Source organism: Bradyrhizobium sp. BEA-2-5 (assembly GCF_032918025.1).
In the GTDB taxonomy this organism is placed as follows: Bacteria; Pseudomonadota; Alphaproteobacteria; order Rhizobiales; family Xanthobacteraceae; genus Bradyrhizobium; species Bradyrhizobium pachyrhizi.
This window is the reverse complement of record NZ_CP136629.1, coordinates 2,748,435-3,671,180: the sequence shown is the minus strand read 5'-3', so window position 1 is coordinate 3,671,180 and position 922,746 is coordinate 2,748,435. Positions and strand designations below refer to the sequence as shown.

General features: G+C 64.3%; 796 protein-coding genes, 41 pseudogenes and 1 riboswitch (2 of these 838 running past the window's edge). Of the genes and pseudogenes, 304 read left to right on the top strand and 533 right to left on the bottom strand.

Annotated features, from left to right (window positions below; translation table 11 throughout):
• The 4 genes and pseudogenes from soxC to RX327_RS16940 form a co-directional block, all read right to left on the bottom strand.
• Nucleotides 1-1,161: the 5' portion of a sulfite dehydrogenase gene (gene soxC / locus RX327_RS16955; RefSeq protein ID WP_317250902.1), read on the bottom strand. It extends 117 nt beyond the left edge of the window; 1,161 of the gene's 1,278 nt are visible here — the first part of the coding sequence; it begins with the start codon at nt 1,159-1,161; its stop codon lies off the left edge, out of view.
• Between the two features lie 216 nt (nt 1,162-1,377).
• On the bottom strand, nt 1,378-1,848 hold the full coding sequence (locus tag RX327_RS16950) for a DUF1801 domain-containing protein (RefSeq protein ID WP_028334302.1): 471 nt from the start codon (nt 1,846-1,848) through the stop codon (nt 1,378-1,380).
• Nucleotides 1,849-2,006: 158 nt separating this feature from the next.
• Nucleotides 2,007-2,963 carry a catechol 2,3-dioxygenase gene (locus tag RX327_RS16945; RefSeq protein ID WP_317250901.1) on the bottom strand — a complete coding sequence of 319 codons (957 nt, stop codon included), beginning with the start codon at nt 2,961-2,963 and terminating at the stop codon, nt 2,007-2,009.
• Nucleotides 2,964-3,136: 173 nt separating this feature from the next.
• Nucleotides 3,137-4,925: pseudogene (locus RX327_RS16940) on the bottom strand (putative bifunctional diguanylate cyclase/phosphodiesterase); the annotation flags it as partial.
• Nucleotides 4,926-5,414: 489 nt separating this feature from the next.
• Between RX327_RS16940 and RX327_RS16935 the strand changes: the two are divergent.
• The 3 genes and pseudogenes from RX327_RS16935 (at nt 5,415) to RX327_RS16925 (ending at nt 8,359) form a co-directional block, all read left to right on the top strand.
• The gene (locus RX327_RS16935; RefSeq protein ID WP_317250900.1) at nt 5,415-7,163 is read left to right on the top strand and encodes an ATP-binding protein; all 1,749 of its coding nucleotides are present in this window, start codon (nt 5,415-5,417) and stop codon (nt 7,161-7,163) included.
• 98 nt (nt 7,164-7,261) lie between these two features.
• Nucleotides 7,262-7,838 (top strand): annotated as a pseudogene (locus tag RX327_RS16930) (peroxidase-related enzyme).
• A gap of 8 nt (nt 7,839-7,846) precedes the next feature.
• The gene (locus tag RX327_RS16925) at nt 7,847-8,359 is read left to right on the top strand and encodes an MgtC/SapB family protein (protein WP_050386378.1); all 513 of its coding nucleotides are present in this window, start codon (nt 7,847-7,849) and stop codon (nt 8,357-8,359) included.
• Here the strand turns inward: RX327_RS16925 and RX327_RS16920 are convergent.
• Nucleotides 8,320-8,943: a ParB-like protein gene (locus RX327_RS16920; protein WP_317250899.1), complete on the bottom strand. Its 624-nt coding sequence runs from the start codon at nt 8,941-8,943 to the stop codon at nt 8,320-8,322. The two genes, RX327_RS16925 and RX327_RS16920, sit on opposite strands and share 40 nt — an antisense overlap.
• 422 nt (nt 8,944-9,365) lie before the next feature.
• Here RX327_RS16920 and RX327_RS16915 point away from each other — a divergent pair, with 422 nt between their 5' ends.
• From RX327_RS16915 to RX327_RS16890, 6 genes and pseudogenes are all read left to right on the top strand, one after another.
• Entirely contained in the window at nt 9,366-9,707 is a 342-nt protein-coding gene (locus tag RX327_RS16915; RefSeq protein ID WP_317251271.1) for a hypothetical protein, read from the top strand.
• A 181-nt stretch (nt 9,708-9,888) separates the two neighbouring features.
• Nucleotides 9,889-10,188 carry an acyl carrier protein gene (locus RX327_RS16910; RefSeq protein WP_317250898.1) on the top strand — a complete coding sequence of 100 codons (300 nt, stop codon included), beginning with the start codon at nt 9,889-9,891 and terminating at the stop codon, nt 10,186-10,188.
• 9 nt (nt 10,189-10,197) lie between these two features.
• Nucleotides 10,198-10,668 (top strand): 3-hydroxyacyl-ACP dehydratase FabZ family protein, encoded by a 471-nt coding sequence (locus RX327_RS16905; RefSeq protein ID WP_028334295.1) that lies wholly within the window; start codon nt 10,198-10,200, stop codon nt 10,666-10,668.
• Between the two features lie 3 nt (nt 10,669-10,671).
• A complete protein-coding gene (locus RX327_RS16900; protein WP_317250897.1) occupies nt 10,672-11,856 on the top strand; it encodes a beta-ketoacyl-ACP synthase in 1,185 nt (394 codons plus the stop codon).
• Between the two features lie 106 nt (nt 11,857-11,962).
• Nucleotides 11,963-13,235 (top strand): annotated as a pseudogene (locus tag RX327_RS16895) (beta-ketoacyl-ACP synthase).
• 17 nt (nt 13,236-13,252) lie between these two features.
• Complete coding sequence (locus RX327_RS16890; RefSeq protein ID WP_317250896.1) at nt 13,253-14,188, top strand: lipid A biosynthesis lauroyl acyltransferase; 936 nt, start codon at nt 13,253-13,255, stop codon at nt 14,186-14,188.
• 147 nt (nt 14,189-14,335) lie between these two features.
• Here the strand turns inward: RX327_RS16890 and RX327_RS16885 are convergent, their stop codons facing one another.
• The 7 genes from RX327_RS16885 to RX327_RS16855 form a co-directional block, all read right to left on the bottom strand.
• A complete protein-coding gene (locus RX327_RS16885) occupies nt 14,336-15,445 on the bottom strand; it encodes a polyamine ABC transporter substrate-binding protein (RefSeq protein WP_317250895.1) in 1,110 nt (369 codons plus the stop codon).
• Between the two features lie 6 nt (nt 15,446-15,451).
• A complete protein-coding gene (locus RX327_RS16880) occupies nt 15,452-16,621 on the bottom strand; it encodes an aminotransferase (RefSeq protein ID WP_317250894.1) in 1,170 nt (389 codons plus the stop codon).
• Between the two features lie 8 nt (nt 16,622-16,629).
• A complete protein-coding gene (locus tag RX327_RS16875) occupies nt 16,630-16,959 on the bottom strand; it encodes a rhodanese-like domain-containing protein (RefSeq protein WP_317250893.1) in 330 nt (109 codons plus the stop codon).
• A 137-nt stretch (nt 16,960-17,096) separates the two neighbouring features.
• The gene (locus RX327_RS16870; RefSeq protein ID WP_317250892.1) at nt 17,097-19,022 is read right to left on the bottom strand and encodes a potassium transporter Kup; all 1,926 of its coding nucleotides are present in this window, start codon (nt 19,020-19,022) and stop codon (nt 17,097-17,099) included.
• A gap of 155 nt (nt 19,023-19,177) precedes the next feature.
• Nucleotides 19,178-21,076 (bottom strand): potassium transporter Kup, encoded by a 1,899-nt coding sequence (locus RX327_RS16865; protein ID WP_317250891.1) that lies wholly within the window; start codon nt 21,074-21,076, stop codon nt 19,178-19,180.
• Nucleotides 21,077-21,188: 112 nt separating this feature from the next.
• Nucleotides 21,189-22,019 (bottom strand): flagellar motor protein MotB, encoded by an 831-nt coding sequence (locus RX327_RS16860; RefSeq protein WP_317250890.1) that lies wholly within the window; start codon nt 22,017-22,019, stop codon nt 21,189-21,191.
• A gap of 41 nt (nt 22,020-22,060) precedes the next feature.
• Nucleotides 22,061-22,834 carry a motility protein A gene (locus RX327_RS16855; RefSeq protein ID WP_317250889.1) on the bottom strand — a complete coding sequence of 258 codons (774 nt, stop codon included), beginning with the start codon at nt 22,832-22,834 and terminating at the stop codon, nt 22,061-22,063.
• A 273-nt stretch (nt 22,835-23,107) separates the two neighbouring features.
• Between RX327_RS16855 and RX327_RS16850 the strand changes: the two genes are divergently transcribed.
• Nucleotides 23,108-24,088: an NADPH:quinone oxidoreductase family protein gene (locus RX327_RS16850; protein WP_317250888.1), complete on the top strand. Its 981-nt coding sequence runs from the start codon at nt 23,108-23,110 to the stop codon at nt 24,086-24,088.
• Between the two features lie 476 nt (nt 24,089-24,564).
• Nucleotides 24,565-24,753, top strand: coding sequence for a hypothetical protein (locus tag RX327_RS16845; RefSeq protein WP_016848414.1), 189 nt, complete (start codon nt 24,565-24,567; stop codon nt 24,751-24,753).
• A gap of 6 nt (nt 24,754-24,759) precedes the next feature.
• On the opposite strand, the gene RX327_RS16840 is transcribed toward RX327_RS16845, so the two are convergent.
• On the bottom strand, nt 24,760-25,131 hold the full coding sequence (locus RX327_RS16840) for an avidin/streptavidin family protein (RefSeq protein ID WP_028334284.1): 372 nt from the start codon (nt 25,129-25,131) through the stop codon (nt 24,760-24,762).
• Between the two features lie 338 nt (nt 25,132-25,469).
• Between RX327_RS16840 and RX327_RS16835 the strand changes: the two genes are divergently transcribed.
• A complete protein-coding gene (locus tag RX327_RS16835) occupies nt 25,470-25,703 on the top strand; it encodes a hypothetical protein (protein WP_028334283.1) in 234 nt (77 codons plus the stop codon).
• Nucleotides 25,704-25,723: 20 nt separating this feature from the next.
• Here RX327_RS16835 and RX327_RS16830 read toward each other — a convergent pair whose 3' ends face one another.
• From RX327_RS16830 to RX327_RS16815, 4 genes and pseudogenes are all read right to left on the bottom strand, one after another.
• Nucleotides 25,724-26,995, bottom strand: coding sequence for an NAD(P)/FAD-dependent oxidoreductase (locus tag RX327_RS16830; RefSeq protein ID WP_317250887.1), 1,272 nt, complete (start codon nt 26,993-26,995; stop codon nt 25,724-25,726).
• A gap of 59 nt (nt 26,996-27,054) precedes the next feature.
• A pseudogene (locus tag RX327_RS16825) lies at nt 27,055-27,770 on the bottom strand (IS5 family transposase).
• Nucleotides 27,771-27,886: 116 nt separating this feature from the next.
• A pseudogene (locus tag RX327_RS16820) lies at nt 27,887-28,852 on the bottom strand (IS481 family transposase).
• Between the two features lie 57 nt (nt 28,853-28,909).
• Entirely contained in the window at nt 28,910-30,571 is a 1,662-nt protein-coding gene (locus tag RX327_RS16815; RefSeq protein WP_317250886.1) for a thiamine pyrophosphate-binding protein, read from the bottom strand.
• Between the two features lie 889 nt (nt 30,572-31,460).
• Between RX327_RS16815 and RX327_RS16810 the strand changes: the two genes are divergently transcribed.
• Complete coding sequence (locus RX327_RS16810; RefSeq protein ID WP_317250885.1) at nt 31,461-32,951, top strand: methyl-accepting chemotaxis protein; 1,491 nt, start codon at nt 31,461-31,463, stop codon at nt 32,949-32,951.
• Nucleotides 32,952-33,099: 148 nt separating this feature from the next.
• Here the strand turns inward: RX327_RS16810 and RX327_RS16805 are convergent, their stop codons facing one another.
• The 5 genes from RX327_RS16805 to RX327_RS16785 all read right to left on the bottom strand — a co-directional run bounded on the left by RX327_RS16805 (nt 33,100) and on the right by RX327_RS16785 (nt 37,292).
• Nucleotides 33,100-34,245: an acyl-CoA dehydrogenase family protein gene (locus RX327_RS16805; protein WP_317250884.1), complete on the bottom strand. Its 1,146-nt coding sequence runs from the start codon at nt 34,243-34,245 to the stop codon at nt 33,100-33,102.
• A 78-nt stretch (nt 34,246-34,323) separates the two neighbouring features.
• On the bottom strand, nt 34,324-35,151 hold the full coding sequence (locus RX327_RS16800; RefSeq protein ID WP_317250883.1) for an SDR family NAD(P)-dependent oxidoreductase: 828 nt from the start codon (nt 35,149-35,151) through the stop codon (nt 34,324-34,326).
• 89 nt (nt 35,152-35,240) lie between these two features.
• Nucleotides 35,241-35,648, bottom strand: a complete 408-nt coding sequence (locus RX327_RS16795) for a MaoC family dehydratase (RefSeq protein ID WP_317250882.1) — start codon at nt 35,646-35,648, stop codon at nt 35,241-35,243.
• Complete coding sequence (locus RX327_RS16790; RefSeq protein WP_317250881.1) at nt 35,645-36,100, bottom strand: MaoC family dehydratase N-terminal domain-containing protein; 456 nt, start codon at nt 36,098-36,100, stop codon at nt 35,645-35,647. Before RX327_RS16790 ends, RX327_RS16795 begins: the two co-directional genes overlap by 4 nt.
• 7 nt (nt 36,101-36,107) lie before the next feature.
• Nucleotides 36,108-37,292: a lipid-transfer protein gene (locus tag RX327_RS16785; RefSeq protein WP_317250880.1), complete on the bottom strand. Its 1,185-nt coding sequence runs from the start codon at nt 37,290-37,292 to the stop codon at nt 36,108-36,110.
• Nucleotides 37,293-37,387: 95 nt separating this feature from the next.
• Between RX327_RS16785 and RX327_RS16780 the strand changes: the two genes are divergently transcribed.
• From RX327_RS16780 to RX327_RS16770, 3 genes are all read left to right on the top strand, one after another.
• Nucleotides 37,388-38,182 (top strand): TetR/AcrR family transcriptional regulator, encoded by a 795-nt coding sequence (locus RX327_RS16780; RefSeq protein WP_317250879.1) that lies wholly within the window; start codon nt 37,388-37,390, stop codon nt 38,180-38,182.
• Nucleotides 38,112-39,668 (top strand): long-chain fatty acid--CoA ligase, encoded by a 1,557-nt coding sequence (locus tag RX327_RS16775; RefSeq protein ID WP_317250878.1) that lies wholly within the window; start codon nt 38,112-38,114, stop codon nt 39,666-39,668. The genes RX327_RS16780 and RX327_RS16775 overlap by 71 nt, the downstream gene beginning before the upstream one ends.
• Nucleotides 39,669-39,862: 194 nt before the next feature.
• Nucleotides 39,863-40,459: a DUF2889 domain-containing protein gene (locus RX327_RS16770; RefSeq protein WP_050386145.1), complete on the top strand. Its 597-nt coding sequence runs from the start codon at nt 39,863-39,865 to the stop codon at nt 40,457-40,459.
• Between the two features lie 110 nt (nt 40,460-40,569).
• Here RX327_RS16770 and RX327_RS16765 read toward each other — a convergent pair whose 3' ends face one another.
• Nucleotides 40,570-42,183 (bottom strand): winged helix-turn-helix domain-containing tetratricopeptide repeat protein, encoded by a 1,614-nt coding sequence (locus RX327_RS16765; protein ID WP_244482424.1) that lies wholly within the window; start codon nt 42,181-42,183, stop codon nt 40,570-40,572.
• Between the two features lie 79 nt (nt 42,184-42,262).
• A complete protein-coding gene (locus RX327_RS16760) occupies nt 42,263-42,523 on the bottom strand; it encodes a hypothetical protein (protein WP_152977777.1) in 261 nt (86 codons plus the stop codon).
• A 28-nt stretch (nt 42,524-42,551) separates the two neighbouring features.
• Here RX327_RS16760 and RX327_RS16755 point away from each other — a divergent pair, with 28 nt between their 5' ends.
• Both RX327_RS16755 and RX327_RS16750 read left to right on the top strand, forming a co-directional pair.
• The gene (locus RX327_RS16755) at nt 42,552-43,565 is read left to right on the top strand and encodes a methyltransferase (protein WP_028334272.1); all 1,014 of its coding nucleotides are present in this window, start codon (nt 42,552-42,554) and stop codon (nt 43,563-43,565) included.
• A 92-nt stretch (nt 43,566-43,657) separates the two neighbouring features.
• A complete protein-coding gene (locus RX327_RS16750) occupies nt 43,658-44,998 on the top strand; it encodes an MFS transporter (RefSeq protein WP_028334271.1) in 1,341 nt (446 codons plus the stop codon).
• Nucleotides 44,999-45,013: 15 nt separating this feature from the next.
• On the opposite strand, the gene RX327_RS16745 is transcribed toward RX327_RS16750, so the two are convergent.
• Both RX327_RS16745 and RX327_RS16740 read right to left on the bottom strand, forming a co-directional pair.
• On the bottom strand, nt 45,014-45,484 hold the full coding sequence (locus tag RX327_RS16745) for a carboxymuconolactone decarboxylase family protein (RefSeq protein WP_050386147.1): 471 nt from the start codon (nt 45,482-45,484) through the stop codon (nt 45,014-45,016).
• Nucleotides 45,481-45,888 carry a cupin domain-containing protein gene (locus RX327_RS16740; protein ID WP_317250877.1) on the bottom strand — a complete coding sequence of 136 codons (408 nt, stop codon included), beginning with the start codon at nt 45,886-45,888 and terminating at the stop codon, nt 45,481-45,483. Before RX327_RS16740 ends, RX327_RS16745 begins: the two co-directional genes overlap by 4 nt.
• Nucleotides 45,889-45,976: 88 nt before the next feature.
• Between RX327_RS16740 and RX327_RS16735 the strand changes: the two genes are divergently transcribed.
• Nucleotides 45,977-47,431: a PLP-dependent aminotransferase family protein gene (locus RX327_RS16735; RefSeq protein WP_317251270.1), complete on the top strand. Its 1,455-nt coding sequence runs from the start codon at nt 45,977-45,979 to the stop codon at nt 47,429-47,431.
• Here the strand turns inward: RX327_RS16735 and RX327_RS16730 are convergent.
• A complete protein-coding gene (locus tag RX327_RS16730) occupies nt 47,409-48,236 on the bottom strand; it encodes an SDR family NAD(P)-dependent oxidoreductase (protein WP_050386150.1) in 828 nt (275 codons plus the stop codon). The two genes, RX327_RS16735 and RX327_RS16730, sit on opposite strands and share 23 nt — an antisense overlap.
• A gap of 319 nt (nt 48,237-48,555) precedes the next feature.
• Here RX327_RS16730 and RX327_RS16725 point away from each other — a divergent pair, with 319 nt between their 5' ends.
• Nucleotides 48,556-48,849 carry a hypothetical protein gene (locus tag RX327_RS16725; protein WP_028334266.1) on the top strand — a complete coding sequence of 98 codons (294 nt, stop codon included), beginning with the start codon at nt 48,556-48,558 and terminating at the stop codon, nt 48,847-48,849.
• A gap of 178 nt (nt 48,850-49,027) precedes the next feature.
• Complete coding sequence (locus RX327_RS16720) at nt 49,028-49,660, top strand: TerC family protein (RefSeq protein ID WP_317250876.1); 633 nt, start codon at nt 49,028-49,030, stop codon at nt 49,658-49,660.
• Nucleotides 49,661-49,723: 63 nt separating this feature from the next.
• On the opposite strand, the gene RX327_RS16715 is transcribed toward RX327_RS16720, so the two are convergent.
• The 4 genes from RX327_RS16715 to RX327_RS16700 all read right to left on the bottom strand — a co-directional run bounded on the left by RX327_RS16715 (nt 49,724) and on the right by RX327_RS16700 (nt 54,534).
• Nucleotides 49,724-50,443 carry an RraA family protein gene (locus RX327_RS16715; protein ID WP_317250875.1) on the bottom strand — a complete coding sequence of 240 codons (720 nt, stop codon included), beginning with the start codon at nt 50,441-50,443 and terminating at the stop codon, nt 49,724-49,726.
• 391 nt (nt 50,444-50,834) lie between these two features.
• Nucleotides 50,835-51,716, bottom strand: coding sequence for a phosphatidylcholine/phosphatidylserine synthase (locus RX327_RS16710; RefSeq protein WP_317250874.1), 882 nt, complete (start codon nt 51,714-51,716; stop codon nt 50,835-50,837).
• 77 nt (nt 51,717-51,793) lie between these two features.
• Nucleotides 51,794-52,492 (bottom strand): phosphatidylserine decarboxylase, encoded by a 699-nt coding sequence (locus tag RX327_RS16705; RefSeq protein ID WP_317250873.1) that lies wholly within the window; start codon nt 52,490-52,492, stop codon nt 51,794-51,796.
• Between the two features lie 53 nt (nt 52,493-52,545).
• Nucleotides 52,546-54,534, bottom strand: coding sequence for an ABC transporter ATP-binding protein/permease (locus RX327_RS16700; RefSeq protein ID WP_317250872.1), 1,989 nt, complete (start codon nt 54,532-54,534; stop codon nt 52,546-52,548).
• Between the two features lie 213 nt (nt 54,535-54,747).
• Here RX327_RS16700 and RX327_RS16695 point away from each other — a divergent pair, with 213 nt between their 5' ends.
• On the top strand, nt 54,748-55,353 hold the full coding sequence (locus RX327_RS16695) for a TIGR00730 family Rossman fold protein (RefSeq protein WP_317250871.1): 606 nt from the start codon (nt 54,748-54,750) through the stop codon (nt 55,351-55,353).
• A 151-nt stretch (nt 55,354-55,504) separates the two neighbouring features.
• Here RX327_RS16695 and RX327_RS16690 read toward each other — a convergent pair whose 3' ends face one another.
• The 4 genes from RX327_RS16690 to cysS all read right to left on the bottom strand — a co-directional run bounded on the left by RX327_RS16690 (nt 55,505) and on the right by cysS (nt 59,504).
• Nucleotides 55,505-55,882: a VOC family protein gene (locus tag RX327_RS16690; protein ID WP_317250870.1), complete on the bottom strand. Its 378-nt coding sequence runs from the start codon at nt 55,880-55,882 to the stop codon at nt 55,505-55,507.
• A 108-nt stretch (nt 55,883-55,990) separates the two neighbouring features.
• Nucleotides 55,991-57,589, bottom strand: a complete 1,599-nt coding sequence (gene cimA, locus RX327_RS16685) for a citramalate synthase (RefSeq protein ID WP_317250869.1) — start codon at nt 57,587-57,589, stop codon at nt 55,991-55,993.
• Nucleotides 57,586-58,092 carry a GNAT family N-acetyltransferase gene (locus RX327_RS16680; RefSeq protein WP_050386152.1) on the bottom strand — a complete coding sequence of 169 codons (507 nt, stop codon included), beginning with the start codon at nt 58,090-58,092 and terminating at the stop codon, nt 57,586-57,588. Before RX327_RS16680 ends, cimA begins: the two co-directional genes overlap by 4 nt.
• The gene (gene cysS, locus RX327_RS16675) at nt 58,089-59,504 is read right to left on the bottom strand and encodes a cysteine--tRNA ligase (RefSeq protein WP_317250868.1); all 1,416 of its coding nucleotides are present in this window, start codon (nt 59,502-59,504) and stop codon (nt 58,089-58,091) included. Before cysS ends, RX327_RS16680 begins: the two co-directional genes overlap by 4 nt.
• A 294-nt stretch (nt 59,505-59,798) precedes the next feature.
• On the opposite strand from cysS, the gene RX327_RS16670 reads away from it, so the two are divergent.
• Together RX327_RS16670 and RX327_RS16665 are read left to right on the top strand one after the other, a co-directional pair.
• Entirely contained in the window at nt 59,799-60,122 is a 324-nt protein-coding gene (locus tag RX327_RS16670) for a hypothetical protein (RefSeq protein ID WP_050386154.1), read from the top strand.
• A gap of 143 nt (nt 60,123-60,265) precedes the next feature.
• Complete coding sequence (locus tag RX327_RS16665) at nt 60,266-61,441, top strand: DUF2865 domain-containing protein (RefSeq protein WP_410712166.1); 1,176 nt, start codon at nt 60,266-60,268, stop codon at nt 61,439-61,441.
• A gap of 7 nt (nt 61,442-61,448) precedes the next feature.
• Here RX327_RS16665 and RX327_RS16660 read toward each other — a convergent pair whose 3' ends face one another.
• The 3 genes from RX327_RS16660 to RX327_RS16650 all read right to left on the bottom strand — a co-directional run bounded on the left by RX327_RS16660 (nt 61,449) and on the right by RX327_RS16650 (nt 65,140).
• Nucleotides 61,449-63,203, bottom strand: a complete 1,755-nt coding sequence (locus tag RX327_RS16660) for an NAD+ synthase (protein WP_317250866.1) — start codon at nt 63,201-63,203, stop codon at nt 61,449-61,451.
• A 149-nt stretch (nt 63,204-63,352) separates the two neighbouring features.
• Nucleotides 63,353-63,706, bottom strand: a complete 354-nt coding sequence (locus tag RX327_RS16655; RefSeq protein ID WP_317250865.1) for a diacylglycerol kinase — start codon at nt 63,704-63,706, stop codon at nt 63,353-63,355.
• A gap of 45 nt (nt 63,707-63,751) precedes the next feature.
• Entirely contained in the window at nt 63,752-65,140 is a 1,389-nt protein-coding gene (locus tag RX327_RS16650; protein WP_317250864.1) for a class II 3-deoxy-7-phosphoheptulonate synthase, read from the bottom strand.
• Between the two features lie 151 nt (nt 65,141-65,291).
• Here RX327_RS16650 and RX327_RS16645 point away from each other — a divergent pair, with 151 nt between their 5' ends.
• A complete protein-coding gene (locus tag RX327_RS16645; RefSeq protein ID WP_050386156.1) occupies nt 65,292-66,218 on the top strand; it encodes an alpha/beta fold hydrolase in 927 nt (308 codons plus the stop codon).
• 587 nt (nt 66,219-66,805) lie between these two features.
• Here the strand turns inward: RX327_RS16645 and RX327_RS16640 are convergent.
• The 6 genes and pseudogenes from RX327_RS16640 to RX327_RS16615 form a co-directional block, all read right to left on the bottom strand.
• Entirely contained in the window at nt 66,806-67,159 is a 354-nt protein-coding gene (locus RX327_RS16640) for a cupin domain-containing protein (protein WP_317250863.1), read from the bottom strand.
• 57 nt (nt 67,160-67,216) lie between these two features.
• Nucleotides 67,217-67,426: a DUF2934 domain-containing protein gene (locus RX327_RS16635; RefSeq protein WP_050386158.1), complete on the bottom strand. Its 210-nt coding sequence runs from the start codon at nt 67,424-67,426 to the stop codon at nt 67,217-67,219.
• A 478-nt stretch (nt 67,427-67,904) separates the two neighbouring features.
• The gene (gene gor, locus RX327_RS16630) at nt 67,905-69,290 is read right to left on the bottom strand and encodes a glutathione-disulfide reductase (RefSeq protein ID WP_317250862.1); all 1,386 of its coding nucleotides are present in this window, start codon (nt 69,288-69,290) and stop codon (nt 67,905-67,907) included.
• 229 nt (nt 69,291-69,519) lie between these two features.
• Nucleotides 69,520-70,053: a DUF2059 domain-containing protein gene (locus RX327_RS16625; protein ID WP_317250861.1), complete on the bottom strand. Its 534-nt coding sequence runs from the start codon at nt 70,051-70,053 to the stop codon at nt 69,520-69,522.
• Between the two features lie 23 nt (nt 70,054-70,076).
• Nucleotides 70,077-70,776, bottom strand: a pseudogene (gene rpiA / locus RX327_RS16620) (ribose-5-phosphate isomerase RpiA).
• Nucleotides 70,777-70,884: 108 nt separating this feature from the next.
• Nucleotides 70,885-71,718 (bottom strand): SDR family NAD(P)-dependent oxidoreductase, encoded by an 834-nt coding sequence (locus RX327_RS16615; protein ID WP_050386161.1) that lies wholly within the window; start codon nt 71,716-71,718, stop codon nt 70,885-70,887.
• Between the two features lie 76 nt (nt 71,719-71,794).
• Between RX327_RS16615 and RX327_RS16610 the strand changes: the two genes are divergently transcribed.
• The 6 genes from RX327_RS16610 (at nt 71,795) to RX327_RS16585 (ending at nt 78,391) form a co-directional block, all read left to right on the top strand.
• Nucleotides 71,795-72,475 (top strand): HAD hydrolase-like protein, encoded by a 681-nt coding sequence (locus RX327_RS16610; RefSeq protein ID WP_317250860.1) that lies wholly within the window; start codon nt 71,795-71,797, stop codon nt 72,473-72,475.
• Nucleotides 72,476-72,636: 161 nt separating this feature from the next.
• Nucleotides 72,637-73,122 (top strand): hypothetical protein, encoded by a 486-nt coding sequence (locus RX327_RS16605; RefSeq protein WP_317250859.1) that lies wholly within the window; start codon nt 72,637-72,639, stop codon nt 73,120-73,122.
• A 256-nt stretch (nt 73,123-73,378) separates the two neighbouring features.
• The gene (moaA, locus tag RX327_RS16600) at nt 73,379-74,413 is read left to right on the top strand and encodes a GTP 3',8-cyclase MoaA (protein WP_317250858.1); all 1,035 of its coding nucleotides are present in this window, start codon (nt 73,379-73,381) and stop codon (nt 74,411-74,413) included.
• Between the two features lie 342 nt (nt 74,414-74,755).
• Entirely contained in the window at nt 74,756-75,295 is a 540-nt protein-coding gene (locus tag RX327_RS16595; RefSeq protein ID WP_028334243.1) for a TRAP transporter small permease subunit, read from the top strand.
• Nucleotides 75,292-76,893, top strand: coding sequence for a TRAP transporter large permease subunit (locus RX327_RS16590; RefSeq protein ID WP_317250857.1), 1,602 nt, complete (start codon nt 75,292-75,294; stop codon nt 76,891-76,893). Before RX327_RS16595 ends, RX327_RS16590 begins: the two co-directional genes overlap by 4 nt.
• 217 nt (nt 76,894-77,110) lie before the next feature.
• Nucleotides 77,111-78,391, top strand: a complete 1,281-nt coding sequence (locus RX327_RS16585) for a M20/M25/M40 family metallo-hydrolase (protein WP_028334241.1) — start codon at nt 77,111-77,113, stop codon at nt 78,389-78,391.
• A 33-nt stretch (nt 78,392-78,424) separates the two neighbouring features.
• Here RX327_RS16585 and RX327_RS16580 read toward each other — a convergent pair whose 3' ends face one another.
• The 7 genes from RX327_RS16580 to RX327_RS16550 form a co-directional block, all read right to left on the bottom strand.
• On the bottom strand, nt 78,425-79,753 hold the full coding sequence (locus tag RX327_RS16580; RefSeq protein ID WP_317250856.1) for a sensor histidine kinase: 1,329 nt from the start codon (nt 79,751-79,753) through the stop codon (nt 78,425-78,427).
• 2 nt (nt 79,754-79,755) lie between these two features.
• Nucleotides 79,756-80,430, bottom strand: a complete 675-nt coding sequence (locus tag RX327_RS16575) for a response regulator transcription factor (protein ID WP_317250855.1) — start codon at nt 80,428-80,430, stop codon at nt 79,756-79,758.
• Between the two features lie 381 nt (nt 80,431-80,811).
• Nucleotides 80,812-81,900 (bottom strand): TRAP transporter substrate-binding protein, encoded by a 1,089-nt coding sequence (locus RX327_RS16570; protein WP_317250854.1) that lies wholly within the window; start codon nt 81,898-81,900, stop codon nt 80,812-80,814.
• A gap of 240 nt (nt 81,901-82,140) precedes the next feature.
• Complete coding sequence (locus RX327_RS16565; protein ID WP_239623010.1) at nt 82,141-83,229, bottom strand: TRAP transporter substrate-binding protein; 1,089 nt, start codon at nt 83,227-83,229, stop codon at nt 82,141-82,143.
• A 308-nt stretch (nt 83,230-83,537) separates the two neighbouring features.
• The gene (locus tag RX327_RS16560) at nt 83,538-83,774 is read right to left on the bottom strand and encodes a hypothetical protein (RefSeq protein ID WP_028334236.1); all 237 of its coding nucleotides are present in this window, start codon (nt 83,772-83,774) and stop codon (nt 83,538-83,540) included.
• A gap of 220 nt (nt 83,775-83,994) precedes the next feature.
• The gene (locus RX327_RS16555; protein WP_317250853.1) at nt 83,995-85,125 is read right to left on the bottom strand and encodes an Mrp/NBP35 family ATP-binding protein; all 1,131 of its coding nucleotides are present in this window, start codon (nt 85,123-85,125) and stop codon (nt 83,995-83,997) included.
• A 57-nt stretch (nt 85,126-85,182) separates the two neighbouring features.
• Nucleotides 85,183-85,620 (bottom strand): VOC family protein, encoded by a 438-nt coding sequence (locus tag RX327_RS16550; RefSeq protein WP_317250852.1) that lies wholly within the window; start codon nt 85,618-85,620, stop codon nt 85,183-85,185.
• A gap of 200 nt (nt 85,621-85,820) precedes the next feature.
• Here RX327_RS16550 and RX327_RS16545 point away from each other — a divergent pair, with 200 nt between their 5' ends.
• The 4 genes from RX327_RS16545 (at nt 85,821) to RX327_RS16530 (ending at nt 89,673) form a co-directional block, all read left to right on the top strand.
• Nucleotides 85,821-86,693, top strand: a complete 873-nt coding sequence (locus RX327_RS16545; protein WP_239623007.1) for an NAD(P)-dependent oxidoreductase — start codon at nt 85,821-85,823, stop codon at nt 86,691-86,693.
• A 296-nt stretch (nt 86,694-86,989) separates the two neighbouring features.
• Nucleotides 86,990-88,597: a HAMP domain-containing sensor histidine kinase gene (locus RX327_RS16540; RefSeq protein ID WP_317250851.1), complete on the top strand. Its 1,608-nt coding sequence runs from the start codon at nt 86,990-86,992 to the stop codon at nt 88,595-88,597.
• 256 nt (nt 88,598-88,853) lie between these two features.
• Entirely contained in the window at nt 88,854-89,057 is a 204-nt protein-coding gene (locus RX327_RS16535) for a DUF1289 domain-containing protein (RefSeq protein ID WP_028334232.1), read from the top strand.
• A gap of 25 nt (nt 89,058-89,082) precedes the next feature.
• Entirely contained in the window at nt 89,083-89,673 is a 591-nt protein-coding gene (locus tag RX327_RS16530) for a TIGR02281 family clan AA aspartic protease (protein WP_317250850.1), read from the top strand.
• 22 nt (nt 89,674-89,695) lie between these two features.
• Here RX327_RS16530 and catC read toward each other — a convergent pair whose 3' ends face one another.
• Both catC and RX327_RS16520 read right to left on the bottom strand, forming a co-directional pair.
• Complete coding sequence (catC, locus tag RX327_RS16525; RefSeq protein WP_028334230.1) at nt 89,696-89,986, bottom strand: muconolactone Delta-isomerase; 291 nt, start codon at nt 89,984-89,986, stop codon at nt 89,696-89,698.
• 87 nt (nt 89,987-90,073) lie between these two features.
• Nucleotides 90,074-91,651, bottom strand: coding sequence for a 4-hydroxyphenylacetate 3-hydroxylase N-terminal domain-containing protein (locus RX327_RS16520; RefSeq protein ID WP_050386165.1), 1,578 nt, complete (start codon nt 91,649-91,651; stop codon nt 90,074-90,076).
• A gap of 253 nt (nt 91,652-91,904) precedes the next feature.
• Here RX327_RS16520 and RX327_RS16515 point away from each other — a divergent pair, with 253 nt between their 5' ends.
• The 5 genes from RX327_RS16515 (at nt 91,905) to RX327_RS16495 (ending at nt 96,313) form a co-directional block, all read left to right on the top strand.
• Entirely contained in the window at nt 91,905-92,522 is a 618-nt protein-coding gene (locus tag RX327_RS16515) for an FAD synthetase (protein WP_244482429.1), read from the top strand.
• Entirely contained in the window at nt 92,519-93,043 is a 525-nt protein-coding gene (locus RX327_RS16510) for a flavin reductase family protein (protein WP_050386166.1), read from the top strand. The genes RX327_RS16515 and RX327_RS16510 overlap by 4 nt, the downstream gene beginning before the upstream one ends.
• A 71-nt stretch (nt 93,044-93,114) precedes the next feature.
• A complete protein-coding gene (locus RX327_RS16505; RefSeq protein WP_317250849.1) occupies nt 93,115-93,984 on the top strand; it encodes an intradiol ring-cleavage dioxygenase in 870 nt (289 codons plus the stop codon).
• 109 nt (nt 93,985-94,093) lie between these two features.
• Nucleotides 94,094-95,230, top strand: a complete 1,137-nt coding sequence (locus tag RX327_RS16500) for a muconate/chloromuconate family cycloisomerase (protein ID WP_244482430.1) — start codon at nt 94,094-94,096, stop codon at nt 95,228-95,230.
• A gap of 165 nt (nt 95,231-95,395) precedes the next feature.
• Nucleotides 95,396-96,313: a LysR family transcriptional regulator gene (locus RX327_RS16495; RefSeq protein WP_244482431.1), complete on the top strand. Its 918-nt coding sequence runs from the start codon at nt 95,396-95,398 to the stop codon at nt 96,311-96,313.
• A gap of 9 nt (nt 96,314-96,322) precedes the next feature.
• On the opposite strand, the gene dusA is transcribed toward RX327_RS16495, so the two are convergent.
• Nucleotides 96,323-97,282, bottom strand: a complete 960-nt coding sequence (gene dusA, locus RX327_RS16490) for a tRNA dihydrouridine(20/20a) synthase DusA (protein ID WP_050386168.1) — start codon at nt 97,280-97,282, stop codon at nt 96,323-96,325.
• A gap of 171 nt (nt 97,283-97,453) precedes the next feature.
• On the opposite strand from dusA, the gene RX327_RS16485 reads away from it, so the two are divergent.
• A complete protein-coding gene (locus RX327_RS16485; RefSeq protein ID WP_050386169.1) occupies nt 97,454-97,663 on the top strand; it encodes a hypothetical protein in 210 nt (69 codons plus the stop codon).
• 290 nt (nt 97,664-97,953) lie between these two features.
• Here the strand turns inward: RX327_RS16485 and RX327_RS39280 are convergent, their stop codons facing one another.
• Nucleotides 97,954-98,196: a TrbI/VirB10 family protein gene (locus tag RX327_RS39280; protein WP_410712191.1), complete on the bottom strand. Its 243-nt coding sequence runs from the start codon at nt 98,194-98,196 to the stop codon at nt 97,954-97,956.
• Nucleotides 98,172-98,732 (bottom strand): enoyl-CoA hydratase/isomerase family protein, encoded by a 561-nt coding sequence (locus tag RX327_RS16475; RefSeq protein WP_410712165.1) that lies wholly within the window; start codon nt 98,730-98,732, stop codon nt 98,172-98,174. Before RX327_RS16475 ends, RX327_RS39280 begins: the two co-directional genes overlap by 25 nt.
• 284 nt (nt 98,733-99,016) lie before the next feature.
• On the opposite strand from RX327_RS16475, the gene RX327_RS16470 reads away from it, so the two are divergent.
• Nucleotides 99,017-99,526 (top strand): ParB N-terminal domain-containing protein, encoded by a 510-nt coding sequence (locus RX327_RS16470; protein ID WP_317250846.1) that lies wholly within the window; start codon nt 99,017-99,019, stop codon nt 99,524-99,526.
• Between the two features lie 83 nt (nt 99,527-99,609).
• On the opposite strand, the gene RX327_RS16465 is transcribed toward RX327_RS16470, so the two are convergent.
• Genes RX327_RS16465 through RX327_RS16440 form a run of 6 tightly spaced genes read right to left on the bottom strand, consistent with a single transcriptional unit; the run spans nt 99,610 to nt 106,312 of the window.
• Nucleotides 99,610-100,827, bottom strand: coding sequence for a M20 family metallopeptidase (locus tag RX327_RS16465; RefSeq protein WP_050386173.1), 1,218 nt, complete (start codon nt 100,825-100,827; stop codon nt 99,610-99,612).
• Entirely contained in the window at nt 100,824-102,077 is a 1,254-nt protein-coding gene (locus tag RX327_RS16460; RefSeq protein ID WP_050386174.1) for a diaminopropionate ammonia-lyase, read from the bottom strand. Before RX327_RS16460 ends, RX327_RS16465 begins: the two co-directional genes overlap by 4 nt.
• An 8-nt stretch (nt 102,078-102,085) precedes the next feature.
• Nucleotides 102,086-103,672: a gamma-glutamyltransferase gene (gene ggt / locus RX327_RS16455; protein WP_050386285.1), complete on the bottom strand. Its 1,587-nt coding sequence runs from the start codon at nt 103,670-103,672 to the stop codon at nt 102,086-102,088.
• 28 nt (nt 103,673-103,700) lie between these two features.
• Nucleotides 103,701-104,504, bottom strand: coding sequence for a putative hydro-lyase (locus RX327_RS16450; protein WP_050386175.1), 804 nt, complete (start codon nt 104,502-104,504; stop codon nt 103,701-103,703).
• Nucleotides 104,501-105,886 (bottom strand): MFS transporter, encoded by a 1,386-nt coding sequence (locus RX327_RS16445; protein ID WP_050386176.1) that lies wholly within the window; start codon nt 105,884-105,886, stop codon nt 104,501-104,503. Before RX327_RS16445 ends, RX327_RS16450 begins: the two co-directional genes overlap by 4 nt.
• 33 nt (nt 105,887-105,919) lie before the next feature.
• Complete coding sequence (locus RX327_RS16440; RefSeq protein WP_050386286.1) at nt 105,920-106,312, bottom strand: RidA family protein; 393 nt, start codon at nt 106,310-106,312, stop codon at nt 105,920-105,922.
• A gap of 142 nt (nt 106,313-106,454) precedes the next feature.
• Between RX327_RS16440 and RX327_RS16435 the strand changes: the two genes are divergently transcribed.
• Nucleotides 106,455-106,946 (top strand): Lrp/AsnC family transcriptional regulator, encoded by a 492-nt coding sequence (locus RX327_RS16435; protein WP_050386177.1) that lies wholly within the window; start codon nt 106,455-106,457, stop codon nt 106,944-106,946.
• A gap of 469 nt (nt 106,947-107,415) precedes the next feature.
• Here the strand turns inward: RX327_RS16435 and RX327_RS16430 are convergent, their stop codons facing one another.
• The 8 genes and pseudogenes from RX327_RS16430 to RX327_RS16395 all read right to left on the bottom strand — a co-directional run bounded on the left by RX327_RS16430 (nt 107,416) and on the right by RX327_RS16395 (nt 114,280).
• The gene (locus tag RX327_RS16430; protein ID WP_082190724.1) at nt 107,416-107,817 is read right to left on the bottom strand and encodes a Zn-ribbon domain-containing OB-fold protein; all 402 of its coding nucleotides are present in this window, start codon (nt 107,815-107,817) and stop codon (nt 107,416-107,418) included.
• Nucleotides 107,818-107,894: 77 nt separating this feature from the next.
• Complete coding sequence (locus RX327_RS16425; protein ID WP_028334213.1) at nt 107,895-109,091, bottom strand: thiolase C-terminal domain-containing protein; 1,197 nt, start codon at nt 109,089-109,091, stop codon at nt 107,895-107,897.
• Entirely contained in the window at nt 109,088-110,371 is a 1,284-nt protein-coding gene (locus RX327_RS16420) for a CoA transferase (RefSeq protein ID WP_317250845.1), read from the bottom strand. Before RX327_RS16420 ends, RX327_RS16425 begins: the two co-directional genes overlap by 4 nt.
• 50 nt (nt 110,372-110,421) lie before the next feature.
• Nucleotides 110,422-110,868, bottom strand: coding sequence for an ABC transporter substrate-binding protein (locus RX327_RS16415; protein ID WP_317250844.1), 447 nt, complete (start codon nt 110,866-110,868; stop codon nt 110,422-110,424).
• Between the two features lie 55 nt (nt 110,869-110,923).
• Nucleotides 110,924-111,646: pseudogene (locus RX327_RS16410) on the bottom strand (ABC transporter substrate-binding protein); the annotation flags it as partial.
• 27 nt (nt 111,647-111,673) lie between these two features.
• Nucleotides 111,674-112,624 carry a PDR/VanB family oxidoreductase gene (locus RX327_RS16405; RefSeq protein ID WP_317250843.1) on the bottom strand — a complete coding sequence of 317 codons (951 nt, stop codon included), beginning with the start codon at nt 112,622-112,624 and terminating at the stop codon, nt 111,674-111,676.
• The gene (locus RX327_RS16400) at nt 112,621-113,940 is read right to left on the bottom strand and encodes a Rieske 2Fe-2S domain-containing protein (RefSeq protein WP_050386180.1); all 1,320 of its coding nucleotides are present in this window, start codon (nt 113,938-113,940) and stop codon (nt 112,621-112,623) included. The genes RX327_RS16405 and RX327_RS16400 overlap by 4 nt, the downstream gene beginning before the upstream one ends.
• Before the next feature lie 13 nt (nt 113,941-113,953).
• The gene (locus tag RX327_RS16395; RefSeq protein ID WP_028334208.1) at nt 113,954-114,280 is read right to left on the bottom strand and encodes a hypothetical protein; all 327 of its coding nucleotides are present in this window, start codon (nt 114,278-114,280) and stop codon (nt 113,954-113,956) included.
• Nucleotides 114,281-114,485: 205 nt separating this feature from the next.
• Here RX327_RS16395 and RX327_RS16390 point away from each other — a divergent pair, with 205 nt between their 5' ends.
• Nucleotides 114,486-114,980 carry a MarR family winged helix-turn-helix transcriptional regulator gene (locus RX327_RS16390; RefSeq protein WP_050386181.1) on the top strand — a complete coding sequence of 165 codons (495 nt, stop codon included), beginning with the start codon at nt 114,486-114,488 and terminating at the stop codon, nt 114,978-114,980.
• A 21-nt stretch (nt 114,981-115,001) separates the two neighbouring features.
• Here the strand turns inward: RX327_RS16390 and RX327_RS16385 are convergent, their stop codons facing one another.
• From RX327_RS16385 to RX327_RS16370, 4 genes are read right to left on the bottom strand one after another with little or no spacing between them, the layout of a single operon-like run.
• Nucleotides 115,002-116,195: a CaiB/BaiF CoA transferase family protein gene (locus RX327_RS16385; protein WP_050386182.1), complete on the bottom strand. Its 1,194-nt coding sequence runs from the start codon at nt 116,193-116,195 to the stop codon at nt 115,002-115,004.
• A gap of 10 nt (nt 116,196-116,205) precedes the next feature.
• Nucleotides 116,206-118,443 (bottom strand): acyl-CoA dehydrogenase, encoded by a 2,238-nt coding sequence (locus RX327_RS16380; protein WP_050386183.1) that lies wholly within the window; start codon nt 118,441-118,443, stop codon nt 116,206-116,208.
• A 14-nt stretch (nt 118,444-118,457) separates the two neighbouring features.
• The gene (locus RX327_RS16375) at nt 118,458-119,267 is read right to left on the bottom strand and encodes an enoyl-CoA hydratase/isomerase family protein (RefSeq protein ID WP_317250842.1); all 810 of its coding nucleotides are present in this window, start codon (nt 119,265-119,267) and stop codon (nt 118,458-118,460) included.
• 59 nt (nt 119,268-119,326) lie between these two features.
• Entirely contained in the window at nt 119,327-120,193 is an 867-nt protein-coding gene (locus tag RX327_RS16370; RefSeq protein WP_050386185.1) for a FadR/GntR family transcriptional regulator, read from the bottom strand.
• 83 nt (nt 120,194-120,276) lie between these two features.
• On the opposite strand from RX327_RS16370, the gene RX327_RS16365 reads away from it, so the two are divergent.
• Together RX327_RS16365 and RX327_RS16360 are read left to right on the top strand one after the other, a co-directional pair.
• On the top strand, nt 120,277-121,416 hold the full coding sequence (locus RX327_RS16365; RefSeq protein WP_050386186.1) for an acyl-CoA dehydrogenase family protein: 1,140 nt from the start codon (nt 120,277-120,279) through the stop codon (nt 121,414-121,416).
• Between the two features lie 56 nt (nt 121,417-121,472).
• Nucleotides 121,473-122,672: an ABC transporter substrate-binding protein gene (locus RX327_RS16360; RefSeq protein WP_317251269.1), complete on the top strand. Its 1,200-nt coding sequence runs from the start codon at nt 121,473-121,475 to the stop codon at nt 122,670-122,672.
• Nucleotides 122,673-122,991: 319 nt separating this feature from the next.
• Here RX327_RS16360 and RX327_RS16355 read toward each other — a convergent pair whose 3' ends face one another.
• From RX327_RS16355 to RX327_RS16330, 6 genes are all read right to left on the bottom strand, one after another.
• A complete protein-coding gene (locus RX327_RS16355; protein ID WP_082190716.1) occupies nt 122,992-123,888 on the bottom strand; it encodes an amidohydrolase family protein in 897 nt (298 codons plus the stop codon).
• A gap of 2 nt (nt 123,889-123,890) precedes the next feature.
• Entirely contained in the window at nt 123,891-125,021 is a 1,131-nt protein-coding gene (locus tag RX327_RS16350) for an Ldh family oxidoreductase (RefSeq protein WP_050386188.1), read from the bottom strand.
• 13 nt (nt 125,022-125,034) lie between these two features.
• Nucleotides 125,035-125,859: a DUF1932 domain-containing protein gene (locus RX327_RS16345; RefSeq protein WP_244482433.1), complete on the bottom strand. Its 825-nt coding sequence runs from the start codon at nt 125,857-125,859 to the stop codon at nt 125,035-125,037.
• Between the two features lie 62 nt (nt 125,860-125,921).
• Nucleotides 125,922-127,136, bottom strand: a complete 1,215-nt coding sequence (locus tag RX327_RS16340) for an ABC transporter substrate-binding protein (RefSeq protein WP_050386190.1) — start codon at nt 127,134-127,136, stop codon at nt 125,922-125,924.
• Nucleotides 127,133-128,656, bottom strand: coding sequence for a class I adenylate-forming enzyme family protein (locus RX327_RS16335; protein ID WP_063779947.1), 1,524 nt, complete (start codon nt 128,654-128,656; stop codon nt 127,133-127,135). The genes RX327_RS16340 and RX327_RS16335 overlap by 4 nt, the downstream gene beginning before the upstream one ends.
• Complete coding sequence (locus tag RX327_RS16330) at nt 128,653-129,966, bottom strand: acyl-CoA dehydrogenase family protein (protein ID WP_317250841.1); 1,314 nt, start codon at nt 129,964-129,966, stop codon at nt 128,653-128,655. Before RX327_RS16330 ends, RX327_RS16335 begins: the two co-directional genes overlap by 4 nt.
• Between RX327_RS16330 and RX327_RS16325 the strand changes: the two genes are divergently transcribed.
• Both RX327_RS16325 and RX327_RS16320 read left to right on the top strand, forming a co-directional pair.
• The gene (locus RX327_RS16325; RefSeq protein ID WP_317250840.1) at nt 129,947-130,789 is read left to right on the top strand and encodes an IclR family transcriptional regulator; all 843 of its coding nucleotides are present in this window, start codon (nt 129,947-129,949) and stop codon (nt 130,787-130,789) included. The two genes, RX327_RS16330 and RX327_RS16325, sit on opposite strands and share 20 nt — an antisense overlap.
• Before the next feature lie 118 nt (nt 130,790-130,907).
• A complete protein-coding gene (locus tag RX327_RS16320) occupies nt 130,908-131,639 on the top strand; it encodes an IclR family transcriptional regulator (RefSeq protein WP_244482435.1) in 732 nt (243 codons plus the stop codon).
• On the opposite strand, the gene RX327_RS16315 is transcribed toward RX327_RS16320, so the two are convergent.
• The 4 genes and pseudogenes from RX327_RS16315 to RX327_RS16300 form a co-directional block, all read right to left on the bottom strand.
• Nucleotides 131,593-131,892 carry an acyl-CoA dehydrogenase family protein gene (locus tag RX327_RS16315; RefSeq protein WP_283809425.1) on the bottom strand — a complete coding sequence of 100 codons (300 nt, stop codon included), beginning with the start codon at nt 131,890-131,892 and terminating at the stop codon, nt 131,593-131,595. The genes RX327_RS16320 and RX327_RS16315 overlap by 47 nt on opposite strands.
• 104 nt (nt 131,893-131,996) lie before the next feature.
• Nucleotides 131,997-132,062 (bottom strand): annotated as a pseudogene (locus tag RX327_RS16310) (hypothetical protein); the annotation flags it as partial.
• A gap of 679 nt (nt 132,063-132,741) precedes the next feature.
• Entirely contained in the window at nt 132,742-133,839 is a 1,098-nt protein-coding gene (locus RX327_RS16305; RefSeq protein ID WP_050386288.1) for an acyl-CoA dehydrogenase family protein, read from the bottom strand.
• Between the two features lie 98 nt (nt 133,840-133,937).
• On the bottom strand, nt 133,938-135,134 hold the full coding sequence (locus RX327_RS16300) for a CaiB/BaiF CoA transferase family protein (protein WP_050386196.1): 1,197 nt from the start codon (nt 135,132-135,134) through the stop codon (nt 133,938-133,940).
• Nucleotides 135,135-135,343: 209 nt separating this feature from the next.
• Between RX327_RS16300 and dctP the strand changes: the two genes are divergently transcribed.
• The 4 genes from dctP to RX327_RS16280 are packed head-to-tail and all read left to right on the top strand — an operon-like array spanning nt 135,344 to nt 139,143.
• Nucleotides 135,344-136,348: a TRAP transporter substrate-binding protein DctP gene (dctP, locus tag RX327_RS16295; protein ID WP_244482436.1), complete on the top strand. Its 1,005-nt coding sequence runs from the start codon at nt 135,344-135,346 to the stop codon at nt 136,346-136,348.
• Between the two features lie 6 nt (nt 136,349-136,354).
• Complete coding sequence (locus RX327_RS16290; RefSeq protein ID WP_050386197.1) at nt 136,355-136,909, top strand: TRAP transporter small permease; 555 nt, start codon at nt 136,355-136,357, stop codon at nt 136,907-136,909.
• Complete coding sequence (locus tag RX327_RS16285) at nt 136,906-138,213, top strand: TRAP transporter large permease (RefSeq protein WP_050386198.1); 1,308 nt, start codon at nt 136,906-136,908, stop codon at nt 138,211-138,213. The genes RX327_RS16290 and RX327_RS16285 overlap by 4 nt, the downstream gene beginning before the upstream one ends.
• Nucleotides 138,214-138,225: 12 nt before the next feature.
• On the top strand, nt 138,226-139,143 hold the full coding sequence (locus tag RX327_RS16280; protein ID WP_028334190.1) for an SMP-30/gluconolactonase/LRE family protein: 918 nt from the start codon (nt 138,226-138,228) through the stop codon (nt 139,141-139,143).
• A 53-nt stretch (nt 139,144-139,196) separates the two neighbouring features.
• On the opposite strand, the gene RX327_RS16275 is transcribed toward RX327_RS16280, so the two are convergent.
• The gene (locus RX327_RS16275; RefSeq protein WP_152977782.1) at nt 139,197-139,532 is read right to left on the bottom strand and encodes a hypothetical protein; all 336 of its coding nucleotides are present in this window, start codon (nt 139,530-139,532) and stop codon (nt 139,197-139,199) included.
• A 307-nt stretch (nt 139,533-139,839) separates the two neighbouring features.
• Complete coding sequence (locus RX327_RS16270) at nt 139,840-140,574, bottom strand: IclR family transcriptional regulator (protein WP_050386199.1); 735 nt, start codon at nt 140,572-140,574, stop codon at nt 139,840-139,842.
• A gap of 92 nt (nt 140,575-140,666) precedes the next feature.
• Between RX327_RS16270 and RX327_RS16265 the strand changes: the two genes are divergently transcribed.
• From RX327_RS16265 to RX327_RS16230, 9 genes and pseudogenes are all read left to right on the top strand, one after another.
• A complete protein-coding gene (locus RX327_RS16265; protein WP_050386200.1) occupies nt 140,667-141,347 on the top strand; it encodes an RraA family protein in 681 nt (226 codons plus the stop codon).
• Nucleotides 141,348-141,349: 2 nt separating this feature from the next.
• Nucleotides 141,350-142,612 carry a 3-isopropylmalate dehydratase large subunit gene (locus RX327_RS16260; RefSeq protein ID WP_050386201.1) on the top strand — a complete coding sequence of 421 codons (1,263 nt, stop codon included), beginning with the start codon at nt 141,350-141,352 and terminating at the stop codon, nt 142,610-142,612.
• Entirely contained in the window at nt 142,609-143,106 is a 498-nt protein-coding gene (locus RX327_RS16255; protein ID WP_028334186.1) for an alpha-IPM isomerase, read from the top strand. Before RX327_RS16260 ends, RX327_RS16255 begins: the two co-directional genes overlap by 4 nt.
• A 68-nt stretch (nt 143,107-143,174) precedes the next feature.
• Nucleotides 143,175-144,281: a pyridoxal-phosphate-dependent aminotransferase family protein gene (locus RX327_RS16250; RefSeq protein ID WP_050386202.1), complete on the top strand. Its 1,107-nt coding sequence runs from the start codon at nt 143,175-143,177 to the stop codon at nt 144,279-144,281.
• 28 nt (nt 144,282-144,309) lie between these two features.
• On the top strand, nt 144,310-145,320 hold the full coding sequence (locus tag RX327_RS16245; RefSeq protein WP_082190719.1) for an extracellular solute-binding protein: 1,011 nt from the start codon (nt 144,310-144,312) through the stop codon (nt 145,318-145,320).
• 4 nt (nt 145,321-145,324) lie between these two features.
• Nucleotides 145,325-146,386 carry an ABC transporter ATP-binding protein gene (locus RX327_RS16240; protein ID WP_050386204.1) on the top strand — a complete coding sequence of 354 codons (1,062 nt, stop codon included), beginning with the start codon at nt 145,325-145,327 and terminating at the stop codon, nt 146,384-146,386.
• A pseudogene (locus RX327_RS39275) lies at nt 146,383-147,114 on the top strand (ABC transporter permease); the annotation flags it as partial. The gene RX327_RS16240 and the pseudogene RX327_RS39275, both read left to right, overlap by 4 nt.
• Before the next feature lie 366 nt (nt 147,115-147,480).
• Entirely contained in the window at nt 147,481-148,020 is a 540-nt protein-coding gene (locus tag RX327_RS39270; protein WP_410712190.1) for an ABC transporter permease, read from the top strand.
• A 17-nt stretch (nt 148,021-148,037) separates the two neighbouring features.
• On the top strand, nt 148,038-149,108 hold the full coding sequence (locus RX327_RS16230) for a threonine aldolase family protein (RefSeq protein ID WP_050386206.1): 1,071 nt from the start codon (nt 148,038-148,040) through the stop codon (nt 149,106-149,108).
• 524 nt (nt 149,109-149,632) lie between these two features.
• On the opposite strand, the gene RX327_RS16225 is transcribed toward RX327_RS16230, so the two are convergent.
• From RX327_RS16225 to RX327_RS16135, 19 genes and pseudogenes are all read right to left on the bottom strand, one after another.
• A complete protein-coding gene (locus RX327_RS16225; RefSeq protein ID WP_050386207.1) occupies nt 149,633-149,818 on the bottom strand; it encodes a hypothetical protein in 186 nt (61 codons plus the stop codon).
• Nucleotides 149,819-149,868: 50 nt separating this feature from the next.
• Complete coding sequence (locus RX327_RS16220; RefSeq protein ID WP_050386208.1) at nt 149,869-150,978, bottom strand: WD40 repeat domain-containing protein; 1,110 nt, start codon at nt 150,976-150,978, stop codon at nt 149,869-149,871.
• A gap of 8 nt (nt 150,979-150,986) precedes the next feature.
• Nucleotides 150,987-151,295 (bottom strand): hypothetical protein, encoded by a 309-nt coding sequence (locus RX327_RS16215; protein WP_050386209.1) that lies wholly within the window; start codon nt 151,293-151,295, stop codon nt 150,987-150,989.
• Nucleotides 151,292-151,741, bottom strand: a complete 450-nt coding sequence (locus RX327_RS16210) for a hypothetical protein (protein ID WP_028334177.1) — start codon at nt 151,739-151,741, stop codon at nt 151,292-151,294. The genes RX327_RS16215 and RX327_RS16210 overlap by 4 nt, the downstream gene beginning before the upstream one ends.
• Before the next feature lie 14 nt (nt 151,742-151,755).
• Nucleotides 151,756-153,795 carry a sigma-54-dependent Fis family transcriptional regulator gene (locus RX327_RS16205; RefSeq protein WP_244482437.1) on the bottom strand — a complete coding sequence of 680 codons (2,040 nt, stop codon included), beginning with the start codon at nt 153,793-153,795 and terminating at the stop codon, nt 151,756-151,758.
• Between the two features lie 121 nt (nt 153,796-153,916).
• Entirely contained in the window at nt 153,917-154,411 is a 495-nt protein-coding gene (locus tag RX327_RS16200; protein ID WP_050386210.1) for a hypothetical protein, read from the bottom strand.
• 140 nt (nt 154,412-154,551) lie between these two features.
• Entirely contained in the window at nt 154,552-155,232 is a 681-nt protein-coding gene (locus tag RX327_RS16195) for an MIP family channel protein (protein WP_050386211.1), read from the bottom strand.
• Between the two features lie 109 nt (nt 155,233-155,341).
• Nucleotides 155,342-156,973, bottom strand: a complete 1,632-nt coding sequence (locus RX327_RS16190) for a molecular chaperone GroEL (protein ID WP_050386212.1) — start codon at nt 156,971-156,973, stop codon at nt 155,342-155,344.
• Between the two features lie 122 nt (nt 156,974-157,095).
• Entirely contained in the window at nt 157,096-157,899 is an 804-nt protein-coding gene (locus tag RX327_RS16185) for an iron-sulfur cluster assembly protein (protein ID WP_050386213.1), read from the bottom strand.
• A 6-nt stretch (nt 157,900-157,905) separates the two neighbouring features.
• On the bottom strand, nt 157,906-158,928 hold the full coding sequence (locus tag RX327_RS16180; RefSeq protein ID WP_050386214.1) for an amidohydrolase family protein: 1,023 nt from the start codon (nt 158,926-158,928) through the stop codon (nt 157,906-157,908).
• Nucleotides 158,929-159,045: 117 nt separating this feature from the next.
• Complete coding sequence (locus tag RX327_RS16175; RefSeq protein WP_028334170.1) at nt 159,046-159,417, bottom strand: MmoB/DmpM family protein; 372 nt, start codon at nt 159,415-159,417, stop codon at nt 159,046-159,048.
• Between the two features lie 6 nt (nt 159,418-159,423).
• Nucleotides 159,424-160,494, bottom strand: a complete 1,071-nt coding sequence (locus RX327_RS16170) for an aromatic/alkene monooxygenase hydroxylase subunit beta (protein WP_317250838.1) — start codon at nt 160,492-160,494, stop codon at nt 159,424-159,426.
• A gap of 59 nt (nt 160,495-160,553) precedes the next feature.
• Nucleotides 160,554-161,594, bottom strand: coding sequence for a 2Fe-2S iron-sulfur cluster-binding protein (locus RX327_RS16165; protein WP_050386216.1), 1,041 nt, complete (start codon nt 161,592-161,594; stop codon nt 160,554-160,556).
• Nucleotides 161,595-161,676: 82 nt separating this feature from the next.
• Complete coding sequence (locus RX327_RS16160) at nt 161,677-163,347, bottom strand: aromatic/alkene/methane monooxygenase hydroxylase/oxygenase subunit alpha (RefSeq protein ID WP_317250836.1); 1,671 nt, start codon at nt 163,345-163,347, stop codon at nt 161,677-161,679.
• A gap of 1,396 nt (nt 163,348-164,743) precedes the next feature.
• Nucleotides 164,744-165,619, bottom strand: coding sequence for an NAD(P)-dependent alcohol dehydrogenase (locus tag RX327_RS16155; RefSeq protein ID WP_317250835.1), 876 nt, complete (start codon nt 165,617-165,619; stop codon nt 164,744-164,746).
• A 411-nt stretch (nt 165,620-166,030) separates the two neighbouring features.
• Entirely contained in the window at nt 166,031-166,711 is a 681-nt protein-coding gene (locus RX327_RS16150; protein WP_050386220.1) for a cupin domain-containing protein, read from the bottom strand.
• A gap of 90 nt (nt 166,712-166,801) precedes the next feature.
• Nucleotides 166,802-168,112, bottom strand: a complete 1,311-nt coding sequence (locus tag RX327_RS16145; RefSeq protein WP_050386221.1) for a tetratricopeptide repeat protein — start codon at nt 168,110-168,112, stop codon at nt 166,802-166,804.
• Entirely contained in the window at nt 168,109-168,984 is an 876-nt protein-coding gene (locus RX327_RS16140; protein WP_317250834.1) for a glycine reductase, read from the bottom strand. Before RX327_RS16140 ends, RX327_RS16145 begins: the two co-directional genes overlap by 4 nt.
• 19 nt (nt 168,985-169,003) lie before the next feature.
• Nucleotides 169,004-170,178: pseudogene (locus tag RX327_RS16135) on the bottom strand (MFS transporter).
• A gap of 183 nt (nt 170,179-170,361) precedes the next feature.
• On the opposite strand from RX327_RS16135, the gene RX327_RS16130 reads away from it, so the two are divergent.
• On the top strand, nt 170,362-171,237 hold the full coding sequence (locus tag RX327_RS16130; protein WP_050386223.1) for an AraC family transcriptional regulator: 876 nt from the start codon (nt 170,362-170,364) through the stop codon (nt 171,235-171,237).
• A gap of 134 nt (nt 171,238-171,371) precedes the next feature.
• Here the strand turns inward: RX327_RS16130 and aspT (RX327_RS16125) are convergent, their stop codons facing one another.
• Entirely contained in the window at nt 171,372-173,066 is a 1,695-nt protein-coding gene (gene aspT / locus RX327_RS16125) for an aspartate-alanine antiporter (protein ID WP_050386224.1), read from the bottom strand.
• Between the two features lie 13 nt (nt 173,067-173,079).
• Complete coding sequence (gene aspT, locus RX327_RS16120) at nt 173,080-174,771, bottom strand: aspartate-alanine antiporter (protein ID WP_317250833.1); 1,692 nt, start codon at nt 174,769-174,771, stop codon at nt 173,080-173,082.
• 362 nt (nt 174,772-175,133) lie between these two features.
• On the opposite strand from aspT (RX327_RS16120), the gene aspD reads away from it, so the two are divergent.
• Nucleotides 175,134-176,759 (top strand): aspartate 4-decarboxylase, encoded by a 1,626-nt coding sequence (gene aspD, locus RX327_RS16115; RefSeq protein WP_050386226.1) that lies wholly within the window; start codon nt 175,134-175,136, stop codon nt 176,757-176,759.
• Between the two features lie 105 nt (nt 176,760-176,864).
• Here the strand turns inward: aspD and RX327_RS16110 are convergent, their stop codons facing one another.
• The 12 genes from RX327_RS16110 to RX327_RS16055 form a co-directional block, all read right to left on the bottom strand.
• Nucleotides 176,865-177,602 carry an outer membrane protein gene (locus tag RX327_RS16110; protein ID WP_050386227.1) on the bottom strand — a complete coding sequence of 246 codons (738 nt, stop codon included), beginning with the start codon at nt 177,600-177,602 and terminating at the stop codon, nt 176,865-176,867.
• A 204-nt stretch (nt 177,603-177,806) separates the two neighbouring features.
• Entirely contained in the window at nt 177,807-178,037 is a 231-nt protein-coding gene (locus RX327_RS16105) for a hypothetical protein (protein ID WP_028344998.1), read from the bottom strand.
• A gap of 237 nt (nt 178,038-178,274) precedes the next feature.
• Nucleotides 178,275-178,568, bottom strand: a complete 294-nt coding sequence (locus tag RX327_RS16100) for an HdeA/HdeB family chaperone (protein ID WP_050386228.1) — start codon at nt 178,566-178,568, stop codon at nt 178,275-178,277.
• A gap of 23 nt (nt 178,569-178,591) precedes the next feature.
• Nucleotides 178,592-178,888, bottom strand: a complete 297-nt coding sequence (locus RX327_RS16095; protein ID WP_028334156.1) for an HdeA/HdeB family chaperone — start codon at nt 178,886-178,888, stop codon at nt 178,592-178,594.
• A 54-nt stretch (nt 178,889-178,942) separates the two neighbouring features.
• The gene (locus tag RX327_RS16090; RefSeq protein ID WP_050386229.1) at nt 178,943-179,371 is read right to left on the bottom strand and encodes a universal stress protein; all 429 of its coding nucleotides are present in this window, start codon (nt 179,369-179,371) and stop codon (nt 178,943-178,945) included.
• 99 nt (nt 179,372-179,470) lie between these two features.
• Nucleotides 179,471-179,893: a hypothetical protein gene (locus RX327_RS16085; RefSeq protein ID WP_050386230.1), complete on the bottom strand. Its 423-nt coding sequence runs from the start codon at nt 179,891-179,893 to the stop codon at nt 179,471-179,473.
• 29 nt (nt 179,894-179,922) lie between these two features.
• The gene (locus RX327_RS16080) at nt 179,923-180,855 is read right to left on the bottom strand and encodes a DUF2950 domain-containing protein (protein WP_317250832.1); all 933 of its coding nucleotides are present in this window, start codon (nt 180,853-180,855) and stop codon (nt 179,923-179,925) included.
• Nucleotides 180,852-182,582: a DUF3300 domain-containing protein gene (locus RX327_RS16075; RefSeq protein WP_317250831.1), complete on the bottom strand. Its 1,731-nt coding sequence runs from the start codon at nt 182,580-182,582 to the stop codon at nt 180,852-180,854. Before RX327_RS16075 ends, RX327_RS16080 begins: the two co-directional genes overlap by 4 nt.
• 87 nt (nt 182,583-182,669) lie before the next feature.
• Nucleotides 182,670-183,980: a TAXI family TRAP transporter solute-binding subunit gene (locus RX327_RS16070; protein ID WP_244482438.1), complete on the bottom strand. Its 1,311-nt coding sequence runs from the start codon at nt 183,978-183,980 to the stop codon at nt 182,670-182,672.
• A gap of 100 nt (nt 183,981-184,080) precedes the next feature.
• The gene (locus tag RX327_RS16065; protein ID WP_244978539.1) at nt 184,081-184,494 is read right to left on the bottom strand and encodes a hypothetical protein; all 414 of its coding nucleotides are present in this window, start codon (nt 184,492-184,494) and stop codon (nt 184,081-184,083) included.
• 24 nt (nt 184,495-184,518) lie between these two features.
• Entirely contained in the window at nt 184,519-185,751 is a 1,233-nt protein-coding gene (locus RX327_RS16060; protein ID WP_317250830.1) for an HlyD family secretion protein, read from the bottom strand.
• Entirely contained in the window at nt 185,744-186,181 is a 438-nt protein-coding gene (locus tag RX327_RS16055) for a hypothetical protein (protein WP_028334148.1), read from the bottom strand. Before RX327_RS16055 ends, RX327_RS16060 begins: the two co-directional genes overlap by 8 nt.
• Nucleotides 186,182-186,337: 156 nt before the next feature.
• On the opposite strand from RX327_RS16055, the gene RX327_RS16050 reads away from it, so the two are divergent.
• Entirely contained in the window at nt 186,338-186,793 is a 456-nt protein-coding gene (locus RX327_RS16050) for a hypothetical protein (RefSeq protein ID WP_028334147.1), read from the top strand.
• 22 nt (nt 186,794-186,815) lie between these two features.
• Nucleotides 186,816-187,616, top strand: coding sequence for a polyphosphate kinase 2 (gene ppk2 / locus RX327_RS16045; RefSeq protein ID WP_317250829.1), 801 nt, complete (start codon nt 186,816-186,818; stop codon nt 187,614-187,616).
• A gap of 41 nt (nt 187,617-187,657) precedes the next feature.
• Here ppk2 (RX327_RS16045) and RX327_RS16040 read toward each other — a convergent pair whose 3' ends face one another.
• The 3 genes from RX327_RS16040 to RX327_RS16030 all read right to left on the bottom strand — a co-directional run bounded on the left by RX327_RS16040 (nt 187,658) and on the right by RX327_RS16030 (nt 192,808).
• The gene (locus tag RX327_RS16040) at nt 187,658-188,092 is read right to left on the bottom strand and encodes a hypothetical protein (RefSeq protein ID WP_050386291.1); all 435 of its coding nucleotides are present in this window, start codon (nt 188,090-188,092) and stop codon (nt 187,658-187,660) included.
• 91 nt (nt 188,093-188,183) lie between these two features.
• Nucleotides 188,184-190,934, bottom strand: coding sequence for a decarboxylase (locus tag RX327_RS16035; protein WP_317250828.1), 2,751 nt, complete (start codon nt 190,932-190,934; stop codon nt 188,184-188,186).
• A 179-nt stretch (nt 190,935-191,113) separates the two neighbouring features.
• Nucleotides 191,114-192,808 carry a SulP family inorganic anion transporter gene (locus RX327_RS16030; protein ID WP_317250827.1) on the bottom strand — a complete coding sequence of 565 codons (1,695 nt, stop codon included), beginning with the start codon at nt 192,806-192,808 and terminating at the stop codon, nt 191,114-191,116.
• A gap of 163 nt (nt 192,809-192,971) precedes the next feature.
• On the opposite strand from RX327_RS16030, the gene RX327_RS16025 reads away from it, so the two are divergent.
• Both RX327_RS16025 and RX327_RS16020 read left to right on the top strand, forming a co-directional pair.
• On the top strand, nt 192,972-193,859 hold the full coding sequence (locus tag RX327_RS16025) for a dienelactone hydrolase (protein ID WP_317250826.1): 888 nt from the start codon (nt 192,972-192,974) through the stop codon (nt 193,857-193,859).
• A gap of 27 nt (nt 193,860-193,886) precedes the next feature.
• The gene (locus tag RX327_RS16020) at nt 193,887-194,465 is read left to right on the top strand and encodes an invasion associated locus B family protein (RefSeq protein WP_028334141.1); all 579 of its coding nucleotides are present in this window, start codon (nt 193,887-193,889) and stop codon (nt 194,463-194,465) included.
• A 16-nt stretch (nt 194,466-194,481) separates the two neighbouring features.
• Here the strand turns inward: RX327_RS16020 and RX327_RS16015 are convergent, their stop codons facing one another.
• From RX327_RS16015 to RX327_RS16005, 3 genes are all read right to left on the bottom strand, one after another.
• On the bottom strand, nt 194,482-194,871 hold the full coding sequence (locus tag RX327_RS16015) for a response regulator transcription factor (protein ID WP_410712164.1): 390 nt from the start codon (nt 194,869-194,871) through the stop codon (nt 194,482-194,484).
• A 154-nt stretch (nt 194,872-195,025) separates the two neighbouring features.
• Complete coding sequence (locus RX327_RS16010; RefSeq protein WP_028334139.1) at nt 195,026-195,658, bottom strand: response regulator transcription factor; 633 nt, start codon at nt 195,656-195,658, stop codon at nt 195,026-195,028.
• Between the two features lie 118 nt (nt 195,659-195,776).
• On the bottom strand, nt 195,777-197,525 hold the full coding sequence (locus tag RX327_RS16005; RefSeq protein WP_317250825.1) for an ABC transporter substrate binding protein: 1,749 nt from the start codon (nt 197,523-197,525) through the stop codon (nt 195,777-195,779).
• A gap of 346 nt (nt 197,526-197,871) precedes the next feature.
• Between RX327_RS16005 and RX327_RS16000 the strand changes: the two genes are divergently transcribed.
• A complete protein-coding gene (locus tag RX327_RS16000) occupies nt 197,872-198,540 on the top strand; it encodes a helix-turn-helix domain-containing protein (protein ID WP_317250824.1) in 669 nt (222 codons plus the stop codon).
• Between the two features lie 6 nt (nt 198,541-198,546).
• On the opposite strand, the gene RX327_RS15995 is transcribed toward RX327_RS16000, so the two are convergent.
• Together RX327_RS15995 and RX327_RS15990 are read right to left on the bottom strand one after the other, a co-directional pair.
• On the bottom strand, nt 198,547-198,984 hold the full coding sequence (locus tag RX327_RS15995; RefSeq protein ID WP_317250823.1) for a potassium channel family protein: 438 nt from the start codon (nt 198,982-198,984) through the stop codon (nt 198,547-198,549).
• Nucleotides 198,984-200,063: an AI-2E family transporter gene (locus RX327_RS15990; RefSeq protein ID WP_317250822.1), complete on the bottom strand. Its 1,080-nt coding sequence runs from the start codon at nt 200,061-200,063 to the stop codon at nt 198,984-198,986. The genes RX327_RS15995 and RX327_RS15990 overlap by 1 nt, the downstream gene beginning before the upstream one ends.
• 403 nt (nt 200,064-200,466) lie before the next feature.
• On the opposite strand from RX327_RS15990, the gene RX327_RS15985 reads away from it, so the two are divergent.
• On the top strand, nt 200,467-200,886 hold the full coding sequence (locus RX327_RS15985; protein WP_050386293.1) for a hypothetical protein: 420 nt from the start codon (nt 200,467-200,469) through the stop codon (nt 200,884-200,886).
• Between the two features lie 36 nt (nt 200,887-200,922).
• On the opposite strand, the gene RX327_RS15980 is transcribed toward RX327_RS15985, so the two are convergent.
• The 3 genes from RX327_RS15980 to RX327_RS15970 form a co-directional block, all read right to left on the bottom strand.
• Nucleotides 200,923-201,240: a hypothetical protein gene (locus tag RX327_RS15980; RefSeq protein ID WP_028334134.1), complete on the bottom strand. Its 318-nt coding sequence runs from the start codon at nt 201,238-201,240 to the stop codon at nt 200,923-200,925.
• A 122-nt stretch (nt 201,241-201,362) separates the two neighbouring features.
• Nucleotides 201,363-201,542 carry a hypothetical protein gene (locus tag RX327_RS15975; RefSeq protein WP_160321798.1) on the bottom strand — a complete coding sequence of 60 codons (180 nt, stop codon included), beginning with the start codon at nt 201,540-201,542 and terminating at the stop codon, nt 201,363-201,365.
• Between the two features lie 137 nt (nt 201,543-201,679).
• The gene (locus RX327_RS15970; protein ID WP_082190720.1) at nt 201,680-202,333 is read right to left on the bottom strand and encodes an ATP-dependent Clp protease proteolytic subunit; all 654 of its coding nucleotides are present in this window, start codon (nt 202,331-202,333) and stop codon (nt 201,680-201,682) included.
• A gap of 699 nt (nt 202,334-203,032) precedes the next feature.
• On the opposite strand from RX327_RS15970, the gene RX327_RS15965 reads away from it, so the two are divergent.
• On the top strand, nt 203,033-203,155 hold the full coding sequence (locus tag RX327_RS15965) for a hypothetical protein (protein WP_283809427.1): 123 nt from the start codon (nt 203,033-203,035) through the stop codon (nt 203,153-203,155).
• Between the two features lie 29 nt (nt 203,156-203,184).
• On the opposite strand, the gene RX327_RS15960 is transcribed toward RX327_RS15965, so the two are convergent.
• The 10 genes from RX327_RS15960 to RX327_RS15915 all read right to left on the bottom strand — a co-directional run bounded on the left by RX327_RS15960 (nt 203,185) and on the right by RX327_RS15915 (nt 212,360).
• Nucleotides 203,185-204,177, bottom strand: coding sequence for a formate dehydrogenase subunit gamma (locus tag RX327_RS15960; protein ID WP_317250821.1), 993 nt, complete (start codon nt 204,175-204,177; stop codon nt 203,185-203,187).
• A 41-nt stretch (nt 204,178-204,218) separates the two neighbouring features.
• Entirely contained in the window at nt 204,219-204,815 is a 597-nt protein-coding gene (fdh3B, locus tag RX327_RS15955) for a formate dehydrogenase FDH3 subunit beta (protein ID WP_027571966.1), read from the bottom strand.
• 13 nt (nt 204,816-204,828) lie between these two features.
• Nucleotides 204,829-207,771, bottom strand: coding sequence for a formate dehydrogenase subunit alpha (locus tag RX327_RS15950; protein WP_317250819.1), 2,943 nt, complete (start codon nt 207,769-207,771; stop codon nt 204,829-204,831).
• A 13-nt stretch (nt 207,772-207,784) separates the two neighbouring features.
• Complete coding sequence (locus RX327_RS15945; protein WP_317250818.1) at nt 207,785-207,994, bottom strand: twin-arginine translocation signal domain-containing protein; 210 nt, start codon at nt 207,992-207,994, stop codon at nt 207,785-207,787.
• A 29-nt stretch (nt 207,995-208,023) separates the two neighbouring features.
• Complete coding sequence (locus RX327_RS15940) at nt 208,024-208,803, bottom strand: Cro/CI family transcriptional regulator (protein ID WP_317250817.1); 780 nt, start codon at nt 208,801-208,803, stop codon at nt 208,024-208,026.
• A 129-nt stretch (nt 208,804-208,932) separates the two neighbouring features.
• Complete coding sequence (locus tag RX327_RS15935; RefSeq protein WP_050386242.1) at nt 208,933-209,550, bottom strand: DUF3306 domain-containing protein; 618 nt, start codon at nt 209,548-209,550, stop codon at nt 208,933-208,935.
• The gene (locus RX327_RS15930; RefSeq protein ID WP_038381924.1) at nt 209,547-210,062 is read right to left on the bottom strand and encodes a DUF3305 domain-containing protein; all 516 of its coding nucleotides are present in this window, start codon (nt 210,060-210,062) and stop codon (nt 209,547-209,549) included. Before RX327_RS15930 ends, RX327_RS15935 begins: the two co-directional genes overlap by 4 nt.
• Nucleotides 210,059-211,066, bottom strand: coding sequence for a DUF6352 family protein (locus RX327_RS15925; protein ID WP_317250815.1), 1,008 nt, complete (start codon nt 211,064-211,066; stop codon nt 210,059-210,061). Before RX327_RS15925 ends, RX327_RS15930 begins: the two co-directional genes overlap by 4 nt.
• Nucleotides 211,063-211,608, bottom strand: a complete 546-nt coding sequence (locus tag RX327_RS15920) for a DUF6505 family protein (RefSeq protein ID WP_317250814.1) — start codon at nt 211,606-211,608, stop codon at nt 211,063-211,065. Before RX327_RS15920 ends, RX327_RS15925 begins: the two co-directional genes overlap by 4 nt.
• On the bottom strand, nt 211,605-212,360 hold the full coding sequence (locus RX327_RS15915) for a biotin/lipoate--protein ligase family protein (RefSeq protein ID WP_317250813.1): 756 nt from the start codon (nt 212,358-212,360) through the stop codon (nt 211,605-211,607). Before RX327_RS15915 ends, RX327_RS15920 begins: the two co-directional genes overlap by 4 nt.
• 148 nt (nt 212,361-212,508) lie before the next feature.
• Here RX327_RS15915 and RX327_RS15910 point away from each other — a divergent pair, with 148 nt between their 5' ends.
• On the top strand, nt 212,509-214,476 hold the full coding sequence (locus tag RX327_RS15910; protein WP_317250812.1) for a 4Fe-4S binding protein: 1,968 nt from the start codon (nt 212,509-212,511) through the stop codon (nt 214,474-214,476).
• Nucleotides 214,477-214,492: 16 nt separating this feature from the next.
• Nucleotides 214,493-214,774 (top strand): hypothetical protein, encoded by a 282-nt coding sequence (locus RX327_RS15905; RefSeq protein ID WP_050386247.1) that lies wholly within the window; start codon nt 214,493-214,495, stop codon nt 214,772-214,774.
• A 64-nt stretch (nt 214,775-214,838) separates the two neighbouring features.
• Here RX327_RS15905 and RX327_RS15900 read toward each other — a convergent pair whose 3' ends face one another.
• On the bottom strand, nt 214,839-216,131 hold the full coding sequence (locus RX327_RS15900; RefSeq protein ID WP_317250811.1) for a c-type cytochrome: 1,293 nt from the start codon (nt 216,129-216,131) through the stop codon (nt 214,839-214,841).
• A 279-nt stretch (nt 216,132-216,410) separates the two neighbouring features.
• On the opposite strand from RX327_RS15900, the gene RX327_RS15895 reads away from it, so the two are divergent.
• Nucleotides 216,411-216,650, top strand: coding sequence for a hypothetical protein (locus RX327_RS15895; RefSeq protein ID WP_050386249.1), 240 nt, complete (start codon nt 216,411-216,413; stop codon nt 216,648-216,650).
• A 132-nt stretch (nt 216,651-216,782) separates the two neighbouring features.
• On the opposite strand, the gene RX327_RS15890 is transcribed toward RX327_RS15895, so the two are convergent.
• From RX327_RS15890 to RX327_RS15880, 3 genes are all read right to left on the bottom strand, one after another.
• On the bottom strand, nt 216,783-216,977 hold the full coding sequence (locus RX327_RS15890) for a hypothetical protein (protein ID WP_050386250.1): 195 nt from the start codon (nt 216,975-216,977) through the stop codon (nt 216,783-216,785).
• A gap of 136 nt (nt 216,978-217,113) precedes the next feature.
• Complete coding sequence (locus tag RX327_RS15885; protein WP_317251268.1) at nt 217,114-218,361, bottom strand: acyl-CoA dehydrogenase family protein; 1,248 nt, start codon at nt 218,359-218,361, stop codon at nt 217,114-217,116.
• A 68-nt stretch (nt 218,362-218,429) separates the two neighbouring features.
• Nucleotides 218,430-219,929 (bottom strand): AMP-binding protein, encoded by a 1,500-nt coding sequence (locus RX327_RS15880; RefSeq protein WP_317251267.1) that lies wholly within the window; start codon nt 219,927-219,929, stop codon nt 218,430-218,432.
• Between RX327_RS15880 and RX327_RS15875 the strand changes: the two genes are divergently transcribed.
• A complete protein-coding gene (locus RX327_RS15875; protein ID WP_317251456.1) occupies nt 219,819-220,133 on the top strand; it encodes a hypothetical protein in 315 nt (104 codons plus the stop codon). The two genes, RX327_RS15880 and RX327_RS15875, sit on opposite strands and share 111 nt — an antisense overlap.
• Before the next feature lie 90 nt (nt 220,134-220,223).
• Here the strand turns inward: RX327_RS15875 and RX327_RS15870 are convergent, their stop codons facing one another.
• The 6 genes from RX327_RS15870 to RX327_RS15845 form a co-directional block, all read right to left on the bottom strand.
• Nucleotides 220,224-221,015, bottom strand: a complete 792-nt coding sequence (locus RX327_RS15870) for a GntR family transcriptional regulator (protein ID WP_317250810.1) — start codon at nt 221,013-221,015, stop codon at nt 220,224-220,226.
• A gap of 15 nt (nt 221,016-221,030) precedes the next feature.
• Nucleotides 221,031-222,572, bottom strand: coding sequence for a sugar ABC transporter ATP-binding protein (locus RX327_RS15865; protein WP_317250809.1), 1,542 nt, complete (start codon nt 222,570-222,572; stop codon nt 221,031-221,033).
• Nucleotides 222,569-223,687: an SMP-30/gluconolactonase/LRE family protein gene (locus tag RX327_RS15860; RefSeq protein WP_317250808.1), complete on the bottom strand. Its 1,119-nt coding sequence runs from the start codon at nt 223,685-223,687 to the stop codon at nt 222,569-222,571. Before RX327_RS15860 ends, RX327_RS15865 begins: the two co-directional genes overlap by 4 nt.
• Before the next feature lie 3 nt (nt 223,688-223,690).
• Complete coding sequence (locus tag RX327_RS15855) at nt 223,691-225,802, bottom strand: ABC transporter permease (protein ID WP_317250807.1); 2,112 nt, start codon at nt 225,800-225,802, stop codon at nt 223,691-223,693.
• Between the two features lie 115 nt (nt 225,803-225,917).
• A complete protein-coding gene (locus RX327_RS15850) occupies nt 225,918-226,940 on the bottom strand; it encodes a sugar ABC transporter substrate-binding protein (RefSeq protein ID WP_317250806.1) in 1,023 nt (340 codons plus the stop codon).
• Between the two features lie 59 nt (nt 226,941-226,999).
• A complete protein-coding gene (locus RX327_RS15845) occupies nt 227,000-227,986 on the bottom strand; it encodes an ABC transporter permease (protein WP_317250805.1) in 987 nt (328 codons plus the stop codon).
• 507 nt (nt 227,987-228,493) lie between these two features.
• On the opposite strand from RX327_RS15845, the gene RX327_RS15840 reads away from it, so the two are divergent.
• Nucleotides 228,494-229,078, top strand: coding sequence for an alpha-ketoglutarate-dependent dioxygenase AlkB (locus tag RX327_RS15840; RefSeq protein WP_317250804.1), 585 nt, complete (start codon nt 228,494-228,496; stop codon nt 229,076-229,078).
• A 206-nt stretch (nt 229,079-229,284) separates the two neighbouring features.
• On the opposite strand, the gene RX327_RS15835 is transcribed toward RX327_RS15840, so the two are convergent.
• Together RX327_RS15835 and RX327_RS15830 are read right to left on the bottom strand one after the other, a co-directional pair.
• Complete coding sequence (locus RX327_RS15835; protein WP_317250803.1) at nt 229,285-229,557, bottom strand: DUF2312 domain-containing protein; 273 nt, start codon at nt 229,555-229,557, stop codon at nt 229,285-229,287.
• 108 nt (nt 229,558-229,665) lie between these two features.
• Nucleotides 229,666-230,277, bottom strand: coding sequence for an exopolysaccharide biosynthesis protein (locus RX327_RS15830; RefSeq protein WP_028334109.1), 612 nt, complete (start codon nt 230,275-230,277; stop codon nt 229,666-229,668).
• 66 nt (nt 230,278-230,343) lie between these two features.
• Here RX327_RS15830 and RX327_RS15825 point away from each other — a divergent pair, with 66 nt between their 5' ends.
• Together RX327_RS15825 and RX327_RS15820 are read left to right on the top strand one after the other, a co-directional pair.
• A complete protein-coding gene (locus tag RX327_RS15825) occupies nt 230,344-230,874 on the top strand; it encodes a hypothetical protein (RefSeq protein WP_050386257.1) in 531 nt (176 codons plus the stop codon).
• 8 nt (nt 230,875-230,882) lie between these two features.
• On the top strand, nt 230,883-231,245 hold the full coding sequence (locus RX327_RS15820; RefSeq protein WP_063779950.1) for a hypothetical protein: 363 nt from the start codon (nt 230,883-230,885) through the stop codon (nt 231,243-231,245).
• Between the two features lie 26 nt (nt 231,246-231,271).
• Here RX327_RS15820 and RX327_RS15815 read toward each other — a convergent pair.
• The 4 genes and pseudogenes from RX327_RS15815 to RX327_RS15800 all read right to left on the bottom strand — a co-directional run bounded on the left by RX327_RS15815 (nt 231,272) and on the right by RX327_RS15800 (nt 235,925).
• A pseudogene (locus tag RX327_RS15815) lies at nt 231,272-232,160 on the bottom strand (2-hydroxy-3-oxopropionate reductase).
• 125 nt (nt 232,161-232,285) lie between these two features.
• Nucleotides 232,286-233,071: a hydroxypyruvate isomerase gene (gene hyi / locus RX327_RS15810; RefSeq protein WP_317250802.1), complete on the bottom strand. Its 786-nt coding sequence runs from the start codon at nt 233,069-233,071 to the stop codon at nt 232,286-232,288.
• A 36-nt stretch (nt 233,072-233,107) separates the two neighbouring features.
• The gene (gcl, locus tag RX327_RS15805; protein ID WP_317250801.1) at nt 233,108-234,895 is read right to left on the bottom strand and encodes a glyoxylate carboligase; all 1,788 of its coding nucleotides are present in this window, start codon (nt 234,893-234,895) and stop codon (nt 233,108-233,110) included.
• Nucleotides 234,896-235,076: 181 nt separating this feature from the next.
• The gene (locus RX327_RS15800; RefSeq protein ID WP_317250800.1) at nt 235,077-235,925 is read right to left on the bottom strand and encodes an IclR family transcriptional regulator; all 849 of its coding nucleotides are present in this window, start codon (nt 235,923-235,925) and stop codon (nt 235,077-235,079) included.
• Nucleotides 235,926-236,164: 239 nt separating this feature from the next.
• On the opposite strand from RX327_RS15800, the gene RX327_RS15795 reads away from it, so the two are divergent.
• The 6 genes from RX327_RS15795 to pyk all read left to right on the top strand — a co-directional run bounded on the left by RX327_RS15795 (nt 236,165) and on the right by pyk (nt 242,635).
• The gene (locus RX327_RS15795; RefSeq protein WP_050386296.1) at nt 236,165-236,578 is read left to right on the top strand and encodes a CBS domain-containing protein; all 414 of its coding nucleotides are present in this window, start codon (nt 236,165-236,167) and stop codon (nt 236,576-236,578) included.
• Between the two features lie 80 nt (nt 236,579-236,658).
• Nucleotides 236,659-237,678 (top strand): 2-dehydropantoate 2-reductase, encoded by a 1,020-nt coding sequence (locus tag RX327_RS15790; protein ID WP_317250799.1) that lies wholly within the window; start codon nt 236,659-236,661, stop codon nt 237,676-237,678.
• A gap of 5 nt (nt 237,679-237,683) precedes the next feature.
• Nucleotides 237,684-238,466 (top strand): fumarylacetoacetate hydrolase family protein, encoded by a 783-nt coding sequence (locus RX327_RS15785; protein ID WP_317250798.1) that lies wholly within the window; start codon nt 237,684-237,686, stop codon nt 238,464-238,466.
• Between the two features lie 65 nt (nt 238,467-238,531).
• Entirely contained in the window at nt 238,532-239,890 is a 1,359-nt protein-coding gene (gene oxlT / locus RX327_RS15780; protein WP_028334101.1) for an oxalate/formate MFS antiporter, read from the top strand.
• A gap of 30 nt (nt 239,891-239,920) precedes the next feature.
• Complete coding sequence (locus RX327_RS15775) at nt 239,921-241,216, top strand: glycerate kinase (RefSeq protein WP_317250797.1); 1,296 nt, start codon at nt 239,921-239,923, stop codon at nt 241,214-241,216.
• A 3-nt stretch (nt 241,217-241,219) separates the two neighbouring features.
• Nucleotides 241,220-242,635: a pyruvate kinase gene (gene pyk, locus RX327_RS15770; RefSeq protein WP_317250796.1), complete on the top strand. Its 1,416-nt coding sequence runs from the start codon at nt 241,220-241,222 to the stop codon at nt 242,633-242,635.
• Between the two features lie 81 nt (nt 242,636-242,716).
• On the opposite strand, the gene RX327_RS15765 is transcribed toward pyk, so the two are convergent.
• Together RX327_RS15765 and dinB are read right to left on the bottom strand one after the other, a co-directional pair.
• Nucleotides 242,717-242,926, bottom strand: a complete 210-nt coding sequence (locus RX327_RS15765; RefSeq protein ID WP_016846027.1) for a hypothetical protein — start codon at nt 242,924-242,926, stop codon at nt 242,717-242,719.
• A gap of 111 nt (nt 242,927-243,037) precedes the next feature.
• Nucleotides 243,038-244,285 (bottom strand): DNA polymerase IV, encoded by a 1,248-nt coding sequence (gene dinB / locus RX327_RS15760; RefSeq protein WP_050386297.1) that lies wholly within the window; start codon nt 244,283-244,285, stop codon nt 243,038-243,040.
• A gap of 365 nt (nt 244,286-244,650) precedes the next feature.
• Between dinB and RX327_RS15755 the strand changes: the two genes are divergently transcribed.
• Nucleotides 244,651-244,917 carry a hypothetical protein gene (locus RX327_RS15755; RefSeq protein WP_016846025.1) on the top strand — a complete coding sequence of 89 codons (267 nt, stop codon included), beginning with the start codon at nt 244,651-244,653 and terminating at the stop codon, nt 244,915-244,917.
• A 237-nt stretch (nt 244,918-245,154) separates the two neighbouring features.
• Entirely contained in the window at nt 245,155-246,285 is a 1,131-nt protein-coding gene (locus RX327_RS15750; protein WP_317250794.1) for a hypothetical protein, read from the top strand.
• 136 nt (nt 246,286-246,421) lie between these two features.
• Here RX327_RS15750 and RX327_RS15745 read toward each other — a convergent pair whose 3' ends face one another.
• From RX327_RS15745 to RX327_RS15670, 16 genes are all read right to left on the bottom strand, one after another.
• Nucleotides 246,422-246,838, bottom strand: coding sequence for a tetratricopeptide repeat protein (locus tag RX327_RS15745; protein ID WP_317250793.1), 417 nt, complete (start codon nt 246,836-246,838; stop codon nt 246,422-246,424).
• 291 nt (nt 246,839-247,129) lie between these two features.
• The gene (locus RX327_RS15740; protein WP_317250792.1) at nt 247,130-247,534 is read right to left on the bottom strand and encodes a hypothetical protein; all 405 of its coding nucleotides are present in this window, start codon (nt 247,532-247,534) and stop codon (nt 247,130-247,132) included.
• 10 nt (nt 247,535-247,544) lie between these two features.
• Nucleotides 247,545-249,164, bottom strand: a complete 1,620-nt coding sequence (locus RX327_RS15735; protein WP_317250791.1) for a type II and III secretion system protein family protein — start codon at nt 249,162-249,164, stop codon at nt 247,545-247,547.
• Between the two features lie 396 nt (nt 249,165-249,560).
• Nucleotides 249,561-249,971, bottom strand: a complete 411-nt coding sequence (locus RX327_RS15730; protein ID WP_317250790.1) for a pilus assembly protein — start codon at nt 249,969-249,971, stop codon at nt 249,561-249,563.
• A complete protein-coding gene (locus RX327_RS15725) occupies nt 249,971-251,293 on the bottom strand; it encodes a pilus assembly protein TadG-related protein (protein WP_317250789.1) in 1,323 nt (440 codons plus the stop codon). Before RX327_RS15725 ends, RX327_RS15730 begins: the two co-directional genes overlap by 1 nt.
• Before the next feature lie 8 nt (nt 251,294-251,301).
• Entirely contained in the window at nt 251,302-251,754 is a 453-nt protein-coding gene (locus RX327_RS15720) for a hypothetical protein (RefSeq protein ID WP_317250788.1), read from the bottom strand.
• Between the two features lie 27 nt (nt 251,755-251,781).
• Nucleotides 251,782-252,378 (bottom strand): methyltransferase family protein, encoded by a 597-nt coding sequence (locus tag RX327_RS15715; protein ID WP_317250787.1) that lies wholly within the window; start codon nt 252,376-252,378, stop codon nt 251,782-251,784.
• Between the two features lie 60 nt (nt 252,379-252,438).
• Nucleotides 252,439-253,347, bottom strand: coding sequence for a type II secretion system F family protein (locus RX327_RS15710; RefSeq protein ID WP_317250786.1), 909 nt, complete (start codon nt 253,345-253,347; stop codon nt 252,439-252,441).
• Nucleotides 253,344-254,270 carry a type II secretion system F family protein gene (locus RX327_RS15705; protein ID WP_317250785.1) on the bottom strand — a complete coding sequence of 309 codons (927 nt, stop codon included), beginning with the start codon at nt 254,268-254,270 and terminating at the stop codon, nt 253,344-253,346. Before RX327_RS15705 ends, RX327_RS15710 begins: the two co-directional genes overlap by 4 nt.
• Entirely contained in the window at nt 254,270-255,712 is a 1,443-nt protein-coding gene (locus RX327_RS15700) for a CpaF family protein (RefSeq protein ID WP_317250784.1), read from the bottom strand. Before RX327_RS15700 ends, RX327_RS15705 begins: the two co-directional genes overlap by 1 nt.
• Entirely contained in the window at nt 255,709-256,899 is a 1,191-nt protein-coding gene (locus RX327_RS15695) for a CpaE family protein (protein WP_317250783.1), read from the bottom strand. The genes RX327_RS15700 and RX327_RS15695 overlap by 4 nt, the downstream gene beginning before the upstream one ends.
• Before the next feature lie 11 nt (nt 256,900-256,910).
• Complete coding sequence (gene cpaB, locus RX327_RS15690) at nt 256,911-257,882, bottom strand: Flp pilus assembly protein CpaB (RefSeq protein ID WP_317250782.1); 972 nt, start codon at nt 257,880-257,882, stop codon at nt 256,911-256,913.
• Between the two features lies 1 nt (nt 257,883).
• A complete protein-coding gene (locus RX327_RS15685; RefSeq protein ID WP_317250781.1) occupies nt 257,884-258,390 on the bottom strand; it encodes an A24 family peptidase in 507 nt (168 codons plus the stop codon).
• 70 nt (nt 258,391-258,460) lie between these two features.
• Nucleotides 258,461-258,676, bottom strand: coding sequence for a hypothetical protein (locus RX327_RS15680; protein ID WP_317250780.1), 216 nt, complete (start codon nt 258,674-258,676; stop codon nt 258,461-258,463).
• Nucleotides 258,677-258,757: 81 nt separating this feature from the next.
• Nucleotides 258,758-258,973 (bottom strand): hypothetical protein, encoded by a 216-nt coding sequence (locus RX327_RS15675; protein ID WP_317250779.1) that lies wholly within the window; start codon nt 258,971-258,973, stop codon nt 258,758-258,760.
• A 354-nt stretch (nt 258,974-259,327) separates the two neighbouring features.
• Entirely contained in the window at nt 259,328-259,972 is a 645-nt protein-coding gene (locus RX327_RS15670) for a hypothetical protein (protein WP_317250778.1), read from the bottom strand.
• Nucleotides 259,973-260,727: 755 nt separating this feature from the next.
• Here RX327_RS15670 and RX327_RS15665 point away from each other — a divergent pair.
• From RX327_RS15665 to RX327_RS15640, 6 genes are all read left to right on the top strand, one after another.
• Entirely contained in the window at nt 260,728-261,264 is a 537-nt protein-coding gene (locus RX327_RS15665; protein ID WP_038377452.1) for an NYN domain-containing protein, read from the top strand.
• A gap of 146 nt (nt 261,265-261,410) precedes the next feature.
• Nucleotides 261,411-261,845: a hypothetical protein gene (locus RX327_RS15660; protein WP_050386275.1), complete on the top strand. Its 435-nt coding sequence runs from the start codon at nt 261,411-261,413 to the stop codon at nt 261,843-261,845.
• A gap of 270 nt (nt 261,846-262,115) precedes the next feature.
• Complete coding sequence (locus tag RX327_RS15655; RefSeq protein ID WP_050386276.1) at nt 262,116-263,819, top strand: TolC family outer membrane protein; 1,704 nt, start codon at nt 262,116-262,118, stop codon at nt 263,817-263,819.
• Nucleotides 263,820-264,086: 267 nt separating this feature from the next.
• Complete coding sequence (locus RX327_RS15650; RefSeq protein ID WP_082190726.1) at nt 264,087-266,240, top strand: type I secretion system permease/ATPase; 2,154 nt, start codon at nt 264,087-264,089, stop codon at nt 266,238-266,240.
• Nucleotides 266,241-266,254: 14 nt separating this feature from the next.
• Nucleotides 266,255-267,505, top strand: a complete 1,251-nt coding sequence (locus tag RX327_RS15645; protein ID WP_050386277.1) for an HlyD family type I secretion periplasmic adaptor subunit — start codon at nt 266,255-266,257, stop codon at nt 267,503-267,505.
• Between the two features lie 220 nt (nt 267,506-267,725).
• On the top strand, nt 267,726-268,739 hold the full coding sequence (locus RX327_RS15640) for a transglutaminase-like cysteine peptidase (RefSeq protein WP_050386278.1): 1,014 nt from the start codon (nt 267,726-267,728) through the stop codon (nt 268,737-268,739).
• 83 nt (nt 268,740-268,822) lie between these two features.
• Here RX327_RS15640 and RX327_RS15635 read toward each other — a convergent pair whose 3' ends face one another.
• On the bottom strand, nt 268,823-270,709 hold the full coding sequence (locus tag RX327_RS15635) for a DUF5801 repeats-in-toxin domain-containing protein (protein WP_317250777.1): 1,887 nt from the start codon (nt 270,707-270,709) through the stop codon (nt 268,823-268,825).
• A complete protein-coding gene (locus tag RX327_RS15630; RefSeq protein WP_317250776.1) occupies nt 270,597-278,510 on the bottom strand; it encodes a DUF5801 repeats-in-toxin domain-containing protein in 7,914 nt (2,637 codons plus the stop codon). The genes RX327_RS15635 and RX327_RS15630 overlap by 113 nt, the downstream gene beginning before the upstream one ends.
• 174 nt (nt 278,511-278,684) lie before the next feature.
• Between RX327_RS15630 and RX327_RS15625 the strand changes: the two genes are divergently transcribed.
• Nucleotides 278,685-279,188 (top strand): hypothetical protein, encoded by a 504-nt coding sequence (locus tag RX327_RS15625; protein WP_244482540.1) that lies wholly within the window; start codon nt 278,685-278,687, stop codon nt 279,186-279,188.
• A gap of 43 nt (nt 279,189-279,231) precedes the next feature.
• Here the strand turns inward: RX327_RS15625 and RX327_RS15620 are convergent, their stop codons facing one another.
• On the bottom strand, nt 279,232-279,786 hold the full coding sequence (locus RX327_RS15620) for a DUF3617 domain-containing protein (RefSeq protein ID WP_317250775.1): 555 nt from the start codon (nt 279,784-279,786) through the stop codon (nt 279,232-279,234).
• Between the two features lie 267 nt (nt 279,787-280,053).
• Entirely contained in the window at nt 280,054-280,638 is a 585-nt protein-coding gene (locus RX327_RS15615) for a DUF3617 family protein (RefSeq protein WP_160321810.1), read from the bottom strand.
• 325 nt (nt 280,639-280,963) lie between these two features.
• Here RX327_RS15615 and RX327_RS15610 point away from each other — a divergent pair, with 325 nt between their 5' ends.
• A complete protein-coding gene (locus tag RX327_RS15610; RefSeq protein WP_028331383.1) occupies nt 280,964-281,338 on the top strand; it encodes a hypothetical protein in 375 nt (124 codons plus the stop codon).
• Between the two features lie 62 nt (nt 281,339-281,400).
• On the opposite strand, the gene RX327_RS15605 is transcribed toward RX327_RS15610, so the two are convergent.
• From RX327_RS15605 to RX327_RS15585, 5 genes are all read right to left on the bottom strand, one after another.
• Nucleotides 281,401-281,664: a hypothetical protein gene (locus tag RX327_RS15605; RefSeq protein ID WP_028331384.1), complete on the bottom strand. Its 264-nt coding sequence runs from the start codon at nt 281,662-281,664 to the stop codon at nt 281,401-281,403.
• A 97-nt stretch (nt 281,665-281,761) separates the two neighbouring features.
• Complete coding sequence (locus tag RX327_RS15600) at nt 281,762-282,532, bottom strand: SDR family NAD(P)-dependent oxidoreductase (protein ID WP_038377076.1); 771 nt, start codon at nt 282,530-282,532, stop codon at nt 281,762-281,764.
• Between the two features lie 53 nt (nt 282,533-282,585).
• Nucleotides 282,586-283,383: an SDR family oxidoreductase gene (locus tag RX327_RS15595; RefSeq protein ID WP_050386915.1), complete on the bottom strand. Its 798-nt coding sequence runs from the start codon at nt 283,381-283,383 to the stop codon at nt 282,586-282,588.
• Nucleotides 283,383-284,771, bottom strand: coding sequence for a transaminase (locus RX327_RS15590; protein WP_050386916.1), 1,389 nt, complete (start codon nt 284,769-284,771; stop codon nt 283,383-283,385). The genes RX327_RS15595 and RX327_RS15590 overlap by 1 nt, the downstream gene beginning before the upstream one ends.
• On the bottom strand, nt 284,768-286,252 hold the full coding sequence (locus RX327_RS15585) for an aldehyde dehydrogenase (RefSeq protein ID WP_050386917.1): 1,485 nt from the start codon (nt 286,250-286,252) through the stop codon (nt 284,768-284,770). The genes RX327_RS15590 and RX327_RS15585 overlap by 4 nt, the downstream gene beginning before the upstream one ends.
• A 217-nt stretch (nt 286,253-286,469) precedes the next feature.
• On the opposite strand from RX327_RS15585, the gene RX327_RS15580 reads away from it, so the two are divergent.
• The 3 genes from RX327_RS15580 to RX327_RS15570 all read left to right on the top strand — a co-directional run bounded on the left by RX327_RS15580 (nt 286,470) and on the right by RX327_RS15570 (nt 289,859).
• Complete coding sequence (locus RX327_RS15580; protein ID WP_050386918.1) at nt 286,470-287,732, top strand: Tm-1-like ATP-binding domain-containing protein; 1,263 nt, start codon at nt 286,470-286,472, stop codon at nt 287,730-287,732.
• A complete protein-coding gene (locus RX327_RS15575; RefSeq protein ID WP_050386919.1) occupies nt 287,729-288,394 on the top strand; it encodes an HAD family hydrolase in 666 nt (221 codons plus the stop codon). Before RX327_RS15580 ends, RX327_RS15575 begins: the two co-directional genes overlap by 4 nt.
• A 112-nt stretch (nt 288,395-288,506) precedes the next feature.
• A complete protein-coding gene (locus tag RX327_RS15570; RefSeq protein WP_050386920.1) occupies nt 288,507-289,859 on the top strand; it encodes an aminotransferase class III-fold pyridoxal phosphate-dependent enzyme in 1,353 nt (450 codons plus the stop codon).
• Here the strand turns inward: RX327_RS15570 and RX327_RS15565 are convergent.
• The 10 genes and pseudogenes from RX327_RS15565 to RX327_RS15515 all read right to left on the bottom strand — a co-directional run bounded on the left by RX327_RS15565 (nt 289,845) and on the right by RX327_RS15515 (nt 301,644).
• The gene (locus RX327_RS15565) at nt 289,845-290,162 is read right to left on the bottom strand and encodes a hypothetical protein (RefSeq protein WP_050386921.1); all 318 of its coding nucleotides are present in this window, start codon (nt 290,160-290,162) and stop codon (nt 289,845-289,847) included. The two genes, RX327_RS15570 and RX327_RS15565, sit on opposite strands and share 15 nt — an antisense overlap.
• A complete protein-coding gene (locus tag RX327_RS15560) occupies nt 290,159-292,171 on the bottom strand; it encodes a hypothetical protein (RefSeq protein ID WP_082190772.1) in 2,013 nt (670 codons plus the stop codon). Before RX327_RS15560 ends, RX327_RS15565 begins: the two co-directional genes overlap by 4 nt.
• A 68-nt stretch (nt 292,172-292,239) precedes the next feature.
• Nucleotides 292,240-293,238, bottom strand: coding sequence for a branched-chain amino acid ABC transporter permease (locus RX327_RS15555; RefSeq protein ID WP_244482541.1), 999 nt, complete (start codon nt 293,236-293,238; stop codon nt 292,240-292,242).
• A 26-nt stretch (nt 293,239-293,264) separates the two neighbouring features.
• Complete coding sequence (locus tag RX327_RS15550; RefSeq protein WP_050386924.1) at nt 293,265-294,131, bottom strand: branched-chain amino acid ABC transporter permease; 867 nt, start codon at nt 294,129-294,131, stop codon at nt 293,265-293,267.
• A gap of 17 nt (nt 294,132-294,148) precedes the next feature.
• Nucleotides 294,149-294,848, bottom strand: a pseudogene (locus tag RX327_RS39265) (ABC transporter ATP-binding protein).
• On the bottom strand, nt 294,835-295,566 hold the full coding sequence (locus RX327_RS15535; protein WP_050386925.1) for an ABC transporter ATP-binding protein: 732 nt from the start codon (nt 295,564-295,566) through the stop codon (nt 294,835-294,837). Before RX327_RS15535 ends, RX327_RS39265 begins: the two are co-directional and overlap by 14 nt.
• Before the next feature lies 1 nt (nt 295,567).
• Nucleotides 295,568-296,881, bottom strand: a complete 1,314-nt coding sequence (locus tag RX327_RS15530; protein ID WP_028331398.1) for an ABC transporter substrate-binding protein — start codon at nt 296,879-296,881, stop codon at nt 295,568-295,570.
• 42 nt (nt 296,882-296,923) lie between these two features.
• Nucleotides 296,924-298,006 (bottom strand): CobW family GTP-binding protein, encoded by a 1,083-nt coding sequence (locus RX327_RS15525; RefSeq protein ID WP_050386926.1) that lies wholly within the window; start codon nt 298,004-298,006, stop codon nt 296,924-296,926.
• On the bottom strand, nt 298,006-299,673 hold the full coding sequence (locus tag RX327_RS15520; RefSeq protein WP_050386927.1) for an amidohydrolase: 1,668 nt from the start codon (nt 299,671-299,673) through the stop codon (nt 298,006-298,008). Before RX327_RS15520 ends, RX327_RS15525 begins: the two co-directional genes overlap by 1 nt.
• Before the next feature lie 393 nt (nt 299,674-300,066).
• The gene (locus RX327_RS15515; RefSeq protein ID WP_050386929.1) at nt 300,067-301,644 is read right to left on the bottom strand and encodes a gamma-glutamyltransferase family protein; all 1,578 of its coding nucleotides are present in this window, start codon (nt 301,642-301,644) and stop codon (nt 300,067-300,069) included.
• Between the two features lie 503 nt (nt 301,645-302,147).
• Between RX327_RS15515 and RX327_RS15510 the strand changes: the two genes are divergently transcribed.
• On the top strand, nt 302,148-303,074 hold the full coding sequence (locus RX327_RS15510) for a D-alanyl-D-alanine carboxypeptidase family protein (RefSeq protein WP_244482542.1): 927 nt from the start codon (nt 302,148-302,150) through the stop codon (nt 303,072-303,074).
• 703 nt (nt 303,075-303,777) lie between these two features.
• On the opposite strand, the gene RX327_RS15505 is transcribed toward RX327_RS15510, so the two are convergent.
• Nucleotides 303,778-304,452, bottom strand: a complete 675-nt coding sequence (locus RX327_RS15505; RefSeq protein WP_050386931.1) for a helix-turn-helix transcriptional regulator — start codon at nt 304,450-304,452, stop codon at nt 303,778-303,780.
• A 234-nt stretch (nt 304,453-304,686) separates the two neighbouring features.
• Between RX327_RS15505 and RX327_RS15500 the strand changes: the two genes are divergently transcribed.
• Entirely contained in the window at nt 304,687-305,889 is a 1,203-nt protein-coding gene (locus tag RX327_RS15500) for a serine hydrolase (RefSeq protein WP_317250772.1), read from the top strand.
• Nucleotides 305,890-305,911: 22 nt separating this feature from the next.
• The gene (locus tag RX327_RS15495) at nt 305,912-307,501 is read left to right on the top strand and encodes an ABC transporter substrate-binding protein (protein WP_317250771.1); all 1,590 of its coding nucleotides are present in this window, start codon (nt 305,912-305,914) and stop codon (nt 307,499-307,501) included.
• 6 nt (nt 307,502-307,507) lie between these two features.
• Here the strand turns inward: RX327_RS15495 and RX327_RS15490 are convergent, their stop codons facing one another.
• The 9 genes and pseudogenes from RX327_RS15490 to RX327_RS15450 form a co-directional block, all read right to left on the bottom strand.
• Complete coding sequence (locus RX327_RS15490; RefSeq protein ID WP_317250770.1) at nt 307,508-308,911, bottom strand: amidase; 1,404 nt, start codon at nt 308,909-308,911, stop codon at nt 307,508-307,510.
• Nucleotides 308,912-308,997: 86 nt separating this feature from the next.
• Complete coding sequence (locus tag RX327_RS15485) at nt 308,998-309,759, bottom strand: SDR family NAD(P)-dependent oxidoreductase (protein WP_317250769.1); 762 nt, start codon at nt 309,757-309,759, stop codon at nt 308,998-309,000.
• Nucleotides 309,760-309,816: 57 nt separating this feature from the next.
• Entirely contained in the window at nt 309,817-310,527 is a 711-nt protein-coding gene (locus RX327_RS15480) for an ABC transporter ATP-binding protein (protein WP_050386935.1), read from the bottom strand.
• On the bottom strand, nt 310,517-311,236 hold the full coding sequence (locus RX327_RS15475) for an ATP-binding cassette domain-containing protein (RefSeq protein WP_317250768.1): 720 nt from the start codon (nt 311,234-311,236) through the stop codon (nt 310,517-310,519). The genes RX327_RS15480 and RX327_RS15475 overlap by 11 nt, the downstream gene beginning before the upstream one ends.
• Nucleotides 311,237-311,239: 3 nt before the next feature.
• Nucleotides 311,240-312,313 carry a branched-chain amino acid ABC transporter permease gene (locus RX327_RS15470; RefSeq protein WP_050386936.1) on the bottom strand — a complete coding sequence of 358 codons (1,074 nt, stop codon included), beginning with the start codon at nt 312,311-312,313 and terminating at the stop codon, nt 311,240-311,242.
• A gap of 13 nt (nt 312,314-312,326) precedes the next feature.
• A pseudogene (locus tag RX327_RS15465) lies at nt 312,327-313,194 on the bottom strand (ABC transporter permease subunit).
• Between the two features lie 93 nt (nt 313,195-313,287).
• Entirely contained in the window at nt 313,288-314,502 is a 1,215-nt protein-coding gene (locus tag RX327_RS15460; RefSeq protein WP_317250767.1) for an urea ABC transporter substrate-binding protein, read from the bottom strand.
• A gap of 58 nt (nt 314,503-314,560) precedes the next feature.
• Nucleotides 314,561-315,556, bottom strand: coding sequence for an acetamidase/formamidase family protein (locus RX327_RS15455; RefSeq protein WP_317250766.1), 996 nt, complete (start codon nt 315,554-315,556; stop codon nt 314,561-314,563).
• Nucleotides 315,557-315,573: 17 nt separating this feature from the next.
• Nucleotides 315,574-316,974, bottom strand: a complete 1,401-nt coding sequence (locus RX327_RS15450; protein ID WP_050386938.1) for an amidase — start codon at nt 316,972-316,974, stop codon at nt 315,574-315,576.
• A gap of 423 nt (nt 316,975-317,397) precedes the next feature.
• On the opposite strand from RX327_RS15450, the gene RX327_RS15445 reads away from it, so the two are divergent.
• Nucleotides 317,398-318,561 (top strand): transporter substrate-binding domain-containing protein, encoded by a 1,164-nt coding sequence (locus RX327_RS15445; protein WP_050386939.1) that lies wholly within the window; start codon nt 317,398-317,400, stop codon nt 318,559-318,561.
• Nucleotides 318,558-319,145, top strand: a complete 588-nt coding sequence (locus RX327_RS15440; protein WP_028331414.1) for an ANTAR domain-containing response regulator — start codon at nt 318,558-318,560, stop codon at nt 319,143-319,145. The genes RX327_RS15445 and RX327_RS15440 overlap by 4 nt, the downstream gene beginning before the upstream one ends.
• A gap of 9 nt (nt 319,146-319,154) precedes the next feature.
• Here RX327_RS15440 and RX327_RS15435 read toward each other — a convergent pair whose 3' ends face one another.
• The 15 genes from RX327_RS15435 to hutI all read right to left on the bottom strand — a co-directional run bounded on the left by RX327_RS15435 (nt 319,155) and on the right by hutI (nt 337,469).
• Nucleotides 319,155-321,443, bottom strand: a complete 2,289-nt coding sequence (locus RX327_RS15435; RefSeq protein ID WP_317250765.1) for a nitric oxide reductase activation protein NorD — start codon at nt 321,441-321,443, stop codon at nt 319,155-319,157.
• Nucleotides 321,444-321,457: 14 nt separating this feature from the next.
• Entirely contained in the window at nt 321,458-322,285 is an 828-nt protein-coding gene (locus RX327_RS15430; protein ID WP_050386941.1) for a CbbQ/NirQ/NorQ/GpvN family protein, read from the bottom strand.
• Nucleotides 322,286-322,319: 34 nt separating this feature from the next.
• Nucleotides 322,320-323,339: an alpha/beta fold hydrolase gene (locus RX327_RS15425; protein WP_050386942.1), complete on the bottom strand. Its 1,020-nt coding sequence runs from the start codon at nt 323,337-323,339 to the stop codon at nt 322,320-322,322.
• 34 nt (nt 323,340-323,373) lie between these two features.
• A complete protein-coding gene (locus RX327_RS15420) occupies nt 323,374-324,708 on the bottom strand; it encodes a purine-cytosine permease family protein (protein WP_050386943.1) in 1,335 nt (444 codons plus the stop codon).
• A 94-nt stretch (nt 324,709-324,802) separates the two neighbouring features.
• Complete coding sequence (locus RX327_RS15415) at nt 324,803-325,843, bottom strand: aliphatic amidase (protein WP_317250764.1); 1,041 nt, start codon at nt 325,841-325,843, stop codon at nt 324,803-324,805.
• A gap of 33 nt (nt 325,844-325,876) precedes the next feature.
• Nucleotides 325,877-326,569: an urea ABC transporter ATP-binding subunit UrtE gene (gene urtE / locus RX327_RS15410; protein ID WP_050386944.1), complete on the bottom strand. Its 693-nt coding sequence runs from the start codon at nt 326,567-326,569 to the stop codon at nt 325,877-325,879.
• On the bottom strand, nt 326,562-327,314 hold the full coding sequence (gene urtD, locus RX327_RS15405) for an urea ABC transporter ATP-binding protein UrtD (protein WP_028331420.1): 753 nt from the start codon (nt 327,312-327,314) through the stop codon (nt 326,562-326,564). Before urtD (RX327_RS15405) ends, urtE (RX327_RS15410) begins: the two co-directional genes overlap by 8 nt.
• Nucleotides 327,311-328,450 carry an urea ABC transporter permease subunit UrtC gene (urtC, locus tag RX327_RS15400; RefSeq protein WP_050386945.1) on the bottom strand — a complete coding sequence of 380 codons (1,140 nt, stop codon included), beginning with the start codon at nt 328,448-328,450 and terminating at the stop codon, nt 327,311-327,313. The genes urtD (RX327_RS15405) and urtC (RX327_RS15400) overlap by 4 nt, the downstream gene beginning before the upstream one ends.
• A 16-nt stretch (nt 328,451-328,466) precedes the next feature.
• Nucleotides 328,467-329,336: an urea ABC transporter permease subunit UrtB gene (gene urtB / locus RX327_RS15395; protein WP_028331422.1), complete on the bottom strand. Its 870-nt coding sequence runs from the start codon at nt 329,334-329,336 to the stop codon at nt 328,467-328,469.
• A gap of 129 nt (nt 329,337-329,465) precedes the next feature.
• Nucleotides 329,466-330,716 (bottom strand): transporter substrate-binding domain-containing protein, encoded by a 1,251-nt coding sequence (locus tag RX327_RS15390; RefSeq protein ID WP_317250762.1) that lies wholly within the window; start codon nt 330,714-330,716, stop codon nt 329,466-329,468.
• A 127-nt stretch (nt 330,717-330,843) separates the two neighbouring features.
• A complete protein-coding gene (locus RX327_RS15385) occupies nt 330,844-331,485 on the bottom strand; it encodes an ANTAR domain-containing response regulator (RefSeq protein WP_016845707.1) in 642 nt (213 codons plus the stop codon).
• On the bottom strand, nt 331,482-332,729 hold the full coding sequence (locus RX327_RS15380; protein ID WP_317250761.1) for a transporter substrate-binding domain-containing protein: 1,248 nt from the start codon (nt 332,727-332,729) through the stop codon (nt 331,482-331,484). Before RX327_RS15380 ends, RX327_RS15385 begins: the two co-directional genes overlap by 4 nt.
• A 283-nt stretch (nt 332,730-333,012) precedes the next feature.
• Entirely contained in the window at nt 333,013-334,680 is a 1,668-nt protein-coding gene (gene hutU / locus RX327_RS15375) for a urocanate hydratase (RefSeq protein ID WP_317250760.1), read from the bottom strand.
• 18 nt (nt 334,681-334,698) lie between these two features.
• Nucleotides 334,699-336,258: a histidine ammonia-lyase gene (gene hutH, locus RX327_RS15370; protein ID WP_317250759.1), complete on the bottom strand. Its 1,560-nt coding sequence runs from the start codon at nt 336,256-336,258 to the stop codon at nt 334,699-334,701.
• A complete protein-coding gene (hutI, locus tag RX327_RS15365) occupies nt 336,255-337,469 on the bottom strand; it encodes an imidazolonepropionase (RefSeq protein ID WP_317250758.1) in 1,215 nt (404 codons plus the stop codon). Before hutI ends, hutH begins: the two co-directional genes overlap by 4 nt.
• 82 nt (nt 337,470-337,551) lie before the next feature.
• On the opposite strand from hutI, the gene RX327_RS15360 reads away from it, so the two are divergent.
• The 5 genes from RX327_RS15360 to RX327_RS15340 all read left to right on the top strand — a co-directional run bounded on the left by RX327_RS15360 (nt 337,552) and on the right by RX327_RS15340 (nt 342,363).
• The gene (locus tag RX327_RS15360; RefSeq protein ID WP_317250757.1) at nt 337,552-338,910 is read left to right on the top strand and encodes a formimidoylglutamate deiminase; all 1,359 of its coding nucleotides are present in this window, start codon (nt 337,552-337,554) and stop codon (nt 338,908-338,910) included.
• A gap of 60 nt (nt 338,911-338,970) precedes the next feature.
• Nucleotides 338,971-339,651 carry a histidine utilization repressor gene (gene hutC / locus RX327_RS15355; protein WP_317251265.1) on the top strand — a complete coding sequence of 227 codons (681 nt, stop codon included), beginning with the start codon at nt 338,971-338,973 and terminating at the stop codon, nt 339,649-339,651.
• 132 nt (nt 339,652-339,783) lie between these two features.
• Complete coding sequence (locus RX327_RS15350; RefSeq protein WP_317250756.1) at nt 339,784-340,728, top strand: ABC transporter substrate-binding protein; 945 nt, start codon at nt 339,784-339,786, stop codon at nt 340,726-340,728.
• Nucleotides 340,729-340,807: 79 nt separating this feature from the next.
• Nucleotides 340,808-341,581, top strand: a complete 774-nt coding sequence (locus RX327_RS15345; RefSeq protein WP_317250755.1) for an ABC transporter permease — start codon at nt 340,808-340,810, stop codon at nt 341,579-341,581.
• A complete protein-coding gene (locus tag RX327_RS15340) occupies nt 341,578-342,363 on the top strand; it encodes an ABC transporter ATP-binding protein (protein WP_317250754.1) in 786 nt (261 codons plus the stop codon). Before RX327_RS15345 ends, RX327_RS15340 begins: the two co-directional genes overlap by 4 nt.
• Before the next feature lie 116 nt (nt 342,364-342,479).
• Here the strand turns inward: RX327_RS15340 and RX327_RS15335 are convergent, their stop codons facing one another.
• From RX327_RS15335 to urtA, 7 genes are all read right to left on the bottom strand, one after another.
• Nucleotides 342,480-342,827, bottom strand: a complete 348-nt coding sequence (locus RX327_RS15335; protein WP_028331432.1) for an FmdB family zinc ribbon protein — start codon at nt 342,825-342,827, stop codon at nt 342,480-342,482.
• 101 nt (nt 342,828-342,928) lie between these two features.
• A complete protein-coding gene (fmdA, locus tag RX327_RS15330; RefSeq protein WP_317250753.1) occupies nt 342,929-344,158 on the bottom strand; it encodes a formamidase in 1,230 nt (409 codons plus the stop codon).
• A 27-nt stretch (nt 344,159-344,185) separates the two neighbouring features.
• Entirely contained in the window at nt 344,186-344,875 is a 690-nt protein-coding gene (gene urtE / locus RX327_RS15325; RefSeq protein WP_317250752.1) for an urea ABC transporter ATP-binding subunit UrtE, read from the bottom strand.
• A 12-nt stretch (nt 344,876-344,887) separates the two neighbouring features.
• Nucleotides 344,888-345,643, bottom strand: a complete 756-nt coding sequence (gene urtD, locus RX327_RS15320; protein WP_317250751.1) for an urea ABC transporter ATP-binding protein UrtD — start codon at nt 345,641-345,643, stop codon at nt 344,888-344,890.
• 10 nt (nt 345,644-345,653) lie between these two features.
• Nucleotides 345,654-346,790, bottom strand: a complete 1,137-nt coding sequence (gene urtC / locus RX327_RS15315) for an urea ABC transporter permease subunit UrtC (protein ID WP_317250750.1) — start codon at nt 346,788-346,790, stop codon at nt 345,654-345,656.
• Nucleotides 346,791-346,807: 17 nt separating this feature from the next.
• A complete protein-coding gene (gene urtB / locus RX327_RS15310; RefSeq protein WP_317250749.1) occupies nt 346,808-347,734 on the bottom strand; it encodes an urea ABC transporter permease subunit UrtB in 927 nt (308 codons plus the stop codon).
• A 171-nt stretch (nt 347,735-347,905) separates the two neighbouring features.
• The gene (urtA, locus tag RX327_RS15305) at nt 347,906-349,165 is read right to left on the bottom strand and encodes an urea ABC transporter substrate-binding protein (RefSeq protein ID WP_317250748.1); all 1,260 of its coding nucleotides are present in this window, start codon (nt 349,163-349,165) and stop codon (nt 347,906-347,908) included.
• A 168-nt stretch (nt 349,166-349,333) separates the two neighbouring features.
• On the opposite strand from urtA, the gene RX327_RS15300 reads away from it, so the two are divergent.
• The 4 genes from RX327_RS15300 to RX327_RS15285 all read left to right on the top strand — a co-directional run bounded on the left by RX327_RS15300 (nt 349,334) and on the right by RX327_RS15285 (nt 355,432).
• Complete coding sequence (locus RX327_RS15300; protein ID WP_317250747.1) at nt 349,334-352,702, top strand: ATP-binding protein; 3,369 nt, start codon at nt 349,334-349,336, stop codon at nt 352,700-352,702.
• A complete protein-coding gene (locus RX327_RS15295) occupies nt 352,692-353,618 on the top strand; it encodes a response regulator transcription factor (protein WP_317250746.1) in 927 nt (308 codons plus the stop codon). The genes RX327_RS15300 and RX327_RS15295 overlap by 11 nt, the downstream gene beginning before the upstream one ends.
• 99 nt (nt 353,619-353,717) lie before the next feature.
• Complete coding sequence (locus tag RX327_RS15290; protein ID WP_050386959.1) at nt 353,718-354,596, top strand: LysR family transcriptional regulator; 879 nt, start codon at nt 353,718-353,720, stop codon at nt 354,594-354,596.
• Between the two features lie 164 nt (nt 354,597-354,760).
• Nucleotides 354,761-355,432: a peroxiredoxin-like family protein gene (locus RX327_RS15285; protein WP_050386960.1), complete on the top strand. Its 672-nt coding sequence runs from the start codon at nt 354,761-354,763 to the stop codon at nt 355,430-355,432.
• A gap of 54 nt (nt 355,433-355,486) precedes the next feature.
• Here RX327_RS15285 and RX327_RS15280 read toward each other — a convergent pair whose 3' ends face one another.
• Nucleotides 355,487-356,482 carry an AraC family transcriptional regulator gene (locus RX327_RS15280; protein WP_050386961.1) on the bottom strand — a complete coding sequence of 332 codons (996 nt, stop codon included), beginning with the start codon at nt 356,480-356,482 and terminating at the stop codon, nt 355,487-355,489.
• Nucleotides 356,483-356,613: 131 nt separating this feature from the next.
• Here RX327_RS15280 and RX327_RS15275 point away from each other — a divergent pair, with 131 nt between their 5' ends.
• Both RX327_RS15275 and RX327_RS15270 read left to right on the top strand, forming a co-directional pair.
• Nucleotides 356,614-357,150 (top strand): carboxymuconolactone decarboxylase family protein, encoded by a 537-nt coding sequence (locus RX327_RS15275; protein WP_050386962.1) that lies wholly within the window; start codon nt 356,614-356,616, stop codon nt 357,148-357,150.
• Nucleotides 357,151-357,186: 36 nt separating this feature from the next.
• Nucleotides 357,187-357,693 carry a YkgB family protein gene (locus RX327_RS15270; RefSeq protein WP_050387162.1) on the top strand — a complete coding sequence of 169 codons (507 nt, stop codon included), beginning with the start codon at nt 357,187-357,189 and terminating at the stop codon, nt 357,691-357,693.
• A 575-nt stretch (nt 357,694-358,268) separates the two neighbouring features.
• On the opposite strand, the pseudogene cobF reads toward RX327_RS15270, so the two are convergent.
• The 6 genes and pseudogenes from cobF to cbiE form a co-directional block, all read right to left on the bottom strand.
• Nucleotides 358,269-359,019 (bottom strand): annotated as a pseudogene (gene cobF, locus RX327_RS15265) (precorrin-6A synthase (deacetylating)).
• A 7-nt stretch (nt 359,020-359,026) separates the two neighbouring features.
• Entirely contained in the window at nt 359,027-359,755 is a 729-nt protein-coding gene (gene cobA / locus RX327_RS15260) for a uroporphyrinogen-III C-methyltransferase (protein ID WP_317250745.1), read from the bottom strand.
• Nucleotides 359,752-361,062 carry a cobyrinate a,c-diamide synthase gene (locus RX327_RS15255; RefSeq protein WP_317250744.1) on the bottom strand — a complete coding sequence of 437 codons (1,311 nt, stop codon included), beginning with the start codon at nt 361,060-361,062 and terminating at the stop codon, nt 359,752-359,754. The genes cobA and RX327_RS15255 overlap by 4 nt, the downstream gene beginning before the upstream one ends.
• Nucleotides 361,059-361,854 (bottom strand): annotated as a pseudogene (gene cobM, locus RX327_RS15250) (precorrin-4 C(11)-methyltransferase). Before cobM ends, RX327_RS15255 begins: the two are co-directional and overlap by 4 nt.
• Nucleotides 361,851-362,219: a cobalamin biosynthesis protein gene (locus RX327_RS15245; protein ID WP_317250743.1), complete on the bottom strand. Its 369-nt coding sequence runs from the start codon at nt 362,217-362,219 to the stop codon at nt 361,851-361,853. The pseudogene cobM and the gene RX327_RS15245 overlap by 4 nt, the downstream one beginning before the upstream one ends.
• Nucleotides 362,216-363,397, bottom strand: coding sequence for a precorrin-6y C5,15-methyltransferase (decarboxylating) subunit CbiE (gene cbiE / locus RX327_RS15240; protein WP_317250742.1), 1,182 nt, complete (start codon nt 363,395-363,397; stop codon nt 362,216-362,218). The genes RX327_RS15245 and cbiE overlap by 4 nt, the downstream gene beginning before the upstream one ends.
• On the opposite strand from cbiE, the gene RX327_RS15235 reads away from it, so the two are divergent.
• Nucleotides 363,396-364,145, top strand: a complete 750-nt coding sequence (locus tag RX327_RS15235; RefSeq protein ID WP_317250741.1) for a cobalt-precorrin-6A reductase — start codon at nt 363,396-363,398, stop codon at nt 364,143-364,145. The two genes, cbiE and RX327_RS15235, sit on opposite strands and share 2 nt — an antisense overlap.
• Here RX327_RS15235 and cobJ read toward each other — a convergent pair.
• The 7 genes and pseudogenes from cobJ to RX327_RS15200 all read right to left on the bottom strand — a co-directional run bounded on the left by cobJ (nt 364,121) and on the right by RX327_RS15200 (nt 372,030).
• Nucleotides 364,121-364,855 carry a precorrin-3B C(17)-methyltransferase gene (cobJ, locus tag RX327_RS15230; protein WP_317250740.1) on the bottom strand — a complete coding sequence of 245 codons (735 nt, stop codon included), beginning with the start codon at nt 364,853-364,855 and terminating at the stop codon, nt 364,121-364,123. The two genes, RX327_RS15235 and cobJ, sit on opposite strands and share 25 nt — an antisense overlap.
• Nucleotides 364,852-365,585: pseudogene (locus tag RX327_RS15225) on the bottom strand (precorrin-2 C(20)-methyltransferase). Before RX327_RS15225 ends, cobJ begins: the two are co-directional and overlap by 4 nt.
• A gap of 2 nt (nt 365,586-365,587) precedes the next feature.
• Entirely contained in the window at nt 365,588-366,217 is a 630-nt protein-coding gene (locus tag RX327_RS15220) for a precorrin-8X methylmutase (protein ID WP_317250739.1), read from the bottom strand.
• The gene (gene cobG, locus RX327_RS15215) at nt 366,217-367,332 is read right to left on the bottom strand and encodes a precorrin-3B synthase (RefSeq protein WP_317250738.1); all 1,116 of its coding nucleotides are present in this window, start codon (nt 367,330-367,332) and stop codon (nt 366,217-366,219) included. Before cobG ends, RX327_RS15220 begins: the two co-directional genes overlap by 1 nt.
• A 44-nt stretch (nt 367,333-367,376) precedes the next feature.
• Nucleotides 367,377-370,625 (bottom strand): cobaltochelatase subunit CobN, encoded by a 3,249-nt coding sequence (cobN, locus tag RX327_RS15210; protein WP_317250737.1) that lies wholly within the window; start codon nt 370,623-370,625, stop codon nt 367,377-367,379.
• Entirely contained in the window at nt 370,625-371,659 is a 1,035-nt protein-coding gene (cobW, locus tag RX327_RS15205; RefSeq protein ID WP_317250736.1) for a cobalamin biosynthesis protein CobW, read from the bottom strand. Before cobW ends, cobN begins: the two co-directional genes overlap by 1 nt.
• Nucleotides 371,656-372,030 carry a DUF1636 domain-containing protein gene (locus tag RX327_RS15200; protein WP_317250735.1) on the bottom strand — a complete coding sequence of 125 codons (375 nt, stop codon included), beginning with the start codon at nt 372,028-372,030 and terminating at the stop codon, nt 371,656-371,658. Before RX327_RS15200 ends, cobW begins: the two co-directional genes overlap by 4 nt.
• A gap of 92 nt (nt 372,031-372,122) precedes the next feature.
• Nucleotides 372,123-372,343: riboswitch (cobalamin riboswitch) on the bottom strand.
• Between the two features lie 36 nt (nt 372,344-372,379).
• On the opposite strand from RX327_RS15200, the gene cobO reads away from it, so the two are divergent.
• Together cobO and RX327_RS15190 are read left to right on the top strand one after the other, a co-directional pair.
• Complete coding sequence (cobO, locus tag RX327_RS15195; RefSeq protein WP_410712163.1) at nt 372,380-373,033, top strand: cob(I)yrinic acid a,c-diamide adenosyltransferase; 654 nt, start codon at nt 372,380-372,382, stop codon at nt 373,031-373,033.
• A gap of 12 nt (nt 373,034-373,045) precedes the next feature.
• Nucleotides 373,046-374,494, top strand: a complete 1,449-nt coding sequence (locus RX327_RS15190; protein ID WP_317250734.1) for a cobyric acid synthase — start codon at nt 373,046-373,048, stop codon at nt 374,492-374,494.
• A gap of 202 nt (nt 374,495-374,696) precedes the next feature.
• Here RX327_RS15190 and cobD read toward each other — a convergent pair whose 3' ends face one another.
• Nucleotides 374,697-375,665, bottom strand: coding sequence for a threonine-phosphate decarboxylase CobD (gene cobD / locus RX327_RS15185; protein WP_050387163.1), 969 nt, complete (start codon nt 375,663-375,665; stop codon nt 374,697-374,699).
• An 11-nt stretch (nt 375,666-375,676) separates the two neighbouring features.
• Nucleotides 375,677-376,618, bottom strand: a complete 942-nt coding sequence (gene cbiB, locus RX327_RS15180) for an adenosylcobinamide-phosphate synthase CbiB (RefSeq protein ID WP_317250733.1) — start codon at nt 376,616-376,618, stop codon at nt 375,677-375,679.
• Nucleotides 376,619-376,765: 147 nt separating this feature from the next.
• Here cbiB and cobU point away from each other — a divergent pair, with 147 nt between their 5' ends.
• From cobU to RX327_RS15155, 5 genes are read left to right on the top strand one after another with little or no spacing between them, the layout of a single operon-like run.
• The gene (gene cobU, locus RX327_RS15175) at nt 376,766-377,269 is read left to right on the top strand and encodes a bifunctional adenosylcobinamide kinase/adenosylcobinamide-phosphate guanylyltransferase (RefSeq protein ID WP_028331465.1); all 504 of its coding nucleotides are present in this window, start codon (nt 376,766-376,768) and stop codon (nt 377,267-377,269) included.
• A gap of 32 nt (nt 377,270-377,301) precedes the next feature.
• A complete protein-coding gene (gene bluB, locus RX327_RS15170) occupies nt 377,302-377,934 on the top strand; it encodes a 5,6-dimethylbenzimidazole synthase (RefSeq protein WP_317250732.1) in 633 nt (210 codons plus the stop codon).
• Nucleotides 377,912-378,256 carry a hypothetical protein gene (locus RX327_RS15165; RefSeq protein ID WP_080666910.1) on the top strand — a complete coding sequence of 115 codons (345 nt, stop codon included), beginning with the start codon at nt 377,912-377,914 and terminating at the stop codon, nt 378,254-378,256. Before bluB ends, RX327_RS15165 begins: the two co-directional genes overlap by 23 nt.
• Nucleotides 378,253-378,465, top strand: a complete 213-nt coding sequence (locus tag RX327_RS15160; protein ID WP_202814565.1) for a CbtB domain-containing protein — start codon at nt 378,253-378,255, stop codon at nt 378,463-378,465. Before RX327_RS15165 ends, RX327_RS15160 begins: the two co-directional genes overlap by 4 nt.
• A 10-nt stretch (nt 378,466-378,475) precedes the next feature.
• Nucleotides 378,476-379,234 carry a CbtA family protein gene (locus RX327_RS15155; RefSeq protein ID WP_028331467.1) on the top strand — a complete coding sequence of 253 codons (759 nt, stop codon included), beginning with the start codon at nt 378,476-378,478 and terminating at the stop codon, nt 379,232-379,234.
• Here RX327_RS15155 and RX327_RS15150 read toward each other — a convergent pair.
• On the bottom strand, nt 379,217-380,044 hold the full coding sequence (locus tag RX327_RS15150) for a dienelactone hydrolase family protein (protein WP_050386978.1): 828 nt from the start codon (nt 380,042-380,044) through the stop codon (nt 379,217-379,219). The two genes, RX327_RS15155 and RX327_RS15150, sit on opposite strands and share 18 nt — an antisense overlap.
• Before the next feature lie 104 nt (nt 380,045-380,148).
• On the opposite strand from RX327_RS15150, the pseudogene RX327_RS39260 reads away from it, so the two are divergent.
• Together RX327_RS39260 and RX327_RS39255 are read left to right on the top strand one after the other, a co-directional pair.
• Nucleotides 380,149-380,595 (top strand): annotated as a pseudogene (locus tag RX327_RS39260) (DJ-1/PfpI family protein); the annotation flags it as partial.
• Between the two features lie 298 nt (nt 380,596-380,893).
• Nucleotides 380,894-381,076, top strand: a complete 183-nt coding sequence (locus RX327_RS39255; protein WP_410712189.1) for a helix-turn-helix domain-containing protein — start codon at nt 380,894-380,896, stop codon at nt 381,074-381,076.
• 31 nt (nt 381,077-381,107) lie between these two features.
• Here the strand turns inward: RX327_RS39255 and RX327_RS39250 are convergent, their stop codons facing one another.
• Entirely contained in the window at nt 381,108-381,716 is a 609-nt protein-coding gene (locus RX327_RS39250) for a DUF4336 domain-containing protein (RefSeq protein WP_410712188.1), read from the bottom strand.
• Nucleotides 381,717-382,014: 298 nt separating this feature from the next.
• On the opposite strand from RX327_RS39250, the gene RX327_RS15135 reads away from it, so the two are divergent.
• On the top strand, nt 382,015-383,382 hold the full coding sequence (locus RX327_RS15135; RefSeq protein WP_317250730.1) for a glycosyltransferase family 87 protein: 1,368 nt from the start codon (nt 382,015-382,017) through the stop codon (nt 383,380-383,382).
• A gap of 266 nt (nt 383,383-383,648) precedes the next feature.
• On the opposite strand, the gene RX327_RS15130 is transcribed toward RX327_RS15135, so the two are convergent.
• From RX327_RS15130 to RX327_RS15075, 12 genes are all read right to left on the bottom strand, one after another.
• Nucleotides 383,649-384,482, bottom strand: a complete 834-nt coding sequence (locus RX327_RS15130; protein ID WP_050386980.1) for an inositol monophosphatase family protein — start codon at nt 384,480-384,482, stop codon at nt 383,649-383,651.
• A gap of 57 nt (nt 384,483-384,539) precedes the next feature.
• Nucleotides 384,540-385,730 carry a multiple monosaccharide ABC transporter permease gene (gene mmsB, locus RX327_RS15125; RefSeq protein ID WP_317250729.1) on the bottom strand — a complete coding sequence of 397 codons (1,191 nt, stop codon included), beginning with the start codon at nt 385,728-385,730 and terminating at the stop codon, nt 384,540-384,542.
• On the bottom strand, nt 385,727-387,307 hold the full coding sequence (gene mmsA / locus RX327_RS15120; protein ID WP_317250728.1) for a multiple monosaccharide ABC transporter ATP-binding protein: 1,581 nt from the start codon (nt 387,305-387,307) through the stop codon (nt 385,727-385,729). Before mmsA ends, mmsB begins: the two co-directional genes overlap by 4 nt.
• Nucleotides 387,308-387,469: 162 nt before the next feature.
• The gene (chvE, locus tag RX327_RS15115; RefSeq protein ID WP_317250727.1) at nt 387,470-388,543 is read right to left on the bottom strand and encodes a multiple monosaccharide ABC transporter substrate-binding protein; all 1,074 of its coding nucleotides are present in this window, start codon (nt 388,541-388,543) and stop codon (nt 387,470-387,472) included.
• A 615-nt stretch (nt 388,544-389,158) separates the two neighbouring features.
• Nucleotides 389,159-389,875: an HAD family hydrolase gene (locus RX327_RS15110; RefSeq protein WP_317250726.1), complete on the bottom strand. Its 717-nt coding sequence runs from the start codon at nt 389,873-389,875 to the stop codon at nt 389,159-389,161.
• Complete coding sequence (gene cbbX, locus RX327_RS15105) at nt 389,872-390,813, bottom strand: CbbX protein (protein ID WP_317250725.1); 942 nt, start codon at nt 390,811-390,813, stop codon at nt 389,872-389,874. Before cbbX ends, RX327_RS15110 begins: the two co-directional genes overlap by 4 nt.
• Before the next feature lie 108 nt (nt 390,814-390,921).
• Nucleotides 390,922-391,347, bottom strand: coding sequence for a ribulose bisphosphate carboxylase small subunit (locus RX327_RS15100; RefSeq protein ID WP_317250723.1), 426 nt, complete (start codon nt 391,345-391,347; stop codon nt 390,922-390,924).
• A gap of 12 nt (nt 391,348-391,359) precedes the next feature.
• Nucleotides 391,360-392,817 carry a form I ribulose bisphosphate carboxylase large subunit gene (locus RX327_RS15095; protein WP_410712187.1) on the bottom strand — a complete coding sequence of 486 codons (1,458 nt, stop codon included), beginning with the start codon at nt 392,815-392,817 and terminating at the stop codon, nt 391,360-391,362.
• A 36-nt stretch (nt 392,818-392,853) separates the two neighbouring features.
• Nucleotides 392,854-393,936, bottom strand: coding sequence for a class II fructose-bisphosphate aldolase (fba, locus tag RX327_RS15090; protein ID WP_317250721.1), 1,083 nt, complete (start codon nt 393,934-393,936; stop codon nt 392,854-392,856).
• A gap of 15 nt (nt 393,937-393,951) precedes the next feature.
• Nucleotides 393,952-395,973, bottom strand: a complete 2,022-nt coding sequence (gene tkt / locus RX327_RS15085) for a transketolase (protein ID WP_317250720.1) — start codon at nt 395,971-395,973, stop codon at nt 393,952-393,954.
• Nucleotides 395,970-396,842 carry a phosphoribulokinase gene (locus RX327_RS15080; RefSeq protein ID WP_317250719.1) on the bottom strand — a complete coding sequence of 291 codons (873 nt, stop codon included), beginning with the start codon at nt 396,840-396,842 and terminating at the stop codon, nt 395,970-395,972. Before RX327_RS15080 ends, tkt begins: the two co-directional genes overlap by 4 nt.
• A gap of 10 nt (nt 396,843-396,852) precedes the next feature.
• Nucleotides 396,853-397,884: a class 1 fructose-bisphosphatase gene (locus tag RX327_RS15075; protein WP_410712186.1), complete on the bottom strand. Its 1,032-nt coding sequence runs from the start codon at nt 397,882-397,884 to the stop codon at nt 396,853-396,855.
• Between the two features lie 155 nt (nt 397,885-398,039).
• On the opposite strand from RX327_RS15075, the gene RX327_RS15070 reads away from it, so the two are divergent.
• The gene (locus tag RX327_RS15070) at nt 398,040-398,966 is read left to right on the top strand and encodes a LysR family transcriptional regulator (protein ID WP_317250718.1); all 927 of its coding nucleotides are present in this window, start codon (nt 398,040-398,042) and stop codon (nt 398,964-398,966) included.
• A 149-nt stretch (nt 398,967-399,115) separates the two neighbouring features.
• Entirely contained in the window at nt 399,116-400,810 is a 1,695-nt protein-coding gene (locus tag RX327_RS15065) for an ATP-binding protein (RefSeq protein ID WP_317251262.1), read from the top strand.
• A 9-nt stretch (nt 400,811-400,819) separates the two neighbouring features.
• Here the strand turns inward: RX327_RS15065 and RX327_RS15060 are convergent, their stop codons facing one another.
• Nucleotides 400,820-401,524 carry a TetR/AcrR family transcriptional regulator gene (locus RX327_RS15060; RefSeq protein WP_050386988.1) on the bottom strand — a complete coding sequence of 235 codons (705 nt, stop codon included), beginning with the start codon at nt 401,522-401,524 and terminating at the stop codon, nt 400,820-400,822.
• A 155-nt stretch (nt 401,525-401,679) separates the two neighbouring features.
• Here RX327_RS15060 and RX327_RS15055 point away from each other — a divergent pair, with 155 nt between their 5' ends.
• Entirely contained in the window at nt 401,680-402,864 is a 1,185-nt protein-coding gene (locus RX327_RS15055) for an HlyD family secretion protein (RefSeq protein WP_317250716.1), read from the top strand.
• An 8-nt stretch (nt 402,865-402,872) separates the two neighbouring features.
• Nucleotides 402,873-404,486 carry a DHA2 family efflux MFS transporter permease subunit gene (locus RX327_RS15050; RefSeq protein ID WP_410712162.1) on the top strand — a complete coding sequence of 538 codons (1,614 nt, stop codon included), beginning with the start codon at nt 402,873-402,875 and terminating at the stop codon, nt 404,484-404,486.
• A gap of 55 nt (nt 404,487-404,541) precedes the next feature.
• Here RX327_RS15050 and RX327_RS15045 read toward each other — a convergent pair.
• The 3 genes and pseudogenes from RX327_RS15045 to RX327_RS15035 all read right to left on the bottom strand — a co-directional run bounded on the left by RX327_RS15045 (nt 404,542) and on the right by RX327_RS15035 (nt 407,667).
• Nucleotides 404,542-406,184 (bottom strand): annotated as a pseudogene (locus tag RX327_RS15045) (benzoate-CoA ligase family protein).
• 169 nt (nt 406,185-406,353) lie between these two features.
• A complete protein-coding gene (locus RX327_RS15040; protein WP_050386992.1) occupies nt 406,354-407,169 on the bottom strand; it encodes an alpha/beta hydrolase in 816 nt (271 codons plus the stop codon).
• 3 nt (nt 407,170-407,172) lie between these two features.
• A complete protein-coding gene (locus tag RX327_RS15035) occupies nt 407,173-407,667 on the bottom strand; it encodes a MarR family transcriptional regulator (protein WP_317250715.1) in 495 nt (164 codons plus the stop codon).
• A 293-nt stretch (nt 407,668-407,960) separates the two neighbouring features.
• Between RX327_RS15035 and RX327_RS15030 the strand changes: the two genes are divergently transcribed.
• The gene (locus RX327_RS15030; RefSeq protein WP_317250714.1) at nt 407,961-409,127 is read left to right on the top strand and encodes an ABC transporter substrate-binding protein; all 1,167 of its coding nucleotides are present in this window, start codon (nt 407,961-407,963) and stop codon (nt 409,125-409,127) included.
• A gap of 83 nt (nt 409,128-409,210) precedes the next feature.
• The gene (locus tag RX327_RS15025) at nt 409,211-409,663 is read left to right on the top strand and encodes a cupin domain-containing protein (RefSeq protein ID WP_317251260.1); all 453 of its coding nucleotides are present in this window, start codon (nt 409,211-409,213) and stop codon (nt 409,661-409,663) included.
• 168 nt (nt 409,664-409,831) lie between these two features.
• On the opposite strand, the gene RX327_RS15020 is transcribed toward RX327_RS15025, so the two are convergent.
• The 10 genes from RX327_RS15020 to RX327_RS14975 form a co-directional block, all read right to left on the bottom strand.
• The gene (locus RX327_RS15020) at nt 409,832-411,073 is read right to left on the bottom strand and encodes a flavin-dependent oxidoreductase (RefSeq protein ID WP_317250713.1); all 1,242 of its coding nucleotides are present in this window, start codon (nt 411,071-411,073) and stop codon (nt 409,832-409,834) included.
• 306 nt (nt 411,074-411,379) lie between these two features.
• Nucleotides 411,380-411,775 (bottom strand): RidA family protein, encoded by a 396-nt coding sequence (locus tag RX327_RS15015; RefSeq protein WP_050386996.1) that lies wholly within the window; start codon nt 411,773-411,775, stop codon nt 411,380-411,382.
• A 1-nt stretch (nt 411,776) separates the two neighbouring features.
• Nucleotides 411,777-412,616, bottom strand: a complete 840-nt coding sequence (locus RX327_RS15010; protein ID WP_026192553.1) for an enoyl-CoA hydratase family protein — start codon at nt 412,614-412,616, stop codon at nt 411,777-411,779.
• A gap of 11 nt (nt 412,617-412,627) precedes the next feature.
• Nucleotides 412,628-413,407, bottom strand: a complete 780-nt coding sequence (locus tag RX327_RS15005; RefSeq protein ID WP_028331494.1) for an SDR family NAD(P)-dependent oxidoreductase — start codon at nt 413,405-413,407, stop codon at nt 412,628-412,630.
• Nucleotides 413,404-415,719 carry a bifunctional salicylyl-CoA 5-hydroxylase/oxidoreductase gene (locus RX327_RS15000; protein WP_317250712.1) on the bottom strand — a complete coding sequence of 772 codons (2,316 nt, stop codon included), beginning with the start codon at nt 415,717-415,719 and terminating at the stop codon, nt 413,404-413,406. The genes RX327_RS15005 and RX327_RS15000 overlap by 4 nt, the downstream gene beginning before the upstream one ends.
• Before the next feature lie 347 nt (nt 415,720-416,066).
• The gene (locus tag RX327_RS14995; protein WP_317251259.1) at nt 416,067-417,602 is read right to left on the bottom strand and encodes a sugar ABC transporter ATP-binding protein; all 1,536 of its coding nucleotides are present in this window, start codon (nt 417,600-417,602) and stop codon (nt 416,067-416,069) included.
• Nucleotides 417,603-417,613: 11 nt separating this feature from the next.
• Nucleotides 417,614-418,735, bottom strand: coding sequence for an SMP-30/gluconolactonase/LRE family protein (locus RX327_RS14990; protein ID WP_050386998.1), 1,122 nt, complete (start codon nt 418,733-418,735; stop codon nt 417,614-417,616).
• Nucleotides 418,735-420,867, bottom strand: a complete 2,133-nt coding sequence (locus tag RX327_RS14985) for an ABC transporter permease (protein ID WP_317250711.1) — start codon at nt 420,865-420,867, stop codon at nt 418,735-418,737. Before RX327_RS14985 ends, RX327_RS14990 begins: the two co-directional genes overlap by 1 nt.
• 241 nt (nt 420,868-421,108) lie before the next feature.
• The gene (locus RX327_RS14980; protein WP_028331499.1) at nt 421,109-422,134 is read right to left on the bottom strand and encodes a sugar ABC transporter substrate-binding protein; all 1,026 of its coding nucleotides are present in this window, start codon (nt 422,132-422,134) and stop codon (nt 421,109-421,111) included.
• A gap of 70 nt (nt 422,135-422,204) precedes the next feature.
• The gene (locus RX327_RS14975) at nt 422,205-423,137 is read right to left on the bottom strand and encodes an ABC transporter permease (protein ID WP_229191388.1); all 933 of its coding nucleotides are present in this window, start codon (nt 423,135-423,137) and stop codon (nt 422,205-422,207) included.
• A 184-nt stretch (nt 423,138-423,321) separates the two neighbouring features.
• On the opposite strand from RX327_RS14975, the gene RX327_RS14970 reads away from it, so the two are divergent.
• The gene (locus RX327_RS14970) at nt 423,322-424,314 is read left to right on the top strand and encodes a LysR family transcriptional regulator (protein WP_050387000.1); all 993 of its coding nucleotides are present in this window, start codon (nt 423,322-423,324) and stop codon (nt 424,312-424,314) included.
• A gap of 5 nt (nt 424,315-424,319) precedes the next feature.
• On the opposite strand, the gene RX327_RS14965 is transcribed toward RX327_RS14970, so the two are convergent.
• The 3 genes from RX327_RS14965 to RX327_RS14955 are packed head-to-tail and all read right to left on the bottom strand — an operon-like array spanning nt 424,320 to nt 426,289.
• Nucleotides 424,320-424,847 (bottom strand): VOC family protein, encoded by a 528-nt coding sequence (locus RX327_RS14965; RefSeq protein ID WP_317250710.1) that lies wholly within the window; start codon nt 424,845-424,847, stop codon nt 424,320-424,322.
• 16 nt (nt 424,848-424,863) lie between these two features.
• Complete coding sequence (locus RX327_RS14960) at nt 424,864-425,727, bottom strand: SDR family oxidoreductase (protein WP_317250709.1); 864 nt, start codon at nt 425,725-425,727, stop codon at nt 424,864-424,866.
• A gap of 4 nt (nt 425,728-425,731) precedes the next feature.
• Complete coding sequence (locus RX327_RS14955) at nt 425,732-426,289, bottom strand: carboxymuconolactone decarboxylase family protein (protein ID WP_317250708.1); 558 nt, start codon at nt 426,287-426,289, stop codon at nt 425,732-425,734.
• A gap of 217 nt (nt 426,290-426,506) precedes the next feature.
• Here RX327_RS14955 and ilvD point away from each other — a divergent pair, with 217 nt between their 5' ends.
• Entirely contained in the window at nt 426,507-428,351 is a 1,845-nt protein-coding gene (gene ilvD / locus RX327_RS14950) for a dihydroxy-acid dehydratase (RefSeq protein WP_317250707.1), read from the top strand.
• A 104-nt stretch (nt 428,352-428,455) separates the two neighbouring features.
• Here the strand turns inward: ilvD and RX327_RS14945 are convergent, their stop codons facing one another.
• The 4 genes from RX327_RS14945 to RX327_RS14930 form a co-directional block, all read right to left on the bottom strand.
• Nucleotides 428,456-428,671, bottom strand: coding sequence for a hypothetical protein (locus RX327_RS14945; protein WP_028331505.1), 216 nt, complete (start codon nt 428,669-428,671; stop codon nt 428,456-428,458).
• Between the two features lie 651 nt (nt 428,672-429,322).
• Nucleotides 429,323-430,372: a hydroxyacid dehydrogenase gene (locus tag RX327_RS14940; protein ID WP_317250706.1), complete on the bottom strand. Its 1,050-nt coding sequence runs from the start codon at nt 430,370-430,372 to the stop codon at nt 429,323-429,325.
• A 15-nt stretch (nt 430,373-430,387) separates the two neighbouring features.
• Nucleotides 430,388-431,284: an amidohydrolase family protein gene (locus RX327_RS14935; protein WP_050387006.1), complete on the bottom strand. Its 897-nt coding sequence runs from the start codon at nt 431,282-431,284 to the stop codon at nt 430,388-430,390.
• A 3-nt stretch (nt 431,285-431,287) separates the two neighbouring features.
• Nucleotides 431,288-432,253 (bottom strand): Bug family tripartite tricarboxylate transporter substrate binding protein, encoded by a 966-nt coding sequence (locus RX327_RS14930; protein ID WP_050387007.1) that lies wholly within the window; start codon nt 432,251-432,253, stop codon nt 431,288-431,290.
• Nucleotides 432,254-432,440: 187 nt separating this feature from the next.
• Between RX327_RS14930 and RX327_RS14925 the strand changes: the two genes are divergently transcribed.
• Both RX327_RS14925 and RX327_RS14920 read left to right on the top strand, forming a co-directional pair.
• Nucleotides 432,441-433,001 (top strand): thiamine pyrophosphate-binding protein, encoded by a 561-nt coding sequence (locus RX327_RS14925; protein ID WP_317250705.1) that lies wholly within the window; start codon nt 432,441-432,443, stop codon nt 432,999-433,001.
• Between the two features lie 8 nt (nt 433,002-433,009).
• On the top strand, nt 433,010-433,606 hold the full coding sequence (locus tag RX327_RS14920) for a thiamine pyrophosphate-dependent enzyme (RefSeq protein WP_317250704.1): 597 nt from the start codon (nt 433,010-433,012) through the stop codon (nt 433,604-433,606).
• Nucleotides 433,607-433,764: 158 nt separating this feature from the next.
• On the opposite strand, the gene RX327_RS14915 is transcribed toward RX327_RS14920, so the two are convergent.
• The 4 genes from RX327_RS14915 to RX327_RS14900 all read right to left on the bottom strand — a co-directional run bounded on the left by RX327_RS14915 (nt 433,765) and on the right by RX327_RS14900 (nt 436,967).
• On the bottom strand, nt 433,765-434,826 hold the full coding sequence (locus RX327_RS14915; protein WP_050387009.1) for a ketopantoate reductase family protein: 1,062 nt from the start codon (nt 434,824-434,826) through the stop codon (nt 433,765-433,767).
• Nucleotides 434,827-435,027: 201 nt separating this feature from the next.
• Nucleotides 435,028-435,417 (bottom strand): DUF1236 domain-containing protein, encoded by a 390-nt coding sequence (locus RX327_RS14910; protein ID WP_317250702.1) that lies wholly within the window; start codon nt 435,415-435,417, stop codon nt 435,028-435,030.
• Nucleotides 435,418-435,631: 214 nt separating this feature from the next.
• Nucleotides 435,632-436,411: an NYN domain-containing protein gene (locus RX327_RS14905; protein ID WP_317250701.1), complete on the bottom strand. Its 780-nt coding sequence runs from the start codon at nt 436,409-436,411 to the stop codon at nt 435,632-435,634.
• A gap of 148 nt (nt 436,412-436,559) precedes the next feature.
• Nucleotides 436,560-436,967 (bottom strand): hypothetical protein, encoded by a 408-nt coding sequence (locus RX327_RS14900; RefSeq protein ID WP_050387011.1) that lies wholly within the window; start codon nt 436,965-436,967, stop codon nt 436,560-436,562.
• A 364-nt stretch (nt 436,968-437,331) separates the two neighbouring features.
• Between RX327_RS14900 and RX327_RS14895 the strand changes: the two genes are divergently transcribed.
• Together RX327_RS14895 and RX327_RS14890 are read left to right on the top strand one after the other, a co-directional pair.
• Nucleotides 437,332-438,741 carry an MFS transporter gene (locus RX327_RS14895; RefSeq protein ID WP_050387012.1) on the top strand — a complete coding sequence of 470 codons (1,410 nt, stop codon included), beginning with the start codon at nt 437,332-437,334 and terminating at the stop codon, nt 438,739-438,741.
• 106 nt (nt 438,742-438,847) lie between these two features.
• Nucleotides 438,848-439,606 (top strand): GntR family transcriptional regulator, encoded by a 759-nt coding sequence (locus RX327_RS14890; protein WP_050387013.1) that lies wholly within the window; start codon nt 438,848-438,850, stop codon nt 439,604-439,606.
• Nucleotides 439,607-439,612: 6 nt separating this feature from the next.
• Here the strand turns inward: RX327_RS14890 and RX327_RS14885 are convergent, their stop codons facing one another.
• The 6 genes from RX327_RS14885 to RX327_RS14860 all read right to left on the bottom strand — a co-directional run bounded on the left by RX327_RS14885 (nt 439,613) and on the right by RX327_RS14860 (nt 444,829).
• A complete protein-coding gene (locus RX327_RS14885) occupies nt 439,613-440,722 on the bottom strand; it encodes a Zn-dependent alcohol dehydrogenase (protein ID WP_050387014.1) in 1,110 nt (369 codons plus the stop codon).
• Between the two features lie 37 nt (nt 440,723-440,759).
• Nucleotides 440,760-441,068, bottom strand: a complete 309-nt coding sequence (locus RX327_RS14880) for a DUF6166 domain-containing protein (protein ID WP_028331517.1) — start codon at nt 441,066-441,068, stop codon at nt 440,760-440,762.
• A gap of 40 nt (nt 441,069-441,108) precedes the next feature.
• Nucleotides 441,109-441,306 (bottom strand): hypothetical protein, encoded by a 198-nt coding sequence (locus RX327_RS14875; protein ID WP_024579640.1) that lies wholly within the window; start codon nt 441,304-441,306, stop codon nt 441,109-441,111.
• Between the two features lie 12 nt (nt 441,307-441,318).
• Nucleotides 441,319-441,696 (bottom strand): hypothetical protein, encoded by a 378-nt coding sequence (locus tag RX327_RS14870; RefSeq protein ID WP_050387015.1) that lies wholly within the window; start codon nt 441,694-441,696, stop codon nt 441,319-441,321.
• Nucleotides 441,683-442,480: a sterol desaturase family protein gene (locus RX327_RS14865; RefSeq protein ID WP_050387166.1), complete on the bottom strand. Its 798-nt coding sequence runs from the start codon at nt 442,478-442,480 to the stop codon at nt 441,683-441,685. Before RX327_RS14865 ends, RX327_RS14870 begins: the two co-directional genes overlap by 14 nt.
• A 219-nt stretch (nt 442,481-442,699) precedes the next feature.
• Nucleotides 442,700-444,829 carry an acetate--CoA ligase family protein gene (locus tag RX327_RS14860; protein WP_317250698.1) on the bottom strand — a complete coding sequence of 710 codons (2,130 nt, stop codon included), beginning with the start codon at nt 444,827-444,829 and terminating at the stop codon, nt 442,700-442,702.
• Between the two features lie 217 nt (nt 444,830-445,046).
• Between RX327_RS14860 and RX327_RS14855 the strand changes: the two genes are divergently transcribed.
• The 3 genes from RX327_RS14855 (at nt 445,047) to frc (ending at nt 448,886) form a co-directional block, all read left to right on the top strand.
• Nucleotides 445,047-445,742: a GntR family transcriptional regulator gene (locus tag RX327_RS14855; RefSeq protein ID WP_317250697.1), complete on the top strand. Its 696-nt coding sequence runs from the start codon at nt 445,047-445,049 to the stop codon at nt 445,740-445,742.
• A gap of 70 nt (nt 445,743-445,812) precedes the next feature.
• A complete protein-coding gene (gene oxc / locus RX327_RS14850) occupies nt 445,813-447,546 on the top strand; it encodes an oxalyl-CoA decarboxylase (RefSeq protein ID WP_317250696.1) in 1,734 nt (577 codons plus the stop codon).
• Nucleotides 447,547-447,608: 62 nt separating this feature from the next.
• Nucleotides 447,609-448,886: a formyl-CoA transferase gene (gene frc, locus RX327_RS14845; protein WP_317250695.1), complete on the top strand. Its 1,278-nt coding sequence runs from the start codon at nt 447,609-447,611 to the stop codon at nt 448,884-448,886.
• Between the two features lie 152 nt (nt 448,887-449,038).
• On the opposite strand, the gene RX327_RS14840 is transcribed toward frc, so the two are convergent.
• The 6 genes and pseudogenes from RX327_RS14840 to napE form a co-directional block, all read right to left on the bottom strand.
• Nucleotides 449,039-450,685, bottom strand: a complete 1,647-nt coding sequence (locus RX327_RS14840; RefSeq protein ID WP_317250694.1) for an arylsulfatase — start codon at nt 450,683-450,685, stop codon at nt 449,039-449,041.
• 959 nt (nt 450,686-451,644) lie between these two features.
• The gene (locus RX327_RS14835) at nt 451,645-452,283 is read right to left on the bottom strand and encodes a NapC/NirT family cytochrome c (RefSeq protein WP_317250693.1); all 639 of its coding nucleotides are present in this window, start codon (nt 452,281-452,283) and stop codon (nt 451,645-451,647) included.
• On the bottom strand, nt 452,280-452,750 hold the full coding sequence (locus RX327_RS14830; protein ID WP_317250692.1) for a nitrate reductase cytochrome c-type subunit: 471 nt from the start codon (nt 452,748-452,750) through the stop codon (nt 452,280-452,282). Before RX327_RS14830 ends, RX327_RS14835 begins: the two co-directional genes overlap by 4 nt.
• A pseudogene (napA, locus tag RX327_RS14825) lies at nt 452,747-455,260 on the bottom strand (nitrate reductase catalytic subunit NapA). The gene RX327_RS14830 and the pseudogene napA overlap by 4 nt, the downstream one beginning before the upstream one ends.
• 18 nt (nt 455,261-455,278) lie before the next feature.
• Entirely contained in the window at nt 455,279-455,566 is a 288-nt protein-coding gene (locus RX327_RS14820; RefSeq protein ID WP_152977868.1) for a chaperone NapD, read from the bottom strand.
• A gap of 44 nt (nt 455,567-455,610) precedes the next feature.
• On the bottom strand, nt 455,611-455,796 hold the full coding sequence (napE, locus tag RX327_RS14815; RefSeq protein WP_157345976.1) for a periplasmic nitrate reductase, NapE protein: 186 nt from the start codon (nt 455,794-455,796) through the stop codon (nt 455,611-455,613).
• Between the two features lie 113 nt (nt 455,797-455,909).
• On the opposite strand from napE, the gene RX327_RS14810 reads away from it, so the two are divergent.
• The 7 genes from RX327_RS14810 to RX327_RS14780 all read left to right on the top strand — a co-directional run bounded on the left by RX327_RS14810 (nt 455,910) and on the right by RX327_RS14780 (nt 463,127).
• Complete coding sequence (locus RX327_RS14810) at nt 455,910-456,758, top strand: autotransporter domain-containing protein (protein WP_317250691.1); 849 nt, start codon at nt 455,910-455,912, stop codon at nt 456,756-456,758.
• Nucleotides 456,759-456,814: 56 nt separating this feature from the next.
• A complete protein-coding gene (locus tag RX327_RS14805) occupies nt 456,815-456,952 on the top strand; it encodes a hypothetical protein (RefSeq protein ID WP_167350443.1) in 138 nt (45 codons plus the stop codon).
• Nucleotides 456,953-457,210: 258 nt separating this feature from the next.
• Complete coding sequence (gene oxlT / locus RX327_RS14800) at nt 457,211-458,503, top strand: oxalate/formate MFS antiporter (RefSeq protein ID WP_317250689.1); 1,293 nt, start codon at nt 457,211-457,213, stop codon at nt 458,501-458,503.
• Between the two features lie 239 nt (nt 458,504-458,742).
• Nucleotides 458,743-460,059, top strand: coding sequence for an oxalate/formate MFS antiporter (gene oxlT, locus RX327_RS14795; RefSeq protein WP_317250688.1), 1,317 nt, complete (start codon nt 458,743-458,745; stop codon nt 460,057-460,059).
• Between the two features lie 273 nt (nt 460,060-460,332).
• Nucleotides 460,333-460,767, top strand: a complete 435-nt coding sequence (locus RX327_RS14790) for a CBS domain-containing protein (protein WP_317250687.1) — start codon at nt 460,333-460,335, stop codon at nt 460,765-460,767.
• A 246-nt stretch (nt 460,768-461,013) separates the two neighbouring features.
• The gene (locus RX327_RS14785) at nt 461,014-462,009 is read left to right on the top strand and encodes a nitronate monooxygenase family protein (protein WP_317250686.1); all 996 of its coding nucleotides are present in this window, start codon (nt 461,014-461,016) and stop codon (nt 462,007-462,009) included.
• 149 nt (nt 462,010-462,158) lie between these two features.
• Nucleotides 462,159-463,127, top strand: a complete 969-nt coding sequence (locus RX327_RS14780; RefSeq protein WP_317250685.1) for a zinc-binding dehydrogenase — start codon at nt 462,159-462,161, stop codon at nt 463,125-463,127.
• Nucleotides 463,128-463,246: 119 nt separating this feature from the next.
• Here RX327_RS14780 and RX327_RS14775 read toward each other — a convergent pair whose 3' ends face one another.
• The 4 genes from RX327_RS14775 to RX327_RS14760 form a co-directional block, all read right to left on the bottom strand.
• On the bottom strand, nt 463,247-463,870 hold the full coding sequence (locus tag RX327_RS14775) for a septal ring lytic transglycosylase RlpA family protein (protein ID WP_244482544.1): 624 nt from the start codon (nt 463,868-463,870) through the stop codon (nt 463,247-463,249).
• Nucleotides 463,871-464,106: 236 nt separating this feature from the next.
• Nucleotides 464,107-466,128 (bottom strand): alkyl/aryl-sulfatase, encoded by a 2,022-nt coding sequence (locus tag RX327_RS14770; RefSeq protein WP_050387026.1) that lies wholly within the window; start codon nt 466,126-466,128, stop codon nt 464,107-464,109.
• Nucleotides 466,129-466,548: 420 nt separating this feature from the next.
• Complete coding sequence (locus RX327_RS14765) at nt 466,549-467,415, bottom strand: DMT family transporter (RefSeq protein WP_317250683.1); 867 nt, start codon at nt 467,413-467,415, stop codon at nt 466,549-466,551.
• A 92-nt stretch (nt 467,416-467,507) separates the two neighbouring features.
• Complete coding sequence (locus RX327_RS14760; RefSeq protein ID WP_317250682.1) at nt 467,508-468,068, bottom strand: TetR/AcrR family transcriptional regulator; 561 nt, start codon at nt 468,066-468,068, stop codon at nt 467,508-467,510.
• A 470-nt stretch (nt 468,069-468,538) separates the two neighbouring features.
• Here RX327_RS14760 and RX327_RS14755 point away from each other — a divergent pair, with 470 nt between their 5' ends.
• Together RX327_RS14755 and RX327_RS14750 are read left to right on the top strand one after the other, a co-directional pair.
• Entirely contained in the window at nt 468,539-469,927 is a 1,389-nt protein-coding gene (locus RX327_RS14755; protein ID WP_317250681.1) for a cation-efflux pump, read from the top strand.
• Between the two features lie 193 nt (nt 469,928-470,120).
• A complete protein-coding gene (locus RX327_RS14750) occupies nt 470,121-472,442 on the top strand; it encodes a PAS domain-containing sensor histidine kinase (RefSeq protein WP_317250680.1) in 2,322 nt (773 codons plus the stop codon).
• Nucleotides 472,443-472,450: 8 nt separating this feature from the next.
• Here RX327_RS14750 and mdoH read toward each other — a convergent pair whose 3' ends face one another.
• The 3 genes from mdoH to RX327_RS14735 form a co-directional block, all read right to left on the bottom strand.
• Nucleotides 472,451-474,571, bottom strand: coding sequence for a glucans biosynthesis glucosyltransferase MdoH (mdoH, locus tag RX327_RS14745; RefSeq protein ID WP_317250679.1), 2,121 nt, complete (start codon nt 474,569-474,571; stop codon nt 472,451-472,453).
• Nucleotides 474,559-476,025 (bottom strand): glucan biosynthesis protein G, encoded by a 1,467-nt coding sequence (locus RX327_RS14740; RefSeq protein ID WP_317251258.1) that lies wholly within the window; start codon nt 476,023-476,025, stop codon nt 474,559-474,561. The genes mdoH and RX327_RS14740 overlap by 13 nt, the downstream gene beginning before the upstream one ends.
• A gap of 234 nt (nt 476,026-476,259) precedes the next feature.
• Nucleotides 476,260-477,156: a LysR family transcriptional regulator gene (locus RX327_RS14735; protein WP_317250678.1), complete on the bottom strand. Its 897-nt coding sequence runs from the start codon at nt 477,154-477,156 to the stop codon at nt 476,260-476,262.
• A gap of 256 nt (nt 477,157-477,412) precedes the next feature.
• Between RX327_RS14735 and RX327_RS14730 the strand changes: the two genes are divergently transcribed.
• The 5 genes from RX327_RS14730 to RX327_RS14710 are packed head-to-tail and all read left to right on the top strand — an operon-like array spanning nt 477,413 to nt 483,388.
• Entirely contained in the window at nt 477,413-477,889 is a 477-nt protein-coding gene (locus RX327_RS14730; protein WP_317250677.1) for a formate dehydrogenase subunit gamma, read from the top strand.
• On the top strand, nt 477,886-479,454 hold the full coding sequence (locus RX327_RS14725; protein WP_317250676.1) for an NADH-quinone oxidoreductase subunit NuoF: 1,569 nt from the start codon (nt 477,886-477,888) through the stop codon (nt 479,452-479,454). Before RX327_RS14730 ends, RX327_RS14725 begins: the two co-directional genes overlap by 4 nt.
• A gap of 13 nt (nt 479,455-479,467) precedes the next feature.
• Nucleotides 479,468-482,344: a formate dehydrogenase subunit alpha gene (fdhF, locus tag RX327_RS14720; protein ID WP_317250675.1), complete on the top strand. Its 2,877-nt coding sequence runs from the start codon at nt 479,468-479,470 to the stop codon at nt 482,342-482,344.
• A gap of 2 nt (nt 482,345-482,346) precedes the next feature.
• On the top strand, nt 482,347-483,183 hold the full coding sequence (gene fdhD, locus RX327_RS14715; RefSeq protein WP_317250674.1) for a formate dehydrogenase accessory sulfurtransferase FdhD: 837 nt from the start codon (nt 482,347-482,349) through the stop codon (nt 483,181-483,183).
• The gene (locus tag RX327_RS14710; RefSeq protein WP_028331549.1) at nt 483,167-483,388 is read left to right on the top strand and encodes a formate dehydrogenase subunit delta; all 222 of its coding nucleotides are present in this window, start codon (nt 483,167-483,169) and stop codon (nt 483,386-483,388) included. Before fdhD ends, RX327_RS14710 begins: the two co-directional genes overlap by 17 nt.
• 405 nt (nt 483,389-483,793) lie before the next feature.
• Here the strand turns inward: RX327_RS14710 and RX327_RS14705 are convergent, their stop codons facing one another.
• From RX327_RS14705 to RX327_RS14640, 14 genes and pseudogenes are all read right to left on the bottom strand, one after another.
• Nucleotides 483,794-486,757 (bottom strand): bifunctional [glutamine synthetase] adenylyltransferase/[glutamine synthetase]-adenylyl-L-tyrosine phosphorylase, encoded by a 2,964-nt coding sequence (locus RX327_RS14705; protein ID WP_317250673.1) that lies wholly within the window; start codon nt 486,755-486,757, stop codon nt 483,794-483,796.
• Complete coding sequence (locus tag RX327_RS14700; RefSeq protein ID WP_317250672.1) at nt 486,754-488,208, bottom strand: sensor histidine kinase; 1,455 nt, start codon at nt 488,206-488,208, stop codon at nt 486,754-486,756. Before RX327_RS14700 ends, RX327_RS14705 begins: the two co-directional genes overlap by 4 nt.
• Entirely contained in the window at nt 488,192-488,872 is a 681-nt protein-coding gene (locus tag RX327_RS14695; protein WP_317251257.1) for a response regulator transcription factor, read from the bottom strand. The genes RX327_RS14700 and RX327_RS14695 overlap by 17 nt, the downstream gene beginning before the upstream one ends.
• A 265-nt stretch (nt 488,873-489,137) precedes the next feature.
• Entirely contained in the window at nt 489,138-490,724 is a 1,587-nt protein-coding gene (locus tag RX327_RS14690; RefSeq protein ID WP_317250671.1) for a Do family serine endopeptidase, read from the bottom strand.
• A 170-nt stretch (nt 490,725-490,894) separates the two neighbouring features.
• Nucleotides 490,895-491,401, bottom strand: coding sequence for a cytochrome c-type biogenesis protein (locus RX327_RS14685; RefSeq protein WP_317250670.1), 507 nt, complete (start codon nt 491,399-491,401; stop codon nt 490,895-490,897).
• Nucleotides 491,401-493,383 carry a heme lyase CcmF/NrfE family subunit gene (locus RX327_RS14680; RefSeq protein WP_317250669.1) on the bottom strand — a complete coding sequence of 661 codons (1,983 nt, stop codon included), beginning with the start codon at nt 493,381-493,383 and terminating at the stop codon, nt 491,401-491,403. The genes RX327_RS14685 and RX327_RS14680 overlap by 1 nt, the downstream gene beginning before the upstream one ends.
• Nucleotides 493,380-493,862 (bottom strand): cytochrome c maturation protein CcmE, encoded by a 483-nt coding sequence (ccmE, locus tag RX327_RS14675; protein ID WP_317250668.1) that lies wholly within the window; start codon nt 493,860-493,862, stop codon nt 493,380-493,382. The genes RX327_RS14680 and ccmE overlap by 4 nt, the downstream gene beginning before the upstream one ends.
• Nucleotides 493,863-493,921: 59 nt before the next feature.
• Nucleotides 493,922-495,061: a c-type cytochrome biogenesis protein CcmI gene (gene ccmI / locus RX327_RS14670; protein WP_317250667.1), complete on the bottom strand. Its 1,140-nt coding sequence runs from the start codon at nt 495,059-495,061 to the stop codon at nt 493,922-493,924.
• Between the two features lie 358 nt (nt 495,062-495,419).
• Nucleotides 495,420-496,814: a hypothetical protein gene (locus tag RX327_RS14665; RefSeq protein ID WP_317250666.1), complete on the bottom strand. Its 1,395-nt coding sequence runs from the start codon at nt 496,812-496,814 to the stop codon at nt 495,420-495,422.
• 264 nt (nt 496,815-497,078) lie between these two features.
• On the bottom strand, nt 497,079-497,450 hold the full coding sequence (locus tag RX327_RS14660) for a hypothetical protein (RefSeq protein ID WP_152977853.1): 372 nt from the start codon (nt 497,448-497,450) through the stop codon (nt 497,079-497,081).
• 162 nt (nt 497,451-497,612) lie between these two features.
• Nucleotides 497,613-497,747 (bottom strand): hypothetical protein, encoded by a 135-nt coding sequence (locus RX327_RS14655; protein WP_283090226.1) that lies wholly within the window; start codon nt 497,745-497,747, stop codon nt 497,613-497,615.
• 285 nt (nt 497,748-498,032) lie between these two features.
• Nucleotides 498,033-499,034, bottom strand: coding sequence for a helix-turn-helix transcriptional regulator (locus tag RX327_RS14650; RefSeq protein WP_160321812.1), 1,002 nt, complete (start codon nt 499,032-499,034; stop codon nt 498,033-498,035).
• Between the two features lie 384 nt (nt 499,035-499,418).
• Nucleotides 499,419-500,796, bottom strand: a pseudogene (locus RX327_RS14645) (ATP-binding protein).
• A gap of 216 nt (nt 500,797-501,012) precedes the next feature.
• Nucleotides 501,013-501,675, bottom strand: a complete 663-nt coding sequence (locus tag RX327_RS14640) for a response regulator transcription factor (RefSeq protein WP_317250665.1) — start codon at nt 501,673-501,675, stop codon at nt 501,013-501,015.
• A 411-nt stretch (nt 501,676-502,086) separates the two neighbouring features.
• Here RX327_RS14640 and RX327_RS14635 point away from each other — a divergent pair, with 411 nt between their 5' ends.
• Entirely contained in the window at nt 502,087-502,446 is a 360-nt protein-coding gene (locus RX327_RS14635; protein ID WP_193395270.1) for a VanZ family protein, read from the top strand.
• Nucleotides 502,447-502,464: 18 nt separating this feature from the next.
• Here the strand turns inward: RX327_RS14635 and RX327_RS14630 are convergent, their stop codons facing one another.
• The gene (locus tag RX327_RS14630) at nt 502,465-502,698 is read right to left on the bottom strand and encodes a hypothetical protein (RefSeq protein ID WP_244482546.1); all 234 of its coding nucleotides are present in this window, start codon (nt 502,696-502,698) and stop codon (nt 502,465-502,467) included.
• A complete protein-coding gene (locus tag RX327_RS14625) occupies nt 502,695-503,849 on the bottom strand; it encodes a hypothetical protein (protein ID WP_244482547.1) in 1,155 nt (384 codons plus the stop codon). The genes RX327_RS14630 and RX327_RS14625 overlap by 4 nt, the downstream gene beginning before the upstream one ends.
• Nucleotides 503,850-503,975: 126 nt before the next feature.
• Between RX327_RS14625 and RX327_RS14620 the strand changes: the two genes are divergently transcribed.
• A complete protein-coding gene (locus RX327_RS14620; RefSeq protein WP_050387048.1) occupies nt 503,976-505,544 on the top strand; it encodes a hypothetical protein in 1,569 nt (522 codons plus the stop codon).
• Between the two features lie 35 nt (nt 505,545-505,579).
• The gene (locus tag RX327_RS14615; RefSeq protein WP_050387049.1) at nt 505,580-506,566 is read left to right on the top strand and encodes a UbiA family prenyltransferase; all 987 of its coding nucleotides are present in this window, start codon (nt 505,580-505,582) and stop codon (nt 506,564-506,566) included.
• Between the two features lie 93 nt (nt 506,567-506,659).
• Here the strand turns inward: RX327_RS14615 and galE are convergent, their stop codons facing one another.
• The 5 genes from galE to RX327_RS14590 all read right to left on the bottom strand — a co-directional run bounded on the left by galE (nt 506,660) and on the right by RX327_RS14590 (nt 511,085).
• Entirely contained in the window at nt 506,660-507,661 is a 1,002-nt protein-coding gene (galE, locus tag RX327_RS14610) for a UDP-glucose 4-epimerase GalE (RefSeq protein WP_317250664.1), read from the bottom strand.
• Nucleotides 507,662-507,800: 139 nt separating this feature from the next.
• On the bottom strand, nt 507,801-508,055 hold the full coding sequence (locus RX327_RS14605; protein ID WP_152977855.1) for a hypothetical protein: 255 nt from the start codon (nt 508,053-508,055) through the stop codon (nt 507,801-507,803).
• A gap of 158 nt (nt 508,056-508,213) precedes the next feature.
• A complete protein-coding gene (locus RX327_RS14600) occupies nt 508,214-508,843 on the bottom strand; it encodes a transglutaminase-like cysteine peptidase (protein WP_050387052.1) in 630 nt (209 codons plus the stop codon).
• A 328-nt stretch (nt 508,844-509,171) separates the two neighbouring features.
• The gene (locus tag RX327_RS14595; protein WP_028331570.1) at nt 509,172-509,834 is read right to left on the bottom strand and encodes a ParA family protein; all 663 of its coding nucleotides are present in this window, start codon (nt 509,832-509,834) and stop codon (nt 509,172-509,174) included.
• Between the two features lie 15 nt (nt 509,835-509,849).
• A complete protein-coding gene (locus tag RX327_RS14590) occupies nt 509,850-511,085 on the bottom strand; it encodes a glycosyltransferase family 4 protein (RefSeq protein WP_050387053.1) in 1,236 nt (411 codons plus the stop codon).
• Nucleotides 511,086-511,279: 194 nt separating this feature from the next.
• Between RX327_RS14590 and RX327_RS14585 the strand changes: the two genes are divergently transcribed.
• Nucleotides 511,280-512,203, top strand: coding sequence for a hypothetical protein (locus RX327_RS14585; protein ID WP_283090220.1), 924 nt, complete (start codon nt 511,280-511,282; stop codon nt 512,201-512,203).
• A 25-nt stretch (nt 512,204-512,228) separates the two neighbouring features.
• Nucleotides 512,229-514,784, top strand: a complete 2,556-nt coding sequence (locus RX327_RS14580; RefSeq protein WP_050387054.1) for a glycosyltransferase — start codon at nt 512,229-512,231, stop codon at nt 514,782-514,784.
• Here the strand turns inward: RX327_RS14580 and RX327_RS14575 are convergent.
• The gene (locus RX327_RS14575) at nt 514,725-517,064 is read right to left on the bottom strand and encodes a glycosyltransferase family 2 protein (RefSeq protein ID WP_244482549.1); all 2,340 of its coding nucleotides are present in this window, start codon (nt 517,062-517,064) and stop codon (nt 514,725-514,727) included. The two genes, RX327_RS14580 and RX327_RS14575, sit on opposite strands and share 60 nt — an antisense overlap.
• A 232-nt stretch (nt 517,065-517,296) precedes the next feature.
• Between RX327_RS14575 and RX327_RS14570 the strand changes: the two genes are divergently transcribed.
• A complete protein-coding gene (locus RX327_RS14570; protein ID WP_317250663.1) occupies nt 517,297-518,604 on the top strand; it encodes a UDP-glucose/GDP-mannose dehydrogenase family protein in 1,308 nt (435 codons plus the stop codon).
• Nucleotides 518,605-518,735: 131 nt separating this feature from the next.
• Here RX327_RS14570 and rfbD read toward each other — a convergent pair whose 3' ends face one another.
• Together rfbD and rfbC are read right to left on the bottom strand one after the other, a co-directional pair.
• Entirely contained in the window at nt 518,736-519,647 is a 912-nt protein-coding gene (rfbD, locus tag RX327_RS14565) for a dTDP-4-dehydrorhamnose reductase (RefSeq protein ID WP_050387056.1), read from the bottom strand.
• Nucleotides 519,647-520,201, bottom strand: coding sequence for a dTDP-4-dehydrorhamnose 3,5-epimerase (gene rfbC, locus RX327_RS14560; RefSeq protein ID WP_050387057.1), 555 nt, complete (start codon nt 520,199-520,201; stop codon nt 519,647-519,649). The genes rfbD and rfbC overlap by 1 nt, the downstream gene beginning before the upstream one ends.
• A 109-nt stretch (nt 520,202-520,310) precedes the next feature.
• On the opposite strand from rfbC, the gene rfbA reads away from it, so the two are divergent.
• The 3 genes from rfbA (at nt 520,311) to RX327_RS14545 (ending at nt 523,099) form a co-directional block, all read left to right on the top strand.
• Nucleotides 520,311-521,222, top strand: a complete 912-nt coding sequence (gene rfbA / locus RX327_RS14555) for a glucose-1-phosphate thymidylyltransferase RfbA (RefSeq protein ID WP_018270712.1) — start codon at nt 520,311-520,313, stop codon at nt 521,220-521,222.
• Nucleotides 521,212-522,279 carry a dTDP-glucose 4,6-dehydratase gene (gene rfbB / locus RX327_RS14550; RefSeq protein ID WP_028331577.1) on the top strand — a complete coding sequence of 356 codons (1,068 nt, stop codon included), beginning with the start codon at nt 521,212-521,214 and terminating at the stop codon, nt 522,277-522,279. The genes rfbA and rfbB overlap by 11 nt, the downstream gene beginning before the upstream one ends.
• Before the next feature lie 271 nt (nt 522,280-522,550).
• Complete coding sequence (locus RX327_RS14545) at nt 522,551-523,099, top strand: hypothetical protein (protein WP_050387058.1); 549 nt, start codon at nt 522,551-522,553, stop codon at nt 523,097-523,099.
• A gap of 102 nt (nt 523,100-523,201) precedes the next feature.
• Here RX327_RS14545 and RX327_RS14540 read toward each other — a convergent pair whose 3' ends face one another.
• Complete coding sequence (locus RX327_RS14540) at nt 523,202-524,170, bottom strand: hypothetical protein (RefSeq protein WP_028331579.1); 969 nt, start codon at nt 524,168-524,170, stop codon at nt 523,202-523,204.
• Nucleotides 524,171-524,339: 169 nt separating this feature from the next.
• On the opposite strand from RX327_RS14540, the gene RX327_RS14535 reads away from it, so the two are divergent.
• Complete coding sequence (locus tag RX327_RS14535; RefSeq protein ID WP_050387059.1) at nt 524,340-525,500, top strand: hypothetical protein; 1,161 nt, start codon at nt 524,340-524,342, stop codon at nt 525,498-525,500.
• A gap of 65 nt (nt 525,501-525,565) precedes the next feature.
• Here the strand turns inward: RX327_RS14535 and RX327_RS14530 are convergent, their stop codons facing one another.
• The 12 genes from RX327_RS14530 to RX327_RS14475 all read right to left on the bottom strand — a co-directional run bounded on the left by RX327_RS14530 (nt 525,566) and on the right by RX327_RS14475 (nt 544,531).
• A complete protein-coding gene (locus tag RX327_RS14530; RefSeq protein ID WP_317250662.1) occupies nt 525,566-526,489 on the bottom strand; it encodes a glycosyltransferase family A protein in 924 nt (307 codons plus the stop codon).
• Nucleotides 526,490-526,501: 12 nt separating this feature from the next.
• Nucleotides 526,502-526,882 carry a hypothetical protein gene (locus RX327_RS14525; protein WP_317250661.1) on the bottom strand — a complete coding sequence of 127 codons (381 nt, stop codon included), beginning with the start codon at nt 526,880-526,882 and terminating at the stop codon, nt 526,502-526,504.
• Between the two features lie 82 nt (nt 526,883-526,964).
• Nucleotides 526,965-528,713 carry a glycoside hydrolase family 99-like domain-containing protein gene (locus tag RX327_RS14520; RefSeq protein ID WP_317250660.1) on the bottom strand — a complete coding sequence of 583 codons (1,749 nt, stop codon included), beginning with the start codon at nt 528,711-528,713 and terminating at the stop codon, nt 526,965-526,967.
• Nucleotides 528,714-529,035: 322 nt separating this feature from the next.
• Complete coding sequence (locus RX327_RS14515) at nt 529,036-531,069, bottom strand: tetratricopeptide repeat protein (protein ID WP_050387061.1); 2,034 nt, start codon at nt 531,067-531,069, stop codon at nt 529,036-529,038.
• Entirely contained in the window at nt 531,069-532,415 is a 1,347-nt protein-coding gene (locus tag RX327_RS14510; RefSeq protein WP_050387062.1) for an HlyD family type I secretion periplasmic adaptor subunit, read from the bottom strand. Before RX327_RS14510 ends, RX327_RS14515 begins: the two co-directional genes overlap by 1 nt.
• Nucleotides 532,405-534,642 (bottom strand): peptidase domain-containing ABC transporter, encoded by a 2,238-nt coding sequence (locus RX327_RS14505; protein WP_050387063.1) that lies wholly within the window; start codon nt 534,640-534,642, stop codon nt 532,405-532,407. Before RX327_RS14505 ends, RX327_RS14510 begins: the two co-directional genes overlap by 11 nt.
• Nucleotides 534,643-534,838: 196 nt before the next feature.
• A complete protein-coding gene (locus RX327_RS14500; protein WP_028331586.1) occupies nt 534,839-535,453 on the bottom strand; it encodes a class I SAM-dependent methyltransferase in 615 nt (204 codons plus the stop codon).
• 451 nt (nt 535,454-535,904) lie between these two features.
• Nucleotides 535,905-537,176, bottom strand: a complete 1,272-nt coding sequence (locus RX327_RS14495; RefSeq protein WP_317250659.1) for a calcium-binding protein — start codon at nt 537,174-537,176, stop codon at nt 535,905-535,907.
• Nucleotides 537,177-537,847: 671 nt separating this feature from the next.
• Nucleotides 537,848-539,002, bottom strand: coding sequence for a glycosyltransferase (locus tag RX327_RS14490; protein WP_050387065.1), 1,155 nt, complete (start codon nt 539,000-539,002; stop codon nt 537,848-537,850).
• Nucleotides 538,999-540,987 (bottom strand): heparinase II/III family protein, encoded by a 1,989-nt coding sequence (locus RX327_RS14485; protein ID WP_050387066.1) that lies wholly within the window; start codon nt 540,985-540,987, stop codon nt 538,999-539,001. The genes RX327_RS14490 and RX327_RS14485 overlap by 4 nt, the downstream gene beginning before the upstream one ends.
• Before the next feature lies 1 nt (nt 540,988).
• Entirely contained in the window at nt 540,989-543,169 is a 2,181-nt protein-coding gene (locus tag RX327_RS14480; protein WP_317250658.1) for a bi-domain-containing oxidoreductase, read from the bottom strand.
• A gap of 111 nt (nt 543,170-543,280) precedes the next feature.
• Complete coding sequence (locus tag RX327_RS14475; protein ID WP_317250657.1) at nt 543,281-544,531, bottom strand: glycosyl hydrolase; 1,251 nt, start codon at nt 544,529-544,531, stop codon at nt 543,281-543,283.
• 117 nt (nt 544,532-544,648) lie between these two features.
• Between RX327_RS14475 and RX327_RS14470 the strand changes: the two genes are divergently transcribed.
• The 3 genes from RX327_RS14470 (at nt 544,649) to RX327_RS14460 (ending at nt 548,070) form a co-directional block, all read left to right on the top strand.
• On the top strand, nt 544,649-545,953 hold the full coding sequence (locus tag RX327_RS14470) for a glycosyltransferase family 4 protein (RefSeq protein ID WP_028331592.1): 1,305 nt from the start codon (nt 544,649-544,651) through the stop codon (nt 545,951-545,953).
• Nucleotides 545,954-546,031: 78 nt separating this feature from the next.
• Nucleotides 546,032-547,342 (top strand): nucleotide sugar dehydrogenase, encoded by a 1,311-nt coding sequence (locus RX327_RS14465; RefSeq protein ID WP_028331593.1) that lies wholly within the window; start codon nt 546,032-546,034, stop codon nt 547,340-547,342.
• A gap of 8 nt (nt 547,343-547,350) precedes the next feature.
• Complete coding sequence (locus tag RX327_RS14460) at nt 547,351-548,070, top strand: class I SAM-dependent methyltransferase (RefSeq protein WP_050387067.1); 720 nt, start codon at nt 547,351-547,353, stop codon at nt 548,068-548,070.
• 20 nt (nt 548,071-548,090) lie between these two features.
• Here the strand turns inward: RX327_RS14460 and RX327_RS14455 are convergent, their stop codons facing one another.
• From RX327_RS14455 to RX327_RS14405, 11 genes are all read right to left on the bottom strand, one after another.
• Nucleotides 548,091-548,762 carry a class I SAM-dependent methyltransferase gene (locus RX327_RS14455; protein ID WP_028331595.1) on the bottom strand — a complete coding sequence of 224 codons (672 nt, stop codon included), beginning with the start codon at nt 548,760-548,762 and terminating at the stop codon, nt 548,091-548,093.
• Between the two features lie 85 nt (nt 548,763-548,847).
• Nucleotides 548,848-549,474 carry a class I SAM-dependent methyltransferase gene (locus RX327_RS14450; RefSeq protein WP_028331596.1) on the bottom strand — a complete coding sequence of 209 codons (627 nt, stop codon included), beginning with the start codon at nt 549,472-549,474 and terminating at the stop codon, nt 548,848-548,850.
• On the bottom strand, nt 549,471-550,790 hold the full coding sequence (locus RX327_RS14445) for a polysaccharide transporter (RefSeq protein WP_317250655.1): 1,320 nt from the start codon (nt 550,788-550,790) through the stop codon (nt 549,471-549,473). The genes RX327_RS14450 and RX327_RS14445 overlap by 4 nt, the downstream gene beginning before the upstream one ends.
• Nucleotides 550,787-552,079: an O-antigen ligase family protein gene (locus tag RX327_RS14440; RefSeq protein WP_050387069.1), complete on the bottom strand. Its 1,293-nt coding sequence runs from the start codon at nt 552,077-552,079 to the stop codon at nt 550,787-550,789. The genes RX327_RS14445 and RX327_RS14440 overlap by 4 nt, the downstream gene beginning before the upstream one ends.
• On the bottom strand, nt 552,076-553,191 hold the full coding sequence (locus RX327_RS14435; RefSeq protein WP_050387070.1) for a glycosyltransferase family 4 protein: 1,116 nt from the start codon (nt 553,189-553,191) through the stop codon (nt 552,076-552,078). Before RX327_RS14435 ends, RX327_RS14440 begins: the two co-directional genes overlap by 4 nt.
• 3 nt (nt 553,192-553,194) lie before the next feature.
• The gene (locus RX327_RS14430) at nt 553,195-553,953 is read right to left on the bottom strand and encodes a class I SAM-dependent methyltransferase (RefSeq protein ID WP_050387071.1); all 759 of its coding nucleotides are present in this window, start codon (nt 553,951-553,953) and stop codon (nt 553,195-553,197) included.
• Complete coding sequence (locus RX327_RS14425; protein ID WP_050387072.1) at nt 553,950-554,762, bottom strand: hypothetical protein; 813 nt, start codon at nt 554,760-554,762, stop codon at nt 553,950-553,952. Before RX327_RS14425 ends, RX327_RS14430 begins: the two co-directional genes overlap by 4 nt.
• A 13-nt stretch (nt 554,763-554,775) precedes the next feature.
• Nucleotides 554,776-557,049 (bottom strand): polysaccharide biosynthesis tyrosine autokinase, encoded by a 2,274-nt coding sequence (locus tag RX327_RS14420; RefSeq protein WP_050387073.1) that lies wholly within the window; start codon nt 557,047-557,049, stop codon nt 554,776-554,778.
• A 129-nt stretch (nt 557,050-557,178) separates the two neighbouring features.
• Entirely contained in the window at nt 557,179-557,844 is a 666-nt protein-coding gene (locus RX327_RS14415) for a hypothetical protein (RefSeq protein WP_244482553.1), read from the bottom strand.
• A 58-nt stretch (nt 557,845-557,902) separates the two neighbouring features.
• Nucleotides 557,903-559,366: an O-antigen ligase family protein gene (locus tag RX327_RS14410; RefSeq protein ID WP_317250654.1), complete on the bottom strand. Its 1,464-nt coding sequence runs from the start codon at nt 559,364-559,366 to the stop codon at nt 557,903-557,905.
• 70 nt (nt 559,367-559,436) lie between these two features.
• The gene (locus RX327_RS14405; RefSeq protein WP_317250653.1) at nt 559,437-560,549 is read right to left on the bottom strand and encodes a polysaccharide biosynthesis/export family protein; all 1,113 of its coding nucleotides are present in this window, start codon (nt 560,547-560,549) and stop codon (nt 559,437-559,439) included.
• 297 nt (nt 560,550-560,846) lie between these two features.
• Between RX327_RS14405 and RX327_RS14400 the strand changes: the two genes are divergently transcribed.
• The 5 genes from RX327_RS14400 to RX327_RS14380 all read left to right on the top strand — a co-directional run bounded on the left by RX327_RS14400 (nt 560,847) and on the right by RX327_RS14380 (nt 564,313).
• Complete coding sequence (locus RX327_RS14400; protein ID WP_152977856.1) at nt 560,847-561,155, top strand: hypothetical protein; 309 nt, start codon at nt 560,847-560,849, stop codon at nt 561,153-561,155.
• A 106-nt stretch (nt 561,156-561,261) separates the two neighbouring features.
• Entirely contained in the window at nt 561,262-561,546 is a 285-nt protein-coding gene (locus RX327_RS14395; RefSeq protein WP_160321813.1) for a hypothetical protein, read from the top strand.
• A gap of 110 nt (nt 561,547-561,656) precedes the next feature.
• Nucleotides 561,657-562,940, top strand: a complete 1,284-nt coding sequence (locus tag RX327_RS14390; protein WP_050387074.1) for a hypothetical protein — start codon at nt 561,657-561,659, stop codon at nt 562,938-562,940.
• 7 nt (nt 562,941-562,947) lie between these two features.
• Nucleotides 562,948-563,724 carry a metallophosphoesterase family protein gene (locus RX327_RS14385; RefSeq protein WP_082190776.1) on the top strand — a complete coding sequence of 259 codons (777 nt, stop codon included), beginning with the start codon at nt 562,948-562,950 and terminating at the stop codon, nt 563,722-563,724.
• Nucleotides 563,725-563,728: 4 nt separating this feature from the next.
• Nucleotides 563,729-564,313 (top strand): hypothetical protein, encoded by a 585-nt coding sequence (locus RX327_RS14380; protein WP_050387075.1) that lies wholly within the window; start codon nt 563,729-563,731, stop codon nt 564,311-564,313.
• A gap of 13 nt (nt 564,314-564,326) precedes the next feature.
• On the opposite strand, the gene RX327_RS14375 is transcribed toward RX327_RS14380, so the two are convergent.
• On the bottom strand, nt 564,327-565,769 hold the full coding sequence (locus RX327_RS14375) for an undecaprenyl-phosphate glucose phosphotransferase (protein WP_050387076.1): 1,443 nt from the start codon (nt 565,767-565,769) through the stop codon (nt 564,327-564,329).
• Nucleotides 565,770-565,864: 95 nt separating this feature from the next.
• Between RX327_RS14375 and RX327_RS14370 the strand changes: the two genes are divergently transcribed.
• On the top strand, nt 565,865-566,170 hold the full coding sequence (locus RX327_RS14370; RefSeq protein WP_050387077.1) for a hypothetical protein: 306 nt from the start codon (nt 565,865-565,867) through the stop codon (nt 566,168-566,170).
• A 13-nt stretch (nt 566,171-566,183) separates the two neighbouring features.
• Here RX327_RS14370 and RX327_RS14365 read toward each other — a convergent pair whose 3' ends face one another.
• A complete protein-coding gene (locus RX327_RS14365; RefSeq protein ID WP_018270679.1) occupies nt 566,184-566,558 on the bottom strand; it encodes a helix-turn-helix domain-containing protein in 375 nt (124 codons plus the stop codon).
• Nucleotides 566,559-567,225: 667 nt separating this feature from the next.
• Here RX327_RS14365 and RX327_RS14360 point away from each other — a divergent pair.
• Nucleotides 567,226-567,414, top strand: coding sequence for a hypothetical protein (locus RX327_RS14360; RefSeq protein WP_028331611.1), 189 nt, complete (start codon nt 567,226-567,228; stop codon nt 567,412-567,414).
• 180 nt (nt 567,415-567,594) lie between these two features.
• Here RX327_RS14360 and RX327_RS14355 read toward each other — a convergent pair whose 3' ends face one another.
• The 7 genes from RX327_RS14355 to RX327_RS14325 form a co-directional block, all read right to left on the bottom strand.
• Entirely contained in the window at nt 567,595-567,804 is a 210-nt protein-coding gene (locus RX327_RS14355) for a hypothetical protein (protein ID WP_016841790.1), read from the bottom strand.
• Between the two features lie 767 nt (nt 567,805-568,571).
• Nucleotides 568,572-568,829 (bottom strand): hypothetical protein, encoded by a 258-nt coding sequence (locus RX327_RS14350; protein ID WP_244482555.1) that lies wholly within the window; start codon nt 568,827-568,829, stop codon nt 568,572-568,574.
• A 179-nt stretch (nt 568,830-569,008) separates the two neighbouring features.
• Nucleotides 569,009-570,037, bottom strand: a complete 1,029-nt coding sequence (locus RX327_RS14345) for an NAD-dependent epimerase (RefSeq protein ID WP_410712161.1) — start codon at nt 570,035-570,037, stop codon at nt 569,009-569,011.
• A gap of 94 nt (nt 570,038-570,131) precedes the next feature.
• Nucleotides 570,132-570,548, bottom strand: coding sequence for a hypothetical protein (locus RX327_RS14340; RefSeq protein WP_050387078.1), 417 nt, complete (start codon nt 570,546-570,548; stop codon nt 570,132-570,134).
• Between the two features lie 56 nt (nt 570,549-570,604).
• On the bottom strand, nt 570,605-570,883 hold the full coding sequence (locus tag RX327_RS14335; RefSeq protein ID WP_028331615.1) for a hypothetical protein: 279 nt from the start codon (nt 570,881-570,883) through the stop codon (nt 570,605-570,607).
• Nucleotides 570,884-571,408: 525 nt separating this feature from the next.
• Complete coding sequence (locus RX327_RS14330; RefSeq protein ID WP_167350445.1) at nt 571,409-571,567, bottom strand: hypothetical protein; 159 nt, start codon at nt 571,565-571,567, stop codon at nt 571,409-571,411.
• A 398-nt stretch (nt 571,568-571,965) separates the two neighbouring features.
• Nucleotides 571,966-572,118, bottom strand: coding sequence for a hypothetical protein (locus RX327_RS14325; RefSeq protein WP_016841798.1), 153 nt, complete (start codon nt 572,116-572,118; stop codon nt 571,966-571,968).
• Nucleotides 572,119-572,383: 265 nt separating this feature from the next.
• Here RX327_RS14325 and RX327_RS14320 point away from each other — a divergent pair, with 265 nt between their 5' ends.
• Together RX327_RS14320 and RX327_RS14315 are read left to right on the top strand one after the other, a co-directional pair.
• Entirely contained in the window at nt 572,384-573,364 is a 981-nt protein-coding gene (locus RX327_RS14320) for a Ku protein (protein WP_317250652.1), read from the top strand.
• 53 nt (nt 573,365-573,417) lie between these two features.
• On the top strand, nt 573,418-573,645 hold the full coding sequence (locus tag RX327_RS14315; protein WP_050387081.1) for a hypothetical protein: 228 nt from the start codon (nt 573,418-573,420) through the stop codon (nt 573,643-573,645).
• 30 nt (nt 573,646-573,675) lie between these two features.
• On the opposite strand, the gene RX327_RS14310 is transcribed toward RX327_RS14315, so the two are convergent.
• Nucleotides 573,676-573,840: a Flp family type IVb pilin gene (locus RX327_RS14310; protein WP_016841801.1), complete on the bottom strand. Its 165-nt coding sequence runs from the start codon at nt 573,838-573,840 to the stop codon at nt 573,676-573,678.
• Between the two features lie 424 nt (nt 573,841-574,264).
• On the opposite strand from RX327_RS14310, the pseudogene RX327_RS14305 reads away from it, so the two are divergent.
• A pseudogene (locus tag RX327_RS14305) lies at nt 574,265-575,900 on the top strand (thiamine pyrophosphate-requiring protein).
• Nucleotides 575,901-575,984: 84 nt separating this feature from the next.
• Nucleotides 575,985-577,199, top strand: coding sequence for an NAD(P)/FAD-dependent oxidoreductase (locus RX327_RS14300; protein WP_050387083.1), 1,215 nt, complete (start codon nt 575,985-575,987; stop codon nt 577,197-577,199).
• Nucleotides 577,200-577,374: 175 nt separating this feature from the next.
• Here RX327_RS14300 and RX327_RS14295 read toward each other — a convergent pair whose 3' ends face one another.
• The 7 genes from RX327_RS14295 to RX327_RS14265 all read right to left on the bottom strand — a co-directional run bounded on the left by RX327_RS14295 (nt 577,375) and on the right by RX327_RS14265 (nt 586,055).
• Complete coding sequence (locus RX327_RS14295; protein ID WP_317250651.1) at nt 577,375-578,619, bottom strand: ABC transporter substrate-binding protein; 1,245 nt, start codon at nt 578,617-578,619, stop codon at nt 577,375-577,377.
• 41 nt (nt 578,620-578,660) lie between these two features.
• Nucleotides 578,661-580,139 carry an ATP-binding cassette domain-containing protein gene (locus tag RX327_RS14290; protein ID WP_317250650.1) on the bottom strand — a complete coding sequence of 493 codons (1,479 nt, stop codon included), beginning with the start codon at nt 580,137-580,139 and terminating at the stop codon, nt 578,661-578,663.
• Nucleotides 580,140-581,066 (bottom strand): branched-chain amino acid ABC transporter permease, encoded by a 927-nt coding sequence (locus RX327_RS14285; RefSeq protein WP_028331622.1) that lies wholly within the window; start codon nt 581,064-581,066, stop codon nt 580,140-580,142.
• A gap of 1 nt (nt 581,067) precedes the next feature.
• Entirely contained in the window at nt 581,068-581,943 is an 876-nt protein-coding gene (locus tag RX327_RS14280; protein ID WP_018270667.1) for a branched-chain amino acid ABC transporter permease, read from the bottom strand.
• A gap of 94 nt (nt 581,944-582,037) precedes the next feature.
• Nucleotides 582,038-583,261, bottom strand: a complete 1,224-nt coding sequence (locus tag RX327_RS14275) for an ABC transporter substrate-binding protein (protein WP_317250649.1) — start codon at nt 583,259-583,261, stop codon at nt 582,038-582,040.
• 502 nt (nt 583,262-583,763) lie between these two features.
• Nucleotides 583,764-585,359 (bottom strand): MDR family MFS transporter, encoded by a 1,596-nt coding sequence (locus tag RX327_RS14270; protein ID WP_317250648.1) that lies wholly within the window; start codon nt 585,357-585,359, stop codon nt 583,764-583,766.
• Between the two features lie 159 nt (nt 585,360-585,518).
• Entirely contained in the window at nt 585,519-586,055 is a 537-nt protein-coding gene (locus RX327_RS14265; protein WP_317250647.1) for a YcgN family cysteine cluster protein, read from the bottom strand.
• Between the two features lie 288 nt (nt 586,056-586,343).
• Here RX327_RS14265 and RX327_RS14260 point away from each other — a divergent pair, with 288 nt between their 5' ends.
• From RX327_RS14260 to RX327_RS14250, 3 genes are read left to right on the top strand one after another with little or no spacing between them, the layout of a single operon-like run.
• Nucleotides 586,344-588,617, top strand: coding sequence for a PBP1A family penicillin-binding protein (locus RX327_RS14260; RefSeq protein WP_317250646.1), 2,274 nt, complete (start codon nt 586,344-586,346; stop codon nt 588,615-588,617).
• Between the two features lies 1 nt (nt 588,618).
• Nucleotides 588,619-589,197: a DUF1214 domain-containing protein gene (locus tag RX327_RS14255; protein ID WP_317250645.1), complete on the top strand. Its 579-nt coding sequence runs from the start codon at nt 588,619-588,621 to the stop codon at nt 589,195-589,197.
• Nucleotides 589,194-589,814 (top strand): DUF1254 domain-containing protein, encoded by a 621-nt coding sequence (locus RX327_RS14250; protein ID WP_317250643.1) that lies wholly within the window; start codon nt 589,194-589,196, stop codon nt 589,812-589,814. The genes RX327_RS14255 and RX327_RS14250 overlap by 4 nt, the downstream gene beginning before the upstream one ends.
• A 97-nt stretch (nt 589,815-589,911) precedes the next feature.
• Here the strand turns inward: RX327_RS14250 and RX327_RS14245 are convergent, their stop codons facing one another.
• A complete protein-coding gene (locus tag RX327_RS14245; RefSeq protein WP_317250642.1) occupies nt 589,912-590,754 on the bottom strand; it encodes an MBL fold metallo-hydrolase in 843 nt (280 codons plus the stop codon).
• A gap of 91 nt (nt 590,755-590,845) precedes the next feature.
• Between RX327_RS14245 and RX327_RS14240 the strand changes: the two genes are divergently transcribed.
• Entirely contained in the window at nt 590,846-591,706 is an 861-nt protein-coding gene (locus RX327_RS14240) for a LysR family transcriptional regulator (protein WP_050387089.1), read from the top strand.
• Between the two features lie 258 nt (nt 591,707-591,964).
• Here the strand turns inward: RX327_RS14240 and RX327_RS14235 are convergent, their stop codons facing one another.
• Nucleotides 591,965-592,732: a hypothetical protein gene (locus RX327_RS14235; RefSeq protein ID WP_317250641.1), complete on the bottom strand. Its 768-nt coding sequence runs from the start codon at nt 592,730-592,732 to the stop codon at nt 591,965-591,967.
• 16 nt (nt 592,733-592,748) lie between these two features.
• A complete protein-coding gene (locus RX327_RS14230) occupies nt 592,749-592,943 on the bottom strand; it encodes a hypothetical protein (protein WP_028331632.1) in 195 nt (64 codons plus the stop codon).
• Between the two features lie 295 nt (nt 592,944-593,238).
• Here RX327_RS14230 and RX327_RS14225 point away from each other — a divergent pair, with 295 nt between their 5' ends.
• On the top strand, nt 593,239-594,171 hold the full coding sequence (locus RX327_RS14225) for a DUF2336 domain-containing protein (RefSeq protein ID WP_317250639.1): 933 nt from the start codon (nt 593,239-593,241) through the stop codon (nt 594,169-594,171).
• Here the strand turns inward: RX327_RS14225 and RX327_RS14220 are convergent.
• Nucleotides 594,168-594,512, bottom strand: coding sequence for a DUF1491 family protein (locus RX327_RS14220; RefSeq protein WP_317250638.1), 345 nt, complete (start codon nt 594,510-594,512; stop codon nt 594,168-594,170). The two genes, RX327_RS14225 and RX327_RS14220, sit on opposite strands and share 4 nt — an antisense overlap.
• 225 nt (nt 594,513-594,737) lie before the next feature.
• Between RX327_RS14220 and RX327_RS14215 the strand changes: the two genes are divergently transcribed.
• Nucleotides 594,738-596,381 carry an ankyrin repeat domain-containing protein gene (locus RX327_RS14215; RefSeq protein WP_050387093.1) on the top strand — a complete coding sequence of 548 codons (1,644 nt, stop codon included), beginning with the start codon at nt 594,738-594,740 and terminating at the stop codon, nt 596,379-596,381.
• A 114-nt stretch (nt 596,382-596,495) separates the two neighbouring features.
• On the opposite strand, the gene RX327_RS14210 is transcribed toward RX327_RS14215, so the two are convergent.
• Together RX327_RS14210 and RX327_RS14205 are read right to left on the bottom strand one after the other, a co-directional pair.
• On the bottom strand, nt 596,496-597,242 hold the full coding sequence (locus tag RX327_RS14210; protein ID WP_050387094.1) for a peptidoglycan-binding domain-containing protein: 747 nt from the start codon (nt 597,240-597,242) through the stop codon (nt 596,496-596,498).
• Between the two features lie 7 nt (nt 597,243-597,249).
• Nucleotides 597,250-599,058: pseudogene (locus tag RX327_RS14205) on the bottom strand (PAS domain-containing sensor histidine kinase).
• Between the two features lie 435 nt (nt 599,059-599,493).
• Here RX327_RS14205 and RX327_RS14200 point away from each other — a divergent pair.
• Complete coding sequence (locus tag RX327_RS14200) at nt 599,494-599,874, top strand: DUF5330 domain-containing protein (RefSeq protein WP_317250637.1); 381 nt, start codon at nt 599,494-599,496, stop codon at nt 599,872-599,874.
• A gap of 143 nt (nt 599,875-600,017) precedes the next feature.
• A complete protein-coding gene (locus RX327_RS14195; protein WP_317250636.1) occupies nt 600,018-600,449 on the top strand; it encodes a SufE family protein in 432 nt (143 codons plus the stop codon).
• 4 nt (nt 600,450-600,453) lie between these two features.
• On the opposite strand, the gene RX327_RS14190 is transcribed toward RX327_RS14195, so the two are convergent.
• Nucleotides 600,454-600,867, bottom strand: coding sequence for a MucR family transcriptional regulator (locus RX327_RS14190; RefSeq protein WP_317250635.1), 414 nt, complete (start codon nt 600,865-600,867; stop codon nt 600,454-600,456).
• Between the two features lie 176 nt (nt 600,868-601,043).
• Nucleotides 601,044-601,937 carry a DUF308 domain-containing protein gene (locus tag RX327_RS14185; RefSeq protein ID WP_317250634.1) on the bottom strand — a complete coding sequence of 298 codons (894 nt, stop codon included), beginning with the start codon at nt 601,935-601,937 and terminating at the stop codon, nt 601,044-601,046.
• 339 nt (nt 601,938-602,276) lie between these two features.
• Here RX327_RS14185 and RX327_RS14180 point away from each other — a divergent pair, with 339 nt between their 5' ends.
• Nucleotides 602,277-603,926: a glycosyltransferase family 39 protein gene (locus RX327_RS14180; RefSeq protein ID WP_317250633.1), complete on the top strand. Its 1,650-nt coding sequence runs from the start codon at nt 602,277-602,279 to the stop codon at nt 603,924-603,926.
• A 146-nt stretch (nt 603,927-604,072) separates the two neighbouring features.
• A pseudogene (locus RX327_RS14175) lies at nt 604,073-604,851 on the top strand (class II aldolase/adducin family protein).
• Nucleotides 604,852-604,955: 104 nt separating this feature from the next.
• Here RX327_RS14175 and RX327_RS14170 read toward each other — a convergent pair.
• On the bottom strand, nt 604,956-606,356 hold the full coding sequence (locus RX327_RS14170; RefSeq protein WP_317250632.1) for a M20/M25/M40 family metallo-hydrolase: 1,401 nt from the start codon (nt 606,354-606,356) through the stop codon (nt 604,956-604,958).
• Nucleotides 606,357-606,451: 95 nt separating this feature from the next.
• A complete protein-coding gene (locus tag RX327_RS14165; RefSeq protein WP_317250631.1) occupies nt 606,452-608,074 on the bottom strand; it encodes a helicase HerA-like domain-containing protein in 1,623 nt (540 codons plus the stop codon).
• 339 nt (nt 608,075-608,413) lie between these two features.
• On the opposite strand from RX327_RS14165, the gene RX327_RS14160 reads away from it, so the two are divergent.
• The 11 genes from RX327_RS14160 to RX327_RS14110 all read left to right on the top strand — a co-directional run bounded on the left by RX327_RS14160 (nt 608,414) and on the right by RX327_RS14110 (nt 618,556).
• Entirely contained in the window at nt 608,414-608,779 is a 366-nt protein-coding gene (locus RX327_RS14160; RefSeq protein ID WP_317250630.1) for a DUF2267 domain-containing protein, read from the top strand.
• A 56-nt stretch (nt 608,780-608,835) separates the two neighbouring features.
• Nucleotides 608,836-609,243 carry a DUF4332 domain-containing protein gene (locus RX327_RS14155; RefSeq protein ID WP_317250629.1) on the top strand — a complete coding sequence of 136 codons (408 nt, stop codon included), beginning with the start codon at nt 608,836-608,838 and terminating at the stop codon, nt 609,241-609,243.
• Nucleotides 609,244-609,330: 87 nt separating this feature from the next.
• Complete coding sequence (folP, locus tag RX327_RS14150; RefSeq protein ID WP_317250628.1) at nt 609,331-610,191, top strand: dihydropteroate synthase; 861 nt, start codon at nt 609,331-609,333, stop codon at nt 610,189-610,191.
• A complete protein-coding gene (gene folB, locus RX327_RS14145) occupies nt 610,188-610,556 on the top strand; it encodes a dihydroneopterin aldolase (protein WP_194388473.1) in 369 nt (122 codons plus the stop codon). The genes folP and folB overlap by 4 nt, the downstream gene beginning before the upstream one ends.
• A gap of 1 nt (nt 610,557) precedes the next feature.
• A complete protein-coding gene (folK, locus tag RX327_RS14140) occupies nt 610,558-611,049 on the top strand; it encodes a 2-amino-4-hydroxy-6-hydroxymethyldihydropteridine diphosphokinase (protein ID WP_317250627.1) in 492 nt (163 codons plus the stop codon).
• Nucleotides 611,050-611,153: 104 nt separating this feature from the next.
• On the top strand, nt 611,154-613,028 hold the full coding sequence (locus tag RX327_RS14135) for a methylmalonyl-CoA mutase family protein (protein WP_317250626.1): 1,875 nt from the start codon (nt 611,154-611,156) through the stop codon (nt 613,026-613,028).
• On the top strand, nt 613,025-613,495 hold the full coding sequence (locus RX327_RS14130) for a GFA family protein (protein ID WP_317250625.1): 471 nt from the start codon (nt 613,025-613,027) through the stop codon (nt 613,493-613,495). Before RX327_RS14135 ends, RX327_RS14130 begins: the two co-directional genes overlap by 4 nt.
• A 55-nt stretch (nt 613,496-613,550) precedes the next feature.
• The gene (gene scpA, locus RX327_RS14125; RefSeq protein ID WP_317250624.1) at nt 613,551-615,707 is read left to right on the top strand and encodes a methylmalonyl-CoA mutase; all 2,157 of its coding nucleotides are present in this window, start codon (nt 613,551-613,553) and stop codon (nt 615,705-615,707) included.
• Nucleotides 615,708-615,742: 35 nt separating this feature from the next.
• The gene (locus RX327_RS14120) at nt 615,743-616,555 is read left to right on the top strand and encodes a DUF3298 and DUF4163 domain-containing protein (RefSeq protein ID WP_317250623.1); all 813 of its coding nucleotides are present in this window, start codon (nt 615,743-615,745) and stop codon (nt 616,553-616,555) included.
• Nucleotides 616,556-616,919: 364 nt separating this feature from the next.
• Nucleotides 616,920-617,912: a methylmalonyl Co-A mutase-associated GTPase MeaB gene (gene meaB, locus RX327_RS14115; RefSeq protein ID WP_317250622.1), complete on the top strand. Its 993-nt coding sequence runs from the start codon at nt 616,920-616,922 to the stop codon at nt 617,910-617,912.
• Entirely contained in the window at nt 617,909-618,556 is a 648-nt protein-coding gene (locus RX327_RS14110; RefSeq protein ID WP_317250621.1) for a pyroglutamyl-peptidase I, read from the top strand. The genes meaB and RX327_RS14110 overlap by 4 nt, the downstream gene beginning before the upstream one ends.
• Nucleotides 618,557-618,588: 32 nt before the next feature.
• On the opposite strand, the gene RX327_RS14105 is transcribed toward RX327_RS14110, so the two are convergent.
• Nucleotides 618,589-618,879, bottom strand: a complete 291-nt coding sequence (locus RX327_RS14105) for a hypothetical protein (protein WP_028331654.1) — start codon at nt 618,877-618,879, stop codon at nt 618,589-618,591.
• Nucleotides 618,880-619,319: 440 nt separating this feature from the next.
• Here RX327_RS14105 and RX327_RS14100 point away from each other — a divergent pair, with 440 nt between their 5' ends.
• On the top strand, nt 619,320-620,693 hold the full coding sequence (locus RX327_RS14100) for a TIGR03808 family TAT-translocated repetitive protein (RefSeq protein ID WP_317250620.1): 1,374 nt from the start codon (nt 619,320-619,322) through the stop codon (nt 620,691-620,693).
• A 76-nt stretch (nt 620,694-620,769) separates the two neighbouring features.
• Here RX327_RS14100 and RX327_RS14095 read toward each other — a convergent pair whose 3' ends face one another.
• From RX327_RS14095 to RX327_RS14080, 4 genes and pseudogenes are all read right to left on the bottom strand, one after another.
• On the bottom strand, nt 620,770-621,264 hold the full coding sequence (locus tag RX327_RS14095; RefSeq protein WP_028331656.1) for a TIGR03809 family protein: 495 nt from the start codon (nt 621,262-621,264) through the stop codon (nt 620,770-620,772).
• A 549-nt stretch (nt 621,265-621,813) separates the two neighbouring features.
• A pseudogene (locus RX327_RS14090) lies at nt 621,814-623,497 on the bottom strand (S8 family serine peptidase).
• A gap of 37 nt (nt 623,498-623,534) precedes the next feature.
• Nucleotides 623,535-624,254 (bottom strand): hypothetical protein, encoded by a 720-nt coding sequence (locus RX327_RS14085; protein WP_050387103.1) that lies wholly within the window; start codon nt 624,252-624,254, stop codon nt 623,535-623,537.
• Entirely contained in the window at nt 624,251-624,820 is a 570-nt protein-coding gene (locus RX327_RS14080) for a sigma-70 family RNA polymerase sigma factor (RefSeq protein ID WP_317250619.1), read from the bottom strand. Before RX327_RS14080 ends, RX327_RS14085 begins: the two co-directional genes overlap by 4 nt.
• 416 nt (nt 624,821-625,236) lie before the next feature.
• Here RX327_RS14080 and RX327_RS14075 point away from each other — a divergent pair, with 416 nt between their 5' ends.
• Complete coding sequence (locus RX327_RS14075) at nt 625,237-626,385, top strand: GGDEF domain-containing protein (protein WP_317251256.1); 1,149 nt, start codon at nt 625,237-625,239, stop codon at nt 626,383-626,385.
• Between the two features lie 59 nt (nt 626,386-626,444).
• Entirely contained in the window at nt 626,445-627,551 is a 1,107-nt protein-coding gene (locus RX327_RS14070; RefSeq protein WP_317250618.1) for a DUF2336 domain-containing protein, read from the top strand.
• Nucleotides 627,552-627,852: 301 nt separating this feature from the next.
• Here RX327_RS14070 and RX327_RS14065 read toward each other — a convergent pair whose 3' ends face one another.
• A complete protein-coding gene (locus RX327_RS14065; protein WP_028331662.1) occupies nt 627,853-628,491 on the bottom strand; it encodes an NrsF family protein in 639 nt (212 codons plus the stop codon).
• A 2-nt stretch (nt 628,492-628,493) separates the two neighbouring features.
• Complete coding sequence (locus RX327_RS14060; RefSeq protein ID WP_317250617.1) at nt 628,494-629,039, bottom strand: sigma-70 family RNA polymerase sigma factor; 546 nt, start codon at nt 629,037-629,039, stop codon at nt 628,494-628,496.
• Nucleotides 629,040-629,364: 325 nt separating this feature from the next.
• Here RX327_RS14060 and RX327_RS14055 point away from each other — a divergent pair, with 325 nt between their 5' ends.
• Nucleotides 629,365-630,036: a hypothetical protein gene (locus tag RX327_RS14055; protein ID WP_038377096.1), complete on the top strand. Its 672-nt coding sequence runs from the start codon at nt 629,365-629,367 to the stop codon at nt 630,034-630,036.
• A 124-nt stretch (nt 630,037-630,160) separates the two neighbouring features.
• Nucleotides 630,161-630,940 (top strand): enoyl-CoA hydratase, encoded by a 780-nt coding sequence (locus RX327_RS14050; protein WP_317250616.1) that lies wholly within the window; start codon nt 630,161-630,163, stop codon nt 630,938-630,940.
• Here RX327_RS14050 and RX327_RS14045 read toward each other — a convergent pair.
• Complete coding sequence (locus RX327_RS14045) at nt 630,937-632,799, bottom strand: acetyl-CoA hydrolase/transferase C-terminal domain-containing protein (RefSeq protein ID WP_317250615.1); 1,863 nt, start codon at nt 632,797-632,799, stop codon at nt 630,937-630,939. The genes RX327_RS14050 and RX327_RS14045 overlap by 4 nt on opposite strands.
• Nucleotides 632,800-633,041: 242 nt before the next feature.
• Here RX327_RS14045 and RX327_RS14040 point away from each other — a divergent pair, with 242 nt between their 5' ends.
• Nucleotides 633,042-634,460, top strand: a complete 1,419-nt coding sequence (locus tag RX327_RS14040) for a TolC family outer membrane protein (protein ID WP_317250614.1) — start codon at nt 633,042-633,044, stop codon at nt 634,458-634,460.
• A gap of 138 nt (nt 634,461-634,598) precedes the next feature.
• Nucleotides 634,599-635,567 carry an amidohydrolase family protein gene (locus RX327_RS14035; protein ID WP_317250613.1) on the top strand — a complete coding sequence of 323 codons (969 nt, stop codon included), beginning with the start codon at nt 634,599-634,601 and terminating at the stop codon, nt 635,565-635,567.
• Here the strand turns inward: RX327_RS14035 and RX327_RS14030 are convergent.
• The 3 genes from RX327_RS14030 to RX327_RS14020 all read right to left on the bottom strand — a co-directional run bounded on the left by RX327_RS14030 (nt 635,560) and on the right by RX327_RS14020 (nt 641,615).
• Nucleotides 635,560-638,694, bottom strand: coding sequence for a CusA/CzcA family heavy metal efflux RND transporter (locus RX327_RS14030; RefSeq protein ID WP_317250612.1), 3,135 nt, complete (start codon nt 638,692-638,694; stop codon nt 635,560-635,562). The two genes, RX327_RS14035 and RX327_RS14030, sit on opposite strands and share 8 nt — an antisense overlap.
• Before the next feature lie 115 nt (nt 638,695-638,809).
• Complete coding sequence (locus tag RX327_RS14025) at nt 638,810-640,057, bottom strand: efflux RND transporter periplasmic adaptor subunit (protein ID WP_317250611.1); 1,248 nt, start codon at nt 640,055-640,057, stop codon at nt 638,810-638,812.
• A gap of 151 nt (nt 640,058-640,208) precedes the next feature.
• Nucleotides 640,209-641,615 (bottom strand): CoA transferase, encoded by a 1,407-nt coding sequence (locus tag RX327_RS14020; protein WP_317250610.1) that lies wholly within the window; start codon nt 641,613-641,615, stop codon nt 640,209-640,211.
• 122 nt (nt 641,616-641,737) lie between these two features.
• Between RX327_RS14020 and RX327_RS14015 the strand changes: the two genes are divergently transcribed.
• A complete protein-coding gene (locus RX327_RS14015) occupies nt 641,738-642,025 on the top strand; it encodes a hypothetical protein (protein ID WP_317250609.1) in 288 nt (95 codons plus the stop codon).
• A gap of 623 nt (nt 642,026-642,648) precedes the next feature.
• Here RX327_RS14015 and RX327_RS14010 read toward each other — a convergent pair.
• From RX327_RS14010 to RX327_RS14000, 3 genes and pseudogenes are all read right to left on the bottom strand, one after another.
• Nucleotides 642,649-646,075 (bottom strand): annotated as a pseudogene (locus tag RX327_RS14010) (error-prone DNA polymerase).
• On the bottom strand, nt 646,072-647,721 hold the full coding sequence (locus tag RX327_RS14005; RefSeq protein WP_317250608.1) for a DNA polymerase Y family protein: 1,650 nt from the start codon (nt 647,719-647,721) through the stop codon (nt 646,072-646,074). Before RX327_RS14005 ends, RX327_RS14010 begins: the two are co-directional and overlap by 4 nt.
• Nucleotides 647,612-648,406: a DNA repair protein gene (locus RX327_RS14000; protein WP_317250607.1), complete on the bottom strand. Its 795-nt coding sequence runs from the start codon at nt 648,404-648,406 to the stop codon at nt 647,612-647,614. The genes RX327_RS14005 and RX327_RS14000 overlap by 110 nt, the downstream gene beginning before the upstream one ends.
• 256 nt (nt 648,407-648,662) lie before the next feature.
• On the opposite strand from RX327_RS14000, the gene RX327_RS13995 reads away from it, so the two are divergent.
• Together RX327_RS13995 and RX327_RS13990 are read left to right on the top strand one after the other, a co-directional pair.
• Entirely contained in the window at nt 648,663-650,132 is a 1,470-nt protein-coding gene (locus RX327_RS13995) for a UdgX family uracil-DNA binding protein (RefSeq protein ID WP_317250606.1), read from the top strand.
• 539 nt (nt 650,133-650,671) lie between these two features.
• Nucleotides 650,672-652,294 carry an inorganic phosphate transporter gene (locus tag RX327_RS13990; RefSeq protein ID WP_028331677.1) on the top strand — a complete coding sequence of 541 codons (1,623 nt, stop codon included), beginning with the start codon at nt 650,672-650,674 and terminating at the stop codon, nt 652,292-652,294.
• Between the two features lie 91 nt (nt 652,295-652,385).
• Here the strand turns inward: RX327_RS13990 and RX327_RS13985 are convergent, their stop codons facing one another.
• Nucleotides 652,386-653,294 carry a LysR family transcriptional regulator gene (locus RX327_RS13985; RefSeq protein ID WP_050387112.1) on the bottom strand — a complete coding sequence of 303 codons (909 nt, stop codon included), beginning with the start codon at nt 653,292-653,294 and terminating at the stop codon, nt 652,386-652,388.
• Nucleotides 653,295-653,432: 138 nt separating this feature from the next.
• On the opposite strand from RX327_RS13985, the gene RX327_RS13980 reads away from it, so the two are divergent.
• Nucleotides 653,433-654,614, top strand: coding sequence for a cytochrome P450 (locus tag RX327_RS13980; RefSeq protein ID WP_028331679.1), 1,182 nt, complete (start codon nt 653,433-653,435; stop codon nt 654,612-654,614).
• A gap of 3 nt (nt 654,615-654,617) precedes the next feature.
• Here the strand turns inward: RX327_RS13980 and RX327_RS13975 are convergent, their stop codons facing one another.
• A complete protein-coding gene (locus tag RX327_RS13975; RefSeq protein WP_317250605.1) occupies nt 654,618-655,793 on the bottom strand; it encodes a M20 aminoacylase family protein in 1,176 nt (391 codons plus the stop codon).
• Nucleotides 655,794-655,988: 195 nt separating this feature from the next.
• On the opposite strand from RX327_RS13975, the gene RX327_RS13970 reads away from it, so the two are divergent.
• Together RX327_RS13970 and RX327_RS13965 are read left to right on the top strand one after the other, a co-directional pair.
• Nucleotides 655,989-656,447: a T6SS immunity protein Tdi1 domain-containing protein gene (locus RX327_RS13970; RefSeq protein ID WP_050387113.1), complete on the top strand. Its 459-nt coding sequence runs from the start codon at nt 655,989-655,991 to the stop codon at nt 656,445-656,447.
• Between the two features lie 117 nt (nt 656,448-656,564).
• Nucleotides 656,565-656,990 carry a hypothetical protein gene (locus tag RX327_RS13965; protein WP_050387114.1) on the top strand — a complete coding sequence of 142 codons (426 nt, stop codon included), beginning with the start codon at nt 656,565-656,567 and terminating at the stop codon, nt 656,988-656,990.
• Nucleotides 656,991-657,033: 43 nt separating this feature from the next.
• Here RX327_RS13965 and RX327_RS13960 read toward each other — a convergent pair whose 3' ends face one another.
• Entirely contained in the window at nt 657,034-657,660 is a 627-nt protein-coding gene (locus RX327_RS13960) for a pyridoxamine 5'-phosphate oxidase family protein (protein ID WP_157347933.1), read from the bottom strand.
• A gap of 158 nt (nt 657,661-657,818) precedes the next feature.
• Entirely contained in the window at nt 657,819-658,589 is a 771-nt protein-coding gene (locus tag RX327_RS13955) for an IclR family transcriptional regulator C-terminal domain-containing protein (protein WP_028331683.1), read from the bottom strand.
• Between the two features lie 170 nt (nt 658,590-658,759).
• Here RX327_RS13955 and RX327_RS13950 point away from each other — a divergent pair, with 170 nt between their 5' ends.
• The 5 genes from RX327_RS13950 to RX327_RS13930 all read left to right on the top strand — a co-directional run bounded on the left by RX327_RS13950 (nt 658,760) and on the right by RX327_RS13930 (nt 663,982).
• Nucleotides 658,760-659,251 carry a MaoC family dehydratase gene (locus RX327_RS13950; RefSeq protein ID WP_050387116.1) on the top strand — a complete coding sequence of 164 codons (492 nt, stop codon included), beginning with the start codon at nt 658,760-658,762 and terminating at the stop codon, nt 659,249-659,251.
• 11 nt (nt 659,252-659,262) lie between these two features.
• Nucleotides 659,263-659,715, top strand: a complete 453-nt coding sequence (locus tag RX327_RS13945) for a MaoC family dehydratase (protein ID WP_028331685.1) — start codon at nt 659,263-659,265, stop codon at nt 659,713-659,715.
• Nucleotides 659,716-659,948: 233 nt separating this feature from the next.
• Entirely contained in the window at nt 659,949-661,256 is a 1,308-nt protein-coding gene (locus tag RX327_RS13940) for an MFS transporter (RefSeq protein WP_050387117.1), read from the top strand.
• 197 nt (nt 661,257-661,453) lie between these two features.
• The gene (locus RX327_RS13935) at nt 661,454-663,073 is read left to right on the top strand and encodes a GMC family oxidoreductase (RefSeq protein ID WP_317250604.1); all 1,620 of its coding nucleotides are present in this window, start codon (nt 661,454-661,456) and stop codon (nt 663,071-663,073) included.
• Nucleotides 663,074-663,079: 6 nt separating this feature from the next.
• The gene (locus RX327_RS13930) at nt 663,080-663,982 is read left to right on the top strand and encodes an alpha/beta fold hydrolase (protein WP_050387119.1); all 903 of its coding nucleotides are present in this window, start codon (nt 663,080-663,082) and stop codon (nt 663,980-663,982) included.
• A 1-nt stretch (nt 663,983) separates the two neighbouring features.
• On the opposite strand, the gene RX327_RS13925 is transcribed toward RX327_RS13930, so the two are convergent.
• Nucleotides 663,984-664,952 carry a LysR substrate-binding domain-containing protein gene (locus tag RX327_RS13925; RefSeq protein WP_050387120.1) on the bottom strand — a complete coding sequence of 323 codons (969 nt, stop codon included), beginning with the start codon at nt 664,950-664,952 and terminating at the stop codon, nt 663,984-663,986.
• 109 nt (nt 664,953-665,061) lie between these two features.
• On the opposite strand from RX327_RS13925, the gene phnA reads away from it, so the two are divergent.
• Together phnA and RX327_RS13915 are read left to right on the top strand one after the other, a co-directional pair.
• Entirely contained in the window at nt 665,062-666,294 is a 1,233-nt protein-coding gene (phnA, locus tag RX327_RS13920) for a phosphonoacetate hydrolase (protein WP_050387121.1), read from the top strand.
• A gap of 29 nt (nt 666,295-666,323) precedes the next feature.
• Nucleotides 666,324-667,625 carry an MFS transporter gene (locus RX327_RS13915; protein WP_080666918.1) on the top strand — a complete coding sequence of 434 codons (1,302 nt, stop codon included), beginning with the start codon at nt 666,324-666,326 and terminating at the stop codon, nt 667,623-667,625.
• 266 nt (nt 667,626-667,891) lie between these two features.
• Here RX327_RS13915 and RX327_RS13910 read toward each other — a convergent pair whose 3' ends face one another.
• The 6 genes and pseudogenes from RX327_RS13910 to RX327_RS13885 all read right to left on the bottom strand — a co-directional run bounded on the left by RX327_RS13910 (nt 667,892) and on the right by RX327_RS13885 (nt 672,698).
• A complete protein-coding gene (locus RX327_RS13910; RefSeq protein WP_244482565.1) occupies nt 667,892-668,401 on the bottom strand; it encodes a DUF2721 domain-containing protein in 510 nt (169 codons plus the stop codon).
• Nucleotides 668,402-668,538: 137 nt separating this feature from the next.
• Nucleotides 668,539-669,552: a transporter gene (locus RX327_RS13905; protein WP_317250603.1), complete on the bottom strand. Its 1,014-nt coding sequence runs from the start codon at nt 669,550-669,552 to the stop codon at nt 668,539-668,541.
• Nucleotides 669,553-669,759: 207 nt separating this feature from the next.
• Nucleotides 669,760-671,091 (bottom strand): annotated as a pseudogene (locus tag RX327_RS13900) (DUF1254 domain-containing protein); the annotation flags it as partial.
• The gene (locus RX327_RS13895) at nt 671,075-671,428 is read right to left on the bottom strand and encodes an HdeA/HdeB family chaperone (protein ID WP_317250602.1); all 354 of its coding nucleotides are present in this window, start codon (nt 671,426-671,428) and stop codon (nt 671,075-671,077) included. The pseudogene RX327_RS13900 and the gene RX327_RS13895, both read right to left, overlap by 17 nt.
• 106 nt (nt 671,429-671,534) lie before the next feature.
• Entirely contained in the window at nt 671,535-672,203 is a 669-nt protein-coding gene (locus RX327_RS13890) for a hypothetical protein (RefSeq protein ID WP_198400294.1), read from the bottom strand.
• Between the two features lie 123 nt (nt 672,204-672,326).
• Nucleotides 672,327-672,698: a helix-turn-helix domain-containing protein gene (locus RX327_RS13885; protein ID WP_244482566.1), complete on the bottom strand. Its 372-nt coding sequence runs from the start codon at nt 672,696-672,698 to the stop codon at nt 672,327-672,329.
• Between the two features lie 229 nt (nt 672,699-672,927).
• Between RX327_RS13885 and RX327_RS13880 the strand changes: the two genes are divergently transcribed.
• The 4 genes from RX327_RS13880 (at nt 672,928) to RX327_RS13865 (ending at nt 676,473) form a co-directional block, all read left to right on the top strand.
• On the top strand, nt 672,928-673,977 hold the full coding sequence (locus RX327_RS13880; protein WP_050387125.1) for an AraC family transcriptional regulator: 1,050 nt from the start codon (nt 672,928-672,930) through the stop codon (nt 673,975-673,977).
• A 13-nt stretch (nt 673,978-673,990) separates the two neighbouring features.
• Nucleotides 673,991-674,902: a hypothetical protein gene (locus RX327_RS13875; RefSeq protein ID WP_244482567.1), complete on the top strand. Its 912-nt coding sequence runs from the start codon at nt 673,991-673,993 to the stop codon at nt 674,900-674,902.
• 751 nt (nt 674,903-675,653) lie between these two features.
• A complete protein-coding gene (locus tag RX327_RS13870) occupies nt 675,654-676,073 on the top strand; it encodes a hypothetical protein (RefSeq protein WP_080666919.1) in 420 nt (139 codons plus the stop codon).
• 166 nt (nt 676,074-676,239) lie between these two features.
• On the top strand, nt 676,240-676,473 hold the full coding sequence (locus RX327_RS13865; protein ID WP_028331701.1) for a hypothetical protein: 234 nt from the start codon (nt 676,240-676,242) through the stop codon (nt 676,471-676,473).
• Nucleotides 676,474-676,551: 78 nt separating this feature from the next.
• On the opposite strand, the gene cax is transcribed toward RX327_RS13865, so the two are convergent.
• On the bottom strand, nt 676,552-677,655 hold the full coding sequence (gene cax, locus RX327_RS13860; protein ID WP_028331702.1) for a calcium/proton exchanger: 1,104 nt from the start codon (nt 677,653-677,655) through the stop codon (nt 676,552-676,554).
• A gap of 266 nt (nt 677,656-677,921) precedes the next feature.
• On the opposite strand from cax, the gene RX327_RS13855 reads away from it, so the two are divergent.
• Nucleotides 677,922-678,266 (top strand): Spy/CpxP family protein refolding chaperone, encoded by a 345-nt coding sequence (locus RX327_RS13855; protein WP_317250601.1) that lies wholly within the window; start codon nt 677,922-677,924, stop codon nt 678,264-678,266.
• Between the two features lie 350 nt (nt 678,267-678,616).
• Here RX327_RS13855 and RX327_RS13850 read toward each other — a convergent pair whose 3' ends face one another.
• Nucleotides 678,617-679,024 carry a GFA family protein gene (locus RX327_RS13850; protein WP_050387127.1) on the bottom strand — a complete coding sequence of 136 codons (408 nt, stop codon included), beginning with the start codon at nt 679,022-679,024 and terminating at the stop codon, nt 678,617-678,619.
• A gap of 253 nt (nt 679,025-679,277) precedes the next feature.
• Here RX327_RS13850 and RX327_RS13845 point away from each other — a divergent pair, with 253 nt between their 5' ends.
• The 4 genes from RX327_RS13845 to RX327_RS13830 all read left to right on the top strand — a co-directional run bounded on the left by RX327_RS13845 (nt 679,278) and on the right by RX327_RS13830 (nt 681,986).
• A complete protein-coding gene (locus RX327_RS13845) occupies nt 679,278-680,231 on the top strand; it encodes a metallophosphoesterase family protein (protein WP_050387128.1) in 954 nt (317 codons plus the stop codon).
• Between the two features lie 12 nt (nt 680,232-680,243).
• Nucleotides 680,244-680,567: a cupredoxin family copper-binding protein gene (locus RX327_RS13840; protein WP_028331706.1), complete on the top strand. Its 324-nt coding sequence runs from the start codon at nt 680,244-680,246 to the stop codon at nt 680,565-680,567.
• A 94-nt stretch (nt 680,568-680,661) separates the two neighbouring features.
• Entirely contained in the window at nt 680,662-681,219 is a 558-nt protein-coding gene (locus RX327_RS13835; protein ID WP_018270594.1) for a sigma-70 family RNA polymerase sigma factor, read from the top strand.
• Nucleotides 681,216-681,986, top strand: a complete 771-nt coding sequence (locus RX327_RS13830) for an anti-sigma factor family protein (RefSeq protein ID WP_028331707.1) — start codon at nt 681,216-681,218, stop codon at nt 681,984-681,986. The genes RX327_RS13835 and RX327_RS13830 overlap by 4 nt, the downstream gene beginning before the upstream one ends.
• 101 nt (nt 681,987-682,087) lie before the next feature.
• On the opposite strand, the gene hpnO is transcribed toward RX327_RS13830, so the two are convergent.
• Nucleotides 682,088-683,479, bottom strand: coding sequence for an aminobacteriohopanetriol synthase HpnO (gene hpnO / locus RX327_RS13825; protein WP_317250600.1), 1,392 nt, complete (start codon nt 683,477-683,479; stop codon nt 682,088-682,090).
• Between the two features lie 102 nt (nt 683,480-683,581).
• Here hpnO and RX327_RS13820 point away from each other — a divergent pair, with 102 nt between their 5' ends.
• Nucleotides 683,582-684,211 (top strand): DUF2147 domain-containing protein, encoded by a 630-nt coding sequence (locus tag RX327_RS13820; RefSeq protein ID WP_317250599.1) that lies wholly within the window; start codon nt 683,582-683,584, stop codon nt 684,209-684,211.
• Between the two features lie 87 nt (nt 684,212-684,298).
• Here the strand turns inward: RX327_RS13820 and RX327_RS13815 are convergent, their stop codons facing one another.
• A complete protein-coding gene (locus RX327_RS13815) occupies nt 684,299-686,911 on the bottom strand; it encodes an MMPL family transporter (protein WP_317250598.1) in 2,613 nt (870 codons plus the stop codon).
• A gap of 450 nt (nt 686,912-687,361) precedes the next feature.
• Between RX327_RS13815 and ispH the strand changes: the two genes are divergently transcribed.
• The gene (gene ispH, locus RX327_RS13810; RefSeq protein WP_317250597.1) at nt 687,362-688,288 is read left to right on the top strand and encodes a 4-hydroxy-3-methylbut-2-enyl diphosphate reductase; all 927 of its coding nucleotides are present in this window, start codon (nt 687,362-687,364) and stop codon (nt 688,286-688,288) included.
• A gap of 43 nt (nt 688,289-688,331) precedes the next feature.
• On the top strand, nt 688,332-689,492 hold the full coding sequence (hpnH, locus tag RX327_RS13805; protein WP_317250596.1) for an adenosyl-hopene transferase HpnH: 1,161 nt from the start codon (nt 688,332-688,334) through the stop codon (nt 689,490-689,492).
• 67 nt (nt 689,493-689,559) lie between these two features.
• Here the strand turns inward: hpnH and RX327_RS13800 are convergent, their stop codons facing one another.
• The 11 genes and pseudogenes from RX327_RS13800 to RX327_RS13750 form a co-directional block, all read right to left on the bottom strand.
• The gene (locus RX327_RS13800; RefSeq protein ID WP_050387131.1) at nt 689,560-690,462 is read right to left on the bottom strand and encodes a Rossmann-like and DUF2520 domain-containing protein; all 903 of its coding nucleotides are present in this window, start codon (nt 690,460-690,462) and stop codon (nt 689,560-689,562) included.
• A complete protein-coding gene (locus RX327_RS13795; protein ID WP_050387132.1) occupies nt 690,459-691,301 on the bottom strand; it encodes a class II aldolase/adducin family protein in 843 nt (280 codons plus the stop codon). Before RX327_RS13795 ends, RX327_RS13800 begins: the two co-directional genes overlap by 4 nt.
• A gap of 11 nt (nt 691,302-691,312) precedes the next feature.
• Entirely contained in the window at nt 691,313-691,813 is a 501-nt protein-coding gene (locus RX327_RS13790; protein WP_317250595.1) for an acyl-CoA dehydrogenase family protein, read from the bottom strand.
• A complete protein-coding gene (locus RX327_RS13785; protein ID WP_202814569.1) occupies nt 691,770-692,999 on the bottom strand; it encodes an acyl-CoA dehydrogenase family protein in 1,230 nt (409 codons plus the stop codon). The genes RX327_RS13790 and RX327_RS13785 overlap by 44 nt, the downstream gene beginning before the upstream one ends.
• Nucleotides 692,996-693,640 (bottom strand): TetR/AcrR family transcriptional regulator, encoded by a 645-nt coding sequence (locus tag RX327_RS13780; RefSeq protein ID WP_050387133.1) that lies wholly within the window; start codon nt 693,638-693,640, stop codon nt 692,996-692,998. The genes RX327_RS13785 and RX327_RS13780 overlap by 4 nt, the downstream gene beginning before the upstream one ends.
• Nucleotides 693,641-693,984: 344 nt before the next feature.
• A complete protein-coding gene (locus RX327_RS13775; RefSeq protein WP_410712160.1) occupies nt 693,985-694,743 on the bottom strand; it encodes a phosphorylase in 759 nt (252 codons plus the stop codon).
• Nucleotides 694,740-696,696, bottom strand: a pseudogene (shc, locus tag RX327_RS13770) (squalene--hopene cyclase). The gene RX327_RS13775 and the pseudogene shc overlap by 4 nt, the downstream one beginning before the upstream one ends.
• Nucleotides 696,697-696,858: 162 nt before the next feature.
• Nucleotides 696,859-698,113: pseudogene (gene hpnE / locus RX327_RS13765) on the bottom strand (hydroxysqualene dehydroxylase HpnE).
• Complete coding sequence (gene hpnD / locus RX327_RS13760) at nt 698,113-698,949, bottom strand: presqualene diphosphate synthase HpnD (protein ID WP_317250594.1); 837 nt, start codon at nt 698,947-698,949, stop codon at nt 698,113-698,115. The pseudogene hpnE and the gene hpnD overlap by 1 nt, the downstream one beginning before the upstream one ends.
• Nucleotides 698,946-699,824, bottom strand: a complete 879-nt coding sequence (hpnC, locus tag RX327_RS13755) for a squalene synthase HpnC (RefSeq protein WP_317250593.1) — start codon at nt 699,822-699,824, stop codon at nt 698,946-698,948. Before hpnC ends, hpnD begins: the two co-directional genes overlap by 4 nt.
• 194 nt (nt 699,825-700,018) lie before the next feature.
• Nucleotides 700,019-700,252 carry a hypothetical protein gene (locus RX327_RS13750; RefSeq protein WP_028331722.1) on the bottom strand — a complete coding sequence of 78 codons (234 nt, stop codon included), beginning with the start codon at nt 700,250-700,252 and terminating at the stop codon, nt 700,019-700,021.
• A 404-nt stretch (nt 700,253-700,656) separates the two neighbouring features.
• Here RX327_RS13750 and RX327_RS13745 point away from each other — a divergent pair, with 404 nt between their 5' ends.
• Nucleotides 700,657-701,160 (top strand): hypothetical protein, encoded by a 504-nt coding sequence (locus RX327_RS13745; RefSeq protein ID WP_317250591.1) that lies wholly within the window; start codon nt 700,657-700,659, stop codon nt 701,158-701,160.
• 96 nt (nt 701,161-701,256) lie between these two features.
• Here RX327_RS13745 and RX327_RS13740 read toward each other — a convergent pair.
• From RX327_RS13740 to RX327_RS13725, 4 genes and pseudogenes are all read right to left on the bottom strand, one after another.
• Nucleotides 701,257-703,640: pseudogene (locus RX327_RS13740) on the bottom strand (efflux RND transporter permease subunit).
• 197 nt (nt 703,641-703,837) lie between these two features.
• A complete protein-coding gene (gene eutC / locus RX327_RS13735; protein ID WP_317250590.1) occupies nt 703,838-704,632 on the bottom strand; it encodes an ethanolamine ammonia-lyase subunit EutC in 795 nt (264 codons plus the stop codon).
• 4 nt (nt 704,633-704,636) lie between these two features.
• Complete coding sequence (locus RX327_RS13730) at nt 704,637-706,223, bottom strand: B12-binding domain-containing radical SAM protein (RefSeq protein WP_317250589.1); 1,587 nt, start codon at nt 706,221-706,223, stop codon at nt 704,637-704,639.
• 130 nt (nt 706,224-706,353) lie between these two features.
• Nucleotides 706,354-707,736: an ethanolamine ammonia-lyase subunit EutB gene (locus tag RX327_RS13725; protein ID WP_317250588.1), complete on the bottom strand. Its 1,383-nt coding sequence runs from the start codon at nt 707,734-707,736 to the stop codon at nt 706,354-706,356.
• Between the two features lie 338 nt (nt 707,737-708,074).
• Here RX327_RS13725 and RX327_RS13720 point away from each other — a divergent pair, with 338 nt between their 5' ends.
• Both RX327_RS13720 and RX327_RS13715 read left to right on the top strand, forming a co-directional pair.
• Nucleotides 708,075-709,781: a methyl-accepting chemotaxis protein gene (locus RX327_RS13720; RefSeq protein WP_317250587.1), complete on the top strand. Its 1,707-nt coding sequence runs from the start codon at nt 708,075-708,077 to the stop codon at nt 709,779-709,781.
• A 165-nt stretch (nt 709,782-709,946) separates the two neighbouring features.
• Nucleotides 709,947-711,449, top strand: a complete 1,503-nt coding sequence (locus tag RX327_RS13715) for a sensor domain-containing diguanylate cyclase (RefSeq protein ID WP_317250586.1) — start codon at nt 709,947-709,949, stop codon at nt 711,447-711,449.
• 47 nt (nt 711,450-711,496) lie between these two features.
• On the opposite strand, the pseudogene RX327_RS13710 reads toward RX327_RS13715, so the two are convergent.
• The 11 genes and pseudogenes from RX327_RS13710 to RX327_RS13660 all read right to left on the bottom strand — a co-directional run bounded on the left by RX327_RS13710 (nt 711,497) and on the right by RX327_RS13660 (nt 727,455).
• A pseudogene (locus tag RX327_RS13710) lies at nt 711,497-712,374 on the bottom strand (transglutaminase family protein).
• Nucleotides 712,371-714,914, bottom strand: coding sequence for a circularly permuted type 2 ATP-grasp protein (locus tag RX327_RS13705; protein WP_410712159.1), 2,544 nt, complete (start codon nt 714,912-714,914; stop codon nt 712,371-712,373). The pseudogene RX327_RS13710 and the gene RX327_RS13705 overlap by 4 nt, the downstream one beginning before the upstream one ends.
• Before the next feature lie 20 nt (nt 714,915-714,934).
• Nucleotides 714,935-718,192 carry a transglutaminase family protein gene (locus RX327_RS13700; RefSeq protein ID WP_317250584.1) on the bottom strand — a complete coding sequence of 1,086 codons (3,258 nt, stop codon included), beginning with the start codon at nt 718,190-718,192 and terminating at the stop codon, nt 714,935-714,937.
• A gap of 226 nt (nt 718,193-718,418) precedes the next feature.
• Complete coding sequence (locus tag RX327_RS13695) at nt 718,419-718,922, bottom strand: GDSL-type esterase/lipase family protein (RefSeq protein ID WP_063779982.1); 504 nt, start codon at nt 718,920-718,922, stop codon at nt 718,419-718,421.
• Nucleotides 718,923-719,167: 245 nt separating this feature from the next.
• Nucleotides 719,168-720,691, bottom strand: coding sequence for an altronate dehydratase family protein (locus RX327_RS13690; protein WP_317250583.1), 1,524 nt, complete (start codon nt 720,689-720,691; stop codon nt 719,168-719,170).
• A 231-nt stretch (nt 720,692-720,922) separates the two neighbouring features.
• On the bottom strand, nt 720,923-721,699 hold the full coding sequence (locus tag RX327_RS13685) for an HpcH/HpaI aldolase family protein (protein ID WP_317250582.1): 777 nt from the start codon (nt 721,697-721,699) through the stop codon (nt 720,923-720,925).
• Between the two features lie 40 nt (nt 721,700-721,739).
• Nucleotides 721,740-722,825, bottom strand: coding sequence for a malate/lactate/ureidoglycolate dehydrogenase (locus tag RX327_RS13680; protein WP_317250581.1), 1,086 nt, complete (start codon nt 722,823-722,825; stop codon nt 721,740-721,742).
• 36 nt (nt 722,826-722,861) lie between these two features.
• Nucleotides 722,862-723,590, bottom strand: a complete 729-nt coding sequence (locus RX327_RS13675; protein WP_026192494.1) for an ABC transporter ATP-binding protein — start codon at nt 723,588-723,590, stop codon at nt 722,862-722,864.
• A complete protein-coding gene (locus tag RX327_RS13670; RefSeq protein ID WP_050387148.1) occupies nt 723,590-725,362 on the bottom strand; it encodes an ABC transporter permease subunit in 1,773 nt (590 codons plus the stop codon). Before RX327_RS13670 ends, RX327_RS13675 begins: the two co-directional genes overlap by 1 nt.
• Complete coding sequence (locus RX327_RS13665) at nt 725,359-726,234, bottom strand: branched-chain amino acid ABC transporter permease (protein WP_016841141.1); 876 nt, start codon at nt 726,232-726,234, stop codon at nt 725,359-725,361. Before RX327_RS13665 ends, RX327_RS13670 begins: the two co-directional genes overlap by 4 nt.
• 75 nt (nt 726,235-726,309) lie before the next feature.
• Nucleotides 726,310-727,455 carry an ABC transporter substrate-binding protein gene (locus RX327_RS13660; RefSeq protein WP_028331737.1) on the bottom strand — a complete coding sequence of 382 codons (1,146 nt, stop codon included), beginning with the start codon at nt 727,453-727,455 and terminating at the stop codon, nt 726,310-726,312.
• Nucleotides 727,456-727,744: 289 nt separating this feature from the next.
• On the opposite strand from RX327_RS13660, the gene RX327_RS13655 reads away from it, so the two are divergent.
• Nucleotides 727,745-728,740 carry a GntR family transcriptional regulator gene (locus RX327_RS13655; RefSeq protein ID WP_028331738.1) on the top strand — a complete coding sequence of 332 codons (996 nt, stop codon included), beginning with the start codon at nt 727,745-727,747 and terminating at the stop codon, nt 728,738-728,740.
• A gap of 25 nt (nt 728,741-728,765) precedes the next feature.
• Here the strand turns inward: RX327_RS13655 and hpaR are convergent, their stop codons facing one another.
• On the bottom strand, nt 728,766-729,299 hold the full coding sequence (gene hpaR / locus RX327_RS13650) for a homoprotocatechuate degradation operon regulator HpaR (RefSeq protein WP_317250579.1): 534 nt from the start codon (nt 729,297-729,299) through the stop codon (nt 728,766-728,768).
• 110 nt (nt 729,300-729,409) lie between these two features.
• Between hpaR and hpaH the strand changes: the two genes are divergently transcribed.
• The 6 genes from hpaH to RX327_RS13620 all read left to right on the top strand — a co-directional run bounded on the left by hpaH (nt 729,410) and on the right by RX327_RS13620 (nt 735,956).
• Complete coding sequence (gene hpaH, locus RX327_RS13645) at nt 729,410-730,216, top strand: 2-oxo-hept-4-ene-1,7-dioate hydratase (RefSeq protein ID WP_317250578.1); 807 nt, start codon at nt 729,410-729,412, stop codon at nt 730,214-730,216.
• Nucleotides 730,217-730,237: 21 nt separating this feature from the next.
• Nucleotides 730,238-730,636: a 5-carboxymethyl-2-hydroxymuconate Delta-isomerase gene (locus RX327_RS13640; RefSeq protein ID WP_317250577.1), complete on the top strand. Its 399-nt coding sequence runs from the start codon at nt 730,238-730,240 to the stop codon at nt 730,634-730,636.
• On the top strand, nt 730,629-732,173 hold the full coding sequence (gene hpaE, locus RX327_RS13635; RefSeq protein WP_317250576.1) for a 5-carboxymethyl-2-hydroxymuconate semialdehyde dehydrogenase: 1,545 nt from the start codon (nt 730,629-730,631) through the stop codon (nt 732,171-732,173). The genes RX327_RS13640 and hpaE overlap by 8 nt, the downstream gene beginning before the upstream one ends.
• 109 nt (nt 732,174-732,282) lie before the next feature.
• Complete coding sequence (gene hpaD / locus RX327_RS13630) at nt 732,283-733,266, top strand: 3,4-dihydroxyphenylacetate 2,3-dioxygenase (RefSeq protein ID WP_317250575.1); 984 nt, start codon at nt 732,283-732,285, stop codon at nt 733,264-733,266.
• 166 nt (nt 733,267-733,432) lie between these two features.
• Nucleotides 733,433-734,302, top strand: coding sequence for a fumarylacetoacetate hydrolase family protein (locus RX327_RS13625; protein ID WP_317250574.1), 870 nt, complete (start codon nt 733,433-733,435; stop codon nt 734,300-734,302).
• 25 nt (nt 734,303-734,327) lie between these two features.
• Nucleotides 734,328-735,956 (top strand): thiamine pyrophosphate-dependent enzyme, encoded by a 1,629-nt coding sequence (locus tag RX327_RS13620; RefSeq protein ID WP_317250573.1) that lies wholly within the window; start codon nt 734,328-734,330, stop codon nt 735,954-735,956.
• 110 nt (nt 735,957-736,066) lie between these two features.
• Here the strand turns inward: RX327_RS13620 and RX327_RS13615 are convergent, their stop codons facing one another.
• From RX327_RS13615 to RX327_RS13605, 3 genes are read right to left on the bottom strand one after another with little or no spacing between them, the layout of a single operon-like run.
• Nucleotides 736,067-737,281, bottom strand: a complete 1,215-nt coding sequence (locus tag RX327_RS13615; RefSeq protein ID WP_317250572.1) for an MFS transporter — start codon at nt 737,279-737,281, stop codon at nt 736,067-736,069.
• 26 nt (nt 737,282-737,307) lie between these two features.
• A complete protein-coding gene (gene alkB, locus RX327_RS13610; RefSeq protein WP_317250571.1) occupies nt 737,308-737,961 on the bottom strand; it encodes a DNA oxidative demethylase AlkB in 654 nt (217 codons plus the stop codon).
• Between the two features lie 13 nt (nt 737,962-737,974).
• On the bottom strand, nt 737,975-738,718 hold the full coding sequence (locus tag RX327_RS13605; RefSeq protein ID WP_317250570.1) for a 2OG-Fe(II) oxygenase: 744 nt from the start codon (nt 738,716-738,718) through the stop codon (nt 737,975-737,977).
• A gap of 342 nt (nt 738,719-739,060) precedes the next feature.
• Here RX327_RS13605 and RX327_RS13600 point away from each other — a divergent pair, with 342 nt between their 5' ends.
• Nucleotides 739,061-739,675, top strand: coding sequence for a transposase (locus RX327_RS13600; RefSeq protein WP_317250569.1), 615 nt, complete (start codon nt 739,061-739,063; stop codon nt 739,673-739,675).
• Nucleotides 739,676-739,750: 75 nt separating this feature from the next.
• Here the strand turns inward: RX327_RS13600 and RX327_RS13595 are convergent, their stop codons facing one another.
• From RX327_RS13595 to RX327_RS13565, 7 genes are all read right to left on the bottom strand, one after another.
• Nucleotides 739,751-740,437, bottom strand: a complete 687-nt coding sequence (locus RX327_RS13595) for a DUF2848 domain-containing protein (RefSeq protein WP_317250568.1) — start codon at nt 740,435-740,437, stop codon at nt 739,751-739,753.
• A complete protein-coding gene (locus RX327_RS13590) occupies nt 740,430-741,779 on the bottom strand; it encodes an amidase (RefSeq protein ID WP_317250567.1) in 1,350 nt (449 codons plus the stop codon). Before RX327_RS13590 ends, RX327_RS13595 begins: the two co-directional genes overlap by 8 nt.
• A 92-nt stretch (nt 741,780-741,871) precedes the next feature.
• Nucleotides 741,872-742,591 carry an ABC transporter ATP-binding protein gene (locus RX327_RS13585; RefSeq protein ID WP_050386059.1) on the bottom strand — a complete coding sequence of 240 codons (720 nt, stop codon included), beginning with the start codon at nt 742,589-742,591 and terminating at the stop codon, nt 741,872-741,874.
• Nucleotides 742,581-743,309 carry an ABC transporter ATP-binding protein gene (locus RX327_RS13580; RefSeq protein WP_050386058.1) on the bottom strand — a complete coding sequence of 243 codons (729 nt, stop codon included), beginning with the start codon at nt 743,307-743,309 and terminating at the stop codon, nt 742,581-742,583. Before RX327_RS13580 ends, RX327_RS13585 begins: the two co-directional genes overlap by 11 nt.
• The gene (locus RX327_RS13575; RefSeq protein ID WP_050386057.1) at nt 743,299-744,219 is read right to left on the bottom strand and encodes a branched-chain amino acid ABC transporter permease; all 921 of its coding nucleotides are present in this window, start codon (nt 744,217-744,219) and stop codon (nt 743,299-743,301) included. Before RX327_RS13575 ends, RX327_RS13580 begins: the two co-directional genes overlap by 11 nt.
• A complete protein-coding gene (locus tag RX327_RS13570; RefSeq protein WP_050386056.1) occupies nt 744,212-745,135 on the bottom strand; it encodes a branched-chain amino acid ABC transporter permease in 924 nt (307 codons plus the stop codon). Before RX327_RS13570 ends, RX327_RS13575 begins: the two co-directional genes overlap by 8 nt.
• A gap of 45 nt (nt 745,136-745,180) precedes the next feature.
• On the bottom strand, nt 745,181-746,428 hold the full coding sequence (locus tag RX327_RS13565) for an amino acid ABC transporter substrate-binding protein (RefSeq protein WP_028331755.1): 1,248 nt from the start codon (nt 746,426-746,428) through the stop codon (nt 745,181-745,183).
• A gap of 187 nt (nt 746,429-746,615) precedes the next feature.
• Here RX327_RS13565 and RX327_RS13560 point away from each other — a divergent pair, with 187 nt between their 5' ends.
• From RX327_RS13560 to RX327_RS13545, 4 genes are all read left to right on the top strand, one after another.
• Nucleotides 746,616-747,071: a Zn-ribbon domain-containing OB-fold protein gene (locus RX327_RS13560; protein ID WP_317250565.1), complete on the top strand. Its 456-nt coding sequence runs from the start codon at nt 746,616-746,618 to the stop codon at nt 747,069-747,071.
• Between the two features lie 4 nt (nt 747,072-747,075).
• A complete protein-coding gene (locus tag RX327_RS13555) occupies nt 747,076-748,215 on the top strand; it encodes a thiolase C-terminal domain-containing protein (protein WP_317250564.1) in 1,140 nt (379 codons plus the stop codon).
• Nucleotides 748,216-748,320: 105 nt separating this feature from the next.
• Complete coding sequence (locus RX327_RS13550; protein ID WP_317250563.1) at nt 748,321-749,235, top strand: SDR family NAD(P)-dependent oxidoreductase; 915 nt, start codon at nt 748,321-748,323, stop codon at nt 749,233-749,235.
• 170 nt (nt 749,236-749,405) lie between these two features.
• Nucleotides 749,406-750,518, top strand: coding sequence for an SMP-30/gluconolactonase/LRE family protein (locus RX327_RS13545; RefSeq protein WP_152977765.1), 1,113 nt, complete (start codon nt 749,406-749,408; stop codon nt 750,516-750,518).
• A gap of 133 nt (nt 750,519-750,651) precedes the next feature.
• Here RX327_RS13545 and ppc read toward each other — a convergent pair.
• The 3 genes and pseudogenes from ppc to RX327_RS13530 all read right to left on the bottom strand — a co-directional run bounded on the left by ppc (nt 750,652) and on the right by RX327_RS13530 (nt 756,105).
• Nucleotides 750,652-753,457: pseudogene (ppc, locus tag RX327_RS13540) on the bottom strand (phosphoenolpyruvate carboxylase).
• 154 nt (nt 753,458-753,611) lie between these two features.
• On the bottom strand, nt 753,612-755,156 hold the full coding sequence (locus RX327_RS13535) for an acyl-CoA synthetase (RefSeq protein ID WP_317250562.1): 1,545 nt from the start codon (nt 755,154-755,156) through the stop codon (nt 753,612-753,614).
• A 138-nt stretch (nt 755,157-755,294) separates the two neighbouring features.
• Nucleotides 755,295-756,105, bottom strand: a pseudogene (locus RX327_RS13530) (crotonase/enoyl-CoA hydratase family protein).
• Between the two features lie 100 nt (nt 756,106-756,205).
• Between RX327_RS13530 and RX327_RS13525 the strand changes: the two are divergent.
• Nucleotides 756,206-757,081, top strand: coding sequence for an SDR family oxidoreductase (locus RX327_RS13525; protein WP_317250561.1), 876 nt, complete (start codon nt 756,206-756,208; stop codon nt 757,079-757,081).
• Nucleotides 757,082-757,333: 252 nt separating this feature from the next.
• Nucleotides 757,334-758,914, top strand: a complete 1,581-nt coding sequence (locus RX327_RS13520; protein WP_317250560.1) for a fatty acid--CoA ligase — start codon at nt 757,334-757,336, stop codon at nt 758,912-758,914.
• Nucleotides 758,915-758,962: 48 nt separating this feature from the next.
• On the opposite strand, the gene RX327_RS13515 is transcribed toward RX327_RS13520, so the two are convergent.
• Nucleotides 758,963-759,442 carry a GFA family protein gene (locus RX327_RS13515; RefSeq protein ID WP_050386052.1) on the bottom strand — a complete coding sequence of 160 codons (480 nt, stop codon included), beginning with the start codon at nt 759,440-759,442 and terminating at the stop codon, nt 758,963-758,965.
• Nucleotides 759,443-759,457: 15 nt separating this feature from the next.
• The gene (locus RX327_RS13510; RefSeq protein ID WP_317250559.1) at nt 759,458-760,732 is read right to left on the bottom strand and encodes an acyl-CoA dehydrogenase family protein; all 1,275 of its coding nucleotides are present in this window, start codon (nt 760,730-760,732) and stop codon (nt 759,458-759,460) included.
• Nucleotides 760,733-760,952: 220 nt separating this feature from the next.
• On the opposite strand from RX327_RS13510, the gene RX327_RS13505 reads away from it, so the two are divergent.
• A complete protein-coding gene (locus RX327_RS13505; protein ID WP_317250558.1) occupies nt 760,953-761,732 on the top strand; it encodes an enoyl-CoA hydratase-related protein in 780 nt (259 codons plus the stop codon).
• A 223-nt stretch (nt 761,733-761,955) separates the two neighbouring features.
• On the opposite strand, the gene RX327_RS13500 is transcribed toward RX327_RS13505, so the two are convergent.
• From RX327_RS13500 to RX327_RS13490, 3 genes are read right to left on the bottom strand one after another with little or no spacing between them, the layout of a single operon-like run.
• Nucleotides 761,956-762,330 carry a DUF6285 domain-containing protein gene (locus RX327_RS13500; protein ID WP_317250557.1) on the bottom strand — a complete coding sequence of 125 codons (375 nt, stop codon included), beginning with the start codon at nt 762,328-762,330 and terminating at the stop codon, nt 761,956-761,958.
• 1 nt (nt 762,331) lies between these two features.
• Nucleotides 762,332-763,318, bottom strand: a complete 987-nt coding sequence (locus RX327_RS13495) for a phosphotransferase family protein (protein WP_317250556.1) — start codon at nt 763,316-763,318, stop codon at nt 762,332-762,334.
• Nucleotides 763,315-764,106 (bottom strand): enoyl-CoA hydratase/isomerase, encoded by a 792-nt coding sequence (locus RX327_RS13490; protein ID WP_317250555.1) that lies wholly within the window; start codon nt 764,104-764,106, stop codon nt 763,315-763,317. The genes RX327_RS13495 and RX327_RS13490 overlap by 4 nt, the downstream gene beginning before the upstream one ends.
• A 152-nt stretch (nt 764,107-764,258) precedes the next feature.
• Here RX327_RS13490 and RX327_RS13485 point away from each other — a divergent pair, with 152 nt between their 5' ends.
• The 5 genes from RX327_RS13485 (at nt 764,259) to RX327_RS13465 (ending at nt 768,476) form a co-directional block, all read left to right on the top strand.
• Complete coding sequence (locus tag RX327_RS13485) at nt 764,259-765,041, top strand: SDR family oxidoreductase (protein ID WP_317250554.1); 783 nt, start codon at nt 764,259-764,261, stop codon at nt 765,039-765,041.
• 414 nt (nt 765,042-765,455) lie between these two features.
• Nucleotides 765,456-765,833 carry a VOC family protein gene (locus RX327_RS13480; RefSeq protein WP_317250553.1) on the top strand — a complete coding sequence of 126 codons (378 nt, stop codon included), beginning with the start codon at nt 765,456-765,458 and terminating at the stop codon, nt 765,831-765,833.
• A 175-nt stretch (nt 765,834-766,008) separates the two neighbouring features.
• Nucleotides 766,009-767,283, top strand: coding sequence for an acyl-CoA dehydrogenase family protein (locus RX327_RS13475; RefSeq protein ID WP_317250552.1), 1,275 nt, complete (start codon nt 766,009-766,011; stop codon nt 767,281-767,283).
• 286 nt (nt 767,284-767,569) lie between these two features.
• Nucleotides 767,570-768,187 (top strand): flavin reductase family protein, encoded by a 618-nt coding sequence (locus RX327_RS13470; RefSeq protein ID WP_317250551.1) that lies wholly within the window; start codon nt 767,570-767,572, stop codon nt 768,185-768,187.
• Between the two features lie 13 nt (nt 768,188-768,200).
• A complete protein-coding gene (locus RX327_RS13465; RefSeq protein WP_050386047.1) occupies nt 768,201-768,476 on the top strand; it encodes a GNAT family N-acetyltransferase in 276 nt (91 codons plus the stop codon).
• A gap of 151 nt (nt 768,477-768,627) precedes the next feature.
• Here the strand turns inward: RX327_RS13465 and yghU are convergent, their stop codons facing one another.
• On the bottom strand, nt 768,628-769,509 hold the full coding sequence (gene yghU / locus RX327_RS13460; RefSeq protein ID WP_317250549.1) for a glutathione-dependent disulfide-bond oxidoreductase: 882 nt from the start codon (nt 769,507-769,509) through the stop codon (nt 768,628-768,630).
• 278 nt (nt 769,510-769,787) lie between these two features.
• On the opposite strand from yghU, the gene RX327_RS13455 reads away from it, so the two are divergent.
• Nucleotides 769,788-770,921, top strand: a complete 1,134-nt coding sequence (locus RX327_RS13455) for a nitronate monooxygenase (protein ID WP_317250548.1) — start codon at nt 769,788-769,790, stop codon at nt 770,919-770,921.
• A gap of 137 nt (nt 770,922-771,058) precedes the next feature.
• A pseudogene (locus RX327_RS13450) lies at nt 771,059-772,563 on the top strand (acetyl-CoA acetyltransferase).
• Nucleotides 772,564-772,825: 262 nt separating this feature from the next.
• On the opposite strand, the gene RX327_RS13445 reads toward RX327_RS13450, so the two are convergent.
• From RX327_RS13445 to ltnD, 6 genes are all read right to left on the bottom strand, one after another.
• Nucleotides 772,826-774,028 carry an efflux RND transporter periplasmic adaptor subunit gene (locus tag RX327_RS13445; protein WP_317250547.1) on the bottom strand — a complete coding sequence of 401 codons (1,203 nt, stop codon included), beginning with the start codon at nt 774,026-774,028 and terminating at the stop codon, nt 772,826-772,828.
• Nucleotides 774,015-777,194 (bottom strand): efflux RND transporter permease subunit, encoded by a 3,180-nt coding sequence (locus RX327_RS13440; RefSeq protein WP_317250546.1) that lies wholly within the window; start codon nt 777,192-777,194, stop codon nt 774,015-774,017. Before RX327_RS13440 ends, RX327_RS13445 begins: the two co-directional genes overlap by 14 nt.
• Before the next feature lie 353 nt (nt 777,195-777,547).
• A complete protein-coding gene (locus RX327_RS13435; protein ID WP_317250545.1) occupies nt 777,548-779,239 on the bottom strand; it encodes a methyl-accepting chemotaxis protein in 1,692 nt (563 codons plus the stop codon).
• Nucleotides 779,240-779,408: 169 nt separating this feature from the next.
• Complete coding sequence (otnK, locus tag RX327_RS13430) at nt 779,409-780,686, bottom strand: 3-oxo-tetronate kinase (protein ID WP_317250544.1); 1,278 nt, start codon at nt 780,684-780,686, stop codon at nt 779,409-779,411.
• On the bottom strand, nt 780,683-781,465 hold the full coding sequence (otnI, locus tag RX327_RS13425) for a 2-oxo-tetronate isomerase (RefSeq protein WP_317250543.1): 783 nt from the start codon (nt 781,463-781,465) through the stop codon (nt 780,683-780,685). Before otnI ends, otnK begins: the two co-directional genes overlap by 4 nt.
• Before the next feature lie 15 nt (nt 781,466-781,480).
• Nucleotides 781,481-782,392: an L-threonate dehydrogenase gene (ltnD, locus tag RX327_RS13420; RefSeq protein WP_317250542.1), complete on the bottom strand. Its 912-nt coding sequence runs from the start codon at nt 782,390-782,392 to the stop codon at nt 781,481-781,483.
• 210 nt (nt 782,393-782,602) lie between these two features.
• On the opposite strand from ltnD, the gene RX327_RS13415 reads away from it, so the two are divergent.
• Together RX327_RS13415 and RX327_RS13410 are read left to right on the top strand one after the other, a co-directional pair.
• Nucleotides 782,603-783,259, top strand: a complete 657-nt coding sequence (locus RX327_RS13415) for an aldolase (RefSeq protein WP_317250541.1) — start codon at nt 782,603-782,605, stop codon at nt 783,257-783,259.
• 33 nt (nt 783,260-783,292) lie between these two features.
• Nucleotides 783,293-783,568, top strand: a complete 276-nt coding sequence (locus RX327_RS13410; protein ID WP_050386036.1) for a hypothetical protein — start codon at nt 783,293-783,295, stop codon at nt 783,566-783,568.
• 120 nt (nt 783,569-783,688) lie between these two features.
• Here the strand turns inward: RX327_RS13410 and RX327_RS13405 are convergent, their stop codons facing one another.
• The 6 genes and pseudogenes from RX327_RS13405 to RX327_RS13380 form a co-directional block, all read right to left on the bottom strand.
• Nucleotides 783,689-784,393 (bottom strand): ABC transporter ATP-binding protein, encoded by a 705-nt coding sequence (locus tag RX327_RS13405; RefSeq protein WP_317250540.1) that lies wholly within the window; start codon nt 784,391-784,393, stop codon nt 783,689-783,691.
• The gene (locus RX327_RS13400; protein ID WP_317250539.1) at nt 784,377-785,123 is read right to left on the bottom strand and encodes an ABC transporter ATP-binding protein; all 747 of its coding nucleotides are present in this window, start codon (nt 785,121-785,123) and stop codon (nt 784,377-784,379) included. The genes RX327_RS13405 and RX327_RS13400 overlap by 17 nt, the downstream gene beginning before the upstream one ends.
• Nucleotides 785,120-786,096: pseudogene (locus tag RX327_RS13395) on the bottom strand (branched-chain amino acid ABC transporter permease). The gene RX327_RS13400 and the pseudogene RX327_RS13395 overlap by 4 nt, the downstream one beginning before the upstream one ends.
• Nucleotides 786,096-786,974 (bottom strand): branched-chain amino acid ABC transporter permease, encoded by an 879-nt coding sequence (locus RX327_RS13390; protein WP_317250538.1) that lies wholly within the window; start codon nt 786,972-786,974, stop codon nt 786,096-786,098. The pseudogene RX327_RS13395 and the gene RX327_RS13390 overlap by 1 nt, the downstream one beginning before the upstream one ends.
• Nucleotides 786,975-787,176: 202 nt before the next feature.
• Nucleotides 787,177-788,424 carry an ABC transporter substrate-binding protein gene (locus RX327_RS13385; protein WP_317250537.1) on the bottom strand — a complete coding sequence of 416 codons (1,248 nt, stop codon included), beginning with the start codon at nt 788,422-788,424 and terminating at the stop codon, nt 787,177-787,179.
• Between the two features lie 87 nt (nt 788,425-788,511).
• Nucleotides 788,512-789,324, bottom strand: a complete 813-nt coding sequence (locus RX327_RS13380; RefSeq protein ID WP_317250536.1) for a putative hydro-lyase — start codon at nt 789,322-789,324, stop codon at nt 788,512-788,514.
• A gap of 120 nt (nt 789,325-789,444) precedes the next feature.
• Between RX327_RS13380 and RX327_RS13375 the strand changes: the two genes are divergently transcribed.
• From RX327_RS13375 to RX327_RS13365, 3 genes are all read left to right on the top strand, one after another.
• Nucleotides 789,445-790,362: a LysR family transcriptional regulator gene (locus RX327_RS13375; protein ID WP_317250535.1), complete on the top strand. Its 918-nt coding sequence runs from the start codon at nt 789,445-789,447 to the stop codon at nt 790,360-790,362.
• A gap of 125 nt (nt 790,363-790,487) precedes the next feature.
• Nucleotides 790,488-791,738, top strand: coding sequence for a Zn-dependent hydrolase (locus RX327_RS13370; RefSeq protein WP_317250534.1), 1,251 nt, complete (start codon nt 790,488-790,490; stop codon nt 791,736-791,738).
• Between the two features lie 31 nt (nt 791,739-791,769).
• Nucleotides 791,770-792,681, top strand: coding sequence for an NAD(P)-dependent oxidoreductase (locus RX327_RS13365; protein WP_317250533.1), 912 nt, complete (start codon nt 791,770-791,772; stop codon nt 792,679-792,681).
• 385 nt (nt 792,682-793,066) lie between these two features.
• On the opposite strand, the gene RX327_RS13360 is transcribed toward RX327_RS13365, so the two are convergent.
• Nucleotides 793,067-794,140, bottom strand: coding sequence for a tartrate dehydrogenase (locus RX327_RS13360; protein WP_317250532.1), 1,074 nt, complete (start codon nt 794,138-794,140; stop codon nt 793,067-793,069).
• Between the two features lie 169 nt (nt 794,141-794,309).
• Between RX327_RS13360 and RX327_RS13355 the strand changes: the two genes are divergently transcribed.
• Nucleotides 794,310-795,086 carry an SDR family oxidoreductase gene (locus RX327_RS13355; protein ID WP_317250531.1) on the top strand — a complete coding sequence of 259 codons (777 nt, stop codon included), beginning with the start codon at nt 794,310-794,312 and terminating at the stop codon, nt 795,084-795,086.
• 102 nt (nt 795,087-795,188) lie between these two features.
• Here the strand turns inward: RX327_RS13355 and RX327_RS13350 are convergent, their stop codons facing one another.
• Nucleotides 795,189-796,040 (bottom strand): alpha/beta hydrolase, encoded by an 852-nt coding sequence (locus RX327_RS13350; RefSeq protein WP_050386032.1) that lies wholly within the window; start codon nt 796,038-796,040, stop codon nt 795,189-795,191.
• An 88-nt stretch (nt 796,041-796,128) separates the two neighbouring features.
• Between RX327_RS13350 and RX327_RS13345 the strand changes: the two are divergent.
• Nucleotides 796,129-797,551: pseudogene (locus RX327_RS13345) on the top strand (amidase).
• A 144-nt stretch (nt 797,552-797,695) separates the two neighbouring features.
• Here RX327_RS13345 and RX327_RS13340 read toward each other — a convergent pair.
• Entirely contained in the window at nt 797,696-798,328 is a 633-nt protein-coding gene (locus RX327_RS13340; RefSeq protein WP_317250530.1) for a TetR/AcrR family transcriptional regulator, read from the bottom strand.
• Between the two features lie 174 nt (nt 798,329-798,502).
• On the opposite strand from RX327_RS13340, the gene RX327_RS13335 reads away from it, so the two are divergent.
• The 5 genes from RX327_RS13335 to RX327_RS13315 all read left to right on the top strand — a co-directional run bounded on the left by RX327_RS13335 (nt 798,503) and on the right by RX327_RS13315 (nt 803,337).
• Nucleotides 798,503-798,709, top strand: a complete 207-nt coding sequence (locus RX327_RS13335) for a ferredoxin (RefSeq protein ID WP_317250529.1) — start codon at nt 798,503-798,505, stop codon at nt 798,707-798,709.
• A gap of 73 nt (nt 798,710-798,782) precedes the next feature.
• Entirely contained in the window at nt 798,783-800,009 is a 1,227-nt protein-coding gene (locus RX327_RS13330) for a cytochrome P450 (RefSeq protein WP_317250528.1), read from the top strand.
• Between the two features lie 81 nt (nt 800,010-800,090).
• On the top strand, nt 800,091-801,413 hold the full coding sequence (locus tag RX327_RS13325; protein ID WP_317250527.1) for an MFS transporter: 1,323 nt from the start codon (nt 800,091-800,093) through the stop codon (nt 801,411-801,413).
• A 12-nt stretch (nt 801,414-801,425) separates the two neighbouring features.
• Complete coding sequence (locus RX327_RS13320; RefSeq protein WP_317250526.1) at nt 801,426-802,088, top strand: sulfite oxidase-like oxidoreductase; 663 nt, start codon at nt 801,426-801,428, stop codon at nt 802,086-802,088.
• 28 nt (nt 802,089-802,116) lie between these two features.
• Complete coding sequence (locus RX327_RS13315; protein ID WP_317250525.1) at nt 802,117-803,337, top strand: bifunctional alpha/beta hydrolase/OsmC family protein; 1,221 nt, start codon at nt 802,117-802,119, stop codon at nt 803,335-803,337.
• Nucleotides 803,338-803,548: 211 nt separating this feature from the next.
• Here RX327_RS13315 and RX327_RS13310 read toward each other — a convergent pair whose 3' ends face one another.
• Nucleotides 803,549-805,027 carry a PLP-dependent aminotransferase family protein gene (locus RX327_RS13310; RefSeq protein WP_317250524.1) on the bottom strand — a complete coding sequence of 493 codons (1,479 nt, stop codon included), beginning with the start codon at nt 805,025-805,027 and terminating at the stop codon, nt 803,549-803,551.
• A gap of 26 nt (nt 805,028-805,053) precedes the next feature.
• On the opposite strand from RX327_RS13310, the gene RX327_RS13305 reads away from it, so the two are divergent.
• On the top strand, nt 805,054-806,019 hold the full coding sequence (locus RX327_RS13305) for a DMT family transporter (protein WP_317250523.1): 966 nt from the start codon (nt 805,054-805,056) through the stop codon (nt 806,017-806,019).
• Here RX327_RS13305 and RX327_RS13300 read toward each other — a convergent pair.
• From RX327_RS13300 to RX327_RS13220, 17 genes are all read right to left on the bottom strand, one after another.
• Nucleotides 805,997-807,052, bottom strand: coding sequence for a YeeE/YedE family protein (locus tag RX327_RS13300; protein WP_317250522.1), 1,056 nt, complete (start codon nt 807,050-807,052; stop codon nt 805,997-805,999). The two genes, RX327_RS13305 and RX327_RS13300, sit on opposite strands and share 23 nt — an antisense overlap.
• Nucleotides 807,053-807,074: 22 nt before the next feature.
• Nucleotides 807,075-808,112, bottom strand: a complete 1,038-nt coding sequence (locus RX327_RS13295; RefSeq protein WP_410712158.1) for a quinone oxidoreductase family protein — start codon at nt 808,110-808,112, stop codon at nt 807,075-807,077.
• A 103-nt stretch (nt 808,113-808,215) separates the two neighbouring features.
• Complete coding sequence (gene iaaH, locus RX327_RS13290) at nt 808,216-809,646, bottom strand: indoleacetamide hydrolase (RefSeq protein ID WP_317250521.1); 1,431 nt, start codon at nt 809,644-809,646, stop codon at nt 808,216-808,218.
• 32 nt (nt 809,647-809,678) lie between these two features.
• The gene (gene paaK / locus RX327_RS13285; protein ID WP_317250520.1) at nt 809,679-811,010 is read right to left on the bottom strand and encodes a phenylacetate--CoA ligase PaaK; all 1,332 of its coding nucleotides are present in this window, start codon (nt 811,008-811,010) and stop codon (nt 809,679-809,681) included.
• A 21-nt stretch (nt 811,011-811,031) separates the two neighbouring features.
• Nucleotides 811,032-811,502, bottom strand: coding sequence for a hydroxyphenylacetyl-CoA thioesterase PaaI (gene paaI, locus RX327_RS13280; protein WP_317250519.1), 471 nt, complete (start codon nt 811,500-811,502; stop codon nt 811,032-811,034).
• A 191-nt stretch (nt 811,503-811,693) separates the two neighbouring features.
• Nucleotides 811,694-812,770 carry a 1,2-phenylacetyl-CoA epoxidase subunit PaaE gene (paaE, locus tag RX327_RS13275; protein WP_317250518.1) on the bottom strand — a complete coding sequence of 359 codons (1,077 nt, stop codon included), beginning with the start codon at nt 812,768-812,770 and terminating at the stop codon, nt 811,694-811,696.
• 2 nt (nt 812,771-812,772) lie between these two features.
• Nucleotides 812,773-813,276: a 1,2-phenylacetyl-CoA epoxidase subunit PaaD gene (paaD, locus tag RX327_RS13270; protein ID WP_317250517.1), complete on the bottom strand. Its 504-nt coding sequence runs from the start codon at nt 813,274-813,276 to the stop codon at nt 812,773-812,775.
• Nucleotides 813,270-814,046: a 1,2-phenylacetyl-CoA epoxidase subunit PaaC gene (paaC, locus tag RX327_RS13265; protein ID WP_317250516.1), complete on the bottom strand. Its 777-nt coding sequence runs from the start codon at nt 814,044-814,046 to the stop codon at nt 813,270-813,272. Before paaC ends, paaD begins: the two co-directional genes overlap by 7 nt.
• A gap of 142 nt (nt 814,047-814,188) precedes the next feature.
• A complete protein-coding gene (gene paaB, locus RX327_RS13260) occupies nt 814,189-814,476 on the bottom strand; it encodes a 1,2-phenylacetyl-CoA epoxidase subunit PaaB (RefSeq protein WP_317250515.1) in 288 nt (95 codons plus the stop codon).
• Nucleotides 814,477-814,488: 12 nt separating this feature from the next.
• Nucleotides 814,489-815,481 carry a 1,2-phenylacetyl-CoA epoxidase subunit PaaA gene (gene paaA / locus RX327_RS13255; RefSeq protein ID WP_317250514.1) on the bottom strand — a complete coding sequence of 331 codons (993 nt, stop codon included), beginning with the start codon at nt 815,479-815,481 and terminating at the stop codon, nt 814,489-814,491.
• Between the two features lie 76 nt (nt 815,482-815,557).
• Nucleotides 815,558-816,427, bottom strand: a complete 870-nt coding sequence (paaX, locus tag RX327_RS13250; RefSeq protein ID WP_317250513.1) for a phenylacetic acid degradation operon negative regulatory protein PaaX — start codon at nt 816,425-816,427, stop codon at nt 815,558-815,560.
• A 211-nt stretch (nt 816,428-816,638) separates the two neighbouring features.
• A complete protein-coding gene (locus RX327_RS13245; protein ID WP_317250512.1) occupies nt 816,639-817,409 on the bottom strand; it encodes an alpha/beta hydrolase in 771 nt (256 codons plus the stop codon).
• Nucleotides 817,410-817,598: 189 nt separating this feature from the next.
• Nucleotides 817,599-818,882: a DUF445 domain-containing protein gene (locus tag RX327_RS13240; RefSeq protein ID WP_317250511.1), complete on the bottom strand. Its 1,284-nt coding sequence runs from the start codon at nt 818,880-818,882 to the stop codon at nt 817,599-817,601.
• Between the two features lie 216 nt (nt 818,883-819,098).
• Nucleotides 819,099-819,575, bottom strand: coding sequence for a phasin (locus RX327_RS13235; RefSeq protein ID WP_317250510.1), 477 nt, complete (start codon nt 819,573-819,575; stop codon nt 819,099-819,101).
• A gap of 182 nt (nt 819,576-819,757) precedes the next feature.
• Entirely contained in the window at nt 819,758-820,354 is a 597-nt protein-coding gene (locus RX327_RS13230) for a GNAT family N-acetyltransferase (RefSeq protein WP_317250509.1), read from the bottom strand.
• 26 nt (nt 820,355-820,380) lie between these two features.
• Complete coding sequence (locus tag RX327_RS13225; protein ID WP_317250508.1) at nt 820,381-821,463, bottom strand: PHA/PHB synthase family protein; 1,083 nt, start codon at nt 821,461-821,463, stop codon at nt 820,381-820,383.
• A complete protein-coding gene (locus RX327_RS13220) occupies nt 821,460-821,843 on the bottom strand; it encodes a hypothetical protein (protein ID WP_317250507.1) in 384 nt (127 codons plus the stop codon). Before RX327_RS13220 ends, RX327_RS13225 begins: the two co-directional genes overlap by 4 nt.
• 178 nt (nt 821,844-822,021) lie before the next feature.
• Here RX327_RS13220 and RX327_RS13215 point away from each other — a divergent pair, with 178 nt between their 5' ends.
• Nucleotides 822,022-822,942 carry an alpha/beta hydrolase gene (locus RX327_RS13215; RefSeq protein ID WP_317250506.1) on the top strand — a complete coding sequence of 307 codons (921 nt, stop codon included), beginning with the start codon at nt 822,022-822,024 and terminating at the stop codon, nt 822,940-822,942.
• A gap of 203 nt (nt 822,943-823,145) precedes the next feature.
• Entirely contained in the window at nt 823,146-823,610 is a 465-nt protein-coding gene (locus RX327_RS13210) for a nuclear transport factor 2 family protein (protein WP_050386018.1), read from the top strand.
• A gap of 163 nt (nt 823,611-823,773) precedes the next feature.
• Here RX327_RS13210 and RX327_RS13205 read toward each other — a convergent pair whose 3' ends face one another.
• From RX327_RS13205 to RX327_RS13180, 6 genes are all read right to left on the bottom strand, one after another.
• Nucleotides 823,774-824,448, bottom strand: a complete 675-nt coding sequence (locus RX327_RS13205; RefSeq protein ID WP_317250505.1) for a spermidine synthase — start codon at nt 824,446-824,448, stop codon at nt 823,774-823,776.
• 178 nt (nt 824,449-824,626) lie between these two features.
• Complete coding sequence (locus RX327_RS13200) at nt 824,627-827,860, bottom strand: bifunctional cytochrome P450/NADPH--P450 reductase (RefSeq protein WP_317251253.1); 3,234 nt, start codon at nt 827,858-827,860, stop codon at nt 824,627-824,629.
• A 135-nt stretch (nt 827,861-827,995) separates the two neighbouring features.
• Complete coding sequence (locus RX327_RS13195; protein WP_317250504.1) at nt 827,996-828,991, bottom strand: alpha/beta hydrolase; 996 nt, start codon at nt 828,989-828,991, stop codon at nt 827,996-827,998.
• Nucleotides 828,992-829,003: 12 nt separating this feature from the next.
• Nucleotides 829,004-830,554, bottom strand: coding sequence for a wax ester/triacylglycerol synthase family O-acyltransferase (locus tag RX327_RS13190; protein WP_317250503.1), 1,551 nt, complete (start codon nt 830,552-830,554; stop codon nt 829,004-829,006).
• A gap of 59 nt (nt 830,555-830,613) precedes the next feature.
• Nucleotides 830,614-831,405, bottom strand: a complete 792-nt coding sequence (locus RX327_RS13185) for an alpha/beta hydrolase (protein WP_317250502.1) — start codon at nt 831,403-831,405, stop codon at nt 830,614-830,616.
• A gap of 8 nt (nt 831,406-831,413) precedes the next feature.
• On the bottom strand, nt 831,414-831,662 hold the full coding sequence (locus tag RX327_RS13180) for a DUF6489 family protein (RefSeq protein ID WP_317250501.1): 249 nt from the start codon (nt 831,660-831,662) through the stop codon (nt 831,414-831,416).
• A gap of 399 nt (nt 831,663-832,061) precedes the next feature.
• Between RX327_RS13180 and RX327_RS13175 the strand changes: the two genes are divergently transcribed.
• The 12 genes and pseudogenes from RX327_RS13175 to RX327_RS13120 all read left to right on the top strand — a co-directional run bounded on the left by RX327_RS13175 (nt 832,062) and on the right by RX327_RS13120 (nt 846,015).
• Nucleotides 832,062-833,660 carry an ABC transporter substrate-binding protein gene (locus RX327_RS13175; protein WP_317250500.1) on the top strand — a complete coding sequence of 533 codons (1,599 nt, stop codon included), beginning with the start codon at nt 832,062-832,064 and terminating at the stop codon, nt 833,658-833,660.
• A gap of 103 nt (nt 833,661-833,763) precedes the next feature.
• The gene (locus RX327_RS13170) at nt 833,764-834,744 is read left to right on the top strand and encodes an ABC transporter permease (protein WP_317250499.1); all 981 of its coding nucleotides are present in this window, start codon (nt 833,764-833,766) and stop codon (nt 834,742-834,744) included.
• Between the two features lie 11 nt (nt 834,745-834,755).
• Nucleotides 834,756-835,715, top strand: coding sequence for an ABC transporter permease (locus RX327_RS13165; protein ID WP_317250498.1), 960 nt, complete (start codon nt 834,756-834,758; stop codon nt 835,713-835,715).
• A complete protein-coding gene (locus RX327_RS13160; RefSeq protein WP_317250497.1) occupies nt 835,712-836,695 on the top strand; it encodes an ABC transporter ATP-binding protein in 984 nt (327 codons plus the stop codon). Before RX327_RS13165 ends, RX327_RS13160 begins: the two co-directional genes overlap by 4 nt.
• A pseudogene (locus RX327_RS13155) lies at nt 836,692-837,680 on the top strand (ABC transporter ATP-binding protein). The gene RX327_RS13160 and the pseudogene RX327_RS13155 overlap by 4 nt, the downstream one beginning before the upstream one ends.
• 112 nt (nt 837,681-837,792) lie before the next feature.
• The gene (locus RX327_RS13150) at nt 837,793-839,598 is read left to right on the top strand and encodes a gamma-glutamyltransferase family protein (protein ID WP_317250496.1); all 1,806 of its coding nucleotides are present in this window, start codon (nt 837,793-837,795) and stop codon (nt 839,596-839,598) included.
• A 220-nt stretch (nt 839,599-839,818) separates the two neighbouring features.
• Nucleotides 839,819-840,529: a DUF1028 domain-containing protein gene (locus RX327_RS13145; RefSeq protein ID WP_050386013.1), complete on the top strand. Its 711-nt coding sequence runs from the start codon at nt 839,819-839,821 to the stop codon at nt 840,527-840,529.
• Nucleotides 840,526-841,515, top strand: coding sequence for an ABC transporter ATP-binding protein (locus tag RX327_RS13140; RefSeq protein WP_317250495.1), 990 nt, complete (start codon nt 840,526-840,528; stop codon nt 841,513-841,515). Before RX327_RS13145 ends, RX327_RS13140 begins: the two co-directional genes overlap by 4 nt.
• The gene (locus RX327_RS13135) at nt 841,512-842,612 is read left to right on the top strand and encodes a dipeptide ABC transporter ATP-binding protein (protein WP_317250494.1); all 1,101 of its coding nucleotides are present in this window, start codon (nt 841,512-841,514) and stop codon (nt 842,610-842,612) included. The genes RX327_RS13140 and RX327_RS13135 overlap by 4 nt, the downstream gene beginning before the upstream one ends.
• 23 nt (nt 842,613-842,635) lie before the next feature.
• Nucleotides 842,636-844,147, top strand: coding sequence for an ABC transporter substrate-binding protein (locus RX327_RS13130; protein WP_317250493.1), 1,512 nt, complete (start codon nt 842,636-842,638; stop codon nt 844,145-844,147).
• A 31-nt stretch (nt 844,148-844,178) separates the two neighbouring features.
• Entirely contained in the window at nt 844,179-845,120 is a 942-nt protein-coding gene (locus RX327_RS13125; RefSeq protein ID WP_317250492.1) for an ABC transporter permease, read from the top strand.
• A 4-nt stretch (nt 845,121-845,124) separates the two neighbouring features.
• On the top strand, nt 845,125-846,015 hold the full coding sequence (locus tag RX327_RS13120; protein WP_317250491.1) for an ABC transporter permease: 891 nt from the start codon (nt 845,125-845,127) through the stop codon (nt 846,013-846,015).
• 289 nt (nt 846,016-846,304) lie between these two features.
• Here RX327_RS13120 and RX327_RS13115 read toward each other — a convergent pair whose 3' ends face one another.
• The 6 genes from RX327_RS13115 to RX327_RS13090 all read right to left on the bottom strand — a co-directional run bounded on the left by RX327_RS13115 (nt 846,305) and on the right by RX327_RS13090 (nt 853,445).
• Entirely contained in the window at nt 846,305-847,048 is a 744-nt protein-coding gene (locus RX327_RS13115; protein ID WP_317250490.1) for a hypothetical protein, read from the bottom strand.
• A gap of 132 nt (nt 847,049-847,180) precedes the next feature.
• Nucleotides 847,181-850,282, bottom strand: a complete 3,102-nt coding sequence (locus tag RX327_RS13110) for a MexW/MexI family multidrug efflux RND transporter permease subunit (RefSeq protein WP_317250489.1) — start codon at nt 850,280-850,282, stop codon at nt 847,181-847,183.
• 81 nt (nt 850,283-850,363) lie between these two features.
• Nucleotides 850,364-851,557 carry an efflux RND transporter periplasmic adaptor subunit gene (locus RX327_RS13105; RefSeq protein ID WP_317250488.1) on the bottom strand — a complete coding sequence of 398 codons (1,194 nt, stop codon included), beginning with the start codon at nt 851,555-851,557 and terminating at the stop codon, nt 850,364-850,366.
• Between the two features lies 1 nt (nt 851,558).
• Nucleotides 851,559-852,260 (bottom strand): TetR/AcrR family transcriptional regulator, encoded by a 702-nt coding sequence (locus RX327_RS13100; protein ID WP_317250487.1) that lies wholly within the window; start codon nt 852,258-852,260, stop codon nt 851,559-851,561.
• Between the two features lie 64 nt (nt 852,261-852,324).
• Complete coding sequence (locus tag RX327_RS13095; RefSeq protein WP_317250486.1) at nt 852,325-852,915, bottom strand: thiamine pyrophosphate-dependent enzyme; 591 nt, start codon at nt 852,913-852,915, stop codon at nt 852,325-852,327.
• On the bottom strand, nt 852,912-853,445 hold the full coding sequence (locus RX327_RS13090; RefSeq protein ID WP_317250485.1) for a phosphonopyruvate decarboxylase: 534 nt from the start codon (nt 853,443-853,445) through the stop codon (nt 852,912-852,914). Before RX327_RS13090 ends, RX327_RS13095 begins: the two co-directional genes overlap by 4 nt.
• 204 nt (nt 853,446-853,649) lie before the next feature.
• Here RX327_RS13090 and RX327_RS13085 point away from each other — a divergent pair, with 204 nt between their 5' ends.
• Both RX327_RS13085 and rocD read left to right on the top strand, forming a co-directional pair.
• Complete coding sequence (locus RX327_RS13085) at nt 853,650-854,873, top strand: cytochrome P450 (RefSeq protein WP_317250484.1); 1,224 nt, start codon at nt 853,650-853,652, stop codon at nt 854,871-854,873.
• 111 nt (nt 854,874-854,984) lie between these two features.
• Nucleotides 854,985-856,194, top strand: a pseudogene (gene rocD / locus RX327_RS13080) (ornithine--oxo-acid transaminase).
• A 525-nt stretch (nt 856,195-856,719) separates the two neighbouring features.
• Here the strand turns inward: rocD and RX327_RS13075 are convergent.
• Nucleotides 856,720-857,154 carry a hypothetical protein gene (locus tag RX327_RS13075; protein ID WP_244482388.1) on the bottom strand — a complete coding sequence of 145 codons (435 nt, stop codon included), beginning with the start codon at nt 857,152-857,154 and terminating at the stop codon, nt 856,720-856,722.
• 72 nt (nt 857,155-857,226) lie between these two features.
• Here RX327_RS13075 and RX327_RS13070 point away from each other — a divergent pair.
• From RX327_RS13070 to RX327_RS13060, 3 genes and pseudogenes are all read left to right on the top strand, one after another.
• Nucleotides 857,227-857,715, top strand: a pseudogene (locus RX327_RS13070) (Spy/CpxP family protein refolding chaperone); the annotation flags it as partial.
• A 52-nt stretch (nt 857,716-857,767) separates the two neighbouring features.
• Entirely contained in the window at nt 857,768-858,154 is a 387-nt protein-coding gene (locus RX327_RS13065; protein WP_317250483.1) for a Spy/CpxP family protein refolding chaperone, read from the top strand.
• 145 nt (nt 858,155-858,299) lie between these two features.
• A complete protein-coding gene (locus RX327_RS13060; RefSeq protein ID WP_225160765.1) occupies nt 858,300-858,977 on the top strand; it encodes a potassium channel family protein in 678 nt (225 codons plus the stop codon).
• A 46-nt stretch (nt 858,978-859,023) separates the two neighbouring features.
• On the opposite strand, the gene RX327_RS13055 is transcribed toward RX327_RS13060, so the two are convergent.
• From RX327_RS13055 to RX327_RS13035, 5 genes are read right to left on the bottom strand one after another with little or no spacing between them, the layout of a single operon-like run.
• Nucleotides 859,024-859,887: a sugar phosphate isomerase/epimerase family protein gene (locus RX327_RS13055; protein ID WP_317250482.1), complete on the bottom strand. Its 864-nt coding sequence runs from the start codon at nt 859,885-859,887 to the stop codon at nt 859,024-859,026.
• The gene (locus tag RX327_RS13050; protein WP_317250481.1) at nt 859,887-861,080 is read right to left on the bottom strand and encodes a dihydrodipicolinate synthase family protein; all 1,194 of its coding nucleotides are present in this window, start codon (nt 861,078-861,080) and stop codon (nt 859,887-859,889) included. The genes RX327_RS13055 and RX327_RS13050 overlap by 1 nt, the downstream gene beginning before the upstream one ends.
• 14 nt (nt 861,081-861,094) lie before the next feature.
• Complete coding sequence (locus tag RX327_RS13045; RefSeq protein ID WP_317250480.1) at nt 861,095-862,246, bottom strand: Gfo/Idh/MocA family oxidoreductase; 1,152 nt, start codon at nt 862,244-862,246, stop codon at nt 861,095-861,097.
• Nucleotides 862,243-863,646, bottom strand: a complete 1,404-nt coding sequence (locus tag RX327_RS13040; protein WP_317250479.1) for a hypothetical protein — start codon at nt 863,644-863,646, stop codon at nt 862,243-862,245. The genes RX327_RS13045 and RX327_RS13040 overlap by 4 nt, the downstream gene beginning before the upstream one ends.
• A gap of 14 nt (nt 863,647-863,660) precedes the next feature.
• On the bottom strand, nt 863,661-864,497 hold the full coding sequence (locus RX327_RS13035) for an ABC transporter ATP-binding protein (protein WP_317250478.1): 837 nt from the start codon (nt 864,495-864,497) through the stop codon (nt 863,661-863,663).
• A gap of 163 nt (nt 864,498-864,660) precedes the next feature.
• Between RX327_RS13035 and RX327_RS13030 the strand changes: the two genes are divergently transcribed.
• On the top strand, nt 864,661-865,710 hold the full coding sequence (locus tag RX327_RS13030; protein ID WP_317250477.1) for an IS30 family transposase: 1,050 nt from the start codon (nt 864,661-864,663) through the stop codon (nt 865,708-865,710).
• Here the strand turns inward: RX327_RS13030 and RX327_RS13025 are convergent.
• The 4 genes from RX327_RS13025 to RX327_RS13010 form a co-directional block, all read right to left on the bottom strand.
• Nucleotides 865,686-866,684 carry an ABC transporter substrate-binding protein gene (locus tag RX327_RS13025; RefSeq protein ID WP_317250476.1) on the bottom strand — a complete coding sequence of 333 codons (999 nt, stop codon included), beginning with the start codon at nt 866,682-866,684 and terminating at the stop codon, nt 865,686-865,688. The two genes, RX327_RS13030 and RX327_RS13025, sit on opposite strands and share 25 nt — an antisense overlap.
• A 58-nt stretch (nt 866,685-866,742) precedes the next feature.
• Nucleotides 866,743-867,552, bottom strand: coding sequence for an ABC transporter permease (locus tag RX327_RS13020; RefSeq protein WP_317250475.1), 810 nt, complete (start codon nt 867,550-867,552; stop codon nt 866,743-866,745).
• Nucleotides 867,553-867,756: 204 nt separating this feature from the next.
• Nucleotides 867,757-868,413, bottom strand: a complete 657-nt coding sequence (locus tag RX327_RS13015; RefSeq protein WP_317250474.1) for a TetR/AcrR family transcriptional regulator — start codon at nt 868,411-868,413, stop codon at nt 867,757-867,759.
• A 347-nt stretch (nt 868,414-868,760) separates the two neighbouring features.
• A complete protein-coding gene (locus tag RX327_RS13010; RefSeq protein WP_317250473.1) occupies nt 868,761-869,609 on the bottom strand; it encodes a VOC family protein in 849 nt (282 codons plus the stop codon).
• A 226-nt stretch (nt 869,610-869,835) separates the two neighbouring features.
• On the opposite strand from RX327_RS13010, the gene RX327_RS13005 reads away from it, so the two are divergent.
• Nucleotides 869,836-870,729 carry a sugar kinase gene (locus RX327_RS13005; RefSeq protein ID WP_317250472.1) on the top strand — a complete coding sequence of 298 codons (894 nt, stop codon included), beginning with the start codon at nt 869,836-869,838 and terminating at the stop codon, nt 870,727-870,729.
• Nucleotides 870,730-870,751: 22 nt separating this feature from the next.
• Entirely contained in the window at nt 870,752-871,687 is a 936-nt protein-coding gene (gene rbsK, locus RX327_RS13000) for a ribokinase (protein ID WP_317250471.1), read from the top strand.
• A gap of 101 nt (nt 871,688-871,788) precedes the next feature.
• Here the strand turns inward: rbsK and RX327_RS12995 are convergent, their stop codons facing one another.
• Nucleotides 871,789-873,006, bottom strand: coding sequence for an NAD(P)/FAD-dependent oxidoreductase (locus RX327_RS12995; RefSeq protein ID WP_317250470.1), 1,218 nt, complete (start codon nt 873,004-873,006; stop codon nt 871,789-871,791).
• Between the two features lie 248 nt (nt 873,007-873,254).
• On the opposite strand from RX327_RS12995, the gene RX327_RS12990 reads away from it, so the two are divergent.
• Nucleotides 873,255-874,049, top strand: coding sequence for an enoyl-CoA hydratase/isomerase family protein (locus RX327_RS12990; RefSeq protein ID WP_317251252.1), 795 nt, complete (start codon nt 873,255-873,257; stop codon nt 874,047-874,049).
• An 8-nt stretch (nt 874,050-874,057) separates the two neighbouring features.
• Here the strand turns inward: RX327_RS12990 and RX327_RS12985 are convergent, their stop codons facing one another.
• The 4 genes from RX327_RS12985 to RX327_RS12970 form a co-directional block, all read right to left on the bottom strand.
• Nucleotides 874,058-875,398 carry a TRAP transporter large permease gene (locus RX327_RS12985; RefSeq protein ID WP_028331861.1) on the bottom strand — a complete coding sequence of 447 codons (1,341 nt, stop codon included), beginning with the start codon at nt 875,396-875,398 and terminating at the stop codon, nt 874,058-874,060.
• Nucleotides 875,395-875,979: a TRAP transporter small permease gene (locus tag RX327_RS12980; protein ID WP_028331862.1), complete on the bottom strand. Its 585-nt coding sequence runs from the start codon at nt 875,977-875,979 to the stop codon at nt 875,395-875,397. Before RX327_RS12980 ends, RX327_RS12985 begins: the two co-directional genes overlap by 4 nt.
• A gap of 28 nt (nt 875,980-876,007) precedes the next feature.
• Nucleotides 876,008-877,009, bottom strand: a complete 1,002-nt coding sequence (locus tag RX327_RS12975; protein WP_028331863.1) for a TRAP transporter substrate-binding protein — start codon at nt 877,007-877,009, stop codon at nt 876,008-876,010.
• Nucleotides 877,010-877,163: 154 nt separating this feature from the next.
• The gene (locus RX327_RS12970) at nt 877,164-878,867 is read right to left on the bottom strand and encodes an IlvD/Edd family dehydratase (RefSeq protein WP_317250469.1); all 1,704 of its coding nucleotides are present in this window, start codon (nt 878,865-878,867) and stop codon (nt 877,164-877,166) included.
• Nucleotides 878,868-879,039: 172 nt separating this feature from the next.
• On the opposite strand from RX327_RS12970, the gene RX327_RS12965 reads away from it, so the two are divergent.
• Nucleotides 879,040-879,732 carry a GntR family transcriptional regulator gene (locus tag RX327_RS12965; protein ID WP_317250468.1) on the top strand — a complete coding sequence of 231 codons (693 nt, stop codon included), beginning with the start codon at nt 879,040-879,042 and terminating at the stop codon, nt 879,730-879,732.
• Nucleotides 879,733-879,769: 37 nt separating this feature from the next.
• A complete protein-coding gene (locus RX327_RS12960) occupies nt 879,770-880,336 on the top strand; it encodes an invasion associated locus B family protein (RefSeq protein WP_317250467.1) in 567 nt (188 codons plus the stop codon).
• Here RX327_RS12960 and RX327_RS12955 read toward each other — a convergent pair whose 3' ends face one another.
• Nucleotides 880,337-881,158 (bottom strand): NAD(P)-dependent oxidoreductase, encoded by an 822-nt coding sequence (locus RX327_RS12955; RefSeq protein WP_317250466.1) that lies wholly within the window; start codon nt 881,156-881,158, stop codon nt 880,337-880,339.
• A gap of 113 nt (nt 881,159-881,271) precedes the next feature.
• On the opposite strand from RX327_RS12955, the gene RX327_RS12950 reads away from it, so the two are divergent.
• Entirely contained in the window at nt 881,272-882,234 is a 963-nt protein-coding gene (locus RX327_RS12950; RefSeq protein ID WP_317250465.1) for an SMP-30/gluconolactonase/LRE family protein, read from the top strand.
• Between the two features lie 156 nt (nt 882,235-882,390).
• On the opposite strand, the pseudogene RX327_RS12945 reads toward RX327_RS12950, so the two are convergent.
• The 3 genes and pseudogenes from RX327_RS12945 to RX327_RS12935 form a co-directional block, all read right to left on the bottom strand.
• A pseudogene (locus tag RX327_RS12945) lies at nt 882,391-883,251 on the bottom strand (IS30 family transposase); the annotation flags it as partial.
• Between the two features lie 231 nt (nt 883,252-883,482).
• Nucleotides 883,483-884,913: an aldehyde dehydrogenase family protein gene (locus RX327_RS12940; protein ID WP_317250464.1), complete on the bottom strand. Its 1,431-nt coding sequence runs from the start codon at nt 884,911-884,913 to the stop codon at nt 883,483-883,485.
• Nucleotides 884,914-885,224: 311 nt separating this feature from the next.
• Nucleotides 885,225-887,596: pseudogene (locus tag RX327_RS12935) on the bottom strand (transketolase).
• Between the two features lie 131 nt (nt 887,597-887,727).
• Here RX327_RS12935 and RX327_RS12930 point away from each other — a divergent pair.
• The gene (locus RX327_RS12930; protein WP_317250463.1) at nt 887,728-888,189 is read left to right on the top strand and encodes an Lrp/AsnC family transcriptional regulator; all 462 of its coding nucleotides are present in this window, start codon (nt 887,728-887,730) and stop codon (nt 888,187-888,189) included.
• Between the two features lie 779 nt (nt 888,190-888,968).
• On the opposite strand, the gene RX327_RS12925 is transcribed toward RX327_RS12930, so the two are convergent.
• Nucleotides 888,969-890,141 carry a fumarylacetoacetate hydrolase family protein gene (locus RX327_RS12925; protein ID WP_317250462.1) on the bottom strand — a complete coding sequence of 391 codons (1,173 nt, stop codon included), beginning with the start codon at nt 890,139-890,141 and terminating at the stop codon, nt 888,969-888,971.
• A gap of 247 nt (nt 890,142-890,388) precedes the next feature.
• Between RX327_RS12925 and ppk2 (RX327_RS12920) the strand changes: the two genes are divergently transcribed.
• The 3 genes from ppk2 (RX327_RS12920) to RX327_RS12910 all read left to right on the top strand — a co-directional run bounded on the left by ppk2 (RX327_RS12920) (nt 890,389) and on the right by RX327_RS12910 (nt 893,061).
• Entirely contained in the window at nt 890,389-891,252 is an 864-nt protein-coding gene (ppk2, locus tag RX327_RS12920; RefSeq protein ID WP_317251251.1) for a polyphosphate kinase 2, read from the top strand.
• A gap of 339 nt (nt 891,253-891,591) precedes the next feature.
• Nucleotides 891,592-892,014 carry a DUF6294 family protein gene (locus RX327_RS12915; protein ID WP_028331873.1) on the top strand — a complete coding sequence of 141 codons (423 nt, stop codon included), beginning with the start codon at nt 891,592-891,594 and terminating at the stop codon, nt 892,012-892,014.
• Between the two features lie 168 nt (nt 892,015-892,182).
• A complete protein-coding gene (locus RX327_RS12910; protein WP_050385099.1) occupies nt 892,183-893,061 on the top strand; it encodes a transporter substrate-binding domain-containing protein in 879 nt (292 codons plus the stop codon).
• A gap of 173 nt (nt 893,062-893,234) precedes the next feature.
• Here the strand turns inward: RX327_RS12910 and RX327_RS12905 are convergent, their stop codons facing one another.
• From RX327_RS12905 to RX327_RS12870, 8 genes are all read right to left on the bottom strand, one after another.
• Nucleotides 893,235-893,903, bottom strand: coding sequence for an amino acid ABC transporter permease (locus RX327_RS12905; RefSeq protein WP_317250461.1), 669 nt, complete (start codon nt 893,901-893,903; stop codon nt 893,235-893,237).
• Between the two features lie 58 nt (nt 893,904-893,961).
• Nucleotides 893,962-895,221: an FAD-dependent oxidoreductase gene (locus tag RX327_RS12900; RefSeq protein WP_317250460.1), complete on the bottom strand. Its 1,260-nt coding sequence runs from the start codon at nt 895,219-895,221 to the stop codon at nt 893,962-893,964.
• Nucleotides 895,222-895,225: 4 nt separating this feature from the next.
• Entirely contained in the window at nt 895,226-895,984 is a 759-nt protein-coding gene (locus RX327_RS12895) for an SDR family NAD(P)-dependent oxidoreductase (RefSeq protein ID WP_028331877.1), read from the bottom strand.
• 107 nt (nt 895,985-896,091) lie between these two features.
• Nucleotides 896,092-897,174 carry a zinc-binding dehydrogenase gene (locus RX327_RS12890; RefSeq protein ID WP_317250459.1) on the bottom strand — a complete coding sequence of 361 codons (1,083 nt, stop codon included), beginning with the start codon at nt 897,172-897,174 and terminating at the stop codon, nt 896,092-896,094.
• A 117-nt stretch (nt 897,175-897,291) separates the two neighbouring features.
• Nucleotides 897,292-901,089: an autotransporter domain-containing protein gene (locus RX327_RS12885; protein WP_317250458.1), complete on the bottom strand. Its 3,798-nt coding sequence runs from the start codon at nt 901,087-901,089 to the stop codon at nt 897,292-897,294.
• Nucleotides 901,090-901,335: 246 nt separating this feature from the next.
• Nucleotides 901,336-902,280: a DMT family transporter gene (locus RX327_RS12880; protein ID WP_317251250.1), complete on the bottom strand. Its 945-nt coding sequence runs from the start codon at nt 902,278-902,280 to the stop codon at nt 901,336-901,338.
• Nucleotides 902,281-902,513: 233 nt separating this feature from the next.
• Nucleotides 902,514-903,353, bottom strand: coding sequence for an aldo/keto reductase (locus RX327_RS12875; protein WP_317250457.1), 840 nt, complete (start codon nt 903,351-903,353; stop codon nt 902,514-902,516).
• A 236-nt stretch (nt 903,354-903,589) separates the two neighbouring features.
• On the bottom strand, nt 903,590-905,071 hold the full coding sequence (locus RX327_RS12870) for an aldehyde dehydrogenase family protein (RefSeq protein WP_050385164.1): 1,482 nt from the start codon (nt 905,069-905,071) through the stop codon (nt 903,590-903,592).
• Nucleotides 905,072-905,188: 117 nt separating this feature from the next.
• Between RX327_RS12870 and RX327_RS12865 the strand changes: the two genes are divergently transcribed.
• Nucleotides 905,189-906,274, top strand: coding sequence for a substrate-binding domain-containing protein (locus RX327_RS12865; RefSeq protein ID WP_317250456.1), 1,086 nt, complete (start codon nt 905,189-905,191; stop codon nt 906,272-906,274).
• 83 nt (nt 906,275-906,357) lie between these two features.
• Here the strand turns inward: RX327_RS12865 and RX327_RS12860 are convergent, their stop codons facing one another.
• The 6 genes and pseudogenes from RX327_RS12860 to RX327_RS12835 form a co-directional block, all read right to left on the bottom strand.
• Entirely contained in the window at nt 906,358-907,257 is a 900-nt protein-coding gene (locus RX327_RS12860) for an SMP-30/gluconolactonase/LRE family protein (protein WP_317250455.1), read from the bottom strand.
• A 148-nt stretch (nt 907,258-907,405) separates the two neighbouring features.
• On the bottom strand, nt 907,406-907,831 hold the full coding sequence (locus RX327_RS12855) for a globin family protein (protein ID WP_050385104.1): 426 nt from the start codon (nt 907,829-907,831) through the stop codon (nt 907,406-907,408).
• Between the two features lie 115 nt (nt 907,832-907,946).
• A complete protein-coding gene (locus RX327_RS12850) occupies nt 907,947-908,741 on the bottom strand; it encodes an ABC transporter ATP-binding protein (protein ID WP_317250454.1) in 795 nt (264 codons plus the stop codon).
• A gap of 10 nt (nt 908,742-908,751) precedes the next feature.
• Nucleotides 908,752-909,654 (bottom strand): nitrate ABC transporter permease, encoded by a 903-nt coding sequence (gene ntrB / locus RX327_RS12845; protein ID WP_317250453.1) that lies wholly within the window; start codon nt 909,652-909,654, stop codon nt 908,752-908,754.
• A gap of 60 nt (nt 909,655-909,714) precedes the next feature.
• Nucleotides 909,715-911,031: a CmpA/NrtA family ABC transporter substrate-binding protein gene (locus RX327_RS12840; protein ID WP_317250452.1), complete on the bottom strand. Its 1,317-nt coding sequence runs from the start codon at nt 911,029-911,031 to the stop codon at nt 909,715-909,717.
• A 343-nt stretch (nt 911,032-911,374) separates the two neighbouring features.
• Nucleotides 911,375-912,290 (bottom strand): annotated as a pseudogene (locus RX327_RS12835) (intradiol ring-cleavage dioxygenase).
• A 169-nt stretch (nt 912,291-912,459) separates the two neighbouring features.
• Here RX327_RS12835 and RX327_RS12830 point away from each other — a divergent pair.
• The 3 genes from RX327_RS12830 (at nt 912,460) to RX327_RS12820 (ending at nt 916,835) form a co-directional block, all read left to right on the top strand.
• Entirely contained in the window at nt 912,460-913,734 is a 1,275-nt protein-coding gene (locus tag RX327_RS12830; RefSeq protein ID WP_317250451.1) for a serine hydrolase domain-containing protein, read from the top strand.
• 185 nt (nt 913,735-913,919) lie between these two features.
• Entirely contained in the window at nt 913,920-915,428 is a 1,509-nt protein-coding gene (locus tag RX327_RS12825; RefSeq protein ID WP_317250450.1) for a sensor histidine kinase, read from the top strand.
• Between the two features lie 87 nt (nt 915,429-915,515).
• Nucleotides 915,516-916,835: a dicarboxylate/amino acid:cation symporter gene (locus RX327_RS12820; RefSeq protein WP_028338130.1), complete on the top strand. Its 1,320-nt coding sequence runs from the start codon at nt 915,516-915,518 to the stop codon at nt 916,833-916,835.
• A gap of 43 nt (nt 916,836-916,878) precedes the next feature.
• On the opposite strand, the gene RX327_RS12815 is transcribed toward RX327_RS12820, so the two are convergent.
• Nucleotides 916,879-917,136 (bottom strand): hypothetical protein, encoded by a 258-nt coding sequence (locus RX327_RS12815; RefSeq protein ID WP_317250448.1) that lies wholly within the window; start codon nt 917,134-917,136, stop codon nt 916,879-916,881.
• 621 nt (nt 917,137-917,757) lie between these two features.
• Here RX327_RS12815 and RX327_RS12810 point away from each other — a divergent pair.
• The 3 genes from RX327_RS12810 (at nt 917,758) to RX327_RS12800 (ending at nt 919,009) form a co-directional block, all read left to right on the top strand.
• Nucleotides 917,758-918,153, top strand: coding sequence for a helix-turn-helix transcriptional regulator (locus RX327_RS12810; protein ID WP_317250447.1), 396 nt, complete (start codon nt 917,758-917,760; stop codon nt 918,151-918,153).
• Nucleotides 918,154-918,385: 232 nt separating this feature from the next.
• A complete protein-coding gene (locus tag RX327_RS12805; protein ID WP_028338131.1) occupies nt 918,386-918,577 on the top strand; it encodes a hypothetical protein in 192 nt (63 codons plus the stop codon).
• 99 nt (nt 918,578-918,676) lie between these two features.
• Nucleotides 918,677-919,009, top strand: coding sequence for a hypothetical protein (locus tag RX327_RS12800; protein ID WP_225643312.1), 333 nt, complete (start codon nt 918,677-918,679; stop codon nt 919,007-919,009).
• A 141-nt stretch (nt 919,010-919,150) separates the two neighbouring features.
• Here the strand turns inward: RX327_RS12800 and RX327_RS12795 are convergent, their stop codons facing one another.
• From RX327_RS12795 to RX327_RS12780, 4 genes are all read right to left on the bottom strand, one after another.
• Complete coding sequence (locus tag RX327_RS12795) at nt 919,151-920,230, bottom strand: isocitrate/isopropylmalate dehydrogenase family protein (RefSeq protein WP_317250444.1); 1,080 nt, start codon at nt 920,228-920,230, stop codon at nt 919,151-919,153.
• Nucleotides 920,231-920,342: 112 nt separating this feature from the next.
• The gene (locus RX327_RS12790) at nt 920,343-921,413 is read right to left on the bottom strand and encodes an alcohol dehydrogenase (RefSeq protein ID WP_317250443.1); all 1,071 of its coding nucleotides are present in this window, start codon (nt 921,411-921,413) and stop codon (nt 920,343-920,345) included.
• Between the two features lie 122 nt (nt 921,414-921,535).
• Nucleotides 921,536-922,504 (bottom strand): oligopeptide/dipeptide ABC transporter ATP-binding protein, encoded by a 969-nt coding sequence (locus tag RX327_RS12785; protein WP_317250442.1) that lies wholly within the window; start codon nt 922,502-922,504, stop codon nt 921,536-921,538.
• A protein-coding gene (locus RX327_RS12780) for an ABC transporter ATP-binding protein (protein ID WP_317250441.1) crosses the window boundary here: on the bottom strand, nt 922,501-922,746 show its end. 741 nt of this gene lie beyond the right edge of the window; 246 of the gene's 987 nt are visible here — the last part of the coding sequence; its start codon lies off the right edge, out of view — the gene reads right to left on this strand; the stop codon is at nt 922,501-922,503. The genes RX327_RS12785 and RX327_RS12780 overlap by 4 nt, the downstream gene beginning before the upstream one ends.

The window sequence follows — 922,746 nt, the reverse complement described above, 5'->3', positions numbered from 1 at the left end:
CACGTATCCGGTCTCGTCGATGGCGCGGCTCTGGATCACGGCGGGTTTGCCGTCCCAATGCCAGGGCAAGCGGAAGCGCGTGAGCGCGCGCGTCAACACCGGCTCCTGCAATTCGGCCTGCTGCCAGTTCTTACCCTCGTCGAGCGAGACCTCGACGCTCTTGATCTTGCCGTGACCGCTCCAGGCGATCCCGGTAATCTCGTGAAAACCCTGCGTCGTCAGCTTCTGCCCGCCGGACGGCCGTGTGATGATCGACTTGGCTTCCATATAGAAGGTGAATTCGCGCGACGTACCGTCGGGCATCGGGTCGGTGTATTTCGAGGTCTCCTCGCGCGAATAGGCCGGCTCGGCGACGACCTTGAGCCGGCGCAGCCACTTCACGTTCATGTTGCCCTCGAAGCCGGGCAGCAACAGGCGCAGCGGATAGCCCTGCTGCGGGCGCAGCCGCTCGCCATTCTGGCTGTAGACCAGCATGGCATCGTCGAGGCATTTCTCGATCGGGATCGAGCGCGTCAACGCAGCCGCGTCGGCGCCTTCGGCCACGATCCATTTGGCACCCGCCTGAAGGCCCGCTTCGTCCAGCACCGTCTTCAGCGGCACGCCGGTCCATTCCGCACAGCTCAGGAGGCCGACGAGGTCGGAGGCCGTCTTGCCGTAGGGCTTGGTGTAGACCGGATTGCCGGAGCACTCGAGGAAGTGGATGCGCGACTGCGACGGAAAGCGGCGGATGTCCTCCATCGTGAACACCAGCGGGCGATCGACCATGCCATGCAGCACCAGCCGGTGCTCGGCCGGGTCGATGGTTGGCACGCCGCCATGGTGGCGTTCGTAGAACAAACCGTTCGGCGTGATGATGCCGTCGAGCTCCTGCAACGGCGTGCGGCCCGAAGCGGAGATGTATTGCGGTAGCGTCTTCGAGATGTTCTTGACGACAGCCTTCTCGTGAACCGATGGCGTGCCATAGGGCTGGCTTCCCATCGGGTCGCCGGGCGCTTTCATCCATTCCGGCACATTGGGTGGAAGATTATTTCCCTGTTCGGCAAGCGCGGTAGAACCGGCAACTCCCGATATCGCGGAGCCACCGGCCAGTGCTGCACCGGCCTGAAGGAATTGCCTGCGAGACGCCTCTCGCACGCGCTTGTCCGTCGTGTGTTCGCTCATCGACGTTTTCCTCTGACGTTACCAGAGCATGATCCGGAAAAGTGCGTAGCGGTTTTCCGAAAAGATCATGCTTCAACAACAACCCAAAGCGCGATGACGATTCATCGGGCCTTGGTGCAAGCCTAACACCAAAGGGCTGAGGCGAGGCAATGCTCCATCGCGCATAGCCGCATCGACGGCGCGTGATGGCCGTTGTTCGACAGTCTTTGCTTGCGTTCACATCCGTACGCCGGGCAATTGACTGGCTTGCTTCACCCACGCGGTGAACTGGGCTTCGTCGAGCTCGTCGTTCTCGTGAATGTCGAGATAGCGCGTGTGCTGCTGCTTTGACTCGCCCGGCGGCACCGGAAGCAGCGACGCACCGCGAAAGAACGCCACCTTGACGTAGCGCGTGAAGACATGGATGCCGAGGAACCAGCCGTCCCCTTCCATGCCGTAGAGCGGCGAGTTCCACTTCACCGCCTTGTGCACGCCGGGGACGGCACGCACGATGAGCGCGTCAAGCTTGCGTCCGACGTCGCGCTTCCACCCCGGCATCGCGGCGATATAGACTTGCACCGGAGCGTCACCATATCCCTTGGCGATCTGCGGATTGCCGCCCGCGAGCAGACGCGGCTTTGCAGAGCCACGCTTCGCGGCGCTCTTTTTCGCACCCTTCGCCGACGTCTTTCGCGTCTTGCCAGCCATAGTGCCCGCTCTCACCGGTTCACGTCTCGCGCGGCGCAGCGCCCGCCGTCGCGAAACCGGATCATATCGGTTGCGCGTCGGTGTTGTCGTCAGCGAGCGCGCGTGTTCGCGGCGGCGTATCGACGCGCTCGGGTGGCCTTCGTGTGGCGGTCTGGCATCTAGTCGATCACCGGCGGCGTGCCGTGGGTGTGGAACGACTCGATCGTCTTCAGTCCCCAGGCCTGGCCCTTCTTGCGCTCCTCCTCGGTCCACACGATCGGCTTCCAATCGGGCGCGAGGATCAGGCGCGCGCCGGCATTGGCGACCTCGACGCGGTTGCCGCCGGGCTCGTACACATAGAGGAAGAAAGTCTGCTGGATCGCGTGCTTGTGCGGTCCGGTCTCGATGTGCACCCCATGCTCCAGGAAGATGTCGGCAGCGCGCAGAATCTCCTCGCGGCTGTCGAGTGCGTAGGTGACGTGGTGGAAGCGGCCGGGCACGCCGGAATGATCGAGCGAATAGGCGAAGTCGTAGCTCTTGTTCGACATCGTCAGCCACATCGCCGCTTCCCGGCCATCATTGAGCACGATCTGCTCGGTGAGACGGCAGCCGAGATAGGTCTCGAAGAACTCGCGGTTGGCCTTGATGTCGACGGCGAGGCAGTTGAGATGGTCGAGGCGGCGGACATTGACGCCGCGGGCCGGAAAGCGCTGCGCCTGGTTCTTCAGCGCGGGCTTGAGCTCCGGCGGTGCCTGATACCATTCGGTCTCGTAATAGAGCTCGACGATGTGGCCGTCGGGATCGCGGCAGCGGAAGGTCGGCCCCTGCCCCATGTCGCCGTCGATCCAGCCGATGTCGAAGCCGGATCCTTTCAGCGCGGCAACGCGGCGCTCCAGCGCCTGCTGGCTGCGCGCGCGCAGCGCCATGTGGCCCATCCCTGACGTCTTCGAGGCCGTGAGCTTGAGCGAATAGCGCTCGTAGTCGTCCCAGCCGCGCAAGTAGACCGACTCGCCTTGTCGTCCGCTGACGGTCATGCCCATGACATCGACGAAGAATTTCAGGCTCTCGTCGGGCTTCGGCGTCAGCAGCTCCATGTGGCCGAGATGGGCGAGATCGAGGATTGGTTCGGGCTGCATGGACGGTCTCCCTCCGCGACGCGCCGGATCGACGACTTACGGCTGGACAGGTGAGCGGCGCGTTGATTTGTACTAATGTACAAATGATTAGGTCCCGTCAACAAATTACTGGCGACGGCAATTGCGCTCGCACGGCATTCCGTGGACGGAATCACCTCGTGAAAGCGGTCGAGTCAGGAGACCGAGACGGCCTTCTCGCGATCCGACGACAGGAGCTTGCGGATTTCAGCCGATGACACCGGCCGGCTGAACAGATAGCCCTGCATCTCGGAACAGCCGAGCGTGCGGAGCAGGCGCTGCTGCTCCTCGGTCTCGACGCCCTCGGCCGTGGTGGTCATGTCGCTGGCAGCGGCGATGTTGACGACGGCCTGGACGATCGTGGACGACGCACCGGTCCCGGCGAGATCCTTGATGAAGCTGCGGTCGATCTTGATCTTGTCGAACGGGAAGCGGTGCAGATAGCTCAGCGAGGAATAGCCGGTGCCGAAATCGTCGAGCGCGATGCGTACGCCGATCGCGCAGCTGATGCAGGATCGAGAGCGCCGCCTCGTCGTCGCGGATCAGCACGGCCTCGGTGATCTCGAGCTCGAGCCGCGAAGGTGCAAGCCCTGTCGCGGCGAGCGCGGCGGCGACGTTGAGCGCCAGCGTCTGGCTCTTGAACTGGATCGGAGACACGTTGACCGCGACATGAACATACTCCGGCCAGTTCATCGCCTCGCGGCACGCGGTGTTGAGCACCCAGTGACCGAGATCGTTGATCAGGCCGGTGTCCTCGGCGATCGGGATGAATTCGGCCGGCGAGACCATGCCGCGCTCGGGATGGCGCCAGCGCACCAATGCCTCGCAGCAACTGACCTGCCCCTCCTCGAGATGGAGCAGCGGCTGATAGTGCAGCTCGAAGCTGCCGTCGGCGATCGCCTGGCGCAGCTCGAGCTCGAGGCTGCGCCGCGCCTTGGCACGTGCGTCCATGCCGGTCTCGAAGAACCGGTAGGTGCGGCGGCCGTCGCTCTTGGCTCCGTAGAGCGCGAGGTCGGCATTGCGCAGCAATTGATCGATGTCGAGGCCGTCGGCGGGCGCAACGGCGATGCCGATGCTGGCATCGGTGGTGATCATATGCCCGCTGCAGTCGATCGGCCGGCGGATCGACTGATAGATCGCAGCGAGGAGCTGCATGGTCTCGGTCTGATCGCGGACGGCGGTCTGGATCACCGCGAACTCGTCGCCGCCGAGCCGCGCTGCGACGTCGGTGTCCCCAACGCAGCCGCGCAGGCGGTCGGCGATCGCCCTGAGCAATTCGTCGCCGATCAGATGGCCGAGCGCGTCGTTGACGCCCTTGAACTCGTCGATGTCGATGTACATGACCGCGAGCTGCTGATCCGGCCGGATCGCCTTCAGCGCCCGCTCCAGGCGTTCGCGGAACAGCACGCGGTTCGGCAGGTCGGTCAGCGCATCGTAATGCGCCAGATGCGCGATCTTGTTCTCGGTGCGCGTACGCTCGGTGACATCCTCGATGGTCGCCACCCAGCCGCCTTCCGGCAGCGGCTTGTTGACGATCTCGATCGCGCGCCCGCCCGGCGCCTGCGTCAGCTGACGTGTGGCGCGGCCAAGCTTCACGTTGCCGATGATGGCGTCGCAGAAGTCGTCGACATCGCCGTCGAACGAGCCCGTCTCCTGTCTATGCGCAATCAGCCGGTACATCGTGCAGCCGGGCTTGGCGACGTCGGGCGAAAGGCCGAACATCTCGATGTAGGGACGGTTGCAGATGATGATGCGCGCCGACGCATCATAGAGCACGAGGCCCTGCGGAATGTTGTTCACTGCAGTCACGAGATTGCGGCGTTCGGTGGCGAGCCGCTCGTCGGAGATTTCGTGCCGCTTGAGCAACAGGAAGACGATCACGGCCATGATCGCGAATGCCGCCATCAGCAGGCCTTCGCGCTCGCTCCATTGCGCGGTCGCGCTTCCGAGCAGGCTGCCGACCAACAGGCCGGCACAGAACGCCAGCCCCTTGGTCGAGCCGGCATCGGCATTTCCTGACGATGAATTGCGGTGTTCGATGCGCACGCTGATCTCTCCCAGGGCGCGGCATCGTTACGCAGCACAAATGGAAAGGTCGTTACAACTCGCAGTTAGCAATCGGTTACGCGATACCGGGCGACAGCGTATGACAAATCGCGCCCAATGCCCCGAGCTGCCGATGCACTCCTCAGAGATGGTGAATCCCGCCTTAACGGAAAAACCGGGAAACAAACGCGGCTGTGCCGGAAAGCGACGATTCCGCCGCCGATGGGCGCGACAGCGCGTAATCTCGCGGTACGATAGAAACAAATCGTCACCGGGAAGGTGTAGATTTAGCCGATGCGGAACCCCGGCGATTTAACGGTTTTTCCAATCCCGGGCGGGCATATTGGTCCGGACATTTAGATTTTGAGAACGAGCCAGGCTGGAACTGTGACACCCTTCGGACGTGTGATCTCTGTGCGCGGCTCGCAGGCCCGGGTTGGGCTGCTGGCGGGCGGCCAGATGCAACTTTCAGAAATGCGAGCGACCGTCGGCCGGTTCGTCAGTATCCGCTGCGCAAGTTCGGTCATCGTCGCCATGATCACCGAAGTGACGTGCGAGAACCTGCCGGCGTCCGACGAATACATGGCGACCGCCTCGGTCGACCTGCTGGGCGAGATCCTGGGTGGCGACCGCCCCAAATTCCAGCGCGGCGTCACCAACTATCCGACCATCGGCGATGCCGTCGACCTGATCACCAGCCAGGAGCTGCGCACGATCTACGCGCCGACCGGCTCCGACCAGATCAATGTGGGCTTCCTCCAGCAGGACCGCTCCGTCGTCGCCTATGTCGATGTCGAGGAAATGCTGTCCAAGCATTTTGCGGTGCTGGGCTCGACCGGCGTCGGCAAATCGACCGGCGTCTCGCTCCTGCTCAACGAGATCCTGAAGGCGCGGCCGAACCTGCGCATCTTCCTGCTCGACGTGCACAACGAATATGGCCGCTGCTTCGGCGACCGCGCGCTGGTGCTCAACCCGCGGAACCTGAAGCTGCCGTTCTGGCTGTTCAACTTCGAGGAAATCGTCGACGTGCTGTTCGGCGGCCGCGCCGGCGTGCCCGAGGAGCTCGACATCCTCGCCGAGGTGATCCCGCTCGCCAAGGGCGTCTACACCCAGTACCAGAACGCCGACCGGGTCGGTCTCGGCCTCAAGCGCATCGATCCCAAGCAGATCGGCTACACGGTCGACACGCCGGTGCCCTATCGCCTGGTCGACCTGTTGTCGCTGATCGACGAGCGCATGGGCAAGCTCGAGAACCGCTCCTCGCGCATCATCTATCACAAGCTGATCTCGCGCATCGAGGCCGTGCGCAACGACCCGCGCTACGCCTTCATGTTCGACAACGCCAATGTCGGCGGCGACACCATGGCCGAGGTCATCAGCCATCTGTTCCGCCTGCCGGCCAACGGCAAGCCGATGACGGTGATGCAGCTCGCCGGCTTCCCGGCCGAAGTCATCGATTCCGTCGTCTCGGTGCTGTGCCGCATGGCCTTCGACTTCGGCCTGTGGAGCGACGGCGTCTCGCCGCTGCTGTTCGTCTGCGAGGAAGCGCATCGCTATGCCTCCGCCGACCGCAACGTCGGCTTCGGGCCGACCCGCAAGGCGGTGTCGCGCATCGCCAAGGAGGGGCGCAAATACGGCGTCTATCTCGGCCTCATCACCCAGCGCCCCGCAGAGCTCGACGCCACCATCATCTCCCAGTGCAACACGCTGTTCACGATGCGTCTTGCCAACGACCGCGACCAGGCGCTGCTGCGCGCTGCAGTGTCGGACGCGGCCGCGAACCTGCTCTCCTTCGTACCGTCGCTCGGCACGCGCGAAGTGCTGGCCTTCGGCGAAGGCGTCGCCCTGCCGACACGCCTGCGCTTCAAGGAGGTGCCTCCGCACCAATTGCCGCGCGGCGAGGCCACCATCAGCAGCGTTCCGTCCGTCACCTCCGGCCACGACATGCATTTCGTCAGCGCCGTGCTCGAGCGCTGGCGCGGCGCCACCTCGCAGCGCGACAGCCCGAGCGGCGACGCAAACTTCAGCTCTCCGGCGCCGGCGCGCACCATGGCGCCGGCCGATGCCCCGATGCTGCAACCATCGATGGGACTCGATCCGGACCGCTTCTCGCTGTTGAAGAAGCCGCTGCGTTAGCCGAATTCCGCCGAGGCGCCGATGCGCCTTGCGCCCAAGGCGTCATCCACTATGGTCTCGCGTGACGCCGCATCCAGGCGGCACGCCGGAACCATCTCATGACGCAGCCGACCGTAAAGCGCTTCCCGACGCCCGCTCTCGACAAGCTCCCCGAGGATATCCGCACCCGCATCCTGGCCGTGCAGGAGAAGAGCGGCTTCGTGCCGAACGTGTTCTTGACGCTGGCCTATCGTCCCGACGAGTTCCGCGCCTTCTTCGCCTATCACGACGCGCTGATGGAGAAGGACGGCGGCCTCACCAAGGCCGAGCGCGAGATGATCGTGGTGGCGACCGGCGGCGAACCAGTGCCAGTATTGCGTGATCGCCCACGGCGCGATCCTGCGCATCCGCGCCAAGAATCCGCTGATTGCCGATCAGGTCGCGGTGAACTACCGTAAGGCCGACATCAGCCCGCGACAGAAGGCGATGCTCGACTTCGCGATGAAGGTGAGCCGCGCCGCCGAGGAAGTCTCGGAGGCGGACTTCGCCGCGCTTGCTGCCCACGGCTTCAGCGACGACGACATCTGGGACATCGCCGCGATCGCCGCCTTCTTCGCATTGTCGAACCGGCTGGCGAATTTCACCGGCATGCGCCCGAACGAGGAGTTCTACCTGCTCGGCCGCCAGCCGAAATAGAGGACGCCTTGGCGGACTGGAGCGAGATCGTCCTGCGTCTCGGCGCGGCCACCCTTGCCGGCTGCGCGGTCGGGCTCGACCGCGACCTGCGCGGCAAGCCGATCGGCCTGAAGACGCTGGGTCTCGTCAGCCTCTCGACGGCCATGGTCGTGCTGCTGGCATTGCAGGCCGTCGAGCCCGGCAAGTTCACCGACGCGGTGAGCCGCGTGATCCAGGGCGTGCTGACCGGCATCGGATTCCTCGGCGCCGGCGTGATCGTGCGGCAGGGCGACCGCTTCCAGGTCCGCGGCCTGACCAGCGCCGCATGCGCTTTCTTCGCCGCTTGCGTCGGCATCGTCTGCGGCGCCGGACATTGGCCGATCGTCGTCACCGCCGTCGCGCTGGCGTTCCTGCTGTTGACCTTCGGCAAGCGGACCGAGCGGTGGCTGCACCACGCGCTCGGCGGCAGGGAGGATCAGCACCGGCCGGCGGTGGCGGCAGATCAGTCGTCAGATGCCGGCCCGCACCAGCCGGGCAAATAGACCGCGTCCTTGCTGCGGCCGAGCGCCAGTCCCTTCTCCAGCGCCTTGGCGAAATTGTTCTCCACCGTCTTGCGCGGGATGTGTCGGCGCAGGAAATCGGCCCACAGAAATTCGGAGAACGGCGTGGTGTCTTTGGCGAAGCCGCCCATGCGGCGCAATTCGCCGGCAAGGCTGCGAAACGGATCGTCCTTGAGATCCTTGATCGATTTCGGAATGTCCTTGAAGTGGCGCCGTTCGCCCTTGGCGTCGTAGGGATAAGCCCAGCGCTTGTTGTCCATGACGCCCCAGAACACGTCACGCTCGACCATCGTGAGATCGCCGATCACCGTAACCAGGATGTCCTTGACGCCCTCCTCGTGCAGCGCACGCGCCATGTGATGGTGATCGATCACGTAGTAGCGCGAATCGGGGCCGTAGACGACGGGGATCATGTGCTTGCCGAGCAGATCAGCCTGCTTCTTCTCGTCGTGCTCGCGCCAGCGCTTGCGCTTCTCCCTGACCTCGCGCATGCCGACCGTCATCTGCGTCGGCCGGAGCGACAGGATCGGGACAGGTTTGACGTAAGGCTCGCGCGTGTGGGCCATGATTTATGCTCCTTTTTGACCGGCACTCCGGAACGGGTTCCACTATGTCATGAGCCCGCAGGCGGGTGAAAGAGTCCGGTGCGCCGGCATGGCTTCACGAAGCGGTGGGGGGCCGATGGCCAAGATGGTCCGGCCTCGGCTGTCGATGCTCCCGGGCTGTCAATGCCCGGGCGCGCAGCCTCAACCTCCGTGACCGCGTTGCGGCGCAAACTGTGCATGCGCGAAGGTCGAACGAGTGTGTCGACATCGGCTGGGTCATCGCAATGCCGAGCATCCCGCGCTCCGCAGCAGTCGCCTCGACGGCAAGCCAGTTCCTGGAGGTGATCGAAGCATGAATACCACCTCTGCGCGCACCAAGATTTTAGGTGTGAAGTGCAGCGAACATGCTAAACATAACCGGCGACGCGACCGGACTGACAAAAGTGAAGACGCAGCGGCCAATCTCCTCGGATGCCGAGCACGTGGTGCTCAAATTCCGGCCGCGTACCTCGGCGCAGCCGCCCGGCAAGCGCGAGGAGCCGCTCCGATCGACGCGCCCGGCTTCCGTTGCCAACGACCTCTCTCGCTATGAGAAGCCGCGCGAGGAGCCCGACAATTTCCGCCAGCGCATGCTTGCCAACATCGCGGCGCTGGCCTTCACCATCGCGCTGACCGCGATCGGGATCTGGCTCGCGGTCAGCATCGCCGACCTGCGCCGGACCCAGGATTGCGTGCTGATGGGTCGCCGCGACTGCGCGAAGATTACGGTGATGCCGCGCAGCTAGGCTGGCCGGAACCCCGCCCAAAAACCGTGCTTGCGAGGCCGGCCAAGCTCCATTGAACTAACGGCCCTGCTCCGATATACGGGCACACAACTCCGGCACCAGCAATCGGGCATTCCGGGGCAACGCGCCCGCCTCCTCTGAGCCGACCCGGAATTACCCGCAATATATCAAAGGCTTAGTGATGTCCTCCACATTCGATCAGGTCGCCACGATCATCGCTGAAACCTGCGACATCCCGCGCGACACGATCACGCCCGATAGCCACGCCATCGATGACCTCGGCATCGACAGCCTCGATTTTCTGGACATCGCGTTCGCGATCGACAAGCAGTTCGGCATCAAACTGCCGCTGGAGAAGTGGACTCAGGAGGTCAACGACGGCAAGGCGACCACCGAGCAGTATTTCGTGCTGAAGAACCTGTGCGCCCGCATCGACGAACTGGTTGCGGCCAAGAACGCGGGCACGGGCTCGGGCTCGTAATCGCCCATCATGCAGCTCGAGATCTTTCAGCTGATTGATCGGATCGTCGACCTCAACCTCGACGCAAGGACCATTGTCGTCGAGGCGGATGTTCCGCCCGACAGCCATTCGGTGTTCGCGGGGCACTTCCCTGGCTACCCGATCATGCCCGGCGTGCTGCTGACCGAAGCAATGGCCCAGAGCTCGGGCTGGCTGATCCTCGGTCTGACCAAGTTCGAGCGCATGCCCTTCCTCGCCATGGTCAAGGAAGCCAAGATGCGCGGCTTCGTCAGCCCCGGTTCGCTCCTGACCATTGAGGCCAAGATCGAGCACGAAGGTTCAGGCTTCGCCGTGACCTCGGCGAAGGTTCGCGTCGGCAAGGAGCTCAAGTGCAATGCCGAGCTGACCTTCCGTCACATCCCCTTCCCCAGCCCCGACTTGCGCGTGCACATGGATGCGATGGCCACCAAGATCGGGTTTCCGCAGCAGGCAATGAGTTGAGTAATGGCTGAGAAGGAAGTCTGGATCACCGGCGTAGGCCTGCTCTCCTCGCTTGGCGAGGGGCTGGATGCGCATTGGGAGGCGCTCGGCGCCCGGCGCGTCAATGCCGACGAGAAGCGTCTCGCGCCATACGTGATCCATCCGATCGCCCCCGTCAGCTTCGACGGCCAGATCCCGAAGAAGGGCGACCAGCGCCAGATGGAAGCCTGGCAGCGCATCGGCACCTATGCCGCCGGCCTTGCGCTCGATTCCGCCGGCATCAAGGGCAACAAGGACATCCTGTCGAAGATCGACATGGTCGTCGCCGCCGGCGGCGGAGAGCGAGATCTCAACGTCGACCTGGCGATCATGAACGCCGACGCGCAGGGCAAGCTGCCGCCCGCCCTCCTCAACGAGAAGCTGATGAACGAGCTGCGCCCGACGCTGTTCCTGGCGCAGCTCTCCAACCTGCTTGCCGGCAACATCGCGATCGTTCACGGCGTGTGCGGGACCTCGCGCACCTTCATGGGCGAGGAAGCCTCGAGCATCGACGCGGCACGGATCGCGGTCGCCCGCATCGGGGCCGGCCAGAGTGACATCGCCTTGGTCGGCGCCGCTCATAACGGCGATCGCGGCGACCTCTTGATGCTCTATGCATTCGGCGATCTCGCCCTCAAGGACCAGCATAGCTCGGTCTGGGCCCGCAGGAACAATCCGGGCTTTGCCATCGGCTCGGCCGGCGCCTTCCTCGTGATGGAATCGCGCGAACATGCCGAGGCCCGCGGCGCAAAGCCGTACGCCAAGCTGACCAAGGTGGTCGCCGACCTTGCCCGACGCAAGGAGCCGGGCGCCGTGACGAAATCGCTGGAAGCGTTGTGGCCGCAGCTCGGCGTCAGCGGCGACAACGGTATCCTGATCACGGGCGCGACCGGCGCCGAGCCTGCGACTGCCGAAGAGCGCGCATTCCTCAGCCAGCATGCCGGCTTTGCCGTCCGCGCCACCGGAACGACCTTTGGCCACACCATGGAGGCGCAATTCCCGCTTGGGCTCGCGCTGGCCGCGCTGTCGATCTCGCGCGGCGCGCTCTATCCGGCCAACGACCCGACCGGGCTGGAGGTTGAAAAGACCGAAGCGCCAACCCAGATTGTTGTGTTGGGGGTCGGCCACTGGCAGGGCGAAGGCATGGCGCTGGTCGAGGCCGTCAGTTAGAGCATGATCCGGAAAATTGTTTCGGAACATCATGCTCGAACAAACAACTAGAGTGCGATGAAGCTCATCGCACTTTAAGTCCGGCGCAAGCACCGACGGGGAAACCATGACTGCAGCACGCGACAAATTCGGGCGCCCCGTCGTCGTCGTCACCGGCATGGGCATCTTGACGTCGCTCGGTGCCGGCAAGACCGACAATTGGAAGCGCCTCACCGCGGGTGAGTCCGGCATCAAGACCGTGACACGCTTCCCGCTCGACAGTCTGAAGACGACGATGGCCGGCGCCGTCGATTTCGTCACCGTCGACCCGTTCTCTTCGACCAGCCTGTCGCAGCGTCTGGCGGAGATCGCGACCGAAGAAGCGCTCGAGCAAGCCGGCATCGGCAGCAAGGGCGACTTTCCCGGCCCGCTGTTTCTGGCAGTCGCCCCGATCGAGACCGAGTGGCCGCAGCGGCTCGAAGTCGCGCGCGAGGTTCCGACCAAGGACTTTGGAATCATCGAATACCTGGCGACCTGCAGCGGCGGGAAGTTCGCGCACTTTCACCGGCGCTTCACCTTCGGCTCCGTCGCGCTCAATCTCGCCGAGACGTTCGGCACCAAGGGTTCGCCGATCTCGCTGTCCACGGCCTGCGCCTCGGGTGCGACCTCGATCCAGCTCGGCGTCGAGGCGATCCGCCGCGGCGAGACCGATGCCGCGCTGTGCGTCGCCACCGACGGCACCGTGAACCCGGAAGCGCTGGTGCGCTTCTCGCTGCTGTCGGCGCTGTCGACCCAGAACGATCCGCCGCAGGCGGCCTCCCGTCCCTTCTCCAAGAACCGCGATGGTTTTGTGATGGCCGAAGGCGCCGGCGCACTGGTGCTCGAAAGCTACGAGGCGGCGACTGCGCGCGGCGCGCGTATCCTCGGCGTCGTTGCCGGCTGCGGCGAACTCACCGATTCCTTCCACCGCACCCGCTCGAGCCCGGACGGCAAGCCGGCGATCGGCTGCGTGCGCAAGACGCTCGCCGATGCTGGAATGGAGCCCGAGCAAATTGATCACATCAACGCGCACGGCACCTCGACACCCGAAAACGACAAGATGGAGTACGACATCGGCCGTGTTCGGCGAGCTCGCGCAGAAGATTCCGGTCACCTCCAACAAGTCGATGGTCGGCCACACCATCTCGGCCGCCGGCGGGGTGGAGGCGATCTTCTCGCTGCTGACGCTCGAGCATCAGCGCATTCCGCCGACCATCAACTACGACATTCCTGATCCCGCGATCCTGTTCAACGTCGTCGGCAACAAGGCGCGCGACGCCCGCGTGACCGCGGTGATGTCGAATTCGTTCGGCTTCGGCGGTCAGAACGCCTCGCTGATCCTGACCCGCGAACCGGTCTAGCGCCCTCGCATCATCAGATGAAACGTCTGCTCCTTCGCACCAGGGCGCACCTGCGTGACGCCGCGAAGCCCGTGACCGACGCGGCGATCGGCGGGCTGACGATCGGCCTGCTGCGCACGACGCGCTATTTCGATCCCGAGAAGACCGCAAGGTTCTTCGGCCGCGCCGCGCATTTCATCGGCCGCCGGCTGCGCGAGGATCGCATCGGCCGCGAGAACCTCAAGGCCGCTTTCCCGGAAAAGTCACCCGAGGAGATCGAGAAGATCCTGACGGGCGTCTGGCACAACCTCGGACGCATCGGCGCTGAATTCGCGCACATCGACCGCATCTGGGACCACGATCCCCAGAATCCCGACAAGCCGGGTCGCGTCGAATTCTCGGCGCGCAGCAAGCAGCTGTTCGATCAGTTGCGTGACGACGGCAAGCCGGCTCTGTTCTTCGCCGCACATCTCGGCAACTGGGAGCTCTCTCCAATTGCCGCCGCAGCGCATGGGCTCGACGCCACCATCCTGTTTCGCCGGCCGAACATCGAAGCCGCCGACCGCGCCATCGAACACATCCGCGCGGTCAACCTGGGCACCCTGGTGCCGGCCGGCCGTGACGCACCGCTCAAGCTGGCGCAGGCGCTGAAGAACGGCCAGCACGTCGCGATGCTGGTCGATCAGTATTTGACCAACGGCGTTCCCGTCACCTTCTTCGGCCGCAAGACCACGGCGAACCCGATGCTGGCGCGCCTGCTCCGCCAGGTCGAATGCCCGATCCACGGCGTCCGCATCATCCGCCTGCCCGACGGCCGCTTCCGCGGCGAGCTGACCGAAGAGATCAAGCCGGTGTTCGACGCATCCGGCCAGATCGATATTCAGGGCACCATGCAGGCGATCACCGATGTCGTCGAGGGCTGGGTCCGTGAGTATCCCGATCAATGGCTCTGGCTACACCGGCGCTGGCGGTAGGCTCATCCGACTTGTCATTCCGGGGCGATGCGAAGCATCGAACCCTTAGGTGCGCAATTGCGCACCTGAGAATCTCGAGATTCCCCGATGCGCAATTGCGCATCTGAGGTCTGGTGCTGACGCACCATCCCGGAATGACGCCCCGCGTCACTTCCCCGTCTTCACCTTGGTCCAGAGCCGGTTGATGATCCGCTGCGTCGCCGGCTCGCGCGCGGTGATGACGAACAGCTTTGCGAGCGTCGCCTCGTCCGGATAGATGTTCTTGTCGTTCAGGATCTTCGGGTCGACCAGCTTCTGGCTCGCGAGGTTGCCATTGGCGTAGGACAGGAAGTCCGAGTTCTTGGCAGCGACATCAGGGCGGTAGAGATAGTTGATCAGCGCGTAGGCTTCGGCGACGTTCTTGGCGTCGGCGGGGATCGCGAGATTGTCGAAGAACATCTGCGCGCCCTCCTTCGGGATCGCGTAGCCGATCTCGATGCCGGCCTTCGCTTCGGCGGCGCGGGCACGGGCCTGCATGATGTCGCCGGACCAGCCGACCACGAAGCAGATCTCGCCCGAGGCCAGCGCGCTGAGATATTCGGACGAGTGGAATTTACGCACATAGGGCCGGATCTTGATGACGACGTCGGCGGCCTTCTCCAGGTCCGCCTGCTTGGTCGAGTTCGGATCGAGCCCGAGATAGTTCAGCGCCGCGGGAAAGATGTCGTCGGCGGAGTCGAGCATATGCACGCCGCAATCTCTGAACTTGGCGAGGTTCTCCGGCTTGAAGACGATGTCCCAGCTGTCGATCCTCGCATCGGGACCGAGAGTCTTCTGCGCGATCTTGACGTTATAGCCGATGCCCGTGGTGCCCCACATGTAGTTGGCGGCGTAGACGTTGCCGGGATCGTAGGTGGCGAGGCGCTGTGTCACGACCGGCCAGGCATTGGCGAGGTTCGGCAGCTTCGACTTTTCGAGCTTCTGGAAGATGTTGGCCTTGATCTGGCGCTGCAGGAAATAGGCGGTGGGGACCACGACGTCATAACCGGACTTGCCGGCCATCAGGCGCGTCTCCAGCGTCTCGTTGGCATCGAAGGTGTCGTAGACCACCTTGATGCCGGTCTCCCTGGTGAAGGCCTCAAGGACATCCGGCGCCATGTAGTTGGACCAGTTGTAGAAGTTGACCGTGCGCTCCTCGGCGTCGGCGGAGGCCGAGAGCAGCAGGACCGTCGCGACCGCGCCGACGAAGCTGACGAGACGACGGTTCTGCTCTCGCATTCTGGCCTACCTCTTGCGGCGGTGAACGGCGTCCGACAACCGCTCCAGCGCGGCGTCGAGCGTCGAGTCTTTCTTGGCGAAACAAAAACGCACCACCGAGGTTACCGGGTCCTGCTCGTAGAAGGCCGAGACCGGGATCGCCGCCACCTTGTAGTCTTTCACGATGCGCCAGCAGAACTCGGTGTCGCTCTCGTTCAGCCCGAGCGGCGACAGGTCCACGGTGAGGAAGTAGGTGCCTTGCGACTTCAGCACGGGGAACCCGAGGCTCTCCAGCCCCCTGGTCAGGCGGTCCCTGCTCCGGGCCAGGTCCTTGCGCATCGACAGGAAGTAGTCGTCGGACTTGCCGAGGCCGTAGGCGACGGCGGCCTGCAGATTCGGCGCGGTGGTGAAGGTCAGGAACTGGTGCACCTTGGCGGCGACGCGCAGCAAGGGCGGTGCCGCGCAGACGAAGCCGATCTTCCAGCCGGTCAGCGAGAAGATCTTGCCGGCCGAGCCGACCTTGATGGTGCGCTCACGCATGCCGGGAATGGTGATGAGCGGGACGTGCTTGTGCTCGTCGAAGGTGACGTGCTCCCAGACCTCGTCGCAGATCGCGATGACGTCGAACTCCTGGCAATAGCGCGCCAGCAGCTCGAGGTCATCGCGCGGATAGACCACCGCGGACGGATTCAAGGGATTGTTGAACAGCACCGCCTTGGTCTTTGAATTGAAGACGCTTTTCAGCATGTCCTCATTCAGCCGCCAGTGCGGCGGCTCGAGACGGACCAGGCGCGGAATGCCGCCCGCCTGGCGGATGATGGGCAAATAGGAATCATAGACCGGCTGGAAGCAGACCACCTCGTCGCCGGGCTGGACCACCGCGAGGATCGCCGAGGTCAGCGCCTCGGTGCCGCCCGAGGTGACCATCACTTCGCTCATCGGATCGAGCGCGAGGCCGTGCCAGTGGCCATAATGGGTCGCGATTGCCTGGCGCAGCTCCGGCAGGCCCATCATCGACGGGTACTGGTTGTAGCCGTTCAGCGAGGCCTCGGCCGCGGCACGGCGGATGTCCTCGGGGCCGGGATCGTCGGGAAAGCCCTGCCCGAGATTGATGGCATTGTTGTCGCGGGCTGCCTGCGACATCGCCTCGAAGATGGTGACGGGAAGGTCGGCAAAGACCTTGTTCAGGGACGTCATGTCAGGGATCAGCCGCCGGTCTTGGTCGGCAGTCCCGCCGCCTTCCAGCCCAGCATGCCGCCGGCCAGATGCTTGTTGTAGGGAAGGCCCGCCGCCTGCGCCGCCAGCGAGGCCGTCACGGAGCGTTTTCCCGAGCGGCAGGCGAACACGACCTCCTTGCCCTGCGGATCAGGAATCGCCGCCGGGTCGAACGTCGACAGCGGCACCACGACGCTATCAGGATAGGCCTCGACGGCGACCTCGTTCGGCTCACGGACGTCGACCAGGAGATAGCGGCCTTCCGCTATGCCCTTCGACACCTCGTCCGGAAACAAATCTTCCACCTTGTGGTCCGCCACGGAAATATCCTCCCGACATGATCTTTGGCGAGCGTCGCGCCGCTCGCCGTTCCGGGCCGCAAAGTCGCCTCTTGCGCGGAGAAAATCAAGCGTCCGAAACGAGTTAGATGCCACGCGGAAAAGCTGGATCGTGGCCCCTAGATCGTGACCTGGGTGCCGACCTCGACCACCCGCCCGGTGGGGATCTGGAAATAGTCCGTGGCGTCGTTGGCGGAGCGGCTGAGCGAGATGAACAGCCGGTCCTGCCACCGCGGCATGCCGGAATGGACGGCGGGCTTCAGCGCCCGGCGCGACAGGAAGAACGAGGTCGACATGATGTCGAACTGCCAGCCCAGCTTGCGGGCGATCGCCAGCGCCTTCGGCACGTTGGGCGATTCCATGAAGCCGAACTTCAGCGTCACCTTGGAGAAGGTCGGTGAGATCTGCTCCAGCCTGACGCGCTCGGACGGATCGATCCGCGGGGTCTGCGCAGTCTCGATGGTGAGAATGACGTTCTTCTCATGCAGCACCTTGTAGTGCTTCAGGCTATGCATCAGCGCGGTCGGCGCGCTGATTGGGTCCGAGGTGAGGAATACCGCGGTTCCCGGCACGCGCTGGGGCGGCCGCTTCTCCAGCATGGCGACAAGGTCGGCGAGCGGGAACTCGAGCTTGCGCGACTTCTCGAACAAGAGCCGGCTGCCGCGCCGCCACGTGTACATCAGGATGATCATGAGCGCGCCGAGCGCCAGCGGCACCCAGCCGCCTTCGAAGACCTTGAGCAGGTTGGCGGAGAGGAAGGTCAGGTCGAGGAACAGGAATGGCGCAATGAGAGCGGCGGCGGCGAATGGCGACCACCGCCAGACCTTCCAGATCACGACAAAGCCCATCATGGCCGTGACCACCATGGTGCCGGTGACCGAGATGCCGTAGGCCGAGGCCAGGGCGCTGGAGGAGCGGAACATGAGCACCAGCACGATGACCGCGATGAACAGGAAGCGGTTGATGCGCGGGATGAAGATCTGGCCGGAATGGGCTTCCGACGTATGGCGAATTTCAAAGCGCGGCAGCAGACCGAGCTGGATCGCCTGCCGCGTCAGCGAATAGGCGCCGGTGATGACCGCCTGGCTCGCGATCACGGTCGCCATGGTCGCCAGCGCAACCATCGGGATCAGGGCCCAGTCCGGGAACATCAGGAAGAACGGGTTCTCGATGCCCTTGGGATTGCCGATCAAGAGCGCCCCCTGCCCGAGATAGTTCAGCGCCAGCGACGGCAGCACGATGAACAGCCAGGCGGTCTGAATCGGCCGCTTGCCGAAATGGCCGAGGTCGGCATAGAGCGCCTCGGCACCGGTGACGGCCAGGAACACTGCGCCCAGCGTCACGAAGCCGATCAGGCCGTGGTGGAGCATGAAGGACACCGCAAGGATAGGATTGAGCGCGTACAGCACTTCGGGATGCCGCACGATCTGCGGCAGCGCCGCGACCGCGATCAGGGCGAACCACACGCACATCACCGGGCCGAAGAAGGCCGCGACGCGCGCGGTGCCGCGCGACTGCACCGCGAACAGGACGACAAGGATCACCACCGTGAGCGGCACGACATAGGGATCGAATGTCGAGGTAACGAGCTTGATGCCCTCGATTGCCGACAGCACCGAGAGCGCCGGCGTGATGACGGCGTCGCCATAGAACAGCGCGCCGCTGATGATGCCGAGCAGCACGATCGCGGCGCCGCCCTTGGTCGCCGCGCGCTGGGCCAGCGCCATCAGCGCCAGCGTGCCGCCCTCGCCGTTGTTGTCGGCGCGGAGCAGGATCACGACATATTTGAGCGTGACCACGATGATGAGCGCCCACAGGATCAGGGAGAGCACGCCGAGCACGGCATGCGCCGTCACCGCGCCTTCGCCGCCGGCGGCCGCAACGACGGCCTCGCGCAAGGCGTAAAGCGGGCTGGTGCCGATGTCGCCATAGACGACACCGATGCTGCCGAGCATCAGGGCCTTGAAGGTGGCGGTTGAATGCGCCTCACCATTGCCGTTTGCCGCCGGCGTTTCCGCCGCGGTGATCGCACTCTCGGATGACATGGGGAAGCTGTGCCTCTGTCTTCTGCCGCACCGCACAATGCCGGGTCGCAGCGCTATACTCTCGGCAGGAATGCATAGGTTAGCCCGGATTCAGGCCTCCGCCATGCATATCACGCATGGATCACGGTCGATCAACATCAGAATCCTGCGCTGGATCAGATAGTTACCTGGGTTCCGACTTCAACCACCCGCCCGGTGGGAATCTGGAAATAGTCGGTGGCGTCATTGGCGGAACGGCTGAGTGCGATGAACAAATGGTCCTGCCAAAGCGGCATGCCCGACTGCGCCGAGGCCTTGAGCGATCTCCGCGACACGAAGAACGACGTCGACATGATGTCGAACTGCCAGCCCTGTTTGCGCGCGATGGCGAGTGCCTTCGGCACGTTCGGCTGCTCCATATAGCCGAAGCGCAGACGGACCTTGGAGAACTTGTCGCTGATCTTCTCCATCCTGAACCGCTCCGACAGATCGACCCGCGGCGTATGCGCGGTCTCGATGGTCAGGATCACGTTGTGCTCATGCAGCACCTTGTTGTGCTTGAGATTGTGCAGCAGCGCGGTCGGTACGAAGGCCGGATCGCTGGTGAGGAACACCGCCGTGCCCTTGACGATGTGCGGCGGCCGCTTCTCCAGGCTCCGGATCAGATCGTCCAGCGGCACCTCGATCCGTCGCGTCTTCTGGATCAGAATTGCGGAGCCCTTGCGCCAGGTCCAGATCGTTCCCGCCATGACGACGCCGAACAGCAGCGGCACCCAGGCGCCTTCGAGCAGCTTGAGCAGGTTGGCGCTGAAGAAGCTCAAATCGACGATGACGAAGGGGACGATCACGGCTGCGGCCGTCGCCGCGCGCCAGTTCCACAACTTCCAGATCACAACGAAGCCCATGATGCCGTCGGCGACCATGGTGGTGGAGACCGCAATGCCGTAGGCCGAGGCCAGATTGCTGGGGGTGTGGAACAGCAGCACCAGCAGCATCACACCGATCAGCAGCAGGCGGTTCACGCGCGGCAGATAGATCTGGCCCGCGTGGGATTCGGAGGTGTAACGCACCTCGAAACGCGGCAGGAGGCCGAGTTGTACGGCCTGGTAGACCAGCGAATAGGCGCCGGTGATCACCGCCTGGCTCGCGATCACGGTTGCGGCAGTCGCAAGTCCGACCAGCGGCAGCACCAGGCTCTCCGGCACCATGCGGTAAAAGGAGTGTTCGATCGCGCTGGGATCGGACAGCACCAGTGCACCCTGCCCGAAATAGTTGATCAGGAGCGCGGGCAGCACGAAGAACATCCAGGCCGACTGGATCGGCTTGCGGCCGAAATGGCCGAGATCGGCATAGAGCGCCTCGCCGCCCGTCACCGCCAGGAACACGGCGCCGAGCGTCACGAGGCCGATCACGCCGTGCGACAGCACGAACTGCACCGCGTAATAGGGATTGATCGCCGCCAGCACGGAAGGGTCGTCCATGATGTGGACGAGCCCCATCACCGCCAGCGAGGCGAACCACACCACCATCACCGGACCGAAGGCGGAAGCGACGCGCGCGGTGCCAGAACTCTGCACCGAGAACAGCACGACCAGGATCAGGATCGTCAGCGGCACGACATAGTGCTCGAGCGCGGGGGTCGCGAGCTTGAGGCCCTGGACTGCCGAGAGGACCGAGATCGCCGGCGTGATCATGGAATCGCCGATGAACATGGAGGCGCCGACCACACCGAGCGCGAGCAGGACCCAGCTTCGCCGCCCGAGCGCGCGCTGGCCGAGGGCCATCAGCGAGAGCGTGCCGCCCTCGCCGTTGTTGTCGGCCCGCAGCAGCAGCAGGACGTATTTGGCGGTGACGACGATCAGCAGCGCCCACAGGATCAGCGAGAGCACGCCCAGGACGATGATCCGCGAGACCGGCTGGCCGTGCGCGGCGCCGCCGACCGCCTCGCGGAATGCGTAGAGCGGCGAAGTTCCGATATCGCCGAACACCACCCCGATGCTGCCGAGTGTCAGGGCCCAGAAGCTGGAGGTGGGTTGTCCTTCCTGAGCTTCGGTAGATGAGACGCTGACAGCCATGGCGAGGTTGGAACGCCCGATCGGTTGATTTGATCCGCGCGGCTATCGACGCTTCCGCTTCACGTGTCAACCGCGCACCGGTGGTAGTTAACGGTAGTATGGTAACCCGGAGCTACGGCTTCAGATTCGGCGGCAGCGGCGGATCTTCACGCATCAGGGTGATGGTCACCCGACGGTTGGCCGCGAGCGAGGGATCGTCCGGAAACAGCGGCTGAGTATCTGCCTTGCCCGAGACGGCGAAAATATGCGACGGCGGCAGGCCTTCACGTTCGAGGATCTGGCGCACGGCGTTGGCGCGGTCGGCCGACAGATCGAAGGCGCCGTAGTCGCTGCGCGCCGGCACGAAGCCTGCGGCTGTATGCCCCACGATCGCAACCCGCAGCGGCGTCGCCTTCAGCGGCGCGGCAAGCTTCTCGACCAGGCGCCGGGTGCGGTCATAGGGCACCTTGGAGCCGTCGGCGAACATCGAGCGGCCGTCCTGGTCGACGATCTCCAGGTTGAGGCCCTGCTTCGTCTCCTCGAACATGATGTGCTTGGACATCTCGGTCAGCTCCGGCATGTCCTGCAACGCTTGGCGCAGCGAGGCCGCGGCCAGCGCGAAATTGCGGTCGACCTTCAGCCGCGCGCCGTTGATCTGGCTGCGCTCCTTCTCGTCCGGCGTCGGATTGGCCGAGGACTCCTCCGGCGAGATGTGCTCGACGTTCTTCAGCTTCGGCCGGGTCGGCAGGCCATCGGATTCGACGATGCCGGAATAGCGCACATTGGTCTGAACGCCGAACGCCTCGCGCATCGAGCCCGCGACGATCTTCAGCTTGTTGGCGTCCTGCGTGGAGAACGCAACCAGCATCACGAAAAACGCCAGCAGCAGCGCCATCAGGTCGGCGAAGGTCACGAACCAGCCGTGACCGCCGCCGTGAGCATCGCCGCGCTTCTTCTTGGCCATCGTAGCTTTTTCCGGCTGCGTTTCCCGAAAGCGCGGTCCGGTCAGGCCGGAACCGGCTCGCCTTCCTCCTGGCGATGCTTCTCCGGCAGGTAGGCCAGCAGCATTTCGCGCACGAGTGTCGGGCTCTTGGAGTCCCGGATCATCAGGATGCCGTCGATGATCAACGTCCGGTTCGTTTCTTCGTCGAGCAGCTTGCCATGCAGCTTGTCGGCAATCGGCAAGCAGATCAGGTTGGCGACAACGGCGCCATACAGCGTCGCCAGCAGCGCGGTGGCCATGAATGGGCCGAGCTTGGAGGGGTCCGACATGTTGGAGAACATCTGCACCATGCCGAGCAGCGTGCCGATCATGCCGAATGCCGGGGCGCAGTCCCCGACGGCGCGATAGATCTTGCTGCCCTCGTCGAGGTGCATCAGGAAGTTGTCGCGGTCGCGCTCCAGATTGTCGCGGATGAAGTCGAGGTCGTAACCGTCCGCGACGTAGCGGATTCCCTTGGCAAGGAACGGCTCGTCAGTCTCGACCTTTTCCAGCCCGACCGGACCCTGCTTGCGGGCGATTTCGGCGATGCGGGCGAGTTCGTCGACGAGGTCGTGGGCCGAAAGGCGGCTCAGGGTGAAGGCAAACTTTGCGCCCAGCGGCAGGCCATGCAGCATCACGCCGAGCGGAAAACGGATCATCGTCGCCGCGATCGAGCCGCCGAAGATGATGATCATGGCGTGTTCGGAGATGAACATGTGCAGGTCGCCGCCCATGAACATCATCACCGCGATGACGATGATGCCAGCCAACAGCCCGGCGCCAGTCATGATATCCATAGGAGACTCCAACGCGTACGCAACCTGCCCGTCCTGGACGGCGCGCAGCCCAGTGCGGGCCGCGTGGAAAACCCTAACGTTAACGCCATTAAGGACGCGTTACCGAATTTGGTAGGGATAACAACGGGTAAACGCCGGCCTTTTCGCGATGTCGTTGAAGATGCTGGCTTTCCGCATGCGATGCCATCGCTGCATGCGTAAAAGGTCTCCCCGTACAACAACGGACATGACATAGGTTTTGGTCAGAGGAAACGAACAAGCGAGCAGGACAGGATGAAGGCGGTCGTCGTCGAGCAATACGCACCCATCGATCAGATCGGGCTGAGGGAGATCGCCACCCCCGAACCCGGCCCCGGACAGATCCGCGTCCGGGTCCACGCTGCGAGCATCGGCTTCGTCGATGGGCTGAAGGTCGAGGGCCGTTACCAGACCAAGGATGCCCTCCCCTTTACGCCGGGCGCGGAATTCGCCGGCGTGGTCGATGCGGTCGCAGGCGGCGTTGCCGGCATCGCGCCGGGCATGCGGGTGATGGGCGCGGCGCGCTCGGGCGCGCTGGCCGAGCACATCGTGGTGCCGCCCGACGCCGTCGAGATCATGCCCGACGGACTGTCGATGGAGGCCGCCGCGGCTTTTCGCACCAATTACCTCACCGCGCTCTATGCACTCGGCGAGCGCGGTTCGCTCAAGGCCGGCGAGCAGTTGCTGGTGCTCGGCGCCGCCGGCGGCACCGGGATCGCCGCCATTCAAGTCGGCAAGCTGCTCGGCGCGCGCGTCGTCGCCGCGGCCTCGACGGAGGAGAAGCGCAACTTCGCCGCAAGCTTCGGTGCCGACGCGGTCGTCGACTACACGAAGCCCGACTGGCGCGACGCGCTGAAGGACGCGACCGCCGGACATGGCGCCGACGTGATCTTCGATCCTGTCGGCGGCGAGATCTCGGTGCAGGCATTTCGATCCATCGCCTGGCGCGGACGCCATCTCGTGGTCGGATTTGCCGCAGGCTCCATTCCCGCGCTGCCGTTCAATCTGCCGCTTCTGAAAGGCGGCCTCCTGATCGGCGTCGATGCCGCCCAGATCGCGCGGCGGGAGCCCGAGGCGCAGGCGCGCGTGATGACGCAATTGTCGGCATGGCTAAACGAAGGCCGGCTGACGTCTGTGGTCGGCAAGGTATTCGCATTCGAGGACTTTCGCGCGGCCTTCACCACCATGCAAACCCGTGCGGCGCTCGGCAAGATGGTGGTGCGGATCGGGTCGTGAGAGAGGCAGCGCTATCGCCTCATCCCACTGTCGTGTCGGCCCGTTCGCTGCCGTCCAGGCCTCCGCGCAGTTGCGCACGAATCGGGAATGATGTCCTGCCACATCCACCACCGTCGTCCCGGCGAAAGCCGGGACCCATAACCACACGGGCGAGTTGTGGAAGACTGCTGTGGCCCCAGCGTCGCACAACAATTCGCATTCGCGGTAATGGGTCCCGGCCCCCGTGCGCAAGTGCGCACTAGGCCAGAACGACGGCGAGCGTGTTGCGCGGTCTGTGAGTCAAACAATCGCATGACGAGCGGCAAGCTGCGGGAGGGCGCCGGCCTCCTGGAGAAGCCGGTCTCGCAAGCCAAGCTTGCCTTGAGGGTCGGAGAGATACGCGACCGTCGCCAAGGTTCGCGAAAATTATCACAGGTTATTGTTGCGCGGTTCTGTGCCGCCTTAGCGTTGCGGAATACGGCATTCGGGGACGAAAAATGCAGGACATGCTGACGCATCTCGAAAAGCTTCGACGCGACGCGGCGGAATGTGCGTTGATCCGCGACCTGGCGACTGACATGCGCAAGCGCGAGCTGTTCAGCAAGCTCGCCGAACATCTCACGGCCCTTGCCGCCGAGGTGGAGGAAACCATCAACGCAGCGCGAAAGGAGGACCAAGTCATCTAGCGAGGTCTACGTCGAGCGTTCGAATGTATCGACACTTGTCGTGACGGCTCGCCACCAGTTCACGGGCTTCAGGGCCGCCGCTTCGCCCTCGCGGGCCGCGACCAGCGCCTTGTCCGACACGACAAACCACGCCGCTTCCATTTTTTGATCGCGCAGCAAGCCGGTATAGGAAACCACGCGATCGCCCGCCGCCGACGAACCGACCGACGAAAATCCGATGCAATTGCCTTGGTGGACGCCGACGATCGCGACCGTCTGGCCGTAGAAGCCGCTATCGGCCAGCGCGGTTCGAAACGTCCCCTCGATGCGGCCATTCGCTTCACTGGTGATCTCGACGATCGAACCGTATTGGATTTTCCACCTACCGACCCCCGTCATCTCGTGCTCCCGACGCCGCGCGCTCCGGCCACGAATGCGCGGGACAACTTGCCCAGGAGATCGACGTTCCTGACAGCGCAAAGGTCCCGGGAGGACATGGCAATTTGCCGGATGGAACCAACGTCGCAACGGCGCATTGTCATTTCACCCATCGGTTGACAGGTAATATGCCGCCAGTATCGGTAGACGTGCCGATGCTGTAGCATTGCTGGTTCGCCGAGGAGCCTATTCGCCGCAATGTGTTGTATTTCAGGATTCTTTGTCTTGGCACTTTTTGCACATCGAGCATCGAGCACCACGTCGCGATCGCGCGGGCGAATTACCACCAAAGAGGCGCGATGAAGACCGACAAGGCTATCTGGTACGTCTCGTTCGCCATGCGAAATCCTGACGCCGGACATCACCGCTTCGCGCGCCAGACCCGTACCTTCACGACCGAGCAGGATGCCAAGGCGTTTGCGCGCACCCTGCTCGTTCAGACGCAGGACGTCAGCGCCGGAACGATCAATCCGCACATACCGAGACGCGTGATCGCGCCGGCCGCGATCACGGCCTGGGCCGGCGACAGCTGAGACTTCGCCTCCGTTGCTCCCTACAGGAAGCGTGAGGGCGCGAACGGGGCGAGCGGGATCTCCGGCGCCTTGCCGCTCAGGAGTTGCGCGACCAGAAGGCCGGTGCGGGCCGAGCCGACCAGGCCGACATGGCCGTGGCCGAAGGCATAGACGATGTCGCGCGAGGCGCGCGCGTAGCCGATACAGGGACGTCCGTCCGGCATGCTCGGGCGATGGCCGAACCACGTTTTGATGCGCGAGGCCGGGATGTCCTTCGGCAATTTCGGGAACATGCTGAGGAGGTGGCTGCGCAGGATCTCGGCGCGCTTCCAGTTCGGCGCGGCCTCCAAGCCGGCGATCTCCACCGTGCCCGCGGCGCGCAGGCCCTTGTTGGTCCAGTTCACCACCATCTTGGCGTCGGATGCCATCATCGAGCTACGCGGGCCCGATTCCGGATTCTCGATCACGACATGATAGCCGCGCTCGGTCTCGAGCGGCAGGGGATCTCCGACCGACGCGGTGAGCTGCCTGGATCGCGCGCCGGCGGCGATCACCGCGGCATCGCAGGCAATCTCGCCGGTCTCGGTGATGACGGCGACGAGCCTGTTGCCGGCAAGCCTGAGGCCCGTGGCCTTGGCGGCGACGCGCTCGGCGCCAATCGCGATCGCGTGCGCGGCAAGCGCCGCGACATAGGCGCCGGGATCGCGGCAGCGGCCGGCCTCCTCCACCACCACGCCAAAGGTGTAGCGCGGATGCAGGTCGGGCTCGCGCTGGCGCATCTCGTCTTCATCGAGCTCCAGCCATTCGATGCCGACGCGCTTGCGGATGCGCCAACCGAGATCGCGGTCGAACGGCGCGCGCGAGGGAAACACATGCATCACCCCGCGCCGCTCGATCAATTCGCCCACGCCTGCTTCCTCGGCGAGCTGCAGGTGCAGCAGCGGCGCATCCTTCAGGAGATCGCGCATCGCCCGCGCGGTGGCCTCGACCTGCGCCGCGGTCCAGCCCGAGAGCAGATATTTGATCAGCCAGGGCAGCGCCTTCGGCAAATAGGACCAGCGGATCGCGAGCGGCCCGAGCGGGTCCATCAGATAGCCCGGCACCTTCCTCCAGATGCCAGGCTCCGCCGGCGGGATCACCGAATGCGACGACAGCCAGCCGGCATTGCCATAGCTCGCCGCCTGTTCGCCGCCGGGTTCGCCCGGATCGATCAGCGTGACGCGATGGCCCTCGCGCAGCGCCTCGATGGCGCTGATCACCCCGACCGCGCCGGCTCCGATGATCGCAACGTGACGGGACTCTTGTTGGGGCATGATCTCCTCGGAAAACCGCTTCGCACGTTTCCGGATCATGCCCTAGGTGGTGTTGACACTTATCGCATCCATAGGACGATTGCAGCGAGCGTGACGATGGCTCGGTAATTTCGGGCGGTCTTTTCGAAGCGGGTTGCGACGCGACGGAACTGCTTGAGCTTGCTGAAGCAGCATTCCACGAGGTGGCGCTGGGCATAGAGATGCTTGTCGAGCGGATGTTTGAGGGCTCGCGAGGGGTTGTTGGGGATGACGGCGATCGCGCCTTTGGCTGCGATGGCCTGGCGCAAATGATCGGCGTCATAGGCTGCATCGGCCATGACGACCTCGGCGGGCAATCCCTCGATCAACGTGGCGGCTTGCGGGGCATCGCCCTTCTGGCCTGCGGTGAGGGTGAACCGCACGGGACATCCCAAACCTCGAACGGCCATATGTATCTTGGTGCTCAAGCCGCCGCGCGAGCGCCCGATCGCTTGATCTTCAGACCCCCTTTTTTTGCCCCGGCGGCGTGCTGATGCGCCCGGACGATGGTGGAATCGACGATCAGATATTCGAAGTCCGGATCATCGGACATCGCCTCGAAGATCCGCAACCAGACACCCTTGGTGCTCCATCGACTGAAGCGCCGGAACACGCTGTTCCAATCCCCAAACGCCTCCGGAAGATCACGCCAGGGAGAGCCCGTGCGAACGATCCAGAGCACCCCTTCCACGAACATCCGGTTGTCGCGTCCGGTCGAACCTTTCTGGTCGGGCCGGCCAATGATGAGCGGCGCCATGCGCTCCCAAGCCGCGTCGCTCAACACCAAACGATCCATCACACCCAAGGCCGCCTCCCAAAAGAAGCCTTGAATCTGATTTGGCCTCAAAAGGGAATCCCTAGAGTCCACAACGCCTAGCTGTTTAGTCCCGGCATTTGCTGGAGCGGATTAAGTTTGAATCGCTCTGGCTGGGAAGTCCAGCATTTGCAGATGTATTCGTAAGGTGTGAGGCCCTTCAGGGTCTTCAACCGCCGAGCGTAGTTGTAGGCGTTGATGAAGTCGGCAAGGTGAGCTTCGAGCTGATCGTGTCGATCGTAATGGCAGCGTTGGACGGTCGCTTCCTTGATCGTGCGGTTCATGCGCTCGACCTGGCCATTGGTTCAGGGATGCTTGATCTTAGTCAGCCGATGCTCGATGCCATTCTCTTGGCAGCGCATATCAAACATATGCGTCACGTATCTTGCCGTCGGACCATCCGCGTAACGCGGCGGGAAAGTGAACTGAATCCCATTGTCGGTGAGAACCGTGTGGATCTTGTAGGGGACGGCCACAATCAGAGCTTCGAGGAAGGCCGCGGCGGAGGTCCTTCCCGTCTTGCTGACCAATTGCACGAAGGCGAATTTACTGGTGCGATCGATCGCGACGTAGAGGTAGAGCTTGCCTTCAGCGGTCTGGAGCTCAGCGATGTCGATGTGGAAATAGCCGATCGGATAAGCCTTGAACTTTTTCTTCGAAGGCTTGCTGCCTTCGACCTCCGGCAATCGGCTGATGCCGTGGCGCTGGAGGCAGCGATGCAGAGATGATCGCGTCAGATGCGGGATGGTCGGCTGGAGCGCATAGAGGCAATCGTCAAGCGGCAGTAGCGTATGCCGTCGGAAAGCGACGATGACTGCCTCCTCCTCGATGGAAAGGGTAGTCGACTTGGCTTCCTTTGGGCCAGTCGGAAGATCAGCGACGGTGTCGCGCTGCTTCCACTTCGCGACAGTCTTCTGGTTGATCCCGTAGCGCTTGGCGAGCGCTCTCAGGCTCTCTTGACTATTTTGTATTGCTCGACGGACCGCCTCCGTCGTGGTGGCGCAGCCGTGTAAAACTTGTCCCATAGCGCATCCTTCGAATCGTGCGATAAGAATGCACCATCAAAGCTTGGGACAAAACACCTAGCGCGTTGCCTGCGGCACAAAGTCCTTACCGACCGACAGCGCGCGCTGATCGACCAGGCAATGGAGGATCGACGGCTTGCCCGAGGCCAGCGCACGCGAGAACGCCGGCGCGAACTCTTCGGTGCGCTCGACGCGCTCGCCATGGCCGCCGAACGCCTTCGCATACATTGCGAAGTCCGGATTCTTGAGCTGGGTGCCGACGACACGGCCAGGATAGTCGCGCTCCTGGTGCATGCGGATGGTGCCGTATTGCGAATTGTCGATGACGACGACGATCAGCGGCGCGTCATACTGCACGGCCGTCGCGAATTCCTGGCCGTTCATCAGGAAGCAGCCGTCACCGGCAAATGCCACAACGATGCGATCCGGATACTGCCGCTTGGCGAGCACGCCCGCCGGCACGCCATAGCCCATCGACCCCGAGGTCGGCGCGAGCTGGGCGGCAAAGCTGTGGAAGCGGTGATGACGATGGATCCAGCCGGCATAGTTGCCGGCGCCGTTGCAGACGATGGCGTCCTTCGGCAGGCGGTCGCGCAGCCAGGTCATCACCTGGCCGTACTGGAACGAGCCCGGCAGCTCGCGCGCCTTTTCGGTCCAGGCGAGATAATCGGCGTGCGCCTTGGCGGCCTCGCCCTTCCAGGCGGGTGCGGCCGCGGGCTTCATGGTCTCGACCGCGGCGGCAAAGGCGGCCGGCGTCGCCTGGATCGCAAGCGCCGGCTGATAGACCCGGCCGAGCTCTTCGGAGCCCGGATGCACGTGGATCAGCTTCTGATGCGGGGTCGGAATGTCGAGCAGCGTATAGGACGAGGACGGCATCTCCGACATGCGGCCCCCGATGAGGAGAATGACATCGGCGCCCTCGATGCGCGCCTTCAGGCCCGGGCTCGGCCCGATGCCGAGATCGCCGGCATAGTGAGAATGGTCGGCATCGATCAGCGAGGCCCTGCGGAACGAGGTCGCGACCGGCAGGTCGAACCGCTCGGCAAAGCGCGCAATGCTCTTGGTCGCCTCATCGGTCCAGCGCGTGCCGCCGAGCACCACGATCGGCGCCGTGGCGGATGCCAGCATGGTGCCAAGACGCTCGAGATCCGACGGCGCCGGCCAACTCGCCGCAGGCTCGACCTTCGGCGCGTCCGCGACGGCGGCGGTCTCGGTCAGCATGTTCTCCGGCAGCGCGATCACCACGGGACCGGGGCGGCCCTGCATGGCGACGCGGAAGGCGCGCGCCACCAGCTCCGGAATGCGGTCGGGGCGATCGATCTCGACCGCCCATTTCGCCATGGAGCCGAACACTGCCTTGTAGTCGAGCTCCTGGAACGCCTCGCGCTCGCGCATGCCGGTGTCGACCTGGCCGACGAACAGGATCATCGGCGTCGAATCCTGCATCGCGATGTGGACGCCGTGGCTGGCATTGGTTGCGCCGGGGCCGCGGGTGACGAAGCAGACGCCAGGCCGCCCCGTGAGCTTGCCATAGGCCTCCGCCATCATCGCCGCGCCGCCTTCGGCCCGGCAGATCATGACATCGATCGGGCTGTCATGCAGCGCATCGAGCGCCGCCAGATAGCTCTCGCCCGGCACGCAGGTGACGCGCTCGACGCCTTGGGCGACGAGCTGATCGATCAGGATCTGGCCCCCGGTGCGGGCATTGCTTTTGGTCATGAGGGCTCCCTGCAAATACTGGCGCGCGTTTGGGCTTCGCGCGGATCGTGGTCCCACGGGGTATGATAGACGGAAATGGGGTGCAAGGCCGAAGCTGCGTCTCGCGGGCGCAGCGGCGCCAAGCCATGCGGTAGGCAATGGGCAACGCTGTTTCGTCATCGATTTCCGCAGAGCGGACGATCGCCGGCAGGATTGGAGCCGCCAGGCGGCAGGCAACGCAGGTGACCGTCGGCCGGCCCCGGCGCGATCTCGCCGCGCTCAAGCGAGACCGATGTCGCCACGCCGGTCTGTGACCCCCATCGGGTCTCGCGCGGCATGATCAACCTGCGCGAGCTTCTTTCATTAACACTCGCATCGACAATGCGGTAGCCCCTGTCATCACGAGGCGCCGACCGACGCGACAGAGCGCAAGCGAAAGAATGCTCGCACGCCACGTCGCCAAGACCGACAGCGCGTGGCCGCCGACACGATTGAAATCAGGAGCTCTCCGCTGCGCGCGATGGCGTGGCACGATCTGCATAAGTCACCACGTCATGTGCACGCTAACAATCATTGGGAGCGCACGCATCTGCTCCCGTAAGATTACGGTGCAGCGATCGGCCGCTTCGCATCTTCGTCGCAGGATCGCGCGGCGTTCACGGCAAATCGCGGCGCTGCGCGACGTTTTCGGCTGCGCTCATCGCGAGCATCGCGCGCTCGACCTTGCGCGAGCGCACGCGGCGCATTGCACGCCCTTCTTGGTGGAACTCGAATCGCCTACCGTTCCACGCAGTCAGAAATTGTAAATCGTGTAGCGCACCTGCGTGGGGCGGCGGTGGAAGGCATTCCGTCGCCGATCAGGTGCACCGTTTCAATTCACCAAGATCATTATCAAGGCTGGAGGCAATGCATGTTGGGGATGAAGAGCGTCGCAAGCGTGGTCGGCTCGGACAGTTCGTATCGGTTGTTCGACGACATGCCGATCAGTGTCATGCTCTGCGAGCTGGACAATTTCAAAATCACCTACATCAACGAGTCCACGCGGCAGAACCTGAAGAAGATCGAGCATGTGCTGCCCGTGAAGGTCGACGCGCTGATCGGGCAATCGATCGACATCTTTCACAAGAACCCGCAGCATCAGCGCCGGCTGCTGTCCGACCCGAAGAACCTGCCGCACAAGGCGCGCATCACCATCGGCGGCGAGACGCTCGATCTCACCGTGACGGCGATGACCAGTTCGCGCGGCCGCTACACCGGGCCGATGCTGACCTGGGAGCTCGCGACCGAGAAGGCGCGGCTTGAAACGCAGACCGAACGGCTGTTGCAGATGCTCGACAACATGCCGATCAACATCATGATGTGCGACACCGATTTCAACATCACCTACATCAACCAGACCAGCCTCAAGACGCTCGACACCGTGAAGCATCTGCTTCCGGTGGCGCCGGACAAGATCCTCGGCAACTCGTTCGACATCTTCCACAAGAACCCGGCCCACCAGCGCCGCATCGTCGGCGATCCCAAGAACCTGCCGCATGCGGCCAAGATCAAGCTCGGGCCGGAAACGCTCGACCTGCGGGTCTCCGGGCTGACCGACAAGCGCGGCAACTACACCGGCGCGATGCTGAGCTGGTCGGTGGTGACAGGCAATGTGAAACTGGCCGACGATTTCGAGAAGGACGTGAAGGGCCTTGCCGGGATGCTGGCGTCGGCCTCGACGCAAATGCAGGGCACGGCGCGATCGCTGACGACGACCGCCGAATTCGTCAATCAGCGCTCGGCGAGCGCGGCGTCCGCGTCCGAGGAGCTGTCGTCCTCGGTCAACGAGATCAGCCGCCAGGTGGCCGAGGCGAGCCGCATCGCCCGCATGGCGGTCGACGAAGCCGAGAAGTCCGACAAGCTGGTCGCGGGTCTCGTGACCATGGCGCAGAAGATCGGCGACGTCGTCGCCCTGATCAGCCAGATCGCCGGCCAGACCAACCTGCTGGCGCTCAATGCCACGATCGAGGCGGCGCGGGCGGGCGAGGCCGGTCGCGGCTTCGCGGTGGTGGCCTCCGAGGTCAAGGCGCTGGCCAACCAGACCGCCAAGGCGACGGAAGACATTTCGGCGCAGATCAACGAGATGCAGGCCGCGACCGGCAACACCGCTACCGCGCTGAAGGCGATCTCGCAGGTCATCGTCCAGATCAGCGAGATCTCGACCGTGATCGCCAGCGCCGTCGAGGAGCAGGCCGCGGCCACCAAGGAGGTCACCGCAAACATCAACGGCACGACCAAGGCGATCGACGATGCCAGCAAGGCCGCGGAGAACGTGCTGGCGGCCTCCGGAGAGCTCGCCAGCAACGCCTCCGAGCTGGAAGTTCAGGTCGACAAGTTCCTCAAGAACGTGCGCGCGATGTAGCGGCGCGCGAAGGACGTGAGCGCGCACCCGCCTCTCCGTGTCATTCCGGGGCGATGCGCGAGCGTCGAATCCGCAGTCTCGAGCCGCAACTTCGAGATTCCAGGTTCACGCTTCGCGTGCCCCGGAATGACGCCAAGGACGCGCCCGCCTACAGCGACCTCGCGATCAGCAGCTTCATGATCTCGTTGGTGCCGCCATAGATCTTCTGGATGCGGGAATCGATGAAGATGCGCGAGATCGGGTATTCCTGCATGTAGCCGTAGCCGCCGAACAGCTGCAGGCATTCGTCGGCGGTCTCGACCTGCTTCTCCGAGCACCAGTATTTCGCCATCGACGCCGTGACCGTGTCGAGATCCCCGGCGATCAGGCGCTCGATGCACCAGTCGACGAAGACGCGTGCGATCGTCGCTTCCGTCTTGCGCTCGGCGAGCGTGAAGGCGGTGTTCTGGAAGTCCATCAGCGGCTTGCCGAACGCCTTCCGCTCCTTGGTGTAATCGGTGGTGAGCTTGACCGCGCGCTCCATCGAGGCGACGGCGCCGACCGCGAGCGCGAGGCGCTCCTGCGGCAATTGCTGCATCAGCTGGACAAAGCCCTGGCCCTCTTCCTTGCCGAGCAGGTTGTCCGGCGGCACCGTGACGTTGTCGAAGAACAGTTCCGACGTATCGGACGCATGCAGGCCGATCTTGTCGAGGTTGCGCCCGCGCTTGTAGCCGTCGGCACCCGCGGTCTCGACCACGATCAGCGAAATGCCCTTGGCGCCGGCTTCGCCGGTGCGCGCGACCACGATGACAAGATCGGCGGCCTGGCCGTTGGTGATGAACGTCTTCTGGCCGTTGATGACGTAGGAATTGCCCTGCTTCTTCGCCGTGGTCTTCACCGCCTGGAGGTCCGAGCCGGTGCCGGGCTCGGTCATGGCGATGGCTCCGACCATCTCGCCCGAGGCCATCTTCGGCAGCCAGCGCTTCTTCTGCTCCTCCGAGCCGTAGTTGAGGATGTAATGCGCGACGATGGCGCTGTGCACGGAGACGCCGGTCGTCATCTCCGGCACCGTGCTTTCGAGGTCTTCCAGCACCGCTGCGTCATAGGCGAAGGTGGCACCCAGACCGCCATATTCCTCCGGCACGCTCGCGAGCAGCGCACCCATCTCGCCGAGCCCGCGCCAGGCGAAGCGGTCGACCATCTTCTGCTCGCGCCATTTCTCGGCATGCGGCGCCAGGTCCTTGGCGAGATATTTCCGGAACTGGTCGCGGAACGTGTCCAGCTCTTCGGTCATCCACGACGATCGGTATTGCATGATATCCTCGCTACGCATTCTTTCTTGACGCGTTTTCTTGACGTGAACCGGTACCCACTTCGCTTGAAAACGCTCTCGTCAGATCAAGAGGCCGCCGCCGGCGACGACCACCTGGCCGCTGATATAATTGGATTCCGGGCTGCAGAACAGATAGACCGCGTCGGCGGCTTCTTCCGGCGTGCCGCCGCGGCCGAGCGGGATCATGCGTGACATGGCCTCCAGCATGTGCGGCTGCACGCCCACCTTGATGTCGCGGCCGGCGACGTCGATGGTCTTCTGCTGCGCCTCGATCGGCTGGGTCAGACGGGTGTTGATGAGGCCGAAGGCGACGCAATTGACGTTGACCTTGTAGCGGCCCCACTCCTTGCACATGGTCCGGGTCAACCCGATCAGCGAGGCCTTGGCCGAGGAATAGCTTGCCTGTCCGGCATTGCCGTAGAGGCCAGCGATCGAGGAGATGTTCACGACCTTGCGGAACACCTCGCGCCCTTCCTCGGCTTCCTTCCTGGCAAAGACGCGGATCGGCTCGGCGGCCGCGCGCAGGATCCGGAACGGTGCGACGAGATGGACGTCGAGCATGGCCTGAAACTGCTCGTCCGTCATCTTCTGGATGGTGGAGTCCCAGGTGTAGCCGGCATTGTTGACGATGATGTCGAGCCCGCCGAACTTCTCCAGCGCGGCGCCGACAAACCGGTCGGCGAAGCCGGCTCCGGTCACGCTGCCATTGACCGCGATCGCCTCGCCGCCCATGGCTCTGATCTCCGCGACCACCGCATTGCCGGGCTCGGCATCGAGATCATTGACGACCACCCGGGCGCCTTCGCGCGCGAGCTTGAGTGCGATCGCGCGCCCGATGCCGCGGCCCGAGCCGGTGACGAGCGCGATCTTTCCTTGCAGTTTTGACATGGTTCCTCCCTTGGACGAGATCTTGTTTTCTTCACCTCTCCCACTTGCGGGGGAGGTCGCACGAGTCCCTGCTTGACGAGACCTTCTCGCTAAAGCGCGATAATGGCTTCCCCGGCGAGCTTTACTTCGCCGTTCTGATCCCTGGTGGTCAGGGCGAGTTTTGCGCGCTTCTCACCGCCCTGCTCGATCAGCTCAGTCACCGTGCCCTCGCAGGTCAGCTTCGCGCCGAGCTGGGTGATCGCGGCAAAGCGGGTCGAGAACGAGCGGATGCGCGACGGCGCCACCGCGTCGGTCAGCGCTTGCCCGAGACAGGCCATCACCAGCATGCCGTGGGCGAACACATCCGGGAATCCGGCCGTCTTGGCAAAGTCGATATCGACGTGGATCGGATTGTGATCGCCCGATGCGCCGCAATAGAGCGCGAGCGTGTGGCGGGTGATCGGCGGAAAGACCTTGTGGACGATGATGTCGCCGACCGATGGAACGCGGGCGCTCATGACGGCCTCGCATTGCGCACCACGACAGTGCGCGAGACATCGGCGACATGGACGCCGTGCTGGTTGGTGACCGGGGTGTCGACCACGATCAGCGTCATCGCACCGCCCTTCTTTTCCGTCACGCTGGTCACGCTCGGCCGAAACGTCAGGGTGTCGCCGACCAGAACCGGCGCGTGATAGACGAAGCTCTGCTCGCCATGCAGCACGCGTGCCAAGTCAATGTCGAGCGCGGTCAGGAACTCGAACGGGTCAGGTGCATCCATCATCTCGAGGCAGAACAGATAGGTCGGCGGCACTGGCGCTGCCGTGAAGCCGGCCGCCTGCGCGGTTGCCTCGTCGCGATAGATCGCGTTCGTCTCGCCGAGCGTATCGAGGAAGAAGCGCAGCCGCCCCGGCTCGACGCGCGCGGTCACGGGCGTAAATGTACGCCCGACAGCGGATTGATCGATCATGACGACCTCAGGCGCGTTCGTAGAGCGTGACGACGCAGGCGCCGCCGAGGCCCAGATTGTGCTGAAGCGCGACCTTCGCACCTTCGACCTGCGTGGGTCCCGCCGTGCCGCGCAGCTGCCGCGTCAGCTCGTAGCACTGCGCAAGCCCGGTGGCGCCGAGCGGATGTCCCTTCGACAGCAATCCGCCGGACGGATTGGTCACGATCCGGCCGCCATAGGTGTTGTCGCCGTCATTGATGAACTTGCCGGCCTCGCCCTCGCCGCAGAGGCCGAGCCCTTCATAGGTGATCAGCTCGTTGTGGGCGAAGCAGTCGTGCAGCTCGACGACGTCGAGATCATCAGGCCCGATACCGGCAGCCTCGTAGACCTTTTTGGCGGCATCCCGCGCCATGTCATAGCCGACCACCTGCATCATGTCGGACGCACCGAAGGTCGCCGGCGTGTCGGTGGTCATGGCCTGCGCGGCGATGCGCACCTGCTTGCCGATGCCATGCTGGTCCGCAAACCGCTCGGACACCAGCACGGCGGCGGCGCCGCCGCAGGTCGGCGGGCACGCCATCATGCGCGTCATCACGCCCGGCCAGATCACCTGGTCGTTCATCACGTCGTCGGCCGTGACTTCCTTGCGGAAGAGCGCGAGCGGATTGTTCCTGGCATGACGGCTCGCCTTGGCGCGCACTTTGGCGAAGGCGTCGAGCGGCGTGCCGTATTTCTTCATGTGGCTGAGCCCGGCGCCGCCGAAATAGCGCAGCGCCAGCGGGATGCCGGGAGCGTCGATCAACTGGTCCGCAGCGGCGTCGAATTCCTCGAACGCGCTGGGGCGATCGGTATAGACGCTGCCGAGCGCGCCCGGCTTCATCTGCTCGAAGCCGACCGCCAGCACGCAGTCGAGCGCGCCGCTCGCGATCATCTGCCGCGCCATGAACAGCGCGGTCGAGCCGGTCGAGCAATTGTTGTTGACGTTGACGATGGGGATGCCGGTCATCCCGACATGGTAGAGCGCGCGCTGCCCGCAGGTGGAATCGCCGTAGACGTAGCCGACATAGGCCTGCTGCACACCACCGTAATCGAGGCCGGCGTCAGCGAGCGCCAGCTTCGCCGCCTCGGCGCCCATCACGTGATACGGCGCATTGGCGCCGGGCTTGACGAACGGGATCATGCCGACCCCGGCAACATAGGTGCGTGACGTCATCGCGTGTCCTCCCGGAAATTACCCACTGGACTATTCATTACCCATGGGTAATATACGGGCGATCTTCCGGAGTCAATGCGACAACAGCCGACGCGATGGACGCCCACTCCCCCTCTTCCAGCAACGAGTCGCCCTGGCTGCCGTTCGAGAGTCGCCGCCGCGCCCGCGACGAGAAGCGCGAGGCGGTGCTGCGCGCCGCCGTGCAGCTGTTCCTGGAGCAGGGCTATCATCGCGTGACGCTGAACGAGGTCGCCGAACGGCTGAACATCACCAAGCCCGCGCTCTATAATTACTTCCGGGGCAAGGACGAGATCCTGTACGAGTGCTGGTCGATCGGCAATGAGCTGGTCGACGAATGCATTGCCGAAACGTCAGCAGGCGGCGGCTCAGGGCTCTACAAGCTGCGCAAGCTCACCGTCCGCTATGCCGAGCTGATGACCGCGGACTACGGCAAGAGCCTGGTCCGCTTCGACATCCGCGATCTCAGCGAGGACAACCGCAAGATCGTGCAGACCGCGAAGCGGCGGATCGACCGCGCCTTCCGCGACTATATCGCACAGGGCGTCGCGGACGGTTCGGTGAAACCCTGCGACCCGAAGCTCGCGGCTTTCGCGATCGCCGGCTCGCTGAACTGGATCGGACACTGGTTCCAGCCGGGCGGCGAGCTGAGCGGACGTGCCGTCGCCGAGGAATTCGCGATCCGTCTCACCGAAGGCATCGCCAAAACAACAACGCAAACGACATCAACGCGCAAAACAACGGCGCTCGAGAAGGCGGACAAACCGCCTCGCAAGGGAAACGCATCAAGGGAGGAGACGAGTGAACATCACACACGGACTGCGGCGCGCGCTGCAGGTCAATCCAAACGGGCTCGCAGTCGTCTGCGGTGAGCGGCGGTGCAACTGGCGCGAGGTCGGCGACCGCGTCGCCCGCCTCGCCGCCGCGATCCGCGGCCTCGGCGCCCAGGACGGCGATCGCGTCGCCGTGCTGTCCTTCAACTCGGACCGCTATCTCGAGCTCTATCTGGCGACCGGCTGGGCGGGCGGCGTGATCGTGCCGCTCAACATCCGCTGGTCTCCGATCGAGAACGAGGACGCACTGCGCGACTGCCGCGCAACGATCCTGTTCGTCGACAAGGCGTTTGCGCCGGTCGGCACGGCGCTGGCAGGCGCCATCTCCAACCTGCAGCTGGTCTATGCCGACGAGGGCGAGACGCCCGCCGGCATGGAGAATTACGAGACGCTGATCGCGCGCAGCGCGCCTGTTCCGGATGCGATGCGCAGCGGCGACGATCTCGCCGGCATCTTCTACACCGGCGGTACCACCGGACGTTCCAAGGGCGTGATGCTCAGCCACCAGAATCTGATGGCCAATGCGCTCAACGCTCTCGGCGAGGGACTGTTTCCGGCGAGCACGACCTATCTGCATGCGGCGCCGATGTTTCACCTCGCCAACGGCGCGGCGATGTATTCGCTGCTGCTGTCCGGTGGCTCCAACGTGATCGTTCAGGGCTTCACGCCCGAAGGCGTGATGGCTGCGATGCAGAACGAGCGCGTGACCGACGTGCTGCTGGTGCCCACGATGATCCAGATGTTCGTCGATCACCCCGCGATCGGAAACTACGACCTGTCGTCGTTGAAGCGGATCTCCTACGGCGCCTCCGTGATCAGCGACGCCGTGCTGATGCGCGCCATGAAGGCGCTGCCTCATGTCGAGTTCACGCAAGCCTACGGCATGACCGAGCTGTCGCCGATCGCAACCCTGCTGCACTGGAAGGAACATATCGGCGACGGCCGCGCCAAGGGACGGCATCGCGGCGCCGGCCGGGCGACGCTCGGCGCCGAGGTCAAGATCGTCGATACCGAGGACAAGGTCGTGCCGACGGGCACCGTCGGTGAGATCGTGGTGCGCGGCGACACCGTGATGATGGGCTATTGGGAGCGGCCGGAGGAGACCGCGCGCGCCGTCGTCGACGGCTGGATGCACACGGGCGATGGCGGCTACATGGACGAGGACGGATTCATCTACGTCGTCGACCGCGTGAAGGACATGATCATCTCGGGTGGCGAGAATGTGTACTCGGTCGAGGTCGAAAACGCGCTGGCGCAGCATCCGTCGGTGCTGCAATGCGCCGTCATCGGGATCCCGAGCGAACGCTGGGGCGAGCAGGTTCACGCCGTCGTGGTGATGAAGAGCGGCGCCAGCGCCACGCCGGAAGAGCTGATGGAGCACTGCAAGGTGCTGATCGCCGGCTACAAATGCCCGCGCAGCGTCGACATCACCGCGACGCCGCTGCCGCTCTCCGGCGCCGGCAAGATTTTAAAGCGCGAGCTGCGCAAGCCGTATTGGGAGAACCGCGAACGGCGCGTGAGCTGAGGGACGGCTCTCAACGTCACCCTCGTCGTTCCGGGGCGATGCGAAGCATCGAACCCGGAATCTCGAGATTCCGGGTCTGGCGCTTACGCGCCATCCCGGAATGACGAAGTCTCATGACGCCATTCGACCGCGAGCGTTGACATCGGAGCGCACGGCCGATTGGATCGGTTCGAGATTCAATCCAGCGAGTTCCGATGTCCGCACCCGATACCAATGCCGACGGCAAGCCCCGCCGCCTGATGCACCGCCGCTCCGTCGAATGTCTCGGCTATCTCCGCGACGACGGATTGTGGGAAGTCGAGGCGCGGCTGGTCGACACCAAACCCTATGCCCGACAGGACAAGCATCGCGGCCTGCAGCAGCCCGACGATCCCGTGCACGACATCCGCCTGCGGCTCGCGGTCGACGACAGCTTTACGATCCGCGAGACCGGCACCACGATGGCCTCGACGCCCTACCCGTCCTGCCTCGACGTCGAGGGCATCCTGCAGCGCTTGGTCGGCGAACGCATCGGCAAGGGCTGGCGCGAACTGGTCCGTCGCAAGATCGGCAGGCTCGAGACCTGCACCCATCTCGCCGAGCTCCTGGGTCCCGCGGTGACGACGCTGTTCCAGACCGCTACCTCGGGCAAGGACCCGCAGGGCCGCGGCACGCTCGACCATCAGCGCGACGTCACCGAGCCGCCGTTCTTCGTCGGCGGCTGCTATTCATGGCGGCTGGATGGACCGGTCGTGGCCGAGACATTCCCGCAGTTCGCGCAGAAGCCTGTCGAGGCCAAGCCGGGTTCGTGAGTGGTGCTCCGCCGCTGACCAAGACGCGTGTATGGCGCGCCGCTGCTGGAGCTCAAATGTAGCTCCTCGTCGCAGCTTTATCCCATTCACGTAGATGATCGAACGCGGCACTAGCTCTCCGGCACGCCGGCCATGCGCATTCCCTCATAAAAACGCTTACGCTTGGCGAGCCATACCGGATTGTCGGACAGGAAGACGACATTGACGTCGTATCGACGAATGCTGAAGTTGGGATCAAGTGCCAGTCCGGCTTTGGCACTGGATTGTGCTTCCTCGAGGTCTCCCATCATGGCCAACGCGCCAGCCAAGTGAAAGTGAGCGAGTGCAAAATTGGGATTAGCCTCAATGCTCCGGCGAAGCCAGTCCAGCGCCTCGAGGTCTGCATTGGTGCAGGACATCAACTTGGCCATGCCGACAACCATGATCCAGAGAAAGGCACGCGTATCGCGAGGGGACAGTCGTAACGCCTCTTGAATATGCCCCTCGACTTCCTCGCCACGCCCCAGCGCATGTTTCCCGAGGCCAATAAACCCATACGCATCGGCCAAATTCCGATCGAGCGCCAGCGCCTGGCGACATTCAGCGATACCCTTTGCAGCGCGGTGTGTCCGAATTTGAACCGCGCCGAGCAACATGTGGGCTCTGGGGTGATTGGGCGCACGCAACAACACGCCATTCAGCGCATTCTCCGCGGCCCTGAAATATGCCGGTCCGTCATCGGCCATGGAGGAAGAACCGATCGCAAAATCGACGTGAGCCGCGGCAACGGCTGCTTCAATATTGTCGGGATCAAGCGCGAGGGCGCGCATGAAGAAATCCCTTGCTCGCGCCATAACCGCAGGCGCTATTCCTTTGTTCAGGACAGCCCTGCCCTGAAAATAGAGATCCATCGCGTCCGGCTGGGGCAACCGTTCTGCCCGTCGCGCTTCGGCCTTGATAAGCTCGGCGTTCAACGTATTGGCGAGCCGGGATACGATCTCATCCTGCATGTCCAGCAAGTCGGCAGCGGGCTTGTCGAAGCGCTCGGCCCACACGTGGGCTCCAGTTTCCGTGTCAGTCAACTGAACGTTCAGGCGAAAGCGGTTGCCGCCGCGTTGCACCGACCCTTCCAGCGCGTAACGGACATTCAATTCGCGACCGATCTCCCTCACGTCCACCGCCTTGCCCTTGAACGTGAACGCGGTGCCCCGGCCGATGACGAACGCGCCGGCGATCCGCGACAGGTCGGTGGTCAAACTGTGAGTCACGCCATCGACGAAATATTCCTGCTCCAAATCTCCGCCAATATTTGTGAACGGTAGAACAACAATGGACAGGTGTGGGATCGAAGATGAACCCGCTGGCTTTCCAGCGTGGTCCGGCATCGACGAGGTCGTGACGCTGGCAGAGGCGGGGCGGTCGGCCTGCTCGCCATCCACGACCAGCATGTAGCCGCGGCGAGGCAAGGTTCTCAGGGCCAATCGGCCCGCCCCTCCCAAGGCCTCCCTGATGTCGCCGATGGCCTGGACAAGAGAGTCTTCCGTGACCTCGCAGTCCGACCAGACCTCATCCAATATCTCGTCCTTATGCACCAGGCGCCCGACGCGTTGCGCGAGGAGCCGCAGCACCGCCCAGGCTTGAGGACGCAACGGCACGATGTCGCCGCGCCCGTCGAGCAGAAATTCGCGAGCCAGATCCAAGGTCCGGTCACCGATCACAATCGAAGGCTGCGATGACTTAAGCAAGAACGCCTCGTTGGGCCATTTCGGAAAATATCGGCAGAATATCGGCGAGGTTTCGGGACCTGGCAGCAATTGTACAGCATCATCTTGCGGCGCGGGATAGCAAAACCGTCCCGAGCAGCGATCCACCAAAAGCGGTCAGCGCCAGGCAGGCCTCCATGATCAGTTCTGTCATCCATACTGCGCTAAGTATTTCAGGTTTCAACCCTTCCCCGGTTGCGGGGACGGACTGGCGATGCGGCCCCGGCGTCATCGACACCGAGATCAGGATCGGCCAATCAATGCCGCACAGCGCGCCGCTTTCGAGCCTGAGCAGGTTTGCCCGGGAGTGTTGGCCCGGCACCAACGAGCAACATGAGAGGGAGTGATCGATGTCCTCTATCCACGCATCCGTAAGATTGCTGCACCTTATTCAGTCGCAGCGCGTGACCGCGGTCATCTATGTCGCCGCGAAGCTGGGGATCGCTGAGCTCCTGCGCGATAGATCGCGGCCCCTTGGCGAACTCGTCGAGGCGACCGGCGCGAACAAGCAGGCGCTCCGCCGCCTGCTGACCGCGCTTTCGACCATAGGCATTTGCACGGTCGCTGAAGAGCAATACGCATTGACCGAACTGGGGGCTTGCCTTGACGGGGCCGCAACCCAGTCCCTCAAAAACTGGACGATCTTTGAAGGCCAGTTTCTGACCGAATCGTGGACCGGGCTGCTGGACTCGATCATGACCGGCAAGACCGCCGCGCAACTGCTTGGCCACGAAAACAGCTTTGATCTGATGGCGTGCGATCCGGAGATGGTCAGCATATTTAATGCGGCTATGATGGAGGGGACCCGTCTGGCGGTTCCGGATATCCTGGGGGCCTACGACTTCGGTGCGTTCGCTCATCTCATGGATGTCGGCGGCGGCTCCGGCGAACTCGTTGGCGCCATAGCCGAGCAACATCCGCACATCCGAGGGACCATTTTCGACCTTCCCCGCTGCGCCGAATCCGCGACTGGCCACCTGAGGCGCAGCGGGCTCAGTGACCGCGTCGAATTCATGGCCGGCGATTTCTTTCAGACGATTCCATCGATCGCGGATGCCATCGTGATGAAGCACATCATTCACGATTGGAGCGATGAGCGCAGCATGGTCATCCTCGCAAACTGCCGAAGGGCGCTCCCCGGAGGTGGCGTGCTCCTGCTTATCGAACGGATCATGCCGGAATTCCCGAGCGTAAGCGATGCGCACAGGGAACAGACGCTGACCGATCTGCTCATGCTTCGCGGGCCTGGCGGTCTCGAAAGAACGGAAAAGCAGTACGCTTGGCTGTTTCGCGAATCCGGCTTTACTCACACCGCGACCTATCCGGCCGGGCGTCTCAGCCTCATCGAGGCAACGGTCACCTGAGCTTTCGAGGTCAGACCATTACTCCCGCGCAATGGAGCAGCGACTGGTTCGAAGGACATCATAGGCAAAAGCATATTTTGGAAGGAACAAGAATGCATCTGCCTGCTGCAAACAAGTCATCGTCGCCCATATTGGAGAACCCGGCGTATAAGGCCGTGTTCGCCAAGGTCGACTGGCGCCTTATACCTTTGCTACTGATCGCCAGCATGGTCGCCTTTCTCGACCGCATCAATATCGGCTTTGCACAGCTTCAGATGAAGCAGACACTGCCATTTGATGATGCAGTCTACGGGCTCGGCGCGGGCATCTTCTTCGTCGGATATTTCCTGTTTGAGGTGCCCAGCAATCTTCTTCTGGAAAGGATCGGCGCGCGCAAGACCCTGTTGCGGATCATGGTGCTCTGGGGATTGGCGGCGACCGCCATGATGTTCGTATCGACGCCGCTCCAGTTCTATGCGGCGAGGTTCTTTCTTGGTGTCTTTGAAGCCGGCTTCGCCCCGGGCGTGCTGCTGTACTTGACGTATTGGTACCCGTCGGTGAGGCGCGGGCAGGTCATCGCGATCCTTGCGTCGGCGCCCCCCATTGTGATGTTCATCGCTGGTCCGCTGTGTGGTTCGATCCTGAAGTATTTCGACGGCGTCAGCGGTCTTTACGGCTGGCAATGGCTGTTTCTGATCCAGGGGCTGCCCGCGCCAATCCTCGGCGTTCTCGTGTATTACCTGCTCAAGGACAAGCCGTTCCAGGCCGGCTGGCTCTCGAAGGGGGAGAAGGCGCTGCTGGACGATGCTTTACAGCATGACGAAGAGAACATCGTGAAGGCGACCTCGGGGACGTTCCGGCAGCTGCTGCGAGACCCGAAGGTCTACCTGTTGTCGCTGGCCTGTTTTTGTCTGCTGGGCGCCAACTACACGATGGTATTCTGGATGCCGACCCTGATCCATAGCTGGGGAGTAAAGGATCCGCTACTGGTCGGCGTCTATCACGCAGTAGCCAACGCTGCGGGTATCGTCTGCATGATACTGATCGGTCGTCACTCGGACAAGCGGCATGAGCGCCGCTGGCACTATGCGACCTGCGTCACGATTGCCGCCGGCGGCTTGTTCTTTCTCATGTTGCTCCACGGCACTTTTGTTGGTTCGATCCTGGCTCTCTCCTTCGCCGTCATCGGGTTTGTGTCAGCGCCGCCGCTCTTCTATGCCTTGACCAGTGAGTACCTCTCAGCAGGCGCGGCGGCCGGCGGCCTTGCCCTCGTCACCAGCCTCGGAAACCTCGGTCCGGCGGTAAGCCCGTCGATCACCGGGTTCATCGTGCGGAACACCGGCGACAACATCTATGGCATGTACTTCGTCATGGCGCTGTACTTACTCTCCGGTGCACTCCTGCTGCTGAGCATGCGGCCCGCAAAGAATGAGTTGCTCCTGTCGAGGAGTTGACCCATCCTGCCAAGATCAAGCCGCCGCAGCGGAATGCTCGACCACAGCCTGCGGCGGGTTGCGGAAGCCGATGGCGATGCGGTTGTAGGTGTTCATCAGGCCGATCGCGATGGTCAGGTCGACGAGTTGCTTCTCGCTGAAGGTGGCGCGCGCCGCTTCATACGCGTCGTCCGGGATCGCGGTCTCCGCCACACGGGTGACGGTTTCGGCCCAGGCCAGCGCGGCGCGCTCCTCGTCGTCGAACAGCGCCTCGGCCTCGCGCCAGACCTGCAGCACCGCAAGCTTCTCGACCTTGACGCCCATCTTCAGCAGGCTGCGGGTATGCGAGTCAAGGCAATAGGCGCAGCCGTTGATCTGCGATATCCGCAGATAGACCAGTTCGACGAGCTGCGCGGAAAGCCCGCTTTGCGTGATGTAGCCATAGACGCCACCGAGCGCCTTGATGCCCGCGGGCGCGACCTTGTTGTAATCGATCCGCACGCTCATTTCTTGTGTCCTTCCTTGTCGAACACGGTCAGCGCCTTGTTGTTGCTGTCGACGACGAACACCGCAAGCAGCTTCGCCGGTTCGGTCGCGCTGGCGTTGCGCCCGAGCACGTGATGCGCGCCGGGCGGCTCGAAGAAGCTGTCGCCGGCCCGATAGATGTGCGCGGCCTCGCCCTCCAGTTGGCTCTCGATCGCACCCTGGAGCACGTAGACATAGAGAAACGCCGATTTGGCGTGATGGTGCGGCGCCGAGAGCTCGCCGGGTGGGAAGTTCACCTCCACCGCGATCAGCGACTTGCCGGGAATGTTCGTGATTGCGTGCTCGAACTTCGGTGTCACCGATTGCGCCAACGCGGGGGTCGCAAGCACGGCGCAGGCCAGCAGCGTCGTCATCAAGGTCTTCATCTGGTGCCTCCATTGCTACCGGATAGATGCGGGCGCATATGGCCAAAAAGAAGCACCAAGAATGAACCGAATTGGTGTACCACGAGCCATGCCGAACCCGCTTCCCATCGCGCTCGACCGCTCGGCCAGGACGCCGCTCTCCGAGCAGATCCGCAAGGCGATCGCAGCGGCGATCGACAATGGCGTGCTGGTGCCGGGCGCCCGGCTGCCTTCCTGGCTCGACCTCGCCGCGCAGCTCGGCGTCGCGCGCGGCACGGTGCGCGCGGCCTACGACAAGCTATCGGACGCCCAGCACATCGTGTCGTCGAAGGCCAACGGCACCACCGTCGCGAGACGGCCGCGAAAAGCCGCCAAGCCCGATGCGCCGATCGCTCCCGGCTCGGTCGTGGAGATGTTTCGTGATCTGAGCGGTCAGGGACACTTCCGGATGGGCGTCCCCGCGCAGGATTGCCTCCCCGCCAAGCTGCTGGCGCGAATCCGCGCGCGCGCCGTCCGGGCGGAATTGAGCGCGGTGACGCGCACCATCGATCCGCGCGGCGAGCTCGAATTGAGACGCGAGATCGCGGCGCACCTCGCGATCGCGCGCGGGCTCGAATGCTCGCCCGCGCAAATCGTCATCACCTCGGGATTCGGCGGCGGGCTCGGCCTCGCGCTGCGCGTGCTCGGCCTCGAAGGCCGCCGCGTGTGGATGGAAGACCCGGGATTTCCATTGACGCGAAAGGGCCTCGAGCTCGGCCGGCTGGAGGTCGTCCCGATCCCTGTCGATGCCAACGGCATCGATGTCGACCACGGCCTCAAACACGCCCCCGACGCGGCACTCGCGATCGTGACGCCGGGCCAGCAGGCGCCGCTCGGCCCGCCGCTGTCGCCGCAACGTCGCACGCAGCTGCTCGACTGGGCCGCCCAGACCGGAGCCTTCATCATCGAGGACGACTATCTCGGCGAGTTGCAGCTCGACGGCCGCGCCGCGCCGGCGCTTGCCTCGCTCGACGGCGCCGGCCGGGTGATCCATCTCGGCTCCTTCAGCAAGACCATCTCACCGACGCTTCGCCTCGGCTTCCTGGTTGCGCCGGAGCCATTGGCGGCGCAGTTCGCCGATGTCGCGACATGCCTGGCCCCCGCTCCCGGACCGGCGGTGCAGCTGTCCACCGCGGAGTTCATGCGCGACGGCCACTACATTCGCCATCTCAGGCGAACCAAGCGGGCCTATTGCGACAACCGCGATGCGCTGACGACGGCGCTACGGAGCTGGAGCAACGACGTGCGGGTTGCCGGCCTCGCCGTCATGCTGACGCTGCCGGACAAGACCGCCGACGTCGAGATCGTCAGGGCACTGCTCGCGCACGGGCTGGCGCCCGCCCCGCTCTCGCCCTGGTATGTCTCACCGAAGCGCGCGCAGCCGGGTCTATTGCTCGGCATAGCAACGGTGCCGGATCGCGGCGTTCCGGCCGCCTGCAAGCGCCTGTTCGAGGCGATCCGCGCCCAAGGTCGCATCCAAGGGGGGCCGGCGCCGCGCCGGATCAGGAAGCCCGCAGCCCGGTGAGCGTCAGGCTCAACGCCTTGAGCCGCTTGCGCGCCTCGGAATCATAGGCCTGGGCATGGGCGCGGGCCTCCCGCTTGCCGTCGAAGAACAGCCCGCTCCGGCCTGCTACATCGTCGTCCTGGACCAGACGCAGGATGGCATCACCGCCCTGCTCGACGGTCGAGATCGGCGTCGCGCCGCTGGCGCGCACCATCGTGGTGTTCATGTAGGTCGCAGGGTGCAGCGAGTTGACGGTTACGCCGGAACCTTCCAGCTCGGCGGCCAGGTCGATGGTGAACATGATCTGCGACAGCTTGCTCTGCGCATAGGCGCGCGCACCGCTGTAGTTCTTCGTGATCATCACGTCGCCGAAATCAATCGGGTGCTGGCCGAGCGACGCGACATTGACGATGCGCGCCGGCGTGCTCGCCTTGAGCCGCGGCAGCAACAGATGCACGAGCAGGAAGCCGGCGAGATAGTTGACCGCGAAGCGCAGCTCGTGGCCGTCGTTGCTGGTCTGCCGCGCCGGCCCCTCGTTTTGCGAACCGATGCCGGCGTTGCTGACGAACACATCGAGGCGTTCCTGGTCGTCGAGCACCAGCTGGGCGAACTCGCGGACCTCGGCGAGGGAGGACAGATCGGCCTGGTAGAACATCGGCTCGCGACCGCTGAGGCGCTTGATCTCGTCGGCGAGCGTCTGCGCCCGCTTGGTATCGCGGCCGTGGATCAGGACCCGGGCGCCGGCCGACGCCAGCTTCATCGCGACGTAGCGGCCGACGCCGTCGGTGGAACCGGTGATCAGCACGGTCTTGCCTGCCATATTCATCGAAATTGCCTTTCGATCGTTCGCCCAGCGCTGTCAGCAAAGATAAAGGCGCCGCGCGGACTTTGCCATGGCATGCCACGGCGCCGGCGGCGCCAAAATAGCGTCCAAGATCACCCCGGGGCTCGGGCCTTCTCCGGAACCCGCATGCGTACATCTTGTCGCGCGGCCGGCGGTCGCGCGGCGCCGCGTCGCGCGTCAAGGAGATCGCGTTCTGATATCCTCGAGGTGAACGACAAATCAGGATCGGTAAAGGACCGGAATGTCCTCGATCATTCCAGACAGGACCTTGCGAAAGACTCCCTCTCTGGAGCCGTTCGGCATGCTGCTGTTGTTCGGCGCGCTGACCGCGCTGCCGATCGTCCTGACGCTCCGTCTGGTTGAGCCCGCACTCGTGCTGCCCGTGCTCAGCCTGTTGTTGTTCGTCCAGGCAGCCATTGCCGCGATTGCGGCGCGCGTGATCCACGTGCGCGCAAGCGTGGCGAACCTCACGCTGTGGGATTTTGCCGGCGCGTTCACCTTCATGGGGTGCGCAGCGGCGATCCTCGGCGAACCGGATCAGGCGGCGCTGTTCTTCGAGGAAGAAGCAGCAATGCGTCCGGTGTCACGACCGTAATCCCAGGCCGGGCCCCTCTGGCAGCCACAAGCTGCGATGTCGGACTGGAACTCAGTTGGAGTGGCCCTGCTTCGACCCGTGACGCGATAAGCGTCGCGGTGGATTTGCCGTCCGCATGACGGCAAGAACCGGTTTCGTCGAAAGGGTCCGCTCCCCGACCTCAAGGGGAACATGACCCATGTCCGAACTATTTTCGCCCGAGTTGTTTTCACTCGACGCCCTCAGCGCATTGCTGCAAGTCGTCCTGATCGATCTCGTGCTCGCCGGCGACAACGCCGTCGTCATCGGCCTTGCCGCGGCGGGCCTGCCGGAGAAGCAGCGCGGCAAGGCGATCCTGATCGGCATCGGTGCCGCGACACTGCTGCGCATCATGTTCGCCCTGGTCACTACGCAGCTGATGCAGGTCATCGGACTGCTGCTCGCCGGCGGCGTGCTGCTGCTCTGGGTCTGCTGGAAGATGTGGCGCGAGCTGCGCGCCGACGCGCACGAGACCACTGCCGAACATGCCGATGGCGCAAAGGGCCAGCGCAAGACGCTGTGGCAGGCCACCACGCAGATCGTCGCCGCCGACGTCTCGATGTCGCTCGACAATGTGCTCGCGGTCGCGGGTGCCGCGCGCGAGCATCCGATCGTGCTGGTGTTCGGCCTCGCGCTCTCGATCGCGATGATGGGCGCGGCGGCCTCCTTCATCGCGCGGCTGCTGCAGAACCACCGCTGGATCGCCTATGTCGGCCTCGCCGTGATCCTCTACGTCGCCATCGACATGACGGTTCGCGGAGCGAACGAGATCGCGAAGGTGGCTCCGGTCTGACACCGAAAGCAAAACGGCGGGCCGTTCGGCCCGCCGTTCTGCAAGTCGACAACGCGTGCTGCCTCAGTGGATTTCCGCCGAACGCTTCAGCGCGTCCTTGAGCTTCTCGAGCGAGAACTCCTTGCTGCGCGCGATGTCCAGGATCGGCGTCTCGCGGCGGCCGCACAGTTCGGCGGCTTCCGGCAGCTTTGCGGCGACGTCGAGCGGGATCACGATGGCACCGTGCCGGTCGGCGTGGACGAGATCATCGGACTTCACGGTCATGCCGGCGACGCGCACTTCGCCGCCAAAGCTTTCCGCATGCACCCAGGCATGGGACGGGCCGATCGAGCCCGCCAGCGCCTGGAAGCCCGGGGCCCATTGCGGGATGTCGCGGATCGAGCCGTCGGTGATGACGCCGAGACAGCCGAGCGCCTTGTGCACGTTGCTCTGCACCTCGCCCCAGAATGCGCCGTAGCCCGCATCGGGGCCGTCGATGTCCTGGATCACCGAGATGCGCGGGCCATGGCCGGTACCGACATATTCGTAATAGTCGATGCGGCGCTTCGACTGTTCCCCGGCCGGGAGCGATGATTTCAGCACCGAGCGGATCGCAACCGTGCGGGCATAGCCGACGATCGGCGGCAGGTCGGGGAACGGACAGACCAGTTGCTTGGTGGTGTAGCCGATCAGACGCCGCTCGGGCGCCACGATCTCCATGGCATTGCAGATCGTCGGCGTGTCGTAGCGCGCCAACGCTTCAAGGACGGAAGCAGGAAGCGGGGCGGAAGCGGATGTCGTCACGGCGTTTCTCTCCTGATTTTTGGCGTCAGATCATGATGCGTTTCCAGGGAAACGCATCATGATCTCATTTCTTTGTTTGAGCATGATCTTTTCGGAAAACCGGTCTCCACTTTTCCGGATCATGCTCGAGCGGGCCGTCTCAGCCTATAGCCGAGATCGCACGCGAACCCAACCGAGGCACGCTCATGGCTGATATTTGCTGGAATGAAGCAACATCACCGTCACCCCCGCGCAACGGCAAAGCCGTTGTCGCTGGAGGAGGCCGCGCAGCGGCCGTCTCGAAGGGTCGACGGCCTCGCTGGTGGCCGTCCACCCTACGAGGCTCGCTGCGCTCGCGCCTCCAGCGACAAAGGCGAAGCCTTTGCGCGGGGTGACGGGTTACGCTGAGGCATCAGTGCAGATGCGTCGGACGATCGTCGTGGTCACTCTCCGCGACCGGCGCCGTATAGGGAGCAGCGGCCTGCGCCGCCATCGGCGCGCCCGCAGCTTGCGTCTGCGCGGCAAGCTGGCGCTCCTGGTCGCGATAGGACTTCCAGCCCCAGGGCAGGCTGATCAGGTAGAGCACCGAGCCCGCCGACAGGATGTGCCAGGGATAGCCGATCAGCAGTGCGACGAAGAACACCACCGATACGAAGGCCGGCAGCACCAGCTCCGGCGGCACACGCATGCGCTTGGTCTTGCCGGAGAACACCGGCAGGCGCGACACCATCAGAAACGCGATCAGAAGCGTATAGAACGCCGTCAGCGTCGCCGGCGGCATCGGTACGCCGAGGAAGGCGATGTAGATCGGCAGCAGCACCGTGATGGCGCCGGCGGGCGCCGGCACGCCGGTGAAGAAATTGGCCGCGAAGGCCGGCTTGTTCGGATCATCCATGGTGGCATTGAAGCGCGCCAGCCGCAGGCCGCCGGAGATCGCGAACACCATCGCGGCGATCCAGCCGGCATTGCCGAGCTCGTGCAGCTGCCAGAAGTACAGCATCAGGCCCGGCGCCACCCCGAAATTGACGAAATCGGCGAGGCTGTCGAGCTCGGCGCCGAACTTGGACTGGCCCTTGATCATGCGCGCGATGCGGCCGTCGATGCCGTCGAGCGCGGCCGCGAACACGATGGCGTAGACGGCGAGCGTCATCCGCCCCTCGATCGACAGCCGGATCGAGGTCAGGCCGGCGCAGATCGCCAGCAGCGTGATGACGTTGGGCACAAGCATCCGCACCGGGATCGGTCGAAACCGCCGGCGGCGATACTCGGTAGAATTCGGATCGAATGGCGTCATGGCCTGACGAATATAGCAAGCGCCGTCCGGCTCCGCCATTGCAGCGGGAACCGGCTGATGGCGCCGCCGAAACAGAGTTAATCGGCGCGGTAAGTCCGGCCCGGATCGGCGTTGCGGAAATCCGCCAGGATCGTCTCTCCGGCGATCGCGGTCTGCCCTTCCGACACCAGCGCCTTGGTTCCGACAGGCAGATAGACGTCGAGGCGGGAGCCGAAGCGGATCAGGCCGAAGCGCTCGCCTGCACCGATCGCCTGCCCTTCCTTGACGAAGCAGACGATGCGCTTGGCAACGAGGCCGGCGATCTGGACCACGCCGATCCGCGCCGTCGGCGTCGTGATGACCAGCGAGTTGCGCTCATTGTCCTCGCTCGCCTTGTCGAGCTCGGCGTTGATGAAGAGGCCGGGCCGATAGGCGATGCGATCCACCCTGCCCGCCACGGGCGCGCGGTTCACGTGGCAGTTGAACACGCTCATGAACACCGAGATGCGCGGCAGCGGCCGGTCGCCGAGCCCGAGCTCGGCCGGGGGCAGCGCCATGGTGATCATCGAGACGCGGCCGTCGGCGGGCGACACAACCAGCCCGTCGCGCACGGGTGTCACGCGGACGGGGTCGCGGAAGAACAGCGCGCACCAGACGGTCAGGATCGTGCCGATCCACCCCAGCGGCGACCACAGCCAGAACAGGACCAGGCTTGCCAGCGCGAAGCCGCCGATGAAGGGATAGCCCTCCTTGTGGATCGGCGGGATCTGCGCGCGGATGGAATTGGCGATCGACATCAGAGCTCGCTTGCGTTTCCCCGCCCCATTTGGCGGGAGAGGCCCTAAATCGACTATTCCGCGGCGGTCGGCAAGGGTTTCTCACCCGCATCAGGGGTGGAATCCTCCGACGATTCGGTGACCGCCGGCGGCAGCCGATTCGGCGCGGTGCCGTCGTCATCGACCTGGGCGAGCCGTTCGCGGGCCGCCTCGGCCTCGCGCTGCCTGTTCCACATGCTGGCATAGAGGCCGTCGGCGGCCAAAAGCCGCGCGTGGGTGCCACGCTCGGCGATGCGGCCCTGGTCCAGCACGATGATCTCGTCGGCGCCGACGATGGTCGAAAGCCGGTGCGCGATCACCAGCGAGGTGCGGTTCTTCGCCACGCGGTCGAGCGCACCCTGGATCTCGTGCTCGGTGTGGGTGTCGAGCGCCGAGGTCGCCTCGTCCAGCACCAGGATCGGCGGCGCCTTGAGAACCGTACGCGCGATCGCGACGCGCTGCTTCTCGCCGCCCGACAGCTTCAGGCCGCGCTCGCCGACCTGGGTGTCGTAGCCCTTCGGCGCCATGCGGATGAAGTGGTCGATCTGCGCCAGTCGCGCCGCCTCCTCGACCTCGGTATCGGTCGCATCCCAGCGGCCGTAGCGGATGTTGTAGCGGATGGTGTCGTTGAACAGCACGGTGTCCTGCGGCACCATGCCGATCGCCGAGCGCAGCGAGGCTTGCGTCACGGTCTTGATGTCCTGGCCGTCGATCAGGATCTTGCCGCCGGAGACGTCATACAGGCGGAACAGCAGCCGCGAAATGGTCGACTTGCCTGCGCCCGACGGGCCGACGATGGCGACGGTCTTGCCGGCCGGCACCTCGAAGCTGATGCCCTTCAGGATCGGGCGGTCCGTCTCGTAGGCGAAGCGGACATCCTCGAACCGCACGCTGCCGGACGACACCGCGAGCGGCTTGGCCCCCGGAATGTCCTTCACCTCGGGATCGCGCGCCAGCACATTGAACATCTTCTCGATGTCGATGATCGCCTGCTTGATCTCGCGATAGACCATGCCCATGAAGTTCAGGGGCTGGTAGAGCTGGATCATCATCGCGTTGACCAGCACGAAATCGCCGACGGTGTTGGTGCCGTTGCGCACGCCGATCGCGCACATCAGCATGGTCGCGGTCAGGCCCAGCGTGAAGATCACGGCCTGGCCGGTGTTGAGCACCGCGAGCGACGTATAGGTGCGGACGCTCGCCTCCTCGTAGCGCTCCACCGATTTGTCGTAGCGCTGCGCCTCGCGCGCCTCGGCACTGAAATATTTGACGGTCTCGTAATTGAGCAGCGAGTCGATCGCCTTGGTGTTCGCCTCGGTGTCGGAATCGTTCATCTTGCGACGGATGCCGATCCGCCACTCGGTCGCGATGTAGGTGTAGTACATGTAGAGCATGACCGTGATCAGGGTCACGACCACGTAACGCCAGTCGAACTGCCAGAGCAGCACCGCCATCAGCAGCGAGACCTCGACGATTGTCGGGATCAGCTGCAGGATCACCATGCGCACGATGACCTCGATGCCCTCGCGGCCGCGCTCGAGCACGCGCGTCAGGCCGCCGGTCTTGCGCTCGAGGTGAAAGCGCAGCGACAGCTCGTGCATGTGAATGAAGGTGATGGTGGCGAGCTTGCGCACCGCATGCATGGCGACACGGGCGAAGATCCCGTCGCGCCACTGCGTCAGCACCGCCATCAGGATGCGCATCGCGCCGTAGCTCATCGTCATCAGCACCGGCGAGGCGATCAGCCAGACCACCCAGTTCGAGGCCGCAACCGGCGCCGAGCCGGTGCCGTTCAGCGCATCGATCGCCCATTTGAAGGTGAACGGCACCGACAGCGTCGCGAGCTTGGCGAACAGCAGCAGCACCACCGACCAGATCACGCGCGTCTTCAAATCGGCGCGATCGCCGGGCCAGATATAGGGCCAGAGATGAACGAGGGTGCCGAGCAGCGTCCCCTTCTCGGCGACCGGCGGCGTGGCCGTGGGCTGTGCGGCGCCGGTCACATGCTGTTGCGGCAGCACCATCAGGCGCCCGCCCGCGCGTTCACGGCGCGGCGGTCCGCTGCCACATCTTTTCCACGGTTTGCCATTGTGCCCGTCATATAGATCGTTTGAACGCGGCGTACAGGCTTATGACGAAAATTGTTCGCGATTCGCGGGAATTTACGGGATTTTTTGGCTCTCAATCCCCATATGGGAGTCTTGACCCTGTTTACGCTGCGGTGCCACAAGGATCATATGAACCAAATCAAGACTGTCTGTGTTTATTGTGGCTCCGGCCCCGGTAACAATCCCCGTTTCGTTGAAGCTGCCGTCGCGCTCGGCAAGAGCTTTGCCGAGAACAACATCCGCTTGGTCTATGGCGGCGGCTCGCTCGGCCTGATGGGCGCGGTCGCGACCTCCGTGCTCGACCACGGCGGCACTGTCACCGGCATCATTCCCGACTTCCTGCGGATGCGCGAGAACGCGCTGACGCGCGTGCAGGAGATGATCGTCACTCCCGACATGCACGAGCGCAAGCGCTTGATGTTCGAACGCTCCGACGCTTTCGTGGCCCTGCCGGGCGGCGTCGGCACGCTGGAGGAGCTGGTCGAGCAGATGACCTGGAAGCAGCTCGGCCGTCACGCCAAGCCGGTGCTGCTCGCCAACATCGACAATTTCTGGGAGCCGCTGTTCTCGCTTTTGAACCACATGCGCATGACCGAGTTCATCCGCCCGACGCTGCCGATCAACGTCCTGATGGCCGACCGCGTTGACGAGATCCTGCCGCGGCTGCGTTCGGCGGTGGCACGCACGCCCGAGGCCGCAAAGGAACTCGCGCCCGAAGTGGCGCGGCGGCTCTGATTGTTCGGGCGCGCTAACCCTATTCCGTCATGCTGAGGAGCGCGGAACGCGCGTCTCGAAGCATGTACAGCCCGGCTGGTGGCCGTTCGCCCTTCGAGGCGCGCTCCGCGAGCGCCTCAGGACGACGGGGTTAGGTAGCCGCCCCCCAACCTCACTCGCTCGGAAACGTCACGGCCTCGATCCGGTTGCCGTCGGGATCGGTGACGAAGGCTGCGTAGTAGCGCACGCGGTCGTGCGGGCGAATGCCGGGCGCGCCGTCGGAGCCACCGCCGGCCGACAGCGCGGCGGCGTGAAACGCATCGACCTCGGCCGTGGTTCTCGCCCGCAGGCAGATGTGCACGCCGCTCTCCGGGGCCACGGGCGGCATCGCCTCGCGCAGATTGATCCAGAACTCCGGATAGGCCTTGCCGAAGCCAACTGTCCGCGGCCGCGTGACGAGGCGGCTCAGGCCAAGCGCGGCCAGCGTCGGCTCATAGAACCGCGCGGCACGTTCGAGATCGCGGACGCCGACGGAGACGTGGTCGATCATGTCTGTCCTCCTCTATCCGTCATTCCGGGGCGGTGCGCAGCACCGAACCCGGAATCTCGAGATTCCGGGTCTGGTCCTTCGGACCATCCCGGAATGACGGCCTAAGCCTCACGCCTGCGCGCCTGACCTCACGAGCTTGTAGATCACCGAATCCATCAACGCCTGGAACGAGGCGTCGATGATGTTCGCGGAGACGCCGACCGTGGTCCAGCGCTCGCCGTTCTCGTCCTCGCTCTCGATCAGGACGCGCGTGACCGCGCCGGTGCCGCCGTTGAGGATACGGACGCGATAGTCGATCAGCGTCAGGCCCTCGATGTATTTCTGGTACTTGCCGAGGTCCTTGCGCAGGGCAACGTCGAGCGCATTGACGGGGCCGTTGCCTTCGGCGGCCGAGATCAGATGCTCGCCGGCGACGTCGACCTTGACCACCGCGAGCGCCACGGTGACCCGCTCCCCCAGCGCGTTGTAGCGCTGCTCGACATTGACGTCGAATTGCTCGACCTCGAAATAATGCGGCACCTTGCCGAGCGTGCGGCGCGCCAGGAGCTCGAACGACGCATTGGCGGATTCATAGGCGTAGCCCGCCGCCTCGCGCGCCTTCAACTCCTCGAGGAGGCGCGTCAGTTTCGGATCGCTCTTCTCGTAAGGGATGCCGGCGCGGTCGAGCTCGGCGATGACATTGGAGCGGCCGGCCTGATCGGACACCAGCACCTTGCGGTGGTTGCCGACCAGCTCCGGCAACACATGCTCGTAGGTCTGCGGATCCTTGAGCACGGCGGAGGCATGGATGCCGGTCTTGGTGACGAAGGCGCTCTCGCCGACATAGGCGGCATGCCGGTTCGGCACGCGGTTGAGCATGTCGTCGAGCGTGCGCGAGACCTTGACGAGCGTTGCGAGCTTCTCCGCGGTGACGCCGATCTCGAAGGCGTCGGAAAACTCCTTCTTCAATTTCAGCGTCGGGATCAGCGAGCAGAGATTGGCATTGCCGCAGCGCTCGCCGAGACCGTTCAGCGTGCCCTGGATCTGCCGCGCGCCGGCGCGCACCGCGGCCAGCGAATTGGCCACCGCCTGCTCGGTGTCGTTATGGGCGTGGATGCCGACGTGATCGCCGGGAATGTGCCTCGTCACCTCGGTGACGATGGTCTCGATCTCGTTCGGCATGGTGCCGCCGTTGGTGTCGCACAGCACCACCCAGCGCGCGCCGGCCTCATAGGCCGCCTTGGCGCAGGCCAGCGCGAAGCTCGGGTCTTCCTTGTAGCCGTCGAAGAAGTGTTCGCAGTCGAGCATCACCTCGCGGCCGGCCGCCTTCGCGGCTGCGACGCTGTCGCGGATCGAGGCGAGGTTCTCCTCCTTCGTCGTCTCCAGCGCGACGCGCACCTGATAGGCTGAGGATTTTGCCACGAAGCAGATCGCGTCCGCCTTCGCCTCCAGCAGCCCGGCGACGCCCGGATCGTTCGAGACCGACCGTCCGGCCCGGCGCGTCATGCCGAACGCGGTGAACCGCGCGTGATCGAACGCAGGCTTTTTGCTGAAGAATTCGCTGTCGAGCGGATTGGCGCCGGGATAGCCGCCCTCGACATAGTCGATGCCGAGATCATCGAGCATCGCCGCGATGACCTGCTTGTCGGCCAGAGTGAAATCGACGCCGTTGGTCTGCGCACCGTCGCGCAGCGTGGTGTCGAACAGATAGAGGCGCTCGCGGCTCACGCGTGGCCTCCCGGGGTCGCGACACCATCGAGCTGCTTCTGCATCGTGGTGTTGGCGAGCCACTCGTCGTTAATAGTGACCGAGTTGCGCTGCTGGGCGACGTAGCCGCGCTTGCGGAAGAATTCCAGCGCGGTGTCGCTGGCATCGACCTTCAGGTTCTTGGCGCCGCGGGCACTCGCGATCTTCTCCAGCGCATCGCACAGCGCGCTGCCGACCCCCTGCCCGACCGCGCTCGGATGCACATAGAGCATATCGATGAGATCGGCGCCCTTCAGCGAGGCGAAACCGACCGGCGCGCCTTGCAATGTCGCTATCAGCGTGAGCTGGCCGGCGAGCTTCTTGCCGAAGGCCGCCTCGTCGGCGGCGGCCATCGCCCAGGCTTCCTGCTGCGCCTCGCTGTAATCGTCGCCGGTCAGGTCCATGATCGAGGCCGCGAAGATCGCCGCCAGCAGCGGCGCGTCGTCGGGCAGATACGGGCGCAAGGCGGGTGCGGAGCGGCTCATCGCGCGATCTCCCAGGTGGTGATCGGCTTTCCTTCGGCATCCTTGCCGTCCTTGATCGCCACGCCCATCGCGGCGAGCTGATCGCGGATCCGATCGGATTCCTTGAATTCCTTGCGGGCCCGCGCCGCGGTTCGCTCGGCGATCAGTGCCTCGACGGCTGTGGCATCGACGCCGCTCGCCTGCTGCTTGCGCCCTTCCCATTGCGCCGCGCTCTCGGCCAGGAATCCGAGCAGCCGCAACGAGCCGGCAAACTCCATGCGGCTCTGTTCGCTGCTCGACGCAGCACTGCGCAGGCCGTGCAGCACCGCCATCGCCTGCGCCGTATTGAGGTCGTCGTAGAGCGCCTCGACCATCGCGGGCGACGGCGCGCCAGGCTCGGCGTCGGCCGCGACCGCGTACCAGTCGTCGAGTGTCTTCGCGGCCTCCTCGGTGGCCTTGGCGGTCCAGTCGAGCGGCGAACGATAATGCGTCTTCAGCATGGCAAGCCGCAGCACCTCGCCGGGCCAATCGGCCAAGAGATCGCGGATCGTGAAGAAGTTGCCGAGCGACTTCGACATCTTCTCACCCTCCACCTGAAGGAAGCCGTTGTGCATCCAGGTGTTCGCCATGCGCTCGCGGTGGAAGGCGCAGCAGGTCTGCGCCACCTCGTTCTCGTGATGCGGAAACACGAGATCGATGCCGCCGCCGTGAATGTCGAAATGCTCGCCGAGATGCTTCCAGGCCATGGCCGAGCACTCGATATGCCAGCCGGGGCGGCCCTGCGCGGCGATGCCGGCCGGCGACGGCCATGAGGGCTCGCCGGGCTTGGACGGCTTCCACAACACGAAGTCGGTGTTGTCCTTCTTGTAAGGCGCGACATCGACGCGGGCGCCGGCGATCATCTCGTCCAGCGAGCGGTTGGACAGCGCGCCGTAGCGCGGCAGCACCGAGTTGGCGGCGTTCATCGCCTGCGGCGAGAACAGCACATGGTCCTCGGCGACGTAGGCAAAGCCGCCGGCGACCAGCTTGTCGATGATGGCGCGCATCTCCGGGATGTGCTCGGTGGCGCGCGGCTGCACGGTCGGCGGCAAGCAGCCGAGCGCGGTGACGTCGTCCTGATACTGCTGATAGGTCTGTTCGGTGACCTTGCGAATGGCCTCGTTCAGCGGCAGGCCGGGGAAATCCCGCGCGGCGCGGTCGTTGATCTTGTCGTCGACGTCGGTGATGTTGCGGACATAGGTCACGTGACCGGCGCCATAGCGATGGCGCAGCACGCGAAACAGCACGTCGAAAACGATGGCGGCGCGGCCGTTGCCGATATGGGCGAAGTCATAGACGGTCGGTCCGCAGACATACATGCGGACGTTGTTCGCATCGAGCGGCACAAAGGTCCGCTTTTCCCGGCTCAGCGTATCGTAAAGACGCAATTCCATGGCAACCCATCCCTCTCGGCCGGGCGTCCAAGGCTCTCAATGCATTTGAGAAAAGACGGCTCCAGCCAGCGAATCGCTAGCTCGTAATCTCGCGGCAAATGGCGCAGATGGCGAGGAGACCGTTCATGGTTCCACCATGTCTCACGGCCCCATTATTGCGTCAAGGGGCTGTTTTCGGGCGGTTCGCCAGCCGCCCCGCACCGAAATCACGTCAACGCCCTCATGGTTAATCATTATTAAGGATTTGGGCGTATCCGGTCGCTAGCGGATTCCCCGCCGTTTCACTGGTGCACCATGCGGCCCATTTCAGCATTGATTGCCTGCACGCTCGTCCTTGCTCCGTCCTTCCTTGTCTCCTCGGTCGCGTTGGCCGACAGCCGCGTCTTCATCGTCGCCAACCAGGCCGACGGCTACGGCATCGACCAGTGCCTCGCCCGCGGCGATCGCTGCGGTGCTTCCGCCGCTCGCGCCTATTGCCGGTCACGTGATTTTGCGCAGGCCACCAACTACCGCCGCGTCGATCCCGACGAGATCACCGGCGCGGTTCCGCGCGCCGCGAATGAAAAATGTAACGGCAACGGCTGCGGCGAATTCGTCGCCATCACCTGCCAGCGCTAAGCCAAGCCGCTGGCCAGACGGGGTTATTGCCACACCGGCGCCCCGGAAACGACGTGACGCTGCCCCGAGAAACGGCTATTGCAGCGGCATTGCCCGCGCGCTTTGGCGTTGATCGCCGCGCGGCGTCGTTTTAATGGCCGGATATGCCCAATAGCTCCCGTTCTCGCTTCTCCCGCTGGTTTCTGAGTTGCGCCGTGCTGGCCGGCATGTCCCTGCCCGCCACGCATGCCCTGGCGCAAGTGCCGCCCGGCCCGCCCGGTCCGGCTCCGCAAGGCGCGGCACAGCCCAATCAGCAGGCCAATCCGATGTGCGGCCGGCTCGAAGGCCAGCTGGCGGCGATCGACCGCGGCGGCGGCTCCGGCGACCCGGCCAAGGACGAGCAGATTCGCCGCTATCAGGACGCGGCAACCCGCCAGCAGGGCGAGCTCGATCGCGTGACGGCGCAGGCCAAGCGCATGGGCTGCGATTCCTCCGGCTTCTTCTCGCTGTTCAACGGCCAGTCGGCGCAATGCGGCCCGGTCAACACCCAGATCCAGCAGATGCGCGCCAATCTGGACCAGATCACCGTCAATCTCGAGCGGCTGCGCGGCGGCGGTCCCGGCGGCTCCAGCCCGGAGCGCGACAACCAGCGTCGCTCGGTGCTGATGGCGCTGGCGCAGAACAATTGCGGCCCGCAATATGCCGCGGCCGCGCGTGGCCCCGGCAACTTCCTCGAGAACCTGTTCGGCGGCGGTGGCGGCGGCAATCCCAACAATCCGCTGCCCCCGCCCGATGCGCAGTATGGCGCCCAATCCGGCACCTACCGCACCGTGTGCGTGCGCACCTGCGACGGCGCCTATTTCCCGATCTCCTTCGCCACCGTTCCGGCGCGCTTCCCCGACGACGAGAAGACCTGCAAGGCGCTGTGCCCTGCCGCGGATGCCAGCCTGTTCACCTACCGAAATCCCGGCGAGGACATCAACCAGGCGGTCTCGATCAGCGGCGTGTCCTACTCGTCGCTGCCGACCGCCTTCAAATTCCGCAGCGAGTTCAACCCGTCCTGCTCCTGCAAGGCGGCGGGCCAGACCTGGGCAGACGCGCTGAAATCGGCCGACGACAAGGCTGCGGCCGAACAGCAGGGCGACATCATCGTCACCGAAGAGAGCGCCAGGAAGATGCAGCAGCGCGCCCAGACCAAGGCCGCCGCCGGCAAGAAGGGCGCGCCCGCCGCCGCAGCTCAACAGCAGCCCGCAGCCGCTGACGCCACGGCACCGGCGGCCGCGCCGGCGAGCGACGGCCAGATCCGCACCGTCGGCCCGACCTTCATTCCCAAGCGGTAAGAAGAGCTCAGCCCTCGAACGCTTCCGCCGACGCGCGCGAGGTGCGCGCCACCAGCGTCTCGTCGGGCGCCGGCAGCGCCTTGCCGAAATCGCGGAACCGGTTGGTGATGGGATAGCGGCGGTCGCGGCCGAAGTTCCTCGCCGTCACCTTCACGCCCGGCGCGGCCTGGCGGCGCTTGTATTCGGCGACGTTGAGCAGATGGTCGATGCGGGTGACGACCTCGCGGTCGAAGCCGGCGGCGATGATCCGCTCCAGCGGCTGCTCGCGCTCGACCAGGCGCTCCAGGATGGCGTCGAGCACGTCATAGGGCGGCAGCGAATCCTGGTCGGTCTGGTTCTCGCGCAGCTCCGCTGTCGGCGGGCGCGTGATGATGTCGGGCGGGATGACCTCGCCCGCAGGGCCGAGCGCGCCTTCCGGCTTCCAGCCGTTGCGCAGCGCCGCGAGGCGAAACACCTGCGTCTTGTAGATGTCCTTGATCGGGTTGAAGCCGCCATTCATGTCGCCATAGAGCGTGGCGTAGCCGACCGACATCTCCGACTTGTTGCCTGTGGTCACCACCATCAGCCCGGTCTTGTTGGAGATCGCCATCAGCAGCGTGCCGCGGGTGCGGGCCTGGAGGTTTTCCTCGGTGATGTCGGGCGGCAGATTCTTGAAGATGCCGGACAGGATGGTCTCGAAGCCGTTCACGGCCTCGGCGATCGGCAAAACCTCGTAGCGGATGCCGAGCGCGGCGGCGAGCTTAGCGGCATCGTCGAGCGACACCTGCGCGGTGTAGCGGAACGGCAGCATCACGCCATGCACTAGGTCGGCACCGAGCGCGTCGACCGCGATCGCCGCGCACAGAGCGGAATCGATGCCGCCGGAAATCCCGAGCAGCACGCCGGGAAAGCCGTTCTTGGTGACATAGTCGCGCAAGCCCAGCACGCAGGCGGCGTAGTCGGCCTTGTCGCCCTCGAGCTGCGCCGTGCTCGGGCCGTTGCAGCGCCAGCCGTCGGCGGTCTTGCGCCAGGTCAGCGTCGTGACGCTCTCCTCGAAGGCCGGCAACTGCGCCGCAAGCGAGAGATCGCCGTTGAGCGCAAAGGAGGCGCCGTCGAACACCAGCTCGTCCTGGCCGCAGACTTGATTCAGGTAGACCAGCGGCAGTCCGCTCTCGGTCACGCGCGCGACCGCGACCGACAGGCGCACGTCATTCTTGTCCCGGGCATAAGGCGAGCCGTTCGGCACGAGGATGATCTCGGCGCCGGTCTCCGCCAGCGTCTCGACCACGTTCTCGTAATCCTCGGACTCCTCCAGCCAGATGTCCTCGCAGATCGGCACACCGATGCGCACACCGCGCACGGTGACGGGCCCTGCGGCAGGGCCGCGCGCAAACAGCCGCTTCTCGTCGAACACGCCGTAGTTCGGCAGGTTGCACTTGAAGCGCAAGCTCGCGATGCGGCCGCTGTCGAGCAGCGCGCAGGCATTGTAGAGCCTGCCCTCCTCGACCCAGGGCGTGCCGACCAGCATGGCCGGACCACCGTCCGCGGTCTCGCGCGCGAGGCTTTCGATCGCGGCGCGGCAGGCGGCCTGGAAGGCCGGCTTCTGCACCAGGTCCTCCGGCGGATAGCCGGCGATGAACAATTCCGGAAACAGCACCACGAGGTCGGCGCCGTCAGCCTTGGCCCTCTCGCGCGCGGCGCGTGCCTTCGCGGCGTTGCCGGTGACGTCACCGACCGTCGGATTGAGTTGCGCCAGGGTGATCTTGATCTGTTGTTCGCTCATACGCTTAAGTTGTCCTGCACAACAGCAAACTTCAATCACCTTCCCGTCATGGTGCGATTGCAGAAATCGCGCCATGGCCGTCGGTGGTGTTTTTTGAGCATGATCTGATCGGAAAACCGGTTCCCACTTTTCCGGATCATGCTCGGGAATCAGAACGCGCCCATGCGTTCGGCGAGGGCGAACAGCCAGAACAGCCCGGCCATGACGAGCGCAACACCGACCGCGGCCGAGCCCATGTCCTTGACCCGGCCGATCTGCTTGTCGTGGTCCATCGTCAGCCGGTCGGCGAGCTTCTCGATCGCGGTGTTGAGCAGCTCGACGACGAGCACCAGCACCACGGTCGCGACCAATTCGACCCGGCGCATCACGGTGGCGCCGACCAGCCAGGCCAGCGGCAGCGACAGCGCCAACGCCACCACCTCCTCGCGAATCGCCTGCTCCGAGCGAATGGCGAATGCCAGCCCGTTGCGCGAGTTGATGGTGGCGCGCCAGAACCTCAGCAAGTCACGGCCCCCAAGTCACTGCATGCCCCAAGTCACTGCCCCAAGTCACAACCCTGCGGCGGCGGGCATGGGTTTGGCCTTGCCGGCGCGCTCCTGCTTGAGGAGCTCCGCGATCAGGAAAGCCATGTCGATGGATTGCTCGGCATTGAGACGGGGATCGCAGACCGTGTGGTAGCGGTCGTTGAGGTCCTCGTCCGTGATCGCGCGGGCGCCGCCGAGACATTCGGTGACGTTCTGGCCGGTCATCTCCAGATGCACGCCGCCGGCGTGGGTGCCTTCGGCCGCGTGGATCGCGAAGAACGACTTCACCTCGGACAGGATGCGGTCGAACGGCCGCGTCTTGTAGCCCGACGTGGAGGTGATGGTGTTGCCGTGCATGGGATCGCACGACCAGACCACCTTGCGTCCTTCCCGCTGCACGGCGCGGATCAGGCCCGGCAGATGGTCGCCGACCTTGTCGGCGCCGAACCGGTTGATCAGGGTCAGGCGGCCCGGCTCGTTGTCGGGATTGAGCACGTCGATCAGCTTCAAGAGCTCGTCGGCCTTCAGCGAGGGGCCGCATTTGAGCCCGATCGGGTTCTTGATGCCGCGGAAATATTCGACATGGCCGTGATCGAGCTGACGGGTGCGGTCGCCGATCCAGATCATGTGGCCCGAGGTCGCGTACCAGTCGCCGGTCGTGGAATCGACGCGGGTCATGGCCTGCTCGTAGCCGAGCAGCAACGCCTCGTGACTGGTGTAGAAATCGGTGGCACGGAGTTCGGGATGGCTTTCGAGATCGAGGCCGCAGGCGCGCATGAAGTTGAGCGCGTCCGAGATGCGGTCGGCCAATTCCTTGTAGCGGCGGGACTGCGGCGAGTCCTTGAGGAAGCCGAGCATCCATTGATGCACGCTGCCGAGATTGGCGAAGCCGCCGGTGGCGAAGGCGCGGAGCAGGTTCAGCGTCGCCGCCGACTGCCGATAGGCCATCAGCTGGCGCTGCGGATCCGGCACGCGCGCTTCCCTGGTGAAGGCGATGTCGTTGACGATGTCGCCGCGATAGCTCGGCAGCTCGACGCCGTTCGCCTTCTCGGTCGGCGATGACCGCGGTTTTGCGAATTGGCCGGCAATGCGGCCGACCTTCACCACGGGGACGGCGCCGGCATAGGTCAGCACCACCGCCATCTGCAGCAGCACGCGGAAGAAGTCGCGGATGTTGTTGGCGCCGTGCTCGGCGAAGCTCTCGGCACAGTCGCCGCCCTGGAGCAGGAAGGCGTCGCCGGCCGCAACGCGCCCCAGGGCCTTCTTCAGGTTGCGCGCCTCGCCGGCGAACACCAGCGGCGGAAAGGTCGCAAGCTGCGCCTCGACGTCGGCCAAAGCCTTGGCGTCGGGATAGTCGGGCACCTGTAGCACCGGCTTGCTGCGCCAGGACTCGGGCGTCCACCGCTCGGACATTAGGTCAACTCCTGAGCAAAAACCGCGACTTGATCACGGCATGACGAAAGCCCGGCTTATACACAGGGCCCCGCTTTCCCGCTAGAAGGATTCCTGCAATCTGGTCAAGCCCTTGCAGGGAAATCCGAATTCGCATTTGGTAGAGCATAGCATGAATGCCGGGGAAATCGCCGTGGCCTCCGCCGCGCTGGACGACGTTTTTAGCGACGACATCGTCGTGCCGGCCGCGGACGGCTATCCGCTCGCCGCGACGCTTTTCCTGCCGCGCGGCACGCGGCGCCAGGCCGTGCTGATCAATTCGGCGACCGCCGTGCCCCGCAAGGTCTATCGCGGCTTTGCCGGCTACCTCGCCCGCCGCGGCGCGGCGGTGCTGACCTACGACTACCGCGGCACCGGCGATAGCCGGCCGATGGCGGCGACCGGCCTCAACAAGCCGAAATCGCTGGCCGGCTTCAAGGCCACGATGGCGGATTGGGCCGCGCTCGACGCCACCGCAGCGGTGAGCTGGATGCGCGAGCGCTACCGCAACCTCCCCTTCGCCTATGTCGGCCACTCCTTCGGCGGCCAGGCACTCGGCCTGCTCGCCAACAATGCCGAGATCCCGCGCGCGCTCCTGATCGCCTCGCAGGCTGCCTATTGGAAGCTGATGGCCTCGCCCGAGCGCTACCGCGTCGTCGCCTTCCTGAACGGCGTCGGCCTGCCACTGGCGCGCACGCTCGGCTACCTGCCCGCCTGGGCCGGCCTCGGCATGGACCTGCCGAGGGGCGCGTTCGAGCAATGGCGGAGCTGGGTGATGCGGGAGCGCTATCTGCTCGATGATGCCACGCTGACGGCGCGCGAAAATTTTCCGAAGTTCAAGGGCAAGCTCCGCGCGCTTGTCATGACCGACGATACCTGGGCGACGCGGCCGGCTGTCGAATTGCTGTGCTCCGCCTTCACGTCGATCACGCCCGAGATCATCTCGATCCGCCCCGCCGACGCCGGCGCAAAAGCGATCGGCCATCTCGGCTTCTTCCGCAGCGAACACCGCGACGCATTGTGGCGCGGCGCCGCGGAGTGGATTGAGGCGGAGGGGTAAGCGCGCGAACGTTCACCGCCGTCGTCCTGGCGCAAGCCAGGACCCATAACCACCGAATTTGCTTGTGAACGGGAACGCGGCCCCAGCCTCGCGGAACAATTGAGATTTGGGGTAATGGGTCCTGGCTTGCGCCAGGACGACGATGAGGATGGTTCTCGCGCGATGCGATGCACCGCTGATGCGTAGCTCGTCTCGCTGTCATCGCCCGGCTTGACCGGGGATCCGGTACTTCAGAGACGCTGGTGCTTGAACCGAGAAGCCTCGGCGTACTGGATCGTTCGCATGCACGGGCGATGACACCAAAAAGAATGAGAGCTTGCTGCTCTTTCCACACGTCGTCCCTGCGAAGGCAGGGACCCATAACCACTGGGCTGCGTTGTTGAAACAGGCTGAGGCTCCAGCGCGGCAAGCCAACTGACGTCGGCGGCTATGGGTCCCTGCTTTCGCAGGGACGACGCCGCATGTATTGCGCTGCCGGTGAGTCATACTTTCGCATTCTCGCGACATGAATCGCCCGAGCTTTGCTCTTCAACTCGGATTCGCGGTCGAGACGATGGGTATCGCTTCGCTCCACCCATCTACCAGTCTCACACCACCTTCCGCGGCGCAGCCGTCGCAGCGTCACCCGTGTTCGGCGTCCCGGTAGGTTCGATCAGCAGCAGATGCACCTCCTCCCGCGCGACGGGTCGGTGCTCGACGCCCTTCGGCACGATGTACATCTGGCCCGGCTTCAACGTCACGGTGCGATCCCGCAACTCGATATCGAGCTTGCCTTTCAGGACCAGAAAGAAATCGTCAGTGTCGTCGTGCTTGTGCCAGGTGAACTCGCCCTTCACCTTCACCACCATCACGTCGCAGGCATTGAATTGCGCCACGGTGCGCGGCGACCAGTGGTCAGAGAATGTCGACAGTTTCTGCGAAAGATCGATCGCGCCGCTCATGATGCCTCCGGGTCCGGGCCAGCCCGCCGGACTCGTTAGCTCAGCCGCGCGACGCACTCAATGCACGCCCCTTAGCCTCTCCGGATATGTACTCGGCCCGTTGCGCCCGTTGATGTCGCAAGGCGCTTCGCCGTTGGCGGCCCGCCGCGCCAGCAATTCCTTTTCGGCCTGATACCAGAGCTGATCCATCTTGCCCGGCGGCTCGCCGGCGTCCTTCCACAATTCGTAGGCGCGGGTCCGGATCTCCTGCTCGGTTGGGCCTCTCATGCGCGGCTCCCTCAATTTGAGACATCAAACTGTTTGAGAGTGGAACGGACAGCATAGCGCAAGGTTCCAAGGCGCGCGAGACGGCCGCGCGCCGATGGCGCGTGGCCTGTGCACAGCGCCGCTGCGCGGGCCATTCGCCGGAAACCGGGTTCGATTTGAGCGCGCGCGAAGAGCGGCCCTGAGGACAAGTCCCGGGTGGATGTGCATGTCAACAAGGGTGCCCTAATTCCCCGCCACGAAGCGCGGCCGTCGGCGCCGGTCTTGCGGAGGCGCGCTACCCCTTCTGAGGTATGAAACCTTTGCCCGCTTCCGCAGACAAACACTCATCAGGATTTTGCCACGAACCTTCCTGGGGCTAGAGACAGCGCCGTCCGCATGTATTTTAAGCGGGCGGCGTTGGGCTGTCAGGCAGGGCACATTCCCCGTTCGCGATCGCCAGGAGAGCACCAGGACGGCAGCGCCGGCCCCGCGGGTTAGGCTACTCCGCCGCCTGGCGAACGTGGCGCGCGGTCGGGGTGCGCATCGTGACGAGCTCTTCGGCCGCGGTCGGATGCAGCGCGATGGTCGCGTCGAAATCTGCCTTGGTCGCCTTCATCTTCACCGCGATCGCGACAGCTTGCGTGATCTCGGCCGCGGCCTCGCCGACAATGTGGCAGCCGAGCACGCGATCGGTTGAGCCGTCGACCACGAGCTTCATCAGCATGCGGGTGTCGCGGCCCGACATCGTCGCCTTGATGGGCCGGAACGTCGTCTTGTAGATGTCGACGTGGCTGAACTGCGCGCGCGCCTCGGTTTCCGTCAGGCCGACCGTGCCGACCTCCGGCTGCGAGAACACGGCGGTCGGGATGTTGGCGTGATCGACCCTGACCTCGCGCTTGCCGAACACGGTGTCGGCGAAGGCATGGCCCTCCCGGATCGCCACCGGCGTCAGGTTGAAGCGGTGGGTGACGTCGCCGATCGCATAGATGCTGTCGACCGAGCTCTTCGAGGAATGATCGACCGCGATGCCGCCATTGGCCGGGTTGATGGCAACGCCCGCGTTCTCGATGCCGAGATTGGCGACGTTGGGGTGGCGGCCGATCGCGAACATCACCTGATCCGAGGCAAGGCTCGAGCCGTTCGACAGATGCGTGGTGAATTCTTCGCCGTGGCGATCGACCTTGGTCACCGTGCAGCCGGTGAGAATGGTGATGCCCTGCTTCTCCATCTCGCTACGGACATGGGTCCGGACATCCTCGTCAAAACCGCGAAGGATGTTGTCGCCGCGATAGATCACGGTGACGTCGGAGCCGAAGCCGGCGAAGATGCCGGCGAATTCCAGCGCGATGTAGCCGCCGCCCTGGATCACGATCCGCTTCGGCAGCTCCTTCAGGTGAAACGCCTCGTTGGAGGAGATCACGTGCTCGATGCCGGGAATCGCGGCGCCATGGTTGGGCGCGCCGCCGGTGGCGATCAGGATGTATTTCGCCGTCACCTTCTCGCCGGTGGCGAGTCTGATGGTGTGGGCATCCTCCATCACCGCGCGGCTCTTGACGATTTGCGCGCCCGACTTCTCGACATTCGTCGTATAGGCCGCCTCCAGCCGCGCGATCTCCTTGTCCTTGTTGGCGATCAGCGTCGGCCAGTCGAACGAGACCTGCCCGATGCTCCAGCCGAAGCCGGCGGCGTCCTCGATCTCGTCGTGGACGTGGCTGCCGATCACGAACAGCTTCTTCGGCACGCAGCCGCGGATCACGCAGGTGCCGCCCATGCGGTACTCTTCCGCGATCATCACGCGGGCGCCGTGCCCGGCCGCGATGCGGGCGGCACGCACGCCGCCCGAACCACCACCGATGACGAAGAGGTCGACGTCGAATTCAGCCATCGCAGTACCTCTTCCTTCCTTCTCCCTCGCCCCGCTCTTGCGGGGTCGAGACGAGCGAAGCTCGCTCTTAGAGGGTTGAGGTGAGGGGCATCTCCACGAGCCAGCTAGTGGAAAGTCCCCTCACCCGGCGCTCCGCCGTAGCCGAAGCTTCGCTTCGGCGTCGCTTCAGTAACGGCCGCCGGCGGCGGCCTGTGCCTCTCCCCGCAAGCGGGGCGAGGTGACAACGTGTTCAGATATCCTTGCCGCGCTTCTTCATCTCGGCCTTGAACTGGGCGTTGACGATCACGCCAAACTGCTGCGCCCACTCCTGCATATATCTCAGCGAATCGTTGATTGCCTTGGGCTCGGAGGTCAAAAGCTTCTTGCCAAGCGGCGACTTGTAGAAGGTGACGAGATCCTTCAGCTCCTGCTCGGTGAACTCGCTGGCATAGATCTGGGCCATGCCTTCGCCGATTTCCTTCTCGCTGCCAGCCAGATTCTTGGCGATGACCAGCGCGACCTCGTTGAGATCCTTCTGGTAGTTCAGGTACTGCTGCAGCAGGCCGGTCTTGGTCTTCTCGATGATGCCCGGAACGGCGCCGGCATACATCACCGAGACGTTCTTCATCGTCAGGATTTCCTTGGCGTATCCGATCGCCGCGGGGGTCGACTGCTTGACGTCCTTGGGCATGGGGGGCAGCTGCGGCTGCTGCGCCATCGCCGGTGCGAGCGCCAGTCCAGCCGCCAGGGCCGCAGCCGACAAAAGTCCCGAAAAACGATTCATTCCAAGTCTCCTTGCTTGCGGCCTCATGGCCGTTCAACAACCCGAATTCCCTGCGCGCCGGCCAGCACGGCGACGCTGCCAAGCCCGATGAACAGGCCGTGTTCGACCACGCCCGGTATAGCGCTGAGCAAACCGGCAAGACGCGGCGGATCGCCGATCCGGCCGAGCTGGGCATCGACGATCCAGTGGCCGCCATCGGTGACGAAAACGTGGCCGCCCTTGTCCTTTCCGGATCAGCATTTCGCCGGACACGCAGGCCTCGGCGAACGCCCGCGCCATCGCGGCCTGCGTTGCGGCGAGCCCGAACGGGATAACCTCGACCGGCAGTGGAAACTTGCCGAGCGTCGGCACCCACTTGGTATCGTCCGCAATCACGATCATGCGATCCGAGGCGGCCGCCACGATCTTCTCGCGCAGCAGCGCACCGCCGCCGCCCTTGATCAGATTGAGCTCGGGATCGATCTCGTCGGCGCCGTCGACGGTGATGTCGAGATGGTCGACCTCATCCAAGGTCGTCAGCGGCACGCCGCAACGTTCCGCATCAGCGCGCGTGGCTTCGGAGGTCGGCACGCCGATCACATTCATGCCCGCACGGACCTTCTCACCGAGCAGCTCGACGAAATGTCTGGCGGTCGAGCCGGTGCCGAGCCCGAGCTGCATGCCGTCGCGCACCTCCTCGAGGGCGCGCGCAGCAGCCTGCCGTTTCAGTGCGTCCATGTCCACGTGCCGATAGCCCCTCGGTTGGTCCGTTACGGGCCGCCATCGGGTGGCCCGGCGGGCGCATATCTAGCGTCGTTTTGCAGGCAGGAATAGCGGCAAGCGGACCAGTCTTTAGGCCGAAACGGCGTCCATCGCGGCCAAAATCGCCGAAAAGCGCTCCTCGACCTCGGCCCGCATCCCGGGATGGGTGAAAATGTAGAACTGGTCGTCGCGGATCGCGGCCAGCACGCGGTCCGCGACCGCCGCCGGATCGAGCCCAGCATCGAGCTGCCGCGCGATCTCGGCGACGACAGCGGCCATCGAGCTTGCCGGATCGAGCTGACGGGTCGGGCCGTACTGCTCCGGGCGATTGCGCCCGCTCTCGCCGATCCGGGTCCGCACAAAGCTCGGACAGAGCACGCTGACGCCGATCCCGAGCGGCCTGAGCTGCATGGCGAGCCCTTCGGACAGGCTGACGACGGCGAACTTGGTCGCCGAATACGGGCTCAAGCCAAGCCCGGCATTCATCCCGGCCATCGAAGCCGTATTGACGATATGGCCACCCTCGCCGTGCCCGCGGATGTGCGGCAGGAAGCTCCTGATGCCGTGCACGACGCCCATCAGATTGACGTCGATCACCCAGCGCCAGTCGTCGACCGAGATCGGGTCAATGCCGCCGCCGGCCGCGACGCCGGCATTGTTGCAGACGACATGGACCGTGCCGAAGGCGCGGAACGACGCCTCCGCGGCGCGATCGACGCTTAGGGGATCGGCAACGTCGCAGACAACGCCATGGACATCCGCACCGCCGGCGCGCAGCGCATCGACGGCCGTGTCCAGCGGACCGGTTTCAATGTCGGCGAGCATCACCTTCATGCCCTCGCGGGCGAAGGCGGTAGCCATCGCAAGTCCGATTCCGCTGGCCGCGCCGGTGACAAAAGCGGCTTTTCCGACAAGTTCCCGCATCTCTGCCGCCCCTATTTCATGACCTGCCCACATCTACTCTTGCATCGCAGCGCCTGGCCCGATAGCCAAAAGCATCATGTCCGCCTCCTCTCCCCCCATCGTCGTCTTCGATCTCGACGGCACGCTTGTGGATACGGCGCCCGACCTGATCACCGCGCTGAACTACGTGCTCGACCGCGAAGGCCTGCCGCCAGTGCCGATGGCCTCCGCCCGCAACATGATCGGCGCCGGCGCCCGCAAGCTGATCGAGCGCGGGCTGGAGGTGGAAGGACGCGCGGTCAGCGTCGGTGACCTTGACCGCTTGACCGCGGATTTCGTCGACTATTATGCCGAACATATCGCCGATGGCTCGCGCCCGTTCGACGGGCTCGAGGCCGCGCTAGACCGGCTCGAGGCAAAGGGCCATCGCCTCGCGGTCTGCACCAACAAGCTGGAATGGCTGTCGAGGCGGCTGCTCGACCAGCTCGACCTGACCAAGCGCTTCGCCGCGATCTGCGGCGCCGATACGTTCGGCATCGCAAAACCCGATCCGACGTTCCTGCGCGAGACGGTGGCCCGCGCCGGCGGCCGGCTGCCCGGCGCCATCATGGTCGGCGATGCCGGCCCCGATGTCGGGGTGGCAAGGCGCGCCCAGGTCCCGGTGATCGGCGTCGATTTTGGCTATACCGACGTCCCGATGACCGAGCTGAAGCCGGACCGGCTGATCAGCCATATGCGCGATCTGCCGGACGCGGTCGCCAGCCTGAACGCGGCATAGACCTTCCGCAACACACTGATATCGCTTGACAATATTCAGCCATGCGATTCCGCCATTAACCATCCTTTAACGAGCAGGGCCCCTGCTGTTGCGCCTCTGTTCCGACGCACCTATGGTCCGCTCCGGGGATTGTGGCTGATTGCCGCAGTAGAGTGTGGATCATGCGTCGTATCATCGTGATTGCGGCCGCCGGGCTGAGCCTGGCTGGCTGCTCCTCCTTCTCATTGGATTCGTTCAAGTCGGCGCCGCCGCCGATGCCGGTACAGCTGGATTCGAACCCGCCCGGCGCCGACGCCGTGACCTCGCTCGGACCGGGCTGCAAGACGCCCTGCACCGTGTCGATCCCGGCGCCGGAGATCAACTTCTCGGTCACCTTCAACATGCCGAAGTTCCAGCCGGCGACCGTTCCGGTCACCGTGACCCGCGTTCCCGGCGACTTCACCACGCCGGCCACCACGACGCTGGATCCGAGTCCGGTGTTCGCCGAGTTGCAACCGGCCGGCCCGCCCCCGCGCGCGGCGAAGAAGCCGATACGGAAGAGGAAGCCGAAGCCGGCTGCCGCAGCGGCTCCCGCCGCCGCTCCGGACTCCGCGTTCCCCGCCCCGAGCGCGGCTGCGCCGGCGCCGGCCGCGGCTCCGTCGCGCTAGCGAAGGCGGCTGCACCGGATTTGCATTGCACAAGAGCCCGGCCCAAAGCCGGGGTTTTTGTATTTGGTGGAGGCACATCCGCGATTGCGATCATGCATCGCGTGATATGCTTCGCCTATCGCTTTGCATGTTGCGGATCATCCATACGATCATCCCTTGGGACGCATTGTGACAACGCGCCAACATGCATAGATTGCGGATGCCGGAGCCGGTCACGGCGCGGCAGGCAGGAAACAGATTGCAAGGCCCGAACTGAATGAACGGATCCACGCAAGCGCATTCCGACACGCTGTTTCGTCCGATGACCGATCCGTTCGGGCGGACCATCAGCTATCTGCGCGTCTCGGTCACCGACCGCTGCGATCTGCGCTGTTTCTACTGCATGTCGGAAGACATGACGTTCCTGCCCAAGGCCGACCTCCTGACGCTGGAGGAACTTGACCGGCTCTGCACGGCCTTCATCGCCAAGGGTGTGAAGAAGCTGCGGCTCACCGGCGGCGAGCCGCTGGTCCGCCGCAACGTGATGACGCTGGTGCGCTCGCTGTCGCGGCATCTGACCACGGGCGCACTCGACGAATTGACGCTGACCACCAACGGTTCGCAGCTGGCGCGCTTCGCCCAGGAGCTGGCCGATTGCGGCGTGCGCCGCGTCAACGTCTCGCTCGACACCCTCGACCCCGTAAAATTCCGGGCCATCACCCGCTGGGGCGACATCGACAAGGTGCTGTCAGGCATCGAGGCGGCGCGCTCGGCGGAACTCGCGGTGAAGATCAACGCCGTCGCCCTGAAGAACCTCAACGAGGACGAACTGCCGGAACTGATGCGCTGGGCCCACGGCAAGGGCATGGGCCTGACGCTGATCGAGGTCATGCCGATGGGCGAGATCGGCGAAGGCCGGATCGATCAGTACGTACCCCTGTCCTTGATGCGCGCGCGGCTCGAGAAGCACTACACGCTGACCGATCTGTCCGACGACACCGGCGGTCCGGCCCGCTATGTCAGCGTCGCCGAGACCGGCGGCAAGCTCGGTTTCATCACGCCGATGACCCATAATTTCTGCGAATCCTGCAACCGGGTGCGCATCACCTGCACGGGGACGCTGCACACCTGCCTCGGCCACGAGGACGCCTCCGATCTGCGCAAACCTCTGCGTGCATCGAGCGATGACCTGCTGCTTGCGGATGCGATCGACCGCGCCATCGGGCTGAAGCCCAAGGGGCACGATTTCATCATCGACCGCCGCCACGACCGCCCCAGCGTCAGCCGCCACATGAGCGTGACCGGCGGCTAGTCTTCAAGCTTCCTCCCGACGCGCGGCCTGTCCCCCGATTACCAAGGCGGGACAACAGTTTGCCACGGCGTCAATTTGTCCATTTTCCGATTGACGACGTTCCACGGCGCTGATTTGGTGAATCAGCTTTCACGCTAGTCTGGCCAGCATAGGCCGCTGCCCTCCGTCGGCTCCTGCCGACGATCCCCGGCAGCCAAGAACGGCTGAAGCGGATTTCGGGGGAGGACGAACGTTTGCAACTGCTCCTGAAAGTGAGCCGTGGCTCCGTGCGCATGCGCGCGGCGGCCAGATGATGCTTGAAGAGATATTCGGCGCGCGGATGGCGCGGCCGTGGAGATCGTGATGCGCCCATTGTTGGCATTAAGTCAGGCCATCGACCAACTCAACGAGAAGATCGGCTACATCTGCAACCTGCTGGTCCTGATCTCGTGCCTGGTCAGCGCCGGCAACGCCATGATCCGCTACGCGTTCAGCTACTCCTCGAACGGCTGGCTCGAGGCGCAGTGGTACATGTTCGCGATCCTCGTGATGTTCGGCGCCTCCTACACCTTCAAGCGCAACGAGCATGTCCGCGTCGAGATCATGTATCTGATGCTGTCGGAACGCGGCCAGCTCTGGCTCGACCTGATCGGAACGCTGTTCTTCCTGATCCCGGCCTGCCTCCTGCTCGCCTATCTGTCCTGGCCGTTCTTCTACCAGGCCTATGCGGTCGGCGAGATGAGCGGCAACGCCGGCGGCCTGCTGCGCTGGCCGATCAAGTTCGTTATCCCGTCCGGCTTCGTGATGCTTGCGCTGCAAGGCGTCTCAGAGGTGATCAAGCGGATCGCCGCGCTGCAGGGCTACGTGACCATCGACGCGAAGTATGAGAGGCCGACTCAATGATCACGCTGGAGATGATGCCGCCACTGATGTTCGGCGGCCTGATCGTAGCGATGCTGATCGGTTATCCGGTGGCGTTCACGCTCGCCGCGGTCGGCCTGTCGTTCGGGTTCCTCTCGATCTATCTCGGCTTCTTCGACCTCAACTTCCTGCAGGCGATCCCGGGCCGCATCTTCGGCAGCGTGCTGTCCAACGAACTGCTGCTGGCGATCCCGTTCTTCACTTTCATGGGCGCGATATTGGAGAGATGCGGGCTCGCCGAGGACATGCTGGATTCGATGGGCCAGCTGTTCGGCCCGATCCGCGGCGGCCTCGGCTATTCCGTGATCATCGTCGGCTTCATCCTCGGCGCCATCACCGGCACGGTGGCGGCGCAGGTGATCGCGATGGCGCTGATCTCGATGCCGGTGATGATCCGCTACGGCTACAACATCCGCTACATCACCGGCGTGCTCGCCGCCTCCGGCACCATCACGCAACTTGTCCCTCCCTCGCTCGTCCTGATCGTGATGGCCGACCAGCTCGGCAAGTCGGTCGGCGACATGTATCTCGGCGCCTGGGGCCCATCGGTGTTCCAGATCCTGCTGTTCGCCGGCTACACCTTCGTGCTCGGCATCTTCAAGCCGAGCCATGTGCCGGCGGTGCCGATCGAGGCGCGCACGCTGACCGGCTGGGCGCTGTGGAAGAAGTGCCTGCTCGGCATCATCCCCTCGGCGGTGCTGATCTTCGTCGTGCTCGGCACCATGATGATGGGCCTTGCGACCCCGACGGAAGCCGGCGCCATGGGCGCGGTCGGCGCCATCGTGCTCGCCGCCATCCACCACAAGGATTTCAGCGCCACCGGCAACAAGGTGCTGATCGTCGGCGTGATCGCCGGCGGCATCGGCACCATCATCGCTATGCTGTACAGCGAGAACTTGATCTTCAAGCTCGCCTTCGCGATCACCTACGCCGCGGTGGTCTGGATCTGCCTCGAGGCCGTCAGGATCCCGGACCTGCGCGACCTGATCAAGCAGGGCTACGAGACCACCATGCGGATCACCTGCATGGTCACCTTCATCCTGATCGGCTCGACCTGCTTCTCGGTGGTGTTCCTCGGCGTATCCGGCGGCACCTGGCTGGAGCACCACCTGACCTCGCTGCCCGGCGGCGTCTGGGGCTTCCTGATCTTCATCAACCTGTTCATCTTCTTCCTGGCGTTTTTCCTCGACTTCTTCGAGATCGCCTTCATCATCCTGCCGATGATCGCGCCGATCGCACAGAAGGTGCTGGCGCCAGTGGTCGGCCCCGACGCGGCGCTGATCTGGTTCGGCGTCATTCTCGGCGTCAACATGCAGACCTCGTTCATGCATCCGCCGTTCGGCTTCGCGCTGTTCTATCTGCGTGGCGTGGCGCCGAAGGAAGTGAAGAGCTCGGACATCTACTGGGGCGCAATGCCGTGGATCGGCCTGCAGGCGATCATGGTGGCGCTGGTGATCGCGTTCCCGGTCGTCGTCACCGGACTGCTCGACAAGCCGCTCGATGTCGACCTCAACAAGGTCAAGATCGAGGTGCCGCAGATCGACCTTCCGCCGCTGGACTTCGGCCAGCCGAAGCAGTAGCCGGCATCAGCGCATTCGGCGCGCCTAGAGCATTCGGTTCTGATTGAATCAGAACCGAAGCTCTGGATTCTTGTCTTGGCGCGCCTTCTTCACGCGGACCGGTGTCCACTTCGCCCGAAAACGCTCTTGCGGGCGCGAGGCACGCCGCTGTTGACGGCACCGGCGCGGCCTGTGAAGACGGGGATACGGATCGTCCTCCAACTCACAGATCGCCGCCATGCCCCAACTGCATCCCGCCCGCTCGCTCATTCGCCCGCTGATGCTGTCGTTTGGTCTGGCGCTCGCCGCGCCCGCAGCGCATGCAGCCGACATTCGCGCGCTGGCGCAACAGGAACAGCAGCCGCTGCTCGACACCCTGCGCGACCTCGTGCAGATCGAATCCGGCAGCAAGGACATCGAGGGTCTGAACCAGCTCGCCGAGCGGATCGCCGGCCAGCTCAAGCAGCTCGGCGGCACGGTCGATATCCTGCAGACCACCGATATCTACCGCCTCGACGACACGCCCGAGAAGATCGGTCCCGCCGTGCAGGCCGTCTTCAAGGGCACCGGCAGCGCGAAGATCATGCTGATCGCGCACATGGACACGGTGTATCTCAAGGGCATGCTGAAGGACCAACCCTTCCGCATCGATGGCGACAAGGCCCATGGGCTCGGCATTGCCGACGACAAGCAGGGCGTCGCCACCATCCTCCACGCCGTGGCATTGCTGCAGAAGCTGAACTTCAGGAACTACGGCACGCTCACGGTGCTCATCAATGGCGACGAGGAGATCTCTTCGCCCGGCTGGCGCAGCACCATCACCCGCCTCGCCGCGGAACAGGATGCCGTATTCTCGTTCGAGGGCGGTGGCACCGACGGCACGCTGCGTCTCGCCACCAGCGGCATCGGCTCGGCCTACCTCACGGTGCACGGCAAGTCGTCGCATGCCGGCGCCAGGCCCGAAGGCGGCGTGAATGCGCTCTATGAGCTGTCGCACCAGGTGCTGCAGATGAAGGACCTGTCCAAGCCCGAGCAGGGTCTGAAGCTGAACTGGACAGTGTCCAAGTCCGGCACCAACCGCAACGTGATCCCCGCCGAAGCCACCGCCCAGGCCGATGCGCGCGCGCTCAAGGTGGCGGATTTCGACGAGCTCGAGAAGGCCTTGCAGGACAAGATCAAGAATCGCCTGCTGCCGGACTCCAGGGTGGACGTGAAGTTCGAGGTGCGCCGCCCGCCGCTCGAGACCACCGACGCCTCGCGCCGCGTCGCCGGCCACGGCAAGACGATCTACCAGGAGCTGGGCCTGTCGCTGAACGTCGCCGAGAGGGCCACAGGCGGCGGCACCGACGCGGCGTTTGCCGCCCTCAAGACCAAGGGCGCCGTGGTCGAAGGCATGGGCCTGTCGGGCTTCGGCGCGCACTCCAACGATGCGGAATACGTGCAGATCAACAGCATCGTGCCGCGCCTCTATTTGACCACGCGCATGATCATGGACCTGTCCGACGGCAAGGTGAAGTAGACCGGCAAGGCCGCGGCACGTTCGCGGGCCGGCTCAGGACGCCGCCGGCTCCGCCTTGGCGAGGCGGAAGCGCAGCGTGAACTGGGCGCCGCCGGACGGCAGGTTCTCCACTCTTACCGTCGCATCGTGATCGTCGACGACGCCGCGCACGATCGAGAGTCCCAGTCCCGCGCCGTCGCTGCGCCGGCGGTCGGCGCGCCAGAAGCGCTGGAAGATCAGGCCCTGCTCGGCGGGCGCAATCCCCGGCCCGCAGTCGCGCACCTGCACCGAACCGTTGTCGTGCACCTCGACATCGACCGAAGTCCTCTCGGCGGTGTACTTGATGGCGTTCTCCGCCAGATTGAAGATCGCCCGCTGCAGCATCTCCGCATTGCCCCTGACCTGCACCGGATTGTCGGTGCCGCGCAACGCGATGTCCTTGTGCTGCGCGATCGCGAACGGGGCGATCGAACCGACCACCTCGGCGCAGACCGCGCGCAAATCCGTGGTCTCCCCGGGATCGAGCACCAACGTGTCGAGCTCGGCGATCTCCAGCAACTGGGCAACGAGGCGGCTCATGGCCTCGATGTCGACATGCAGCTCCCTGGTCCCCTTGGCCGCATCGAGCGTCTCGATCCGGGTGCGCAGGATCGCGAGCGGCGTGCGCAGCTGATGCGCGGCATCCGCCGTGAACTGCCGCTGCACGCGAAAGCCGCCCTCGAGGCGATCGAGCGCCTGGTTCACGGCCGTGACCAGCGGCATGATCTCGCGCGGGATCTGCGCCGTCGGCAGGCGGATATCGGTGCGCGCCGGGCCGATATTGCTGGCCTCCTCCGAGGCCCTCCACAGCGGCGCAATCGCGCGGCGGAAGATGATAATGTCGGTGGCGAGCAGGACCAGGAGGATCGGAATGGTGATCCACCCCACCCGCCGGAAGAAGTTCGAGACGATGTCGTCGATGATGACGTCGCGGTGCGCGAGATCCTCGGCAACCTGGATGCGGACCGTCTTGCCGCCGAGCAGCTTGGTGACGCTGGCACCGGAAATCCGGTTGGCGGACACCGGCAGTCGCGGCGCCTCGCGATGTGACGAGAACAGCAGATGACCGTCGGCATCGTAGATGTCGTAGCGGTATCGGCCGTAGGCGTCGGAATAGAGTCCCTTCAGGCTGTCCGGCAGGTTGAGCTGCACCTTGCCTGCGGCATCGACCGAGAGGTTCTGGCCGAGATCGGCGGCTTGGTCGCGCATCGCTTCGCGATGCAGCTGATTTATCTCCGAATTCAACAGCCATAACAGCAGCAGCGGCAGGAAGATCGCCGCGACCGCGACCGCCACAATGTGCAGGAACACGATCCGCGACGTCAGCGACTTGAAGCGGAACACGCCTACTTCTCCTCCGTCATGAGATAGCCGACGCCCCGAATGGTGTGGATCACCACCCTGGCGCCGTGTTCAGCCAGCTGCTTGCGCAGCCGCGAGACGTAGACTTCCACCGCGTTGGAGGCGACCTCGCCTTCGAGCCCGAAGATGTGGTCCTCGACGTTCTTCTTCGGCACCACCCGCCCCTGCCGGCGAAGCAGGATCTCGAGCACCGAGCTCTCGCGCGCGGAGAACACGTGCGGAGCGCCGTCGACGAACACCTGCTTGCTCTCGGTGTCGTAGACGAGGTTGGCGAGACTGAGCGAGCGGCCGAGCAGCTGGCCGGGCCGGCGCAGGATGGCCTCCAGCCGCGCCACCAGCTCCTCCATCGCAAACGGCTTTGCGAGATAGTCGTCGGCGCCGCTGCGCAGGCCGGTCACGCGGTCCTGCAAGCCGCCGCGGGCTGTCAGCACCAGGACCGGCAGCGGATCGGTCTTGCGGCGAAGCTCCGACAGCACCGACAAGCCATCGCCGTCGGGCAGACCGAGATCGAGGATCATGGCGGCATAGCTGACGCTGCGCAGCGCGTCGCGCGCCTCGGCAACGCTGTTGACGACATCGGACTCGTATCCCGCCGCCATCAGCCCGCTGGCGAGCAGCCGCGACAGCTCGGCATTGTCCTCGACGATCAGAAGGCGCATCGCAGCAATCCAGTCCTCATTCGATCGATTTTCCGCTTGCTGTCGTCAAAACAAGACGCATGCGAAGGTGACGTCTCGATGGCGACACAAGCGCATGTTGCTCCAGCTAGTGTTACTGCCCTGAAAACAGATACCGCCTACCCGCTGAATCAAAATCTACGCCAGGCGCCTTTGATTGCGCCCGTGTAAGGCTGACGTCAGCTAGCCATGATAACATAACGGATTGCACGTTCGCGCCCGGAGATCGAGAACTGGCAGCTGCCGCCACGGCCAGCGATGGACGGTCATGCGTCTTCGCAAGTCGCGCCGCGGCCGTGATCGCGGCATGGAAAAGCCCCGGCGCTTTCGCTCCGAGGCTGATTCCTGTCCAACGTACAGCAATCACGCCTGCGAATGGCGCGCCATGAAGATGTCGTAGCCGACCTCGGCGACCTGGAACCATTGATAGCCGTTGTTGGAGAACGAGGTCAGCGAGTCATAGACCTTCTTGAAGTTGGCATTGGTCGCCGAAACCTCGGCATGCAGCTCCTTGGCGGCCTTGAAGGAAGCTTCCATCACCGCAGGCGGGAACGGACGCAGCTTGGTGCCGCCCGCGAGCAGCTTCTTCAGCGCCAGCGGATTGGCATTGTCATAGCGTGCCATCATGTAGTTGTTGGCGTAGTGGCCGGCCTGCTCCAGCACGCTCTGGTAATATTTCGGCAGCGCGTTCCACTTGTCGAGGTTGACGAAGGCCATCAGCATCGGTCCGCCTTCCCACCAGCCGGGGAAGTAGTAGTGCGGCGCGACCTTGTAGAAGCCGAGCTTCTCGTCGTCATAGGGACCGACCCACTCGGCCGCATCGATGGTGCCCTTCTCCAGCGCCGGATAGATATCGCCGCCGGCGAGTTGCTGCGGCACGACGCCGAGCTTCTGCATCACCTTGCCGGCGAAGCCGCCGACGCGGAATTTCAGGCCCTTGAGATCGTCGACGGTCTTGATCTCCTTGCGAAACCAGCCACCCATCTGGCAGCCGGTGTTGCCCGCGAGCAGCGAGACGACGTTGTAGCTCTTGTAGAACTCGTTGAGCACGTCGCGGCCGCCGCCCAGCATGTACCAGGCCTGGTTGATGCGCATGTTGGGACCGAACGGCACGGCCGAGCCGAAGGTGAAGGTCGGGTCCTTGCCGAAATAATAGTAGGACGCCGTGTGGCCGATTTCGCAGGTGCCGTTCTGCACGGCGTCGAGCACCTGGAGGCCCGGCACGATCTCGCCGGCCGCGAAGGTCTGGATCTGGAATTTGTTGTCGGTGGCCTCCGCGACCATCTTGCACATCATCTCGGCGCCGCCAAACAGCGTGTCGAGCGATTTCGGCCAGCTCGTCGGCATGCGCCATTTGATTTCCGGCATCGACTGCGCGATCGCGGGAGCCGCGAGCGTGGCGGCGCCGGCCGCACCAAGTCCTGTGACCTTGATGAAGTCTCTTCTCTTCATGTGAATCCTGCCCTGTTCGATTGTGTTGTCCGAGCGTCGACTGCTTTCGATCGTCGCGCCGCTTTTCTTTTTGCCGTCATGACCGGTGACCGATCACACGCCGCCTTCGTGCCGAGGCTTCGGATGCGAGCATGGAACATCCCCTTCACGAATGCCAGACGCAAAAAACCCGGCCTCCTTGCGGAGGCCGGGCAATGCGTTCGCGTCGCGCGAACGCTCGTCCAAAAGGCTAGATGCAGATCAGCCGCGCGTGCGCGAGCGGATCATGAAGCTGTCGTAGGTATATTCAGCGACCTGCCACCACAGATATTCGTCGGAGCGGTAGGCCTGCATGGCGTCGATCGACTTCTTGAAGTCGGCGTTCTTCGCCGAAATCTCGGCCCACAGTTCGTTGGTCGACTTGAGGCAGGCTTCCAGCACTTCGTTGGTGAACGGGCGAAGCTGGGTGCCGCCGGCGACCAGCCGCTTCAGCGCGGCCGGGTTCTGCATGTCGTAACGCGCAGCCATCCAGGTGTTGGCGTTGGCCGTCGCGTTGGTGAGGATCGCCTGGTAGCTCTTCGGCAGCGCATTGAACTTTTCCAGGTTGGCGAAGGCATGGACGGTCGGACCGCCCTCCCAGAAGCCCGGATAGTAGTAGTACTTGGCGACCTTGGCGAAGCCGAGCTTCTCGTCATCGTAGGGGCCGACCCATTCGGCCGCGTCGATGGTGCCCTTCTCCAGCGCCGGATAGATGTCGCCGCCGGCGAGCTGCTGCGGCACCACGCCGACCTTCTGGAGCACCTGGCCGGCGATGCCGCCGATGCGCATCTTGAGGCCGGACAGATCGGCAACGGTCTTGATCTCCTTGCGGAACCAGCCGCCCATCTGGGTGCCGGTGTTGCCGCAGGGGAAGCCGATCACGTTCGACTTCTTGAAGAACTCGTTGGCGAGCTCGTTGCCGCCGCCCTGATAGAGCCAGGAATTCTGCTGGCGCGCATTGAGGCCGAACGGCACCGAGGCGAAGATCGCAAACGTCGGGTCCTTGCCGACGTAATAGTAGGAGACGGTGTGGCACATGTCGACCGTGCCATTCGAGGTCGCATCGAGCGCCTGTAGGCCGGGCACGATTTCGCCGGCGGCGAACACCTGGATCTGGAACTTGTTGTCAGTCATCTCGGCGACGTACTTCGCCACCTGCTCGGCGCCGCCATAGATGGTGTCGAGCGACTTCGGGAAGCTCGAAGTCAGGCGCCACTTCACCTCGGGCGAGGACTGCGCGATCGCCGGCGAGGCCACTGCGGTCGCCGCCGCGCCTGCTGCCGACACTTTCAGAAAATCACGACGCTTCATCTTAAGACTTCTCCTTCAGGGGCGTTTCCCAGTGACCGCAAGCAGCTCTCCGGCAGGCGCGTGAAGGCTTGCCGAGGCGCTCTGGTCGGCCCTTTAACACGGAAGGTGGCTTCACGGAAACGCGACAATGGCATGACCGCGCCAATTAAACGAAAGTCTGATGAGGCTGGAAATCAGCCGGAAAATGCGCCTTCAGGCAGCGACGATGACGCCTGGCAGGTGGCCGCGGAGCTGCCGCCGACCGCGCGGTAAATCGCCGCGTGCGGGCCGTCCGGCCCGCTCTCAACCGCCGGGGGTTACCGGAGCAATCAGCGCCGCGTCGTCTCTCGCGCCTTCTTGGCTTGATCAGCCAAATACCGCCCGCGCCGGATCCAGCTTTGCGCAGTTGTCTTGCTGACGCCATACGTCTTGGCGATCACCTCGGCAGCCTCGCCGATCGAGTCGGATTTCTTGGCCATGTTGAACGCAAGCCGGGAGGCCTCTGCGCGCTTCTCCCGCGTCAGATGTTTGCGGTGCTGTTTGTTTGCTTCGCGTGATGCTGCCATGTCGATGGTCGCCTCACGGCCCCTTCCCGCAGTTTGGCTTCACCCGCGGCCGCCTTCCGCTGATCGAAGGATGGTACGATTCGGCCACTCCTGCATAAACATACAGGCCGGAACCGATTCAGCAATCGTCCAAAGGCACCAACGGCACGGGCCTGTGAAGAAAGCCGCCGCGCTCCCGACGCTTCGCGGCCAATCGGCCCAGCGGGACAGCAGCGCAGGCTCAGGCTGCCGCGATGACGCCTTGCAGCTGCTCGCGGACCTTGCCGCCGATGGCGCGGTAGATCGCCGCATGAGGGCCGTCCGGCTCGCTGTCGACCACGGGATTACCGGCATCCGAAGTGGCACGAATCGCCATGTGCAGGGGGATCTCGCCCAGGAATGGCACCTTGAGCTTTTCGGCCTCGTGCCGCGCCCCGCCATGGCCGAAAATGTCCGACTTGGTCCCGCAATGCGGGCACTGGAAGTAGCTCATATTCTCGACGATGCCGAGGACAGGCACGTTGACCTTCTTGAACATGGCAAGGCCCCGCCGCGCGTCGATCAGGGACAGGTCCTGGGGGGTCGAGACGATCACGGCGCCCTTGAGCGGCACGTTTTGGGCCAGCGTGAGCTGGGCATCGCCGGTGCCCGGTGGCATGTCGACGACCAGCACGTCGAGCTTGCCCCATTCGACGTCGCGCAGCATCTGCGTCACCGCCGACATCACCATGGGACCGCGCCAGATCATCGCGGTCTCTTCCTCGACCAGGAAGCCGATCGACATGATGGCGAGGCCGAAACGCCGAAGTGGAATCATCTTGCGCTCGTCGTTCAGCTCCGGCTTGTCGCGCAGACCGGTCAGGCGCGGCACCGACGGGCCATAGATGTCGGCGTCGAGCAGCCCGACCTTGAGGCCGAGGTCGCGCAGGCCCAGCGCCAGATTGAGCGCGGTGGTCGACTTGCCGACGCCGCCCTTGCCCGAGGCGACGGCGATGACGGCGGAGATGCCGGGGATCTCGGCCTGCCGAGCCATCGGCGATTGCCCGCCGGGCGGATGTGGATGGCGATGGGCGGACGCCGGCGGGACGCCGCCGGCCGGCCGCGGCGCCGGTGCCGCCCCGCCCGCCTTACGCTCGGCGGTCAACGCGATCATCGCGACGCTGACGCCGGGAATGGCGCGCACGGCGTTCTCGGCCTGCGCGCGCACGCTCTCCCAGGCGCGGGCCTCGGCGGCATCGACATTGATCGAGAAGAACACCTTGCCGTCGGTGACCGTGATCGCCGACAGCACATTGGCGTTGGTCAAGGCCGTGCCGCGTGGCGACATCACCTTGGCAAGGCAATCGAGAACCTGTTGCTGCGTCACGCTCACCGCGCATCTCCTGGAAAGTTCAAGAGACCGACCCATAGAGCGTTGCAGCGCAAAAGGCTACCTCGCTCCGACGTCGTCCCGCCGCTCGGCCGGCGCGGCCGAGCCGCCTTCCGTGGCGGCCTCGTAATTCAGCTCGATCATGACGCCGTTGGGGTCGTGGACGAAGATCTGCCAGAGATCGCCGCCGGGCACCTCGCGGGCCTCGAACTTCATCCCCTTGGACTGAAGCCGCTGCCGCATCCCATCGAAGCCCTGGCTGGCAAAGGCGACGTGATGGACGACGCCCGAGTCGGGCTTTTGTGCCTCGTCGGTCGCCGAAATATCGACCAGATGCACGACCGCCTTGCCTTCGCTGTACATCCACGCACCGGGGAACGCGAAGTTCGGCCGCGCGCCCTTTTCCAGGCCCAGAATGTCCTCATAGAACCGCACCGTGGCGGAGAGATTCCGGGTCCGGATATTGAAATGATCGAGCACACCGACGCTCATGCCCATGCGATACACTCCCTTTTTTGTGAAGTTCGTTGGTGGGCCAATCCTAGCACAAAACCGCCTTCTGCCATCCCACCAAGGCCGTTGCCCTCCGCTGCACAGGGGGTATGGTGCGGCTCCTTCCATGGACGGAATGCCCCGCCCGCCGCGAATTTGCCGGCAGGCGAAGGGCGATCACCACGGCAAATCACAAGGTACCACAGATGGCTAAAGTCGCTTTCCTCGGTCTCGGCGTGATGGGCTTCCCCATGGCCGGACACCTCGTGAAAAAAGGGGGCCATGAGGTCACCGTCTACAACCGCACCGCGGCCAAGGCGAAGGAATGGGCGGACAAGTTCGGCGGCAAGACCGCAGCGACCCCGAAGGCCGCCGCCGAAGGCCAGGATTTCGTGATGTGCTGCGTCGGCAACGACAACGATCTGCGCGCGGTCACGATCGGCCCCGACGGCGCGTTCGCCGGAATGAAGAAAGGGGCGACCTTCGTCGACCACACCACCGCCTCCGCCGAGGTCGCGCGTGAGCTGGACGCAGCCGCCACCAAGGCTGGCTTCAAATTCGTCGACGCCCCGGTCTCCGGCGGCCAGGCTGGCGCCGAGAACGGCGTGCTGACGGTGATGTGCGGCGGCGCGCAGGACGCGTATTCGGGCGCCGAGCCGATCATCACAGGCGCCTATGCGCGGATGTGCAAACTGCTCGGGCCCGCCGGAAGCGGCCAGCTGACGAAGATGGTCAACCAGATCTGCATCGCCGGTCTGGTGCAGGGTCTCTCCGAGGGTATCCACTTCGCCAAAAAGAGCGGCCTCGACGTCGCCGCAGTGATCGAGACCATCTCGAAAGGGGCCGCGCAGTCCTGGCAGATGGAAAATCGCTACAAGACCATGAACGAGGACAAGTACGATTTCGGCTTCGCGGTCGAATGGATGCGCAAGGACCTCTCGATCGCGATCGCTGAAGCCCGCCGCAACGGCGCCAACCTGCCTGTCACCGCGCTGGTCGATCAGTTCTATTCCGAGGTCGAGAAGATGGGCGGCAAGCGCTGGGATACGTCGAGCCTGCTGGCCCGTCTGCAGCGGTAACACTTCCCACCATCTCGTCATGCCCGGGCTTGTCCCGGGCATCCACGTCTTTGGATCCAACGAGAAGCAAGACGTAAATGGCCGGGACAAGCCCGGCCATGAGAACATGGCATTGTCAGACCCGGCGTGCGCATGTGCACCCGCCCTCGCACAACAGCGGGACCCCCGCGCAAAAGTTAATTTAACTTCCCGTTTACGCTTTTCCTTAGCTCTTTAAGGCAACGCTTAATGATTTAGCGTCACAGATAGACAATGCAAAAAGCCCGCGCGGTTCGTGGGCAGGATTTGTGTTGTTGATGAGTAATCCCGCAGAAAAGCCTGAAGTTGTAGCGCTTCCGGCAGGACCTCAGGTGACGGTGCCGGTGAACAGCCGGCGCGTCGCCGCGCAGCGGGTGCGCGAGGCGCGGGACAAGTTAACGTCGACCAGTGGAACCCGGCCGGCTTTCGACGCCGAGATGCTGCGGCAATACGCCCAGACGCGGCTGTCCGCCTCCTATGTCGTGATGCTGCTGGTGGTAGCCACCGGCGTGCTGTTCGGCCTCTGGATGAAGCCGATCGTGGCCGGCGCCTGGACGGTCGGCATCCTCTGCGTCCATCTCGCCATCATCCGCAGCTGTTCCCGCTTCCTCGCCGAACCGACCTCCGTCGCGGTCACCCGCAAATGGCGGACCCGCTTCGTGCTGCTCGACTTGCTCTACGGCCTGTGCTGGACCGCGATCCTGATCCACCCCGCCGGGCGCGACCTCGCCTCCAAAACGCTGATGATGTTCCTGATGCTGCTGGTGATCGCAGTATCGAGCATGCTCGCCGCCAACCTGCCGATCGCAGCCCTTGCCGCGACCGTTCCGGTGACGGTCGGGATCGCGCTCGACCTCGTGCTCAACGGCGCGTTCGACAATTACGTGCTGGCACTGCTCGCACTTGCAGCCGAAGGCTATTTTGCCCTGCTCGCGCACCGCCTGCATTCGACCACGCTGGCGACGCTGGAAGCGCGCGCAGAGAAGGACGCGCTGATCGGCGAGCTGGAACAGGCCAAGGCGATCTCGGACGAAGCGCGCCACCGTGCCGAAGCCGCCAACGTCGCCAAGTCGCGCTTCCTCGCCCAGATGAGCCACGAGCTGCGCACGCCGCTGAATGCCATCCTCGGCTTCTCCGAGGTGATGAAGAGCGAGATCTTCGGCGCGCACGCGGTGCCGGTCTACAAGGAATATTCCGCCGACATCCATAATTCCGGCGTGCACCTGCTCAACCTCATCAACGAGATCCTCGATCTGTCGCGGATCGAAGCCGGCCGCTACGAACTCAACGAGGAAGCGGTGTCGCTGGTCGGCATCGTCGCCGACTGCCATCATTTGATGAAGCTGCGTGCCTCGAGCCGCGGCATCACCATCCACGAAGTGTTCGAGCAGGCCATGCCGCGGCTCTGGGCCGACGAGCGTGCAATCCGACAGGTCGTGCTCAATCTGCTCTCCAACTCGATCAAGTTCACCCCGCAGGGCGGCGAGATCTGGCTCAAGGCGGGATGGACCGCCTCTGGCGGACAATATCTGAGCGTCAAGGATACTGGAAGCGGCATCGCCGAGGACGAGATCCCGGTCGTGCTGGCCTCGTTCGGCCAGGGCTCCAATTCGATCAAGTCGGCTGAACAGGGCGCCGGCCTCGGCCTGCCGATCGCCAAGAATCTGATCGACCTGCATGGCGGCACGTTCACGCTGAAATCGAAGCTGCGCATCGGCACCGAGGTGATCGTCACCTTCCCGCCGGAGCGTGTGATGAGTGCGCTGGCGCCGATGACTGAAGAAGCGCCGCCGATGCAGCCGCCGGAGCCCGTCGAGCCCGCGATGGGCGCCGACCGGAAACGCGTGCGCCGCAAGTCGATCATGAGTGCCGGCACCGGATTGTAGAGCATGTCGCGGAAGATCGTGACGCGGTTATCGCTAGAGCCCTTTCCGTTCCGATGGATTCGGAACGGGGCTCTAGATTTTGGTTCTGACGCGTTTTCTTCACGCGAACTGATATCCACTTCGCTCGAAAACGCTTCGGCAATAAACCCAAGGCGTTCGCGCCAGGACCATGCTCGCGACAAAAAGCCGTGGCGTGATGCAGCATCCCACACCAGCCGGCTTGCACTGGCCGCCGAAACCGTTCAACACTTGAACAATGAGCTCAGAGACGCCGTGTATCGCAGTCTGCATGATGGACCCCAGGACGAAGCTCTGCTTCGGCTGTGGCCGCACGCTCCCGGAGATCGCGCGCTGGCACAAGATGGACCGCGCGGAGCGGCTGTCGGTGATGGCGACGCTGCCGGCGCGCATGGCCGAGGCTGGGCTCGAGCGCATGGAGCCGCGTCCGAAGCGCGCGTGATCGGCGCTGCGGCGGGAGTTGCGCCGTGACCCGTATCCTCCTCGTCATCGTGCTGCTGATGGCAACCGCCGGCGCCGTTGTTGCCTACGGCGACCCCGAGCAGATCGCCCGCGCCAGGGAGAATCTGACCCAGATCTTCGGCCGCAGCATCACCGCCTCAGCCTCGACCTCCAGCTCCGCCCCCGCGGTTCAGATCCCGCGCGGCCAGGGCGGCGAATTCACGCTGCGTGCGAAGATCAATGGCGTCACCGCACCGATGGTGATCGATACCGGCGCGACATCGGTGGTGCTGACCTGGGAAACCGCGAAAGCAATCGGGCTGCCGCTCGAGATGCTCGAATATGACGTCGACCTGGAGACCGCGGGCGGCCACACCAAGGCGGCCCGGCTCACGCTCGACCGTCTCGCCGTCGGCCATCTCGTGGAGAAGTCGGTGCCGGCGCTGGTGGTGCAGCGCGGGCAGATGAAGACCAACCTGCTCGGCATGAGCTTCCTCGACCGGCTCGAGAGCTGGGGCGTTCGCGCCGACACACTGAGCCTGACCGGCTACCCCGACGTCACCGGCAGCATCAGCACCTCAAGCCGCCACCGGCGCGCGCGCACGGCCGTCGACTAGCGCGACGGCGCCTGCCCCACCGCTATCGATCGTCGTCGTGGATCGACGACGGGTGCCGGCACAGCGGCGTGACCTCGATCTCCATGAACGGAAACAGCGGCAGGCTGGACAGGATGTCGTGCAATTCCTGCGCGCCGGACACGTCGAAGATGCTGACATTGGCGTAGCGCCCCGCCACCCGCCACAGATGGCGCCAGGCCCCCGTACGCTGCAGCTCCATGGCGCGGACGCGTTCCGCAGCCTTCAGCGCGTCGACCTTCTCGACCGGGAGATCGTGCGGAATCCGCACATCCATTTCGACGTGGAACAGCATGACAAGTGAACTCCTTCTACGACAAGATGGAACGGCGTGGAGCCGCCACGCAACTGTGGCGGCTCCATTGATCCGTCTAACAGATCGTCAGCCCTGCACCAAACCGCGGCTGACGAGGTTGATGTCGTCGGGGTTGACGAGGTCCTTCGCCGTCCAACCGGAGACGTCGTAGTCGCTCATGCAATTGCGGACGAAATCCTGCATGGCGCCGAGGTCGCCGGTGGCGCTCGCGGCCATCAGCGTCTCGACGCGCAGGTTCTCGTAATTGCCCGCATAGTTGCGCTCGTAGAGCTCATGCCGGCCGCCGAACTCGGAGCCGACCGCGTCCCAGAGCAGCTTCAGCAGCTTGATCCGGTCGATCGCGGCATAGCCGTTGGAGCCGCGCACGAAGCGGTCGAGATACGGCCGGATGGCCTCGCTCTCCAGATCGGCCGAGCTCGACGGCAGATAGATCAGGCCGCTCGCCACATGACGCTCGATCAATTCCTTGATCCGCGGATAGGCCATCGGCGCGAACACGCGATAGGCCAGCCCGTAGTTCAGGTTGGGCAGGTTGTAGCCATCGGTTCCCTGCCAGGCGATCGGCGACTTCACCATCGCGTCGGCAATGCCGTGGAATAGATTGCGCCAGGCAATCACCTCGCCCACCGCCGTCTGCACGCCGCGGAAGTCCTTTGACCCGGTCGCCTCGACCGCCATCGAGAACAGGCCGGCGATGAAGTCGAGCTTGATGGCAAGCCGCGTCACACCGTGCAGCGTAAACCGCGGGATGAAGCCCGAGGCCGGGAAGAACTGGTTGATCTTGTCGACGTCGCCATAGATGAAGACATTCTCCCAAGGCACCAGCACCTTGTCGAACACGAGGATCGAGTCGTTCTCGTCGAAGCGGCTGGACAGCGGATAGTCGAACGGCGAGCCGGTCGCCGCCGCGGTGAATTCGTAGGACGAGCGGGCAATCAGCTTGATGCCCTTGGCATCCATCGGCGCCGTGAAGATCAGCGCAAACGACTTGTCCTTGATCGGAATGCCGTAGTGGGCGATGAAATTGTAGTGCGTCAGCGCCGAGCCGGTCGCCACCACCTTCGCGCCCGACACGATCAGGCCGGCGTCGGTCTCCTTTTCGACATGCATGAAGACGTCGCGCACCTCCTCGATGGCGCGGTCGCGATCGATCGGCGGATTGACGATGGCGTGATTCCAGAAGTCCAGACGCTCCTGGGTCCGGGCGTACCACTTTTTCGCATTGCCGGCGTAATCGCCATAGAAGCTTGAATTCGCTCCCAGCGTGCCGAGGAACGACGCCTTGTAGTCCGGCGAGCGGCCCATCCAGCCGAACGCAACCTTCTGCAATTCGGCGATCGCATCGCGGCCCTTGACGAGGTCGTCGGCCGTTTTCGAGCCGAGGAAGAACGGATGGGTCAGCTGTCCCGAGCCGGTGTCGGTCAGGACGCCGATCTGATCCTTCTTCTCATGGAAGCGATCATACCAGCGCGCCACCATCCGCGCTGAATTGCGGAAGGCAGGATGCTGGGTGACGTTCTTGACGCGCTCGCCGTAGATGTAGATTTCCCGGCCGTCCTGGATGCTGTCCAGGAATTCCGCACCGGTATAGACGCTGGTGGTTGACGCTGGCACGTCGGCCCGCAGGGCAGCTGCTGTAGTCATGGGTTTCTCCTCCGCTTGTGTCGTTGGACCGGCGGCGCTTGCCGCACCGGCCCTAAGACCATCTCGTCACGCTCTTGGACGGCGTGACATCGGAGGAAACGCTACGCGCTCACCCGGAGCGGGCGAAAGGTATCACACCATACCGCGCAGACCGGCCCGGCTCGGGCTATGACTCGATAGCACGGACCGGACGGCAAGGATCGTTCGGCCGGCGCAACGCCGCAGCTAATGCAGCACGGCAAGGGAGCGAACCATGGGCAAGGGTTTTGACAGCAGCGCTGTCGCTTTCCATCGCGATGGGGAATTGGCCCTCGACGCCTGTGTCGTGACCATCGGCGCATTTGACGGCGTCCACCGCGGCCATCAGGAACTGCTGCGGCAGACCATCGCGGCAGCGCGGCGCCGCGGCATTGCAGCCGTGGTCTACACCTTTGATCCGCCACCAAAAGTGTATTTCGGCCAGGCCGAGCCGCTGATCTCGCTTCGCGAAAAGCTGGAGCGCATCGCAACATTCGCGCCTGACCACGTCGTCGTCGCCGATTTCAACCAGATCTACGTCCGGCGCACCGCGCTCGATTTCCTCACCGAATTGCAGCTTCTGCGACCACGCGAAGTCATCGTCGGCGAGGATTTCCGCTTCGGGTCCTGCAAGGGCGGCACCGCCCTGCTGCTGCGGCAGCACTTCAACACCCGCATCCTGCCGCCGGTGCGCTGCGGCAATGGCGAGATCGTCTCCAGCAGCCGGATTCGCGCCTTGCGACGATCCGGCCTTGCCGCCGCCGCGGCGACGCTGGAAAACTGGCGAGATATCGTGACCGCGCCACCGGCCAACCGATCCGGTTTGGCCCAACTCGAGGTCGCAAGCCAATGACCGCCATCGATCCGCGAGAGTTGCGCAATGCCTGTGGCCAGTTCGGCACCGGCGTCACCATCATCACGACGCATTGCGAGGGCCGCGATCACGGCATGACGGCCAACGCCTTCATGTCGGTCTCGCTCGATCCGCCGCTGGTCGCGATCTCGATCGCGAAAAGCGCGAAGATGCTGTGCAACATCCAGAAGACCGGCCGCTTTGCGGTCAGCATCCTCGCCGAGGGCATGGAGGATTTCGCCTGGCATTTCGCCGGCAAGCCAAGGCTCGACCTCTGCAACGTCTTCGAGCGCCGCAATGACCTGCCTGTGATCGCCAGCGCGGCGGCATACTTCGTGACTGATCTCGCCGATGAGATCGTCGCCGGAGACCACACGATCTTCCTCGGCCAGGTCCGCGAGATGTCGCTGGAGCCCAGCAAGAAGCCGCTGCTGTTCTTCCGCGGTCGCTTCGGCGGCCTTGCCGACCCGCACCCCGCGCCCGTGACGCTGGAGAATGCCGCTTACGAATTTGTCTGGTGAGGCCAGCAACCGATATTCCCGAAAACGGGGATGCAAGTTTGAGCAAACTGCAAGAAAAGGAGGAAACGACCATGCTGAACGTCAACAAGGACACCATCACCGACCACGTGATCGCCGCGCTCTCGAAGGACATTCCGGATCGCAACCGTCAGATCATGACAAGCCTGATCCGCCACATGCACGACTTCTGCAAGGAGGTCGACCTGACTTTCGCCGAGTGGTTCGCCGCATGCGAATTCCTGCGCCGCGCGGGCGACATCTCGGACGAGAAGCGCAACGAGTTCATCCTGATCGCCGACATCCTCGGCGTCGAGGTGCTGGTCGACATGCTCGATCACCGGGTCACCGACGGCGAGAGCGAGTCGACCGTGCTCGGGCCGTTCTACCGGGAAAACCCGCCGGTGCTGCCCAAGGGCGCCTCCATCATCAAGAAGACCTTCGACAACGCGCAGACCGTCAAGGTCTCAGGGCGCATCAGCGACACGGCGGGGCGACCGATCGAGGGCGTCACGATCGACGTCTGGGAAGACGCGCCGAACGGCCTCTACGACCTGCAGGATCCGGAACAGCCGGCCTACAATCTGCGCGGACGCTTCACGACCGACGCCAACGGCGAATATGCCTTCGTGGCGCTCCGCCCCGAGCCCTACCCGATCCCCTATGACGGCGCCGGCGGCGAGCTGCTGAAATATATGGGCCACCATCCCTGGCGTCCGGGCCACATCCATTTCATGCTTGCGAAGGACGGATATCAATCGCTGATCTCGCAGATCTACGATTCCGAGACCAAGTACCTCGACAACAACTCGGTGTTCGCCGTGAAGCAGAGCCTGATCGGCAAGTTCGCCAAGGCCCCCGCCGGCGCCGACACCGATCTGGTTCTCAACTTCGACTTCAAGCTCAAGAAAGCCGCTGTCGAACGGCTCGTCGCAGCCGAGTAGTACCCGTTACGTCCTGCCAGGCCCATCAGCCTGGCAGGGCTCACTGTGAACTGACCTGCGAGGACATATGAGTCGTGCCGTGATCGAAATCGCCGAACCCGTGGAGCGAGTGCAGGCTCACGCAAAGGACACTGCGATCCGCAGTATCCGCGCCACCATCGTGGAGGCGCCGACCCGCCGCCGGCACAAGCTCTCGAACACCGAGGTCACCCATCAGGGCTACGTGCTGGTGCGCGTCCTGCTCGACAACGGCGTGACGGGCATCGGCGAAGCCTCGACGCTCGGCGGGCCGCGCTGGGCCGAGGAGAGCGTGGAGTCGATCAAGGCCGCGGTCACGAATTATCTGGCGCCGGCGCTGCTTGGACAGCCTGCCCTCGCCTTCGAAGCCAATGCCTTGCGCATGAGCAAGGCCGCCACCCGCAATTTCGCCGCCAAGGGCGCCATCGAGTCCGCCCTGCTCGACGCCGCCGGCAAGACGCTCAGCCTGCCCGCCAGCGCCCTGCTCGGCGGCGCGGTGCGCGAGCGCATGGAGGTGATCTGGGCGCTGGCGTCGGGCGACAGCGGCCAGGAGGTCGAGGAAGCCAGGGAGAAGCTGCGGCGCCGCGAACACCGCCAGTTCAAGATCAAGTTCGGCTTCAACCGGCCGCAGGTCGATCTGAAACGGCTGCAAGCGCTGCGCGCCGGGCTCGGCGACGAGGTGCGCCTGATCGTCGATGTCAACCAGGGCTGGACCGAGGCCGAATGCATCCGCTTCATGCCGGCGCTGGAGGAGCTGGATGTGGCCCTGATCGAACAACCGGTGTCGGCGCTGCAACTGGAAGCGATGGCGCGTGTCGCGGCCCGCACCTCGATTCCGCTGCTGGTGGACGAAGCGGCTTTCACCAAGGAGGAAATCGCGCGCGCGGGCGCGATGGGCTGCGGCAGCGTCTACTCGCTGAAGCTCGTGAAGAGCGGGGGCCTGTTCGAGATGAAGCGCGCCGCTGCGGTCGCGGCCGCCCACGGGCTCGAACTCTATGGCGGCTGCCTGCTGGAGAGCAGCATCGGCGCGGCGGCGCATCTCGCCGCCTTCGCCACCCTGCCGAGGCTCGAATGGGGCACCGAGCATTTCGGTCCGCGAATCCTCGTGGAGGATCTGGTCGTCAACCCGATCAGGTTCGACGAGTTCGAGATCTGCGCTCCTGATGGCCCCGGTCTCGGCGTAGAGGTCGACGAGGACAAGATCCGCGCCGTCGCCCGGAAGGACTAGCCGGATGGCGTCGTTCCCGCGGACAATTGACAATCCACGGACCCACGCCCAGTCTTCGCGTCGGAACCATCGTCTCGATCGTGCGCACATGACCACGCGATATCAAACCCGGCAGGATTTTTCCGCAGCTTCCCCGGAAGCGCGCGAGCAGACGTTCGGCTAGCCGTGACCGATCGCGACGATGTCATGGATCTCAGGCGATTGGTCTATTTCGTCGCCGTCGCCGAGGAATTGCATTTCGGCCGCGCCGCATCGCGGCTTGCGATCGCGCAGCCGCCGCTCAGCCGGCAGATTGCGCAACTCGAGAGCGATCTCGGCGTCATGCTGATCGACCGGAGCCGCAGCCAGATCCGGCTGACCCAGGCTGGCAGCGTTCTGTTGGAACGTGCGCGCGACGTGCTGGAGCGGCTCGACCGGACGCACCGCGAGATCAAGCGGATCGGCGAAGGCTTTTCCGGACACCTGCGCGTCGCCTTCGTCGGCTCGGCGACCTATGGCGTGCTACCGAGCGTGATCCAGGCGTTTCGGTCGGCCTATCCTGACGTCGAGCTCGCGCTGTCGGCGATGAACAACGCCGAGCAGAAGCGCGCGGTGATCCAGCGCGAGATCGATATCGCCATCGCCCGCCCCTCGCTCGACGACGAGGAGCTGAAGTCGGAGCCGCTGCTACAGGAGCCGCTGATCCTCGCGCTCTCCGACACTTCGCCCTTGCTCGATCAAAGGGTCCCGCGGCTGGCGGCGCTGAAGGCCGAGACGTTCGTCCTCTACCCGCGCAAGCCGCGCCCGAGCTTCGCCGACCACATCCTCAACATCTGCCTCGAAGAAGGCTTCATTCCGAAATCGCAGGTGCTGGCCCAAGACTACCAGACCGCGATCAGCCTGGTGTCGGTCGGCGTCGGCATCGCGCTGGTGCCGAAATCGGTCTCGGAGGCGGAGCGGCCCGGCGTCGCCTACCGCGCCTATGAAGGACACAATCCAGGCACTGCCCTGTCGCTGAACTACCGGCGCGACAACCGGATGTCGCATCTGTTCAATTTCCTGAAGGTCGCACAGGACGTCACGCGGCGTCAGCGCAAGCCGTAACGAGCGCCCTCAGGCCGCGACCGCCGCCGGCGCGCGATCGTCAACGCGTGCGATCGCCTCGTGCAGCACGCAGATGTCAGCACCCGGCCGAACGCCGTTCTCCGCAAGGTGCCTGCGGAACGCACGCGCACCGGGGACGCCATGGAAGGCACCGACGAAATGCCGCGTGATCGAATGCAGCCGCGTGCCTTCGGCAAGCTGCCGCTCGATATAGGGCAGCATCGCCGCGAACACGTCCTTCATCGTCGCGTGCGGCGCAGTCTCGCCGAACAGCTCGGAATCGACGGTGAGCAGCCGCCACGGCTCCTGATAGGCCGCCCGCCCCAGCATCACGCCATCGACATGCGCCAGATGCTGCTCTGCCTCCGCAAGGCTGGTGATGCCGCCGTTGATGATGATGGGCACATCCGGCAACGCCGCCTTGAGGCGATAGACCCGATCGTAGTCGAGCGGCGGGATGTCGCGGTTCTCTTTCGGCGACAGTCCGTTGAGCCAGGCCTTGCGCGCGTGCACGACGAGCACGTCCGCGCCCGCGGCAACCACCCCGCGGGCCAGCGTATCGAGCGCGACTTCCGGATCCTGGTCGTCGATGCCGATCCGGCATTTCACCGTGACGGGAATCCGCACCGCGCGCTTCATCGCCGCAACGCCTTCGGCGACCAGCGCGGGCTCTGCCATGAGGCAGGCGCCGAAGCGGCCATCCTTTACGCGATCGGACGGACAGCCGACATTGAGGTTGATCTCGTCATAACCGAACTGCTCGCCGATCTCTGCAGCGGTCGCCAGATCGCGCGGATTGGAACCGCCGAGCTGCAGCGCCACCGGATGCTCGCTGGCGTCGAAGCCGAGCAGCCGCGCCCGGTCGCCATGGATGATGGCGCCGGTCGTCAGCATCTCAGTATAAAGCCGCGCACGCCGCGACATCAGCCGATGGAAGACCCGGCAATGCCGGTCGGTCCAGTCCATCATGGGTGCCACAGAAAAGCGATAGTCTTGCGCTTCCAATGATTTACCTTAAGCTCTCAATGGGATGTAACAAGAACGAGTACCCGCCAAACTTGCCGAATTTGCACACGTTTGTACCCGTTTTGACCTCTCGACGCACACGTATCGCACACCGTTTGGGAAAAGCACACGACCATGGCCACCTTTACTCAGGTGCCGTCGGGAAACTGGCGGGTCCAAGTTCGCCGCAAGAACCGTTATGTGGCAGAGACCTTTCGCCGCCGCAAGGACGGCGAGGAATGGGCGCTCGACGTGGAGCGCAATATTGATCGTAGCGGGTCACCCAAACCGCGCGCTGCCGTGAAAGCGAAGACCTTCGGCGACATCATTGATCTGCACATTTAAGACATGCGCGACGTCGGCCGCCCACCACGCCGATCCAAAGCGGCGGTACTGAAGGCGCTCAAGGAGGAGCTCGGATGCACCAAGATACCTCGGCTGGACCGAGAACGGCTTATTGAATATGGCCGCAAGCGAGCGAAGGAAGGCGCCAGGCCGGCGACCCTCGCAATCGATATGGCTTTCATCAGGACACTCGCGACGCACGCCGCGGCCGTCCACGGAATTGAGGTTTCTGCCGAGGAGGTTCGCCCTCGCGCGCTTCGCGTTGAAGCATTTGGGTCTCGTCGGAAAAATCAGACGAGCGAGACCGGCGGCCAACGCAGGATGAGCTCGACAAGCTCATTGAATACTTCGAGACGAATCCACGACAGGTCATTCCCATGGGCCGCATCGTTCGCTACTCCAATCAGGGTCGCTAGAGCCACGCCCTTGAGCAGTTGCCAGGTATGGAAGTCCACCTCATCTTCGAGGCCGGCATAGCCTGCGACGTCGGTTGCGGCGAGGTTCTCGATCACAATCGAATTGCCGTTCGGCAGGATAAGCCGGCTCCAGACGACCAGCGCCCGCTTCTGGCCAAAAGGGCGAGCGGATCGGCGACAACCTCATGCACAATTCCGATTTCGTGCGCGCGCAGTCCCGTCACTGTCAGGCCACAGAGGATCATCTCGAGCGCCTTGGTCTCTCCAACGATCCTGGGCAAACGCTGTGTACCGCCACCACCCGGAAAGATACCGATGCGCGTTTCCGGAAGTCCGATCGCCGCGACACTGCTCCCGGCGATGCGCAGGTCGCAGGCCAGCGAAAGCTCGAAGCCTCCTCCCATGCACAGGCCATTGATAGCCGCAATGACCGGCTTGTCGACCGCTGCAATCGCATCTGTCAGCGCGTGGAAACCAGGTGGTCGAGGACCAGGCGACGGCGGGGCGCGAGGCGCTCCGCGCTCAATCGCATCCGCGGCCTCAGAGAGTTCCCCAACGTCGTAGTGACGGATGAAGATGCCGGGTAGGCCCCCTGTAATGACAATGACCCGCACCGATGGGGCCATCCCTGCAGCGGCGACCGCATCGAACATCTCGGCCGCCCCGGCGGCCGTCATGGTGCCGAATGGGGGTTAGCGTAGGTGATGACACGGACCGCGTCGCGATCCTGGTTGGAAACAAGAGGCATGGCCTACCCTCACCGCAACCGCTCGCCGAAGAATCACGCGTTGGCGGTGCACCCCTCAGAATGCGCCCGGGTCCCACACCGATCAATCCTGCGCGCGCTAATATTGCCATTGCAGCCGAGCGCTTCATTCCTAAAATCCCGCCTCCCCGGCATGCGTTTCGGACGGGCCTGTACAGCGGAGTAGACGTTATGCCCAAACCGGAAAGCTTCCCAATCGAGAAGATCTACGTTCCCGTGAAAAGAAGGAAGGCAATCAAACCTCAAGTCGTCGAGGAGATCGCTGGAAGTATTCTCGACATCGGACAACAGACCCCCATCTCCGTTCGGCTCGACGGAGACCGCCTCGTTCTGGTCGAGGGACTGCATCGGTTAGAGGCCTGCAAGGCGCTCGGCGAGACGACCATTGTGGGAATCGTGGTCTCTGCGGAGGATGCTCAGCAACGGACGCTCTTGTCCGAGGGACCCGAAGCAGATGCAGAACGCGACAAGATGGCGCGATTGAAAAAGCTGCGTCTCGAGAAGGAAGCTGCAGAAAGTTCGATTACTGCTTTGAACAAGACGGATAAGGAGCGAGCCCGCGCGGCAAGGGGCGCGGGCGAGAACTCGAGAACATCGCCAAGCCGGGCCTCAGGACCGACGCCGAAAAAGACGTTGTCGGAGTGGATCGCGCAGCAAAAGCGCGACGGCGGCCGTTATTGATCGACCGCTTTCGATTCTGCATCCGCCGTCAGCGGAATCTTCATGACGATTGCCGTGGCCTGGACTAGGAAGTATTCACCTCCTCAGCGAAGACTCATGAGATCAATCGCAGCAAGGGCATAGATTTTCGCGCAATCGACAACGTCCTGCTCGTTGGCATAGTCGTCAACGCCAGCTGACAACGTCGGCTGTGGTCCGAAACATGCGGCCGGGACACCCTTGTTCCGCCAGTGACGGGCATCGCTGCCTGGAAGCCGCACGACCAGCTGAGGTGTCTTTCCTCGCACATTGGCAATCACATGAATCAGGCTCTTTGCATACGGGCTATCGGCCGCCTCCCAATTCGCATCCCACTCCTTCGGATACGATAGACGGATTCCCGGAACGGTGCTGGCGATCTTCTGCAGGCGGTGCTTGACGCTTGCAGCAGTGATGCCCGGTGGAAGTCTGAAATCAAACCGGGCAAGCGCGGACGGCGAGATCAGGCTACGCACTTCGCCAGCCTGGATTACGCCCGCGTTGGCCGACAACCGAAGCCCCAGATTTCCCTCTCCGCCGGTCACGCCTTTGAGTTCCTCGGGCAAGGTCGCAAAGACGTCGTTGAAGGTATCGACCTGCGCCATGAAGTTGGCGAGCTTGCCGACGGCGCTTTCGCCGCGCAGCGCGCGGGACGAATGCCCTCCCGGTCCGGTTGCCTCAACATCCACCCAGAGAAGGCCTTTCTCCGCGACAGCGAAATCCATAAAACCGGGACCTTCTGCGCTGATCATAAAGTCGCCGGCAAGATCCGGCCGAACCGCAAGGAGATGCTCGGTGCCGCGTCCGCCGAACATGACCTCGTCGCAAACGGCCGTGAAGCTCAAGCTCCCCGGAAGCTGATCACGATGCCGCGCAAGCACGGTCGTCGCGAGAGCCATCGCGGCGAGACCGCCCTTCAGGTTGCCCATGCCAAGGCCGTAAAGACGACCGTCCTTGCGCGTTAACTCGAGACGCGGCACGCTCCACGCGGACTCGTCGCCCGGCTGCATCGTGTCCATGTGGGCGTTGAAGACCACATGCTTTCCTTCCGCCGAGCCGCTCAGCGTCAGGTGAACGTTCGCGGCGTCGTCGACAACAGCGATCCGCTCGCTTGCCAAGCCCCTCCCCCGGAGAAACGCCTGCAATTCGTCCGCTACTTCCGTCGTCCGCCCCGGCGGATTCATGCTCGGAGCCGCGACCAGCCGACGGCACAGATCGACGAGAGCCTCGCGATCTTCGTCGATCTCACGCAAAATAAGCTCGTTCCAGCCAGACGACGTCATTGCACTAATTCCTTCCTGGTCGACCAGCCAGCCACGACGCGCTCAGGCGCCTTCCCGACGATTCGCTCGTAGACGGCGGGATCGGTTGCACCTTCCGTGCCGATGACCAGCACCACGCTCTCTTCCGTCAACTTGATGGCATGTCGGGCGTCGGCATCGCCTGCGGCCAGAAGTGCTGCAGCCAAACCCGCGACGGCGGACTCACCGGCGACGATCGGATGATCGCCGTACCGACCGTCCGCAAGCAGGCGCATCGTTTCCGCCGCGGATGCGTCGGTGATCGAGAAGAAGCCGTCGGCGCCCGCATCGAGGATCGACCAGGCCAGAAGGGAGACCTCGCCGCAGGCAAGACCCGCCATGATCGTGTCCAGCGAGCCGTGGTCGGCAGTCGGCCGCCCCGCCGCCGCGCTAAGGTAGAGGCATCGTGCCGTCTCGGGCTCAGCCACGTAGAACAAGGGCGACTTCTCGCCGAAACGCTCCCAAAGATAGGAGCAGACGGCTGCAGCGAGGCCGCCAACGCCGCCCTGCACGAAGACGTGGGTCGGAAAAGCACCGCGCGGCATTTGCTCGACGGCCTCCTCCACCATCACTCCGTACCCCTGCATGACGTAGCGGGGAATGTCGGTATATCCCTCGTAAGACGTATCGGAGATCACCTGCCAGCCGTTTCGCGCTGCCGTGTCTGCAGCCTCGCGAACGGCGTCGTCATAAGTTCCGTCGACCACGCGTACTTCAGCGCCGTAGGCAGCGATCGCATCGCGGCGGCCCTGGCTCACCGTGGCGTGCACGAAGATCACGCACCGGCACCCGAAAGTGCGGGCGCCCCATGCCACGGACCGGCCGTGATTTCCGTCCGTCGCACAGGTCACCGTCATGCCGGTCGTGACGTCTTTCAGCGATCCGGCCCCAAGCTCTTTCGTGCTCGGGCGCTTGCCGGCGAGCGCCTCTACTTCGCGCTGCAGGAAGGAGGCCACCGCGTAGGCTCCGCCCAGGGCCTTGAAGCTGCCGAGGTCAAAGCGAGCGCCCTCATCCTTATAGAGGATCGTGCGAACGCCCGCGGCGCTCGCCAGCCCGTTCAGACGCCGCAACTCGGTGGGACGATAGCCGGGCCAGGTGGTGATCTCCTTCCGCGCCTGATCGAGGGCTGCGAGGCTGAGGATATCGCCGCGCCCGCTGTCGCCGTACTTTTCCTGACGAACGGGGTTCGGGTTGGGTTGGAGGGAGAAGTTTTCGCTGAGGATTTTGAACATTTGGTCTCTCAATAACCTAGTGCGACGCCGTCACGACGGGAATCTGCCCCGCCTCTTAGGACCCCGCGTTTCCGGTCGATCCAGATCGCCTGGGCAGTTCCAAGTGGATTGGGGGCCGGCGTCGGGCGGTGCCCGAGAGCGCGAAGACCTTCGACAACATGCGCCGGAACGGTTCCTTCGACGTCCAGCACGTCACCGCGAGCAAAGATGCGCGGTTGGTCGATGGCTTCCTGCACGGACATCTTGTAGTCGAGCAGGTTCGACAGGATCTGGATCTGCCCAATCGGCTGAAAGTGACCACCAGTCACGCCGAAGGAAAGCACGCACTCGCCGTCGCGGGTGAGCATGGCCGGCAGGATGGTATGCATCGGACGCCTGCCGCCCGCGAGCGTATTCGGATGGTCGGGTTCGAGCACAAAGCCGAAGCCGCGATTGTGCAAGAGGACCCCGCACTCGGGGGCGACGATGCCGCTGCCGAAATCGTCGAAGATGGAGTTGATGAACGAGACTGCGGTGCGATCCTTGTCGACGACGGACAGAAACACCGTGTCCTTGTGTTCTGGCATCGCGACCGGAACGACATCGACCAGCCGCGAGTTCTGCGATATCCGGCCGGTAAGGATGTCGGCACGGGCCGAGCTCTTCATGCGTTCGACGGGTACTGGTGCGGCATCGGGATCGCCGACGAAGGCGTCCCGCTCCGCATAGCCGATGCGGGCAATCTCGGATAGCAGATGGTAGCGTTCGACCGATACCGGAGCGAAGTCCGCGACGTTATATCGGTCGAGTAGGTTTGCCATGGCAAGAACAGCAACGCCCGAGCCGTTAGGCGGGCATTCCCATAACTCGTAGCCACGATAGGATGTCGATATCGGCGTCTCGTATCGGGGCCTGAACGCGGCAAAATCTTCAAGCGTGTGAAAACCACCCAGCGAACGAAGCGCCTTCACGATGCTTTCTGCGATCCACCCTTCGTAGAATACGTCCGCTCCCTTTGCGGCGAGGTCCTTGAGGGCGCAAGCGAGCGCCGGCTGCATGTGCAGCTGGCCTGGCTTCGGCGCTTCCCCGGCGGGAAGAAAGACCGAGGTCGTCGCGGCGAGACGCGACAGCTTCGGCACCTGCCTGCTCCAGTCCCGGGACAGTCGCTCGGTGACCGGATAACCGTTTTCCGCAGCCGCGATGGCCGGTGCGAGAAGACGCGCCAGATCGAACGTTCCGTGGTCCTCCGTGAGCCGCGCCCAGGAGCGTACAGCGCCCGGAACAGTAACCGTGTGGACGCTTTCGGGATCGAGCGTTCTGATTCCGGCTTCCGCGAGACTGCCGAGGCTTACCGCAGCCGGTGCAGCTCCGGACCCGTTAAGGGCGATGACCGGCTGCCCTTCCCGTTTCAACAAGACGAAGCAATCCCCCCCGACACCTGTTTGGGTCGGCTCGACGACGGCAAGCATCGCTCCCGCCGCTACAGCTGCATCTACGGCGTTGCCGCCATCGCGCAGCACATCGATCGCGGTCAATGTGGCAAGCGGGTGCGTAGTAGCGGCCATGCCGTTCACGCCGAAGGCTTCCGACCGCCCCGGTGACTCGAAGTTTCTCATGCCTCCCCCCTTCCGGAACTGGCGGCGCCTAAAAGGAAGCGAGGCCAGCATTACGCAGGTCTGTAATGAGCATGGAGGACGGCGCGTGCGTGATGCACAAGGGCGGCTTTGCGTTCGCGGTCGCAAGCTGCGGGGTGAGTCCGCAGGCCCAGAACAGCGGGATCTCGTGTGGAAGCACCTCTCCCGAACCTACCTCCCTGTACCTCTTCGACAGGTCCACTCCGATCAAGCCGGGATCGCCGATATGAACGGGAGCACCATGAACGTTCGGAAAGCGCGACGTTATCTGGATGGCACGAATAGCCTCCCTGGCCGCGAACGGTCGCATCGTGACCACCAGCTTCGCACGGAAGTCACCGGCAGGCATCGTATCTACCGTCGTCTCATAGACGCCAGCCACTTCGCCACGCTCGAGATACCTGAGCGCAATTCCCGCTTCCACCAAGGCGTACTCGAACGAAAAGGAGCAACCCAAAGCGAAGGTCACCAGGTCATCCTGCCAGAGCCGGGATATGTCGGTCACTTCTTCCGCGAGTTGACCATCGCGAAAGACGTGGTACCGCGGCACATCGGTGCGGATGTCAATATCCTTCCCCAGGGTGGGAAGACAGGGATCGCCGATATCCGACCGGGCAATCAGGGGACATGGCTGCGGATTGCGTTGGCAGTACAGAAGGAAATCTTCCGCATGGCTTCGAGGAAGAATGCAGATGTTCGCCTGCACGCGATCCGGTGCGAAGCCGGCCGTGTAGCCGACATAAGCACCGGAGCGCACCGCCTTACGGACCGAGGTGACGTCGCGCGTATCGAAATCAGGAGCCCGACTGTTCATGGCACCGCCTTGGTCGCAGGCACCTCGACGGGCGCGTAATCCGACATCGGTCGAGCCATTGTATTGGTCGCGAGTTCGAGCGAACGTCCGCCAGTTTCACGTCCAAGCAACGCCATGGTAACGGCCTGCACGAAAAGTAGCCCGCCGATCGTGGACAGCACCGCAGCGACGCCCCAGTTGTTGAAGAGATAGACAACGCCGAAGGGAACCACAGCCGTCGTAAGCCTTGCTATTCCAACACAGACAGCGTTGCAGCGCATACGAACCGACGTCGGGAAGAGCTCGGGCAAATAGACCGCCTGGATCGTCGCGAGAAGAAAGTAGATCAACGCGAAGGTGGCGAAGCCGATGCCCACGGCCGCGACCTGTGAAGTGGCTTGGCCGAACAGCACTGTCATGACGGCCGCACCGATAGAGCCGCCGATGATCGCGACGCGTCGACCCAAACGATCGACCCAAAGCCGGGCGACGAATGCTCCCGTTGGCGCGCCGAGGGACATGAGCGCGGACTGGCCGAGGGTCTGATTGATCGGGATGCCCTGCTTGAGAAGGAAAGTCGGGATCCACGAGACGAGGCCATATAGGGCTGCGAACATGATGACCTGTAAAACCGTTCCGAGGACCAGAGGCCGAATGAACGCCTTTTGCCAAATTGACCCGGGTGCAACTGCAGGCCGCCACTCCGGAGCGTCTAGTTCGCCGTGCTCTCTGCGAGCCTCGTGCTCGATAGCAGAAACGACCTGGTCCGCTTCGCTGAACCGCCCCTTGACCTCCAGCCAGCGCGGAGACTCGGGAAGCGCCTTTCGAAGCCATAAGATGACCAGCGCTCCAACGCCGGGGACAGCGAACATAACGCGCCAACCGAATACCGGGATGAGCGCCCAGCTCAGCAGGGTCGACACCAGTAGCCCCATGCTGGAAATCATCGAGAGCGTGGAAACCCAGCGCCCCCGCTGCTGCGGCGGCACGAACTCGGCAAGCGTCCCATAGCCCAGGACGATCTCGGCACCGAGGCCAACGCCGCAAAGGAACCGCAGAAAAACGACCCATTCCATGTTGGGCGCCGCCGCACCGGCGAGCGAGGCCAGACCAAAGATCGCCAAATTCCACTGGAAGGTCACCCGGCGACCGAGCAAATCCGCGACGACGCCGGCCCCGACCGTTCCCAGAAACATGCCCAGGAACGTCGCGGACACGAAGTACGCATTCAGGTCGAGACTGGAAAAGCCGGTTGAGAGAAACACGCCCAGCACTGCGCCGGCTATGTAGATATCGAGGTTGTCAAAGAACATGCCGCCACCCACGAGGGCGACGATACGCTTGTGAACCTTCGAGATCGGAAGGCGGTCGAGGCGTGCCGATACCGAGCTGGCTTGCTGCATTTTCTCCCCTTCTGGATTTTGTAGTTGTTTTACCTATCGCCTTGCGACGCAGTCGATCTCGATCAGAGCGTCCCTTACGAGATCGGTGACGCCGACGCAGGTCCTCGTCGGTCGATGATCCGGGTGAAAAAACCGGGAGTAGACCTCGTTCATCTCGTCGTAATCGCGTTTGAAGTTGGTGAGAAACGCGCGGACGCTGACCACGTTTTCGATCTTCAGGCCGAGGCTCCCCAGTACCCGTTCCATGTTCTTGAGGGTCTGCTCCGTCTGCGATGCGATACCTTCAGGAAGTGGCGAGCCGGGCTCATCGAGATTTCTCGCAAATTGACCCGTCAAGAACACAAATCCATCGGCCTCGACCGCATGGCTGCTCGGCGACATCGACGGGGGTAACCCCGGCACCGTGTGGCGCGTAATCGTGCTCATCATCACCTCGTTCGGAATCTCTCAGGCCCGGATCCGGCGCAAATGCCGTCCGCATCGACGACTGTCATGGAGGTGACAGTATTGCGCTCTGTCGAGAAAAGGCCTCTAAGTGGGGCCGGATCCCGTGATTTTGTTGCGCGCCATGGCACCGACACAAGAACTTCGCTTGAATGACCTTGATCCTCAGGATCTTGCGATCCTGGAGATTCTTCAGCGAAACAACGCAACTCCACAGCGGACGATCGGAGAAATGGTCAACCTGTCCGCGGCTGCGGTGCAGCGACGGATCAGCCGTCTGGAAAAGCACGGCGTCATCCAGGGTAACGTCGCCATCCTGAACCCCGCGTCAGTTGGTCAACCAATTACCGTGCTGGTGGAGGTCCAGATCGAGAATGAGCGGCTTGACTTGCTGGAGGCGTCGAAGGGGAGTTTCGCCTCGGCCCCGGAAGTGCAGCAATGCTACTACGTGACGGGAGAAACAGACTTCGTGCTCGTCGTAACAGTGGGGTCCATGCAGGAATACGAACAGTTGACCAAGCGCCTGTTCTTCGAAAACCACAATATCAAGCACTTCAAAACCCTGGTCGTGATGGACCGGGTGAAGGCGTCGATGGCCTTGATCCTGCCGAAGTAAGGATCGCGAAATCTTGCCGCTCTCATCCATCTCTGCGGCACAGGCAACGCATTGGCCTTCGTGCGCCGCGGCTTCCAGCCGGCAGCGGGCGAGCGCTGCGGCGACCACCTCGTCGCGGCGTACATAGCGAAGGTCAACGGGATGAAAAAGTAAATTCCTGAAGCGTACAGCGAGCGACAGCAATTGAGTGGGAAGTTGCACACCGCGCACGAACCCTTCGGCGCGAGTTCTGCACATGCGAGCGCAAATCTATATCCTCCAGAAAAGGGAGGATCTGCTCTCGTTCATACTTCCTCTTGATCTTCCAGTGCACATGCCGTGCACTCGCAGCCCTATAACCCATTGAAACTCTGAACTCTCACTCCAGTCCATTGTTGAGCCTTCCGGAGCCATCTCATGCCAATCATGCCAAGGCAAACCGTCTAAGCCGCGGTTTGTCTGAAGGGTTTCTTGCCAGCCCGCAATCTCATTAGGCGCCCGATCGACTGTCCGACGCGTCAGCGTCTCGCTGTAGCCACCAGTGCAGCAAGGAGAACACTGGATCGGCCTCCAGGTGATGTTCGAACACCCCTTTAACCTCGGTTCCGATGACCACGGTCTGCCGGGGATCGCCCGGCAGATTACCCACCATGCGTACGCCACCGGCGTGTGGCAGCTCAACGAGCAGCGCGAGATATGGGGCGCACTGCTTTAGCGCCGGGTGGGATGGATGCCACACGCGTTCCCAACTGTAGATGCGGCCAGTCGGCTCGACGTCAGTCCACGTGAGATCAAAGGAATGACAATTGTGGCAAATCCATTCGGGCCCGAACTGCCAGGTGCAGCAGCGATCGCAGCGTTGCACCAGTAGGCGATTTTCACGCAAGCCCATCCAATAGGGTGTCGAGAGGCCGTCCGGCTCGCCCACTGGAATGGGCAACCCGACAGGGAGATAGTGCGTAGGTCCACTCATAACGTTGCCTCCGAACCCAGGATGAGGTTACTGGCCGGCGTCACCATCGGGCCGCCGATCACCAACGCAACATCATTTCGTCGAGCCTGGCTCGTCGACGCGCCACGCACCTGACGAACAGCTTCCAGCACCAGCTCAAAGCCGTGCATGTAGCATTCGGCAAGGTTGCCGCCACTGGTGTTGAGCGGGAGCCTCCCGGATGGAGCGATCAAATTGTCGAAAGTCAGGAAGTCGTTGGCCTTCTCGGGCCTGAAGAAGCCATGCTCCGCCAGCGCCATCACGACACCGCCGGTGAAGTTCTCGTACGCCTGGACCACGCCGACATCTGACGGCCCTACCCCGGCCATGCGGTACAGATCGGGGGCAACTGTGTCGAAGCTCGCGGTAGCGTAGAGCGGCGCGTTGTGCGCCGTCGCGGCTGCACGATGGCCCGAGCCGAAGGCCGCACCGAGTACGTAGGCCGGCTTGGACGCGAAGTCCTTGGCGCGCTCTACCGATACCAGCAGCAAGGCCGCCGCTCCGTCATTCTCCATGCAGCAATCGTAGAGATGGAATGGCTCCACGATCCAGCGCGAGGCATCGTATTTCTCCGCGTGCAGCGGCCTGCCATGCATCACGGCACGCGGGTTGGCCTGGGCATGATGATAGGAGGCGAGAGCAATCGAGCGTAGCGCCTCCTGCCGCACGCCATGCTCGTGCATGTAGCGCTGCACTCGCATGGCAAAGCGCTGCGGGGGCGCCAGCACACCATAGGGCATCAGATAGGACCGTTCGCCGGAAACGGTGTGAATCCCGGCTGCCTGTCCGAAACGGCCATATTGGCCCTGCGCCAATGAACGGAACACCACGACACAATCGGCAAGGCCTGCGACGATCGAGGCGGCCGCGTTGGCGACCGCCGCGCAGCAACCGCCGCCGCCTCCGCCCCATTGCATGGTGGCGGAGCGCAATCGATGCGTGCCCAGCGCTGCAGCCAGCCGTGACGCCTCGCTGCGATCGTCGCTGTAGGAAGAGAAGCCATCGATCTCGCGGGGATCGAGCCCGGCATCCTCGCAGGCCGCCAGGATCGCCTTCAGCGCGAGCTTGAATTCCGGATCGGGAGAAGCGCCATGACGATAATATTCGGTTTCACCGATCCCGATCACGGCCACGCGGCCCCGCAGCGTACGCTCGTCTCGCGCGCGCCCGGTCACGGCTTGGCATCCCGTTGCGAAGCCTGGCTGCCGAAGGCTCCGCCCTTGATGAGGCGCGCGACCTCCGCCTCATCATAGCCGAGCAACTCGCGCAGCACGTTTCCGGTGTGCTGCCCAACGGTCGGTGCCGCGACGGGATCAACGATCGGCGTCCGCGAATAGCGGATCGGCAGGTTGACATTGGGCACCCACCCCACCATCTCGTGCGGGATCCGGGTGACGATCCCGCGTTCCCTCGCCTCCGGTGAGCGGATCGCCTCGCCGACGGTCCGCACCTGGCCACAGGGGACGCCAGCCGCCCGCATCCGCGACTGCCAGTGCGACCAGGGCTGCCGGCCAAAGGCATCGCCGAGAATCGCGAACAACTCCTCGCGCCTGCGGATTCGGTCAGGGCCGGTTGCATAAATCTCGGCCGCCGCGAGATCCTCGCGCTCAAGGACCTGCGCCATCAGGCGTTGGAAGATCTTGTCATTGCCGCAGTTGATATAGAACGAGCAATCGCTCGCCAGGAACACGCCCGACGGACACGTGTCCGGGCTGGTGTTTCCGCTTCGCTTCGGATCGGTGCCATTGAAGAGCGACTGCGTGGTCGCGTAGCCGGTCATCAGGACGGCATTGTCGAACAATGACACCTCGATGGCCTGGCCTTGCCCGCTGCGCTCGCGCGCCAACAACGCGCCAAGGATTGCATTGCTCGCCATCATCGCGGTGCTGATGTCCATCACCGGCGACAAGGCCCGCACCCCTTCCCGGTCGGCGTAGCCGTTCATCGACACGAAGCCGCTCTCGACCTGCGCGATCGGATCGAAGCCGAGCCGGTCCGCAAACGCCCCGTCGCGGCCATAGGCCGACACCGAGCAATAGATGATCTCGGGCTTGATCTTGCGGCAGCTCTCATAGTCGAGCCCGAGCCGCGCCATCACGCTCGCCGAAAAGTTTTCGACGAGGACGTCCGCCGTCGCGATCAGCTCACGCGCAACCTTCAGGCCCTCCGGGGACTTCAGATCGAGAGCAACGCTGCGCTTGTTGCGGTTGGTCCAGAGGAACGGCGCACCGTGCTTGAGATCGGGATGCACCGGGGGATAGCGGCGCAGATCGTCGCCGCGGCCCGGCGCCTCGATCTTGATGACCTCGGCGCCCATGTCGGCGAGCATCATGGTCGCAAACGGTCCCGCGATGAAATGCGAGAAATCGATCACCCGAATCCCCTCGAGCGCCTTTGGCGCGCCGGGAGGACGAGGCGTGTGCTCGGGGAAATCGGCTTCGAGTTGGTCCAGCATCGGGATATCCGTTGGTTTGAGAAATGTTGATCCGAGGACCGCGGCTGTCGTCAGTTGCTCTTCGGTGGCTCGACGAGCGGGCATCCACCCTGGTCGAGCGGCCGGAAGGCTTCCGGCCCGGACAACACGCCGACCTGCTCCAGCAGATCCCACTTGCTCTTCGACGCAGTCGGGCTCTTCACCTTCAGGATATACATGTTGTGAATGGCGCGGCCGTCGGCGCGCACCACGATCGGCCCGAACAAGGCGTCGTCGATCGGCGTCTCCTTCAACTTCTGGATCACGGCCGGCGCGTCATTGGTTCCTGCCGCCAACGCCGCGTTGAGATAGGCCAGCACGGACGAATAGACGCCGGCATGGAAGGCAGTCGGCGATTGCCCATGCTGCCGCTCGCCGAATCTGGCCGACCATGCGCGGCTGGCATCGTTGAGGTCCCAGTAGAACGGCTGGGTGATGATCAGCCCCTCGCCGACCGCGAGGCCGCTCGAACTCGACATCGTTGGTGGTGGTCAGCAGCGCCGCGAAGGTACGCCCACTCTGCTTTAGTCCGAACTCGGCGGACTGCTTGATCAGGCTGACGGTGTCGCCGCCGGCGGTCGCGAACGCGATCACATCGGCGCCCGAGCCTTCTGCCTGTAGGATGAACGACGCGTAGTCCGCATTATTGATCGGCACGTTGACCGATCCGAGAACGGTGCCGCCGCCGGCGCCGATCACCGCCGTCCCATCGCGCACCATCGACTTGCCGAGCGCATTGTCGGTGGCGATGAAGTACCATTTCTTGCCACCGTGACGCACGAGATAGGCGCCGATGGTGTGCGAGGCCGCCCAGGTGTCGAAGGTCCATTGAATCGTATTGGGTGAGCAGTATTTTCCGGTCAGGTCGGAAGACGCCGCACTCGACGCGATCAGCGCCGCCTTGGTGCCGCGCACGACCTCGTTGACGGCGAGCCCGACGGCCGAGTTCGGCACATCAGCGACTGCATCGACCTTCTCCTGATCGATCCAGCGGCGCGCGATTGCGGCGCCGACATCGGCCTTGTTCTGGTGATCGGCCGAGACGATCTCGACCTTGAAATCCGGATGAAGCCGCATGAAGTCCTCGGTCGCCATTTTGGCCGCCGTCACCGAACCTCCGCCGGCGTTGTCCGAATAAGGGCCGGACGCGTCGTTGAGCACACCGATCTTGAGGGAGCGCGCAGCGTCCGCCGACGCGGGCGCACTGGCGCAAGCGGCCAGGAGGGCTATTCCGACAATACGCGAAAGATACTTCATTGTTTCCACCCGTCGTATGTTGTTGTCTTAGAGATCGAGCACGAGCGTGCGGGACTTGGCGCCCGAGCAGCAGATCATGACGCTCTTGTTGGCCGCCTGTTCCTCCTTGCTGAGAAACTGGTCGCGGTGATCCGGTATGCCGTCCAGGACGCGCGTCTCGCAGGTTCCACAGACCCCCTCGGTGCAGGCGTAGTTCGCGGCTATCCCGGCATCCAGCAGCGCATCGAGGATGGTCTTCCCGGCCTCGACCGCGATGGTGCGGTTGCTTCGCGTCAGCTTGACGTCGAAGCCGCCCTCGGTGGCCGGGGCTTCCCGCGCCTTGAAATATTCGACATGCACGCGATCGGCCAGACGATCGGCCGTCGCCGCCTCGAACGCCTCGAGCATGGGCAGCGGACCGCAACAATAAAGATGCGCGTGAGCCGGCGCGTTCCTGACGATCGCCGGCAGATCGAAAACCCGTCCCGATCGCTCGTCGTCGAAATCGACATGGACCCTCGATCGATACGTGCCGAGTTCGTCGAGAAATGCGGCAGCGGCGCGCGTCCTTGCGGCGTAGAACAGGTCCCATCGGCATCCGAGCGCTTCCAGGCGCCGGATCATTGACAGCAGCGGCGTGATGCCGATACCGCCAGCGATCAGGACCGAATGCTCAGCCTCTTCCTGAAGTGCGAAGTTGTTGCGCGGCCCGGAGATCGCGATGATGTCCCCGACCCTGACAGCGTCGTGAATGAAGCTGGAGCCGCCGCGGCTCCCGGCATCCTTGTTGACCGCGATGACGTAGCGATGCCGCTCGCACTGATGGTTCACCAGCGAGTAGCTGCGGATCATGCCGTTCGGCAGATGCAGGTCGATATGGCTGCCGGCTGTGAACGGGGCCAGCTCGCTGCCCGTCCGCGCGATCAGCTCGTAGGAGTGGATCCGCTCGGCCTCGTAGCCAATGCGCTTGACCAGAACCTCCCGGTTGGATGCGCTCACAGCTCGTACCCGAAATCGGCACCGAGCTTCGCCCGCATGAACGGTGCGCCGACATCGACCCAGGAATCCTCCGGCGGCAGCCGCAGCGACACCGCCCGCACCATGAACACGTCGGGGTCCAACACACCCTTCGGCTTGATCGCGTGATCGCGATAGGCGCCGAGCGCCTCCAGGATGAAGCGCCGCGTCATCGCGATGCCGGTATCGCTCGAACAGAGCGTCTCCCTGGTGCGATCGAAAATCGGCGAGACGCCACTCTGGCACGCACCGTCCTGCACCCAGAGCCCCGGCAGGCCCGAGAACCAGGTGGTCCGCTGAGCCTCGTAGTCGAACTGGAAACCTTTCTGCGGGTTGTATCTCGTCCAGTAGCCGGCATACGGCACCGTCACCGGGTGCTGCACGAGCGCGTGGCGGCTGGCGTGGCCACTCTCGCGGCCCTTGTGTCCTTCTGCAAAGACCTGCCGCGTCTTCTCCAGCAGCGGCTCCGACGGATGATAGGAGAACATGATACAGAGCGTGTTCTCGTCATCGATGGGCACCCAGGCATGCCCGCTCAGATCCGGGAACGGAGACAGCGGGGGCACCAGCGTATAGAACGGCAGAAGGAACTGGTTGACCCGCCAATACAACGTGTTGGCATCGTAATTCCGCCGCGCGGCGATGCTCATGCCGAAATCCTGCTTGATGCATTCGAAGGTCGGGCGCAGGTCGCGCTTCTGGATCCAGGCGCTCGTCGTGCCCTGCGCATCCAGCCGTCCATGAAGCAGCGGCGCGTGCGCCGAATCGATCTCGCCCTCGACCGCCTGCAGCCAATTGCACTCCTGGACGCGAACCGAGATGTGCACCTGCTCGGCCGGCACGAGATTCCATTCGAGGTTCGGCAACGCCGGAAGCTCGGCCTGGTCCGGACCCATATAGGTCCAGATCATCCCGTTGCGCTCCTTGCAGGGATAGGCCTTGATCCGCACCCGCTCCTTGAGGCGGCTGCGCACCGGCTCTGCCGGCATGTCAGTCACGGCACCGGTGACGTCGAATTTCCAGCCGTGATAGACGCAGCGCAGCCCGCAATCCTCGTTTCTTGCGAAGATCAGCGGTGCGCCGCGATGCGGGCAGGCCTGGTCGACCAATCCGACGCGGCCCTCGGTGTCGCGGAAGGCGACCAGATCCTCGCCCAGCAGCCGGATGCGCTTCGGTTGCCCGTCCTTGCTGAGATCCGCCGACGGCAGAAATGGAATCCAGTAAAGGCGAAAGAGGTCGCCGAGCGGCGTGCCCTTGCCGACCCTCACCAGGCGTTCATTGTCTTCGCGCGAGAGCATGGGTTTGCCTCCTTCAATTGCGTGTGGCCGGGCCCGTCGCGCCGCCGAGAAGCGTGGCGACACGGTCAGACAGTCCAAGATCCTGAGCGGTCCAAAGCGGATCGGATGCGGTGAGCGGCTTGCGTGGGATCGGAGGCTGCTTGCCCTCCTCCACTAGGCGGACGATCAATTCGATGCGGCGCCGCTCGAGCTCGCGCAGAGCCTCCTCGACGACGGAGGCTTCCGCCGTGCACCCCGGCAGCTCCGGATAGGCAAGTCGAACCCGCCACTGCCCCGGCTCGGTTTCGACCGCCTCGGCCTCAAGCAGATAGGGGATCGACAGCAGCTCACGCAGGTCCAAGTTCAACCTCCCTGAACGATGTCTACGCATCGCGTTTGATACGTATACGTACTACATAGCCGGAGGGCTGGCAAGAGCCGAGGGCGCGATCCATCGCGCGCGGAACAGACTTGGACCGCGGTTTGCCACAGGGTTGAGGACGTCAGGCCAAGCTGCTAACGGCTAAGGCGAATTCGAAACATCGCAGCTGGGATTCAACGACGGCATGGCAGCCGACAAGGGTATGAAGACGAACTCGGCCACAGACATCGCGCGCGACTGGCAACTCGAAGGCGGCGTCGGATTTCTGCTGCGGCTGCTGGAGGCCCGCTACGACGGCCTCTACCAAAGCATGACGCGCCAGAGCGATATCACGCCGCGGCAGTTCGGCGTGCTGATGGCGCTGTATCAGTTGGGGCCCCTCACCCCCTCCGTGCTGGCGGAGCGGATCAGTTGCGACCGCAACACGCTGAGCGAAATGCTCAAGCGCATGGTCGCGCGCCGGCTGGTCTCAAAGAAGGACAATCCGGACGACCGCCGCTCGCTCCAGGTGCAGATCACCGCCAAGGGAGAGGAAGCGCTTCTGGCCGTCATTCCGGCCGCCGCTGAGCTGCAAAACATCATGCTGGCTCCGCTGCGCAAGGAAGACCGCGCGCATTTCCTGAAATGTCTACTTGCGATCGCGAAGGCTCCGCCGCCAGACGCTCCGGCCGATACCTGAGGTCGCCGACGCGCGGCCCTCCTAGGCCGGCGCCTTTCCAAATGTGCCGGCGGCAGCAAGTGCAGCGATTGCGTCGGGCGACAATTCCAGGATCCGCGACAACACATCATCCCGCTGCGCGCCGATCCCGGGAACGCGGCTTCCCATCGGCGTATCGGCCCCGGACATCTGCCATGGCGCATTGACGCCGACGAAGTCGCCGGCGCCATCCGAGACCGTCCCGAACACACCGCGCTGGCGCAAATGGTCATCGGTCAGCGCCGCGCCCGGCGTCCGGTAATCGGCGCAAGGAACGCCGGCGCGATCCAGCGCCGCGATGCATTCAGCGACAGTGTGGCGCTCCGTCCATTTCTCGATCACCTGCATCATGGCGGTCCAATTGGCGCCGCGCGCCGGAATGGTCGAAAAGCGGGGGTCGTTCACCAGCTCTTCCTGCCCAGTCACCTCGCACAGCGCCGCGAAATTACGCGGCGTGACCGGGGCGATCAGGATATCGCCGTCGCGCGTGCGGACCGGCCCATAGGTCGGGCGCGGCGCACGGATCGGGAATTGCGCTTCCTGAAGTTCATAGACCAGCAGATTCAGCATGCAGTCCATCAAGGCTACATCGACGCGCTGTCCTTTCCCGGTGCGCGTACGCTGGACCATCGCGGTCTGGATCGCGGAATAGCCGAAGATACCGCCGAGGATATCGGCCACAAAAATAGCGCCCGGCGCGGGACGCTCCCGGTCGCCGGCATAGCGCATCAGGGAGTGATCGAATCCACTCTCGGCATGCACGATCATCGCATAAGCCGCGCGCTCGGCGGCTGGGCCTGACTGGCCATAACCCGAGATCGAGCAATAGATGAGGCGCGGGTTGATCTCGCGAAGCGTCTCGTAGCCAAGGCCGAGGCGGTCCATCACGCCAGGGCGGAAATTCTCGACGAGAATGTCCGCCTCCGCGACCATGCGATGTACGAGCCTGATGGCGTCGGCATTCTTCAGGTCCAGCGCCAGGCTACGCTTTCCGGCATTGAGCTGGCCGAAATAGGTGCTGTGGCCTTCGCGCAGCGGCGTTCGCAACCGCATATCGTCGCCTTCCGGAGGCTCGATCTTGATGACCTCGGCGCCGACGTCGGCGAGCAGCCGCGCGCAATAGGGCCCCGCCACCATGATCGAGAAATCGAGCACGCGCACGCCGGCGAGCGGCGCCCTGTCGCCATCCTTCTGCATCCGATCTCTCCTATCTCGGCATCCCGAGCGCGCGTTGCGCGATCAGACTGCGCTGAATCTCATTGGTCCCGATGCTGATGACCCACATCAGCGAATGCCGCAGGTTTTGCTCAAAGCGGCCGTTGTCGATCGCGCCCGGCATCTGCTCGGACAGCGCGGCGCGCATGCCAAGGATGTCGAGCGCAGCCTCGCCGAAGCGCTCCATCAGCTCACCGGAAAACACCTTGCTGATCGCGCCATATTCCGGCGGCGTCATGCCGTCGGCGGCAAGTTCGGCGCAATGCATCATCAAGAGCCGGCCGATCTCGATCTCTGACGCCAGGGTCGCCATCCTGTCGCGGATCATTGGATCATCAGCGAGAGACCGATCACCTTGCTTCGCCATTACATGCAAACGCAGCTGCTCGAAGGCGTGCGCGACCTTCAGGACGATCCCGCCACCGACCAGCCCGCGCTCGAAGGCCAGCGCGCCGGTCAACACTTTCCAACCGCCATTGACCCCGCCAACCAGGTTCTCGGAGGGGATGCGGACATTATCGTAGAAGATGTTGGCAAACGTGCCATCATACATGGTAGCAGACGGACGGACCGTGATGCCCGGCGAATCCATCGGCACGATGAACATGCTGATGCCCGCGTGCGGCGGCTTCGTGTCCTTGTCGGTCCGCGCGGCGAGGAACATGTATTTGCCCCACCAGGTGGTGGTCCAGATCTTCTGGCCGTTGATCACCCAGTGATCGCCGTCCCTGGCCGCACTGGTGCGCAGCGCCGCAAGGTCCGACCCTGCCTGCGGCTCGCTGTAGCCCATACCGTGCATCGCTTCGCCACGCAGGATTTCCGGAAGGTATTTCTGCTGCTGCGCTGCCGTGCCAAACATCATCAGCGCATTGGCCTGGATCGCCGCGCCGATTCGCGGCGCCTCGCCCCGCTCCATCGTCTCCATGAAGGCGATCTGCTCCAGCGGCGATCGCGCCTGGCCGCCGAATTGCTTTGGCCATCCAAGGCCGATCCATCCGGTCTCACCGATGTCGCGGGCGAAGCCGGCATCGAACTCACGCTTGGCGAACGGCCTTACGTCGAACGCTTGCTTCGTATCTCCAGTCCAGTTTTGCTCGAGCCAGAGCCGGATCTGATCACGAAACGCATTCCCAGCCGACCCGAGGTCATATTGCGGCAGCCCGACGCCGCCCGCATCCAGCAGCCGCGCTGCCAGCCCGCTCTTGGCATCCGAGGCGCCGCCGAGCGCAACCGTATCGAGATGCACGCGCTTGAAGTGGATCGGCGCCTCGTGCTCTTCGGCATAGCCGATGGCACCGAACGTATGCTGGATCTCCAGCGACACCTGCCGCAGCGCATGACCGGAGAACGCCGATGCGCAATCGGCGAAGTAGCGCCAGCCGCCCTCGCCGCCATCATGCAGTCTGGCGGCATGGTCGAGGATCAACCTGACGCCTTCTAGCGCGATCAGGCAGTCGGCCAGCTTGTGCTGGATGGCCTGGAACCTGCCGATCGGCTGCCCGAACTGGTGCCGCTCCTTGGCATAGTCCACGGCGAGCTCAAAGGCACGCCGCGCCGCGCCGTGAGCGCGCGCGGTCAACATCGCTCTGCCCTTGATACGGAGATGGTCGAGATCGACCGTCCCTGCGGGAATGCGCGTGAGCGGCGCTTCGTTCAGCCGGACCTCATAGAGCCCCCACGCTCCCATCGCGCGAGTTGCGACGCACTCGACACCGGGACCACCAAGATTGATCAGCGCAAGTTGGGCCTGGTCTAGAACGACCAGAAGATGCGTCGCGCCTCCGGCAGCCTCGACAAAACGAAGCGTGCCCTTTGCCTTGAGGTCCGCGACCTCAACCGCTCCTGTGCCGGCGTCCGGATCCAGCGCGCCGAATGAGAAGGCAACGGTCGCCTTCGCGGACTGCAGCCGATCCAGCAGATCCACTGCGACATCGACCTGCGATCCGGAGATCGCAAGATTGGCGAGCGCCGCAGACCACATCGGCGCCGGACAGCCGGCCCGGCCGAGTTCCGCCATGACGATGAGGATTTCGGCGAGCCCGCCTTCGCCGCTCTCCGCACCAAGCGCGGCGACGCCCAGCCCAACGAGCTTGCGCCAGATCGCCGACACCTCTTCCGGCGAGGACGGCGCGGCTAAACCGAGTGGACGCCAATGCTCGTCCAGGAAACCGCGCAAGGAATCGCGCAGCACTCCTGCGACATCGTCATTCGACGCTTCGATCGCCGCCATGGTGAAGCCCCGCGCTATGCCTGGCCGAACCTGGGCTTCCGCTTCTCCTTGAACGACATAGTCGCTTCCTTGTGGTCGGCAGTCTCGAACGTCACCTGCTCCAGCGCCATCGACGCCTCCAGCAGCATGTTGACCCGCTCCTTGACGATCTGGTTGATCGACAGCTTGGTCCAGCGAATGGCCCAGGTCGGACCGTTCGCGAGCTCGACCGCGATCGCGCGGGCCTTGGCCAACACCTCCGCGCGCGGCGCGACATGATTGACCAGCCCGATCCGCTCCGCCTCATTTCCCTTCAGGAGTGTGCCGCGGATCAGGAATTCCTTGGCCTTGTTGATGCCCATCAGCAGCGGCCAGATCACCGCGCCGCCATCGCCCGCGACGAGGCCGACGCGCGAGACATGGGTGTCGCCGATCCGCGCGTCTTCCGCCATCACCGTGATGTCGCAAAGCAGCGCATGGGTAGCCGCAAGGCCGATGGCGTCGCCATTGATCGCCGCGATGATGGGCTTGTCGAGCTCGAGCTGGCGGGTGACTCCGCGGCGGCTAATCATGGGATCATGTACCTCGCCCTCTTCGAGCACATCGCCGCCAGGCCGCTCGGACATCGCCTTGACGTCGCCACCAACGCTGAAGAAGTCGCCGGCGCCGGTCAGCACCACAGCATTAACGGCATGATCGTCGGCGAGGTCGTCCCAGATCGTGCGCAACTCCCGGATCAGCTTCTGATTGATGGCATTGCGCGCCTGCGGGCGGTTCAAGGTCACGGTCGCGACCTTGTCCGCGACCTCGACCGTCAGGCATTCATACTTGGCGTAATTGGACACGTTTGCCTCCATTGTTTCGCTGTTTGAGTTGTTGATTATTGGCAACTCAGGCGCGCGCGCTAGCGGCGCATCCCGGGCTGCACATCCGCCAATGCGACGTGAAGCGACATGGCGCCCGGATCCTGCTCGAGCATGCGTTGCACGGATTCCAGATGCGATCGCAGCAATCGGCTTGCCAGATCGACGTTCCGTTCGCTGAGCGCCGCCAGGAATTGCCGCCGCTTTTCCGCCAGCCGCGCCATCGCGACCCCGCTCGAGGCGACCTTGGCGTAGACGAAGCGCATGTGGATCTCAGTCACCGAGTCCACGATCATCGCAATCACCTTGTTGCCGGTCGAGGCCGCCAGCAGCTTGTAGAACTCGCGCGAACATTCGACCCGGTCGAGCAGCCGGCCCTCCTTCGTCGCAAGCTCCGTCCGCTCGATATTGGCTTCCAATGCATCGAGATCGGCCCGGCGGGCATTGGCACAAGCCAGCTGCACCACGAGGTCGAGGACGTGGACCCGCGCCTCCGACAATTCCCGCACCGAAATCGTGCCGAGGCTCAGCATGTCGCGCATGACCTCGTTCATGCGGCGGGTGTCGCCCTGCTGGATGAAGGCGCCGCCCTTGACGCCCTTCTGCAGCCGGAGCACGCCGGCCATTTCCAGGCTGCGCAGCGCTTCCCGCAGCACGTTGCGACTGACCCCGAGCTGTTGCGCAAGTTCGCGCTCGGCCGGCAGCTTGTCGCCGGGCTTCAGCACGCCGAGCGCCAGTTGCTCGCGAATGCGCTCGCAGATCTCCTCGAATGTCCGTCTGGTGTGAATTGGCTTGAATGTCGGCGCGGCCGGGGGGCCGACCGCACGATGATCGGAGACCCGCTCCCGGCGGCTCGGCGAGGCGGCACGGGAGCGCTGCGGCGCGCGAGGGCTTGACTTGGTGCTCATGCGGTGGATTATTAAATGGATCACCCATTCAATGGAAGCCCCTTTTTTGGGCTTTCCGCAAAGAAAACAAACCGGGAGTTCGTATGAGTTTTTCCGAGGAGCAGGTCGCGTTCCGCGACAACGTGCGCAGGATGGTCGCGAGGCACGTGGCGCCGATCGCCGCCGAGATCGACGAAACCGACCGCTTCCCGCTCGAGCTGGTCAAGCTGTTCGGCGAGATGGGGCTGATGCAGCTCTGGGTGCCGGAACGCTATGGCGGCCCGAACGGCAACCTGACCATGGCCTGCATCGCGCGCGAGGAGATCTCGAAGGTCTCGCCCGCCTGCGCATCGATCGCGGCACTCAACACCATGTTCATCATGCCGCTAATGCATTTCGGCTCGGAGGAGCAGCGCAAGAAATATCTGCCGATCATCGCCGAGGGCGGCGTGGTCACGGCGATCGCAATCTCGGAGCCGCAGGCCGGCTCAGATGTCGCCGCGCTGAATACCCGCGCCCGCAAGGACGGAGAAAGCTATGTGCTGAATGGCCGCAAGCAGTGGTGCAGCTATGGTGTCGCCGCCGACTACATCGTGGTCATGGCGCGAACCAGTGACGGCGCCGGTGCGGACGGCATCAGCGCCTTCATCGTCGAGCCGAAGAAAATGCCGGGCATCACGTTCGGGCGCCACGAGCGCAAGATGGGCTTCCGCGGCGCGCCCAACACGCCGATCTTCTTCGACAATGTCCGGGTCCCCGCCGAAAACCTTGTCGGTGAGGAAGGCAGGGGCTTTCGCGCATCGATGCGCGCGCTCGACCTCAACCGGCCGACCATCGGCGCGCAATCCGTTGGTCTCGCCCAAGGCGCACTGGATGCGTGCGTCGCTTACGCCAAGGAGCGCAAGCAATTCAAAAAGCCGATCGCCGAATTCCAGGGCGTGCAGTTCATGCTCGCCGACATGGCCATGCAGATCGAGGCGGCCCGCGCACTGGTCTACGAATGTGCCCGCGCCGGCGATGCCGGCGACTGGAAGCGGCTCAACGTGCTTGCCAGCATGGCCAAATGCGTCGGCAGCGACATGGCGATGAAGGTGACGACCGACGCGGTCCAGATCTTCGGCGGCTATGGCTACACGATGGACTATCCGGTCGAACGCATGATGCGCGATGCCAAGCTGACCCAGATTTTTGAAGGCACCAACCAGATCCAGCGCGTGGTGATCGCCCGCGAGCTGCTGCGATAGTGCAGATCGATTTCAAGAAGATACAATTACCGGGAGGAACGACCTTGAACCATATCATGAACCAGGCGCTGATAGCCGGCGCGCTGTCGGCACTTCTGGCGGTACCTGCCTATGCTCAGAAAGCCTACGGTCCCGGTGCCAGCGATACCGAGATCAAGCTCGGCCAATCGACGCCGCTGAGTGGCCCCGCATCCGCGTTCGGCGCGGGCGCCGGGCGGGCGGTGGTCGGCTACTTTGAGATGCTGAACGCCAAAGGCGGCATCAACGGCCGCAAGATCAACTTCACGCAGCTCGACAATGCCTACAGCGCGCCGAAAGCGGTCGAACAATCACGCAAGCTGATCGAGGACGTCGGCATATTGGCCGAGGTCGGCACGATCGGTACCGCGCCCAACGTCGCGATCCAGAAGTACCTGAACGCCAAGCAGGTGCCGCAACTCTTCATCACCGCCGGCGGACGCCGCTTCAACGATCCCAAGGCATTTCCCTGGACTATCCCGCTCTATCCCGACTTCGAAACCGAAGGCCGCGTCGTCGCCAAGTACATCCTGACGGCAAAGCCGGACGCCAGGATCGGCGTCCTCTATCAGAATGACGACTATGGCAAGGACTACCTCAAGGGTCTCCGCGCCGGCCTCGGTCCGAAGGCCGAGTTGATCGTTGCCCAGGCTTCCTACGAGCTCGCCGATCCGACGATCGACTCGCAGATCGTCCAGCTGAAGGCCGCCGGTGTCGACACCCTGATCGAGCAGTCGTCGTCGAAGGCAGCCGCGCAATCGATCCGCAAGGTTTACGAGCTCGGCTGGAAGCCGCTGCACGTGATCGGCGGCTCGACCGCATCGGTCGAAACTATCCTGAAGCCCGCAGGCCTCGAAGCATCGAAAAGGCTGGTCACAACGCAATTCCTCAAGCAACCGGGCGACCCAGCCTGGGCCAATGATGAGGAAGTCAAGGCCTACAAGGAGTTCTTGAAGGCGTATGCACCTTCAGCCAATCCGGACGATTATTCTGTGCTCGTTGCCTATATGAACGTGCACGCCGTGGAGCTGGCTCTGCGCAAATGCGGCGACGACCTGACCCGCGAGAACCTCATGAAGCAGGCGACCTCGCTCAATGGCGAGCGATTGCCGATGATGCTCCCAGGCGTCGCGATCAGCACCCGGCCCGGAGACTACACGCCCTTCAGAACTCTGCGGATTGCGACATTTGACGGAGAAAGCTGGTCCTTGACCGGCGCCCCTCTATCGGCCGACTAGACCACACTGTCGGCGAGAGCCACCAAGGCTCTCGCTAGGTCAGGACAACAGCCGGGCCCGGTTAGAGCTGCCCGAGCAGCCATGTTCCATCACCGGAAGGCACTGGTGGTGGTGGGGGGCCGGCGAGTCTGCACAGAGCGTTATCTCTGGAACCTCAGCGGCGGCGCCAATGCGTCACCGGGCCGGACGTCAGGGTCGGGCCCAAAACCTTGTCGGAGTGAGGCACGCAGCAAAAAGTGTGATGGCCATTGATTGCCGGCTCCAGATCCCACTCGAAAAGAGCATAAGCCCTTTTCCAGGTGGGAAATCAGGCGCGGGACTAGGTGGCGACGGGAACCCCGTAGAACTTAGCTGGGTTAGACACCAGTATCTTGTGCTGCTGCTGAACATCAGCGGTATACTTGGCGAGCCCATCGAGGATCTCGCCGACATCCGGGACAGTGGCAGCGTCGTAGAGACCGACATGGGGCCAGTCACTTCCCCACACCATCCGATCGGGCGCGGCATCGATCAATGCTTCGGCAAACGGAACGACGTCGCGGAACGGATAGGATTGCGCCGAAAGTCTGAAGCCGCCGGACAGCTTCACGTAGCAGCTTGAGTTTCGGACAATGCGGAGCACCGCCTGGAATTCGGGGCTGTTAAGGCCGTTTGCCGCGGCGCACCACCCCATGTGATCGATGATGAAGGGTGCCCGCAGTCGAAGCAGTCGATCGACGATTTCGGGATAAGTCTCGCCGCGGGTCGCGACCTGAACGTGCCAGCCAACTTCCGCGCAGCGGTCCGCCAGGACTTCGAGATTCTGCAGGCCGACACCGCCACCGACGATATCGAGAATGCGGATACCGCGCACGCCGGCATCCTTGAGCTCGGCGATCTCTTTGTCGGAGATATCGGGGTCGATCACGGCGACCCCACACAGCCTGTCGGGGTATTCGCGCAATGCCTTGACGAGCAGACGGTTATCGGTTCCGTGCACCGACACCTGCACGACGACACCATACTGCATGCCGACCCTGTCGAGCATCGCGACGAAATCGGCAGGCGATGCCGGCGGTGGATTGAAGTGTCTGCCTGATACGAAAGGATAGTCGACTGCGGGACCGATAACGTGGGCATGCGTCTCCCACGCGCCAGCCGGAACCTTGATCCTCTCCGGAGCTGAAGCCAGTCGCGGAGGGAGACAGTCCTTAATGACACCGTCGAAATGAAGCATCGTCACTGGACCTTTGAATCGAGAATGAAATCGACGGCCGCGCTCGTTGCGACGGCCTTCACTTCATCCAGAAACGCATCGTTGAGTGGAATGCCGGTCTTCAGCCGCTCCGCTCTGCGCGCGAATTCCGGCTCACCGGCGACGATCACTGGGCTGCCCGGATCGACGGCAGGCGTCGCGCGAAGGTGATCTAGGATGTCGCTGACGTCGTCCTCGAATAACCCGCCGGCGCGGAAGAAATCCGGATCCAGCGCAAGGAAGAAATGACCGATATTGTCGGGCGTGCCCGGCTTCGCATCCCGGCTGCGAAACGGCGAGAACGAGCCGCCCGCCAGCGTGCTGCCGAGCAATTGCGCCATCACGGCAAGACCGTAGCCCTTATGGGTGCCGGTTTCGCGGGTGCCGCCCATCGGCATCAATCCGCCGACGTCGCTCTCCATGCAGGTCCGGAAGCCTTCCGTGGCGTCGGTGACCGGCTTTCCGGAGCCGTCGACCACCCAGCCGACCGGAAGCGGCGTCTGATGATATGCGTAGACCTTGACCTTGTTGGCGGCGACCGCGGAGGTCGACATGTCTAGAAGAAACGGATCCCCCCTGCCGGCCGGCGCTGCGAACGCAATCGGGTTGGTGCCGAGCACGGGCGTCGTGCCGCCGGTCGGGAGCACTGCAACGGTACGAGCCGACGACGTGACAAGTGCGATGACACCCTGGCGCGCCGCCATCTCGGCATAGAGCCCGGTCGCTCCAAAGTGATGCGAATTGACGACCGAGACGGCACCGATGCCAATCGCCTTGCACTTGGTGACCGCGAGGTTCATCGCCTCGACCGCGACGGGATGGCCGAGGCCCGCATCGCCGTCCATGAGAGCCGTGGCGGCATTCTCCTTCACGATCCGCGGCTGCGGCGTCATGTTGAGTCCGCCGGCGCGCCGCATCTTGTCATAGAGAGGGAGCATGGACGCGCCGTGAGATTCGATGCCGCGCAGATCGGTTTCGACCAATAGATCCGCGATCACGTTGACCTTGTCCGGCGTCATCCCCCATGCCGACAACACAAGTTCGATCTGCCTCTTCAAAAGCGCGGGCGTGACGTAGACCAGCCGCTCCTTCGCATCCATCTCCTCCGAATCCATCGGCGAATGTCCTTCAGCTCTTGTTCTTATGTGTGCTGGCTCGTTCGGCGGCCAGAAGCCATTGCAGGGCCGCTGGAGCATCCAGCCCCGTCATCGCCCCACCCTGCCGGACCAGGTCCGTTGTGTGGCGATAGCGATCGATGGTCGCGCGGGTGGTCAGGCTCCTGAGCCCGAGCGACTTCAACTGCGTTTCCGCCAGCTCCATCTCCACCAGCCGCCGGCCGGCGTGGGGAGGATGCGTCCTCAGATACATGTCGATGTGGTCGCGCAATGGACGCTGATCGAAATCGCCGAGCAGTTCGATCAGGTCCTGACGCAAGCCGAGTGCCTCCGCGGCCAGCATCGACTCCACGACCAGCGCATCGAGGCCTTTGGCAAACAGGCTCCGGAGCAGCTTCAGGCTCGATGCATCGCCAACCGCGGAGCCGTCGCGGGCCGATACGGAAAAGCCGAGCGCATTCATCGCCTCCGCGAAGTCCGTTGCCTTCTCCCCTGACGCCAGCAAGGGCGTCCGGATGCCGTGCAGGCTGACGGCGCCCATGATCGCCACATCGACGAACCGCGCACGGTTCGCACCGAGCATTTCGGCGGCCGCAATCACCTGTGGCGGATCGGCGGCGGTCAGGTCGGCAAGGATCGCCTGCTCCCGTAGTACCGGTGCGATTGTTTTGACCACGTCGCGCAGCCCATCGCCGGTGATCGTCAGCAGCACGACGTCGGCCGTGCTCGCCGCGCGCGCGACATCCTCGTCGACGTCGATGCCGAGCTTCTTCGCCGAGGCCGTCGCGCGCGGCGATGCACGCGAGGCAACCTTCAGCTCGACACCGCGATCGAGCAATGCGCTCGCAAAGCTGGTGCCGACCTCACCGAGACCGACGAGTGCAATCGAGGGTGTGCCGGTCATCGTGACGCTTTGACGAGCGGGCATTCGCTTTCATTCAGCGGCCGGAACGCCTGGTCGCCGGGGATCGTATCGATGGTCCGGAAGTAATCCCATGGCTCCTTCGATTCCTTTGGCGACTTGACCTGGAAGATCTGCACCGGATGCGTCATACGTCCATCGGCGCGGACCACGCCATCGCCAAGCAGCGGGTCCTTGACCGGGACCGATTTCAGATATTCGACCACCTTGCGGCCATCGGTGCTGCCGACTTTCTCGACGGCGCCGAGATAGGCCAGCACCGAGGAGTAAACGCCGCCCTGAAGCGCATCGGGGTGAATCCCCTTGTTGCGCTTGGCGAGCTCGGTCGCGAAGGCTCGCGTCGTCTCGTCCTTGGTCCAGTTCATGCTGCCAGCGGCGAGCAGACCCTGCGTAGCGTCAAGGCCCGCCGCGTGTACGACGGCAAGATTGAACTGCGGCGCGACAATCTTGTACTTGTCCGACGTGATCCCGAACTCGCGTGCCTGCTTGATCGCGTTCGAGAGATCGGCTCCGCCGCTGGCCAGCACGATGACGTCCGCACCGGACGACTGCGCCGTAAGAAGATAAGAGCTGAAGTCCGACGTGTTGAGCGGATGACGCACGGAGCCCAGCACGGTACCACCAGCTGCCTTGACGAACTTCGTGACGTTCTCCTCAAGGCTGTGCCCGAACGCATAGTCGACCGTGACGAAGAACCACTTCTTTCCGCCCTGATGCATCACACTCTTGACCAGCGCATTGGCGTTTCCATAGGAGTCCCAGGTCCAGTGGATCGTGTTGGGCGAGCACTTGGAGCCGGTCAGGTCGGTCGCGCCGACGCCAGACGGAACCATCACCCGGTCGAATTCCTTCGTGATCTCGACGGCGCCGAGTGCGACGGCCGAGTTGGCGAAGTCGAATACCGCATCGACGTCGTCGACCTGATACCAGCGACGCAGGATACCAAGGCCGACGTCGGCCTTGTTCTGGTGGTCGGCAAACACGAGTTCGACCGGACGGCCGTTGACCTTGCCGCCAAACTTCTCGATCGCCATCTTGGCTGCCTCGACCGATCCATTTCCGGTCAGATCGGAGAACACCCCGGTCATGTCGGTCAGGACACCGATCTTCACCGTCCCCGATTTGTCTCCGGCCCAGGCACCGGTCGCCAGACAGCAAGCCAGTACACCAAGTACCCTCGCAAGCCCTTTCATTTCAAATTCCTCCTGTTTTCATTATTGGTGAGATCGGTGACCCGATCATCGATGTATTGGAGTTCGCGACGCAGAATCTTCTCTGTCTGGGTGCGCGGTATCGCGAGAACTCGCTCGACGAACCGAGGCAGCATGTATGTCGGCACCTGATCGGCAAGCCGCCCGCGCACGTCGCGCAGATCGAAATCGCAGTCCGTCACGACTACCGCCTTGACCTCTTCGCCCATGATGGGATCCGCAACGCCTACGATCGCGCAATCCCGGACCCCGGGCAGCTTCAGCAAACGGCCCTCGAGCTCCTGCGGCGAGATCATCTCTCCACCACGCCGAATGAGCTCTTTCGTACGTCCATGAAAATATAGATATCCGTCGGAATCGAAGCTGCCGACATCGCCGGTGTGAAACCAGAAGTTCCGGCTCGCCTTCGCTAACTCGTCCGGCTTGTTGTAGTAACCGAGCAGGATTCGGTTCGGTTCGAGCGGCCGAACCACTATCTCGCCGCGCTCGCCGGTCGGGAGCGGATTGTCATCCGGGTCGACGATCTGGACCTGCATGTCCGGCCGCACCCGGCCGTTGGCGCCGAGCTTGTGGTCCCCAGCCGTACTTCCGGATACCCAACCTCCGACCTCGGTCATGCCGTAGAGTTCGTGCACCTTGAAACCGAAGCGGTCCTCGATGGTGCGGGCGAGTTCGGCTGTCGTACCGCCTCCGATCGTAAAGCGCATCATGTGGTCGCGCATCGGTACGGAATAGCGTGCCGCCAGGATCGCGAGTACCGTGCCGACGAACGTGCAACCGGTCGCCTCCACGGCCTTCGCATCCTCGAAGAACGAAGTCGCCGAAAACCGCCGCCGCAGGCCGAGCGATGCGCCCACCGTCAACGCCGACATAACCGCATAGGTCTGTGGATTCGTGTGATATAGCGGCAGATAGACGAAGATGCGGTCCTCCGCGGTCAGTTCGAGGATGCGGGCCGACTGCACTCCAGTCGCCGCGTAACCGCCATGCGCACATATCACGCCCTTCGGACGCCCGGTCGTTCCCGACGTATACAGGATCGTACAGGCATCATGCGGCGCGATGTCGGCGACCTCGCTCTCGGGAAGAGCGGCAAGCTCCAGAAGAAACTTTTCGTCGTCGATCGCGACAACGGGAAGCTCGGCCCGGCCGTCACGAAGATCACCACGCCTCGAGCCCAGCCAATTCTCATCGGCCATGATCAGCCTGGAATCGGATTGCGCCACCAGATAGTCGATGCTGTCGCCCTTCAACTGGTCGTTCAGGCACACGGCAACGGCACCGGCCGCATTGATACCGAACCACGCGACCAGGAACGCGGCGGAGTTCCCCGAGATAAGAGCAACATGATCGCCCTTTCCGATGCTGCGCCCTTGCAGCAGTCGCGCGCATCTGAGCGATAGCGAATGGATTTCCGCAAACGAATACGATCGCTCCGCAGTGACCACAAACGGCTTTTGTGGCGTGACTGATGCCCAGTGTGCCAGGCGTTCCAGGATCATAGCTCGGCCGCGTAGCTGACGACACACTTGGCCAAGGCGTTCTTCAGCACTTCGGAGGAGCCGCCGCCTATCTCATAGGTCTTGGCATCGCGCATGAAGCGGCCGAACGGCGCGTTCACCATCGTGCCGTAGGCGCCGCAGATCTGGACGCAGCGCGCCGCGACCTCGGTTGCTACCTCCGAAGCGAACAGCTTCGCGGCACTGGCCCGACGGATGACGTCGTCATGGTTGTCCAGCGCCCGCGCCGCCTCGTAAACCAACAGGCGCGCGGCATCGATCTTCGCCAGCATGTCCGCGAAGTACCATTGGATACCCTGAAAATTGACAACCTTCTGGTCGAACGCGGTGCGATCGCGCGCGAACACAAGGGCTGCGTCAAACGCGGCCCTTGCAATACCGACCGAAATGCCCGCGGCAAGTGTGCGCGAATAGTCGAGCGTCGTCACCGCCTGCCGGACGCCTTTGCCCTCCTGCCCGACCAGGTGATCCAGCGGAAGCCGCACGTCCTGCAGCCGAACGTTGACATGCGGGCCGTTGCGCAGACCGAAGGTTGCGGAGTTCTCTCCGACATATGTAGAGACCCCGGCGCATTCGCGCGGGACGACAAAGACTGATACGCCGATATCTGTCTGTGCAAGGATCACAAACACTTCGGCGCGTGAGCCGGACGTGATAAACGACTTCTCGCCGTTCAGAACCCAGGCGTCGCCGTCCCTGTGCGCCTTGGTATCGAGCCTGCGAATATCGCTGCCATGCGAGGCTTCAGTCAGGGCGTAGGAAGCGATCAGCCCCTCCGCGAATTGCGGCAGATAGCGCTGTTTGAGGCTCTCCGAGCCGAACGTGTTTAGCATCGTCTGCGCCTGGAAGATCGTGATCAGACAGATCGCGACGGCGGCGCTTCCGTAGCCGATCTCCTCGCAGGCGGCTACGCTATGGGCGTAGCCCAGCTCGCGGCCGCCGAATTTCTTTGGCAGCGAGATCGCGTTGCAGCCAAGCTTTGCAAGATCGCGAACGATCTCGGCTGGGTACAGGTCCTTGGCGTCGATCTCATTGGCCAGCGGCACGATGCGGTGCTTCACGAACCGCCGCACCTCGTCCACGAACCCGACCTCGACCGCCGGCTGCCACATGGTGTTCGGCAAGCCTTCCATCGCGTTTCCTTCGCATTTGTTTTCGCCGAGAGAACAACGCAGATTGTCTTGATCGTCAATAAGATATTTAATATCATATATATGATTAAATGGAGGAAACATGCCACGATCACGATCCGGCAAGTCCTTGGGAATCAGTGTGAAGTCGTCACTGCGCACGTTGCAGATTCTGGAGTACATCGATTCCAGACAGCGGGCCGTGACCATCGCGGAACTGTCGGCAAGTCTCGCATTTCCCCAGTCGAGCACGTCGACGATCGTACAGAGCATGATCAATGCCGGTTATCTCGTCGTTGATCATGATAGTCGGGGAATCCTTCCCAGCAGCCGGGTGGCGGCGTTGGGCAACTGGGTCGAGCCGAGCGTCTCGCGCGCGGACGTTAGATCGCTGATGGTCGCGGTTGGTGAACGCACCAGCCAGACGATCCTGCTCGGCGTCCCGTCTGATCTGTGTGTGCGCTACATCGACGTGATTCCCGGTCGTCACGCGATGCGCCTCGACATCCCGGTGGGATCGCGGCTGCCACTGATGGAAGCCGGCATGGGGCGACTGCTGCTCTCGGAGATGCCAGACCAGACGGTCGAGGAGCTTTGGCAACAGACGAAACGACGCGTCAAGGACGAAGGAGCACAAGGCATCCGCCCCTCCGACGTTTCCAATCTATGGAATGCGAATCCATTCGTCTCGCCGCTTCCCGAAATTATGGAAGAGCTGAAGCAAATCCGACGGACCGGGTTTGCGATTTCGCTGGGGCGGATCTCGCTCGGCGCCGGCATTGTCTGCGTTGCGATGCCGCGCGGACCGCTTGAGCAACCTATCGGACTTGGAATCGGCGGTCTGTCCGAACTGATTTCACGCGACGCCCAGCAGATATTGTCTGTAGTGCGCGATGCGGCCAGCGAATTGGGGATCGCCTTGAAAATGCGCAGCGGGACGACGCGGACATCTGAACAAGAGAAGACCAGGCGTCTGCGAAAATAGCAGGATCAGTCGTCGTACAATGCCCACACGAAGAACCAAAATCTCCGCAGACAGTCAAATCACGGAAGCCACGAGCTATGGCCCTCCCGCAGCGGGCTCGGTCAAGTCGGCGGGACGCGTGCTTCGGATTCTTGAGTTCTTCGACGAAATTCAGCGCGACGCGCGGGTTGCCGAAGTGGCCGAACGCCTTGCGTTTCCGCAATCATCGACCTCCATCCTCCTCAACTGCCTGGTCGAGCTAGGTTACATGGACTATTTGCCGGAGAGCCGCAGCTTCCTGCCCTCACCGCGTGTCACCCTGCTCGGGACCTGGCTGGACAAGGGCCCGGTCAGAAACGGCAGCCTGATCAGGATGCTTGAAGAGCTGTCCCACAAGACCGGCGACACGGTGATCATCGCCGCGCGCAACGGCATCTTCGCGCAGTATATCCACGTGCTGCAGGCGAGGTCCGCGATGCGCTTCCACGTTCCGCCGGGATCCCGGCGGCTGGTGGTCTGGTCGGCGACCGGCTTTTCGCTGCTGACTGCATGTAACGACAGAGAGATCCGCGGCCTCTGCACGCGCACGAACGCGGAAGCAGCGCTCGGCATTCCGCGTATCGACACCAATCAGGTGGTCGAGAATGTCGGTCGCACGCGGCGTGATGGCTACTTCTTCTCGGCAGGACTGGTGACGCCGGGCGCAGGGTCGATTGCCATTCCCCTGCCCGAAGGCATCGACGGATGGAACAGAGCGCTCGCCGTTGCAGTGTCAGGTCCTCTGCAGGACATGACACGACGTCGAGCCGAGATCGTCGCACTGCTCAATGATGTCGTGCAGCGCTATCTCCGGCCAGCTCCGTCGGCCTAGGCGCGGCGCCGACAGCTTCCTGCCGGTCGACCAGCAGCGGCCAGAAGCCTTCTCCGCCGCGCGCGCAGATTACCCGGCCAATTTTTTCCTGCCACCACGGTTCGGCGCCCCATTCGTCGCGCCATGACCACAACCGGCGAGTGGCATAATGCAGCGGGTGCTCCTGCGTAAATCCCATGGCGCCGTGCACCTGATGGCATATGGCGGCAACCTGTCCGGCGGCCTCGCCGCAACGGGACTTTGCGATCGCCACGGCAAACGCATTGTCGCCGAGCAGCGGTACCTCGGAGAGCGCGTCGCCGCCGCGGACGCTGCCGCGAAATGCCCGGCAGCAATCGCCAACATGTGCTGAACGGCCTGGAACTTGCTGATCGGACGGCCAAACTGGACACGTTCATTGGCATAGGCCAAAGCATAGTCCATGCAGCGCTCCATCCCTCCGATCATTTGTTGCACCCGGATGGCCGCGCCGAATGGCATCAAACCCTCTGCGGCGAGGCAGGAGGATGCCGGCGACACGTCGTTCGATGAAAGGTGCAAGCCGTCGAAGTCGATGTCTTCGCGTGGCTCGCAAGCGACGTTCCGTCGCGCCTTGGTCGAGTTGATCTTTGCGGTGGGCACGCGGCAGAGGAACGCCTTTCCGGATGCGTCGCGAGCGAATACCAGCGCGTGCAACGCCTGCTTGCCCCATGGAACGTGGCGCGCGGTGCCATGGAGTGTCGCGCCCCTGGCGCCCGCTACGAGCGTGATGCGATCCAGCGGATTGACCGGCGCAAGCGTCACGGCTCCTTTGATGACCTCCCCGCCGGCATCCGTCCACAGAGCATTGGCCATGATGGTTTCCGCGAGCGGCAGCGGCACCGAATGAAATGCGGACCTACGGATCAGGCTCGCAGCCACGCTCGAAGCCAGTCCGCCCCCGCCCTTCGCATCCGGCACGAGGGCGAGTGGCAGGCCGGCATCGTCCAGAGCGCCCCACAGCGACCCCGGCCAATGACCTGCATCGGCCTCCAGCAGGATCTGCTTGTCGATATGTTGCTGAAACAGGCGGTCTGCCTGCTCGAGTACGATAGCTGACATGTCTTCCATGACGCGCTCCTTCTCACCGCAATCCGAGACTGCGGGCAATCATCCCGCGCAGGATTTCCGGCGTTCCCCCCCGAATGGTGAAGGACGGGGCGTGTAGCAGCACGTGCGCCAGTCCTTGCGAGTATTCGTCCTCATCGTCGAGGCTCGCCTCCATCGGCAGGAGCTTCCGCACGATCTCCGGGACCTCGCGTTCGAATGCCGTGCCGACGTCCTTGACAAGCGCGGCTTCCGTGACCGGGCTCCCGCCCTGCTCCAGAAGCCCGGCGATCGAGGACGACATTCGCCGCAGCGTAGCGAAGTGAACCGCCAGCCGACCGATCTCGACGGCCTGGCGTTCATTCGGTTCGTGTCCCACCTTGTTGATCAGTTCGACGAGCAGGCGGATATCGGACATGAAGCGGTCCGGACCGGCCCGTTCGAACGCCAACTCGCCGGTGACACGCGTCCAGCCTTCACCCGGCTTACCGATCATCATGTCGTCCGGAACGAAGCAGTCCTTGAAGAAAACCTCGTTGAACTCGTGTCCGCCCGACAGGTTCATGATCGGCCTGATCTCGATACCCTTCGACGTCGTATCCACGATGAACTGGGACAAGCCGGCATGGCGATCCTGGCCGGTTGGCTCGGTGCGGACCAGCACAATCAGGTAGTGGACGCGGTGTGCGTTCGATGTCCAGATCTTGGCGCCGTTGATTACCCAGCCGTCTTCGACCCGATCTGCCCTGGTTCGAGCGGCCGCGAGGTCCGAGCCGGAGTCGGGCTCGCTCATGCCAATGCCGAAATAGCACTCGCCCGACGCGATTCTGGGCAGGATCAATTCCTTCGCACGTTCGCTGCCATGCTTGAGGATCTGAGGACCCGACTGCCGATCGGCGATCCAGTGTGCTCCGCCTGGTGCCCCGGCTGCCAGCATCTCCTCGGCGACGACGAAACGCTCGAGGTTGGAATACTCGCCGCCGCCATATTGCCTCGGCCAGGTCATGCCGATGAAGCCCGCCTTCGCTGCGCGCCGGCTGAATTCCGGATCGAATGTGGACCACGACGTCCGGTGTGCGGCATAGCGTCGATTGGCCCGTTCATCCTCAAGGAACACGCGAACCTTGCGCCGCATCGCATCGGCTTCCGGCGGAAGCGTCAGGGATTCGAACCGAAATGCGCGCAATTGAACCTCCTTCAGATTATCTCGCTTAGCGCAACGCGCCTGGCGTCTCACTTGCTCCTGACGCTGTTGGCGGACGCCTGCGCAGCGTCCATTCGGATCTCTGCCAGGATCTCGGCCGTATGCTCGCCCAGGCGAGGCGCATGCCGGCGAAGGCGGAACGGTGCTGAGCTAAAGGACACCGGTGCCCGGATCGATTTGTACGCGCCTTCCGACGGATGTTCGGCGCGCGCGAACATTCCGACGGCCCTCATGTGCTCGTCATCGGGCAAGTCGGCGAGGCCGAGCACAGGCATGCAGGGAATGCTGACGTCATCGCAAAACGCAACCCATGCGGCGGTGGAGCGCCTGGGAGCCTCTTGTTCGATAATCTCGTAAAGCGTCTCCAGATGAGACGCCCGCTCGACCAGCGGGAAGAAACGGACGTCCGATTTCAGCTCGGGACGCCCGATAAAATCGAAGAAATCGCGCCAGTTCCGATCCGAGTAGGGAAGGATGCACATGTAACCGTCGCCGGTCCGAAACGGCTTCCGCCGCGGGCTGACGACACGGCTATAGCCGGGACTTCCAAGCGAGGGCTCGAAGGCAAAGCCGAGCAGATGCTCGATATAGGCGAATTCCGCCGTGGTCTCGAACATCGGCACCTCGATGGCCTGGCCGCCGCCGCCGCGCTCACGCTGGAACAAGGCCGCCATCACCGAATAGGCGACTGCCTGCCCCGATAGCTTGTCGCACAGCACGGTCGGCATGAATGCCGGCTCGCCTCGCGCGGCAAGGTGCAGCGCGGCAAGGCCGGAGCCCGCCTGGATGATGTCGTCATAAGCGGCCTTGTCGCGATAAGGTCCCTTCTCGCTGAAACCGTAAGCGCCGCAATAAATGATATCCGGCTTGATCACACGAACCGCCTGATAGCCAAGTCCGAGCTTATCGATCGCCCTGGGACGGAGCGAGTGCACGAAGACATCGGCCGTCGCAATCAGCTTGTGCAGTGCAGCCATTCCCGATGGCTGCTTCAAGTCAAGCACGACGCTACGCTTGTTGCGGTTGAGATGGAGAAAGCCGCCGGCCATGCCCTCGCTGCGATTGGGACGGTAGGTGCGAAAGGAATCGCCTTCCTCGCTCTCGATCTTGATCACGTCCGCACCGAGATCGGCCATGATGTGGGTCGCAAACGGCCCCATGATCACATTGGTCAGGTCGATGACGCGGATTCCGCCCAACGGGCCATCTGCAGGGGTCGTGTCCATCCCGAAACTCTCTCATTCAGTTGGCCGCGTCTACCGGCACGCCACGCGGGATGTCCAACTTCTACGTGATCGCAGAACGATCAATACGCTTCGGCGTGATCCAGGCATTTATCACATATGCGATTGATTATGACCGTTCGTTCACTTGCTGGCCGGGCCGCGATCAAACATAGTTTTGCTCAACGACAATAAACGACCGGGAGCGAACGATGATGCCGACGAGCCGCCGCGGATTTGCGCATGCAATTGTAGGGGCCATTGCACTGGCGGGCCTTGCAAAGACCGCCCCGGCCTCCGCCGCCGAGAAATGGGATCTCTACATCTACAATCCCGTGGCGACGGTTGCAGCGGCCAAGGGCATGAACGCCATCATCGAGCAGATCGAGAAGGATACCGCCGGCGAGCTGACGATCCGGCTGCACCTCGGCGGATCGCTTCCGATCAACACCACGACCATCACCCAGGCGGTCAGCGACGACGTCGTGCAGATGGGCGACGACGGATACTTTCTCGGCAACGTGCCGATTGGCGGCGTCCTGCGATTGCCGCTGCTGATCCGCTCGCTTGATGAATACAGGAAAGCCGCCGACATCATGGCGCCGTACCTGGAAAAGGCCTTCGAGAAAAAAGGCGTGCTGGTGCTCGGGCAGTACCTTTATCCTTACCAGGTCGCATTCTCGAGCAAGAAGCTGATCTCGCTCGCAGACATCAAAGGGCAGAAGATCCGCGTGACCTCGCCCGAGCAGGGCGAATTCATCAAGCGGCTCGGCGGCGTGCCGGTCACGCTTGGCGCGCCGGAAGTCCCCTCGGCGCTGGATCGCAGCATCGTCGACGGCGTGCTCACCGCCAACACCGGCGGCGGAAACACCTGGAAGGACCTGCTGAAATTCAACTATCGGCTGGGCATCAACTACTTCAATTCCGTCATCATCGTGAACAAGGATCGCTTCAACAAGCTGTCACCGGAGATCCAGGCCAAGGTCCGCAAGGCGATCACAGACAACATGCCGCTGATCACCAAGGCCATGGCGGACGAGGAAGACGGTCTCAGCAAGAAGTTTGCCGAGGGCGGGATGACCGTCACGCCGGAACAGCCCGGCGATATTGACGCCGGCACCAAGGTGATCTCGGCATTCTGGGATGAATGGGCAAAGTCGAAGGGCCCGGATGCCGCGGCAGCGCTCAAACAGGTTCGTGCGGCTCTCGGCCGGTAATCAATCATGGCCGGCGGCATCGAGATCAAGGACGTGGCGCCTGACGGCGCCGTCCACTTCATCGACAACGTGTCATCGGGCCCGGGCCCGGTCGAGAATGCGTCCGAGGCGATCTGCGCCCTGTTTCTGGTTGCCATGATCATCCTGATCGGAGCGGAAGCGATCGCGCGCAACGTATTTTCGACATCGCTTCAGATAACCGATGAGATCGGCGGGTATCTTCTAGTCGCGACCACCTTCCTCAGCATGTCGGTTGCCGAAGCGCATGGCGCGTTTCACCGGGTTGAGCTGATCCAGGCCCGGCTTGGACAGTCCGCACGGATCGTTTCGCAGATCATCTTTGACCTGATGTCGCTGATCGCCACCGCTTTCGTCACCTGGCAACTGGGGCGCCTCGTGATGAACTCCTGGCGCTCCGAGGACGTGGCTCCCACGCCGCTGCAAACGCCGCTGTGGTTGCCGCAGACCACGATGGCGCTCGGCATGCTGCTCCTGTGCTTCGCCCTGGTCCGCACCATTCTCGTGAAAATCCGCCACCTTCAAGGGAGCACGCAGCGATGACTCCCGGCGTCGAACTGATCCTTGTCCTTGCGATTTTCGTCGGCCTGCTTTGCGTTGGCATGACGATCCCGTTCGCAATCACCGTACCTTCCGTCATTTATCTGCTGCTGCACGCCGGTTTGCCCGGGCTGAAAGGCATCGGCCTCGTCAGCTGGGGCAGCATGAACAGCTTTACGCTGAGCGCCATCCCGCTGTTCATCCTGATGGCCGAGATCCTGCAGGAGAGCCGGTTGAGCCTGCGGGTCTATCACGGCCTGTCGAAGCTGGTCTCGTGGATTCCTGGGGGCTTGCTGCAAACCAACATCGCGGGATGTGCGATCTTTGCCGCCATCAGCGGCTCAAGTGTCGTCACGGCTGCATCGATCGGACGCGTCGCGCTGCCGGAACTTCGGAAGCGCAAATACAGCCCCCGCTTATCTGCCGGCTCTCTGGCCGCAGGGGGCACGCTCGGCATCCTGATCCCGCCGAGTATTGCCATGATCGTCTATGGCACCTTCACGGAGACCTCGGTCGCCAAGCTGTTCATGGCCGGCGTCATGCCGGGCCTGCTGCTGACCGCGATGTTCATGACTTACATTGCCCTGCACGCCTGGTTCAAGCCGGGGATCGCACCCGCTGAAACCGGCGCCCGATCGGTCCGCGAACTGCTGTCGGCCTTGCTCGACGTCATTCCGTTCATGGTGCTGATCGGCGGCACGATCGGGAGCATCTATTCCGGCTTGGTCACGCCGACTGAAGCCGCTGCCGTCGGCTGTGTGCTGGCGATGATCATCGCGATGTTCTGGGGTGACTTCAGCGTCGCAATTCTCTGGCGCGCATTACAGACCACCGTGCGCGTGTGCGGCAACATCCTGTTCATCGTCTATGCCGCCTTCCTGTTCTCTTACGCCATCAGCTATGCCGGCGTCGGCGAGCAGATCACCCAGTTCCTGGTCGATCTGAAGCTCTCGAAGCTCGAATTCTTCTTCGCTCTGTTCGTGCTCTATACGGTGCTGGGCTGCCTGGTCGAAAGTCTCGGCATGATCGTGGTGACGGTGCCCCTTCTCTATCCCGTTCTGGTCCAATACGGCATCGACCCGATCTGGTTCGGCGTCATCCTCGTGCTCTTCATCGAGATGGGCCAGATCTCGCCTCCCATCGGCATCAACCTTTTCGTGATCCAGAGCATCTGGACCGGCAAGCTGAGCGACGTCGTCACGGGCACGATTCCGTTCCATTTGATCATGTTCGTGCTGCTCGGTCTGCTGGTGATCTTCCCTGAAATCGCGATGTGGCTGCCTTCGCAGGCCGCTGTTGTCCCTTGACGAGATGAATAGATGTACGCAGCACCGGAAGTAATCCAGACCGAAGTCTTCGCCTGCCTACCGGACAAGTTTCGTCGCAAGGACCCTGACAACGCCTGGGCAGTCGTGAACCGCCGGGGACTTCCGACTGATTCCTTCATCGAGGGACCGTCTTTCGATCGCAACGGCAATCTCTATATCGTCGACATTCCGTATGGCCGGGTCTTCCGCATTTCCCCGGCCGGCGAGTTCACGCTGGTCGCAGAATATGACGGCGAGCCGAACGGCTTGAAGATCGCACGCGATGGTCGGATATTCATCACGGACTATCGCCACGGGCTCATGATGCTCGAGCCGGATAGCGGCAAAGTCACCAACGTGCTGGACCGGCGCTGGTCGGAGCGCTTCAAGGGCGTCAACGACCTGGTGTTTTCCAGCAATGGCGACATCTATTTTACGGACCAGGGGCAGACCGGCATGCACGACCCGACCGGTCGCGTCTATCGTCTGCGCGTCGACGGAACGCTCGACTTGATCGTCGGCAACGTGCCGAGCCCGAATGGGTTGGTGCTCAATGGCAGCGAACACATCTTGTATGTCGCCGCAACGCGCGGCAATGCGATCTGGCGGATACCGCTGATGCCGGACGGCACGGCATCGAAGGTCGGCATATTCCTCCAGTTGTCCGGAAGCCTGGGCGGCCCCGACGGCCTGGCGATGGACGAGCAAGACAATCTTGCCATCGCTCACGCCGGCCTCGGCACCGCTTGGATATTCAGTCGCCTGGGCGAGCCACTCTATCGAATCCGCTCCTGCAAGGGCCTCGCCACGACCAATGTGGCCTATGGTGGTCCCGACAACAAAAACCTCTACATCACGGAGTCGGAAACCGGCTCCATTCTGGTCGCGCGCCTGCCCGTTGCGGGACGGCTGATGGCCTCGCATCGTTAGCCGCTCAATGAGGATGGCAGCGTATTGAGGTCACCTCGCGCTTTGGCGTCCCATCACCGACTTTGATGCACAGATATCATCGAGTGGCGGACGGCGCCTGTGTCAATCCGTTGTCGATTGAAAACGCCGGGCGGCACGTCCTCGGACCAGCCAGTTGCTTGCTCAGGGGCATTCGATCCGTTGCCATGGCCATCGACAGCGTAGTTCGTCGGGCTGCCGCTGAAATCGAACACGGCGGTGAAGCGCAGGATGCTCAATGGCACGGTCGGATCGGCGCCGTATTCACTCGTCTTGGCGATCGTTCGGGATCGGCACGAGCATTGCGGATGAGCAGCAGTCGATCCCCCCAACAATGCAACCAGGCTGCCCCTGAACTTCCAATCGCTCATGATGAATGGCGGCGATCTCGACCCCGCTCATCGATCTGCCCTGCTCGATCAACTGCGCGAGGTCAGACCGTATTTCGACTTCCGAGCCGGATAGGAAATCGAGCCGAAACCACGTCATTTTCCATGACACCGAAACGAGCTTTGAGGCCGCTGCCTGTATTGGCCGACTATAGATTTTTGTTGATCTCCTGATGCACACATCGTGCACACGACGCCCTCTAGTCGATTGAAACACGTGAACTCTCACTCCAATCCATCACCACCCAGCTCGGGCAAGCTCCGCCAAACAGCTCAAATTGGTGGAGGTTCAGGGAGAGCCGGTTTCCGCCGATGGCAAGCTGATGATGCGCGGCGCGCCGACCTCCCGGGGCAGTGGCGCGCCGAGCACAAGCGACAGCTGATGCGAGGCGTCGGTAAGCCGGGCCGCCAACGCCCCGAGATCGGCGCGACGTATGCGTTCGACGGGGCCGCTGACCGTCATGGCCCCCACCAGTGCTCTGTCGTGGCCGAAGACAGCGGTGGAGAGAGAGGCCGTCACGGCGTCGTAAATTCCGGAGCTGACGAAAATTTGCACGCCGTCATCTACCCGGTCCGCCCAACGGGCCATCCTCAGCACTTGTCCTGTCGAGGTCAAATCAAGCGGCGCGAGATTTGTGAGCCGCGCGACGTCGCGTACTAGTTGCGGCGAATCCACCCGAAACAGGCAGAGCCGGCTGTCGCGTTCGCGCACGTGAAACGCGCTGCTCTCCAACGTCTGCTGGCTTAGCCGCTGAAGCACCGGCAGCACATGCTGTTCGAGATTGAAATTGGCCCGATAGGTGGTGCCGAGCTGGAAAGTCTTCGCACCAAGTGCGTAGCGGCCGTCGCTGAGGCGGACGACGTAGCCGGCTTCGTCCAATGATACCAGCGAACGCATCACCGTTGGTTTCGCCAAACCCGTGATCTTGGCGATGTCGGCCAGGCTGCGCGAGCCGGCTCCAGCGAAGGTATCCAGGATCGCCAGTGCGCGTTGCACGGTGGCGACCCCCTGCGTCTTCGGCATCGAAATCCCCTGTTCCGCCGATTCTGGGTTGACCTCGGCGCATCACCATTACACTATGCGTAACGGCGTTCCATTTTCAATGGGGGTTCGGTATGGCCGTAGGGTTCAGGATCCATTCCCGCAAGCGCGCTGTCGCGGACGAATGGATCAAGCGGGCTCGCGCCCTTCCGGTCGCCAATATTAGTGATGTGATGTCACGTATGGCCTCGGGCGGCGCGACGCTGCGGCCGATGCATGCGGCCGGTGGCATGGCTGGTCCCGCTCTGACCGTGAAGACCCGCCCCGGCGACAATCTGATGGTTCACAAGGCGCTCGACATGGCAGTTGCCGGCGACGTCATCGTGGTCGATGCGGCTGGCGACCTCAGCAACGCAATCTTCGGAGAGATGATGCTCGCGCAGGCGGCCCGGCGCGGCGTCGCCGGCATCGTCATCCATGGCGCGATCCGCGATGCGGCTGCGATCCGGGCGAACCCGCTGCCCGTATTCGCAGCGGGTGTCACCCATCGCGGTCCGTACAAGGACGGTCCGGGCGAGATCAACGGGCCGATCGCGATCGGCGGCATGGTCATACAACCCGGCGATTTGGTGTTGGGCGACGACGACGGCGTCCTCGCGGTCGCCGTCGACGATTGCCGGGCGGTGATCGAGGCCGCCGAAACCAAGCAGGCTGCCGAGACCAAGCAGATGGCGGCGATCGAAGCCGGTACGCTCGATCGCAGCTGGGTCGACGCCTCGCTCCGCCGTCTCGGCTGCGAGATGCCTGAGGTTTAACGATGGCCGGGCGTACAATCTCCGAGAAGATCCTCGCTCGGAAATCCGGGCAGGATGCGCAGGCCGGGGACCTCGTGGTCTGCGAGGTCGATTGCGCGCTCGGTACCGACGGTTCAGTCCCGATGGCGCTCGATTATTTCAAGGCGATGGGCGGGAAGAACGTGCACGATTCTGCGCGATTGGTCTTTGCGCTCGACCATTACGTGCCGCCCGCGAGCCCGCAAACGATCGAACTGCATCGCGTGATGCAAGACTTCGCCAAACGCTTCGGCGTCACCCTGCATGAGGCCGGCGAAGGAATCGGCCACCAGCTCATCGTCGAGACCGGCCGCGCGCTGCCGGGCAGCCTGGTCGTTGGAGCCGACAGCCACGCCGTGACATACGGGGCGCTGAATTGTTTTGCGACCGGGATCGGCTCGTCCGACCTTGCCGCAATCATGCTGTGCGGCCGGATGTGGTTGCGCGTCCCGGACTCGATCCGCGTCGTTCTGACCGGAGAACTGCCGAGCGGCGTCTATGCGAAGGATATCGCGCTGGCGCTCGCGGGCCGACTCGGCGCCGACGGTGCGGCCTATCAGGCGCTCGAATTCGCGGGGCCCGGCCTCGCCACGCTCACGCTGGAGGACCGCCTCGTCCTGAGCAATCTTGCCGTCGAGATGGGGGCGAAGACCGGCATCTTCCCGGCCGATGAAGAGACCGTCGCGTATCTGGAAGGTCGCACCAGCCAAGCCTTCGAACCGATCGCACCGGATCCGGATGCCAGCTACAGCCGGACCGTGGAGATCGCGCTCGACGCACTCCCGCCGCAGATCGCATTGCCGCATCTGGTGGATCAGGTCGTGCCACTCGAGAATGCGGCCGGCACGCCGGTGCAGATGGTCTATCTCGGCACCTGCACGGGCGGCAGGCTACGCGATTTCCATCAGGCCCGTGCCGTGCTCGAGGCGGGTGGAGGCGTCGCGCCCGGCGTCCAGCTCGTGGTCACGCCGGCATCGCGCGAGGTCCGCGACGCCATGGCGGCCGACGGCACGCTCGACGCCCTGGTCGGCTTCGGCGCGACGGTGGTCGAGCCGGGTTGCGGCTCCTGCTGCGGGACCTGCGGGGTGATCCCGGCAGACGGAGTTTCAGTGATCTCGACGGCCAACCGCAACTTCAAGGGTCGCATGGGTAACGCCAAGGCATCGATCTACCTCGCCTCCCCGGCTGCCTGCGCAGCCACGGCAACACGCGGCGCGGTGACTGATCCCCGCGAGGTGTCGCGATGACAGCTCTACGGGGACGCGCGCGACTGGTTGGCGACGACGTCAACACTGACTCGATCATCAGCTCGACCCGCAAGCGAGAGAGCCTCGATCCCGCTGTTCTGAAGCAATTCCTGTTCGAGCATGTCGACCCTGCCTTCGCAGCCTCTGTACAGCCCGGAGACATCCTGGTGGCGGGCAAGAATTTCGGTTGCGGTTCGGCCATGGAGGTCGCCGTCACGACAGTGCTCGGCGCCGGCATTCCGGCGGTGCTGGCTCGAGGATTCTCGCGGACCTACTACCGCAACGCCATCAACAACGGCCTGCTGCCGCTCGTCTGCGATACCGCCGGGATTAGTGAGGGCGACATCCTGATCTACGACGGCACCGGCGCGATCCGCAACGAACGTAGTGGCGAGACGCTCAGCCCGGATCCTCTGCCACCGATCATGCTGGCGATCCTGCGCGCGGGTGGCCTCGTTCCCTACATGCGTCAGAACGGTGACTTCAAGCTATGACGGCCACAGAGACTTCCTCCGCCATCGCCTCGACAGGTTACCGTCTTCGGCTTCCCGGTCCAACCGAGGTGCCCGAGCGGGTGCGGCAGGCGATGGCCCGGACAATGGTCAACCATCGCGGTCCCGAATGCCGGGCCGCGATCGGCGAGGCGGAGAAGATGATCCGTCCGATCCTGGGGACGACAAACCATGTCCTGTTCTTTGCGAGTTCCGGAACAGGCGTCATGGAGGCCGCGCTCGTCAACGTGGCGGGGCCCGGCAGCCGGATCCTTGTGATCGAGCATGGTCAGTTCGGCGAGCGTTTCACCGCCATCGCCAAGGCCATGAACATCACGGTCGACACGGTCGCGATCGAATGGGGCCAGGCGATCGATATCGCCGCGGTGGAGGCCCGGTTGCGCGAGCACACCTATTGCGCCGTCGTCGCCGTGCACAATGAGAGCTCAACCGGGATCGTGGCCGATCTCGCCGCGCTCGGCGCGCTCGTGCGCGACCGGCCAACGCTGCTGATCGCAGATTCTGTCAGCGGTCTTGGCGGCATCGAGATGCGGCAGGACGAATGGGGCGTCGATATCGTGGTCTCAGCCTCGCAAAAGGCCTTGATGTGCCCGCCCGGCCTCGCACTTGCCAGCGTGAGCGCCAAGGCATGGCGCGTGATCGGGCAGGACAAGCAGCGATCGACCTTCTATTGGGATTTCCGTCGCGCGCTGAAATCCGCAGAGCAGAACGAGACCGCATTCACGGCGCCGGTGAGCCTTATTTATGGTCTGCGAGAGGCTTTGACGATGATGCATGAGGAAGGCTTCGCCAATGTGCTCGTGCGCCACAAGAAGCTCTCAGCCGCGCTGCGCGCCGGCGGCGCGGCGCTCGGATTAGCAGATTTTTGCCGCGATGAGCCGCGCTCGAGCACGGTCGTGGTCTTCAAGGTCCCAGACGGGCTCGAAGGCGGAGCCATCGTCCGGCAGCTCTACCAGGATCACCGCACGGTGATCGCAGGCGCCCGCAACCGTCTCTCTGGCCGTGTCATCCGGTTTGGCACGATGGGGGCTTTGAGCACGGCGACGATTCTGACCGACCTTCTGCATCTTGAAGACTCACTCACGAAGCTCGGCTTGCCGATTGAACCAGGCGCCGGGCTCAAGGCGGCCACCGTGTACCTCGCTGCCACCACATGAGCGACGACTGAACCGATAAAGGCGAACCATGATGAGATGTCCTGCCTCCGTCCTCGCCCGAGTCGTGGCGCTCGCGGTATCGCTGTTCGCGGCCGGGCTGGCCGCGGCCCAGCAGAGCGTCGTGCTCTATTCGGCCAACGACGACACCGTGAACAAGCTTGTCGCCGAAGGCTTCGCCAAGGCGACCGGGATCAAAGTCGACGTGGTCTCGACCGGATCGGGTGTCCTTGTACGCCGTGTCGCCTCCGAGTCCGCCAATCCGCAGGGTGACGTGATCTGGGGTGTCAATGCGACGCTGCTGCGGCTGGCGAGTCCACATCTTCAGGCTTACCCGGCCACGGGCCGCGAAGCCGTGCCGGCCCAATTCCGCGATCCAAACGACCTTTGGCTGGGCACCAACATCCAGGTCGTTGTAATCGGGCAGAATACCAAGGCGATCGACAAGGCCAGCGGGCCCAAATCCTGGGCCGACCTCCTCGATCCGAAATGGAAGGGCAAGCTCGCTTTTACCGACCCGGCCAATTCCGGTTTCTCATATGCCGCCGCGACCACACTTCTGTCGCTGTGGGGCGCGGATAACGCCGCCTGGACGAGGATGGACGGGCTGCTCGCCAATGCGAAGGTGCTCAACCGCTCGACCCAGGTGTTCGACGGGATCGGTAGCGGCGAATATCCACTTGGCATCACCCTCGAATATGCCGGCTTCCTGTGGGCCCATAATGGCGCGCCAGTGAGCGTCACCTATCCGGCCGAGGGCACATATGCGGGCGTCGAGGGCGCGGCCGTCCTGAAAGGCGGACCCAACCCCGAGCCCGCCAAGCGGCTGGTCGACTACCTGGCCAGCAAAGAAGTTCAGGAGATGTTGCTTAAGGCGACCTTCCGGCGACCTGCCCGTCAAGATATCGAGCTCGAGGCAGTCGCACCCGGGATGCTGCCGTTCCGGGCGATCAAGGTGCTGCCTTATGACGATGCCAAATGGGAAGCAGCCCGGCGCGACACCCTCGCGCGGCTGAAGACCACGATCCAGAACACGCGCTGATCCCATGACCAGGATCCGGATTGAAGGCCTGACCCGCACCTTCGGCGCGGTGCGGGCCGTCGACAACATTTCGCTCGACATCAGGCACGGCGAGCTGTTCACGCTGCTCGGGCCTTCGGGCTGCGGGAAGACGACGCTGCTGCGCATGATCGCCGGCTTCGTCGATGTCGAATCCGGATCCATTTCCTTCGACGACCGGCGCATCGATGCCCTGCCCGCGCATCGCCGCGACAGCGGCATGGTGTTTCAGAACTACGCGATCTTCCCGAACCACACCGTCGCCGAAAACGTGGCCTACGGGCTGAAGGCCAGGAAGGTCCCGGCTGCCGAGATTGCATCGCGTGTCGACAAAGCGCTCGAGCGGGTGCGCCTAGCAGGTTACGGTCCACGCTCGCCACACCAGCTTTCCGGTGGCCAGCTGCAACGCGTGGCGATCGCCCGCGCGCTCGTGATCGAACCTGCTGTGCTCCTGTTCGATGAGCCTCTTTCCAATCTCGACGCGCAACTGCGCACCGAAATGAGAATCGAGGTCCGACAGCTCCAGCAGGCGCTCGGCCTCACTGCGATCTACGTGACGCACGATCAGGAGGAGGCGCTCGCCATCTCGGACCGCATCGCCGTCTTGCGTCGCGGCAAGATCGAGCAAGTGGACACGCCCGAACGCATCTATCGGATGCCGCAGACTGCGTTCGTCGCCGAGTTCCTCGGTTCGACCAATATGGTGCCGGGCATCGCCGGCGCTTTCGACGGCCGCAACACCCCTGTCGCGGCGGCCGGAACGGAGTTCTCAGTCAGAGGCGAGGTTGCATCACCGGGCGCACCGGTGTTGCTGTCGCTCAGGCCGGAGGCCCTGCGGCTGGGAAACAGTTCCGACGGCCCGCTCGTTCAGGCACGTCTGGCGCTACGCGAATTTCTGGGCCCGATGCAGCGTCTCCACGCAACGTTGCCAGACGGCACCCAGCTTCGGATCACAGCGCTCGGCGGCCAGGTACTTGATGTCTTGCCCGGCGCTCCGCTCACCCTTGCCTACGATCCTGCCCAGATCACGGCGTATCCGGCGCCATGAAACGCTTTGCCACCATCGTGGCGCTGGCGGCGCTGGTGCTGCTCGCGGTCTTTCTGCTCTACCCACTGGCGCTCGTTCTGGATGCGAGCATACGGATCGACGGCACGGGCGGGCTGACGCTCGGGAACTATGCGGCGATTGTGAAGAGCCGCTACTACCTTGGCAGCATCGGCAATAGTCTGCTTTGCGCCACGCTCGCGACGGCCTTCACATGCGCGATCGGAATTCCGCTCGCCTTCTGTCTTGCCCGGATCGACATACCGGGCCGCGCACTGCTGCTGACGCTTGCCTCCCTCCCGCTGGTCCTGCCCTCCTTCGTCAGCGCCTACGCGCTCGTGCTGCTGTTCGGCCATGCCGGCGTCATCACTAGCGCCTTGCGCGGAATCGGCATCCCGATCGGCTCGATCTATGGCCTACCCGGCATCGTCATCGTGTTCACGTTGACGCTCTATCCCTACGTCGTCATGCCCGTGCTGGCCGGCTTCCAGGCCGTCGATGCCTCGATGGAGGAGGCAGCCCGCAATCTCGGCGGTTCACGGTCCTATGTGATCCGCACCGTGCTGCTGCCGATCGTGATGCCGGCGATACTTGCCGGGGGAATTTTGGTGTTCATTGAGGCGCTGGAGAATTTCGGCGTGCCAGCGGTGCTGGCTGAGGACCGCCCGTTCCTGGCCGTCGACATCTTCAAGCTGTTCGCCGGCGAATCTGACGCCAATCCGGCTGCTGCGGGTGCGCTCAGCGTGCTCCTGATTGCCTGCACGGCGCTCGCGCTTCTCGTTCAACGGCACTATCTCGCCAAGCGCCGCTTCTCAACCAATGCCCGCAGTGCGACCGCGAAGCTGCCGATGACACCGGGACTGCGGCTGGTGGCTACGGTCGTGAGTTGGGGCATTGTGATTTCCTCGCTGCTGCCTTTCGCAGCCGTGTTGATGATCTCTCTCCTGCGCTTCCGTGGCCCCGTGCTGACCTGGGAGTTCGGATTGGGCAATTACGCGACCTTGTTGTCGGGCTCCTATCGGCCGCTGCTCAACACGCTGACGCTCGCCAGCATCGCGGCCATCGCCACTATGCTGATCGGCGCTCCGATCGGCTACGTGGTGGCCCGGCACCGCACGCGCCTGTCTGGGTTGCTCGATTTCGTCGGCATGGTGCCGTTTGCGGTTTCCGGCACGATCCTGGCGATCGGGCTCATTATCGCGTTCAACAGCGGGCCGTTGATCTTGACCGGCGGCTGGCTGATCCTAGTCATCGCCTATGTCGTCCGCAAATTGCCCTTCGCGATCCGGTCGTCCTCGGCAATTGTGCATCAGCTCGATCCCTCGCTCGAGGAAGCCTCAATCAATCTTGGGGTCTCGCCGAGCAAAACCTTCGCGACCCTGACGGTGCCGTTGATGGCGAGCGGCCTTGTCGGCGGCCTCGTGCTGGTCTGGATCACCGCAGCATCCGAGTTGAGCGCAACTATCGTGCTCTATGCGAGCGGCTGGGTCACCACGACCGTCGTGATGTACCATGCCATCGAGGGCACCGGCGCGGGACTCGCGGCCGCCGCAGCCGCGGTGCTTATCCTGGTCACCGCAATCCCGTTGCTCCTGATCAACCGACGCATAAGCAAACACGAAACGACCGTGATCTGACGGCAGGTGAGGACGGCATGAACGACGCAACCCAAGCGCTCCCGAATTTCCGCAGCGACAACGTCGCACCGGTCAGCCCTGAGATACTGCGAGCGATCGAGGCGGCCAATCGTGGGCCAGCCGCCGCTTATGGCGACGACGATTATTCGAAATTGCTGAATCAGCGCTTCTCGACGCTGTTCGAGACCGAGGTTGCGGTGTTCCCAGTCTCGACCGGCACGGCCGCCAATGCTTTGTCGCTCGCAACCTGCGTGCGGCCCTATGGCGCGATCTATTGCCACAAGGAGGCACATATCGACACGGCGGAAGGCGGCGCGACCGAAGCCTTCACAGGTGGCGCGAAGCTCCTCACGCTGCCCGGCCGGCATTTTCGGATCGAGCCGCCAATCCTGCGCGAGGCGGTTACCGGGGCGGCTTGGGGAGTCCGCAATCGCGCGCAGCCCGATGCGGTGTCGATCACTCAGGCCAGCGAATATGGGACGGTCTACCCTCTCGCCGAGATCGCCGCGATCGGCGAAATCGCCCGTGACAAGAATCTGTCGCTGCACATGGATGGCGCCCGGTTCGCCAACGGCTTGGCGCGGCTCGGCTGTAGCCCGGCCGATATGACCTGGCGAGCGGGCGTCGACATCCTGTCGTTTGGAGCAACCAAGAACGGGGCGATGTCAGCGGATGCGATCGTGGTCTTCGACCACAACCTTGTTGAACCCCTGTCCTATCGGCTTCGCCGCGCCGGACAGACCGCGTCGAAGATGCGTTATGCGTCCGCGCAGCTGCTCGCTTATGTCGAGGATCGCCTTTTTCTACGACTCGCGGCAAAGGCCAATTCCGTGGCTGCCTACCTTGGAGCAGGTCTTGCTGCACTGCCTGACGTTCGGCTCGTTGCTCCAGTGGAAGCCAATTTGATCTTCGCAAAGCTGCCCGCACTAGCCATCGACCGGCTCACGGCAAACGGGTTGCAATTCGCGCGACGAGGCGACGAGGTGATCCGGTTCGTCGCCCGCTTTGACAGCACCGAGCAGGAGGCCGATGAGGTCATCGCCCTCGTCCGTCGCGCGGTCACGGGACCAACATCGGTTGGCTTGTGACACCTGCGCGCGCCCTGTTGATGAACATAGAAGAGCAGTGTGGCGGACAAAGCGTAGCCCATGCGAACAGGGAGCGACCCAAACCCCGCACCAACTCTTATCGTCGACTGTAGTTGGTTCAGCTTCTCCCGACCGGCCGAATGCCGTGAGGAACACTAGCGTCCTCGCCACAATGCGCGAGCCAGAGGCTCGAGCACTCTCGAGCCATCACCGCTTTTCAGCCGTCACACATCAATTCAAGGAAGCCCCTCAAGATTTGACGACAATAGATTTTTCTTGATCTCTCGGTGCACACGTCATGCACACGCAGTCTGCTCACCTTTTGAAAAACTTGAACTCTCGCTCCATCCATCATGAGCTGGTTTGCGCAAGCTGCAGCCAAATTGCGGCAGGTCGCCCCGAACTGCAGAAAATTACGGGGCGGGCGCCGGTTACCGTCACGGCTTCGCCGACCTACACACACAGTTCGTGTTCTGTCCGGCTTAACGCAATCTGCAACAACGGCTATCAATCGCTGGCTTTGCTCAGCTCGTCGTCGCTGCACTTCGCTTGAAGGGTTTGTTCTCTGCGATGAACCTGGCCGCCAGCACGAGAGCGCCCATCGAGAACTCCTTGCCATGCGCGGCGATCATCCGCTCGGAAAGCTCGGCCAGCTCCTTGAAATACTGATCTTTGCTTTCGGCTTCGTTTGGCGATCGAGTAGACGTCATGGTATCCCTCCTAATGATCGCGGAAGACTTTCGCCTTTGGTGCGAGCCCGCTATTTGAAGATGTGGGAGGGAAACGTGACGATCGCCGCCTCCCCGTTGTCCGTGCCGAATGCGAGATGCTGGCCATCGGCCGACCACCGAAGGGCGTGGATAGCGCCCCGGCCGGGTGGCTTGACGAGCAGTTCGTCGGATTCGCCGATCTTGGCGACAACCACCATGCCGTCCGCGTATCCTGCTGCAATCAGCTGACCCTCGGGGTGTATATCCACTGCCTTCACGAGTACGGGTCGGGCACGGCCTGTCGCAAGGCTGGCCGGCCGTTCGCTGTCGTCGCTGAGGCTCGCAATATCCCATGCGATCATCCGATAAGCTCCGCTCGTGACGAGAACGCGGGAATCCGCACTCCACGACAGAGATGCAGTACTCCCGGGATAGCTGGACATCCGGACGATCCGGGCATCGGCAAGACGGACCAAGACGACACCTGTCCCCACGACCGAAGCGGCTAACCAGGATCCGTCCGGGCTCCACGCCAAATGAGAGATCGGGCCGAGCTCGAATGAAGCCGCCGGCCCTGGTCGTGCCCCGAAGGCACGAACGAGCAGACAATTATCGGCCCCGACCGCAAAGCGCCGACTATCCCTTGATACGGCCAGTGCCGATGCGTGCCCGCCCGCTCGCTCCTGGAGCCAACCGACATCGCCATTTGGATTGTAAAATATGACCGATCCGCCGGAGGCGGCCAGAATGCCGCCAGCCTGAACCGGGGCGACGAGATCAATTGGGGACCCATGGTCCGCGATCAGATGCGTGACGCCGGATGCCGACACGCGAAGCAACCGGCTGTGATCACTTGCGACAAAGCCCGACGTCCCGATCAAGGCGAGGTGAAGCGGAGCATCGCTGATAACGACCTTCGTCAACGGGGGCGCCGGTTTCCGCCGCGGCGAGATTGTGGCCCGGCCCCCGTCCAGCGCGACACGACAGCGATCTTGCGGCGGCTCAATATCGGTCAACGGAGCGATCGCCAGAGCGCCATCGGCGAGCGCAAACGCAACTCCGTCTTCCGCGAAGGCCAAACTGGTGACGGGCGCCCCTACCGTCCAGCGTCGCCCAAGCAAATCATAAAGCGTTGCAGTGTCTGCTTCCATCGTATCCATCGAACATCTCACCTGCCGGCGGCAATCCGCCTGTCAAGATCTTCAAGGCGTCGTTCCAGTGCGGCGCATTGAGCGTCGCATACTGCCATTCCGGCAGTTGCGTTTTTCAGGCGCGCCCACGCTTCCTCCAGCGCCTCGGCGAGCGCATGCGAGACGCCCGTCGCGGCGATCTCGCGCTCAATCTCCTGAATCTCGAACTCCGCCCCACCGCCGAGCTGAAGGTTCAGAAGGTTGCGTGATTGAGCAGCCGACATCTCCTGAACGACGACCAATCGTTCCTTCAGCACTTCGACCAGGGTTGGAGAATCGTCACTCATCGGCCTGCCTCGATCTGAGCCAGGATCCGCTGCAGGCCTCCGACACCAGATACAAAATGTTGCTGCGCGTCATTGATGTGAGATTGCAGGGAGTCCCACAGATCGACCCTCAGCAACCGCGCAGGATCGCCGGCCATCGTCTCGATAGCCTGAAGGCCGAACTGATGCCGCAAGCCGATCCCCTTCAAGACGAATTCCGAAAGCTCACGCGCATGCATTTCGATGAACGGACGCAAGAGCGGATGCGCACTGTAACTGATGCCGCGCTTCGAGAGTTCGACCTCGATGAGCACGATGAAATGCCGAACCAGCAGATCCTGGCTTTCGCCGAGCAGCTGCACCACGAAAGTGACGTCGCGGTCCGCGCGCGCAACAATCTGCGATGCGAGCGCCGCCGCGGTCGCCGGCCCCTCCCCGCCGTTCTGTTCATGCCAGACAGCCGCCATGTGTCACCCCGCCCTCAGGTTCGGGAACGGTATTGGTGCAATTTGCGATACAGCGTAGCGCGCGAAAGCCCGAGCTTCTCGGCAGCGGCGGCAATGTTACCGCCAGCATTCGCGACCGCCCTCTCGATGGTGCGGCGTTCCACCTCGTCGAAACGCGCAATCTCGTCGCCTTCCGATCCCGTCGAGCTATGCCCCGCCTGCACGGACACCGAGGAGGGCTGAACCGACGCCATTTCCACGAAATCCTCTGGCAAGTCCCGGGGAGCGACGATGCCGGTGATCGTCATCAGCACGAGATTCTCGACCAGATTGCGCAGTTCGCGAACGTTCCCGGGCCAGCTATAGCGACGCAGCAACTCCATCGTCGCTGCCTCGAAGTGTAGCGGTTGGGTACTATAGGTCTCTGCAAACTGCCTGTTGAAATGATCGATCAGAATCTCGACATCGCCCAGGCGCTCACGGAGCGGCGGTATGGTGAACTTGACGACACCGATCCGGAAGTACAGGTCCTTGCGAAAACGCCCTTCCGCCACCTCCTGCTTCAGATTCCGATTGGTCGACGCCACGAGCCGGACGTCTACAGGTCGTGCCTTACTGTCACCAAGCCTGTACACCGCGCGCTCCTCCAGCACACGAAGCAAGTAAGGCTGCAGCTCCATCGGCATTTCACCGATCTCGTCAAGGCTGAGCACCCCGCCATTGGCAAACTCAAACCGTCCAGGCCTCCCCTCGCGCGTAGCGCCGGTATAGGCGCCCGGCGCATGTCCGAATAATTCGCCGCCGAGGAGTTCCTTGGAGACCGCACCGCAATTGAAGGCAATGAACGGCTCCTTGCCGGTATTCTGGCTGGCGGCGTGAACCAGACGGGCGAACAGTTCCTTGCCGACGCCGGTCTCACCCTCGAGCAGGATTGCCGTTCGTCCAAGCGCTGCCCGCTCAATCTTCTCGATCGTTTGCAGTAATGCGTCACTGCAGCCAACAATCGCTTCCCTGGCCGAAACAAGTGCGGCGCGGGCTGCTGGCGACATCTGGGATCGGGCAAGACTGGCGCGTGGCTTCGCTGCGAGCACGAGCATCGCGCCCTTTACGACGCCGTCGACCACGAGCGGCTCGATCCGCTGCTCGCGCAGTTCCTCGGGCAGCCCCTTGGCAAGGTCTTTCGCGAGAAAGCCTTTGTCGTTTGGCAGAAGCTGCCTCCCGATGCTCAAGTCTTGCGATTGCGCAATCCGGTGCCAGCGAACTGACGCCATGTCGTTATGGTGAACGACCCGGCCGAACCGGTCGAGAATAACGACCCCGTCAGCACTGTTCATCCCCGGCATTCGGGAAATGCTCGCCTCAAGCAGCCGCATTCTCTCGATGCGGATCTTTTCCGAGAGCGCCAGTTCGATGTGATGGGCCGCGACCACCGCCAGGGCCACATTGTGCCGGTGAAAGATTGCTTGAGGTCCGGAAAAGTCGACGATGCCGATGATGCTGCCGTCTATCGGACTGCGAATGGGGCTACCGACGCAGGTCCACGCCTTGATGCCCTCCGAGAAATGCTCGGCCGCATGGACATGAACCGGCTTTCCAGTGACCAGCGCTGTGCCGATGCCATTGGTGCCGGTGACCGCTTCGCCCCAGGCCGCGCCTGCTTCCAGGCGAATATCGTGCCCCGCATCAATGGTCCGCCGATCGCCCCCGACCTCCAGCACGACGCCGTTCCCGTCGGTGATGACCACCATCGTCGCCGCGTCACCAAGCACCTCGGCAATACGGCGGAAGGTCTCGGCGCTCGAACCAAGCAGATCATCATTCTTCAAACGAAGTTCATAGAGATCGTCCGGCGAGGCTAGGAGATGACTGCCCTTGCCACGAGCATCAACCCCGGACTTGACGCTGCGCTGCCATGAATCCTCGATGACGCTTCGCACCGGAGCGTTCTCGCGCCTCAGGTCCCCGAAGGTCAGGAAGTTTTCCCATGCCTTGTTGGTTTCGCCCTCATCGTATGGCCGCCCCTGCTCCGCGTCCGAAGCTTTGTAGCCTTCCAGGGAAAACGGCGGCTTGGCCATGAGCGTTTCCGTCAGCATTGGAGCACCATACGTCCGTTGGCAAACAGCAACCCGATCGGCAAACACAAACTGAGCCGGAGCCGACCGGGATCGCTTTCCCTGCAGGCTCAGCTCACGCAGATCATTCGACGCTTCTGGAGATCGCGTCCAGGCCGAGACGACCTGAGATGACCTGTTCCAGGTGAGCTTCCGACGTCTCGTCGGGCACACTCACTCCCTCAAGGTCGGCCAGGACCCTGTACAATTCGTCGTCCAGCGGCTCGAAGATCCCGTTCTCGCGCGTCGCCAGAGCGAAGTATCGCGATTGGCCGTTGCCGCGCAGTTCGCCGACAAAATCGAGCTGCCGTCCCGATGCGAGATCGGCGATCACGACGCGACCGTTATGGCTGATCCGCACATAGGGCTCGGCCTCCTTTGGACGAGCCGGCGGCGTGGACCAGAGCTTGCCCGACGGCTGCGGTTGCGGAGGAGGCGTAGGATTGCGCAGCTGCTGCCAACGCCCGAGCGTCAGATGATTGGCAAGCGCGTTGATCGTCGTGCGGTTCTTCTGAAGGAAGTCCTTGGCCGCCAGTTCTTCACGGTGCGGACCGTCGCGCTTGGAGATAATATAGACCATGTCCCTTTTCCTCCCGCCCGGCTGATCGGATGAGCCTGGAGGCTTGTTACACTGCCTCCTTCGGCTCATGCCGGGACTTTCAAGATTGTAACCCGTTCCGGATCGTTGTCACGGTGCAATCAATCATTCGATCGCGAACGTCACGCCGTTGCCACCATCTGGCGCGTCACCCCCGCCTTGAAGACGTAACCGGACAGTGCGGCCCCCAGGCACGGCGCCACAAAATAGAGCCACACCTGTGACAGCGCATCGGAGCCCGCAAACAATGCAGGCCCAAACGAGCGCGCCGGATTGACCGACGATCCCGACACAGCAATGCCGGCGAGATGGATCGCGACCAGCGTCAGACCGATCACCAACCCGGCATAGGCAGACGCCGCTCCGTTTTGCGTCGCACCAAGGATCACCGTCAGAAACAGGAACGTTGCCGACGCTTCGAACACGAACGCGGATAGAACACCGTACTGGCCCCAGCCATTCTGGCCAAAGCCGTTCGCCGCGACGTCGTAGCCTCCGACCTTGCCTTCGGCGATGAGGTACAGCACGGCCGCAGCCGCGATTCCCCCGACGAACTGCGCGACGATATAGCCCGAGAAATCCCGCGGCGACATCCGCCCGGCGACGAGCATCCCGAGGCTGACCGCCGGATTGAGATGAGCACCGGAGATATGTCCGATAGAATAAGCCATTGCGACCACGGTCAGGCCGAATGCGAACGCGACGCCCAGCAAGCCGACCTCGGCCCGCATAAAGATTACGGTCGCACAGCCAAAGAACACCAGCGCGAACGTACCGATAAATTCCGCAACATACTTCTGCATAACTCCCCCTTCCTGGTGATGGATTCGATATCGAGGTTTCTGTCCCTCTGGTCGCGGCCCGCGTCGTCTCCTGAGACGACGCGGTGAAACGCGGACCGCGCACACAGTCTCATGCGCGTCCAAGTTTCTCAGCCCCACCGCCCAGTGCGGGCCCCTGTGTCGGGTCGATATACTCCGGCACGTCGGCAATCAGCGTGTTGGTGGTCAGCACGAGGGTCGCGACGGAAGCTGCGTTTCGAAGCGCCGTATAGGTCACCCGGACGGGGTCGACGATGCCGGCCGACACCATGTCAATGAATACGCCGTTGGCGGCATCGAACCCGACGCCCGACCGGGAGCTCTGCAGATCGGCCACGACCTTCTCCGCATCATGGCCGGCATTTCGTGCAATGAAAGCGGCCGGACGAGACAGGGTTTCTCGCACTAGCTTGATTCCCTCACCCAAGTCGCCATTGATGTTGCCGAGCGTACGCGTCACCACCGGCGCACACTGCGCCAACGCCGTGCCGCCACCGGGCACGATGCCCTCCTCGGCCGCGGCCCGCGCCGCACTGAGCGCATCGTCAATCAACTGGATCGTCCGCTTCTGCTCCACCGGAGTGACGCCGCCTGCGAGGATCACGGCAGTCCCGCCCGACAGCTTCGCCAACCGCTCCTTGAGCTTGTCCTGTTCGATGTTAGGCGGAGCCAGATCGTGCTGCTTGGCCACCTGCAGGCGCCGCGCCGCGATCGCCGCATCGTCGCCGCCGCCCCGAATGATCACCGTTTCCCGCGCACTGGCCCGCACCTGCCGTGCGGTGCCGAGATCGGCCAGGCTGGCCTCTTCCAGTCTGCCGCCAAGCTCGCGCGCAATGACCCGGCCACCGGTGATGATGGCGAGATCGTCCATCATTGCCTTGCGCCAATGACCATAATCAGGCGGATTGACCACCAGGATCTTGCCGCGATTGTCATCGCCGAGCAGTGTGACGACCACTTCCGGCGCAATCTCCTCGGCGACGATAACAAGCGGCCGCCCGGTCGAGGCGACCGTCGCGCGCACCGCCGCCAGCTCGGCCGGCGTTTTGATCTTCAGGTCGGTCAGGAGGATGTAGGGCTGATCGAGCACCACCTCCATCTTTTCGACATCCGTCACCATGTGGTGGGAGATGTAACCGCGATCGAACGACATGCCTTCGACGACTTCGAGCGTCGTGCTCGTCGTCAGCCCGTAGTCGGAACTGATGATGCCATCCTTGCCGACGCGCTGGACCGCCTCCGCAATCAGACCGCCCAGATGGGCGTCGGTTGACGCGATCGTCGCCACCGCCTCCAGCGTCTTGCGATCCGATACGGCAATTGCGGAGCTCTTCAAAGCCTCGACAACGACCTCAACAGCCCGGTCGATCCCTTTGCAGAGATCGACCGCCTTGGCGCCCCGCTCTAGTGCTGCAACTCCTCCCTGGATGAGGCCATTTGCAAGCACCATGGCGGTGGTCGTGCCGTCGCCGGCGACCTCATTGGTATGCATCGAGACCTCGCGCACCACCTGCGCACCCATGTTCTCGAAGCGATCAGGCAGTTCGATTTCAGAGGCGATGGTGACGCCATCGCGCGAGACGATGGGCGTGCCGATCGGCCTGTCAACCATCGCGTTCATGCCCTTCGGACCGAGGGTCGATTCGACCGCTGCTGCAAGCTTCTGGACCCCGCGCGCAAGAGCACGGCGGGCTTCGATATGATGTAGCAATACTTTCGGCATTGGCTTCACTCCCAAGCGGACGGATCTTGTTGTCTGGTTGGGCGGACTTGCTGACCGCTCCGGTTCTTGGCGCTTGCGGGCAGCGCGTTAAACGCGCCCCCACGCTTTAAGCTTCTCAAAGGTCACGGGCTGCCTGATGGAGCAGCACAGCGGCTGCTACAGCCGCCGCACGGTGACGGCGTCGGTCCGGGATTGTCGTCGACGAGTTCGCGACGACGGACGGCTAGCAGGCCTCTGCACAATGAGCTGTTGAATTCCATATTGATGCGCACTCCCCGCAACCGCTGCAGATAGGATGCCAGTTCGTGCCGTTTGATGGGGGCCCCCTCGTAGGTGACAAAGGTGCGATCCTCCGGGAGGCAGGCCAGGCCTGTTTCGATCAGAAGCTCGCGGTAGCGGGGCTTCTGTCGCGCGACGTCCGGCGAAGCAAACTCGACCTCGTCAAAGCTACACAGACTCATCCGGCAGATCGCCGGATCTTCATAACCTATCCCCCGCAAGGCCAGGATCATGACCTCCTGGCGCCGCTCGAACGCCTTGCGGCGGAACTTATCCCGCAATTCGTCAAGCGAGCCTCCAGGTGCGAACTCCTTGAGCGCATCGGCAAACGACATCCCTTCGCGGACGCCGCGGTTGATCTGCTCCGCGACCATGTGGTCCCGAAGCTGTGGCCGCGCCTTGCGAACCCACGGCAGCGACGACACCGCCCGACGCATGTCGTCGGCCATGAGGAACGCGAAGTTCGCCGAACACCAGAAGGTCGGCAACCGAAAGACGATGTCGACATCGCCATCGTCATCGACGGTAACATGCTCGACGAATCCAAGCTCGGTCACAGACTCGTCGAGCTCGGGGTCTGTCACCAACGCGAGGCGCTGCCACACCTCGCTGGTTCTTCGGTCACACTCGTGGAGCAGTGCGTTCATGTGATGTCATCCCGCCGCGGTCGCGTAGGCACCCTTCGCAAGCTTTGCCTTCTGTGCCTCGACATCCACGCCATAAAGCCGCGCGGCGTTGAGACCGAGGATCTTCTTCTTTGCCTGCGGCGTCAGATCGACACCGTGCTCCTGCTTCAGATCCTCGGGCAGCTCGAAGTTCCAGAACTTCTCGACCAGCCATCGAGGCGTCCAGATGGCGTAGTCGCTGCCGAAGAGAATCTTGTCCTCGCCGACCCAGAACAGCAATTCGCTGATCACTTCCGCGAAATACCGTGGACGTCCGTGAATGAACGGCAGCGCGACCGCAAGGCCGCCATAGACGTTGGTCTCCTGGACGGCGATCCAGCAGAAGTCGTCGAGCCTGGGCAGCCCGCAATGCTCGATGATGAAATTCAGGCCCTGAAAATCGGTCGCCGCGTGATCGACGTCGTGAACATCGAATGCATCCTTGTCCAGCGGGATGATGGTCGGCCCCTTGTGGACGTGGATGTTCGTGATGCCGAGCTTCTGGCACAGTTCGAAGCAACGATAGGCGTTCGGATCGGTGAGCTTCCAGCCCCGCGACTCGCCCTTCCACTCGGCGGTGTAGAGCTTGACGCCCTTGATGCCGAACGTATCCTTCATGTAGTGGATGTATTCCAGCGCCCGCTCACCGTCGCGCGGATCAAATGCGCCGTTGACGATGAAGCGGTCCTTGTACTTCTTCGCCATCTCGGCGTTGCGGTCGATGGTGTTGAAGCCGTTCTTGTAGAATTCCGTGAGGTAGGTCGACTGCACGATGGCCATGTCGTCCGGACCGTCGACGAACAGATCGCGGTACATCTGCTCTGCGCTGTATTTCTCGAATTGCTCCTTGGGCCAGAGCTTGTCCTTTGGACTGAGCGAGCTGTGGTAGGCGTAGAAGCAATCAATGAACTGCTTGCCGTGAATGTTGAGCTGGTTCGCCGGACTGCCGTCCCAGAAGTGGGTATGACCGTCGATGACGAAGACTTCCTCGCCCGTGGGAGTTATGAACATGATGATCTCCGAGAATTTGATAGGCGCTATTCGATCAATCCACGCATCGTAGCTGCGCGAACACTTTGGAAACGGCGGGACCACACCGTTGAGGATGCGGCCCCCAGTGAGGGAGCTTCACTCGATGTATTCGAAGACCTCGTCCATGTTTCCGAACAGCGTCACCGTATTGTCGTCGATGCGCACCATCCGGCCGTAGTGGGTCGAGGTATTCACTTCGAATATCTCGGCCGTCATGTCCTTTCCGAGGATGTCGCTGATCTCATCCATCTTGAAGATCAGCTTGCCCTCGCCGTCGATGCGGATCAGGGCCGGCTGGTAGGTCACGGTCACGTTCGGCTTTTTGCCCATGAATTCAGCGATGGCGCGCGCTTCGACGCTGTCGTTCATGGTGACGCCGCACTGATGGGATATCGTCTGTTCAAAACGGAGATCTCCCATCTTCTGGAAGATGTTCTGGTTGGTCGCACTTCTTGAAGCAATGGACATTGCAATTCACTCCTTGGGAAGGACGAGACCGAGCTCGCCGAGAATCTTCTTGATGCGTTCGACCGACTGCGCGCGGACGTCGGCGTACTGCACCGGCTTCGAATGTGGCTGCGACCAGATCGGCTGCAGTCCGGCGGCCGCCTTGCCGGCCAGCGCCACGTGCTTGTTAACCCAGCCCTGGAACAGCTTCTTGTTGTGTGCGGCGTGCTGATTGTCGCTCACCAGCAGATGCATCAGGTCGATCGTGTTGGCGAGATTGCGCTCATAGTCGGCCTCGGCCGCCGAAATGACCGCCGGCGTGATGAAGTCGCCGTTCGGCGAGCCGGCCTGCATCAGGAATCCGCTGCGGAACAGCTCGCCGACCAGCGGCTCGAACACGATGTTGGTGGCGAAGTACTGCTCGAGATAGTCAGCCGACCCCATGATCGATTCGATCGCCTCGCGGGTGCCCTGCCAGCCCTTGTCCTCCAGCCACGCCCGCTTGCCGGCCATGTCGTCGAAGCCCGGAATGTCCATTCCGATCTCGGCGAGATAGAGCGTGATGTCCTGGGCCAGCCGAAGCTTATAGGACGAGTTCGTCAGGGTCGCATTGTTGATCATCTGGGTGTAGCCGTAGCGCTGAGCTTGCATCAGCGATGTGCCGAGCCCGAACTCGGTGTGTTTCCACGCACCGAGGTGGTTTTGCAGGATCTTGACCCAGGCCTTGTCGAAGCCCTTCGGCGCGCCGGACTTTCGGCCGTTGGCGATCACCGATTGCACCATCGTCTCGATCTTGGACTGGCGCTGGTAGTGGGTGCGCTCCCACTCCTGATCGGGCGCACGGAAGGTATGCCAGTTCGAGCTCAACGCGGCCGTGTTGTCCTTGGTGTAGGCCCCCTTCCCGTTGGGGAAGGAGATGATCCAATCCTGCAGCAAATAGCGTTCCGGATCGGGCTGAACGTCTACGGTCACGTCCTCATAGTGCGTCGCCCGCTTGCTGCGGGGCTCGAAATACCGGTACTTGCGGCTGTCCGAATCCGGAAACACCGCAGCGCCTGCTGCACCGGATTTCGCTGGAACGCTTTGAACGGCAGTCATGGTCGTCTTCCTCCTCCCTTGGTGGGCTCTGTAAAAGGCACGGTCGCTATTCGAAAACCTCAGTTGTTGGCTGGTGTGAACTTGTCGAAGAAGATGCGATCCGACTCGACGTCGTTCATCTGCAGCACGGGCACCAGCGCCTCGATCATCGGCGACGGTCCACACGCATAGACGTCGACGTCTTCGCCATATCTCGCGTTGCGAAGGTGCGCTCCGACGGCTTCGTGCACGAAGCCCTTTGCTCCACTCCAGGCCGCATCATCGGCCGCATGGGAGAGCACCGGGATGAACTTGAACTCCGGATGCCTGGCGGCGAGTTCTGCGAAGCGATCGAGGTAGAAAAGATCGTTGCGCGTCCGTGCGCCATAGAAGAAGTGCACCGGACGAGCCTCGCCAGACTCGATGTGATCGTTCAGGATCGACCACAACGGCGACATTCCCGATCCGCCGCCGACCAGGACTATGGCTCCGGCTCTGTTTTCTCGCCGGAAACAGGTCCCGTAGGGTCCGCGGATTCCGACCGCGGTTCCGACGGAGAGGTCTCCGTCGAGCCGGGAAGAGAAGCGTCCGTTCGGGTATTTTTTGATGATGAATGCGAGCTTTTCGCCCTCGATCGGCGAATTTGCCATGGAAAACGAGCGCGTAATCGTCTCTGCCCCCGGGAGCGTGATGTCGACATATTGACCCGCCCAGAACTTCAGAGGTTGCTCGAGCGATATCTCGAGGAGCCGGATGTCATGGGTCAGCGCGGAGACGCTCGTGACTGTGCCCGTGAAGTCCCTCACCGGGATCGATTTCGACAGCACCTCCTCGTCATAGTTGAGGAGCTCCACCTCGAGATCCGAATAGGCCAAGGTCCGGCACAGCAGGATGTAGTCCTGGCCTCGCTCCATCTCGTTGAGGGCGAACGTCGAATATTTCTTGAGCTCTACTTCGCCTCCGGTAAGGACGCATTTGCACGCCGAGCACTGTCCCTCCTTGCAACCATGCGGCAGTGCGATGCCCTGGCGAAAGGCGGCGTCAAGAACGGTCTCGTTCTCCTCGACCTCGAATTCTATGCCTACCGGTTGCAGGCGAACGACATTAGCGGGCGTGCCCATAGGGCCTCCTCAAACCAAGACTTGCGTATCTTCCGGAGAATGATCGGAAGGAGCCGGCCGGAGCCGGCCCCTTCTGTCTCGGCTAGTTGCAGGGATTGATGGTGAATCCCTTGCGATACTCGGCGAGATGCTTTTCCCGGTCGGTCGGGCTCATCTCCCGCAGCGTAAGCAGCGGGCTCTTCAGGATGTGGCCGCGGACGTCGTCGAGCGTCCACATTTCCTTCTCGTCGAAGCGCAGATGCGGCTGGGCGACCAGGGTCTTGCCGTCCGTGCGCACGAAGCCGAGATCCTTGATGGCGTCGGCGATATCCACATTGTGGTAGACGCTTTCCCATTCGCGACGGCCGCTGAACCGTCCCATCGCCGGGGTCGGGCGTCCCTGGTATTCGCCGGCGAAGGCTTCGACGGCCGTCCAGCGATCGAGCTCATGGGCGAAAGTGTAGAGTTTGCCGTCGATCTCGCCGGTGACCATGTCCTCGCGGATCAGGCAGGGCACCAGGCACGACCAGCAACGATGCGGATAGACGTAACCGACATCGCTGTTGAAGAGGATGTTGGTCTGACCGCGATGCGACAGCTTCTCATACCACTTCCAGAAGTCTCCGAACTGCGCATACCAGCCCGGATACTTGTGCTCGAACCACTCGAAGTCCTTGTCGGTCTGCGCCTCGATGCGCCAGAAGTTGGCCGACCAGCCGACCGCGAAGAACTGCGCGACCTTGTGGACATAGTGCTTCTCGGTCAGACGCTTCCAGGCAGTCTGAACGTCGTCATGATGGATCTTGATGCCATACTTCTCGAGCGGCAGCATGTAGGTGCGATAATAGTCCTCGAAGATCCAGCGGTGCCACATCTCCGCATAGGACTCCTTGGTCTTGTCGCGGTTCGTGGTGCCGTACTCGATGAAGGTGCCGATCGCTGCGTCGACGATGGCGTGGTTCTGCCAGAAGGCATAGCGCATGTCGCGCTCGAGCAGCAGATGGTTCTCCGGCTCCTTCAGCATCGACATCAGCATCGAGTGGCCGTTACCGATGTGCCGGCTCTCATCCGACTGCACCGACAGGAAGACCGTCGGCAGCGCGTAGTCACCGTTGCGGGCCGCTTCCGACGGCATGGCGACGAACAACGTGTTGGTGAACGCGGTCTCGGCGACCACGGTCAGGTACACGTTCGCAGAGGTGATCGCATCGCCGGTGATGAAGCCCTCACCGAACTGCCTGCCGATCGTGGTGGCGTAGCATTTGCCGAACGCCTCCTCGGTGATGTCAAAGCCGGCCGGATCGATGTAATTCTCCATGTACCACTTCTTGAGATTCATCTGGATCGTCGAGTGACGGAACTCGTCGACCATCTGCATCGTGAAGCCGGTGCGAAGATCTTCGCCTGGAGCGAGGCGGCCGACCATAGCCATGGACCTGGCGGCGGAAATTTCCGGGAACGGGATTATCGCCAGGAACAGCTTCATCCACTCGACCCAACGCGGCTCGACGTTGCGGAACATGTCGCCGCGCAGCGCAGCATCGAGCGCACCGTAGACGCGGTTGTCCTTCTCCTCCTGCATCGGGAAATAGGAGCGGAGGACCTGCTTCATCGGATCCTTCGGCGCCTTCGCGATCTTGTAGTCCGTGGGAAAGGTCATCGCTTCCTGGACGTAGGAAGGATTCCATCCGAGATCTGCAATCTTCTTTGCAGCATCACCGACGGATATGCCGCGCTGGGCGGTGATCTTGTTGAGTGTTAAAGTTCCAGACATCTCGTCTTTCCTCCTGATCGGGTCAGAAACCACATCGATATTCCGCCTGCCTGGACCTTCGCGGACCGGGCAGTGCTTACCCGTGCGTTACGGGCCACCTCGCGGCCGCTTGCACGGCCGGACGTTTGATATCGGCAAGGGTCTCGGGAACGACTATGGTGCACCGCAACGATGATCAGGCGCGATCTTTCGAACTACGGTCCTGCGATCGCTATACTTCATCCCACACATGATGCGCCCTCAGCCAAGCGTCCCCTTCCCTCGTTCTTGTCGCGGCTCACCCCAGACGGAGCAGTCGGCGTTGTTGTGATCAGGAGCTTTGCAATGGGCGTGCCAGCGCATCCGAGGCGCTCGCCAACTCTCTTTCCGAGGTATCGACGCGTGTATGGCGTGGGCGGACGCGTTACACGGGCCCGGCCTGCTGCCGGAGGCGATGCAGATTGCGACGGAAATTGCAGAATGAGAATTCCGACAGCGCAAAGGGATTGGTGCAGCAATGTTTGCGTTGCAAAGATGGAAACGGGCTTGGATGCCGATAACGCTTCGTTGGGATCAGTAACGACCGCACGTTAGGTCCAGCGATGTTTCGGGACCTCGAACCTGGGCGGCTCTTCCAGCCGATGCACTGCGCGGGAACACTTGCCCATACGCATGCGCCAATCAGCAGGAGGTCTCCGCAACGGCCGGGCACTTTACCTGCTCCGCCCTGGAGATCCAGCGATCGCAATAGAGCGCGTAACAGTCATGACCGCAGAACGACAGCCCGGTGCTGAATTCCTTGAGATAGTGGGCGCCGATTGGCTCACAGCAAAGCATACAGAGGATTCTCGGGCGCAGCGCCATGCCGTTCACCAGAATGAACCTCATATAGCGCCGCTCAATGCGAAGAAATGATGTCACTCTCGCCCCCAATTCAGCCGACCCGGAACGACGAAGCGTCTTGCAGGCGGCTCCCAGCACTTCCTTTAAACGGTCAACTCATGCTTCGCGGCTCCCTGCCGCATAGTTCGTGCAACGGCCGTGCCAGACCGTCCGGAACCTCCGACAACAGCTTCTTGAACGCCGTGATCACCGGCGATCCCTGATGACCGCGCCCCGTCAACTTGAGAGCGTCCACGACGCAAATTGCGACAAAGATGCAAATTGAGACTCGCGGCGAACTGCAGGTGGCGTTCTTCACCTCAGGGTTTGCGATGCAGCATGAAAAGTCGGTTTGGATGCCTAGAGCCGATTTTGGTCGATTGGCTGCTTTCGGCCAGACTAAAAAAGGTGCTTCCGATGAGCTTTCAAAGCCACCTCCAGCGCGCCCAAACGAACGAGAATTTGTTTGCCGTGTCAGGAGACGGGCCGGTGAAATCCACCACGAGCAAATGCTCGCGGTGGACGAGGCTCGGGTTCACGGAGTTAAAACTGCGCGTCCATGAATCTTGCCGGCATTGAGATCGTGCAAGGCCTTGTTTGCATCGGCGAGACGATACTCGGCGGTTGCCAGTTCAACCAGACCGCGGTCTGCGAGCGCCATTAACTCCGTCAGCTCGGCCCATGTGCCGACGAGATTGCCGATGATGTTCTTCTCGGTGATCACCATGTCGACAGTCGGGATGCGGATGTCCTCGCCGTAACCAACAACGTAGTAACTTCCCATCGAACGGGTCATCGCCAGCCCCTTCGATGTCGTGCCCTTCTCACCGACGAAATCGATTACCGCCTCCGCGCCGTTTCCGGCAGTCAGAGCCAGAACGGCAGCCACTTCGTCGCCGTCGGCTTTCACCAGATGGTCGGCACCTGACTTTTCGGCCAGCTTCAGCGACGCTTCGGACTTGTCGACGACGATAATATCGGCGGCGCACATTGCTTTGAGGCACTGGATTGCGATGTGACCCAATCCACCTGCACCGATAACGACGCAAGATTCGCCGGGCAAAAGGTGACGCGTAGCCTTCTTGACGGCGCGATAGGCCGTGAGCCCCGCATCCGCGTAAGGCGCCACCTCCTTGGGGGCAAGCGTCCGCGGCAGCGGCACGATATTCCGTTCCGAGGTGCAGAGGAATTCTGCATAGCCGCCGTTGCAATCCAGACCCGGAAATGTGCCGGGGCCATGCATGTCGAAGCCGCGACGACAGGCGAGACACGTCCCTCCGGTGATCTTCGGATGAACGATGACGGGGTCTCCCTTTTTTAGTCCCTCGACTTCTTTGCCGACCTCCTCGACCCAACCTGCATTTTCGTGTCCCATGATGATGGGGAGGAGTTTGTCGCCGGACGGATCCATGTGCGGCTTCCAGAACTCCTTCGATGATATGGATATCGGTCCTGCATACGCCCGCGCCGCCGATTCGGACGATAACGTCAGTCGATTTCGTCAGCTTGGGATCAGGTACGTTTTCTTCGATGACCCAGCGGTCGTTGGACAGCTTCTCGTCATACGCTCTCAATACTTGGGCTTTCATGTTCTCCTCCGTCTGCCCAGCGAACCTTGCGCTCGCCGTCGCGGAGGCGCCTCAGCATTTTTCGTGCCAGCACAATTGCTATTGCAGCGCGACGCAGGATGCGGGGAGCCCGTCGGGAAACTTGCCCCGATCAAGACGGTGCCCGGCCCAACCAAATTATCGAAAACAACCCCATGCAAAGCAGCTTCGCCCTTGCAAGGAGCCCAGCGCAGAGGCGGTCAGGATTGTACCGGCTACCCGGGAAGTCGACAGATATCCGGGTGCAGCAGCGGCGCCTCCTTGATCCAGATTTTCGCGCCCTGCGGGCCCACGGTCGCTTTCAGGTCGACGCCGCTGGGTAGCCGACCCCAGCCCTGCGGCTGCAGCGTCTCGCCCCCGATCGTTAGTCCCCCCGATAGAACAAAGAACTCGAGCCCGCGCGCGTTCGCAAGGCTGATGACTTCACCCGGCCGCCAGTCTTCAAGGCGGACCTCTTCGTGGCCGTCGTCAAACAGCACGCTGACGCTGCTTGCACCGGGGCGCGGCGCAACGTGTTGGCCCTCACCTGGCTGACGCACGACCTGGGTCCGGTCCTCGACCCGGAACTGCCAGAGCCGCACGAAGATGGTGCAGCCGTCCTTCGAGGCAGGAACATGTGACGTCCCCGGAGGGTTGCGGAAGTAGCTGCCCGCGGGATAGTCACCATGCTCATCCTGAAAGGTACCTTCAAGGACGACAATCTCTTCTCCACCGCCATGCGTATGACGCGGGAAGGCGCTGCCGGGAGCATAACGCACGATCGACGTCGCGCGCGCGACTTCGCCGCCAATGCGGAACAGCATGCGCCGATCCACGCCGGCCGACGGACTGGCCACCCAGTCCAGCTTCGAGGCGTGAACGATAACGGGCTTCGACAGATCATCGTTGATGCGCATCGTTACTCTCCCTCAGGCGGCGCCATCCGAAACCCACCGCTTCGCCATTTCGGATCTCTTGACCAGTGCAGGTCCCAAACCAGGACACGTTCAGATCCCCGCGAGCGGAACGCCACTCGCCGCATTCTGCGGTCGTCGTGACGCGATCAGCCGCCGCGCCTCGTCGGCTCGACCGCTGCGCAGCAAGGCGCAGGTCACGGAATATTCCAGCAGGTCGCGCTGGGCGCGGCTGCCTCCAACCCTTTCATGGGTTGCCAGGACGGGCCTTAGCTCATCGACGACCCGTGTCCAGTCGCCCCTGGCCAAACCATCGAAGCCGCGCGCGATGGGCACCACCATATCCGCGGCGGGTCCCTTCGGGTTCTCGATGATCCTCGCCAAGGCCTCCGCATCGCCAGCCATTGCAAAGGCAAGCGCGCTGTGCATGTCGGCAAAGATGATCCCCGAATTGGGAAACCACTTCGCCGCATACTGGCTGATCTCGCTCCAGAGTTTCGGATATCGCGGCTCGCCCGCCATCTCGGCGCGCGCAAGGAACGAGGCGCAATCCGTGAGGACATTGATTTGCGGCCCCCACGAGCCACCCGGATGCAGCGCCTCACGATAGATCCTCCAGGCTTGATCCCGCCTGCCGGTCTCCAGCGACCACAGGGCAAGATGCCAACTGATATGGCAATGCAGTTGCCCCTCGCGTGGGTAGGCGGCGTTCCATTGCTCGAGATAAACCAGCCCCTCCTCGCGCTGTCCCTTCTCATAGAACAGATGGGCCTTGATATGCGCAGCGTGAGCGTTGCGGGGACAACCACGAAGTGCGGTCTCGATATTCCTGAAACCACTGTCGAACCTGTGCAGCTCAATTTCAGCAAACGCGAGCACGGTTCGAAACCACCAGTCATCGCCATAATGGGTTGCAAGCGGCTCCAGCATCGCCAGTTGCTCAACCTCGCGGCCGGACTTGCCCGAGAAGCCGATCAAGCCGAAGACACCGGTGGCCGGTGCCAGCACCATGGCATCGCGCGGCCAGTGCTTCATATGTTCGGCGATCGCCGAAACCGCCGCAGCGCCTTGACCACTCAGGATCTTGGCAAAGATCGCAATATGACCTTGCTCGCGCGAAGTCGTAGCCGGCGCTAGCGCGATCGCGCGTTCGAGCGGCGCTTTGACTTCGTTGCCGCGACCGAGCAGTTGCAGGGTTCGCGCAAGCGCGATGTGCGCCAGAGCGAAACCTTCGTCGGCGACGATCGCGTCGCGGAATGCCTGGTCAATTCCCGATCCCGCCGAGAGCAGCTTGTCGACGCCGGCGACATATGCGTCGCGGGCGGCGGCAGAGCTTGTGCTCAAGGGGTTACCGTACCGGTCTTCAAGAACGCGCACCCGATTTCCCATCGAACTCTCGGTCATTTTGATGACACTCCCTCCATGGAAACCTGCTTGGCCTTGGCTTGCCGCCGGCGGCGCTCATCACCCAGCTTGAGCAGCCGCTCTCGATCCGCTGGATTTACTCTTCCATACCGGGGCCGCCAAAGGGAACCCTCCTCCTTCCACGCAAATGGCGCTTTCACAGTCGTTCGCGGCGCCGTCGCCGTGTCGAAAAGGCCGAGCGCCTGGCGCATGATTTCGCGCTGCATGTCCGGTCGCCAGGGATGCCCGCAAGGATTGCCCAGCGGGAAATCCGTGAAATAGAACCGTGGCACGCCGCAGTGCTCCACGACATCCTGCGCCGAGCCGACAATGACCGTCGGAATGCCGTTCGCTTCCAGATGCCGGGCCACCAAGCTTACGGTCTGATGACACACGGGGCAAAGGGGGCAAAGGATCGCAGCATCCGCCCCGTCTTTTCGAACCCGTGCCAGGATTTCAGGTGCATCCTCCGCGTTCGTTTTCCGTTGGCTGTATTCTGTCGGCACGCCGTGAAAGTGCCGGGTCAGTCCGACGAGGGCGCCTTCGCCGACCAATCCGAAAGCGGCTTCTACCGGCAAGAAGCTGCCCGGATCATTGGTGTGGGTCGACTCCTTGTCCCACGCAACATTGTCGGTAAACAGCTTCCCGGGCGGCGGCGAAACCACACCCGACCATACCCGTTTGACGCCGTCAAAATCCGGCGGACTGGCCGTCGTAATCAGTGCGATACGCAGGTCCGATGATGGTTTGGCAGGTTTGGTGAAAGGGACATCATCAAAGGTCGCCCAGACATAGTTGTTGTCGTAACCCAGGGCACGGTAATATTGGCGCGTTCGCTCCATATATTGAACTGGGGTTTCCGCTACGCTCATGTGGATTCTCCTCGAGACGCTAGCTTGGTCGTGCGGCGGGCCGGTATGAAAAGCCGATGAGTGCCAGCAACGCGGCGACGAGTGGTGCGAACGACAGCATCAGGACGGTCGACCAGCCGAAGGACGACAGCAGCCCGCCCGAAAGGAAGGAGCCGACCGTCATCGTTCCGAAGACCACGAAATCATTGAGCGACTGAACGCGCGCCTTTTCCCCGGGACGATGGCACTCCAGGATCATCGCGGAGGCGCCGATGAAGCCGAAGTTCCAGCCGATCCCGAGCAGGCTCAGCGACGCCCAGAAATGCAAGACATCGATCCCGAGCAGGCCCACCGACGAAGAGGCCGCAATCAATACCAGCCCGACCGCGACGATCGCGGATGCGCCGAAGCGCGTGATCAGGAGGCCGGTCCAAAAACTCGGGGCGTACATCGCGATGACGTGCCACTGCAAACCGAGATTGGCCGATTCCTGAGGCAGCCCGCAGAGCTTCATCGCCAGCGGGGCTGCGGTCATGAGGAAATTCATGAGCAGGTAGGAGACGACCCCGCAGATCACGGCCAGGATAAAGCGCGGCTGCCGGGCAATGACAGCGAGTGGCCTTCCGGCGTGGAGATGCGTTGCAGTCAGCGGAGGAAGCTCAACGCCCGCCAGAATGACCGCGGAGAGCGCGGCAACCACCGCCTGGCCGACAAACGTCGCGGCAAAGAGGTACGGCGCCCACAGATTCATGGTATGCGTCACGAGCTGTGGACCGATCACACCGGCGAACACACCGCCAGCCATCACGGCCGAGAGCGCGCGCGGACGCCGTTCAGGTGCTGCGCAATCGGCCGCCGCAAAGCGGAACGAGAGCACCACGGCCGCGTAGACGCCGCCAAGAAGGTCCCGGCGCAGAATAGCGGGAACGACGCGTTGAGTACTGCCAGGAGCGCAATCAAGCCCGCGAGGACGCCGCTGCCTGCACCGAGCAGGAATGTCGCGCGCCGGCCACAGCGCTGCGCGACAGCGCCCGCCGGCAGCGTGCACATAGCCATGCCGACGACAAAAACCGAGACCGGCAGCGTCGCAAGTGCCTTGGTGGGCGCCAGCATGTCGCCGACCACGGCCCCGGTTGCGTAGACGACCGTGGAATTGGCGCCTGCGAGGGCCTGGGCGACAGCCAGCCTTGCGACATTGCTGCGCTCTCGGCGAATGGCGGTCGGCGCCTCATGGCTGGGAACGGGAAAATTGAAGTTCACGCTGCGGCTTGCTCCGCCGTTAGATGTCCGTCGACGGGACGTCGCCGATCGGACCGGTGGCCGGTCCACGGGCCGTGGATCACCGCGTCGGAGTTAAGGAGAAATCGCTGGACTTTTCCTTCTACAGATTGCCAATTTATGTCGATGAAACGTCACATTTCGCCAGGGAATGCTGGCTGGAAGACGGTCGATGCCCCGCACGGTCTCGGATCACCGAAGCCTTTGATCGTTCGGGTGCAGTCTCTTCCCGCGAGGAGCTACTTCGCCGAACACAGTCACAGCTGGAATCAGCTGGTCTACGCGATCTCAGGCGCGCTCACCGTGAAGGCGGATGGACGGCGCGTCGTCATTTCTCCGGAACAGGCCGTCTGGCTGCCCGCCGGTACGAAGCATTCGGTCGGCTCCCTGATGGGAGCGGAATTCCGGAGCCTCTGGGTCGCCAATGCTGCCAGCCAAGGCATGACTTCGGGCACGACCGTCATCCATGTGTCCCCGCTCCTGCGGACGCTCATCGTGGAAGCCGCGTCGCTGAAAGGCGAGGATCGTCGCTACGCCGCTCGCGTTATCGCGCTCATCCTCGATCAGTTGCGGCGGGCGACGCCGATCTCGGCAGCGTTACCTTGGCCCACCCACCCGGGCCTGCTGGCCCTCTGTGAAACCCTCTACGCCGATCCAGCGAATCCTCGCCGCGCCGAGAGATGGGGGCGTGAGATCGGCATGTCGCCGCGAACCTTGACGCGGCACTTCGAGCGCGAAGTCGGCATGAGCTTGCGTGCATGGCGTCAGCGTCTCCGCCTGCTCAAGGCTATCGAATTGTTGGGCAGCGAACTGCCGATCACGGAGATCGCGTTGCGTCTGGGTTACTCATCGGCCTCCGCATTCATATTCATGTTTCGCTCTGAAATGCGCGTTAGTCCCCTGCAACATCGACGCAGTCTGGGCCAAGCTGCCAGCAGAGGGACTCCATCAAGGCGTCGATCCGGATCTCAGGATTCGCCCCGCCGAGCGCGCTGACCCTTCAGCCGTAGGGACTCGTTGGAAACCGCAGTTCAGTTCGGAACAGGCGAAATACGGTCGTCCGGACCCGGGGGAGGCTCGCTTGTGCGCGACTCTCAATGACGAGGTAGGCGCGAGCCGTCCCTGCCCCGTCATCCAGCGAAAACGACGACCATGATCGATCCCCAGGTTGTCAGCAGAATATTGGAGATCGGATAGGCGGGCGTGTAGCCAAGCACCACCACGGAGCTGCCCGAGCGCTCCTGAATGGCCGCCATCGCGGCCGTGACCGTCTGTGCGCCAGTCAGTGCACCGAGCAGGAGGATCGGGTTCATGCGCAACACGAAATGGCCGAAGCAGAAGCCGACGATCTGCGGCAACAGGGTCACAAACATGCCACCCAGCAGCAGGCCGACGCCCGACTCCCGTATGGCGGAGAGGAAGACCGGACCGGCATGGATCCCGGTCAGGCCGACGAAGGCAGCCAGTCCAAGCGATGTCATCAGGCTGATGGCGCCATCGGGGATCCGGCCGAAATACGGCAGACGCGTACGGAGATAGCCGACAAGAAGTCCAGCGAGCAGCGTACCGACGCTGGTGCTCAGCGAGATCGTGACGCCACCAATCGAAAAGCTCAGGAGCACGCCAACGAGGCCGCCGAAGAAGATCGCGAGCCCCAGCACCACGAAATCGATGCTGGTGCTCGGCGCAACGATGACGCCGATGCTCTTGGCGGCATTCTGCACCACCGATTCAGGACCGACGATGCGAAGCATATCGCCGCGCTGCAGGACAACGCCGGCCGCGATGGGGAGGGCTTCATCGCCGCGGCTCAACGAACGCAAGTAGAGGCCGCGTGCCCAGCTCTGTTCCGACGCCTGCTGCAGACTGCTGCCTGCAAGCTCCGGGTTGATCAGGAACACGTCCGCCGAGATCACGGGGATGTCGAGCAACTCGCTGTCCTCCACCTCCTCGCCGCGCGGTTCGATCAGTTCGACGATGGTCTGGCGCGGCGCCGACAGCGCGATGATATCGCCGGCCGCGAGCACCGTTGCAGGCTCCGCCTCCAGGATGCGCTCGCCGCGACGAATGCGGTGGATGAACACGCGCTGCCCGGGGACGTGAGCTTCGGCGGCCGCAACCGACAATCCGGCGATCGCCGCGTGAGCTTCCAGCCGGTAGGCACGCATTTCGAATTTGCGCCAGGCCGATGCCAGCCCGGGCTTGGCGCGCGTGATGCCCAGGGCCTGCTCCAGCTTGAGCGCCTCCGCCTTCAGATCGATTTTCAGCAGCGCCGGAACGACAATGGTGCAAAACGTGATCACGCCGGCATAGCCGAAGATGTAGCAGACCGCATCCGCGACCGCGATGTGCGAAACAAACAACGCGCGCTGTGCCTCGGACACAGGCAGGGAATTGACCGCGTCGGTCGCCGTACCCATTGCAGCGCTCTGGCTGAGCGCGCCCGACAGGAGCCCGGCGGCAAAGCCGGGGTCGAGCCGCAGCACGCGTGCCACGACGATCGCCGCCGCAAGACCGGTGAAGCTCACGACAACGGCCATCAGCATCGGCTTCAGCCCGTCGCGCTTCATCGCCAGCACGAATTGCGGGCCGACCGAATAGCCGACCCCGAACAGGAACAGCAGGAACAGGAACGATTTGGTCATGCTTGAGACGGGCACATGCGCGAAATCGCCGACCGCGAGTCCTGCGAACAGCGCGCCCGTCACCGGGCCAAGGCTGAAAGCGCCGATCCTGAAGCTCCCGATCCAGTAGCCCGCCGCGATCACCAGGAACAGCGCGAGCTCCGGATAACGAACGAGAAATTGCGCAAGCCAGGTCAACATTGTCGGGCCGCGGCTAGGTCATCATCATCACCAGCACCATGCCCCAGATCGTCAGCAGCGTGTTTCCGACCGCGTAGGTGACGGTATAGCCAAGGCCGGGAATCTGACTTTTGGCGCGGTCGTTGATCATGCCCAGCGAGGCGGTCGTGGTACGCGCGCCGGAGCAGCATCCGAGCAGGATCGCGTCGTGGAAGCGGAACACGTATTTGCCGACAAACATCGCCAGGATCAACGGCACGGTAGTCACGACGACGCCCCAGAGGAACAGGCTGAAGCCGAGCTTCTGCAAGCCGGCGACAAATCCCGGGCCCGAGGAGATTCCGACGATGGCAATGAAGACGTTCAGGCCGACCGAGTTCATGAACCACACCGTGGGTGACGGGATTCGGCCGAAGGTCGGATGCACGGATCGGAGCCAGCCGAAGAACAGGCCGGAGATCAGCGCGCCGCCGGAGGTGGACAGCGTGAGCGGCACGCTTCCGATCTTGTAGACGAAAGCGCCGACCAGGGCGCCGATCGCAATGGCCGCCCCGATGAAGGCGACGTCGGCGACGTCGGTTGCGCGGTCGGGCCGGCCCAGCAGCTTTGTGGTGGCGGCGACATCGGATGTGCGGCCCACCAGCGTGAGGATGTCGCCCCGATTGATCTTGGTGTTCGGCAGGATCGGAATCTCGACCGCGATCGCGCCCCGGGCGATCTTGCGCAGAAATACGCCGCGAGCGCCCGGTTCCTTCGCCAGTTGCTCCAGCGTCTTGCCGTCGACGTCCTTGCTGGTGACGTAGACATCGACGCCTTCGATCGGCACTGCCAGCAGTTCGCGATCGTCAACCTCCTCGGCCTGCTCGCCGATCAGCTGCACCAGCACATCGCGGCGCCCGGCGACGGCGACGACATCGCCGGCATAAATCACAGTGTCCGAAGTTGCCTCCACGACCTTGCCGGCTTGCCGGAGCCTAAGGACGAAGATGCGATGATCGGGAAGCAGCGCCTCGGCCTGCCCGACCGTCTTGCCGGCGACGGGTCCGCGCTCATGAACGCGATAGGCGCGCACATCGAACTGGTGCCAGGCCGTCCCCGGGCCGCCCAGCTGCTTCTTGCCGCCATGCTCCTCCTCGTATTTCTTGCACGCGGCTTCGAGATCGATCCCGAGCAGCGCCGGTCCGAGCAGCGCCAGCACGATCGCCGACCCAACCGTGCCGAAAATATAGGTCACGGCATAAGCGACCGGCATGGCATCGAGCAGCTTCTTGGCTTCGTCGGCGGGCAGACCAAGGCGATTGATGGCGTCGGTCGCGAGCCCCATCGACGCGGAAATCGTCTGTGAGCCGGCATAGAGCCCGATGGCCGATCCGACGTCGTAACCGGCGAGCTTGGCGCCGAGATACGCAGACAGCAGGCAGAAGACACAGACCACCGCCGCGAAAACCGCCTGCGGGACGCCGTCCTGCGCGATGCCGCGCACGAATTGCGGTCCGACACCGTAACCGATTGCAAACAGGAACATCAGAAAGAAGAACGGCTTCAGCGGCCCTGATATGGTGATCCCGATCTGGCCGATGATGACAGCGGCGATCAGCGTCGCGGTGACCGCGCCCAGACCAAGGCCCTTATAGGTGAAGGATCCGAAATAGTAGCCCAGGGCCAGCGAGAGGAAGATCGCAATTTCGGGATAGGTGCGGAGCGTCTGGAAGAGCCAATCGATCATGATGTCACCCGTTCATGCTGTCCCCGGGCCTCGGCGTGCGCCCGCTTCGATCTCGTGCAGGGGTGCCGAAAAGGGCGAGCAACCGTATCGGTCGACATCAGACGGCGGTTGGCGAGCAGGATGTTGATCTATGTCAACCGCAGCTGCGGGAACCTTGCGATTTCACTATCTTGCCGACACTACGCACGTGCCGCGCACTCGCATCGTGAGCGACTATCCGTCGCAGCATCGCATCGCCTGCGCGTGAACGTTGACATAGATCAAGGCTCACAACCGGTCGCCGATCATGCTGCGCGCGATTGCGCAGACAACAGAGGCTGTCGCCTCCATTCCAACAGCATGCATCGCCCCGGGAGTGTCAAATGGCCGATCTTCTGACCCTGAAGAAATTCGAGGCGCTGAGCCCCTTCGAGATCAAGGACGAGCTGATCAACCTCGCCAAGAGCAATTCGAAGCGGAGCCAGATGCCGTTCCTGAACGCCGGGCGAGGCAATCCCAACTGGGTGGCGACGACGCCGCGCGAAGCCTTCTTCCTGCTGGGACAGTTCGCCATCACCGAGAGCAAGCGGGTGATGGAGCACCCGGCGGGCATCGGCGGCATGCCCCAGGCAAACGGCATTGCCGGGCGGTTCGAGGCCTGGCTCAAGCAGCACAAGGACATGCCGGGCGCGAGCTTCCTGACCGAGATGCTGCCCTTTGCGGTCAAGAAATTCGGCTTCAACCCCGACGCCTTCGTCCACGAGCTGGTCGATTCGATCATCGGTGACAATTACCCGGTGCCGGACCGCATGCTGGTGCACAACGAAAAGATCGTGCACGAATACCTGATGTGGGCGGTTTGCGGCGAGCCCCGGCCGGCCGGGAAATTCGACATCTATGCGGTCGAGGGCGGCACGGCGGCGATGTGCTACCTCTTCAAGTCGTTGAAGGCCAACCGGCTGCTGGTGCCGGGCGATACGATCGCGCTGGCGACGCCGATTTTCACGCCCTACATCGAGATGACGCACCTAGAAGACTACGACCTGAAGGTCGTTCAGATCAGGGCTCCGCAGGAAAACAAGTTCCAGTTCACCGACGAGGAAATCAAGAAACTGGAGGATCCGAAGATCAAGGCCTTCTTCGTCGTCAATCCGTCCAACCCTCCGGGGATGGCGTTGAGCAAGGAAACGGTTGCCAAGCTGGCCAATCTGGTCAAGACCAAGCGCCCCGACCTGATGATCCTCACCGACGACGTCTACGGCACCTTCGTGCACGGGTTCCGTTCGCTGCTCGGCGAACTCCCGCACAACACCATCGGCGTCTACTCCTATTCGAAGTATTTCGGTTGCACGGGATGGCGGCTCGGGGCCATCGCCATCAACGAGGACAACATCTTCGACAAGATGATCGCCAGGCTCCCGAACGAGGCCGTGAAGGCACTCGACAAGCGCTACGGGCCGCTCACGCTCGAACCACGCAAGCTCAAGCTGATCGACCGCATCGTCGCCGACAGCCGCGACGTGGCGCTCAATCACACCGCGGGCCTGTCATTGCCGCAGCAGGTGATGATGAGCCTGTTCTCGCTCGCCGAGATGATGGACGTGAACAAGGCCTATCAGGCGGCCTGCATGGAGATCGTCAACAAGCGCCTGTGGTCGATGCTCGACGGCCTCGGGCTGGCCGACAAGCTGAGCCCGAATCCGAACTACGATGCCTACTACGCCCTGATCGATTTCGAGTTCTGGGCCCGGAAGAACATCGGCGACGATGCGGTTGAATACCTGAAGAAGAACGTCCATCCGCTGGACCTGGCGTTCAGGCTGGCCGAAGCCCACGGGATCGTGCTGTTGAACGGCGGCGGTTTCGATGCGCCCGAATGGTCGCTTCGCGTGTCGCTCGCGAACCTGCCCGACGATGTCTATGACGATATCGGGCGCGGCGTTCGGACCATCGCCAGAGGCTATCGCGACGCCTACGAGGCAGCGAAGGGCGGAGCCGCAAAGCGCTGACGGCGGTGCCTGCCGCGCATCGAGCGTTTGGATCGGTAGCGCCAAAGCTAAGGGAAAGGCCCCGGCAGAAAATGCCGGGGCCTAAATTACATCCATCCAGGACGATCAGTATCTCGCGACGACCGGCCCGCCGAACCGATAGTTCAGGCGTATCGTCAGCAGATCCACGTCCTGTCCGATCCGGTTGGCGGCGCCGGCCACGATGGGATTGACCACCGAGAACGTGTTGTTGGCATCGCCCATGAAGAGACGGTCGTATTCGAGCCCGACGGACCAGTTCGGAGTGAAGCCGTATTCGAAGCCCACGCCGATCGTGCCGCCCCAACGGGTCGACGTTGCCGACGCCACCCCGATTCCGCCGACCGTGGTCCAGATGTCATAGCGATTGCTGGTGACCGCTGCACCGCCCTTCACGTAGAACAGCGCGGCATCCCAGGCCCAGCCGAGTTGGCCGGTGAAAAGGCCCAGTCCGTCGGTCTTCGTTGTCGTCGAGAACCTCGGATCGATCAGGCTGAGGCGCGAGCTCTTCAGGTCCGCCCAATCACCCTGTCCTTCCAGGCCGAAGACGAACTGGCCGGCCTGCCAGCGATAGCCGAGCTGTCCGCCGAAAACGCCACCAGAGCGTGAGCTGCATCCGTCGGCCACGACACCACCGACGGCAGGGATGAAGTCCCAGCAGGTGCGGCTCTCGCCCCAACCGCCGTTCGCACCGATATAGAAGCCGGTCCAGTTGTAGACCGGCGGAGGGACCGGCACAGGCGCCGCCTTGACGGCCATGTCAGCCGACAACGCCGGCGTGGCCATGCCGATAATCGCGGCGACAGAAAGCAAAAATCTCTTCATGGAATGATCTCCGGGTCTCTTCGCGTTAATCGAGAAAAGCAGTCCTTGCGTTCGCCCAATCGGGGCAGTGGTCGAAGCCTAGATGTGAGTCACGAAAAGCCACGTGCCAAAATGGCAACACTCAAGGGCAAACGAACAGCGTGCTCGGGCTCCGCGTTCAACTTCGGTGCAGCACGAAGCTCGCTCTGCCGAAGAGGAGCCGGCTCACTGTTCGACGAGCCAATCGGCAATGTTCTGCGAGGGGATCAATTGCCTGGGGAGGTGCGGATTGATGGTGCCGGCAAACACGACCAGCCCTTCGTCCAGTTTTGACCGTGCGAACGCCTTGGCTTCCGATTCGCTGGCAAATGTCCTGGTCTCGCGAGGACTGCGCGCCCTTCGAGCCAGCAGACCACGTCGGCGAATTTCATAAGTGACATACCAGATGGCCGACACCGCGACACCGGGCGAGAGCGAACAGCCCTAGCAACACACCATCCGGCCAGCGGCCGCGCCTTGACCTTGGTCAAGGGCCCGGACCGTAAAAATACGGGCACCGCGGTCCGAAGCAGTTCGATCAGAAGCGCGAGTGAACCGCGACGAGCCTGCCGACCGTTGGCACCGCCGGCTTCACCTCCGACCCGGGAAGAACGAGGATGCCGTCCGCTGCCTGCGCGTTCGCAACAACGATGATCAGCGCCAGTTCTTTTGCATCGCATTCATTACGGTGTCTGTCTTGTGCGACTTGCAGTACTTGCCGATGACCTTGCCGTTTCGCTCGACGTAGCGAAAATCGACGACAGTCAGGTTCTTCGATGCGCTGAAATAGCCCGACATCCAGGAGCTGACCAGCATTTGTCGTTCCTGATCCGACTCCAGCAATTGCTTGCAGGTAATGAGGGACAGATCGACGACGACCTGCGCTTTGGCCACGACGCTCGTGGCGAGGAGTGCAACGGTCGCAATTGCAAGAATCGATGGTTTCATTGTTATCTTCCAACCCTGTTTGATCACTGGCCGGCCGTAGAGCGCTCAAGACCGGCCATCACGGTCTGAGTGGGATTGGTCGCGCACCACGCCTTCACGCTTGCGACATTCCGTGCATACGCGTTGAGATCGACGAAGACGTATCCCTTCTTTTGATTGAACCAGCCACTCATCCAGGCAGAAAACACGGACGAATCGCCCGGGGACATGGCGAGGTATTGCGAGCAAGTTATCCGCGCCATATCGATGCTCGTCTGCGCTTGCAGCGGGCCCGACAACGCCGCACCGGCAAGAGCCAGGCATACAGTGATTTTGTTCATTTCGATTTCTCCCAAGCTCCGTGCACAGTGATTTCTATCCAGCAATCTGCGCCCTCACTGACAGACAAGGACCGGAGTCTTCGCTTGCGTCAGCACCTTGTTTGTCACACTGCCGATGAGGAGCTTGGAGAGCCCGCTGCGCCCGTGCGATGACATAACGATGAGATCGCAGCCCTTATCCTCGGCTGCTGCGATGATGGCTTGATGGGGGTGCCCGCTCTCGACCTGGCTTGTCTCGCAGGGAACGCCGGCCTCCCTGGCCGCGTGTGCGGCGCGATCCAGCGCGCTCGTGGCCTCTTCCTTGCGTATCTCGGCAAATCTCGCGAGCAAATCACGGTACCGCCCTCCTATTTCCGAGAGCGGCTCAACAACGAAGATGACCGATACTTTGGCTCCGAGAGATTTCGCCAGCGCCAATCCCTGCTTCACCCCTTGCTCCGCCAGTTCCGACCCATCTGTCGGAATGAGAATGTGCCGGTACATGCCTTCACCTCCCGGTTATCTGGATGACGTATCGCCGCCCGCCAAATGCAGGCTGAACCTGAGCCTCGGACCTGGCCTTGAGATAGATCAATCCATCGCTCAGCGCAGCGAGATCGTAAGCCCGCCCAGATTGGCGGCAAATTCCAGCCCTGCCTTCGGTCCCTTGAGCGCCAGCACCACCCCGTGTTCATTTCGCAGGCTCACCCCGCCCACGCCCCCAGCCCATGCGCCGCCTGCTCCGACCAGCGCGTAGCTGCCGGCGAAATCGTTGACGTCCCTGATGCCTGAGGCGGTGCCCTCCAGCCAGGTCACCGACGCACCGGCAGTCACGCCGAGGCTGAAGCCGGACGCGATGAACCGATAGTGCCGCCCGCGGTAGGTCAACGTGCCGCTGCCGCCGCCGCCGCCCACGACGAGCGCGGCCTTCACGAACTTGACCTGAACGTGGCCGACGGCCTGCGCGAAGCATGGCGCGACCGCCAGGACCGTCGCCGCAAGCGCCAGTATGACGGAACGGATCATGGATCGCGTCACTGCAGTCCCCTCCTCGCTCAGGGATTTGTCGGATCCGCTTTCTTCCAGGTCTGATCCGGATCGAAAACGATCATGCGCTTGGCGAGGAAATCGGTGCGTGAGCCGAGGTCCTTCTGGTAGACGGTGCCGGCGTGATTGACCAGGAAGGTCATGACGCCGGAATTTCCGTACTCCGCGGGCCAGGCGATCAACGCGAAGCCACCGATCATCTTGCCCTTGACCACGTAGTTGAGCGCGCCGCCCGGCGCATCGGACCCCTGCCCTTTGAGGATACGGAAGTAGTAGCCGTGATACGGCATGCTCTGCTCGCCGACCTTGTAGCCTTCCGCGGCGGCCTGGGCGGCCAGCTCGCCAAGCGGGCTTGGATACTTGTCGTCGCGCCAGAACAACCCGTCCGTCTTGCCCGGCCTGCTGACGATGCGCTGGGCATAGGCGCCCACACCCTCGCCGCGATCCTTCTCTGCGTATTCGTTCTGTGCGTCGACATAGGCAAGACAGGTCTGGATCGCGGCCAGCTCGTTGCGGCCGATCCTGCGGTAGAGGATTTCGCGACGTCCCGCGGCGGCGTCGAAACTCCAGCCGTCATTGTTGTTGACGAGCGGGATCGGGAACGGGAAATCGTCCCTCCCCAGAATCAAGATGGCTTTCTTGTTGCCGTCAGCCTTGATCGAATGCTTGGCGTCGTAGGCAGAAAGAAAGCTCTCTCGCGCATTGGCGTCGGCGACATCGTCGCCCGACTCGATGATATCGGCGGCATCGCGGCCCAGCACCTTCAGCATCGCCCGACTGGTGCCGGTCTTGACCGCGGTTGCCAAGGCAGACGCCGCGTCTTCCGGATTGGGGAAGCCTTGCTGCGCGCGTGCAGGAGACAGCAGCAAGGCGAGTGCTGTTGCCGCGGCCACGCCGATCGAGGCGATACGATCCAGTCGCGAGTATGAGGGGCCTGTCATCGTGATGCCTCCGACGGGAATGGAATCTTCGCGCCGGCGGCAAGCCAGTCGTGGTAGCTGCGGAACTTGATCCCGAGCTTGTCGTAATAGACCCTGAGATAGCCATCGGCGCCGCGCGTCACCGCCGCCGGCATGATTTGCTCGACCTCCTGCGCCATGACGCCGACATAGGCCTTGTCGCTACCGATATAGCTGAAGCGATAGTAGCCGAGCCCGTTGCCGAGATGGCCGAGCAGGACGACATCATGCTTCAGCGCGATGTCGGAACGTCGTCCACCGCCACCGCCGCCGCGGAAGCCGCCACCTCCGCCACCTCCGCGGAAGCCGCCTCCGCCGCCGCTGAAGCCACCGCCACCACGGCCGGCAAAACTTGCGCCGCCGCCGCCGCCGCGTGGCATGCTGGCCATACTCGATCGCCCGCGCGCCGATGCCGCCGCAGCTGCCCGTCCGGACGATACGTTCATGGCGCCGCCACGACTGCCACCGCCACGATTCGCCGCAGCCGCGCGGTTACCGGCAGCGCCGCGGTTGGCGGCCTTTGCGCGATCGCCACCGCCCCTGTTGCCGGCACCCGCGCGGTCGCCGCCCTTGGCGCGATCGCCTGCACCTGGACGGTCACCACCCTTCGCACGATCTCCGCCGCGGTCGCCTCCACGGTCTCCAGCGCGATCGCCCGCACGATCTCCGGCGCGATCACCCGCACGGTCGCCGCCGCGGTCTCCTGCCCGGTCACCTGCGCGATCTGCACCCGGGCGATCGCCGGGATTGAGAACCTGCTGACCGTCACGGCCGCGAAAGTTCATCCGATCGCTGGCACCGGCCCGATTGGTGTTGCCGCCGAAGCGCTGCTGGACGTTGCTGTTGTTGTAGCGCACGCCCTGACGATGTGTCGGATTATGCTGCCAGCCGGCGTTGATGTTTGTGGCCCGGTGATTGACGTAGACGTTGCGGTTGCCCCAATTGCAGCCGCCGCCCCAATAGTTGCCCCAGCGTCCGATCGCCCAGGCCGTACCGAACGCGAGACCCGCGGCGATTACGCCGGCGCCGATATACGACGGATATCCGAAGTAATAGGGAGGATACTCCGCATAGGGCCACGACCCATAGACCGTTGCCGGATCATAATACGGCACGTAGATCGCTTCGGGATCCGCCGACTGAATCACGACGACCTGCTTGTTCTCCTGGGTCTGAACGCTGACCTTCTGCTGCTTCGTCGTAACAAGCTTCTTGTTGTCATAGGCCTTGGTGCGCAGGCGCTGGATCGCGTCCATCACGTCCGGCTGCTGGGCAAGGAAAGCATCGCCCAGATTCTTGGTCCAATCGATCTTGTCGCTCATCATGGCGAGAACGTCCGCCGTGCTCGCGAGCGCCCTGACGCTGTCGTCCCAGGGCTGCTTGTCGACCTCAGTCTTCAGCGCATCCCCTTTCAGACTCTTGCGCTCCTTGACCCACCGATCGGCCTGCACGACCTCGAGCGGATAGGTCGACGCCGCCAGCACGTTGGCGAGCAGCGAGTCCGGGTAGAGCGCGATCGGCGCCACCAGGGCCTCCAGCTGTTCCGGCTTCAGGAGCTGATCGGTCGGCTGGGTTGCCGCAGCCGGCTGGCTAGCCTGGGCGGGCGGGCTGGTCTGGGCGGGCGGCTTGTCAGCCGTTTGCGCGAATGCGGCAACGGACGTCACCGAGACCAGCACAACCGCGAGCAGAGTCTTGCCCCAACGGACCATCGCGACCTCCATCGACACCAACGGTCGACAGCATCGGCCACGATCCCCTCCCCTCCTTGATCGAGATCAAGGAAACTGTCCTTCGGCTCAGCTTTCGATTTGGCTTCCGGCCTGGCCCGGCTGTCGCGACGCAAGGTGGATGCGGCGGTCGTGAATCAGGTTCTCGAGCCGATGGGCGGCAACGTTCACCGCCGTAACGGCACGCTCGGCCTTGTCATCCGCGACCGGCTGCTCGCGCTGCGTACGCAGCACCTGATCGATTTCGCGCTCGATCTCTTCGAGGTCCGACACACGGTTAGCCATCCGAATTCGTCCTGCCAGTGCATAAAGCGTGTCGAGCGCCTCCTTCCGGCTCGGTGTCTCGCTCGAGCGGAGAAACTTCCACGCCGCCGCGAGCACCGACGCAAGCCCGCCTGCGATCATCGGCGCCAGGAAGATCGCATTGCCCCATTGATCGAGAAAGCTCTCCCTGGTTCCCTCATAGACCGCTGCCGCCCCGGGATGCACGGGAATGTAGGCACCTGCATCGGTATCGGGCGTGGCGATCTGGGAGAGCGCCGGCAGTTCGGCGAGCAACTGTCGCCGCGCGTTCATGATCGACTGAGTCAGGTCGCTGATCACGTCATTCCCAAGCTTCTTCTGTGCCACCAGATAAAACGACGTCTGCAGCGTCGTCAGGTCATCAGCAGGAATGGGCGGCGAGCCGCGCAGGGTTCCCTTGGGTACGTCGAAGCTTTCATAGGCGCGCTCTTTCTCGGCGATGGCTCCGGCGGACTCGATGGCGATCATCACCGGGCCGGCTCGCGTGGTGCGCGCGAAGACATTGCGCAGCAGCGCAAGGTACTTTTCGGTCAAGGGAATGACGAGCAGGATTGCTCGTACTTCCTTGGTGTCGAGCGCCCGGCGCGCGTCCGCCGGGGCGAGCGGCTTGAACGTCACGCCCGCGCGCGTCAGATCGTATTCGTCGGTCAGCACCTTGATCAGCTTCTGATTGGCTTCGGCACCAATCACCCCGATCGTGGCGCGTTTCAACTCCGCCACGTCAGATATCGCAGCGCCGGGCGGCGCAACCAACAGGACGGTGGCATGGGCCAACACGATAACGGCCTGGGCCTGCGAGAGATCACCGACGTCTCCACGGACGACCGCGAGGTCTACCTTTCCGGACGCGAATGCCTTGGCGGACTCGAGCGGTCCCGGCGTCTGGACCAGGCTGAGCCGGACTGGCGCTTTCGACTGGGCGAACTTTCCTGCGATCGCCGAGACCAGTCTGCCGGCCTCGCCGTCCAGCGAACCAACCGCGATCGTCAGGGTCGTCGGCCGCTCGTACCAGCGATAGGCGAATAGGCTCGCGCCTCCAACCAAAAGCACAAGCCCGGCCACCAGGGCGATGCGCAATGACCTCGGCAACCTGCTGGGATCCACGGCGCGCTACCCAATCGGTCCGGCGTCAGCTGACAACGGTCCGGCGGCGCTGAGCCAGTGCGGGGACCGGACGCTAGATCTTGCAACGATGATAGTTGACCTCCATCCCATCGATGCCCGGGAACTGGCGCGTAATGGTATCGTCGTCGACGGCCTTAAGGAAGAACTGCACATTGGATACCATGATTCCGGACGCACAGCCGACGATGATGTTGATGGTCTGGCCGTCGTCCTTGCGCGATTTGATCTTGCAGTTCTCGAACTTGCTCCGGAGGCGATCGGGCTCGGCGATGAATCCGCCGCCATAGACGCCTGAGAAGTTCGTGAAGGTCAGCTGGTTCGCCCTGCCCTTGTGGGCGAACACTTTTCGGCATTGCTCGGCGCTCGTGGCCCAGGCACCCGTGAGATCGAAAGCGTGCGCGTAACCCGGCAATCCGAAGATCATGCCCGTCGCCACGATTGCGCGAAACTTGCAGTTCGGTTTCATATGCCGTCTCCCTGTTCGCGCCCGTCAGTGACCGCTTAACACCAGCGTCTTGATCGGCAGCAGCAGAGCTTGAATCCGAAGCAGCAAGGCATGAACAAGTGCAGTCGCGTCGACGGCGTGCAGGGCAAAGCCTTTCAACGTGCCGGTTTTCGGATCGGAAATCTCGTCATGGTTGCTGGTGTACGCATTGACGATGCAACTGCTGCCCGGTGTCACGCCGTCAAGGCCGCCCTTGTAAAGCGGCTCCAGGAACACGAGGATCGAACCTGGCTTTTGCAGGCTCTGCGGGTCGATCAACAGCTCGGTGGCCCGAAACTGGCCGGCGGCGATGAAATCCTGCACGCTGGTGACGACCAGCGGAATGATCACCCAGGGTTTCGACATGCAGGTGGCTTCCGCGACCATGCCAGGCTTCATCACCTGGGCCTCGATCTGCCCGAATCCCGCCTGCAACTTGTTGCGGCCCGCTTCGTCCGGTATCAGGATTCCGGCCGGCCGCATGATCTGGGCGACGAGGTCCCCGGGGCGAACGAGGAATTGCTCGACGCGGCCATTGACGCCGGCACGGACGAAGGTCTTGTCGAGATCCACTTGCGCCTGCGCCCGCGCGGCCTCGGCGCTCGCCTTCTCGGCCGGCAACAGCGTGGAGACCCGCAACGTCGCCGATTCCTTGACGGCGCTGGCGGCATCGACGCCGGACTGCCGCTGATCAACCAGCACCTGCAGCTTCTCGATATCGCGCTGCGGCACGATGCCGGGATTTCGGCGCTGCAGCTCGATCTTGACGTCCAATTCGTCCTTTGCCTGCTGCAAGGAGGCTTTCGCCTCCCCGATCTGAGCGTCCGCCTTGACGACGTCGGCCTGCGCCGCGATCAACGACGCATCGACCTCGGCGATCTTGCGCGTGGCGGTTTCGAGCGCGGCCTTCTGCTTCGAACTGTCCAGCGTGAACAGAACGTCGCCCTTCTTCACTGGCGCGGTGAAGTCGACATTGACCTCGACGACACGACCGGAGCCTTCGGGCAGGATCGGCACGGTCCTGAAGTAGATCGCCGCGGAGGTTGTCGAAGGATGAAAGTAGAAGATCATCGTGATCAGCGAAATCGTGAGCATCAGGCAGCCGGTGATCCCCCATCTCAGTTCGTACCAGACAGAGAAGAACGTGATCTCCTTGCCGAACCGCTTGCCTTGCCGATAGCGGCGGTAGAGGTAATCCGGCAGGATCGTCACCAGCGAGCAGATCATCAGCTCAAGCATGGTTGTGCACCTCTTGCTTGGCGGGCGTCCGGACGTCGGGACCGCCGCCAGGTACGGATTCAGCTTCCGGTTCGGCAGCGCCCGGCGTGGCGTCTGCTATGCGCTCGACGGAATCGGCGATGCTGCGCATCGGCGTGCCGAAATCCGGCAGATCGATGAGTGCCAGCAACAGGCCGGCGACCCAGAAGATATGCATGTGAGTGAAAAGCGATATCAGCCCGAGGACGGCGACGATCTCAAACTGAAGTTTCTGGCTCTTGTGCGCCATGCGCTCCGGCAGGCTGTGCAGCTTCCAGTACAGAGTGCCAACCCACAAGACCGTGGCTACGAGGAAAATGCCCATCACCACCATCAGGGCGTCCGACCCATCGGCGCCGGGAATGAAAAACGGCAGATGATGGGGGGCTGCCGGATGCATCTGTTCGCTCAAGCCAAGTCTCCCGGTCGCAATAACACCGCAGGCGAATCTTGATTGACACTGCTGACGATCCTATCGCGCTTGCTTGATCTGGATCAAGGAAGCCGGTCGGCTCATCCCTACCGTTCCGGGGGCAAGGTGGAAGATCGGGCTTAGGAGTCCCCAGCCATGCGAGACAAAATCGATGACCTGATCCCGAAGGCGCACGAGATCCAGAAGCAGGCAGCGCTGAAGGAAGCGGAGAAAGCCGAGGAGCACGCCAAGCGTGCGGCCGCTATCGAAGCCGAGAAGCGAGCGTTGATCGAGCGGCTGAGCAAGCCCTCCGGACTCAGCGAGGACGAGAAGGTCAAGCTGGCGTCGACGGTGATTCAGCGGGCGGTGCGCAACGGGCTGAGCGAAGTGCAGGTCTATCGCTTCCCCAATACGCTGTGCACCGACAAGGGGCGAGCCATCAATCAGATGGAGTCCGGCTGGGAGAAGACGCTGACGGGTATCCCCAGGGAAATATATCAGCTTTGGGCTGACTACCTGCAGCCGCGCGGCTACCGCATCCGCTATCAGATCGTCGATTACCCCGGCGGCATGCCCGGCGACATCGGCATTGTCATTGCCTGGGGTGATTAGTTGAAACGATGGACGGATATCCATGGCGAAAGACAAGCCGACTGGGAAGATGAAGCGCAAGGACTACGAGGAAGAGCTGCAGAAGCTGCAGGCCCAGCTCTGCCAGCTCCAGGATTGGGTGCAGGCGAACAAGCTCAGGGTCATCATCTTGTTCGAGGGACGCGATGCGGCCGGCAAAGGCGGAACGATCAAGGCCTTGACCGAGAAGGTCAGTCCGCGGGTGTTTCGCGTCGTCGCGCTTCCGGCGCCGTCCGATCGGGAAAAGACGCAGCTCTTCTTCCAGCGCTATATGGAACAGTTTCCCGCCGGCGGTGAGATCGTGATCTTCGACCGGAGCTGGTACAATCGCGCGGGGGTCGAATATGTCATGGGCTTCTGCACGCCCGCGGAGCACAAGCGGTTTCTCTCGCTCTGTCCCCAAATGGAGAAATACGTGATCGACGGCGGAATTATCCTGGTCAAGATCTGGCTCGAGGTCGGAATGGACGAGCAGGAACGCCGTTTCAGGGCCAGGATCGATGATCCAGTACGACAATGGAAGCTGAGCCCGATGGATCTCGAATCCTATCGTCGCTGGTACGATTATTCCCGCGCGCGCGACCTGATGTTCAAGGCGACGAGCTCGGAGCACGCGCCCTGGAACGTCATCCGTTCCGACGACAAGCGGCGGGCGCGGCTGAACTGCATTTCGTTCCTGCTCAAAACAATCCCTCACGGACGGGTCAGGCGCGACAAGGTCAAGCTCCCCAAGCGCTCCAACAAGGGGCGCTACAATGATCAGGCCGGACTGCGCGGAATGAAGTTCGTCGAGGAACGCTACTAGAGGTCCAGGCCGCGAAGGGCGCGGCCTGGACCTCTCCGGACCTATTTCAAACGGATGGAAACCCCGCCCACGGCGGCCGAGACTTCGGCGCCCACCTTCGGACCGCTGAGCTGCAGGATCACGCCATTGGCGTTCTGCAGTTGCACGCCGCCGGCGCCCGCGGCGATCGCCCCACCGGCGCCTGCGGCACTGTAGGAACCTTCGATCGAGGCAGGCCCTCTGAGATTGAGGGCGCGCCCGACCAGTTTGGTGGTCGAAGCGCCGATCGTGAAGCCGACGCTCATGCCCGACACCGTGAACGGATAGTGCTTGCCGCGCAGCGTCAACACGCCCTCGCCGCCTCCGACACCAACGATGAATCCACCCTTGGTGAAGATGACGGCGACCGAGCCGGTTTCAGCCAGTGACGGCGCGCTGAAGCCGGCCACTCCAATCGTCAGCATAGCAAGAGCTCCAATCAAACTCACTTTTCTCATCATGTCCCTCCAGGAACCGGTTGCGTTACGCCTTGTTGCGCAAGACTCATCGCCGCAAGAATGCGAAGACGCCTTGCGGAATCTCCCTCGTTTATGATGCAGCCTTGAACTTCGGCGCGGCCGCTCGCGGCTTGCCCATCCTGGCCAATGCCTCGGTGGTCACGAGCTTCAAGCCCTCCGCCGCGTCGTAGCCGTGGATCTCCTTCACATCGAGCTTGCGCATGAAGTCGATGGTTTCCTGCGTGATGACCTGGCCCGGCACCATGATCGGGAAGCCCGGCGGATACGGGATCACGAAATTGGCGGAGACGAGCTCTGGCCCGGCCTTCAGCCGCCGGTCGATCTCGGGATCGTCGAGGCGGATATGCTCGCACCCTGCCACGTCATAGGCGGCATAGAAGCCGGTGCGGATGTCGCCCTCATTCGTCTTCGTGCCGGCATCGCTGCGATAGGCGTCGTGGAAATGCGAGAAGTTGGGCAAGTCGGGGACGTCCTTCATCAGGCTCTTGACCCGCATGTCGAAGTCGACCCTGGCGTTCGCGCCGCCCTTGGCCAGGCCGCGATCGATTTCGCCGGAGATTTCGGCCAGCACCCGGACAAGATGCGCGACGTCGCTGCGGGTGTTGTTGATGTTGGACTGGACCAGCACCGAGTTGCGTGAGGTCTTGTTGACCTGGATGTTGTACTCGTTGGCGAGGATGCCCTTGAACTGGGTGCCGTCGTACCCCGCCGTGCCGCACACCAGCGTCATCCGGGTCGGATCGAGGCAGAACTCGTCCTCGTCCAGGCTCTTCAGGGCGCTCGCCCAATTGGTACCGGCCGCCAGATAGTCGGTGAACCCGCTTTGGCGATATTCCTTCGGCACCATGGCGTCCGCGCCGAGAACGCGGAAATACCTCGAAATCAACGGATTGGTGTTGACCGCATTGCGGATGGCGAACGCGATCTCCATGGCATTGGCCACCAGTCCATAGCCCTCGAGCTCCATCTGCCGGCGCGAGACGTCGAGGCTGGCGATCAGCTGCTGGTTCGGGCTGGTCGAGGCGTGCGTGAAGACGGCCTCCTTGAACTGCTGCTCGACCGTGTGGAATTCGACGTCCTTGACCGAGAGCATGGAGCCCTGCCGGATCGCCGACATCGATTTGTGGGTCGAGTTGGTCTGATAGACGCGCAACCGGATCTGGCGCGGATCGGGAATCAGCCGCGTCTTGAGCAGCACCTCGTCCGACGGGCTCTTGCCGAGCTCGGCCTGTTGTTTCTCATAGGCCGCGACCGACTTCGGATCGTGCATCCAGGCCTCGATCTCGTTGGCAGCCCCCATCGCCGTGCGCCGGCGCAGGAAGGGCGAGAAGCGCGCGAAGCCGAACCAGGCTTCGTCCCACAGGAAGATCAGGTCGGGCTTGATGGCGAGGCATTCCTCCATGACCCGCCGGGTGTTGTAGATGTGGCCGTCGAAGGTGCAGTTCGTGAGGTCCAGCATCTTGACCCGCTCGAGCCGGCCGTCCGCCTTCGCGTTCAAAAGCGCCCGCTTGATCGTCTGCAACGGCACCGCGCCGTACATCGAATATTCCGTCATCGGGAAGGCCTCGACATAGAGCGGCTGCGCCCCTGCGAGCACCATTCCGTAGTGGTGCGATTTGTGGCAGTTGCGGTCGACGATCGCGATGTCGCCCGGCGCGAGCAACGCCTGCACCGCCATCTTGTTCGAGGTCGAGGTCCCGTTGGTCACGAAGAAGACGCGGTCGGCGCCGAGCGCGCGGGCGGCCTTCTCCTGCGCCTTCTTGATGTTGCCGGTCGGCTCCAGCATGCTGTCGAGGCCGCCGGTGGTGGCGCTGCTCTCGGCCAGGAACAGGTTCGGGCCGTAGAACTCGCCCATGTCGCGGATCCAGTCCGACTTGAAGATGGATTTGCCGCGGGCGATCGGCAGCGCATGGAACGTCCCGATCGGGCGTTGTGCGTATTTCTTGAGGTTGTCGAAGAACGGCGTGTCGTAGCGATCCTGCACGCCCTCCAGAATTGAAAGGTGCAATTCGAGGATATCCTCGACCGAGTAGAATACCCGGCGCACCACATCGGCTTCGGGATTGCCGGCCAGCTCCTCAACGTCGCGATTGGACATGAGGTAGAGATCAAGCTCGGGACGCACCCGCTTCAGGATATGGGCCAACCGGAGCGCGGACGCATCGGACTCTTCGTTGAGCCCCATGGCACCGGTCATGGCACGAAGCACCGGCGCATCGTGTCGCGAGCGCAGCGCAAAGCCTTCATTGATCACCACCGCCGCAATGTTGGGGTTCAGCATTGCCGCACAGAAGGCGTCCTCGAGGTTGCCCACGACCACGGGCTCATAGATGAAGGCGTCGACCGGACGCCGCAGCTTGCGCCACTCCGACAAGAGTCCCGGCCAGTTGCTGGCCGGCACCCCGGTCACGATCAGGGTCTCGAAGTAAGGACGGCGCGCCGCCGATTGCCCCAGAGTTGGCGGAAGCAGATCAGGAACGTCGCCATTGCCCTCGTCCTGCGTGCTCCAGTCACCTGCATGCTGGCGGAAGGATTTTGTCTGAAGTGCCTGGGCGATCCGCGTCGCGAGCATATGCGAGGTGGCGGCGTCGCCCGCCGCCGCGGCTTCCTTCAACGCCGCCATCAAACGAAGGCCCGGATAGCCGTGAAACTCCTCCGTCACCGCAAGCGCCGTCAGCGCGGCGTCATACGCCGCACGGTTGCCGCCCCTGTTCCACACCTTCGCCGCCTCAACCAGATCGCGCCAATTGTCGGCTCGTCCGCCAGGCCCGGAGAAGAACTGGTCGATGCGCTGCTGTGCCGGCTTCGCGTTGTTGGCCATGAGTGTCTCCTGATCTCGTGATCTCAGCGCTGGTTCTGTCCAATCGTACAAACGGGGCCCACTGCGCCCTTTGATCCAAGTCAAGCTGCAAGCCGGATTGAGACAGCCCCCAAGCGCGCATGATCGCGACGCCTTGCGACGCAACAAGGCTGGAATGTCGCGGCGGTCCGTACGGCACGCTAGCCGCTTGCCTGCGGCTTCCTGTTGCTCAATACGCTGTCGAGCGTACGCGTCCAGTCGCCGCTATCGGTCTTGTCGGCAAGACCATCCGCCCGAAGCAGATCCCGCAACTGCGCGTGCGCGCCCACGATGCAGAATGTGATCTGGCGCGATGCGAGTTCCTGCTGAAGGTCGTGCAGCATGCGCGAGCCCGCAAGGTCGATGAACGGCGAGGCCGATAGGTCACAAGCCACCAGCTTGACGTCGGGCGACATCCGAAGCGCCGCCAGCACCGTTTCGAAGATCGTCTCGGCATTGACGTAAAGGAGCGAGGTCTCCGGGCGGAACGCGATGATCCCGGTCAGGGGCTCGACGTCATCGTGTCGCGCCCGGTCGGAATAGCGCCCGCTGCCGGCTTGACGGCCCAGAAACGCGATATTGGGCTGCGACGCCCGCAACAGCAGCAGGAAGATCGAGGCGACGGCCGCCAGCAGCACGCCCTGCAATATCCCGAGGAACAGCACGGACACCAGCGCGATGATAGCGGCATAGAAATCGATCCGGCTGATCCGCCACATTCTGGCGAGCGCCGCAATATCGACCAATTTGTAGACGGCTGAGAAAACGATCGCGGCCAGCACGGTCTTCGGCAGATTGGTCAGGAGGCTCGTGAAGAACAGCAGGCAGAGCGCGAGGGTTGCCGAACAGAACACCAGCGCCAGCGGCGTGCGTGCGCCGGCGGCGTCATTCACGGCCGACTGCGACAACCCGCCGGCGACGGGATAGCCATGCCCGACAGCCGCGGCGAGATTGGCCGCGCCGAGTCCCAGAAACTCTTGCCTGACATCCAGCGGATAGCCGTGCTTTGCCGCAAAGCTTCGCGCGGCGGACACCCCTTCGACATAGGCCAGCACGAGGCATCCGGCAGCGATCGGAAAGAGATCGTCAAATTCGAGCAGACCAAATGTCGGTAACGACATCGTTGGCAGCCCGGTCGGGATCGGCCCGGTCACCGGCAGTCCCATTTGCGCGAGCCCGAGCGCGGAGACCATCAGGATCGAGAGCGCGACCACCACCAACCCAATGGGCTTTCCCGGCAGTCTCTTCTCGCCAAGCAAGAGCAGCACCGTCGCAGTCAGACCGACGCCGAGCACCAGCGGCCTGGTGTCACCCAGCTGGCCGGCAAGCTTGATCACGCGGTCGAAGAAGTTGTGACCGCCTCCAGCGACGCCGAGCAGGCTCGGCAATTGGCTCATGATGATGGTGAGCCCGGCGCCGGCCTTGAAGCCAACCAGTATGCTGTCGCTGACCAACCGCACCAGCACGCTGAGCTTGAACAGCCAGGCAATCAGGCAGAGCACGGCGACGCTGAAGGCCACGAGACTGGCAATCTGCCCGTAACGCGTGGCATCGCCGCCGGCCAGTATGCCGACGGCGCCGGCGATCATCAGCGAGATCGCCGACGTCGGCCCGACCGCGAGTTGCCGGGACGAGCCCAGCAGGGCGTAGCCCACGCCGCCGAGCAGATAGCCATAGACGCCGATCTGCGGCGGTAGACCCGCGAGCCCCGCATAGGCCAGCGACACCGGAATCGCGTAGGCCGCCAACGTGACCCCGGCGATTGCGTCCGCCCCAAGCCAGGATGCCCGGTAGTCGGCGAGCCAGTTCGCCGGCGGAAACCAGCGCACCCAACTCGTCTCTGCCTGGATCGACATCAAGCCCGCCGTGTGACGCCACAATGTTCGCATGTGGTTGCGCCGGCGGGCCCGATGCGCGTTGATTCAGATCAAGCCTCGCAGTCCTCGATGTGCTTCTGATCTTGCGCGGCTCGATCGTCGTGACCTGCAGATTTGCCAGATGACTGCCGGAGCGCATGGCATGCGTCAGCACCGCTTACGGACCTTCGCAACCGCAGCGCTGCTGTTGCTTGGCATGATCGCTCCGGCGCGCACGGAGGACCGAGACACATCCCAGCGCATCCAGGAAGAGATCTGGGCGTTGCCAACCCCGCTGCCAATGTTCGCTTATCTGGTCCGTCCGCTCGGCGACGGCCCTTTCCCACTGGTCATCATGAACCATGGCGTGTCACTGAACGCCAGGGATCGCAGCTTCTTCCCGCTGGTCGAATTCCGCGATGCCGCAATGTGGTTCGCGCGGCGCGGCTATCTCGTGGTGGCGCCGGTCGGGACCGGCTATGGCGCGGCGGCCATCGATATTCCCGAACGCGGTCTTTATGGCCCGTTCTTCTCCAAGATCGGCAAATGCACCAATCCGAATTTCCTCGATCCGGGCCTCGCCGTCGCGCAGGTCGATCTCTGGATCATTGAGTACATGGCCGCGGAGAAGCGCATCGTGCCCAACGACGTCATCGTCGTCGGGCAATCGGCGGGCGGCTGGGCGTCCATCGCCTTGTCCAGCCTCAATCCGCCGCAAGTCAGGGCGATCATCACCTTTGCGGCCGGCCGCGGCGGCCGTGTCGACGGCAAGCCGAACAACAACTGCGCGCCCGACAAGCTGGTCGAAGCCACCGGCATGTTCGGCCATACATCGCGGGTGCCGATGCTGTGGTTCTACATCGAGAACGACACATTCTTCGGCCCGGCCCTGTCGAAGCGAATGCACGAGGCCTTCACGCGCGCCGGCGGTCGTGCCGAGTACCATCTTTTGCCGCCGTTCGGCGACGAAGGGCATTTCCTGATCGGCTCACCCGATTCCATTCCCACGTGGTCGCCCCTGGTCGAACGATTTCTCGACAAGGTTCGCTAGGCGGCCGTTCCCGCTGGAGGAGCATCCATGGTCCGATATGGTGCCTTGGCGAAGTTGGCGCTGTTTGCGGCCGGCATCAGTGCTGCCCACGGTCAACAGACGCCCTCACCACCGGCTGCGGCGAAAGACGGTGGCGAGGTGGCCCCGCGGGGCGCGCGCGCGGCGCGAGACATCAAGTATGGCGAGTGGAAGAAGCTCTGCTTCAATGCCGCCGGCGCCAAGACACTATGCCGGACGACGATCACGGGCACCTTCGGGACCGGACAGACGGCCGTTCGCCTCGATCTGATCGAGCGAGAGGACGGCAGCAGCCGCGTCCAGCTATTCCTGCCGGTCGGGATGTATCTGCAGGCCGGCGTCAAGCTATCGGTCGACCAGAAGCAAGTGTATCGCCTGCCCTATACCTGGTGCGCGACCAACATGTGCATCGCGGCGGATGTCGCCGATCCCAAGCTCCTCGAGGACATGGATGGCGGAAAGACGCTCTCGATCGAGGTCGTCGACACCAGCATTCTGACGATGACGACATCGGTGCCGCTCGACCGCTTTGCAAGCGTGCGCAAGGGCGCGCCCGCGCTGACACTCGATCAGGTCATCGATGAATGATTGAGACCGGCAGCCGCTAGACCACGCCAGCCAACAGCCGTTCAATCGGCTGGATCAGCGAATTGGCGGTGAATGGCTTGGTCAGATAGGCCACGCATCCCGATGCCATTGCCGCCATGCGCGTCGCCGGATTGTCATTTCCGGTGATGTAGATGACAGGGATTTCGATGCCCTGATCCGCCAGGCGGTGCCGCAGTTCGATCCCGGACCCATCGCTGAGATTGATGTCCAATATCAGACAGACCGCGCCGTCAAAGCTGCCATGTCTCAGTAGCGCGCTTCCGGTCTCGAATAACTCGGATGCAAATCCACATTGCCGCAGAAGCCGTCCGATCCCACGGAGCATGGAGGGATTGTCATCCACGACGAAAACGAGTTTCGCGGTCGGCAAATCCTGAAGCCTCACTCTATCGCTGAATGACCTTGGCCCGCGTGTGGATAAAGGGCACGTCAAGCGGCTACCGGCGCGCAATATTCTCGCGGCCAAGATCGGAGATACGCTGCGTCACAGAGCTTTCATATTGTACCATGGGACAGGAGGAGCAGAGCTGCCCGGCAGATCAAGCCTTGACCTCGCCACCGGACGCGCGCGTGCCGAGCTGCTCCGCGATCGAAACCAGCTCGGCAAGCGACTGCACCTCCATCTTCTCCATGACCTGGTGACGATGCGCCTTGATCGTGCGTTCGGTCGTGCCAAGCTCGTGAGCAATCTGCTTGTTGATCCGGCCGCACACAATCAGATCGAACACCTGCCGCTCGCGCGGGGTCAACTTCGCCAGCAGCGCGCGCAGCGAATCGAGCCTGGTTCGCCGGCCACGGGCCAGTTCGTGCCGCGCAAGGGCGCGATTGATCGCCTCGATCAGCTGTTCCGACGCGATCGGCTTGGTCAAAAAATCTTCGGCACCTGCCTTGATCGCCTGGACGGTGGTCGCGGTGTCGGCATGTCCGGTCAGGAATACGATCGGGAGCGTCGACCCCAGCTCGTTGAGGCGACCCTGCAGCTCGGGACCACTCATTCCGGGAATGCGGACGTCCAGCAGGATACAGCCGGCCCCTTCGTCGTCGGGCAATTGATCGAGCAATTCCCGGGCCGATGCGTAGGTGACGACGCGATAGCCTGCGAGCTTGAGCCGGCGCTCGAGCGCTGCGCGAAACGAGGCGTCGTCGTCGACTATGTGCACGTAAGCGTGCATTGCTGCTCCATCGCCGGATGATCGCCGCTACCTGTAGAATGTCCATCAGCGGCGATCTGAAAATGCTGCGTTCGTCGCAAATCGAACCTTGCAATCAGGCAAACAAGACCCAAACGCGCTACGCGGCCAGCGGCAGCGAAAGGTGGAATACCGCCCCTCCTCCGGACTGATTCTCGGCCCAGAGCTGGCCGCTATGCGCCAGAACGATCGTCCGTGCGATGGACAGGCCGATGCCCATGCCCTGCTCCTTTGTGGTGAAGAACGGATCGAAAATGTCGTTCAGCCTGTCCTGCGGAATTCCCGGACCGGAATCGCAGACGGAAATCACCGCCGACGCGTCCCCATTGACCTCCGTACGGCCGATGATGGTGCGCCCGTAGGGCATTTTGGCCATCGCGTCCATGCTATTGACCACGAGGTTGAGAATGACCTGCTGCAACTGCACCGGGTCGCCCTTCACCCGCAAGGTCTGCGGCGAGGTCTGCAGGTAGATCGCGACGTTGCGTGTCGAGGCCTGCAGCTTGAGGAAATCGAATGCTTCCCGCATGGTCTGGTTGAGGTCGATATCCTTCTTCTCAAACGGCGCACGCTTGAGCAGGCTGCGCATCCTGCGGATCACCTCGCTTGCACGCAGATCATCGCGCTTGATGTCCGAAATGATTTCCCGCACCTCTTGAAGGTCGGGCGTCGGCGAAGCGAGGATCAGCTCCGCGCTCTCGGCATTGGTCAGGATCGACCCCAGCGGCTGGTTGAGCTCATGGGCGATCGAGGACGAGAGCTCACCGGCAGTGGCCTGTCGATTGATATGGGCGAGCTCGGACAGGCGACTGCGGGCTTCGACCTCGGCACTCCGCCGCATGTGACGCTCGTGGAGCAGGAACGCAATCAGGGCGGTTTGAACCAGCAGCGCCATTGCCAGCGCAACGGCCCGCCAGCGGTATTTTTCCAGGAAGGACGGTTCACGAAAGTGAATTTCGCTGCCTTTTGGCAGACTGGCTTCGCTGACGTTCCAATGCTGCATCTGCCGCCAGTTGAAGATCGGCTTCACCACGTCAATGACCGACGGCGGGAGGCTTTCCGGCGTCTCGCCATCCAGAATGCGCAGCGCCCTGCCTGCAGCCTCGGCACCGATCAGGGATGGGACGATAACAAATCCGCCGATGCCGCCCGGTTCGAGGAACGTCTCCGCCGCAACCACGATGGGACGATTTGCCTTCGCTGCGAGAAAAGAGAGCGCATCCGAGGGCGGATAGTAGTTGCCTTTGCCGTCGCTATAGAGGCCGGTGTAGATGATCGCACTATGGTCGGGAAGCGCTGCGACCCGCTCAACGATCTCCGGCATCGGACGTCCGATGATCTCGATGATGTCGAGGCCCGGAATGCCGGCCGCTGCCTGGTCATTCCAATTGCGAAACAGAACCTGCCGCTCCCAGTCCGCGCCAACGAGCACGACGGTCTTGAGCTCCGGCACCACGGCGCGGGCAGCCGTGACGGCATCCTTGAGTTTCAAGTTCACGATGCCGCCGGTAACATAGGCCGGCGGCTGCAATCGCTTGAAATCGGCCTCTTCGACCAGCGAAAACACGATTGGCGTGTCGGGCCAGAGCTGCGGGCGCCAGCGGAGCGCAAGCTCAAGCGCAGCCGCGCCAATAGTGACCACCACGCCGATCGGCCGATTGCGATATTTCGCCTCGAGGAATCGCCGGAAATCCTCCTGATAGGCCTCGCCGCCGAAGCGATTGAGATCGAGGCTTTCGGTGTAGACGGTGGTCGGCGCGTGCCCGTGAGCGCTCACCGCATCCCTTAAGCCAACGAACACCTGGTAGTAGAAGGGGCCGCGTCGATCGGACTGGTCCAGCACCAGCATGGAATGCGGGCGTGTTTGTTGCGCCCGGAGATCAGCCGGTACCAACAAAGCAGCCAGCAGGATGATCAGTCCAGAGAGCCGAATTGCACTGCTCATAACGTTCGGAGCCGGAGACCAACAGGTTCAAAACCTAGCACCCGGTTGTCGCCGAGAAAATTGAAAAGTAATCTAAGACTGTGCGCACCAATTTACGAACAAATTGCCGCATTTCACGCACCCTGTCCTTTAGGACAATGACCTCAAGACCAATAGAGACTGGCCGGGCCCTGTCGTAGTCATTGCGCGCGGATACGCATTTCGAGCCGCCCCGGACGCTGCATCAGTCGTTACCCAAGAGAGTTAGTCCATGTTCGCTCGCGTCAATGCCAGACCCGCCAATGTGCCGAGCATCCTCGGTGGGGTGACCGCCCGGCACGCCAACTGCATCACCAGCGAATTCCACTACAGGAAAGGCACCGAGATCTACGGGGAGAAAGAGCCGGCCGAGTACGTCTATCAGGTCATTTCAGGGGCGGTCCGCAGCTACAAGCTGCTGACCGACGGCCGGCGCCAGATCGGCGCGTTTCACCTCCCGGGCGACATTTTCGGCCTCGAGAATGGCGGAGCTCATCGCTTCACGGCGGAAGCCATCATCGACACCACCGTTCACCTGATCAGGCGGACCAGCCTCGAACGCGTGGCCGATTCCGATTTCGCCCTGGCTCGCAACCTGCTGGTCATGACGACCAGCAACCTGCGGCACGCCGAGGAGCACATGCTGCTGCTCGGCCGCAAGACCGCGCTGGAGCGGGTTGCCGCGTTTCTGCTCGAAATGGATCGCCGGCTGACCGGAGTTGGCGTCGTCGCCTTACCGATGTGCCGGCGTGATATTGCCGACTATCTCGGACTGACGCTCGAAACCGTGTCACGTGCGCTATCCAAGCTGCACGCCTACGGCGCGCTCAACTTTCTTGGCTCGAACCAGCGCGAGATCATGCTGGTCGACCGCGACCAGCTGTCCAGGCTGGACAACTAGCCGACGTCAGGGGGATTTCGTCAGCGCATCCTGGCGCTCGATGGTCTTTTGCAACACTTCGAACAAGACCGCGGTCGACCACCCGAACATGAGAATGCCGTTCATGGCCGCCATCGGTCCGATCAACAGCCACTGCTTGACCGGGATGATGTCGCCATAGCCGAGCGTGGTGTAGTTGACGAAGGCAAAATACAGCAGATCGCTGCCGGCGGGCGCGGCGCCGAGCACCCAATAGGCCAGGCTCCACACCACGATCTCGAGCGTGTGAGCCAGCATCAGCGCAAGCGCGGTTGCGACCATCACGCCGCTGAGCTGTAGCCCCGCCCGGCCGGCCGCGCTCAAGGCAATGTTGCGAAGCAACCCGATGGCCGCGACCGTCCACAGCGAATGGATCGCGATGTTGATCGCGCTCACCGCCGATCCCACGAGGAACTGAAGCAGCATTATCGCTCTCCCGCCAGCCGGGCGCGGTCGTCTCGGATCCATGCCGTGATCAATTCCCAGGCGACCGCGAAAATGATCGGCCCGATGAACAGTCCGACGATGCCGTGGGCCAGCGTGCCGCCGATCACGCCGACGAAGATCACGATGGTCGGCGTGGTCAAGCCCCGCCCCATCACCAGCGGCTTCAGCACGTTGTCGAGGACGCCGACGACCAGGAAGAAGAACGTGAGGGCGAGTGCGGTCGTGAAATCCTTGGCCGACCAAAGCCAGATGATGACCGGAAACAGCACGATTGCCGCCCCGATCTGCACGATCGCGAGCAGCATCACGACAAACGCCAGCAGCCCCGCACTCGGGATCCCCGCCAGCTTGAAGCCAATGCCGGCCAGCAGCGATTGCAGGACGGCGACGCCAATGACCCCGCGGGAAACCGCCCGGATGGTCGCACCTGCAAGGTCGAGGAAGTGCTCGCTCTGCTCCGGCACGATGCGGGACAGGAAGCTCCGGCACGCCGGTGCAAGCTGCAAGCCATAGGGGAACAGAAACCCTGCCACGACGACCGCCAGCAGAAACTTCAGCATCCCGATCCCGGCATCGCTGGCAAACGCAAACAGGGTCCCGGCCAACGGCTTCAGTTGCGGCACGACCTCGCGCAGCACGGCACGCAGATTGGTCGACGCCCGATCCCAGATCTCATGGAGTGGGCCGCCGATCAGCGGCCAATCCTTGATCGCGGCCGGCGGCGACGGCACGACAACGTGGCCGGCGCCGAGTTGTTCGGCGAGCTCCCTCACCCCCTCTACCGCTCCGATTCCGAGCCAGGTCGCCGGCCCGATGACGACTCCCAGAGAGATCAAGGTCAGCACGAGCGCCGCGATGCCGGCATGGCCGCCGAGCATTGCTGCGAGCCAGGTGAAGACCGGATAGAACGCGACCGCGAGCACGCCGCTCCAGGCCAGGATCGGCACGAACGGGCTGACCAGGACGAACGACCAGTAGATCAACAGCGCCAGCAATCCGAGGCGAATTGCGAGCTGGATGAACTCATCTCCGGTCACGAGTTGGCGAAGGGTTTTCAAGAGCGTGCTTTCGATCGAGCATCAGCAGCTACGCGGGAAGCGATGCCATCGCCTTGCTGCGCACGGCTTGATTCAGATCAAGCGTGACGCGTCCGGACTTTCACCGAAGTAGCGGCCCGGTTCGGGGGCAAGAATTGGGGGCCGCTCCGACTTCGCCCGGATGCGTTCGCGGTCGGGATCACGAGCGCGATCGCGCCCCATCAGGCGGCGGCCTGCCTATCCGCGGCAATTGTCCCAGGTGGAGGATCAATCGTCCGCACCGCCCTCTTGCCACTTTGATTCAAATCAAGCTTCGGGCCGGCCGCGGCTGACAGGCTCGGCCTGCTCATGGATCGGAAAGCCGCTCTCGATTTGGCTGCCTTTCGGTCACGACTGCCTGTGTCACCCCGATGTGGAGGACGTCATGAAGAACACCAAGACCCTGCTGGCCTTGATCCTGCTTGCGAGCATGGTCGGCATTGGCGCGAGCCAGGCGGCCCCGCTGCCGACCAATGTCGCGGCCATGAAGGGCATGGTCGAGAGCAACACCGCCCTTCAGGTGCGCTGGGGCGGCTGGGGCGGCTGGCGTGGCGGCGGCTGGGGCTATCGCGGTTGGCGCGGCTACGGCGGCTGGGGAGGCTATCGTGGATGGGGCTATCGAGGCTGGGGCGCCGCTGCCGCCGGTGCGATCGTTGGCGGAGCCATCGCGAGCTCGGCCTACTATGGCGGGTATCCCTACTATGGCGGTGGATACGGCTATGGCGGCGGCTATGGCTACGACTATTGTCCGCCGGGAGGAGGCTATGGCCATTACGCTCGGCCACGCTACGATTATGGATGGTAGTGCCGCTTTTGCGTGACAGGCCGGCCTTCGGTGATGTCACCGAAGGCCGAGCAGCGAACGCCGATAGCCGCTCTCGCGCGCTTCATTCCTGCACACGAAGCCACCATCGAAGCCCCTGGCATAGCGGCTTTGCCCTTTGAGGTAGTAGCGTCCGCGCCGAAAATCGAGCCAGACCACGCTATCGCCGGGGCAATGCCGCTGAGCCTGGGCTTCATAGCGGAAAGGCGTCAGCGGCAGCGCGGCCGTCTGTTGCGCGCAGCAAAACAGGAAGGTCGCGGCGCAGGCCCCGACGCCCAACCTGGCCGCCAGACGGTCTCGACGTCCGCTCGATTTTTCAGCTAATTCGAAGTGCATTCATTGCCGCCGGGAATCATCCGTGTCGTGCTGAAGACGATAGCTCATATTGTCAGAGCTTCGCGGGCGGAGCACCTCAGAACGACGATTCCAGCATCACGCACGGCCAACAAGAGGCGCGCTCAGGACGATAGCAATCCAAAGGCGATCGCCGCGCTCGACAGCATCCCGGCCGTCACGACCACGACCTTGAAGGCAATATCGCCGTCGGCCGCTTCAAGCCAGCGACGCAGCCAATTGCGAGCGCCCGCCGGCTGGCTTGCGCCACGCACTCCCCGAAATCTGTCGCTGGCATACCCCATGGCTGCGATTGTAGATCGCGGTGAAACGGAGAGACCAGTGCAGCTTGTGCCAAGCAGTCAGGGTCACGTGCGACGGCTTGACTGACCCAATTGGGCTATACGAGCCGACTCGGCCCAAGGCCCACTCAACCAGCGCTCTAGCTTCCCTTCGAGCCGCCGGCGTTCCGCATCGGCCGCTCCTCCTCCGACGCGCTCTTCGAGGGCGCCGCGCTGCACATGGAGCTACTTCTTGATTCCGCGGTCGCCGTGCGAGCGGTGCGATCAAACGGATTCCGCTCCATGACCTTCAGCGAAGCGAGCTCCTCCTTGTTCAAATAGGAGATCTTTCCCGGCGGAGTCATGACCATCCTGCCGATGGCCGACGGAGGAATACGGAGCTTGGCCGACAACCTCGCAAGCTTGATCGTGTCACGAATCGTTCGACTGTCCTCGTTGCCGTGTAAATTGGAAACCGAATGGACGCCGATCCTGGCATTTGACGCCACATAACGCTTCCTGCTCGCCAGGAAAATGAAAGCGCATGCCGAGTCGCATTCTCCGGAAACGTAACTGGCGATTTGCTTCTGGTGCGCGAGCATGGCGATTCGGAAGCCTTCGTAGAGGGACCCACCTCGGGAATCGAGATCGAGGCCAACGACCCGGCGCTCAGTCGCCAGATATCCGCGAAAGCGGACAAAGTCCCCATCCCGAATATCTCCGCTGAGCTTCAAGACATCTCCAAAGCACCCCCGGACACGGGAGAACTCCATCGCGAGACAGTTCGTCGAGGTCAGCACGACCGCGATGCTCAAAACGCATCCCGCAATCCGCATCGGGCGAATTGCAGGCGCTCGAGAATGAAGCCGACCCGTTGCGACATCGCTTCGGGGTGGCAGCAACCCATGCGTGGCGCTCCGGCCGTTTGCGTCGCCGTCGATAAATGTCGCGCGGAGGACCCTCAAAGCGTGTTTCCAGGCTGCCACGGCGCTCCCCATTGGACCCGGGACCTCCCACTATAAACAGAGCATCGACGCGCATCGTGGGTTGATCTGAATCAAACCCAATTCAGCAAGCGCGCAGGCGGCAGCGCCATTTTGACGTCTAGAGAGCGACGCTGACCCTCAAGCGCACGCTCTGTGCCGAGAGCGAACATCATCTACCGGGACCTTAGGATCAGCCGGTCCAATCCAGCATCGGGTCACCGACAATCTTCACCTTAAGTCGTTCAGTTCATTTGTTTCTTTTTGCCCCCGATCCTTGAGGGGACTGGACCGCCTGAGGAATCCCATTAGGCTCGAAATGCGCGATCAATCCACGCTCCACGCGAACTGCTGGTCGCCAAGGCAACCTAACGCGGGATGCGGCGTCTCGAGGGTGCAGCGTCCCGGAAAGCCGCCGCTTGCGCCCCATGGCTTGAGCTACGGCCGCTCACACGCGCCGGACAACGATGTCCGCAACGCTTCATCTTGTGTAAACTCTCACGGCATCCCGATCGATTTGGGAGAACAACAATGAAAGTCTTCTTGCTCGCCTGCGTGGCCGCCGTCGTCGTGTCGGCAATCGGGGCCCTGGCGCTGAACCGGGTGCAAGAACCGGTCGCACAGGCCTTTGCAACGACGGGCGTACGGCTATAGCAATTTCGCGTTCAACGGCTGCGCGCGCCCTACTCCGCCGCGGTGACGGAGGGCTGGGGTCGCGCATCGCGCGCATTCTCTTCTTCAAGCCAGAGGTTGTGGTGCTCCCTGGCCCAATTGACATCGACGGTGCCGCTTCCCATCGCCTCGAACGCGCCTTCCATGCCGATCGTGCCGATATAGATGTGCGCCAGCATCACTGCCGTGAAGAGCATCGCCACGATGGAGTGGACGATCTGGGCGAGCTGCATCCCTTCGATGCCCGACAGGTAGAACGGGAACATCAGCGCGTAGCCGGACGCTGCGACGAGCCCGCCGCCGATCACGACGATCCAGTAGATCATCTTCTGGCCGCCATTGAAGCGGTAGGCCGGCGGATGGTCGTGCCCGACGATGCCGCCGCCACGCTTGATCCAATCGACATCCACCTTGTTCGGGATGTTGCCGGCGATCCACATCAGGAAAATCAGCACGACGCCGATGGTGAACGGGAAGCTGAGATAGTTATGAACGTATTTGGCCCATTGCGACCATTCCGAGAACGCCTCGAAGCCGATCAGCGGCAACAGCAACGGCCGTCCGAACGTGATGTTCAGCCCGGAAATGGCCAGGACGATGAAGCAGCTTGCCGTCATCCAGTGCACGAACCGCTCGAAGGCGGAAAAGCGCACGATGGTCCGGCCGGAACGACCGCTCTGCAGCCGCACCATCCCGCGGCTGAGATAGAAGATGACCAGCGCCGCGAGCATGCCAAGTATGGCGATGCCCCCGATCCAGCGCAGCGTCACGTTCCGGAACTCGCGCCATTCACGGCCGGCCGGCTGTTCGAGAACGCCCGAGCGCTGGTCGGGAATGCTGACGCGTCCCTGCACCCGGTTCAGTTCCTGCAGGAGCTGTTGCTCCTTGACCGCGCTTGCAGTCGGGTTGACCTGCTGGGCTACGGACGGGGAAGCCGCGGAGACGAGCAGCAGGAGTCCAGCCACGCCAAGGACGAGCCGAACAAATCGTGCAAAACACGCCATAAGGTCCTCCCGATATCGACGCGACCCGCGCCAGGTCGTCGTCAGGACTCGATTGTCTCGCGATATGCGGTCTTCCAGCCCCATGCGCCCGAGCCATAGCCGCGCTTCATGACGCGCTCCTTGTAGATCTGCGCGATGATCTCGCCGTCGCCCGCAAGCAACGACTTGGTCGAGCACATTTCGGCACACAGCGGCAGCTTGCCCTCGGCCAGCCGGTTCGCACCGTATTTCTCGTATTCCTCCTTGCTGCCGTCGGCCTCCGGACCGCCGGCGCAATAGGTGCATTTGTCCATCTTGCCGCGTGAGCCGAAGTTCCCGACCTTCGGGTATTGCGGCGCGCCGAACGGGCAGGCGTAGAAGCAATAGCCGCAACCGATGCAGAGGTCCTTGGAGTGCAGCACCACAGCATCGGCCGTGGTGTAGAAGCAGTTCACCGGGCAAACGGCCGCGCAGGGCGCGTCCGTGCAATGCATGCAGGCCATCGAGATCGAGCGCTCGCCCGGCTTGCCGTCGTTGATGGTGACGACGCGGCGCCGGTTGATGCCCCAGGGCACCTCGTGCTCGTTCTTGCAGGCGGTGACGCAAGCGTTGCACTCGATGCAGCGATCGGCGTCGCAGAGAAATTTCATCCGAGCCATGTGCGTGCTCCTCTCAGGCTGCGACGATCTGACAAAGCGTGACCTTCGGCTCCTGCATGCCCGTCGCAGGATCGTAGCCGTAGCTCGTGATCGTGTTGGCGCTTTCACCCAGCACGATCGGATCGGTGCCCTTCGGGTAGTTGCCGCGAAGATCCTTGCCCGCAAGCCAGCCGCCGAAATGGAACGGCATCCAGGCGACGCCCTTGCCGACGCGTTCGGTGACCAGCGCCTTCATCCTGGCACGTGAATTGTTCTCGGCACCGCTCACCCAGACCCAGCCGCCGTCCTTGATGCCGCGATCGGCGGCATCGGCCGGGCTGATCTCGATGAACATGTCCTGCTGCAATTCGGCGAGCCATGGATTGGTGCGGGTTTCCTCGCCGCCGCCTTCGTATTCGACGAGGCGTCCCGAGGAAAGGATCAGCGGAAACTGCTTTGCGATCCCCTTTTCCACCGCCGCCTTCTGCACGGAGAAGCCGATATTGGGCAGGCGGAACTGCTTGGCATCGGGCAACGTCGGATATTTCTCGACGAGGTCGACGCGCGGCGTGTAGATCGGCTCGCGATGGACCGGGATCGGGTCCGGCAAGCCGAACGCATTCATGCGCGCCTTGCCGTTGCCGAAGGGCACGCAGCCGTGCTTCAGCGCGACGCGCTGGATGCCGCCGGAAAGGTCGAGCGCCCAGGATACCGCATCCGGATTGGCCGGATTGATCTTGTTGATCACGGCCATTTCGGCTTCGGTCAGATCCGTGTCCCAACCAAGCTTCTTCAGGCTCGCCAGCGTGAACTCGGGATAGCCGTCCTCGATCTCCGATCCCTTGGAGAAGGATTTGTCGGCGAGCAGGCTCACCTTCCGCGTCGTGCCGTCCGGCAGCTTTTCCTCGCGCTCGATACCGAAGCGTGGGCGGAACGCGCCGCCGCCATCCATGACATGCAGGTTGTTGTTGTAGAGCAGCGGCGAGCCGGGATGCTTCACCTCGGGCGAGCCCCAACACGGCCAAGGCAGGCCGTAATAGTCGCCGCCGACTTCCGGATCGTCCTTCGGCGCGCGCATCGTCACCAGGTCGAACTTGTGCTGGTTCTTCATGTGCGCCTTGATGCGCTCCGGCGACTGGCCGCAATAACCGGTCGACCAGCTTCCGCGGTTGATCTCGCGCAGCACGTCCTCGGCGACGGGGAGATTGTTCTCGACCTTGATGTTCTTGAACATCTTGTCGGCGAAGCCGAACTTCTTCGCGAGCAGATAGATGATCTCGAGGTCGTCCTTGGATTCGAAGATCGGCTTGACGATCTGCTCGCCCCACTGCATCGAGCGATTGGAGGCGACGCGCGATCCCGTGCATTCGAACTGCGTGGCGACGGGCAGAATGTAGACGCCATCCTTGCGTCCCGCCTCGACCGCCAGAGACGCCCACGTCGTCGGGTGCGGATCCGCGATCACCAGCAGCTCCAGCGCCTTCAGGCCCTTCAGCGATTCGGGAATACGGGTTATGCTGTTGCTGGCATGGCCTTGCACGAAGACGGCCTTGACGTTGTCCTTCTGGGCAACCTGCTCCTTCGGCAACGTCACCGCTTCGAACCAGCGGGTCAGCGGAATGCCGGGGGTTTCCATGATTTGCTTGGAATCGAACCGCGACTTCAGGAAGTCATAATCGACCTCCCAGACCCGCGACCAGTGCTTCCAGGCTCCTTCCGCAAGGCCGTAATAGAACGGCAAGGTCACGATATCGAGGCCGACGTCGGTCGCGCCTTGCACGTTGTCATGGCCGCGCAGGATGTTGGCGCCGGCGCCCGCCTTGCCGACGTTGCCGGTCATCAGCAGCGCGATGCAGCTCGCGCGCACATTGGCCGTGCCGACGGTGTGCTGAGTCTGCCCCATGCACCAGATGATGGTCGCGGGCTTGACCGTCGCGAACGTCTTGGCGACGCGCTCGAGCTGCGCGGCGGGCACGCCGGTGACGCGCTCGACCTCTTGCGGATTCCACTTCTCGACTTCCTTGCGCAGGTCGTCGAAACCGTAGACGCGCTGGGAGATGAACTCCTTGTCCTCCCAGCCGTTCTTCAGGATGTGCCACATCATGCCGTACAGGACGGGAATGTCGGTGCCGGGACGGATCCGGACATATTCAGTGGCATGCGCCGCGGTGCGGGTCAGCCGCGGATCGAAGACGATGAAGTTCGCCTTTTGCAGCTCCTTGCCCTCGAGCAGATGCTGCAGCGAGACCGGATGCGCCTCGGCCGGATTGCCACCCAGGATGACCTGCGTCTTGGAATTGCGCATGTCGTTGATGCTGTTCGTCATCGCGCCGTAGCCCCAGGTGTTGGCGACGCCGGTGACGGTGGTGGAATGACAGATTCGCGCCTGATGGTCGGTGTTGTTGGTGCCCCAGAACGCGCCGAGCTTGCGGAACAGGTAGGCTCCTTCGTTGGTCATCTTGGCCGAGCCGAGCCAGTAGACCGAATCGCTGCCCGACTTCTCCCGGACCTGAAGCAGCTTGTCGCCGATCTCGTTCACCGCGGTGTCCCACGACACGCGCGTCCACTGCCCGTTGACGAGCTTCATCGGATAGCGCAGCCGGCGATCGCTGTGCACGAGCTCGCGCACCGAGGCGCCCTTGGCGCAATGCGAGCCGCGGTTGATCGGCGAATCCCAGCTCGGCTCCTGCCCGATCCAGACCTCGTTCAAGACCTCGGCCGTCACCGTGCACCCAACCGAGCAATGCGTGCAGATGCTCTTCTTGACGGTGGCGCCGGCCGCGAGCGGGCCGGCAGCGGCCGCTTCCGCCTTGCGCACGCTGACGACCGGCATGGCTCCCAGCGCTGCGAGAGCGCCGCCGGCAAGACCGGACTTGCGCAGGAACGTGCGGCGGTCGAGGCCACCGGCCTGATCTGCAGGGGAGCTGGCGGCGGAACCCTGGCGCGGGGAACGCTGGTGTGTTCGCTTGATAAGCACGGCAGCCTCCCTCTCAGGCCGGATAACGATTGACGCGGTAGAACGTCTTCACATCGTCGGATTCCCTGTAGCGCGCCTTGCGCTTCTCATCGTTGTTCTCGCTGTCCGCCTGCGCGGACCCGACCAACGGCGTCGCAAGCGTCGCGCCGACACCGGCCGTGCCAAAGCCGACCTTGCGAAGGAAATCGCGGCGTCCGACTGTGGTAGTCCTATCTTCACTCATCGCATCTCTCCTGGACCCGCGGATGCGGGTCAGTTGGCGAATGTGAATGCTTCCGTCTCGATTTCGATGAAGGTGCGGCCGAGCGCACCGACCGCTCGATAGAAACGGGCGTCCCCGGCGCTCTCGATGTCGGCGAACAGCCGCCCCATCCAGGGCGACACATGTTTTTCGAAGAAGGCGCGCTGCGTGTCGAACGGCGCCGGGAAACGCCCTCCCGCGAAGCCTGCCATGATCTCGCACAGGATCGCCGCGTGATCTTCCGGCTCGGAATTGTTCGCGATGCGCTCGATCCCGGACGCAGCCAGGTCGCCGCGCAGGCGCGACAAGGGCCGTTCGTTGAGAAAGCCGGTCAGATAATAGGAGGCATAGGGCAGCAATTCGCCGCGGCCGAGCCCGACGAACAGGTCGAAATATTCGCGTTCGACCTTCGCCGCGACTGCATTGGCGGCGGATTCGGCCAGCGCGGCATGCGCGCGCCCAAGCGGCGTCGCATCGGCGGTCAATGCAGCCAGTTGATCGAGCAGTTTCTTCGATGGTGCGGCCGACAACAGTGTCGCGAGCAGCAGATATTCCTGCGCACGCGCGACATCGACAGAATCGATCGGCGCTTCGGAGAGGAGCGGCTCGCCGTACAGATCAGGCCGCAAATTATCGCGCGATATGCCTGTGGCGGCTTCGACAGCGATCACCCGTTGCGCGGGCACCTTGCTCCAGTTCGAAACAGAGGGCTGGCTGATCCCGATTTTGCGCGCAAGCTCTGCAACGCCGCCGGCGGCGTCAATGGCTCGCTCAAGGCCAGCATCGCGCACGTGGACCTCCATCCAAGTCCCGGGTGCTGATTTTGCTTTTCTTACAAAGCGCTAGCGAAGCCTAGTCCCGGCCCAACGGGGGGTCAATCAGCTCGCATAGTCTGAAGCTATGGCCTTTCGTCGCGGTCCCTAGCGAGGCAGCGCACTGCCGTGCGTGCGGCGCTCAACCGACACCCGTTCGCCGTCGGAGCTTTCGGCGAGCGTTCGTTGCGTTGCAGCAGGATCAGGTGCAGATCCCGTGGTCGCGGCTTCTTCGGTGGCGATGCCCGGCAACTCGACCTCGCGCAATTCCTGCGACGAATCCGCGACTTCAACCGAACGCGCAGGCGGCGCCTCGGCCGGCTTGCCGAGGCCGCCGACGATCCTGTCGATGAGCGCGGTGAGCTCAGCCTCGGAGCAATCCAGCGGGCCAAAGCCCGGCATCGCGGCCGGATCGTTGAAGTCCCAGGCGTTCTCGGCAAGCCCGACAAAGTCGCGGATGACGGGATCGGCGCTCCAGGCGCGACGAAGCGCCGCACGCGTCAGCTCCTGCGGAATTCCCTTGCGCAGGAACGCCGTGATGTCAGTCGCCGACGTAATCGAGTCGATCGAAGGCAGGCTCGAAAGGTCGAACTCCGCGTCGTCGTCTTTGACGGCCGGCGGCGGCGACTGCATGTCGTCGCGCATTGCCGGGTCCGGTTGCGTGGCGTTCGCCTTTGCCTCCTGCTTGCGGCGGGACCAGCGCGCCAGGAACTTGTCCTCACTCATTCGTGTCCGCCTTCATGCTGCCGGCGCGCGAGCGCCTCCGGATCGGCCTGCCGTCGCTTGCGCTTGAAGAACTCCCGTTCGACGTGGTGCTCGGCAATGAAGCTTTCAATCTGCTCACGCAGCATCTCCGGCATGGGAACGGCCTCGACCAGGTTCGCACCGGCCTCCGTGAACGCCTCGCCCTCCGAAGGATCGGCGGTCGCGGCAGCCACCGAATAGGGCCAGGCGCCTTCCGCCGGCGACAAGACGGTCCAGATGGCCGGACTGCCCGAGGCGAGATTGTCGCGATAGCGCGCCGTCTCGGAACCATAGAGATCGACCGTGGCGCTGCCGGCATAAAACAGCGTCGTCCCGTTCTCTTCGCGAAGCACCGTCCAGGGTTTGGTGTCCGGCTCGTCGGGCAACACAGCGACAGCGCGCCAGACAAAGTCGGTCCACGGCGAATCCGCCTGGTGCCGCTCGACCACAACGCCGACGGGGACGCGCACAAGCGGCAGCGCCGCAGGGCTCATGTCGCCATCTCCAGGTGCTTCACCGGCAGCCCGGTCAACAGATTCTGTGGCTTCATCCGGAGTTTCTGATCCGCCGTCATCGACAGGATCAGGTAGACCGGTTCGCCCCGCGTCTCGTCTGCGGCCGCGCTCGTTTCCGCAAACGTCAGGCGGAACAAGGAGAGCACACGTCCGGCGCTGCGGTCGTCGAGCTGCTCGCCGTGCCACAGCCGGTCGCCGAGCCTCGTGGCGTCGGCATCGAGCCCGACATACCAGGTGAGCCGTGCCTCATGCAGCGCGCGCAGCGGCTCGATCATGACTTCGATGCCGAGCAGATGGGAGACCCAGCGCGTCATCGCCTGCGCCAGGGCAACCGGCCCGCGGCCGCCGGCCGTCAGGTCGAGGGCCATGTCGAACTGATCGCTCCGGCGCCAGTAGTCGCCGGCATTGTCCTCGCGCAAGACGTCGAGCTCAGCATCGGTCACCGCCCCCAGCATCGACATCAGCGAGAGCACCGGGGTCGGAGTCTGTCCACCGACGACCTCTTCATCGCCGAGCAACAGGGCCTGCTCATGCGGCAGGATGCGTTGGGTCCGGAAGAACAATTCGGCCGCCCGCAGCACGAACGGGTCGTCGCAGCCGTCGAGCGCGTTCCGAAGGATCACGTGCACGAGCTGGTTGACGAACAGCGGCGGCAAATCGTTCGTCCCGGACCGGACGGTTGCAAGATAGGCCTGCTCCAGCGTCGGATGCCGCACGAGGAGGTCGCGGAAGGCAAGCACGAGCCGCCAGTTCTCCCGGGCATCCGCATCGACAATCGCGTCAATCTCTTCCGCGCCGACCGGCCTGCGGGGAGCCGCGAGCAGTGCGTGGTGCAGCCGCCGCTCGACCGGGCATGCTTCGTCCGGCGGAATCAGCTCCGGACGAGCAAAATAGGCCTTCAGGAACTCGTCGGTGACGCAAAGCCCACCGCCCTCGTCGCGATCGAGCAGGTGATGACCACAGGCGATCCAGAAATCGTTCATCGGACGGTCGGCTCCCGGCCCAGATCCGCAAGCTTGAGATCGCCGTCAGGCTGGACCTCGTCCTCGATTTCCATGAACGAGAACGCCTTGCTGTGCCCCTGGCCTTGCCCTTGCCGGAGTTGCAGCCGGCGGAACGACTCGCGGACTTCGCCGTCGCTCGAGGTGCGGTGCACTGCAATGAGAGAGCTGATCGGATGGCTGCAGAGCGACTGCGCGAAAGCGACCTCCTCTTCCGCGGCCGTCTTCGCCGCCGCCATGTCCGGCGCACCGAAGCGATCGACGAGTTGCCTGGCAAGGAGATCAACCAGGCTGCGACGATCGTCTTCGGTTGCCGGAACGATCTGCGCCAGCGTCGACCAGCCCCAGGACTGCACCCCGAGGAAACCGCCGCGAAACGCCGCGCGCGCCTTGCCGGTCAGCTTCGTCGGATCCTGATCCCAGAAGCGGAAAGCGCCTGAGACGGCCCATTCGCCCGGTTCCGCCGCCACGTCGAACACGAAGGTGTCGGAGGGATCGAGCGCGATGGTGCGCAAGAGCTTCACAGGCGCGGTCCTCCGAGGGCCGGATCGAGCCAGGACGGCGTTCCGAGCGCCTTGACGAGTACGCTGCGTTCAATCCTGTCGGCACCAATGCGGCGCGTGAGGAGATCGCCGCCGTCATCGATCCGCAGCACGGTTCGCCGCTCGCGGGGAACCCGGCTGAGATAATCGCGCGCGAGGCCGCCAAAGCCATCGGTCTGCCAGCTATCGATCGCCCGCATCAGGTGCCGGGCAAAGCTCTCGGTCATCTGCACGGCTCCCGCTTCGCCAAACCCCTCCTCATCCAGCGCGGACGCGAGCGGATGGACGCCGGGTCCCTGATCGGCCATTGCCACCGTCCGGATCATGGCGCCGAACACCAGCCAGGCAGGCGGCTCGTCCTCGCGCGCGGACCTCGGCCATCCCATCCGTCCGCCGCCGACCAGCCCACCGTCGATCACAACGGTGTCGGGCCAGCCGATCGCGACCGTCTTGTGCGGCGGCGCATAGGCGCGCAGAGCGTCGGTGAGCGCGACCATGCCCGCATAGAAGGCGCGCCGCGCGGTGGCCAAGGGCTCGCCCGGCTCGAGCACCACGGCGAATTCGGCAAGATCGAACCGGCCGACGCACACCAGCGTGCCGGCACCGCCTTTAGGTGCAATGCGGCAAGCGTGAGCAAAGGCGTCTCCGCTCTCACGCAACCGGACGAGCGTGAATGGCGGCGGCAGATGGATCGCTTCCGCCACGGAGACCCGGCTGGTTCGGGTCGACCGCAAGGTCCTCCACTTTCCTTTTCTTCCCGATAGTGAATATCTATACGAGGTGAAGGAATGGCGCGAGTCCGTAAGACGGCGCCGCACCCGCGGAGGGGTTAACCTGGAGCAGCCGTCGAAGACCGTCCTGATCTGCTCGTGCGAAGACACGATGCCCCTCGACGTGGCTGCGATCCGGCGTGGATGTCCCAACTGCGAGATCAGGAGCCATCGTCATCTCTGCGGCGCGGAGCTCGAACATTTCCGCAACGCCGCGAAGGCCGATGGCTCGCTGACCGTCGCCTGCACGCAGCAGGCCGGCCAGTTCACCAATGAGATGGGCGAACGCGCTGGCCCGATCAGCTTCGTCAACATCCGCGAAACGGCCGGCTGGTCCCGCGACGGCGCGAAGGCGGGCCCGAAGATGGCGGCACTGCTTGCGGCGGCGGTTCCCGCGCCGGACTATCCGCTCGTCACCTTGTCGAGCGAGGGCGTGATCCTGATCTACGGACGCGATGAAGCCGCGATCGAGGCCGGCCGCCTGTTGGCGGACCATCTGGACGTCACGGTCATGCTCAGGAAGCCGGCGGACGTCGTGCCGCCTGCCGCAGCCGTGTTCCCGATCGTGAAGGGCACGATCCGCAACGCACGGGGGCATTTTGGCGGCTTCGAGCTCACGATCGACGACTACGCCCAGCCACGCCCGTCCTCACGCGCCCGCTTCGAGTTCGAAGCCCCGCGCGACGGCGCGATCTCGCGCTGCGATCTCGTGCTCGACCTCTCCGGCGAGCCGCCTCTGTTTCCCGCACACGATCTGCGGGACGGCTATCTCCGCGCGGATCCGGGAGATCCCGCGGCCGTGCTGCGTGCGGTGCTTGCGGCCCGCGATCTCGTCGGAAGCTTCGACAAGCCGAGATATGTCGACTTCACACCCAGTCTGTGCGCGCATTCGCGCTCGAAGCTGACCGGATGCCATCGTTGCCTCGATTTGTGCCCGACCGGCGCGATCACGCCGGACGGCGACCATGTCGCAATCAACGCGGAGGTGTGCGCAGGCTGCGGGCAATGCGCGGCCGCCTGCCCCACGGGAGCGGCATCCTACGCGCTGCCACCCGCCGATACCCAGTTGCAGATCCTCCGCGCCATGTTGCGCGCCTATCGCGAGGCCGGCGGAACGCATCCGGTCCTGCTGCTGCATGACAGCCAGCACGGCACGCCGCTGATCGATGCGCTCGCCCGCCATGGCGACGGATTACCGGCCAATGTGCTTCCCCTCGTTGTCAACGAGCTGACGCAGGTCGGCCTGGAAGCCATCATCGGGGCCTTCGCCTATGGCGCGGCCGCCGTGCGGCTCCTCCTGCGCGCCAAGCCACGACACGACGTGACCGGTTCGTTGCAGACGATCCGGATGGCCGAGACCATTCTCGCCGGCCTCGGATTTGACGGCCGCCGCGTGAGCACGATCGAAACCGACGATCCCGACACTCTGGCCGAGCAGCTGACGGGGATTGGCCCCCTCGCCGGTCTCGACAATCCCGCGACTTTCCTGACGGTCGGCAAGCGCGGCGATCTGCTTCGCTTCGGCTTGAGCGAACTGCATCGCCTCGCCCCCAAGCCGGTTGACGTGATCGCCTTGCCCGAGGGGGCACCGATCGGTGCGATCACCGTCGACATCGGCGGATGCACGCTGTGCCTGTCCTGCGTTTCGGCCTGCCCAACCGGCGCGCTCCGCGCCGATCCGGACCGCCCCGTCCTCAAATTCGTGGAAGACGCCTGCGTGCAGTGCGGTTTGTGTCAGAGCACCTGTCCTGAAAAAGTCATCCGGCTCACCCCGCAGATCGATTTCCGGGCAAGACGCGCGCCGGCGCGGGTGATCAAGGAAGAAGAACCGGCCCTGTGTATTCGCTGCGGCACGGCCTTCGGCGTCAAGAGCACGATCGACCGCATCGCAGCCAAGCTCGAGGGCCGGCACTGGATGTATCCGGCCGGCGACCGGCGGATCGAGGCGCTGAGGATGTGCGCGGACTGCCGCGTCATCGTCATGAGCGAGCAGCAATTCGATCCGATCCAGGACGTTCCGGAACGCGCGCCACCACGGACGACGGATGACTACCTGCGTCAACGCGAGAACAAGGACTAGCCGCATGCCTCGATTCATGAAGGTTCTGTCGACGTGCCTTGTCACCACGGTCCTTGGCGGCACAGCCGTCGTGGCCGCCACGCTTACCAAAGCCGAAAAGGTTGCACTCAAGCAGGCGGTCGTCGCCTGCAAGGCCGAGGCGAAGGGCAAGAAGATCAAGTGGCTGTCCCGCCGCAAATACGTCAACCAGTGCGTCGTGGCGGCGCTCAAGGAACATCCCAGCATTAATATCGCTCACATGCTCAAGGAGAACCCGGAGCTGACAAAAATTCCAGTGGAGCAATGGCCGGGATATTAGAGCCTCATATCGCGGCGTGACGCCTTCGCTTGAGGACGCCGCAAGGCGGCTAGCGCCAATCGGGCTATTTCGACGTCGCGCGCGCCAGGAAGTCCGTGAGCGCGCGGCGATCTTCGGCCGAGCCGATCTGCTGCTCCGGCATCTTCGTGCCGGGCGTATAGGCGTTCGGCCCGATCTCGAACAATTTTGAGACGGTCTCCGGCGTCCAGACGATGTCCATCCTCTTGAGTGCGTCGGAGAAGCGATAGCCCGGCAGCGAGGCGATCCTCCGACCGAACAGGCCGGCAAGCGTCGGACCGGCACGCTGCACCTCCGTCTCCGACAATGTGTGGCAGGCGACGCAGGCCCTGAAGACTTCGGCGCCGTGGTCGCCGGCAAAGCCGGCGAGCGGGTCCCCCGGCGTGCCCACCACGTTCGATCCGGCCGCCGCGCCGGTCAGTGCATTCCAGCGCCTGATCTTGCCGTCGGCGCCGCCGGTCAGGAGCGTCACGCCATCGGGCAGGAATGCCACCGACCAAGCCGGCCCGCCCAGCCCGGCGAGCGTGCGTAGCACGCTGCGCGCCTTGCGATCGACGATCGCCACCGTGCCGTCAATGGCCGCCGCGGCGATCAAGGCGCCGTCATGCGAGACCGCCAAGGCGACGATCGGCGTGGCACCGGCCATGACCTCGCCGCTTGCCTTGCCTTCGGCGGACATCATGCGCAGCTTGCCGTCCGCTGCGCCGGTGACGATTTCGCCGTCAGGCGAGATGGCCACGGCATTCAGCGGCAACGGCACCGTGACGACCTCGGCGCTGCCGTCCGGCAGGCGCCAGATCCGCACCGTCAGATCGTAGCCCACGCTCACCAGCGATTGTCCGTCGGGGGCAAAGGCCACGCCATTCACGTTTTGCGAGTGACCTTGCAGCACGCGCGAGCCCCCGTCGGACAACGACGAGAGCCGCACGGTATGGTCCCACGAGGCCGATGCGAGCCTCGATGCATCGGGCGAAACGGCGAGCCCGACGATGGGTCCCGTATGGTCTGCGAAGACCCGGTCCGGCTGCGGCCGGCCCGACGTCCAGATCGCAATCCGGCCGTCCGCACCCGCCGTTGCCATTCTTCCATCGCCGAGGAAGGCGACCGCATTCACCGCACCCGAATGGAATCGAAGGACCTGCTCCGCAAACTCGGTTGCCAGCGACCATCGGATCGCCGCAGTGTCGAAGCTGCCCGACAGAACCGTCCTGCCGTCGCCTGAAACGGCGATCGCGCGGACAGGTCCGCCGTGTCCGGCCAATTGCGCTTGCGCGGGTTGCAGCGCAAGAAGCAGCGATGCCGTCACAAGGAACGTGGCGAGACGCAAAATCAAATCCATGGCCGTCGGAGACACTCGCAGCGAAGCCCCCGGGCCATTCTGCCCGTTTTTGCTGCCCGGCCAAAGTGCTCCCCTGGCGTCCATCGGCCCCACCGGCGATCGTTCTGGAAATCTGGCGTGTCTGTGGGCGACGGGCTTGGCCCCTGGCAACAACGTGCCCATTTCACCAGTAGTCAACAAGGGAGCTCGTATTCGGTTCGGGGTGCGACAAGCGGCGCCTTGAAGGGCGGCCCACGCGGTCGCAGTCTTGGCAAAGGCGCCTCACAATCGAGGTCGAACATGCAAATACATCCGAAAGCATATCTGCAGTTCATCTCGCGCTTTTGGCACTTTCGCGTATTGCCGCCGCGGGATCGCAATCCCGCCACCCGGGACGCGTCGCCACTGCTGATCTACATCGTTGCCGTCTTAGCGCTCCTTCTGGCAATCCTGATAGTCGATCGCCACCGTGCGCCGTTTCAGTTCCCGGGACATGTCGACGATCCCGCTGGGATCAACCCGATCTTCATGAGCTTTTGAAATACCGCCCGCGAGGGGACAGTTGTGCACGCGGACAAATCGTCCGACGCGTCGGGCCGTTCAACGCCAGACGATTTCCGGCCCGCTCGTCCCGAACCGCAATGCGTTCGGATGCGACGGCACCATTTCTCTCTATTGCTGAGTTCCCCTCGGAAACACCAGCGATCGATCGTCGAAATCTTCGACCGGCAGTTTGTCTTGTTCTTGCACAGCGGGCATCCCCGCCGCTGACGTGTGGCTGACGGACGATGGATGCGATCTCGGGACATTCGTCGCAGCCAGAAAAAGCGCGAGGGCGGTCAGGCCGGCGATCATCAGGAGCTTCACGCGAACCTCCGTTGGTTCTGAGAAATTCCTGACTAGTGCAGGACTCGACGTCTCCCTGTGAGATCGCTCACAACTCTCCTTTTGTTGATCATCGCTGGAGCCGATGCCCTCCGGCTCCAGCCCCTTCCCAACGCGCCTATGGCAAATCCTTCGGGCGCGGCCACAGGCCGCCTTCGGACCAGGATTCGGATTCATCGGGCGACAACGGATCCGCGCCACCGCCGGTTCGTACGGGATCGACATTGAGCCATCGGCGCAATTCAAGCTTGCCGATCTGGTTGCGATGGACTTCGTCGGGACCGTCGGCCAGTCGCAGCAAGCGGGTTGTCGCGAGCGCCGCCGACAGGAAATGGTCGTTATTGGTTCCACCTCCACCAAAAACCTGTATCGCCCAATCGACAATCGTCTGCGCCATGGTCGGCGCGACAACCTTGATCATCGCGATTTCCTGCCGTGCGGCCTTGTTGCCGACCGTGTCCATCATGTAGGCCGCCTTGAGCGTCAGCAGCCGCGCCTGCTCGATCTTCATGCGCGCTTCGGCCAGGCGTTCGAGCGTCACCGTCTGCTCGGCGAGAGGCTTGCCGAACGCGACGCGTTTCAGCGTTCGCCGGCACATGCGCTCAAGTACACGCTCGGAAAGCCCGATCAACCGCATGCAATGATGGATGCGTCCAGGTCCCAGCCGTCCCTGCGCAATCTCGAATCCGCGCCCCTCGCCAAGCAACATATTGGTGGCGGGCACGCGCACATTGGTAAACATCACCTCGGATGCGCGATCCGGTACGCCGTAGAATCCGAGCACTGGCAGCGCACGGACCACATGCACTCCGGCTGTATCCTTCGGCACCAGGACCATCGATTGACGCTTGTGACGGTCCGGATTCTCCGGGGCCGTCTGCCCCATGAAGATGATGATCTTGCATCGCGGATCCGTGGCGCCGGTGGTATACCACTTGCGGCCGTTGATCACGTAGTCGGCGCCATCGCGCACGATCGAGCTGGCCACATTGGTCGCGTCCGATGAGGCGACGTCGGGCTCCGTCATCGCAAACGAAGACCGGATTTCGCCCGCCAGCAACGGCTTCAGCCAGCGCTCCTTCTGCGCGTCGGTGCCGTAGCGCAAGATGGTCTCCATGTTGCCCGTGTCCGGCGCACTGCAATTGAACACCTCGGGAGCCAGATGCGAACGCCCCATGATCTCGCAGAGCGGGGCATATTCGAGATTGGTCAGCCCGTCTTCGTGAGCGGGCAGAAACAGGTTCCACAAACCGGCCTGTTGCGCGAGGGGCTTCAGCTCTTCGACGACCGGGTGGATAGCCCAGGGACCAAGCCGCTCGGCTTCCTGATAGTATCGCCGCTCATTCGGGTAGATGTGCTCCGTCATGAAGCGCTGGATCCGCCCGGCCAGGTCCTGGCTGCGTTCGCTCTGGGTGATATCCACGTAGGCTCTCCTTACCGGCTGCGCGTGCCGTCCCTGAGTGTGTTTCGGGTAATCTTCCCGGATTCCGTCTTCGGCAGATCGTCCAGCACGCGAATGTCGACCGGGCACTTGTAGGCCGCCAGTCGCTCGCGGCAAAAGTGCGAGAGCGCGGCGACGTCGATCGTGACGCCGGGCTGAGCGGAGACGAAGGCCACGACCGTCTCGCCGCGATAGGAATCCGTAGCGCCGACGACGGCGGCCTCACGCACGCCTGGAAAGCCATAGAGCACGTCTTCCACTTCACGCGGCCAGACCTTGAAGCCGGAGGCGGAGATCATGTCCTTCTTGCGATCCACGAGATAGAACCAACCTTCCTCATCGCAGAAACCAACGTCCCCGCTGTGCAGCCAGCCTTCCGTCAGCACCTCATCGGTTTCCGTGGGCTTTTTCCAGTAGCCCGCCATCACGCCCAGGCCGCGCACGACCACTTCGCCGTGCTCGCCTGGTCCGAGCGGGCGGCGCTCGTCGTCAACGATGATCGCATCGACGCCCGGCGTCGGCTTCCCGATCGACAGCGCGCCCGACTTGGGATCGACCGGAATCCGACCTTCGTTGGGCGCAAGATGGCTTGCAGACGTCAGTTCGGTCATTCCATACGAAGTACGGATCGCTCGCCCGAACCGTTCGGCAAAAGCAACGATGACCGACGGCGCAATCGGCGCGCCGCCGGAATAGATATGCACGAAGCTTTCGAAATGGCGCTGCGTCGCGCCAGCCTGGTTCATCAGCGCGATGAACGCGGTGATGGCGCCGACGATGAATGTGGGCCGCCATTCGAGGAAGGCGTCGAGCGCGACCTGCGGCTGGAAGCGATAGGTCAGCACTATCGCCGCACTTGCGGCAAAGGCCGCAATCATCTGGATCTCGAAGCCGGTGATGTGGAACAGCGGCGCGACTGCGAAGATGCGCGACGTCCCGTTCAGCTCGAAATGATCGCGACAGATCAGGGCAGTCGCCACCAGATTGCGATGCGTAAGCATGGCGCCCTTGGGAACGCCCGTGGTTCCGGAGGTATACAAGAGAAGGGCGATGTCGTCGGAAGTCAGAACTGGTGCCGGTGGTGCGGGTGCATTTTCGGCGAAAACCGTCGCCAGCGCCTGGGCCGGCGGAGCTGCGCCCGGCACGGGCAGCACGCGGACGTCATTTCGCGTCTGGAATTCGCGGGCGCCGGTCCAGAACACCAGTTCAGGATCGACCGAAGCAGCGGCCGGGAATACGTTGTCCCACTGATCGTCGTGGCAGATCACCGCCTTCGGTTCGCAGTCCCTGAATAGCTTGAAAAGTTCCGGCGTGCGGTACATCGGGTTGAGGCTGACGACGATCGCCCCGAGTTTCCACGCTGCCACGCTGACGATGACGAATTGCGGCACGTTCTGAAGAATGACCGCGACGCGATCGCCCCGCCCGACCCCTTTTTGCGCGAAGCGGGCCGCGAGCCGGTCGCTGAAGCGATCAACATCGGCGTAGGTCAGCGTCGCATCGAAATAGAACAGTGCCGGCGCCTCGTCCGGCGCGGCACGAAACAGATCGAGAGCCGTCCGCTGTCCAGGATCGGGCGGAGCGATCGACGATTCGCCGAGCCGCGCGCGCAGCCGGCCCGCGGCTTCCTCGTAAGCGCGCGCCCGCGACACAGAATCCAGGCCGACCGTCATCGCCGCTCGCCACCAGGGTCGTAACGATGGCAGCCCCGTCCGGTCCGGCGGCCGCTATGGTCCGCCGCCGCCACCTGGCGCAGCAGGAACCGTGGCAAAAGACGTTCGCCGCCACTACTCATTGGCACTTTTTCCTCGATAGACCGAGCCGAGACGCGCATGCGGAAGCGCGGCACGGCTTGCAAGGGGCGGCTGGGCCGCCCCACTCTCTTTTGCTTGAATAACAACGCGCGTCCGACGGATGTGGAGGCGCACCATCACCTGCGCTGCGTCGACGTCGCGAGCCCGAATCGCATCCATGATCAGAACATGCTGGGGATCGGAGAATGGCAGTCCGTCCTTGGCATAGGTTTCGTTCACGAACTGCCGCCGAAAGTGCTGCGTACTGTTCCAGAACCGCTCGACCATGGCGAGGAGCTGGGGCATCCCCGCGCGCGAATAGGTGCGTAGATGAAACTCGCGATCAAGCTGGATATATTCCTCGAGCGTGCTCACGTGCTCGAGTTCGCGCACAATGCGGTCAAGCGTTTCAATATCCTCGTCGGTCAGATTTGGAACGCTTTCACCGATGGCGAGCGGCTCCACCGCTTCGCGGATCTTGTAGATCTCGATCGATTCCTCCGAATTGACGTCCGCAATCCAGGCGCCACGGTTCGGCGCCATCGCAACGAGGCCCTCGTTTTCGAGCTGCTTGAGCGCCTCGCGCACGGGAATGCGGCTCGCCCCGAAATGAGCCGCTAGAAGTTCCTGGCGGATACGCATGCCCGGACGCATCTCGCCGCTCAACACCGCGCTGCGAATCTCGCTTGCGATTCGCTCACTCATCAGGCGGCCGGCGCCCGGATCATCTTCAGTGCCGTCGCGCGCCACGTCCTTCCAATGCGGAGACCGCTGTTCAGCACTCATGAAAGGCTCTTTTCATCAATGAATGGCCGCATACATGATCTTGTCCGAGGTCGCATCAGCCCGCGCCATTTCCTCGACGATACGCCCGCCACGAGCGACCAGGATCCGATCCGAGATAGCCAGAATTTCCGGCAGATAGGAGGAAATAACGACAACCGCCTTGTTCTCGCGCGCGAGCTTGCGAATCGCCTCGTGGATTTGCGGAATGGCGCTGACGTCGACACCCCGAGTCGGCTCGTCGAAGATAACCACTGAAGGTTCCTGGGCCAGGGACTTTCCAACCACGACCTTCTGCTGGTTGCCGCCGGAATACTCTACAATTTTCAGCGTTCGCTTCAATGCCGAAATCGAGAGCGCTGAGATCCATCGATCGGCGATCCGCTTCATCTCACGCGTGGAATAAAGGAACCGCTTGACGCGCGGCGATGACAGATAGCCAAGATAGATATTCTGATCCACAGTCATCGTTTCGAAGAACCCATCGACCTTGCGGTCCTCGGTGATGTAGGCGATGCCGTCGCGCACCGCCTGCCGCGGCACGCGGTAGCGGACTGGCTTGTCCCGGAGATAGATCATCCCGCCGCGCAGGAAGTTGCGCTTGCGCGCGCCGCTGATGATCTGTGCGATCTCGGAACGCCCAGCCCCGACCAGCCCGAAGATGCCGACGACTTCTCCGTTGAAGACCGAGAACGACATGTTCTTGACGATGCTGCCCATCGTCACGTTCTCGACCGAAAGCACCTTCTCCCCCCGCGACGCGTGAGGCTTCGGCGCATCCGGATCGGCGCCGTGGGTCTCGTACTGCGCCGCCGTTTCCTTGCGGCCAACCATCATCCGTACCAATGAATCGCGGGTAACCTCCTTCGCAGGTGCCGTGGCGACCAGCTTCCCGTCCCGGAGCACCGTGATGCGATCGGCGATGTTCAGGGCCTCTTCCAGAGCATGCGAGATGAAGATGATGCCGGCGCCCTTCTCCTTCAGAGTGTTGAGAAGATGGAACAAGTGCTGCGTCTCTTCAGGGGTAAGCGATGCGGTCGGCTCATCGAAAATGAAGACATTGGCGTTGTGGCGAACAGCACGCACGATCTCGACCATCTGCCGCTTGGCCGTTCCGAGGTTCTCCACCAGTACCAGCGGGTCGACATTGAAATTCATCGATTGCAGCGACTGGGTCGCCGCAATGTTGATCTTGCTATAGACCGTGACCCACTTCTCCATGCCGAGTTCAAGGTTCTGCGCAACGGTCATCGAAGGCACCAGACTGGATTCCTGGTAGACCATCGCGACGCCACCCTCGAGTGCCTCCTTTGGTGACGCGAACGAAACCTTGCGCCCCTGGATCAGATAGTCCCCGGAGGTCAGCGTGATCGCGCCGGCAATCGCCTTGCAGAGCGTCGACTTTCCCGCGCCGTTCTCGCCCAGCAGCGCATGGATTTCCCCCGGCCGCAGATCGAAATTGACACCGTCGATCGCGTGCAGCCCGCCGTAGACCTTGCTGCCGTTGACGATCTGCAGCAGCGGCGTCCCAGCCTGTTGTTCCGCCGGCATGGCATTCATCCTTCTTGCGCGCCGCGACCGAGCGGCAGTTCGACGAGACAATCGCGCCCCTTGGACACCGCCAGCACGCGGGCGCCGATCGGGCGAACGGCAGTGACTCCATGGACCCGACCATCGACACGGCTGTGCAACGTCTCCGTCGCCACGCCCTGGGCGTCGAGATGAGCGACGAGGCCGTATGAGCGCGGCGGCGCCCAAGGTTTCTGGATGCCGAGTTTCTTGATGCGGCCGATCTGGGTCGGCTCGCGCGGATTGAGGCGACCATCCAGCACCGGCCCGATCCAGAGGTCGGGCGGCACCGTTCGCATCATCTCTTCGCAGAAGCCCCGTTCGCGCAGGACGAATTCGGTCAACTGCGTGCGAAGCGCGAGGAAGGCCATCCAGATTTCACCGTCGGCGCCTCGAGCGAGACGCGCCGGATAGCCGCTATAGTTCTTGACGATCACACGCTTGGCGTCTCCCGCGCGCGACAAGGCGGTCAGACAGTGGGTCCAGGATTCGGCGACCCAAACCTCCTTTCCGTCGCCGGACACGACGACGCCAAGCGGCCATGCGAGCCCATCCGCGCGCACGCTCGCACCACCGAGCGAGGGATTGCAGGCGATGAGGCGGCCCGACGGGGCGCGGTTCTGCATCAGGTCGGTCAGCCAGAGTTCAGACCGGTTGCTTCGCGAGCCGTCGGTCAGGTAGATCGTGCCATCCGGTGCGACCGCCACCGACAACGGACAGGCAATCTTCTCACCGGCGACACTTTCGAGCTGGCCGACTGTTTCGCCAGACGGCGACAACGCCACCAGACCTACGCCGGAGACACAGGCAAGCAGCCGGCCGTCCGGCGCACACGCAAGTCCGCCGACCGGGCCGCCAAGCGTCGCGAACACCGCACGGGTGTTGAAATCGTCCCCCGTGCAACGCAGGATGCGTTTCCCGGTCGAGACATAGAGCGCGCCGTCCTGCCCGAGCGCGATGTCGTCCGGCCGCTCGATCCCGTCGCCGAGCTGGCGGGCCTGATCGAGCCGCTGGTTGGGGGAGAACGCGCCGTCGAGCACGGGAATGCCGTGAATCTCCCGGTTCGGAGACAACACGCGATCGATGATATCGCCAATCAGAGACATCGCTCAGGCCTCTCCCCAATAGGACTTGTGCGCTTCCCAGGTCGGGTCAGCGTCCGGCAAGCGAACTCGGCCGATACGGTTGTTCTCCAGACCACCGATATAGAGATAGCCCTTGTGTTCGCGGACGGACGTGATGGTCGGATGCGAAAGGCCGCCTGGATCCCACAGCGATTCCGTCACCACGCCGTTGTCGTCGAACTTGATCACGCAGCCGTAGTTGATGCCCGGGCACAGCCACTCGTCCGGCGGAATTTGCTTGACCATGCGAGTGCGAAAGACAGGATTGCGCATGGCAAGATCATAGACCGGCGTGCGCAGGCCGACGAAGGCGAGCCAGTACTTGCCATCGGAAGCGCGGTTGATGTTGTCGCAATAGCCCGGAAGATTGTCGATCAGGATTTCGCTGGTGCCCGCCTTCGGGCCGGCGATCCAGTAGCGGTTGATCTGGCACAGCCAGGTGCTGGCCCACAGTACCGACTGACCGTCATGCGAAATGCAGATGCCGTTGGGAAACGTCAGGTTCTTGAGGACGGTCTTGGTTAGGCCGGTCTTGGGATCATGGCAGATCAGCCGTCCGTTGCCGCGCCCCTCGAATCCGTCCAGCGCCCAATCGGTCAGTTCGTAGCGGGTCGAGGCTTCGCTGAAATAGATCTTGCCGTCGGGCGCCACGTCGAGATCGTCCGCGAGATAGAGTCGCGAGTCGTCCTTAAGGCGCGTGCGCGTGCGCGTCGTGCGATCGGTCACCTTGAAGACCGTGCGATCGGGCTTCACGCCGTAGACGCCCATGCCGGCGATGCAGACGAGGAGGTTCTGGTCCCGGTCGAACGCCAATCCGAGCGGTCGGCCGCCAATGCGTGCGAATTCCTCGCGGACGGTATAGTCCGGTGCGAAAAAGCGGATGATCGAGCCGTTGCGGTTGACCGTGTAGAGGTTGTCCTTGCGGTCGAGGATGACGTCCTCCGGGCCCTCGATCATGTTGAGCGCGATCGCTTCCGCGTTCTTCAGACGATCGTTCTCCGCGAACGGCGTGCCGCTGCCGCGCTCGACGGACGGCGGCGGCTCGAAATCAACCCAGCTCGGCGTCACATAGACCTTCTGCAGCACCTTGCCCTTGTTCTTGACCCACTTCACGTTGAAGCCGACCGCGAACAGCAGAATGACACCGATGACGGCCGTCGTCAGGTTGCCGGAGATGCCCAGGCGCACCATGCCGCTGGTGAGCATGAAGATGATCGCCGCGCCCATGATGGCGCGCGCGATGGTGCCGCGCCCGCCGGAAAGGCTGATGCCGCCGAGAACCACCGCGGCGAGCGCGTTGATCTCCCAGCCAACGCCGGTGTCGGTGCCCGAACTGCTCTGCCGGGCGGCATAGAGGGTTCCCGCCAGTGCCGCGATCGACCCCGACATCACATAGGCCGAGAACAGCACGCGCTTGACGTTGACGCCAGCGTGGCGGGCCGCCTTGCGGCTCGACCCGACGGCCATGATGTGGACGCCGGGCTTGATGCGGGTGAGAAAGAAATGCGTGCCCACCACAAGCAGGATCAGCACCAGCATGTTGAAGGGAATGCCGAGAACCTTGCCAGATCCCATGAAATCCCACGCACTAGACCCGTTGTCGATGCTGGCGAGTTCGTTTGTGAACGCGACCGTCACCTTGTTGTAAGCGGCGCGAACGATGATGAGGACAACCAGGGTCGTCAGGAACGGCCGGGTCTTGCCGTAGGCAATCAAGCCGCCGTTGATTGCGCCCATCACCGCGCCAAACAGGATGACAAGCACGATCGTCACCGGCAGCGGCAGCCCGAGAATGAGATACAGATAGAGCGTGAGGAAGTTCGACATCGCGAACACCGCGCCGACGGATAGGTCGATGCCGCCGGACAGCACGGAGAACGCCATCGCGACCGCGACCATGCCCTGCTCCGCGAAATTCCGCATCAGCTCCAGAAGGCTGCCCGCCGTCAGGTAGCGTGGAATCATCACCGCGAAGGACAGGAAAACCGCGATCGTCAGCGTGAATGGAATGACCGGCTCCATCCACCGCTTCTCAAGCAGTTCGCCAAGGAACAACTGGGGCGAATGGCGATGCCAGGCTCGTTGCAGGCTTTTCATCAACAGACTCCGGCGGGTTCGGCGCGGAGGGCAGCCGAACGGCGGGACGACGCAGAGGGTGGGGATCGGCAACTCCGGCCTGCCCGCGCCGCAGAGGGCGCGGGCGCCGGAACGTCTACTTTACGCCCTTCGGGATGCTAAAGCAGTACATGCGATCGTCCTTCGACTTCACCCAGGCGGGGGTCGTGTAATAGGCGATGTTCTTCGAGCCCGGCTTGTCGCCGCTCTGCAGAAGCGCGATCACCGCGTCGGCGATGGTCTGTCCCTGCACGTCGGCGCGATACGACAGGTTCGCGGAGAACGCACCTTGCTCCAGAAGATCGCAATCGGCGGGCTGGCCGTCGCTGGCGACAAACACCTTCACCTTGTCGCCCATATTGGCCGCCTTGATCGCCTGCGCCGCGCCCGCAGTCTGCGGTCCCCAGACGCTGAGGATCCCGCACAGCTTGGGGTGCTGCTGCAACACTGTGGTCGTGATATCGCCGGCCTTGTTGGCGTCCCAGCTCGTCGGCTGCGACGACACGACCTTGATCGAGGGATCGGTCTTGAACGCCTCCATCGCGCCGTTCTTCATGTCGAGCGAATAGGCCGCGGTCGCCTCACCTTCAAGGATCGCGATCTCGCCCGAGCCCTTTCCGCCGCCGCACTGATTGATGACTTCGCGAGCGATCTTAGTGCCGAGATCCTTGGCATCGACACCGACATAGGCGTCGGTCAGCGTATTCGACGCCATGTTGACCTGCACGACATAGATGCCTGCGTCCATCGCACGCTTCAGTTCCTTGGCCAGCAGCGTGACGTTCGGATTCTGCACCACGATCACATCGGGCTTGTCGTTGATGTAGTCGCTGACGGTCTGAAGCTGGATGTCGGACTTCATGTTGGCGTCGCGGGTGACGAGCTTGATGCCGTAATCGTCGAAACGATCCTTCATGACGCGCGTCCATTCGGATTCCAGAACGCCCATCCAGACCGGCGACCAGGCCACCGTCTTGCCCTTGAGCGCCTTATCGAATTTCTCGCGCAACTGGTCACGCGGCCCGGCCGCCTGCGACGGGGCCGCCACCAGTGCGGCGGTTGCCACCATCGCGGCCAGTCCGATGCCGGCGAACGCCCTTCTGTGCACAGCTTTCGTCATGTCAATTCCTCCCCTGTTATGTCGGCCGACTGTTGCGGCCCGTTGGTTGATACAGAGCTTCAATCGCCCTGCTTTGACGTCTCTTCATCGCGCGGGTGCAGCCGAGAATCGAGCAGGATCGCGATTAGCAGCACGATTCCCTTGACGATGTTCTGGGTCTGCACGTCCATGTCCATGATGGTCATGCCGTTTAGCAACACGCCAATCAGCAGCGTTCCGGCAATCACGCTCATCACGTTGCCGCGGCCGCCGACGAGGCTCACGCCACCGAGCACGACGACCATGATGACATCAAAAATGATGGTGGATTCCGCGACCTGGAGGTGCATGAGCGCCGTCTGCGCGACCATCACAACACCGCCGACATAACCGATCGCGGCGCACAGCGCGTACTCGATCATGGTCAGTGGACGGGTCGGCAGACCGGTCTGACGCGCAGCGTCCGGATTATCGCCATGGGCGTAAACGAAACGCCCGATCACGGTGCGCGACAGGAAGACATGAACCACGACCGCGGTGGCGGCGAAGATCAGGACCGAGATCGGCACGCCGCCCCAAATGTTTCCGCCGAGCCGCAGGAATTCGTCATGCCCCTTGGAAAGATAGACGACATAGTGCTGCACCGCTGTCGTGCGTACGATCCCCAGCACCGCCAGACTCGAGGCCAGCGTCGTGAGCAGCGGCGGCATCTCGATCACCGAAATGAAAAACCCGTTCAGGATGCCTATACCGATCGCCATCACGAAACCCACCAGCAATGCTATCGGCGTCGCGTAACCCGAATTCATCAGGATGATTGCGATTGCGGTGGAGGCGGCAAAGGAGGCGACCTGGGACAGGTCAAGTCCACGCCCGATCACGACCACTGCCATGCCGAGCGCGAGGATGCCGAGAATTGAGATGTTGCGCGCTAGCGCGAACAGATTGCCGAGAGTCGGAAAGCCCTTCAGGAAGATCGAAAAAATGACGACCAACGCCGCGCACATCACCAGCACGGCTGTCGTCTGCGTCAACATCGGCCCGCGCGCGCCCGAACTGCCGGTCACCGGGTCCTCCCAGGATTGATTTTATTGTGGGTCGAAATTGAACAGAATGTATCCAGAAGTCAATCTCCGTATCCAAGATTTGGACAGCAACCAGTTCGACCCAAGGATGCGCTTACACCTGAACATCAATTAACTATTTGCAAATACTTAGATATACGCACAATCGGCTGCGCCCAATCGAAGCGCACTTTCCTCAGTTTGATCAGCTTTCTTGAAGCCGACGCGTCGATATTGGATACATTTAGGCCTGAGTGCTTGCCGCCTGAGGTCGACTGGGCCTCACAGCGCCATCAGCCGTGGCGAGGGACGAACCGACGACGTAGCGGCGGTCGCTTCCTGGCCAAGGCCTAAAGATCGTGGCGAAAGAGAATGCCGCGACCGCGCGTTGACGCCGTCTTCCCATCGAAGCCGCGCCAGGTGGAAACCCGAGTGACCTGACGGCCGGTTTAAATTCAGTCTCGGCGCGCCCATATGCGTGACAGGTTCGCAAACACTGACGGCACCAGATTGTCCGAGCAATTGTCGATGTTCGATGGGCCCGCCGCAGGACCGGCGGGTCTGCACTACGCGCCGGATTTCATGTCCAAAGCGACCGAGGGCGAACTCATCAGCCACATCCGGGCACTTCCGCTTGCCCCCTTCCAGTTCGGACAGTTCGAAGGCAAGCGCCGCGTGGCTTCGTTCGGTTTCCGGTACGACTATGGGTCGCGCCGACTGGAATGTGCCGAACCGATCCCCTCCTGGTTAAGCGGCATCGTCGCTGCGATCCAATCCTTCGGCGGCGCGTCGACCGAGATCGGGCAGATCCTGTGCACCGAATATGAGGTCGGCGTCGGCATCGGCTGGCACCGCGACAAGCCGCATTTCGACAGGATTGTCGGACTGTCCCTGGGATCCGCATGCAAGTTCCGCTTCCGACGCCGGACGGAAAGCGGATGGGAGCGGTTCACGCTCGATGCGGCGCCCCGATCGCTCTATCTGATGACCGGTGATGCACGGCAGATATGGGAGCACAGCATTCCGCCGGTCGAGGCCCCCAGATATTCGATCACCTTTCGAACCATGGCGCGGGGCGCCAAAGCGTCGCGATGACCTTGGATTGCCGGTTCAACCGCGTATCGCCGCATCAACCCCGATCGAGCGCTACTTCGATCCGACCGGAAGACGCAATCATGAACGGAAGGTGCGACCAACGCCGCGCGAATGGTTGATGGGACGGGGCGGACGAGCTTGGGAAGTTCGTCCGCCGAGAGATCGCGCGCCCCCGGATGTCGATCGCGGGGAACGCATCGGGCGTCTCACGCCGCTTTCGCAGCAGCCTTGTCGGCCGGTGCCGTTTCCATCGCGCGCATATAGAGATCGAGCAGCGATTCGCGCTCGTCGCGCTCATCCTGATCCTGCTTTCGCAGTTTGACGATCTCCTTGAGGATCTTCACGTCGAAACCCTCACCCTTGGCTTCCGAAAACACTTCCTTCTTTTGCTCGTTCAGTTCCTGCAGTTCAGCATCGAGGTTCTCGATCCGCTCGACGAAGGAACGGATCTTGCCGCCGGGAATGGTGATGTCGGACATGGTGCCTCTTTGCTGACTGAGGTCGTGAAAATGACCGCAAAGAAATGACCAATGTCTTAAGCTTCATCGATCCTGTAGCGCATCTACCCCGCGACTTGCCGCGGTATTTCAGATCGCGATCCAGCTGATCACGGCCGCGGCCGACGTCCAGAGCGTCCATCCAAGGCCAAGCAGGGACATCACCGCGGCCGCCATTGCCACGGCCAACAGCAGACCATCTTGCTGCAGGTAAGCGATCGCGATCAGGACGACCACAATCCCGGGAATGACGTTGACCAGAGGCAGGGGCCAGCCCGCCAACAGACCCAACAGGAACACGACCAGCCCAACAAGCCGGTCAGTCACGTCATGGCGCGCGTTCCAGCGCGGCCGGCTGATGTTCTCGATCGCGCGCAGCAGCGGACCCGCCCTGACGGTGAAGCGCTTGAATCGCTTGAAGTCGAACGGCCGCTTCGACAGGAAGCGGGGAAAAGATGGAGCACTGTGCCCCAACATCATCTCGACCGCCGGAAACAGGAGGGCCAGCGTCGCAATTGTGGCCACGCCGGGGACGATCACAAGCAGCCCCAGCAACAGCAGGAGCAGCCCGAACGAGCGCCTGTCCAGATGGCTGAGGAGCCATTCGAGGTCGATGGGGCCGTCAGGTGCTTGCGCGACGAGTTCTTCGAGGAGTTGGGAAGTACGGGTAGGCGCTGAGGGGGGAACGGGCAAATGAAGCATTACCCGGTAACATGGTCGAACTCCGTATCGATTGCAACGAATGCCAGAGGCGCCTAGGAAGCATTGATGGACAACGATTCCGACCAGGCGTGGCACGGCCATGCGCCGAACAGCCCCCTGCCCGCCGGTCGCCGCCGCTGGCCGTGGTTTCTTCTGATCGTCGTCGTCGCCCTTGTCGGCGCCGGCAGCGTCTACGCTTGGCCCGAAGTCGCGGCATTGGTCCCCGCCATAAGCCACGAATCGTCCGGCGGAGCGATGACGACGAGCGACAAGGAGGCGTTGCCAACTCTCCTCGCGGCCCAACAGAAGCTCGAGGAAGACCTCGCCGCACTCGATCGGTCGGTAGCCGACGGCCAGGCGCAGTTGAAGGCCATTACCGACCAGTTGGCGGTCCTGACCTCGAAGGTCGAAGAGTTGCAGCATCTGCCCTCGCCGGCAGCGCCGCCGCCACCTGTTACGGCCGAGGTGCCGCGTGCCCCGATAGCGCCAACTACCCCGCAGCCGAGAAAACCGCCGCCTCGGGCCGCCAAGCCTTCGGGTCCCATTTCGATTGGCGGCGCACCGCTCAATGTCGCGCCCGGCGGCATGGCCCGTTGAGCTCAGAAATGCCCCAAACCGTATTCCGATATTTGGCTTGGGGTTTGATCCTGGGCCTCTTCATCGTCACCGATACAACGCTGGCATTTCGTCCCCACACGTTGATATCGCCAAACGCCGATCGCTTTGCGGCGCTCTTCATTGTCGGAGCCGTCTTTTCGCTCGCCTATCCGAAGCATGTCCTGCCAATCCTGCTGGCACTGCTTGCCGTCATTGTCGGCTTCGAACTCATTCAAAAGCTGCTCGCCGGCAGGCATGGCTACATAAAAGACATATTCGTCAAAGGCGCCGGCTGCTGCGCAGGCGTTGTCGCCGCCACTGCCCTGAGACGCGCGCTTTCAGCAATGTCCAAGCCGACAGGTACCTCCTGACGTCCTGCGCCGCCCTCCTATGGAGCTCAGGCAGCGGCAACCTCGTGGCCTGCCATGACCTCCAGCGCTCTCAGAATAGCGGAATGGTCCCAGCTCTTGCCGCCGAGGGCGGTACAGGCGTTGAACAGCTGCTGGGCGGCGGCAGTGCTCGGCAGCGACAAGCCGAGTGAGCGAGCGCCTTCGAGCGCGAGGTTGAGATCCTTCTGGTGCAGCTCGATGCGGAAGCCCGGATCGAAATTGCGCTTCACCATGCGCTCGCCATGCACTTCGAGAATCCGCGACGAGGCGAAGCCGCCCATCAGCGCCTTGCGCACCAGCGCTGGGTTCGCGCCGGCCTTGGATGCGAACAGAAGCGCTTCGCTCACGGCCTCGATCGTCAGCGCGACGATGATCTGGTTGGCGACCTTCGTCGTCTGGCCGTCGCCATTGGCGCCGACATGCGTGACATTCTTGCCCATCTTTTCAAACAGGGGCTTCATCGCATTGAACGCGCGCTCCCGCCCGCCAACCATGATAGTCAGGCTGGCCGCCTTTGCGCCAACTTCGCCGCCGGAGACCGGCGCGTCGAGATAGTCGGCCCCGAGCGCATCGATCCAGCGTGCAAACTCCTTCGTCGCCAGCGGAGAGATCGAGCTCATATCCGTCACGATCATGCCTTTGGAGATACCCTCCGCGACGCCGCCTTGACCGAACAGCACGGCTTCGACATGCGGGGTGTCCGGCACCATGATGATGACCGCATCCGCCTCCTGCGCCACCTGCCTGGCAGACTTCGCAAGCGATGCCGCCGGCCGCGATCAACTCGGGCGCAACAGGTACGACGTCGTGCAGGAACAGACGATAGCCGGCAGCCAGGAGGTGGCCGGCCATCGGACGTCCCATAGTGCCAAGTCCGATGAATCCGATGTCTTTCATTGTTGTTGCTCCCTGTCAGCCGGGTGAAGGCGTTTTTCCGGCGAGCGACTCTCGGCTCGCGTGAAGAAAACGCGTCAAATAAAATTCCAGAGCTCCGTCCCGATTCAATCGGAACGGAAAAACCTCTAGGTCACGAAAGTCTGTGCGGCGTGCCAGCCGAGGCTTTCGAGCGTGGTCGTCCGCGGCTTGTATTCGCACCCGATCCAGCCTCGATACCCGATGCTGTCAAGATGCTTGAACAGATAGGAGTAGTTGATTTCGCCGGTTCCCGGCTCATAACGCCCCGGATTGTCGGCGAGCTGGACATGCGCGATCCGGCCGAGATGCTTCTGCATGGTGCGAGCGAGGTCGCCTTCCATGATCTGCATGTGATAGATGTCGTACTGGATGAAGAGGTTATTCGACCGCACGTCCGAGATCAGCTGCACCGCCTGCTCGGTGCCGTTGAGATAGAAGCCGGGAATGTCGAGCGTGTTGATCGGCTCGACCAGCAGCTTGATGCCGTGCTGGGCGAGCGCGCCGGCAGCGAAGCGCAGGTTGGACACGAGGACTTCCTGCAGGTCTGCCCTATCCGTATCGGCTGGCGCGATGCCGACCAGGCAGTTCAGCTGCCGGCAATCCAGCGCCTTTGCATAGTCGATTGCGCGCACCACGCCGTCGCGAAATTCATCGACCCGATTGCGCAGAATCGCAATGCCACGCTCGCCGGCGGCCCAGTTGCCGGCCGGAAGATTATGCAGCACCTGGGTCAGCCCGCAGCGCGCCAATTCCTCGCGCAACGCGCCCTTTTCGAAGTCATAAGGAAATAGATACTCGACTGCGTTGAAGCCGGCGGCCTTGGCGGCAGTGAAGCGGTCGAGGAACGGCATCTCGTTGAAGAGCATGGTGAGGTTGGCGGCAAACTGAGGCACGGGTCGTATCTCCGCTTGAAGCGCTGAAAGATGTCGTCAGGCCGGCAACAATGTGCCGGATCGTGATGCGCTCGGCACGTCATCGAGCGGGAGGTCCAGCACCTCCTCGAACTCGACGACGTTGTCGATCTCGCTGCCCATCGCGATGTTGGTGACGCGTTCGAGGATGAATTCGACCACCACGGGCACGCGATGCCTGGCCATCAGCGCGCGTGCTGTCGCGAAAGCCGCCTGCGCGTCGTTCGGATCGGTGACCCGGATCGCCTTGCAGCCCAGTCCTTCCGCGACGGTCACGTGGTCGACGCCGTAGACGCCGATCTCGGGTGCGTTGATGTTCTCGAAGGAGAGCTGGACTTGATAGTCCATCTCGAAGCCGCGCTGGGCCTGGCGGATCAGGCCGAGATAGGAATTGTTCACGACGACGTGGATGTAGGGTAGATTGAACTGCGCGCCGACCGCAAGCTCCTCGATCAGGAACTGGAAGTCGTAGTCGCCGGAGAGCGCGACGATGTCGCGATCCGGGCACGCCGCACGCACGCCGAGCGCGGCGGGCAGCGTCCAGCCGAGCGGGCCGGCTTGGCCAGCGTTGATCCAGTTGCGTGGATTGTAGACATTGAGGAATTGCGCGCCGGCGATCTGCGACAGGCCGATCACGGTGACATAAGTGGCGTCGCGGCCGAACGCCTTGTTCATCTCCTCGTAGACGCGCTGCGGCTTGATCGGCACGTCGTCGAAATGGCTCTTGCGCAGCATCGAACGCTTGCGGTCGCGACAGGCGGCGGGCCAGGCTTGCCGATCGCGTAGCCTCCCGGACCTCCGCCACTCCCTGGCGACGCTCACGAACATTTCCAGCGCAGCCTTGGCGTCCGAGACGATACCGAGGTCCGGATTGAAGACCCGTCCGATCTGCGTCGGCTCGATGTCGACATGGACGAATTTGCGGCCCTTCGTGTAGGTCTCGATTGAGCCGGTATGCCGGTTGGCCCAGCGATTTCCGATGCCGAGCACGAAATCGGATTCGAGCATCGTGGCGTTGGCGTAGCGATGGCTGGTCTGCAAGCCGACCATGCCTGCCATCAGCGCATGATCGTCAGGAATAGCGCCCCACGCCATCAGCGTCGGAACCACCGGAACGTTGACCGCTTCGGCGAAGGCGACCAGCAGATCCGAGGCATCGGCATTGATGATGCCGCCGCCGGCGACGATCAGCGGCCGCTCGGCCGCGTTCAGCATCTCCAGCGCCTTCTCGATTTGCTTGCGCGTGGCAGCGGGCTTGTAGACCGGCAGCGGCTCATAAGTCTCGTCGTCGAACTCGATCTCGGTGAGTTGCACGTCGAGCGGCATGTCGATCAACACCGGCCCCGGCCTGCCCGAGCGCATCACGTGAAAAGCCTGGCTGAACACGCGCGGCACCAGCGCGGGTTCGCGCACCGTCACTGCCCATTTGGTCACGGGCTTTGCGATCGACTCGATATCGACCGCCTGGAAATCTTCCTTGTACAGCCGCGCCCGGGGCGCCTGTCCGGTGATGCAGAGGATCGGGATGGAATCGGCGATCGCGGAATAGAGCCCGGTGATCATGTCGGTGCCGGCCGGCCCCGAGGTGCCGATGCAGACGCCGATATTACCGGCCTTGGCCCGCGTATATCCTTCCGCCATGTGCGAGGCGCCCTCGACATGCCGCGCCAGGATGTGGCGGATCGAACCGCGCTTCCTGAGCGCCGAGTAAAGCGGATTGATCGCGGCCCCGGGAACCCCGAATGCGCACGTGATCCCTTCGCGTTGGAGAATGCGCACTGCTGCATCGACTGCTCGCATCTTCATGTGATGATCCCGCTTCGCTATGAGTTGGCCTGAGCAGGATCATCAGGCCCGCGAGCATCGATCTCAACGCAATCGATTGGAATTTCCGCGCTGTGGCAACGCTCGCGATTTCTTGCGCGTCTTCAAACGATTAGCGTCAGCGTAGAAATGGAAATTGTTGCGGACGGAATTGCAGCCAGCCTTACGCCTGCGCTTGCTGCGTGCGGTTTCCACGAAGTTCGGCCGTGAGTTCGGCTGCGATCCGGTGCACGATCGTACCGATCTCGGGCAAGCGTTCGTTCGTCAGCCTGTCCGCCATGCCGGATACCGAGATTGCGGCATATGGCTCGTTGCAATCGTTGAAGACGACGGCGGCCACGCAACGCAGGCCGAGGCGCGCCTCTTCATCATCCACCGCATAACCCAGACGCCGCACGTTCTCCAATTCCTTGAACAGCTCGCCGGGCCGCACGATCGATTTTTCCGTCAGCCGCGGCATGCCCTGACGACGAATGATCGCATTGACGTCGGCGTCGGAATAGGTAGCCAGCACCGCCTTCCCCACTCCGGAGGCGATCATTGCGACGCGGCCGCCCACCTTGGTCAGCGAGCGCATGATCTCGCGGCTTTCCATGCGGGTCAGCACGATGATGAACTCGTCGTCGACCACGGCGAGATTGGCCGTCTCGCGGGTGAGATCGCGCAGCTTGCGCAGATAGGGAATCGCCTGCGCAGCAAAATTCCGACGGCGCACAAAGGTCGAGCCGACCACGAAGCTTTGCGCGCCGATGTGCCACTTGGATTCGTCGCGGTCGAACTGAACGAACCTGCGGTTCTCGAGCGTGGTCAGCAGCCGATGTACGGTCGAGGGCGACAGGCCGGTGCGGATCGCCAGATCGGTCAGCCGATAGCCTTCATCATCCTCTGCAAGTGTCTCCAGGATTTGCATGGCGCGATCAACGGACTGAACGCCGCCGTCGCGCGCGTCCGGCTCCGGCTGCGCGCGAAGATCGGGATCGGACGGCTTGCGTCGGATCGGCTCTCTTTTCATCACGACCTGCCCCTAACCGGTTGCGGTTCAGAACGAAATTGCTCGTCGAGAACGAGCGCCATAATTGGCATATGGCATACCAAAATGCCATGAAGTCAAGGTGCCAGCACTCGCGAATAGGTCAGTATTTTTGCCATTCTTCCTAGCAAATGGCTCGATTCTTTTGTTTGACATCTGGGATAATGTATACCACGATCCATTTCACAGCGACCCAGTCAAGCAACCGGGAGGACGATGCCATGTACGTCGGGGACATCCTTCGCGCCAACAATGTGCACGTGGTGACGATCGGCTCGAACGAAACCGTGAGCATTGCAGCGAACCTGATGTACGCGAGCAATGTCGGCGCCCTCGTGGTCAGGAACGCCTCGCGCAGCAAGGACGCCGCCGTGATCGGAATGTTCAGCGAGCGCGACGTTGTTGCTGTGATCGCCGAGCGCGGCACCAATGGTCTTGCGATGAAAGTCGCGCAGTTCATCTCGCCGCGGCCGCTGCTGTCCTGCAATTCGCAAGATGCGCTCACGGATGTCGAGCGCCTCATGGCCCGTCATGGGATCCGCTATGTCCCCGTCATCGACAACGGCCGGCTCGTCGGCGTCGTGAGCATGCGGGACATCACCCTTGCTTACGAGGAAGCCGCCTGCGCGGCCTGACAGACTTACCCAAGGCCATTGCTGCTCGGTTCGAGCCGCTGCGGCTCCTGCTGTGTCCCCACTTTGCTTGCGAGGATCTGATGAGAATCTGCATCTACGGCGCCGGTGCGATCGGCGGCTATCTCGGTGTCGAATTTATGCGCGCTGGTGCCGATGTCAGCCTGGTCGCGCGGGGTGCGCATCTCGCCGCAATGCGGCAGAACGGCCTGAAGCTCCTGATCGGCGACGAGGAGCGTGTCGTGCATCCTCGCTGTACCGATAACGCCGCCGAACTCGGCGAGCAGGATTACGTCATCATCTGCCTCAAGGCGCATTCGATCACCGGGGTCATCGAGCCGATGCGGCCGCTGCTCGGCGATCGGACCCGCATCGTCACCGCCGTTAACGGCATTCCCTATTGGTATTTCCACAAGCACGGCGGACGGCACGAAGGATCGACGCTCGAGAGCATCGATCCTGGCGGTCGGCAGTGGAACGAGCTGGGCCCCGAGCGCGCCATCGGCTGCATCGTCTATCCCGCCACCGAGATCGAGGCGCCCGGCGTGATCCGCCACGTCTACGGCAGCAACTTTCCGCTCGGCGAGCCCTCCGGCGAGATCACTGATGACGTGCAGCATCTCGCCGACCTGTTCGTCACCGCCGGGCTGAAGGCGCCGGTGCTCGACCGCATCCGGGACGAGATCTGGCTGAAGCTGTGGGGTAACGTCTGCTTCAACCCGATCAGCGCCCTCACCCACGCGACCCTCGACGTGATCTGCAGCAATCCCGGCACGCGCGCGCTGTCACGGGCGATCATGCTGGAGGCCCAGGCGATCGCGGAAAGCCTCGGGGTCAAGTTCCGCGTTGACGTCGAGCGCCGCATCGAGGGCGCCCGCAAGGTCGGCGCGCACAAGACCTCGATGCTCCAGGATCTCGAGCGCGGCCGCCCGATGGAGATCGATCCGCTCGTCACGGTGGTGCAGGAGATGGGCCGGATGACTGATATCGCGACGCCCGCCCTCGATGCGGTGCTGGCGCTGGTCGCGCAGCGCACCAGGCTGGCCGGCCTCTATGACGGGGCGGCCGGCGCCGCAGCAGCAGAAACGCTGGCGGTGGCGTGATCCCGATGGCCAATGTTACGCGCTGGGTCCGCTTCCGCCACCATGCCGAAATCGGCTTCGGGCAACTCACCCCGTCCGGCATCTCCGTGCACGACGGGGACATGTTCGGCGACCCGCGACCGACTGGACAAACGCTGGCGCTGGATAACGTCGAGCTGCTGGCCCCCACGCAACCGAGCAAGGTCATCGCGCTTTGGAACAATTTTCACGCGCTTGCGGAGAAGCTGAAATCACCTGAGCCCGCCGAACCGCTGTACCTGTTGAAGGCGCCGACCAGCGTCACCGCGCCTGGTGCCGTCATCAGGCGTCCCTTGGGCTATGATGGCAAGACGACCTACGAAGGTGAACTCGGCATCGTCATCGGCAAAAGCTGCACGGCGGTCGCCCCCGAACACGCCGACGCCTTCATCTTCGGTTACACCTGCACCAACGACGTCACCGCCGCGGACATCCTCAATCGCGACCCGACCTTCCCGCAATGGGCGCGGGCCAAGGGCTTCGATGGATATGGCCCCTTCGGCCCCGTGATTGCGTCAGGCCTCGACCCCGCACGCCTTATGGTCCGTACCATCCTCAATGGCGCGGAGCGGCAGAACTATCCGATCTCGGACATGATCTTCAGCGCTCAGGAGCTGATCAGCAGGATCTCCCATGACATGACCCTGCTGCCCGGCGACCTCATCTGCTGCGGAACGTCGATTGGCGTCGGCGTGATGAAGGAGCCGGTGAACACGGTCACCGTCGCGATCGACGGCATCGGCGAGCTGACCAACGAATTCCGTCAGTAGGCTGCGGCGGGACGATAACCCGACGCAGCCGGCCCAAACGACGATTATCTGCTTTAGGAGCGTACATGATCTCCACGAATCCGGCATCAGCGCCCGGCGGCTTCCGCTGGCTGCAACTGGCGATCGGAATTGTCTGCATGGCGATGATCGCCAATCTGCAATATGGCTGGACGCTGTTCGTTGATCCGATCGACGCGAAGTTTCACTGGGGTCGTCCAGCCATCCAGCTCGCCTTCACGATTTTCGTGATGACGGAGACATGGCTTGTGCCGGTGGAGGCCTGGTTCGTGGACAAATACGGCCCCCGCATTGTCATCATGTTCGGCGGCCTGATGATCGGGTTGGCCTGGGTCTTGAACTCATACGCCTCCTCTCTCGTCACACTTTATGCGGCAGCTGTCGTCGCGGGCATTGGCGCCGGCGCCGTCTACGGCACTTGCGTCGGCAATGCGTTGAAATGGTTTCCGGACCGGCGCGGCCTGGCCGCAGGAGCAACCGCCGCCGGGTTTGGCGCCGGTGCGGCCCTCACCGTCGTACCGATTGCCAACATGATTGCCGCCGGCGGCTACCAGAGCACCTTCCTGACCTTCGGGATCGGACAAGGCCTCATCGTCATCCTGCTGGCCTGGTTCGTCCGGCCACCGCATGGCGTCGAAGCCCCCAGGAAAAAGCGTCTCAATCTGCCTCAGAGTGCGATCGACTACACTCCGCCCCAGGTGTTGCGCACCCCGATCTTCTGGGTCATGTACCTGGTGTTCGTCATGGTGGCTTCGGGCGGGTTGATGACCGCCGCGCAAATCGGGCCGATCGCCCATGACTTCAAGATCGCGGACACGCCGGTCACCCTGGCGGGCTTCCAGATGGCGGCGCTGACCTTTGCCATCTCGCTCGATCGCGTCTTCGATGGTTTCGGCCGTCCGCTCTTTGGCTGGGTGTCCGATAACATCGGCCGCGAGCACACGATGTTCATCGCGTTCGCGACTGCGGCGCTGATGTTGCTGACGCTGTCCACCTACGGTCACATTCCGGTTGTCTTCGTGCTGGCCACGGCGATCTATTTTGGCGTCTTCGGCGAAATCTACAGCCTGTTTCCGGCGACGTCGGGCGACACATTCGGCGCCAAATACGCAACCACCAATAACGGCATGCTCTACACGGCGAAGGGCACGGCGGCGCTGCTCGTGCCGCTCGCGAGCATCATCTCTTCCCAGCTCGGCTGGCAGGCCGTGTTCATCGTCGCGGTCGCGCTCAATGCCACCGCTGCCCTCACCGCGTTGTTTCTGATCAAGCCTATGCGGCGCGCGTTCATTCTCGGCAGTGAAGCGACGGCAAGCGCCGCAATCGCTCGCGCAAAGGTCTTTCCCGGTGAAGGCGGTCGACTGGAGGCACCCGTGTCTTACGACCGTCTCGAGAAGGCGCCATAACAAGAGACCCATCGGCCGGAGCGCAAGCGATTGAGCGACGAATGGACGGATGTGCGGGCTCGGACCGCCCTGCGGCGAATCTTCGGCGCCGCCATCGCGAGCGCCGATCCAAGGATCACGATTGCCGACGCCCTGCCGGCAAAGCCGAAGGGCAGATGCATCGTTGTCGGCGCGGGTAAGGCGTCGGCGGCAATGGCGGCGGGCCTCGAGGCGGCATGGCCTGACGTCGAGCTTTCAGGTGTCGTCGTCACGCGCCACGGCCATTCGGTTCCAGCCGGCCGTATCGAAGTGCTCGAAGCGTCTCACCCCGTGCCGGATGACACGAGCAAGGCCGCGGCCCTTCGCATGCTGCACGCCGTCGAGGGGCTTTCAGCAGACGATCTCGTCATCGCCCTTATGTCCGGCGGTGGCTCGGCGCTGATGACCCTTCCGGCATCTCCGATGACTCTCGCCGACAAACAAGCGGTAAACCGGGCATTACTCGCGAGCGGGGCGACGATTGCGGAGATGAATGTGGTGCGCAAGCACCTGTCGGCGATCAAAGGCGGTCGGCTGGCGCTTGCAGCGCGCCCTGCGCGCCTCCTCACCCTCGTGATCTCAGACATTCCGGGGGACGATCCGGCTGCGATCGCCTCCGGCCCGACGCTGCCGGACAGCAGCACAAAAGCCGATGCGCTGGAGATCGTAGGCCGGTTTGCCATCGACTTGCCGGAAGCGGCGCGGCTTGTGCTTGAACAAGCTGACGAGACACCCAAGCCCGGCGAGATCGATGCTGATGTCCGCATCCTTGCCGCTCCATTCCATGCGCTTGACGCTGCGGCCAACGCCGCCCTGGACGAAGGCCTGACGCCGATCATTCTTGGAGACGCGATCGAGGGCGAGGCACGGGAACTCGGAACCGTGATGGCCGGCATCGCCCGGTCGGTCGCGTGGCATGCACAGCCAGGCCCTGCCCCCGCGGTGCTGCTGTCGGGAGGCGAGACGACGGTTACGATCGGACGCGGCCCGGCGGGCCGCGGCGGCCGCAACACCGAGTTTTTGCTTGGTCTTGTCATAGCCCTATCAGGTACGTGCGATATCTGGGCCATTGCGGGCGACAGCGATGGAATTGATGGAACGGAAGATGCGGCTGGCGCTTTGATCGGTCCGGATACGCTGCGGCGGGCCGCCGCGAATCTGCTTGACGCACGGGCGCACCTGGCTGCCCATGACAGCTATACGTTCTTCGACCGCCTTGGAGACCTCGTGCGCACCGGGCCGACGCTTACGAACGTCAATGATATCCGTGCCGTGCTGATCGCAGCCGGCCAGCCACCGACGAGGTGATCCATGCGTCGTCATCGACGAGCCAAGATCGTTGCAACCGTTGGTCCAGCGAGCAGTTCCCCCGAGATGCTCGAGGCGCTGCTGCTGGCGGGCGTCGATACGTTCCGCCTGAACTTCAGTCACGGAACGCAGAGCGATCACGCACGCATTCACGCGGCGATCCGAAAGCTGGAACAGGACGTAGGCCGGCCGATCGGCATCCTGGTGGACCTCCAGGGCCCGAAGATCCGCGTCGGCACCTTGCGCGATGGCAAGATCGCCGCAGTGGCCGGCGAGACCATTCGATTCGTCTTGTCCGGATCGGAAGGCGACCGAACCGCAATTCCGCTCCCGCATCGGGAGATCTTTGCCGCCGTTGCCCCCGGCCATGACCTTCTGATCGACGACGGCAGGGTCCGCGTTCGCGTTACCGGGCTCGGTGACGATTTCATCGAAGCCAAGGTGATCGTCGGTGGCACGATCTCGAATCACAAGGGCGTCAACCTGCCCGGGACGGTCCTCGATCTTTCACCGCTTACCGCGAAGGATCGCCTCGATCTGGAGTTCGGCCTGAAACTTGGCGTGGATTGGGTTGCCCTGTCGTTCGTGCAGAAGCCCTCGGATATCATCGAGGCGAGAGGCCTCATTGGCGACCGCGCCGGTCTGATGGCCAAGATCGAGAAGCCGGCAGCTCTCGAACGAATCGACGATATCATCCAGCTGTGCGACGCCATCATGGTTGCGCGGGGAGATCTCGGCGTCGAAATCCCGCATGAGGACGTGCCTGGGCGCCAGAAGGAGCTGGTGCGGGCCTGCCGTCTCGCGGTGAAGCCCGTGATCGTCGCAACCCAAATGCTTGACTCCATGGTGGCAGCGCCGACGCCGACGCGCGCGGAAGCCTCCGATGTTGCGACCGCCATCTATGATGGCGCCGATGCCGTGATGCTGTCGGCGGAGTCCGCGACAGGCCGATATCCGCGCGAAGCGGTCGAGATGATGGACCGCATCATCCGCAGCACCGAACAACACAAGATGTACCGCTCGATCGTCGAGGCGACCCAGCCCGGCGAAGAGCAAACGCCACCGCATGCCGTGGCAACGGCGGCGGCCGATCTCGCCTCCGTCGTTCACGCCGCAGCCATTGTGGCCTATACGTCGAGCGGTACCACGGCGGCACGCGTCGCGCGCAAGCGGCCGAGCCGACCGATCCTCGCCATCACCCCAAGCCGCGAAGTGTCCCGCCGCCTGTGCCTGCTTTGGGGCGCTCACAGCGTGCTTTCCGACGACGTTCAGAGCTATGAGGAGATGGTCGAGCGCGCAACTACATTCGCGCATGCAGAGCAGTTTGCATCAAGCCGCGATCTGCTGGTCGTGGTGGCCGGCATTCCCTTTGGACAAGCGGGAACAACCAACAATCTACGGGTCGTATCGCTCCCCTGAGAGAACCGTCGGCCCGGGCGATTGCATCATTGGCGCACCGTGGGGCAAGATGAACGCAACGGTCGCGCGCCTCCCGATCGCCTAGGTCAGCATCGAGATGATCGACTGAAGCTGATCGGATGCCGACGTCACGAGCCCGTCGAACGATGTCTGGCCGTGAGCCGCGGCTCGCAGGATGCATTCCGCAACAGCGGCCTTGAGACCGAACACGGATTGATCCGCCGGCACGCTTGCCATGACCGCATCCAACGCATCGCGCATCGTCTGGATCAGTTCGGCGCTGTACTTCATGGCTATCCTCCGCAGGCTCAAAATAGGCCGGCCGTACGGGGTCGCCACTCACAAGCGCGCGATTCCAAATTGCCTTTTCGTAATGGAGTGAAAGCCGTGTGAACTGGTGAGCTAGAGATCTCTCTCGGCAAGCTTGCGAAACGCGTCGGGCACCGAATGAACCGCCTCCAGCGCCGCTGAACCATATCCGATCGCCTCCCAGCCAAAGCGATCGCGGATCCTGTCGATCGCACGGTCCGCCGCCCAGCGGGCCATCCCTGTCGGACTTCCAGGCCGAAGCGCTTCGTCCTCCAGTCCGAGTGGAAGCTCCAATGCAAGATCCCAATGCTCCTCGAGATGCGACACCGAGATCGCCAGCAGCGAGATGATCTTCTCGCCGGGATGGTCGGCAAGAGCAGCGCGCACGAGATTCTCGGCGAGCCGGGCCAGGACGATGGTCGTGCACACCGGCGCATCGAGCGTCATCGAGCGCGTCACCGACTTCAGGTCGGCGAAGCGGACGCGCACCGTCACGGTTCGTCCAGGCCGTGACTTCGCCCGAAGCCGCGTGGCGACGCGGTCGGCGAGATGAAGCAGCGTAGGCCGGATGACTTGCTCGATCGCAGGCTTTCGGCCAAGTGCAGATTGTGCTCCTGCCGATCGCGCGCGCCGGTGTGGCTTGAGCTGTCGCGGATCGCGATTCCAGGCCAGCGCGGCGAGTTTCTCGCCCGCTGCCGGACCGAGCAAGTGCGTCAGCGACCGTTCCGACAATTTGGCGAGCTGACCGATCGTCGCGACGCCGATCGCGTCCAACCGGGTCCTGGTGACCGGCCCTACCCCCCACATCAACTCAACCGGCAATTCGTGAAGGAAGCTCAGCTCGGCATCGGGATCAACGACGACAAGTCCGTCGGGCTTTGCGACCTGCGAGGCGATCTTCGCCAGATGCTTGGTGCGGGCGACGCCGACCGAGATCGGAAGGCCGAGCTCGGTGCGCACGCGCCACCGGATCGACGCGGCTATTTCAGCAGGCGTTCCGAACAGGTGAGTGCAGCCGGCAACATCCGCGAACGCCTCGTCGATCGAAATTCGCTCGACCAGCGGCGTGAAGTCGCCGATCACCTTGATGGCCGCATCACCCAGCCGCTGGTAATCGCTGAAATGGCCGCCGACGAAAACAAGTTGCGGGCACAGTCGGCGCGCTTCCCGTCCCGACATGCCGCCATGCACTCCGAAGGCCTTGGCCTCATAGGACGCCGCAAGCACAACGCCGCCCCCGACCGCGATCGGCTTGCCGCGCAGCGACGGCTCGAGCAGTTGCTCGACCGATGCGTAGAATGCATCGAGGTCCGCATGAAGGATGGTGGCTGCGGCTGCCATCTCGACCCGCTCATCCCTGACCTGACCGAAGCCGCCCGTCCCCGGACGTGGAAATTGCCGATAGAACAAAATAGGAACATTCTCAAATCGAGTCAATCCAGCCCGTCGCCGCCGCCGCGAACGACGCCAAATGGTCAACGCGCGTTACCACCCTGCGCGCGCTTGCCGTGCGAGGGGTCTGCCGGCGCTTGCTTCAGCCGGCTTCGCCCGTTCGCCCCCGATCTCGGTCCGCGGGAGATCGAGTGGAGAGTTGCTGCGAGGCATCAATGCGAGGCACGTCGGCGGAGCGTTCGAGATACCGCACCGGCTCACTCATCAGCCGGCTGACTTTGCCGCGCAGGGCTTTTTCGGGTAGATATTTTGCAATGACCGACCAATCCCATCAGGTGGACTTCCAAGCTGCGGCCCACCTTTACAAATGGCCTTCCCTCAACAACTCCAGGCGAGAGGATCGCGCGCCCTATATGGTCGTCAACGGAACGCTCGACCAATGCATTCGGGATTTCATGGGCAAGCCCGAGAAGACGCGACATCTTTACGAGATCCGGACCAAGTCGCAGCCTCCCCTCGTCCCCGACGTGCTGTCACCCGAGCATGTGATCGAGCTCTCCAGGCTTCGCGAGTTTCTCTGAGGCGCGCAGCGAACGCGATCCCGACGCGTGTCGTTTGCGGGCCGACTTATCCATCTGTCGTAAGTCTGGTGCCGGATTGTTTGCCCCTTGGCGAGCCGGTACACTTGCTTGACTCCCTGACCGACCGACGTCCGCGCCGGCATGATTGACCCGCTTCGACCCCGCTGAGGCTCGCACGTCGCCTGCATGGGAGCGGAACGGCGGCACGGCCAGTTAAGGAGCATCGCGAGGCGCCGCATGAAGTTCAATCTGGCGATCTTGAGTGTGCTGGCCGCAAGGCCCGGGCAACGGATCGCGATCGACGAGGTCAGCCGCGAGGTCAAGCGCATGATCGCGGCCGGTGATGAAGCCACGCAGTCGAAGCGGCCGTCCGAACTTGGCGATGCCGACGTCTTCCAATCGGGATGGGCATCGATCAACGATGCGGGCCTGCAGATCACCGATTCGGGACTCTCGCTGTGGCGCTCGCTTGAAGCCGCCCGCATCGCACAAGGACTCGATCAACAGGAAACGGAGCGATTGGACGCTGTTGCAGCCGACACGCGCCATTACGTTGCGGACACCGCGATCGGCCGCCCCGGCGACGTTGATCTCGAGCTCCCCGGCATGACGCGCGAGAACCGCGACGACCGCCAGCCGTCCGGCGCAGGTCATTCGGCTACTGCTCCCGACATCCCCTCAACGGACTCTCCGATCGTCCCTGCGCCTGCATTCGGCTCCTTTCAAGAGGCGAACCGCATGGTGGCTTCGCGGCTGTCCGGTCTGGTCAGCTTCCTCGGCACGATCAAGCCGAAATTCGCCGGCACGCGGCGACGGCGATCCGCGGAGGATGTCAGGGATCGTCGTGCCGATCGTCGAGGCGGATTGACGGGGCTGGCGGTGGCCTGCCTCAGCCTGATCTCGGTCGTCGCTTGCGTTGCCGCCGCGATTGCACTTGGTCAGCTCTCCTCGCTGAAGTCGGACATTGCCGCGTTGCGGCGGGAGATCGCCCCGCTGAGGGAACGACTCGCAAGACTCGAACAGGTCGAAGTCGCAAAACGCGAGGCCGCCCAGCAGCAAGATGCGCAAGACAAGGCCGAGGCAGAAAAGAAGCTGCCTGACGGCGCAGGCGAACAGGCCGCGCTTAGCCTCTCGCGCGAAGAGATTCAGTTGATCAGGGAGTACATCAAGGCCGCGCCTTCGGCCGGCGCAGCCGTCGCGCCGATCAACGTCGGCGATCCCATCACCGGCGGAATGATTCCGCTGCCTTCATCGCTGACGGAAAAGCTGCCGCGTCTTGTCGGCGCGAGATTTGCGACCCGCAACGGCGCCATCATCATCAGCACGCGAAACAGCCGCCGCATCGATGCCGTGCTGCTGCCGAACTAGATCGTGGCGAGGTCAAGTCGCAGGGGCGAGCTGCCAAAATATTGAAAACAACCCCATGCAAAGGAGCCGGACGGCAAATCGAAGGTATTATTTCACCATTCAGGAATCGTGCAGACGCCCGTGAACCGCTATCAGCCTAGGGTTGATTGTTCGGCGGCCGCTCGATGAAGCGCCGGCTGCCGTTGAGAAGCTCGAGATTGTTGGCGATGACGGGGTTGCCCGGATCGAGCGAATAAGCCTTCTCGAACTTCCGCCGCGCGCCGCTCAGGTTGCCGCGCAGCATGAGGGAATAGCCCTGATCGTTGAGGATCTGGACGGTCTCCCCGCCAAGCCGGATCGCCTGCGCATAGGCCTGATCAGCAAGATCGAAGCGGCGCAACTTGTCGTAGCTTGCCGCGAGCCCGACCCAGGCCGTCACGTCCTTCGGCGCCTTCTCGACCGCATCCTTGAAATAGCGCTGCGAGATTCCGTAATTGCCGCGGTTGTACTGCTCGAGTCCCATCCGCACCGGTTCGTCGGACGGATAGTATTTGACGTCGGTCGGCTCCTGCACAGGGTCGCCGCCCGGCGGATCCACGGGCGCGACGATTGCCGCCTCCCGCGTTGTGTAGTCACAGGCCCCAAGGCCGGTCGCCAAGCCGCAACAGATCAACGCCGGCGCGAGACGATGCAATCCTCGCCCCGTTCCCCAAGTCCAGCGCATCCCCCGCACCATTCGAAGATCCATCGCAAAACTACCTACGAAAACAGACGGCACGACCGAAATACCGAGGTCTGCCGAAACCTAACGTCGCACTTCCCTTCCGAATCCCTGCCCAGGCACCTGGCCGACGCTGCAAGGACATTACCTGCCGCCTCCGCCTCCAACCCCGACGGCCACCGATCCTCCGGTCCCGGCTCCCAATCCGGTCGTGTTGACATTCTGAATCGTGGTGACGGGCGGCGGCTGGCCCATCGCTTTGGTCGGATCACCCATGTCGGGGAGCTGATCCAGCGGGCGTTGCTGAGTGCCATAGCGCTGCACGGCACCGTTTGTACGCCGCGCGTCATACGCGATCCGGCGATCGCCGACATAGGCCGGCCACGGGTGGATCGTGTGGGTGACGGCGTTGACCTCCTTGGCGTTGCCGGCGCTCATCGTGATGGTGTCGGAACGCTGCACGTAGCGGTCCATCTCGTCGTGTCCGTAGAGGCCGTAGCAGCCGCCGAGCAGGAAGGGCGCGAGCAGAGCGAGGTATCTGACGGTCATCTCTACCTCCCTAGTTCAAGGTCTTCACGACCGGCTGGTTCGCACCGACGGCCGGTGGCAGAGCCGGTACAACGGCGTTCGGCGCGATGATGTGACCGTAGGGCCCCTTCACATCGCCGCCCGAATTGACGTAGTCGTCGTAACGCTTGCGCACTTCCATCTGGCCATTGAGGAAGAAGTCGACGTCATTGGCCGGCAGGCGCGAATCGAGCGGCGATGCCAGTTGCTGGCCGGGCGCCGCCGGCGCGACGAGGCGCGGCGTCACGATGATGACCAGGTCGGTCTCCTGCTGCTGGTACGACTTGCTGCTGAACAAGGTCCCGAGAATCGGCACCGAGCCGATCCAGGGCAGTTGCGAGACGTCCTGCCGGTTGCGCGTCTGCAGCAGGCCGGCGATCGCAAAGCTCTGGCCGTCGCGCAATTCGACCGTGGTGCGCGCGTCACGGCGGGTCAACGCCGGGATCGTCGTTCCGGAGATGCTCACCGCGTTGGTAAAATCGAGCTCGCTGACCGAGGGCTCGACGCGGAGATTGATCACTCCGCGCGACAGCACGGTCGGCACGAAGGCAAGTTCGACACCGAACTTCTTGTAGTCGATGGTCACGGTCGGCAGCGCGCCCGGGACCGGCGACGATGCGACTGGCACCGGGATCTCGCCACCTGCCAGGAATCGCGCAGCATCGCCCGAAAGCGTGGTCAAATTCGGCTCCGCCAGCCGGCGGGCCAGCCCTTTCGTTTCCAGCGCGGTAATCAGAAGGTCCACCGAACTGCCGCTGCTGGTTCGAAGAATGCTAGTCAACAAGCTTCCGAACGGAGGTGCGGCCACGCCGCCGGCCGAGCCAATGAGTGTACCCGCAGTACCTAGCAGCGGAATGGTGCCCGGCGGGGGCCCCACGTTCGGCATGTTAACTCGGCCGCTGTTCGGGTTCAGCACGCCAGCCCCAGTATTGGCAATATTCGACCCGCTGGCGTTTGCTGCATAAAGGTTCACGCCGAGATCGCGTCCCGCCTCGCGGTTCACCTCGAGGAAGCGCACCTCGAGCATCACCTGCTGCGGTGCCGCAACACTCATGGCATTGACGACGATGGCGTCCTTGGGAACGCTGCCCTGGGCAATTGTCATCGCCCGCTCCGCGGAAACCGCATCGGTAGCCATTCCGCTCAGCACAACCTGCCCTTCGGAGGCGGACACGCGAATGCCGCGCGTGCCGGTGCCGGCCTGGATATTCTGCTGCAAATTGCCGATATCGAGCGTCACCTCGACATCGAGAATGCCGATCTGCTTCATCGAGCTGTCGAACAGGATGACGTTGGTGGTGCCGGTCTTCTTGCCCTGGACGTAGATGAGATGGTCGCTCAGCGACTTCACGTCGGCGATTTCGGGTGAGCCCGCCACGATCGACGAGAACGCCGTATCGACCCTGAAGGTGCGCGACTTGTTGACGGTCACCCTGACGCGCTGGACGTCGCTCATCTCGCTGACGAAGACGCCGCTGGATGACGGCGCCCGCCGGTCCGCGGCGGCTGCAGGATCGGCGAAATGAAACAGGGCGATCGCAGCGCCAAACGCCATCGCGCTCAGGGCAACCAGCCCAAGTCCCGCATCAACCGAAACGCGACTTCCCATCATGCCAATCCCCTTCGCCGCGTCGCCGCGACGATCCCCGTAAATCTACGACCTCGGCGTCCCGATCACTCCCGTTCGTCCACCACGCCGTAGAGCTTACAGTCTGTCCGACTACAAATAGTTACTCGCGAAAATTCCCACTTCCCCGCGCACCGAGCACTCACCCGGGTCGCAAGGCCGCTAATGGCGGCTGGTCAATCATCCCCCGCCACGCGCCTCGATTGCAAGGAAAGAGGTCCGCCCGGCCGCGGCAACGCCGGAGAAAACTGCCCGATGTTGCCAGCGCGCACCACTTCGGTAGCCTGCCTGGGCTATTGCCCGGCCCGCCCATCGGGCCGAGCCGCCCCGGCGGCCGACCAGGCCGGCGCTTTCGATCGGCCGCGCCGAATCGGGCTCTGCTCAGAATGGAATCGTGGTGGACGCGCTCGGCGCGTTCAATGACGTGCCCCAGATCGGCATGATCATGGCGAAGCCCGACTGGGACGCCGTCACCGTCAGCGCCGAGGCGCCCGCCGTCGTGGTCACCGTCGGCGTCAGACTGGCACCATACAGGAAGGGAGCAACGGCCTGCTTCTGCGCGGGCGTCAGATAGTCACCGGTACAGCTGGATGGTGAATTGGACGCCAGCACGGCGGGGGTGTAGCAGGTGATCATATTCGCCCGGGCCCCGGCATCCGCAAGCAGGCGCAACGATTGCATCGTGATCGCGTATCGTCCGAAATCAAAGACGGCGAAGATCAGGGTGAACAAGGGCACGGCGATGAGGCAGAACTCGAGAGCCGCGACCCCGCGCTGGTCGAGCCTTTTCATCACTGCACCAGGCGCACGGTTTGAACATTGGGCTTTGCCGCCCCATCCGACGTACACTGACTGTTGTCCAGGGTCGTATTGCCCTGGAAAGTCACCGCATAGGCTATGACCTGATAGCAACCGGTGCCCGGGGCACTCGACGAGCTGTTGCCTCCGTATGTCACGGGTGCATTCGGGATATAGACCGTGCCATTGAAATAGCTGGTGGAGGTGCCACTGATATTGACGCCTTGCTTCGAATAGCTCTCACCATCGTAGAGCAGAAGATCCTTCATCAGGGCCAACACCGATGCTGACAAGACCGACGGCCCGGTAGGCGACTTCATTGCCGTAAGCTGGATCGTGGGATTCCCCGTAAATTTGAGCGATGTACCACTTCCGAAAAATATCAAGGTAGCCGTTCCCGTTATGGTCGGATTGCCGTTGATAGTGATGTTCCCCGAAAAATAGTACGTGCCGTTTAATGTAGTGGTGGGGCTGAACGACGGATTGGTATTGTAACAGCTGCATGTCTCGTATGGCTGCGGTGCGGCGTTGTTGATGTTGTTCGCAAAATTTGACGTCTTCAACGCAGACAGCGCCGTGTTGACCGCACTCAGCGGATCCGGGATTGGCTGCTGATAGGTTTGCACGCCCGTGCATTGACTTCCGCCTGTCTGGGAGCAGCCGCCGACCGTGTAGCTCGGCGCATTCACCGAGATACCCGAATTGCCGATGAAGCCGATCGCGTTCGACGCGCTGCTGTCCGACGAAATACCGCACGTTGCCGACGAGACCGTAGCGCTTCCCTGGAAGGTGACGGGGTCCTTCAACGCCAGCACGCATGGAGGTTTCGCCAAGCTGTCGAGCTTGGCGACCGCCGTCGCGGCGATAGTAACCGTCGACAAGCCAAGCACCTGAGCCAGATATCCCGGCTGCTGCTGGCTGAGGGTGGCTTGAACGTACGTTCCCGCCACCCCGTTCCACGACGTCAGCGAGGCGACCTGGACGGTCCGCGTGACGCCACTGATCGCCACACATCTGGAGCCGGGATAGGCGGTGTCGCCGGAATTGCAGAACGCATTCTGAGCCGCCGCCTGCTTGCCGCGGTAATCATACGTCTGGGTGTTGTTGCAGGTCGTGCCCGGCTGCGGGGCGCTGTCGCACGCGAGCCGCAAGGCGCCGGCATAGGCCGCCGCATCAGCCGCACCTTGGGCGCGTTGCCGAGTGACATACCAGGATCCGGCTTCACCGCCGAGAGCCATCATTCCGATCAACGGGATCAACGCAATCACAGTTGCGAACGCGGCCGAGCCGCGACGGCAATGAAGCATGTTACGCATGGAACACCTCATTGAAACCGTTCCGAATAAGTCAGCGTGAACGAGCAGGGATTGCTATTGCCACTGGTGCACAATGCCGATCTCATCACCATCGGGTTCAATGTGATCGTCGTTGAATACACGTAGTACTTCGGCTGGGACGGATCGGAATTCGTCGAATCGCAGACCGCATTGCTCTCGCCGCAGATGAGCTGGATGCTGGGTATGGGGTAGCGCGAATCGGCCTTGGCGAGCGCGGCCGCCGCCCAACTGGAGGCGTTCGTGACGTCGCCGGGCGGGGAGTACTGGATGGATTGTCCGAACCCGCGCAGTGCCGCGAGCGCCTGGATGTATTGAAAGCCCGCCAGCGCAAGATCGGCAAGCGGCAGCAGAATAACCAGGAACAGGAAAGCGAACACGAACAGCATCTCGAACGCGACGGCGCCGCGTCGATCCGCAATCAGGGAGCGTTTGCCGCTCATTCGGCTTTTCCAGCTCTGCATGGCCGCTCACCAGACATAGGGAATCAATCTCCAGCGCGACGCCTCGTAGCTGGAATATTCAGGAAGCGTGCGCCGAAGCACGTCCTCCTCGTAGTGAATTCGCCAGACCTGGATGCAGATGTGCAGAATCAGCAGGCCCACGGTCATCCAGCTCAGATGCTGCAGCACGACACCAAGGAACACGATCTCTTCCGACAGATAGAGCGGATGCTTGATCCACCGGTACGGCCCGGTTTGCACCACCGAACGCGCCTGTGGCACCAGGCTGAACGACCGCCCCAGATGGCGGACGGTTGCCAGGATCATGATCATGCCGATCAGCACGCAAATCGTCGACACGAGGTTCGGCAATGTCCCCTCGGTCTTGGGGAAAAACGTGATCGTCCACGGCCAATACGTGCCGACGAAGGCCGCGATCCTCGGCAGCAGGCCTTCGGCCTGCGCCTTCGCAGGCCCTCGGGTCAGGATCAGCAGCGCCAGCATCAGATAAAACACGGCGACACAGAAGCTCGACACCAGCGAAGGCCAAGGCTCGTCTGCCGCCGTCCCGAGCTTGAACGTCACGACAAGTCCCAACAGGAAGAACCAAGCGCTGCCCAGCAATCGGGTTATCCGATCGTAAGCCAGATTCGTCGGCAGGGTCATTGCAGTTGCACTCATGGCTTACTTGCCGATGTTGGAGAAGGTACGAATGAGGTGAAGGAACGGGCTTCCGCCCAAAATGACGAACATCGCTGGCAGCAGGAACAGCACCATAGGAACGGTGAGCTTGGCGCCCAATTTATGTGCCCGCTCTTCTAGCTTTGTGATGCGCTCCCGCCGCAGGTCGACCGCGATGCTGCGCAGCGCCTGACTGAGCGGCGTGCCATATTGCAGGCTTTGGCTCACCATGGTGCCGAAACGACGGAGGCCATCCGACGTGGAAGCAAGTTTCTCGAATGCATCCGCGCGGTTCGGTAGGATCCGGAGATCGTCAAGAAGCCCGCGCAACACATGGTTGATCGCAGGATTTGTCTCCCGCATCTCGTCTGCCACACGTTCAATTGCGCTCTCAAGGCCCATCCCCGCTTCACTGCAAACAACAAGCAGATCGATCGTATCTGGCGTCCCGAGCCGGATCGCCGCATCGAAACGCCGCTTCAGGACCAGCAAGATCAGGCGCGGTCCCATGATTCCAATGGCCACGCCAAACAGCGTGAAAACCACCACATCGCTGAACGGTCCTCCGAGAATTTGCGCGATAGTGAAAGCTGCGATCGGAAACACAAATGTGCTAACCATCTTGAAGCCGATCCAGATCGGCAGCATTCGATAATGATTGAATCCTGCCGACTGGAGAATCATCCTCAGCTGGTCGAGATTTTCCTGCGCGTAGAAGCGCCGGTAGCGCGTACCGACCGCCGAAAGCCAGCCGATCAGGTCCTTCGACGAGCTCGATCGGTCGGGAATGCCCAGCACGGCGTTCGAGACGCGCGTGTTCAAGGCGCGAAGATGCATCTCGCGGATAATCAGCAGGAAGGTCGCAGCCGCGACTGCGATGGCAAGGATGGCAAAACCGAGACCAGCCGTCATAGCGACGTTTCCCTTCTGACCATCCAACGGATCACGAAATGCCCGATCAGCACCGAGCATGCCGCATAGGCGAGGAGCACGTTCCCTTGCGGATCGAACAACAGAAGGTCGACCGACTGCGGATTGATCACGTAAAGCAGGCCACCGACAACGAGCGGCGCGAAGGTCAGCGCGCGCGATGAAAAGATCACCTCGCCCGCCAAGGCCTTCGCACGGGCCGCCAATGCAACTCGCTGGCTCACGGTCTCGCCCAGCGTCTGCAGTGTTTCCGCGAGGCTGCCGCCGGTCTTCAATTGCACCGCAAGGGTCACCGCAAACATTGCGTATTCCGGCACCAGGGTTCGCTGGTAGATGCCTTCCACAGCCTCCTCAGGTGATCTGCCGAGATTCAATTCGCTACAGACGATGGCAAACTGCCCGGACGTCGGTTGCGGCATTTCGCGGGCGATGGTGCGGAATGCTTCGTTGACCGGCAATCCCGATCGGACCGTACTCGTCACCAGTTGGACCGCGTCTGGAAGCTGCTGGAAGAGCTGGCTTGCGAAACGCCGTTGCTGCCATCCGAACAGACCACGCACGACGAGGACGGCGACGATCCCAGCCGCAATGGCAGCGTACAGGCCAGGAAACTTCAGAATTTCGTTGACATAGAGGATTGCCGCGGCTGCCAGCCCCCCTGCAAGCAGCACGTAGATTGGTCGTACGACGTACATCATATCAGGGTGGTAATTGGCGAAGCGCTGGAGCATACGCCAACGCGACGTCTTGGCCGCGCGACGGATGGACACCAAGGCTGCTGCTTCGGCCGTCGGCAGAGCGATCTCGAGCTGGCGCTCCATCCGCCTCTGGCGCGCGTCGAGCCACAGGGTATTTATCGTCGCACCTAAGAGAAGCACCAGAACGATGACCAAGGGCGTCGACATCAGATCTGCCTCATCGCTTCTGCCCAGGCCCGATCAAGCCCATAGTAGACGAGACGGCTTTTGAATTTCGGGACCGCATTGGTCGAGCGATAAGTACCGGATATCCGCCCGTGCACGTCCTCGTCCTTGTATTCGAAGAGCGCAATATCATTGGTGGTGATCACCTCGCCCTCGAGGCCGATCACTTCGCTGACCTGCACGATGCGGCGTTGGCCGTCCCGCATGCGCTCGACCTGCACAATCAGATCCAGGGCGGCGACGATCTGCGATCGGATTGCGCGCGACGGCAGATTGACCTGCCCCATCTGCACCATGTTCTCCACGCGCGTCAGCGCGTCGCGGGTGCTGTTGGCGTGCACGGTGGAAATCGATCCATCATGACCGGTGTTCATCGCCTGCAGCATGTCGAACGCCTCGGCGCCGCGCACCTCACCGACGACGATGCGGTCCGGACGCATACGAAGTGCGTTCCACAGAAGATCACGCTGCGTCACCTGGCCGGTGCCTTCGAGGCTGGGCGGACGGGTCTCCAGGCTGATCACGTGAGGCTGCTGAAGCTGCAGCTCCGCCGCGTCCTCAATCGTGACGATGCGCTCGCTATGGTCGATGAACTGACTCAAGGCGTTCAGCAGCGTCGTCTTGCCGGAACCGGTGCCTCCGGAGACCAGGACGTTGAGCCGGCAGCGGGAGGCGATCTCCAGCAGCTGTCCAAGCGCGGCGGTCATCGAGCCGTTTTCGATCATCCCGGCGATGTTCAGGCGCCGGTTCGGAAATTTTCGGATCGAGATGCAGGGGCTATGGATCGCCAACGGCGGCAGGATGATGTTGACACGGCTGCCGTCCGGCAGACGGCAGTCGACCATCGGGCTGGATTCATCCACCCGCCGGCCGACCTGCGAGGCGATCTTCTGTGCGACCGAGGCGATATGGTCATTGTCGCGAAACCGGACCGCCACCCGCTCCAGCTTGCCGGCCCGCTCGACGTAGACATTGCTCGGCCCGTTGATCATGATGTCGTTGATCGTCTCGTCGAGCAGAAGCGGACGCAGCGGCCCGTAGCCGGTCATGTCGTCGGCGATCTCCTCCGCCAGGAAGAGCTGCTCGCGGCCCGACAGCTCCAGCCGCTCCTGGTTGGCGATGCCGTGGATGATTTCCTCGATCTGCCGCCGCAGGACGTCGCGGGGAACGGTCGCTGCCACCGAAGGCTCGATCTGCTCGATCACCCGTTCGCGCAGGGATGCCGACATCACCGGATGGTGGGAAGGCTCTTCATGCTTCGGCGCCGATGCAAACAGGCTGGATGCCGGGGACGCAGCGCTCGGTTCCGCCGGCGGCAAGGGTGGCGGCGCCGGCCGCGCGCTTGGTGCCGGAGCCGGGGCGTCCGGCACCGCTGCGGGCATCCGCACTGGCATTTCGTCTGCGCGCCTGCCGAACTTTTTCATAGCCCGAGCCACCTCTTCCACCCGGCCCTTTTCTTGGCACCGACGCCGGTGATTTCCCGTACGATCGGGGCAAGGTGGCGCCGCAGCCCGGATACGTGCTTCAGAGCCGGAACGCCGAGGTTGACCGCCTGGGTCATTCCCTTGCCGAGATCCGGGATCACCATGTCCGGCTCAGCGCCCAGCGCCTTGACGATCGTTGCTCTCGGCAGACCGCCGGCGCGGTCGGCACGATTGAGCAGGGTAAACACGCGATCCTTGCCCGCGATGTTGGTGACGGCGTTGCGCAGCGCGTGGGCGTTGCGCAGGCCGGTTACTTCGGCCTCCAACAGCACCAGCACATGACGGGACATCTGAATGACCGGATAGATCGATGCCGGGAACGGCACCGGCACATCGACGACGACGTAGTTGAACCGCTGACGGAGCAGGCCGAGCACGTGCCGCACGCCGGCTTCGGTGATGTCGAGCTTCGCATCGAGCTCCTCGTCGCCGGAAATCAGGCAGACCCGATCGTTCACCTCGATCGCGGCCCGCTCAAGAAACAGCGTGTCGGCCCGCATCGGGTTTTCAAGGGCGATGCGGAGGCCGGGTCCAGGACGAACGCCCAGCATCACCGCGGTCTCGCCGCCCTGCAGATGCAGGTCGAGGAGCGCCACCTTTGCCTTGGTGGTTTCGGCCAGTTGCAGCGCGAGGTTGATCGCGACACTGGTCGCTCCGGCGCCGCCCTGCGCGCCACAGATCGACACCACGTGCCCGCCGCGGTCATTCTGGGCCGGCGCGACGTCCCCGATCAGCTTGGGACGCAGCTGGTCGAGCACCATATCCCTGGTGATCGGCGTCGGAAGGTATTCAGTAAGGCCGATCTCCATCAGCTCGCGGTAGAAGACGATCTCCCTGTTGTCGCCGATCAGGGCCACCTTCACATCGGGCGGACAGACACTGGCGAGGCGTTCCAGTTCAGTGAAGGGATCATCGATCCCGCTGATGTCGGTCACCAGCGCGTACAGATCGGTGTCGGTCTCGAGCATGCGCGTCGCATGGCGGATGGTACCGCGCCGGATCACCAGATTGCTGCCGTCGAGACCCTTGCGGAGGGCCGCTGCGCTCAGCTCGTCGTTGACGAAGCAGACGATGCGGTTGCGCGCGACAAGAGACGTCGTCTCTTCGGGTTGTTCCACCACTGCCATGTTCGCACTCATCAACGTTTCTCCGGTCCCTTGCCGACGTCACTCGCTGCCGCTGTGGTCTGACGATCGAGTTCGGACGGCACGTCGCAGCCCGTGCGGGCGTCGTCGTCAAAATCCTGTCTCCTGACCGAGTATTGCTTGACCTCGCTGCCGGTATAGATCGCGACTGTCGTGCTCTGGCCGGCAACTGCACTCTGACGCGCCAGCTCCGGCGATACGTCGCAGCTGGACGTTACGCTTGTGTCGGCCTTGTCCCACTGCTCGGCCGCAGCGCGGATGACGAGCGACAGCGTTCCGAGCTGCTTTGCGACGGCCACCTTCTTGACCTGATCCGGCTTGAGCTCCAGTGACACGGTCTGCGCCGTCTTGCCCGGGACGGCATTGGTGATCGGACGGCCGCCTTGCGCAATCTCCTGGTCGATCGCGATCACGCGCACATTGGACAGAACGGTTTCGCTGACGGCTCGCTTCACCGGCGCGGCCTTCTCGAACACCTGGGTCAGCACCACATCGACATTGTCGCCCGGCCTGATCAGACCGGACACACCGGTCTCCTCGTCGACCTTGATGCTGATGGCACGGCTGTCCGGCGCCAGCACGCTGGCAAGGAAGCCGCGATCCTTCGGACGCAGGATGTCGTCCAGTGTAATCGCGCTGCCGGCGTCGACGAACTTGCGAACCAGCGAACCGGGCAGCCCGGCCTTGGAGTCAGGCGTTTCGAGGATCGCCCCCGCGGGGACACGGTTCGGTGCCGTCTGGCGCACCGCGAAATCTTCGTCCCGCGCCAGCGTTCCCTTCGATAGCGGGCGTGTCGCGACAAAGTAGCCGACCGTCGCGGCCGCAGGTACGGGCGCAGGCTTCTCTTCGACTGCCTGCGCAACAACCGGGTCACTGGGGCGGTTCAAATTATAGGCGATCATTCCAAGCGCCGTAGCCGCAAGCAGCAGCACCATGATGACCGAGACGCGGAGAGCGGACGACATGTCAAAATCCTTTGCTCAAAATGGCCCAGATACCGCCGCATGCGATGGCGACCCCGTAGGGAAGCGGTGCATGTCGCAAATGACGCCAGCGCTCGACCGCGTAGACCCGGCGCATCAGCGACGATCCGGCGGGCGCCAGCTTCGGTTGTGGCAGACGGCGCATCATCAGATGCACCACGGCCAGAACGCCGCCGGCCAGTGCAGTTGCCGCCAACAGTCCAATCACGCCGGTCAGCGGCAGACCGATCGCCAGGGCAACCAGCAACTTGACGTCGCCACCACCGATCGCTCCGCGCTGGTAGATCACGAAGAGCGCCAGGAACAGGATTGCGGCAACGATCAGCGACTGGCCGATCTGCATCGGACTGGCCAATTGGCCGACGATCCCAAGGAACGCCAGCGCCAGACAAATTTCGTTTCGGATCAACCGCGTCGCGATATCGATCGTTGCGACATAAACCAACAATGCGATTTCCAGACACGAGGCCGTGGACGCAATCCAATTCATGAAATAATCGCCTCAAAAAAAGGCGGGGGGCACAAAATAATGTCCCCCTCCGGGGCGCCGTCCTCTGGACTTAAGCGCTAACCGCGTTGGTAACTGCGGTGCTAATCGTGCTGATCGAGTCGCTTAGAACCTTGCCGATACCGGTTGAAGTGCTGGTACCGAACGCAGCGGCAACCGCGGCGACGACGCAAGCGGCGACGATCACGTACTCGAACGACACGACGCCGTTCTTGTCCGAGCGCAGACGCTTCAGCCCTTCCACAATCTTGATGTAAGGCTGCAACATGGGGAAGCCTCCTTTCAGGCTTGCACATCCGGTTGACACTGTTGACAGAGAAAACCTGCCAACAGCGTTCAATCTCCGGAGTTAAGCGCTGACCGCGTTGCTGACCGCGGTGCTGATCGTGCTGATCGAGGTGCTCAGAATCTTGCCGATACCGGTTGAAGTGCTGGTACCGAACGCAGCAGCGACCGCGGCGACGATGCAAGCGGCGACGATCACGTACTCGAACGACACAACGCCGTCCTTGTCCGAGGCGAGACGCTTGAAGGCTTCGGTGGTCTGGATATACAGCTTCAACATAGGAAAATATCCCTTTTACGATGAAATTTACGCGATACGTTGGCGGGGGCAAAATCCGGGTGCCAACTAGCATTTTCTTATAATGCGTCGCGAGAAACCTGTCGATTGGTAATCGTTTATTAACCCTACTGGCGTAGCCGCGCACACCCTCTCCTCGGCAAGGCGCTCCGACGACAACGCACGAAACCCCTTAAATTGTAGGACTTTCGACATTTCACACCATTTCAACTTCGCTGCTCCGTGCGAATACGGTGACGGCGTCGGACGCGACACTGTCGCGACAACGACCTCGGAGGTGACGGTGTCACAATCCGGTTCCATTCCCCCCGATAGCTGTTCGCAGGATTGCTCGTCTCAGTAGCAGGTCCCGGAATCCCCTCCGAGCCGGCCGCAACTCTCCCCGTTGGATTGCCGCCACTGCGTGACCGCCAGCGGCGGCGGCTTGCTCCCGTCCGCCGGCGCGGCCGATAGCCTGCTGCGCTCCTCTTCGAGCAGCTGCGAATGAAGTTTCTGGATCTGGATGTTGCGCTCGAGCAGCGACATCGTTCTTGTCTGAACCTGCTCGGCCAGCGCCTTGCGCAGGGCGTTCTCGCGGTCGAGCAGTTCGGGAAACGGCAGCAGCGGACGTACGAGGTCGGTCGCCTTGATCACGCAGGACGCCCGCGCCACGGCTTGCGCGATCTGATCCGGAAACGCGCTCCGGCATTCCGCGAGCGCGCCGCTCAGGTTGACCGTTGCCGCCGTCGGTGTCGGTACCGGTGTCGCCTCCGGTATCGGTACCGGTATCGCTGTTGCCGCTGGTGTCGGCTCTGTGGCCGCTGTCGCCGTCTCCGTTATTGGGTCCGGTGCCGGTCCCGCCTCCTTCTCGATGGCCTGGCGAGGGGCACCGCAACAGGACAGCAGGATGCAGAGCGAGAGAACGACCAGGCATCTCGCGCGCCTTGGCCAATACTCCCTGGCGCCCGCCTCGATCGGGCGCCCGACTACGATTTCGATCACGGCAGGCCCCATCGTGAGGCCCCCACCCTGCCTCCTGCTGATCCGAACATCACATCGAGCAATGGGTCGATCGCGACGGTTCGTTAGCGATGCGTACGAGAGACTGGTTCTGTCGGCGCGACAGACGCCGCGCCGCGCATCCACACCCGCCGGCTAACCATCTGCGTAATGTGGGACGCAAGGCTGTCCTTCCTCCGGCGAAATTGGTATCGACCAAAACCTGCATCTGCAAAAAAGTGGTATCTCGAAATATCGCGCCGACACGAAATGATGCCGCTACATTGCATTGATTTTAGATGTAGTTTTGTCGGTGACGCAACAGTCGGCTGGAGAGTAGCGGCGCGGCGCGCCTCTTGGCGCCTATCGCGGCGTTCGTCCGACGCCATCTATTCTGATACTGTGGAGATCAGGATCGGCGTCGCGCGCACGCGCTCGGACCGCCTATGCCACCGAATCGCCATGGCAGCCAGTTTTTCTGCGCTGGCGAATGCGCCGCCGGCGCGAAGGGCCGCATCCTTGTTCAACGACAACCGTGTTGTTTGCGTGGCCGGCCAGCCGCGCTGCTTTCGACCGTTATGTTATCAACAGGCGCACGATTCGCATGGGACCCGCGTTGGCGAAAATTTCCGCTTTTTCGCGGCCTAGCCCTTGCTCTAGGATCAGTCATTTCAATTCGGGCGCTTACCCACGATGCGCCCGTGGAATTTCAGAACCACAGCATACAGTGACTGATCCGGGCGTCATGGGGATTTGAGATGGCCGATCGCATTGCACTTTTCATCGATGGCGCGAATCTTCACACCACGGTCAAGAACCTCGGTTTTGAAATCGATTTCCGGCGACTGCTCTCGGAGTTCGGCAAGCATGGACAGATCGTCCGCGCCTACTTCTACACGGTCGTGAGAGACGACGACGAGTTCAGCAGCCTTCGGCCGCTGGTGGATTGGCTCGATTACAACGGATATGCGGTCAGGAGAAAGTTAGCCAAAACGCACGATGACGGCGAAGGGCGGCGGCGAATGAAGCGCAGCATCGGCATCGAGCTCGCGGTCGACGCATTGGAAATCGCGCACCGCATCGACCACGCGTACCTGTTCTCCGGCGATGGTGATTTGCGCGCCGTTGTCGAAGCCGTCAGGCGGGCTGGTGTCCGCGTGACGGTCGTTTCCAGCATCCGAACAAAGCCTCCCATGATCGCCGATGAGCTTCGCAGGCAAGCTGACGTCTTCCTCGAACTCGAAAGCCTCAGGGCATCGATCGAACGTCCAGCGCACCCGATCGCGCCCGAGTGAAATCGCGGGCGCCTCTTCCGGCGGGGAAGCAAAGCAGCTCTGCTTGTCCGTAAATCACCGAATTGCGCGAGTCGGGCGCTGACATCACTATCCCCCAAACAACGAAACGAAGGGTAACACCCACGTGGAGGTCGGTCGGCTGCCTGTTGCTGTTCTTGGCGGCGACGAGCGCTGCGATCGCCGAACCTTCCCGGTTCACCTGCGACACGCCGCGGGGCAAACGGATCGAGCTCGGCCCGTCAGGCAAAGGCGGTGACGCCCAGTGGATCGATGACGACCTCGATACGGTCCGGCCCGCCGTCGTGATCGATGGCGACACCTTCACGGTCACCTGGGGGACATCTGTCGCGGCAGAAGGCAAGGGAGGAGCCAAGCTCACGACCTACGTCTTTGCGGCCGCCCGCCGTACCGCCGCGTCGATCTTTGCGACCCGCACGGACGACACCACGGCCGAGATCTTCCGGTTCTATTTTGGCGACAGGTCGCTCTACAAACTAACGAGCCGACTGGGAGGCCCCTCCGCGGACACCAAGGCCGCGCCCTTCGTTGCAACCTACCTGGCGACCTGTCGCCAGGAGTAGCCGGCTGCCGCCAACCTTAAGACGGGCTTAACTGATCTTTCATGTTCCGGTCCCCGGTGTTGCGGCTCGGCACCAGTTCGCGCGATCACAGAACGCCATATAAATCACTGAATTTTAATAAAAATGTTTAGATTTCCGCTCACGGGGGACTGATGGCTCGGTCCGCCACTTAGGGCGCCTGTGTGGCTGAAATGTCATAGGTCGCGGAACTGTCCTTTGTTACCCTCCGGAGGATTCTACCTAATATTTTTGTGAGTAGGGGCTGAGATTATGAAGTCGGCATACACGGTAATTGCGTGCCTATGCTTGGCGGCAACGCCAGCATGTGCCGAGGTTTTTTCTATTAATGATGCTCTACGCCAGGCCATGCAGACCAACCCGGGTATCGGCGAGGCTTCGGCGAACCGGCGGGCGACGGAAAGCGAGCTGCGGCAAACCCAAAGCACACTGCTGCCGCAGGTGCGCATTGACGCCAGCTACGGCCCGGAAAAATTCGATCAATCGCCGGGCTTCATCACCCCGAACATTCAGGCAGCGCCGACCGTGGGGTCAGGCCCATGGCGCAATGGCAGCCAGGAATCAGTCGTGGTGCGCCAGCTGCTGTGGGACGGTTTTTCGTCGATCTATGACGTCTGGCGCCAGACCGCGCGGGTCAATGCCGCTGCCTCCCGCGTCAAGGAGAGAACCGAGCTGCTGGCCCTCGACGCCGCCGAAGGCTACATCGACGTCACGCGCTACATGCGGCTGGTCAGCCTTGCCCAGCAAAACGTCGCGAATCACGAGAAGATATTTTCGAACGTGAACTCCCGCTTCTCGGGCGGCCGGGCCGGCGAAGGCGATCTGGAGCAAGCCCGCGAGCGCGTCGAGGCCGCCCGTGCGGCACTTGCCGAATTCCAGCGCAGCTTGGATGACGCCAGGGCGAAGTACCGCAAGACGGTTGGCCTCGAGCCAATCAACGTTCGTTTCCCCGCCCCTCTCGCGGGATTGCCGCACAGCCGCGACGAAGCGCTGGCGACCACGCTCCGGTTCAATTCGACGATCGCGGCGGCACAATCCGACGCCGACGCCGCCAAGCACGCGTTCAAGGCCACCGACGGCACGTTCGGTCCGAAATTCTATCTCGAGGGACGGGCAACCCATTACGACAACTCCTACCCTTACGTGGCGGCCCCGGGAACTCCCGCCATCACGCATGAGGACTACAGTGGGAAGGTTGTCATGTCGTGGGACATCTTCCGCGGCGGCCAGGACGCGTGGAATCGGTCAGAGAAGGCCGAGCGCTACACCGAAGCCACCATGCGCCACGCTCGCCTGCAACGCGACGCCTATGAGTCGATCGACAAGGCGTGGAATGCCCGTACGATTACGGCCACGCGCATCGGTGCTCTGACCCGTGAGCTAGAAGCAGCCAGGAAGACCATCACGGCCTACCAGAAGGAATACGAACTCGGTCAGCGCTCCCTGATCGATCTCTTGAACGCGCAGAACCAGTTCTTCAACACGTCGGTCTCGCTCACCTCAGCCCGCGGCGTCGTGGTCTTCGCCGACTACCAGCTGCTGGCCGCGATGGGGACCCTGATCGAGTACCTGAAGGCTCCGCCGCCGGTCGATGCTGCGCCGACGGACATGCTTTCGATTGGCCTGCCCCGCTACTCGTTCCCGACCCTTCGCGTGAACCTCCCGCAAACCGGGTCCGAGCCGCTGCGCGTCGCCGTTCCGGCGCCTGTCGCCCGTCCTGCCAAGACCTATGCGGCAGCAGCCCAGCCGAAGGATGTTGGCTTTGCGGACCGCTTCACCGGTGCGACGACGACCGCAGCGGTGCCCGGTTCAGCGGAATGGATGCAGCAGCAAAAGACCGCTGCGGACGGCCCGAACGTCATTTACGCGGACCCTTCAGTCACGGCGAACGCGAGCTCCTATGCGTCGACCAAGCCCCACTGGCTGCTGTCGGCCTTCCCGAGTTCCGCTCGGTAGCGACCGCCAACAACCTCAGGACAGGACTGCCGGAAGGGCCCCAAGTCGGGGCCCTTTCGATTCCTTATTAATCGTTAAGATAAGTTTCGCTGAATTTGTTCGCTATTTGTTGTAGTCTGCCCGAAATCTAATGCGATTGCTGCATTTCCATTTTGCTTGTCGAGGTTTCAGTTGTTGTTTCGCACCCCCAGCGCGGCGGCCGACGCCGTCCGCCCCTCGCCGGATGACTCAACCTCAAAGCCTGCCGCGACAAACAGGCCACGTGCGCTGGGCGACGATCCCCTCACCGCGTCGTTGACTTATCTCGCCGCCCATCACGGCCGCGCCGTGAGCCGCGAAGCTCTCCTCGGCGGACTTCCGATCACGGACGGACGCTTGTCCGTTTCGCTCTACGACCGCGCGGCCAGACGCGCCGGTCTGGAGACCGAGGCCGTCAAGCGCGACATTTCAGACATTCCCGCGCTGGTCCTGCCGGCCGTCCTCGTCATGAAGAACGGCTCTGCGCTGATCCTTCTGGGTGTGGACCCGGCGAACAAGTCGACCAAGGTCGTTGATCCGGAGACGCCGAACAGCCCGCGCGTCGCCGACATCGCCTCGCTCGCCACGGACTATACCGGCTATGCGTTCCTGGTGAGAAGCGCGCCGCAGGCCGATGCGCGCGCCGTCGCCGCAGGCGACATCCCCAAGAGCCACTGGTTCTGGTCGGTGGTGAAGACGCATTGGCGCAGCTACGGGCACATCGCGGTCGCGGCCTTTCTGACCAACATCCTCGCGCTGGCGACACCGCTGTTCACGATGAGCGTCTATGACCGCGTCATCCCCAACGGAGCGATCCCCTCCCTGATTGCGCTCTCGATCGGCATGGGGCTCGGCATCGTGTTCGATTTCATCTTCCGCATGGTCCGCAGCCGCATGATCGACGTGACCGGCAAGACGATCGACGTTGTGCTGGCCGCAAACATCTTCGAGCACGTGATGTCGGTGAAGATGGCGCAGCGGCCGACTTCGGTTGGCATCCTGGCCAATCAGCTCCGCGACTTCGACTCGGTACGCGAGTTCTTCACCTCCGGAAGCGTGGTTTCGGCGACCGACCTGCTGTTCGCCATTCTCTTCGTTGGGGTGCTGTTCCTCATCGCCGGACCGCTGGCCTGGATCCCGCTGATCATGCTGCCGCTGGTCATGCTGATCGGCTTCCTGCTGCAGCGCCCGCTCGATCGCGCCATCAAGCGGCTGCAGGCCGAATCCGCCGCACGGCACGGCGTGCTGGTCGAGTCGCTGTCCAGCCTCGAAACCGTCCGTGCGACCGGCGCCGAGGCCCGCATGCAGACCTTGTGGGAACGCTCGGTTGCCGCGACCGCCCGATCCGGCGAGGACGTTCACTTCTGGTCGTCGATGTCGCTGACGAGCGCGAGCACGGCCCAGCAGATCACGAGCCTGCTCCTCGTTATCGTCGGCATTTTCCTGATCCTCGACGGCAAGCTGAGCGTCGGCGCGCTGGTCGCCGCAAACATGCTCGCCGGCCGCGTTCTGGCGCCGATCGCCGGGATCGCCTCGGTGATCACCAAGGGAACGCAGACGATCACGGCGCTCAAGGCGATCGACCGCATCATGTCGATCGAGCGGGAACGCTCGCCGACCCGGTCCTATGTCGCAAGGCGAATCGAAGACGGTAAGGTCGCCTTCGAGAACGTGTCGTTCGCCTACCCCAACGCGCCGGGTAACGCGCTCGAAAAAGTCAGCTTCAAGATCGAGGGCGGAGAGAGGGTCGGCATCATCGGCAGGGTCGGCTCTGGCAAGACCACGGTCGGCAGGTTGCTGCTCGGATTTTACGAGCCGAAGGAAGGCCGCATCCTGGTCGATGGCGTCGACTCGCGCCAATACGATCCCTCCGACCTGCGCGCCGGCATCGGCTTTGCGATGCAGGATACCGACCTGTTCTTCGGCAAGCTGCGCGACAACATCGCCCTTGGCAAACCGGAAGCGACCGACGAGGAAGTCCTGCTTGCCGCGCGGCTTTCGGGCGTCGAAAGCTTCATCGCCGGCCACCCGATGGGGTATGACATGCCCATCTCGGAAGGCGGCCGCAGCCTGTCGGGCGGCCAGAAGCAGGCCATCGGACTCGCGCGCGTTCTGATCCGCAAGCCTCGCGTGCTCTTTCTCGACGAGCCGACGGCGCACTTCGATATTCGCAGCGAACAGGAGTTCCTTGAGCGGCTCAAGGGCCTCAATGATGATCGCATGACCATCATCATTTCGACCCATCGCCTGTCATTGCTGAACATGGTCGATCGCTTGCTGCTGTTCGACAATGGCCGCCTGGTTGCCGACGGCCCGCGCGACAAGGTGCTCGCTTTGCTCCAGGGCCGGCCGGCGTCCGCGGCCCCGTCGCCGGAGAATACAATTCAGCCGAAATCCGCATAACGAGCAAATACATTATGGCGTCTTCCGATTTCACATTTGCAAATGATATCCGGTCCGCGGCGCTGCTGCGCACGCCGCGCACCTCCCGCATGCTGTTGTGGACGTCGTGCGCGCTGCTTGCGACGTTCTTGATCTGGGCTCATTTTGCCGTACTGGACGAGGTCAAGCGCGGCAGCGGCCGCGTCGTGCCGTCGCGGCAGATGCAGGTGGTTCAATCGCTCGAAGGCGGGATCGTCGGCGACATCCTGATCCGGGAAGGCGACATCGTTCAGCAGGGCCAGTCCCTGATGCGGATCGATGATACGAAATTCGCTTCCGAGTTCGGCGAAATCCGCGAGCGCCGCGCGGCGATGGCGGCGCGGGTGGCGCGCCTCGACGCCGAGGCGCGCGGCCGAGCCGAGATCACCTTTCCGGACGATCTCGAAAAGATGGTTCCCGCCGCCGTCGCGACCGAGACCAGCGTGTTCAAGATGCGGGGGCAGAAGGTCGCGCAGGACATCGACGTCCTCAACCAGCAGGTCACTCGCCTCACCGGCTCCCTCAAGCTCCTCGAGCGCGAGCAGACCCTGACGCGCAGGCTGTATGAGCAGAAGGTCGTGCCCGAGATCGAGATGCTGCGACTTGATCGGCAGGCAACCGAGATGAAGGGACAGTTGGCCGAAGCGCAGTCGAAGATCGCGAACATCACCGCGTCGTTCCGTTCACAGGCCGACGAGGACCTGGCCAAATCGCGTGCCGACCTCGCCGTGCTCGACGAGAATATCAAGTCCGCCCAGGACCGGGTGCGCCGCACGGATCTGAGGGCGCCGGTCCACGGCATCGTCAACAAACTGAACATCAGTACCATCGGTGCTGTCGTACAGCCGGGCGCCAACCTGATGGACATCGTGCCACTGGACGACACGCTGTTGGTGGAAGGCCGGATTCGTCCGCAGGACATCGCGTTTATCCGTCCCGACCAGGACGCGGTTGTGAAGATCAGCGCCTATGATTCCTCGGTCTACGGATCGCTGAAGGGCAAGGTCGAACGCATCAGCGCCGACACCATCGTCGACGACAAGGCGGAAAAGACCGAACGCCAGGAGACCTTCTACCGGGTCATGGTGCGTACCGATAAGAACCACCTCGGCACCGAGCAGCGTCCGCTGCCGATCATTCCGGGCATGGTGACCACCGTCGAGGTCCTGACCGGCGAGAAATCCGTGCTGGACTACATCGTGAAGCCCGCCCGCCTGCTGCGTGACGAGGCCCTGCGCGAACGCTGATCGGGACCACGGATTCCGTGGTTAACCGATCGTAACCTCGGTTCGTTCAATTTCGAACGAACCGGCAAACCCCGGATTGACCGCCTTTTCGACATTCGAGGTGGCACCCCCCTCCACTTAACTCCGCTTAAGCGGCCAAAGCGCCAGTCTGCGTCCCGATAACAGCGGGGACGCAAATCGACGCAAAGACGTCGACGGTCCCCGACATTGGGGACGTCATATGAAGTCGCTGAAGTTTGCTTCGTCGGCGGTCATGGCCGCGGCTGCACTGACAATAGGTCTTTGCGCCACGCCTGCCGCGTTTGCCGCGGACGAGCTCTCTCTCGGAAAACCCGCCGGCGAGCTCGCGCCCGCTGCGGACGCCGCGTCGAACCGCCCGCCTGCCACCTTCTTCACCATCGCCGACGTCCTGGCCAAGCTCGACCGGCAGCGCGGCCGGGGTCCGAACGCCATTCGCACCGCCTCGCTCACGCCGCCAAATACCGCGACCGACGCGGTGCCCGCGGCAAAGCCGCTTCCGCCTGTCGGCGCCGAGCCGTTTGGCCTGTTCACCTTCCGCGCACCGGAAAACGGCCTGTGGCGCAAATGGCGCGGCCTCGAATCCGATCTCGCAAGAGAGCAGAGCGTTCTCGAGCAATGCCGGGAGAGCGCCGCCGGCTGCCCGTCGCAAGCCGCGCAATTCCTTCGCCTGATCGGCGCGGTCAAGTCCAAATCCGGACGCGACCGGCTGGATGAGGTCAACCGTGGCGTCAACCAGGCGATCCGCTATGTCAGCGACTTCGCCCAGCACGGCGAGGCCGACCGCTGGACTGCACCGCTCGCCACCTTCGCGACCGGCAAGGGCGACTGCGAGGACTATGCGATCGCAAAATACATCGCGCTCAGCGAAGCCGGCTTCCCGCGCGAGGATCTGCGCCTGGTGCTGGGCCGCGATCGCGCGATCCGCCAGGATCATGCCGTGCTGGCGGCGCGCCTGGACGGCCATTGGCTGATCCTGGACAGCCGCCGCTCCGAACTGATTGATGACGGCGAGCTCGGCAACTTCACACCGATGTTCGCGATCAACGACCGCGGCGTGCAGCTGTTTGCAGCCCCCTATGCCAAGCGCCTCCCGCTCGGCGACGAGCTCGACGCGGCGCCGGCGGCCGCCAATGCCGCGGAGACGGAATGGACGGGGGTGCAGTCGCTTGATGCAGCGAGCCCCCTCACCGGCTTCCTGCCCGTGCTGATGTGATTGCCAGCGAGTAGACGACAATTCAATCAAGAAAAATCCGCGGAGTAGTCTCCGCGGATTTCTGATTTTGCTGCGAGCCTGGCCTAGAAAATATGAACGTTCGCGGCCGCCGGCACGCCAGTGCTCAGATGTGCGAGATCCACCTTGTCGGAGCCAGTGCCATTCGCCGAGTACCAGAGCTCATGCGTCGTATTGTTGAAGAAGAATTTGTTCGTGCTTCCACTTTCGCTCCAGGCGCTGGCGTTGTTCTCGGTCCCGCCGGTGACTGCCGATGACGTGAACTGACCAGCCGTAAGGGCGTTTGAAACGCCCGTCGGAAGGCTCAGACCGGCCACATCGAGAAGCAGTGTATCACCGCTGTTGAAATCACTGATGATTTCGTGGGCGCTGAGATTGAGAACAAACTTGTCGTCCCCACCATTGCCAGTGAGCGTCTCGTTGGTTGGTCCGGCGACAATGACATCATTGCCGGCCGTGCCCAGAAGGGTCGTGGTGCCATTGATGTTGATATTGATGGTGCTCGACGCCGTGTCGCCGTCACCGTCAATCGTCGACACGTTGAAGCTCAGGTCCTCGGAGACGTTCGTGGTCGACGAAACTCCGACGCCAACCAAGTCGACCTTGCCGCTGCCTGTCACGTCCGTGAACTGGACAGCGTAGAGCTGCAGGCCGGCCGGCGCTGTGGGCGTCGACCATTCGGTGGCGACCGTGGTGTGGGTGGAAGGATCGAAATCACCGGATACCGATGTGATGGAGGCGGCGTGCACTCCGTCCCAATAAGTGACGACGTAATGGATTTCGTCTCCGCCCTTGTAGTTGGAGAACGTGTAGTTCGCGACCGATTCGTTTGCCGGCGGATGGAACGCCGCGTTGCCGACCGGACTGGCGATTGCGCCGCTCGTGAAATCGAACAGCAGCTTTTCATTGGGGTCGAAGTTATTGTTGTCGACGCCCCAACCGTTGGTTGATCCGTTCACACCGCCTTGGCTGCCGCCGGAGGTCGTTCCCGAAACAACCGCCAGTTGATCGGTGTTCGAAGAAAGAATCTGCTCTTCCGAAGGTCCCGATCCAAAGGCGGATGAACTGCCGACATTCTGGATCGTTGTCTCCGTGAATGGCTGAAGCAGTGTGAACAGGTAGTGACCGGTTGTGTCATCCAGATTCAGCGTGAAGATATTATTCGCTGCCGATGGGGCCGCACCGATATAGGCCGTCAAATTCTGTCCAAGTGCGTCGATGGAATAGTGCACGGCCTGGCCATTGAACGTCAGGCCGGCCGGCGCCGTGTTTCCAGTCAAGGTGAAGTCATATGCGCCAAAACCATCGGCGCCGGAGAACACGGGTAGGTTACCGAGCACGGACATCCCCGCGTAATCGGCAATGATTCCATGCTCGATCGTGCCGAAACTCGGGCCGTCGTCGAGGAAGCTGATATGGGTGCTGATGTCGGCGGTGGCCGTCACATGATCGCCATCGGCGTCCGTCAACGTCACCGTCGCGCCGATCTTGCCGGCCGTCATCGTCAGCAGATCGTTCGGACTGGCGGTGCTGTTGTGGTGGAGCGAGAGATAGTCCGCCACATAGAGTTGACCGGTGATCGGATCGATGGCGATCGCGAACGCCGTTTGGCCCGTCAGGCTGGGGTTGGCGGCATCGTTGCCCACAGTACCGATGATCCGGCCGCTGGCATCCAGCGACAGCGCGATCCCTGTGCCATCCGTCAACGTCAGGCCTGACGCAGCGCTGAGGACGCTCAACGCATAGGTCGTAGACCCCGCGCCGTCAGAGCCGAAGCTGCCTCCGGCCACCGTCAGGATGCTGCTCGCGCCCGTCGAGGCAAAGCTGAGCGCACCGTTGTCAAGTGACGCTGCCGACACATCGGTGTCGACGCCCTTGTTCGCGACCGTGCTGAACAGCGCGGCGACAGTGCTGGCGGCACCGTTGAACGTGATCGCAGTCGAGCCGAGCACGTCGCTCGCGCCGCCGGTGGTCTGCAGGCCGGGAGTTCTCGTCCACGCCGATCGTAGCTGCGCTGACCGTCGCTGTCGGCGCCGTCGGGCCGCTGTCCTGGATTGTGAACACGCCGGTGCCGAGGTCGAGCGGCGTCGACACGCTGTCACCGTCGGCATCGACGATGGTCTGCACCACCTGCAGCAGGTTGGCGCTCGAGAGCGTCAGCGTCGCTGCATCGTCCGAATTGTTCGGATCGGAGTGCCAGACGTTGTTGACCTGGGTGAAGGTCACGATCCCGGTTGCGGGATCAATGGTGATCGTGAAGTAGGTCGTCGCGCCAACCGAACCGGTGATGGTGTTGCCGGACTGGTTCAGCAGAATCTGCGCACCCTGTCCGATACCATCGCCGTCGCCGGCAGTCTTGTCGGTCGCATCGAGCGCATAGAGGCCGGAGGCCACGTTCGAGCCCGTCAGCTTCAGCGTATAGGTCGTCGAACCAGCACCGTCGCTGCCGTAGCTACCGCCGGTGAAGTTGTCGGAGAAGTTCGCCGTCACGGTGTCGAGCCCGGTCGGCGCCGTGCCGCCCGCGGTGTCGCTGCCAACAGGACGCGTCTCGTCCAGCACCAAGGTGTCGGTCGGACCGGTCACCGTGCCCGCGGTCGGGCCGCTGTCCTGGATCGTGAACACGCCGGTGCCGAGGTTCAGCGGCGTCGTCACGCTGTCACCGTCCGCATCGGTGATGGTCTGCACCACCTGCAACAGATTGGCAGCCGACAGCGTCAGCGTCGCCGCATCGTCCGGGTTGGTCGGATCGGAGTGCCAGATATTGTTAAGCTGGGTGAAGGTCACGATGCCGGTCGAAGGATCGATCGTGATCGTGAAGTAGTTGGTGCCGCCGACCGAGCCGGTGATGGTGTTGCCGACCTGGTTCAGCAGAATCTGCGCACCCTGTCCGATACCATCGCCGTCGCCGGCGGTCTTGTCGGTCGGATCGAGCGCATAGAGGCCGGAGGCGACGTTGGCACCGGTGAGCTTCAACGTGTACGTCGTGCTGCCAGCACCGTCGCTGCCGTAGCTGCCGCCGGTGAAGTTGTTGGAGAAGTCTGCCGTCACGGTGTCGAGCCCGGTCGGCGCCGAGCCGCCGGCGGTGTCGCTGCCGACAGGACGGGTCTCGTCCAGCACCAAGGTGTCGGTCGGGCCGGTCACCGTGCCGGCGGTCGGGCCGCTGTCCTGGATCGTGAACACGCCGGTGCCGAGGTTGAGCGGCGTCGTCACGCTATCACCATCGGCGTCCGTGATGGTCTGCACCACCTGCAGCAACTCAGGGCGCGTCAGCGTCAGCGTCGCCGCATCGTCCGGATTGGTCGGATCGGAGTGCCAGATGTTGTTGACCTGGGTGAACGTCACGATCCCGGTCGTCTCATTGATCGTGATCGTGAAGTAGGTCGTGCCGTTCGCCGAGCCGGTGATGGTGTCACCGACCTGGTTGAGCACGATCTGCGTTCCCTGTCCGATACCGTCGCCGTCACCGGCGGTCTTGTCGGTCGGATCGAGCGCATAGAGGCCGGAGGCCACGTTCAAGCCCGTCAGCTTCAGCGTGTAGGTCGTCGATCCAGCACCATCGCTGCCGTAGCTGCCGGCGGTGAAGTTGTTGGAGAAGTCCGCCGTCACGGTGTCGAGCCCGGTCGGCGCCGTGCCGCCCGCGGTGTCGCTACCAACGGGACGGGTCTCGTCCAGCACCAAGGTGTCGGTCGGACCGGTCACCGTGCCCGCGGTCGGGCCGCTGTCCTGGATCGTGAACACGCCGGTACCGAGGTTGATCGGCGTCGCAACACTGTCGCCATCCGCATCGGTGATGGTCTGCACCACCTGCAGCAGGTTCGCGGCCGACAGCGTCAGCGTCGCGGCATCGTCCGGATTGGTTGGGTCGGAGTGCCAGATGTTGTTGACCTGGGTGAACGTCACGATCCCGGTCGTCTCATTGATCGTGATCGTGAAGTAGGTCGTGCCGTTCGCCGAGCCGGTAATCGTGTCGCCGACCTGGTTGAGCACGATCTGCGCACCCTGCCCGAAATGGGTCGGGTCGGTGTCGGTCGGATCCAGCGCATAGAGGCCGGAGGCCACGTTCAAGCCCGTCAGCTTCAGCGTATAGGTCGTCGACCCAGCACCGTCGCTGCCGTAGCTGCCGGCGGTGAAGTTGTTGGAGAAGTCCGCCGTCACGGTGTCGAGCCCGGTCGGCGCCGTGCCGCCTGCGGTGTCGCTGCCAACGGGACGGGTCTCGTCCAGCACGAGGGTGTCGGTCGGACCGGTCACCGTGCCGGCGGTCGGGCCGCTGTCCTGGATCGTGAACACGCCGGTGCCGACGTCGAGCGGCGTCGTCACGCTGTCGCCGTCCGCGTCGGTGATGGTCTGCACCACCTGAAGCAGATTGGCAGCTGACAGCGTCAGCGTCGCAGAATCGTCCGGATTGGTCGGATCGGAGTGCCAGATGTTGTTGACCTGGGTGAACGTCACGATCCCGGTCGTCTCATTGATCGTGATCGTGAAGTAGGTCGTGCCGTTCGCCGAACCGGTGATAGTGTCACCGACCTGGTTGAGCACGATCTGCGTACCCTGCCCGAAATGGGTCGGGTCGGTGTCGGTCGGATCCAGCGCATAGAGACCGGAGGCCACATTCACGCCGGTCAGCTTCAGCGTGTAGGCCGTGTTGCCCGCACCATCGCTGCCATAATTGCCGCCGGTGAAGTTGTTGGAGAAGTCCGCCGTCACGGTGTCGAGCCCGGTCGGCGCTGTGCCGCCTGCGGTGTCGCTGCCAACGGGACGGGTCTCATCCAGCACGAGGCTGTCAGTCGGACCGGTCACCGTGCCGGCGGTTGGGCCGCTGTCCTGGATCGTGAACACACCGGTGCCGACGTCGAGCGGCGTCGTCACACTGTCGCCGTCCGCGTCGGTGATGGTCTGCACCACCTGCAGCAGACTGGCAGCCGACAGCGTCAGCGTCGCAGAATCGTCCGGATTGGTGGGATCGGAATGCCAGATGTTGTTGAGCTGGGTAAAGGTGACGATACCGGTCGTGGGATCGATCGTGATCGTGAAGTAATTGGTGCCGCCAACCGAGCCGGTGATCGTGTTGCCGACCTGGTTCAGCAGAATCTGCGCGCCCTGCCCGATGCCATCGCCGTCGGCAGTGGTCGTGTCGGTCGCATCGAGCGCAAAGAGGCCGGACGCCACGTTGGCGCCGGTGAGCTTCAGCGTGTAGGTCGTGTTGCCCGGACCGTCGCTGCCGTAGCTGCCGGCTGAGAAGTTGTTCGAGAAGTCTGCCGTCACGGTGTCGAGGCCGCTCGGCGCCGAGCCGCCCGCTGTATCCGTGCCGACGGGACGGGTCTCGTCCAGAACCAACGTATCCGCCGCCGCGATCACCGTGCCCGCGGTCGGACCGCTATCCTGGATTGCGAACACACCGGAGCCGAGGTTGAGCGACGTCGTCACGCTGTCGCCGTCGGCATCGGTGATGGTCTGCACCAATTGCAGGATTTCCGGACGCGACAGCGTCAGCGTCGCGGCGTCATCCGGGTTGGTCGGATCGGAGTGCCAGATGTTGTTGAGCTGGGTGAAGGTCACGATACCGGTCGAGGGATCGATCGCGATCGTGAAATAATCGGTACCGCCGACCGAGCCGGTGATCGTGTTGCCGACCTGGTTCAGCAGAATCTGCGCACCCTGCCCAATGCCATCGCCATCGCCGGTGGTCGTGTCGGTCGCATCAAGGGCGTACAGGCCGGACGCCACGTTGGCGCCGGTGAGCTTCAGCGTGTAGGCCGAATTGCCCGGGCCATCGCTGCCATAGCTGCCGCCGGCGAAGCCGTTCGAGAAATCCGCCGTGACGCTGGCAAGGCCGGTCGGCGCCGTGCCGCCCGCGGTGTCGGTGCCGACAGGCCGCGTCTCGTCGAGCACGAGCGTGTCCGTTGCGCCGGACAGCGCGCTCGCCGTCGGGCCGCTGTCCTGGATGGTGAACACACCAGTGCCGAGATCGAGCGGCGTCGACACGTGGTCGCCGTCCGCATCGGTGATGGTCTGCACCACCTGCAGCAGGTTGGCCGCCGAGAGCGTCAGCGTCGCTGCATCGTCCGGATTGGTCGGATCGGAATGCCAGATGTTGTTGAGCTGGGTGAACGTGACGATGCCGGTCGTCTCGTCGATCGTGATCGTGAAGTAGGTGGTCCCGCCGGCCGAGCCGGTGATGGTGTCACCGACCTGGTTCAGCAGAATCTGCGCACCCTGCCCGAAATGGGTCGGGTCGGTGTCGGTCGGATCCAGCGCATAGAGCCCGGAGGCGACGTTGGCGCCGGTCAGCTTCAGCGTGTAGGCCGTGTTGCCCGCGCCGTCGCTGCCATAATTGCCGCCGGTGAAGTTGTTGGAGAAGTCCGCCGTCACGGTATCGAGGCCGGTCGGCGAGGTGCCGCCCGCGGTGTCGGTGCCGACAGGCCGCGTCTCGTCCAGCACAAGGGTGTCGGTCGGGCCGGCCACCGTGCCCGCCGTCGGGCCGCTATCCTGGATCGTGAACACGCCGGTGCCGACATCGAGCGGCGTCGACACGCTGTCGCCGTCCGCATCGGTGATGGTCTGCACCACCTGCAGCAGGTTCGCGCCCGACAGGGTCAGCGTCGCGGCGTCATCCGGATTGGTCGGATCGGAATGCCAGATGTTGTTGAGCTGGGTGAACGTGACGATGCCGGTCGTCTCGTCGATCGTGATCGTGAAGTAGTTGGTGCCGCCGGCCGAGCCGGTGATGGTGTCACCGACCTGGTTCAGCAGAATCTGCGCACCCTGCCCGAAATGGGTCGGGTCGGTGTCGGTCGGATCCAGCGCATAGAGACCGGAGGCCACATTCACGCCCGTCAGCTTCAGCGTGTAGGCCGTGTTACCCGCACCGTCGCTGCCGTAGCTGCCGGCCGAGAAGTTGTTCGAGAAGTCCGCCGTGACGGTGTCGAGGCCGGTCGGCGCGGCGCCGCCCGCAGTGTCGGTGCCGACAGGACGGGTCTCGTCCAGCACCAACGTATCCGCCGCCGCGATCACCGTGCCGGCGCTCGGGCCGCTGTCCTGGATCGTGAACACGCCGGTGCCGACATCGAGCGATGTCGACACGCTGTCGCCGTCGGCATCGACGATGGTCTGCACCACCTGCAGCAGATTGGCGCCAGACAGCGTCAGCGTCGCCGCATCGTCCGGATTGGTTGGGTCGGAGTGCCAGATATTGTTGAGCTGGGTGAATGTCACGATCCCGGTCGAGGGATCGATCGTGATCGTGAAGTAATTGGTGCCGCCGGCCGAGCCGGTGATGGTGTTGCCGACCAGGTTCAGCAGAATCTGCGCGCCCTGCCCGATGCCGTCGCCGTCGCCGGTGGTCGTATCGGTCGCATCAAGTGCGTACAGACCGGACGCCACATTCGCGCCGGCGAGGTTCAGCGTGTAGGTCGTGTGGCCCGGGCCGTCGCTGCCATAGCTGCCGGGCGTGAAGTTGTTGGAGAAGTCTGCCGTCACGGAATCAAGGCCGGTCGGCGCCGTGCCGCCCGCGGTGTCCGTGCCAACCGGACGGGTCTCGTCCAGCACCAGGGTGTCGGTCGGGCCGGTCACCGTGCCGGCGGTCGGGCCGCTGTCCTGGATCGTGAACACACGGGTGCCGACATCGAGCGGCGTCGACACGCTGTCGCCATCCGCGTCGGTGATTGTCTGCACCACCTGCAGCAGGCTGGGGCTCGACAGCGTCAGCGTTGCCGGATCGTCCGGATTCTTCGGGTCAGAATGCCAGATGTTGTTCGACTGCGTGAAGGTGACGATCCCGGTCGACGGATCAATCGTGATGGTGAAATACGTCGTCCCGCCGGCCGAGCCGGTGATGGTGTTGCCGGACTGGTTGAGGACGATCTGCGCGCCTTGTCCGATGCCGTCGCCGTCAGCAGTGGTCGTGTCGGTCGGATCCAGCGCGTAGAGACCCGAGGCCACGTTCGAGCCGGTGAGCTTCAGCGTGTAGGCGGTATGGCCGGGTCCGTCGCTGCCGTAGCTGCCCGACGTGAAGTCGTGGGAGAAGTCCGCCGTCACGCTGGCAAGCCCGCTCGGTGCAAAGCCGGCCGGCGTGTCGCTGCCAACCGGGCGCGACTCGTCCAGCACCAGCGCTTCCGCCGGGCCTTCCTTCTCGATCACCGTGCCGGCCGTCGGACCGCTGTCCTGAATTGTGAACACGCCGCCACCGAGGCTGATCGGCGTTGTCACGCTGTCGCCGTCCACGTCAGTGATGGTCTGCACCACCTGCAGCAGGCTGGAGCTGGAGAGGGTCAGCGTCGCGGCATCATCCGGGTTGGTCGGATCGGCATGCCAGATGTTGTTGACCTGGGTGAAGGTCACGATCCCGGTCGTCTCGTTGATCGTGATCGTGAAGTAGGTCGTGCCGTTGGCCGAGCCGGTGATGGTGTCACCGGACTGGTTCAGCACGATCTGCGCGCCCTGCCCGAAATGGGCCGGGTTGGTGTCGGTCGGATCCAGCGCATAGAGGCCCGAGGCCACGTTCGTGCCGGTGAGATGCAGCGTGTAGGCAGTGTTGCCGGCACCGTCGGCGCCATAGCTGCCGCCGGTGAAATTGTTGGAGAAGTCCGCCGTCACGCTGGCGAGGCCGGTCGGCGTCGTGCCGCCCGCGGTGTCGCTGCCCACAGGGCGCGTTTCGTCCAGCACCAGCGTGTCGGTCGCGCCGGTCACCGTGCCCGCCACCGGACCATCGTCAAGGATCGTCAGATGCGAGCCGACATCGACGCTCGCACTTGCCGACTGATTGTTGTTGTCGGTCACGGTGGCGGTCAGCGTGATCAGACCCGATGCCAGCGTGATCCCTTCATTGAAGTTGCCCGGTGTTGCCTCATGAACCGCGCGCAGATCGGTCAGCGTCACATGACCCGCGGTGTCGACCGAGACCGTGAGGACCAGATCGCCACTGATCGCCGTGCGCCCTTCCACGACGCCGGCCGCGTTGACCGTCAGCAGGACGTGCTGACCGGTCGCCGAATCGATCAGACCGGAATCTTCGTTCGGTGTCGTGACCGACAGCGCATAGGTCAGCGACTGCTGGCCGCCCGGCACCGTGACGTTGAACGACACCTGCACAGACGCGACCGTTGCCCCTGCGGGTCCGAGCCCCGAACCGGCGACACCATGGTTGGTGGCCGCGGTCAGGAAGCTCTCGTCGACGATCAGCGCCGACAGGGGATTGCCGGAAATGATCGGAGGCGGAGCACTGTTCAGCACGAAGCCGGTCGGGGGCACAGGGGTCACGAGGTTCGGCAACTCTTCCTGCGGCGCCAACACGTTGGTCGGCACAGGAGCTAACGGATCAATCGCGAACGGGCGGAAATCCGCGCCGCTCGCCTGCGCGTTGCCGTTCGAGTTGCCGCCATTGTCGGCCGCCGGCAACACGGAGGCGTCCGTGGTGATCGGAAACAGACTGGCGAATTCCTGGACCGAGACCTCGCGCCCCGGCGCCATCTCGATGGTGACATTCTTCAGCCCATCCGCACGGGAGTCGAAGAACGGCTCAACCGTGACGGTCGACTGGTTGTCGAACAGGATGATCAGCTTTTCGCCGACGTGAACCAGCGTGATCTTTTCATTGGCGATCGACGAAAAGTCGACCTTCACCTTCTGGTCGTATCCAAGATTGACGACCACCGCCTGATCGGTCAGCGGCTTGGTCAACTTGTAAATTCGTACGGGAGCCGAATTGGTGGAATTGCCGGTGCCGGTTGCCTGAGCGACCTGAAACGAACCCTGCATTATCAACTCCGCAAAATGCGATTAGAGGAAAAGTTGTAGAAAAATTTAGTTTTAGGCTATTGTTAACCCTCCCCGCGGTCAAGAAATGTATTTGGTTAATCAATGCTTTCCGTGGAAGTGTGGTAAAGATCGGACAGGTCGAAGCTGAAAGAACAACGGCTTAGCCGGATTAACTTGGCCAAAGGCAGTATTTCCCCGGCCCCGTTCGTCCTTCCCGGCGATTTGGAGCAGCAGTCGATGCGGGTGATTCTTCAGGCGTGTGCCGCTGTCTTGATTTGGGGCTGTTTCGGCGCGGCGGCCGCGCAAGCCCCTGCACAACCTGTCCCCCGGGAGACCACGGTGGAGCGCCAGGTTCGCGCCCTGGCCAACCGGGACACCCAGATTGGTCTCTATCTCAACGTGTTACCTGATTGCACGTCGGGGCCGCTGCCGACCATCCGCCTGGTCACTGCGCCGGCTGCCGGAAAGGTTGTGGTGAAGTCGGCGAAGGCGAAGGCCACCAATTACAAGGCCTGCCTGGCGCTCGAAGTGCCGGCCTATGTCGCCTTCTACAAGGCGCCTCCGGAATTTCTCGGCGATGACGCCCTGACCATCGAGGTCAAGTATCAAGGCGGTCGAACCGAAATTCAGAAGATCACCGTCAAGGTGAGTGTACCAGGCGGGCAGCAGAAGATCTGATGGTGTTGCGGGCGATCTGAGGCCCGCGCGCCGACCAATCGCCTTACAGCGGCTCGCCCTCGGCTTCGTCCTGCTGCAACAACACCTCGCCCGATGCGGAGGCCGGCTGGCTGAGCGAAGCTCGATCCTCGTGGCAATCGCTGATTCGGCGGGCAACCACCCGGTCGGTCCGCGGCGCCTGACCAACATTGGTCTTGTTGACCTCGGTATAGGCCTCGTCGCTGAGAACCGTGATGACGGTGCTGACCGGCCCGAGATAGTCGCAGCGGTTGGAGAAGACGTATTTGTTGTTGATCTTTTCCGGCCGCGAAGAGTGGCAATTTCCAACGGACGGAGATGAGAAGGTCGCCTTCATCGCCTGCGTCGGATCGACACAGCGCGTCATTTCGCGCTCGAGCAGCGTTTGCCGGACGTTCGAGGACGTGGCGATTTCCAGCGTCCGCACGAAGCGCCACATTCCTTTTCGGAAGGTCGGCCCGCTGAATCCCTCCTCCGCCATGGCGCTCGGGGAGGCGAGCACGAACACGGAAAGCGCGGTCACGACGCCAAGCGCGGACGCGAAGATCTTCGACGGGGCGAAGCCCTCACGCGATGTCATTTATTGAATCCCTAATCGGCCGATTGACGCGGATCGCGTGACTTCGCTTGAAGCACGTCCAACCTCACATCATTCAGGAGCATTTCGTGTTAAGACCCCGTAAATGCTTGGTCTTTGCTCGAAGCTCTCTCGAGCTCTTGCGCCAAACACGGTGAATGCCTGGTTGCTTCCAGGCCGGGGCAGCTTCGGCGCGAAAGGAAGCGCAGCGTCCGCGCCGTCGGGGACGAATGGACGCCTCGTCCGCCGCCACCCGCCGTCGATTGCCAACTAATGCTGCAAAGCCGCCGCAGCGGACTTGTCAGCCTTGGCCTCAGACTTGGCCTCAATCCTGGCCGCGCTACCGTCGTCGCAGTCGCCGATCCTTGTCGCGACGACCGTGTCGGTCCGGGGATGCTCTCCGGTGCTGATCTCGTTCAGCTCGGTATAGGCCTCGTCGCTGCGCACGGTGATGACGGTGCTGACCGTCCCCATGTAATCGCAGCGGTGTCCGAAGGTGTATTGATTACCGACCTTCTCCGGCTTGTCCGAGACGCAGCTTCCGATCGATCCCGAGGCAAAGGTCGCCTTCATGGCGTGGGTCGGGTCGACGCAGCGCGTCGTCTCCGCGTTGACCACCCGATACTTGAAGTTTTTGTTGGCGGTCCTGACCACATCGAGCGTTCGCACGAAGCGCCACAGACCTTTGCGGAAGCTCGGGCCAGAAAAGGCTTGATCGCCCTGAGCCGGCGCTGCCGCCGCTGCCCGGCCGTTCGCCGGTTGAGGAGCCTGAGTCTGCGCATGAGCTGCCAACGCAGGCAATGAGACAATCATCAGGGCCAGTAGCGAACGTGCAATGCCACCACGGAAGTCCATTCCCACCCCCGATGTCCGTCCGAATGCGTTCGTGATGCGATCCGGTCAGCTCATTGAAGCAATCTCCGGAACACGACTCAATACATCACACCACTTGCAGGCCAATTGTGGCCGGTAAAGGTGCATTAACGCTACGGGCAGCTTGCAGCCGAATTCAGACCCACTGCAGCAAACTTGCAACACCTGACACGCCATTCGCGATGGCGCCGGCGGATCTCCCCCACCGCAATGGGCAGAGAGGTTTGACCTCAGAGTTTTTTTTTGCTCATTTAGCGCGAGATATTTTCTTCAATTACTTAGCCTATCGCTGGACGAGGGGGCACTGATGCGTATTCGGTTTGGCTACACGGTCGCGGGCATTTTGGCGTTGGGTGCAATGTCGTTCGGCAACTCCGGGCCGGCGGGGGCGGCGGACCTTGGCCTGGTCACAAAAGCACCGGTCGGCACCTGCACCGAGATCGTCTTCACCTGCGAGAACGGCCATCAATATCCGCTGTGCCCCCGCGCCGTGTCGGTCGAGGGCGAAGTGGTCACGGCCTCCCTGCTCACCGGCCGTGGCGGCATCCATGTGCGGCACGTTCCGATGGGCGTCGGCTATCGCTATGCGGGCCGCGGCGTCTGGCTGGACGGCTTCCGGGAAAACGCGCTGCTCAACTTCGGCAAGCGCCACCAGGTGGCGTGCACCATCGCGCATTCATGAGCGCGCGCTCTGCGTCGCTCCAATGGGCGTGACGCAGAGCACCTCAAGCAGCCGAACTCTCCTCACCCCTTGGTGCGGAGCACGACGCGCGACGAGCGCGAGAACATATACGCCTTCGGATTGACGTAGACCGGGCAGTAGTCCTGCCACTGGTACAGCTGCCAATTCCATTTCCAGCAGCCCGATGCGATCTGGGGCTCTTGCACGTAGTCCAGCCGGTACGGCGGATCGCCAAACGGATAGTAGTCGCCGCATCGCGCCGCCGTCGAAGACAGAACGACGATTGAAGCGGCCGCGGCAATGATCACAGAAAATGACTTGTTCATAACGCCCCTCGATCGAATGACGTGACCGCGCGAGAGTGCCAAATCCGCCGGTCGTTATCAAGGTGGGGGCCGCCTGCCCCCAACGCCAACCGGCCGTCTACACCGCGCGATTCTGCGTCGGCGCGCGGCCGCCGCCATCGGCGACCAGCACTGCACCCGTCACGAAGGACGCCTCGTCGGAGGCCAGGAACAGGCAGCACGCGGCGATCTCGGCGGGCTCGGCCATCCGTCCCAGGGCAATGCGTCGTTCGACGCCGCGAATCTCGGCATCGACGGTGGTGCCGTTTTGGCCCGCGAGCAGCTGCATTTCTTGGGCGCTCATCGGCGTGCGCACCCAGCCCGGTGCCACCGCATTGGAGCGGATGCCGTCGGCGCCGTGCGCGTAGGCCAGCGAGCGCGTATAGGCGACGACGGCCGCCTTGCTGGCGGCGTAGCTTGCGCTGTCCGGGCTGGCATTGAACGCCGCAACCGAGGCGACGTTCACGATCGCGCCGCCGCGCTGCCGGAGCAGCGGCAGGGACGCGCGACAGACACGCATCGTCCCCGTGAGGTTGACGTCAAGCGTTTTGGCCCACACCTCGTCGGAGACGCTGGCCGGCTGATCCGGCACGATCAGGCCGGCGGCGTTGACCACGATGTCGAGCCACGCTCCGCAGGCGGTGACGGCCTTTGCGATGTCGTCCGGCCGGGTGACGTCACCATGGATTGCCTGCCCGCCGCACTTCACTGCTGCGGCCTGCAGCTCGGCGTCCCCGAGGCCGAACAGCACGACGCGCGCGCCGCTCAACGCCAGCAGCGCCGCCGTCGCCCGACCGATCCCCGTGGCCGCGCCGGTCACCAGCGCCGTCTTTCCGTCGAGCCGCGGCATCAGGGCATGATCCGGAAAAGTGGATCCCGGTTTTCCGAGAAGATCATGCGCATCTAGACTCCCCACTGCCGTTCGACGGCAAATCCGGTCTCCGGCAGCGTCGAGCCGCCGTCGACGACGATGGTCTGCCCGGTGACATATTTGGCCTCGGCGGAGGCGAGATAGAGCATCGCGCAGGCGATGTCGTCTGCGCTGCCCATTTGCCCCATCGGGATAAAACGCTCGAGCTTCGCCTTGTTCTCCGGCGCGCTCATGGTGCCGCGGCCTGGCTTTTCGATGAAGCCGGCCTCGACGCCGTTGACCGTGATGCCGTCGCGCGCGAGCTCGAAGGCGGCGCCGCGGATGAATGCGTTGACGCCGGCTTTCGCCGCCGAGTAATGCGCGCCGCCGCCCATCGCGACGCGCGCTGAGACCGAGGATGTCACGAGGATGCGCCCGAACCTGACGGCACGCATGTGCGGAATTGCGGCCTGCGCGAGCCAGATGCTGGCGTTGAGGTTCAGCGCCAGCGTATCCTCGAGCTTCGCTTCATCGAGCTCCTCAAGCGATGACCACGGGCAACCGCCGGCATTGTGCACGACGATATCGAGCCGGCCGTATTTGGCGGCGACACTGTCAATCATCGCCCGCAAGCTGCCGCGATCGAGCCGGTCGAACGGAAAGCAATGCGCCGCCCGTCCATCGGCCACGAGTTCGCGCGCCAATGCCTCGGCCACATCAAGAGTCCGGTTGGCGATCACCACGGTCGCGCCCGCCTGGGCGAACCTTCTCACGATGGCGGCGCCGATCCCCCTGCCCCCGCCGGTGACGATCGCGATGCGGCCGCCAAGATTGAACGGAGGCGCCTGCATCAGATCGCTCCCGCGCCGCGCAGCAAGTCGATGAACTGCGCCAACACCCCCGTGTGCGTGTCGACGTCGCGCGCGGACGTCGCCGGACACATCAGCAGCATGGTGTGGAACGGGGTCACCAGAAGGCCCTCGTTGATGTAGAACGCATGCAGCAAGGTCTCGAGATCGGGTTGCCGGCCAGCAATGACGTCGGCGCCGCTGCGTGGCGGCTGCGGCATGAACATGATCTCAGCGCGCGCGCCGATCTGCGTGACGTGCCAGGGCAGACCGGCCGCCGCGATCAGGCGGCGCGCTTCCTGCGCGAGCCAGGTCGCGGTTCCGATCATCCGCTCGTAGTTCGCAGAGGTCAGCACCTTCTCCAGCACCGCGCGCATGGTCGCGACCGTCAGCGCGTTGCCGGCAAGTGTTCCGCCGAATCCGAGATGCGCCGACTGCCGTTCCCGCGGATTGACGTGGGGGACGATCTTCCAGAGCCGCTCCGCGATCTCCTGGCTGAGCCCGAACACGCCGGCGGGGATGCCGCCCGCGATCGCCTTGCCCGCAACGAAAATGTCGGGCTCGAGCCCATGGCTCTTCATGTAGCCGCCCGGTCCGCAGGACAGCGTGTGGGTCTCGTCGATGATGAGGACGGTGCCGGCGCGGCGGGTCAGCTCTCGCAACGCCTGGTGAAAACCAGGATCGACCGGGATCATGCCGAAATTCGTCATCAGCGGCTCGGTCAGCACGCAGGCGACGTCGCCATGCGCAAGCGCCGCCTCGAGGCCCGCGACATCGTTGAACTCGACGACCCTGCTCACCGCATCATGATCGATGCCGTTCGGATGGATCATGTTGCGCAGGCCGACCCGGCCGTCGCGGATCTCGACATGCGCCTCCTCGACGCCGCCATGGTAGCAGCCGGAGAACACCAGCACCTTGCGCCGGCCGGTGATCATGCGCGAGATGCGGATCGCGGCACGGTTGGCGTCGGTCGCCGACGTCGTCAGCGTCCAGTATTTCGGGCCGAAGCGTCGCGACAGTTCGGCGCCGACCCAGATACTGTCTTCCGTCGGCAGCATCATGGTCGCGCCACGCTTGAGCTGAGCGAGCGCCGCCTCAGTGACCGCCTCGGGCGCGTGGCCGCACATGCCGCCGGTGTCGCCAAGGCAGAAATCGATGTAGTCGCGTCCGTCGATGTCCCTGATATGCGCGCCCTGCGCCTCCTCGGCATAAACCGGGAAGCCGCCGGCCCAGCGCCGCATCCAGTGCGACGGGCCGCCGTAAAGGTAGTGCTCCGTTCCCTCCTGCCAGGCCGCGGCTGAGCGCGGATGCAGCGCGCGAAAGCGCTCCTGCTCGGCATCGAGCAATCGGTTCAGAACGCCGGCGCGTTCGGCAGCCAAAGATGTCATAGCGCGATCCAGGCGGTCTTGAGGTCGGTATAGGCGTCGAGCGCGTGCAGCGACTTGTCGCGTCCGAAGCCTGATTGCTTGAAGCCGCCGAGCGGCACCGTGATGTCGGCGCCGCCATAGGCGTTGACGTGCACGACGCCGGCCTTGATGGCGCGCACCATGCGATGCGCCGTCGACAGACTTGCGGTCCACACCGCCGACGCAAGTCCATAGGGGGTCGCATTGGCGAGCGCTGTGGCATCTTCCTCGCCCTCGAACCGCGTCACTGCCAGCACCGGGCCGAACACTTCCTCGCGCCAGACCTGCATCGACGGCGTCACGTCGGTGAGGATCGTAGGCGCCATGAAGTTGCCGCCGCTCTCGACGCGGATCTGCTCGCCGCCGATCAGCCGCTTCGCGCCCTGCGCTTCCGCATGGGCAACGGCATCCAGGTTCTTGCGCAACTGCGGCTTGCTCGCGATGGCGCCGATATCCGAGGTCAGTTCGAGGGGATCACCGACGCGGAGCTTGGCGGTTGCGTCGCGCAGTTCGGCCATGAAGCGATCATAGATCGCGGACTGCACCAAGAGCCGCGATCCGGCCACGCAGACCTGGCCGGAGTTTCGGAAGATGCCGTTCGCCGAGACCTTGGCCGCATGCTTGATATCGGGCGCATCGGCGAACACGATGTTGGGCGACTTGCCGCCAAGCTCGAGATGGACGCGCTTCAGGTTCGATCGCGCCGAGCATTCCAGGAGACGCCGGCCCACCGCGCCCGAGCCAGTGAAAGCGAGCACATCGACATCCATGTGCAGCGCAAGCGCCTCGCCGGCGGATGCGCCGCGGCCGGTGACGACGTTGAGCACGTCGTCGGGCAACCCCGCCTCGGTCGCGAGCTCGGCAAGTCGCAACAGCGTCAGCGACGCCAGCTCCGGCGGCTTGACCACGACCGAGTTTCCGGCGGCAAGCGCCGGGCCGATCTTCCACGCTCCGATCATCAGCGGGAAATTCCACGGCACGATCACGCCGACGACACCAAGCGGCTCGCGATGCACGAGCCCGAGCACATCACCTGAGGTCGGGGCGATCTCGCCATAGACCTTGTCGATCGCCTCGGCGTAGTAACGGATGGTGCCGGCGACCGAGAGCGGCTCGGCCTTATAGGCCATGCTAATCTCGGTGCCATTGTCGCGCACGCCGAGCACCGCAATCTCGAGCGCGTGCCGCTCGATGAGATCGGCGAACCGCAGCAACACCTTCTTGCGCTGCGCCGGCGCCGCGCGTGACCAGCTGCCCTGCTCGAAGGCCTGCCGCGCGTGTCTCACTGCGGCGTCGACATCGGCCACGTCGCCGTCAGCGATGCTGGTTAATACCTGGCCGTCGATCGGCGACACGACATCAAGCCGCGCCTCGCTGATCGCCGGCGCCGGCCGGCCGCCGATGAAGAGCTGCTGGGCCGGAATGACGGCCGCGCGTAGTCGATCGATCTGGGCTTGCTGCATGCGAGATAATTGTGACAATGACAAAAGCGGCTTCCGAGCGAGACCGCTGGCACGGCGCAATCCTCGCCAAATCAAGGCCTTGGCAGCAATCAACCGATAGGTGGATGTCACGGCAAGGCGCGTCCCCATAGCGTGATCGCACGATGGCCGAGCGCTCCGCCTGCGTTATGCAAACCGGTTGTCACCATCCCTTACGCCTGCCGGTGAGCCCAAGGTCATGCCTGAGATGACGCAGCCCCGCATTCTCCTGATCGGAACGGGAGACACCAAGGCCGACGAACTGCTGTTCATGAGCGAGTGCATCGCGCGCGCCGGTGGCCGAACCATCATGATGGACATCAGCGTGCTCGGCGATCCGCCGTACCGGCCCGCACATGACAAGCACGCGGTGGCGGCGGCCGCACAAACCACGATCGAGGCGATCGCATCGAGCGGCGACGAGAATTCCGCGATGTCACTGATGGCGGTTGGCGCCGCCAATCTGGCGCGCGCGCTCGCGGAGCGCGATGCCATCGACGGCGCGATCGCGATCGGCGGCACGATGGGCACCGACCTTGCGCTCGACGTCGCGCAGGCGCTGCCGCTCGGCCTGCCGAAGCTGATCGTCTCGACCGTCGCCTTCTCGCATCTGATCCCGCCCGAGCGCGTCGCCGCCGATCTGATGATGATCCTGTGGGCCGGCGGTCTCTACGGCCTCAACGGCACCTGCACCGCCGTGCTGTCGCAAGCCTGCGGCGCGATCGTCGGCGCCGCCAGAAGCGCAATCAGGCCGCGCAAGGACCGGCCGGTCGTTGCGATCACCTCGCTCGGCAAGAGCTGCCTGCACTACATGGTCGAGCTCAAGCCGCAGCTCGAACGGCGCGGCTACGAGGTCGTCGTCTTCCACACCACCGGCATGGGCGGCCGCGCGATGGAATCGATCGCCGCGCAAGGTGGCTTCGCCGCGGTGCTGGACCTCAGCTTGCAGGAGGTCGCCAACCAGCTCACCGGCTCGGTGGTCAATTCCGGCGCTGACAGGCTTGAGAACGCAGGAAGAGCCGGCATTCCACAGATCGTCGCGCCCGGGGCGATCGACATGGTGGATTTCCCGGCATGGCTTGGGGTTCCGAACGAGCTGTCGGATCGCCCGTTCCACGCGCATAACCGGCTGCTTGCGTCGGCAACGTCGGGATCCACTGATCGCCAACGGATCGCACGCGCGATCGCCGAGAAACTGTCCCAGGCCAACGCTCCCGTTGCCTTCGTGCTGCCCACCGGCGGCATCCAGCAATGGGATCGCGAAGGCGAAACCTTGCACGATCCTGACGCCCTCGCCGCCTTCGTCGAAGCCATGCGGTCGGCGATCAGGGCGCCGGTCGAGCTGCACGAGATCAAGGATCACATCAACAGCGCCGCATTCAACGAAACAGTGCTCGGCATCTTCGACCGATGGGTCGCTGCCGGCATTGTCCCTCGCGGCCGCACCACGGTTGCCGCATGAGGAGGCCGCGTGCCCAGGCGCTGGTGCTCGACTTCGGCGGGGTGATCTCGAAGACATTGTTCGAGACCCACGACCTGACCGAGCGCACGCTCGGACTCGCCCCATGCACACTGAAATGGCTCGGACCGTTCGCGCCCGACAGCGATCCGCTCTGGACTTCCATGCAGCGTGGCGAAATTTCTGAGCGCGACTACTGGCTGACCCGCAGCCGCGAGGTCGGGCGCCTGGTCGGCGAGGACTGGCGCGACATGGAGACCTTCGTGAAACGCGCGCGTGGCGCCGATCCCGACACCGTGATCCGCCCCGAGGCAGCGCGCGCGATCACCCTCGCCGCCGATGCCGGGTTCCGCCTCGCCATCCTGTCGAACGAGCTCGACCTGTTCTACGGCGCCGATTTCCGCAGCCGTCTCTCCATCCTCAAGCGCTTCGACACCATCGTCGATGCCACGCATACCGGGATCCTGAAGCCCGACCCCCGCGCCTATCAAAGCGTGCTGGACGAACTGGTGCTGGAGGCAGACAATTGCGTCTTCGTCGACGACCAGCGCCGCAACATCGCAGGCGCCGCCGCGTGCAACATGCGCACGGTGCTGTTCGATGTGCGCAATCCTGCCGCGTCCTACGGCGAGGCGCTGCGGCATTTCGGGCTGCGATTCGACTAAAGCGTTTTCGAGCGAAGCGGGTACCGGTTCGAAAACGCGTCAAAACCAGAATCTGGAGCCCCGTTCCGATTCCATCGAAACGGAACAGGCTCCAGCCGGACAGAGGGCGACCATGCGCGACAGAAACTTCCTGGTTGAGAACAACGCCAAGCCGATCTGGCACCCGATGGCCCATCCTGCCGAGATGCGAGCGCAGCCGCCGCGGATCGTGATGAAGGGCGAAGGCGTCGAAGTCACCGATATCGACGGCAAGACCGTAATCGATGCGGTCGGCGGATTGTGGAATGTCAATCTCGGCTACAGCTGCGATCCGATCAAGCAGGCGATCGCGGACCAGCTCAGCGCGCTGCCGTACTATTCGGGCTTTCGCGGTACCTCATCCGGCCCCTCGATCGAGCTCGCCTACGAGCTCACCGAATGGTTCAAGCCGGAAGGCATGGTGCGCGCTTTCTTCACCTCGGGCGGCTCGGACTCGGTCGAGACCGCGCTGCGGCTCGCGCGGCAATACTGGAAGATCAAGGGCCAGGCCGACCGCACCAAGTTCCTGGCGCTGAAGAAGGGCTATCACGGCACCCATTTCGGTGGCGCCTCCGTCAACGGCAACGCCAATTTCCGCCGCAACTACGAGCCGATGCTGCCCGGCGTGTTCCATATCCCCGCGCCGTCGACCTACCGCAATCCCTTCAACGAGACCGATGCAGCAAAACTCGCGCAGCTATGCGCAGCGGCGATGGAGGAGGAGATCGCATTCCAGGGCGCCGACACCATCGCGGCCTTCATCATGGAGCCGGTGTTAGGGGCCGGCGGCGTGATCGTGCCGCCGGACAGCTTCATGAAGCTGGCGCGCGAGATCTGCGACGGTCACGGCATCCTGATGATCGCGGACGAGGTCGTCACCGGTTTCGGGCGCACCGGCGCATGGTCGGGTTCGCGGCTCTGGGGCGTAAAGCCCGACATGATGACGATGGCCAAGGCGATCACCTCGGGCTATTTCCCGCTCGGCGCGACGCTGATCGGCGAGCAGGTCACGGAAGCCTTCGAGGCCGACACGACCGCGTTCGGCTCGATCGGCCATGGCTACACCTATTCCGGCCATCCGGTCGGCTGCGCCGCGGGCCTTGCGGCGCTCGCCGAGACTCGCCGCCTCAAGCTCGACGAGAATGCCCACGCGCGCGGCGAGGACCTTGCGCGGGCGCTTGCGGCGCTCAAGGCAAAGCATGCGCTGGTCGGCGACGTCAGGGGCAAGGGTTTGATGGCCGCACTCGAGCTGGTCGCTGATCGCGACAGCAAGAAGGCCGCCGACAAGAAGACGATGGCGAAGGTTGCCGATGCCGCCTACGAGGCCGGCGTGATGCTGCGCGTCTCCGGCAACAATCTGATCCTGTCCCCGCCCCTGATCCTCACGGCAGCGGATGTGAGACGGATCGCCGAAGGAATCGACGCCGGCCTCTCAGCGGCCGGTTGACAGCGCACTGACGCAAGCCATGGCGCGCTCGAACAGGGCGCCATTAGCCTTGTCGCGGTCGAGGCAATCGGCCAGCGATATGGCCGACATCGTCTGATCGGTGCAGAAGATGCGCATGAAGTCGGCCGCCAGCGCGACCTTGCGCGTCTCGGATTGGCGCTCCCAATCGTTGCTGCTCAGATAGAGCAAGGACGCGTCGTCAACGCTGCTCTCGGCCACCGCGCCGGCAGCAACCGGCCCTGCCGCCAATAGCGCTAGCAGCGCGCCGGCCACCGCTCCGATGCAATGCACGCGGCCTCTCATTTCGTCTCCCTGGCATTCACCATCGGCGGCACGTCGAGCGCGGGATTGCGATCGAAGAAGTTGAACGGACGCAGCCGGAAGCCATGCCACAGGCCCGGCATGACCGGCCAATCCTCAGCGCGCGGCACGTGGCGGAAGCCGACTGTGTACCACAGCACGAGGTCGCGGTCCTCGATGGGCCGCTTCGCCGCCGTCCATTTCGGCAGGCCGTCGACCTCGGGGTTTCCGTTCGGATACATGCCCGCGGCGTAGCGCTCGTCCTTGGCGTAGGCCGAGGTCCACAGCGTGTAGGCGCTGAAACCGGCGCGCAGCTGGATCGGATCGTCCTTGGCGAGCAGCGAGACGTCGGAGTGACCGGGCATCAGCTGATAGCTCGTGCGATAGCCGCGGCCGTTGGTCTTGCCCGTGCTCTCGATCCTGAACTGCGCCGCGTTCAGCGGCATGGTGATCGGACCTTCGGTCGCAACCGGCCTGGTGTCGACCTGCCAGAGGCTCTTGCGCTGGCCCTGCTCCAGCCGGCGGACATTGAAGCGATCCTCGACCAGCCGGTTCGAGGTGCCGTCGACGTCCATGTCGATCCGGAACGTCATGTAGTGATCGTGATTGACCGCGAGCAGCCGTTCCTCGACCAGCGTCCCAAAGGCGGTGTCCTGCGCAGCCGTCGGGTCGCTCAATGTCTTGCTCGCGACGCCCTTGGTCGCATCGATGCCGTAGGCGCCGAGCCGCACATCGATATTGCCGGCACGGTCGAACACGTAGTCCACCAGATAGTCGTAATTGCCGACCACCGGCGCCATCCGCACCACCAGCTCGTTGTTCGGCCGCACCTCGGCGGTGTTGTTGATCAGCTCGCTGTGGCGCCAGATCGGATCGCCGGTCGGGCGCTCGAAGATGCAGACCGCGCCTTTGGAAACGACCGGCGCACCCTTGGTATCCGAGATCGTCAGGTCGAGATAATGCGCGCCTTCGGGACAATCCACGCCGCGCTGCAATTCGCTGGAAAGCACGCCAAAGCCGTACTCGCCGATGTCCATATAGGCGCGGAACGACCAGGTCGGCGCCGGGTCCATGTAGGGCACGAACATCTCGCTCGCCGATATCTGATAGGCGATGTCGCGGAGCGTGCCGTGGTCATCGTAGCGAATCAGCGACAGCACGGCGCCGACGCGCGGCTCGAGACGGACATGGAATGACCAGTTGTCCCAGCGGACCTGGCCGCCCTCCACCTTCACGTTGCTGCCTTCAGGCGCTGCGATTTCGATCGGCTTCGGTGGCTTGCGATATGTTCCGGAGTCGGCATAGGCGTGCGAGGGCGTCTGCGGCGGTGGCGGCACCACGCCGAGATCGGTCACCGACAGCACCGTTTTGCTCTTGAGATCGACCTGGGCGAACAGGTTCTCGATCGGCTTGCCCCAGAGATTGTTGGCGGCGCCCGCGGTGTCGACACAGGGAACGTTGAGCAGGCGGCGGCCTTTCAACGCCGGATCGGTCACTGGACCCACGGTCAGCGGCAGGCACAGCACGTTGCGGAAATCGGTGATGCCGCGCTTGGCCATCGCGGCGATCCAGCGCGGGTCCTGCTTCGGCAGATCGCCGGCGGAGATCAGCTCGTCGATGGTCAGCGCAGCCTCATGATCCCTGACTTCCTGCCAGCCGAGCAGGCTGCGCGCGGCGAGATCGACATGGGCCTCGTAGAGATGCCCGCCGCTCAGCAGCGTCGCGCTGGCCCGGCGCGTGAAGGGCTGTCCGGGCTTCCACGCCCGCACCTCGTCCTTGGGATCCTCCTCGACCGACATCGAGACGACCCGCGCCGAATCGTCGAGCTTGCCGGCGCCGCGCAGGATATCGGAGACCGAGCGGATTTCGTCGGTGGTGAGCCCGTCCATCGGGTGCGTTGCGGCCGCCTGCGGCCACATCCGCCGCTCGGCCTTCGCCGGCAGCGGCGCCGCCAATGTCGCGACCATCAGACCGGCCACTGCCCACACGCCGTGCCGGGATATCAGAGCCATTCCGCCCTCCACTCAAAGCCAGAACTGTCAGAATACAAGCAACGGTGGCGACGTGAAGGCCCGCTTCTTCATCCGGTAACCTGTTCCGACGCCGCCGGCAGGATCGCGGCCGCGGCCGGGCGTGGTGCGGCGCGGTGTACATCGAGCAGCCGCACGCCGATGCGATCGCGCAAGGCCGGCCAGAGGCCGCGCGGCGCCACAATCATCACCACGACGGCGATGATGCCGAGCCCGACCAGATACCAGCCGCCGGACAGGCCGAGCGGTCCGGTCATCAGCTCGCGCAGGCCGAAGAAGATGATGACGCCGAGGATCGGGCCTTCCAGCGTTCCGATACCGCCGATGATCACGATGAACATCATGTACACGGACCAGTTGACGTCGAAGGCCGCCAGCGGCGCGATGAACAGATTGCCCATGAAGTTGAGCGCGCCGGCAAACCCGCATCCCGCCGCCGAGAGCACGAAGGCGACAAAACGATTAAGCCGGACGTCGACGCCGACGCTCATCGCCGCAAGGTCATTGTCGCGCACGCTCATCAGCCCGAGCCCGAAGCTCGAGGTCATCATCCTGTACAGCGCCGCGATGGTCACCAGCGTCAGGCCGCCGGCGAGCCAGAACATCGTCGGCTCGAACCAGTCGAAATCGATCAGCCTGCTGGTCGCGAGCGGCACGCCCGACGTGCCGCCGACGGCCTGCGACTTCATCGTGAACGCGCCGATGATCTCGGCGAACACCCACATCGCGATCGAGAAATAGGCGTCGCGCAAACGAAACAGCGGAAAGGCGATGATCGCCGCAACGGCGCCCGCCACCAGCGGCGCGACCGGCAGCACCCAGATCGGCGTGACCTCGAGCCAGCCCGAGGTCAGGAACAGCGCATAGGCGCCGAAGGCGATGAAGACCTGGTGGCCGAGTGACACAAGCCCGGCATAGCCCGCCAGCAGGTTCCACATCTGCGCCATCGTCAGCAAGAGCAGGCACTCGGTCGCGAGCCGCAGAAAACCCTCGTTCAGCACCAAGGGCGCGCCGGCAATTGCCGCGACGAGCAAGATGGCAGAGGCCACAAGAATGGTCCGTGTCGGCATCGGAATCACACCCTGCTCGACACGAGACCCGACGGGCGGATCAGCAGCATGATGAAGAACAGGTGGTGCGCATAGAGCAGCCCGGCATTCGGATCGATTTTCAGCCCGATCAATTGCGCCATGCCGAGCGCGATACCGCCGAGCAGCGCGCCCCAGAACGAGCCGAGCCCGCCGAGCACCACGACCTCGAACGCGATCAACAGCCGCTCGGCACCCGAGAACGGCGTGAAGCTCGAGCGCACCGCAAGCAGCACGCCGCCGATCGCGCCGAGCGCGAGCGACAGGCCCATGACGTAATTATAGACCCGGTCGGGCTTGACCCCGGACAGCCGGACGATGTCCCGGCGGTCAGCCGTGGCGCGCACGATCCGGCCGAACTCGGTATGACGCAGCACGAGTTGCAGCGCCATGAACAGCAATGCGGCGAGCACCAGGGTGAGCAGCGGCATGATGCCGATGTTCAGCCCGGCGACCTCGAGGCTGGCGCGAGAGAGCTCGCCAACCTGGAGGCTGCGCACGTCGGCGCCGAACACCTCGACCATCACGTTGCGCAGGATCACCGACACGCCGAAGGTCAAAAGCAGCGGCGAGAGCGGATCGGGCGAGGTCACGACGCGGTTGACGATGGCGGCCTGATAGAGCCATCCGACCGCAAAGGACAGCGCAATCACCGGGATCAGCATCAACAGCGGCGACGCCTGCGGAAACAGGTTGGCCAGCAGCACGGCGCAGAACGCGCTCAGCACCATGAACTCGCCATGCGCGATGTTGACGACGCGCATCACACCGAACACCAGCGCGAGCCCGATGCCGAGCAGCCCATAGAGCCCGCCAAGCAGGGCCCCGTTGATCAATGTCTCAACCCAGATCATGTCGTTGCCAATCCTGGCTAGTTACCGAAATAGGCGTGCGTCAGCTGCTCCGGCTGCAAGCCTTGCGCCGGGCCGGTCAGCGACACCCGCCCCTTCAACAGGCAATAGATCCGCTCCGAGGTCGCGAGCGCGCGCTTGACGTCCTGCTCGACCAGCACGACGGCGGTGCCCTCGCGGCGGATGTCGGCAAAGGAGCGGTAAATTTGCTCGACCACGACGGGGGCGAGCCCGAGCGAGATCTCGTCGCACAACAGGAGCCGCGGGTTCGACATCAGCGCGCGGCCGATCGCCGCCATCTGCTGCTGGCCGCCGGAGAGTTGGCCGGGAAACATCCGCCGCCGCTCCTCGAGGATCGGAAACAGGTCGAATACCCGCCGCAGGGTCCAGCTGCCTTTGCGCCGGTTGACGCTGCCCATCAAGAGGTTCTCCTCGATCGTCAACGAGTTCGAACAGCAGGCGGCCCTCGGGCACCATGATGAGGCCGAGCCGCGACACCTCTTCGGCCGGCATCTGCGAGATATCGATGCCGTCGAACTGCACCGCGCCGCGACGCTCCTCGTTGAGACCGACCAGCGCCTTCAGAAACGTCGACTTGCCGGCGCCATTGGCGCCGACCAGCGCCACCGCTTCACCGTCCGCGACGGTGAAGTTCATGTCGAACACGGCTTGCAGATCGCCGTAGAAGATCTGCAGGCCGTTCACATCAAGCAATGCCATCGGCCTTCAATCCCATGTAGATCTCGCGCACCACCGCGCTGTCCATGACCTCGGCCGGCGGTCCCTCCAGCACCTTGCGGCCGAAGTCGAGCACCAGAATGCGATCCGACACCGCGCGCAGCGCGTGCGGGATGTGCTCGATCCAGATCGTGGCATGGTCGGCCTTCACCGACTGGATGATGGCAACGAGGCGCTCGACCTCGGGCTCGGTCAGCCCGGCGGCGATCTCGTCGAGCAGGATCAGCTTCGGCTTCGAGGCCAGCGCCTTGGCGAATTCCAGCCGCTTGCGGTCGATCAGCGGCAAGGCGCCGGCGAGCCTGTCCGCCTTGGCGTCGAGCCCGGCGCGCTGCAACACCTCCATGGTCCAGCTCGATGCCGCCTCGCCGGTGAAGCCCGCGCCATAGGATGCCGCGACCAGCGCGTTCTCGTAGACCGACAGATGCGGGAACGGCTGCGGGATCTGGAACGCCCGCCCGAGCCCCATCCGCGCCCGGCGATGCGGCGGCAGGGCTGATATCTCCCTGTCGTCGAGCATGATCGAGCCGCCGTCGGCCGTGAGCAGGCCGACGATCAGGTTCAGCAACGAACTCTTGCCGGCGCCGTTCGGGCCGATCACGCCGAGGCACTCGCCGCGCGCCAGCTCGAAGCTGACATTGTCGGCGACCACGATCTCGCCGAAGCGCTTGGCCAGCCCGCTGACGCGCAGAAGCGGTGCCATCTCAGGCCAGCTTGGAGAGCAGCTGGAGATCGGCCTGCTTCGGGATGAACGGCGCCGTTCCGTTGTGCACGATCAGGAGCTCGTATTTCGACTTGCCGCCCTTGGCCTTGCGCCATTGCCCGCCGGACAGCGAGGTCACCGCGACGTTCTTGATCGGGCTGTCCTTGAACTTGACCCGGCCGACCACGGTCTCCATGTCGAGACCGGCGATCGCATCGCGCAATGAGTTCTTGTCCTTGGGATCGCTGTTCTGCAACGCCGCGAGCCCGACCTCCCACAGCGCATGGGCGTAGCCGATCGGCTGCGTCCACTGCTTGCCGGTGGTCTTTTCCCACTCCGCGGCGAGTTCGGCGGCGCTCTGCCCGGTCAGCGAGGACTTGAATGGATAAGCCGGCGTCCACCACACCTCGGTCGACATGCCGTCGCCGCGATCGCCGAGCGCATTCACCGCGGCCGGGAACAGGAAGGCCGCCGCCACCGTGCAGATCTGCGGCTTGAAACCGGCCTGCGCCGCCTGATTCCACAGCGTCACCCAGTGATTGCTGAAGGTGAAGCCGGAGACGATGTCGACGCCGTTGTTCTTGAACAGCGCGATCTGGTTGGTGAAGTCGTCGGTCGCGATCTGGAATTTGCCGGCCGAGAATTCCTGATAGCCGGCCGCCGAGATGCCTGCCGGCAGGCCGAGCTTCGGATCGGAGAATGCCTGGCCCGGCGGGTTATCGATGTAGAGCGTGCCGACCTTCTTGTTGGTCTCCACCGACTGCCACATGCCCAAGAAATTCTTCGCGACGTCGTCGGCGCCCCAGAAGAAGTGGTAGCTGTAGGGAAAACCCTTGTCCGGCGCCGACTTGCGCGGGAACATCCAGCCCTGCCACGGCACCATGGTCGAGATGGTGGGAATGCCGCGGGCGTCGGCGAGCTCCTGCACCGGCGGCTGGGCGTCGCCGTCCTCGATCAGGATCAGGTCGCACTTTTCACGCAGCACCAGCTCGCTCGCGATCACCGACGATCGATTCGGATCGGATTGATTGTCTTTGAACACCAGCTCGACCTGATAGGTCTTGCCGCCGATCTTCAGACCATCCTTCAGCCGCGCCTTGATGCGCTCATGGATCCAGGGATCGGGCTCGGCGAACTGCGCGCGGACGCCGGAGAGGCAGCCGACCCAGCCGATCTTGATGGTGTTGCCGGCGGCCCGCGCGACATTGACCAGTGGCACGTTCATCGCCGATGCGAGACCGGCGGCACCGGCCACTTTCAGCAGCGTACGCCGGTCGAGCCGGCCTGACGCCGTATTGCTCTTTGTCTCAGTCATGTCCCTCTCCCTCCACAACCAATGAAGATGCCTGACCGCGGCTCACGCAGCCGATCGCTGGATCGCCGCACGGCTCACCGCGGCGAATTTGCACAAGGTGTTTTCGATGATCCGGCGCGGGATGCCGCGCACGATGAAGACGAGCCGCGAGCGCCGGTCCGCCGACGGCCAACCGGCAAGCGTGATCGGCGGATGGAACACGTGCTGCACGCCATGCACTACGATGGGCGCATCGGGCTGCTCGGCGACGTGCACGATCGCCTTGAAGCGCAGCAGGTCCTCGCCTCTGAGCGCCGCGACATAGTCGAGCCAGCGCGCGAGTGCCTCGCGCTGGATCGGCTCGTCGATGACCAGGCTGTAGGATGACACGCCGGCATCGTGCGCGTGATGGCTGTGGTGGCCGCACGCCTCGCCTTCGCAGTGATGATCCCCGTGTGGCGAGTTGGCCGCCTGCGATGCCAGATCGAACCAGCGCACGACATCGGCGGAGCGCGCCGCCGGATCGAACAGCCCGGCATCGAGGACCTTCGCCGGATCGACGATCCCGTTCTGCACTTTCGTGCGCGTCGCGACCGGATTGATCGCCACAAGCTGCGCATCAAGCCGCGCCAGTGCGTCCTCGGCGGCAAGGTCGATCTTGGTCACCAGCAACCGGTCGGCGACGGCGATCTGCCTGACGGCCTCGCCATGGGCCGCAAGGGTGTGCGCACCATTAACCGCATCGACGGTCGCGACCACGCCGTCGATCCGGTAGCGACTGAGGACATCAGGCGCCGTCATTAGTGTGTGCAGCACGGGCACGGGATCGGCGAGCCCGGTGGTCTCGACCAGCACCCGGTGGAACGGCGGGATCGTGCCGTCAGCACATCGCGACGCAAGGTCGGCCAACGTCTCGATCAGGTCCTCGCGCACCGAGCAGCAGATGCAGCCATTGTCGAGCAGCGCCAGGCGGTCCTCGCTGCTCTCGACCAGCAGATGATCCAGCGCCACCTCGCCGAACTCGTTGATGATGGCGACGACGCCGCCAAGCTCGGGCTGGCGCAGCAAATGGTTCAGCACCGTGGTCTTGCCGCTGCCGAGGAAGCCGGTCAGCACCGTGACCGGGATCTGATCCGCCGTTGCCATCACGCGCCCCGCTCGTAGACCTTGCAGCCCTCGAAGAAGGTCATCTCGACCCGCGTATCGGCCAGTTGATCCGGCGGGATGTCGAAGATCATCTGGTCGAGCACGATCAAATCGGCGGATTTGCCCACCTCGATCGAGCCGATCGACTGGCCGAGGCCGGCCGCGCGCGCGGCATCGATGGTGTAGATGTCGATCACGGTTTTGAGGTCGAGCGCCTGCTCCGCCCACAGCGACTTGCCGGGAAAATCCCCGGTCGGATTCTGCCGCGTCACCATGCCCTCGATGCCCTGCCAGGGATCGGGGATCGGGATCACCGGCCAGTCCGAGCCGCCGGCCATCAGTGCGCCGGCCTCTTTCAGATCCCTGTTGGGCCAGAAGCGCTGCGCGCGCTCCTCGCCCATCGCGGCCTTGTGCGCCTCGAGGAAGATGGTCGGATACCAGATGATCGGCGACAGATCGGCGGCGACACCAAGCTCTGCGAAGCGCTTGATATCGTCGGGTGCGATATAGCTCGCATGCGCGATCTGATGGATCAGATGGGTCGGGCCGTTGAAGCTGCGCACGACATCAATGGCGTCGAGCGCCTGCGTCACCGCGGCATCGCCCGCACAATGGATCTTCGCGGCAAGGCCGAGCTTCTCGCAGCGCCCGAGCCAGCGGATCAGGTCCGGCACGGTCAGCATGGTGGCGCCGCGGAAGCAGCAGCCGCGCACGGGATCGGTTACATAGGGCTCGTGGAAGGCCGCGGTCTTGGCGCCCGGCACGCCGTCGAGGAACACCTTCACATAGTCGGGCTTCACATGGGCGCCGCGGTAATCCTCGCGCAACGCAAACAGCTCCTCGCCGGCCTTGCCGAACATGAAGCCCGGCTCGACCACCGGCATCGCGCAGACCGCCCAAGCGGTGAGCTCGCCGCGGTCGTCGAGCCCCTTCAGCGCCGCCATGATCGGCTGCATGCTGGCGGCGTCGATGAAGGCGGTGACGCCATAGGCATTCAGCACCGAGATCGAGCGCGCCACCGCCGCGCGGTCCATCTCGGCCGTGTAGTGACCGGAGGCCGCGAGCGCCCGCTCGACCAGGCCGGAGGCAGCCTCGATCATGATCCCGGTGAGCGTTCCGGACTTGAGGTCGCGGCCGATCTCGCCGTCGGTCGGATCAGCCGTGTCGGCCGCAACGCCGGCCAGCCGCAGCGCCGCCGAGCTCGCCCAGCGATTGTGATAGGTGTCGTCGCGCAATACGACGGGATGACCGAGGCAGGCTGCGTCCAGCAGCGCGCAGGACTCCGCGTTGTTCATCTCGTTCAACAGATTGTTGCCGAACTGCCCGCCGACGATCCAGGCGCCCGGCGCAGCCGCTGACGCGGCCTTGTGCAGGGTCTCGGCGATCCTCGGAATGCTGTCGGCGTTGGAGAAGCGCAGCTCGTAGAGATCGGCCTGTCCGCCCATCATGATGTGATTGTGGATGTCGACGATCCCCGGCATCGCCATGCGTCCGCCGAGATCGACGGTCGCCGTCCCCTCGCCGATGAGCGCCGCGACGTCGCGTTCCTCGCCGACAGCGATGAACCGGCCGGCCTTGACGGCCGCGCATGTCGCCCAGGGCTGCCCGCGGTTCGACGTGTAGATCCGGCCGTTGCGGAAGACCGTGTCGGCGAATGTCCTGTTCATACGGATCAAACTTCTCGATTGGGAAAGCCTGGAGCGATCAGCCTCTCACCGTGCGGTGCACAAGGCCGAACCGCGCGCGACGCCGGCATGATGGCCAAACGTTCGGCATGTCGGCATTTGGAACAATCCACCGTCCGGTGGATGCTCCGCCGCCTGCGGCGATACGGGCGGCGGCACGGCATAGAGCGACATCACTTTTTTCGAATTGAGCAGCAGGCTCCGCTTCACCTCTCCCGCTTGCGGGAGAGGTCGGCGCGCGCAGCGCGACGGGTGGAGACTCTCTCCGCAATGTGACTCGCGGAGACAGCCCCCGCCCCCGCCCTCCCCCGCAAGCGGGAGAGGGAGGGGCGGCACCGCCCTCGCGGTCGCTCTTCGACGCAATCCCTTATCACTTCAGAAGCCCAGCGCGAGGCCGTCCCTGCGGTGGTCGGAGGCCCCGAACAGAACGCCCCTCGCATGGTCGATGCGGATCGCCTGGCAGCCGCCTATCGGCTCTTCCGAAAACCGCGCATCGTGGCCGCGGGCGCGAAGGTCGTCACGGACTTCAGATGATATCGTCGTCTCCAGCGACAGCGCGCCGTCGAAGGCAAAGGAGCGCGGCGCCTCGGCCGCGGCCTGGATGTCCATCTTCATGTCGAGGATGTTCGACAGCAGATTGGCGTGGCCCGCGGCCTGGTAGTGCCCGCCCATCACGCCGAACGACATCACGGTCTTGCCGTCCTTGCGCAGCAGGCCCGGAATGATCGTATGCATCGGCCGCTTGCGCGGCCCGAGCGAATTGGGATGCCCCGGTTTGGCGCGAAAGCTCCAGCCGCGGTTGTGCAGCAGGATGCCCGATTTCGGCGCGAAGATGCCGCTGCCGAACGGATAGAACAGCGAGTTGATCAGCGAGACGGCGTTGAGATCGCGATCGACCACCGTGACATAGACGGTGTCGCGATGCTCGATATCGTCCCAGGTCACGGGCGCGGACGCGCGGCTTATGTCGATCTTGTCGCGGATTCTCCCTATATAGTCCTCGGCAAGGAATGCGGCCGGATCGACCTTGCTGGTGGCGGGATCGCAAAAGAAGGCATCGCGCGCGCGGTAGGCCGCTTTGGTGGCTTCGGCCAGCAGATGGATGCGATCGGCCTCTCCGAGCTTGCCGACATCGAAGCCGGCAAGCGTCCGCAGGATCATCAGCGCGGCCAGGCCCTGCCCGTTCGGCGGACACTCGATCACGTCGTGGTCGTGGTAGAGCGCCGAGATCGGGCGCACATAGTCGGAGGTCTGGGCGGCGAAATCGTCGCTGCTGTGGGCGCCGCCCAGGGCGCGCAAGATGGCCACCATCTCGTCGGCGGCCTCGCCCGCGTAGAAAGCGTCGCGCCCGCGCTGCGCGATCCGACGAAGGGTGCGGCCGAGCGCGGGTTGCGTACGGATGTCGCCGACCTCAGGCGCCTTGCCACCAGGCAGGAACTGCGCCGCCGCATTGCCGTCGATCTCGATCCGGGCCCGGAAGCGGCGCCAGTCCTCCGCGACGCGCGGCGTCACGCAAAAGCCCCGCTCGGCAGCCGCGATCGCCGGCCGGAAGATCTCCTCCAGCGACCTGCTGCCGTGATTGGCGATCAGCCGGCACCACGCATCGACCGCGCCCGGCACGGTGACGGCCTCGGGCGCAGTCGGTGGAATGTCGCGCGCGCCGCTTGCGGCAAATTTTTCGGCATCGGTTGCGGCCGGCGCGCGGCCCGAGCCGTTCAGCGCGATCGGCTCGCCGGCGTCAGGCGAATACAGCGCGAAGCAGTCGCCGCCGATCCCGGTCATCTGCGGCTCGACCACGCCCTGCACCGCGACCGCCGCCACCGCGGCATCGACGGCATTGCCGCCGGCCTTCAGCATCTCGACCGCGGCCAGCGTCGCCTGCGGGTGCGAGGTCGCGGCCATGCCACGCTCCGCAACCGCCACCGAACGGCCGATGGCCATGAAATCGCGCATGTCGTTTCCTTCAATGCTGTGAGCGGCCGCCGCTCGCCAACATTGTCGAAAACGACACCGGTCCTCGCGGAGGACTCTCGTTTGGCCACCAGGCAGGCAGCAATCCACCTAACGGTGGATCGGTGAACACGGACGAGGGTTGTCCCGCCAGACGCTTCTCGGACGCGGCGGATTGATCCGGCGGCAACCCGGCAAAACCTGTCAAACCTGCACGTGAGGAATTCTTTCGGCCTATCTGAATAGTTGCGTGCTCGGCGGCAATTCTGTGGTGGGTAACTGGTTGCCAAGCCCGGAGCGCGATGGCACGCTGCCATGATCAATTTAGCTCATGTCGATTGCCAATGCCGATGTCATCTCTCAAAGAGTTTCATGGCGCCAGGCGAAGTCGGTTCGGTTGCGGGGCTGGTTGGTTACGCATTGCCTCGTCGCTGGTCTCACTGTCATGCTGCGCCGTCGTTCACGACGTGCGTGCGGCGTCGCCCAATGAGGAGTCGAGCCGACAGGTGACGGCATCCGAACCGTCGGCTCAATCCGATGCCAACGGGAGTGTATTGCCAGATGCGGACCGAGCGTCGCCCGACGCTCTGCCGACGACGCCCAGCGAGAAGCAAGCTGAGCAGGTATCCACGGCCAACATTCTCGACCCGCTCAAGGTCGCCCCGGACAATATTGATACAGTTCTGGTCCTGGATGAATGCTTTGTTGCAGAGGCATGCATCGACCGGTTCCTTGGCGCGCTCTACACGCGAGCGCCGAAGACCGACTGGATCGTCGTGTACGAAAAAAAGGACGTGATCATCAAACGGAAGCGCAAACTGATCACCGTCACGCGCAGCATCCCGAAGCGGGTCGAAAATGACTTCGGATGGAAGGACCCCAAAGCCGCGGATAAAGCCGGGATGCCTCTGATGGATTACGTGATCGGGGGGATGGATCGAGCCTTCAAGCAAAAGCTGTTCTATATGCTCCATGCAGCGGAGCAGGCCGGACTGGCACCCGGGATCACGAGCGGATTCCGCGATGACTACCGCCAATCGATTGCAAGCGGGCTGAAGGCCGCAAATGACAAGTCTTATCACGGCGGCAGCTCGCGTGGTGGCTATGGTCACGGGCTCGCTGCAGACGTCGTCAGCATGAATGGCGGGAGCAAGGAGGAGCGTGCAACCGAGACCAAGCGATTATGGAAATGGATCGACGAGCACGAAAAGCAGTTCGGAGTTGGACGTCCCTACTTGAATGGAGACCCAGCGCATCTCGCACCGGTCGATGGTCGGGAATATGCTGCTCATCGCACGGTATCAAGGCACACAAAGCTGGCCGGCAAGCGACATACCCGAATTGCAGCATCTTCCAGGCATGGCGTAACGACGCGCGCAAAGTCAAAGGCAGCGTCGAGGGCCACGACGACGAGACTCAGCTCGCGCCTCTGATCGGCCTGCCCCTCCTGCGCTTCGTGCGCTCCGGCGCGCCCCAGCTCAGGGGGTGAGCCGGGGCTGGACCGCGGCTTCGGAGGCCGTAGCGGCCAGTCTCCACCCATGACGTTATGCCTCTCTTCGGACTCTCATCTACCAGGAACCGCGATTGCTGCGCCGCGCTACTACTTCTGCGCTGTGGAGCCTGCTTGCCGCTGAATCTGTTACTCGGGGCTAGTCCAGAATGGCAATTGCCGCGTGCGCTTGTCGATTTATGATGTCCCTAGTCGTGCGGATTGGCCGACATTTGCCCACACCCGACCATGCACCTCGCGCGATCAGGGATCGCCGCTTCGGCCCACGGAGCGACGGTCCCGCCCAATTCCGGATGCGACAAAATTAACCCGATGGGCAACTCAGCAAATCCTGTCCAATCCTTCGCGCGAAAGATATTTCGCTTTATCCGAATCGAAGTTCGATCACCCCTATGCGCGGGTGATGACACCGAAGAAGGGTACGCAATAGCGGTGCGCCGTCTCGCGCCAGAACCTTCCTCACCGTCGTCCCTGCGAAAGCAGGGATCCATGACTACAGGCAGTCATTATTGAGCGATGCCCGAACGACGAGTCCCGTTCACAACATCCGCCGCGGCGTATGGGTCCCTGCTTTCGCAGGGACGACGTGCTGGAAGAGCCGCGGACTCTAATCGACAGCCCGCGCCTCAATGCGGCCGCGACATCATCGCCACGACGGCGGAGCGGGTCTCGACGCCGAGCTTTTCGAAGATATGGATCAGATGCGTCTTCACCGTCGCGAGCCCGATATTCAGGCACTCGCCGATCTCGCGGTTGGTTCGGCCGCAACACAACAGCTCGACGACCTCCATCTCGCGCGAGGTCAGGCCAAAGCGCGCCGGCTCGTCGGCATTCGACGACAGGCGGCTGGTGAGGTTGAACTCGAGATAGTCGTGGATCTTCTCCGCAATGTGCATGCTGCCGTCGGGGATCGCCCAGCCCGGCGCCCACAGCACGCTCATCCCGGCGACGATGCGGTCGTTGCGGCGGAAGTAGAACTCGATCATGTCGGCGACGCCGCATTGGCCGGCGAAGGCGCGGTAGGTCGCCGCCTCCCGGGTCGCGCATTGGTCGAGCGCTGTGCTCAGCCGCGCAATCGGCCGGTTGCTCGCGGAGCGCGGATGCAACGGATCGAGTCGGTTCATGCCGGCAAGATACTGGTCGTGGAAACTCGGCGGCACGTTGCTAGAGAGCACGAAGCGGTTGAGGGTCAAATTGCCGTCGACCTCGTAGAACGCGGTCGCCGACCCCTCGAGAATGCCGCGCGCGAACTGAACGGCCTGCGTGGTTGCCGGATCCGGTCGGCCCAGAAGCGCGATCATGACCTACCTCCCGATGTTTCCCGATGGCGAACGTCTGCGCGTCGCGTAGCCGTCACGCTGGGGCACGCGCAAGCCATAGTCAAGCAAATTGCGGGCCAAACGCACGAAGCGCACATCCGGGGAAACGGTTACGCCGAAGTAACCCAACGGCCCCCTCCACCATCCGGTTGATTGCGAGCGACGCGAGCCATGCGGAACTTTCGCACATCATCCGATGTCATTGCTGGATCAAAAATGAATTCGCGTCGCATCATGGCCGCCTTCCCGTCGGCGGCCGACGAACAGGTCACGCTCGCCAACTGGCGCCAACATCCCTTCAACGAGTGGGCATTCCGCAATGTCCGCGAATTGCTGCCCACCGCAAACATCGCGCGCGCCGCAGCGCCGGCGCCGCTGTCCTTTGCGCCGCGCTATCTCGACGACGTCAGTTTCGCCAACCCGCGCAGCGAGACAGTCGGCGTCGGCGAGGCGCTGCGCGCCAGCCACACCGACGGCATCGTGGTGTCGCATCGGGGACAAGTCGCGTTCGAATGGTATGCCCATGGCCTCACGCCCGATACCCCGCACCTGATCTTCTCCGTCAGCAAGTCGGTCGCCGGAACGCTCGGCGGCATCCTTGCCGATCACGGCAAGCTCGAGCCCGACGCGCCGGTGACGCGCTACATCCCAGAGATGGAAGGATCGGTCTATGGCGGCAGCTGCACGGTGCGGCATCTGCTCGACATGAGCGTCGGCATCCGCTTCGACGAGGATTATATGGCGCGCGACGGCGACGTCATGAACTACCGGCGCTCAACCGGCTGGGAGCTGCCCGATCCGGCGATTCCGCCGAGCAATCTGCGCGACTATCTGCGCACGCTGCGGCCGAACGGCGCACCGCATGGAGAGACCTTCCACTACGTTTCGACCAACACCGATGTGCTCGGCTGGGTCTATGAGCGCGCCTGCGGCCTGTCCTACGCAAAGATCCTCTCGCACTATCTGTGGCAGCCGATGGGCGCCGAGCACGACGCCTACATCACCGTCAATTCACGCGGCGCAGGCCGCGTCGCCGGCGGCATCTGCGCGACACTGCGCGATCTCGCCCGCTTCGGCGAGACCATGCGCAATCACGGCATCAGCAACGGACGACAGGTCGTCCCCGGCTGGTGGATCGACGACATCAGGCAGAACGGCAATGCCGAGGCCTGGTCGCGCGGCGACCTGACGAAAGTGTTTCCAAACGGCAATTACCGCAACAAGTGGTACACGCTCGATCGACGCGAAACGCCGTTTGCCGCGGTCGGCATCCATGGCCAGTGGATCTACATCGATCCGACCAACGAGACCGTGATCGCGCGCGTCTCCTCGCAGCCGCTGCCGATGGATCTGGATCTCGATCACATGTGGATGCGCGGCTATCGCGCGATCGCGGCCAGGCTTGCCGGCAAGGCCTGACCGGTTGCGACAGGGGGACATCATGGGACCATCGATCAACCGCCGCCGTCTGTTGCAGATCGGCGCGGGAGCAAGCCTCGGCATCGCGATGCCGCGCGTCGCACGCGCCAGCACAAAGACGATCACGGCCGTCATGCACGCGCCGCTGCGCGCCACAGACCCGATCATGACGACGGCGTGGACCGCGCGCAACCACGGCTACATGATCTACGACACGCTGTTCTCGACCAATTCGAAATTCGAGATCAAGCCGCAGATGGTCGAGGCCTGGGAGGTCTCCTCCGACGGCCTGACCTACACCTTCCGCCTGCGGCCCGGCCTCAAATTCCATGACGGCAGCGCGGTGACATCGGCCGACGTGATCCCCTCGCTGCAGCGCTGGGCGAGGCGCGACACGATGGGCCAGAAACTGTTCGAATTCGTCGCCGAGCTGAAGGCGATCGACGAGCGCACCTTCCGCATGGTGCTGAAGGAGCCGTGCGGCTTCGTGCTGGCGGCGCTCGGCAAGCCGACCGCCAACGTGCCCTTCATCGTGCCGGCGCGGATCGCCGCGACGCCCGCCGACCAGGCCATATCAGATCACCTCGGCTCCGGACCATTCCGCTTCGTGACGGCGGAATTCCAGCCCGGCGTCAAGGCCGCTTATGAGAAGAACCCGGACTACGTTTCCCGCGACGAGCCGTCCGACGGCACCGGCGGCGGCAAGGTGGTCAGGATCGGCCGCTACGAATGGATCAGCGTGCCGGATTTCCAGATCGCGACCAACGCGCTGATGAACGACGAGATCGACTATTTCGAGGTGCCGCCGCACGACCACCATCCGATGCTCGCGCGCGCCTCCAATGTCGAGCTGACCGATTACAACACGTTGGGCTTCTCCGGCATGTGCCGGATGAATTGGCTGGTGCCGCCGTTCGACCGGCCGGAGATCCGCCAGGCCGTGCTGCACGCGGTGAACCAGAAGGACTGGCTCGACACCCAGATCGGCAATCCCGATTACTACAAGATCACGCCGGCGATCTTCGTCGCCGGAACGCCGTTCGAAAGCGCGGTCGGATGGTCGACCAAGGCGGACACCGCGAAAGCCAGGGAGCTGCTCAAGCAGGGCGGCTACAAGGGCGAGCCGATCACGATCCTGCACGCGACCGACGCCCCGATCATCACCGCGCTCGGCACGGTCACCGCGGAGGCGCTGCGTTCGATCGGCATGAACGTCAACCTGCTCGCGATGGATTGGGGTTCGGTGGTGGCGCGGCGCGCCAAGCAGTCGATGCCGGCCGAGGGCGGCTGGTCGCTCTACCATTCGACCTGGGCCAGCGCCGACCTCGTCAATCCGATCGGCAACGCCTGCGTCAACGGCAAGGGCAAGAACGGCGGCTTCTTCGGCTGGGTCGAGGACACCGAGCTCGAGCGGCTGCGCGACAGCTTTGCCCGCACCGCGGCGCCGTCGGACCAGAAGGCGCTAGCCGACAAGATCCAGGCACGCGCCTACGAGGTGGTCACCCACGTTCCGACCGGGCAGTACAATCAACCGGCCGCGACGCGCAAGGCGCTGAAGGACATCGTCCGCGCACCGGTGCCGCTGTTCTGGAATGTCGACAAGACAGGCTAGCGGTGCCTATTCGATCGGCGGCCGCCGCGTATGCCAGTCCGTCACCGACTGGAACGCGGCGCCGGCGCGGACCAGCACGTCCTCGGAAAGATGCGGGCCGACCAATTGCATGCTGAGCGGCATCTGGTCCGAGGCCATGCCCATCGGCAGCGTGATGGTCGGGCTGCCCGAGAAATCGAACACCGCCGTGAAGCGCAGAATGCTCAGGAGGACGTTGGGGTCGGCGCCGTATTCGCTCATCTTGGTGAGCGTCGGGATCGGCACCGGCATCGTCGGGATCAGAAGCAGGTCGATATCTTCGAACATCGCGGCGAGGCTGCCGCTGAACTTCAGCCGTTCATGATGGATGGCCGCAATATCGACGCCGCTCGTCGCCCTGCCCTGCTCGATCAGCTGCGCGAGGTCGGGTCCGTATTCCGACTTCCGTGACGGGTAGGTGTCCAGATGCGCCTCAGCCGTCTCGACCGAGCACATCGCAATCCACTGGCTGACCAACTTCTGGTAGGGCGGGAAATGCACCTCGCGGATGTCGGCGCCGAGATCGGCGAGCGTGCGCTCGGCTTGCACCAGCGCGGCGACGACCTGCCGATCGATGCCCTCCTGGGTGTACCTGCGGTCAACACCGATCCTGAGGCCCCTGATGCCGTCGCCCGCTCCAGCCAGATAGTTCGGCACCGGAGCCCGCAAGGCGGTCGGGTCGTTGATATCAGCGCCCGCGATGACGCCGAGCATCGCCGCGGCATCCGCAGCGCTCCGACACATCGGCCCGACGTGATCGAGCGAGTCCGCCAGCGGGAAGACGCCGTGCCGGCTAACCCGCCCCCAGGTCGGCTTGATCCCGGTCAACCCGCAGGTCGCCGACGGAAAGCGGATCGAGCCGCCGGTGTCGCTGCCGATCGAGCCGTAGCAGAGCCCCGCCGAGGTCGCGACGCCCGATCCGGTCGACGAGGAGCCAACCCAGTAGTTCACATTCCACGGGTTGAGCGGGGCCTGAACGGCCGGATGGTGGCTGGTATAGGCTCCCTCCGTCATCTTCAGCTTGCCGAGCGTCACCGCGCCGGCGACTTCGAGCCGATCCACGATCGTGGCATTGAAGGACGGTACGAATTTGGCGTGGATCGTGGTGCCGCCCGCGGTCGGTGCAAACGAGGTGTAGCAGAGGTCCTTCAGCCCGATCGGAACTCCATGCAGCGGGCCCCGCCAGACGCCCTTGGCGATCTCCGCATCGTACTGCTTGGCCTGGGCCATCGCTCGCTCCGCAAGGACCAGCGCATAGCCGTGAAACTGTCCGTCCAGCTTCGCAATCCGGCCCAGCATGGCCTCGGTGATCTCCGAGGGCTTCACCTCCTTGCGGCGAATGAGCTCCGAGATCTCGGTGATGGATTTGTAGTGCAATGAATCCGCTGACATCTGACGCCCTGCTGTTGTCGGAATATGCCTGTCCGGACCGCCGCCGCGGGCGGCGATCTCGCGACGTTGCTGACGGCGCGCCCCGCCTAGAACTGGACGCCGCGCGTCAACGCGCCGTCCACCACGAGGTTGGTCCCCGTGATGAAGCTCGCCGCCTTGCTGGCCAGGAACACGGCAGCGTTCGCCATCTCCTGCGGCGTCCCCATCCGGCCGGTGGGATTGAGCGCAAGCGCCGTCTTGTAGAGTTCGGGATTGTTGTCCTTGATGGTGTTCCAGACACCGCCTTCGAAATAGGTGTTGCCCGGCGAAACCGTATTGGCGCGGATGCCCTTGTGTGCGAGCTGATTGGCGAGACCCTGCGTGTAATGGATGATGGCGGCCTTGAAGGTGCCGTAGGGACCGCTGGCAAAGTCGACCTCGCGTCCCGACACGCTCGAGATGGTGACGATCGCGGCGGCGCCGCTCTTCTCCAGATATGGCATCGCCGCGTTGACGAGGCGCACCGTCCCCATCATGTCGGTGGAGAATTCCTTCTCCCAGCTCTCCTCGTCCTGCCCGATCGACAGTGCGCTGACATTGGCGACTACGACATCGATGCCGCCGAGCTTGGACGCCATGTCGGCGACCCAGGCCTTCAGGGCCGGCCCGTTCGAGACGTCGACGGCACTACCGAACGCCGCAACGCCCTTGGCCTTGAGCGCTGTCACCGCAGCGTCGACGTCGCCCTGGTTGCGCGCACAGATGCCGACATTGGCGCCCTCGGCGGCGAACGTGTCGGCGATCGCCCTGCCGATGCCCTTGGTGCTGCCGGTAACGAGAACCTTTGCTCCCCTGAGTCCGAGATCCATGTCCATTCCCTCCATCAATTATGCAACGCACTGATCTTCACCGCATCGCGCGGTCGATCACAGTAACAGCTGTGCGCGAACGTTGTCCGCGTTGACCTCCTCACCGGCCAGCGATCGCGTGATCTTGCCCTTCTCCATGATGTAGCAGCGCTGCGCGATCTCCAGGATGGTGTCGAGGTTCTGCTCGACGAACACGATCGTGGTCCCGAGCTCCGCCCGGAACGATTTCAGCGCCTCGCAAATATGCTGCACGATCGACGGCTGGATGCCCTCGGACGGCTCGTCGAGGATCATCAGCGCCGGATTGCCGATCAGCGCGCGGCCGATCGCAAGCTGCTGCTGTTCGCCGCCGGACATGGTGCCCGCGATCTGGCGCCGGCGCTCCTTCAGGCGCGGAAAATACTCGTAGACCAACTCGGGCAGCTTCTTGCCTTCGGGCCCGCCGATCAACTCGCCGACCTGCAAATTCTCCTCGACGCTCATTTGCGGAAAGACGTCGCGGCCCTGCGGGATGTAACCGAAGCCGGCGCGCGCTCGCGCATCGGCCTCGAGCTGCGTGACATCCTGATCCATGAAGCTGATGGTGCCGCGCCAGGTCTGCAGCAGTCCGATCAGGCACCGCATCAGGGTCGACTTGCCGACGCCGTTGCGGCCGATCACGCCGACAATCTCGCCGCGCGAGACCGACATGCTGACGCCCTGCAGGATCGGCGTCGCGCCGTAACCCGCCCAAAGCCCCGACACCTCCAGAATGCGATCAGTGGGCATGGGTCTTACCCAGATAGATTTCCGCGACCTTCTCGTCTTCCAAAATCGCCTCCAAGCTGCCGCGCGCGAAGATCTTGCCAAGATGCAGAACGGTAACGCGCTGGGCGACCTGACGCACGAACGCCATGTCGTGCTCGACGACCAGGACGGTCATGCCCTCGGCATTGAACGACTTGATCAGCTCGCCGGTCTTGAAAGTCTCTTCCGGCCCCATGCCGGCAGTCGGTTCGTCCAGCAGCAGCAGCTGCGGCTGCAGCGCCAGCGCCATCCCGATCTCCAGCCATTGCTGCTGGCCGTGCGACAGCGCGCCGGCGAGCTTGCCGCTATCGTCAGCCAGATTGAGCAACGCGAGCAGCCGCTCCTCTTCAGCACGGCATTCCGCGCCCAAAATGCGTTCCTGCAGCGCGATCTGGATGTTCTGCCGCACCGGCAGCTCCTTGAACACGCTCGGCGCCTGCATCTTGATGCTCATGCCGCGTTGCACCCGCGCGTAGGGCCGCTCGGCGGTGATATCGATCGAGTCGAAGAAGATGCTGCCCGTGGTCGGCGGATAGAGCCCGACGATCAATTTGAACAACGTGCTCTTCCCGGCCCCGTTGGGCCCGATCAGGCAGTGCACCTCGCCGGCATTGACCGTCAGGTCGACGTCGGAGACGGCGGTCAATCCACCGAAACGCTTGGAGACACCTTTCACATCGACCAGCGCCATAATTCAGGTCTCATCCGATTGCAGGCGGGCGGTATCGGCCAGCGCGGGGGCTTCGTTGCGGCGCCGACGCTTGGTCCACCAATCGACGACCAGCTTGCCGATGCCGAGCACGAAGCCCTGCGGCGCCAGCATCACGGTGGCGAGCAGCAGCACGCCCATCAGCACCAGCGCCGCCTGCTGGCTGTAGACCGTGATGGTCTGAAAGCCGAACAGCAGCAGGAACGATCCGACCAAGGTCGCAGTCAGATCGTTGCGTCCGGAGAACGCAACCCACACGATCGGCATCGCCGCCGCCGGCAGGCCGATACTGGATGGCGTGATGAACTGCCCCCACGACGTGTACAACGCGCCGCTCAACCCTGCGAGGCCGCTGCCGATCACGAAGGTCAAAAGCTGATACTTGCGGACGTCATAGCCGAGCATCTCGGCGCGCTGCGGATTTTCCCGCGTCGCCACGATCACGTTGCCGATGCTCGAGTTCACCAGCATACGCAGCGCGATGTAGACGATGACGATCAGTGCGATCATGACGTAATAGAGCGCCGAGCCCTCGATGTCGAAGTTGCCGACCGTGAGCGGGTCCATCCCCTTCATGCCGTTGAAGCCGTTCAGCCGGGCCGGACCGATATGCCATTCGGGTCCCGCGGTCTGCCCGAGGAAGAAGGCAAGCACCAGCGTTGCCGACAGCGTTACGATGCCGAAGAAAATCCCGCTGATGCCGCCCCAGATCATGAAGTAGCCGAGGATCCCGGCCGCGATCATCGCGATGACCACGGAGAGAGCCAGCGCGGCGATCGTGGTCGTTCCCCCTCCCATATTGATGGCGAGCACGCCATAGCCGTAGCCGGCGATGCCGAAGAAGAAGGTCTGGCCGAACGACAGCATGCCGCCGTATCCCCACATCAGGCAGAGACCGAGCGCCATGAATATCCAGATCAGGAAGTAGGCGAAATTGCCGACATCATAGGAATCGGCGAACAGCGGATAGATCAGCGCGCCCGCCAACACGGCGAGGAAACAGGACCAGAAGATCTTCCCGCGTCCGAGCGTCTGCGGGCCCTCGAGCAGCTTCAACATCAGAAATTCCCGTCTAGCGCCCACGACGAACCAGCACGCTGGATAGTCCCTCGGGCAGCACACGTATGATCAGGATGACAGCAAACAGCATGCCGATCTGGCCGATGATCTGCCCGTAGCTGGCATTCAATGCCATTCGGATCATCGCCAGGAACACCGCGGCCGGCGCAGTTCCAAGCAGGACATCGGCGCCGCCGATCACGACGGTGACGAAGGCCTCCATGATGAAGGTCGCGCCCATGGTCGGCACCAGCGTCATGGTCGGCGCATAGAGCGCGCCGCAGAGCCCCGCAAGCGCGGTGCCGATGCCGAAGCTGATGGAATAGATCCGCCCGGTGCGCGCGCCGAGCGCCTTGGCCATCGCCGCGTTCTGCATCGTGGCGCGCGCGATCACGCCAAAGCGCGTCTTCATGAAGATGATGTAGAGGCCCGCAAGGACCGCTACCGCACAGGCAAACAGCACCAGCCGGTAGGTCGAGAACGTGTAGCCCCCGATCGCGAAGCTTCCTTCCGGCGTGCCGATACCCCGCACCGCGGACCCGACGATCAGCAGCATCGACTGCGTCACGATCAGGCTGAGGCCCCAGGTCGCGAGCAGCGAGTTCGAGCGGTCGCTTGTAGAAGCGCCGCACGACGAGGTACTCGACGATCATGCCGATGATCCCCGCGGTCAGCGCGGCCAGGATCTGCGCGATCGGAAGCGGCACGCCGAGATTCACGAGCCCCACGGTGACGTAGGCGCCGCACATGATGAACTCGCCATGGGCAAGATTGATCACGCCCATCATGCCGAACACGATGGCCAGGCCCGCCGCCGACAGGATCAGGAACGCGAAGACATCGGCGAACTGATAAAATACCGAGAAGAGTTCAGCCGACATTCCGGTCTCCCTGATCGCGGCGCCGCATCATTGCGGCGCCGGCTCGCCTCAAAGCCGCGATGCAAACACGAGCAAGATTCGTGCCCGTGCGCATCACGATTTGCTGGGAAGATGACTCGGCGTGTACTGGTCCTTGTCGTTCTTCTTGGTGAGGTCGCACCCGATCTCGCCAAGCCAGTAAGGCTGGATCGTGCCGTAGTCCTTCTCCACCGTCACCTCATGCTTGGGCCCGACCGAGATCAGGCGCATGCGGTGCGACATGTGCTGGCTCTTCGGGTCGATGCAGACCTTGCCCTCCGGCGCGTCCATGCAGACGTCGCCCAGCGCGATCACCTTGCGGATCTCCTCGCGCTTGGTCGACTTGGCCTTCTCGACCAGCGCCTTGTACATGTAGAGCGCGTTGTAGGCGTTGTAGCCCATGTCGTTGATGTAAAGCTCATCGGGGAATTTTGCGTGCCAGCGCTTCTTGAAGTTGTTGGCTTCGGGGGTATCGATCTCCTCGAACCAGTTCGCGGTCGCATGCATGTTGTTGAGCGCCGGTGGCTTGAACCGCTTGTGCTCGAAGCCGAGCATGATCTTGATCGAAGAGCCCATCGGCAGGTTGAGGTTGGCCGCGGCCGCCTGCTCGAAGAACGAGTCCTGCGCCGCGCCGACATTGATCGTCAGCAGCAAGTCCGGTTTGGCCTTCTGGATGTTCTGGATGCTCTGCGAGAATTGCGACACGCCGAGCGGGATGAACTCCTCGCCGGCCATCTTGCCGCCGTTCTCCTTGACGATCTTGCGGACCCACTCCGCCGAGATCTGGCCGAAATTGTAGTCGGCTGCGATGACATAGACCTTCTTGCCGAATTTCTGGACCATCCACGGGATCAGGGTCGAGAACTGCTGCTCCGGCACCGCGCCCATGCTGATCATGCTGGCGTCGCAGACACCACCTTCATACTGGTTCGTATAGAAGTACGGCGTGGTGGTGCGATCGACGATCGGGCGCAATGCCTCGCGCGATGCAGAGGTGATGCCGCCGATCAGCACGTCGACCTTGTCGCGATTGAGCAGCCGGCGGCCGAACTCCTGATAGCGGGCATTGTCACCCTGGGGATCAAGGTGAATCAACTCGATCTGCCGGCCGAGAATGCCGCCGCTCTTGTTGATCTCCTCGACCGCCAGCTGCGAGCCGTGCAGCTTCGGCATGCCCATGAAGGCGAGGTCGCCGGAGACGTCCTCCAGCAAGCCGACCTTCAGCGGCGGCTCCGCCGCCTGGGCGGCACCTATTGCCGCCGTCCCGAGCATTGCACCAAGCAAAGCCATTCCGACTATACGCCCCGAATACATCGTGATGTCCTCTGTCGTTGAAGGATGTTTGAAGTCACGCCTTGAGGTAATTCTTCAGGATCGACGCTCCCATCGTGTATTTCGGATCGACCATGTTGCCGAGACGCACCCGGCCGGCCTGGGTCAGCAGCATGTAGGCATCGATCTCGTCGAAACCGTAGTCCGCCGCCATCCAGCGGCAGAGCTCGCGATAGGCGATACGCGCAGCGTCCTCGAGCGGGCGTGCGCTGCCGATCGTCATGATGAAGTCGCGCGTCTCGAGCCGCGGCCAGGCGATGGTCCAGCCCTTGATCAGGTCGACCTGCACCGTGGTCACGGTCGGATGCTCGATGGCGACGCCGCAGAGCTCGCCGTCGCCCTGCGCCGCATGGCAGTCGCCGAGATAGAGCAGCGCGCCTTCGGCATGCACCGGCAGATAGATAATCGCGCCCGGTGCGACGTCGGGCAAGTCCATGTTGCCGCCGTGATAATCGGGCTGCAGCGACGAGATCGCCTCGATCTCCGGCGAGGTGCCGATGGTGCCGATGAAGGGCTCATAGGGCAGCGTGATCTTGTCGTTCCAGCGCACGCCGTTGCGGTCGACATGCAGCTTCCTGACGCGTTCCGGCAGCGGCGGATTGAGCAGCGCCGTGGATGCGGTCCCGACCAGGCCGCCGAATTCCGGAATGATGCAGGTCGTTCCGGCCGGCTGCGCGCCGCGGGTCTCGACGTCGCGGATATAGACGGCGAGGCAATCGCCCTTCCTGGCGCCCTTGACCGCGATCGGCCCGCATTGCGGATTCAGGTAGGGGAAGTTCAGTTTTGCCGTGGGACTGTCGCTTTCGCTGGTGAGCACGCCGCCGAAGGCGTCTTCGGTCTCGACAACGACCACCCCGCCCGGATCGATCGACAGGGTCGGCTTGGCATAGGGCCCATAGACGTAATGGAAGCCGCCCTGCTGCTCGATCGTCAGGCTATGGGTTGTACCGGTCGCGCCCTTGGCAAGGGCGCGCTTGGCCATGATGGAACTCTTCAACCAATCTTCGGTCATGCGGTCGGCTCCTCAATTCAGATCGCGGGATGGCGCTTGTGCCAGTCGGTGACGCGCTGGAAGGCATCGCCTGCGCGAACGAGGCTTGCTTCGTCGAAGTGACGGCCGACGAACTGGAAGGCGACAGGCCCGCCGTTCGGCGCGAAGCCGCCGGGAAGCGTCACGGTCGGGCTGCCGGTCATGTCGAACGGACAGGTGAAGCGCAGCAGCCCGGTAATCAGCGACGGGTCCTCACCCAGCGCCGCCATCTTGGCCAATGTCGGCGCAGCGAACGCCTGGGCCGGGAGGGCGATCAGATCGACCGTCTCGAACAACAGCCGCACCGCGCCGCGGAATGCTTCGCGCCGCAGCACGATCTTCTGATAGTTCATGCCGGATTGCGCCCGGCCGAGATCGAGCAGGCCGGCGAGCGCCGGACCATATTCGTCCTTGCGTGCGGGATAGGTCTCTTCGTGCGCGACCGCCACTTCGATGCCGCACAGCGGGAACCAATCCTCGATCACGGCCTTCGGATCAGGGAAGGTGATGTCCTTGATCTTCGCACCCAGATCGGCGGCAACGCGCAGCCCTTCGCTGAGCACCTTGCCGGCAGCCTCGTCGGTTCCCTCGCTGGTCCAGCGTCGATCGACCCCGATCGTCACGCCGCGCAGATCGCCGGACAGGCCGGCGAGATAGTTCGGCACGGGCAGCGGCACGGAGGTGGTGTCCTTGGGATCCTGGCCCGCAATCACGGTGAGGATCGCGCCGCAATCGGCCGCGCTGCGCGCCATCGGCCCGATGTGATCGAGCGTTGCCGCGAGTTCGAACGCGCCATAACGGCTCACCCGTCCCCAGGTCGGCTTCAGCCCGGTGATGCCGTTGGCGGCCGATGGAAAACGGATCGAGCCGCCCGTATCAGTGCCAAGCGAACCGAAGCAAAGCCCCGCGGCGGTGGCGACACCGGAACCGCTCGACGATGCGCCCGACCACAAATCCGCATTCCACGGATTCTTCGGCGGATCGATCTTCGGATGATGGTCGGCATAGGCGCCCTCGGTCTGCTGCAGCTTGCCGAGGATGACAGCGCCGGCATCCTTCAACCGCGCGACGACCGTGGCATCGTCGCTCGGCCGGAAGTCCCGGTGAATGGTCATGCCGTGCGCGGCCGGCGCGCCCTTGGCCCAGCACAAATCCTTGACGGCGATCGGCACGCCGTGGAGCGGTCCCTTGATCCTGCCGGACGCGATGTCCTTCTCGGCTGCAGCCGCTTCGGCCAGCGCCGCCTCGCCCATCACATAGGCGTAGCTCTTGAGCTTGCCGTCGAGCTGCTCGATCCGCCCGAGCATCGCCTTGGTCACCTCGACCGGCGAGAGCTTTTTGGCCTGGATTTGCTGCCCGATCTCAATGAGCCCGAGATAGTGAAGATCCGTCGTCGGCATCGTTTCTCATCCCCGCACTTGACATGACGCAAGCGCAGGCACTGCCCATCACCGCGCATGCGCCTCCGGCTTGGCGGCACGGACGTGTCGCCAATTTGTTTAGCGGCAAAAGCAAAAAGCCACCCGCCCCTCCGAAACGAAGGTGACGAATGGCCCAAATGCCGCGGCTATGAACTATCGCATGGGTCCGGAGTCGAACGGAGCACTCTGCGCGGCGATCGGGACGTCATCGGCCAAATCGACGCACGCAAGGTTCGACAGGAAACCCTGTAGGAGAAAATTCTAAGGAGGTGTGCAGCGCGTTGTCAACGAGGCTGGCTGCACAAATTTCGCGAGGTGCATGCGCAGCAAATCGGCATGACCTCTTGCACCGACCTCTGCGAAGATGATTTCCTTGATGCGTTGCGCCGCCGAAAGTACTCAATGACCAAGCCCTCCATTCCAATTGGCATCATCTGCTCGCAGCACGGGCCCTATCAGGCCATGGGACGCGAGATCCTGAAGAGCGCCATGATGGCGGTCGACGAAATCAACAATCAGGACGAATTCGACTTCGCGATATCTGCGCATGTCCGCGATCCCCGCGGAATCATTTCGGAGTACCACACGGTCTGCGACGACCTCATTCGCAACGTCGGCGTTGAGCACATCATCGGCTGCTACACCTCAGCCTCGCGCAAGCAGGTGCTGCCGATCGTCGAGCGTACCGACCGCCTGCTCTGGTATCCGGCGCGCTACGAGGGGTTCGAATGCTCCGACAACGTCATCTATGTCGGCGCCTCACCCAATCACAACGTGCTGCCACTGGTGCGTTACGTGCTCGATAATCTGTCGCGCGAGATCTTCTGTGTCGGCTCCAACTACGTCTGGACCTGGGAAACCAATCGCGTCACCCGCGAGCTGGTGACGGCGGCCAAAGGACGCATTCTCGCCGAACGCCTGCTCGAACTCGGTGAGAGCGCGGTCACGCACATCGTGGACGAGATCGTGCGGCGCCGGCCGCCGGTCGTCTTCAACACCTTGGTCGGCAGTTCGAGTTATGACTTCATCCGCGCCTTTCATGCGGCGACTGCCGCGGCCGGCCTCGACATCCCGATGCTGAGCTGCAGCCTGTGCGAGCCCGAGCTCAAGATCGCGGGTCCCGCATCGGCCGGATGCATCACCTCGTCGGCCTATTTCGAAAGCATTCGCCTGCCCGAGAACCGGGCCTTCGTGGCGCGCTGGAAGGCGCGCTACGGCGAGCACAGCAGCCCGTCCGTCGACGGGCAATCCGCCTATGTCGCGGTCTATCTGCTGGCCCGCGCGCTGCAGCGCGCCGGCACATCCGATATCGGCGAGGTGCGGCGCGCCGCCGCCGGCCATCGCTACAATTCGCCGCAAGGTCCGGTCTGGATCGACGGCAGCAACAACCACTGCGTCCTGACGCCGCGGCTGGCCGTCTCGAACGCCGAAGGACAGTTTGACATCTTCTGGGAAGCTGAAGCGCCGGTTAGACCGGATCCTTATCTGACGCAGCTCGACATCGCCGCCAGCCCGGCAAGGGATGGAACGTTGCCGAATGCGCCGCATTTGCGGGTCGTGAAATGAGCAAACCGTCGTCATTTTCGCTGCGCGGGCGCAAGGCGCTCGTCGCCATCAAGGATGAGCGCGATGCCTCGATCGTCAGGCGCCAGTTCGAGCGCCTCGGAATCGAGATCGTCACATGGGAGCCCGGCGCCAATATCGACTGCCGCCCAGACGTGACGCTGATCGATGACGAGTTCCTGCCGCTCACCTCGCCGGCACAGCGGGCGTCGCTTGGACGAAGCCCGGTCATCGCCCTGCTCGGCACCGAGACGCCGAGCCGCCTGAAGCTCGTGCTCGACCTCGATCCGGCGTCATTCCTGGTGAAGCCGCTGCGCTCGGCCGGCATCTATGCCGCGCTCGTCCTGGCCTTCGAGCGAAGCGAGCGCACCAGCGAGCTGAAGCAGCAGGTGCTCAAGCTGGAGCAGCGGCTGCGATCCCGCCGCGTCGTGCTTGCCGCGGTCCTTCAGGTCATGCACACCCATGCACTGGCCGAGCCGGCTGCGTTTGCGCTGATCCGCCGCGCCGCCATGGAGCAGCGCAAGACGATCGAGGAACTCTCGGCGGAGATCACCGCAAAGGGCTCCCTGCCCCGGGCAACCGGATAGCTCCTGCGACTATTTCTTCAGTTCCGCGTAGAGCTGCATCACCCGTTGCGGCAACGCCTCGATGCGCGGCACGCGGAGCGCATAGCGCTCGCCGAAAATCCGATCGAGCTGGGGAAACCTGTGCTCACCGATGCCAAAGGCAAAGATATCGGTGCCGCGCCGCCGCAGCTGCTGGGCGGCCCGGCGCGCGTCCTCGACGAGATATTGCGCATCCGGCACGTCGACGTCGGACGGCTCGCCGTCGGTCAGAACCAGCAGCACCTTCCGGAACGCCCGTCGTTCCGCGAGGTAGCCGCCGGCATGGCGCAATGCTGCACCCAGCCGGGTGGAATGGCTGCTGCCCAGGCCCGCAAGACGTGCGCGAACCACGGCGTCCATCGGCTCCGCAAAGCCCTTGATGCGCAGGTAGCGCACGCGCTCGCGGCCGTCGGAGCTGAAGCCGTGCACCGCGATCGAATCGTTGGCGGCCTCGACCGCCGCCGCCATGATCGCGGCCGCCTTGCGTTCGACGTCGAGGACCGTCCGGCCGCGGCGGTCACGGTCGGCGGTCGATTGCGACAGATCCAGCAGCAGCAGGATGGCGAGATCGCGCGGTCCCGGCGCATCGCGCTGGTAGACCCTGGGCTCGCTGATGTTGCCGGTGCGCCGCTCGATCGTCAGGGCGATCGCCGCGTCAATGTCGAGCGCGTCGCCGTCGCGCTGGCCCTTGTGTCTGATCCGGCGGCCGATCGACGCGTCGCGTGTCAACTCCGTGATCCAGCGCATCGCCTCGGCGTCCGTCGAGGAATCGAAGGGCTGCGCGGAAACGGCGGCATCAGCTTCCAGAATCGTGGTCCAGTCCGGCCGCTCGGTACGCGCCGCGTAGTCCCATTCCGGATAGGTCGCGACTGGAAACCCGTCCAGCAGCGTGACCGCGGCGGCCTTCGCGCGCAGCGTCTCATCCGGCTTGGCGTCGTCGTCGGCCGATTGGCCACCCGCATCGTCGCGTCGCTCGATCCGTACGGAATCGACGGCAAGCTCGATCGTCTCGGCCGGACTGTCCGGCTGGTCGCCGAAATCCCACAGCGCCAGATTATCGTCGCGATAGGCGGGTTCGACGACGTAGCTCTTGGCGTTGAACTGCAGCCGCATCTGCCCGATGTCGTTGCCGAGCAAGCCACCGATCTCGCGGCTGATGGCGGGATCGGTCCAGCGGCCGGCGGCGGCGGCAAACAGCTGACGTCCCTTGGTCACCCAGGCATCCGGATCCTGATAATCGGGATCGACCAGCGCCCGCGCCAGCCGCATCATCAGTCCGGCTGCGGTTGCCTGGCCGGCTGGCGTCGCGCTGTGAAATGGCAGCCACAGCCGGCGCAGCCCGGGCATCTCGCGAAGCGCCAGCGTCTCGACCCGGGCATCCTCGATCAGCGAGACCAGCGCGATCTGCAGCGCCTTCAGTCGCCCCACCGGAAAGCGGGCGGTGGAGTGCACCAGATGCGCGCCGGCATGCGCGACCGCCGCGAGATAGACGGCCTCCGCTGCCTCGCCTTCGAAGCCGGGAAAGGTCTGCGGAAGACCGATGAGGCCGGCGGCAAGTGAGGTCCGCCGCGGCACCGGCGTCGGTGCAACGGCAAGCTTGCGGAAACGCGGCTTTCTGTTCCACAACGCAATCGTGGTTGCAGCGAGGCGCTTCTCCAGCCGCGCGAAATCATCCCCGCTCCGGCCGGCTGCGAACAGCTGCGCCGAAAGCTGATCGTCGAGCGCGAAATAGGCGCGGCGGCGCGATGCGCGACCGCCACTGGCGCGCAAGCCAGTGGAGACCCACGCCGCAAACTCCTCGCCGCCGGCATGCGCCAGAAACTGCCCCAGCCGGCCGATCGCGAGGCCCGCCAACTCCGGACCGCTAGCTGCCAGTTGGTCGAGCGCGGCGAGAACCGCGGCGAGTTCTCCTGCACCTGCAAGCCGCGGCAGCACCTTGGACAATTCGCTCAGCAACGCATGGGCGACGCGGCTTCCGGCACTGCAGCCGATGTTCCGGACCGCGCGGCCGATCGCGATCAGATCATCGGCCGATCGCTGCGGCGGCCATTGCTCCGATAGACGCAGAAAGCCCTGCACCACGGCTTGACCGAGATTGGCCTCGAACAGGGCGTGCGCGGCATCGTCCCAGACCGCCAGATCATCGAACCAACCAGTTCGCTGCAGGGCAGCCCGCGCCGCCTGCACGGCCGCAGCTACATCGTCATGGCCGCGCAAGAGGGCCGCAAGCCGACGTCCGGACCGGAAGCTATCGAGCGAACTGATTTGCGCGACCGCCACCTGCAATCTTCCACTTACCCACAGGCCGAGATCACGTCGCGCAACGTGTTCCTGGTGTCCGCATCATCGGTCAAGGGAACGACGATCGTAGTCTCGCAGGCCTTTTCGAGGCTGATGCCGCATCCGATCAGGCGGCCGGCATTGACCAGCATCCGGGTCGAGGCGCCTTCGTCGAGCCCCTGACCCTTCAGGTTGCGGCTGTGCTGGGCGATCTTCACCAGGAGATCAGCGAGGTTCGGCTCGATACCGGCTTCGCGCGACACCACCTCGGTCTCGGCTGGCCGGTCCGGATAGCCGAAATCCAGCGCCGCGAAGCGCTGCTTGGTGGATTCCTTGAGGTCCTTGATCGCGCTCTGGTAGCCCGGATTGTAGGAGATCACGAGCTGGAAGTCGGAATGGGCGTGGATCAATTCACCACGCTTTTCCAGCGGCAGCACACGACGATCGTCGGTCAAGGGATGGATCACGACCGTCGTGTCCTGGCGCGCCTCGACGATCTCATCGAGGTAACAGATCGCGCCAAGACGCACGGCGGTCGTGAGCGGCCCGTCGCTCCACACCGTGCCCTCCGCATCGAGCAACCAGCGCCCCACCAGATCCGCCGCCGTCATGTCCTCGTGGCAGGCGACCGTGATCAGCGGGCGGCCGAGCCGCCACGCCATATATTCGATGAAGCGGGTCTTGCCGCAGCCGGTGGGGCCTTTCAGCATCACCGGCATGCGGCTGGCATAGGCTGCACCGAACAGTTCGATCTCATCCTTGAGCGGCCGGTAATAGGGTTCTTCCCGGATGCGGTACTGGTCAAGCAGCAAAGCGGGATTGGACAAGCTCACGCCTCCCATGATCGCGCAGGCAGCCGTTCGCAACCGGTCGATATCACGATGCGAGCAGCTCCTTGAGCTTGCTGTCGATGAAGTCGACATCGACCGGATTGGTCCCCGGCCCGCCGGCGAAGTGGCCCCAGATCGACGGTACCGGCACGAACTTGGCGTTCGGCATGTTCTCGACCTCGAACTTGCTGTCCTCCGGCGGGAAATAGAGATCGGTCTGACCCGGCATGACATAGGCCTTGGCCTTGATCGCCCGCAGCGCGGCCTTGAAGTCGCCGTTATAGATTTCGTTGTCGCTGATGTCGCCGTGCTGCCAGGTCCACAGCATGGTTAGCAGGTTGTTGGGATCCTTCGGCAGGAAGAAGCCTTCCCAGAACGCCACCAGGAAATCCTCCAGCGACGAATAGCCCAGCGTCTTGATGTCGAGTTGCTCGCGATAGAAGGCCTGCGAAAAGCCCCAGCCGGCATAGACACGCGCCGCGGCGCGCAGGCCGCGGGCCGGCTTGTCGGTGTACCAGCCCTCCTTCCACGCAGCATCCGCCGTGAGTGCCGCCTTCACGCCTTCGAGGAACACGAAGTTGTGGCGCGAGCATTTGGCCGAGCCGCAGAACGGCGCCAAGAGGTCCATCATGTCCGGATAGAGCGCGCCCCAATGGAACGTCTGCAACGCGCCCATCGACCAGCCGACGACGAGACGGATGTGCTTGATGCCGAATTTCTCGGTCACCAGCCGGTGCTGGGCGCGCACATTGTCATAGGCCGTCACCTGTGGGAAACGCGGTCCATTATACGGTTCCGGCGTGTTGCTCGGCGACGACGACAGCCCATTGCCGAGCATGTTCGGAATGATGATGAAGTACTTTGCCGGATCGAGCGCCCTGCCCGGTCCGATCAGCCATTCATTGTCGTAGTGCTGGCCGGAGTACCAGGTCGGATAGACGATGACGTTGTCCTTGGCCGCGTTGAGCTGGCCATAGGTCTTGTACGCGAGCTTGCAATCGCGAATGGTCGCGCCGCGCTGCAAGGTCAAATTGCCGAGATCATGGATCTGATAGTCGACGCTCATTGATATACCCTTCTTGCTTGATCGAGCTGATCGCTTACGCCGGACGCGCCACCTTTTCCGTGGAAGACTCCACCCGTGCAATCGCCCCGTACACAATGCCTGCGACCACCGCGGCGGAGATCGCAGTGGACAGTCCCGGCATCAGGTTTTCAACCGCAAAGGCACACAGCGACCCGATGCCCCAGGCGATGAACGGCTTCGCACGCCAGTCGACGTCCGCGCGCGCCTCGGCTCGCAGCAGGTACTGATCGACCAGGATGATCGCGCCGATCGGCGGCACCAGGATGCCGAGCAGCGACAGCCACTGGATGAAGAACGCCCAGACATTGCCGGCAGCGACCAGGATGCCAAGCGCGCCGAGCACCACCGCCATGAGCCGCATATTGGTCCCGAGGATGCGCGACCAGCCGGTGGCTGCGTTGTACAGGCAATGCGAGCAGACCGAGCCGAGATTGGCATAGAGGAAGATGAACGCGAGGATGCTCAGCCAGGTGAGCTGCTTGCCGTTCATGTAGCCGAACATGTTGTCGACACCGAACGGGTTGGCGTTCGGCACGGCGAGCGCCGCCGTCATCACGCCGCCGACCAGCATTGCCACCAGATTGGCGAACGGAAACGCGCTGAACGTGGCGAACAGCGAGGACCGCGTGCTCGGCGCCCAGCGATTGAAGTCCGCCGTCACCGTGCCTGCGTCGATGAACAGCGCGAGCACCACCGTAAACCCGACGCCCATCGACATGCTGGCGACGCCATTATTGCCGGTATAGCCGAAGATCGCCGCCGACGTCGTGGTCGAGGCGGCATCGGCCGCGACCCAGAGGCCGAGCACGACAAACATCGGCACTGACGCCAGCCCGATCCAGTGCAATCCCTTCACGCCGACGAAGGTAATCCCGATATAGAGCACGCCCGCGACGATGGTCATCGCCACATAGTTGAGGCCGTAAGTCGAGGAGATCAATGCGCCGGTGATGCCGGTCTGCACCGCATACCAGCCGAGCAGCAGCGTCGACAGCAGGCCCGACGCCAGCACATAGCCCTTCTTTCCGAACACGATGCTGGCGATCAACGCGAAGTTCATGCCTCGCCTCGTGCCGATCAGGCCGAGCGCGCCGACATAGGCGAACATGATCAGATTGCCGACGATCATCGCCACCAGCGCATTCTTAAATCCCATACCCAGCACCAGCAGCGATCCGGTCATCGCGCCGGTGATGATCATCGGAAAGCCCAGCCATACCATCGTGACCGAGAAGGCGCTGCGCCGGGCGCTCATCGGCACCGGCTCGTGCTCGAATTCATGGCCGAGAAGATCGTCGATCTGCCCTTCGGTCTGCTGAACCAGCCCGCTATTCGATTGGCCGCTCATGATGTCCCCCTGTTTCCTTCGCGAGGAAGTGTCCGCCGTTGCATCGAACCACGCCGGCGCGAAACATCGCGCCGGCGCCGATCATCGATGTCACTCAACGATGTGCGACTTTCTGGTTCGGAATGCCCTCGATCGGGCATTCGTCGGTTCCGACGGTCGGACGGGTCATGGCCTCGACCATTTCCCGTGTCCCCTCGGGGTCGGTGATCCAGTTCTTATAGAAGGTGTAGGGGCAGACCGCGTGGCCGCGATCGCTGTCGCCGGAATTGATCATGCCGGTGTAGCCGCGGTGGACCAGCTTGTAGAGATGATTCTGCGACTGGCCGTTGCGGCGCGCATCGCGGATGAGCGACACCGAGAGCTGGGCGTATTGGATGCCGTAATCCTCCTCGGTACCGCACTCGCCGAGGGTGCGGCCGTCGAAGCCGATGATCGCGGAATGGCCGAAGTAGGAATAGACGCCGTCGAAGCCGGCGGCATTGGCGACGGCGACATAGACGTTGTTGGCCCACGCCATGGCCTTGGAGATCATGACCTGCTGCTCCTTGGCCGGATACATGTAGCCCTGGCAACGCACGATCAGCTCGGCGCCCTTCATGGCGCAGTCGCGCCAGATCTCCGGATAATTGCCGTCGTCGCAGATGATCAGGCTGACCTTGAGCCCTTTCGGCCCCTCGGACACATAGGTGCAATTGCCGGGATACCAGCCCTCGATCGGCACCCAGGGCATGATCTTGCGGTACTTCTGCACGATCTCGCCCTTGTCGTTCATCAGGATCAAGGTGTTGTAGGGCGCCTTGTGCGGATGCTCCTCGTGGCGCTCGCCGGTCAGCGAGAATACGCCCCACACCTTGGCCTTGCGGCAGGCCTCGGCGAAGATCGCGGTTTCCTCGCCTGGCACCATGGATGCCGTTTCGTACATCTCCTTGGAGTCGTACATGATGCCTTGCGTGGAATATTCCGGGAAGATCACGAGGTCCATGCCGGGCAGGCCGAGCTTCATGCCAACGATCATGTCGGCGATCTTGCGGGCGTTATCGAGCACCTCGGCCTTGGTATGCAGCCGGGGCATCTTGTAATTGACCACTGCAACGCCGACCGTGTCGTTGCTGCTCGATATGTCTCCATGCAACATGTCTCGACTCCCTTTCCTGAACGATAAGTCCCGCTACACGGCCATGTGCAGCTGGATGAGATCATCGGTGAGCTCACCGATCGCGCCCTTGGCGACGACGCGTCCCTTTTCGAGCAGCGCGAAGCGGTGAGACGCGCGCCGCGCGAACGCGACATTCTGTTCGACCAGCACGACCGTGATGCCGCGCTCGCGATTGAGACTGACGATCACGTCCTCGATCTGCTCGACGATGTTTGGCTGGATACCCTCGGTCGGCTCGTCCAGCAGGATCACCTTGGGCTTGGCCAGCAGCGCACGCGCGATCGCAAGCTGCTGCTGCTGGCCGCCGGAGAGATTGCCGCCATAGCGATTGAGAAAATCCTTGAGGACCGGAAACAGCTCGAGCACCCATTCCTCGATTCCGTTGGCCGATTTCGCCGCGAAGGTTCCGAGCGTCAGGTTCTCCCGCACGGTGAAGCGCGGCAGAATCCCGCGGCCCTGTGGTACGTAGGCAATACCGGCCTTGGCGCGCTGATAGGTCCGCAGCGGCGAGATGTCGGCGCCGTCGAGCGACAGCCGTCCGGTGCACCGGTCCATCAGGCCGAGGATGCTGCGCATCAGCGTGGTCTTGCCGACGCCGTTGCGGCCGAGCACCGAGAGGAATTCGCCATTGCCAACCATCAGGTTGATGCCCTGCAGGGCGCGGCTGTTGCCGTAGAAGGCGTCGACGTCGGTCAGCTCAAGCATGGCTGATGCCTCCCGATCCGAGATAGGCGCGGCGCACTTCCGGATGCGCTTCCACTTCCGCCGCGGTGCCCTCGGCCAGCATCTGGCCCATATGCATCACGGAGATGATGTCGCCGATCGCCTTGACGAAGCCCATGTCGTGCTCGACCACGATCAGCGTGTGCTTGCCCTTCAGCCGTGCGAACAGTTCGGCGGTCTTGCGGGTTTCCTGCGCCGTCATGCCCGCGGTGGGCTCGTCCATCAGGATCAGCTCGGCGTCTTGGGCGACCAGCATGCCGATCTCCAGCCACTGGGTCTGACCGTGCGACAGATAGGCGGCCGGCCGGTCGAGCTGCTCGGTGAGCCCGACCAGCTCGGCCAGACGCTCGACATGCTCGCGTCCTGAATTGCCGATATTCCAGCGCAAATTGCCAAGCACGGAGGTGCGACGCGCTCGCGCCACTTCAAGGTTCTCGCTGACCGTGAGCTCGCGGAACACGCTCGGCACCTGGAATTTGCGGCCGACGCCGGCGCGGGCGATTTCGTATTCCTCGAGGTCCTGCAGCGCGGTGCCATCGAAGCTCACTGTGCCGGCGCTCGGCTTGACCTTGCCGCAGATGATGTCCAGCGCCGTGGTCTTGCCGGCCCCGTTCGGCCCGATCAAGCAGCGCAGCTCGCCCTTGCGCACGCTCATATTGAGACTGTTGAGCGCCTTGAAGCCGTTGAAGCTGACCGAGACATCGCGTAGATCGAGATGGGAGCTCATGTGCTGCCCTCCGTCTGGCCGACGCCTTGCGCCACGCCGCCCGCGGCAGCGTGCCGCCGCAGCGCGATCCAGCGCAGCACGACCTGCGCAAGGCCGGCGAGCCCCTTCGGCAGGAACAGCACCACGAGCACGAACAGCGCGCCCATCACCAGCGTCCAGGTCTCCAGGAATGCTGCGGACTCCGACAGCGCGCCCTGCATGCCCGCCACCAGCACCGCGCCAAGGAACGCACCGACCAGGCTCTGCCGGCCGCCGACCGCGCACCACACCACCACCGAAAGCGAGAGCTGCACGCCGAGGAAGGTCGGCGAGGCAAACTCCATCACCACCGTGTAGAGCATGCCGGCAAGGCCCGCGATCGCCGCCGACAGCGCGAACACGAAGATCTGGTAAAGCGCGACGTCATAGCCGAAGTAGCGCACCCGGCTCTCATGGTCGCGGATCGCCTGTACAATCAGGCCGGCCTTGGTTCTTGTGAAGGCAAAGGCGACAAGCAGGCTGAGCAGGACACAACTGGCCACGAGATAGTAGGTTGCGCGGCCATAAGCATCGAACGCGACGCCGAAGATCTCGAGCTGGGCGAGATCGGTGATGCCGTTGAAGCCGCCGGTGTAGCTCTGCTGGTCGATGATCACGAGATTGATCACCACCATGGTGGCGAGCGTGATGATCGAGACATAGACGCCGGTGACGCGCCCCCGGAACATGAACCAGCCGAGCGCCGCCGCAACCAGCGCCGGCACGATCAGGCCCGCGGCGATCGCGAAGGTCAGCGACCGGAAGGGCTCCCAGAACCACGGCAAATGCTGGACATTGTTCCAGACCATGAAGTCCGGCAGTCCGCTCGCTCCGGTATGCACCGGCACGGTCTTGAGCTTGAGCGCCATCGCCATGGCGTAGGAGCCGAGCCCGAAGCTCATCGCCTGGCCGAGGTTCAGGATGCCGCCGAATCCCCAGGACAGCCCGAGCGACACCGTGAGAATCCCCAGCACCAGATAACGCGCGACCTTGTTGAGCAGGAAGTCGTTGTTGAGCAGCACCGGCAGCGCGAACACCACGGCGCAGACGATCAGCAGAGGCGCAAGCTGCGCGATCAGGCGCTGCAATCCGCTGGAGTTGGGAACATGCGACGGCATAGATGAGCGATCTGTCTCAGGCCCGCACGCGTGCGGTGAAGAGCCCCTCGGGGCGGAAACGGATGAGCACGACGATGGCGAGCAGCACGATCGCCTTGGCCACCGTGTCGTTCTGCAGGAAGGCAATGCCGCCGGAGAGCTCGCCGAGGATGAAGGCGCTCGCCACGGTGCCGGCGAGGCTCTGCACGCCGCCGAGCACCACCACCATGAAGGCATCGACCACATAGCCGGTGCCCATATCGGGCGACACGCTCTTCAGCGGCGACACCAGCGCGCCGGCCAGGCCCGCCAGTCCGGCGCCATAGGCGAAAGTCAGCGCATAGACCCGTTTGGCGTTGATGCCGAACGAGGCAGCGACGGAACGGTCCTGGATGATCGCGCGTAGCTTCATTCCGACCGTGGTGCGATTCATCAGCAACCAGGTCGCCACGAACAGTGCGATCGACACCACGAACAGGAACACCCGATAGGACGATACCGAGATGCCAAACACGTCCATGCTGTCGGACAGCGCCGGCGGCAGTTGCACGTAGCGCAGTTCGCTGCCAACCATCAGCCGCACCGCCTGCTGCAGCATGATGCCGACGCCCCAGGTCGCAAGGATCGTATCCAGCGGCCGGTTGTTGAGCAGGCTCAGGACATAGCGCTCGATGACCCAGCCGAACACGGCGACCACGAAGAAGATCGGCACCAGGCTCGCGAGCAGGCCGAGCCCGAGATAGGTATGGAACACCCAGGCCGCGTAAGCGCCCAGCATCACGAACTCGCCATGGGCGAGATTGATGATGCCCATCGAGCCGTAGATGATCGACAGGCCTAGCGCGACCAGCAGCAGGATCGATCCGATGCTGAGGCCGGTGACGATTTGTTCGATGAATTGGTCCACGTCGGGATCCGCTTTCGATGTTCGCGTTGTGCGCCCTGCCCCTCGCGCCCGTTCGAGCGACAGGCAGCATTCGTTTCGGGACGCTGGCCGCCGGCGCCGCACGCCGACGGCCTTCGTCAGCCCCCGTCGTCAGCTCTTCTCGACCAGGCCCTTCTCGGTGCATGACTGTCCGGGATAGGCCGCGTAAGGCACCGGCTTCAGCCACTCCTTGGCCTCGACCAGAATCTCGAACTGTCCGTTCGACTTCGCCTGCGCGATCTTGGGCCACAACCAGGTGTGCAGGTTCTCCGGCTCGATCCGGACCTTGCCCTGCGGTGCAATCACTTCCTGGCCCTTGACCGCGTCGCGTATGTTCGGGGGCGTGAGATCGCTGGTCGCGAGCTTCTCGACCGCCTGCTTGAACAGGTAGGTCTGGAAGTAGCAGGCCTCCGACACGAAATGCGTCACCTTGTCGGCGCCCCAACGCTTCTTGTAGGCCTCGACGAACTTCTCGTTCTCCGGCGACTTGTGCACCATGAAGTAAGGCGCCGAGGTGAAGTGACCGGCGGCCGCCTCGCCGCCCATCGCAGCGACTTCGTTCTCGGAGGTCGTGAGACTCGCCATCGGCATCTTCTCGGGATCGAGGCCGGCCGCCTTGTACTGACGATGCAGCGCGACCACGGAATCGCCGACCACGGTGGAAAAGATCACGTTCGGCTGCGTCGAGCGGATCTTGTTGATGACGGAAGAGAATTCGGAATGGCCGAGCGGCACATATTCTTCCGCCACGACCTCGCCGCCGAGTTTCTCAAGCAGCTTCTTGCAGTAGTTATTCTCTTCCTTCGGATAGATGTAGTTGGAGCCGATCAGGTAGAACTTTTTGCCGAACTTCTTGACCAGCCAGGGCACGAACTCGTCCTGCTGCTGGTTCGGCGCCGCGCCGGTGTAGATGACGTTATTCGAGCACTCGCGGCCTTCATAGAGCGTCGGATACCAATAGAGATTGTTCTGCCGCTCGAACACCGGGAGCACCGCCTTGCGGCTCGCCGAGGTGTAGGAGCCGAACACGCTGACGCATTTGTCGCCGACGACGAGCTTGCGAGCCTTCTCCGAGAACGTCGCCGGATCGGACGCGGGGTCCTCGACGATCGGCACGATCTTGCTGCCCTTGATGCCACCTGCGGCGTTGATCTCCTCGATGGCGAGCAGAGTCGCCTTGTTGAGCGATTCCTCGATGATCGCGGTCGTTCCCGTCAGCGAGAACAGCACGCCGACCTTGATCTCGCCGCCAGCGGCAAAAGCGAGGTCGGCGTTCTTGATCCAGATGTGCGGCAGTCCGGCGCCGGCAAACGCGCCAAGCGCCGCGGTATTCCTCAGCAAAGTCCGCCGTGAAATGCTCATCCCTCGCTCCCTTCAGGACTGAAAAAACAAAAAGCCCTCCCGATGCGCGCTTACGCGAGCATTGGGAGGGCTTTGTTGCCGGTTGTGTCGAAGGCGGCGCTGTCGCCGCCGGCCCCGCTATTGGGGCTTACTGTTGATGATCGTAGCCAAGCAGTTCGAACGAGTCAACAATCGCCGCGGCGACTGCACTTGCCGACACGCGACGATCCATCGCCTGTCGTCTGATGAAGCCATAGGCTTCGGTTTCCGGCATCTGCCGCGTCGCCATCAGGATCGCCTTGGCGCGCTCCACCGTGCGCATCGAGCGCAGATTGTCATCGAGCTTCTCGATCTTGCTGCGAAGCCGCCGTTCATAACCAAATTGACTGCGCGCCAGCACGAGGCTCGACAACACGGCATTTTGCGTGAACGGCCGCGGCAGCACGGCGTTCGGCGTCGCATGACATAGCGCATCGGCGTGAACGGTTTCCGTCGCCGGCAGGATCACAACCAGCGCCGAGCGCGCGTCGCCGGGAATCCACGGCAGGCGCCGCGCCAGGTCAGGAGAATATTCGCAGTACACCACGTCGGCATCGGCCGGCACGCTCTCGGGCATCGGCCAGACCTGCCGCACCCGCATCCGGAACCGCTGCAACTCGCGCAGCAACATGCCGACCTGATCGTCGACCGGCGCGACCACCACCGCCGACAAATCGGCAAGTTCCTGAACCATGGTCTTGCGTCCGCCGACGTCTCGGCTCAGCGACGGCTTACGCGACATTTCGTTCATTGGACGCTTCCTGTTTGCGTTGCACGACCATATCCGATCAGGAACGGATCCGCATGCACCGGCTCCTTCGACTGGCTGACGACATCGAACTGTCCCTGGCGGTTGGCGCGCCCGATGCGGGTCCAGAGGTCGGTATGACCCGACATCGGGTTGACGGTGACTGCACCTTGCGGTGCATCAAAGCTGGTGCCGAACACCATCGAGCGGAGCACTTCGGTGTCGAGTGAATTGACCTGCTCGAGCGCCTTGGCGAACAGATGCAGCTGGAAGTACGACGCCTCGGCGCACATATTGGTCGAGATATCGGCGCCGAACCGCTTCTTGAAGCGCTGCACAAACGCATTGTTGGCGCTGCCCTCGACGCCCTGGAAGTACGATGCCGCCGTGACGTGTCCCTCGCCGACGTCGAAGCCCATGGCGGCGATTTCCGCTTCCGTCGTGGTCAGGCTGGCGATCGGCACCTGCTTTGGATCGAGCCCGACATTGGCATAAGCCTGATAGAGGAACACCGTGCCCTCCCCGACGACGGTCGAGAAGATCACGTCGGGCCTGACACGCTTGATATCCTGGATGATCGGCACAAAATCCTGCCAGCGCGCATAGACATTGACATAGCGCTCGCCAACGACCGAGCCGCCATTGCTCTTGAGCAGCTCCCGCATCACCCGGTTGGACTCGCGCGGATAGATGTAGTCCGACCCCACGAAATAGAACCGTGTGCCGAACGTATCCATCAAATAGCGGCACAGCGCGAGGCTGTTCTGGTTCGGCGAGGCGCCGGTGTAGATGACGTTGGGCGACGCCTCGAACCCTTCGTAAAGCGTCGGATACCAGAGCAGACCGTTCAGCCGCTCGACCACCGGCATCACCTCCTTGCGGCTCGACGAGGTGTAGCAGCCGAAGATCGTGCTGACCTGATCCTCGATCATCAGCCGCTTGGCGTAGTGACCATAGGCGGCCGAGTCCGATCCGGGGTCGTAGGCAACGGGAACCAGCTCGCGGCCGCAGACGCCGCCCGCTTCATTCACCTCTTCGATCGCGAGTTGCGTGCCCTGATACTGGGTCTCCTCGATGACCGACATGAAGCCGGTTCGCGAGAACAGCACTCCTATCCGCCACGGAGCGGATGTCGTTTGGGTAAGGTTCGACATGATCAGGCCCTCGACAGAATTGGAGGGACGAGAGGGATTATTGTTCTTGTTGCTCTCGAACAGCATTGCCGGCTGCGGAAGATTGCATGCCATCTGCCGCGAGACAAGGACCCTGGCCGCTCATCCTGTCGGCGAAGCTGACGCGAAAGCAGGCAGACTTGTGTCATCCGCGACGGATCACAGGCGCAGCGCTCGACGGACCACCTATCTCCGGTAGCTGCACCGCCGATTTCCCGTATCAAGGCATGTCCGGCCCGGTCACCGCGCGTCCATCAACCGGAAGGTTGAGAGAGCTGCGACGAGATTGCTCGTTAACCTGCATCCCGATCGCGAGATGCCGCTGAACCACGAACAACTCCCGATCAGGGGGATCCCATCAGCGCAGGCTGGGCAGATCGAGCCCGTTGGCGCGTGCGCATTCGATCGCCGTGTCGTAGCCCGCGTCGGCGTGGCGCATGACGCCGCTGGCCGGGTCGTTCCAGAGCACGCGCTCGATGCGCCTGGCAGCTTCCGGCGTGCCGTCGGCCACGATCACCATGCCGGCATGCTGCGAATAGCCGATGCCGACGCCGCCGCCATGATGCAGCGATACCCAGGTCGCGCCGCTGGCGCAATTGAGCAGCGCGTTGAGCAGGGGCCAGTCGGACACGGCGTCCGAGCCGTCCTTCATCGCCTCGGTCTCGCGGTTGGGGCTGGCGACCGAACCGCTGTCGAGATGATCGCGGCCGATCACGATGGGGGCTTTCAGTTCGCCCCGCGCCACCATCTCGTTGAAGGCGAGGCCGAGGCGATGGCGATCACCGAGTCCGACCCAGCAGATCCGCGCCGGCAGTCCCTGGAACTTGATGCGTTCCTTGGCCATGTCGAGCCAATTGTGCAGATGCCTGTCGTCGGGCATCAGCTCCTTGACCTTGGCATCGGTCCTGAAGATGTCCTCGGGATCGCCCGAGAGCGCAGCCCAGCGGAACGGTCCGATGCCGCGGCAGAACAAGGGGCGGATATAGGCAGGTACGAAGCCGGGGAAATCGAAGGCATTCTTCAGGCCCATGTCCTGCGCCATCTGGCGGATGTTGTTGCCGTAGTCGAGCGTCGGAATGCCCTGCGCGTGGAAATCCAGCATGGCCTGGACATGGTCGACCATCGACGTTTTCGACGCGCGCTCGACTGCCTTCGGATCGGAAGCGCGTTTCGCCTCCCAATCGGCCAGCGTCCAGCCTTTCGGCAAGTATCCGTTGATCGGATCGTGCGCGCTGGTCTGGTCGGTGACGACGTCAGGCTTGACACCACGGCGAACCAGCTCCGGAAAGATTTCCGCGGCATTGCCGAGCAGGCCGACCGAGACCGCCTTCTGGCTTTTGACCGCTTCAGCAATGATCGCGAGCGCCTCGTCGAGCGTTGCGGCCTGGCGATCGAGATAGCCGGTGCGCAGGCGCATCTCGATGCGGCTGGGCTGGCATTCGATCGCGAGCATCGAAGCACCGGCCATGGTCGCGGCCAGCGGCTGCGCGCCACCCATGCCGCCAAGGCCGGCGGTGAGGATCCATTTGCCGGCCAGGCTGCCGCCATAGTGGCGCCGACCGACCTCGACAAAGGTCTCGTAGGTGCCCTGCACGATGCCCTGGCTGCCGATATAGATCCAGGAGCCCGCCGTCATCTGGCCGTACATCATCAGGCCCTTGCGATCGAGCTCGTTGAAATGGTCGAGCGTTGCCCAATGCGGCACGATGTTGGAGTTCGCGATCAGCACCCGTGGGGCGTCGGCGTGGGTCCGGAACACGCCGACCGGCTTGCCGGACTGAACCAGCAGCGTCTGGTCGGCTTCGAGTTTGCGCAAGGCCGCAACGATCCGGTCGAAGCTCTCCCAGTCACGCGCGGCTCGGCCGATGCCGCCATAGACGACGAGCTCGCTCGGGCGTTCCGCGACATCAGGATCGAGATTGTTCATCAGCATGCGCAAGGGCGCTTCCGTCAACCAGCTCCTGGCGCTGATGTCGCTACCGCGGGGCGCGCGGATGGTGCGGTCGTTGTCCAGTCGGCGGTTCATGACGGATGCCCCTGTCGGCTAAGCAAGTTTTGGAAACGGGTCGGATGAGAGAACCGCGATCGCAGCGGCAGGCAGCGCGTCGGCTTCGACCAGCGATGCGGCCCGCGCAAGATCGTCGGCCATGTAGCGGTCGGCGGCGAGTGCCGGCACCTGCTCGCGCAATGCGGCGATGACGGCAGCAAGCGGCCTGCTGGTCGCATGCGGCGCGCGCAGCGTGATGCCTTGCGCGGCGACCAGGAGCTCGATGCCGAGAATGGCGGCGAGATTGTCGGCCATGTCGGACAGCCGCCGCGCGGCGTGCGCTGCCATCGAGACATGATCTTCCTGGTTGGCACTGGTCGGCGTCGAATCGATCGAGCAGGCGAGCGCGCGCTGCTTGTTCTCGGCATAGAGCGCGGCGGCCGTCACCTCGGCGATCATGAAGCCGGAATTGATGCCGGGATCGGGCGTGAGAAACGGCGGCAGGCCGAAATTCAGCGCGGGATCGACCAATGTCGCAATGCGCCGCTCGCTGATCGCGCCGATCTCGGAGAGCGCCAGTGCGATCTGATCGGCAGCGAACGCCACCGGCTCGGCGTGGAAATTGCCGCCCGAGACGATCTCGCCGGTCTCGACCAGGACCAGCGGATTGTCGGTCACGGCATTGGCCTCGACGGTCAGTCCGCGCGCGGCTTGCGCGAGCAGGTCGAGCACGGCGCCCGCAACTTGCGGCTGGCAGCGCAAGCAATAAGGATCCTGCACGCGCTCGTCACCTTCGAGATGCGATTGTCTGATGTCGCTGCCGTCGAGCAGCGCGGTCAGGGCCGCGGCCACAGCGATCTGCCCATCATGGCCGCGCAAGGATTGGATCTCGGGACGAAACGGCACCGTGGAGGCCATCGCCGCATCGACCGACAGCGCACCGGTCACCAGCGCGGCGCACGCCAGGCGATGCGCACGCAGCACGCCCGATATGGCGTAGGCGGTCGAAAATTGCGTGCCGTTAATCAGCGCCAACCCCTCCTTGGGGCCGAGCGTCAGCGGCGCAAGGCCGGCAACCGCAAGCGCTTCGCGGCCCGGCACGACTTTGCCATCATGGATTGCCTGCCCCTCCCCGATCATGACTGCGGTCATATGAGCGAGCGGCGCCAGGTCGCCGGAGGCACCGACCGAGCCCTGCTGCGGCACCAGCGGATAGACACCGCGCGCCAGCATGCCCTGCAACTGCTCGATCACCTCGCGGCGCACGCCGGACGCGCCGCGACCGAGCGAAATCACTTTCAACGCCATCATCAAACGCACGATCGGCTCGGGCGTGTTCGGACCAACTCCGCAGCAATGCGACAGGATGAGGTTGCGCTGAAGCAGCGCGGTTTGATCAGGCGCGATGCGCGTCGATGCCAGCTTCCCGAAACCGGTATTGATGCCGTAGACGGGAATGTCGATCTGCGCCGCCTTCGCCACGATCTCCGCGGCCGCCTCGACGCGCGGCCAGCACGACGGATCGAGCACGATGGACGCACCGTCAAGCACGCGCGCCAGGACGTCGAGGCCGACGGTTCCGGGCGTCACGACGACAGGCGCATCCCGATCGGTCATCGTCCCCTCCACACCCGGCGGTACAGCGGATTGAAGCCGATGCGGTAGACCAGTTCGGCAGGCCGCTCGATGTCCCAGATCGCGAGATCGCACCATTTGCCGGCCTCCAGCGTGCCGGCCTCGCCGAGGATGCCGAGCGCGCGCGCCCCTTCCCGAGTCACCCCTATGAGGCATTCGGCGACCGTCATCCGGAACAACGTTGCACCCATGTTCATCGCCAGCAGCAGCGAGGTGAGCGGCGAGCTGCCCGGATTGCAATCGGTCGCAAGCGCCATGTTCACACCGTGGCTACGAAACAGCTCGACCGACGGCTTGTGCGTCTCACGAATGAAATAGAACGCGCCGGGCAGCAGGACCGCCACGGTGCCGGCCTTCGCCATCGCCACGACGCCAGCTTCGTCGGTGTGCTCGAGATGATCGGCTGAGAGCGCCGAGAATTTTGCGGCCAGCGCCGCGCCGCCGAGATTGGACAGCTGATCCGCATGCAGCTTGACGGGCAGTCCGAGCGCACGCGCCGCCTCGAACACCCGTGCCGTCTGCTCTCCGGAAAACGCGATCCCCTCCATGAACCCGTCGACGGCATCGGCAAGGCCGGCCTTGGCCACGGCCGGCAGCATCTCGTTGCAGACCAGATCGATGTAACCGTCCTTGTCGCCATTGGCCTCTGGCGGCAGCGCATGCGCTCCGAGAAACGACGTGCGGATCGCGACCTGCCGCAGGCGGGCGAGGCTGCGTGCCGCCGCCAGCTGCCGCATCTCGGTCTCGGCATTGAGCCCGTAGCCGGACTTGATCTCGATCGTGGTCGCGCCCTCGCCGATCAACGCATCGAGCCGCGGCAGCGCGCTTGCAACGAGATCGGCCTCGCTCGCCTTGCGCGTCGCGGCCACCGTCGACACGATGCCGCCACCGGCACGCGCGATCTCCTCATAGCTCGCGCCCTTCAGGCGCAACTCGAATTCGTGCGCGCGGTCACCGCCATAAACGAGGTGGGTGTGGCAGTCGACAAGCCCGGGTGTGATCCAGCGCCCTCCGCAGTCGGTCAGTTCAACAGCGTCCGCATCCCCGGGAAAATCCGACTGCATGTCGGCATAGATGATGCGGCCGCCGCGCGCGGCGATCACGCCCTGTTCGATCTCGCCGAGATCGGGGCGGTCGGCCCGTAGCGTAGCGAGCCGGGCATTGTGCCAAATCCGGTCGAAGCGCTCTGCCATGCAACGGCCCCTTCGTGGGATGCTTGACTTATATGTCTAGACATATAATCGTGTGGGAGTTCTGTCCAGCCGGCATGGAAACATGACACGACTGCATTTCGCCTCGGCGCTCCTGCCCTCGGGCTGGGCCAATGACGTGCAGGTGGCGATCGCCGCCGGCGCGATCGCGGCGGTGACGCCGGGCGTGGCGCCGGCCGCCGGCGACGAGCGCCATCAAATCGCGTTTCCGGGATTGGCGAGCCTGCACAGCCACGCGTTCCAGCGCGGCATGGCGGGACTCGCGGAGCTGCGCGGCGACAGCACCGACACCTTCTGGACCTGGCGCGAGACGATGTATCGCTTTGCACTGGCGATGACGCCGGACGACGTCGCGGCTGTCGCGACGCTGCTCTATGTCGAAATGCTCGAGAGGGGTTTTACTCGTGTCGGCGAGTTTCACTATCTGCATCACGATCGGGACGGCGCGCCTTACGCCAACCTCGCCGAGATGGCCGTGCGCATTGCTGAGGCCGCCGGCGCCTCCGGCATCGGGCTCACGCTGCTGCCGAGTCTCTATGCCCACAGCACGTTCGGCGGCGCGGCACCGCATGCCGGGCAGCGCCGCTTCATCTGTTCGGTCGATCAGTTCGCCGCGCTGATGACCGCCTCGCGCGAGGCTATCCGAGATCTACCCGGCGCCAACCTCGGCATCGCTCCGCATAGCCTGCGCGCCGTGGCGCCGGATGAGCTGGCGGCGATCATCCCGCTGGCCGGGGCGGATCCGATCCACATCCACGCCGCCGAACAGGTGCGCGAGGTGGAGGATTGCTTCGCCTGGTCGGGACAGCGACCGGTGCAATGGCTGCTCGACCATGCGCCCGTCGATCAGCGCTGGTGCCTGATTCACGCGACTCACATGACGGAGCAGGAAGTCACAGCGCTCGCCCGCAGCGGCGCGGTTGCTGGCCTTTGCCCCGTCACCGAAGCAAGCCTCGGCGATGGCATCTTTTCGGCGCGCGAATTCCTCGCCGCGGGCGGCCGGTTCGGCATCGGAACCGATTCCAATGTGCTGGTCGGCGTCGCCGACGAGCTGCGCCAGCTAGAATACGGTCAGCGGCTGAAACACCGCGAGCGCAATGTGCTCTCGGGGCGTCCGGGCACATCCACCGGCCGTGCCCTGTTCGACCAGGCACTGGCTGGCGGCGCGCAAGCTCTGGCACAGACCAAGGCCGGGCTCGCGCCCGGCGCGCGCGCCGACATCGTCAGCCTCGACACCGCGCATCCGTCCCTCGCGGGACGGTCGGGCGATGCGGTTCTCGATGGCTGGCTGTTTGCAACCGGCAGCGACGCGATCGACTGCGTCTGGGCCGGCGGCGACAAGGTGGTCGCAGGCGGCCGGCACCGGCTGCGCGACAAGGCGCGCGAGCAGTTCAATGCCAGCGTGCGGAGGCTCGTCGCATGAGTTCTCGCCTCCGACCAGCCCAAATCGAATGCAGCCGGCAAGCCGACGCTTTACAAGCGGATCCGGCTCGACATCGAGAAGCGCATCCTGACCGGCGAGTGGCCGCCCGGCCATCGCATTCCGTTCGAGCATGAACTGGTCGCTCGCTACGGCTGCTCGCGCATGACCGTGAACAAGGCGCTGTCGGAGCTGGCACAGGCCGACCTGATCGAGCGGCGGCGCCGTGCCGGCTCGTTCGTGCGCCGGCCGCAGCATCAATCGGCGGTGCTCAAGATTGCCGACATTCGCGCCGAGATCACCGCCCTCGGCCGCGGCTACGGCTACGAGTTGATCGAATGCCAGCGCCGTACCGCGACATCGGCCGATCGCGCCCGGCTCGGCGTCAAGACGGCGGGCAAGGTGGTCGCGATCACCTGCCGCCACAGCGCCGACAACGTGCCCTTCGCTGTCGAGGACAGGCTGATCGATCTCTCCACGGTCCCGGAGGCTGCCGACGCGGACTTCGCCCGCGAACCGCCGGGATCATGGCTGCTTCACCATGTCCCATGGACCGAAGCCGAGCACACGATCAGCGCCATCGTTGCAGACGATCGCACCGCGAAGGCGCTCGACATTGCCGTCGGCGCGCCCTGCCTCGTGATCGACCGCTACACCTGGCGCAGCGCGCGCACGGTGACGGCGGTGCGGCTGCATTATCCAGGCGAGACGCACCGCCTGGTGGCTCGCTTCAAGGGAGGCTGAGGACGCCTTGCGCGGCATATTTCATGCAATGCATCATGGGCCATCGTCCGCCGACATGCTTCATGCGGCACCGCCGCGACTGACGTGAAGACATCAACTGGGTTCAATCCATCGTTCAAGGGGTCGACAATCATGCGTTCCTTCAAGCTATTGCCCGCAATCGCAGTGTTGCTCGCGTCCACCGCCGCGTTCGCCGACGACGTCAAGGTCGGCGTCGGCATCTCCGGATGGACCGGCTTCGCGCCGCTGACATTGGCGAAGGAGGCCGGCATCTTCAAGAAGAACGGCCTCGACGTCACCATCAAGAAGATCCCGCAGAAGGACCGCCATCTCGCGATCGCCTCCGGCGACATCCAGTGCGCGGCGACCACCGTCGAGACCTGGATCTCCTGGAACGCCAATGGTGTTGCGACCAAGCAGATCTTTCAGCTCGACAAGAGCTATGGCGCCGACGGCATGGCCGTGCGCAACGACGTCGCCGCGATCAAGGACCTGAAGGGCAAGACCGTCGCGGCATCCGCACCCGGCACCTCGCCCTATTTCGCGCTGGCCTGGATGCTCAAGAAGAACGGGCTTTCGGTGAAGGATGTCACCGTCGTGAACCTCGAGCCGGCCGCGGCCGCGCAGGCTTTCGTCTCCGGCCAGAACGATGCCGCGATGACCTATGAACCGTACCTGTCGACCGTACGGGCCGCGCCCGACAAGGGCAAGATCATCGCCACCACGCTCGACTACCCGATGGTCATGGACACTTTCGGCTGCACGCCGAAGTTCCTGACGGAGAATCCCAAGGCCGCCAAGGCGCTCGCCGACAGCTATTTCGAGGCGCTCGAAATGATCGCCAAGGACCAGGCCAAGTCCTACGAGATCATGGGCGCGGACGTGAAGCAGACCGGCGAGCAGTTCGGCAACTCGGCGAAATATCTGCGCTGGCAGGACAAGGCTGCGAACCAGAAATTCTTCGCCGGCGACTTCCTGACATTCAACAAGGAGGCCGCCGACCTCCTGCTCGAGATCGGCATCATCAAGGCCGCGCCGAAGGTCGAGGACCTCTACGACGCGAGCTTCATCAAGTAACGCAGCAACCATTTCGGCCGGTCCCGCCTCGCTACACAGCGGGCGGGACCGCCGCATAAGATACGCCCGGATCATTTTGATGCGTCCTCTCGAGCCCACGACATCAAGGCAGCGCGTGGCCTACGGCCTCGCGTTCTTCGTGCTGTTCGTCGCCTTCTGGTCCTGGGCGACGTTCGGCGGCCATGTGTCGAAGACGTTCCTCGCCAATCCGCTGACCATGGTGCAGGAGGGCGTTGAGCTGCTCACCAAGCACGGCTTCCTGTTCGACATCGGCATGACGATCTGGCGCGTCGTGGGCGGCTTCGCCCTCGCGGCAATCATCGCGGTGCCGCTCGGCGTGCTGATGGGAGCCTACAAGCCGGTCGAGGCGTTCCTCGAGCCGTTCGTCTCCTTCGCACGCTATCTTCCTGCCTCCGCCTTCATTCCGCTCCTGATCCTGTGGGCGGGCATCGGCGAGCTGCAAAAGCTGCTCGTGATCTTCATCGGCTCGGTATTCCAGGTCATCCTGATGGTCGCGGTGACCGTCGGCGCCACGCGGCGCGATCTGGTCGAAGCCGCCTATACGCTGGGCGCTCGCGACCGCGGCATCATCCGCCGGGTGCTGCTGCCCTCCTCGGCGCCCGAGATCGCCGAGATCCTGCGGCTGGTGCTTGGCTGGGCCTGGACCTACGTCATCGTCGCCGAGCTGATCGGCTCGTCCTCCGGCATCGGTCACATGATCACCGACAGCCAGGCGCTGCTCAACACCGGCCAGATCATCTTCGGCATCATCGTGATCGGATTGATCGGCCTGATCTCGGACTTCCTGTTCAAGGCGTTCAACGCCTGGCTGTTTCCCTGGAAGCTCGCATGACGATCCTCAAGATCGAACGGGTCTCGCGCACCTTCCCCGCCCGCCACGGCAACGCGCCGACCAGGGCGCTGGAACCGACCGACCTCGTCATCGGCAACAACGACTTCGTCACCATCCTCGGTCCCTCCGGCTGCGGCAAGTCCACGCTGCTGCGCATCGTCGCCGGCCTCGACCGCCCGACCAGCGGACGCGTCACGCTCGACGGGCGCGAGGTGACCGGACCCGGCGCCGATCGCGGCATGGTGTTCCAGTCCTACACGCTGTTCCCGTGGCTCACGGTGCGCGAGAACATTGCCTTCGGCCTGCGCGAGCGCGGCGTGGCGCAGGACGAGCGGAACAAGATCGCCGATGCCTTCATCCGCCAGGTCGGACTGTCGGGCTTCGAGAACCATTGGCCGAAGCAGCTCTCCGGCGGCATGCAGCAACGCACGGCTATCGCACGGGCGCTCGCCAATGATCCGAAGATCCTCTTGCTCGACGAGCCCTTCGGCGCACTGGACAACCAGACCCGCGCCCTGATGCAGGAAATGCTGCTGGGGATCTGGGAGCGCGACCAGAAGACGGTGCTGTTCGTGACCCACGACATCGAGGAAGCGATCTTCCTCGGCAGCCGCGTCATCGTCATGAGCGCGCGCCCCGGCCGCATCAAGGCCGAGATCAATGTGGACCTGCCGCATCCGCGCTCCTACAAGATCAAGACCACGCCTGAATTCGTCCAGCTCAAGGAGCGGCTGGTCGAGGAGATCCGCACCGAGGCGCTGAAAGTTGCCGAACAGGCCTAATGATCAGCCACGCTCTAGAGCCTTTCCCGTTCCGATTGAATCGGAACGGGACTTTAAACTCTTGTTTTGACGCGTTTTCTTAACGCGAACCGGTATCCACTTCGCTCGAAAACGCTCTAATGGCTGATCATCCAGGGACGTGCGGTAGGAAAGCCCTTGGCGCCGCTTTTGGTCTTGGTCATCAGTCGCGCCGGCTTCTTCTTTCCGGTGGAGCAGCAGCCGCAGCCTGGCCCATGCGCGGCCTTGTACTGATCGAGCGTCTTCGGCGCGTGCCGGCTCTGCTCGTTGGTAGCGTGCGCCTTGCGCTTGTCCGAGGGCATGCAGAAGAACGCCGGCGCAGTCAGGATCACACGCGGCGACGTCGCCTCGCATTGCGGGCAATCCTGCGGCAGGTCGCATTCCGCCATCGGCCGCATGTCGGTGAAGGAACCGCAGTCGTTGCAGAGATATTCGTAGATCGGCATTTCCTTAATCCTTGCGCAGTCGTGCGTGACATCCGGCGATGGATGCGGGGCGGCCGGAACGCAGCCGTCCCGCACCCTTCGCGCAGGGATCACCTAAAGGGTCACTTGTCAGGCGAGATCGGCATCTGGATATCGCCGGCGATGTGCTTGATGGGACCGGCCGCCGATGGCATCACGTCGAAGTCGAAGATCTCGGTCGGCAGCCACAGCGTGGCGCAGGCGTTGGGCACGTCGACCACGCCGGAGATGTGGCCCTGGCACGGTGCAGTACCGAGGATCGAATAGGCCTGGGCGCCGGAATAGCCGAACTTCTTCAGATACTCGATCGCGTTCAAGCAGGCCTGGCGGTAGGCGATGTGGACGTCGAGATAGTGCTGCTTGCCGGCTTCATCCACCGAGATGCCTTCGAAGATCAGATAGTCCTTGTAGTTCGGCGTGATCGGCGAGGGCTTGAAGATCGGATTCTTGATGCCGTATTTCGACATGCCGTCCTTGATCACCTCGACCTTCAGATGCAGCCAGCCGGCCATCTCGATCGCGCCGCAGAAGGTGATCTCGCCGTCGCCCTGGCTGAAATGCAGGTCGCCCATCGAGAGACCCGCACCGGGCACGTAGACCGGGAAGTAGATCTTCGAGCCGCGCGAGAGATCCTTGATGTCGCAATTGCCGCCATGCTCGCGCGGCGGCACGGTGCGCGCGCCTTCCGCGCCGATCTTGGCCTTGGCATCGCCCTTGGCGCGGCCGCCATGGGCGGTCGGTGCGAAGGGCGGATTGGCAAGGCCGGGCACACGGGTCGGATTGGTCGAGATCAGCTCGGCCTCGCGCTTGTTCCACATCTCCAGCATCTTCGGATCGGGCAGACAGCCGATCAGGCCGGGATGGATCAGGCCGGCGAAGTTAACGCCGGGCACGTGGCGGGACGAGGTGTAGAGGCCCTTGATGTCCCAGATCGACTTCTGCGCCAGCGGGAAATGATCGGTGAGGAAGCCGCCGCCATTCTGCTTGGAAAAGAAGCCGTTGAAGCCCCACAGGCTCTCCTTGAGCGGCCCCACGTCGAGCAGATCGACGACGAGGAGGTCGCCGGGCTCGGCGCCCTTGACGCCGATCGGGCCGGAGAGGAAGTGCACGATCGACAGGTCGATGTCGCGCACGTCGTCGGCGGAATCGTTGTTCTTGATGAAGCCGCCGGTCCAATCATAGGTCTCGATGATGAAGTCGTCGCCGGGATTGACCCAGGCTACGATCGGGATATCGGGGTGCCAGCGGTTGTGCACCATGTCGTTTTCATAGGCCGACTTGGTGAGATCGACCTTGATCAGTGTCTCTGGCATCGAGAGGCTCCCCTTTACTACGGTTGGTTAGACGGACAGATATTTCGAGACCTGCGCGGCATCGACGGCATCGCGACGATCGTCACGGACGATCTCGCCGTTCTCGATCACCAGCACGCGGTCGGCAATGTCGAGCGCAAAGCTCAGGACCTGCTCGGATACGACGATCGAGAGGCCCTTCTCGTCGCGGATGCGCTTGAGGGTGCGCGCCATCTCCTTGATGATCGACGGCTGGATGCCTTCGGTCGGCTCGTCCAGCAGCAGCACTTTCGGCTTGGTCGCGAGCGCACGCGCGATCGCGAGCTGCTGCTGCTGGCCGCCGGAGAGATTGCCGCCGCGACGGCCCTTCATCTCGAGCAGGACCGGAAACAATTCGTAGATGTCGCCGGGCACCTCGGAGCCGCCGGAAACGACGAGCCCGGTCTCGATGTTCTCCTTCACCGTCATGGTGGAGAAGATCATGCGGCCCTGCGGCACATAGGCGAGGCCCTTGGCGACGCGCTCGTAGCTCTTGAGGCTGCCGAGCTCAGCGCCGTCCATGGACACCGAGCCGCTCTTGGCCGGCAGGATCCCCATCAGCGACTTCATCAGCGTGGTCTTGCCCATGCCGTTGCGACCCATGATCGCGACGATCTCGTTGGGCGCGACCTTGACGTTGAGGCCGTGCAGCACCTCGCTCTGGCCGTAGGCGACGTGGAGATCGGAGATTGCCAGCATCGTCCCGGTTCCTCAGTGGCCCAGATAGACTTCGATGACCTTGGGATCGTTCTTCACCTTCTCCATGGTGCCCTCCGAGAGGATCTGGCCCTGGTGCAGCACGGTCACCTTGTGCGCGATGTCCTCGACGAACTTCATGTCGTGCTCGATCACCAGCACCGAGCGGTTTTGGATGATGCGGTTGAGCAGCTCGGCGGTCTTGGCGCGCTCCGACACGCTCATGCCGGCGACGGGCTCGTCCAGCATCAACAGGTCCGGGTCCTGGATCAGCAGCATGCCGATCTCGAGCCACTGCTTCTGGCCGTGGCTGAGCTCGTCGGCATAGGTGTTGAGCTTGTCCTTGAGAAAGATCATCTCCGCGACCTCCTCCACCCGGTCCTTCACCAGCTGGTCGCGCTGAAAGGTCAGCGAGCCGAACACCGTGCGACCGCGCGGAAACGAGATCTCGAGGTTCTCGAACACGGTGAGGTCCTCGAACACCGACGGGGTCTGGAACTTGCGCCCGACGCCGGTCTGCACGATCTCGTTCTCCTTCATCTTCGTGAGCTCCTTGCCACGAAACTGAATCGAGCCCGAGGTCGCCTTGGTCTTGCCGCAGATCAGGTCGAGCACCGTGGTCTTGCCGGCGCCGTTGGGACCGATGATGACGCGGATCTCGTTCTCCTCGACATAGAAGGAGAGATCGTTGACTGCCTTGAATCCGTCGAACGAGACGGTCAGTCCGGAGACCGCGAGCAGGAATTCCTTCGGCTGATGTCCGACGAGCATGATGGTCTCCTCACTCTGCCGGTGCGCCGTCGGCGATCAGGCCGGCCGCCGATTTCGATTTGCGTGATGCCAGCAGGCGGTCGATGCGCGGCTGCACGTAGTCGGCCCAGAGCCCGGACAGGCCGTTCGGGAAGGCAAGCACGACTGCGATGAACAGCGCGCCGAGGCCGAACAGCCAGAGCTGCGGGAAGGATTCCGACAGGCTGGTCTTGGCGAAGTTCACCAGGATGGCTCCCCAAACCGCGCCGAAGATCGACGTCCGCCCGCCGACGGCAGTGTAGATCACCATCTCGATCGACGGCACGATGCCGACGAAGGACGGCGACATGAAACCGACGTTGAGTGCGAACATGGCGCCGCCGATCGCGGCGAAGATCGCGGCCATGCAGAAGGCGAAGATCTTGAAGTTGGCGACGCTGTAGCCGGAGAAGCGGACGCGGTCCTCCTGCTCGCGCATCGCGACCAGGATGCGGCCGAGCTTGGTCAGGCGGATGAACTGTGCGATGCCGATGCAGGCGAACAGCAGCACCACCTCGACGAAGTACAGGATGACCTTTGCGTGGTCGGGCCGGATGTCCCAGCCCTTGAGCGTGCGGAGGTCGGTCATGCCGTTGATGCCGCCGGTGTAGCCCTGCTGCCCGACGATCAGGATGGTCAGGATGGCGGCGACCGCCTGCGTGATGATCGCGAAGTAGGTGCCGCCGACGCGGCGCTTGAACATCGCAGTGCCGATGATCAGGGCGAAGACCGCGGGAACCAGCAAGATCGCCAGCAGCGTGACCGGGAGGCTGTGAAACGGCTGCCAGAACAACGGCAGCGACGTGATCTGATTCCAGTCCATGAAGTCGGGAATGCCGGGCGTCGACTGGATCTTGGTGTTCTCGACGCTCGAGGCCTCGAGCTTGAGGAACATCGCCATGCAGTAGCCGCCGAGGCCGAAGAACACGCCCTGCCCCAGGCTCAGGATGCCGCCATAGCCCCAGCACAGCACGAGGCCGAGCGCGACGAAGGCGTAGGTCAGGTACTTCGCGACGAGGTTGAGGCGGAACACATCCAGCGAGAGCGGCAGGATGAGAAACAACAGCACCGCGAGCGCAAGGAAGCCGAGCAGTTCGGAGCGATTAAAAAAGCGCGAGTTGATGATCATGACCAGCCTGCTTGTTTTTATTTGCGGACTTTGAGGGCGAAGAGACCCTGCGGCCGCAGCATCAGGATGCCGACGACAGCGAGCAGCGTGAGCACCTTGGCCATCGAGCCCGACATGAAGAACTCGAGGGTCGATTGCGTCTGCGAGATCGAGAAGGCCGAGGCGATGGTGCCGAGCAGGCTGGCAGCGCCGCCGAACACGACCACCAGGAACGTGTCGACGATATAGAGCTGACCGGAGGTCGGCCCGGTGGAGCCGATCATGGTGAAGGCGCTGCCGGCGACGCCCGCAATGCCGCAGCCGAGTCCGAACGTATAGCGATCGACCTTCTCGGTGTTGATGCCGACCGCGCCGGCCATGACGCGGTTCTGCACCACCGCGCGGACCTGCTTGCCCCAGCTTGACCAGAACAGCACATAGGCGACCGCGATCGTGATCAGGATGGTCAGCGCCATCACGAACATGCCGTTGATCGGGATCTGGATCGAGTCGGTCGCCTGCCAGGAGCCCATCATCCATTGCGGCAGCTCGACGCCGACCTCACGCGCGCCGAACACGGAGCGATAGGCCTGCTGAAGCATCAGGCTGAGGCCCCAGGTGGCAAGCAGCGTGTCGAGCGGGCGCTTGTAGAGGTGCCGTATCAGCACCCACTCCACCAGCATGCCCAGTGCGCCGGATGCGATGAAGGCCAGGATCATCGCGAGGAAGAAGTAGCCGGGGAACAGCCAGGGCGCGACGTGCTGCACGGCGTTCGACGTCATCCAGGTGACGTAGGCCCCGAGGATCATGAACTCGCCATGGGCCATGTTGATGACGCCCATCTGGCCGAAGATGATGGCAAGTCCGAGCGCCATGAGGACATAGACGGAGAACAGGATCAGTCCGGCAAAACCCTGCATCGCAAGGATGGCGCCGAGATCGCTGATCGAATAGTCGCCGAACATCTGGTCCTCCGTCATTCCAAGGGGCACGCGCCGCCGGTCAAGCGACGCTCGTTCCGTGGCGTGGGCGCTGACGTCCAGGCCGCGATGCGTTGTGGAGCTTCGTAGCCCGGGCGGGCGGTCGCGATACCCGGGACGGTCCCGCAGATCGCCCCGCTCATGCGGGCTACTGGCTCACTGGTAACCCTTCGGGAACGGATCGGGCTCGACGAGATCGGCGGTCTCGTAGATCAGCTCGAACTGGCCATCGAGCTTGGCGCGACCGACCCGGGTCTTCGACCAGAGATGATGGTTCTCGTGGATGCGGACGTAACCTTCCGGGGCCCCCTTGAACTCGACACCGGGCGACGCCGCCGCGATCTTGTCGACGTCGAAGGAGCCGGCCTTCTCGACCGTCAGTTTCCACAGCCACGGTCCGAGATAGGCAGCCTGGGTGACGTCTCCGATCACGGTCTTCTCGCCCCACATCTTCTTGAAGGCGGGCACGAAGGCCTTGTTGTTGGGATTGTCGAGCGACTGGAAGTACTTCATGCAGGCGTACGCACCCGCAATGTTCTCGCCACCGATGCCGTCGATTTCGTCCTCGGTGACCGAGATCGTCAGCAGCGGCTGCTTGGCGAGGTCGATGCCGGCGGCCTTGAGCTGCTTGTAGAAGGCGACGTTGGAGCCGCCGACGACGTCGGTGAAGATCACGTCGGGCTTGGTCAGCTTGATCTTGTTGATGACCGAGTTGAACTGAGTGCTGCCGAGCGCGTAGTACTCCTCGCCGACGACCTTGCCCTTCAGGACGTTCTCGACGTGCTTGCGCGCGATCTTGTTCGAGGTGCGCGGCCAGATGTAGTCGGAGCCGATGAAGAAGAAGGTCTTTGCGCCCTTCTCCTTGGCGATCCAGTTCAGGCCGGCGAGAATTTGCTGGGTCGCTTCCTGGCCGGTGTAGATCACGTTCTTGGACTGCTCGAGGCCTTCGTAGAAGGTCGGGTAATAGAGCATGCCGTTATACTGCTCGACGACCGGCAGCACCGCCTTGCGCGAGGCCGAGGTCCAGCAGCCCATGATGGCCGCGACCTTGTCGTTGACCAGCAGCTTCTTGGCCTTTTCGGCGAAGGTCGGCCAATCGGAGGCGCCGTCCTCCTGGATGAACTTGATCTTGCGCCCGAGGACGCCGCCGGCCGCGTTGATCTGCTCGATCGCGAGCTTTTCGGCCTCGATCGAGCCGGTCTCGGAGATCGCCATGGTGCCGGTCGCCGAGTGCAGGATGCCGACCGTGACCTCGGTATCGGTGACCGCGAGACCCGTGGTGTTGACCGCCGAGGTCGCAGGGACGTCGGCAAATGCCGGACGGCCCAGCATCGAGACGGCCGGCAAAGCGGCCATTCCCATCAAGAGCTTGCGCCGGAGCGGAGACTTCAGGCCTGGTTTTGTTTCGTCTGACATGAGCACCCCATCTGGTTCGAGAACGCTTATTGATCAGGCGAGGATTGCTCACTTTTGTGCAGCGCACTGATACGTGAGATCGCGTATACTGCACCGCAAAATAGCGACGTAGGTTTTGGTACGGGATTTGCCCGCGATCAGCGCATCGTGGACCAGGAGTTCAAACGAGTGGCAGGGCGGCAGCGAATAGACCGCGTCAGGCGCCAGTACAACCAATGGGTCGCCAACCAGACTCTGGAAGACTACGCCCTGCGCTTCACCGCCAAGAGCGCACGCCGCTGGTCCGCCGCCCGCGTCGCCAACACGGCGCTGGGCGCGATCTCGTTCCTGGCGATGGAGGCGATCGGCGGCACCATCACGCTGAACTATGGTGCGATGAATGCCTCCGCCGCGATCCTGGTCGTCAGCGTCATCATCTTCCTCTGCGGGCTGCCGATCGCCTACCATGCGGCCAAGTGCGGTATCGACATCGACCTGCTGACGCGGGGAGCCGGCTTCGGTTACATCGGCTCGACGGTCACCTCGCTGATCTACGCGTCCTTCACCTTCATCTTCTTTGCGATCGAGGCCGTGATCCTCGCGTCCGCGCTCGAGATGTGCTTCGGGATTCCGCGGCCGGTTGGCTATCTCATCAGCGCCGTCGTCATCATCCCGCTGGTGGCCTACGGCATCACGCTGATCAGCCGCTTCCAATTGTGGACGCAACCGCTATGGGTGGTCCTTCACATCATTCCGTTCGCGGCGATCGCCTGGCACAACCCGCACTCCTTCACCGAGTGGCGCAAATTCGCCGGCGATCATGGCGATCCCGCAGGGAATTTCGATCTGTTGCTGTTCGGCGTTGCGGCCTCGGTGGTGTTTTCCCTGGTGGCGCAGATCGGCGAGCAGGTCGACTTCCTGCGATTTCTGCCACGCGACCGCCGCGCCTCGAGGGTTTCGTGGTGGATAGCGCTGATGAGCGCAGGACCGGGCTGGATCGTGCTGGGCGCGCTGAAGCTCCTGGCCGGCTCGTTTCTCGCCTTCTTCGCGCTCAGCCACGGCGTGCCGCCTGAGGAGGCCGCCGAGCCGGCGCACATGTATCTCGAAGCGTTCCGCTATGTGCTCTCGCAGCCCGAGCTCGCACTGGCGTTGACCGGCACCTTCGTGATCCTGTCGCAGGTCAAGATCAACGTCACCAACGCCTATGCCGGCTCGATCGCCTGGTCGAACTTCTTCTCGCGTTTGACCCACAGCCATCCCGGGCGTGTGGTCTGGCTGGTCTTCAACGTCATCGTGGCACTGCTGTTGATGGAGATCGGCGTCTACAAGGCCCTGGAGCAGACGCTAGCGCTCTATTCGAACGTCGCGATTGCCTGGGTCGGCGCGCTGGTCGCCGATCTCGTCGTCAACAAGCCGCTTGGATTGCGGCCGCAGCAGATCGAATTCAAGCGCGCGCATCTCTACGACGTCAATCCGGTCGGCGTCGGCGCGATGACGATCGCAACGATCGTCTCCATCAGCGCCTTTTACGGCCTGTTCGGACCTACCGCGAAGGCGCTGTCGGCCTTCATAGCGCTCGCAGTGGCCTTCCTCGCCGCGCCGTTGATTGCCTGGGCCACGGACGGCAAGTACTATATCGCACGCAAGCCGAAGCGGAGCTGGCAGAACCTCGAGGCGATCCAGTGCTGTATCTGCGAGCACGCGTTCGAGCCGGAGGATATGGCCTCCTGCCCCGCTTATGCCGGTCCGATCTGCTCGCTGTGCTGCTCACTGGACGCGCGCTGCCACGATCTCTGCAAGCCGCACGCTCGAATTCAGGCGCAGGTCTCGGAGACGCTGGGCAAGCTGATGCCGCAACCGATCTACGCCCGGATCAACTCGCAGCTTGGGCATTATCTCGGCGTGTTCGCCGTCTCGGCCGGCCTCGTGGCGCTGGTGCTCGGCCTGATCTACCTGCAGACCACCGCGGCCGTGCATGCCAACGAATTGCTGTCCGACGTGCTGTGGAAGGTGTTCTTCTCGCTCAGCATCATCATCGGCGTGGTTGCCTGGCTGTTCGTGCTGGCACAGCAGAGCCGCCGCGCCGCCGAGGCCGAGACGCGGCGGCAGACCACGCTGCTGATCCAGGAGATCGACGCGCACAAGCGCACCGACGCCGAGCTCCAACGTGCCAAGGAGGTCGCCGAGTCCGCCAATTTGGCCAAGAGCCGCTACGTGGTGGGCCTGAGCCATGAGCTGCGCTCGCCGCTGAACGCGATCTCCGGCTACGCGCAATTGCTGGAGCAGGACGACAGCCTGCAGGTGCGGCCGCGCGACCAGGTCCGCGTCGTCCGCCGCAGCGCCGACCACCTGTCCGGCCTGATCGACGGCATCCTGGACATCTCCAAGATCGAGGCCGGGCGGCTGTATCTGTCGCGCGATGAAGTGCGTTTGAATGACTTCCTCGATCAGCTCGTCGGCATGTTCCGCCTTCAGGCCGCGGCCAAGGGCATCGATTTCGTGTTCAGGCGGCCGGCGTCGTTGCCGCGCGTGGTCTATGCCGACGAGAAGCGGCTGCGTCAGGTGCTGATCAACCTGCTCTCGAACGCCATCAAGTTCACCCAGGCGGGCAGTGTGCAGTTCGTGGTGCACTATCGCAGCCCCGTTGCCGAGTTCGAGGTGATCGACACCGGCCCCGGCATCCGGGGCGACGATCTCGAACGCATCTTCGCACCCTTCGAGCGCGGCGCGCTCGGCGTCTCGCAGCCGCAGACCGGCACCGGGCTCGGCCTGACCATCAGCCGCCTGCTCGCCGGCGTGATGGGCGGCGACATCAAGGTCGTGAGCACCGTCGGCACCGGCTCAACGTTCAAGGTCAAGATCCTGCTCTCGGAGGTCACCAATCCCCGGCGCATCGCGCCGGTCGATGCTCCCGTGTACGGCTATCACGGTCCGCGCAAGACGATCCTGATCACCGACGACGACCCGACCCACCGCGACCTGCTGCGCGAGGTGCTGACGCCGCTCGGTTTCATCCTGCTCAGCGCGCCGGACGGCGCCGGCTGCCTCGCGCTGGCACAGCATTGCCGGCCCGATCTGTTCCTGCTCGACATCTCGATGCCTGCCATGGACGGCTGGACCGTGGCCGAGGCCTTGCGCGCGAGCGGCCATCACCAGGCGCGCATCCTCATGGTGTCGGCAAGCGCGTTGGAGGCCCACGGCGCTCCGCTGGCGCAACCCTTCCACGACGGCTATCTGATGAAGCCGATCGACATCCCGCGGCTCCTGGAGACGATCCGCCAGCTGCTCAAGATCGAATGGCAATATGAGGCCGAGCCGGCCCCGCCTCCACAGTGGAAGCCCGAGAGTGGTTCGCGGCCGCCGGTGAAATATGTCGAAGAGCTGATCAGCCTCGGCCAGCTCGGCTATGTCAGGGCGATCCAGCTCAAGCTCGACGAGATCGGCAATGAGTGTCCCGAACATGCCGACTTCGTCGGCCAGATGCGCACGCTGATCGACCGGTTCGATCTCGATCAATATATGGCGACGTTGAAGATATTGCACAGTTATGACCATTGAACAAAAGAAGCGCGACGTCGCGCTCGTTGTCGATGACTCTCCGGAGACGCTGCGGCTGCTCACCGACGCGCTCGATGGCGCCGGCATGACGGTCATGGTGGCGCTCGACGGCGCCGCGGCGATGCGCATCATCGACCAGATCACGCCCGACATCATTCTGCTCGATGCCGTGATGCCCGGCATCGACGGCTTCGAGACCTGCCGCCGGCTCAAGCGCGATGCCGGTCTCGCCAACGTCCCCGTGATCTTCATGACGGGCCTTGCCGAGACCGAGCACATCGTGCGCGGGCTTGAAGCTGGCGGTGTCGACTACGTAACCAAGCCGATCGTGATCGAGGAAATGCTGGCGCGCATCCGCGTCCATCTCGGCAATGCCCGGCTGACCCAGAGCGCACGCACCGCGCTCGACGTCTCCGGCCGGTATCTGCTCGCGGTGAACAGCGCCGGCGCGCTGCTGTGGGCGACGCCGCAGGCACAGCGACTGCTGTCGGACACGCTCGCCGACGCCGCCGACAATTTCGCGCTGCCGGATCCGATGCCGCAATGGCTCGAGCAGGCGCAGAAAGGCGCTGCGGGAAAGAAGACTGCGACCGTGGCACCTTTCCCCGGCAACGAGCAGCTGCGGCTGCAATATATGGGCAAGCTCGGCCCGAACGAATTCCTGCTGCGTCTCGCCAAGGACACCAGCGGCGATATGCCGGCCGAATTCACCAGCGAGCTCGGCCTCACCACCCGCGAGGGAGAGGTTCTGGCCTGGCTCAGCAAGGGCAAGACCAACCGCGACATCGCGCAGATTTTGGGTCTCAGCCCGCGTACGGTCGACAAGCATCTCGAGCAGATCTACGCCAAGCTCGGCGTGGAGAACCGGACGGCCGCCGCCGCGATCGCGGTCAACGCCAGGCACCGCAAGTCCTAGCCTGCTGCCTCCACTGCCCCGGGGACGCGTCCTGACATGGCCAGTCGCCCCAGACCGTGACAGGATGGGCTGACACGTTCATTCCGGCGGAGAATAGGCATGGATCGTCTGGCGGCGATGGAGACATTCGTGCGGGTGGTCGAGACCGGCTCGTTCTCCGGCGCAGCGCGGCAGCTTCGCGTGGGCCAGCCAGCGGTTTCGAAATCGGTCGCGCAGCTCGAGGAATTTCTCGGGGTCAAGCTGCTGACCCGCTCGACCCATGGCCTCACGCCGACGGAAGCGGGGCTTGGCTATCTCGAGCGTGCCCGGCGCGCGCTGGACGAGGCTGCGGAAGCCGAACTGGCGGCGCGTGGCGCCGGGGCCGGCCTCAAGGGCCGATTGCGGGTCTGTGCGGCCGTCACCTTCGCACGCATCCATCTCATTCCGATGCTGCCGAGGTTTCTCGCGCAGCATCCCGAGCTGGACCTCGAGGTCGTGCTCGATGACCGTCAGATCGACCTCGTCCAGGAGGGCATCGATGTCGCGCTGCGGATGGGTAAGATGACGGATTCGACGCTGACGGTGCGCCGTATCGCGCGATGCCAGCGCTTCGTGCTGGGCACGCCTGCCTATTTCGACCGCGCCGGCACGCCGTCGACACCGAGCGAATTGAGCCGGCACCAAGCCGTCGTCTATCTTCGCGAGGGCAGCGTGTGGTCGTTTCAACGTGACAGTACCGAACTGGCCGTCACCGTGCGGAGCCGGTTGCGGGTGACCGCAGCCGAAGGCGTCCGTGCTGCGGTGCTCGCCGATGCCGGGCTCACGATCGCATCGGAATGGATGTTCACCCCGGAGCTCAAATCGGGCGCCGTGCGCGCGGTCCTGCCGGAATGGAACCTCCCAGCCCTCGATCTCTGGGCCGTGCTTCCGACCGGACGTGCAGCGACCGCCAAGGCACGCGCATTCGTGAGCTTCTTCGAGCGCAGCTTCAATGCATGACGTCATCGGCCGCTTGAAACGGTGGATGCTTATTCCCAACAGGAATAAGCGCTAGTCCGACGGCAGCGCTACCCGGCGTGGCCACCTCCTTTAGCTTGCAGCGTGTGAGTTCAACAAACCGGACGGCGCCGCCGTCCACCGCGCAGAAACCGAGGAGAACCGTTATGTCGCTGCAAGCCAGGCTCAACGCTTTCAAGGCCGATTTCGAAGCCGGAAAGCCGCCCTACAACGTTCCGCGACCAGTCATCGATATCATGCACCGCGCCACCGCGGAGCTGATCGCATCCGGCGCCGCCCAGCGCGCCAGGAAGGCTGGCGATGTCGCCCCCGCCTTCTCGCTCCGCGATCCCGAGGGCAACATCGTCAACTCGACCGATCTGTTGAAGCGCGGCCCGCTGGTGCTCAGCTTCTACCGCGGCGTCTGGTGCCCGTATTGCAACATGGAGTTGCAGGCGCTCGAGGCGGCCAAGCCGGAATTCGACAGATGCGGCGCCGCGCTGGTGGCGATCTCGCCGCAGACCGCGCCGAACAGCCGCAAGTCGGTGCGCCAGAACAAGCTCTCCTTCCCGATCCTGTCCGACGTGAACGGTCAGGTCGGCGAGGCCTTCGGACTGCGCTTCCACCTGCCCGACTATCTGGTCGAGCTCTACAAGCAGCTGAAGAACGATCTGCCGACGTTCAACGACGATCCGAGCTGGACGCTGCCGATGCCGGCCCGCTACGTCATCGGACAGGACGGTGTGATCCTCTACTCCGAAGTCAACCCCGACTATACCCGCCGACCCGAGCCCGAGGACATGATCGCTGTCCTCCAGCAGGCGACCGTGAAGGCATGACAGCGCGCAGACTGGCCGGTGGCGAGTGACCATCGGCCGCCTTCCTCTCGCAGGCTACGCATGTGCGGCCGGCGTACTCCCCTCCGGATCGGCGGGCGCGCCGGCGCCGGCCAACACATCCACCCCGGAGTGCTGCGACTTTCGCCACTGCGCCGGCGTCACGCCCATGTGGCTCTTGAAGGCGCGCTGAAAGGCGGCTTCCGATTGATACCCGACCATCTCCGCCACGGCGCCGGTCGAAAGCGACGATCCCTTCAACTCGTTCGCCGCAAGCGTCATCCTGATGTCGGTGAGCAGATCGCTGGCCGATCGCCCGAGCTTGTCCTGGAACTGCCGCGCCAGCGTGGCGCGCGACATGTTGCAAAGCCGTGCGAGCTCCGGCAGCGACCACGCTCGCGCAGGCTCCTTGAACATGGCGGCCACGGCCGGCGCGAGCCTGGGATCACCGACCAAGGCGAGAAGTCCCCGTGACGTTGCGTCGGTCTCGCTCGCAAGCCGCAGCACAAGCGCGAACATTGCCGTGGACAATGCATTCAGCATGGCGCGGCCGCCCAGATGATCGTCGGCCGTTTCGCTGCGCATCAGCGACACGAGCCCGGCGAGCTGCGCAGCCGTCCCCTTTCCCGCACGCGCGCCGGCATGCACGACAAGACGCGGCGGAAGATAGCCGCGCAACAGACGGTCGTGGGGCGGTGTAATCGCGAAGTGCCCGCACAACAGGTCAAGCCGTTCGTCCGATCCGAGGTTTTCGCTGATCGTGAAATTCTCCGCCGCCCGGTTGCGCGCCGGCAGCGGTATCGCCCCGCTACCGTCGTGCATCACGTGTCGCGGGTTGCCGGGAAGCAGAAGGATGTCGCCGGCCTTCAGCAGCAACGGCCGTCCGCCAGCGGCGGCGTCCAGGATCGCCGAGCCGGCGAGCACCGCATGATAGGGGATCTCGTTGGTTAAACCCGGGCCCTGCTCGATACGCCAGGGGACGCTGTAGCTGCAGCGAAGATCGAGCCGCCCGCGCACCGGCATCATCTCGAACAGCCGGCTCAGCCAATCCATAGCCAAATCCCCCTGAAGCAGTATGTGAGACGATTGAGCATATAAACGAGCAATATGAACATTCAATGTCTCAAAGCTCGATCCTATTGTCACTCCGCAATCGTTCACCACCCGCAACAAGGAGTGCCACCATGTCGCGTCTCTCAACCCCCAATCTCGAAACCGATACCGGCCCGTCCGGCCAGATCTACGCCCAGATCAAGAAGGCGATCGGCGGCGTCCCGAACACCTACGCGGCGATTGCCGCCCACGGTCCGGCCGCGCTCAAGTCGATCCTCGCGGCCGATGCCGTGCTGACTGGCGGCAGCCTGCCCCGGCGCGACCTGGAGGTCGTCAAGCTCGTGATCAGCGCTGCCGGCGGCTGCGATTATTGTGTCGCCGCGCACTCGCATCTCGCCAGGATCGCCGGCGTGAATGCCGATGTGCTCAAGCAGATCCGCGACGGCGCGCCGACCAGTGACGCCAGGCGCGATGCGCTCGTGCATTTCGTGCGCAACCTCGCGCAGTCGAGCGGCACCGTCAGCGACGAGGATTTCGCCGCGATCAAGTCCGCCGGATACAGCGACGCGCAGCTGGTCGAGATCAGCCTGGCGTTTGCGACCACGGTCTTCACCAACGTCTTCAACCGCATCAACGACACCGACATCGATTTCCCGGCGGTCGCCTGAAGCGACCGGGCGATGTCACGCAAAAGGATTACGACCATGACCACGCTTGCCAACACCACACAAAATCCGCTTGTCCGCGCGCTCGACAGGTCCGGCCTGCTGGCGGAGGATCTCGACTATCACGTCGTCCGGGCCGCGATGGTGATCATGTTCCTGTTCTTCGGTTACCAGAAGTGGTTTCCGTACGAATTCGAACGGCTGGTCCCGTTCATCAGCAACGGGCCGCTGATCTGGTGGCTGTATCCAGCGTTCGGCCACGCCGGCGCCAGCTACTTCCTCGGCGCCTCGGAATGGACATTCGGTTCGCTGCTGCTCGCGGGCTTCTGGGACAAGCGGCTCGGCGTGCTCGGCGCCCTCGGCTCGACCGGAACCTTCATCGCGACGGTCACCATCATTCCCTTCATGCCCGATGGCTGGGACGTCGCCGCCGGTGGCTTCCCCGCGATGACCGGCAACGTGCCGTTCCTGATGAAGGACGTCGTTCTGCTCGCCGTCTCGCTCTACCTGCTGCGACAGGACGTGGTCCGTCTGATCAGGCAATAGCTGATCGCGATTGATCGCCGGTGGGCCTCGGGCGTGCCGGCGATCGCGCGTGGTATTGAGCAGACGCAGCGTCTCTCTCGAACACAACGACATCGCAGTCACTATTGTTGCCCCGGGGTCCGGGGGCCCTTGCCCTTGAAGGCCGAGCCATAACCCATTGCCGAACTTGCATAATGCGTTGAAAATCGGCCACGCGCTCCGCGCGATCGGCTGCGCTGTCGCCCGCTTGACGACCCATCGCCGCTTCCATGCACGAATGATCCATAGCTCTCCGGCCATGAACATAGTTCCGCCGCGCGGTCTGCGCTAAAAAGGAGCGCCGGTGTTGTTCTGGGGTGAGTTGATGAAGAAGAACGACGTCACATGCCCGCGTTGCGGGGCTGGATTCCGACGCCTTGAGCTGGCATCCAGGTCAGGAAGTGAGGGCGAATATCGCTGCCCGGTTTGCGAGACGACCCTCGAGCAGTTCGATGGCGACAAGCTCGTCGCTTACCGCCTGACCATTCAACCCTCAATTCGCGGGTTGAAGACCTAGCGGCCCGGCTGGATGGAATGCCGCCGGAGCAAAATCTGGATCACGATCTCCGCTTCAGGACATAGCTGTCCATGATCCAGCCATGCCGCTCACGCGCCTCTCGTCGTGCGGCGACGATGCGAGGGCCCACCTCTGCCAGTTCCCCCGCCATGATGATCTGATCGGGCATGCCGAGATAGGCGCCCCACCAGATATGCAAACGATCCGGATCGAGCGACTGGAACGCCGTACCGCCGTCGAGCATCACCACCACGGTATCGACACCTTGCGGCCAGCCGCCTTCGCGCAAGCGCCGCCCCGTCGTGACCAGAAACGGCTCGCCGATGTCGTTGAGCGGCAGCGCATGCGCCGCGCAAAGCGCCTGGATCGAGGTGATGCCGGGGATCACCTCGATCGATGGCAACGGATCGAGCCGTCGCGCAATCCGCAGGCTCGAATTCGTAGAGCGAGGGATCGCCCCAGATCAGCAGGGCGACGCGTCCCTCCCCGCCGAGATGGCGCGCGATTTCCTGCGACCACGTCGCGGCGATCGCATCGTGCCAATCGTCCACGCCCTTACGATAATCTTCTTCGCCGGCGTCACGCACCGGCAGGTCGAACTCGGCAATGCGTGTGCGGTCATTGGTCAACGCTTCTGCGCAGATGGTGCGACGCAACTCGGCGAGATCCGACTTCGCCGTCCCCTTGCGCGGGATCAGGATCAGGTCGGCGGCATTGATCGCGGCGGTCGCGGCGAAAGTGAGCTGCCGGGGATCACCACAACCGATGCCGATCAGGGACAGCGTCAACATGGCCGCGTCACCCTCGTTCCGGTGCCAGCGCGCCGAACAGGATCACGGCAGCCGCCGTGGCCGCGCCGGCCTGCATGAGCCGGTCGGCCAGCGCTGTGATCGTGGTGCGAAGCAGCCGCTCGTCGGCGTGGCCGAGCGATTCCGCCAGCAGTGCGGGCGTGTCGGGCGCGAGGCCATGAGCGATCAGCCTTGCGGCCAATGCCGGAAAGGTGCGCCGGCCCATATAGACCACGGTCGTGGCCTCGGGATCGGCCAGCGCCGCCCAGTTCAGGTCCGCGGGCAATTCGCCCGTCACATCGGCGCCGGTGACGAACTGGACTCGGCGCGAGGTCAGCCGGCGCGTCAGCGGAATGCCGGCCTGCGCGGCGGCAACCGAGGCCGAGGTCACACCGGGAATGATTTCGTAGCCGATGCCGGCCGCGCGCAGCGCTTCGATCTCCTCCTCGAGCCGACCAAAAATGCCGGCGTCGCCGGATTTCAGCCGCACCACCCGCACGCCGGCGGCGGCATAATCGACCAGCAGCCGGCTGACATGGTGCTGCTTCGCCGACAGGCGGCCGGCGCGCTTTCCCACCGCGACGAGATTGGCGCCGGGTTGGGCGAGATCCAGAATCGCACCGGAGGCGAGGTCGTCATAGAGCACGACGTCGGCCTCGCGCAGCCGCGCAGCGCCCCTCACCGTGAGCAATTCGGGATCGCCGGGGCCGGCGGAAATGAACGACACGAATCCTTTCACCGGTCCTCCGCGATCAGATGAAAAAATGTACCCGTCGCACAGCCGCGCCGCGATCCGGTCTCCGCAACGATCGTACCGGTCGCATCACGCACCACCGCGAGCGGCGTGTCGGGCTGCGCGATGATCGTCGAGTAGTGAAACTCGTGGCCGCGCAGGCGTGCGCCTGGGCCGTGTCCGGGCATCGGTGCGGCGAGCTCGGCAAGACGATAGCCCAGATGCATGCGGCGTTTGGCAAAGCTGGTCTCGAGGCCGAGCAGGCCCGTCATCTCATGGCGGAGCCCGTCGGCATCGGTGAGGCTTGTGCCCAGAACCATATAGCCTCCGCACTCGCCGTGCACCGGCCGTGTCTCGGCGAAGGCGCGGAGCTGCCCGAGAAATCGCCTGTTGGCCGCAAGCCGGCCGGCATGCAGTTCGGGATAACCGCCGGGCAGCCAGCACACATCGGCATCCGCGTCGGGGCCTTCGTCGGCAAGCGGCGAGAACGTCACGATCTGTGCGCCGGCCGCGCGCCAGGCTTCCAACATGTGAGGATAGACAAAGGAGAACGCCGCGTCGCGCGCCAGCGCGATGCGCTGGCCGGGCGGCGTGATGACCAGGCTGGGTACGGCGGATTGCGGCGACCAGACCTCGGCCGATTTCAGCACGGTGTCGAGATCGATATGCTCGACGACAAAGCGCGCGGCTTCGTCAATCAGACCGTCGATCTGAGCCTGCTCTTCGGCCTGCACCAGTCCGAGATGACGCTTCGGCAAGGTGATCTCGGCGTGGCGGGGCAGCGATCCTAACACCGGGATGCCCGCGCCTGCCATCGCACTCCGCACCAGGGCGTCATGCCGTGCGCTCGCGACGCGATTGAGGACGACGCCTGCAAGCCGTACGCCGGCGCGGAAATCACGCAATCCCGCCGCCACCGCCGCCGCCGTCTGCGCCTGACCGGAGGGATCGATTACCAGCAACACCGGCCACCCCATCATCTCTGCGATGTCGGCGGTGGCGCCGGTCCCCGAGACGCCACGCGCCGCGACGCCGTCAAACAGTCCCATCGAGCCTTCCGTCAGCACGAGATCGGCATCCGCGCCGCGGCCTGCCAAATGCGCGATGGCTTCGCGCGCCATCGCCCAGCTATCGATGTTGACCGACGCGCGTCCGGTGGCGACCGCGTGAAAGGCGGGATCGATGTAATCAGGCCCGCTCTTGAGGCATTGCACCCTCACGCCGCGATTGCGATAAGCGCGCGCCAACGCCAGGGTCAGCGTCGTCTTGCCGACACCGGATGCCGGCGCAGAGATGACGAGCCCCGCGGTCATTGCGATGATTCCGGCGACGCTTCCGGAAAACGCGGCACCGCCCCGACCGGGCGGTAGCGGCGGTCGTAGTCGGCTGCATAGAGACGGCTCTCGGCGAATTCGTCCGCCCCGAGCGTCTTGCCGACCAGAATGAGCGCAGTGCGTTCGAGCTCGGGGCCGACGGCGGTATCGAGCGTCGCAAGCGTCGCGCGGACGATGCGCTGGTCCGGCCAGCTCGCGCGCCAGACGATCGCGACCGGGCAGTCCGCGCCGTAATGCGGCGTCAGCTCCGCCACGACCTTGTCGAGCAGGTGGATCGACAAATGGATCGCGAGCACCGCGCCGGTCGCGGCGAATGCAGCGAGCTTCTCGCCTTCAGGCATCGCGCTCGCCCGGCCCGGCGTTCGCGTCAGCACCACCGATTGCGCAAGGCCCGGAAGCGTCAGCTCGGTCTCCAGTGCCGCTGCAGCAGCCGAGAAAGCGGGCACGCCCGGCGTCACCGAACAGGGAATGCAGCGCGCGCAGGCGGCGAAGCTGCTCGCCCATCGCCGACCAGATCGAGAGGTCGCCGGAATGCAGCCGCGCGACATCCTTGCCTTCCGCATGCGCGGCGGCGATCTCCGCGATGATCTCGTCGAGCGAGAGCGGCGCGGTGTTGACGATGCGTGCACCGGGCGGGCAATGCGCCAGCACACCCTCCGGCACCAGCGAGCCGGCATAGAGACAGACCGGAGAAGCTGCGATCAGATCGCGGCCGCGCAGCGTCAGCAAATCGGGCGCGCCCGGGCCGGCGCCGATGAAATGCACCGTCATGCGCCGTCTCCTTCGGCGATCGCCGCGATGGCCATCCGATCCTGTGACGCGGTCCTGACCGAGATCAGGCGCGCACCGCGCCCTGCTGCAGCGATCGCCGCAGCTTCGGCGACCGAGCCCGTTCCGAATCTTGCCTTGATGAACTCGGATTGCGTTGCAGTCTTGATCTCGGCCAACGTCTCCGCGGGAATGCCCCGGATCGGTATTCCCAGTTGCTGCGCCAGCGCTTTCAACGCCGCCGCATCCGCCTTGTCACTCACTGTCGCAACGGCTGCAAGGCCGTCGGAACCGCCGGCCGCGTCGAGCGCGTCGCGCAAGGACGCGACACTGGTATTGCGCCTGAATCCGAGGCCAGCGACCTTCATCGGAGCGCGCTCCATTGCACGATCGGCCGCGCAGCCTTCCAGGCGCGATAGCGGCCCAATGGCTCGGCCTGCGCGATCTCGAGGCGCGTCAACTCGCCGCCATGACGCTGGTGCAGATCGCAGAGCAGCGCCTCGGTCTCCAGGGTCACAGCATGCGCGACCAGCCGCGTGCCCGGCGCAATCCGCGACCAGATCGCATCGAACATCGCGGCGTCGAGGCCGCCACCGATGAACACGGCATCAGGCGCCGCGAGGTCCGATAAAGCGCCGGGCGCCTCGCCTTCGATAATGGTGATCCGATGGGTCAGGCCGAAGCTCGCTGCATTGCGGCGGATGTTGGCGGCGCGTTCGCGGCGGGCTTCGACGGCGATCGCCGTCCCACCACAGAGCGCCCATTCGATCGAGATCGAGCCCGAGCCCGCGCCGACATCCCACAGCCGCTCACCGGGCCGCGGCGCAAGCGCCGACAGCGCAAGCGCGCGGACCGGCCGCTTTGTCAGTTGCCCGTCATGCACAAAGAGCGCATCGGCAAGTCCCGAGCTGCGTGCGATTCCCTGCTGTCCCCGCGCCTCCAGCGCGATTGCGACCAGGCTCTCGCTTGAATCACCCGCATACGAGTTGGCGCGATGCTGCGTGACGGACTCACGCGGTCCGCCAAGCGCCGCAAGCGTCCATATTGCCGACGCCCCCCAACCACGCTCCGTCAGCCAGCGCGCGAGATCGGACACCGCCTTGCCGTCGCGCAGCAGGCAGATGATCCGCGCATCGCGCACGAGATGCGGCAACAGCCGTTCGAACAGTGCGGCATGAAGACCGAGACAGACAGCATTCTCGATACGCCAGCCCAAACGCGCCGCCGCAAGCGAGAATGTCGACGGCGCGGGGTGCGCGATCCACTCGCCGCCATCGAGCATCTCGGCGAGGCTCGCGCCGGCGCCATGCCAGAACGGATCGCCGGAGGCGAGCACCGCCGTCGGCCGGCCACGGCAGCTCAGCACGATCCTTGCGTCGAACGGCACCGGCCAGACACGGCCGCGGTCGGCGATGCCGGCGAGCGCGAGATGCCGTTCGCCGCCGAAAACTGTTTCGGCGTCACGGAGCGCCTTTCGGCTTGCCTCGGACAGCCCGGCAAGGCCATCTTCCCCGATACCGATGATTGTCAGCCAGGGATCAGACATGACGCGCGCCCTCATTCTGGGCGGAACGGCCGATGCGAGCCTGCTCGCCGCTGCGATCGCAAGCGCGGGGATCGACGCCGTCTATTCCTATGGCGGCCGCACCCGCGCGCCGGCCGACCAGCCGCTGCCGACCCGCATCGGCGGCTTCGGCGGCGCGAGCGGCCTTGCCGACTACATTCGCCGCGAAAATATCACCCATGTGATCGACGCGACGCATCCCTTCGCGGCCGAGATGAGCCGCAACGCCATCGCCGCCTGCGCGCAAAGCGCAACGCCGTTGCTCGCGCTCGAACGCGCGCCCTGGGACAAAGCCTCCGGCGATCGCTGGATCGAAGTCGCAGACGTCGTCTCCGCGGCCGCGGCCTTGCCGGACAGCCCCGCCTGCGTATTCCTCGCGATCGGCCGCCAGCACATCGCGCCCTTCGGCGCACGGCCGCAGCATGCCTATACGTTGCGTTTTGTCGACCCGCCCGACGAAACGCCGTCGTTGCCCAACGCGGACGTCATTGTGTCGCGCGGACCTTTCATGCTCAAGGGGGAGCTCGCGATGATGCGCGCGCGTCACATCGCGTGGATCGTCGCCCGCAATTCCGGCGGCGACGGCGCGCGCGCCAAGATCGAAGCAGCGCGCATGCTCGGCCTGCCCGTGATCATGATCTCGCGGCCGCAACTGCCCGACAGACCACGGGTGGAAAGCGTGAGCGACGTGATGCAGTGGCTCGGTCATCGCACTTGCCTCGGCGCATAGACCCAGCGGCCGACGCGGCGCGTCTGCGAATTGCCGACGATCACCAGCGTGCGCATGTCAGCCATTTCAGGCCGCGCGTCGCGCAGTTCGACCGTCTCGATCCGCTGCCCGGGCGTGCTGACGGAGCGCGCAAAAATCACGATGCGCTCGTCGCAGCCCGCCTCGCGCAAGATCTCAAGCGCGCGGCCAAATCCCTCCGGCCGGCTCGCCGAGCGCGGATTGTACATCGCGATGGCAAAATCGGCTTCCGCCGCGAGGCGGAGGCGTTTCTCGATCACCGCCCACGGCTTGAGATTGTCGGAGAGATTGATCGCGCAGAAATCATGACCGAGCGGCGCACCGGCACGCGCGGACGCCGCCAGCATCGCGGTGATACCAGGCAGCACGCGGATCGGCAGCGACTGCCATTGCGGCGCCCGTTCGAGCGCCTCGAACACGGCCGAGGCCATGGCGAACACGCCGGGATCGCCCGAGGACACCACGACGACGTGGCCCCCTTCCGACGCGAGCCGCAACGCGTCAGCGGCGCGCTGCAACTCCACACGATTATCCGAGGGATGCAGCGTGAGCCCAGGTCGCGGCGGCACCCGCGCGACATAGGGCGCGTAGCCCAGAATGTCGGTCGCGGCTGCAAGCGCCGCTGAGACTTCCGGCGTCACCAGCGCCTCACTGCCCGGCCCGAGGCCCGCGATGGTCAGCGTGCCCGTCATTGCGCGGCCTCCCTGCGCCGTCCTTGCCCATGCACCAGCACGATCGCAAAATACGGACACTCGGCCTTGCCGATATCCGCAAGCCGTGCGACGCGCTGATCCAGCATGGTGCCGCGTTCGACGAGCCACGCATCATCGAGGCGCCCCGCGGACGCCAGCGCGCGGCGAATCTTCGGAAGATTGCGACCAGTCTTCATCACGACCAGCGCGTCGGAGCTGCGCATCCGCTCGGCGAGCTCCGGCTCCGGCAGCGTGCCCATCAACACGGTCGTCACGTCGTCGCCGAGCGCGATCGGCTGTCCGACGCCGAATTCCAGCAGCCGACCATGCCCGGAATGCCGGCGATCACCTCGATCGCGACGCGGCCCTGCAGGCGCGTGTGCAGATGCATGAAGGAGCCGTAGAAGTAGGGATCGCCCTCGCAGAGCACGACGACGTCGACCGCGCGCGCCAGCCGCGCCAGGCGTTCCGCCCATTCGTCGTAGAAGCTGGCGAGCAGCTGCACGTAGTCGGGACTGTCGAAGGCGATCTCCGTGGTCACTGGATATTCCATGGGATATTCGGTGACGTCAGCGGCGAGCAATCCTTCGACGATGCGGCGCGCCTGGCCCGGCCTGCCCTTTTTGCGGAAATAGGCGACATGCTGCGCCTTGCGAACCGTGCGATCGGCGCGCACGCTCATCAGATCAGGATCGCCGGGGCCGAGACCGCAGCAGATGATGCGTCCCATGGCTATTCGCTCCGGCTCGCCAGCGCGTTGACGGCAGCAACCGTGATGGCGGAGCCACCGAGGCGGCCTTCGACCGTCAATGCCGGGACCGGCGGATCGGCCATCAGCGCGGCTTTCGATTCGGCGGCACCGACAAAGCCGACCGGACAGCCGATGATCGCCGCAGGCCGCGGGCAGTCGCGATCCTCCAGCATGTTGAGCAGATGAAACAGCGCGGTCGGCGCGTTGCCGATTGCGACGATCGCGCCATCGAGATGCGGCCGCCACAGCTCCAGCGCCGCGGCCGAGCGCGTGTTGCGCATGGATTGCGCGAGCGCAGGAACCTTGACATCTCCGAGCGTGCAGATGACCGCATTGGCCGCGGGAAGTCGTGCGCGCGTAATGCCTTCCGAGACCATGCGCGCATCGCACAGGATCGGCGCGCCCTTTTGCAGGGCCGCGCGCGCGAGCGTCGCCATGCCCGATGTGAAGCGGATATGCGCCTCCAGGCCGACCATGCCGGCGGCGTGGATCATGCGCACCACGACCGGCTCCTCGTCGGACGTAAAGCGGGCCAGATCGGCCTCGGAGCGGATGGTGGCAAAGGACTGGCGATAGATCGCTGCGCCATCGGTCTCGTAGACGTGCGGCATCAATGGCCTCCCGTCAGCACGGAGGGATTTGCGACGAGGTACGAACTGGTCAACCCTCGGAGGACCGGCGCATCCCGCGTCGTGCCGCGGCGGATCAGATCAAAGCCGTCAATTGTCGCAACGAGGGTGACATCCAAAGGACCGGAATGGGCACAGCCTTTGGCGCAGCCAGAGACGTGAAGCCGCGCATCGGGTGGGATATGCCGCGCGAGCGCCGACGCCAGCATACGCGTGTCCGCATGCGCATCGCCGCAGCGCGGTGCGCCGCTGCAGGCGACCACGCGCAGCCTCGGATCGCCGGCATCAGTCACGAGGTCCGCCCCACCGGGCATCCCGCGCATGCCCTCCACCAGCATCATCCGCCACGGCGTCATGCGGAGAGCCCGCGCGCTCGCAGCGAGATCGCGGAGTGTCTGGTGCGGCATTTGCCCGAAGGCGACGCCAACCATCGCGCCGATTGGATAGATGCCCGGCACAGGACTCGACGATTGGCCCACGGGCTCGGCATCACCGCGAAGCGACTGCGGCAGGCTCGCGCCGCCGGCGAGATGAGCCGCCATCCGTCGCCGCTCACCCCTGGTTCCGCCGGAGGTGACAAACCATTCGGCCAGCGCCAGCGCGACCTGCACAGCCTCGCTCCGCATGACCGAAAGCCCGCGCTGTGCGCCATCGGCACGTACCAGCAGTTTACCGTTGCGATCGCGCTCGATCCTGATATCGGCGGACGCCCCCACCAGCATCCGCGCATTGCCATCATCGATTGCGAAGCCGAACTTGGTTGGAAGATCAAGCGAGGCGCCGGCAAGCCCCTGCTCAAGCTCGGTCGCAAGCGAGCGTGTCTCGTCGGCGGCTGTCCAGAACGGCGTCACCAGAATGTTGCGCTGCGCTTCGGTATTCGAGTCCGTGTCCAGCAACCCGAGCTCGGCGAGCCCATCGACCAGGCGCGGATAAGCTTCATCGCTGACGCCGCGGATCTGGAGATTGGCGCGGCTGGTCAGGTCGATCAGGCCGTTGCCGTATCGCGCCGCCAGCTCGGCGATTCCCGCTGCCTGCGCCACGTCCAGCCGTCCGCCGCGCGGGCGAATGCGCACCACGAACCCGTCGCCCGACAGCATCGGGCGCAGCGCGCCGGGACACCAGCCTTTGACTGCGCCCGCGCTCATGAGGCCTCCCGCAGCGCCGCCGCGATCGAATTGCGGCGGGTTCGCCAGAGTGAGGCTTCGTGCAATCTCATGAAGCAGGTTTCGATCGCAGCCAGCGCCGCCGGATTCTGGCGCGCCATGAAGGCCCGGACGTCGTCGTTGCCGAGCGTGGCATCGTAATAGAGGTCGAACAGATGCGGCGGCACGGCGCCCGCGAGATGCGCGAAGGCGGCCATGTGCTCCAGCGTCGCGGTGATCTCGGCGGCGCCGCGAAAACCATGCCGCATCATGCCGGCGATCCACGCAGGGTTGGCGGCACGCACCCGCACCACCCGCGAGATTTCCTCGGTCAACGCCCGGGCATGCGGCTGATCCGGCCGCGTCGCATCGAGGTGATAGAGCGATGGGGCTTTCGTGCCGAGGCGCCGGGCCGCCGCCGCGATGCCCGCCTCGTGCGCGGCATAGTCCGCCGCCAGCAGCAGATCGGTCTCCGGCAAATCCTGGGTGTGAACAAAACCGTCCGCAGCCGCGAGCCGCGCCTCGATGCCGGCGCGATCGGGCCGCATCTCGCCGTCGGATGCGAGAGCCCACGACGATGCCGACAGCCAGGCTTCGCCGGCCGCCTCGCGCGCCTCCTCGGTGAAGACATCTGACAGCGACGCAATGCCAACGCCATAATGTCCGGGGCGAGGACCGAACACGCGCGCGATGCGCTGCCGGTAAGGATTCTCGTCCGCCTCGTCGCTGCGTTCGGACAACGCCTCCGCCGCGGCTTCGAACAACTGGGCCAGCCCTGCGAAGACATCGCGGAACAGGCCCGACACGCGCAGCGTGACGTCGATGCGTGGACGGCCGAGTTCGGCCGGCGCGACAATGTCGTAGCCGGTGACGCGGCCGGAGGCGTGATCCCAGCGCGGCGCAAGGCCGGCCAGGTGCAGCGCCATGGCGAACTCCTCACCCGCCGTGCGCATCGTCGCCGAGCCCCAGAGATCGACGATGAGGCCCTTCGGCCAGTCGCCATGATCCTGCAAGTGACGGCGGAGCAGCTCTTCCGCAAGCTTGATGCCTTGCGCATGCGCCGACGGCGTCGGCACCGCGCGCGGATCGACGGCGAAGAGATTGCGCCCGGTCGGCAGCACGTCCTGACGTCCGCGATAGGGCGAGCCCGATGGGCCCGGCGCAACGCGCCGGCCTGCCAGCGCGGCAAGCAGCGCGTCCCGCTCCGCTTCGCCGCACGCGCCGCGGCCGAACACGTGCAGGCCGTCGCCGAACTGGCTCTCCTTGAGATCGCAGACGAAGCGATCGATCTGCGGAATGGCCTCGGCCGCCGAGACCGACGCGGCGAGACCGAGATCGTCTTCCAGCCCTGCGATGCGTGCTTCGTCACGGATCGCCGCGATCAGGCGCTGGCGGCGGGCGGGATCGAGACCATCGGCGGTCGAATATTCATCGAGCAGCCGCTCGAGCCGGCGCAGGCCTTCCGGCACCGCGGATGTTTCCAGCGGCGGCGGCAAATGGCCGATCGTGACAGCGCCGATACGCCGCTTGGCCTGCGCGGCCTCGCCGGGATCGTTGACGATGAAGGGATAGATGACGGGAAGATCGCCGGTCAGCGCTTCCGGCCAGCAGCTCGATGACAGCGCCACGGACTTCCCGGGCAGCCACTCCAGCGTGCCGTGCGCGCCCATGTGCAGGACGGCGTCACAGCCCTGCTGCCTGAGCCAGAGATAGAAGGCGACGTAGGCATGGCGCGGCGTGCGGGCGAGATCGTGATAGTCGGCGTCGCGCTGCCCCACCTCACCGCGCTCCGGCTGAACGGCAATGACCGATTTGCCGCAGCAGATCGCCGCGAAATGAAATGCGCCGTCACGGCAATCGGGATCGTCCTCCGGCGCGCCCCATGCGCGGCCGACATCATCCTGCAGTTGCCGCGGAAGTCCGGAAAGCGCTGCACGGTAGTCGGCGACGTTCCACGTCAAAGTCCTGCGCAAAAGAATGTCGCCCAGCGACGCCACCGGCTCAACATCAAATCCCGCAGCTCCGAGATCGGACAACAACGCTTCGACCGAAGCCAGCGCGTCGAGACCAACGGCATGCGCGATCTGGTGCGGCCGGCCGGGATAGTTCGACAGCACGATTGCGAGCCGCTTCTCCTGTGCGTGCTTGCTGGCAAGCCGATGCCAGGCGGCCACGCGTGCGGCAATTGCAGCGACGCGCTCGGTATCGGGTCGATGCGCAAGATGCGCGAATTGCAGCTCAGGATCGCGCTCACCAGGCGACTTGAAGCTCACCACGCCCGCGAACAGGCGGCCGTCGACTTCGGGCAGCACCACATGCATGGCGAGGTCGCCAGGCGACAGGCCGCGAAGCGACAAGGCCCAATTCTCGCGCCGCGCGGTCGACAAAGCGACCTGGAACACCGGGCATGATGCGGCGTCGAACGGCGTCGTACCGTCGTCACCGGCCGCGGAGAACGCGGTCGCATTGACGATGGCCGCTGGAGCGCATTGCGCGAACTGAGCGCGCAGCCAGTCGGCCACGCCCGCCGCCTTCAGCGAGGTGACGAAGACACCGTGGGCATCAAAGCCCTTCTCGCGCAATGCATCGATCAATGCATCGACCGGCGCCGTATCGCCTGCCGCGAGGTAGGAACGATAAAACGTCACCAGCACGCGCGGCCGGCCATCCGGTGCCGGCAACGCCGCGACGACACCGCGCCGGGGATCGTAGACGCCGATCTCGGGAAGATCGATCTCGCCGACCACAGGCCCGGCATAGAGTCCGGACGCCAGCGCCAGTTGCGCGATCACGGCCTGCGCGGCAACGGGGCCGCCCTTGTCGCACAGCACCTTCAGACGGCGCAACGTCGAGACCGGCAAGGTCGAGAATTCATCCAGCCGCTGATCGTCGCGGCCATCCGCCGGCAGCACGACGAGGGCGATGCCGCGCTCCTTCGCCAGCCGATGCACCGAGGCCAGCCCGTAGGGCCAGTAGGACTCGCCGCCGATCAGCCGCACCAGGATGCCGCGCGCCTGCGACAGCGTGCGCTCGACATAGGTGTCGACCGACAGCGGATGCCGGAGCTCGGCGAGATTGGCGAGCCGCAGCGACGGCAGGCTGCTCCCGCCGCGCCGCCAGCCGGCCGCGAACGCCGCAAGATCGGAATCCGAATACGAGAGCACCACGAGATCGGCCGGGTCCTGGCCGATGTCTCTTGGCGTCGCGGTCTCCTCGAGACCACGGCTCTCGCGGAAAACGACGTGCATCAGATACCAAGTCCTGACCTGATCGCGGCCTCGTCGATATCGCCATGCTCGCCGATCACGACGAGCTTCGACTGCCTGATACCCGCGCCCCAGGGCCTGTCGAACTGGTGGCGCACGCGCTCGCCGACGGCCTGCAGCAAGAGGCGCATTGGCTTGCCCGCGACCGCGATGTAGCCCTTGGCACGCAGCACGTTCTGCTCGCGCGCCAGACGCTGGACCGAGGCGACCAGCGCATCGATATCCGCGACCTCCGGAAGATCGATCACGACGGAGGCGAAATCGTCGTGCTCGTGCTCCTCCTCGCCGTCATGATGCGACGGCCGCGCCGCGAGGTCGTTTTCCGCCGCCGCCCCGAGCCCGAGGATCACGCGTGCGTCGATCGTGCCGTCGACGACGGGCAACATCGGCACCTCGCGCGGCATCTCGGCCGCGATCACCTCTTTCGCCGCCTTGATCCCTTCCGCCCCGGCGAGATCCGCCTTGGTCAGCAGCACGATGTCCGCGCAGGCGATCTGGTCCTCGAACACTTCCGACAGCGGCGTCTCGTGGTCGAGATTTTCGTCCGCGGCGCGCTGCGCTTCGACGGCAATCGGGTCCGGCGCGAAGCGGCCCGCCGCGACGGCCTCGGCATCGGCCAGCGCGATCACGCCGTCCACGGTGATGCGCGAGCGGATCTGCGGCCAGTCGAACGCTTTGAGCAGCGGCTTCGGCAGCGCCAGGCCCGAGGTCTCGATCAGGATGTGATCGGGCCGCACCGGGCGCGCCAGCAATTTCTCCATCGTCGGAATGAAATCGTCGGCGACGGTGCAGCAGATGCAGCCGTTGGCGAGCTCGATGATATTCTCCTCCGGACAGTTCGCATCGGCGCACGACTTCAATATCTCGCCGTCGACGCCCTCGCTGCCGAACTCGTTGACGAGCACGGCGAGTTTCTTGCCGTTCGCATTGGCGAGCAGATGCTGGATCAGCGTGGTCTTGCCGGACCCGAGAAAACCGGTGACCACCGTCACCGGAACTTTTGCGAGCGAATTCATTCGGCGGCCTCCGGCACGACGGCAATGGGGGGAATGCGGGCAAGCGACTGCTTGCGGAAGATTTCCGGCCTGCTGCGCCAGGGCACGAGGCCGTCGGGCGCAGCCGCATAGGCGGAGGCACCGGCGATCACATCCGCGGCATTATCGGCGGACAGGCGGCCATAGACATAGGACCAGCGGCCGGGCGCGCTGAGCGCGACCGAGCAGCCCTGGCTGCAGGCCGACAGGCATTCGACGGGAACCACATTGACGCCGTCGGGCACGCCGGCGTCGAGGATCGCGCCATGCAGGCGTGCACCGGGCGCGAGCTCACCTTCCGCCGGCGTCTGGCCGGCGCGGCAGGTAATGCAGACATGAAGTGTAACGCTCATCGCCCTTCCTGGATTGACAGCGGGTAGCGATGAGGCACACGAACCGATTTTGGACAGGTTCGTTCCCCGTCGCGGAACACCCCGTCCGCCGGTCCAAAACTCGTCGCGCTGGCAGGTCTCCCGGCTTGCGGAGCAGGGCTTTGCCCTTCGATCCCCGCCTTCCCGATTCCCGCGGGAATCAGTGGCTTCGGGCATCTCTCCGGTCACGGTCGCGGGGGCGGCTGCATTTTGGACCCAAATCTTGCCGATTCGGACCCTATCGCATTCCCTCTTCGCCTGTCATAGGACAGGAACCAACGCCGCACCACCATTCGTCCAAGCCTCGCACTTGTCAAGCCGAAGGAACGTGATGATTTCAGATGGAAACGACGCTGAAGACGGCGCCGTCGGCACCGATCTTTCGCTGGACACGCGCCACGCGGAGAAGATGGCGAAGAAGAAAGCCGCCCGCGACAAGATCATGGCGACCAAGAGCGGCGAAAAGGGCCTGATCATCGTCCACACCGGCAGCGGCAAGGGCAAATCCTCCTCGGCGTTCGGCATGATCGTCCGCTGCGTCGCCCATGGCTTCCCCTGCGCGGTGGTGCAATTCATCAAGGGCGCCTGGGACACCGGCGAGCGCCGCCTGCTCACCGGCCATTTCGGCGATCTCTGCCAGTTCCACGCGATGGGCGAAGGCTTCACCTGGGAGACGCAGGACCGCACCCGCGACATCGCCGCCGCGCGCGCCGGCTGGGAGAAGGCCAAGGAGCTGATCCTCGATGAGAGCTTGCGCATGGTCGTGCTCGACGAGATCAACATCGCGCTGCGCTACGATTATCTCGCGATATCAGATGTCGTCGACTTTCTGACCACGTCAAAGCCGCCGATGACGCATGTCGTGCTCACCGGCCGCAACGCCAAGGACGAGCTGATCGAGATCGCCGATCTCGTCACCGAGATGACGCTGGTGAAGCACCCGTTCCGCTCCGGCATCAAGGCGCAAGCCGGCGTCGAGTTCTGAGACTCTTCGGCGATGACGCGCGCATTGATGATCCAGGGAGCCGGTTCGGACGTGGGCAAGTCGCTCATCGTTGCCGGCCTTGCGCGTGCCTTCACGCGGCGGGACTTGCGCGTGCTGCCCTTCAAGCCGCAGAACATGTCGAACAACGCCGCCGTCACCGTCGATGGCGGCGAGATCGGCCGCGCCCAGGCGCTGCAGGCGCTCGCCGCCGGGGTCGAGCCGCATACCGACATGAACCCGGTGCTGCTGAAGCCCGAGACCGATGTTGGCGCTCAGGTCATCGTTCACGGCAAGCGCATCGCCACGGCGCGGGCGCGTGACTACGCGGCGATGAAGCCATCATTGATGGGCGCGGTGCTGGAGAGCTTTGCGCGCCTGAAGCAGCGCGCCGATCTCGTGCTGGTGGAAGGCGCCGGCAGCCCGGCCGAGGTGAACCTGCGCAAGGCCGACATCGCCAATATGGGCTTTGCGCGCAAGGCGGACGTGCCGGTCGTGCTGGTCGGCGACATCGACCGCGGCGGCGTCATCGCGCAGCTCGTCGGCATCAAGACGGTGATCGACCCCGACGATGCGGCGATGATCCGTGGATTTGTCATCAACAAGTTCCGCGGCGATCCCACGCTGTTCGACGATGGCTACAGGCTGATCGAAGAGCGCACCGCCTGGCGCGGGTTTGGCGTGCTGCCCTGGTTCGTCCGCGCCGGCGAACTTCCGGCTGAAGATGCGCTCGGGCTCGGCGAGGCGCGCAAGCCGGGCCAGTGCAAGATCGCGTTCCTTGCGCTGTCGCGGATTGCCAATTTCGACGATCTTGATCCGCTCAAGCTCGAGCCGGGCGTCGATCTCCTCATGGTGCGTCCGGGCGACGCCATTCCCGGTGATGTCAGGCTCGTCATCATCCCGGGCTCGAAATCCACGCGAGGCGATCTCGCCTTCCTGCGCGCGCAGGGCTGGGACATCGATCTTCTCGCGCACCACCGCAGGGGCAGCCATGTGCTCGGCCTCTGCGGCGGCTATCAGATGCTCGGGCACAGCGTCGCTGACCCTGACGGCATCGAGGGGCCCGCCGGTGAAACGCGCGGCCTTGGGCTGCTCGATGTCACGACCACCATGACCGAACAGAAGACGCTGACGCGCGTCAGCGCGGTGCATGAAGCGACCAGCCAGCCGATCAGCGCCTACGAGATCCATATCGGCCGCACCGACGGTCCGGATCGCGCGCGTCCTTTTGCATCGCTTGACGGCGCGCCGGAAGGCGCCATTTCGAGTGACGGGCGCGTTCACGGCAGCTATCTGCACGGCCTGTTCGCCTCGGACGAATTTCGCAAGGCCTTCCTCGCGCAACTCGACATCGCGGCGGCTGATCAGCCCTACGGCGCCAGGGTCGAGAGCGCGCTCGACACGCTTGCCGGACACATCGAGACCCATCTCGATGTCGAAGGCCTGCTCGCGCTGGCGCGTTAAAGCGAGATGATTCCTGGGTCGAACAGCGACGGCGCTGTACCCCCTCTCCCCGTTCTTCACGGGGAGAGGGTTGGGGTGAGGGGCCGTCTCCGCATATCCGGTGATAGCTGCGTTCGCGGAGACTCCCCCTCACCCGGAACGCATCTGGCGATGCGTTCCGACCTCTCCCCGCACGCGGGGCGAGGCGACGCTGAGATCGTCGCTAGACCGAAGACAACACGGCGGAAAGGCGAGACCATTCGGCCTCGCTGCCCGGCAAGCCGAGCCGCAGCCATCCCGGCTTTTGCTGGAAGACCCGCGACCAGATCTGCGCACGCGCAAGCTTCTCCTGCGCGACCAGCGCATCGTCGGTCTGGTACAGCCGGAACAGCAACGTGCCGCCGACCAGCGTCCAGCCCTGCGATCGCGCCATTGCGTCGAGCCTGACGCAGTCGTCGGCCAGCCGCGCGGCCGTGGCCTTGGCCCAGTCGTGAGCGAGCAACGCGCGCCGTCCGGTCGCAATCGCGGCGCCCGAAACCGGCCATGGGCCCGCCATCGTGGCAAGCGCGGCGATGTCCGCCTCGCTGCCGATCGCGAACCCGAGCCGCAAGCCGGCAAGTCCGTAAAACTTTCCGAAGGAGCGCAGGATCAGGAGCCCCGCGCGTCCTGCTTCCGATGCAAGGGACAGGTCAGGAACGGCATCCGCAAAACTCTCGTCGATGACGAGCCGGCCAACGCGCGGCAGCAGTGCCAGCAACTCGCGCTGGTCATGGCGTCGTCCGTCGGGATTGTTCGGGTTGACGACGACGGCAATGTCCGCACCCGCGAGCGCGGCGAGATCGGACACCTCGGCGACGTCCCAGCCGGCGGCCGACAACACCGCGGCATACTCATTGTAGGTCGGCGCCAGAATCCGCGCCCGCCCCAGGGGCGCCAGATGCGGCAGCAACTGAATGGCGGCCTGCGCACCGCCCATCGCCACGATCGACGCGTCGGTCGCATAGGCCTGCCGCGCGGCGTCGTGCAGCGATTCAAGATCGGATCGCGACGGCAACGCGCTCCAGTGCCGCGGCTCGACTTCGACCAAGGGATACGGCACCCGATTGATCCCGGTCGACAGGTCGATCCAGTCGTCCGCAGCGCCGCCGAAGCGCTGCCGGGCGACATCAAGATTCCCGCCGTGCTCACGCATGCGCCGCTCCTTCATGCCAGCGCCAGGACCAGCAGCGCCCCGGCCAACAGAATCATGGCGTAGCGATAGAGTTTCAGCCCGGTGAGGACATCAGCGCCAGCCGGATCGCGCGCCCCCTCGTTCAGCCAGGGCTCATCGGCGATGTGACCTTGATAGATGCGAGGACCGCTGAGCCGCACGCCGAGCGCGCCGGCCATCGCGGCTTCCGGCCATCCGGCATTCGGCGAGCGATGCCGCTGCGCATCGCGCAACACGCATGACCACGCCTGCGAACGGTTCGGCGCGAGCAGCACGAACAGAAGCCCGGTCAGCCGCGCCGGAATGAAATTGACGACATCGTCGATACGCGCCGCCGCCCAGCCGAACGCTTCGTGCCGTTCGTTGCGATGGCCGATCATGGAATCCAGCGTGTTGATGGCCTTGTAGCCGAGGATTCCGGGCAGGCCGAACAGCGCGCCCCAGAACACCGGCGCGACGATACCATCGGAGGCGTTCTCCGCAAGGCTCTCGATCGCCGCGCGCGCGATGCCGGCTTCATCGAGCATTGCCGGATCACGCCCGACAATCTGCGCAACCGCCGAACGTGCGGCCGCAATGTCGCCGGATACAAGAGGGTTGGCCACCGCGGCGACGTGGTCATGCAGCGAGCGCACGGCAACCAGCGGCCACGTCAGCACACCGACAAGGACAACGCGCACCCATCCGGATGCGAGCACAGACTGAACGGCCCAACCGAGCCCAATCACCAGCGCGATCACCGAAACGGCGGCCGCGACGCCAGCCACGCGACGAAACGCCGGCGGATCGGAGGCGCGGTTCCAGGCGCTATCGACGAGATGGATCAGCCGGCCGAGCCAGGTCACGGGATGGCCGATGCGGGCAAACAGCCACGCCGGCCAGCCGATCAAGGCATCCATCGCCATCGCCACCGCCATCGCTCCCGCAAAACCCACTTGACCCTCTCCTCGCCGCGGTCCCCTGATGCGCAAGACATCGGCCGAGCGCAAGCCCTCCGTGACGGATTTCGGCTTTGTCTTTCTCCGCGATTGGTGGTTAGAGCGTTTCCGAGCGAAGTGCGTACTGGTCGCACAGGAGATGATATGGCCGTCATTCTGATCACGGGGGGAGCCCGGTCCGGCAAAAGCCGGCGCGCCGAACTTCGTGCGCGCAGCTTTCCGGGACAGCCGATCTATATCGCGACCGCCGAGGCGCTCGACGCAGAAATGGATGAGCGGATCGCCAGACATCGCGCGCGGCGCGGCAGCGACTGGATCGAGCGCGAGGTGCCGCTCGATCTGGTTGAAGCGGTGTCCGGGACCGATGGCGCTGGTGCGAGGCTGGTCGATTGCCTGACGCTCTGGCTATCCAATCTGCTGCATGCCGGGCGCGACTGGTCGCAGGAAGTGACTCGGCTGGCGGATGCGCTGTCGCGCCAGCGCGGCCCGGTCGTGCTGGTCACCAACGAGGTCGGTCTCGGCATCGTGCCGGACAATGCATTGGCGCGGGCTTTCCGCGACGCCGCAGGAATCATGAACCAGACTATCGCCGGCATCGCGGACGAGGTTGAGTTCGTCGTTGCGGGCCTGCCGATGAAGCTTAAATGAAGTCCGAGATCGATCCTGCCAAAGGCCCCGCAATGGTCTCATTCGATGATACGTTTCGCCGGCAGCTGCACGAGCTGTTCGTGTGGCGGCGGGACGTGCGGCGGTTCCGAACCGATCCGCTGCCGGATGGCACGATCGAGCGGCTGATCGAGATCGCCTGCCTGTCGCCTTCGGTCGGCCTGAGCCAGCCCTGGCGGTTTGTCATTGTCGACGACGAGGCACGGCGCCGCGCTGTCATCGACGACTTCAAGGCCTGCAACGCCGATGCGCTGCGGTCCTATTCGGGCGAGCGCGCCGCAAAATATGCCGCATTGAAATTATCAGGCCTCGAGGAGGCGCCGGGCCATCTCGCCGTGTTTGCCGAGAAGACCGACCGGATCGGCCACGGCCTCGGTCGCGCGACCATGCCGGAGACGACCGAATATTCCGTGGTCGCCGCGATCACCGCGATGTGGCTCGCCGCGCGCGCCGAGGGCATCGGTCTCGGCTGGGTGTCGATCCTCAATCCGGAACGCATTCATGGCGTTCTGGAAATCCCGGACTCCTGGAAATTCATCGGCTATCTCTGCATCGGTTACCCACAGACCGAGTGCGACCGTCCGGAGCTCGAACAGGCCAAGTGGGAATCGCGGCGAGGTCCGGATGAATTCACCATCCGACGCTGACCGCCTCCCTGCCGGCGACTGCGCCCCAAGCTGTGACGCGCACTGGCGCGCCGACATCGCCTCGCTGGTCTTTCCCGTGCCGGAGCACCGCGCCATCTGCGCCGTGCATCGGGGCGCGTTTCGCACGCTGCTTGGCACCGATCCGACGGTGGACGCATGTCTCGCCCATTTCAGGCGGTTTGAACCAGCCTTCAAGGCAGCCGCACACGCCAAGATCGAGCGCAAGCGCATTCCCCTTGGAACAAATTTGCATCTTACCAGTCGCGACATCACCCGAAAGCTGCTAGAAGCCGATCAAATCGAATGTGGAGAACGACCATGAGCCAGTCCCGGACCGCGCAAACCCAGGTTACTCAAGCTCAGGTCACGCATCTGCCAATCGCTACCCGACAGGTTGGACGGCTTGCACAGTCGTTGATGGCCATGACGCTCGGCCTGTTCATCGTCGGCGTGGTCGGCTTCTCGCACATCGACGTGATCCACAACGCCGCGCATGACGTGCGCCATTCCAACGCCTTTCCCTGCCACTGATCTCGTTGGCATGAGCACGTTTCGCTCGATCGTCTTCTCGTCGGTCATTGCCGGGTTCATCGTCGGCCTGGTCGTCACGGCGGTCCAGCAATTCGGCACCGTTCCCCTGATCCTCAGGGCCGAGGTCTACGAGAAGGCGGCCACGCACAAGCACGAAGCCGCCGCGCCACCGCAGGCGATCCTCGTCCATGATCATGCCGATCATGATCATGGCGCGGAGGCCTGGGAGCCGCGCGATGGTTTGGAACGCAACGTCTATACCGCGGGGGCAAACATCCTGACCGCGATCGGTTTTGCGCTTCTGCTCTGCGGCTTCGTCGCGGTTCGCAGCGGCGCGACCGGCGAGCAGATGTCGTGGCATGAAGGCTTGATGTGGGGCCTCGCGGGTTTTGCCGTCTTCACCATTGCTCCGGGCCTCGGACTGCCGCCTGAATTACCGGGCGTTCCCACCGCTCCATTGCTCTCGCGCCAGATCTGGTGGGTGACGGCGGTGCTGGCGACCGCAGCCGGCCTCGGGCTGATCGTGTTCCGGCGCTCGGTGCCGGCCGCCATCGCCGGCGTGGTCCTGATCATGCTGCCGCATCTGATCGGCGCGCCCGAGCTGGAGCATGTCGAGACCAACGTGCCCTCGTCGCTGTCGCACCAGTTCGTGGTCGCCGTCACGCTGACCAGTCTGGTGTTCTGGTCCCTGCTGGGCAGCCTGACGAGCGCCGCATTCGCCTATTTCGACCGGCAAGGCCCATCGCAAGGCTCATCCGCTCGCGGGTGACAGCCGCTGCCTGAAAAACGCCAGGATCTCATCGCGGGCCGCGATGGTCGGCTGGCCGGCCTCGTCGATCAGATGCACGGTCACGACGCTGTGCGGTGTCGTGACGAAATTCCGGAAGAACGGCGGCACATCGCGATTCGCCGCGCTGTCGGGAAGCACCCGCCCGATGAATCGATCGCCGAGCGCCTCGCGATAGGCCGCAAAGCGCTGCGCCATGCAGAACTTGTCACCCTCAAAGCGATAGGCCAGCACGGTCAGGTCTTCGCGCTCCAACCGCTCGCGCACCGCTTTGACTTGCTCCGGCGCGATCTCGATGCCCGCCGGATCGTTCAATGGCAATGACGGCTGCGAAAGCACCGGCGCCAGCATCGACGGCTCCAGCATCATGGTGAGCGCGAAATTGCCGGTAAAGCACATCCCGATGGCCCCGACACCGGGACCGCCGCATTCGCCATGGGCAAATCGGGCCAGCGCGCGCAGCCATTGCGTCACGGGACTGGACTGGTTTGCGGCCATCGCACGAAACTCCGCGCTGACGCAGGCGCGCTGAAACACCGCGGCACCCTGCTCTGCGCTCGCAATAGCGCCGTCGCGACCGAACAGCGACGGCATATAGATGGTGAATCCGGCATCGCGAACCCAGCGGGCGAAGCGCGCCACATGCGGGCTGATGCCCGGCATCTCCGCCATCACGATCACCGCAGGACCTCCGCCGCCAACATGGACGGCCTTGCCGGCACCATCGAGGGTAATCTGGCGGCGCTCGAAATCCTCGAGCGGATCGTCCTGGGTCATCGGCCGGTTCGGCATCGGCGGTCCTCCTGATCGGGATCGGCAGCGTCTTGGCGTCAGAGTTGCGATTTTTCCACCCGGCAGCTAGTGTCAAAAATGACATTGATCGCGGATTTTATGACATGACCAGGATCGCGGTTGTCGAGATCGACGGCTGCCTCGCGTCGGCGGCCGCCATCACCCACGACGTGCTGGCCACCGCCAACCGGATCAGTACGACGAAGCGCACGCGCTTCGAGGTGACGACGCTGCGTTATGGGCCGAGGCGGCGCGCGGGCCGATTGCGCGGCGCCGACCTCGTCATCGTGCCCGGGCTCGGCTCGGCATCGGCCGATGCACTGGAGCGGAAGCTGGCGACACCGGCATGTCGGCACGCCCGCGACATGCTGGTCACGGCGTTCGAGAGCGGCGCGATGCTCGCCGCGTCCTGCGCCAGCAGCTTCTTGCTGGCGGAGACCGGCCTGCTCGACGGCAAGCGGGCGACCACGACATGGTGGTTCGCGCCGCTGTTTCGGCAACGCTATCCGAAAGTCGAGCTGATGACGGAGCGCATGGTGGTGGCCGACTGGCCGATCGCAACCGCCGGCGCGGCGATGGCGCAGATGGACCTGATGCTCGCGGTGATCGCGCGTTTCGGCAGCCCGGCGCTGGCCAAGGGCTGCGCCAATTACCTGCTGCTTGGCGAGCGGCATTCGCAGGCGCCGTTCATGGCGATCAATTATCTTGCCGGCCAGGACCCCAAGGTCGCTAGGGCCGAGAAATGGGTGCGCAGCAACATCGCGCGCGACTTCACGATCGGGGACGTTGCCGCAGCCGTCGCGCTGGCGCCGCGGACATTTGCCAGACGGCTCGAGTTCGATTTGCGGCGTGTCGCCCATTCAATTCGTGCAACGCATCAGGATCGAGACGGCGCGGTCGTTGCTCGAGACCACGCGCCTGTCGGTCGAAGAGATCGCGGGCAAGGTCGGATATGCCGAGCCCTCGACCCTCCGCCGGCTGATCCGGCGCGAAACGCGGCATTCGCCGCGGCATTTCCGCTCAGGCGGTTGATCTGCAACGACGCCGCATCCGCGATAAATCATCACGCCGAGAGCCACGCGAAGGCGCGGCGCAAGAATGCCGGCGCATCCTTTTCGACCGGCGTGCCATGGGCCATCAGCACCTTTTCGGCGGGCCACGCCAGAATCCTTTGCAAGGCCGCACGCGCCGCGCGGCGGCCGGTGAAGGCAACGCGGAACTTGCGCGGCACCGACGGCTCCGGCCCGACCATCAGGTCGAGTTTTGCGATCGTCGCCCGCCAGCCGGAGACCAGTTCGTGAGGGATTTGCTGCAGCAAGTCGGTGAACAGCACGGTGCCGCTTTCGACATGGAAGAACACCACCTCCGTGGTGATCAGGTTGCCGCGCATCACCACCTGATCGATCTGTCCGACCCAGTCGAGGCTCGGCGCATCCGCGAGATCGGCATCGAAGCCGAGGTCACGGCGCCGCTTTCGCAGGCCAGGCGGGGCGTGGAGCACAGCGGCCGGATAGGCCTGCTTCCACTCGGCGAGGAACAGATGATGCAGCGAGTTGGGCGCCACGATGTGCCTGACCTGGCCGAGTGCGTTGACGCCGGCCTGCAATTCCTCCGTCAACCGGACCGGCGACCAGATGAAAAGGCCGCCGTCCGCCAGCCTGACGACGGCCATCCGGGTCGGATAGTGAAACCCGGCGACCGCGAGGTTCGGCCCCCCGGCCATCCAGATGTCGTGGCCGAACTGCTGCAATACCGCCATTTGCGATGAACCTTGACCGTCGAGCGCCGCACGCTGCCGCCGGCGTTGCGGGTTCATTTACCATGCCCGGCGTGACCGGCCGCGGACAAGGCCAATGTCGATCATCGGTTCCGATTGCGCCGCGGCCAATTGCAACGATCGGGTTTACGCAACCTTAGACGATTTGATCCAAATGTTGTGCGTGCACGACGCGATTGGGATGAAGCGGCCGATGTCGCAAAAGTCGGACCTCGAGGGACACAGGCTGGCCTTCGCTGATGACGCCGCGCGTCACTTCGCGGCGGATGACGCGGATCGTGGCGCTGCGATGCCGCGCGCAACCATCAGCCGAACCTCGAATGCGTCCACAGCTCAGCCGCAGGCGGCACTCGCGCATTCACCGCGGTACGGCGCGGGCGCGCTGGTCTCCGCGCTGCGTGAGGCCGACTGGCTCACGGCTGATCGTGTCACCGCCTTCACCCGCGTATTTCTCGTCCTGTTCATCGGCTGCATCGCGATCATCCCATGGGCTGCGCCGACGATGGATGTCGGCCATGATTTCGCGGCGTTCTGGACCGCGGCAAAGCTCGCGCTCGAAGGCCGCGCCGGCGACGCCTATGGCGACGCAGGCCGCGCCGCTGTAGCCGCCGTGCTCGGTCAGAACACCTACGCACCGTTCTTCTACCCGCCGACGTCGCTGTTGTTCTGGATGCCCTTCGCACTGGTTCCCTTTGCAACGGCGGCCGTCATCTGGATCTTCGCGACCGGCGCCGCCTATGCAGCCGCGGTGAGAGCCATGCTCGAGCGCGGCTCCGTCGTTCCCGCGCTCGCCTTTCCCGCCGTGTGGGTGTGCGCGCTGTTCGGACAGAATTCCCTGTTCTCGGCGGCCCTGCTCGGCGGATCGGCCGTCACGCTGGACCGCTACCCGGTAATCGCCGGGGCGTTGCTCGGGTGCTTCAGCTACAAGCCGCAGATCGCCCTGCTCGCGCCGCTGGTGCTGATCCTGGCGCGGCGCTGGCGCGCGCTCGCTGCAGCGGCCGCAACGACGCTCGCGCTTGTGCTGGCGGCCACCGCCTTCTTCGGCATCGACCCGTGGATCAAGTTCGTTGCCGTTCTGCCGGAGGCAAGCGCCTGGAGCCTCGGCGGCGGACCCGGTTTCGAGAAGTTCGCCAGTCCCTACGCCGCGGTCAGGCTGGCCGGCGGATCCAGCAGCACGGCCTGGCTCGTCCAGGTGATCGCGGCCGCAATCGCGATCGCCGTCATGATCCTGGTGCTGCGAAAACGTCCCGGCGGCGCCGCCGAGATCGCGCTGATGGTGGCGATGACCGGCCTGTGCGTGCCGTCGCTCGGCAACTATGAGGTCGTGATCCTGGCGATCCCAGGCGCGTGGCTGATCGCGCAGGCGCTTGCGCAGGGCTGGCTGCCCTATGAACGCATCGCCCTCGCGGCGCTTTATTTGACGCCCTTCGCCATGGTGCCTGCGGGCGCCAACGGCCTGCAACTGGCACCGATCGCCGCTGCGGCAGTTGCCATCCTTGTCGTGCGCCGCATCAGGCATCTGCCACTGCTGGATGCTGCGGCCGAAATCGCCAATCACTGATTTGCCCGACGGCGCAAGTCCCCGCGGCAAAAATATGGCCGCTGACAGCGCAACACATTCAATGTCGTACCTGCGAACGCAGGGACCCATAACCACAAAAGCCGGTTGTCACGGCGACGCTGGGACGACGAGTCCTTCCACAACACCTGCCGCGGCGTATGGATCCCTGCTTTCGCAGGGACGACACCGAACAAGCCGTTTGACAGTTGAATCCGAAAACCAATGTGGCTCATAACCGCCGCAACGCGACGAACCCGCGTCCGCTGCTATCCAGCCGGCGTCAGGATCGCCTCTCGCGCCGCGCGCCAGCTCGCCTCGTCGGGTGCGCACAGCAAGCCGCCGGTCAGATTGACCGGCCGGTAGGGTGATCCGTCGAAATGCGCGCTGTAGCCGCCGGCCTCGCGATGCAACAGCCAGCCCGCGGCATGATCCCACGGCATCAGCTTGTTGTAGAACAAGAGGTGGCAATGTCCGGACGCCGCCATGCGATACTCATGCGCGGCGCATCTGAGCCAGGCGCTGCCGCCGAGCCTCGAAAGATTGCCGGCGACAATCGTGCGCAGCGGCTCGGGCAGGAAGTTGACGCCGACGATCGCATCCATCTGCTTGACCGACACGGCGGGAGCCACCTTCAGGTCATGCCGCCCGCCGTCCGGCATCGCAAGCCACGCGCCCTCGCCGCGCAGCGCAAATGCAGTGTCGTTGCTGACCGGATCATGGATCGCACCGAATACGATCTCGCCGCGCATGGTGGCGGCCACCATGGTGCCGAACAGCGGCAGGCTCGAGGTGAAGTTCCGCGTGCCGTCGATCGGATCGATGATGAAGGCAAGCTCCGCGGTTCCGAGCTGATCGAGCGCGGCCGGATCACGCGCGGCGCCCTCCTCGCCGATCACAACTGCATTCGGAAACGCCCGCAGCAGCGCCGCCGATATCGCCTGCTCGGCAAGCTCATCGGCTTCGGTGACGACGTCGAATGCCGATGTCTTGGTGCGGACCTCGATCTCCCGCACGCGGCGGAACCGCGGCATGATCTCGCTGCGGGCGACTTCGGCAAGGATGGCTCCGATGTTCAGCGCGTCGGCATGGGACAGTTTCACGCGGCATTCTCCTGCGTTGCTCCGGCACCCTATCGTGGAATTGTGACTGCGTGGCGGTCAGCGGCGCTGGTTATACACGTCGATGCACACTGCCCCCAGCAGCACCAGGCCCTTGATCACCTGCTGGTAGTCGATGCCGATGCCGAGGATGGACATGCCGTTGTTCATCACGCCCATGATCATGGCGCCGACCACAGCGCCGCCGACGCGCCCGACCCCGCCATAGGCCGAGGCGCCGCCGATGAAGCAGGCGGCGATGACGTCGAGCTCGAAGCCGAGGCCTGCCTTCGGCGTCGCGGTGTTGAGCCGCGCGGCGAAGACGAGGCCGGCGAGCGCGGCGAGCACGCCCATGTTGACGAATGTCAGGAACGTCAGCCGCTCGGTCTTGATGCCCGACAGGCTCGCCGCCTTGGCGTTGCCGCCGACCGCGTAAATCTGCCGCCCGATCACGGTGCGGCGGGTCACGAAGCCGTAAAGCGCGATCAGCGCGGTCATGATGACAAGCACGTTGGGCAGGCCGCGATGCGAGGCGATCAGATAGGTAAAATAGAGCACCGCGCAGGCCAGCAGGATGCTCTTGCCGAGGAAGAACGCATAGGGCTCGACCTCGATGCCGTGCGCCTGCTCGCGCGCCCGGCTCCTGGCGGTCGCCAGCACCAGGACAAACGCCAGGACGATACCGATCGCGAGCGACGTCGGATAGAGCGTGCCGGCGCTCGGGAACAGTTCGGGAATGAACCCCGACGACAATTTCTGGAAGGTCGCCGGGAACGGCCCGAGCGACTGGCCCTGCAGCACTGCGAGCGCAAGCCCCTTGAACACCAGCATGCCCGCAAGCGTGACGATGAAGGACGGGATCTTGAAATAGGCCACCCAGTAACCCTGCGCGGCGCCGATGGCGGCACCGACCAGGAGGCAGGCGATGAACGCAAGCGTATAGTCGACCTTGTAGGTCACCATCAGCACCGCGGCCACGGCGCCTATGAAGCCTGCGACCGAGCCGACCGAAAGGTCGATATGGCCGGTGACGATCACCAGGAGCATGCCGAGCGCCATGATGACGATATAGCTGTTCTGCAGCACCAGGTTGGTGAGGTTGAGCGGCTGCAGCAGCGTGCCGCCGGTCACGACCTGGAAGAACAGCATGATCGCGATCAGCGACATCAGCATGCCGTAATTGCGCAAATTGTTCTTGATGAAGCTGGAATGCCCGGGGACCTCAGGAAGTGATACCGTCTTGTCGGTCATGGTGCCCCTCCTCCGGCGCGTGCCGCCCTCTCGTCGGCGCCGCGTCCGGACATTCTGACATTGCGCATGATGGCGCGCATGATCTTTTCCTGCGTCGCCTCGGGGCCCTTGAATTCCCCGACGAAGGCGCCATCGTTCATGACGCAGATGCGGTCGCAGATGCCGAGCAGCTCGGGCATCTCCGAGGAGATCACCACGACGCCGCGGCCGGCCTCCGCCAGCTCGTTGATGATACAGTAAATCTCGTACTTGGCACCGACGTCGATGCCCCTTGTCGGCTCGTCCAGGATCAGCACCTTGGGGTCGGTCATCAGCCATTTCGACAGCACGACCTTCTGCTGGTTGCCGCCCGAGAGTTGGCCGGTCTCCTGGTAGACGTCGGAGCAGCGGATGCGCATGCGGCTGCGGTAGTCGCTGGCGACCTTCAGCTCGGCGATGTCGTCGATCACGCCGCGCTCCGACACCTGGCGCAGGCTCGCCACCGTCACGTTCTTGCGGACGTCGGCGGCAAGGATCAGCCCGAGCTGCTTGCGGTCTTCGGTGACATAGGCAATGCCGGCATCGATCGCGGCCGGCACGCTGGACAGATCGGCCTCGCGTCCATCGAGGCGGACCTTGCCGGAGACGTTGGTGCCCCAGGAGCGGCCGAACAGGCTCATGGCGAATTCGGTGCGGCCGGCCCCCATCAGCCCGGCGATGCCCACGACTTCGCCGCGCCTCAGCGTAAAGTCGACATTCTTGATCACCTGCCGCTCGGTATGCAGCGGGTGATACACCGACCAGTTCTCCACCGTCATCACGGGTTCGCCGATCTCCGCCTTTCGCTCGGGAAAGCGGTGCGCGAGATCGCGGTTCACCATGCTGCGGATGATGCGATCCTCCTGGATCGGCTCGGCATGACAGTCGATGCTGTCGACGGTGCGGCCGTCGCGCAGCACCGTGATGTGGTCGGCGACCTTGGCAACCTCGTTCAGCTTGTGCGAGATCAGAATCGAGCCGATGCCCTGCTCGCGGAATGTCATCAGGCGTTCGAGCAGAGCGGCGCTGTCGGCTTCGTTGAGGCTCGCCGTCGGCTCGTCCAGGATCAGCATGCGCACACGCTTGGACAGCGCTTTCGCGATTTCGACCAGTTGCTGCTTGCCAACGCCGAGATCCGTGATCAGCGTATCCGGCGGCTCCCGCAAGCCGACCTGCGCCAACAGCTCGGCGGTCCGCCGATGCACCGCGTTGCGGTCGATGACGCCGAACCGCGACGGCGGATGCGACAGGAAGATGTTCTCGGCGATCGACATCAACGGGATCAGCGCCAGCTCCTGATGGATGATGATGATGCCGAGCGCCTCGGAATCGTTGATGTCGCGGAAGCGCCGCTCCTCGCCTTCGAAGATGATGGTGCCCTCGTAGCTGCCATGCGGATAGACCCCGCTGAGCACCTTCATCAGCGTCGACTTGCCGGCGCCGTTCTCGCCGACGAGGGCGTGAATCTGCCCGGCCTCGACCTGGAAGTTGACGTCGCGCAGCGCCTGCACACCGGCAAAGCTCTTGCTGACGTTGCGCATCTCCAGCATTGCGGTCATCGGATCGTGTCCCGCAACGTCGATCGTCCCCGGCGCGGTCCGCCGCCGCTTGCCGGCGATCCGCCCTAGAGCCTATTCCGTTCCGATTAAATCGGAACGGGGCTCCATATTCTAGTTTGATGCGTTTTCCTCAGCCGGTACCCACCCCGCTCGAAAAACGCTCTAGTCGAATTGCGAGCGCTTGTAATAGCCGCTGTCAATCAGGACTTTCTCCCAATTGGTCTTATCCACCACCACCGGCTTGAGCAGATAGGACGGCACGGTCTTGACACCGTTCTCGTAGGTCTTGGTATCGTTGACGGTGACCTGCTTGCCGGCGAGCGCGGCGTCGACCATGTCGGCTGTCACCTTGGCGAGGTCGCGGGTGTCCTTGAAGATGGTCGAATACTGGTCGCCGCGCAGCATGGCCTTGATCGATGGCACTTCGGCATCCTGGCCCGAGATGATCGGCATCGGCTGGCCGGCACTGCCATATCCGACGCCCTTCAGCGAGGAGATGATGCCGATCGAGATGCCGTCATAGGGCGACAGCACGGCATTTAGCTTCTTGTTGCCGTAGTAGGCGCTGAGCAGATTGTCCATGCGCGCCTGCGCGGTGGCGCCGTCCCAGCGCAGGGTCGCGACCTTGTCCATACCCATCTGGCCCGATGCGACGACGAGCTTGCCACTGTCGATATACGGCTTCAACACGCTCATCGCGCCGTTATAAAAGAAGTAGGCGTTGTTGTCGTCGGGCGAGCCGCCGAACAGCTCGATGTTGAAGGGACCCTTGCCTTCCTTCAGCCCGAGCCCCTGCTCGATCGACTGCGCCTGCAAGACGCCGACCTGGAAATTGTCGAAGGTCGCGTAGTAGTCGACGTTCGGCGTGCCGCGGATGAGGCGATCATAGGCGATCACCGTGATGCCTTTTGCTTTCGCCTGCTTGAGCACGTCCGACAGCGTGGTGCCGTCGATCGCGGCGATCACCAGCGCTTTCGCGCCTTTGGTCACCATGTTCTCGACCTGCGAAAGCTGGTTCGGAATGTCGTCCTCGGCATATTGCAGGTCGGTGTTGTAGCCGCGCTCCTTCAGCACCTTGACCATGTTATTGCCGTCGTCGATCCAGCGCGCCGACGACTTCGTCGGCATGGCGATGCCGACGGTCGCCTTGCTCTGGGCGAGCGCGTCGCGATCGGACACCGTCGCGGCAAGACCGGCCAGCGCAAGCGCGAACAAGGTGGTCTTCAATTTGAACATGCTTCACTCCCTTGCTTTTTTGAGTTGGGATTCCAGTTGCCGTGGACAGCGTCAATCGACGGCTATCGTTCGTGGGCCGGCCGCGGATTCTACGGCGGCGTCGGATCGGCGCCGAGATCGTCACGAACCGAAATTGCGGAATGTCGATCGAACCCGTCAACAGCGCCAATGCTCACTCCGCATGGTCGGCCATGTCGATCCCGCAATGCCGGGTTCAGCCGGGCGTCATGTCGTGGGGCGAACGAGGCGCAGGAATGACGTGGAGGATCATGAGGCGCCGGTCTCCCGGAATCGTTGGCGAGCGCCAGCGTCCGACAGGACGTCTGGCGGTGCGCCGTCGTTTTCTGCACCCTTTGGTTGATGTTGCCCCTACCATACGGACGCAGGCACCGACTGGCCATTTATTTAATTATCCGAAGAAATTTCTCGGAGACGTGGAGGGTCGCGGGAGTACCACCCGGAATCACTGGCAAATCCCATAGCCCCCAGGGTGGCGCGGCACTGCTCCTGGCAACCTTTGGCGGGATTGTGCCTTCACCCTGCCATGGATGCAAGCACCATTTATTTCAGCACCAGAATAAATTGGTCGGAGCTGCCCGGCCGGCGCAGCGACCTTCAGGCGTCGATGTCGGAGAGATCGTCAACAACCAGCAGAGCCTCGGCAAAATCGTCGTCGCTGAAATAGGCGCTGCGGGTGATGACGACGGGGATGCCGGCGCGCGCTGCGGCGGCGAGGCCGTTGCCGGAATCCTCGATTGCGACGCAATCTCCCGGCCCGAGTCCGAGCCGGATCAGGACCTCGGTGTAGACGTCCGGCGCCGGCTTCTTCCGCGGCACGTCGTCGCCGGCAACGATCGCCTCGAACTGATCGGCCCAGTCCAGCCCGAGCGAAACCGAAAGCAGGGCATCGATATTGCCGTGCGAGGTGGTCGTTGCGATCGCGAGGCGCTGGCCGCGGCTGCGCGCGCCGGCGAGCCAGGCCCTGACGCCCGGCCGCAACGGGCAGCCGCCGGCGGCAATCAGCGCGGCGTAGCGTGCGGTCTTGATCCTGTGCAGGTCAGCGATCTCGGCGAATGTCAGCATTGGGACCGCGTTGCGCTGGTCGAAGGCGCGGATGCGCTCCTTGCCTCCGGCCACCCGAAGCAGCCGCGCGTAAGTGACCTGGTCCCAGAACCAATCGAGGCCGGCTTCGGCAAAGGCTTCATTGAAGGCGCGGCGGTGCACCTCCTCGGTTTCGGCGAGCGTGCCGTCGACATCGAAGATCAGGGCGCGGGCGCTCGCGATGATGTCGCGCATCCCGGCGGTCCGGATCACGGCGAGCGCCTCGTTCATCGTCCCTCGCCCGGCGCACCGGCGCCTTTGACGAACACCCGGCTGGCGAGCACGTCGCCGGCCTCGATCGACATCACGTCGTCGGCCGTCAGCGTGCGGTCGAGCTTCGCCACGATCCGGTTGGCCTGGCGCAGCCGGATGCGATCGAGCGCATTGCGGATCGAGCGCGCATTGGAGAACAGCGGCTGTTCCTTGCGCACGGCGATGTAACGGATGAAGGCCTCGCGCGCTTCCGGGGAGAACCGATAATTCTGCTGCTGCAACATCAGCTCGGCGATCCAGAGCAACTCGCCGTCCGAATAGTCCGGGAAGTCGATGTGATGCGCGATCCGGGAGCGGAAGCCCGGATTGCTCTGGAAGAATTTCTCCATGCGGTCGCCATAGCCGGCGAGGATCACGACGAGGTCCTCGCGCTGGTTCTCCATCACCTGGAGCAGGATCTCGATCGATTCCTGGCCATAGTCGCGCTCGTTGTCGGGACGATGCAGGTAATAGGCCTCGTCGATGAACAGTACGCCGCCCATCGCCTTCTTCAGGATCTCCTTGGTCTTCGGCGCGGTGTGGCCGATATACTGGCCGACGAGGTCGTCGCGCGTCACGGAGATCACCTGACCGCGCCGCACGAAGCCGAGGCCGTGCAGGATCTTGGCCATGCGCAGCGCCACCGTGGTCTTGCCGGTGCCGGGATTGCCCGTGAAGGACATGTGCAGCGTCGGCAACGTCGTTGCCAACGCCATCTTCTGCCGGATGCGTTCGACCAGCAGCAGCGAGGCGATCTGGCGCACGCGGTCCTTGACCGGCTTGAGCCCGATCAATTCGGAATCGAGCTGGTCGAGCACGTCGCCGATACCGAGGTCGGCGAATTCATGCCGGAGGTCGATGGTCTCGAGCGGGGTCTCGCGGATTTGTTCGCTGATCTGTTCTTGCGCTTGCGTCATTGTCCTCTCGCCTGGAAAAGCTCCGTCGCCGCGGCGGCGACGACGGAGAAGTGCATCCGGACCAGACGGTCGAGGGAGCAATCCGCCTGGTTTGCAAGCCGGACGCGGTTACTGATCTGCGTAGCGTTCGCCCTCGGGGCGGCCCGCTGCGTAGGAATGGGTCGCGTAACGCAGGTTGCGTCCGGCAGCCTCCGAGCGGTCGAGCCGGAAGCCCGGCTCCTCGCGCGGCCGGTTGACGATGAAGGAGATGCGTACGGACTCCCAGCCATGGCTGGAATCGAATCCCGAGACGCGGATGTAGCGGTCGCCATACACCCTGCGGCATTCGGCGAGCTCCATCATCACGCCGGCAGCGTCCGCGAGGTCGAACATCGGCAGGCCCCACATCTCCCAATAGGTGTTGCGGGGATGCGGATCGTCGGTGAACTCGATGTTCACCGCCCAACCCTTGCTCAGGCAATATTGCACCTGCTTGGTGATCTGCTCGTCGGTGAGATCGGGCAGGAACGAGAAGCAGCCTTGGGTAACGCGCATGAGTATCTCCTCTCAGACCGCCATGCTCGGCGTGGGAACGAAATCGGGGGCGTCGGTCGACTCGTAATTGAAGGTCACGTCCTTCCAGACTTCGAGCGCCGCCTTTAGCGGCGTGCAGGTCTCGGCCGCCCTGGCCAGGATCTCCGGGCCCTCGTGGACGTAGTCGCGGCCCTCGTTGCGAGCGAGGATCATGGCTTCCAGCGCCACGCGGTTGGCGGTCGCGCCGGCCTGGATGCCCATGGGATGGCCGATGGTCCCGCCGCCGAACTGCAGCACGACGTCCTCGCCGAGCAGGTCGAGCAGCTGGTGCATCTGGCCGGCATGGATGCCGCCGGAAGCCACTGGCATTAGCTTATTCAGGCTCGCCCAGCTCTGGTCGAAGAACACGCCGTGCTCGAGCTTCATCGGGTTGAAGTCCTCGCGGCAGATGTCGTAATAGCCGCGCGTGGTGTTGGGATCGCCCTCGAGCTTGCCGACCACCGTGCCGGCATGGATGTGATCGACTCCGGCGAGCCGCATCCATTTGGCGATGACGCGGAACGACACGCCATGGCTCTTCTGCCGCGTATAGGTCGAGTGACCGGCGCGGTGCAGATGCAGGATCATGTCGTTGCGGCGCGCCCACTTCGCCATCGACTGGATCGCGGTGTAGCCGATCACGAGGTCGATCATGACGATGCACGAGCCGAGCTCCTTGGCGAACTCCGCGCGCTCGTACATGTCCTCCATGGTCGCCGCGGTGATGTTGAGATAGGTGCCCTTCACCTCGCCGGACGCGGCCTGCGCGCGGTTGACCGCCTCCATGCAGTAGAGGAAGCGGTCGCGCCAGTGCATGAAGGGCTGCGAGTTGATGTTCTCGTCGTCCTTGGTGAAGTCGAGCCCGCCCTTCAGCGCCTCATAGACCACGCGGCCGTAGTTGCGGCCGGAGAGGCCGAGCTTCGGCTTCACGGTGGCGCCGAGCAGCGGCCGGCCGAACTTGTCGAGCCGCTCGCGCTCGACCACGATGCCGGTCGCCGGCCCCTGGAACGTCTTCACATAGGCGACCGGCAGCCGCATGTCCTCGAGCCGCAGCGCCTTCAGCGGCTTGAAGCCGAACACATTGCCGATGATCGAGGCCGACAGGTTTGCGATCGAGCCCGGCTCGAACAGGTCGAGGTCATAGGCGATGTAAGCGAAATACGAGCCGGGCGAGCCCGGGACCGGATCGACGCGATAGCACTTGGCGCGATATTTCTCCGCAGCGGTGAGGCGATCGGTCCACACCACGGTCCAGGTCGCGGTCGAGGATTCGCCGGCCACCGCAGCAGAGGCCTCGATCGGATCGACGCCCTCCTGTGGCGTGACGCGAAACAGCGCGATGACATCCGTGTCCTTCGGCGTGTAGTCGGGCTCCCAATAGCCCATGCGCTTGTATTCCATCACGCCGGACTTGTAGCGATCCTTGCCGCGCACGGTGATCGACTGCTGCATATTCATCGAAATCTCCTGTGGTTCGTCGCCATTTGCTCAGGCGGCCTGGGTCATCTTTCCAATTTGCGGATCGAGCGCGCCGGCGCGATAGCGGCGGGCCATCTCCGGCAGTGCAACCACCTTGATCCTGGCGGCATTGCCGGCCGTGCCGAATTGCTCGAAGCGGTCACGGCAGAGTTCGCGCAGCGCATCCATCGCCGGCTTCAGGAATTTGCGCGGATCGAACTCGCTCTTCGACTGGACGGCGACCTTGCGGAAGGCCGCGGTCATCGCCAGCCGGCAGTCGGTGTCGATATTGACCTTGCGCACGCCGCTCTTGATGCCGCGGACGATCTCCTCGACCGGCACGCCCCAGGTCTGCGGCATCTCGCCGCCGAACTGATTGAACATGTCCTGCAGCGGCTGCGGCACCGAGGAGGAGCCGTGCATGACGAGATGCGTGTTCGGCAGCCGGCGGTGGATCTCTTCGACCACCCGCATCGCCAGGATGTCACCATCGGGCTTGCGGCTGAATTTGTAGGCGCCGTGGGAGGTACCCATCGCGATCGCCAGGGCGTCGACCTTCGTTGCGCGGACGAAATCGACGGCCTGGTCGGGATCCGTCAAGAGCTGATCGTGGCTGACCTTGCCCTCGACGCCGTGGCCGTCTTCCTGCTCGCCGCCGCCGTGCTCGAGCGAGCCGAGCACGCCGAGCTCGCCTTCGACGGAAGCGCCGACCCAATGCGCGAGATCGACGACGCGCCGGGTGATCGCGACATTGTAGTCGTAATCGGCCGCGGTCTTGGCGTCGGCCTTGAGCGAGCCGTCCATCATGACGGAGGTGAAGCCATGGGCGATCGCGGACGCGCAGGTCGCTTCGTCATTGCCGTGATCCTGGTGCATGCAGAGCGGGATGTGCGGATGCATCTCCTCGAGCGCGTCGATCATCTTCGCCAGCATGATGTCGTTGGCATAGGACCGCGCGCCGCGCGAGGCCTGGATGATGACAGGTGCATCGCAGGAAGCCGCCGCCTCCATGATGGCGAGGCCCTGCTCCATATTGTTGATGTTGAAGGCCGGAACGCCGTAGCCGCGTTCGGCGGCGTGGTCCAGCAACTGCCTCAGGGTTATCCGCGCCATGGTGGCGTCCTCCTTTCAATTCGCTCGTTGAATGAGCTGTTTTGCTGCAGCAGCGATTGCCGCGGGTGTGATGCCGAATTCGCGGTACAGCACGGGCGCCGGCGCCGAGGCACCGAAGCTGCGCATGCCGACGAACTCACCGTCGGCACCGATCCAGCGCGCCCAGTCGCCCTCGACCGCAGCCTCCACGCCGACACGTGGGCCGCTGCCCAGCACCTGGGCGCGATAGTCGCTCGGCTGCTGGCGGAACAGGTCGAAGCACGGGGCCGAGACGACCGCGGCCTGTACCCCGTCTTCCGCCAGCAGCTTTGCGGCTTCGAGCGCGATCGCCACCTCCGAACCCGTTGCAATCAGGGTGACGTCACGCGCGAAGGCCGGCTCGACGAGAACGTAGGCGCCGAGCGCGACCTGGTTGTCCTTGCTGCCGTCGCGAACCGTCGGCAGCGCCTGCCGCGACAGGCAGAGGATCGACGGCGAGGTCTCTGCCTTCAGCGCACAGTCCCACGCTTCCGCTGTCTCGACCGCGTCGGCCGGGCGGAACACCAGGACGTTCGGGATTGCCCGCAACGCCGCGAGATGCTCGACCGGCTGGTGCGTCGGGCCATCCTCTCCTAGTCCGATGGAGTCGTGCGTCATCACATGGATCACGCGCAGCCGCATCAGGGCCGCAAGCCGGATCGCCGGCCGGCTGTAGTCGGAAAACGCGAGGAACGTGCCGCCATAGGGAATGAAGCCGCCATGCAGCGCGAGGCCGTTCATTGCTGCAGCCATCCCGTGCTCGCGGATACCGTAGTGGATGTAGCTGCCGTCGAGCGTTTCCGGCCGCACCGAAACCTGCGACTTCGCCAGCGTCAGGTTGGAGTGCGTCAGATCGGCCGAGCCGCCCAGCAGGTTGGGCAAGGCCTCCGCGATCACGTCGATGACCTGCTGCGAGGCTTGGCGGGTGGCAAGCTTCGGCCGCTCGGTCGCGAACCGCGCCAAGAGCTTTGCCATCGCTTCGGCATAGGCGCAGGGCAATTTCCGGTTCAGCGCATCATGGAACGGAGACCGCTCGGCCTTGTCGCCCTTGCAGGCGCTGCGCGAACGCTCGATCCAGGCCCGCCGCGCGTCGCGGCCGCGGCCGCCGAGGTCGCGCCACTCCGCCAGCACCGCATCGGGAATTTCGAAGGCCGGATACGGCCAGCGCAGCGCGGCTCGTGTCTTCGCCACCTCATCGGCACCGAGCGGCGCGCCATGCACCTTCTCGCTGCCCTGCCGGTTCGGTGCACCGAACCCGATCACCGTGCGGCAGGCGATCAGCGACGGACGATCGCTCGATCGTGCCTGCCTGATCGCCGCGGTGATCGCCTGCGGATCGTGGCCGTCGATGCGGTTGACGTTCCAGCCGCTGGCCTTGAACCGCGCCGCCTGGTCGTCCGAGCAGGACAGCGAGGTGGCGCCGTCGATCGAGATGCCGTTGTCGTCGAACAGCACGATCAGCCGGCCGAGCCCGAGATGGCCGGCAAGCGAGATCGCCTCCTGGCTGATGCCTTCCATCAGGCAGCCGTCGCCCGCGACGACGTAGGTGAAGTGGTCGACAAGGCCGTCCCCGAAGCGGGCGTTCATCAGCCGCTCGGCAAGCGCCATGCCGACCGCGGTCGCAATCCCCTGCCCCAGCGGACCCGTCGTGGTCTCGACTCCCGGCGTGTGGCCGTATTCGGGATGGCCCGGCGTCTTCGAGCCCCACTGCCGGAACGCCTTGATCTGGTCGAGCGTCATGCTCTCGTAGCCCGTCAGATAGAGCAGCGCATAGAGCAGCATCGAGCCGTGGCCCGCCGACAGCACGAAGCGGTCGCGGTCGGGCCAGTTCGGATGCGCCGAGTCGAATTTCAGGAAGCGCGAGAACAGCACGGTCGCTACATCGGCCATGCCCATGGGCAGCCCGGGATGGCCGGACTTCGACTGCTCCACCGCGTCGACGGCGAGGAAGCGGATGGCATTCGCCATCTCGTCGTGGCTGATTTCGGGGCGGCTGGCAACGGACGCAAGTGCGGTCATATCGTTCGCCTCTTTCGCTCGATCAGCTGCATGATCAGCGGCGTCAGGATCAGCTGCATCGCGAGGTCGAGCTTCGCGCCCGGACACACGATCGAATTGGCGCGCGACATCCAGCTCTGCGGCAGCATCGAGAGCAGATAGGGGAAGTCGATGCCGCGCGGGTTCTTGAAGCGGATCACGACCATCGATTCGTCCGGCGTCGGGATCCAGCGCGCGATGAACGGGTTGGACGTGTCGACCGTCGGCACGCGCTGGAAGTTGATGTCGGTCTCGGTGAATTGCGGACAGATGTAGTGGATGTAGTCCGGCATCCGCCGCAGGATGGTGTCGGTGACCGCCTCGGTGGAATAGCCGCGCGCGCTGCGGTCGCGGTGCAGCTTCTGGATCCATTCGAGGTTGATGACGGGCACGACGCCGATCTTGAGATCGGCATAGCGCGCGACATTCACCTTGTCGGTGACGACGGCGCCGTGCAGGCCCTCGTAGAACAACAGGTCGGAATTCTCCGGCAGCCCCTTCCATTCGGTGAAGGTGCCGGGCTTGGCGCCGTAGAGCCGCGCTTCCTCCTCGTCGTGCACATAGTGCCGCGTCGTTCCGGTGCCGGTCTCGGCATAGTCGCTGAACAGCTGCTCCAGCTCCTCGAACAAATTGGTCTCGGGGCTGAAATGGCTGAAATGCTTGTTGCCGCGCTCGGCCTCTTTCGCCATCTGCGCGCGCATCTCGGCGCGGTCGTAGCGGTGGAAGGCGTCGCCCTCGATATAGGCGGCGACCTTCTCGCGGAAAAAAATCTGCTCGAAAGTCTTCTTGACCGAGGTGGTGCCGGCGCCGGAGGAGCCGGTGATGGAGATGATCGGATGCTGACGTGACATGCGGTCCTCCTCAGCGGAACAGGCCGCGCCGCGCGAACAGCGGGGCATCGCTGCTCTCGAACAACGGCTCGACGGTCAGGTGGATCGCATCGACGTCGCGCACGGCGCGCGCCGATCCCATGATCAGCGGCACGCGCTGATGCGGCGTGCGTGCCGACAGTTCGAGAATGCGCGACCGGCCATTCGACGCGGCGCCGCCCGCCCATTCCATGATCAGTGCGATCGGATGCGCCTCGTACAGCAGGCGCAACCGGCCTTCGCGGTAGCCCTGGCGCGCATCGGAGGGATACAGGAACACGCCGCCGCGGGTGAGGATGCGATAGGCTTCCGCGACCAGCGAACCGATCCAGCGCATGTTGAAGTCCTGCCCGCGCTCGCCGTTCACGCCGGCGAGGCAATCGTCGATGTAGCTGCGCACCGGGCCGCTCCAGTGTCGCCGGTTCGAGGCATTGATGGCGAATTCCGACGCATCCTGCGGCACGCGCAGATCGCGCGCGGTCAGGACGAACTCGCCACTTCGCGGGTCCAGCGTGAAGCAGTCGACGCGCTGGTCTAGCGCCAGCACCAGCACGGTCTGCGGACCGTAGATGAAGCAGCCGGCGGCGCATTGCGCCGTGCCGGGCTCGAAGAAGGTCGAGATGACGTCGTTTCCCTTCGGCCGGATCGAGAAGATCGTGCCGATCGAGATGTTGTTTTCGAGATTGGCGGATCCATCGAGCGGATCGATCGCGACGCAGAGCGGCGCGTCGGGATCGAGCGTCTCGGGCAGCTCGACCTCCTCCGACAGCACCGCGGCGACCGGCGCGGTGCGCAGCGCGTTCCGCATCAGATCGTCGGCGACGATGTCGATCGTCTTCTGGCGATCGCCGTCGGGATTGACGCCGCCGCTCTCGCCGCCGATTCCGGCGAGCGGCCCGGCGGCAATGATGTGCGAGAGCTCGATCGCGGCGCGCGCAAGGGCTTCGATCACCACAACGGTCGCGGCACGCAACGGGTCGTGTTGCGTCGGCCACTCCAGATGGGCATGCAATGCAGGACGAATCTCCACCGGCCTCTCCCTATGATCGCGCCCTCTGTCCCGAGGCTTCGAGAGGCGACCTCAGGGGAGTCGCCTTCGCCCTATCAACGCGCGAATTGCCCAATTAGGGAAATTTTATTATCTTTGGTCCGGGCAAAGTATTTCTTATGGAGCTTGTCATGGCCGGCAACTTCTCGCGGGATCTCACCATCCGCCAGCTGCGCGCACTGTCGACCTTGCACGAGGCCGGTTCGATCACGTCGGCCGCCAACCGCTTGAACCTGACGCAGCCCGCGGTGACGTTGCAGCTCCGCAATCTGCAGGCGCTCGCCGGGTTGCCGCTGATCCAGCGCACCGGCGACGGCATGGCGCTGACGGATGCCGGCGCGCATGTGCTGACGCTGGTCGAGCGGATCGAGGCGGCGCTGAAGGATTGCGAGCAGTCGCTCGACATGATCGCCGGCCGCAGCGGCGGCCGCGTCGCGATGGGCGCGGTCTCCACCGCGAAATACTTCGTGCCGTTCGCGATCGCGGCGTTCTCGCGCCGCTTTCCCAAGATCGAGATCAAGCTGACCATCGGCAACCGCGAGGAGATCCGCGAGGCCATGCACGGCTACGACCTCGACTTCGCGGTGATGGGTCGGCCACCGGCCGACGTCGAGGTCGAGATGAAGCCGCTCGGCCGGCATCCGCACTTCATCGTCGCCGCGCCCGATCATCGGCTGGCGCGGCGGCGGCACGTCGCCCCGTCGGAGCTCGCCAACGAAACCTTCATCACTCGCGAGCAAGGATCGGGCACGCGGATGCTGATGCAGCAATATTTCGAGCGGGTCGGGCTGGAGCCGAAACTCGGCATGGAGATGAGCAGCAACGAGACCATCAAGCAGGCGGTTATCGCCGGGCTCGGCATCGCCTTCATCTCCCAGCACACGGTGTTCCATGAGCTGGAGGACGGCCGGCTGGTGGTGCTCAAGGTGAAGGGCCTGCCGATCGTCCGGCAGTGGCACGCGATCAGGCGCGCCGACAAGATCCTGCTGCCGCCCGCGCAAGCCATGCTGGATTTCCTCGGCAAGGAGGGCTGGCGCTATCTGCCGAATTCAAACTAGCGCGCCGGAGCCGCCGCGACGCGAAAAATCGAGCTGGTACCGTATGTTAACCATTGAAGTTCCGGCAAGCGCATGTCACACCTTGAGTGCGGTCAGTGGCGGACCGTATCCCTGCGAGGGAGGATGAACTGCAGAACCAGTCCCCGCCGATGCCTGACTTCAAGGCGTTATTCGAGGCGGCGCCCGGCCTTTATCTGGTGCTGACCCAGCCCGACTTCCGCATCGTGGCAGCAAGCGACGCCTATCTGCGCGCCACCAAGACCGAGCGCGCCGCGATCCTCGGGCGCGGGCTGTTCGAGGTGTTCCCTGACAATCCGGACGACCCGGCCGCCGACGGCGTGCGGAACCTGCGCGCCTCGCTCGAGCGCGTGGTCCAGTTCCGCCGTCCCGATACCATGACGGTGCAGAAATACGATATCCGCAAGCCCGAGTCGGAGGGCGGCGGCTTCGAGGAACGCTACTGGAGCCCGCGCAATACGCCGGTGTTGGGGCCGAACGGGCAGTTCACTTACATCATCCATCGGGTCGAAGACGTCACCAGCTTCATCCAGCTGAAGCAGCGCGGTGCCGAGCAAGACGAACTGACCGACCGGTTGCGCGAGCGCACCGAGCAGATGGAAGCGGAAATCTTCATGCGCGCCCGCGAAGTCGAGGCCGCCCGCGAACAGCTCGAGGCCGAGCAGAAGCTGCGCCAGGTGCAGAAGATGGAAGCCGTCGGGCAATTGACAGGAGGCATCGCCCACGACTTCAACAATATGCTGGCCGTCATCACCGGCCTGATCGACATCCTTGCCGAAGCCGTCGAGCACGATGCCGCGCTATCGTCGGTCACCAAGATGATCAGCGACGCGGCGTTTCGCGGCGCCGAAGTGACCAAGCACCTGCTGGCCTTCTCGCGGCAGCAGCCGCTGCAGCCGCGTGAAGCCTACCTCAACACGCTGGTGCAGGACACCGCGCGGCTGCTGCGCCCGTCGCTCGGCGAGCAGATCGAGATCGATACCGCGCTCGAGCCCGATGCCTGGTCGGCCTTCATCGATCCGAACCACATGGCGACCGCGCTGCTCAATCTCGCGGTCAATGCCCGCGACGCGATGCCCGATGGCGGCAAGCTGATGCTGGAGACCAGCAACGTCATCCTCGACGAGGTTTATGCCGTCGCCAACCCCGATGTGCGGGCGGGTGAATATGTGATGGTCGCGGTCAGCGACACCGGCGGTGGTATCCCGGCGGGAATCCGCGACAAGGTGTTCGAGCCGTTCTTCACGACCAAGGACACCGGCAAGGGCACCGGCCTCGGGCTCAGCATGGTGTACGGCTTCATCAAGCAGTCCAACGGACACCTCAAGATCTATTCCGAGGAGGGCCACGGCACCTCGATCAAGCTCTATCTGCCGCGCAGCAGCGGCGACATGATCGACGTCGAGCCGCCTCCTCCGGTCGACACGCGCGGCGGCAATGAATCCATCCTGGTCGTCGAGGACGATCCGCTGGTGCGCAATTACGTCAGCGCCCAGCTCGAGCAACTTGGCTATCGCACCATGGTCACCGCCAACGGTCCCGAAGCACTGGCCGCGGTCGACAAGGGGTTCGTCTGCGACGTGCTGTTCACCGACGTCATCATGTCCGGCGGCATGAACGGCCGGCAGGTCGCCGATGCCGTGATCGCCAAACTGCCCTCGGTGCGCGTGCTCTTCACCTCCGGCTACACCGAGGACGCGATCATCCACCACGGCCGTCTCGACCCGGATGTGACGCTGCTGCCGAAGCCCTACCGCAAATCCGATCTCGCGCGGATGATCCGGCAGGTGCTGGCCCAGCCACCGGCGGCGGCAATGGGCAAGTGACGCGGGGCGTCACGCGTCTCCGTTCTGCTTCTTGATCTGGTCGGCCGGCACGGCGCATCCCGACAGGAACAGTGCCGCACAGGCCCTGGCGCGGGCCTCGATCTGCGCCCGCGACGGCGGCGGCCTGTGGCCGTACATCACGTCGCGTTGCGGCTGGAACACGAGCATGCCGAGCAGCATGCCCGCAGCGGCCTGCGGGTCGTCCACCGCGATCCGTCCCCGCCGCTGCTGCACGCCCAGCCACGCAGCCAGCGCGCCAAGGGTCCGCTGCATCGCCTTCTCGTAGAACATCTCGGCGATGTCGGGGAATTTGTCGCTGTCGGCCAGGATGATGCGCTGGAGCGCGATGACCTCGGCATCGAGTATCAGCTCGCCACAGGTCGAGAGTGCGGCCTCCAGGGCCGCCGCGATATCGCGGCCGTCGCAGGCGGCAAGATTTACGGCGGATATGAACCGGTCCATCCGGTCCGTCACCGTGCCCTCGAACAGCGCCAGCTTGGTCGGGATCAGCCGATAGAGTGTCTTGGTGGAGACGCCGGCGCGGCAGGCCACGTCGGCGATGTTGGCCGCGGCGAAGCCGCGCTCGGAGAACTCGCGCCGCGCGGCGTCATAGATCAGCGCGCGCGTCTCGTCGTCGGAACGCAGCTGCGGCCGCCCGCGGCCGCGCCGCGGCGGTGCGTCTTGCTCAGTCTGATCCTTGTCATTCCGGTTCATCCGCGAGCCATGCTTTTAAATGATGCCTGTCATTCTATTGACACTCCCAATATGGGCTTTATTTTGGAAAACATCAAGTTTCCTAATTAATCCCGCGGACGTCGGCCGGAATTGGCAAGACTTTCCAAAAGGATAGACGGATCAGGAGCACCGCCATGAGCCAGCATGAGACGTCATTCAGGGCCGAGAGCCAGGTTCCGGCCGAGACCGCCAAGCAATTGATCGCCAACCCGGAAGCCGCCAAACCGCCCGCCGCCAAGGGCAGGCTTCGCCGCCTGCTGCTGGCCGGCGCGGCGCTCGCCATGCTCGCGGGCGGAGCCTGGTACGGTTGGGACTACTGGACCGTCGGCCGCTTCCAGGTCTCGACCGACGACGCCTATGTGAAGGCCGATAACACGACGATCGCACCAAAAGTCTCCGGCTATCTCAGCGCGGTGCTGGTGGGCGACAATGAGCATGTGCGCGCCGGCCAGATGCTGGCGCGGATCGACAATCGCGATTTCAGGGTCGCGCTGGATCAGGCCAAGGCCGATGTTGCCGCCGCCGAAGCCGCGATCGCCAGCAAGCATGCGCAGCTCGATGTGCAGCAGTCGGTGATCGAAGCGGCACGTGCGACCCTCGCCGTGGACACCGCGACGCAGACCTTCGCGCAGCAGGAAAACAAGCGCTACACGGATCTCGCCAGGACCGGCTATGGCAGCGTGCAGAACGCGCAGCAGGCTCAGGCGCGCGACGCCGGCGCGGACGCCGCGATCGCGCGCGATAACGCCAACCTCATCTCCGCGCTCCGCCAGGTCGAGTTGCTCAAGGCCGACATTGCCCAGGCGGTCGCGGCGCAGGCGCGCGCAGCCGCGCTCCAGCATCAGGCCGAGCTGAACCTCGGCTACACCACCATATCAGCCCCGATCGACGGCGTGGTCGGCAACCGCACCCTGCGCACCGGCCAGTTCGTCCAGGCCGGCACGCAGTTGATGTCGCTGGTGCCCGCGTCCGGCGCCTATGTGATCGCGAACTACAAGGAGACGCAGCTCACCAATGTCCGCAAGGGTCAGCCGGTCGAGATCGCGGTCGACATGTTCCCGGGACAGGTGGTGCGCGGCCATGTCGACAGTCTCGCGCCCGCCAGCGGCCAGGAGTTCGCGCTGCTGCCGCCAGACAATGCGACGGGCAATTTCACCAAGGTGGTGCAGCGCATCCCGGTCAAGATTGCGCTCGATGCGACCGCGGTCGAATTGCGGCCCGGCATGTCGGTCATCCCGACCATCGCAACCTTGTCGCAACCCGGAGAGGCGCCGCGCTCCGGCGCCTCACCCAAGCTCGCTGTCGCCTCATTCAAATAGGTGATGTCATGTCCGATCTCGCGCTCTCCTCCCCGGCTGCTGCGCCCCGCGCGGCAGCGGCAGCTGCCGATCCCAACCGCGCCAGCATGGCGGTCTGGATTTCCATCATCGCCGCCATGATCGGCGCCTTCATGGCGATCCTCAACATCCAGATCACCAACGCCTCGCTGCTCAACATCGAGGGCGGCATCGGAACCGGCGTCGACAACGGCTCCTGGATCTCGACCTCCTATCTGATCGGCGAGATCGTGGTGATCCCGCTGACCGACTATCTCAGCCGGGTGTTTTCCTTCCGCAAGATCATCATCGGCTTCGCCACCCTGTTTGCGATCTTCTCGGTCGCCTGCGCCTTCACCCATGATCTGCCGTCGATGATCGCGATGCGCGGCCTGCAAGGCTTTGCCGGCGGCGTGCTGATCCCGATGGCCTTCACGCTGGTCCTGACCAAGCTGCCGAAGCCGCAGCAGCCGGTCGGGCTCGCCATCTTCGCGCTGTCAGTCACCTTTGCACCGGCAATCGGCCCGACCATCGGCGGTTATCTCACCGAGACCTATGGCTGGCGCACCATCTTCTTCGTCAACGTGATCCCGACCGCCGTGATGGTCATCACGCTCTATTTCACGCTGGAGCGCCAGCCGATGCAGCTGCATCTGCTCCGTGAAGGCGACTGGGCCGGCATCGTCACCATGGCGATCGGCTTGTCGGCGCTGCAAGCCGTGCTCGAGGAAGGCAACAAGGACGACTGGTTCTCCTCCCCTTTCATCGTCAAGCTGGCGATCGTCGCAGCCGTCAGCCTGACGCTGTTCGTCGCGATCGAGCTCAGAATCGAAAAGCCGCTGATCCGGCTGCGCCTGCTGACGCAGCGCAATTTCGGCTTCGGCACCGTCGCGATGACCATGGTCGGCTTTGCGCTGTTCGGTTCGGTCTACATCCTGCCCGCCTATCTCGGCCAGGCGCAGGGCTACAACTCCGAGCAGATCGGCAACGTGCTGGCCTGGACCGGCCTGCCGCAACTCGTGCTGATCCCGCTGCTTCCCAGGCTGATGCAGCGCTTCGATGCCCGCTTCATTGCCTTCACCGGCATGATCCTGTTCGCGGTCTCCTCCTTCATGAACATCGCGATGTCGCTCGATTACTCCGGCGACCAGTTCTTCGTCCCGAACATCGTCCGTGCGGTCGGCCAGGCGATCATGCTGGCGCCACTGTCCGCCGTCAGCCTCGGCAGCATCGCGCCGCAGGATGCCGCCGCGGCCTCCGGCATCAGCAACATGTTCCGCAATCTCGGCGGCGCGATCGGAACGGCGACGCTCGCGACGATCATCACGAAACGCGAGCAGTTCCATTCCAACATCATCGGACATTCGGTCGACCTCGGCCGCGAGGAAGTGCGCACCCGGATCGCCGAGGTCACCAACTACTTCCTCAGCCACGGCATCTCCGATCCGGCGACCGCGCATCACCAGGCGATCGTGGCGCTCGGCAATATCGTGAAACGCCAGGCCCTGGTGCTTGGTTTCAGCGACACCTTTGCCGTGATCGGCATCGTGCTGGTGTTCGCCGCGATCGCGATCCTCCTGACCGGCAAGCCGAAGAACGCCGCTGGCGGCGGCGCGGCGCATTGATCGCTTGTTGATCTCTTGTTGATCTCTTGGGCGACGGCCGAAGGTCGTCGTCCGCTCAGCTTGCTTCGCGCAGCTTGAAGCGCTGGATCTTCCCGGTCTGGGTCTTCGGCAGCGCCTCGACGAAGGCGATCGCGCGCGGATATTTGTACGGCGCGATCTCGCCTTGACGTGATCCTGCAGCAGCTTGACCTCGACCTCGTCGCAGCGCGCGCCCTGCTTCAGCACGATGAACGCCGAGACGATCTGCCCCCGCTCCTCGTCGGGTGCGCCGATCACGGCGCACTCCGCCACATCGGGATGGCCGAGCAGCGCGGCCTCGACCTCGGGACCGGCGATGTTGTAGCCCGCCGAGATGATCATGTCGTCGGCCCGCGCCACGAACGACAGCCGGCCGTTCTCGTCGCGGACGAAGGCATCGCCGGTGATGTTCCATCCGTCGCGGACATATTTGGTCTGCCGGGAGTCGGCGAGATAGCGGCAGCCGGTCGGACCACGCACCGCCAGCTTGCCGACCTGGCCCGCCGGCAGCTCGTTCATGTCCTCGTCGACGATTTTGGCCTCGTATCCTGAGACTGGCGTGCCCGTGGTGCCGCCGACGGCGCTGCCGGTGCGGTTGGTGATGAAGATGTGCAGGAGCTCTGTGCTGCCGATGCCGTCGAGGATCGGCTTGCCGGTCTTCCTGGTCCAGCTCTCGAACACCGGCGCCGGCAGCGTCTCGCCGGCCGAGACGGCGAGCCGCAGCGACGACAGATCGGCGCCCTTGTCCATCGCGGCCATCATCGCCCGATAGGCGGTGGGCGCGGTAAAGCAGATCGTCGCCTTGTAGGTTTCGATGATCCGGATCATCTCGCTCGGCGCCGCATTCTCCAGCAGCGTCGCGGTGGCGCCGAAGCGCAGCGGGAAGATCGCGAGCCCCCCGAGGCCGAACGTAAACGCAAGCGGCGGCGAGCCGACGAACACGTCGTCGGGTGTGACCTTGAGCACTTCCTTCGCATAGCCGTCGGCAACGATCAGGAGATCGCGGTGAAAGTGCATGGTCGCCTTGGGCTCGCCCGTCGTGCCCGACGTGAAGCCCAGTAGCGCAACGTCGTCGCGGCCGGTCTTCACCGCATCGAACTTGACCGGCTTGTTCAGCGCGATCCGGTCGAGCTCGGCGTCGTGGTTCTGCGTGCCGTCGAAATTGACGACCTGCTTGAGGAATTTGCTGGTCTTGGCGCAGGCCACCAGTTCATCCGCGATGCGGCTGTCGGTCAGCGCCAGCGAGATCTCGGCCTTGTCGACGATCTTGGCCAATTCGCCGGCGCGCAGCATCGGCATGGTGTTGACGACGACGGCACCGGCCTTGGTCGCCGCGAGCCAGGCCGCGACCAGCGCCGGGTTGTTGCCCGAGCGGATCAGCACGCGATTGCCGGGCTTGACGCCGTAATTCTCCACCAGCGCATGCGCCAGGCGGTTCGACCAATCCGTCAGTTCCTTGTAGGTGCGCTGGCGGCCATTGCCGATCAGCGCGATGCGATCGCCCATCCCCTGCGCGACGATGCGGTCGGTCAGCTCGACCGCGGCGTTGAGATAGTCGGGATATTTGAATTCGGGCCGGTCGAGCACGAGCTGCGGCCATTGCTCTGATGGCGGCAGGTTGCGCCGTGCGAAATCGTCGACATGCCCGGATGGGCCGAGCCCGGGAAATTCACCTGACATTCGATCGCCCCTCGCTTTCCATCCAGAAAGGCCAAGACCAATATCGAGAAGACCAACATCAATATCGAGGACGCCCGGCAGCGTTCTAACCGCCAATCATTTTATACTTAAAATAGTTCGGCGCAAGGGTGGAAATCGCGGGGCAATCGCCCGCCGATCCTTCACAACCTCAGATTTGCGTAAGCTGCTTCAACCGCGCGACCATCGCCGAGCCCGGGTCGGCGAGCGGCGCGATCGCGGTGAAATGATTGGCGTCGGGCACAACGCCGAACCGCGTTGCAACGCCCGCTTTGCCCCAGACATCGACGACGGTCCGGCTCTGCCGGTGATATTCCGCGCTCTCGGCGCCGCCGACGACGGCATCGAGCGTTGCGCCGGCAGGCGGCGCCCAGAACAGCGGGCTCGACGCCCGTGCTGCGGCGCGGTCGAGGCCAAGCGCCTTGTTGATGGAGGTGCCGACCAATGGCTCAAGCTCGAACAGGCCGGAGATCGCGTAAGCAGTCCTGACCAGGTCCTTCGGCAGCAACGCATCAAAGGCCGGCCAATCGGTCGCGAGCATGCATGCGGCAAGATGTCCGCCTGCGGAGTGTCCCGACACGACCAGCGGCCGGTCGAGCCTGGCCAGCTCGCGGCACGCCGCACGCATCTCGCCGATGATGTCGCCGACCGTAACATTGGGACACAGATCGTAGCTCGGCACCGCGACGCTGATGCCGTGGCCGTTGAGCCCTCGCGCGCAGTGGCTCGATGACGAGCCGTCGAGTGCCTGCCAGTAGCCGCCATGGATGAAGACCACGAGCGGCCCGTCACGATCGCCTTCGAACAGGTCGATGACGTTGCGGCTGCCCGGACCATAGGTCAGCCGCCGCGGCGGATGCTGCTCGCGATAGGCCGCGGAGTCCCTCGCCCAGCCGGCCATCAGCGCCGGATTTTCCGGCACCCGCGCCCGGTTGTTGTATTCGACCTCGTAATCGACCTCAGTCACGGCTTAAGCGTTCCTCGCCTTGGCGGAGCGCTGCGCTGAGCCCTTGGCCTTGGCGAGCAGCCGCATCAGTTCGCGGATATCCTTCGGCGAGAGATCGCCGAAAATATCGGCGATCCACTTCTCGTGCTCGGCGGCCATCTTGCGGAACTCGGCGCGTCCGAGCTTCGTGAGGCGGATCACCTGGACGCGGCGGTCCGTCTCCGAGGTCCGCCGGTCGAGATGACCGGAGTCCACCAGACGCTCGACGAGGCCGGTCACATTGCCGTTCGACACCATCATGCGCTTGGAGACATCGGACAGCGTCATGCCGTCAGGCGCCTTGTCGAGCTGCGCCATCAGGTCGAAACGAGGCAGCGTGACGTCGAACCGCTGCCGCAGCCGGCCGCGCACCTCGCCTTCGATCAGCGTCGTGCAGGTCAGGAGCCGCAGCCACAGCCGAAGCTCGGTGCCGTGATCGTCGGGCAGTTCGACGGCTTTGGTTTCGGAATCGAGGATCATGCGGCGATCGTGCCTCCGCGGCGGGTTCCGGTCGGACCAATTGTTTTGAGCTTCAAGCAATTCGCGGCGTCCCGCAAGGACAATTGCGAATCGTGCCTGATCCGTCTGGGCAATCCTGCAATTTCTTTATACTTCAAGCAATTGGCGCGGCGCTTGCATGGGCAGCGCCTGCATGATGCGCGACGATCGCCCTGACGCGATGCCACATCGCTTGCAGCGGTTGCGCGCGTCAGACTAAGCTGAGGCCAATTGGGCCGAAGCCGAAACATCAAAGCAGTGGTCGGGGGAGAGACATGAAACAATTGACGAAGCTCGCGGGATTGGCGGCGCTGCTGGGTGTCGCCGTCACCCCGGCGACCGCGCAGGAGAAGATCAAGATCGGCGTGCTGGTCACAACGTCGGGCCCGGCCGCGGCGCTCGGCCAGCAGGTCCGCGACGGCTTTGCGCTCGCGATCAAGGACCTCGGCGGCAAGATGGCCGGCCGCGATGTCGAGATCGTCAACGCCGACGACGAGCTCAAACCCGATGGTGCCGTAGTCAAGGTGCGCGGCCTTCTTGAGCGCGAGAAGGTCGACTTCGTGGTCGGACCGATCTTCTCCAACATCCTCCAGGCGATCCACCGGCCCATCACGGAATCGAAGACCTTCCTGATCAGCCCCAATGCCGGGCCGTCGACCTTTGCCGGCAAGGACTGCAACCCGTTCTTCTATGTGACCTCGTATCAGAACGATCAGGTGCACGAGATCCTCGGCAAGGTCGCGCAGGATCGCGGCTACAAGCGCATGTACCTGATGGTGCCGAACTATCAGGCCGGCAAGGATTCGGTGGCCGGGTTCAAGCTGGACTACAAGGGCGAGATAACAGAGGAATCCTACACGCCGCTGAACACGCTGGATTTCCAGCCTGAACTCTCCAAGATCGCCGCGCAGAAGCCGGACGCGCTGTTCACTTTCATGCCGGGCGGCATGGGCGTCAATCTCGTGAAGCAGTACAAGCAGGCTGGCGCCACCGTGCCGGTGCTATCCGCCTTCACCGTCGATGAATCGACCCTGCCGGCGCAGCAGGACGCCGCGGTCGGCATGTTCGGCGGCGCGAACTGGGCGCCCAATCTCGACAATCCCCAGAACAAGAAGTTCGTTGCCGCCTATGAGGCCGCTTATAACATCGTGCCCGGCACCTACGCCTTTCAGGCCTATGACGCCGCGATGCTGATCGACAGCGCGGTCAAGGCGGTGAAGGGCGATCTATCGAACAAGGACGCCGTTCGGGCAGCGCTCAAGAAGGCCGACTTCACCTCGCTGCGCGGCACCTTCAAGTTCAACACCAACGGCTATCCCATCCAGGATTTCTACCTGACCAAAGTCGCCAAGCGTCCGGACGGCAAGTTCCAGACCGAGATCGTCCAGAAAGTGTTCTCGAATTATGGTGACCGCTACGCCAAGGACTGCGCGGCAAAGTAAGCCACTCAAAGCGTTTTCGAGCGAAGCGGACACCGGTTCGCGTGAAGAAACGCGTCAAACGGAGATATGGAGGAAGCATGAGCATGAAAGACGAGATCGCCGGCATCACCCGCGCCAATGAAGGCATCCAGGGCATATCCTGGAGCATCCTCGGCCAGACCTACGTGCCGAAGAGCCGCACCGAGCATTCATTCTCCTGGCACGCCACCTTCCCGCCGGGCACCTTCGTTCCTCCGCATATCCACCCCGACCAGGACGAGTACCTCTACATCCTCGAGGGCAAGCTCGACTTCATGCTCGACGGCGCCGACGAATCCGCAACTCCAGGCGATCTGGTGCGCCTGCCGATGGGCAAGCCGCACGGCATCTTCAACAAGTCGCAGCAGCCGGCCAAGACGCTGTTCTGGGTGTCGCCGACCCGGAGGCTCTTCGACCTGTTCTGGGGACTTCACAACATGAAGGAGCAGAAGCCGGAGGACGTGGTGACGATGGCCGCCGAGTTCAACATCCACTTCCTGCCGCCGCCTCCCGCGTAGGCGGGGCACCGGCTCTATCCCCTCATCCTGAGGAGCGCGCCTGAGCGCGCGTCTCGAAGGATGAGGCCACCGGCAGGCCTCATGGTTCGAGACGGCGCTGGCGCGCCTCCTCACCATGAGGGTCTGCGATACGAACCTTGGGAACGTCCTCCCCTTCAGCAGTACCTCCTACTGCCGCGCCACCACGCGCGCGGCAAAGCCGGCCTTGGCGGCATAGCCGCGGACGATCGCCTCGCGGGCTTCGTAGTTGAGGATGGTGTCGACGTCGGTAAAACCTTGCGGCGCAAGCTGCTCGACGGCGTCGATGACGCCTTCAGGGCCGCCGCGCCGATTGGAGCGGACGATCTCGGCCGTCATCGGCAGGCGCTTCCGCTCATAGGCCGCCAGCGCCTGCCGCGGATGCTCCGATCGCGCCAGCATGTCGGCCAGGCAGCGCGCGTCGAGGATCGCCTGCGAGGCGCCGTTCGAGCCGACGGGATACATGGGATGCGCGGCATCGCCGAGCAGCGTGACGCGCCCGGACGACCAATAGGGCAAGGGATCGCGGTCGCAGGTCGGATACTCGTAGAATTCGGGCGTCGCGTTGATCAGTCCGGTGAAGTCGACCTGCGGGATCGTGAAGCTCGTGACATAGGGCGTCATCTCGTCGCGCCGGCCGAGATTGGACCAGCCCTCGCGGCGCGGCGGCGGCGAGGTGCCGTCGCCGATCCGCACCAGCACCGCCCAATTGGTGAGGCGGCTTGCCGGGCTCGATCCTTCCGCGATCGGATAGATCACCACCTTGGCATTGAGACCGCCGGCCACGATCATCGAGCGCCCGGTCAGGAACGCCGGCCAGTCGGTCGCGCCGCGCCACAGCATCAGGCCATTCCAGCACGGCCCGCCCTCGTCCGGAAACAGCGTCTGCCGCACTTTCGAATGGATGCCGTCGGCGCCGATCAGAATGTCGCCGCGCGCGGTATGCACATGGGCGCCGCTGCGGTCGAAGAAATAGGCCGAGACGCCGCCCTCATCCTGGGTGAAGGAGCCGAGCCGGCAGCCGGTGTGGATCGCATCCGCGCCGAGCCGATCGATCACGGCCTGATGAATCACGCTTTGCAGGCGGCCGCGATGGATCGAGAATTGCGGCACGTCGTGGCCGGCATCGAGCCCGCGCTTCTCGTGCCAGACCTGCTGGCCATGTCGCGTCAGATAGAACAGCTCATAGGTGCGGATCGCCACCTTGTCGAGCTTGTCGAGCAAGCCAAGCCCGGCCAACTCGCGCATCGCATGCGGCAGCGTGTTGATGCCGACGCCGAGTTCGCGGATGGTATCGGCCTGCTCGTAAAGCTCGCAACTGATACCGCGCGAGCGCAGCATCAGCGCAGTGGTGAGGCCTCCGATTCCGCCTCCGACGATAATCGCCTTCATCGTCCTCACCTCCACTCACAACAGGACGCTTTTACGCTTTGGCCTAGGGTCGCATGCCCGCTCGCCCGGCCGCAAGCAGGTTTGTCGTCTGGGACTTGGGCGCGCCCGCGATGATTGGGCTTAGGCTTAACATTACTTCAGCGAACTCCAATTTATCCCCGTCACCCTGAGGAGCGCGGAACGCGCGTCTCGAAGGGTCGACGGGCCACCAGCGGGGCCGTTCATCCTTCGAGGCTCGCCCAGCGGCGCAAGTGCGCGGCAAGGCTCGCACCTCAGGATGACGAAACTGGTAGGAGCGCATTCCCGTCACTCCGGCACCACCGCAATCGCCTGGATTTCCACCTTGGCGCGATCCTCGATCAGGCCGGCAACCTGGATCGCGGTCATCGCCGGAAAGCGCCGGCCAATGATGTCGCGATAGACCGTGCCGATCTCCTTCAGCCGCGCGGAATATTCCTTGCGGTCGAGCAAGTACCAGGTCATCGACACGATGTGCTCGGGCCCGGCGCCGCCGGCGGCGGCAACCGCGACGATGTTGCGCAAGGTCTGGCCGATCTGCGCGACGAGATCGTCGGTCTCGAACACGCATTGTCCGTTCCAGCCGATCTGGCCCGCGATGAAGAGCTGTTTGCCGCGCGCGGCCATGCCGTTGGCGTAGCCGACCGGCTTGGCCCATCCTTCCGGTTGCAGGATCTCGATCATCTCAATTGCCCTCGAAGGCCGGTTTCTGCTTGGCGGCGAACGCCTCGAAGGCGCGGCGGAAATCGCCGGTGACCATGCAGATCGCCTGCGCCTGCGCTTCCGACTCGATCATCTCGTCGACGCCCATCGCCCATTCCTGGTTGAACATCGTTTTCGTCACGCCATGCGCGAACCACGGCCCATCCGCGAGCGAGCGCGCCAGGTCTTGCGCGGCGCCGGCGAGCTCCGCCGGCGGAACCAGACGGTTGTGGAAGCCCCACGCAAAACCTTCCTCGGCGCTCATCGCACGCCCGGTGTAGAGCAGGTCGGCCGCATGGCCCTGCCCGATCACGCGCGGCAGCAACCCGCACGCGCCCATGTCGGCGCCGGCAAGGCCGACGCGGGTGAACAGGAACGCGGTCTTGGCCTGCGGCGTCGCCAGCCGCAGGTCGGACGCCAGCGCCAGCATCGCGCCGGCCCCGGCGCAAATGCCGTCGATCGCAGCGACGATGATCTGCGGGCACTTGCGCATCGCCCGCACGACCTCGCCGGTCATCCGCGTGAAGGCGAGCAGGTCCGGCATCGCCATCCGCGTCAATGGCTCGATGATCTCGAACACATCGCCGCCGGAGCAGAAATTGCCCTCGGCGCCGGTCAGCACGATGGCGCGGACATCGGAGGCATATTTGAGGTTGGTGAAGAGATCGCGCAGCTCCTCATAGGACTCGAACGTCAGCGGGTTCTTCTTGTCCGGCCGGTTCAGCGTGATGGTCGCGACACGGCCGCTCGCATCGACCTGCCAGCGGAAGTGCTTTGCGGGATAATCCTTGAACGGCCGGAGCTTTGCTTTCATCTCGGACATGACGTGTTCCTTCACCCGGTAAGGACTTCGCCGCCGGCGACCGCGACGGCTTGTCCGTTGATTGACGATGCGCCCTCGGCGGCAAGCCAGAGGATGGCGTCGGCGACCTCCTCCGGCGTCACCAGCCGCTGCATCGGATTGACCTTGGCAAGCGCGGCGCGCGCCTCCTGCGCGCTGCGGCCGGTCTTGGCGACGATGTTCGCGGCGGCATCCGCCACCAGCGGCGTATCGGTGTAGCCGGGGCAGACCGCATTCACGGTGACGCCGCGCCGTGCATATTCCAGCGCCAGCGAGCGCGTCAGGCCGATGACGCCGTGCTTGGCCGCGACATAGGCGGAGACGTAGGCGTAGCCGGTAAGGCCCGCGGTCGAGGCGACGTTGATCACCCGCCCGCGGCCGCGTTGCGCCATGCCGGGCAGCACCGCGTGCGTGACGAGGAATACGCTGGAGAGATTGCTTGCCAGCATATCCGCCCACAGCACGGCGTTCGTCTTGTCGAACGGCGCGCTGCCGGCCTTGCCGGCATTGTTGACGAGGATATCGATCGGACCCGCCTCGGCCTCAATCTGCGCGACGCCTTTGGTCACCGCAGCCTCATCGGTCACGTCGATCGAAACCACGGCGCCCGAGTGCTTGCCGAGCGATGCCGCGGTCGCCTTCAACGCATCGATCCGGCGTCCGGCGATGCTGACGCGCACCCCGGCCTCCGCGAGTGCGATCGCCGTCGCGGCACCGATGCCTGAACCGGCGCCGGTCACCAGCGCATGGGCGTTGGGCCAGAAGCGTGTCATGCCTTCCCTCCCGCCGCGGCGCGCTCCAGATTGGCCTCATATTGCGATTTGCCCGACAGATACTGCTTCGGCCAGGCGATCTGCTTGACGCCGATCTTCGCAGCCTCATGCAGCGTCCAAGCCGGATCGGCGAGATGCGGCCGCGCGATGGCGCAGAGATCGGCGCGGCCGGCGGCGATGATCGAGTTGGCGTGATCGGCCTCCGAGATCGCGCCGACCGCGATGGTGGCGATGCCGACCTCGTTGCGGATCTTGTCGGCGAACGGCGTCTGGTAAAGCCGGCCATAGACCGGATGGTCGTCGGCCCAGACCTGCCCCGAAGAGCAGTCGATCAGGTCGGCTCCCACCTCCTTGAACAGCTTGGCGAAGGCCAGCGCATCCTCGGGCGTGTTGCCGCCCTCGGCCCAGTCGTGACACGACAGGCGGACTGACATCGGCTTGTCCTCCGGCCACACCGCGCGGACGGCTCGGAACACCTCCAGCGGATAACGCGCGCGGTTTTCGATCGATCCGCCATAGTCGTCAGTGCGGCGGTTGGTCAGCGGCGACAGGAAGCTCGACAGCAGATAGCCGTGCGCGCAATGCAGCTCCAGGATATCGAAGCCCGCGGCCGCAGCGCGCCTGGCTGCGGCGACGAACTGGTCGCGCACCTCGTCCATCTCGGCGCGGCTCATCGGCTCCGGGATCTGGCCGTCGGGCAGATAAGGCACTGACGAAGCCGACACCAGCGGCCAGTTGCGGTCCGGCAGCGCTTCGTCCATGCCTTCCCAGGCGACGCGCGTTGAGCCCTTGCGGCCGGCATGGCCGAGCTGGATGCCGATCCTGGCGTGCGAATTCTGGTGCACGAAGTCGACGATGCGCTTGTAGGCCGCCGCCTGCGCGTCGTTCCACAGGCCGGCGCAGCCGGGCGTGATCCGGGCATCGCGGCCAACGCAGGTCATCTCGGTAAAGATCAGCCCGGCGCCGCCGATCGCGCGCGAGCCGTAATGGACCAGGTGGAAGTCTGTCGGCACACCCTCCTTCGCCGAATACATCGCCATCGGCGAGACGATGATCCGGTTGTGAAGCGACAGGCCGCGGATGTGGAACGGCGTCAGCATCGGCGGCGTGACGCGGTCGTTGGTCGCGGCCACACCGCTGCGCTCCGCGAACCAGCGCTCATAGCCCTCGAGCCAGGTCTTGTCGCGCAGCCGCAGGTTCTCGTGGCTGATGCGCTGCGAGCGGGTCAGCAGCGAATACATGAACTGCTCCGGCTCCAGCGTGTCGGCATAGCGCGAGCCGACCACCTCGAACCATTCCATCGCGTTGCGCGCGGCGTTCTGGATCCGCGCCACGTCGACCCGGCGCAGCTCCTCGTAGGCCTTGAGCACCGCGGGAATGCTGTCCCGCGTCGTGCCGTGGATCTTGAACTGGTTGGTGAGCTCGATCGCATCCTCCAGCGCGAGCTTGGTTCCCGAGCCGATCGCGAAATGCGCGGTGTGGGCCGCATCGCCCATCAGCACGACATGGCTGTTGCCGTTGAACGCGGTCCATTTGTCGCAGATCAGCCTGGGGAACGACAGCCAGGCCGAGCCGCGCAGATGCCGCGCGTTGGAGACCAGATGATGCCCCTCGAGGATTTCCGCGAACACATTCTCGCAGAACGCGATCGAGTCGCCCTGCTCCATCTTGTCGAGACCGTGAGCGAGATAGGCCTCCTCGGTGGTCTCGACGATGAAGGTCGCCGCGCCCTCCTCGAACTTGTAGATGTGCGCCTGGAACCAGCCGTGCTCGGTCTTGCGGAAGTCGAAGGTGAAGGCGTCGAACGGCCTGACGGTGCCGAGCCAGATATAGCGGTTCGGCCGCATCAGCATGTCGGGCTGGAACGTCTCGGCATATTTGACGCGCACCTTCGAATTGACGCCGTCGCACGCCACGATCAGATCGGCGTCGGGAAATTCGAGATCGGAATTCACCTCGCGCTCGAAGATCAATTCGACACCAAGCTCCTCGGCCCGCGCCTGCAGGATGTTGAGCAGCCGCTTGCGGCCGATGCCGACGAAGCCGTGACCGGTGGTGCGCATGCGCCGGCCCTTGATCAGGACCTCGATGTCATCCCAGTGGTTGAAGGCCTGCTCGATCGTGTCAGCAGTGACCGGATCCCACTTGCGCATGTTGTCCATGGTCGCATCTGAAAACACCACGCCGAAGCCGAAGGTGTCGTAAGGCCGGTTGCGCTCGACCACCGAAATGACGTTCGCGGGATCCAGCATCTTCATCAGGATGCCGAAATAAAGCCCGGCCGGCCCGCCTCCAATGCAAACGATACGCATGGCGTTCTCCCGTTGGCTTCGGCGGGTTGGGGGTGCCGACGAGGCACATTCCCCCTGGAGCCGACGGTGGATATTATTTTATACTTAAAATAATTGTCAAGGGAGTTGGCGCCGCACCCCACGCTGTCGTCCCGGCGCAGGCCGGGACCCATACGCCGCAGCAGATGTTGTCGACGGGACTCGTCGTTCCAGCAACGTACAACAATGACAATCTGTGGTTATGGGTCCCGGCCTGCGCCGGGACGACACTGAACTTGTTGCTGCTGATTTGCCCGTCGAAGGCGTGGCAAGGTGGCGGATCGCGTTGCGTTGATCCGCCCTACGCCGAGGACGTACCCACTGCGCCCTCAATGCACTGCGGCGTACAGGATCTTGTCCTGCGTCGCGTCCGCCGCGTCGAACTCGGCGACGATGCGGCCGGTGCGGGCGACCAGGATGCGGTCGGAGACGGCGAGAATCTCCGGCAGGTAAGACGAGATCACCACCACCGCCTTGCCCTCGTCGGCGAGACGGCGGATTTCGCCGTGGATGTGCGGGATAGTGCCGACGTCGACGCCGCGCGTCGGCTCGTCGAAGATGATGATCGAGGGGTCCTGCACCAGCGTCTTGGCCAGCACCACCTTCTGCTGGTTGCCGCCGGAGAGCTCGATGATCCTGGCCTTGCGCTGCAATGCGCTGATCTTGAGCCGGTCGACCCAGTAGCTGGCGAGCTTGCTGCGCCGCGCGCGCGACAGCAGGAAGCTCCAGCCTTTTCCGGTGGCGAGGCTGCCGATATAGACGTTGTCGTCGACCACCATGGTCTCGAAGAAGCCGTTGGCCTTCCGGTCCTCGGTGATGTAGGCGATGCCGTCATTGATCGCCTGCCGCGGCACGCGGTAGCGGATCGGCTTGCCGCGCAGCCGGATGGTGCCGCCATTGACCAAATTGCGCTTCAGCGCGCCGTAGATGATCTTGGCGATCTCGGTGCGGCCGGAGCCGATCAGGCCGGCGATGCCGACCACCTCGCCGGCATAGACCGAGAACGACATGTTCTTGACCGCCATGCCCATGGTGACGTTCTCGACCGTCAGCACCTTCTCGCGGCGTTGATGGGTCTTCGCTCTTCCGCCATAGACCGCCTGCGCCACCTCGCGGCCGACCATGTGCTGCACCAGCGCGTCGCGGGTGAGCTGCCTGGCCGGCGCCGTGATCACCAGCTTGCCATCGCGCAGCACGGTGATGCGGTCGGCGATTTGCAGCGATTCCTCCAGCGCATGCGAGATGTAGATGATCGAGACGCCGCGGGCGCGCAGGTCGCGCACCAGATGGAAGAAGTGGACGATCTCCTCCGGCGTCAGCGACGCGGTCGGTTCGTCGAAGATGATGATGCGCGCCTTGTTGTAGATCGCGCGCGCGATCTCCACCATCTGCTTCTTGGCGGTGCCGAGCAGCGCCACTGGCGTTGCCGGATCGACGTGGAAGTTGAGCGACTGCAACAGCTGCTGGGCCTGGATGTTCAGGGTGCGGAAGCGCGTCAGCAGCTTCTCGTTGCCGAGCTCGATGTTCTGGGCGGCGGTCATGGTCGGCACCAGGCTGGTCTCCTGATAGACCATGCAGATGCCGGCATTGAGCGCGTCGCGCGGCTGCTCGAAACCGGTCGGCTTGCCGTCGAGCAGATAGTCGCCGGAGGTGAGCTGGATCGCGCCCGCGATCGCCTTGCACAGCGTCGATTTGCCGGCGCCGTTCTCGCCGACCAGCGCATGCACCTCGCCGGGATAGAGGTCGAAATTGACGCCCTCGATGGCGTGGACGCCGCCATAGATTTTCGAGCCGTTGGTGATCCGCAGCACCGGCTCGCGGGCTGCGGAGGTCTCTGCCGTCTTGGCGCCGGGGGCCGCCTGCATCACACCGTCATTCATCGCAGCTCTCCCGTAGTGCGCAGCAGGCGTCCGGCGCCGCGCGCCGCGATCACGACGCCCGATGGCGTGGCGCAGGCGGCGGTGATGCCATGGAAGCGGCCGCCGGCGCGGCTGTGCAGGCTGTCGGTCGCATCGCCCTCGGCGTCGAGATGCACCAGCAGACCGTAGGAGCGCGGCGGCGCCCACGGCTTCTGGATGCCGAGCGCCTTGACGCTGCCGATCTGCATCGGCTCGAGGCAATCGCTGCCGCCGGCGAGCGCCGGCGCGACCCAGTAATCCGGCGGCATCGTCGCCATCATCTCCTCGCGGAAATCGTCTTCCTTGAGTACGAACTCGATCAGATGGGTGCGGCGGGCGAAGATGCCGAGCAGCATGCCGCCGTGGCCGTCCGGATGCAGCCGCGCCGGATAGCCCGGCATGTTGGCGGCGACGGTCTCGCGCGGACCAAGCCCGTTGCCGCCGAGCGCGAACCGGCTGAGGCGATGCGCCCAGCTCTCGGTGAGCCACAGGCTGTTGCCGTCGGCCGAAACACTCACGCCATAGGGATAGGGCAGATCGCGCAGCAGCACCTGCGGATTGTCGAGCCCGGCGCCGCAGCCGATAAGCCGGCCATTGGCGCGCTTCTCCATCAGGTCGTGCCGCCATTCACCCGGGCGCCGGCCGGCGCTGCCTTCGACGGCATAGATGCGGCCATCGGGCGCCGCCGTCACCGACAACAGCCCCGTGAGCGCGCCACCGCCGGCGGCCTCCAGCCAGCGCGGATCGGGCTTCGCCGGATCGATCGCGGCAAGGCCCCTGCTCGCGACGCAGACCAGCAGGCGGCCGTCCGGATGCAGCGCGAGCCCGCCGGCATCATCCTCGAACTCGGCGACGACTATACGTATCGACAAGTCATTGCCGCCGAGCTTCAGCACCCGGCGTCCGACCGAGACATAGACCGCGCCGTCGGCGGCGGCGATCACGTCGTCGACGCCGGGCAGCGGCTCGCCGATCGGGGTGGCGGTGTCGAGCCGGTCGTTCGGGCTCAGCGCGCCGTCGAGCGGCGGGATCGCGTTCTGGCCGCCGTCGCGGTCGATGACGCTGCGGACGTCGCGCAGCAGATGATCGAAAAATCCCATTACGTCGTCACCCTGCTCTTTGCGCCCCAATAGGCATCGTAGCCGGTCCAGCTGTCGTCGACGCCATCGAGCTTGATGCGGCCGATCCGGTTGTTCTCGAGCCCGCCGAGATAGAGATAGCCCTGGTGCTCGCGCATCGAGGTCAAGGTCGAGTGCGAGATGCCGGTCGGGTCCCACCACGATTCCAGCGCCTCACCCTTCTCGTTGAACTTCAGCACGCAGCCATGGTTGAGCGCCGGCGCCAGCCACTCGTCGGTCGGCACCTGCTTCACCATGCGCAGGCGGAAGCCGGGTTTTCGCGCGGCAAGGTCGAATGTCGGCGTGCGGATGCCGACCAGCGCCAGCCAGTAGGTGCCGTCGGAGGCGCGGTTGATGTTGTCGGGATTACCCGGCAGCTCGTCCATCAGCACCTCGGTCTTGCCCTTGTTCGGCCCGTCGATCCAGTGCCGGAACACCTTGCACAGCGAGGTCGACGCGATCAGGATCGATTTGCCGTCATGCGAGACGCAGATCCCGTTCGGGAAATAGAAGTGATTGATCACCGTGCGCGTGGTCCTGGTCGCGGGGTCGTAGCAGACCACACGGCCGTTCGGCCGTCCCTCGAGGATGTCGAGGGTGTTGGTGGTCATCTCGTAGCGCGTGGTGCAGTCGCTGAAATAGATCTTGCCGTCGGGTGCGATGTCGAGGTCGTCGGCCATGCGCAGGCGGGAATCGTCATTCAGCTTGTACCAGGTGCGGTTGGTCTCGTCGGTGACCTTGAAGATGCGACCATCGGGTGCGACGCCGTAGACGCCCATGCCGGCGACGGCGACGATCAAATTCTCGTCGCGATCGAACTGCATGCCGAGCGGCCGGCCGCCGATATGGGCGAACACCTCGCGGGTCTCGAAGTTCGGCCCGGAGAAACGGATCACATTGCCGTCGCGGGTCGAGCCGTAGAGCCGGCCCTGGCGGTCGAGGATGACGTCCTCGGGCCCCTCGACCTGATCGACGCCGATCGCCTGCGCATTGATCAGCCGGTCGTTCTGCGCGTAGGGCGAGGTCGCGCCGGGCTGCACCGCCGGCGCCGAGGCGAGCGGCACGAAGGCCGGATTGACATAGATCTTCTGGATCGCCTTGCCGCGGTTCTTCGACCATTTGACGTCGATGCCGACGGCGGCGAGCAGGATCATGCCCGTCACCGCCGAGGTGACGTAGCCCGGGATGCCCATCCGCACGAGGCCGTTGATCAGGAGGAAGATGATCAGCGCGCCGATCATCGCCCGCCACACCGTGCCCTTGCCGCCGGCGAGCGACACCCCGCCGAGCACGACGGCGGTCAGCGCCTGGAATTCCCACCCCACGCCGGTGGTGGAATCCGTCGAGGCTTGCCGCGCGGCGTAGAAGATGCCGCTCGCCGCGCACAGCGTTCCCGACAGCACATAGGTCATGAACAGCATCACGCGGACGCGGATGCCGGCGTGGCGCGCCGCCTTGCGGCTGGCGCCGATCGCGGTGAGATGCCAGCCATAGCGCGAGCGCGACAGGAAGATGTGGCAGATCAACAGCACCACGAACAGCGTCGCCGCATTGACGGGAATTCCGAGCACGCTGCCGCCGCCGATGAAATCCCAGGCGTCGCTCTCGACCGAGTTGGTGGCGAACACCTGGGCGTAGCTGGTGTTGAGCAGGTTGACCGAGGCGCGCAGGATGATCAGCGTCACCAGCGTGGTCAGGAACGGCCGCGTCTTCAGGAAGCCGATCAGGAAGCCGTTGATGCTGCCGAGCAGCGCGCCGACCAGAAGCGTCGCCGGCACCGCGAGGCCGACCGGCCATTCGCGCACCAAAAGGAAGTACAGCGCCGCGAAATTGCACAGCGCGAAGATCGCGCCGACCGACAGGTCGATGCCGCCGGTGACGAGGCAGAAGCCCATCGCGAGCGCGACGAAGCCGAATTCGGCGAACAGCCGCAGCAGCGACACCGAGTTCTGCACCGAGGCGTAATCGGGAATGGTGAGCGCGAAATAGGCCCACAGCCCGATCATCACGGTGAAGGGAACCACCGGCTCGAACCACTGTTTCAGCAACAGCTCCGACAGCAGGAGCCGGGGTGAGAACCGCCGCACCGACGCGGCAAAGGAATCAACGGCCATCGACATCGCCAAAGCACCCTCTTGATTGAGCACGATCTTGCGGAGAGCCGGCTCACACTTCCCGGATCATGCTCATGGTCATGACGCGATCGGCCACCGCATCGCGACCTCGTCCCTTGATGAACACGCTCTCCTTGAACGCTGCGCGTCGGTCGGAGGGAAACCGGCTCCACCTTGCCGGATCGTGCTCTTTGATACAGCCGGCGCGGGAATGCCCCCCGCGCCGGCTGTCCGCGCCTTGTTAATTTTTCTTGGGTAGCGCGAAGCAGTTGGCGCCCGAGGCGTTCGACTTATCGAGCCAGATCGGACGCGTGTAATAGACGAGATTGCGGCTGCCCGGCTTCTCGCCTGATACCAGCAGGGTTTCGGCGGCGAACATCAGGTCGTGGCCCTGCTCGGTCGCCTTGTAGCTCAGGAACTTGTAGAAATTGCCCGAATTGACCTGATCGCAATCCAGCTGCGAGCCTTCACCCGAGGCGAACACCTTCACATCGTCGATCTTGCCGGCATTGCGGATCGCCTGCGCGGCGCCCGATTCCATGATGCCCCAGAACCCGATCGAGGCGCAGAGGTCGGGATGCTGCTGGATCACCGTCGCGGTGACGTTGAGCGCGGTGTTGGCGTCCCAGTTCGCGGCCTGGTTCGAGACCACCTTGATGTTCGGATCCTTGTTCAGGACCTCCATGATGCCGCCGACCTGATCGACACTGGCGGCCGCGGTCAGTTCGCCCTGCACGATCTGGACCTTGCCCGACTTGCCGGAGCCGGTGCCGCAAGCCTTGACGGCTTCGTTCGCCAGCATCCTGCCGATCTCGCGCCAGTCGGCGCCGACAAAGGCGCCGGACTTGTAGTTCGAGGACATGTTGATCTGGATCACATGCGTGCCCTGGCTTTCGGCGCGCTTCAGATCCTTCATCAACAGCGTGACGCTCGGATTCTGCACGATCAGCACGTCGGGCTTCTGATCGACCAGCGCGGTCAAGGCCTGCTGCATCGCCGACGGATTGTTGTTGGGATCGCGCACGACATATTTCATGCCGCGCCACTCGGCCTCTTCCTGCACCACCCGGCCCCATTCGTCGGACAGCGGCACGCCGAGCGCGATCGGCAGATAGGCGATCGTCTTGCCCTGCAGCGCCTTGTCGTACACCGCACGCAGCTCGCGGGCGGTCTTGGTGCCTTCCTCCTGCGCCGATGCCGCAAACGGCATCGCGGCCAGCGTCACGCCGGCTAGCAGGATCGTCCAGAATTTCGTCGTCGTCTTCATCGTCTCCCTCCACAAAGCAATTTCTTTTGATTGATTCATTTGGCGCGGCGGCCGGCTCAGTCGCCCTGTTTCAGTCGCCTTGCCGCGCGGTCTCCTCGTCGCGGGGATGCAGCCAGTTGTCGAGCACGATGGCGGCCAGCAGCACCACGCCCTTGATGATGTTCTGCACCTCGCTGTTGACGTCCATGATGGTGAAGGCGTTGAGCAGCGTGCCGATCAGGATGCAGCCGACCACGACGCTGAACACGCTGCCGCGGCCGCCGATCAGGCTGATGCCGCCGATCACGACGACGAGCACGACATCGAAGATCATGGTGCCCTGGGTGATCGCCATCTGCATGCTGCCCGTGGTGCCGACCCAGACCAGGCCCGCAATCCAGGCGAGCAGTGCAACCAGCACGTGCTCGAGCACGATCAGCGGCCGCAGCGCGACGCCGGTCAGCCGCGCTGCCTCCGGATTGTCGCCCTGCGAATAGATGAAGCGGCCGATCGAGGTGCGCGACAGGAACAAATGCATCGCGATTGCACAGGCCGCGAACACCAGGATCGGAACCGGGATGCCAAACAGCCGCCCGGCGCCGAGATACATCAGGCCCGGCGCATCCTTCGGCGCATAGACCACCCAGGCCGGCGCGATCCAGAAGGCGAGGCCATAGATCACGAAACCGGCAGCCAGCGTCACGAACAGCGCCGGCGCCTCGACGAAGGCGACCATCACGCCGTTGACGACGCCGATCAGCACCGCGACCGCCAGCGCCAGCAGCACTGCCGTGAAAACAGGCATGCCGTTCTGCATGTAGATCAGCGCGATCGCCCAGGACCCCGCCATGATCGCGACCTCGGAGAGGTCGATGCCGCGGCTGATCACGATCAGTCCCATCCCGAGGCCGAGCACGCCGAGGATAGAAATACTCCGCAACAAATTCAGGAGATTGGAGACGGTGGCGAAGCCGTTCAGCGTCAGGCCGAACACGATCAGGAGCGCGATGGTGATCAGGAGCACGATCTGCTCCTGACTCGGCTTCGCAAACATTGCTCCCAGGCGAGATGATGCCGCAGGGACAGCAACGCCGCGCGATGGCGATTGCACGCTCATCGTTTCCTCCAGGTATTATTTTGCTTGAGACTTTAAGAGTGCCGATTAGTATTCGTCAAATGCATTCGACGGATACGGATTGATCATTTCCATGCATGTACGCGACGTCGATCTGAACCTGTTCGTCGTGTTCGACGCGATCTATTCCGAGGGCGGCGTCAGCCGCGCCTGCTTCCGTCTCAATTTGACCCAGCCCGCGGTGAGCCACGCGCTGAGCCGGCTGCGCGCGATGTTCAACGATCCGCTGTTCGTGCGCCGCAACCACGTGATGACGCCGACCCCGCTGGCGCGGCAGATCATCACCACGGTGCGCCAGGCGCTCAACGGCCTCGAGACGACGCTGACCCACACCCACCGGTTCGATCCGGCGCAGACGCCGAAGCGGTTCGTGATCGGGCTGCGCAACAATCTGGAGGCGCCGATGCTGAGCGCGCTGATCAACCGCATCAGCACGGTGGCGCCGCTGGTCGAGATCGCCACCGTGCGCAGCGAGCGCAACAATCTCGAGCGCGAGCTTGCCGCCGGCACCCTCGACGTCGCGATCGATACGCTGTTGCCGCTGTCGGCGGAGGTGCGGCGCGAGCAGATCCTGACCGAACATATCGCGGTGTTCGCGCGGCGCGGCCACCCCGAGCTCGGCACCCGGCTCGACAAGAAGGCTTATTTGCGCATGGAGCATGTCTGCGTGACATCGCGGCGCAGCGGTCTGTCGTTCGAGGATTTTCAGCTCCAGCGCCTCGGCCTGACCCGCACTGTTCGCCTGACCTGTCAGAATTTCGCAACCGCCTGCCACGTCGTGAGCCGCAGCAACATGCTGCTGACCGCCTCGGAGAGCGCCGCCTCCGTGCTGGAAGATCCCGGGCTGCTGCAGTGCTTCCCCTGCCCGTTCCCGATCAGTCCGCACGTCAATTATCTCTACTGGCACGCCACCGCCGAGGACGACACCACCAATCAATGGCTGCGCGAGCAGTTGCGCGCCGCCGCGGCGCTGCTGGCCGGCAGCCAGTTCGGCCGCAGGAACGGGCGCGCGAAGATGCGACCCCGCGTGGGATATCCGGCGCCGGCCAGCCTCGCCGCCGAATAGCCGCGTCAGCCCACCACGCGGATCGGGTCCGAGCCGTCCCAAGTCGCGGCCACGGTCCTGATCTTCTCGAAGAACCGCCCCTTCGATCCCGAGACGTCTGAGATCTCGATCACGGTGCCGGCATGGCCGGCGGTGTCGAAATAGGCGAAGCGTCCCTTGGGGCCGCCGATCTGGCCTTCATGACCGACTGTGAAGCCTGCCGCGATGGCGCGGTCGTAGAGCGACTGGTAGTCCGTGCTCCAGTACGACATGTGCTGCAGGCCCTCGCCGTGGCGCGCCAGAAAATCCAAATACAGCGAAGGCGCGTCGTTGCGCTGCTGGATCAGCTCGATCTGGAGATCGCCGGAATTGGCCAGTGCGATGCTCATCTCGACGGCGGAATCCTGGCCGCGATGGCGGAACCAATCGGTCTTGACCGAGCGGATCAGGAAGAATGGCCCGACCCGCAGTGTCTCGGTCCAGAACTTCAGCGCCGCATCGATGTCGCGAACGACGTAGCCGTTCTGACAGACCTTGCCGAACAATGCACTCATGCGCCCTCCCCGCCGCTCACAAACCGCTGAGCCCGCTATCGACCGCGAGGGTCTGCGCGGTGACGTAGACGCTTTCGTCCGAGAGGAAGAACAGCACGGCATAGGCGATCTCCCATGCGGTCGCCTGGCGGCCGAAGGGAACATGGCCCTTGCCGCGGCTGGGGCGCCCGGCGCCGGCCTCGCGGCCATTGGGCGTATCGACGAGGCCGGGATAGACGAGATTGGCGCGGATTCCGCGCCGCGACCCGAGATGGGCGATGTTGCGCATGAGGCCGCCGAGCGCGGCCTTTGAGGAATCGTACACCGCCATCTGCGAGCCGGCCTTCAGCGCGGCGATCGAGGAGATGAAGACGATGGCGCCGCCATCGTCGAATCTCGGCAACGCGGCGCGGCAGCACAGCATGGGGCCGCGGACGTTGACGTCGTAGATCCTGTTCCACTCGTCCGGGCTGATCGCGTCGAGCCCGACCTTGCCGAAGGTGCCGATGTTCAGCACCATGCCGTCGAGCCCGTCCATGGTGCGATGCGCCTCGTCGATCATCCTGATGACGTCGGCTTCCTTGGTGACATCGGCGGCGATCGCGAAGGCGCGGCCGCCATCAGCAGCGATGCGCGCAACCGTGTCCTCGGCCGAGGCGCCGTTGAGGTCGGCGACCGCGACCCTGGCACCTTCGCGTGCGCACAGGATGCTCATGGCCCGGCCGTTGCCGATCGGGTCCGTGGCGGCGTCGAAGACGCGCTGGCCGCCGCCGACGATCAGGATGCGGCGCCCTGTCAGACGCCCCCTGCCCGGCGCTTCGCCCAGCGATTCCGCGCTCGGCGGACGGACATAACGGTCCGGCTTTGTGTCTTGCTTGGCCTCTTGCGAAATCTCCGACATCCCATCAGCCCTGTTTCTTGCCGCCGTCATAGACCTTCATGCCGGCTGCGGGGTCGAGATCGGTTTCAGTCGCCTCGGTGAGGCGGGCCATCATCATGTAGAAGCCGAGCGCGACGATGGATTCGACGATCTCCTGGTCGCTGAAGTGCTCGCGCACCGCGGCAAAGGCCGCATCGCCGACGCGGACCTTCTCGACCACCTCGCGGCCGAAGCGAAGCAGCGCGCGCTCGGCTGCGTTGAGTGCAGCATCGTCGTAATCTGCGCGCTCTACGGCATCGATCTGTCCCTGCGTGCAGCCGACGCCGAGCGCGATCGGCACGTGCTGGCGCCATTCATAGGCGCCGCCTTCGAGCTGCGCGGCCTGGAGGATCAGCAGCTCGCGGTTGACGGACGAGAGCTTCTGCTTGTGCAGGATCGAATTGCCGAGCCGCATCGCCGGGATCATGTTGGCCTCGGCGTGGGCCATCATGCGGAAGATGTTCAGCTTGACCGGCATGCGGTCGAACGAGGCGCGGATGTCGCCGCTCGTCGTCTCCGGATCAATCAGGGGCAGCCTTGCCACGCGTTTCTCCCTTTTTTCGCTTGTTCGTTGTTCTTGCCGTCGCTCGACCAGCTAATGCACCGGGCCGGCCGAGATCAAGCCGACCCGCTCGACATTGCCCGAATTGCGGGGTTCAGCCATGCGGTTCCGCGCTTGAATCCGCGTCCACGGGCAGGCATAAGGAGCGACAACTCCCTTAAAAAATCGCCTTGGCCCAAGGATTTGAGAAGGATTTACCATGCCAGCCTATCGCTCCCGCACCACGACCCACGGCCGCAACATGGCGGGTGCCCGCGGCCTCTGGCGCGCCACGGGCATGAAGGACGCCGATTTCGGCAAGCCGATCATCGCGGTCGTCAACTCCTTCACCCAGTTCGTGCCCGGCCATGTCCATCTCAAGGACCTCGGCCAGCTCGTGGCCCGCGAGATCGAGCAGGCCGGCGGCGTCGCCAAGGAGTTCAACACCATCGCGGTCGACGACGGCATCGCCATGGGTCATGACGGCATGCTCTACAGCCTGCCGTCGCGTGAGCTGATCGCCGACAGCGTCGAGTACATGGCCAACGCCCACTGTGCCGACGGCCTCGTCTGCATCTCCAATTGCGACAAGATCACGCCCGGCATGCTGATGGCCGCGCTGCGGCTCAACATCCCCGCCGTGTTCGTCTCGGGCGGCCCGATGGAGGCCGGCAAGGTCGTGCTCAAGGGCAAGAAGCGCGCCGTCGACCTCATCGACGCCATGGTCGCGGCGGCCGACTCCAAGGTCAGCGACGACGACGTCAAGGTGATCGAGCGCTCGGCGTGCCCGACCTGCGGCTCCTGCTCGGGCATGTTCACCGCCAACTCCATGAACTGCCTGACCGAGGCGCTTGGGCTCGCGCTGCCCGGCAACGGCTCAGTGGTCGCCACCCATGCCGACCGCAAGCGCCTGTTCGTCGAGGCCGGCCACACCATCGTCGATCTCGTCCGCCGCTATTACGAACAGGACGACGCCAGCGTGCTTCCGCGCAACATCGCCAATTTCAAGGCGTTCGAGAACGCGATGACGCTCGACATCGCCATGGGCGGCTCGACCAACACCGTGCTGCATCTCTTGGCCGCCGCGCGCGAGGGCGAAGTGCCGTTCACGATGACCGATATCGACCGCCTGTCGCGCAAGGTGCCGGTGCTCTGCAAGGTCGCGCCCTCGGTGCAGGACGTCCACATGGAGGACGTGCATCACGCCGGCGGCATCATGGCGATCCTGGGCGAGCTCGACCGCGCCAAGCTGCTCACGACCGACGGGCCGACCGTGCATGCCGCAACGCTCGACGATGCGCTGAACCGCTGGGACGTGGTGCGGACCACAAGCGACAAGGTACGCAACTTCTATTGCGCCGCGCCGGGGGGCGTGCCGACCCAGGAAGCCTTCAGCCAGGACCGCCGCTTCGACGAGGTCGATCTCGACCGCGCCAAGGGCTGCATCCGCGACGCCGCGCACGCCTATTCCAGGGACGGCGGCCTCGCCGTGCTCTACGGCAACCTCGCACAGGACGGTTGCATCGTGAAGACCGCCGGCGTCGACGAGAGCATTCTGAAGTTCTCGGGCCCGGCCCGCATCTTCGAGAGCCAGGACGCATCGGTCGAAGCCATCCTTGGCAACAAGGTGAAGGCCGGCGATGTGGTGCTGATCCGCTATGAGGGCCCGCGCGGCGGCCCCGGCATGCAGGAGATGCTGTATCCGACCAGCTACCTGAAATCGATGGGCCTCGGCAAAGCCTGCGCGCTCGTCACCGACGGCCGCTTCTCCGGCGGCTCGTCCGGCCTGTCGATCGGCCATCTGTCGCCGGAAGCCGCCGAAGGCGGCCTGATCGGCCTCGTCGAGGAAGGCGATATCATCGAGTTCGATATCCCGAACCGCAAGGTCAACCTCGCGGTCGACGATGCCGAGTTGAAGCGCCGCCGCGCAGCGATGGAGGCCAAGGGCAATGCGGCCTGGAAGCCGGCGGCGTCGCGCAAGCGCGCCGTCTCGACCGCGCTGAAGGCCTATGCGGCGTTCGCCAGCAGCGCGGCCAAGGGTGCGGTTCGCATCCTGCCGGAGTGATCGGCAACCGTTCGGCCACAGCCGCTTCACCTCTCCCACGGGAGAGGTGAACTTCCGATGCCGATTCGGCTCGGCTTACCCGCGGTGGTGACGAGGCGCCGACGTCAGCTCACGTGCAAGTCGGCCGCCTCGATCCGGATGCGGTCGGCATGCAGTGACCAGTCGCACAGCGATTGTTCCTGGCAAAACTTGACCTTGGCCATCTCGGTGGCCTGGCCCTCGCTCGAGGCGTCGATCTCAAGCGCACCCTGGCAAACCTCGCGCTCGCGGCCATTGCCGCCGAGCACGTCTTTCATGAAATGAACGACGAAGCGTGACATGGAACCCTCCCTGCTGCACCGGCAGAGCCCGGGGGTACCACGCTAGCACTAACACGAAAGGGTGGTGAGTTAATTCGGCTGGTACGTGTGCGACTGTTCGCAGCGGGAAGACTACGCGCCGGCCTGCGGCAGGCTGGCGGCAGCGATCGCGACGATCTGTGCAAGACGGCGGCCGATTTTGGCGGGCGCGTTGCGGAGCAATGACTGGACCTGTCGCATGAATGTCTTCCTTCCGTGCCCGGAATGGTCGGGCACAGACGGAAAATGGCGATTTCGGGCTAAGCCGTCGATATCTCAGGGAAAATAACAACGGACGTGTTGCGAGGCGGTCGTTCGGCAGTGGGTTTATTGCCTCGATCGAGGCTGCAACGAAGGAGATTTTCTCCGGTGTTTTTGCCCGCGCAACAACGCTCGCACGGCTGGCCGCTTGCGTGAGGGACGCACCCGCGGAACAGTTCCCTCCCCCGCGGTATATCTCTCCCGCAGGGCCGGCGCCTGCACGATTTCTGAATATTGGAAATGTACCCCTGAGTTGCCCGACGCGTCAAGTTGCCTGCTCGAACGCCGGCAGCCGCCAGCTCCTTTGCATGGGGTTGTTTTCGATATTTTTGGCCGCGCGCAGCCGCGGCCCCCGCAAGGGCAGGCCTGACCCTACCCCGGCATGAACCCGAACGCCTTCTCGAACCGTCTTGCGTAGACCGGCCAGACTTCGGGATTGATGATGCGCGGCGGGCGCTTGCCGTCGAGCACATCAAGCACCTGCTCGGCGGCGATGCGGCCCATGTTCTGGCGCGCCTCGATGGTGACCCCTGCCGTGTGCGGGCTCGCCAGCACGTTGTCGAACTGGAGCAGCGGATGCTCCGGCGGCGGAGGCTCCTTGGACCAGACGTCGAGGCCGGCACCCGCAATGCGCTTGTCGCGCAGCGCTTCCTCCAGCGCCTTCTCGTCGTGGATGAAACCGCGCGCCGTGGTGATGAAATAGGCATGCGACTGCATCAGCGCGAACTCGCGCACGCTGATCATATTCCGGCTGCCCTTGTTCAGCGGGCAGGAGATCGAGACGAAATCGGCGCGGCGCAGGAGCTCGTCGAGCTCGACCTTCTCCCCGCCCCGCTCCGCCATCTCATCCGCCGTGAGATAGGGATCGTAGGCGATCACCTTCATGTGCAGGAGGCCCCTGCACAGCTCGGCGATGCGGCGGCCGACATTGCCGAGACCGACGATGCCGACGGTCTTCTCCTTCACCTCGTTGCCGACGAGTTCGTTGCGGTTGACGTCGCGCTCGCGGCGCAGGCGGCGATCCGACTGGATGATGCGCTTGGACAGCGTCAACATCATCGCCAGCGCATGCTCGGCAACAGAATGGGCATTGCCGCCGGACTGGTTGACGACCAGCACCCCCGCGTCCGTGCAGGCCTCGACGTCAACAGGATCGAAGCCCGCGCCATTCGACGACACGATCAGAAGATTCGGCGCGCGCTTCAACAACTCGGCATGGGCATGGAAATGCGGCGCCAGCTCATCGCGGGCCGCACCGATCTGATAGGCATGCGCGTCGGCAAGGACGGGCGCGAACGTCGCCTCCGGCGTCTCGTTCTCCAGACGATCGAGCCGGACGTCGGGCCGCGCCTTCAGAATGTCGATGTAGATCGGATTGGCAAGGTATTTGACGTAGAAGACGCGCTTGTTGTTGACGGTCATGTCTTCGGACAGCTTTCAGTTTGGGAAGCCATAGAATCGTGCGGGATTGTCGACGAGGATGCGGTGCCGGGCCGCCGCATCCGGCGTCCATTCCTGGAACAGCGTCAGCAGATGGCCGGCGTCGGGCATTTCGCCCTCGACCCGCGGATGCGGCCAGTCGCCGCCCCACACCAGCCGTTCAGGATTGGCTGCGACCAGTGCCTCGTGGAACGGCCGCGCATCGGGATAATCAGGGGCTCGCTGGCTCAGGCGATGCGCGCCCGACAGCTTGGCCCAGCACCAGCCTTCGTCCACCGCACGCAAAAGGCTCTGAAAGCCCGCGGTGTTGATGCCGGCGGCAGCATCGGTGCGGCCCATGTGATCGACCACGACCGGCAACCCAAGCGCCTTCAGCGTCGGGATAGTGTCAGGCAAATCCTTCACGTCGATCCAGAGCTGCAGATGCCAGCCGAGCTCGGTCATCACGCCCGCGTGCGTCTCGGCAACGCTCAAGGGAATGCCGCCGCGATAGTGCAGCTGTCCGCCGCGGAAGAAATGGTTGAAGCGCAGGCCGCGGACGCCGAGCACATGCCATTGCCGCAGCGTGCCTGCCGCCACATCGGCATCGGCCACCGCGACGCCGCGCAGCCGCGCAGGCTCGCGCTGCAACGCGTCCAGCATCGCCGAATTGTCGTGGCCGTGCGCGCTACCCTGCACCAGCACGCCGCGGGCGAAACCGAGCACGTCGAGCATGCCGAGATAGGTCGCGAGCGGCGCGTCCGGCGGCGTGTAGCTGCGATCGCCGGCATAGGGGAAGCGATCGGCCGGACCAAATACATGCGCATGCGTATCGCAGGCCTTCGGCGGTAGCTTGTCTCTGGGCGGCGTCACCGGACGCGGCGGCAGGCAGGCGGGAATCTCTGACGCAGCCATGTCCTATTCCGCCTTCATGCCGGCGGCCTTGATGATCGGCCCCCATTTGTCGTAGTCGGCCTTGATCTTGGCGGCGAACTTGTCCGGCGTGGAGCCGATCGGGATCGCACCGAGCTTGCCGAGACGCTCCTTCACGGCATCGGTGTTCACTGCCGCGACGAAATCATGCGAGATCTTGACGACGAGGTCGGCCGGCATGTTGCCGGGTCCGAGCAGCCCCCACCACACCTCGGTGTCGTAGCCCGGCACGGTCTCCGACATGCTGGGCACGTCAGGCAGGAACGGCGCACGCGAGCCCGTCGTCACCGCGAGCGCGCGAACCGTGCCGGCCTGCAGCTGCCCGACCGATTCCGGTCCGTTGTTGAACGACAGCGGAATTTGCCCGCCGAGCAGATCGTTGATCGCGGGCGCACCGCCCTTGTAGGGGATCGCACTGATCTCGATCTTGGCGAGATTGTTGAGCAGCTCGCCGGCCAGATGGGTCGAGGTGCCGTTGCCGGCATGGGCGAAGGACAGGCTGCCGGGCTTCGCCTTCGCCGCCGCGATGACGTCGGCGACCGATTTGAACGGCGAATCCGCGCGCACCAGCAGCACGTTCGGCGACGACGCCAAGAGCGAGATCGGCGAGAAATCCCTGAACGTGTCGTAGGGCAGCTTTGGATAAAGGAACGGATTGGTGGCGTGGCCGCTCGCCACCATGATCAGATTGTAACCATCGGGCGCGGAGGTTGCGATCGCCTGCGAGGCGATCACCCCGCCGGCGCCCGGCCGGTTCTCGACCACGATTGATTGCGTCCAGGTCTTCGACACCGCTTCGGCGAGCGTCCGCGTCAGCACATCGACGCCGCCGCCGGGCGGATATGGAACGAGAATGTGAACCGCCTTGGCCGGGAACGGCTGCGCGGACGCAAGGCCGGCCACAACCATGGCCGCCGCTGCAATGGCGGTCCGCCAGACCCATCCGGCCATCGACGCCTCCCGTCCCTTGATCGCTACCGTCCCTTTTTCGTTACGCCTGTATCGCACGTTGGCTCGGCGCCGCGATGGCCGAATTCCGCAGATCGCGTTGCGGCCGCGACATGTTGACAATCGCAGGCACCGCGTCAAGTTTCGTGCGGCAAGCGGCCATCAGCGTCGCGCGAGCAGGGAGAACAGGATGGCGGCCGCGGAACAAGCCTCGTCCAAAGATAAAGGCCAGTCGGCGACCAGCTGGCACGGCATCGTGCTGCAGACGCTGAAGCGGAACGAGATCAAGCTCGTGCCCTATGTGCCCGACCGCGTGCTGACGCCGCTGATCAAGAACCTGCACGCCGATACCTTCTTCACCACCTTTGCCACCGCCCGCGAGGAGGAAGCGGTTGGCATCGTCTCCGGCGCCTGGATGGGCGGACGGCGCGGGGCGGTGCTGATGCAGACCTCCGGCTTTGCCACGCTGGCCAACGTGCTGGCCTCGCTCGCGGTGCCCTACCAGATCCCGCTGATCATGTTCGTGTCCGAGCGCGGCACGCTCGGCGAGTTCAATTACGGCCAGTCGCTGGTCTGCCGGACCATGCGCCCGGTGCTCGATTCACTGGCGCTGGAGCACCACACCATTACCCGGCTCGACGAGCTCGAATTCATCACGGACCGCTCGATCAAGCAGGCCGTCACCACGCAGGCGCCGGTGGCGTTGATCCTCAACCCGCTGCTCACGGGCGGCAAGGTCTTCGACAAGTGAGGCCGCTCATGAACGCGCGCAACACCAAGGTCATGAACCGCTTCGACGTCACCTCGCGCCTCGTCGCGAAGCTCAAGCACGAGGAAGCCGTGATCGGCGGCATCGGCAACACCAATTTCGATCTCTGGGCCGCCGGCCACCGCCCGCAGAATTTCTACATGCTGGGCAGCATGGGGCTCGCCTTTCCGATCGCGCTCGGGGTGGCGCTGGCGCAGCCCGGTCGCCACGTCTTCGCACTCGAAGGCGACGGCTCGCTGCTGATGCAGCTCGGCGCGCTGTCGACCATTGCAGCCCTGAAGCCGAAGAACCTGACGATGATCGTGATGGACAACGGCATCTACCAAATCACCGGCGCGCAGCCGACACCGGCCGCCGGCCATGCCGACCTCGTCGCGATCGCGCTCGCCAGCGGGATCGCGAACAGCTCCTGGGCCGCCGACGAGGACGATTTCGAGCGGCTGATCGAACAGTCGAAACAGGCCTCCGGCCCGACCCTGATCGGGGTGCGCATCGACGACAAGCCCGGCACCGGGACGACGCGGCGCGATCCCGTGCAGATCCGCGAGCGGTTCATGAACGGGATGGGGGTACGGCAGCTGCTCTAGATAAGAAGGCGCCTGCAACCTACGTATCCGTCACTGCGAGATGCTCGCGACAAAATTGCAGAGCTATTTTTGCGCTGAAGCGGCGAAGCAATCCATCATTCCACACATGCGGAGAGATGGATTGCTTCGCTGCGCTCGCAAATGACGGCTGTGGCCGCTCAATTCAACCTCAACTCGGTGATGTGCCGCGGATCCGGCGCGAGCTCGCCGCGTTCGACGCGCTTGACGATGTCGGTCAGCGCGGCATTGGCGTTACACGCGATGCCAAGCTTCCCGCCTTCGCGGACCACGAGGCCGTTGAGGAATTCGATCTCGGTGCGGCGGCCCTTTTGCATGTCCTGGCCCATCGAGGGACGCTGTGCGGATGAAGTGCGCTTGGCATCCTTGAAGCGCTGCTCGTCGCAAACGCGCGCTGCGGCCTCATCCCCCTCGCCGGCGCGGGCGATGGTCTCCGGCGGCAGGTGCAGGATCTCTTCCAGCTGATAGCCCTGCGCCTGGCCGACGCGGATCGCCTCGCTGCCGAGCCGCGTCGAGAAGCGGCGCAGCGGCTCGCTTTGCAGCACCTCGCCACCCGCCAGACCAGTACAGGCCGAGAGCCCGTTGCCCATCACGTTGGCGACGAGCTTGGACCAGCGCTCGCCCCAGAGATTGGAGGTGACCTTGGTGCTGTCGGAATAACCGACCAGGCGGCAGACTTCCTCCGCCCGCGCCGTGATGCGGCCGTGCACCTCGCCGGCGCGAAACACGGTGTGCGCTGCGCCGCCCTTGCCGGCTCCGCGGTGGATATGGCCCGGCTCCGGCAGATTGACGGTGATGCTGCTCGCGATGCAGCCGAGCGTCTTGCCCCAGCCGACGATGCCGGCGATGGTTTCCTCGTTCATGCAGTTCTGCAGCGACACCACATAACCGTCCGCCGCCAGATATTGCCGGATCAGCATGGTGGCCCAGGCGGTGTCGTAGGACTTCATGCAGACGAAGGCGATATCGACCGGTTTTTCCTTTGCCAATTGCTGCGCGTCGGTGACATCGAGTGCGCGCACCGGCACCGAGAATTCCGCGACGTCCATCGCATGCGTGACACGCAGGCCGTGCTTGCGCATGTGCTCGACATGCGCGGGCCAGGGGTCGATGAAGGTGACGTCCTCCCCCGCCTGCACCATATGCGCACCGGCGTAGCCGCCGACAGCACCCGCGCCGACGATCGCGATCTTCCGACCCATGCTTCCATCCCCTGCTCTTGATTGAGACGAACGCTGGCTGCGTCCATCCGTTGCGGACCAGTCTAGGGGATCGCGGCGTCAGGCCAACCGGTCCTTTCATGAAAAAGCTGGGCGGTGCCATGCCGGTAATCATGGGACCCGCGAAAATCCCCGCGGACGATGGGCCCGCGAGGATGTTCGTAGTCAGAAGTCTCGACGCGATCAGTCGATGATCTTGACGACGCGGCGGGTGCGCGGCTCGACGATCACGCGGCGATCGTTCACGACCGCATAGCGATACTCGGTGTAATTCGGCACGGGACGGAGCACAACGGTGGGCGGCAGCGGCTCGCCGACGACAACGCGTTCACGCACCACCACCGACGGCTCGTTGCGCGGGATCGAGGTGATCACCGCATTCGGGATCTCGAGGCCGGCGCCGACCGCGGCACCCACCGTGCCGCCGACGATCTCGCCGACGGGCCCCGCGATTTCGCCGCCGGCCCGCGCACCGTTCGCGGCGCCCGCCGCAGTCGTGGACTGCGCGAAGGCCGAACCGGATGCGAGCAGCGACGCTGCAGCGACAAGGGACACAGCAAAACGCTTGTTCATGATTCTCCTCCTCCGAATTGATCGATGCCCCCTCAACATCGCAAGCGACGAGAACGTTCCGGTTCCAACGCTGCAACTCGCGCAACTCCAGTTCCGCGCGCAATTCGCTTGATTCCGGCACGAACGAAAATGCCGCTCCGGACAATGTCCGAAGCAGCATTCATCCTGGGTTCAGATTCAGAAATCGCGCAGAACAGACCGCGCGGCGCGCCGTTCATTCCGGCAGCCTTTGATCGGCTCGCCGTCTTGGAGCTCGCCGTCTTGGCGGCCGTGCAGCCGCTGGCTTGATGCGGATTCGCATCGTCCCGCCCTTGGACTCGATCTCGAACGCGTTGGTCCTGCGCACCAGCTCGCCGAGGGTGCGGAAGCCGTAGGTCCTCTGATCGAAATCCGACGCGAAATTGGCCAGCTGCCGTCCGACCTCGCCAAGCGTGACCCAGCCGTCCTCGCTCGCCATCTGGCTGATGACCTTCTTGATGATCGGCGTGGCGGCCTCGGGCGGCTGCAACGGCTGGGCCCGCACGGCCGCATCCTGATTGCTCGGCGCGCCGCCGCGCAGGTTCTCGGTGTAGACGAATCTCCGGCAGGCCTGCCTGAAGCTTTCCGGCGTCTTCTGCTCGCCGAACCCGAAGACGTCGACGCCCTGCTCCCGGATGCGGGCGGCGAGACGGGTAAAGTCGCTGTCGGAAGACACCAGGCAGAAGCCGTCGAACCGGCCGCTGTGCAGCAGGTCCATCGCGTCGATGACCAGGGTTATGTCGGACGCATTCTTTCCCGTCGTATAAGCGAATTGCTGTTGCGGGATGATGGCGTGCTTCGACAGAATGTCGGCCCAGGCCCTGGAACGCACGTTGGAGAAGTCGCCATAGATGCGTCGGACGCTGGCCTCGCCGATCTTGGCAATCTCCTCGAAAAGTCCATCCGCGATCTTCGCAGAGGCATTGTCGGCGTCGATCAGGACGGCCAGACGGGGCGAGCGAAGTTCCGACGGCATGGCATTTCTCGGCTGGGACAGGATGAATGGACAATTACGCAGACAGCCGCGGAACCGGCGCAGCCGTCGTATCGGAGCACATCGCGCGTCCCAAGCATAGGCGGCATCGCCAAGACGTCGCGGCGATGCCAGCCTTGAGGCGGCGAGGTCAGATCACCTCGCCCAAGTCGATCGCCCGCCTGGCGAACTCGATGGCCTTCTCGGCGGTGATCGCGTCCGCTGTGGTCGTCGCCTCGTCGCGCACCGACGGCGGCGAAGCGATCCGGATCTTCTTGCCGTTCGAACGGCGGATAGTCGCGCGCCAGCGATCGACATCGCGCCGGTAGGCGTCGATCACAAAATCCCGATAGGTGACGCCGCTCATCAGCGGCTGAATCGATGCCGCTTCGACAGTGAGCGGCCGGCTTGCGATGTCGCGCACCATCTCGACAATTGTCTCGACGGCATGCTCACGCGCGACGCCGGTCGCGTCCCTGAGCAGATAGTTCACCGCCGCGCCGATCTGCGCCCTCGCGCGATCGTCGCTCGCAAAATCCAGATCGGCCTGAACTGACATATGGGGAAAACGCCTCCGCCCGACGCAACATCGGATACCTCCAGGCATCCGGCACCTTGCAACCACGTGACGTTTAGTCAGCTCCCCATTAAAGCCGGATTATCCGTTAGCCCCCGATTTCTCGGATGCCGTTAACCGGCTCTTGATGCCGCTTCGCAGGATGCCCGACGCGGCAAGATGGTCGGCCGGATCACGGAAGGTCCGGGCTACGCGCCGATGTGTCCGCGGGCCCGTCCGGTGCCGCAGCCCCGCCCGCGCCGTCAATTCGTGCGTGATCAGCAATTGACATATCACTGCTATCCGTGTGACATTTTATTAAAAGGGGCCGACAAGAGCCCATCAATCTCTACTTGGGGAGGCAGCAATGACCATTTCCGACGTCACCGCGGCAGCCGGAAGCCGGGCTCCGGCCGTTGCGCGAACCGCGCAGGCGCAGCAGGTCGCCGATATCGCGGCGCGGCTCGAACGCCTGCCGCTGACCTCCTATCAGCGCTGGATCTTCGGAATCATCGCGACCGCGTGGTTTTTCGACAGCATGGACCTGGCCGCGCTCACCTTCGTGCTCGGCTCGATCCGCCAGACCTTCGGCCTGTCGACAGCGGAAGCCGGGCTGCTGTCCAGCATGAGCTTCCTCGGCATGTTCGCGGGCGCCGCCTCCGCCGGCCTGCTCGCCGACCGCTTCGGCCGTGCCCGCGTCTTCCAGGTCAGCATGATCTTCTGGGGACTGGGCAGCCTGTGCTGCGGTCTGTCCACCACGGCGACCGCGCTCGGCGCATCCCGCCTGCTGCTCGGCTTCGGAATGGGCATGGAGTTTCCGGTCGCGCAGTCGATGGTCTCGGAGATCATGCCGGCGCGCAACCGCGGCCGCTACATCGCGTTCCTCGAAGGATTCTGGCCGCTCGGCTTCATCGCGTCGGGCCTGCTGACCTACTTCGTGCTGCAGGTCGCCGACTGGCGCTGGGTTTTCATCCTGCAGGCGATCCCGGCCGTGTTCGTGCTGGTCGTGCGCCGCTACGTCCCGGAATCGCCGCGCTGGCTCGCCTCGCACGGCTATTCCGAGCGGGCCGAAGCGACCGTGCGCAATATCGAAAGCAGGGTCCGCGACCGTCTCGGCGGCAAGGACCTGCCGCCGGTGCTGCGCCAGGCGGCTGCCCCCGTCTCCGAAGTGACGGGCCTGAGAACGCTGTTTTCGGGCATCTACGCCAAGCGGACCACGATGTTGTGGACCCTGTGGTTCTTCGCCCTGCTCGGCTTCTACGGCCTGACCACGTGGCTCGGCGCGCTGCTGCAGGCCAAGGGCTTCCCGATCACCAAATCGGTGTTCTACACCATCCTGATCTCGCTCGCGGGGATCCCCGGCTTCCTGGTCTCGGCGTGGCTCGTCGAATCCTGGGGCCGCAAGGCGACGCTGGTGATGAACCTGCTCTGTGGCGCGATCGCCTGCCATTTCTACGGCTCGGCGGCGGACCAGACCCAGCTCATCATTGCCGGCCTCTGCATGCAGTTCTTCCTGTTCGGCATGTGGTCGGCGCTCTACGCCTATACGCCTGAACTGTACCCGACCCATGTCCGTGCGACCGGAACGGGCTTTGCTTCCGCGGTCGGCCGAATTGGTTCGCTGATCGGCCCCTATGTGATCGGCGTGATCCTGCCGGCGGCCGGACAAGGCGGCGTGTTTGCGCTCGGCGCCGGCGCATTCGTGGTGGCGGCGCTTGCGGTGCTGTTGCTCGGCGAGGAAACCCGCGGCCGGACGCTGGAAAGCATTTCGCACTGATGGGCGCGCGGCGCGCCGTCCGATTCGACGCGGCGCCGATCGACCGGCCTTGTCATTGCCATCGAGCGTGTGAGATATCTGCTGTACAGCAGCACTCACGATCCTGATGGTAAATTCGAGCAAACGATCCAGCACGGTGCGCGCGCGCACAGCAGGGAGCCGCCGGCCGGCACGGCAATCCTCCGCCGCCGGCGACAAGCCGCGCGGTTCCGCGCCGGCCCCTCTTCCGCAAAGCGACGTCACGCTCACCGATCGCGCCTATGCCGAGCTGGAAGAGCTGATCGTGACGCTGCAACTGCCGCCGGGCACCGCGCTCTCCGAGCTCGTGCTCGCCAAGCGGCTCAACATCGGCCGAACCCCGATCCGCGAAGCCTTGCAGCGCCTGTCGCGCGACGGCCTCGTCAACATCCTGGCCCGCCGCGGTGTGCTGGTGTCCGAGGTCGACCTCAGGGCCCAGCTGCGCCTGCTGGAAGTGCGGCGCGAGCTGGAACGGCTGATGGCGCGCGGCGCCGCCGAGCGCGCCACCAGCGAGCAGCGCACGCAGTTCTCCGAGATCGCCGCCGGCATGCGGCGCGCGGCGGAGAAATCCGACGACCTGCTGTTCATGCGGCTGGATCACCAGTTCAACACACTGATCTCTGCGGCGTCGCGCAACGAGTTCGCCTCCCGCGCCATGGGCCTGATGCATGGCCTGTCGCGCCGGTTCTGGTACCAGCATTACAAGGAAGCGGCCGATCTGCCGCTGGCGGCGCGGCTGCATGCCGACGTCGCCGAAGCCGTCGCCGAGCGCCGCGTCGACGCCGCGGGCGCGGCCTCCGACAGCCTGATCGATTACATCGAGAGTTTTGCCCGTTCGACGCTGTAAGAGCGTTCAGAGCTCGACGACTGTGCGGATCGACCGTCCGCGCCGCAGCGCCTCGAAGCCGTCATTGATGCCGTCGAGCGTGCAGCGGCCGGTGATCAGTTCGTCGAGCTTGAGCCGGCCGTCGAGATAGGCCTGCGCCAGCAAGGGAAAGTCGCGCCGGGGCCGCGCGCCGCCATAGCTCGAGCGGCGAAATCGCTTCTCGCCCATCAACGCGCCCCAGCGAAAACTCACATCCTGCGTGACGTCGATCTTGCCGAGCCAGATCACCTCACCGCCCGGCCGCACCGCCTCCGCGGTCTGCCGGAACGCCTGCGGATGGCCCGCCGCCTCAAGGATGACGTCGGCTCCCCGGCCGCACGTCGCCTGCTTTGCGAACTGGACCGGATCCTCGCGGGCCGCGTTGACGACGTGCGTGGCGCCGAGCTGCCGCGCGAGGCCAAGCTTTGCATCGTCGAGGTCGACCGCGATAACAGCACCGGCGCCGGCAAGCCGGGCGCCCTGCACCGCTGCCAGCCCGACCGCGCCGCAGCCGGTGACCATCACGGTATCACCGTGACCGATGGCGGCGACGTTCAGCGCGGCGCCGACGCCGGTCATGACGCCGCAGCCGATCAGGCACGCGCGGTCGAACGGGATGTCGTTCGGCACGACGATCGCCTGCTGGGCCGGCAGCACGACATATTCCGAGAACGCGCCGAGGAACATCAGGTGCGCCAGGTTGCGGTCGTCCGCGAGCCGCGCCTTCGACGCGCCGTCGAAATGCACGCCTTCCGCGCCCCGCGCGAGATAGGTCTCGCACAGGATCGGCTGCGCGCGGTCGCAGTGAAAGCAATGCCCGCAATGCGGATTCCAGGACAGGATGACGTGATCGCCGACGCTGATGTCGCGCACCGCACTGCCGATTTCCTCGACCACGCCTGCCGCCTCGTGCCCGAGGATCATCGGCAAGGGATAGCGCAACGATCCGTCGATGACTTCGAGATCGGTGTGACAGAGCCCCGCGGCACGCACCTTCACCACGACGTCGGTCGGCATGGGCGGCGCAAGCGATACGCGCTCGACGGAAAGCGGCGTTCCGCCTTGATGCAGCACCGCCGCGCGACAGGTCAGGGTCATCTCAAGAATTCTCTGCCGGGGGCATCAGCACGGGGGCTCAGGCCGTCTGTCCGGAGCGCAGCGCCGCGACCGCCTCGTCGAGATCGGCCGAGGAGAGCTCCCATTCATTGTCGAAATTGGCGACGACGCGCCGCATGAAGCTCTCGTGTAACGCTTTCGCAACAGCGGCATCGTGCAGATGGTCATAGAGCAGCGCGAAGGCCAGTTGTGCCGGCTCCGGCCCCTCGTAGCTCCATTCAAAACCGTGTTCGGTGAGACGAAGCTGGTCGTAATGCGGTGACAGCGGCTTGCCATCGACCAGCACCGAAATGCCGTCGATGGTGCGGTCCCCGGTATAGCTCGCCATCGGATCCTCCCTGTGCTGCAGCATCATATCAGGAACTCGGTCAGGATCCTGGCGGGCGCATCTTGAGGTCCTTCTTGACGACCTCGGGGAAGATCCACATCGCGACGGTTGCGAACACACCGAGGAAGGCGACCGCATAGCTCGGTCCCTGCTGTCCCAGATAGACCATGAAAAAATACCCGCAGGCTGCCGTGGCGAGGCACGCCAGCGACAGCATGAGCTTGATGTGGCTTGGCATCGAGACCTCCCTTCAGGTCATCCAGTTGTGAAACGACGGTGCCGCCACGCGGACCAGCAGCGCAAGCGCTACGATCATGGCGCAACAGGACAGCCGCAATCCCGCGCGTCCGTCGCGCCACCATTCCGGCAGCGCCTGAAACAACCCGGGCAAGAACAAGAACAGCACGCCGCCCACGACAACGACGGTGGTCCAGCGCAATTCGGCCAGCGCGAATGCCAGCGTGCCGGCGAGCAGCATCACCCATAGTGCGGTCGTGATCGTCACTGGCAGGACTGCGCGCCCGCGCAGCGGGTACATGCCGGCCAGTTGCAGGAAGCCGATGCAGCATACGCTCCACAGCAGGCCGAACCAGGCGAGGCCTGCGAGATTGGGTTCAAGCTGCGGCATGCGGCACCGATTGCTCCTTTGCCACGACCCGCGGCGTCCGCGCCGTCCGGCGCATATCGGTCTTCACGTGGCGCGTGCTGTAGCCGTTGAAGATGTGACCAAGCAGGCCGCGATTGAGGTCGGAGGTGCCGAACACATAGTCCATCACCGGGAAGGTCAGGTTCATGTTCCGCTCCATCATGATCGACTGGTTGTGATGGGCGGTATGGTGCCGGCGGATGGTGTTGACGAAGGGCATGTTGCGCACGAAGGCATTTTCCTCGACGTGGCAGCAGAAGTGCATGAACTCGTAGATCAGGTACATCGAGGTCGTCGTGGTGATCAGCAGCCAGCCGGTGTTGGCCGAGATCACAAGGCCCGCGATGATCGCCGGCGGGATCGACATCAGGGTAAACACCACGAGCGCATAGGGCGGGAAGAAGGTGACGCGCCAGTCGTGATGATCGGCGAAGCGCATCTCCTCCTCGGTGAAGAACTGATGGTGCATCAGCGTATGGCGGCTGTAGATCGCGCGCAGCAGGGGCACATTCGAGGGCCGGTGCATGACGAAGCGATGCACCGCCCATTCGAAGAAGTTTGCGATCAGGAAGATTACGGGAATGGTGAGGTATTCCCACCATTTCACGTCATGCACATTGGCCAGATAGACGTACAGCGCCGTGAAGCCGATCGTGTAGATCAGCACGACATGCAGCCAGCCATTGTACCACCCCACCACGCGCTCGCGGTAGGTCGCGCGATATTTGCGCTGGCGGTCGGTCATCCCTGTTGCAGCCAACTCCATCGCGAGGTCCTCCGTCATTCTGATCTGATATATCAGTAGCACATCAGGTGCGGAAGGCAAGCTTCGTCAGCCGCGCGCGGGTCCGGAAAAGAAGATGGTGCGCGGAACCCGCTCAGGACCGATCAGGGAAAGCCTGGGGTGGTCTCGAGAACGGCCAACAACAAAAAACCGCCCCGGACGGTGTCCGGGGCGGCCATAGTATTCGACAGATTCAGAAGCTCAGAGCAGCCCTGCCCCGCGCGCCCACTTGTACTTGGCGCCGAGCACCTCGACCGGCAGCTCCGTCGAGTAGGCGTAGGCCGGAATGCCGTTCTGGTAGAGATATTCGGCGGCTTCCTCGACCTCGACGTCGCCGGCCAGAGACGCGACCATCGGCTTCACAAAACCCTTGGCCTCCATCTCCTTCTTCACCTCGACCATGTTGCGGGCGAACACCATCGGCGGGGTGACGATGGTGTGCCAGTAGCCGAGGATCAGCGCATGGATGCGCTCGTCCGACAGGCCCAGCTTCACGGTGTTGACATAGGTGATCGGCGGCTCGCCGCCGGTGATGTCCACAGGATTTCCGGCCGCACCGAACGGCGGAATGAACTTGCGGAAGGCCGCGTCGAGATCCGGCGGCATCGACATCAACGACAGGCCGTTGTCGACGCAGGAGTCCGACAGCAGCACGCCCGAGCCGCCGGCGCCGGTGATGATCAGCACGTTCTCGCCCTTCGGCGTCGGCAGCACCGGCACGCCCCGGGCGAATTCGAGCAGCTGGCGCAAGGAGCGAGCACGGATCACGCCGGACTGCTTGAACACGTCCTCGTAGATGCGGTCGTTGCCGGCGAGCGCGCCGGTGTGCGAGGACGCAGCCTTGGCACCGGCCGAGGTGCGGCCGGCCTTGAGCACGACCACCGGCTTCTTCTTGGAGACGCGTTTTGCCGCTTCGGCAAAGGCGCGGCCGTCCTTGAGGTCTTCGCAGTGCTGCGCGATCAGGTTTGTGTTCGGATCCTGCTCGAAGAAGGCGAGCAGATCGTCCTCGTCGATATCGGACTTGTTGCCGAGACCGACGATCGCCGAGACGCCCATTTTCGCTGAGCGCGAGAAGCCGATGATGGCCATGCCGATGCCGCCCGACTGCGACGACAGCGCCGCATGGCCCTTGACGTCGTAAGCAGTACAGAAAGTCGCGCAGAGATTGACGGGTGTATAATAGAAGCCATAGATGTTCGGCCCCATCAGGCGGATGTCGTACTTCTTGCCGACCTCGACGATCTCGGCCTGCAACTCCGGCGCGCCGGCTTCAGCGAAGCCCGACGGGATCAACACCGCGCCCGGGATTTTCTTCTCGCCGCACTCGGTGAGCGCCGCAGCCACGAACTTGGCGGGGATCGCGAACACCGCGACGTCGATCACGCCGGGCACGTCCTTGACACTCTTATAGGCCTTGTAGCCGAGGATCTCGGTGGCCTTGGGATGGATCGGATAGATCTCGCCCTTGTAGCCGCCGTTGATGAGGTTCTTCATCACGGAATTGCCGATCTTGCCGTCCTCGGCGGAGGCACCGACCACGGCGACCGCCTTCGGCTGCATGATGCGGTTCATCGCCGCGACGATCTCTTCGGTCGGGCGCGGCTTCGGCTTCGGCTTGAAGGCGAAGTCGACGACGATGCGCACATCCGCGGCGGTCGCGCCCTTCGGCGTCGCGAACACCGGGTTGAGGTCGAGCTCGACGATTTCGGGGAAATCGGTGACGAGCTGCGACACCTTGACGATGACGTCGGCGAGGGCGTTGCGATTCACCGGCTCGCTGCCGCGCACGCCCTTCAATATCTCATGCGCCTGGATGCCGTCGAGCATCGAGAGCGCGTCCTCCTTGGTCGCCGGCGCGAGGCGGAAGGTGATGTCCTTGAGCACCTCGACCAGCACGCCGCCGAGGCCGAAGGCGACGAGCTTGCCGAACGAGCCGTCGGTGATCGAGCCGACGATGACCTCGGTGCCGCCGGCCAGCATCTGCTGCACCTGGACGCCCTCGATCTTGGCATCGGACTTATATTTCTTGGCGTTGGAAAGAATGGTCTCGTAGGCCTTCTCGGCCTCTTCGGTGGTCTTGAGACCGACAATGACGCCGCCGGCTTCGGTCTTGTGGAGAATGTCCGGCGAGACGATCTTCATCACGACCGGGAAGCCCATGGCCGAAGCCATCTTGCCGGCCTCGCCTGCCGACTTTGCCACGCCCTCCTTCGGCACCGGAATGCCGTAGGCGTCGCAGACCAGCTTGCCCTCCGGCGCCGTCAGGCTGGTGCGGTTGTCCGCCTTGACCGCATCGAGAATTTTGCGGACCGCATCCTTCGAATTTGACATTGGCTTCCTCCTGGGACAGATTTCGTGGCATTTGGTATGCCAAAAACGCAATTGTCAAGGTCGGTCGAGGTCCAAAAAGATCGAAAAATATAGGCAGCTTGACATTCTGGTATTTGGCATGCCAAAAATCTAAGGTAATTTCTTCTGCTAAGAAGACGTCTCCAAGAGGAGGAGACGAGTTGTGCCAGAACCGAAACAGACCAAGGCGTCGCCCACCATGGCTGACACAGATATCGCCATCGTCCGGATCGCGCCGGAGAGCAGCTTCAAGAACAAGGCGTATGACGCCTTGAAGGAAGCCATCCTCAAGATGGACATCTACTCGACGCCCGAGCCGGTGATGCTCGACGAGCGCGCATTGTCCGAGAGGCTTGGCGTCAGCCGCACGCCGATCCGCGAAGCGATCGCGATGCTCGAGCAGGACGGTTTCGTGAAGACAGTGCCGCGCCGCGGCATCATGGTGGTGCGAAGGACCAAGAGCGAGATCGTCGACATGATCCGCGCCTGGGCGGCGCTGGAGAGCATGGCCGCGCGCCTCATCACCACGACCGCGCGCAAGAAGGACATCACTGCGCTGCGCGACTTCTTCAAGGACTTTAACAAGGACCGCCTGCCCGAGGATCACGTCGAGGAATACTCCCGCGCCAACATCGCCTTCCACCAGGCGCTGATCTCGCTGTCGGAATCGCCGGTGCTGGTCGATCTCACCAACGACCTCCTGCTGCACGTGCGCGGCTATCGCCAGCTGACCATCGGACGCAAGGACCGCACCGCAACCTCGCTGCCCGAGCATCTCGGCATCATCGAAGCGCTGGAAGCGCGCGACACCGAGCTCGCCGAGAAGCGCGCCCGCGATCACACCCTCGGCCTCGCCGCTTACGTCGAAGCGCACGGCCAGGAACTGTTCACGTAACCACTCAAGTTCACACGCTTCAGACGACAATCAGATCGTCCGAACAAGAACGACCAGGGAGACAAGGCCCATGCTGAATACCGCGACCAAGTCCGAAGCACCGGGCACCGAGCAGGAACTGACGGATGGCTTCCATCTCGTCATCGACGCGCTCAAGCTGAACGGCATCAACACCATCTATAATGTGCCGGGCATCCCGATCACGGATTTGGGCCGCATGGCGCAGGCCGCCGGTATTCGCGTGATCTCCTTCCGCCACGAGCAGAACGCCGGCTACGCCGCAGGCATTGCCGGCTATCTCACCAAGAAGCCCGGCGTCTGCCTGACCGTCTCGGCGCCCGGCTTCCTCAACGGTCTCACCGCGCTCGCGCATGCCACCACCAACTGCTACCCGATGATTCTGGTCTCGGGCTCCTCCGAGCGCGAGATCGTCGATCTCCAGCAGGGCGACTACGAGGAGATGGACCAGCTCGCGATCGCGAAGCCGCTGTGCAAGGCGGCCTATCGCGTGCTGCACGCCCAGGACATCGGCATCGGCTTTGCCCGCGCCATCCGCGCCGCGGCCTCGGGCCGCCCGGGCGGCGTCTATCTCGACCTGCCGGCCAAGCTGTTCGGCCAGGTGATGAACGCCGAGGCCGGCCGGAAGTCGCTGGTCAAGGTGATCGACGCTGCGCCCGCGCAGATCCCCTCGCCGGCTTCGGTGAAGCGCGCGCTCGACGTGCTCAAGAGCGCGAAGCGTCCGCTCATCATCCTCGGCAAGGGCGCGGCCTACGCGCAGGCCGACGAGGAAATCAAGACCTTCGTCGAGAACAGCGGCGTGCCGTTCCTGCCCATGAGCATGGCCAAGGGCCTCCTCCCCGACACGCATCCGCAGTGCGCCGGCGCCGCCCGCTCGACGGTGTTGAAGGACTCCGACGTCGTCATGCTGATCGGCGCGCGGCTGAACTGGCTGCTGTCGCACGGCAAGGGCAAGAGCTGGGGCGAAGCGCCGAAGAAGTTCATCCAGGTCGACATCGAGCCGAAGGAGATGGACTCCAACGTCGAGATCGTCGCGCCCGTCGTCGGCGACATCGGCTCGTGCGTGTCGGCATTCCTCGACGCCATGGGCGCGAACTGGACCGCGGCGCCGTCCGACTGGCTCTCGACCGTCAGCAAGAAGCGCGAAGAGAACGTCGCCAAGATGGCGCCGAAGCTCATGAACAACAAATCGCCGATGGACTATCACGGTGCGCTCGGCGTGCTGCGCGCGATCATCGCGGAACGTCCGGACACCATCCTCGTCAACGAGGGCGCCAACACGCTCGACCTCGCCCGCGGCGTCATCGACATGTACCGCCCGCGCAAGCGTCTCGACGTCGGCACCTGGGGCGTGATGGGCATCGGCATGGGCCAGGCGATCGCGGCCGCGCTCGAGACCGGCCATCCCGTGCTCGCAGTGGAAGGCGACTCGGCCTTCGGCTTCTCCGGCATGGAGGTCGAGACCATCTGCCGCTACGACCTTCCGATCTGCGTCGTCATCTTCAACAATGACGGCATCTATCGCGGCACGGACGTGAACAACGCCAACGCCGACCCGGCGACGACGGTGTTCGTCAAGGGCGCGCGCTACGACAAGATGATGGAGGCCTTCGGCGGCGTCGGCGTGAACGCGACCTCGCCCGACGAGCTCAAGCGCGCGGTCAACGAAGCCATGAAGTCCGGCAAGCCGACGCTCATCAACGCGGTGATCGATCCGGCCGCAGGCTCGGAGAGCGGCCGCATCGGAAACCTCAATCCGCAGAGCGTTCTGCAGAAGAAGAAGTAACAGGTCCCCCTAACCCATCACTCCCTGCGGGTGCAGGGGCATATAAGTACGGAGCAAACATTATGACCAAAGCGCTCGAGGGCGTTCGCATTCTCGACTTCACCCACGTCCAGTCCGGACCGACCTGCACGCAGTTGCTGGCATGGTTCGGCGCCGACGTGATCAAGGTGGAACGCCCGGGCGTGGGTGACATCACCCGCGGCCAGCTGCAGGACATCCCGAACGTGGACAGCCTGTATTTCACCATGCTCAACCACAACAAGCGCTCGATCACGCTCGACACCAAGAACCCCAAGGGCAAGGAAGTCCTCACCGAGCTGATCAAGAAGTGCGACGTGCTGGTCGAGAATTTCGGCCCCGGCGTGCTCGACCGCATGGGCTTCCCCTGGGAGAAGATTCAAGCCATCAACCCGAAGATGATCGTCGCCTCGATCAAGGGCTTCGGACCCGGACCGTACGAAGACTGCAAGGTCTACGAGAACGTCGCGCAGTGCACCGGCGGCGCCGCCTCCACCACCGGTTTTCGCGACGGCGTGCCGCTCGTCACCGGCGCGCAGATTGGCGATTCCGGCACCGGCCTGCACCTCGCGCTCGGCATCGTCACCGCGCTCTATCAGCGCACCCACACCGGCAAGGGCCAGCGCGTCACCGCGGCAATGCAGGACGGCGTGCTCAATCTCTGCCGCGTCAAGCTGCGCGACCAGCAGCGCCTCGCCCATGGTCCGCTTAGGGAGTACAGCCAGTTCGGTGAAGGCGTGCCGTTCGGCGACGCCGTGCCGCGCGCCGGCAACGATTCCGGCGGCGGCCAGCCCGGACGCATCCTGAAGTGCAAGGGCTGGGAGACCGATCCCAACGCCTACATCTACTTCATCACCCAGGCCCCGGTCTGGGAGAAGATCTGCGACGTGATCGGCGAGCCCTCCTGGAAGACCGATCCGAACTACGCCAAGCCGGCGGCGCGCCTGCCGCGGCTCAACGAGATCTTCGGCCGCATCGAGCAGTGGACGATGACCAAGACCAAGTTCGAGGCGATGGAGATCCTCAACAAGGACGACATCCCGTGCGGCCCGATTCTGTCGATGAAGGAGATCGCGGAAGACCAGTCGCTGCGCGCGACCGGCACCGTGGTCGAGGTCGACCACCCCACCCGCGGCAAGTACGTCTCGGTCGGCAATCCGATCAAGCTGTCGGACTCTCCGAGCGATGTGCAGCGCTCCCCGCTGCTCGGCGAGCACACCGACGAGATCCTGCGCTCGGTGCTCGGCTTCAGCGACCACCAGGTCGCCGAGATCCACAAGTCCGGCGCGCTCGACCCGCCGCAGAAGCAGGCCGCGGAGTAAAGGCTCGCACTCAAGCAAGACACGAATGGCCGCGGGAACCGCGGCCATTTTTGCTTGGAGCAGACCTTCAGGAATTGTCCTGTCCGGGTTTGCTACGTGGCCCTCATAGCCAGATTGGGACGGCACTGCCGTCCCGGCAGGTCCTCAGAACCTCAATTCTTTGCCGGTCCCGCTGTCGTGAGCTTCTCCATCACATCGCCAACGGTGAAGCTCGCCGCCTTGGCACGCGGTGGAAATTCTTTGAAGCTCTCGACGTACCTGGCGACGATCGCTTGCGCAGGCACTAGCAGAAACGCGCGGTGGGCGTGCCAGTCGCCATACAGCATGCTTGTCGGGCCCCGCTCGAAGGGGTCGGCGCGCAGATTGTACAACATAGGCGCACGCAGCTTTGTGAACTGACCCTGCCAGACGCCGAGAGGAGCTTGTGGACTTACTTCGGTGTGTTGCTCCATGAACGTCGCCTTCCAGTGCCCCACCCGCAGAGCCATCAGATCGCCATCGTCGCTCCAATAGAGGAACTCCTTGCGCGGCAATTCCTTGGCGTCGCCCTTCAGGAAGGGAAGCAGATTGAATCCGTCGAGGTGAACCTTGAATTGCTTGCCGTTGAGAGCCGTCCCCTTCTTCGTCCGTTCGACGAGATCGGTATCGCCGTTGGCGGCCGCGAAGGTCGGAATGAAATCCTCGTGGGCGCAGAGATCATTGACGATCGTTCCAGGCTTGATGACGCCGGGCCACTTGATCAGGCAAGGGACGCGGAAGCCGCCTTCCCAGTTGGTGGCTTTCTCGCCTCTGAATGGCGTTGTGCCGCCGTCGGGCCACGTGAAGACTTCAGCCCCGTTGTCCGTTGTGTAGACCACGATGGTGTTGTCGGCGACACCGAGATCGTCCACGAGCTTCAACAACTCGCCGACCATGCCGTCATGCTCCACCATGCCATCGGGATAGACGCCGAGTCCCGTCTTGCCCTGCGACGCTGCCTTCAGGTGCGTGAAGATGTGCATTCGCGTTGAATTGAAATAGCAAAACCACGGTTTGTTGGCCCGATGTTGTCGGTTAATGAAATCCTTGGCAGCCGCGAGGAATTCCTCGTCGATCGTTTCCATGCGTTTGGTGTTTAACGGGCCGGTGTTTTCGATCTTGCCGTCGGCCGTTGACTTCAACACACCCCGTGGACCGAATTTCTTGCGGAAATCGGGATCTTTTGGATAGTCCGGGTTCTCCGGCTCCTCTTCGGCGTTGAGGTGATAGAGATTGCCGAAGAACTCGTCGAAGCCGTGCGCGGTCGGCAGATGTTCGTCGCGGTCACCAAGATGGTTCTTGCCGAATTGTCCGGTGGCGTAACCATACGTCTTGAGCACGTCGGCGACGCTCGGATCGAGCGGTCCAAGTCCGAGTTCGGCACCAGGCAGTCCTACCTTGGTAAGGCCGGTCCGGATCGGCGTCTGGCCGGTGATGAAGGCGGCGCGTCCCGCAGTGCAACTCTGCTGCCCGTACCAATCTGTGAAGGTCGCTCCCTCCCGACCAATGCGATCGATATTTGGCGTGCGATAGCCCATGACACCCATATTGTAGGCGCTCACATTAAACCAGCCGATGTCGTCCCCCATGATGAAGAGAATGTTGGGCTTTCTTGCAGCTCCGGAGGCCGGGCTGGCGGGCGACGCCTGCTGGGCTTGGCCGAGTGCTTCCGACGTGAGCGCGGCCGCCGCGACCAATGTTGACGTCCCCAACAGCAAACGTCGGCGATCAAGGTCGCCTACGGATACGGCTTTCGGCGACGGTTTGTCCTCAGTGCTCATTATCTTGCTCCGATCTCACACGCGAGTTGCGGGAAGGCAGTGAGACCAGCTTAGGGCAACGAGCGAGGTTACGGATGTGCAGTTTGTGCCATACAACCCGGGCGGGCATCGCGCCTCAACTCAACGGCGAACATCATGCGTTTTGGCAGCGATATCAGCGTCCGGTCCTGGATCAGTGGCGACATCGTCAGCGCGAGCCGCTATCGGCCGCGAGCGACCTGACATGTCAGCCCGCTGACCCTTCCAGCCCCAACTTCCACAGCGGCGGCAGGTCGGCAAACGGCGGCGTGGTGTGTGCGATGACGATCGCGGCGCGGTGGCCGTCGGGATCGATCTTGCTGTTGATCGCCTCGACGTGCGCCTACACCGCGTCGAACCCGACGCCGAGGATGCCCGCGATCCCCTCGTTCGACTTGCCTTGTCCGAGGTCAAGTCGATGCGGAGAGATAGCGGCGTTGGCGACTTGCGCGGTCCGCTGGCGCTCGGTCCGGTGACCCGGCAAGCAGACGTCTCATCTAACGATTGATGACCCTGGTCCCAGTATAAGGACCACCTAGACCAAGGCTCGACCCGTTTTTCAGGGTGCTGGAGGGCGGCGGGCTGGCATTAAAATACTGCGGGCCGGTCGCCGGATTAGCTCTTGCTCCGCCGGTCGTTGGTGCTCCCCCAACCGCAAGGTTGCCGGAGGGGGCCACTGCATAACGATAATGACTGCCGACACCTTGTGCAGAGACATCGGTAGTTACGGCAAAAACGCCCAGCATCAGGGCACCTGCAACGGCGACAGCTCTCGCGAACATGAGAAGCTCCCCTTCTGATCGGATAAACAAGCACGTGAGTTCCGACGTTTCAACGTCGTTGATGGCCGCGGGAAACCGCGGCCATTTTTGCTTGCGTCGGCTGGTCGTGTGCTTCTCTCCCGACACGGACGTTGATCGAGGCCCGGCAAGAGCCGGTGCTCATTGCCAGCCGGGAACGCCACGCATGTCGGGCAGCTGGTGGGCGATGCCCTTGTGGCAGTCGATGCAGGTCTTTTCCTTGGTGAACAGGAAGCGCTGGTGCGCGACCGAGGCCCGCGGCGACTGCTTGGTGATGTCCATGGAATCGGCGCTATGGCAGTTGCGGCATTCCAGCGAATCGTTGGCCTTGAAGCGCGCCCACTCATGCAGCGCGAGCTCGAGCCGCTTGTCGACAAACTTGTCGCGGGTGTCGATGACGCCGAACAGGTGGCCCCAGACCTCCTTGGAGGCCTGCATCTTGCGTGCGATCTTGTCGGTCCAGTTGTGCGGCACGTGGCAGTCAGGGCAGGTCGCGCGCACGCCGGAGCGGTTGGAGAAGTGGATGGTCGATTTCAGCTCGGTAAACAGATTTTCGCGCATCTCATGGCAGCCGGTGCAGAATTTTTCGGTGTTGGTCAGCTCGAGTGCGGTATTGAAGCCGCCCCAGAAAACAACGCCGGCGACGAAGCCTGCGATCACCAATACGCCGAGCCCGAACACCGTGCTCGGCCGCACTAGCACTTCCCACAACTCGCGCGCGAAGGCCCATGCGCGTCGGAAGAGCCCCTCCTTTGAGGTTTGCGGGTCGGCCGCCTTCATCGACGGCCGCCCGGAGCCGCGCGGCTCAACATGGTGTCGATGTCGACGAAGTTGTTGCTGACGGGCGGATTGCTCACGCTCTGCGGTACGTGACATTCAGTGCAGAAAAAACGGCGCGGCGAGACCGAGCCCAGGAACTGGCCGTCGCGGTCCATGAAATGCGTGATCGACACCATGGGTGCCTGCGATTCAGCGGTGCGCGCCCGCGCATGGCAGGACAGGCATTTGTTGCCGTTGAGGTCGACCTGGTAGCCGTCGATCGAATGCGGAATTACCGGCGGTTGCTCGGGATAGTTTCTGACCTCACGCTCGGACGTGTTGCGCGTCGGCATCATCGGCGGAGCCGGGCCTTCACTATCGAGCGGCGTCGGCCCGCGCAGCCCGGAATTGAGCGATTGCGCCGCCAATGTGCCGGTGCCGGCCCCTATCGCCAGGACAAGCAGAACGACGCGCAGATTCCTGATCATGACGGCAGCACCTTCTCGATGCGCACGGCGCATTTCTTGAAATCGGTTTGCAGCGAGATCGGATCGGTGGCGTCCAGCGTTACCTTGTTGATCAGCTTGGATTCGTCGAACCACGGCACGAACACGAGGCCGCGCGGCGGCCGGTCGCGGCCGCGCGTCTCGACGCGGGCGCGGATGAAGCCGCGGCGGGAGACCACCTTCACCTCATCCCCGCGGCGGAGCTTGGCTTCCTGGGCATCGTCCGGATGCATGAAGCAGACGGCCTCGGGGAAGGCCTTGTAGAGCTCGGGCACGCGGCGCGTCATGGTGCCGGAATGCCAGTGCTCCAGCACGCGGCCGGTCGAGAGCCAGTAGGGATATTCACTGTCGGGCGATTCCGCCGGCGGCTCGTAAGGCAGCGCGAAGATGCGCGCCTTGCCGTCGGGATGGCCGTAGAACTGCACGTCGGTGCCCTGCTTGACGTAGGGATCGCTGCCCTCGCGGAAACGCCACCTCGTCTCCTGGCCGTTGACCACCGGCCAGCGCAGCCCGCGCTCGCCGTGATAGGCATCGAACGGCGCGAGATCGTGGCCGTGGCCGCGGCCGAAGCTGGCGTACTCCTCAAATAGCCCTTTCTGGACGTAGAAGCCGAACGCCCTGGATTCGTCGTTGAGATAGCCCGGCTCGATGTCGGTGACAGGGAATTTGTCGACCTGGCCGTTCCTGTAGAGCACGTCGAACAGCGTCTTGCCGCGATACTCCGGCTTCTTCGCCAGCAACTCCTCGGGCCAGACCTCCTCGATCTTGAAGCGCTTGGAGAACTCCATGAGCTGCCAGAGGTCGGATTTCGATTCGCCGGGCGCCGAGACGAGCTGATGCCAGAACTGGGTGCGCCGCTCGGCGTTGCCATAGGCGCCTTCCTTCTCCACCCACATCGCGGTGGGCAGGATCAGGTCGGCGGCGAGCGCGGTGACCGAGGGATAGGCGTCCGAGACCACGATGAAATTGTCGGGGTTGCGGAAGCCCGGATAGATCTCCTCGTTGATGTTGGGGCCGGCCTGCAGGTTGTTGTTGACCTGCACCCAATAGGCGTTGATCAGGCCGTCCTTCAGCATCCGGCTCTGCAGCACGGCGTGGGCGCCGTTCTTGTCGGGAATGGTGCCTTCGGGCAGCTGCCAGATGTGCTCGGCGTGATCGCGATGCGCCTTGTTGGTGACGACCATGTCGGCGGGCAGGCGGTGTGAGAAGGTACCGACCTCGCGCGCGGTGCCGCAGGCCGAGGGCTGGCCGGTCAGCGAGAACGGGCTGTTGCCGGGCGCGGAGATCTTCCCGGTCAGCAGGTGGATGTTGTAGACGAGGTTGTTGCACCAGACGCCGCGGGTGTGCTGGTTGAAGCCCATGGTCCAGAACGAGACCACTTTCGTCTTGGGATCGGCGTAGAGCTCGGCGAGCGCTTCGAGACGGTTGAGCGGCACGCCCGACATTTCGCTGCCTTTTCCAGCGTGTACTCGGAGACGAACTTGACGAACTCGTCATAGCTCATGTCGGTGGCGTCGTTGGGCTTCGCTGCGCCCGTCGCCTTCTTCTGCAGCGGATGCTCGGGCCGCAGGCCGTAGCCGATGTCGGTCTGGCCGCGTTTGAACACGGTATGCCTGGCGACGAAGTCCTTGTTGACGCGGCCGGTCTTGATGATGTGGTTGGCGATGGCGTTGAGGATGTAGAGATCGGTCTGCGGCTTGAACACCATGCCGATGTCGGCGAGGTCGAATGAGCGATGCTCGAAGGTCGAGAGTACGGCGACGCGGACATGCGGCGCAGAGAGCCGGCGGTCGGCCAGGCGCGTCCACAGGATCGGATGCATCTCCGCCATGTTGGAGCCCCACAGCACGAAGGCGTCGGTGGCCTCGATGTCGTCATAGCAGCCCGGGGGCTCGTCGATGCCGAAGGTCCGCATCATGCCGGCGACCGCCGAGGCCATGCAGTGGCGGGCATTGGGGTCGATGTTGTTGGTGCGGAAGCCGGCCTTGAACAGTTTGGAGGCGGCATAGCCTTCCCATATCGTCCACTGGCCGGAGCCGAACATGGCGACGCCGTTCGGTCCGCGCTTCTTGAGCGCCGCCTTGAACTTCTCGGCCATGATGTCGAACGCCTCGTCCCACGAGACCGGGCGTGAACTCGCCGTTCTTGTCGTACTTGCCGTTTGTCTTGCGCAGCAGCGGCTGCATCAGGCGGTCGTGGCCGTACATGATCTTGGAGAGGAAGTAGCCCTTGACGCAGTTGAGGCCGCGATTGACCTCGGACTTGGTGTCGCCATGGGTGGCGACGACGCGGTTCTCCTTGGTCGCGACCATCACCGAGCAGCCGGTGCCGCAGAAGCGGCAGGGAGCCTTGTTCCAGTCGAGTTCGCTGGCATCGCGTTCGGTGACGAGGTTTGCCGCGACCGACGCAACCGGCATTCCACCGGCCGCTGCGGCGATCGCGGCGGCCTCCAGCTTCAGCATCTGGCGGCGGTCGAGCTTGGTTTCGGTCATGGCTGGCCTCCCGGCACTTCAGCAGACGTCGATGGCGTGAAACACCAGCGAGGCGGAATGGACGTGCGGTAACAGAGCGATCGTGTTCAGCGTCGCGCCGAGCGCACCGGCATCGGGTGCATCGACCACCACGACGAGCTTGCCTCTGGGGTCGCGGCCGAAAATCTCGCAGCCGGAAACGGCGAGGATATCGGCTTCGACCGCATCAAGGCGTTCGGGCCGCGCCTGCACCAGGATGCTGGCGATCTCGCCCCCGGGTGGCGCCACGACGCGCTCCGCTGTCAAAGCGCGGCCGGTAATCAACATACGGCGATTGATCGCGGTCTTGCGCACAACGATGTCTCTCCCTGTCAATGCGGCGGGGGCGGACCGGGAGGGCCGGCCACCATTTGGTAGATCCAGACCGCGAGGCCGTATGACCCCACCGTCGCGACCGCGAGCCCCGGCATCAGGATGGCGGTCAGGAACAGGAAGGCGAAGATTTCCATTCGCGTTCGGCGACGCCGTACATCTGCGTCGCCGTCTGCGACCGCCATGATCGTGTCTCTCACTTGGGACGTTGGGGGGACGGCATCCGGGCCGCTGCCTTGGACGTCAATCTAGAGGGCGGCGCGGCGCCCGACGTTGATTCAGATCAACAAACTGCACAATGGCCTCGCGCAGCATATCCCGGGCCGGCAGCACGATGATGCTCCGCAATCGATCGCGCGTCGGCCCCGCTCACCGCCCTCGGCACCGCCGCCCGCGCTCAACCTTCGAGGCCGAGCTTCCACAGCGGCGGCAGGTCGGCGAAGGGCGGCGTGGTGTGGGCGATGACGATCGCGGCGCACCAACCGCTCGATCGTCTTCCCCGGCTTCTTCGATACGGCACGCGCCCGCTACGACGCGACCACGGGCAGGTGTTCGGCGAGATCGGCTACGGGCTATCGCTCCCATCGCGCACGAGCCGTTCGCCGGCCTCGCCTGGGCCCACCTCAGCACCGACAGTTTTGCCGAGACCGGCGGAATCGGCGCCGCCGCGTTGGTCGGCGCCGGCAGCAACCAGGATGTCGGCTACTCCTCGTTCGGCGCCCGCATCGCCACCAGCGTTGCCCTCACCAACGGCATGCAGCTGACGCCGCGCGCCTCGGTGGCCTGGCAGCACGCCTTCGGCGACGTGATCCCGACGGCGGCGCTCGCGTTCCAGAGCCCGGGAACCGGATTCACCGTGGCTGGCGTGCCGCTGGCGCGGAACGCAGCGCTGATCGAGGGCGGGCTCGGCCTGCGGGTTACGCCGCAGGCCAGCATCGGCATTGCCTATGTCGGCCAGCTCGCCGACCGGGTCCAGGATCACTCGGTAAAGGCCAGTTTTAGCTGGAAATTCTGCCCCGGCGGCGCCACCGGGCTCCCTTCCTTCCACGCCAATCCGGAATGCCGATCTGCCGATTTTGCTGCATTGCACAGTCGTGCATGCTGCTATGCAAACAAACGCGTTGTTTCTGGCATCTGGTATACATAGTTTGGCTGCAGATGATGAGCCGGCCCATTGCTGGCCTCCAATGAAAGGGGACACCAATGTCCAAGACCACTGTACTGACGCTCGCGCCCTCCTCCACCCTGTTCGGCCGCCTGCTGGCCTCGATCGACCGCCTGCTGATGAAGAGCGCGGAGATCTCGAATCGGAACGGCGACCTGCCGCGCTTTGGCCTCTAAGCCAAGGGATTTCCGGCGCTCTCCGCCGGATGCAGCTTTCGTCGCAAGATGCGACCTGACATTGAACCTTCGACCAATGGCCCCGATTTTCGGGGCCATTTCCTTGCGCGCTGAACTAGTCTCCCGGGGTGCCCGGGCTGAGTCCTGTGCGGCATAAGCGCGCGCTGCCCCTGCGACAGCTTGAACCTTGGCATATCGGATACCAAGATGGCTCTCGCGCGCTCATAAGCAACGACAAGGGGCGCACTGGGAGGATCTATGTCGGACATGGTTCAGGCAACTGCGGCCCCTGCGGCCGCGCGTGTCAGCGACACCTATCGCTGGACGCAACTCGCGATCGGCGTCGCCGCGATGGTGATGATCGCCAACTACCAATATGGCTGGACGTTCTTCGTCCCCGACATCCAGAAGACGTTCGGCTGGGATCGCGCCTCGATCCAGTGGGCCTTCACCCTTTTCGTCTTGTTCGAGACCTGGCTGGTGCCGATCGAAGGATGGTTCGTCGACAAATACGGCCCGCGCATCGTCGTGCTGGTCGGCGGCGTGCTCTGCGCCATCGGCTGGGCGATCAACGCGCAGGCCACCTCGCTCAACGGCTACTATCTCGGCATGATCATCGCAGGCATCGGCGCCGGCGGCGTCTACGGCACCTGCGTCGGCAATGCGCTGAAATGGTTTCCGGACAAGCGCGGTCTTGCCGCCGGCATCACCGCGGCGGGCTTCGGTGCAGGCTCTGCGCTGACCGTCGCGCCGATCCAGGCCATGATCAAGGACAGCGGCTTCCAGACCACCTTCCTCTATTTCGGCCTTGGGCAAGGCATCATCATCTGCATCCTCGCCTTCTTCCTGCTCGCGCCGAAAGCGGGCCAGGTGCCGAACGTGGTGGCGAATGCCAATATCATCCAGACCCGCCGCAACTATCAGCCGACCGAGGTGCTGCGCCAGCCGATCTTCTGGCTGATGTACTTCATGTTCGTGATCGTCGGCGCGGGTGGACTGATGGTCACCGCGAACCTGAAGCCGATCGCGGTTGACTGGAAAGTCGACAGCGTGCCGGTGACGCTGATGGCGGTGACGATGACGGCGGTGACCTTCGCGGCCACCATCGACCGCGTGCTCAACGGCCTGACGCGTCCGTTCTTCGGCTGGATCTCCGACATGATCGGCCGCGAGAACACCATGTTCATCGCCTTCGGCATGGAAGGGTTCGGCATCTGGATGCTCTACCTCTGGGGCCACGATCCGGTATGGTTCGTGCTGCTCTCGGGCTTCGTGTTCTTCGCCTGGGGTGAGATCTACTCGCTGTTCCCCTCGACCTGCACCGACACGTTCGGCGCCAAGTTCGCGACCACCAATGCCGGCCTGCTCTACACCGCGAAGGGCACCGCCGCGCTGCTGGTGCCGATCGCCAACTACATGCAGCAATCGTCGGGCACCTGGGACAGCGTGTTCATCATCGCGGCCGGCGCCAACATCCTGGCTTCGCTGCTGGCGATCGCGGTGCTGAAACCCTGGCGCAAGGTCGTGGTCGCGAAATCGGCTACGGCTTAAGCAACCGCCCTCCATCACAACCTGCAAAGCGCCTGGCCAAAAGCCGGGCGCTTTTCATTTTTGCCGGCCGCGAGACGCCGTCGGGACCGGCACGTCGGAGGGCAGATTTGCTGCGTTGCAGCAGAATGAAGGGCTTGCTTTCTGGAATATAGTATACCAACTTCCGCCGAGCGCTTGCGACGATACGCCACAATAATTGCGACACTCGGTCACAAGACCAGCGCGCTCGGGAGGACTTGATGGTTTCCAGCAATACTGCCGTCACACAAGCTCAACCTTCGTCCAGCGGCTTCCGTTGGCTCCAGCTCGGCATGGGCATCGTCTGCATGGCGATGATCGCCAATCTGCAATATGGCTGGACGCTGTTCGTCGATCCGATCGACGCCGCCCATCATTGGGGGCGCGCCGCGATCCAGCTCGCTTTCACCATCTTCGTGGTCACCGAAACCTGGCTGGTGCCGGTCGAAGCCTGGTTCGTCGACAAATACGGCCCGCGCATCGTCGTCATGTTCGGCGGCGCGATGATCGCGCTCGCCTGGGTGTTGAACTCCTATGCCGACTCGCTCGCCTTGCTCTACACCGCCGCGGTATTCGGCGGCCTGGGCGCGGGCGCAGTGTACGGCACCTGCGTCGGCAACGCGCTGAAATGGTTTCCCGACCGTCGCGGTCTCGCGGCAGGTGCGACCGCCGCCGGCTTCGGCGCGGGCGCCGCGCTCACGATCGTGCCGATCGCGAGCATGATCGCCTCGAGCGGTTATCAGACTGCGTTCTTCGATTTCGGCATCGGACAGGGATTGATCGTCTTCGTGCTCGCCTTCTTCATCCAGCCGCCGCGGATCTCGATTCCGCCGAAGAAGAAGCAGCTCAATCTGCCGCAGACCAAGATCGACTTCACCCCGCCACAGGTGCTGCGCACCCCTGTTTTCTGGGTGATGTATCTCGTTTTCGTCATGGTCGCCTCGGGCGGCCTGATGACCGCGGCGCAGATCGGTCCGATCGCGCACGACTACAAGATCGCGAATAGTCCGGTAACACTCGCCGGCTTCCAGATGGCGGCCTTGACGTTCGCGATCTCGCTCGACCGCATCTTCGACGGTTTCGGGCGTCCGTTCTTCGGCTGGATCTCCGACACGATCGGCCGCGAGCCCACCATGTTCATCGCCTTCGGCACCGGCGCGCTGATGCTGCTCACGCTATCCACCTGGGGTCACAACCCGGTGGTCTTCGTGCTCGCGACCGCGGTCTATTTCGGCGTGTTCGGCGAGATCTACTCGCTGTTTCCCGCGACCTGCGGCGACACCTTCGGTGCGAAGTTCGCGACCACCAACAACGGCATGCTCTACACCGCCAAGGGCACCGCAGCGCTCCTGGTGCCTGCCGCAAGCATCGTTGCCGCCAGCTATGGCTGGCAGGCGGTGTTCGTGATCGCGGTCGCGCTCAACGCCACCGCAGCGCTGATGGCGCTGTTCGTGATCAAGCCGATGCGCCGCGCCTTCATCAACGGCAACGAGGCTGCCGCCGCGGAAGAGACCGCGACGAGCGCCAAAACGGCTTGAATCAGGACGGCCTGAACTCTCAATTTTCCTGCTGAACGGACAGAGGCGCATTTCGGTGCGCCTCTTTTCTTTTTGCCAAAGACAGGGATGCCAGATACCACCGCGTCTGGTGCGGCGGATCGCCTGCGCCGCCCACGGTCGCTCACAATCGTCGAAAATGTCAGTAAACCTGCCTATTTAAGCTGTTTCCTGATGGTAGATTCCGTGACAGTCGCGTTGACAATTGGCATTTTGTATACCAGACTCCGGTCAACGATAACCAAGGAGGTTGCCATGCAAGTCGGAGATATCCTGCGCAAGAAGACCCCCCGCGTCGCCACGGTGCGCATGAACGAGACCGTCGCGATTGCCGCGCAGCTGATGCGCGCCAACAACATCAGCGCGCTGGTGGTGAAGGACGTGGTCCGCTCCGAGGGCAACACCGCGGTCGGCATGTTCACCGAGCGCGACGTGGTGCGCGCCGTCGCCGAGCACGGCGCGGCCGGCGCGAGCATGAAGGTGTCGCAATTCGTCTCGGTGCAGCAGCTCGTCTCCTGCACATCGAGCGACACGCTCGAGCACATTCGTCATCTCATGACCAAGCACCACATTCGCCACGTGCCCGTCATCGACAACTACAGCCTGATCGGCGTCGTCAGCATGCGCGACATCGCCGCCGCGTTCGACGAGGAGACCGCCGCGTCGAAGAAAGACGCCGTGCCGGCGTAACAAGCGCCTGCTTTGCCTTGCTCTCAGCCGGGCGCTGCGTGTTCGATCACGAGCGCCTGAACAGATGACGAAAGATTTCTGTCCCGCCCTCGCCTGACCGCCGCGGCCCGTCATTTCCGCATGGGCGCGCCGCAGGTCGCCGGTAGACAATTGCCGGACAGGACTGCATCCTTCCGCCCGACATCCATAACAACACCGTGCGCCGCCGTCCGCGCCACGGAAAATCCTGATGGAAACGAGGGCAGAATGATCAAGACACGTTTCACCGAGATGTTCGGCGTCGACCACCCGATCGTGCAGGGCGGCATGCAGTGGGTCGGCCGCGCCGAGCTCGTCGCCGCCGTCGCCAATGCCGGCGCGCTCGGGTTCATCACCGCGCTGACCCAGCCGACGCCGGAGGACCTGACCAGGGAGATCGCGCGCTGTCGCGACCTCACCGACAAGCCGTTCGGCGTCAATCTCACCATCCTGCCCGCGATCAAGCCGCCGCCCTATGCCGAATACCGCGCCGCCATCATCGAGAGCGGCGTCAAGGTGGTCGAGACCGCCGGCAACAAGCCGCAGGAGCATGTCGACGAGTTCAGGAAGCACGGCGTCAAGGTCGTGCACAAATGCACCAGCGTGCGCCACGCGCTTTCGGCCGAACGGATGGGCGTCGATGCCATCTCGATCGATGGATTCGAATGCGCCGGCCACCCCGGCGAGGACGACACCCCCGGCCTGATCCTGATCCCGGCCGCGGCCAACAAGATCAGGATCCCGATGATCGCCTCGGGCGGCTTTGCCGATGCCCGCGGCCTCGTCGCGGCGCTGGCCCTGGGCGCCGATGGCATCAACATGGGCACGCGCTTCATGGCCACCAAGGAGAGCCCGATCCACCAGCTCATCAAGGAGAAGATCGTCGCCAATGACGAGCGCGAGACCGAGCTGATCTTCCGCACCATGCGCAACACCTCGCGTGTGGCGAAGAACGCGATCTCGAGCAAGGTCGTCGCCATGGAGAAGGAGGGCGCGAAGTTCGAGGACATCCGCGAGCTCGTCGCCGGCGCCCGCGGCAAGATGGTCTATGCCACCGGCGATTCCGACGAAGGCATCTGGTCGGCCGGCCAGGTGCAGGGCCTGATCCAGGACATCCCGAGCTGCGCCGAACTGGTCTCCCGCATCGTGCGCGAGGCGGAAGCGATCATCCGCGAGCGGCTGGAGCGCATGACAGCTGGTGCCAAGCGTCAGGCCGCGGAATAAGCGTTTGGATCGCGCGCGGCTCTATCTCCTCATCCTGAGCAGCTTGCGAAGCAAGCGTCTCGAAGGATGAGGCCACAATCGGGCCTCATGGTTCGAGACGCGAAGGCGCGCTCCTCACCATGAGGATTCAGACCGAAGGGGATGCCCCCATGAAAGCCTATGTCTACGGCCCTAACGGCCCTGAAATCACCGACGTCGCGAAGCCCGTGCCGAAGGGCACCCAGGTGCTGGTCAAGGTTCAAGCCTGCGGGCTGAACCGCGCCGATCTCGGCATGACCAAGGGCCATGTCCACGGGGCGGCCGGCGGCATCGGCACCGTGCTCGGCATGGAATGGGCCGGCGAAGTCGCCGAGCTTGGGCCGAATGCCAAAGGCGTCAAGGTCGGCGACCGCATCATGGGTTCGGGCGGCGCGGCCTTTGCCGAATATACGCTGGCCGATCACGGACGGCTATTCCACGCGCCCTCGAACATGAATTTCGAGGAGGCGGCCACCCTGCCCGTCGCGCTCACGACCATGCACAACGCCGTCGTCACCGTCGGCGGGGTGGAGGCGGGCCAGAGCGTGCTGATCCAGGGCGCGAGCTCCGGGGTCGGCCTGATGGCGATGCAGATCGCCAGGCTCAAGGGCGCAAAGCTCGTGATCGGCTCGTCGACCGATGCGATGCGCCGCGGCCGGCTGAAGGAGTTCGGCGCCGATCTCGCGGTGGACTCGAAGGATCCCGGCTGGGTCGATCAGGTGCTGCAGGCGACCTCAGGCGAAGGCGTCGACCTGATCGTCGACCAAATCTCCGGACCGGTCGCCAACCAGAACCTCGCCGCGACGAAGATCAAGGGCCGCATCGTCAATGTCGGCCGGCTCGGCGGCACCCACGCCGATTTCAATTTCGATCTGCATGCGGCCCGCCGCATCGACTATGTCGGCGTCACCTTCCGCACCCGCACCATCGAGGAGGTCCGCGAGATCTTCGAGGAGGTCCGCAAGGACGTCTGGGGCGCGGTCGAATCGCGCAAGCTGCAGCTACCGATCGACAAAGTCTACAAATTCGCCGATATCGGCAAGGCGTTCGAACACATGGAAGCCAACAAGCACCTCGGCAAGATCGTGGTGACGCTGTAGCAGCAGACTCGGCAAGCGTCATCGTCAATGCGAGCGAACGGCGGATGAGCGAAGCGCAAGTATGCCTCCTCATCCGCGCTTGCCACGTGCTCTGCCCTGGCTCTTTTCGCGTACGGTGTTCAGCCGACCGGTCCGGGAATCCAATAGTCCCCCGCAAGCGGGCTGACCTTGACGCCACTGATGACTCCGAGCTCCAGGCTTGGATCGAAATAGCGCATCGTCCGCTCGTTGAGGTCGATGATGCGGCCAGGCCTTAATGGCCCCACGTCATTTATCTTGACGATGACCTTCTTGCCTACCGCCTCGACGAGGGCATATTTCGGCCTCGCGCCAAATTGGACCCCACCAAACTTCCGGCGCAGACTCGTCTTGATGGCAGCCGCCCAGACCGAGAGATCATAGCGCTCGCCGGAGGCTGTGCTTGGACCGCCCTCCTCCCTGCCGGGCTTGAACGGATTGTACATGGATGCCGCGCCAACGATTGCATCCCCACACGCGGCGTTGACGACGGCACTTGAATGAACCGCAGCGTTCTCACTTCGCGCAGCGGTGCCAGAAATGGCGAGCGCAACCAGGGCGCCGCAGATTGCGGCGCTCGAGCCGAACAGCATCATAACTCCTTGATTGATTTTCTTCGATCGTCCGGTTCCCGATGCCCGCGCAAAACATCGTCGAGCGAACGCGATGGCGTTAACTCGTGCCAATTCTTTGCGGATTCGTGCCAGTTCCGGCGGCGGAACCATTATGAGAACCGGGGTGGTTCTCACACCGTGTCTTCAGTTTCTCACCCGACTAAAACAGAGATTGCGTCAGCAAAATGACTGAATGGAGCTGTCTTCGACAGCGCGTGAAGAGTGTCGGCGTTATCTTCCGCGCCCGCTCGATCGAGCAGATCCGCGCGATCTTCGGCGAAGGTGCGCATAGCAAAGCGGCGCGAAGCAAGTGCTCCGCGCCGCTTGACCGTATGATTATCGTATGATTATCGCGACGTTCCCCCTCGCCCCGTCGTGGCGGATTGAGCCGTCTGGTTCGGCGTCACGATATTGAACCAGAAGTCGAACGTGTCGAGATACGACACGAGATCGCGCAGCTTGGTCTGATCTCCGCTCACCTTCACCGCGCCGGACGAAACGGCATCATCAAACCTGGTCTGCTGCAGGATGATGCTGTTCAGCGTATCGCGCGACAACGCGACCGTCGCATCGGCATTGTTGGACTTCATGTTCGCCGTGTGGTTCAGCACTCCGTTCTTCAGCTCGACGAAGTAGTTGCCGTCCTTGCCGAACTCGAAGTTGAGCTTCGCATGCGCGTTGCCGGCCTTCTCCGCGTTGAGGCGAACTCCGAGATAGTCGAAGAACAAGTCCGCGGACATCGCGCGCACCGTATCGGGGCTCGCGGTGTTCGGCGTCGGCAGCTTCGCGACACCGTTGCGCAGTTCCTGGGCGCCGGTCAGGTAAAAGTTGCGCCACGGCCCGGACTCGGCCTGATAGCCGAGTTGCTCGAGCGCGTCGGCTTCGAGATTCTTGGCGGCCTGATTGTCGGGATCGGCGAACACGACGTGGTGGACGGCTTGAGCCACCCAGCGATATTCGCCCTTGTCGTAGGAAGCCTTGGCCTTCTTCAGAACCTCGTCGCTGCCGCCCATGAACTCGACGTACTTCTTGCTCGCCTCGACCGGCGGCAGTTCGTGCAGTGTGGCCGGGTTGCCGTCGAACCAGCCAAGATAAAGAACATAGGTGGCGGCCACGTCATGATAGATCGAGCCGTAATAACCGCGGTTTGCCCAGACATTGGCGAGACTGTCAGGCATTTTGAATCCGTCGGCGATCTCACGCATCGTCATGCCGTGGTTGACCATGCGCAAGGTCTGGTCGTTGATGAAGCGGTAAAGGTCGCGCTGGCTCTCCAGAAGTGAAACCACCTTGTCATTGCCCCATGTCGGCCAGTGATGCTGCGCAAACACCACATCGACCTTGTCGCCCCACATCACCAGCGCCTGGTTGAGGTATTTCGACCAGGGAAGCGGCTCGCGAATTTTGGCGCCGCGAAGCGAATAGGTATTGTGCAGCGTGTGGGTCGCGTCCTCGGCGGATTCCATCGCCTTCTTTTCCTCGATGAACCACATCATCTCCGAAGGCGCTTCCGAACCGGGCGCCATGAGGAACTCGTACGTCAAGCCGTCGATCTTCTCTTTCTGTCCGGTTTCCTTGATGATGTTGGTCGGCGCGATGAGCGTCACCGTGCCTGCCGAGGTCGTGGTGCCGAGACCCGCGCCGACCTGACCTTTCGGATCCGCCTTGAGCAGGTTGCCGTACATGTAGCTGGCGCGCCGGCTCATCGCGGTGCCGGCCATGACGTTCTCGGCGACCGCGGCCTCCAGGAATCCATCCGGCGCATAGATCTTGACCTTGCCGGACTGGACGTCGTCCTCGCTGGTGACGCCCCGCACACCACCATAGTGGTCGACGTGGCTGTGGGTGTAGATCACGGCCTTGACGGGTTTGTTTCCGCGCTTCGAGCGGTACAGGTCGAGCGCCACCTTTGCCGTCTCTGCCGACACGAGGGGATCGACGATTGTAATGCCCTCGCTGCCCTCGATGATCGTCATGTTCGACAGGTCCTGATTGCGAACCTGATAGATGCCCTCGGTCACCTCGAACAAGCCGGAGATGTTGATCAGCCGGGATTGTCGCCACAGGCTTGGGTTGACCGTATCGGGGGCGGTCGCGTCGCTGATGAAGCCGTATTGCTGCGGGTTCCAGATGGCGTTACCCGCGCTTCCCTTGATTGCCTCGGAAGGCAGCGCGGCCATGAAGCCTTTGTTCGCCGCGTCGAAATCAGAGGTGTCGCTAAACGGCAGCTGTTTCAGCAAGACCGAATTGGCCTGCTTGGTCGCATCGGCCGCGCCCTTGCGCAAATCTTGAGTCTGTGCCGCGGCCGTACCGATCAACCCCGCGCTGACAACCCCGAGGATTGACGCCTTCGCGAAAACGCTCCTCATGTGGCCTCTCCCTTTACATTGGATATTGGTCCACTCCCTGAGCACCGAGAGCATCGTCGCCAAACATCTCCCGGGGGAATCGTTCCTCCCGTAGTTGCTGCGTCGAAACCTGTCCGGCAGCATCTGTCCGCATGGCTGTGCGCTCTCTGGCACAAATTGCATACCAACACGGCAGGCCGAGCCGCCAGAAAACCTCTGGCGAATTCACGCGCATGAGCAGGCGTGCGCCACGACCGGCGGGTTTGACGGTGAGGCGCGGCGCACCGGTCATGTCGCAAGAGCGCTGTTTTGCCGCACAGTGATCGCGTCCTGGCGATGGCGAACTGTTCGCATTTTACGCGAATGGAAGACCGCCCGAAGGCGGTTCCCTGTTGTGGAAGCGGAGCCATCGGCTACGGCCGAATTCGGTCCCTGCGAGCGCTACGACTGGTCCGACTTCGCACCCGGTCTGACCTGTGTGATGGCGACGCCGGAGATCGCTAGCAGTCCGCCGACAACCAGTTTCGGGGTCACGCTGTCGCCAAGGAACAGCACGCTCGAGATCAAGGCGAACACCGGAAGCAGCAGACCGAAGGGCGCGACGCGAACCATCGAGCAACGGGCGATCAGCCAAAACCAGAGGCCAAACCCAATGATTCCGCCGATGAAGACCGTGTAGGCGAGCGCCAGCCAGCCCCGTTCGCCTGCCGTCACGAGGCTCGCCGCCTGTCCATATTCGAGCAGCAACGACATCAACATGACCTGCGGCACCGTGAGCAGCGACGACCATCCCATCAGCATCAAGGGATCAAAGGGGCCATAGCGTTTCGTCAACACGTTGGATACCGCGAAGGCGAAAGCTGCTCCAACCACAAGCAGCAGCGGAAGCACGTTTGCCGACAGCTCTGGCCCGGCTGCCAGCACGGTCACGCCGACGAATGCAAGCACCACTCCGGCACAGGTGGCGAGTGACGGCCTCTCCGCGAGCAGCGGCCAGGCCAGCAGGACGGTGAAGGGCGTGGCGAGTTGGTACGCGACCGCCGACATGCTTCCCGAGCCGAGCCCAAGGCCCACATAGAAGAGCCCGAAATTCAGTCCACCAAGGAAAAGCGAAACGGCCGCGACAGGGCCGAGCTGTCGGCGTGTCGGCCTTCCGACGAACGGAATAAGGAGCAGCGTAATGGCCAGAAAGCGCAGTGCGAGGAAGAAGAGGGGCGGAAACTCCGCAACGCCCACTTTGATGGCCACGAACTGATAACCCCAGATCAGGGGAACGGCGACCGCGCAGACGATCTGGATGGCAGACATGGCATCTTTCCTTTCAAGACCGATCGGTCCATATATCGGCACGCTGATCCCGCGGACGTACAGTGGACATCAAGGGTCATTCGAACAGTTGCTTATTTGATGAAGCGAGCGAGGAGCGCGTCAGCGGTGGCTTGCGACGTGGTACGTGCCGGAGCCGTCTTGGCGACCACGCGCAGCCCCCAAAGGAAACAGATCAGAATTCGGGCGGCACTCGAAGGCTCGACGCCATCGGCCAATCTGCCCACGGTCTCCGCACGGGAAAATGCGTCCGCCACCCTTGCCTCCATGGTTTTGAAGAAGCTCGCGAAGCGACGACCAACCTCGGCATCCGCGCCAGCCAGCTCCATCGCCGTCGCCACCAACAGGCAGCCGCGCCGGCCATTGGCACCGCACGCGCGTTCGACGTAGCCGGCAAGGTAGGCCCGCAGGCCGTCGACCGGGTCGTTTCGGGGATCGAATTCGACATCCATCCGCGCCAAGGCATCCGCGATGTAGCGATCAAGCGCGCGCAAGAAGAGCGAATGCTTGTCACCGAAAGCGGCGTAGAGGCTGCCCCGCGACAGCCTGGTCGCACGAAGGAGATCGGGCAGCGCCGTGGCGTGATAGCCGCGCGACCAGAACACATCCATCGCGCGTTCGACAGCGGCTTCCATGTCGAAACTTCGCGGCCGGCCACGGGGCGACTGAACGGGGATTTGGCGGCTCATTGCCGATATATAGACCAATTGGTCCATATATTGCAAGTGCCGGCTTCGGATTACAACCCGGCGGTCCGTAGGATGGGTAGAGCGAAGCGAAACCCATCAATTGCCCGCACGGCGAGATGATGGGTTTCACTGCGCTCTAGCGAAACACGCCGCGAGAACGCGGATGTTTAGTTGACACGTCGCGCAACACATCCAGGTCGTCCTGGCGGAAGCCAGGACCCATTACCCCGAATGCGAGTCATGACGCGACGCGGTTGCCACAGCTCACTTCAACCACACAACCCTGTGGTTATGGATCCTGGCTTCCGCCGGGACGACCGCGTGATTTTGGCGCAAGGATGCAATTGCAACTGAGTGGCGATTGCGCGTGGCGAACGACACTTGATGTTCACCGTTGGCCTGCTAAACCGCCGCTCATGAGTTCTTCGAACACCAGCGCACCCTCCACCAAAACCTCGGTCGCCGCGATCTCGATCTTCGCCAGTGGCGGCATGGCGGCGGCGAAGTTCGCGGTCGGGATCGCGATCGGCTCGCTGGCGCTGATCTCCGAGGCCCTGCATTCCTCGATCGACCTGGTCGCGACCATCATCACCTGGGCAGTGGTGCGGGTGTCCGACAAGCCCGCAGACGACGAGCACCACTACGGCCACGGCAAGCTGGAAAGCGTCTCCGCGCTTGGCATCATCGCTTTGCTCTATGTGCTGGCCGGCGGCATCCTGGTGCAGGCCTATAGCCATCTGCGCGAAGGAACGCCGCCGCCGTCGATCTCGGCCATTCCCTTTGTCGTGCTGGTGCTCGACATCGCCGTCAATCTCTGGCGCGCCCGCGCCCTGCACCGCGCCGCGCGGGAGACCAGGAGCCAGGCGCTGGCGGCGGATGCGCTGCATTTCGCCTCCGACGTGATGGGCTCGTTCGCCGTGATCGTGGGCCTGATCCTCGCCGGTCTCGGCTTCTGGTGGGGCGACGCGGCGGCGGCTGCGGCGGTTGCCGTGATGATCGCCCTGCTCGGGCTGCGCATGGCGCGGGAGACGGTCGAGACCCTGCTCGATCGCGCGCCCGAAGGCGCGCAGGAGAAGGCCACCGCCGCGATCCGCGGCGTACCGGGCGTGATCGACGTCGACCGGCTGCGCGTGCGCATGGTCGGAGCGACCACGTTCATCGACATCATCGCAAAGGTGCCGCGAACCTATCCGATCGACCGCGTCGAGGAGATCAAGCGCAGCGCGCAAATCGCCGTGGACAAGGCGTTCGGCGACGCCGACCTCACCTTCACCGCCGTCCCCGTCGCACGCAACAACGAGACCGTGCGCGACCGCATCATGGTGATCGCGCACAATTCGGGCCTCGCCGTTCACCATGTCACGGTGCACGATCTCGGCGCCAAGCTGACCGTCAGCATCGACCTCGAGGTCGACGCCGACATGCAGCTCGAGGCGGCGCACGGCATCGCCCACGAGCTCGAGCGCGCGATCCGCGAGGATTTCGGCGAGGACGTCGAGGTCGACACCCATATCGAGCCGCTCGAGCCGGAACTGCCGTGGGGAACCGACGCCGCGCCCGACCGCGTGGAAGCCATCAAGGCGGCGCTGACCGGCTTTGCCGATGGCGGTGAGATCCACGACATCCATAATGTGCGTGTCCGCAACACCGACGCCGGCGAGATCGTCAATTTCCACTGCCGCGCGGCACCGTCGATGAGCGTGATCAAGGTGCACGAAAGCGTCGACGAGATCGAACGCAAACTGCGTCGTGCGTTCCCCACCGTGAAGCGTGTGATCAGTCACGCAGAGCCGACGCGCGCGTAATTCTACGGAGCCGTTCCTGTTTCGGACTCACTTTGCGTCGCATGATTCTCTCCGGGACAAGAATTTTTTCGCATTAACGAATCGTTGACTCTCGACAGTCCCGGAAATCTGGATTCAAATGATCATGATTCGGATGCATCGTGGGGAGCATCCGAACCGGGTAAAAAATCAGCTTAGAGCGGGGGTCTCAGGCATGGCGCGCGCGCATGCAGCGAACGCATGCGTCCAATCCGATTCGATCAAGGGATTGGCGCAATCGATCGCGAAACCTGCCTATCATCGGCTCCTGATCGCGGAGCCGGCGCTGCGCCGCGCCGTGCCGACACTCATCATCGCATTCCTGATCACGATCTGCCTCGGCGCTTTCGTGCAGGTGGTCGACCAGACGCGGCAGAAGCGCGGCGCGACGAAGCGCGACCTTGCCGCGCTGTCCGACATCCTTGCCGAACGTCTCGATCGCCTGACCTCGGTGCGGCGCGACCGGCTCGCCAACATCGAGCGGATGCAGGAACTGCTGCCGGACCTGATCCCGTCCTGGGGCATCGCCTATGGCCGCCACGTCATCATCACCAGCGCCGATCACCGCGTGCTGGCGCGCGTGCCGGTCGATGGCGCCGGCGAGAACGACCGCATCCTCGACATCGTCTCCACCGCGCAGCTGCTGGTCGCGCCCGGCCAGCAGGGCACGGTCAGCGACATGACGCTGCCCGGCGGCACGGGCGCGCTGGCGATCTCGCAGCTCGTCAAGTCGCTGCCCGGTCAGGTCGTCGTCATCCAGGAGCGCAACGAGCCGATCTGGGGCTCGGACGCCGCGCTCTCGGTCACGCTGTCGGCGACCACCGGCTTCGTCGTCCTGATCCTCGGCTTCGCCTTCCACTGGCAGTCGACCCGCGCCCGCGAGGGCGACATCATCAACGACGCCGTGCGCGGCCGCATCGACACCGCGCTCAACCGCGGCCGCTGCGGGCTGTGGGACTGGGATCTGTCGCGCGGCCGGATCTTCTGGTCGCAGTCGATGTTCTCGATGCTCGGCCTCGACGGCCGCCACGAGCTCCTCACCTTCGGCGAGGTCAACGCGCTGGTGAAGTCCGACGACATCGACCTGTTCGCGATCGCCGACCAGCTCATCTCCGACGAGATCGACCACATCGACCAGACCTTCCGCATGCAGCATGTCGACGGCCACTGGATCTGGCTCCGCGTGCGCTGCGAGCTCAGCCACGCCGCGGCCGACGGCGGCCTGCACCTGATCGGGATCGCCGTCGACATCACCGAACAGAAGAGCCTCGCGGAAAGGACCGTGGAAGCCGACCTCCGCCTGCGCGACGCGATCGAGACCATTCCGGAGGCCTTCGTGCTGTGGGATGCGAGCGATCGCCTCGTGCTCTGCAACTCGCACTTCCAGCGTCTGCACAGGCTGCCCGATACGGCCGTCATTCCCGGCACCTCCTACGAGACCGTGCTCGAGGTCGGCCGCATGCCGGAGGTGCGCACCCGCCACAACGAGACCGCCGCCCAAGGCCCGGGCGCGCGCACCTTCGAGGCGCAGCTCGACGACGGCAGCTGGCTGCACATCAGCGAACGCCGCACCAAGGACGGCGGCTACGTCTCGGTCGGCACCGACATCACCCGCATCAAGGAACACGAGCAGAAGCTGGTCGACAACGACCTGCGCCTGCGCGCCACCGTCATCGACCTGAAGCGCTCGCAGGCCGCGCTGGAGCGCCAGGCGATCGAGCTCGCCGACCTCGCCGAGAAGTACCAGCGCGAGAAGACCCGCGCCGAGGAAGCCAACCAGACCAAGTCGAAATTCCTGGCCAATATGAGCCACGAGCTGCGCACCCCGCTCAATGCCATCATCGGCTTCTCCGAGATCATGGGCAGCGGCCTGTTCGGCACGCTCGGCTCGGACAAATATGCGGAATACTGCCACGACATTCTAACGTCGGGGAAATACCTGCTCGAGGTCATCAACGACATTCTCGACATGTCGAAGATCGAGGCCGGCCGCATGAAGTTCGACATGGAGCCGCTCGATCTCTCCGGCATCCTCGCGGAGTCGCTGCGCGTGGTCTCCGGCCGCGCCGAGCACAAGGGATTGTCGCTGGAGTCGGATATCGAAAGCACCATCTCCGTCGTCGCCGACCGCCGCGCGACCAAGCAGATCATCGTCAACCTGCTCTCCAACGCCGTGAAGTTCACGCCCGAGCACGGTCGTGTGCTGGTGCGCGGTCAGATGCTGGATGACTCGATCGTGCTGATGATCGCCGATACCGGCATCGGGATCGCGCCGCATTCGCTGGCGCGGCTCGGCCGCCCGTTCGAGCAGGTCGAGAGCCAGCTCACCAAGACCTATCACGGCTCGGGCCTTGGCCTGGCGATCGCCCGCTCGCTGGCGCAGCTCCACGGCGGCTCGATGCGGCTGCGCTCCAAGCTCGAGGTCGGCACCGTCGTGCGCGTGACCCTGCCGCGCGATCCGCGGCCCCTGCAGACGAAGCTGCCGGAAGCGGCCTGACGCCCCCACTACTTCGCAAGCACCCCTTCCAGCAGCGCGGAATCACCCAGCACGGCCAGCGTCTCGCGAGGCGTGAGATGGCGGACTACCTGGTCGAAGCTGTCGCTTGCCTCGATCCGCGCACGCGCCACCGCGACGTGAAGGTCGATCTCGCCCGGGCCGCCGCGCCGCACCGGCGGCAGCGACGAGAGATGACGACGCAGCAAGTCGGAATCTTGCCGCAACGTCGCGAGCGCGGGGGCCGATGCGAGTGCCGGCGACGATGCCAGCTCATTGGCGCGGACCAGCACGCGTGGCGGCTTAGCTTCCTCCGGCGTCACGAACAGCGCGCGCATCGCCGGCCTGGCGGTCCAGGCCCCGATCGGGATCGCAAACAGCAGGCCGACGATCACCGGCGACATCCACAGCAGCAGCGGCAGCGACACCGCCCAGGCGCTTATCGCCATCGCAACACCGCAGGCGGTGGGGACACCGTACTTGCGATAGAGCTCGCGCCGCTCGACCGCGCCGTCGTCGCGCCGCTGCGTCTGCCAGCCGGCATCCCGGCCGAGCAGGATCTCGACGACCGCAATCGACTGGAACACCATCATGACCGGCGCGATCATCGCCGAGATCAGCACCTCGGCGATCACGCCCGTCAGCGCCCGGAACCCGCCGCCGAATTGCCGGCGCACGTCCGACCGCGTCAGCAACAGGAGGAAGCCGAGCAGCTTCGGCACGATCAGCAGCGCCATGGTGAGGCCGAACACCCAGGCGGCGAGCACGGGATCCTGTGCCGGCCAATTGGGAAACAGCGAAAAGCCCTTCGGAAAATATTCGGGCCGAATGAAGCGCGCCTGCAACGAGATCAGGATTCCGAGCAGCAGGAACGACAGCCAGAGCGGCGCGGTGATGTAGGAGCCGATCCCGGTCATGAAATGCAGCCGCGAGATCCAGTGCAGCCGGCGCGTCCTCAGCACGGCGAGATGCTGCAGATTGCCCTGGCACCAGCGGCGGTCGCGCGCGGCAAAATCCAAGAGCGACGGCGGCACCTCCTCGAAACTGCCGCCGAGCGTCGGCGCCATGTAGATCCCCCAGCCGGCGCGCCGCATCAGCGCCGCCTCGACAAAGTCGTGGCTCAGGATATGTCCGCCGAACGGCTTGCGTCCGGAGAGTTCGGGCAGCCCCGCCTGCTGCGCAAATGCTTCGATCCGGATGATCGCGTTGTGTCCCCAGTAATTTCCCTCGGAGCCGTGCCACCAGGCGACGCCGGCGGCGATCATCGGTCCGTACAGGCGGCCAGCGAATTGCTGGACGCGGCTGAACAGACTGCGCGCATTGACGATTATGGGCAGCGTCTGGAGCAGCGCCGCCTGCGGATTGGTCTCCATGGCGTGCGCCATCCGCACCATGGTGTCGCCCGACATCAGGCTGTCGGCGTCGAGCACGATCATGAACCGATAGGCGCCGCCGAACCGCGTGATCCACTCGCCGACATTGCCGGACTTCCGCGCCGTATTGTCGGCGCGATGCCGGTAGAACAGCCGCTGCGCGCCGCAGGCCTCGCACAGTTCGAGGAACGCCCGTTCCTCGGCGATCCAGATATCCGGATCGCGGGTGTCGCTGAGCACGAACCAGTCAAAGCTGTCGCCCTGCCCGGTCGCCTCGACGGACTCGTAGATGGCGCGCAGGCGCGCCATCAATTGATGCGGATTCTCGTTGTAGGTCGGGAGCAGGACCGCGGTCCGGCTCGCGAGCTGCGGCAAGGGACCATCGTCGCGGATCGGCAAGGCATTGCCGTTGCGGCGAAGCAGAACGAAGAAGCCGGCGATCGCCGAAGCGAACGAAAACGCGATCCAGGCGAGCAGCGCGACGAACAGCACCAGCACCATGCCCTCCATGATCGTCACGCCGCCGACCTGGACGACCATGTACATCTCGTAGGCGCCGGCACCGGTCAGCGCTACGGTCAACATCAGGACGAACGCGCGGCGCATCAACATGCCCGCACCGACCGACACCGGCGTGCTCACCGCATGCGGCGGCCGGCCGAGATCGGCCGCCGACATCGCAAGCGGGCTCTCTTGTGGCAGGAAGCCTTCGGCCGCCGCGGCGACGTCGGACTGAGGCGACGTGACTATGGCGCCCATCGATAGACCCAGATCTCGGAGAGCGGCTTGTCATCCTGCGCCAGATGCGCACGCAGCTCGATCGGGTCCTTCCTGACGGCGCATTGGAAGCTGAGCCGCCATCCGCCGGTATTCGGATTTGGCTGCGTGACGACATTCGTGATCTCGGACTTCTCGGCCGTCACGACGCCCTTGACGCTGCCGGGATCGATCCCCTTCAGATTGTCCCCGAACAGGTCGAGCACGAACAGCTTGCTGTTCTCGCCATGCGCGCCGATGCCGCTGCGCGTGAAGCGCGCGAGCGAGTGCGGCTTCGGCGCATCCGGCCCCCAATGCAGGCGATAGGTGAAATTGGTCTCGCTCTTGGCCTTGGGCGGCGCCTTCGGACGCCAGAATGCGGCGATGTTGTCGTGGACCTCCTCCTTGGTCGGGATTTCGATCAGCACGACCCCGCCCTCGCCCCAGTCCCCGACCGGCTCCATCCAGAGACTGGGCCGTCTCTCGAAGCTGGATTCGATGTCCTGATAGGCGAAGAAGTTTCTCTCCCGCTGCATAAGCCCGAAACCGCGCGGATTGAGATCCTGAAAAGTGCTGATCTGAAGATCGCGGGGGTTGCTGAGCGGCCGCCAGAGGCTTTCGCCCTTGCCGTTGAAGATCGCAAGGCCGTCCGAATCGTGCACCGACGGCCGGAAGTCGTCGACCTCGTTGCGATCGTTGGGCCCGAAGAAGAACATGCTCGTCATCGGCGCAAGGCCGGCATGCTCGAGATCGGCGCGCGGATAGAGCGATGCCTCGACATCGAACACCGTGGTCGCTCCGGGTCTGATCGTGAAGCGGTAGCTTGCCGCGCAGCTCTTGCTGTCGAGCAAGGCGTGAATGACCAGCGAGGTCGCGTTGGGCACCGGGCGCTCGAGCCAGAACGCCTTGAAGAACGGAAACTCCTCGCCCTTGGCCTCGCCGGTATCGATCGACAGGCCGCGCGCCGACAGGCCGTAGGTCTCGTCCTTGGCGACCGCGCGGAAATAGCTCGCGCCGAGGAAGACGCAGACCTCGTCATAGTAGTTCGGCTTGTTGATCGGCGCGTGGATGCGAAATCCGGCAAAGCCGAGGTCGGTCTCGGTGAAGTCAGGCACGGTCTCGCCGAACGAGAACATATCCTTGCTGTACTTGACTTCGCTGACCTTGCCGTCGGCGACCTCGAAGATCTTGACCTTGTTCTTGTAGAAGAAACCGCGGTGGAAGAACTGCGCTTCGAACGGCAGCTTCGCGCCGCGCCACAGCGCGCGCTCGGGCGTGAAGCGGATCGAGCGGTACTGGTCGTAGTTGAGATCCGTCAGGCCGTTCGGCAATTTCTCGTCCGGCGCCTCGAACGACTTGCTGGCGAGATTGCGCGCAAGCTCCCTGACCATGCCTGGGTTGAAGGGTGCGTCCGTCGCGCTCCCTGCGGCGGCGGCTTGGCGCTGTGGCAAGAACATGAGTGTCGGCAACACGGCCGATCCGTGGAGTAACTGGCGACGATTCAAAGCAGCTCCTGCTCGCTGACCGGGACGCCGCAATGCAACCGCCGAGCCGGCGCTGAGTTCCATCTTTGCTGCGAGCAAGCGAAGATTGTCCGCCGGCTGAACACCAGGACTTGCTTCAACGCAACCACACAACGCGTGGTCGGTTGCTGCCGTGCCGGAACCGTGGCGGAAAGGCTACGCCGAGAGCTACGCGCTCTCGAGCGTCGGCGCGACCTCGCGTGCGACCTGCACCAAGGCTGCGATCAACGGCGTCATCGGATCGCGCTGCGGGATCACGAGGCCGATGCTGTAGTCCACGACCGGATCGACGATCGGAATGCTGCGCACGGCATCCGCAAGGCCGAGCGTCTCGGCGAGCTTGGCCGGCATCACGCTCGCCCAACGCCCCGTTTTCACATGCGTGAACAGCACCAGCAGCGAGTTCGAGGTCAGCGTCGGCGTCGCCTCCGCGCCGACCGAGCGCAAGGCGCGGTCGATGATGCGGCGGTTCTGCATGTCGGGCGTCAGCAGGCACAGCGGCACCTGGCCGACCTCCTTCCAGGTCACCGTCTCGCGGTCGCCGAACATCGCATCCGGCGCGGTCAGCAGGCGATAGCTCTCGTTGTAGAGCGGAATGGTGCGCACCTTGCCGATCGGCTCGTTCTCGATGTAGGTGAGCCCCGCATCGACCTCCAGATTTTCGAGCAGCCCCAGCACCTCGGACGAGGTGGTGGACTGGATCCGGAAGCGCACCTCGGGATGGCGCGCCCGGAACGGTGTGGTGAGCGAGGCCACCATGCCGAGCGCGGTCGGGATCGCCGCAATCCGGATCTCGCCCGACAGCTTGTCCTTGAGGCTGTTGATCTCCTGCTGCATCGCGCGGGCATCACCCACGATCCGCCGCGCCCAGTCGAGCGCCCTCTCGCCTTCCGGAGTAAATCCCTGGAAGCGAGACCCGCGCTGGACCAGCATCACACCGAGGATCTCCTCGAGCTGCTTGAGCCCGGTCGACATCGTCGGTTGCGTCACGCCGCAGGCCTCCGCCGCGCGTCCGAAATGCCGCTCCTTCGCCAGCGCCAGCAGCAGTTCAAGCTTGTCGATCAAGGTTCAGATCCCTTCGGAAAACGGTGCCCCAAGCGGCAGCCCGACACGTCCATAGGTAGCACGATCGAGGTGCGATCCCGAAATCCAAAGAGCCACGGAAGTGCGTGATTCCAGAACATTATTACGAAACCGCATCGATCCATTCGGCAACGCTATTAATCGCGTTGCGCAATCGCCGCATGAGACAGCTTTATTGATGTTTCGAAGAATTCCAACTCTCATGTGCGAAGCAAAAAACTGATCGTGAGAAGCGCTGATGACGGTGGGATACGAACCTTGGGACAAGGCGCGCGGCGCTGAAATCATCGCCGAGCATGCCGGGCTTGAAGGCGCCACGCTGGTGATCCTGCACGCGCTGCAGGAGGCCTTCGGCTACGTGCCGGAGCCGGCGATCCCGATGGTGGCGGAGGCGCTCAACCTGTCGCGCGCCGAGGTGCACGGCGTCTTCACCTTCTACCATGATTTCCGGAAGCAACCTGCCGGACGCCACGTCCTCAAACTGTGCCGTGCGGAAGCCTGTCAGGCCGCGGGCGGCGATGCGCTGGCTGCGCGCGCCGAGGCAAGGCTCGGCGTCTCGCTCGGCAACACCACGGCCGACGATCGCGTCACGCTGGAGCCGATCTACTGCCTTGGCCTGTGCGCGACTGCGCCGTCTGCGATGCTCGATGGCCGCCTCGTCGGCCGGCTCGATCAGAAGCGCCTCGATGCGCTGGTTGCGGAGGCGCAGCGATGACGATGCGGATCTTCATTCCCCGCGACGCCGGCGCGGTTGCCGTCGGCGCCGACGACGTCGCCCTCGCCTTCGAGCAGGCCGCGGCAGCGCGCGGCATGCCGGTGGAGATCGTCAGGACCGGCTCGCGCGGCCTCTACTGGCTGGAGCCGCTGGTCGAGCTGGCGACGCCCCAGGGCCGCGTCGGATTCGGCCCGGCGACGCCGGCGGACGTTCCATCCCTGCTCGACGCGATGGCCGGCAATGGTCAGCACGCGCTGCGGCTTGGTGTCACGAACGAGATCCCCTGGCTGAAGCGCCAGACCCGCCTCACCTTCGCCCGTTGCGGCGTGATCGATCCGCGCTCGCTCGACGACTACCGCGCCCATGGCGGCTACAAGGGCCTCGCGCGGGCGCTGACGCTGACCTCCGACCAGATCCTCGCCGACGTCACGACGTCCGGCCTGCGCGGCCGCGGCGGCGCAGGCTTTCCCACCGGCATCAAATGGAAGACGGTTGCCCAGGCCAAGGCCGACCGCAAATTCATCGTCTGCAACGCCGACGAAGGCGACAGCGGCACCTTTGCCGACCGCATGATCATGGAAGGCGATCCGTTCCTGGTGATCGAGGGCATGACCATCGCCGGCATCACCGTCGGCGCAACCAAGGGCTACATCTACATCCGCAGCGAATATCCGCACGCGGTGGAGGCGATGAACGCGGCCATCGTGGCGGCCCGCCGCGCCGGTTTGCTCGGCAAGCGCATCGGCGGCTCCGCCCATGACTTCGATCTCGAAGTGCGCGTCGGTGCCGGCGCTTACGTCTGCGGCGAGGAGACCTCGCTGCTGGAAAGCCTCGAAGGCCGCCGCGGCATCGTGCGCGCCAAGCCGCCGCTGCCGGCGCATCACGGCCTGTTCGGCAAGCCGACCGTGATCAACAACGTGCTGTCGTTCGCCGCCATCCCCTTCATCCTCGCCGAAGGCGCCAAGGCTTATGCCGATTTCGGCATGGGCCGCTCGCGCGGCACGATGCCGATCCAGCTCGCCGGCAATATCCGTCACGGCGGGCTGTTCGAGACCGCCTTCGGCGTGACGCTCGGCGAGCTCGTCGACGATATCGGCGGCGGCACGTTGACCGGCCGCCCGGTTCGCGCCGTGCAGGTCGGCGGGCCTCTTGGTGCCTATTTCCCCCGCGCCCTGTTCGACACGCCGTTCGACTACGAAGCCTTTGCCGCCCGCGACGGCCTGATCGGCCATGGCGGCATCGTCGTGTTCGACGACAGCGTCGACATGCGCAGGCAGGCGCGCTTTGCCATGGAGTTCTGCGCCATCGAATCCTGCGGCAAGTGCACGCCCTGCCGGATCGGCTCGACCCGCGGTGTCGAGACCATCGAGAAGATCATCAGGGGCGAGCGGGTGAGCGAAAACCTCGCGCTCGTCGAGGACCTCTGCAACACCATGAAATTCGGCTCGCTCTGCGCGCTCGGCGGCTTCACGCCCTACCCCGTGCTCAGTGCGTTGAAGCACTTCCGGGAGGATTTCGGCGGAGATCTAGGCCCCGCACCGGCCCGGCTGCAGGCCGCGGAATAGCAAGGAAATCACGATGTCGCTGATCCAGGAAACCGATTTCGGCACGCCCAAATCCAAATCCGAGACGATGGTGACGCTGACCATCGACGGCAAGGAGGTGACGGTGCCTGAGGGCACTTCCATCATGCGTGCCGCGATGGATGCAGGCCACCAGATTCCAAAGCTCTGCGCGACCGATATGGTCGACGCGTTCGGTTCCTGCCGTCTCTGCCTCGTCGAGATCGAGGGCCGCGCCGGCACGCCGGCGTCCTGCACCACGCCTGTGATGCCCGGCCTCGTCGTGCACACCCAGACCGAGCGGCTGAAGCGGCTGCGCAAGGGGGTGATGGAACTCTATATCTCCGACCATCCGCTCGACTGCCTCACCTGCGGCGCCAACGGCGATTGCGAGTTGCAGGACATGGCCGGCGCAGTCGGCCTGCGCGACGTGCGCTATGGCTATGAGGGCGAAAACCACGTTTTCGCCAAAACGGACGGCTGCACCAACGACAATTGGATGCCGAAGGACGAGTCCAACCCGTACTTCACCTACGATCCCTCCAAGTGCATCGTCTGCTCGCGCTGCGTCCGCGCCTGCGAGGAGGTGCAAGGCACTTTCGCGCTGACCATCTCCGGCCGCGGCTTCGACAGCCGCGTCTCGCCCGGCATGAGCGAAAGCTTCCTCGGCTCGGAATGCGTCTCCTGCGGCGCCTGCGTCCAGGCCTGCCCGACCGCGACGCTGACGGAAAAGTCCGTGATCGAGATCGGCCAGCCCGAGCACTCCGTGGTCACCACCTGCGCCTATTGCGGCGTCGGCTGCGCCTTCAAGGCCGAGATGCGCGGCGAGGAAGTGGTGCGCATGGTGCCCTATAAGGACGGCAAGGCCAATCGCGGCCATTCCTGCGTCAAGGGCCGCTTCGCCTGGGGCTACACCAACCACAAGGAACGCATTCTCAAGCCGATGATCCGCGAGCGCATCGAGGATCCCTGGCGCGAAGTGTCCTGGGACGAGGCGTTCTCGTTCGCCGCCGCCAGGATGCGCGGCATCCAGAAGAAATACGGCCGCGACGCCATCGGCGGCATCACCTCGTCCCGCTGCACCAATGAAGAGACCTATCTGGTGCAGAAGCTGATCCGCGCCGGCTTCGGCAACAACAACGTCGACACCTGCGCCCGCGTCTGCCATTCCCCCACCGGCTACGGCCTCGCCACCACCTTCGGCACCTCCGCCGGCACGCAGGATTTCGACTCGGTCGAGGAGACCGATGTCGTGGTCGTCATCGGCGCCAACCCGGCCTCCGCTCACCCCGTCTTCGCCTCGCGCCTGAAGAAGCGGCTGCGCCAGGGCGCCAAGCTGATCGTGATCGATCCGCGCCGCACCGAGATGGTGGAATCGCCCCACGTGAAGGCGCTGCATTTGCCCCTGATGCCCGGCACCAACGTCGCGGTCATGACGGCGCTGGCGCACGTCATCGTCACCGAAGGGCTCGTCAACGACGCCTTCGTGCGCGAGCGCTGCGACTGGAGCGAGTTCGAGGAATGGGCCGCCTTCGTCGCCCAACCGCAGAACAGCCCGGAAGCCACCGCCATCCTCACCGGCGTCAATCCGAAGGACCTGCGAGAGGCAGCCCGCACCTACGCGACCGGCGGCAACGGCGCGATCTATTACGGCCTCGGCGTCACCGAGCACAGCCAGGGCTCGACCACCGTGATCGCGATCGCCAACCTCGCGATGGCAACGGGCAATATCGGCCGTCCCGGCGTCGGCGTGAACCCGCTGCGCGGCCAGAACAACGTTCAAGGCTCCTGCGACATGGGCTCGTTCCCGCACGAGTTGCCCGGCTACCGCCACATCTCGGGCGATGCGGTGCGCGAGCAGTTCGAGGCGTTGTGGAACGTCAAGCTCAACCCGGAGCCCGGCCTGCGCATTCCCAACATGTTCGATGCCGCGGTCGAAGGCACCTTCATGGGCATCTACGTGCAGGGCGAGGACATCCTGCAATCCGATCCCAACACCTCGCACGTGGTGGCGGCGCTGTCGGCGATGGAATGCGTCATCGTCCACGATCTCTTCCTGAACGAGACCGCGAACTACGCCCACGTCTTCCTGCCCGGCTCGAGCTTCCTCGAGAAGGACGGCACCTTCACCAACGCCGAGCGCCGCATCCAGCGCGTGCGCAAGGTGATGACGCCGAAGAACGGCATGGCGGACTGGGAGGTCACCATCGGCCTTGCCAAGGCCATGGGCTTCGAGATGAAGTACAGCCATCCGTCCGAGATCATGGACGAGATCGCAGCGCTGACGCCGACCTTCGCCGGCGTCTCCTATGCCAGGCTCGACGAGCTCGGCTCGGTGCAGTGGCCCTGCAACGAGAAGGCGCCCGAGGGCACGCCGGTGATGCACATCGACGGCTTCGTCCGCGGCAAGGGCAAGTTCGTCGTGACCGAATATGTCGCGACCGACGAGCGCACCGGCCCGCGCTATCCCCTGCTGCTCACGACGGGTCGCATCCTCAGCCAGTACAATGTCGGCGCGCAGACAAGGCGCACCGAGAACGTCGTCTGGCATCCCGAGGACCGCCTCGAGATCCATCCGCACGACGCCGAGCAGCGCGGCGTGCGCGACGGCGACTGGGTGCGGCTGAAGAGCCGCGCCGGCGAGACCACGTTGCGCGCGGAGATCACCGACCGCGTCGCGCCGGGCGTCGTCTACACCACCTTCCACCATCCGGACACGCAGGCCAACGTCATCACGACCGACTATTCGGACTGGGCCACCAATTGTCCCGAATACAAGGTCACGGCGGTGCAGGTCTCGCCCTCGAACGGCCCGTCCGACTGGCAGAAGGCTTATGACGCGCAGGCGCGGCACTCCCGCCGCATCGCACCGGTGGTGGAAGCCGCGGAGTAACGATGCGCGAGCCCGTCCACCAATCGAGGCGGAAAGTCTGGCGTGACGGCGTCTTCAGCGACGGCGCGCGGCTGATCCCGGAGGAGACTCCGCTGGCGCTGACCTATAATGGCGGCACCTACGCCGTCATGATGGGAACGCCCGAGGACCTGGGCGACTTCGCCGTTGGATTCAGCCTGAGCGAAGGCATCGTGCAAGCGGCCGACGAGATCGAGACCCTCGACATCGTCGAGCTCGATGACGGCATCGAGCTTCGGATGTGGCTCAGGCCTGACAGGGCCGAGCGGATCGCCGAGCGGCGGCGCAACATCGCCGGACCGACCGGCTGCGGCCTGTGCGGCCTCGATTCCATCAGCGAGGCGGTCCGGCCGGCCGCGGTGGTGCGCGCCGGCCGCGTATTCTCGCCGCGCGAGATCATGGCGGCGATGCAGGCCATCGCGCCCTTGCAGTCGATCAACCTGCAAACCCGCGCCGTTCACGCCGCCGCGTTCTGGTCCCCCGCACGCGGCATCGTCGCGCTGCGCGAGGATGTCGGCCGTCACAACGCGCTCGACAAGCTCGCCGGCGCCCTGGCGCGCAGCCGCGCGGATGCGCGCGGCGGCATGGTGCTGCTGACCAGCCGGGTCTCGGTGGAGATGGTGCAGAAGACGGCCGCGATCGGCGCGCCGCTGATCGCCGCGGTGTCGGCGCCGACCGCGCTTGCGGTACGGATGGCGGATGCCGCCGGCATCACGCTCGCCGCGATCGCTCGCGCCGATGGATTTGAAATCTTTACGCATCCGGAACGCGTCACAGGCGCGGTGGCCGGCAAGGAGTCCGCTTATGTCGTCGTCGCCTGACAAACTGGTCTATATGGCGAACCAGATCGGAAAGTTCTTCCAGAGCCAGGGGCGCGACCGCGCCGTGCAGGGCATTTCCGAGCACATCTGGAAGTTCTGGGATCCGCGGATGCGCAAGCAGATCTTCGCCCATCTCGACGCCGGCGGCACCGGCCTCGATCCCGACGTCCGCGATGCCCTGCAGAAGCTGAAGCAGCAGGCGTAGGGCGCTTTTGCAGGCTCAGCTCCGCACCGTCACCCCGCACAATGGCTTTGCCATTGTCGCTGGAGGAGGCCGCAAAGCGGCCGTCTCGAAGGGCGACGGCCCGACTGTGGCCGCTCATCCTTCGAGGCTCGAAAGAGCTCGCACCTCACAGAATGTGAATATATGGCGGAGGAGCGGCGCCAAACATTCAATGTCGTCCCGGCGAAAGCCGGGACCCATAACCACCGAAGGCCATTGTTGCGCAGGGCTGGGGCCACAGCCTTCCTCAACAATTAAACCCTGTGGTTATGGGTCCTGCTTTCGCAGGGACGACGTCGGACATGTTGTCCCGGCTTCAGTCCCGTCATCCTTCGAGGCTCGCAAGAGCTCGCAGCTCAGGATGACGGGTCGAGCATCGCAGTCGGATCAGGCCCCGCCCACGATCGCGTTGAAGACGCGGCGCACCTCGCTCTGGGTCTCGCGCAGGCGGGCTTCCAGTGCGGAGAAATCCGGCGTGTCCCCGGCCCGCGCCATCACGCGCAGCAGGTCCTCGCCCGCGGTCTCCGGATTGAACTTGCCGGTCACGCAAAGCCGCAGGATCTGCGTCAGGTCGTGATAGAGCCGCGCCGCGGCACGCAAGATCTCGGTCTCGGACTGCGCGAGCACACCGAGCCTGGCGGCGTTGTCGAGCACCTGCAGCGTGGAGACGCTGAGGATTTCCGGCTTCACCGGGGCATGCACGAGCTGGAGATATTGCGCGATGAAGTCGATGTCGACCATGCCGCCGGCCGCATGCTTGATATCCCAGCAATCGGCCTCGCCCTTTTCCTGCGCGATCGCACGCCGCATGTCGGCGACGTCGGCCGCGGCCGATGCCGCATCGCGCGGCCGGGTCAGCACGCTGCGGATGATCGTCTCGATCTTCTCGCGGAATTCGGGCGACGCCGACACCACGCGGGCGCGCGTCAACGCCATGTGCTCCCAGGTCCAGGCCTCGGTGGCCTGGTAGTCCGCGAATGAAACGAGACTCGAGGCCACCGGGCCGGCGCGTCCCGACGGCCGCAGGCGCATGTCGATCTCATAGAGCACGCCGTAATTGGTGCGCGTCGTGAAGGCGCTGATCAGGCGCTGGGTGAACCGCGCGAAATAATGCGCGCCGTGAAGCGATTTCGGTCCATCGGAGTCCGGATCGTCGCTGTCGAAATCGTAGAGCAGGATCAGGTCGAGATCGGACGAGGCCGTCATCTCGCGGCTGCCGAGCCGGCCCATCGCGATGATCGCGGTCTCCTGCCCCTTGATCCGGCCGTGTTGGGCGGCAAAGCGATCGGCGACGAGGCCATGCACCGTGTGCACGATTCCTTCGGCGACATCGGCAAAGGCGGTGCTCGCCTGCTGCGCCGAAACCGTGCCGGACAGGATGCGCGTACCGATCAGGAACAGGCTCTCCTGGCCGAACAGGCGCAGGCGATCGAGAAACTCCTCGTAGGAGTCCGCGTCTCGCACGGTGGCCGCGAGCCGGCCCGACAATTCCTGCCTGTCGGGCATGGCGCCGAAGAAGCGCGGGTCGATCAGACCATCCATGAGCTGCGGCTGCCGCGCCAGCATCTCGCCGAGCCGCGGCGCCGCCCCCAGCACCAGCGCCACCAGCGCGACGAGATCGCGGTTCTGGCCAAGCAGCGTGATCAGCCGGCCGCCCCGCTGCAGCGCGCCGAGGAAACGGTCGAACGCCGCCACCGCATCGTCCGGCTCCTCGGCATTCGCGAGGCCGTCGATCAGGCCGGGAATGAATTCGAGGAACGCGGCGCGCGTCGCCTCGACGCGTAGCGCGCGATAGTCGCCCTCGATCCATTGCTGCACGGTGCCGGCAACCGCAATGGGCTTCTTGAAGCCGAGATTGGCGAGATGCTCGATCAGGCGGGCGTCCTCGGGTCCGGCGCCGTAGTCGATGTCCGGCAGCTTCGCGGTGCCGGTCGGATCGTCGCCCTCGAACAGCTTGCCGTAGTGGTTCTGCACGATCTTGAGCTGGCCGAGCAGGTCCCTGGCGAAGGCCTCGCGATTTTCGTAGCCGAAGAAATGCGCAAAACGCTCGACGTCCTCGGGCGCTTCGGGCAGCGTATGGGTCTGCTCGTCCGCGATCATCTGGAGGCGATGCTCGACCCGGCGCAGGAATTCGTAGGCCGTCGTCAGCTCGTCGCGCGCCGCAGAGGTGATCCACTTGCTGGAGGCGAGTACATCGAGCGCCTCAAGCGTCGGCCGCACCCGCAATTCCGGATGGCGGCCGCCCGCAATCAGCTGCTGAGTCTGCGCGAAGAACTCGATCTCGCGGATGCCGCCGCGCCCGACCTTGACGTTATGTCCCTCGACCGCGACCTCGCTCTGGCCACGATAGGTCTGCATCTGCCGCTTCATGTCGTGAACGTCGGCGAGCGCGGCGAAGTCGAGATGCTTGCGCCAGACGAAGGGCGCGATCTCTGCCAGAAGCGCTTCACCCGCCCTGGGATCGCCGGCGCAGGCCCGCGCCTTGATCATCGCAGCGCGCTCCCAGGTGCGGCCTTCCCGCTCGTAGTAATGCAGCGCGGCGTCCGTCGAGATCGCGACCTGGGTCGAGGCCGGGTCCGGACGCAGCCTGAGATCGACCCGGAACACATAGCCGTCGCCCGAGCGCTGCTGCAGCATGCGCGCCATCCCCTGCGTCACACGGACGAAGAACGGCTGCGGCTCGATGTCCGCCGCCAGCGTTGTCGCATCGGGATCGAAGAACACGATCAGATCGATGTCGCTGGAATAGTTCAGCTCGCCCGCGCCCATCTTGCCCATCGCGAGCACGATCAGCCCCGAACCCGCTTCGGGGTGATCGGGATCGGCGGCGGTCATCCGGCCGCGAGCTACTTCCTGCCGGAACAAATATCGCAGCGCCGATTGCACCGAATTCACCGCGATGTCGGTGAGCGCCGCCGTCACCCGCATCACCGGCCAGACACCGCCAATGTCGCACAGCGCGATCAGCAGCGCGGCCTCCGCCTTCATCCGGCGAAGCAGACGCATCACCTCGGCCTCGCTGCCGGCGGCGAGCACCTCGCGCGACGTCGTCTCGATCAGGCCGGCCAGATGCTGTTCCGGGTCGCATGACAGGATCCGGATCAGCCGCGCGGCGTCGGCGCGCGCGAGCTCGAACAGGTAGGGCGAGAACTCGGCGATTCCGCGCAGGATGTCGCGTGCGAACGGATGTTCGAGCAACGCATTGAGCGCGCCCGATTGCGCCGGCTCGAGCTCGGCGAACCAGTCGGTCAGGCGCTGATCGGCGGATACGGGCGCGGCGACACGCGGTCCGTCCGCGAACCGCGCGGCCAGACGATGTCGATCCGCGTTTCCCGGCGCGGCGGCATTCATGCCGCCTTCTGTGGCACATCCTGCGTTTGAGCCGCAAGCCTGTCACTGCCGCCCGCCCGCGCGGGCAGCACCAGGGTGGCGATCAGCCCCGGATGGGCATCGCCGAGCCTGAGCTCTCCGCCATGCAGCGTGGCAACAGCCGAGGCGAGGCTGAGGCCGAGGCCGGAGCCCGGCAGCGTGCGGCTCGCCTCCAGCCGGACGAAGCGCTCGACGACATGCTTGCGGTCGCTTTCGGGGATCCCGGGGCCGCGATCGGCGACGCTGAGCAGCACCTGATCGCCTTCGCGCCGGGCCTCGATCAGGATCTCCCGCGCATCCGCATTGAGCGGCTGCACGCTCACGTCGGGCTTGCCGTATTTGATCGCATTCTCGACCAGATTGGCGAGCGCCTGGCTGATCAACTCGCGGTTGGCATGAACCGGCGTCGGATCGGCCTTCACCTTCAAGGTCATGCCGTCGTCCTCCGCCAGGGGTTCGTAGAGCTCGTGGATGCCATTGGCGACATCGGCGGCGTCGAAATCATCCATGTTGCCGCGCGCCTGTCCGGACTCGGCGCGCGCGATCATCAGAAGCGCGTTGAAAGTACGAATCAGCCCGTCGGATTCCTCGATAGTCCGCTCCAGCGCGGCGCGGTAATCGGCCTCGCAGCCTGATCTCGCCAGCGCCTCCTCGGCGCGATTGCGCAGCCGCGTCAACGGCGTCTTGAGATCGTGGGCGATGTTGTCGGAAACCTCCTTCAGGCCCGCCATCAGCGCCTCGATCCGCTCGAGCATGGCGTTGAGGTTCTCGGCGAGGCGATCGATCTCGTCGCCGCTGCGGCCGACCGGCAGCCGGCCGGACAGATCGCCCGCCATGATGCGCTTGGTGGTGCCGGTCATGGCGTCGATGCGCCTCAGCACCCTCCGCGCGACGAAAATGCCGCCGGCGAGGCCAAGCACGACCACGATCAGGACCGACCATTGCGCCGCCTTGGCGACGATGCCGAACAGGCGCCGCCGCTCGGCGAGGTCGCGGCCGATCAGCAGGCGGAAGCCGTTCTCCAATTCGGTGACGCGCACCAGCGCGCGGTGATCGGTCTTGTCCTGGTCGTCGAGCCGGCGATAGGCGGTCTCGGTCCAGCCCTGCGTGCTCATCACGCCCGGGGCCAGCGAGCCGACATTGCCGGCGACCGCCTGCCCGGTCGGGGTGGTCACGAGATAGAGGTTCGCGCCCGGGCGCAGCGCCCGATTGCCCATGGTGCTCAGCAGGCCGCGCAGGCCGCGGCGGTTGTAGATGTCGGTGATCTCGCTGATCTCGGCATTGACCGTCTGCGTGATCTCCTCGGTGATCAGCCGCCGCGTGTTCCAGGCGAAATAGGCCAGCAGCGAGGCCGCGAACATCGCGAACAGCAGCAGATAGACCAGCGTCAGCCGGAACGCCGTGGTGCGGACGAGTTTACCGAATGCCGTCACGGATCATGTACCCGGCGCCGCGGATCGTGTGCAGCAACGGGCGCTCGAAACCCTTGTCGATCTTGGAGCGGAGCCGTGAAATGTGCACGTCGATCACGTTGGTCTGCGGATCGAAATGATAGTCCCAGACGTTCTCGAGCAGCATGGTGCGCGTCACCACCTGGCCGGCATGCTTCATCAGATATTCGAGCAGGCGGAATTCGCGCGGCTGCAGCGTCAGCTCGTCCTTGCCGCGGGCGACGCGATGCGACAGCCGGTCGAGCTCGAGATCGCCGACCCGGTAGAGCGTGTCCTCGGCCGGGCCGCCGCGGCGGCGCGACAGCACTTCGACACGGGCCAGGAGCTCGGCGAACGAATAGGGCTTCGGCAGATAATCGTCGCCGCCGGCACGCAGGCCCTTGATGCGGTCGTCGACCTGCCCGAGCGCGGAGAGAATCAGCACCGGCGTCGTGCTGCCCTTGTCGCGCAGTGCGCCGATCAGCGACAGGCCGTCGCGCTTGGGCAGCATGCGATCGACCACCAGAACGTCGTAATCGCCGGACTCGGCCATCGACAGCCCTTCCTCGCCATCGGAGGCGAGATCGGCGATATAGCCGACTTCGCGGAATGCCTTGACCAGATAGTCGGCTGACTCACGGTCGTCTTCGATGATCAGGATGCGCATTTGCGGAGCGATTGCGGTCACGGAAATTGGCCCTCTGTCAGCATGACGCGGCCGGCCTGCACATGCAAGACGACCGCGCATATTCTCGATTGCTTGAAAAAAGTGGGCGGTGAAGCTGGGGGACCTCACCGCCCTGAGACCTTCCGACAGAGGGGGGCATATTCCATCGAAAGGCAACGTAGGGAGCGAGCAAGGGGCCCGCCCCCCGGAAAGCGCCGTCGGCGGGGGCGACTGATGCCGGCGACACCTTCCAACTCATAGATAGTTATCCCTTCGCCAGCGGCACTGCCACAAAGCGCGACGAACCGCCGCTCTTCACGCGCATCAGGACGCTGTTCTTGTTGTCGGTCCGCGCCGCGTTGATGGCGTCACGGACTTCGCCCGCGGTGGCCACGCTCTTGCCACCGACTTCGAGGATCACGTCGCCTTCCTTGAAGCCGCGTTCGGCCGCGGCGCTCTTCGGATCGACCTCGGTGACGACGACGCCTTCCTTGCCGGCGCCGGCCACCGAATTGGCGGGGGCCACGGTCATGCCGAGCTTGGGCACGTCGGTGCCGCGATTGGCACCCTTGCCGCTGTCCTTGTCGGTGTCGGCCTTGGCCTCGACCGTGTTCGGCAGCTGGCCGAGGGTGAGGTTCACGACCTTGTCCTGGCCCTTGTGCAGCACGTTGAGCTTCACGGCATTGCCGGGCGCGAGGCCGCCGATGGTGCGGGCGAGCTCACGGGCGTCCTTGACGGATTCACCGTTGACCGCCGTGATCACGTCGCCGGACTCGATGCCCGCCTTGGCGGCCGGACCGTTGGCCTGCGGCTCCGCCACCAGCGCGCCTTCGGCCTTCTTCATACCGAGGCTGTCGGCGATGTCGGAGGTCACGGGCTGGATCTGGACGCCGATCCAGCCGCGGCTGACCGAGCCCTTGTCCTTCAGCTGCGCGACCACGCTCTTGACGGTGTTGGCCGGAATCGAGAACGCGATGCCGACGCTGCCGCCGGACGGCGAGTAGATCGCGGTGTTGACGCCCATCACCTCGCCGTTGGTATCGAAGGCCGGGCCGCCGGAATTGCCCTTGTTCACGGGCGCATCGATCTGGATGAAATCGTCATAGGGACCGTTGCCGATATCGCGGCCGCTGGCCGAGACGATGCCCGCGGTCACAGTGCCGCCAAGACCGAAGGGATTGCCGACCGCGAGCACCCAGTCGCCGATGCGCGGCTTGCTGTCGGCGAGCTTGGCGAACGGGAAGTTCGAGCCGCCCTCGACCTTGATCAAGGCGAGGTCGGTGCGCTGGTCGGTGCCGATCACCTTGGCGGTGTAGGTCTTGCCGTCATCGGTGGTGACCTCGACCTTGTCGGCGCCGTCGACCACGTGGTTGTTGGTCACGGCATAGCCGTCGGCCGAGATGAAGAAGCCGGAGCCCTGGCCCGTCACCACGCCACCGCCACGCGGTCCACCGCGCAGGCCCGGGGGCAAGCCATCGGGACCGCCGAAGCGGCGGAAGAAGCGCTCCATCGGCGAGCCCGGCTGGAACGGCGAGGCGGAATCATCGCCGTCATCGTTGCTCGCAATCTTCTCCTTGATGTTGACCTTCACCGAGATCACCGACGGCTTCACGCGCTCGACGATATCGGCAAAACCGACCGGCTGCTGAACCTTCTTGACCTCGTTATTGACCTGCGCATGCGCGGGCGTCGTGAACAGATCGGCGGGGTTGTGCGAGGGGCTGAAGCCATAGGTGGCGGCACCGAGGCCGGCCACGACCGACGCCATCAGCGCGAGTTTGCGGGCAGAGAACAGCGAGCGCTTCGGCGCCTTGTAGGACGGAAGGGTCGAGAGGTCGGGACGATCGGTCATGTCTTGAAATCTCCAGGGCCAGAATCATTGGTGCCGGGGCAAGCACCTGATGGGTCTGAACATGGGGTCACCAGCCTTACGGCGCGCTGGCTGCGGAATTAAACTTTTGTAATTGAAGCGGCCGCCGCTGCGGCAGAATAGCGCAGGTAAATAAAGGACTTAAAAGGGAACTAAAGCGGCTTGTCCGGCGCGGATTCGGCCGCCAGCAGGCGTTCCAGGCGCGCCCGCTCGTCGGACGTCAGTCCAGGAGCGGAATCGCCCCCGCCCGCCGCCGGATTTGCCTTGCGCCGGCCGAGCCGCCAAAGCGCAAAACCGCCCAGCAGCAGCGCCAGCGGCGGGGTCAGCCACAGCAGCAGCGTGTGCTCGTTGAAGCGCGGTTTCAGCAGCACGAACTCGCCGTAGCGCGCCACCAGGAAGTCGAGCACCTGGGAATTGCTGTCGCCGGCGGCGATACGCTCGCGCACCAGGAGCCGCAGGTCGCGTGCCAGCGGGGCGTCGGAATCGTCGATCGACTGGTTCTGGCAGACCATGCAGCGCAGCTCGTTGGAGAGCTCGCGCGCCCTCGCCTCCTTCGCCGGATCCGCCATGACCTCGTCGGGCAGCACCGCCCGGGCGGGCATCGCACCGTGCATCAGGGTCGCCGCAAGCACGGCGGCTGCAAGCGCGCGCGACCGCATCACTCGGCCGCCTGCAATGCGCGTGCTGCTTTGGCCGGCTTCGGCGCGCCGACACGCAGGCGACGATCGGAGAGCGAGAGCACGCCGCCGAACGCCATCAGCACCGGCCCCCACCAGATCAGCAGCACCATCGGCTTGTAATAGATGCGCACGGCGATCGCGCCTTCGGCGGTGGCGTCGCCGAGCGAGACGTAGAGCTGGCTCGCGCCGCGCGTCAGCAGCGCGGCCTCGGTCGTCGACGAGCCGCGCGTGGTGAAGCTGCGCTTCGACGGCGTCATCACGCTGACCTTCTCGCCGTCACGTGTCACGGTGAATTGCGCGACCATCTCGCGGAAGTTCGGCCCCTGCCGCGGGTTCAGCCCGTCGAGCTTCAGCTCGTAGCCGGCGACATGAGCGACGTCGTTCGGCTTCATCGTCGCGATGTATTCGCTGTTCCAGGTGGTCTCGCAGACGATCCCGATCAGCGCGACGCCGAGGCCGGCATGCGCAAACGCCGTGCCCCAGGTCGCGCGTGGCAACCCGCGCGCGCGGCGCAGCGAGAGCGACAACGGAATCCGGAACAGCGCGATGCGCTCGGCGAGATCGCACAGCGCGCCCATGATCACGAACACCGCCAGCCCGATCGCAAGCGGCGCCAAGGTCGCGCCGCCATAGGTCCACGCCAACACCAGCGCCATCGCAACCAGCGCGACGATGCCGGCCACCATCAGCCGCTGTGCCGCGCCGAGCAGATCGCCGCGCTTCCACGCCAGCATCGGCCCGAACGGCACCGCGAGCAGCAACAGGGCAAACAGCGGGGCGAAGGTGAGATTGTAGAAGGGAGCGCCGACCGACATCTTCTCACCGGTCAGCACCTCGAGCGCCAGCGGGTACAGCGTACCGATGAACACGGTCGCGCAGGCGGTGGTGAGCAAGAGATTGTTCAGCACCAGCGCGCCCTCGCGCGAGATCGGCGCGAACAGGCCGCCCTGCTTCAACGAGGTGGCGCGACCCGCGAACAGCGCAAGGCTGCCGCCGATGAACAGGCAGAGGATCAGCAGGATGAACACGCCGCGGGTGGGATCGGTAGCGAAGGCATGCACGGAGGTGATGACGCCCGAGCGCACCAGGAAAGTGCCGAGCAGCGACAGGGAGAAGGTCAGGATCGACAACAGTATCGTCCAGACCTTCAGCGCATTGCGCTTCTCCATCACCAGCGCGGAATGCAGCAGCGCGGTGCCGGCGAGCCACGGCATCAGCGAGGCGTTCTCGACCGGATCCCAGAACCACCAGCCGCCCCAGCCGAGCTCGTAATAGGCCCAGTACGACCCCATGGCGATGCCGAGCGTCAGGAAGATCCAGGCGACCAGTGTCCACGGCCGCACCCAGCGCGCCCAGGCCGCGTCGATCCGTCCCTCCATCAGCGCCGCAATGGCGAAGGAAAACGAGATCGAGAAGCCGACATAGCCGAGATAGAGCATCGGCGGATGCACGGCCAGACCGATGTCCTGCAGCACCGGATTGAGATCGCGCCCCTCGATCGGCGGATTGGCGATGCGCAGGAACGGATTCGATGTCACCAGGATGAAGAGATAGAAGGCGCTGGCGACCCAGGCCTGCACGGCCAGCACATGCGCGCGCAGCGACAGCGGCAGATTGTTGCCGAAGCTCGCGACCAAACCGCCGAACAGCGCGAGGATCGACACCCACAGCAGCATCGAGCCTTCATGGTTCCCCCACACGCCCGTGATCTTGTAGAGCAGCGGCTTCGTCGAGTGCGAGTTCTCGTACACGTTGGCGACGGAGAAATCCGAATTCACGTGCAGCATCACGAGCGCTGCGAACGACACACCGACGAACAGCAACTGGGCGAGTGCGGTCGAGCGCGCGACGTTCATCAGCGCCGCATCGCGCCAGCGCGCGCCGACGATCGGCACGATGGACTGGATCAGCGCGAGCCCGAGCGCGAGCACCAGGGCGTAATGTCCACTTTCGGCAATCACCGCACGGCTCCCTGTGTCGGCGCCGCGGAGGCGCTCGGCTTCGCACCGTAATCGTCCTTCCAGTGCCCCTGCTTCTTCAGGGCATCGGCGACCTCCTTGGGCATGTAAGTCTCGTCGTGCTTGGCAAGGACGGTATCGGCCTTGAACACGCCGTTGGCGTCGAGTGCGCCTTCGGCGACCACGCCCTGCCCTTCGCGGAACAGGTCGGGCAGGATGCCTTTGTAGGCGACCGGCAGCTTTGCGTTGCCGTCGGCGACCTCGAAGGTCACCGCGAGATTGTCGCCGCGCTGCAGCGAGCCGGGCTGCACCAGCCCGCCGAGGCGAAACCGCTTGCCGGGCTCGACGTGCTTCTCGGCGACCATGGTTGGCGTCGAGAAGAACACGATGGAGTCGCGAAGTGCGTTGAGCACCAGCGCGGCGATCGCGAGCACGACGAGCGCGCAGCCGATCAGTGTCAAACGCCGTTGCTTCCTGGTCATGTTCCATCCTTGCGCATGACATCCTCCGAAAACCGCTGCGCACTTTTCGGCATCATGCGTTATCCATCCAGCCCGAGATTCTTCAGCCCTTCATTGAGCTGACGCAACCGGTCCGCATCGTTGGCGACCGCCTGACGGGCATCCGCGAGTGCGCTCATGGCCTTGTCCCGCTCGCCCATCACGAGATAGGCGCGCACCAGGCGCAGCCAGCCCTCGACATCGTCACCGTTCTGCTTCAGCCGCGTGGCCAGACGATCGACCATGCCTTTGATCATGGTGCCGCGATCGGCCTCGCTCATGTCCCGGGCCGCGGCCACCGCACTGTCCGGCAGCGCCGGTGCGCTCACGCCACCGGGCGAGCTGACGCCGCCGGGCGAGCTGCCGCCGACCCTCACGAGCGCGGCCTGCACCAGCGGCCGCCACGGCGCGTCCGCCGGCGCCTTCGCCAGCATCTTCTGCCAGAGCTCCGCGGCATCAGCCTTGCGGCCGTCCTGCTCGGCGGCGAGGCCGAGGAAATAGTTGGCCTTGGCATCGTCGCCATTCAGCGCGACCGCGCGCTCGAATTCCGCCTTGGCGTCCGCGGTGACGACGCCGCCGGCAGTCCCCATCAGCGCCTCGCCGAGATCGGCGCGGCGATCGGCGCTGTCGCCGGCATAGGTGATGGCGTTGCGATAGGCGCGGACGGCGTCATCGTAGCGGCCGAGGCGCGACAGCACCGGCGCCAGCACCGTCCAGCCGCGGCCGTCGGTCGGGTTCTTTTCCAGATGCGCCTCGACCTGGGCGACCAGATTGGCGAGCGGCTGGTTGGCGTCGGCCACCCGGCCGCGCTCGGCGAGCGGGAAGTCACCGAGGCGCGGCGAGCCGAGCGCGAGATAGAAGCTTGAGGCAATCACAGGCAATCCGACCAGGCCGACGATCGCGGCAGTGCGCCGCAGATTGAGGCTGCCTTGCACCGGAGCCTCACGTCCGCCCTGATCGGCGGCGGCCAGCAGCCGGCGGCTGATCTCGATCCGCGCGGCATCGGCCTCGGCGGCACGGATGATACCGGCGGCCATGTCGCGGTCGATTTCGGCGAGCTGGTCGCGGTAGACCACGACCTCGCTGCCACCGGTATCCGTGCGCCCGCGGCGGCCAAGCGGCCAGAGCACGGCGAAAATCGCCGCGACCGTCATCAGCGCGAACACGAACCATAGAGTCATCAAGCGGTTCCCGGATGGAACGGCGGCTTCCGGCAAGCCGCCTTAGAATCGCTTTACACTACCGGCGGCGAGCCCGGCAATTGACAATTACTGGATCGGCGGAAGGTCGAAATCAGGCGGTTTTCGGTGCCGTTCCGACGGGATTGCAACGGTGTCTCCTGGCGAAGGCGCGCGCTGCCAAAATATCGAAAACAACCCCATGCAAAGTAGCGGGGCGGTCGCCGGCGCTCGATTGATGGTTGACACGTCGGGCAAATCAGTGCCACACTTCCATTATTCCGAAATAACGCAAATGCCCATCGTCCCGCCTTGGCGGGTCGGCTTGCCGTCGAACATGCTCGCGAATTGCGCGATCTCGCTACCCCGCGCGGGAAGATTTGCGCTCACCGGTCACGGCGTTTTCGGCGGCCCGGCTCATCAACGAGGCGTAATCGTCGCCGAACAGCACCTGGCAGAAGCGGATCGCGGCCTGCACCTGCTGCTGTCGGAAGGCCCGGACCCGCGCGTCGCCGCCGCGCAGCGACTGCACCAGCCCCTCGGTCGACTGCTCGACATAATGTTGCAGGTCGGAGAAGGTCCGCAGGGTCACCTCGTTGATGGCGAGCTCGCTGGCATAGGTGCGGCACACCGCGACGAAATCGATCAGCGCGGCGGCGTCCTCGACTTCGGACTGGTCGATCTTGGCGCCGGCCGTGATGTCCTTCTCGGGGCGCTGGCGCAGGATGCGGCGAACGCGGCCGGGAACGCTGTCGATCTCGGACTGCAGCGCATTGGAAATGTCGGCGCGGATCGACGTCAACTGCTTGCCCCAGGCGGAATCGTTGCGCAGGTCGAGCTCGGTGCGCAGGCCGCGCACGCCGTCGTGCAGCGTCTTGAGATGCTCGCCGACATAATCGAAATGCCCGCGCCTGATGTCGGTGCGCAGGCAGGCCGCGACGAACGACAGGTCGTGCAGCGCGATGGTGACGGCGATACCGTACGGCGTCGCCGCAACCCGCAGTTCGTCGTCGGACGCGGCAATCTTGATGGCGAGGCGGATGATCTGCCAGGGGGCGGTGAGCCGCTGCGCAATCAATGACAGCGCAAACGGCAGCATTTGCGGCGTCTGCAGCGACGGCAGCTTGAGCGCTTCCGTGGCGGAGGCGATCTGGGAATCGGCGAACACGCGGATCTGGCTCGGCAGCCGGCTGCCCAGGGTTTCCAGCGCCTCGCGGGCCTGCAGGACGAGGCCGATCGGCAGCAGGTCCTCGACCACGTTTGGCGGACCGACCCGCGACAGCGCGCGTTGGCGATCGTCCTGACTTGGCCCCGCGATCTTGAGGATGGCGTCCGCGGCCGCAAGCTGGAACTTGCGCGCGGCAGTTTCCATCGGACCGCTCTCCGTGGCCGCGGCGAGCGCCGCCTCGAACGCGCGAGCCGCCTCGGGCGCGCCCTCGCGGGCCAGCCATTGCCAGATCGGCAGCAGCGAGGCGCGCCGGAGCTGGCCCGGCCGGGTCGGGAAATTGGTCTCGGCGAGGAATGGCTCGAGCGGCCGGAACAGGAGCCGCGCCGGATCATCGCTGCGCGGCTGGATCTGCTCGTCCTCCTCGGCCCCGCGCACGATCTTGCGCAGCTGTTCGAGGACCAGATTGGCGACCGCGACGTCGTCGCCACGTTCGACGGCGCGCTCCAGCTCGCGCATCAGCAGCGCCTGCGATTGCGGCGGAAGCTGTGCGAGATAATCCCTCAGCCGCTCGGTCGATTTCTGGCTCATGCGCCCGGTCGTGAAAGCTTGGTGCCCGGCAAAAGCCGCAGCCCGTCCGCCCGCTATGATAGAGGTCGGCGCGTTAAGAAGCCGTTTAGGAATAATAGCGGCGCCGAAGCGAGAACAGGGACGCCCGCTTTCAGGGGCGAAGCAGACACGCGGACCGGACGTCAGCGATATCGCCTTGTCCCAAGGCGGGCCTCGTCCAACTTTCCTCGCAGGTCGCATCGGCTCGCCTGGCGCTCCCCGAGCGTCGAAATTTGGTTACGCGGTTCAGACTTCCACTTTTGCGACCGGAAATGGGCGGTTGATCCGAGATTCCACGGGAACCCGCAGTCCCTTCGAGATGTAAGCATTGGTTCGATAGTGACCCGCCAGCAATATCCGCTGCAGGATCGCTTCATCGGTGATGACGGGGCGCATGTCGTCCCAAAGTGCATCGCCGATCGTGGCCGTGTCATGCAGTTCATCAGCAAGGCGGATGAGGATGCGGTCACCGGATTCCCAACAGGTGTCATCGGCAGTGCCGTGGACCGATGCGCGCAGTTGCGCTTCGGTCAAGCCTGCATTGTCGGCAAAATAGTGAACGCGCAGGGTCCACTCAAAGGCATTCTGACATCGCCCTGTCACCCGCAGAAGAAACACCTCGCGCTGGCGCAGAATGATGTGGCTTGGATCAAGGTAGGCGACGGACCCGAGACGATACGATCAGGTTCTTCCGCTTGTGGTCCCACGCGGAAGTCACCCTCACGTCCGATTTCGGGCTGCAAGCAGACGCGCTTGGGAAGCCCGGTTGATCCGCGCGGTTCAAATGCCGAACGAGTGCCTCATCTGCCTCAGCATCGCCATGACGGCGTCGGTGTACCTGCCATTGGTGAAGTACTGATCGACTTGCGATGCGCTAGACAGCGCGATGATTGCAATTGCGAAGCCTTTGAGCATGGCCTCTCCTTCGGAAAAGAAGGGTCCAAGAGAATTTCGGAATTCGCTGCCGCTGATCGCGACCTACCTGCAATGGTGGGATAATGGCAGGAATTGGTGGTCGATCGATAAACGAGGTCCAAAAAAATTGATGGGCCTATAAATTCTAGCACTGTGAACCGGGTCGGCGACGATGGCGTAGGTACTTTAGCGCCTGCCTCGGAAAGCGGGTACGCGGGACTGTCCCCCCTTGAGGATATTTAACCCGGGTGTTTTTCAGGTTTGGTTCTTCTGCCCATGCATTGCTTACTGTGAGGGGGCGGAGGATCGCTTCTGCTCTCGTATGGTCGATGCGGCGCGCACACCTGAGGGCGTCTCGCCGAAGTGCCGGCGGAACGTGCGATTGAAATAAGAAACGTCACCAAAGCCGGCTGCATACGCGATATCTATGATGGCCAAATGCAGATGGTGTGGGTCAGTCAACATCGCGAAGGCACGCTGAAGCCGGCATCCTGCAAGGTGCTCGGTGAACGACTTTCCGGTCCCCTCGTCGAGCAATTTTTGCACGTATCGCCGCGACATGCCGATCGCTCCAGCGACCTTGTTCAAATCGAAATTGGGATCGCTGGAGCGTCGCGCGACCTCCGCCAGGATCGCCTGCAGCTTTGCTGCCTTCACACCGCGCTCCCTAACGATGTCTGCTGCTTGGTTGGTCGGCCCGAGCGTCGCAGCTACAAGATCGAGGAGATGGACGCTGACGGTGGCGGCCAGTTGTGATGACGGAGGTTCTTTAAAGGATGCGAGCGACCGAAGGTAGCGGTTGACGAGGCTCAGCGCCGGTCCGGAACGCACTGGCCGACCTGATAGATCTTCCGGGTTGGCAACCAGAGACCTAAGGGCGGCAGCCTGCACGGTTACGAATTTGACGCTCCCCCCACGCGGCCCAAATACTCGCAGCGTCCTTCCCCGATCGACCAAACAAGCGGAGCCGACGTCATAGGCATGCTCTTGGCCAGCATTTGCAAATTGGACCGGTCCGGCCTCGACGAGGTTCAGTCCGAATTGTTCACGGCTATCCTTGAGGTGGTGTTTGTGACGAATAAACTCCACCGGCGTCGTGACAAGGCGACAAACGCCAACCGCACCGAGCGACAAGTAGGTGACTTCGATACGTGGGCGGCCACCGCTGTGGTCTATCACGTCCAACGCGAGGTTCAGCCGCGCAAACTCCTCACGAAACGTCGAGAACCGCGTGCGCTCCGGAAGCATCTCGGTCGACCACCGCAAAAGGTGAGATGACGTTGGCATCTCGACCTCCCGTCTTGGGGCAGCCCCTCGATAAATCATTACAAAGGGCACGTCAGTTAAGCAATCGTAAACGATATGGTCCGTTGTCGGCGCTTGACCGACACGACTAAGCGCACCTCTTTTGTCCGCTTCTGACGCTAAAGCGCGATGCGATTAGGATAAATCGTCATCGCGCTTTAGATCGTTGCTTAAGCATGATCTTTTCGGAAAACCGCTTCGCACTTTTCCGGATCATGCTTTAGTGTTGTGTCTTTGATGTGTGATTCACTCAGCGTCATTCCGGGGCTCGCGAAGCGAGAACCCGGAATCTCGATCCACAACCTCTGGATTCCGGGTTCGCGACTTCGTCGCGCCCCGGAATGACAGACTATCAGAGATACAATACTACACCGCCGGCAGCATCAGCACGGCCCGCAGGCCGCCGATCGGCGCGTTGTTCAGGGCGAGATTGCCGCCATAGAGGCCGGCGAGATCGGTCACGATCGACAGGCCGAGCCCCGAGCCGGGTTTCGAACTCGTCGAGCCGCTGGCCGCGCCGCGACACCTGGGCACGCTCGGCTTCCGACAGGCCGCGCCCGTCGTCGTCGACCACAATGCGCAGCCTCGGCCCGGCGCCCGAGGCCTCGGGCGAGACCACGGTGACCTCGACGGACACCTGCGAAGCCGCCCATTTGCAGGCATTGTCGACGAGATTGCCGACCATCTCTTCCAGATCCTGCCGCTCGCCGCGAAATTTTGCCGACGGATCGGCCCTGGCCTCGACGACGATGCCGCGATCGCGATGGATCTTCTCCATGGTCCGCCGCAGCGCCTCGATCACAGGTGCGACGTCGGTGATGGTGCTGACGATGGTGGCACGGGCGGCGATCCGCGCACGCTCGAGATGATGGGCGACCTGGTCGCGCATCAGACCCGCCTGCTCCATCACCTTGGCCGCGAACGGATCGGCCAGGTGGGCGCCGGCCTCGTTGACGATGACCGAGAGCGGCGTCTTGATCGCGTGGGCGAGATTGCCGACATGGGTGCGCGCGCGCTCGACGATCTCGCGATTGGCATCGATCAGCGCGTTGGTCTCGCGCGCCAGCGGCGCGATCTCGACCGGGAATTCACCCTCGAGCCGTTCCGCCCGGCCGGAGCGGATATCGGCGATCGACTCCGAGATGCGCTTGAGCGGTGCGAGACCGAAGCGGACCTGGAACACGGTCGTCAGCAGCAGCACGATGCCGAGCGCAGTGAAGGTGCCGCCGAGATAGTAATCGAAGCTTCGCGTTTCATCGAAGATCTCGGTGGCATCGCCGGCGACGCTGACCAGGAACTTGCCGTCGGCGCCGAGATCGACCGGCCGCTCCACCACGCGCAGGCTCTGGCCTTCGGGCCCGTCGACATAGCCGAGGCGGACCCCGGCGGCGGTCAGCTCGGCGCCGTGCTCCTCCAGCTTCGGCAGCTTCTTGTCCCATAGCGAGCGCGAGGAGCGCACCTCCGGCTTTTCGGTGTCGGTGCGCGTGATCTGCCAATACCATCCGGACAGCGGCAGCTCGAACAGGGGCTCGCCCAGCGACTGGAACTGGCGGTCCGGCGGCTCGTCGGGGGTCGCGACCTCGGCGATGAGGGTGCGCAGATAAAGATTGAGCCGCCGATCGAAGGCGCGCTCGGTGGCGTCGCGATAGACCGACGACAGGATGACGCCCGTGATCGCCAGGATCACCACCACCCAGGCGGTCGCCGAGACGAACAGGCGTGTCGCAAGCGAGCTGCCGCCCATCAGGGCACGAGCTCGAACATCGCGTCAGCGGGCCGCGACAAGGCGAGTTCAGACATGGCGAATCCAGTCCTCCTGGCGCGGATCATGCCAATGCCCGCATCGCGATCAAGCACCTTAAGAGCATGATCCGATTGAATAGGACATGCTCTTATCCTGTTGTTTGGTCCGCGCTTTCTTCACGCGAACGAACCGGCGTCCACTTCGCTCGAAAATGGTTTAGGTCGGCGGCGACAGCATGTAGCCGAGGCCGCGGACCGTCTGGATGATGTCGACGTCGAGCTTCTTGCGAATACGGCCGACAAAGACCTCGATGGTGTTGGAGTCGCGGTCAAAATCCTGGTCGTAGAGATGCTCGACCAGCTCGGTGCGCGAGACCACCCGCCCCGAATGGTGCATCAGATAGTCGAGCAGATTGTACTCGTGCGAGGTCAGCTTGATCGGATTGCCGTTGACGGTGACCCGCTTGGTGCGGGTATTGAGCGCTACCGGCCCGCAGTTCAGTTCGACCTGTGCATGGCCGGTCGAGCGGCGCAGCAGGGCGCGAATGCGCGCCAGCACCTCTTCAAGGTGGAACGGCTTGGCGACATAGTCGTCGGCGCCGGCATCGAAGCCCTGCACCTTGTCGCTCCAGCGGTCGCGTGCGGTGAGGATCAGGACCGGCATGGTGCGGCCGTTGCGGCGCCAGGCCTCCAGCACCGAGATGCCGTCCTTCTTCGGCAACCCGATATCCAGCACGACCGCATCATAAGGCTCGCTGTCGCCAAGGAAATGCCCCTCCTCGCCGTCGAACGCGCGATCGACCACATAGCCGGCGTCCGTCAGTGCGGTGGTGAGCTGGCGGTTCAGATCCGGGTCATCCTCAACGACGAGCAGACGCACTTTGGCCTCCGAGAGTGAGCATTACGACATTCCGGCACCAAATGAGGCTTCCGGCCGTGAACGGCTTATGAATGGACCCGCAAGGCGCCGCTTATTTTTTTCGTCAGGTGCACCATCCCGGGAACCCGCGCAAGCACCCCTGGTTCCCTCCATGAGATGCGCGCGAAGTGAGATTGGGTTTCAGTCTTAGGTATTTAAATACCCACACTTGAAAGCAATTGTTGCTGGCAACCTTCAAGCGGACAGAGCACGAGCAACATGTCGGGTCATTTGCAGTCGACCGGCAAGTTAACCTTCGACGACCATTTCCATGTCGCTGACACCGGCGATGCGCTAATTCAACCGCGGCGCGCCCAGCGCACATGGACCGGGAAGAACGCGTTGCTTGTTTCAAAGATACGGAGGTTCGGCGTGATTGCGGGCTGGCTTGCGCTTGCGTTGATCGCCTTCGTGACACTGTCCCCGATCCAGGACCGTCCCTCGCTATTCCATCCGCAGATCGAGCATTTCGCTGCTTTCGCCGTGATGGCGCTGGCCTTCGTGCTGGGCTACCCGCGGCGCACTGCGCTGATCGTGCTCCTTGTCATCTTCAGCGCGTTCACGCTCGAAGCAATGCAATTCCTGACACCGGACCGTCACGGCCGCCTGATCGACGCGATCGTCAAGGTGGCGGGAGGTCTCGTCGGCATCGGCGTCGGTCGCTTCATGCTGGTCGCGCTGCGCTACCAGCTCGGCCGGCTGAGGTCGGACGTGGAACAGTCCGCGAACTGAGCGGCCGGCGCATTGCGCTCAATCGCGCTTCGGCGCTTCCGCCGACTTCGTGTCGTCTTGCGCCATGCATTGCTGAAAGAAATGCAGCCGATCGCCATTCATCGGCACGGCCCCCGGTCGCTTGTAGGGGTAGACCATGTAGGCCGCGCGCAGGCAGCGCTTTGCGGTCTCGGCGGCCGGTGCGGCGACGGCGGCACGCGATGCCAGCAGGAGCGCCAGCACGACACTGAACCGGACGGACACCCCGCTCACGGTTTCTCGCATTCCGAGTAGAACACGCCGTTCGCAGCCGCCAGCCGCTGCAGGCAATGCCGCTTGTCGGTGACCGCGCCCTCGACCGTGAAATCGTAGGCCTGCGCCTTCAGGATCAACGCGTAACGTCCCGGCGGCAGCGGCGCGTCGTCGCGCGGCAGGACCTCGAACATCTGCGGATCGTCCTTGAGCGGCGCCGCGCGGAACGGGATCGAGATGTTGCGGATCACCCAGGTATCGTCGCCCGGCGAGACCACCGGCTTGCCGGTCGCGTCGAACGTGGTCTGCTGGCTCACATGCGCGATCAGACGCACATCGATCAGGTCGGAGGCGCCGCCGGCACCCTCGCGCCGGAACACGATGAAGCGGAGATGTCCGTCCGGCAGCGTGGTCTCGCTCGGCCTGGTGATCGCCGCCGAGATCGCCACCCGCGGATCCGGCGCACGACCCTGGATCAGCTGCAGCTCGTAGAGCTTGCCGCCGCTCTCGGCGTAGACGCCATACGCGGTCGGCAATGGCCGTCTTGGCGCCGGCGGCTCGGCCGCAGCGACCGGCGCCGGGACGGCCGCGACCACCGCCGGCCTTTGGGTTTCAGGCGGCGCCGATGCCAGCGTGCCGGCAATCATTGCGCGGGCCGCGGCCAATGACACGCCGCGTTGCTGCAGCAGGACAACGGCCGCGATCAGCCCGAAGAACGCCAGCATGACAACGTAACGAAGTGGCGCCGACGACGACCATCGCGGACCGCGCGCCACCGCAGGCTCGACGCGATCGAGGGTCGTGACAAATGCCGCCTCGGCATCGATCCGCGGCGGTGCCTCGATCCGCCGCGCAGCGCCCGCCGCCTCGAGGAATGCGGGCAGCGCCCGCGCCGGCGGCACCGCGAATTTCTCGATCACATTGCTCTTGGTGTGCGCTTCGACGCCTTCGATCGCCACTTCCAGCGCCTGCATCAGACGGTGCTTTTCCGTCGGATCCTCGTGCGCGAGTTGCTGCAGCTTCTGCCGCGCGAGCTCGTAGACCGCGCTGCGCAGCTGCTGCGGGTCGGCGCTCACGGAATCGATGGTTCGCGCCAGCACCAGCGCGAACTCCACCTCGGGGTGTGCAGGACCGATGTCCCTGAGCGTTCTCTGGGCCGGCGTCGGCGTCATAAATGTTAGTCTGGCTTGCCCATAATGTTACAACATTCTATGTGGATTTTACTGTTAACACAAACCACCAAGCCGGCAGATGACGCCACGGTTTGACCGTCCCGATCCGAGCAGCAGCAGGATTCTTTGACCCGTTCTCTGCACATCATGGACCAGTGGTTGTTCGCGCCCAAGCGGGACCGCCGATCCTGGCCGGACGTTCTGCTCCTCGCGGGATGGATCGCGCCGGTCGGCTTCCAGATCGGCCGTCACGTGATGTGGCGCGACGAGGTCCGCGCGCTCACCATTGCCCTGAACGGCGACGATCCGGTCGCCATGCTGAGAGGGTTGCATGGCGAGGGCCACCCTGCCCTTTGGTACCTTCTGCTGCGCGGCGCGCATGCCGTGTTCGATCGGGTCGAGGTGCTGCCCGCCGTCGCCTTCGTGGTCGGGGTCATCACGGTCGCACTGCTGATCTTCCGGTCACCATTCCCACGACCGTTGGTCCTGCTGCTGATCACGGGCCATGCGCTGTTATTTGAGTATGTCGTGATGGCCAGGAACTACGGCATCTCGGCCCTGTTCCTGTTCGCGATCGCGGCCTGCTATCGGGCCCACCGCGACCGTGGTTTGCTGCTCGGTGCGCTGCTATTCCTGCTCGCCAACACCAACGTCGTCGGCGCGATCATGGCCGGCGCATTCCTGCTGTTCTGGCTGCTCGACCTGCTCGAGACCGATGGCTGGCGCTGGTCGCCGCCTCTCACCAATTTCGCGATCAATGCCATCATCGCGACGTCAGGCGTCGTGATCTGCGCCGTGACGATGCTGCCGACCTATAATGACGCCGCGGCCCGGGACTGGTCGCACGAGTCACCGCTGGCGGCGGCAATCCTGTCCCTGGTGAACCCCGGCGCGACGTCGCTGGGCGCGCTGTTTGCCAATCTGCTGCCGGGGGTCGCGGGATCGGTGCTGCTGTTCGGCGCGACGCTCGGGCTCTTGCCGCGGCGACCGGCCTTCCTCGCCGCCATCGCCGCCGTGTTGCTGACGTCGTTGTTCTTCGCCGTCGCCGCCAACGGTGCCTACCGACATGCCGCGGTCTGGCTCAGCTTCCTGATCGCGCTTTACTGGATCGGCTGGAGCCGGGTCACCGCGCCAACCGGCTCTCGGGCGTGGCTCGACCGGCGCTTGCCGGCGATCGGACGCGTGTCGCTCCTGCTGGTGCTCGCGATCCAGACCGCCGCCGGCATCAACGATTTGCGCAACGCGGTGACCGGCATGGTTGCGAGCCGCAGCGCCGATCTCGGCCGCCTGATCGCCTCGCGCGCCGATCTCACCAATGCACTGATCCTCGGCGAGCCGGAATGGCTGGTCGAGGCGCTGCCCTACTACGTCAAGAACCGGACTTATCTGGCGCGCGACCACAAATTCGGCAGCGTCGTGATCTTCTCGCGCAAGGGCAGGATGGACAGCGATCTCGGCGAGACCCTGCGCCTCGCCCGCGAGCTTCGCGACACGACCCGCGCGCCCGTCATCATCCTGCTGGCCTACCGGCTCGACGACATCACGCCCGACCGGATCTACGACGAAGGCAAGGACTGGCGGACGTTCCGTGCCTCAGCGGCGCAGATCCGCGATTTCCGCGAAGCGACCACGATGCTCCGCCGCTTCGGCCCCGCCAAGACCGACGAGAGTTTCGACGTCTACCTCCTCAACTAGGCGATCGATCAACAACGACAAAAAAGGACCGCGCGATGGCGCTGATGGACAGCAAGGTCGAAGCCGGCAAGCCGCCGGCCGCAAGCATCCGGCAGTATCTTGCCATCCTGCGGCTCGATCACAGCACCAAGCACATCTTCATCGTTCCCGGGATTGTCCTCGCCTGGCTGTTGCGCGGCCCGAGAGGCGAGCATATCGCAAGCGCGATCGTCCTCGGCCTCGTGGCCGCGATCTGCATCGCGTCGGCCAATTATGTGATCAATGAATGGTTCGACCGCGACTTCGACCGGCATCACCCGACCAAATCGCAGCGCTCCGCGGTGCAGAGCGCGATGGACGGCAAGATCATCGGGCTAGAGTGGCTGCTGCTGGTTGCGCTCGGTCTCGCCTGCGCATCTGCGAGCAGCCGCCTGATGCTGTTCGCAACCGGCATCTTCGCCCTGCAGGGCGTCGTCTACAATGTCCCGCCGCTCCGCAGCAAGGACAAGGCCTATTTCGACGTCATCTCGGAATCCGTCAACAATCCGCTGCGGCTGTTGATCGGCTGGGCGATGATCGACCCGACCTCGTTGCCGCCGGGCTCGGTGATCCTGTGCTACTGGTTTGGCGGCGCGTTCCTGATGGCGGCCAAGCGGCTGTCCGAATATCGCGAGATTGCCGCGTCCCACGGCAGGGAGCTGCTGGCGCGCTACCGCGCGAGCTTCGCGCACTATACCGAAGTGTCGCTGACGGCCTCGTGCCTCAGCTATTCGCTGTTCTCGGTGTTCTTCCTCTCGGTGTTCCTGGTGAAGTACCGCATCGAGTATGTCCTCGCGATGCCGCTGGTGGTGATGCTGTTCACCACCTACTTCTCGATGTCGACGTCGCCGGGTTCGTCGGCGCAGAAACCCGAGAAGCTCTATGGCGAGCGCGGCCTGATGCTGCTCGTGCTGGCGCTGGTTGCCGTCTTCCTGGTAGCAAGCCTTGTCGACATGCCGTTCCTCGCGCGATTGGCCGAACAGCACTACATCACATTGAATTGAGCCTCTCGCGGCTTGATCGATATTTGAGCATGATCTCCGCGCAAACGCGTTCCGCGTTTGTCGCGAGGGAAAACCGCTGCGCACTTTTCCGGATCATGCTCTACGCCGGCGCGGATGCGCCTTCTGATGCCAGGCCCAGGCCGAGCGAATGATGTAGCCGAGATCGGACCGGCTGGCCTTGAAGCCGAGGCCGCGCTCCGACCTGGAGGGATCGGCCACCAGGATCGGCGGATCGCCGGCCCGGCGCTCGCGCACGACGCTCGGCACCGCTTCACCGGTCTCGGCGCGGATCGCATCGAGCACCTGGCGCACCGAATAGCCGGTGCCGGTGCCGAGATTGAACACGCCGCCGGCGTCACCCCTCAGCAGCAGCTCGAGCGCCGCGATATGGGCGCTCGCGAGATCGTCGACATGAATGTAGTCGCGCACCGCGGTGCCATCAGGCGTGTCATAATCTTCGCCGAAGATCGCAAAGTCCGGCACGTGCCCCAGCAGCGCCATCAGCGCGCGCGGAATCAAATGCGTCTCGGGATCGCGAAGTTCGCCGATGGTGACGGAGGCGTCGGCGCCGCAGGCATTGAAATAGCGCAGGCAGACCGAGTTGAACCGATAGGCCGCGCGATAGTCGGCCAGGATCTGCTCGATCATGAATTTGGAGCGGCCGTAGGGATTGACGGTCGGACCTGCGGCACTCTCGGGAATTGGATCGCGGCCGGCGTTGCCATAGACCGCGCCGGTGCTGGAAAAAACCAGGCGGTCGCAGCCCGCCTCACGCATGCCGCGCAGCAGGCCGAGCGTGCCGGCAACGTTATTGCTGAAGTACTTCTGCGGATCCGCCACGGACTCGCCGACCGCACTGAACGCAGCGAAATGCATCACCGCAAGCGCTTTGTGCTCGCCGATAGTGGCGGCGATCTTGTCGTGGTCGGCGACGTCGCCGATCACGAGCGGCCCCCATCGCACGAAATCACGGTGACCGGTGGACAAATTGTCGTAGACGACCGGCAGAAACCCGGCCTCGGCAACCGCCTTGGCGCAATGGGATCCGATATATCCCGCGCCGCCCGTGATGAGGATCGAACCCCTGCTCGCCATTTGAAACTGTCGTCCTCGCGCGACAAATCCTGCGTCTCAACTGACGCAACGGCCGCATGGGTACGACATTCCGTCCGAGGCGGCAAAATGACGATAGGAATAGCGTTAAGACCGAACGGATTTGCAGCCGAAGCGACGGTTAGCGCGACCCGAGCGGCACGTTGGTCCGTTGCCCGACCGGCGGCCCGTGCCGCGACGGTCTCCCGTAAGGGTAAGCCGGTGTTGCCGGCGGGACCGGCCGGGTCGCCTGCGGCCGCGATGTCGGAACACCACCGCCCGGTCCATCGATCGAATAGCGCGTTGCGCCCTGCGTGGTCTGTCCGGTGCCCTGTGCAAGCGCCGGGGCGGTGGCGACGACCAGCGCCGCTGTTGTGACAAGGCCGGCCAGCTTCATGTCGATGCCTCGATAGGTTGGACCGGGATCAACCGTCGATGCCTCCAATCGTTCCGGTAATGTCGTCGCAGCGCGCTGACGATCGTCGCTGATGCGAAAAATGGCGCGGCGAAATGTCTCGCCGCGCCACGTTCGATCGATGGGGCTCGTTCAGAAATTCAGGCGCCGGCCTGCACAACGCCGGCCCAGTGGTCGGGGTTCGCCGGGGTCTGCATCCTGACCCAACGATAACGCGCCTGCGACCAGCTGCGGATCTGCGCATTCAGATTGTCGAGCACGATGTCTCCACCCTTGGCGCGGACCACCAGCACGAGATGATGCTCGCCGGAGGAGGTCACGACCTCGCTCAGCAGAAGGTCGCGCATCGGCCAGCCGCGCGCCAGCAGTTCGTGGCGCTTGCTGACCGCGTAGTCGTTGCAATCGCCGCGCGCCGGATTGATCAACCATTCCTCGCCGGCAAGGCCGCGCTCGTTGCGCTGCGGCGCGATGCTGCGATTGACCGACGCGTTGACCTCGATCAGGTCGGCGATGCGCTGCTTGGTCAGGCGTGTGGCGCCGCCGCGGAACACCATCCGGGCGCGGGTTTTCGGCTTGCACTCGTCGGCATAGCGCATGCAGAACATGGTATAGGCCATCGGCGCCAGCGTCGGCTCGCTGAAGCGGATCTTCTCGATCACGCCGCGCAGCGGCAGCGGGAAGCCGACCATTCCAGCCTGGGTGTTCTGTGCGCTTGTCCCGAGCGCAAGGACGGCCAGAACCAGAGCCATCACTCTCTTGACGTTGTACATTCTTCACTCCCCACAGTGACGGGAAGCATGTACGGGAAATGTCTTGAGCTTGGGCTCAAGCGCGCGGCGGCATTTGCTTCAAATGCGAGGGTGCGCGTACGCAATTTGTTAACCAGGGCAGGTTCCCGCGCCGACCAGCTCTAGGCTGTCAAATGATAACGCGCGAAGATCAACAGATCGCAGCGTTGTTGTGCTTTTTGGCTCTTTCCCCGGTTTCCGCGGATGCCGCCATCAGACGCCGTCATCAAATCAAGGGCTGTTGCAGCGTGGAACTGCTTGCTTCCATGCCGGCATGGTTAGCCTGACGTGAAGCGGCCGGCGCGCTCTGTTAAATCGTCACCCGTTGCCTGGGCGCGATCCCGCACCAGCTCATGACGAGATCGGCGAGCATCTTGATCTCGAGATCCGCGGGGGTGCCGCCGGCGAAATCGGCGACCGATTGCCCCAAGGCGACGGCGCGAACATAGGCCGAGCGGCTGCCGATCATCGGCCCGATCTCTTCGTCGAGCGTATCCAGTTCCTCGATCAGTTGCTGGCCTTCGAGCGTGCGCTGGTCGACGCGGTTCGGCACGATCATGGCACGGAGCGCCGTTCGCCGCGTGGCACGCACCTCCCGCACGATGTCGAGCGTCCGCGCGGTGGCCTCGATGTCAAGGCCGGACGGCGTGCACGGCATCAGCACGATATTTGCGACCGCGAGCACGGCGCCCAGCACCCGATCGTTCGGCGCGGAGTCCACCACGATGATCTGATGCGGGATCTGGCGCATCAGCTTGGCCCATTCGGCGACCGGCCGGGTTTCCGGATCAAGCTGGTAGACGGGGAACGACAGATTGCCGGGCTCGGCCCAGTGACACGCGGACGCCTGCGAGTCGGCGTCGACCAGTCCCACCACGCCCGTGCGCCGATCCAGTTCTGCGGCCAGCAAGACCGCAAGGGTCGTCTTTCCGACCCCGCCCTTGCGCTGGGCAACCGAGATGACAAGCGGCATCGCAAACTCCTGGCGTTATCCCCCGTGCGTGCGCGGGAGGACACCTTCATCAACGAGCGTCAGCATCCGCGGCAGACAGACCCGCTTTGCGTCGTAATTGTCCCGCACGAAGCTGCGCGCCTTCATCCGCATCTTCTTGAAGGCCTTGGGCCGTGACAGCACCGAGACTACCTGATCCGACAGCGCATCAATATCAAAAAACGGCACCAGCAGGCCGTTGCCGTCCGAGATGATATCGCGAAGCGGGGCGGTGTCGGATGCCACCACCGCACATCCCGCGCTCATCGCCTCCAGCAGCGACCAGGACAGCACGAAGGGATAGGTCAGATAGACGTGCACCGAGGAAATCTGCAGCAGTTCGAGATACGGTTTCCGAGGAATCCGGCCGAGGAAATGCAGCCGGCGAAGGTCGATGTCCGACTTGATCTCGTCGAGGAACATCGACTTCCAGCTCGAACCCTTGGGTGGGTTCGCGCCGTAGGATGTCCCGCTGCCGCCGACGATCACAACCTGCGCATTCGGCCGCGCGGCGAGGATCCTCGGCAGGGACCGCATGAAGATATGGAATCCGCGCACCGGCTCGAGGTTGCGCGAGACGTAGGTGATCACTTCGTCGTCCGCCGACAGCGTCGCACCGTTCGGAAGCTGAAACCGCGCGACCGGGTTGGGCTTCACCTCGTCGGTGTCGACGCCCTCGTGGATCACCTCGATCTTGCTCTGAAACTCGGCGGGAAAGGTCGACCTCTGCCATGGCGTCGGCGAGACGCCCGTGTCGCATTCCGTGAGCGCCAGCAGCGTGGTCGCATTCTTCAGATGGAGCGCGACATTGCCATCAAGGCCGGTCATGGGAAATTCGGGATCGAAGCCGACGTCCCTGCCCTCGGCACCGTAGTAGAATTCGCAATAGAGGATGATCCGCGCGCGCGGAAACATCGTGCGCAGCGGCAGCGTCTCGCCCCAACCGGGATGCGCGAAGATTAGGTCGGGCACGAAGCCCTGCCCCGACAGCGACGACAGCGCGTACAGAACCTCTTCGGCACGCCGCGATTCGACATCGAAGCGCCGGGCAAACGGATGGACGACCGCGGAATCCGTCTTGGTCGTCGAATATTTGAGCAGCCGGATATCCGGCGTCGTGCTCGCGGTCGATGAACCGACCGCAACAACCCTGTTGCCGGGCTGCTCTGCGAGCGCACGCGCAATGTGGCGGTACTGGGCCGGAAAGTTATTGTGGACGAACAGGACGTTCATTGGCGGGCGAGCGCGCCCCCCGGCCGCGCGGTCTTCGATTGGGGTCAGGGTCTGCATCATCACCGGCGGTATGTCATCGATTGGCGGGCAAAACTATCTTACCGGATTAACATTAAGCCCCCTTCTATCACACAGATTTTTGGGGCACACTGCGGGAGACTTATCAATCCATTCCGTTAGGCTCGCAGGCGACAATGAACGAACAGATTCAGCAGAAAACCATTGATCTGGCACGGGGTCTCTTCCTGGTTCGATACAATGGCGCAGATGATAAGGTGTCACCTCCGGTGGTGCGCGTATACGCGGATCGCGCCAGTCTTAACAATTGTAATATCATTACCGGACCGGACGTGGTCAATGGAACCCTGTTCGCGCCCGAGACCGCGCTGGTCGTGTCGGTCGCCCGACCGAGCCGCCTGATCGTCGAGGTCACGGCGGGGCGCGTCGGCGGGTCGACCGCCGCCAATATCAAGATCGAGCCGCTGACCCAGGGACAGCCGGCTGAGCAGCCGGCCGGCCAGCCATTCGACATGTTCGAGCCGGAGGCTGGACCCGGCAAGTTGAGCGACCTCAAGCTGCTCGCGCATGTCGCGGGTCTGGGCGACGTGACCGTCGGCTCGAATGTCTGGATTGCCGGACCGTCCGCGCCGGCCCGGATCGAGGGAATTTCCCTCGAATGGCCCAACAAGCCGCACGATCTCCACCTGCAATACGCCGTCAAGTTCGCCAGGCCGCAGCGGGGCGACAACCAGTTCGTTCCTCTCGGAACCTTTGCCGGAACCCGGGGACGCGCATTGGCCATCACGGGGTTCTCGCTGGAGGCCTCGGGTCCCGGCGCGGATCGCTACGCCATCGCGGCTGAAACCATCTTCCTGGGAGCTCCGACCCTGCGGGTCACCGGGAACCGTATTGTGGTGTCGGGTCCTTCCGGACGGGAACCGCTGGTGGGCCTCAAGCTCAATCTCGAGGAGCGCCGGGTGCAGGCGGCCCCTCTCGCGCCCCAGCAGCCGAGGCGGGTCGAACCCGCCACTCCGATGCCGCACCAGGACGGACCCCGCCTCGAGGGACGGGTGCGCGTGTTCCGGAGCCGGCAGGGCGCCGTCAAGACGGCAGGCTGACCATGCGGGCAGATAAGGGCGCCACTTGACCGCCGACGCGCGCAGGATCGCCTTTACGTCCAAAACGCTCCACCACGTCGATCTCGAGCGGGCCGCTGTCGGGGCGCTCGAGGCGCGTGATTTCCGCCTGGCGTTCGCGCTCGCCGACCGCCGCTGCCGGATCCTGCCGCATCCGGGCGCCCGCGCCCATCTGCTGCGCGCGGAAGCGCTGTTTCATCTCGACCTCAGGGATGCGGCCATCGCCGGCGTCGCGAGGGCGCTCGAGCTCGAGCCGGACGATCTGGTCGCTGCCCGGCGAATGATGGCTTGGGGCGACGACCTTCAGCAGATCGAGGCGGCGCGAAGCGTCACGCGGCGTGACGACGATCCGGATTCGGTCAGGGCCGCCCTGCTGCTGCTCGAACAGAGCGGCCAGGACAGCTGCGCCCGCATCGACTTTCTGGACGAAGAGGTGAAGGGATGGGTGACGTGGCGCGGGCCGGGCGACCCGCACCTTTCGCTGGCGCAGGCGGATCAATCCAGCACGATCCAGCTTCCCGCCGATCCACGCCACAGATTCGCGCGTGACGGGCGACAGGCTGCGAGCTTCCGTCTGATCCGGCCCGCGTCCGCGACCTCGCAGCGCCTGCAGATCACGCAGGCGGACCGGGTGATCGCAAGTGTTCAACTCCCGGCCAACCGCGTTCCGGATCACCGGGCCGCACCACGCCGGCCGGCTCGCCTTCGAAACGGCGAACCTTCTCCGCTCACCATCATCATCCCGGTATATGGGGATCTCGCCGCAACGCGAGCCTGCATCGACAGCGCGTTGAATGCGCTCGCCTGCACGCCGGGCTCGACCATCGTCGTCGTGGACGATGCGTCGCCCGAGCCCGACATCAAGCGCCTGCTCAACGAGCTCGCCGCCGAATTCCGCATCCGGCTCCTGACCAACGAGCACAATCTCGGCTTTGTCGGTGCGGTCAACCGCGCGCTCGGCGAGACCGGCGCCGGCGACGTCGTGCTGCTGAACTCGGACACGATCGTGCCGAAATACGCGCTGCAACGCCTGCGCAGCGCGGTGCAATCGACGCCGAGGGTGGGCACGGCGACCCCGCTGTCGAACAACGGCGAATACACCAGTTTTCCAATCCCGAACCGGTCAAATCCCCTGCCCGCGGCCGGCGAAATCGAATTGCTGGGCGAACTTGCAGGCAGAGCCAATTCCGGGATTGCGATCGACATCCCCAACGGCATCGGGTTCTGCCTCTACATTACCCGCGAATGCCTCGACGCCGTGCGCGAGCTCTCCGACGACTTCTATCGCGGCTATCTCGAAGACGTCGACTTCTGCCTGCGCGCGGCGGAGGCCGGCTTCCGCAACGTCTGCATTCCTTCGGTCTTTGTCGGACACGAGGGCTCGCGCTCGTTTCTGGGCGAGAAGCGTTCGCTCGTGATGCGAAATCTTCGCGTTCTCGAACACCGTTACCGGCGCTATGCGACGGACTGCGCCGCATTCCTGCTTGCCGATCCACTCCGCGATTGCCGCGCGGCACTTGAGCTCAAGCTGCTCGCGAGCCAGCAGGTCGCCGCCGGCCCATCTGTCATCCTCTGCGGCTCGTCGGCCGGCCGCGCAATCGCCATCAGGCGCTGCCGGCAGCTGACTGCAGAGGATCAGCACGGTCTGGTCGTGCAGATCCGCTCCGAGGGACAACGCCAGCTGGCTACGGTGTTTGATCCGGATGGCGGAGCGCCGCAGTCGATCGCACTCGACGTTGCGACGCCTGAGGATCGCGAAGCTCTTCTGAGGTTTCTCGCCGATCTCGGAATCCGGTCGCTCGAGATTGCGGAGCCGAACCGCATTCCCGGCGCATGTCTGGCGCAGCTCACGCAACACTTTGCCTACGACCTCCTGATCACCGACACCGCGCTTGCAATGCGCGCGGCGGTCGGATCGGGCGTTCATCCGGACTGGACAAGCCTGGTCGCCGAAGCGCGGCGCGTGACTGCGATCGATGACGACGGCGCAGCCTTTTCGGAAGCCGTTCTCGGCCTGCAAGTCGTGAGGCTGAGCGACCCGCCCGTGCCGCCGGCGCTGTATCCCGAGGTGAGCGGCCCCGCGCGTCTCGGCCTGCTGGTCCTGCACACCAGCGCCGCGGAATTTCGCTTCATACGAGCGTTGAGCGATCAACTGGCCGACGCCGACGAAGACATCGAGATCGTCGTGCTGGGGAGTACGCTCGACGATCTCAAGCTGATGCAGCGCACGAATGTGATCGTCACCGGCGATATTGCCGTCGACGACGTCGCCACGCTCATCGAAGGTCACGGCATCACGAAATTGGTTCTCGACATCGGCGAACCAGCATTTGGTCATCCATTGGTGGAAGCGCTACTGGCAACCGGGCTGCCGATCGCCGCGACGGAATGGAGCCCGACGCCTCCGGGGCGTGGCCGCAGCACGGACCTGAAGCTGCAGCCAGGCTTTGATGCCGATGCAACGATTGCTGCCGTACGCGACTGGGCGGTCGAGGACGTCCTGCTACAACCCGATCGGAGGAGCGGTCGACACCGGCGGCAGGTTGGCACGCGGCTTCCATGATCGCGGCGGCCATGCGAGCGAGGAGAACGGCGTCGAATCCAGCCCCAGCAGCGGGCTGTAATAGGGATCGTCGAGCAGCACATCTCCCCATTTCGCGCGCAGGATCGACAACTCGCGCCTGAAGCGTGCCCTGCGATCCGGCGCGGAATCGCGACCGCGGCTTGCCGACTCCAGATGAACGAGTTTCGCGTCCGGCGTGAACACGATCCGCTTTCCGAGCTGGCGCAGCTTCAGGCACAAATCGATATCGTTGAAGGTGATCGGAAAGCGGATCTCGTCCATGCCGCCGACGGCCACGAAATCGCGCTTGCGCATCAAGAGGCACGCGCCCGTCACCGCCGAGCATTCGTGCGCCACCTGAAGCAGATCGCCATAGCCGGGATCACCATCCATCCGGTCGTTGAAGGCGTGCGCGGCCGAGAAATTGGCCCCCAGCACCACTCCACCGTGCTGCACGACGCTGCTCGGCCAGAGCAGCTTTGCACCGACGGCTCCGACATCGGGAGCGGCGAGCCGCCACAGCATCTCCGCCAGCCAGCTGTCGTCGAGCGCCTCGACGTCATTGTTGAGAAAGCAGATGTTCTCGGTATCGACGCAAGCGACGGCGGCGTTGTTGATGAATGCGAAGTTGAAGGGCCCCTCGACCGAGATGACGTCGATTTCCTGCGAGAGGCTCTCCAGATAGTCCAGCGTTTCCGGCTCGGTCGAGCTGTTGTCGACGACGAGGATCCGGGCGTTCGTCTCATTTGCCGCTGGCATGACGGTCTCGATGCATCGCTTGAGCAGCTCGGCGTGATTTCTGGTCGGGATGATGATGGTGGTGCGCTCGTTCCAATCGACGGCGCGCTTGACCCGAGCGGCTGGAAGAAGACCCGCTTTTCGCGGCTCGACATTGGCCTCGATGCCGGCCCTGGCAAAATACGCCTTGCTTGCGGCGACCAGTTCGGCGGTGGCGGCCGCTGCATCGATCCGCGGCAATGCCGCAACCGATCCCGGAAGATGATAGGTTCGATCCGGCTCCGCGCAGCAGAGGAAGATGTCGTAGAGCGACGTCGCCGATCGCAGCGCTTCCAGGGCACGTTCCCGGCGCACCGCAAAACAATACGCCCCATAGCCCTGCTCGAGCGCGCGCTCGAGATCGAACGCCGAAAACGCCAGCGGCCAGACAGCGCCGGCGCCCGCAGCAACTTCGACGTCGCCATAGACGAGATCGCAGCCGGGTTCGGACGCGAATAGATCGGCGAAGCGCTGCAAGGCGTCGTGCGTGAGGATCGTTCCGCTCAGACAAAACACAAAGAACGCGCCGCCGGCGGCATCGCCCTCGACAAACTCGCGCGCTGCTTTTGGATCGAATTGACTGAACGCCCGCGCCGGCAGGGACACCGCCGACCAGGCGGAGTGCTGTTGGGCTTCGAGGCTTTCGATGCTCTCGTCCACCCTGACATCGCCGATCAGGACGACTGCCGCCTCGGATGCAACATCAGACTGTTCGGATTGCGTCGTCGGCGAGAAGCGCTCTTTCCAGCCGCGATAGGCGTGAAACGGCAGCGAGGCCGGCAGCACCCGGTCGAACAGCTCTCCACGAAGCCGCTCGCTCTCCCAGCGCCCGAGATCCGCGAGCGTCTGCTCCAATCCGCGATCGAAAGCGACGAAGGAAATCGGCTCCGAGATCAGGCTCCGTCCCGAAATCGTCCGCGCGGATAGTCCACGCATGCGACCGTCCGCAAAATGCTCGGGCAGATGAAAATCGATCCGGCGGCCGACGCCGAACTCGCCGCCCCGCGCAACGTTGGTCCACCCGGTCGGCTTCACGGTCATCACCGGACGTTGCGCGATCAGGATTTCGATGTCCTCGTCGATGTCCTGAGCAAGCCAGCCTTCGAAGCGCAGACCTCCGACCCACTCGATATCACCGATCCGGTGCCATCGCGCTTCCGGCGCAGCGACATCGCAGCGAATTGGAGCACCGACGGGAGTGCCGATATTTGCCAGCCTTGCCTCAATGATCCCGGCGTTCGCGCTGACCTGATCCTGCACGTTGAAGGTAAAGCCAAATCGAGCGTCACCGATCCCGGCGTCGGCAAGCTCTGTTACGAACTCGTCACACAATGATGACATGTATGGCTCGCCGTCGACGAGCAGGTCGACGGTGTAGCGTCGGCCGAGATCGGCGCGATCATAGACAAACCCGGAAAACGTCGTGCGATCGGATCTGGAGAACTGCGTTTGCAACGACGCGTATTCAGCTCCTGAGGGCTTCTGCTTGCCAATCGTCTTCATGCTCATGTCCACCCTCAAACGGCAGCTCGATTGTCGGTCGATTTCAAGTTGAGAATGTGTCCATGGTGCGCCCGAGGTGACCAGCGGGCGCTCAGCTGCACCGAGGCGATCACCGTTTGCACAAAAAGCCGCCGACCTCCAACACAAACTATCCGCTATAAAACTTGGCGTTATCGGCGCCAATTGTGCTAGTGCTAACTCCTCCTCTCCACACTGATCGACGAGCGGATTCATGAAGATTGCAATGGTTGGAACGGGATATGTAGGTCTCGTATCCGGAGCGTGTTTTGCCGATTTCGGCCACCAGGTCGTTTGCGTCGACAAGGACGCCGGCAAGATCGAAGCCCTGAAGCGCGGCAAGATCCCGATCTACGAAACTGACCTCGATAAGCTCGTCGAGACCAACGCCGCGGCCGGACGGCTGACCTTCACGACGGAGCTCGCGGGCGCGGTCGCGGATGCTGATGCCGTGTTCATCGCGGTCGGCACACCCTCGCGCCGCGGCGATGGCCACGCCGACCTGTCCTACGTCTACGCTGCCGCCAAGGAGATCGGCGCGGCGCTCAAGAAGTTCACCGTCGTGGTGACGAAGTCGACCGTGCCGGTCGGCACCGGCGACGAGGTTGAGCGCATCATCCGCGAGACGAACCCCGCGGCCGACGTCGTGGTCGCCTCGAACCCCGAGTTCCTGCGCGAGGGCGCGGCGATCCAGGATTTTCGCCATCCCGACCGCATCGTCGTCGGCACCGAGGACGATCGGGCCAAGAGGGTGATGGGCGAAGTCTATCGCCCGCTCTACCTGAACCAGGCGCCGATCCTCTATACCGCGCGACGCACGGCTGAAATGATCAAATACGCCGCCAACGCGTTCCTGGCGACCAAGATCACCTTCATCAACGAGATCGCCGATCTCTCGGAAAAAGCCGGCGCCAATGTCCAGGAGGTCGCGCGCGGCATTGGCCTGGACAACCGCATCGGCACAAAATTCCTGCATGCAGGCCCAGGCTTCGGCGGCTCTTGCTTCCCGAAGGACACCCGTGCGCTGTTCAAGACCGCGCTCGACCACGACGTCCAGCTGAAAATCGTCGAGGCCACGCTGACCGCGAACGACAACCGCAAGCGCGCGATGGCGCGCAAGGTCGCCAACGTGCTCGGCGGCGAGCTGCGCGGCAAGACCATCGGCGTGCTCGGCCTGACCTTCAAGCCCGATACGGACGACATGCGCGAGGCGCCCTCGATCCCGCTGATCAACGGCCTGATCGACTTCGGCGCCAAGGTTCGAGCCTACGATCCCATCGGCATGGAGCAGGCGCGCAAGGAATTGCCCGAAATCGAGTACTGCAAGGATGCCTATGAATGCGCGCGCCAGGCCGATGCGCTTGTCATCGTGACCGAGTGGCGCCAGTTCCGCGCGCTCGATCTCAAGCGCATCAAGCAGGAGATGAAGCATCCGGTCGTCGTCGACCTGCGCAACATCTACCGTCCGGACGAGATGGCCGCACACGGCTTCACCTACGACAGCATCGGTCGGCCGCGTTGAGCGCTCGCGCCCGGCGGCGATAGCCGCCGGCCGGATCCTGGAGCCTTGGTTCTGATCAAATCAGGACCAAGGCTCTCTTCTTGTCTGACGCGTTTTCTGCACGCGCACCGGCATCCGCTTCCGAAGCCGCCTTAAGCGTGGGCGGGCGCGCCAAGCTGGACAAATGCATCCAGTTCGCGCGCCAGCGCTTCCTGCCAGGTCGGCATCGCCACGCCGAACTGCGCCTTCAGCCGCGACAGATCCAGCCGCGAATTGCCCGGACGCACCGCCTTGGTCGGAAAATCGGCCGCTGCGATCGGAGCGATGTTCTCGACCGCCAGCGTGACGCCGCGAGACCTCAGCCCGCCGACAATGGCGGTTGCGAAGCCATGCCAGCTGGTTTCGCCGGCGCAGACGAGATTGACGACACCTCCCCGGCGCACGAGCTGATCGTGCAACGTGGTGAGGTTCGGCAGGACGATGCCGGCGACCGCACCGGCGATCGCTGATGCCGTGGTCGGCGCACCGATCTGATCGGCCACGATCCGCAGCTCCTTACGCTCGCCCGCGAGCCGCGCGATGGTGCGCAGGAAATTCGTGCCCTTTGCGGCATAAACCCATGAGGTGCGCGCGATCAGATGCGCCCCGCCTGCCGCCTGGATCGCGACATCGCCGGCAAGCTTGCTGGCGCCGTAGACCGACAGCGGTTCGGTCGGGCTGTCCTCGCGCCACGGCCTGTCGCCCGAACCATTGAAGACGTAGTCCGTGGAGAAATGCACCAGCGGCACGCCGTTCGCCGCAGCCCATTTGGCGATCGCTTCAGGTCCCTTCGCGTTGACCAGGAACGCCAGCTCGCGTTCGTCCTCGGCGCGATCGACGGCGGTATAGGCCGCCGGATTGATGATGAGATCGGGCTTCAAACTCTCAAGTTGGCTCGTCAGCATCTCCGGCTTCGACAGATCGAACTCCGCGGTGGGTGGCGCGATGATCGTGCCGTGGCTTTCCAGCAAAGGCTTGAGCGCACTGCCAACCTGGCCGCGTGTTCCCGTCAACAAGATCCGCATCAGATTTGTCCATAGGTCGGAAGGTTGCTGGCGTCGGCGAGGAGCGGCGCGTCCGCATCCTTGGCCGACAGCTGTGGCTTGTCGACGCCCCATTTGATCCCGATCGCGGGATCATCCCACCGGATCGAGAGCTCGTCCTTGGGGCTGTAGAAATCATCGCATTTGTAGAAGAAGTCGGCGGTCTCCGAGAGCACCACGAAGCCGTGGGCGAAGCCGCGCGGCACCCATAATTGTCGGCGGTTCTCCTCGCTCAATTCGACCGCGACATGCTTGCCGAAATTCGGACTGCCGACGCGCACGTCGACGGCAACGTCCAGCACCTTGCCGCGCAGCACGGAGACGAGCTTGCCCTGGGTGACCGGGTTTTGCAGATGCAGCCCGCGCAGCACGCCATAGGCCGAGCGGGACATGTTGTCTTGCACGAACGGACGCGTGATGCCGTGCTCGACATAACGCGGAGACTGGTAGGTCTCGAGGAAGAAGCCGCGCTGGTCGCCGAACAGCTTCGGCTCGACGATCAGGACTTCAGGAAGCTCGGTCTTGATGACGTTCATCTAACATTTGTTCCAGTTTGACGCGCTTGAAATGTTAATTTCCATCTCATAACAAACTTGTGCAGCGCACGCTATATGTTATGTTCTGATAGTCAAATTGTGAGGGACCATGAAAGGCATTATCCTTGCCGGTGGCACCGGCTCGCGCCTCTATCCGGTGACGACAGTCGTCTCCAAGCAACTGCTGCCCGTGTTCGACAAGCCGATGATCTACTATCCGCTGTCGACGCTGATGCTGGGCGGAATCCGCGATATCCTGATCATTTCCACGCCGCAGGACAAGCCGCTGTTCCAGCGCTTGCTCGGCGATGGCAGCGAGATGGGTGTTCGGTTCGCCTATGCCACGCAGGAGACCCCGCGGGGCCTTGCCGACGCCTTCATCGTCGGACGCGACTTCATCGGTGATGACTCTGTTGCCCTTGTGTTAGGGGATAACATTTTCTACGGCCACGGCCTGCCGAGCATGCTGTCGTCCGCCTCGATCCGCAAGAAAGGCGCCACCGTGTTCGGCTACGTCGTGAACGCGCCTGAACAGTACGGCGTGATCGAGCTGGACGGCACCGGCCGGGCATTGTCGATCGAAGAGAAGCCGAAGCGGCCGAAATCCAACGTCGCGGTCACCGGCCTCTACTTCTATGACAATGATGTGGTCGACATCGCGGCGGGCATCAGGCCATCGCCGCGCGGCGAGATCGAGATCACCGACGTCAACAAGGCCTATCTCGAACGCGGCGACCTCTATGTCGAGGTGCTCGGCCGCGGCTTTGCCTGGCTCGACACCGGCACCCATTCCTCGCTGGTCGAAGCCAGCCATTTCGTCCAGATCCTGGAGCAGCGTCAGGGCCTGCGCATCGCCTGCCCCGAGGAGATCGCGCTGCGCCAGGGCTACATCTCGCTCGAAGCCTTCGCGAGGGTCGCACAGAAGACCGCCAAGAGCAGCTACGGCGAGTACCTGCTGTCGGTCTACCGCTCATTCCACGGCGAGCCGCGCGCGGCGGAGGTATTCAAACATGCGGTTTAAGGGATCGACGATCTTCGTCACCGGCGGCGCCGGCTTCATCGGCTCCGCCGTGGTCCGCCACCTGCTGCGAGACACCCACGCCCGCGTCGTCAATATCGACAAGCTGACCTATGCGGCAAACCTGGCCTCGCTGCCCCGCGCCGCCGAAAGCCTGAACTACACTTTCGAGAAGGCATGCATCTGCGAGGCGCAGAACCTGCGTCGGCTGTTCGAGAAATATCAGCCCGATGCGGTGATGAACCTTGCCGCGGAAAGCCATGTCGACCGCTCGATCGACGGCCCCGGCGAATTCATCCAGACCAACATCGTCGGCACCTTCACGATCCTGCAGGAGACGCTGCGCCACTGGCGTTCGCTCTCGCCCGAGAAGCGCGACCGCTTCCGCTTCCTGCATATCTCGACCGACGAGGTGTTCGGTTCGCTCGGCGACGAAGGGCTGTTCACCGAGACCACGGCGTATGCGCCGAACTCGCCCTATTCGGCCAGCAAGGCGTCGTCCGATCATTTGGTGCGGGCCTGGCGTGAGACCTACGAGCTGCCGACCCTGGTGACCAACTGCTCCAACAATTACGGCCCCTATCACTTCCCGGAAAAGCTGATCCCGCACATGATCATCAAGGGGCTCGCCGGCGAGCCGCTGCCGGTCTATGGCGACGGCAAGAACATTCGCGACTGGCTGTTCGTCGAGGATCACGCCAAGGCGCTGACGCTGGTGCTGGAGCGCGGCGAGGTCGGCGAGACCTACAATGTCGGCGGCCGCAACGAGCGCACCAACCTGCACGTGGTCGAGAGCATCTGCGACCTGCTCGACGAGGTCGTGCCGGCCGCGGCAGGCCCGCGCCGCCGGCTGATCAATTTCGTCGCCGACCGCCCCGGCCACGACCGCCGCTACGCCATCGACGCCACCAAGCTCGAGACCGAGCTCGGCTGGCGCGCCGAGGAGAATTTCGAGACCGGCATCGCCAAGACCGTGCGCTGGTATGTCGACGAGCAACCCTGGTGGCGCGCCATCCTGGAGGGCGGCTACAAGGTGGAGCGCGTCGGCCTGAACCAGTAGTCGCCGATCACGGCGGATCATCAGCGACGGTGACAGCGCCGACCATCGTGGGACTTGCGGAACATCTCTCGGCCGGAATATGTCCGGCCGATCGGGTGCAGGGATGCAGGCCTCGGCGATCATGACTTGGCGTCGATGAGTTGGCGTTGATGAACTGCAACGCGGCCTGAAGATGCAAGGACGTGCTGGCATCAGACACGTCCAACGCCCCCGGTGAGGAGAAATTGTCCCAGGGGCTGCAACATGGAGGAGACCTCAATTGCTACCAAGAATGTCGCGGGAAGAAGCGGAACTGTTCTTGTCGTTTGTGAGAAATAGCCGCGATTACGTCGAATTCGGAACCGGCGGAAGTACGGTCATCGCATCAAAGCATGTCACGAACTCGATACTGTCCATCGATTCCTCACAGGACTGGCTGGATCAGGTCGATCGTGCTTGCGCCTCGGCTCGTACGAAACCTCATTTGACGTTCATCGACATCGGACGGACCGGCGATTGGGGTTTCCCGGTTGACCCGTCAACAAAGCCGCGTTGGCCGGACTATCACTCGACCATCTGGAAAACGCCGCAAAGCGCCGATGCTGACCTGTATCTCGTCGACGGTCGTTTCAGGGTCGCATGCTTCGCCCAGATCGTCCTGCACTGCAGCCCGACTGCAATCATCGGCATGCACGACTTCAGCTCTCGCCCCGCCTATCACTGCGTAAGGGAGATCGCTCGCGAAATTGCGACGGCCGGCGACATGTCGTTCTTCATGCCGCTTGCGAAAAGAGATGCTGCCGAAGCCATATTGCAGTCGTTCAGCGGAGAGCCGTCCTAACCGGCGAGCTCTCCCGACCGACGTCGAAGGCGACGTTGCACCATGGCTTGCCGCCTGAGCGTTCAGGGCGGCAATGCCCCGACAAAGCAGCCGGATCCAACCTCAGGAAGGCAGCGTTTGCGCGCATAGCGCGTCGAAGGATGCAGCGAACTCGGCAAAGACGCGCTCCTCGGCGGGCGACGCAAATTCAACTTTGCCCGACTGGTCAATTCGCATCGACCCCGTTCCCAAGGGAGCCGTCTCGGGACCGCGGTCTTCCCGAAGAGAGAGCATCCGCTTGATCTCGGTCACGTACAGCTTCTCGTTCTCTGTCGCTCGCGATATATCCCGTTCCAACACTTTCTCGACGGAGTCCCCGCGTTGCATGAATCCGCGGGCAATCAGCTTGTTCAGATTGGCGCGGATCCTCTGCGCGGGCGACAAGGTCGCCATATGCAGCAGGAAAAATCCGAACAACGGCGCGGGCGCCTTCTTTCCCTTGGCGATCTGGCAGTTGTGATTCACCTCTCCCGAGAAAGGCGCGGCAGCCGAGCGGATCAAAGGCTTGCCCCAGGTGAGGCCATTGCGGAGCGTGCCCAAATCGGTACCGCACAACATCCTGTCGCGATAGGAAGGCGCGTTGTACAGCCAGGTCGATGGGATAAACGCACCACCTTCATTGTCGTTCAGGTGACGCAATATCGAAGCGTCGCTCGTGAAGCGCTCGCCATCATAGAACGCCAGAAACTCGTCCGTATCCAGGAAGCAATGGAAATCGGAAGAAGCCGACAGGCTGGCGTACAGTTCCTCGAAGTTTTTGGGATTGTGCAGATTGTTGTGAAATCCGCCGAAGCTCGCGATCAGCAAGTCCGGCCCCAGCTCTTCGTAAACCGACAAGACCTTGCTGTCGGCAGATCCATTGTCGAAAATGATCAGGTTCGCGTCGCCCACGATCTTCCTGTGATGGTCCACCCAATCCGCAAGGAAAAACGGATCATCCTTGGTCTTGAGGACGATCTTGAGCGCTCCACGGCTGCTCCGGATGCGATCGCAAATCGCCGTAGATTCATTTTCCCATGCAACCAGCTGCATCAAACACGGTCCCTGTGCGTTGCAATCAACATCGACTGGTTTTAGCCAATCTAAGCTCATCGCGCAGAAAAAGTTTGGCCCATCATTAGCCGCACTGTCAGTTGATCATTAGGGCGTTTTTGAAGAGAATCAACAGGATGTTTGGGAAAACAACGGCGAGCGCTCGAAGATGCTGACACGACGATTGTTCCTGGCCCTGGGCTCAGCTGGAGCCCTTAGCTATACGGTTACGCGCGCCCTCGCCGCCAAGCAGGTAGCTGCGCGCACGGACCGGCCTCTGGTGGGCGCGCTCCGGTGGGACGCCTGGTATGCTCCCGGATCAACGCCAACCAAGGCGGTTGAAACATCGCTCTCTCCCCAGCAGTACCATTGGCGAGTTCCATTCTTTGCGAAGGAAACCACCGGAAAGAGCCGCAGTGAGGTTGCCTTTCCGGAGATCACGCAACAAACGATCGACAAGGAAATCAAGCAGGCCGTATTCGCAGGCATCGACTACTGGGCCTTTGTCGCCTACGGCTCCGCCGATCCGATGTCGAGGGCTCTGAAAGTCTTCAGGGAAAGCCCGATCAAGAACGAGATCTCGTACTGCATCTTTACCGAGTTCCCTCGATGGGGCTCCCACGACAAGGTAAGCCCGCTGATTGACGAACACGTCAAGCTCATGGGCGACAGCAACTACCTGAAAGTAGCGGGCGGAAGACCGCTGTATTTTCTCGGCTTCATACATGTTGCCGACGTTGAGAAGCGATGGGGCGGGATCGAGAACCTTCGAGCCCAGATCGAGCAATTCAGAGCGCGGGTAAAGGCCGCGGGACACGGAGATCCGTACCTGGTGCTCACCGGCGACAAGAAACTGCTCAATGAACAGGGCGCCTTTCTAACTGCCGATGCGGTCAGCTCCTATGCCGGCGTTTACGGCAGCGTCCGTGGTTCGTATGCCGACCTCACGCGCGGCGCAGAGCGCGACTGGAATGAACTAGCCAAAAGCCGCCTTCCCGTCATCCCCACCGTGATGACCGGCTGGGACCGCCGTCCACGCATCGAACGCCCAGTGCCCTGGGAAGCCAAGCAGCGCCCGGGCGTGGGAATGGAAAACTTCTTCATTGCGCCGACCGGGCTGGAGCTGTCGGATCATCTGCGTCGCTCGATCGAATGGAGAGCTGCCCAGCCGGGTGAGATGAAGTCTCCTGCGATCCTGATTTATGCCTGGAACGAAAACGACGAAGGCGGATGGCTTGTCCCCACCTTGCCCTGCAAGACCGAGCGCCTGGAGGCCTTGCGCAAGGTCCTGAAAGACGCCCAATCCACGCAAAGGCCAAACCTTTGCTAGCTCCGATGTTGTGCGGCTGACGCCGTGAGCTTGTTCAGCCGTGATCTGGCGTCAGCCGCGTTGTGCTAGCGCCATTCAGCCGGGACCGTCCATTGGTTCAGCTCCACGGTCCTGTGCTCGGCAAGATAAGGCGCGTAGAGCTGCCGCATCCAGAAGCGGAAGTTCGGGTAATTCCTGATCAGCTTGTAGAAGGCGTCCCCCATGTTCAGCGGACTGAGACAGGTCCCGTTCTGTGGCTTGGACGTCATCGCGCGCAACGAATAACTTTGCATGCAAGCCCGCGTTTCGCTTTCGGCCACCGAACTTAGTCCGCGGAAGCTGTTGGTCGCATGCAATCGATACATGTACTGATCGGATTCCACGTATTTCGGCTCGACGATCGTGATCGCTCGCAGCGCGAATTCCCAATCGTGACAATATTTGAGGTCCGCGAACCACCCAGCCTGCCGCAATAGTTCGGCGCTCAACACAAAATTTCCCGTCGAGGCGGCTATCTGCGACTCCAGGAAGGACCACGACAGTGGGCGATCGGAGCTTACCGCTTGACTCGTTGCGTATCTGAGACGCGCCGGAAACTGAAAGCTCTTGATGGACTTCCCGTTCTCGTCGATGGGTTCGATCGCGGAGAAGCCGAAGAACAGCTTTTCAGCGCCATGGCGGCCGACAAATGTCTCGACCCGCTCCTTCGAAAAGGCGTCGTCCGAATTGAGCAGGAAGAGCATCTCGCCCGTTGCAAGGGACAGCGCGCGATTCCAGGTAAAGTGCGCTCCCATGTTGGTGGGATTCTTGAGCAATTTGCATGATGCAAAACGCTTTGCGAACGACTTCCGCTTCAGAACCCTTTCGGCCAGCTGGAAGCTGTTGTCCGGCGAATTGTCGTCGACGATGATCAGCTCGAGTTTGGGATAGGTCTGGTCGAAAACCGTCTCGAGACAATGCTCGAGATAGGCCTCGTGCTTGTAACAAGCAATCACCACGCTGGCTAACATAGGACTCTCAACTCAATGCCGAACGACCAGGGAATGGCTTGATCCAACCAGCAGGTTTTCTCCTTCGCCAACCTCAAGCATCGAAAGCCTGTACTCTCCGTCCGGCAGTCCCTTAAGCATGAAGCTGACCTCGAAGCCGAAGCAGCACTCGCGAGCGGTCGCCTTCATATACTCCGTGACGTCCATTCGCTCGTGCCAATCGATGACGAGGCAGTACCCGCTCTTGCCGGCGTTCGTCTCTCCTTCCGGAGACAACACCAGAAACGAAATGCGGTTTCTCAGGGGCTCGAAGCCATCCTTGGCAAAAACCCACCCTCGGACCAGCACTCTGTAGCGCGGGTCCACCACCACGCGCTCCTCCGTTTGCGAATTGATGTTCTCGATCACAAACATGGAGCCATCCGGACTTGCGATGGCTCCCTCGATTTCGACCGGCAAGCCCTCGCGAATGCTCTGGAATCCGGTGAGCGCGACTTCATTGCGCTGCAGATTGGCGAGTACTTCGACATGAACTGCAGCACTCTTGATCGTCTGCTCGAGCTCCGACCTGCTCAAGCAGTCCAGCAGTGCGGAGTTCGCGCGCAGTTCTGCCGAGATCGAACTCGCCGGCAGACACACGTCTGACGACGTCGAGATAGGCACGGCCGAAACGCGAGTCCGGCTCCAGGTGGGCTCCCTCGGCCCACTCGTTCCACGAATTGATGAACACGATCGGCTGTTCGAAAGAACTCCGGCGCGCCCGCTCGGTCGCCTCACGAAGCCAGACTTCGAATGCCTCAGGGCTTGATCTGACGAACACATGTCCACGCGAGCCCTTGCGCGGCGTGTTGTCCCAGCGCGGCATCACGGTTGGAAAGAACGGAAACTCATAGACCTTGCCGAGCGTCGAGCGCATGGCTTCAAGATAGTCGTAGAGCTTGCCGGAGAAATCCGGCGGCGTCTCGACCTCCGCCCGGCTCAGCTCCCGCGCATTGACGGTATGGGGCGGGAATTCCACGGCGGCATCGCAATGGAATTCTCGTGGATCAAACTCGCCGAAGGTCATCGCATTGCAAATCAGCAGCTCGCCGATGCCGAGTTGCCTTGCACGCACACGCCAGGTCTGGAACAGGCGCTCCTTGTCCGGGATCAGCGAGGGACGGTAGACGAGAAGGATCTTGCGACCGTCGACCGTGATGTAGCGATCATCCAGCAAGATATCGGCCATATCGTCGATGAAGCGGACATCATCCTCGAGGGAGTGGTTCTGACCGAGCAGGAGTTCGGTATCAGAACCATCCCATCGCCGTGACCAGTTTTCGTTCGCCCAGCAGATGCAGAACGGAATGTTCGGCTCTCCGTCCTCCAGCAATAGCCGCAGCGGCCGCTCCAGCAATCTTCGCCCCTGAAACCAGTAGGCGTAATAGCAAAAGCCATGAACGCCGTAACGGCGAGCCAGGTCTGCCTGTTGCTGGCGAGTCTCGACCAATCTCATGTCGTAGAAGCCGAGATCCGCGGGCAACCACGGAGACTGGTGCGTGGGAAACTGCGGACGCATCTGGGAGACGTTGGTCCATTCGGTGAAGCCAGGACCCCACCAACGGTCGTTCTCCGCGAATGAATGGAATTGCGGCAGGTAGAAGCAAACGTAGCGCACCTCCTTCACGGAGGCGGCGCCTGCCATGGCGGCAACCAGTTTCTTGTCGTTGTTCGGAAACAGCAGATCGTCGTAATCGTCGGTCGAAAAGCCGAGGGCGACGACCACCTCGTTCGACTCGAGTTTCTCGAACAGCGGTATTTCGTAATATTCGCCGTCGTTCAGGCTGATGCGCAGGTAGATCTGCACAGGCTTGCCTTCCAGCAGCGTATTTTTCAGGGCGCGAGCCAAACGACGGCGCATGCCTGGCGTGGACAGGTTGACGCGAAATCCGGGACGCCCGATCACTGTGTGCGGACCGACGCTGGCCGGCACCGACCGGCCCGTCCGTCCCTCTTCGACACAGTGGGAAGCAACAAAGAGCGATATCGCAACGGTCGATGCAGGCGATTGCGCATCCACGATCCAGCCGGAGATCACTCGCCCGGACTGCTCCAGGATCGCACCACGCAGCCTCGGTCCCGACTGGAGATCGCGGACATCGGGATCCAGGAATACGCTCTGCGATTGATCGTCCTGCTGAACCGGACTGGCAACGGGCAACATATCCTTCGTATCCCTGACGCTCCGTTCCACCATCTTGTTCATCGCTTCTCAATCTCCTACCAACGTCTAACGCTGGTTCCAGTTTCTTTATCAGCCGTGCGGAAGATCGATATCCCGAGATCGCGTTGCCGTTCGAGCCTGCCCCGGATCGTGACCTGATGCTTATCAGTCAACTTCACACAACCACAATGAGTATTTGTTGGCGATGGCCACATTAACGCAATCTCTCTGTCGTCGATATGAAAGCCATCGTTAGTTCTGCCCAGATTGTCACGCGAAGCTGCCTGCTTCGCCGCCTTCGCGCCTAAAAACAAAGCCGCGGCTCAGCATCTGCGACCGCGTGCGAAGCTCGCCTCCAACAATCTCAGCCAACGCTCTCGCCCATTGCCTGCAGACGACGTCGCGCGCCTTCGTTGTTCTGCTGTGCCGCTTGTCGATACCAGTGCAACGCCTGATCGCGATCCTGCGCGACGCCGTCGCCGGCGCGCAGTGCATCGCCAATCGCGAGTTGGGCTTCGACCATGCCCTGCTTCGCCGCGGCCTCGAACCATTCGGCCGCCTTCGCCGGATCGGCATCGCGCCCCTGTCCCCGGCCGAGCATCACGGCAAGGTTGTATTGCGCCGTCGTGTGCCCCTGGCGCGCCGCCGCCTCGTACCACGTGACGCCCTTGGCCAGGTCCTGCTCGACGCCCTGCCCGGTGCAATACATCACCGCAAGCTTGAACTGCGCCGCGGCATTGCCGCCGTCCGCAGCCTTGACGATCCAGCCGGCGGCGGCCTGCGGATCCTTGAGGCCGCTCTTGGGATCGGAATACAGCAGCGCCAAAGTGTGCTGGGCTTCGACGTGACCGGCGCCTGCCGCACGTTTGAACCATTGGGCTGCGGCCGGAACATCGACGGCGCCGCCGGATCTTCCCATGTGAAGCCCGCCCAGCTGAAATGCCGCGGACGGATGGCCGGCCTCGGCAGCGTCGGCCAGCAGCGCACGTGCCTGCGCAAGACGCTCCGCGGACGGTTCATCCTGGATAAGAAACATCGCATAGGCCATCTTCGCATCGGCATCGCCGCCGTCGGCCGCCTTGCTAAGCCACTCCGCCGCGCGCGCTTGATCGCGCGGCACGCCGTTGCCCGCCGAGTAGAGCCGACCGAGTTGCACGCCTGCGGCGCTAATGCCTCCCTCGGATGCGCGCTCGAACCACTTGATCGCAGTCGCGACATCGCGCGCCACGCCCCTGCCATTGAGATAGAACACCGCAATGTTGTGAGCCGCCGTGGCATGGCCGCCCTCCGCCGCACGCTCGAACCATTTCGCAGCCTGACGGATGCTGGGCGGAACGCCGGTGCCGGTGGCATAGAAGCGTCCGGTCAAGAACTGCGCCTGCGTATCGCCGCGCTCGGCCGCCTTCTCGTACCAATACGCCGCCTCGCGCAGATCCGGCTCGGCGGCAGTCCCGAGCGCATAGAACTCGGCGAGCGCCTGGACCGCCGGCAGGTAGTCCTTCCGCGCCGCCTTGCGCAATGCGGTCTCGGCCCTGTCGAGATCCTTGACAGCCCCTTTGCCGCTCAACCGCAGCAGTGCAATGTTGTAGAGCGCGATCGTATCGTCATGGGCAGCGGCGCTCTGGAACAGCCGTGCGGCCTCTTCGACATTTTCGGGAAGCCCAGTACCCTTGAGGCACATGAAAGCCAGCGCAACCTGTGCGCGAACGTGTCCCTGCTCGGCGGCCTTGTGATACCAGATCGCGGCCTGCGCGAAATCGACGGGAACGCCGCGGCCCTGATAATACACATCGCCGAGCGCGAATTCGCCGGACGCCGCTTTCTGCTCGGCCGCGGCCTGATACCAGCGCAGGGCAGCAGCGTGATCCCGCACGCACCCTTGCCCGTTGGCGTACATGTTGCCGAGAATCGATTGCGCCTCCGCCTTGCCGGCTTCCGCCGCCACCGACATCCAGAGGAATGCGGCATCGACGTCCTTGGCCACGCCGATCCCGTTCGGGAAAACCAGATCGTGGAGGTTGATCGCCTTGTCGCCGAGACGGGCCGCCGTGGATTGCCGCCACATCTCGGGCCTGTTCGGTCCGAGCGTGGCCTTGACCCCGTTGAGATAGATCAGGCCAAGCTGGAATTGCGCATCCAGATGTCCTTTCAGCGCGGCGCGTTCATACCACGCGACCGCGTCCGGAATGCTGCCGATGACGCCCTCGTTCCTCGCATAGAGCAGCCCGATCCGGTAATCCGCCTCCGGGTTGCCCGCCCGCGAGGCAAGCCGCCAAAAGCGCAAGGCTTCAAGGTATCGCCCGTTCTCGTAAGCCTCCAGTCCCCGTTCAAACTGCTTTGAGTCTGAACGGGAGGAGTCGGGGCGGAACAACTCGAGCAGGGATCTCGCAGACTCCATCATGGCTCGCGCATCGCTTCCGTCATGCCGCGCAGCATGTCGCTGAGCAGATACATCGCCACCGAACGGGTGCCGACATTGACGTCACCCTGCAGCGTCATGCCGGGGATGAGGCGGAAATTCTTCGGAACATTGGTGAAGTTGGTCTGGTCGACCGAGCATCGCGCCTTGTAATAGGCGTCGACGGGCTTTCCGTCGTCGTCAGTGGTGAAGGCGCCTTCGCTGATCCAGCGTATCTTGCCCTGCGCCGTGCCGTGCTCCGCCGCGTTGAAGGCATCGACCTTCAACGTGCAGGGGTCATTCGGCCGGATAAAGCCGACGTCGCGGGACAACACCTGAATCTCCGCCTCGAGCCGCGTCTTGAGCGGCATCAGCGTGATGAAGGGATCACCCGGCTTCAGCACGGATCCGACCGAGAGCTTGGCGAGGGTGAGGACGACCGAGGGCTCGGCAGCCGTCCACCGGACCAGGTCCTGATGCTTGATGGCCTTGTCGTAGGATGCCCGGGACGTATCCAAATTGTTGCGCGTCGTGACCAGATCCTGGCTCAGCTGCGCGTTCCATTGCTCGATGAAGGCCTTGCGATCGGCCCTCAGCGAGTCGAGCTGGTGTTGCGCCTCCAGCAGCGTGTTGTGTGTGTTGTCGATCTGACGCAGTAACTCCAGGCGCGTATCCTGCGACAGATACAGGTTCAGCTTGGAGCCGCTGCCGCTTTCGGCAAGGGTCGAGCGCATGTCCTCGATCTTGCCGGCGATCTCGGCGCGTTGACCATATCGCTCGTCGTCCTTCTTCGCCTTCAGGATCGTCGCCTCGGTCTGGCTGATCTTGGAATCGTAGCTGGTCACCTGCGCGCCGTACTGGGCGATGCGCTGGTCGTAGAGCGCCTTCTGCAAGGCGTTGTACCGGGCGGCATCGGCATCCTTGGCGTCGCCATACGACAGCGGCTTTCCGGACAATTCGGCCTCGTCACGGGCAACCTGCGCCTCAAGGCTCGCGATCTGCAGCTTGTACTGGGTGACATCGGCCGCGGTGAAGGTCGAGTCGAGGGTCGCAAGCAATTGTCCCGCGTCGACCTGCTCGCCTTCCCGAACATCGATCGTCTTGATGATCGAAGGGTCCAGGGCCTGCAGCACGTTGATCTGATCGACCGGAACGATCTTGCCCCGGACGCTGGTGATCACACGATCGAGGCGCGTCAGGCACATGATCGCCACGATGGATACCAGCAGCGCCGACAGCACGAACAGCGTCGCGCGGGCCATCATCGGCTCGGGCGCCTCGCGGATGGCGTCGGTTTCGGACTGGAACTGGCGAACGGTCGCGAGCGAAGCTTGGTTAGGAGACAAGGGTCGGACTCCTGAAGTTAGGCTTGTCGTTGCGGCCCGTCGGAACAAGATGCGTGTTCTGCTGGTACCAGAGCGAGCTGTAGATGTCGTTTCGCTCCAGAAGTTCCTCGTGGCGACCGATATCGTTGACCACGCCGCGATTGAGCACGAGGATCGCGTCGGCCTTCGTCAGCGACGACAGGCGATGCGAGATGATGATCAGCGTGCGGCCATGCGCGATCCGCGAAATGTTCGCATTCACGATCGTCTCGCTCTCGGCATCGAGCGCGCTGGTCGCTTCGTCCAGGATCAGGATGGGCGGATTGACGATCAGCGCGCGCGCGATCGCGAGGCGCTGGCGCTGCCCGCCGGAGAGGTTGGTGGAGCCCTCGTAGACGTAGGTCTCGTAGCCCCGCGGCAGCTTGTCGATGAATTCCTCGGCGCCGGCCAATCGCGCCGCCCTGACGACGTCGTCGAAGGTCGCGTCCGGCTTTGCCGCAGCAATATTCTCGCGGATCGTGCCGCTGAACAGGAAGTTCTCCTGCAGCACGACGCCGACGTTGCGCCGCAGATGGTCGACATCGTATTCGCGAACATCGATACCGTCGACCTTGATCAACCCGCCATAGTCGGAGTGCAGGCGCTGCAACAGCCGCGTGATCGTGGTCTTGCCCGAGCCGCTCTTGCCCATCACGCCGAGCGTCGTGCCGAGCGGAATCTCGAAGGAGATATTGTTCAGCGCCGGCGACACCGCGCCCTTGTACTTGAACGTGACGCCGGAGAACTCGATCAGACCCTTCAACGGAACCCGCACGCCATGGCCGGAGCGTCCCTCCTCAGGCGCCTGATTCACCAGATTGCCGACGATGGTGACCGCCGTGCGCGCCTCGTCATACTGGTTGATGAGCTGGGCCATCTTCATCAGCGGGCCGGCAACACGCTGCGACAGCATCAGAAAGGCAAACAGCGCCCCGACATAGACCGGATCGCCGCTCGATACGGCGAGGTAGACGCCGAGTGCATAGGGAGCGCTGACCGCCAACCGTTCCAGCGGACGGACCAGCGTCTGGATCGCGTTTCCAGTCATGCCTTCGGCAAGACGCGCCTTGGCGGCGCGCGCAACGAGCACATCCCACATGTGCCGCTGGCGCGTGTCGAGCGCCAGCGATTTGATGGTCCTCATGCCGTTCAGGCTCTGGATCAGAAACGCCCCCTGCGCGCCTTCGGCGGCAAGAACCGCCGAGGAGCTCCTCCGGTACACGGGCAGCATCAGGATGAGCCAGACCACGATCATTGCGGCAAAGCCCAGGACCATCAGCGTCATGATCGGGCTGAAGAAGAACATGACGGGCAGGAAGAAGATCAGCGTCGTCGAATCGAGGACCGTCCCGAACAACTGCCCGGTCAGGAAGCCGCGGATCCGGAACACTTCGCGGATGTCCCGGGAAATCAGGCCGACGGGATTCTGCTCGAAATAATCGATCGGCAGATTGAGCACCTTTTCGAACACGTAGGTCGACAATTTGACGTCGAGGCGTGCCGTCAAGCTCTGAACGAGGTATTGCCGCAGGAACGAGAACGCCGTCTCGAACAGGATGATCACCAGCATCGCAACGCACAGCACGTAGAACGTATTGTACGCCTTGTAGAAAATGACCTTGTCGGACAGCAGCCTCCAGAACATGATCGGTGCCAGCCCCATGAAGCCCAGGACCAGCGCCGCGATCGCGACGTCGCGCATGATGCGCCGTTCGCGGAACACCAGGGCGACGACAAAACCGAAGCTGAACGGCTGCGTCTCGTCCGAAATCTCATAGTCGCGCTTGGCCATGACGACGTCGCCCGACCAGATGTCCTCAAAGCGCGGTTGATCGATGACGAGCAGCGCGTCCTCGCTCGCATTCGGATCCTGCAGAACCACCCGGGAGCTGTTCTCGTCGCCTTCGAGGCGCAGCAGCACCATGTGGCTGCCGTCGCGCAGCCGAACAATGGCCGGCAGCGCCCTCTTGAGATGGCTCAGGCCCTTCCAGTCCAGCGTGACGGCCTTTGCCGTCATGCCCGAGGAATTCGCGCACTTCAAAAGCTCGGCCAGCGTGACTTCCTGATCGCCCAGGAGGTTGTCGTGGATCAGCTGGGACGGGGTCAGATGCAAACCATGCTGTCTTGCCACGATGACGAGACAAGCGAGGCCCGAAGGTGGCAGCGCCTCCACCGAAGGTGCGCCGACGAGCGAGAGGTGTTTGGTCATGGATGCCTCGAAGTTTCGACTGCGCAAGGTCCGGTCCCCAGCGAGATATAACTTATCACTGTTAGTTCGCTAACGCAGCATTTTCAGTGCGTCACCCGAAAAAGATATGTTTCACGGCAGGCCGCGAAGCCAGTTTCGAGCACGTTCTCGTGCGACTTAACCAGGGAACCTTATAACATTGTTTAACATCGACAAGTCACGAGTCTGCGGTCACCGTCTCCTGGAAGTCGAATCCGCAGGCCTCCAGCTGTGGCCTGATCCGCTCATCCCTGGCCTCCGGCATGAGCGCCAATGCGCAGATCTCAAAATTCCCGCTCCGAACGGACACCGTCGGGAAGCCGGCGCTGAGCAACAGGTTCCCCATCCGCTCGGTCGAAAAGCCGGTCTTGTGCGCCATGTAGTGGCGCCCTTGCTCGATCGCGCCGGAATGCCCGTAGATCATGTCCAACGGCCGGATCGGACCTGCCGGCGAGACATAAGCGATCGCGCCGAGGCCGCGCGTCAACATGTGCTGAGCGACCGCCTCGAGGTCAGGAGACATGATCAGTGCGAATCCGTCCGGCTTGAGGACTTGGCGGAACTGGACGAATGTGGGGTGAACCTCATGGGCATAGAGATGCTCCATGACATGGGAACACCAGATCGCGTCGAACGAGGCCGCCGGGAACAATCGGGCAAGATCGGTAATCGACCCGACGACGTCGGGGTTCACGCCGCCGTCGACGTCTAATCGAATCTCGTCCCATTCATGCGATGTCAGGAGCGGCTGGATGCGCTTGGTAACCGTCGATCCAGCGCCGGCATTCAGCATTTTTTTCTTGGCCAATTCGAGAGCTCCGCGGGTTCGTTAAGCGGCTGAGTTCTGCAGCGATCGTTCGTCTTGACCAAAGGTGCCAGGGCCGCAGATAGCCATCGGCCACAACTCCGTTGCGTCAAGCGAGCGGCACGGCTTTACAAAAGCTACGTGGTCCGAATGTGACGGACTAACTTCTAACATCCATTGGCGGAAATGCCCGGGGCGGAACTTGTGATCGATTTGATACATCTGACGCGGATCGGTCGACAAGGTTCCAATCGGGATGTGCGCATGCGCTTCTCCTGACGCGACCCGTCGAACTCATCGCAGGTGCTCATGATCATCAACCGCAGCGTATTCGATCATTCAATCAACCATTCCTGACGGGCCATGCCGACGATCAAAGAAAAAGCGCCGCCTCAACCTCTGTTGGGGCGGCGCTTTCGCTTAGTGCAGACCTAGGATCTTACAGCTTGGTCGAGTTACCATCGTTGAAGATCAGGTATTCGATGTTGCTGATCTGGGTCACCTGACCATTGCTGAAGGTGATGTCCATAGAACCGTTCGATCCAGAGCTGATGTCGCTCACGTCGGTCGAAGCGTGATCCAGGAAGGTCAGGGAGTCCTTGTTGCCGCCACCGCCATCGATGGTGTCGCTGCTGGTGGCGTTGTTCAGGTAGAAGTAGTCCTGACCGGAGCCGCCAACCATCGAGGCCGTACCGGTGTCGGAGCCGACGAACGAGTCCTTGCCGTCGCCGCCGATCAGGGTCTGCGTGCCGGAGCCGGCAACCAGCGTATCGTTGCCGGAACCGCCATGGAGCGTGTCGTTGCCGGCACCGCCATAGAGCGAGTCGTTGCCGGCACCGCCATCGAGCGAGGTCGCGTGCGACGCATCGCTGCCCGAGTAGAGCACGTCCTTGCCGTTGCCGCCGGACTCAGCAGCAGTCTGGGCACCGCCGACAAGGAGATCGTTGCCGTTGCCGCCATGCAGCGTGTCGATACCGGAACCGCCATACAGCGAGTCGTTGCCGGCGCCGCCGTCCAGGCTGTCGTTGCCCGCACCAGCGTACAGCGCATCGTTGCCCTTGCCGCCATCCAGCGTGCTGGAATTGCCGGCGGTGCTGCCGGACGCCAGCACATCGTTGCCGTTGCCGCCGCTCAGCTGCGACGAGCTGCCGCCGTAAAGCGTGTCGTTGCCGGAGCCACCGTTCAGCGTGTCGGCACCGGAGCCGAACAGCAGATCGTTGCCCTTGCCGCCATCCAGCGTGCTGTGGCCGGAGACGTTGTCGACCAGCACGTCGTTGCCGGAGCCTGCATCGATCGAGTCGTGACCGGCACCGCCGAAGATAGTGTTGTTGCCGGAGCCGGTGAGAACCGTCGTGTCGCCGGTGTTGTTGATGAACACCTGATCGTTGCCGTGGCCGGTCGCGACCAGCACCGGGGTGCTGCCGTTCACCGTCAGCGTGACGTCCTGGTTGGTGTCCTCAATGATCGCCTTCAGGTTGGCGTCGGTGTTAACAGTGTTAACGGGGTTGGTTTCGATCAGAACATTGGCGTTCGGATCCGGGTTGGTGATCCCAGCCCCCTCCTGCACCGGAATCGTCGCGCCGTTGTCCGGGCTGGTGTATCCGATCCCCGCGTTGATCAGATAGTCAAGAATCTGTTGCTGGGTCGAATGATCGATCGTGGAGTTGATCGCCGCTTTGAGGTCGGTCTGGTCTAGATTGTAAGTCGCCATCGATGTAGCCCCTGCTTGGGATACGAGGATTCAAGCCGCTCGCCCACACTTAAGCTGTTGATTCACAACTGGTTTGTTGCGATGCAACCCAAATGTGGACCCAGGTTACGAACTTGTTAAGTCCATTGTTAAGTCCGCTAGGCCGGAGTGTCAATCAGCAATGCGCTGTTAACACCTGGTTCCCTGAGATTTATGTGAGACTTAGCACTACTTCGGATGCACTATAACATTCAACGCAGGCCAATCGCCAATGTTAGCCGCGACGCAAAAAAGGGTAGCGATTATACGGGGTTTCACGGGGGCCCGGGACACCGCGGGAGCGCGGAATTTCACTGATGCCGTGAGCGCTTCGACGCGATTTTCCGATCTGAAAAAAATATTTCTGCATCGCATGAGACGTTTTGCAAAAAAGCGTCAAACTTCGCTGCCGGCGCCCCACCGACCAGTGTTATAACGCCGTTTGGCAGCAGTTTGCGGGCTCGATCAAGCGAGATCCATGGAATCACCCGCAGAATCAGCGCCGTTCGACCGCGGGATCAAAACCTGGCGCGCGCCGATCAGACACCCTGATGTAACAAATTAACACCAGATTTGCCGCAATATGTTAGCGACGCCGCCATGGAACCGGCGGGACGATGCCCGATCGCGCGCAGAACTCCGACCTGCGACGATCATCCACCGGCGGCGCGTGCGTAGATGGCCTCGAGCAGCCGGCAGTTCTCGTCCGGCACGTAGCGCTCGAGATAGGCGGCTCGTGCGGCCCGTCCCCATCCGGCGGTCAGTTCGGCGGCGCCGAGAACCTCACTGATCCGCTTTCGGAGCGCGGCCGCGTCGCCCGGCGGCACCAGCGCGCCGGTCTTGCCGTCGCTCACCACCTCGGCAAGTCCGCCGATCTCGGAGGCGACGACAGGCGTGCCGCGCGCGAAGGCCTCGACCACGACCATCGGAAATCCTTCGTACCATAGCGACGGTACCACCAATGCCCTCGCATTCGCCATTTCCCGCAGCACCTCATCGCGCGAGAGCCCGCCCAGGAAGGTGACATGATCGGGCGCCCGAGCCTCCAACGCAGCACGCTCCGGTCCCTCACCCACGACGCGCAAGGGCACACCGGTCCCCGCAACGGCCTCGAGCAGCACGCCGACGCCTTTCTCGCGGCTCAGCCGTCCAACATAGAGCAGCCCGCTGCGCGGCGCCGTCGGATCGGGCGCCCCCGGATCGGCCATGAAGTTCGGCTTCACGTCGATCCGGTCGGCGTCGAAGCCGGCCTGCGTGAACAGGGTTTTGGCGAACTGCGTCAGCGCGATCAGGCGCAGACCGGGACGCGTCCAGGTGCCGCGGCGCTGGTGCTGCGCGATCATGTAGGCCGAGGCGATCGAGCCCGGAAGCGATCCGCGGTAGCAGCGGTGCACGACGCCCCAGAGATGTCCGCGGTCCAGACACTTGTGGCAAATGCGGCCATCGCGCAGCAGCATGCCGCCGGTGCAGATGCTGCGATAATTGTGCAGCGTCACCACCGCGGGTACGCATTTTTGCCGACAGAGATCGAATATCGCGGGCGACAGCAGCGGGAAGAAATTGTGGACGTGGACGACGTCAGGGCGAAAGCGATCGATCGCCTCAGCCACAACCCGCTTTCCCTCCGGATTATCGGCGATCGACAACGTGGTCGTGATGCGCGCGGCGAGCGAATTGATCGCCGCGTTGCTGACCGTGAGCGTTTCAACGCCGTGTCCAGCGGCGCGCAGCAGGTCGACTTCCGCTTCAAACACGACGTCCTCGCCGCCGCGTCCCTGATACCTGTTGTGAGCGACCAGGATCTTCATGATCCGGCCGGGTCTGAAAACCAGCGCAGCTCGGTCACCAGGCTTTGGCCGCCCGCGAGCGTACCGCAGCCGATCAAGGTCGTCGCCGGCACCCTGAGATCGAAGGACGGCGAATACCACCCGGCCGGCATGGCCTCGTCGCCCCGATACGCAATCCAGCTGAGGGCCGCCGGCAGATCGAGCTCGCCGCGCCCGCCCGGCCAAGCGAGCTGCGCCTTGTGCCCTTCGAGCTTGCATTCGACGTCGGGACCGAGATGCCAGCTGAGGCTCGCCGGCACCGCGAGCCCTTCATCAGCAAGCACGACATCGGTGACGACGAGCCGCGCCATCTGACGCTGCAATTGCGCCGAGCGGCGATGCACGACACCTGCTTCGTCGCGATATCCCGAATGCTCCGCGACCCAGCTCGCATCCGCATCGCGATCGTCCAGGCCGCTTGCTGCGACAAGCCGGCTCTGCGCATGCCGTGTCCAGAGAAACGGCCCGCCCGACACCGACTGGTCGCGCGCGAACAGGCAGAGCGTGTTGTGCGCCAGCGTGGAGCGGAAGTAGGCCCGCCATCGCGGGTCGCCATGGTAGCAATAGGTGCCGGGGTCGGCCAAGATCTCGACACCGCCGATCCTGCATTCGAGCGACAGCGCGTCCGCATGGGCGTGGGCGGCAATGCGGCCGAAGCCATGGGGGCCGTGGTCACAACGGCACCACACCGCGCGCTCGGAATCGATCAGAAAGGTCTGTCCCGCCCCCTCAAGCAAATGCGGGCGGCGCTTGGGCCGCCCGGCGATCGCACGGGCCCCGATGCCGTCGGTGAGCACAAAGCTACGCAGATCGGGCTCCGGCGATTGGGGCCACCATGGCAGAGCGCCGAACAGGCGCGCGCCGCTGCTGAGCAAGCCGAGCCAGCGATTGCCGGCGTGATCGTCGAGCAGCAGGCCGATGCCGTCGTCGCCATCGCCCTGCCGCGGCGGATGACCGCGATCGTCCAGCATCGCGGCAATGACGTCGCTCATGCGGCACATCGTAGTCCAGACCGCATCGCCAAGCGGATGTCCCGATGCTTCACCCTGCACTGCCGCCGCCAGCAGCAGTTCGAGAACAAAGCCATGATAGTCGGTCGCGAGCTCGCTGTTGCTGCCGCAGGCAAGCGTCTGAGCAACGGCTTCGTGTGCCAGTGTGGCGGCCGATTGCTCGCGCCATCGCGCACTGTCCTGGAAAAACGGAAACACGCAAGCCGCCACGAACTGCCCGGCAGCCTCCGCGATGAGGTGGTTGTTGGCCGAGGAGCCACGGCTTGGGAACTGTGACAGCCAGTATTGATGCGCATAGAGCTGCGTCAGGAACAGATCATTGTCCTCGAACAGCGCAGCAGCACCAGGCCAGGTCTGCAGCAGCTGGCGCACCCAGGCCCACGAGATCAGCCGCACGCCAAGCTCGATGCCGCTGATCCAGTGCGGGCCGCGCGGGAACGGATTTTCGCGCCACCAGCTCATCAGATGCTCGGCAGCGCGCCTGGCATAGCGCTCGTCGGAGGTCAGGTAGTACGCGGCCGCGAGCACCGTGAGATGGTGGTGACGCGAAGGCTCCCAGATGTATTTGATGTTTCCGACCGCGGTTTCGTCACGATAGGGAACAGCGAATGCGTGCACGCCGGCCGGCACCCGCTTGCCGCTTCTGGTATCGACGAACCAGTCGGGCCGTTCGCCGAGGGCCCCATGATCCCTGGCGAAAATCCGCCAGTGCCCGGCGAGAATCCGGTCGGCGCTGTGGATCAGCCGTTCGGCGGCCTGTCCCGGGGCGTGGGCCGGCAAAGGCAGCGGCTTCAGGCGCGGCTGCCGCGGGCCGGCAGCGAGCCTGGCGCCGGCACGCCGTGCGATATCCGGCGGAGTGATCCGCCAGAGCAAATGCAGCACCTGGTCATTCACCCGTCCCGCAAGCTCGGACGGCTCCATGCGCTGCAGCCTGCGCAGATACCAGGCCGGATTCATCTCACGCCGTCGAGGCGCGCGCGACGCCCTGCTCTGCCGCGCCGGCCGTCAGATCGATCGGCATCCCGGCGGCCGCGCTTTCCTGGACGGCAAGCGTTGCGCGCGTGGTCGCCAGCAGCGAATCGAGCGCGATCGGCATCGCAGCTCCCGATGCGACCGCCGCGATGAAGGCATCCAGCATCGGCCGCTGGCCCTTGTCGAGCCGCGCTGTCTTCGCCGTGCGCTGTCCGGCGTGCCAGAGCTCGAAGCCCGAGAAATTGTCGAAGGCGGCAAAACCCGTGCTTGCCGATATCTCGAGCGCTTCCTTCGGCACCCGCGGATCGCCGCCGGTGAGATAGCTGAGGCTTGCGACCGAACCGTCGGCAAAATCGAAGGTGGCGACGAGATTGTCGACGTCCCTGCCCGCCGTGCTCGCGGAGACACGCACCGGCTCGGCGCCGACCCACCAGCACAACACGTCGATGAAATGGCCGCCCTCGCCGACGAAGCGGCTGCCTTCGCTCTCGGCCTGCAGATACCAGGACGATTTCTCCAGCGGCCCGGCGATGACGCGATATTGCAGGGTCTGCGGTCCTGCCGGCGCGAACGCCGCGCGCATGCCCTGCAGCAGCGGCGAAAAGCGGCGGTTGAAGCCGACCATCAGCCGGTTGTTGCCGGTTTCCCGGATCACCTGCTCCAATCGATCGAGCGAGTTTGTATCGATCGCCAAGGGCTTTTCGACAAACACGGCCTTGCCGGCGCGCAGCGCCTGCGTCGCGAGGTCGGCATGGGAGGCATGGCGCGTTGCGATCAGCACGGCGTCGATGTCGTCGGCGCCAAGCACCGAGGCCGCGTCCGTCGAGGCACGCGCGAAGCCGAATTTGCGGACCGCCGTGGCGCCGCTGAGGCCAGTATTGGTGGCGACCTCGACAAGATCGACGCGCGGGCTGCTCGCAAGCTGCGGCAACAGCATGCTGGAGGCATAGTTGCCGGCGCCGATGACGCCGAGCCGCACCCGGCCGCTGCGCAGGGCAACCGCCGGACGATAGATCATCTGCATCGCGCGGAGAGCGGCGTGCGGATAGGCGAACACCACGCCGAGACCGACCTCGCCGCGGCTCATGCGCTCGAACGCCGACGTCGCCAGCTCCAGCGGCACCGTTTCGGAAATCAGCGAGGAAAAATCGAGCCGCCCGTCGGCGAGCAGCGCGACGATCGCTTCCATATTGCGCTTCTCGGTCCAGCGCACATGACCGATCGGATAGTCGATGCCGCCCTCCTCATAGAGCGGATCGTAGCGGCCGGGGCCGTAGGAGCGCGAGAAGCGCACATCGAGCTCCTTGTCGTAGAATTCGTTCCACGGCAGGTTCAGCGTGCATTTGCCGATATCGACAATGCGCCCGCGGTCGCGCAGCAGCGCCGCCGAACGCGATGCGAGATCGGGATCGTCGCTGCTCGCGGTGATGAACACGCAATCGACGCCGTTGCCTGCGGTCAGCTGGTCGATCCGGGCGCGGAATTCCGCCGCGGCATCATCCGATGCGACGGCGCAGACCGCGGCGCCCGCAGCCTCCGCCTGGCGGCATCGCGCCTCCAGCCGGTCGAGCCCGGCGACCACGACACCGGCGCTGCGCAGCAGCCGCACCATGATCTGGCCGATCAGGCCAAGCCCGATCACGCAGGCGGTCTCGCCGAAACGGATCTCCGACTGGCGCATCGCCTGCAGGGCGATCGAGGCGATCGTGGTGAATGCGGCCTGGTCTAGCGCAGCGCTGTCCGGCAGCGGCACGCAGAGGTTCACCGGTACCCAATTATATTCGGCGTGGGTTGCATATTGATTGCCGCCGCAGCAGACGCGCTGTCCGACCGAGAAGCCGCCGACGCCCTCGCCCACTTCCACGACGGTGCCCGACAGCGAGTAGCCGAGCGGCGTGTAGGAATCGAGGCGGTTCATCACCTTCTGATAGGTCGCAGCCAACCCCTGCTGACGGACCGAGCGCATCACCTTGGCAACCTGGTCAGGTCGCGCGCGCGCCTTGCCGAGCAGCGACAGGCGGCCTTCGGTGAACTTCATCATCTCGGTGCCGGTCGACACCGCCGAGAACGCCGTGCGCACCAAAACCCCGCCGGGACGGCAGCGCGGCGCCGGCACATCGATCAGCTTGAGCTCGCCGCTCTTATAGTTTTGCGCGATCTGCTTCACAGTCGGTCAATCGCCTCAAGTTAACAGCGCTCCTTGTATCGCGCCCAACGCCCGCAATGAAGCTAAGAACATCGTCATAATTATCTTATTGCCGGAGACTTAACATTGTTATCATTCCAGCAATAGGACCGGTTTTGGCGAGATCTCGACTTCGCCGTTGGCGACAGGCCCTTCGCCGCCGTCGAGGCCCTCGTAAAGGCTAAAACGCGGGTCGGCCCGATAAACGGACCGGCCTTTGGTGGTCCAGAGGATCAAGCCGTTACGGCCATCCGGCATGCGAAGCTCGACGCGCCAGGTCGTCGGCGACGTCCTGCCTGCTGCCACGACGCTTGCACCGACCAGCCAGGACTGGATCGTGCGGTAGGCAATTCCGCTCGGCAGCAGCCCGCGCGCCGGGTCCCATAATTTTCCGAAGTCGCTGCCGCCTCCGGCAAACTCGTACCAATAGAACCGGTCGACGCCGCTGATCCATTTCAGGATGTAGGCGCGTGCCAGACACCCGTCCGGATTGTCCTCATAGGACGACCAGCCGGCCTCGGTGTCCCAGATCGGCCTCGCGGACAGGTCGTGCGCGGCAAGGATTTTCTTGAAGCGCGCAATGATTCCAATCACCGCCTCGGGCTCGCTCGTATAGCCGTGAAAGGCGAACACATCGGCATATTGTCCGCCGCCTTGCGCCATGAAGGCCTGTTGCCAGCGATATCCGTCCGGCGTGCCGTTGGACGGCGGTGTCAGCACGGTCAGGGTGGGATCGCTGGCTTTGATGATCTCGTAGGCCCGCTTCTGCAGCTGGACCATGGTCGCGATGTTGCCCGAGTAATATTTGGGATCCTCGGGCTCGTTCCAGATTTCCCAGTATTTGATGCGGCCGGCGGCGCGCGCCACGGCCGCGCGCACCCAGTCATCCCATGACGCCAGGTCGGCCGGCGGTGAGCTTGCGCCGGGCGTGAACGCCGGCGGCGCATCCTTCACCGACGCGGCCCAGCGCGGCGTATAGGCGAGATTGAGAACGATCTCGACGTGCTCGCGCTCCGCCGCGGCAAGGATGGCGTCGAAGCGCGCCCAATTGTAGATGCCGGGCGCCGGATTGATCTGCGCCCAGTAGATCGCACCCCACAGCCGAACGCCGTCGAATTTGAGCTCGGGCCAGGGCTGCGACTTTGGCTGTGACTGCCCGATCGCGTTGATCGTCATGCCGAAAAGCGTCGGAGGGATCACCGCGTTCACGCGGCTCGCAGTCAGCGCATTGTTTGACGTCGAACTATTCCACTGCAGCGGCCATTTGTAGGCCAGCGGCAGCAGCGCGCTCAAAACCAGCGCAATCAATGCCCTTTGGCCCCAATCCCTCACTCTGCCTGCCATGTCCCTGTCTCGTCGCCGTCACATCGGTGCCGGGATTGCATAGTGGAAGCCGCGCATGTTAATGCCGATGTTAGTCGGATTGTGATGTTGTTAGGTCAATGGTATAGATCATCTCAGATGTCGAGAGCTGAACCATCACCGCGGCGGATCCTGATCATCGTCGAGAACCTTCCGGTTCCTTTCGATCGCAGGGTGTGGTGCGAAGCAACGTCGCTGCGCAAGGCGGGCTATGAAGTTTCCGTGATCTGCCCGAAGGGGCGCGGCCATGACGAATCCTACGAATGCCTCGAGGGCATTCACATTTATCGCCATCCGATGCCGGTGGAAGCGCGTGGGATCGCCGCCTACCTGATCGAATATCCGGTCGCGCTGTTCTGGGAGACGCTGCTCGCGATCAAGGTGGCGTGGAAGCACGGCTTCGACGTGATCCAGGGCTGCAATCCGCCCGACCTGATCTTCCTGATCGGCCTATTGTTCAAGCTCGGCGGCAAGCGCTTCGTGTTCGATCATCACGACGTCAATCCCGAGCTCTACGAAGCAAAATTCGGCCGCAGGGACTTCTTCTGGCAGCTGCTGCGGCTGGTCGAATATCTCACCTTCAAGACGGCGAGCATCTCGGTCGCGACCAACGAATCCTACCGCGAGATCGCGATCACGCGCGGCGGCATGCCGGCCAACCGGGTTTTCGTGGTGCGATCCGGCCCCAATCTCGACCGGGTGCGCTCGCGGCCGGCCGATCCGGCCTGGCGCCGTGGCCGGCGCTACAGCGTCGGCTATGTCGGCGTGATCGGCCAGTCGGAAGGCATCGATCTCTTGCTGCAGTCGATCGGCCACATCGTGCACGATCTCGGCCGCACCGACATCCAGTTCAACATCGCCGGCACCGGGCCGCAGTGGAATGCGGTGGTCAAGCTCTGCGAGGAGATGCAGCTCTCCGACTACGTGAACTTCACCGGCGCCATCGCGGATGAGGCGCTGTTCACGATGCTCTCTACCGCTGACGTCTGCGTCAATCCGGACCGCGTCACGCCGATGAACGACATCTCCACCATGAACAAGATCATGGAGTACATGGCGCTCGGACGGCCGATCGTTCAGTTCGACGTTCGCGAAGGCCGCCGCTCGGCGCTCGACGCCTCGCTCTATGCCGCGAAGAACGACCCGAAGGATTTCGCCAGCAAGATCATCGCGTTGATCGACGATCCGTCATTGCGGCAGACGATGGGGGCATTTGGCCGCAACCGCGTCGAGCGGGCCCTTTCGTGGACGCATGAGGAGCCGAAGCTGCTCGCGGCCTATGAGGCGTTGTTCGCCGGGAAGGTCCCCGCGCAAAGCCGCGCACCGCGCGCGCATGCCCCCGCCGAGCGGCCGACCTCGCAACCTTCCAGCGCGAACGCAGCCGCCGGGCGGGCATCGTCTTGAACGCGCAGCCGCCTCACTCAAGTCAAACGCGACGCGGCCGCGGCCACGCGCACGTCCTGGATTGTTGAAGGTCGAAGCATGAACGTCAGCATTTTCGGCCTCGGCTATGTCGGAACCGTTTGCGCCGCCTGCTTCACCGAGCTCGGCCACCAGATCATCGGCGTCGACAAGAGCGTTGCGAAGGTCGACCTGATCCGCGGAGGCAGATCGCCGGTCGTCGAGCCGGGCATCTCGGACAAGGTGGCGCGCGCGGTGGCAACCGGTCAGCTGACCGCGACCACCGACGCCACCGAAGCGATCGTCAACAGCGACATATCGATGGTCTGCGTCGGCACGCCCTCGTCCGGCAACGGCAACCTCGACCTGACCGCGATCCGACAGGTCGCGATCGAGATCGGCCGCGGACTGCGCGCCAAGAACGCGCCGCATACCGTGACGATCCGCTCCACCGTGCTGCCTGGCACCACCCGCGGCACCGTCGGCCCCCTGATCGAGGAAGCCTCCGGCAACAGGATCGGACGCGATTTCGACCTCGCCTTCAATCCCGAGTTCCTGCGCGAGGGCAGCGCCATTGCGGATTTCAACGCGCCGTCCAAGACCGTAGTCGGCGCTTTCAACCAGGAAACCGCCGACCGCGTCATGGCGCTCTACAAGGATCTGCCCGGCGCCAAGATCACGCCGCCGGTCGAGACCGCGGAACTGGTAAAATATGTCGACAACAGTTGGCATGCGCTCAAGGTCAGCTTTGCCAACGAGATCGGCACGATCGCGAAGACGCTCGGCATCGACGGGCGCGACGTCATGAACATCTTCATGCAGGACACGAGGCTCAACATCTCGCCGGCCTATTTGCGGCCGGGCTTTGCCTTCGGCGGCTCGTGCCTGCCCAAGGACGTCAAGGCGCTGAAACACCTTGCGCACAGCCGCGGGCTGTCGACGCCGGTGCTCGAGAGCATCCTGCCGAGCAATGACATGATCATGTCGCGCGGCGCCGACTGGATCCTGTCGCATGAGGGCCGCCGCATCGCGTTCCTCGGCATCAGCTTCAAGGCCGGCACCGACGATGTCCGCGACAGTCCCTTCGTGAGGCTGGTGAAGAGCCTGCGCGGCGAGCGGCGCGACATCCGGATCTACGACCCCAATGTGCAGCTGTCGCAACTGATCGGCGCCAACCGGGATTTCCTGATGCGCAATCCGGAGCTGGTCGGCCTGTTGAACGACGACGTGACGGCGACCATCGAATGGGCCGACATTATCGTGCTGACGACGGCCGATCCGCGCTTCGTTGCGGCGCTGACGGCGACCCGTCCCGACCAGGTCGTGCTCGAACTGTCGGAGATCGGATTGCCCGAACAGGTGCGCGCCAAAGTGAGCGGCTTCCACTGGTAGGGAATATCATGGCCACCATGGGCCAGACCCGCGAGCGACCCGAAATCCGCTTTCACGACGAGATTTCGTCGGGGTGGGAGATGCTGCATCAGAGCCGCACCTTCAAGGCACGGACGGCCGCGATGTTCGGCCTGCTCGGGAACGCGGACCTCAACGGACAGCGCTGGCTCGACGCCGGTTGCGGCACCGGAACGCTGTCCCGCCTGCTCGCCGCACGCGGCTGCGACGTCACCGGCGTCGACGCATCATCCGAGATGATTGCGGCGGCTCGCGGCCACAGCGCCGACGGCACGCTCGCCGGGCGGCTCACATTCCAGCAGATCCCGACCATCGCAAGCCTGCCGTTTCCCGATCGATCCTTCGACGGCGCGCTGTGCGCGAGCGTGCTGGAATATGTTCCCGACGTGGCGCAGTGCCTCGCCGAGATGCATCGCGTGCTCATGCCCGGGGGGCGGTTGCTGCTCTCGATCCCCAACCGCGGATCGCTGCTGCGACGGAGCTACAAGCTCGCGCATGCGGCCTCTTCACGCGTGTCGGCGCGGCCGCTGTTTCGCTATCTCGCATTCTCCAGATTCGACACCTCGCCGGCGGCCATGCAGGGTCTGCTCCGACAACATGGCCTCACGATGCTGGGGAGCAGCTTTGCCGGCTCCCCGCTGCCGCCGGCACTCGATCGCCAGCCCGCAGTGGGCACGCTGATCAACATCCTGGCCCGGCGCGACGACTGACGTGCAGGCGGATAGCTGTCTCACGCCTTGATCGCCATCAGCGATTTGGTCATGCCAAGATAGCGTTCGCGATAGATCTTCGCGTCCGGAAACGTTTCGGTCATCTCGCGCCAGTCGAACAGATGCCAGTCGGGCGCGGTGCGCTTGAACCAGAAGCGATTGAACCGCTCGATCAGCGCGATCTGCAGCCGCCTCGGCAGCAGGACGATGATGCCCGGCAGCCAGGTATGGCTTTCGATCGGAAAGTACCGGTACGGCGTCTGCACGTAGAAGGACTTTGCGACCCGCGAGATCTCGCCCGCAAAACGGTTCTGATGCTCGCGCGCGATGCTCTGAAACGCCGCTCCGTCCTCGATCGTGACGACATCCTGCTTCGGCCCGGTGACATGCTCGATCACCGACGAGCAGAAGCAGAAGTCGAACGCCTGATCGTCGAACGGCAAGCGCTCGGTCTCCCGCAGCAGGACCGTCTTGAAGCCGAAGCGCTCGCGCGCGGCCTTGAGATCGTCGGTCGAGATGTCGCAGACCGTGATGTCGGTATGGCGCGGCAGGATCGCGCGAATGTGCCGGCCGGTGCCGCCGCCAAGATCGAGGATTTTCGCATCGAGCGGCAGGTTTACGGTGCGGACGAGGAATTCGCCGCGCCGCTGGCGCGCTGCATTGGAAAATCGGGCTTGAATCGCACCCAGCAAGGTCAGTCTCCTGCTACCGGTCGGTTCGCTCTAGCACGGCATGCGCGATCCCTCACGCTACGATGCATCGATTTTCTTGTCGCGCTCACTTGATGGCCTCGAAGAAGATCGACTCGTCCGGCCGGTTGTCGAGCCGGTCGATGTCGGGACAGACGCCCTCGCGATAGGCACGGGTGTGGGTTTGCGAACAGCCGGCGTCGCGGAACAGCGCGGCGAGCGAGGCGCGGGTAAAGCCCCAGTGATGCGCGAAGGCGGCCTCCTTGCGGCGATCGATCTCGAATACGCCCTTGAGGAAAGCCTGCGGCGCCGCCGGATCGTAGAGCGCGACGATCCGCTCCATGTCGGGGACGACGATGCGACATACCCCGCCAGGCGCCAGCACCCGCGCGATCTCGCGCGCCAGCCGCTCGATCTCGTCGGGAAACAGGTGCTCGAAGACGTGCGCGCTGAACACCGCCGAGAGGCTGCCGTCCGTGAACGGCAGCGGCCTGGTCAGGTTCATGTGGCGGAGCCCGGCAAACTTGCCCTGGCGATGCTCGGCATAGCGGGCATCGCTGAGGAGGCCAGCGAGATGCAGCGATTTCGCCGCGAACGGAATCCGCGCGATCCACAGGTGCATCGTGATGTCGGTATTGATCCAGCCCGCGATGCCGCAATTGAAGGCGCCGATATGCAGCTTTTCGAGCGAGCCGCCGCGCGCGTCGCCGGTCATGTCCGCTCCCGCGCCGAATTGGTCAACACAACCGTGATCACCGACGCCGCGCTGGAGGCCACCATCGCCGCGATCGCGCCCATCACCTGCCAGGCCTCGGCCGCGAATGGCAGGACGCAGCACAACGCGACGAGGCCGGCAATCCGGCTCAGCATGAATCGCTGCGGCTTGCCGGTCGCAAACAGCGGCAGCGCGAGGCCGAGCCACACCGCGTCGAGCGCCATCGCAGCTCCCATCAAGGTGAGGCTGCCGGTGCCGATCTCATAGCTCTGTCCGTGGATGACAAGCGCGAGAATGCGCTGCCCGAGCAGCACGACCACCGCGCCATAGGCGGCGGCGATCGACCCGAGCAGCAGGGCATTTTCGCGCGCGGCAGCGGCGACACCGCTGCGCCGGCCGACGCGCAGTTCGGCCGCGATTTCCGGCAGGCGAACCGAGAACATCGTCGCGCAGAACTGGCTGAGCGGTGCGAACACCAACAGCAGGATCCGCAGCGACGCGCTCGCGTCCAGCCCGATCAGGAAGCCGCACACCGGGATCAGCCCGATGCTGCCGATCCAGTAGGTGAGCGAGGTCGCGACGAACCAGCGCCCGTTCCGAAACAGCCGCCGCAGCGAGCCGCGGAAGATTCTGGCTTGCGGCCAGGCCAGCTCGCTGGTGTGGGCCAGCAGCAGGCTGCCGGCGAGCGCGGCCGAGATCGCGATGCACGCCATCGCCGCGGCGGCGCCGGTGAGCTTGAGGGCGATCATCAGCCCGGCCGAGACGACCAGCGCCACGCAATAGGTCAGCGAGGACACCAGCGCGCGCGGCAGTCTACCGTCGAGATAGCAGATCCGACGGAACATGCTCTGCAGCCGAACCGCCGGGATCGCAAGCCCGGTTGCGATCACGAGCCCGCCGGCGTCCCCTCCGACGGCGACGATCATAAGGCCCGCACTCACCAGCAGCAGGCCGAGCGCACCCGCGACGAGCAGCGACGACAGATAGAGGCCGAGCCGCAGTTGCGGCCATAGGGATTTCGGGATCCGGTGCGCAGTCGCCGGCAAGCCGTCGTCGAACAGACCGCGCAGAAACACCGCCTCGATCAGGATCGAGAGCGACCAGGCGACGCTGAACCTGCCGAAGGAATTGATATCGAGCACATTGGCGAGCACGATCGTCAGCACGAAGGCGGAGCCGCTCAGCAGCGCCTGATCGATCAGGCCGAGCGCGACATTGCCCCCGGCGCGCCGCAGCCGGCGGAGCAATCCGCTCACGGCACCGGCGACCCGGGTCTGAGCCGCCACCCGGTCCAGCCTGTCGGTCAACGCACTCACGCCTCACTCACCCGCAATCTGTTGAAAGTCCGCCGCGGCGCCATTTGCAGCCTGGCCTCCGGGCCGAAATAGCACCAGAACACCAGCACGCAGCCGAAATAGTTGTGCAGCAGCTGGCTGGAGTCATTGGCCGACGCGATCACGACGAACAGCAGCATCGCGAATGGTGCCAGCCAGTACATCCCTGTCCGCTCGAACGCAAAGACGATCGTGTTCCACAACGCGCGCGCCAGCAGCAGCATATAGAGCGCACCGCCGAGCAGGCCGAACTGGAGAAAGGCGTCGAGATAGGAGTTCTCGAACGAGCCGAACTCGGTGTTCCACGGAGCCATGCTCGTCAACTCGTTCACCGGCGAGTTCGGCAGTTCGTTGAAGAATCCCGAAAACCCGTAGCCGAGCCAAGGGTGCTGCCAGAAGAAGTGCGGCCAGACCGACCAGAGGAACGAGCGGCCGGTCAGGTTTCCGCTGCGGCCGACCAGCCCATACAACTCGTCGCTCGGCAGGGCGAACACGACGAGCGCAACAAGAGCAAGGCCAAGCCAGTAGATCGAGGCAGCCCCCCTGTGCCCGAGCACCACGAGCACGAGCCCGAAGGTCACGGCAAGCGCCGTCAACATGCTGATCAGCGGACCTGCGGCGCCGGCCGCGGCGAGCGCAAACAGATGACATCCCATCAGCAGCAGCGTCCAGCCGAACTGGCGCCGCGGTCCTGCCAGCATGCGCACGAAGCAGATCAGCACCATGAGACCGAAGAAAGCGCCCGCGAGGTTCTTGTGGCCGAACACGCCGGCATAGGCCTGGGTTCCGAGCACCGTCGGCCGGTGCAGCGGGTCGTAATCCCATTGCGAGCCGATCACCGGAAACAGCAGGACGTGAACGATCAGCACCACGATCCCGATCCGGAACAGCGTATCGACGAGGCGATCGACCGGGCAGCTGATCACGACCCATGCCGAGAACATCGTGGTCAGGACATACATCGCGAACTTGATCGACGAGCCGGCGGGGTCGGCGCTCAGCGCCAGTGATACCAGAGCGAAGGCGATGAACGTCAGATAGAGATGCGACTGCAGCATCAGCAGGCCGAAGCGATTCCGATCGATCGCAATGTGCAGCATCAAGAGGATGTAGAGCAGCAGCCATGCGCCGCGGAACAGCGTGGATTCCCCGGCCCTTTCCGCGAACGAGATGCCCTCGATGAAATTGAACAGGAAATAGATGCAGCCGAGCACCATGACCAGATAGGCGTGCAGAAAGAGATCGGTTCGCAGCCACCATCTGCCGATCATTGCACGGCCTCCTGCCGGGCCGGCGCCCTCAAGAGATGATCGACCGCGGCCGTGAAGCGCGCCGCGGCGTCGGCAAGCGCGTCGCGTCGCACGCTCTGCCGGGCCTGTCGCGACATCGCCTCCCAGCGCGCGGGATGTTCGAGCAAGCCGCGCGCCGCCTCCACCCAAATCTGTTCATCGAGCGCGCAAACATAGCCGTTATCCTGGTCACGGACCAACTCGCCGCCTGCCCCGACATGGGGCGACACCAGGCAGGGAACACCGCACTGCAGGGCCTCGTTGCACACCAGGCCCCACGGTTCCAGCAATGAGGGCAGCAGCAGCAGCCGCGACTGCAGAAAAGCGTCCGATATCGCCTGCCACGGCAGGTAGCTGTCATGGCAGACGTCGATGCCGGCACCGCCGAGCCGCGCCAGCATGCGCCGTTCGGCGGCGCCGGACCCGACCACACGCACCTTCAGCCCTGGCACGATCCCACCAAGCGCAATCGCGACGTTCTCGAAGAAGATGGCGTTCTTGGCGTCGTCATTGAGGCGGGCGCACCAGAGCAGATGAAATGGACGGTCGTCCAATGCCGGCACGACCGCCGGCGGATCCCATGCCGGCACCAACGGCACCACGAACAGATCGTCGGCGCGCACGCCTTCGCCGCGGAAATACGCCCTGCCCTTGTCGCTGCAACACACCACCGCGCCGCACTGGCGCAGCAGCCAGGGCCGCACCAGACGGTGATAGGCGGTGTTGGGCATGGTCTCGCGCCAGCCGTCGATCGTCAGCGCGAGCGCCTTGCCGTTGGCGCGCGCCCATGCCGCGCCGGCCAACATCGAGGGGTAGAGACCGTTGACGAACAGCAGGTCGGGCGCGAGCGCATTCAAGGCGCGCCCGATCCCGATATTGACATGGGTGTGACGCGACCGCGACAGCGGGATCGATACACCCGGCACCGTGCGCGTGACGTAGCGCGGCGTGAACGAGCCGGCCCACGAGCGATCGGCCTCCTGCGGTGTACAGGACAGCACGGCAAGATCCAGCCCTCGGCTGGCCAGCTCGTTGTAGAGACGGTTGGTGTACGGTGTGATCATGTTGTTGAAGACGACCACGCGCGGCGCCATGGTTTACCGATCCCGCGGCAGCGCCTGCGCCTCGTCGCGCCGGCAGAGCGCCCCGCAATGATAGGTCGCAAGCCGGGTCGCGAACGCCGGGCCGACCGACAACAGCGACTTCCGCACAATGCTTTTGGCGAGCCCCCTCACCCGCGACGAATGGAACGCGTGAACCGGCAGGCTGTGGTCATAGGTGCCGAAGCCCGTGACATGGAGCCCCGCCGTCTCCAGCACCAGGCGGAACGTGTCGGGCGTGTAGAAATTGATATGGCCGATGTCGAGCGTCGATTGCAACGCCCGGCGATTGGTCCGCGCATGCAGCTCGCACGGCACCTCGACATAGACGAAGGTCCGCGCGACCCGGGCGAGCTCGTGCAGGAATGCGCGCGGTTCAGGCACGTGCTCCAGGACGTGGCTGGCATAGACGAGGTCGAACGATCCGTCGGCGAACGGGATCGTCGCGCCGTCATAGCTGGACCAGCGAAACGGGGCTGAAGCGGCGCCGCCGATCTCCAGGTTGGTCGCGGGATCGATCACGTCGATGCCGGTGAAGTCACGGCCGATGCCGATCGCCGACAGCCGCGCCAGCACGGCGCCGGTGCCGCAGCCGACCTCGAGCACATTGCCGACCTTCGCGACGGCTGCGCCGAGCAAGCCGGCGATATGATCGGCCTTGTCGACCGCGCAGACGCGGCGCCAGTCGCGTTCCTGCGCCGAATAGAGGCCCTCGTAGTGCGCGTTGTGCTGTCCGACGCTGAATTCCATCGTCATGGCCTAGCACTCGCCTCCGGCGGCATTCGGGCAGGCTCGTCGAGGCGGTCGTTCGATTTGTGCTGCCAAATGCGCCGTTCCGCCGGCGAGCGGCGATCGAGATCGTATCCAATGTCGGCCATGGTGCGGGTCAGGATATCGACGTTCCGTTGCGGGACAGCTGCGAGGCCGGCCAGCAGCTTGTCACGGTGCGCCCAGCCCGGTCCCTTCAGGAGATCGATTGCCTCGGTGTACAGTTCGGTCTTCACGAGACGCGCGAACTCAGCGACCACGTCGGACGAAAGGTCAGGCGGCAGCGCGTCGAACATTGCGAGCGCCATCGCGCTGCGCTTGACCACGATCCAGCCCTCATTGGGTCCGAGCCGGTACGACATCCGCAGCAGGTCGAAATTGGCGTCGCTCAAGCCCTGCCGAATATTGCGAAGCCAGAACAGCACGAGCCAAAGATAAGGATCGGCCGGCGCGCAGCCGAGCGATTTGCGGACCGCTTCGTCAAGCTCGCCCATCCGGGCGTCGACCTGCGCGCCGGATGCGAGCGCGTTCTCGGCGAGCCGCAGCCGGATCACCGCCACGCTGCGATCGATGGCCGGCATGCAATCCTTCTCCGCCACGGCGCGCGACAGCAGCGGACCGAGGTCGTCGAGCTCGGCGTCGCTGACCGGTACGTTGCGAAGGATCAGGTCCTTTGCGCCGTCGAGCCGGGTCTGGTCGACAAGGGCCGGCAAGGTGGTCGTGCCCCAGGCGACGGACGAGCACGCGACCGCGGCCAGCACGCCGCGCGCAAGCCAGGCGGCTGCGCGCCCAGGCATCCCGCCGTGCGTCTCACTCGGTGTAGCCATATCGCCCATAATGCGAGTTGTAATAGTAGTTCTTGCCGCCATAGCCGCTATAGCGGCTCATCGCGGCGATATCGGCCTTGTTGAGCACGACGCCGAGCAGGTTCTCGTTGACCGCTCGCGCACTGCGCAACGCGCGCTCGACCACCTGCACCTGGGTCTTGCCCCATTCCACGATGAAGACGAAGGAATCGACGAAGTGGGCGGTGATGCGGACATCGACTACCGGCGTGAGCGGCGGGAAATCGACGATCACGTAGTCATAATGGCTGCGGGCCCCGTCGATGAAATCCCTCATCTGATCGGAGGCCAGTACGTCGTGCGAATGGGCGATGCGCGATCGCGTGGCCCCAGGCAGGAAGGCGAGGCCGGTCTCGGGATCGCGCCATAGCGTGTCCTGCAATGTCGCATTGTTCGACAGCACGTCGAGGATGCCGCGCTCGGCAGTCGCGGCGACCTTGCGGCTGAGCGAGGGATTGCGCAGATCGCAATCGATCAGGAGCACGCGGGCCCCGCTCTGGGCAACCAGTTGCGCAAATACGAAGGCCAGCGTCGACTTGCCCTCGTTGGGCAGCGCCGAGGTCAGCCCGAGGATCTTTGACGGCTTGGTGACGTTGAGGTCGGCATTGACCTTGATCGAGCGGATCGCTTCCGAGAACCGCGAGAATGGCGAATCGATCGCCGCCCACAGCACCGGCTCGTCGCCGCGCCGGATCGTGCGCGGACCGATCGGCAGATTGGGACGACCGGCGACCGGCGCCTTGATCTGGCCCGGCGAGACGCGGGGAACGATGGCGACGCAGTCGGCCTCGAGGATCGTCTCGACCATTTCAGCGGTGCGGAACACCCGGTCATAAAGGTCGCGCAACACGCCGAGCCCGAGCCCGGCGATCAGGCCGCCGAGCGCCGAGAGCGCGAGCACGACCAAGGTCTGCGGATGGCTCTTGCTGAGCGGACGCGAGGCACGGGTGATCACCCGCGCCTCGCTGACCGGGAACGACTGCTGCTGCACGTTTTCCATGTAGCGCTGCAAGAAATTGTCGTAGAGCGAGCGATAGGTCTGCGCAGAGCTCTCGAGCTCGCGCAGCGTGACCTGCGCCTGGTTGGTCGACTGCGACTGCGACACCGAGTCATTCACGGCGCGCTCGATCTCGTTTTGGCGCTGCAGGGCGATCGCATAGTCGCTCTTGTAGCTTTCGGCGAGCCGCTTCAGCTCGTCCACAATCGACGACTGGATCTCGCGCATCTGGTTGCGCAGGTTGACGGCGGCCAAGTGATTGTAGCCGTAGCGCGACGACCAGTCGGCCTCGCGGTTGGCCAGCTCGAGATATTGCGAGCGCAGCTTGGTGATGACCTGGTTGTTCAGGGTATCGGCCACCGTCGCATCGGGGACGCCCCCCTTCACCACCGCCTCGATGCGGTCGAGCTTGGCCTTGGCGTCGGTGACCTGCGACTTCACGTGGAGCAGCTGGGTGTTGAGCTCGCCGAGCTGCTGCTCGTTGAGCAGCTTGCCGCTGGAGGTGACGATGTTGTTGGTCTTCTTGTAGTCGAGCACCGCGCGCTCGGCGTTGGATGCCTGCGTGCGCAGCTCCTGGATGCGGTCCTGCAGCCAGACGCTGGCGCGACGCGTCGCCTGATACTTGGAATCGAGCTGGTCGACGATGTAGGCGTCGGCGACGGCGTTGGCGATCTGCGCCGCGCGCTCGGGATCGAGCGAGCGGAAGCTGACCTCGATCACATAGGTCATGCCGCGGCGGCGGACATCGAGCTGCTTCTGGAACGTGCGGACCGCGCGCCGGGTCCGGTCGAACTCGGTGGGCGGCGCACCGCCGGCGAGCAGGCCGGACACGAAATCGAGCACGGCTCCTACCGCGCCGGCCCGCGAGCCGACGAATTCCGGATCCTCGTTGAGCTTGAGGTCGCGGATCACCGCGAGCGCCACATTCTCCGACTTCAGGATTTCGACCTGGCTCTCGACCGCGGCGGAATCGACCGGGGCCTCGCTCACCGGCGATTGCTGCTGGAAGGCCTGGAATTTGCGCGTGTCGATGATCATCGTGGCAAGCGCCGTATAGCTCGGCGCCGCCGTCATCAGATAGCAGATGCCGCCGAACAGGCAGAGCGCGGCGGTCCCGAGGATGACCCAGTATTGCCGGAGCAGATAGGTGACGAAGGCGTCGAAGGTTTCCGCCAGCGACGGCAGTTCGGCCGGACGATTTCTCAGATCGACAGACGGCGAAATCTGGTTGCGCTGAAGCATTTCGTCCTATCGCCGCGCCGGCAGGATGGATCCTGCCCTCGCGCCCTCCAATGATCCTGGGAAGCGTCCCGCCGCCGACACCGAAGCGCGTTGCTGCAGAAAGTTCTCCATTGGCGATCGGACGTCCGCTCAGGGGGTGACTGTCGAAATGAGGGTGGTGCCGGTGCCCGTGGCCGTACCGGTCGTCGTGCTGCCAGAACTGCTGACCGACGAGGTGAAGCTGAAGATGCCGGTGTTCACGCTGTTGCCGTCGATGGCCTCGAGCGTGCCGCCGCCGGCGCCGCTGGCGACCAGCGCGCTGGTCTGGCCGCCGGATGCACCGGCGCTGCCCGCGCCGCCGGCGCCGGTTGCGGCGGTGCCGCTGTCACCCGACGCAGCGGCAAACGCCATCACGGTGTCGAGATCCTTGGTGTCGGCAATCGCCTGCTGGATGCGCGTCGCGTAGGGCTGGTTGCTGCGGACCACGATGCGCGCGGCCTGGGCGAGGCCGGCGGCGATCGCCGTCTTCTGGTCCTTGCTTGCCTTGGCGAGCAGCGCAATCAACGGATCGAGCGATGTCGGATCGTTGAGGGCGAAGTCGCGCGCCCGCGAGGTCAATTCTACGCCCGCATTCGGATATTGGGTCAGCAGTTGCTCCGGGCTGGCCTTGAAATTGGCGACCGCCTGGGACAGTTGGATCAGCCCGCCAGGAGTTTCCGCCAGCGCCGCGCCACCGGGCATCGCGAGCGCCAACATCACCACCAACATCGTCAGGCGCGGAGCGGAAAAGCCGCCGGATCGCTCAAATGTGAACACAGCTATCTCCCTAACGAATACTAACAGTTCGTTAGCATAGTCACAGTTATCGCGCCAATTAAATAGCCTCGCCAGCCGCGGCCGGGCGTTGGCGCGCGAAATCAGCGTTAACCGGCCGCCCGACCGTCACACGGGCGTCACGGTCGGAGCCGCCGCCGCCCCTGCCCGAGCGGAAGGATTGCGACAGGCCCGCCCCGAGCAAGGCCGCGATTACAACGGCATATCCGGTGATCTGGAGCGAGAAATCGATCAACGAATGAAGCGCGCCGGCGGCCGACGCGCAGAGCGCCGCGAGCGGCACGATCACGTCGCGGCGACGTGTCCGCACGCCATGCGCGAGCACGCCGAACGCTGCGAGCAGCGCGATCATGGCGGCGCCGGCCATTAACATTCCGCCGTCGGACGCCAGTTCGAGCCAGCTGTTGTGCGCCCGGTTCCAGGTCCCGCGCAGCGAGATGTCGTCGGTGCGATAGGCCGGATAGACCCATTCGAAGGTCCCGAAACCATCGCCGAACCACGGGTGATCCCAGATCATCCGCAACGTTGCGCGATAGGTCGAGAACCGTCCCTCATCCGACAGGCCCATCGTGCTGAAGCGCGTGCCGACACCGCCGCCGAGAAGCTGCAGCAGTGCCAGCGCGACCAGGCTGCCGACCCCGAGCGCCACGATCATGCCGTAGCGGCGCGGCACCCGGTTGCGAAAGAAGATCGCGGCAGCCGCGACCGCAGCGAGCAGCGAGATCCCGACGCCGCCGCGCGAGCCGGTCAGAAACATCGCCAGCAGGCAAGTGAGCCAGCCGAACGCATGGCCGGCGAGCCGGCGCCGCGCCGGCATATCGAGGCGCGCGATCAGCCGTGACAGGCCGGCACGGCGCGGCGGCCAAAGCCGCTCGATCAGTTCGCAGCCGAACAACAGCCAGATCAGCGCGCAGCAACCGTAATAGATGCCGGCCGTGTTGCGATTGACGAAGGGAGATGTCAGCCACGCCAGGTGCGCCTGCTTCTCATGCAGCAGGTAGATCCGGGTGGGATCGATCGCGAAAGTGATGATGCCGCAGATCGCATAGACCAGGCCGGCCACGGCCACCGCCCGCAACAACCCGCGGGCCAGTCCGCGGTTGGCACCGAGCACGACGCCGATGGCGAAGCTGAGCAGGCAAACGATTCCGACGCCGATCGAATAGAACGGCTGACCGCGCGCGATCGACACGGCCGGCGGCAGCTCGGCAGGCAGCAATTTGCCGGCCTGCGCCCATAACGCGTTCGGCGCCACACCCGACCAGGGCCGGAGCGCGGACTGTTCGTGCAGCACCAGCATGGCAAGCGCCGTCAACAGCACTGTCACGGCGAGGATCGCGAGCTGACTGCCGCGCAGGCGCATCGGCAACACCCCGAGCAGTGCAATCCCGAGCAGGATCGACCAGATCGCGGGCGCAACTGTACCGACCGAGCCGAGTGGCAGCGGCGCCAAAGCGACGACGGCGCAGAACAGCCACGATGACCAGCGCACCGGCCACGGCATCGCCTCGCTTGAGCCGGAAGCTAATCGCAAACGTGTCATGAAGCCGGCCGTGCCGGCTCACGCCCCAGTATCAGGGCGCAAGCTTGATCGAATTACGAAGTAAGGTTGCGTTGTAGGCGGCCACGATCGGATCGTTCACCGTTGCGGTCACGAGGCGGATCTGCTGCATCACCTTGGCGTCCTCGACGGATGCCGCGTTCGACGCATAGAGCACGTCCTTGTTGCGCAACTGGAAACGCGTAGCCAGGAAATAACCGGCCGGATCGCGGAAATTGATGTTGTAGACGACCGGGATGATCGGCCCTGAATATTTGCTGACGTCGACGCCAAGCTTGGCGGCCACTTCCGGCAATTCGCCGCGATAGACGAACACCGAGGCCGGATCGGCCGAGGAGTCGTTCAGGCCGCCCGCCTTGGCGACGGCTTCGGCGAGCGAGATGCGCCAGGCCTCAAAATTGAACTGGCCCTGCGCGCCCGAGGCGCCGAAGGCGACGAAGGTCTGCGGCTCGCGGTAGACATAAATGGTGTCACCGGGATGAGCGTAGATGTTGCTCTTGGGCTCGTAGACCAGCTGGCCGAACGGCACCGTGGTGCGCTTGCCGTCGCGCTCTAGCATGACCCATGTGTCAAAACCCTGCCCTTTCGGGCCGCCGGCGCGCGTGATGGCGTCGAGCACGTGCTCACCCGCGGCGTTGGCGGGGAAGCGATTCGGCGAATTGACCTCGCCGAGCACGGAGATCAGCGAGGTGCGCTGCTCGATCAGGGCGACCACGGCCTGCGGCTCGATCGCGCGGTTCTTCAGCGCATCGACGATCGAGCGCTGCACTTCGGTCGGCGTGTGGTTCTTGGCGCGGATCGCGCCGGCATAGGGCACCGAGATGTTGCCGTCGGTATCGACGTTCTGGTTCGGCAACGTGATGTAGTTGCCGGGACGCACGCCGGCCTCGACCGGAATGAACAGGCCGCCTGCGGCCGCTTCGAAGATCGTGACGCTGACCACGTCGCCGACGCCGAACCGGATGTCCTTCGGCGGCGGGCCCTGGATGCCGCCGGCGAGCTGCGGCGCGAATGATGCCAGCACATTCTCGATCTGCGGTGTGATCCTGACCATCGCATAGGGCAGGCTTTCAGGATCGCGCTGCCCGGCCACGACATCGGAGCTCGTCGGACCGTTGGTCGGCATGTAATGGCAACCGCTGACACAACAGGCGGCCGCAAGCAATAACATTACCCGAATGAAATTCGCACGCGACATTTAAATGCTCCGGCCGTGCCGTAACACGCCGACTATCACAATCACAAGGTTACGCGATATATTGCGATGCAATTGATAAATAATGTTAACGAGGTGAGGCAATTCGGCGACACCGGCGCACCGCGGTGAGACAATGCCCCGCGCGCCGTCACTCCGGCTTTGCTTTCGTCCAATCTCCCCGTTATCTGTGAATGAGATGGTTTGAGTTAACCAATTGAGGGTTCGATGGCCCGCAGGAAGCTACCCGCGATCGCGTTGGGAATGGTCGCCTTGCCGCTGATAGACGCCCTCGGCGGCTCCGCCGTTTCTGCCGCAGAACTAAGCGTTTCCCCAGCGCCGCGCACCGTGCAACGGGTCAGCGGCAATTGTCAGCGGCTGCAATATTGTCGTGGCGACGTCTGCCAGTGGAAGCGGGTCTGCTGGCACGGCTGTCCCGATCGCTACTCTTGCGCGCCGCTCTACGGCGCCTATGGACCGTATGGCGGCCGCGATTATTGGGCTGCCTATAGTTACGGCGATCTGCGCCCGTTCTGAATGTTAATCGACTAACAAAACCACAGGCCATTCGAGCGCCGGCCGGCACCGCGCCGGCGGCTCTGCGACGTGCGGGTTAACCCCGGCTTAGGCCCGGCCCGATATCTTGGGGGCGCAGGGTTTGGTTATGTTATTTGTTTTCCTTGGCAATTTGATCGGCGGCACCGTTCTCGGGCTGCGCCAGCACTGTCTGGTGCTGGCGCCGGTGGCGCTCGCGGAACTCGCGCTTCTGGCCGCCATCGGAGTCGCGCGCCTGTCGTGGTCGGAAACCGCGCTGCTCATGATCGCTGCGATCGTAGCGCTGCAAGTCGGATATCTGGCAAGCACCTTCGCGCCGCTGTTCTGGTCTCGCACCTCGACGCCACGTCTCGCCCTGCGCCGTTCGCAATAGCAGGGCATAACACTGCCCCCTTTTGGCGTGCCCGATTTCCGTTGACGTCGCGGCAGGCCCGGGGCATCCCGCTGCCTTGCGTCTCATCCTCTGCAGGACCTCCCCCTCTCGTGTGGAACGTCACGGCCTTCATCTGCATCTTGATCGGGACGTCGCTTCCGCTCGGTCTCATCGACGCATCGCTCGCGAAGGGTCTCGTCGGCGCGGCGACGTCGCTCGGGCTGCTCGCAAGCCTCGTGGCGATCCGTCCAGGCGAGCTGTCGTTCCTGAAGTCGGTTGTTGGCCCCGCTGTTGCGGCGGCGCTTCTGCCGGTGCTCTGGATCGTCCTGCAGATGCTTCCCCTGGCGGCCCTGGCGCATCCGGTGTGGAAGTTCGCCGGCGAAACGCTGGGAGCACAGCTCAGCAACAGTATCACGATCGACACCGGCGCAAGCCTCGGCGCGCTGCTGATCTGGCTGTCACTCATGTCGGTCATGATCACCGCCGCCGCGATCGCGATCGACGCCCGCCGCGCCGATATGGTGGCCCGCGCCATTGCAGCAACGGCGGCCGTCGCAGCCCTGATCCTGCTGCTATCAAGCGATCCGGTCAAAATCTGGCCTGGCGCTGCGCGCGATGAGACGGCAAACGGATTCCTGGTCGTCGTTCTCGTTGGCGTTCCGCTCAGTGTTGCGCGCGCGCTCGACGTCGGTGGACACGCCGATGGCCGCACCGCAGCCCAATTGACACGGCTGCGCTGGCTGCTCGCCGCCGGCGCGCTGCTCTGCGCCGCCAGCGCCTGCTGGGTTGGGCGGCGCGGCGCCGCGATCGCGATCGCCGCGGGCATCGCCCTCGTCCTGATGACCTTCGCCGCGCGGAAACTTCATCTGCACCGCTGGAGCAGCGCTGCTGCTGCGACAGCGATCGCGCTGATCGCCCTGGCGACGGCGATCGGCAACCGTCATCCCGACGTACCGCTTGCGGTCGCCTTTGTTCATGCACCGTCCGAGTTCGTGCAATCGACCCACAATCTGCTCGCCGACCTGCCCGCGCTCGGCAGCGGCGCCGGCACCACGGCAACACTGGCGTCGACCTATATGGACTGGCAGGGCGCCACCACGCGCCCCGTGGTTGCGACGAGCGCGGCGGCCTTGATCGCCCAGTTCGGTTCCGCCATGTTCTGGACTTTAGCCGCGGCTATCATCGTCGGCATCGCAGCGTTCACGGCCGGTGCGCGCAATCGCGGCCGCGACTGGTCCTACCCTGCATCGGCAGCAGCCGTCCTGCTGACGCTGCTGCTAGCCAGCTTCACCTTGCCGGAATTGCCGGCGCTGCCCGGAGTGATCGTGTTGGGAGCCGTGATCGGAACAGGACTGGCACAGCGGATCAGCCGTTCTCGGTTGCAGGCGGGCTAGACGCCAGATGCGCAGCTTCCTCCAGCGTCTTGTCGGCCAGACCGGCGATCTCGAACATGAGGGCGACGAGACCTGCATCTACGCCGTCGGCGATATCCACGGTCATGCCGACCTGCTGCACGAGATCTGCGCCCGCATCGATGCCGACATCCGTCGGTTCCGGCCGGCGCGACCGATCCAGGTGTTCCTCGGCGACTATATCGATCGCGGACCGGATTCGCGCGATGTCATCGCCATGCTCGATCAACGCCGCCGCACCCGCAGCATGGTCTGCCTGCTCGGCAATCACGAGGCCTGCCTGCTGGAGTTTCTCGTCAATCCCGACATGCTCGCGCAATGGCGGCAGTTCGGCGGCTTGCAAACGCTGATGTCCTACGGACTGACGCCCTCGCCTAATCCCGACGCTTCCGAACGCAGGGCGCTCGCCCGGCAATTGATCCGCCAGATGCCGCCCGCCCATCTCGCCTTCCTGCGCTCGCTGCCGCTCTGTTATGTGCACAAACGCTACTTCTTCGTCCATGCCGGCGTCAGGCCCGGCGTCGCACTTAACCAACAGCGCAAGGAGGATCTGCTCTGGATCCGCGACGACTTCCTGATCTCGGAAGATGATTTCGGCAAGGTCGTGGTCCACGGCCACACGCCGGTGCATGAGGCCGAGCTACTGCGCAACCGCATCAATGTCGACACCGGCGCCTATGCGACCGGCCGCCTGACCTGCGTCAAGCTCGAGGGAGCCCGACGAACCCTGCTGATGACCGGCAACCGGGCCGCGCGCCATGGCTAGCACGATGACTGGTGCAATCGGCCGGAATGCGAGGCGCCTCTCGCCGGCCTTCGTGCCAGCGGCCGCTGCGATCGGCGCGGCGACGCTGGCCTTGTCGGCCTGGTGGCTCGCCGCCGATGCATTGCGCGGCAGACCGGCGATCGCCGCAGAGGTCGGCATGGTCCGAGGCGAGCTGTGGCTGCGCGACGGCTGGAGCCAATTGCAGACGTCACCGGAGGCGGCCGAAGCCGCGTTCACGCGCGCGCTTCGCCTGTCGCCGATGGACGCCGGCGCCTGGTTCGGCCTCGCCTCGGCAACCGGACGGTTCGACTGGCTGAACCCGACCGCGTCGAAGGCGCTCAAGATGTCCTACTATACCGGCTTCAACCGCAGCGACCTGATCGCGCCGCGCCTGATCCTTTTAGCTCAGGTCGACACCACGCGCGATGTCGAATTGGTCGACCTGCTGCAGCGGCAGATCCGCCTGATCCTCACCCGCGCGCCGGAGCTGAAGGGCGCGATCGGGCAGGCCTATCGCGTGGCCGGCGACGCCAACCGGCGCATCATCGAGGCGGAATTCAAGGACGCCAACCAGAGCATTCCGGAGTAAGGCGCGCCTGGCGTCAGATACCCTTGTGACGCAACACCGCGCCGACCGTTCGCAGCAGGATGCGCAGGTCGAGCACGAAGCTCCAGCTCTTGATGTAGATGAGGTCGTGCGCCACGCGCAGCTGCATGTCCTCGATCGCCGGGGTCGCGCCGCGCAGCCCCTGCACCTGCGCGAGACCGGTGATGCCGGGCTTGACGTGCTGGCGCTCCGCATAGCTCGCGATCAGCTTCGAATATTTGTCGTCATGCGCCAGCGCATGCGGCCGCGGCCCGACCAGCGACATGTCGCCGCGCAATACGTTCACCAGCTGCGGCAGCTCGTCGATGCTGCGGCGACGCAGCGTCGCGCCGATCCCGGTCAGCCGCGGATCGTTCGGGCGGGCCTGCGTGATGACATCGCCATCCTCGAGCACGTGCATCGAGCGGAATTTGAGGATGGTGAATTGCTTGCCGTCGAAGCCGTTGCGGCGCTGCCGGAACAGGATCGGCCCCCTGGAGTCGAGCTTGATCGCAATCGCCGTTCCGATCAGCAGCGGTGCGAACAGCACCAGGAGGCCGCTGGACGCCACGATGTCGAACAGCCGCTTGCCGGCGCGCTCGAGCGGAGTAAGCGGCGCGCGCTGCATTTCCAGTGTCGGGATCGGGCCGGTCGCCACCATCCGCAGCGCCAGGAACCGCTCCGCGGTCCGGTCCGGCAGCAGCCGCACCGGCAGCGGCGATGCCCGCAGCTGATCGCACACGAACTGGATGCGCGGCTCCTGCTGCCAGGGCATGGCCAGGACGATCTCGTCGGCGCCGCACTCGCGGGCTGCACGAATGGCTGACGCGACGGCGGCCCGGTCGTCGGCGTCGTCGGACGGTCCGGGGAGCTGAACCCGTCGCACCTCGCTGAGGCCGAAATCGCGCAGCAGGCTCGCTTGCCGCACCCGGGACAATTCGTCCGCCATCCCGACCACGACCGCGCGCCGCGTGGCCAGCATGCCGCGGTCGATCGCGCGTTGCAGCGGCGCCTGCAGCAGCATCCGTCCGCCGACCAGCCCGAGGCCGCCGATCAGGCCAAATGACAGCACCGATCCGCGCGAAACGCCGGAACCCACCTTCAAGAGGAAGATGATCAGGGTCATCAGCAGAACGACCAGCAGCCATCCGCCGAGCAGGCTGCTCCAGCGCCGGTCGAGACCGGCCAGCACCTGCGCATTGTAGAGGCCCTGCGACTTCGCCACGAACATGTGAAGGATGGCGGCGAGGACCCCGATCCCTAGAAAACCCTCGAAGCTGTTGCTATAAACCGTGTGGTAGTAAAAGAGGTGATAGGCCGCGCCGCCAACGATGCTGGACAGCACGACGATTATCATCTCGAACGCGACGGCAAACGCCTCGAGGGAGGCGAAAGCGAACGAGAAGGCGCCGAAGTTAACCGGTACCTTCGCCAATCGAGCGTCCGAAAGGTCGGTCATCGGGAATTAACATTCGTGTTAACAATTCATATGTGTATTATCAGGCAGGTCGTGAGCTCGCAAGACCTGCTGCTAATATCGGATAGAGAGCGCGCATGAGTTCATCGGCTGGCGAAACCGAGGCCGCGCTGGTGGCCCTCCTCCATCTCATCCGCCTGATGGGCGCCGAGCTCGTCGCGGGCCAGCACCGCGACGACGTCGAGGTGCTGGTCAAGGCGATCGAGACAAAGCTGCGCGCGGCCCGCTTCCCGGCCGACATGCCGAATGAGGACATCGTCAGGGGTCTGGACCTTGCACAGGCCAGACTGCGTCCGATCTTCGAAGAGCTGCGCGCAAGGTCGGAGAAGGCACACCTGAGCGACCAGCTGCTGCTGGCTCCCAGGCCTTCACGCATCCACTAACGGATAGCTTACGTCAGCTTTGGGCTTCACCACGGCGGGGCAAGCCGCTCCCGCCGCCGGACCTGAGCGCAAGCTTTTCCTCGATCTTCATTTTCTCGAGCAGCAAGTCGGTCACGATCCGGCGCAGCCGTTCATTTTCCAGCCGTAATTCATCAATACGGTTATGGACAGGGGGGATCCCATCTCGATCATCGGTGCGAGCGGCGAATTCGGTAACAGTACCATTCGCCTGATGGCCACGTGCGGCCTCCTGCTTGCGCCAGCGATGAAATGTCATCACGCTAACGCCCAGCACCTTGCACGCTTGAGCCTGGGACTGCCCCCGCGCCATGAGCTCCTCGGCCTGTTTGACCTTGGAACTGATCTCCTCAGTAGAATGACGCCTCATTGGTCATCTCATTGCCCCCTAGATTAGCAATCATCGCATGGCCTATAAGCTATGTAAATGCAACAGGAAATTCAAATTGAGGGTTTCCCGGGGGCCTTTCGGGAGCCTCGAACTTGCCGGTCGGCAGCAACACATAGTGCGAAGAAACGCCGAAGCTGCAAGGTATTGACTGGAATATACGGGGAATATTCCTCCGCTGAAAGGGCCCGATAAAAAAAGTTATACGACTTTCTGTGTATGAGAGTTTGATCGGGATAACTGGCGCACTGTTTGCATTCTCAAACGGGAATCAAATGAGAATATTCAATCGGTCTCTCGACAGATTGTGAGTGCGCCATGCCTCGCCGCGATAATCGCCCCATCGGTCAAGCGCAACTTTCACAAATTTCTAACAAATTAATCCCGCGACTTTCACGTCCGGCCGCTTGCGGGCGTACACGCCCAGCAGTAGTTACTAGGACGTTAGGCGTCATGAGGGTTTCAACATATTTGAGGATTATTTTAACGAGACCTAACGCTCATATCTCGATCCACGAATTATCAATTAAGCGCTTTCCCACCCGAGGCCATCAGGCGGAACCACGTCCGCCCGATAATCCGCGAACCATTCTGTGCTGACGCTTGTCGGAGCCAGTCTCTGATCAACTTTTTTGCGAGGATCGACACCATGGCGCGTCTCAAGGTCTTCGAGGGGAACCAACCCGCGTCAAGCGAGGCGGCCGACATCCTGGAACGCCTCGTCGCAGAGAATTGCGAGCTCCGGCATACCGCGGTCGAACTGGTCTTGCAGAATTGGATCCTGCGCGAGCGTCTGTCCGATGTCGGGGCACGCAAGTCCGTGCCGCTGGAGCACTGACCGCCCCCGCCCTCACGACCGTCCGCAGCAACGTCCGCCAGCTCGCCTAAACGAGCATTGGGCCAGCGCATCATTCAATTTAAAATTGAAATGTCCGCAACTGCAGACGCGCCGGCATGCTCGCCGGCTTGGCGAGGATGTGGCCGCATATTCTGCCGATGAGAAAGAGGCTGACGGACTTCAGCTGTGAACCCGGCGCAGCGCGACGCGCGGGGTATTCTGCTCACGAGACATGCCGAACGAACGCGACGAGCCCGGGCGTTCCTGGATTTCACGTAACTCAGCGATATCAAGCATCAGCGCAACGACTTCGTTGCGCAGCGATTGATTGGTCGCGAGCAACGCCTCTTCGATCGGCTGATGCAAATGTTGAACTTTGTGCTGCTTCATGGCGCGCCCTCGCTCTGCGGTTAAGGGTATGAGCGATGTGATTGAAGTTTCGATGACAGGGTTATTCCGCGCACATGGAAGGCGGTTAATGGGGCAGGTTTGCGACCAACATGGCTCCGAGTTAAATTTTCTCAATCAGGTTCCACAACCTGATCGCGAAGCGCTCGATCGGCGGCCTTTGATGTGTCGTACGGATGAGTTGGCAGCGGCAGCGATAAGGCGCGCGGCTGGACAACGCGGCTCGATGTGGGTCAGAAGCTCTACCAAGCGCATGATATTGCTTGGTGATCGTTGATGGCTGCCGTGTCGTGCAACCGAACGCGCATTGTCCGGCTATCACAATGTCGCCGTGTTACAGCGATCGCGCTTCAAGGGACGCGCTCAGGTGCACACAAGATATTCCACCAAAGCTGCTCCGTAGACGCAAAATCTGCTGCTGCTACGTCCATCAAGGATCGCAGAGTGTTTCGACCGGTTGCGAATATTGAAGCGACTGACGGGTCCTGAAGCGCTCGAGCAATCCAGCGAAATGAATTCAACGCTGGACATCGGATCAAGCGCGATTTCGCCTCCGCCGGACCCAGCCGCGCTAACGCTATTCTAATTAAAATGAGCGGGACCGAAGCGTCCGGCTTGGACAGAGGGAGCGAACGCCTTTCGCGCGCTTGTCGCTGCATTCGCACGCGCTTGCACAGTCCCCACGAACAGCAGCGACAGCGAAGATTCGCCATAAGCATTGCTAATTCGCCACGCGTCGCGATCGCGCGCTATTTCGATTTAGGAGGCGTATCGTCGTCCATCCTGCCACCATTGGCGACGCACTTGTTGAAATAGTCCCGCTGGGCTTTGGCACCGCCCCGCGCGCTCCCGGAAGCGGGATTGCCGGGCTGTAGCGGCGGAAATGCCTTCGCCACCAAGGCATCGCAGGCGCGCGCCACCTGCACGTCGATCGCATGCGCCGGAGCCATTGCGCTGGAGATCATGATCACGGCTAAGGCGATCGCAAAACCCGAGATAACTCGCATTGCCACACTCCGTTCCAAACTGAATCAGTTTTTTTCTCGAGCCCGGATTCGCAAGGAGCGCACTAAAGCATGATCCGGAAAAGTGCGAAGCGGTTTTCCGTCGCGACAAACGCCGATCGCGTTTGCGCGAAGATCAGCTCTGACCGCGAGCTGGAACGCGACGACGATTCTCGCGGCGCTTAGTTCCGATCGACGTCGTGATAGGCCCGATACCAGGCGACAAACCTGGCAATGCCATCCTCGATCCGCGTCTGCGGGCGGAAGCCGATTTCACGCTCCAGGTCGGAGACGTCGGCCGACGTCTCCAGTACATCTCCCGGTTGCATCGGCAGCAACTGCTTTTCGGCCTGCCGCCCCAAGCCCTGCTCGAGCAGCGCCACCACATGCATCAGTTCTTCCGGCCTGCTGTTGCCGATATTGTAGACCCGCCACGGCGCCCGGCTCGAACCCGGATCGGGATGCGCTCCCGACCAGTTGACATCGCTCTCCGGCGCGCGGCCGATCAACCGCACCATCGCCTCGACCACGTCGTCGACATAGGTGAAGTCGCGCCGCATGTTGCCGTTGTTGAACAGCTGGATCGGCTTGCCCGTGGTGATCGCGTCGGCGAACGCATAGAGCGCCATGTCCGGCCGATACCACGTCCCATACACGGTGAAAAACCGCAGCCCGGTCGCCGGTACGCGATAGAGATGGCTATAGGAATGGGCGATCAGCTCGTTGGCCTTCTTGGTCGCGGCGTACAGGCTGACGGGATGGTCGACATTGTCGTGGACCGAAAACGGCAGCTTGGTGTTGGCGCCATAGACCGACGATGAGGACGCAAACAACAGGTGCTTGCACGCGGTGTGCCGGCAGCCCTCGAGGACGTTGAGGAAGCCCTCCAGATTGGAATCCGCATAGGCGTGCGGGTTCTGCAGGGAATAACGCACGCCGGCCTGCGCGGCGAGATGTACCACGATCTCGAAGCGATAACGCTCGAACAGCGCCTTCATGCCGGCTCGGTCGGCGAGGTCGAGCTCCACGAAGGTGAAGCCACGGTGCTGCTTGAGCAGATCGAGGCGCGCGCGCTTGAGCGCCGGGTCGTAATAGTCGTTCAGATTGTCGATGCCGATGACCGGCTGCCCTGCCCGCAGCAGATGCTCCACCAGATGGAAGCCGATGAAGCCGGCGCAGCCCGTGACCAGTAGATTGCCTGCGATCACCACGTCTTGCCTGTGCCTTTCGCCTTGCGCCGGACCATTCGAATACGCCGTTACACGGGGCAGCCGCGGCTGCCTTCGCTCTGCGCGCCGCTAGGCGTCAGTTGCTGGCGGCCGGAGGCTTGTAGTCCGGAAAGCGGCTCAGGACGGCGGCCTTCATGAACTTGAAGTGCGCGATCTCGGTCGCCAATTCCTTCAGCCGGCGCTGGCCGTTGGAGATCTCGGCGTCAAACAGGTCCTGATGATAGTTGTCAAGCGCCTCGCGTTCCAGATATTCGTCGGTGCCGTTGCCGAGGGTCACCGCGGCGCGGGCCAGAACATCATCGACACGGCGGCCAAGACCGGATTGCTCGCTTTCGGCCGCCCGCAACGCGGCCTCGATCGCGGCCATGATCGATCCGATCCGGGCGCGATCGGTCTCGGCATCGCGCTCGGCCGAGCGTGCCTTGAAACCTTCCTCGCCGCGCCGCGATTTGATCAGGTCATGCGCGCGAGACCGCAAAAACAGCTGAAACATCTGTCAGTATCCGGTTCGGGCCCATTCAGGCAGCTCAGGTCGAAAATCGCCCGGTCTTAGTTAAAAAAGGGTGAATTGCCCTCGTGCCCGGCCCTCAGGTCGGCTTTCCACTTGATCCAGGCCTTGTCGTGCTTGTCATAGAGTTCGAGCCACCGTCCCTCACCGGCTGACGGCACCAAGCCCGTTCCCCTACCGTCCCCGTCCGCCAATACCGGCAGCGAGGAGTCCAGGTCCTCGAACTCCGACGTCTCCTCAAGCGTCAGCCCGACCAGCACGCGCCGGCCACTGACATCGACGACATACCGCCTTGGCGAATGCCCCCTGAGATCACTCATGACGTGAAAGTTCCCTTGCGATCCGCGGGGCCGGCGACGAGATCAGGCGCACGCTGGCACGCAACCAACCCGCCTGCCGCAACGGACACAGATATGATGACCGATTGCATGTTGCCAGCCAACCCCAACTCGCCGCACACCGTCGCGCTACCTCGATCGAACTACTCCGCTAGAACGCGCGACGCATGTGGCCGAACGCGCTGACCGGTTCCCGCCTCGACGATTTCGCGGCTGATGGCGCCACATACGGTGCATAGATCCGATATTGCGCGCGGCGCTTGTGCGACCTCCACGAGCGCGAAGCGAAACCGGAGAAGAAGCCTGCGACGAACACCGCCGCGAGAATGAGAGCAGGAGAAATCATCACAACCGTCCACGTTCGCCCCGATGTTATTAACATTCGAAGTTGTGACGACATCATGATTGGACGCGCCGAAAGATTGTTCAGCCGCTGGAATTTTTGTGCAATCGAACGACGCAACAATAATCAGGCGTCGACAATAATTGTTCTCGCGAGAGAACGTCTCAGGAGAACCACCAGAGCATGAATTTCAGGAACATCGAGCTGAGAAGATAAATCCACCCCGCCATAGCCAGCACCGTCAGTCCGACGAAGGCACCTGAAACGCTTTTCTCCTTGAGGCGCGCCAGCAATGAGTTTTTTTCTTCTTGCGAATAGAACATCTCAGGCTCAAGACGTATCTGATTCAAATCAGCTAGCAGTCAATTTCGATGATCTCGTGACGCGTTGCCACAGCCATTCGCCTTGCGCATCACAGATCATCGCTGCAAATCGCCGCCAAGCCGCACGCCATCGCGCAGTGGAAATTCCGTTCGACACGGTCAGGAATTCGACGTTGGCGATCGCGGCGGCCCGCGCGTCGGAATTTCCATGTCGTGTCCTGGTCCGATCGACGTCACGTACGTCGATCAAGACGGTCGTGCAGCTTGACCATGCGATGTGGCCCGTATGCCGGCGCGATCGACCGAACGGATTCTTCCCGGGAGCAATCTGCCCGCTTCGCCTCGCCTCTCAGTTTAACAATCAAGTCCTCGCACGCGACCAACCAATGATAATCGCCTCACACGCGGAAAAAGGCGAACCAGACAATGCCGAGGATCAGGACGGCCAGTCCTGTCGAGGCCGTGAGCAGCGCGAGAACCGAAGGTCCAGGCTCGGCCTGGCGCGCCTCGGTCGGGGTTTCGACGATTTGGCCGTGTCGTTCCGTTGCCATGGCAACCTCTTTGCTTAAGTGCCTGTAATTCCGGCGTTTGCCGCGCCCCTTCGACAGCCAACGCGTGATCGGGAGCGATGTTCCGAGCGCGTTGACGGCTGGGCCGACGGCAGTCTCGCCCGCCGCGTCAAACGGGCGCAGCGCGAGGACACGGTTAACGCCGTTGCGAGATTCACCGGGCCGTGTTGTTTCAAACTGGGGTTCCCGGTGTTATCCTTGACCGGTCCGTCGGTTGCGTAATCGGAGTTTCCCTGGAGTTTCCCCCATGGCCCCCCGCGCCAATTGGAAGGGTTTTCTGCGTTTGTCGCTCGTGACCTGCCCGGTCGCGCTCTATCCGGCCACCTCGGACACCGAGAAGGTCTCGTTCAACCAGATCAATCGCAAGACCGGCCACCGGATCAAATACCTCAAGGTCGACGCCGAGACCGGCGACGAGGTGACCTCCGAGGACATCGTCAAGGGCTACAAGGTCGACACCGACACCTATATCGAGGTCACCAAGGACGAGCTGGACGAGATCGCGCTCGACTCCACCCACACGATCGAGATCGACGAGTTCGTGCCCAAGGCCGACATCGACAACCGCTATCTGATCCGCCCCTACTACCTCGTGCCGGACGGCAAGGTCGGCCACGATGCCTATGCGGTGATCCGCGAGACCATCCGCAGCCTGAACAAGGTCGCGATCGGCCGCGTGGTGCTGACCAATCGCGAGCACATCATCGCGCTGGAGCCGCTCGACAGCGGGCTGATGGGCACGCTGCTGCGCTACCCCTACGAGGTCCGCAGCGAAAAGGAATATTTCGACGACATCCAGGACGTGAAGCTCACCAAGGACATGCTCGACCTCGCAAAACACATCGTCGAGAAGAAGTCCGCCGACTTCGATCCGGAGGAGTTCGAGGACCGCTACGAGCAGGCGCTGATCGACCTGATCAACCAGAAGCGCAACGGCATCAAGGTCGCCAAGCCCGCGGCGAAGACCGGCGGCAACGTCATCAATCTGATGGACGCGCTGAAGAAGAGCATCGCGAACGAGAAGGACGCTGCTCCCGCGGCGAAGGTCGCCAAGGAGACCGTCAAGGGCAAGAGGCCGAAGAAGCGCGTCGAGGGCCAGCGCGAGATGCTGCTGCCGATCTCGGGCAGCGGCAAGCGCGAGCCCAAGGAGGCCGCCAAGCCCGAGCCGAAGAAGGCCGAGAAGACAACACGCGCCCAGGGCACCGCGGCACGGAAGAAGGCAGGCTAGCGCACGACCGCAAGATGAGCCCGGTCCACAGCGCCTGAGATGTCCCGGTCGAGATGCCCTGGTCGACGCCGTTTGATGAACCGATCGCTCTGCATCGCGGCGGCACACTGGTGACGCTGCAGCACGCGGCCGACTACATCATGAAGCTATCGGAAGACGCTCAGCAGGAAACGCGCTGGCAGATCGCGGTCGAGCATCTGATCAATGCGGCGGAACAAGGTGCCGGCTGGTTGATGTTCGCGCGCATCGCGATGCTGCGCGCGTTGAATGGGGACGACTGAATCCGGAAAATGCCGAACTGCCGGCAGCGCTTACTTGAATGCCGAACTGACGGCATTGAATTGACCGCTTACACTGGTGCCGATGCCCCTGACGCCGGCGACGATCACGATGCTGATGCCACCGGCGATGATGGCGTATTCAATGGCCGTCGCCCCGACCTCATCACGCAGAAACCTTGCCATCAACGCGCGCATGAAAAGCTCCTGTCCGACGCTCGCGGCTTTTTCTCCCGCGCCGTAGTAATATGCCTGCCAAACTAGGCCGCATTGGTTGACGGCCCATTGAGGGAAAGGATGAACGATCGCTTAAAGGTTGCAGGGAATTTCCCTGCTAGTTCTACCTGCATCAGGGTGCCGTCGGGCGAGACACCGGGCCGCGGCCGGAGCGCTTTCCAGCGAAGTGGACACCGGCTCGCGCAAGGAAAACCCGTCAAAACAAGTATCTAGAGCTCCGTTCTGATCCTGTCTGACCGGAAATAGCTTCAGTCGTAAACGCATATCAGAACTACCTGATCCGGCCTCGGCCACGCTTTACCGGTGCCGCGGAATCCTGTTCCTTTATCGGACAGGCGACAACGAGGCCGGAACGAACCGGCCGCATGCAAAGGGAGTGACCGTCATGAAGCTCGGGACCGCGATCGCGGAAATCATGAGGCGCGAGGGGATCGAGATCCTCTGCGGCTATCCGGTCAACCATCTGATCGAGCACGCGGCGAAAGCCGAGATCCGCCCCGTCATGGTGCGGCAGGAGCGCGTCGGCATCCACATGGCGGATGCGATCTCACGCGTCACCTCGGGCGAGAAGATCGGCGCCTTCTGCATGCAGCATGGCCCGGGCGCCGAGAACGCGATGGGCGGCGTCGCGCAGTGCTATGGCGAATCCGTACCCGTCCTTGTGCTGCCGATGGGCTATGCCCGGCGGCTGGCGAATATCGACCCGAACTTCAATTCCAGCCAGGCGATGAAGGCGTTTTCAAAATCGTCGGAGCCGATCAACATCGCAGCCGAGGTCTGCAACATCTTTCGGCGGGCGTTTACAAAATTGAAGAACGGCCGCGGCGGGCCCGTGATCGTCGAGATCCCCTCGGACATGTGGAACGAGGAGGTGCCGGAACCGCTCGACTACACGCCGGCGCTGCGCACCCGCTACGGCGCCGACCCCGTACATGTAAAGGAAGCGGCCAGCCCTGCTCGTTGGCGCCAAGCGGCCGGTCATCTATGCCGGACAAGGCGTCCATTACGCACAGGCGTGGCCACAACTGAAACGGCTCGCCGAGCGGCTGGCGATCCCCGTCACCACCAGCCTCGGAGGCAAATCGTCGTTTCCGGAAACGCATCCGCTCTCGCTCGGCTCCGGCGGCCTTGCGGTGCCGCGCGCGGTTCCGAAATTCCTGAGCGAGGCCGACGTCATCTTCGGCATCGGCTGCTCCTTCACCGAGACCAATTTCGGCATCGCGATGCCGAAGGGCAAAGCCATCATTCACTCCACGCTCGATCCCAATCATCTCAACAAGGACGTGGAAGCGAAGATCGGCCTCGTCGGCGACGCCGCCCTCGTGCTCGACGCGCTGCTGGAGGAGATCGGCAGGAGCGTGACGTCGGACCGCAACGCAGGCGCGGTCGCCGAGGAGATCGCCGCTTCCCACAAGGAGTGGCTCGCCAAGTGGATGCCGAAGCTCACCCACAACGACGCGCCGCTCAATCCCTACCGCGTCCTGTGGGACCTCCAGCACACCGTCGACATCGAGAACACCATCATCACCCACGATGCCGGCAGTCCGCGCGACCAGCTTTCTCCGTTCTGGAAAGCGGTCGCGCCCCTCACCTATCTCGGCTGGGGCAAGACGACGCAGCTCGGCTACGGCCTCGGGCTGGCGATGGGCGCCAAGCTGGCAAGGCCCGACAAGCTCTGCATCAATGTCTGGGGCGATGCGGCCATCGGTTTCACGGGCATGGATTTCGAGACGGCGGTGCGCGAACGCATCCCGATCATGTCGGTCCTGCTCAACAATTTCTCGATGGCGATCGAACTGAAGGTGATGCCGGTCTCGACCGAAAAGTATCGCTCGACCGACATTTCCGGCGACTACGCCGCGATGGCGCGCGCCTTCGGCGGCTATGGCGAGCGGGTGACCAGGCCGGAGGACATCGTGCCCGCGATCAAGCGGGGCATCCAGAAGACGCAGGAAGGCGTCCCGGTGCTGCTCGAGTTCATCACCAGCAAGGAGACCGAGGTGTCGCGGCCGGGCACGTGAGGGCACCTCACACGCCCGCTCTGCCACTTGATTTGACCGCGCCAGCGCAGGCAAGCTCCCTCCGGTGCAACTTCGGAGGGAGAGATGGCGCGCATCCTGGTGCTGGGGGCCGGCTTTGCCGGGCTATGGGCCGCGCTCGGCGCAGCCCGCAAGCGCGACGAAATCGGTGCGCGGGCAGTGGACACCGAAATCCTGGTCGTCGATCGCAACGCCTATCACAACATCCGGGTGCGCAACTACGAGGTCGATCTCGGCGATGTCGCGCTGCCGCTCAAGGACCTGCTCGATCCGGTCGACGTCAGGCATAGGGTGGCCGAAATCGCGGCGATCGATCCGGCGACGCGCGCGGTCACGATCAAGACCGGCGCGGGCGCGGAGGTTCTGAGCTACGACCGGCTGGTGCTGACCACCGGCAGCGAGTTGGTCCGCCCCGCCATCTCGGGCCTTGCCGCCCACGGCTTCGATGTCGACACGTATGAAGCAGCGATGCGGCTCGACGCGCATCTGGCGGCGCTCGGCAAACAACCGCCGTCAGAGGCGCGCGCGAGCGTCGCGGTCATCGGTGCAGGGTTCACCGGGATCGAGGTCGCGGCCGAGATGCCGGCCAAGCTGGCGCACGCCGGCATCACCGGCGATCATCGGGTCATCCTGATCGATCCCAATCCCGTGGTCGGCGCGACCTTCGGCGCGCATGGCCGCCCGGTCATCAACGAGGCGCTGGCCACGCTCGGCGTCGAGATGCGGCTGAATGTCCGGGTCCGTGCCGTCGGCGCCGACAGCATCACGCTCGATAGCGGCGAGATCATTCCGACCAAAACCGTGGTCTGGTGCGCCGGCATGCGCGCCAGCCCCCTCGCCGCCTCGCTGCCGGCGAGGCGCGACGCGCTCGGCCGGATCAAAGTCGACCACACCATGCACGTCGAAGGCCTTGCGGACGTCTTCGCCGCCGGCGACGTCGCCGCCTGCCTGATCGACGGCGAGCACCCGACCGTGATGTCGTGCCAGTTCGCGCGGCCGATGGGCCGCTTCGCCGGCCACAATGTGGTCGCGGACCTGTTCGGCGAAAAGCTGCTGCAGCTCAATATCGACTGGTATGTGACGGTGCTCGATCTCGGCGCCTGGGGCGCGCTCTACACCACCGGCTGGGATCGCGAGGTGCACACCACAGGCGCCGCCGCCAAGCTCACCAAGCAGACCATCAACCGGCAGCGCATCTATCCGCCACGCAACGGCGACCGCGCCGCGCTGCTCGCGGCGGCCGCGCCGACGATCCAGACGGCGCCGCCGACGAAGTCATAAGAGAAGCCACGCCGTCATTGCGAAGAGCCCGCGACAAAATTGCAAAGCAATTTTGCGCTGAAGCGACGAAGCAATCCATCCATCCCGAGTGGTATGATGGATTGCTTCGCGGAGCCTGTCATCCGGCGGCGCTTCGCGCCTACCGGGTGGCTCGCAATGACGGCGAGTACGTCTGCTACTGCGACAGCTTCACGAAGTTCGGAAACTTCATCTGGCCTTCGGCGATCGCCTTCGGCCAGACCGTGATCTGCTTGCCGCCCTGCCACTGGAACACGAGGCCGGTCACCGCGCCCGGACCGGACTTGATGCCGTGGGTGAACTCGTCGTTCTTGCCGTAGAACTGGATCTTGCCGATCGTGCCCTCGAAGTCGGTCTTCTCGAGCTCGGTCACCATCTTGTCCGGATCGGTCGAGCCGGCGCGCTGGATTGCCTCGGCGATGATGTAGACCTCGTCATAGGCGGTGTAGCCGGTATAGGCCGGCGGCGTGCCGAACTTGGCCTTGAACGCCGCCGCAAACGGCTTGGTCTTCGGCGTGACCGCAACATCGGGCGTTGCCACCGCGAGCGAAGGCACGCCCTCGGCGGCGCCATTGGTGTCGCCCCAGAAGGTCGGGCTCAGCGCCTGCGCGCTGATGCCGAACATCGGGATTGGCACCTGCTGGTTCTTCCACTGCACGGTCGGCTGCACGCCGACATGGGAGATGCCGGTGACGATCACGTCGGGCTTGGCGGCTTCCATCTTGTTGAAGATCGGCGTGAAGTCGGTGGTGTCGGGCGAGAAGCGAATGTGCTCGACCACCTTCAGGCCCGCTTTCGGCAGGCAGGCCTCGTAGCCGACGTCGAGCGGCTTGGTCCAGGCCGCGTCCTCGCTCATGATCGCGACCGACTTGAACTTGAGTTGGTCGACCAACAGCTCCTTGGCCGCATCGCAGACCAGCTGCGCCTGCGCGGCCGAGGTCAGGTAGCCGTGGAAGGTGTACTTGTTCTTCTCATAGTCGTTGTGGATCGCCTTGGTGATCTCGTTCGAGGCGGCGCCGGGCGTGATCAGCGGCATCTTCAGCCGCGCAGCCCACGGCTCGAGCGCCAGCACGACCTCGCTGATATAGCTCGCGATCACGGCCGAAACCTTGTCCTCGCTCACCGCGCGCTGGAAGGCGCGCACTGAATCGGCCGACGAGCTCTTGTTGTCGTAGGTGACGATCTCGATCTTGCGGCCCATCACGCCGCCCTTGGCGTTGATCTCGTCGGCGGCGATCTGCGCGCCGCCCGGCGTCGCCGCACCCGCGATCGACTGCACTTCGGCAATGATGCCGATCTTGATCGGGTCCTTGGACTGCGCATAGGCCGGCGCCGCGAGGCAGAGCGCGAGCGCCGAGGCCAACAGGCTGACGCGGGTCGTGGTTGAATATGCTGTCATCATGATCTCCCTTGCTTTGCTTTCTTGTTGTTAATGATCGAACGTCACAGAAAGTCCTTGCCGGCCTCCGCGGCGAACCGGCCCGGATCGCCTTCCCAGACGATCCGCGCGTGCTCCAGCACATAGACGCGGTCGGCATGCGGAAGCGCAAACGTCACGTTCTGCTCGCCGAGCAGCACCGTGATCTTGGTGGTCTGGCGCAGCTTCTCCAGTGCCTTCGACAGCAGCTCGAGAATAACAGGCGCAAGCCCCAGCGTCGGCTCGTCCAGGATCAGGATCTGCGGCTGCCTCATCAGCGCGCGGCCGATCGCCAGCATCTGCTGCTCGCCGCCGGACAGGGTCTGCGCCATCTGGCCCTGGCGCTCCTTCAGGATCGGAAACAGCTCGAACAGCCAGGCGAGTTGCTTGGCCCGCGCCGCGTCGTCGAGATGCTGGCCGCCGAGGTCGAGATTCTCCCGCACCGTCATCTCGCCGAACAATTCGCGCGATTCCGGACATTGCACGAGGCCGGAGCGGGCGATCTTCGCAGGTCCCGTGCCGCGCAGTGGCTGCCCGCCGCGCAGGATCTCGCCGGTATACGGCAGGAAACCCGAGATGGTGTTGAACAGTGTGGTCTTGCCGGCACCGTTGAGGCCGACGACGGAGACGAACTCGCCCTCATGGACGTGGATCGAGACGTTCTCCAGCGCCTGCGCCTTGCCGTAATGCACGCTGACATTCTCGACCTGCAGCAACGGCACCTTGTCCTTGAACGAGGTCTCGGGCCGCGCATGGGTCTCGATCGCGCCGCCGAGATAGACCCGCCGCACGGTCTCGTTCTTCATCACGTCCTCGGCGCGGCCGGTCGTGATCTCCTCGCCGAGATACATCGCGAGCACGCGGTCGACCAGCGCCGCGACGCTCTTGACGTTGTGGTCGACCAGCATCACCGCGCGGCCCTCGTCGCGGAAGCTGCGGATCAATGCGGAGAAGGTGCCGACCTCGGCGCTGGTGAGACCGGCGAAGGGCTCGTCGACCAGCACGACCTTGGGGTCGCGCGCGATCGCCTTCGCCAACTCCAGCCGGCGCAGGTCGGCGAACGGCAGCGTCGGCGGACGGCGGTCCATCACCGCGCCCAGTCCGACGCGCTCGGCGATCCACTTGGCGCGCTCGGTCAGCGCCTTGTCGGGAAACAGCATGAACAGGCTGTCGGGCAACAGCGCGACCATGATGTTCTCCAGCACGGTCTGCCGATTCAGCGGCCGCGAGTGCTGGAACACCATGCCGAAGCCCTTGCGCGCGATCTTGTGCGCAGGCAGCCCGGCGACGTTCTCGCCTTCGAACAGCACCTCGCCCGCGGTCGGGCGCTCGATGCCCATCACGCTCTTCATTGCGGTCGACTTGCCCGAGCCGTTCGGCCCGATCAGGCCGAGGATCTCGCCGGGATGCAGATCGAACGACAGGTTCTTCACGGCGGTCAGACCGCCGAATCTTTTGGTCAATCCGCGGACGGTGAGCGTTGCTGTGGTCACAGTCTGATCCATTTAAGAGCGCGCCTCGCGTGACAGGGCCGCTCCGAGGAAACCGCCGGGGAAGAACAGGACGACGAGCAGCGCCACCGCCGAGACGATGAAGGTCGCAAGCTCGCCGGTCGGGCGCAGGAATTCGCCGGCGACGATCAGGAAGATCGCGCCCAGCGCGGCCCCCAGCACCGTGCGCCGGCCGCCGAGCACGGCGGAAACGATCACGTTCACGCCGACCGCGACGTCGACCACTGTGCCGACCGAGGCGGTGCCGAAGTAGAACACGAGCAGCGCGCCCGACAGTCCCGAGAAGAAGGCGCTGACGATGAAGGCCGCGAGCTTGTGCTTGACGATGTTGAAGCCGAGCGCGCCGGCCTGCACCGGGTCCTGCCCGCTCGCCTGCAGCACGAGACCGACAGGCGATTGCGACAGGCCATAGAGGATGGCCGCGCTCACGGTCATGAAGCCGAGCGCGATCCAGTAATTGGCACCGGCATTGATGGTGATGACGTCGGGGATGGTGAGCCCGATCTCGCCGCCGGTGAGATCGGCGAACACCACGACGAAGTTCTGCAGCATCAAGACCGCCACCAGCGTGGTCAGGCCGAAATACGGCCCCCTCACCCGCAGCGCCGGCAGCGCCAGCACGAAGCCCGCGACGACCGAGGCCAACGCGCCGAGCAGGATGCAGAGATAGACCGACCAGCCGAACTGGTTGTTGAGGATCCCTGCGGTGTAGGCGCCGGTGCCGATCAGGAAGGTCGGGCCGAAATTGACCTCGCCGGCGAAGCCGAACAAGAGGTCCCAGGCCATCGCGAACACGCCGAAATAGAACGCGACGGTCAGCAGCCCGAGGATGTAGCCCGAGACGTAGAACGGCAGCGTCGCGGCGATCACCACGCAGACCAGCGAAATGAAGAACAGGCGCGAGGAAAAGAAGCTGGCCATCTCAGCGCCTCCCAAGCAGGCCTTGAGGCCGGATATACATCACGAACACCAGAAGCAGCAGCGCCGGAATGGTGCGATAGGCCGGCGAAATCATGTAGGCCGTGATGGTCTCGAGATAGCCGACGACGAAGGCTGCGATCAGCGAGCCCGACACGCTGCCCAGGCCGCCGAGCACGACGATCGAGAACGCGCTCGCAGTCAGCGGCCCGACGCTGTAGGAGCTGACGCCGAGGAACATGCCGAGCAGCACGCCGGCGATGCCGGCGAGAATGCCGTAGATGCCCCACACCACGATGTAGATCTGGGTGAGCTCGAGCCCGAGCAGCGTGACGCCGCGCGGGTTCATCGAGGCCGCCAGCACCGCCTTGCCGGTCCTGGTGCGGTTCACCAGCAGCCACAGCAGGCCGATCACGAGGCAGCAGACCAGCGCGGTGAAGATATTGTTGCGCGGCGTGCGGTTGCCGAAAATATCGACGACGCCCTCGACGATCGGCAACACCGTCTTGGCGTTGTTGGTGAAGAAATAGGCGATCAGCTCCTGGATCATGATGCCCCACAGCAACGTGCCGGTGAGGACGAAGATTTCCTTCTCCTCGTTGGGGATCCGCCTCGAGTTCTGGATCGGCTTGACGACCGCGAAATAGGTCGCGAACGACACGATCAGCGCGACGCCGACACCGAACAGCGCGCCGGTGTAGATGTCGAGGTGCAGCACGCTGGCCGCGGCCCAGGCCGCGACCGCTGCGGCCACCATGATGGCACCGTGGGAGAGGTTGAGGACGCCGGAGACACCGAAGATCAGGGTGAAACCGGTGGCGCCGAGCGCATAGAGCGCGCTGATGGCAAAGCCATCGATCAGGATTTGTAAGGCAAGCATCTCAGATTGGCCGCGGCAGCAGGGCTGCCTGTTGTGGAGGACGCGGAACTGAATAGGGATGCTCCCGGGAACAGCCCGGGAGCATTGCCATCAGCTAGTTGGTGGTGAGCTTGATGAAGCTCGGGAACTTGAGGTCGCTCTTGGCGACCTCCTTCGGCCAGACCGCGACCTGCTTGCCGCCCTGCCACTGCAGCATCAGTCCGGTGATCAGGCCCTTGCCGTACTTGATCGAATGGGTGAACGGATCGTCCTTGCCGTAGAACTGGACACGTCCGATGGTGCCTTCCCAGTCGGTCTTCTCCAGCGCATCGACCATCTTGTCGGCCTCGACCGAGCCGGCGCGCTTCACCGCATCCGCGATGTAGTAGACCTCGTCATAGGCGGTGTAGCCCGCATAGGACGGATAGTTGCCGTAGCGCTTCTTGAAGCCCTCCGCGAACGGCACCGACTTCGGCGTCACCGCGACGTTCGGGCCGGACACGCCCTGATACAGCACGCCTTCCGCCGCGTCGTTGGTGTCCTTGCCGAAGGTCTCGTTGGTCGCCTGCGAGGAAATGCCGAACATCGGGATCGGCACCTGCTGGTTCTTCCACTGCACCGTCGGCTGCACGCCGACATGCGAGATGCCGGTGATGATCACGTCAGGCTTGGAGCCTTCGACCTTGTTGAAGATCGGAGTGAAGTCGGTGGTGTCGGGCGAGAAACGGATATGGTCGACGACCTTGAGCCCGATTTTCGGCAGGCACTCCTCGTAGCCGACATCGAGCGGCTTGGTCCACGCGGCATCCTCGCTCATGATGACCGCGGTCTTCATGTGCTTCTGATCGACCAAGAGCTCCTTGGCGGCGTCGCAGACCGACAGCGCCAGCGCGGCCGAGGTCAGGTAGCCGTGGAAGGTGTACTTGTTCTTCTCGTAATCGGCGTGGACGCTCTTGCTGATCTCGTTGGAGGCGGCGCCGGGCGTGACGAACGGTGTCTTCAGGCGCGAAGCCCAGGGCTCGAGCGCCAGCACCACTTCGCTGATGTAGCTCGAAATGACGACATTGACCTTGTCCTCGTTGACGGCGCGCTGGAACGCACGCACCGAATCCGCCGAGGACGAGTGGTTGTCATAGCTGACGATCTCGATGGTGCGGCCGTTGATGCCGCCCTTGGCGTTGATCTCGTCGGCGGCCAGCTGCGCCGCCTGCGGGATCGATGCACCGGCAATCGCCTGCGCTTCGGCGATCACGCCGATCTTGAGGGTGTCGGCAGCCAGCGCTCCGCTGGGCGCCGCAGCCAACAGGCCCAACACGGCCGCTCCTGCAAGTTTCTGCATCGCATGCACGGGGAGTCGCGATGTTCTTGTCACCCTGTTTCTCTCCTCTTGTTCTTCGGCTGCTTCGAGCTCTTGGGGCGCGACTATAGCCGCGACAAAATGCGCAGCAAGTGAAACTGCGTGCAGATCGCCATGCATGGACGGCGACTAAAGTAGTGGGTCGGCGCGGTGCGGCTGAATAAATTTGAGGCAGAGGGGGAATAAAAGGTCGTGGGGCGCCGATCTCTCAGATCGTCGTTCCCCGCTGCGCAAATTACGCAGGGTGAGCGAAGCGGAGAGAGCTGAACGAAAAGCAAGGCTCGGGCAATTCATCGCGAGAACGCGGATTGTTGCCCGCTGGTCGTGCGACAAGCTCAGTGTCGTCCCTGCGAAAGCAGGGACCCACAACCACGGTTGCTGATTGTTACGCGATTTGGAACGACGAGTGCCATTCACAACATCCGCCGCGGCGTATGGGTCCCGGCTTTCGCCGGGACGACATTGGTGAATGAGGCGACCGCCCCTACTCCGCCATCTCCGCCGGCGGGTGGGCGGCGGGACCGGCGAGCGGGCGCTCTTCCATCGTGATCATGCAGATCGAGGCGGTGGTCAGCAGCACGGCGGCGGCGCCGAACACGTAGCGGAACGCATGGATCATGTCGGCCATCGGGATCGCGCTGACAGTGCTGGCGGAGGCGGCATGATGCTCGCCGGCGAGCGGGATGTCGGCACCCAGCGCGATCAGCAGGATGGCTGCGAAAGCTGCGACCGTGAACGAGGACATCAGCGAGCGGAAGAAGTTCAAGGCGCCGGTGATGGTGCCGACCTGCGGCCGCGCGACCGAATTCTGCACCGAGACCACGCAGACCGGAAAGGTGGTGCCGAGGCCGAGCGCGAACACGCTCATCAACAGCAACAATCCCCACAGCGGAAGCGTCGTCACCGCCATGCCGACGGCGCAGATCGCCGCCACCGACGTGCCGATGATGGCGACGCGCTTGTAGTGCTTGGCCCGAGCCATCGTGCGCCCGGCGACGGCCGCGCCGATGGTCGAGACCGCCGCGAGCGGGATCAGCGCAAGCCCCGCCTCGCTGGCGGTGAGATGATAGACGGATTCGTAGTAGAGCGGCAGCTGGACGGTGAGGCCGACCATGGCGCCGAGCGCACAGCCGCCCGCCCCCATCGCGAACGGCACCACCGAGCCGCCGAGCAGCGGCAGCGGCAGGAACGGCTCGTCCGCGCGCCGGGCGTGCCAGACGAAGGCGCCGGCGAGCGCGATCGAGGCGCCCACCATCGCGGTGATGGTCGGCGACAGCCACGGATAGCGCGTGCCGCCCCAGGTCAGCACCAGCATGAAGACGACGGCGGAGGCCATCAGCAGCACGCCGCCGAGCCAGTCGACCTTGCGCTTGCGGTGGAACACCGGGATCTTTTTCATCTTCGGCAGCAGAAGCGCGATCGCAGCGGCCGAGAGCGGAAGGTTGATCCAGAAGATCATCGACCAGTGCAGATGCTCGGCGAACACGCCGCCGATGACCGGGCCAAGAATGCCGCCGACCATCCAGACGCTGGAGAAATAGGCCTGGTATTGCCCGCGCTCGCGTGGGCTCACCACGTCGGAGATCACGGTCTGCACGACAGGCATGATGCCGCCGCCGCCGAGGCCCTGAAGTCCGCGCGCCAGGATCAGCATCGGCATGTTCGGCGCGATCGCGCACAGCACCGAGCCCGCGACGAACAGGCTGAGCGAGATGATGATCATGACGCGGCGGCCATAGATGTCGCTGAGCGTGCCGAACACCGGCGCGACCGCGGTCGAGGCGAGCAGATAGGCTGTGATCACCCAGGAGAGATTGGAGACGTCCTGGAACTGCCGCCCGATGGTCGGCAGCGCGGTCGCCACGATGGTCTGGTCGAGCGCTGCCAGGAACATCGTCAGCATCAGGCTGATGACGATGGTGCGGACCTCGTCCGGATTGAGCGGGGCCGGCGGCGCCAGCGGCGGCGCTTCGCTGAGTTCGAACACCTCGCTGGGAAGGCGGGAAAGCTCGTCGGCAATGTCGTCAGGCAATGTCGCTTGGTCGGCAGGAATCCGGCTCTGCCGTTCATACTTGTTCATTTGAGGCGTAATGCTGCTGCGCGGGGGCGTCCCGCGATGGAATCATTCTCTGCTTTGCAATTTATGCAGCAATTGAATGCTGAGGCAGGCACCCCAGCGCATGGGTGCATCCCGCCGCGATGTTCTCGCGGTGACGTGATCGCGGACGCGGCGACGACGTCACGCTTTGGTCGTCTTGCCCAGCATTTTTGGCCGCTTCTTCAATTGTGCCCGTTTCGGCAGCAACGCCGGCCATCGCACGATATGATCCTCGAGATCGGCGTCGTTGACGTCGAGCTCGGTGCCTTCCACCCGGCCGCGCACGGAGACGCCGGCCTCATGCACGGTGTTGGGATCGCCCGAAACCAGCGGATGCCACCAATAGAGGTCGCGCCCCTCGGCGACGAGCTTGTAGCCGCAGCTCGGCGGCAGCCAGTTCAGGCTGCGGACATTGGCCGGGGTCAGGCGGACGCAATCCGGAACCTTGTCGGAACGATTCGGGTAGTCCTTGCAGGCGCAGCTCGCCCCGTCGAGCAGCTTGCAGCCGACATGGGTGAAGTAGATCTTGCCGGTGTCCTCGTCTTCGAGCTTGTTCAGGCAGCAGCGGCCGCAGCCATCGCACAGGCTTTCCCATTCGGACCTCGACATCTCTTCCAACGTCTTGGTTTTCCAGAAGAATTCTTCCTGGTCCGACGGGCGCTTGGGCGGTGCGGTCATGATATCCCTGGAATGGCGGTGCAACTCTTCTTGGGATGCCGGCAACGCTTGCGCAAGGGGGTGGTATTGCGGAGTCGAAAAAGCCGGTGGGCAGCGTTAGGGCTCCCATTAAATTCACAAGCCGCGCCATTGGTTTATGGCAGCCGCTCGGATAGAACAACGAACGAGTCCCCATCGACGCAAAAGCGCCTTGGGATTGCCGCAACATCGAAGCAAGACGCTGCCCTGTGCCCGGTTTGGGCGCCCGCAGCGCTGTCGAACTGATCAAGGGTCCGGTCCTTTCAGATCATGCCGTCGCATTGGAAGCAGAGGGTCCGGAATTTCTTCCTCGACCTCGATGCGCGTATCGACTCCTCGCTGTTCTCCTCGGCCAAAGGCATTCGCGAGCTCTACGAGCGCTATTCGACCTTCATGGACCGGTTCTATGTCGGGCGCTGGAAGCGCTGGGTGTTCATCGAGCCGCTGTCGGAGGCCGCGACGCTCGGGCTCGGCGGCCTGGTCGTGATGCTCACCCTCGCCATCCCCGCCTTTCGCGAGACCGCGGACGAGGACTGGCTGAAGAAATCCGATCTCGCGGTGACCTTCCTCGACCGCTACGGCAATCCGATCGGCAGCCGCGGCATCAAGCACAACGATTCGATCCCGCTGGAAGATTTTCCGGATGTCCTGATCAAGGCGACGCTGGCGACCGAGGACCGCCGCTTCTACGAGCATTTCGGCATCGACATCGCCGGCACCGCGCGCGCGCTCGTCACCAACGCCCAGGCCGGCGGCGTGCGCCAGGGCGGCTCCTCGATCACCCAGCAGCTCGCCAAGAACCTGTTCTTGAGCAACGAGCGCACCATCGAGCGCAAGGTCAACGAGGCCTTCCTCGCGATCTGGCTGGAATGGCGCCTGACCAAGAACGAGATCCTCAAGCTGTATCTCGACCGCGCCTACATGGGCGGCGGCACGTTCGGCGTCGACGGCGCGGCGCATTTCTACTTCAACAAGTCGGCGCGCGACGTGACGCTGGCGGAAGCTGCGATGCTGGCCGGCCTGTTCAAGGCACCGACGAAATACGCCCCCCACATCAACCTGCCCGCCGCCCGCGCCCGCGCCAACGTCGTGCTCGACAACCTCGTCGATGCCGGCTTCATGACCGAGGGCCAGGTGTTCGGTGCCCGCCGCAACCCGGCCTTCGCCGTCGACCGCCGCGACGAGGCTTCGCCGAACTATTATCTCGACTACGCCTTCGACGAGATGCGCAAGCTGGTCGACACCTTCCCGAAGTCCTATATCGAGCGCGTCTTCGTGGTGCGTCTCGCCATCGACGCCAATGTGCAGAAGGCGGCCGAGGACGCGGTCGAGAACCAGCTGCGCCAGTTCGGCCGTGACTATCACGCGACGCAGGCTGCGACCGTCGTCGCCGATCTCGACGGCGGCATCCGCGCCATGGTCGGCGGCCGCGACTACGGCGCCAGCCAGTTCAACCGCGCCACCGACGCCTATCGGCAGCCCGGATCCTCGTTCAAGCCCTACGTCTACACCACGGCGCTGCTGAACGGTTACACGCCGAACTCGATCGTGGTCGACGGCCCGGTCTGCATCGGCAATTGGTGCCCGCAGAATTATGGCCATTCCTATTCCGGCTCGGTGACGCTGACGCAGGCGATCACGCGCTCGATCAACGTCGTGCCGGTGAAGCTGTCGATCGTGATGGGCGGCAAGGAAGGACCGAAGGCGGGCCGCGCCAAGATCGTCGAGGTCGCGCGCCGCTTCGGTCTCAAGGCGCCGCTGCCCGACACGCCGTCGCTGCCGATCGGTTCGGACGAAGTCACCGTGCTCGAGCATGCCGTCGCCTACGCGACCTTCCCCAACCGCGGCAAGGCGGTGACGCCGCATGCGGTGCTCGAAGTGCGCACCGGCACCGGCGACCTCGTCTGGCGCTGGGACCGCGACGGTCCAAAGCCGCGGCAGGCGATCCCAGCTTCCGTTGCCGCCGACATGGCCGGCATGATGAGCCACGTCGTCAGCGAAGGCACCGCACGCCGCGCCGCGCTCGACGGCATTCCGACCGCGGGCAAGACCGGCACGACCAATGCGTATCGCGACGCCTGGTTCGTCGGCTACACCGGCAACTTCACCTGCGCGGTCTGGTACGGCAACGACGACTACTCGCCGACCAATCGCATGACCGGCGGCTCGCTGCCGGCGCAGACCTGGCACGACATCATGCTCGCGGCCCATCAGGGCGTCGAGGTCCGGGAGATCCCCGGCGTCGGCATGGGCCAGAAGCTGCCGCCGCAGCCGGCGCAGGCCAATGCCCAGGCCAACGCGGCGCCCCGCGTATTGGAGACCAAGCCGGGTCCGCCGCCGGTGCTGACCAAGCGCGGTGCCGACGTCCTGGTGCGCGTCGAGAAGCTGCTCGATGATGCGGCCAGGACCGCCGGCAAGACCACGCTGAACGAGCCCTCGAAGACCGGCAAGGCCGAGTCCTCGAGCGCGCTGGCGTTCCCCGAAAACTACGTTGCCGCGGCCGGGCCGGACGGCGCGACACCGGCAGCGCCACGCAAGAACTGACGTGCGGCTCCTCCTCACCACCTTGCTGGCACTCGTCATCGCCACGGCCGTCGGCCTCGGCCTGACCTACGCGACAGCGACCCGCGGCACCGAGATCGGCACGCTGACCATCGGCGCCTGGACCGCGCGGCCGCGCACCGGCACCGCCGACGCCGACCCCTATTCGCGCGCCACCATCGTGCGCAACGGCGAGCTGCCGATCGGCACCGGCGACGGCGTCGCCTTCACCGCCACCACCGACGACAAGAAGAAGGCGCTCGACGGCCGCTGCGATGTCGTCGTCTCCGGCGTGACGCCGCCGGCGCGGTTCTGGACGCTGACGCTGTACGACCGCAAAGGCCACCTCGTCGCCAATTCGCTACAGCGCTACGGCTTCACCAGCCAGGAGATCGTCCGGCAGTCCGACGGCTCGTTCGAGATCCGCATCGCCTCGCGCTCCCGTGCCGGCAACTGGCTGCCGACCGGCGGCATCGAGCGCTATGCCTTGATGCTGCGCCTCTACGACACCCCGGTCGGGGTCGCAACGCGCACCCAGCGCGATGCGCCGATGCCAAGCATCACGACGGCGGGCTGCTCATGATCCGGCTCATGTTCACCATCGTTGCCGGCGTGGTGCTGGGCCTCGTGGTCCATCTCGTCAGCGTGCTGGCGCTGCCGCGGATCGCGACGCAGGATGCCTATTCGCGGCTGACGCCGATGACGAAGGTGAACGCCGTCACCCAGCTTCCCCTCGCCGACCCCAACACTTCGCCGATGCCGTTCATGGATCCGGCCTTCGCGCTGGCGATCTGCCGCTACGATCTGTCGGGCGGACCGATCAAGCTGACGGTGCCGGTGAGCCAGGCCTACACCTCTGTTTCGTTCTACACCCGCAACGAGATCGCCTATTACGCCATCAACGACCGCTCAGCGGGCCGCAAGGTGATCGAACTCGACCTGATGACCGAAGCGCAGCACAGCGAGCTGCCCGAGGACGAAGAGGTCACCGCGGCCGACCGGCTGATCATCGATTCCCCTGCTACCACCGGCCTGATCCTGATGAAGGCGCTCGCCCCCGAGCCCGGCCTGATGCCGCAGGCGCAGGCCTCGCTGGCCGCCTCCTCCTGCAAGGTGCAGACCGAGCCGGTCGCGGCCAAGCAGGAGGCGCCGCCGCCGCTGCCTGTGCCGGCCCCGCCGCCCACCGCCCGCAAGCGCTAAAGCATGATCCGGAAAAGTGTGAAGCGGTTTTCCGAAAAGATCATGCTCAAACAACAAGCTAAGGCGCGATGACGATTCAACCTAATCTCATCGCGCTTTAGTTGGCTGCAAGCGCGTGCCGGCCGCAGCGGCAGGTCTCGTAGTCGACGGGATCGTGGCTGTTGACGATCATCACATCGGCGCCATGCGCCGCCTTCAATTGCCGCAGCCGCTCCTGGTTCTGGATGCGCGTCGCGCGATCCATGTCCGCCCGGCGCTGGAACATGCCGAGCACCAGCGGGATCCGCGGCCTGGCATCGAGCTGCGCGTGGTGGAAATAGGCGTCGCCGGCGTGCAGCAGCCACCTGTCCTTGTCGCGCACCGCGATCCCGCAATGGCCGAGTGTGTGGCCCGGCAACGGGATCATCAGGATGTCAGGCTCGCGGTCGCCGAGCGCGCGCACGCCCTTGAAGCCGAACCAGTCCTCGCCGTCGGCACCATAGAACGTCCAGTCCGGCCCGTGCTGCCACTGCGCCGTGATGTAGCGCCCTATCGGCGGCGCGACCTGATGCGTCACTGCCATGTCGTACTCCTTGCGATGGACGTGCACCTTGGCCATCGGAAAGTCCGGTACGCCGCCGGCGTGATCGCGATCGAGATGCGTCAGCAGCACATGGCGCACATCGTCCGGCGAGAAGCCGAGCGCCTTGACCTGCCGCACCGCCGTCTCAGCCGGATCGAGCCGCGGCGTCGTCTGCCGCACCCATTTGCGTCCGAGCCGCGGCGGGTCGCCGATGTCGTCGAGCCCGATTCCGGTGTCGACCAGCGCGAGGCCATCATTGCTCTCGACCAGCAGGCAATGACAGACCATCCGCGCCCGCTGGAAGATGCTGCCGCTGCCGTTCACGAGCCGCTTTCCGATCGGGCACATCGTGCCGGTGTTGAGATGGTGGATGCGCATGACAGGTCCTCCGCTGTAACAGGCGCAGACTTGCCACTCGCGTTTCCATAGGTAAAATATTGTCTTTCTATCCATGTGATAGGATACACCTATGGATATCCGCGAACTCCGCTACTTCGCCGCGGTCTACCGCGAGCGCAATCTGACCGCCGCAGCAAAGCGCTGCTTCATCTCGCAGCCGTCGATCTCGGCGGCGATCACCAATCTCGAGGCCGAACTCGGCACCACGCTGTTCATCCGGCACAAGAAGGGCATGGCCCCGACCGCCTCAGCCGCGCAGTTTCACGGCATCGCCCGCAGGATCATCGACGAGGCGGACGCGGCGCGAAATCTCTTCCGCAAGCCGGCGACGCGGCAGGCGCTGACGCTCGGCCTGTTGCGGACGCTCGATCAGGCCCGGACCATCGCACTGCTGAAGCCGCTGACCGCTAACACCGATCTTGCGCTCCGGCTGGTCGGCGCCAGCGAGAAGGCCGACGCGCGGATCGTCGCCAAGACCATGGTCGGCGCCGGCGAGCACTTCATCCCGCTGTGGAGCGAGCGCTATGTCGCGGCACTGCCGCCCTCGCATCCCCTGACGCTGAAGGAGACGCTACGGACCACCGACTTCGCAGGCGTTCCGATGATCGATCGCTGCCATTGCGAGCAGCAGGAATTCTTCAAGCGAGCCTCTCCGCCGCGCAAGCCGGTGGCGATCGCGGAATCCGAGGAATGGGCGATGGCGCTGGTCGCAGCCGGGGTCGGCGTCGCGATCGTCCCCGAGGGCGTGGCACGCGGCAATCCTGATGTCGCGATGCGCGCGATCGATATCGACGTGACGCGCCAGGTCGGCCTCGCCTACCCCTCGGCCCACCCGCCTTCCGATGCGCTGAAGGAATTCATTGCGAGCCTGCCGCGGCAAGCCAACAGTCGCCGGGCCAAATCGACAGCGAAGAAGGCGAAGCGCGCCTAGCGTCCCGAATCCGAAGTTCGCATCATTTGCCGCACCTTCGGAGCGAACTTCGGATTCGATAAGGACACTAAAGCGCGATGAGATTAGGTTGAATCGTCATCGCGCCTTAGCTCTTTGTTTGAGCATGATCTTTTCGGAAAACCGCTTCGCACTTTTCCGGATCATGCTTTAGCAAACTTATGATTCTAGTGTGCTTTATGAATGCGAAGTTCGTGAAAGTGGCTGCCGCGAAATCGCACGAACTTCGCATTCAGCACACTAGCCCTTCGTCACCACGGCCTGGCCCGTCACCGGCGCGGAGATAAGGGGCGCATTGGCCGTGAGCCGGGCGAGTTCGTTGATCTGGCGTTCGGCATCGGCAGCCATGCCGTCGGGTGCCTGGATCACCAGCCGCTCCAGCGCCCAGCGATAGGACGAGATCCGCCGCTCCAGCGCCTGCTGGACCCATTGCACGATCAGCGTGTTCTCTTCCATCCGCGCCACCGCGTCAGCGCGCTCGCGCGGCGACACGTCGGCGATCATGTGGAGGCTGGCATTGCGCTTGCGATCGAGCTCGATCACCTGGATCGCGGTGGCGAAGAACGGCTCGAAGCGGGTGATGTCGTCGCGCACCTCGTCGATCAGCAGCGAATAGCGCGAGGCGAACGAGCGGTGCGGCTCGTCGATCAGCGTGCGTCCGTACATGGTGCGGTCGAACACGACCTTCTGCCGCCAGGGCGAGGGCAGCGCCTTGTAGTCGCCGAACACGCTCTTCCAGGCCGGCCGCGACAGCGGCGGCTCGATCATGGGATAGGCGAGATCGCGAAGCTGGCGCTCTTCGTCGGTGAGCTGGAATTGCGAGGCGTTCTTGCCGATGCTGCCGGTCGCCTCGGCACCGATCCAGCGATGCATGTCGTCGCTGCGCATGTCGGCGCGGGTGCGGCCGAAATCGCCGCCGCTGCAGCCGGCGAGCGCCGAGCCCGCCAGCAGCAGGATCAGCGCCGGGAGTGACCGCCGCGCGACGGTCCGCTGCACAAGCTCCGGCATTGCCCGATGTCCGCGATCAGGAGCGGCGTCGGCGACGGCGGCCCTGCGCAGTGCCCTGCTCCGGTCCGCGACCACCGCCGGTCTCCTCCGTCGTTCGCTCGATCCGGACGACGGGAAGGATCAGTACGGTCCCCGTGCCTTCGCCGGCAGCACCGGCCATGCTCGGCCGCCGTGCAGCCGCATCCGCCGGAAACTCAACGATGGTGCCCATGTTCCGTTCTCTCTGGCCCCGCACGGACATGATTTGCCCCGCGCACGCCGAGTTAAGAACGCGCATGGTTAATGACATCTTAAGCCGCCGGTACGGACGGTTACGGATATGGCGCTGTGCCTTAATAGACACGCGCAAATTCGAGCATTCACCTTCACGGCTTGTTTTCCTTAACTGCCTCTTAAAACAGCCTGCGTAGGCTCGCTGCCACAAGGTTTTCAAACCGAAGTTCACTGGCAAGTCGCGTACGCCCGAGATGAGCGCAGCTCCGCTATTTCCTGGTTTCGATGGGCTGATGACGCTCTCCCGTCGCGAGGGCGTCGACATCCGCCCGACGCTGCTGCGCGTCCTGACCGACCTCTATGTGCAGGCGAGCGCCCACTCCGCCGATGAAGAGCGCCAGTTCGTCGAGCTGACGACGCGCCTGATCGACGAAGTCGACGACGCGACGCGTGCCGCCGTCCGCGCGCGGCTTGCGATCTATCCGGCCACGCCCGCCCGGATCATGGACAAGCTCGGGCTGCGCCGCGTCGGTCCCGACCAGCCGATGCCGGCGGCCGCGGCAATTCCCGCGCCGGCACCGTCCGCGCTGCCGGCCAAGATCCCGACCGAAGCCGAGCTGCGGATGGCCGCGAGCCTTGCCATGCGGCCGAACGATGCCGCCGAAATCTCCGACATGTTCTTTGCCGCGAGCACGAAGGAGCGCACGCAGATCCTGCACAATCTGCAGGAGACGCCGCTGAAGGCCGCGGCGCGAATTCCGGCGGCGCGCGCCGCGCGCGCGATCCATATCCTGGAGATGGCGGCGTTTGCCGAGGACCCCGATAACTTCATGCTCGAACTCGGCGAGGCGCTGATCCTGCCGTCGCGGATCGCCGCGGACGTCGTCAACGATCCCGGCGGCGAGCCGCTCGCCTGCGCGATGCGGGCGCTCGACGTGTCGAGCGCCGCGTTCCAGCGGATCCTGATGTTCCTCAATCCGGAAGCCGGCTCCTCGGTCAATTACGTCTATCGGTTGTCGCGGCTCTACGACCGCCTTGCCGAGCGCTCGGCGCTGGTGATGCTGGCGGCCTGGCGCGGCTCGACCATGGCGGTGGCCCGCGCCAAGTATCGCTCGTCGCTCTATGACGATGAGCGCCATCGCGTGCGCGCGGCATCCTCGCAGACGCGCCCCGCGCTGCAGCCTGGCAGCGCGTCCGCCATTCGCAACCAGAAGTCCGGAAGTTAGCCCTTCGCGAGATCCAGAAAATGCCGTCCGGCACGGTCTTCGGTCTCGACGATCCAGGCGTCGGAATCGAAGCGGATCTCCTTGGTCAGCCGCTCCTCGATAGACGGCTCGGATACCGGCTGTGGTGCGATCGGCACGAAGAGCCGCTCGACCGGGCGGCCGTCGTCATAGACGGTCTGCGGCGCCGGCGCGTACAGCATCGCATTGCCGTCGAGCAGCGACACCTTGACGAACACCGCACCCGCCTCCTCGGCGCCGCGGCGTCGCACGGCGCCGAACACGCCCTCGGTCTGGCAGCGGCGCAAGTAAGCCGCCACCCAAATGTTGGATTTCAAACGCATGAGCCGACCTATAGGCCAGCGGCGCGATCACGTCCAATTGTCACAGATGTCGTCACGCCGCGGCGGGTTGACCGAACCAATCGTCACCCATATCCTTGCATCCGCGGTGCAAGCCGCGCCCGGGTCCACGGGAAGGGTTGAACCCACTTGCATCAATTGAGCGGCCAACCAAGCCTTTGTGCAGCCGGTTTTGTGGACCATCGGCGATGATGCACGGAGGTTTCCATGGACCGATCGCCCGCGCGATTGAATCTCGAACATTTGAAGAAGCAGGCCAAGGAGCTCATTCGCCTTTATCGGCGGCAGGCGCCAGAGGCGTACGCGCGTTTCCGGCACGCGCTTCCGCCTGCGGCCGGGCGCAGCGACGCTCAAATCGCCGCGCTTGATCTGCGGCTGCACGATGCGCAGTCCTGCGTGGCGCGCGATCTCGGCTTCGCCTCCTGGCCGGACCTGCGGCGCTATGTCGACGCACAATTGCCGCCCGGTAAAAGCAAGGCCGATCGCGTGCGGCGATGGCTGCAGCTGGTCTATGCCGCGGACGTCGCCGGCACCACCGACCGCGCCAACCCGCGCGTTGCGGCGCGGATGCTCACCGAGGATCCCGGCCTTGTCGCCGACGATCCCTATCTCGCCTGCGCCATCGGCGACGCAGAAATCGTTCGGCGTACGGCAATGAGTGATCCGACATGGGTCAACCGTCCCGGCGGTCCCCTCAAACTGCCGCCGCTGGTCGCCGTGACGCATTCCAGCCTGTTGCAGCTTCCGGAATTTCAGGCGCAGCTGCATCGCTGCGCACGCCTGCTGCTGCAGGCCGACGCCGATCCCGACCAGCACATCAGCAGCCGCTGGCCGCCCGGAACGCTCGACGGGCCCGATGACAGCAATCCGCTGTCGGCATTGTATGGCGCCGCCGGCCGCAACCACGATCTCGAGCTGACAAGACTGTTGCTCGAGGCGGGCGCCAATCCGAACGACAATGAATCGCTCTACCACTCGCTCGAAGGCTGGGTGACGACAGGGCTGCTGCTCGAGCATGGCGCGCGGATCGCCGGCACCAACGCCATGTACAAGGTGCTCGATGACGAGAACGTGGCGGCGCTCGAACTGCTGCTGCGGCACGGCGGCGATCCGAACGAACCCGCCCGCAACGTGCCGCTGACCGATTGCGGCTCGCCGCTGATGTGGGCGATCCGCCGCCGGCGGTCGCGGAAATGCATCGCGACCTTGCTCGACGCCGGCGCAGACCCGCACATCGCGACACCAGGCGGGCTCAGCGCTTACAGATACGCACTGCAATTCGGATTGACCGAGGTCGCCGAGCTGCTGCGCGAGCGGACCGGCGATGAGACGCTTGCCGATGATGAGCGGTTCGTCGCGGCATGCAGCAGCGGGGACGAGAGCGAGGCGCGGCGAATCCAGGTCAGTCGGCCCGATCTTCCAGATTCACTTTCGCCGCAGCAATTGCGCTTGCTTCCGGAGCTCGCCGCGGCAGGCGGCGATGATGCGGTGCGGCTGATGGTCGAGCTCGGCTGGCCGATCACGGTGCGCGGCGGCGATTGGGATGCGTCGGCGCTCAATCATGCGGTGTTCCGCGGCAATGCCTCGCTGACCCGCTTCCTGCTCGAGCACGGCGCAGAATGGACCGAGCAGCACGGCTTCGGCGACAACGCGTCCGGAAGCCTGTCGTGGGCCTCCTGCAACGAGCCGGTCAGTGGCGGCGACTGGATGGGCTGCGCGCAGGCCCTGCTCGATCACGGCATGCCGCGCGCTATTCCGGATCGCGACGATCCGGAATGGGTGCTGGTGGCCGGCCGCAGGAAGCTGTTCTCCGACGAGGTCAGGGACGTTCTGCTGGGCAACGCGTCCTAACCCGTCAGGGCCGAGCTTGTCCCGGCCATCTTGGCTTCGACAAGCCTCGAAGACGTGGATGCCCGGGACAAGCCCGGGCATGACGACTACGCATTCAATGCCTTCGCAGAGAGGCTACTCGATCGAATGGCCGATCATCGTGCTGAGCTCGCGCACCAGGCGATCGGACATCTGTCCGGTCACCGGCAGCTTGCGGGCGCGCTCGAACTTCGCGATCGCGTGCTGGGTGTCGGCGCCGATCGTGCCGGTCGGCTTGAGCTGGCCGTAGCCATACTCGGTCAGCGTACGCTGGACCGCGGCGATGCGTTTTCCGGCCGGGCTCAAATGCGCGGTCGGGATCGGTGCCGGCGGACGAACGACGCTGGACGGTGCGGCGGCCGGGGACGGTGCTGCGGCCGACGGCGCGGCGGTCGATTTCAGCACCAGATTGGCCATCGGATCGACAGGCTTGGCCTCGGCCTTGGGTTCTGCCGGCTTGGCTTCGACGGACCTGGTCTCGGCCGGCTTGGTCTCCACCGGCTTCACGTCGACGGGCTTGCTCGGATCCATGGCGGCGGGCTCGGCCGATCGGGCTGCGGCCTCGGCCGGACGCGGGCGCGGCATCGGGCTGGTGGCGGCAACCGGGGCCGGCGGCGGCAGCGTCACCACCGAACCGCCGAACATCGGCGACGGATGACGGCCGGCCTGCAGGAACAGCGCATTGATCAGGATCGCAACGATGGCAGACGTCGCCAGCACGCCGGCAACCAGATCCTTCGGACTGTGCAGCATCAGGCGCAGGACGAGGCCACGTTCCTCCTCGGCCGCGATGGCCACTGCCTTGGCGCCGCGGCGACGGCGCGGCGTTTCATCGTCATCCAAGGTCTGTCTAGGCACTCTTCTTCACCTGATGGGTTTGCTCTTGTAGTCCGGAACGCAGCGCGGGCTTCAGGGTCGAGACATTGCTGGACGGCTCGAGGGCGGCGGGCGGGGTGAACGCCAGCGGCAGCGCGACCGACACCGTGGTGCCCTCGCCCACCTTGCTCTCCACATTCATTTCGCCGTGGTGCAGGCCGACCAGCCCCTTCACGATCGAAAGTCCAAGACCGGTGCCTTCGTGACGGCGCTGATAGGTCCTGCCGGCCTGGAAGAACGGCGCGCCGATGCGCTTGAGGTCGTCGGGCGCGATGCCGACGCCGGTGTCGGAGACGCGCAGCACCAGCCGCGATCCCTCGACGCCGCGGCTGATACGGAGACCTGGCCGCCGCGCTCGGTGAACTTGATCGCATTGGCGACGAGGTTGAGCACGATCTGCTTGAACGCACGCGGATCGCCGTTCACGATCGGCAGATCGTCCGGCACGCGGGTGACGAGGTCGATGCCGTTCTCCCGCGCCTTCAGCGCCAACAGATTGCAGCAATGGAGCAGCGAGGCGCGCGGTGCGAACGGCTCGGACGCAATCTCGAAATTGCCCGACTCCATCTTCGACATGTCCAGGATGCCGTTGACGACCGACAGCAGATGCTGGCCGGAATCGTTGATGAGCTGGGCGTATTCCTTGCGCTGGGCCGCCCCCAGCACTCTGCTCCTGCGCGATCATCTCGGAGAAGCCGATGATGGCGTTGAGCGGCGTGCGCAGCTCATGGCTCATGGTGGCGAGGAAGCGGGTCTTGGCGGCATCGGCCTGCTCGGCCACGTTGCGCGCCTGTTCGAGCGCGTGCTCCTGCACCTTGCGATCGGTCACGTCGCGGATCACGGCGACGACCTCGGCATCGGCGGCGGCCTGATCGAGCGGACGGCAGCGCATCTCGGCCCAGATGAATTCGGCGACGACATCGCCCCGCGCACCGTCACGGCGCACGCGGAACTCGACGCTGCGCGAGTCACCGCGCGCGGCGTCCGACAGCGCCGTGAGATAGGCCGGGCGATCGGCGACATGAACGCGATCGAACAGGCCGTGGCCAAGCAGCCGCGATGCCGGCACGCCGAGCATGTTCTCGGCCGCGGGCGAGATGAACTGCACGGCCCCGTTGCGCTGATGCCGCGAAATCACGTCGCTCATGTTGCGCGCGAGCAGGCGGTAACGCTCCTCCTCGCGCGACAAGAGCGCGACACTGGTGCGTGCGAGCGATTCCGCGCCGAAGGCGAGCCCCGCCGCGTAGAAGATCGCCGACACGACGCCGAAACCGACCAGCGTGCTGTTCGAGGCAACCGCGGGATCGACGACCGGCAGCACATGATAATGGCCGAGCGCGCTCAGCAGCGCCGCGCAGATCATCGCCAGCGCGAACGCAAACGCCACCACGCGCCGCGAGGCCGACAGCGCCGCCTCGATCGGAACGACGACGAGCCACACGGCGGCGAACGAGGCGATGCCGCCGGTCGTCGCCGCGATCATCATCACGAGGCCGGCGAGCGCCAGCGACGACAGCACATGCGCGCCTTCGTAGCGTCCGGTGCGCGAGAGGAACCAGGCCAGCATGATGGGCGCGATCAGCCAGGCAAAGGCCGCGACCTCGACCGCGCTCGGCGCACCGCGCATGGCGAGATAAACCGGGAATGCGGCAAAGGCGGCCAGGCTGCCGAGCAGCCGCGGCGCCATGAAGGCACGATGGCGCGCTCGCATCAGCGCATCGTAGCGCGCGGAGGGATGCAGCAGCGCATCGAGACAATCGCGGATGATACTCAAAACTGTCACGGGTCTCGCGCTTCGGCTCAATCGTCTCTTGGAAGACGCGCCGGAACGCCTCCTTCGTGATTGCAGGTCAACGTGTCAGAGCGAACTTAAGCGAACGCTAAGGCTGGGCGGCCTGCCGCCAAACACCGTGCATTGGAGTGGGTTTGACCCGCTATTCACCGGCCATTTGTCGGGGATGGTGAACGGCTGGTTTCCGGATGCGACATTCTATGGTTTCGAAATGGTGGACGCGGCGGATTCTGCGCATCCGGCGCGCGTCGGCCGCCATCAATCGAAAATTTACGGCGAATCAATTCAGGCGAATTTTCCGCGATTTTCCGGCGAATTTACTTCAATGCAGATACTTCCGATTTATCGACCGATGCTAACCCTCAAGGCCAATAGCGGCACCGACCGCGCAAGAAGCAAGACAAGACAGACGACCGGGATCGCGCCATGTTCTTCCTGCTGCGTTTGGCATTCTGGCTCGGGCTTGTGCTCGTGCTGCTGCCGAGAGACAAAACACCCGAGGCGGACAAGACGCCGCAGATCAGCGCATCGGACGCGGTGTCGGCCGCGACCGCGACGATCAACGACATGGGTCATTTCTGCAAGCGCCAGCCGGCCGCCTGCGAGGTCGGCGGACAGGCCGCGACCATCATCGGCCAGCGCGCGACCGACGGGGCGCGCAAGCTCTACCAGATCATCACCGACAAGAAGCCGCCGGACCACACCGGCTCGATCGGCAAGGACGATACCGATTCAACCACCGCGTTCCGCGACACGCTGACCGCGGAGGATCAGTCGATCGAATTCCGCCTGCCGCCGACGCCGTGAGCGGAAACCAAGCGCGGTCGAGCGAGGCAGGCACCGGTTCGTGTGAAGAAAACGCGTCAAAACAGCCGGGAACCGGTTCCATTTTCATCGCTTTCGCGGCCCGCCTTCCTATATAAGCCGTCAAGGACAGGACGCGGGCCAGCATGACGACGATCGACGAAATCAGGGACAATTTCGAGCTTCTGGACGAGTGGGACGACCGCTACCGGTATGTCATCGAGCTCGGCCGCACCCTGGAACCGATGCCGGAAGCGGAACACTCCGCCGCCAACAAGGTGCAGGGCTGCGTCAGCCAGGTCTGGCTGTCGAAGCGGATCGAGCGCGATGCCAACGGCGAACCGCGCCTGATCTACATCGGCGATAGCGACGCCCACATCGTGCGCGGCCTGGTCGCGATCGTGCTGACGCTGTTTTCCGGGCAAACGCCCAAGGAAATCCTCGATACCGACGCGATCGCCGTGTTCAACGAGTTCGGCTTTCGCGATCACCTGACGCCGCAGCGCTCCAATGGCCTGCGCTCGATGGTCGAGCGCATCCGCAACGATGCGCGCGAGGCGCTGGCGTCCGCCGCGTAGATCTCTACTTCCGCTTTCGCTGCTGCTGTCCGAGGCCCATCTGCTTGGCCAGCTGCGAGCGCGCCACCGCATAGTTCGGGGCGACCATGGGATAGTCGGCCGGCAAGCCCCACTTCTCGCGGTATTGCTCCGGCGTCATGTTGTACTGCGTGCGCAAATGGCGCTTCAGCGACTTGAAGCGCTTGCCGTCTTCCAGACAGACCAGATAGTCGGGCGCGATCGACTTCTTCAGCGACACGGCCGGCTTGGCGGGCTCGCTCGGCGTGTCGCTGCGTCCGCTCGACACCCGCAGCAAGGCGGAGTGCACCTGGCTGATCAGGTTCGGAATCTCAGCCGCCGGCGTCGGATTGTTGCTGAGATAGGCCGACACGATGCTTGCCGTCAGCTCGACCGGCGTTTTGCCTGACGTATCGGACATGGCTCAATCTTCCCCGTGCTATCGACAGCCCGGTGCCCACCGGACAGTATCCATGCGCAGCAATACATTAATGGAATCGCGTACTACTTTGCGAATATGCACGAATTGCAGCAAATCTGACAACAACGGCCGCGTTTCCGGCTTCGGGCCGGCCGGTCGCAAGTATTGGCGCGGATCTAAGGCCGCTGCTCCAGATGCGACCGGAGCTCGTCGATCGAGGCAAAGCGCATCATGCCTTCCGGCATCTGCGCCTCGATCGAGCCGTCGGAATAGAGCGAATAGGCCATGCCGTCGACGACGCCGGATTTGAGCACGGTCACGGGCGGCTGCTCCTGGGGCGGCGGCGGATGGCCCGATGACGGCGAGGCGGCGCCGGCCGACTGGGCCTCGCCGAAGGTCGATGGCGTCCGGGGGCCGCGCCGCGGGGCGACGTCGACCGACCGCGGCCGGTCGGCCTTCGGCCAGGCATCGTCGAAGGTTGCCGGCGCCGGTTCGCCCGAACCGCCCGGATTCGGGCGTAGTTCCGGCGACAACAGATCCGGCGTGAGCGGCTCGGCGGCACGCCCCTGGTTCCGCTCACGCTCCTTGCGCGAGGAGGAGAACAGCAGATTGCGCCGCTTGGGCGGCGCAGCACTATCTGCGGGCGCGGCGGCCGGTGCAGGCGGCGGCACCTCGCCTGATGCGCCGCGCGAGGCGATCTCGTCGTGCCAGGGCGGCGGCGCCGCGGGAGCGGATGGCGGGAACGCTGGAGCCAGCGGCGGAGGCGCCGAGACCTTCGGCTCAGGCGGCGGGAACACCGGATCGTCGGGAGTGCCGCGCGGGGAAGTTGCAGATGGCGAGCCGGACCGCAGACCCACGGCAACGACGGCATCAAGCCGGTCGCCCATGGCCTGGAGTTCGCGAAGGATGGCGGCAAGGGCCAGAACAATCACGCCGGTACATGCGCCGGTCACGCCTGTTGCGATCAACGTGCCGCCGACGCTGAATTCCTTGTAGGGAATTCCGAGGCCGACCGCCGCCAAGCCCGCCACGACCAGGCCCGCGCCGACGACCAACAGACCAACCTTCATCGAACTAACCCCCGGGAGACCCGACCGAAAATCGGCGCGGGCCACCAACGCCACGATACCGTCATATTGCCCACACCGCCAACCGCCAATTGTAGACAGAGTTCCCTAAAATCCGGCTTAACCAAGCCGCGATGCGTTGCTTCACCGCGGTCGCAGCGGCCGTCAGCCAGCCAGCTCCCGTAGATTTACTGGCTACGAATTGCTGCCAATTTATTGCAACGCATCTGGGAAATTACGCCACAATTACCAATTACTCGGAAACGGAACTGCGCTATGGATGCCGGGGAATGAGGCCCTAAAGCGCCAATCTGGGCCACAGGCACGCCGGTATCACTAGCTATGTCATCGATTACGACGTCTGCCCTCGAGGCGCCTGCGCGGCGCTCGGTGGAGAAGACCTGCGACGATCTCGCTGTCCTCGTCCTCGGCGTGGTCGCCGTCATCGCAGGCTTGACGTTCCGCGACTACGGGCTCGGCTGGGACGATTACACCCACGCCGAATACGCCGACCTGCTGCTGCGCATGTTCGGTTCCGGCTTCAAGGACACCGCGGCGCTCTCCTTCGCCAATCTCTACATGTATGGCGGCGGCTTCGACATGGTCGCGGCCCTCCTGCACAAGGTCATCCCGCTCGAACTGTTCGAGACGCGCCGCCTGGTTGGCGCCATCGTCGGCGTGATCGGCCTTGCCGTGACGTGGCGGCTCGGCCGCCGCATCGGCGGACCTCTTGCGGGTCTTGCCTCGCTCCTGCTGCTCGCGCTCTGCCCGATCTTCTACGGCCACATGTTCATGAACCCGAAGGATGCGCCCTTCGCGGTGGCCATGATCATCCTGATGCTCGGCCTCGTCCGCCTCGCCGAGGAATATCCGCGGCCGTCGCCGCGCACGGTCCTCATCGTCGGCCTGGGTGCCGGTCTTTCGATCGGCTGCCGCGTGCTTGGCGGGCTCGCATTGATCTACGCCGTGGTCGGCTTCGTCCCGCTCCTGATCGAGGAATTCCGCAAGCAGGGCCCGCGCGAGGCGACCCATCGCTTTGCCCATGTCGTCTATGTGCTGCTGCCCGGCCTCGTGCTCGGCTATCTCGTGATGGGCCTGATCTGGCCGTGGTCGATCATGGAGCCCGGCAATCCCTTCGACGCGCTGACCTACTTCTCGCATTTCTTCGAGAAGCCGTGGAAGGAGATGTTCGACGGCGCGATCGTGTCGGTGCCCGACATGCCCTGGTCCTATCTGCCGACGCTGTTCGCACTGCAGCTGCCGGAGGTGATGCTGGTGCTGCTGACCGCCGCCGTCGTCATCACCTTGATGTCGCTGTCGCGCTACGACGTCACCGCAAAGCGCAAGTCGATCATGCTGATGCTGACGCTGGCGGCGACGCTGCCGCTGGTGATCGCGATGGTGAAGCGGCCGGCGCTCTATAACGGCATCCGCCACTTCATCTTCGTGATTCCGCCGATGACGGTGCTGGCCGGCGTCGCATTCGCGCGCGGCATGGACTGGCTCGGCGAGAACCGCCGCGCCTGGCAGCCCGCGGCGCTCGCCATGTTCGCGTTCGGCCTCGCGCTGCCGCTCGCCGAGATGATCCGGCTGCACCCTTACCAATACACGCATTTCAACCACATCGCCGGGACCGTTCGCGGCGCCGACGACCGCTTCATGCTGGACTATTGGGGCCTCGCCTTGAAGCAGGCCTCCGACGAATTGCGCGAGCAGCTCGTCGAGCGCCAGGAAGTGCCCCCCAGCAACCGCAAATGGAAGGTCGCGGTCTGCGGTCCGCAACGCCCGGCCCAGGTCGCGCTCGGCCCCGACTTCACCATCGGCTGGGATTCCAACGCGGCCGATTTCGCCATGACGCTCGGCGAGTTCTACTGCAAGGGCCTCACCGCGCCCGTCATGGTCGAGATCAAGCGCGACGACGTGGTGTTCGCCCGCGTCTACGACATCCGCGGCCGCGGCATCTCCAGCCTGCTGTCGATCCCGGCGCCGTAAAGCATCACGCTGCCCACTGACGATTGCCGTTCCGATCGTGGGCCGCATGCCGACATGACTGTCACGCCGTTACCCTGTCTTGCTGCGGTCCGGCGGCGGCGCTACGCTTGGACCAAGCAATAACGCCATCAATGGAGCAATCGGCTATGTCGCCAGCGGAAGCGCGCCTCAGGGAAGTGCCGTCGAACATGACGGAGGCGGAGTGGCAGCAACGGGTCAATCTCGCCGCCTGCTATCGCCTCGTCGCGCTGTACGGCTGGGACGATCTGGTCGACACCCACATCTCGGCGCGCGTGCCCGGTCCCGACCATCACTTCCTCATCAACCCCTACGGACTGATGTTCGAGGAAATCACGGCCTCGAGCCTCGTCAAGGTCGACCTGCACGGCAACCAGCTCTCCGAGAGCGAATACAGCATCAACCCGGCCGGCTTCACCATCCATTCGGCGATCCACGAGGTGCGCGAGGACGCGATCTGCGTGCTGCATCTCCACACGCTCGACGGCACTGCGGTGTCGAGCAGCGCCGAAGGCCTGTTGCCGCTGAACCAGACTGCCCAGCTCGTCACCCACGACCTCGCCTATCACGACTATGAAGGCATTGCGCTCGACCACGACGAGCGGCCGCGGCTGCAGAAGGATCTCGGCGACCACAACCACATGCTCCTGCGCAACCACGGCACGCTCACGGTCGGCCGCTCGGTCGCCTCCGCCTTCGAGCGCATGTATCACCTCGAGCGCGCCTGCTCGATGCAGGTGGCAACCCGCGCGCTCGGACCGATCGCCTATCCGGTCGACGACATGCGATCGACAAGAACACCGAGCTGCTGTCGAACCGCGACCGCGCCGAGCTGCGCGCCACCAACCTCGTGTGGCCGCCCTTGCTGCGCAAGCTCGACCGCGTCAATCCCGGCTACCGTGATTGAAATTTCATAATCTTCGGGTAGGCTAACGGCCAACACCCTCTGCACGATCGGAATCAAAACGCCGCCCAATTCCGGGCGGCGTTTTTACGTGAATTGCCCTCGCGCTATTTAGCGTCGGCGAATGCCGCCAGGATGCGGGCCCAGGAGCGGATGCCCTTCTGGAAGCTGCGCAGGTCGTATTTCTCGTTCGGCGAGTGGATATTGTCGTCGTCGAGGCCAAAGCCCACCAGCAGCGAGTCGAGGCCCAACGTGCGCTTGAAGTCGGCGACGATTGGAATCGAGGCGCCGGAGCCGATCAGCAGCGCCTCCTTACCCCATTCGTCGGTCAGCGCGCGGCGCGCGGCTGCCAGCGGCTTCATGTTCCAGTCGAGCGCGATCGCCGGCGCGCTGGAATGGTCGGTGAACTCGGCCTTGCAGTCGGCCGGCAGGCGCGCCTTCACATAACCGCGGAACGCCTTTCGGATCTTCTCGGGATCCTGTCCCTCGACCAGGCGGAACGAGACCTTCGCCGACGCCTCGGCCGCGATCACGGTCTTGGAGCCTTCGCCGATATAGCCGCCCCAGATGCCGTTGATGTCGCAGGTCGGACGCGTCGAGGCCTGCTCGACCAGGAGCCTGCCCTTCTCGCCAGCCGGGAGCGACAGCCCGACCGGCTTGAGGAAGGTCTCCGGCGTCAGATTGAGCTGCTTCCACTGGGCCAGAATGTCCGGCGGCAAATCCATCACGCCGTCATAGAAACCCGGGATGGTGATGTGACCGTTCTCGTCATGCAGGCCGCCGAGAATCCGCGTCAGCACCCGGATCGGGTTCATCGCGGTGCCGCCGAACACGCCGGAATGCAAATCGCGGTTGGCTGCGGTGATCTTCAGCTCTTCATAGAGCAGCCCGCGCAGCGAGGTCGTGATCGCCGGCGTGTTGCTGTCCCACATGCCGGTGTCGCAGACCAGCACGTAGTCAGCCTTGAACTCGTGCTTGTTGGCCTCGATGAAGGGCACGAAATTCTTCGAGCCGACCTCCTCCTCGCCTTCGATCAGGAAGGTGACGTCGACCGGCAGCGAGCCCGTCACCTTCTTCCAGGCGCGGCAGGCCTCGACGAAGGTCATCACCTGCCCCTTGTCGTCCTCGGCGCCTCGCGCGACGATGATCTTGCGGCCGTCGGCATGATCCGCGACAACGGGCTCGAACGGCGGACGGTGCCAGAGATCGAGCGGATCGACCGGCTGCACGTCGTAATGGCCGTAGAACAGCACGTGCGGCCGCCCGTCGCTCGAGCCGTTCAGCTTGCCGACCACGGCCGGATGGCCGGCAGTCGGCCGCACTTCGGTCTTGAACCCGAGGGTTGCGATGTCCTTGGCGAGATGCTCGGCCGCAGCCTTGCAATCATCCGTGAAGGCCGGATCGGCCGAGATCGACTTGATCCGCAACAACGAGAACAGGCGCTCCAGGCTGTTGTCGAAATCCGCGTCGATGCGATCGAGGACGGGCTGCAGCTTGGCGTTGGACATCGCGGATATCCTTTTTGTTGGACGTTGCGCCAGGTTGTAGCGCGCCGGCCGCGGGAGGCAAAGCCGGTCTCCGGTTTCGGTCGACCGGCGCGATGCTATCTGCGCAGCAATCCACCGAGAGCGCCGCGCACCAGCGCCCGGCCGATCGAACCGCCAACCGAACCACCGAGCGATTTGCCGAGATCGGCGGCCACGCCGCCGATCACCTTGTCGGTCACCGAGCGCGTGACACTGCGCGCGATCACCTGCCCGGTCGACATGCGGCCGCGCTTGACGTTGGTGCCGAAGATCGTGGACGCGATCGAACCGATCTGGCCGAAGATGCCGCCCCCCTCGCCGCCAGCGCTGCCGCCGGCCGGCGCCGCCGTTCCGGCGATGCGCTTCTGGAGCATCTCGTAGGCGGATTCGGAATCGACGGCGGTGTCATATTTGCCCTTCACCGGGCTCCTGCTCATGATCGCCTTGCGCTCCTCGGGCGTGATCGGTCCGATGCGCGCCGACGGCGGCCGGATCATCACCCGCTCCACCATCGAAGGCGTGCCGTTGCCCTCGAGGAAGGACACCAGCGCCTCGCCCTTGCCGAGCTCCGTGATCACCTTGGCCGTGTCGAGCTTCGGGTTGGGCCGGAAGGTCTGGGCTGCAGCGGCGACCGCCTTCTGGTCGCGCGGCGTGAAGGCGCGCAGCGCATGCTGCACGCGACCGCCCAACTGGGCCAACACCTTGTCCGGCACGTCGATCGGATTCTGCGTGACGAAATAGACGCCGACGCCCTTGGAACGGATCAGACGAACCACCTGCTCGATCTTGTCCATCAGTGCCTTCGGCGCATCGTTGAACAGCAGATGCGCCTCGTCGAAAAAGAACACCAGTTTTGGCTTCGGCAGATCGCCGGCTTCAGGCAGTTCCTCAAACAACTCCGACAGCAACCACAACAGGAAGGTAGCGTAGAGCCTGGGGCTCTCCATCAGCTTGTCGGCAACCAGAATGTTGACGATGCCGCGGCCGTCGCGGTCGGTGCGCATGAAATCCTTCAGCGTCAGCGCCGGCTCGCCGAAGAACTTGGCGCCGCCCTGATTCTCGAGCACCAGGAGCTGACGCTGGATCGTTCCGACGGTCGCCTTGGACACATTGCCGTAGCCTTGCGCGGCCTTACGGATCGGCGCCAGCGGATCCTCCTCGTCGTCGGCGGCCTTCTTGCTGCCGTCCGGGGCGATCGCATCCAACAGCGACCGCAGATCCTTCATGTCCAGCAATGGCAGACCATTCTCGTCGGCAACACGGAATGCGACGTTGAGAACGCCTTCCTGCACGTCGTTCAGGTCGAGCATCCGCGCCAACAGCAACGGCCCCATTTCGGTGACGGTGGCGCGCACGGGGTGGCCCTGCTCGCCGAACACGTCCCAGAACACGGTCGAGAACTGGTCCGGCTGAAATTTGAGGCCTATCTCGCCCGCGCGCTTGAGGATGAAGTCCTTGGCCTCGCCGACTTCCGAGATCCCAGACAGGTCGCCCTTGATGTCCGCCGCAAAGACCGGAACACCGGCGCGCGCAAATCCTTCCGCCAGCACTTGCAGCGACACCGTCTTGCCGGTTCCGGTTGCACCCGTGACGAGGCCGTGGCGATTGGCGAGCGCCAGCGTCAGCCATGCCGTTTCCTCGCCCTTGCCGATAAAGATTTTCTCATCGGTGTCGGCCAACTTGTTGTCGGACGTCGCCATCGCTTCGCCTCTTAACGCGATTTTAAATCGGCTCGATCCATTCGAACCGATGACATCATATTGCATCTTGCAGGTCGATTGAAACCATCGGCGCGCACTGATGTATATTGTCGCTGCACCAGTTCCTCATACTTTATTCCCGGCCAAGTGACGAAAGGCATTGCGCATTGCGACAAGATGGTGTGAATCCGCCGCTCACTCTTGCAGAGGTGCAACACTCCCGACGCGATTGAAAAAGAAAACGAACTGAAATGCGCGGATCGCTTGTATTTCGTGACACAGGCGCTCAAGATAAATCTTCAAGAATGATCCGGCAAAAACCGGTTGAGGCGGGGCAATATGGACGAATTGGTTGGGCAGCTGGCCGCGAAGGCCGGCATCGACGGTGCTGTCGCTGAAAAAACCATCGGCATCGTTCTGGGTTTCCTCCGTAACGAGGGACCTTCCGACAAAGTTCAGGCTCTGATCGACCAAATCCCCGGCGCCGAAGCGGCAATCGCCGCCTCCAACAACAGCGGTGGTCTATCGCGGTTGATGGGTGGCGGTCTGATGGCTGTCGGCACCCGGCTGATGGCGCTTGGATTGAGCATGAGTGAGATTCAGAAGGTCGCCCGTGAACTTTTCCGCTACGGGCGAGACAAAATCGGAGCGGATCAGATGGGCAAGATCATCGCTGGGACTCCTGGCCTCAGCCAATTCGCCTGAAGCATTCTCCCAAACGCCATTGCACGTGCGCTCCCTTCTACCTGCATACGAGTATCATGACATACCCCCTCTCCGAGATCGAAGGCCTGTCCGCCTATTGCGCCACCAAACTGAAATCGCAGGGTATCCGCACGACCGACGCACTGCTTGAAGCCGCCCGCACCGTCAAGGGACGCAAGGCGCTCGCCACCAAGACCGGGATCAGCGAACAACAACTGCTGGAATGGGCCAACGTCTCCGACTACATGCGCATTCCCGGCATGGGCAAGGCCAAGGTGGGCCTGGTCCGCGCCGCCGGCGTCACCACCGTGCGCGAGCTCGCCCACCGCAACCCGTCGCGGCTCGCGCAGAGCATGAAGGACGCCAATGTGCGTCGTAAGCTCGTCCGCGTGATGCCGTCGGAGAAGTCGGTCGAGCTGCTGATCGAAGAGGCACGCAAGCTGCCTCCCAAGATCACCTATTAGCCTGTCTTAACGGCATTCGGCCGCCGGCCGCGTCACACGTCATCGCCACACCTTGACTTGCCGCTGCGGTCAGCGCAAAGCCACCGCATGATGGCGAGCAAGCCGATAGCATCGACGGTGACCGGCCCGGCCGTATCGGCGGTGCTGCCGGCGCTGTTGTCGCGGCCTTATCCGGCCGTGATGGGCATCCTGAACGTGACGCCGGACTCGTTCTCCGACGGCGGCCAGTTCGCCGCACCCGAAGAGGCGCTGGCGCAGGCCCGCAAGCTGGTCGCCGATGGCGTCGACATCATCGATATCGGCGCCGAATCCACCCGGCCCTACAAGGGCGCCCGGCCGGTCACCGCAGAAGACGAACTGGCACGACTAAAGCCGGTGCTGGCCGACGTGGTGGCGCTCGGCGTGCCCGTCTCGATCGACAGCATGAAGGCGCAGGTGGCGGCCTTCGCGCTCGACCAGGGCGCGGTGATCGCCAACGACGTCTGGGGCCTGCAACGCGACGCCGACATGGCGCCGCTGATCGCCGCAAGAGGCGTTCCCGTCGTCGTCATGCACAATCGCGAGCAGGCCGATCCGGCGATCGACATCATGCAGGACATCGCCGCGTTCTTCACCCGCTCGCTCGCGATCGCCGCGAGCGTCGGCATTTCGCCCGACAAGATCGTGCTCGATCCCGGCATCGGCTTCGGCAAGACGGCCGAGCAGAGCATGACCGCGCTGGCGCGGCTGCGTGAACTGGACGTGTTCGGCTTGCCGATCCTGGTCGGCGCCTCGCGCAAGCGCTTCATCAGCACGGTCGTGCCGTCGGAGCCGCAACAGCGGATCGGCGGCTCGATCGCGGCGCATCTGATCGCCGCGCAGAATGGCGCCCGCATCATCCGCGCGCATGACGTCGCCGAAACCGTTCAGGCGCTGCGCGTGGCCGCAACAATCGAGAGCAAGCAATGACCGATACGATCTTCGTCACCGGCCTGTCGATCCATGCCCGCCACGGCGTGATGGATCACGAAACAGAAGTCGGCCAGCGTTTCGTCATCGATCTCGAACTCTATACCGACCTGTCCGAGCCGTCGCGCAGCGACCGGCTCGCGGACACGGTGTCCTACGCCGACGTGGTGGCGACGACGACGGCGGCGTTCAAGAACACCAATTACAAGCTGCTGGAGCGCGCGGCCGGCGCGGTGGCCGACGCCATCCTGTCGAACTTCCCGCGCGTCCGCGCCGTGAAGATCACGGTGCACAAGCCGCATGCGCCGATCGCCGCGATCTTCGACGATGTCGGCATCGTGCTGACACGCTCGCGGCATCCCTGAGATGGCGAGCGTGCTGATCGCGCTCGGCGGCAATGTCGGCGATGTCCGCGCGACGTTCGGCAAGGCGATCGCCCATATCTGCGGCATGGCGCAAGGCGCGCTGATCGCACGCTCCTCGGACTATGCCACCCCACCCTGGGGCGACGAGGAGCAGGATCCCTTCATCAACGCCTGCATCGAGATCGAGACCGGTCTCGATCCGCACGCGCTCTTGTTCGTGCTGCAGAAAGTCGAGCAGAAATTCGGCCGCGTGCGAACCAAGGAGCGACGCTGGGGCCCGCGCACGCTCGATCTCGACATGATCGCCTATGACGACGTCAGCTTGCAGAAGCCCGACCTGACGCTGCCGCATCCCCGCCTGTTCGAGCGCGCCTTCGTGCTGGTGCCGCTGGCCGAGATCGCGCCCGACCGCGTGATCGCCGGGCGCCGCGTCGCCGATGCGCTCGCCAAGGTCTCTACCGACGGTATTTTCCGTCTAGCGGACCTCGATTAAAGCCAAACCATCGCAAACAACCGTTTGGCTTGGCCGCCCGCCCGTGGCAATTTCCGGCCAAATCAAGGGGCCCCGCGCGGGCCGGTGAAGGACGATTTGGGCGGATGACGACCTCGACTGACGATTTGGCTCTGGCTTCGGATTTTCGACCTGCGACCTATGAGGACTGGCGCAAGCTGGTCGACGGCGTGCTGAAGGGCGCGCCGTTCGAGAAGCTGGTCGGCAAGACCTATGACGGCATCAAGATCGATCCGCTCTATCGCCGCGCCACCAACACAAACCCGCTTGCCGGCCGCGCCGCCGCTGCGCCCTGGCAGATCCTGCAGCGGGTCGATCATCCCGATGCCGCACAGGCTAATGCGCAAGCGCTGCAGGATCTCGAGAACGGCGCGACCGGCCTCGAATTCGAGTTCGCCGGCGGTCCCGGTGCGCGCGGCTTCGGTCTTGCCGACGCCAGCAAGAAGACGCTGGCGCGCGCCTGCGGCGGCATCCATCTCGATGCCGGCATCATGATCGCGCTCAATCCGGTGATCGGCCGCGAGAACGCCGGCGAGACCTTTGCCGACATGGTCGAGGCCCGCAAGCTCGACCCGGCCAAGCTCGATCTGCATTTCAATTACCAGGCGCTCAGCACCATGGCCGTGCGCGGCGCCGCGGCCATCGCCTGGCCCAACTACGAAAAGTCGTTCGGCCAGGTCGTCAATGGCCTGATCAGGCGCGGCTTCAAGGGGCCGTTCGTGCTGGCCGACGGCCGGCCGGTCCATGACGCCGGCGGTTCCGAGGTGCAGGAACTCGCGTTCACGCTCGCGCTGGGCCTCGCCTATCTGCGCATGCTGGAAGGCGCCGGCATCGATCTCGATGCGGCGCGCGCGGGCATCTCGTTCCGCCTCAGCGCAGATGCCGACCAGTTCCTGACCATGGCCAAATTCCGCGCGCTGCGGCTGCTGTGGGCACGCATCGAGCAGGCCTGCGGGCTTGCGCCGAAGCCGATCTTCGTCAACGCGCAAACCGCCTGGCGCATGCTGACGCAGCGCGACCCTTACGTGAACATGCTGCGCGCGACCATGGCGACGTTCGCGGCAGGACTGGCCGGCGCCAATGCGATCACGGTGCTGCCGCATACGCTGGCGCTCGGCCTGCCCGATCCGTTCGCGCGGCGCGTAGCGCGCAACACGCAACTCGTGCTGCTCGATGAATCCAACCTGGCAAAGGTGTCCGATCCCGCGGCAGGCGCAGGCGGCATCGAGACGCTGACGGCGCAGCTTTGCGAGGCCGCATGGGCGCTGTTCCAGGAAAGCGAGAAAGCCGGTGGCATCTTCGCCGCGCTCGAGCAGGGGCTGCTGCAAAACAAGGTCGCCGCGACGCGATTGCTGCGCGAGACCAATGTGGCGAAGCGCCGCGACGTGCTGACCGGCGCCAGCGAGTTTCCGGATCTGCGCGAGGCCGCCCCCGCGGTGCTGGATGTGAAACCATCAGCGTCGGCGTCCCTCGCCGGCACCAAGGTGAAGTTCGACGCCCTCGCGCCGATCCGGCTGGCGGAACCGTTCGAGGCGCTGCGCGACAAATCCGACGCGGCGTTGAAGGCACGTGGCGCGCGGCCAAAGGTGTTCCTGGCCAATCTCGGCACGGCCGCCGATTTCACGGCGCGCGCCACCTTCGCGAAGAGCTTCTTCGAGGCCGGCGGCATCGAGGCTATCGACAGCGAGGGTTTTGCCGACGCGGCGGCGCTGGCCGCGGCCTACAAGGCCTCGGGCGCAACGATGGCATGCATTTGTTCCTCGGATAAGGTCTATGCCGCCAGCGCCGTTGAGGCCGCCAGGGCCCTTCAAGGCGCCGGTGCAAGGCATATCTATCTGGCAGGGCGGCCCGCCGACCAGGAAGCGGCGCTGCGGGCGGCCGGCATCGGCGAGTTCGTCTTCGCCGGCGGTGATGCGCTGGCGACATTGCGCGACGCCTATCGGCAGATGGAGCAGACATGAGCGCAGAGGCACCATCGACACCCGTTCTGACCGGCGGCTGCCAGTGCGGCGCCGTCCGATTTGCCGTCTCGGCGGCACCGACCCGGATCAGCATCTGCCACTGCCGGATGTGCCAGAAAGCGTCCGGGGCGCCATTTGCCTCTTTCGCCGACATCGATCGCAACGACTTCAAATGGACCCGCGGCAAGCCCGCCGCGTTCAGGTCCTCCTCCATCGCCGAGCGCGGCTTTTGCGCCGCTTGCGGCACGCCGCTGAGCTTCGGCCGCATCGACGGCGACCGGATCGAGATCATGACCGGCGCCTTTGATCGCCCCGACCGCGTGATCCCGACGCGGCAGTTCGGCACCGAATCCCGCCTCGGCTGGGTGGTCGGCATCGCCAACCTGCCGAGCCAGACCACGCAGCAGAATTACGGACCGGAGAAGATGGCGACCATCGTCAGCCATCAGCATCCGGATCATGATTGAGTTAGAAGCTACAGCGATTGATCGAACGCAATCGCCAGTTTGAGGAAGCCCAGGAATGACCCGCATTCCCAATTTCGCCGATGTCGCCTTCCAGCCCGTGGCCAGTACGGCTCCGGTTGCGAGCGCCGAGCCGTGGCTAACGCCGGAGGGCATCCTGGTGAAGCCCGCCTATGGCGAAGCTGATCTCGCCGGGCTCGACTTCCTCGAGACCTATCCGGGCATCGCGCCGTACCTGCGCGGCCCCTACCCGACCATGTATGTCAATCAGCCCTGGACGGTCCGGCAATATGCCGGCTTCTCCACGGCGGAGGATTCCAACGCGTTCTACCGCCGCAACCTGGCTGCAGGGCAGAAGGGCCTCTCGGTCGCGTTCGATCTCGCCACCCATCGCGGCTATGACAGCGATCATCCGCGCGTCGGTGGCGACGTCGGCATGGCCGGCGTCGCCATCGATTCCATCTACGACATGCGCACGCTGTTCGCAGGGATCCCGCTCGACCAGATGAGCGTGTCCATGACCATGAACGGTGCGGTGCTGCCGATCCTCGCGCTCTACGTCGCCGCCGCCGAGGAACAGGGCGTGCCGCCGGAGAAACTCTCGGGCACCATTCAGAACGACATTCTGAAAGAGTTCATGGTGCGCAACACCTACATCTATCCGCCGGCGCCCTCGATGCGGATCATCTCGGACATCTTCGCCTACACCTCGCAGAAGATGCCGAAGTACAATTCGATCTCGATCTCCGGCTATCACATGCAGGAGGCCGGCGCGACGCAGGACCTCGAGCTCGCCTACACGCTCGCCGACGGCGTCGAATATCTGCGTGCAGGCCTTGCCGCAGGGCTCGACGTCGACCGTTTCGCTCCGCGGCTGTCGTTCTTCTGGGCGATCGGCATGAACTTCTTCATGGAAGTCGCCAAGATGCGCGCCGCGCGCCTGCTCTGGGCGAAGCTGCTGAAGCCGTTCAACCCGAAGGACCCGCGCTCGCTCTCGCTGCGCACGCACAGCCAGACCTCTGGCTGGTCGCTGACCGCGCAGGACGTCTTCAACAACGTGATGCGCACCACGGTGGAGGCAATGGCCGCAACACAGGGCCACACTCAATCGCTGCACACCAACGCGCTCGACGAAGCGCTGGCACTGCCGACGGACTTCTCGGCGCGCATCGCCCGCAACACCCAGCTGTTCCTGCAGCAGGAGAGCGGCACCACCCGCATCATCGATCCCTGGGGCGGCTCGTATTACGTCGAGCGGCTGACGCGCGACCTCGCGGCGAAGGCCTGGGGCCACATCCAGGAGGTCGAGGAGCTCGGCGGCATGGCGAAGGCCATCGAGGCCGGTCTGCCGAAGCTGCGCATCGAGGAAGCCTCCGCCAAGACCCAGGCACGCATCGATGCCGGCAAGCAGGCGGTGATCGGCGTCAACAAGTACAAGCCCGAGAGCGAGAAGCCGATCGACGTGCTCAAGGTGGAGAACTCCACCGTGCGGCGGCTGCAGATCGACAAGCTGGCGCGGCTCAAGAAGGAGCGCAACCAGAAGGACGTCGATGCGGCGCTCGCCGCGCTCACCCGCTCGGCGGGCGAAGGCAACGGCAATTTGCTGGCGCTGGCGATCGACGCCGCTCGCGCCAAAGCCACCGTCGGCGAGATTTCGGACGCGATGGAGAAGGTGTTCGGCCGGCACCGCGCCGAGATCAAATCCATCACCGGTGTCTACAAGCGGGAGGCGTCCAGCATGGGCAACCAGGTCGAGAAGGTTCAGGCGCTGATCGACGGGTTCGAGGAGGCGGAAGGCCGCCGCCCGCGCATCCTGGTCGCCAAGATCGGCCAGGACGGCCACGACCGCGGCCAGAAGGTGATTGCGTCTGCCTTTGCCGATATCGGCTTCGACGTCGACATCGGGCCGCTGTTTGCCACCGCCGACGAAGCCGCGCGGCAGGCGGTCGAGAACGACGTCCACATTCTCGGCGTCTCCTCGCTCGCCGCCGCCCACCTCACCGCAGTGCCCGAACTCAAGGCCGCGCTGAAGAAGCAGGGCCGTGACGACATCATGATCATCGTCGGCGGCGTGGTGCCGCCGCAGGACTACGACGCGCTCTACGCCGCCGGAGCGGAGGCGATCTTCCCGCCGGGCACGGTCATCGCGGAGGCGGCTGAAGAGCTGATCCGCAAGCTCAACGCCCGTCTTGGACATAGCGAGGCTGCGGAGTAGCGCTGCCGTATCCCCTCTCCTTTCAGGAGCTTTCCATGCGCGCCGCTCGCTCGATGACGCCTGTCCGCATCGTGGGTCTTGCCGGCGTGCTCGCTTGCCTCTGCCTTCCCGCGCGCGCCGCCGATCCCAAGGCCGATCCGAAGCCCGACGCCGCGATCAAGAACGCAAGCATCGAGGCCAGCGTCTATCTCGACGACAAGATCAAGGGAGATAGTGCGCTGGCGGCCGATTGCCTCGCCGAAGGCCGGAAGTGGATCGAGAAGAATGCGGCGGAGGCGGCTTCCGCGCGGAAGGATGAGCCCAAGCTCTTCAAGGATCGCGGCGGCTACTCGTTCGAACGCAAATACTCCGAACGCTCCGTCGTCGACGGCCGCTATGTGAGCGTGCTGCGCGATGACTACATGGACACCCACGGCGCGCATCCGAACTCCGACGTCAACACCATCCTGTGGAATACGACGGCGAAGAAGCGCATCAGCATCCGCCCCTTCTTCACCGAGACCGCAGACAACAGCCCGACCCTGACGGCGATGCGCAAGGCCGTCGTCAGCGCGCTGAACGCCGAGAAGAAGCGGCGCGGCGCCGGCGAGACCGCGACCGCCTGGTGGTACAAGGAGCTGAAGCCCACCCTGCTCAAGATCGGCGCCGTGACGCTGGCGCCGTCGACCGTATCAGGCAAGAGCTCCGGCCTGACTTTCCACTACCCGCCCTATGCTGTCGGCCCCTACGCCGAAGGCGAATATGTCGCCTTCGTGCCGTGGGAAACGCTGAAACCCTACCTGACCGCGGAAGGCACCCGCATCTTCGGCGGCACGCGGCCGAAGGGCGACGCGGACGATCGAGACTAGAACATGACGAAGTCAGGTTGAACCGGTCTCGAGGCAAGGCGCGGCACCTGCCATATGCCCCAGGGCGAGCGTGCGTCTGCGCGATTTCGGAATATTGGAAAAATATCCGTGAGTTGCCCGACGTGTCAAGTAGCCGGGTCGAACGCCGGCCACCGCAGGCTACTTTGCATGGGGTTGTTTTCGATATTTTGGCAACGCGCCTCCCCCCTCCCGCGAGTGACCCGCAAGCGCGAGAGAGAGTGCACCACCGCCTTTGCGGCCATTCAACCTCATCACCTCATGTCCGAGGCGTCATCAACAAGCCGCGCCGGTGCCGATCCGCGTTCCCCTCGCCTGCCATGGCCAGCCGTTGTAAACCAACACCATGACCTCACCGAAGCCTGCCGCTCCCGACATCAGCGCCCTCGCCAAGGACCTCCGTGACGGCCACCGCGCCGCGCTGGCACGGGCGATCACGCTGGTCGAGAGCCGGCGCGGCGATCATCAGGCGCTTTCGCGCGAGCTGGTGCAGATGCTGCTGCCCGACACCGGCAAGGCGTTTCGCGTCGGCATCACCGGCTCGCCCGGCGTCGGAAAATCCACGACCATCGATGCGCTCGGGACGTATCTGATCGAGCAGGGCCACAAGGTCGCGGTGCTCGCGGTCGATCCGTCCTCGGCACGCAGCGGCGGCTCGATCCTCGGCGACAAGACGCGGATGGCGCGGCTGTCGGCCTCGAGCGATGCCTTCATCCGCCCCTCGCCGTCCTCGGGCACGCTCGGCGGCGTCGCGGCGAAGACGCGCGAGGCGATGCTGCTCTGCGAGGCGGCCGGCTTCGACGTCGTGCTGGTGGAGACCGTCGGCATCGGCCAGTCCGAGACCGCAGTCTGCGACATGACGGATTTTTTCCTGGCGCTGATGCTGCCGGGCGGCGGCGACGAGCTGCAGGGCATCAAGAAGGGCCTGGTCGAACTCGCCGACATGATCGCCATCAACAAGGCCGACGGCGACAATCTCAAGCGCGCCAACATCACCGCCGCGGATTATCGCGGCGCGCTGCACATTTTGGCGCCGAGATCCGAGCATTGGCACCCGCCCGTTGTCACCTATTCGGCGCTGACCGGCGCCGGGCTCGACCGGCTCTGGCAGAAGATCCTCGACCACCGTACCGCGATGAACGCCTCGGGCGAGTTCGCCGGCCGCCGCCGGGACCAGCAGGTGAAGTGGATGTGGTCGATGCTGGAGAGCCGGATGATGGCGCGGCTTCGCTCTGATGCCGCGATCCGCGCCAAGGTGAAGAAGATGGAGGCCGAGGTCGCCGGCGGCCGCATCTCGCCCGCGGTCGCGGCCGAACAGATCGCGGAGATGCTGCGTTGAGCGGCAGGCTGCGCATCCTCGTCACCGGCTTCGGGCCGTTTCCGGGTGCGCCGTTCAACCCGACCATGCCGTTGGTGAAGCGGCTGACCGCCCTGCGCCGCCCGGCCTTCGACGACGTCGCACTGTCGAGCCATATCTTCGACGTCACCTACGCGGCCGTCGACCGCGAATTGCCGGAGCTGATCGCAAAACACCGCCCGCAGGCGCTCTTGATGTTCGGGCTCGCCGGCCGCACCGGCTATCTGCGGATCGAAAGCCGCGCCCGCAACGCGGTGACCACGCGCTTCCCCGACGCCGGCCGCCAGCATGCACGCAAGGGATCGATCGAGGGCGACGCCGATGCACGCATGTTCGGGCCGCATACTGACAAATTACTGCGCGCCGCGCTGGCGACCGGCATCGACGCGCGCCCCTCGCGCGATGCCGGCGCCTATCTCTGCAATTACCTGAGCTGGCGCGCGATCGAGGCCGTGAACGACGACAATGACTTGTGCCTCGCGCAATTCGTCCACGTTCCGCCGCTCGCCCATGACGGCACGGCTGCACCCGGCAAATCATCGATCACGCTGGAAGCGCTGGTCGATGCCGGCGAGGCCATGCTGATGGAGATGGTGAAACTGACCCGGCAGGCCTCGCGCGCGTGAGCGTGCGGATCGGGCGGTGCAAGTGCACGCCCTTAGTTGGCATCCTCCAACTCACGCGTACGCAAGCTGCGCATCATTTCAATGAATTCAGGCTCCGCAGGATCGATCTTGCGGAATCTGTAGGGTTCGAACCCAATCATCGGAGGAGGTAGCGCGACGCCTGCCAGCCCGACAGTCAGACTCCCCGTCCAGGTCGTCCCGATGAAATTGACGCGGTAGATGCGCCCCTTGTGCAGCAAATGATGGATCGCCACTACCGGCCCAATGGCTCCTTTCTTCGGGCCATTGTCGATGCAGACAACCAGGTCTCCCACGTCAAACACCGGTCTCTCCTCTCAAGCCAGCGGGCGAGCAATAGTCCAGACGCGTCAACCGTAGACCCCCAGCAAATACTAAAATTGGATCGAATGACGAGGTCTGCAGCGGCCATTCAGTGTCGTCCCGGCCATCGCCCGGACGACGCCTGGGAAGGAACCGTGGGCCCGCATTCTCCCCGGTTTCATGCCAGCGAAGGCGGGGCATCCAGTACGCCGCGGCTTCTCGGCTCTATCACAACCGTCTCTGGAATACTGGATCACCCGCCTTCGCGGGTGATGACACCGGGGAACGCCTCTTTGACAACGTGAAGCGGTTGCACCCGCGATTAACCCTACCGCCAACAATCGGCCCGCTGCGAGGGCGTGTTCACCATGCCGCGCCGCCTTTCGCGCTACCACTCGACCCGCGAACGTCACCGCTCGCGAATGTTGCGAGGGCCTTGCCCATGGACGTCAACCGCCGCCATCTGATCGGAGCAACCGCCGCCGGCGCGGCCGGCGCGCTTGCGATGTCGCCTGACGCTGCGCGCGCCGCCGCGCCATCGACCGGCTCGCTCGGCCGCGACGTCACGCAATATGGCGTGCGCCCCGGCGGCCCCGACGACCAGACCCGCAATCTGCAGCGCGCGATCGATGATGCCGCACGGGCGCAGGTGCCGCTGGCGTTCCCGCCCGGCGTCTACCGCACCGGCCTGTTGCGGCTTGCGCCCGGCAGCCAGCTGATCGGCGTGCGCGGCGCCAGCCGACTGGTGCTCAACGGCGGCGCCTCGCTGCTGGAGGGCGAAGGCGCCGGCGGCATCGTCCTGATGGGCCTGACCTTCGACGGCGGCAACGTGCCGCTGCCGAACCGGCGCGGCCTCGTGCACTGCCTGTCCGGCAGAGACATCCGCATCACCGATTGCCGGTTCACCGGCAGCGGCGGCAACGGCATCTGGTTCGAGCAGATGTCGGGCGACGTCAGCAACAACGTCTTCACCGAGATCGCGACCACGGCGCTGGTGTCGTTCGACGCGATCGGCCTGATGGTCTCGCGCAACACCATCATCGGCACCAACGACAACGGCATCGAGATCCTGCGCACCGCGATCGGCGATGACGGTACGCTGGTCGCCGACAACCGCATCGAGGACATCAAGGCCGGCCCCGGTGGCTCCGGCCAGTACGGCAACGCCATCAACGCGTTTCGCGCCGGCAACGTGATCGTGCGCGGCAACCGCATCAGGAATTGCGACTATTCGGCGGTGCGCGGCAACTCGGCCTCGAACATCCACATCACCGGCAACAGCGTCAGTGACGTGCGCGAGGTCGCGCTCTATTCGGAGTTTGCGTTCGAAGCCGCCGTGATCGCCAACAACACGGTGGATGGCGCCGCCGTCGGCGTCTCCGTGTGCAATTTCAACGAAGGCGGCCGCATCGCGGTGGTCCAGGGCAACATCATCCGAAACCTGCTGCCGAAGCGCCCTGCAGGCACCGACCCCAACGACGGCGCCGGCATCGGCATCTATGTCGAGGCCGACAGCACCGTCACCGGCAACGTGATCGAGAATGCGCCGTCCTACGGCATCGTCGCCGGCTGGGGCAAATATCTGCGCGACGTCGCGATCACGGGCAACGTGATCCGCAAGGCGCTGGCCGGCGTCGGGGTCTCGGTCGTGCCGGGCGCGGGCACCGCGCTCGTCAACAACAACATGATCTCGGAAACGCCACGAGGCGCCGTGGTCGGGCTCGACCATGCCCGCCCGATCACGCCGGATCTGTCGGCAGGCGGCGCCCAGCAATATGCGCAGCTCGTGGTCGGCGCGAACGCGGTGCGGCGCTAGATCCGGAAAATGCGAAGCGGCTTTTCCTCGCGACAAGCGCGGAGATCATGCTCAAAAAAAGCGCTAAAGCGACCGCCTACAGCGCGTTGCGCAGCAGCGGGTAGCGTCGCTGGATGGTGTCGAGATCGAGCACCGGCGGGGGCATCGCCGGAGGGGGCATCTCCAGCGGCGGCGCGTCGGCAACGGTGGGCGGCTCCTCGAGGACCTCGGCGACGGTCTCCAGCGCGGCAGCGACCGCGGTCATCGCAGCCTCCGCCAGGACTGCCGCCTCAGACCGGCGCTCCGACATCGGCGAGATGTCAGGCGGCGGCAGTTTCGAACTGCCGCGGCCGAGCCAGGACAGGTCGATCGGCGAATTGTCGAGCGAGGCTTCGCGGGTCAGCAATTCGCGCCAGATGTCGACCGCGGCGCGGGCTTCCCTGATGTTCTCGAGAAAGGCCTGCTCGCTGTGATAGCGCCGCCAGCGCCCGGTATCGAACAGTTCGGTAAGGTGCTCCAGCCTTTGCTCGGCGAGGTTGCACCAGCGTGCAACGATCTCCTGGCCTCTGGCCACGTCGGTCCGATGTGTCATTCAAGTTGCCCGCGGGAAAAGAAACGGACGCAGACGCAACCGAACCGAATCAACTGGACGTGACGCCGATATTCTGTGGAAAAGGTAAATAAAGTCTAACTAAATTCTTAATCGCGAACGGGCGATCGAAGAAGTCCGCTCTACTACGGAGTTTCTCGCTCGAACTGCCTCAAGTCATCGACTTGCCGTGGTGGCGATGCGCACCGCTCCTGGGGCGGAATGATCCACAGCAAACCGCCGCCGCCGTTGCGCGCATGCCCATCCCATCCCTCCGCGATCGGTCGGCGCCATCGTGCCGCGCACCGTCGAGTCCGTCATGCAAGGGTGCCCCCAAAAGAAAAGACCCGTCCGGGGGGACAACCGGACGGGTCAAGCCATATGGGCGCTTGGGGTGGATGGGCGCTCGCGCCTGATATAGCCGGGGAGGGTTAAACCGCTCCCACACACATAAGTCGTGACAGGAAGGCGGACGTTCAAATCGCCGGCGATTTTTTTAACCTTCTCGCGCCGCGGTTCCATCGCACCGTTGCACGCGTTCGGCGTCGAAAATCACTGCGCAGCACGGCGATTTGCAGTGGAATCCTCTGATGCGATCGACGGCGCGGGTTCAGTCGACGTGCGGCTCACGGAAGTGTTATTGCCGTCCGCCTGCTGTGCAGGCTGCGACGGTTTGTCCGCGGCAGAGGCAACGGGAGCTCTGGTCGCCGCCATCACCGCGGCAAGCGCATCCACCTCCCCTGCACCGAACAGATCGTCACGTCCAGGCGTCCCGAGATCGCGGGCAGAGGTGGTGAGGATTTTTCGCACCTCGGCGGGCTTCAACGCCGGATTCCGTTCCAGCACCAAGGCCGCAATGCCGCTGACGAACGCAGCCGAAAACGAGGTGCCCGACATCAGCTGGTACTTGCCGTCAGGCACCGGCACGAGAAGGTCGGCGCCCGGGGCCGCCAACGCGATATGGCTGCCGCGGTTCGAGGCCGCCATCAGCCGTTCGCCGGCATCGGTGCCACTGACCGCGATCACGTCGGGATGGGCGGCCGGATACAACGGCGGCGATGTCGCGCCGGCATTACCGGCCGCGGCGACCAGCACGACGTCCCGTGCCACAGCGGCGGCCACCGCACGCTCGACAAGTGCGTCCTTCGGTCCGGCGAAGCTCATGTTCACGATCTGCGCGCCATGCGCCACCGCGTAGTCGAGAACTCCTGAGGATCACATAGGACGTGCTCCCGGCGCCGCCCGCGACCGCACCGAAGGCGCGGATCGCCAGGATCCGCACTTCCGGCGCGCTCCCCGTGAGCCTGACACGCGCCGCAATCGCGCCGGCAATGGCGGTGCCGTGGGCGTTTGGAGCATCCTTGCTGCCGAGCGCATCGAAGGCATCGGCGACCGTGTTCGCCAGCTCCGGATGAGCGACATCGACGCCGGAGTCGATCACGGCAATGGTGACATTCATCCCGCGCGCCAGCTTGTGGGCCGCGGTCAGATGCAGTTGTGTCTGGGCATATTGCGCCGGATCGCCGCCGCCCGACGCCTTCTGGTCCTGCAACGCGTAACGGTAGTTGGGCTGCACGGAGCGCACGCCGGCATCGCTTGCAAGCTCGCGGCTCGCCATTTCGGCCGAACGATTGCCCAGGATGCGGAACAGGCCGATCGTCGCCCCCAGCAGCGCGACATTCTGCGAGGCGATCCGCCTCACCCCATGACGGCGCGCGAGTGCATCTGCCTCCGCCGCCGTCAATGCACCGTCGATTTCGGCCACGAGCTCATTCGGCACGGTTCGCACGCTCGACGCATCCTGCGCACGCAAACTGCCGCCACCGCCGGCCCTGCCCTTCCGCGCTGCGGCCTTCCCGCCGCCGTTGCCGGCAACCGGCCGGTCGGAACATTGGCCGCGATCACCGTCATCGCAATTGGCGGAGAGACGGGGCGCGGGGCGCACGGGGGGCGGCACGCGCGGTCGCGGCCCATCGTCGGTCCACGACGTGGCCGGGCCGCGGTCCACCGATGGCGGCATGCGGCCAACTGGGCCGCCGAACCCGCCGGCGGGATTGCCACCAAGCCTTCCGATGCCGGGATTGGCCCGCAACCCGGGCGAGACCTGTGGCGCGCCACCGGTCGGCGATCGCATGAAATTCTGGGCGGAGGCGGAGCCGGCAACACAGACCAGCAACAATGCTGCGGCCGCGGCGATCGCGTGGTTCGTCGATCTGGTCCGGCCGTTGGCGGCCATGGTGACCTCAACTCGGCGCAGAACCGTCAGCTGCCGGTTACGGCGTTTCGACCGCGAGGCTGACGATCTTCTCCTTCTGCAAACGCGCAATCAGCGCAGCGACGCTGCTCTTGTCCATTGCGCGGAACTGCAGCCGGAACATCCCGCCCTTCCCGTCGAGGATCGAGGCCTGGTAATTGTCGAGCAGCGACGTGATGTCGGCGACCCTGGCATCGGGCGTGAAACGCACCAGCAGCCGGGTCGGCGTCGCCGCCACGCTGGCGCCGAGGTCGCGGGTGATCGGCGCACTGGGCGCGACCGGCGCACTGCGCTCGGCGACATCGAGCGACGCCGTCTGAAACAAAGCCGGCTGGCTGCGCATCAGCACCGCGCCGATCACGCCCGCCTGCAACAACACCACGACCGCACCGAGGCCGGACGACCACGCCAGCGTCCGCGGCGACAATTTCGAAAAGAACTCCGAGACAGAGGCCGACATGCGCGCGCCCATCGACGGCTTGTGCTCCGGCTCGGCGTCGATCGCGGCGAACAGCTTCTGCATCGCCCGCGCCGACGGAGCCCCGAGGCTCTCGTTGAGGCCGATGGTCTCGGCATATTCCTCGCGAATGACGGCATATTGCCGGGCGAGCTCCGGATCGCTCGCGAGCGCGTCCTCGACGCGGCGCGTGTCACGCGCGTTCAGCGTGCCGGCCGCGTGCCAGGGCAGCAGCATCTCGATATCGTCAGGCTCTTGCACCTTTGTTCTCGCAGCCATCATGGCCAGCCTCGCTCAACGCCGGCTGCCTTCAGCAGTTCGGCCAGTTTCTTGCGCGCATAGAACAAGCGCGTCTTCACAGTGTTCTCGGGAATTCCGACGATTCCGGCCACCTCTTCCACGGACTTCTCGTGGTAGTAGACGAGATCGACGATTTCCCGGTGTTCCGGCGAGAGGCTGGTCAGACACTCCCGCAACGCCTCACTGGTGTCCTTCTTCTGCACCACCGTTTCCGGATCGTCGGACGTGTCCTCGATCGCGTTCGCGGCTTCTTCGTCCAGTTCGAAATCCTTCCTGCGCCGGAGCGCAGACAGGGCCTTGAATCGGGTGATTGCCAGCAGCCAGGTGGAAACTGCCGATCGGCCCTCGAACTTGCCGGCTTGACGCCAGACGTCGAGAAACACCTCGCTGATGAGGTCTTCCGCCGCCTGCTCGTCCCGCACGAGCCGCAGTCCGAACCTGTAAACCCTGACATGGTGCCGCCCGTACAGCACCTGCATGGCGAGCCGGTCACCTTGGGCGATCCTGGCGATCAAGACCTCGTCGGAAGCCGCCTGTGTCGCGCTCAATGGCCGTCTCGCAAAGTTGGTCTGAAGGGGGGGGTGCGTGGTTCGACGCGAGAGCCAAGATTCTTCACATTACGGCAATGTCCGTACTGCATGTGTGATCTATGCCACAGTCGGCGCTTCCAATGAGGAAAAATCAACCGAGACTCGATAAACGGTATCATGATAGTGAAAACTCTCGCGGACAGGCACCATCCGGCGCGACCATACCAAGGCTTTATCGGCAAGCCAGCACCGTCACGAAGTCCGCCGCGGCGCACGCTTGCCGTACATCGCTCCCGCCTCGCCTCCGCGAACGGATTCCCCTTACGAAACAAGGGCGATGACCGGGTTACACCGGGGTGGATTCGGTTCCAAAGGATACCAAACCTAAAGGCTTGCCACGTAGATTTTCGCCGGATTTCACCAATGGCGGGACCATGGGCAGCGCTGCGTCGTCACTTCCCAGCCCGATCGCGGGCGCATCGGAAAGCGGCCGTCCAAGGCTGACGGCCGAGCGGCTGGCCCGCCGGGCCAAGCAGCGCCGCCAGATCCAGTCGATGATCGCGGCCTGCTTCGTGCTCGACGCCGTCGTGCTGCTGATCTACGCGCATGGCAACACTACATCCGTTTGGGTGGCAGCGGGCTACGCGCTGACGGGCCTGTCTTTGGTCGCCGTCTATGTGGTGCTCTCCGAGCGCGGCTTTCACGAGCGCTTCCGCGACCACTATCTGGTCGCGCCGCAATCGGCGGTCAACATGGTGAACCTGCTGGTGTTCACCTACATCGCGCCGGAAGTCGGCGTGCTGTTCCTCTGCAACCTGTTCGTGGTGTTCGGCTTCGGCGCGCTGCGCACCTCGGCGCGGCAGACCGCGATCGTCTGGACCGTCATGGTGCTGGGCCTCGCCGCGCTGTTCCTCGGCACCGACAAGGCGATCGGGATGCCGACCGCGACCCGGATCGATCGCCTCGCCACCATGCTGGTGTTCGCGCTGACGATCGGGCGCTGCATGTGCCTCGGCATCTTCTCCAGTTCGATGCAGCAATCGCTGTATCAGAGCGGACTGAAGCTGAAGGAGGCCTATCGGCGCATCGAGGAGCTCGCGGAGCTCGATGAACTGACCGGCACCTCCAATCGCCGCAGCATCATGCGCACGCTCGAAGAGGAGATCGCGCGCTGCGCGCGCAACGGCAGCTCTTGCGCGATCGCGCTGATCGATCTCGACTGGTTCAAGCGCATCAACGACGCCTACGGCCATCCCGTCGGCGACGAGGTGCTGCGCACCTTCGCAATCACCATTTTCGCCAACATCCGCCCGGCCGACAGTTTCGGCCGATACGGCGGCGAGGAATTCCTGCTGCTGCTGCCCGACCTGTCGCAGGATCAGGCGATGCGCGCGCTCGAGCGGTTGCGCGGCATCGTTGCCGATCTCGACTGGAGCGCGTTCTCTCCGGGCATGCGGGTGACCATTTCCGCGGGCGTCGCGACGCTCAAGCCGCGCGAAAACTCCGATACGTTGCTCGCCCGCGCCGATGGCGCGCTTTACGCAGCCAAGGCCAGGGGACGCAACCGCGTCGCCAGCGCCTGAGATCCTCCATTTCCTCTTCGGCGCCGGAGAAGCCGTCGCCACTGCTCCAGGACAGAGTCATGAGCTTGAAGCCCGAGACCGCCCCCGAAAGTCTGCTCGACGAGCTGCAGACGACGCTCGCGCACGGCACCGTTGCGCGCCGGGTCGAGACGCTGCGCCGCGTCACCGATCTCTTCATCAACGGCTCGGTGAACTATTCCAACGAGCAGATCGTGCTGTTCGACGACGTTTTCCAATGCCTGCTCGAGCACATCGAAAACTCGGCCAAGGCGTTGCTCGCCGACCGCCTCGCCCCGATCGACACTGCACCGCCGCAGACCATCCGCACCCTTGCCTTCGACGACCTGATCGAGGTCGCGGGCCCCGTGCTGACGCTGTCGCCGCGGCTCGACGACGACACCCTGATCGAAACGGCGCGCAGCAAGAGCCAGGCGCATCTGCTCGCGATCTCGAACCGCAAGACGCTGAGCGGCGCCGTCACCGACGTGCTGGTGCTGCGCGGCAATGACGAGGTGATCCAGAGCGCGGTCAACAATCCCGGCGCGGAGTTCACCGAGCGCGGCTTCACCCGCCTGGTCAGCCGCGCCGAGGGCGATGACAACCTGTCGACCTGCGTCGGCCTGCGCCCGAACATTCCGCGGCATCTCTATCTCAAGCTGGTCGCCAAGGCCTCGGACGCGGTCAGGCAGCGGCTCGAGGCTGCCAATCCGCAGCAGGCCAAGGAGATTCCGATCGCGGTGAAGGAAGCGACGCGACGCGCGCGCTCGGCGCCGGCCGCCGTGACGCCGGACACCACGATCGCACATGCCTTGGTCAAGTCGCTCTACCAGGACGGCCGGCTCGACGAATTCCAGCTCGCAGCCTTCGCCGAGGCCGGCAAGTTCGACGAGACCAACGCCTCGCTCGCCGCGCTCGCCAACGTCTCGGTCAGCGTCGCCGAGAACATGATGATCGAAACCCGCGCCGAGGGCGTCATGATCCTGGCCAAGGTCTCGGGCCTGTCATGGTCGACAGTGCGGGCGATCATCAACCTGCGCGACGACATCTCGGGCGGCGAGCCGACCGATCTACAGGCCTGCAAGGACAGCTATGAGGCGCTGCGCCCATCGACCGCGCAGCAGGTGCTGCGCTTCCACCGCATGCAGCAGTCCGCGCCAGCGGCCTGATTTCCCGTAGCCCGGATGCAGCAAAGCGCAATCCGGGGACCTGTATCCGCGGATGAAGCTGCCCCGGATTTCGCTCCGCTGCATCCGGGCTACGAAGCTCTCTTCCCCTTTCCCCTGAAAGGGGAAGGTCGGGATGGGGGTCAGCCGCAGGCGACGCTGCCCTTGGAGAGAACTGATCCCCACCCGCTTTGCTCCGATGAGCAAAGCGACCTCCCCTTTTCAAGGGGAGGTTAGGGCGCAGCCGGATTTCGCGGAGCTGTTATCGGGCGCGACCCGTTGGCTCCAGCCCGACTACGATTGCTCAATATCGTAGCGCCCGGTTTCCCATCAGCGCGCCGACGCTCGCGACGATCGCGGTCGCCAGCGTGTACCAGGTGGCGACGAACAGCGGCGAGTCATCCGTGCAGTGCGACGCGTAGACGGTCGCCGCCAGCCCCGCCGAGAGCAGGCCGGCTATCGCGCCGGCGACCGCCGGCCGCGCCGGCGCGCCCTGCCGCAGCCCGTACAGCGCGCCGACCAGCAGCGGCAGCGACATCGCGGGGATCGCGGTCATGCAGGCCATCGAATTTTTGCCGATCAGCCGCGTCATCATCGGCGTACGCTGCGGCATCATCATCTCGCCGCTGATGGCGGCGACGAGGATGCCGGCAGGAATCAGCAGCCACCAGCCGAAGCCGCGCAGCGAGGCCTCCGGGCGCGACAGATGCAGGCTGACCGCGATCGCCGAGGCGGCGAGCGCCAGCGTCACGGCGAATTTCAGGTCGAAGAACGGATTGTGCATCGCGCTCATCACGTCGGGCCGCACGCCGAGTTCGGCGAAGAAGATCAGGAGCGAGACCGGCGCCGCCGCCAGCAGTGCCAGCATCAGCGCAAGACCGATCGGACGCGCGCGATAGGCATTGTCGGCGGCAAGGGTTCGAATGAGTTGATCGGTATCCATGCTCATCGATCCCGTAATTTCGCAGTGAGGCTCGCAAGTCCGCGATGCAGCGCGACCCGCACCGCACCCTCGCTCATCGAAAACTTCGCCGCCGTATCCTTGATCGAGGCGGCCTCGACCGCGATCGATTGCAGCACGTCGCGCTGACGCGCGGGCAACGCCTGCAACTGGGCGCTCACCTCGCTCGGCGAGGCCGTCGGTTCCGGTGTTTCCCCGGGCAGCGTCTCGGCGAAATCGTCGATGTTGACGAACACGCGCCTGCCGCGCCGGCGGAGCGCGTCGATCAGCTTGTTGCGGCCGATCGCAAACAGCCAGGGCGCGAAGGGGGCCTCGCTGTCCCAGGTGTGCCGTTTCAGATGCACCGCCAACAGAATCTCCTGCACGATATCCTCGGCCTGGTCGACCGGTTGTCCCGCGCGCGCCAGGCCGCGGCGCGCTGCGGCACGGAGCACCGGCGTGATTGCCTTCAACAGGCGATGATAGGCCGCGTCATCGCCAGCCATGGCCGACCGCATCAGGCCGGTCCATTCGTCCTCACGTCCGCGCACGCAGGCTCCTGAATTGCAATTCGGCCGATCTTTCAGTTCGTTACGCGGCATGCCAGATGATCACGAATTCGTGATCTCCATCCACCGGCAAGACCGCGCCGAGGATCGGCCTCAAAGAATCGCTCCGGCGGGTTTCCAGACGTCACGGCTCATAACACCGATCGGTCCGACAAGCATCGGTGCTGCTGCCGTCGATGGGCCGCTGGGAAGAAATTGCCCAGCTTTTGCCCCCGGATGCCCGAAGATTCCCTTTTTCTGCCCCGGTGTGGACACGCAGCGGGGTCTCTTTTCGCCCTTGGGCGGGCGACATGGGGAGATCATCAAAATGAAGATCAAAGCCGGCGGGCGCTTGGCATTGATGGTTGCGACAGGACTGACAGGCCTTTTCGTAGGTCTCGCCGGTCCGCTGGCGGCGCATGCGGCCGGTTCGGACGCATCGGCATCGAAATCCGACAGCGCAACGACCGAGAAGTCCGCGCAACAGAGCTCCCGGCATGGCCGGCGCCATGCGCGTCGCCAGTCCTCCAAGACGGCCGACAAGTCCGAGAGCAAGAAGGCCACCAATAACGACGCCGGCAGGGTCACCTCGGCAGGCATTCCCGCCACCGTCGCCAACGCCAATGCGGAGCTGACCTCCGGCGACGACAATGCGGCGGCGACGCCGGTGAAAGCCAATGTGTTGATTGCCGCGGCCGACAAGCCGGCAGACCAGTCCGACGGTAATGTGGTCGCATCCGACCAGCTCAACGAGGTCGACCGCGCCCTGCAGCAGGAGCAGCCGGCGGAACAGCCGCAGCCGGCCCAGCCGCAGACCGCTCAACAGGAGACACCACCCGGGCCGCCGCCGACGGTTGCCGTGGCTGCACCCAAGCCGGCCCCGGTTCTGGCGAGCAGCGACAGCGCGAGCTGGGACCAGACCTCGCTGATCGGGAAGATCTTCATCGGCTTCGGTGCCCTGCTCACGGTGGCCTCCGCCGCGCGCATGTTCATGGCCTAGCGGAGGCGCCTGCGGTGCGGCGCGGGGGGCGCCGCACCGCAGCCCAAAGCCTCGCTTCAGCCACTTGAAGCGCATCCCGTCAGCGGGCACATTGCCCGGCAAATCAGGCACGGGGTTTGCGTCCATGGCTATGTTCGAATTCATCATTGTTGAAAGCAAGGGACCGGTCGGCGTCATCAAGCTGAACCGGCCGAAAATGCTCAACGCACTCTCCTTCGGCGTCTTTCGCGAGATCGCCGCGGCGGTCGACGATCTCGAGGCCGATGATGCCATCGGCTGCATCGTCGTGACCGGCAACGAGAAGGCCTTTGCCGCCGGCGCCGACATCAAGGAGATGCAGCCCAAGGGCTTCATCGACATGTTCTCGGAGGATTTCGCCGCGATCGGCGGCGACCGCGTCGCGCGTTGCCGCAAGCCGACGATCGCGGCGGTTGCCGGCTATGCGCTGGGCGGCGGCTGCGAGCTCGCCATGATGTGCGATTTCATCATCGCCGCCGACACCGCGAAGTTCGGCCAGCCCGAGATCACGCTCGGCACCATTCCCGGCATCGGCGGTACCCAGCGCCTGACGCGCGCGATCGGCAAGTCCAAGGCAATGGACCTCTGCCTCACCGGCCGGATGATGGATGCGGCGGAAGCCGAGCGCTCGGGCCTCGTCAGCCGCATCGTACCCGCTGACAAGCTCATGGACGAAGTGATGGCGGCAGCCGAGAAGATCGCCGCGATGTCGCGCCCTGCGGCCGCGATGGCCAAGGAAGCGGTGAACCGCGCCTTCGAGACCACGCTCGCCGAGGGCATGAGCGTCGAGCGCAACCTGTTCCACTCGACTTTCGCGCTCGAGGACCGCTCCGAGGGCATGGCTGCGTTCATCGAGAAGCGCAAGCCGATGAACAAGAACCGTTAACCCATTCGGCTCCGTTGCAATGCCGCGGTGACGAGCGCGCGATAGGCGCGCTCGGCGAAATGCGTCGGCTTGTCGAGACCGAGCCGCGCCAGGCATTCGCGGTCGGCGGCATCGGGCGGATGCCGCATGCCCTGCCACAGCAGGCCGGCGAGTTGCAGCGGCGTGTGCTGCGCCTGCCGCAAGATCTGCAAAGCCGGAATCAGCCGCTGCTCGACATCGGTGAAGTCGCTGCCGAACGGGAATGACGGCAGCAGCCCGGCGTCGCGCGCGGGCCTCAGCGCAGCACTGATGCGCTCGGGATAATTTTCGCGATGCGCCGCAGGAATCTCGTAGCTGCGCGGCAGCTTGCCGGCATCCTTGGCCTGCCGCATCAATTCACCCTGGAAGCGGGAGTCCGAGACCTGCAGCATCGCGGCGATCACGTCGGCATCGGATTTCCCCCTGACGTCGGCGACGCCATATTCAGTGACAAAGACATCGCGCAGATGCCGCGGGATGGTCTCATGTCCATAGGACCAGCGAATGTTCGACTGCGCTTGCTTGGCGGACTGACGGGTCGCCTCCAGCGCCAGCACAGAACGTGCGCCCTCGAGCGCGAATGCCTGCGCCACAAAATTATACTGGCCGCCGACCCCGCTCACGACCTGGCCGTTCTCGAGACCGTCCGAGATCGCAGCGCCGAGCAGCGTCGCCATCATCGCATTGTTGACGAAGCGCGCATCGACCCGGGCGCGACGCTTGCCGTCCTCGTCGCCGAAGATCTCGTTGGTGAAGGAAACCGGCATCATCTGGATTCGCGCCAGCTGCTCCGGTGCCATCTCGCGCAGCGCCCGGTAGAATGATGGCGGGCCCAGGAAGAATGCGCCGTGCAGGATCACGCCGCCGACCTCGCGCTTGAGGATGCCGGCGTCGATCAACCCGAGGAACGCCTCGAACAGCATCTCGCTGACGCCGTAGAGACCCTTTTCGAACGACCCGGTCCCGGCCGCGGCGAGTTGCCCGGTACCGGGCGCAAGGCGCCGCATGATGCCGTGGAATTGGGCGTTGTCGCGATGGCGGACCACGAGCCCCTGCGCCAGCGCGTCGCCGACCTGCCCGATGCCGATCTGCAACGTGCCGCCGTCGCGGACCAGACCAGCGGCGTGCAAGCCGATCGCATATTTGGTGTCGCTGATCGGCTCGGACGGCGGCGCGAACAGCGAGAAATCGGTCTCGGGACTGTCGAGCACCGCGGCGAATTGATCCGCCGGCAGGTCGCCGGCGCCGGGCATGAACGGCAGCTCGGAATTGACCTGGCCGATCAGCTTGAACGACGCCCGCCCCTGCGCACGGGCGCGCAGCACGTCGAGCGTGGTGTCGGTGTTGCAGCTCAGGCTGTAGCGCGGCACGCCGTCAACCATGCGCTTGGCAACGAGCTGAGGCACGACATTCAGTCCGCGCGCCAACAAATATGACGCCGCATGGGTGTAGTTGGCGGAAATGTAGTGCTGTTGCGCGAATGGCTGGTGCAGCCACTGCCCCGCGAGGAAGAAGAACTCGATCACCTTGATGTTGGGCGGAAGTGCGCCATGATGCAGCGCATCCGCGTAGGCGAGATCCGGATAGCCGTCGAACAGGCGGTCGATCACCGGTCCGATGAAACGCCGTTCGAGCAGGCTCTTCGGCTTCGGCTTTTCCAGCGTCAGTGCGGAGAACAGCGTCAGGTTGATGGAGCGGTCGGCCACCGCCCGCGCATACAGCGCGTTGACGATGTGATTGGCCTTGCCGAGGCCGAGCGGCAGCCCGACCACCAGTTCGGTTCCGACGTCACGAATGATGTGCTCCGCGATCGCCTCGGGGTCGGAGAAGAATATCGGCATCAGCAATGGACCCGGACGAGACGGTGGATAACCGGCATCGTTGAATCGACGGCCGGCGGTTCAAACTTATACTTCATATGACCGATACGTGCGCCTGTGACGAACCGGCAACAGACAAGAACTGAAATGATGTGCAGATGTCGCGCGGCGGTTTGTCTGTGGCGGCACCGCCCCGTAAACAGGTAGATGTGTCGGCGGCGTCGGCGGGGGCGCACTGCCGGAGTTTTGGTTTGCGGGATCACATGGTTGAGCGTGCCGCGAGGGTCGGCGACGTAGCGAGGCGCGTGCTTTTGTCGGGCATCGGCCTTGGCGTGCTGGCATGTGCGCTGCTGACGGAGACCGCGGCCCGCGCCGAGAGCCTGCCGGAGGCGCTGGCCAAGGCTTACCAGACCAACCCGCAGCTCAATGCCGAGCGTGCGCGCCAGCGCGCGACCGACGAGAACGTGCCGCAGGCGCTCGCCGGCTACCGGCCGCAGATCGTGGCCGGCCTGTCGGTCGGCCTGCAGGCGGTGCGCGATCAGCTGCCCGGCAATGTGATCCAGACCGCAACGCTGAAGCCGTGGCAGATCGGCGTCACCGTGACGCAGACCCTGTTCAACGGTTTCCGCACCGCCAACAGCGTGCGGGCCGCCGAACTCCAGGTGCAGTCGGGCCGCGAGGCCCTGCGCAATGTCGGCCAAGGCGTCCTGCTCGATGCGGTCACCGCCTACACCAACGTGCTCGCCAACCAGTCCCTGGTCGAGGCGCAGCGCGCCAACGTCGCCTTCCTGAAGGAGACCCGGGCAATCACCGAACGGCGCCTCAATGCCGGCGACGTGACGCCGACCGATACCGCCCAGGCCGAGGCGCGACTGAACCGCGGCCTTGCCGACCTCAACGCCGCCGAGGTCAATTACGCGATCAGCCAGGCCACCTATGCGCAGGTGGTCGGCAACGCGCCATCCCAGTTGCGCCCGGCCGAGACCATCGACCGACTGTTGCCGCGCAGCCGCGAGGATGCGATCGCGCTCTCGCTCCGCGAGCATCCCGCCGTCACCGCGGCAGGCTTCGACGTCGACGTCGCCTCGACCTCGATTCGCGTCGCCGAGAGCAGCCTGATGCCGAACGTCTCCGTGCAGGGCAGCGTCAGCCGCAGCCGCGACACCGACACCACGCTCGGCAGCTTCGGCACCGATCAGGCCTCGGTGATCGGTCAGGTGACGCAGCCGATCTATGACGGCGGCACCGCCGCATCGCAGACCCGGCAGGCCAAGGAGGTCGCGGCGCAGAGCCGGCTGGTGCTGGATCAGGTCCGCAATCAGGCCAAGACCGCCGTGGTCAGCGCGTGGGTCGCCAATGAGGGCGCCAAGATCGCGGTGTCGGCCTCCGAGTCCGAGATGAAGGCTGCGGAAGTTGCGCTGGCTGGCGTGCAGAAAGAAGCCGCGGGCGGCCAGCGCACCACGGTAGACGTGCTCAACGCGCAGCAGGATCTGATCACCGCGCGAGCACGGCTGATCGGCGCGCAACGCGACCGCGTGATCGCCTCCTACACGCTGCTCAGCGCCATCGGCCATCTCGACGTCAAGACGCTGAACCTGAACACGCCGGACTATCTGCCCGAGGTGCATTACCACCAGGTCCGCGACGCCTGGCACGGCCTGCGCACGCCGTCGGGGCAATAGGCATTGCGGAACCGTTCGCACCGCGAACGGGCCCTTCCCGCCCGCTCTCTCCGCCGATAACCTCCGCCCCCGCCGGCAACCCATAATGCCGACGCGCGTATGACGCGCATAACAGCCGAGCACACAGGGAGACGTCCAATGCTGACGCGACGCGATATGATGCTGGCTTCCATCGCAGCGGGAGTGACCATGACCAGCGGCAACGCATTTTCCAAGGCAGCGCAACCATCAACCGCGGTGAATTTCGACGTGCCTGCAGGGGCGTGCGACTGCCACACCCACATTCATGGCGACCCCCAGAGATTTCCGTTCTTCGCGGGGCGCGTCTATACGCCGGAGCCGGCGAGCCCCGAAGAAATGGCGGCGCTGCACAAGGCGCTGCATATCGAGCGCGTGGTGATCGTGACGCCGAGCGTCTACGGCACCGACAATTCCTCCACCTTGTTCGGCATGAAGGCGCGTGGCGCGACCGCGCGCGGGGTCGCCGTGATCGACGACAAGACCAGCGAGAGCGATCTCGATGCCATGAACAAGGCCGGCTTCCGCGGCATCCGCATCAATCTGGCGACCGGGGGCATCAACGACCCCAATGTCGGCCGCGCTCGCTTCACCACGGCCGTCGAGCGCATGAAGGCGCGCGGCTGGCATGTGCAGCTCTACACCAGCCTCGCGATGGTCTCCGCGATCAAGGACCTCGTCGCTACAGCGCCGGTGCCGGTCGTGTTCGACCATTTCGGCGGCGCCGAGGCCGCACTCGGCACCGGCCAACCGGCATTTGCCGACCTGCTCGCGCTGGTCAAGTCCGGCAAGGCCTATGTCAAGATTTCCGGCGCCTACCGCGCCTCCAAGCTCGCGCCCGATTATGCCGACGCCACGCCGCTGGCGCAGGCGCTGATCGCGGCCAATGCGGACCGCATCGTCTGGGGCACCGACTGGCCGCATCCGGATTCGGTGACGCCGCAAGGCAGGAAGGTCACCGACGTGACGCCGCTGTATCAGATCGACGACGGCCGCCTGCTCAACCAGCTTCCGGTGTGGGCGCCGGATGCGGATGTGCGCAAGAAGATCCTGGTCGACAATCCGGCGCGGCTCTACGGGTTCACCTGAGGCTGTCCTTCGGCCGGCGCGAGAAGTAGGAGATCAAGACCGGCAGCGTGATCAGGATCACGAGCGGCGCCAGCATCATGCCGGTGACGACGACGACCGCGAGCGGCTTCTGCACCTGCGAGCCGATCCCCTCCGACAGCGCCGCCGGCAACAGGCCGACGCCCGCGACGACGCAGGTCATCAGCACGGGACGGAGCTGAAGCTCGCCGGTGCGGACCACCGCGCTCATGCGGTCCATGCCCTCTTCGATGAGCTGGTTGAACTGCGACAGGATGATGATGCCGTCCATCACGGCGATGCCGAACAGCGCGATGAAACCGATTGCCGCGGAGACGCTGAACGCCGTGCCTGTTATCAGCAGGCCCAGCACGCCGCCGAAGATCGCCATCGGGATCACGCTCATCGCGAGCAGCGTGTCGGTCATCGAGCCGAAATTGAACCAGAGCAGCACGCCGATCAGCGCCAGCGAGATCGGCACCACGATCGACAGCCGCCGGATCGCGTCCTGGAGATTGCCGAACTCGCCGACCCACTCCATGTGCGAGCCCGGCGGCAGCTGCACCTGCTCGGCGATCTTGTCCTGTGCCTCGCGGATGGCGCTGCCGAGATCGCGCTCGCGCACCGAGAACTTGATCGGCAGATAGCGCTCCTGCTGCTCGCGATAGATATAGGCCGCGCCGGAGATCAGGTTGATCGAGGCCACTTCGGAGAGCGGGATCTGCGTGATACCGCCGTTGGCGTTCGCCACCCCGATCCGCAAGTTCTGGATCGCTTCCGCGCTCTTGCGATATTCCGGCGCAAGGCGGACGATGATCGGGAAGTGGCGGTCGCTTCCGGGCTCATAAAGGTCGCCGGCGGTGTCGCCGCCGATCGCGACCTTGATGGTGGCGTTGATGTCGCCCGGTGCAAGGCCGTAGCGCGCGGCCTTGGCGCGGTCGATGTCGATCTGGATGGTCGGCTGCCCGAGCGAGGTGAACACCGCAAGGTCGGTGACGCCCTGTACGGTGGCCAGCACCGATTTGATCTTGTTGGCGGTGTCGGTCAGCGCCTGGAGGTCGCTGCCGAACAGCTTGATCGAGTTCTCGCCCTTCACGCCGGAGACGGCTTCGGAGACGTTGTCCTGGAGATATTGCGAGAAGTTGAACTCGACGCCGGGAAATTTCTCCTGCAACTGCGCCAGCAATTGCGCGGTCAGCACGTCCTTGTCGTGAGTATTTGGCCATTCGCTGGCGGGCTTGAGCGGCGCGAAGAACTCGGCATTGAAGAAGCCGGCGGCGTCGGTGCCGTCATCGGGACGGCCGTGCTGCGACACGACGGATTCGACCTCCGGCCGGGCGCGGATCACCTTGCGCATCTCGTTGACGTAGCTGTTGCCTTCCTGGAGCGAGATGGTCGGCGGCAGCGTGGCACGGATCCAGAGATTGCCCTCCTCCAGCTTCGGCAGGAATTCGAGGCCGAGGAAGCGCGCGAAGATGATGGTCATGACCACGAGGCCGGCCGCGCCGGCCATCACCAGCTTGCGGTTGGCGATCGCCCAGTTCAGCACCGGCAGGTAGATCGCGTCGAGCTTCTTGACGATCCAGGTCTCGGTTTCCTCGACATGCGCGGGCAGGATGATCGCGGACAGCGCCGGCGTGACGGTGAAGGTCGCAAGGAGCCCACCGGCGAGCGCATAGGCATAGGTGCGGGCCATCGGCCCGAAGATGTTGCCCTCGACACCGGACAGCGTGAACAGCGGCAGGAAGGCCGCGATGATGATCGCCGCGGCGAAGAAGATCGAGCGCGAGACGTCGGCGGCCGCCGACAGGATCGCGTGGCTCTTCATCCCCATCACCGTGTCCTCGGAGATGTGGCTTCGCTCGTCTTCCGACAGCGCGGTGGTTTGCGTCAGGCGGCGGAAGATCGCCTCCACCATGATGACGGTGGCATCGACGATCAGGCCGAAATCGATGGCGCCGACCGACAACAGGTTTGCCGATTCCCCGCGCAGCACCAGGATGATCACGGCGAAGAACAGCGCGAATGGAATAGTGGCGCCGACGATCAGCGCGCTGCGGAGATTGCCGAGGAATATCCACTGCAACAGCACGATCAGCAGGATGCCGACCACCATGTTGTGCAGCACGGTGTGGGTGGTGAGATCGATCAGGTCCTTGCGGTCGTAGATGCGCTCGATGCGCACGCCGGGCGGCAGAATGGTGGAGTTGTTGATTTGCTGAACGAGCTGCTCGACCCGCTTGATGGTCGGCGAGCTCTGTTCGCCGCGGCGCATCAGGACGATTCCCTGCACGATGTCGTCGGTTTCGTCGAGGCCGGCGATGCCGAGACGCGGCTTGTGGCCGACGGTGACGGTTGCGACGTCCTTGACCAGCACCGGATTGCCGCCGGTCTGCGCCACCATGGTGTTGGCGAGGTCGTCGATCGAGCGGATCAGGCCGACGCCGCGCACCACGGCCGATTGCTGGCCGATATCGACGGTGTTGCCGCCGACATTGACGTTGGAATTGCCGACGGCCTGGAGCAGTTGCGGCAGCGTCAGGCCATTGGCGACCAGCTTGTTGAAGTCGACCTGGAGCTCGTAGGTCTTGCTCTTGCCGCCCCAGCCGGTGACGTCGATGACGCCGGGCACGGCACGGAAACGGCGCTGGAGAATCCAGTCCTGAATGGTCTTGAGGTCGAGCACGCTGTAATTGGGCGGGCCAACCAGGCGATAACGGAAGATCTCTCCGATCGGGCTGAGCGGCGAGATTTGCGGCTGCACGTTGCCCGGCAGCGGCGCGAGCTGCGCCAGGCGGTTCAGCACCTGCTGCAACGCCTCGTCATAGGTGTAGGCGAAGGAGAACTGGAGTTTGACGTCGGAGAGGCCGTAGAGCGAGATGGTGCGGATGGTCGTGAGGTTCTTCAGGCCCGCGACCTGGGTCTCGATCGGGATCGTGATGTAGCGCTCGATCTCCTCCGCCGACAGGCCCGGACTCTGCGTCACGATATCGACCATCGGCGGGGTCGGATCGGGATAGGCCTCGATGTTGAGCTGGTTGAACGCGATGAGGCCGCCGATCAGCACGGCGGCGAACATGCCGACCATCAGGAAGCGCCGGTCGACGGCGAGGGCAACGAGACGATCCATTCAGGTCGGCGCTTTCAACTGGAAGGGAGTTTTCTTATTGAGCGTGATCTCCGCGCAAACGCGTTGCGCGTTTGTCGCGAGGGAAAACCGCTTCCCGCTTTTCCGGATCATGCGCTTAGGTGCCTGATGCGGCGCGGTCGATGAAGAGGCTTCCCTTCGTCACGATCTGCTCGCCCGGCTTGAGGTTGCCGGCCACCTCGACGAGGTCGCCATTGATGAGGCCGGGCTTGATCTGACGCAGCTCGATGGTCTTGTCGTCGGCCCTCGCGACCCAGAGCCGAACCTGGTCGCCCTCGTAGATCAGCGCCTGCTTCGGCACGCCGACCGCCGGGTGATCGCCCTTCGAATACAGCGTCACATTGGCGAACATCTCGGGCTTCAGCCGCTTGTCGGCGTTGTCGATGGTGGCGCGAACCAGGAGCCGGCGCGAGGTCGCGTCGATCGCCGCGGCGACATAGTTGACCCGGGCGTTCAGCGTCTTCCCCGGCAGCGCCATCACGCTGAAGGTGAGGTCCTGGCCGACCGCGACATTGTCTGCGTCGGATTCGCGCACGAAGGCGGTGAGCCAGACCGTGGAGAGATCGCCGATCACGAAGACCGGGTCGCTGGCGCCGGTCGAGACATACTGGCCGGGACCGGCCTTGCGCTGCACCACGGTGCCGCCGATCGGCGCGAACACCGTCGTCTCCGGATTGAGGCGGCCCTTCTGCCGCAGCGTCGTGATGTCGTCGTCGCCGAAGCCGAGAATGTGCAGCTTGTTCTGCGCCGCTTCCAAAAGCGTCTGCGCCGAGCGCGCATCGTTCTGCGCTTGCACCAGCGCCGCCTGCGCCTGCTGATAATCCTTCAGCGGGATCGCCTTGCCCTCGGACAGATCCTTGGCGCGCTTCTCCTGGATCTGCGCCAGGTCGAGCGCCGACTGCGCCTTGTTGAGGCCGGTCATCGCCGCGATGTAATCGTTCTGCGCCTGCACGGTGTCGGCCGCCTCGATCACGAACAGCGGCTGGCCCTTCACCACGGCATCGCCCGGCCGCACCATGAGGCGCGTGACGCGTCCGGTATAGGGCGAGTAGACCGGGGTGGAGCGGTCCTCATCGATGCCGATCTTGCCCTCGGTCACCAGCTCGGAGCGGAAGGTGTGCTCGCTCACGGTCTGGAAGGTCAGGCTGGCCCACTCGGCCGCCGACGGCGCATAGCGCGCGCCGCCCTTGCGGGACTGGCTGGAGACTTCCGAAGATGTCTGCTTTTCCGAGCCGAAACGCGTGTAGCCATAGGCACCCGCGCAGGCAACCGCCAGCAGCGCCGCGGCCACGACCAGGCGCGGGCGGCTAAAGCTCTGCATTCTCTTGGTAAACTCTTTCACCATGCGGTCCGCGGGGTCGATCGTTGCAGCATCCGGCGGGACGGCCCCAGCGGTGCGCTAATAGTGCTGAATTGGCGTCTCAAACAACCTAAAAATCGCCCTTCGGCGACGCCTGTCGTTAAAGTTTGCATAGCCTGAACGGCAGCTGAATGTCTCATCCGGGAAACTCCGGGGCAGGAAACTCCGGAGGGTGGCTGCCGAGGGGCATGGCCGGACGGGACCAATGGGCCGGGGTCCTGGACAGCACGGCGGCATGCCGGACCGAGCTCAGCGTACCAAAGCCGGACGGCAGCCGTTCGATGAAGGGCTGCACCGCATCCGCCTTCAGGTCCTCCGTCGCAAGGCCTCCTTCGAGGCGACCGAGATTCCACAACCATCGCCCGGTCTGCGCCAGCGAGACGCGCACGTGCCAGCTGCCGCCTTCGCGGGCTTGGCGCGCCCTGGCCATCATCGCGCCGAACGCCATCAGATAGCCGGTGGCGTGGTCGAGGATTTGAGCCGGCAATTCCCTGGGAGCATCGATGCCGGCGGCCTGGCCCTCGGCGTGATTGAAGCCGGTCGTCGTCTGCACCAGCGAGTCGAAGCCGCGCCGCTCGGCCCAGGGGCCGGTGTGGCCATAGGCCGACAGCGTGACATAGACGATGCCAGGATTGATTTGCGCTGCGTCCTCCGGCGCGAAGCCGAGCCGCGCGATCGCCTGCGGACGATAACCCTGCGAGAGAATATCGGCCTGCGCCACCAGACCCTGCATCACGCCCCGCCCCTCTTCGCTCCGCAGCTCGAGGAAGGTGGTGAGCTTCCCGCGGCTGGTGTCGATGGTGAGCCAGGGAATGGCGGGCAGCTCCGGTCCTGACACCAGCAGCACGTCCGCGCCGTGCGCAGCGAGCGTGCGGCCGGCGACGGGGCCCGCGATGACGCGAGAGAGATCGAGCACACGGATTCCGGCCAGCGGCCGGTTGCCCGCGGGCCACGGCTTCGGTGCGGCCTCGCCGATCTTCTCGATCGAGATCAGCGGCAGTTTTGCCAGTTCGTTGGCATGCGGCGTCGCCGACCACTCGTCGTGCGAGCGCATCAAGGCGACGACGCCGCCGGCGGCGTAGGCCGCGGTCTCGAACGCCTCGCCGTCCCATTGCAGCAGCGCGGCCTGGACGTCGTCACGTTCAGCGTTGCAGCCCAGCACCTTGCAGACGGCGTCGCGGTGATGCGGGAAATTGGTATGCAGGCGGACGAAGCGGTTGTCTTTGATACGATAGACGCCGGCGATCGCGTCCCAGGCCGGCGGGGGCGGCTTGTCGTCGACGCGCAAATAGCGCTCGGAACGACATTCGGCGACGGCGTGGCGGATGTCGACCGCGACATCCTGCTGCTCGCCGCTGCGGGCCTTCCAGATCTCGGCCGCGGCGAGGCCGGCTGCTGCGATCGGCGCCTGCGCTGCGGCTGCGACCCGAAACGACGACGGCAGCTGCGGCTCGCTGCCGGTCAATGTGACCGCATCGAGCGCGGCCGGCGCGCCGCCGGCGCCGGTCCAGACATCGGAAAGGATTTCACGAATGTCCTGCATGCGCATACCCGTTTGCGATTATTCTATGCCCGAGCATGATGACAAAAAGGCGGTGCCCGATCCCAACCGTCATTTCCGGTCCTGCTTCTATCCAGCTCTGCCTGACCCACACAGGAGTTGCAATGGCCGCCATTGATCCCCTCACCGCAGGCGCCGTGTTCATCGCGACGGCGGCCACCGACGCGGTCTATGTCATGTTCACCTCGGCGGTGATCGCGCGCAAGCGCGTTCCTGCGGCGAACTGGAGCGCGATCTGGTACCTGCTCTCCTCCTACGCGGTGATCAGCTACACCGATAACGCGTTCTATGTCGCGTTCGCGGCGATCGGCTCCTGGGCCGGCGCCTATGCGTCGCTGACCTTCCTGCACCGCCCGCCCGGCGGTCCGCCGGTGGGCGCCGCGGTGGAGTAGCATGCAGCGGCTGAGGAAGTCATCCGTCGTCGATGCAACATGGGGCCTGTCCGACAGGGACCGGTTGTAAGCTACGTGTCAGCATTGGCGTGTAGGCTACACGTTCGCATTCGCGCGACATAAGTCGATGAACCGATTGGATGGACAATGGCGCGTTCGCGCCGCAGGGACTCAGGGGTCCCATACGCCGCAGCGAATGTTGTAGGCGGGACTCGCCGTTGCAAGAGTGCATAACAATTTGCTTCGGTGGTTATGGGTCCCTGCTTTCGCAGGGACGACGATGAGGATGGTCCTCGATTCAAGTTGCCACACCACGCGGCGTCATCACCCGCGCATGCGCGCATGCGGGTGATCCAGTATTCCAGAGACGGCCGTTATTGAGCCGAGGGGCCGCGGCGTACTGGATCGCTCGCATGCGCCCCCCCCGGGGAGAATGAGAGTCCACGGTTGCTTCCCCGGCGTCGTCCCGGCGAAAGCCGGGATACGCCGCGGAGGATGTTGTGGATGGCACTCGTCCTTGCAGCACCGCGTAACCATTTGCAGCGGTGGTTATGGGTCCTGGCTTTCGCCAGGACGACGTTGGGGATGGAGCTGGTTCAACAGCTGCCGTCATTGCACGACAGCTAATGGAAATCGCGGGAGGGCGGCAGGATGCGGACGTTGCGGGGGTGGCGGATTTTTTGCGGCGAGTTGTCGCCGTGATCGCGGCGGTCGTCGTTGAGCGGCTCGATCAGCGCGGGGCCCGCCGGTACCGGATGCTTGCGGCTCAAGGATTTATTGGCGAGGCCGATCAGATCGTGCGAGCGGTCGACCATGCGCTGGGCGATGAGATGCGTCACCTTCTCGGGGCTGCTCTGGATATAACCCTCGACCAGGATGAGGCGCGCGCCCATCACCTCCTTGCGGTACTGTTCCATGATCTTGGGCCACACCACGACATTGGCGATGCCGGTCTCGTCCTCCAGCGTCATGAACACGACGCCGCTGGCGCTGCCCGGCCGCTGCCGGACCAGGACCACACCGGCACAGCGGACGCGGCGCCGGTTGTTGCTCTGGTTGATTGTATGGCAGGCGACGACGCGCTCCTTCGTGAAGGTGTCGCGCAAAAATTCCATCGGGTGGCCTTTCAGCGATAGCCGGATGGTCTGGTAGTCCGCGACCACCTGCTCGGCGCGCGGCATCGCCGGCAATGGCTTTGCGCCTTCGTCCGGCTGCTCGCGCGCGGTCGCCGCCTCGAACAGCGGCAGCGGCACGTCGTCGGGCAACCGCCGCACCTGCCACAGCGCTTCGCGGCGATCGAGCCCGAGCGAGCGGAACGCGTCGGCATCCGCCAGCAGGATCAGCGCGCGCTTGGGCAGGCCGGTGTCGCGGGCGAAGTCCTCGAGCGAGGTGAAGGGACGACGGTTGCGGGCGGCGACGATGCGGTCGGCCCAGTCTTCTTTTCCAACGCTGTCATTCCGGGGCGATGCAAAGCATCGAACCCGGAACCTCGAGATTCCGGGTTCACGCTTCGCGTGCCCCGGAATGACAGCTGAAGCTTCCTCAACCGCTCCTCGTCCTCATCCAGCCAGTGAAATCCATCGATCTGGCGGAAGCCGAGCCGCACCGCGCAGTATTTCCCGTCGCGCTCCTCCAGCGTGTTCTGCGCGAAGCTGTAGGACACGTCGATGTCGCGAACCTCGACGCCGTTCTTGCGGGCATCGCCGACGATCTGCGCCGGCGCATAAAAGCCCATCGGCTGCGAATTCAAGAGGCCGCAGCAGAAGGCGTCGGGATGGTAGTGCTTCAGCCACGACGAAATGTAGACCAGTTGCGCAAAGCTCGCGGCATGGCTCTCAGGAAAACCGTAGGAGCCAAATCCCTTGATCTGGTCGAAGCAGCTTCTGGCGAAATTGGGGTCGTAGCCGCGCGCCACCATGTTGCCGATCAGCTTTTCCTCGTATTGGCCGATGGTGCCGACGTTGCGGAAGGTCGCCATCGAACGGCGCAGACCGTTGGCTTCCTCGGACGTAAAATGAGCAGCCTCGATCGCAATGCGCATTGCCTGCTCCTGGAACAGCGGGACGCCGAGCGTCTTGTGCAGCACCTTATAGAGCTCGTCCCTGTCGCCGTGCTCCGGCGACGGCGAGGGGTAGCTCACTTTCTCGAGCCCGTTCCGCCGCCGCAAATACGGATGCACCATGTCGCCCTGGATCGGCCCGGGGCGCACGATCGCGACTTCGATGACGAGATCGTAGAAGGTCCGCGGCTTCAGGCGCGGCAGCATGTTCATCTGGGCGCGGCTCTCGACCTGGAACACGCCGAGCGACTCCCCGAGGCACAGCATGTCGTAGACCCTGGGATCGTCCTGCGGAACGCTCGCCAGTGCTCGCCCTTGTGGTCCGCAATCAGGTCAAAACACTTGCGGATGCAGGTCAGCATGCCGAGCGCCAGAACGTCGACCTTCATCATGCTGAGCGCGTCGACGTCGTCCTTGTCCCATTCGATGAAGGTGCGGTCGTCCATCGCCGCGTTGCCGATCGGCACATAGGTGTCGAGCCGGTCCTGGGTCAGCACGTAGCCGCCGACATGCTGGGAGAGATGGCGCGGGAATTCGATCAGCTCGGTCGCAAGCTCGACCGCGAGATTGATCATCGGATTGTTCGGATCAAGCCCGGCCTGCCTGACCTGCATGTCGTTGAGGCCCTTGCCCCAGCTGCCCCAAACCGTGTCGGCGAGCGCGGCGGTGACGTCCTCGGTCAGGCCCAGCGCCTTGCCGACGTCACGAATGGCGCTGCGCGGGCGATAATGGATGACGGTGGCGATGATCGCGGCACGATGGCGGCCGTAGCGGCGATAGACATATTGCATCACCTCCTCGCGCCGAGAATGCTCGAAATCGACGTCGATATCCGGAGGCTCCAGCCGCTCCTTGGAGATGAAGCGCTCGAACAGGAGATCAACCTTGGTCGGATCGACCGAGGTGATGCCGAGCACGTAGCAGACGGCCGAATTCGCCGCCGATCCCCGCCCCTGGCACAGGATGTTCTGGCTGCGTGCATAATGCACGATGTCGTGCACGGTGAGGAAGTAATGCGCGTATTTCAGCTCGGCAATCAGCGCGAGCTCCTTCTTCAGCGTCGCGCGCAACTTGCCGTCGATCTTGCCGTCGAAATATTTGTCGACGCCGGCCCAGGTCAGATCCTCCAGATGTCCCTGCGCGGTCTTTCCCGGCGGCACCGGCTCGTCGGGATATTGGTATTTGAGCTGGTCGAGCGAGAAAGAGATGCGCGCAGCAAAACGCATGGTTTCCGCGATCGCGTCCGGCAGATCGCGGAACAGCCTGATCATTTCTTGCGCCGGCTTGAGATGCCGCTCGGCATTGGCCTCCAGCTTCCGTCCGATTGCATCGATCGTGGTCTTTTCCCGGATGCAGGTCAGCACGTCCTGGAGGGGACGGCGCGCGGGATGGTGATAGAGCACCTCGTTGGTCGCAAGCAGCGGCACGCCGGCGTCAGTGGCGAGGCCATGCAGCCGCGCGAGGCGGCGCCTGTCGTCACCGCGATAGAGCAGGCTTGCGGCGAGCCAGACGCCGTCGGCGGCGCTTGCCTTCAGTTGCGCAAGCAGATCGAGCGCATCGGCAGCCTCGAACCGATGCGGCAGCGCCAGCACCAGGAGCTGACCCTCGACGAAGTCGAGGAGGTCGGCGAGCTTCAGATGGCATTCGCCCTTCTCGATCCGCATGATGTCGTCGCCGCGCTTGCCCCGGGTGAGAAGCTGGCACAGACGGCCATAGGCGGCGCGGTCGCGCGGATAGACCAGGATGTCGGGCGTGCCGTCGACGAAGACGATGCGCGCGCCGATCAGCAGCTTTGGCGGATGGGCGACCTTCTCGCTGTCGAGCTCCTTGTAGGCCCGCACCACGCCGGCGAGCGTGTTGTGATCGGCAATGCCGATCGCGGGGACGCCGAGGATGCTGGCCTGATGCACATAGGCGCGCGGATCCGAGCCGCCGCGCAGGAAGGAGAAGTTCGTGGTGATGCCGATCTCGGCATACGCAGGCGTGGTCATGCGAAGAGACCGTGCACATACCAGTTGGGGGAAACGGGCTTGCCTTCCTCGTCCCGCAGCTCGCTCTCGTAGAGACCGTCGCGAAAGATCCAGAAGCGCAGACCTTCGGCATCCTCGATGCGGAAATAGTCCCGCGTCAGCTGCTTGCCGTCCTGCTGCCACCATTCCATGGCGATGCGCTCGGGCCCCTCCACCCGCACCACCGCATGCAGCGCGCGGCGCCAGGTGAATTGATGCGGCGGACCATCCGGCACGGTCGCGAACGGCACCTTGATCGGTTCGGGCCGCTCGAACAGCCTAAGCGGACGCAGCGGCGGTTCGCCGGCGACGCGCTCCGGCCAGGCGGCGGCGCCCGCCGCGGCCAGATGATGCTGCGCCGGCAGCGCCAGCGCCGATCGCTCGGGGACGTGGCTTTCGAGCGGCAGATGCACGACGACGCGCTTTCCCCCGATGCGCGCGGCGATGCGGTCGATCAGTGCCGAGAGCTCGTCATTATCGTGTATGGTGGCGTCGAGATCGCGCTGCTGCTGTACCACGATCTCGGTACGTCCTGCGGCGAGGCGAATGAGATCGAAGCCGAAGCCGGGATCGAGGGGATCGGCGAGCGCATCGAGGCGTTCGCGGAACAGCCGGTCGATCACGGCGCTTCGCGTCACCGGACGTCCGGTCTCGACCGTGATCGCGCGCACCACGCCGTCGGTGCGGAAGAAGCTCGCTTCCAGCTGCCGCGCACCCTTGCCCTGCTTGTCCATCGCCGCAACCAGCATCTTGGCGAGGCTTGACAGCGTCATCGCGATCATGGTGTCGGTCGCGATCGGCTCGGCGAAGCGCTTTTCCACGATGTAATCGGGCAGCGGTTTGCGCGGATTGATCGGCGCATCGCCCTGTCCCAGCGCGTGGCCAAGCAGGGTGGTGAAAGCCGCACCGAACCGCGCCGAGATTTCATGCGGCGCGCGCGAGGCGACATCGCCGATGGTCTTCAGGCCGGCGCGGCGCAAGCCGGTCGTGACAGCGGCATCGGCACCGAGCGCCGACACCGGCAGTGGACCGACCGCCGCTGCTTCCTCGCCATCGGCGACGATCTTGCCCGAGGCGGTGCGCGTCAGCGTACGCGCCGCGATCGAGGTGCCGGCAATCGCCGCGCTGACGGCAAAGCCGCGCCGACTCAGCGCCCCCGTCACGATCTGCAGCAGCGCGCGCTCACCGCCGAACAGATGCGCGCAGCCGGTGATGTCGAGGAACAGCCCGTGCGGCGCGTCGAGCGCCACCAGCGGCGTGAAGCGGTCGCACCAGTCGGCGACATCGCTGAGCGTCTTCAGATCGGCGGCGGGATCGGCATCATAGACCGTGAGCTCCGGACAGATCGCCCGCGCATTGGCGAGCGGCAGCCCGATCGACAGCCCGGCGCGCACCGCGGCCTCGTCGACGGCATGCAGCAGGATCGCATTGTGGTCTTTTGCGACGACGACGCTGGGGAGTTCTGCTTTCTTCGCCTCTCCCGCTTGCGGGAGAGGGAGCCCTGCCACCTCCCGTGCATCAGCTTGCGAGGCGATGTCCTGCGCGAGCTTGCGTTTGATGCGGTCGATGGGCAGGCGCGGCAGCCACAGGCTGAGGATACGTCGACGGTTCACTGAACTGGCACTCATCACAATTCCATTCCATGATCCACCGGCCGCAGGGGCCATGACGATTGCGCAAGAGTTCGGCATCGAAGCGCGGCGCGCCCCACACGCTCGCGGCATTGCCCGGCGGCGAATGCGCCGCGCGCACGATCCAGCGCGTCTCCGCGGTCGAGGGGATCGCCGTCGCCGCGATCCGCAGCACCAGCGCGGTGACGCCGGAGGCTTGCGCGGCCAGGGTCAATTTGCGGCTGGCGACGAGATCGAGCTGGCGCGCCTCGCCCCAGAGCTCGAGCACGACGGCGCCCAGCGCGTCGCAGGCGAGCGCATCGGCCGAGGTGCGCAGCGCGCTCTCGACATCGGCGGCGCGCACCATCACCACGCGGCGCGGATCGAGGCCGAGCTCTTTGAGCCCACTCATCGACAGCGCGCCTGTTTCCACTTCCGAAAAATCCTGCCGCACCCACAGCAGCGGCTTGCGTGCCGACAGCCGTCCGGCGAGCCCCGCGATGAAGCCGGTCGCCGCGCCGCCTTGATGGCCGGCCGCGAACACCTCGTGCAATGCGGCCGGCGCAAGCCCGCCGCGCAGCATCGCATCCGCGATCGTATGGCCGAGCGCGACGCGGTTCGGCATCGCCGCATCCGATGGCGCCTCGATGCGCGCGATGCTGCCGCGCAGAGACGCAAGCGTACCCATGCGTGCGCCGTTCATATGCGCCGCTCCTTCAACTTGAAAATTTGAGGTCGTCACTGCCTGAACAAAGAACCAGCGGCTGGCTCATTTGTTCATGATATGTTCTAATATAAAGCTAACAGGGCCCGCGGAGTCAATCGGATTGGTGAGCTCATCGATTCATAAGTGGAATCAATGGGATTCAGCAGCCGCCGAACCGGACGGGCCCTGATCTTCCGCAGTGTCAGGCACGCAGGCCCCGAAAATGGCGGCGTGACGGAAACGGAGCAATCGCATGCGCATCATCGTGCTCGACAACGACACCGATTTCGAGGGCTGGCGCAAGGCCGCGCGGCGATTGGCGCTGAACGATGTGAAGCCCGCGGAGATCACATGGACCGTACGCAGCGACGACGAATTGTCGTCGGCATCCTGCATGAATGAATTGCCGGATACGCCGCAGGCGCGGTTCAATGTGTCGGCCAAATTCGTCGAGCTCGCAAAGGCCGCGATCCTGCATCGCAGTGACGAACGCTTTGCCCTGCTCTATCGCCTGCTGTGGCGGCTGCGCAGCCATCACGATCTGCTCAGTGCGACCGATGATCCCGATGTCGCCGAGGTCCACGCGATGGCGCGCGCGGTCTATGTCGATATCGACAGGATGCATGCGCATCTGCGCTTCCGCGAGATCGGCCGGGAACGCGAGGCGCATTACGTCGCCTGGTTCGAGCCTGAGCATCATATCGTCGAGCTCGCTGCGCCGTTCTTCGCCAAGCGATTTGCCGACATGCCCTGGTCGATCCTGACACCGGACCTCTGCGCGCATTGGGATGGGCACGCGATCTCGATCACGCCGGGCGTCGCCAAATCCGAAGTACCGACCGAGGACCGGCTCGAGGAGGCGTGGCGGCGTCACGACAACGGCCGCTTCAATCCCGCACGGCTGAAAGTGATGGAGATGCCGCAGGCCTATTGGAGGAACCTGCCCGAGGCTTCGATCATTAAGCCTCTGATCGAGGACGCCGAGCGCATGACCAGCGGCCCCTTCATCGCACGCAAGGCGGCCGAGCCGCAGAAGCGGCAGGATACGCCGATGCCCCGCAAGCAAGTTCAAGGCAAGCAAGTTCAAGGCAAGCAAGTTCAAGTTCAAGACAGGCAAGCTCACTACACGATCGCGGCCTTGCGCGAGGAGGCCGCCGATTGCCGCGCCTGCCCGCTGTGGAAAGACGCAACCCAGACCGTGTTCGGCGAGGGACCGCAGAGCGCAACGCTGATGCTGGTCGGCGAACAGCCCGGCGACAAGGAAGACCTCGCCGGCCATCCCTTCGTCGGTCCCGCGGGGCAGATGCTCGACCGTGCGCTGGAGGAAGCCGGCGTCGACCGCAGGAAGGTCTATGTCACCAACGCGGTCAAGCACTTCAAATTCGTGCCGCGCGGAAAAATCCGCCTGCACCAGAAGCCGAACACACCTGAGATCCGAGCCTGCCGGCAATGGTACGAGCGGGAGCTCGCCACCATCAAGCCGGACCTCGTGATGGCGCTCGGTGCCACCGCGGCGCAGAGCGTGCTCGGCAAGATCACGCCGATCAACAAGAACCGCGGCCATCTGATCGACCACGACGGAACCAAGGTGCTCATCACCGTGCACCCGTCCTATCTGTTGCGGCTGCCGGATGAAAAAGCCAAGGCGCTGGAATATCAGCGCTTTGTCGACGATCTGAAAATCGCCGCACACCAGTTGCGCAGATCGGCCGATGCGGCCTGAGTTCCGCAAAACCAACGGAACCGAGGAACCACATCGCAACGAGAAATTGTTCTAAACGCGGACAAATACCTACAACCTTGAATTGATCCGTGGTAAGGTAGCGTGTTCCGCAGGTATCGGGCGTCATGTTCACGCCATGACGTACCCTGAGGCGGGCGCGCTGCACGGTTTGCTAGCCCCGATCGTGCGGCGCGCCACCTCATCTCTCAATCCCCCTCCCTCATTCGCAACCTTCCCGCTCGCAGGCGCCTGCCGAATTCTCCGGCGGCCACGCCGGCCCGATCGGATGCCGGTGTGATTGTCGTCCGCACAATGTCTCGTCCTGCGAAACGCAGGCCACAGCTTTCCGTCGCGATCGGCGATCCCTTGTTGCTGAAGATTGCCACGAGGCCGCCAAGCCACGTGCGCGCTCAATGCGTTGCACAAAACTTCGGCTCGATGTCCACCGCCACGGGAGACCGGCGCGTCTCGCGGGGCGGATTTCAATTGCTTGTCATATGCATCGATCAAAATCGGGGGCATTGGGACAGGAGTTTACCATGAGCGATATGGCGTTACCCGGCTCGATCGAGCCCGCCCTGAAGAAGGGTCCGGACCTCGACAAGGGCTTTCATCCTCTCACCGGGATTATCTATTTGGGCGTGGTTGCGGCCGCGCTGCTGTTCGTTGCCTACAGCATCTATGCCGATGTCGACGCCACCGGCACGCGCATCACCTCGTTCCTGCCGTATATCCTGCTGTTCGTCGCGCTGCTGATCGCGCTCGGCTTCGAATTCGTCAACGGCTTCCATGACACCGCGAACGCGGTCGCCACCGTGATCTACACCCGCTCGCTGCCGGCGCATGTCGCCGTGGTGTGGTCGGGCATGTTCAACCTGATCGGCGTGCTGCTCTCCAGCGGCGCCGTCGCGTTCGGCATCGTCTCGCTGCTTCCGGTCGAGCTGATCCTGCAGGTCGGCAGCAGTGCCGGCTTTGCCATGGTGTTCGCGCTCTTGATCGCCGCCATCATCTGGAATCTCGGCACCTGGTGGCTCGGCCTGCCGGCCTCGAGCTCGCACACCCTGATCGGTTCGATCATGGGCGTCGGCATCACCAACGCGCTGCTGCGCGGCCGTGACGGCACCTCAGGCGTCGACTGGTCGCAGGCGACCAACATCGCGAAGGCATTGCTGCTGTCGCCGCTGTTCGGCTTCGCGCTCGCCGCCGGCCTGCTCTATCTCCTCAAGATCGCGCTGCAGCGCGCGACGCCGGCGCTGTTCGGCGAACCGGTCGGCGACCAGCCGCCGCCGTGGTGGATCCGCGGCATCCTGATCCTGACCTGCACGCTGGTCAGCTTCTTCCACGGCTCCAACGACGGTCAGAAGGGCATGGGCCTGATCATGCTGATCCTGATCGGCACCGTGCCGACCGCCTATGCGCTGAACCGCGCAATGCCCTCGAGCCAGATCGAGCTGTTCACGGCGCACTCGACCGCGGCCAGCAAGGTCATCGAAGGCAAGGCCGCCGGTTACAACGTGATCGGCAACCCGCGCCCGGCTGTGACCAACTATGTCGCGCAGCACCAGATCAACGAAGGCACCTTTCCGTCGCTTGCGTTGCTGGTGCGCGACATCGGCCAGCAGGTTGCCCAGTATGGATCGCTGGCCAAGTTCCCGGCTGACGCGGTCGGCAACACCCGTAACGACATGTACCTTGCGTCCGAGGCGATCCGTTTCCTGATGAAGGACAAGGAAGCCGAGCTGACCGCCGCCGACATCGCCACGCTGAACGAGTACAAGGGCTCGCTCGATGCCGCGACGAAGTTCATCCCGAGCTGGGTGAAGTTCGCCGTCGCCATCGCGCTCGGCCTCGGCACCATGGTCGGCTGGAAGCGTATCGTCGTCACCGTCGGCGAGAAGATCGGCAAGACCCACCTGACCTACGCGCAGGGCGCCTGCGCCGAGATCACGGCGGCCGCGACGATCGCGGCGGCCGACGGCTACGGCCTGCCGGTCTCGACCACGCACGTGCTGTCGTCAGGCATCGCCGGCACCATGGCCGCCAACGGCTCCGGCCTGCAATGGGCCACGATCCGCAACATCGCGATGGCCTGGGTGCTGACGCTGCCGGCCGCGATGATCATCTCGGGCGTTCTCTACTACGTGTTCTACCACCTGTTCTGACGCCCCACGCTTTCGGCGTAGCAACGCGCCGGACAAAGGTCCGCACTCCGGTGCGGGCCTTTTGCTTTGGACCTGCAGCCCTGCTCGTCGCTCAGGCGGCGCAAGCCTTCGCAACCTCGGCCAGCAGGCCGCGCGCCCATCTGTGCAAGCCGGATTTGGCCGTCCTGGCGCCCCAGTACATGTCGATCGAGATCGGCACGCGGAACGGCAGTGCAGCGACATGGAGGCCGCCGTGCATCGCCCGCGCCAGATGATACGGGATGGTCGCAACGAGCCTGGTGCCTGTGATGATGCGCTCCAGACTATCGTGGTTGGGAAGGCTGACCACCGCCTCGATCTCGATCTTCCTCGCCCTCAGCGCCGCGAGATAAAGCGGCTGCCACTCACCGCTGTGGGTGATGAAGACATGCTCGGCCCTGGCATAGGCCGATAGCGCGATCCGGCCCCGCGCGAGCGGATTGGCTGGATCCATCACGCAGACATAGTGATCGGCGAGGATGTTGCGCCGGAAGAAGCCTTCGCCGGCGATCCCGACCGGACCGAGCACGATGTCGCACTGGTTCTGCTTGAGATGGACGTCGCCATGGCCCGCGGCATCGAGCAGGACGAGACGGACCCGCGGCGCGCCGGCACGCAGCCGCGCGCTGAATTGCGGGATCAGGGTCTGGCGTTCGTGATAGTTGCAGGAGATCGTCACGCTGCCCTGCGCCGTCGCCGGATCGAACTCCGCCGGTGATGCAAGCCCGTCGATCTCGTCGATCATGTCCCGCGCCCAGGCAACCAGCGCCGCGCAGCGCTCGGTCGCCGTCACGCCATTGCCGCTGCGAACGAACAGCGGGTCATGCAGCGCGCCGCGCAGCCGCTCGACCGCATAGCTGATGGTGGACTGGTTGACGTCGAGCCGCTTGGCCGCGGCGGAGAACGACTGCAAGTCATAGACCAGCACAAGGGTCCGCAGAGTCCCGATGTCGATCGGATCGATCGAGGAATTGGCCGCCACGCTATACCTCCCGCATTGCTGGCGGCCCAGCCTAGCACAAGGTCATGGGATATTTCGATGGAGCAAATCAATTCCATCGAATTGAGCGATCGTGTACCCGGGACTAGCCTTGGCGAAAAAGCGCTCCCGGGAGGACCAATGACCAGCGCCGTGCCTGTCGTCACCGATATCGCGTATCAGGATCTGCTCGACGACCCGTATCCGATCTTCCGCCGCCTGCGCGAGATCGCGCCGGCGGTCTTCGTCGCGCCCGCGAAGCTGACGCTGGTGACGCGTTTCGACGACATCATGCGGATCGAGCGCGATCCCGAGACCTACTCGGCCGACAATCCGGCCTCGCTGGTCAACAAGGTGATGGGGCCGACCTTCATGCGCAAGGACGGCGCCGAGCATGCGATCGGCCGCAGGGCGATCGAGCCCTCGTTCCGTCCGGCCACAATCAAGGAGTATTGGGCACCGCAATTTACCGCGATCGCGGCGGCGCTGATCGACGACCTGTCCGCGAGCGACGAGGCCGATCTGTTCTCCGCCCTTGCCGCGCCGATGGCCTCGCTCAGCCTGATGGCGATGATCGGCTTTCGCGCGATGCCGTGGCAGACCCTCGCCGAGTGGTCGCAGGCGCTGATCGACGGCGCCGGAAACTATACCGCCGATGCCGAGATCGAGCGTAAGGCGATGCAGGCGAGCGCCGAGGTCGATGCCGCGATCGACGCGGTGCTCGACGATCACCGCCGTCAGCCGAATCCTTCGATCCTGTCCTCGATGATCAATGCCGATCCGCCGATGCCGATCGAGGGCATCCGCGCCAACATCAAGGTGATCATCGGCGGCGGCCTGAACGAGCCGCGCGACGCGATCCTGACGCTTGTGCTCGGCCTCCTGGAAAACCCGGCGCAGAAGGTCGGCGTGCTGGCGAAGCCCGAGCTGTGGCCGGCCGCGCTCGAGGAAGCGGTGCGCTGGATCTCGCCGATCGGCATGTATCCGCGCCGCGTCACCCGCGACGTCGATCTCTCCGGCACCACGCTGCCGCAAGACCTTCAGATCGGCCTCTGCGTAGGCGCCGCGAACCGCGACGGCAGCCGCTTCGCCGAACCCGATCGCTTCGACGTGACGCGGCCCAAGCAATCGCATCTGGCATTCGGCGCCGGACCGCATTTCTGCGCCGGCACCTGGGTGTCGCGGCTCACCGTCGGCAGGATCGTGGCGCCGATGCTGTTCGCGCGCCTGCGCAATCTGCGCCTCCGCGCGGAGGCGCCGCCGGTCGTGCGCGGCTGGGTGTTCCGCGGTCCGGTGACGCTGCCGGTCAGATGGGATGCGTGAACTTCACGCCGCCAGCGCGTTCTCCACGATCTTCACGAAATACGACGTGCCGTAGACGATCGCCTCGTCGTTGAAATTATAGGCGGGGTGATGCAAGCCGGCGCTGTCGCCGTTGCCGCAGAAGATGAAGGCGCCGGGCCGCGCTTCCAGCATGTAGGCGAAATCCTCGCCGCCCATCAGCGGCGCCATGTCGTGCACGCTGGCTTCGCCCGCGACCTCACGCGCGATGCGGCTCGCAAATTCGGTCTGCGCCTCATGGTTGACGGTGACGGGGTAGCCGCGTTCATAGGTCAGATCGATCTTGGCGCCGGTCATCTTCGCAACGCCGTCGACCACCTCGCGCACGCGCTTCTCGATGAGGTCGCGCACCTCGCGGGTCAGCGTGCGCACAGTGCCGCGCAGCTCCGCGGTCTGCGGAATGACGTTGCGGGCGTTTCCGGCGTGGAATTCGCAGATCGAGATCACGGCCGATTCAAGCGGATCGACGCTGCGTGCGACGATCGACTGCAGTGCCGTGATCACCTGCGCACCGACCAGCACGGAATCGACGCATCTGTGCGGGCGCGCGGCGTGGCCGCCGACACCCTCGATCATGATATCGACCTCGTCCGTCGCCGCCATGATCGGACCCGGCCGGATCGCGAACGAGCCGATCGGGATGCCCGGCCCGTTGTGCATGCCGTAGACCTGGTCGATGCCGAAGCGCTCCATCAGGCCGTCCTTGACCATGGCCGCGCCGCCGGCACCGCCCTCCTCGGCCGGCTGGAAGATCACCACGGCATCGCCGGCAAAATTGCGGGTCTCGGCGAGATAGCGGGCGGCCCCCAGCAGCATCGCAGTATGGCCGTCATGGCCGCAGGCGTGCATCTTGCCGGGGATCTTGGAGGCGTAAGGCAGATTGGTCTGCTCCTCGACCGGCAGCGCGTCCATGTCGGCACGCATGCCGATCACCTTGAGTCCCTCGCCCTTGGCCGGCCCCTTCTTGCCCTTGATGACCCCGACCACGCCGGTCTTGCCGAGCCCGGTCACGACCTCATCGCAGCCGAACTCCCGCAGCCGGTCCGCGACGAATGCTGCGGTGCGGTGGACGTCGTACAGCAGCTCGGGGTGCTGGTGGATGTCCCGTCGCCAGGCCTGGATGTCGGGCTGAAGGTCGGCGACGCGGTTCACGATAGGCATGAGAATTCTGGCCTCAGAGGTTGGACGTAAGTCATCTCTAGCATGCAAGAGCCGGTCCACCCAAACAGATGTGGCATGCTCCGGATTGGGTCCGGCGGCACGGCAAATGCAGAGCCGGCCGACCGGAAATCGTCGAAAGCGCGTTGCCGTGCATTCCGGCTTGTCGCAGTGCGACCGGGCATTCATGATCCTGGGATGGAACAAGACCGCTCAGACTTCCTTCCGGTTGAAATCACGCTCGCCCAACTCGCAGCCTGGTCGGATATCTTGCCTGCCGGGTGCCGCGTCCTGGGAGCCAACCTGTTCCTGGACGTATTCTTGGGGGATGCGGGAGCCATTTACATGCTGGAACTGTCGGCGGGCTCGATCAACAAGATTGCCGACTCGGAGGAAGCGTTCCGCCAACGTTGCGTTGATGATGCAGATGACTGGCTGTTGCGCGCATTGGTCGATCGGTGCCGCTCGGCAGGACTGATTCTTGACCCTTCCCGGCGCTACGCCTTCACGACACTCCCCCTGTTCGGCGGCGAATACACGGTCGACAATATATGGATGTGCTCCTGTCGAGACTGGCTCGCCTTTACAGCAAAGATCTACTCGGAGACCAAAGACTTGCCGGACGGGTCTACCGTCAGAATCGTTGTCACCGACTGACCCGACGCAAACGAACGCATCCGACCAAAGCCTAATAGTGCGAGAAATATCCGGCGCGGATACTACCCCAGGTTTTCCGCACCGAAATCCTCTCGCCTTCCAACAGGGAGCGGCTACATGACGCCGGATCAGGCGGTGTTGTTTTCCACCATCATCCTGCTGGTGCCGATGGGATACTTCCTGCTGGCGGCGCCGGCGTTCCTGCTTGTGAAGCTCGACGTCCCACCGGTCACCCGGCTGCTGCGCGGCATGTTCAACGCCTACTTCCTGGTGCTGGCGGTCGCCGGCGTGATCGGCACGCTCGCCTTTGCCACGGCCGGCCGGTTCGCCGTTGCGCTCGGCATCGCCTTGATCGCGGGGTTCGCGGTGCTGGCGCGGCAATGGTTTCTGCGGCGGCTCGATGCCGAGGCAGACGCGCGAGACGCCGGCGATCCGACCGCGGTGCGGCGGCTGCGCCAGCTGCATTGGGGCGGCATGCTGTGCAACGCGGTGCAGGTGTTCGCTCTGGTCGGCAGCATCCCCTACATGGCGCCGCTGCCCTGATCGCGGTTTGCTCGCTCGTCCGGCTGCGGTTCCCGGCTGTCCGCTATGCGTCACGTTTCCGATGCGGATCGTACTTCGACAGGACGTCCTTGAGGTAGTCCCGGCTTTTCCATTCCGGTGCGGGCGGCTCGTACCCGGGCCGAGGCACATACAGATTCGCCGGTACGTCCGCTGAGGCGCCCATCAGGTCCGGAACGTAGCGCGGGCAATTTGGAAAGATCTCGCATTTGACGCGCACGACGACCTTCGCGCCATGATGCCCGGCAAGCGCCTCCGCGCTATCGTGGATCGTTGCCTTGCCTCGGATGCGCGTGCGAAACGTCTTGCCGTCGAGCCGTACAAACAGCAACCCGATGTTCGGGTTGCGGTGAATATTGCCGAGCGTGCGATACATGTTGTTGCCGTCGTATTCAGGGAATTCAAGCGTATCGGGCCCGGTGATCTTCACGAAGCCGGGATCGCCGGACCGCATCGAGCAATCGACGTTGTCCTGATAGCTGGTCGCGATGAAAAAGAATCGTGTCTCCTCGATGAGCTTGCGGTCCTGTTCCCAGAATTCGAAATGCAGGCGATGCTTCTCGAGGCCGTCGGCGACACGACGACCGTCGAAGCGGTCCTGCAACTCACGCATTCCGTCGTGATAGAAAGGGGCGCGGACTGGGTCGGCCACAGGAATCCTCCGGCAAGTTGAGCAATCGACGTTGACGTAGCCGGGATTTTCCTTGGCAGTTCACCCGGCCAGCAAGGCGAAAGACTATTCATTCGGCATGGGCGTGGAAAGCCATCCAGGTCCGGAGCGGGTGAAAAGGCGTCGATGACGGCCGTTCCCTACCCTGATGTCAGCATCTGGCTGCGGATCTCCTGCGCGGTGCGGCGCAGCGGCAGCAGGAATTTCTTGCGCGCGCCGGCTTCGCTCACCGTCCCCGAGATCGTGTTGACGCTGAGCGCGGCGACCACCGCGCCCGCGGGATCGCGCAAAGGCACCGCGATGCCGCAGATCGCCGGATCGAGCTCACCATCGATCCAGGCATAGCCGTCGCTCTCCACCCGCGCGAGCAACTCGCCAAGACGCTCCGGATCGGTGACCGTGCGCGGCGTGACCTGCCTGAAGCCCCCGGTCGCGAGATAAGCCTCGCGGGTGCCGGGCGGCAGCGCCGCGAGCATGACGCGGCCGAGCGAAACCAGATGCGCGGGCAGCCGGCTGCCGACGCCGAGATTGGCGGAAAGAATCCGCCGCGCCGGCAGGCGCAGCGCATAGACGATCTCATCCTCGTCGAGCACCGCCATCGCACAGGACTCGCCGATCTCGTTGCGCAGGTTTTCCAGCGCACGCTGCGCATGACCCCAGTATGGCAGCGCGTTGAGATAAGACAGCCCGAGCCCGAGCGCGCGCGGCCGCAGGCTGAAATAGCGTCCGTCGGAGGCGCAATATTTCAGCGCGATCAGGGTCGCGAGGATACGCCGCGCGGTGGCGCGGTTGAGGCCGGCAGTATCGGCAGCCTCCGCCAGCGTGTGCCGCCCCGGCGGCTTGCCGAGTGCCTCGATGATCGAGAAGCCGCGCGCAATCGCGCGCACGAAGCCGTCACTCTCTTTGCTCATGGCGGGCGCCTAGCTGGTTCCGTCATCGCGCTCACGACATCGCAGCCCGCATGGCTGCCTGCACATGACGCGACCCTGCGCGCTTGTCAGGGGCTCCCGACCGCGCTAGCGTCAATTCATACAGCGAATGAATTGTTCGCCTGGCGAACCAAATAGCAGGAGGATGCACGATGGCGCAAGCGGAAAGTTCTGCGGCCACCCCGTTCGAAACCGATTTCTGGAAAGACGCGAAGCTGCGCAAGGTGTGGGACGACATCGTGCCCGGCGAGCCGCGCAAGACGCTGCCCTACAAGCTCACGCAGGAAGCGATCGCGCTGTACTGCCGCGCGGTCGGCGAGACCAATCCGCTCTATCTGGACGAAGCAGCCGCGAAGGCCGGGCCCTATGGCGGGCTGATCGCGCCGCCCGCGATCCATATCCTCTTGATGTTCGCCTGCACGCCGGCCGACGACTGGATGCGCTCGCCGGGCACCGTCAATGCCGGACAGTCGTGGAGCTACAGCATCCCGGCCCGCCCCGGCGACACCATCACCCTGCAGGCTCGCGCGCTCGACAAGTTCATTAAGCGCGAGCGGCTGTTCGTGGTGCACGACAACGTCTTCTTCAACCAGCATGGCGACGTGATCTGCTCGGGTCGCGGCCAGACCATCCGTCCGATGTAAGGAGGATCACCATGACCACGGCGAATTTCGAATCTCTCAAGGCCGGCGACACCATCGACGGCCCGGCATTCGCGGTTTCGCGCGAATCGATCCGCCTGTTCTGCGATGCATCGCTCGACTACAACCCGCTGCATCTCGACGACAACTACATGAAGGGCGATTTCGGCAAGACCAATTTCGGCGGCATCATCATGCACGGCATGAACAATTTCGGCCTGATCTCGCGCATGCTGACCGACTGGGCGCTTCCGGCCGGCGCGATCCATCGCAGGCTCGAGACGCGCTGGCTGAAGCCGGTGAAGCCCGGCGACACCATCCGCCCGGCCGGCACCGTCAAAGCCAAGCAGATATCGGCCAAATCGCGCTGGGTATTGGTCGACGTCGCCGTACAGAACCAGCGCGGCGAGACGGTCGCAGCCGGCGAAGCGATGCTGGAGTTTCCGCCGAACGCGAAGGCGGGCTAGCGGGACGCAACTCGGGGGCTCCCACTTCGCCTCTCCTCCGTGCGGGGAGAGGCCGGAACGCACCGTCAGATGCGCTCCGGGTGAGGGGGAGCCTCCGCGGACACAGCTATCGCCGCATTATGCGGAGGCAGCCCCACACCCCAGCCCTCTCCCCGGAAGAACGGGGCGAGGGAGCGTAGCGCCGTCGCGGCGCGACCCCACTCAACAATCAAAAGAATTATTCGGAGGTTTCGATGCAGGATGCGGCCCATTCGCGGCTCTATGGACGGATCGCCTGGCGCCTGATCCCGTTCCTGCTGGCGTGCTACACGGTTGCGATCATCGATCGCTTCAACATCGGCTTTGCCAAGCTGCAATTCCTGCACGACCTGCAGATCGACGACGCCGTGTTCGGGCTTGCCGCCGGCATCTTCTCGGTCGGCTATGTCGCGCTCGAAGTGCCGAGCAATCTCCTGCTGGTCAAGGTCGGCGTCCGCAAGACGCTGCTGCGGATCATGGTGCTGTGGGGCGCAGTCACCGTGCTGCTCGCGCTGGTGCAGAACCAGTATCACCTCTATCTGCTGCGCTTCCTGCTCGGCGCCGCCGAGGGCGGGTTCTTCCCCGGCATCCTGTATTATCTGACGCTGTGGTTCCCGGATCGCGTGCGCGGCCGCATGACGAGCCTGTTCGTGATGGCGGTGCCGCTCGGCGGCGTCATTGCAGGACCGTTGTCGGGCCTGATCATGGACCACATGCAGGGCGTCCATGGCCTGCATGGCTGGCAGTGGCTGTTCATCCTCGAAGGCGGGCCGGCCGTGCTGCTCGGCATCGCCGCCTATTTCTACCTCGCCGACGGACCGCAGGTCGCGAGCTGGCTGAACGCCGACGAGCGACGGCAGGTCGCAAGCGACCTCGCCCGCGACCGCGCCGCCGTTCCCGGCACCACGCGGAGCTTCGCGGCGGCGCTGCGCGAGCCGCGCGTCTATCTGCTCTCCTTCATCTACTTCGCGTTCTTCTGCTCGCTCAACACCATCCTGTTGTGGACCCCGACGCTGCTGAAACGCGTCGGCGTGGCGACCACCACCGAGATCGGCTGGCTGAGCGGCGCGATCTCGGTTGCGTCCGCGATCGGCATGGTGGCGATCGGCTACAGTTCCGACCGCACACAGGAACGGCGCTGGCACGTGGTCTGCTGCGGCCTCGTTGCGGCGACCTGCTTCATCGCCTTGCAGGCCGCGCAAGACAGCGTGCTCCTGACCGTGACGCTGCTTGCCGTCGCCTCGATCGGCATCTTCGCGATCCTGTCGCTGTTCTGGACGATTCCGAACGCGATGCTGGAGGGCAGCGCCGCGGCCGGCGGCATCGCGCTGATCTCAGCGATCGGCTCGTTCGGCGGCGCGGTCTGCCCTGCCCTGATCGGCTGGATGAATGTCGCGACCGGGAGCATCTACGCACCGCTCGCCCTCGTCGGCGCCCTGCTCGGCATCGGCATGCTGACGCTGATCGTCTGCGTTCCCCGCGCGAGACATGAGGTCACACTGGCCGAACCGAGCCGCCCCTGAGCATCCAGCGCACGCCCGGCGCGTTCCGCCGGGCTTGTGTCGGCCTGCTGCGTCTGGATAGAACCCGGTTCTGACTCTGTCAGAACCGAGGTCTATTTTCTTGTATTGACGCGTTTTCTTCACGCGAACCGGGCTCCACTTCGCTCGAAAACGCTATAGAAGGGGCCCAACAAAAGACGCTTGCCGGGAACGAGGACATGCCGCGAAGGCTCGAGGGTGATTTCGACTACATTATTGTCGGCGCCGGTACGGCCGGCTGCATCGTCGCCAACCGGCTCTCGGCCGATCCGAACAACCGGGTCCTCATTCTCGAAGCTGGCGGCGACGACAATTGGATCTGGTTCCACATCCCGGTCGGCTATCTCTTCGCGATCGGCAATCCCCGCTCGGACTGGATGTTCAAGACCGAGGCGGAGCCCGGCCTGAACGGCCGTTCGCTCGCCTATCCCCGCGGCAAGGTGATCGGCGGCTGCTCGGCGATCAACGCCATGATCTCGATGCGCGGACAGGCTGCCGACTACGATCATTGGCGCCAGCTTGGGCTGACCGGCTGGGGCTATGACGACGTGCTGCCGCTGTTCAAGCGGCTGGAAGATCACTTCCTCGGCGCCAGCGAGCATCACGGCGCCGGCGGCGGCTGGCGCATCGAGGCACCGCGGCTGTCATGGGCCGTTCTCGACGCCGTCGGTGACGCCGCCGAGGAGATGGGCATCAGGCGCATTCCGGATTTCAACACCGGCGACAACGAAGGCACGAGCTATTTCCACGTCAACCAGAAGCGCGGCCGGCGCTGGTCGTCGGCGCGCGGTTTCCTCAAACCCGTGCTGAACCGCAGCAATCTCAGGCTCGAAACCGACGTGCTGGTCGACCGCCTGGTCATCGAGAGCGGCCGCGCCGCCGGCGTGCTGTTCCGCCAGGGCAATGAGACCGTGGAGGCGCGCGCCAGGGGTGAGGTGATCCTCTGCGCCGGTTCGATCGGAACCATGCAGGTGCTGCATCGCTCCGGCATCGGACCGGCCGACTGGCTGTCGCCGCTCGGCATCGACATCGTGCTCGACGTACAGGGCATCGGCCATAACCTGCAGGACCACCTCCAGCAGCGCGCGATCTACAGGGTCGAGGGCGTCCGCACCCTGAACGAGACCTATTACAACCTCTTCCGCCGCGGCCTGATGGGCCTCGACTACGCCTTCCGCCGCCGCGGTCCTCTGACCATGGCGCCGTCGCAGCTCGGCATCTTCACGCGCTCGGACGCGACGCGCGCACGCGCCAACATCCAGTTTCACGTGCAGCCGCTGTCACTCGACAAGTTCGGCGATCCCCTGCACCGCTTCCCCGCCATCACCGTGAGCGCCTGCAATCTGCAGCCGACCTCGCGCGGCACCGTTCGCTTGCGCGCGGCGACACCTGATGAGAAGCCGATCATCGCGCCGAACTACCTGTCGACCGACGACGACCGCCAGGTCGCCGCCGACGCCATTCGCACCACGCGCAGACTGATGAAGCAGAAGGCGCTGGAGAAATATCATCCCGAGGAATTCCTGCCCGGCCCCTCGGTCGGCGACGACGATGCCTCGCTCGCCAAGGCTGCCGGCGACATCGGCACCACGATCTTCCATCCCGTCGGCACCGCAAAGATGGGCACGGCGAACGATCCCATGGCGGTGGTCGACGAGCGGCTGCGCTTCTACGGCCTCGGGAGCTTGCGCATCGTCGATGCCTCGATCATGCCGACCATCACCTCGGGCAACACCAACACGCCGACGGCGATGATTGCCGAAAAGGCCGCGGCGATGATCCTGCAGGATGCGCGATAGCAGAACATGACCGAGCCGCAGCGTCTCTTTGTTGGCGATGACGGCGCGAACATCGCAGTGTCGCGATGGGGCGAGCCTGCGTCGGACAAGCCGCCGGCACTGCTGCAGCACGGCACAGGCTTTGTCGCGGAGGTGTGGACCGAGGTCGCAGAGGCGCTAGCGGCCGATTACACCGTCTACGCGCTCGACCGCCGCGGCCACGGCCTGAGCCACAAGCCGCCGGCCGATCGCTATCACTTCCGGGATTTTGCCGAAGACGTCCGCATGGTGGTGGAGCGCCTCGACCTCCATGACATCTACGGCATCGGTCACAGTGCCGGCGCAACCGACCTGCTGCTCGCAGCCAGACTGATGCCCGGTCGCTTCGCGCGCCTGCATGTCACGGAGCCAACCGCGATGGATCCGCGCGCGCCGCGCGCCGGCGGCCTCAGCGAGATCGCGAACGGCTCGGTGCAGGGCGTGCTGCGCCGCCGGGCCGAGTTCGACAACGCCGACGACCTGTTCCGGCGGCTGCGCGCCGCGCCGACCTTCGCAACATGGACCGAACCATCGTTGCGGGCCTATGTCCATCACGGCTTCGCAAAGCTCGACGACGGCAGCGTGCGCTTGCACTGCACGCCCGAAATCGAATCCGCGATGCTGCTGCCGATCTTCCAGGCCATGGAGCAGATCTATACCGGCGATGGCCGCGGCAATCCGTTCCCGTGGTTCTCCGACATCGCCTGCCCGGTCTGCATCGCGACCGCCGAACAGTCATGGCCGATCTACAAGGAGATGGCAGGCCGCGCCGCGGCGCTGATCCCGCATGCGAGCCGCTGGACGTTCGACGGCGTCGGACATTGCGTCGCGCAGGAAGCGCCGGAGCTGATGGTGGCAGCGCTCAGGGCTTTTGCAACACGAACCGGCTAGATCAACGGCTGCGCCTGGAGCTCGATTTCGCCGGACGTGGACATTCTCCGGTCCGCTGTGTTGCGCGCGGCGCCTTGGCTTGCGATCGCGCTTCCTGAACCAGCCAGTCCCTGAACTTCTGTGTCGCGGGATCGACGCTGCCGGCCGCGCCATAGCAGAAATAGCATTCACCCGGAAAGTTCAGCTCCGGGAACGGACTTGCCAGATCATGGCTCGCGATCGCCTCTCGCAGGACGTTCTGCGGCGCTACCACCGATCCAAGTCCATCCTTGACTGCCTGTATTGCCACAAACAGGTGATCGAAGCGGTGACCGCCGGCCACGAACGCATCGGTGATGCCCACGTGCTTCAACCATGCCGCCCATTCCTGGGGCCGGGTCATCGACTCGATCAGATGATGGCTTTTGACGTCGGCGGCCTTTGCGAGCGGCTTCCGCGCCAGCAGTTTCGGCGACGTCAATACCGCCAGGTCCTCGCGAAACAGCAGGGCGCGCTCGCTGAGACGCGAGGAAGTCACCGCCGCCTCCCCGCGCGTCACGACAAGGTCATGGGCCGAGAAATTCGGCAGCTGCCCCGTCATCCTGGTTGATACCCACACATCTGTGCGGGGGTTTTGGGCGCGATAGCGATTGACGCGCGGCAGCAGCCAGTACATCGCAAAGGTCGCCGGCGCCTCAATCGTGACCGTGCGGCGCTCGCGCTGGCGCTGCACATAGGCGCAGGCACCGGCAATATCCTCCAGCGCACGCCCCACCTCGCGCGACAGCACAAGGCCGAAGGGTGTGAGAACCAGCCGTCGGCCCTCCAGCGTGAACAGCGCCTGTCCCAGCCAGCGTTCGAGCAACTTGACCTGCTTGCTGACCGCGCTGTGGGTGACGCCGAGCGCGTCCGCAGCGGCGCCGACCCCGCCGGTCTCCGCGACGACGGCGAACGTCCGGAGCGACACCAGTGGAAGATCGCGCAGCTTCATGGGAATGGAAGTTACATGAACCGGTAAATTATTCAATTTTTATTCCGACCGCCGCTTCCTAGGATCGCTCCGAAGCCGCTTATCGGCCCTGGCCGGACAAGGAGCCATCATGATCGAAGTCAACGGGCGGACCTACAGCAAGCCCACACGCCCCACCGTCGTTATCTGCCTCGACGGATGCGACCCGCGCTATCTCAATTTCCCCAACGCGAGGGAGGTCTTCCCCAATATTTCGCGGATGATGCGAAGCGGGTTCGCGGCCCTCGCCGATGCCGCGATGCCGACCTTCACCAATCCGAACAACGTCTCGATCGTGACCGGCGCGCCGCCGGCGGTTCATGGCATCTCCGGAAACTATTATCTCGATCGCGAGACCGGCAAGGAAATCATGATCGTCGATGCAATGCCGATGCGGGCGACGACCATCCTCGCCGAGATGTCGCGCGCCGGCGTTCGCGTCGCTGCGGTGACCGCCAAGGACAAGCTGCGCAAGATGCTCGGCCACCGGATGGAAGGCGGAATTTGCTTCTCGTCGGAGAAAGCCGGAAGCGCGACCATGGCGGAGAACGGCATTGCGGATGTCGAAGCCCTGGTCGGGCGGCCGACGCCCGACATGTACAGCCCCGACCTGTCGCTGTTCGTCCTTGACGCCGGCATCAAGCTTCTTGAGCAAGATCGCGCCGAGCTGCTCTATCTCTCGCTGTCCGATCTGGTTCAGCACGCGCACGGTCCGGGCGAGGCGGCAGCGGATTTCTTTCACCGCGCCGTCGACCAGAAGGTGGGCCGCATCGCCGAGCTTGGCGCCGTGGTCGGGCTGATTGCCGATCACGGGATGAACGACAAGGCGAACACGGACGGAACCCCGCGCGTGATCTTCCTCGAGGACGAGCTGAACCGGCGCTTCGGCCCACGTGCGGCGCGGGTGATCTGTCCGATCACCGATCCGTTCGTGAAGCATCATGGCGCGCTTGGCTCCTTCGTTCGCGTCTACCTGCGTAAGGGGCTCGACCTCGCCGAGGTCATGGAGGCGTCGGCGGCCATTCCGGGAATTGCGCTCGTGCTCGACGGGCCGAGCGCCGCGAGCCGCTACCAAATGCCGCTCGACCGCGAAGGGGATTTCGTCACGATCGGCGACACCCACACGACAATCGGCTCGACGCGGGCGGAGCACGATCTCAGCGGACTCGACGGCCACCGCCTCCGGTCGCATGGCGGACTGAGCGAGCAGATCGTGCCGTTCATCCTGTCGCACCAGCTGAACGATGCCTATCGCAAGCTCGCGAAGACCAGGCGCATGCGCAACTTCGACATCTTCGAGTTTGCGCTGAACGGCGCGCAATAAATCAAAACAAAAGCACAGGAGGACACGCCATGCTCGATACTGGGCAGGCCTTTGCACGGGCGCTCGCAACCGAAACGGCTGCGGCGCAGATGTATCGGCGCTACAAATGGACGGCGCTGCTCGGCGTCTCCTTTTGCTACCTCTTCTACTACCTCGGACGCCAAACCTTTGGCTTTGCCATCCCTGGCATTCAGAGGGAGCTCGGACTATCCAAGGAGATGCTCGGGTGGGTCAGCGCATCGATGCTGTGGGCCTACGCGCTCGGCCAGTCGATCAACGGCAATCTCGGCGACAAATGGGGTGGCCGCGTCATGATGCTCGCCGGCGCGGTCCTCTCGTTCGCGGCGAATTGGGCGACGAGCCTGTCAGGCGGCTTCGTCGCCCTGCTGCTGGCGTGGGGCCTCAACGGATATTTCCAGGCGATGGGATTCGCGCCGGGCAGCCGGCTGCTCTCGAACTGGTGGGGACACCGGCATCGCGGCTTCGTCTATTCATTCTATGTCGGCATGTCCGGATTTTCGTCGGTCCTCGCCTATTTCGTGCCGATCATCATTCTCGGCACGCTCGGGCTCGACTGGCGGTGGATCTTCCGGCTGTCGGTGTTCCTGATGTTGTTCGGCGCCGTCGTCATGTTCCTCGTGGTGCGCGAGCGGCCCGAGGATCTCGGCCTCAAAGGGCCCGCCGACGAGAAGTCGCCCGATGAGGCGGACGGCGACAGCGAGGTCGACACCAAGACCAGCGGCGCGCGCTATCGCGCGGTGCTCTCGAACTGGCGGCTCTATGCAACGGGCCTGTCGATCGGATTTCAGAACGCCGCGCGATACGCCCTGCTGGTCTGGGTCCCCGTCCATTTCCTCGGGCCAAACTGGAAATCGGCTGCGACGGTCATCGATCCGGTCTGGATTACCGTCGCACTGCCGGTCGGGATGGCGCTTGGCGCGTCGACCAACAGCTGGATTTCGGATGTTCTGTTTAGATCACGGCGTTATCTCGCGATCATCTCCTACATGGTGATGGCCGCGATCATCGCGCTCGCGATGGAGCTCGTGCCACACGGCAGCCTGGTCGGGATCGCGGGCCTGTTCCTGTGCGGCTTCTTCGTGTTCGGCCCGGCGTCGTCGTTCTGGGCGCTATGTCCCGACATCTTCGGCCGTCGCCTGGCCGGAACCGCAACCGGCGTCCTCAATTTCATTTCGTACGCCTGCGCCGGGATTGGCGAGCCGTTGATCGGGCGATTCATGGATCACACCGGCAATACGGCGATCATCTTTCCGACCGTCGCATGCCTGTGCGCAGCGAGCGCCGTCTCGGCGCTGCTCATCAGGCGATAGGGGCTGAACGCCCGCCAAAAAGAAAATCGCCGTCCCATTGCGGGGACGGCGCAGGCTGCTCACGCAGTGCCAAAACGGCTAGTGCTTGCCGTAGTTCTCGGCGTGATGCCGGCTCGCCTCGGTGTGGTGGTACTGGGCATGGGGCCGTTCATCTATGTCGCGGGTCGATTCCATGTTGCGGCACGCATAGTCGCATCCGTCGGAAGCGGCAACGCCCTCATCGGCTTCCGCGCGCGCGCGTTAAGGCGTGAATGTATCAATTGCATCTAGCCGTAGTGATCGAGCTCGCTCAGGGCAATTCGGACCTCTCGCGCGAAATCGACCAACGACACGATGAAAGCCACAACGGAGACAATGAAGAGGATGGCGACGCCCCGCTCGTGTTGGATGTGAAGGAACGCACTCACAAAGCCGACGACGATGACAATGCTGATCGAGATGCTTCCCATGATAGACCAGAAGATCGCACGATTGATCATGGTGGCACGCCGAGCAAGACGCGGCAGGTCTGCCTTGAGCCGGCATCTCTCCTGATCCTGATCCGAAATTTGGTTCAGGTAAATCGATCTGTCGATGATCCGGTTCAGGCGGGAAATCAGCACCGCGATAAAGGCCGCCAATGCGCCGAGCAGAAATGCGGGCGCCGCCGCTTGAGAAATCACCTGAGAGAGCTGACCGACCGACGGCGTATCCGGTAACATCGACTCCACTTTCGGGTTAGCGCGGCTGAAATCAATCGGCCGAGCATTGGCAACCTGGGCCGTGCGGCCTGACAATCACGACGCCCGCGTATCGAACCGGCGTCGGCGAAAATTGCCGGGCGGCGTCCGAACGGCGGGCATCGGCAGCCACCGGCACGGTTGCGGCCCATAGTGGCGTGATCTCGGCACAATCGAAGGCGCCAGCAGCGCTGCTATTTTGTCGCGACCCGTCGGGTCGGCGCCACGGTGCCGGCAGGAGCCATCGGCGAGATCGAGAACGTCAACCACGCGTTCCATCCTGCCGGGCGATTCTCTGCTGCAAATTCTCCATACCCTTTGAGATTCAGATAACCCTGCATGTCACCTACGGGAAACAGGAAGCCGATCTGCGGACCAACGCCAAGCACGCGGGACCGGAAGCCTCCCAGGAGAGGGTGCTGGCCGAAATCGTCGGTGATCTGCTGATAGGCATATCCAACCAGGCCAACGAAAACCTGCTTCGACAGGAACTGGGAGGCGCCCCAATCCAGATGGAAGTCGACCCCGTTCTGGTACTGGGTATCCGGATTCTTGAAATTGTAGGTGAAGCCCGCGACCGCGGAAAATTCGTGGCCCGCCTGCTGGTTGAAGTAGGTGTAGCCGCCGCCGGCATCGATGGCCGCGTGACCGATGCCGAGATTGGCAAGGCTGCTCGGGCTGTATGCTCCGACCGGGATGTCTCCTGTTACATAGCTCATGAAATTGTGCACCCCGGCGTTCCACTTCAGCGTCGCCTGCGGGTAGAGGTCGCCAACTGATGTGATCGAATCGCCGAAGCTGCCGGTGCGGGTTGTCGCCAGCGGACCGACGGCCGCCGTCAGCGTCCCCGCAAGATCCGCGCTCGACCGTCCGAACAGCCCGGTCACGCCGATGGCAAGTTGGCCACCCAGCACCGGCGTTGCGAACGTATAAGTGGGATTGAGAAGGATGAGATCCGCCTGCGCGTTGAGATGCAGATTTAGATCGACGTTTGCCGCGGCGGGGATTCTGCCGACCTGGATTTCCCTGGCGGCCGCGGCATTGCCGAATGCACTTACGCTGGTGTGATAGTAGACCTCCGCCATCGACCAGCCGGGGACCTGCGGGGTCGCAGCGAGGCTGCCGAAGCGGCCGGGAAGCCAATATGAGACGCCGGCCTCGTCGGCACGCGCGGCTTCAGACGAGCATGATGCCACGATCATTGTCATGGCGATGCCGACATCCCTGAGTGTCTTGCCTCGCCCGTTTGGTTGCCGCCTCTTCGAAAGATCATGACGCCGCATTTCGCACCCACCCCACCTTTGGCGCATCGCAGAACGATCTGGTCCGGCTTGCGCGAGCGTACGATTCGCGACCGCAAATCGAAGCACGTTGGTTCGTGCCGGCCCCGGCGGAGCCGGCACGAAGCCGGGTTCTCAAGCCCCGACCTTCTTGACGGCAGGAACCGTCCAGGTGCCGTTGATGATCGACGGGTCGGTTTCCTGCGGCCAGTACATGCGCAGCATGAGTATGAAATCTCCCTCCGGCGCGGGAAGCCAGTTGGATTCCTTGTCCTTCCCCGGCGAGTCCTTCTGGATGTAGAGATCGGTGGAGCCGTCAGGATTCTCCTTCAGGTTTTCCCGCGCACTGATCGAATATCGGTTGAGCGGATTGTTCACGAAGAAGTAGCTGCTGTCGTACATCGTGAGCGACCAGAATCCCTCGGCCGGAGGCAGGTGGCCTTTGGGAAACCGCATGACGTACTTGTTCGCACCATTGTACTTGCGGTCGTCCGCATCCTTTTGCGAGGTCGGGTAGACCGCATCCTGCGGACGATTGGCACCAAGCCCAATCGCGGTCACCAGGGCTCGCATCAGGTAGTCGGTGCCGTAGATGCCGGTTTTCGTCGTGAACGCAAAGCCGTTCTCGTCCTTGACCGCCTTGTTGACCTTGAACTGAAGCATGATCCTGTCGAACGACACCTCCGGAACGCGCTTCAGAAAGTCCGCCTTCAGCTTGCTCTCGTCGAAATCCTGTCCGGGAACGATGCCGATGCGAGCAAATTTGGCGAGCTGGGGCGCGTCTGCTACATATGGCGGATTGGCTTTCATCAGCTCGCACAGCAGCTTGAAATATGACACCGCGTCCATGCGATTGACCTGCTCACGGACAGCCGTCTTCATGTCGATGGAAGCATCGACCTTGCCTTCAGGCGGTGTGTAGGGCTTGCCGTAGGAGCTCAGCGGGACCAGCTTGCATTCGTCCTGCAGCTTGTGCACCTCGGCGTAGTCTTCGGACGTGCCGGTGCAATAGATGCGGCCGAGCAGCCACACGATGCTGGTGGGCGACTTGTATTCCTTGACGCCGGACGGCAGCGTGCCCTTCCATCCGGGGCCCGTGATGGCGTAGGTCTGCGCGCCGGTGCCGGTCGTCCGCTTGCCCGGCACCTGGAATACCGTCGTCCAGCCATCCAGCATCGGCATCAGGAAATAGCGCCCTTTCATGTCCGGGATGCTGAGGACCCACGGTTCCTTCCCGACGTCGAGGAAGGACGTGGTGTAGAGCGTGTCCGCGTTGGGCGCAGTGACATCGCGGAAAGACGCATCAGGGTACTTGCGCAGCTTGATGATCTGGCCCATCGGCGCGCGCGTGCCGACCGGTGTTGCAACGTTGGTGATGACACGGCGCGTCATCTCCATCGTCACGAGCGGATAGCCGAAGATGTAGGCGTCGGTCGCGAGCCAGAAGTCTTCAAGGCCCTGGCCGAGGCTGCATCCTGATCCCGAGCGCCGCTCTCATATCCTTGAAGACTACTGCGATCGCCTCGATGATGAGCTGGTCGGGATGAGCCTTGCAGTGCTGGATCACCTCGTGCTCGGCCTCACGGGACTTTTTGATATCGAGGTAATGCTTGCGCGCGAGGCCGTTGTACCAGCCGCTGTACCAGGCAGTGAGAAGATCGGCGTCTCCTTGCCACGTTCCGGCGAGCTGTGCGCATGTCAGCTTCTGAACATCCAGATAGCCTTCGGCATTGGCGTAAGCGCTGAGGTCGGTCTGCGCATGCGCTGATTGAATGCCGGCGATGATCAGCGATGCTGCAATCATAGCGGTTCGTCCCACGATCCTCTCCTGTGAGCTCGTATGTTCGGCTTTAAATCGGGCCGACCTTGCATGGTCGGCCCGGAGGCTGCGACGTGGCCGGTCGCGTTGCTCAGTAGCAAGGCGGATACGGATAGAACCCGCACCGCGGGGCGTAATAGGGATAAGCAGCCGCGGCGCCAAGGGCGGCTGCACCTGCGACTGCAGCGCCGCGATAATAAGCCCCTCGCCACGCGGTTCGACGGGCAACGCCGGCAAAGGACAGCGGCGTGAATGGGCGACCGATGATGTCGATGAAGATCGACGCCGGTCCATCAGCTCCCGCAAGGTCACCTTCGAGCAGATCGACATCGAAAGTCAGCTTGTCGCCGTCGAGCTTGGGCGATTTCAGGACGACGACGGCGTCGGCTACCGACGATCCGTCTTTCCTGAACCCGGACACGGTGGCGTTTGGAGGATCCTTCGCGAAATTGTCGGTGCCATTGCCCCAATCCTCGACAATTCGCGATGTGAGATCGTGACCGGCTGCCCGCACGGGCCGATCGGCGAACACGATCGCATTCGGTGAAACCCCAGTCAGCACGAGTTTGCCGTCCTTCAAGCTCGCACCGCGCGAATTGAGGACGAACAGCGATGGCACGACTTCCGGCTTTGCCTGACCGATCGACTTCTCAAGCGGGACGTGCGGTTTGGTCTCGGGTGCAGATTGGGAAAGCACCTTATGGGGAGCGGCAATCAATCCGGCGACGCAGAATACCAGCAGAGCTGAGCGAAGGGTCATGGTTGTGATCTCCTTTGGCGCCCTTGGGGGAGCGCCGCAATTATTTCGGCAATCAGCTTCGCTACGCATTTCGCGCCAATTCGGATCGCGCGTCTTGCCATTTCGCGCCAATGATACAACTTCTCATCGCCCGGCGGCGTGAGATCTCTTGCGATGGTTCGCCCCACTCGGCCGATCGGAAAGTTGCTGCTGCCTGTAGGCGATGGGTTGGATTTTCATCAAACGCACGAAAGTGCGGCTGAAGCTGCTGGCATTACTGTATCCCACGAATTTTGCGATTTCCGACAGGCGCTTGCTTGAGTCCCCGAGCAGGCGGCAGGCGATGTCCAGGCGAACTTCGGCGAGCATTTCGCTGTGGCTGGTGCCCAGGCGACCAAGGTGCCGCTGCAACGTGCGCGAGCTGATCTTGAGGGTGTGAGCGGTACTATCCAGAGTTGCGTCACCGTGTCGCAGCGACGCGACAATGGCCGCGCGGACCGCCTGGGCTGAAGGCAATCGGACAGCTCTCATCGGTTGGTTTGAGGCGTGAGGCCCGTGCTCCTGCAAGAGAAACGACGCATCAGGATAGAGCAGCTTCGGGGATCAATCTGGCCATCAGCCGCCAAAATTCTCGTCAAGCGAAATTCGCGAATGCGTGTCGCGTCGGCTGCTCGATAAAGACAACGCAAGAGGAGTTCCGGTCTGCTAAGCTGCAATCGCGGCAAAACTTCTTGGGCAGGTAGTAATGACCGTCATTCCATTGATCCGTTGTCAATTTTTGATCCCATTCGCTGAGCTTCATTCCGAAACTGGCGGGCCTACGGCGGCACTCCTCGCCAAATTTCAGCTTCCGACGTCTTTTGAAGAGAAAGCGGATCATTATGTACCTTTGCTGCCGGCTGTTCGGTTCGCGACGGCCGCTCAGCAAAAGCAGGGCCTGTCAGAAATCGCCTTTCGCGCAGCCCAGCGAACCTCGTTTGAACATTTGAGCGAAGCCATGCGCGCGCGCGTGCGCCATGCGCCGACCCTGTTGGTTGCCTTGCAGCAAACCTGCCGGTGGGCACCGTGCGAGGATACGATCCTCCAACTATGGCTCGAGCCAAGCGGCGAGAACTTGAAGATTTGCAGCAAGCTCATTGGAACGGAGGGCATTTCCCATCTTGAGATATCCCAGTGGCTTCAAAACATATTCGTGCTGCACATCGTCCGTCAGTTCGCCGGGGCGAACTGGTCTCCAAAGGTGATTGCATTTGAAGCGCCCTATACGCCGAGCCCGGAGGTCCGGTCGCATTGGCCGAACACGCGGTTCCTGTCAGGTCAGAAGGCCTCATGGATCGAGGTGCCGGTAAAACTCCTCAGTCTTGCAAATCCCTCAAATGACTTTCGGCCGGCGCCGTCCGATCACGAGCCGCAGTCATTCGGCAAGGACGTCGTCAGCGCATTGAGGCTGAGCTTGCCCTCCTACCTTGACCAAGGAGGCCTCACGATAACGCAGGCGGCCGAGATGATGGGAGTGAGCACCAGGAGTTTGCAACGGAGGCTTTCGCTCGCTGGGCTGACATATTCGGGTCTGGTTGAGCAGGCTCGCTTCAACAATGCGGCCAAGCTTTTGGGCGCCACTGAAATCAAGATCATCGACGTGGCACTCTCATCGGGCTATGCCGACCCGGCTCATTTTACGCGTGCCTTCCGCCGGATCTCCGGCTGCACCCCGCGGGAGTTTCGGGTGAGATCGAGGAACGGACAAGCTGCGATCGATCAGCGCGCCTCCCTGCCCAATGACAATCGCGCCTAGGAAGGTTTTCGCCTTGAACGCGCCGCTACGTAACAGCGCAGGGCGCTCGGCCTTCGGATTGATCCTGAGGGCGGCGTCATGCGCGGTGCTTATCATCCCGGTTGCCAAGGCCCTTGCCGCAAATGATGACGGCGTTGCCAATGCTTCGGTGCCGAACATCTACCTCGACCTCAGAACGATCTACGCACAGGTACCGGCGGGGTCGCTCGCGTTCGGCTTTGGACATCCGACGCTGTTCAATACTCAAACGCTTGCGGCATCGGGGAGCGCGGTCTTTCCGGCCGGCGTGCCAGCCGCGAAATCTCTCAACATGGATTTTCCGCTAACGGTCGATGTCACCGATAGCGTGTCGCTCTATGCCGGCGTCTCCGGCAGTTCGACGAACTTCGGGAGTACCGGCTTTTCGTCCTTTCAGGTCACAAGCTGGAATATCGGCTTCCAGGCGGACCTTTATCAGCAGAACGGCGGGACCTTTCCTACCGTGACGCTGCAATCGACCATCACACAGTCGATTCCCAATGGCCCGCTGGGCACAACCTCCTTCAACAACATTCTCGAATTCGACTATGCGCTCGATTCCGATGAAACCCGAGGCTTCCTCGGCGGTGTCCAATACACCCGAACCGACGCCGGCAGTGCGCTGGGGAGGATCAATCCGAACACGATTGCTTATGTCGGCGGCTACTATCAATGGCCGAACGATTGGAAATTTACCGGCCGCGTGGGCGTGCAATCCTTCGAGGGCGCGCAACTTATGAACGTCGCCTCGATTCAGCCTTTCGCGCAACCGATCGTGCGGCTAGATCTCGACCGCATGGACGATAATGACAACCGATTGTTTGGCCTCACAGCCGAAATCATGTGGGTGCCGAAGCCCGCCTATCAACTGACGTTCAGAACGCCTCTGTATGCCGTCAAGAACTAGCCGGCGTCCCGGCGCACGAGCAAGCAAGCACCGAGACCATCCGACGAGGGTGCAAACGCCCCCCCCCCCGGCCGGACGGGCAGATCTGCCTCGTGTCGCCTTGGCTGTGTCCTCTGCGGCCATCACCGGGTCGGCCATCGGCCCGTCGGCATGCGGCGCCAATCGATGCAGTGACACGGCCAAACAGTCATGGCGTCGGCCGTCACCTCGAAAAGCGAAGCACGCCGATGGCAACCGATCGTCAGGCTATCATTGTTCGTCGAACAGCTTCGCCGAGGAGACCGGCGCGCGTTCCGGCTGGATCGTCAGCCGATAGGCGATCAGGTTGGTGCCATCGAATGCCTCGAGCAAGTAGTCGCAAACGGGACAGTGATACTCACCTTTGGCGCCAGGTTCTGACCATAGCTCCAACCGCCGGAAACCTGCGCCACAGCACGCGCACGTTACATCCGCTTTCCGCACGTTGATCCTCTTGGCTGCGTTCTGCAGGACGTAAAAACACCAGGTGAACTCGGCAAAGAAACGATGGCTGTCGCCTGACTGAGGCGAAAGCAAATGCCATGGAACTCACGTTCGCATTCCAGGCAAGATGCTACGCGGCAAAGTACAGATTGTGCCTGGGGTTGATGACAGCTGCCTGACCCTTTTCGAACGCGCGCCCTGCTGCATTCCGTTGATCTACGTCAATCTCGCGAGGCGAAATTGTCGCAGTGTCGCCGCTCGCAATATTGTCCGATAGGGAGGACACGCCATGCTTCGTTGTATCCTCGCCGCTCTGGCGGCTCTGGTTCTCGTCGCTGTCTGCCTGATTCCTGATGACGCCTATGCCCGTCGCGGAGGAGGCGGCGGCTTCCGCGGCGGCGGAGGCGGCTTTCACGGCGGCGGGATGCGTGGCGGTGGCATGCATGTAGGCGGCGGACGAGTTCACGGTGGAGGATATCGCGTTGCAGGGCGTCCGGGCTATCCCGGTCGACCGATTGCAGGGCGCCCCGGCCGCCCGGTCGCCGGCTATCCCGGCTACGGCAGAGGCTACTATCGGCCGGGCTGGGGTTATGGTGCTGCTGCCGTCGGCGCTGCAGCCGCAGCCGGCGCGTATGGCGCCTATGGCTACTACGGCAACCAAGGCTGCTACTACAATGAATACGGGCAAATGGTCTGCCCGCAGTATTGATCCGGCTGAGCCGCAATGGATGGACATGCGGTTGCACCGCACCGGCTCGCTGTCGAGTTCCGGTCAGGCATCGGCATTTCCATGTTGAATGGATCGACCGCAAAGGGACGCCACGATCGCCATCGTGGCGGTCCCTTGAATTTCGCTTTTCCAGGGAGACGGCTCGATGGAGTACGACGCCTTCACCGACGCGAGCCTTAAGATGATGTACGAGGCTGTTCGCGGCGCGCTCGAAGCCGACGATGAGTTCGAGGCAAACGGTGAAGATCCAAAATTCCGGGTCCGGTCGACGGCCGAATGGAAGCGGCATGCCAGCAATCTTGAGGCCGAGATTCTGAAACGGGGGCTCCAGATCGACATTATCGACTGGACGCGCGGTCAGAGCGAGCTACCGCTGTAAAGCCATCAGGGGTCCGCGTGAACGCGACGAGGAACACGCGCCCTCGTCCGGATCGGTGCCGGCAACGCTCGCCGCTGGTCAAACCGGGCCGTGCGATCCCGGTGGCACCATGTACAGGGTCATGGCGAAAATCGCATAGATGAGCACGAGCAAGGCACCGATAAACCATGCCGACCGTCCGCTGTTGGTGATGAAGCAGGAAGTCACGGAGGCGATCATGACCATCGTCACGGCCCCCGGCCAAAACTGCAAATCCATCGGCTTCGGACCGACGACGTAGCTCAGAAGCACCAGCGCCGGCGCGACGAACAAGGCGATTTGAGACGCGCTGCCGAGCGCGATGCTGACGCTCATATCGAGACGGTTCTTGCGCGCCGCAGAAAACGCGACCGCCATTTCTGCCGCGGCGCCGACCAGCGCGACGATGATGAAACCGACGAACGCCGGGCTCAATCCGAGCGTCTCGCCCGCTTTCTGCACCGAGCTCACGAATATTTCGCTGACCAGTGCAACCAGCACCGTGACGACGAGAAGGGTACCTAACGCAAGTCCGATCGGCCAGCCGGCGCCGCCGGTTTCGCCATGCTCCTCGCTTGCGAACAGCTCCTTGTGTGTCTTGAGCGAGAACAGCAAGCCGAGCCCATAGGCGCATATCAGCAGCACAGCGAGGCCCGTACTGAGAGCCAGCGCCATGGCCTCGCCGCGCGCCGGATCGAGGTCGGCAACAGCCGAGGGCGCAAGCAGCGCAATCGTGGCCATCAGCAGCAGCGCTGCGTACATCCTCCCGCCGGCCCGATTATACTCCTGAACGTGATGGCGGAGCCCGCCGAGCAGGAATGATGCGCCGAGCATAAAGAGTGAATTGGTGACGATGGCACCGGCGATCGATGCCTTGACCAGCATGTACTCTCCGGCATGCAGCGCAGCGATCGCGATGATCAGCTCGGTCAGATTGCCCAAAGTTGCGTTGAGCAGGCCTCCGACTGCATCGCCGGTCTTCTCTGCGACGCTCTCCGTCGCGTGGCTGAGCAGGGCGGCCAACGGCACGATGGCCAGAACAGCGAGCACAAACAGCGCGGTGTGGGCGGACGGAGCCGCCGTCTCGACCGCCAGCACGATCGGTACGAAGACCAGCATCCAGAGCAGTGGATTATGTCGAATTTCCTTGAGCAGATGGTGCATGGTACCGCCCGGTCGAAACGAGGTCGACGGCAGTTTCTGAACACTGCGATCCGCTGAACCTTGATCTAGCTCAATCCGGCGCCACCGTCGCGCCGGTCACGGGTTGAGCCGACAAGCCGATCCGGAGCCTCACGGAATTTCCCGAACGGTCAGAAGCGCGTCCATATTTTCCGGCTCCCTCTCCCGTTTGACCTAGATCAACCCGTGGCCGACATGATTGTGGTTGCTCTCGCGGACATCCTTGATGACCAGCTCAGGAGCTCACAATGACGAGGAACGCAGCTGTCGCAGCGATTGCATTCTTGGTGACGACCTCGTCTCTCGCTTTTGCAGCAGAGACATCCACGACAGTCGGAGCCGCGCAACCCAGTGCAGCCGATCTGAAGAGCCTGACGGACATGCGTGTCGGCATCGTCAAGGCTGCCCTGCAGCTGACACCCGATCAGGAGAAATACTGGCCGGCCATCGAGGATGCCATCCGTGCGCGAGCGAAAAACCGGCAGGCTCGGTTGGAGCGAATTGCCGAACTCCAGGACAACGGACCGATGGAGGCCCTTGGCGGAAGCAATCCGGTCGAAATGATGCAACGCAGAGCCGACCGGCTGATTTAGCGCGGGACCGATCTCAAGAAGCTCTCCGATGCCTGGGAGCCGCTCTACAAGACATTGAGCGATGATCAGAAGCGAAGGATGGCATTCGTGTCGTTCGCCATCATGCGCGGCGTACGAAACGCGATCGAGCAGCGTGGCGGTCCGGACGACGAGGACGAATAAGGCCAACCCGACTCAAGCGAACAGCCCGCGCTGGTTGGTGCGTGAAATGGACGCCCGACCAACGCGAGCGTCACGCGCACCTGCCAAAAAGAAAACGCCGTATTGCAACCGTCCATCTATGTTGCGGCGATTCCATGTCGTGGCGCGCATAGTCGCTTCGCCGGAAAGCACCGCGTTCATCAACCCGGTCATTCCGGCGGCGGAAAGCGGTCGAAGGTCGGCAGCTCATGCGCATCCACCATCCAGCGCAGCCGCTCCGCGACCTGGATATGCATCGTGGCCGGCACCGCATCGGGATCGTCATAGGTGCCGCTCTGGATGTCGATGAACCCGGGCAGCATGTTGCGATTGGTATAGAAAAGTCCGCTGCCGCATTTCGCGCAGAAGTGCCGCCGGCCGTGCTCCGAGGATCGGTAGATCCTGGGCTGCCCCTTGGTCACCTTGACCATGTCCTCGGCAACCATGACCCAGCCGACCATCGGTGCGCCGGCGTGGCGCCGGCAATCGGTGCAGTGACACAAAGCATGGACGACCGGTTCGCCGGTCACCTCGTAACGGATCTCGCCGCAGTGACAGCCGCCGGTGACGTCAGCCATGTTTTCCTCCGCTCGATCAGTGGGTTGTCGGGCGGGTCGATAACGTCGCAAGCACCAACGCTTCAATTGCGCATCTTGCCCTTGCGTCGAGCTGTCGCGCGGTCCCCTGCGCCCGCCGATCATGGCGGGCCGGCGTCGCACCTCACGAAATCGTCATCCCTGCCATCGGCCCCGCCCAGGCCTCGGGAATAAAGCCCCACCCCCGCCGATCACCTCCCCGGAAACCCAATCCCTGGGCCCACGGGAGACTGCCATGAGCGGACACGATCACGACCATCGCCATGAGGAAAAAGGCGTCAGCCGACGCAAGGTGCTCGAATGCATGACCTGGGCCGGCACCGGCGTGCTGTGGACCGTCACCGGCGGCGTGCCGCATTCGCTCGGCATCGTCGGCTCGGCCGCGGCTGCGGAAGCTGCACCCGGCATGACCTTCATGCAGATCAGCGACAGCCATGTCGGCTTCGACAAGCCGGCGAACCCGAACGCCATCGGCACGCTGGAAGAGGCCATCAACAAGGTCCGGGCGATGCAGGTCAAGCCATCCTTCATGATCCACACCGGCGACATCACCCATCTGTCGAAGGCGTCCGAATTCGATGACGCCGATCGCATCATCTCGCAGGCCAAGCTCGACGTGCACTACGTGCCGGGCGAGCACGATTTCATAGACGAGGAGGTCAAGCTCTACAAGGAGCGCTACGGCCGCGGCACCAAGGGTCCGGGCTACTATTCCTTCGATGCCGGCGGCGTGCATTTCATCGGCCTCGTCAACGTCGTCGACCTCAAGGGCGGCGGCCTCGGCAATCTCGGCAACGAGCAGCTCGAATGGCTGGAGAACGACCTCAAGGGCCGCTCGAAGTCGACGCCGATCGTGCTGTTCGCCCACATCCCGCTGTGGACGGTCTATCCGCAATGGGGCTGGGGCACCGAGGACGGCGCCCGTGCGCTGGAATACGTCAAGGGCTTCGGCTCGGTCACCGTGCTCAACGGCCACATCCACCAGGTGATGCAGAAGGTCGAGGGCAACGTCACCTTCCACACCGCGCGTTCGACCGCCTTCCCGCAGCCGGCGCCGGGCTCCGCCCCCTCGCCCGGCCCGATGAAGGTGGAGGATGCCAAGCTGCGCAGCATGCTCGGCGTCGCCAGCATCAACTTCAAGCAGAACAGCCAGCCGCTGGCGATCATCGACACACCGCTGCAAGGCTGAGGGACAAGACCGATGAGTTCGATCAATCGACGCGACTTCGGGATCGCCGTGGTCGCGACCATGCTGCTGCCGGTCACGGCGGCCCGCGCCGAAGATACCGCGGTTCACATCGACAACTTCTCGTTCACCCCGCCCCAGCTTGAGGTGAAGGTCGGCACCACCGTGACCTGGACCAACCGCGACGACATCCCGCACACCGTGGTGTGTGCGGGAAAATTCCGCTCCAAGACCATGGATACCGACGGCACCTTCTCGTTCACCTTCACGGAGCCCGGCGAGTACAAGTATTTCTGCTCGCTGCATCCGCACATGACAGGCAGTGTCAAGGTTGGGTAACGTGACAACCCATACAATCACAACCATGCCCGGCCGGTGGCCCTCCGCTCCCGGCCGGGCACGAGCCGTCTCTCGACATGCCGGGCAGGACACGATGGTTGTCAACGCGTCGCAAGACGATCCCGAAAAGGCGCGACGCTTCCGCGAGGCCGCGCTGCCGTATCTTGACGATGCCTATACGCTGGCCCGCTATCTGCTGCGCGATGCCGCCGACGCCGAGGATGCGGTGCAGGAATGCTATCTGCGCGCCTACAAGCATTTCGACAGCTACCGCGGACCTGCGATGAAGCCGTGGCTGTTCGCGATCCTGCGCAATGTCTGCCGGGCCGAATATGCAAGGCGCAAGACCGCCCCGACCGCGGTCGAGGAGTTGCCCGAAGGCGGCGAGCAGACCCCGCTGTGGAATGAAGCCCCGGAGACCCCGGAAAAGCAGCTGCTGCGCCGCTTCGACGGCGAGACCGTGCGCAAGCTGGTCGCGGCGCTTGCCGAGCCGTTCCGCGAGACCTTCGTGCTCAGGGAAATCCAGAATCTTTCATACCGCGAGATCGCCGATGTCGCCGCCGTGCCGGTCGGCACCGTGATGTCCCGCCTCGCGCGCGCCCGCGCCATGCTGCGATCGGCCTGGCTTGCGGAACAGGAGCAAGCGAAATGACCTGCGAGGAAGCCGAAGTGCTGATCCACGCGCTGATCGACGGCGAACTCGACGCCGGCCATGCGCGCGAAGTTGAGGCCCATGTCGAGGGGTGCGCACATTGCGCCGCGCTCATGAAGGAGTATCAGGAGATCCGCCAGGCGATCGCCGAGAGCGATTTGCGCTACAAGGCGCCGCTCGAGCTGCGCCGCAAGATCGAGAAGTCACTGCCGCAACCACAAGCGCAGGCGGCGCCGACCCGGCGCTCGGTGCTGCGCGGCTTTGCGCTGGGCTCCGCGGTGTCGGCGATGGCAGCGACCGGCCTTGTCGCGATCGTGCTGCGCAACGATGACGAGCAGCGCATCGAGAACGAGGTGGTGTCGGCGCATCTGCGTTCGCTGCAGGCCGGCCACCTCACCGACGTGATCTCGACGGATCAGCACACGGTCAAGCCCTGGTTCAACGGCAAGCTCGACGTCTCGCCGCCGGTGATCGATCTCACCGCGCAGGGCTTCACGCTGATCGGTGGCCGGCTCGACTACGTCAACGCCCGCGAGATCGGCGCCGTGGTCTACAAGCGGCGCCAGCACGTCATCAACCTGTTCGTGGCGCAGACCGCGAACACCGAACGCAAGACGGCGAAGATCTCGACACTGCAGGGCTTCAATATCCGCCGCTGGAGCGACCGCGGCCTGAATTACTGGGCAGTCAGCGATCTCGGCGCCGACGAACTGAGCGAGTTCGGCGACAAGTTCGAGGGCGCGATGCGCGCGAACAAGGAGGGGTGAGTCTTGTAGCCCGGATGGAGCGCAGCGTAATCCGGGGACGGTCTTACCCGCTTTGAGAACCCCGGATTTCGCTGCGCTCCATCCGGGCTACATCGTGAGGCCTACGCCGACTTGCGCACCGCGTTGTCCACCAGCGTCTTGCCGAGCGACCAGATCGCGCCGGGGACCTTGTGGCTGCCGGCGATGACGTCGTCGAAGGCGCGCTCGATCCAGCCACAATCTTCCTCGGTGATCGTGAGCGGCGGCAACAGCTTGATGGTGTGGCTGCCGTGACCGGCGACCTGGGTCAGAATCTTGTGATCCTTGAACAGCGGCACGGTAATGAGCTGGCAGAACAGGCCCTTGTTGGCGGCCTCCAGCACGTTCCAGGAGGCGCGCAGGCGCAGCGACTTCGGCGGGCCGAACTCGACGCCGATCATCAGTCCCTTGCCGCGCACTTCCTTCATCAGCTCGTAGCCGGGCACCATGCGCGTCAATGCGAGGCGCAGCTCGGCGCCGCGCTTGGCGGCGGACTCGATCAGCTTCTCCGACTCCATGACGTCGAGCGTGGCGATGCCCGCGGCCATGGCGAGGTCGTTCTTGGAGAAGGTGGAGCCGTGCACCACCGCACGGTCCATCTGGTTGAAGATCTTGTCGAAGATGCTCTTGCGCGTCAGCACGGCGCCGACCGGCACGTGGCCGCCCGACAGCGACTTCGACAGCAGCACCATGTCGGGCTCGACGTTCCAGTGCTCGACCGCGAGAAAGCGGCCGGTGCGGCCCATGCCGGTCTGGATCTCGTCGGCGACGAACAGCGTGCCGTATTTCTTGCAGAGCGCAGCCGCGCCGGGCAGGAACTCGTCGGTGGGCATGTTGACGCCCTTGCCCTGGATCGGCTCGACGACGAAGGCCGCAACCTCGCGCGAGGCCAGGGCCTTTTCCAGCGCAGCCAGATCGTTGAACGGGACCGGGGTGCAGCCCGGCAGCAGCGGCTCGAATCCGGTGCGGAAGTTCGAATCGCCGGTCAGCGACAGCGCGCCGTAGGTCAGGCCATGGTAGCCGTGGGCGCAATAGACGATGCCGGGGCGGCCGGTCGCGCCACGCGCGAATTTGATCGCGGCTTCGACGCATTCCGCGCCGGAGTTGGCGAAGAACGCCTTGTCGAGATAGGGGACGTATTTCAGCAGCCGCTCGGCCAGCACGCCGGCGAGCGTCGAGACGTCGAACTGGACGAGGTTGGGCAGGTCGGCATCGAGCACGCTCTTGAGCGCATCGCGCATGACAGGATGATTGCGCCCGATCGCGAACACGCCAAAGCCGGACAACAGGTCAAGGTAGCGAGCGCCCTCGCGATCGTAAAGGTACTGCCCCTGCCCCTTCTGGAAGCCGACATCGTAGCCGATGGTCTTGAGAACCCGGACGAACTGCTCGTTCAGGTGACGCGTGTGCATGGCACCGCGCTGCCCCTCGCGCTCCACAAAAATCTCGGAAACGTCTAAATTGGAACTTACCATTCGTCACATACGTCGGTTGATGGCCATCTCGTCAACTTAAAACGCTCGCTAGCGGCGTTTTGCCCCCCGCTCGGATCGTCCAGTTAAGCACAGGTTTGGACCATGTTGCACTGCCCAAGAACTTTCGCGCGTACAATAGCCTTTTCAGGTTTATTTTTGGCCACCGTATTATCACCGGCACTTGCAGCGGACCCGACCGGCGACTGGAAGGTCGCTGACGGTGTCGCCACCATCCGCGTCGCCCAGTGTAATGGCAACATGTGGGGTGCGGTGTCTTGGGAAAAAACCCCGGGCGGCAAGGATAAGAACAATCCTGATCCTGCGAAGCAGAACAGGCCGACGCTGGGCATGGCAACCCTGATCGACATGAAGAAGAAGCCCGGCGTCGATCAGTGGGAAGGACAGGTCTACAACGCCAAGGATGGACAGCTCTACAGCGCGACCATCACGCCGGCTGGTGCCGATCAGCTCGAAATCAAGGGCTGCGTGATGGGCTTCCTCTGCGGTGGCGAGACCTGGACCCGGGTCGGCCCGCCAATCCCGGTGAGCGCCGCCGGCAATCCGGCGACGAAGGGCACCCAGCCCAAGTCGACAGCACCGCAGAAAACCACCGGTGCCGTGGCGCCGGCCACCAAGCCGGCTCAAAAGCAGGTTCCGGGCAACGCCAATGCGCACGCCGACGCCGTGGGCGATATCTGCCTGCTCCCGGACATCGCGCGACCGACGCATTAGCGGAAGTCGGCGGGGAACACCGTCCGCTGACATCGCGGCTCGGCGGCGCATGCCGCCAAGCCGGTTCGAAAGCGAATCGCCAGCGCGTCAGGTGACGTTGTTGGCGATATCCTCCTCCTTGACCTCGCGGGGTTTGCCCATTAGGGCCGGCTGAAACAGCAGCACGGCGGCAAGCGTCGTCACCAGCGAGAGTGCCAGCAGCTTGCCCATGCTGGACGTGCCGGGATGGCTCGACAGCCACAGGCTGCCGAACGCGGTTGCCGTCGTCAACGCGCTGAAAAAGATCGCACGCGTCAGGCTCGACTGCAACAGATTCGTCCTGCCCTGCCGCCACGCCACGACATAATAGATCTTGAAGGCGACACCGACGCCGAGCAGCAACGGGAACGCAACGATATTGGCGAAGTTCAGCGGCAGCCCGATCAACACGCAGATCTCGAGCGTCACTGCGCCGGCAACCAGAAGCGGCACCAGCGTCATCAGCACGTCGACGAACCGGCGCAGCGTGATCCACAGCAAGAGCCCGATCACGACCAGCGCGTAGATGCCGGCGTGGATGAAGGCCTTCACCACGGTGTCGCCGGATTTCAGGATCGAGACCGGCCCGCCGATCGCGGTCGGCTCGGCCGCGAGCACGGCGTCGGCAAAGCGGCGCAGATTGTCGTTGTCGTTCGGATCGCCCTTCGGCTCCACCTCGACACGCATCAGGCCGTCCTTGGTCTTCCAGCTGTTGACGAGTTCCGGCGGCAGATTCTGCAGCGTGACGGTCTGGGCCTGCAGCGTATTGCGGAGCTGGTCGAACACGATCTTCATCGGCGTGACGAACACGTCCTGCGCCTTGTTGCGGGTCGCCTGGTTCGAATCGGCAAGCTTCTGCAGGGCGTCGGCGAGCCGGCGCGCGGCCACCGCGCCCGGCCCCTTGCCGTCGCCCGCGGTTTTGCGCAGGCTGTCGACCGAACTCTTCAGCGACTCGACATTCTCCTGATCCGACGGGGCCGGATCGACCGAATCCGGGTTGAGCGCGGGGCCGAGCGTCTTGGCCGCCTGCGCGATCAGCTTCAGCTTGGCCGGCTGGTCGTCGGGCACGAAGCTGTCGAGCGACATCACGCGCGACACTTCCGGCAGCTTCTCGAGCTTGGCCTCGATCTTCTTGGCGTCGGCTTCCGAGCGCGTCATCACGTTGATGGCATTGGCACCGGTATTGGGGTCCTTGCGCAAATCGAGGAAGGTGGCGATCGATTCGGCCTTCGGATTGCGCAGGTTCATCGGGTTGAAGTCGAACTTCATGAAGTAGAGCAGCGGCAGGCCGCCAAGCGCGAGCAGCAGCGTGCCGCCGACGATCAGCACGCGATGCTTCTCCAGGAAGTGATCGAGCGGGGCCAGGAAGGCATAGCCGACGGGCTCCGGCTCGCCGGGCGGGTTCAGAAGCTTGAGCAGCGCCGGCAGCACGGTGATGCTGGACACGAACGCCACCAGCATGCCGACGCCGGCGATCTGCCCGAGTTCCGAGATGCCCTTGTAGTCGGTCGGCATGAAGCAGAGGAAGCCCGCCGCGGTGGCCATTGCAGCCAGCGACAGCGGCACCGCCGAGCGGCGCGCCGCGTTTTCCAGCGCCAGCGTCAGATTGTCGTTCTTGAAGCGCTCGGAGCGGTAACGGACGCTGTACTGGATACCGAAATCGACGCCGAGGCCGACGAACAGCACCGCGAACGCGATCGACAGCAGATTGAGCGAGCCGACCATCATCAGGCCGGCCGCGGTCGTGATCGCAAGGCCCACGAAGAGATTGACGAACACCGCAAAGATGATCTTCGCCGAATGCAGCGCCAGCCACAGGATGAGCAGCACGACGAGAACGGTGCCGACGCCGTTGACGACGGCTCCCTCCTGGACGGTCGCGTATTCCTCGTTGGCGATCGGGACCGGGCCGGTCAGGCGCACCCGCGCCTGGTATTTGTTGGGGAAGTCCAGATCGGCCGCGGCTTTCCGGATCGCGTCGGTCGCGTCCTTGCCCGGCTCCAGCGCGTTGTAATCGAGGATGGGCTTGAACTCGATGAAGGTGCGCTTGTCCGAATCCTTCAACGGCTCGTCGCTGACGAGCTCGCGCCAGGAGAAGCTGGCATTGCCCTTGTTGAGCACGGTCTCGACGGTCTGCGCGATCAGGTTGAAGGGCCGTTCTGTGTTGTCGAGCTTGACCTGGCCTCGCTTGACGCCGGCAAGGCCGGTTTCCAGCGCGCCGGTCAGGCCGCGGATCGAGGGATCGCCGGCCATGATCTCGATCAGGGGCGCGGCGGATTCGAGCTGGCCCGCGACCTTGCCGACTTCTTCGGTCGGCAGAAACAAGAGGCCGTTCTTCTCGAAGAATTCGCCGGAGCCGAGCGCGGTGATCGCCTCGAAGTTCTTCTTGTCGGCCTGCAGCTTCGCGGTGAGTGCCTTCGCGGCCGAGCTGGTCAGCTCCGGCGTCGCAGCCTCGACCACCGCCAGGATCAACCGCTCGCGATCAAACGCTTCCTCGAACTGGTTGTCGCGCTTGCGCCAATCGAGATCCGGCGAGATCAGCTTGTTGATGTCGGTGTTGATCGAGAAGTTGCGGGCCGTGTAGAAGCCGGCGCCGATCGACAACAGGACAGAGATGATCACGACCGGAAGGGCAAAACGCGTACAGGTTCTAACAACGGAGACGACAATATTTGTCAGCACTTCGTTTCTTTCTAATCTCGGGGAAGCATGGCCGAAAACGCCCGCTCTGTAGCGGAGTTCCCGGGACCGATCTAATGTTGTTTTGGTTGTCTTCCTCGACGGGACGGCGAGGAGGTTCCAAACCACAGGAACGGCCACGAATGGCCGGTATAAACCGCATCAGTGGGCGATAAAGTGACGAACAAGTGAGGGAGACGGACGGTCGCAGGCGTCGAAACCCATACCACGTTACCTCTACTGCCCCTCGTCCGTGACCACGCCCCCATCGAACCGCTACCTTTTTGCCACAAATCGCTGTATTTCCATGCGCTTGGGGCGCAGATCCCGTCCAGGAACTGTGATGGCTCGGACATTGCAACTGACGTTGCGACGTCCGACCTGTGGAGTGCGTTGCCGAAAAGGCCGCAGGGCATTGAACGAGATTGGTGCAATTTGCGTAACGGACGTCCGATGGAAGTGTATCTGGCGCAACCGCGCGGCTTCTGCGCGGGCGTGGTGCGTGCGATCGAGATCGTGGAACGGGCGCTGGAGAAATACGGCCCCCCGGTCTACGTGCGCCATGAGATCGTGCATAACAAATACGTCGTCGAGAGCCTGAAGAGCAAAGGCGCGATCTTCGTCGAGGAACTCTCCGAGGTTCCGCCGAAAGCGGTGACGGTCTTCAGCGCCCATGGTGTCGCCCGCAGCGTCGAGGAAGAGGCCGCCGCGCGCGATCTTCCGGTGCTCAATGCCACCTGCCCCCTGGTCACGAAGGTTCACAATCAGGGGAAGCGCTACATCGGCAAGGGCCGCACGCTGATCCTGATCGGCCATGCCGGCCACCCCGAGGTCGAGGGCACGATGGGCCAGGTCCCCGGGCCCGTTCTGCTGGTCCAGAGCGTCCAGGATGTGGCGGAACTGAGGCTGCCGAGCGATGCGCCGGTGGCCTACATCACCCAGACCACCCTGTCGGTCGACGACACCAAGGATATCATCGCGGCCCTGCAGGCCCGCTTTACAGACATTCAAGGTCCGGATATCCGGGATATCTGCTATGCGACACAGAACCGCCAATCTGCGGTAAGGGACTTGAGCAAGCTGGTCGACGTGATCCTGGTGGTGGGCGCTGCCAACAGCTCGAACTCGAACCGGCTTCGCGAAATCGGCACCGAGGCCGGCGTCGCGAGTTATTTGATTGCCGACGGCAGCGAGCTCAATCCGGATTGGCTCAAGGATGCGAAGGCCGTCGGCATTACCGCGGGCGCTTCTGCGCCCGAAGTTTTGGTCGACGATGTGATCGAGGCTCTGCGGCGGATCGGACCGGTATCGGTCTCGGTCGTTCCGGGCCGAGAAGAGAATATCGAATTCCGGCTGCCAGCCGAACTGACCGCGGGCTGATCTGAACCCACATCCCTTTGATAAGTGCAGAAAGAAACGTGTAATGGCCATCCCCTTCTTCAAGGAAATGCGTATCGGCGGCTATTTGCTCAAGCAGAAACTGCTTGGCCGCAAGCGCTATCCGCTCGTGCTGATGCTGGAGCCGCTGTTTCGCTGCAACCTCGCCTGCGTCGGCTGCGGCAAGATCGACTATCCCGACGCGATCCTCAACCGCCGCATGACGGCGCAGGAGTGCTGGGACGCCGCCGACGAGTGCGGTGCGCCGATGGTCGCGATTCCCGGCGGCGAGCCGCTGATCCACAAGGAGATCGGCGAGATCGTGCGCGGCCTCGTCGCGCGCAAGAAGTTCGTCTCGCTCTGCACCAACGCGCTGCTGCTCGAGAAGAAGCTCGATCTGTTCGAGCCTTCGCCGTACCTGTTCTTCTCCGTGCATCTCGACGGCCTGCGCGATCACCACGACAAGGCGGTGTCGCAGAAGGGCGTGTTCGACCGCGCCGTCTCCGCGATCAAGGCGGCTAAGGCGCGCGGCTTCACCGTCAACGTCAACGCCACCATCTTCGACGGCCATCCGGCCGAGGAGATCGCGAAATTCCTCGACCTCACCGTCGAACTCGGTGTCGGCGTCTCGATGTCGCCGGGCTACGCCTATGAGCGCGCCCCGGACCAGGAGCACTTCCTCAACCGCACCAAGACCAAGAAGCTGTTCCGCGACGTCTTTGCCATGGGCAAGGGCAAGAAGTGGAATTTCATGCATTCCGGCCTGTTCCTGGACTTCCTCGCCGGCAACCAGGAATACGAGTGCACGCCGTGGGGCATGCCCGCGCGCAACATCTTCGGCTGGCAGAAGCCCTGCTATCTGCTCGGTGAAGGCTACGCGAAAACCTTCAAGGAGCTGATGGAGACCACCGACTGGGAAACCTACGGCACCGGCAAGTACGAAAAGTGCGCCGACTGCATGGCCCATTGCGGCTACGAGCCGACGGCTGCGACCGCAGCCCTCAACAACCCGCTGAAGGCGATGTGGGTGTCGCTGCGCGGCATCAGGACCACCGGCCCGATGGCGCCGGAGATCGACATGTCCAAGCAGCGCCCGGCGCAGTACATCTTCTCCGAGCAGGTGCAGAAGAAGCTCTCGGAGATCCGCCGCGACGAGGCAGCGGCCGCCGCCGCCAAGCAGCAAGCGAAGGCCTCGACCGCCGCCTAAAGCTCGATGTGAGCGAAAGCAGAAACATGAAAGCCCCGGTTCAGCGAACCGGGGCTTTTTTCCTGGATCAGGATGCCGCCTGCTTTTCCAATCTCGTGCGCAGAAGCAATTTCTCGATCTCGGCGGCGCGCGGCGCGCTGAGTGTGCCACGCTCGATCCCGAGCGGGACATTGCGCAGGGCGAGCTCGCGATACAGCGCGCCGGAGGGAGGAAAGCGCTCATCCAGCGCCCGGAGGTGCTTGAGGATCGTTCCGACGTCGCCGCGCGCCACGCAGCCGCCCATGCCGTTGGCGAGGCCACCGTCGAGAACAGCCGCGACAGTCCCGCGCAGCAGCGGCATCATCGCGCGCAACGCGTCGGCCTCGCTGGCGCCAAAGCTCTTCCAGAGCTCGACGCCTTCCTTGAGCAGCGCGATCAGGAACGGACCGACGTAATATGCCGACGCATGATAGAGCGCCCGCGCACCGGCCGGCAGCGCCAGCGGTTCACACCCGATGCGGGTCGCAAGCAATTCCAGGTCGCGCCTGAAGTCGCCCTCTGCCTCGATGCCGACGGTGCATCCGCGCAACCCCTCGAGCGCGACGTCGGGATTGGCGAACATCTGCATTGGATGAAATCCGCCGGTCGCGGCGCCTGCGGATTTGGCCTGAGCGAGCGCGGCCAGTTCAGTCGCGCCGCTGCAATGAACCACGCGGTGACGCGGCTCCCAGCACAAGTCGTGGCAGACCGGCAGGATCGCGTCATCGCTCACGGTGAGGAAAACCATGTCGCAGCTGTCGACGACCTGCTGCGCGTCCGTCATCGGCCTTGCCGACGGGATGCGGGATCCGAGCCGCTGCGCGGCATCGGCACCGCGGTTGTAGAACGCCGCGACATTCAGCCCCGCGCGGGCGAACGCCGGCGCGAGCGTTTGCGCCACGCGGCCGGCGCCGATGAAGCCGATCCGCAACGCCGCGAACGCCGTGCTCATTGCGCGTAGCTTCCGTCGATGCGGTCGAGCCTGCGCCGCAGCGCCGGCCATTCCAGCAGACCGTACCCGGCCTGCAGATTTTGCGCCGCTTCATTCAGCACCGGATTGGTGTCGCGCTCATTGTCCAGTGTGATCTCGGTGCCGGCAAAGCAGGTCACCGTGTTGCCGATCGCCATCTCGGTCGGCACATGCAGCGGCTGGCCGCAGCCGAGCGCGTCGACCTGGATCCGGCAGGCCTGCTCCAGCCAGTAGATCGCATTGAACGCCTGCGGAATTGTGTTGCCGCAAACCAGCAGGCCATGATTGCGCAACACCAGCACGTTGTTGCGGCCGAGATCCGCGACGACCCGGTCGCATTCGTCCCGATCGATCGCCGGCCCCTCGAAATCGTGATAGCCGATCCGACCGTGAAACCGCATCGCCGTCTGCGACAGCGGCAGCAGCCCCTCGGCAAGCGTGCTGACGGCGGTGCCTGCCCTGGTGTGGGTATGCAGGACGCACTTCACGTCAGGTCGCGCGCGATGGATCGGGGCGTGCAGATAGAAGCCGGCCACGTTGACGTTGTAGCCATGGTCGGGCTGCAGCAGGGCGCGGCCCTCGATGTCGATCTTGACAAGGCTCGACGCGGTGATTTCCTCGTACAGCATGCCATAGGGATTGATCAGATACTGATCGTGATGGCCCGGGACCTGTGCACTGATGTGGTTGTAGATCAGGTCGGTCATTCCGTAGAGCGCCACCAAGCGGTAGCACGCCGCAAGATCGACGCGGGTTGCCCACTCCTGTTCTCCCACGACGGCCCGGATATCGTTGACGGCACAAACTTCGATCTGACGCATAACTTGGCCCCTCAGTGACGGATGACGGAGGCGCGCTCGACGATACGGCTGAGGTCTTCCGACGATGGAAGCCCGCCGAATACCTGTATCCCGTCCGCGCCAAGCCTGGATCTCACGAACAGACCGGCGGCAGCGGCGTCGCCATGCCTCAGCATCTCGGCGGCCTGCAGCGCATGTGCCATGCGGGTGACGAGCGCTCTCGCGTGCCCGTCGTCCGGATATCGTGCACGCAAGCGATCGGCGCGATCGTCCGTGCTTCGGTCATAGACCGGATTGAGGCCCCTGCTCGCACGCAACTCGTCAACGAATGCGTCCCGGCAATTCGCATCGCGTTGCATGGCGCGCAAAACGTCCATGCACATCATGTTCGAGGTGCCTTCCCAGATCGAGTTCAATGGCGCCTCGCGATAGAGCCGGGCCATCGGATTCTCCATGATGAAGCCGTTGCCGCCATGCACCTGCAGGCATTCATAGGTGAAGGCCGGCGCGCGCTGGCAGTTCCAGAACTTCATCACGGGTGTCGCGACCCGCCAGCAATCGCTCGTGTTCGCTTGTCTGCAGGCCGTCGGTTGCACGCGCGACCCGAAACGCGCCTAGCATCGCCGCCTCGCTCTCGAGCGCGAGGTCGGCGAGCACGTTGCGCTGCATCGGAAGCTCGGACATCGGCTTGCCGAAGGCGGTTCGGGTTTGCGCGTGGTTGAGGGCGAGGCTCAGCGCCTGGCGCATCAACCCCGCGGAGCCGACCGCGAAATCGAGCCGCGTCAGATGGGCATGCGAAAGGATTTCCGAGATGCCACGGCCCTCTTCGCCAACCAGGATCGACCACGTATCGTGGTACTCGATCTCGCTCGATGCGTTCGAGCGGTTGCCGCATTTGTCCTTCAGGCGCTGTATGTAGATACGGTTGGCGCTACCGTCCGGCAGCAGGCGCGGCACGAACAGGCAACTGACGCCGGACTGGGTGCGTGCCAGCGTGTAGAAACCATCGGCCACCGGCACCGAGAAGAACCATTTGTGGCCGGTGATCGCATAGATCTCGCCATGCGCGCCGCGCTCGACGAAGCGCGCGGTGGTCTGGGTCTCGCGCAGATCGGAGCCGCCCTGCTTTTCGGTCATGGCGTAACCGATGACCGCGGCGCGCTTGGCCTCGATCGGAAGCCGCCGCGGATCGTAGTCCGCCGCCAGCGTTCGCTCCCGCCACAGGTTGAATTGCGGCTTGCCGGAGAACCCGGCGATCGCGGCGTACGCCATTCCCGTGGGGCAGCCGACGCCGTTCTCGATCTGATTCCAGAGATAGCTCAGCGCCGCGCGCGCCAGATGGCCGTGTGGTTCGCGCGTCGACCAAGCGAGGCTATGCACCTCGCTCCGGAACGCCAGCGCCATCAATTGATGCCAGGCCGGATGAAATTCGACCCAATCATTGCGGTTGCCATACCGGTCATGGGTCAGGAGCTTCGGCTCGTGCTCGTTGGCCAGCCGTGCCGCCTCCTGCACGGATTCGCTGCCGGCATGGGCTCCGAGCGCGGAAAGCTTGTCTTTCGCCCACGGCGCGATCGTGGCGATCAGGCCACTCAACGCGCGGTCGTCGTCGAATGCATTGAAGCCGCGCGCGGGCCACGCCTGATTGCGCACGTCATGGGTCGCAAACCGAGCGGCTTTCGCTTCAGCGACGGCAACCGGCCGGGCGCTCGCGTTCATGCGGAGACTCTCGATACAGGGGTGAGTTCAGGCGTCGCGTGGCGAAACAGCATGCGCGCGGAAAGCCCCGCGATCGATTGCGCGATCGCCTTCGCCGCGTCGGAATCAGGGGCCGCTTCGGGCGCAAGGGGACCAACCAGCGCCTCCATGAAGGCGCCGGTCACGCAGGATGCCGCGACGTTCGCGTCAATCTCGACGAACTCGCCGCCGGCGATGCCGCGCCGGACCAGCCTTGCGATCTGATCGGCCAGGGCCGCCCGGTATTTCAGGCGCGCCGCGTCGATCTCGGGTTCACAGGGCTCGGCGATCAACGCGTAGGCCAGGCGGCGGCCGCGCATCGCCCGGACCGAGAAGGTGTAGATCGCATCCACCAGACATTGGGACACCGAGCCTTCCGCCTCGACGATCGCGGCGACCACGGCCACCTCGCGCTCAGACACCAGGCCGAGCACCTGCGCGTACAGGTCCGCCTTGGAGTCGAAGTAGCGATACACGCTGCCGGTGGCCACACCGGCCCGTGAGGCGATCAGGGCGATCTGGGCGTCCTTCCAGCCACTCAGCGCCACGGCCTCCCTGGCGGCATCGAGAATGCGCGCTTTGGTTTCGACCAGCTGGTTGAGACGAACCGCAGCAATTGCCATAGTGAACCTTAGTTCATGAATAAAGGATCATAGTTCACTCTCGGACGAATAGGCCGTAGCTGTCAAGTATCGAGCAGGCGCCCTGCGGCCGTAGGGCCGTTCCCGGGGCGCCGGCGCGCTGCTGGCGTAGAGGCTGGAGGCGCGACCCACGGACGCGAGGAACAGCGATACGGGGGTCTCACCGCACAGCCGACGCGCAAGTCCCCGCTGACCGCGCGGAACCGGAACAGCGTGGGATCAGACGAAACCTTCACGCACCAAAGCAAAAGGCCCGATCGCGATGCGACCGGGCCTTTGTTTTGAGCTTGATACGCCGAGAAACCCATTCCCGGGCCGGCGGAGGATCAGGCCGCCTTCGCCGTGATCAGAACGTCTTCCACCGGCATCAGCACGTTGTTGCCGAGCAGGAAGCCGCGGCAGCTGCGCAGCGAGCGCAGCGCGCGGTTGAAGTCGATGCCGGTCGAGACCAGCGCATGCAGCGTCCGTGGATTGCGCGCGATGCCGCGCAGCACCTTGCGCAGGTCGATGTCGCCGTTCGGCTTCACCGCGGATTTCGCAAGTTCCGGTAGCGCCCGGTGCGCGGGATCGCTGATTACGCGTAGCGCGGCAAACGGAATGCCGGCCTTGGCCGCATAGGCCGCCGCGATATGGCTCTCCATGTCGACTGCGGCTGCGCCCGTCATCGACCGCAGGGCGGCCTTGCAGGCCTTCGCCGCGATCACCTCTTCCACGCCGGCGAGACTGCCGCGGACGATCCTGCGGCGCTTCAGCGCGGCGCTGGCGATCATCTCTTCGTTCAGCGCGGATGCGGCCAGGAAGCGGGTATCGCCCGACATCACCTCGGTCGCGACCACGACGTCGCCCGACTTGAGCGACGGATCGAGCCCGCCGGCCACGCCGAACGAAATCACGCCACGGAAGGTGGTCGGATCCAGCGTCGCCAGCAATTCACGCAGTTGCTGTGGATCGCTCGAACTGCAGATTACGATCATGCCGGGGCCTGCCGCGATGCGGGCCTCCTGGACCAATCCAGTCACAATCAATACCGGCCGAGGATCAATTCTACTGCCCACGGTCTCGGCGGCCCCCGCCTCAACAGTCACATTCCGACCCCTACCACCCTGCTGTTGGTGTTCCGCAAGTTCCGATACCGCGCCAACGCCCACAGCGGAAAGAACTTTGGGTAACCATGATAACGCAAGTAAAATACCCGCGGAAACCCCGTAGCTGTGTATCGCCGCTCGTCCCACAGCCCTTTTTCCGTCTGTGTTGCCTTTAGGTACTCCACCCCCCGCGCAACAGCGGGATTTTCGACTTCTCCGGCCGCCATCAATCCAAGCAAAGCCCATGCCGTTTGCGAGGAGGTCGACGGCGCAACTTCATAACCCTTGTAGTCCAGCCGGTAGCTGACCGCGTCCTCGCCCCAGCCGCCGTCCTCGTTCTGGATCGAGGCCAGCCAGCCGACCGCCTTCCGAATCATCGGGTCGTCGCGATCGACCCCTGCGACGTTTAGCGCCGAGAGCACCGACCATGTTCCGTAGATGAAGTTCATGCCCCAGCGGCCGTACCAGGAGCCCTCGGCAAGCTGGGTACGGCGCAGATAGGCGACGCCGTCGGCCATCGTCTTGCTGCTTTCGACGGTCTCACCGAGTTGGCCCAGCATCGAGATGCAGCGCGCGGTGACGTCCTCGGTCGGCGGATCGAGCAGCGCGCCATGGTCCGAGAACGGGATGTTGTTCAGGTAATATTCGAGATTGTTGACGTCGAAGGCCGCCCAGCCGCCGTCGTCGCTCTGCATGCCCTCGATCCACTCGCGGCCACGCGCGATGGCCTCGTCATATTCCCTGGTTCCGGTATGACGCCGCACGCGATCCATCGCCATCACGACCACCGCGGTGTCGTCGAGATCGGGATAGTGGTTGTTGTTGTACTGGAACGCCCAGCCGCCCGGGCGGACGTTCGGCGCCTTGACCGCCCAATCGCCCTTCAGCTCCAGCACCTGGCGCGGCTTCAGCCAGTCGAGGCCCTGCCTGGCCTTGGCAAGGGTAGCGTCGCCGCCCGCTTCCTGCAGCGCATGACAGGCCAGCGCGGTATCCCACACCGGCGAGACGCAGGGCTGGCAATAGGCCTCGTCGTCGTTGATCACGAGCAGCTTGTCGATGCCCCGCCGCGTGATCGCGCGCGGCGGAAAGTTCTCGTCCTTGCCGAGCGCGTCATACATCATGACGATGTTGGCCATCGGCGGATAAATCGCGCCCATGCCGTCCTCGCCGTTGAGCCGCTCCTCGATGAAAGCGAGCGCAGTATTGATCGCGCGCTTGCGCAGGCTCTTCGGAAATAGCGGCTCGATCACGCGCAGGATCGCATCGAGCGAGCGGAACAGCAGGAACCAGGCCATGCTCTGGTGCGGCGCCTTCGCGGTCATGCCGATCGAGCGCGGATCCTGCAGGAACAGCTCGTCGATGCCGACGCCCTTCGGATTCTTCGCGCGCGGCTTCAGCGCGGCGATCACCATCAGCGGCACCATGGTGGTGCGCGCCCAGTAGGAAATCTTGTTGAGGTGGAACGGCGACCAGAACGGCAGCAGCACGATCTCGATCGGCAGCACCGGCACCGCGCGCCAGGTCACGACGCCGAACGTCGCCAGCAGGAAGCGCGTGAAGACGTTGCTGCGCACCGCCTCGGGCATGGATCGCCTCGCGCGCGCGCACCATGTGCGGCGCATCGACGGAGTCGCCGATCATCTTGAGCGCGAAGTAAGCCTTCACGCTGGCGCTCATGTCGAACTCGCCGTCGTGCACCAGCGGCCAGCCGCCATGGGCTCCCTGCACGCGACGCAGGTAATTGCCGATCTTGGCTTCGAGCACCGTGTCAACGGGCTCTGCGAGATAGTGGCGCAGCAGGACGTACTCGGCCGGAATCGTGCAGTCGGCCTCGAGCTCGAACACCCAATGGCCGTCGGACTGGCGATAGCCGAGCAGCGCTTCGGTTGCCTTGGAGATGCTCTTCTCCAGCGCGACCGGGTCGACTGCAACGCTGTGATCTCTCGCAAGCATTTCGCTCGATATCCTCTTCATCGCGGGCCGGCTGATCGAAAGCCGCGGCCGCTCCAGAGCTGATCCGATTGCACCGGATCAGCTCTTGTCCTTTTGTTCAGTCGCGTTTGCTTCACGCGAACCGGTAGCCACTTCGCTCGAAAACGCGCCAACAGGTCGAATCTAACGTCTGGCCAGAACCAGATCGGCAGCGCGATCGCCGGACCGGACCGATCCCTCGATGGTTGCAGGCAATCCCGTAGCAGTCCAGTCGCCGGCGAGGAACAGGTTTTTCAGCGCAGTGACCGGCCCCGGGCGCAGGGCATTCTGGGCCGGCGTGGCGGCAAAGGTGGCGCGGCGCTCGCGCACGATCTGCCAGGGAGGCAGGTCGCCGGAAACCCCCAAGGCCTCGCAGATTTCCTGCCAGATCGCCAGCGCGAGCTCCTCGCGCGGCATGTCGACCAGACGGTCGCCATTGCTGATCGTCACGGAAAGCCGGTTGGGGAACGCGAACAGCCATTCCACCACGCCGCCGATCACGCCGAGGATCGGCGCCGAGCCCGGCGGCGGTGTGATCAACGCGGAAATGCGCGTTCACGATGGCGCGGAATTCGGTCGGCGTCTTCAGGCCCGGCAGCAGGCTGGCGGCCGCGCGCGGCGGCACCGCCATCACGACGGCGTCGTCGGCTCCCAGCGCGACCTTGTCGCCATTACCAAAATCAAGCTCAGTGATGCGGCCACCCGACATGCCGAGCGCACGCAATTCGTGACTGAACCGGACGCTGTGGCCGCGCTCCTGCAAGAACTTCACGGCAGGCTCGATCAGCACCGCGCTGAGACCGTCGCGCGCGATCAAGGGACGGCAGGCCTGCCCTCCCGCGAGCAGCGTCTCGCGCACGATCGCTCCCGCGAGCCCCGCCGAGCCCTCGGGCGGATCGACGTTGAGCGCCGCGAGCAGCAACGGCTGCACCAGACGGTCATACAGCGTGCCCTTGCAGGGAATGGTGTTGCCGACCAGCGCGCCGGTGCCGGCCCAGGCCAGCGGCGCTAAGGCAAGATAGTCGCGCAGGCTGGTGTCCGGGACGCGGCGCGTCTCGTCGAACACCCACAGCGGCAGGCGGGAATCGCCGAGGTCGAGCTGCCAGCGCCGGCCGCTGGCAAGATCGACGAACGGAAACTGCGCGCTCTCGGGGCCGACGAGACCCGCCTCGGTGCCGATCGCGCGCGCATAGGCGCGCGCATGGCTGTTGCCCGACAGCAGCAGATGATTGCCGTTGTCGATGGTGAGATTGGTGGCACCGTCGAAATAGGAACGGCAGCGGCCGCCGGCCTGGTGCGTCGCCTCGTGCACGGCGACCTTGAAGCCGGCATTGGCGAGCCGCACAGCGGCGGAGAGGCCGGAAATTCCAGCACCGATGATGTGAACGGTCTTTTGCATCAGATGATCGCGTAACGAAGAAGGATGCCGATCTTGGCGGCCTTCGACACACGCACCGGCTCGCGCGGCGCGGTGAAGCCGCGCGCGATCAGCAGGTCCAGAATGGAATGATAGTATTTCGACATGATCCGCGGCGCGCGCACCGCGCGGCGCTTGTTGCGGTTCATGATCTCGTCCGACTTCTCGAAATGCACCTTCGCGCGCTCGGCCAGCGGCGCGCACACTTTCGGCAGCGCGCGGTCGGCGGTGACGCGGGCCGGATCGTTATTGGTGATGCCGGCATGCAGCAGCGCCTCGCGCGGCAGATAGAGCCGGCCGAGGCCCGCATCCTCGTCGATGTCGCGCAGGATGTTGGTGAGCTGCAGCGCGCGACCGAGATGGTACGCGAGCAGGATGCCGTCTTCCTCGGGCATGCCGAACACCCGCACCGACAGCCGCCCCACGGCGCTGGCGACACGGTCGCAGTAGAGATCCAGCGTCGCCATGTCGGGCGCGCGGATGTCCTGCGGCACATCCATTTCCATGCCGTCGACGATGGCGAGGAAATCCTCGCGCTTGAGCCCGAAGGTCTTCACCGAGGCGACGTAGTCCTTCAGCCGCGGCGGCGGATGGCCCTGATAGAGCGCGTCGATGTCGTCGCGCCATTGCTGGAGTGCGGCGAGCCGCTCCTCCCGCGGGCCGTCGGAATCGGCGATGTCGTCGACCTGGCGGCAGAAGCTGTAGATCTGGAACATCGCTTCGCGCTGGTCACGCGGCAGGATGCGCATCGCGGCATAGAACGAGCTGCCGGACGCGGTGCTTCCGTAATTTGCGTTGGCCGCCGCCTCAACGCTCATGCGCCAGCCGCCGATTTGGAGACCGCACGCCGTCCGGTCGCACGCCGCGCCGTCTCGCCGGCGACGCCGCCAAGGCTCTGCAGCAGCAGTTCGAGCGGGCTCAGATGCACGCGCTCGCTGAGCGGATCGCGCACCTTCAGCATGTTGACGATCTTGTCGGCGAATGCCTGGATCACGGAGATTTCGAGCCCCAGCCTGAAATCCTTCACCTCGGCGGCGAGCGACTTGCTCTGGTCGAGCAGCGCCTCGGTACGCACGGCGAGCGCCTGCAGGCATTTGAGCAGGGCCGGCTGCGACTTCGTCTCGCCGAGCATCTCGACGGTCGCGCCCGCGGCGACCAGGGCATCGCGCGGCAAATAGACACGATTCAGGTTGCGGTAATCCTTGCCGCAATCCTGCAGGTGATTGTTGATCTGGAGCGCCGCGCAGAGCGCGTCCGATGCGGCCCAGGTCGAGGTGCTCTCGCCATGGACGTCGAGCATGAAGCGGCCGACGGGCATCGCCGAGTATCGGCAATAGTGGATGACCTCGTCCCAATTCTCATAGCGCAGCTTGGTCACGTCCATGCGGAACGCCACCAGCACGTCGAGCGCGTGCCGCGGCGGCATGCCGCGCTCGGCGAAGGCGCGGCGCAGATTGACCGCTTCCTTCTGGGTGTCGCCATTGCCAAGCAGCTCGGCCTCCATGAGGTCGAGGTAGCGCAGCTTCTCCGCAGGCTGCAGGGTCGCGTGGTCGGCGATGTCATCGGCGGTGCGGACGAAATTGTAATAGGCCAGGATCAGGGCGCGATGACGCGGATGAATGATCCAGGACGCGACGGGAAAATTCTCGTCGCGGTGGGTCTTTCCGGATCGCAGGTCGCTCGCGGTGGTCATGGGAAATTTGGGCTACACTGGTCATGGCACGACGCAGGCGCGAAAGGTCAGCGCATGCGGGGGATTTGCGAGCCCCATATAGGGGAATATGCCACCAAAACCAATGCTGTCCGTGACCGCCAGCATATGAAGCCCGTGGCCGGCACAAATGCCGAGCACGGGCCTTGCGGCGATCCATGGGGCCCGAACCGGCCTTACTGGCCGTGGGTCTTCAGCACCTGGTCGCAGGCGGCGCTGATCTTGCTACGGTTCTGCTGCAGGCAGGCGAGAATGGTGAAATCGCCCTGATCGATCACGGCGCGGCAGTGACGCTGCACGTCGCGCGTGCAGGCCTTCTGCTCATCGGGTGTCCCGCGCGTCTGCTGGGCGAAGGCGCTGGACGAGAGCGGGATCGACAACAGGGCAAGAGCCAAGAGAAATTTACGCATCGTATTCCTTCATTTCCGACAGCAGAAAATCTGTTCCCGAAAAGCGCTTCGGCATGGCCGGGACGGATTTTGGGGATTGCAGACGCCACGTAACGCGGCAATGGATTGACGACAAGCACCGCTAAATGCGGCTAAATTTGCGGCGCTGTAAACCCCTACATAAGTAATTGATTCGCAATGGCGATTCGTGCCATCACTTTGTCGCGTTCGGCTATTGCGGATAGTACTTGCGCAAAGCTACATGCCGTCACGAAGCGACGGTTTCTGATTCTGTTCGATGACAATACGGGCGCCGCGCGCCGTTTCTGTCGTTTGAACCTAACATTCTTCGGTGACACTAAACCTTCGATGCGGCGAGACGCTTTCTTGCGTAGGAAGCGTTGATTTTGATGGGAAAATTCACAATGAAACGGTTTGGTTCCAGCCTTTATGGTCAGGCTCTCAGGGCTGTGGGCGTCGGCGCCGCACTGATGCTCTCTGCCTCCGCCGTCCACGCCCAGGCCAGCGGGCCGTTTGCCGGCTTTGCCGGCTCGTGGACCGGAACCGGTACGGTCGCGCTGTCCAACGGCACGACTGAACGGATTCGTTGCAAGGCGGATTACAAGGTCGCACCGTCGGGCATGAGCCTGAAGCAGGCGCTGCACTGCGCCTCCGACAGCTACAAGTTCGACCTCACCAGCGACGTGACGAGCCAGGGCGAGCGCATCTCCGGCAATTGGAGCGAGTCCAGCCGCAATATCTTCGGCAATCTCCAGGGCACCGCCGGCGGCGGCCAGATCGACGTGTTCGTCGAGGCGTCCGGCTTTGCCGCGAACCTGAACCTGCAGACCAACGGCTCCAAGCAGGTCGTGCAGATCGACTCCAAGGGTGAGATCCGCGGTGTCTCGATCACGATGACGAAGAGCTGACGCTCCCGGCCGATTGCGCCCGCGAGATACAAAAGGCCCGGTTCCGAACGCTTCGGAACCGGGTCTTTTTGCTGCAGCTTTTTGCTTGTTCGCCGATTAGGCCTTTTCGATCGGCGCAGGCTGGCCGCCCCTGCCGTGGAGCTTTTGCGACAGGTTGATCAGGAACATCGCCGTCGGCCGCAGGATGAAGAGGTCCGCGACGAGGGCCATGACCATCGAGAAGGCGCTGAGCCAGCCGAACAGCCGCAGCGACGGCAGGTCCGAGAACACGGTGACGACGAGGCCGCAGGCCAGCACCACCGTGGTCAGGATCAGGGCCGGGCCGACCAGCACGGTGGCCCGCTCCACCGCGAGCGCCGAGCCGACGCCCGGCTTGCTCTCGAGCCTCAAGCGGTTGAGGAAGTGGATGGTCGCGCTCAAGCCCAGGCCGAACGACACCGTCAAAGCCACCACGCTGGCGAATTGCAGCCCCTCCCCGAGCACCCACAGCACCGTTCCCGACATCACCACCGGGAAGATGCCCGGCAGGATGCAGGCGAACATCACCACCCAGGAGCGGAACGCGAGGCCGATGAAGATCGCGACCAGCGCGAATTCGATGGTGAGGCCGTGGTTCAGCTTCTCGATCATGCTGGCCGAGTTGCGCGCAGCGATGGCGGCAAGACCCGTCACCGCGATCTCGTAGCCGGGATGCTTCTTGCGGACGGCGTCGAGCTCGTGGTCGAGCTTGTCGACGATCGGCAGGAGCTGGCTGGAATCCTTGTCCGGCACGCGGCCGGCGACCACGACGGCATCCTGCTGGGCATCGATGAACCGCCGCACCAGATGTTCGGGGATGACGTTGACATATTCCTTCAACGTCGCGACGTCGGCGCTGCCCGCCTTCTCTGCCAGCCAGCGGCGCAGCGTCTCCAGCGACCAGACGTTGCCGACACCGGCCGTCTTCTCCACCGTCGCATGCACGTCGGCGATGGTCTGGAGCGTCTCTGGCGAATAGAGCGATTCGCCCTTGGGGAACTGGATCAGCACGTTGACCGGGTTGGCGCCGGTCAGCTTGGCATCGAGCCGGTCGACGCGGCGACCGCCTGGCGCTTGTCCGGCACTTGGTCGGCGAGCCGGTAGCGCGGCTCAAGATTGGCATAGATGACGCCGAGGCCGCCGACGAACAGCACCGCGATCAGGCTGAACAGGCCGGGACGGCCGACCATGCGCACGGCGATCCAGTAGCAGAAATTGCGCAGCGCCTGGACGCCGGCATCTGCGCTCTGGAACTTGACGGCGAACACCTTCTCGTTGCGCACGAGCAGCACGCCGAACACCGGCACCAGCGACAGCACCGCGACCAGCGCGATGATGGTGGCGGCGAGCCCGGCCTCGCCGAACTTGCGGATCAGGTCGGAGTCGGAGAATTGCAGCGCGATGAAGGAAATGCCGGCCGTGCCGTGCGTCAGCACGCAGGCGGGTCCCACCACCAGCACCGCGTTCTTGAACGCGGTGAACTTGTCCTGGCCTGCGATCAGCCGGTCGCGCGCGGCGAAGGTGAGCTGCATCGAGTCCGAGAAGCTGATGACCATGATGAGCGGCGTCATCACGTTCAGGAACATGTTGAGGTTGAAATTGGCCCAGCCGAGCGCGCCGAGCGCCAGCAGGATCGCGATCATCGGTGGGAATGCCGCCGCGACCATGAACGAGATCTTGCGGAAGAAGATGATGGCGATGATGCAGCCGGCGAGAATGCCGAGGATGTTGTAGGTCAGCCCGTCGCGCTCGACCGCGTTGCGGATCTCGAGCTGCATCACCGGAACGCCGGACAATTGCGCATTGAGCCCGCTGCCGCCGAGATCGTCGGCCATGATCTTCCTGATGTCGCCGACCACCTTGCTGAGCTTGTTGCTGCCGACCACTTCAGGATCGAGCGAGAGCACGATCAGCGCCAGCGTGCCGTCCTCCGACAACAGCTTGCCGCGGATGATTTCGTTGTTTTTGACGGTCTCGATGAACTTGTTGTACGCCGCGCCCTCGGGAAGTTCATTCGGGAACAGCGCCGCCGGCAGCTTGCCGGGGGCCGGCGCCTGACGCGCCGAGAACAGCGAGACCAGTCCGCGCGTGCCATCGACCAGTTGCAGGTCGGTGACGAAGTCACGCAGCTTCTCGAGGTTGCTGCGCTCCAGGAGGGTCTTGCCCTCGACCACGACGAGGACGTCGAACTCGGTCGCCGGGAAGCGCTTGGTCACCGCCTCATATTGCTTGTAGTCCTTGGAGTCGGAGCGGAACAGCTGCGACAGCGAATCGTCGATCTTGATCCGGTGGATGCCGAACACGGCGCCGATCAGCAACAGAACGAGGACAATGCAGGACAGGATCGGCGCCCGCATCGGGATCAGGCCGAGACGTTCGATCCCGAACGCGATGCTGAGGCCCGACCGCGGCTCTTCGATCTTCTCGACGTGGACCTGACTTTCGGAATTCTTTTCGAGCATGCCCTGTCCAGTTCTGAAAACGGCTCAATCTGTCTAGCTTGGGTCTAGGGGCGCGAATGAGGCGGGTGAGCGCAACTGATCGGCGCTAGTCCTTGAAAACACGCGAATATTGACCGGCGCCGGTTTTACCTGCCCGACCCTTTGCTCGCAAGCGCGAGGGGCGAGGCAAATCGACAGGGAACCGCCGATCCCCGCCATTAAGTATCTGATTTGTCACACCCTGGTAGCGCATTCCTCGACGATCCACCGCCGCTTTCATCTTTCAACGCGACCCCTGTGATCTGGCGTGCCAGGCCCTCGCGCACAAGCCACGAAATCCTGAATGCGGCCTCCGCATAGCTCAGCCCGGCACGGTGGATGTTCGACACGCAATTGCGTTCGGCATCGGTGCGGCCGGGCTTCGGTGCGAAGGTCAGATAGGCGCCGAGACTGTCGGGCGCGGACAGGCCGGGCCGTTCGCCGATCAGCATCGCGACCATGCGTGCCCCGAGAATGGCGCCGATCTCGTCGCCGAGCGCGACGCGCGCGCCGGACGCTGCGATCACCGCGCCGGCGTCGATCTTGTCGGCCGCCAAGCGCGGCACGAGATGCCGGATCAATTCGACGGCATGCACATTGACCGCCGTCGGCGACAGGCCGTCTCCGATCACGATGGCGCAGGGGCATGCGGTGATGGCGCAGGTCTCGAGCGACCGCCGCGACGCAGAATCCAGCATGCGCCCGAGATCGGGCCGCCGCAGATAGTCGCGCCGGCTGTGCGCCTGGCTCGACACCTCAAGCGGCGTGATGCCGAGGCCGGCAAGACCGGCCGCGATCCCTCTGACATCGAAGGCGGCGTGGACAGCGTCGCGGGCGCGGGCATGGTCGAGCGTGAACGACAGCAGCGCATCGGTCGGCAGGCTGGCCCCGGACCGGCCAAGGCCGACGCGCGCCGGCGTGAGCTCGCGCAGATCGGCAAGCGAAGGGGACAAGGGCGCCGGCGGTGTCGTCATGCTGCTATTCGGCGGGGACAGAAGCCTCGCGCAGCCGGATCGAATAGTTCGAGGCGTTCTGCTTGCCGCTGGAGGCCGCGCGCGCAAAGGTGATGAGATGGTGCGCGATCAGCGTGCAGCCGATCAGGCCTTCGATGTCGCCGCGCTTGATGCGTCCCAGCGCGAACTTCCAGAACACGCGCCTGTAGTCGCCGAGCACGCCGACCTTCCAGAAGATGTTGCGCAACATGACGAGGCCGCGCCGGATGTTCGGCCAGGTCTTCATCTCCGGGCTGACCGGCACCTTGATGCGATTGGCATAGGTGTAGTTGCATTGATGCAAATAGCGCGCGAACAGCCTCTTCGGCTCGTAGGCAACTTCCATGCATTTGCGCCACGAACTGACCACGTCCTCATAGGGCAGCAGGAACTCGACATTGGAGTCGCGGCCCTCGTCATCGATCAGCCGCCCGGCTTTTTCGAGCCGATCCCACAGCGGCGTCTTGGGCAGCGCCTGGAGCAGGTTGATGGTGAGCAGCGGAATCCGGGACTCCTCGACGAAGGCGAGTAGCGCTTCCGAGGTGTTCGGCTTGTCGGTATCGAGCCCCATGATGATGCCGGACACGACCTCCATGCCGTAGGAGTTGATAGTGTGCACGCCCTCCAGGATCGGGACCATCATGTTGTGGTCCTTCTGCATCGCCTTCAGCGCATCAGGATCGGGCGTCTCGATGCCGCAGAAGATGGTGACGAAATAGGCCTCGCGCATCTTCTCGAGGATCTCGGGCCTCTTGGCGATGTTGAGCGTCGCCTCACAGGCGAGCCGCACCACGTAGCCGGTCCGCTTCTGCCATTCGATCAGATGCGGCAACAGGTCCAGCGCCGCCTTGCGGTTGCCGATGAAATTGTCATCGACGAAATAGACCGTGTCGGTCATGCCGCATTCGCGCAGGCGATCGAGCTCGGCGATGATCTGCTGCGGCGACTTGATGCGCGGATTGCGGCCGTAGAGGCCGGGAATGTCGCAGAACTCGCACTGATAGGGACAGCCGCTGGAGTACTGGATGCTGCCGAGGAAATACTTCTTCACGTCGGCGAGCTCGTAGGCCGGAATCGGAAACTCCGTCATCGGCAGCCGGTCGACGGTCGTCAGCACCACCTGCTCTTCGGGACGGCTGGTATCATCAGCCAGACGCTTGATCAGTTCATTGGTCGCATCGCCGAGCTCGCCGACGTGGAGGTAGTCGAATGAGGGATAGTAGTCCGGGCAAGCACTCACCGACGGGCCGCCGATCGCGACCACCAGGTCGAATTCATGGGCGCGGCGGCAGATGTCGTTCATCTGCTGGCGCTGGATGTGCATGCCGCTGACGAAGACCGCTTCCGCCCATTCGAATTCCTCCTTCGTCGTCCGGCGCAGGTTCTCGTCGATGAAACGCACCGGCCAGTTCTCGGGAAGGTATGCGGCGATCAGCAGCAGGCCCTGCGGCGGCATGAACGCCTTGACGCCGTCAGTGAGGGGGTAGGCGTGCTCGAAGGTCCCAAAGGACGACGTATAGCGCGGAAAGACGCAGAGGATACGCCGAACTGTCTTTATGCCCTCAGCTCTCATCAATCGACCCCGAAGCACCCGCAAATCTAACCATGGCGTGGAACGCTGGGCCAGAAATTCTTCAACATTGTGGCACTTACTAACGTCACATCGGCGAGATAGTTGCTCTGCAGAATTTCTGCTATCCCCCTCAGGTCAGCAGCCTGACAGCGAGATCGGGCAACCGCCCCGCATCGGCAAGGAGGCGGAAGTCCTGCCCGGCAAGGCCGACGCGCGCGAGCCAGTCGTCGAATTCGGGGGCCCGCTTCAGGCCGAACAGGTCGCGGACATAGAGCGCATCGTGAAACGATGTCGACTGATAGTTCAGCATGACGTCGTCGGCGCCGGGGACGCCCATGATGAAGGTGACGCCGGCAGCGGCGAGCAGCGTCAGGAGGTTGTCCATGTCGTCCTGGTCCGCCTCAGCATGGTTGGTGTAGCAGATGTCGACCCCGAGCGGCAGGCCGAGCAGCTTGCCGCAGAAATGATCCTCCAGTCCAGCCCGGATGATTTCCTTGCCGTCATAGAGATATTCCGGGCCGATGAAGCCGACCACGCTGTTGACGAGGAGCGGGGCAAACGCGCGGGCGACCGCATAGGCGCGCGCCTCGCAGGTCTGCTGGTCGACCCCGTGATGGGCGCCCGCCGACAGCGCCGAGCCCTGGCCGGTCTCGAAATACATCACGTTCTGCCCGACGGTGCCGCGCCGCAGCGACAGCCCGGCCTGCTGCGCCTCTTTCAGGAGCGCGAGGTCGATGCCGAAACTGCGGTTGGCGGCCTCGGTACCGGCGATCGACTGGAACACGAGATCGACCGGCAGCCCCTGCCCGATCAGTCCGAGCGTGGTCGTGACATGGGTCAGCACGCATCCCTGCGTCGGAAGCTCGAGCCGCGTGATGATGTCGTCCAACAGCCGCAGCAGGGTGCCGATGACCTTCGGATCGTCGCTTGCAGGATTGATGCCGATGCAGGCATCGCCGGCCCCCAGCAAAATGCCGTCAAGGATTGAGGCGGTGATGCCCCTGGCGTCGTCGAACGGATGGTTCGGCTGGAGCCGCGTGCTCATCCGCCCCTTCAGCCCGATGGTGTTGCGGAAAGCGGTGGTGACCTCGCATTTCCGCGCCGCCAGGATCAGATCCTGGTTGCGCATCAGCTTTGACACTGCGGCCGCCATCTCCGGCGTGATGCCGGGCGAGATCTTCTTGATCGCTTCCCCGCCGGCGGCATCCGACAGCAGCCAGTCGCGGAATCCGCCGACGGTGAGCGACGACACCGGCAGAAAGCCGGCAACGTCGTGGCTGTCGAGGATCAGGCGGGTGACTTCGTCATCCTCATAGGGGATGACAGGCTCATCGAGGAATTGCTTGAGCGGAACATTCGCCAGCACAAGCCGTGCGGCGATCATCTCCTCCGCGCTGTCGGCCGCGATGCCCGCCAGGCGGTCGCCTGAACGCGGCGGCGAGGCCTTGGCAAGCAGGATGCGCAGATCGTCGAATGCATAATTGGTGGCGTCGATGGTGTGACGATAGAGCATGGGAGGTTCGTCGCGGGCTGGGGCAGCACAACCTAGCACCTCTTTGCGAAAGGCGTGCCAGCGGTTTCGCCCCGCGTGCCGGCGCCGTTGGCGATGACGGCGGCGCATCATCGGCGCCGCCGCAAGCCGCGGGCACCCGGCAGACTCAAAGCTGCCGATAAGGCATTGGGATTATTTACAGATTTTAACGGTTGCGGCTGCACAAAACTCGCGCGTTAAGAAATTGTCCATGAAAATTTTGCATAAGCTTTAATCGGCCGAAGGTACTCCCCGGCCTCTTGGAGTGCCCCGCAATGCCCGCCCCCGTCACATCCCCCGTCTCCATGTCCCGGCCGCCAATGGCATCCCGATTCTCGCTTGCTGCCAGGCTGTACTCGACGTTTGCGCTGATTGCGGCGCTGACCGCGGCCATCACCTTCCTGTCCGAATACAATGCGCGGCGCAATGCCGATCTGACCGAGGCCGTCGACCTCGCAAGCCGTGCCGCACTCAATGTCGAGCGGGTCAATTCGCTGGTCTATGCCGTGGTGATGGAATCCCGCGGCATCTACATGTCGACCGATCCGGCGGCCGTGAAGAAATACGGCGACGGGCTGCTGGCGTTCAACGAACGCATTCTCGGCGTGGTAAAAAACTGGGAAACCCTGGTGCAGGCCGACGACGCCGCCCAGTTCGCGGTGTTCAAGAAGCGCATCGAGCAGTTCGTCGAGTTCCGCAAGGAGCTGGTGCGCCGCGGCGTCGAGATCAATGCAGCCGCGGGCCGCGAATGGGGCGACAACGACGCCAACCGCGCGGTGCGCTCGGCGCTGAACAAGGACCTCGAGGCGCTGTCCAAGGTCTATGCCGAGCGCAGCAAGAAGCTGGCGCGGGAGACCGACACCAACCGCACGATGGCGCTGGTGCTGACCGGCCTCGGCGCCGCGGCCTTGATTGTGGTGGTACTCGGCGTGCTGATCATCGCCCGCTCGGTGGCCCGGCCGCTGTCGCAGATCACCACGACGATCAAGCACGTCGCCGAGGGCACCGACCATGTCGAAGTACCGCATGTCGGGCGCAGCGACGAGATCGGCGCACTGGCACGCGCCATCAAAATCTTCCAGGAAGCGATGGACGGCAATCGCAGCCTGAACGCGCAGGTCGTACAGGATTCCGAGGCGCGCGACGCGCGCGGCCGGCATATCGAGACCTTCGTCGAAGCGTTCCGTGGCACGATCGGCGAGGTGCTCCGCGCGGTGCACGACAACGCCGCGACGATGCGTCAAACCGCGCAGACCATCGCAACCGTCGCGTCGGACGCCAGCGGCCGCGCGGTGGCGGCGGCAGGCGCCACCGAGCAGGCCTCGCACAACGTCACGGCAGTGGCGGGCGCGGCCGAAGAGCTCTCGGCCTCGGTCGAGGAGATCGGCCGCCAGGTCAAGCGGTCGTCCGGCGCAGTCGATCAGGCCGGTGCGCGCACCGATCGCTCGATCAACGAGATCGAGGGCCTCGCCGCGGCCACGCAGCGCATCGATGGCGTGCTCAGCCTGATCCAGGCGATCGCCGAGCAGACCAATCTGCTCGCGCTGAACGCCACCATCGAGGCCGCGCGCGCCGGCGATGCCGGCCGCGGCTTCGCCGTCGTCGCCCACGAGGTGAAGGCGCTCGCGGGCCAGACCGCGAAGGCCACCGCCGAGATCAGCGAGAACGTCTCGATGATCCAGGCCTCGACCCGCAACTCGGTAGCCGCTGTGCGCGAGATCGGTCAGGCGGTGCGCGAGATCAGCAACGTCACCGCGAACATCGCGAGCGCGATCGGCCAGCAGGACGCGGCGACGCGCGAAATCTCCGCCAATGCCCAGATGGCCGCCCAGGGCAACGAGACCCTGGTCACCAATGTCGGCTCGCTCCGCGATGACATGGACCAGACCAGCAAGGCGGCGGAATTGGTGCTCGCGGCCTCGAACGATCTGACCACAACCGCCGAGACGCTGTCGCGCGAGGTCGAGCAGTTCTTCCGCAACCTGCGCAGCGACGCGGCCGACGGCCTGCAGCGGACCGGAACCTGAGCGGCGATGTGGCGGGGCCCTGCGACAGGGCCCCGGCAATCCGGATGGTTAAGACTCTCCCAACGCACGGACACAAATTGCCTCCGCTTCGGGTCGCATTTCTCAATTTGATGCCTCCATAGAAAAGCGTCGCTGCGCGAGGGCGCGGGGAAGTGGAAGCGAGCAATGAACGGGCTTTTGCCAAAGCCGAAGGCAGTGCCGACCAAACGGCTCCTTACACTCGGGATCGGCCTCGTTCTCTGCTTTTCGGCGATCTGCGCATCCATTCTCTGGGAGATGGCGGGCAAGGACTATCGGCATGCGAAGGAAGGCGCGACCAACCTCGTCGCCTCAATCGCCAGCGAGATCGACCGCAACATCGACCTCTACGACCTCTCGCTCCAGGCGGTCGCCGACGGCGTCAAGCTGCAGGAGTTCGGCAAGATCAGCCCGGAGCTTCGCCAGGTCGTGCTGTTCGACCGCGCCGCCACAGCCAAGGATCTCGGCTCGATCCTCGTGCTGAATGCGGCGGGGGACGTCACGCGCGATTCCAGGACGTTGACGCCACGGGTCGCAAATTTCGCCGATCGAGACTTCTTCCGGGCGCATCAGACGCGAGCGGACAGCGGCCTGTTCATCAGTGCTCCGTGGATTACTCCTGATGGCGAATATCTGATCAGCCTTAGCCGTCGCATCAACAATGACGATGGCTCCTTTGCCGGCGTGGTCGCGGGCAGCATGCGGCTCAGCTATTTCCACAATCTGTTTCGCAAGCTGAACTTCGGCTTCGGCGACAGCATGGCGCTGTTCAACAGCGATGGCGTCATACTGATGCGCGCTCCGTTCGACATCAGCAAGATCGGGCAAAGCATCAAGGACTCTCTGGTCTTCAAGCAGTTTCCGGCACGGCAGTCCGGCTCCTACATCACGAAATCGATCGTCGATCATGTCAGCCGGCTCTATGTTTTCCAGGCGGTCGGACACAATCGCCTGCTCATCGCCGAGGGTCTTGCGCTCGACGGCATCTATGCCGACTGGTGGCAGCAGCTCTGGCTGATCGGCAGCGTGGTGGCAGCGCTCTGCGGCTTCTCGATCGTCCTGATGTTCTACCTGGTGGCCGCTCTCAAACGGCGGGCCGCCGCGGAAGATCGGCTCGCGCACCTCGCGAGCACGGATGCACTGACCGGCCTCGCCAACCGTCGCCGCCTCGACGATACCCTTGACGTCGAATGGCGCCGTGGCATGCGCGCAAAGGCGCCGGTCTCGCTTCTGATGATCGACGTCGATCATTTCAAGATCTACAACGACACGTACGGGCATCAGGCCGGCGACGCCGTGCTCACCACCGTGGGACGGTGCATCGCAGGCAGCGCCAAGCGTGCAACTGATCTCGGCGCCCGCTATGGCGGCGAGGAGTTTTCGGTGTTGCTGCCGGGCATCGGCAAGGCGAGCGCCCTGGAAATTGCCGAACGGATCCGCGCCAAGTTGGCGGCCGCGCGGGAATCCGAGCCGGAGTTGCCGACCGTCAGCATCGGATTGTCCTGCCTCGTCCCGGACCACGAGCGCACATCGCGCGATCTGCTCAAGGCCGCGGACCTTGCACTCTATCAAGCCAAGCGTGAAGGCCGCGACCGCGTCATCGTCAGCCCGATCGGGTGGGACAAATCGGGCAAGCGGCACGTCGCCTGATCGCGATTGCATTGGCGCGGTCGAGCGCGCCGCGCACCCATCCCGTCTCACTCCACTGGCAACACGTCGACCGCAACGGCGAGCTTTTGCTTGCGCGCGCCGACGATGACGCCATCGACCGGCGAGACGTCGGCAAAGTCGCGGCCGATGGCGAGAATGATGTGGTCACTCCCGACCATCAGATCGTTGGTCGGGTCGAACCCGACCCAGCCGAGCGCGCTCCGCACCACAACGACACCCAGGCATGGGTGGCGTCGGCGCCTTGCAGGCGCGGCCGGCCCGGCGGCGGAATGGTGCGCAGATATCCGCTGACATAGGCCGCCGGCAGGCCGAGCCCGCGCAGCCCTGCAATCATCACATGGGCAAAGTCCTGGCAGACGCCGTGGCGCTTGTCGAAGACCTCGTCGAGCGGCGTCGAGATCACCGTGGCCTTGGGGTCGTATTTGAAGTCGTTGCGGATGCGGCGCATCAGGTCGGCCGCCCCGGTGAGGATGCCGCTACCGGGCACGAAGCTCGCGGAAGCGTAGGCCGTCACGGGCCGTAGCACCGGCACCAGTGCGCTGGCAAAGACGTAGCCGACCGGCGAGGCCGCATCGAGGCTCAACGCTTCGAACGCATTGTCACGCACGTCTTCCCAGGGCGGACTGGCGGCGGCGCGCGCCGGCGGCTGCCGCGACACCGAGACCCGCGAGCGGGCATCGATGCGCAGACTGCGATGCGCGGTCTCGATCAGGACGCTTTCAGTGAGCGTGCCGAAGAAGTCGCGCCTTGCGGTGCGTTCCGCGGGCCTCGGACGGATCTCGACCGAATGCGATATCAACTGCTGCCCGTCCCCGCTAATCGGCTCCAGCCGCAGCGTGCAGCGGGCGAAGCTGACGGGATGCTCGTACTCGTAGGTGGTGACGTGACGGATGTCGTAGATCACGCCAGCCCCGTCAGCTTTTCCGGCCGGCTGGCATTGGGACCGTGCGGGAAGTAGTGCTGCCCGATCGCATCGGCCAGGCTGAGCAGATCCTGCTCCAGCGCGAACAGGGTCTTGACCTCGAGCTTCTCGGCATCCGCGGTCGCGAGCATCGCCTGCATCGCCACCGCGAGCCGCTGCGGCTTCTCGATCAGGCCGTGCTCCTTCAAGCTCGGCAGCGCGGCAATGTGCTCGTTCAGCGTCGTCACCTGGAACGCCACCGACCGCGGATTGTAGCCGTCGAGCACGGCGAGGTCGCGCACCGGCGCGAGCAGCGGCTGCACCAGATAGCGCGAGCGATAAGTGATCTGGCAATCCACTAGCGTCAGCAGGATGTCGAGATCCTCGTCGCCGGCCTCGTCATAGGCGAACTGGCGGGTGAAGCGCGTGGTGTTGATGGCGCGCTCGATGCGGCGGCCGATGTCGAGGAAGCGCCAGCCGGCGGCGCGGTTCATGTTTTCCTGCGCAAGGCCTGCAAAGCTCGCCAGCTCCTGCAAGGTCAGCTCGGCGGCGCTCAGCACGCTGTCCTCGTCCTCCACCTCGATGGCGAGGCGCTCGGCCATCTCGGTGATCACCTGCCAGGCATCGGGCGACAGCCGCTCGCGGAGCGAGGTCGCGGTGCGCTGCGCGGATCGCACCAGCGACAGCGCCGAGCCGAATTTCTCCTCGCTCTGCAGCGCTTCGAGCGCGACCTTGGCGAGATTGGCGCGCGCGGTCTGCGAGGCCGCGCCCCAGGCGACCAGCATGCGCTGGATGCGCTCGGCCGAATGCATCGCCGGCGCCGAGCCGTTCGAATTCGCGCGCGCAGGATCGCGCAGCGGCGTGCACAGCGCGCGGATCAGCCGGATGGTAGCCTCGGCGCGCTCGAGATAGCGGCCGAGCCAGAACAGATTATCGGCGGCGCGGCTCGGCAGCACGCCGGCGATGCGGCGGATGCGCACCTTGTCGGTCGCCGGCAGCAGCGTCGCGGTCGGGACCTGCTTGTCGGAGACCACCCAGACGTCGGCGGCGCGCGCACCGTCGCCCATCGAGACCGCGCGCGCATCGGCCTGCTCGGCGATCCGGCAGAACCCGCCGGGCAGCACAGTCCAGCCGCTCGGCGTCGCCGCCGCGAACACCCGCAACACGAACGGACGCGGCGCGATGCGGCCGTTCTCCCATACCGGCGTGGTCGACAGCCGCACGAGCTCCTGACCGACATAATCGATGCCGCGATGACTGATGGCATCCTTCAGGCGGTCGCGGTCCGCGGCCGACAATTCGCCCGGGAGCACCGGTCCGTTGCCGGGAAAATCCGCAACGCCGCGGCCATAGGCGCCTTCGATCGCGACCTCGTCGAGCCGCGCCAGCACCTCGTCGCGCGCCGCGCGCTGGCCGCACCACCAGGTCGCGATGTGCGGCATCTTCAGGTCTTCCCCGAGCAGGCGGCGGCTGAGCGCCGGCAGGAAGCCGAGCAGCGCCCGCGCCTCCAGGACGCCCGAGCCCGGCATGTTGGCGACGACGACGCCGTCCTTGCGCAGCACGTCGATCAGGCCGGGGACCCCGAGCCGCGAGGAGGCATCGAGCTCGAGCGGATCGAGCGAGTTGGAATCGACCCGGCGCAACAGCACGTCGAGCCGCTTCAGGCCGGCCACGGTGCGGATGTGGACGCGGTTGTCGCTGACCGCGAGGTCGTCGCCCTCGACCAGCAGGAAGCCGAGATAGCGCGCCAGCGTCGCATGCTCGAAATAGGTCTCGCTGAAGCTGCCGGGGGTGAGCACGCCGATCCGCGGCTCGTCGCGGTCGGCGCGCGCACGAAGGCTGTCGCGGAACGCCTCGAAGAACGGCGCGACGCGCGGCACGTTCATCGACTTGTAGAGGTCGGAGAAGGCCCGCGAGAGCACCAGACGGTTCTCCAGCGCGTAGCCCGCGCCCGATGGCGCCTGGGTGCGGTCGCCGAGCACCCACCAGCGGCCGTCGGGGCCGCGGCCGACATCGGCGGCATAGAGATGCAGATAGCGGCCCCCCGGCGGCTTGATGCCGCTGACCGCGCGCAGATACTCGCTGCTGCCGGCGATCGCAGCGGCAGGGATGGCTCCGTCGGCAACGAGGCGGCCTTCGCCGTAGAGATCGGCCAGCACCATCTCCAGAAGCTGCGCGCGCTGCGCGACACCGGCGGCGAGCTGGCGCCAGTCCGCCGCGTCGATGATCAGCGGCAGATGGCTGAGCGGCCAGATCCGGTCGGAAGTGTCGCCCGGCGCGCGATAGGTGACGCCAGCCTCATGCAGATGGCGATCGGCGGAGGCGAAGCGGCGCTCGATATCGGCCGGCGACAGCGCGGCAAAGGCGTCGAAGAAGCGGGCCCAGACCGGCCGCGGCGCGCCGTTGTCAGCAATATACTCGTCGGGAATGCCGGGCAGCCGGACATAGTCGCGGGTCCACTGCGCCATCCGGCGCTGACCGGGACGGGCCCTACTTTCCTGACTGCTGCCTTGACTATTGCCTTGGCCACCCGATGCGGTCATTCCACTTCCCCTTGACACAATTATTGCAGGAGCGGGGTCCGCAAGTCGAGGGTCAGCGGAAACTCATTTGTGCGTTCCTCGGGCGGCGGTTGCATCGGACCTGGGGTGTGGCCGTGGTCCTGGAAGCGCGCCAGCCGCCGCGCCTCGGCCTCGTAGGTGTTGACGGGCTTGGTGTCGTAGCTGCGCCCGCCGGGATGGGCGACGTGATAGACGCAGCCGCCGAGCGAGCGGCCGTTCCAGGTATCGATCAGATCAAACGTCAGGGGCGCGTGAACGGGGATGGTCGGGTGCAGGCCGGAGGCCGGCTGCCAGGCCTTGAAGCGGACACCGGCGACCGCCTCGCCGGCACGGCCGGTCTCGGTCATCGGCATCCGTCTGCCGTTGCAGGTGATGACATGGCGCCCCTCGACGAATCCGGTCGCCTTGACCTGAAGCCGCTCGACCGATGAGTCGACATAGCGCACGGTGCCGCCGGCCGAGCCCTCCTCGCCCAGCACGTGCCAGGGCTCCAGCGCCTGGCGCAGCTCGAGCGTCACGCCGCCATGATGGACGCGGCCGAAGGCGGGGAAGCGGAATTCGAGCTGGGCCAGATACCATTCCGGCTCGAACGGGTAGCCGAACTGCTTCAGCTCGGTGAGCACCTCCAGAAAATCGTCCCAGATGAAGTGCGGCAGCATGAAGCGATCATGCAGCGCGGTGCCCCAGCGCACGAACCTGCCGGCCTGCGGCTCGCGCCAGAATCTGGCGATCAGCGCCCGGATCAGGAGCTGCTGCGCCAGCGACATGCGCGGATCGGGCGGCATTTCGAGGGCGCGGAACTCGACGAGGCCGAGCCGCCCGGTCGGCCCCTCCGGCGAATAGAGCTTGTCGATGCAGATCTCGGCACGGTGGGTGTTGCCGGTGATGTCGACCAGCAGATGCCGGAACAGGCGGTCGACCAGCCACAGCGGCGCCTGGGTGCCCGGCGGCGGCACATGCGAGAGCGCGATATCGAGCTCATAGATGCTGTCGTGCCGGGCCTCGTCGATGCGCGGCGCCTGGCTGGTCGGGCCGATGAAGAGGCCGGAGAAGAAATAGGACAGCGACGGATGCCGCTGCCAGTACAGCACAAGGCTTTTCAGGAGATCGGGGCGGCGAAGGAACGGGGAGTCCTGCGGGCTCGAGCCGCCGACCACGACGTGATTGCCGCCGCCGGTGCCGGTGTGACGGCCATCGACCAGGAAGCGGTTGGCGCCTAACCGCGTCTTGGCGGAGTCCTCATAGAGGCCGAGCGTGATGTCGACGGCGTCGCGCCAGCTCTTCGCCGGCTGGACGTTGATCTCGATGACACCAGGGTCGGGCGTCACCTTGATGACCTCGATGCGCGGATCGAACGGCGGCGGATAGCCCTCGACATGGACCTGCAGCTGCATCTCCTCCGCGGTGGCTTCGAGCGCGGCGACCAGTTCGAGATAGTCCTCGATGCGCTCGACCGGCGGCATGAAGGCGCAGAGCACGCCGTCGCGGAGTTCGACCGACATCGCGGTGCGAACCGGCAGCGGTTCGGGAATCTCCTTCAAGGCCTGCTGCAGCTCGTCAGAAAGCGCATCGCGCGGCGCCATCGGATCGCGTTCGACGACGTAGGGATAATCGTCCGGTGGCACATATTCGAGCGAGGCGATCGGAAGCCGCAAGCCCAGCGGCGAGTCGCCGGGCGACAGGAATAGATGGCTACGCCGGATCTTCCAGCGCTCGCTGCGCCAGCGTGCCGGCACACGATCGCCGAGCGGGCTCCAGCGCTGGATCGGCAGCACGTAACCTTTCGGCGTGGTCAGCCCCTCATCGAACACCCGCGCCATCCGGGCGCGTTCTTCCGGATCGGTCAGCTTGGAATTCGCCGGGCTGACATTGGCCGGCAGGCCGGCCTCACGCTGCAGCCAGAAGGCGGGGTCTTCATAAGCCGGCATGGCATAGTCGGCGCCGAGACCAAGCTTGGTTGCTGTTACTTCGACGAAACGCTGGGCCTCCGCGATCTCGGCCTTCCGCGAGTTCTCGATGCCGGCGATGAGGTCGGCGTTCTTCCAGATCGGCACGCCGTCCTTGCGCCAGTAAAGGCCGAAGGCCCAACGCGGCAGACTCTCGCCCGGATACCATTTGCCCTGGCCGTAATGCAAAAGGCCGCCCGGCGCGAAGCGCGTGCGCAAGCGGCGGATCAGATCGTCACCGAGCGCGCGCTTGGTCGGGCCGACGGCGTCGGTGTTCCATTCCGCCGCCTCGAGATCGTCGACCGAGACGAAGGTCGGCTCGCCGCCCATCGTCAGGCGCACATCGTCTTTCCCCAGGTCGGCATCGACCTGCTCGCCGAGCCGGTCGAGCCGCGCCCAGGATTCATCGGAGAATGGTTTGGTGATGCGCGGCGCCTCGCCGATGCGCTTGACGCTCATCTCGAAGCCGAACTCGACATTGGCAACGCCCGCGGTGCCGGTCATCGGCGCCGCGGAGCGATAATGCGGCGTGGCGGCGACCGGGATGTGCCCCTCGCCTGCGAGCATGCCGGAGGTCGCATCGAATCCGATCCAGCCCGCGCCCGGCAGATAGACCTCGGCCCAGGCGTGCAGATCGGTAAAGTCGTTCTCGACTTCGGGCGGTCCCTCGATCGGATCGATGTCGGGACGGATCTGGATGAGATAGCCGGAAACGAAACGCGCGGCGAGGCCGAGATGGCGGAACGTCTGGATCAGGAGCCACGCCGAGTCGCGGCAGGAGCCGGAGCCCGCGGCAAGCGTCTCCTCCGGCGTCTGGATGCCGGCCTCCATGCGGATCACGTAGCTGATCTTCTTTTGCAGCTGCGCGTTCAGCTCGACCAGGAAGTTGACGGTGCTGTCAGCCTGGCGCGGAATCTCCTTCAGGTAAGCCGCGAGCAACGGCTCGGGCTCATCGGTCTCGAGATAGGGCGCGAGTTCGGTCTTGAGATCGCCGGGATACTCGAACGGAAAACTGTCGGCATAGGGCTCGACGAAGAAGTCGAACGGGTTGACCACGGTCATCTGCGCCGTGAAGTCGACCTCGAATTTCAGCTCGGTGGCCTTCTCCGGGAAGACGTAGCGCGCGAGCCAGTTGCCTTGCGGATCCTGCTGCCAGTTCACGAAATGATTGGATGGCGTGACCTTGAGCGAATAGCTCAGGATCGGCGTGCGCGTATGCGGCGCCGGCCGCAGGCGGATGGTCTGCGGGCCAAGGTCGATCGGGCGGTCGTATTTGTAGTGCGTGACGTGGTGTAGTGCGACGTAGATCGACACGGGGTGCGATGCTCCAGCAGCTTTTTTGAGCAGAACACCGCTGCCGGTCGACATCAAGCACTAACAACGGGCATGGGGTGCCCAAGGTAAGGGCGTGATCCGTAGCCCGGATGGAGCGAAGCGAAATCCGGGGTCTTCATCCGCAGGAAGAGTCCCGGATTGCGCGGAGCTCGTCATCGGGCGCGCATTCGCGCGACCCGTTGGCTTCATCCGGGCTACGCGATAGCTAGCGGCCGATCGCGCCGGATACCTGCGACGCGAGTTGCTCGGCGAGCATGTGATAGCCCTCGGGGGTCAAATGCACACCATCGGGCTGATGGGGGAGTCCACCCAGCATCCCGTTAGGGAGCATGATCACCGCGATGCCGCGGGCGCTGAGGCGACTTTGAATATCCGCTGTCCGGTCTGGGCTGCCCTTGCGTCGATCATTGCCGCCTGGCTGCAAAATAACCGCACGGGTCCCGTTCGGGACGGCGCGGTCCAGGCGTTGCAGCATCCCTTCCGTGGTATCGCCGTTGATGCCGGCGTTCACGACACGGACGTTCAATCCCTTCGCCCGCAAGATCGCTTCGAGCTGCGCGGGATAGGCCTGGTTGCGCGCCACGCCCTTGCCGTAGGTATTGCTCGCGCCAAGCGCGACTATGGTTGCGGCGTCAGCCGAACCGACGCCGAGGCTCAAAGCGGCGAGAAATGCGATGCATCCGACAATTCCCAACCGACGCGCACGCATGCTTCCTCCGCCCCATCCGTAGCTCCGGATGGAGGGGCAGCGTAGTCCGGGAAGCTGCATTCGCCAACGTACTTCCTCGTCGTCCCTGCGAAAGCAGGGACCCATACCGCGTGATCCTATTGATGAAAGAAGGTGGCGGATGCCTTGCACACACTACGGCCGGTGGTTATGGGTCCCTGCTCCGTGCGCAATAGCGCACTCGGCAGGGACGACGGCGGAGTGAAGGGCTAGATCGTGGCTCTAAACTACATTGTCGCGCCGAGCACCCAGGGCGCGAACTCGGCGCCGCCGAAATCGAAGCTCTCGCTCTTGGTCGGCTGTCCCGAAGCGGTCTTGAGGACGAGATCGAAGATGCGCTGGCCGCACTGCGCGACGCTCTCCTCACCTTCGAGGATGGTGCCGCAATTGACGTCCATGTCATCTTCCATTCGCTTGTACATGGGCGTGTTGGTGGCGAGCTTGATCGAGGGCGCCGGCTTGCAGCCGAACACGCTGCCGCGGCCCGTGGTGAAGCAGACCAGATTGGCGCCGCCGGCGACCTGCCCGGTCGCAGCCACCGGATCGTAGCCGGGCGTGTCCATGAAGACGAAGCCCTTCTTGGTGACGGGCTCGGCGTAGCGCAGTACCTCCACGAGGTTGGTGGTGCCGGCCTTGGCCATCGCGCCGAGCGACTTTTCCAGGATCGTGGTGAGACCGCCGGCCTTGTTGCCGGGGCTGGGATTGGCGTTCATCTCGGCGCCTTCGCGCGCCGTGTACTCGTCCCACCAGCGCATGAGATCGACCAGCTTCTCGCCGACCTCGCGGCTGACGGCGCGGCGCGTGAGCAGGTGCTCGGCGCCGTAGGTCTCCGGCGTCTCCGACAGGATCACGGTGCCGCCATGGCGCACGATGAGGTCGCTCGCTGCGCCGAGCGCGGGATTGGCGGATACGCCGGAATAGCCGTCCGAGCCGCCGCATTGCAGGGCCACGGTGAGCTCGCTGGCCGGCACCGTTTCCCGCCTGACCTTGTTGGCGTCGGCCAGCGCCTCGCGCACGAAGGCAATGCCCGCCTCCACCGTCTTGCGGGTACCGCCGACCTCCTGAATGTCCATCGCGCGCAGGCGGCCGGCGAGCTTCTGCTCTTCCATCAGACCGCCGATCTGGTTCACCTCGCAGCCGAGGCCGAGCACGATGACATGGGAGAAATTGACGTGCCGCGCATAGCCGCCGAGCGTGCGGCGGAGCAGCGCCAAGGGCTCGTTCTGCGTCATGCCGCAGCCGGTCTTGTGGGTCAGCGCGACCACGCCGTCGACGTTGGGGAAATCGGCCAGCGGGTTGTCGCCGGTGAAGGGATTCTTCTTGAAGACGTCGGCGACGAGGCTCGCGACATGCGCGCTGCAATTCACCGAGGTGAGGATGCCGATATAGTTGCGCGTGGCGACGCGGCCGTCCGGGCGGCGGATGCCTTCGAAGGTCGCCGGCAGGTCGAAGTTCGGCGTCGGCTTGACGTCAGCGCAATAGGCGTAGTCCTTGGCGAAATCACCCATGCCGCAATTGTGCACGTGTACGTGCTGGCCCGGCGCGATCGGCACCGTGGCAAAGCCGATGATCTGGCCGTAGCGCTTGATCGGCTCGCCCTCGGCGATCGGCTTGATCGCGACCTTGTGGCCGGAGGGGATGCGATCGACCGTGGTCACGCCATCGGCGACCTCCAGCCCCGGCGGCAGGCTCGCGCGCGCGATCAGGACGCTGTCGTCGGCGTGCAGGCGGATCACTTGTGCCGAGGCCATGGGAGCTCTCCTTGGTGTTTTCTTCACCTCTCCCCGTCCTTTACGGGGAGAGGTCGGATCGCGTCAGCGATCCGGGTGAGGGGCGAGGCACGATGTCACTTACAACGATGGTGCTCGCCGGATAGAGGCCCCTCACCCCAACCCTCTCCCCGCATCCGCCTTCGCCCGAAGGCGGGCTTCGGTGGACAAGAGAGCGGGGCGAGGGAGCAGAGCTAACATCGCGGACAGAGCTCAGGCCTTGCCGCCTGAATCCTTGCGGGTCGCGTTGACCTGCATCTTGGCGTAGGTCGTCATCAGGCCGACCTCGTTGGACAGCGTCACCAGCTTGAAGCCCATGTTGATGGCGCGCGCCGCGCCTTCCGCGCCGCTGCAATGGATGCCCGGGTTCAGACCGCGCTTGCCGCACTCCTTGATGATCTTGTCGTAGATCGCGAGGATCTCTGGTTCGGTACGATCGAGCTTGGGCTCGAGGCCGTAGGAGAAGCCGAGATCGGACGGGCCGATATAGACCCCGTCGATGCCTTCGACATCGAGGATCGCTTCCATGTTCTCGACCGCGGTCCGGGTCTCCATCATCGGCAGCAGCACGATCTCGTCGTTGGCCGTCTTCTGGTAGGAGCCGGCAGTGCCGTACATGCCGGCGCGGATCGGGCCGTTGGAGCGGACGCCCTTCGGCGGATATTTGGAATACGAGACGAGGTTCCGGGCTTCCTGCGGCGTGTTGACCATCGGGCAGATCACGCCATAGGCGCCGCCGTCGAGCACCTTGCCGATGATGCCGGGCTCGTTCCAGGGCACGCGGACCATCGGCGTGATCGGATGCTTGTCCATGGCCTGGAAGCACTGCACCATCGACAGATAATCCTGTACGCCATGCTGCATGTCGACGGTGACGCTGTCGAAGCCGCATTGCGCGATCATCTCGGCCGAGAAGCCGGAGGGTATCGCAAGCCACGCGTTGACGACCGCCTTGCCCGATGCCCAGACTTGCTTGACCTTGTTTGCCATTGATCGCGTTTCCCTTTGCGGTTTATTGGGGGACGAGCCTTCAGCTGGTCGCCCGCTGGATAGAGACTTCGCTGACGCCGACCTCGCGGGCGGTGTTCACTATTGCCGCCCAGGTGTCATCCGGCAAGGGGATGCCGTTCCGGGTCCGCTCAGCGCGGGTCTTTCGCTCCGGATCGCCCGGAATCAGCACCGAATCCGTGCCCGCGATCGGCTTGGTGGCGCGGATGAAATCGGTGTAGCGGGTGATTTCGCCGTCGAAGAAATTGCTGGTGTCGATCACCTTGGGGTCGATGTAGAACGCCATCATGCCGTTGGCGAAGCGCCGGTCTGACGACGTCGCGCCGGTGCCGGTCAACGCGCCACCGAGCAGTTCGCAGATGAAGGCAAGACCCGAGCCCTTGTGATCGCCGAAGGCGCGGATCGCGCCGGTTCCCTTGGTGTGGTCGCGCGGTCCGTCCGGCGTGTACGGACCATACAGCACGTGCGGATCCTCGCTCAGCGTGCCGTCGGAATCCACGAGCGCGCCCTTCGGCAGCTTCTTGCCACCGCGGCTCGCGACCAGCACCTTGCCCTCGGCGATGACCGAGGTCGCAAAATCCAGCACGATCGGGTCCTGGCCCTCGCGCGGGATGCCGACGCAATACGGCGCGGTCGACAGCCGCTTCTCGACGCCGCCGAACGGCGCGACCAGCAGCGAGCCCGCGGCATTGACGAAATGCATGGAGATGAGACCTTCGGCGGCGGCCATCTCGGCCCAATCGCCGACGCGGCCGATATGACCGGCGTTGCGCAGCGCGACCGCGGCAAGCCCGGCCTTCCTGCATTTCTCGATGCCGATCCGGATCGCCTGCGGCGTCACGGTCTGGCCGTAGCCGAACTTGCCGTCGATCACCGCGAGCGAGGGCGTGTCGAGCACGACCTCCGCGCTCTGATTTGGGACGACCGAGCCGGTCTTCTGCCAGCGGATATAGACGGGAACGCGGATCACGCCATGGCTGTCATGGCCGGTCAGGTTCGCTGTCGTCAGATAGGTCGCGATGCGCTTCGCCTCTTCCGGAGAGGACTCCGAATGGGAAAACACCTCGGACACGAAGTTGATGAGGTTATCGACCTTGATGGTGACCATGAAAAACCAGCTCGCTCAGTAAAGCACAGGACGTTGTCAGGCGTGGGTCTTGGCGTGGCCGCCGAGATAGGCCGCGGCGATGGCTTCATTGCCCCACAATTCGTCGGGCTTGCCGCCCAACACGATCCGCCCCGTTTCCAGGACGAAGCCGTGATCGGCGACCGAGAGTCCCATGCGCGCATTTTGCTCGACGAGCAAGACCGTGGTGTCCTTCCTGATCTGCGAAATGATGCGGAACACCGCCTGCACGATGACAGGCGCCAGCCCGAGCGACGGTTCGTCGAGCAGCAACAGCCGCGGCTTGGCCATCAGGCCGCGCGCCACCGCGACCATCTGCAGCTGGCCGCCCGACAGCGTCCAACCGAGCGCGTTGGAAAAGGCGCGGATGTCCGGAAACAGGTCGAACATCGCGTCGGCCTCGCGCGAGATCTGCGACGCCGACACCTTCCGGTTCGACGCGCCGAGCATGATGTTCTCTTTCACGGTGAGGCCCGGAAACACGCGGCGGCCTTCCGGCACATGCGAGATGCCGAGCCGGACGATCGCTTCCGGCCCGAGGCCCGCGATCGAGTGGCCGTCGAACATAATGTCGCCGGAGGCGGGCTTGGCGAGGCCTGAGATCGCGCGCAACGTGGTCGACTTGCCGGCGCCGTTGGCGCCGAGCAGCGTGACCACCTGGCCCTGCTCCACGGCGATGGTGACGCCGCGCAGCGCCTCGATCTCGCCGTAGCGGACCACGAGATTGCGGATTTCGAGCAGCGGCATCATTCGCTCCCGAGATAGGCGGAGACGACGTCGGGATGGCGCAGCACCGCCATGGACTCGCCATCCGCGATGCGGCGTCCGAAGTTCAGCACGGTGATGTGCTGGGCGGCTTCCGAGACCAGCGTCATGTCGTGATCGATGATCAGGATCGTGAGGCCCTGGGCTGCGATGCGCTTGAGCAGCTCATGCAGCTCGAGCTTCTCGGTCGAGTTGAGGCCGGCCGCCGGCTCGTCGAGCAGCAGCAGCGTCGGGTTCGACGCCAGCGCCCGCGCGATCTCGATCAGGCGCTGGTGGCCGTAAGAGAAGCTCGAGATCAATTCGTTGGCGCGGTTGCCGAGCCCGACGAAGGTCAGCGCCTCCATCGCGCGCTCGGTCAGCGCGTCCTCGCCCTTCCCGATCATGGTGTTGCCGGGCCGTTCGGCGCCGATCTCGACATTCTCCAGCGCGGTCATCGAACGGAACAGGCGGATGTTCTGGAAGGTGCGTCCGAGGCCCGCCGCCGTGCGCTGATGCGGCGCCATATTGGTGATGTCGGTGCCGTCGAGCACGATCCTGCCCGCGGTCGCCTTGTAGAGACCGGACAGCACGTTCAGCGTCGTGGTCTTGCCGGAGCCGTTGGGCCCGATCAGCGCGTGCACGCCGCCGCGCTTCACCGCGATATCGACGCCGTCCACCGCCTTGAGGCCGCCGAAATGCTTCGAGAGCCCGGTCACTTCGAGCACGATGTCGCCGCCTGACGTCGCCGGCTTGAGCTGCAAGGCCGCCGCGGCCGGCGGCGCCTTGGTGTGCGCACGCCAGCGCGTGAATGCGTCCGACACAAAACCCCAGATACCGTCGGGCATGAAGCGGATGATCAGGATCACGAACAGGCCATAGATCGCCAGATAAAGTCCGGGCACGCTCTTGAGGAAGCGCAGCCATTCCGGGATCAGGATCAAGAGGCCCGTACCGATCACCGAGCCGATCGGCGAGGCCACGCCGCCGAGCAGCGACATGGTCAGGAACACGATCGATTCCGCGAACGAGAACTGATCCGGGCTGACATAGGCGAAGCCGCCGGCGAACAGACCGCCGGCCAGACCGCCGAGCAACGCGCAGAGCCCGAAGGCGTAGATCTTGGTGCGGAACACGTCGATGCCGTTGACGCCCGCCGCAAGCTCGTTGTCGCGCACCGCGCGCATGGCGCGGCCGAGCTTGGTGTCCGGCAGATGCCAGACCAGATAGCCGACGATCGCGAGCATCGCGACGCAGAAGGCCAGATAGCTCTGCGAGGACTGGAACAGCTCCGGCCGGCGAATATTGGCAACGCCGTCCGGCCCGTGGGTCACGCCGATGGCGTTGATCATCACCAGCGTCACGATCTGCTGGAACGAGATCGTCACCATCGCAAGGTAGTGCCCGCCCAATCTGAGCGTCGACATGCCGAGGAACGCGCCGGCGATCAGCGTGATCGCGCAGGCGCCAACCAGGCAGAGCCAGAAGTTCAGATGCAGATCCGCGGTCCCGAGCCCGACCGCATAGGCGCCGAAGCCGAAGAACGCGGCCTGCGCGAGGTTGATCTGGCCGCACAGGCCGAGCACGACCGACAGCCCGAACACCGCGATCGAGAAGGTCGTGGCCTGCAGCAGGATGTTGAGGATGTAACCGTCGAACTGCATGCCGGCGGCGAGCGCCACCAGCACCGCGGCGCCGATGAAGTACGGCAGATGGCGGATGATCAACGGCTTCGAGCGCACGGCCGGCGCGGGGATCATGTTGTCGGTGGCGCTCATGCTTTCTCCGCGACACGTTCGCCGAAGATGCCCTGCGGCCGGAACACCAGGAAAGCGATCAGCACCAGGAAAGCAAAGCCGTCCTTGTATGGCACCGAGATGTAGGCTGCACCGAACGTCTCGATGACGCCGAGCGCGAGGCCGCCGACGATGGCGCCGGCGACGTCACCGAAGCCGCCGATGATGGTCGCGGCAAACGCCTTCAGCGCAATCGTCGAGCCCATCTGGATCGAGACGAACAGCACCGGCGCGACCAGGATGCCGGCGAGACCGCCGAGCACGGCCGAATAGATGAAGGTGATCATGATCATGGTGGAAACGGAAATGCCGAGCAGCGAGGCCATTTCCTTGTCCTGCGAGGTCGCCTGCAGCTTCTTGCCGAGCAGCGTCTTCTCGAAGAACCAGAAATTGAACAGCACCAAGAGGATCGTGACGCCGATGATCAGAAGATACTGGCTGTCGAGATAGACCGGGCCGAGCTGAATGCCGGGCGTATCGAACCAGCCCTGCAGCACCTGCGGCTGCGGGCCATAGATCGCAAGCACCGAATTCGACAGCAGGATCGAGGCACCAATGGTGGCGATGATCACGGGCAGATAGGTGCGATTGCGCAGTGGATAGTAGACGCCGAGATTGAAGATGACGCCGAACAACGCCATGCCGGCGAGCGCAATCAGGAACGACAGCCAGTAAGGCCAGCCGAGATCGACCGAGAACACCACCATCAGATAGGCGGCCACCATCGAGAACTCGCCTTGCGCGAAGTTCACTACGTTGGTGGCACGGAAGATCAGCACGAAACCGAGCGCGACCAGCGCGTAGACCGCGCCAATGCCGATTCCGGTAAAGAGCAGTTGGAGGACGAGATCCATGACGAGCGCTCGATCTGAGAATTGTGTCGCGAACGAACGGCCTCTCCGAGGCGACCCGGAGAGGCCGAACCGCTATCAATCGTTGAAGTCGATATGCTTGTCGTAGACGATCTTGCCCTTGTCGTTCTTCACGACATTGTAGCCGTGCAGACCGTCGCCGTTCTTGTCGAAATTGTACTCGCCCTCGGCGCCGGCGAACTTCTGCGTCGCAAGGATGGCGTCGCGGATCTTGTTCGGATCGGTCGAGCCGGCCTTGTTGATCGCCGCCGACAGGATGGTGATCGCATCGTACGGCCAGGCGCTCTGGTTGTCGGGCGCGGTCTTGTAGGCATCGCGATAGGCCTTGCCGAACGCCTTCGCGGCATCGCTCGAATCCTCGGCGAAGTCGGCGACACCGTAGGTGTTGAACAGCGCGGGGCCGGCGAGCTTGGTCGAGGAGACCGCCACCACCGAGGGCGAGCCGACCCAGGGGATATTGACGCCGAGTTGGCGCAGCTGGCGGGCGAAGATGCCGAGATCGTTCTCGAAGGTGAAGTAGGTGCCGAGCACGTCAGCGCCGGACTGCTTCACGGCCAGCACGACCGGGGTGAAGTCCTGACTCTGGTTGGCATAGCCTTGGTCAAGCACCGGCGGCGCGCCAAGCTTGGTCAGCGCTTCGGACAGCGCCTTGCCCCCTGCGGTACCGAAGGCGTCGGTGGAATGCACGATCGCCCATTTCTTCTTGCCGAGCGTGTTGACGCCGAAGTCGGCGATCACGCGGCCGGAATAATTGTCGTTCGGACGGAAGCGGAACAGCCAGGGATTGCCGGAATGGGTGAGATCGGGATTGGTGCCGCCGATCATCACAGGCTTGCCGACCTTGATTACGTCGGGCGCCATCGCCTGCACCTGGGTCGAACGGATCGAGCCGAGGAATGCAACGATGTCGGATTGCGCGGCGAGCTTGGAGAATGCCAGCACGATTCCCGGATTGGTGGTCTGATCATCCTCGATGACGAGCTCGACCTGCTTGCCGAGCACGCCGCCGGCCTTGTTAACCGCGGCCAGCGCCAGCTTGGCGCCGTTCTGGGCCCACAGCCCCTGCTCCGCGGCGGGTCCGGTCACCGGCACGCACATGCCGATCTTGATCGTCGCACCCTGCGCCCAAGCGCTGCGCATCAGCGCCGGTGCAGCGAGACCTGCCGCCAAACCGGCGGAAAACTCACGTCTCGTCAGTTTCATTCCATCCTCCCTGTGATGCGCCGAGCTTGCTGTCGGCTGCGTTGAGACGAGCGGACGCGTCGATCTGTCGGCCCATCCGCAGCCATCAAACGGCGCGACGAGCAAACGTGAGCGCCGCTGCAGTGCACAAGACGTACAACGGCGACCATCAATCTGGCGTTTGATCCAGCTAAACATGATTGCACATTGCACGCAATAGTCAAAAGTTCGCTGGCAGAGGTGCGTAAATGCCTGCTACGAGCGACCATGACGCGATCACGTGATAGTGTGGCCAGCGGGCAGCCATTCCATGTCGATTCCACGAGCGAAATCGCAAACCAGACGAAAACAGCCGGCTTACGCGCTGATCAAGAGCGCATTGGCAAAGCACATCCGGGCCGGCGACGTTCCACCCGGAACGGTCCTCTCCGAATCGGCGATCGCGACCTTGTTCGGCTCCAGCCGCTCTCCGGTGCGGCAGGCTTTCGAACAGCTCGAGCATATCGGTCTGGTGCGCCGGTTCGATGGTCGCGGCGTCATCGCCGGCAAGCGCAAGGTCGACCCTCGGCGCGTCCCGATCACACCGGAAATGTTCGGGCTGACCGACGGCCCCGTCGACGCCGTGCGCAGCGACGCCTGGGATACGCTCTACTACAAGCTCGAACGTGAGATCATTTACCGGTCGCTGTTCGGACGCTTCCGCGTCAGCGAGCTCGCATTGGCGCGGCATTTCCGGGTGGGGCGCACGGTGGCGCGCAACCTGCTGCTGCGTGCGCAGGCGATCGGCATCCTCGAGAAGGGCGCCAAGGCGCACTGGTACGTGGTGCCGTTGGACGAGGATCGCCTCCGCGACATCTTCGAGGTGCGCGCAACGCTCGAGCCGCTGCTCCTCAAATCCGCGACGGCGACGATTCCTGCCGCCCTGCTCGACCGGATGGCGGAGCGGCTGCGCGAGGGGATCCAGCACCGCGACCGCGTCGGCGTCGGCGAACTCGATGAGATCGAAGGCGACCTCCATATCCGCTGCCTGGGCTACGGCGCCAATCGCGAGATGATCGAAGCGCTCAAGCGCACCCATTGTGCGTTCGTGATCGGCAAGCACATCCAGGTCGCCCTGACCGCGCCGCAGATCGATTCCTTCATGGACGAGCATCTGGTGATCATCGAGGCTTTGCGCGCGCGGGACGGCGACGCGGCGGCAGCCATCTTGCGCCGCCATATCGAATGGTCCCACTCGAAGGTTGCGGGCTGGATTGCCGAATTCCGCGCCATCAACGTGATTTCGCGCGTGCCCTACATGGCCTGAGGGCGAATGCCGCGCATGATCGCAGCTACTCGTCAGCCTCGACTTCGGCGTCATCGGACGAGCCCATTCCGGCCAGGCTCGCTTCGAGTTCGCCGAGCATCTCCTGCAATTCGGCAAGCTTGCGTGCGCCGAACCGGCGCGTGATCTCCGCGTAGATCGCTTCGGACGTCGGCGCAACCGCCTCGATCAGCTTCAACCCTTTGGCGGAGATCGAGACCACCGCGCGCCGCGCGTCGTTCTCCGCCGCCTTGCGCTCGATCAACGCGCGGCCTTCGAGATCGCGCAGGATGCGCGACAGGCTCGGCCCGAGCAGGAACGCCGTGCGCGCGAGTTCCGTGACCTCGACCGCCTCGATGGAAGCGAGCGCGCGCAGGATGCGCCATTGCTGCTCGGTCAAGCCGTGCTCGCGCAGCGAGGGCCGAAACTGCCGCATCACCGCCTCGCGCGCCCGCAGCAGCGACATCGGCAGCGAGCGCGAGAAGTCGCGCATCGGGGTCCGTCGCGCCGCCGCGTCGTCGCCCTGCCCGGGCTGAATGTCGTTCGAATTTTTGCGCGCCATTACCTAATCCTGCGCAACAAATTTTTGCGTCGCAGCATGCCCTGATTCAGTTTGCGGGAATTCACTTAACATGTTAATCATCTCCCGGCATCCACTTTTGTGTAGCACGCATGGCCCTCTCCAAGGACGATATCCGCGGTGCAGCCGAACGGCTCGACGGCGCGGAAAAGACCCGCAAGCAAATCCGCCAGCTCTCGCTGGAATACCCCCGCATCACCATCGCCGATGCCTACGCGATTCAGAAGGCCTGGGTCGAGGTCAAGATCGCGGAAGGGCGCATCGTCAGGGGCCACAAGATCGGCCTGACCTCGAAGGCGATGCAGAGCGCGCTCAATATCGACGAGCCGGATTCCGGCGTGCTGCTCGACGACATGTTCTTTGCCGATGGCGGGATCGTTCCGACCGAGCGCTTCATCGCAACGCGCGTCGAGGCCGAACTCGCCTTCATCATGAAGCATCGCCTGGCCGGGCCGAACTGCACAATGTTCGACGTCCTCAACGCCACCGATTTCGTCGTGCCGGCGCTGGAGATCCTGGATACGCGCATCGAACGCGTCGATCCGACCACGAAAGCGACGCGAAAGATTTTCGACACCATCGCCGACAATGCGGCGAATGCCGGCATCGTGCTCGGCGGCCGGCCGATCCGCCCGCTGGACGCCGACCTGCGCTGGATCGGCGCGCTGTTGTTCCGCAACGGCGAGGTCGAGGAGACCGGCCTTGCCGCCGGCGTGCTCAATCATCCCGCCGCGGCCGTGGCCTGGCTCGCCAACAAGATCGCGCCGCTTGGCCTTGCGCTGGAGCCCGGCCAGGTCGTGCTCGCGGGATCCTTCATCCGTCCGATCGAGACCCGCAAGGGCGACACAATTCAGGCCGATTATGGCGCCTACGGCTCGGTGAGTTGCTACTTCGCTTGACGCCTTCAGCAGGAGCGCTGCATGCCGCATTTCACGCTTGAATACTCCGCCAATCTCGACGATGTCGTCGACATGGGCGCGACGGTCGAACTGGTCCGCAAGGCCGCGGTCGAGACCGGCATCTTCCCGCTCGGCGGCATCCGCGTTCGCGCCGTCAGGTGCGAGCACTATGCGATCGCGGACGCCCGCCAGGATTACGGCTTTCTCGACATGGTGCTGCGCATCGGCGAGGGCCGCGATCTCGAAACGCGCCGGAAGGCCGGCGAGCAAATCTTCCAGGCGCTCTCGAAACATCTCGATCCCGTCTTCGCCGCCAGCAGGTTCGCCCTGTCGTTCGACATGCAGATCAATGACAAGGACACCAGCTGGAAGCGCAACAACATCCACGACGCCCTGAAGGTGGAGACGGTCAATGGATAAAGCCGCCGCGAAATCGTCAGCCGACGTATTCCAAGCCAACCGCGATCGCGCCGGCCCGCTGCTTGCAAGCTTGAAAGCCGAAGGCATCGGCCATGTGATCGACGGCAAGATCGTGCCGGCGGCCTCCGGGCAGACCTTCGAGACGAAATCGCCGATCGACGGCACGGTGCTGGCGACCGTCGCGCGCGGCAATGCCGAGGATATCGACCGTGCCGCGACTGCCGCGTCCAAGGCCTTCAAGTCCTGGCGCGACATGGGACCGGCGATGCGGCGCAAGCTGCTGAATCGCGTGGCCGATGCGATCGAAGACAATGCCGAGGACATCGCGGTGCTCGAATGCATCGATACCGGCCAGGCCTGTCGTTTCATGGCCAAGGCCGCGATCCGCGCCGCCGAGAATTTCCGCTTCTTCGCCGACAAATGCGCGGAGGCGCGCGACGGCCTCAACACGCCGAGCGACGAGCACTGGAACGTCTCGACCCGCGTGCCGATCGGCCCCGTCGGCGTGATCACGCCGTGGAACACGCCGTTCATGCTCTCGACCTGGAAGATCGCGCCAGCCTTGGCTGCGGGCTGCACCGTCGTGCACAAGCCGGCCGAATGGTCGCCGGTGACCGCCGATCTGCTGGTCAAACTCGCAAAACAGGCCGGCGTGCCCGACGGCGTGCTCAATACCGTCCACGGCTTCGGTGAAGAGGCCGGCAAGGCGCTGACCGAGCATCCCGCCATCAAGGCGATCGGCTTCGTCGGCGAAAGCGCGACGGGCTCGGCCATCATGATGCAGGGTGCACCGACCCTGAAGCGCGTGCATTTCGAGCTCGGCGGCAAGAACCCCGTCATCGTGTTCGACGACGCCGATCTCGACCGCGCTCTCGATGCCGTCGTGTTCATGATCTACTCGCTCAACGGTGAGCGCTGCACCTCCTCGAGCCGCCTGCTGATCCAGCAGAGCATCGCCGAGAGATTCGTGGAGAAGCTGGCCGCGCGCGTGAAGGCGTTGAAGGTCGGCCATCCGCTGGATCCCGCCACCGAGATCGGGCCGCTGATCCATGAGCGGCACCTCGCAAAAGTCTGCTCCTATTTCGACGTCGCGCGCCAGGACGGCGCGACGATCGCGGTCGGCGGCAAGGCTTATGACGGGCCCGGCGGCGGACATTATGTCGAGCCGACGCTGGTGACCGGCGCGCATGGCAAGATGCGCGTCGCGCAGGAGGAGGTGTTCGGCCCGTTCCTGACCGTGATCCCGTTCCGCGACGAGACGGACGCGATCGAGATCGCCAACGACACCCGCTACGGCCTCACCGGCTATGTCTGGACCAACGACATGGGCCGGGCGCTGCGCGTGGCCGATGCGCTGGAGGCCGGCATGATCTGGCTGAACTCGGAGAACGTCCGCCATCTGCCGACGCCGTTCGGCGGCATGAAGGCCTCGGGCATCGGCCGCGACGGCGGCGATTACTCGTTCGACTTCTACATGGAAACCAAGCACGTCTCGCTGGCGCGGGGCACGCACAAGATTCAGAAACTGGGAATTTGATTGCACGTCGTTCCGGGGTGGCGCGTAGCGGCGAACCCGGAACCTCGAGATTCCAGGTCTGGTCCTTCGGACCATCCCGGAATGACGGACACAAATTGAGGAAACACCGATGCCCGTTCCGACACACGTTTTCGATCCGCCGTTCAACATCATCCGCAGCAGCCATGCCGTGCTCGACGTCACGGATCTCGACAAGAGCGCCGCCTTCTACGAAAAGACAGTCGGCCTCCACATCGAGGACCGCGACGACAAGTCGGTGTATCTGCGCGCCAGCGAGGAGCACCAGCATCACTCGCTGGTGCTGCGCAAGGCGGCAGCGCCGGCCTGCGCGCGGCTCGGCTTCAAGGTCGGCAACGACAAGGATCTCGACAAGGCAGCCGCCTTTCTCTCCGAGAACGGCCTGGCCTACGCCTTCGTCGATCAGCCGTTCCAGGCCCGCACATTGCAGTTCACCGATCCCTTCGGCTTCCAGATCGAGCTCTACGCCTCGATGGACCGGCGGCCGCATCTGCTGCGCCGCTACGACCTCTACCGGGGCTGCCATCCGCAGCGGCTCGATCATTTCAACGTCTTCGCTGCCGAGGTGCAGGACACGATGGAATTCTACGCCCGGCTCGGCTTCCGCCTCACCGAATACGCCGAGGAGGACGGCCCGAACGGGCGCATCGCCGCGGCCTGGATGCATCGCAAGGGCAACGTCCATGATTTCGCCATTACCAACGGCAAGGGTCCGCGCCTGCACCATTTCGCCTATTGGGTACCGACCGCGATGAACATCGTGCATCTCTGCGACGTGATGGCCTCCTCCGGCTACCTCAAGAACATCGAGCGCGGGCCGGGACGCCACGGCATCTCGAACGCGTTCTTCCTCTATGTGCGCGATCCCGACGGACACCGCCTCGAGCTCTACACCAGCGACTACTTCACGGGAGATCACGACCACGAGCCGCTGCGCTGGTCGCTGCGCGATCCCCGCCGCCAGACGCTGTGGGGCGCGCCCGCCCCGCGCTCCTGGTTCGAGCAGGGCTCGCCGTTTTCGGGCCAGGCCGTGCGCGAGCCGAAATTCGTGGCCGACGTGCTGGTAGCGGACTGATACGAGATACTGTTCACCCGTCGTCCCTGCGAAAGCAGGGACCCATAACCACCGACCCACGTTGTTGCGAAGATCGTCGCCCCGCGTGCCATAATGTGAAGCCTGTGGTTATGGGTCCCGGCTCGCGCTTCGCTTGGCCGGGACGACACCAATGATTGGATTGCCGATGACTGCCCCTCGCCTCGCCACCTATTCCGTCAACGGCGCCACCAGCTATGGCGCGGTCACCGACACCGGCATCGTCGACCTCTCGTCGCGCTTCAAGGACTATCCGACCTTGCGGGAAGCGATCGCCGCCGGCGCGCTGAGCAGGCTCGTGGAGGACGCCGCCAGGCGCGCGCCCGACCACGCGCTCGACGCAGTCGCGTGGAAGCCGCCGGTGCCCGCGCCGGAGAAAATCATCTGCATCGGCGTCAACTATCCCGACCGCAACGCCGAGTACAAGGACGGCCAGGACGCGCCGAAATATCCCAGCATGTTCATGCGCTCGCCGCGCTCCTTCGTCGGGCACGACACGCCGCTGGTGCGCCCGCGCGCGTCCGCGCAGCTGGACTATGAGGGCGAGATCGTGCTGGTGATCGGCAAGCAAGGCCGGCACATTCCGGAAAGCGCCGCGCTCGATCACATTGCCGCGCTGACGCTCTGTAACGAGGGCTCGGTACGCGACTGGCTGCGCCACGCCAAGTTCAACGTCACCCAGGGCAAGAACTTCGACTCCAGCGGCAGCCTCGGCCCGTGGCTCGTGCCCTACACCGGTGAAGCGCAGATCGCCGATATCCGTCTGACCACGCGGGTGAACGGCGAGACCCGCCAGGACGACCGCACCTCGCGCTTGATCTTCGGCTTCCGCTACCTCGTGAACTATATCTCGACCTTCGCAACCCTCGTGCCCGGCGATATCATCGTCACGGGCACGCCGACCGGCGCGGGCGCACGGTTCGATCCGCCGCGGTACCTGAAGCCCGGCGACGTCGTCGAGGTCGAGGCCGAGGGCATCGGCCGCTTGTGCAACGGCGTCGTCGACGAAGCCACCTAACCTCACAAGCAAAGTGGACAGTGCCATGACCTCAACATCCGGCGGCGAAGCGATCGTAAGCGGCCTGGTCGCCCATGGCGTCGACACAGTATTCGGCCTGCCCGGCGCGCAGGTCTACGGCCTGTTCGATGCCTTCCACCAGGCGCAGCTCAAGGTGATCGGCGCACGGCACGAGCAGGCCTGCGGCTACATGGCATTCGGCTATGCGCGCTCCAGCGGCAGGCCCGGCGTGTTCAGCGTCGTGCCCGGCCCCGGTGTGCTCAATGCCAGCGCGGCACTGCTGACGGCGTTCGGCTGCAACGAGCCGGTGCTGTGCGTCACCGGCCAGGTGCCGACGCAGTTCCTCGGCAAGGGCCGCGGTCATCTGCACGAGATGCCGGATCAGCTCGCGACCTTGCGCACCTATGTGAAATGGGCCGACCGGATCGAATATCCCGGCAACGCGCCGACGGTCGTGGCGCGCGCGTTCCAGGAGATGATGTCGGGACGGCGCGGCCCTGCCTCGGTCGAGATGCCCTGGGACGTCTTCACCCAGCGCACCCAGGTCGCCCCCATCAAGCCGTTCGATCCGTTGCCGGCGCCGCAGCCCGATCCGGACCGTATCAAGGCAGCTGCCGACCTGATCGCCGGCAGCAAGGCACCGATGATCTTCGTCGGCAGCGGCGCGATCGAGGCGGGCGAGGAGATCCTCGAACTCGCCGAGATGATCGATGCGCCCGTGGTCGCCTTCCGCAGCGGCCGCGGCATCGTCTCGAATGCGCATGAGCTCGGTCTCACCATGGCGGCGGCCTACAGGCTGTGGCCGACAACCGATCTGATGATTGCAATCGGCACGCGCCTCGAGCTGCCGACGATGTCGCGCTGGCCCTACCAGCCCGCCGGACTGAAATGCGTGCGCATCGATATCGATCCGGTCGAGCTGCGGCGCTGGCCGGCCGATGCTGGTGTGATCGCGGACGCCAAGACCGGCACCGCCGATCTCGTCGCCGCCGTGCGCAAGGTGGGCTACCGCAGGACTTCCGGCCGCCGCGCCGCGATCCGCGAGGCAACGGCCGCGACCGAGCAGGAGATCCAGCGTATCCAGCCGCAGATGGCCTATCTCAACATCCTGCGCGAGGTGCTGCCGGCGAACGCGATCGTCACCGATGAACTGTCGCAGGTCGGCTTCGCCTCCTGGTACGGCTTCCCGGTCTACCAGCCGCGCACCTTCATCACGTCGGGCTATCAGGGCACGCTCGGCTCGGGCTTTCCGACCGCGCTTGGTGCCAAGGTCGCCAATCCCGACAAGCCGGTGGTCGCCATTACCGGCGACGGCGGCTTCATGTTCGGCGTGCAGGAGCTTTCGACCGCCGTGCAGTTCAACATCGGCGTGGTGACGCTGGTGTTCAACAACAACGCCTATGGCAACGTCCGCCGCGACCAGCGCGAGCGCTTCGACGGCCGCGTGGTGGCATCGGACCTCGTCAATCCGGATTTCGTCAAGCTCGCGGAGTCCTTCGGCGTGGCGGCCGCGCGCGTCACCGCGCCGGAGCAGTTCAAGGCCGTGCTGGAGAAGGCGCTGGCCCATGGCGGGCCTTACGTGATCTCGGTGGAAGTGCCGACGGATTCGGAAGTTAGCCCCTGGGCGTTCATCCATCCGGCGCGGAATAACTGAGCCAAACGCTCGTCATTCCGGAGCGATGCGCAGCATCGAACCTCAAATGCGCAATGCGCACCGGGGAATCTCGAGATTCCGGGTTCGCTTCGCGCCCCGGAATGACGACGCTAAGCGCTCTTCATGCCGCGTTGCAGCCGTGACGCGGCGATCACCAGCAGGCCTGCGCCTGCGACCGACCAGCAGGCGACCGGCGCCCAGTGCAGCAGCGGCGCATAGTCCGGGATTTTTTGCAGGCCGCCGGCGACTGCCGCCATCCGCGCGAAGGCGCCGAGAGCCAACGCGGAGAATACGAGCCCCGTGACCTTGCCTTCCGCGCCGGTCGAGCCGATCGCAAGCGCGGCCGAGACTGCGCTCATCAGCATGCAGCCCCACGCGGCTCCCGCCATGAATTGCGCCACGATCAGGACGTTGAGACTGCCGGCGATTTCGGCGGCGATGATCGCAAAGGCGCCGAGCAGGCCGGCCGCGCCCATCACGATCAGGCCGCCCCGGTGCTTGACGACGAGGCTCGCCGGAAACATCGCGATGTTGAAGCCGATCCAGAACACCGGCATCAGCCATTGCAGTTCGTCCGGCTCGGCAAAGCGCAGATAGAACGGCGCGCTGTTGATGGCGAAATGCAGCTGATAGCCGAGCGACAGCAGCACCATCGATCCGATCAGGAACATCGGCACCGCGCCGAGCCGCTTCGCCGGGGGCGCCAGCCGCGCCGGCTGCGCCTCTGCCGCGATACGGCGCTCGACGCCGGAGAAGGCGAGCGCCGTCAGCAGCAGCACCGCGCTCGATATCACGAATGGCAGCCGCGCATCGTGCTCGCGCAGCACTACGCCGAGATAGGGCGAGACGGCGCCGGCGACGCCATAGCCCAGCATGGCCAGCGCCGCGAGGAACGGCACCTGCGGCATGGCGCGGTACTTGCCGAGCAAGGTCAGCGGCGGCGCGCGCAGGGCCGATGACGTCACGGCCCAGATCACGATCAGCACAATCAGCCAGACCTTTGCACCCGGCCCGGTGCCGGCGACGTAAGGCAACGCGATGAAGGCGGCGCAGGAGATTGCGGCAAGGATACCGACAAACAAGCCGAGGCGGCCGACCAGGCTCGAGATCCTGTCGGCAGCCATGCCCATCGCCGTGTCGGTGACGGTAAAGATGCCCTGGTCCAGCATCAGGATGAGGATCACGGCCGACGGCGCAAGGCCGACATCCGCTGCGAGCTTCGGCAGGTAGACGACATAGGTCGTCCAGCCCAGCGTGAACACGAGTTGCAGCACGGCCAGATAGACGCCGGTGCGGTTGACGGCGCGGTCAGCCTTGGTGGTCATCCGCCAAGTCTAGACCACCCGGCGCTTTAGCGCACCTTGCGGAAGGTCAAATTGATGCGCTGGCGGCCGAGCACGCTGTGCTCGCCATCGGCGAGCGGTGCGACGCCGTGATAAAATAGCCGTGACGGGCCGCCCCACACCGCAACGTCGCCATGTACGAGCCGGAAGCGGCGCGGCTTGTCGCTGCGCGCCAGGCCGCCGAACAGGAAGGTCGCGGGCAGGCCGAGCGAGACCGAGACGATCGGCGCCGCATAGTCCAGCTCGTCCTTGTCCTGGTGCAGCGACAGTTTTGCGCCGGGGACGTAGCGATTGATCAGGCAGGCCTCAGGCGCGAAGCCGTTGAAGCCGGCTTCGTCAGCGGCGCCGGCGGCGAGCCTGCGCAACACCTCCGGCATTTCAGGCCAGGGTTGTCCCGAGTCGGGATCGATCGCATCATAGCGATAGCCGCTGGGATCGGAGACCCAGCCGACGCTGCCGCAATTGGTCATTGCGACCGACATGCGGTGGCCGCCCGGCGTGATCAGATGCCGGAACGGCGCCTGCTTGACGATGGCGCGCAATGCCGGGATCAGCTCGGCCTCGAACGGCCGGACAAAGCCGCGCAACAGCACCGCGCCATCCGCGATCGTCTCGTGCGACGGCCTTGCATCGCCAATTGTCTCGAACAGATCAGCGGCCACGCCTCTCTCGCGCTCACTTCGCGTCGTGGAAGATCACACCAACGGTGTGGCGATGGCCGGAGCGAATCCGGCTGACGCCATGGCGCAGATTAACGCGGTAGGTGCCGCGTGTCCCCTGCACCGGGCGGTGATGCACAGCGAAGGCGACCGCATCACCCTGCGCGAGCGGCACGACCTCGGCGCGGGACTGCATGCGCGGGCGCTGCTCGGTCAGCACGAACTCGCCGCCGGTGAAATCGCGGCCCGGCTCGGAGAGCAGGATCGCGACCTGGAGCGGGAACACGTGCTCGCCATAGAGGTCCTGGTGCAGGCAATTGTAGTCGCCGTCCCCGTATTGCAGCAGCAGCGGTGTCGGCCGCGCCTGTCCGGCCTCATGGCAGCGCTTCAGAAAGGCCGCATGGCTTTCGGGATAGCGGATGTCGATCCCCATCGCCTCGTTCCAGCGATTGGCTGTCGCGGTCAGCCGCGCATAGAGCGCCGGCCGCAGCTCCGCGATTAAATCCGGCAGCGGATAGGAGAAGTACTTGTACTCGCCGCGGCCAAAGCCGTGGCGGCCCATGACGATGCGGCTGCGGAAGTGCGCGTCATCGGGATAGAGCGCGGCGATGGCATCACATTCCTCAGGCGTCAGCAGACTGTTGAGGACGGCGCATCCCTGCCCGTCGAGGTCGGTCGTGATCCGGTCCCAATCGAGCCCGTCGACGCGGGCCGGGATGCCGGTGGGTAGGCGGGTGATGGTTTTGGCTGTTGCTGTCATGGGACGGAATCTGGCCCCTGATTGCGGGAGTCGCCACCCGATTTCCGATCGAAAGATGCAGAGAACGTCACCGCAATTACGGTGTCGTCTCGGCGAAAGCCGGGACCCATAACCACCGTCGCTAGTTGTTGAAATCGCTGGGGCCACAGCGTGCCAACCACAACGCCCCGTGGCTATGGGTCCCTGTGTCTTGGAAGTCTGTCAGGATGGGTTGGGCGGGAAGCCGTTGGGTCCTTGGCGCTTGACGCCGTGAGCCGGCTCGGCCTCCCGCCCGTTCCATTACCAACCTGAACAGTTGCACGAGGCTGCGCCAACAGACCTCGCATCACAGGGACAGGCACCGTGATCATACCCCCTCGTTATGTCGGAATCGACGTCTCCAAGAAGCATCTCGATATCTTTGATGAAGCTGACGGCGTGTCCAGGCGCGCGCAGGAGAAGAACCGGCGCAGCGAGGCCGACGACCGCGCCATGGCCGAACGGATCAGTCGGCTCATTGAGGTTCTCGACGGCGAGATCGCCGAGATCGAGGCCGATATCAACGCATTGACCAAGGCCGAGCCGGAGATCGCGGACGATGCGCGGTTGATGCGCTCACTGCCGGGCGTGGGTCCCGTGGCTTGCATGCAGCTGATCGCGAAGATGCCGGAACTTGGACATGTTGGAGCGAAGCAGATCGCCGCGCTCGCGGGCCTTGCCCCCTTCAACGTCGACAGCGGCGCCTTCCGTGGAAAACGCAAGATCGCCGGCGGCCGAAAGCGCGTTCGTGACGCCCTCTATATGGCGGCTCTGAACGCGGTTCGTCGGGCCGATCCATTCAAGGCCTTCTACGCGCGGCTGCGACAGGTCGGCAAACCAGCCAAGCTCGCTCTCATTGCCGTCGCCAGGAAGCTCCTAACGGTCCTCAACGCCATGATGCGCGACAGAAAGCCCTACCTGCAGACCAAGCCGACATAACAGTTGCCGGCTTTCGCCGGGACGACGCGTGGAGCGAGTGTTAGCTGACTTTCTCGGGCGCGACTTGCGACGAAATCAACCCCGCACCGGCAGCGTCACCACCTCGTAGCCGTGCTTGATCGTGCGCTTCAGCACGGGATCCTCCAGCTCGAAGTCGAAGCGGTCGGCGGGGCGGATGCCGCCTTTGGCGGCGAAGGTGCCGCCGAACATGGCGCAGCCGTCGGGCAGCGCGCCCTGATCGAAGCCGCGCGCGATCAGGTCCTTCACCGGCAGCATGTGATCGAGCGTGCCTTCCTGGTAGAGCACGCGCTGGCCGCCGATCACCGCCCAGGAGCGCAGAACCAGCTGGTCCCAATGGCCGATCACGTCCTCGAGCTCCCAGAGCTCCGATGCCATGGGCTTGTCGCACATCTGCTTGGACACCGTGACGCTGTAGGCCTCGACCTTGCGGTCGGTGTGGTCGGAGCCGCAGCCGACGAAGATGCGGTCCTGCCAGCCGATCAGCACGAACTCGACCTCGCCACTGGAATCCTCGCCGCAGACCTCGATGGCATCGGCGAAGGTAAGCCGGCGCGCCGAGCAGCGGTAGTAGATCGGCGTGGTCGCGGGCCGCGCGATGCCGAGCGCCTCGAGCTCGGCGATATGCTTGTCGCGCGCCACCGGATCGCGGCCTGTCCAGCCGGCGATCACGGCCTGCCTGATTTCCAGCGTCAGCGGAGTGGCGACGCCCTTGTCGTCGACATTGAAGGTGAGATCAAACACGGATCACGGTCTCCATTCCGGCAGCGAGCTCGAAAATGCGCCGATCCGAACCGCCCGCGGCGGCGAGCATCAGGCCGACCGGCGCCTCGCCCTCGCGATGCGCGGGCAGCGAGATCGCGCAGCCGTCGAGCACATTGATCAGCGTGCAATTGCGCAGCGCGCGCAAATTCTCGGTGGCGAACGCCTTGTCGTCGGAGAGGCTGGCGATCGTCGGCGGCAGGTTCGCCGTGGTCGGCAGCACCATCGCATCATAGGGCGCGATCCGCTTCTCGGTGCGGGCGATGAAGGAGCGGCGCGCGTTGAGCAGATCGATATAGTCGGCGGCAGGAAAGCCCTCGCCGCGCTGGATGCGCACGGCGACGCGCGGATCGTAGACGTCGCCCTTGCTGGCCAGCAGGAAGCGATGCCAGGCATAGCTTTCGGCGGCGGCAAAGCCGCCCTTGGCGTTCATGACGCCGACATCGAGCAATTCGGGCACCTCGATCCGCTCGATCAAGGCGCCGGCGCGCGACAGCGAAGCGAGCGCGCGCTCGAAGGTTTTTGCGACGGCATCGTCGAGGTCGTCGAGCGCGATCGTGGTGGGCACCGCGAGCCGCATGCCCTTGACCGGGCGCGGCGTGACCGGCGTCACCGGCTGATCCGCCAGCACCGCGTCGAGCGCGGCGCAGCAGGCCACCGAATTGGCCAGCGGGCCGATGCTGTCGAGCGAGAACGAGAGCGGCACGGAGCCGTCGAGCGGCACGCGGCGCTGCGTCGGCTTGTAGCCGACGATGCCGTTGAAGGCAGCCGGAATCCGGCAGGAGCCGCCGGTATCGGTGCCGAGCGCACCATGCGCCATGCCGTCCAGCACCGAAACGGCCGCACCCGAGGAGGAGCCGCCGGGCACGTGACCCTCGCTCCGGTTCCAGACGCCCTTCGGGGTGCCGTAATGTGGATTGATGCCGATGCCGGAATAGGCGAACTCGGTCATGTTGGTGCGGCCGATCACGACGAATCCGGCCCTGCGCAGCCGCGCCACCGTTGCGGCATCCTGCTCGGCGGGCGGGGAATCATCGAGCGCGCGCGAGCCGGCGCGCGTCACCTGGCCCTTGATGTCGAACAGGTCCTTGATCGAGATCGGAATGCCGGCATAGCGCGACGGCGCCGCCTTGGCCTTGCGCAAGCCGTCCATTGCGTCGGCCGCCGCCAGCGCGGCGTCCTTGTCGACATGGATGAAGGCGCGCTGGCCTTCGCCGGCGGGATCAGCGATCCTGGCGATGCACTGCTCGACGAGCTTGCGGGCAGAGGTCGCGCCGCTGGCGAGATCGGCGGCAAGGGAGGCGAGTGTCGGATTCTTGGGCATGGCTTTCACTTCACGGCTTGCACTTCATGGCTTGCAGTTAATTGTCGCGCGAACCGGGGCCGATTTCCAGCCCGCCGGCCCCTCACCTCGCATCACTTCAGCCCGAAATAGGCGCGGTGCAGCTCTTCATTGCCGCTCATCTCGGCAACCGTGCCGGAGAAGCGGATCCGCCCGCCTTCCAGCACGAATACGCGGGTGGCAATCTCAAGAAAACCGATATTTTGCTCAGCGATCAAGAGTGCCAGTCCGCGGCCCTGCAGGCTCGACAAGGCGCGCAGCACCTCCTTGACGAACAGCGGCGACAGCCCGGCCGAAGGCTCGTCCATCACCAGCAGCTTCGGCTCGGCCGACAGCGCCTTGGCGATGCCGAGCATCTTGCGCTGGCCGCCGGACAGGCTGGATGCGGGGTCGCGGCGCTTGTCGCGCAGCACCGGGAACAGGCCGTACAGTTCGTCGACCCGCGCCCCCGGATCGGCATGGCCCAGCGCCTGCGCGCCGACGCGGATGTTCTCCTCGATCGACAGGTCGGGAAACACCGCAAGCTCCGACATGTAGGTCATGCCGCGCTTCATGCGGTCCGACGAGCGCATCCTGGTGATGTCCTCACCGCCGAGCTTGATGTGGCCGCTGCGGGCTTCGATCAGGCCAACCAGCGACTTCAGGAACGTGGTCTTGCCCGCGCCGTTGGCGCCGAGCAGCAGCACGGTCTCGCCGGGGCGGACGTCGAGATCGACGCCCCACAGCACCTGCATGGTGCCGTAGCCGGCATCGACGCCCCTCGTGTCCAGAAGCGGCACCGCGTCAGTGGGCATGCTCGCCTCCCAAAAATACCTCGATCACCTGCGGCTCGCGTACCGCGGTCGCCAGCGTGCCCTCGAAGATCTCCCTGCCCGCATTGAGCACGATGACGCGGTCGGTGATCTGCTCGATGAAGCCCATCAGATGCTCGACCACGATGATCGCCATGCCGGTCGCGGCCAAGGCCTTGATGCGGCCAGCGATCCAGTCGAGCTCTGCCGGGTTGAGGCCGGCCGCGAGTTCGTCGAGCAGCAGCAGCCGCGGCCGCGTGGCGAGCGCACGGGTCAGATCGAGCATCTTCTGCTGTGCGCTGTTGAGATCGGCGGCCGGACGGTCGGCGACCTCCTTCAGCCTGAAATCCTCGAGCAGTTCGGCGATCGACGGCGCACGGGTCGCGCCGCCATAGGCCAGCGCCACCTGGATGTTCTCGCGCACCGTGAGCGACAGGAACGGCTTCGGCACCTGGAAGGTGCGGTTGATGCCGCGATGAACGAGCTTGTGCGAGGCGACGCCGCCGGCGGACGCGCCGTCGAACACGACCTCGCCGCCATCAGGCGCATAGAGACCGGAGATCACATTGATCGCCGTGGTCTTGCCGGAGCCGTTCGGGCCGACGAGGCCCAGGATCTCGCCCGGCACGACGTGAAAGCTGAGGCCATCGAGTGCGTGGAAGCCGCCGAAGCGCTTGACCAGCTTCGAGACCTCAAGGATCGGGGTTTTCTCAGGGGACATGCCACCCCCTGCGGGTTGCCAGCGACACCAGTCCTGCGGGCAGGAACAGCACCAGGCCCATGATCAGAAGGCCATAGATCAGTTGGAAATATTGCGGCGTGGTGAAGCCGATCAGATTGTAGATGCCGTAGAGGATCAGCACGCCGACGATCGGTCCGGTGATGGTGGCGACGCCGCCGAACAGCGCGAACACGATCGCGAAGATCGAGAATTCGCCGGAGAACACGTTGTCCGGATAGAACACCGAGACGTACCAGGCGTAGATGCCGCCGGCGAGGCCGGCCACCAGCGCCGAGGCGAGCCAGGCAATCACCCGCATCTTCACGATATTGACGCCGGCCATCGAGGCCGACACCGCGTCCTCGCGCACAGCCTGCAGCGCCAGCCCGAACGGCGAGTTCTTCAGATAGACCACTGCGCCGACGGTCAGCGCCATCACGACGACCGCGGCATAATACGCATGGCTCGGGTTGAACGTGCCGGTGAGCGACACGCCGTAGGGCCCCTTGGTGATGCCCTCCAGCGCCGGATTGGCGACGAAGTGCAGCACCGCGAGCGAGGCCGCGAGATTGGCGATCGCGAAATACGCACCCGACAGCCGCAGCAGTGGCGTCAATAGCAGGCCGAGCGCAACCGCCACGACGCCGCCGACCAGCACGGCGAGCGGCGCCGGTGTATGCAGATGCATCACCATGATGGCGAAGCCATAGGCGCCGGCGCCGAAGAAGCCGACATAGCCGAACGGCAGATAGCCGGTGAAGCCATAGATGATGTTCACGCCTTGCGCGAGGATCAGGAAGATCACGAAGTTGAACAGCAGCAGATGGTTTTGATAAACGCCGGGCAGCAGTGCGAACACCACCACCAGCGGCGCAAGGATGAACAGCAGGTGTTTCGAGGCGTTATGCAACGCGCACCCGCCTTCCGAGCAGACCGCTCGGACGCAACAACAGGATCACGATCAACAACACATAGGGCAGCAAGTCGGCCCAGGAACTGAGATAGGTCTGCACCAGCATGTAGCACAGGCCGTAGACGACACCGCCGAGCGCAGTGCCGAGTGGATTGCCGAGCGAACCCAGCACGACGATCGCAAACGACGTCACGGTCGCGTCGGCGCCGAACGCCGGCGTCACCGAGCCGAACATGAAGGGCGCGAACACGCCGGCGACCGCCGCGATGCCGAGCCCGATACCGAACGCCGCCGCCGAGACGCGATCGACATCGATGCCGGTCGCCAATGCCTCGTCGCGCCGTGACATCACCGCGCGGGTCAGGGTGCCGAGCCGGGTGTGGTAGAGGTAGAGGTAGACCAGCGCGATCGCAATCAGGCTGGTGATGGCCGCGATCACCCAGGGTGCGGGAAAGCCCTGGCCGAAGATCTGGATCGGCCCTGCGCCGCCCGCCTTGCCGCCGAACCACTTCACCTTGATGGTCGTGAACACGGTGCCGAGCAGCCGGCTCTGGATCGAACGCTCGCTGGTGCCGGCGAAGATCGTGGTGACGGCTTCGATCACCTGCGACAGGCCGAAGAACAGGATGATCGACAGCATTTCCGGATTGGCCGAGCCCTGCAGCCGCGGCACCAGCACCCAGTACAGCAGCACGCCCACCAGCACGAACACCACGAAGGCGAGCGGCACCGCGAACAGCGGGTCGATGCCGGCGAGGCCGACCACGCCGAGCGCAATGAAAGCGCCGAGCATCAGGATGTCGCCATGCGCAAGGTTGACGATGCGCATGACGCCGAACACGAGATTGAGACCGATACCGACCAGGCTGAAGTACAGCCCGAACAGCACGCCGGCAACGAGCGCATAGGTCATGCTACCGCTCGCCGCCGAAGGTTACGCCTGCCGCACTCACCTGCATCACGGCGCCGGATAGATCGGCTTGCCGGTGGCGGTCTCGTGCGGATAGATCGAGACGAACTTGATGTGGTCGTGCTCGTCGACCGTGAGCTGGCCGAGCGGCGTCAGTTCGCCGATCTGACCGCCGGTCTCATCCAGCGCGAAGGTGCCGTCCAGCGTCTTGAGCTGGCCGCTGAGCGAGAACACCGCGCGGCGCAGCTCCATCTGGTCGAGGCTGGTCGCAACCGACAGCGTCTTCTCGATCACCAGCGCCGTGGTGTAGCCGGCCACCGCGTTGAAGCCGAACTCCATCTTGCCGTCGTTGTACTTCTTGGTCCAGGCGGCGCGGAAATCCTTCATGTTCATCCCGAAATTGACGGGATAGTCCAATTCGGACGGCGGCACATAGGTCCAGATGTGCTCGAGGCCCTTGGCGCCGACATTCTTCTCGAGCAACTCGGTCTCGAGGCCGGCATAGATCGCGAACAGCATCTTGAACTTGGTGCCGACGTCCTGGACGTTGCGCAGGAAGGCGATGTCGTTCGGCGCATAGCCAAAATGGATCACCGCGTCCGGATTGGCGTTGCTGATGTTGTTGATGATGACGTTGTAGTTGGTGGTCTCGGTCGGAACGCCCTGGTCATAGACGATCTCGATCGGCGCACCGGACTCCTTGACGAACTTGCGGAACGCGTTGGCCTGGGTGCCGGTGAACTCGTTGGTCGAATAGAGGATCGCGACCTTCTTGATGCCGAGGCCAGGGCCGTCATGGCTGATGAAGTCGGCGACCGGCTTCGGCCACACCGTCGACACCGGATCGGCCATCAGCGCGATGTAGGGATTGTCCTTGGAGAAGAAGCTCGCGCCGGTGCCGGTCTGGTCGAACAGGAACATCTTGTGATCGCGCGCGATCGCAACCGCGGGCGCCGTCAGCACCGATCCGGAATCGGCGACCAGGAGATCGACCTTATCCTGGGTGACGAGCTGATTATAAAGCGTCGAGGCGGTCGCGGTGTTGCTCTGGTCGTCATAGGAGACGAGCTTGATCGGGATCTTCTTGTCAAACGCCTTCACGAACACGCCGCCCTCGGCGTTCTTCTGTTCGACCCACAATTTTAGCGAGCTGTAGACCGGCATCGAGATCGAGGCGTAGCGCCCCGACGACGCATAGAGCGTGCCGATCTTGATCTCCGACGGTGCGTCGGCGGCCATCGCCTGCGTGGCAAATGCGAGGCTGGCAGCGAGTGCCGCGCCGATGATCCTCAGCATGATATGTTCCTCCCGGCTATCTTGAACGTGTCTTGGACGTATCTTGGACGCGGCCCTTCTACGCGCCGGATCGGAGCGACACAAGCATCGCGGCCTTAGCAATTGTGCGAGGGGCGGAATATGCGGCATGCGCGGGACACAGGCCGCTGCGCGGAGCATGGATGGACCGTTGACGGGCCTTGGTTCAATGTCGCATCAAGACTGTAACGATTTCGGGAGGAGACATCAGACATGGCCGAGCCAGCGCGCGCGACCGAAGCCAACGCCGGAGACCCAGCATTTCTGGGACGGCACGAAAGCGGGCGAATTACGGCTGCAGCGCTGCGACGCCTGCGCGCATGTCTACTTCCCGCCGCGCCCGTTCTGCCCCTCCTGCGCCTCGCGCAAGGTCTCGGTCTTCAAGGCGAGCGGCAAGGGTTTCCTCTACAGCTACGTGATCAACCATCGCCCCGCCGCGCCGGGCTTCACGCCGCCTTACGCCATCGCCGTGGTCGAGCTCGACGAGGGCCCGCGGATGATGAGCAACATCATCGACTGCCCGCAGACGCCGGAGGCGCTCGAGCTCGACATGAAGCTCGAGGTCGCTTTCCAGGAGCTCGACGACAAGATCACCCTCCCCGTCTTCCGTCCGGCGAAGGGGTAAGCCCATGCGCAAGAACCAGGTTGCCGTCGTCGGCGCGGCCGAGACCACCGAGCTCGGCGTCATCCCCAACGCCTCGCAGCTCCAGCTCCATGCGGACGCCGCTCTCAACGCCATCGCAGATGCCGGGCTGAAGCTGTCCGACATCGACGGCTTTGCCACCGCGGTCGAGACGCCGCAGCAGGTCTGCCACTATCTCGGCATCAAGCCGACCTGGGTGGACGGCACCTCGGTCGGCGGCTGCTCGTTCATGCTCCACGTCCGCCATGCCGCCGCAGCGATCGAGGCGGGCCTGTGCAAGACCGTACTGATCACCCACGCCGAGAGCGGCAAGTCGATGATCGGCAAGCTGCCGCGCTCGACCCCGCCGGACAGCCTCAACGGCCAATTCGAGGCGCCCTATGGCGTCTACGGTCCGCCCAGCATGTTTCCGATCCCCGTGCTGCGCTTCATGAAGACCTGGGGCATCACCCACGAGCAGCTCGCTTCGGTGGCCGTGGTGCAGCGGGAATGGGCGGCGAAGAATCCGCGCGCGATGATGAAGGACCCGATCACGGTCGCCGACGTGCTCAACTCGCGCATGATCGCCTATCCGTTCCGCCTGCTCCAGTGCTGCCTCGTCACCGACGGCGGCGGCGCGCTGATCCTGACCTCCGCGGACCGCGCGAAGGACTTTCCGCGCAAGCCCGTCTACATCATGGGCACCGGCGAGAGCGTGGAGACGCCGATGGTCAGCCAGATGGAGACGTTCAATTCCTCGCGCGCGTTCAAGACCGCGGGTCCTCTCGCCTTCAAGGAAGCCGGCATCGCGCATGAGGACGTCGACCATCTCATGATCTACGATGCGTTTGCGCATCTGCCGCTGTTCGGGCTCGGCGACCTCGGCTTCATGCCTTATGAGGAGACCGGCAAGTTCATCGCGGACGGCAACACGCGTCCCGGCGGCAAGTTGCCGCTCAACACCAATGGCGGCGGATTGAGCTACATGCATTCAGGCATGTACGGCATGTACGCGCTGCAGGAGAGCGTCCGCCAGATGCGCGGCATCGCGCCGGCGCAGGTGCCGAACGCGAGGATTTCGGTGTGCCACGGCGTCGGCGGCATGTTCGCCGCAAGCGGCACGATCGTGTTTACGAACGAGAGGTAATTTCTCGTCGTTCCGGGATGGTCCGAAGGACCAGACCCGGAACCTCGAGATTCCGGGTTCGCACTTCGTGCGCCCGGAATGACGGTCCCAACCAGGAGAGCCGACATGGCGAAATCACTGCAAGACAAGGTCATCATCGTCACCGGCGCAGGCCGCGGCATCGGGCGCGAGATCGCACTGCTGTGCGCGGCGGAGGGCGCGAAGGTCGTCGTCAACGATCCCGGCAGCGCCGCGGATGGCGCCGGGTCGAACGCAGCTCCGGCCGAAGAGGTGGTCGAGGAGATTAAGAAGCGCGGCGGCACGGCGGTCGCCAATTTCGAGTCGGTGGCGGAGGCGATCCCCGCCAGCAAGATCGTGAAGACCGCGACCGATCATTTCGGCCGACTCGACGGCGTCGTCAACAATGCCGGCATCCTGCGCGACATGATCTTCCACAAGATGAGCGTGGAGGCGTTCGAGGCCGTCATCAAGGTGCATCTGATGGGCTCGTTCTATGTCAGCCACGCCGCGGCCCGCGTCTTCCGCGAGCAGGAGTCGGGCTCGTTCGTGCATTTCACCTCGACCTCGGGCCTGATCGGCAATTTTGGCCAGGCCAACTACGCCGCCGCAAAGCTCGGCATCGTCGGGCTCTCCAAGTCGATCGCGCTCGACATGGGCCGCTTCAACGTCCGCTCCAACTGCGTCTCGCCCTTCGCCTGGACCCGCATGATCGGAACCATCCCGACCGAGACCGAGGCCGAGAAGGCGCGCGTCGAGAAGATCAAGCAGATGGGGCCGGAGAAGATCGCCCCGCTCTGCGGCTATCTGCTCGGCGATTCCGCCAAGGACGTCACCGGCCAGATCTTCGGCGTGCGCATGAACGAGATCTTCCTGTTCAGCCAGAACCGTCCGATCCGCTCTGTGCAGCGGAGCGAAGGCTGGACGCCGCAGTCGATCGCCGAACACGGCATGCCGGCACTGAAAGGCTCGTTCTACAAGCTCGACCGCTCCGCCGACATCTTCACCTGGGATCCGATCTGAATTTGATCTGATCTTCCGATCCGATCTGACATTTTTATGAAATCGTCGCCTCCGCGAAACAGCGGGGGCGCCACACTCTTTGGTTGTTTCATCATGGCGTGCCCGCATTGTGCCAGAATTGCGGGGGTATGATCGTCCTCCCGATAACAAAAAAGCCTGGGAGGACTTTCGTGACTAATCCAAGCAACATTCAGAAACACGAGGGCGACGGTGCGAAGGCGTTCGACCGTCGGACAATCTTGCGCGGCGCAACCGCGCTTGCTGCAACCGCGATGGCGGCATCCGATGCCGCAGCGCGCGACTTCGGTTCCAACGCGGAGCCGCAGCGCTATCCCGATCCGGACATCGTTGTGATCGACGACAAGCGCTTCAAGGCCAAGGTCGGCAACACCGCGATCAAGCGGCTCTACACCGGCTGCCTGTGGGCGGAGGGTCCGGCCTGGAACGCGCAGGGCCAGTATCTAGTCTGGAGCGATATCCCGGCCAATCGGCAGTTGCGCTATCTCGATGATGACGGCCACATCTCCGAGCAATTCCACAAGCCGTCGAACGAGGCCAACGGCTCGACCTTCGATTTCGAGGGCCGCCAGATCACCGCCGAGCGCACACGCCTGGTGCGCTACGAGCACGACGGAACCGTCACGCCCTTGGCGGAGCAGGCCAATGGCAAGCAGCTCAACGGGCCGAACGACATGGTCGTGCATCCCAACGACAAGTCGATCTGGTTCACCGATCCCGGCTATGGCGCGATCTCGATCTATGAGGGCCAGCTGGCCAACACCGGATCGAAGCAGCCTTACCAGAAGGAAGCCGTCTATCGCATCGACGCTGCGACCGGCCAGATCACCAAGGTCGCCGACGAGCCGTTCAAGCCGAACGGCATCGCCTTCAGCCACGACTACAAGAAGGTTTATGTCTGCGACACCGGCACTACGCACTATCCGAATGCTAAGAACATCGTCTGGCAGTACGACCTCAACGGCGACAAGCTCTCCAACCCGCGCACGCTGATCGACATGACGCTGGACGGCAAGTCAGGCTTCCCGGACGGCCTGCGTGTCGACGTCGACGGCAATATCTGGGTCGGCGCCGGCTGGGTCGGACCGGGCTATGACGGCGTGCAGGTGTTCGCGCCCGACGGCCAGCGGATCGGCCAGATCCTGCTGCCGGAGACTTGCGCCAACCTCACCTTCGGCGGCAAGAAGCGCAACCGCCTGTTCATGACGGCAAGCCAGTCGCTCTACGCGGTTTATGTGGAGACGAAGGGCGCACATAACTGCTGATCTAACCGTCGTCCCGGCGAAGGCCGGGACCCATTACCACTACAGTTGGTTGTAAGAAAGCTGGGGCCCACATCGTTCACGACACTCTCGGTCGTGGTTATGGGTCCCGGCCTTCGCCGGGACGACAGCGTAGCTAGCCGCTATTCCGCAACCCCGCCGAGATGCCGTTGATGGTGAGCTGAATCCCGCGCAGCACCTGCTCGTCAGGGTTCTGCGCGCGATGCTCCTTCAAGAGCTCGACCTGCACGTGGTTGAGCGGGTCCATGTAAGGGAAGCGGTTGCGGATGCCGCGCTCCAGCAGTGGATTGCCCTGGAGCAGCCGGTCCTGGCCCATGATGTCCAGGAGCGTCTCGATGCAGGAATGCCATTCGCGGCGGATGCGGCCGAAGATCTTCTCGCGCAAGGCTTCGTCGGGCACGAGCTCGGCATAGCGCGAGGCGATCGCGATCGAGCTTTTCGCAAGCACCATGTCCATGTTCGACAGCAGCATGCGGAAGAACGGCCATTCCTGGTAGAGCTCCTTCAGGAACGGCATGCCCTTGTCGGGATGCTCGGCGATCCATTGCTCGACCGCGCTGCCGAAGCCGTACCAGCCCGGCAGCATCAGGCGGCATTGCGCCCAGGAGAACACCCAGGGGATGGCGCGAAGGTCCTCGATGGCGCGGGTCTTCTTGCGCGAGGCGGGGCGGCTGCCGATGTTGAGCGTCGCGATCTCGTTGATGACGGTGGAAGCCCAGAAATAATCGACGAAGCCTTCCGTTTCGTAGACCAGGCCGCGATAGGCCTTGAACGCGAGGTTCGAGAGCTCATCCATCGCGACCAGATATTCGCGCCGCGGTGCGCTCTGGCGCGGATGCAGGAGGCTTGCTTCCAGCGTCGCCGCGGCGAGGATCTCCAGATTGTTGCGGCCGACCTCGGCATTGGAGTATTTCGACGAGATGATCTCGCCCTGCTCGGTGATGCGGATCTGGCCGTTCACGGCGCCGCCGGGCTGCGCGATGATGGCGTCATAGCTCGGCCCGCCACCGCGGCCGACCGAACCGCCACGGCCGTGGAACAGGCGCAGCCGCACGTGGTGGCGCTCGAACACCTCGACGAGGCCGATCTCGGCCTTGTAGAGCTCCCAGCCCGAGGTGACGAAGCCGCCGTCCTTGTTCGAGTCGGAGTAGCCGAGCATGACCTCCTGCACGCTGCCGCGGCTGTCGACCAGACGGCGGTAGTCGTGCAGCGACAGCATGCGATCCATGATGCCGGATGAGGCCTGCAGATCCTCGATGGTCTCGAACAGCGGCACGATGTTGACGGCGCTGCGGCCGGAGGGATGGACGAGGCCGACCTCCTTGAGCAGCACGGCCACTTCCAGCATGTCCGACATGCCCTTGCACATCGAGATGATGCATTGGGAGATCACCTCCGGCCCGAACCTGGCGTGCGCCTCGGCCGCGGCTCGGAACACGGCGAGCTCGCTCTGGGTCTCCTCGGAATATTTCACGAAGGGCGAGGCCAGCGGCCGTGCATTGCGCAGCTCGCCGAGCAGCAGGCTGACGCGCGCGTCCTCGCCGAGCGCGAGATAGGACATGCCGGGATTGGCGGCGTCCATCAGCTCGGCGATGGTGCGCTCGTGCACGGCCGAGTTCTGGCGGATGTCGAGCCGGGCGAGATGGAAGCCGAAGCAATCCACCGCGCGGCGCAGCAGCCGCAGCCGGCCGCGGGCGATGACGCGGGCGTTGTTGGAGATCAGCGAGCGGTGCAGCACGTCGAGATCGGCCTGCAGCTCCTTGACGCTGGCATAAGGCGCCGCTTTGCCGACCGGCCGGCGTGTGATCTCGACCTCCAGCCGAGAGGCTGTCGCCGCAAGCCTCGCATAGATGCCCGAAACGGCCAGACGATACGGCTCGCCGCTGCGATGCGGCGAGGTGTCGGGCGAACGCTCGGCGAGGCTCCGCAACTCGTCCGAGACGTCGGCGAGATGCGCCGCCAGCGACAATTCGGCGCCAAGCGCATGCAGCTCCTCGAGGTAGAAGTTGAGCGCCTGGCTCGACTGCAGGCGCAGCGTGCCGCGCATCACCTCCGCGGTGACGAAGGGATTGCCGTCGCGATCGCCGCCGATCCAGCTTCCCATCCTGAGGAAGGATGCGAGTTCGCCGGCCTCGCCGCCCTCCTTGTTCAGGCGGTCCTCCAGCGCGCAATGCAGCCGCGGCACCTCGCGCAGGAAGGTGTAGTCGTAGAAGGACAGGCCGTTGGCGACCTCGTCGAGCACGGTCAGCTTGGTCCGGCGCAAGAGATTGGTCTGCCACAGCGTCAGCACCTCGCGGCGAAGCTGCTCGTCGCTGGCCCGCCTCCTCCGCGGTCAACGCGACCCGCTCGCGGCGGTCGAGCAGGCCGGCGACCTCCATCTCGCGGTCCATGGTGCTCTTGCGGCGGACTTCGGTCGGATGCGCGGTCAGCACCGGGCTGACCAGCGCGGTCTTGAAGAAGTTGCGGAGATCGGCCGGGCTGATGCCGGCCTGACGGGCATGCACCAGCGTCTGTTCCAGCGTGCTCGGCCGCGGTGCCCCGCTCGGCCCGCGGCTGCGCATCTGGCGGATGTTGTTCTGGTCCTCGGCGATGTTGGCAAGGTGCGAGAAATAGCTGAAGGCACGGACGATCCGCACCGTCTCGGAGGTCGACATGCTGTCGAGGATCTGCTCCAGCTCACGGCGGGCGAGCCGGTCCTCGTCGCGGTGGAACCGGATCGAGGTCTGCCGGATGCGCTCGACCAGGTCGAACACGTCGGCGCCCTCCTGATCGCGCACGGTGTCGCCAAGGATGCGCCCGAGCAGGCGAATGTCGTCCCGGAGCCGCGCATCCTCCTCCTGCGCGGTCGCTTCCAGAAGGCTGGCCTCTGCGGCACGCTTTGCGCGGATTTCCGCCTCGGACGGCATGGTCTGGGGAGGCATTACCTGGGGAGACATGGCTTGGCTACTCCAGAGGCTGCCCGGCTCCTCCCGAGTGTGCGCTTTTTTTGCCGCAGCGCAAGATGAACTTGGTGGCGGTGCACACATCCACCAACGTCGCCCCGGCGCAGGCCGGGACGACGTCGAGTTTTGCGGCCTAGATTCTCCGTCCGGCCTGCTCCCAATAGGGATCGCGCAGGCGGCGCTTGAAGATCTTGCCGGAATCTTCGCGCGGCAGCCCGCTGCGGATCTCGATGTGCTTGGGCACCTTGTAATCGGCGAGCGAGGTCTTGAGCTGGGCGCGGACCGAGGCGATGTCGAGCGTTACGCCTGCCTGCGGCTCGACCACCGCCATCAGCGCTTCGCCGAATTCAGCGTCGGGGATGCCGAAAACGGCGCAATCGTGCACGCCGGGCACGGCGTGCAGCACGGCTTCAATCTCGGCCGGGTAGATGTTGACGCCGCCCGAGATCACCATGTCGCGCTTGCGGTCACAGATGAAGACGTAGCCGTCCTCGTCGATGTAACCGACGTCGCCGGAGGTGATGAAGCCGTCGCGATCGATCTCGGCGCGCTTCTCCGGCTTGTTGTGATAGGTGAAATCGGGATTGCCCTTGATCCGCGAATAGATCTCGCCGATCTGGCCCTGCGGCACCTCCTTGCCGTCCTCGCCGATGAACCGCAGCTCGGCGCCCGTCGAAATCCTGCCGACGGTGCCGGGCTTCTTCAGCGCATCCTCGGAGGTCGCGAAGGTCACGGCGCTGGATTCGGTCGAGCCGTAGAATTCGTAAATCACCGGCCCCCACCATTCGATCATGGCGCGCTTGACGTCGGCCGGACACGGCGCGGCGGCGTGGATGACATGGCGCAGCGAGGACACGTCGTACTTGTTGCGCACCGCCTCCGGCAGCTTCATCAGGCGGATGAACATGGTCGGCACCATGAAGATGGTGTCGATCTTGTATCGCTCGATCGCCTGCAGGAATTCCTCCGCCTCGAAGCGCGGCATCAGCACCAAGACGCCACCGAGCTTGCCGGCACGGATGCCGAATGAATTCGGCGCGGAGTGATAGAGCGGGCCCGGCAGCAGCGCCCGGGCGCCGGGCTTGAGCCCATAGATCATCGCGCGCATGGCTTCCGCATTGGCGGTTTGCTCCGGCGTCGGCGCGTTGCGGCGGACGCCCTTCGGATGGCCCGTCGTGCCCGACGTGTAGATCATGTTCATGGGCTGCGGCACCACCGGGCCGTCATAGGGCCGGTGCTGCGCGAGCCAGGATTCGAGACCGATCGCGAAGTCCGGCGGCGTCAGACGATCGGGATCGATCTTGTAGGTGGACAGGATCTCAGGCGGCGTCGGCACGCTGAGCACGGTGACGCCGGGCGGGATCGCGCCGCGCAGCGGATGCAGCATGTCGGCATGCGCGATCAGCACGGACGTGCCGGAGTCCTCGAGGATGTAGTTGATCTCCTCCGGCTTGAAGTGCCAGTTGATCGGCACGCCGTAGGCGCCGAGCCGCATCGCGGCGTAGGCGGCTTCGAGGAAGGCGATGTCGTTGCGCATCAGCATGCAGACGCAATCGCCTGGCTTGACGCCGAGCTTGGCGAGGCCGCTGGCAATACGGTCGGCGCGCTCGGCGACCGCAGCGTGATCGCGCCGGCGACCGCCGCTGACGATGCCGAGGAAGGGCTGGGACGTTTCCATTGTCGTTGTCCGATCTTTCGTCGGGTTAAATGTCATTCCGGGGCGCGTGAAGCGCGAACCCGGAATCTCGAGATTCTCAGGTGCGCAATTGCGCACCATAGTTCGATGCTGCGCATCGCCCCGGAATGACGGCGGTCGTTACCCCGCATCCGCAAACCTCGGCGCGCGCTTCTCCAGATTGGCGCGGACCGCCTCGGTCTGGTTCGGACTGCCGATCAGCTTCTGCTGCTCGACGGACTCGGCGAGCAGCGCCGGGCCGGGATCGACCGAGAGATTGTTGAGCATCCGCTTGGCCGCCCGGATCGCATCGGGGCTCTTGCCGGCGATCTCGCGCGCGGCTTCGAGGGCGCTCGCGCGCGGGTCGTCACAGATGCGCGTGGCGAGGCCGTAGGGCCTCCTGGGCGGAGAAGATGCGGCCGGTGTAGGTGAGATCGCGCAGGATGTCGTCGCGCACGAGCGAGGCCAGGATTGGCGTGCCCGCCATGTCGGGCACGAGGCCCCATTTGATCTCCATGATCGACATCCGCGCGTCCGCCGAGAGAAAGCGCATGTCGGCACCGAGCGAGAGCTGGAAGCCGCCGCCGAAGGCGACGCCATGCACGGCCGCGATCACAGGCACCGGAAGCTGGCGCCAGCCCCACACGGCGGCTTGCGGAAAGTTGGCCTGGCCGTGGGTGCGCTTGGTGAGATCGCGATTTTCGCCACCCGGAATTCCGTTGCCGCCCTTCTCCTTCATGGCGGCAAAACGCCCCATGTCGAGCCCGGCGCAGAAAGCGCGGCCTTCGCCCGACAGCACGACCACCCGAACGGCTTTTTCCCTGGAAAGTCGGTCGGTTGCGGCCACCAATGCCTCGAACATCGCAGCGTCGAGCGCGTTCATCTTGTCCGCCCGCACCAGGCGGACATCGGCGATACCGTCCGAAATCGATATCGAAACGCGATCTTCCATTGAAATCTCCTCCGCTGTTCCTTGTTGGCGCTTTACAGAAAGGCCGTTGTCCGCTTTTAGTCAATCGACCAATTAACTGACAACCCCCGTGGAGGAAACGATGTTCTCTGATCAGCTTCTTGCCGGGCGGCGCATACTGGTAACCGGTGGTGGCACCGGTCTCGGCAAGTCCATGGCCTCACGGTTCCTGCAGCTCGGAGCGGAGGTGCATATCTGCGGCCGCCGCAAGAGCGTCTGCGATGAAACCGCCACCGAGCTGATGGCCGAGCATGGCGGGCGCGTGGTCAGCCACGGCGTCGATATCCGCAACGCCATGGCCGTCGACGAGATGATCGAGGCGATCTGGACCACCAGCGGCCCGCTGACCGACCTCATCAACAACGCCGCCGGCAATTTCATCTCGCGCACCGAGGAGCTGTCGCCGCGCGGCTTCGATGCGGTCGCCAACATCGTCATGCACGGCACGTTCTACGTGACGCATGCCGTGGGCAAGCGCTGGATCGCTTTGAAGCAGCCCGGCAACGTCGTCTCCATCACCGTGACCTGGGTGCGCAACGGCTCCCCCTATGTGGTGCCGTCGGCGATGAGCAAGTCGGCGATCCACGCCATGACGATGTCGCTGGCGACCGAATGGGGCCGCTACGGTATCCGCCTCAACACCATCGCACCCGGCGAGATCCCGACCGAGGGCATGAGCAAGCGCATCAAGCCGGGCGATGAAGCCGGCGCGCGCACCAAGGCGATGAACCCGATGGGCCGCGTCGGCACCATGGAGGAACTGCAGAACCTCGCGGTGTTCCTGATCTCCGGCGGCTGCGACTGGATCAACGGCGAGACTATCGCCATGGACGGCGCCCAGGCGCTCGCCATGGGCGGCAATTTCTACCAGCTCCGCGACTGGAGCGACGACGACTGGACCAAGGCGCGCGAGTCGATCAAGGCGCAGAACGAGAAGGATCGCGCGGCGCGGGGCTGAAGCAACGGCTCGCGCAACAAACGCCGCTGTCGTCCCTGCGAAAGCAGGGACCCATAACCACCGCTCAAAGCTACCGAGCACGCTGGGGCCACAGCGCGCTCGACAACTCGATCCCGTGGTTATGGGTCCCGGGTCGCGCTTCGCTTGCCCGGGACGACGGTGTGGATGGATCGTGCACAACCCTCCGTATTGTTTTTCCCGCGCGATGCCGCCACACTCGGCGCAACCAAAACAAGACGTCACGGGGGAAACATGTCCGACGCGCCGAAACTGACCAACCTCGCCGACATGGTGCGCGAGCGCGCGAAGAGCCGCGGCAACGCCATCGCCTATGAATTCGAAGGGCGCACTACCAGCTTTGCCGAGTTCGACGTCACGACCAACAAGGTCGCCAACGCCCTGATCGCGATCGGCGTGAAGAAGGGCGATCGTATCGCCTATCTCGGCAAGAACAGCGATCTCTATTTCGAGCTGCTGATGGGCGCGATGAAAGCCGGCGTCGTGATGGCGCCGGTGAACTGGCGGCTCGCAGGGCCCGAAGTCGCCTTCATCGTCGAAGACTGCAGGGCGCCGGTGCTGTTCGTCGGGCCCGAATTCATCACGCAGGCGCGCAACATCCGCGACAAGCTGCCGAGCGTCCGGGCCATCATCACGACCGAGGGCGGCGCGCCGGAATGGCCCGACTTCGTCGCGTGGCGCGATGCGCAGAGTGGCGACGACCCGAGGGTGCCGATCGACACGAGGGACATTGCGATCCAGCTCTACACCTCGGGCACGACGGGCAAGCCGAAGGGCGCGATGCTGTCGCATGCAAACTTCCTCAACCTGGTGCAGACGGGCAATGCCGAGGACAAGCCCGAGTGGAACCGGTGGTCGACCGACGACGTCTCGCTGGTCGCGATGCCGATCTTCCACATCGGCGGCTCCGGCTGGGGCGTGATGGGGCTCTATCATGGCGCCCGCGGCGTGATCGCGCGCGAATTCGATCCGACCAAGGTTCTGGATTTCTTCGAGCAGTCGGGCATCACGAAGCTGTTCATGGTGCCGGCGGCGATGCAGTTCGTGGTGCGGCAGCCGCGCGCCAGGACGGTGGATTTCTCGCGGCTGAAATACATGCTCTACGGCGCCTCCCCGATCCCGGCGGCGCTGCTGAAGGAGTGCATCGAGGTCTTCAAATGCGGCTTCGTGCAGATGTACGGCATGACCGAGACGACAGGAACGATCGTGGCGCTGCCGCCGGAGGATCACGTCGAGGGGCTCGAGCGGATGCGCTCGGCCGGCAAGGCGCTGCCGGGCGTCGAGATCGCGATCTTGGACGTGGACGGCAAGCCGCTGCCGCCGCGCCAGGTCGGCGAGATCGCGACGCGCTCGGGCTCGAACATGGCGGGCTACTGGAATTTGCCGGAGGCAACCGCGGCGACGTTGCGCAGTGACGGCTGGCTGCGCACGGGCGATGCCGGCTACATGGACGAGGACGGCTATCTCTACATCCACGACCGCATCAAGGACATGATCATCTCTGGCGGCGAGAACATCTACCCGGCCGAGGTCGAGAGCGCGCTGTGCGATCATCCCGATGTCGCCGAGGCCGCCGTGATCGGCGTGCCCGACGACAAATGGGGCGAGGCGGTGAAGGCGGTGGTGGTGATGAAGCCCGGCAAGGAAGCAAGCGCCACGGACATCATCAACTTCACCCGCGAGCGCATCGCCGGCTACAAGACGCCGAAATCGGTCGACTTCATCCCGACGCTGCCGCGCAACCCGTCGGGCAAGATCCTGCGGCGGAGCCTGCGCGAACCGTACTGGGCGGGCAAGGACCGGCAGGTGAATTAGCCTCCTCTGTCGTCCCGGCCTTCGCCGCGACGACAATGGAGAGAGTCATCACGTCTTCTTCATCTTCTCCCGCATCGTGCGCCACCGCTCCTGCGCCTCTTTCGGCCAGACCTCTTTCCGATCGTAATACTCGGCGAATACTTTTGCGCCCGGCGGGAACGTCACCCAGGGCTGCTTCGAGGAGGTGAAGATGTGCGCATCCGGCGGGCACTGGCCCGGATCGTCCAGTGTGCCGACGCGGACAAAGCGCACCGCCGGTCCCGCGCCCGGATAATTGCTCCACACCGCGACCTTGCAGATGGGGCAGCGCGCGATCTTCTGCCCCTTTCCGCTCGCCGACGGCGTGTCGACGATCTCGGGCTCGGCCGCGATGTGCTCGACCCGCTCGGCCTCGTACATCGCGTTGAGCGCGTGCACCGTGCCGGTCTCGCGCTGGCACCAGGTGCAGTGGCAGGCGTGCACGATCAGCGGCCTGCCGGTCAGGCGGTAGCGGACGTTTCTGCAGGTGCATCCACCTTCGATGCTCATGCCGCCTCCTCTGCGTTAGTGCTTGCCGGCTCCCATATAACCGAACAGGAATCCCGCCACTTTCCGCATCTGGATTTCCTCGCTGCCTTCGGTGATGCGATATCGCCGGTGGTGGCGGTAGATGTGCTCGAACGGCTTGTGGCGTGAATAGCCCATGCCGCCATGGACCTGCATGGCGCGATCGGCGGATTCGCAGCAAAGGCGGTTTGCCCAGTAGTTGCACATCGAAACGCGGTCGGAGAGCGTACGCTCGATCTGCTCCTCGGTGAGTTGGTCCATCTCCCAGGCGGTCTTGCGGATCAGAAGGCGCAGCATCTCGGCTTGCGTCGCGAGCTCGACCAGCGGGAACTGGATCGCCTGGTTCTCCGCGAGCGCCCTGCCGAACGGCTTTCGCTCGCGCGCGTATTTGACGCTCTCGTTGATGCAATAGACCGCAGCGCCCAGCGAGCTGGCCGCCTGGCGGATGCGGTTCTGGTGCACGAAGCACTGCGCCAGCGACAGGCCGCGGCCGACCTCGCCGAACAGCGCATCCTCCGGAACGAAGACGTCGGTGAAGCTGACGCGGGGATGATCGGTCGGCATGTTGAAGGTCCACATGTATTCTTCGACCTTGACACCGGGCTGCTTGGCCGGGACCAGGAAGCAAGTGATGCCGCGGGCATCGCCGTCATTGCCGCTGGTGCGCGCGAACAGCGCGCAGTGCGTGGCGACGTGCATCCCGGTGGTCCACATCTTCTCGCCGTTGATGATCCAGCCCTTGACGTTGTCGCGGGTGGCCGGCTCCGCGCGCGTTTCCATGTGGGTCGCGTCCGAGCCGTGATGCGGCTCGGTGAGGCCGAAGGTGATGCGGTACTTGCCCTTGATCGAACCGTCGATCATCGCCTTCTGGTCGTCGCGGCCGTAGCGGTCGAGCATGGTGACGACGGGGAAATTGCCGACGATGGAGTGCTCGTTCTGGAGATCGTTGTGCAGGCCAAGCCCCTTCGCGGCGAAGTGCTCGCGGATCACCGCCATCCAGAGGTTGGACCCGTCCTTGCCGCCATATTGCTTCGGTACCGGAAAACGCAGATGGCCGGCAGCGTCGGCGAGATCCTTGGCCTTGCGCAGCAGCGCTTCCCATTCGTGGCGCGGCAGGCCGCCATTCTCGAAATCAGTACGTGCCCATTCGCGGCGGTGGTCGAAGAAACGGATGTTGTCGTCGGCCTCCTCCAGCGGCTTGATCTCGCGTTCGATGAAACGGTCGAGCTCTCCGAGATAGGCTGTCAGGTCAGCCGGCAGATTGAAATCCAAGGCGGTCTCTCCCGGAAATATTGTTGATTCTGATTTTGCGTCTAGACGCTGTCGCGTATCCGCGTTCGGGTCGATTAAGGTGAGAAGCCTGTCGCCAAGTCAAGCAGGCGAGCGAGGCTTGCACGCGCGGTCGCCTTGCGTAATTGGATGGCACGGAACGACGCGCAGGCGCTAGGATATCAGCAATATTCTTCGCCGCAGAAAATCGACGGGAGCATACATGGAGCTGAAATTTTCCAAGGTGGAACGCAAGGGACCGATCACGATCGTCACGCTGTCGCGGCCCGAGGTCTACAACGCGCTGCACACCGATGCGCATTTCGAGCTTCAGAAGGTGTTTGACGATTTCTCCGCCGACCCCGAGCAGTGGATCGCGATCGTCACAGGCAGCGGCGACAAGGCGTTCTGCGCCGGCAACGACCTGAAGTGGCAGGCGGCGGGTGGCAAGCGCGGCTGGGACAAGGGCGGCTTTGCCGGCCTCACCTCGCGGTTCGACTGCGACAAGCCGATCATCGCTGCGGTGAATGGCGTTGCGATGGGCGGCGGCTTCGAGATCGCGCTGGCGTGCGACCTGATCATTGCGTCGGAGAACGCGACCTTCGCCCTGCCGGAGCCGCGCGTCGGCCTCGCCGCCCTCGCCGGCGGCCTGCACCGCCTGCCGCGGCAGATCGGGCTCAAGCGCGCCATGGGCATGATCCTCACCGCGCGCCATGTCGGCGCCAAGGAAGGGCTCGAGCTCGGCTTTGTCAACGAGGTGGTGCCGCAGGGCGAGGCGCTCGCGGGCGCGCTGCGCTGGGCCGAGATGATCGCCAAGAATTCGCCGATGTCGATCCGGGCCTCGAAGCAGGCGATCCAGAAGGGGCTTGGCGTGTCGCTGGAGCAGGCGATCGCGGAGCAGCGGGACTATCCGGCCGTGAAGGCGATGGTCGCCTCGCAGGACTACATCGAGGGCCCGAAGGCGTTCTCGGAGAAACGGCCGCCGAAATGGCTCGGGCGGTAATCGCTCTGTCCACTCGTCGTCCCGGCGAAGGCCGGGACCCATACTCGGCGGCCAGTGTTGTGAACGGGATCGTCGTTCCGGCCGTGCGCAACACCCGATATTTGTGGTAATGGGTCCCGGCCTGCGCCGGGACGACGTCGGATGTATCGCGGCCTGTTGAGCGCCGCGATACCCATCAGCGTCATTCGCGTGTCGTGATGGGTTTCGCTTCGCTCTACCAATCCTACTTGGTCGCCAGCTCCCGCTTGTAGGACGCGTAGCTCGGCTGATCGACGGCGAGCTTGTCCATCGTGGTCGCCCACAGATGCTCCGAAAGCCCGGGCGTTTTCAGATCGACCTCGCCACCCGCGATCTTCTCCGACAGCACGCGGTTCAGCTCCATCAGCGTCCCGTCGGTGCCCAACAATTGCCTCAGCCGCGCAGCTTCGGTCGCATCACCGGCCTCGGCGAGCGCGAGCTGCCGCGTCACCAGGTCGAGCGCGTTGATGCCGACGCGCAGCTTGAAGCCGTTGTGCCCCTTGATCGCGGGCGCGATCTCGCTGCGCAGGAAATCGGCGACGGCCTTGATCAGTTCGGTGGGTGTCGGTTCGTCCTGCATCTCAACGACCTCTCGGTGCGAGTAGCCTAAGCAGATCGATCTCGGTTTCCGACGCGCGCCGCCCGATCATCGCGCGCTCCATCGAGTGATCCGGGCCGCTTCGGAATCGCTGCATCATGCCGCCGCACATGATGCCCCAGCGCAGCGTGCCCATCACTTCCCAGAATTTCACGCGCGCGGGATCGACCTTTCGGCCTGCGGCCTCATAGCCCGCGAACAGCTCCTCGCGTGTGCCGAAACCGCCGACCGGCTTGTCGATCTCCCCGAAGCGCCAGGAGTTCACACAGACCCAGCCGAGATCCTCCATGGGATCGCCGAGATGGGCGAGCTCCCAGTCGAGCACGGCGCGCACACCGTCCGCGCCGATGATGAGATTGCCGTTGCGGAAATCGCCATGCACCAGCGTGGTCTCGGCCGCGGGACCGGGATCGTGGTCGCGCAGCCAGCGCAGCGCCAGCTCGAACACCGGGCGCGGCCAGTTGAAGCTGTGATACTCGCGGGCGAGATCCTCGATCTCCCGGGTTGCGGTCAGGCTGCGCAGCTTCGGCAGTTTGGCCTGCGGCAGGCCATGGATGCCGGCGATGACGCGGCCGAGCTGGCGGGCGAGGATCGGCCGTGCACCGGCAAATTCCTCGTCGCGCAAAATTTTCCGCGCGATGGTCTCGCCCTCGACCCGCGCCATGATGAAGCCGCGGCCAAGGCCGTCCTCCGGCCTCAAGACATGCATCACCTTCGGCGATGGCAGGCCCGCGTCATGCGCGAGCTGCATCAGCGTCGCCTCGGCATCGAGGCCGGCGGCGCGGCCCGGCGCGGCACCGTAGCCCGGCGGCGCGCGGCGCAGGATCGCGCCGATAGTGCCGTTCGGGTGCACGATATCGAACGTCCAGGTCTCCTGGCTGGCGCCGCCGGAGAGCTTTGCGGCACCGGTGACGCCGGTTGCGCCCGGATGAAACGAGGCGACGCTGCGGGAGAGTTCGGCCTCGATCATTTGCCCTTGAACTGCGCGGGACGCTTCTCGAGAAACGCGGTGACACCTTCCTTGAAATCCTCGGCGCTACCGGCAAGGCGCTGCGACTCGAATTCGAGATTGAGCTGATCCTCGAAGGAATTTTCCGGGCTGTCCCAATAGAGCTTGCGGATCAGCGACAAAGCGATCGTCGGGCCGCTGGCGAGCTCGCGCGCGAGCTTCATCGCCTCCTCCATCAGCACGCCGTCATCGTAGACGCGGTTGACGAGGCCCCATTCCAGCGCCTTCTCCGCCGGCAGCCGCTCCCCCATCAGCGACAATTCGATCGAGCGCGCCCGGCCGACGAGACGCGGCAGGAGCCAGGTCGAGCCGCAATCCGGCACGAGCCCGATGCGACGGAAGGCTTGCAGGAAATAGGACGAGCGCGCGCACAGGATCATGTCGCCAAGCAGCGCGAAGCTCATGCCGGCGCCGGCGGCGGGACCGTTGACCGCGGTGACGATCGGACAGTGCAGCTTACGCAATCGGCGCAGGAACGGATGGAACGCGGTCTCTAGCGCCGCGCCGGCATTGCTCTTGCCGGGCTTCTGCTGGTTGCGGCCCTGGAGATTCGCACCGGTGCAGAACGCGCGGCCCGCGCCGGTCAGCACCACGCAGCGCACCTCGTCCTTCTTCTCCTCGATCGCATCGAGCGCCTCGGCGAGACCGCCCAGCATGTCCACGGAGACCGCGTTCATCACCTCCTGATGGTCGAGCTTGAGGATCGCGACCGCGCCATCGAAATCGAGCGTGACGTGTTTGAACTGCATGGTTTCCTCTTCACGTTGTTTCGCCGGTTTGGTACCGCGGTAGGTCGATCCTTCGACCCATATTTGATTTTTGTGCCGGGCTTGTCCATGGTCGGCGGCAAGCCCATCCGTGAACGCGTGATTAGCGCGCACCAAACCAAATGGAAACCCCAATGAGTGGCATTTTCGACCTCTCCGGCCGCGTGGCCGTGATCACCGGCGGCAATGGCGGCATCGGGCTCGGCATCGCGCAGGCGCTCGCGGCCCAAGGCTGCAACGTCTCGATCTGGGGGCGCAACGCGGAAAAAAACGCCAACGCCGCGGCCTCGATGAAGGCCGGCCCCGGCAAGGTCGCGACGCAATTCTGCGACGTCAGCGATTCCGCCTCGGTCAATTCCGCGATGAAGGCGACGCTCGACATTTTCGGCCGGGTCGACGGCTGCTTCGCCAATGCCGGCATCGGCGGCGGCGGCCGACGCTCCTTCATCGAGCGCACCGAGGAGGAATGGCGCACGATGTTCGCGACCAATCTGGACGGCGTGTTCCACGCCTTCCAGGCCGCGGCACGCCACATGACCGACCGCGCCGAGGCCGGTGACAAGTTCGGCCGGCTGGTCGCGACCTCGAGCCTCGCCTCGCTGTTCGGCACCGCGCGCAACGAGCACTATGCCGGCACCAAAGCGGCGCTGAACGCGCTGTGCCGCGCACTCGGCGTCGAGCTGGCGCGCCACGGAGTCACCGCGAATGCGATCCTGCCGGGGTGGATCAAGAGCGACATGACGGCAGGACTCATGGCCAACGACAAGTTCGTCGCCAACGTCATGCCGCGGATTCCGATGCGGCGCTTCGGCGAGGCATCGGATTTCGGCGGCATCGCGGTGTATCTGATGAGCAAGGCGTCGTCGTATCACACCGCGGATTGCTTTGTGATCGACGGCGGGTACACGGCGTTCTAGCCCAGCCCTTCCCGCATCAACGGTGTCGTCCCGGCGAAGGCCGGGACCCATACGCCGCGGCGGGTGTTGTGAACGGGATTCGTCGTACCGGCATCGCACCACAAATGACATCGGTGGTTATGGGTCCCGGCCTTCGCCGGGACGACATCGAGTTTTTTGCGCCAGTTCTGAATCATACATCCGTATCCTCGCGGCGCCGCTGAGTCCGAGTCTTGCGTTTACTTGCCCTCCTCTCACACAGGGCGCAGGAAAGCGCACCTGGGGGCGCGCATCTTGGCGCGAGCCCGGAACGACGAGTGGAGAGTGTAACCGCGCGACGCCGCGTCGCTTCCGTCCCGGCAGAACTGCTGCTAGCGTTTGAGCCGCAAGGGACGCAATGAGGCGGCTTTTAAACAGGCAGGGAGGATATTTCAGATGTTTTCACACGTGATGGTTGGCACCAACGATCTGGACAAGGCCAAGGCGTTCTATGATGCGCTGCTGAGCACGCTCGAGGTCCGGCCGGCCAGGGTCGACGGCCATCGCATCTTCTACATCACCAAGACCGGCGTGTTCTCGGTCTCGAAGCCGATCAACGGCGAACCGGCGACCTGCGCGAATGGCGGCACGATCGGCTTTGCCTGCAGCTCCCCGGAGCAGGTCGACGCCTGGCACGCCGCCGGCATCGCCAATGGCGGCAAGCCTTGCGAGGACCCGCCGGGCGTACGGGAAGGGTCTGGCGGCAAGCTCTATCTCGCCTATCTGCGCGACCTCGACGGCAACAAGATCTGCGCGATGCACCGGATGAGCTGACCGGCGCCCGCCGGAATCTTTTCACGCTGTACGCGGCGGCGTTCAAACAACGTTTGAAACGCCGTCGCGAAATTCCACGATGCGGTAGAGGTGATCGGAAAATCGGTACTCGCGCTTCGCGTCGCACGCGTCTATTGTCCGCCGCGAAACGCGCCTTCGCGAGGGAGAAAAGAAAATGAAGCATGCCTATGTGCCGCGCACCACGAACTACACGCTCAATCCGGGCGACGAGCTCAATGACCTGCGCATGTCGGACAAGGTCCGCCCGCTCTATGACCATGTGAAGCAGTTCATCCGCGACACGGTCGACCCGATGTCGGTCGAGTTCTATCGCGCCGGCGAGAAGAAGACCAACCGCTGGAGCTTCACGCCGAAGCAGCTCGAGGTGCTGGAGAAGGCCAAGAACAAGGCCAAGCAGGAAGGTCTCTGGAACTTCTTCCTGCCCGATGACGAGACCGGCCAGGGCCTGAAGAATCTCGACTACGCCTATATCGCGGCCGAGCTCGGCAAGAGCCCGCTGGCCTCCGAGACCATGAACTGCTCCGCGCCCGACACCGGCAACATGGAAGTGCTGGAGCGCGTCGGCACCAAGGAGCAGAAGGAGAAGTGGCTGAAGCCGCTACTCAATGGCGAGATCCGCTCGGCCTATGTCATGACCGAGCCGAACGTCGCCTCCTCCGACGCCAAGAACATCTCGACCACGGCCAAGCTCGTCGGCGACGAATGGGTCATCAACGGCGAGAAATACTACATCTCAGGTGTCGGCGATCCCCGTTGCAAGATCCTGATCGTGATGGTGAAGACCAACCCGGATGCAGCGCCGAGCAAGCAGCAGTCGCAGATCCTGGTGCCGCGCGACACGCCCGGCGTCGAGGTGCTCGGCCCCATGTATGTGTTCGGCCAGGACCACGCCCCGCGCGGCCACATGCACATGCGCTTCAACAATGTGCGGGTGCCGAAGGAGAACATCCTGCTCGGCGAAGGCCGCGGCTTCGAGATCTCGCAGCTCCGCCTCGGACCGGGCCGCATCCATCACTGCATGCGCACCATCGGCAAGGCCGAGAAGGCGCTCGACCTCATGGTACAGCGTGGCCTCACCCGCGAAGCCTTCGGCAAGAAGATCGCCCATCTCGGCGGCAACATGCAGATCATCGCGCAGGCGCGCTGCGAGATCGAGGCGATGCGGCTGATGGTGCTGAAGGCCGCCAAGGCGATGGACGTGCTCGGCAACAAGGAGGCCCGCGTCTGGGTCTCCATGGTCAAGGCCATGGTGCCGGAGCGCGCCTGCAAGATCATCGATCAGGCGATCCAGATGCATGGCGCCACCGGCATCTCGCACTGGACCCCGCTCGCCGAAATGTACCAGGACGTGCGCCACCTGCGCTTCGCCGACGGTCCGGACGAGGTGCATTGGATGGTGGTCGGCCGGCACGAGCTGAGCATGGCGTAGTCGCTTCTTCTCCTTCTCCCCGCTTGCGGGGAGAAGGTTGGGATGAGGGGCTCCCCTGCACGGGGCGGTGAATGCTGAACTCGCGGAGAACCCTTCACCCGAATCGCATCTAACGATGCGATCCGACCTCTCCCCGCAGGCGCGGCGAGGTAAGGGAAGAGCGCTCCAAGGAATAAACAAGCAAGTCTGCAAGGCGGGTTCGCGCGAGCGTGTCCCGCCTTTTACTTTGCTGTCCGGTCGCGGCGGGTTACGCTCCCCTAACCCGCCCTCCGTTTTCGGACATCCCATGGAATTCGCCCCAAGCGACCTCACCCAGCGCGAACGCTACAAGGTGCTGACCTCCTTCGTGCTGCCGCGGCCCATCGCCTGGGTGACGAGCACGAGCGCGGACGGCGTGGTCAATGCCGCACCGTTCTCGTTCTTCAACGCCTTCTGCGAGGATCCACCGCTCTGCATGTTCGCGGCGAACCGCAAGCCCGACGGCCGCGAGAAGGACACCCTGGTCAACATCCAGCGTCTCGGCGAATTCGTGGTCAACCTGACCGACGAGCCGCTGGCGCGCGCGATGCATGAGACCTCGGGCGACTTCCCGCCCGAGATCGGCGAGCCCGAGTATCTCGGCCTGAAGCTGGCGCCATCCACCAGCATCGCGGTGCCGCGGCTGGCCGACACGCCGTGGGCGATGGAGTGCAAGCTCTGGAAGCTGATCGACGTCAACGATGATCGCCGCCTGATCATGGGCGAAGGCATCCACTTTCACATCCGCGACGAACTCTGGGATCCCGAGACGATGCGGGTGCACATGGAGCGCTATCACCCGATCGGCCGCATGTTCGCCGACCGCTATTGCCGCACCGATGATCGCGTGGTGTTTCCGGCGGCGGAGGGTGCAAAGACGAAATGACGAGGACAAGACAATGAGCGAAACATTCCGCGACAACGAAGCGCAGAGCCGGTTCGAGCTCGCCGTCGACGGCTCAACCGCCTTCGTGGTCTACCGCAAGACGCCGGACACGATCACGCTGGTTCATACCGAAGTTCCGCCGGAGCTCGGCGGCCGCGGCATCGGCTCCAAGCTCGCACGCGCGACACTCGACGCCGTGCGTGCGCAGGGCATCAAGCTCGTCGTGAAATGCGAATTCATCCAGGGCTTCATGAAGAAGCATCCGGAGTATGACGATTTGCTGGGCTAAGGCGTAGGGCAGGTTAGCAAAGCGTGTCTTCTCGTCATGGCCGGGCTTGTCCCGGCCATCCACGTCTTTGCGGCTCGTCAAGAAACGTGGATGCCCGGCACAAGGCCGGGCATGACGAGTTTCACGGGCGGGCCGACGGCAGTCGGCGATGCTAAGACGCCACCGGCTCGCCGAGCTTGTCCTGTGTCCTGGTCTCGAAATCGCTGGCGTCGTGGCGTTCGTGGAGCTGGCTGGCGGGATCGCCGGAGATGCGGTTGACCATGCGGCCGCGCTTCACGGCCGGACGCTTGGCGATCTGGTCGGTCCAGCGCTGCACGTTCTTGTAGTCCTGCACCGAGAGGAATTCGCCGGCGCCATAGACCAGCCCCTTGGCGAGCGCGCCGTACCAGGGCCACACCGCGATGTCGGCGATGGTGTATTCCTTGCCCGCGAGATATTCGTTGTCGGCGAGGCGGCGGTCGAGCACGTCGAGCTGGCGTTTGACTTCCATCGCGAAACGATCGATGGCGTATTCGATCTTGAACGGCGCATAGGCGTAGAAATGGCCGAAGCCGCCGCCGAGATACGGCGCGCTGCCCATCTGCCAGAACAGCCAGGAGAAGGTTTCGGCACGGGACTTGACGTCGGTCGGCAGGAACGCGCCGAATTTTTCAGCCAGATAAACCAGGATCGAGCCCGACTCGAATACCCTGATGGGCTCCTTCCCGCTGCGGTCCATCAGTGCCGGGATTTTCGAGTTCGGATTGATATCGACGAAGCCGCTGCCGAACTGATCGCCGTTGCCGATCTTGATCAGCCAGGCGTCGTATTCAGCGCCCTTGTGGCCGAGCGCCAAAAGCTCCTCCAGCATCACCGTCACCTTCACCCCGTTCGGCGTCGCCAGCGAATAGAGCTGCAAGGGATGCTTGCCGACCGGCAGCTCCTTCTCGTGGGTCGGGCCGGCAATGGGGCGATTGATGCTGGCGAACTGCCCGCCATTCTCCTTGTTCCAGGTCCAGACTTTGGGCGGCACGTAGGCAGGAATGTCATTCACGTCGTTGGCTCCCGATTCATGTTCTTGCCAGGTGGCGCGGCGGCCGCCGTGCCCATCCCCATGTCCGCACTAGATGGTGGGCTCGCTCGGCTTTGCCCAGCCCGCGCCATCGCATTTTCTACCTTGCGGAATGCGCTGCGAGCGATGCAGCCAAGCCGCGCGTGCACGCAAGACCGCCGGTGCCGAAACCCGCTTGGCTTAGCCGACCGTGATGCGCTAGCGTTGCAGGGGCTGACGCCAACAAGCACAAGAAGCAGCCGCCGGGAGAGAACCAGTCCATGAAATCGCCGATCTGCGACATGCTGGGCATCGAGTTCCCGCTGCTCGCCTTCAGCCATTGCCGCGACGTCGTTGCCGCCGTCAGCCGCGCCGGCGGCTTCGGCGTGCTGGGCGCGACCGTGCACACGCCTGCGACACTCGAACGCGAGCTGGCATGGATCGACGCGCATGTCGACGGCAAGCCCTACGGCATCGACGTGCTGATCCCCGAGAACATCTCGACCGCGGGCGAGAAGGACGTCACCTGGAAGAGCCTGGAAGCGCGGGTGCCGCAACAGCATCGCGACTATACGCGCGATCTCCTGAAGAAGTACGACATCGAACTGACCACCACCGAGGTCGCCGACGACCAGCCGCAGCCGTTCGATGCGAAGACGGCGCTTGAGCTGCTCGAAGTCTCTTTTCGTCATCCGATCCGCCTGATCGCCAACGCGCTGGGCGTGCCGCCGACGGCGATGATCGAGATGGGCAGGAAACACGGCGTCCCCGTTGCGGCACTGGTCGGCGCCAAGGAGCACGCGCTGCGTCAGGTCGCAGCCGGCGTCGACATTCTCGTGGTGCAGGGCACCGAGGCCGGCGGCCATTGCGGCGAGGTCTCGACCATGGTGCTGGTGCCGGAGGTGATCAAGGCGATCAAGAAGATCCGCGATGTGCCGGTGCTGGCGGCCGGCGGCATCATGACGGGACGGCAGATGGCCGCCTGCATGGCGATGGGCGCGGCCGGCGCCTGGACCGGCTCGGTGTGGCTTGCGACCGTCGAGGCGGAGACGACGGAGATCTTTCGCGAGAAGATGATCGCGGCCTCCTCCCGCGACGCCGTGCGCTCGAAGGGCCGCACCGGCAAGCCGGCCCGGCAGCTCCGCTCGGTCTGGACGGATGCCTGGGACCGAGCGCCGGAGAGCCCCGGCGCGCTGCCGATGCCGCTGCAAAGCATCATCAGCCGCGACGCCTTCCACGCCATCGACCGCGCCGCGGCCGGCGGTAACGAAAAGGCCCGCGATCTCGTGAGCTACTTCGTCGGCCAAGGCGTCGGCCTTATCGACAGCGTGAAATCGGCAGGCGCGGTGGTGCAGGAGTTCAAGGAAGATTTTGCGGAAGCCGTCGAGCACATGAATGCGCTGGTGGCGGAGTGATTGCTACACCGTCATTGCGAGCGAAGCGAAGCAATCCATCTCACCCAGCGGAAGTATGGATTGCTTCGTCGCTTTGCTCCTCGCAATGACGCCAATAATAACCATCGAGTCCAAGACCGCAGAGTGAAACAACAAGAATGTCGAACAGCATCCCCGAAGACCGCATTCCCGTCATCGTCGGCGTAGGCGAAATTGTCGATCGTCCGAAGGACATCACCGCCGGCCTCGAGCCGCTCACGCTGCTGGAGGAGGCGCTGAAGCGCGCCGAAGCCGACAGCGGCGCCAGGCTACTGTCCGACGTGCAGTCGCTCGACGTCGTCAACTTCCTGAGCTGGCGCTATCGCGATCCGGAGAAGCTTCTGGCGCAACGGCTCGGGATCGCGCCCGCGCATTGCTATTACGGCCCGGTCGGCGGCGAGAGCCCGATCCGCTACATCCACGAGGCGGCAAAGCGCATCGCGCGGGGCGAGTGCAGCGTCGCGGCAGTCTGCGGGGCGGAGGCGCAATCGACCGCGACCAAAGCGCAGCGCGCCGGCGTGGAGCTGCCATGGACCCCGTTCGCGCATGACGTCGAGGAGCCCAAGCGCGGCGCGGCGTTCCAGAAGCCGCTGGCGGTCAAGCTCGGCGTGTTCCGTCCCGTCACGGTCTATCCGTTCTATGAGGCGGCCTCCTCCGCGCATTGGGGCCAGACGCCGCGCGAGGCGATGAAGGAGTCCGGCGAGCTGTGGTCGACCTACGCCCGCGTCGCCGCCGAAAATCCGAACTCGTGGCTGAAGAAGACGTTCACCGGCGACGAGATCACCACGGCCACGCCCGACAACCGGATGATTGCCTGGCCGTATACAAAGCTCATGGTTGCCAACCCGAGCGTCAACATGGGCGGCGCCCTGCTGCTCACCAGCCTTGCCAAGGCGCGCGCGGCCGGGATTCCCGAGGACAGGCTGGTCTACCCGCTCGGCGGCGCCTCGGCCGAAGAACCGCGTGATTACCTGATCCGCGACCAGTTCGTCGAAAGCCATCCGCAGAACGCGGTGCTGAAAGCCGTGATGGACCTCGCCGGCGGCGACGGCAGAAAGTTCGATGCGATCGAGCTCTATAGCTGCTTCCCCTGCGTGCCCAAGATGGCGCGGCGGACGCTTGGCTTGGGCGCGGACGTGCAGCCGACCGTGACCGGCGGGCTCACGTTCTTCGGGGCGCCGCTCAACACCTACATGACGCATGCGGCCTGCGCGATGGTGCGCGCGGCGGCGCCGGGCTCGGCCTGCTCTACGGCCAGGGCGGCTTCGTCACCAAGCATCATGGCCTCGTGCTGTCGCGCGCGGCGCCGAACGTCGCGCTCAAGCAGGACACCAGCGTTCAGGCGGAGGCCGACCGCAACAGGCGCAACGTGCCCGACTTCACCGCAGAGGCAGCGGGCAAAGGCAAGGTCGAGGCTTTCACCGTGATCTATCGCGGCAATGGCGAGGTCGAGCACGGCGTCACCATGCTGCGCACCGAGGACGGCCGCCGCACGCTCGGCCGCATCCCGGCAAGCGACACGGCGACGCTGGCCTATCTGCAGGACATGGACCGCACGCCGGTCGGCACCACGGGCAACATCGTCACCGCCGGCGATGGCATGCTGGAATGGCGGGTCGGGTAGGTCTCAAAGCTCGCTCTTAGAGCGTTTTCGAGCGAAGTGGATACCGGTTCGCGTGAAGAAAACGCGTCAAAACAAGAATCTAGAGCCGTTCCGATTCCATCGGAACGGGAAAGGCTCTAGCGCGTAGCCCGGATGGAGCGCAGCGCAATCCGGGGTGGCTCTGTCCGCGGATAGACCTGCCCCGGATTGCGCGGAGCCTGTCATCGGGCGCGCGTTCGCGCGACCGGTTGACTTCCTCCGGGCTACGAAAGACCGCAGGGATTTACCCCTTCACGTCCTGCTTTTCGGACGCCGTGGTCGGCTTGCCCTTGGCGCCGGCACCGGTGACGCGGACATGATCGCCGTCGGCGAGTCCGTCCGGCGGGGCTGTGATGATGCGGTCGTCGGGTGCGAGGCCGGTGGCGATCTCGATCTCCTTACCGAGGTCGCGGCCGATCTTCACGGGCTTGAACAGCACCTTCTCGTCCGCACCGACCGTCGCCACACGCAGGCCGCTGCCGTTGAAGATCAGGGCGCTGGCGGGGATGCTGAGCGGCGCGGAGTCACGCTGGAGGCTGAGCTTCACGCTGGCATAGCCGCCGGGCATCAACTCGCCTCTGGAATTGTCGAGCCCGAGCTGCATGCGCGTGGTGCCGGAGGCGACATCGACTGCCTGCGATGAAGCCTCCACCGTCGCCTGAAAGGTCCGGTTGGGATATTCCGGCAGCGTGATGATCGCCTTGGCCCCGATCTTGATCGCCGGCACGTAGTTCTGGGGCACGTTGACGTAGACGCGCAGCTTGGTGATGTCCGAAATCACGAACATCGCCGGGCCCGAGCCGCCGCCGGCATTGATGAGCGCGCCGACGTCGGTGTCGCGCGCGGTAACGACGCCGTCGAACGGCGCGGTGATCTTCTTGTAGCCGGCGAGCGCTTCCAGGCGCTCGACATTGGCCTGCCCCGAATTGACGGCCGCCTTCTTGTTAGAGAGGTCGGCGGTGCGCTCGTCGATCTCCTGCGCCGAGACGAAGTTGGAGGCGACCAGCGTCTTGCGCCGGTTCAGCGTTGCCTCCGACAGCCTGGCGCTGGCCTGCTGGCTGGCGAGGTCGGCGCGGGCTTGCAGCAACTGCTGATCGAGGTCGGGCGCCTCGATCTCGGCAATCACCTGGCCGGCCTTGACGCGCGCGCCGATGTCGGCGCTCCAGCTCTTCAAATAGCCCGACACGCGCGCGAAGATCGGAGCCCGGTAGTAGGCTTCCAGCCGGCCCGGCAGCTCGATGGTGGCATTGAGGTCCTTGGCATTGGGCAGCGTCACCGCCACGCTGGGAACGGCCTGGTCGTCGGTCCATTCCTTCAGCCGTGTATCCTGCTCCTCGCGGGCACGGATGCCGGTGCCCACGACGAGGCCTGCCGCAATCAGCGCCACCACGCCGAAGATGCCCAGTTTCCGGTGCGACACCGGGGAGCGGGGTTCAGTGGGCGACATGCGGAGTCTCCAATGAGGCGGCGGCTTCGGCGCCTTGTTTCTTGTGAACCATGCTGAACACCACGGGAACAAACATCAGCGTGGCGAAGGTTGCAAAGATCAGGCCGCCGATCACGGCCCGGCCGAGCGGTGCATTCTGCTCGCCGCCCTCACCCAACCCCAGCGCCATCGGGGCCATGCCGATGATCATGGCGAGCGCGGTCATCAGCACCGGGCGGAACCGGACGAAGCCGGCTTCGAGCGCAGCGGCGATGGGATCGCCGAGTTCCTCGTAGCGCTCGCGGGCAAAGGAGATCACGAGCACGCTGTTGGCGGTGGCAACGCCCATGCACATGATGGCGCCGGTGAGCGCCGGCACCGACAGCGTGGTCTCGGTCATGAACAGCATCCAGACGATGCCGGCGAGCGCGGCCGGCAACGCGGTGATGATCACGAACGGGTCGGACCAGGACTGGAAGTTCACGACGATCAGGAAGTAGATCAGCACCACGGCCCCGAGCAGGCCGAACAGGAGGCCGGTGAAGGCGCTGTTCATGGTCTGCACCTGGCCGAGCAGCACCACGGATGAGCCCTTCGGTACCTCCCTGGCGGTGTCGGCGATCAGCTGGCGGATGTCGGCGGCAACCGCGCCGAGATCGCGGCCCGAGGTCGTGGCAAAGATCTGCACCATGGACTGGATGTCGTATTGCGAGACCACCGCGCTCGACGTCGAGCGCTTGATGTCGGCGATGCCGCCGAGGATCGGCGACTGCGCATTGCTGGCCGCGGTGATCGGCAGGGTCTGCAGCGCACTGAGCGAGTCAATCTGGTATTGCGGCGTCTGCATCACGATCGAGTAGGACACGCCGTTGTCGGGATTGAGATAGTAGGTCGGCGCCACCTGCGAGGAGCCGGCGAGATTGACCACGAGGCTGTTGGTGACGTCGCGCTCGGTCAGGCCGACATATTGCGCGCGGGTGCGGTCGACATCGATGTTGAAGGTCGGGTTGTTCGGCGACTGCTGGATGCGCGCATCGGCAACGCCGGGAATCTTGCGGACCTTCGCCAGCAGGCTGTTGGCATAGGCGAAATTCGCGCTGACATTGGCGCCGCGGATTTGCAGGTCGATCGGCGCCGGCGCGCCGAAATTCAGGATCTGGCTGACGATGTCGGCCGGCAGGAACGCGAAGCTCACGCCGGGAAACAGGCGCGGCAATTGCTCGCGCAGCACGCGGACATGCTCTTCGGTCGGCCTATGGCCTTCCTTCAGCTTGATCTGAATGTCGCCGTCCTGCGGGCCGATCACGCCGGTGTTGTTGTACGTCATGTTGATGCCGGAGATCGGCATGCCGATGTTGTCGGTCATGGTCTCGATTTCGCCCGGGATCAGCTTGCGCACCGCCTTCTGCACGTCGGCGAGCTGGTTCGCGGTCTCCTCGACGCGGGTGCCGACCTGGGTGCGGACATGCATCAGGATGTTGCCGGCATCGACGGCCGGAAAGAAATTGCGGCCGAGGAACGGCACCAGCGCGAAGGACGCGGCGACGACCGCGAGGAAGCAGCTCACGAACACCGTGCGATGACCGAGCGCCATCGCGAGCAGGCCACGATAGCCGCCGCGGATGCGCTCGAACCGCGCCTCGAAGCCGCGCTGGAACCAGACTAGCGGATTGCGCGACTTCGGCGGCCCGCCCTCGTGATGGACATGCGCCTTGAGCAGATAGTTCGCCATCGTCGGCACCAGCGTGCGCGACAGGATGAACGACCAGATCATCGCGAACATCACGGCTTCCGCCATCGGCACGAACAGGAAGCGCGCGACGCCAGTCAGGAAGAACATCGGCACGAACACGATGCAGATGCACAGCAGCGAAACGAAGGCCGGGGTCACGATCTGGTTGGCGCCGTCGAGGATGGACTGCTCGACCGGCTTGCCCTGCTCCAGATGGTAGTTGATGTTCTCGATCGTGACCGTGGCGTCGTCGACGAGGATGCCGACCGCGAGCGCGAGGCCGCCGAGCGTCATGATGTTCAGCGTCTCGCCGATCGCCGACAGCATGATGATGGCGCCCAGCACCGACAGCGGGATCGAGACCGCGATGATGATGGTCGAGCGCCAGCTGCCGAGGAACAGCAGGATCATGACGCTGGTGAGCAGCGCCGCGATCACACCCTCGAAGGCGACCCCCTGGATCGCGCCGCGGACGAACACCGACTGATCACCGATGAAGCCGATCTTCAGTGCGTCGGGCAGCTGATCCTTGACGTCGATCACCTTCTGCTTGATGCCGGCGATGATATCGAGCGTCGAGGTCGCGCCCGCCTTCAGCACCATCATCAGCACCGAGCGGTTGCCGTCGACATGAACGATGTTGGTCTGCGGCGGATTGCCGTCCCGCACGGTGGCGACGTCGCGCACATAGACCATGGCGCCGTTGACGGTCTTGATCGGCAGATTGCCGAGTTCCTCGATCCGAAGCGGCGAGTTGTTGAGCTGGATGTTGTACTCGAACTGGCCGATCTTCTGGGTGCCGACCGGTGTGATCAGGTTCTGGGCGGCCAGCGCATTGGCGACGTCCTGGCCCGAGAGGCCGCGGGCCTGGAGCGCGGTAGGATTGAGATCGATCTGGACCTGGCGCTGCTTGCCGCCGAACGGATAGGGAATCGCCGCGCCCGGCACCGTGACCAAGGGCGTACGAAGCTGGTTGATGCCGATATCGGCGAGATTCTGCTCGGTGAGCCCGTCGCCCGACAGCGCCACCTGAATGATCGGCACGGTGGACGCCGAGTAGTTCAGGATCAAGGGTGGCGTCGCGCCCGGCGGCATCTGCTTGAGCAGCGTCTGCGAGATCGCGGTGACCTGCGCGTTGGCGGTGCGGATGTCGACGTTGGGCTGGAAGAAGATCTTGATGATGCCAAAGCCGTTGTAGGAATTGGCGACGATATGCTCGATGTCGTTGACCGTGGTCGTCAGCGCGCGCTGGAACGGGGTGGTGATGCGGCCGGACATCTGGTCCGGCGGCAGGCCTGTGTACTGCCAGACCACGCCGATGACGGGAATACGGATATCCGGGAAGATGTCGGTCGGGGTTCGCAGCGCCGCGAGCGGTCCGATAATCAGCAGCAGCAGCGCCAGCACGACGAATGTATAAGGCCGGCTCAGGGCAATACGGACCAGAGCAATCATAAAAGAAGCGTTCCCGAAATGAAGCCCGCCCAGGCAGAGGAATCGACATTGCAAAAGCCGTTCCGCAGCGGCCGATTTACCCGATGCCGGGCAAAACGCCAACCCGCGGAGCCGCGGCGGCTTTCACTTCCTCGGCATAGTGCATGAGGCGGCGCGCTCCGATCGCGCGCGGATCGTCGTCAAAAAGAGGCGGCTCTGCTGCGAATGCGAGCCGGCCGAGGATGCTATTTCGGCCGACGCGAGGTTAACGCATCGCTGCCCTGCGAAAATGTAGAACGTGGCGGGCCGGGTCAGCCCACCACGTCGGCATCGGTTAGGCGAAGGATGGCGGCCGCCCGAGCGGCGGCGCCGGATCAGGCGGCGCGGACGGCGTCGAGGAACTTGCTCACCTCGAGCTTGAGGCGGCTGCTGTCGCCCGAGAGCGATTGGGCCGCCGACAGCACCTGGCTCGACGCTGAGCCGGTCTCGGTCGCGCCGCGCTGCACGTCGGTGATGTTCGACGACACCTGCTGCGTGCCCTGCGCCGCCTGCTGCACGTTGCGGGAGATTTCCTGCGTCGCCGCGCCCTGCTCTTCGACCGCGGCCGCGATGGCCGACGAGATCTCCGACAGACGCTCGATGGTCGAGGAGATCTCCTTGATGGCGCCGACCGAGTCGTTGGTCGCGGCCTGGATGCCGGAAATCTGCTGGCCGATCTCGCCGGTCGCCTTCGCGGTCTGCTCGGCCAGCGCCTTGACCTCGGAGGCGACGACGGCGAAGCCGCGGCCGGCCTCGCCGGCGCGCGCCGCCTCGATGGTGGCGTTCAGCGCGAGCAGATTGGTCTGGCCGGCGATGGTGTTGATCAGCTCGACGACGTCGCCGATCCGCGCGGCGGCCTTGGAGAGCTCGCTGACCCGCTCGGTGGTGGCGCGCGCCTGGCCGACGGCATCGCCCGCCATCCGCGCCGATTCCTGCACCTGGCGGCTGATCTCGCCGACCGACGAAGCCATCTCCTCGGTCGCCGAGGCGACCGATTGCACGTTGGTCGAAGCTTCCTCCGACGCCGCGGCAACCGACGTGGTCAGTTCCTGCGAACGCCGGGCGGTCGACGACAGCGTGGCCGCGGAGGCCTCGAGCTCGGTCGAGGCCGATGACACGGTCTCGACGACCTCGCCGATCATGACCTCGAAATTGCGGGTGATGGCATCGACGCGGCGGCCACGCTCGATCTTGGCCTCGGCGTCCGCCGCGGCGGCTTCGTCGGCGGTCTTCTTGGCGATCAGCGCCTCCTTGAAGATCTGGAGCACGTCGGCCATGGCGCCGATCTCGGTCTTCTCGCCCTGATGCGGGACGTTTGCGGTCAGGTCGCCGCGGCCCAGCGCCTGCATCGGGCTCACGATCGAGGCGATGCCGGCCGAGACGTCGCGGATCATCAGGAAGCTGACGCCGACGCCGACGATGATGGCGGCGCCAAGGATCATCGCAAGCAGCATGACGGCCGACGCGTAGCTGTTTGCCGCCTCCTGCGCCGCCTTGTCGGCACCGGCATTGTTGAGCTCGATGTCCTTGTTCAGGACCTCGTCGGCCTGGAGCCCGATCTTGTTGACGGTCTTGGAGTTGAGCTCCTGCGCCTCGCGCGGGAGCTTGCCGGCCTCCTTGCGCGACAGCGCCATGACCTCCTCGGTGCCCTTCTTGTAACGGGTCCAGGCATCGACCCATTGACCGTAGAGCGCGCGCTCCGTGGGGGTCGCGATCAGCGGCTCGTAGATCGCGCGGACCTTGAGGTTAGCGTCGACCACCGAGGTCAGGGTCTTTTCCTGCGCGAGCTTGTCGTCCAGCGCCTCGGCAAGCATGTGCTGGCGAACCACGTTGCGATACGTGATGACGCTGGCGCGCAGATCGCCGAGCGCACGCACGCTCGGCAGCCAGCTCGTGGTGATGTCGACGGTGTTGGCATTCATCGACCGCATCTTCATGACGGCGAGCAGGCCCATGCCGGTCATCGCAACCAGCAGGAACGCAACCACGGCAATAATCTTGGCGCGGATCGAGAATTTGGCGAACATCGTGGGGTCTCTTGATATCGGGCTCGCGAAGCCCGATCGAATGGCTGGGGGCGTGGCGGGACGCCGCAGACATCAAAGCCAGCCCCCCTCCTTAAGTAGGGTTAATTTGGTTCCCCGTTGAACTACGGAGGCGCTCATCTACGGCGTGGCATGATGCGCGCCAGCCGCATCAAGGCATCAACGCCAGCGCATCCGAGAAAAACTCCGGCCCGCCGAAATTGCCTGATTTCAGTGCAAGCACCATCTCGCCTCTCCCGGCGCCGACCGCTCGCAGCACCGGCACGCCGGCGGCGATTTCCGCACCGACCAGGAATCCAGGAATGCGCAGGCGATCGACCACGGCGCCCGAAGTTTCACCACCGGCGACCACCAGCCTGTGCACGCCCGACTGCACCAGACCATCCGCGATGTCGGCCATCGCCTGCTCGATGGCATGCCCGGCTGCATCACGACCATGACGGGATTGCACAGCTGCCACCTGATCCGGGGTCGAGCTGCTCGCGATCAGGATTGGCCCCGCCCCGAGCCGGTCTCTGGCCCAGGCGAGCGCACGCTGCGTTTCGTCCTTGCCGGCGACCACCCGCTCGGGATCGAGGTGCAGGACCGGCATCACCTTCTCGGCGTTGGCGATCTGGCGCAGGGTCGCCTGCGAGCAACTGCCGGCAAGGCACGCCGCCGGGCCGCCGACCGGCGTCGCCAGCATCGCATCCGCGGTGTCCGATTTGGCTTTGCTCGCGGCGACCAGCGCTCGCGCCAGGCCAAGCCCGATCCCGGAAGCGCCGACCGAAAGACGGTGATCCAGCGCTACCTGCCCGATGGTCTCGAGGTCGCGGTCGAACACCGCATCGACGATGGCGGCGCCGATGCCGCCTTGCGTGAGCTCGGCGAGCTTTGCCCGGACGGCGTCCGCGCCACGGCTCAGCGTCGCCAGATCGACCAGGCCGACCTTGGTCGTGCTCTGGCGCGCCAGCACGCGCACCAGATTCGAATCGTGCATCGGGTTGAGCGGATGGTCCTTCAGCGGGCTCTCGTTGAGCGGCACGGCACCGACGAACAGGTTGCCCTGGTAGACGGTGCGGCCAGTCTCCGGGAACGCCGGCGTCACCAGCACGACGGCTTCGCCGCAATCGGCGCGCAACGCGTCCATCACCGGGCCGATATTGCCGGCGTCGGTGGAATCGAAGGTCGAGCAGATCTTGAACAGCACGTGGCGCGCGCCGCGGCCGCGCAGCCATGTTTCCGCCGCGCGCGAGCGCGACACCGCGAGGCCGGCTTCGATCGAGCGGCTCTTCAGCGACACCACGACGGCGTCGACCTCGGGCAGCGCGAGATCGTCGGCGGGCACGCCGATGGTCTGCACGGTGCGGAGGCCCGCGCGCGTCAGCGTGTTGGCGAGATCGGAGGCGCCGGTGTAGTCGTCGGCGATGCAGCCCAACGCAAGTGTCACGACTTCACTCCAGCGTAGGGCTTGAACCAGGCGAGCCCATCGGTGGTCTTGCCGCGCGGATTGTACTCGCAGCCGACGAAGCCGGCATAACCGAGCCGGTCGAGCTCTGCGAACAGGAACGGATAGTTCAGCTCCTCGCCGTCAGGCTCGTTGCGCGAGGGGATGCTGGCGATCTGGATGTGGCCGATGATCGGCATCATCTCGCGCAGCCGCATGGTGACGTCGCCATGGATGATCTGGCAGTGATAGATGTCGAACTGGAGCTTCAGGTTCGCAAGCCTCAGCTCCTGGATCAGGTCGCGCGCGAAGCCGAAATCGTTGAGGAAATAACCGGGCACGTTGCGCGCATTGATCGGCTCGATCACGACATCGATACCGTGGGGTGCGAAGAATTCCGCGGCATGGGCGACCGATTTGCGAAACGCGGCGACGGCCCTGGCATCGCTGCGGTCGGCGATGCCCGCCATCAGATGCACCCGCTTGACGCCGGTCGCCTGCGTATAGGGCAGCGCGGTCTTCAGGCTTTGCTGCAGGTCGGCGAAACGGTCCGGCAGCGCCGCAAAGCCCTTCTCGCCGGCGTTCCAGTCGCCCGGCGGCAGGTTGAACAGCGCCTGGGTCAGACCATTGCGCTCGAGCCGCTCGCCGATCGCTTCCGCCGGATGCTCGTAGGGAAAGAGAAACTCGACGGCGGTGAAGCCCGACTTCGCCGCCGCGTCGAAGCGGTCGAGGAACGGCACCTCGGTGAACATCATCGAGAGATTGGCGGCGAAACGGGGCATCGGAGTTCCTCTTGCTTATTTGTCACCGGGCAGCTTGACGCCGGTGACCTGCGCATACATCCGCGCCACCGAAGCATCGTCGTCACGGCCCATGCCGGCGGCTGACGTCATCAGAAACATCTGGAGCGCGGCGGCGGAGACCGGCACGGGGAATCGGGCGGTGCGTGCCATGTCCTGAATGATGCCGAGGTCCTTGACGAAGATCTCGACCGCGCTGCGCGGCGTGTAATCGCCGTCGAGCACGTGCGGCATGCGGTTCTCGAACATCCAGGAATTGCCGGCCGAAGCCGTGATCACTTCATAGACCTTGCGGATGTCGAGGCCCTGCTTCGCCGCGAACGCGATCGCTTCGCTGGCGGCGGCGATGTGCACGCCGGCGAGCAATTGATTGATCATCTTGAACGCAGCGCCCTGCCCGGCGGCATCGCCGAGCTCGTAGAGCTTTGCGGCCATGGCATCGAGCGCGGGCCGCGCCTTAGCAAAAGCGGCGGGACTGCCGGAGGCGAGGATCGTCAGTTCGCCTTGCGCGGCGCGCTGCGCCCCGCCGGAGATCGGCGCGTCCAGATAATGCCGTCCGGTCGCCTCGAGCTGCTTGGCCAGGCGCCGCGCCACGTCGGGATCCATGGTGGCCGAGGAGACGAAGACGCTGTCCTTCGGCATGGTCTCGGCGGCCCCATCCTTGCCGAACAGGATCGCCTCCGTCTGCGCGGCATTGACGACGACGCTGACGACGATATCGGCCTCCCTGGCCGCTTCGGCCGGAGTCTTGGCCCCCGCGCCGCCATCCTTCACGAAACGCGCCACCGCGTCAGCCGAGACGTCGCAGCCGGTCACGGCGTGGCCGGCGCGCTTCAGCGAGGTCGCCATGCCGTATCCCATCGAGCCGAGGCCGATGACGGCGACACGTGATGTTGCGGAACTGGACATTTGGCGATCCCTGAACATTTTTAGTTGTTTGAGCATGACCTTTTCGGAAAACCGGCTGTCACTTTGCGCCAGCGCGGCCTTCCGGGCCCGGTTCATGCTCGTTGCTGCTTGCCTATCACGGCTTGGCCGCGCTGCCAAAGCGTGAGACAAAGCGGAAAATGGATAGCGCCAAAGATGGCGCCAAGAGCTAAACCGGAAGAGCGAAACCGGATGAGCGAAACAAAGCTTCGTGAGGATATCTGCCGCTTCGGACGGTCCCTGTTCGAGCGCGGACTGACGCCGGGCTCCTCCGGCAATATCAGCGTCAGGATGGACGACGGCGGCTGGCTGGTGACGCCGACCAACGCCTCGCTCGGCTTCCTCGATCCGGCGAAAATGTCACGGCTCGACGGCAACGGCCGGCCCGTCTCCGGTGATGCCCCGACCAAGGAAGTGCCGCTGCACAATGCGCTCTACGACACGCGCGGCAGCGCGCGGGCCATCGTGCATCTGCACTCCACCCATTCGGTCGCGCTCTCGATGCTCCCCGAGATCGACCCGCGCGCCGCGCTGCCGCCGATGACGGCCTATTACCTGATGAAATGCGGCGCCACCGCGCTCGTGCCCTATTACCGCCCCGGCGATCCCGCGGTGGCGGATGCGATCAAGGGCCTGGCGGGGAAATATTCATCCGTCCTGCTCGCCAATCATGGGCCCGTCGTGTCGGGCGATACGCTGGAAGCGGCGGTGTTCGCGACCGAGGAGCTGGAAGAAACCGCAAAGCTCTATCTGCTGCTGCGCGGGCTGAACCCGCGCTATTTGTCGCCCGACCAGGTGGCTGATTTGACCAGGACGTTCGGGCTCGTGCTGCCGGATCACCCTCACTAGATCAAGCGGAGGATCGATATGCGAAGGACAGTCATGATGAGGTTCACGGGCTTGGCGTTAGCGGCACCGTTTGCCGTCGGCCTTGCGGCGTCGGACGGACGGACCGAAGAGACCTTGCAAGGCATGCTGGCAACCCAGCTGCGCGCGCAAGGCTATGCCTGCGACAAGCCGCTCAAGGCCGAGCGGGACGACAAGCTCTCGAAGCCCGACAACGAGGCCTGGACGCTGACCTGCAGCAACGCGACCTATCGGGTCAGCCGCGTGCCGGACCTCGCCGCCAAGGTCGAGAAGATCGACGAGGGCAAGTAGGCTGCGGGAGTGCGGAGCACTATCCTCCGCGTCATTGCGAGGAGCGAAGCGACGAAACAATCCATCTTTCCTCGCGTGGGGGAGCTGGATTGCTTCGCTGCGCTCGCAATGACGGTGAAATCACAGCCCCAGATACGCCTTGCGTACGTCCGGATTGCCCTTGATCTCGCTTGCTGCGCCTTGCATCAGCACGCGGCCGGTCTGCAGGATGTAGGCGCGGTCGGCGATCTCGAGGCATTCGGCCATGCGCTGCTCGACGATCAGCACGGTCATGCCGGCGTCACGGATGCGCTTCACCGCCTGGAAGATCTCGTCCACGAGCTTCGGCATGATGCCCTGCGAGGGCTCGTCCAGCATCAGAAGCCGCGGGCGTGTCATCAGTGCGCGGCCGATCGCGAGCATTTGCTGTTCGCCGCCGGAGAGCGTCTCGGCGCGCTGGTCGAGCCGTTCGCCAAGTCGCGGGAACAGCTTGAAGACGAGATCGAGCGGCTCTTCGCGGTTGGCTTCGCCACGGTAGAGATAGCTGCCGAGACGCAGATTGTCGCGCACCGAGAGCCGCGGAAACAGCCGGCGGTTCTCCGGCACGTAAGCGATGCCGGTCGCCGTGATGTGGTGTTGCGCCATGCCGTCGAGGCGCTTGCCGTCGAACGTCACCGTGCCGGAGCGCGGACGCTCGGCACCGGCGATGGATTTGAGCAGCGTCGACTTGCCCGCGCCGTTGGCGCCGGCCACGCAGACGATCTCGCCCTTCTGGACCTCGATCGAGACCGCGGAGATCGCGACGAGGCCCTGATAGGCGGTCGTGACTTCACGCACCGACAGCATGACGATCTCCCAGATATGCGCTGATCACCTTGGGATCGCGGACGACGTCTGCGGGCTTGCCCTCGACCAGCACCTTGCCGAGGTCGAGCACGATGGCGCGGTCGACCAGCGGCATCACGATCTCCATGACATGCTCGACCATCAAGACGGTGATGCCGGCATCGCGCACCTTGCGCACCAGCGCCACGCCGGTCTGCGCCTCGGTCGGGGTCAGGCCGGTGAGGACTTCGTCGAGCAGCAGCAGCTTCGGTTCGGTCGCGAGCGCACGGGCGACTTCGAGACGACGCTTCTCGGCCGGCACGAGGTCGCTCGCAAGCACGTCGGCGCGCGCGGCAAGGCCGGTGAATTCCAGCACTTCATAGGCCTTCTGCCGCGCAATGCGCATCTTGGTGTTGCGGATCAGTGCGCCGACGATGACGTTGTCGATAACTGTCATGGTCTCGAAGCTCTTGACCACCTGGAAGGTCCGCCCGATGCCGCGCTGGCAGCGTTCGGCCGCCGGCATGTGGGTGACATCCTCGCCGTCGAATAGAATCGAGCCCTGGGTCGGCGGCAGCACGCCCGCGATGAGGTTGAACAGGGTCGACTTGCCGGCGCCGTTCGGGCCGATCAGGCCGACGATCTCGCCACGGCCGACCGATATCGAGACGTCGCTGTTGGCGATGAGGCCGCCAAAACGCTGCCAGACGCCGCGGGTTTCAAGGAGCGGGGTTTCCGGAAGCGCCGTCATCGTGCAGCTCCCTTGCGCAGGGAGAACACGCTGACCAGGCCGCGCGGCAGGGCCAGCGAGATCAGCACGATCAGCGTGCCGTAGACGATGAGGTCGACGCCACGCCCGGAGCCGCCGATATAGGAGCGCGTCAGCTCCGTCATCGGGATCAGGATGGCGGCGCCCAACACCGGCCCCCAGAGGGTGCCGATGCCGCCGAGCACGGCCGGCAGCGCCATCAGCAGCGAAAACTGGAACCCCATGACGCTCTCGGGATCGATATAGGCGAGAAACTGCGCATAGAAGGCACCGCCGATGGCGACCAGGAAAGCGGAGACGGCAGCCGCGCCCATCTTGGAATTGAACACGACGACGCCGAGGCTCTCGGCCGCTTCCGGATTGTCCTTCACCGCACGCCACCAGAAGCCCCATTTGGAATCTTCCAGCCACCAGGTGACGAACCAGGCGAGGCAGCACAGGCCCAGCGCGAAATAGAAGTACGGCAGCTTGGTGCGCAGAAACTGGAATTTCAGCCAGCTGTCGCCGCGGATCGGAATGGTGATGCCCATCGCGGCTCCCGCCCATTCCCAGTTCTGGAACAGGAGCAGACCGATCTCGGCGATGACGATGGTCGCGATCACGAAGTAATGGCCGCGCAGGCGGAAGAAGGGATAGCCGAGTCCCATCGCGATCAGGGCGGCAATCACGCCGCCGCCGAGCATGCCGAACCAAGGCAGCACGCCGAACTTGGTGAACAGCAGCTCGGTGGTGTAGGCGCCGATGCCGAAATAGAGCGCGTGTCCGAGCGAGATCTGTCCGCAATAGCCCGACAGGATGTTCCAGCTCTGCGACAGCGCCGCATACATCAGCGTCAAGATCAGGATGTTCTGGACGTAGACGTCCTTGACGAACAGCGGCGCCAGTGCGGCGATCCCGCGAGGCAGGCAGCCACGATCAGGTCACGCCTGCGGCGTTGAGCGAACTCGTTGTCCATCACATCGACCCGAACAGTCCGCGCGGCCGGATGAAGACCACGAGCAGGTAGACGGCGTAGATGCCGACGGATTTCAGCGAGGGAGGCAGCACCAAGGCCGTGACCGCCTCGACGAGGCCGACGATGATGCCGCCGGCGAAGGCCCCGAACACGCTGCCGAAGCCGCCCAGCGCCACCGTGACATAGGCGATCAGCGCGAAGGACGCGCCGACATCGGGATAGATGTAGAAGAACACCGCCATGATCGCGCCGGCGAGACCGACCAGCGCGGCGCCGAGGCCCCAGCCGAACGCGAACACGCGGTTCTTGTCGATGCCGACGAGCGCCACCGCACCGGGATCTTCGCGGGTGGCCTCGATCGCGCGGCCGAAATCGGTACGGTGGATGAAGAAGTACAGCGCGACGAAGGCCGCGATCGACAGCATCGCGCCGATCAGCTGCGGCTCCGGCAGATAGATGCCGGCGATCGACACCGTCTTGCCGCCGACCCAGGAGTTGGTGACGCTGCGATAGTCCGGGGTGAAGAAGAACTGCGCGAGCCCGCGCATGACGATGGCGAGACCGAAGGTGGTGAAGATCTGCACCATGCCGGCATTGGCCTTGGCCCGCATGGCGAAGCGAACAATGAGCAGGTAGATCACCGCTCCGAAAACGAACAGCGCCGCGGCGACCAAGGGCGCCGACAGCAAGGGGTCGATGGCGAAGAACGCGAACAGAAAGAAGGACAGGTACATCGCGAGCATCAGGAACTCGCCATGGGCGAAGTTCGTGACGTCCATCAGGCCGAAGATCAGCGCGAGGCCTGCGGCGATCAGTCCGTAGAGCAGCCCCATCAACAGGCCGCTCGCCAAACTCTGGATAATGGTCTCGGCTGTCACCGCTGCGCCCCGGTCAACGCATCATTCAAGCGTCGTCCTGGCGAAGGCCAGGACCCATAACCACAAATGCACCGGGAGGAGAGACAACAACCAATCATCGCAAAACGCCTGCCTGGGTTACGCGACGAGTGCAAGCACTCGCGCGGGGGTCCCGGGTCGCGCTTCGCTCGCCCGGGACGACGTAGGGAAACTGAGAGACCGATCAGCTGTTCATCGGCCAGATCGCCTCGGAGACCGCGGCCTGTTCCGGGAAGATCGTCACGAAGTTCTTCGCGGAGTATTGCAGCAGCACCGGGTCGGCGTCGTTGTTCTGGCCCATCTCGTCGAACTTGACGCGCTTCCAGGGCATGATGGTCTGATCGCCCGGGATGTCGGTGGCGGCCAGCGCATCGCGGATCTTCTCGCCGTCGGTCGACTTGGCCCGGTTGATGGCGTCGGCGAGGATGATCAGACCCATGAACTGGCGCGAGGAATAGTCGTTGAAGTCCTTGCCGGACTTGGCGCGGTACATCTCGTTGATCAGACCGACCATCGGACGCTTCTGCGCGAGGTCGAGCGAGAAGGTGCCGCGCGAGATCACGCCTTCGAGCTTGTCGCCGACGGCATCATAGAGCGCCTTCTCGGAGAAGCCGGCGTCCTGCGCCACGATCGCATTCGGCTTGTAGCCGAGCTCGGCCATGGTCTTGACCAGGAGGATGCCGTCGGTGGTGTAGCTCGAGGGCATCAGCACGTCGGCATTGGCGGTCTTGAGCTGCTGCACCTCGGCCGAGAGCGAGGGCGAGTTGGCGCGATACTTGATGTCGGTGACGATCTTGTAGCCGCGCTCGCCGGCGATCTTGGTCTGGGCGTTGCCGGAGTCGGTGCCGAAGATGGTGTCTTCATGGAACAGCGACAGCGTCTCGATCTTGGTGCCCTTCTTCTTCATGGCATCGAAGAAGTCGAACATCGCGGCCGAGTACATCTCGTCATGCGGCGCAGCGCGGAAGTAATATTTCAGGCCGCGGCGATGCAGGCTGGGCGAGGAATTGTCGGCCGACACGAACGGGACCTGGTAGCGTTCGCAGATCTGGCTGACGGTGACGGCGACGGCGCTCTGGTAGGTGCCGATGATGGCGCAGACCTTCTGCTGCGTGATCAGGCGCTCGGCCTCGGCGCGGCCCTTCTGCGGGTCGGCCTGGTGGTCGGCGAACACGAGACGGATCTTCGCACCGCCGAGGCCCGGCAGGCCTTCGCCCTTCGCCAGCGGCAGTGCGAAGTCATAGTTCTTGTTGATGATGTCGGCCGCGGTTTCGAACGCGCGCTGCGCGTCGACGCCGATCTGCGCGCTGGCGCCCGACAGCGGATAGATCACGCCGATTGCCACTTCACTGGTCTGCGCGCGCGCGGCCATCGGACCGAGCGCCGCGGCGGCAGTGGCACCCAGCAACACGTTACGCCGAGAGATCGTCATCGAAATTTCCCCTTGGTCAGCTTGTTATTATCGATGTGACGCTTGTAGCGCGCAGTAAAGCCTCAATGAATTGCACGAATTGCCTATTCAGAGCACAGCGAGCTGCTTGTTCCTGAGATCCGTCACCAGCATGAGGCCGGGCGAATGCGTGATGGCGAACGGGAGTTTTGCGATCACCGATTGCGGCGTCACCCCGCAGGCCCAGAACACCGGAATCTCGTCGTCGGCGACCGGCACCGGATCGCCGTAGTCGGGCTTCGCAATGTCCTTGATGCCGATCAGATGCGGATGGCCGAGATGCACGGGCGCACCGTGCACGGCGGGATAGCGTGAGGTGATCTGCACCGCGCGGATCGCATCGGCCGGCTTGAACGGGCGCATCGACACGACCATCGGACCGGCGAACGGCCCCGACGGGCTGCACGCGATACTGGTGCGGTACATTGGCACACGCAGATTGCGTTCGATGTGACGGATCGGCATGCCCTCCTCGAGCAGGGCCTCCTCGAACGAGAAGGAGCAACCGAGCACGAAGGTCACGAGATCGTCGCGCCAATACTTCGTCACGTCGGTCGGCTCGTCCACGACCTCACCGTCGCGCCAGACGCGGTAGCGCGGCACGTCGGTGCGGATGTCGAGATCGGCGCCGAGGGACGAGATGTGCGGGCTACCGACATCGGACATGCCGATGATCGGGCATGGCTTCGGATTGAGTTGGCAGAAGCGGTGAAAGGCGCCGGCGAGTTTTTCCGGCAGGATCGCGAGATTGCCCTGGACGAAACCGTTGGCGAGACCGGCTGTGGTGGCCGAGGCCACGCCGTCACGGCAGGCGCGGCGCGCTTCGACGCTCGCCAGCACTGGCTCCCCCTGAGATCGCTGCACTGCCGCAAAAACAGTCATGGGATTCTCCTGCCCATAATCTCGACAAGGACAAACCAACACCAAGCGTGATATAATGTCTAATCGTCGTTTCTAATCAATATCGATAAATCCAATTTATCGATCGGGAACATCCTTCCAATGCTGGACTTCAGGTCGATCGAGACGTTCCTCTGGGTTGTGAAGCTCGGCAGCTTCCGTGGCGCCGCCCAACGGCTCAACACCACCCAGCCGGCGATCTCGCAGCGCATTGCACAGCTCGAGCGCGAGATGGGCGTGAAGCTCCTGAACCGCGATCATCGCGTGGCCTCGCCCACCCCCAGCGGGCGACAGATGATGGTCTATGCCGAGAAGCTGATCGGCCTGCGCGCCGCGATGATGGCGGAGATCGGCGACCGGTCGGCGATGCGCGGCGTGATGCGGCTCGGCGTCGCAGAGACCATCGTGCACACTTGGCTGCCGCGGCTGGTGAAGAGCGTGAACGAGGTCTATCCGAACCTGTCGCTGGAGATCGAGGTCGACATCACGCCGAACCTCACCGGGCGCCTGCTCGCGCAGGAGATCGAGCTTGCTTTCGTGCTTGGGCCGGTCTCGGCGTCCGGCGCGCACAACCATGTGCTGTGCGACTACCCGATCGGTTTCCTGGCGAGCCCGGCGCTCGGCCTCGGCGACGGCCCCGTGGCGCGGCAGGACTTCGCCCGGTTTCCGATCATCACCTTCCCGCGCAAGACCAAACCTTACGAGGTCGTGCGCGAGGTGTTCGACCGGCCGGAGCTGCCGCCGATCCGCCTGCATGCCTCCGCCTCGCTCGCGACGGTCATCCACATGGCCAATGAAGGGCTTGGCATCGCGGTCATCCCCGCGGCGATCGTCGAGAACGAGCTTGCCGACGGGCGCTTGTTGCTGCTCGACACCGACCTCAAGCTGCCGCCCCTCACCTTCACCGCGAGCTGGCTCGCCTCGCCCGATGCGGTCGCCATCGAGCGTGTCGCCAATCTCGCCCGGCAGATCGCACAGGCGAGCGTGGCGGTTGACGGCGCGGGAGTGGCGCGTCATTGAACGATTGCCGGATAATCGAACGTCATTCCGGGATGGTCCGAAGGACCAGACCCGGAATCTCGAGATTCCGGGTTCGATGCTGACGCATCGCCCCGGAATGACGAAAATAAAAATGGACTGACGACATGAGCCGAGCCGCCACCAATCTGCAAATCGATTCCGCCCGCCTCTGGGGCTCCATCCACGAGACCGCGCAATTCGGCGCGACCGCCAAGGGCGGCGTGCGGCGGCTGACACTGAGCGCGGAAGACAAGCAGGTGCGCGACTGGTTCCGCAAGGCTTGCGAAGACGCCGGACTGGAAGTCCACGTCGACGCGGTCGGCTCCATGTTCGGCCTGCGCAAGGGCCGCGACATGTCGAAGCCGCCCGTCGGCATCGGCTCGCATCTCGATACCCAGCCGACCGGCGGCAAATATGACGGCATGCTCGGCACGCTGGCGGCGCTCGAAATGGTGCGCACGCTCAACGATGCCGGGATCGAGACCGAGCTGCCGATCTGCGTCGTCAACTGGACCAACGAGGAAGGCTCGCGCTTCGCACCTGCGATGATGGCCTCCGCCGCCTATGTCGGCGACTTCACCACCGACGACATTCTGTCGCGCAAGGACGCCGAAGGCGTCACGGTGGCGCAGGCGCTGGACACGATTGGTTATCGCGGCGACGCCCCGGTCGGCCGCCAGAAGTTCACCAGCTTCGTCGAGCTGCACATCGAGCAGGGTCCCATTCTGGAAGCGGAAGGCAAGACCATCGGCGTGGTCGATTCCGGCCAGGGCGTGCTCTGGTACGACGGCAAGATTTCCGGCTTCGAGAGCCATGCGGGTTCGACCCCGATGCCGCTGCGGCGCGACGCGCTGGCCACGCTGTCGGAGATCGTGCTGGCGATGGAAGCCATCGCCAAGAAGCACGGGCCGAACGCGGTCGGCACCATCGGCGAGGCCGTGATCGCAAATCCCTCACGCAACGTCATTCCCGGCGAGATCGCCTTCACCATGGACTGCCGCAGTGCCGACGGCGCCATCATGGATGCGCTCGATCGCGACCTGCGTGCGGCCGTTGCCGAGATCGCAACGCGGCGCAAGGTCGAGGTTCAACTCGATCTCGTTTGGCGCAAGGCACCGACGCATTTCGATCCCAAGCTGGTCGACGCGGTCGAGAACGCGGCGAAGACGCTCGGCTATTCCTCCCGCCGCATCACCTCCGGCGCCGGCCACGATGCCTGCAATCTCAACACCGTCATGCCGGCGGCGATGGTGTTCGTACCCTGCAAGGATGGCATCAGTCACAACGAGCTGGAGGACGCCACGCAGACCGACTGCGCTGCGGGCACCAACGTCCTGATGCATACCGTGCTGGCGATTGCCGGCGTCGCGTCCTGATCGTCGTTTCTCCTCATCGATGGAGGCTTTCGTGCGCGCAGTGTTTGTCGACGCCAATGAATCGCTTGCTGTCATCACGGAGCGCCTGGAAAAGCCCGGCGATCCCCGGATGCGGATCAACCGCAACCCGGACATCAAGTCCGAGGACTATCCGGCGGTCCTCGACGGCGCCGAGATTGCGATCGTCGACCACACCGCGCTTCCCACCGAGGTGGCGAGGAAATGCACGGGGCTGAAGCACGTCGTGTTCCTCGGCACCGGCGCGCGCAGCTACATGAACCCGGAGGAGCTCGCCGAGCTCGGCATCTCCGTGCATCTGATCAAGGGCTATGGCGACACGGCAGTCGCCGAATCCGCGATTGCGCTGATGTGGGCTTCGGCCCGCGTCATCGCGATGATGGACCGCGAGATGCGGGCCGGCAACTGGCTGCGCGAGGACGGCATGCAGCTCACCGGCAAGACGCTCGGCCTGATCGGGTTCGGCGGCATTGCCGCCGAGGTCGCGCGCATCGCGACCGGCTCAGGCATGAAAGTGATCGCCTGGAATCGCTCGCCCAAGAGCTATCCTGGCGTCGAATTCACCGATCTCGATACGGTGCTGGCGAAGAGCGACGTCGTGTCGATCCATCTGCTGCTGAACGACGAGACCCGCGGCCTGATCACGCGCGACAAGATCGCGAAGATGAAAAAGGGCGTGGTGCTGATCAACACCGCGCGCGGCGCGATCGTCGACGAGCAGGCCATGATCGACGCGCTGAAGTCCGGCCATATTCGCCATGCCGGCCTCGACGTCTTCAACATCGAGCCGCTGCCCGGCGATCATCCGCTGACGAAATTGCCGAACGTGACGCTGTCGGCGCATTCGGCCTTCCGCACGCCGGAGGCGAGCGAGAATTTGATCCACGCGGCGTGGGAGCATTGCCGCAGGATCGTGAAGGAGTAATTTCACCGTCGTCCCGGCCAAGCCAACGGGTCGGCGCGAAGCGCCGCCCGATGACAGGCTCCGCGCGAGCCGAGACCCATAACTACTGCTCCACATTGTCGCAAACGCTGGGTCCACAGCGAGCCCTAACACAAGTCCCTGTGGTTATGGGTCCCTGCTTAGGGACGACAGTGGCCGTAGGGTGGCTAACTCGCCCTACGCAGATTGCGAAGCAATCAATGACGACGTCGTCCTGGACAAGCGAGCGTAGCGAGCGCGATCCAGGACCCATTGCCACCGGCCTGCGTCATCGCGCAGGGCGGTGGTCAGAACCAGCAACACAACAAGCACTCGGGGTAATGGGTCCTGGCTTTCGCCAGGACGACCCCGTGAGTGACTGCGCAGCCTAATCCACCATCTCTGCGACCGCCTTGCCGCACGCCGTGGTGTCGGCATTGCCGCCGAGATCGCGCGTGCGCAGCGTGCGTTCGCCGAGCGTACGCTCGATCGCGCCGACGATGGCGCTGGCTGCCTGCTTCTCGCCGAGATGCTCGAGCATCATCGCGCCGGACCAGATCGCGCCGATCGGGTTCGCAATCCCCTGCCCCGCAATATCGGGCGCCGAACCGTGCACCGGCTCGAACACCGAGGGGAAATCGCCCTCGGGATTGATGTTGCCTGATGGCGCGATGCCGATGGTGCCGGTGCAGGCCGGGCCGAGATCGGAGAGAATGTCGCCGAACAGATTGGAGCCGACCACGACATCGAACCAGTCCGGATGCAGCACGAAGTTCGCCGTCAGGATGTCGATGTGGTACTTGTCCCACTTCACGCCCGGAAACTTCTTGGCCATCGCCTCCACGCGCTCATCCCAATACGGCATGGTGATGGAGATACCGTTCGACTTCGTCGCCGAGGTCAAATGCTTCTTGGGCCGCGACTGCGCGAGTTCGAAAGCGAATTTCAGGATGCGATCGACGCCGGTGCGGGTCATCACCGTCTGCTGGGTCACGAACTCGCGGTCGGTATCGGGGAACATGCGGCCGCCGACCGAGGAATATTCGCCTTCCGTGTTCTCGCGCACCACCCAGAAATCGATATCGCCGGGCTTACGGCCCGCCAGCGGCGACGGCACGCCGGGCATCAGCCGCACCGGGCGAAGGTTGACGTACTGGTCGAACTCGCGGCGGAATTTGATCAGCGAGCCCCACAGCGAGACGTGATCCGGGATCTTGGCCGGCCAGCCGACCGCGCCGAAATAGATCGCATCATGCTTGCCGATCTTCTCCTTCCAATCATCGGGCATCATCTGGCCGTGCTTCTCGTAATAGTCCCAGGACGAGAAGTCGAAATGGTCGAAATGCACGGAGACGCCGTGCTTCTTCGCTGCCGCCTCCAGAACGCGCAGGCCCTCCGGCACGACTTCCTTGCCGATGCCATCGCCGGGAATGACCGCGATCCGGTATTGCTTCTTGCTCATCGAGAACACCCTTGTGATTTGCCCGGCCGGCAATGCCGCCTATTCTGATGGCCCTGCAATGGACCAAACTTCGCGCGAGCGCAACGCTGCAGTGCAGTGTTGACCGCGGCGCGACCCTGCCCCACCAAATTCGCCGGCACCCCACTCCTCATACCAAGCGAGACATCCCATGGATCTGCATCTGCGTGGCAAGCGCGTCCTGATCACCGGCGCGTCCAAGGGCATTGGCGCGGCCGCCGCCGAGGCGTTTGCCGAGGAAGGCGCGCATCTCCTGCTCGCCGCCCGCAATGGCGAGGCGCTGAAGGCGCTGGCCGACCGGCTCCGTTCGGCGCATCAGATTGATGCGGCGGTCAGCGTCGTCGACTTGCGCAAATCGGAAGATCTGGCGCGACTGGCGAAAGAAGCCGCCGACATCGACGTACTCGTCAACAATGCCGGCGACATCCCCGGCGGCTCGATCGACAAGATCGACGAGGCGACCTGGCGGCACGCCTGGGAATTGAAAGTGTTCGGCTACATCAACCTGACGCGGCACATCTATGCGCAGATGAAGGCGAAGGGCGGCGGCGTCATCGTCAATGACATCGGCGCGGCCGGCGAAAAATTCGACGCCAACTACATCTGCGGCAGCGCCGGCAACGCCGCGCTGATGGCGTTCACGCGCGCGCTCGGCGGCAAGAGCCTCGCCGACAACATCCGCGTCGTCGGCATCAATCCCGGGCCCGTCGGCACCGACCGCCACGTCACCCTGCTCAAGACGCGGGCGAGGCACCAGTTCGGCGACGAGAGCCGCTACAAGGAGTTCCAGAAGAGCCTGCCGCTCGGCCGCCCTGCGCATGCGCGGGAGATCGGCGACCTCATGGCGTTCCTGGCGTCGGATCGCTCCGGCTACACATCGGGCGTGATATATACGGTGGACGGCGGGCTCACGTCGGGGTGGGGCTGACGGCAGCTCTCCACGTCATTGCGAAGAGCGACAGCGACGAAGCAATCCATTGCTCTGCATATATGCGGACCGATGGATTACTTCGCTTCGCTCGCAATGACGTCAACTCGCCGTCCGCTCGAACAGCTGCCGGATCAGCGTCGTGATGCGGCCCTGTGGCGCCAGCATCTGGTTCATGATGGAGAAATGATCGGCGCCGGCGATCTCCTCATAGGTCACCGGCAAGCCATAACGGGCGCGATGGCCGGCGAAATCGGCGGTCTGCTTGCGCAGCAGCGGCAATTCGGCGCTGCCGACCACCAGCGACAGCGGCTTTGCCGTGCCGCCTTCCGCCATCATCGGCGAGTTGCGCCGCGACGCCGCTTCGTCGAGCTTGAGCTTTTCGTTGAGATAGGAATGCCTGATCGGCTCGAGGTCGTAGATTCCCGAGATCGCCATGCCGGCCCGGACATGGCCGTTCGACAGCGCCATCGATGTCAAATGTCCGCCGGCCGACCAGCCCGACACCACGATGCTCTCGGCAGCGGCCCCGAGCGCGGGCAACCGCCCGGCCAGAAAGTCGATGCCGGCATGGATCTCGGCGACGATGTCATCGAGCGTCGCATCCGGCGCCAGCGTATAGCCGATCAGCGCGACATTGATGCCGTGGGCCATCGGCCCCTCGGCGAAGATCGTGAACACTTCCTTGGCACGGGTCTGCCAATAGCCGCCGTGGATGAACAGCAGCGTCGGCGCGCCGTCGCGGACTTTCAGGAAGTCGATCCGGTTGCGCTCGCGCGGGCCGTATCTGAGGTCGAGATGGCCGGCGTGCTTTTGCCGCAGCGCCGCCGAGCGTTGCTCCCAGCCCGCAGCGATCTCGGCGCTGCCCTTGACGGCAACGCCATTGTTCAAGCCGAGGTCACGCTCCTGCTGGCTCATCGCGCGCCAGTCCAGCGCGGAAAACAACGCTGCCATCCCTGCCCCTTCGGTTCTCGTCGCATTGCCACGACGGCAGGAAATGTTCTACAGCACAAGCAAACAGAAGGCATAGGAGCAACGGCGCATGGCTGATCAGGGCTTGGTGAAGGAAACGGCGTGTGCCGTCGTCGACAAGCTGCGGTCCGGCGACGTCTCGCCGCTCGAGCTCCTGGATGTGCTGGAAAAGCGCATCGGTGAGGTCGACGGCAAGGTCAACGCGCTGCCGATCCTGTGCTTCGATCGCGCGAGGACCAACGCGAAAGCGCTGATGCAGAAGCCGGCCGGGGCGCGCGGGCTGCTGGCAGGCCTGCCGGTGCCGATCAAGGACCTCACCGACGTCGCGGGCGTGTTGAACACGCAGGGCTCGCCGATCTTCAAGGACAACATCCCCGCGAAATCCGACCTCATGGTCGAGAACCTCGAGGCGAACGGCGCGGTGGTCTACGCCAAATCCAACACGCCGGAATTCGGCGCCGGCGCCAACACCTTCAACGAGGTGTTCGGCGCGACGCTCAATCCGTGGGATACGACGAAATCGGCGGCGGGCTCCTCCGGCGGCGCGGCCGTGGCGCTCGCAACCGGCATGGCCTGGCTCGCGCAGGGCTCCGACATGGGGGGCAGCCTGCGCAACCCGGCGGCCTTTTGCGGCGTCGTCGGCATGCGGCCGAGCATCGGCCGCGTCGCGCATACCCCGAAGTTCGGCGTCGACCGTACCCTCGGCGTGCAGGGCCCGATGGCGCGCAACGTCGAGGATCTCGCGCTGCTGCTGGATGCCATGAGCGGCGACTATGCGGACGATCCGCTGTCGCTGCCCGCCCCCGCGACCTCGTTCCTCTCGGCGGCAGAGGCCGGCAAGAAGCCGAGGCGCATCGCCTATTCACCCGATCTCGGCATCACGCCGGTCGATCCCGAAGTGAAGGCGATCACGCGCAAGGCCGCGGAGCGCTTCGCGGAAGCCGGCGCGATCGTCGAGGAGGCCCATCCCGACTGGCGCGAGGCGCATGAATGCTTCCACGTGCTGCGCGCGTTCGATTTCGCGATCACCAAGGCCAACCTGCTGCGCACGAAGCGCGACATGCTCAAGCCCGAGGTGATCTGGAACATCGAGGAAGGCCTCAAGCTCACCGTCGATCAGCTCGCGCGCGCCGAGGCGCAGCGCGTCGGCATGACTGCGCGGGCGGTCGAGTTCTTCGACAAGTACGACCTGCTGCTGGCGCCCGACGACGATCGTGCCGCCCTTCCCGATCGAACACCGCTATGTCGCCGAATGCGCGGGCAAGAGATTCGACAATTACGTCGAGTGGCTCGGCATCGTCTACGCCATCACGCTCGCCTGCTGTCCCGCGCTCTCGTTGCCGTGCGGCTTCACGGCGTCGGGCCTGCCGGTCGGTCTGCAGATGATCGCAAAGCCGCGTGCCGAGGCGCAGCTTCTGGCCGGCGCGAAAGTGCTGGAGGACATTCTGGGCGTGCGCGGCACCACGCCGATCGATCCCCGTCCGCCGAAGTAAGGCTTTTTCCTCATGGTGAGGAGGCGCGCAGCGCCGTCTCGAACCATGAGGCCCGGTCTGTGGCCTCACCCTTCGAGACGCTTGCTCCGCAAGCTCCTCAGGATGAGGTGATGAATCTGTTGATGCGGCCCTAAGACGCGAAGCCTACGCCTTATCCCCCGTCGCCTTGAGCGCCACGGTGAGTGCCGCCTTGGTCTGCTCGACGATTTCGTCCAGCAACTCCTCGCGGCTGATCTGCGCGGACTCGCCGGTGAACAGGCCCTGCTCGGCCAGCATCACCACCCCATGCAGCGCGGCCCAGATCTTGAGCGCCTGCCGCTCGCGCAAGTAGCCGACCGCCGGGGCCTCCAATGACTCGATCAGCAGTGCCAGCGTTTCCATCGCCGCGGTGTGCAGCTCGCTGCCCTTCGGCGCGCAGGCCATGGTGCGCGACGCGAACATCAACCGGTAGATGCCGTGGCGCTCGAGCCCGAAGGCGAGCGCGGCCTGGGCAAAGCGCGACAGCTTCGAGCCCTTGCTCGACTGCTCGATCGCCTCGCGCATGATCACGTTGAACTGCCGGAATGCCTCCGCCGTGACCGCCGCGAGCAGCGTCTCGCGGTCGGCAAAATGCCGGTATGGCGCCGGCTGCGAGACACCGAGCTGCCTGGCAAGCGCCTTGATGCTGATCGCCTCGGGACCACCGAGCTCGACCTCGCGTAACGCGGCCTGGATCAGGGCTTCGCGGAGGTCGCCGTGGTGGTAGGTTTTGAACGGCTTACGAACGATTTGTCCCATTGCGGCAATGATCGCTGAATTTTCGCTTGACGCGCAAGCACGACGATAATGTAATATACTATAACTTGGTGATCCGGTTAAGAGGCCGGCGCCCAAGCAGGCTAGAACCTGCATAAACTGGAATGAGGAACCCGGCGCAACCCACAATGCGCCAGAGCCGAGGGAGGTGCTTGCATGTCCAAGCTCAGAATCCGCGTCGACCAAGACAAATGCCAGGGCCACGCCCGCTGCAAGGCCCTCGCGCCGGAGCTCTTCGAGCTCGACGAATACGGCAACGCACACGAAGCCGGCGACGGCGCCGTCCCGCCGGGGCTCGAGGACAAGGCCTGGCTTGCGAAAGCCAACTGCCCGGAAATCGCAATCGATGTGATCGAGGAGTAGCTCCGGCCAAGGATGGCTGCGCGCCGCCCGTTGAGCCGACCAGCGTTTGATCGAACGAGAAGGAAACGAGCTGATGTCCGATTCCCCGTCCGCAAGTTATCTGCCCGAACATCCCCCGGTCTCCGACTGGGTCCATGATTTCGACCACACCGATCCGGTCTGGACCGACGACCCGTTCCCGATCTGGGAGACGCTGCGCGCGGCTTCGCCCGTGGTGCACACGAAACGCTTCCTCGGCTGCTACCTGCCGACGACCTATGAAGCCGTGCGCGAGATCGCCAACGACACCGAGCACTTCTCCTCACGCCGCATCATCGTCCGCGATGTGCGCCCCGAGGTCACCGCCCGCGCACCGCCGATCACCTCCGATCCGCCGGAGCACAAGCCCGCCAAGCAGGTGCTGCTGCCGCCGTTCACGCCGGACGCGATGAAGCGGCTGGAGCCGCGGGTGCGCGCGATCTGCAACGAGCTCATCGACGAATTCATCGCCGATGACCATTGCGACGCTGCCGCACGCTACAGCAAATACATCCCGGTTCGGGCGATCGCGCACATGCTCGGCATCCCCGAGAGCGACAGCGATCTCTTCATCAACTGGATTCACATGATCCTCGAGCTCGGCATCAAGGACGAAGACGAGCTCATGAACGGCGTACGCGAGATGACCGGCTACTTCGTGGCCCATCTCGAGCAGCGCAAGCTTGAGCCGGGCGACGATCTGATCTCGCAGCTGCTGCGGGCCAAGGGCCCCGGCGGCCAGCCGCTCACCGACGAGCACGTGCTGGGCTCGCTGCGCCTGCTGCTGATCGCCGGCATCGACACCACCTGGAGCGCGATCGGCTCCTCGCTCTGGCATCTTGCGAAGACGCCGGCCGACCGCGAGCGGCTGATCGCCGAGCCCGGGCTGATCCCGACCGCGGTGGAGGAGCTGCTGCGCGCCTATTCGCCGGTGACGATGGCGCGCGAGGTGGTCAAGGAAACCACGGTCTCGGGTTGTCCGGTGAAGCCCGGCAACATGGTGCTGTTGTCCTTCCCGGCCGCCAATCGCGACCCCAAGATGTTTCCGAACGCTGACAAAGTCGTGATCGACCGCCGCGAGAACCGCCACGCCGCCTTCGGCCTCGGTATCCATCGTTGCGTCGGTTCCAACCTTGCGCGAATGGAGATGCAGGTCGCGATCGAGGAATGGCTGAAGCGAATCCCGGATTTCCGGCTCGATCCGGCCGGCAAGGTCACCTGGTCGGAAGGCACGGTGCGCGGTCCGCGCCAACTCCCTGTCCTGTTCGGCAACAACGCCTGAGGAACCGGACAGCGGTTACATCACGTCACCCAATGAGGTAGCTTGCCCCGGAATCGAACCGACGAGTCCGGGAGCAATGCCATGTCCGAACAAACCGCTCAGCCCGCGAGCGATCATCTCGACATCCACGACGTCGAGCGGCGGGTGAAAGCGATCTTCATCGGCTCCATCGGCAACCTCGTTGAATGGTACGATTTCTACGCCTATACGGCGTTCGCGCTCTATTTCGCGCCGGCGTTCTTCCCGCACAGCGATCCGGTGGTGCAGCAGCTCAATGCCGCCGTGCTGTTTGCCGCGACCTTCCTGATGCGCCCGCTCGGCGGCTGGCTGTTCGGCTTCATCGCCGACCGCTATGGCCGGCGGCTGTCGTTGACGCTCTCGGTGGTCTTCATGTGCTTCGGCTCGCTGATCATCGCGCTGACGCCGACCTATGCCACGATCGGCTTCGCCGCGCCGGTGATCCTGGCGCTCGCCCGCGTCATCGAGGGCCTGAGCCTCGGCGGCGAATACGGCGCCAGCGCCACGTATCTCAGCGAAGTCGCCGACCCCAAGCATCGCGGCTTCTATTCCAGCTTCCAGTACGTCACGCTGATCGGAGGCCAGCTCACCGCGATCATCGTGCTGCTGCTCCTGCAAAAGGTCTTCCTCACACCGGAAGAGCTGAAGGCCTGGGGCTGGCGCATCCCCTTCGCGATCGGCGCGCTGCTGGCGATCTTCGCCGCGGTGATGCGGCGCGGCCTGCACGAGACCGAGGCGTTCGAGGAGGCCAGGAAGGTTTCCAAGCCGACCGGCTCGATCGTCGGCCTGTTGAACTATCCGCGCGAGCTCTTGCTGGTCGTCGGCCTCACCGCCGGCGGGACCGCGGCGTTCTACACTTTCACCACCTACATGCAGACCTTCGTCAAGCTTTCGGTCGGGCTGACCGAGGACCAGACCACCTTCGTGATCTTCGGCACGCTGATTTTCGCGACCATCCTCCAGCCGATCTACGGCGCGATCTCCGACAAGATCGGCCGCAAGCCGCTGCTGATTTTCTTCGGCGTCGCCGGCACGCTCGGCACGATCCCCATCCTGACCGCGCTGAAGGAGACGAAGTCGCCCTTCATGGCGTTCATCCTGATCTGCGCCGCCTGGCTGTTCGTCGCCGGCTACACCTCGATCAACGCCGTGGTGAAGGCTGAATTGTTCCCGACCAACGTCCGCGCCCTCGGCGTCGGCCTGCCCTATGCCATCACGGTCTCGATCTTCGGCGGCACGGCGCCGGCGATCGCGCTCTATTTCAAGAGCATTGGGCACGAGGAATGGTTCTATTTCTATCTAAGTGGCATCATTTGCCTGTCGCTGATCATCTATTCAACCATGCGCGATACCAAGCGCGACTCGGCGATGCATCGCCACGAATGATGGCCTGACGCGATGACCGACGATCACGAACCGCCCGAGAGCAAGCTGACGCGCAGCAAGCAGCGCTGGGCGCGCGAGGGCAAATTCCTCACCGGCAAGGTCACCCGCCCGGAGGAGCAGCGTTTGCCGCCGGGCCAGCATCTGACGGCGGACTGGCCGGTGCTCGATCTCGGGTTGATGCCGAACATCTCGCGCGAGCGCTGGCGGCTCGACGTCTACGGCGCGATCGAGCAGACCATCTACTGGACCTGGCAGCAGTTCATGGCGCAGCCGCAGACGCAGTTCGTTTCCGACATCCACTGCGTCACGACCTGGTCGCGCTACGATAACCAGTGGGAGGGGCTTGCCACAAGCGAGCTGCTTGCGGCCTGCCAGCCGCGCGAGGATGCGCGCTTCGTCGTGCTGCATTCCTATGACGGCTACACCACCAACCTCCCACTGGAAGACTTCGCCGCCGAGGACGCGCTGCTCGCCCATAGCTGGTCGGGCCAGCCCCTGAGCGAGGAGCATGGCGGCCCGGTGCGGCTGGTCGTGCCGCATCTGTATTTCTGGAAGAGCGCCAAATGGCTCCAGGCCATCGAATTCCTGACCGAGGACGCGCCGGGCTTCTGGGAAGTCCGCGGCTATCATAAGCGCGGCGATCCCTGGGCCGAGCAGCGCTATTCTGGCGACTGACACACCAACAAGATGATGGAGCCTTCCCGTGCCGCACGAACGCTTTCAATTCACCGGTGTTGGCGGCCATCAGCTTGCTGCCGCACTTGATACGCCCGACGGGCTGATCAAGGCCTATGCGCTGTTCGCGCATTGCTTCACCTGCGGCAAGGACGCGCTGGCGGCCAAGCGCATCGCGGTCGCGCTCGCCGCCAAAGGCATTGCGGTGCTGCGGTTCGACTTCACCGGGCTCGGCTCCAGCGAGGGCGACTTCGCCAATTCGACGTTCTCCTCCAACGTCGCCGATCTCGTGCGCGCGGCCGATCATCTGCGCGAGACGCACAAGGCACCCGCGATCCTGATCGGCCACAGCCTCGGCGGTGCCGCGATCCTCGCGGCAGCAGGACAGATCCCCGAAGCCAAGGCGGTTGTTTCCATCGCGGCGCCGTCCGATCCCGTCCATGTCACGCATTTCTTCAGGGACCGGATCGAGGACATCCGCACCCAGGGCGAAGGCGAAGTCTCGCTCGCCGGCCGCCCCTTCCGCATCAAGCGGGAATTCCTCGACGACGTCGCCGAGCAGAACTTGATGGCGCAGGTGAAGCAGCTGCACAAGGCGCTGCTGGTGATGCATTCGCCTGTCGACGACACCGTCGGCATCGACAATGCGACGCATATCTTCAGCGCCGCCAGGCACCCCAAGAGCTTCGTCTCGCTGGCCGGCGCCGATCATCTCTTGAGCGGCAAGCAGGATGCCGCCTACGTCGCCGACGTGATCGGCGCCTGGGCCGAACGCTACATCGATATCGCGCCGCAGCCGGCGGCAGATACCGGCACTGCGCCACGCAACGTCGTCGTGCAGGAGACCCGCGCCGGCAAGTTTCAGCAGATCGTCACGGCAGGTCCGCATCGCATGCTGGCCGACGAGCCGGTCGCCGTCGGCGGCCAGGCTTCCGGCCCCGGGCCGTACGACTTCGTACTGGCCGGGTTAGGTGCCTGCACCTCGATGACGATGCGGATGTATGCCGACCGCAAGTCGCTGCCGCTCGATCGCGTCACCGTGACGCTGACGCACAGCAAGATCTACGCAAAAGACTGCGAAGAATGCGAGACCCGCGACGGCATGCTCGATCAGATCGAGCGCGACATCACGATGGACGGCGCCCTCGATGCCGAGCAACGCAAGAAGCTGATGGAGATCGCCGACAAGTGCCCGGTGCACCGGACGCTGACGTCGGAGATCCGCATCGTCACCAAGGCCGCGGAATAAGCCTGCAACGCAGCGAGACGGTCCGAGCCGTAACAGCATGTCAGCGGCATCGGCCCTCGCGCCCGCGGGCCGTCGCAGGGGCGCGCTGAAAAATATCGAAAACAACCCCATGCAAAGGTGCCGGCGGCCGCCGGCGTTCGACAAGGCAACTTGACACGTCGGGCAACTCAGGGATATTCTTCTACTATTCCGAAATCATGCGAACGCTCCTCTACCCGCGCGCCGCGCGCTTGCCGGTCAGGCTATTCGCCATGGTCCGCACCGCGGCGCCGATCTCGTTCTCGCGCCAGGCGGCGAAGCCCAGCAACAGGCCGTGATCGCGCGGCCGTTCCAGCGCGAGGCTCGACAGTGCGCGCACCTCGACGCCGGCGGCGACCAGGCGCGTCGCGGCATCCCGGTCCGCACGGCCATCCTTGAAACGGGCAATCAGCTGCATGCCGCCCGGCGGCACCTCGGCCGTGAGTACCGCATCGAGATGCCGCGTCAGCGCTGTCGCAAGATGGTCCCGGCGTGACCGGTAGATGCGCCGCATCCGCCTGACATGGGCCAGGAAATGCCCGTCGGCCATGAAGCCGGCCAGCGCCTCCTGGACATGCACGGAGGCGATCAGCCCGAGATGGCGCTGCGCGATCTCCATCGTCCGTGCCAGCTGTGGCGGCACCACCAGATAGCCGATGCGGATATCGGGCGTCATCGCCTTCGAGAAGGTGCCGACATAGAACACGCGGCCATGGGCATCGAGCCCCTGCAAGGCCGGCACCGGCCGGCTGTCATAGTGGAATTCGCCGTCGTAGTCGTCCTCCACGATCCAGGTCTTGCCGGGCTCGGCTGAGGCCAACAGCTCGGTGCGGCGCGCGACCGGCATCACGCGCCCTGTCGGGTGCTGATGTGACGGCGTGGTGAAGATCAGCTTCGGCGCGCCCGCCGAGCGCGTCCGCATCATGCCCCATTGATCGAGCCTGACACCGACGACGTTTGCACCGGCCGCACGAAACGCCGCCGCGGCGCCGGGGTAGCCGGGATCCTCGGTCCACACCGCATCGCCGGCGGCGATGGTGGTCGCGGCGATCAGCGTCAGCGCCGCCTGCGCCGTCGGCAGCACCAGGATCTGATCGGCCTCGGCGCGCACGCCGCGGCTGACTTCAAGGTAGTCGCATAGGGCTTCGCGCAGGCTCGGCCGGTTGACCACGGTCTGCTCGTTGAAGCGGCGGCGCAATGCGCTGCGGCGCAGGCAGCGCGCCCAGATCTCGTGCGGAAACTCGCGCGCATCCGCAAGCCCGGGCCGCAGCGGCCGGAAATCGGCCTGGTAGGACAGCGGCCAATCCGTATCGGAGAGCTGCAAGGCCCAGGGCGACAGCAGCGGCTTGCGGGCGGCATCACGGCGTGGCGCAGGCAGAGCCTTGGCGAAGCGCGCCTCGATATCGTCGGTCACAACCGGCCGCCGCCGCGCCGCGACCCGCAGATACCCTTCGGCGGCGAGCTGCTCATAGGCATGCGTTACGGTGTTGCGCGCCACCTCGAGCTCGGCCGCAAGGCTGCGGCTCGACGGCAGCATGGCGCCGCTCCGGATCCGGCCGCTCGCCATCAGCACGCGCAGCTGCTGGGTCAACTGCGCGGCCAGCCCGGCGTCGTCCGACCGCTTCAGCGCGAGCAATTCGGCGAGGATCAATCTGGCTCCATTGTTCTCCAATATCTGGCTCTTTTGAGAGAGCCAGTATGATCCTATTCACAAGCGGTATCGCCTGCAAGGATTCTGCCGTGAACCAGTCACTCTCCCCCGCTAGGGCCGCCGCCCTGTTCATCGTCGTGGTGCTGGCCTGGGGCATCAACTGGTCGGTCACGAAATCGCTGGTCGAGGCGGTGCCCCCGCTGTGGACCGCCTCGATCCGCAGCTGGGTCGCCCTGATCGCCCTGCTGGTGATCCTGCGCGCCAGCGGCAATTTGATCATTCCGCGGATCGCCGATGTCCCGGTCGTCCTCAGCGTCGCGCTGCTGCACATGACGCTGTTCTCGATCCTCGTCGCGGCGGGCCTGCGCTTCCTGCCCGCGAGCAAGGGCGTCGTGCTTGGCTACACCACGCCGCTCTGGGTCGCACTCGCCGCGCCCGCCGCGCGCACCGAACGGCTCGGGATGCTCAAGCTTGTCGGCGTCGCGCTCGGACTCGCCGGGCTCTGCGTGATCCTCAACCCTGCGTCGCTGGACTGGAGCAATCTGCATGTCCTCGCCGGCGCCGGCATGGTCATCCTGGCCGCGATCTCCTGGGCCGCGAACATCATCTATATCCGCGCGCATCGCTGGACCGCATCTCCGCTCCAGCTCCTGCTCTGGCAGGTGCTGGTGGCGACTTTGGTGCTGACGACGTCGGCGCTGGTCACCGAAGGCGTGCCCGAGGTAAATTGGTCGCCACACCTCCTGCTGCTGTTTCTCTATTCGGGCCTGATCGGGACGGCGCTGGCCTATTGGGCGATGTCGATGGTCAACAAGAGCATCTCGGCGCTGACGACGTCGCTCGGGACCACCGCGACGCCGCTTGTCGGCATCGTGACCGCGGCACTCTTGCTCGGCGAACCGATCGATCTCTCGCTGGCGATCGCCGCGGCGCTGATCGTCGGCGGGATCGCGCTGAGCTCGCTCGCGGACGCACCGTCGCGCAATTCAGTCAGGCCGTCGCAAGCGGCCTGACCCGCAGCGCGCCGCGTAGGCCGGCGCCGGTGCCGAGCATGATGCCGGCGATCGCGACGAGGGACGACAGTGACAGCGTCGACAGGCCCGTGAGCCCCTGCCCGATCGAGCAGCCGAACGCCATCACGCCGCCGACGCCCATCAGCGCCGCCCCGCTGCCTGAGCGCAGCATATGCTGCGGCGACCGGTAGCCCTCGAGCTGGAAGCGCCCGGTGACGATGGCCGTGATCAGGCTGCCGGCGAACACGCCGAACACGGTGACGATGCCGAAATTCAGCGTCGAGCCGGTCGACAGCATCACATATTGCAGGGCGTCGGCGATCGGCGCGATGAAGGTCAGCGACGTCAACGGCACCGGATTGAAATCGTCGGCGCCGAGATAGCCGGTCGCGTACCAGCCCCCCGCCACCAACAGGCCCACGATCAGGCCGGCCGCGATCTGCCCGAATGATTTTCGGAACGGCGCATGGGCGAAGGCGAAGATGATCAGGACAGCTGACAGCACCGAGGCGGCGAGCATTCGTGCCTGCACCGCGCCGAGACCGGCGTTCACCAGCAGTGACGGCACCGAATTGGCGGCGACTGTTGCCTGCGAGGCCTGCACCATTGCGATGCGCGCCGGCGCAATCAGGCCCTTCAGCGTTATCTCGGCGAAAATGCCGAGCACGATCACGACCACGAAGGAGCGGAGATTGCCGCGGCCGAGCAGGACCAGCGCCCGCGAGCCACAGCCGTTCGACAGCACCATGCCGTAGCCGAACAGCAGGCCGCCGAGGAAGAGCACAGGCACTGAGAATGACTGCTGCAGGTAGATCGACTTGCCGAGATCGACCACGCCCGCCGCCGCCAAAAGCTGCGAGGCCGCGATCGCGACGCCCATCGCAAGCGCATAGGTGCGCGCCAAGCGGCCGTCGCCCTCCGCCCACCAGCCGCGCAGGCCGCTCATCATGCAGAAGCCGCTGAGCAGCCCGACCGAGCCATAGATCAGGCCAATGATCAGGGCGGCGAGGATAACGATCGTGCCTGGGTCCATGCGGGTTCTCTCGGCTATCCCGTCATGACGGTCGCAAAATCACGCGATCGCGCGACGAGCCTGCCACGGCAACAAACGCCGCCTTGGCCTGTTCCAGCGGATAGACGGCGCTCGCCTTGATCGGGAACGGTTTCAGATGTCCGCTCGCAAAGCCCGGATCAAGGTCGCGCAGCACCGCGCCCGTGGCGGCCGACGACAGGCCGAGCGTGTCGATGCCGACATAGGTGTGCTGGCCGCGATAAAATTCGAGGATGTTGAACTGCACGATGCGGTCGACCGCGGCGATCAGGATCTGGCGGCCGCGCAACGCAAGCGATTTGTGCGCGGCCTGGAAATAGGGATCGCCGACGGTGTTGAAGACGATGTCGGCGCCCTTCCCGCCGGTCAATTCGCGTACGCGCGTGGCAACGTCAACGGCAGAGGCGTCAATCACCTCGACCGGCGTGTTGCTGTGCCCCTCATAAGCTTCCGTCCTGCGCACCACGCCGATGACGCGCGCGCCCTGCCAGGTCGCGATCTGAACCGCGGCCTGTCCGACCTTGCCATTGACGCCCATCACCAGCACGGTCTCGCCGCTCTTCGGCACGCCTGCGCGGCGAAAGCCTTCCATCGCGGTGACGAAGGGCACGCCGATGCCGGCGGCCTCCTCCCAGGACACCGTCTTGGGCTTCTCGACCACGGCGTCGGCCTCGACGACGAGATGGCTGGCATGGGTGCCGTCGCGGCGGATGCCGAGATCGCCGGACGAGCCGAACACGTCGCGTCCGATAAATTCAGCGGGACCATCGATCACGACGCCGGCGTAGTCGCGACCACTGGTGCGCGGGAACACGGCATACGGCATCAGCCCGGTCGCGGCCTTGACGTCGGACGGATTGACGGCCGCGGCTTTCACCTCGATCAGGACGTTGTTGTCGCCGCGCGAAAGTGCATGGGTCTCGACCACCGGCGCCACCGCCGCCGCGTTCTCCGCCTTCGTCAGCAGGCGGACGCCGCGGGCGTCGACAGGAAGACGATTTGCTTGCGGGGCCGGCGGCATCAGCGTTCCAGTCTCGGTCATGGAGCGCGCCGCAAGGCACGCGGATGGTGGCGGCCGGATGGCCTCGGGCCATGACTAATCGACTGACCAATCAATTCAAGGGGCTTGTTTGCGGTCGGCGGTGTCAGAGCTTCGGCGGCGGGGCCGTGCCCAGGATCGCCTCAATCGACAGGCCGAGCCCAAGCAGCCTGGTATCGCTACCGACCGGACCGTCGAGTTCGACCCCAACCGGCAGGCCATCGGGCGTCATGCCGGCATAGAGCGACAGCCCCGGAAGGCCGGCATTGCTGCCGGGATCGGTGTTGCGGATCATGGTGCCGAAGGTCGGCACCGGCGCGCTGCCATTGACCGACATCTCGCCGGACCCGCTCTTTTCGTCGATGACCGGTGCAGGCGCGATCGTGGTCGGAAACAGGATGGCGTCCAACCTGTTGTCCGCGATGTACGCGGCATAGATCGCCTGCAGCGCCGGCCGCTGCACCTTGATCGCATCATCATAGGCGGCACCGAAGGCGTCCGCCGTGATGGCGCCGAAAGCGCCGACGACGTCGGGACTGGCGACGCCGGCCGCGATGTCGGACAGCGTGATCCCCTCGATCCCGGAGGCGGCAAGCCAGGCCGGAATATCGGCGATCGGCTCATGCAGCGCGACCACGAAGGACACCTTGCCGTTCTGCTCGAACAGATCGGGCATATCGACATCGACCAGCACCGCGCCGGCGGCCGTGAGCCGGGCGCAGGCTGCGCGAGCGACGGCCTCGACATCGCGATCGAGGCCGTTCCAGAAACAGCCGGGAGTGCCGAGGCGCACGCCGCGTAGCGGGATGCTCGCTGCGAGCGGCGTGCCTGATATCACGGCATCGAGCAGCGCGACATCGGCGACCGTGCGTCCCATCGGACCGACGGTGTCGCGGGTATGGCTGATTGGAACCACCTGGTTGTCGTCGTGATAACGCCGCTCGGCGCCGCCATTGCCGACTGAAGGCCGAAGGCCCACGGTCCCGGTCAGCGCCGCGGGCACGCGGGTCGAGCCGCCGGTGTCCGAGCCGAGGCCGCAGGTGGCGATGCGCGCGGCGATCGCCGCAGACGTTCCGCCCGACGACCCGCCCGGGATCCGGCTCGTGTCGTATGGATTCCGCACCGGCCCCGCGAACGGCGCGAGATTGGTGCTGGTGATGCCGAACGCGAGCTCGTGCAAATTGGTCTTGCCGATCACGATGGCACCTGCGTCGAGCAGCCTTTGCAGCGACGGCGCGTTGCGCGCAGGCCGCGCGTGTTGCAGCGCCGGCGTGCCGCCCGATGTCGGCAGATCTGATGTGTTGATGTTGTCCTTCACGACGATGGGGAGACCGGCCAGCGCGCCGGTCCGCGTCCCGGCATCGACCTCGCGCGCCGCGGCGAGCCCGCCGTCACGGTTCAGCACGATGAAAGCGTTGAGGTGCTTGAGCCGCTCCGCACGATCGAGCGCGGCCTCGACGACGCTGACCGCCGTCACCTTGCCGGCGCGGATATCAGCCACGATCTCCGCAGCGGTCGTTTCATTGGTGTCGGCCATACCCTGCGCCCTGTTGGATTGCAGGGATTAGGCTATTCTTTCGGCCGCTTGTCGTAAACACGTTTCGCCTTGCCGAGTGAACGCTCCAGCGTCTCGGGCGCAACGACGCGGACGCGGGTGGAGATGCCGATCGTGTTCTTGATGAAGGCGGAGACCTTCTCGGCGTGAACAACCAGCCCTTGGCCATCCCAGCTCTCGGGCCGCGCCTCCGCGATAATGGTCAGCTCGTCCATGCGGCCTTCGCGAGTCAGTTCCAGGATGAAGTGCCCGCCGCACCAGTCGGTCGCGAGCAACACCTCCTCGATCTGGGTCGGAAACAGGTTGACGCCCCGCAGGATGATCATGTCGTCCGAGCGGCCGGTCACCTTCTCCATCCGCCGCATGCCGGGCCGCGCCGTGCCCGGAAGAAGTCGCGTCAGGTCACGGGTGCGATAGCGGATCACGGGAAAGGCTTCCTTGGTAAGCGAGGTGAACACCAGCTCGCCCTTCTCTCCGTCGGGCAGCACCGCGCCGGTCTCGGGGTCGATCACTTCGGGGTAGAAATGGTCCTCCCAGATGTGCAGGCCGTCCTTGGTCTCGATGCATTCCTGGGCGACGCCGGGGCCGATCACCTCGGAGAGACCGTAGATGTCGGTCGCGTCCATGTCGAAGGCGTCCTCGATCTCGCCGCGCATCGCATTGGTCCAGGGCTCGGCGCCGAAGATGCCGACCTTGAGCGAGCTCTGGCGCGGGTCGAGCTTCTGGCGCTTGAACTCGTCGAGGATCGCCAGCATGTAGCTCGGCGTCACCGTGATGATGTCAGGGCGGAAGTCGTTGATGAGCTGCACCTGCCGCTCGGTCATGCCGCCGGAGATCGGCACCACGGTGCAGCCGAGCTTCTCGGCGCCGTAGTGCACTCCCAACCCGCCGGTGAAGAGGCCGTAGCCATAGGCGTTGTGGATGATCATGCCGCTGCGCCCGCCGGCGGCACGGATCGAGCGCCCCATCACCTCCGACCAGGTATCGATATCGCGCTGGGTATAACCGACCACGATCGGCTTGCCCGTGGTGCCGGAGGAGGCATGCACGCGCACCAGCTTTTCGCGCGGCACGGCGAACATGTCGAACGGATAGTTGTCGCGCAGATCGGTCTTCACCGTGAACGGAAACTTTGCGAGATCGGACAGCTCACGAAAGTCGGACGGATGCACGCCGGCCTTGTCGAAGGCCTTGCGATAGTGCGCGACGTTGTCGTAGGCGTGCTTCAGCGACCAGGCCAGCCGCTGCTTCTGCAGCGCCATGATCTCGTCGCGCGAGGCGCGCTCGGCCGCATCGAGCTCGGCGTGATAACCACTGTCCTTGACCTTGAGCTTTGCCGTTGCCATCGACGTTTTCCCCTGAAGCCTTTATGCCTTGATGTCCGTGTCGGGCAGCCAGCTGCCCGGTATCACGCGCGAATGTCCGCGGAATTCGGCAATCACGCTGTCGCCGGCAGTGACGCTCACGTCGTAGATTCCCGAGCGGCCGCTGCGCGAGATCTCGCGCGCGGTCGCCACCAGACGGTCGCCGAGCTTGCCCGGCCTGATGAAGGTGATCTGCCCCTGCGCCGCGACCACGCGCTCGTTGTGCGAGTTGCAGGCGAACGCGAAGGCGGAATCGGCGAGGGTGAAGATGAAGCCGCCGTGGGCGATGCGCTGGCCGTTGACCATGTCCGGCCGCACGATCATCGCCATCACCGCCTGCCCCGGCTTGATCTCGACAAGCTCCATGCCGAGGCCCTTGCTGGCGTCGTCCTCCTTCCACATCGCGTCGGCGCAAGCGCGGGCCAAATCTTCCGGCGTCAAGTCCTCGGGCGATAGCGTGGCCTTCACGTTCACATCGAACTCCCTGCGCGTGGGCCCGTTGCGGAGGGCCTCTTGGTGTCAAGCGTCAGTGTTGGGCGCGACGCACGAGGCGTCAACGCTACTTCCGTCATTCCGGGATGGTCCGAAGGACCAGCCCCGCTCGAGATTCCACAATGCGCAATTGCACATTGGGGTTCGCTTCGCGCCCCGGAATGACGTCAATCCTAGACGTGGTCGTAGTCGACCACGACCTTCTCGGAGCATGGCTTTGCCTGGCAGGTCAGGACGAAGCCGGCCTTCAACTCCCACGGTTCCAGCGAATAGTTGATGTCCATCGGCGCCTCGCCCTCGACCAGCTTGGCACGGCAGGTCGAGCACATGCCGCCCTTGCACGCGAAGGGCAGATCGACCCCGGCACGCAGTGCAGCATCGAGGATCGCTTCGTCCTCTGCGACCGGCACGTCGCGCCGCTTGCCGTCGATGATCAGCGACGCGATCGCCTTCGGCGGCGCGTCAGGCGCAACGGCTTTCTTCGGCCGCGGCTTGCCGCCGAATTCGGAGACGAAGCGCTCGACGTGGATACGTTCTTCGGCAATGCCGAGATCGCGGCAGGTCGCCTCGATCTCCTCGCTCATGCCAAGAGGGCCGCAGATGAAGACGTGATCGACGCTCCCCGCCGGCACCAGCGAGCGCAGCAGCACCCGCACCTTCTCGCCGTCGAGCCGGCCATGCAGGATCGGGATGTCCTGCTCCTCGCCGGAGATGACGTGGAAGAGCGAGAGGCGATCGATGAAGCGATCCTTCAGCTCCTCGAGCGCTTCGAGGAACATGATGTTGTCGGTGGTACGGTTGCCGTAGAACAGGAAGAAGCGGCTGTCCGGCTCGCGGGCAAGCACACCCTTCACGATCGCCAGGATCGGCGTGATGCCGGAGCCGGCGGCAAAGCCGACATAGGTCCGCGCCTCGCCCGGCGCGTGGGCGACGCCGAAGCGGCCGGTCGGCGTCATCACGTCGAGCTCATCGCCGCATTTCAACTCGTCCGCCGCCCAGGTCGAGAACGCCCCGCCATCGACCTTCTTCACGGCGATGCGTATCTCGCCGTCGTCGGGGCCTGAGCAGATCGAATAGGAGCGGCGTACCTCCTCGCCGTCCATCGTGGTGCGCAGCGTCAGATACTGGCCCGGAGTGAAACGGTAGTCGCCTTGCAGATCGTCGGGGATCGCAAAGGTCATCGAAATCGCGTCCGACGCCTCGCGGCGAAGGTCGCTGACGGACAAGCGGTGGAATCGTGGTGTCGACATGGTCAATGACACTTGAAATAGTCAAAAGGTTCGCGGCAGGACTTGCAGCGCCACAGCGCCTTGCAGGAGGTCGAGCCGAATTCGGAGAGCAGCTCGGTGTTCTCAGAGCCGCATTGCGGGCAGGCCACGGCCTGCGCGCCGAACAGCGCGCGGCGCGAGGAGCCCGGCAGCGGCGGCGCGATACCATACTCCTTCAGCTTGCGGCGCCCGTCCTCGCTCATCCAGTCGGTGGTCCACGCCGGCGACAGCACGGTTCGCACCTTCGGATGACGGAAACCGGCGCGCTCCAGCGCCAGCTCGATTTCCAGCGCGATCATGTTCATCGCCGGACAACCGGAATAGGTCGGCGTGATCGCGACCTCGACATGCCCGTCGTGGACCGCGACATCGCGCAGCACGCCGAGATCGGCGATGGTCAGCACCGGGATCTCGGGATCGACCACCTGCGCGGCCGCGCTCCAGGCGCGCCGGCGCAGATCGGCATCGCTGAGCGCAACGCTCACCATGTCAGCCCCGGGAAGGTGCGCTGCGTCGATTGCAGCTCGGAGAGGAGATGGCCGAGATGTTCGCTGTGCCGACCCGTACGGCCGCCCTGCTGCATCCAGTCGCTCTTCGGCAACAACAGCGTCGCCTCGTTGATGATACCGGTGACCGTCGTCAGCCAGCGCGACTTTAGCGTCGCCGGATCGATCGCAATGCCGGCGTCAATCAGGCCGCGCTCGCTGTCGTCGACCGCGAACATCTCGCCGGTATAGGCCCAGAGGTCGTCGATCGCGCCCTGCGCGCGGCGGTGGCTCTCCTCGGTGCCGTCGCCGAGCCGGACGATCCATTCCGACGAATGCCTGACATGATAGGCGCTCTCCTTCTCCGACTTCGCCGCGATCGCCGCGAGCGTCGGATCGGACGAGGCCATCATCGCGCGCCAGTAGAGATCGGCGAATGCCGCGTAGAAGAACTGCCGCACCATGGTGCGCGCAAAGTCGCCATTCGGCTGCTCGACCAGCAGCAGATTGCGGTACTGCCTGACGTCACGCAAGTACGCGAGCTTGTCCTCGTCGTTGTCCTTGCCTTCGACCTTGGCGGCGTAGCTGTAGAGCTCGCGCGCCTGGCCGATCAGGTCGAGCGCGATGTTGGAGAGCGCCATGTCCTCTTCCAGCATCGGCGCGTGCCCGCACCATTCCGACAGCCGGTGGCCGAGGATCAGCGCATCGTCGGCGCGGCGCAGCGTGTAGAGCACCAGCGGCGTTTCGGAAACCTGGATGTTGGCGGTCCCCATGTTCTCATATCCTGCATCAACACACTCGAGCCTCATCCTGAGGAGCGCCGAAGGCGCGTCTCGAAGGATCGGTCGCTGTCACTGCACGGGCCTCATGGTTCGAGACGCGCTCCGCGCTCCTCACCATGAGGGGGAGCGAAAATCACATATGCCCCACTTCCTCGGGCACCTCGTAGAATGTGGGGTGACGATAGATCTTCGATTCCGCCGGCTCGAACATCATGCCCTTCTCGGCGGGATCGCTCGCGGTGATCGCGCTTGATGGCACGACCCAGATCGACAGGCCCTCGCCGCGGCGGGTGTAGATGTCGCGGGCGGCTTGCAGCGCCATCGTCGAGTCGCTGGCATGCAGCGATCCCACATGCTTGTGCGCGAGCCCGTTGCGGCTGCGAATGAAGACCTCCCACAGCGGGGTGTTCGGCGTGGCCATGGCGGTGCTCCCTTATTCTGCGGCTTGCGCGAGCTGGCGGCTCCTGCGCTTCTCGGCATAGGCCATCGCGGCCTCGCGCACCCAGGCGCCCTCCTCATGCGCCTTGCGGCGCGCGGCGAGACGATCGCGGTTGCAGGGGCCGTTGCCTGCCAGCACCTGCTTGAATTCGTCCCAGTCGATCGGGCTGTGCTCCCAATTGCCGTTTGCGTTCTGCTTCATGCCGGGATCGGGAATGGTGAGGCCGAGATATTGCGCCTGCGGTACGGTGGCATCGACGAACTTCTGGCGCAGCTCGTCATTGGAGAAGCGCTTGATCTTCCACCTGGTCGAGGTGTCGCTGTGCTGGCTCGCGCCATCCGGCGGGCCGAACATCATCAGCACCGGCCACCACCAGCGGTTCAGCGCGTCCTGCGCCATCGCCTTCTGCTCGTCGGAGCCGCGGCACAGCGTCACCATGATTTCGTAGCCCTGGCGCTGATGGAACGACTCCTCCTTGCAGACGCGGATCATCGCGCGCGCATAGGGACCAAAGGAGCAGCGGCACAGCGGGATCTGGTTCATGATCGCCGCGCCGTCGACCAGCCAGCCGATCGTGCCGATGTCGGCCCAGGTCAGCGTCGGATAATTGAAGATCGAGGAATATTTCGCCTTGCCCGCGAGCATCGCGTCGACCAGCTCCTCGCGCGAGGTGCCGAGCGTCTCGGCCGCCGCGTAAAGATAGAGCCCGTGGCCGCACTCGTCCTGCACCTTGGCGAGCAGCGCGGCCTTGCGGCGCAACGTCGGCGCACGGGTGATCCAGTTGCCTTCGGGCAGCATGCCGACGATCTCGGAATGGGCGTGCTGGGAGATCTGGCGGGTGAGCGTCTTGCGATAGGCCGCCGGCATCCAGTCGTTCGGCTCGATGCGTTCCTCGGCATCGATGCGAGCCTGGAACTGACTGGCACGGGCCACATCCTCGACGCCGCGATCGTCGCCGTCGGATGAGTTGAGCGCCTGCGTGTACATGGCCGACCTCCCGGTGTGTTGTTGGAAGGGAATATATAACACAAATTTTCAAATGCAAGAAGTTTTTGTAATATATTCAGACGCCCTCGAAACGGCGCGCCACTGCCCCGTTGGGCTTCGGCAGCGGCCCGTCCTCGTTGGTTGCATGGTCGTCAAGCCATTGTTCCGACGGCGAAAGCAACCCGCGATAGACCTCGCCGCAGAGTTTCCGCGCCGCCCTGCCCGGCCAATCCTTCGGCAGCAGCTGATACGGCAGCAGCGGATCGCGCAGCACGACGCGGCGGTAATGGTGGATCAAGAGAATGCGCGCGGTGAAGGCGTCGGCGTCGCTCAGTGTCTCGCCGCGGATGATCGAGCCGTGCAGCGGCTCGAACGTCTTCATGAATTTCAGATAGGCATCCGCGGTGCGATCGAGCGGCCAGCTCGCGCTGAGCAGGCGACGCCCGCTGTCATCCTCCGCCGAGACTTCGAGACGGATGGCGCGCGACGCTTCATCGGGGATCGGCACGCCCGACGGCGCGACCCAGACGCCCGGCAGCGGACTGCCGAAGCCGGCATTGCGCAGCGCCTCACGCGAGGCGTCGCGGTCCTCGCCATTGCCGATCAGCAGCAGCTCGAAGCGGCCGGTCCAGTCCGATGGCGGCGGATCGTAGATGTGGCGCGTAGCAGCTTCAAAGGTCTGCCTGCCCTTGTCGGCCAGTCGATAGAAACTGTTTCGCCCGACCTTGTTGCGCTCGAGCCAACCATCGGCAGCAAGCCGCGACATCGCGGTGCGGACCACGCCGCTGTCGATATCCAGGCTTTCGAAGAATTCCAGCAGCGTCCCCAGCCACACCGAGCCGCCGCGCGGCACGATGGCATCGCCGAACACGGTGATGACGATGGAGCCGGTGCGCGAGGGCTCGCGCTTGAGCTGGTCGATGATGCGGGCAAGCGGCTGTGGCATGCCCAACGCATAGCGCGTTTTGTCGATTCACGACAATGTAGCCGCTCTAGCTTCTCCCTCGCCCCGCTTGCGGGGAGAGGGTTGGGGTGAGGGGGAGCCTCCGCGAGGGAGGTGACAGACGTACTCGCGGAGAGTCCCCCTCACCCGGATTGCTTCGCAATCCGACCTCTCCCCGCAAGCGGGGCGAGGTGAAGAGAGACTTTCGCAAGACCTAGCGATTGGGATCCGGATAAACGAAGCTGCGCCAGCCGCTGCGATCGAACGGGAGCCACTGGCCCTCCTTCTGCGCGAGCCGCTCGGCCACGGCATAGACGACGGCAGGATGATGGCCCATGCCGCAATGGCTGCTCTCCACCTCGATGCTCTCGGTCATCGACGAGGCCTGCTCGCGACAGCCTTGCCAGGCGCAGACACCGTCGGTGCGGCTGAAGATAGCGGTGGTCGGCACCGGCGGCGGACTGGCGAGCGAGCCGCCGAAACGGGAATCCTCCTCATCGGCGCGGCGCCCGCTGGCCATCTCGTAGACGCGCCAGGCGTTGGTCGAGCGCGGATCGCCGGCGAAGGGACTGCCGAGCGTGATCACCTGCCGCACGCGCTCCGGCATCATCTTGGCGAGCTGGCGGGCATAGAGACCGCCGAGACTCCAGCCAACCACCGAGACCTTGCGGCCGGTCGTCTCATTCATCTCCTGCAGCAGATCGACCATCCCGTCCTGCACGCCGGCGCGGAGCCCGAGATTGCGGCCCTGGCGCCAGCCGCTGACGGCGTAGCCCTTGCTCCTGAGAAAGTCGCGCAGCGGCCGGGTCGACATGTCGGAGGCGATCAGTCCGGGCAGCACCAGCACCGGATGCCCATCGCCGCGCGGCGCGAGGCTGAGCAGCGGCAATGCACCAAGAAAGGCGCCGAGCTCATGAATGGCGCGGCCTTCCAGAAACATCAGCGTCCTGGACGGCGGGCGTAGCGTCTGCGCAGCAACGGACATTTCAGCTCCTCTTCCGGCAGGCAGCCGGCAATGGGACCAACGGGGATGGGTCAATAGAATTGACGCAAACCCGGCGGAATCGTTCCGCAACGCAACAATCTGTCCTGAAAAGCTAGGGAACCGGACACTTTCGTGCAAGCGGTCTAGGTCACACTTGCCACAACTAAAGTGACGTTCGTGCCCAATCGGTCACAGCAGCCGCAGCGTGTACTCCAGGGTGTAGAGCGCGAGACCGGCGAGACCGCCGATCAGCGAACCATTGAAGCGGATGTATTGCAGGTCCTTGCCGACATTGACCTCGATCAGCGAGATCAGCTGCTCCATGTCCCAGCTCTTCATCTGGTCGGCGATGAAGCTCGAGACGCCGCTCTTCTGCTCGGCGACGACGGTGCGCAGGATCGCCACCAGGCCCTTGTTGATCTCGCCGCGTAGTTCGGCATCGCCGGCGAGCGCCTCGCCGGCCGCGACGAACATGCCGGCGAGATGATGCTGCAGCACCTGCGTCTCGCCGCTCGCGCTGCGCTCGATGAAGTCCTTGACGTTGGCCCAGATGGTGCGCCCGAGATTGGCAAGCTCGGGCCGCGCCATCAAATCGCGCTTGAGACCATCGATGCGATCGGCGAACGCCTTGTCGCTGCCGAGCCGGTCAACAAAGGACAGCAGCATGCGGTCGAACTCGCCGCGGAACGGATGCTGCGGGTCGTTGCGCACTTCCTCGAAGAATTTCGTGGCGGAGGCGATGATCCGGTTCACCACGAACTTGTCGGCACGATAGAGCCTGAGCAGCGTCGGCATCTCGGCGCGGACCTTGTCGCGGATCACGGCCATGGTCTCCTGCTGCGTCAGCGTCTGGTGCAGCACGCGCAGGATGTCGTCGAGCAGGCCGCCATGCTTGCCCTCCTGCACGAAGCCGCGCAGCGCGCCGGCCGCGAGCGGCGCGAGGTCGATCGAGAGCACCTGCGTCGTGACGCGGCGGCTGATGAACTGCATCAACCCCGAGCTCTCGGTCGCCGCGAATGCCTCGGGCAGCATCCGCAGCACGAAGCGGGCGAGATCTTCGGAACGCTTGCGGTCGCGCAGCCAGTCGGCGATGAACGAACCGAAATCGATCTCGCGCAGCTTGGCCTCGACCGGCCCGGATTCCAGGAAATTGTTCTGGATGAATTCGCCGAGCTTGTCGGCGATACGGGCCTGATTGCTCTGGATGATCGCCGTGTGCGGGATCGGCAGGCCGAGCGGCCGCTTGAACAGCGCGACCACCGCATACCAATCGGCGAGACCACCGATGGTTGCGGCCTCGGCAAACGCGGCGATGAAACCGAACACCGGATGCACCGGCAGCAGCGCCTTCGCTGCGATGAAGATGATGAAGGTTGCCGCCAGCACGCCGGTCGCCAGCCACTTGACGCGCCGCAGCTCGGCCGCGCGTTCGACGTCGACAGGCGTTGCAATAAGGGCGGCGGGAAGGGTCATGGGGTTTCGCAGGGGTGACGAACGAAGCATAGCATGGCCCCACCGTCGTCATTCCGGGGCATGCGAAGCATGAACCCGGAATCTCGAGATTCTGGATCGCCGCTTCGCGTCGTCCGGAATGACGATGGATACTTGAGTTATGAAGGACACCGCCAAAAAAGAAGGCCCGCAAAATGGCGGGCCTTCGAAAAGGGCAGTTGGTCAGCGCGGCCGCGATCAGGCGGTCTTGCCGTAGACCTTGGCGAAGTTGTCCTGCGCGGTCTTCGCACCGTCGGTGACGAGCTTGCCGAGATACTCGGTGGTGGCCTTTGCACGCGAGACGAACACTTCGCCGCGGGCACGGAGCAGGCTCGACTGGATCTCGACGGCTTCGCTGATCGATTTTGCCGACGCCAGCTTGTCGATGCCCGAGAAAAACGCCTCAGCGTCCTCGTAGATCGCCTGCTGGATGTTGCGGCTGATCTTGCCGGCCTCGGTCACCGAACCGGCAACAGCGGACTCGATCACGTTGGTCACCTTCTCCGAGCCGGCATAGGCATCGGCAGCGCGGGTCTTGGCGGCCTCGGCCTGCTTCTTCACGAACTCACGGGCGGCTTCCGGAACTTCCAGGTTCTGAAGCTTGGTGAACGCCTCGGTGACGGGCGCGAAGGCTTCCTTGACGCTGTTCAGCACGGAATTGGTTTCGGTGGTCATTGGGGGTCTCTCCATCCTCAGGTTTGAGCTATGGGCTCACCCCGTCCGGTTTGGCCCGGGGCAACGGTGTTATGACACATCCCATGATGCATCGCAACATAGATGTTGCAGCGCGATATCACGAACCTGTGAACAGCACGAAGATCCGGCAGATTGCCTAGAGAACCAGCAGAAAACGGTTTCTAATTACCACTGACCGCGTCGGGCACCCCATACGCCTCCATCTGGGCCTGGACCTGCGCGATGTTGTGACCGAGCACGACGATGTCGTGGGTCTTGCCGTCAACATCCCGGACATGGTCGCGCAGCAGCGCCTCGGCCTTGAAGCCGAGGCTTTCGAACAGGGCGATCGCCGCCTGCTGGTCGACGGTCATCTGGACCGAGAGCTTCTCCAGGCCGGCGCCGAGCGCAAGTGCAAAGGTCTCCTGCGAGAGCGCCTTGCCCACTCCCTTGCCGCGGACATCGGGCGAGACCACCATCCGGATCTCGCCGACATGCGGCGACCAGGAATGCGGATCGCGCACCAGCGTGCCGCAACCGACCACCCTGCCCTCTCTCACCGCGAGCAGGCTCTGGATCGCGCCGCGCTCGATCTCCTTGCCCCATGCCGACAGGACCTTCGGCTCGCTGATGTTGCGCGGCAAGAACAAGAGATCATGCGTCGGCAGCTTTTGCGCGAAGGCCAGCACCGCGGCCTCGTGGTCCCGAATCATCAGGCGAAACTCGATGTCGCCCGCTTCGGTCTTGACGCGGCGCGGATAGGAACGTTGTTCGGTCATGTCGATCTCTCTCAAGTCGACCCTTCTTAGGTCGATCTTTTGCCCAGCCAGGAATCCAGTTTCGGCCACAGTCGCTTCACCGCGTTGGCGCCCGCGACGAGAGAGACGTGACCACCCTTCAGGATCACCTCCTCCTTGTCCGCCGAGCCGACCTTGGCGATCAGATGCTTGGCGGCCTCATACGGCACGATGTGGTCGTGCTCGGCGACCGCATGCAGGATCGGCACCGTGATATCGTCCAGCCGCGCCGCCCGGCCGCCAACCGACATGGTGTCGTTGAACAGCTTGTTGTCCCACATCAGGTCCTTGGTGATGGCGCGGAAATACTCGCCCGCCAGCGGCAGCGTGTCGGTCGCCCAGCGGTCGAACATGCGGTAGGACTTGACGAACTCGTCGTTCCAGATGTTCTCCCAAAGCTGGATCTGGCTGACGACACGCGCGGCCGGCCGCAACATGTCGAACGATTGCAGGATCAGTTCGGGCGGCATGTTGCCGGTGCTGTCGATCAGACGATCGACGTCGAAATAGCGGCGATCGGAGAAATTCGAAAACAACTTCATCTCGCGGAAGTCGATCGGCGTGGTGAAGCAGATCAAATTCTTCATCGGCCCATCCTTGTGGATCGAGCCGTAGAGCAGCGACAGCACGCCGCCGAAGCAATAGCCGACGACGGAGACGTCCTGCTCTCCGGAATCGGCCTGCACGCGGCGGATGCAGTCCGGGATGAAGTCGAGGACATAGTCCTCCATGCGCAGCGATTTCTCCTCCGGCCGCGGCGCGCTCCAGTCCAGCATATAGACGTCGTAGCCGCGCCTCAGCAGGAACTCGATGAAGCTCTGGCCGGGCACGAGGTCGAGGATATAGCCGCGGTTGGTCGTCGCCATCACGATCAGCACCGGCACGCGGTAGATCTCGTCCGACATCGGCCGATAGTGGTAGAGGCTCATGGTTCCGCGCGAATGCAGCACGTCCTTCGGTGTCGAGCCGAGCGAAGGGTCCGAGGTCGAGAAATACTCCACGCCCTTGATGCTGCGCTGGATCGCGCGCTGCACCTCGGACTGGATGCGCTCGGAGATCGAGGCGAAATCAAAGGGGGTGGGAGCATTCATTTGCTGCCTCCCTCCGCCGGCGGCTGCTTGGTGCGCGGTGGCCGCGGCGTTGCGCCGTGGCCGTCGTCCGGCGCCAGCGAATTGTGGTGCACCTGCTGCAGCAGCGTCTTGATCTCGTTGAGCTGGTTCTCCATCGACTGCAGGCGCTCGGCCATGCCGACGAGTTGGGCGCGGCTCGGCAGGTTCATCGCCAGCAGATATTTCTCCATCAGCTCGCCGAGCTGCTTCTGTGCGCCGGCCGCGGCGCCGCCGGCCTGGTTCATCACCTTGGAAAATTCCGGCGAGCTCATGAGCTGGTTGCCGAAGGAGTTGAACCCCTTCTCCATCTCGCCAATCATCGTCTGCCAGATCACGGCAGGGTTGTTGCCCTTGTCGGCCATGCGGCGCTCCTCCACACCAATTTCGAGCGCTTGCCGCGCTTCCATTTGTTTCTGCCATACGACACTGTTGCTGCTGATCGGTCAACTGCGCGGCGCGACCAGCGACGCCGAGGCTCTTCTGCGCTGCGTCAATCCGTGGCATAGAGGTTCCTGACCGCGACACCAGCAGGGGACGCCCGTGACCACGCTCGCCCATCAGCCGCCGCAGATCGTCCGCGCCAATGGCATCGACATCTGCTACGAGATTTTCGGCAGCGACAATGCCGAGCCGCTGCTGCTGATCATGGGGCTCGGGGCGCAGATGATCCATTGGGACGACGGGTTCTGCGAGCAGCTCGCCGCGCGCGGCTTCCGCGTCATCCGCTTCGACAACAGGGACATCGGCAAATCCTCCCGCCTGAGCGGCGGCAAGCGGCTGACCGCGCTCGAACTGCTCAAGCTCCGCTTCCTGAAGATCCCGGTCGCAGCACCCTACAAGCTGGCCGACATGGCGAGGGACACGATCGGGCTGATGGATGCGCTCGGCATCCGCACTGCGCATCTGGTCGGCGCCTCCATGGGCGGCATGATCGCACAGGAGGTGGCGCTGTCGTTTCCGCACCGCGTGCGTTCGCTGACATCGATCATGTCGACCACGGGCAATCCAAAGATCCCGGGGCCGACCCGCGAGGCGACCGCGGTGCTGATGGCACCGCCACCGAAGAGCAAGGAAGAGTATTTCGTCCGCTTCGGGCAGACCTGGAAGGTGTTGCGCAACGGCTCGTTTCCCGAGGACGAGGCGCTCGATCCCGAACGCGCGCGGCGCACCTATGAGCGCGGGCTCAATCCGGCCGGCGTCGGCCGGCAACTCCGTGCCGTGCTGGCCTCCGGCAGCCGCAAGGAGCGCCTGCATAGCGTGAGGACGCCGACGCTGGTGATCCACGGCACGGTCGATCCGCTGGTCCATCCCGAAGGCGGCAAGGACACGGCGGCGTCAATCCCGAATGCCAAGCTGCTGATGATCGAAGGCATGGGTCATGCCCTGCCGATGCGGTTCTGGCCCGAGATCATCGGCGCCATCGACAAGCATGCGCATGGCGCGGCGGCGAAGGCGGCGTAAGGCCTGAGCGTTTTCGAGCGAAGTGGATACCGGTTCGCGTGAAGAAAACGCCTCAAAGCCAGAATCGAGAGCCCGTCCCGATTCAATCGGAACGGGGCTCCGGTATCTTCCGGTAACCATGTGAGCCAGGAGTGCGTTCTTCCGGGCGCGGCATGGACGCTGTAGAGAGCGCTATCCAGCGCTCAGCCACCGGGAGCAACCAGATGAAGACCCCTCTCCGGCCACAGACAGCCGTCGCCGCTCTCCTCCTCGCGCTCGCGTCTTCATCGGCAATCGCGGCCGCCAACGAAGCGCAGCAGGAGGCCAACCGCAAGGCGGTGCTCGCCTTCTACGAGAAGGGGCTGAACCAGAAGGACGCTGACGCGGCGCTCGCCTATGTCGGCAACCGCTATGTGCAGCACAATCCCGGCGCGGCCGACGGCCCGGAAGGCTTCCGCAAGTTCATCGGCTTCCTGCGCGAGAAGTTTCCGAACTCGCACAGCGAGATCAAGCGCTCATTCGTCGACGGCGACTACGTGATCCTGCACGTCCACGCCGTGCGCGAGCCCGGCACCCGCGGCAATGCGATCGTCGACATCTTCAAGCTCGAGGACGGCAAGATCGTCGAGCACTGGGACGTGGCGCAGCCCGTTCCGGAGAATCCCGCCAACAACAACACGATGTTCTGAGGCATCGTGATGGCTTGTGCTCGGCCACTGGCATGATCAGGCTGGCGAGCGCGCCGGGATGCCGGCTAGAGCTTGATCCGGAAAAGTGTGAAGCGGTTTTCCGAAGAATCATGCTCAAAAAGAGCTAAAGCGCGATGACGATTCATCCCAATCTCATCGCGCTTTAGTCCTTGACCGCGATCCAGATCACATGGCGGACACCGCGGCCTCGGCCGGTGGCGCGGACGGCAATTTCGTTGACCGCGAACCCGGCCCGGGACAAGGATTTCGGGAACCTGGCGTTCGGACCGGACGACCAGACGGCGAGCACGCCGCCGCGCCGCAAAGCCGTGTGTGCGATCTTGAGCCCGGAGACATCATACAGCGCGTCATTGGCCTTGCGGGTGAGACCTTCAGGCCCGTTATCGACGTCGAGCAGGATGGCATCGAAGCTGAGCGGTTGGCGTTCGATCACGCTGGCAACATCCTCCTCCCGGATGCTCACGCGCGGATCGTTCAGACTGTCGCCGAAGACCTCCGCCATCGGACCTCGCGCCCAGGCCACGACCGCGGGCACGAGCTCGGCGACAACGATCTTCGCCTTGCTTCCGAGCACAGCGAGCGCCGCGCGCAGTGTAAACCCCATGCCGAGGCCACCGATCAGAAAATGCGGCCGTGCGACCTTCTCGATCTTCTTCGCGGCGAGCGTCGCCAACGCCTCTTCCGAGCCCGACAGGCGGCTGTTCATCAGCTCGTTGGTGCCGAGCATGATCGAGAATTCGCGGCCTCGCCGCATCAGACGCAATTCACCCTCGGTGCCGGGAATGCGCGCGGTATCGATCTTTTCCCATGGAATCATGCGGCGGCTTGTATCACGGCCGGTGCCCCCAAATCACCCATGCGTAGCCCGGATGGAGCCAACGGGTCGCGCGAACGCGCGCCCGATGACAGGCTCCGCGAAATCCGGGAGCCGGCCGGTCCGCATCTGACGCTGTCCCGGATTACGCTTCGCTCCATCCGGGCTGCGAAGGCACGGGCTAGCCACCTGCCCAGACGTCGAGCACGTAGCGGTTCCTGGTGCCCATTTCCTCGATCCAGCGCGCGGCGGCGTCAGTGTCGACACCGGTGCGCTCGCGGTAGATCGACATCAGGGTCGCCTTCACATCGGGCTCCATCCTGCCGCCGTCGCCGCAGACATAGATGATCGCGCCCTGCTCGATCAGCTCCCACACCCGGTCCTTCTGCGCGGCGACGAGGTGCTGCACATAGGTCTTCGGACCGTCGGCGCGCGAGAAGGCGGTGTGGAGTTCATTCACGCCGTCGGCGGCGAACGCCTTCAGCTCGTCGGCATAGAGGAAATCCTGATCGGGATGGCGGCAGCCGAAGAACAGCATGGCCGGCCCGAGGACGGCTCCACTCGCCTTGCGCGCGGCGCGCTCCTGGAGGAAGCCACGGAACGGCGCGAGCCCCGTACCCGGTCCGATCATGATGATCGGCACGGCAGGATCATCGGGCAGCCGGAAGCCGGCCTTGGTCTCCTTGATGGTGGCGTGGACGGTGTCGCCGGCGCGGCGGCGCGCCAGGTAGTTCGAGCAGACGCCCTTGTAGATGCCGCGCCCGGAACTTGCTGGCGCCTCCACCACGCCCACGGTGACACTGCAGCGCTGCGCCTCGCCGGCCGGAGATGACGAGATCGAGTAATAGCGCGGCGCCAGCAGCGAGAGCATTTCGAGATAGACGTGGAACGGCAATTCGCAGGCGGGATATTCGAGCAGGTCAAATACCGATTTGCGCTTCGCCAAGACGTCGGCGCGATAGCGCGCGGCCGAGGCATCGTCGTCCCCGACATAGGCCATCAGCTTCGGCTTGGTGACCGGGCAGCGAGTGTGCTCGGCCATGATCTGAATCTGCTTGCGCGTCGCGACCTGCTGGAGTTCGACGAACTCGCTGAGCAGACGGCCGACCGACACGGCCTCGCCGACCGGCAATTGCGCACGACGGCCTTCGGCGACCTGCAATCTGATCTGGTCGGCCGGCAGGAAACCGAAGCGGCGGGCCACCGAATCCACCAGCCTCGGATCGTTGCGCGGAACCACGCTCAAATGATCGCCGACGCGATATTTCAGGCTGGCCGGCAGCTCGACCTCGATATGCCGGGTCGAACGCTCCGACGGATGAGCGCCTGCCTTGGTCTGCAGCTCGTTATTGGCGAGCACCTTCATCGCCACCGCGCCACCCTGCGCGACGATGGTGTTGACGGCGGTCACCGCCACCGGCTCGATCGCGTAGAGCGGATCGTCCTCGGCGGTGCGGGTGAAGTTCCAGTCGATACCGAACTCCTTGGTCGCGACCTCGGCCGCCGCCGGGAACCATTTCTGAAACTGGCCGTCGAGATCGCTACGCGCATCGCCCTCGCCGCGCGGATAGACCGCCCGCGCACCGTGGGCCGACAATTGCTCGTCGATGAAGCGCGGCACGGATTGATAGGTCGCCGCCCAATCGCTGTTGCCGCAGCCGAACACGGCGTAACGCACCTTGGCAAAGGCATCCTTCGGCAGGTCGCCGCCGAGCCATTTGACGAACTGCGTCGCATTGTCAGGCGGTGCGCCGTTATAGGAAGCGCAGATGATCAGCACGCCGCCCTCCTGCGGCAACTTGCCGACATAGTCGTCGAGCGGCCCGAGATGCACGGCAAAACCGTTGATCTCGGCGAGGTCCGCCATGCGCGTCGCCAGCTCTTCGGCCGTGCCGAGATTGGAGCCGTAGAGCACCAGCATCGGCGTGTTATGGCCGGGCCGCGTCGTCGGCTGCCGAGGCGCCTTCGGCGCGGCCGCAACCGCGCCCGTGCCGCCGGCGAACGCGCCGCGGTCCTTGTCGGCGCGCGGACGCACCTTGATCTTGAAGCCTTCCGGCTTGATCGTCAGCGTTTCCTTCAGGTGCATCTGGTAGCGCTGGTGGTCGATCAGCTTGAAGCGCTGGAGGATCATGCCAAGCGCGAGCGCAGCCTCGTGCATGGCGAAGCCACGGCCGATGCAGGCGCGCTGGCCGTTGCCGAACGGCTTCCACGCATTGATCGGCCGTTTCGCTTCCGCCTCGCGGCTGAAATTCTCGGGATCGAACACGTCCGGGTTCGGCCCCCAGACAGAGGGATCGCGATGCAGCGCGGTCACCAGGATGGTGGTGAAGGTGCCCTTTCTGAGCTTGTAATTGCCGCCACCGATGGTCTCGTCCCTGAGCGGCGAGATGCCGTAGGCCGGCGCCGGCGGCCACAGCCGCAGCGCCTCCTTCAGGATCTGCGTGATGTAGGTGAGCTGCGTCACCTGCTGATAGGTTGGCTTCGCATTGACATCGGGGCCGAAGACGCGATCGACCTCGTCATAGGCCTTCTTGAGAATGTCGGGGTGCTTGAGCAGCGCATAGAGGGTGTAGGACAATAGGCCGCTGGTGGTCTCGTGGCCCGCGATCAGGAACGTGTTGATCTGGTAGCGGATATTGACGTCGTCGAGCTGCTCGCCGCTCGCACGGTCGACGCCGGTCATCATCGCGGCGAGCATGTCCTTCTTGTCGTCGATGCCCTCCGCGATCCTGCGACGCTCGGCGATGATCTCGTCGACCATCTTGTTCATGAAGGCGACGTCTTCGGCGAGCGTCCTGCGGCGCTTCTGCATCCAGAGCTGCTCGAACGGCAGGCCGCGCGTCATCATGATGGTTTCGAGCGAGCGCACCAGCGATTCGACGAAGGGATGGTAGTCGCGCCGGTAGAACGAATTGAAGCGATAGTCGAAGCCGCACAGGCCGATCGTGTCCAGCGTCAGCGCCGTCATGTCGTGGACGACGTCGATCTCGTCGTCGGCGTTGAGCCGCGCCCATTTCTGGACCAGCTGCTCGGCGATATCGACCATGCTTCCGTGATAGGACTGCATGGCGCGGTTGCCGAACGGCTGAAGCAGGATGTTGTGCGCCTTGCTCCAGTTCGGCTCCTTGGTATCGGCCGTGAACAGGCCATCGCCGCCGACCGCGCGCACGCGCCGCAGCGCGCCGCGCACCGTCTTGTCGAAGCGCTTCTCATCGGAGAGCTCGTCGACGAGATCGTGGCCGGAGACGACCACGATCGGCGAGCCCATCATATCGAGCCAGAAGATCGGACCGAGCTCCTTGGCGAGCCGTGTCAGGTGCTGCACGGGCGCAGCCGAATCCAGCGACAGCATGTTGCCGACCACGGGCTGGGTCGGCGGATGCGGAATCGGACTCAGTCTGTTGCCGGACGCCATGTTGAGATTGCCCCCTCTAACCTCAGTCATTCCGGGATGGTCCGAAGGACCAGACCCGGAATCTCGAGATTCCACAATGCGCAATTGCGCGTCGGGTTCGATGCCGCGCATCGCCCCGGAATGACGACGTCGTCGTCAGCCAAACCGCCTTCTACGCCATTCGATCAGCTTGGCGCTGACCTCTTCCGGCTTCTCCTGCTGCGTCCAATGGCCGCTGTCCTTCACGAGATACTTCTCGAGGTCGGCGATCAGCTTCTCCATGCCGTCGGCCGCCGAGGGCGGCAGCACCGCGTCGTTCTCGGCCATGATCATCAACGACGGGACGCGGATGTGATGATCCAATCCCTCCGCGCGCTCCCAATTGCGCGTAAAATTGCGATACCAGTTGATGCCGCCGGTGAAGCCGGTTTTCGTGAACGTGTCGACGAACACTTTCTTCTCCTCCGCCGACAGGATCGGCGTGCGCGGATCATGCTTGGCGTCGTAATTTGCGATCATCTGCGGAAACGCCAGGTTGAGCCGCGCCGAGGCGCCGACGCCGGCGATCGGCTGTTCGGGTGGCGCGTCCGCCGGCCGCGGCAGCGGCTTGCGCATGAAGGCATCGAAGGTCTGTTCGACGCGGCTGCCGAAAATCCTGTCCGGCTCGCGCGCGGGATCCTGGAATTGGACGATATACATCTGGTCGCCGAAGCGCTGGCGGAACAGCGCGATGGGGTCGATCGGCGCGCGGTCCCAATGCGGCGTGTTGACGCCGACGACACCGGCGACGCGCGAGGGGTGACGCAGCGGCATCTGCCAGACGACGAAGCCGCCCCAGTCGTGGCCGACGAAAATCGCCTTGTCGATGTTCAGGTGATCGAGCAGGCCGACGAGATCGCCGGTCAAATGCTCCATGTCGTATTCCTCGACCGCCTCGGGCCGGTCAGTCGCGCCATAGCCGCGCTGGTCCGGCGCGATCACCCGGATGCCGGCCTCGCTCAGTGCCTTGATCTGGTGGCGCCAGGAGAAGGCGAGCTCAGGCCAGCCGTGACACAGCACCACCGGCGGCGTGTCGGTCTTGGGGCCTGCTTCATAAAACCCCATGCGGATGCCGTTCGTCTCGGCGAACTGCAGCGGTGGCATTTCAATCATCGACAGGGATCCTTATTCGGCTGCGCCCTTGATGTCCGCAGGCGGGGGAGCGAACGCCGCCTCGAGTACATCGAACTCGAGCGGCAACATATCGCACATCACCTGCACATGCGGAATGATGTTGGCGCCGACGATGAAACCGAAGTCGAGCTGGTCGCGATAGCTCTGCACGGTGATGTTGAGGGCCTGCCCGTGCGTCGAGATCGACACCGGGAAGATATGCAACAGCTCGGCGCCCGCGGCATAGAGCGTCTGCCGGGGCCCGGGCACGTTGGACACCGTGATGTTGGCGGCCGGCGGCAGCACGTCGGAAAGATTCGAGCGGCTGTAGAGCAGCGCCAGGATCTGCACCATGATCGGCGCGCCTAGCATCGAGATGTTGGAGACCTGCGGCATCAGGGCGCGCAAGGGATGCGACATCTCCTTGGACTTGGTCGATTGCGCGATGATGGCCTCCAGCCGCGCCTTGGGATCCTCGAGGTTGGTCGCGATCGCGCAGATCATGCCAAACACCTGGTTGTTGGCCTCGGTGTTGCCTTCCTCGCGCAGCGAGATCGGCACACCTGCCGTCAGCGACTTGTTCGGCAGCGCGCCCTGGCTGATCAGGTAGCGCCGGACCACGCCGGAGGCGAGCGCCAGCACCACGTCGTTGAGCTTGCCGCCGGCCTGCTTGGCCAGGGCCTTCGCCCGCGACAGCGGGATCGACACGCCGGCAAAGCTCCGCTCCGACGAGATCGTCTTGTTGAGCATGGTCGGCGGCGACGACATCGCCTGCAGGCTCTCGCGCGATCTCGGATCGGCGACCTTGGCGACGACGTCGGACAGGCTTTTGATGACCGTCGGCATGGAGCCGGCGAACTGCACCGCGCTCTCGATCTGGTACATCGCGTTGTCGAACAGGATCGAGCCGATGTCGCTCTTGCCGGAACGCGGCAGCTCCAGGCTCTTCTGCGCGGCGGCGGCCGCCTCGAACGGCTGGGTCCAGAGTTGCTGATAGGCATCGATCAGATTGGCCGCGATGTCGCGCGGCTCCTGCGCGACCTTCTTCGCGCTCGGCGGCTCGATCTCGCGCGGCACCGGCGTCAGGTCGTAGATCATGTTGGTCAGGGCAGCGCCGGCGCCGCCGTCGATCGCGGCATGATGCATCTTGGAATAGAGCCCGACCTCATTGTCCTTCATGCCCTCGAACACGTAGAACTCCCAGAGCGGGCGGGCGCGGTTCAGGAGCTTGGCGTGCATCCAGCCGACGATGCGTTCGAGCGTGGCGCGGTCGCGCGGTTGCGGCAGGCTGGCGCGAAAGATGTGACGGTCAATGTCGAACTGATCGTCCTCGACCCAGGAGGGATGATCGATATCGAGCGGCGCCTTCTCCAGCCGCGCCTTGAGGATCGGCGCCATGTGCAGGCGCGAGACGATCATTGCCTTGAAGTCTTCGAAGAAGTCGCCCCTATAATCGTCGGGCAGGCGGAAGATCGCCATGCTGCCGACATGCATCGGCATCTCCGGCGTTTCCAGATAGAGAAACGACGCGTCCAGCGACGACAGCTTCTTCCCGTCGCTCATGATCTCCTCCCGAGAGCCTACTTACGCGGGCGCCTTGGGCGGCGCTTCTCGTCGTTTGGTCAGGATAGTGCCTGTTCTGGCGGCCCGTATGCAATGGCAAACGGCCCCGCCCGGTCAAATGGCCGGAATTCCCCCTCCGGTTGCGCCAGGCGGTCCGCCACGGCCCATAGCGCCGCGGGGTTCACCCCGAGCCCGATGTGGCTCGCCAAATGCACCTCGATGTTCTCGGCGGTGGCCGACGGCCGCACGCGCGAGGTCCGCCAGTTCACGATGCCATCGGTGCGGGAATAGATCGAGGTCGTCGGCACCGGCATGTCGCCGGCGATCGCGGTGCGGATCTCCGGGATGTCGTCGACACCTTCGCCGGACAGCAGCTCATAGAGCCGCGTCGCATTGGTGGCGCGGATGTCGTCGGCGAACGGGCTGCCCAGCGTGATGATGGAGCGCACCAGCTCCGGCATCTGCAACGCCAGGTCGCGCGCATAGACGCCGCCGAGGCTCCAGCCGATGATCGAGACCTTGCGCCCCGACGCCTCATGGACCCGCTTCAGCAGATCGCGCAGCGCAGCCCGCCTGCTGGAAATCCCGCCGAAATTGCGGCCCATGTTCCAGGCATAGGCGTCGTAGCCGAGCTCCTTGAGATAGCGCCGCATCGGCACCATCGACAGGTCGCTGGCGAGAAAGCCCGGCAGCGCCAGCACCGGATGGCCGTCGCCCCTCGGCGCGCGCATCAGGAGCGGCGACAGCAGCAGGCTCGCATTGAGTTCGAGCACGCCGCGCGCCTCCGCCAGCATCAGGAACAGGCTCGGCGGGCGCAACCGGCGTTCGGTCCCATCAACGCTCCTGTCCATGTCGGTCACTATTTCTTCTTGCTCGAGCCGCCGAAGCCGGCCATCGCGGCGAACATGTCCTGAAACCGCTCGGCGATCTTGGGATCGAAGGTGAACCAGCTCTGGATCAGGGACTCCGGCGAGACCTTCTCGATGTTGCTGAGAACCTGCTGCTGCAACTTGTCCATCACCGCCGCCTGCATCGGCGCCACGTCCGGCAGACCGAAGAACTGGCGAGCCTCGAGGGGCGTACAATCTATCTCGACGTTGACTTTCATATCCGCCTCCTCAAATGCGCCTTGGCCCGCCATAGTATCGCCGGGACGGGGCGAGTTGCGCAAGCGAGCCGTACCTGCCCGGGGGGCAGTCGGCCTCAATCATCCGTTATGGTCAACCAAACCGTTTGGAGCCCTTGCTCCAAACTGGTTGGAGCGGCCGGCATAAGCAGGGCGCGCCGGTGATCATTCCCGTGACCGACAAGCGGCACTCCGAAAGTCGAATGTCACGCGTTCGCGCCAACAGCCTACTCTCCAATCCGGTTCATTGCGCTGCACCCGCGCGGACGGGTTAACCCTTTGGCAAATCGCGCTTGCGCGGCCGGTAAACTCTGGCAACATGGATCAATAATACCAGCCGGACAAAGCAGCCGGCGGACAAAAACGGGGACGCGGGATTACATGTCGGTACGTTGGAGCTTGTTTGCGGCGACTATCGCCGCACTCGTCGCCTTTGCTTTGCCGGCATCGGCCCAGACGTTGAAATATGCCAACCAGGGCGAGCTGAAGTCGCTGGATCCCTACACGCTGAAGGAAACCACGACGATCGCGCACCACGCCCACGTCTATCAGGGCCTCACCGCGCGCGACAAGGACCTCAAGATCATTCCGGCACTGGCCGAAAGCTGGGAAACGCCGGAGCCGACCCGCTGGCGCTTCCATTTGCGCAAGGGCGTGAAATTCCACAACGGTGATCCCTTCACCGCCGACGACGTGCTGTTCTCCGCCGACCGCGTCCGCGCCAAGGGCTCCAACTTCCTCAGCAACGTCCCGGCCGACGCCAAGTTCAGCAAGGTCGACGACTACACCGTCGACGTAACGCTGGACTCGCCCAATCCCATCCTGATCTCGCAATGGGATAGCTGGTACATCATGGACAAGAAGTGGGCCGAGGCGAACAACGTCGTCGATCCGACCCCGGTGGCGGCGACCACGCCGAGCTACGCCTCGCTGCACGAGAACGGCACCGGTCCCTTCATCATCGAAAGCCATCAACCCGGCGTGAAGACGGTGTTCAAGGCGTTTCCAGGCTATTGGCGCAAGCCCGAGCATAATTTGAAGGAAATCATCTTCACCCCGATCGCCTCCGACGCCACCCGCGTCGCCGCGCTGCTTTCGGGCGAAGTCGACGTCATCGAGCCGGTGCCGATCCAGGACATCTCCCGCGTCGATTCCAGCGGCGTCGCGACCGTCATGACCGCGCCGGAAATTCGCACCATCTTCATCGGCATGGATACGGCTCGCGACGAGCTGCTCTACTCCAACATCAAGGGCAAGAACCCCTTCAAGGACGCCCGCGTCCGCGAAGCCTTCTACAAGGCCATCGACATCGAGCTGATCAAGACGCGCGTGATGCGCGGCCTGTCGACGCCGTCGGCTCTGATGATCGCACCCGAGCTCTATCCGCTGTCGAAGGAATTCACCCGGCCGAAGCTCGATCCTGATGGTGCCAAGAAGCTGCTGGCCGACGCCGGCTATCCGAACGGTTTCGAGGTCACCATGGACTGCCCGAACGATCGCTACGTCAACGACGCAGCGATCTGCCAGGCCGTCGTCGGCATGCTCGCGCGCATCGGCGTCAAGATCAATCTGCTGGCGCAGCCGAAGGCGCAGTACTTCGCCAAGGTGCTCAAGCAGGGCGGCTACCAGACCTCGTTCTACCTGCTGGGCTGGACGCCGGCGACGTCCGACTCGCACAACGTGCTGCACGACATCCTCGGCTGCCGCGACGATCCGAAGGATGCCACAAGGGGCGAGGCCAATCTCGGCGGCTACTGCAACAAGGAGTTCGACGCCATCACCGACAAGGTGCTGGTCGAGACCGACACCGCCAAGCGCAACCAGCTGATCAAGCAGGCCTACGAAATCGGCATGAAGGACTGGGCCTACATTCCGTTGCACCAGCAGGCGCTGGCATGGGGCGTATCGAAAAAGGTCAACTTGACCCAGCGCGCGGACAACCAGGTGCTGCTCTACTGGGCGACCAAACAGGGTGAATAGTGGTTTTGGCGAATTGGGTCCCGGAAGCGCAGGCTTCCGGGACCTCGCGCTTTCCGGCCGCGCAAAGCCGCGCGCCGAATGTCAAAAGCAGTGAAAGGTAGAGATGCTGGCCTTCACTCTTCGCCGCTTCCTGCAGGCGATCGGCGTGATGCTCGCCGTAGGCGTGATCGCGTTCGCGATGTTCCGCTTCGCCGGCGACCCGGTGAACCAGATCGTCTCGATCGACACCTCGGCCGCGCAGCGCGCTGAAATCCGGCACTCGCTCGGCCTCGACGATCCGGTGCTGGTGCAGTTCGGCCGCTACTTCATCAATGCGCTGCAGTTCAAGTTCGGCGTGTCCTACCAGTTCCGCCTGCCGGTCTCCTCGCTGCTGGCGGAGCGGCTGCCGGCGACGCTGGAGCTTTCAATCTGCGCGACGCTCTTCGCGATGGTGTTCGGCATCCTGATGGGCGTCTATTCGGCGCTCAAACGCGACACCGTGCTGGCCAAACTGTTCCAGGCCGTTTCGCTTGTAGGCATCTCGCTGCCGACTTTCCTGATCGGCATTCTCCTGATCTATCTGTTCGCGGTGACATTGGGCTGGTTGCCCTCGTTCGGCCGCGGCGAGGTGGTCAAGCTCGGCTGGTGGACGACGGGCCTGCTCACGCTGTCCGGACTGAAGGCACTGATCATGCCCTCGATCACACTCGGCCTGTTCCAGATGACCCTGATCATGCGGCTGGTACGCGCGGAGATGCTGGAAGTGCTGCGGACCGACTATATCCGCTTCGCACGTGCCCGGGGACTGACCACCCGTGCCATCCATTTCGGCCACGCGCTGAAGAACACGCTGATTCCGGTGATCACGGTGGCCGGACTTCAGTTTGGCTCGGTTATTGCATTTTCCATCATCACCGAAACCGTGTTCCAGTGGCCGGGCATGGGACTTCTGTTCGTCCAGGCCGTGCAAAATGTCGATATCCCGATCATGGCCGCCTACCTGCTGATGGTCTCGCTGATCTTCGTCACCATCAATCTGGTGGTCGACATTCTCTATACCGTGGTCGATCCGCGCCTGCGCTCGACCATCGGTCGCGCCGCATGAGAGGCTGACCGATGTCCGATGCCGTCGTCCCCCATCCCTCCCAGGACCACCAGGCCCCTGCCGGCTGGTTCAGGCGCGCGCTCGACAGCGACGTCTTCTATTCGTTCCGTCGCTCCAGGCTGACGATGGTCGCCGCCGTGATCACGCTGCTGTTCTTTCTGCTCGCAATCTTCGCGTCGTGGCTCGCAGTGCAGAACCCGTTCGATCCGGCGCAGCTGCAATTGATGAATTCGCGGATCTCGCCGCTGTGGACCGCCGACGGCCAGAGCCCGTTCCTGCTCGGCACCGACGAGCAGGGCCGCGATGTGTTCTCTGCCATTCTCTATGGCATGCGCATCTCGCTCGCCGTCGGCGTCGCCGGCGTGATCTTTGCCGGCGCGCTCGGCATCGCGCTCGGCCTGATCGCCGGCTATTTCGGCGGCGCAGTCGACGGCGTGATCATGCGGATCGCCGATGTGCAACTCACCTTCCCCGCCATCCTGATCGCGCTGCTGGTCAACGGCATCGCGAAATCGATCCTCGGCAACCGACTCGACGAGATGAGCACGCTCGGCGTCCTCATCATCGCGATCGGCCTCAGTTTCTGGGTGCAATATGCCCGCACGGTGCGCGGCTCCGTGATGGTCGAGAAGAACAAGGACTACGTGGCTGCCGCGCAGCTGATCGGCCTGCCTGCGCCGAAAATCATGCTGCGGCATGTGCTGCCGAACACGATGGGCCCGATCCTGGTCATCGCCACGATCAACCTTGCGCTCGCCATCATCACCGAGGCGACGCTCTCCTTCCTCGGCGTCGGTCTGCCCGACACCATGCCATCGCTCGGCACGCTGATCCGCATCGGCAACAACTACCTGTTCGCCGGCGAATGGTGGATCGTCGCTTTCCCCGGCTTTGCGCTCGCCGCCCTGATCCTCTCCATCAACCTGCTTGGCGACTGGCTGCGCGACGCGCTCAACCCGAAGCTTCGATGACCAAGCCTGTTCTTTCCGTGCGCAATCTCGTGGTGGAATTCGTCACCCGCCGTGCGACCTTGCGCGCCATCAACGGCGTGTCGTTCGACATCGCCAAGGGCGAGGTGCTGGGCGTGGTCGGCGAATCCGGCGCCGGCAAGTCCGTCACCGGCCTCTCGGTGATCGGCCTGATCGATCCGCCCGGCTGCATCGCCGGCGGCGAGATCGAACTCTCGGGCACGCGGATCGACCATCTTCCGCCGGAGGAGATCCGCCGCATCAGGGGCAAGCGGATCGGCATGATCTTCCAGGATCCGCTGACCAGCCTCAATCCGCTCTACCGGATCGGCGACCAGATCATCGAGACCATTCGCACCCACAGCAATCTGAGCGAGAGCGCCGCGCGCAGGCGCGCTATCGACCTGCTCGCCGAAGTCGGCATTCCCGCGCCCGAAAAGCGGATCGACGGCTATCCGCACGAGTTCTCCGGCGGCATGCGCCAGCGCGTGGTGATTGCGCTTGCGATCTGCGCCGAACCGGAGCTGATCATCGCGGACGAGCCGACCACCGCGCTCGACGTTTCCGTGCAGGCCCAGATCATCTCGCTGATCAAGCGGCTCGGGCGCGACCACGGCACAGCGGTCATGCTGGTGACCCACGACATGGGCGTGATCGCGGAGACCTCGGACCGCGTCGCGGTGATGTATGCCGGCCGCATCGCGGAGATCGGCCCGGTGCAGGATGTCGTGAGGAACCCGCTGCATCCCTACGCCAAGGGCCTGATGGGCGCGATCCCGACGCTTGCGGGCGAGGACAAGCGCCTCGTGCAGATTCCCGGCTCCATGCCGCGGCTGTCGGCGATCCCGCGTGGTTGCTCGTTCAATCCGCGCTGCGCCTTCGCCTTCGATCGCTGCCACGTCGAACGCCCCGAGCCGATCCGGCAGGGCACGCAATCCGTCGCCTGCCACCTGTTTGAGCCGGCGAAGGAGACGGCGGCATGAGCGGGACGTTGATCGAGGTCAGGAACCTGCGCCGCGTCTTCGACGTCTCCAAACCGTGGCTCAACCGCGTGATCGAGGGCGGCCATCTCGAATTCCTGAAAGCCGTCGACGGCGTCTCTTTCGACATCAAGCGCGGCGAGACGTTTGCTCTGGTCGGAGAATCCGGCTCCGGCAAGACCACGGTGGCGCGGATGGTCGTCGGCCTCCTGCCGCCAAGTTCCGGCGATGTCCTGATCGACGGCGTCTCGATGACCGATCCGCGGCAGGGCCAGGCGCGCCGCTGCGTCGCCGCATTCAGATGATCTTCCAGGATCCCTATGCAAGCCTGAACCCGCGCTTCCGCGTGGATGCCATCATCTCCGAGCCGATCCGCGCCTTCGACCTGATCCAGGGCGAACGTGACATCCAGGCCCGCGTCGGCGAATTGCTCAGCCTCGTCGGCCTGCATCCCGACGACCGGCTGAAGTTTCCGCATGAGTTTTCCGGTGGCCAGCGCCAGCGCATTGCGATTGCGCGCGCGCTCGCCTCCGATGCCGAGTTCATCGTCTGCGACGAGCCGACCTCGGCGCTCGACGTCTCGGTGCAGGCGCAGATCCTGAACCTGATGCGCGACCTCCAGGACAAGTTCGGCCTGACCTACATGTTCATCAGCCACAATCTCGCCGTGGTCCGCCACATGGCGAGCCGCGTCGGCGTGATGTATCTCGGCCGCATCGTCGAGATCGCGGAAGGCAGAGAATTGTTTGAGAACCCGCGGATGCCCTACACGAAGATGCTGCTCGGCGCGGTTCCGGACCTTGCGATGTCCGGCCGCCAGCGCATTCCGGTCAAGGGCGAGATCCCGAACCCGATCAATCCGCCCCCAGGCTGCGCCTTCAATCCGCGCTGCCCGCTCGCGTTCGATCTCTGCCGCAAGGAGACCCCGGAACTGATCGACGGCGTCGCCTGCCACGCCGTCAACACTCCCGCCGCCGTTCCGGCATGATCACGCGGATGGGAGCGGCCATGTCCACCAAGCGGTTGGCATACCAGCCGGCCTGTGATCAAGTGCGCCCGCCAAAGAGGCCCAACAACAAACCGACGAACGGTCAATCGCCATGAGCAACATCAACCCCGATCCGTTCACAACCAGGCCCGAGATCGAAGGCACGTTCGGCGTCGTCGCGACCACGCACTGGATCGCGACGGCCGTCGGCATGGCCATCCTGGAAAAGGGCGGGAATGCCTTCGATGCCGGCGTCGCCACCGCCTTCACGCTCCAGGTGGTCGAACCGCATCTGAACGGTCCCGGCGGCGACGTACCCATCATCGTCCACGACGTGAAGCGCGGCCGCACCGAGGTGATCTGCGGTCAGGGCCCGGCACCCGCGCGCGCCACCATCGCACATTACAGAAGCGAAGGCCTCGACATGGTGCCCGGCACCGGCCTGCTCGCGGCCTGCGTTCCCGGCACTTTCGAATCCTGGATGATGCTGCTGCGAGACTACGGCACGATGCGCGTGCGCGACGTGCTGGAGCCCGCGATCTCCTACGCCCGCGACGGCTATCCGCTGGTCGAACGCGCCTGCGCCACGATCCAGACCGTCGAGCAGCTGTTCCGGAAATACTGGACTACATCGGCCGACGTCTATCTGCCCAACGGCGAGGTGCCGAAGCCCGGCACCATCTTCACCAACAAGAAGCTCGCGGAAACTTACACACGCATCCTCGATGAGGCAGAGAGCGCCGGCGGCGATCGCGTGGCGGAGATCGAGCGCGCGCGCAAAGCCTGGTCGCAAGGCTTCGTCGCGGAGGCCATCGACAGATTCTGCCGGACGCAGGAGGTGATGGACGTCAGCGGCTCGCCTCATCGCGGCGTGCTCTCGGCCGACGACATGGCGCGCTGGCAGCCGACGGTCGAGGCGCCGCTCACCTACGACTATGGGCGCTACACCGTCTGCAAGGCCGGCGTCTGGAGCCAGGGCCCCGTCACGCTCCAGCAGCTCGCGCTGCTCAAGGGCTTTGCGCTCGACGGGCTCGATCCCGCAGGCCCCGACTTCATCCATCTGCAGATCGAAGCCGCCAAGCTCGCCTACGCCGATCGCGAGACGTTCTACGGCGACCCGAAATTCACCGACATCCCGATCGAGACGCTGCTGTCCGATGCCTATAACAACGAACGGCGCAAGCTGATCTCGAAAGACAAGGCTTCGCTCGACTTCCGCCCCGGCTCGCTCGAGGGCTTCGGCGGCGTCGTGAAGTTGCGACACGCCGAAGGGCATCGCGAAGCGGTCGGCGCCATGGGCGCCGGCGAGCCGACGGTGGGGCGCTTCGGCGAGGTGCGCGGCGACACCGTGCATTTCGACATCATCGACAAGGCCGGCAACATGGTGTCCTCGACGCCATCGGGCGGATGGCTGCAATCCTCGCCCATCATTCCGGAGCTCGGCTTCTGCCTCGGCAGCCGCGCCCAGATGTTCTGGTTGGAGGAAGACCATCCCGCTGCGCTTGCGCCGGGCAAGCGGCCACGCACGACGCTGTCGCCGACCATGGCATTGCGCGATGGCGAGCCATACCTCGCCTGGGGCTCGCCCGGCGGCGACCAGCAGGACCAGTGGATCACGCAGTTCTTCCTGCGCCACGTTCATTGCAACCTGAATCTCCAGGAGGCGATCGACGCGCCGGCCTGGCACTCCGAGCATTTCCCGATCTCGTTCTGGCCGCGCACCGCGCGCCCCGGCGTGCTGGTGCTGGAGAATCGCGTGCCGAAATCGACCATCGACGAATTGAAACGCCGCGGCCATGTGGTTGAGATCGGTCCCGATTGGTCGGAAGGCCGCCTCACCGCGGCCTCGCGCGTCGGCGTGCGCCGCCGCGCCGCCGCCAATCCCCGCGGCATGCAGGGCTACGCCGCAGGACGCTGACACAAGGTGATCGCCACAGCATGATGACGTCCGGTCGGATCGCGGAGCGAGCCCCAAACTCCACCTCGCCCCGCTTGCGGGGAGAGGTCGGATCGCATCGAAGATGCGATCCGGGTGAGGGGGACTCTCCGCGAACTCGATTTGTACCATCTTCGCGGAACAAGCCCCTCACCCCAGCCCTCTCCCCGCGAAGAGCGGGGAGAGGGAGAAGAGACGCGAGATGACCTGGTCGATCATCGCCCGCGACAGCGCCACCGGCCAGCTCGGCATCGCCGTCGCGACGCGGTTCTTCGCGGTCGGCGCGCTTGTGCCGCACATCGCACCCGGGATCGGCGCGGTGGCGACGCAGGCGCTGGTCAATCCCTATTACGGCATCGACGGCCTCGCGCTGCTGCGCGGTGGCAACAGCCCGCATGAGGTGATCGCGGCGCTGATTGCGCCCGACAGCGGCCGCGAGAGCCGGCAGGTCCATGTCATCGACGCCAGGGGCCGCATCGCAGCGCACTCCGGCAAGGACTGCATCGACTGGTTCGGCCATATCGCCGGCGACGGGTTCTCGGTCGCCGGCAACATGCTGGCCGGACCCGCGGTGCTCGACGAGACCGCGCGCGTTTATGCCGCGAACGAGAAGCTGCCGTTCGCGGAACGGCTGATTAAGGCGATGTTCGCCGGCGAAGCGGCCGGTGGCGACAAGCGCGGCAAGCAATCGGCGGCTCTTCTGATCCACGGCGCAGAGGAATGGCCGGCGCTCGATCTGCGCGTCGACGATCACACCGATCCCTTGCGCGAGCTGGAGCGGCTGGAGGCCGTCAGCCGCGAGCACTGGGTTCCGTTCCGGAGCTTCATGCCGACCCGCGACAACCCGGCCGGAACCAGCGATCGCGCCACGATCGACGCCGGCATCGCAGCGGCAACCACGAGCCGCGAATGACGGCGTGCCCGCTGATCGAGATCGAGGGCCTGCGCGTCACCTTCCACGGCGACGACGGCCGCGTCACCCACGCCGTCGACAGCGTCGATCTCAGTGTCGCCCATGGCGCCACGCTTGGCCTCGTCGGGGAATCCGGCTGCGGCAAGAGCGTGACGTCGCTGGCCATCATGGGCCTCTTGCCGAAGCAATCCGCCGCCGTCTCCGGCACGATCCGCTTCGACGGCTTCGACCTGCTCGACGTGCCTGATGCGACGCTGCGCGACCTCCGCGGCAACCGGCTGGCGATGATTTTCCAGGAACCGATGACCTCGCTCAACCCGAGTTTCACGATCGGCGATCAGATCATCGAAACGATCCTGCGCCATCGCGGCGGCTCGCGGCGCGCGGCGCGCGAACGCACAATCGAGCTGCTACGCCGCGTCCACATCCCATCGCCCGAGCGGCGCATCGACGAGTATCCGCACAAGCTTTCCGGCGGCATGCGCCAGCGCGTCATGATCGCGATGGCGCTGGCCTGCGACCCGCAGCTTCTGATCGCCGACGAGCCGACCACCGCGCTCGACGTCACCCTGCAGGCCCAGATCCTGGAGTTGATGCGCGAGCTGAAAGCGGCGAGCGGCGCCGCGATCATCCTGATCACTCACGATCTCGGCGTCGTCGCCGAGGTCTGCGACGAGGTGGCGGTGATGTATGCCGGCGAGATCGTCGAGCGTGCACCGGTGGACGAGCTGTTCTCGGCGCCGCAGCATCCTTATACGGTCGGTCTGCTCGGCTCGATCCCGCGACTCGACCGCCGCACCAGCCATCTCGCCACCATCGAGGGCATGGTGCCGAACATGGCGAACCCGCCCGCCGGCTGCCGCTTTGCCGCCCGCTGCCCGTTCGTCGAGGATGCCTGCACCAAATCGCCGCCGCCGCTCGCGCTGCTGAGCCCGACCCACGCCTCGCGCTGCATCCGCGCGCCGCTGGAGCGGCTGGTGTCATGACTGCGCTGCTCGAGGTCGAAGGGCTGGTGAAGCATTTCGTCGCCGAACGCTCGCTGTTCGGCCGGCCGACCGCCCATGTGAAGGCGGTCGACGGCGTCAGCTTCTCGCTCGACGCCGGCAAGACGCTGGCCCTCGTCGGCGAATCCGGATGCGGCAAGTCCACCGTCAGCCGTCTGGTGCTGCGGCTGATCGAGCCGGATGCCGGACGTATCCGCTTCGAGGGCCGCGACCTCGGCACGCTCAATGCCGAGCAGCTCCGCGCATTCCGCCGCGACGCGCAGATCATCTTCCAGGATCCCTACGCCTCGCTCAATCCGCGCATGACGGTCGGGCAGATCCTGACCGAGCCGCTGGCGCTGCACGATCTCGTTCCGGCGCCGCGACGATCCGAGCGCGTTGCCGAGCTGCTGCGGCTGGTCGGGCTCGAGCCGCGGCTGGCGCGGCGCTATCCGCATGAATTCTCCGGCGGTCAGCGCCAGCGCATCGCCATCGCGCGCGCGCTCGCGGTCGAGCCGAAGCTGATCATCTGCGACGAGCCGGTCTCGGCGCTCGACGTCTCGATCCGCTCGCAGATCCTGAACTTGCTGAGCGAGCTGCAGGACCGGCTTGGCCTCGCCTACATTTTCGTCTCGCACGACCTCGCCGTGGTCAAGCACATTGCCGACCACGTCGCGGTGATGAATCTCGGCCAGATCGTCGAGACCGCGGAGGCGGACGCGCTGTTCGCCGCGCCGCGCCATCCCTACAGCCGGGCGCTGCTGTCCGCGATCCCCGTGCCTAAACCGCGGGCAAAGAGCAGCCGGATTGTGCTACAGGGAGAGATCCCCAGCGCGCTCAATCCGCCGCCGGGATGCCGCTTCCACACCCGCTGTCCCTATGCGATCGCGCGCTGCCGCAGCGAGGTTCCGCTATTGCTGGCGGATGACACGGGCCACGCCACGGCCTGTCACCGCATCGCGGACCTGCCGCCCGCCGAGAGTATCGTCCCCTCTGACGGTGGCTTCTCGCCGTCGCTGGAGAAATTGGTGGCGGCCTTCAGCGGAGCCGCGGAAGGGACCGGGCGCGGCGGGGTTGGTCATTTCGGGACGGTGCCGTAGGCATGAAAATGGGGAGCTGTGTGATGAGGATGTTTGGTTTGGCGGCAGCCGTTGCCGCCCTGCTGCTATCGCTGGCGGCCGGCGCCCAGGCCCAGACCACGCTGCGGATCGGTCTTGCCGAGGACCCCGACGTGCTCGACCCGACCATGGCACGCACTTATGTCGGCCGCATCGTCTTCTCCGCGTTCTGTGACAAGCTGTTCGACATCGACGAGAAGCTCAACATCGTGCCACAGCTGGCGTTGTCCTACGAGACATCGGCCGACGGCAAGGCCATGACGATCAAGCTTCGGCCCGGCGTCAAATTCCACGACGGCGAACCGCTCGATGCGGAGGCAGCCAAATTCTCGCTGGAGCGGCATCTGACCTTCCCCGGCTCGTTCCGCAAGCCGGAGCTTGCCAGCATCGACCACGTCGAGGTCGTCGATCCCCTTACCATCAAGCTGGTGCTGAAGACGCCCTACTCGCCGCTGATCGCCCAGCTCACCGACCGCTCCGGCATGATGGTCTCGCCCAAGGCTGCGAAGGAGGCCGGTGACAAGTTCGGCCTGCATCCGGTCTGCGCCGGTCCCTACAAATTCGTCGAGCGCGTCCAGCAGGACCGCATGGTGTTCGAGAAATTCGCCGACTACTGGAACAAGGACAACATCCACATCGACCGCGTCGTGTTCCAGCCGATCGTCGACGCCACCGTGCGCCTCGCCAATCTGAAATCCGGCGCGCTCGACCTGATCGAACGCGTGCTGGCCACCGACATCAAGGACGTCCGCGCCGATTCCCGGCTGAAGGTCTCGAGCGCGATCGAGCTCGGCTATCAGGGCATCACCCTCAACATCGGCAAGGACAAGGCCAAGGGTGCCCTCAGCCAGTCCGCCAAGGTCCGGCAGGCGCTCGACCTTTCCATCGACCGCGAGGCTCTCAACCAGGTCGTGTTCAACGGAGAGTTCACGCCTGGAAACCAGTGGCTGAGCCCGGATCATCCTTACTACCAGAAGGACTTTCCGATCCGCCCGCGCGATGTCGCAAAGGCCAAGGCGCTGTTGAAGGAGGCCGGCGTGACGCCGCCGGTCAGCGTCGATTTCATGGTGCCGAAGGGCCCCGAGACCGAAGCCACCGCGCAGGTCATTCAATCGATGGCGGCGGAGGCCGGCTTCGACTTGAAAATCCGGGTCACCGAATTCGCGACCTCGCTGAAGCAGGCCGAGGCCGGCGAATACCAGGCCTATATGCTGGCGTGGAGCGGCCGCATCGATCCGGACGGCAACTCCTATGTCTTCCTGCACAAGGATGCGCCGCAGAACTACAGCGCCTGGGCCAGTCCCGAGGCCGACAAGGCGCTCGACGACGCCCGCCTCACCACCGACATGGCGCAGCGCAAGGCGATCTACGCCAAGCTGACCAAGCTGGAACAAGAGGACGAGCCGCTCCTCTATATCTACCATCGCCGCATCATCATCGCACACACGACAAAGCTCGACGGCTACAAGCAGATGCCCGATGGGCTGGTGCGCGTGGTCGGGTTGAAGCTGAAATGATCACGCCGGTGTCCGGGACACGAGCATCGCCATGCTGAACTTCCTCGCCCGCCGGATCGCGCAGATCGTACCGACGCTGTTCTTCGTGTCGGTTCTGATCTTCTCGCTGCAGCAATTGCTGCCGGGGGATCCCGCGCTGGTGATGGCCGGCGAGGAGCGCGATCCCGCGGTGATCGAGCAGATCCGCCAGCAGTACAAGCTCGATCAGCCGGTCCCGGTCCAATATGTCTACTGGCTCAAGGGCGTCCTGACAGGCAATTTCGGCGAGTCGCTGCGCAACAAGATGCCGGTGCGCGAGCTGATCGCACAGAAACTGCCGGTGACGCTGCAGCTCGGATCGATGGCGATCCTGATCGCGTTCTGCATCGGCATTCCCGCCGGCATCGTCTCCGCGGTGAAGAAGGGCACGGCCTGGGACTATGGCGCCAATCTGTTCGCGCTGTGGGGTATCTCGACGCCGAATTTCTGGCTCGGAATCCTCCTGATCTTCCTGTTCTCGATCAAGCTCGGCTGGCTGCCGGCCTCGGGCTACGTGCCGCTGACCGAGGACTGGCGCGCGAGTCTCGCCGCCACCATCATGCCGGCCTTCGTGCTCGGCAACGCGATTTCCGCGATCCTGATGCGACACACCCGCAGCGCCATGCTCCAGGTGCTGGAGAGCGACTATGTCCGCACCGCTCGCGCGAAGGGTCTTTCCGAGCGCTCGGTCATCCTCAAGCACGCCATGCGCAATGCGCTGACGCCGATCATCACGCTCGGCGCGCTCGAGCTCGGCACGCTGCTGTCGGGCGCGGTGCTGACCGAGCAGATCTTCTCCATTCCCGGCTTCGGCAAGCTGATCGTGGACGCCGTGTTCAATCGCGACTACGCCGTGGTGCAAGGCGTGGTGCTGACCACGGCGACGATCTACATCACGCTCAACCTGATCGCCGACATAGCCTACATCCTCGTCAACCCGCGGCTGAGGGGCTGACCAGATGACGGACGCGACACTCACCACTGCCGCTTCGCTTGCCGTCGCCGAAACGCTGGAAAGCCCGGCGCGGCGCGCCTGGCGGCGGCTGATCCGGCGCAAGGGCGCCGTGATCGGCCTCGCCGTGATCGCGATCTTCATCCTGCTCGCCGTGTTCGCGCCGCTGATCGTTCCCTACGATCCCATCGCGACGAGCTGGAGCCTGGTGCGCAAGCCGCCGACGGCAGCGCACTGGTTCGGCACCGACGAGCTCGGCCGCGACATCCTGAGCCGCGTCGTCTACGGCGCGCGCGCCTCCCTCCTCGCGGGTCTCATCTCGGTCGCGATCGCGCTCGGCATCGGCGTGCCGCTCGGCCTTCTCGCCGGCTATCGCGGGGGCTTCACCGACGCGCTGATCAGCCGGATCACCGATGCGATGCTGGCCTGCCCCTTCCTGATCCTGGCGATCGCGCTCGCGGCATTCCTCGGGCCGAGCCTCGGCAATGCCATGATCGCGATCGGCATCTCGGCGACCCCGATCTTCATCCGCCTGACCCGCGGCCAGGTGCTCGTCGTCAAGGCCGAGGACTATGTCGAGGCCGCGCGGGCGCTCGGCAATCCGCCATGGCGGATCGCGTTCTCCCATATCCTGCCGAACATCCTGCCGTCGCTGCTGGTGCAGGCGACACTCTCGATCGCCGCCGCCATCATCGCCGAGGCCGCATTGTCGTTCCTGGGCCTCGGCCAGCAGCCGCCCGCTCCGTCCTGGGGCAGCATGCTCAACGCCGCGCAACGCTTCCTGACGCAGGCGCCCTGGATGGCGATCTGGCCGGGCCTCGCGATCTTCCTCGTGGTTCTGTCGCTGAACCTGCTCGGCGACGGCCTGCGCGACGCACTGGACCCGAAGGCGCGGTGACTGCAAACTGAGCGCGGCCATCCCTCTCCGTCATCCCCGCGCAACGGCTTCGCCTTCGCGGGATGACGGGGAGAGTTGCGTGACACCAAGTTCGCGTCATTGCGAGCGAAGCGAAGCAATCCACCATCACCGAGCGTGCGGCGCTATGGATTGCTTCGTCGCTTCGCTTCTCGCAATGACGACGAAAGCTAAAGCGCGATGAGATTAGGATGAATCATCATCGCGCCTTAGCATATTGTTTGCGCATGATCTTATCGGAAAACCGCTTCGCACTTTTCCGGATCATGCTTTAGATCACCACTTCCCTTAGCACCCGGCGGCAGTCCATCTCATATTCGAGATCGACCACCGGCGGACGCGCGAAGTGCCAGGTCAGGCCGGAGCGCAAGGCGCCGCGGCGGACCAGTTCGTCGACCAGCGCGTGGTGGAAGTCGTGCACGGAATAGGCCTGCACGCCGGTCGTGTCCTTCCAGCCGAAGCCGAACTCCGCCAGACGGCGCTCCATCTCGCCGGCGGTGAAGCGGACCTTCTCCCGCCACGCGCCGGGACTGGGATCGCGATAGCAAACGATGCGGTCCGGATAGCTGGCGGTGCCGCCGCGTGCCTCGGCGCCGCCGGCGATCACGAAGGACGGCGACGTCGTCGTGCTCGGTCGCGTGAAGGAGAATGCGTAGAAGGACGGCTCTGACGGCGGATCGATCTCCGGACAGACATTGCTGCGCGCCACCGGATTGGTGGTGCCGTCGAAGATGCCCCATTCGGACAACGTCTTCACATAGTGCAGGTTGAACGCACGAAAGCCTTCCTCGCTGAAGGCCGCCGGCGAGCGCAGCTCGCAGGCACAGAATGCCGTCAGCGGCCGGCCGGCATCCCGGATATAGGCCGCGATCCGCGCAAAACCTTCCGCGAGCGGCAGCAGGCGATCGAAGCGCACCCGCTCGATCTCAAAACCCGCGTTCGCCTGCGCGCCGCTTGAATATTGGAACACGGCCGGAATGAACCGGTAATTGCCCGCCGCAAACTCGCTTGCCATGCCTGTTTCCTCCGGATTTCCTGAGGCGAGTTACTTTCTGCCCGCCCTCGGCAAAGGCTATCACGAGACAAAGAAAAGGCGGCAGTGGCTTTCGCCAGTGCCGCCTTCCCTGCGAGCATGAGCTTGGAGGGCTCAGGTCGGTTTCAGCGCGCCGCCGCGACGGTCGAGCTCGTAGTCGGCGATCTGCTTGGCGCGATCGGAATGGGCCGCGGCCTGATGGTCGGTCGCGATCACCGTGTAGACCGCCGGCAGCACGAACAGCGTGAACAGCGTGCCGATCGACATGCCGGCCACGACGACCAGACCGATCGAGAAGCGGCTGGCCGCGCCTGCGCCGGTCGCGGTCAGGAGCGGGATCAGGCCGGTGACCATGGCGGCCGTCGTCATCAGGATCGGCCGCAAGCGGATGCGGGCCGACATTTCGATGGCAGAGCGGCGGTCGAGCCGCTCTTTGACCTGGAGCTCGTTGGCGAACTCCACCATCAGGATGCCGTGCTTGGTGATCAGGCCGACCAGGGTGAGCAGACCGACCTGGGTATAGATGTTCATGGTCGCCGCGCCGAAGAACAGCGGGATCAGCGCGCCGACGATCGCCATCGGCACCGAGATCATGATCACCAGCGGGTCGCGGAGGCTCTCGAACTGCGCGGCCAGCACCAGGAAGATGATGATCAGCGCGAAGCCGAAGGTGATCGCGAGCTGATTGCCTTCCTGCACATATTGCCGGGAGTCGGCCAGATAGTCGTGGCTGAAGCCCTGCGGCAGGTTCTTGGCTTCACCCTGCAGGAACTCCACCGCCTGGCCCATCGAGACGCCGGGCATCGGCACCGCCTGGAAGGTCGACGAGTTGAGCTGGTTGTAGTGGGTCAGCGCGTTGGGATCGACGCCGGTCTCGACCGAAACCACGGTCGACAGCCGCACCAGCTGCCCGGTCGCGGTGGGAACGTAGTAATCGTTGAATGCCTCGGGCGCGAGCCGCTTGGCGCGCGGCACCTGCGGGATCACCTGGTAGGACCGACCCTCGAGATTGAAGCGGTTGATGTAGTTGCCGCCGAGCAGCGTCGCCAGGGCGCCGCCGATCGACTGCATGGTGATGCCGAGGTCGCTCGCCTTCGAGCGATCGACCTTCACCCGGACCACCGGCTGGTTGAAGTCGAGGTCGCTGTCGGTGACGATGAACAGGCCGCTCTTGCGCGCCGCATCCTTCAGCTTGTTCATCTGGTCGAACACCTGTTGGAATCCGGCCGTCGAAGAGATCACCATCTGCACCGGCAGACCGCCGGGGCCGCCGGGCAGCGGCGGCAGGCTGAACGCGAACGCGCTGATGCCCTCGATCTTGGACAGCTCCGCCTGAACCAGCGGCTGCAGCGCCTGCGCGCTGCGCTTGCGCTCATCCCACGGCTTGAGCAGCATGCCAGCGATGCCGCCCTGCGGGCCGTTGATGCCGTTCAGCACGAAGCGCAGGTCGGTCTCGGGGAATTTCGCGAATTCCTTGTCGAGTTTTTCGCCGTAGAAATCGAGATAATCGATGTTGGCGTATTTCGGGGCCTTGGTCACTGCGAACACGATGCCCTGGTCTTCCTCGGGCGCCAGCTCCTTGGAGGTGTGCATATAAAGGAAACCGACGAGGCCGAGGATCGTCACGGCGAACAGCGCCGTGATCGGGCGGTAGTCGAGCGAACGGTCGAGCTGACGGCCATAGGCGCGCGTCAACGCGCCGAACACGCGATTGACCAGCCTGGCGAACCGGCCCTCCTCCGCGCTCTTGAGGAGCATCGAGCACATCATCGGCGACAGCGTCAGCGCGATCACGCCCGACACGATCACCGAGCCCGCGAGGGTGAAGGCGAATTCGCGGAACAGCGAGCCGGTGAGGCCGCCGAGGAAGCCGATCGGCGCGTACACCGCCGCGAGCGTGATCGTCATCGAGATGACGGGGCCCACGATCTCGCGCGCACCTTGCAGCGAGGCCTGAACCGGTGTCTTGCCCTCCTCAAGGTGGCGATGGATGTTCTCCACCACGACGATGGCGTCGTCGACGACGAGGCCGATCGCCAGCACCATCGCAAGCAGGGTCAGGAGGTTGAAGCTGAAGCCCAGCGCCAGCATCAGGGTGCAGACACCGATCATCGACAGCGGAATGGTGACGACGGGGATGATGACCGAGCGCAGCGAGGCCAGGAACAGGAAGATGACCACGATCACGATGATCACGGCTTCGCCCAGCGTCTTCTCCACCTCATCGATCGAGGACTGGATGAACTTGGTCGAGTCGTAGGCGACCTTCATCTTCATCGACGGCGGCAGATTCCGCTCGAGTTCAGGGAACAGCGCGCGCACGCCCTTGACCAGCGTCAGCGGGTTGCCCTGCGGCGTTGCCTGCACGCCGATGAAAATCGCGTGCTCGCCGTTGAAGGCAACACTGGCGTCCGTGCTCTGGGCGGCAAGCTCGACGGTGGCGATATCCTCCATCCGCACGAAGCCGCCGTCCTTGGCCTTGACGATCATCCGTTTGAACTGATCGATGTTCTGAAGGTCGGTATTGGCCGAGACGTTGGAGACGATGAAGAAGCCCTTGGTCTGGCCGGCGGCCGCCTGGAAGTTGTTGGCGGCGATCGCGGCGGCGACGTTGTTGGGCGACACGCCGCGTCCGGCCATTCGGGTCGGATCGAGCCAAAGACGCATCGCGAAGGTCTGGCCGCCGAGAATGTCGGCCGAGGCGACGCCGTCGACGGTCGACAGCACCGGCTGCACCACGCGCGTCAGATAGTCGGAGATCGCCGAGCCGGACAGCTCCTCGGACGAGAAGCCGAGATACATCACGGCCGTGGTCTGGCCGGTGGTCTTGGTGACGATCGGGTCGTTGGATTCCTTCGGGATCAGGTATTTGACCGAGTTGACCTTGGCCAGCACCTCGGTGAGCGCCTGGTTCGGATCGAAATTCAGCTTGATATAGACCTGAATCGTCGAAGTGCCGAGCACGGAGGACGAGGTGATGTAGTCGACGCCCTCGGCGGAGGCGACTGCCTGCTCGATCGGCGTGGTGATGAAGCCCTGGATCAGGTCCGCGGACGCGCCGGGATAGACGGTCGTGATGTTGATGACCGTGTTCGACAGCTTCGGATATTGCCGGATCGGCAGCACCATCGCCGCGCGCAGGCCGATCAGCAGGATCAGCAGGCTGACGACGACCGACAGAACCGGGCGCTTGATGAAAATATCGGTAAGGGCCATCGCCAACTCGATTCGTGTTCTGCCGGCTTGCGGCAAGATGTGGCGGAGGGCCGATGGCCCTCCGAGTTCGATGAATGAAGATCAGTAGCGCGGCGGTTCGGCGGGAACCGGCGGCGGCGGATCGGTCGAGATCGCAACCGCCATACCCGATTGCAGCTTGAGCTGGCCGAGGGCGACGACCTTGTCGCCCGCTTTCAGGCCCTTGAGGATCTCGACGCGACCCTCGACCCGGTTGCCGGTCTGCACAAAGGTGCGCACCACCGAGAGGCTGGTCTTGCCGTCCGCTTCCTTTTTCTCGGCGATCACGAACACCGAGTCGCCGTACAGGGTGTAGTCGACAGCCGTTTCCGGGATGGTCACGACCGGCGGCTTCCCGGGCAGCACCACCGTGGTGGTCACGAACATGCCGGGCTTGAGGATCTTCTCCGGATTGGCGATCGTCGCCTGCACGCGGATGTTGCGGGTGTCGGTCGCGATCTGCGGCTCGATCGTGGTGATCTTGCCCTCGAAGGTGCGGCCCGGATAGGCATCGACCGAGACGCGTACGGCCTGGCCGACCTTGATCTGCGAACTCTGCTTCTCGGTGACGGTCAGGTTGGCGTACAGCACCGACAGATCGGTCAGCGACACGATCTGCGTGCCGGCCGTCAGATACTGGCCGACTTCGACCTTGCGCATGCCGAGATCGCCGGAGAACGGCGCGCGCACCAGCTTCTGCGAGATCAACGCTTCGGTCTTGGCGATGCCGGCCTGCGCCTGGTCGTAGGAGGCCTGCGCGGCATCGACGGTCGCCTGCGGACCGAACTGGCGCGCGGCCAGTTGCTTGGCGCGGTCAAGCGACAGCTGCGCGACGGTCGCCTGCGCCTTGTAATTGGCGAGGTCGCCCTGCTCCGGCGCGTCGAACAGTTGCACCAGCGGCGTGCCGGCCTCCACGTGGCTGCCGGCGGTGAACAGGATCTCGGTGATGCGGCCCGGCACGTCGGTCGTGACGTTGACCTGGTGCACGGCGACGAGATCGCCGACGGCGGTCAGCAGGTTCGGAATCACCTCGGTCTTCGCCTCGACGGCCGACACATTCGCCGGCGGCGGCTTATTGTTGGCAAAGAACTGCGCGATCATGTGGCTGCGGAAGGCGTTGAAGCCGACCAGCGCACCGACGAGCAGGGCCAGCAACAGGCCTACGATGATGAACCAGCGCACCATGCGGACGGGACGCTTGGCTTGTTTCTCCTTGATCGGTTGCCCCGAGATGTGGCTTTCGGTCTGAATATTCATGTCATGCACTTTCTGCAGTTACCGACGGTCCTGCGATCGGCGACGGCTGGCGGCCCAAATGAGTTGAAATTGCGGCTTCGGTAAGTCCGATGCCGCGAAGGATGAATTGGCAAAGCTGGCGCTCGGCCGCGGCGGCATCGCCGTAGGGGAGACACGGTGTCGCAGGCAGCTGGGTCAGCGCACCCATCAGCACGGTATGGTGCGCAAACCAGAACAGGTTGAGCGGCTCGTCGCCGATCTTCGTGGCCTCGCCGGAGGCAATCGCCCGCTCGAGCGAGGCGGCGAAGGTCGGACCGATCAGCTTGCCGACCTTGTCGTAGAGCAGGCGCGCAAACTCGCCGTCGTCGAGATGGCTCGTCACCATCAGCCGCATCCGCTGCGCCTCTTCCTGATCAGGCGCATCACGCAGCTGCATGAAGTGACCGACCATGCCTTGCACCAGCTCGACCAGCGTCGCAGTCGAGGGCTCCTGCCCGAGCAGATGCGCGAGATCGGGATCCGCCTCGCACTCCTCGGCAAGGATCTCTGCATAGAGCGCGGCCTTGGACGGGAAATGCTTGAACAGCAGCGCCTCGGAAATGGCAGCGGCGGCCGCCACGCTCTTCGTCGTGGTGCCGGCAAAGCCGTTGCGGGCGAAACACCGCTTTGCGGCGCTCAGGATCAACTGACGCCGCAAGTCACTCGTCATGCGTAAGGTAGACATTTGGGTCGTGAGTAATCACTCACTTTACCAAAAGTCAAGGTTCTATTGCACCGCGAAAGCCACTTTAAATAGGAGTGTGGCCGATCGACCCTCTGATCCGGTTCACGAGGTAGGTGCCGTCGCGGCTAGACAGCACGCGCTCCAGATTGGCCCCGTCGATCTTTGCGCTGGCGAACCGCGGCCCCGCCGTAACGTCTTGCAAAGACGAGGCAAAAGCCTCGACCTCAGCCATCGTGCTGATCGCCCGGCTATCACCGATTCCGCAGGCTTTGGCAACACCGACCAGGTCGGCAGGCCCGCCGGTGTGGCTGGCCTGGCCGCCGGTCTCGCCATAAGCCTCATTGTCCAGCACGATGATCGAGAGATTTTTGGGCTGCTGCAGGCCGATGGTGGCAAGGCTGCCCATCCCCATCAGCATTTCACCGTCCCCGGTGATGACCAGCACCGGCAGCTTCGGCTGCGCCAGAGCGAGGCCGAGCCCGATCATCGCGGCGCCGCCCATGCCACCCCACAGGTAGAAATTGCGGGCATGGTCGCCGGCGGCGGCGATGTCATAGGTCGAGGCGCCGAGGCCGCCGACGGCGAAGGCGCCCTTGCGATCTTTCAGCAGTTCGGAAACGACGGCACGACGGTCGAGGAGATTGGCCTTGCTCATTTGGTGAAAACCTTGGCGCCGATCAGGCGCTGCGACAGAAGGACGGCAGTGGGCGTGCAGGCGTTATAGGCCTGCGCTGCGCCGGCCTCGACGACTTCGCGGACCTCTTCAGGGTGCGAGGCGCGCAGCACCTTGATCCCGGACAGTTCGAGAATCCCCTGCGTGGTCGATCCCATTGGCACCTGCCACGGATTGAATTCGCCCCACTCGCCACGCATGGTGACCAGCGTGAGGAACGGAAAGCGCAGGATCGGGATCAGCGACAGCATGTTGATGCAATTGCCGACGCCGCTCGATTGCATCAGCAGCACGCCACGCTGTCCGCCGGCCCAGGCGCCGGCGAGCAGCGCCACCCCTTCCTCCTCCGTCGTCAGCGGAATGCCGCGCATCGAGGACGACCCCAGCACCCGCTCGATCAGCTGCGAATGGCCGGCGTCCGGCACGTAGGGCACCTGACGCACCTCGAAGCGCTGCAATATCGAGAAGATCTCCTCGGGCCAGGAGGCCGCAGTGTCGGCACGGGCATGCATTGGCGTTTCCGGTCTTGTTGTTTGGTCGCGACTGTAGAGGGGCGCGCGCGCTTCATCAAAGCGCAAAACCGCATATGGCTCTGCGATTTGCTCGCACCACGCGGCGCCCGGCGCGCTGTTCCCGGCGCCTAGCAAATTGTGTTGCGCGGCCGCCGCCCGCGGCTTACGATAGTTGCAAATGAAACTAATTGGGCTGGATGCGCCATGAACGGACACGCGCGAGAACTGGCTGACGGCTTCGACCTCGAGAAGCTGACGCCGGAGTTCTACGACAACCCCTATCCGACTTATCGTGCACTGCGGGAGAACGAGCCGGTCAAGCGCCTGCCGAACGGCACCGTGTTCCTGACCCGCTACGACGACCTCGTCACCACCTACAAGAACACCAAGTCGTTCAGCTCGGACAAGAAGCGCGAGTTCGCGCCGAAATACGGCGACACCCCGCTCTACGAGCACCACACCACCAGCCTCGTCTTCAACGACCCGCCGTCCCATACCCGCGTGCGCCGCCTGATCATGGGGGCGCTGTCGCCGCGGGCGATCGCGAGCATGGAGGGCGACCTCATCAAGCTGGTCGACGGCCTGCTCGACCGGATCGAGACCCGCGACCGGTTCGAGCTGATCGGCGACTTCGCCTCGGCAATTCCGGTCGAGGTGATCGGCAATCTGCTCGACGTGCCGCACGACGAACGCGAGCCGCTACGCGACTGGTCGCTGGCGATTTTGGGGGCGCTGGAGCCCGTGATCGGCAAGGAGACGTTCGACCGCGGCAACAAGGCGGTGACGGATTTCCTCGCCTATCTCGAAACGCTGGTGGCGCGGCGGCGCGCCAAGCCGGGCAATCCCGAGCGCGACGTGCTGACGCGGCTGATCCAGGGAGAGGAGAACGGCGAGCGGCTGAGCGAGAAGGAGCTGCTGCACAATTGCATCTTCCTGCTCAACGCCGGCCACGAGACCACCACCAATCTGATCGGCAACGGCCTGGTGACGCTCACCCAAAATCCGGATCAGAAACAACGGCTGATCGCGCAGCCCCAGCTGATCAAGACGGCGGTCGAGGAGATGCTGCGCTACGAGAGCTCGAACCAGCTCGGCAACCGCATGACCGTGGAAGAGACCGAGCTCGGCGGCATCAAGCTGCCGGCGGGCACGCTGGTGACGCTGTGCATCGGCGCGGCCAACCGCGATCCCGCTCAGTTTCCAGACCCGGAACGCTTCGACATCGCACGCGCGCCAAACAGGCACCTCGCCTTCGCCACCGGCGCGCATCAATGCGCCGGCATGGCGCTGGCGCGGCTGGAAGGCGCCATCGCGATCTCGCGCTTCCTCAAACGCTTTCCGAACTACGCGCTCGACGGCGCGCCGGTTCGCGGCGGGCGGGTGCGCTTCCGCGGCTTCCTCAGCGTGCCCTGCAGCATCAGCGCATAAGACGACACATTTGGCCGGCGACAGACTTCCCTGTGGAGGAACTGATGCCCAAATCAACTGCAGGCGCGATTTGATGTAATCTCTCGGGCGCTGCAGCGGGAGTGACGCATGATGAATGCATCGGTCATTGATTTCATCGCAACAGAAGCACGGTTCGGCGCCCATAATTACGCGCCGATCGGGGTCGTCCTGTCGCGCGGCGAAGGTGTCTGGGTCTGGGATACCGAAGGCAACCGGTATCTCGATTGCCTCTCGGCCTATTCGGCGGTCAGCCAGGGCCACTGCCACCCCAAGATCCTGGCGGCGATGATCGAACAGGCGCACAGGTTGACGCTCACCTCGAGGGCCTTCCACAACGACCAGCTTGCTCCCTTCTACCGCGAGCTCGCGGAACTGACCGGTTCCCACAAAGTGCTGCCGATGAACAGCGGCGCAGAGGCGGTCGAAAGCGCGATCAAGTCGGTCCGCAAATGGGGCTACGAGGTGAAGGGTGTGCCGGACGGCCAGGCCGAGATCATCGTCTGCGCCAACAATTTCCACGGACGCACGCTGGGCATCGTCGGCTTTTCAACCGACCCCGAGACACGCACACATTTCGGGCCGTTCGCGCCGGGCTTCAGGATCATCCCGTTCGGCGACGTCGCGGCGCTGGAGCAGGCAATCACCCCAAACACGGTCGCCTTTCTGGTCGAGCCGATCCAGGGCGAAGCCGGTGTCGTCATTCCTCCAGCCGGCTATTTCGGTACGGGAGCTCTGCACCGCCAACAACGTGATGCTGGTGCTCGACGAGATCCAGACCGGGCTCGGCCGCACCGGCAAGCTGCTCGCCGAACAGCACGAGGGAATCGAGGCTGACGTGACGCTGCTCGGCAAGGCCCTGTCCGGCGGCTTCTATCCAGTGTCGGCCGTGCTCTCGAACAACGACGTGCTCGGGACCTTGAGACCCGGTCAGCATGGTTCGACCTTCGGCGGCAACCCGCTCGCCTGCGCGGTGGCGCGCGCGGCGCTGCGCGTGCTGATCGACGAGGGAATGATCGAGAACGCTGCGCAACAGGGCGCGCGCTTTCTCGCCGGCTTGCAGGACATCCGCGCCAACGTGATCCGCGAGGTTCGCGGGCGCGGCTTGATGCTGGCGGTCGAGCTGCATCCCGAGGCCGGCCGCGCTCGCCGCTACTGCGAGGCGCTTCAGGGCAAGGGCATCCTCGCCAAGGATACCCATGAGCAAACGATCCGCATCGCTCCGCCGCTGGTGATCACAAGCGACCAGGTCGATTGGGCGCTGGAGCGGCTCGCGGCGACCCTCACGCAGGACGTCTCCTGACGGTTCCCCGCGCCGGAAGACCGTAACGCCGGCCGTAGCCACAACGAACGAATCCGACGTCAGTGCGTTGAAGCACTGCGGGCGACTGTTGAAAGGAGAGCTACGCTCATGCTTTCCCGTCGCGCTTTGTTTGTTGTCTTTTCGATTGGCAGCTCGATGCTCGTGGCGAACGGCGGCGCGTCCGCCCAGCCACACGGAAAAGGTCCACCGGCGGCAAGGCCGGCTGCACCGGCCGCAATGGCGCGTCCCGCCGCGCCGATGGTACACGCCGCCCCTCCCGCGATGGCCAGGCCGCCCGCAATGGCGAGACCGCCTGCAATGGCTCGGCCACCCGCGATGGCACGGCCGGCAGCACCCGCGTTCCACGCCCCGCAGCGACCGGCGATGGCGCCGCGCCCGGCCCCGCATTTCGCCGCCCCGTCTGTGCGCCAGGCCCCCCATATCGCCGCGCCGCGTGTCGCAACGCCACGCCCCGAATTCCGTCGAGGAGCACCGCAGCGTCAAGCTCCGCATATCGCGGCGCCATCACGCCCGAGCCCAACTTCGCGCTTGAGCGAGCGGCCGTCGCCGACGGAGCGCGTTCAACAGCGCGCGCAGCAGCACCAGCAAATGATCCAGCAACGCCAGCAGGCGGCGCAGCAGCGGCAGCGTGACGCGCTCTCGCGCCAGACCACCGAGCGGCAGACCCGGATCGATCGCCTGCAGCAGCGCGTGCAGCAATTGCAGTCGCAAAAGGTCCAAGGCGCACGCGCGCAACGCGTCCATGACCGTGCCCTGCAGGCGCAGAACCGCCTGTTGCAGCGCGAGCAGCGTGCGCAGCAGGCCGACGTTACCCGCCGGCAGAGATTGGCGCCGGCAGCGACGGTTGGCGCTGCGGTCGCGACCACGGCCGCGACGCAGGCGGCTCAGCGCGAGCGATTTGCCGCGCGCTTCCGCGAGCAGGCAGGTGCGCAAGGCCAAGCAGGGCTTGCGGCGCGCCAAGGCGGCTGGGCGCCCCGGCATGCCTGGCGCCGCGGCAGCCACGCGGCCTTCGTGGCGTGGCTTGGGCCGGTGTTCTGGCCCTACGCCTATTCGGACATCTTTGACTACACGTTCTGGTCCTATGCCTACGAGCCCGGCTATTGGGCCTACGCCTATGACGACTTCGTCGACACCGTGTTCTGGGACACCAACAGTCCCTACTCCGCCTATGCCAGCATCAATCCTGGCGACTATCCGGCGACCACAGGCCGCGATCGGTCCCGTCAACGCACCGACACGAGCCCGCAGGCAATCAAGCAGCTCTGCGGCGAACCGGACAAGGGCGTCACGGCCTGGCCGCTTGCCGACATCGCGCGGGCGGTACGGCCGGACCAGCAGCAGCGCGCGCTCCTAGATGAGTTGAAGACGTCAGCGGCAAAGGCCGCCGATATCTTCAAGGACTCCTGTTCGGACAGCTATGCCATGACGCCCACCGGCCGTTTGCGGTCGATGCAGAACCGCATCAGCGCGACGCTCGAGGCGATCAAGATCGTGCGGCCGGCGCTGGAGAATTTCTACAGCTCGCTCAGCGACGAGCAACAGGCCCGCTTCAATGCGCTTGGTCCGCACGTCGGCGAGCGTTCGCCACAGCAGCAGGAGGCGACCGCGCAAACCGGCAATTGCGGCGATTTCGAAATCCGACCTGGCCCACCTGCCGATCAACCGGATCGAGGCCTCGCTTCATCCGGCTGGCAAGCAGAAGGAAGCGCTCGATCGCCTGAGCGATGCGACCACAAAAGCCATAGCGGACCTGCAGGCGGCCTGCCCGAACGACGTGCCGCTGACGCCAGTCGGCCGGCTGGAGGCGATGCAGCACCGGCTCGAGGCCATGCAGAAGGCCGCGAAGCTGATCGAGCCTGCACTGGACGAGTTCTATGCGATGCTGAGCAGCGAGCAGAAAGCCCGCTTCAACACGCTGCAGCGGGTCGCGAGCCCCTGAGACGGCCGGCCGGCCGCTCCGGATCGCCGGGCGCGCCACAGAATGCCAGTCCCCCATCTTGCCTTTGCGGCCGGCGCGCAGCAATGTCTGGTACCGGCATCCCGAAGCAATGCCGAATGACGGGGCGGGAATGAAGCGCGGCTGGATGAGCACTGGCGAGCTACGCGAGCGCTGGGGCGATTCCTTGTTGACGGTGCTCACTGTTCTGCTCCTGGTCATGATTTTCGTGGTGGCGCCGTTGCAGGCGTTGGGCCTGTTCGAATTCCAGATTTTTGAGCTCCTGCTCGCGCTGGTCCTGGTCGGCGGCGTCTTCCTGATGTCGGGCAGCACGCTGGCGGTCGTCACGATGCTGGTCGCGCTCGTCATGATCGTCACGGGCGGGATCCTGAGACTACGCTCACCTTCAATTTTCGATCTCAACTTGTTCGCCGCATCCTGGCTGCTCGTCGGCCTCACCATGGCGGTGACGGTGGCGCGCGCGACGTTCGCGCCAGGCCGCGTCACCTATCACCGTGTGATCGGCGCGGTCCTGCTCTATCTCACGGTCGCCGTGATCTTCGCGGCGCTCTACACCTTTGTCGGCACGCTGAGGCCCGACGCATTTCCCGGCATGAAGGTGGAAGACAGCCCGACATTGGCGAGCCGCGTCCTCTATTTCAGCTTCGCCACGCTCACGACGACAGGTTATGGCGACGTCGCTCCGTTGCACCCGATCGCGCGGAGCCTGTGCAATCTCGAGGCGATCTTCGGCCAGCTCTATCCGGCAACGCTGCTGGCACGGCTCGTCACGCTGGAAATCGAGCACCGCAACGAAGAGTCGTAATGAGGCACGAGGCGCGCATGCAGCGCTGCGCCCACCTGCCGGCGTCCTAGACCACTGTCCTGTGCCGCGCGATGCAGGTGCGCAGCACCTCGTCCATCGGCTTGCCCCACCAGTCGTTGGAGAATATCTCGATCTCGGAATAGCCGGCGAAGCGCTGCGCTTCGACCGCTTCGCGCACCGACTTGATGTCGATGACACCGTCGCCCATCATGCCGCGGTCGTTGAGGATGTCCCTGGTCGGCACCAGCCAGTCGCAGACGTGGAAGGCGAGCAGGCGATCCCGGCCGGCGCGCGCGATCTGCCCCATCAGCTCCGGATCCCACCAGATGTGATAGACGTCGAGCGCGACGCCGAGCATGCCGCTGCGATCAGGATCGAGCCGGTCGCAGATGTCGAGCGCCTGCTTCGTGGTGTTCACGCAGGCGCGGTCGGCTGCATAGGCCGGATGCAGCGGCTCGATCGCCAGCGGCAGCTTTGCCTGTTTCGCATAATCCAGCATCTCCGCGATGCCGTCATGCACCTGCGATCGTGCCAACGCGATATCCTTGGATGCCGCGCTGCCCGGCCGCGAATATTGCGGCAGGCCGCCGACGACGAGGACGATGCAGGAGGCGCCGAGTGCTGCCGCCTCGTCGACAGCACGGCGATTGTCGTCGCGCGCTTCGCTGCGATGCGCGCCATCTGCCGTGAACATGCCGCCGCGGCAATAGCCCGACAGTTCGAGGCCGGCCTCGCGCACGGCGCGCGCGGCGCGATCGAGACCGACGGCAGCGACCTGGTCGCGCCAGGGATCGATGGCGCGGATGCCGTGCTTCGCACAGGCCTCGATGATCGCGACGAGGTCACCCTGCTTGCGGACCGTCGCCGTGTTCAACGACAGCCAGCGGTGATCGGACGAAAAGTCGCGCATCAGGATTCGATGCCGCGCGTGGTCAGGATCGTCGTCATCCGGCGCGTAGCTAGCTCCGGATTGGCGAGCAGGCCGGCCTTGTCAGCCAGCCGGAACAGCTCGGCCAGATGCAGCGTGGAGCGCGTACTCTCCTGGCCGCCGACCATCGTGAAATGATTCTGGTGGCCGTTGAGATAGGCCATGAACACGACGCCGGTCTTGTAGAAGCGCGTCGGCGCCTTGAAGATGTGACGCGACAACGGCACGGTCGGGCCGAGCACGTCGTGGAAGCCGGCCTCGTCGCCGGCCGCCAGCCGCGACAGCGCATAGGACGCCGCCGGCGCGATCGCATCGAAGATGCCGAGCAGCGCGTGGGAAAAACCCTGCTCGTCGCCGGCGATCAGCTCGGCATAGTTGAAGTCGTCGCCGGTATACATCCTGATGCGCTTGTCGAGACGACGGCGCATGTCGATCTCGCGCTGCTTGTCGAGCAGCGAGACTTTCACGCCGTCGACCTTGGCGGCGTTGCCATTGATGATGGCAACCGCCGTGTTCATCGCCTGATCGAGATCCTTGGTGCCCCAGTATCCCGTCAGGGCCGGATCGAACATGTCGCCGAGCCAGTGGATGATCACGGGCTCGCGAACCTGCGACAGCACGCGGTCATAGACCTTGGCATAATCGTCGGCGTTGCGCCCGAGCTTGGCCAGCGCGCGCGACGCCATCAGGATGATGCGGCCGCCGACCTTCTCGACTGCCGCAATCTGCTCCTCATAGGCGCGGATCACGTCATCGAGGCTCTTGGCATCATCGACTGCAAGATGGTCCGTGCCCGCGCCGGAGAACACCAGCGCATTGCCCCTGGCCTTTGCCGCCTTTACCGAGCGCTGGATCAGTTCGAGCGAGGTCGGCCAGTCCAGCCCCATGCCGCGCTGCGCGGTGTCCATGGCTTCGGCGACGCCGAGGCCGAGGTCCCAGACGTGCTCACGAAACGCGATCGTCTTGTCCCAGTCGATCGCCGCGGCTAGCCAGGGATCGACGTCGGCGCGCGGATCGGCCACCACATGCGCGGCCGAGAATGCTATGCGGTTCAGCGTACCCTCGAGCTTCGCCGGAAAGGTCCGCGACGCCGCCAGGCGATAAGTCTCCAGGCCGCCGCCAGCGGTCGGCAGCTTCAGCGACAGCGATGACATCGGTCGGACAGGCTTGTTCATGACAAAGTCCCTTCTCAGACTGATATCGGGGCGACGTCGATCCAGCGCCGCTCCTTCCAGCTCTTCAACGCGCATTCGGCGAGCTGCACGCCCTTGACGCCTTCAAGGAGCGTGAACTTGTAGGGCGCATCCTCGTAGACGTGGCGGATGAACATCTCCCACTGCTCTTTGAAGCCGTTGTCGTAGGTGACGTTGTCGGGCAGCTTCTGCCAGTCGCCGTAGAAATCGTGCAGACGCTTCTCGTCCGGATTCCACACCGGCCTCGGGGTCGCCTGCCGCGCCTGGATCATGCAGTCGGTGAGGCCTGCGACCGCCGAGCCGTGGGTGCCGTCGACCTGGAAGGTGACGAGGTCGTCGCGATAGACGCGCGTCACCCAGGACATGTTGATGTGGGCGATGATGCCGCCTTCGAGCTGGAAGGTCGCGTAGGCGGAATCGTCCGCGGTCGCCTTGTACTTCTTGCCCTGCTCGTCGTAGCGCTCGGGGATGTCGGTATTGCCGATGCAGACCACGCTCTGGACGTTGCCGAAGAGGTTGTCGAGCACGTAGCGCCAGTGGCAGACCATGTCCAGGATGATGCCGCCGCCGTCCTCGTCGCGGTAATTCCAGGACGGCCGCTGCGCCTCCTGCCAGCCGCCTTCGAACACCCAATAGCCGAACTCGCCACGCACCGAGAGGATGCGGCCGAAGAAGCCGGAATCGCGCAGGAAGGCGATCTTCTTCAGGCCCGGAAGGAACAGCTTGTCCTGCACCGTGCCGTGCTTGATGCCCTTCGAATTGGCAAGCTTGACGACTTCGAGCGCTTCCTCAAAGTTCGTCGCGATCGGTTTTTCGCAATAGACGTGCTTGCCGGCATTGATGGCCTTGGTCAGCAGCGAAGGCCGCGCCTGCGTGGTGGCGGCGTCGAAGAACACGGTGTCGCCCTTGTCCGCGAGCGCGCGATCGAGATCGGTGGTGTGGCGTTCGATGCTGTAGCGTTTTGCCAACGCGCCGACCTTCTCTGCGCTGCGGCCGACCAGGATCGGATCGGGCATCACGCGATCGCCGTTCTTCAGGCGGACACCGCCCTGGTCGCGGATCGCGACGATCGAGCGGATCAGATGCTGGTTGAGCCCCATGCGGCCGGTGACGCCGTTCATGATGAGGCCGAGACGTTGGGTGGTCATGCTGCTTGCTCCTGCGAAACGCGTGATGTTGGCCGCTTGAGCGGCTGCATGGTCGACCAGTTCGGATGGATCGAACTGGCAAAGCCCGGCGCGGCGGCGATCGATCCGGTCAGCAGATCGCCGTCATGGATCGCGAGGCGGACCTTACCGCCCTCGCGCGTGTAGAGATCGGGATGCGCGGTGAGGAAGGCGTCGGCCTCGTCAGCCGGGGTGTCGCCAAAGCCGTCGACGTAGTGATGGCCGTTGCGTTCGGCATGGGTCACGCCGAGGAAGGCACCGAGCGCGAGGTCCTGCTGCACGGCAAGACCGGCCTGGCAAGTGAGGTCCTCGCCGGTGACGAAATACCGGCCGCCATCCGCGCTCCACACCGCCGCACGGGTGGCGTTGATGATCGATTTGTAGACGCCCTTGCACGATTTCGAGGAGATGCCTCGATAGCCGAGCGCGCGCGCCTGCGGGAATGCATCATAGGAATCGTCGGCTTCGTCGATGATGAAGCCGTGCGCCGCCAGTTTCCCGAGCGGCGAGGCTCTTGTTATATCGCGCGGCATCGGCTGCTCGATATAGAGCAGGTTTGCCCTGATCGGCTGCAACGCCGCGTCATGGTCGAGCCGGTCGACCAGCGCGTTCAGCGCGACGAGGTCCGCATATTGCTCGTTGGCGTCGAGTGTGATCCTGGTTGCGTAAGGCAGCTTTGCGAGCTCGCTGCCGATCCGCGTCAGCCGCGCCGCGTCGGCCGTAGGATCGCCCGACAGCTTGAGCTTGAAATAGCGCGCACCTGCGTTCTCGTTGCGATCGGCGACACCGCCCTCGCCTTCGACCTTGTCGTCCATTCCGACCGTGTGCCTGACGGCGACACGGTCAAGCCGCTTGCGCGTCGACAGGAACCGCGCGATGGCCGCATCGTCGAGATCCGCCGTCAGTCGCGCGTCCATGCCGGCGATGTTGCCGGCCATCCCGTCGAAGAAGCTGGTCTCGGCTGCACGAAGCAGCGCATCGAGGATCGCCTTGTCGATCTCGGCCGGGCCAAAGCCGGCGGCAAGCGGCGGAATGTCTTCGGCGGCGCAGGCTGCAACCTGCGGGCCGATACGTTCGGCATGGAGGCCGAATGCTGTGTCAAAGCCCTTCGCCAGGTAGAGCTCGCGTGCAATCGCAAGCGAGCGGCGAAGCCCGTCAAGCGACTGCGCTTCGGTCAGACGCGGCCGCTTGTCGAACCATTTCGGCGCCAGCATCTCGGCGCCGGCGCCAGTGGCGCGCCCCTTGCCTTCCACCTCGATCTCGACCTGCACGAACATCTGCGTCGACGCGGTGATCGTCACCGCGCCGAAGCGGAACGGCCGGGCGAACACCAGCGGCCGTTCGAAGAACGCGATATCGTTGACCTTGAGGCGAAGCGGCATTGAAGGCTCGGGTGTTAGTCCAGCGACCCCTGTGTGAAGAAGTGTTTGCGGATGCGCTGCACGAGCTCGGTGAAGACAGGATCGGCCATCGCATCGAGCGAGCGCGGGCGCGGCAGCGGCACGTCGTAGATCGCGGCGACCGCACCGGGGCGCTCGGTCATGACCAGAACGCGGTCGGCGAGGAACACGGCCTCGGGAATCGAATGCGTGATCAGCAGCACCGTCTTCTTCGTCTCGCGCTGGATCCGCATCAATTCGACATTCATGCGCTCGCGCGTCAACGCATCGAGCGCACCGAACGGCTCGTCCATCAGCATGATCCTGGGATCGTGCACCAGCGCGCGGCAGATCGAGGCGCGCTGCTGCATGCCACCGGAGAGCTGCCAGGGCAGCTTCTTCTCGAAGCCTTCGAGCCCGACCAGCTTCAAGAGCGACTTGGCGCGCGCGAGATATTCCTGCCGCGGCAGCCGCTTCATGTCGATCGGCAGCATCACGTTGGCGAGGATGTTGCGCCATGGCAGCAGCAGCGCGTTCTGGAAGACGATGCCGACATTGCCGTGCGGCCTCGTCACCTTCTCGCCTTCGACCAGGATTTCGCCCGTCGTCGGCGGCAGCAGGCCCGAGATCAGCTTGAGCAGCGTGGATTTGCCGCAGCCGCTCGGACCGACCACGACGAAGAACTCACCGTCGTTGATGTGGAAGTCGAGCGGCCGCAGCGACGGCACGTCGCCGTCGCGCGTCCGGTAGGTCTTCGACACGCCTGACAGCTTGATGCCCGCCGCGCGGTCCGACACCAGCCGCAGATGCGCGGCGGGCTGGCTGACGGGGGTTGGTTTCGTCGCAGGATTCATCGCAGCCCCCTCCACCCGTCGTCCCGGCGAAGGCCGGGACCCATATGCCGCGGCCTTTCATTCGGGCACATGGGGAGAGACCTCTCGCAACAACTGGAGCCGGTGGTTATGGGTCCCCTGAGTTCGCAAACGAAGTGCAACACTTCCTTGAGGAGGTGTTGCCATGGGGCGGACTTACAAGCAGCTCTCTCTGGACGACCGATGCGAGATTGCCTGCCTATCGGCCAATGGCAGCTCGGTCCGGCAAATCGCGGCAGCTCTGGATCGCTCGCCATCAACGGTCTCTCGGGAACTGAGGCGCAATCGGGGGAGCCAGGTCGGCTACAAGCCAAACTATGCCCAGCACCAGATGCGAGCGCGGCGCTGGACGGGCGGACGCCTCGAACGGGAGCCCGGCCTGCGCCGCGCGGTGTTGGAACGCCTTCGCCGGGGCTGGTCGCCCGAGCAGGTCGCCGGCCGGCTGGCCCGCGAGTCCGGGCGCAAGGTGATCTCGCACGAGACCATCTACCGCTTCATCTATGCCCAACTCAGGCGCACCACGGATTTCAACTGGCGGCGCTATCTGCCGCGCGCCAAGAGCAAGCGCGGCCGCCGCGGCAAGAGGGGCGGCAGCCCCGCAAGCTTCATCGAAGGCCGTGTTTCCTTGGCAAATCGGCCGATCGAAGTGGCCGACCGCAGCGTGCCCGGACACTGGGAGGCCGACCTGATGATGTTCTCGAAATACGGTCAGGCCGTGCTGACCGTGCACGAGCGCACCTCGCGTCTGCTGCTCGGCATCCGCCTTGCCAGCAAGGTCGCGCGCGGTGTCGCCCGCCATCTCGTGGGCTTCTTCGCGACCCTGCCACAGGAGCTGCGCCAGACCGTGACCTTCGACAACGGCACCGAGTTCGCCGGTCACCTGGCGCTGCACCGCCTCTCGATCGAGACCTTCTTCTGCGATCCCCACGCCCCCTGGCAGAAGGGCGGCATCGAGAACGCTATCGGCAGGATGCGCCGCTTTATTCCCCGCAAGACCGATCTCGTAACCCTCTCGACCGCCAGATTCCGCCAGTTCATCGCCGCCTACAACAACACCCCGCGCAAATGCCTTGACTACCGCACGCCTGCCGAGGCCTTTGCTCAAGTGTTGCACTTCGAATGTGAATCTACCTCCCGGCCTTCGCCGGGACGACAGTCGGCGGTGATGGCTCACGAATTGCTCTTCGGCAGATAGTCGTTGGTGTAGAAGGCCTTCGGGTTGTCCTTGGCCTTGGCGTCGAGACCGCCATATTCGACCATCAAATTGACGGAGTCCGTCATGTTCTGGTCGGTGACCTGGAACGGCCGCTTGCCCTTGGTCTCCGCAGTCCGGTAGAGCGGAATGGTCAGCTCGAAACCTTGCGTCAGCGTATCGATCTTGCCGCCCTTGGGGTTGGCATCGAGGATCGCCTGCGCCGCGGCCTTCGGCTCCTTCTCGGCAGCTTCGACTGCTTTCGTCGTCGCCGACATGAAGCGGCGGACGAGATCCGCATTGGCCTTCACATAGTCGGAATTGGCGATGACGCCCGACGACACCATGTTGATGCCATAGTCGGCGAACTTGATCGGATAGACGTCCTTGCCGGTGGCGTCCTTGATCTTCATCGACTGGTCCATGACGTAGCCGAGCAAAAGGTCGGCTTGGCCATTGATGACGGCGTTAAGCTTGGTCTGGCCGTCGCCGGCGACGGTCTTGAAGTCGCTCTCCTTCAGGCCGGTCTTCTTCAGGAGCAGCGGCCAAATCTGGGTCATGGAATCAGCGGGAGTGATCGCCACCGTCTTGCCCTTGATGTCCTCGGGCTTCCTGATGTTCTTGTCGGCGAAGCCCATCGCGGACATCGGGCTGGTCTGGAGCAGCACGCCGGTCGCAACCACGGGCGCGCCCTTGATCGCGGCGCGCATCATGGTGGGAACGTCGACATAGCCGAAATCTGCCGTCTTGGCAGCGACGGCCTGCGTGGTCGCAGCCGAGCCGCGGCCTTCCTGGATCTCGAGCTCGATGCCTTCGGCCGCGTAGATGCCCTTGGCCTTGCCGTAATAGAACGGCGCGTGCTCGCCATAGACGTACCAGTTGAGCATCAGCACGACCTTGTCGGCCGCGGATGCAGGGGCCACCGCAAGCGCGGTCCAGGCCAGCGCGGCGCCTGCGACCGCAATCAAACGCTTCATGGTTGTTCTCCCTTTATTGTCCGCGGTCCTTGCTTGGACCGCTTGTCCGTTTGCTGCGCTAGGAAGCGAAGATGATGTCTTCGCGCTGGCTGACATGCCAGGGAATGACCAGCTTCTCGATCCGATCCACGATCCAGAACAGGATCACGCCGAGCAGCGCGAGGATCACCAGCGCCGCAAACATCGTCGGCAGGTCGAACGTGCCGATCGAGCGCTGCATGACGTAGCCGATGCCGGAATTGGAGCCGACGAACTCGCCGACGACGGCGCCGACCACGGCCAGCGTCACCGACACTTTGAGGCCAGAGAAGATCGCCGGCAGCGCATGCGGCAGGTTCACCGCGCGGAACACCTGGAAACGGCTGCCCTGCATGGCGCGGGCGAGATCGACCATGTCAGGATCGACCGATTTGAAGCCCTGCACGGCGGACACCACCACGGGAAAGAAGCCGAGCAGGAAGGCCGAAATGACTTTGGGAATGATGCCGAAGCCGAACCAAACCACGAACAGCGGTGCGATCGCGATCTTGGGCACGGACTGCGAGAACACCAGCAGCGGATAGACGTAGCTCTCCACCGTCTTCGAGCCCGCGATCAGCATCGCCACGGGAATGCCGAACAGCGCCGAGAGCAGGAAGCCGCAGACGGTCGCATAGGTGGTCGGCCAGGACTGGCGCAGCAGTTCCGGCCATTCGCTCCACAGCACCGCGACGACGTCGCCGGGCGAGGGAATTTGGTAGGCGGGAATATGGAACAGGCGGATCGCGAGGTCCCAGGCCGCCACGATGACAACCAAAAACAGGAACGGACGTACCCACGCCGCATTCAGCACCTTCGACAGGCCCGAAGGGCTCTTTGCCTCCGCCACGTCACGCTCCCTTTGCAGTCTCTCTGTTCGTTCAGAAATTAACCCGTTGGATAAATACTGTCCAGCCCCAAGCGCGCGGCAAAATCGCGCCGAAATACGCGACTTTCGTCAGGCGAGAATTTTTGTCGGATGAGACTTCGTAGCCCGGATTGCGCTTCGCTCCATCCGGGCTACGGGCATCAGTGATGAGCGCGAACGTGCGCCTCACACCACGCGGTGCTCGGCCGCGCGCAGCACCGGCATCGCGCCGCCGAACGCCGCCGTGGATTTGCCGGTCAGCGCCGCCAGCACCAGCGCGGTCATGTGCTCGAGGCGCTCGTCGCGGGCGTCCTTCTTCAAGAGGTCGCGACCGAAGATCACGCTCAGCGTAGCGCTGTTGGAGAGATAGAAGAAGCTCAGCGCCGCGATCGAGATATAGAGCTGCACTGGATCGACTGCGACCTGGAAATCGCCGCTGTCGACGCCCCGCCGAACCACGGTGCGGATCATCTCGACGAAGGGCGAATGCATCGACTTGACCTTGGTCGAACGCTTCAGGTGTTTCGCCTTAGCGAGGTTTTCGGTGTTCAGCAGCGACAGGAATTCGGGATTGCGCAGGAAGTAATTCCAGGTGAACTCGATCAGGCGGCGGATCGCCTCGGGCGGATCGAGATGCTCGAGATCGAGCCCGCGCTCCTCGCTGCGGATCTTGTCATAGGCGCCTTCGAGCACCGCGAGATAGAGCTCGTCCTTGTTGCCGACGTGATAGTACAGCATGCGCTTGTTCGCGCCGGCCTTCGCCGCGATGCGGTCGACGCGCGCGCCGGCGAGCCCATGGGCGGAAAACTCCTGCTTGGCAGCTTCGAGAATGCGCAGCCGCATCCCCTCGGGATCGCGTTGCCATCTCTGAATTCGCTTTGCCTTGGCCAAATCGATCGCCCGTGATGCTGAATTGATGAATGTAGCATGACGAACGACGTTTGAGAACGAATGTTGTCGTGACGGCCATGCGGGAATATTTCTCGCAACCACCCTCCTCGTCATTCCCCGGTGCGCAATTGCGCACCTGAAGGCGTGCGCAGCACGAACCCGAAATCAATCGGACAACGTGTTCCGTGGGTGAATGGATTCCGGGTTCTCGCTTCGCGAGCCCCGGAATGACGAGAAATTCAAAGCCTGCAGTTGCCTACGACACCCGCCGCCGGGACGACGCGCGGATAAAGCGCAGCCTAGTCTGGCTTTCCTTGCGAAGGCTGCACCAGAAGCGTCAGCACGCCGCAGGTGCCGTTGCGCACCGTCATCACGCGCGTGCCGGGCTTGCGGCCGGTACGAACCTCGGAGACGTCGACACCAGCGGCGATCAGCCGCGCACGCGTGGCGTCGATGTCGGCGACGCGCCAGCAGATGCCGCGCAGCCGGTCCGGCGCGTCCGTCTCCGATTTGCCCGGCCGGTGCGTCACCTCGACGATGAGGTCGCCGCAGCGGAAGAACATCAGCTGGCCCCAGTCCTGGTGCGAGCGGTCGAGCGCGAGATCGAGCCCGAGCCGCGCACCATAGAGCGCGGCGGCGCGTTCCGGATCGGCGGTCGAAACCACCACGTGATCCATCGCGGTGATCGATGCGGTCGTGGTGCGGACCGACAGCGGCCGCTCCTGCTCGCGTTCCAGGAAGAACATGCGCACGCCGCGCGTCGCATCGGTCGCGGCCCGCGTACGCTTCCACGACAGCGTGGCGCCACTGATGTCGTCGCGGCTCTCGACCTCCGCGACGGGTTCGGGCTTTAGCGTCAAGCGGTCGAGCCTGCGGTGTGTCTTCGCGATATCGCTGGTGCGGAAGCACAGGCTCGCAAGCCCCTCGCCCTGGGTGGCGAGCGCGCTGCGGACGCGCTGGGCTGCATCGTCGTCGCCCTGCGGCGCCACCAATTCCAGCGTGGTGTTGTCGAGCGTGAACAGCGTGCGGTCCGCGCCGCCGCCGCTGTAGCGCCAGGAAGGCGACCGCGCGAACAGCGTCTCGTAGGCCGCGCTGGCAGCAGCGATGTCGCTGGTCAGGACGACGACGTGATCGAGACCGATAATCATGGCCGCAACCTCCCCGAATCTGCCGTCATTGTGTTTCTCCCTTAACCCAGCCCGGAACCACGGACTGCCGCCAGCCGTTATGCCGCATGCCAGAAGGGCCCGGCACAGCCATCATCTCTACCTGTAAACCAGGCAGGGTTGCGAATATTTTCAGCGATATCGGCCGATCAGCAATGCTAGTCTGGAACCGCCGGCCGGGACCACACCAAGCCACGACGGAAAGCCAATGCAGGCTCTCTTCATCGGACAGACCTATATCGACGTCGTCTTCATCACCGACCACATGCCGACCGGCGACGAGAAGCACGTGGCCTCGGACTACGCGGTCTCCTTCGGCGGCAATGCGGTGACCGCGGCCTTCTGCTGCGCCAAGCTCGGCGTCCCGCCGGACCTGATCGCCACCATGGCCAATGACTGGCTGGGGCGCATGTTCCAGGACATGTGCGCCAAGTACGGCATCTCGCTGCACGGGCGCAAGGTCAACCAGTCCTCGCTCTCCTTCATCATGCCCAAGGACGGCAAGCGCGCCATCGTCCGCTGCCGCGACGACGAGCACATCCACCCCTTCCCGATGCTCAATCTCGGCGGCTGCCGCGCCCTGCATGTCGACGGCCACCAGCCGGACGCCGCGATCCACTACGCCAAGGTGTGCCGCGAGGCCGGCATCCTGACCTCGCTCGACGGCGGCGGCCTGCGCACCAACACGCATGAGCTGCTCGAGTATATCGACGTCGCCATCGTCGCCGAACGCCTGTGCGAGCAGATGGACCTGACGCCGGAGAAGATGCTCGACTACCTCAAGGCCCGCGGCTGCAGGATCGGCGGCGTCACCATGGGCGAGAAGGGCCTCTTCTGGTACGACGAGACCGGAACGGTGCAGGTGATGCCGGCGATGCCGATCCCGCGCGAGCGCGTCATCGACACCAACGGCGCCGGAGACGTCTTCCACGGTGCCTATGTCTATTCCTACCTCGCCCATCCCGGAAAAAGCTGGCGCGAGCATTTCGATTTCGCGCGCGCCGCCTCGACCTTCAAGATCCAGCGCCTCGGCAACGAGGCCGGCCTGCCGACACTGGCGGATATCGCGGCGGTCAAGCAGGAGTTTCGCGCCGAGGCCTGATAGAGGTGAATGGGGCTAGGCCATGGGGCGCGTCTTCGTCGCCGGCAGCATCAACATGGATGTGGTGGCGACCGCCGATCGCCATCCGAAGGTCGGCGAGACCGTCGCCGGCCGCCAGGTGCTGTATTTTCCGGGCGGCAAGGGTGCCAACCAGGCGGTCGCTTCGGCCAAGCTCGGCATACCGACCACGCTGATCGGCCGGCTCGGCACCGACGCGTTTGGCAAGGAGCTGAGAACGTTCCTCGTCGCACAAGGTGTCGATCTCGCCTTCGTCAAGGACACGGACGGCACGCATTCGGGCACGGCGATCATCACGCTTGCGAACGCCGACAACACAATCGTCGTTGTGCCAGGCGCCAATGGGCTGGTCGATGCCGATGATGTCGCGGCCCCCATCCTCGCGAGGGGTGACGTCGCCGTCAGCCAGTTCGAGATTCCGCTGCCGGCCATCGCTGCGTTCTTCCGGCGCGCCCGCGCTGCCGGGGCCACGACGCTGCTCAACCCGGCACCGGCGAAAAAGGCCGACAAGGCTCTGCTCGATCTCGTCGACATCCTCGTTCTGAACGAAACCGAACTCGGCTACCTGACTGGCACGGAGCTGCGAGACGGCGACACGCCGGAGCGCTTCTCCGAGGCGGCCAGGACCTTAGGGCAAGGCAAAATCGTTTGCGTCACGCTCGGAAAGCGCGGCGTGCTGGCGCTGGTCGAGGACCAACCGCTGCTCGTGCCGGGACGCGAGGTCAAGGCCGTCGACACCACAGGCGCTGGCGATTGCTTCGTCGGCGCCCTCGCCTCACAGCTCGCCATTGGCAAGCCGCTCGGCGACGCACTGGCTTACGCCAACGCCGCCGCCTCGATTTGCGTGCAACGGATGGGGGCCGCGCCGTCGATGCCGACGGCGCAGGAGGTTAGCGCCGTTCTTTCCACGCGTCGTCCCGGCGAAGGCCGGGACCCATAACCACCGGCTACAGTTTGGGGCACCCGCGCAGTAACTGCGTTCGTCTCCGCCAATGATCGCCGCGGAGTATGGATCCCGTCTTCGCCGGGACAACGATTCGACTACGTCAGCGCACTCTTCAAATCGAAGCTCGCATCCGCCGCCTGCTCCGGCGTGATCGAGCCGCCGGCACCGAGCAGCCGGCGGCCGAACATGTGATCGCCGGCACGGTTGATGGACTCGATGCCGAGCAACCTGTCGCCGTGATAGCAGAACGCCGAGAACGCCTTCTTGGCGGGATCACCGCGCAGCACGACGCGGTCGTAGCCGGTGGTGAGCCCTGCGATCTGGAGCTTGTCGTCGCCCTGGTCGCTCCAGAACCACGGCAGGCCGTCATAGACCTCGGTCTTGCCGGTCAACCGCGACGCCACGCAGCGCGCATGGTCGGTCGCATTCTGCACCGATTCCAGCCGCAGCGATCCGCCGAAGCGCGGGCTGGCGAACAGCGCGCAATCGCCGATTGCGGAAATGTCTGGATCGGCCGTCGCAAGATATTCGTCGACGATGATGCCGGCCGCGACCGGCAGCCCCGCCTCCGCGGCAAGCTCGATGTTCGGCAGCACGCCGACGCCGACCACGACGAGGTCGGCCGGGATGTGCGTGCCGTTGCTCAGGCTGACGCCGGTAACCTTGCCGCCATCGGCCTCGATCGCCGTGACCTGCACCCCGAGATGAATCCGGATGCCGGCCGCGCTGTGGCGGGATTGCGAGAACTCGGAAATCTCCGCGGTCACCGCGCGCGCCATCACGCGCGGGGCGAGCTCGAGCACGTCGACCTCGAGGCCTTTGATCCGCGCGGTGGAGGCGAATTCGAGCCCGATGAAGCCGGCGCCGATGACGACGACGCGCATGCCGGGCGCGATCAAATCGCGCAGCGCCTGGCTCTCATCCAGGATGCGCAGGTAGCGGACGGCGTCGAGCTTGGCGTTGGGGGTATCCAGCAGCCGGTTCCGCGCACCGGTCGCGAACACCAGATGGCCATAGTCGAGCGACGTGCCGGAGGCGAGCGCCACTTTCCGCGCATTGCGGTCGATCGCTTGGGCGCGATCGGTGATCAGGTCGATCTTGTTGTCCTGGTAGAACTTGTCGGGCCGGAACATCAGGGTCTCGGGCCCGCCGGTCCCCTTCAGATAGGCCTTCGACAGTGGCGGCCGCTGATAGGGCAGATGCGCCTCGTCATTGATCAGGCAGATGCGCTCCGAAAAGCCGGCCTGGCGCAGCGATGCCGCAACCTGGTAGCCGCCATGGCCGGCGCCGACGATGATCACCGAGCCTGTCATCGGAACAACCCAAATACGCGCGAGCAGGAGTGACCCATGCCGTTTCCTCTTGTCGATGTTAGCTTGCTTGCCCCGTCCCCACAGCGCTCGTGTCTGCGTACCGAAGGCACATGCCATTTGGCCTCATGGCTCGCGCGGACGCAAGGGGGTCCCAGGCAATTCTGGCGCACCCGCGGCGTCGGACCGGATTGCCACGGCTCCCGCCAAGGCCTTAAATGTCCGGAACCAACAAGCCCAAGGTCTTCAATATGCCAGCACCCGCCCCCTCCGCCACTGACCCCGCTTTGCTCCGCATCGACGGCGCCATCGCGACCATTACGCTGAACCGGCCGGCCGCGTTCAACGCGATCGACATGACGATCGCCAAGAAGCTCGAGCAGCTCAGCGCCGAGGTCGAAGCCAACAAGGACGTTCGCGTGCTCGTCCTCGAAGGCGAAGGCCGCGCGTTCTGCGCCGGCGGCGATCTGCAGACGATCGGAGCCGCCGCCGAAGCCAACAACATCGCCCCCGTGGTCGGCGAGATGCTGCACCACTATCACGCGTTCATCGAGATCGTCAGGCGCATGCCGAAGATCTCGCTGTCCAGCGTGCACGGCTCGGCCGCCGGCGCCGGCATGGGCCTCGCCTTCGTCACCGACCTCTGCATCGCCGCCGACGACGCCAGGTTCACGCCCGCCTATGCCAAGATCGGAGTGTCGCCGGACGGCGGCTCGACGGTCGGCATCGTCGGCACGGTCGGCTCCCGCCGCGCGCTGCAGATCTTTCTCGCCGAGGACAATTTCACCGCGCAGCAGGCCTATGAATGGGGCCTGGTCGCCAAGACCGTTCCCGCAACCGAGCTGAAGGCGGCGACGCGGCAGCTTGCCGAACGGCTGGCGCAGAACCCACCGGCCGCGATCGCCGGCACCAAGTCACTGGTGTATCAGGCGGCCACCACACCAACCAAGCAGCAGCTCGACGCCGAGGAACATAAGATCATCACGACCATGCATACCGACGATTTCCGCGTCGCCGTGAAGAAGTTCACCAGCAAGTCGAAGTAGAGGTTTGGCTAGTTCGGGCAGATGTACCCCGTGCCGCCGGGTGCCTTGAAGCAGCCGACCGATTCCGGGATCACCTGCTTGGGCAGCCACAGCACGACCTTCGGAAAATAGATCGTGAAGCAGATCGTGACCAGGAACACGACGTAGATCGGCAGCGCCGCCCGCAACGCTTTTGCGAAACTGATGCCGACGAATTTCGAGGCCATCAGCAGCACGAGCCCGTAGGGCGGCGTGATCAGGCCGAACGCCAGCGTAGCGATCAACACCACGCCCATATGCACGCCGTTGATGTCGCCGGCCTGGGTCAGCGCGTTGACCAGCGGCATGAAGATGATGATGGTCGGCACCGGCTCGATGAAGTCGCCGACCACGGTGAACAGCAGCACCATCAAGAGCATGATGAGGTGCGGGTCGTTGCCGGCGATCGAGGTGATCCAGTCCGCGATGTAGATCGCGCCGCGCAGATAGGCCAGCATCCAGCCGAACGCGTTCGCCGCGCCGATCGTGATCAGCGGCAGCGAGAAGATCAGGCCGGCCAGACAGAAATCATACGGGATCTTCTTCAGGTGCCCACGGTTCAGCGCCGGGATCACCACGACGATGATGTAGGCGACCGCGACGACCCCGGCCTCGGTCGGCGTGAACCAGCCGGTCAGGATGCCGCCCAGCAAAATCACCGGGATCATCATCGGCAGCGCCGCGTCACCGGCGGCGAACGCTACCTGGCGCAGCGGCGCGCGCGGCTTGCGCAGGCCCGAGGGACCGAAGAAGTAGCAGTAGATCATCAGTCCGAAGCCGATCATCAGCCCGGGGACCACGCCGGCCATGAACAGCCCGGCGATCGAGACATTGCCGACCGCGCCATAGACCACCGCCGTGATGCTCGGAGGCACCAGCGCTGCGATCGTCGACGCCGAGGCGATGATCGCGGCGATGAAGGCCGGCTCATAGCCTTCCCGCCGCATCGGCCCGCCGAGCGCCCGGCTCATGACCGCAACGTCGGCGGTGGTCGAGCCCGACATCTCCGAGAAGAACATGCTGAAGACGACGACGACCTGCGACAGCCCGCCCCTGATGTGCCCCACCAGCGAAACCGACAGATTGGCGATGCGGACCACGACATTCGCCGAGCTCATGAGCTCGCCGACCAAGAGGAAGAACGGGATCGCAAGCAGCGCCTCGGAATCGACGCCGTCGAAGATCTTCTGGATGATCGCCGCCAGCGAGACGTCTGATAGCACTGCGCCGACGAACACGCCGGCCATCAGCGAGAACGGCACGGGCACGCCGAGATAACCGAAGAACAGGAAGCAGAACGACATCAGCGCAAGCACGACCGGTGCGCTCACGGCTGCACTCCCGTCGTCGCGCGGGTATCGATCGCAGGAATCGGAAGGTCGTCATCCGGTGGCTCCGGATGGTCGAAGCCATTGCGGATCCCGTTGATGAGCTGCTCGATCGTGAACAGGCCGATCAGGATGCCGGACAGCGGGATCACCGCATAGAGCGAGGCGATCGGCGTACCCGACGGCAGGCGGAAGCTACCGAAGCCTCGGAGGTAATTTTGATAGCCATACCAGACCAGGCAGAAAGCGACGCCCAGCACCACCAGACGGATGACGATCTCGACGAACAGCCGCGACCTGCCATGCATCGCTTCGGAGATCGCGGTGAGATAGAGATGGTCGTTGCGTCGTGTCGCGACCGCGGCCCCGATGAAGATCGCGTAGATGAACAGCGTCGAGGTCACCTCCTGCAGCCACAGCCAGGGATGACCGATGGTGCGGGTGACGATATCGGCGGTCACCGAGAGCGAGAAGCCGAAGCACAGCAGGCCGCACAGCATCATCAGGATCAGCTCGAGCCGGTCGAGCGCCCGCCATTTCAGATACCGCTGCCGTTGCAGCACCAGTGTGTCGGCGATGGCCATGGCTCGCGCTCCGCGTCAACCTCGGGCTCTAGTTGATCGCGCGGATCAAATTCTTGATCTTCTCCGCATGCGGGCCGAGATCCTTGGCGAGCTTGTCGAGATAGGGATCGGCGATCGCGGTAAAACTCTTCTTGTCCACATCCTCGACCACCTTGACGCCGAATGACTTCAGCTTTGCCGCTGCGGCCTTTTCCAGTTCGAACGCCTTGGCAGGCTCCTTCGTGCTCACCTCGGCGGCCGCCGTCGTCACCCAGTTCTTCTGCTCCGCTGAAAGGCTCTGCCACAGCTTGTCGCTGATGAACAACAGCGCATTGTTGGCCTCATGCTCGGTCATCGAGAGCACCGGCGCGACTTCGTAGTGCTTGTTGACGAGGTAAACGTTCACGCTGTTTTCCGCCGCCTCGACGACGCCGGTCTGCAGCGACGTGTACACGCTGCCGAACGGCATATGGACGGTTTGCGCGGCGTAAGCCGGGAAAATCGTATCCTCCGTGGCCGTCGCCTGAACACGAATTTTCACCCCCTTGAGATCGTTGACTTTATGGATTTCCTTCCTGGCGTAGATGCTCCTTACGCCTTGGCTGCCCGTCGCGATGACATGAAGGCCTTGCGACGTGTCGTCAATCATCGCCTTGATCGCGTCAATCACCTTCTGATCCGCAAGGGCCTTCACCACATGGTTGGCGTCGCGGAACAGGAAATGCAGCGACATCACACCGGCCTGCGGCGAGATAGTCGCGGTGTTCGCCGATGAGATGATCGCGAATTCGATGTCTCCGGATTTCACGAGCTGCAGCAGCTGCGGCTCCTGTCCGAGTTGGGCGCCCGGATATTGATCGACGATCATGGTCCCCTTGCTCAACTCCTTGAGCTTGGCGGAGAACATGTCGTAGGCCACGCTGTATCCGGTGTTGAGCTGCTGATCGTGCGCGAAGCGGTAGTGCTTGACTTCCTGCGCGCCAGCGCGCGGCGGCAGCAGCAACGCTGCCGCCGCCATCGCAATCCCGACGATCCTGGCTGAATAGCCCATCGCGACGTTCCCCCTGTTTTTAATTGAGGGGATCATCCCATCAGTCGCGCAGGATTGTCAATAAAACAGAGGTAATCTGGTCGTCGAGGCCCAAGCGGGCGCTTCGCAGTCGGAAATTATCGACAATTCGACTGCGATGCCAATCGAGACCGAACTACTTCCCCTTGGCGCGCATGAAGTCAAAGTCGCAGCCCTCATCGGCCTGCAGGATGGTGTCGTTGAAGAGATGCGCGTAGCCGCGCTTGGCCCAATCGGGCGTACCGGCCGGCGCGAGCGCGGCGCGGCGCTTCTGCAATTCGGCCTCGTCAACCAACAGATCGATGCTGCGCTTTTCGACATCGAGGCGAATCATGTCGCCGTTCTCGACCAGCGCCAGCGGCCCGCCGACGGCGGATTCCGGCGTGATATGCAGCACGATGGTGCCGAACGCGGTGCCGCTCATGCGCGCATCCGAAATGCGCACCATGTCCTTGGTGCCGCCGCGCGCGAGCTTCTTCGGGATCGGCAGATAGCCGGCTTCCGGCATGCCCGGCGCGCCCTTCGGGCCGGCATTGCGCAGCACCAGCACGTCGTCGGCGGTGACGTCGAGATCGGGATCGTCGACCCGCAAGGTCATGTCCTCGACCGACTCGAAAACGACTGCCCGCCCGGTGTGCCGCAACAGTTTCGGGCTCGCGGCCGATTGCTTGATGACGGCACCGCGCGGCGCGAGATTGCCGTGCAGGATCGCCATCGCGCCTTCGGACTTGATCGGGTTCGCCTTGGAGCGGATCGCGTCCTGCCCCGGTACATCCTCGGCATTGGCGACGACCTCGCGCAAGGTCTGGCCGGTGATGGTTTTGGCATCGAGATCGATGAGATCGCCGAGCTGCGCCAGCAGTTTCGGCACGCCGCCGGCGTGATGGAAATGCTCCATGTAATGCTCGCCCGACGGCTTCAGATCGACCAGCACCGGCACCTCGCGGCCGATCCGGTCGAACACCTCGATATCGAGCCGGTGCGGCGAGCGATGCGCCATCGCGGTCAGATGGATCAGGCCATTGGTCGAGCCGCCGATCGCCTGGAGGACGACCTGCGCATTTCTGAAAGAGGCCGGCGTCAGCAACTCGCTGGGCTTCGGCCCCTTCGTCTTCGCCATCTCGGCGGCCACCTTGCCGCTCGCCTCGGCGAGACGGAAGCGCTCGGCATGCGGCGCCGGGATCGTTGCGCTCATCGGCAGCGACAGGCCCATGGCTTCGATCATGCAGGCCATGGTCGAGGCCGTGCCCATCACCATGCACGTGCCAACCGATGGCGCGAGGCGCCCGTTCACGGCCTCGATCTCGACGTCGTCCATGTCGCCGGCGCGATATTTGGCCCAGAGACGGCGGCAATCGGTGCAGGCGCCAAGCACCTCGCCCTTGTGATGGCCGACCACCATGGGCCCCACCGGAATGACCACCGTCGGCAGATCCGCGCTGATCGCGGCCATCACCTGCGCCGGCAGCGTCTTGTCGCAGCCGCCGATCACGATCACCGCATCCATCGGCTGGGCGCGGATCATCTCCTCGGTGTCCATCGCCATCAGATTGCGCAGATACATCGAGGTCGGATGCGCAAAGCTCTCGGCGATCGAGATGGTCGGGAATACGAACGGCATCGCGCCGGACAGCATCACGCCGCGCTTCGCCGCTTCGATGATCTGCGGGACGTTGCCGTGGCAGGGATTGTAGTCGCTATAGGTGTTGGTGATGCCGACGATCGGGCGCTCCAGCGCATCGTCGGAATAGCCCATCGCCTTGATGAATGCCTTGCGCAGGAACAGCGAGAAGCCGGCATCGCCATAGCTCGTCAAACCCTTGCGAAGTCCGTCGGCCATTTTCTTCTCGTCCCGTGGTTGTTCGGCCGCACTTAAGGAGCGGCAGGAATTATTGTCAATATGAGATAATCTGGTCGCGGCTTGTGGCTGGTCTGCGGCAAAATCGCCCCCATTATTGACAATAACCGTGGCGCCATGCTGACCTCAGGCACCGATCCGAAGCCGAGAGCGCATGACAGCCGAGCCCACATTGCCCGAACTCCAGGCCCCCTCGCGCGAGGAGGAACAGGCGGAAGTGATCCGCCGGCTGGAGGAGGACATCATCTTCGGCCGCTTCGCGCCCGGTTTGCGGCTGGTCGAGGATACCCTGATGCAGCGCTACGGCGCGAGCCGGCATTTCGTCCGCCAGGCGCTGTTCCAGCTCGAGCGCCAGGGCATCGTGCTGCGCGAGAAGAATGTCGGCGCCACGGTGCGGTTCTATTCGGCCGAGGAAGTGCGGCAGATCTATGAGGTGCGCGAGATGTTGACGCGCCAGGCCGCGCTGATGATCGCCCTGCCCGCGCCGCAAAGCCTGATCGACCAGTTGAGCGAGCTGCAACGGCATTACTGCATCAAGGCCGAGGCGCAGGACATGCGCGGCATTCACGAGACCAACGATGCGTTCCACCTCGCGCTGTTCTCCGCCTGCGGCAATCCCTATCTGGTCCGCTCGCTGCAGGACTACATGAACCTGACGCTGCCGATGCGCGCCAAGAATCTCGCCGACAGCGAGGGCCTCGCATTGTCGCGCCGCCAGCACGAATTGATGATCGAGCTCCTGAAGGGCCGCGACAGCTGGGCGCTGGCGCAGCTTTGCGTCGATCACATGCAGTACAGCAAGGCGGATTATCTCGTCCGCATCTCCAACAACAAAAAGCCGCAATAGCGCGATACGCGGCGGCCTGCGCGTGAAGGAGACGGCGATGCGCTATGTGGCTCTATTCCTTGGATCGCTGGCCGTGCAGCTTGCGCTCGGCGGCGTCGGCGAAGCGGCCGATCCGCGCGCGACGCAGCTCACCTACGAGCCCTGGACCAAGACGTGCCTGACAGAGGCGAGCTGCTTCGTCGGCGCCGCCGCGCGCGGTCAGTGCTCGCCATCGGGCGGCACACTCAGCGTCTCGCCGCAGAGCAGCAAGCGCGCGATCGTGAGCGCCAATGTCGGAACGCGGACCATGCTGGAAGGCACGATCAGCCTCCGCATCGATCAGGACGAGCCGATCCAGATCGCCAGGCCGCATTGCTACACGCTCGGCTGCGGCGGCACGCTCGAGGCCGATGGCGAAATGATCGAGCGGCTGAAGCACGCGCAGACCATCGCCGTCGAAGCCAAGAACCTCACCGGGCAGACCATCAGCCTCGCCTTTCCCCTCACGCACTTCGCCGAAACCTTTGACGGGCCCGGCAGCCCGCCCAAGACATCCGGGCAAGGTTCGAAGGACGCGCAGCAGCACACCGAATCCGTGAAGCAACTGCCGCAATGCGAGGATTGATCACTTCTTCCAGTCGATCACCCTCTCCTTGTCGGCATCGAACTCCATGCTGCAGAACGTGCCGCCCTGGAAATAATCGCCGACGGGATCCGGCTTGAGCTTGGCCTGCTCCGCCATCGCGTGCTCACGGAAATCTTCGGCGCGGCCGGTCGGGCGATAGCCGAGCTCGTAGGCGCGGTGATTGTCCCACCAGGCGCGTTCGTTGAAAGAGGCGCCGTAGAAGACCTCGAAATGGATGTCGGGATGTTCGAGCCCGATGCGGCAGAGCTGCACCAGATCATCGGGCTTGAGCCAGATCGCGAGCCGGCGCTGGTCGAGCGGCATGTCGCCGAAATTGCCGATGCGCAGGCAAGTCACCTTGAGGCCATGCTTGTCGGCATAGAGCGCGCCGACGGCCTCGCCGAACACCTTGCTGACGCCGTAGCGGCTGTCGGGCCGCGCAGTGACGTCCGTGCCGATCTTGTGGTGGCGCGGATAGAAACCGACGGCGTGGTTCGACGAGGCGAACACCACGCGCTTGACGCCCTTCTTGCGTGCGGCCTCGAACAAATTGTAGCCGCCGATGATGTTGGACTGGAGGATGTCGTTCCAGGGACCTTCGACCGAATAGCCGCCGAAATGCAGGATGCCGTCGACTCCCTCGCAGATCGCTTCAACTTGAGCGAGATCGGCGAGGTCGGCGGCCTTGAACGTTTCGTTGGCGCCGAGATCGGCGGGCGGCTTGAGGTCGGACAGCAGCAGGTCCGGATAGAGCGGTGGCAGCAGCTTGCGCAGGCGCGTTCCGATTCCGCCCGAAGCTCCCGTCATCAAGATGCGCGGCATGCCGACCCTCTTCTTTCCTGATTGCTGCGATCGAATTGCGGTCGCAGGCCGACAATGATAGCAAACCAGGCGCTCAAGGAAACACCATCGAAACACAACAACGAGAACAGCAAATGTCCGATGTTCATTCCGCCGGCTGGCGTCCCGCGACCTGCTATCCCGATCCCGCGATCCGCGCGCTCGATCCCCGCTTCGAAAAATACTGGCTGAAACTTTCGGCGGTGGAGCGGCTGACGACCGGCCTGCGCTGGGCCGAGGGTCCGGTGTGGTTCGGCGACGGGCGTTATCTCTTATGCAGCGACATTCCGAACCAGCGCATCCTCAAATGGGAGGAGGAGACCGGCGCGGTCAGCGTGTTCCGCAAGCCCTCCAACTTCGCCAATGGCAACACCCGCGACCGTCAGGGTCGGCTGATCACCTGCGAGCACGGCGGCCGCCGCGTGACCCGCACTGAATACGACGGCAGCATCACCGTGCTGATGGACTCGTTCGAGGGCAAGCGGCTGAACTCGCCGAACGACGTCGTCGTGAAATCCGACGGCTCGATCTGGTTCACCGATCCCACCTTTGGCCTGCTCGGCAATTACGAGGGCTACAAGGCAGAGCCCGAGATCGAGCCGAACGTCTACCGGCTCGATCCCGCGACCGGCAAGGCGACGATCGTCGCGGAAAGCGTGCTCGGTCCGAACGGGCTGTGCTTCTCGCCAGACGAGAAGATCCTCTACGTCGTGGAATCGCGCGGGGTGCCGAACCGAAAGATCCTCGCCTATGATGTTTCGGCCGACGGCACCACGATTTCCAACAAGCGCATCCACATCGATGCCGGCCCGGGTACGCCTGACGGCATGCGCTGCGACATCGACGGCAATCTCTGGTGCGGCTGGGGCATGGGCGATCCCGAGCTCGACGGCGTCGTGGTGTTCGCGCCCGACGGCGTCATGATCGGCCGCATCGCGCTGCCCGAACGCTGCGCCAATCTCTGCTTCGGCGGCGTCCAGCGCAACCGCCTGTTCATGGCGGCGAGCCAGTCGATCTATGCGCTCTACGTCAACACCCAAGGCGCGCTCGGCGGGTAGTTTTCCTCGTCGTCCCGGCGAAAGCAGGGAGGTAGATTCACATTCGAAGTGCAACACTTGAGCAAAGGCCTCGGCAGGCGTGCGGTAGTCAAGGCATTTGCGCGGGGTGTTGTTGTAGGCGGCGATGAACTGGCGGAATCTGGCGGTCGAGAGGGTTACGAGATCGGTCTTGCGGGGAATAAAGCGGCGCATCCTGCCGATAGCGTTCTCGATGCCGCCCTTCTGCCAGGGGGCGTGGGGATCGCAGAAGAAGGTCTCGATCGAGAGGCGGTGCAGCGCCAGGTGACCGGCGAACTCGGTGCCGTTGTCGAAGGTCACGGTCTGGCGCAGCTCCTGTGGCAGGGTCGCGAAGAAGCCCACGAGATGGCGGGCGACACCGCGCGCGACCTTGCTGGCAAGGCGGATGCCGAGCAGCAGACGCGAGGTGCGCTCGTGCACGGTCAGCACGGCCTGACCGTATTTCGAGAACATCATCAGGTCGGCCTCCCAGTGTCCGGGCACGCTGCGGTCGGCCACTTCGATCGGCCGATTTGCCAAGGAAACACGGCCTTCGATGAAGCTTGCGGGGCTGCCGCCCCTCTTGCCGCGGCGGCCGCGCTTGCTCTTGGCGCGCGGCAGATAGCGCCGCCAGTTGAAATCCGTGGTGCGCCTGAGTTGGGCATAGATGAAGCGGTAGATGGTCTCGTGCGAGATCACCTTGCGCCCGGACTCGCGGGCCAGCCGGCCGGCGACCTGCTCGGGCGACCAGCCCCGGCGAAGGCGTTCCAACACCGCGCGGCGCAGGCCGGGCTCCCGTTCGAGGCGTCCGCCCGTCCAGCGCCGCGCTCGCATCTGGTGCTGGGCATAGTTTGGCTTGTAGCCGACCTGGCTCCCCCGATTGCGCCTCAGTTCCCGAGAGACCGTTGATGGCGAGCGATCCAGAGCTGCCGCGATTTGCCGGACCGAGCTGCCATTGGCCGATAGGCAGGCAATCTCGCATCGGTCGTCCAGAGAGAGCTGCTTGTAAGTCCGCCCCATGGCAACACCTCCTCAAGGAAGTGTTGCACTTCGTTTGCGAACTCAGGGGACCCATCACCACCGATGGATCTTGGCCTGGCACGCTGGGGCCGCATTCTTCGCAAAACGAAGGCCTGTGGTTATGGGTCCCGGCTTTCGCCGGGACGACGATAAAAACTTCTACCTTCCAAACGGCTGACGCCGGAGCGGTGATCCGCCCCGGCGCCAGAATGTTGTCTCTCGTGGCTCAGCTTACGCCGCGTTGTAGCCGGCGACCGCCTTGGCCTCGAGATATTCTTCCAGACCGTAGCGGCCCCACTCGCGGCCGTTGCCGGACTGCTTGTAGCCGCCGAACGGTGCGGTGCGGTCGTTGGGCACGCCCTGGAGGTTGACGTTGCCGGCGCGGATCTGGCGACCGACGCGGCGCGCGGTTTCCACGGTGTCGGCGGAGACGTAACCTGCGAGGCCATACGGCGTATCGTTCGCGATATTCACCGCATCGGTTTCGTCCTTGGCGCCGATGATGGTCAGCACCGGTCCGAAGATCTCTTCGCGCGCGATCGTCATGTCAGGGGTGACGTCGGCAAAGATGGTCGGGCGGACATAGAAGCCCTTGTTGACGCCCTCGGGCAGGCCCGGGCCGCCGGCGACGAGCGTTGCGCCCTCGTCGATGCCCTTCTTGATCAGGCCCTGGATCTTGTCCCACTGACCGCGGTTGACCACGGGGCCGATGGTGGTGCCTTCGGCGCGGGGATCGCCGGCCTTGGTCTTGTCGGCGACGGCCTTCGCGATCGCGGCGACTTCCTTCATCTTCGACAGCGGCACGATCATGCGCGAGGGCGCGTTGCAGGACTGGCCGGAGTTGTTGAACATGTGCATCACGCCGCCGGTCACCGCCTTCGTGAGGTCGGCGCCTTCGAGGATGACGTTCGGCGACTTGCCGCCCAGCTCCTGGCTGACGCGCTTCACGGTCGGCGCCGCGCGCTTGGCCACGTCGATGCCGGCGCGGGTCGAGCCGGTGAACGAGATCATGTCGATATCAGGGTGCTCGCTCATGGCGGCGCCGACCTCGGGGCCGAGACCGTTGACGAGGTTGAACACGCCCTTCGGCACACCGGCTTCATGCAGGATCTCGGCGAAGATCAGCGCCGAGGTCGGGGTGAACTCGCTGGGCTTCAGGATCATGGTGCAGCCGGCGGCCAGCGCGGGCGCGACCTTGCAGGCGATCTGGTTCAGCGGCCAGTTCCAGGGCGTGATCATGCCGACCACGCCGATCGGCTCGCGCAGCACCATGGCGGTGCCCATGGTCTCCTCGAACTCGTAGTTCTTGAGCACGTCGAGCGTGGTCATGAGATGGCCGAGGCCGGCGCCGGCCTGGAGCTTTTCCGCCATCGGCAGCGGCGCACCCATCTCGTCGGAGACGGCAGCGCCGATCTCCTTGAGACGGCCCTTGTAGACCTCGATGACCTTCGACAGCAGCGCGACGCGCTCCTCGCGGCTGGTCTGGGAGAAGGTGGCAAAGGCGCGCTTGGCGGCGGCGACCGCCTTGTCCACGTCGGCCTTGGAGCCCAGCGCAACCTCGTACATCGCCTCTTCCGTCGCCGGATTGACCACGGCGGTGGACTTCTTGACGGCGGGATCGACCCAGGCACCGTCGATGTAGAATTGCATGCGATTGACCATCGGAAACCTCTTGTACGGGGCGTATGGAATGGGGAACGAAAGCGTTCGGCAGGCATCCTTGCACGAAAGCCCGGCGAATTGAACCCGCCATATGCGGGACGCGGCTCGTGCGCGCGAACGGCATATAATGTCGCTATCGCGCAGGTGGCAAGGTTGGTCTCGTCGCCCCGGCGAAGGTCGGGGCCCAAAACCACCGCCGGCAATTGGTAAAGGGTGCTGTTAGAACGAGTCGCGTTTACTTGCTGCCAGTTGTGGTAATGGGTCCCGGCCCCCGTGCGCAACTGCGCACTAGGCCGGACGGCGATGTGGGGCTACACCGCCATCTTGCGATGCCGCACCGGGGCGCCAACCGAGACGCTTTCGGCCGCATCGATGATGGCGTTGGCATCGATGCCGTAGTGCCGATAAAGGTCCGCGATGCTGCCGGTCTGGCCGAATTGCTCGACGCCAAGCGCCTCGACGCGGTGGCCGCGGACGCTGCCGAGCCAGCCGAGCGCGGAGGGATGGCCGTCGATCACGGTCACGATGCCGCAGTCGCGCGGCAGCGGCGCCAGCATGCGCTCGATATGACTCAAATGCTGCGCGCCGCGGCGATCACGGCGCAAATTCCGCGCGGCGGACCAACCCGCATAGAGCCGGTCGGCGGAGGTTACCGCCAGCAGACCGACGTCGCGGTGGCTCTCGCCGATCAGGCCGACCGCCTCGATCGCCTCCGGCGCGACGGTGCCGGTATACGCAATGACGATGTCGCAGTTCGGACCCGGCTTGCGCATCCAGTAGGCGCCGTCGGTGATGTCGCGCTGCAGGTCCGGGGTCATGATCCGTTGCGGCTGCTCCAGCGTCCGGGTCGAGAGTCGCAAGTAAACCGAACCACCCTTGGCGCCCTCCCGCTGCATGTGGCAAAAGCCCCAGCCCATGATCACGGCGAGCTCGTCGACGAAGGCCGGCTCGAATGAGGCGAGCCCGTCCTGCGCCATGCCGATCAGCGGCGTCGCGATCGACTGGTGCGCGCCGCCCTCCGGCGCGAGCGTGATGCCGGACGGCGTCGCCGCCACCATGAAGCGCGCATCCTGGTAGCAGGCGTAGTTCAGCGCATCGAGCCCGCGCTCGATGAAGGGATCGTAGAGCGTGCCCACCGGCAGCAGCCGCTCGCCGTTGATCTGGTGCGACAGGCCGAGCGCCGAGAGCATGATGAACAGGTTCATTTCGGCAATGCCGAGCTCGAGGTGCTGGCCCCTCGGCGAATATTCCCAGGTGTAGGCCGATGGGATCTTCTCCTGCCGGAACAGGTCGTGGTTCTCCGCCTTCGCGAACAGGCCGCGGCGGTTGACCCAGGCGCCGAGATTGGTCGACACGGTGACGTCGGGCGATGCGGTGACGATGCGCGAGGCGAGTTCGCTGTCGCCGCGCGCCAACTCGTGCAGCACGAGACCAAAACCCTGTTGCGTCGACATCTGCGCCGAGGCCTTGAAGGCCAGCCGTTCCGGCACATCGATTTCAGGCGCGGACAGGCGGCGGCGCCCCTCGCGGTTGAACGGCGCCTCGGCCAGGAAAGCCTCGAGCTTTGCAGGCTCCTGCGACAGGCCCTCGAACTTGTCCCATTCATGCCCGGGCCGGATGTTCTGGCTCTCGCGGCGCGCCACTTCTCCATCTGCGCGACCGTCATCAGGCCGGCGTGGTTGTCCTTGTGGCCCTGGAACGGCAGGCCGACGCCCTTGATGGTGTAGGCGATGAAGCAGACGGGGCGATCATGATCGATGGAGTCGAACGCCTCGAGCATGCTCGCCATGTCATGGCCGCCGAGATTCGACATCAGCGCGAGCAGCTCGTCGTCGCTGCGGCGCTCGATCAGCGCCGACACCTCGCCCTGGTCGCCGATCTCGTCGTGCAGATGCTTGCGGAAGGCCGCGCCGCCCTGGAAGCACAGCGCCGCGTAGAGCGCGTTCGGGCAGTTGTCGATCCAGCGCTTCAAGGCTTCGCCGCCGGGCTCGGCAAAGGCATCGCGCATCAGCCGGCCGTATTTCACGATCACCACGTCCCAGCCGAAATTGCGGAACATGGTCTCGAACTTTTCCCAGAGCCCCTCGCGCACGACGGCGTCGAGCGACTGACGGTTATAGTCGACCACCCACCAGGTGTTGCGCAGGCCGTGCTTCCAGCCCTCTGCCAGAGCCTCGAAGATGTTGCCCTCATCCATCTCGGCGTCGCCGACGAGGGCGATCATCCGGCCTTCGCGGCGGTCCTTCATCCAGCCATGCGCCTTGACGTAGTCCTGCACCAGCGAAGAGAACAGCGTCTGCGCGACGCCGAGGCCGACCGAGCCGGTGGAGAAATCGACGTCGTCGACGTCCTTGGTGCGTGACGGATAGGATTGCGCGCCCTTGAAGCCGCGAAAATTCTCCAGCTTCTCGCGGGTCTGGCGGCCAAACAGATACTGGATGGCGTGGAACACCGGGCTCGCATGCGGCTTCACCGCGACGCGATCCTCGGGCCGCAGCACGTGGAAGTACAGCGCGGACATGATGGTCGCGAGCGAGGCGGAGGAGGCCTGGTGGCCGCCGACCTTGAGGCCGTCCGCATTGGCGCGGACGTGGTTGGCGTGGTGGATGGTCCAGGACGACAGCCACAGCGCCTTGCGGGCCAGCGCGGTCAGCATGTCGAGGCGTTCAGGCGCGATTCCCATGGCAATGCTCCGGGCGATATGCCGGAATGTTACTGCCGCAAGCGGCCGCGAAAATCTCAATTCCACGCGACAGCACAGGAAAAATTGGGATAAATTCCCACGATCCGACTTCAACTGACGAGTTCATCCCAATGCCCGCCCTCGATGCCATCGACCGCAAGATCCTGAGTCTGCTCCAGAACGACAGCCGGATGACCATGCAGGAGCTCGCCGACAAGGTCGGACTCTCCGTCTCGCCCTGCCACCGCCGGGTCAAGCTGCTGGAGGAGCGCGGCGTGATCTCGCGCTATATCGCGACCGTGGACCAGAAGGCGCTGGGACTGCATGTCAGCGTCTTCATCTCGATCAAGCTGGCGCGGCAGAAGGAGGAGGACCTCAACCGCTTCGCCCGCGCGATCTCGAAATGGGACGAGGTCCTGGAGTGCTATCTGATGACCGGCAACCGCGACTATCTGCTCCGCGTCGTCGCCGCCGACCTCGCCTCCTACGAGACGTTCCTCAAGACCAAGCTGACCCGGCTCGACGGCATCGCCTCGATCGAGTCCAGCTTCGCGCTCAGCCAGGTGAAATATTCGATCGCGCTGCCGGTGTGAGGGCGTTGGTTGGTCACTCGAATGACGCCGACCCCACAGTGTCGTCCCGGCGAAGGCCGGGACCCATACGCCGCAGCAGTTGTTGTGAGAGGGACTCGTCGTTGCAGCATCGCTTAACAATTTGCATTTGGGGTTATGGGTCCCTGCTTTCGCAGGGACGACATTGAGTGTGTTGCGCTGTCAGTGGCATACCTTCGCACTCTCGCGACATGAATCGTCCGAGCTTTGCATCTCGTTCCGTTTTGCAAAAGAGGCTTGCGCCGTCGGGCAACTCAGTGATTGGCGCTGGCGCCCTGCCCGGCTGGACGGCCTCGCCGCGACAACCAGGCTATGGCGCAATCCATATCCCAATCACGATGATGGCCAGTGAGACGGCAATGACCAGCATATCGGTGGTGAGCCAATCGGGCATTCCGTTTGATGGCTGCTCGCTCATGTCCGCGACTCCTTCTGTTCGCGTCGAGCCAATATGCTGGAGCGGACCGGCGCGAACGAGGATGAACTGGTTCACATAAAGCTAGGAAAAAGCTGCAAATTCCGCGTGTTTTAGCGCGCTCAAGTTGCGCCACACGGTCGATCTGCCGCGCAGGTTTCTGAACATGTTCGACAACGCCGCCGCTTCGGCACAGTCACCATCGTCGTCGTTCAACGCGCTGCGAGAGGCGGCTGAACGTCACCGGATTGTCGGCGCAACTCGGCGCCGACCTGCCGCCACGCGACAGGCCGCGCACGGCCGACGAAGTGGTCGAGATAGTGGACTCGCCGTCCCGTCCTGATCCTCACAGCACCTTGCGCTCTGCGAGGTTCTTCATCAGCGCGCCGATGCCGAACGTCCACGGCTCGCACTCGTCGCTGGTGCGCATGCGGTTGACGAGCTTGCCGAGCTGGGGCGCGGAGATCGTGACGATGTCGTCGCGCTTGTGGGTGAACCCCTGCCCCGGCGCATCGCGATCCTTGACCGGTGCGAACATCGTTCCAAGGAACAGCACGAAGCCATCAGGGTATTGATGGATCTTGCCAATGGTCTGCGCGACCAGATCGGTCGGATCGCGGCTGATCTTGCTGATCGAGGAATGGCCGTCGAGAACGAAGCCGTCCGTGCCAGTCACGGTCAGGCCGACATCCATCTTCCTGACATCGTCGAGCGAGAAGGTCTGGTCGAACAGGCGCAGCAGCGGACCAATTGCACAGGACGCGTTGTTGTCCTTGGCCTTCGACAGCAGCAGCGCCGAACGGCCCTCGAAGTCGCGCAGATTCACGTCGTTACCGAGCGCCCCGCCGACGATCTTGCCATGGCTGGAGACGAACAGCACCAGTTCGGGCTCCGGATTATTCCAGGTCGATTTCGGATGCAGGCCGGCGTCCATGCCGGTGCCGACCGACGACAGCGTCGGCGCCTTGGTGAAGACTTCAGCGTCGGGGCCGATGCCGACCTCGAGATACTGGCTCCAGGCGTTCTGATCGATCAACACCTGTTTCAGGTGCATCGCCTGGTCCGAGCCCGGCTTGAGCTTGGACAGATCGTCGCCGATCAGACGCGTGACCTCTTTCCGGATTGCTTCGGCCGAAGCCGGATTGCCCTTGGCCCGCTCCTCGATCACGCGCTCCAGCATCGAGATGGCGAAGGTAACGCCGGCGGCTTTCAGCGTCTGGAGGTCGACCGGCGCGAGCAGATGCGGCCTGGCCTTGTCGCGGCGGTCGGGCGGGGTGTTGGCAAGGATCGCCTCGAAATCGCCGATCCGCTCGCCGCGCGTGGCGCGCAGCGCGGCCGCGGGATCGCTTTCCTCGCAGAGCGCGCTCACCGTCGGAAACCGCGCCGTGACGTCGAACACACCGTCTGCCCGCACCGCGACGACGGCCGGCCCGCCGGCCTGCGGCAGCCAGACCCGCCCGACCAGCGTGCCAGCGGTGCCGTCCTCCGGCAGGACGTCTTTTGGCGTGAGCGATATCATCGGCACATCTCCCTTTTTGGCTTTGTCGGCTTGTTAGCACAGTCCGCCCGGCGGCGTGAAACAGCGGTCATGGCATTGTCATAGAGGGGTAACATCGCCCGTCAATGCTGCCGTCCGATCCATCTAACACACTGAAAGACGGACCTTCATGACGACCTCCGCCCTCACCGACGAAGCCTCCCGGGATGAAGCCTTGCGGGACGAAGACTTGCGGGATGAAGCCTTGCGCGCCCGCATCCATCAAGAGATGGCCGACAGCCTCGACGAGGAACTCGAGCTCGAGCTCGACGACATGAGGCTCGACGAGCTCGACCATGACGGCGCCGCCGGCAGGCCGTCGATCGACCGCAAGTTCTATTTCCGGGAACTGCTTCGCCTCCAGGGCGAGCTCGTCAAGCTCCAGGACTGGGTGCAGAGCGAGAAGAAGAAGGTCGTGGTGCTGTTCGAGGGCCGCGACTCCGCCGGCAAGGGCGGCGTGATCAAGCGCATCACCCAGCGCCTCAATCCCCGCATCTGCCGCGTCGCGGCGCTTCCGGCGCCGAACGAGCGCGAGCGCACGCAATGGTATTTCCAGCGCTACGTCGCGCACCTGCCGGCCGGTGGCGAGATCGTGCTGTTCGACCGTAGCTGGTACAACCGCGCCGGCGTCGAGCGCGTGATGGGCTTCTGCTCGGAGGACGAGTATCAGGAGTTCTTCAAGTCAGTGCCGGAATTCGAGCGCATGCTGATCCGCTCCGGCATCATCCTGGTCAAGTACTGGTTCTCGATCACCGACGACGAGCAGCAGTTCCGCTTCACCATGCGGATCAAGGATCCCCTCAAGCAGTGGAAGCTGAGCCCAATGGACGTCGAGTCCCGCAGTCGCTGGGAGGCGTACACCAAAGCCAAGGAGACGATGCTGGAGCGCACCCACCTGCCCGACTCGCCATGGTGGATCGTCGACGCCGTCGACAAGAAGCGCGCCCGGCTCAACTGCATCTCGCATCTATTGAGCCAGATCCCCTATCAGGCGGTCACCCACCAGCCGGTGGTGCTGCCGCCGCGAATGCGCAACCCGGACTATCACCGCGGCCCGATCCCGCAGGAGATGTACGTGCCGGGACGATATTGATTCTGGGCACGAGCACGCTCTGTCCTCCCCGCTTACGGGCAGGGCAATCGCATTTGGAATGAACCAATTCTTCCGCGCCGTCACGGCCGGGCTTGTCCCGGCCATCTACGTCTTTTCTTTGCGTGGAAACGAAGACGTGGATGCCTGGGACAAGCCCGGGCATGACGAGTTTGCGGGAACTCCGATTGCCTCAAACGGCCATATGCGATTGCCCTCCGCTTACGGGGGAGGATCACTAAATCGCGATTGTAGATTGTGAGGCAGCTCACTGGTCCTTTTGCGCCCTCCCTTTAAACCAGAGGTTGCTCGCAATTCGCGGGCTAGAAGGAGGCGTACGCTATGTTGAAAGAACATCTTGAAAGCAAAAGCTCGGCGACCGACCAGCCTGAAAGCTATAAGGGTGTTGCGACACATGCTATCCAAACCCTTGACCTCAGTTGGAGCGCGCCTATTCGTTACGGCGATTGCAAGCTGTCCGGCTTCTTGAACGGCACCCTGAACAACGGCCCCACTCTCAGGCTTCGTTCTGACGGAACAGCAGAATTGCTGGCAAAATTTTTCTCGACCGACGACGGTGATGTTTGGGTTATCGATCGTCTCGTTCTTTTGGATATTCACGGGACGGTGCTTTTTCAATTTCCACACCTTTCAAGTCCAGAAACCCAGACAGACAACCAAGTGCTCGATTGGGTAGCCGAACTGAGCTTCCCCGCCGTTTTCTTTTCTTCGGTCACAGGGGCGAACATGACCTATCGTTGCTAACCCCTAAGGGCGCGGTTCGCGGCTTATTCGACCTCCCCCACAAGCGGGAGAGGTGAAGTCCGGCACGTAGGCGACCGCGCCCTCGCCTACCAATGGTGCAGGCGCGCGCACTTGCTGGCACCGGATACCGACGCTAGGCTTCCCCCGATCTGGTGCAGGGAGGCCCGCTTGACTCAATCCGACGACATCAAAATCTCCGAAGATCGCCGCGACGCGCTGCGCTATGCGCTCGGGATCGGCAGCGGCGCGGCGCTCGCGGCCGCGATGGCAACGCCGGCCTCGGCGCAGACGCCAGCCGACAACACGCTGGATCGCATCCGGGCCAACAAGGTGCTGCGGATCGCGGTGCTGCCGGGCGAGCTGCCCTATTTCAACAAGGACCTCGCCTCGGGCACCTGGTCCGGCTTCTCGATCGAGATGGCCAACGATCTGGCCAAACTGCTCAACGTCAAGCTGGAATACGTCGAGTCGACCTACGGCAATTCAATCCTTGATCTGCAGGCCAACAAGATCGACCTCGGCTTCGCGCTCAACCCGACGCCGCAGCGCGCGCTGGTGGTCGATTTCACCAATCTGGTGTTCCCGCATCCGTTCGGCGCGATGCTGAAGAAGGGGCTGGAAGCCAAGACCTGGGCCGACATCAACAAGCCCGAGGTCAAGATCGCGGTCGACGTCGGCTCGGCCAACGAGGCGGTGGCGCGCCGCTTTGCGCCGAACGCCACCATCAAGTCGCTGAAGTCGCGCGACGAGGTGATGTTGGAAATGTCGTCGGGCCGCGTCGATTGCGTGGTCAACGCGCTGGTGCTCGGGCTGACCGCGATCGCCAAAAACCCGAACCTCGGCACCTACAAGATCCTGGCCTCGCCGTCGGTGACGATCGCGAGCGGCACGGCGGTGCGGCGCGAAGCCGACAAGCGCTGGCGCGATTTCCTCTCAGTGTGGATCGACTACAACCGCGGCATCGGCCAGATGCGCGAATGGTTCGTGAAGGGCCTCGGCCTCGCCGGCGTCAAGCCCGAGGATGTGCCGGTGGAGTTGAGTATTTGAGGCGATTGCCGAGACGGCAGTGATTTCCCTCTCCCGCTAGCGGGCGCTTGCGGGGGAGGGCCGGGGTTGGGGGTGTCGCCACAAGCGACGCCCTATGTATGGAGAGAGCCCCCACCCGGATCGCATCTAACGATGCGATCCGACCTCCCCGCAAGCCGGAGAGGTCAAGCAACTCACACCTTGTCGTAGGTCAGCCCGCGCTCCAACCGCCTGGCCACCAGCGTCGACGGAAACAGGATCGCAAAATAGATCAGCGCCACGATGGTGTAGACCTCGAGCGGCCGGTAGGTGTCGGCGTTGATCAAGGTCGCGTTGTAGACGAGATCGGGTACCGCGATGATCGAGACCAGCGAGGTGTTCTTGAGCTGCGTGACCGACTGGTTGACATAGGGCGCCATCATCGGCTTCAGCGCTTGCGGCAGGATCACGAGCCGCATCAGGCGCCAGCCGCGGAAGCCGAGCGCCTTCGCGGCGTCCCACTGGCCGACCGGCACGCTCTCGATCGAGCCGCGCACGATCTCGGCATAGAACGCGCCGCCATAGAGCGAGAGCACGCTGACGGCGGCGACATGCGCCGGGATGTTGACGCCGATCACGACCGGAAACGCGTAGTAGAACCAGATGATCTGCACCAGCAGCGGCGTGCAGCGGAACAATTCGATATAGGCGATCAGGAGCCAGTCGATCACCGGAATGCGCCGCAGCCGCAGCATGCCAACGATCAGGCCGATCAAGGTCCCGAGAATAATGGTGCCGATGGTGTAGGCGATGGTCCAGGCGAGCCCGAGCCAGAACAGATGGCTGTACTTGGCAAGGATGCCGAAATCCCAGACGTAGTTCATCCTGCCCCTCGGTTGCCGCGCGCTTGATCGCCAAACATCGCAGGCGGCCTCGCACGAGTCACGCGATATACCGGTCTGGCGAAAATGCTCGCACCTCGAACGGCGGCGCATCGCCCGCGATCATCGCCGCAATTGCGGCGCCAGTTCCGGGGCCGGTGGTGAAGCCGATATGCTGGTTGCCGAAGGCGAGCCAGAGCCCGCGATGTCGCGGCGCCGCACCGATCATCGGCAGGCTGTCGGGCAGCGTCGGCCGCGCGCCGCGCCAGCGCTCGCCGACCGCATCGCCAAATTCGACCACGCTGCGCGCCATCGGCACCACCGCCTCGAGCTGCGAAAAATTCGAGGGCGCGTCGCGCGCGGTGAGCTCGACGCCGCTGGTGACGCGAACGCCCGATTCCATCGGCGTCATCAGAAAGCCGCCCTCCGCATCATGGATCGGCCGCAGCAATTTGCGTGCCGGGTTCGGCACGAAATGCTGGTGATAGCCGCGCTCGAAGGCCAGCGGCACGCGATAGCCGAGCGGCCGCAGCAGTTCGGCCGACCACGGCCCGAGCGCGACCACGACATGGCGCGCGGCGATCTCGCCGTCGGCGAGCTGCACGCGCCAGCCGTCGCCGTGCGGCTCGATCCGCCGGACCCCGGATTGCCTGATCGTGCCGCCGCCAGCGGCGAGCATCTGCGCGTAGGCCTTGACCACAGCTCCAGGTAAATCGACCGATGCCGTCTGCGTGTGCAGCAGGCCGACGCTATAGGCAGGGATGATGTTGGGCTCGAGCGCGGAGATCGCCTGGCGATCGAGCACCTCGCTCCTGATGCCGAACTCGGCGAGCGCTGCCTGCTCGGCCTGGGCGGCGGCGAGCCCGTCGCTGCGCCAGGCCTTGAGCCAACCGGTTTCGCGGATGCGATGGCCGGCGCCGGCCTGCACGATCCAGTCGCGATGCAGCTTCAGCGAGGTCCCGATCAAACCGTGCAGCGCGGCGGCGCGCGGCCTGGTCTGCGATGGCACAGCGGCTGCAAGGAAGCGCATCACCCAGCCGGCATTGGCGAGCGCCCACGCAATGTTCCAACGCAGCGCCGGATGCGCGTTGGTCAGATATTTCGGCAGGTTCTTCAGCAGCGACGGCGTATTGAGCGGCAGGATCGAGCCTGACGAGATGATGCCGGCATTGCCGTAGGAGGTTTCGCTGCCGGGCTCGCGGCGATCGACGACCATGACGGAGAGCCCGCGCCGCCGCGCGGCGAGGCCCGCCGAGACGCCGACCATGCCGGCGCCGAGCACGGCGACATCGACCCGCTCTGTTGGTTCGCCCTCGCTCATGGCGTCACATCAAGGTCAGGCCGCCATCGACCGGCAGCGTCGCGCCGGTGACGTGGCCCGCTTCCGGCGACAGCAGGAAGGCGACGACGGCCGCGACCTCGTCGGGCTCGGCCAGCCGCTGCATCGGATTGGCCTTCGCGACGCGCTCCCAGGTCGCGGTATCAAGCGCGCCGAACAGGCCGGGATCCTTGCGGGTGTAGCCCGGCATCACGGCGTTGGCGGTGGCGCCTGACGCGGCGAGCTCGATCGCGAGCGACTTCACCAGCACCTCGAGCGCGGCCTTCGCCGCAGCCGATCCCGGATAGGTAGCGCCGGGCACGAAGCGATGCGGCCCGAAGCTCGACACCGCGACGACGCGGCCTTGCGCGCTGCGCGTGAGGTCGGACAGCGCCGCCGCCGCGATTTCATGGAAAGCCGCAGCCATCACCGCGAAGGCGCGCTCCAGCGCCTCGCGCGGCAGGCTGGGGAACTCGCGCCGGTCGGCAAAGCCCGCGGCGTGCACGATGCTGTCGATCGGCCCGAACGCGGCCCGCGTTGCCGCGACCAGCGCGGTGCCGGCGCCGGCTTCGGCGAGATCGCCGGTGCTCACCTCGACCTTCGCGCCCTTGCTGCGGCATTCCTCCGCAACCGAATTCAGCCGCGCGAGGCCGGCGGCCTCGGTGCCCTGTCCGTGCAGCATCAGGGATTGATCGGGGCCGGCGAGCCGGCGCGCGACTGCGGCGCCGATGCCGGAGCCGCCTCCCGTGATGATCGAAATTCGCATGAGTTGCGTGCTGTCAGTGCGATAAGAGACGGCGAACTATAGGTTCGGCGTCACGAAATGCAAACCGCGCCCATCGACGTGAGTTTAGCGCCGCGTTCAACGCCAAATCAGCGCCACGGCTCGACCAGGATCTTGGTGTGCATCTCGGGATTGGCGAGATCGGCGAACGCCTTGGCGACGCCGTCGATGCCGACTTCGGCGGTCACCATCGCGGCGGCATCCACCTGCCCTTCCGCGATCAGGCGCAGTGAGCTGGCGAACTCCTCCGGCGTGTAGCCGAGCACGTACTGGACGCTCAGCTCCTTCATGATACCGAGCATGGGCTCGCTTCTGTCGGCTTCCATGCAGACGCCGACCACGATGATGCGCGCATCGCGCGGCGCGCCTTCGAACACCTGCTGCAGCAGGCCGGGTATGCCGACACATTCGAAGATGATCGCCGGCTTCAGCGCCGGCAGCATGGCCCGGAACGGTGGTCGCGCCGCCTTCTCCGCCTCCGACATCTGCGCGTGCTCGGCCCAGGTCGCATAGGGCAGCGTCCTGGCGGGATCGACCACCACATCGGCGCCCATCTTCTCGGCGAGCTGGCGCCGCGCCGGCGAATAATCGGCCGCAACGATCGGTCCAAGCCCCCTGATCTTCAGCGCCGCAATCACCGCCAGCCCGACCGGTCCGCAGCCGATCACCAGCGGCACCTCGCCGCCCTGGATGTTGGCCATCGCCACCGCATGGACGCCGACCGCCAGCGGCTCGGTGAGCGCGGCATGCTCCGGCGCAAGCCCGTTGGGCACTTCAAGCAGCAGCGCTTCGCTCAGCAGCATCGCCTCGGCGTAGCCGCCGACATTGTCGTTGGAATAGCCGATGCCTTCGATACCCTGCGGCGTCAGCAGCGCCGGCAGCGAGCAGACTTTCGTCCCGGGCTTCAGCTTGCGCGTGGTGTTCGGGCCGTAGTCGAGGACCTCGCAGCAGAACTCATGGCCGAACACGACGTCGCGCGACAGATCCATCGGCGTGCGGCCGGGCAGGAACTTGCTCATCTCCACCATGCGATGGGCGTGCTGGCGCGCATGCAGGTCGGAGCCGCAGATGCCGCAGGCGAGCGTCCTGACCAGCACCTGGCCGGGGCCCGGCTTCGGCTCGGCGATCCGGTCGACGACGATCTCTCCGTTCCTGAAAATCGCGGCCCGCATATTCCCTCCCGCGTGGGTTTTGTCCCACTCATTTTGACGCGTATTTCGTGCCGCGAAATGCTGTCGCGGATCAAGTCCGGGACAGGCTTTCGCTGCAGGAGGCTATAGCACGGAGGGTCACCACGTATAGCGCATAACGCCCTTGCCGGCGTAAGACTGTGTCACGTTGGAGAATTCGCCCTCGAAGGTCGCGGCGGCCGACCAGCCGCTCCGCCACTTCATCTCGAGGGAAGCCGTGGTCAGCGCCGAGTCGCTGGCCTGCGCCGCGCCGTTGACCACGAAGGCCGCGCCGGGCAGCGTCTGGAACACCGCACCAACGGCGCGGTCCGGATTGAAGTCATGCGCCCAGGCAACGCGACCGCGCAGCGTGAAGATGCCGCCATCAACCGCGAACGATTTGTCGGAGCGCAGGCCGAGTTCGCTCCTGACGTCGGTGACGCTCTTCGCGGCATAATTCAGCGCGAAGGCGCCGCCGCCGGAGACCACGCTCTCCGCATAGGACGGCAGTTCGAAGCTCGTGAACTGCGCCGCCGCGTAAGGCGTCAGCCCGATCCACGGCGTGGCAGTGCGATAGCCGCCCTCGAGCCGGCCAGACCAGGCATTGGCATTGAAGTTGGCGCGCAAATGATCGGCGCCGGCCGCGGTGACGATGCGATCGGTGGTGACATCCTGCCAGCCATAGGCGAGCGCCGCGCTCAAGTACGCCGCGCCGACGCTGTGGCGGACGAACGCGCCGGCCTGGAACAGATCCGAACGGCCCCAGCCGAGACCGTTGACGCTGAAGCTGGTGGCGCCGCCGGCGAGCGCAAAGCCGGCGATGGTGTTCGGCGAGAAGCGGTAGTCGGCGCCGACCGCGGTGCCATAGAGGCTGCTGCTGGTATTGTTCGAGCCCAGCATCGCATTGCCGCTGGTGGTCTGCGAGCCGCCATAGCCCGCCGCCCATACGCCCCAGCGCTGCTCGAAATCGACCAGCCGCGGCGGCGCCTTGGTGTAGATCGCGGCCAGCGCATCGCGCGGCTCACTCTGGCGCGCCGCATAGGCGAGCGGCGTGCTCTCCTCGGCGAACGGCGTCGCCCCCGCGCCGCCGCCAAACCCACCATCGCGCCCGGCAACAAATGGATCGGTCAGCAGACCGAGGAACAGGCCCATCGCGTTGACCGTCGCCTGCTGCGATCCGGTCGCGCCCTCGCCCGAGGCCTGCGTCAGGCCAGCCGGCGACAGTCCGGCGAACACCGCGTTGATACCGCCATTGGCGTTGAAGAAGTTCTGCAGCGTGGTGGCGACGTTCTGCTGATTGACGTTCAGCTTCGACTTCGCGCCGTAATCGAGCGTGAAGTTCAGATAGGCGTTGCTCGCATCATAGCCGAGCGTCGCGACGAGGTTTGACGGCAGCCCGGTTGAATCGACGCCGACGAACGTGCCGTTGCGGCCGGCGGCCGCCGACAGGATAGTGTATTGCTTGGCGATCGTACTGCCGGCGGCGACGCTGACGCCGACCGATCCGGCCAGCGTCGCACTGCCGCTCACCTTGGCCAAGGCGGACGCCGTCGAATTGAGCCCGACGAGGTACAGCGCACCGGACTGGAAGGCGAGGTTGCCCGCCACGTTCAGGGATGTGCCTGGTGTCGCGTTGCCGGGCATCAGGATGCCGCCGCTTGCAATCGTCGTGTTGCCGGCGGTGCCGATGCCGGAGAGCGCGCCGCCGGCATTCACCGTGGTGAGGCTCGACGAGGCGATCGAGCCATCGACCTGAAGAATGCCGCCGTTGACCGTCGTGGTGCCGGTATAGCTGTTGACGCCGGACAGCGTCAGCGTGCCGCTGCCGGTCTTCTCGAAATTGGCCGGACCAATGCGGCCGCAACCGCAGGGATCGGAATCCGCGATCACGCCGCTGACGATAGTGGAAAGATTGTTACCTCCGACGACGAGCGTGTTGCCGCCGCCGATATAGTAGGTGCCGGAGCCCGCGATCGAGCCTGCTGTGATGCGGCCGTCGCCGTTCGGCCCAAGGCTGCCACCGAAGTCCACATAGCCAGTGCCTTGGGTGATGAACTGTGCAGCGCTGCCGGTCGAATTGCCGAGGAACATGACGCGAGCCCCACCCTCGGTCGTGACCGTGGCGTTGCCGGCCGTTGCGAAGACGTCGAAGACCAGCGTGCCGCCGAAGCGGTTGGTGATCGTCGCATTGCCCGCGGTCGGCGCCTCCGTCAGGCTGAGACCGGACGTGCCGAAATAGGTCAGGCCGCTGTTGTCGATCGTTGCGTTCGCCGCAGTGCTGTTCTGGTAGAAATTGGTAAAGCCGGTGGCCGTCGTTGTGATCGTCGAGGATGCGGCCGACGAGAACTCGAAGAACAAGGTCCCGCCGCCGTTGTCGCCATTGGTAATCTTGGCCTGACCCGCATTGGTGTACCCCAGGAACACTGTGCCGGCACCATCATGATTGTGGATCATGGCCTTGTCGGCCGTGCTGGCGTCCGAGCCGCCAGGAGGCCCAAGCGCATCGCCAAATACCAAGGTGCCGCCATTGCTATTGTCAAACTTGGCATTGCCGGCAGAACTGGTGTCGCGAAAGATCGTGAGCGCACCATTGGTGTTGCTCACCATGGCATTGCCCGCTGTGCTACTGTCGCGAAACTCCGTGATGCCGAAATTCTGGTTGACGATCGTCGCCGTCGACGCCGTGGTGGAATTATAGAACGTCGTGGTGGCGATCCCGTTGAACCCGTCGTTGACGATCTTGGTGATGCCCGCGGTGTTAGCATTGACGATGTCGAACTTGCCGTCGACCGCGACCTCGCCGACGATCGAGGCGATGTGGCTGGCGTCGCCGAGTTGCAACGTTGCGCAATCGCAGATCGTGGTGCCGCCGGTGTAGGTGTTGGTGCCGAGCAGCACGACGCGGCCGAGGCCGCCCGAATTATCCAGCACCGTCAGCTTGCCGGGGCCGTTGCCGTCGGTGAGATTGGCGTTGATCGTGAGCGTGACGCCATTGGCGTCGATCGCGCTGCCGATGGCCGACGTGTTGATCTTGAAGTTGTTGCTGAATGTCAGGTTGCTGAGGCCGTCGGCCTGAAACGAAGCATTGTCGAGCGTGACGGTGCCTGACCCGACCGAACTGTTGTTGCTGACGACGACGGTCGTATCGACCACCAGCGTGCCGCCGGAATAGGTGTTGGCGCCGGAGAGCTGCACGTTGGAAAACGCGGACGCCGACGAGTCGATCAGGCGCAGAACCCCGGCGCCGGTACCGTCGGCAATCACGCCCTGGAGATTGACCTGGGCGCCGTTCGCATCGACCGTGCCGCCGGCCGCATTGACCGCGATGTTGTTGGCGAAGGCAATGCTCGAGACCGTCGGCGACTGCATCTGGAACGTACCGCCATTGAGCGTGATGGTGCCGGTGCCGACCGAATCCGCATTCGTCACCTGCACGGTGCCGGCGGAGATCAGCGTGCCGCCGGAGTAGGCATTGGTGCCCGCGAGCACCAACGTGCTGTTGCCGAGCTGCTGCACCATCGCCGGTCCGCCAATGCCGTCGGTGAGATTGGCGTTGATCGTGATGGTCTGGCCGTTGTTGGCCTGGCTGATCAGGCCGCCGGTCGGCCCGGACAGGCTGAAGCCAACCGGGTTGCCATTGATCGTGTAGGACTGCGAATTGGCGGTGAAGGTCCAGGACCCCGGCAGCATCAAGCCAGGCCCGATCGTGACCGTCGCCGATCCCGATGAATCGAAGATGGCTGATTGGTTCGGGAGGATCGGCGGCGCGCCGGCCGACGTGGTCGACCAGTTGGTCGGGAGTTCGTAAACATCGGTGCTCGTCGAGCTGCCCGTGCCGCCCCAGGTGTAACTCTGCGCTCGTGCCGAACCGGTCGGCAACGCGATTGCGCTGGTCAGGGCGCAGAGTGCCAAGGCCATCGCAGCGCGAGACGACCGACCACCTGACAGGAAAAAGAACGAACCAAAATGCACGTACCCGACCCCCAAACGCTCTGCGGCGCTCTTGGGGCTAGGGTTAGCACGCAGCGAACCGTGAGGTTGCCGATCGTTTCCGAAATCCGGTGATTCAGCGACCCGAGATCAAAGATTTCGGCCCGACTGTTGTACCCGCGCAACGCTAGTTGAAGCCGGTTTCGCAACCGACGCACGATTTCGTCCGGACGCTCAGGCGTTCGGCGACGGCTCGCTGGCCACGGTCAGCAGCTGCGACCGTCGGACGCGCTCGCGATGCGCGGTGTAGAGGCCCGAGGCGACGATGAAGCCGGCGCCGAGAATGGTCCAGATGTCGGGCACTTCGCCGAAGATGAAGAAGCCCAGAATACTGACCCAGAGCAGCTGCGTGTAGGAGAAGGGCGCCAGCACCGAGGCATCGCCGTAGCGGAACGCCAACACCACGATCCACTGTCCGACGGTGGACGCAACGCCGATCAGGATGCCGAACATGATGTCGTGCCAGCTCGGCGTAACCCAGACGAACGGCACCAGCGCGCTGACGATGGCAACGCCGACGATCGACGAGTAGGTCATCACGGTGATCGGGCGCTCGCTGCCGCTCATCATGCGCGTCAGGATCAACGTGGCCGCCCAGGCCAGCGCCGAGACGATCGGGAAGATCGCTGCGGGATGGAACGCGCTTGTGCCCGGGCGCAGGATGATCAGCACGCCGATCAGGCCGAGCGCGGTCGCGAGCCAGCGGCGCATGCCGACCTTCTCGCCGAGGAAGACGATCGAAAGCGCAGTGACGAACAGCGGCGCAACGAAGCCGGTGGCGGATGCCTCCGCGATCGGCAGGAAGCCGAGACCCGTGATGAAGAACAGCGAGGAACCAAGCAGCGCCGCCCCGCGCATCACGTGAAGACCGGGACGGCTGCTGCGCAGCGCGAACAGCGGCGAGCCCGGCAGCATCGCCGGCGTCATGATCATCGCGAACACCAGGAAGCGGATCCAGGCGATCTCGATCGAGGGCAGCGTGGAGGAGAGATATTTTGCCGTGACGTCGGAGGTGCCCAGGAACACCGTCGACAGCAGGATCAGCGCGATGCCCTTGAACGGCCGGTCGGTACGGGCGGGCGCCTTGCTTGTCGCTGCGGGCGCGGTCTTTGCGGGCAATGAAAGGGGAACGCTGTCCAGCCTGGCGGCCACGGCTGCGGGGGGCGGTGTCACGGCAATCTCGAAGGCAAAATAAAGGGAATCTGCTGCTCGTACACAACGCCAATTCCGCTGCGAGAACAATGCCCGAAAACGGGACTCCGATATGCGCCAGCGCGCGCGACCGCCCGCCGCAGGTCGCATGCCGCCGCAACTGCAACAGTTTGTTAAGAACTGTGTGGAGCGGAACGCCCTCAGAGCATCGGCAGCGAGCGTGGCTTCGGCCCGCGCGGGAACGCGGCATCGAGCGCAGCGAGTTCATCGCCGCTGAGCTTCAGAGTTCCCGCCGCCGCATTCTCCGACGCGTGTTCCGCGTTCGACGCCTTCGGAATCGCGAGCACCGACGGTAGCCGCGTCAGGAAGCTCAGCGCCACCTGGCGCGGCGTTGCCTTGTGCGCCTGCGCGATCGATTGCAGCACCGCGCCGGCCCTGCTCGACGACGAGGGAAAATCATTGTGACCGAACGGCGAGTAGGCGACGACGGCGACGCCGTGCCGCTCGCACCAGGGAATCACGGCGTGCTCGATGGCGCGCTCCTGCAGATGGTAGAGCACCTGGTTGCAGGCGATCTTGCCTTCACCCGCGACATCGAGCAGTTCGTCGAGATCCTCGGTATCGAAATTACTTACGCCCCAGGACCGGATCTTGCCCGCGGCGATCAATTCGTCGAACGCCGCGACCGTTTCGGCGAGCGGAGTGGTTCCGCGCCAGTGCAAGAGATAGCAGTCGAGCCGGTCGGTCTTGAGCCGCTTCAGCGAGCGCTCGCAAGCGGTGATGGTTCCGCGGCGCGAGGCGTTGCTGGGCAGCACTTTCGAAACGAGGAACACCTCGTCGCGCCGGCTCGCGATCGCATCCGCAATGACGAGCTCGGCATCGCCATACATCTCGGCGGTGTCGATATGGGTCATGCCGGCCTCGATGCCGCGCTTCAGCGCAGCGACGGCCGCCTTGCGGTCACCGCGATCGAGATACCAGGTGCCCTGCCCGATCACCGAGACCTGCGGGCCGCTGTCGCCGAATTTTTTCGTCTGCACGATCGCCTCGTTCCGCGTGTTCCCTTGTGGCTCCGCGCAAAGATAGAGGAAAGAGACGATCGTGTCTCCACGGTGTCGTACCTGCGAACGCAGGGACCCATAACCACAAAAGTCAATTGTAGAGGCCGCTGCGGCCCCAGCGTGGTCCAACAACGCGGATTTGGGGTTATGGGTCCCGACCTTCGCCGGGACGACAGCTGTATTGTGACGCGCGCTCACGCGTCTCTCGACGCGCATCAAACGTTGAGATTCATCCACACCGCCTTCGGCTCGGTAAAGTTGTCGAGCGCGGCGGTGCCGTGCTCGCGGCCGAGGCCGGAATCGCGCTCGCCGCCCCACGGCAATCGCACGTCGGTGTAGCCATAGGTGTTGATCCACACCGTGCCGGCGCGGGCCTTCTTGGCGAAGCGCTGCACGCGGCCCATATCCGCGCTCCAGACGCCGGCGGCGAGGCTGTAGGCGGTGCCGTTGGCGATGCGCAGCGCATCGGCCTCGTCCTTGAACTTGATCACGCTGACGACGGGGCCAAAGATCTCCTCCTGCGAGATGCGCATCTCGTGCGCGACATTGGCGAACACAGCGGGGCTGATGAAATAGCCCCGGTCACCGACCCGCGCACCGCCGGTGGCCAGCAGCGCGCCCTCATGCTTGCCGATTTCGACATAATCGAGGATCGAGCGCATCTGCTTCTCGGAGATGACAGGACCGAGCGCGGTGGCGCGATCTGCGGGATCGCCGATCCGCAGGCTTTCTGCGCGGGCGACCAGACGCTCGACCACCTCGTCATAGGCGTTCTCCTGCACCAGCACGCGCGAACCGGCCGAGCAGACCTGCCCGGCGTTGAAGAAGATGCCGGCAGCCGCGGCCTTGGCGGCGGCTTCGAGATTGGCATCGTCGAAGATCACATTGGCGGACTTGCCGCCGAGCTCGAGCGAGACGCGTTTGAAGTTGCCGGCGGCGCCCTTCATGATGCCGCGGCCGACACCGGGCGAGCCGGTGAAGGTCACCTTGTCGACATCGGGATGATTGACCAGCGCGTCGCCGACGACGCGGCCGGGCCCGGTCACGATGTTGAGCACACCCTTCGGCAAACCGGCCTCGAGCGCAAGCTCGCCGATCCTGAGCGCCGACAGCGAGGTCAGCTCGGCCGGCTTCATCACCATCGTGCAGCCGCAGGCGAGAGCCGGCGCGAGCTTCCACATGCCGATCATCAGCGGGAAATTCCACGGCACGATCGCGGCGACCACGCCGACCGGCTCGCGCATCGTATAGGTCAGCGCGTCGTCGCGCGCCGAGACCACATCGCCGCTGATCTTGTCGGCCCAGCCGGCGTAATAGGTCAGCGTGTCGATGGCGGCGGGAAAATCCTGGCGCAGCACACCCGCAATCGGCTTGCCGGCATCGAGGCTTTCGAGCGCGACAATCTCGTCGGCATGCTGCTTCAGCAGCTCGGCCCATCGGAGCAGGATGTGTCCGCGCTCGGCCGCGCGCATGGTGCGCCACGGCCCCTCGAAGGCGCGGCGGGCGGCCGCCACGGCACGGTCGACATCCGCCTCATTGCCTTCGGCGACGGCAGCGATCACCTGCTCGGTGGCGGGATTGAGCGACTTGAAGGTGTTTCCGGACAACGAACGGACGCGGGCGCCGTCGATCAGCAGCAATTCGTCCCTGATGGTCGGGGCGCGGCGGTCACGCTCGTAGTCATATGCAACTGACATCATATTTCCTCCTGGTGTTGTCACTCAAACTAGGAGGCTTTGACCCGCAGTAAATATGATATCTTGTGCCTATTGGCACGCCAGTATATGAAGTCACCTTCATAAGTGGTGACCACGATGCTGCAGATCGAGATCGAGACCGTCTGGCGCTTTCGCAAAGAAAACAGCCCGCAGACCGCGGTCGTGATGCTCGGCATCCTCAACGAGATCAGGAAGACCGGAAAGATCACCAGTGCCGCCAACAACGCGCAGCTGTCGTATCGTCATGTCTGGAACCTGATCGAGCAATGGACCGGGTTCTTCGGCGTTCCGCTGGTTGAAACCCACCGCGGCAAGGGCTCAAAGCTGACGCCATTCGGCGAGAAGCTGGTGTGGGCCGGCGAGCGGATGCAGGCGCGGCTCGGGCTGCAGCTCGAAAACCTCGCGCAGGAGCTGGTCACCGAGATCAAGCCGTTTCTCGAGCAGCGACCGTCGGTGATCCGGGTCCATGCCAGCCATGGCTTTGCGGTGTCCAAGCTGCGCGAGTTCCTTGACCGCGCGGGCGGCGTCGGCGTCGATCTGCGCTATGTCAGCAACCAGAACTCGCTGGTCTCGCTGGCGCAGGGCGCCTGCGATCTCTCCGGCGTGCACCTGCCGCGCGGCGAATTGCGCGCGCAGGGCATCAAGGCCTGCCGCGAATGGCTCGATCCGCGCGAGGACCGCGTCATCAATTTCGTGACGCGCGAGATGGGCCTGATGGTCAAGCGCGGCAACCCGCTGAAGATCACAACGCTGAAGGACCTGGTCGAGCGCAAGGCCCGCTTCGTCAACCGCGACCACGATTCCGGCACGCGGCTGCTGTTCGATCAATTGCTGGCGCTGCACAAGATCCCGGAAGGGCGGATCAACGGCGCCCAGCACATGGAATTCACCCATGCGGCGGTCGCCGCCTATGTCGCGAGCGGCATGGCGGATGCAAGCTTTGGCGTCGAGGCCGCGGCGCGGCAGTTCGGGCTCGATTTCATCCGCCTGCTCACGGAAGATTATTTCTTCGTCTGCAAGCGCGCCTTCCTCGAGACCGAGCCGATGCAGCGCGTGCTCGACATCATGAAGAGCAGCGAGTTTCACAAGGCGGTGGGCGCCCTTCCCGGCTATGTCGCCTCACATACCGGCGCCGTCAGCGGCGTGAAGGAGTTTCTCGAGAAGCTGCATTCGGACCGCTGATCAGCCAGACCCGGTGAGCAGCCGACCTAATGGCGGGACGCGCGCCAGGCGCGACGACGAGGATCGACAGCCAGGGAAAACATCTAGCCGAGCCCACCGATGTCGGCGACCAGCACCGAGCCAGTCACCGACTCCGTAATGTAGAGCCGGTCGCGGTTGGCGCCACCGATCGCGACATTGGTGCAGTTCGGCCCCGCGCAGGACTTGATCCGCGCGATCAGTTCGCCGTTCGGCGCGAACACGAAGACATGGCCGAGCGAGGCATGACCGACGAACAGGCGGCCCTTGGCATCCATGGTCATGCCGTCAGGACCGCTGGTGCCGAACAGCGAGCAGAAGCGGCCGACCTTGGACACGCTGCCGTCCTTCATGAAGGGCAACCGCCACACCGCGTTGTCGCGCGTCATCGCGACGAACAGCACGGTCTCGGTCGGATCGAGCACGAGACCATTCGGGCTGATGCCGGTGTCGATCAGGCAATCGAGCCGGCCGTTCGACGCGAGTCGATAGACGCGGCCGCTCGGATCGTGCAATCCGGTCTGGCCCTGATCGGTGAAATAGATGTCGCCGTTCGAGGCGAGGTGGAGATCGTTGCAGCCGCGGAACGATTCCGAATTGCGCGAGCGCAGCAGGGGCGTGACCTCGCCCGACCTGGCATCGAGTTCCATCAGCCCGTGCCGATAGTCGGCGATCAGGATGCGGCCCATCGCATCGATCTTCAGCCCGTTCGGCCAGCCGTCATACTCGGCAACCTGCGACCATGACTTGTCAGGCGCGATCCTGAAGATGCGGCCGAACGGGATGTCGACGATGTAGAGATTGCCTTCGGCATCGAACGACGGTCCCTCGATGAAGCAGTCGGTCACCGCGCCCGGGCGGTTGGCGTCGGCCCATTCGCTCGCCACCCTGCGGCGGAATTCGGCCGGCACGGCGGAGAAGATTTCAGTCGCGATCAGTTTCGGCGGCGTTTCCAGAAACATCATTGTTGGCTCACCCGTTGGCGGAACGGGGCGGACCATAGATGCTTGCGCACGTCATTGCGAGCGCAGCGAAGCAATCCACCTATCCGCCTGAGCGATGGCCGGATGGAAGGGCTCTTGCAGCGACGTGGAAGGCTTCTGTCACCGCCTGCTATTCGACCGGCTGCACCGGGCCATAGGCTTCCGAGATCATGTAGCCGGACAGCGTGCCGTAGGCCGCGGTCCATGCGGCGGCCACGTCAGGCGTCCAGGCTTCGCCGAGCCCCTTCTCCAGCGTCCACAACAACGCGCCGCCGACCACCGGATAATGCTCGGGCTTGGCGCCGTAGCCGACATGCCGCTTGGCCAGCGCACTCGCGGCCGGCAGGATCGTGTCGAGATTGCTCAGCCCATTCACGACGACGGCAAGCGTCGTCATCAATTTCTTGCGCTGCTCCTTCATGTCGACCGGAAACATCGCCTTCACGGCGGGCGCGACTTCGAACAAGCGGTCGTAGAAAATGACCGCGGCCTGCTCCGAGATCGGCGCGACCTTACCAAAGCTGTCCTGAACCAGCTTGATTTGGGCCGGATTCATTTCAATTCTCCTCGGTCATGAAATGAGTTCTGAAACGATTTTTCAAAACGCGAGCATTGGTAACCGAAGCCGGCGCTTCGGTTCAAAGCGGAAGCGCTTGCCGTTGACGTGATCATCACGCGGCCTCGACGAAGCGGTGGCGCTCGTAGAGGAATTCGAGCACGCGTTGGCGGCACTTCAGATAGGTGGCGTTGGTCGCGAGCTCGAGCCGCTTGCGCGGCCGCGCCAGCGGCACCTCCAGCACCTCCCCGATGCGCGCGCTCGGCCCGTTCGTCATCATCACGATGCGGTCGGACAGCAGCACCGCCTCGTCGACGTCGTGGGTGATCATCAGAATGGTGTTGCCGAGCTTCTGATGCAGCGCCATCACGGAGTCCTGCAGATGCGCGCGGGTCAGTGCGTCGAGTGCGCCGAACGGCTCATCCAGCAGCAGCACCTTCGGCTCCATGGCGAGCGCCCGCGCGATGCCGACGCGCTGCTTCATGCCGCCCGAGATCTCGGAAGGACGCTTGTCCCTGGCATGAGCCATCTGCACGAGGTTGAGATTGTGCATCACCCAGGCGTCGCGCTCGGCGCGGGACTTGGTCCTGGCGAAGACCTTGTCGACGCCGAGCCTGACGTTCTCGTAGACGGTCAGCCACGGCAGCAGGCTGTGGTTCTGGAACACCACGGCGCGGTCGGGCCCCGGCGAGTTGACCTCGCGGTTTTCCAGCAGCACGCCGCCCGTGGTGGCGCCGGTCAGCCCTGCGATGATGTTGAGCAGGGTCGACTTGCCGCAGCCGGAATGGCCGATGATCGAAACGTACTCGCCCTTCTCGATCGTGAGGTTGATGTCCTTCAGCACCTCCGTGGTGGCGGCGCCGCGGGTAAAGACCTTGTCGATGTGGTCGAGTTTCAGATAAGCCTGCATGACGTCCTCCTCAGTTCTGCGCGGTGCCGCGGGTGACGAACTTGCCGAGGCCCGCGATCAGGCGGTCCAGCACGAAGCCGACGATGCCGACATAGAACAGCGCCAGGATGATCTCGCTGATATGCGAGGAGTTCCAGGCGTCCCAGATGAAGAAGCCGATACCGACGCCGCCGATCAGCATTTCCGCCGCGACGATCGCAAGCCACGACAGACCGATGCCGATACGAAGGCCCGTGAAGATGTAGGGCGCGGCCGCCGGGATCATGATCTTTGCGAAGAATTCGAGCGGATTGAGCTGCACGACGGCCGCGACGTTACGGTAATCCTGCGGGATGTTGCGGATGCCGACAGCGGTGTTGATGATGATCGGCCAGATCGAGGTGATGAAGATGACGAAGATCGCGGAGGGCTGGCCGTCGCGGAATGCCGCGAGCGACAACGGCAGCCAGGCGAGCGGCGGAATGGTACGCAGGACCTGGAACAACGGATCGAGCCCGCGCATGGCCCAGACCGACTGCCCGACCAGCACCCCGAGCGCGACGCCGGCGATCACGGAGAGCGAATAGCCGAAGGCGACGCGCTGGAGACTGGCGGAAAGATGCCAGAACAGGCCCTTGTCGATGCCGCCATGGTCGAAGAACGGATCGAGGATCAGCTCCTTGGTGTCCGTGAACACCTTCGACGGCGGCGGCAGTGCCGAGCCGGCGCGGCGGCAGACCAGCTCCCACACCAGCGTGAGCAGCGCGATCACGACCAGCGGCGGCACCACGCGCGCCGCGGTCTCCTTCGCCATCCTGGCGTAGGCCTCGGCGCGCGGCGCGCGCTTCAGCGTCATGGTCACGACCGGCGCCGCGACAGTGGCCGGCGGGATCGCCACCGCCGACACTTCGGTCTTCATGGCAGGCATCGACATTGAACGAAAATCTCCGTGGTCAAAAAAGGAGAGCCGCGCTGCTCGCGCGGCTCGCTCAAATCAGACGTCAACACGCTTGATGGACAACGACTTCAGGTAGGCGGCGGGATCGGCGGGATCGAACACCTTGCCGTCGAAGAAGGTCTCCTTGCCGCGCGAGGTTGAGGCCGGAATGTCGGCAGCCGCGACGCCGAGGGACTTGGCGGCGTCCTTCCAGAGGTCCTCGCGGTTGACCTTGGCAATCAGCGCCTTGGTGTCGAAGTTCGGCTCGTACTTGCCCCAGCGGATGTCCTCCGTGAGGAACCAGAGATCGTGGCTCTGGAACGGATAGGAGGCGTTGTCGCTCCAGAACCGCATCTGCTGCGGCGAATTCTCGACCACGCGGCCGGTGCCGTAGTCGAACTTGCCCTTCATGCGGTCGGTGATGTCCTCGACCGGGCAGTTGATCCACTGCCGCTTGGCGCAGATCGCCGCGGTCTCCTCGCGGTTCTCGGCCTTGTCGGCCCATTGCTGGGCTTCCATCACCGCCATCAGCAACGCTTTCGCCGCCTTTGGATATTTGTCGACGAAGGCGGCGCGCATGCCGAAGGATTTCTCCGGATGCTTGTTCCAGAGTTCGCCGGTGTTGACCGCGGTATAGCCGATCTTCTGATGGATCAGCTGCAGGTTCCAGGGCTCGCCGACGCAGAAGCAGTCCATGGTGCCGACCTTCATGTTGGCCACCATCTGCGGCGGCGGCACCACGATGGTCTCGATATCCTTGTCGGGATCGATGCCGCCGGCGGCGAGCCAATAGCGTATCCAGAGATCGTGGGTGCCGCCGGGGAATGTCATCGCGGCCTTCACGGCCTTGCCCGAGGCCTTCTTCTTCTCCAGCGCGGCCTTGAACGGCGCGGCATCGACGCCGAGCTTCAGGTCGGCATATTCGCTCGCGACGGAGATACACTGGCTGTCGAGATTGAGCCGCGCCAGGATGTACATCGGCGTCGGCTGGTTGTTCTGCGTCACCTTGCCGGCCGAGATCAGATACGGCATCGGGGTGAGGATATGGGCGCCGTCGATGCCGTTGCCTTCTGAGCCGAGCACGAGGTTGTCGCGCGTCGTCCCCCACGACGCCTGCTTCTGCACATCGGTGTCGGGCATGCCGTATTTGGCGAACAGCCCCTTGTCCTTGGCGACGAAGAGCGGGCCGGCATCGCTGAGTGCAATGAAGCCGAGCTTGGCGCCCTTGACCTCAGGGCCGGCGTCCTGCGCGAAGGCGCCGGCGGGAAAGTTGAGCTTGGCCGCGGCGAGCAGCGCGGCGGCGCCGCTGGTTGCCTTCAGAAGCTGACGGCGGCTGAGGCCGCGGCTTGGCGGCTTGGCGGTGGGCTTGGTCATCGGTCGTCCTTTGCGTCGTTGCGTTGCGGTGTTGCGTCAGTGCGTCGAGCGCCGTCCTCCGGATGGCGACGCGCGCAGGGCGCAAAAAGGCGTGCACCGGGAAGGCCCCGGTCTGGCGGCGTCAGAAATCCGATGGGGTAGCCTCGAGGGACGGCTTCAATGGCGTCGGCTAATGACTATTCAAGCCTTGTGCCAATCTACCGCAGTGCAAAAATCGATTTCGCTGCAAAGCCTTGCGTAACATGTCGCAGCACGCGCGAGTTTTCCACGCGCTGCCAAAATTTGCGATTCGCCCAATCCTTGTGCGGCGCACAAGGATTGGGCAGAAGCGTTCAGAAACCGATCAGGCGTCTTCGGTGACCTTGGTGCCGAGCGGCGCGGGCGCCATTCCGCCGCCGGGCTTCACGTGGAATTCGTAGGTCATCAGGCTCCACGGCCCATCCGATCGCTGGCCATCGGGCATGACAGGATCGGTGCGGCGCTCGACCTTGGCGATCAATTCATCCTTCACGCCGAACACGACGTCGGAATCGATGTACTTGTCGCCTTCGACGAAGACATGCGTGATCAGCGGCTCATAGCCCTTCGCGTTGACCAGAAAGTGCACATGCGCCGGGCGCATCGGGTGGCGACCCGTCTGCACGATCATTTCGCCCACCGGCCCATCGGTCGGGATCGGGTAGCTGCACGGCAGGATGGTGCGGAAGAAGAAGCGGCCGTCGCTATCCGTGATGAAGCGCGCCCGCGCCGACGGACCTTCGGTGGCATAGCTCGGCTTCTGCGAGTCGTAGAATCCGTCATCGTCCGCGTGCCAGATATCGACCGGCACATTGGCCAGCGGCTTGCCCTTGAGATCGGTAACGCGGCTCTGCACGAACATCTTCTCGCCGGTGAGATTGTGCCGAGATGTCGGTGCCGTGCGCGGTCACCTTGTGCTCGCCGACATAGAACGGACCGAGCACCGTGGTCTCGGTGGCGCCCTCGCGGTCGCGGTGGTTCACGGCGTCGACCAGCATGGAGACGCCGAGCACGTCGGACAACAGGATGAACTCCTGGCGCGTGTCGGTGCATTTCTGCCCCGTCCGGGTCAGGAAATCGATGGCGTATTCCCATTCCTCGAAGGTCAGGCCGGTCTTGCTCACGTAATCGTGCAGCGACTTCACCAATTCCTGCAGCAGGAATTTTGCCCGCGGGTTCGGCGTCTGGTCGAAGCTCCGAACGACGGCTTCGGTGAGTTCGGTCTCGTTGAACTGCGTCATCTCGGCGTTTCCCTTGACGGATACCTTGGCAGATACCTTGGGCCCCTTCGGGGGCGCGATTGCAGAGGTGACGGTACACCACCAGCCCAAGGCCGGTAAGCGGCAGCGGATTGGTGCAGCAGACACTTTTCGGCTATCAAGGCTGCCTTGCAAGCCGGAGAAACCCCTGATGCTAGCCCCCACGCCTGCCTCGCCCGAATCCGCGGGAATGTCGACCACTGCCCTCGACCGCGTCGATGCCCATCTGAAGAACCGGTACATCGATGCCGGCCGTTTCCCCGGCACGCAGCTCCTTGTTTATCGCCGCGGCAAGATCGCTCACAGCTCGGTGCAGGGCTTTGCCGACGTCGAGCGCAAGGCGGCGGTGAAGGACGACACCATCTACCGCATCTATTCCATGACCAAGCCGATCACGTCGGTCGCCTTCATGATGCTGGTCGAGGAAGGCAAGGTCGCCATCGACGAGCCCGTCGCCAAATACATTCCGGAATGGAAGGATCTCGGCGTGTTCGTCGCCGGCACCTACCCGGCTTTCCTGACCCGGCCGCCGTCCCGGCCGATGCTGATCGTCGACCTCTTGCGCCACACCTCGGGCCTCACCTACGGCTTCCAGCAGCGCTCCAACGTCGATGCCGCCTATCGCAGTGAGAAGATCGGCGAGGTCGAGAAGTCAGGCACGCTCCAGACCATGATCGAGGGGCTGGCGAAGATTCCGCTGGAGTTCTCGCCGGGCGACGCCTGGAACTACTCGGTCTCGACCGACGTGCTCGGCTACCTCGTCGGCAAGATCTCGGGAATGCCTTTCGAGCAGTTTCTCAAGCAGCGCATTCTCGATCCGCTCGGCATGACCGACACCGATTTCCACGTGCCGGCCTCGAAGGCGCATCGCTTCGCCGCCTGCTATTCCGCCGATCCGCAGGGCGGATTCAACCCGCTCGCCGCCGAGCGCAAGGGCACGCTGACGCTGCAGGACGATCCGACCACCAGCTCGTTCCTGGCGCCGCCTTCGCTGATCTCGGGCGGCGGCGGACTTTGCTCGACCGCGGCCGACTACCTGACCTTCTGCCGGGCGTTGCTCAATGGCGGCGAGCTCGGCGGCGTCAGGCTGCTCGGCCCGAAGACGCTGAAGCTGATGACCTCGAACCATCTACCCGGCGGCGTCGACCTGCCGGCGATGTCGCGCTCGCTGTTCTCCGAGGCCACCTATAACGGCATCGGATTCGGCCTCGGCTTCGCCGTGACCATGCGCCCCGCCGAGACGCTGATCCCCGGCAGCCCCGGCGAATACAATTGGGGCGGCGCCGCCACGACCTCGTTCTGGATCGACCCGGCCGAGGAGCTGATCACCATCTTCATGACCCAGGTGCTGCCCTCCAGCGCCTACCCGATCCGGCGCGAGCTGCGCAGCATGGTCTACGCCGCCATCACCGAGAGCAATCTCTGACACGACGTCATTCCGCGGCGCACACCTCGTTTGAGCATGATCTCCGCGCGAACGCGTTCCGCGTTTGTCGCGAGGGATCATGCTCAAAGCGCCGCGGAACCTCTCTGATATAAAACTATTTCCTTTGGCGAATTTTGCTCGCCTCCCCTAAGCTCGCAGCGAATGGGCACCGACCCGGGGACTTCGTGCCGAAACTGACATTGCCGGTCCGGCTCGCCCTCCTGGTCGCGGGAACGATGTTGCCGCTGATCGTTTTCGCGGTCGGGATCGTCTTCCACAATTATCAGCGGGATCGCCAGGCGGCCACGCAGCGCGTGCTGGAGACGGCGCGCAGCATCCGCTTGCTGCTCGATGCGGAAATGCAGCGCATGACCGGCGGGCTGCAGGTGCTGGCCCTGACCAACTCGCTGCGCAACAGCGACTTCGACAACTTCCGCCGCGTCGCGGTCGGCTTCATCGACCAGTACGGCAAGGATGGCGTGGTACTGGTGGCGGACCGCGCCGGACGCCAGGTGTTCTCCTCGCTGACGCCGGACACCGCGAGCCTGCCGCCGCGCAACAATCTCGAGATCCTCGAGAAGGTGTTCGCGACGCGGCAGCCGCAATACTCCAACCTGTTCTTCGGCGCGGTGAAGCAGCGGCTGATCATCACCGTCGAGGTGCCGGTGATGCGCGACGGCGAGGTGCTTTACGATATCTCCTTCAGCCCGCCGATCGAGGTGTTCCAGGCCATCATCGAGAAGCAGCGCCTTAACCAGGACTGGACCATCTCGATCTTCGACAGCGACGGCGTCAACCTCGCGCGGGTGCCAAATCCGCAGGCGACCATCGGGCAGCGCGCCTCGCCATCGCTGTTTGCCGAGATGTTCCGCCGCGGCGAGGCGACGCTGCCGACCGTCTCGCTGGAGGGCGTGGCGCTGATCACCGGTTTCACCCGGTCGCGGGTCACCGGCTGGACCGTCGCCGCGGGGATCGCGGAGAACTCGCTGGTGGCGCCGCTGTGGCGCTCGCTGGCGATCACCAGCGTGATCGGCGGCGTCCTGCTGCTGGTCGGGCTCGGCTTTGCGGTGCGGATGGCAACCACGATCGCGCGCGGCGAGATGCTGCACGACCTGCTGATCGAAGAGCTCAACCACCGCGTCAAGAACACACTGGCGATCCTGCAATCGATCGCCACGCAGACCTTCCGCAGTGCAAGCCGCACCGAGCGCGACAAGTTCGAGGGACGGCTCGGCGCGCTGGCCGAAGCGCATAATCTCCTCTCCACCGACAAATGGCAGGGCTCCGACTTCCAGGACGTCGTCAGCCGCGTGCTGCGGCCCTACCTCTTGAACACGTCCGCGCGGGTCAGGATGTTCGGCCCCCGCGTGCCGCTGTCGCCCCGGCTTGCCTTGGTGTTGTCGATGATCCTGCATGAGATGGCGACCAACGCCGCCAAATATGGCGCGTTGTCCAACGACACCGGCACGGTGACGCTGGACTGGGAAATCCTCAACGAGGGCCCCGGATCGAAGCTGCGGATGATCTGGACCGAAACCGGCGGCCCACAGGTCACCGCGCCGGTCCAGCGTGGCTTCGGCTCACGGCTGATCGAGCGTAGTGCCCGCGACCAGCTCGGCGGCGAGGCCACCGTGGATTTCCTGCCCCACGGCGTCGTCTACACCGTGACCAGCACCCTCGAAATCGACGGCTGACCGGCTAGGCGCGGCCGATCCTGCGACATCTTGGCACGCAAGTTGCTATGATGGGCGGGTTCGGCCGGCCAGAAACAGGGGGAAGTCATGTCGACCATCGCAGCGGAAGCGACAGTGGCGCGCAAGCCGCTTTACACATCACTGTTCGTGCAGGTGCTTGTCGCGCTGCTGTTCGGCATCGTCATCGGCATGGCCGCGCCCGATTTCGCGATCGGGTTGAAGATATTCAGCGATGCCTTCCTGAAGCTGATCTCGATGATCGTGGCGCCGATCGTGTTCTGCGTCGTCGTGCACGGCATTGCGGGTGCCGGCGACCTCAAGAAGGTCGGCCGGGTCGGCGTCAAGGCGCTGGTCTATTTCGAGGCGATGACGACGGTTGCGCTCGTGGTCGGCCTGCTGCTCGCCTATCTGTTCGGCCCCGGCCACGGCATGAACATCGACACCTCGACGCTGGATGCCAAGGCGCTCGGCAACTATGCCAGCAACGCGCAGAAGCTGAAGGGCGAAGGCATCGGCAGCTTCCTGCTCAACATCATCCCGACCACCTCGTTCGACGCGCTGTCGCGCAACGACGTGCTGCAGGTCTTGTTCTTCGCCATCATCTTCGGCGTCAGCCTGGCACTGGTCGGCGGCGAGAAGGGCGAGAAGATCTCCTCCTTCATCGACGCTGTCTCGACCGTGCTGTTCCGCGCGATGGGCCTCATCGTGCGCTTCGCGCCGATCGGCGTGCTCGGCGCCGTCGCCTATACGGTCGGCAAATACGGCGTCGGTTCGCTGAAGCAGCTGCTGTCGCTGGTCGCGCTGTTCTACGTGTCGGTCGCGATCTTCGTGCTCGGCGTGCTCGGCGCCGTGATGGCGCTCGCCGGCATCAACATACTCAAATTCCTCGGCTACCTGCGCGAGGAGCTGATGATCGTGGTCGCCACTGCATCGTCCGACGCGGTGCTGCCGCAGGTGATGCGCAAGTTGGAGCGTTTCGGCGTCAAGGATTCGGTGGTCGGCCTCGTGATCCCGACCGGCTATTCCTTCAATCTCGACGCCTTCTCGATCTACCTGACGCTCGCGGTCGTGTTCATCGCGCAGGCGACCAACACGCCGCTGTCGTTCGGCGACCTGATGCTGGTGCTCGGCGTGTCGCTGATCACCTCGAAAGGTGCGCATGGCGTACCCGGCTCGGCGATCGTCATCCTGGCGGCGACGCTCAACGCCGTGCCGAGCATCCCGGCGATTGGCCTCGTGCTGGTGCTCTCCGTCGACTGGTTCATCGGCATGGCGCGCGCAGTCGGCAATTTGATCGGCAACTGCGTCGCCACCGTCGTGGTCGCGGCATGGGAAGGTGACCTCGACCGCGACAAGGCCCGTCGCGTGCTCGAAGGCGCCGAGGCGGTTGACGTGACTGCGGGCTGAGCCGTACGTCCCAAGCCGAGCAGCGTCCCGCGCGGGCGCTGGCTTACTTGATCAGCCTCAAATACGGCGGCAGTTGCCGGGCCGTCGTTTGTTCCAGCACGGGCTCATCCGAAGCGATCATGTCACAGTGGGCCTTCAGCTCGGAATCCGTTACCTTGTGGAGCTCCATCCGAAGCTCGAGGATGGCAAGGGACAACAGCCGCGCCGTCTCCGTGTTCGCCCGGTCGGTCAGGAACGCCTGACATTCCTCCAGCGTTGCGAGCAGCGCCAGCAACCGTTCTTCCGTGTTTGCGACCGGCATATCTTCAACTCCCGAAGCCGCGAGGTAGAGTCGAGGCGTTCCCCTCTTTCGCTTCATTGGCCCCTCCCGCCAGAGTTCGCCGGCTTGTCGTAGGCACACATTTGTTCCAGATGATTGAGAACTTTTGGGCAATTGTCCAGCAACATTCCGAAAGCCCGACTTGGACTTACGTCAAACTCTTGCAAATCGGATGATTCAGTCAAGCACCTGCCGGCCACTTCTCGACCTCAGGCTGCACTAGCTGGGGTTGCATCCGTGCAACGACGCCCGTACAATATAGTGGCCCGTAGAACTACGGGCGCTGTGCATTGACGCCTATTATGCATGTGCGCAAAATCTGTGTCGATCAAACTCGCGCTAGTTGTGGTTTGGTCAATATTTTGCCAAATGTAGAGGGCGGGGTGTCGACAGACACCTTGGCGCGGTCGACTTCAGGTAGTCGACCGAGTCGGTACTAGGGTGTTTCCTTGCGCTTTTGCGTTTGGATACCATCCCGCGATCTTCCTGGATTTCGTAGTTCAGACGAACTGGCGATCCACTCGAGCTTAACGCGGTACATCATGAACGTGTCCCTGACCCAACCGGGCCAGGGATTCTCGATTTGAAGGACGGGTCACAAGAATGAACAGATCAGCAGCAAAGAAGATGAAGCAGCGCAGTGCCGGCAAGCCGGACATTGAGCTTGGCAAGCGGATCCGTCTGCGGCGCGTCGAGATGAAGATCTCGCAGGCCGAGCTCGGCGAGAAGCTGGGTGTCAGCTTCCAGCAGGTTCAGAAATACGAGAAGGGCGTCAATCGCGTCGGCGCGGCTCGGCTTCAGCAGATCGCCTCCGCCCTCGATGTGCCCGTGACCTTCTTCTACGACGGCGACAACAAGGCCCGCGAAGTCGAGAGCCTGCTCTTCCTCGACAGCGCCTTCAGCCTCCGCCTGCTGCGCGCCTACAGCAAGATCAAGGACCAGACGGTGCAGCGTCAGCTCGTCTCGCTGATGGAATCGATCGCGGCGAACGAAGACTGAGCGCGGATCGGGTCGCGGCGCCGCGAACGCGATCCCACCACACCGCAACGGCCGGTCGCCGGCCGCTGCGGCCGCACACGCCGGTCGGGCCAGGAGGATGTAAAAGCGCTGCCATCGCCGATGGCGGCGCTTTTTCTTGAGGCGCGGCTGTCTTTCAAGATTTTGTGATCCAGGCGGATAGCTTCAGTCCTGGCCGGATGCGCGGTCATGAAGCGGCGACGAGCATCGCGTCATGATCTCATCGCTCCACCTGAGCATGATCTTCGCGCGCGTCGCCGCGCATGCGCGCCGCGCTTTTCCAGCTCGCGCTTCGACTGCCCATCTCGCGCAGCGCATGCGCGCGCAATGCGTCGCCATTCTGTCGCGCGGCCAATTGTCGCCCGCGCATCAGGCGACCTCAGAACTCCCGCATTTCCTCAGTTGAACCGGCGCCGCCAGAACCAGGTGCACGAGCCTGTCTTTTTTGCCGCAGCAACGAAGTGGCCCGCACGAACGTTTTCAGGCTTCAACCAAGGAGATCTCGATGAATATCAAGCTTGCCGTTATTGGACTCGCCGCGCTTGGAAGCGCAGCGTTGATGTCCGGCGCGGCATCCGCGATGCCCAACGGGCTTCCGCAAGCCGGTCACATCGCGGGCGAAACGTCCAATGTCGACAAGGTGCGCCAGGTCTGCGATCGCTGGGGCCGCTGCTATTGGCGACCGGGCGCATACGGCTACTACGGACCGCGCCATCACGGATGGCATCATCGTCCGCAATTCCACCATCGCCCGCATCATTACGGGCACCGCCCTCATCACGGCGGACATCATGGTGGCCATCACGGCGGCGGACATCACGGCGGACACCATCGCTAATCATCAGCGAGGGGGCTTCGGCCCCCTCACCCTTCCGCGGCTAAAGCATGATCCGGAAAAGTGCGCAGCGGCTTTCCAAAAAGATCATGCTCAAACAAAGAGCTAAGGCGCGATGACGATTCAACCTAATCTCATCGCGCTTTAGAGCGCTGCCAGCACCGCCTTCGCGACATCCGCCGTGCCGTTGTTGCCGCCGAACTCCATCGGCTTGATGCCGCCGGCATAGACTTGGTCCACCGCGCGCTCAATGGTCTCGCTCGCCTCGGCCGCGCTCTCGATGCCGTGCTTGTCGGCGAGCCAGTCCAGCATCATCGCCGCAGATAGGATCATGCCGGTCGGATTGGCCTTGCCCCGTCCCATGATATCAGGCGCGGTGCCGTGGCACGGCTGGAACACCGCGTACTTGTCGCCGATGTCGGCGGAGGGCGCCATGCCGAGGCCGCCGATCAGGCTGGCGGTGATGTCGGAGACGATGTCGCCGAACATGTTCTCCATCACCATCACGTCGAAATCCCAGGGACGTTTCACCAGCGCAGCCGCGGTCGCATCGATGTAGAGGTGGTCAGCTCTGACGTCGGGATGACGCTTCGCAATCTCGTCGAAGATGCCGCGGAAGAAGGCAAACGCCTTGAACACGTTCGCCTTGTCGACGCAGGTGAGCATTCCCGGCTTGCCGCGGGCCCTGCGCCGCTCGGCCAGGCGAAACGAGAACTCGAACAGGCGCTCGGACGTCTTGCGGGTGATCACCATGGTCTCGCGCGCGTCCTCATGGGTAACGACGCCCTTGCCCATCGAGGCGAACAGGCCTTCGGTCGATTCCCTGATGACGACGAGATCGATGCCACGCTGGTCGGCGCCGACGATCGGGCTCGGCACGCCCGGAATGAGCCGCGCCGGACGCACGCCGGCATAGAGATCGAAGATGAAGCGCAGCTCGATCTGCGGCGCGATTTCGGTGTTGTCAGGGTAGCGCACCGACGGCAACCCGCAGGCCCCGAGCAGAATCGCATCCGCCTCCTCGCACAGCCGGATCGTGCTCTCCGGCATCGACTTGCCGGTTTCCTTGTAATGGCCCGCGCCGGCCGGCGCCTCGGTGAAGCGGAATTTGAGACCGGCCGGCGCCTCGATCTTGCGCAGCACGTCGAGCGCCGGCGCCATCACCTCGGGGCCGATGCCGTCGCCACCGAGGACGGCGATGTGGAGGGCGTCGTTGGCGGACATGGGAATCTCCGGAACACAACAGTCATTCCGGGGCGATGCGGAGCATCGAACCCGGAATCTCGAGATCCCGGGTCTGGTGCTGCGCACCATCCCGGGATGACGGTGAGTTGATCTACGGCGTCAGCACCGCGCGGCCGACCAGCTGGCCCTTCTGCAGATTGGTCAGCGCCTCGTTCGCCTTTGCCAGCGGCATCGGCGTGACCGGGATCGCCGGAATCTTCTTGGTTCGCACCAGCTCGAGCAATTCCTGCGTCTCGCGCAGATTGCCGACATAGCTGCCCTGGATCGTCACCGCCTTGATCGGAATCAGCGGCAGCGCCCAGGTCGCGCCGCCGCCGAACAGGCCGACGATGACGAGCTTGCCGCCCTTGGTCAGGCAGTCGAAGCCGAGCTGCGTCGTCGCGGCATTGCCAACCAGATCGATCACGGCACGGATCGGCTGGCCGGCCTTCTTGACGAGTTGTTCCAGCGCGTCGGGCGCCTTGCCGTCAACGGTCGCGAGCGCGCCGGCGGCCTCGGCCGCCTCGCGCTTCTTCGCGTCGATATCGACCATGATCGCACCCTTGCCGCCCATGGCCTTGAGCAGCGACAGCGCCATCAGGCCGAGGCCGCCCGCGCCGAACATCACGATCGGCGTGTCGAAATACTGCTCGACCTTCTTCAGCGCGCTATAGGTGGTGACGCCCGAGCAGGCATAAGGCGCGGCCGTGACGGGATCGAGCCCCTTGAGGTTGAGCAGATACTTCGGATGCGGCACCGTCATGTGGTCGGCGTAGCCGCCGTCGCAATAGACACCGAGTGCATTCGGCTTGATCGCGCACATGTTCTCGTCGCCACCGAGGCAGGTCGGGCATTTGCCGCAGCCGAGCCAGGGATAGGCCAGCGCGACATCGCCGACCTTGAGGCCGCCCTTGTCGGCGTCCTTGACGTCGGGCCCGAAGGCCACGATCTCGCCGACCGTCTCATGGCCCATCGTACGCGGCAGCGAGACGCCGCGGTCCTTCAGCGACAGCGGCTTGCGGCCGTGGCCAAGATCGTAACCGCCTTCCCAGATGTGGAGATCGCTGTGGCAGACGCCGGCGGCCTTCACCTTGATCAGCACCTGCGTGCCCGACGGCTGCGGCGTCGCCTCATCGACCTCCTGCAGCGGCGCCTTGAAATCGGCAACCTTGAAACTCTTCATTGCTGTTCTCCCGTAGCTTGTTCTTGCGGCGGACCTTGCCACGCCTGCCCGTCCGGGACAAACGCTCATGATCCCATTTTCGAGCGAGCCGCCATGCAGCTCGCCTGAAGGCCAAGGCCTATTCAGACCAGCGGATGATGGCAAGCCGCGAACTGGCCGGGCGCAACCACGCGCAGTTCCGGCACTTCGCTGGCGCAGCGCGCGTCGGCGCGCGGGCAGCGGGTGCGGAAGCGGCAGCCGGACGGTGGTGCAATCGGCGACGCCGGCTCACCGACCGGCACGCTCTGGGTCGGGCGGACATCCGGATCTGGCACCGGGATCGCCTGCAACAACAGCCCGGTATAGGGATGTGCGGGTCTTGCGAACAATTGCTCCGACGGCCCGACCTCGCAGAGCCGGCCGAGATACATGACCGCGACGCGATCGCTGACCGCTTTGACCACCGCGAGGTCGTGCGCGATGAACAGCAGCGTCAGACCGAAGCGCGCCTTCATCTCCTCGAGCAGGTTAAGGATCTGCGCGCGGATGGAAACGTCGAGCGCCGAGACCGGCTCGTCGCAGACGATGAACTCCGGGTTGAGCACAAGTGCTCGCGCGATGCAGATGCGCTGGCATTGACCGCCGGAGAATTCGTGCGGAAGGCGTCCGCTCACGAGCGCCGGATCGAGGCCGACCGCCGACAGCACGTCGCTGACCCGCCGCCGACGTTCCTCGGGATCCTTCACGCCCGCGATCACCAGCGGCTCGGCGACGATGTCGCCGATCCGCCGCCGCGGATTGAGCGAGGCAATCGGGTCCTGGAAGATCAGCTGCACGCGCCGGCGCATCTTGCGCAGTGGCTCGCCCTTCAGCGTGGTCAGATCGTGCCCGTCGAACAGCACCTTGCCGGAGACGGCCTGGCGCAATTGCAGCACCGCCCGCCCGAGCGTCGACTTGCCGCAGCCGGATTCGCCGACCAGCCCCAGCGTCTCGCCGCGCGCGACCTCGAGACTGACATCGGAGACGGCATGGATGGTCTTGCCCCCTACCGAATATTCGACGACGAGGTTTTCCACCTTCATCAGCGGATCGGGGGCTGCCTGCAGCATCATGCGCCGACCCCCGCGGTGATCGGATGGAAGCAGGCGTAGAGATGCTCCGGCGTTTCAGCCCGGCTGAGCTGCGGCTTCTCCGTGCCGCAGCGCTCCGCGGAGTAGCGGCAACGCGGCGAGAACGAGCAACCCTTGAGCGGCCGGGTCGGGTCGGGCGGCCGCCCCGAAATCGCCGGCAGCGGCGTATGCGGCGCGACGTCGAGCTTCGGCAGCGCGGCGAGCAGCGCCTCGGTGTAGGGCAT

Excerpts from the sequence above, each read along its gene's own strand:
- RX327_RS14465 (WP_028331593.1), top strand. The coding sequence starts at position 546,032 with ATGAACGTCAGCATTTTCGGCCTCGGCTATGTCGGAACCGTTTGCGCC.
- RX327_RS14370 (WP_050387077.1), top strand. The coding sequence starts at position 565,865 with ATGAGTTCATCGGCTGGCGAAACCGAGGCCGCGCTGGTGGCCCTCCTC.
- RX327_RS14310 (WP_016841801.1), bottom strand. The coding sequence starts at position 573,840 with ATGCGCGCGTTGATGGCAAGGTTTCTGCGTGATGAGGTCGGGGCGACG.
- urtC (WP_050386945.1), bottom strand. The coding sequence starts at position 328,450 with ATGCCGTCGCATGTTCCCAACTCCAGCGGATTGCAGCGCCTGATCGCG.
- RX327_RS15005 (WP_028331494.1), bottom strand. The coding sequence starts at position 413,407 with ATGACACGCTTCTGGCCCAACGCCCATGCGCTGGTGACCGGCGCCGGT.
- paaD (WP_317250517.1), bottom strand. The coding sequence starts at position 813,276 with ATGGTGAGCGTTGCGCTCAGCGATGCCGATCTGCGCCGGCGCGCCTGG.
- RX327_RS14725 (WP_317250676.1), top strand. The coding sequence starts at position 477,886 with ATGACGATGCGGATCTTCATTCCCCGCGACGCCGGCGCGGTTGCCGTC.
- RX327_RS16280 (WP_028334190.1), top strand. The coding sequence starts at position 138,226 with ATGTACGCAGCACCGGAAGTAATCCAGACCGAAGTCTTCGCCTGCCTA.
- eutC (WP_317250590.1), bottom strand. The coding sequence starts at position 704,632 with ATGACGACACCGCCGGCGCCCTTGTCCCCTTCGCTTGCCGATCTGCGC.
- RX327_RS13480 (WP_317250553.1), top strand. The coding sequence starts at position 765,456 with ATGTTTTCACACGTGATGGTTGGCACCAACGATCTGGACAAGGCCAAG.
- RX327_RS14505 (WP_050387063.1), bottom strand. The coding sequence starts at position 534,642 with ATGACCAAACACCTCTCGCTCGTCGGCGCACCTTCGGTGGAGGCGCTG.
- RX327_RS16680 (WP_050386152.1), bottom strand. The coding sequence starts at position 58,092 with ATGAGCCGCTCCGCACCCGCCTTGCGCCCGTATCTGCCCGACGACGCG.
- RX327_RS15490 (WP_317250770.1), bottom strand. The coding sequence starts at position 308,911 with ATGTCAGCGGATTCATTGCACTACAAATCCATCACCGAGATCTCGGAG.
- RX327_RS14990 (WP_050386998.1), bottom strand. The coding sequence starts at position 418,735 with ATGGGATTTTTCGATCATCTGCTGCGCGACGTCCGCAGCGTCATCGAC.
- RX327_RS15755 (WP_016846025.1), top strand. The coding sequence starts at position 244,651 with ATGACCGACCAATCCCATCAGGTGGACTTCCAAGCTGCGGCCCACCTT.
- RX327_RS13240 (WP_317250511.1), bottom strand. The coding sequence starts at position 818,882 with ATGACCCTTCCCGCCGCCCTTATTGCAACGCCTGTCGACGTCGAACGC.
- RX327_RS14520 (WP_317250660.1), bottom strand. The coding sequence starts at position 528,713 with ATGAACAAGATGGTGGAACGGAGCGTCAGGGATACGAAGGATATGTTG.
- oxlT (WP_028334101.1), top strand. The coding sequence starts at position 238,532 with ATGATCTCCACGAATCCGGCATCAGCGCCCGGCGGCTTCCGCTGGCTG.
- RX327_RS12855 (WP_050385104.1), bottom strand. The coding sequence starts at position 907,831 with ATGAATCCGGCCCAAATCAAGCTGGTTCAGGACAGCTTTGGTAAGGTC.
- RX327_RS15935 (WP_050386242.1), bottom strand. The coding sequence starts at position 209,550 with ATGAGTGAGGACAAGTTCCTGGCGCGCTGGTCCCGCCGCAAGCAGGAG.
- RX327_RS15080 (WP_317250719.1), bottom strand. The coding sequence starts at position 396,842 with ATGTCACGTCAGCATCCGATCATCTCCATCACCGGCTCCTCCGGCGCC.
- RX327_RS16745 (WP_050386147.1), bottom strand. The coding sequence starts at position 45,484 with ATGAGCGTGCGGATCGATTACAACAAGGTCGCGCCCGCGGGCATCAAG.
- RX327_RS16840 (WP_028334284.1), bottom strand. The coding sequence starts at position 25,131 with ATGACGGGGGTCGGTAGGTGGAAAATCCAATACGGTTCGATCGTCGAG.
- RX327_RS14590 (WP_050387053.1), bottom strand. The coding sequence starts at position 511,085 with ATGAACGTCCTGTTCGTCCACAATAACTTTCCGGCCCAGTACCGCCAC.
- RX327_RS15735 (WP_317250791.1), bottom strand. The coding sequence starts at position 249,164 with ATGATGGGAAGTCGCGTTTCGGTTGATGCGGGACTTGGGCTGGTTGCC.
- cbiE (WP_317250742.1), bottom strand. The coding sequence starts at position 363,397 with ATGTCTGATCCCTGGCTGACAATCATCGGTATCGGGGAAGATGGCCTT.
- RX327_RS13435 (WP_317250545.1), bottom strand. The coding sequence starts at position 779,239 with ATGTTCGCCAAATTCTCGATCCGCGCCAAGATTATTGCCGTGGTTGCG.
- RX327_RS14900 (WP_050387011.1), bottom strand. The coding sequence starts at position 436,967 with ATGTCAGTTCAGGCCGATCTGGATTTTGCGAGCGACGATCGCGCGAGG.
- RX327_RS14180 (WP_317250633.1), top strand. The coding sequence starts at position 602,277 with ATGTCATCGATTACGACGTCTGCCCTCGAGGCGCCTGCGCGGCGCTCG.
- RX327_RS13890 (WP_198400294.1), bottom strand. The coding sequence starts at position 672,203 with ATGACCCTTCGCTCAGCTCTGCTGGTATTCTGCGTCGCCGGATTGATT.
- RX327_RS14650 (WP_160321812.1), bottom strand. The coding sequence starts at position 499,034 with ATGCCAACGTCATCTCACCTTTTGCGGTGGTCGACCGAGATGCTTCCG.
- RX327_RS16650 (WP_317250864.1), bottom strand. The coding sequence starts at position 65,140 with ATGTCCGAGCGGTGGACGCCCGAGTCCTGGCGCAGCAAGCCGGTGCTA.
- RX327_RS14935 (WP_050387006.1), bottom strand. The coding sequence starts at position 431,284 with ATGGCTGCGTCAGAGATTCCCGCCTGCCTGCCGCCGCGTCCGGTGACG.
- RX327_RS13405 (WP_317250540.1), bottom strand. The coding sequence starts at position 784,393 with ATGCTGTCGGTGCGTGAAGTCACGACCGCCTATCAGGGCCTCGTCGCG.
- RX327_RS16245 (WP_082190719.1), top strand. The coding sequence starts at position 144,310 with ATGATGAGATGTCCTGCCTCCGTCCTCGCCCGAGTCGTGGCGCTCGCG.
- RX327_RS15590 (WP_050386916.1), bottom strand. The coding sequence starts at position 284,771 with ATGACATCTTTGGCTGCCGAACGCGCCGGCGTTCTGAACCGATTGCTC.
- RX327_RS13670 (WP_050387148.1), bottom strand. The coding sequence starts at position 725,362 with ATGAGCGCCACCGACAACATGATCCCCGCGCCGGCCGTGCGCTCGAAG.
- RX327_RS13030 (WP_317250477.1), top strand. The coding sequence starts at position 864,661 with ATGGGGCGGACTTACAAGCAGCTCTCTCTGGACGACCGATGCGAGATT.
- RX327_RS15980 (WP_028334134.1), bottom strand. The coding sequence starts at position 201,240 with ATGCACTTCGAATTAGCTGAAAAATCGAGCGGACGTCGAGACCGTCTG.
- RX327_RS14025 (WP_317250611.1), bottom strand. The coding sequence starts at position 640,057 with ATGGTGAAAGAGTTTACCAAGAGAATGCAGAGCTTTAGCCGCCCGCGC.
- RX327_RS12850 (WP_317250454.1), bottom strand. The coding sequence starts at position 908,741 with ATGCAGGCTTATCTGAAACTCGACCACATCGACAAGGTCTTTACCCGC.
- RX327_RS13235 (WP_317250510.1), bottom strand. The coding sequence starts at position 819,575 with ATGACCACCGAAACCAATTCCGTGCTGAACAGCGTCAAGGAAGCCTTC.
- RX327_RS15520 (WP_050386927.1), bottom strand. The coding sequence starts at position 299,673 with ATGAACAGGACATTCGCCGACACGGTCTTCCGCAACGGCCGGATCTAC.
- RX327_RS16035 (WP_317250828.1), bottom strand. The coding sequence starts at position 190,934 with ATGGCCAACAACGCGAAGCCGGCACAGCAGCGCATCGACCAGTTCTTC.
- RX327_RS16835 (WP_028334283.1), top strand. The coding sequence starts at position 25,470 with ATGAAGACCGACAAGGCTATCTGGTACGTCTCGTTCGCCATGCGAAAT.
- RX327_RS14040 (WP_317250614.1), top strand. The coding sequence starts at position 633,042 with ATGGTTGAGCGTGCCGCGAGGGTCGGCGACGTAGCGAGGCGCGTGCTT.
- RX327_RS16240 (WP_050386204.1), top strand. The coding sequence starts at position 145,325 with ATGACCAGGATCCGGATTGAAGGCCTGACCCGCACCTTCGGCGCGGTG.
- RX327_RS13325 (WP_317250527.1), top strand. The coding sequence starts at position 800,091 with ATGTCCGAACAAACCGCTCAGCCCGCGAGCGATCATCTCGACATCCAC.
- RX327_RS13045 (WP_317250480.1), bottom strand. The coding sequence starts at position 862,246 with ATGACCACCCAACGTCTCGGCCTCATCATGAACGGCGTCACCGGCCGC.
- RX327_RS12865 (WP_317250456.1), top strand. The coding sequence starts at position 905,189 with ATGCTGCAGATCGAGATCGAGACCGTCTGGCGCTTTCGCAAAGAAAAC.
- RX327_RS14525 (WP_317250661.1), bottom strand. The coding sequence starts at position 526,882 with ATGTTTGTGATCGAGAACATCAATTCGCAAACGGAGGAGCGCGTGGTG.
- RX327_RS16445 (WP_050386176.1), bottom strand. The coding sequence starts at position 105,886 with ATGCAGCAAGCCAGCTCGGTATCGGCACGCCTCGACCGCCTTCCGATC.
- folB (WP_194388473.1), top strand. The coding sequence starts at position 610,188 with ATGACCGATACGATCTTCGTCACCGGCCTGTCGATCCATGCCCGCCAC.
- ccmI (WP_317250667.1), bottom strand. The coding sequence starts at position 495,061 with ATGACTCTATGGTTCGTGTTCGCGCTGATGACGGTCGCGGCGATTTTC.
- RX327_RS16415 (WP_317250844.1), bottom strand. The coding sequence starts at position 110,868 with ATGTCGAGTTCGAGCGGCCTCGCGGTCGGCGAGGGGCTGATCATCACC.
- RX327_RS15740 (WP_317250792.1), bottom strand. The coding sequence starts at position 247,534 with ATGACCGTCAGATACCTCGCTCTGCTCGCGCCCTTCCTGCTCGGCGGC.
- RX327_RS14330 (WP_167350445.1), bottom strand. The coding sequence starts at position 571,567 with ATGTTCTATTCGCAAGAAGAAAAAAACTCATTGCTGGCGCGCCTCAAG.
- RX327_RS14750 (WP_317250680.1), top strand. The coding sequence starts at position 470,121 with ATGGCGCGCGCGCATGCAGCGAACGCATGCGTCCAATCCGATTCGATC.
- moaA (WP_317250858.1), top strand. The coding sequence starts at position 73,379 with ATGAACGGATCCACGCAAGCGCATTCCGACACGCTGTTTCGTCCGATG.
- RX327_RS15710 (WP_317250786.1), bottom strand. The coding sequence starts at position 253,347 with ATGACGGCTGGTCTCGGTTTTGCCATCCTTGCCATCGCAGTCGCGGCT.
- RX327_RS14360 (WP_028331611.1), top strand. The coding sequence starts at position 567,226 with ATGGCGCGTCTCAAGGTCTTCGAGGGGAACCAACCCGCGTCAAGCGAG.
- folP (WP_317250628.1), top strand. The coding sequence starts at position 609,331 with ATGATGGCGAGCAAGCCGATAGCATCGACGGTGACCGGCCCGGCCGTA.
- paaX (WP_317250513.1), bottom strand. The coding sequence starts at position 816,427 with ATGCCACAGCCGCTTGCCCGCATCATCGACCAGCTCAAGCGCGAGCCC.
- RX327_RS13785 (WP_202814569.1), bottom strand. The coding sequence starts at position 692,999 with ATGAACGCGAGCGCCCGGCCGGTTGCCGTCGCTGAAGCGAAAGCCGCT.
- gcl (WP_317250801.1), bottom strand. The coding sequence starts at position 234,895 with ATGAAGATGCGAGCAGTCGATGCAGCAGTGCGCATTCTCCAACGCGAA.
- cax (WP_028331702.1), bottom strand. The coding sequence starts at position 677,655 with ATGCACCATCTGCTCAAGGAAATTCGACATAATCCACTGCTCTGGATG.
- RX327_RS13640 (WP_317250577.1), top strand. The coding sequence starts at position 730,238 with ATGCCGCATTTCACGCTTGAATACTCCGCCAATCTCGACGATGTCGTC.
- RX327_RS13415 (WP_317250541.1), top strand. The coding sequence starts at position 782,603 with ATGAGCGAAACAAAGCTTCGTGAGGATATCTGCCGCTTCGGACGGTCC.
- RX327_RS13730 (WP_317250589.1), bottom strand. The coding sequence starts at position 706,223 with ATGAGAGCTGAGGGCATAAAGACAGTTCGGCGTATCCTCTGCGTCTTT.
- RX327_RS14020 (WP_317250610.1), bottom strand. The coding sequence starts at position 641,615 with ATGCAGGACATTCGTGAAATCCTTTCCGATGTCTGGACCGGCGCCGGC.
- RX327_RS16100 (WP_050386228.1), bottom strand. The coding sequence starts at position 178,568 with ATGAAACCATCGATTCTTGCAATTGCGACCGTTGCACTCCTCGCCACG.
- RX327_RS13125 (WP_317250492.1), top strand. The coding sequence starts at position 844,179 with ATGCTGAACTTCCTCGCCCGCCGGATCGCGCAGATCGTACCGACGCTG.
- ilvD (WP_317250707.1), top strand. The coding sequence starts at position 426,507 with ATGCCAGCCTATCGCTCCCGCACCACGACCCACGGCCGCAACATGGCG.
- RX327_RS15050 (WP_410712162.1), top strand. The coding sequence starts at position 402,873 with ATGTCCGATCTCGCGCTCTCCTCCCCGGCTGCTGCGCCCCGCGCGGCA.
- RX327_RS15795 (WP_050386296.1), top strand. The coding sequence starts at position 236,165 with ATGTACGTCGGGGACATCCTTCGCGCCAACAATGTGCACGTGGTGACG.
- RX327_RS13490 (WP_317250555.1), bottom strand. The coding sequence starts at position 764,106 with ATGCAGTTCAAACACGTCACGCTCGATTTCGATGGCGCGGTCGCGATC.
- RX327_RS16780 (WP_317250879.1), top strand. The coding sequence starts at position 37,388 with ATGGACGCCCACTCCCCCTCTTCCAGCAACGAGTCGCCCTGGCTGCCG.
- RX327_RS14440 (WP_050387069.1), bottom strand. The coding sequence starts at position 552,079 with ATGATCGGCAGATGGTGGCTGCGAACCGATCTCTTTCTGCACGCCTAT.
- RX327_RS16635 (WP_050386158.1), bottom strand. The coding sequence starts at position 67,426 with ATGAGAGGCCCAACCGAGCAGGAGATCCGGACCCGCGCCTACGAATTG.
- RX327_RS16270 (WP_050386199.1), bottom strand. The coding sequence starts at position 140,574 with ATGCCGAAGACGCAGGGGGTCGCCACCGTGCAACGCGCACTGGCGATC.
- RX327_RS15070 (WP_317250718.1), top strand. The coding sequence starts at position 398,040 with ATGGCCGGCAACTTCTCGCGGGATCTCACCATCCGCCAGCTGCGCGCA.
- RX327_RS16225 (WP_050386207.1), bottom strand. The coding sequence starts at position 149,818 with ATGACGTCTACTCGATCGCCAAACGAAGCCGAAAGCAAAGATCAGTAT.
- RX327_RS16260 (WP_050386201.1), top strand. The coding sequence starts at position 141,350 with ATGGCCGGGCGTACAATCTCCGAGAAGATCCTCGCTCGGAAATCCGGG.
- RX327_RS16505 (WP_317250849.1), top strand. The coding sequence starts at position 93,115 with ATGCTGAACGTCAACAAGGACACCATCACCGACCACGTGATCGCCGCG.
- RX327_RS14065 (WP_028331662.1), bottom strand. The coding sequence starts at position 628,491 with ATGGATACCGATCAACTCATTCGAACCCTTGCCGCCGACAATGCCTAT.
- hutH (WP_317250759.1), bottom strand. The coding sequence starts at position 336,258 with ATGACCGATCGGGATGCGCCTGTCGTCGTGACGCCCGGAACCGTCGGC.
- rfbA (WP_018270712.1), top strand. The coding sequence starts at position 520,311 with ATGAAAGGCATTATCCTTGCCGGTGGCACCGGCTCGCGCCTCTATCCG.
- aspD (WP_050386226.1), top strand. The coding sequence starts at position 175,134 with ATGGCCGATCTTCTGACCCTGAAGAAATTCGAGGCGCTGAGCCCCTTC.
- RX327_RS13680 (WP_317250581.1), bottom strand. The coding sequence starts at position 722,825 with ATGGTCACCATCAAGGTCGATAACCTCATCAACTTCGTGTCCGAGGTG.
- RX327_RS12955 (WP_317250466.1), bottom strand. The coding sequence starts at position 881,158 with ATGCCGCGCATCTTGATGACGGGAGCTTCGGGCGGAATCGGAACGCGC.
- RX327_RS13445 (WP_317250547.1), bottom strand. The coding sequence starts at position 774,028 with ATGTCGCCCACTGAACCCCGCTCCCCGGTGTCGCACCGGAAACTGGGC.
- paaA (WP_317250514.1), bottom strand. The coding sequence starts at position 815,481 with ATGTACACGCAGGCGCTCAACTCATCCGACGGCGACGATCGCGGCGTC.
- RX327_RS13195 (WP_317250504.1), bottom strand. The coding sequence starts at position 828,991 with ATGATTGAAATGCCACCGCTGCAGTTCGCCGAGACGAACGGCATCCGC.
- RX327_RS13100 (WP_317250487.1), bottom strand. The coding sequence starts at position 852,260 with ATGTCTACCTTACGCATGACGAGTGACTTGCGGCGTCAGTTGATCCTG.
- RX327_RS14195 (WP_317250636.1), top strand. The coding sequence starts at position 600,018 with ATGACGACGATCGACGAAATCAGGGACAATTTCGAGCTTCTGGACGAG.
- RX327_RS14730 (WP_317250677.1), top strand. The coding sequence starts at position 477,413 with ATGACGGTGGGATACGAACCTTGGGACAAGGCGCGCGGCGCTGAAATC.
- RX327_RS14575 (WP_244482549.1), bottom strand. The coding sequence starts at position 517,064 with ATGAAGACGATTGGCAAGCAGAAGCCCTCAGGAGCTGAATACGCGTCG.
- RX327_RS15100 (WP_317250723.1), bottom strand. The coding sequence starts at position 391,347 with ATGCGCGTTACCCAAGGCTGCTTCTCGTTCCTGCCCGATCTCACCGAC.
- RX327_RS13880 (WP_050387125.1), top strand. The coding sequence starts at position 672,928 with ATGACCGTCATTCCATTGATCCGTTGTCAATTTTTGATCCCATTCGCT.
- RX327_RS16645 (WP_050386156.1), top strand. The coding sequence starts at position 65,292 with ATGAATGCCGGGGAAATCGCCGTGGCCTCCGCCGCGCTGGACGACGTT.
- RX327_RS13225 (WP_317250508.1), bottom strand. The coding sequence starts at position 821,463 with ATGAATGCTCCCACCCCCTTTGATTTCGCCTCGATCTCCGAGCGCATC.
- RX327_RS12860 (WP_317250455.1), bottom strand. The coding sequence starts at position 907,257 with ATGATGTTTCTGGAAACGCCGCCGAAACTGATCGCGACTGAAATCTTC.
- RX327_RS16085 (WP_050386230.1), bottom strand. The coding sequence starts at position 179,893 with ATGATCCGTTCCGTCATACTGGCGCTTGCGGCGACGGTCCTGGCGGTC.
- RX327_RS13685 (WP_317250582.1), bottom strand. The coding sequence starts at position 721,699 with ATGGCAAACAAGGTCAAGCAAGTCTGGGCATCGGGCAAGGCGGTCGTC.
- RX327_RS16805 (WP_317250884.1), bottom strand. The coding sequence starts at position 34,245 with ATGCAATACCGATCGTCGTGGATGACCGAAGAGCTGGACACGTTCCGC.
- RX327_RS16065 (WP_244978539.1), bottom strand. The coding sequence starts at position 184,494 with ATGAAACCGAACTGCAAGTTTCGCGCAATCGTGGCGACGGGCATGATC.
- RX327_RS16725 (WP_028334266.1), top strand. The coding sequence starts at position 48,556 with ATGCTGCTGTTGTTCGGCGCGCTGACCGCGCTGCCGATCGTCCTGACG.
- RX327_RS14785 (WP_317250686.1), top strand. The coding sequence starts at position 461,014 with ATGATCAAGACACGTTTCACCGAGATGTTCGGCGTCGACCACCCGATC.
- RX327_RS15020 (WP_317250713.1), bottom strand. The coding sequence starts at position 411,073 with ATGAAGGCGATTATCGTCGGAGGCGGAATCGGAGGCCTCACCACTGCG.
- RX327_RS13140 (WP_317250495.1), top strand. The coding sequence starts at position 840,526 with ATGACGGCGTGCCCGCTGATCGAGATCGAGGGCCTGCGCGTCACCTTC.
- RX327_RS14265 (WP_317250647.1), bottom strand. The coding sequence starts at position 586,055 with ATGACCGCACCGCCCAAGCGCCCGTCGGACCAGGAAGAATTCTTCTGG.
- RX327_RS15425 (WP_050386942.1), bottom strand. The coding sequence starts at position 323,339 with ATGAGCGTCGACTATCAGATCCATGATCTCGGCAATTTGACCTTGCAG.
- RX327_RS16700 (WP_317250872.1), bottom strand. The coding sequence starts at position 54,534 with ATGGTGCTGCCGCAACAGCATGTGACCGGCGCCGCACAGCCCACGGCC.
- RX327_RS15415 (WP_317250764.1), bottom strand. The coding sequence starts at position 325,843 with ATGTTGCATGGAGACATATCGAGCAGCAACGACACGGTCGGCGTTGCA.
- RX327_RS16485 (WP_050386169.1), top strand. The coding sequence starts at position 97,454 with ATGGCCACCTTTACTCAGGTGCCGTCGGGAAACTGGCGGGTCCAAGTT.
- RX327_RS13180 (WP_317250501.1), bottom strand. The coding sequence starts at position 831,662 with ATGAAAGTCAACGTCGAGATAGATTGTACGCCCCTCGAGGCTCGCCAG.
- RX327_RS16380 (WP_050386183.1), bottom strand. The coding sequence starts at position 118,443 with ATGGCGGCGATCGAAGCGTCGAATGACGATGTCGCAGGAGTGCTGCGC.
- RX327_RS13855 (WP_317250601.1), top strand. The coding sequence starts at position 677,922 with ATGACGAGGAACGCAGCTGTCGCAGCGATTGCATTCTTGGTGACGACC.
- RX327_RS14240 (WP_050387089.1), top strand. The coding sequence starts at position 590,846 with ATGGATATCCGCGAACTCCGCTACTTCGCCGCGGTCTACCGCGAGCGC.
- RX327_RS13385 (WP_317250537.1), bottom strand. The coding sequence starts at position 788,424 with ATGACGATCTCTCGGCGTAACGTGTTGCTGGGTGCCACTGCCGCCGCG.
- RX327_RS13830 (WP_028331707.1), top strand. The coding sequence starts at position 681,216 with ATGACCTGCGAGGAAGCCGAAGTGCTGATCCACGCGCTGATCGACGGC.
- RX327_RS15835 (WP_317250803.1), bottom strand. The coding sequence starts at position 229,557 with ATGTCCGACATCACCATTCCCGGCGGCAAGATCCGTTCCTTCGTCGAG.
- RX327_RS14920 (WP_317250704.1), top strand. The coding sequence starts at position 433,010 with ATGAACGCGCGCAACACCAAGGTCATGAACCGCTTCGACGTCACCTCG.
- RX327_RS16205 (WP_244482437.1), bottom strand. The coding sequence starts at position 153,795 with ATGGCCAAGCCGCCGTTTTCCCTGGAAGGCTACAAAGCTTCGGACGCG.
- RX327_RS13620 (WP_317250573.1), top strand. The coding sequence starts at position 734,328 with ATGACCTCAACATCCGGCGGCGAAGCGATCGTAAGCGGCCTGGTCGCC.
- ppk2 (WP_317251251.1), top strand. The coding sequence starts at position 890,389 with ATGGCCGACAGCCTCGACGAGGAACTCGAGCTCGAGCTCGACGACATG.
- RX327_RS15340 (WP_317250754.1), top strand. The coding sequence starts at position 341,578 with ATGACGATCCTCAAGATCGAACGGGTCTCGCGCACCTTCCCCGCCCGC.
- RX327_RS16890 (WP_317250896.1), top strand. The coding sequence starts at position 13,253 with ATGAAACGTCTGCTCCTTCGCACCAGGGCGCACCTGCGTGACGCCGCG.
- RX327_RS16090 (WP_050386229.1), bottom strand. The coding sequence starts at position 179,371 with ATGTACCGGCACATTCTCATTCCGACAGATGGGTCGGAACTGGCGGAG.
- RX327_RS13950 (WP_050387116.1), top strand. The coding sequence starts at position 658,760 with ATGGCGCAAGCGGAAAGTTCTGCGGCCACCCCGTTCGAAACCGATTTC.
- RX327_RS13590 (WP_317250567.1), bottom strand. The coding sequence starts at position 741,779 with ATGCCCAAGAATCCGACACTCGCCTCCCTTGCCGCCGATCTCGCCAGC.
- RX327_RS13145 (WP_050386013.1), top strand. The coding sequence starts at position 839,819 with ATGACCTGGTCGATCATCGCCCGCGACAGCGCCACCGGCCAGCTCGGC.
- RX327_RS15765 (WP_016846027.1), bottom strand. The coding sequence starts at position 242,926 with ATGAAGTACAGCGCCGAACTGATCCAGACGATGCGCGATGCGTTGGAT.
- RX327_RS15905 (WP_050386247.1), top strand. The coding sequence starts at position 214,493 with ATGAAGGTTCTGTCGACGTGCCTTGTCACCACGGTCCTTGGCGGCACA.
- RX327_RS14490 (WP_050387065.1), bottom strand. The coding sequence starts at position 539,002 with ATGAAGATCCTGGTCGCTCACAACAGGTATCAGGGACGCGGCGGCGAG.
- RX327_RS12990 (WP_317251252.1), top strand. The coding sequence starts at position 873,255 with ATGCCAGCACCCGCCCCCTCCGCCACTGACCCCGCTTTGCTCCGCATC.
- RX327_RS15095 (WP_410712187.1), bottom strand. The coding sequence starts at position 392,817 with ATGCAGCAGTCGATCACCGTGCGCGGCAAGGATCGCTACAAGTCCGGC.
- RX327_RS12895 (WP_028331877.1), bottom strand. The coding sequence starts at position 895,984 with ATGCGAATTTCGATCATCACGGGAGGCGGCTCCGGCATCGGCGCCGCA.
- RX327_RS16640 (WP_317250863.1), bottom strand. The coding sequence starts at position 67,159 with ATGAGCGGCGCGATCGATCTTTCGCAGAAACTGTCGACATTCTCTGAC.
- fdhD (WP_317250674.1), top strand. The coding sequence starts at position 482,347 with ATGCGCGAGCCCGTCCACCAATCGAGGCGGAAAGTCTGGCGTGACGGC.
- RX327_RS16535 (WP_028334232.1), top strand. The coding sequence starts at position 88,854 with ATGAGCTCAGAGACGCCGTGTATCGCAGTCTGCATGATGGACCCCAGG.
- RX327_RS16420 (WP_317250845.1), bottom strand. The coding sequence starts at position 110,371 with ATGCTGGACCAACTCGAAGCCGATTTCCCCGAGCACACGCCTCGTCCT.
- RX327_RS16145 (WP_050386221.1), bottom strand. The coding sequence starts at position 168,112 with ATGACCGAGAGTTCGATGGGAAATCGGGTGCGCGTTCTTGAAGACCGG.
- hpnO (WP_317250600.1), bottom strand. The coding sequence starts at position 683,479 with ATGGTAAGTTCCAATTTAGACGTTTCCGAGATTTTTGTGGAGCGCGAG.
- RX327_RS15155 (WP_028331467.1), top strand. The coding sequence starts at position 378,476 with ATGAGCACGTTTCGCTCGATCGTCTTCTCGTCGGTCATTGCCGGGTTC.
- RX327_RS15610 (WP_028331383.1), top strand. The coding sequence starts at position 280,964 with ATGCGTATTCGGTTTGGCTACACGGTCGCGGGCATTTTGGCGTTGGGT.
- RX327_RS12885 (WP_317250458.1), bottom strand. The coding sequence starts at position 901,089 with ATGGCCTTGGCACTCTGCGCCCTGACCAGCGCAATCGCGTTGCCGACC.
- RX327_RS16860 (WP_317250890.1), bottom strand. The coding sequence starts at position 22,019 with ATGGCCAAGAAGAAGCGCGGCGATGCTCACGGCGGCGGTCACGGCTGG.
- RX327_RS13350 (WP_050386032.1), bottom strand. The coding sequence starts at position 796,040 with ATGGCAGCGTTGTTTTCCGCGCTGGACTGGCGCGCGATGAGCCAGCAG.
- RX327_RS14740 (WP_317251258.1), bottom strand. The coding sequence starts at position 476,025 with ATGTTCTTGCCACAGCGCCAAGCCGCCGCCGCAGGGAGCGCGACGGAC.
- RX327_RS14200 (WP_317250637.1), top strand. The coding sequence starts at position 599,494 with ATGTTCTTCCTGCTGCGTTTGGCATTCTGGCTCGGGCTTGTGCTCGTG.
- RX327_RS14035 (WP_317250613.1), top strand. The coding sequence starts at position 634,599 with ATGCTGACGCGACGCGATATGATGCTGGCTTCCATCGCAGCGGGAGTG.
- RX327_RS13930 (WP_050387119.1), top strand. The coding sequence starts at position 663,080 with ATGACCGAGCCGCAGCGTCTCTTTGTTGGCGATGACGGCGCGAACATC.
- RX327_RS14295 (WP_317250651.1), bottom strand. The coding sequence starts at position 578,619 with ATGATGACAGCATATTCAACCACGACCCGCGTCAGCCTGTTGGCCTCG.
- RX327_RS13705 (WP_410712159.1), bottom strand. The coding sequence starts at position 714,914 with ATGACCGCATCGGGTGGCCAAGGCAATAGTCAAGGCAGCAGTCAGGAA.
- RX327_RS16285 (WP_050386198.1), top strand. The coding sequence starts at position 136,906 with ATGACTCCCGGCGTCGAACTGATCCTTGTCCTTGCGATTTTCGTCGGC.
- RX327_RS16460 (WP_050386174.1), bottom strand. The coding sequence starts at position 102,077 with ATGTTCAAAATCCTCAGCGAAAACTTCTCCCTCCAACCCAACCCGAAC.
- ntrB (WP_317250453.1), bottom strand. The coding sequence starts at position 909,654 with ATGTCGATGCCTGCCATGAAGACCGAAGTGTCGGCGGTGGCGATCCCG.
- RX327_RS15190 (WP_317250734.1), top strand. The coding sequence starts at position 373,046 with ATGACGCGCGCATTGATGATCCAGGGAGCCGGTTCGGACGTGGGCAAG.
- RX327_RS13580 (WP_050386058.1), bottom strand. The coding sequence starts at position 743,309 with ATGTCCCCTGAGAAAACCCCGATCCTTGAGGTCTCGAAGCTGGTCAAG.
- RX327_RS13750 (WP_028331722.1), bottom strand. The coding sequence starts at position 700,252 with ATGCGTAAATTTCTCTTGGCTCTTGCCCTGTTGTCGATCCCGCTCTCG.
- RX327_RS14695 (WP_317251257.1), bottom strand. The coding sequence starts at position 488,872 with ATGCGCATCCTGATCATCGAAGACGACCGTGAGTCAGCCGACTATCTG.
- RX327_RS15870 (WP_317250810.1), bottom strand. The coding sequence starts at position 221,015 with ATGAGTGCTGAACAGCGGTCTCCGCATTGGAAGGACGTGGCGCGCGAC.
- RX327_RS14805 (WP_167350443.1), top strand. The coding sequence starts at position 456,815 with ATGTCCAAGACCACTGTACTGACGCTCGCGCCCTCCTCCACCCTGTTC.
- hpaE (WP_317250576.1), top strand. The coding sequence starts at position 730,629 with ATGGATAAAGCCGCCGCGAAATCGTCAGCCGACGTATTCCAAGCCAAC.
- RX327_RS14375 (WP_050387076.1), bottom strand. The coding sequence starts at position 565,769 with ATGACCGACCTTTCGGACGCTCGATTGGCGAAGGTACCGGTTAACTTC.
- RX327_RS14410 (WP_317250654.1), bottom strand. The coding sequence starts at position 559,366 with ATGCCGTGGCCGGTGCGCTGGTCATCGTGGCTGTTCTGCGCCGTCGTC.
- RX327_RS12805 (WP_028338131.1), top strand. The coding sequence starts at position 918,386 with ATGATCTCATCGCTCCACCTGAGCATGATCTTCGCGCGCGTCGCCGCG.
- RX327_RS15390 (WP_317250762.1), bottom strand. The coding sequence starts at position 330,716 with ATGAGCATTTCACGGCGGACTTTGCTGAGGAATACCGCGGCGCTTGGC.
- RX327_RS13160 (WP_317250497.1), top strand. The coding sequence starts at position 835,712 with ATGACCAAGCCTGTTCTTTCCGTGCGCAATCTCGTGGTGGAATTCGTC.
- RX327_RS14045 (WP_317250615.1), bottom strand. The coding sequence starts at position 632,799 with ATGCCGATATTCTTCTCCGACCCCGAGGCGATCGCGGAGCACATCATT.
- RX327_RS14230 (WP_028331632.1), bottom strand. The coding sequence starts at position 592,943 with ATGGGCACCATCGTTGAGTTTCCGGCGGATGCGGCTGCACGGCGGCCG.
- RX327_RS16290 (WP_050386197.1), top strand. The coding sequence starts at position 136,355 with ATGGCCGGCGGCATCGAGATCAAGGACGTGGCGCCTGACGGCGCCGTC.
- RX327_RS13585 (WP_050386059.1), bottom strand. The coding sequence starts at position 742,591 with ATGCCCACTGACGCGGTGCCGCTTCTGGACACGAGGGGCGTCGATGCC.
- RX327_RS12790 (WP_317250443.1), bottom strand. The coding sequence starts at position 921,413 with ATGAAGAGTTTCAAGGTTGCCGATTTCAAGGCGCCGCTGCAGGAGGTC.
- RX327_RS16210 (WP_028334177.1), bottom strand. The coding sequence starts at position 151,741 with ATGGCGGCTGTCTGGCATGAACAGAACGGCGGGGAGGGGCCGGCGACC.
- cobN (WP_317250737.1), bottom strand. The coding sequence starts at position 370,625 with ATGCACGTCGTTTTCCGCGAGAGCCGTGGTCTCGAGGAGACCGCGACG.
- RX327_RS15060 (WP_050386988.1), bottom strand. The coding sequence starts at position 401,524 with ATGAACCGGAATGACAAGGATCAGACTGAGCAAGACGCACCGCCGCGG.
- RX327_RS16130 (WP_050386223.1), top strand. The coding sequence starts at position 170,362 with ATGTCGATGAAACGTCACATTTCGCCAGGGAATGCTGGCTGGAAGACG.
- RX327_RS12960 (WP_317250467.1), top strand. The coding sequence starts at position 879,770 with ATGCGCTATGTGGCTCTATTCCTTGGATCGCTGGCCGTGCAGCTTGCG.
- RX327_RS12995 (WP_317250470.1), bottom strand. The coding sequence starts at position 873,006 with ATGACAGGCTCGGTGATCATCGTCGGCGCCGGCCATGGCGGCTACCAG.
- RX327_RS15850 (WP_317250806.1), bottom strand. The coding sequence starts at position 226,940 with ATGACGAAAGCTGTGCACAGAAGGGCGTTCGCCGGCATCGGACTGGCC.
- RX327_RS15725 (WP_317250789.1), bottom strand. The coding sequence starts at position 251,293 with ATGCGTAACATGCTTCATTGCCGTCGCGGCTCGGCCGCGTTCGCAACT.
- RX327_RS16795 (WP_317250882.1), bottom strand. The coding sequence starts at position 35,648 with ATGAGCGCCCGCGTTCCATCGGTCGGCGACATCATCGTCCACAAGGTC.
- RX327_RS15585 (WP_050386917.1), bottom strand. The coding sequence starts at position 286,252 with ATGCAGCAAGCCCAGATCGATCGACTACGCGCGGCCGTCATTCCGGCC.
- RX327_RS16255 (WP_028334186.1), top strand. The coding sequence starts at position 142,609 with ATGACAGCTCTACGGGGACGCGCGCGACTGGTTGGCGACGACGTCAAC.
- RX327_RS16265 (WP_050386200.1), top strand. The coding sequence starts at position 140,667 with ATGGCCGTAGGGTTCAGGATCCATTCCCGCAAGCGCGCTGTCGCGGAC.
- RX327_RS14475 (WP_317250657.1), bottom strand. The coding sequence starts at position 544,531 with ATGGCAGGCAGAGTGAGGGATTGGGGCCAAAGGGCATTGATTGCGCTG.
- RX327_RS14120 (WP_317250623.1), top strand. The coding sequence starts at position 615,743 with ATGCGCGCCGCTCGCTCGATGACGCCTGTCCGCATCGTGGGTCTTGCC.
- RX327_RS13835 (WP_018270594.1), top strand. The coding sequence starts at position 680,662 with ATGGTTGTCAACGCGTCGCAAGACGATCCCGAAAAGGCGCGACGCTTC.
- RX327_RS16110 (WP_050386227.1), bottom strand. The coding sequence starts at position 177,602 with ATGAAGAGATTTTTGCTTTCTGTCGCCGCGATTATCGGCATGGCCACG.
- RX327_RS13800 (WP_050387131.1), bottom strand. The coding sequence starts at position 690,462 with ATGAGCACGGCGTTCGCGGCGTTGCGGATCGGCTTCATCGGCGCCGGC.
- RX327_RS16220 (WP_050386208.1), bottom strand. The coding sequence starts at position 150,978 with ATGGATACGATGGAAGCAGACACTGCAACGCTTTATGATTTGCTTGGG.
- RX327_RS14765 (WP_317250683.1), bottom strand. The coding sequence starts at position 467,415 with ATGTCTGCCATCCAGATCGTCTGCGCGGTCGCCGTTCCCCTGATCTGG.
- RX327_RS14915 (WP_050387009.1), bottom strand. The coding sequence starts at position 434,826 with ATGGGTCGGAAGATCGCGATCGTCGGCGCGGGTGCTGTCGGCGGCTAC.
- RX327_RS13690 (WP_317250583.1), bottom strand. The coding sequence starts at position 720,691 with ATGGCCTCGGCACAAGTGATCCGCCTGCACGCCGACGACAGCGTCCTG.
- RX327_RS16730 (WP_050386150.1), bottom strand. The coding sequence starts at position 48,236 with ATGAATATGGCAGGCAAGACCGTGCTGATCACCGGTTCCACCGACGGC.
- RX327_RS16800 (WP_317250883.1), bottom strand. The coding sequence starts at position 35,151 with ATGTCAAAACTGCAAGGAAAGATCGCGCTCGTCACCGGCTCGGGCCGC.
- RX327_RS13370 (WP_317250534.1), top strand. The coding sequence starts at position 790,488 with ATGAGCCGAGCCGCCACCAATCTGCAAATCGATTCCGCCCGCCTCTGG.
- urtA (WP_317250748.1), bottom strand. The coding sequence starts at position 349,165 with ATGTCAGACGAAACAAAACCAGGCCTGAAGTCTCCGCTCCGGCGCAAG.
- RX327_RS14055 (WP_038377096.1), top strand. The coding sequence starts at position 629,365 with ATGAAGATCAAAGCCGGCGGGCGCTTGGCATTGATGGTTGCGACAGGA.
- RX327_RS15885 (WP_317251268.1), bottom strand. The coding sequence starts at position 218,361 with ATGACGGAGCACATCTACCCGAATGAGCGGCGATACTATCAGGAAGCC.
- RX327_RS16475 (WP_410712165.1), bottom strand. The coding sequence starts at position 98,732 with ATGTTCGATGCGGTCGCCGCTGCAGGGATGGCCCCATCGGTGCGGGTC.
- hpnC (WP_317250593.1), bottom strand. The coding sequence starts at position 699,824 with ATGACCACCGCGAGCGACCTGCGATCCGGAAAGACCCACCGCGACGAG.
- RX327_RS13990 (WP_028331677.1), top strand. The coding sequence starts at position 650,672 with ATGAGCGATATGGCGTTACCCGGCTCGATCGAGCCCGCCCTGAAGAAG.
- RX327_RS14075 (WP_317251256.1), top strand. The coding sequence starts at position 625,237 with ATGGGCAGCGCTGCGTCGTCACTTCCCAGCCCGATCGCGGGCGCATCG.
- RX327_RS13440 (WP_317250546.1), bottom strand. The coding sequence starts at position 777,194 with ATGATTGCTCTGGTCCGTATTGCCCTGAGCCGGCCTTATACATTCGTC.
- RX327_RS14790 (WP_317250687.1), top strand. The coding sequence starts at position 460,333 with ATGCAAGTCGGAGATATCCTGCGCAAGAAGACCCCCCGCGTCGCCACG.
- tkt (WP_317250720.1), bottom strand. The coding sequence starts at position 395,973 with ATGACCGCACTTGCGTCCGTTGCCAGCCGCCCCGAAATCAGCCACGAC.
- RX327_RS13970 (WP_050387113.1), top strand. The coding sequence starts at position 655,989 with ATGGAACAAGACCGCTCAGACTTCCTTCCGGTTGAAATCACGCTCGCC.
- RX327_RS13940 (WP_050387117.1), top strand. The coding sequence starts at position 659,949 with ATGCAGGATGCGGCCCATTCGCGGCTCTATGGACGGATCGCCTGGCGC.
- dctP (WP_244482436.1), top strand. The coding sequence starts at position 135,344 with ATGATGCCGACGAGCCGCCGCGGATTTGCGCATGCAATTGTAGGGGCC.
- RX327_RS12970 (WP_317250469.1), bottom strand. The coding sequence starts at position 878,867 with ATGGCCGACGGACTTCGCAAGGGTTTGACGAGCTATGGCGATGCCGGC.
- RX327_RS13400 (WP_317250539.1), bottom strand. The coding sequence starts at position 785,123 with ATGACGGCGCTTCCGGAAACCCCGCTCCTTGAAACCCGCGGCGTCTGG.
- RX327_RS14530 (WP_317250662.1), bottom strand. The coding sequence starts at position 526,489 with ATGTTAGCCAGCGTGGTGATTGCTTGTTACAAGCACGAGGCCTATCTC.
- RX327_RS14170 (WP_317250632.1), bottom strand. The coding sequence starts at position 606,356 with ATGTCCAACGCCAAGCTGCAGCCCGTCCTCGATCGCATCGACGCGGAT.
- RX327_RS15825 (WP_050386257.1), top strand. The coding sequence starts at position 230,344 with ATGGACAACGATTCCGACCAGGCGTGGCACGGCCATGCGCCGAACAGC.
- RX327_RS14135 (WP_317250626.1), top strand. The coding sequence starts at position 611,154 with ATGACGACCTCGACTGACGATTTGGCTCTGGCTTCGGATTTTCGACCT.
- RX327_RS13555 (WP_317250564.1), top strand. The coding sequence starts at position 747,076 with ATGCGCAAGAACCAGGTTGCCGTCGTCGGCGCGGCCGAGACCACCGAG.
- RX327_RS15160 (WP_202814565.1), top strand. The coding sequence starts at position 378,253 with ATGAGCCAGTCCCGGACCGCGCAAACCCAGGTTACTCAAGCTCAGGTC.
- oxc (WP_317250696.1), top strand. The coding sequence starts at position 445,813 with ATGCTGAATACCGCGACCAAGTCCGAAGCACCGGGCACCGAGCAGGAA.
- RX327_RS14030 (WP_317250612.1), bottom strand. The coding sequence starts at position 638,694 with ATGGATCGTCTCGTTGCCCTCGCCGTCGACCGGCGCTTCCTGATGGTC.
- RX327_RS15495 (WP_317250771.1), top strand. The coding sequence starts at position 305,912 with ATGGGACCATCGATCAACCGCCGCCGTCTGTTGCAGATCGGCGCGGGA.
- RX327_RS13820 (WP_317250599.1), top strand. The coding sequence starts at position 683,582 with ATGTTGCACTGCCCAAGAACTTTCGCGCGTACAATAGCCTTTTCAGGT.
- RX327_RS14340 (WP_050387078.1), bottom strand. The coding sequence starts at position 570,548 with ATGTTTCAGCTGTTTTTGCGGTCTCGCGCGCATGACCTGATCAAATCG.
- RX327_RS15565 (WP_050386921.1), bottom strand. The coding sequence starts at position 290,162 with ATGAGAGGCCGCGTGCATTGCATCGGAGCGGTGGCCGGCGCGCTGCTA.
- RX327_RS16040 (WP_050386291.1), bottom strand. The coding sequence starts at position 188,092 with ATGAGAAAAGTGAGTTTGATTGGAGCTCTTGCTATGCTGACGATTGGA.
- RX327_RS13210 (WP_050386018.1), top strand. The coding sequence starts at position 823,146 with ATGAAGACCCCTCTCCGGCCACAGACAGCCGTCGCCGCTCTCCTCCTC.
- RX327_RS16920 (WP_317250899.1), bottom strand. The coding sequence starts at position 8,943 with ATGGCCCACACGCGCGAGCCTTACGTCAAACCTGTCCCGATCCTGTCG.
- RX327_RS13790 (WP_317250595.1), bottom strand. The coding sequence starts at position 691,813 with ATGAAGTTCTGGAACTGCCAGCGCGCGCCGGCCTTCACCTATGAATGC.
- RX327_RS15910 (WP_317250812.1), top strand. The coding sequence starts at position 212,509 with ATGCCCCTCGACGTGGCTGCGATCCGGCGTGGATGTCCCAACTGCGAG.
- RX327_RS16810 (WP_317250885.1), top strand. The coding sequence starts at position 31,461 with ATGTTGGGGATGAAGAGCGTCGCAAGCGTGGTCGGCTCGGACAGTTCG.
- RX327_RS14600 (WP_050387052.1), bottom strand. The coding sequence starts at position 508,843 with ATGTACAACGTCAAGAGAGTGATGGCTCTGGTTCTGGCCGTCCTTGCG.
- cbbX (WP_317250725.1), bottom strand. The coding sequence starts at position 390,813 with ATGACGCAAGCGCAAGAACAGATCAGCGAACAAATCCGCGAGACCCCG.
- RX327_RS14425 (WP_050387072.1), bottom strand. The coding sequence starts at position 554,762 with ATGCCTGGGCGCGCAGCCGCCTGGCTTGCGCGCGGCGTGCTGGCCGCG.
- RX327_RS13525 (WP_317250561.1), top strand. The coding sequence starts at position 756,206 with ATGTTCTCTGATCAGCTTCTTGCCGGGCGGCGCATACTGGTAACCGGT.
- RX327_RS15245 (WP_317250743.1), bottom strand. The coding sequence starts at position 362,219 with ATGAAGGTCGCTGGCCTCGGATTCAGGCGCAATACCAGTGTCGCGTCC.
- RX327_RS14470 (WP_028331592.1), top strand. The coding sequence starts at position 544,649 with ATGTCGAGAGCTGAACCATCACCGCGGCGGATCCTGATCATCGTCGAG.
- urtC (WP_317250750.1), bottom strand. The coding sequence starts at position 346,790 with ATGATCATCAACTCGCGCTTTTTTAATCGCTCCGAACTGCTCGGCTTC.
- RX327_RS13065 (WP_317250483.1), top strand. The coding sequence starts at position 857,768 with ATGCGCTTGGTCCGCACGTCGGCGAGCGTTCGCCACAGCAGCAGGAGG.
- cobO (WP_410712163.1), top strand. The coding sequence starts at position 372,380 with ATGATTTCAGATGGAAACGACGCTGAAGACGGCGCCGTCGGCACCGAT.
- RX327_RS16175 (WP_028334170.1), bottom strand. The coding sequence starts at position 159,417 with ATGTCCATTGCTTCAAGAAGTGCGACCAACCAGAACATCTTCCAGAAG.
- RX327_RS16150 (WP_050386220.1), bottom strand. The coding sequence starts at position 166,711 with ATGCGCATCAACGATGATCTGTCGAAGCCCGTTATCGTTCACGCCTCG.
- frc (WP_317250695.1), top strand. The coding sequence starts at position 447,609 with ATGACCAAAGCGCTCGAGGGCGTTCGCATTCTCGACTTCACCCACGTC.
- RX327_RS13720 (WP_317250587.1), top strand. The coding sequence starts at position 708,075 with ATGGCATCCCGATTCTCGCTTGCTGCCAGGCTGTACTCGACGTTTGCG.
- RX327_RS12925 (WP_317250462.1), bottom strand. The coding sequence starts at position 890,141 with ATGATATCGCTCACGCCAAAAGACGTCCTGCCGGAGGACGGCACCGCT.
- RX327_RS15720 (WP_317250788.1), bottom strand. The coding sequence starts at position 251,754 with ATGAGCGGCAAACGCTCCCTGATTGCGGATCGACGCGGCGCCGTCGCG.
- RX327_RS16670 (WP_050386154.1), top strand. The coding sequence starts at position 59,799 with ATGCGGCCCATTTCAGCATTGATTGCCTGCACGCTCGTCCTTGCTCCG.
- RX327_RS15575 (WP_050386919.1), top strand. The coding sequence starts at position 287,729 with ATGAGGAGGCCGCGTGCCCAGGCGCTGGTGCTCGACTTCGGCGGGGTG.
- otnI (WP_317250543.1), bottom strand. The coding sequence starts at position 781,465 with ATGCCCCGTTTCGCCGCCAATCTCTCGATGATGTTCACCGAGGTGCCG.
- RX327_RS12915 (WP_028331873.1), top strand. The coding sequence starts at position 891,592 with ATGTTGAAAGAACATCTTGAAAGCAAAAGCTCGGCGACCGACCAGCCT.
- RX327_RS16830 (WP_317250887.1), bottom strand. The coding sequence starts at position 26,995 with ATGCCCCAACAAGAGTCCCGTCACGTTGCGATCATCGGAGCCGGCGCG.
- RX327_RS16350 (WP_050386188.1), bottom strand. The coding sequence starts at position 125,021 with ATGGATTCGGAGGAGATGGATGCGAAGGAGCGGCTGGTCTACGTCACG.
- RX327_RS16005 (WP_317250825.1), bottom strand. The coding sequence starts at position 197,525 with ATGCTGGTGCTGGACCAGTCCGATCGACGCGGCCCCTTCTACTACCAG.
- RX327_RS14860 (WP_317250698.1), bottom strand. The coding sequence starts at position 444,829 with ATGTCAAATTCGAAGGATGCGGTCCGCAAAATTCTCGATGCGGTCAAG.
- RX327_RS15700 (WP_317250784.1), bottom strand. The coding sequence starts at position 255,712 with ATGAAAAAGTTCGGCAGGCGCGCAGACGAAATGCCAGTGCGGATGCCC.
- RX327_RS16165 (WP_050386216.1), bottom strand. The coding sequence starts at position 161,594 with ATGGGCACGCCCGCTAATGTCGTTCGCCTGCAACCGGTAGGCATAGAA.
- RX327_RS13360 (WP_317250532.1), bottom strand. The coding sequence starts at position 794,140 with ATGAGCAAGAAGCAATACCGGATCGCGGTCATTCCCGGCGATGGCATC.
- RX327_RS16720 (WP_317250876.1), top strand. The coding sequence starts at position 49,028 with ATGTCCGAACTATTTTCGCCCGAGTTGTTTTCACTCGACGCCCTCAGC.
- RX327_RS14220 (WP_317250638.1), bottom strand. The coding sequence starts at position 594,512 with ATGCGTTTGAAATCCAACATTTGGGTGGCGGCTTACTTGCGCCGCTGC.
- RX327_RS15790 (WP_317250799.1), top strand. The coding sequence starts at position 236,659 with ATGAGAATCTGCATCTACGGCGCCGGTGCGATCGGCGGCTATCTCGGT.
- RX327_RS14910 (WP_317250702.1), bottom strand. The coding sequence starts at position 435,417 with ATGAACAAGCGTTTTGCTGTGTCCCTTGTCGCTGCAGCGTCGCTGCTC.
- RX327_RS16585 (WP_028334241.1), top strand. The coding sequence starts at position 77,111 with ATGCCCCAACTGCATCCCGCCCGCTCGCTCATTCGCCCGCTGATGCTG.
- RX327_RS13035 (WP_317250478.1), bottom strand. The coding sequence starts at position 864,497 with ATGAATCCTGCGACGAAACCAACCCCCGTCAGCCAGCCCGCCGCGCAT.
- RX327_RS16305 (WP_050386288.1), bottom strand. The coding sequence starts at position 133,839 with ATGCGGCGCAAGGTTCGCGTGTTCCTTGAGGATGAACGGGCCAATCGA.
- fba (WP_317250721.1), bottom strand. The coding sequence starts at position 393,936 with ATGGCGCGGATAACCCTGAGGCAGTTGCTGGACCACGCCGCCGAACGC.
- RX327_RS14535 (WP_050387059.1), top strand. The coding sequence starts at position 524,340 with ATGCTGACACGACGATTGTTCCTGGCCCTGGGCTCAGCTGGAGCCCTT.
- RX327_RS13165 (WP_317250498.1), top strand. The coding sequence starts at position 834,756 with ATGTCCGATGCCGTCGTCCCCCATCCCTCCCAGGACCACCAGGCCCCT.
- RX327_RS16030 (WP_317250827.1), bottom strand. The coding sequence starts at position 192,808 with ATGTCGATCCAGGCAGAGACGAGTTGGGTGCGCTGGTTTCCGCCGGCG.
- RX327_RS16870 (WP_317250892.1), bottom strand. The coding sequence starts at position 19,022 with ATGTCATCCGAGAGTGCGATCACCGCGGCGGAAACGCCGGCGGCAAAC.
- RX327_RS14820 (WP_152977868.1), bottom strand. The coding sequence starts at position 455,566 with ATGTTGATTACCGGCCGCGCTTTGACAGCGGAGCGCGTCGTGGCGCCA.
- RX327_RS12980 (WP_028331862.1), bottom strand. The coding sequence starts at position 875,979 with ATGGCCATCGCCGACACACTGGTGCTGCAACGGCAGCGGTATCTGAAA.
- RX327_RS15110 (WP_317250726.1), bottom strand. The coding sequence starts at position 389,875 with ATGAACGAGGCGCTCGCCGTGATCCGGACCGCCGGGATGCGCGACATC.
- RX327_RS16545 (WP_239623007.1), top strand. The coding sequence starts at position 85,821 with ATGGCTAAAGTCGCTTTCCTCGGTCTCGGCGTGATGGGCTTCCCCATG.
- RX327_RS13245 (WP_317250512.1), bottom strand. The coding sequence starts at position 817,409 with ATGTCCGTTGCTGCGCAGACGCTACGCCCGCCGTCCAGGACGCTGATG.
- RX327_RS16735 (WP_317251270.1), top strand. The coding sequence starts at position 45,977 with ATGCCGAACCCGCTTCCCATCGCGCTCGACCGCTCGGCCAGGACGCCG.
- RX327_RS13995 (WP_317250606.1), top strand. The coding sequence starts at position 648,663 with ATGCGCATCATCGTGCTCGACAACGACACCGATTTCGAGGGCTGGCGC.
- RX327_RS14450 (WP_028331596.1), bottom strand. The coding sequence starts at position 549,474 with ATGACCGGCGACGCGCGCGGCGGCTCGCTCGAAAAGCTGCATATCGGC.
- paaC (WP_317250516.1), bottom strand. The coding sequence starts at position 814,046 with ATGGGGACCGCCAACATCCAGGTTTCCGAAACGCCGCTGGTGCTCTAC.
- RX327_RS13175 (WP_317250500.1), top strand. The coding sequence starts at position 832,062 with ATGTCGGTACGTTGGAGCTTGTTTGCGGCGACTATCGCCGCACTCGTC.
- RX327_RS14050 (WP_317250616.1), top strand. The coding sequence starts at position 630,161 with ATGGCTATGTTCGAATTCATCATTGTTGAAAGCAAGGGACCGGTCGGC.
- dinB (WP_050386297.1), bottom strand. The coding sequence starts at position 244,285 with ATGGCAGCCGCAGCCACCATCCTTCATGCGGACCTCGATGCATTCTAC.
- RX327_RS15270 (WP_050387162.1), top strand. The coding sequence starts at position 357,187 with ATGACCACGCTTGCCAACACCACACAAAATCCGCTTGTCCGCGCGCTC.
- RX327_RS14965 (WP_317250710.1), bottom strand. The coding sequence starts at position 424,847 with ATGAGTGCATTGTTCGGCAAGGTCTGTCAGAACGGCTACGTCGTTCGC.
- RX327_RS15460 (WP_317250767.1), bottom strand. The coding sequence starts at position 314,502 with ATGGCTTTGCTTGGTGCAATGCTCGGGACGGCGGCAATAGGTGCCGCC.
- RX327_RS15055 (WP_317250716.1), top strand. The coding sequence starts at position 401,680 with ATGAGCCAGCATGAGACGTCATTCAGGGCCGAGAGCCAGGTTCCGGCC.
- RX327_RS14665 (WP_317250666.1), bottom strand. The coding sequence starts at position 496,814 with ATGAGCCAGAAATCGACCGAGCGGCTGAGGGATTATCTCGCACAGCTT.
- RX327_RS14225 (WP_317250639.1), top strand. The coding sequence starts at position 593,239 with ATGACGCTCTCCCGTCGCGAGGGCGTCGACATCCGCCCGACGCTGCTG.
- RX327_RS15505 (WP_050386931.1), bottom strand. The coding sequence starts at position 304,452 with ATGATCGCGCTTCTGGGCCGACCGGATCCGGCAACCACGCAGGCCGTT.
- RX327_RS14270 (WP_317250648.1), bottom strand. The coding sequence starts at position 585,359 with ATGAACAAGTATGAACGGCAGAGCCGGATTCCTGCCGACCAAGCGACA.
- RX327_RS12975 (WP_028331863.1), bottom strand. The coding sequence starts at position 877,009 with ATGGGCTATTCAGCCAGGATCGTCGGGATTGCGATGGCGGCGGCAGCG.
- cobW (WP_317250736.1), bottom strand. The coding sequence starts at position 371,659 with ATGAATTCGCTCGCAAAAGTTCCGGTGACGGTGGTCACCGGTTTTCTC.
- hutU (WP_317250760.1), bottom strand. The coding sequence starts at position 334,680 with ATGAACCGCCGACTGGACAACGACCGCACCATCCGCGCGCCCCGCGGT.
- RX327_RS14320 (WP_317250652.1), top strand. The coding sequence starts at position 572,384 with ATGGCCCCCCGCGCCAATTGGAAGGGTTTTCTGCGTTTGTCGCTCGTG.
- RX327_RS12940 (WP_317250464.1), bottom strand. The coding sequence starts at position 884,913 with ATGGTCAATCGCATGCAATTCTACATCGACGGTGCCTGGGTCGATCCC.
- cpaB (WP_317250782.1), bottom strand. The coding sequence starts at position 257,882 with ATGTCGTCCGCTCTCCGCGTCTCGGTCATCATGGTGCTGCTGCTTGCG.
- RX327_RS13150 (WP_317250496.1), top strand. The coding sequence starts at position 837,793 with ATGAGCAACATCAACCCCGATCCGTTCACAACCAGGCCCGAGATCGAA.
- fdh3B (WP_027571966.1), bottom strand. The coding sequence starts at position 204,815 with ATGGCTCGGATGAAATTTCTCTGCGACGCCGATCGCTGCATCGAGTGC.
- RX327_RS13505 (WP_317250558.1), top strand. The coding sequence starts at position 760,953 with ATGGAGCTGAAATTTTCCAAGGTGGAACGCAAGGGACCGATCACGATC.
- RX327_RS13660 (WP_028331737.1), bottom strand. The coding sequence starts at position 727,455 with ATGAAACTGACGAGACGTGAGTTTTCCGCCGGTTTGGCGGCAGGTCTC.
- RX327_RS13110 (WP_317250489.1), bottom strand. The coding sequence starts at position 850,282 with ATGGCCCTTACCGATATTTTCATCAAGCGCCCGGTTCTGTCGGTCGTC.
- RX327_RS14875 (WP_024579640.1), bottom strand. The coding sequence starts at position 441,306 with ATGCCAAGCCACATCAAGCTCATGCTGTCGCTGGCGTGCCTCGCCACG.
- RX327_RS13850 (WP_050387127.1), bottom strand. The coding sequence starts at position 679,024 with ATGGCTGACGTCACCGGCGGCTGTCACTGCGGCGAGATCCGTTACGAG.
- RX327_RS15800 (WP_317250800.1), bottom strand. The coding sequence starts at position 235,925 with ATGAAAAGAGAGCCGATCCGACGCAAGCCGTCCGATCCCGATCTTCGC.
- RX327_RS13090 (WP_317250485.1), bottom strand. The coding sequence starts at position 853,445 with ATGCATGCCCGTGCCGACACTGCGGCCTCCTGGCCCGAGGAGATCTTC.
- fdhF (WP_317250675.1), top strand. The coding sequence starts at position 479,468 with ATGTCGCTGATCCAGGAAACCGATTTCGGCACGCCCAAATCCAAATCC.
- RX327_RS16850 (WP_317250888.1), top strand. The coding sequence starts at position 23,108 with ATGAAGGCGGTCGTCGTCGAGCAATACGCACCCATCGATCAGATCGGG.
- rfbD (WP_050387056.1), bottom strand. The coding sequence starts at position 519,647 with ATGCGGATCTTGTTGACGGGAACACGCGGCCAGGTTGGCAGTGCGCTC.
- RX327_RS14460 (WP_050387067.1), top strand. The coding sequence starts at position 547,351 with ATGGCCACCATGGGCCAGACCCGCGAGCGACCCGAAATCCGCTTTCAC.
- RX327_RS15900 (WP_317250811.1), bottom strand. The coding sequence starts at position 216,131 with ATGGATTTGATTTTGCGTCTCGCCACGTTCCTTGTGACGGCATCGCTG.
- RX327_RS16880 (WP_317250894.1), bottom strand. The coding sequence starts at position 16,621 with ATGACGTCCCTGAACAAGGTCTTTGCCGACCTTCCCGTCACCATCTTC.
- RX327_RS13565 (WP_028331755.1), bottom strand. The coding sequence starts at position 746,428 with ATGCTGAGGATCATCGGCGCGGCACTCGCTGCCAGCCTCGCATTTGCC.
- RX327_RS14400 (WP_152977856.1), top strand. The coding sequence starts at position 560,847 with ATGGCCCGCAGGAAGCTACCCGCGATCGCGTTGGGAATGGTCGCCTTG.
- RX327_RS13675 (WP_026192494.1), bottom strand. The coding sequence starts at position 723,590 with ATGCCGCTGCTCGAAATCCGCAATCTCGTGGTCCGCTACGGCGAGATC.
- RX327_RS14190 (WP_317250635.1), bottom strand. The coding sequence starts at position 600,867 with ATGTCCGATACGTCAGGCAAAACGCCGGTCGAGCTGACGGCAAGCATC.
- RX327_RS13295 (WP_410712158.1), bottom strand. The coding sequence starts at position 808,112 with ATGACCGAGACTGGAACGCTGATGCCGCCGGCCCCGCAAGCAAATCGT.
- RX327_RS13010 (WP_317250473.1), bottom strand. The coding sequence starts at position 869,609 with ATGATTATCGGTCTCGATCACGTCGTCGTCCTGACCAGCGACATCGCT.
- RX327_RS14985 (WP_317250711.1), bottom strand. The coding sequence starts at position 420,867 with ATGGCCGTTGATTCCTTTGCCGCGTCGGTGCGGCGGTTCTCACCCCGG.
- RX327_RS13040 (WP_317250479.1), bottom strand. The coding sequence starts at position 863,646 with ATGCCGCTTCGCCTCAAGGTCAACGATATCGCGTTCTTCGAACGGCCG.
- meaB (WP_317250622.1), top strand. The coding sequence starts at position 616,920 with ATGACCTCACCGAAGCCTGCCGCTCCCGACATCAGCGCCCTCGCCAAG.
- RX327_RS16385 (WP_050386182.1), bottom strand. The coding sequence starts at position 116,195 with ATGCAGAAGGATGGCGACAGGGCGCCGCTCGCCGGCGTGCGCGTGCTC.
- RX327_RS15675 (WP_317250779.1), bottom strand. The coding sequence starts at position 258,973 with ATGTTGAAGCTGTATATCCAGACCACCGAAGCCTTCAAGCGTCTCGCC.
- RX327_RS14980 (WP_028331499.1), bottom strand. The coding sequence starts at position 422,134 with ATGAAGACGACGACGAAATTCTGGACGATCCTGCTAGCCGGCGTGACG.
- RX327_RS13200 (WP_317251253.1), bottom strand. The coding sequence starts at position 827,860 with ATGGCGTCCGGCAACAGACTGAGTCCGATTCCGCATCCGCCGACCCAG.
- RX327_RS16615 (WP_050386161.1), bottom strand. The coding sequence starts at position 71,718 with ATGCGGGAACTTGTCGGAAAAGCCGCTTTTGTCACCGGCGCGGCCAGC.
- RX327_RS16560 (WP_028334236.1), bottom strand. The coding sequence starts at position 83,774 with ATGGCAGCATCACGCGAAGCAAACAAACAGCACCGCAAACATCTGACG.
- ggt (WP_050386285.1), bottom strand. The coding sequence starts at position 103,672 with ATGAGAAACTTCGAGTCACCGGGGCGGTCGGAAGCCTTCGGCGTGAAC.
- pyk (WP_317250796.1), top strand. The coding sequence starts at position 241,220 with ATGCGTCGTCATCGACGAGCCAAGATCGTTGCAACCGTTGGTCCAGCG.
- RX327_RS14215 (WP_050387093.1), top strand. The coding sequence starts at position 594,738 with ATGGACCGATCGCCCGCGCGATTGAATCTCGAACATTTGAAGAAGCAG.
- RX327_RS14655 (WP_283090226.1), bottom strand. The coding sequence starts at position 497,747 with ATGCTCAAAGGCTTCGCAATTGCAATCATCGCGCTGTCTAGCGCATCG.
- RX327_RS15615 (WP_160321810.1), bottom strand. The coding sequence starts at position 280,638 with ATGGACTTCCGTGGTGGCATTGCACGTTCGCTACTGGCCCTGATGATT.
- RX327_RS16160 (WP_317250836.1), bottom strand. The coding sequence starts at position 163,347 with ATGTCTGGAACTTTAACACTCAACAAGATCACCGCCCAGCGCGGCATA.
- RX327_RS15455 (WP_317250766.1), bottom strand. The coding sequence starts at position 315,556 with ATGACCGAAGATTGGTTGAAGAGTTCCATCATGGCCAAGCGCGCCCTT.
- RX327_RS16465 (WP_050386173.1), bottom strand. The coding sequence starts at position 100,827 with ATGACGTCGTCTGGCTGGAACGAGCTTATTTTGCGTGAGATCGACGAA.
- RX327_RS15360 (WP_317250757.1), top strand. The coding sequence starts at position 337,552 with ATGACACGACTGCATTTCGCCTCGGCGCTCCTGCCCTCGGGCTGGGCC.
- RX327_RS13560 (WP_317250565.1), top strand. The coding sequence starts at position 746,616 with ATGTCGCATCAAGACTGTAACGATTTCGGGAGGAGACATCAGACATGG.
- RX327_RS15730 (WP_317250790.1), bottom strand. The coding sequence starts at position 249,971 with ATGAAAAGGCTCGACCAGCGCGGGGTCGCGGCTCTCGAGTTCTGCCTC.
- RX327_RS14685 (WP_317250670.1), bottom strand. The coding sequence starts at position 491,401 with ATGCGGTCGCGCGCGCTTGCAGCCGCCGTGCTTGCGGCGACCCTGATG.
- RX327_RS14970 (WP_050387000.1), top strand. The coding sequence starts at position 423,322 with ATGCATGTACGCGACGTCGATCTGAACCTGTTCGTCGTGTTCGACGCG.
- RX327_RS12905 (WP_317250461.1), bottom strand. The coding sequence starts at position 893,903 with ATGAACTACGTCTGGGATTTCGGCATCCTTGCCAAGTACAGCCATCTG.
- RX327_RS15485 (WP_317250769.1), bottom strand. The coding sequence starts at position 309,759 with ATGGATCTCGGACTCAGGGGAGCAAAGGTTCTCGTTACCGGCAGCACC.
- RX327_RS14605 (WP_152977855.1), bottom strand. The coding sequence starts at position 508,055 with ATGAAGCTGGCCGGCCTTGTCACAACAGCGGCGCTGGTCGTCGCCACC.
- ispH (WP_317250597.1), top strand. The coding sequence starts at position 687,362 with ATGGAAGTGTATCTGGCGCAACCGCGCGGCTTCTGCGCGGGCGTGGTG.
- scpA (WP_317250624.1), top strand. The coding sequence starts at position 613,551 with ATGACCCGCATTCCCAATTTCGCCGATGTCGCCTTCCAGCCCGTGGCC.
- dusA (WP_050386168.1), bottom strand. The coding sequence starts at position 97,282 with ATGATGGACTGGACCGACCGGCATTGCCGGGTCTTCCATCGGCTGATG.
- RX327_RS15750 (WP_317250794.1), top strand. The coding sequence starts at position 245,155 with ATGAAGTTCAATCTGGCGATCTTGAGTGTGCTGGCCGCAAGGCCCGGG.
- RX327_RS14625 (WP_244482547.1), bottom strand. The coding sequence starts at position 503,849 with ATGACGCCGACGCCGGCCCAGAGAACGCTCAGGGACATCGGTCCTGCA.
- RX327_RS14870 (WP_050387015.1), bottom strand. The coding sequence starts at position 441,696 with ATGCCGCAGCTTGAACCCAATCTCGCAGGCCTCGCCTGGTTCGGCCTG.
- fmdA (WP_317250753.1), bottom strand. The coding sequence starts at position 344,158 with ATGCCAGAGACACTGATCAAGGTCGATCTCACCAAGTCGGCCTATGAA.
- mdoH (WP_317250679.1), bottom strand. The coding sequence starts at position 474,571 with ATGGGCGCCATAGTCACGTCGCCTCAGTCCGACGTCGCCGCGGCGGCC.
- RX327_RS15975 (WP_160321798.1), bottom strand. The coding sequence starts at position 201,542 with ATGGGGTATGCCAGCGACAGATTTCGGGGAGTGCGTGGCGCAAGCCAG.
- RX327_RS12930 (WP_317250463.1), top strand. The coding sequence starts at position 887,728 with ATGCCCGCCCTCGATGCCATCGACCGCAAGATCCTGAGTCTGCTCCAG.
- RX327_RS14880 (WP_028331517.1), bottom strand. The coding sequence starts at position 441,068 with ATGGCGAGCTATACCGGGGACCGCACCATCGACGGCATTTCGGTGCTG.
- RX327_RS13355 (WP_317250531.1), top strand. The coding sequence starts at position 794,310 with ATGGATCTGCATCTGCGTGGCAAGCGCGTCCTGATCACCGGCGCGTCC.
- hpaR (WP_317250579.1), bottom strand. The coding sequence starts at position 729,299 with ATGGCGCGCAAAAATTCGAACGACATTCAGCCCGGGCAGGGCGACGAC.
- RX327_RS15930 (WP_038381924.1), bottom strand. The coding sequence starts at position 210,062 with ATGAGCCCTGCGGCGCTGCCGCTTGTGCGCGTCCCCGTCGGCGTTGTG.
- RX327_RS14095 (WP_028331656.1), bottom strand. The coding sequence starts at position 621,264 with ATGACACATCGGACCGACGTGGCCAGAGGCCAGGAGATCGTTGCACGC.
- RX327_RS16060 (WP_317250830.1), bottom strand. The coding sequence starts at position 185,751 with ATGCTTGAGCTGATGATCTGCTCGCTGGTGACGATCCTGCCGGATTAC.
- RX327_RS12800 (WP_225643312.1), top strand. The coding sequence starts at position 918,677 with ATGAATATCAAGCTTGCCGTTATTGGACTCGCCGCGCTTGGAAGCGCA.
- hpnH (WP_317250596.1), top strand. The coding sequence starts at position 688,332 with ATGGCCATCCCCTTCTTCAAGGAAATGCGTATCGGCGGCTATTTGCTC.
- RX327_RS15680 (WP_317250780.1), bottom strand. The coding sequence starts at position 258,676 with ATGTTGCAGCCTTACATCAAGATTGTGGAAGGGCTGAAGCGTCTGCGC.
- urtD (WP_028331420.1), bottom strand. The coding sequence starts at position 327,314 with ATGAGCTCCCATCTCGATCTACGCGATGTCTCGGTCAGCTTCAACGGC.
- RX327_RS14275 (WP_317250649.1), bottom strand. The coding sequence starts at position 583,261 with ATGCAGAAACTTGCAGGAGCGGCCGTGTTGGGCCTGTTGGCTGCGGCG.
- RX327_RS16610 (WP_317250860.1), top strand. The coding sequence starts at position 71,795 with ATGTCCGCCTCCTCTCCCCCCATCGTCGTCTTCGATCTCGACGGCACG.
- RX327_RS15560 (WP_082190772.1), bottom strand. The coding sequence starts at position 292,171 with ATGGCTCTGATATCCCGGCACGGCGTGTGGGCAGTGGCCGGTCTGATG.
- RX327_RS16050 (WP_028334147.1), top strand. The coding sequence starts at position 186,338 with ATGCGAGACAAAATCGATGACCTGATCCCGAAGGCGCACGAGATCCAG.
- RX327_RS15655 (WP_050386276.1), top strand. The coding sequence starts at position 262,116 with ATGAAGTCGGCATACACGGTAATTGCGTGCCTATGCTTGGCGGCAACG.
- RX327_RS16300 (WP_050386196.1), bottom strand. The coding sequence starts at position 135,134 with ATGGACACGACCCCTGCAGATGGCCCGTTGGGCGGAATCCGCGTCATC.
- RX327_RS14335 (WP_028331615.1), bottom strand. The coding sequence starts at position 570,883 with ATGAGTGATCTCAGGGGGCATTCGCCAAGGCGGTATGTCGTCGATGTC.
- RX327_RS16855 (WP_317250889.1), bottom strand. The coding sequence starts at position 22,834 with ATGGATATCATGACTGGCGCCGGGCTGTTGGCTGGCATCATCGTCATC.
- RX327_RS14245 (WP_317250642.1), bottom strand. The coding sequence starts at position 590,754 with ATGCGCATCCACCATCTCAACACCGGCACGATGTGCCCGATCGGAAAG.
- RX327_RS12950 (WP_317250465.1), top strand. The coding sequence starts at position 881,272 with ATGTCCGATGTTCATTCCGCCGGCTGGCGTCCCGCGACCTGCTATCCC.
- RX327_RS13905 (WP_317250603.1), bottom strand. The coding sequence starts at position 669,552 with ATGACAATGATCGTGGCATCATGCTCGTCTGAAGCCGCGCGTGCCGAC.
- RX327_RS16435 (WP_050386177.1), top strand. The coding sequence starts at position 106,455 with ATGGCACCGACACAAGAACTTCGCTTGAATGACCTTGATCCTCAGGAT.
- RX327_RS16215 (WP_050386209.1), bottom strand. The coding sequence starts at position 151,295 with ATGAGTGACGATTCTCCAACCCTGGTCGAAGTGCTGAAGGAACGATTG.
- RX327_RS15475 (WP_317250768.1), bottom strand. The coding sequence starts at position 311,236 with ATGGCGCTGGTCGATGTGAAAGGTGTCTCCAAGCGTTTCGGTGGATTG.
- RX327_RS16335 (WP_063779947.1), bottom strand. The coding sequence starts at position 128,656 with ATGATCCTGGAACGCCTGGCACACTGGGCATCAGTCACGCCACAAAAG.
- RX327_RS13340 (WP_317250530.1), bottom strand. The coding sequence starts at position 798,328 with ATGGGACAAATCGTTCGTAAGCCGTTCAAAACCTACCACCACGGCGAC.
- RX327_RS15295 (WP_317250746.1), top strand. The coding sequence starts at position 352,692 with ATGACCATTGAACAAAAGAAGCGCGACGTCGCGCTCGTTGTCGATGAC.
- RX327_RS13655 (WP_028331738.1), top strand. The coding sequence starts at position 727,745 with ATGTCGATTCCACGAGCGAAATCGCAAACCAGACGAAAACAGCCGGCT.
- aspT (WP_317250833.1), bottom strand. The coding sequence starts at position 174,771 with ATGATCGATTGGCTCTTCCAGACGCTCCGCACCTATCCCGAAATTGCG.
- RX327_RS15150 (WP_050386978.1), bottom strand. The coding sequence starts at position 380,044 with ATGCCGAACCGGCCGATGACCCAGGACGATCCGCTCGAGGATTTCGAG.
- hutI (WP_317250758.1), bottom strand. The coding sequence starts at position 337,469 with ATGGCAGAGCGCTTCGACCGGATTTGGCACAATGCCCGGCTCGCTACG.
- RX327_RS16470 (WP_317250846.1), top strand. The coding sequence starts at position 99,017 with ATGCCCAAACCGGAAAGCTTCCCAATCGAGAAGATCTACGTTCCCGTG.
- RX327_RS16690 (WP_317250870.1), bottom strand. The coding sequence starts at position 55,882 with ATGATCGACCACGTCTCCGTCGGCGTCCGCGATCTCGAACGTGCCGCG.
- ltnD (WP_317250542.1), bottom strand. The coding sequence starts at position 782,392 with ATGTCCAGTTCCGCAACATCACGTGTCGCCGTCATCGGCCTCGGCTCG.
- galE (WP_317250664.1), bottom strand. The coding sequence starts at position 507,661 with ATGGCGAGCAGGGGTTCGATCCTCATCACGGGCGGCGCGGGATATATC.
- RX327_RS13380 (WP_317250536.1), bottom strand. The coding sequence starts at position 789,324 with ATGACTGTTTTTGCGGCAGTGCAGCGATCTCAGGGGGAGCCAGTGCTG.
- RX327_RS13570 (WP_050386056.1), bottom strand. The coding sequence starts at position 745,135 with ATGACCTATGCGCTCGTTGCCGGCGTGCTGTTCGGGCTGTACTTCAGC.
- RX327_RS14405 (WP_317250653.1), bottom strand. The coding sequence starts at position 560,549 with ATGCCGACCAACGGTCCGACGAGCTCCGATGTCGTGGCCGGGCAGCGC.
- RX327_RS14995 (WP_317251259.1), bottom strand. The coding sequence starts at position 417,602 with ATGCAGGCGGCCCCCGGCGCCAAGACGGCAGAGACCTCCGCAGCCCGC.
- RX327_RS14755 (WP_317250681.1), top strand. The coding sequence starts at position 468,539 with ATGAGTTCTTCGAACACCAGCGCACCCTCCACCAAAACCTCGGTCGCC.
- RX327_RS14285 (WP_028331622.1), bottom strand. The coding sequence starts at position 581,066 with ATGGCCAGCTTCTTTTCCTCGCGCCTGTTCTTCATTTCGCTGGTCTGC.
- RX327_RS15705 (WP_317250785.1), bottom strand. The coding sequence starts at position 254,270 with ATGTCGACGCCCTTGGTCATCGTTCTGGTGCTTCTCTTAGGTGCGACG.
- RX327_RS16605 (WP_317250859.1), top strand. The coding sequence starts at position 72,637 with ATGCGTCGTATCATCGTGATTGCGGCCGCCGGGCTGAGCCTGGCTGGC.
- RX327_RS15255 (WP_317250744.1), bottom strand. The coding sequence starts at position 361,062 with ATGACCGCGGGGCTCGTCATCTCTGCGCCGGCATCCGGTGTCGGCAAG.
- RX327_RS14930 (WP_050387007.1), bottom strand. The coding sequence starts at position 432,253 with ATGGCCGGATGGGTCTGGCGGACCGCCATTGCAGCGGCGGCCATGGTT.
- RX327_RS14960 (WP_317250709.1), bottom strand. The coding sequence starts at position 425,727 with ATGTCGGAGATTTCGCAAGAGGCCAAGCAAGACACAAAGCCGGACCGT.
- RX327_RS16785 (WP_317250880.1), bottom strand. The coding sequence starts at position 37,292 with ATGACGTCACGCACCTATGTTGCCGGGGTCGGCATGATCCCGTTCGTC.
- RX327_RS14775 (WP_244482544.1), bottom strand. The coding sequence starts at position 463,870 with ATGGTTCCGCCGCCGGAACTGGCACGAATCCGCAAAGAATTGGCACGA.
- RX327_RS14165 (WP_317250631.1), bottom strand. The coding sequence starts at position 608,074 with ATGGCGACGTCCGACAACAAGTTGGCCGACACCGATGAGAAAATCTTT.
- RX327_RS16665 (WP_410712166.1), top strand. The coding sequence starts at position 60,266 with ATGCCCAATAGCTCCCGTTCTCGCTTCTCCCGCTGGTTTCTGAGTTGC.
- RX327_RS15925 (WP_317250815.1), bottom strand. The coding sequence starts at position 211,066 with ATGAACGATTTCTGGATCGCCTGTGGTCATCACCTGCTCGATCGCGAC.
- RX327_RS15220 (WP_317250739.1), bottom strand. The coding sequence starts at position 366,217 with ATGCCGCACGTCTACGAGACCGATGGCGCAGCGATCTATCGCCAGTCC.
- RX327_RS15695 (WP_317250783.1), bottom strand. The coding sequence starts at position 256,899 with ATGGCAGTGGTGGAACAACCCGAAGAGACGACGTCTCTTGTCGCGCGC.
- chvE (WP_317250727.1), bottom strand. The coding sequence starts at position 388,543 with ATGTTCAAATTGAAGACCACCTTGTTCGCGCTTGCGCTGGCCGGTCTT.
- RX327_RS16020 (WP_028334141.1), top strand. The coding sequence starts at position 193,887 with ATGGTCCGATATGGTGCCTTGGCGAAGTTGGCGCTGTTTGCGGCCGGC.
- RX327_RS13955 (WP_028331683.1), bottom strand. The coding sequence starts at position 658,589 with ATGAGCAAAGAGAGTGACGGCTTCGTGCGCGCGATTGCGCGCGGCTTC.
- RX327_RS15445 (WP_050386939.1), top strand. The coding sequence starts at position 317,398 with ATGACCAAGCCCTCCATTCCAATTGGCATCATCTGCTCGCAGCACGGG.
- RX327_RS14540 (WP_028331579.1), bottom strand. The coding sequence starts at position 524,170 with ATGCAGCTGGTTGCATGGGAAAATGAATCTACGGCGATTTGCGATCGC.
- RX327_RS15785 (WP_317250798.1), top strand. The coding sequence starts at position 237,684 with ATGGCCAATGTTACGCGCTGGGTCCGCTTCCGCCACCATGCCGAAATC.
- RX327_RS15685 (WP_317250781.1), bottom strand. The coding sequence starts at position 258,390 with ATGAATTGGATTGCGTCCACGGCCTCGTGTCTGGAAATCGCATTGTTG.
- RX327_RS16710 (WP_317250874.1), bottom strand. The coding sequence starts at position 51,716 with ATGACGCCATTCGATCCGAATTCTACCGAGTATCGCCGCCGGCGGTTT.
- RX327_RS14160 (WP_317250630.1), top strand. The coding sequence starts at position 608,414 with ATGGACGAATTGGTTGGGCAGCTGGCCGCGAAGGCCGGCATCGACGGT.
- RX327_RS13220 (WP_317250507.1), bottom strand. The coding sequence starts at position 821,843 with ATGGCCGACAAGGGCAACAACCCTGCCGTGATCTGGCAGACGATGATT.
- RX327_RS16190 (WP_050386212.1), bottom strand. The coding sequence starts at position 156,973 with ATGCCGAAAGTATTGCTACATCATATCGAAGCCCGCCGTGCTCTTGCG.
- RX327_RS16275 (WP_152977782.1), bottom strand. The coding sequence starts at position 139,532 with ATGAGCGATTGGAAGTTCAGGGGCAGCCTGGTTGCATTGTTGGGGGGA.
- RX327_RS16365 (WP_050386186.1), top strand. The coding sequence starts at position 120,277 with ATGAGTTTTTCCGAGGAGCAGGTCGCGTTCCGCGACAACGTGCGCAGG.
- RX327_RS15165 (WP_080666910.1), top strand. The coding sequence starts at position 377,912 with ATGAATTCACCATCCGACGCTGACCGCCTCCCTGCCGGCGACTGCGCC.
- RX327_RS13625 (WP_317250574.1), top strand. The coding sequence starts at position 733,433 with ATGACTGCCCCTCGCCTCGCCACCTATTCCGTCAACGGCGCCACCAGC.
- RX327_RS15645 (WP_050386277.1), top strand. The coding sequence starts at position 266,255 with ATGGCGTCTTCCGATTTCACATTTGCAAATGATATCCGGTCCGCGGCG.
- RX327_RS13190 (WP_317250503.1), bottom strand. The coding sequence starts at position 830,554 with ATGAGCGACGGGAAGAAGCTGTCGTCGCTGGACGCGTCGTTTCTCTAT.
- RX327_RS14940 (WP_317250706.1), bottom strand. The coding sequence starts at position 430,372 with ATGACCGTCAACAACAAGCGCGTCTTCTACGTCAAATACCTTGCCAAT.
- RX327_RS14515 (WP_050387061.1), bottom strand. The coding sequence starts at position 531,069 with ATGGAGTCTGCGAGATCCCTGCTCGAGTTGTTCCGCCCCGACTCCTCC.
- RX327_RS13840 (WP_028331706.1), top strand. The coding sequence starts at position 680,244 with ATGAGTTCGATCAATCGACGCGACTTCGGGATCGCCGTGGTCGCGACC.
- RX327_RS16400 (WP_050386180.1), bottom strand. The coding sequence starts at position 113,940 with ATGCTCTCGCGCGAAGACAATGAACGCCTGGTGAGGGTCGGCAAGGGC.
- RX327_RS16140 (WP_317250834.1), bottom strand. The coding sequence starts at position 168,984 with ATGAGCGTAGCGGAAACCCCAGTTCAATATATGGAGCGAACGCGCCAA.
- RX327_RS13535 (WP_317250562.1), bottom strand. The coding sequence starts at position 755,156 with ATGGAAACGTCCCAGCCCTTCCTCGGCATCGTCAGCGGCGGTCGCCGG.
- iaaH (WP_317250521.1), bottom strand. The coding sequence starts at position 809,646 with ATGGCCGACACCAATGAAACGACCGCTGCGGAGATCGTGGCTGATATC.
- RX327_RS16000 (WP_317250824.1), top strand. The coding sequence starts at position 197,872 with ATGTTCGCTCGCGTCAATGCCAGACCCGCCAATGTGCCGAGCATCCTC.
- RX327_RS14325 (WP_016841798.1), bottom strand. The coding sequence starts at position 572,118 with ATGGCAACGGAACGACACGGCCAAATCGTCGAAACCCCGACCGAGGCG.
- ccmE (WP_317250668.1), bottom strand. The coding sequence starts at position 493,862 with ATGACCAGGAAGCAACGGCGTTTGACACTGATCGGCTGCGCGCTCGTC.
- RX327_RS13980 (WP_028331679.1), top strand. The coding sequence starts at position 653,433 with ATGACCAGCGCCGTGCCTGTCGTCACCGATATCGCGTATCAGGATCTG.
- RX327_RS15025 (WP_317251260.1), top strand. The coding sequence starts at position 409,211 with ATGAAAGACGAGATCGCCGGCATCACCCGCGCCAATGAAGGCATCCAG.
- RX327_RS16025 (WP_317250826.1), top strand. The coding sequence starts at position 192,972 with ATGCGTCAGCACCGCTTACGGACCTTCGCAACCGCAGCGCTGCTGTTG.
- RX327_RS15030 (WP_317250714.1), top strand. The coding sequence starts at position 407,961 with ATGAAACAATTGACGAAGCTCGCGGGATTGGCGGCGCTGCTGGGTGTC.
- RX327_RS16910 (WP_317250898.1), top strand. The coding sequence starts at position 9,889 with ATGTCCTCCACATTCGATCAGGTCGCCACGATCATCGCTGAAACCTGC.
- RX327_RS14770 (WP_050387026.1), bottom strand. The coding sequence starts at position 466,128 with ATGAGGAGCGTTTTCGCGAAGGCGTCAATCCTCGGGGTTGTCAGCGCG.
- RX327_RS14945 (WP_028331505.1), bottom strand. The coding sequence starts at position 428,671 with ATGTCACGCTTCGTCGTTCATTTCATGAAAGACGTGCTCGGCGGCAAT.
- hpnD (WP_317250594.1), bottom strand. The coding sequence starts at position 698,949 with ATGAGCGTTGAGGCGGCGGCCAACGCAAATTACGGAAGCACCGCGTCC.
- RX327_RS16590 (WP_317250857.1), top strand. The coding sequence starts at position 75,292 with ATGATCACGCTGGAGATGATGCCGCCACTGATGTTCGGCGGCCTGATC.
- RX327_RS14070 (WP_317250618.1), top strand. The coding sequence starts at position 626,445 with ATGAGCTTGAAGCCCGAGACCGCCCCCGAAAGTCTGCTCGACGAGCTG.
- RX327_RS14855 (WP_317250697.1), top strand. The coding sequence starts at position 445,047 with ATGGCTGACACAGATATCGCCATCGTCCGGATCGCGCCGGAGAGCAGC.
- RX327_RS14690 (WP_317250671.1), bottom strand. The coding sequence starts at position 490,724 with ATGACCGATCGTCCCGACCTCTCGACCCTTCCGTCCTACAAGGCGCCG.
- RX327_RS13520 (WP_317250560.1), top strand. The coding sequence starts at position 757,334 with ATGTCCGACGCGCCGAAACTGACCAACCTCGCCGACATGGTGCGCGAG.
- RX327_RS16155 (WP_317250835.1), bottom strand. The coding sequence starts at position 165,619 with ATGGATCCGTCCGGCGACAAACTCCTCCCCATCATCATGGGACACGAA.
- RX327_RS16695 (WP_317250871.1), top strand. The coding sequence starts at position 54,748 with ATGAACCAAATCAAGACTGTCTGTGTTTATTGTGGCTCCGGCCCCGGT.
- hpaH (WP_317250578.1), top strand. The coding sequence starts at position 729,410 with ATGGCCCTCTCCAAGGACGATATCCGCGGTGCAGCCGAACGGCTCGAC.
- RX327_RS15600 (WP_038377076.1), bottom strand. The coding sequence starts at position 282,532 with ATGCCGCGGCTCGACGGAAAGACGGCGCTGGTGACCGGCGCGGCCACG.
- RX327_RS13300 (WP_317250522.1), bottom strand. The coding sequence starts at position 807,052 with ATGGACCCAGGCACGATCGTTATCCTCGCCGCCCTGATCATTGGCCTG.
- RX327_RS13060 (WP_225160765.1), top strand. The coding sequence starts at position 858,300 with ATGAGCACTGGCGAGCTACGCGAGCGCTGGGGCGATTCCTTGTTGACG.
- RX327_RS13485 (WP_317250554.1), top strand. The coding sequence starts at position 764,259 with ATGAGTGGCATTTTCGACCTCTCCGGCCGCGTGGCCGTGATCACCGGC.
- RX327_RS14890 (WP_050387013.1), top strand. The coding sequence starts at position 438,848 with ATGGTAAATTCGAGCAAACGATCCAGCACGGTGCGCGCGCGCACAGCA.
- RX327_RS15015 (WP_050386996.1), bottom strand. The coding sequence starts at position 411,775 with ATGATCGAGATCCTGCAACCGGAAGGATGGGCCAAGCCGGTCGGCTAC.
- RX327_RS16185 (WP_050386213.1), bottom strand. The coding sequence starts at position 157,899 with ATGAACGCACTGCTCCACGAGTGTGACCGAAGAACCAGCGAGGTGTGG.
- RX327_RS14830 (WP_317250692.1), bottom strand. The coding sequence starts at position 452,750 with ATGATCAGGAATCTGCGCGTCGTTCTGCTTGTCCTGGCGATAGGGGCC.
- RX327_RS16815 (WP_317250886.1), bottom strand. The coding sequence starts at position 30,571 with ATGACCAAAAGCAATGCCCGCACCGGGGGCCAGATCCTGATCGATCAG.
- RX327_RS16625 (WP_317250861.1), bottom strand. The coding sequence starts at position 70,053 with ATGAATCGTTTTTCGGGACTTTTGTCGGCTGCGGCCCTGGCGGCTGGA.
- RX327_RS16355 (WP_082190716.1), bottom strand. The coding sequence starts at position 123,888 with ATGCTTCATTTCGACGGTGTCATTAAGGACTGTCTCCCTCCGCGACTG.
- RX327_RS15275 (WP_050386962.1), top strand. The coding sequence starts at position 356,614 with ATGTCGCGTCTCTCAACCCCCAATCTCGAAACCGATACCGGCCCGTCC.
- RX327_RS15335 (WP_028331432.1), bottom strand. The coding sequence starts at position 342,827 with ATGCCGATCTACGAATATCTCTGCAACGACTGCGGTTCCTTCACCGAC.
- RX327_RS14420 (WP_050387073.1), bottom strand. The coding sequence starts at position 557,049 with ATGCTTCAGCGCAACCAGATTTCGCCGTCTGTCGATCTGAGAAATCGT.
- RX327_RS16440 (WP_050386286.1), bottom strand. The coding sequence starts at position 106,312 with ATGAGCACGATTACGCGCCACACGGTGCCGGGGTTACCCCCGTCGATG.
- RX327_RS15820 (WP_063779950.1), top strand. The coding sequence starts at position 230,883 with ATGCCCCAAACCGTATTCCGATATTTGGCTTGGGGTTTGATCCTGGGC.
- RX327_RS13695 (WP_063779982.1), bottom strand. The coding sequence starts at position 718,922 with ATGCGTGCGCGTCGGTTGGGAATTGTCGGATGCATCGCATTTCTCGCC.
- RX327_RS15860 (WP_317250808.1), bottom strand. The coding sequence starts at position 223,687 with ATGTCTCTGATTGGCGATATCATCGATCGCGTGTTGTCTCCGAACCGG.
- RX327_RS13475 (WP_317250552.1), top strand. The coding sequence starts at position 766,009 with ATGAAGCATGCCTATGTGCCGCGCACCACGAACTACACGCTCAATCCG.
- RX327_RS14885 (WP_050387014.1), bottom strand. The coding sequence starts at position 440,722 with ATGACCCTGACCTGTCGCGCGGCGGTGCTGCATCAAGGCGGAACGCCG.
- RX327_RS13715 (WP_317250586.1), top strand. The coding sequence starts at position 709,947 with ATGAACGGGCTTTTGCCAAAGCCGAAGGCAGTGCCGACCAAACGGCTC.
- RX327_RS13780 (WP_050387133.1), bottom strand. The coding sequence starts at position 693,640 with ATGGCAATTGCTGCGGTTCGTCTCAACCAGCTGGTCGAAACCAAAGCG.
- paaK (WP_317250520.1), bottom strand. The coding sequence starts at position 811,010 with ATGGCAACGGCAAAGCTCAAGGTCAAGGACAGTGGTTATCACGCCGAG.
- RX327_RS15960 (WP_317250821.1), bottom strand. The coding sequence starts at position 204,177 with ATGGCGTGTTTTGCACGATTTGTTCGGCTCGTCCTTGGCGTGGCTGGA.
- RX327_RS15010 (WP_026192553.1), bottom strand. The coding sequence starts at position 412,616 with ATGTCCGAGATGAAAGCAAAGCTCCGGCCGTTCAAGGATTATCCCGCA.
- RX327_RS14250 (WP_317250643.1), top strand. The coding sequence starts at position 589,194 with ATGATCCGGCTCATGTTCACCATCGTTGCCGGCGTGGTGCTGGGCCTC.
- RX327_RS13335 (WP_317250529.1), top strand. The coding sequence starts at position 798,503 with ATGTCCAAGCTCAGAATCCGCGTCGACCAAGACAAATGCCAGGGCCAC.
- RX327_RS14545 (WP_050387058.1), top strand. The coding sequence starts at position 522,551 with ATGTCGCGGGAAGAAGCGGAACTGTTCTTGTCGTTTGTGAGAAATAGC.
- RX327_RS13085 (WP_317250484.1), top strand. The coding sequence starts at position 853,650 with ATGAACGGACACGCGCGAGAACTGGCTGACGGCTTCGACCTCGAGAAG.
- gor (WP_317250862.1), bottom strand. The coding sequence starts at position 69,290 with ATGGCTGAATTCGACGTCGACCTCTTCGTCATCGGTGGTGGTTCGGGC.
- cysS (WP_317250868.1), bottom strand. The coding sequence starts at position 59,504 with ATGGAATTGCGTCTTTACGATACGCTGAGCCGGGAAAAGCGGACCTTT.
- RX327_RS13230 (WP_317250509.1), bottom strand. The coding sequence starts at position 820,354 with ATGACCGAACAACGTTCCTATCCGCGCCGCGTCAAGACCGAAGCGGGC.
- RX327_RS14315 (WP_050387081.1), top strand. The coding sequence starts at position 573,418 with ATGCCCTGGTCGACGCCGTTTGATGAACCGATCGCTCTGCATCGCGGC.
- RX327_RS14585 (WP_283090220.1), top strand. The coding sequence starts at position 511,280 with ATGAACGAACAGATTCAGCAGAAAACCATTGATCTGGCACGGGGTCTC.
- RX327_RS15430 (WP_050386941.1), bottom strand. The coding sequence starts at position 322,285 with ATGGGAGGCGTGAGCTTGTCCAATCCCGCTTTGCTGCTTGACCAGTAC.
- RX327_RS14925 (WP_317250705.1), top strand. The coding sequence starts at position 432,441 with ATGGCGGCCGCGGAACAAGCCTCGTCCAAAGATAAAGGCCAGTCGGCG.
- RX327_RS13915 (WP_080666918.1), top strand. The coding sequence starts at position 666,324 with ATGCTCGATACTGGGCAGGCCTTTGCACGGGCGCTCGCAACCGAAACG.
- RX327_RS13205 (WP_317250505.1), bottom strand. The coding sequence starts at position 824,448 with ATGATTCCATGGGAAAAGATCGATACCGCGCGCATTCCCGGCACCGAG.
- RX327_RS15630 (WP_317250776.1), bottom strand. The coding sequence starts at position 278,510 with ATGCAGGGTTCGTTTCAGGTCGCTCAGGCAACCGGCACCGGCAATTCC.
- paaE (WP_317250518.1), bottom strand. The coding sequence starts at position 812,770 with ATGTCGACACCACGATTCCACCGCTTGTCCGTCAGCGACCTTCGCCGC.
- RX327_RS13845 (WP_050387128.1), top strand. The coding sequence starts at position 679,278 with ATGAGCGGACACGATCACGACCATCGCCATGAGGAAAAAGGCGTCAGC.
- RX327_RS14865 (WP_050387166.1), bottom strand. The coding sequence starts at position 442,480 with ATGGAGTTGGCTGCAACAGGGATGACCGACCGCCAGCGCAAATATCGC.
- RX327_RS14595 (WP_028331570.1), bottom strand. The coding sequence starts at position 509,834 with ATGCCGCTTGTCATCTCGGTTGCCCAGCGCAAGGGCGGGGTCGGAAAG.
- RX327_RS14155 (WP_317250629.1), top strand. The coding sequence starts at position 608,836 with ATGACATACCCCCTCTCCGAGATCGAAGGCCTGTCCGCCTATTGCGCC.
- RX327_RS15535 (WP_050386925.1), bottom strand. The coding sequence starts at position 295,566 with ATGGCACCGCTTCTGCGCGTCAGCGGGCTGGCCAAGCGCTTCGGCGAG.
- RX327_RS13615 (WP_317250572.1), bottom strand. The coding sequence starts at position 737,281 with ATGACCACCAAGGCTGACCGCGCCGTCAACCGCACCGGCGTCTATCTG.
- rfbC (WP_050387057.1), bottom strand. The coding sequence starts at position 520,201 with ATGAACGTCATCAAGACCGAGCTTCCTGAAGTCCTGATCGTCGAGCCG.
- RX327_RS16450 (WP_050386175.1), bottom strand. The coding sequence starts at position 104,504 with ATGAACAGTCGGGCTCCTGATTTCGATACGCGCGACGTCACCTCGGTC.
- RX327_RS15855 (WP_317250807.1), bottom strand. The coding sequence starts at position 225,802 with ATGAAAAGCCTGCAACGAGCCTGGCATCGCCATTCGCCCCAGTTGTTC.
- RX327_RS13975 (WP_317250605.1), bottom strand. The coding sequence starts at position 655,793 with ATGCCTATCGTGAACCGCGTCGCCGACCTTCAGCCCGACATCCAGGCC.
- RX327_RS16740 (WP_317250877.1), bottom strand. The coding sequence starts at position 45,888 with ATGAAGACCTTGATGACGACGCTGCTGGCCTGCGCCGTGCTTGCGACC.
- RX327_RS14380 (WP_050387075.1), top strand. The coding sequence starts at position 563,729 with ATGACTGGTGCAATCGGCCGGAATGCGAGGCGCCTCTCGCCGGCCTTC.
- RX327_RS13965 (WP_050387114.1), top strand. The coding sequence starts at position 656,565 with ATGACGCCGGATCAGGCGGTGTTGTTTTCCACCATCATCCTGCTGGTG.
- RX327_RS13015 (WP_317250474.1), bottom strand. The coding sequence starts at position 868,413 with ATGCGGCTGCGCATTCTCGAAGCTGCCAAGCAGGAGTTTTCCGCCCAT.
- RX327_RS16660 (WP_317250866.1), bottom strand. The coding sequence starts at position 63,203 with ATGAGCGAACAACAGATCAAGATCACCCTGGCGCAACTCAATCCGACG.
- RX327_RS16550 (WP_317250852.1), bottom strand. The coding sequence starts at position 85,620 with ATGGGCATGAGCGTCGGTGTGCTCGATCATTTCAATATCCGGACCCGG.
- RX327_RS16950 (WP_028334302.1), bottom strand. The coding sequence starts at position 1,848 with ATGGCTGGCAAGACGCGAAAGACGTCGGCGAAGGGTGCGAAAAAGAGC.
- RX327_RS14705 (WP_317250673.1), bottom strand. The coding sequence starts at position 486,757 with ATGAATGCCGCCGCGCCGGGAAACGCGGATCGACATCGTCTGGCCGCG.
- RX327_RS15480 (WP_050386935.1), bottom strand. The coding sequence starts at position 310,527 with ATGCCCACTGATCGCATTCTGGAGGTGTCGGGGCTTTGGGCGGGTTAC.
- mmsA (WP_317250728.1), bottom strand. The coding sequence starts at position 387,307 with ATGACCGCAATGCTGGAGATGCGCAACGTCAGCAAGAGCTTTGCCGGT.
- RX327_RS13870 (WP_080666919.1), top strand. The coding sequence starts at position 675,654 with ATGCTTCGTTGTATCCTCGCCGCTCTGGCGGCTCTGGTTCTCGTCGCT.
- RX327_RS15000 (WP_317250712.1), bottom strand. The coding sequence starts at position 415,719 with ATGCGTATCGTTTGCATTGGAGGCGGGCCGGCCGGGCTTTATTTCGGC.
- cobU (WP_028331465.1), top strand. The coding sequence starts at position 376,766 with ATGGCCGTCATTCTGATCACGGGGGGAGCCCGGTCCGGCAAAAGCCGG.
- RX327_RS13605 (WP_317250570.1), bottom strand. The coding sequence starts at position 738,718 with ATGACAGCAACAGCCAAAACCATCACCCGCCTACCCACCGGCATCCCG.
- RX327_RS15285 (WP_050386960.1), top strand. The coding sequence starts at position 354,761 with ATGTCGCTGCAAGCCAGGCTCAACGCTTTCAAGGCCGATTTCGAAGCC.
- RX327_RS16200 (WP_050386210.1), bottom strand. The coding sequence starts at position 154,411 with ATGGTCTATATTATCTCCAAGCGCGACGGTCCGCACCGTGAAGAACTG.
- RX327_RS14015 (WP_317250609.1), top strand. The coding sequence starts at position 641,738 with ATGGCCGCCATTGATCCCCTCACCGCAGGCGCCGTGTTCATCGCGACG.
- RX327_RS16770 (WP_050386145.1), top strand. The coding sequence starts at position 39,863 with ATGTCCGCACCCGATACCAATGCCGACGGCAAGCCCCGCCGCCTGATG.
- RX327_RS15525 (WP_050386926.1), bottom strand. The coding sequence starts at position 298,006 with ATGGCAACGGCGGATCAGATCCCGGTCACGGTGCTGACCGGCTTCCTC.
- RX327_RS13105 (WP_317250488.1), bottom strand. The coding sequence starts at position 851,557 with ATGAATATTCAGACCGAAAGCCACATCTCGGGGCAACCGATCAAGGAG.
- RX327_RS15945 (WP_317250818.1), bottom strand. The coding sequence starts at position 207,994 with ATGAGTGAAGATAGGACTACCACAGTCGGACGCCGCGATTTCCTTCGC.
- cobD (WP_050387163.1), bottom strand. The coding sequence starts at position 375,665 with ATGCGTGAGCACGGCGGGAATCTTGATGTCGCCCGGCAGCGCTTCGGC.
- RX327_RS15420 (WP_050386943.1), bottom strand. The coding sequence starts at position 324,708 with ATGAGCGGCCAATCGAATAGCGGGCTGGTTCAGCAGACCGAAGGGCAG.
- RX327_RS13025 (WP_317250476.1), bottom strand. The coding sequence starts at position 866,684 with ATGAAGCGTTTGATTGCGGTCGCAGGCGCCGCGCTGGCCTGGACCGCG.
- RX327_RS16845 (WP_016848414.1), top strand. The coding sequence starts at position 24,565 with ATGCAGGACATGCTGACGCATCTCGAAAAGCTTCGACGCGACGCGGCG.
- RX327_RS14185 (WP_317250634.1), bottom strand. The coding sequence starts at position 601,937 with ATGAAGGTTGGTCTGTTGGTCGTCGGCGCGGGCCTGGTCGTGGCGGGC.
- RX327_RS14260 (WP_317250646.1), top strand. The coding sequence starts at position 586,344 with ATGCCGTCGCATTGGAAGCAGAGGGTCCGGAATTTCTTCCTCGACCTC.
- RX327_RS13120 (WP_317250491.1), top strand. The coding sequence starts at position 845,125 with ATGACGGACGCGACACTCACCACTGCCGCTTCGCTTGCCGTCGCCGAA.
- catC (WP_028334230.1), bottom strand. The coding sequence starts at position 89,986 with ATGCTGTTCCACGTCGAAATGGATGTGCGGATTCCGCACGATCTCCCG.
- RX327_RS16430 (WP_082190724.1), bottom strand. The coding sequence starts at position 107,817 with ATGGGCTTGCGTGAAAATCGCCTACTGGTGCAACGCTGCGATCGCTGC.
- rfbB (WP_028331577.1), top strand. The coding sequence starts at position 521,212 with ATGCGGTTTAAGGGATCGACGATCTTCGTCACCGGCGGCGCCGGCTTC.
- RX327_RS15440 (WP_028331414.1), top strand. The coding sequence starts at position 318,558 with ATGAGCAAACCGTCGTCATTTTCGCTGCGCGGGCGCAAGGCGCTCGTC.
- urtE (WP_317250752.1), bottom strand. The coding sequence starts at position 344,875 with ATGCTGGCAATCTCCGATCTCCACGTCGCCTACGGCCAGAGCGAGGTG.
- RX327_RS12830 (WP_317250451.1), top strand. The coding sequence starts at position 912,460 with ATGCTAGCCCCCACGCCTGCCTCGCCCGAATCCGCGGGAATGTCGACC.
- RX327_RS15385 (WP_016845707.1), bottom strand. The coding sequence starts at position 331,485 with ATGAACGAAATGTCGCGTAAGCCGTCGCTGAGCCGAGACGTCGGCGGA.
- RX327_RS13410 (WP_050386036.1), top strand. The coding sequence starts at position 783,293 with ATGATGAGGTTCACGGGCTTGGCGTTAGCGGCACCGTTTGCCGTCGGC.
- napE (WP_157345976.1), bottom strand. The coding sequence starts at position 455,796 with ATGGCGGTCGCAGACGGCGACGCAGATGTACGGCGTCGCCGAACGCGA.
- rbsK (WP_317250471.1), top strand. The coding sequence starts at position 870,752 with ATGGGGCGCGTCTTCGTCGCCGGCAGCATCAACATGGATGTGGTGGCG.
- RX327_RS14810 (WP_317250691.1), top strand. The coding sequence starts at position 455,910 with ATGGCCTCGCGCAGCATATCCCGGGCCGGCAGCACGATGATGCTCCGC.
- RX327_RS16370 (WP_050386185.1), bottom strand. The coding sequence starts at position 120,193 with ATGAGCACCAAGTCAAGCCCTCGCGCGCCGCAGCGCTCCCGTGCCGCC.
- RX327_RS14085 (WP_050387103.1), bottom strand. The coding sequence starts at position 624,254 with ATGATGGCTGCGAGAACAAAGGTGCAAGAGCCTGACGATATCGAGATG.
- RX327_RS15830 (WP_028334109.1), bottom strand. The coding sequence starts at position 230,277 with ATGCTTCATTTGCCCGTTCCCCCCTCAGCGCCTACCCGTACTTCCCAA.
- RX327_RS15200 (WP_317250735.1), bottom strand. The coding sequence starts at position 372,030 with ATGAGCGTTACACTTCATGTCTGCATTACCTGCCGCGCCGGCCAGACG.
- RX327_RS13115 (WP_317250490.1), bottom strand. The coding sequence starts at position 847,048 with ATGGCAAGCGAGTTTGCGGCGGGCAATTACCGGTTCATTCCGGCCGTG.
- RX327_RS16075 (WP_317250831.1), bottom strand. The coding sequence starts at position 182,582 with ATGGTCCGTTGGGGCAAGACTCTGCTCGCGGTTGTGCTGGTCTCGGTG.
- RX327_RS16080 (WP_317250832.1), bottom strand. The coding sequence starts at position 180,855 with ATGACAGGCCCCTCATACTCGCGACTGGATCGTATCGCCTCGATCGGC.
- RX327_RS14430 (WP_050387071.1), bottom strand. The coding sequence starts at position 553,953 with ATGACGATGGAATTCAGCGTCGGACAGCACAACGCGCACTACGAGGGC.
- RX327_RS12900 (WP_317250460.1), bottom strand. The coding sequence starts at position 895,221 with ATGAGCGAGGGCGAACCAACAGAGCGGGTCGATGTCGCCGTGCTCGGC.
- aspT (WP_050386224.1), bottom strand. The coding sequence starts at position 173,066 with ATGTTGACCTGGCTTGCGCAATTTCTCGTTCGTTATCCGGAGCTCGCG.
- RX327_RS16230 (WP_050386206.1), top strand. The coding sequence starts at position 148,038 with ATGAACGACGCAACCCAAGCGCTCCCGAATTTCCGCAGCGACAACGTC.
- RX327_RS14780 (WP_317250685.1), top strand. The coding sequence starts at position 462,159 with ATGAAAGCCTATGTCTACGGCCCTAACGGCCCTGAAATCACCGACGTC.
- RX327_RS15965 (WP_283809427.1), top strand. The coding sequence starts at position 203,033 with ATGAAAGTCTTCTTGCTCGCCTGCGTGGCCGCCGTCGTCGTGTCGGCA.
- RX327_RS13305 (WP_317250523.1), top strand. The coding sequence starts at position 805,054 with ATGATCCTATTCACAAGCGGTATCGCCTGCAAGGATTCTGCCGTGAAC.
- RX327_RS16520 (WP_050386165.1), bottom strand. The coding sequence starts at position 91,651 with ATGACTACAGCAGCTGCCCTGCGGGCCGACGTGCCAGCGTCAACCACC.
- RX327_RS14300 (WP_050387083.1), top strand. The coding sequence starts at position 575,985 with ATGGCGCGCATCCTGGTGCTGGGGGCCGGCTTTGCCGGGCTATGGGCC.
- RX327_RS13665 (WP_016841141.1), bottom strand. The coding sequence starts at position 726,234 with ATGGATCTCGTCCTCCAACTGCTCTTTACCGGAATCGGCATTGGCGCG.
- RX327_RS12965 (WP_317250468.1), top strand. The coding sequence starts at position 879,040 with ATGACAGCCGAGCCCACATTGCCCGAACTCCAGGCCCCCTCGCGCGAG.
- RX327_RS14235 (WP_317250641.1), bottom strand. The coding sequence starts at position 592,732 with ATGCCGGAGCTTGTGCAGCGGACCGTCGCGCGGCGGTCACTCCCGGCG.
- RX327_RS12785 (WP_317250442.1), bottom strand. The coding sequence starts at position 922,504 with ATGATGCTGCAGGCAGCCCCCGATCCGCTGATGAAGGTGGAAAACCTC.
- RX327_RS14365 (WP_018270679.1), bottom strand. The coding sequence starts at position 566,558 with ATGAGGCGTCATTCTACTGAGGAGATCAGTTCCAAGGTCAAACAGGCC.
- RX327_RS14760 (WP_317250682.1), bottom strand. The coding sequence starts at position 468,068 with ATGGAAGCCGCTGTCGAACGCGCGATGGATGTGTTCTGGTCGCGCGGC.
- RX327_RS16945 (WP_317250901.1), bottom strand. The coding sequence starts at position 2,963 with ATGCAGCCCGAACCAATCCTCGATCTCGCCCATCTCGGCCACATGGAG.
- RX327_RS16510 (WP_050386166.1), top strand. The coding sequence starts at position 92,519 with ATGACCGCCATCGATCCGCGAGAGTTGCGCAATGCCTGTGGCCAGTTC.
- RX327_RS13465 (WP_050386047.1), top strand. The coding sequence starts at position 768,201 with ATGAGCGAAACATTCCGCGACAACGAAGCGCAGAGCCGGTTCGAGCTC.
- cobG (WP_317250738.1), bottom strand. The coding sequence starts at position 367,332 with ATGCTGTCGGGCGACGGGTTCGTGGTGCGCATTCGCCCGCGCGGCGGA.
- RX327_RS15450 (WP_050386938.1), bottom strand. The coding sequence starts at position 316,974 with ATGCCGACGACGGATCTTCACTATCTCGGGCTCATTGAGATCGGGCAG.
- RX327_RS13375 (WP_317250535.1), top strand. The coding sequence starts at position 789,445 with ATGCTGGACTTCAGGTCGATCGAGACGTTCCTCTGGGTTGTGAAGCTC.
- RX327_RS16180 (WP_050386214.1), bottom strand. The coding sequence starts at position 158,928 with ATGTTCATAACTCCCACGGGCGAGGAAGTCTTCGTCATCGACGGTCAT.
- RX327_RS16195 (WP_050386211.1), bottom strand. The coding sequence starts at position 155,232 with ATGCAGAAGTATGTTGCGGAATTTATCGGTACGTTCGCGCTGGTGTTC.
- RX327_RS14280 (WP_018270667.1), bottom strand. The coding sequence starts at position 581,943 with ATGCTTGCCTTACAAATCCTGATCGATGGCTTTGCCATCAGCGCGCTC.
- RX327_RS13135 (WP_317250494.1), top strand. The coding sequence starts at position 841,512 with ATGACTGCGCTGCTCGAGGTCGAAGGGCTGGTGAAGCATTTCGTCGCC.
- RX327_RS15580 (WP_050386918.1), top strand. The coding sequence starts at position 286,470 with ATGCCTGAGATGACGCAGCCCCGCATTCTCCTGATCGGAACGGGAGAC.
- RX327_RS14350 (WP_244482555.1), bottom strand. The coding sequence starts at position 568,829 with ATGCGAGTTATCTCGGGTTTTGCGATCGCCTTAGCCGTGATCATGATC.
- RX327_RS16905 (WP_028334295.1), top strand. The coding sequence starts at position 10,198 with ATGCAGCTCGAGATCTTTCAGCTGATTGATCGGATCGTCGACCTCAAC.
- RX327_RS13050 (WP_317250481.1), bottom strand. The coding sequence starts at position 861,080 with ATGAACAAGCCTGTCCGACCGATGTCATCGCTGTCGCTGAAGCTGCCG.
- RX327_RS14500 (WP_028331586.1), bottom strand. The coding sequence starts at position 535,453 with ATGCTGAATGCCGGCGCTGGATCGACGGTTACCAAGCGCATCCAGCCG.
- RX327_RS13055 (WP_317250482.1), bottom strand. The coding sequence starts at position 859,887 with ATGCGCGACTTTTCGTCCGATCACCGCTGGCTGTCGTTGAACACGGCG.
- RX327_RS14905 (WP_317250701.1), bottom strand. The coding sequence starts at position 436,411 with ATGCCGTCGGAACTTCGCTCGCCCCGTCTGGCCGTCCTGATCGACGCC.
- RX327_RS14005 (WP_317250608.1), bottom strand. The coding sequence starts at position 647,721 with ATGAGTGCCAGTTCAGTGAACCGTCGACGTATCCTCAGCCTGTGGCTG.
- RX327_RS39250 (WP_410712188.1), bottom strand. The coding sequence starts at position 381,716 with ATGGCCGTCGTCAGGCTGGCGGACGGCGGCCTTTTCATCTGGTCGCCG.
- RX327_RS16390 (WP_050386181.1), top strand. The coding sequence starts at position 114,486 with ATGGCAGCCGACAAGGGTATGAAGACGAACTCGGCCACAGACATCGCG.
- RX327_RS15550 (WP_050386924.1), bottom strand. The coding sequence starts at position 294,131 with ATGATCTGGGTTGAGACATTGATCAACGGGGCCCTGCTTGGCGGGCTC.
- RX327_RS12840 (WP_317250452.1), bottom strand. The coding sequence starts at position 911,031 with ATGACCAAGCCCACCGCCAAGCCGCCAAGCCGCGGCCTCAGCCGCCGT.
- RX327_RS16595 (WP_028334243.1), top strand. The coding sequence starts at position 74,756 with ATGCGCCCATTGTTGGCATTAAGTCAGGCCATCGACCAACTCAACGAG.
- RX327_RS15530 (WP_028331398.1), bottom strand. The coding sequence starts at position 296,881 with ATGACTGAGACAAAGAGCAATACGGCGTCAGGCCGGCTCGACCGGCGT.
- hpaD (WP_317250575.1), top strand. The coding sequence starts at position 732,283 with ATGCCCGTTCCGACACACGTTTTCGATCCGCCGTTCAACATCATCCGC.
- RX327_RS14000 (WP_317250607.1), bottom strand. The coding sequence starts at position 648,406 with ATGAACGGCGCACGCATGGGTACGCTTGCGTCTCTGCGCGGCAGCATC.
- RX327_RS15345 (WP_317250755.1), top strand. The coding sequence starts at position 340,808 with ATGCGTCCTCTCGAGCCCACGACATCAAGGCAGCGCGTGGCCTACGGC.
- RX327_RS16570 (WP_317250854.1), bottom strand. The coding sequence starts at position 81,900 with ATGAAGAGAAGAGACTTCATCAAGGTCACAGGACTTGGTGCGGCCGGC.
- RX327_RS16705 (WP_317250873.1), bottom strand. The coding sequence starts at position 52,492 with ATGTCGATCGCCAATTCCATCCGCGCGCAGATCCCGCCGATCCACAAG.
- RX327_RS16790 (WP_317250881.1), bottom strand. The coding sequence starts at position 36,100 with ATGATCGATCAATCCGCTGTCGGGCGTACATTTACGCCCGTGACCGCG.
- RX327_RS16010 (WP_028334139.1), bottom strand. The coding sequence starts at position 195,658 with ATGCACGCTTACGTGCACATAGTCGACGACGACGCCTCGTTTCGCGCA.
- RX327_RS13865 (WP_028331701.1), top strand. The coding sequence starts at position 676,240 with ATGGAGTACGACGCCTTCACCGACGCGAGCCTTAAGATGATGTACGAG.
- RX327_RS12815 (WP_317250448.1), bottom strand. The coding sequence starts at position 917,136 with ATGCCGGTCGCAAACACGGAAGAACGGTTGCTGGCGCTGCTCGCAACG.
- RX327_RS13925 (WP_050387120.1), bottom strand. The coding sequence starts at position 664,952 with ATGAAGCTGCGCGATCTTCCACTGGTGTCGCTCCGGACGTTCGCCGTC.
- RX327_RS13130 (WP_317250493.1), top strand. The coding sequence starts at position 842,636 with ATGAGGATGTTTGGTTTGGCGGCAGCCGTTGCCGCCCTGCTGCTATCG.
- RX327_RS15035 (WP_317250715.1), bottom strand. The coding sequence starts at position 407,667 with ATGATCCTCGATTCCGAAACCAAAGCCGTCGAACTGCCCGACGATCAC.
- RX327_RS14290 (WP_317250650.1), bottom strand. The coding sequence starts at position 580,139 with ATGGATCAGACTGTGACCACAGCAACGCTCACCGTCCGCGGATTGACC.
- RX327_RS13795 (WP_050387132.1), bottom strand. The coding sequence starts at position 691,301 with ATGCGTCAGATCGAAGTTTGTGCCGTCAACGATATCCGGGCCGTCGTG.
- RX327_RS15065 (WP_317251262.1), top strand. The coding sequence starts at position 399,116 with ATGCCTGACTTCAAGGCGTTATTCGAGGCGGCGCCCGGCCTTTATCTG.
- RX327_RS16575 (WP_317250855.1), bottom strand. The coding sequence starts at position 80,430 with ATGCGCCTTCTGATCGTCGAGGACAATGCCGAGCTGTCGCGGCTGCTC.
- RX327_RS15570 (WP_050386920.1), top strand. The coding sequence starts at position 288,507 with ATGCGCGACAGAAACTTCCTGGTTGAGAACAACGCCAAGCCGATCTGG.
- phnA (WP_050387121.1), top strand. The coding sequence starts at position 665,062 with ATGATCGAAGTCAACGGGCGGACCTACAGCAAGCCCACACGCCCCACC.
- RX327_RS15595 (WP_050386915.1), bottom strand. The coding sequence starts at position 283,383 with ATGCAGGCGCCTCCGTTCAATCTTGGCGGCCGCATCGCGATCGTCACC.
- RX327_RS14895 (WP_050387012.1), top strand. The coding sequence starts at position 437,332 with ATGACCATTTCCGACGTCACCGCGGCAGCCGGAAGCCGGGCTCCGGCC.
- RX327_RS13170 (WP_317250499.1), top strand. The coding sequence starts at position 833,764 with ATGCTGGCCTTCACTCTTCGCCGCTTCCTGCAGGCGATCGGCGTGATG.
- RX327_RS15620 (WP_317250775.1), bottom strand. The coding sequence starts at position 279,786 with ATGACATCGCGTGAGGGCTTCGCCCCGTCGAAGATCTTCGCGTCCGCG.
- RX327_RS14435 (WP_050387070.1), bottom strand. The coding sequence starts at position 553,191 with ATGGCGCCGCGCGTGGTCGTCTTCAACAACATGATCACACCGTACACC.
- urtE (WP_050386944.1), bottom strand. The coding sequence starts at position 326,569 with ATGCTTGAGCTGACCGACGTCGACGCCTTCTACGGCAACAGCCGCGCC.
- RX327_RS15515 (WP_050386929.1), bottom strand. The coding sequence starts at position 301,644 with ATGCGCGATTTCATGGCCATCGGCCGTTCGGTGGCGGTTGCGGAGCGT.
- RX327_RS15470 (WP_050386936.1), bottom strand. The coding sequence starts at position 312,313 with ATGTTGAAGCTGCTCGAGGGCCCGCAGACGCTCGGACGCGGGAAGATC.
- RX327_RS13745 (WP_317250591.1), top strand. The coding sequence starts at position 700,657 with ATGAAACGGTTTGGTTCCAGCCTTTATGGTCAGGCTCTCAGGGCTGTG.
- RX327_RS12820 (WP_028338130.1), top strand. The coding sequence starts at position 915,516 with ATGTCGACCATCGCAGCGGAAGCGACAGTGGCGCGCAAGCCGCTTTAC.
- RX327_RS14495 (WP_317250659.1), bottom strand. The coding sequence starts at position 537,176 with ATGGCGACTTACAATCTAGACCAGACCGACCTCAAAGCGGCGATCAAC.
- ppk2 (WP_317250829.1), top strand. The coding sequence starts at position 186,816 with ATGGCGAAAGACAAGCCGACTGGGAAGATGAAGCGCAAGGACTACGAG.
- RX327_RS14570 (WP_317250663.1), top strand. The coding sequence starts at position 517,297 with ATGAAGATTGCAATGGTTGGAACGGGATATGTAGGTCTCGTATCCGGA.
- RX327_RS12890 (WP_317250459.1), bottom strand. The coding sequence starts at position 897,174 with ATGCGGGCCGCGATTTTCAGGAACGGAGAGATCGTCGTCGACCGGATC.
- RX327_RS15290 (WP_050386959.1), top strand. The coding sequence starts at position 353,718 with ATGGATCGTCTGGCGGCGATGGAGACATTCGTGCGGGTGGTCGAGACC.
- RX327_RS15135 (WP_317250730.1), top strand. The coding sequence starts at position 382,015 with ATGTCGCAAAAGTCGGACCTCGAGGGACACAGGCTGGCCTTCGCTGAT.
- RX327_RS16515 (WP_244482429.1), top strand. The coding sequence starts at position 91,905 with ATGGGCAAGGGTTTTGACAGCAGCGCTGTCGCTTTCCATCGCGATGGG.
- urtB (WP_317250749.1), bottom strand. The coding sequence starts at position 347,734 with ATGTTCGGCGACTATTCGATCAGCGATCTCGGCGCCATCCTTGCGATG.
- RX327_RS14710 (WP_028331549.1), top strand. The coding sequence starts at position 483,167 with ATGTCGTCGTCGCCTGACAAACTGGTCTATATGGCGAACCAGATCGGA.
- RX327_RS15350 (WP_317250756.1), top strand. The coding sequence starts at position 339,784 with ATGCGTTCCTTCAAGCTATTGCCCGCAATCGCAGTGTTGCTCGCGTCC.
- RX327_RS13320 (WP_317250526.1), top strand. The coding sequence starts at position 801,426 with ATGACCGACGATCACGAACCGCCCGAGAGCAAGCTGACGCGCAGCAAG.
- RX327_RS16865 (WP_317250891.1), bottom strand. The coding sequence starts at position 21,076 with ATGGCTGTCAGCGTCTCATCTACCGAAGCTCAGGAAGGACAACCCACC.
- folK (WP_317250627.1), top strand. The coding sequence starts at position 610,558 with ATGGCGAGCGTGCTGATCGCGCTCGGCGGCAATGTCGGCGATGTCCGC.
- RX327_RS13330 (WP_317250528.1), top strand. The coding sequence starts at position 798,783 with ATGTCCGATTCCCCGTCCGCAAGTTATCTGCCCGAACATCCCCCGGTC.
- RX327_RS14485 (WP_050387066.1), bottom strand. The coding sequence starts at position 540,987 with ATGAATCCGGCCTGGTATCTGCGCAGGCTGCAGCGCATGGAGCCGTCC.
- RX327_RS12810 (WP_317250447.1), top strand. The coding sequence starts at position 917,758 with ATGAACAGATCAGCAGCAAAGAAGATGAAGCAGCGCAGTGCCGGCAAG.
- RX327_RS15235 (WP_317250741.1), top strand. The coding sequence starts at position 363,396 with ATGACGCGCGCCCTCATTCTGGGCGGAACGGCCGATGCGAGCCTGCTC.
- RX327_RS13495 (WP_317250556.1), bottom strand. The coding sequence starts at position 763,318 with ATGATCGAGGCCGAACTCTCCCGCAGCGTCGCCTCGTTTCATCCGGGC.
- RX327_RS14355 (WP_016841790.1), bottom strand. The coding sequence starts at position 567,804 with ATGAAGCAGCACAAAGTTCAACATTTGCATCAGCCGATCGAAGAGGCG.
- RX327_RS13185 (WP_317250502.1), bottom strand. The coding sequence starts at position 831,405 with ATGGACAGGAGCGTTGATGGGACCGAACGCCGGTTGCGCCCGCCGAGC.
- RX327_RS15380 (WP_317250761.1), bottom strand. The coding sequence starts at position 332,729 with ATGGCATGCAATCTTCCGCAGCCGGCAATGCTGTTCGAGAGCAACAAG.
- RX327_RS15995 (WP_317250823.1), bottom strand. The coding sequence starts at position 198,984 with ATGCTGCTTCAGTTCCTCGTGGGATCGGCGGTGAGCGCGATCAACATC.
- RX327_RS15985 (WP_050386293.1), top strand. The coding sequence starts at position 200,467 with ATGAAGAACACCAAGACCCTGCTGGCCTTGATCCTGCTTGCGAGCATG.
- RX327_RS13550 (WP_317250563.1), top strand. The coding sequence starts at position 748,321 with ATGGCGAAATCACTGCAAGACAAGGTCATCATCGTCACCGGCGCAGGC.
- RX327_RS16095 (WP_028334156.1), bottom strand. The coding sequence starts at position 178,888 with ATGAACAAAATCACTGTATGCCTGGCTCTTGCCGGTGCGGCGTTGTCG.
- RX327_RS16885 (WP_317250895.1), bottom strand. The coding sequence starts at position 15,445 with ATGCGAGAGCAGAACCGTCGTCTCGTCAGCTTCGTCGGCGCGGTCGCG.
- RX327_RS13095 (WP_317250486.1), bottom strand. The coding sequence starts at position 852,915 with ATGAGCAAGGCCAATCTCCTCGACCGTCGTGCCGTCGTTTCCGAACTG.
- urtD (WP_317250751.1), bottom strand. The coding sequence starts at position 345,643 with ATGCTCGTCGGACATCAGCCGAAGGAATTCCTGCTCGCGGTCTCCGGA.
- RX327_RS14840 (WP_317250694.1), bottom strand. The coding sequence starts at position 450,685 with ATGAGCACTGAGGACAAACCGTCGCCGAAAGCCGTATCCGTAGGCGAC.
- RX327_RS12795 (WP_317250444.1), bottom strand. The coding sequence starts at position 920,230 with ATGTCCGCCAACGACGCCCTCCACATCGCCGTCCTCGGTGGCGACGGC.
- RX327_RS16340 (WP_050386190.1), bottom strand. The coding sequence starts at position 127,136 with ATGAAAGGGCTTGCGAGGGTACTTGGTGTACTGGCTTGCTGTCTGGCG.
- RX327_RS16170 (WP_317250838.1), bottom strand. The coding sequence starts at position 160,494 with ATGACTGCCGTTCAAAGCGTTCCAGCGAAATCCGGTGCAGCAGGCGCT.
- RX327_RS13455 (WP_317250548.1), top strand. The coding sequence starts at position 769,788 with ATGAAATCGCCGATCTGCGACATGCTGGGCATCGAGTTCCCGCTGCTC.
- RX327_RS14615 (WP_050387049.1), top strand. The coding sequence starts at position 505,580 with ATGGCGCTGATGGACAGCAAGGTCGAAGCCGGCAAGCCGCCGGCCGCA.
- RX327_RS13470 (WP_317250551.1), top strand. The coding sequence starts at position 767,570 with ATGGAATTCGCCCCAAGCGACCTCACCCAGCGCGAACGCTACAAGGTG.
- RX327_RS13005 (WP_317250472.1), top strand. The coding sequence starts at position 869,836 with ATGCAGGCTCTCTTCATCGGACAGACCTATATCGACGTCGTCTTCATC.
- RX327_RS16900 (WP_317250897.1), top strand. The coding sequence starts at position 10,672 with ATGGCTGAGAAGGAAGTCTGGATCACCGGCGTAGGCCTGCTCTCCTCG.
- RX327_RS13500 (WP_317250557.1), bottom strand. The coding sequence starts at position 762,330 with ATGCAGGACGAACCGACACCCACCGAACTGATCAAGGCCGTCGCCGAT.
- RX327_RS14385 (WP_082190776.1), top strand. The coding sequence starts at position 562,948 with ATGCGCAGCTTCCTCCAGCGTCTTGTCGGCCAGACCGGCGATCTCGAA.
- RX327_RS13945 (WP_028331685.1), top strand. The coding sequence starts at position 659,263 with ATGACCACGGCGAATTTCGAATCTCTCAAGGCCGGCGACACCATCGAC.
- RX327_RS16565 (WP_239623010.1), bottom strand. The coding sequence starts at position 83,229 with ATGAAGCGTCGTGATTTTCTGAAAGTGTCGGCAGCAGGCGCGGCGGCG.
- RX327_RS15865 (WP_317250809.1), bottom strand. The coding sequence starts at position 222,572 with ATGAATGCCATGCCGGCGGAACAACAGGCTGGGACGCCGCTGCTGCAG.
- RX327_RS16540 (WP_317250851.1), top strand. The coding sequence starts at position 86,990 with ATGAGTAATCCCGCAGAAAAGCCTGAAGTTGTAGCGCTTCCGGCAGGA.
- RX327_RS14130 (WP_317250625.1), top strand. The coding sequence starts at position 613,025 with ATGAGCGCAGAGGCACCATCGACACCCGTTCTGACCGGCGGCTGCCAG.
- oxlT (WP_317250689.1), top strand. The coding sequence starts at position 457,211 with ATGTCGGACATGGTTCAGGCAACTGCGGCCCCTGCGGCCGCGCGTGTC.
- RX327_RS12870 (WP_050385164.1), bottom strand. The coding sequence starts at position 905,071 with ATGTCAGTTGCATATGACTACGAGCGTGACCGCCGCGCCCCGACCATC.
- RX327_RS15605 (WP_028331384.1), bottom strand. The coding sequence starts at position 281,664 with ATGAACAAGTCATTTTCTGTGATCATTGCCGCGGCCGCTTCAATCGTC.
- mmsB (WP_317250729.1), bottom strand. The coding sequence starts at position 385,730 with ATGACCGACAAGACGGTATCACTTCCTGAGGTCCCCGGGCATTCCAGC.
- RX327_RS15500 (WP_317250772.1), top strand. The coding sequence starts at position 304,687 with ATGAATTCGCGTCGCATCATGGCCGCCTTCCCGTCGGCGGCCGACGAA.
- RX327_RS16360 (WP_317251269.1), top strand. The coding sequence starts at position 121,473 with ATGAACCAGGCGCTGATAGCCGGCGCGCTGTCGGCACTTCTGGCGGTA.
- RX327_RS14100 (WP_317250620.1), top strand. The coding sequence starts at position 619,320 with ATGGACGTCAACCGCCGCCATCTGATCGGAGCAACCGCCGCCGGCGCG.
- RX327_RS13725 (WP_317250588.1), bottom strand. The coding sequence starts at position 707,736 with ATGCTCTATCGTCACACCATCGACGCCACCAATTATGCATTCGACGAT.
- RX327_RS14835 (WP_317250693.1), bottom strand. The coding sequence starts at position 452,283 with ATGAAGGCGGCCGACCCGCAAACCTCAAAGGAGGGGCTCTTCCGACGC.
- RX327_RS15640 (WP_050386278.1), top strand. The coding sequence starts at position 267,726 with ATGAAGTCGCTGAAGTTTGCTTCGTCGGCGGTCATGGCCGCGGCTGCA.
- bluB (WP_317250732.1), top strand. The coding sequence starts at position 377,302 with ATGGTCTCATTCGATGATACGTTTCGCCGGCAGCTGCACGAGCTGTTC.
- RX327_RS15665 (WP_038377452.1), top strand. The coding sequence starts at position 260,728 with ATGGCCGATCGCATTGCACTTTTCATCGATGGCGCGAATCTTCACACC.
- RX327_RS15280 (WP_050386961.1), bottom strand. The coding sequence starts at position 356,482 with ATGGATTGGCTGAGCCGGCTGTTCGAGATGATGCCGGTGCGCGGGCGG.
- cobJ (WP_317250740.1), bottom strand. The coding sequence starts at position 364,855 with ATGACGGGCACGCTGACCATCGCGGGCCTCGGGCCGGGCAGTGAGGCG.
- RX327_RS13895 (WP_317250602.1), bottom strand. The coding sequence starts at position 671,428 with ATGATTGCAGCATCGCTGATCATCGCCGGCATTCAATCAGCGCATGCG.
- RX327_RS13515 (WP_050386052.1), bottom strand. The coding sequence starts at position 759,442 with ATGAGCATCGAAGGTGGATGCACCTGCAGAAACGTCCGCTACCGCCTG.
- oxlT (WP_317250688.1), top strand. The coding sequence starts at position 458,743 with ATGGTTTCCAGCAATACTGCCGTCACACAAGCTCAACCTTCGTCCAGC.
- RX327_RS13935 (WP_317250604.1), top strand. The coding sequence starts at position 661,454 with ATGCCGCGAAGGCTCGAGGGTGATTTCGACTACATTATTGTCGGCGCC.
- RX327_RS16755 (WP_028334272.1), top strand. The coding sequence starts at position 42,552 with ATGTCCTCTATCCACGCATCCGTAAGATTGCTGCACCTTATTCAGTCG.
- RX327_RS16750 (WP_028334271.1), top strand. The coding sequence starts at position 43,658 with ATGCATCTGCCTGCTGCAAACAAGTCATCGTCGCCCATATTGGAGAAC.
- paaB (WP_317250515.1), bottom strand. The coding sequence starts at position 814,476 with ATGGCCACGCCGAACACCCCGCTGTGGGAGGTCTTCATTCGCAGCCGC.
- RX327_RS15895 (WP_050386249.1), top strand. The coding sequence starts at position 216,411 with ATGCAAATACATCCGAAAGCATATCTGCAGTTCATCTCGCGCTTTTGG.